This is a genomic window from Rhizobium sp. YTUHZ045 (assembly GCF_051124255.1).
GTDB lineage: Bacteria > Pseudomonadota > Alphaproteobacteria > Rhizobiales > Rhizobiaceae > Rhizobium.
The window spans coordinates 2,140,359-3,040,640 of sequence record NZ_CP101432.1 but is presented as its reverse complement, the minus strand read 5'-3'; the positions used below and the strand labels follow the sequence as shown (position 1 = coordinate 3,040,640).

Genomic DNA, 900,282 nt, shown 5'->3' with positions numbered 1-900,282 from the left:
TGCAGGTCATCGCCGCCGCCGTCATTGGCGGCGCCAATCTCGCCGGCGGCGTCGGCACCGCCTTCGGCGCCCTGGTCGGCGCGGCTCTGATCGAAGTGATCCGCAACAGCCTCGGCCTGCTCGGCATCAACGCCTTCTGGCAGGGGACCTTTATCGGCGGCGCGATCGTGCTGGCGGTGCTGTTCGATCGGATCCGGAATTTCAGGCAGAGTGAGTAGGCTGCGGTTCTTCGACAGCAGCATGCGTAAACAATGAACTGAAGCGCGAGCGGATCCGAAAGGTCTCGGCGCGCTTTGATGCTACCGCAACCTAGGCCGCCGGCGGGCGGTATCGGATCGACTTCGCTCTTTCCAAGGCATGGATCGTGTCCTCGACTTCGAGCAGCACGGTGGTCTCGATCGAGCTGAGCGCGCCGCCGGCGCCGATCGCAAGCGTGACGGCCGCCATCGATACGTTGTCGGGCGCCTCCCACAAATTCCATCCGTCATGCTCGCCAAAGGCATACCAGAACCCATGGAGTTTGCCGCCCACGGATTCGATGTAGCTGCGTGCCGCCTCGCGGCGATCTTCAGGCTTTTCGATCATGCGCGCCCAGGTTTCGGGCGTATAGCTGAAGCGTGTGAGATACATGGCCATGGTCTGCTTCCTCCGCCAGACCGACAGAGTAAACGCTCAAGCCGGGAGGAAGGCCAGTCACTCAATGTGCTTATTGGATGGAGGGTGTCGGTGGGCCGTCCGACGGCGAAAAAGACGCCGCCGGAACCTGCGTGTTAGGTCTTAGGCCTCGATGATGTAGACAATCGTCAGCGCATCGGGATCGACGATGACGATCCGGCCATCCGCAAGGATGAAGAAGCGATAGCCTTCATACTGCGGAACGATCTTGACGATGCGCGGCGGCAATGGTTCGAGCCGCACCTTCTTCGGGATTTTCACCCCGACGGAGACCGTGAAGTCCACTTCCTTCACCGGTGCGACATGGACCTCCTTCACCACCGATCGAATTTCGGTCTGCTGTTCGACCGAGATGTTTACGTTGGTGGTGTTCGAAGTCTGCTTGTTCGTCGTCGTGTTGTTGTTGACGTTGGTTTCCGACGAGCTCTTGTTTGTCGTCGTCGCGTTCTGATCAGTCGACTGCTTGGTCGCATCGCCGCTCTGCGTAGTGGTGCCTTTTGTGCCTGTGGTGGCCGAGCCGCTGGTATCGGTCGTGCCGGATTTGGCGGCGGGCTTCTGTTCGGTGGTGGTGGCGCCGCTGGCGTCCGGCGATGCGGGCTTGGTTTCCGTCGAAGCCTTGCCCGAGGTGCTTCCGCTCGTCGAACCGTTGTCGTTGGAAGGCTGTTCAGCGCTCTTTTTCATGTCGGAGCCCTGGCCGGACTTCTGCTGCGTCGTCTGGCCCTTGCCCTGCGGGCAGGCCCCGGAAGCATCGGGGGTGCAGTCGGTCTTGCCGGCCCCGGATTGCGAACCGGAATCCGTGCTCTGAGAACCGGACTGGGTCTGGCCGCTGCTCTTTGTGGTGTCCTGCTGGGCCGCGGCCGGCAGTGTCGCAAGCGGCGATACGCTGAGCGACAGCGCTGCAAAAAGCATGGTGAGATGGTTGCTTTTCATGATCATTCTCCGAAGTTCGAACAGGCGATGCCGCCCGCATTCTCATGCGTGACATGCGCGCCCTGATTGTTGGAATGGCGGCTTTGCCGCCCGTCTGTCACTTGATGACCTGGATGACCGTCCGCGAGGAAGGTTCGACGATCACACGCTGATCGTTGACGATCGCATAGGCATATTTCGGATCGTCAGGAATTGGCGTCACGACGACTGTCTCCGGCAGGGGCTGCCCGACGACAACCTTCTCCTTCACCACGACGCGTTCAGCCGGGGCGGGAGCCTGCTCGACATAGGTCACCACCTTTGGCGGCGGCGGATCGATGACGCTGCCTGCGACGCCGCCGACGATGCCGCCGACAGCAGCACCCACCGGGCCGCCGACGATGGCACCCGTCGCGGCGCCACCGACCGCACCTGTGACCGTCGACTGCTGCGCAAAGGCAGACGTCGAGGCCAACAGGAGTCCAGCGGCAATTCCTACTGCTTTGATATTCATCAATTTTCCTCCTTTGATGCGGTTGGTTCCGCTGGCGTACCAACCGGATCATGGGGGAACGGTTCCGGAGTTAGGACTTGAGGCCGGGGCTTAGCCGACCTTGGTCCTAGCCGCCGACCCCTCGCTACTGCGTGGAGAAACGGCTCAGCATCCGGTCGTGGACATTCTCCTCACCGACGATCATCGCCGCAAGCGCGATGGCTTTGTCGCGGTCGGCGGGCTTGGTGATATAGCCTTCGAGCAGCACGACAGGACCGAGCATCCTGACCTCGATAGCGCTGCTGTCGATGTCGGGATCAGCGGAAAGGGCTGCTGCGATTGTGGCGACGGTTGCTGCCGAACTGTGGCCTTGCGAAAAGCGCTCTTCGTGGTTGTTGTTATCGGGGCCGAACTTCATCTCCTCCTCCCGTTCCGCCCCTCCACGGACCTACAGGTTACATGACTCTGTTATATGAACAGCAGCCGCCGCCCTTCCAGTCCGACTTAGGTCCGGCTTTTCCCCTGCATCACCTGCCTTAGATGCTTCCCGTCCGATTGAAGGGACATCTCAGGAAGGTTTTGCTCTGTCGCGAAACACCGTCGAGACCTCCTGGCGAAGCGCCAACCTGCCGAACCCGGCGCCTGCGTTTCAGCGGATGGGGAAGGCTTCTTGTGAGGTGAAGGAACGAATGGCAATACAGACGGTCGGAATTGTAGACTGGCACACAAGCGAAGACTTCGCGCCTCTGATGCTTGTGATGGGCGGTCAGGAAAAACACAGGCTGGTCCGGTCGCTCGGCGAGGTCGCCGGCGCGCTTGTCGCCGCCTGGCCGACGGATGACGGCCGGGAATATATAGCGGCCGTAAAGACTTGCCTGGACGCGATCCAGGGCAATATTTCGCCCGATAAGGCGCGCGCCGCCCTCATTCGCGCCGCGGAGGAAGCCGGAATACGGGTGATCGCGGTTGTTCACTGAGACAGTGAGATGAGCCGGCGGCATATGCGCAGCGCCGTTCGGGCCGCATAAGATGCTGGCGCCGGCGGCGATCATCGATTTACGCGTTGCTTTGCCGCTGTTCGCAATCGGATCTCAGAAAAGTCTCGAGGTAGTGTGGATCGCACAGAGCATAGGGGTGCGCGCGGAGACAGGAGAGACTCCCTCTGCGCGATCCGAAGCAAGAAACGCCGGCGGGCCGCAAGAGTTTCCGTACGATGCCGTACAGAGCAAAGTACTTCAGCAAAAAAAGCCCCGCTGGATTGCGGGGCTGCTAAGAGTTGGAAAGGACAAATGCGAAGTCGACTGAGCGACGATCACATCCGCACTCTTAACTCACGGGCATTGAAGAAGTTCCTATGACTTATGATCTTGTTGATACGGCTCAGAAGCACTGAGCGAGTGATGATATATTTCAAACCTTGCGTTGAGATATTTTAACAGCTCTGTTGATCCGATGGGTACGGAGAGAAGAGCATCTCTGCTATTGCCGTGTCGCTATTAGCTCTCCGCCATTGTACCCACAGCACCGGAGCAATTCTCTGACGCAAGCTTAGAAACGACTTCTGACCCCTATGCATCTGTCGTTTTTCGGTGGTCAACCCTCCGGGAGCGGCGAAAACCGCTCGGCGTCGAACGGACCTGTGGCGGCGACTGGAACGGGGTTCTCGTCTGAAGCCGCGACATTCGCCTCGCGATGGACCGTGCGTGGGGAAAGGCGAGGCGCGCTCAATGCGATCGCCGCGCCGGGAGAATGCAGCGCCCATTGCATCAGCGCCGCTTCTGACGTCGATCCAAGGAAATCTGCTTCTTCCCAGGAAGCGGTCATCGGCAGGGAGGCGATCATGTCGGCGCCCTGTCTGGAGGTCTGCTGTGCAGCAGCGACGGGATGGAAGCGGGCGTGGGCCGGCAATGCAGGCGCGGGTTTCTCCGGAAGTGCTGAAATCGGGCCGATCGAGGCAGTCACCAGCCTGTCGTCCGCGCCCGCGTCCTGCGCCAGGGCGAGGGGGCGCATCGCCGGTATCGGAATGGGGAGAGATGAAAGATCGGGAGCGGAGCCTTTGTCATCTCGCTCGACCGCACCGGTCTGCTGCGCCAGCGCATTCAATGCCCGGCTTTTCGGCGTCGGCAGCAGCGCGGTCACCAGCTTGCTGTCTGTGGTGTCGCCGCTCGGCGTGGTGGAGGCTCCCGCGTCTTCGTCTTCTCCGGCGGTGCTGGCGATCTCGATCGAGGTGGAGCTGACGCGTTTCCTGTAGTTCGCAACCGCCTGATCATATCCCGGCAGCGGCCGGCCGTCGGCCGGAAGATGCATCGTCTTCCCATTCGGGAATATGCGCGCGAGTTCCTGCCGGGACATGCGGGGCCAGGCCCGGACATTGCCGACGTCGAGATGCACGAAGGGCGATCCCGAGGTCGGATAATATCCGACACCGCCGACCTGCATCTGCATGGCAATGGCACGCAGCGTCGCAAGCTTCACGCCGGGAACGTAGAAATCCATCGCCTTGCCCAGCATGTGCTGGCTCTTCTTGGCGACGCCAGTGCTGCGCGAACGGTTGCGCAGCATGTTGTTGGTGGCTGGGGAACGATAGGCGGAGACGACGTGGATATAATCCTTGCCGCCGCTCTTCTTATACACCTCCCAGACCAGGTCGAGCAGCCGCGGGTCCATCCGTGTCGGCTCATTCCTTCGCCAGTCGCGCAGAAACCGGTTGATCTGGGCAAGGCCCCTGGAATCGAACTTTCCATCCCGCTTGTAGGTGATCGTGGCCCTCTCGCCCGTGTGGGTGAAGAAAAGCTTCAGCGCCCGATCTTCCGCCGAGGCAAGGGATGCAGAACCGGCAAGTGCTGGCAGCGCAAAGAGAGCCGGCAGAATGGTCTGCGCTGCGAAGCGTTTGGCCCGCGACAGGAGCGCGGCAATTCCGCCCAAGGCTTCACCCGACAAACCCTGTGAATACTCCAACACGAACAATCCCGTCCCACACCAAACATTCGACGACGGGCGGAAACCTCCGCATCCATCCAGCTCAGTAAAGCCAGCTTATGGTCAACAAATTGCTAACGAGCGCATGTGGAGGTTCGGCGAATTGAATGTGGGCCGTCCGAGGCGTCAAGCCCGTTCATGTGCGCACCACTTTGAGCTTGATCTGGGCGAGGCGGTTTGCATCGAACCTTCCGTCGCGCCCCTCTCGCCCGTAAGCGCGAAGAACTTTCAGGGCACGACCATCCGATCAGGCCGGCCCTCGCCGTCTGATCATCTTACCCGCCTGCGGGACCTGAATGAGCAACAGAAGGGACTATTAAATGCCGGCCAACGGCGAGACAGCCGGGCCGTTCAAAGCGGTGCCGTCGACGGCGAAATGTGAGCCATGGCAAGGACAATCCCAGCAGCGCTCAAGGGAATTCCAGTGCACGTGGCAGCCTATATGGGTGCAAGATGCCGATTGTTTGTAGAGCACCCCAGCCTCTGTTCGGAAGGCGGCGATCTTGGTGAGCCCCTCCCGGACAATGGCGCCTTCACCGGGCTTTAACTTATCGACGGAATCGCGTTCGCCAGGCGCGACATACTCTGCGAAATTCTTGATCGCCGTCGCATTCTCCATCAGGTAATCGCCGATCGCCCGCGGCGTCTTGCGCGAGGGCTCGTACAGTTCCCGCCACGGACTGTCGCCGTTGAGAACGAGATCGCGGATCAACAGTGAAGCGACCACGCCATGGGTCACGCCTTCGCCGGAATCGCCGGTGACGACGAACACGCGTCGATTGCCGGGATTGCGGCCGATGAAGGCGGCGTAGTCGATCGTCTCCATCACCTGGCCCGACCAGCGATGGGTCTCGGCTCCGATATCCGGCACCAGACGCCTGGTCCAGGCCGTCAAGGCGGCGAAGCGCTCTCCGGCATCGTCGACGGCGCCGGTTTTGTGGTCTTCACCGCCGACGATGAGAAAGTCCGTCGCGCCGTCACCGGGTTGCAGACGCACGTAATGATAGGGATCTTCCATGTCCCAATAGAGCCCATCTGCGATCGCCCCGCGTTTGATCTCGAAAGCCATCGCGTAGGTCCGATACGGCGCTTGCTTGGTGTGAATGGCGACGCGGTCATTGATCGGCGAATTGGTGGCGACCACGGCCCATTTGCCGGTGATGCTGAAGCCGGAGTTCGTCGACACACGGACACCGCCTTCTGTCTCCTCGACCTGCTCGACCACCGTGTCGCAGAAGAGTTTGCCGCCGCGAGCGCGAATGCCCGCCGTCAGCCCACGGAGATATTTGAGCGGATGGAAGGTCGCCTGATTGATATAGCGAAGCGCGGGTGTCGCAGCGCATCCCGCAAATGGCAGGCCCGTGACTTTTTCGACCGCGGCGCCGATTCGCAGTGCGGCGTCGAATTCGCGTTTGAGATCGGCTTCCTCACCTTCGGACGATGGAAACAGGAACACGTCGACACGTCTGAAATCACAGGCGATACCTTCGGACCCTTGGATCGCTTCGATCCGGTCGATCGCAGCCGATTGGCTCTCATGAAACTGCCGGGCCAGATCGCGCCCTCGAAGATCAATCAACTTGGAAAAATAGTCGTCGCATATGGATGACAGATGCGCCGTCGTGCGGGCCGTCATGCCGCTGCCTATCTGGCCGCGATCGATGACATCAACCTTCTGCCCTGCAAGGGCGAGTTCGTAGGCTACCGACAAGCCGGCAATTCCGGAGCCGATGACAACGGCATCGGCCTCATCGTTCCCAGCGAGTGGAGTGGCGTCGGGCATAACCCTGAGCGAGGCCCACAAGGAGACAGTTCTTTCGTCGCTCACATTCATGGCGCACATCTCCGAACAAGTATTTCCTAGAGCCTGCTGCTTTCATACGGAAGCATATCCTGAGTTTGTGAGGTAGTTTGCGCATTCTGCTGGCGAGAAGCAGTCGAGCATTTCACCAGCCTTGCGCCATGTCGCTTCGATTGTGCGAGGCTGTTCTCTCCTAATTAGGTGCTTGAGCTTGGCAAAGACTTGCTCGATGGGATTGAGGTCCGGGCTGTAAGGCGGCAGGAAGAAGAGGTGCGCGCCTGCGGCCCGGATGGCACGACGGACAGCTTGGCCCTTATGGCTGCCGAGATTGTCGAGGATGACGATGTCGCCCTTGGCGAGCGTGGGCACGAGGATCCTCTGGATATAGAGGGTAAAGAGTTCGCCGTTGATCGGCCCATCGATGACCCAAGGGGCGTCGATGCGGTCGCAGCGCAAGGCGGCAATGAATGTCAGGGTTTTCCAGTGCCCATGCGGAACCGCGGCACATAGGCGTTGACCACGCGGTGCCCACCCCCTGAGGGGCGCCATGTTGGTCTTGATCCAGGTCTCATCGAGAAAGACCAGCCGCTGCGCTTCGATCCGCCGTTGATGGGTCTTCCAACGCAACCGTTTCCTGGCGATATCCATCCGCGTCTGCTCGGCCGGCAGAACCGTTTTTTTTGAAACTCAGGCCCTCGGCCCGGACGAACACCCAAACGGCGCGTCGCTCGGTCTTGATGCCGCGTTCGGCCAGTTCCGCCACAAGGCCTCGCGTCGTGAACGGGCCGGATCGACAGCGCTGGCGCAGCCAGTCGGCCCGTTCGCCGGACAAAGTCCGCTGCTTGCGACCGCCGACGCGGCCGGGCGTCAGAGCGCCGGTCTCCGCAAGGCGCTTCTTCCACTTCGAAACACAGGAGGGAGCAATCGCAAGTGCTGCTGCGATCGATCGTATCGTTTCTCCGGTGTTCAGGCGCGCCATCGCCCGTTCGCGAAGATCCTCAGAATATGGGTGCGTCATCCTTGCCGGCCGTCCTTTTCCGGTAGGACAGAGAATCATATTTCAGCTGATTTGCGAATCTGCGATTCTGAAAAATCGAAGCGTGCTCTAAATTGAAGAAGGCACGCAAAAGTTCCGTCGAGACATCACGCGCTTTGGAAACCGAGGGCCTGCTTCCGGCAGGTTCGGCGCCGCGCATCAAGCGTTGATGATTGAGATCAGCCCTACTGGGATGCCGAAAGCTCGGGCTTGAACACCAGGTTCACCGGCGTTCCCGGCATCTCGCCGCTTAGTTTGATGGAGAAGCGGAAGACGCGGGACCAGCGTTCGGCTCAGAACTTGCCGTTCGTTCGGCTTGCCCGGCGTGCGGCGGTACCAGGAAATCGAGGAGACCGTCGCTCCGCAGGTCAGCGGTTTTCTTTTCCAGAATGTCGCCAATCAAGGTCGTCAGAAATTCGGCTGTCATATGGTTCCAGTCTGTGATGAACGGAACACCCCTGCTGCTGGTGAGGCATTTCTCCTTGTCGTAATCGCAGTGAAGCTTGACGATATCGACGTAGGTGAACGGAAGACCGGAGGGGAAAAAGGGCATTTGCTCTAAAGGCTGGTTGGCCGGCGGATAGCTCGCCGATCGCAGGCAGATAGAGGCATCGGATTTTCTCTGAAACATCAGCCCCAGGCACGAGTGCAATTCGTCGAGCTGGAAATAATTTCCGAACACGAAAACGCGCGCATTATCCGAGTGGCTTTTCATCCAGGAAATAAGCTCGAACCTGAACGGGTTGACGGTGTATTCGAAAGGCCGAAGGCTCGTGAGGAAGATCGCTTTCGTTCGGCCGAGCAATGATTTGTCGTTGATATATTTTTCAAAGGGAATGCAGTATTTGTCGTAAATGCTGGCGCGTGAGGGGGCCTTCACACTATCGTTCTTGATCTCCACCATGCAGTTCAAATAGCTGAGCGCCACGAGTTGATACCGGTCGGTATCGACGTAATTTTTCAGCGCAATCGACCAGTTTCTGGCGTGCGAGTCCCCAATGATGAAGATAACGGGCTTCTCAGCTTGAATGTTGTCGTTCAAGCTTAGAAAAGTGCCTTCGAGCCGTGCTTCGTTCGCCTGCGCGACAGGTGAATAGACTTCATCCAGCCTGTGAGGAAAACCGGCCATCGTGATTGCTGAAAGGACAACAGCTGCGATGGTTGCAACGGATGAGCTCAGGGTGATCCAGAGAGCGCGGCTTCTCCTGGTGTGGCGAAAGGGCTTTTCAATGACGACAAAGCTGGCGACTGAGACCAGGACCGTCACCGCGATGGCGAGAAACTTGTCGCCGTTGCCGAAATCCAAGCTTGTCAGCCGCCAGAAGGCGAAGACCGGATAATGCCACAAATATAACGAGTAGGACACCAACCCGGTGATTGCCGCGGGCCGAGAAGCCAGCAGGCGCCCGGCTGCGTTCTCACGGCTGGCGAATGCGAGCACAAGACAGGTCCCGATGACGGGGATCACAGTGACCCGGCCAGGGTGAACCGTATCCTTTCCAAACAAGATGAGCGAACCAAGAATGAGGATAAGCCCGGCCGCCGCGAGCAACGGCTGGGGGCGAGGCCGTCCACGCCGCACCTCGTAATAGGCGAGCAGTGTTCCGGCCAGCAGTTCCCACGCCCGGGTGAGCGGCGAATAGAAGGCCTGCTGCGGATCGTGCCGCACCGTGACGTAACAGAATACAAAGCTGAGGGCTGCCGCGACCAACACGCATGGCAAAAACCTTGATTTCAGGTATCGGCGCACGATCAGCAACAAGACCGGAAAGGCGATATAAAACTGCTCTTCGACGCTCAACGACCAGGTGTGAAGAAAAGGCTTGAGAAGGGTATTGGGCTCCCCGTACTGGGCCGCCGTAAAATAAAAATAGATGTTCGATCCAAACAGCAGCGAAGAACCTACGGAGTTCGCGTAGTCCGTGAGTTCCAACGGCAACAAAAAATAATAGGCGAAGGGCATTGTCGCGAAAATGACCGCGAACAATGCAGGCAGAATTCGCCGCGCGCGCCGGGCATAAAATTTCAGGAAATCGATACGTCCCGTCGCTTCGATCTCCGTCAGCAAAATCCGGGAAATCAGGAAGCCGCTGATCACAAAAAATACATCGACGCCGATATACCCACCGGAAAGCAGCGTGTGGCCGGCAACCGTGAATTCGGCGTGGTAAAGAATAACCGCGATCACCGATATGGCCCTGAGGCCATCAATCTCTGGTCTGTAAACCTTCAATGCCAGCGGCCTTCATATCGAGAGCGTACTTGGTCGCGCGCAAGATTGGCGCTTTTGGTGCTGCCTAACACAGAGATCCTGGAGGGAGAACAGGATCGCCGGAGAAAAGATTTAGGGGCGGGGCCGATTTCAATCTTTATTTTCTGCGCTGTTGTAAATCAGCATTCCGGAACCTTCGTGATCACTGGCGGTATTGATCTGGCATTGGGGTTGATTGCGCCTACATCGGAAGGGCACGGATTTTGGTCCCTTTATTAATCGGCACTTCATGCATTGATGGCGGCGCAAGCAAACGAGTAATCTGCAGCATCTCAGGCCATCGCCAGACAAGTATCGAAGCGACTTGGTTCATGGGCGTTTTCTGATAGGCGGGCGCCAATATGAAGCCATGCAGCCCAGCCGATCTTAGCGCCGCCCGCTCGGCCGGATTCTTGAGGACGCGGCCATCGCCTGAAACGAACATCCATTCGTCGTTGGAACGGCGCAAGAAATCGATCCACTCCACATCCTTCGAGTGGCGGCCATTTGGCAGGCCAGTTACATCGCGGATGTGAATTGCGTGATGGCCGTCGTGATGAATGAACCCATGCAGGGTGCTGGCAAGAATCGGAGACGTGCAGTTGTCGAAGAAGACGTTCACGCCGCTAGCCGCTGCTCCATCATGGCTTCGAATTCCACCGCATGCCGGACGGAAGCCTCGCTTACGTCGTAGGCCTTCGCTGCACCACGGATGCCGCCCTCTTGTTCCGCAGCCGCTGCGAGCACAGCGGTTGGCACACTCGAAGCGGCGTCGATCGGCTGCCCGAATGAGCGTGCCGGATCTACGATGACGTTGAGCCGCCGTCCGCCCGGCCACCAGGTAAGCGGGTTGCCATCGGAACTGAAATCGACAGTTTTCAGGACAGGATCGAGAATGCCGTTGAATACGAACTGACGTCGAAAGAGGTTCAGCAGATGCTCGCGCTCTTCACCGTCCTCATCCTTCTGGATGATATGAAGGAAGATTTCACGGCCATCCGTGCGAAAACGGTTTGTCGATAGCGGCCGAGCCTCGCCAATCACTTCCTTAGCTGTGTCGATCGCCGCCCGCACCTTGATTGCCGATACGCCGGCTGCGATGAATGCGTCTGCAACGCGAGCCTCCATCAGATCGCGAAAGCCAAGGAAAACCCGCTCGTCTCCGAGCGAGATTTCCGGTGTCCATAAAGGCGGATAGAACTTGTTTCCAATGCGGTGGCCGCGCAGCCACCGTGAGAGCTTGCCGGGCGATATGCGCAGCAGCCTGCCTGCTTCCGCAGGGGTGTAGAGGCCGACACCGATCAAGTTCTCTGTTTCCATGGCGCTATAGTCCATTCAGTTGATTCCCTGTCAACGCCTTCAGAGACGATGTCGTCTAATTTGGTTGTATGGGTTGCGTTTCATCTTTGCCGCGACTTTCGTTGCTGGACGTGCCGCTGTCGCCACCAACGGCAGCGGCTCCGAATTTGCTAGTCGGCAACCACGAAGTTCACGAGCCGCCCGGGAACGACAATTTCCTTCAGCACCGTCTTCCCCATCAGCTTCGCCTCAACGTCAGCTTCCCTCGCAGCCAGCGCCACGAGTTCGTCATCGCTGATAGTCGGAGCAGCTTGAATCCTTCCCCGGAGTTTGCCGTTCACCTGGACGATAATTTCACGGATATCATCATCGGCGAGAGCGGGATCGTATGTCGGCCAGGGTTCATGCGACAGACTCTTCGGATGACCCAGCCTTCTCCACAGTTCCTCGGCAATGTGCGGCGCGAACGGTGCCAGCAGCAGAACAAAGGATTCGACCACTGATCGTGGCCTGGCGTCCAGCCCCGTCAATGCGTTCGACAACTCCATCAGTTTCGAGATCGCTGTGTTGAAGCGCAGAGCCTCGATGTCATCGCCGACAGACTTGATCGTCTTGTGCAGAATTCGCGCGATCGCTGAGGACGGCTCCGCATCCATAATTTTGCTCGACAACATGCCATCCTCTCCAATTGCGATCCGCCATACGCGATGGAGGAAGCGGCTGACCCCGGCCACGCCGGACATCTGCCAAGGCTTGGCAGCGTCCAATGGCCCCATGAAGAGTTCATAGAGACGCAGGGCGTCGGCGCCGTATCGTTCGACCACCTCGTCAGGATTGACGACATTGAACCTCGACTTCGACATCTTCTCGACCTGGCGCTCGACCTCGATTTCTCCGACATCCCAGCGACCGTCGCGCTCGGCCGCGTCCTCGGGTCGATAGTACCTCTCAGTTGCATCCTTGTAGCTGAAGGCCAGGATCATGCCCTGGTTGAACAGCTTGCGGAACGGCTCCTTGGACGTCACGACGCCGATGTCGAACAGGACTTTGTGCCAGAAGCGCGCGTAGAGCAGATGCAGCACCGCGTGCTCGGCTCCTCCCACATAGAGATCGACGGGCAGCCAGTATTTCTCCTTCTCGGGATCGATCGGCGCGGTCATGTTCCAAGGATCGGCAAAGCGCAGGTAATACCAGCACGATCCCGCCCATTGCGGCATCGTGTTGGTTTCCCGCAGAGCGTCCATGCCGGATTTCGGATCGACCGTCCGCACCCAATCGCCCGCCCGTGCCAGCGGCGGCTCCCCATCGGGCGTTGGCCTGTACTCGTTGAGTTGGGGAGGCAGCAGTGGCAGGGCGTCCTCCGGCAGGGGCACGATACTGCCGTCGGCGGCATGCAGGATAGGAAACGGCTCTCCCCAGTATCTCTGCCGCGAAAACAGCCAGTCGCGCAGCTTGTACGCGATGCGCGCCACGCCAACACCTTGCTCGGTCATCCAGGAGATCGCAGCCGTTCTCGCCGCTTTCGTCTCCATTCCATCCAGGAATCTGGAGTTGACCATTAATCCTTCCCCGGTCCACGCAGCGGTCGGCCCATCGCCGGAGGGGGAGCCAGATGCCGACACGACTTCGACGATCGGCAGCCCGAACATCTCAGCGAAATCGCGGTCGCGGTCGTCATGGGCGGGAACGGCCATGATTGCTCCGGTGCCGTAGTTCATCACTATGTAGTCAGCGACCCATACCGGAATCCGCGAACCATTGGCCGGGTTGATCGCATAGGCTCCGGTGAACACGCCGCCTTTCCACTGGGCTTGCGACTTCTCTATCGCGCTCATTGCCGCCGCGCGGGCGCGGTAGGCGTCGACCTCTCCGCGTTGGCCGGCGGAAGCGATGGTATCGATCGCAGGGTGCTCAGGGGAGAGGACCATGAAAGTAGCGCCGAAGATCGTTTCCGGACGCTTGGTGTAAACTGTCAGGGAACTCCCGCTACCCTCGACATCGAAAGTCACGTCAGCACCTTCCGATCTGCCGATCCAGTTGCGCTGCATCGCCTTGATGCCATCAGGCCAGTCCAGCTCGTCCAGATCCGCGAGCAGGCGGTCGGCATAGGCAGTGATTTTCAGCATCCACTGCCGCATCGTGCGCCGCTCCACCGGGTCTCCGGTTTCCACGTAGCGGCCGTCCTTCACTTCCTCGTTGGCAAGCACGGTACCTTGTGCCGGGCACCAGTTGACGGCAACGTCCGCCTGGTAGGCCAAGCCGGTCTTATACATTTGCAGGAAGATCCATTGCGTCCATCGCATGAACGCGGGATCGGTGGTCGAAATCTCCCGACTCCAATCGTAGGAAAAGCCCAGACGCCGGACCTGCTTCCTGAAATTCGCGATGTTGCGCCGCGTGGTGATCGCCGGATGGACGCCGGTCCGCACGGCGTATCGCTCGGCGGGCAGCCCGTAGGCATCCCAGCCCATCGGATGCAGGACATTGAAGCCCATCATGCGCTTGTAGCGAGCCACGACGTCGGTCGCGGTATAGCCTTCCGGATGACCGACATGCAGGCCGTCGCCGGACGGATAGGGAAACATGTCCAGGACATAATATTTCGGACGGCTTTGCTCGTCCCCGGTTCTGAACGTCTGGTTTTCTTCCCAGTATCGCTGCCATCGCGGCTCGATCGTCTTGGGGTCATATGGCATTGCGACTTCCCTTCCGTCTCGAAATTCCGACCGAAGAGGAATGGCAACAAAAAACCCGCCTCTTCGGCGGGTTGCTGCATCTTTAAAAACGCGAGCGCGTGCTAACCCACCATCGGAATGATGGCGAGTAGGAGCTTGGAATGGGTGCGCGCGGTGTTCATGTCTTTTTTGATGACACGGAACCGCTTTCCTGTCCAGCCGCCGGCGGCGCGGTTGGTTTGACAATTGACCGATGCCCGACTTGAGAGATAGGTGACGTTTCGTACCGGAGACATGGGTAACACTTTTCGCTTTTTGTGGGAGGTGTTGACGCCATGGAAAGAGACTTAGGTGATGGAGGAACGTCCACGATTTGTCGCCGCTGCTTGAGGGCGAAGGCATGAGCGATGTGTGCCGGGAGTTCGGCATCTCGCGCAGACTGGCTACAAGATCTCCAATCGCTACAAGGAGGACGGGCTGGAGGTCCTGACCGACCGGTCGCGTCGTCCGGTGCGCTATGCGATCAGTTGCCGGAGCCAGTCGGCTTTAACCATGCCCTCAGAATTTCGGGCTCTCCTCATAGCCTTCCAACTCAGGGCAGCCCCTGATGTTGGCGAAACCGATCGTTCGCCGGTCGCCCGATTCATCCAGACCTCTGAGCACGATGATATTCTCATCCTGCTGCATGATCTCGCTGCGATAGATGCCGGCCCGAAGCGCACGGTTTTTCGCCTGACTTATATTGCATTGCCCGGGCGGCGGGGTGACATGCCAATATCTCGTGCCTTGCCCATCCGACTGCCATCCGACAGAAGCGGCAAATCCCGACGCGCTGGATAGCAGCATGACAGACGACAATATCAGGCTGGGTAGAACCGGTTTCATGCAATCTCCGTAAGCCGTGGCGTTTCCGTGATCCCCAGCGTCCATTTGTCCCTGTTGCAACGGACAAACCGGTTTTCCGATAGTGTCGCTATGGTAGATGACTTACGCTAACACCGTGCTAACGCCGGCTGCGGCCGCTATTCGCCGATATTGAAAATAACGAGTTTTCCGGAGCGGTTAGCATTGCGCTGCCGATATTGCCGTTATGAGGAAGAGCGCAAAAGCCGATAATTCAACAATTTCGATAAGATGATGGCGCACCCGACAGGATTCGAACCTGTGACCTTTGGAATCGGAATCCAACACTCTATCCAGCTGAGCTACGGGTGCATGCCTGAGGCGGTTTGAATCGCCTGTCCGATGGGTGGTTCTTAGCCTAGCTTGCGGCCGGCTTCAATCGCGAAATTCTCGGAAATACCGATGCTTGCAATTTGGCGGGCGTTTTTATCCGTCAGCCTGGGGAATGCCACATAAAAACTCCGCCGGTCTTGCGAGCGGCGGAGCTTGGTTGTCGGGGGCAGGGCGCCGGTGGCGTCAGATCTGCATGGCGCCGGGGCCGGGGATGGCTTTCGGCGGCACCTTGCCGAGGATGATCATGCCGAGCACCTCGTCCTTGGTCACGTCCTCGGTGCGGGCGTGGCCCACCACCTGGCCGTTCTTCATCACGGAGACGCGGTCGGCGAGGTCGAAGACGTCGTGGATGTCGTGGCTGATGAGGAAGATGCCGATGCCTTCCTTCTTCAGCTGCTTGATCAGCTCGCCCACCTGCGCCGTCTCCTGCGGCCCAAGCGCCGCCGTCGGCTCGTCCATGATCAGGATGCGGGCGTTGAAGAGGATGGCGCGGGCGATCGCCACCGATTGCCGCTGGCCGCCCGAAAGCGCCTTCACCGGCTCCTTGAAGCGCTTGAAGTTGGGGTTCAAGCGTCCCATCACCTGGCGCGCCGAGGCTTCCATCGCCACGTCGTCGAGCGTGCCCCAGCGGGTCTTCAGCTCGCGGCCGAGATAGAGGTTGGCGGCGGCGTCGACATTGTCAGCCACGGCAAGCGTCTGGTAGATCGTCTCGATGCCGTATTTCTTGGCATCGCGCGGATTGCGGATGTCGGCCGGCTCGCCATTGATCAGGATCTCGCCGCCATCGCGCTTGTAGGCGCCGGAGAGGATCTTGATCAGCGTCGATTTGCCGGCGCCGTTATGGCCGAGCAGGGCCACCACTTCGCCGGGGTAGAGATCGACCGAGGCGTTGTCCACGGCGTGAATGCCGCCGAAGGAGATCGAGATGTTTTTCAGTTCCACGAGGGGAGTGCGTTGATCAGCCATATCTGGAGCTCCTCTCACTTGGCACGGGCGCGGTAGACGGTGTCGAGCCAGACCGCCACGACAAGGACGGTGCCGACGACGACGCTCTGCAGCGGCGTGTCGACATGCGCCAGCACCATGCCGGATTGCAGAGACTGCATGACGAGCGCACCGAGCATGGCGCCGGCGATGGTGCCGGTGCCGCCTGCCAGCGACGTCCCGCCGATTACGGCGGCGGCGATGGTGTAGAGCTCGTCGAGCGTGCCTTGCGAGTTCGTCGCCGCATTGAGGCGGGCGGTGGAAATCGCCGCCGCAATGGCTGCGAGCACGCCCATCAGCGCGAAGATGCGCACCGTCACCCAGCGGGTCTTGATGCCGGCGAGCTCGGCCGCCTCGGGGTTGCCGCCGATCGCGAAGACATAGCGGCCGAAGCGCAGGCGAGTGGCGATGAAGGTCATGATGATGCCGACGACGATGGCGATCAGCACCGGCACGGCTATGCCGTAGGGAATGTCGAGGCCGGTTTCCGGCCAGGGGATATTGTTGGTTTCGGCATATTTCTTGGCGATGTTGACAGGCCAGTAATAGCTGTTGGCGATCGAGACGGCGCCGAGGATCAGGAAGCAGCTGAGGGTAGCGAGAAAATATTCCGCCCAGATCGGCCGGCGCGGAAAGCCGAAGCGGCGGCGCTGATGGCGCGAGCCGATGATGCTGGCGATAACGAAGAGGCAGGCGGCGATGCCGACGACCCAGCTCCAGGTGGCGCCGATCGAGCCCTCGGCGCCCCCGCCCATGATGCGGAAGGTCTGGTCCATGGGGGCAACCGTCTGGCCGCTGGTGACGAGCCAGGTGGCACCCCGCCAGACGAGCAGGCCGCCGAGGGTGACGATGAAGGAGGGAACGTTGAGGAAGGCGATGATCATGCCCTGGAAGGTGCCGATCAGGCCGCCGGCGATGATGCCGATCAGCAGCGTGATCACCCAGGTGAAGGGGCTGTCGAAGCCGATATATTCAGGCAGGATCTTCGCCTGCGTCACGCCCATGATCATGCCGCAGAGGCCGAGCACGGAACCGACCGAAAGGTCGATGTTGCGGGTGACGATGATCAGCACCATGCCCGTCGTCATGATCGCGATGTCGGTCGTCTGGACCGAGAGGTTCCAGAGATTGCGCGGGGTCAGGAACAGGCCGCCGGTGATGATGTGGAAACCGATCCAGATGATGACGAGCGCGCCGATCATGCCGAGCAGGCGGGTGTCGATCTCGGTCGCGCGGAAGAAGCGGGTCACCGGATTGGCTTCCGCCGTTCGCGGCCCGCTTGAAGTCGTTGATTTTAGCATGTCGGCCATGGGTTTGCCGTTCCCCCATTCTTGTTTAGACGGGCGCCTGCGTGCTGGAGCTTGGCCAAAGGCGCCATTCGTCTGTCTTCAACTGACCATCGCGATGCTTCCGGAAGCCGGTCGCGTGGCGTCGCGACGCTCTTCCGGCAGGGAATGCAAGTCTGCGATGGTGTGGCGAGGCGGAGAAAACTTCGTCTTGGAATTCCCGTCCGCATCCGGCGCCGCAGCGGTGTCCGTTGCGGCGCCGGTCATTCTAGTTCAAAGCTGGCTTACTTGCAGGCGGCAACCGTGCCGGCCTTGACGCCCTGGCAGGCTTCAGCCTTGGAGATCCAGCCAGCGTCGATGACGACGTTCAGATTGTCCTTGGTGATAGCGAGCGGCTTCAGGAAGACGGACTGCATTTCCACGCCCTTCGGTCCGCCCTTGAAGGCCTGAGCGCCGTCGATCTTGCTCATGTCCTTGCCGCCGGCGAGGTCGAGAGCGATTTCAGCGGCGCGCTTGCCGAGTTCGCGGCTGTCCTTCCAGACGGAAACAGTCTGCGTGCCGAGCGCGATGCGGTTAAGCGCCGCCTTGTCGCCGTCCTGGCCGGAGACCGGAACGGAGCCGGCGAGGCCCTGGGCGTCGAGCGCTGCGATCGCGCCGCCGGCCGTGCCGTCGTTGGAGGCGACGACGGCGTCAACCTTGTTGTTGTTGGCGGTCAGGAACTGCTCCATGTTGCGCTGAGCATTCTCCGGCAGCCAGCCGTCGGTATAGGCTTCGCCGACATTCTTGATCTTGCCGGCGTCGATCGCAGCCTTCAGCACTTCCTGTTGGCCCGAGAACAGGAAGTCGGCGTTTGGGTCGGAAGAAGAGCCCTTGATGAAGACGTAGTTGCCTTCCGGCTTGGCCTTGAACACGCCCTCAGCCTGCAGGCGGCCGACTTCCTTGTTGTCGAAGGTGATGTAGAAGGCAGCCGGGTTTTCGATCAGGCGGTCGTAGCCGACGACCGGAATGCCTTCGGCAGCGGCCTTTTCGATGGCCGGGCCGATAGCGTCGGAGTCCTGGGCGAGAATGATCAGCGCGTTGGCGCCCTGCGAGATCAGCGATTCGACGTCGGTCAGCTGCTTGGCGGCCGAGGACTGCGCGTCGGCGGAAATATATTTGGCGCCCTTGGCTTCGAGAGCCTTCTTGATGGCGGCTTCATCGGTCTTCCAGCGCTCTTCCTGGAAATTCGACCAGGAAACGCCGACGACGAGATCGGCAGCCATGGCGGCAGTATGCACGGAAACGAGAATGGCAGCCCCTGCCATCAGTTTCATAATAGACTTCATAATTGTCCTCCCGAATGAGTTGCGACCGGCCCAGCCCATGCTTCCTCCGGCCACCGCGAAAGCTGTCGAGATTTTTTTCTCGACAGTCGAGAAATTAACTGTCAGAGATTTTTTCAACTGTCAACTCTGCATCGCCGGCTTAATTCGCTTGCGCAAAAGCGACCGGAGATGCAGGGGAAGGTGAGGGCGGATGAAGAGCATGATGCCGAAAACCGTGAGCGGTTTTTCGGGTAACATCATGCTCTCACGAAAGCAGGAGGAGAGGGCGGCATCCATGCTGACCAAGTCGAGCACGGAGCTGGTCCGGCAGAGAAACAGCGTGCTCGTGCTGTCCGTGCTGCGGCGCCACGGTGCGCTCGCCCATACCGAAATATCCGATTTCACCGGCCTTTCCTCGGCCACCATTTCAGCGATAACAGCGGATCTGGAACGCGCTCAGATCATCGAAAAGTCCGAGCAGCAGGCGGCAAGCGGCCGCGGCCGGCCGCGCGTGCTTTTGCGCCAGCGGCGCGATTGCGGCTATCTGATCGTCGTCATCATCTCTTCCGATGCCGTGCAATATTCGCTGGTGGATTATGCCGGCAAGCTGATCGACCGCTTCAGCGAGGGGCGCTCACATGATCCGGCTGGTGCCGCCCGGTTCGTCGCCGGGGTGCAGGCCGGGCTCTTGCGCATTCTCGATCGCTCGAGGATTTCGCAGGAAAGGGTGCTGCTGATCTCGATCAGTTCCAAAGGCCTCGTCCATTCCGCCGAGCCGGTGCTTCTGTGGTCGCCGATCTTCGGCAGCGACCAGATCGATTTCGAATCGGCGCTGCGGCCCGACTGGCAGGCGAAGGTCATTCTCGACAACGAGACGCTGCTCGTCGCCGCCGCGCTCGGCGCCCGTGAGGAGATCGCCAAGGGCGCCGATTTCCGTTCGCTCGCCGCACTGTCGCTCGGCCACAGCATCGGGCTCGGAATCGTCCGGCGCGGCGGCCAGGCCGGCCAGGAGATCTCCGCCCCCAATTTCGGCCATATGCTGCATATGGCGGGTGGCGGTCTCTGTCGCTGCGGTACCCGCGGCTGCATCGAAGCCTATGCCGGCTTCTACGCCATCCTGCGCAGCGCCTTCGAAGTGCCGCTCGATACGATCCCGGCCAAATTCGTGCCGGTCGCCGAACTCGACAAGATCGCCGCCCGCGCCCGCCAGGGCCACCGCACCTCCGCCTTCGCCTTTCGCCAGGCGGGGCTCGCGCTCGGCAACGGCCTGTCGCGCATGCTGAGCCTGACCGAGCGCATGCCGATCGTCATCACCGGCCCCGGCACCCGCTATTACGACCTGCTGCGGCAGGGCATCGAAGAGGGCCTCGGCCAGTCGCATATCGTGCGCATGGAAGGCATGCCAGAAATCCGCGTCGTCCCCGACGAACCCATCCTCGTCTTCGAAGGCCACCTCAACCGGGCGCTGTCGGTGATCGATCAGGACATTGTGCTGTCAGGGGGGCAGGGGACGGATTAGGGACAGATCCTGTCGGCGCCTCGGCGTTAATGGCTGCCCCTCACCCTAACCCTCTCCCTGTAAAAACGGGGCGAGGGGACGTGCCAAACGCAACGTCGAGATGGAGAAAGAGGGCGCGGCATGTCCCTTCGCCCCGCCTGCGGGGAGAAGGTGCCGGCAGGCGGATGAGGGGCAGCCACAGACACGAATTTAGCAACCGTGCTCGGCGGGGAAGGGTCTTGGTTCACGCACCTGCGAGTACCATCCAACGCAAAACGGCCGGGCAGAGCCCGGCCATCTCATGCACGACTTCCGGTCGGGAGAGGACCGTCAGCCGATCTTGATCAGCTTGCCTTCCTTGACCGACTGGACGGCGGCGTCGGCAAGCGCCAGTGCTGCCAGGCCATCGGCGCCGGAGGGGGCGATCTTCGAACCCTTTTCGATCGCGGCGATGAAGGCTGCGATCTCGTTGGCATAGGCTTCGGTGTAGCGGGTCATGAAGAAATCATGCAGCGGCGGGCGGGTATAGCCGTCGCCGTTCGCCACTTCGATCGAGACCGGGCGCTGGTTTTCGGCTGCGGCCATGCCCTTGGCGCCATGCACTTCGATGCGCTGGTCGTAGCCATAGGTGGCGCGACGGGAGTTGGAGATGACGGCCTGCTTGCCTGAAGCGGTCTGCAGGATGACCGAGACGCTGTCATAATCGCCGGCTTCGCCGATCGCCTTGTCCACCAGCACGGCGGCGGTCGCCAGCACTGAGACCGGCTCTTCGCCGAGCAGGAAGCGGGCCATGTCGAAATCGTGGATCGTCATGTCGCGGAAGATGCCGCCCGAACGCTTGATATAATCGACCGGCGGGGCGCCGGGGTCGCGCGAGGTGATCGTCACCATCTCGACATCACCGATCTTGCCGTCGTCGATCACCTTGCGCACCGCCATGAAATGCGGATCGAAGCGGCGGTTGAAGCCGACCATCAGCTTGGCGCCGGTCTCTTCCACCACCTTGATGCAGGCCTTGACGCGGTCGACGTCGAGATCGATCGGCTTTTCGCAGAAGATTGCCTTGCCGGCGCGGGCGAAGCGTTCGATCAGGTCGGCATGGGTGTCCGTCGGCGTGCAGATGACGACGGCGTCGATATCCTTTGCCGCCTCGATCGCCTCGATGGTGCGGACTTCGCAGCCATAGGCCGAAGCGATGGCTTCCGCCGCCTGCGGAAAGGCGTCGGCGACGGCGACCAGCGTGGCATTGGCGTCGCCGCTGACGGCCTTGGCGTGAACCTTGCCGATACGGCCGGCGCCGAGCAGACCAAATCTTACAGTCATTTCAATCTCCCTTGAATTCGGAACAAATAAACCGAATTACCAAAAATCTGGAATTTTCATTCCATCATCTGAGCGTCGCGTCAAGCCCGCGACTCTTTCACATTTGCAAGATTCAAACTAAAGGACAGTGCGACAAAATGCGACCGCGGGGACAGACATGCAACTGATCGATCCGAACCATCCGGCATACCAGCGCCTCTGGGTGCGTGTCGGCATCGTTGCCGTCTGCTTCGGCTGGGCCGCGGTCGAGATTATCGGCGGCGATCCCTTCTGGGCGGTGATCTCCGCCTCGGCCGGCGCCTATGCCTTCTATATGCTGTTCTGGACCTTCAAGCCGCAGTCGGCCGAGCCGATTGTGCAGCCTGATGCCAAGGGAGAGGACGAAGCCGCCGAGACACCCGCCGAAAAGCCTTCGAAAGAAGGGCAAGCGGAATAGGTGTTTCGCCGCAGCGCTTTGTCGATCGGGAGATCGGCGAGCATCATTCGCTTCGGCGCAGGCGAACAATCGAAGCGCGCCGCGCTCTTTCCGATGCGCGCCGCGCTTAACTTCTTTGATTGGTATCGTCGCAAAACTTCCGCACGGCTTCGCGTGCAGCGAGCTCTATTCCCGCCGTATGCCCCTCATGTCAGAGTGACAGTTCCCTAGCCTGCGCGTCGATCTTTTCGCAGGCATTCCCGAAGCGATCGCGGATCGGTACCAGCGGCGAGACGCCGAGTAGGAGAAGCGCTTTCAAATGTGACCAGCCACCTCCGAGCAACGGCGCAAAGGGTGTCATGACGTTGCGTTCCTCTCCATAGAGACGCTGGTACTCTGCAAAATTGCAGAAGTTCTCGTGATTGCTGTCCTGCAGGCGGAAGGACTCGGCCGCTGCGCCTTCGGCTAGGATAGCTTCGTGCGTATCGAGCATGACGGCATAGTAGTCGATCGAGGCGTCGGCGGCCGGAGCGACCGGTGCGATCGTCGTGCCGTTCACGAGCTCCTTCACCTGGATCAGAATGCCGTTCAGGTATAGCGCATGGCCAGGCGACAGATAGAGATCCGAATGTGGGGTGTGCCCGTCCAGCGCGTGGCGGCAAACCCGGATCGGCACGACGTCTTTTTGCCAGCGTGCGCCGCTCTTCTTGAAGCTTTGGCGGCCGATCCACTTGACCGCACGGGTGCTGCCGTCGGGAAGGGCAATGCGATCGCCGATGCTGAGATCCTCGACGGGCCTCTCACCGCAATCGGTGAGGATCGCCGTTCCCCGCAGGAAGCAATTTGCGCCGCTGCCGCCATGGCCACCTCTTCCGCCCGGGCCACCGCTCCCGCCGGGACCTCCGTGTCCACCGGAGCCGCCCCGCCCCCAGCGCCGACCCATCGCTTTGGCCGGAGAGATTGAAATTGCCGTGGCCATGGCTGCCGCGCCGGCGAGACGAGCGCCGGCGGCCGCAACTACGCCTAGAAAATGTCTGCGCGCAGTGTTGCGCGGCTGCTTCGGATCTTCCGTAGACGACATGTGGGCGATCTCCTGAAAACATTAAACCGCCCGATGCTACAACATGTTGTATCGCATTCAATTTCGCCAGTTAGCGCTGTGCCTTACTGAAAAGGACGTAGGCATGGGTTAGGGGCTCCCGAAATACGCTATGTCAGATACCAAAAAGCGGGAGGTTTATCTGCTACCCCGACGCGAAAGAATCGAACTGAGTACCTTGGTGGGCGGTTGAATCGCTGGAAAACAGCACATATAGCGTGCGCGGACCAAGCCGGATGGCGGCTCCTCCGTGGCGTCGGAGTGTTTACCCGCTCGAGATAGCTTCAGCTATGCGGCAGGCGGCGCATCGCCTCGTCGATCAGCAGATTGGCGACCATCATGCGCCTGTTGGCATTGTCGCGGAAAGGCGCTGCGACACCATCAGGATAATTGGCCTTGGCAAAGGCGCGCCGCTTCTCGTTCAGCGTCTGTTGGGTATCGGCGGCAGCGATCGCCAGTTCGATGGCGATCTCTTCGGGGGCAATGCGGGCGAGATGATCCGGCATGACGGGTTCCTGCGGCGGGAGCCAAGGCCTCTGTTGTGCGGGGTTGATTAAAGATCGTAAAACCTGACCCTCGTTGAAACGGTCGAGCCCATGAAGGGCGTTCGCGGGTTCGCCCTCCATGAAATCTCAACCGCCTAATATCCGCCAAGTCATGTTTCAGAGTCCCGAGCGAGGGCGGGAAACTGGAGAAGCTGACTTCGAACTCAATGTCCGGCGAATACCAGGGTCTGAACCGGCAGCAACATCGCCTGTATACGCAGGATCATCGCATGCACGACACCCACCGTGTCGACGACATGCAGGAACATCCAGCGCGGCGTGCTGATATTGGGATCGGCGAGCGCGTCGTGGTTGTTGGTATAGGCATTGGCAATACAGCTGCTGCCCGGCGGGACATCAGCGAGGCCGCCGTCGAAGAGCGGCTGCAGGAACACCGTCAGAGTGCCGGGTTTTGCCATCTGCTGAACATCGACCAGCTGGTCGGTGGGGCGCAACTGGCCGGCCGCGATCACGTCCTGCACGTCGGTCACGACGAGCGGGATGATGGTGAACGGCTTGCCGACACAGACAGCCTCCGCGACCATTCCGGGTTTCATCACCTGCGCCTCGATCTGCCCGAAACCGGCGATGAGCGTGCCGCGGCCCGCTTCGCTCGGCACCAGGATGCCGGCAGGACGCAGCATGGTGTTCAGCACATCGCCGGGGCGCAATGTGAATTGCTGGACGGTGCCCGATACCCCCGCCTTGACGATTGTCTTGTCGAGTTCCACCTGCGCTTCGGCTTGGGCGGCCTCCGCGCTCGCCTTCTGCGCTGGAAGGAGAACGCTGAGCTTGGTTTCCAGCGTCTCTTTCTTGGCGAGCGCAGCGCTCAGGGAGCCTTTGCGGCCTTCGACCGTATTGGTGAGGCGGACGACCTCCCGGCGGGCGACGGCATCGTTTTTCAGAAGCTGCGTCTTCATCTCCAACTCGTCCTCGGCTACTCGCAAGGCGCCTTCGGCCTCCTGAATCTGGCCATCCATGCTCGCAAGCTCGGTCTGTGAGACCCTCGCTTCCGCCTCGGTCTCGGCAATCTTCCGGCGGGCGGTCTCAAGGGCCGCCTTCTGCTGTGAATCGTCGAGCCGGAAGAGAGGCGCGCCGGCGGCGACCTTTTCGTTGACGCCGACAAAGACTTCATCGACCCGGCCGGAGGCCTCCGGCAGGATCGTGACGGTGCGGAACACCGCCGTGACCGTTTTTGTTGAGGGATGGAAATAGAAGATCATGGTGATCAACGAAACGGTGAGGATAAGGCAGGCGGAAATGCCCCAGCGTAGTTCGTACCACATGCTGTAAAGGGTGATCTCCTGGCCGATGCGCTTGCCCTGGACATAGCGCCTGTAGAGATAGTCCGGGAAGATCGTCAGCATTGAGCAAAGCAGCAATTCTAGCATGATCAGATCCCCTCTTCGTGCAGCGTCTTGGCGGGCGCCCGGGCGACGGGTGCCTCTGCCACTGGTTCCGGCGCCGGCGCTCGAACCGGTTCCGGATGATCGGCGGCGACCGGCGCCTCGTCCTCGAGTTCGGCCGGATTCCGACCAGCAAGCCTGGCGAGCGACCGGGCGATCGAATAGAGCGGCGTCGCAAAATCTGGAAACCGAATGAAGGCCAGGAGCAGACCCAGGATCCAGTAGAGATGATTGTGGGTGAAGAGCGAGATCAGCGCCAGAACCGCGACGATCTCCATCTGCACTTTGTTCGTGTGATGGGCGATGCGTTCGGGAACGGCGTGAAGCTGGAAGTAGAGGTTGCCGACCACAAGAATCATCACGATCAGAAATACGATGACGCCGACGAACAAATAGTCCGTCTGGCCCGGTCCCGTGATGAAGCCGGGCACGTGGTTTGTGAGAGCGGAGTGATAGTCTTCCATCGGAATCTCCTTTCCTGAACGCCGTAATGGTCAGGCCGCCAGGCCGCATGGATCATGTCAGCCGGCGCCTGCTGCCAAGGCCTGTTTGTGCGCCGTCAGGGCCTGCTGCGCCGCTGCGACCGTATCGGCAGCCTTGTCGCCGGCGACCTGGACGGTCGGCACGGCAAGGCGGATGCCGTTTTCATTGAAGGCCTGATAGATCATCCGCAGCGCCCGGCGCTTCAGTGTGAACTGCTCTCCGGGAAGCGTCATGAACTTCATGCGCAGCAGCAATCCGGAGTCGCCGAGGCTGTCGATGCCCTGCATCTTCAAGGGCTCGATCGTAACGGGCTTGAATTCGGGGTCGTCGAACAGTTCCTGGCCAATCTTCTTGATGATCTTGCGGGCCTTTTCGACATCGGCATCATAGGCGACGGTGATCGTCATCTTCTCGATCACCCAATCGCGGCTCATGTTTTGAATCGCGCCGAGTTCGCTGAAAGGCACGATGTAGACGGCGCCACGGTGATGCCTGAGTTTCACCGACCGGAGGCTGAAGGATTCAACGCTTCCCTTGTAATTGCCGCTCTGAATGTATTCGCCGACGCGGAAGGCGTCGTCGAGTAGGTAAAACACACCGCTGATAATATCCTTGACGACGGTCTGGGCGCCGAAGCCGATCGCAACGCCGACGACGCCGGCGCCGGCGATCAGCGGCCCGATCTCGACGCCGAGCGAAGACAGCGCCATCATCACCGCAATGGCGGCGAAGAGGATCATCAGCACGTTGCGCAAGATCGGCAGCAGCGTACGGATTCGCGCCCGGCGGCGTGCCCTGTCGGTGCCTGCCTCTTGGGTCGTATCGGTCTCGCGAAGCTTGCGGTCGATGACAACGCGCACGAGGCTCCAGGCGAGATCGATGACGAGAAGGATGATACCGGCGCTCAGCATGCCCCTGACGATCCGCAGCATCGGGGTGTCCTGCATCGTCATGCGGGTCAACTCGACATCGAGAGCCTTGGCAAGCAGGAGGATGGCCCCGACGATGACGGCTGCCCGTACGCCGCGCTCCACCAGCACTGAGGTGACGCTCGCCTGCTCGGCCTTTTCCTCGCCGGCAGGAGAGGACAGAATATTTGCGATGGAGACGCGAGTGAGCGCAAGGATGGCCGGCACGGCAGCACATACCGCGACGATCCAAAAGAGTCTCATCGCACCGACCACCCAGAGAGCCCAGAGACCGATGAAATAGGCGGTCCATAGCGAGTTGCGGATCGTGTGGCCGATGCGGGGCGTTTGGCTCTCGGCCAGCTCTTCCACGGGTCGGCGCCACAGGCTTTCGATGGCGATCACCAACAGTACGACACCCAGCATGTAGGCGACGAGCAGCCGCGAGGCGGGGGGAAGGCCGAGCGTTGCAAGCAGCCGCACCGTCACCCAGCCGAAAGCGAACCAGCCGCAGAGATAGGCGAGGCGGCGCGCCCAGTAAGTCGCGGCCGAATCGCTGACGGGGACCACGCGAAATGCTGGCTGTACGGCGGCGGGGGGCGCGAGCCAAGCGCGCAGAAGCGCGGCCGCGAGCCGGAAGGCGACGAATGCGAAGAGGTAGCCGACGACGATTTCGCGAACGAGCGGCGGCCAGTCGAAGACGAGGAAAAAGCCGATGCTGCCGAGCGCGAAAGCCAGCACATGGCATGCTTCCCAGAGAAGCTTGGCGCCGAGAAGGACAAGCCGCTCCCGGACAGTCGAAAAGGGCGCCCGCTCCATCCAGGCGCGCCAGCCGCCGCTGATCCGCCGGAAAAACCATTGGGCGGCAAAACCTGCCGCCATGAAGGCGATCAAGAGCACTACGGGCCGGGTGCCGCCGTTCGCCTGGATATCACGCTCGAGCACGGCCGCAGCAGCCATCAGCTGAGATGGAAACGAGGTCGCAGCATTCATCAGATCGGAGGAATGCCGGCGGAAGCGTGTGGCGAATTCGGCGAAAGAGGGATCGGTTGGCTTCGCCTCGCCTGTTTCGGCAGCTACTTTTGCCGCCGCCTGCTGCTTCAGCCAGTCCTGCACCGCAGGATCGGTGGACAGGGTTATGAACTGCTCGATCCGTTCGGCCGGCAGTCCGGCCGGCGGCGTCTGCGACATCGCGGGAATGGCCGTCAGTGCGGCGGCGAGGGATGCCATCACCGCCAGGAGCAGCGTGCGAAGACCATTCCTTGGTGATACTATCGGCATGATCCCTCCCAATCCCGAGTATCGAATACGGCGCCCTATGGCCGGCATTCCGTCCTGAACGCATTGCCACATGCCGGTTTCGACTTGCCGCCGGGCCCGGCAACCGCGCTGACATCGGCGGCATAGGCGTCGCGTGTGTCCTGATCGACGACGGCGGCAGGCGCCGCCAGTACCAGGCCCGCAGCACTGCCCGCGGCGGCCGCCGTTTCAGTCGTCGCCGCAAGAATTCTCTCGCCGAGGCCGACGCGGCTGTCGGTCAGCGTCTGTCCTTCCGAAATCCGGGCGCCGATCAGCTGGACGATCGCGGGCGAGGCTGCGAATTTGGCGTGGTTGAGCCGGTCGCTGGTCTTCACCTTCGTCAGGTCGATGACATTGATGTCGTATTCCTCGAGCTCCTGCTTGTAAGGCGCCTGTTCCGGATCGATTGAGCCGAGACGGGCGACATCGCCCCAGACCCTTCGGGAGACGGCGAGCGCCTTATCATCACGCGATACGAAGAGGGTGAATTGGGGATGCTGCTTTCCCATGTCGGCGATCTGCTGGCGGAACACGTCGACATCGACGTCGGGAGCCGCGAGCATGACATTCTTGAATTTCGCTGGCAGGCGGCCATTGCGGATCGCCATCTGCCGCAGGCCTTCCATGGCAAGCCAATTGCCCATCGAATGGGCAAGGATCGAGACTTCCTTGATCTCCGGATCATGGTAGAGATACTGAAACAGCTTCTCCAGCGCATTGCGGGTGTAATTGGTACTCTCCCGATCATAACCATAGGCGAGCAGCCGCCCGCGCGAGGGCCATGTCACCAGCACCGGCGCGCTGTGCACGCCGGAATCATGAACGATCTGGGCAAAACGGTAGACGGAGTCCTCGAAGCGGGTGTTGTAGCCGTGGATGAAGACGAAAACGCTCCTGTCGGGGCTTTTACGCACGCTGGCGCTGAGCCAGGCCTTTGCGGCGTCGACATCCAACTCCGTTGCCTTGAGCGTCGCAAAATCGGTCTTGGGGTTGGACGGCAACTTCTTCGGCCAGGCGACTTCACCGGCTTTGCGGCCAGGCGGAATCGATACGGTGATATCGGCAAAGGTGGGCTGGCGGGCGCGCTCGCCGCTGAACATCTCTCCGGGAACAGGCGAGCGGCTTCGCGTCGTGGCGACCAGCATGTCAACGCGATCGGCGCGAGGAGCAGTCTCTGCGACCGGGGTCAGCACGCCTTTGGGATGCCCGCCGCAGCCTGACAGGCACATCATCGTAACGCAGATCAGAAGCCGTCGCAGCGTCTGCCGAAAAGCGGCCTGACTGCCGCGCATGTTGCTTATGTTCACACTGCTCCCCACCCTGACGCATGCTGCCGGGGGCTGACCCGGTCCTGCATGGAAGAGATTGGGCCAAAGACGAAGCCGCAGGCATGTATGATCCTGTATGTTACAGGTAACAGCACCCTGCGCTTCGTTTGGCCGATGGCGAGGACAGCCGGTCGCACACCGCCGTCAATTCGCCGGCCGGTCGTTTGGAACGGGCAGGCCGGCAGCCTCCAATCCGGCAAAAAAACGTTCCTGGTCCTCGATCCTTGCCAGCCGCCGGACGACCTCACGCCGGACATTAAGGATCAAGGCGGGCGATCGGGCCTCGATCCAGTCGATTTGCTCCTTTGCCTCCGCCGATTTTCCGAGGGTGCCGAGGATCGAAAGCAGGACGAGGCGATGCATCGGATTGTAGTTGAGGTCCGACATGCGGGACCACAATTCGGCAGCCTGGGTATCGCCCCGCATGAAGGCACAAAGCGCCATCCCAACTTCATAATATCCCTGCGGTCCCGCATTCTTGCTGACCGCCTGCGAAATCAGATCGCAGCCCCTCTCCCAATTCCCCGACATTGCCAGGCGCAGGCCGTATTCGCCGGCAACTTCCGTGTCGTTCGAATTGCTGGCGTAGGCCGCTTCACCGGCGCGGAGGGCCTCGGTCGGGTCATTGCCGAAAAAATTGGCAAGCATCAACGCCTGCAGAGCTCGGGCATTCTTCGGATCGAGCCGCACGGCTCGTTCGGCTAGCTCCTTGGCAGTTGCCAGCGTGGCAGCGGTCGGTTTCGTGTCCAGCTGATATGGAAAGCGGAATTCGTCGAGATAGGTGAGCGAAAGAAATGCCGCGATATTGGAATCATCGGGCATCTTTTCGGCAGCATGCTTCAGGCAGGATTTTGCCGTTTCCTGCGCCTGCGGGGTCATTTCGCTCCGGTAGCTGTAGTAGGACAGGATGCAGGAAAACGCGTCTGCGTTTCCTGCGATGCTGGCGGTGTCCGCCTGAAATATCACGCCGAACGGTCGCGCAACCGCCGTCGCAATGTCCTCGGCAAGACTTGCCTGCGTTTGCAGGAGACCCTGGACTTTCATGTCGGCGTCGTAATTATTGGCCCAGATGACGGTCCCATCGGCTCGCCGCACAAGCCGGGCCGTCGAGCGCAGCGTTTCGCCTTCCAGCCTGATACTGCCTTGCAAGGCATAGATCGGTTGCGACGACAACTGACCATCGCGATTGCGCGGCAGAACGGCGGCGACGACGATATCGTTGAAGGGAACCAGTTTTTCGATGATGTCGTCGGTGATGCCCTGGGAGATGCCGGATGCTACCCCGCTGCCGGAGGCGCTTTCGAAGCGCTCGACGACGATGATTGGGCGGCCGACAGCTCCGGACGGCATTTCTTTCCCGGTATCGAACAGCCTCGCATGCTGAAGCGCCGCGACAGCGGCGGCAAACACGACCACCGCGCCTCCAGCGAGCCAATATCGGGGCCATGACACACGCCGGTCCGCCTTGTCCCGGCGGCGCCCATCCGCTGCCGGAGGGACCTGCTGCGTATAGTCTGGGGAGGGCCGCAGCTCAGCGGACTGTCCCGTTTGCAGCCTTTCTGCAGGCTCGGCTCCTCGCCTTACCTCGAAGATGGGCGCATAGCCGCCTCTGGGAATTGTGATGATAACCCGGTCGCTGGCTCCGGCGGTCAGGTAATAATGTTCCAGTTCCCTGCGCAGTCGTCCTGCTTCGATACGGACACACGGATCCTGCTGAGCATCGAAACTTGCATCTCGGCCGAAAACGGCCTGTGCGATGGTAAATGCCTTCAGGTAGTCGCGATGGCCGGCAAGCGTCTCGGTCACCACGAATTCAAGGAATCTTCCTGCCCGCTCCGGAAGACGAAACTCCGGACTGGACAGAATACGCTCAAGTTGCTGCTGCACCTCTTCGGGTGAAGAAATGTCGCTGCCTGCCCTGTCAGCGCCTGCATTTTGCATCGGCTCCCCCAAGACTCCGATTGCGATCAACCTGCAGTATTAGCCACCGACGATAGACCCGAGTAGGCATAACGGCAATGCGATTTGCAAGAATGTGCTAATTAAGGATCACCTTAGTCGATGGTCGCCAACAGCCAATGCAGGCCAGTATAACCCTGATCAGCGTAGGATACCGTATCCTACCGGCGCGGACATGTATTTTACTGCCATCGTCACTCCGTGCGCTCTATCATCGCCTAAACATTCTGGAGGAGGCGACGATGACATCACCCGAAGCGTCCACATCATCCATGACGAGCGCTGAGGACTTGCGCAAACGCGCTTTGGAACTCCAGCTTCTGGAAATCGAGCGCAGCGAAAAGATCAAGTCGCGCGAAGCGAAGAAGCATGCTGACTTCGTCGAGGATTTCTTCCGCAAGCAGATCGGAGAAGCGGAGCGCGCTGTCATCAAACGCCTCGTGATGAAGGCGGCCGCGGACGGCAAATACGAGGCGCTGATCTACAGCTTTCCATCGACGTTCTGCACGGACAGCGGCCGGGCCATCAACAATAACCTTCCTGGGTGGCAGAAGACGCTACAGGGAAAGGCGAAGGAACTGCATGGACTGTTCGAGGAGGTCGCCAAGCCGCAAGGCTACGGGCTCAAGGCGATGATCATCAATTTCCCTGACGGCATGCCGGGAGATGTCGGCTTCTTCCTCACCTGGGAACCCCCCGTCGATTGACGGCAGCGAGCAGGCGTGAGCGAGGGAATATCCTATTGAAAGCGATAGAGATCGAGCGAAAGTTCCTGGTCCGGGACGACAGTTGGCGCGCTTGCGCCGACGAGCCGCACGTTCTGCAGCAGGCCTATCTCTGCCTCGATCAGAACTGCATACGCGTCCGCCTGATCGACGGGCATTCCGCGCGCCTGACGATCAAATTCCGCTCGCCAGGCCTCGCCCGCGAGGAATTTGAGTATGACATTCCGGTCGAGGAGGCACGCGACCTCCTGCTCCATGCAGGTCATGTCCTTGAAAAGACGCGATACCGCGTCCTGCATGACGGCCGGAGCTGGGAGGTGGACGTATTCGCCGGCGCTTACCAGGGATTGACGCTCGCCGAAATCGAAATGGCGAGCGAGGATGACCGGTTCAGCCTGCCGCAATGGCTGGGGCGCGAGGTCACGGGCGAGAGGCGATACTCAAATCGCGCCATGGCAGCTGCCCCGCGCACGAAGCCGGCGATGCAGGGCACCGCCGGCTGGAGCCTCAATCTTTCACCACGATCCAGTTTGCGTCCGGATTGAAATCCTTGATAGCTGCGGCGCGCTCTTCCGTTGTTGGGCCCAGATCGCGCTGATAGATGACGCTCATCCCGTTGACCATGAAGGTTTGCACGCCGGTGACCCTATATCTGACCGGCCAGGCAATCAGTGCAAAGCCGCCGGTCATATAGCCGTTAATGACATAACTTTGCTTGCCGCCAAGCACGTTGTCGCCCTGGGATGTCAGAATGCGGTAGCGATATCCGTAATAGCCCTCGCCGCGTTTGGCGGCTCCGAAAGCGGCCGTTTCGACCAGCGCGCTTGCCGGGCTTTCCTCGGGGTATACGCTGGGATCCCAGTAAAGACCATCGAGCTTGCCGGGGCTGCTGATCAATTTCTTCGCGAACTCGTAGATGCCGTCGCCGTCACGATCCTCGGATGCGAACCAGTACTGGGCAGCCACATATTCACGCATGGTATCGATGGTGGCGAGCTCGTTCTCGCCGACGCGGCGATTGATGATTTCTTCAAGGCCACGCTGAGTATCGAAGAACCATTTGCCATCCTTGTCTTCGGTCAGCGGAAACGGCAGCGGCCAAAGCCGATCGCCGATCGCAGCGACCTTCAGATTGCCGAGATCCTTCAGAACCACTTGGCGCTCTGCGCCCTCGCGGATCAATCCGTATGCGATCATCGCCTCGTTGCTTGAACGGAGCTTGTCGGCGTTGAGGCCCAGCAAGGCGGCAAGATCGTCGATGTTGTTGGAAGCCAGCACCGACTTCAGTTTGTCGATCGCAAGCTGCGCACTGTCGAACTTGGGCGAGGACGTCGCCGCCTTGTAGGCGGAGAGATCCGCCTGCGCCAGTGAGAGCGTCGGCGTTGCCGAAAACGCGCAGAGCGCTGCTGCGAACATGAGCGAAATTACAGTCGATTGGCGTCTCATGATGTCACTCCCTGAGCTGAAACAGGTGTTACCGCCGTCCACCGCCGCCACGGCCACCGCCGCCACGACCACCGCCACCGCCACCGCGGCCACCGCCGCCGCCTGGAGGGCGGCGATACTGAGGTGGACGGGCCGAAGGACGCTGGCCCATGCTCTGCGAGCCGCGGTGTGAGGAGACGGCCTCCCGGCGACCCGACTGCGGGTTGCCGAGAGCGCTTGGCTGGCGTCCGCGATTGTCTGGTCTCGCAGCCATTTGCGGCTTGTTGGCTTTCTTGACGGATTTCTGGGCCGGTTTGGCGGGGCGATTGGCGGCCTTCTGAGGACGGGCCTCAGGCCTCGACGCTCCCTGCCGATCGCTTGCCGCCGGTCGATTGGCGGCGGGCTTGGCCTTCAAACCTTGCGCCGTGTTTCTGCGGATGTCTTCAGCGCGTGCGGCGTTACCGCGATTGCCGGGCCTCTGGCTTGCCTGGATATCGTTGGCCCTGTTGCGCAGCTGGTTGCGATTGTCGCTCTGTAGACTGGATTTGATCGACGACCGGTCCAGCTTCGAAAACTGGTCCTTGCCTATACTCAGTTTGCTGCGATCGACATTGCTCCAGTCGACGTCGTTAAGCTTGAGCTTCCCATTGAAATTGCGGTCGTTCAGGCAATTGTTGCAGTCGATGTCGATATCGCCGCCGTCCCAACGGCCGCCCCAGACGCCCCAGTCGTCCCAGTTGACGATGGCCGCCCACGTCAACCCGGTTACCGCAGCCGCAAAAAACCCCGCCCCGGGGTAATAGTAGCTGTCGTAATAATCCGGATAGTAGGAGATAGGCTCAGAGGCATAACCCGGTTCGTAGAGCATTTCCGGTGGATATTGCGGGATATAGATCTTCTCGGGATCGGTCGGCCGGATGATGATATTCTCGTTCTCGGTAACGACGGTCACCTTGTCATCCGTCTTGATGATGTTTTTTTCCACCGCTTCGTCGCGAAGCTGCTGGATGGCAATCAGAACATCCTTTTGCTGATTGGTGAGCGCATCCGCCAGCGATTGCGTCCAGTCGAGGTCCTCGCTCATCATCTTGACGATGTCGGGATAGTTGAGCAGCGAAATGACACTGCCGTCCCAATCGCTCTTCGGCTTGAGATCGGAATTCTTCTTTTTTGCCTCCAGGAAACGCTGTGCCTCGATGATCTGCAGCGGAAAGAGCGAGGCAGCCGAAATTGCTGCGACCAACTCGTCTGGATAAAGGGCAATGCGCGCCACGAGCACTTCCAGTTCATCGTCCGACAGAAGCGCCGAAGCAGGCTGTTCGGCAGCAGTCTGTGTCGGCGCGGCCGCTGGTGCAGGCGCCTGGGCGCGCGCGGGCAAGGCCGGCTGCAGCGCGATGATCGCGACAGCCGACAATCCAGCAATGACTTGGCCGGCGATGAGTTGGCCAAGTGGGAATCGGCCCCCAAACACTTTGCAGGAAATGGCTTTCATCGCATCGACCTCCCTTGGATCAGACAATGACGGATGCCTTTATGAAGACTTCGGACCGATGAGAGGCGGTCGCCCCAGCACGACGACTTTCGATTGGGCGATTGCCTCCCCCATCTCTTTCAGCAGAGCCTCGACCAGTCCCGCATATTCTTGCCGCCGCGCCTCGCGAACCGCCTCCGGCAGACCTTCGACATGCGCCAGAGCCTGGGCGGCGGCCGCGAGATCCTCACACATGCTGTGAAAGGGCTCGTTAACGTAGAAAAGCCGCTGTACCAGCCGCGTCTGGTTGGGAAAATAAGTCTCGGCCGTCTCAAGGGCGGATAGATATGTCGAACCTTTATCTCCCGACGCCATCTCCGCCCCCGCCGCGACTGCGCTCAGCAGATGTCAAAACTATACAACAGCAGCACCCGCGGCTGACGTAAAATACGCGATCCTCTACGATAGCCAGCTTTTGAGTGGCCGGGGAAATCGAGGCAACCGGCCGAATGTCAGTAATCTAGCAGATCGAATCGCTCCGCTCCTCAGGCGCTGACGATCACCGCAAGGGCTTGGCGGCGCGCGACCCGATAGAGATTACACGATGCTACGAGCCTCCAAGCCGAAACGGGCCTAATATCGACCGTTGATAGCGATCTAAGGGCGAGGCCAGACCGGCCAGAAGGAGCGGCCGTGTTTAGACTATCTTCGTCGTCACCATCCTTGTCTGAGATGGCGATCGGCGGTCAGATCTGATCGCCAACGTATCAAACCACCTCATCAGCGCGCCGCGAACGCTGCCAAACGGGCGGCCTCAACCCGCGGTCTTGCGATTGGCTATCGCAGTTGACGCAACCGTGCGGCCAAGCAGCGCGATGATCGGGAAGAACCAACGGCGGGAAGAACCAACGGTTAAGAGCATAGGAGCCAGCGGTGATAGGTAGCATTCCGATGTTGCGAGGCCTGAGCGGTTTCAGCTGGGATTGGCTTCGCAGCGATATCCCGGCCGGGCTGTCGGTCGCTGCCGTCGGCCTGCCAAGCGCCATCGCCTACCCAGCGATCGCCGGTCTGCCGCCGGAAACCGGCATCTATGCCAGCATTCTTGCGCCGATTGCTTATGCGATTTTCGGGCCGTCGCGGTTGCTGATCGTCGGGCCGGATGCCGCGACGATGACGGTGCTTGCCGCTGCCATGGGCGCCATCATCGCGGCCTTGCCTGCCGATACCGCTGTCGATCGGGTTGCGATCGCTTCGGCGCTTGCCATCGGTGTCGGCCTCTTCTGCATCGCTGCGAAACTATTGAAGCTCGGCGTTCTCGCGAGCTTCCTGTCCCGGCCCATTCTGGTCGGGTTTTTCGCCGGGGTGTCGCTTTCGATCCTGGTCGGACAGATCGGCCGCTTCACCGGAGTGAAGATCGAATCCGACGGGCTGATCGCGCCGCTCGTCGAAATGCTCGCCAAGAGCGGCCTGATCCATTGGCCGTCGCTCATCCTCGGCGTTGCCATGTTTGCGCTGTTGTGGATCGTCCGTGCGCTGCACTTGAAGGTTCCCGGCCCGGTTCTCGTCGTAGCGGTGTCTGTCGTTCTGTCGGCGATCTTCGATTTCCGCGGCCAGGGCATCGCCGTTGTCGGCGACTTGCCGAGCGGCCTGCCGGCCCTCTCCCTGCCCGCGTTTAATCAGATGCCTCTCGATAAGATCGTGCTCGGTTCAGCCGCGATTTTTCTCGTGAGCTTCGGTGCGGGCATAGTGGCGGCGCGCAGCTTCGGCTCGCGCACCGGCGAGGAAGTCGATGCAAACCAGGAATTGATCGGCCTTGGCGCGGCCAATATCGCACCTGGTCTTTTCGGTTCATTTCCGATCAGCGTGTCGGATTCCCGCACAGCCATAAACCTGTCGACGGGAGGTGTCTCTCAACTTGCAGGTCTGGTCTCTGCCGCGATGCTGGTTGCGGCGCTGGTCTTCCTGAATGATGCGCTGCGCATTCTCCCGATCCCGGCGCTGGCGGCGATCCTTGCAACGGCGGCGATCAGCCTCATCGATATCGATGAGCTCAGGAAGATCTGGCGCATCAGCCGTATTGAATTCATCTTCGCGCTTATCGCCATGTGGGGGGCGATCAGCTTCGGCGTCCTCAATGGCGTGATCGTCGCCATCGCGGCAACCTTCGCCTATCTCCTGCGGCAGACCATGTTTCCGCGCGACGGCCTTCTTGGCCGCATCGAAGGGCGGCACGGATTCTTCGATTTGCAGCGCTTTCCGGAAGCTCGTCCCATCGAGGGCGCGGCCGTCTTTGCAGTCCAGGGCAGCATCCTGTTCTACAACGCCGATTATGTGCGCTTGCGCATGATTTCGGTGATCAAGGGGCTAGCCGCCGAGACCAGATGCCTGGTGCTCGATGCAAGCGCCATCACATATATCGACAGCACCGGGGCGACCGCGCTCGAGGCCGTGGCTGAACTGCTTGCCAAACGCAACATTATCTTCGCGATTGCCGATCTCAGCGATGAAAGCCGCGCCATTCTTACCCGTGCCGGGGTCATCGAGACGATCGGCGCCGACAATCTGTTCAACGGCAGGGAAGAAGCCTTGCGGGCGCTGATCGGCGATATCCCCCAGCCCGACCGCACCGTTCAGGCCAGCAATATATCTCAGTGACAGAAGGAGGGAGAGCCATGGACGAAAATTATGAGCCGAGAGAGGCCGACGCAGAGCCAACCCGCAGCGGCAAGGATAAAAAGAAAAAGAAATCTTGGGATTATGACAAGGAGATCAACCGGCTGCAGGTGGAGCTGGCGCATCTTCAGGCTTGGGTGAAAAAGTCGGGCGCAAGGATCGTCATCATCTTCGAGGGGCGGGACGCCGCCGGCAAGGGCGGCATGATCAAGCGGATAACGGAGAGGGTCAGTCCTCGGGTTTTCCGCGTCGTGGCGCTGCCCGCGCCCACCGACCGCGAGAAGTCGCAGATCTACATGCAGCGTTATATCGCTCATCTGCCGGCGGCCGGTGAAATCGTGATATTCGATCGCAGCTGGTATAACCGAGCCGGCGTCGACCGTGTCATGGGCTTCACCAGCGAGAAGAAGGCGCAGCGCTTTCTCGAGCTTGCCCCTCGCTTCGAAGCGGCGATCGTCGAGAGCGGCGTCATTCTGCTCAAATATTTCCTGACGGTCAGCGAGGAGGAACAGGAGCGCCGCTTCAGGCGCCGGATCGACGATCCCCTGCGGCAATGGAAGCTCAGCCCGATGGATGTCGAATCCTACCAGCGCTGGTGGGATTATACGCGCGCCTATGACGATATGCTGCGGATGACCGACTCCAAACACGCTCCGTGGTGGATCGTGCCTTCCGACGACAAGAAGCGCGCCCGGATCAACTGCATCTCGCACATCCTGCAGTCCATTCCTTATGAACGGCTGAAGTTCGACGAGCCCGACCTGGGCAAACGGCAAAAACGGCCGGCCGATTTCACTGAGGATCGCAGCGTCCGCCATGTCGTGCCTGACATGACATCGTAGGGCATGACGGTCCGGCCTGTAACCCGACGGATGCGACGATGGAGCAGACAGCCGATACGACAACGCAAGGGACCGGCGCAGGTCAGATTTCGATAGAGGCGAGAGTAAGCGATCTCGTCCGTCTGGGCATTATCGGCCTTTTCGCTTATTGGACGATGACGCTGATTGCTCCTTTCGCGCTTATTCTCATCTGGGCCGCCATCCTCGCCGTCGCTCTCTTTCCGATGTTTGCGACGCTCTCGCGACTGATCGGAAACCGGCCGGTGATCGCCGCCATCGTCATCGTCGCCGGTTGCCTCGTCCTGATCATCGCGCCGCTCGCCCTTGTAGCGGTCAATTTCGCCGACACCGCAGAGGCGTTGATCGGCAAGTTACGAACGGGAGAATTTACCCTGCCGGCAGCGCCTGACGCCATCAGGGATTGGCCGGTTGTCGGTGAGCGGCTCCATGACATTTGGAACCGCCTTGCCGGCGATCTGGCATCGACGATCATCAAGTTTCAGGCGCCCATCCGTGAGGTCATGGGCGCAGTGGTCACAAAGCTTGCCTCGATCGGCGGCGGTGTATTGAGTTTCGTCGTCTCTATCATGCTCTCCGGCCTGTTCCTCACCCAGTCAACGCGCCTGGCGGCAGCGATACAGATTCTGGCAAGCCGGGTCGCGGGCGACAAGGGCGTCGGTTTCGCCCGGCTGTCGGGAACCACGGTCCGGAATGTCTCACGCGGTGTTATCGGCGTGGCTTTCCTGCAGACCCTGCTTTGCGGACTGTGTTTTGCCGTCTTCGACGTTCCAGCGCGTGGCGCGCTGACCTTCGTCGTCTTCGTACTATGCGTCATGCAACTGGGGCCAGCGCTGGTGCTCCTGCCCCTCGTCATCTGGGCCTGGTTCTCCTGGCCGTTCGCCAGCGCCTTTGCCTTTACCTGCCTTGCCGTGCCGATCTCGATCGTCGACAACGTCCTGAAACCGATCCTGATGGCGAGAGGCCTCTCGACTCCCATGCCCGTCATTCTGATCGGCGTGATCGGCGGCACTCTGTCCCACGGGCTGCTGGGGCTTTTTCTGGGGCCGGTAGTGCTCAGCGTCTTCTACGAGCTGCTGAGAGCCTGGGCCTGGCCTGCGGCAATGACGGAAGGATCAGAACATGATCGCGCGCCGGCCCTTGAGGTCGAGCGCGCCGGATAGTCTTCTTCGGCGTGTCTACCTGTTGGTACAGTAGACCACGACCTCCTGCTCTATGTCGCGACAGAGCTCCTCATATTCCGCAACGAGCCTGTCTTCTCTCGGGCTCTGGGTCCGGAACCGATCCAGCGCATCGACTGCAAGATCGTAGGCCTCGAACAGTTCTCCGAGGGTCTCGTTGGTTATATCCGCCAGCAGATGGCGGATATCCGGAAGCCGCAACATCAGTTTTCTGCGGCCGCGTTCTTGGCTCATGAACTAGCTCCGCATTGGTACCGCGTCCTGCAATTGACACGAAGTCAGAAAGGTGCCGGATTGTTCCCGACGTAACATTAACTGCATCAGAAAGACAACATTAGTTCGGTAGCGGACAATCGGCGCCGCTCATCCGCGCCAAGAACGGTCCGCGCCCAAATTTGGGGCGTTCTGCGCGGATCCCAAAGCAAAACTTGCAACCAAAGGCTGGCGCGGTATGATGTATTAGAACGGGCTTAGATAATTGCGTGACTTGTCGTGGGGCGATCATGAGGAACGCAAAGGTCAATGTTTTGGGCAGTCTCGAGCCGACGGTTGATGAAATCTGCCGTCAGGTCGAGCGAATTCTCGCAAGCGAGGAATTTCATGCGCCGAAGCGGGGGCGGGATTTCCTCGAGTTCGTCGTCAACGAGACGCTCGCCGGCCGATCGGGGTTCCTGAAAGCTTTTACGATAGCGAATGTTGTTTTTGGCCGCGAGGCTTCATTTGACCCGCAGAATGATCCGGTTGTCCGGATCGAGGCCGGTCGGATCAGAAAGGCGCTCGAGCGTTATTACCTCGTCGCAGGCCGCACGGACGAGGTCGTCATCACCGTGCCCAAAGGCGGATATGTGCCGCATTTCGAATATGCCCAAGAAGTCCCGCCTCCGTCCTCGATAAATCCGGAAGAACCTCAGGCTGCAGAGCTCAACGTCCAAGACAGCCCTCGTAGCACGATGCGTGCTCCGACGCTGTCGGCAGCTCGGGCCTTCGGGATCGTCATATCAGTGGGGTTTGGGGTCTTCGCCTTGGTCCTTGCAATTGCGCTGTCTGTTTGGAACGGGCGACCGACTGCGACGCTGCCGCTGGCGAGTGCCCATCCGAAGGTGCTCGTCGAATTCTTTTCCGAAAGCGGCTCCGCCGGCGCCGGTTCGGACATCGCTCGCGGCCTGAGGGACGATGTAATCGGTCAGCTTGCCCGGATCGACGACATCATCGTCGTTGCCGATCCGCTACGCGGCGGGCAGGCCGCCGTTGCCGACTACTCGCTCCACGGCAATGTCCAGCTCGACAAAAGCAGGTTGCGCGCCTCAGCGAGGCTCGTGCGCCAATCGGATGGCGCGGTCATCTGGGCCAGAAATTTCGATGCCGATCTTCAAGTCGAGAACAAGCTCGTCATCCAAGCCAACATCTCCCGGCAGATTTCCACCGCTATCGCGCATCCTAATGGCGCCATCCTTCAAACCGAGACGGATAAGATCGTCGGACCAGCGCAGAATGGCGACCAGGATGACTATGCCTGCACGCGCGCCTATTACAGCTACCGTCAGGCCATGACCGCGCAAAGCCACGCTGCCGCACTGGAATGCCTTCTGCAGGCGACACAGCGTTTCCCCGATAACGTTGCTTCCTGGACATTGCTTTCCATGGTCTATCTTGATGAGGTGCGGTTTCGCTACAAGCTCAGCACCCCCTCTTCGGTTCGACCGCTCGAAATGGCAAACGCTGCGGTGGAGAGGGCGGCATCACTCGCGCCCAGCGATCCCCGGGTTCTGCAGGCACTGATGTTGGTGGGCTTCTTCCAGGGAGATGTCGACAAGGCGCTGAAGGCTGGCACGGCGGCCTACGCCGCCAATCCCGGCGACGTCGAAGTCGCGGGCGAATATGGCTATCGACTGGCGCTTTCCGGGAAATGGCAGTCAGGCTGCGAACTACTCTCGATCGCCCTCAACAGAGGCGTCGGTCCCAGCGGATATTATGAAGCCGGCATGGCGCTCTGTGCATTCATCAAAGGCGATCTCGAACAGGCGGAGCGCTGGTCGCGAAAATCCGATCTCGGCTCGAACCCTGTCCATCGTCTCGTCCTGCTATCCATTCTCGGGGCCGCCGGCAAGACCGAGGAAGCCGAAGCGGAAAAGCGCTGGCTTTATACCCATGCGCCGGCATTAATGGTCAATATCCGCGAGGAAGTTTCGCTGCGCTTGCAACGGCCTGAAGATCAGGAGCGCTTGCTGAACGGATTGCGTGCCTCGGGGCTTGATATCGACGCCACCGCGGCAAGATAACGCGCTTATCGATCGGGCGGTGTGGTGCTCTGCTTGCGGCTTTCCGAAATTTCCAGAGCGATTTGCATGGCGATCTCGTCCTCGATATCGAGAATGGTCCGGCCTTGGAGCTCGCGATCATATCGATTTGCCCATATGACTGTGCCGTCGGCGCCATTGATCAGGCGGACATGCAGATGAAGGGCCGATCCCTCGATAACCACGCTTCCCTGCAGATTGAACTGTGGAACGATCGGTTGGGCACCCGGCCGATCGGGCCCGAGCACGACAAGATTTTCCGCTTTCATCAGCTTCGTCAGCAGCTGGTCTGCTAAGCCTTTCGCAAAATTTAAGCCTTCGGAGCTGCCGCCGAGAGCCGCGAAGGGCTCGACGACGATGCTGGCCTTGCTTGCAAGCGTCGATGCGGCGGGCGCCTGCGGCGCCTTTGGCCTTGAAAAATATTCTTCCAACGGGCGGATGATAGCCAGAATCGCGATCACGCCCAACAGCGCCGGTAGGCCAATCGGCAGCAGAAGATCGCGATAGGCGATCGGCCGATCAAGACCGCCCTGCTTGTTTCCGGGGTTTTGCGAATTCGTTCCAACGCCGGAATTCGAGGTGCCATTGGTGCTTGAAAAATGCGGCGAATAGCCTCCTTTGGGGATGGTTATCCCGATCGGATCGCTTCTTCCGCTGACGAGGTAATATCGCTCGAGCGCGCGGCGGATCCGCCCCGCCTCGATGCGCACGACCGGGTCATTCTGCGCATCGAAAGAGGCGTCGCGCCCGAAAACCGCCTGCGCAATCGTATAGGCCTTGAGCTGTTCGCCGCGTCCTTCCAGCATCTCTTCGACGATATATTGCAGGAAACGCCTCCCACGCTCGGGAGGATGAAATTCGGGACTGGCGAGGATGCGATCGAGCTGCTCGCGAACGGCTGCGGGATCGTGAGGTGCGGCGCTGGTTCTTCCCTCATCCGATACCATCGAGCCCTCCCGCGACGCTACCTGTTGCCTTATACACCCGCTGATGGCTCTGGACTTCAGTAGCAATACGTAACTGAGCGGCACTCCCGGGCGCGTCTTGCGCGCTGATTGAGAACTAAGTCGGCCGCCGGCGACGCCGTTGCAATAGCGCAGCAGAGCAGGAATCAAGGCTCCTGGTCGTCCGCATTCAGAGCTTTCACCGTAACGGCCGCGACGACGCCGGTCAGCACGATGCCCGCAAAGCCGATCACCAGCGCCAATATCCGCGACGTGACATGTTCGGGGGTAAAATCGCCGTAGCCGATCGTCAGGCCGGTGACGAAAGTGAAATACATGGCTTCGTCAATGCGCCAGTTTTCGATACGCCAGATTGCAAGCCCGGATCCGACCATCAGCGAGACGATCCCTGACACGATTGGCCAGATCACACGAAGCTGCGTTGCGAGCGCGATGAAAAACAGGCGCCGCATCCGTCTATGGCTCGACTTTCGGCCAGCTCTTACCGACACCTTCCGGCCTTCCTGCAGTTGGATCAGGGCATTCGTCAGACTTACGCAGCATTATCGCCGGCAACCGAGCCTCACGTCGATCTCGCGCAGTTTGTTTGCCAATCCATTATGCGGCCTCAAGACCCCCGATCGGGCAAAACATACAAAGTCGTGGCGAAGATCATGTAAACCATCAGCACCAATATGCCGACGAACCACGCCGAACGCCCGCTGTTGGTGACGAACATCGCCGTCATGGTCGCCAGCAAAACCATGACGACCACGCCCGGGGAAAACTGCAGATCCATCGGTGTCGGCCCGATGACGTAGCTCAACAGCACCAGCACGGGCGCCACGAAAAGGGCTATCTGCGAGGCGCTTCCAAGCGCTATGCCCACGCTCAGGTCGAGGCGGTTCTTGCGTGCACCGGAAAATGCCGAAGCCATTTCGGCTGCGCCGCCCACCAGTGCGACGACGATGAAACCGACAAAGGCGGGCGTCATTCCAAAAACCTTGGCAGCCTCCTGCACCGACTCGACGAAGATTTCGCTGACCAGGGCGACCAGTATCGTCACACCGGCGAGTGTGGTCAGCGCCACCCCGATCGGCCACGGGGTTTCGTCGCTCTCGGCGTGCTCGGCGGCAGCAAAAAACTCCCGATGCGTCTTGAGGGTGAACAGCAGTCCCAGCGCGTATCCGACGATAAGCAGGATCGCCAAGCCTAAGCTGAGCTTGTTGATCACTTCCGTAGCCGAGGTCGAATCCATTGACGCAACCGCCGATGGCATCAGCAGGCCGATCGTGGCGAGGAAGAGCAGACCGGCCTGAAGCCGCGCATTGGCTCGGTTGAAATCCTGACTGTGATGTTTGAGGCCGCCGAGCAAAAACGATGCCCCAAGCATGAACAAAGTGTTGGCAACGATCGCACCGGCAACCGATGATTTTACCAGCGTATATTGTCCTGCACTTAAGGCCGTCAGCGCGATGACGAGCTCCGTCAGATTCCCCAGCGTCGCATTGAGCAGTCCGCCAGCGGCGTCGCCCGTCTTCGCCGCAACGGACTCAGTCGCGTGACTGAGGAGCCCGGCCAGCGGTATCACGGCAAGCACCGACAGTATGAAGAGCACCGTATGAGCCTCGGGGGCAACGCCCGCAGCGACGAAGACCACCGGCACCGCAGCGAGCAGCCACAGCATGCGGTTGTGACGGATTTCTTTCCAAAGAAGATTCACCCCATCGCTCCCGTTCAGTTGCTTCAGCCGTTCAGCGGGTTGCAGATCAATACGCCCAGCTCCAGAGCGGGGGCCATTTGTTTGGCGGCTCGATCCGTCGCAGTGCTACTCCGGCAAGGCTGTTTGCCGGAAGAAGGTCACGGTCGCTTCGTCCGGCGGCCCGAACCAGGTTGTGAAGAATGTCCGGAAATCCGGCCCGGCATAGGCCTGGCTGAGCGCGCGATCGACGGCAAGGCGGAAGTCCTCATCGCCGCGCGCGAGCTCAAGGCCGAGCGGTTCGTAGGTGAAATGGCGCTGCAGGACGATCAGATTGCCGGAATTGTCACTGCGGGCGGCGGCATCCATCAGGATCGGCATGTCGCCGAAGAGCACCGCCGAACTGCCATCTACGACGCGCTCGATCCCCTGCTGGTAATTGTCGACCGGCGCAGCCGTCGCAGCGAGTTGAAAAGTCTTGATCCTGTCGCTTAGCCAGCCTTCGCTCGTCGTGCCGGCAATCGAGGAGAAGGTCTTGTGCTCGAGGATCGTGCGCGCCGGTGAACCGCGCCAGACGGGACGGGTCGAAGGTTCGCCATATTGCAGCACTTCCCGCAAGGCCAGCGGCGAGCTGGCGCTCAGGAGCGCGCCGGTGCCGCTCGGGAAGATCGGGATGGAAAACGACACCTGCTGCCGGCGCGTCAATGTCACCGGCTCCGCACCGCAGACAATATCAGCCGTACCGCTCTCTATCGCTCGTGTCTTGACGTCGCCTGAAAGCGAAACCCATTCGACATCGAGCTTCGGCAGGTTCAGCTGTGCCCTCAGGCTATCGGCAATCTTGTTGCAGAGCGCGACGGCATAGCCATCCGGCCGTCCCTGTTCGCCATTGAAGGAAAAGGGCCTCGCATCCGGATCGTAGCCGAGCTTCAGCGCGCTGCTTGTTCTGACGCGATCGAGCGTCTGAGCCTGCGTGGGCGTGCTGAGGGCAAACAAAGCCGTTGCGGCGAGGACAGAGGCGGTGATACCCGCCCACCGAGCACTTTTTCGTGACATTTCTGATCCTCCTCTGTTACTCGGCCGGAAGCCGGTTCGTGCCGCTGGCGAAACGCGGGGCGATCAAGCCGTAGATGATGAAGCCGATGCCTGTGACGATCATGCCGCCGAGCACCGCATCCTTTCCGGAGGCATAGATGGCGAAGACGCTGTAGGCCATCCCAACCAGGGCGATGGTCGCATTCAGCCGGTATTTCGGCTGTGGCACGCGGGCAGCCTTCATCATGACGAACAGCGACGAAAGCGCGATGATATAGGGCAGTACGTTGGTGACGACGGCGAGGTTGACGAGCGCTGAGAACTGTTCGCTCAAAGTCGGCGATATGGTCATCAAAGCAAGGCATGTCTGCACGATGCCAAGGATGATCATGCCGGCCACTGGCGCCCCCATCTCGTTCACCCGCGAGAATATAGATGGGAACATCCGCTCGTCGGCGGCGGTTTTCGCCGTCTGCGCGATCGTAAACTGCCATCCGAGTAGCGAGCCAAGGCAGGCCAGCACGGCAAGCGCCATGACGATGGAACCAATGGTGGAATTGAACATGGTGGCATAGGCGAGTGCGAAGGGTCCCGTGGAGGTAGCGAGATCCGCATTAGGCACGATGCCTTGAATGACCGTCGTCGACAGGATGTAGATGACGGCGGCGCCCAGCGTGCCGAACATGCAGGCGAGCGGTACGTCACGCTTGGGATTTTCGACGGCATCGGAATTCTGCGCCGCAGACTCCATGCCGAGAAAGGCCCAGAGCGTAAGCGAGATACTCGATCCCATGCCTTGCGCAAGCGTCAGGCCTTGCGGATTCCAGGCGGCAGCGAAGGTGCTGGAGCTGAACCACAGCCAGCCGAGGATCGACAGCAGGCCGACGGGAAGGATGACGCCCCAGACGGTGACCGAGCCGATGCGGCCGGTAATGCGCGGTCCACCGAAATTGGCCGCCGTGGTCAGCCATAAGAGCACGATCAGCGCCAGACAGGTCATGATCGGGGTCGAGGTCAGCACCGGAAAGAAACCGGCCAGGTACCCGACAGCCGAGATGCCGATCGCCACGTTGCCGACGGCAAGCGACAGGAAATACAGGAAGAACACCATGAAGTAGCCGTCCTTCCCATAGGCATCCTCTGCGTAGGCGGACATGCCGCCGGGGCGCTGGTTGAACAGTCCGGCCTGGGCGAAGCCATAGGCGATCGCCATCGAGCCGATCGCGGTCACGAGCCAGGAAAGCAGCGAGATCGCGCCGACCTGCGCCATATTGGCAGGCAGCATGATGATCCCCGACCCCATCATGTTGACGGCGACGATAAAGGTGAGCTGCACCAGGTTCATCTTTTTCTTGGTCGTGGCCTCGGCCGCAAGATGCATCGTGTTGTCGGTCATGACGTAATCCTCCCTAAAGCGCGTCGCGATCCTGCAGCTTCGCTTGGCTCACACTTTAACTCTCTGTTTTCACACATGTCGTCATCGCGAAACCGCTTTGCAGCCCTACTCGCGCACGACATATGTGTGGAACTTGATCCGCCCATCGATCCGCTCCTGGAACACGCCTTGGACCTCGTAATTGAAGCCGGGGAAGCGGTTGAAGGATTCTTCGAAGGCGAGGAAATAGTCCCGCATCGGCCGCGCCCGCTCGTCCCAGCGCTCTCCGGGCACGATCACGCCGATACCGGGCGGATAGATCAGCGCCAGGGTGGCCGAGATGCGGCCGGCGGCTTCCGTCAGCGGCACATAATCGACATTGTTGGCAACGAGCGCCTCATAGGCCTGTTTGGGTGCGATTGCCGGTTCGGGGAAGCTTTCGGAGCGGAAGCACAGGCGCTGCAGCTCTTTGACACCCGCCTCGCGATAGAAGGAATGCATTTCCCCGCAGACCTGGCGGACGCTATAGCCGGCATAACGCTCGCGATTGGCCGCAAAGACGGTCGGCAGCACTTCTGGCAAGGGTGCGTCACGATCCCACAGGTTTTTGAACTTAACGAGCTTGGCAACCAGCGTGTTGAGTTTGCTCTCGTCTTCAGCCGGCGTCAGCAAAAAGAGCAGGCTGTTCAAGTCGCATTTTTCCGCCACGACCCGCTGCTCGCGCAGATAGTTGGCGACGACGGTGGCGGGAATGCCGAAGTCGCGATATTCGCCGGTCTTACGGTCGATGCCGGGCGTCAGTATCGCAAGCTTGTTGGGATCGACCATGGTGTAGCCGGGCGCGTAGCCTGAATAACCGTGCCAGCTGGCCTCCGGATCGAAACGCCAGCATTGCTGCTCGCGTTTCAGCACCTCCGTCGGGACATCTTCCCACTTGGCGGCGGCAAGATCGCCGGTGTGCTTCGAGCGCGAAACCGTCACCCTGTCCGGCACGAAAGGATCGAAGAACCACTGCTCTTCCGGGGGCGCGGCCTTGGTTTCGTAATGCTCCACGAAACCGCGCAACTTCTTGCGAACCTCGATCCCGAGTTCGATGCAGCGGTCCCAGAGCATCTCGCCGGCCTTGCCCTCATGCACCTTGGCATTGACATCGAGCGAGGCGAACAGCGGGTAGAAGGGAGACGTCGACACATGCATCAGCAGCGATTCATTGAAGCGCTTATGTTCGACGAAGCGGCGCTGGCCGCTGATATGTTCGTCGCGTTTGTGGATCTGCGATGCCTGCGAGAAGCCGGCGCCCTGCTTGTGCACCGATTGCGTGGAGAACAGCCCGGGCATGTCAGCCCCGAGATCCTTGAGACGCATCGGGCTGTGACCCTCAAAGAGGGGGTGGAAGGCGTTGTAGCCGATCCAGGCCTCGTCCCACAGCACGTAGTCGCAGAGATGGCCGAGCTTCTCCATCACCTGGGCGACATTGTAGATCGTGCCGTCATAGGTCGCGAGCTGGATGCAGGCCAGACGGAAAGGCCTCTCCGCCTGCGCACGGCTCTTGTCGGTGACGAGTGGATGTTCCTCTATCTTTTGCCGCAGCCAGGCTTCGTCCCAGGCCGCCCAGTCGACAGCGCCGATCATGCCGAAGGAATTGCGGGCGGTCGGCAGAAAGATCGGGATTGCGCCGGCCTGTACGAGGGCACCCTGGTGCAGCGACTTGTGATTGTTGCGATCGAAGAGCACGAGATCGCCGCTACGCAACACTGCGTTCGCCACCACCTTGTTGGAGGTGCTCGTACCGTTCAGGATGAAATAGGTGCGGTCGGCGCCGAAGATGCGCGCCGCCGCTTTCTGAGCTTCGACGGCAGGCCCTTCATGGATGAGCAGATCGCCGAGATCGACATCTGCATTGCAGAGGTCGTTGCGGAAAATGCTTTCGCCGAAATATTTGAAGAAGAGCTGGCCAGCCGGCGACTTTCGATAGAACTGGCCGCCCTGGTGCCCTGGGCAATCAAAGGCGATATTGGCTTCGCCATCATAGGCCATCAAGCCGCCGAAGAATGGCGGGAGCAGCGATTTGCCGTAGTTGACGGCGCTGGACACGATCTGCTTGGCATAGAAGACCGGTGTCTGCTGACCGAGATAGACGAACCCATCCACTTCGCCAGCCATTTCCACGACATCCATATCCGCGATGGTCAGCGTATCGGCCATCGCCCAGATCGGCGTGCGAAAGCCGATCTCCCTGACGCAGCGAAGGAAGCTGCGTGCCGAGAGCAGCCGCCCGTCCTCGACCGAGCCGATATAAGCGCCGACGTCGGCATCCTCGGATACATCGGCTGAATAGTCGCCCCGCACTTCCACCTCGAAGCCCTGGGCGGTGATCTGCGCCACCAGCTCCTGTGCCTGGGGATTGTCGCGGTCGATGACGGCGACAATTTTCAGCAGCTTGTGGAACGGTATGGCGACCGTTGGAGACTTCACATCGCGCGGGATCATTCTGGCGCCTCCTCTGCAATGCAATCGACGAGATAGCGGCGTCCGCCGTCGCCGGGAGCGAAGCGAAGACCATGGATATCGGTTTCGAAACCGGGGAACTTGCGATCGAAATCGCGGGCGTAGAGCAGGTAATCCTGAATCGATTTCGTCGATTGGGTGATCCTCTCGCCGGGCATGATCAGCGGAATTCCCGGCGGATAGGGAACGATCATCACGGCGAGGATGCGGTTCATGAGATTGTTAATCTCGACGCTCTCGATCCTGCCTTTGACCAGCCGGTCATAGGCGTCCGCCGGACGCAATGCCATTTCGGGCAGGACAGTGTACATCTCGCGCTGCGCCTTCGGGACGTCATCTTTGCGGTAGATCGCATGGATCTGCGCGCAGAGATCTTTCAACCCCATGCCGGCATAGGCTTCCTGATGCGCGGCGGCGAGCGCGGGCAGCGCTCGCGTCAACGGCGCGTTGGCATCATAGAGATCCTTGAAATTGAGGAGCTCAGTGATCAGCGTGCTCCATTTGCCGCGGGTAATACCCATCGAGAAAAGCACGAGGAAGGAATAGAGACCGGTTTTTTCGATCTCGATGCGCCGCGACGACAGGAACTTGGTGATAACGGCAGCCGGTATGCCGTGCTCATCCATCACTCCGCTCGCCGAGAGACCCGGCGACAGGATGGTGACCTTGATCGGGTCGACCATGACATGGTTTTCGGCAAGGCCGGCAAAACCATGCCAGGCATCATCCGGCTTCAGGACCCAATCGGCACGGGTATCGTTCGGCGTCTGCCCGGCAGCCGTCGGCTCCCAGACGTCAAACCACCAGGTGCCTTCCGTCTGTTTCCTCACCGCGTTCATCGCCCGGCGGAAGCTGATCGCCTCATCGATCGTCTCCTGCACCAGGGCGCGGCCGGCTGGCTGTTCCATCATGGCGGCCGCGACATCGCAGGAGGCGATGATGCCATATTGCGGCGAGGTCGAGGTATGCATCATGAAGGCTTCGTTGAAGCGGGTGATGTCGAGACGCTTGGTCTCGGCATGCTGGATATGGATCATCGATGCCTGGGAAAGGGCGGCCAGCAGCTTGTGCGTCGAGTGCGTGGCAAAGGTGATGGCGTTCTTCGACCGTGCCGGCTGGTTCGACGATATCCCGTGGAAACCGTCGTAGAATTCGTGGAAGTTGCCATAGGCGTACCAGGCTTCGTCGAAATGCAGCACCTCGACCGCGTCGCCGAGCGACGCCTTGATCGCATCGACATTGTAGCAGAGCCCATCATAGGTCGAGTTGGTGATGACCATCAGCCGGACTTTGCCGCTGGTCTGTCCGGCGAACGGGCTGGCGGCGATCTTGCTGGCGATCGCTTCAGGCGTGAACTGATCCTTCGAGATCGGACCGATGATGCCGAGTCCATTGCGCGACGGCGTCAGATAGATTGGGGTGGCGCCCGTCATGATGAGGGAATGCAGGATTGATTTGTGGCAGTTGCGGTCGCACAGCACGAGATCGCCGCGCCCGACCATGCCGTGCCATATGATCTTGTTGGCAGTCGACGTGCCGCCGACGACGAAGAGAGTTTCGTCGGTACCGAAGATGCGCGCGGCATTGCGCTCGCCCTCGGCGATCGGCCCGACGTGATCGAGAAGCGAACCGATGCTGCCGACCGATACGGAAATATCGGATCGCAGCGTATTTTCGCCGAAGAACGTGTAGAAGAGCTGGCCCACCGGGCTCTTGCGAAAGGCGACGCCACCGCCATGGCCGGGCGTATGCCATGAATAAGCGCCTTCCAGCGTATAATCCATCAGCGCCTTGAACATCGGCGGTGGCAGCCGCTCAAGATAATTGCGGGCGGCCTGCGCGATGGCGCGCGCCATGAATTCCGCCGAATCCTCGAACAGCCGGAAGAAGGCATTGGCGTGGCGCAAAACCGTGGCCGGAACGTCTTCCGCCGTGGTATCGTCGCCGAATAGGAAGATCGGCAGGCGGTCGTTTCTTTGCCGTTTTGCGGCGAGAACCTCCCCCAGTACCAGCCAGCGCGTGACCCTGTCCTCGGTGCCGTCGACCGAAACCAGCCAGCATGACTCGGTGTTGAAGACATGCACGAGACGGCGGGCATCCTCATAGGAAATACCGGAGACGATCCGGAACCCCTCCTTTTCAATGGCTGCGGCCAGATCGCGCATTCCGCGTCCGGCAGCACTCTTGCCATCGAAATCCTCGTCGATGACCGCTATCGGAAATGCCATCTGGAATTCCATGCGTTCCTCCAGAAACCGATGTCAAAGGCTGCGGCCGCCATGCAGCCCGCTGCATCTCAGGTCGAAGGATCGTACATGAGCGGTCGTGGAGCGTCCTTGATTGCAATCAAGGTGACGCCAAGCATTTCGACGTCGTAGGCCGAACTTGGATTTTGACTGCCTATTCAGCCCATTCCGCATCGGCGGTGAAGGCGATGGTAAGCCAGCGATTGGCGCTTTCGTCACCGATCGCGTTGCCGATCTCGTCGCGGAGCGTGTCCCATTCTTCCACGGTCTTGGCAGGAAGACCTTCGGGGACGATGAAATAAAGTTCGATCTGCATTGCGCGGCCGACCCGGGCAACATAGGCGCGATGGGAGAGGAAGCCGAGACGGCGAACCGTCTCCAGGGCGACCCGGTCGACATGTTCCTGCAGGTCGACGGGGGCGACCAGCAGGATCTCGCTCAATGCCTTCCAGACGGTGCCCACCGGAAGGGGAATCATGACAAGGCAGACAAGCGCCAGAACTGCTGGGTCCATATAGCTGGCAAGCCACGCTGCCGGGGTTGCCTGCACCGCCATGCCGATCAGGAATGCGACGAGCAGCGCAAGCGCAATGCCGCCCGACATGATCCACGCCTTGACGTCGAGCGAGATGAAATCCGATTTGATGCGGGCGTTCAGCCTGATGCCGAGGAAGGCCATGACCGCGCAGACAAGCAAGGTCGCTGCGGAATAGGCGACCGCCATGCCGAATTGCAGTTCGTGGCCGCCATTCAGGATGCTGATGATGGCGCTGATCAGCGCATAGACGCCGACCGTCATCAGCAGGCAGCCGTTGAGCATCAGCACGATCGGCTCCAGATGCCAGAATCCCATGGTGAAGCGGTTACGAATTCTGCCGGATCGGGCATCGCTCTGCGTGGATTGAATGATCAGGTTCGAAACCCAGAGCGCAAGCCCGGTCATCGCGGCATCGGCCAGCGAGTAAACGCCATCGAAGGCTATCGAGAAAGAGCCGGAAAGAATGCCGAAGACGACGCCCAGCGTTGCGACCACGACGGTCGCTGCAATCGATATCCTGAGAAACCCCTGCTCGCTCAGCATCGTCGACTTCACCTCCGCTCCGCCCCTCATCCGACGTGCTTTAGCAGCTTTATCTCGATGACGAAGGCTACACCAGCCCGCCAGACTACGCATTGATCCGGATTGCGGCAGCCGGTTTTTGCTACGACAATTACGGCTTGAAGGCGGTCCGCAGAGACATCGGCTCCGGGCAGCCGGCTCGCGGGGGGAAGCTCATGACAACGTCGCAAAATGGCAAGAGCCTCGGACTTGCTGCCTGCACCGCCATCGTGGTCGGCAATATGGTGGGCTCGGGCTTTTATCTTTCACCGGCCGCGGTCGCGCCCTACGGCAACCTTGCGATTATCGTCTGGATCATCATGGGCGCCGGCGCGATTTGCCTGGGCCTGACCTTCGCGCGCCTGGCGAGCCTCGTGCCCGCTGTCGGTGGCCCCTACGCTTATACACGGCTCGCCTATGGCGATTTCGCCGGCTTTCTGATCGCCTGGGGCTATTGGATCTCGATATGGACATCGCTGCCCGTTATCGCTATTGCCTTCGCCGGCGTGATGGTGGATCTCTTCCCTACCCTTGCCAATCGCTTCGCCGCGACCGTCCTGACGCTCGGCGTAATCTGGGCGATCGTGCTCGTCAATCTTCGCGGCGTTCACGCGGCCGGTGTCTTCGCGCAGGTCACGACGTACGCTAAACTGCTGCCCTTCGGCGCCGTTGCTATCGTCGGCCTTCTCTACATCGATACCTCGCATTTCGCCGAATTCAATCCGAGCGGTCAGCCGTTGCTGCAGTCCTTTGCGACACTGGCGCCTCTCACCATGTTTGCCTATCTGGGGCTGGAATCAGCGACCGTTCCAGCCGGCGACGTGGAGAATGCGGAGCGGACAATCCCGCGATCGACCGTCCTCGGCATTTCCATCGCCGCTGCCCTTTATGTGCTTGGCACAATCGTGGTGATGGGCCTCGTGCCCCGTGAACAGCTTGTTCAGTCGGTTGCGCCATTTTCGCAGGCGGCTGGGATCATGTGGGGACGGCCCGGCGAACTGGCGATCTCGCTTGCGGTTCTGGTCTCCTCGATCGGCGCGCTCAACGGCTGGACCTTGCTGATGGGGCAGGTTCCGATGGCTGCTGCCCGAGACGGGCTGTTTCCGCCGCTGTTTGCCCGGCTCTCCCCACGAGGCGTGCCGGCGTGGGGCATGATCATCTCGGCCTCGTTCGCAACGCTCCTCGTGCTCGTCCAGGCGCTCGGTTCCGAAGGCTTTGCCGCCGTCTATCGGCTGATGGTCGGGCTGAGCACCATGGCCGCCGTCGTTCCCTATGCTTTCTGCGCGCTTGCCGGAAGCCTTGTCGCGGGCATGACTGATGGGCGAATGCCGCGAGTGAGCGTGATCGAACTCATCGCGTTCCTCTTTGCGATCTTTACCCTTTACGGCTCCGGCGCCGAACCGGTGCTCTACGGCCTCGTGCTGCTGATGCTCGGCATCCCCGTCTATGTCTGGCAAAGACGCAATGCGGCTGGCGCGACAGACAAGGAGACGGCAGCGAGCGCCGTAACGCAACCGCTGCCGTCTCAGGATAAGTTTGCCTGATCGACCAGGCCCTCAGGCATGCCAGCTCAGGGTGTCGAAACGCTCGTTGATGATCGTCCCGCGGTCGCCGCGCACCATCCCGGCGATTTCGGCAAGAGAGCCGATTGCGGCCGTCTTGCCGTTTGCCCGGGCAAAATGGCAGGCAGCATCGACCTTCGGGCCCATAGAGCCGGCCGGGAAGGAGAACTGGGCGAGATCGTCAGGACGAGCGCGGTGGATCGCCTTCTGGGACGGCTTGCCCCAATCGATGCACACAGCCTCGGCATCCGTCGCCATGATCAAAAGATCGGCCTGGAGTTCTCGCGCCAGCAGTTCCGAGCACAGATCCTTGTCGATCACGGCCTCGACGCCGATCAGTTTTCGATCAGCGCCCTTTTCGTACATCGTTGGAATTCCGCCGCCGCCTGCACAGATGACGATGGTGCGCTGCTCCAGAAGCCAGCGCACGGGCCGGATCTCGAAGATGCGCTTCGGCGCCGGCGAGGCGACAACGCGACGCCATTTTTCGCCGTCCTGCTTGAACACCCAACCCTTCTCCGTGCGGATCCGATCCGCCTCGCCCTTGTCGTAGACCGGTCCGACGAACTTGGTAGGGTTCCGGAAACCGGGATCATCGGCGTCGACTTCCACCATGGTAAGAAGCGTTGCCAGAGGTTGCTCGAACGGCAGGAGATTGCCGAGTTCCTGTTCCAGCATATAGCCGATCATGCCCTCGGTCTCGGCGCCGAGAACATCGAGCGGATAGGCCTCCTCTGGTTTGTAGGCCGCCCCCTGGAGCGCAAGCAGCCCGACCTGAGGGCCATTGCCGTGGGTTACGACGATCTCGTGTTCGGCCGCCAAGGGCGCAATCGCCTCGGCGGCGATGCGCGCGTTCCGCCTCTGTGTATCGGCGGTCATCGCTTCCCCGCGCCGGAGAAGCGCATTGCCGCCAAGCGCAATGACCACACGCATGCTAGTCTCCCAGGGTTGCTACGAGCAGGGCCTTGATCGTGTGCAGGCGGTTTTCCGCCTGTTCGAAGGCGACATTGGCTTCGGATTCGAAGACGTCGTTGGTCACTTCGAGCCCGTTGTCCATGCCGTAATCTTCGGCGATCTGCTTGCCGAGCGTCGTCTCGGTGTCATGAAATGCCGGCAGGCAATGCATGAACTTGGTCTGCGGATTGCCGGTCGCCTTCATCAGGTCCTGATTGACCTGGTAGGGGGTGAGCAGCTTGATGCGTTCGCGCCAGACGTCCTTCGGCTCGCCCATCGAAACCCAGACATCCGTATGGATGAAATCCACGTCCTTGACGGCCTCTCGCGGATCTTCGGTGACCAGCAGCCGGGCACCCGAAGCCTGCTGCAAATCCCTGGCGATCTTCATGTATTCTTCCGAGGGCCACAGTGATCTCGGCCCGCAGATACGCACATCCATGCCGAGAAGGCAGCCGACGATCAGCAGCGAATGCCCCATATTCGAGCGCGTGTCGCCGACATATGCATATTTAATTTGCGCGATCGGCTTGTCGCTATGTTCGCGCATGGTCATGACGTCGGCGATCATCTGCGTCGGATGATATTCATCGGTCAGACCGTTATAGACGGGCACGCCGGCATATTTTGCCAGCGTCTCCACGCCCTTCTGTGCGGAGCCGCGATATTCGATCGCGTCATACATGCGCCCCAGCACCCGCGCCGTGTCCTTGAAGGATTCCTTGTGCCCGATCTGCGATCCCGATGGATCGAGATAGGTTACATTGGCGCCTTGGTCAGAGCAGGCGACTTCGAAGGCGCACCTCGTTCTTGTCGAGGTTTTTTCGAAGATCAGGCAGATTTCCTTGCCCTTCAGATGCTCCTGCTCGGTGCGGGCATATTTGGCCCGTTTCAGGTCGCGGGCGAGATCGAGGAGATAGCGGAATTCTCGCGGCGTATAGTCCTGCACGGTCAGAAGCGATCGATTGCGCAGATTGAAACTCATGGTCTTGCTCCGTCGGTCTGGTTCGTGGATGGAAACGGTCAGTAAGCGGGATCGCGCCAGATCGGGCACGTCATGCAGTGCCCGCCACCACGACCGCGTCCGAGTTCGGAGCCGCGGATGGTGATGACCTCGACGCCCGCCTTGCGCAGCAGCGTATTCGTATAGGTGTTTCGGTCGTAGGCAACGACGACGCCGGGCTCGAGCGCCACGACATTGTTGCCGTCGTCCCATTGTTCGCGTTCGGCCTGGTAGGAGTTGCCTCCGGTCTCGACGGTGCGCAGCTTCGGCAGATCAAGCGCTTCGGCGACGACATCGAGCATCGGCGCATTTTCTGGATGGATCTCGAATGTGCCGTCGTCGTCCTTGGGATGCATGCTGTAGCAACGGATCTGATCGACGACCTCGGCAAACAGTGTGACGACGTCGCGGTCGCAGAAGCTGAAAACCGTGTCGAGATGCATTGCCGCGCGGCTCTTCGGCATCAGGCAGCCGATCACTCGCTTCGCCGCGTTGCTTCTGAAAAGGGCCTGAGCCACCTGGCCGACCGCCTGATAGGTGGTGCGCTCGCCCATGCCGATCAACACCGTGCCGTTCCCGATCGGCATGACGTCGCCGCCTTCCATCGAGGCATTGGCGAATTGATGATCGGCGTCACCCCACCAGATCTGGAAATCGCCGCCCTGGAAGATCGGATGAAACTTGTAGATGGCACGCTGAATCAGTGTCTCGGCGCGTCGCGCCGGCCAGAACATCGGGTTGCAGGTCACGCCGTTATAGATCCAGCAGGAGGGATCGCGCTGGAATAGTGTGTTGGGAATGGGCGGGATGACGAAATCGCTTTCCGGCAGGGCGCTGAGCATCAACGCCTTGGCCTTGACGTCAGGTAGGTCGGAGATCGCGATGCCACCGATCATGAAAGCGGCAAGTTGCGTAGCCGGCATTTCATCGAGCCACGGACGCATTGCTTCGGCAACCTGCAAGCCAAGCACATTCGGGGTGATGCGCCGGTCCAGGATGAAATCGCGCGCCTGCTTGTTGGCGAGGGCCTGACCGAGCAGATCGTGGAGTTCGAGGACCTCCACTCCTCTTTCCTGCATCTTCAGGACGAAATCATAATGGTCCTTCTGGGCCTCATGGACCCAGAGGACATCGTCAAAAAGCAGATCATGGCAGTTTGCAGGCGTCAGGCGCTGATGAGCCAAAGATGGTCGGCAGACCATGACGGTTCTCAGTTTTCCGACCTCAGAATGAACACCGAAACCACGCATGTGGTCCTCCTTCCAGCAACGGGGATAGCGGCCGCGCCGCCGGCTCTTTGAACAGCGTTAGATTATTTTGGCCGGTCCACTCATGTCATTGATTGCAGACAAGGTGCGGTGCAGCATTCGTGACTCCGGCCCTCAGCACCCGGAATATGCCGTCGCTCAGTGAAGATCGGACCCATCGTCTGGCCGTATCTGCCATGCGCGCCAATGGGTGGGATGAACGTCCAGGATCTCGCCCGTCAAGGCATTGGCCCATCCGCGCGCCAGGCGCTGGCATGGAAAAACCAGGGCGTGGATACCATCGCCGTCGATGACTGCGAGTTCGATATCCTCTTCGAATGGAGCTTCGACGACCAACCGCCACTTCACCGAACCCTCCCCGATGGTGCACGAGCGTCGACCGGATACGGGGCTGTTCTTAGGCAGGCCGGTCGCACGTCCAGCATTGGTTCCCCAGCCGGCGCTTTGCAGGCGGCGGCGCAACGACATCATTGTTCCGCCCTTCCGTTAGACGATGAGGCCCTGTGGCTTCGGCAACATTCACTCAATATAGAAGGTCAGGTTACCGTTACGGGCGCGCGTCACCCATTCTATTTGGTTGGGCGTCAGCTTCTTGGCCTTCAATTGCTGGACGAGCCAAGGGTTGGAACGGATAGCCGCCCGGATTTCCTTCACATGTTCTTCGCTGCCAGGCGAAGGCATGGCGCCCACTTCAACCGCCGTTCGAAAGCTGACGATTGAAAACCGCTTGTCATGATAGGTTTTGATGTGCCCCGGCAGGTTCTCGGCCCAGTTCATGCGCCGGTATTCCTTGCGGGTCTGCTGGGCGTCGACAGGCGCCGCAACCAGCGCGGCGGTCGAAATGGCAATAGCAAGGGCAATCTTCTTCATCTTCCTGCTCCTCAAGTGGCCGTGAGCCCATTTGCTGCCAGAGTAGCGGAAGAATAGACCCGCGGCATTGAGCCGGATCAATGGAGGGAGCGGAGGCAAAACACAAGGAAGACTAGGGTTTTCGACCAGCAATCGGCACGGGACACCCATAGAGGCTACGCGATACTACACCGTCCCATTTCCCAAAGGTGTTAATGTCTCAAGTCATTGTGAGAGGCTAAGCCCATCAAGGGCCGACTGGTCCTCAAAGGGCGGAGGGAACCATCATGTCTATCAAGATGGAGGCGCCGCATGTCGACGAATGCGATCGCGTTGACCCGGACGTCGCGGGACGAACCTCATTCATGGAAGCTCGGATGACAGGCCGCGACCGGCCGGGAAATTTGCGTGAGGACGACAGCGGACCGTCGGTGGACTGGATCCGGCAATTCTATGAACACCTCCCGGACGCTGTGTTCTTCATTACCGACCACCACCGGATTTCGGCCTGCAACAGGGCTGCCGTGGCGTTGTTCGGTTATGAGGAAGACGAATTGCTCGGTCAGGACATCGACTTCGTCTGGTATCCGACACCGGATGTTTCGTTGAAGGGACGCTGGGCGGACCGGGGCGTGGTGCGGTCCGGCGTGGCGATCACCAGGAGCGGCGCTCAATTTCCGACGGCGCTGACGATCATCAGGGAGCAGGACAGCAAAGGACACTTCTCTGCGGTGATCTTCGAGGACTTCCGCACCGAACGCGAGACTTTGCAGCGTGTCCAGGAGCTTCAGCGGGAGCTTGCCCGCATCGCCAGAATAGTTGCGCTCGGGGAAATGACATCGACCCTGGCTCATGAACTTGCCCAGCCGCTGGCGTCGATCGCCGCATACGCGCAAGGTTGCGGGCGGCTTCTGACCAAGGATCGTCGCGGCCATGGCGAAGACCTCCGTGAAGCCCTGTCCGAGATTACGCAGCACGCCCTGTGGGCGGGAAAGATCGTGCAGAACATCAGGGAGTTCGCCAAGCGTGGCGCCGACGAGAGAAAGATCGAGGCGATGCACGCGCTTATTCATGAGGCGACGGCATTCGCGCTTGCCGGATCGCAGCGAAAGGGCCTTTGCGCCGAGTTTCAGCTCGAAGCGGAGCGGGACGCTGTGCTTGCCAACCGCGTCCAGATCGCGCAGGTGCTGACCAACCTTGTTCGCAATGCCGTGGAGGCTACCGACGCTATTGCGCAGCCGCATATTGCCATCCGAACCAGAACCGACGATTTATCCCGTCTCATTGTCGACGTAACCGACAATGGCTGCGGAATTGCGATCGACATCGAAGAGGCGCTGTTTCGTCCCTTCGTGACTAGCAAACCGCGTGGCCTCGGCATGGGCCTGGCATTGTCCAAGCGCATCATCGAGGCGCATGGCGGTCGCATAAGCGCGCGCAATCGAATGGATGGCGGTTCAATCCTTTCGTTTTCCCTTCCGCTGGTGGAGACAACAACCAATGGCAAACGACCTCACGATCCATCTCGTCGATGACGAGGAGTCGCTCAGGCGATCTTTGACGTTTCTGTTGGTCTCGGCAGGTTTCGCGGTTCGCACGCATAGCTCTGCCCAAGCCTTTCTGGAACTATTGCCGCTTTCGGGACGAAGCTGCCTCGTGACGGACCTGCGCATGCCCGATGTCGATGGCATCGAACTGCTCCAGCGTCTGCGCCGTTTCAGGCTGAACGTTCCGGTCATTGTCATTACCGGTCAGGGCGACATCGCCGCCGCCGTCCGGGCGATGAAGGCGGGCGCATCCGAATTCCTTGAAAAACCCGTCGGAGACGAGGCGCTTATAGCGGCGATCAACGCGGCGGTGGGACAGAGGCGCCCGGGCGGAGCCATCGCTGATTCCGAGAGCGTTGCAGCGCGTCTTCGCCAGCTCACGGAGCGCGAACACCAGGTTCTGACCGGTGTGCTTGATGGCCTGCAGAACAAGATGATCGCCTATCATCTTGGTATCAGCGCACGTACGGTCGAAGTCCACCGCGCCAACGTGATGGCCAAAATGGGCGCACGTAATCTGGCGGAACTCATGCGGATGGCCATCACACTGGACACGGCAGCACAGCCGGTCGAAACCGCCAAGGCCCTGTCCGATCATGGAGCTTGGACGCATGCCCGTTAGGCCCGTCACCGCCTCACACAACTCTCGGGGTCTGGCTTCAGTAGCGATACTTAAGGGGTGTCTCGAATATCGGGGCAAACGGCGATTGGTTATGTTGCCAGACGATTGGGGGGCGATGCATATGCTTCAACACCACGCGGCCATGAGGCAACCGGCAGTTCCTGGCCGTCACCCTGGAACTTCTGTCGCAACAACCAAGGATCAGTCGATCAGGCTGAAGGCCAACGAGACAATCTACAGCGAAGGCGAATATGCACTCGCAATCTATCAGGTCGAAACCGGCGCGGTGCGGATTTACCGCCTGACGTCCAGCGGACAGCGATATATCCTGTCATTCTGCGGCGAGGGCGAATGGTTCGGCCTTGAAAGCGGGAAAGTTCGCACCGACTTCGCGGAAGCCGTCTGCGATGCCTCCATCAGACCTTTTCGAACCAACCAGAACGCGGTCGTCCCTGTCGACCTTCTTCACATCGCGTTGACGAACCTGGCAAAGGCGCAACACAAGCAGCTCGTCATCACCGAGCAAAGCGCGCTGAAGCGGGTCGCGGCCTTCGTTTGCGAAATGGCGGATCGTCATCCGGAAGATCCGGAATTCGATATGATGATGTCGCGCAGCGATGTCGCCGACTATCTCGGGCTGACAGTCGAGACGGTTGCCCGCTGCTTCACGAAACTCCGCGAAAAAGGCGTCCTTTGCCTGAAAGGCAAGCTGCAGCGTGTCGTTCGCCTTCTGGATCGTAATGCGCTCATCGCGCTCACCACCTGACGCATTTCGCCCGGACGTCGGGGGCGCTTCGGGAATAAGGTAATGCAGAAGCACGGAAGCAAAAGCCGCGATGGATTGAAGCTCGATCGTTCAAAGAGGGGTTGAACAATGAGATACTTATTCGGCCGGAGATCGAATGCCGCGGTCACTACATGCGTTGCGGGTCTGCTGTGGCTGGTGACCTTTCTACTCGCCGTACAGGCGCAGGACGATCTGTTTGAGCAATTTCCTTTGGTCATCCAGTGCAAGTACAATGAAACCTACCACACCTTCTACTTGTCACGCATCTCGCAGGATGGCGTTGCAACCTATCAGGCGTCCGAACGCATCGCCGGCACGATCACGCTTGACGGCAAGGCCAAGGCGATCGGCGGCGAAGGTGGAGGCACCTGCGTCGGCAAAACCTTGGCTGAGCTTCGCGCATCCCATCAAACATATGATCTGAAACGCTAGGCTATGGAGACATCCTTGATGGGCTTCGTCAGACTCCAGGAAAGGCCGATCCCTCGATAACCACGCGTCCCTGCAGATTGAACTGTGGAACGATCGGTTGGGGGCACCCGGCCGATCGGGTCCGAGCACGACAAGATTTCCCGCTTTCATCAGCTTCGTCAGCAGCTGGTCTGCTAAGCCTTTCGCAAAATTTAAGCCTTCGTGCACCGGAAAATGCCGAAGCCATTTCGGCTGCGCCGCAGGTGTCATTCCAAAACCTTGGCAGCCTCCTGCACCGACTCGACGAAGATCTCGCTGACCAGCGCGACCAGTATCGTGACACCGGCCAGCGTGGTCAGCGCCAGCCCAATCGGCCACGGGGTTTCGTTGGTCGCGGCATGCTCGGCGGCAGCAAAAAACTCCCGATGCGTCTTGAGAGTGAACAGCAGCCCAAGCGCGTATCCGACGATAAGCAGGATCGCCAAGCCTAAGCTGAGCTTGTTAATCACTTCCGTAGCCGAGGTCGAATCCATTGACGCAACAGAAAAGCAGCCCATATAGCTGTCGCAAATCGACGGCTCCTCAAAGCCCGGAAAATTTGCCTGCATGGGAGAAAGTTTTCAGCTACGCGGCAGGCGGCGCATCGCCTCGTCGATCAGCAGATTGGCGATCATCATGCGCCTGTTGGCATTGTCGCGGAAAGGCGCTGCGAAACCATCAGGATGGTTGGCCTTGGCAAAGGCGCGCCGCTTCTCGTTCAGCGTCTGTTGGGTATCGGCGGCAGCGATCGCCAGTTCGATGGCGATCTCTTCGGGGGCAATGCGGGCGAGATGGTTCGGCATGACGGGCTCCGGCTGCGGCGGGGGAGTCTGCTGGGCCGCAGGCTCGCTTGCCAGATTATCGAAATAGGCTTCGCCAATCCGCTGCGAGGCGACCGAGATGCCTTGCATGACATCGAATGCGAGGCCGGTGGCAAGCCCGGATACGCGGTGGGCAGCCGGCGCTTGCGTCTCTTCGGGCGGTTCTTCTTCCGCCCTCAGCCGCTCGAGCACTGATTGAAATACCGATTGTCCGAACAGCATGCGCCTTCCTCTCGAAGACATTAGATCCTGGCAAGATGGCGCAGGGCTTGCCGGGTTTAAATCGGTGGAGCATCTGTCGTCCGAGAACTGCGGCCCGGCGCCGGGATCTAACCGCCCTGCTTGCGGCTCTCCTCGATGATGATGTTATAGAGCAGCTTGGCGCTCGGCGGCAGGGCCCGTTCTCTCGCGGTGATCAGGCTGTAGGGCTTGACGTTGATGTCGAAATCGATCGGCAGCATGCGCACATCGGACGCCCTCGCGCCTTGGCTTGCGAGGAAATGGGCGACGTCGACGGCGACGGGGGCGATCGCATCGGTTTCGCAGACGATGGCGCAGGTGAGCAAGAGCGACGAGGTGTTGACGATGTTCTCCGGCAGCGCCACATCGTGTGACAGGAAGATGTCCTCGATCGTGCGGCGCAGCAGAGTGCCCGGCGGCTGGAACACCCAGTCGTAATCCCGGACATCGATAAGGCTGCTCGTCTTCTTCCTTTTCAAAAGCGGATGGCGGTTGCGCACGATCAGGCAGGCCCGTTCGATGCCGATCTCTTTCACCTCGAACAGGCGCGGGTTGAGGTCGTCGGGAATGCGGCCGATGATGAAGTCGTGGCGGGCGGCAAGCAACTCGCGGGCGAGCACGTTGCTCGTCTCCACCTGGATGTTGATCTCGATTCCAGGATAGGCCTTGCGCACCCTGTCGATCGCCGGCACGACGAGGCTCATGGCCGGCGCCGTCACCGCGCCGATGAAGACCGAGCCGCCCTTGCCGCTCTTCAATTCGCCGATCTCGCGGCTCGCCTCGCGCAACTCCAGAAGGATCTTGCGGGCGCGTCTGGCAAGCGCCGCGCCGAAGGTCGTCAGCACCACGCCGCGGGCTACGCGCTCATAGAGCGATGTCTTGGTAATCGCCTCCATTTCCGACAGCATGCGCGATGCGGCGGGCTGTGAGATGTTGAGAACTTCTGCGGCTGCGGAAATCTGTCCACTATCTTCGATTGCGACGATAACGCGCAGGTGATTCAGCTTAAGTCCCGAACGGAGAAAGCTGTCGTCGCCAAAATTGTCGCTGTGGATATCGACGTGATCCATCAAAACGGGCTCTGAAACGATCGTCATGGTTGCAGCCTCCCCACTGCGCTCCATCAAAAGTAATACTTTTTAACGATATACCAAAATTGTTATGCACATTACCACTTATTCTATTTGACAGTTATAGGAATCCATACCAGTTTGCCGCCGTGTGCTGGTTGGCACTCAACACGTGTGAGATCGTGGAGGAGACCTACTTCGTTTCTCACCATCTGAAGTAACTATCCAATACGGAACCTGCCACAGTTTCGGGGCGGGCGATTTTTCGTCCGCTGCTCTATTAACAAGGGAGAGAGAAATGAAATCCATTATCTCATTGATGGCTGCGGCTGCCTTCGGCGTCGCTTCATTCGTTGCACCGGCGATGGCCGCGGACAAGGGCACCGTCGGCATTGCAATGCCGACCAAGGCTTCGGCTCGCTGGATCGACGACGGCAACAACATTGTCAAGCAGCTGCAGGCCGCCGGTTACGGCACCGACCTGCAGTATGGCGACGATGACATTCCGAACCAGCTGTCGCAGATCGAAAACATGGTGACCAAGGGCGTCAAGGTTCTCGTCATCGCTTCGATCGACGGCACGACGCTGTCCGACGTTCTCCAGAAGGCCCATGATGCCGGCATCAAGGTCATTGCTTATGACCGCCTGATCCGCGATTCGGCCAACGTCGACTACTACGCCACCTTCGACAACTTCCAGGTCGGCGTTCTTCAGGCCAACTCCATCGTTGACGGTCTCGGCCTCAAGGACGGCAAGGGCCCGTTCAACATCGAACTCTTCGGCGGTTCGCCGGATGATAACAACGCCTTCTTCTTCTATGATGGCGCCATGTCCGTCCTGCAGCCCTACATCGACTCGGGCAAGCTCGTCGTGAAGTCCGGCCAGACCGGCATGGACAAGGTCGGCACGCTGCGTTGGGATCCGGCAACGGCCCAGGCCCGCATGGACAACCTGCTCTCGGCCAACTACACCGACGCCAAGGTCGACGCCGTCCTGTCTCCCTATGACGGCCTCTCGATTGGCATCATCTCCTCGCTGAAGGGCGTTGGTTACGGCACTGCCAGCCAGCCGCTGCCGATCGTCACCGGCCAGGACGCTGAAATCCCGTCGGTCAAGTCGATCATCGCTGGCGAACAGTACTCGACGATCTTCAAGGACACCCGCGAACTCGCCAAGGTCACGGTTTCCATGGTCGATGCCGTCATGTCCGGCAAGGAGCCCGAGGTCAACGACACCAAGACCTACGACAACGGCGTCAAGGTCGTACCGTCCTATCTGCTGAAGCCGGTTGCCGTCGACAAGACCAACTACAAGCAGGTCCTGATCGACAGCGGTTACTACACCGAAGACAAGCTGAAGTAAGTTAAGCTGGAGGCCGGAGCCTGCGCTTGCGGGTTCCGGCCTTCGATTTTATGATTACCCACCCATTGACGGGCTGGGGACGCTGGAAATTTGACTATGGACAATACCATCCTCGAAATGCGGAGCATCACCAAGACGTTCCCGGGCGTCAAGGCGCTGGAGAACGTGAACCTCAAGGTTCGCAAGGGTGAAATTCACGCATTGGTAGGCGAAAACGGGGCCGGCAAATCGACCCTGATGAAAGTGCTATCGGGTGTTTATCCCACCGGAAGTTATGACGGCGATATCGTCTATGAAGGCGAGACGCGCCACTTCAAGGCGCTGAGGGACTCCGAAGAAATCGGCATCGTCATCATCCACCAGGAACTGGCGCTCGTGCCGTTGCTGTCGATCGGCGAAAACATCTTCCTCGGCAACGAGAACGCCAAGAATGGCGTCATCAGCTGGGACGAAACCTTCAACCGCACCAAGCAGTTGCTCAAGAAGGTCGGCCTGTCCGAATCTCCGAACACGCTGGTGACCGACATCGGTGTCGGCAAGCAGCAGCTCGTCGAGATCGCCAAGGCGCTGTCGAAGAGCGTCAAGCTGCTCATCCTCGACGAGCCGACGGCCTCGCTCAACGAAAGCGATTCCGATGCGCTGCTCATGCTGCTGATGGAGTTCCGCAAGCAGGGTATCACCTCGATCATCATTTCTCACAAGCTGAACGAAATCCGCAAGGTCGCCGACCAGATCACGGTCCTGCGCGACGGCATGACCGTCAAGACGCTCGACTGTCACGCCGACGAGATCAGCGAAGACATTATCATCCGCAACATGGTCGGCCGCGATCTCGAAGACCGCTATCCCCCGCGTTCGGTGCCGATCGGCGAAACCATTCTCGAAGTGAAGAACTGGAACGCCTATCACCAGCAGCACCGCGACCGTCAGGTCCTGCACAATATCAACATTACCGTCCGCAAGGGCGAGGTCGTCGGTATCGCCGGGCTGATGGGGGCAGGGCGCACCGAATTCGCCATGAGCCTGTTCGGCAAGTCCTATGGCCACAAGATCTCGGGCGAAGCATTGATGCACGGCAAGCCGGTCGATGTCAGCACCGTGCGCAAGGCGATCGACGCCGGTCTCGCCTATGTCACCGAAGACCGCAAGCAACTCGGCCTGGTGCTCAACGACACGATCCTGCACAATACGACCCTCGTCAATCTGAAGGCTGTGTCCAATGCCTCGGTCATCGACAGCGTCAAGGAATCGCGCGTTGCGGCCGACTATCGGTCGAAGCTGCGCATCCGCTCCTCCAGCATATTCCAGGAGACGGTCAATCTTTCCGGCGGCAACCAGCAGAAGGTGGTGCTGTCGAAGTGGCTGTTCTCCGGCCCCGATGTCCTGATCCTGGACGAGCCGACGCGCGGCATCGATGTCGGCGCGAAATACGAAATCTATACTATCATCAACCAGCTTGCCGCCGATGGGAAAGGCGTTCTGATGATCTCGTCGGAAATGCCCGAACTGCTTGGCACTTGTGACCGCATCTACGTGATGAACGAAGGACGCATCGTCGCTGAACTGCCGAAGGGAGAAGCAAGCCAAGAAACCATCATGCGCGCTATCATGCGCTCAGGGGAGAAGAAACAATGACGCCGATCAATCAACCCATCGCCGAGCAGGGGCGTGTCGTCTCGATCGGAGACTACATTCGCGGCAACATCCGCGAATACGGCATGTTCATCGCACTCATCGCGATCATGGTGTTCTTTCAGTTTTCGACCGGCGGCGTTCTCTTCAGGCCGCTCAACCTGACGAACATCATTCTGCAGAACTCGTTCATCGTCATCATGGCGCTTGGCATGCTGCTGGTGATCGTCGCCGGCCATATCGATCTTTCGGTTGGCTCGGTCGTCGGCTTCATCGGCGCCATCGCCGGCGTGATGACGGTGCAATGGCACATGAATTATGTCCTGGCGGGTGTCGTCTGCCTGGCGCTCGGCGCGCTGGTCGGCGGCCTGCAGGGCTATTTCGTCGCCTATCACAAGATTCCGTCCTTCATCGTCACGCTCGCCGGCATGCTGGTTTTCCGCGGCCTGACTTTGTTCGTGATGACGGCATCAGGCACCGGCACCAGCATCGGTCCGTTCCCGCCGGAGTTCCAGCTGATCAGCATTGGGTTCCTGCCCAACCTTGTTGATATGGGCGGCATCAACTCGACCTCTATCATTCTGACCGTCATCGGCGCCGTCACCCTCTTCTACATGGCATGGCGCAAGCGGCTGTCGAACGAGCGGCACGGTAATGACGTCGAGCCGATGGGCTTCTTCCTCGCCCAGAACCTTATCGTTGCTGCTGCCGTCCTCGCACTCGGCATTCAGCTGTCGGTCTATCGCGGCTTCCCGAACGTGCTTGTCGTCATGCTCGTTCTCGTCGCGGCCTATGCCTTCATTACCCGCCGCACGACCATCGGCCGCCGCATCTATGCCATGGGCGGCAACGAGAAGGCGACCAAGCTTTCCGGTATCAATACCGAGCGGCTGACCTTTCTGACCTTTGCCAATATGGGCCTGCTTGCCGGTCTCGCCGGCCTGATCGTGGCGTTGCGCCTCAACTCGGCGACGGCCAAGGGCGGTTTCGGTCTCGAACTCGACGTGATCGCCGCCTGCTTCATCGGCGGCGCATCGGCCCAGGGCGGCGTCGGCAAGGTGACGGGTGCGGTGATCGGCGCGCTTATCATGGGTATCATGAACAACGGCATGTCGATCCACGGTCTCGGCACCGACTCACAGCAGATGGTCAAGGGCGCGGTGCTTCTCGCCGCCGTGTTCTTCGACGTCTACAACAAGAACAAGGGCTGAGCACCTCAAGCGCAGCCCAGGCATTCGAAGTCATATGAATGATGGATTCCGGCTCCTGATGGAGCCGGACAGGCGGAGCTTTTCCTGACTTCGCCGGAACGAGAAGGATTGAAGTCGTGCTTATTTCCCAGATCAAAGGTGCCAACGGAGAGATCGTCGTCGCCGTGCGCGAACAGGGCGGGGCGGCCAGGTCGGTGAAAAATGCCGGCAGCGTCTATGCGCTGGCGATGGAAGCCGCAGACGGCGGCAAGTCGCTTGCCTCAGTTATCGAGGCCCATGGTTACGGCGAGGCCGTCGACCTTGAGAAAGCCTATGCGGAAGGCCGTTTCCTGCTGCCGATTACCCATCCCGACGCCGCTCACCTGCATCTAACCGGCACCGGCCTCACCCATCTCGGCTCGGCCGCCACCCGCGATAGCATGCACAAGAAGACTACCGAGGCGGCCGAGGAAACGCTGACCGACTCGATGAAGATGTTCAAGATGGGCCTGGAGAACGGCAAGCCGAAGGCTGGCGAAAAGGGCGTGCAGCCCGAATGGTTCTACAAGGGCAACGGCCATGGAGCCGCAGCCCCCGGCGCGCCGCTCGTCTCGCCCTCCTTCGCGCTCGACGGCGGCGAGGAGCCTGAAATGGCGGGCATCTATGTCATCGCCAAGGATGGCACGCCGTTCCGCATCGGCTTTGCGCTGTCGAACGAGTTTTCCGATCACGTCACCGAACGGATCAACTATCTCTTCCTCGCCCATTCGAAGCTGCGCCCGGCAAGCTTCGGCCCGGAAATCCGCATCGGCGCCGCACCCGACGATATCCGCGGCACCTCGAGCATCAAGCGCGGCGACAAGGTGATCTTCGAAAAGCCCTTCCTGTCGGGAGAGGCGAACATGTCGCACACCTTCGCGAACCTCGAATATCACCATTTCAAATATGGCCTCTTCCGTGTTCCGGGAGATGTCCATGTCCATATGTTCGGCACCGCGACCCTGTCCTTCGCCGACGGCATCAAGACGGAAGAGGGCGACGTCTTCGAAATCGAAGTCCCCGAATTCGGCCTGCCGCTCAGGAATCCGCTGAAGGTGGCGGCCGAAGAAGAGATCGCTGTCAAGCAGCTCTGATTTTCGAGGCCAGGCTGCGTCCGTGGCCGGGCCGTTGTTTGTAAACGGTAAAGGAGGCTTGTTGAGCCCATGACCATTTATCAAAACCTGATCGCCGGCGAGTGGGTCGGCACGAACGCGACGAAGAACATCAACCCGTCCGATACGAACGAGGTCGTCGGCCTCTATGCCGACGGCAGCGCGGAAGATACGAGAAACGCCATCGCCGCCGCCAAGGCCGCCTTTCCGGCCTGGTCGCGCTCCGGCATCTGGGAACGCCACGTCATCCTGAAGAAGACGGGCGACGAGATCATGGCGCGCAAGGACGAGCTCGGCGCACTGCTTGCCCGCGAAGAGGGCAAGACCTTGCCTGAGGCGACCGGCGAAGTCATCCGCGCCTCGCAGATCTTCGAATTCTTCGCTGGCGAGGCCCTTCGGCTCGCCGGCGAGGTCATCCCGTCGGTTCGCCCGAACATCGGTGTGGAGATCACCCGGGAGGCGCTCGGCGTTATCGGCATCATTACGCCGTGGAACTTCCCGATCGCCATTCCCGCCTGGAAGATCGCGCCGGCGCTTTGCTACGGCAACACGATCGTCTTCAAGCCGGCCGAACTGGTGCCGGCCTGCTCCTGGGCGATCGTCGATATCCTCAATAGGGCAGGGCTGCCGAAGGGCGTCCTGAACCTCGTCATGGGCAAGGGCTCGGTCGTCGGCCAGGCCATGCTCGAAAGCCCCGACGTTCACGGCATCACCTTTACCGGTTCCACCGGCACCGGCCGGCGCGTCGCCGCCGCCTCCATCGAGCATAACCGCAAGTTCCAGCTCGAGATGGGCGGCAAGAACCCGATGGTCGTGCTCGACGATGCCGACCTCAACGTCGCCGTCGAGGCAGCCGCCAATTCAGGCTTCTTCTCGACCGGCCAGCGCTGCACGGCGTCCTCGCGCCTGATCGTCACCGAAGGCATTCATGACAAGTTCGTCGCGGCTCTGACCGACAAGCTGAAGACGCTCGTTGTCGACAATGCGCTCAAGGCCGGTACCCATATCGGTCCCGTCGTCGACGAACGGCAGCTGAAGACCGATACCGACTATATCGAGATCGGCAAGAAGGAAGGCGCCAAGCTCGCCTTTGGCGGCGAGGTCATCTCGCGCGAAACACCCGGCTTCTACCTTCAGCCGACGCTGTTTACTGAAGCGACCAACCAGATGCGCATTTCGCGCGAGGAAATCTTCGGACCCGTGGTCTCGGTGATCCGGGCTAGGGATTACGACGAGGCGCTTGCCATCGCCAATGACACGCCGTTCGGCCTTTCGGCCGGCATCGCCACGACCAGCCTGAAACATGCGACGCATTTCAAGCGCAATTCCGAAGCCGGCATGGTGATGGTCAACCTGCCGACGGCAGGCGTCGATTTCCACGTTCCGTTCGGCGGCCGTAAGGGCTCGTCCTATGGCCCGCGTGAGCAGGGCAAGTATGCAAGCGAATTCTTTACTGTGGTCAAGACGGCCTACACGCTGGCTTGAGACTTATCCGATGACCCGGGCCGTACGAGGCGGCCCGGCAATCACCTGAAGGACAGAGATTATGAAGAAGAAAGCGGAATGGCCGCGCAGGCTGAGGTCGCAGGAATGGTACGGCGGCACGAGCCGCGACGTGATTTATCATCGCGGCTGGCTTAAGAACCAGGGTTATCCGCACGACCTGTTCGACGGACGGCCGGTTATCGGCATCCTCAACACCTGGTCGGATATGACCCCCTGCAACGGTCATCTGAGAGAGCTCGCCGAGAAGGTGAAGGCGGGTGTCTGGGAGGCGGGCGGCTTCCCGCTCGAGGTGCCGGTGTTCTCCGCGTCCGAAAACACCTTCCGCCCGACCGCGATGATGTACCGCAACCTTGCTGCGCTGGCGGTAGAAGAGGCAATCCGCGGCCAGCCGATGGATGGCTGCGTGCTGCTCGTCGGCTGCGACAAGACCACGCCGTCGCTGCTGATGGGTGCTGCCTCCTGCGACCTGCCGTCGATCGTCGTCACCGGCGGTCCGATGCTCAACGGCTATTTCCGCGGTGAACGCGTCGGCTCCGGCACGCATCTCTGGAAGTTCTCCGAGATGGTGAAGGCCGGCGAGATGACGCAGGCCGAATTCCTCGAAGCGGAAGCATCGATGAGCCGTTCGTCGGGCACTTGCAATACGATGGGCACGGCCTCGACGATGGCGTCGATGGCCGAGGCGCTCGGCATGGCGCTGTCAGGCAATGCCGCGATCCCGGGCGTCGATTCCCGCCGCAAGGTCATGGCGCAGTTGACCGGCCGCCGTATCGTGCAGATGGTCAAGGACGATCTGAAGCCCTCAGAGATCATGACGAAGCAGGCCTTCGAGAACGCTATCCGCACCAATGCGGCGATCGGTGGATCGACCAATGCCGTCATCCATCTGCTCGCCATTGCAGGCCGCGTCGGCATCGATCTGACGCTCGACGACTGGGACCGCTGTGGCCGCGACGTGCCGACGATCGTCAACCTGATGCCGTCGGGCAAATACCTGATGGAAGAGTTCTTCTATGCCGGCGGCCTGCCTGTCGTGCTGAAGCGCCTCGGCGAAGCCGGCCTTCTGCACAAGGACGCGCTGACGGTCTCCGGCGAAACCGTCTGGGACGAGGTCAAGGACGTCGTCAACTGGAACGAGGAGGTCATCCTGCCCGCCGAGAAGGCGCTGACGTCTTCCGGCGGCATCGTCGTGCTGCGCGGCAATCTCGCGCCCAAGGGCGCAGTGCTGAAGCCCTCGGCGGCTTCGCCGCATCTTCTGGTGCACCGGGGCAGGGCGGTCGTGTTTGAGGACATCGACGACTACAAGGCCAAGATCAACGACGACAATCTCGACATCGACGAGAATTGCGTCATGGTAATGAAGAATTGCGGGCCCAAGGGTTATCCCGGTATGGCCGAGGTCGGCAATATGGGGCTGCCGCCGAAGGTGCTGAAGAAGGGTATTCTCGACATGGTGCGTATATCGGACGCCCGCATGTCCGGAACGGCCTATGGAACCGTCGTGCTGCACACCTCGCCGGAAGCGGCAGTCGGTGGGCCGCTCGCAGTCGTGAAGAACGGCGACATGATCGAGCTCGACGTTCCGAACCGTCGTCTGCATCTCGACATCTCAGACGAGGAACTGGCGCGCCGTCTCGCCGAATGGCAGCCGAATCATGATCTGCCCAAATCCGGCTATGCCTTCCTGCACCAGCAGCATGTCGAAGGAGCCGATACCGGCGCCGATCTCGACTTCCTCAAGGGATGTCGCGGAAATGCTGTCGGCAAGGACAGCCACTGAGCGAAAACGCATTCAGAGATTGGAATCTTTGAAAAGGCGGGGTGAGAGCCCCCGCCTTTTTGTTGCTGACAAGTCGCGAACGCCTCTTTCGTTATGCTCGGGCCTATCCCGAGCATCTGCCTCCGTCGATAGGGTAGCAGATCCTCGGCACAAGGCCGAGGATGACGTCGAGTGAAGAGCTGAAGGCGGGTGAGAGCCGCCTTCCCCGTCGCACTTGTTCGATAAGGATATGGTGGCGACGATGTCAGGCGATGGATCGACAGAGCGCTGTCGTTGCCTGGCTTCAGCTCGCGCCCATCGAGCCTTCCATCGCGATAGACAGCGGCCGGCTAACCTGGCGAGTTTCATACCCACCCCGCCGACCGCATCATTGCCGCTACGGCCCGGTTTCATCGCGTACCGTTGCTGATCGCCGCTTCTAGCCAAGTTTCCGGAATGGCTGGCTATGGGCTGTGAGATGCCGCTCAGCTTTGGCTCTGGCTCTGCATCTGTCCGCCGTCCTCGACCTTCACGGTGACCGACAGCGTTTCGCCCGGTGTACCGATGCGCATGCCTGAAATCGGGGCAGCGTCGCGGTAGCAGAGGCCCGAGGCGATGCGGACATATCGTTCATCCGGGCAGATCTCGTTGGCCGGATCGAAGCCGACCCAGCCGAGGCCGGGAATATGGGCTTCGGCCCAGGCATGGGTCGCCGCCTGTTCGACCTTTTCTTCCATCATCAGATAGCCGGAGACATACCGCGCCGGCACCTGCAGGGCGCGGGCGGCGGCAACGAAGATATGCGCGTGATCCTGACAGACACCGCTCTTCTTCTCCAGCGCCTGTTCGGCCGTCGTCGCAGCGTCGCTGGTTCCTGGCCTGTAGATGACGGTCTCGTGAATGGCTGCCATCAGCGCATGCATGCGGGCGAGCTCGTTATCGCCGTTGACGGTTCTGATCAGTTCCTTCACCAGCTTGCCGCTCCTGGTGAGCGGCGTTTCGCGCAGGAAGAGCCAGAGTGGACAGAAACCGGTATGCGGCCCGGTGACGCCGTTCTGATCCATGGTTTCGACCTCGCCTTCGGTGAGAATGCGCGTCACCTGCTGCTCGCCTTCCAGCGAGACCAGGTTGACGTGGTTGCCGAACTGGTCGTCATATTCGACTTCGGGCGTCGCACCCTCGACCTTCAGCGACCAGCCGAGCACAGTCTGGCCATTGTTTGTCGGCGGTGTCAGTCTCAGCCGTTGCAGGGAGAATTTCGCCGGATCGTCGTAGCGGTATTCGGTGAGGTGGCTGATCTTCAGTCTCATATTCTGATCCGCTTAAACGTAGAACCGGTAGCCGTCGGAAATTTCCATGCCGAGCTGGTTGTTGCGCGCGACGAAATCCTCGAGGAACTCATGCAGGCCTTGATCCATGATGTCGCGGATCGCCCGCGTCTGCAGGGTGGTGCGGATCGCGTCCGCCGTATCGTGGGCGGGAAGCCGTTCCTCGTAATCCTGGGCGAGATAACCGAGATTGCTGACGATCTTCTCGTAGCAATAGGCCAGCGAGCGGGGCATCTGCACATTCAGGGTGAGGAAGTCGGCGATGTTCATTGCCCGGTACTCGCCGTCATAGGCCCAGCTATAGGCGCGGTGCGCGGAGACCGAGCGCAGGATCGATTCCCACTGCACGTTGTCGAGTGATGAGCCGACGGCCGAAACCGAGGGCAGCAGCACGTAATATTTGACGTCGAGGATGCGGCTCGTATTGTCCGCCCGCTCGATGAAAGTGCCGATGCGGGCAAAGTTATAGAGTTCGTTGCGTAGCGTCGAGCCGTGGAAGGCGCCGCGGATGAGGCCAGCGCGGCGCTTGATGACGTCGATCACCTCCGGCATGTCGGCGGCTTTCACGCGCTTTTCGAGCAAAGATTTCAGATCGATCCAGCATTCGTTGGTTGCTTCCCAAGTCTCCCGCGTCAGCGCGGTGCGCACCATGCGGGCATTGTTGCGGCCGGAGTCGATGCAGGACATGACGCTTGACGGGTTTGAGCGATCGCGCAGGAGATAATCGATCGCATCGGCATTGGTCAGCTTGGCGTGGCCCTCGTCATAGGCCTCGCGCACGCCGGCACTTTGCAGCACGCCATCCCAGTTGTCGTCGCCGGCGCTGCTGCGGGTCAACGACATGCGCAGCCCGGCGTCGATCAGGCGGGCGATATTTTCGGCGCGCTCGATGTAACGGAACATCCAGTAGAGGCCGTTTGCAGTTCTTCCGAGCATCAGTCCTCCAGTACCCAGGTGTCTTTGGTGCCGCCGCCCTGACTGGAGTTGACCACCAGCGAGCCCTGCTTCAACGCCACGCGGGTGAGACCGCCCGGTATGATCTGGACCTTGTCGGAAACGAGTACATAGGGACGAAGGTCGACATGGCGCGGCGCGATCCCCTTGTTGACGAGGATCGGCACGGTGGAGAGCGACAGGGTCGGCTGGGCGATGTAATTGTTCGGTTTGGCCTTCAGCTTTTCGGCGAAATCTGCGCGTTCCTTCTTCGATGCCGTCGGTCCCACAAGCATACCGTAGCCGCCGGAGCCGTGCACTTCCTTGACGACGAGCTCCTCCAAGTGCTCCAGCACGTATTTCAGGCTTGATGCTTCCGAGCAGCGCCAGGTCGGGACGTTTTCCAGAAGCGCCTTGCGGCCGGTATAGAATTCGACGATCTCCGGCATGTAGGAATAGATGGCCTTGTCGTCCGATATGCCGGTGCCCGGCGCATTGGCGATGGTGATGTTGCCAGAGCGGTAGACATCCATGATGCCGGGAATGCCGAGGGCGGAATCGGCCCGGAATGTCAGCGGATCGAGGAAATCGTCGTCGACGCGGCGATAGAGCACGTCGATCGCCTCGTAGCCACGGGTCGTGCGCATCTTCACCTTGCCGTCAATGACGCGCAGGTCCGAGCCCTCGACCAGTTCGACGCCCATCATGTCGGCCAGGAACGAATGTTCGTAGTACGCAGAATTGTAGATGCCGGGGGTCAGCACAGCGACGCGCGGCTTGCCGGTACAGCCGGGAGGCGCAAGCGACGCAAGGCTCTGGCGCAAGAGATAGGGGTAATCCTCGACGCGCTGCACCTTGTTCTCATGGAAGAGCTCCGGGAACATCTGCATCATGGTTTCCCGGTTTTCCAGCATGTAGCTAACACCGGAAGGCGTGCGAGCATTATCTTCCAGCACGTAGAACTGGTCTTCGCCTGTTCGTACGATGTCGGTGCCGACGATATGGGTGTAGACGCCGCCGGGCGGGCGGAAGCCGATCATCTCCGACAGGAAGGCAACGTTGTTCTCGATCAGCTCGCGCGGAACGCGGCCTGCGCGGATGATCTCCTGCTTATGGTAGATATCGTCCAGGAAGGCGTTGAGCGCGATCACCCGCTGCTCGATGCCCTGGGCCAGCTTGCGCCATTCGCGGGCGGAGATGATGCGGGGGATAATATCGAAGGGGATGAGCTTTTCGGAACTGTCGGCATGGCCGTAAACGGCGAAGGTGATACCGGTCTTCCGGAAGATGTTTTCCGCGTCGCGGGACTTGGCAATCAGATGCGACCGGTCTTGGCTGTTGTACCACTCGAAATATTTTTCATAAGGCGGGCGGGGGCTTTCGTCCCCGGTAATCATTTCATCAAATGCCAAAGGTGCGGCTCCCCTTTTTTGTTCATTTGAATACAACGCAAATTGCAATGCAAGAACCATGCGCAGTTCGGGGAAAAGTTTTTGCGGTGCGGGAAAGGGGTGAAAATCCGGGCATTCGGAGTGAGGTGTCGCGGCGGAGAGGGTGTTCCGTCTGCCGGGGCTGCGCAAAATGTGGGCAGGTGATGGTTTTTCGGTCAAGCGGTTTAAAGGGTGCATGCGCTTCCTCCCTCATTTCTGTGCCTGTCACAGGAATCCAGCCACCGCGCGTTTGCGCGGTGAATGACTCTGTGACGATGATGAGAGTCTCCCGCGCCCAAGGACTTGTGCGCACTGGATTCCTGTGACAGGCACAGGAATGAGGGAGATTGGGAAAGCGCCTGCGATTCTTCGCCGTGGTGGCATGGCCCCGCCTGTCGCCCGCAACATCAGCGAAATTTCACGTAAGCATCAACGCTTCGCCTTTGACTGCGGTGCCCGGGTGCCGTTATCAGCACGGCGAATCTTTCTTGCGAGCCCCCATGTCCCTCGATCGCCTTGCCCCCGCTCTCTTCGTTCTGCTCTGGTCCACGGGATGGGTGGTGGCGAAATATGCGGCGCTGCATTCCGAGCCCTTCACCTTTCTTTCGATACGCTACGCGCTGTCGGCCCTGGCATTCCTGGTGCTCTGCCTGTTGATGCGGGCGCAATGGCCGACAAGCCGGGCGACGTGGCTGCGCGCCATCTATTCCGGCTTCTTCCTGCATGGTTTCTATCTCGCCGGCCTCTGGTGGGCGATTGCCAATGGCGTGCCGGCCGGCATATCGGGGATCATCGCGGCGCTGCAGCCGCTGCTGACCGCAATGGCGGCGCCCTTTCTCGTCGGCGAGCGGTTGCAACAGACACAGAAGCTCGGCCTCGGGCTCGGTTTCATCGGTATCGCCATCGCGATTTCGCCGAAGCTCTTCGATCCGGCGACGGCCGATCTCAGCCATGCGGCGCTGCCGCTGGCGATCAACCTCATCGCCATGGGCTCCGTCACTTACGGCACGCTTTACCAAAAGAAACACTTGCAGTCGGGGGATCTCAGAAGCATCGCGACGCTGCAGTATGTCGGTGCGCTAATCCTCACCCTGCCGTTGTCGCTGATCTTCGAAAACCAGCATTTCGATGGCACCGCGCAGGCCTGTGGCGCGCTTCTCTGGTCGGTCTTCGGCCTCTCGATGGGCGGTGTCGGGCTGCTGCTTTACCTCATCCGCCGCGGACAGGTCTCGCGCGCCGCCTCGCTCATCTACCTGATGCCGCCGGCGGTGGCGTTGGAGGCCTTCGTTGCCTTCGGGGAACCGCTGACGCTGCCGCTGATCATCGGCACCGCGATCGTAGTGACGGGCGTATATATGACAAACCGTAGGGTCGTTCAGCAAGCGCAGGCGAGCGCATAGGCTGATGGCTGGGCCAAGGTCGAACAACCGGATGGCTTGAACCTCAACTGAGCGAGGTCGCCGGCGATTGCCGACGACCTCATATCTAGAGCGTCATAGAGCGCTACTCGGCCCATCAAGCAGCAAGCGACGATCAGCTGCGGGGCTGCAGCAGCGCCAAGGCAACCGTCGACGCCGCCAGGAGAGCGGTGAGCGTCAATGGTCCCGCAGCGCCGTAGTGGTCGACGATATAGCCGCCAAAAATCGCGCCGCTACTGATGGCCACTTGAAAGGAGACGACCATCAGGCTGCCCGCCGCCTCCAGAGCGTCGGCGGCCGCGCGGGAAAGATTGGTCGGCAGCACTACCGGCGCCATGCCGAAGGCAAAGCCCCAAAGCGCAACGAGCGCAAACGCGACGGCGGTATGAGCGCCCCAAAGCAACAGAGCGAGTGCGGCAAAAGCCATCAACACCGCCGTGACTGCGAGTGCTATGCGGATGCTCGCGTCGGCCATCCGGCCACCGGCAAGATTGCCGATCACCGAGGCGATGCCAAACCCGAGCAGTGCCAGGGCGATCGATCTGGTTTCAAGGAGCGTCACTTGTTCAAGGAAGGGACGCACATAAACCGATCCGGCAAAATGTCCGGTCATCAGCAAAAGGATAGCAAGCATTCCCAGTTGAACACCGCGCCGTCGTGTCAGCCGGAAAACATCAGCGAGACTGTTGCTTGTGCTTGCCGGGAGCGTCGGCAAGCTGAGCACCTGCAGCAGCATGGCAAGCGCGGCAAGCCCGGCTGTCATCGCCATGGCGCTGCGCCATCCCAGCCAATCGCTGATCAAAGCACCCATTGATGGTGCAGCTATCGTGGCGAGCGAAACGCCGAGGGTGACGATAGCCATGCCCCGACCTGTCGCGTTGGCGCCGACCAGCCTCGCCACGACCGCCACGGAAAGCGCCCAAAAGCCGCTCAACGCGATGCCCAGCCCAGCCCGGCCCAACAACAACAGCCAAAAATCGGTCGCTAAAGATGCGAGTATATTGGAGCCGACTGCCAACGCACTGAGACCGACCAGCACCACCTTGCGGTTCAGTCTGCCGATAAGAACATTGCTCAAAAGGGCCGTCACAGCTCCGACGGAAGCGGTGGCGGTGACGACCTGTCCGGCCGTTCCCTCGGAAATGCCGAGATCGCGCGCCATTGGCGTCAACAGTCCCGCCGGCAGGAACTCAGCAGATACCAGTGCAAAGCTGGTGGCCGCCATCGAAACAACCGCAAACCAAGTCGCCGCGCTCCACGCGGATGGTTCAGCCGTCTCCAGGCCAATTGCAGCCTCGTCGAATTGTGATGTTGTGTCCGTCATAGATGGATCTCCTGTGTTGGGAGATTTCATAGACGAAGTTTTCAGGATGATATGTGTCTTAAAATCCGAAATCCATGTCCGTTCGTCCGGAATTTGTGCGACGCACAATCCCCGGTGAAAGGTTGGTGACCCGCTTGAATGCACGCGCGAAAGACGCCTCGGACTCATAGCCCAATCGTGAGGCTACCTCGGCGACCGACATGCCGTTCTGCGCCAACAAATCGCGGGCAAGCTGCATACGCAGGCGGGCGAGATAATGTGCCGCGCCTTCTCCCAAGATAGCGCTGAAGCGCTCGGCGAAGATCGAGCGCGACTGGCCTGCCACACCAGCGAGGCTTTCAAGGGTCCAGTTATGGCCGGGATCTCGGTGCATGGCAGCCAGCACACGACCGATCTGGGGATCGCGGATGGCAGCGAGCCAGCCGGTGGTCGAGGCTCCGCTGCAGTTGACCCAGCAACGGATAAGCCGCGCAGCGAGCAAGTCCGCCATACGCGACAAGACCGTCGCACTTCCCATCTGGGGTTGTGTCGCCTCGGCCGACATAGCGGCCAGCAGGGGGCCTACGATCGGGTCATTACCGGCTACATCGCAACCCCTGATGATTGGCGGCATCAGGGCGATTAAGGGGTTAAGCGCATGAGCGCCCAAAGTCATGGAGCCGCAGAAAAGGGTGCTGGTGGCGCCCGTTCCTTCTCGCAAGACGTCGCAGACGTTGCTGCCCAATCTTGTAATCTGACAACTCTTAAGCGAGTCGCCCTCAACATCAGGCGCGCTCGCCAACCGGTGTGCATTACCTTGCGGCAGCAGCACCAGATCGCCATCGTTCAACGCCTGCCATCCGTGGGTTTCGGTATGTATCCAGCATGGACCCTGGCTGACGAAGTGAAAACGAAGCAGCTGTTGTTGCGGAAAGGCGATGCTCCATGGATGCCTGAGCTCGCAGCGGCCATAGTTGACTCCACTCAAGCGAAAGTCTTGCAGGACTTCGCTCAGGGCATCCATTGGGATAGTGGACGGCGACAACGGCCGGGACGGATGGTCAAGCATGGAGCCAATTTAGGTCTCAAGCGTCCGGGACGCAAGCGGTCCGGCTTCGCGCGCGGTTCTTTACGGCGTCACGCTGCCCGTCGACGGCGGGTTCACAGCGCATTGATACCGCAAGGCTTCCGCCGGCGCTGCGAAGGGCTTCGATCTCGTCAAATGGGTGCGTTCAGAAACCGGAAAACGTGACCGAGTACTGCCGTCGCGGTGTTGTCGTCACTACAATGAGTAAGGCCGGGCATCCCACCAGATGCTCCGGCCTCCCAATATTCAAGGCCGAAGGTCCGGCCTTTTCTCCCTTGAATCAGTCGGCGCTCAGGCGCGTTCGCGGCGCTGGCCGCCGCCATTGCGAGAGCCCGAGCCACCGCGGCGGTTGCCGCTGTTGCCGTCGCGGCGCTGTTCGCCGCCCTGAGCCTGATGTGGCCCGCGGTCGTCTCCGTGCTTGCGGGCCGGGCGGCCGTGAGCGTGGCGGCCGTTGCCGCGGTGATGGCCGCTCGGTTCGCCATTGGCATGATGGCCATTGGGGCCGTTATGCGCAGGGCGCTGCGGCTTTGCCGGGCGGAAATCGGAGGTCGAGGCCAGATCGTTGTCGGGGCCGAAATCCGGGGCTGCTTCGCCGCGGCGCTGACCGCGGAAGTCCTCGTTACGGCCTGAGCGTTCGGGACGAGGACGGCGCTCGCGGCGCTCCTCGCCGCCGGCGCGGATTTCGCTGCCTTCGCCTTCGCGGCGCGGGCGGCGTTCCTGGCGGCTGCCGCGATGCTCCGAGCGGTTGGCATCGCCGCGGCCTTCGCCGCGACCCTGGCTGCCGCCCCGATTGCGGTTGTTGCCATTGCCGTTGCCTCGGCGCGGGCCGCCGGCGCTGATATGTGCCGGCGGTTCACCGCTGGCAACTGATATGTCGATGCCCATCAGGCGCTCGATATCTCGCAGCAGCTTGGCTTCGTCAGGGGCGCAGAAGGCGATGGCAATGCCGTCGCGGCCGGCGCGCGCCGTGCGGCCGATGCGATGGACATAGGCGTCGGGCACTTCGGGCAGGTCGTAGTTGTAGACGTGGCTGACGGCCGGGATATCGATGCCGCGGGCGGCGACGTCTGTCGCGATCAGCGTCTTGATGCTGCCCTCGCGGAAGGCCTTCAGCGCCCGCTCGCGCTGACCCTGGCTCTTGTTGCCGTGGATCGAGGCGACGGAATAGCCGATATTGTCGAGGTGCTTCATCAGCTTCTCCGCACCATGCTTGGTGCGCAGGAAGACGATGGCGCGGCCGTCCGGATTTTCGGTCAGCGATTTGCGTAGCAGTTCCGTCTTGTCGTTCTTGCCGCCGACGAAATGGACATACTGCTCGACCTTGTCGGCCGCCTTGCCGGGAGGCGTGACTTCGACCTTGACGGGATCGACGAGATAGTCGCCGGCGAGATCGGCGATCGCCTTCGGCATGGTGGCCGAAAACAGCATGGTCTGACGCTTTTTCGGCACCAGTTTGGCGATCTTGCGCAGGTCGTGCACGAAGCCGAGGTCGAGCATCTGGTCGGCCTCGTCGAGCACGAGATAGCGCACCGTCGTCAGCGTGATGGCGCGGCGGTTGACGAGATCGAGCAGGCGGCCGGGGGTCGCGACCAGGATGTCGGTTCCCTTTTCGAGCTGCAGCTGTTGCTTGTTGATCGACACACCGCCGACGACGACGTTGATGCGCAGCGGCGACTTGCGGATGAACTTCTTCAGGTTCTCGGCGATCTGGTTCACCAGCTCGCGGGTCGGCGCCAGGATCAACGTCCGCGTCGTGCGGTTGTCGGGGCGGCGCTCGTCAGCGAGCAGCTTTTCGATGAGCGGCAGGCCGAAGGCGGCGGTTTTGCCGGTGCCGGTCTGGGCAAGGCCGATCAGATCGCGGCCTGAAATGAGGAGGGGAATGGCCTGTTCCTGGATCGGCGTCGGCGTTTCGATGCCGAGCTGGAACAAGGTGGCGACGATCGGCTTGGAGACACCAAGCGATTCAAAATTAGTCAAGGCATAACCTTTCGGGGCGCCACAACGACTAGCGCCGGAACGCACCATGCGATCCGGTTTCATTCTGGCGTCAAGAACCCCGCGTGAAGTGGGAACTTGCAAGTTGGAAAAAGCTTTCCAGCGCTTCTGGCCGCTCTTGGGAGTGCAGCGCTCTGTCGAAATGCGCTTTTGTCCCTTCTTCCTGCGTTTCGTATTTTCGAGCAGGGGCACGCTCACGCGGCGGCCGGAAGGGTGAAAGCTGAGCCGCATTTGGGCTAGTTCACGGGAAAAGTCAAGTGCAGCGCACAAAAAGGCATTAGCCCGGGTCAGGCGACGGCATTCTGAGGACGAAACTTTCCGATGCGCTTTCGGCGCCATTGACGAGCACGGCGATGCGGTGCTCGCCGGGATAATAGCGCCGCGTCGTGATCGGCCGCATGGCATGGCGGCGCTCGATTGCGTGGCTCTGCCCCGGCGCGAGCGTGACCGTCTTGCATTTGAATACTTTGGGCGAGAGCGAGCCGTCGGCCTTCATGTGGTGAATGGCGTAGTCGATCATTAGTGAGTGCGCGGTTTCGCCTGAATTGGTCAGGCGGATTTCAAAATCCAGCCCTTCGCCGAACACCACTTCGCCGTTCTGAAGGCGCAGCTCGCATGTCAGCGCGGTTGCCGCGTCGAAACCGAAATTGGCAAGCGCCTGCGCATGGCCTTTCTTGAGCATCGTGCGAGAGGCGTGTTTCAGCAGCCGGCGGCGCTCGGCGGACGCGCCGTCGATATGGCCGGCGATAAAGGCGGCGACCAGATCTGGATGATCCTTGGCGATGTCGTTCAAGCTGTTGGCGACGGAGCGGCGCACATAATCCTCCGGATCATCCATCAGCGCGGTCAGGATCGGCAGGATCGGTGCGGGGTCTTTCACGAGTTGCGGCAGGCGCATGGCCCAAGGCAGGCGCGGCCGCGTGCCCTCGCTCGCCAGCCGGCGCACATGCTGGTCGGGATCGCCGACCCAGGTGGAAATGGTGGCGAGCGCACGTTGCTGGTCGCGATGGATGAATTGCCGGATGCCGAATTCGCCGGTGAAATGCGGCGTCAGCGCCTTGAGGAGGTCGAGGCCGAGATCGAAATGATCGGTGCCGCGGGCGGCGATGAACTGATTGACCGGCAGCAGCATCCAGCCGGAGAGTCCCGGCCTGTCGGCGGCCGGCAGGCTTGCCTTGAGGATAGAGGCTGCTTCAGGAAAATCTCCGGGAAGCGTGGCAAGCAGCGCGTCACGGATTAATGCGGAGCGCTCCATCAGTTCCAGGGCTGCGAGGCCATCGGTCGCCAGAGTTACGAAACGTTCCCGGTCGAAGGCGGGCGCATGGGCCGCAATGTGATCGGCCATATCACCGACGAGCTCTTCATGCAGCAGTTTCTTGAGCGGTTCTGGCATGCTGATCCTCCTGCGGGAGGATTGGACCAGCGCCGCCGGGAGGTCAAGCGGCGCCGGATGCGGTCTTGCTATTCCGGGCAGACTTTCACGCGGTAGGGCTCGCCCCAGCGGTCGTAACGCCATTCGAGGTGGCAATAGTGCGGCCGGTAATAGGTCCGATAGACGGGGTACGGACGGTAGACCGGGTAAGCCGGATAGACGGGGTAGGCGGGGCGGGCGGCCTCCGACAGAAGGGCGCCGCCGACGACGCCGGCCGCAAGGCCGCCAAAGAAGGCATCGCGCGGACGGGCATCGGCGGTGGTGGCAGTGGCGAGCGAGGCGCCGGCAAAGGTCAGCGCGATCAGGCCCGTCGCCATGGTCTTATGAAGAACGGACATGGTAACTTCCTTATCTAGACTGGCTTCTATAAAGCCATGGCCAGACTCCGCCCGGATCGCGGCGGAGCGATGGCCGCACAAGGGCGGCCCGCATTAAATTTTAGTCATGATTTCAACGGCCAGCCATGAGTAAAGAGCGGATTGCGGCCGGCCGCAGTTGCTGCAGTCATCCTTTCGGTTTCGTGCAGCATACGGCGCCACTCCGGTCCGTACGCCGATTGTAAAATTCCGCCTTCGAAATTTATGGTTAAAACCTTGTTAAAAGCCTTGGCGTTATAGTCTTTGTCGTTGATATTCCATTCATTGCGGGAGCGACGATTTCTTGAAATCAGCCGGGGACATTCTGGAATTGGCTTGCCGCCGGATCGCCGATCTGGACACCCCGGCCTATGTCAAGAACAGCGAGCTGCGTTATGTCGCCGTCAACGAGGCCTATGCCGATTTCCTGGGCCGAGAGATTTCCGATTTCATCGGCAGGCGCAGCCGCGAACTCTTCAACCGCCCCGAGGAAGAGGACCGCGAGGACAAGGAGCGCCGCGCGCTGGTGTTCGGCACCGAGGAAAATGCCATCTGTTTCGATGCCGCTGGCCTCGATCACGAGCGCATTCAGATCGAAAGCTTCTCGCCGTCGCCGGAGCGGATTTATGTGCTCGGCATCTTCGAAGCGCGCGAACGCAGTGCCGTTGCTCTTGGGAGGATTGCCGGCAAGCCCGGGATTGCCGGTAGCTCTAAGACTGTAAACGATTTCGGAAGTGCCGCCGATCTCGCCCAAGTGCGCGAGGCACTAGAGAACCTCGATCACCCGATCGGCATCTTTGCAGCCGACGGACGCCCGCTGGTCGTCAACGCAGCCTATCGCAACGGCGCGACGCCTGTGGCCGCCGAGGAATCGGCCTGGGGAGAGAGTGTCAATGAACTCGACGTTCTCCGCACCGTCCTGGAGGATCTGCCTGTGGCGGTCTTCGTCCGCGACGACAAGCACCGCCTGGTCTATGCCAACAAATATTATGAAACCTTCAGCGGCCGCGCCCGCTCCGAATATCTGGGAATGACCGAACACGAAATGTTCGGGCCGGAAGGTGCTGAGGCGATCTACCAGGAAAACCTGCTGGCGCTCAGGGACGGCATTTCGGTGGAGCTCGAAAGCGAGATGCCGAGCAATAGCGGCCATGTCTATCCCGTCATCTCGCGCGTCAACCGTGTCATAACGGCGGATGGGCGAACCTATGTCGTCGGCTCCTTTTCCGACATCTCGCCGCTCAAGGAACGCGAGAAGGCACTGATTGAATCGCGCAAACAGCAAGAAATACTGCATCGGGACATCGAGAGCATTCTGCGTTCGCTGCCGATCGGCGTGCTGATCCTCGATAACGACCACCGGATTCTCTACGTCAACGACGAATTTTACAGCATCTGGGAACTGCCGCTCGACGATCGCTTCGACGGCCGCCCGTTCATCGACGTCATCCGCCGCAATTACGAGCTCGGCCGCTACGACGGGACACAGACGCCGGAAGAGATCTACGCCTTCCGCAAACATCTGTTCGAAGCCGAGGAGCCCGAGCCGATCGAGCTTGGCTGGGCGGGCGGCAAATCCGTGATCTTCGACAGCCGCCGCATCTCCAACGAGCGCATTCTGCTCACCTATGCCGATATTTCTGCGGTGCGCGAACGGGAAAAGGAAATCCACGAGACGCGCGCAGCCCTCGAGCGGCTCGGCGAAATGATGCGGGATGCGACGCATGCCATGTCGCAGGGCCTTGCCATCGTCCAGGACGGCATCATCAAAATGTCCAACGAGGCGATGGCCGAGATCCTGCAGATCCCGCCGCACTATATCGAGGCCGGCCAGGGCTGGCTCGGCATGTTCGAATTCTGCGCGGCACGCGGCGATTTCCACGATGCGGCGGATGAGACCCTGCAGGAATGGCGGGCGAATATCGCAGCCAGGCAGCCAATTTCCACCGTCTTCCATGTCGGCGGCGAGCGCTGGGTGAACATGGATGCGACGGTCAGCCGGGGAGAGCATTGGGTGGCGCTGTTCACCGACGTCACCGAGCTCAAGAGCCGCGAGGAGGAACTGCGCCAGCTCCTGTCGCGCGCCGAAGCCGCCGACCGCGCCAAATCCGAATTCCTAGCCAATATGAGCCACGAGATCCGCACGCCGATGAACGGTGTGCTCGGCATGGCGGAACTGCTGGCCAAGACCAATCTCGACACGCGCCAGAAAACCTTCATCGACATCATCGTCAAGTCGGGAAATGCGCTGCTGACTATTATCAACGACATCCTCGACTTTTCGAAGATCGATGCCGGACAGATGAAACTGCGCAAAGCCGCCTTCGATATCACCGAAGCGGTGGAGGACGTGGCGACACTCCTCTCCTCGCATGCCGCCGAGAAGAACATCGAACTGCTGGTGCGGGCTGCACCGGATCTGCCGGCCGCGGTGATTGGTGACGCCGGGCGTTTCCGCCAGATCGTCACCAATCTCGTCGGCAACGCCGTCAAGTTCACCGAGCGCGGCCATGTCTTCGTCGATGTCGGCTTCGAGACGATCGCCGGCGGGGAGATCATGGCGATCATCCGCATCGAGGATACCGGTATTGGCATTCCCCGAGAAAAGCTCGAATCGGTCTTCGACAAGTTTTCGCAGGTCGACACCTCGTCGACCCGCCGGCATGAGGGAACGGGGCTCGGCCTCGCGATCACCGCCGGCCTCGTCGATCTCTTCGGCGGCTATATCAATGTCGAGAGCGAATGGGGTAAGGGCTCGGTCTTCACCGTCAACCTGCCTTTTGCGGTGGCGGCCGCCCGCCTCGAACCGAAGCCGCTGCCGATCAATGTGCAGGGCGCGCGCATCCTCGTCGTCGACGACAATGAAGTGAACCGGCGCATCCTGACCGAGCAGCTCTCGCTCTGGGGCTTTGACGGAGTGGCTGCCGAAGGTGGCGGCACCGGTCTGGCGATCCTCGAGGCAGCGGCCGATCTCGGGGTCACCGTCGACGCCGTCGTGCTCGACTATCACATGCCCGACATGAACGGCGCCGACGTCGCGCGCCGGCTGCGCGCCGATCCCCGCTTCGTCGAGCTGCCGATCATCTTCCTCACGTCGATGGATATTTCGGGCACGGAAAAGGAATTCGCCGCGCTGAACGGCCATGCGCATCTGATGAAACCGGCACGCGCCAACGTGCTGCGCAATACTGTCGTCGAGGTCGTCCGCGCCCGCCGTGTCAAACAGGCGTCGGAAGCCGATATCGCCCGGCTGCGGGCGGAAGCGGCCGTGCCGGCGCCTGCACTTGCAACTGCGCCCGAGCCGCAAAAGCGGGCGGCCGAATTCGTCGACGTGCTGGTTGCCGAAGACAATGAGGTCAACCAGATCGTCTTCACCCAGATACTGCAGTCGACGGGCCTCTCCTTCCTGGTCGTCAACAACGGGCAGGAGGCCGTCGCCGCCTGGGAAAGCCACACGCCACGCATCATCATGATGGACGTCTCGATGCCCGTCATGAACGGCCATGAAGCGACCCAGACGATCCGCGAAAGGGAAAAGGGGCAGGGCCACCGGGTGCCGATCATCGGCGTCACCGCCCATGCCCTCGAAAGCGACCGCGAAGCCTGCCTCGACGCCGGCATGGACGATTACATGTCGAAGCCGATCAGCCCGGAACTTCTGGAGGAGAAGATCCGGCAATGGCTCGGCAGGGATGAGCTGCAGCCGGAGCGCACGAGTTACTGATCTCCATCGAATGGAAGTCGTAGGGCTTACCGAGCGGTTGCCTTAATGCCGCAGAGCATTTCGCGCTTGCCGGCGAAGCCCTGGCGGCGTTCGACGGCAAAGCCGGCGGCGATGAGGTTGCGGCGCACGAAGCCGGCTGCGGCGTAAGTTGCGAAGGTGCCGCCGGCCACAGTCTTTTCGGCGACCTCACGCATCAGCTTTTCCGACCACATGTCGCCGTTGCGCGAGGGCGCGAAACCGTCGAGATACCAGGCGTCGAAGCCGGGTTTTGCCGCGGCGACGCCGTCAAGTGCCGCGCCGCAGACAACGCTGAGCCGCGTCTGGCCATCGAGATCGAGCGAGACGGTACCAGCAGGTGTTTGAGGCCAGGCTGCGGTCAGCGCCTCGCGTTCCGCATCAATCTCCGGCCAATGCGAGAGCGCCCGGCCGATCTCTTCACCGCGCATCGGATGGAGTTCGAAGGAAGTGAAATGCAGGTGCCGGCCGTCTGCGCGATGGAGCTTCCACTGCCGCCAGGTCTCGGCGAAGTTCAGGCCGGTGCCGAAGCCAAGTTCGCCGATGACAAAATCCCGCTGGCCGTGCCAACGCTCCGGCAGGCCGTTGCCGGCGAGAAAGACATGGCCGCATTCCAGCCGGCCATCGGTCTGGCAATAAAAATGATCGCCAAAGACGGTTGAATAGGGCATATCGCCGTCGCGCCATTCGAGCGGCTGCGGCGCGCCCGCGCCAATCTGATCGGGGTTCACGTCTCTCATGGAAAAAGCCGATAGTCCTCAGCCGACGTCCGGTCAATCTTCTTGCGACTTGCTGATCGTCGGCGGCGGCATCATGGGTCTCTGGGCGGCCATTCATGCCGAACGCCGCGGTATGAGCACCGTCCTCGCCGACGCCGGCAGACTGGGCGGAGGCGCGAGCGGCGGACTGCTCGGCGCGCTGATGCCGCATATGCCGGACCGGTGGTCGGAGAAAAAGCAATTCCAGTTCGATGCGCTGGTCTCACTCGAAACCGAAATTGCGGCGCTTGAAGCAGAAACCGGGCTGTCGGCCGGCTACACCAGGTCGGGGCGGCTGATCCCGTTGCCGAAACCGCATCTCAAGCGCATCGCCCGCGGCCATTCCGAAGATTCCGAGCGCCATTGGCGGACCGGCGAACGCCGCTTCCACTGGCATGTCATCGACAGGCCGCCGGTCGATGGTTGGCCTGACGCATCTGCCGGCGAAAGTGGCTTCGTGCACGATACGCTCGCCGCCCGTGTTGCGCCCCGCTCCTTGATCTCAGCGCTCATCGCATTGCTGCGGCGGGCAAAACATGTGCGCATCATGGAAAATGCTGTTGTCGCCGATCTCAATCCCGATCGCGGGACGGCCGAGATCGGCGGCGAAATCATCACGTTCGGCCGCTGCATCCTGGCCGCCGGCCATCAGTCCTTTCCCGTGCTGCAGCGGCTGACGCCGGGCTTGAAGCAGCCGCTCGGCCAGCCGGTGAAAGGGCAGGCGGCGCTGTTGAAAGCAGATGTCGACCCGGCGTTGCCGACGATCTTCCTCGATGGGCTCTATGTCGTCGCGCATCAGGGGGGGCATGCGGCGGTCGGCAGCACGAGCGAGAACCGTTTCGACGCCCCCCTCTCGACCGATGCACAGCTCGACGCGTTGATCGAGGCGGCGCGGGCGATCGTGCCGGCGCTCCGCAGCGCCCCTGTCATCGAACGTTGGGCGGGGCTTCGCCCGAAAGCCATCGACCGCGATCCAATGATCGGCCGCCATCCAATCCATCCCCGACTGATCGCACTGACCGGCGGTTTCAAGGTCAGCTTCGGGCTGGCCCATCGGCTGGCGGAGGCTGCGGTTTGTATGGCAGGCGACACAGATTGCGAATTTTCGCTGCCGGAAAGCTTCGCGATATCAAGCCATATCGCTGTCGCTTCACGTTAAACGTGAATTAGATACAGCTGCGTTTCGTTATTCTGTCATGCAAATCACCTATCTGCTTGCGCATCGGCAGCGCCGGATTTTCCCGGCGCTCACTTCCTTCATGGAGGAAATTGCATGCGCTATGCCATTTGCTTTACGCCTCCGGCGAGCGACCCCTTGTCGCTCGTGGCCGCTAATTGGCTTGGCCGAAACGTGTTTTCAGGCGATATGGTGGAGCCTCCGGCCGTCCGCGGCCTCGGCATTCATGAGATCGCCTTTTATACTGCGGTGCCGCGGCGCTATGGTTTTCACGGCGTTCTGAAAGCGCCTTTTCACCTCTCCGCCGAGACGTCCGAATCGCAACTCCTGCGCGACCTCATGCGTTTTGCCGGAACATATGCTCCCTTCCAGATCCCAGGTCTCGAAATCGCCCGGCTCGGCAATTTCTACAGCCTGGTGCCGAGCGCCCCCTGTGAGCGGATCCAGTATCTGGCTTCGGCGATCGTTCAGGAGTTCGATCGTTTCCGGGCGCCGCTGAGTGAAGCCGATATCGAACGCAGCGATCCCGACGGGTTGTCGGCGGCGCAATTCGCCAATCTGCATCGTTGGGGCAATCCCTATGTGATGGAGGAGTTCCGCTTCCATATGCCGGTGACAGGCCCCATCAACACGATCGACATGCCCCGCATCGAGCCAGTGCTGGGAACGATCTTCGAGCCCGTCTTGAGGGAGCCGGTGATCGTTTCGAATGTGGCTTTGATGATCGAGGAGGGCACTGGCGGTCCCTTCCGCGTTCACTCGCTCCACCCGATGGGCAAGGTCAGCGCGCGCAGGATCGCCTGAGCAGATGTCGATCTAAGTCGTTGTGTTGAAAAGAGAAATTCTCCTATGCAGTTTCCGTCTCGACATTCCGGCTGCGGATGATACCGTTCCTTCGTCTTTTCAGAAGGTGATTTGATGGTATCCGAGACCTACCCGCGCAATCTCGTCGGCTACGGGCGTCAGACGCCCGATCCGAAGTGGCCAGGCGACGCCCGCGTCGCCGTGCAGTTCGTCATCAATTACGAGGAGGGCGGCGAAAGCTGCATCCTCGAAGGCGATCCGGCTTCCGAACACCTGCTGTCGGAGATTGTCGGTGCGGCGGCCTGGCCGGGACAGCGCAATCTCAACATGGAATCGATCTACGAGTATGGTTCGCGCGCCGGGTTCTGGCGGCTCTGGCGGATGTTCACGGGTCTCAAGGTGCAGGCGACCGTCTATGGCGTGACGCTGGCGATGGCGCGCAACCCCGAAGCCGTCGCGGCCATGAAGGAGGCCGGTTGGGAGATCGCCAGCCACGGTTATCGCTGGCTGGAATACAAGGATTTCCCCGAGGATCTCGAGCGCAAGCATATCCTCGAAGCCGTGCGCCTGCACACCGAACTCACCGGCGAGCGGCCTTTCGGGATGTATCAGGGAAAGCCTTCCGACAACACGCTGCGACTGGTGCAGGAAGAGGGCGGTTTCCTCTATTCCTCCGATTCCTATGCCGACGACCTGCCTTACTGGGTGAAGGGCGTCGACGGGAAACCCTTCCTGATCATCCCCTATACGCTCGAAACCAATGACATGCGTTTTGCCACACCGCAGGGTTTCAATGCCGGCGACCAGTTCTTCACCTATCTCAAGGACGCTTTCGACACGCTTTACGAGGAAGGCAAGGACGGCAGCCCGAAGATGATGTCGGTCGGCCTGCATTGCCGCCTCGTCGGGCGTCCGGGCCGAGCAGCCTCTCTGAAGCGCTTCATCGAATATGTGTTGAAGCATGACAAGGTCTGGATTCCGCGCCGCATCGAGATCGCCGAGCACTGGCACAAGAATCATCAGCCGGATGCGCTCTGATGTTGTCGCGCGAGGATTTCGTTTCCCGCTTCGGCGGCGTCTTCGAGCATTCGCCTTTCATCGCCGAACGCGCCTATGACGCCGGGGGTCTGAGGGAGCCTTTGACGGCATCAGGCGTGCATGCGGCTCTTGCCGCCGTCTTCCGTGCAGCAAGCCGGGAGGAGCGTCTCGGCGTGCTGCGTGCCCATCCCGATCTTGCCGGGCGTCTGGCGATAGCGGGCGAACTCACGGAGGACAGCCGCAAGGAGCAGGCCGGCGCCGGTCTCGATCGGTTGAGCCCGGCCGAACATGCCCGCTTCACCGAACTTAATGCAGCCTATGTCGAAAAATTCGGCTTTCCCTTCATCATCGCCGTCAGAGGGCTCGACAAGGACGATATCCTTTCGGCCTTCGAAAGGCGGATCGGCAATGACCTGGATGAAGAATTCGCGACCGCCACGACACAGGTCGAACGGATCGCGCTGCTGCGCCTGACATCGATGTTGCCGGAGGGCAAATGAACGAGCCTCGTGCTATCGACTATCTTAATGAAATGCAGAAGGCGGCAGCCGAAGCACTATACTTCGTGGGCGGAATGGATGAGGCGGCCTTCGCCGAGGATAATCTCACCTTCAAGGCGGTCGCCTTCTGCCACTTCACTATCGGCGCGGCTGCTTCCCGACTGCTCGTAGCCCATCCGGAATTCGCAACCGAGCATCCCACTCTGCCGTGGACGAAAATCTGCGGAACGGGCAACCGTATCCTGGAAGACGTCTTCGCCCTCGATCCTTCGGACATCTGGGATGCAACCTATCGCACGCTGCCGGAACTTCTCGTCGAGATCGACGCTATTCGTCACTGGCACGCCGAAGGTGAGTGAACCCATTGGCTGATTTTCTCGATATCCGCCCGCTTACCAGATCGGCCTTTGCTCCTTTCGGCGAAGTGATCGAAGCCGATGCAGCCTCGATGCGGCTCATCAACGGCGGCACGACCGAACGCTTCCATGCGCTGGCCACGGTGGAGGCGGCGGGCGAGGGCGCGCGCGTCATCATCAATCTCTTTCGCGGCCAGCCGCGCAGCTTCCCTTATGACGTCGACATGATGGAACGCCATCCCTTCGGCAGTCAGAGTTTCTCGCCGATCTCCGGCCGCCCATTCCTCGTCGTCGTCTCCGAGGACGATGGCGGACGTCCGGGCAGGCCGCAGGTGTTTTTCGCGCGCGGAGACCAGGGTGTAAACTACCGCCGCAATGTCTGGCATCATCCGCTGATGGCGCTCGGCCAAACCTCCGATTTCCTGGTCGTCGACCGCGACGGCCCTGGCAATAATCTGGAGGAATTCTTCTTCGACCCCCCCTATGTCATCAAAGAGCCAGCCCCATGACCGGACTGACGACACATGTGCTCGACACCGCCCTTGGCAAGCCCGCCAATGGGCTCAGGATCGATCTTTTCCAGCTCGACGGCGAGATCCGCAGACATCTGAAAACGGTGGAGACCAATGCGGACGGCCGAGTCGACGGCGGCCCGATCCTTGCGGGCGAAAATTTTCACGTAGGCATCTACGAGCTGGTCTTCCACGCCGGCGAGTATCTCAGGGCCTGCGGCACGCCGCTGCCGCATCCGGCCTTCCTGGATCTCGTGCCGATCCGCTTCGGCATCGCCGATGTCACGGCGCATTACCATGTGCCGCTCCTGCTTTCGCCTTACGGCTATTCAACCTATCGCGGCAGCTAAATGAGGTTTGCTGCAATCGCCGATATTCACGGCAACCATCTTGCACTCGAGGCGGTGCTTGCCGATATCCGGGCTCATGGAATCGAGGACGTCGTCAATCTCGGCGATTTCTTCAGCGGGCCGCTGGAGGCAGGCCGAACGGCTGACCTGCTGACGCCTCTCGGGCTGACCTCGGTTCGGGGCAATCACGACCGCTATCTGATCGAGCAGGATCCCGCCTCTATGCATGCCTCGGATGCTGCCGCCTACCGGCAACTGACGCCGTCCCACCTCGAGTGGCTGCGGGGTCTACCGTTCGATGCCGTCTATCGCGGCGAGGCCTATCTCTGCCATGCGACGCCGAAAGACGACAATCTCTACTGGCTGGAGTCCGTTTCGCCGCAGGGGCAAGTCTTCTTGAAGCCGTTCGAAGCGATCGAGGCGCTCGCCGAAGGCATCGACCTGCCGCTGATCCTCTGCGGCCACAGCCACATTCCCCGTGCCGTCCGACTCTCGGACGGCCGGCTGATCGTCAATCCCGGCAGTGTGGGCTGCCCCGCCTATGACGATGTGCTGCCCTATTATCACAAGGTCGAAGCCGGCCATCCGCTGGCGAGCTATGCTATCCTGGAAAAGACGGCGGCCGGATGGATGTGGCAGTTCCGAACTGTCGCCTACGACCACATGGCCCAGTCGGCACTGGCCGCCGAAAGGGGCCGTGCCGACTGGGCCAGTGCGCTTGCAACGGGCTGGGTGAGATAGCCCGGCCCTACCTGCGCTGCGATCAATCCTTCTCGGGCGCGTGAGGAGCGATCGTTTGTACGGGAGCCGCGGCCGATGCTACGGGCTTTACCGGAGTGGCGGGCGGGATTGCCTGTTTTGCCGGAGCCGCGGCTGGGATTGTCGGTTTTGCGCCATCGAGAGTTCCAAGCAGGGATGAGATGGCGTTGTCGCCGTCGAAGCCGGCCTCCTTCAATAATTTGTCGAGGATCGGCTTGTTGGCCTGATAGGAGAGCAACTGGCCGGCCAGCCCGTCGCCGAGACCAATGCCGTTTTCACCGTTCGCGCCGTTTCCGCGGCCGAGCATGCCACCGGTGTCGAAGATGCGGATATCGGAGATCTTCTCGATCGGCTTGACCGCTTCGGCGAGCGCCTCGGGAATGATGCGGATACGCTCGCGGGTGATTTCGAACTCGATGATGGTCTGGCTGAGCTTGTTGCGGGCCTCGTTGAGCAGCGCCTCGCTTTCGGCCTGAGCCCGGCCGGTTTCGAGAATGCCCTTGGCCTTGATGATCGCCGCATCGGCTTCCGCGGTCGCAAGCGTCTTGATGGCTTCCGCCTGGTCGATCGCCGCCTGCTTCTCGGCTTCGGCGCCGACGGTGACGGCGGTCGCTTCGGTTTCGGCGGTCTTGCGGGCATCGATCACGGCGATCTGTTTTTCTCGCTCGGCGATTTCGATCGCCTTGGCGGTGCCGACCTTTTCCTCCGCTGCGATCGCCCGGGCGCGGGCCATTTCGGCGGTGGCCTTGGCTTCGGATTCTTCACGGCTCTTGTTGGCGACGGCAATCGCGCTTTCCTGCGCCACGATCTGAAGGTCGCGCTTGGCTTCGGTATCGCGCTGCTGGACGGCGCGGGCGGCATCGATGTTTGCGCTTTCGCGGGCCTGCTTGGCGGCTGCCTCGCGCTCGGCGATCGCCTGTTCGGCGGCGATGCGGGCTTCCTCCTCGGCGCGTTTGGCCGCCTGTTCCTGTTGTGCGGTTTCGGCGCGGGTCGCCGCGGATTTGTTGGCGATGTCGCGTTCCTGGTTGAGTTCGGCTTCGCGCTTGGTCCGCTCGATGGCCAGCGATTGCTGGCGGGCCTCCAGGTCCTTCTGGGCGATGGCGACTTCGGTGTCGCGGACGATTTCGTTGCGCTCCTTCTTGCGGCCTTCGGTGATGCGGGTCAGCGCCGCCAGCCCCTGCGCGTCGAAGAAATTGTTGGCGTTGAAATGCTTGATGTCGGTCTGGTCGAGCCGTGTCAGCGACACGGATTCAAGCTCGAGGCCGTTCGACTGGAGGTCGGCGCCGACGGCTTCCTGCACGGCCTTGACGAAATCCATGCGCTGTTCCTGCAGCGCGTCGAGATTCATGGTCGCCGCCACCGAGCGAAGGCCGTCGACGAATTTCGCTTCGATCAAGATGCGAAGCGCCTCGGCGTCGTTGGTGCGGCTGCCGAGCGTCTGGGCGGCCAGCGCGATCGACGAAGCGTCGGGTTTAACGCGGACGTAGAATTCGGCGCCGATATCGACGCGCATGCGGTCCTTGGTGATCAGCGCATCGCCTTCGCCGCGGCGAACCTCGAGGCGCAGTGTCTTCAGATTGACCCTGGCGATGGAGTGGAAGATCGGCAGGACGACGGAGCCGCCGTCGAGCACGACCTTCTGGCCGCCGAGGCCGGTGCGCACATAGGCCTCGTCGCGGCTGGAGCGCGTATAGAGAGAGGCGAGAACAAAACCGATGCCGAAGATCAGAACGATGCCAATGCCGGCCGGTAGAATAATGTCATACATCATGGCTGCTCCCTGAAAGATTGATTGTCCGCTGCGGCGGGGTCCGCCAGTGCGGGAATGGCGATAAATACATCTGCCGTGCGATCGACGAGGAGAACCTCCGTGCCAACCTTGAGAGGCTCCTGATCTCTGGCGGCCTTGGCTCTCAGCACGTGCCAGTTTCCATGCTGGTCCTTGACGCGGACGCGCCCCGGCAGTCCCTGATCAAGCGGGCCGAGCGATACTTCGGCGGTCCGGCCGATCAATGTGTCGAGATCGACGGCATAGGTCTCGTCGTGTGGAACGAGCCGCGCCACGGTTCTGCTCGACGCCCTGACCATGGGCACGGCGACCAAGATGGCGGGAATGGCGGCGACGGCGGCGGGAAGCGGCGCCCAGAAGGCGTTGGCGACGGCCTGTATGGCAAAGCCCGTCATGGCGAAGAAGCCGAGCGCCAACATGATGAGGATGAGGAGGGGAACGCCGCCGACGTTGAGCCAGGACAGATAGCCCGAAAACCCGTCATGGCCATGAAAATCCGGTTTTCCCAGAAATTCCATGATCGAAAAACCCATGACGGTCGCGAGCATCTCGATCGCGGTCAGGCCTGCGAGCACGGCGGCGGCGATGGCGAAGGGGGCACATTCAGGGGCGAAAAGAAGTGCCATCGGCGTTACCGGTTATCCGCCTTGAAGCGTGCGAGGCGTGCTTCGATCGCTTGTTCGCGATGCAGCCGGTCGAGTTCATCCAGTTCGGAGCTGTTGATATGGTCGCCTGATGGAACGCCGGTCAGCCGCGACACCGCCGCCGCAGCCCGGGCAGCATCGGCGCCCGGCGCGGGCCGGCTATGGCCTGTAGCGGCGTCCTCGGGATGTCTGGCGATGCTGCGCTTGAAATCGGCAAGGCGGGCGTCGGCCTCGCGGCGCGTGGCGAGCACGGCCTGTAGGGCTTTCTGGCCTTCGTCCAGCTGCTGCCTGGCATCGGCCAGCGCCTTGTCGAGTGCGGCGATCTGGGCTTCGAGATCGATCTGGCGGGCGACGCCGGCCTTTGCCAGATCATCGCGCCCGGAAGAGACGGCGAGGCGGATCTTTCCGTCGAGCGCGTTCATATCCCCGACGATCTCGTCCCTGCGGCTCTGGATGCGATATTGCTCGGCGCGCGCCTTGCCGAGATCGGTGCGGGCTTCGTCCGCTGCCGCATCGATCTCGCGGATCGCCTGTTCGATCACGGCGATCTTGTTGACGCCTTCGGCCTTGTCGACCGCTGCATTCGCGATTCCCGCGATCAGGCGGCCCATGCGGGATAGAATGCCTTCATTCGTCATGTTTTCCTCCATCCGAGCGGAATTCGGCGTGACGCCGATGTGGATCTCGTAATGATCCGGCTCTGCAACGAGGTAGGCCGGAAAAATGCTCTCCCATCCCCGTGAATAACCGGCGACATCGAAGGGCACGGCAACGCGTCCATGCACGGTGGCGATGGTCAGATCCGAAGGGCCTTTGATGGCGAAGAGCTTGTCGTCGAGGGGCATTTGCGGCGGGTCGACGATCATGCCGCGATTGGCAGCGAAATCGCGAAGGCCGAGTGTGACCAGCCGTGCCGGCAGGCCCGTTTGTTCGCGCACGGTTTCATAGGCAAGGTCGTGCAGGACGACGAGATTGGCGCCTGCCTTGTCGTCAATGACTTCAGCGAGGATGTCGATCATCCTGCGGTAGGCGGCGATGGTGTCATCAAGCGCCTGGCGGGCATGATCATCCGGTGCCAGCACGTAGCGCAACTGCGATGGATGCTGTGTCTTGCTCACGTTTGCCATGACTAAGACATAAAGCACCGCTTTTGTGCTTTCAACGAGAGCGGAAAAAATAGAGGCTGTGTTTAACAGGTCGTTAGGAGGAGAGTGGCTTGGAAGAAGCGCCAACCAAGCAACTCGTAAGAAGCAGCGTTCAACACTAGTTTCGAAATACAGTGCCAGTGAAAGAACGGGCGGCCGATCGGCTCCGCGCTTTCTATCGGGTGGCCGTTTGCGACTCCCGAATACCGGCGCTGATACGGTTGAAGGTGGTCCATACGAGAAGCAGGGCCACCACGGCCCAAAGCCATGAGGTCCATGCGGCAAACGTGCCGCCAACGGCGACAAAGATGCCGAGCGCGCCGAAAAGCACCGCACGGTCGCTCTTGCCCAGCGGCCCGTCATAACGCCGGCTTGCCCCAACCGTTTGACCCAGGACGCCGGCAAATTCCGTCAGTGCCGAGAGGAATATGACAGCCATGACCGGCATCAGATCGTTCGGATCGATGAGCGCAAACGGGAAATAAAGGGCGGCATCCGACACGACGTCACCGATCTCGTTGAGATAGGCGCCCAAAATGCTCTTTTGCCCATGTTCGCGCGCGAGCATGCCGTCAATGGCATTGAGGCCCATGCGCAGTAGAAACCATACAGGCACCAGCAGGAACCAATGCGGAAGCGGGGCGACGCTCAGGAAAAGCCCAAGTGCAACCGAGACGGCGGCAGCAACTGAAGTCACCTGATTGGCGGTAACACCTCGTACCGCAAGCGAGCGCACCAGGGGGCGAAGAATATTCTGAAACCGGGACTTCAATTGATAAACAGACATGGTACCTCAGTGGAATTTCGCGGCAATTGAACAGTCTATCCCGGCTGGGTCCGTGCGGATCATCGTAGCTGTGGGAAAGCCCGCACTTCAAATCGGCTCACCCAAAGGACTTATCATTTGCAGCTAGACTTTTGCAATGAAAGCAACTCACTGTTGCCGGCAATAGATGCAACGTATCCACTGATCAGAATTGGAGACGACCGTGCTGCAGACTACCGACAGCGAGCAACCGTCCTCGACGACCAGACCCATGCATGAATCCGAATTCGCATCGCATGACGGGACTCGACTGTTTTATCGGACGTGGCCTGCGACCGGTGCTTCACCGAAGGGCGCCATCATTCTTCTCCATCGCGGCCACGAGCATAGCGGCCGCGTCGCCCATCTCGCCACCGAGCTCGGCCTCGATGATTTTGCCTTCTACGCCTGGGACGCGCGCGGTCACGGGCGTTCACCGGGAGAGCGCGGTTATTCGCCATCCTTCGCTGCCTCGGAGCGTGATCTCGATTGCTTCGTCCGCCATGTCAGCGAGACCAGCGGTACTGCGGTCGAAGACATCGCCGTCATTGCGCAGAGCGTCGGCGCCGTCCTTGCCGCCACCTGGGTGCACGACTATGCGCCGCCGATCCGCGCGCTGGTGCTGGCCTCACCGGCCTTCAGCGTCAAGCTCTATGTGCCTTTCGCCAAGGAAGGCATTGCGCTCTGGGAAAAGTTCAAGGGGACATTTTTCGTCAATTCTTACGTCAAGGCGAAGTTTCTGACGCATGATCCCGAGCGCATTGCCTCTTTTGAATCCGATCCGTTGATCACGCGGCCGATTGCCTCCAACATTCTGCTGCAGCTCTACGAGGCGGCGGCCCGCGTCGTCGACGACGCCCGCGCCATCACCGTGCCGACCCAGCTGCTGATCTCCGGCAGCGACTGGGTGGTGCGGCACGCGCCGCAGCATCGGTTTTACGAAAACCTCGGCAGCCGCATCAAGGAACGGCACGTGTTTGCCGGCTTCTACCACGACACGCTCGGCGAAAAGGATCGCGCGATTGCGCTCGCCGAAATCCGCCGCTTTATCAATGCGCGTTTCGCTGAGCCGCGGGCGCCTGCCGACCTTCGCACCGCCCATGTCCAGGGCTATACCAAGGACGAAGCCGACCGGCTCGCGAGCCCGTTGGATGCGACATCCGCACGCGGCATCTACTGGGCGCTCAGCCGCCTCAACATCAGGATCGCGGCGCTGGTGTCCGAAGGCATAAGGACCGGGGTAAAGACCGGTTTCGATTCCGGCTCGACGCTCGATTACGTCTACGAAAACAAGCCGCGCGGGCTCGGTCCCGGCGGGCGGTTGATCGACCAGGTGTTCCTTGAGGCGATCGGCTGGCGCGGCATCAGGCAGCGCAAGCTGCATTTGCAGGAACTGATCGACCACGGGCTGCAGCGCCTGAAAGCCGCCGGCCGCAGCACTCATATGCTCGACATAGCGGCCGGGCACGGGCGTTATGTCCTTGATGCTATCGAGGCCGCTGCAGTGCGTCCCGATAGCGTGCGGCTGCAGGATTATTCCCTCATCAACGTCGAGGCCGGCCGCAACAGCATCGCCGCGCGCGGATTGAGTGATTTCGTGAGCTTCCGCCAGCAGGATGCCTTTGACGGCAAGGGCCTGGCTTCAATCACGCCGGCTCCGGATCTCGCCATCGTCTCCGGCCTGTATGAGCTGTTTTCCGACAATCAGATGATCGCCGCTTCGCTCGAGGGGATCGCCCGCGCGATCCGGCCCGGCGGTCTGCTCGTCTACACCAACCAGCCATGGCATCCACAGCTGGAGATGATTGCCCGCGCGCTCACCTCTCATCGCGGCGGTCAGGCATGGGTGATGCGGCGGCGCACGCAAGAGGAAATGGACCAGCTGGTCGCCGCAGGCGGTTTCCGCAAGATCGAACAGCGCATTGACCAGTGGGGCATTTTCACCGTCTCGCTGGCGGAGAGAGTTTGAGGGCAACGCCGTTGGGGCAGGCACATTCTCCTCTTTCCCGAACAGCGCCGGTCATGAAGCGGGCGGCGTTCTGGCTCGCCTTCCTGGCGCCGTTCTTCTATCTGACCTATGGCGGCGCCAACTGGCTGGCGTCGCAACGCGCTGATGTGCCGAACATTGCCTTCGCATGGGAAAGCGCCATTCCGTTCTTGGGATGGACGATCATTCCATATTGGTCGATCAATCTGTTCTACGGGCTCTGCCTGTTCATCAACACGACGCCGCGCGATGTGGATATGCTGGCAAGGCGTTATCTGACGATCCAGTTAATCGCAGTCGCCTGTTTTATCGCGTTTCCGCTCGAAGCAATCTTCGTGCGGCCGGCCACGAGCGGCCTGCCCGGTTTCATGTTTGCTGTCCTCGGTGGCTTCGACAAGCCGTTCAACCAGGCGCCGTCGCTGCATATCGCGCTGCTGGTGGTGATCTGGGACCATCTGCGCGGCCGGCTGCCGCGCAGGGCCCGGCTTCTCTGGCACTGCTGGTGCTTCCTCATCGGCGCCTCCGTGCTGACGACGTGGCAGCATCACGTCATGGACATACCGACCGGCGTACTGCTCGGTCTGTTTGCCGCCTGGCTTTTCCCACGCGATGCCGGTTCGCCTCTTGCCAATTTTGCGTTGAGCGACGATCCGAAGTCGCGCCGTCTCGGCATCTATTATCTGTGCGGTGCTCTCGCATTTCTCGGCCTTGCAGCGCTCTTTACTCCTCTGTCGGCCGCAGCGCTTCTGTTGCTCTGGCCGGCGGTTGCCCTGGCGATCGTCGCAGCCGGATATCTCGGCGCCGGCCCGCAGATATTCCTGAAACGCGCCGATGGCCGGGCCGCGCTTGCCAGCCGCTGGCTACTGGCGCCCTACCGGCTCGGCGCTGTCGTCAATGTTTGGCTTTGGACACGCAAAATACCGGCATCCGTGATGATCATTGACGGTGTCCATCTCGGCCGTTTTCCGCGCCGCCACGAGGCCGACCATTTCGCCACTGTGATCGACATCACCGGCGAGTTTCAGCGCCCAAGCGGGACATCCAGGCGCTGGTGCAGTTTTCCCACCCTCGATCTGACAGGCCTCGACGAGATCCAGACGCGAGCCGCGGCGAACCTCATCGAGATTGCGCGCCACCAGGGACCGGTCCTCGTCTGCTGTGCGCTCGGTTTCCAGCGGAGCGCCGGCGTCATCGTGCGATGGCTGCTCATCAGCCGACGTTGCGAAACTCCAGCAGAAGCGCTGCGGCTGATCGAAAGGGCGGGGCGGCGTGTTCATCTGCCCGAGGAAAGCATCCATGCCGTGACGGAGGGCTTGCAATGACGCAATGGAATGCCACGGCCTCGGCTGCTGCGCGAAATCTCGGCCGCAATTCGATCGTCTGCGGGCTGACAGCGCTGTTGCCGCTGATTATCGGCCCGATCACTCAGGGATATCGAGGTTTCGCTCCAGCATTCGGCTGGCTGTTGACGCTCGTCTTCTGCGGGATCGTGCTTGCGCTGGCGATCCACCTCCTTTTCGATGCGCTGTTGTTTCGCCTCGCGTCGAGCCATGAGACAGAGGCCGCCGGTCTTGCCGCCGTCGACGACCTGCTCTCCCGGATGCAGCTTCGCAAGCCTGACGGGACACCGCCCGGCCTCGAGAGGCGGATTGCCGGATCGCGCCGCATCGTGTGGCGGCAGCGTTTGGCGCTCGCCATCTGTCTCGTGATTTTTGCGATCCTGCTGTTCACCGCGGGTGACGGCCGGCCGCTGTGCTGAATCGCATGCCGTTGCGCAGGTCGAAGATATTGCCGGCCCATCGCGCGTTCAGCCAGTGCCGACTACTTCTCTCAGCCGCGCCCCGATATGATCGACGCATCCACGTCATTGATGTCGCGCTTGCCGCAGAGGGCCATCGTGATGTCCATCTCCTTGCGGATGATGTCGAGCGCCAGCGTGACGCCTTCCTTGCCCATCGCGCCAAGCCCGTAGAGGAAGGGGCGGCCGATATAGGTGCCCTTCGCACCGAGCGCCACGGCCTTCAGCACATCCTGGCCGGAGCGGATGCCGCCGTCGAGGTGGACTTCGATGCGGTCGCCGACGGCGTCGACGATCGAAGGCAGCATGCTGATCGAGGAGGGGGCGCCGTCGAGCTGACGGCCGCCATGATTGGAAACGATGATCGCATCGGCGCCGGTATCGGCGGCGGCCTTCGCGTCTTCGGGATCGAGGATGCCTTTGATGATCAGCGGGCCGCCCCATTGCTCCTTGATCCAGGCGATATCGGCCCAGGACAGCCGTGGGTCGAACTGCTCGTGCGCAAACTTGGGCACAGAGGCGACATTGGCGACGTTCTTGGCATGGCCGACGATATTGCCGAAGTACCGGCGCTTCGTCTGCAGCATATCAAGGCACCAGAGGGGCCGGGTCGCCATCTGCCAGATATGTTTCGCGGTCAATTTCGGTGGGGCGGAGAGACCGTTGCGCAGGTCCTTATGGCGCTGGCCGAGGATCTGCAGGTCGGCGGTCAGCACCAGCGCGGAGCATTTCGCCGCCTTGGCGCGACGGATGAGGTCGAGGACGAAATCCTTATCTTTCATCACATAAAGCTGGAACCAGAAAGGACGCGTCGTCACCGAGGCGACGTCCTCGATCGAGCAGATGCTCATCGTCGACAGGGTAAAGGGAACGCCGAATTCTTCCGCCGCCCGCGCCGCCAGCATCTCGCCGTCGGCATGCTGCATCCCGGTCATGCCGGTCGGTGCGAGCGCTACCGGCATCGATACTTTCTGGCCGATCATCGTCGTTTCGAGCGTGCGGTCGCTCATGTCGACCAGCACGCGCTGGCGCAGCTTGATCTGACCGAAATCGCTTTCATTCGCCCGATAGGTGGATTCCGTCCAGGCGCCTGAATCCGCATAGTCGAAAAACATTTTCGGCACGCGGCGCTGCGCGAGTTTTTTCAGATCGTCGATGGTGAGCGGAGTTGCCATGAATCGAACCTTCTACAGGTTTAAATGCGACCATCGCCCATAACATGAATCCTAAAAGAAGGGTTACGGGAAACATCCGCCTCAGACGGTCTTCACTGTACCTCGTTGGGGGGAACCGAGATCGTCAAAGCCCTGTTTTCAAGGCAATGCCGGAAACGTAGGTCTCGGCGATCGCTCTGTCGTCGCCCATCGTCTGAAGCAGGAAGAGTTCCTCGGGCAGGGTCTTTACCGTTTCCATCTTCAGCGCCATGGCCGGGGTCGCGGCCGCGTCGAGGACGACAAGGTCGGCTTCGGTGCCGGGGTCCAGCGTGCCGATCCGGTCGGCGAGCGACAGCGCCTCGGCATTGCCGCGCGTCATCAGGTAATAGCTTTCCAGCGGGTTCAGCCGCTCGCCGAGCAGCTGCTGGATCTTGTAGGCCTCGTCCATTGTTTTCAGCATCGAATAGCTGGAGCCGCCGCCGATATCGGTTGCGACACCGATGCGGACCGGGTTTTGGCGCCGCGTCAGCGCCTTCAGCGGAAAGAGACCGGAGCCGAGGAAGAGGTTTGAGGTCGGGCAATGGACGGCGACGGCGCCGGCCTCGCTCATGACATCGGCCTCGCGTTCGGACAGGTGGATGGCGTGGCCGAAGAGGCTCTTCGGACCGAGCAGACCGTAGCGGGCGTAAATGTCGGTATAGTCGATCGCCTCGGGATAGAGCTCGCAGGTGAATTTAATCTCGTCGTGGTTTTCCGAAAGATGCGTCTGGATGTGAAGGTCGGGAAATTCGCGGGCGAGCGCCGAGGTCGCCTCCATCTGCGCCGGCGTCGAGGTGATGGCGAAGCGCGGGGTGATGGCGACATGGTTGCGGCCTTTGCTGTGCCAGTCCGCTATCACCTGGCGGGTCTCGTCATAACCCATCTCCGGCGTGTCGAGCAGGCCCTGGGGAGCGTTGCGGTCCATCATCACCTTGCCGCCGACCATGCGCATATTGCGCTTCATCGCCTCGGCGAAGAAGGCGTCGGCCGAGGTCTTGTGCACGGAGCAATAGGCGACGGCCGTCGTCGTGCCGTGGCGGATCAGCTCGTCGTAGAAATGTGTGGCGATCCTTTGCGCATGCGCACTTTCGACGAAGCGGCATTCCTCGGGGAAAGTGTAGGTATTCAGCCATTCGAGCAGGTTGGCGGCATAGGAGGCGATCACCTGCATCTGCGGAAAATGCAGATGCATGTCGATGAAGCCGGGCAGGATCAGATGCGGACGATGGTCGATCTCGGCCACATCAGCGGCTGCCTTTGCCTTGATGTCGGTATAGGAGCCGACTGCGGCGATCAGCCCGTCCTCGACCAGCAGGCCACCGTCTTCCTCGTAGAGATAACTCTGGCTGTCGGCGAGACTCAGCGGCGCGCGATGGAAAGAGAGGAGGCGGCCGCGGAGAAGTGTCGTCGTCATTGTTTCTTGCCTTCGACTGCGCTTTCGAACCAGGCGACGAGCAGTCTGCGTTCGTCCGGGGTAATATCGGTCACGTTGCCGGGCGGCATGGCATGGCTGCGGCCTGACTGTATATAGATTTCTCGGGCATGGGCGGCAATTTCCGCGTCGTTTTCGAGCATCACGCCTTTCGGCGGCCGCACGACGCCTTCATAGGCGGGCTCGGCCGCATGGCACATGGAACAGCGTGTCGAGACCAGTTGCTTGACGGCCGGAAAATGCGGATCTCCGGCGAATTGCTGGAAGGCCGGCGCCACTGCCGTCGCATGCGCATCTGTCTCGCCGGTCAGCAGCTTTGGCGCCGTCGACAGCCACATGATCAGGATGAAGAGGATGACGGTAACGATCCATGTCCAGGTCGGGCGGCCTTTCCTCGCATGGGTGGTGTTGAACCAGTGGCGGATGGTGACGCCCATCAGGAAGACCAGCGCCGCAATCACCCAGTTGAACGCCGTGCCGAAGGCCAGCGGATAATGGTTCGACAGCATGAAGAAGATGACGGGCAGCGTCAGATAGTTGTTGTGCAGCGAACGCTGCTTGGCGATCTGGCCGTATTTCGGGTCGGGCGTGCGGCCGGCGATCAGATCGGCGACGACGATCTTTTGGTTGGGGATGATGATCATGAAGACGTTGGCCGACATGATCGTCGCCGTGAAGGCGCCGAGATGCAGGAAGGCGGCGCGGCCGGTGAAAAGCTGCGTATAGCCCCAGGCCATGAAGACCAGGACGACATAGAGCACCGCCATCAGGCCCCAGGTGTTGCGCCCAAGCGGCGATTTGCACAAGAGGTCGTAGACGAGCCATCCGAATGCCAGAGAGGCCAGCGAGATCGCGATGGCGACGGGCGGCGTGATGTCGAGCACATGCCGGTCGATGAGGAAGAGGTCGGCACCGCCGTAATAGACGATGCAGAGCATGAGGAAGCCGGAGATCCAGGTGAAATAGCTCTCATATTTGAACCATGTCAGGTGCTCCGGCATCTGAGCGGGCGCCACCAGATATTTCTGGATATGATAGAAGCCGCCGCCATGAACCTGCCATTCCTCGCCATAGGCGCCGGGCGGCAGATGCGGGCGTTTCACCAGTCCCAGATCGAGTGCGATGAAATAGAAGGATGATCCAATCCAGGCGATCGCGGTGACGACATGGAACCAGCGAGCCGCGAAGGCGAGCCATTCCCATGCTATGGCATATTCATACATCGAGTTCCCCTATCTTCCTCCGACTCGCGACATTGCGGAAATTTTGGCGGGGAGGAAAGAGGAGAATGATGAACCGCACAGGCCCTTCGCAAGGCGGCGGGCCGGGGCGGGGCGCTGGCAGTCGCCATTGGTTTCGCCTATGTCGGCGACCGCTGACGCATCGCCGATCTGTCGTCCCGTGCCTAAAAGCTGCCGAGAAGGCCATGCATTATGACTGTCTCATACTGGATTGGCAAAGATTTGCCGATCTTGAAACTATGATGAGCAGATACAGTTAGGTTTGCAGGCCGCCGGCATGAAATAAAAAGAAACGTTAGATATCGGCGGCGCATTCATCGACGGAGAGATGCCCATGCGCAGCATTCTGACGTGTGTGATGATGGCATACGCATCGTTGGCGACGGCTCACGACGCACCTTCGGGGTGGAGTTATGACCCCTATTGTTGCAATGGCGACAGTCATAATGGCGATTGCCAGATGATTCCGTCGAAAAGCGTGGCGGTGACACCAAACGGATATCGTGTGACGCTGATGCCGGGCGACCACCGGCTGGTCACGCATGCTCACGTCTTTCTGCTGCCGATGACGAAGGCAATGCAGTCCGGCGATGGTGATTATCACCTCTGTCTGTTTCCCAACGAGAACACGCCGCGCTGCTTCTATGCGCCGGAAATGGGGTTTTGAAGCCGAACCTAGCAAGGCCTATTCAGCCTGATTGGACCTGATCTGTTTGCCGGATCAGTTTCCGGCGGCTTTCATCTCTTCCAGGATCCAGTTGCGGAAGGCCTTGATCTTCGGCACGTTGCGGCGATTTTCGGGATAGGCGAGCCAGTAGGCCTTGCCGTCGCTGCGGGTCAGGTCGAAAGGCTGATAGAGCCGGCCGAGCGCGATCTCCGCCTCATAGAAGGCGGGGTGGAGGATGGCGACGCCGTGACCGGCGATCGCCGCGTCGGCTTCCATCGCCTGAGAGCCCAACTGGTTGCGCGGGCGCCGATCGAGATCCGTATCGGTAACGCCGGCAGCTTCGAACCATTGCTTCCACCAGATGTCGCCGGCGTCGAAGAGGTCGAATTTCAGGAGATCGCGCGGCTCCTTAATGCCGCCTGCCGATTCCGCCAGCTTCGGGCTCAGCATCGGCGTGAACTCCAGGCCCATCAACCGGTGCAGCGCGAGCCCCGGCCAGTTGCCGTCGCCCCAGCGGATGCCGACGTCGATCTGTTCGCGGGCGAAGTCGATGATGTCGGAGGTCGCCTGAAACCGCACCGCGATCGCCGGATGCCTCAAATGGAAGGAGCCGAGGCGGGGCGCCAGCCATTTCGAGGCGAAGGTATGGGTCGAGCTGATGGCGAGCGTGCCTTCGACGCTGTCGCGCGCCGTTGCCATCGCATCATGCAGCATGGCAAAGGCCTCGGTCACCTTCGGGGCCAGCCGCTCGCCGGTCTCCGTCAGCGCGATCTGGCGGGGGCGGCGCAGGAAGAGCGGCTCGCCGACATTCTCCTCCAGGAGCTTGATCTGATAGCTGACGGCCGTCTGCGTCATGCCGAGCTCATCACCTGCCCTGGTGAAGCTGCCGAGCCGGGCGGCGGCTTCGAAGACGCGCAGCGCATTCAGCGGAAATTGCTTCGACAGTTTCATGGATAAGTTCTCTTGATGCAGGCAGACGATCGTTCGATTGGAATAGCAGCATTTTTAGCGGCAAGCTGCAACTCATACCATCAATCTAATGAGGTGACGTCATGGATTGCCAAGCTATCGAAGAGAGCCGGCCGCAACGGAATAGCAGTGTTTTCCTGCGTCTTGCCAGTTGGCTGGCGGGAAGCGCCAATCGCTTCTGCCGTTTGCCGCGGCTCGACCTTTCCGCCACGCCAGACCGCGTCAAGCGCGACCTTGGTTTCCTCGACGGCCGCGATCCCTATTATGAAGACGAGCGCATGCGGTAGGCTGCGAGTGCCGTCAGGATTTCGGCGGCCGTCATCGCGGCGATCACTTCCGGGCGCTTATCCCTGACGGCCGAACCGCCGATCGGCAGCGTCAGCCGCTCTATCCAGGCGCGGTCGCCGCCGGCCTCACGGGAAAGCCAGCTTGCGAAGGTGGCGCGTTTGGTCGCCGAGCCGATCATGCCGATATAGGCGAGGTCGGTTCTCTCAAGCGCCTCGCGGGCGATGAGGAAATCCAGCGCGTGGTCGTGGGTGAGGATGACGACCGCTCCGCCGGCGGAAATATCCTTCACCAACGCTTCCGGCATTGGCACGAGCCGGGTGTTGATTTCATCCGGAAGGTTAGCAAGCTCTTCCTGCCTCGTTTCGACGACCGTCACGCACAGCGGCAGCGGCGCAAGGGCCGACGCCAGCGCCCGGCCGACATGGCCGGCGCCGAAGAGAAAGACCTCCGGCAGCCTGTCGATCTCGCCGGCAAGCCTTGCCTCGAGCTCATCCTTCAGCGCCTGCGTCAAGCGCCGAAACCGCAGTTGCGTGCGCCCGCCGCAACATTGGCCGATTTCGGGGCCGAGCGAGATGTCCATGGTAATCGCTCCGCCGGTTCCAGCCAGAATCTCACGCGCATTTGCAATTGCCATGAACTCGAACTGCCCGCCGCCGATCGTGCCCCAGAGGGCGTTCGCCGAAACGAGCATGAAAGCGCCGGCCTCGCGCGGGGTGGAGCCTTGCGTGCCGGTGATGTCGACGAGGATTGCGTCGGGGTGGGCAGCGAGAAAGGCGGGGAGGGTGGTCATTAGAGGTCGACCGATCGGTATGTGGGCGTGGCACCCCCCTCTGTCCTGCCGGACATCTCCCCCACAAGGGGGGAGATCGGCAAGAGGTGAGACCATCGTTCCCCCGCTGCCGCGTCGCAGTCATAGTGCCTTCGTTGTTTGGGGAAACCATTCCCCCCATCCGATCTCCCCCCTTGTGGGGGAGATGTCCGGCAGGACAGAGGGGGGTGCCACCCACTCTGTCGATTCTGCCCAAACACCATATCAGCCGGGCACATCTCTACAACCGCTTCATCCGCTCCACCGCCATCAGCACCCGCTCCGGCGTCGCCGGCGCGTCCAGTCTCGGGCAGACCTTGTAGTCCGCGACGCTAGCGACCGCCATCGACAGGGCTTCCAGCGCCGAGATCGCCAGCATGAAGGGCGGTTCGCCGACGGCCTTGGAGCGGCCGATCGTCGCTTCGGCATTCTCCGACCATTCGGCAAGCCGCACGTTGAAGATCTTCGGGCGGTCGGAGGCGAGCGGGATCTTATAGGTCGACGGGGCATGGGTGCGCAGCCGGCCCTTATCGTCCCACCAAAGTTCTTCTGTCGTCAGCCAGCCCAGGCCCTGCACGAATCCGCCCTCGACTTGGCCCATGTCGATCGCCGGGTTCAGCGAACGGCCGACATCGTGGAGAATGTCGGTGCGGTCGATCAAATATTCGCCGGTCAGCGTATCGATCGAGACCTCGGTGCAGGCGGCGCCATAGGCGAAATAGTAGAAGGGGGTGCCGCGGCCGGCCTTGCGGTCCCAGTGGATCTTCGGCGTCTTGTAGAAGCCGGCGGCGGAAAGCTGGACACGGGCGAAATAGGCCTGCTTGATGAAATCTGGGAAGGGGATCTCGCTCTCGCCGACGCGCACGCGGTTCGGCAGGAAGACGATCTCGGAAGGCGCCACTTCCCATTTCTCGGCAGCGAAGGCTACCAGACGTTCCTTGATCTGGCGGGCGGCATCGAAGGCGGCCATGCCGTTCAGATCCGAGCCGGAAGAGGCGGCGGTGGCCGAGGTGTTCGGCACTTTCGCCGTTGTCGTCGCTGTGATCTTCACGCGGTCGATGTCGACCTGGAAACTGTCGGCCAGCACCTGCGCCACCTTGGTATAGAGGCCCTGGCCCATTTCGGTGCCGCCGTGGTTCAGGTGGATCGAGCCGTCCTGATAGATGTGGACGAGGGCGCCGGCCTGGTTGAAGGCGGTCATCGTAAAGGAGATGCCGAATTTGACCGGCGTCAGCGCGATGCCTTTTCTGATGTAGCGGCTGTCGCGGTTGAAGGCGATGATGGCGTTGCGCCGCGCCCGGTAGTCGGCCGTTTCCTCCAGCTCCTCGACGACGCGGGCGATGATGTTGTCCTCGACCTCCTGGTGGTAGGGGGTCAGTGTGCGCCCGGAACCCGGCTGTCCGTAGAAATTCAGCTTGCGGATATCGAGCGGATCGTTGCCGAGGGCATAGGCGATCTCCTCGATGATGCGTTCGGCGCCGAGCATGCCCTGTGGCCCGCCGAACCCGCGGAAGGCGGTGTTGGAGACGGTGTGCGTCTTCAAGGGTTTCGACTGCAGATGCACATGCGGATAGAAATAGCTGGAATCGGCGTGGAATAGCGCTCTGTCGGTCACCGGGCCCGAAAGGTCGGAGGAAAAGCCGCAGCGGGCCGCATAAGTCGCATCGACGGCGTGGATACGACCTTCGGCGTCGAAGCCCACCTCGTAATCAACGAGGAAATCGTGGCGCTTGCCGGTGGCGCTCATATCTTCGTCACGATCCGGACGGAATTTGACGGCGCGGCCGAGCTTCTTGGCGGCGATCGCCGCGAGTGCGGCGAACTGGTTGCCTTGGGTTTCCTTGCCGCCGAAGCCGCCGCCCATGCGGCGCACGTTGACGGTAACGGCGTTAGACGGGATATCCAGCACATGGCCGACGATGTGCTGGATCTCGCTCGGATGCTGTGTCGAGGACCAGACGGTGACCTCGTCATCTTCGCCGGGGATCGCCACGGCGATATGGCCTTCGAGATAAAAATGCTCCTGGCCGCCGATGCGCATCTGGCCCTTTAGCCGCATCGCGGCGTTCGACATTTCCGTTTCCGGCTCGCCGCGCTGCAGCGTCATCGGCGTTGTGACCAGCGGGCTGCCATTGGCAAGCGCGCCGTCGATATCGTGCCAGTGCGGCAGGTCACGATAGTCGATCTTGGCGAGCCGCGCGGCGCGGCGGGCGGCCTCGCGCGTCTCGGCGATGACGGCAAAGATCGGCTGGCCGTGGAACTGAACCAAAGTTTCGGCCAGCAGCGGTTCATCATGGCTGCCGTTGGAACTGGTGTCGTTGACGCCGGGCACTTCCTTGCCGGTGAAGACCCAGACGACGCCGGGATAGGCGGCGACCGCGGAAAGATCGATGCTGAGGATTTCGGCATGTGCCCGGTCGGAGAGGCCGAGCGCGCCGTGCAGCAGGCCGGCGGGCTCGGGAATATCGTCGATGTAGTCGGCGGTTCCGGTGACGTGTTTGTGCGCGGAATCATGGCGCAGCGAGCCGTGCATGGGGCCTGAGATGACGACTTTAGGGTCCTCGAAGGTGGACTTGTCCATTAGATCAGTCCTCCGTGACCAGCCCTGTTCGCGCGGTGGCCCCTCATCCGGCTGCCGCCACCTTCTCCCCGTTCTGACGGGGAGAAGGGATATGCCGCACCGCCTCTTGCTCTCGCAAACATTGCGCGAGGCACGTCCCCTCTCCCCGCAAGCGGGGAGAGGGTTAGGGCGAGGGGCCAATTTGCGAAACAACCCATCACGCCACCTCCTCGAACCGCTTCAGTTCGGCCGGCGCCCCTACCGTTTCCAGATAGAACCGCGTCAACAAATTCTTCGCCGTCAGCTGGCGATATTCCGCCGTGGCGCGCCAGTCGGTGAGCGGCTGGAAATCGGCGTCGAAGGCGGGGCGGGTCGCCTCGATCGTTGCTTCCGTCCAAGGTTTGCCGATCAGTTCTCCCTCCACCGTGCGAGCGCGTTTCGGCGTTGCAGCCATGCCACCGAAGGCGACACGGATGTCGGTGACCGTCTCGGCATCGTCAAGGGTCAGCAGGAAGGCGCCGAGCACGGCGGTGATGTCCTCGTCGCGGCGCTTGGTGATCTTGTAAGCCGCAAAGCGGCTGGCCTTGGGATAGGGCACGAAGACGCTTTCGACGAACTCGCCTGGCCTGCGGTCTTGTTTGCCATAGGCGATAAAGAAATCCTCGAGCGGCATTTTGCGCTGGCCTTCCAGGGAGCGCAGCGTCAGCGTCGCGCCGAGCGCGATCAGCGGCGGCGGGCTGTCGCCGATCGGCGAGCCGTTGGCGATGTTGCCGCCGATCGTGCCCATGTTGCGCACCTGCTCGCCACCGATGCGGTCGATCAGCCGTCCGAGCGCCGGGATCTTTTTCGCGATCGCCGCAAAGGCGCCGGTATAGCTGACGCCGGCGCCGATGGTGACACCGTCCTCGTTTTCCGTGACCGACTGCAATTCGCTCAAGTGATTGATGAAAACGACGGGGCTCAGCCGGCGCATCTGCTTGGTCACCCAGAGGCCGACATCGGTCGAGCCGGCGACCACGATCGCATCCGGTTCCTGCGAGAGAACTTCAGCCAGCGCCTGGACCGAAGCAGGTACGATCAACCGGTCTTCGCCCTTGGAAATCCGGATGGTGTCGCTCGCCTGCATGGCCCAGAGCCGCGCGATGATTTCCGAACGCGCGCGCTCCAGCGGATCGAACAGCGCGCTCGGACGCATCAGGCTCACCTGCTCGGCGGCCTTGACGATCGGCTCATAGCCAGTGCAGCGACAGAGATTGCCTTGCAATGCCTTTTCGATCTCGCGGCGGCTTGGTTTTTCCTTGGTCAGCCATAACCCGTAGAGCGACATGACGAAGCCCGGGGTGCAGAAGCCGCATTGCGAGCCGTGGCAATCGACCAGCGCCTGCTGCACCGGATGCAGCGCGCCGTCCCGACCGGCCAGATGCTCGACCGTCACCACGTGCGTGGCGTGCAGCGAGCCGGTGAAACGGATGCAGGCATTGACGGATTCATAGGCAAGCTTGCCGTCGACGAGCCGGCCGACGAGCACGGTGCAGGCGCCGCAGTCGCCTTCCGCGCATCCCTCCTTGGTGCCGGTGAGGCGCCGCTTCAACCGCAGAAAATCGAGAAGCGTCTCGGTCGGCCCGACATCGGTGAGTTCGATGTCCTCGCCATTCAGGATGAAGCGAATGCTGTCGTTCATGGTATTCCCGGTTGTCTTTTCCAAATGGTTAGGCCGCCGTCCAGCCACCGTCAATCGAGATGTGGGTTCCCGTCACCTGGCGGGCGGCGTCACTGGCGAGGTAGAGCGACAGCGCGCCGATCTCCTCGGCCTTGACGAATTCACGCGTCGGCTGCGCCTTGAGGATCACTTCGCTTTTCACCTGCTCCTCGGTAATGCCGCGGGCCTTGGCGGTATCGGGTATCTGCTTTTCGACGAGCGGCGTCAGCACGTAGCCGGGGCAGATGGCGTTGACCGTCACTCCGAATGCGGCAAGTTCCAGCGCCGCTGTCTTCGTCAGGCCTAATATACCATGTTTTGCCGCCACATAGGCGGATTTGAAAGGCGAGGCGACGAGGCCGTGAGCCGAGGCGATGTTGATGATGCGCCCAAACTTCTTTGCCTTCATCAGCGGAATGGCGGCGCGCATGGTGTGAAAGGAGCTCGACAGGTTAATGGCGATGATCTGGTCCCACTTCTCGATCGGGAAATCCTCGATCTTCTCGACATGCTGGATGCCGGCATTATTGACGAGCACATCGACGGTGCCGAAGGTTTTCGCGGCGGTTTCGATCAGGTCGGCGATTTCGGCGGGCTTGGTCATGTCGGCCGGATGATAGATCGCCCGTCCTTTCGATACCGATTCAAGTCGCTCGACGATCGCCTTGATTTCATCGGCATTTCCAAACCCGTTGATGACGACGTTGTCGCCGGTTTCGGCGAAGGCGGTGGCGATCGCAAGGCCGATGCCGCTGGTGGAACCGGTGACGACGACTGATCTGCTCATGCTGTTTCTCCCTGAATGCCGATGCTGCGTCGCAGCGTTAGCCGCGAGGTTATTCCTAAAGCCGGCTGGCTGGCAATTCCGCTTTATTGGCTTTTCTCGCCCGCATCCGTCTCCTTGTCATGATAATCAGCCTGGAGCATTTCCGTTTTTCTCCGAATCGCGGAAATGCTCTATTTCATTGTTCCACGCAATTCCGGGCGCAAAACCGCTGCGCACTTTTGCTGGAATTGCTCTAGGGAGAAGGATTTCATGAGCGGATATGTTCTGGCGATTGATCAGGGAACGACGTCGACACGGGCGATCGTTTTTGATGGCGACATGCAGGTCGTCGGCAAGGGCCAGAAGGAATTCACTCAGATCTATCCGCGCTCCGGTTGGGTGGAGCATGATCCCGAGGAGATCTGGGACTCGGTCGTCACCACCGTCACGATGGCGCTGAGCGAAGCCAAGCTGACGGCGAAGGACATCGCCGCGATTGGCATCACGAACCAGCGCGAGACCGTGGTGGTCTGGGAGCGCGAGACCGGCCGGCCGATCCAGAATGCCATCGTCTGGCAGGACCGGCGCACGGCAAGCTATTGCGACAACCTGAAACGGCAGGATCTGGAGCGGGTTTTCACAAAAAGGACCGGACTCATCCTTGATCCCTATTTCTCGGGCACCAAGCTCTCCTGGATGCTCGCCAATGTGAAGGGGGCGCGGACGCGCGCGGCCAGAGGCGATCTCTGCTTCGGTACGATCGACACCTTCCTGATCTGGCGGCTGACCGGCGGCAAGAGCTTCGTGACCGACGCCACCAACGCTTCACGCACACTGATGTACAACATTGCCGAAAATGCATGGGACGAGGATCTGCTCGACATTCTGAGAGTGCCGGCCGCTATGCTGCCGGAGGTCAAGGACTGCGCTGCCGATTTCGGCACGGTCGATCCGGAGATTTTCGGCGCGGCTATCCCGATCCTCGGCGTCGCCGGTGATCAGCAGGCGGCGACTATCGGTCAGGCCTGCTTTGCGCCCGGCATGCTGAAATCGACCTACGGCACCGGCTGTTTCGCGCTGCTCAATACCGGCGCCGATATGGTGCGTTCGAAAAACCGGCTGCTGACCACCATTGCCTACCGCCTGAACGGCGAGACGACCTATGCGCTCGAAGGTTCGATCTTCATCGCGGGTGCTGCCGTGCAATGGCTGCGGGACGGGCTTCGCATCATCAATAGTGCTGCCGAGACCAATGCGCTTGCCGAAAAGGCCGATCCCACGCAGGAGGTCTATCTCGTCCCGGCCTTCACCGGGCTTGGCGCGCCATATTGGGATGCCCAGGCGCGCGGCGCGATTTTCGGGCTGACGCGCAACAGCGGCCCTGCGGAGCTTTCCCGGGCGGCGCTCGAAGCCGTCTGTTACCAGACCCGGGACCTGCTCGATGCCATGCAGAAGGACTGGAAGAATGGTGCTGAGGATACGGTGCTCCGCGTCGACGGCGGCATGGTCGCCTCCGATTGGACGATGCAGCGCCTCGCCGACCTGCTCGACGCTCCTGTCGACCGCCCGGTGATCCTGGAGACCACCGCCTTGGGTGCGGCCTGGCTCGCCGGCAGCCGGGCGGGGGTGTGGCCGGATAGGATTGGGTTTTCGGCAACGTGGAAACGCGACCGGCGGTTCGAGCCCGACATGGACGAGAAGGTGCGGACGGCAAAGATCAAGGGCTGGAAGAATGCAGTCAGGCGGACATTGAGCGAAGGCTAGCCTTCGGTAAGAGCCGTGGTTCCTGCAATCGCCGCTGAGCTGGATAATTTTTTGATGCGGCCTGTCGGGTAAGCGGTTACTCCTTCGTCATTCGGAAAGAGGAGTGACCGATGCTTTATGCAATCCTTTGTTACGCCCATGAGGAAACCGTCTTCGCCTGGAGCAAGGAGGAAGAGGCTGCCGTCATGGAGAAGCTTTACGCTGTGCAGGAGCCGCTTGCCAAAGCCGGCAAGCTGGGCCCCGTCGGCCGGCTCATGCCGACGACGGCGGCGACGACCGTGCGCAAGGGCAAGGACGAAACTCTGGTGATTGACGGGCCGTTCGCGGAAACGAAAGAGGCGCTTCTCGGCTTTTACGTGGTTGACTTCGATACGCTCGACGAGGCGGTCGCCTTCTCGAAACAGCTATCCTCGGTCAATCCCGGCTCCACCTCTTACGAAATTCGGCCTTTCTACGTGTTCCGGCCGGGAGATGCTGCATCATGACCGACATTGCCTGGATCGACCTCGCGCTTGCCTCTGCCCGGCCGAAGGCGCTCGGCGCGCTGCTACGCTATTTCCGCGATCTCGACACCGCGGAAGAAGCGTTCCAGGAGGCATGCCTGAGGGCGATCCGGACATGGCCGGAAAAGGGACCGCCGCGCGACCCGACGGCATGGCTCATTTTCGTCGGTCGCAACAGCGGTATCGACGCGGTGCGCAAACGCTCGAAGCTTCAGGCGCTGCCGGACGAGGACCTCATTTCCGATACCGAGGATGCCGAAAGCGACATTGTCGAGCGGCTGGATGATTCCAATTATCGCGACGATATCCTGCGGCTTCTCTTCATCTGCTGCCATCCCGATCTGCCGGCGACCCAGCAGATCGCGCTGGCGCTGCGCATCGTCTCCGGCCTTTCGGTGACGCAGATCGCGCGCGCATTCCTTGTCTCCGAAAGCGCCATGGAGCAGCGCATCACCCGGGCCAAGGCGCGTGTCGCGAAGGCCGGCGTGCCTTTCGAAACGCCGAGCCCCGAGGAGAGGGCCGAGCGTCTTTCGATCGTCAGCACGATGATCTATCTCATCTTCAACGAGGGCTACAGTCAGGCGGATCCCAAACATGAGGCGGCCGCCTTCAGCGACGAGGCGATCCGGCTGGGACGCCTGATGCTGCACATCTTTCCGTCGGAACCGGAGTTGATGGGGCTGCTTGCGCTCATGCTTCTGCAGATATCGCGCCGCCCGGCGCGCTTCAGTCCCGAAGGCGAGATCGTGCTGCTCGAGGATCAGGACCGCTCTCTCTGGAACCAGCTTTTCATCAATGAGGCCCTGGCGCTGCTCGACAAGGCGCTACGCCACCGCCAACCTGGCCCCTACCAGCTTCAGGCTGCCATCGCCGCCATCCATTCCCGCGCGAAACGGGCCCAAGACACCGACTGGACGGAAATCGATCTGCTTTACCGCGCGCTGGAGCGTGTTCAGCCGTCGCCTGTCGTAACGCTTAATCGCGCGGTCGTCGTTTCCAAGCTGAACGGGCCGCAGGCGGCGCTGGATCTCATCGATCCGCTCGGCGAGAAGCTCGGGGGCTATTTCTATTATCACGGTCTGCGGGGCGGGCTGCTGAAGCAGCTTGGCTTGACCAGCCAAGCGCGCGAAGCCTTCGACCATGCCATCGCGCTTGCCCATTCGGCGGCGGAAGCCGCCCATATCCGCCGGCAGATCGACAAGATGCAGGAAGAGGCGGCGCAGCCGATTGCAAATTAATTTCGGCGTGCTGTCGGAACGGCGAAGTTTGACACGTCCTTATAACAACCTGATACGAAACGGGTTTCACTCAAACGGAGAGATGTTGAAATGACCGCCAGCACGCAACATGAACTCGTCCTTGTTCGCGAATTCGACGCTTCGCGCGAGAAGATTTACAAAGCCTGGACCGATCCGGACCTGCTGAAGCAATGGTTCGTGCCGCGCCCCTGGGGTGTGGCGGAAGCAACGCTCGACGTGCGGCCCGGCGGCTCCAGCGTCGTCGTCATGCAGGATCCCGAGGGCAATCACTATCCGAACCGCGGCGTCTATCTGGAGGTGGTCGAGAACGAGAAGATCGTCTTCACCGACGCCTATAGCAGCGCCTGGGTGCCGGCTGACAAGCCTTTCTTCACCGGCGTCATCCTGCTGGAAGACCTCGGCAACGGCAGGACGAAATATACGGCCAGGGCGCTGCACTGGCGCGCCGAGGACAAGGAAGCGCACGAGAAGATGGGCTTCCATGAGGGATGGGGCAAGGCCTCGGACCAGCTGGCGGAACTGCTGGCGACGATGTGATTGCTGCGGACGGCGAGGGGTAGGCCTCGCCTTCCCGACGCTTCAAGTGCGGCGTGAGGTTGCTTGGAAGATGATTCCGCTGGGGCTTAGAAGTCGTTGAATTTAGATTCGAATTGGGGATTCGGGCGCGTCGGTGTCTCTGTCGACGTGGGATCTATCCTGTGCCAATCTGCTGGTATGAAAGGGTACGTCTATATCCTCGCATCGGCACGCAACGGCACGCTCTATACCGGCGTGACGCGTGATCTTGCCGGCCGGCTATTCGAGCATCAGAATGAGCTGACGCCGGGTTTTACGTCGAAGTATGGTGTCAAGACGCTGGTGTGGTTCGAAGGACATGATCTGCTGACGACAGCGATCACCCGTGAAAAGACGATTAAGAAATGGCCGCGACTGTGGAAGCTCGATCTGATCGAGCGGGAGAATCCCGAATGGGAGGACATTTCGTTTCATCTCTTGGGCCTGGAGAGGATGAGTCTCCTGTCGCGCGGACGACGACTGCTGGATTCCTGTGACAAGCACAGGAATCCAGCAGCGCCGTGTCTACGGCGCAAAGACTCTTTAAATCGTCCTGTCTTCACCCAATCATACCGCGCAGTTGGTGCCCGTCGAGCCCGTGAAAACTAACGCCTATCAAGATTCTCGAACGATCCGTTCCACAATTTGTGTTTGCGCTCCATCACCTCCATCCTTATCTCCGGATCGAGTTCAACAGGATGCCGATGATGGAACTGGGGCTTTACACATTCGCCGATGTTAATCCTAATCCCTCCCGCAGCAAGGGAGCTGAGGGGGCCGAGCGGCTGAAGCATCTGATCGAGGAGATCGAGCTTGCCGATCAAGTGGGGCTCGACGTCTTCGGACTCGGCGAACATCATCGGCCGGATTATGCGGTATCGGCCCCCGCCGTGGCGTTGGCGGCTGCGGCCGTCAAAACCAAAAACATCCGGCTGACCAGCGCCGTGACGGTGCTCTCCTCCGACGATCCGGTGCGGGTGTTCCAGCAGTTTTCGACACTTGATCTCATTTCCAACGGCCGTGCCGAAATCATGGCAGGGCGTGGCTCTTTCATCGAGTCCTTCCCGCTGTTCGGCTACAATCTCGAGGATTACGACCAGCTGTTTGAGGAGAAGCTCGATCTGCTGCTGGCGTTGCGCGACGACGAGACTGTCACGTGGAAGGGGGAGCTTCGCGCGGCGATCAACGGACGCGGTGTCTATCCGAGGCCGCTGCAGGATCCGCTGCCGCTGTGGATCGCGGTTGGCGGCACACCGCAGTCGGTGGCGCGCGCCGGCGCGCTCGGACTGCCGGTGGCGCTCGCGATCATCGGCGGCGAGCCGCGCCGGTTTGCGCCGCTGTTCGATCTCTACCGCGAGGCGGCGCGCCGGGCGGGGCAGGATCAGGCGAAACTGAAGACCAGCATCAATGTCCATGGCTTCATCGCCGACACGACCGAGAGAGCGGCTGACCAGTTCTACGGCCCACAGGCCGAGGTAATGAACCGTATCGGCCGCGAGCGCGGCTGGGGACCGACGAGCCGTGCGCATTTCGATCTGTCGCGCGGGCCGAACGGCGCGCTCTTCGTCGGCGGTCCCGAAGCGGTTGCGGAAAAGATTATCGCCCATCACGCGATATTCAAGAACGACCGCTTCCTGCTGCAGATGGCGATCGGCTTGATGCCGCATGATCAGATCATGCGCGGCATCGAGCTCTACGGGACAAAAGTCGCGCCGATCGTCAGAAAGGCATTGACTGAAAGGGGCGAAGGGGCGAAAGCCACGGCTTGATTAGCGCAATTCCTCAGCGCGTCCTGCCGGACGCGTGCTCTAAGGCGGCCGCGGCCGTCGCGTGCAGGCCGGATGAGACGAATGGTAATCGCAAACGACGATGAACTGACAAAGCTCAAAGAGATCGGCCGGATCTGCGCCAACGCCATCCAGGTGATGGCGGCGGCGATGGAGCCGGGCATGACGACGCTGGAGCTCGACCGGATCGGCCGCAAGGTGCTCGAGGATTCCGGCGCGCGCTCGGCGCCGGAGTTCTGTTACCAGTTTCCCGGTGCCACCTGCATCAGCGTCAACGAAGAAATCGCCCACGGCATTCCTGGTGCGCGTGTCATCCAAGCCGGCGACCTGATCAATATCGACGTCTCGGCGGAAAAGGACGGCTTCTTCGCAGATACCGGCGCTTCCTTTGCGATGCCGCCGGTCAAGCCGAAGATCGAACGCCTCTGCCGCGACGGCAAGCGGGCGCTCTGGGTGGGGCTCAATCAGGTGAAAGCGGGCGAACCTCTGGCAAAGATCGGCACCGCCGTCGGCGCTTTCGCGCAGAAGAACCGCTATACGCTGGTCGCCAATCTGGCGAGCCACGGCGTCGGCCGCTCGCTGCACGAGGAGCCGGCCGAGCTCTCGACCTGGCCGGATCCGTCGGAAAAGCGAGTGACGACAGATGGCCTCGTCTTCACCGTCGAGCCGTTTCTTTCGCTCGGCGCGACCTGGGCCGAAGGCGGCGACGATGCGTGGACGCTTTATGCCGATCCGAAGGCGCCGACTGTGCAATTCGAGCACACGGTGGTTGCGACGCGGAATGGGCCGGTGATTTTGACGCTGCCGGATGGGCGGGTGTAGGGTTTCATCGTCAGCGCGCCCGCCTGGCCCTTCGAGGCCCCTGCGGGCGCTCAGGATGAGGCTCTCTTGGAGGCTGTGCCCATATTCCTGCGCCCGCGGTCATAAGCGCGGCATCCTCCAAAGCCGCTCATGCTGAGGTGCGCAGCCCATAGGGCGAAGCCTCGAAGCACGCCGCAACGCCGCTCCTTGCATTCATCGAACTCGGAGCGCTCACCTCATCCATCGACTTTCGCAGAATTGATCAATCAATCAGAAATAGTCGTTTGCGATGCCGGTGCTGCAGGGCGATAAGCGCTGCATGCTTTCTCGCCCACCCCATTCTTTACCAAACTTAGTTTCGACGGCCGCCGCCGGCGCCGTAGCCATGGCGGCGGCCATGGGCTTCGGGCGCTTCTCCTACACGCCGATCCTGCCCGGCATGATGAGCGGTGTGCCGCTTTCTGCGGCCGATGCCGGTTTTATCGCGTCGGCGAATTTCGTCGGCTATCTCGTCGGCGCCGTGCTGGCGGCCTATGGCTGGGCGGCGGGGCGCGAACGGCTGGTAGCGCTTGCGGCATTGCTGGCCAACGCAATCCTGCTCGCCGCAATGGCGGCCACCGATTCCGTTGCGGTCTTTGCCGTCATCCGGTTCTTCGGCGGTCTCGCCAGCGCTTTTGCGATGGTCTTCACTTCGTCGATCGTGCTGAGCCACGGTGCTGCTGCCGGCAATGACCATGTGCAGGCGGCGCATTTCGGCGGGCCTGGAGCGGGCATTGCGCTTTCGTCAGTCATGGTGCTCCTGATTGGTCTTGGCTTTCACGATGAGCCGGGCGGCTGGCGCGCCGATTGGATCGGCGGAGCGCTCTATTGCGCGGCAAGTCTCGCCGTCGTCTGGTGGCTCTTGCCCACGGCGCCGGCACAAACAGCGCGAACGGGCAAGGAACCGGCGCTCAACTGGAGCCGGCCGATGTTGCTTGTCACGCTCTCCTACGGCCTGTTCGGCTTCGGCTACGTCATCACGGCGACCTTCCTAGTCACCATCGCCCGCATGGCGGCGACGGGAGCTTTCGTCGAATTTCTCTGCTGGTTCATTGCCGGTGTGACAGCGGCGGTGGCACTGTTTGCCTGGAAGCCGCTTGTCAGGCCGATCGGGCTCGGCGGCGTCTATGTCGCGGCGCTTCTCATCGAGGCCGCCGGTGTGCTCGCCACCGTAGCGCTGCCGCCCTCGGTCGCGCCGCTGATCGGCGGGGCGCTGTTCGGGGCGACGTTCCTTGCGATCACTGCCTACGGGCTGCAGATCGGCCGCAAGCTTTCCCCGGAGAGTCCGCGGCGGATCCTGGCGATGATGACGGCTGCCTTCGGCGTCGGCCAGATCGTCGGGCCGATTGTTGCCGGCTGGATTGCCGAACGCTCGGGCAGCTTTACCCTGCCGACGGTGATCGCTGCCGCAGCACTTCTTGTCTGCGCGGCGCTCGTAATGCCCGTCGTCAGGAAAATCGCCTAACCGGTTACATCTGCGTAACAATCGGCCAAACCCATTGCTGCTTCCTTCGAACTGCCGTAGTTTCCGGCACAATCAGTGTTCCGACACTCCCGAGACTCACAGTTCAGGAAAGCAAAGCCCCCCGTGTTTCATTCCTTCTTTCCCCAGCCGAAACCCTTCTTCATTTCGCTTGTCGTCTGGACGCTGATTTCAATATTGGGCTGGTATTTCTTCGCGGCCGGTCTCGGCGCGTCGCTTGGCTTTGCGCCGGTTCCCGAAGAGCAGCAGCCGATCGATCTTTCCTTCTTCTTGCTGCCCGAAAATGTCTGGTTCTACAGCTATTTCTTTCTCTCAGCGCTAATCTTCTGCGGCGCCTGGCATCTGATAGCGCGCAATCATCCCTGGAAGCTGTGGTCGATCTGGGGTTCGGCGCTCATCATTTTCGTGACCTATTTCGGCGTGCAGATCACGGTCGTGATCAACAATTGGCGCCGGCCGTTCGGCGATCTTCTGCAGAACGCCTTGTCGAAGCAGCCGGGCATTTCAGTGGATAATTTCTACAGCCTGATGTGGGTCTTCTGTCAGATCGCGTTCCTCAGCATGTTCGTGTCGATCATGACCGACTTCTTCACGAGCCACTACATCTTCCGCTGGCGCGCCGCGATGAACGATTTCTATATGTCGAAGTGGGAAAAGCTGCGGCACATCGAAGGCGCTTCACAGCGCGTGCAGGAAGACACTATGCGTTTTTCGAGTACGCTCGAAGGTCTCGGCATCAGCCTCATCAATTCGGTGATGACGCTTGTGGTCTTCCTTCCGATCCTTCTGGCGCTGTCGCATTATGTGACCGAACTACCGGTCATCGGACCGCTGGCGAATTCGCTCTTCTGGTTGGCGCTCTTCTGGTCGGCATTCGGCACGTTGCTTCTGGCGGTCGCCGGTATCAAGCTGCCGGGCCTGAACTTCCGCAATCAGCGCGTCGAAGCCGCCTATCGCAAGGAACTCGTCTACGGCGAGGATCATGCGGACCGGGCGCAGCCGCTGACGGTGAGGGAGCTTTTCAACAACGTACGGCGCAACTATTTCCGCATGTATTTCCACTACATGTATTTCAATGTCGCCCGCTATTTCTACATTCAGGCGGACGCGCTCTTCGTGATCTTCATGCTGGTGCCGACGATCGTGGCCGGGACGATCACTTACGGTATCTTCCAGCAGATCTCGACGGCCTTCGGCCAAGTCAGCAACTCGTTCCAGTATCTGGTCAATTCTTGGACGACGATCATCGAGCTGCTCTCCATTCACAAGCGCCTCAAGGCATTCGAGGCGGCCATCGACGACGAGCCGTTGCCGGCCATCGATCGGCACTATCTGGAACGCGAGGCGGGTGTCGTGCATGCGGATGGTTGATGGGTAGAGCCTGCCCCTGATCGAAACGTCGGCGTGTGCGGCCCCCTCATCCGCCTGCCGGCACCTTCTCCCCGGCGGGGAGAAGGGACTCGAGGCAGCCCCTCGTGATTATCCATTGCTTGAGAACATATCCGGCGACATCTCGATCCCCCTTCTCCCCAGCGGCGAGAAGGTGCCCGTTAGGGCGGATGAGGGGGCTACACGGCGCCCCCGGTCGTTCTCAAAAGGCGCCCGTCAGAGCCCTGACGTCTGCTGCAGTTTCCCGCGTGCTTCGATCATCGGGATCGCTTCTGAATAGCTGACGCAGGCCACGTCCGCCCGGTGGCAGACGTCGCTGACCAGTCGGTCGAGCCCGCGCCAGTAGGCGCCGCCGTTCATTTCGACGAAATGGAAGCCGAGCTGGAGGGGGATGCGGTCGCCGTTATATTGGCGGTCGAAAGCTTGGGAGAAGGCGGCGTAGGCGCGGTCCTCGAATGCCTTCGAATCCGCGCTGTCCTCCTCACCCTTGGAATGGCGAACGAAGAGGTTGTAGTCCATGCCGATGATCGGCTTTTGGCTGGGGCCTTCGGGAATCAGGGGGAGGCCGAAGCGGAGGATGCCGTCTTCCTCGACAGGCATCGCCGGGCCTTTGGTCACGAGGCTTGCGTCATAGGTGAAGCCGGCCTTCTTTTCGGCGGCGATCATGTCGGCGCCCGCCGTCGCCGAGAGATAGGGGGCGCGAAAGCCTTTGATGCCATGGTCGACCAGATCCTGCCAGCCGGCGGGTTCTTCGAGGCCGACGCTCTTCCAGGCATTTTTCAACGTAGCATGGAAGGTCGCGTATTCGGCTGACCAGTCGGCTGCGCTCCAGAGGCGGCCGTCAAAATGACCGCAGGCATGGCTTGCTATGTCGTGCCCTTCAAGATGTGCATGCCAGATATTGCCGAGGCGCTCGCGGATCTCGTCGTCACTCTGGGCAAAACCGACATTGGATTTGCCGCGTTTCTGGTGCGGCGCCTGGTAGGCTCTCTTCGCCGCCTCGTTCATCAGGAAGGTGCAGGAAAGGAAATAGGTGAAGTGGGCGCCGTTCTTCGCCGCCATCTCGCGGCTCTTCAGCCAGAGCGCGTTGTCATGGGTGCCGTCGAAAGAGATGATGACGAGTTGCTTCGGCCGGTCGGCCGCCTTTGCCGCCGCGGGAAGAACGAGGGAGGCGACCAGACAGGTGGCGAGGAGAGGACGAGACATGGGCACCGCGACAATTTGTTCGCGGTTTCCCTCCGATAGAATTGCGGCGAAGCTGCGGTCACAACTGGCATTTTTTCCCGCCAGCCGCTAAGCAATGTCAAACTGCACGGAAGGGACCGCAATGGTACTGCTTATCATCGGCATCATACTTTTTCTCGGTGTGCATCTGGTGCGGGTGGTGGCTCCTGGCCTGCGCCGCTCGATGATCGCAAGCCTCGGCGAGAAGGGTTGGCGGGCCGGGTATTCGATCGCGAGCATTCTCACGCTGATCCTCCTGATCTACGGTTTCGGCCAGGCGCGGCAGGTGACCGGCATGCTTTACAATCCGCCAGTGTGGACGGCGCATATCGCCATCACGCTGATGCTGGTCGCGATGATCTGTCTCGTCGCCTCGCTGCTGCCGGCGGGGCATATAGCTACCAAGACCAAACATCCGATGGTGCTGTCGGTGAAGATCTGGGCGCTGGCGCATCTGCTCGCCAATGGCGAGACGTCGTCGGTCCTGCTGTTTGGGGCGTTTCTTGCCTGGGGCGTGATCGTGCGCATTTCGCTCAAGCGCCGCGAGCGGGCGGGCGAAATCACGCTTCGGCCCTTCGTCTCGGCCAAGTACGACCTCTATGCTGCCGTCATCGGTATCCTCGTCTGGGCGCTGATCATCTGGAAGCTGCACGAATGGCTGATCGGCGTTTCACCGCTCGCTACGTGACGAATCTTTCACATCCCCCTTACAACGGCGGCAAAATGGAGTAGAAGGCCGGGCAATGCGCATTTTGCGCAAGGTTATGGGTATTTCCGCGGCCGGAGACGAGAATGGCATTTAACGACGACAGCTTCATCCGTGAGGTCAATGAGGAATTGCGGTCCGACCAGATGAAGGGCGCCTGGCGCCGGTTCGGCCGCTATATTATTGTCGTCGCCATCCTGATCGTCGCCGGTACCGCCGGCAAGGTTCTCTACGAATATTGGGATGATACCCGCTCCTCCGGCGCCGGCGACCAGTTTTTGGCGGCGATGAAGCTTGCCGACGAGAACAAGAACGATGAGGCGCTGGCCGCGCTTGAAAAGCTGGAAAAGGAAGGCCATGGCGCCTATCCGGTGCTGGCGCGCATGCGGGCTGCGACCGTCCAGGCGCAGAAGGGCGATGCTGCTGCTGCAATCGCCGCCTTCAACGAGATCGGCAAAGACAACGGCGTGCCGGCTGCCGTGCGCGATGTCGCCAAAATGCGCGCGGGCTGGCTGCTGATCGAGAACGATTCCTATGAGCAGGTTTCAGCCGCGATCGAAGAAATGGCCGTGCCGAGTAACGCCTTCCGTCATTCGGCGCGCGAAGCACTCGGTCTGGCCGCCTACAAGGCCGGCAACATGGCGCAAGCGCGGCAATGGTTCCAATCGATTGTCGACGACACCGGCAGCCCGCGCCCTGTTGCCAATCGGGCTCAGATGATGCTTGATCTCATTACCGCATCCGGCAAGGCGCCCGCCGCGCAGGGCTGAGTTTTAAGGAAAAAGAATGAGTTTCACGGTCGCCATCGTCGGTCGTCCGAATGTCGGCAAGTCGACGCTTTTCAACCGTCTGGTGGGCAAGAAGCTTGCGCTCGTCGATGATACACCCGGCGTGACGCGCGACCGCCGGCCGGGTGATGCGCGGCTGATGGGGCTGACCTTCACGATTATTGACACGGCCGGTCTGGAAGAAGCCGACGAGGAAAGCCTGCAGGGCCGAATGCGCGCTCAGACCGAAGCGGCGATCGACGAGGCCGATCTATCGCTTTTCGTCGTCGACGCCAAGAACGGGCTGACGCCCGTGGATACGGCGCTTGCCGAAATGCTGCGCCGGCGCGGCAAGCCGGTCGTGCTCGTCGCCAACAAATCCGAAGCGCGCGGCTCCGATAGCGGCTTCTATGACGCCTATACGCTGGGGCTGGGCGAGCCGACGCCGATTTCGGCCGAGCACGGGCAAGGCATGCTCGATCTGCGCGACGCGATCGTCGAGGCGATTGGCAAGGACAGGGCCTATGCCAAGGATGATGTTGCCGTCACGGACGTCGATATCCCCCACTCGGCTGATGAGGGTGAGGACGAGGACGAAGAGCCAGCTTATGACGAGACCAAGCCACTGCGAGTGGCAATCGTCGGCCGGCCAAATGCGGGCAAATCGACGCTGATCAATCGCTTTCTCGGCGAGGATCGGCTTTTGACCGGCCCGGAAGCAGGCATCACCCGCGATTCCATCTCGGTCGAATGGGACTGGCGCGGCCGCACCATCAAGATGTTCGATACGGCTGGCATGCGCCGCAAGGCACGGGTGACGGAGAAGCTGGAAAAACTTTCGGTCGCCGATGCGCTGCGCGCCATCCGTTTTGCCGAAACCGTCGTCATCGTTTTCGATGCGACAATCCCGTTCGAGAAGCAGGACCTGCAGATTGTCGACCTGGTGCTGCGTGAGGGCCGCGCGGCCGTGCTTGCCTTCAACAAATGGGACATGATCGAGGACCGCCAGGCGGTGCTTGCGGATCTCCGCGAAAAGACCGACCGGTTGCTGCCGCAGGCGCGCGGCATTCGCGCCGTGCCGATCTCCGGCCAGACCGGCTGGGGACTCGATAAGCTGATGCAGTCGATCATTGATACGGACAGGGTCTGGAACAAGCGTATTTCGACGGCGCGGCTCAATCGCTGGCTGGAGACGCAGCAGATCCAGCATCCGCCACCGGCTGTTTCCGGCCGCCGCATCAAGCTGAAATACATGACACAGGTCAAGGCGCGTCCGCCGGCCTTCATGATTTCCTGCACCCGCTCGGACGCGCTGCCGGAATCCTATACGCGCTACCTGATCAACGGGTTACGCGCCGATTTCGACATGCCGAGCGTGCCGATCCGCATCCATTTCCGTTCGCCTGATAATCCGTACGAGTCGAAGAAGAGACGGACGTAGGGCGCGCTTGCAATGATTGGTGGCCCATTAGGCCTGCGCCATGCGGCAGCCATCTGCAGGTGCCAAGCCGCGCTTCTATTCAGCGCCTCGCTCAGCGCTAAGATCTCGGATAGCAGCCCGCTGAGATCGACTGCATCACGGCCGATCTCGGCGGCGATGCAGTCGGGGATGATGGTTTTTTCTTGTAGGTGCTTGCCTTCCCCCGTCGGCCGAAGCACGACCACGCGTTGGTCATCCTCGCGTCTGATGTAGCCGGCGCTTTTCCAGGCGTTCGAGCAATGGGGTCCGGGGGTCCGATTTCAGGAGGAGCTTTTCGCAGAGGCTGCCGACGCTCTGGCCTTCCTCGCCTCACAGCGCGACCCTGACGCCGGCCGTCCGCAGCACGTTTGTGGTCGCGAACGATACGCTTCTATTGACCTGCGCAAAAGGGAACGATCAATCTCCAGAAGGGAGAGGCCCGGCGTTTTCGCCGGGCTTTCTGCTTCTTGGAAGCGACTTGGCAAATTGCCACGCCTTCTTCCATTTCGGCGTGATCACGCCGTTGGCGGCGCGAATGTTGTTGATGAACTGCTGCGTCGCCGCTTCCCAGGAATATTGCATGGCGAGCGCATGCGCCTTCTCGCGCGAAGCCGAGAGGGCAGCAAGGCAGGCGGCGCGCAGGTCCGTGTTGAGCGCGCCGACTTCGCTGTCTTCGCCGATGATGTCGAGAGGGCCGGTCACCGGGTAGGCGGCGACCGGCACGCCCGAGGCCAACGCTTCGAGGATGGTGTTGCCGAAGGTGTCGGTGAGCGAGGGGAAGACGAAGACGTCGGCCTGGGCATAGGCTTGCGCCAGCTCCTCGCCGAACTTCACGCCGGCGAAGAAAACATCGGGATATTGCTTTTCGAGCTCGGCGCGCGCCGGCCCATCGCCGACGACGACCTTCGAGCCCGGCAGATCGAGCTCAAGGAAGGCCGGCAGATTCTTTTCTAATGCCACGCGGCCGACGGTCATGAAGATCGGGCGCGCCAGGCCGAACGGCTTTTCCTCGAGCGCCATAGGGCGGAACTGCGCGGCGTCGATGCCGCGGCTCCAGGGCATGAGATTGCGGATGCCTTTTTCCGACAGTTCACGCGCAAGGCTCGGTGTCGCCACCATGCAGCCGGCGCCGCCATTGTGGAACCAGCGGATGAAGGAATAGAGCCAGCTCTTCGGGATCGGCAGGCGGGCCGCGACATATTCCGGGAAGCGGGTGTGGTAGCTCGTCGAAAACGGCATGCGGTTCTTCAGGCACCAGCGGCGGGCAGTGAGCCCGAGCGGCCCTTCGGTGGCGATATGCACGTAGGAGGGATTGTGCTTTGCGATCTCGCGGGCAATGCGGCGATAACTGGCGATCGACAGACGGATCTCGGGATAGGTGGGGCAGGGGATGCTGTTGAAACGCTCCGGCGTCACCATCCCAACTTCGACGCCCATCTTTGCCAGTTCGCGATTGGTGTTCTCGATCGAGCGCACCACGCCGTTGACCTGCGGATGCCAGGCATCGGTGACGATCACCAGCCGTTCCGGCAGTTTGCCGGCCGAGGTGGCATTGGCCCAGCTCTCGCCGCTGTAAGTGTTTGCCGGACGTTGCAGCATATCGCGATTTCCATCCGCGTTGCAGTGATCTGTCAACGCTCAACCCCAAAGCGGGGTTCCGGAACGGCGATTCCCGCTTGCCTATTCTGAGGCATGACCATGATGGAAATATTACAGCCGCTTGCCAGTCTTTTCAGGCGTTTAGCGGTCCGATCGGCGCGAATATGTCAGCGGCCGATCATCATTTCAGGCAGAAAGAATGACGGCGCCGGTCGAGGACCGGCGCCGCTTGGGAGGTTAGGCGGCAGCGGAAGCCGAACCGGCGAGCGGAACTTCCGAGATCGTCTTCAGAACCTGGGAAGCGATCTGGTAGGGGCAGCCCTGCGAGTTCGGGCGGCGATCTTCCAGATAGCCCTTGTAGTCGTTCTTGATGAAGGAGTGCGGCACGCGGATCGAAGCGCCACGATCGGCAACGCCGTAGGAGAACTTGTTCCACGGAGCCGTCTCGTGCTTGCCGGTCAGGCGCTTGTCGTTGTCAGGACCGTAAACGTTGATGTGGTCCATCAGGTTCTTTTCGAACTGCGCCATCAGCGCTTCGAAGTAGGCCTTGCCGCCGACTTCGCGCATGTACTTAGTCGAGAAGTTGCAATGCATGCCCGAGCCATTCCAGTCGGTGTCGCCGAGCGGCTTGCAGTGATATTCGATGTCGATGCCGTATTTTTCGGTCAGACGCTGCAGCAGGTAGCGTGCCATCCAGATCTGGTCGGCAGCCTTCTTCGAGCCCTTGCCGAAAATCTGGAATTCCCACTGGCCCTTGGCCACTTCGGCGTTGATGCCTTCGTGGTTGATGCCGGCAGCGAGGCAGAGATCGAGATGCTCTTCGACGATTTCACGGGCGACGTCGCCGACATTCGAATAGCCGACGCCGGTGTAGTAGGGGCCCTGCGGAGCCGGATAGCCCTGCTCGGGGAAGCCGAGCGGGCGGCCGTTCTGGTAGAAGAAATATTCCTGCTCGAAGCCGAACCAGGCATCTTCGTCGTCGAGGATGGTGGCACGGGCGTTGCTCGGGTGCGGCGTGACGCCATCGGGCATCATGACTTCGCACATGACGAGAACGCCGTTGGTGCGGGCCGGGTCGGGATAGATGGCGACGGGCTTCAGCACGCAATCGGAGCTGCGGCCTTCGGCCTGCATCGTCGACGATCCGTCGAAGCCCCAGAGCGGAAGCTGTTCCAGCGTCGGGAAGGCGTCGAATTCCTTGATCTGCGTCTTGCCACGCAGGTTCGGTACCGGGGTGTACCCATCGAGCCAAATATACTCGAGCTTATATTTTGTCATCGTGACTCTCTCAATACGACGAAGGTGAGCAAACCCGGAGACGATCTGGGCGCGCAAACGCATCCGACCGCCAGGGGATGCACCTATTGAAGCACGTAGCGTGCCAGTTTGATCGCGGGCGAAAGAAAAATTGTAAATCAGCCAGTCAATCCGCGCTTTTCCTTTCTCGAAGGAAGCCCGTTTGGACGATCGAAGATTGATTCATCAGGAGGATAGAGAGGTTTTCTGCCTCGGAACCGGATGAAAAATTGGGCGTTAGTCTGAAACGGTGAAGTGTTGAACAAATAGGCGGAAGCTTCAGCCATAGAGAGCATATGGATCAATCATTAGTTAGATCATGCATTTATTTTGTGCAATTTGCATAAAGGATGTGCATCATGCTATGGTCGCGGTCCTGATGTCGATGCGCCGAACGGAATGGAGGCGAGTCTCATGCCCACCGGTTTCCATCGTGAATCCGCGACGATCTACCAGTTTCCCGTCAAGCCGACGCGGGCCGCAAGCCGGTTCGAACGCGCCAGGCTGATGGAGCGCGAGGCGGCTGATGTCTGCGACGCCGCGCTCGATAGCTGCTGGTATCATGACGAGGCGGTTCGCGAGACAGATCGGCCGACGAAGTCCTGATTTTCATCCCTTAAGGGGGAGGCATGCCGACAAGGCGGGGAGCGCCCGCGCATGGCATATGTACGGTCTGCGCGGGCTTCAGGCGCCGCTCAACCCGAGCTTCTCTCTTGCAATCAACGCCCCATGCTCACTGACGACGCGAGCCGCAACGCCTGCGGCGAAGCGCGCAGCGGCCGGCGCGTCTTGACTCTCGAGATATCGTGCGAGAAAGGCACCATTGAAACTGTCGCCGGCGCTGGTGGTGTCGACGACCGTCTCGACCTTTTCGGCCGGCACGAAGGTCTCCTCGCCGCCGAAATTCAAGGTAACGCCGTCTGCGCCATTTTTGACCACGACATCGATAGCGCCCAGCGCGCGGTAGCGATGGATGGTCGCCTCGATGGAATCGTCGCCGAAATGGGCGGCCTCGTCGTCAAAGCTCGGCATGACGAGCACGGAGGAGCGGGCGCCTTCGCTAATCGTCGCATGCATCACGTCGTAGCTCGACCAGAGGCGTGGACGGATGTTGGGGTCGAAAACCACGAGCTTGCCGGCTGCCTTGGCGCGGCGGATTTCGGCGAGCAGCGTTGCGGCATCCTCCTGCGGCAGGATGGCAAGGGTGATGCCGGAGAAGTAAACGACGTCAGCGCTTTCCACCGCCTCGCGCAGATGATCCGGATCGGCAGCCAGGCTGCGGGCAGCCGAACTGTCGCGCCAATAGCTGAAGGAGCGTTCGCCGTTCTTCAGATTGATCATGTAGAGGCCAGGCGTCTTGCCCTTGATGCGGCGAATGAGGTTCGTGCCGATACCCGCTCCGGCGATAAAGGCAGCCATCTCGTCCGACATGGCGTCGTCTCCGAGCGCGGTGAAATAATCGACCGACCAATCGGGGCCGAGGCAAGCGCGGGCATACCATGCGGTATTGAAGGTATCGCCGGCAAAACCCTTGCGCAGCAGGCCGTCGCCGGCCTGCGAGAGCTCCACCATGCATTCACCGATCGACAGAAATCGTCTTCCGTTCACCTTGTCCTCCCGGCATCGGAGCGCCGCTGATGCAACAGGCCGCTCTATCGCTTCGAATTAACGCTTCATTCGCTGATACGCGGAGCCGGGCGGAGTGACAAGCGTCGATATTGCGAGCGCCGTTGCGATAAGGAACCGAAAGCCGCCTTCGCGGGCAAGCGAAGGCGGCGAGCGCGAAAGGTGTTTATTCGTGGATGGTGTAGCTGCCGAGCGCGCAAAGATCCTGCGTGTCTTCGGTGGTGTCGAGGTCCGAGTCTTCGTCGAATTCGAAGCGCATGTCGTATTTGCAGACAGTGCGGCCGTCGGCGATGGTGATGTTCACGGTCTCGCCTGGATTGAGGACATCCTCGCCGAACACGTCTTCTTCCCAGCTGTTGACGCCTGTCGGCGAACTGTAGAAGCGTGTCAGGACGGACTTGGTCCCGTTGGTGAGCTGGAATTTCAGATCTTCGGCATGTGACGATACGGCGGAGGTGGCGATGATCGCAGCGGCAAGCGCGATCAATCCTGATAGTTTCGATTTCATATTGCGTTCCCCAAGCCCATGATCGGGCGGAGGCAGGGATAGCATGCGCGCATCTAAATCTTTGTTATCGGAGATTATAGATTCCGACGCATGTGTGTTTTGGCCGATTCACCGCGAAGGGGACGTGACAAGTGTTACGAGCGAAGGCCGCTTCATGCGGCCTCGGCTCACGGCCGGTCCATATGATAGCAGGCCGCCTTCTGACCGGGACGAACCTCTTCGGTCGGCGGCATTTCCGTGCGGCAGATGTCGGTCGCCTTCCAGCAGCGGGGAGAGAAGACGCAGCCTTTCGGCGGGTTGAGCGGCGAGGGCGGATCGCCCTGCAGGCGGATGCGGGTGCGCAGGCGCGCAAGCTTCGGATCCGGGATCGGTGCGGCGGAAAACAGCGCTTGTGTATAGGGGTGAGCGGGATGATCGAAGACAGTGGCGCAGTCGCCTGATTCCACCACGCGGCCGAGATAGAGTACCAGCACATCATCGGAGATCAGGCGCACGACCGAGAGGTCGTGGCTGATGAAGATCAGCGTCAGGCCGAACTCCCTACGCAGCCTGCGCAGAAGCGTGATGACCTGGCCCTGGATTGAAACGTCGAGGGCCGAAACGGGCTCGTCACAGACAATGAGCTTCGGTTTGGTGATGATCGCACGCGCAATGCCGATGCGTTGCGCCTGGCCGCCGGAGAATTCGTGCGGATAGCGGTTGATCATCTCCGGCACCAGGCCGACGGCGCCCATGATTTCGCGCACGCGCTGGGTACGCTCGGCCTTCGAAAGCTTCGGTTCGAAGACAGTGAGCGGTTCGGCGATGATGTCTCCAACCGTCATGCGCGGGTCGAGCGAGGCGATCGGATCCTGGAAGATGATCTGCATGTCGCGGCGAGCGGCACGCATTTCCTCCTCCGTGAGGTCGAGAAGATTGCGTCCCTGCCAGAGGATGCGGCCCTTCTGCGATTTCAAGAGCCGCAGAATGGACCGGCCGAGTGTGGATTTGCCGCAGCCGGATTCGCCGACAACACCGAGCGTGCGGCCTTCGGCGAGATCGAAGCTTACATTGTTGACGGCGGTGAGGAAGACCGGCGGCTTGAAGAGGCCTTTCGCCGGCAGTTCGAACTGGGTGGTGAGGTTTTCGACCCTGAGCAGCGATCGATCAGCCATGGTTCAGCAACTCCTCACGGCGCGGAAACGGATGGTAACAGGCCGCACAGTGGCGCGGCGCCAACGGTTCGAGGGAAGGCGGACGGTCGATGCAATCATCCTGGACCTGCGAACAGCGCGGCGAAAAATTGCAGCCCTTCGGCAGGTGCTGCAGATTCGGCGGGCGGCCGGGGATGACGACGAGATCATCGACATCCTGGTCCGGGCGCGGGATCGAGGCATGCAGCGCGGCCGTATAAGGATGAGCGGGACTATCGAAGAGTTCGTCGACCGGCGCCTCCTCGACGATGCGGCCGGCATACATGACGGCGACGCGGTCGGCGAGACCGGCAACGACGCCAAGATCGTGGGTGATCATGATAAGCGCCGTGTTCATCTCCGCCGTCAGATCGTTGAAAAGGTCGAGGATCTGCGCCTGGATGGTCACGTCGAGCGCCGTCGTCGGCTCGTCGGCGATCAGGAGCTTCGGCTTGGTGAGCAGCGCCATGGCGATGACGATGCGCTGACGCATGCCGCCTGACAGTTCGTGCGGATAGAGGTGGAAGCGCCGCGTCGGGTCGGGGATGCCGACGCGTTTCAGCATGTCGAGGGCAGCGTCCGAAGCGGCGCGTGACGTCAGGCCGCGGTGAACCTCCAACTGTTCCGTCAGCTGCCGCGAAATCTTCAGCGACGGGTTCAGCGCTGTCATCGGGTCCTGAAAGACCATGGCCATGTCCTTGCCGCGGATCTGGTCGAGCTCGCGCGGTTTCAGCGACAGCACGTCCTTGCCTTCAAGCAGCGCCTGTCCCGCCGTCCGGCCGTTCTTGGCAAGCAGGCCCATGATGCCAAGGAAGGTCTGGCTCTTGCCGGAGCCGGACTCGCCGACGATGGCGATGCGCTCGCCGCGCCGCACCGTGAGGTTCATGTTGGAGACCGCCTTCACCTCGCCGTCGGGCGTTGCGAAGGTGATCGAGTAATCCTTGAGTTCGAGCAGGATGTCTTTTTCTTGGAGCATTCTATCGATCCTTCGGGTCGAACGCGTCGCGCAGGCCGTCTCCGATGAAGAGCAGGCTGAGCAGCAGGGCGACGAGGAAGCTTGCCGGGAAGATCAGCAGCCAGGGCATGCTTTCCATCGCATCGGTCCCTTCCGCGATCAGCGTGCCGAGCGAGGTCAGCGGTTCCTGCACGCCGAAGCCGAGATAGGAAAGGAAGCTTTCCGTGGCGATGATCTCAGGCACTGTCAGAGCCGCAAAAATGACCACCGGCCCGACGAGGTTCGGGATGATGTGCTTGACGATGATCTTGAACGGCCGCTGCCCGGAAGCGCGGGCCGCTTCGATGAATTCGCGATGCTTGATCGACAGCGTCTGGCCGCGCACGATGCGGGCCATTGTCAGCCATTCCAGCGCGCCGATCGCGGCAAAGAGCAGATAGACGTTGCGGCCGAAGATCACCATCAGCAGGATGACGAAGAGGATGTAGGGAAGCGCGTACATGATGTCGACGAAGCGCATCATGATTGCATCCAGCCTCCCGCCGATATAACCCGATATCGCGCCATAGAGTACGCCGATGACGACCGAGACGACAGTCGCCGTCAGCGCCACGGCCAGTGAGACGCGGGTGCCGTAGAGCACGCGGGCGAGAAGGTCGCGGCCGTTCGGGTCGGTGCCGAAATAATGGCCGGTCTCGATCGAGGGCGGGATGCGGAACGCGGCCCAATCCGGGTCCTCGTAGTTGAAGGGAATGAACCAGGGACCGAGGAAGGCGGCGAGGATCAGGAGCCCGAGGACGGCGATCGACAGAACGGCCGCCTTGTTGCGCCCGAGGCGGCGAAGCGCATCCCTGGTGAGCGAACGGCCTTCGGGCGCCAGGCCTTCGGCCTGCAGAAGCTCCTCTGCGAGCAGTTCGCGTTTTGCGGGATTGAGGATCATCGGTTTCTCACTTTCGGATCGAGCCACGCATAGGCGATATCGACGAGAAGGTTCAGGAACACGATCAGCACCATGTAGAAGATGACCGTCCCGAGAACCATGCCGTAGTCGCGGTTCAACGCCGCATTGACGAAATAGCGGCCGATGCCGGGCAATCCGAAGATGCTCTCGACAACCAGCGAGCCGGTGAGAAGGTAGCTTGCCGCCGGTCCGAGATAGGAGACGACCGGCATCATGGCGGGCTTCAGCGCGTGGCGCATCACCGTCAGCCGCGGGCCGATGCCCTTGGCCTTGGCGGTGCGGATGAAGTTCTGGTTCATCACTTCGATCATCGAGCCGCGGGTTATGCGCGAGATGCGCCCGGCATGGGGCAGGGCGAGAACGACGATCGGCAGGACAAGGAATTTGAGCGAGCCGTCACCCCAGCCGCCGACCGGAAACCAGGCAAGATGGATGCCGAAGATCAATTGCAGAATCGGCGCGATCAGGAAGTTCGGCAGCACGACGCCGATCAGGATCAGGCTACCGAGAATGTAGTCCGGCGTCTTGTTCTGATAAAGCGCCCCGAGACAGCCGACGGTCACGCCGACGATGATGGCGAGCAGGAAAGCAGCCGTGCCGATCGTGAAGGTATACGGCAGACCGATCATGATCTGCTGAGCGACGCTGAAATCCTCACTGGAGAAGGAGGGGCCGAGATCGCCCTTGAGCAGATCTCCGACGTAGAGCAGGTATTGCTGGATCAGCGGCTTGTCGAGATTGTAGTGGGCCGCAAGATTCTTGAGGATGACCGGCGGCAATGGCCTTTCGCCATCGAAGGGGCCGCCGGGAGCAAGGCGCAGGACGAAAAACGAGGCTGTCACGGCGATCCACATGACGGGGATCGTCGACAGCAGGCGACGGAGAGCGTATTTGATCATGGTCGTGGGCCGGTCCTTCCCGCAGTGTGCGGGAAGGACCGTTTTCCCTTACTCTTTCATCGACAGCCAGCGCGTGCGGTGGATGTCCTGGATGTTGTCGACGAAGCCTTCGATCTTTGGCGAAACGACATTCTTCGAGACGTAATAGTAGATCGGCAGGGCGGCGGATTCATCAAGCGCCAGTTGCTCGGCCTTCTTGAAGATTTCGGCGCGCTTGGTGAGGTCCGTCTGAGCGTTGCCGTCCTTGATCAGCTTGTCATATTCAGGATTGGACCAGCGGCCGTAATTCATCTGCACGCCCGTCACCAGGAGGTTCAGGAAATTGTCCGGGTCGTTGTAATCGGCAAGCCAGCCCGCACGGCCGATTTCCACCTGGCCGCGCTGCATCTGGTCGTAATGCACCTTGGTTTCGGCGTTGACGAGCTCGACATCGACGCCGAGCGGCTTCCACATCGAAGCGATCGCGACGGCGATGCGCTTGTGGTTGTCATTGGTATTGTAGCTGAGGACCGCGTGGAGCGGCTTATCTGGGCCGAACCCGGCGTCGGCAAGCAGCTTCTTGGCCTCGGCGACCTTGTCCTTGTAAGGCAGGTCCTTCCAGCTGACATAGGCCGGCTCGCCGTAATTGGCAGTGCCTGGCGGAACCCAGGAATAGGCCGGAAGCTCGCCCGTGCCGAGGATCTGCGGGCCGATCACTTCGCGGTTGATCGCCATGGAGAGAGCCTGGCGGACGCGCTTGTCGCTGAAAGGAGGCTTCTGCGAGTTGACGACGTAATAATAGAGGCCGGAGAAGGGGGCGACATGCGCCTGGCCCGGCAGGTTCTTCTTCATCCATTCGTACTGGTCTGTGGGAAAGTCGGTGAGGATGTCGAATTCGCCGGCGCGGTAGCGTTTCAGCGCCGCTTCCTGGTCTTCGAGCACGAAGAACTTGGCGCCGTCGATCTTCAGGTCTTTGGTGCCATACCACTGGTCGTTCTTGACTGTTGTGACGTGCGAGCCGGGAACCCACTCGACCGGCTTATAGGGGCCGTTGGTGACGATGTTGCCGATCTTAACCCAATCCTGGCCCTTCGCCTCGACGACATGTTTCGGAAGCGGATAGGCGGTGTAGTGCATCAGCGCGTTGATGAAGTATGGCGTCGGATTTTCCAGGGTGATTTCGAGCGTCTTGTCGTCGATCGCCTTGACGCCAAGCTGGCTGAGATCGGTGATCTCGCCCTTATTGATCTTTTCGGCGTTCTTGATGGTGAACTGCAAATAGGCGTAGTCGGCGGCGTTCTTCGGATCGACGAGGCGCTGGAAGGCGAAGACGAAGTCTCCTGCCGTTACCGGCTGGCCATCGGACCACTTGATGCCGTCGCGGAGCTTGAAGGTGTAGACCTTGCCGTCAGGCGAAATGGTCCAGCTTTCGGCCTGGCCAGGGACCGGATTGTCCTTGGCGTCTTCGGTGACGAGGCCTTCGAAAATGTCGCCGGCGATACGATTCTCCCAGTCGCCGGAAAGTTTCTGCGGATCGAGCGACTGCGGATCGCCACCATTGTGGATGTTGAGCGTCGCCGCGTGCGCCGAAAACGCCAGCAATGTGCCAAGCATTGCGGAGGCGAGAAATTTTTTCGTGAACTTGTTCATCGTGGGTCCACCTTTCTAGGCTTTGCGCCTTTATTAGACATCTGTTCCCGGTTTTCGACCTCTTACGTGCAGGTCAGTGCGCACCTTATCGCAAAGGCTTTGCGTTGCAACCCCAAATCCGGAGGCTGGTTTGCGGTTGTGGACAAGCCTATATACGTCTCCCTCTTGCGGGATCGCGACGAAGCGTCGCGGCGGTTTCGGCTCCATTCATAACCGCTTCATATGGTTGTCTTTTGTTTCGTCCGCTTTAGTGTGGCGAGCGCGAACAAGGCGGGAGACGTAGCCGATGGCATTGCAGGCAGGCGGGAATGCGGACTGGTGGCGCGGAGCGGTGATCTATCAGGTCTACCCGCGCTCGTTTCAGGACACCAACAGCGATGGGCTCGGCGATCTCAAGGGGATCACCCGCCGGCTGCCGCATATCGCCAGCCTCGGTGTCGATGCGATCTGGCTTTCGCCCTTCTTCAAGTCTCCGATGGCCGACATGGGTTACGACGTTTCCGATTATTGCGACGTCGACCCGATCTTCGGCACGCTCGCCGATTTCGACGAGATGATGGCCGAGGCGCACAGGCTCGGCATCAAAGTGATCATCGACCAGGTGATCTCGCACACCTCCGACCGACATCCCTGGTTCGTCGAGAGCCGGGCGAGCCGGAGCAATCCGAAGGCGGACTGGTATGTCTGGGCCGATCCGAAGCCCGATGGGACGGCGCCGAACAACTGGCTGTCGATCTTCGGCGGCCCGGGCTGGGAATGGGACGGCGTGCGCCGGCAATATTACCAACACAATTTCCTGACTTCGCAGCCTGACCTCAATTTCCACAGCGAAGAAGTGCAGGAGGCGGTGCTGCAGACGGTGAAGTTCTGGCTCGACCGCGGCGTCGACGGCTTCCGGCTGGACACGGTCAACTATTATTTCTGCGATAAGCAGCTCCGAAGCAATCCGCCGCATGAGCCCGATACCAGTGACGGGGGCTTCGATGCGCCCGACACCAATCCTTACGGCATGCAGAACCACCTCTACGACAAGACGCAGCCGGAAAATATCAGCTTTCTCAAGCGCTTTCGGGCGCTGCTCGACCGCTATGAAGATCGCACGACCGTCGGCGAAGTCGGCGACGGCGCTCGCTCGCTGAAGACGGTGGCCGCCTATACGAGTGGCGACGACAAGCTGCACATGTGCTACACCTTCGATCTGCTGGGGCCTGATTTCACCGCCGCGCATATCCGCGGCTGCGTCGAAGCCTTCCAGAAATCGGTGACCGACGGTTGGGTCTGCTGGGCTTTCTCCAATCATGACGTCATGCGCCATGTCAGCCGGTTCGCGCTGACGGAAGAGGAGCGGCCTGTTATCGCCAAGCTTGCGATCTCCGTACTTGCGGCGCTGCGCGGTTCGATTTGCCTTTATCAAGGCGAGGAGCTCGGATTGCCGGAGGCGGAGCTTGCCTTCGAGGATCTGCGCGATCCCTACGGCATCCGCTTCTGGCCGGCCTTCAAGGGCCGCGACGGATGCCGCACGCCGATGCCCTGGGAGGCCGGCAAGGCGCATGCGGGCTTCACTTCGGCTGAAAAGAGCTGGCTGCCGGTGCCTTACGAGCAAGCTGCGCTTTCCGTGGATACACAGGAGGACAGCGACAACTCGGTGCTGCACCACTACCGCCGGACGCTCGCCTTCCGGAAGAGCCATCCTGCGCTTGTTGACGGCGAGATGACCTTCATCGGCACCAATCAGGACCTGCTCGCCTTCACCCGCGAAAAGGACGGAGAGAAACTGCTGTTCGTTTTCAACCTGACGCGCAAGCCGGCGGAATTCCGCGTGCCTGACGGCATGGTATTCGGAGAGCCCTTGGCCATGCCGGGCTACGAGGCTGTGGACGGTGCCGGGACGGTGGCGCTTGCGGCGCTGGACGGATTTTGTGCGCGGGTTGGCGGCCTCTCGAAGCTGCTCGGGAAGGTGCCCGTTGCGAAACCTGTCGAGGGTGAATTGCCGGAGGCTTGGCAGTAAGCACTCCCAACCCGGCGCTACTCACCCGATCAGCGCGAACTTGTCCACGTCGACCATGCCACGGTCGGAAATCTTCAGATGCGGGATGACGGGCAGCGGCAGGAAGGCCAGCTGGAGGAAGGGCTCTTCCAGCGTGGCGCCGAGTGCCAAGGCGGCCTGGCGCAGATGGTGCAGCGTGTCGCGCACTGTCTCGTAAGGCTCGATGCTCATCAGGCCGGCGACGGGCAGCGCGATTTCGCCGGTGATCTTGCCATCCTCAACAACGACGAAGCCGCCCTTGATCTCTCCGAGGCGGTTTGCGGCGAGCGCCATGTCGTCCTCATCGACCCCGACGACGCAGATATTGTGGCTGTCATGGCCGACGGTGGAGGCGATCGCACCCTTCTTCAGGCCGAAGCCCTGGACGAAGCCGTTGGCATGATTTCCGTTCTTGCCGTGGCGCTCGATGACGGCGACCTTGATGATGTCGTTGGTTAGATCGACCGTCGCTTCGTTGCCCTTGGCCGGTAGGCGGTAGCGGCGATGCTCGGTGATGATCTTGCCCGGCATGACGCCGATGACCGACGTTTCGCCCTCGGTGACCGGTACGCCAAAATGGGCGGCATTGACCCGCCGGGCCTTGACGCTGTCGAGGCCGATCGGGGCGACCGGTTTGCGCGTGGCAAAAAGTGCGTCGGTGACGCGGCGGCCGGCGGAAAAAACCATCTCTGCACGGCAGCTTTGCAGGCTGTCGAGAACCACGAGATCGGCGCGCCAGCCCGGGGCCACCAGGCCGCGGTCTCTAAGGCCGAAGGCCTGTGCGGCAGAGATCGAGGCGGCGCGGTAGATGGCGAGCGGCTCGACGCCGCTCGCGATCGCCGTGCGGATCATATGATCGAGATGGCCCTGTTCGGCGATATCGAGCGGATTGCGGTCGTCGGTGCAGAGCGCGAGGTAGGGTGAAAGCCGCTCGGTGATGATGGGGATCAGCGCGGCGAGGTCTTTGGAGACAGAGCCCTCGCGCACCAGGATGTGCATGCCCTTGCGAATCTTTTCCAGCGCCTCGGCGGCGCTCGTGCACTCATGCTCGGTGCGGATGCCGGCCGCGAGATAGCCGTTGAGGTCGTTGCCGGAGAGAAGCGGCGCGTGGCCATCGATATGGCCGCCTTGGAAGGCGTCGAGCTTAGCCATGCAGACGGGATCCTTGTGGATCACGCCGGGGAAATTCATGAATTCGGCAAGGCCGATCACCTTGGGATGGTCGCGGAAAGGCAGCAGGCTTCCGATCGGCAGGTCAGCGCCCGCAGTTTCGAGATGCGTGGCTGGCACGCAGGAGGAGAGCTGGACGCGGATGTCCATGATCGTCTCCAGCGCGGATTTAAGGAAGAATTCGATGCCCTCGGCGCCGAGCACATTAGCGATCTCGTGCGGATCGCAGATAGCGGTCGTGACGCCATAGGGCAGGACGCAGCGGTCGAATTCATGCGGCGTCACCAGCGAGGATTCGATGTGCAGATGCGTGTCGATGAAGCCCGGAACGACTATTCTGCCCGAGATGTCGATCTCGGTCTCGCCCACGTAATCGCCCGCAGTGCCAACAATGCGGTCAGCGCCGATGGCGATGTCGGAGCGGACGATTTCGCCGGTGACGAGATCGAAGAAGCTGCCGCCCTTCAGCACGATGTCGGCGGGGATACGGCCCACACCCTGGTCGATGAGACGTTCGAGTCTGTTGGTCATGGCACCGCTCACATTGCAAACCGATTCCGGAACTTATAACCGATCTGCCGCGACATGCGATGCCACAAACGAAACCGGGCGCTTTTATAGCGCCCGGTCGCAATCTGCAAATCTGGGATTATTCCGCAGCGACGATCTTCCCGCCTTCCCACTTATAGAGCGAGAAGCTCTGCGAGGTCAGGTCGCCGGTCTCGCCGTAGGTGAGCTTGCCGATGGCGGTCGGAACCTCCATGCCGCCCTTCAGTGCAGCCGCGACGGCTTCCGCATCCTCAGCGCTGCCGGCCTTTTCGATACCGGCTTTCAGGACTTCGACCGCGGCGTAGGCATTGAGCGTAAACGCCTCGGCCGGAATGTTCTTAGCGGTAAGCGCTTCGGCGGCAGCCTTTGAGTCCGGGTTCTTGGTGGCGTCGGAAGCGTTGGTGAACAGCGTGCCTCCCGCCGCATCGGTTCCGATCGCCCAGAATTCCGTATTGGAGAGGCCGTCGCCGCCGATGATCATCGCGTTGGCGGAGAGATCGTGCAGCTGGCGGGCGAGCAGGCCGCCTTCCGGGTGGTAGCCGCCAAAATAGACGATGTCGACCTTTTCGGCCTTGACGCGGGTGGTGAGGGCGCTGAAATCCTTGTCGCCTGGTGTGATTGCGTCATTGACGACTTCGGTGACGCCGCCGGCATTCAGCGTCGCCTTGAAGGCGTCGGCAAGACCCTTGCCGTAGGCACCCTTGTCGTTGACGATGGCGATGCGCTTGTCCTTGAAATTCTTCAGCACGTATTTGGCGGCGACTTCGGCCTGCTGATCGTCGCGGCCGCAGGTGCGCAGCACGTTGGTGAGGCCGCGCTTGGTGAGGTCGGGGGCGGTCGCCGTCGGGGTGACCATTAGCACGCCATTTTCAGCCAAAACGTCCGACACGGGGATTGCAACGCCCGACGTCACCGGACCGACGACGAATCGGATGCCGTCGCCGACGACCTTGTTGGCCGCGGAAACGCCCTGCTTCGGTTCGCCGGCATCGTCGGCCAGCTCCAACACGACTTTCTCACCGAGAATGCCGCCCTTCTTGTTGATTTCATCGACAGCAGTCTGAGCGCCGTTCTTCACCTGATCGCCATAGGCGGCGACAGGACCGGTCAATGGCGCGATCAGACCGATGGTGATATCGGCATGCGCAAGCGGCGCAAAGGCGAGTGACGCGACGAGGGTCGCCGTCAATGTCTTGAGGGTCATTGTCTGTCTCCTTGGATGGGGTCGTCGACCCGCGATGATGTGCCGCGCCGGCTTTCCCGATCGGTCAACAGCCACCAGAGGCTGTGCCAAGGACGATCGGTAACGGTGCGATCAGCGAACCCGCCGGCCATGTTTGACTCGGTGAGGGCTCATGGCGAGATTTCTAGAAATTTTGATGAGATTGCGCAAGTTCATAACAAAATGGAAGGAAAATTCGGCCGATCCGGCCGAGAATTCAGTCGGAACCGATCATTTCCTTCGATTTTCCATTGTTTTCAGAGGCGAGGCGGCGAATGGTCACCACCTGCCTCCGGACAAAATCACCTCCATAAGGTTGTCTTTAACTTTCCTATTAACCGTTAGTTTGGCCAAGGTCAGTAGTATCCAGGAGACCCCGAACACCGCCGCATTGAAAAAGAGTACTGTACAATATCGGGAAACAGAGATCTGATGCTCAAGCGTATCGACGCCGGTCAGGTGTGTATCGGAATGTTTGTGGAGGTTGTCGAGGGCCTGTGGCAGGATCCGTTTTTGTCCAGGCGCAGATTTTCCCTGCGACGCGAAGTTGATGCTGCAAAAATTCGTAAATGCGGCACTGCCGGCGTCGTCATCAATACCAGCAAGGGGCTCGATACCAACGGCCTGCCGGGCCGTGACGTCGAGATCGACATTCAGGCCGCGCGCGATACCGTCCAGAGATCCATGCCGTTGTTGGAACGGGCTTTCGCAAAGCTGCGGAACGGCGATGGAGTCAGCATAGATCATGTGGCGCCGGTGATCTCGTCCGTCTCCAAGTCGATGGATGAGAACCCTGCGGTGTTCCTGAGCGTCACGCGCCTGAAATCAAAGGACGAGGTAACCTTCCTGCATTCCATTTCGGTGAGCGCGCTGATGATCCTTTTCGGCCGCCATCTCGCACTCGACGAGCATACGATTCAGATGCTCGGCACTGCGGGTTTGCTGCACGATGTCGGTAAGCTTGAAGTTCCAATTGAGGTGCTGAACAAGGCAGGGCCTCTGGAAAAGGATGAGATCGGCTTGCTTCGGGGCCATCCGGAGAAGGGGCACGCGATCCTGTCGCGGCAGGAGGGCATGTCGGACATCGTTCTCGACGTTTGCCTCAATCATCACGAACGCATCGACGGAAAGGGCTATCCGCGCAGCCTGCCCGCCAGCGAGGTGAGCCTCCACGCGCGGATGGCCACGATCTGCGATGTTTATGACGCCATTACCTCTGTGCGGCCATACAAGGCGCCGTGGAGTGCCAGCCAGGCACTGAAATGGATGTTCGGTGCCGAGGGGCATTTCGATCGCCAGCTCCTGAAAAAGTTCGCCCTCTGCCTTTCCGTCGCCTCTGTGAGCTGAGGTCTGCATTTTCAGACGAAAAGACCCGCGAGAACATTGTCCATCGCGGGTCTCTGGCACCGAGCTTCGAGAGCCTCTTCAGATGTTGTTCTGAAGGATGGTCCTCAGCTTGCCGAAGAGCTCGTCGATATGCTGCTTCTCGATGATCAGCGGTGGTGAGAGCGCGATGATGTCACCGGTGGTGCGGATCAGAAGCCCGCTCTCATAGGCCTTCAGGAAGGCGGTGAAGGCGCGCTTCGTCGGCTCGCCGGCGATCGGGTCAAGTTCGATTGCGCCGATCAGACCGGTGTTCCTGATGTCGATGACGTTGGGGCAGTCCCTGAGCGAATGCAGCGCATCGGCCCAATAATCGGAAAGCTCAGCGGCGCGGGTGAGCAGACCTTCTTCCTTGTAGGTGTCGAGCGTGGCGAGGGCTGCGGCGGAAGCGATCGGGTTCCCGGAATAGGTATAGCCGTGGAAGAACTCAATCATGTGCTCCGGGCCGTTCATGAAGGCGTCATGGATCTCGGAGGTGACGAAGACGGCGCCCATCGGAATGACGCCGTTGGTCAGCCCCTTGGCGGTGGTGATCATGTCGGGCTTGACGTCGTAATATTGCGCGGCGAAGGGGGCGCCGAGACGGCCGAAGCCGGTGATGACTTCGTCGAAGATCAGAAGGATGCCGTGTTTGGTGCAGATTTCGCGCAGCTTCTGCAGGTAGCCCTTCGGCGGAATCAGGACGCCCGTGGAGCCGGCCACCGGCTCGACAATGACGGCGGCGATGGTGGAGGCATCATGCAGCGTGACGATGCGCTCGAGTTCGGTGGCGATGTCGCCGCCATGCTCAGGTTCGCCGCGGGTGAAGTTGTTCTTGCCGGGCTGGTGGGTGTGCGGCATGTGATCGACACCGGTCAGGAGCGTGCCGAACATCTTTCGGTTGGCGACGATGCCGCCGACGGAGATGCCGCCGAAATTGACGCCGTGATAGCCGCGCTCGCGGCCGATCAGGCGGAAACGCGAACCGTTACCCTTCACGCGGTGATAGGCAAGCGCGACTTTGAGGGCAGTCTCGACGGATTCGGAACCGGAATTGGTGTAGAGGACGTGGTTCATGCCTTCCGGAGCGATATCGACCAGGCGGTTCGCCAGTTCGAACGCCTTGGGATGGCCGAGCTGGAAAGCCGGCGCGTAATCGAGTTCGCCCGCCTGCTGGCGGATCGCTTCGGTGATCTTCGGGCGGCAGTGGCCGGCGTTGACGCACCAGAGGCCAGCCGTGCCGTCCAACACCTGACGACCGTCATGGGTGGTATAATACATGTCCTTGGCGCCGACGAATAACCGCGGCTCCTTCTTGAACTGGCGATTGGCCGTAAAGGGCATCCAGAAGGCACGAAGATCATTCGGTGCATTGAGGCGGTTGGACATGCTGTTCTCCTGGCCGTTGGCGGCCCGTTCCCGAGGGGTTTGTCGTCCGAATTTTTACTGCCCGGTCAAATTATCAGCGCTTCCCAACGCGTCAACGAGAAAAGTCCCAACGCTTCCCTTCTAATCAGCATCCGATGTTGCGTCGCCGGCAAGAAGTCGCGGGTCGGGCTGATGTCAGGCATCAGACGAAGGTCACGCAGAATCCGAAAAAACGACCGGCAAATCGCGTGATTTGCCGGCCGTGTCTTTAAGGTTTAGGTGCTGAAATACGTTGCCGATGCTCCCAGGGGTATTTCCATGCGGCGCGGCACCGGCGGACTGTTATGTCAGCGCTATCATCAGGCTGCGGATCTATTTCGGCTCGGAACGAGGTAGATGTCTTCGAGCGTCGCCAAGATCTTCATGACAGGCTCGGATGTGCTCGAATAGTAGATGGTCTGGGCGTCGCGGCGGGTCTTGACAAGCTTCTGCGCGCGCAGTTTCGAAAGGTGCTGTGAAAGCGCCGACTGACTGAGGCCGACTTGTGTGGCAAGTACGCCGACGGCGACTTCGCCCTTCACCAGGCTGCACAGGATCAGCAATCTTTTGGGGTTGGCCATGGCTGACAATAGTGCTGCCGCCACATTCGTGTGGTCAGCCAAATCAGGGGTTTCCATATTCTTATCTTCCTAATGCGAAACGTACATCATCTATCTGGTAAGGGCTGTCTGCCGGAGCCCGCGGCAAAATTAGCAACTGGGCTCGAAGATTGTATATACCTAAAATTAAGGTATCGAGTATGCTATTTTAGATATGTTTGAACAAATGTGATCGGAATCCACAGCGGGCGTTTCGAATTCGTATCGCAGCAAAAAGTCGCCGGAAATGATTTCAAAGCCCGCCGGATCGATGCCGCAGATGCGCCAAGAAGCCGATTTCGGGGCTTTTAAGCGCGCTGCAAGGGTTTCCGCCACATCGGGATGGCGCTCTACTAAATCTCGCACTGTTTCGGCCGCTTTGGCGGCAATCTCTTCGATTGCCGGCGATTGGATGATGAGATCCCCGCCGTCGAGATGGTAGGCGCGGCCGAAGCCGGCGTTGAGGCTCGCCTGCTCCGGTTTGAGACGGAAGAAGAGAAAATCGGGGAAATCGATATAGAGATTTGCCTTGGGATGGCGATCGAGAAAACGCGTGCGAATGCGCTCGTGGAACCGATGACCATGCTCAATCGGCTCCGCCGTGCATTGGGTCGTCAGCCGGCTATGGGCAAGCGGATCGCCTTTGCCCGGCTCACCGGTCAGCAACGAGGCGCGCGGGTCTCGTACTAGCGCTTTCGTGTGAGCTGAAAGCTTCGAAACGAGGATAACGGGCACGCCGTCGACATCGGTAGCGAGAAGGACACGGCTGGCAAAGGGAAAACCAGTGTCGGGATCGAGAACGGCAATTGCCGCGTACCGTGCGGAGCGCAGCAGCACGCGGGCGAGCCTACGGGCCTCGTCGTCGGTTTCGCGTAAGGGCGAGGGCTGATCTTTCATGTCCGCTTTGTGGCAAAGCGGATCGAAAACATCAAGCGTCCTCCTTGCGGCGATGGCGCGTGAGGCCGGCGACGATATCCTGGGCGGTGATGGTGCCGATGACGGTGCCGTTTTCCACGATGCCGATGCTGCCCGGCTGACGGGCGAGTACGTCGAGGACATCGACGAGCGGGGTCGCGGCGCGGGCCGTGGCGCTGACGCTCATACCGGCAGCGGTCTGGCCGAGGCCGGGCTGCATAACGTCGGCGGCCGTCAGCATGTTGATCGGGTTGAGGTTCTGCACGAAGTCGGCGACATACTGGTCCGCGGGGTTCTTGACGATGTCGTGCGGCGTTCCGCACTGAATGATCCGACCGCCCTCCATGATGGCGATGCGGTTGCCGATGCGGAAGGCCTCGTCGAGATCGTGGCTGACGAAGAGAATGGTCTTCTTCAGCCGCCGCTGGAACTCCAGGAGTTCGTCCTGGAGGCGGGTGCGGATCAGCGGGTCGAGGGCAGAGAAGGGCTCATCCATGAGCAGGATCGGGGCGCCGGTGGCAAAGGCTCGGGCAAGGCCGACACGCTGCTGCATGCCGCCTGACAGCTCGTTGACCTTACGGTTCGCCCATTTCGTCAGGTTGACGAGTTCGAGCTGCTCGCCGACGCGGGCCTTGCGTTCGGCCTCCGGCATGCCGGCGAGTTCGAGACCGAAGCCGACATTTTCGGCGACGGTGCGCCAGGGCAGGAGGGCGAACTGCTGGAACACCATGGAGACGGTGTGGGTGCGCAGTTCGCGCAGCGCCTTGGCATTGCATTTGTAAGGGTTGACGAGGCCGGTGGTCGTGGAGACCGCGACGTCGCCGCGCACCACGGGAGCGAGCCCGTTGACAGCGCGCAGCAAAGTCGACTTGCCCGAACCGGAAAGGCCCATCAGCACGAGGATTTCGCCTTCCTCGATCGTCAGCGAGGCATTGGCGACGCCCAGCACCAGGCCGGTCGCGGCGCCGATCTCGTCGCGCGTTTTGCCCTGGTCGGCCATGGCAAGGGCGGCTTCCGGCCGATCGCCGAAGATAATGCTGACATCCTTGAAGCTTACCGCGGTCATGCGCCGTCTCCTTCACCCGCTGTGCGGAACATGCGGTCGAGAATGATCGCCAGGATGACGATACAGAGACCGGCTTCGAAGCCTTTTGCGACATTGACAGTGTTCAGCGCACGCACGACGGGGACGCCGAGACCATCGGCGCCGACGAGTGCGGCGATGACCACCATCGACAGCGACAGCATGATGGTCTGGGTGAGACCCGCCATAATCTGCGGCGCGGCGAAGGGAAGCTCGACCTTGCGCAGCACCTGCATCGGCCGCGCGCCGAAGGCGACCGCGGCTTCGACGAGGGAGGGTGGCGTCGAGATGATACCGAGACGCGTCAATCGGATGGGAGCGGGGATCGCGAAGATGACAGTCGCGATCAAGCCCGGAACCATTCCGAGGCCGAACAGGATCAGCGCCGGGATCAGGTAGACGAATGTCGGAATGGTCTGCATCAAATCGAGTACCGGGCGCATGGCTGCATAGACCCAGGCGCGGCGGGCGGCCGCGATACCCAGTGGAATACCGATCACCATGCTGACGAAGGTGGAGGCGAGCACAAGCGCGAGCGTCTCCGTAGTCTCCTTCCAGTATCCTTGATTCATGATGAGCAGCAGCCCAACACAGGTGAAGAGCGTAATCGCGATCGACCGCCGCAGCCAAAAAGCGAGGGCGGAAATGACCGCAATGACGATCAGCGGATGAGGCTTTTGCAACACGAAGAGCAGGCCGTCGATGACGTGCGACAGCAGAAAGGCAAGCTGGTTGAAGAACCATTCGCCATTCGAGGTCAGCCAGTCCACGAAGGATTTGGCCAATGGGCCGATGGGAATCTTAGAGTCGGTGATCCAATTCAAGAGCGCGCCTATCCCGAAAAAATTAACAATCGGACAAAAATGAAACGGGGCGGCGAGCCGCCCCGTTCATGTGATCAAAGGCCCAGGCTGGTCTTGGCGGCCGCCAACGCGTCGCCATTGCCGTCGCGGGTCTTGACGCCGGCAAGCCAGGGCTCGAGCGCCGACGGGTTGGCCTTCAGCCATTCGGTAGCCGCAGCTTCCGGCTCCTTGCCGTCGTCGAGGATCTTACCCATGATCTGGTTCTCCATGTCGAGGGAGAACGTCAGGTTCTTCAGCATGGAGCCGACATTCGGGCATTCGCCGAGGTAACCGGCGCGGACATTTGTGTAGACCTTGGCACCGCCGAAGTCGGGACCGAAGACGTCATCGCCGCCTGTGAGGTAGGTCAGCTTGAAGTTGGTGTTCATCGGATGGGGTTCCCAGCCGAGGAAGACGACGGGCTTGCCTGCTTTCTCGGCCCGAGCGACCTGGGCGAGCATCCCCTGTTCGGAGGATTCGACGACTTCCATATCCTTCATTCCGAAGGTGTTCTTTTCGATCAGATCCATGACGAGGCGGTTGCCGTCATTGCCGGGCTCGATGCCGTAGATCTTGCCGTCGAGATCCTCCTTGTGGGCGGCGATATCCTTGAAATCCTTGATACCGAGCTCGGCACCCTTGGCGTTGGTGGCGAGCGTGTACTTGGCGCCGACGAGGTTCGGGCCGAAGGATTCGACCGACTTGTCATCGATGTAGGGGCGAACGTCCTTTTCCTGCGTCGGCATCCAGTTGCCGAGGAAGATGTCGATGTCCTTGTTCTTCAGCGAGGTATATGTGACCGGCACCGAGAGGACCTTGATGTCGGTCTGGTAGCCGATGCTTTTCAGGACGACGGAGGCGGTCGCCGTCGTTGCGGTAATATCAGTCCAGCCGACGTCGGAGAAGCGGACGGTGGAGCAGCTGTCGGGATCGGCGGCGAAGGCGGCGGTCGCAACGGAGAGGGCGGCGACGGCAGTTGCAGTGACGAGTTTGAATGTGCTTGTTGTTTTCATTTTAGACTCCCAGTCTTTAGGTCCCCAAGCCAATCACCAATAACCCAGTTTGACAAGCGACCTCAGTGCGTTTGCGTCGTATCGGAGGGTGCGATTGCGACGTTTGCGGTTTTTCCGATGTGCCCAGTTTTCGAGGCTTTCGACGGAGTCCAGACGGCGATTCCTGTGATTATTGCCCTTGCGGGTCTTTTCTTTGCCACTCCGAGCTTTCAATAACCGATCAAGGAGACTCTGATGGCAAAGCTCTATTTCAACTATTCGACGATGAATGCCGGCAAATCGACGATGCTGCTGCAGGCCTCCTACAATTACCAGGAGCGCGGCATGCGCACGGTGCAGCTGATCGCCGCCTTCGACGAGCGCGCCGGCCGGGGCGTGATCGGCTCGCGGATCGGGCTGGAGGCGAGCGCCATTCCCTTCGAACCGGACGAGGATCTGTTCCGACTGGTCATGACGCTGAGCGGTGAAGGGGCGCCGATCTCCTGCGTCTTCGTCGACGAGGCGCATTTCATGACGCCTCTCCATGTCTGGCAGCTTGCCCGCATCGTCGACCGGCTCGGCATCCCTGTCATGGTCTACGGGCTGAGGACGGATTTTCAGGGCAAGCTGTTTCCAGCCTCACAGGAGCTTTTGGCGATTGCCGACGAAATGCGCGAGGTGCGGACGATCTGCCATTGCGGGCGTAAGGCGACGATGGTGGTGCGGCTGGACGCGCAGGGAAAGGTGCTGCACGAAGGCGCGCAGATCGATGTCGGCGGCAATGAGAAATATGTCTCGCTCTGCCGCAGGCACTGGGACGACGAAATGAATGGGGCCTGGATCGCCGAGCCGGTCTGAGACCGTCTAGGAAGAGAGCGCCCTGGAGCTCGAATTCGTTAGACGGGAATGCGTCGAAGGCAAGCTAGCGGGGAACCTACGGAGGTCGACCCCGTGGCGTTCCTTGAGGAGCTGAAAGCCGAGCGGCGTTCCGAGCGCGTCTAGTTAGAAGCTCCCTCGATCCTAACCGCTCACACTTTTCGGCGTTATGCTCTAGCTTGAGGCAGAAGATTCCCTGGAGAGATTAGGTGCGCAGAGCCCCGCCATTCGATAGCCTGTACGAAGCCGCAGGCGGCCTTGCCGAAAAGATTGAGGCCGAGGGAGCCTATTGCGAAGCCTGCATCCGCGGCTTTGACAGCGACGAAACGCGGTCGGCCGACGAGGTTTTTCTCGAACAGAACGCGCGCTTCCAGGCCCATATTGCCGATGGCACGGCGCTCGATGCGTTGCTCGCCGAACTGGTCTTCACATTGGACCGAATGACGGCGGAGGTTTCGGCCGATCTCGATAGTTTCCGCGGATTGACGCTGCGCGAGAAAATGGCCGGCTGGACGTCGCGCCAGAGAATGTGGCGCATGTATACCGAACGCGTGCGCGAGGCGCCAGTCATCGAGCGGCTGCTCGACCTCCTGACGAAATCGGACGCGCTCGCCAGGCTGATCATGAGCCAGCGCACCTCGATCATCGAACGCCACAAGATAGCCGAACACGGACTCGTGGGCATTGTCGAGCAACGGCGCCGGCTGGTCGATTCCATCGATATCGCCCGCCTGAAGATGAAGGAGCTCAACGCCAAAGCACTGACGACGCAGGGCCGTATCGGCGTCTATGGCAACAGGGCGCACTGGGAGCAGATGGAGGCAGAGCGGCGGGCGTTGAAGGCAGAGGCCGAACGAATTTCGGCCGAGGAGCACGAGATGCGGGACGACAGCCAGCGGCGCGAGCGCTTCATCGGCCTGTTCCAGGCTTTCGTCGATTCGCTGAATGGCCGGATCGGTGCCTGCAACGTCTTACTGCGCAAGCTGATGATCGATGTCGAGGAGCGGCTGATCATCTATCAGGCGCAGGTCGATACCGACCGGCCGGGCATGAAGGTCAGGATCAAGCCGGAACTGTTCCCCGATATTGCAGCCCCGATCAGGCTGTTCGAGAAGGATATGCTGGTCGCCCAGGATCTGGAGCGGCGCAAGAGCCGGGCCGACCTCGACGTCGCCGGAAAATTTCCGGCTTACGCCGAGCTGGCACCGGAAACGTCGGGAGCGCCGCTCATCGATACGGCGCGCAGATCCTTCCGCTTCAGGTTGCCGTTCCTGCGTTCCTGAGCCGTGACGCGCGCGGTTCGCGCTGCTTTCATTCGTAAAAATCGAGGGCTCTTGTTGTGCTCGGGCTGGCGAGCGCATATGTGGATGCAACGGGGCGGCGATGTCCTCCTGCATAATTCCCTAAGCAGGAACCATTTAAGGAATTATGCAGTGACTCAAAGTGCTACAGCGTCCTTAGCGCGTCTAAAACGCGCGGCGCTGTAGTGTTCGCCTCGCCTGACAGGAGACGACGATGCTTGACCGGATTGCCGGTTTTTTCAGGCGGATCGGCCAGACGATCGGCCGCTGGGCCCGCCTGTTTTCCGCCTGGGCCTTTTGGCCCTTTCTTGCCGCGCATGGCTGGTACCAGCGCCGGAGCTGGTTGATCCGGCTGCCGATCATCGCATTCGTGGCGCTCTTCGCCGTACTTTACGGCTATTTCTTCTGGCAGACGCAGGTCTGGTCGAACTTCAACACTGCCTTCGTCGACCAATACCGCTTTTCGGAACGCAAGATTGCCGCCGGGCAGGAACTGCCGTCCGCCGAGGGCGCGAGCGGCGCGGCCACCAAGACCTGTCAGCGCTCAGCCATTGTCGATGTCACGGCTGACCTTACCGATTTCAACGTCAACCAGAACGCATGGATTTCTTCCATGCTGCTCTACAAAATGGGCTTCTTCGGGATCGACTGGGATCACACGCCCTTCCTCGACAACAAGGCCTCGTTCCAGCGTGGCATCAACCAGGCAGTCCGGCGTACCTCGGCGGAGCTTGTCGATACACTCGGGCGCGTGCGCGGCACGTCTGGCATCAACAACGATCTGCAGAGCGCGCGCGGCAATCTGCAGTTCGACGAATATAGCTGGTATTTCGGGCTCAATCCGTTCGGGCCTAAAACGCCAACGCCTTCCTACTACCGCTCGGCGATCGGCAGCCTGCGCAAGTTCAATACTGATCTGTCCGCCTGCAACGTTATTTTCGACGGCCGCGCCGACAATCTGATGCAGTTCATCGACCGCATCGCCAACGATCTCGGCGCCACCTCCGATATGCTCGCCGAGCGCTCGGAACACCATAATCGCGGCTGGTTCGACACGCGTGCCGACGACCGGTTCTGGTTCGCCTACGGCCAGCTTTATGCCTATTACGCCATCCTGACGGCTGCACAGGCGGATTTCTCGCAGGTGGTGCAGGAACGCAATCTCGGCGCGATTTGGAGCGGCACCACGCGGCAGTTCCAGGCGGCACTGCGCATCCAGCCCTCGATCATCTCGAACGGCCGCGAAGATGGCTGGATCATGCCGAGCCACCTCGCGACGATGGGCTTCTATATTCTGAGGGTGCGCTCAAACCTCGTCGAGATCCGGTCGGTGCTCGATCGTTAGAGCGTTGCGCGTCAGCGGCGCCCCGTATGATCCTCGAAGCCAACGACGCGCAGCCTCTCGACGCATTCATAGGTGACGCCGACGATGCGGCCGCCGCTGGCATCGTCACGGAAGCGGCCGATGCTGCGCACCAACTTGTAACCGCCGAGCCGGTTGTCGACGCGATAGACGAAATGGAAGCCGACGCCGTGACGGCCTGCCTCCTCGAAGGTCTGGGCGATCAGGCTGCGGTCTTCGGCGTGAATTCGAGACATCAGTTCGGCCAGATTGACCGGCCCGTCGCTATAGGGAAGATCGAAGATCGTGTGCACATCCTCGCTTGCAAAGAAATGTCCGGGTTCGATGTCGATGCGCCAGAAGCCGAAAAGGCGATAGGCCGCAACCATCTGGACGATTTCCGCATCGGTGATGCCATATGGACGCGGGACTGTGCTATCTTGTCGACGACAGGCTGTTCGAAACGAAGAGACACGATTCCCCCAATCACGGGACGACGTGCTGACCCTCTTCTGATTTTTCAGCTGATCAGCTTCAATCGAATTGCTTTTGCTACCAACTGGGTGCGATTGACGCAATCGAGTTTCTTGATCGCGTTGGTCATGTAGGCGTTTACCGTGTGATCGGAGAGCGCCAGGATCTGGCCGATTTCGATCGAAGTCTTGCCCTGTGCCGTCCAGCGCACGACTTCAAGTTCACGCGCCGACAGCGCATTGTGCGCGTTTTCCTCGTTGCGCCTGACGGCATTGTATGCGTCGAGGGCATGCAGGATGATGATCGCCAGCTCGTTGACCTCGCTCTGGCCGAGCGCCGCACGCTCGCCGCAGAACCAGAAGACCAGGCGCTGCCCATCGAGTGCAATCGTTGGCATGGCAACACCCGCAGGTATTGCATGGCGCAGCATCAAGGCGCGCAGTTCGGCTGGAAAGGCCTGTCCATTGACGGTATCGTCGAGGTGCCAGGCCTGCGGCACGGCCGACTCCCTCAGCCGTACGCCGAAAGGGCAACCGCGCATCATGTTGGCGCGATCGAAGTCTCTGATATAGGCCGCGGGAAGCGAGCTTTCGATCAGTAGCGGTTTCAGGAGGAGGTCTTCTGGCGAGGGAGCGTGCATCAGCGTCGCATAGGACAGTCCGAAAGCCGCAGAGACCCTGCCGAGCCCTTGTGCAAACAGGCCGCGCGTTCCTGCAACAGCAAGTTCCGCCGCAAGCAACGACTGTCTTTCAGAGGTGGTCATATAAGACATTTGTACGCCTCCGGCAGCCCCAATGTTAACGCTATCAAATACACAAACACTGCTGGATGCTAGTCCCAATTGCCTTATCTCAAGCCGATTAGTACGAAACGCGCAGAAATAGTCACGACTGCGCGCGCCTCGGTTGAGTTGGGGCTTGTGCAAATAGCGTTGTGGTATCTTTGACTTCTTCCGCGGCGGGATAGCTGCGGATCTCGCCTGCTCCGGGAGCCAAAAGAATCACGCCGGAAGAGCTTGGGCAGCGAGAGGCGTCGAAATCTGGCTTGCTGCGGCACGATGCAATTGATAGGCGTATTATCATGTACAACTGAGGCGATTTAATCGTGCGCTTTGCACCTGCTCTGCATTTTAAGCATCTGTTTTGTCTGGCAGTACTTGTTTTTCTTTTGTTGAACTTGTCGATCGGTGCCGCGCCTTCGCAGGCGGCTGGGCAGAAGAAGCCGGCAGGGCAGCCCCCGATGCGTTTCATCATCGTACACAGCCTCCTCTGTATAGAAGACTGTCCTGAATGGATATCGGCGGAGGGCCGCATAACCGCCGATACTCCCGCCCAGCTTAGAAGAGTTCTGAAGAAAATCGGGGACCGGAAACTGCCCGTCGTCTTCCAGTCGGAAGGCGGTGAGGTGGATGCTGCCTATGCGATGGGCCGGATGATCCGCAAGGCAGGCCTGGAAACAGCCATAGGCGGCACGCGATTGAAGGATTGCCCGGAGGATGATGCGCGTTGCGCCGCGGCTATCGCCAAGGATGGCAGCTCGGTCGGCGTCACCTATTCGGATGGTGCATACTGCTTTTCCGCATGTCCGCTGGCCTTTGCCGGCGGCATCTCACGCGTCTCGTCGCAATGGGCCTTCATTGGCGTCCACCAGATCACGACCGTCTACAACAGGGTGCGTATCTCCTATCGGATCGAATATAAGATCGTGAACGGCAAGAAGACGGAAATTTCCCGCAAAGAGGTTGGACGCAAGGCGGTGGGACAGAGCAGCTCCACCAAGCTCGGCAAGAAGGCGACTGCTGCCCTGACGACCTATTTGAAGGAGATGGGCGTTAGCGGCGATCTGATCGCCTTGATGATGAGTACGGCTCCTGATCGTATCACGATCATACCGCCCGCAGATGCACTTCGCATGGGGCTGAACACCGACATGCTGTCTTACAATGAGTGGCCGGGCATGCCGCTCTGCGTGCCGGATGCCGCCACTGATGCCGTCTGCCACGGCCATTCTGCAGTCGCAGACACAAGCGAGAAACTGCCGACAACCCAGCCGATGGACTTTCTGCTGATGCATCATGGCAATTGTCAGGAGGAGTGCACGCAGTGGATTTCTGCGGAAGGAGACATCACGCCGGATACCCCGGTTCGGCTGAAGGCGATCTTGGAGACGCTCGGCGAAAGAAAGCTGCCGGTCGTGCTTCAGTCCAATGGCGGGGACATGGATGCGGCTTTCGCGATGGGACGTATAATCCGTGCTGCAGGCCTGGAGACCTCGGTTGGCAGAACGCGGTTGCCGAACTGCCCGACGCTAAATCCGCGTTGCAAGGCGAGCATGGCCAAAAGCGGCCCAACTGAGGGGGAGGTCTCCGCCGGCGGGGCATACTGCCTTTCGACCTGTGCTCTCGTCTTGATGAGCGGAACGCCGCGAATTGTCGGATACTCCGATATCGGCCTCGTGAGACCCACCACGGCTGAATCTGCGAAATTCTTCGCCTATTTCGACGAGATGGGTGTCAATTCCGAGTCTTTCGAGGCGATGATGATTGCGACCTCGATTGAGCGAAAAGAAATTCCTCGTGCTCAGGCGCTCGAGCTTGGGATCGTCAATGGCATCATCCCTTATGGCGATGAGCCCGGCGACCGCCTGTGTGGACCCGATGCCAAGGAAAGTCTTCGATGCCCCAAAAAAGCTGAGGCAGAGATCATTCCTGCTGCTGGGGCCTCGAACTGACGCGGAAAGGAAGGCCTTGACTGCCGGCTTGCCCGCGCATCGACCTGACAAGCGGTTCGTCGTCCCTCTATCCCTCGTCCTTCAAATCGTTCTTCGACGTCACACTCATGAGCTTCTCCAGGAAGCCGAGCATGACGGCGGAGGCGACGAAGGTGAGGTGCATGAGCGTCAGCCACATGATCTTGCCGTCTTCGTATTGGTCGGCATTGAGGAAGACCTGCAGCAGATGAATAGAGGAGATGGCGACGATCGAGGAGGCGACCTTGATCTTCAGGCTGCCTGAATCGAGCTTGCCGAGGAAAGAGACCTCGTTGTCGGCGCCGTCGGCTTCATCGAAGCGGCTGACAAAATTCTCGTAGCCTGAAATCATCACCATGACGATCAGGCTTGCGACGAGGGCCGCATCGATCAGGCTGAGCATGGCAAGGATCATGCCCGCCTCGTCGAGAATGAAGACGTTGGCGGTGATCTTCAAGAGCTTATAGCCGAAGGAAACGGCATAGGCGGCGAGCGCCAACACCAAGCCCATGTAGAATGCGACGAGGAGCCAGCGGCTCGATAGGATGATACGCTCGACGAGGAGTTCCAATGCTTTCATGTCTTCACCTTCAAAAGCCGCGACGGTTGAGCGCCCCATAACCGTCCAGCGTGGCGGCTGCAAGGCGAGCGCTATTCACAGCTTGGCTATATTTCGATATCCCACTGACGAGGGAAACGCCTTCGCGCCCGCGCAGGCCGCAATGGGGAGCATCCATGCCAGCAATCAAATCGGATATCGAGATTGCGCGTGCCGCGGCCAAGAGGCCGATCTTTGAGATAGGGGCAAAGCTCGGCATCGGGGCCGAGCAGCTCGTCCCCTATGGTCACGACAAGGCAAAGGTCAGCGCCGAGTTCATCGCGGCGCAGGCGGGCAAGAAGGACGGCAAGCTGATCCTTGTCACGGCGATCAATCCAACCCCGGCCGGCGAAGGCAAGACGACGACGACTGTCGGCCTCGGCGACGGTCTGAATCGGATCGGCAAGAAGGCGATCGTCTGCATACGCGAGGCTTCTCTCGGCCCCTGCTTCGGCGTCAAGGGCGGTGCGGCCGGCGGCGGTTATGCGCAGGTCGTGCCGATGGAAGATATCAATCTGCATTTCACCGGCGATTTCCATGCGATCACCTCGGCGCACAATCTGCTGGCGGCGATGATCGACAACCACATCTACTGGGGCAACGAAGAGAATATCGACATTCGCCGCATCACCTGGCGGCGGGTCATGGACATGAACGACCGGGCGCTCAGAAGCATGGTCTCCTCGCTCGGCGGCGTTGCCAACGGTTTTCCGCGCCAGGGCGGCTTTGACATCACCGTCGCCTCTGAAGTGATGGCGATCCTCTGCCTTGCTACCGACCTCAAGGATCTGGAGCGGCGGCTCGGCGACATCATCATCGGCTACCGCTTTGATAGGACGCCGGTGCGTGCGCGCGACCTGAAAGCCGATGGCGCGATGGCGGTGCTGCTCAAGGATGCGATGCAGCCGAACCTCGTACAGACGCTGGAGAACAATCCGGCCTTCGTGCATGGCGGCCCGTTCGCCAATATCGCCCATGGCTGCAATTCGGTGACGGCGACGAAGACGGCGCTGAAGCTCGGCGACTATGTGGTGACGGAAGCGGGATTCGGGGCCGATCTCGGGGCTGAAAAATTCTTCGACATCAAATGCCGCAAGGCCGGGCTGAAACCGGACGCGGCAGTTATCGTCGCGACCATCCGGGCGCTGAAGATGAATGGCGGCGTGAAGAAGGAGAATCTCGGCACGGAGGACGTCGCGGCGCTGAAGAAGGGCTGCGCCAATCTCGGCCGGCACGTTGCCAATGTGCGCCGCTTCGGCGTGCCCGTCGTCGTCGCGATCAACCATTTTGTCATGGATACCGATGCGGAGATCGCGGCGGTGAAGGAATTCGTCTCGCGGCTCGGCGCCGAAGCGATCCTCTGCCAGCACTGGGCCAAAGGTTCGGCCGGCATCGAGGAACTGGCGCATAAGGTGGTGGAGCTGGCCGAATCGGGCCAGGCGAAATTCCAGCCGCTCTACGGCGACGACATTTCGCTGTTCGAGAAGATCGAGATCGTCGCCTCGAAGATCTACCATGCGGGCGAGGTGACCGCCGACAAGGCGGTGCGCGATCAGCTGCAGACATGGGAGGAGCAGGGCTACGGCAAGCTGCCGGTCTGCATGGCGAAGACGCAGTATTCCTTCTCTACCGATCCGAACCTGCGCGGCGCGCCGGAAGGCCATATCGTCTCGGTGCGGGAGGTGCGGCTTTCAGCCGGAGCCGGCTTCGTCGTCGCCATCACCGGCGAGATCATGACGATGCCCGGCCTGCCGAAATCGCCGTCGGCGGAGCGGATTTTTTTGAATGAGCAGGGTTATATTGAAGGCTTGTTCTGATCAGAGGCGGACTTCCCGAAACGCTTGACCAGACGGTGTTTCCGACGCTTTTCAAAGTCTGGATCGATAAACAACCGGATAAGGCTTTGCATCGTGCCGAGGAACAACGGTCCGATGGCAAAGGCCCAATGGAATTCACCGGTAAATATGAAGTCGACAGCGATGATCAGGAAACTGGTTCATCAGTGACAATAGCGATAGCCGCCCTTCCTTTCAATGACGTCGAGATGAAAATGGGTCTCGTGGGCGGCGTCACTTTCGGGGTCGAGGACAGTGGTGAAATAGAGACAACCGGCGGCGCTGACGGTTCGCTGAAAGGCGCCGGTCAGTGTGGAGTCCTCGCGGCGGGAGCGGACGGCGACGTCCTCGCCTTTCTCGAAATGGAAGCTTGCAATGTCGATAGCGTTGCCGCGAGCATGTTCGGAGATCTTGCCGGTTCCGGCGCCGTTGCGCAGGCGGCACATATAGGACGTTGCCTGGTTAACTGATGTGATGCGGCCCTGTCCCGGCAGGGCAGCGGCGGCGGCGGGGATGACGCTCTCCTTTATCCAGCGGGCAAGCGCGAGGGCGGCCGGGCAGCGCATTGTCGCTTCCGGCTTGAGCGCAATGCCGGGCAGGGCTTCGGAGACGATGATCGGCTTGTCGATGCCGCAGCCATTGCCGTCGTCGATGCGCGGCGCTTCCTTGAAGACAACGCCCAGAGCCTGAAGGGCGGCGGTGCATTCTGCATGTTCAGCATCGCTCTCGGGCTCGATTGTCAGTTGCTGCTCTTCGAGCGTCTGCTCGCCCTGCGGCTTGTTTTTTTCCGACGCCTGGGGGCGACCGGCAGTACCCGGCGGCAGCGGCGGACCTTGCATCGGTTCCGTCGGCTCCGGTTTTGCCGGGGCGGCCTGCGGCGCGGGCGTCTGGCTGGATGCCGGCGCCTCCGGCTCCTTCACGTCCGGTTTCGCCTGAGGGGCGGGAACTTCCTCCGGTGCGGGCGGTTCCGCCTTTTCCGCTGGCGGCGCAGACGGGCTGGTCGTCTGTCCGGTATCGGGCCGAGGTTCTGGCAAGGGGCCCTGCGCAGGCAGGCGGGCGCCGGCAAGAAAGACGCTAGCGGCGAATAGGATCGCCAGTGTCGAAAGTTTCCTCAATGGGCAGAGATCCTAGTATCCTCGCGGGTAACAACGCATGTGGGCGTTTTTCGTTGCAATTGTGCAACGTCCTACGAGATCGTTAATACTTGATGGGAATATTCAACATAAGGCACTCACCTATGTTGACAATGGTGCTCATGTTTTTTATGCGGCGAAAAGAGGGCGGAATTCTGCTTCGTCTTCATCCGCAAAAGCCCAGCCAGCCCCTCGAGCGTTCGACGCGCCACGACCAGCCAGCCCGGTAATCACCATCTGAGGGTAGGTTATGATCATCCGGTATTGGCGCTCTGTTCTATCGGTCTGCACGGCAGCCGCAGTTATTCTTCCTGTTTCGCAGTCTTTCGCACAAAGCGTCCCGGCCAGCACGCCGGAAGCCGCGTCGGAGGACAGCACCGTGTTGCAGAAGATCGTCGTCAAGGGCAAGCGCGTGGCGCCGGGCAGTGTTGCCGATACTCCGCTCGCGACCGAGATCACTCAGAAGCAGCTGGAAGAGAAGCAGGTCACTAATTACGACGACATCGGCCGCAGCGTCGATGCAGGCGTGAACTATTCGCGTGCCGATGCGGGCTTCAACCTGCGCGGTCTTTCCGGTGCTCGCATCTTGACGACGATCGACGGCATTCCGATCCCTTACATCTCGAACAGTTCGCGCCAGGGTGCTTTTGCGCCTGCCAACGCCAATGGCGGCGGCGATATGTTCGATTTCGATTCGCTGTCCTCGCTCGATATCGTGCGCGGCGCGGATTCGAGCAAGGGCGGTTCGGGCATGCTCGGCGGCGCTATCGTTCTCAATACGCTGGAGCCGGAGGATCTGATCCCCGAAGGCCGCGATTGGGGCGCGATCGTGAAATCGACCTATGACAGCGAAGACCGCAGCCTCTCCGGCTCGGCCGCCGCCGCCAAGAAGATCGGCGGCACCTCGATTCTGTTCCAGGGCGGTTACCGCAAAGGCCATGAGCGGGCGAACATGGGCAACAATGACGTTTACGGTGCTCTCCGCACCGAGGCGAACCCGGCTGATTTCGACCAACACAACCTGCTCTTCAAACTGCGCCAGGAGCTGGAAGGCGGTCATCGCATCGGCTTGACGGCGGAACGCTTCCGCCGCGACCTGGAAACCGACCTGCGCCATCTTCAGGGAGGAACCAGCCCTCGCAACTTCATGATCGACAATTATGACGGTCGCGAACAGCGTGACCGCGATCGCGTATCGCTCGACTACGATTATGAAGCGCAGTCTTCCGACGCGGTCTTCAGCAGTGCGCGCGCCACGCTTTATTGGCAGGATTTGAAGAAGGAGGCCGGCAGCGGGGGCCGTACGACCGCCAATGTTGCCTATGGCCGCAACAACGAGGTCGAAAACGAAACCTGGGGCTTCAGCGGCACCGCGACCAGGGACTTCGAATATTCCGGCCTCAGCCACTCCGTTCGCGTCGGGCTCGACGTCGGCGTTTCCAGCTGGAGCCAATATAGCTGGGCCCTGTGCCCGACATTGACGACGTGCCCGGCGCTGAACAACCAGGCGGAAGTGCCGAATGTGGACAGTCAGAACCTTGGGCTTGCTGTCGAAGACAAGATCGAGATCGGCAACACCGGTTTCACGCTGACGCCCGGCGTCCGCTTTGACTGGTTCAACTACGATCCCTCGACCGGCGGCGGTTTTGCCAACAATACCGGCCTTACCCGTTTCGGCGATCTTCGCGACCGAACGGAAGCCGCCATGTCGCCGAAGATCCTTGCCACATTCGACCTGACGCCTGATGTAGAGCTCTATATGCAGCTGGCGGTCGGCTTCCGCGCGCCAACCGTCGACGAACTCTATAGCCGCTTCTATAACCCCACCGGCCGCTACGCCCAGCTCGGCAATCCTGATCTGGAACCCGAAATCGGCCGCGGCATCGAAGTCGGCGCCAATTTCGACACGGGCGATTTTACCGGCCGGGTCGCGGCTTTCCATACCCGTTATCAGAACTTCATTGAGACGGTGACGAGCGTCGACGCGACAGGCTTTACTGAGTTCAATTACACGAACGTGGCTGCGGCGACGATCTCGGGTATTGAAGCCAGCACCGTCAAGACCTTCAATAACGGCATCAATCTGCATGCTTCGCTTGCCTATGCCTATGGCAGGAACGAAGAGACCACCCAGCGCCTGCGCTCGGTGGCGCCGTTCAAGGCGATCATCGGCGGCGGCTGGAGCAATGAGACCTTCGGCTTCGACCTTTCCTCGACGCTTGCGGCCGGCATGCTCACGGACCATCTCAATACACCGGTCACGAACACCAACGACACGACCTTTGATGCGCCCGGTTACGCAATCGTCGACTTGACCGGCTGGTGGACGCCGGAACAGTTGCCGGGCCTGCGCGTCCAAGCTGGTGTCTACAATATCTTCGACCAGGAGCACTACAACGCGCTCGCCGTGCGCGACGTCAATCTCAGCTCGGCGACAGCGTCGCAGCCGCGGGAGTGGTATTCCGAGCCGGGTCGCACATTCAAGGTCTCGCTCACCAAGACTTTCTGAGCCAGTCATGCCTTCAAGGCTGGGGAGGGGCGGCTTTCGGGCCGCCCTTTTCATTCGTGCGATCGCCTCTTGCGTGGCGGCTGATCTCAGGCTAACAATTTTCGCATGATCAAGTCTTTGAACATTGCTGTTTGGTGGTGGGCTCGCTGAGGCGGCCTCGACCAATCGTGTCCAAAGACGACGACGAGTGAGCCGCCCGAAACTTCGAGGCGGCTTTTTTGTTTTATCGCCGCCTGTCGTCCGGGCCCCGATAACGGAGTGGAACTATGGTAACGATCCTGCGGGATGATGGTGCGGAAATCTACGAGACCAAGGGCGGCATCACCGTCACCCGGCAGCGGCGGGCGATCCCCTATGCCGACGCGGTCTCTTCCTATGTCGACAAGCTCGACGAGCGCCGCGGCGCGGTCTTCTCGTCGAACTACGAATATCCGGGCCGTTATACGCGCTGGGATACCGCCGTCGTCGATCCGCCGCTCGGCATCTCCTCCTTCGGCCGCGACGTCTGGATCGAGGCCTATAATGAGCGCGGGGAGGTGCTTCTCGGCTTTGTGACCGAGCGGCTGAAGACGGTGCCCGAGCTTGTGCTCGGCGCCTCCTCCGGCCGCCGTCTCGACCTTTCCGTCAAGGCGCCGGATCGGGTGTTTACCGAGGAAGAGCGTTCGAAGATGCCGACGGTTTTCACGGTGCTGCGCGCCGTGACCGACCTTTTCTATTCGCTGGCGGATGCGAGCCTCGGCCTCTACGGCGCCTTCGGCTACGACATCGCCTTCCAGTTCGACGCGATCGATTTGAAGCTGACGCGGCCCTCTGATCAGCGCGACATGGTGCTCTACCTGCCGGACGAGATCCTGGTCGTCGATAACTATGCCGCGAAAGCCTGGATCGACCGCTACGATTTCGAGAAAGGCGGCGTGACGACCGAGGGCAAGGCTGAGCAGATCGCGCCGGAACCCTTCAAGCAGACGGATGCCATTCCGCCGAAGAGCGACCATCGACCGGGCGAGTATGCCGAACTCGTCGTCAAGGCGAAGGAGAGCTTCCGCAAGGGCGATCTGTTTGAAGTCGTGCCCGGGCAGAAATTCATGGAGCGCTGCGAAAGCAAGCCTTCCGACATTTCCAAGCGGCTGAAGGCAATTAATCCATCGCCCTATTCCTTCTTTATCAATCTCGGCAATCAGGAATATCTGGTCGGCGCCTCGCCCGAAATGTTCGTGCGCGTCTCCGGCCGGCGCATCGAGACCTGCCCGATCTCGGGCACGATCAAGCGCGGCGACGATCCGATCGCCGACAGCGAACAGATCCTGAAGCTCCTGAACTCCAAAAAGGACGAATCCGAACTCACGATGTGCTCGGATGTCGACCGCAACGACAAGAGCCGCGTCTGCGAGCCTGGCTCGGTCAAGGTGATCGGCCGCCGCCAGATCGAGATGTATTCGCGCCTCATCCATACGGTCGACCACATCGAGGGGCGGCTGCGCGACGACATGGACGCCTTTGACGGGTTCCTCAGCCACGCCTGGGCCGTGACCGTCACCGGTGCACCGAAGCTCTGGGCGATGCGCTTCATCGAGAGCCATGAAAAGAGCCCGCGTGCATGGTATGGTGGAGCGATCGGCATGGTCGGCTTCAATGGCGACATGAATACCGGCCTGACGCTGCGCACCGTGCGCATCAAGGACGGCATCGCCGAAGTGCGCGCCGGGGCGACGCTGCTCAACGATTCCATTCCTGAGGAAGAAGAAGCCGAAACCGAATTGAAGGCCTCTGCCATGCTTTCCGCCATCCGAGACGCCAAGACCGGCAATTCCGGCAAAATCCAGCGCGACGTTGCCAGCGTCGGCAAGGGCGTCAACATCCTGCTCATCGATCATGAGGACAGCTTCGTCCACACGCTGGCCAATTATTTCCGCCAGACCGGGGCAACGGTTTCAACCGTGCGGACGCCGGTGCCGGAAGAAATCTTCGACCGGTTGAACCCGGATCTAGTCGTGCTGTCGCCAGGTCCCGGCAATCCCAAGGATTTCGATTGCAAGGCGACGATCAAGAAGGCGCGGGCCCGCAACCTGCCGATCTTCGGCGTCTGCCTCGGCCTGCAGGCGCTCGCGGAAGCCTATGGCGGGGAATTGCGCCATCTGGCGCTGCCGATGCACGGCAAGCCTTCGCGCATCCGCGTGCTGGAACCCGGCATCGTCTTCTCTGGCCTTTCGAGGGAAGTGACGGTCGGCCGCTACCACTCGATCTTTGCCGATCCCTCGACGCTGCCGCGGGAATTCATCATCACGGCGGAAAGCGAGGATGGCACGATCATGGGTATTGAACATGCCAAGGAGCCGATCGCTGCGGTGCAGTTCCATCCCGAATCGATCATGACGCTCGGCGGCGATGCGGGCATGCGAATGATCGAGAATGTCGTGGCGCATCTGGCGCGCAAGGTGAAGACGAAGGCGGCCTGAGCCTAGCTCCATCCCGCCCCTTTCCATGTTCGGATAGGGGCGAGGGTTGACTTCGTTGGGCAAATCAGAACATTTCCGGAACGATCAACCGGGAATTATCGCTGTGGCCAGTGCCGAGAAGTTCATCGTCCTTCCCTACCGCAAGAACCGCGGCAGTCTCGTGCCTGGCGAAATGCGTCAGGCCTCGAACGCCGTCAGCGCGGAAAAGATCGCTTCGGCGATGGCCGAGCGTTTCGTCGGCGTTGCGGCCTATGCCGTGATGGTCGACGAGGAGACCGGCGACATGACCTCGCCGCGACTGCTCGCACGATATGGTGAGATTGCCGATCTCAACGCTGGCTGATGCGCGATTTTCTGATGGAGACATCGCTCTACCTGCCGGTCAAAGCCTTCCTGGAAGCGGCCGGTCATGTGGTCAAGGGTGAGGTCGGCGGATGCGATCTCGTCGGGTTGAGCGATGGCGAGCCGCCGGTCGTGGTGATCTGCGAACTCAAGCTCTCCTTCAATCTGGAACTGCTGCTTCAGGCGGTCGATCGGGCTGCCGTGAGCGACGAAGTCTGGATCGCGGCGCGCGTTTCGGCCAAGGGGCGCGGGCGGGAGACGGACAAGCGCTACCGCGACCTCTGCCGGCGGCTCGGCATCGGCATGCTCGGCGTCTCGGATGGCGGCGAGGTCAGCGTCATCGTCAGTTCGATCTCGCCGATGCCGCGCACCAATCCCAAGCGGCGCTCGCGCCTCGTCAAGGAGCATCAGCGCCGTCGCGGCGATCCTGCCGTCGGCGGCGGCTCGCGGGCGCCGGTCATGACGGCCTATCGCCAGCAGGCGCTGCTCTGCGCGGCCGCACTCGACCGCGGAATTGTGCGTCCGCGAGATATGAAGGCGCTGACGCCAAAGGCCGGTCCGATCCTGCGCGACAACGTCTATGGATGGTTCGAGCGCCGGGAAAAGGGCGTCTATGCCCTGACGACGGCCGGCCAGGCCGCGCTTCTGCGGTGGCCGCAATCTCTCGGGTAAGATTTCCGCTCCCCCGGCGCTGTAGAGGATCGCGTATCGGGTGCCGGCACTGCTTCCCGTCGGGAAGCGACCACTGGCTGTGAAGGGACCCCTCATTCTCTTTGACAAATCCTCCATCATCGCCCATATCAGCCGCGACTGGGCCGCCTGCGCGACATTCGCGTGGGCGGTTTTGCATTTCAATGGCTTGGACCCTGCAATTCATTCGCAACCGCAGGAGGACGATATGAGCGACAACGGCGATCTTACTGTTCAAAAGCTGGCGATGTGGGGTATTCCGCTGTCCCTCGGCGTCATGGGCCTGAAGATGGTGGCCTGGTGGGTGACCGGATCGGTGGCGTTGCTGTCGGACGGGCTCGAATCGACGGTCAACGTCGTGGCCGCCTTCATCGCCTTCTTCGTCATCCGCTACGCGCAGAAGCCGGCCGATCACGACCATCCTTTCGGCCATCACAAGGCGGAATATCTCTCCGCCGTGACCGAAGGCGTGCTGATCGTCGTCGCTGCGCTGCTGATCGTCAAGGAGGCGATCGGTTATCTCGCGGAACCGCGCATGCTCGATGCGCCGGTGCTCGGCCTTGCGATCAATATTGCCGCCGGCCTCATCAATGCGGTCTGGGCGCGGCTGTTGATCCGGACCGGACGCAAACATCGCTCGGCGGCGCTGGCGGCGGATGGGCAGCATATCATGTCGGATGTGGTGACATCCGTCGGCGTGCTAGTCGGCCTGCTGCTGGCGCTGGCGACGGGTTATGCGATCTTCGACCCGGTTCTTGCCATTATGGTTGCCATCAACATTCTCTATCAAGGCTGGAAAGTGATCTCGCAATCGATCAGCGGTCTGATGGATCAGGCGGTCGAGCCGCAGGAAGAGGAAGCGATCAAGCAGGCAATCGCCACCCATGCGGCGGGTTCGATCGGCGTGCATGACCTGAAGACGAGGCGCGCTGGCACCGTCACTTTCATCGATTTTCACATGGTGGTGCCCGGCACTATGTCCGTGCGGCAGGCGCATGATATATGCGACCGCCTTGAGGATGCCATCAGAGCGGTGCATGAGGGCGCCAAAATAGCCATTCATGTGGAGCCGGAGGGCGAAAAGGCCCATGGCATCCGCGTCAAAGTCATCAAGGAGGCATGATGCCGAATACCGATGTTTCCAGCCTGTCGATGCTGGGTCAGCAAACCGAAACCGCGAAATCGCCGGAAGAGGCGGTGCTGGAGAAAGTGCCGGCCAATCATGCCGGCACCGACTATGTCGTGCGCTTCACCGCGCCGGAGTTCACCTCTCTCTGCCCGATGACGGGGCAGCCGGATTTCGCCCATATCGTCATCGACTACATCCCCGGCGAATGGCTGGTGGAATCGAAGTCGCTGAAACTTTTCCTGTTTTCCTTCCGCAATCACGGCGCCTTCCACGAGGATTGCTCGATCTACATCGCCAAGCGCATCGTCGAACTGCTCGACCCCAAGTGGCTGAGGATCGGCGCTTACTGGTATCCGCGCGGTGGCATTCCGATCGACGTCTTCTGGCAGACGGGCAAGCCACCGGAAGGTGTGTGGCTGCCGGAGCAGGGTGTCGCCACCTATCGTGGACGTGGGTGAGGAGCGTCGGGCAAAGCCCGAGCAATCGATCCAGTGAATCGATTGCAGCGACGAACGCCCTGAGCTTAAAGCGAAGGGCCGGGAGACAGTGCGGCAATTGATTACAAACTGCCGCCCATTTCTGCTCGTTAGACCTCAAACATCCGTGACGTCGTCGCCAGACGAATCATCACTATAATCATCGCCGTCATCGTAATCGGCCTGCTGCAGGTTGTCGTCATTGTCATTGCCGGCAATATCCGCGGCCTGACGGACGTCGTCGTTGCCGTAATAATTGTTGATGATGGTTTCCTCGGTCGGGGCGGCTGCATTGCCGAAGGGGTTGGCGCCGAAGGGTGAGCCCCAGCCGAGCGAGGACATGTGGTTGCCGAAAATGCCGCTCAGGGAGTTGGCAAGCAGCATGCCGCCGGCAACGCCCGCGGCCGTGCCGAGCGCACCTCGCAGAAAGCTGCCGCCGGCAGACGGCGCGTAGGCCTGCTGACTCCAGGGGCCGGTGGGCTGCTGCGGCGTCTGGCGATCGTAGCCGCGCGGCTCGTCATAGGCGCGGGACGGTTGCCCCCAGGGGCCGGGGTTGGAGGGGACAGGCGCGGGCTGCTGCGTCTGGGTATTGCCGAAGATTGAGCTCAGGAAACCGCCGCCCTGTTCGGCCTGGCGGTGCTCGCTGGCTCCGGCTTCAAACTGCCGGACGCGCTCTTCAAGTTCCTTGATGTGGTTGGCGGCAGCTTCCAGCCCCTTTTCCTGCACGATGACGGCCTGGGCGAGATAATAAGTGGCGGACGGCTGCTCGCGCGTCGCCTGGTCGATCAGAGCTTCGGCCTCGCGGTCGCGCGGCTGGGCTTGCGCGGTGCGCACGCGATCGAAAAGGGCGGTCAGCAATTGGCGTTCTTCCGGTGACATGTCCGGTCTCCTGTTGATCTCTTTTGGCGATTGCCATGTGAGAGGTGAGGTAGGAACCGATTCCGGCTTTTCAAAGCCTTCCACCGTTACATTTCAGTAAGGCTTGCGGAACAGTGCGCGGCTTCTTAAGGATATCTCCACCGCTTCGATGCCTTGTGTTTTTCCCGCATTGTTTTAGGCATTGAGTCGCACTATGTGCGAGGAACCCGAATTCATCTCCGAGAGGTTCGAATGAACGACGAAGAACAGGACGACAAGACGAAGGAACTGCCGCTCGGCAAGGAAACGGAGGCGAATCTTTTCAAGTCGCGTTCGATCTTCATCTATGGACCGATCAACCAGGAACTGGCGCAGAAGGTCTGCTCGCAACTCGTTGCACTTGCTGCGGCCAGCGACGAAGACATTCGCATCTATGTCAATTCGCCCGGCGGTCACGTCGAATCCGGCGATTCCATCCATGACATGGTCAAGTTCATCAAGCCGAAGGTCTGGATGATCGGCACCGGCTGGGTCGCTTCGGCCGGCGCGCTGATCTATGTCGCGGCTCCCAGGGAGAGACGCCTGTGCCTGCCGAACACGCGCTTCCTGCTGCACCAACCGTCGGGCGGCACGCGCGGCATGGCGTCCGACATCGAGATCCAGGCACGCGAGATCATCAAGATGAACGAGCGCCTGAACAAGATTATGGCGGAGGCCACCGGCCAGCCGCTCGAGAAGATTGCCAAGGACACGGATCGCGACTACTGGCTCTCGGCCGAAGAGGCGAAGGACTATGGCCTTGTCTCGCGCATCGTGACGTCGCAAGCCGACATCTGAGTTTTCTCGACCGAAACCTTCGAAACGCCCTTGCCTGCCGACCGCAGGTGAGGGCGTCTTGATTTCGGTTATGCTTGCGGTCGTTGACCGGTAGGGCTGGACGGAAAGCCCTCAATCTGGACTTGCGCGGGCGCCAACCATCATGCTCCATGCGCCATTCCAGCAGCTCAGAGTCCGCCATGCTCAAAGATTTTTCCGTCCAGGCCCTGTTCATGGGTCTGCTTACCGCTTTCGTCGGCTCCGCCAGTTCCTTCGCCGTCGTGCTGCACGGGCTGCAGGCGGTGGGTGCGACGGATGCGCAGGCCGCTTCGGGGCTGATGGCGTTGTCGATCTCCATGGGCGTCTGCGCGATCGTGCTCAGCGCCGTGACTCGACTGCCGATCAGCATCGCCTGGTCGACGCCGGGGGCGGCGCTGCTCGCAAGCACCGGCGCAATCGAGGGCGGCTTCAATGCAGCGGTCGGCGCATTCCTGATCTGCGCCGTGCTGATCATCATTGCCGGGTTGTTCAAGCCGCTCGGCCGGGCGGTCGCCGCCATTCCCGCGCCGCTCGCGAATGCGATGCTATCAGGTGTGCTGATCGGCCTCTGCTTTGCGCCGGTGAAGGCGATCGGCTTCAATCCGCTGCTCGGTCTGCCGATCGTCATTTCCTGGATCGTCGTCGGCGCCTTCAAGCGGCTCTGGGCGGTGCCGGCCGCACTCGCCGCCTTCGTGCTGGTGCTCGCCTTCGGCGTCGACATTCCCGACGGCGCTTTCGCCTCGCTCGAACGATCGCTGGTGCCGACGGCGGAACTCGTGCGGCCGGTATTCACCCTCGCGGCCTTCATCTCGATCGCGCTGCCGCTTTTCATCGTCACCATGGCCTCGCAGAACATTCCCGGCATCGCCGTCCTAAAAGTCAATCACTATGATCCGAAGCCAGGTCCGCTCTTCGCCGTCACCGGCTTCTTTTCGTTGCTGTCGGCGCCTTTCGGCGGCCATGCCGTCAACTTGGCGGCGATCACCGCGGCAATGTGCGCCGGGCATGACGCGCATGCCGATCCCAAGCGGCGCTATTGGGCATCGCTGATCGCCGGCGTCGGTTACGTGATCCTCGGGCTGCTCGCCGGCGCGGTCACGGCCTTCGTCGCCTTGGCGCCGCCCATTCTGATCGAGGCGGTGGCGGGGCTGGCGCTGGTCGGGGCCTTCTCATCCTCGGCGATGTCGGCTTTCCAGGCGCAGGAATCGCGCGAGGCGGCGGCGATCACCTTCCTCGTCACTGCATCCGGCGTTTCCTTCGCCGGCATCTCGGGTGCCTTTTGGGGACTGATCGCCGGCGGGCTGATGCTGGCGCTGTCGCGGCTGGTGAAGATGTCGAAAGATCGCGCTCGGCAGAAGTAACGGAAAGCCGGCGCGCCGAGAGGGCTTGCCAGTTTCACCGCCCAACGCTATAAGCGCGGCCATGAAGACCTCTGGCGCCAAGATTTCCGATACGATTGCACGCGGCCGCATCGCCCTGCGTGACGTCTCGAGCGCCGTGACCTCGCTTCTTCTCCTCGGCCTTACGCGCGGTTGCCGGGTCCGTTGAGGAGCGCCCGGCGGCCGAAAGCCCGCCCGGCATCGCTCCTCGCGATTGACTTTCAAAATTGACCTAACGACCGACGAAGGTCCGCATTTGTTTATCGCCAAGGCCGATGCGATCGGCTAAGAGGCGGGGCAAATGCCGGGACGAGGAGACAAGATAATGGACAACACCACCAGCCGATCCTCCGCAAAAGGCATGCCTGATGCCGCGGTGAAATACCGGCCCTATCCGCAGGTGAACATTCCCGACCGCACCTGGCCGACGAAGACTATCACTAAGGCGCCGGTCTGGTGCTCGGTGGACCTGCGCGACGGCAATCAGGCACTGGTCGACCCGATGGGCCACGACCGCAAGGCCCGCATGTTCCATCTGCTGCTCGAGATGGGCTTCAAGGAAATCGAGATCGGTTTCCCTTCCGCCTCGCAGACGGATTTCGATTTCGCCCGCTGGTGCGTGGAAGAGGGCAACGTGCCCGCGGACGTGTCGCTGCAGGTGCTGGTACAGTGCCGCCCGGAGCTCATCACCCGCACCTTCGAAGCGTTGGAAGGCGCGAACCGGCCGATCGTGCATTTCTATAACTCGACCAGCGAGCTGCAGCGTCGTGTCGTTTTCGCCAAGGATGTGCAGGGCATCAAACAGATCGCCGTCGATGCCGCCAAGATGATCACCGACATGGCGGCCAAGGCCGGCGGCGGCTACCGTTTCGAATATTCGCCCGAGAGCTTCACCGGTACGGAGCTGGAAGTGGCGCTGGAGATCTGCAACGCCGTCATCGAGGTGGTGAAGCCGACGCCGGACAACAAGCTCATCATCAACCTGCCGTCCACCGTCGAGATGGCGACGCCGAACGTCTATGCCGACCAGATCGAATGGATGTGCCGCAGCCTCGACAATCGCGAGAACCTGATCGTCTCGCTGCATCCGCACAACGACCGCGGCACCGGCATTGCCGCCGCCGAGCTGGCCTTGCTGGCAGGCGCCGACCGCGTCGAAGGCACGCTGTTCGGCAATGGCGAACGCACCGGCAATGTCGACGTCGTGACGATGGCGCTCAACATGTTCACGCAGGGCGTCGATCCCGGGATCGACTGCTCGAACATCGAGCGCATCAAGGAAGTGTTCGAATATTCGAACCAGATGACGATTGCCGAGCGTCACCCTTATGTCGGCGAGCTGGTCTATACGGCGTTCTCCGGCTCGCATCAGGATGCGATCAACAAGGGCATGAAGGCGGCACAGGTCGCCAACCATCCGGTCTGGGAAGTGCCGTATCTGCCGATCGATCCGCGCGACGTCGGCCGTTCCTACGAGGCGATCATCCGCATCAACTCGCAGTCGGGCAAGGGCGGCATCGCCTATATCCTGCAGCAGGATTACGGGCTCAACCTGCCGCGCAACCTGCAGGTCGAATTTCGTGAGGATATCCAGCGCATCACCGACGTGGAGGGCAAGGAGCTTCCCTCGAAGCGCATCTACGACCGCTTCATCGAGCGCTACGTGACGCAGCCCGAGGCGCGCCTCAAGTTCGTCGACCACCACACCTATCCCGACACCGAGCGCAAGGGCCAGCGGATCGTTGCAGCTGAAATCACCGACAATGGCGAGATCAAGCGCATCGAAGGGCGCGGCAACGGTCCGATCGACGGCTTCATCAACGCACTATCGCATTATCTCGGCATCGAGATGTCGGTCGAGGACTATTCCGAACATTCACTGCAGCATGGCTCGAACGCGGCAGCGATCTCCTATGTCGAGACCTCCTATCCCGGCGGCAAGCTCTTCGGCGCCGGCATCAATACCAACATCGTCGCGGCATCGCTGGAGGCGATCGTTTCGGCTGCCAACCGAGTGCTCGAAGTGAAGGCTGGCAGGGCTTGATCTGCGAAGGGTTCAGGCCGCGATCGTCGGCGCGGCCTGATGATTAGGTTGATTTCGTTGCGTCTTCGCTAAGCGAAAGCAGCGAATGGCCGTGTGGCCCCCTCATCCGCCCCTACCGGGCACCTTCTCCCCGCTGGGGAGAGAGAGAGAGCGAGTGGCGGCCTACCGTCCTTCGGCGCCCTCTTACGAATGAGAGGGAGCCAGACGTTGCGGCATATCCCTTCTCCCCAGCGGAGAAGGTGCCGGCAGGCGGATGAGGGGGCGGCTGATGCTGATGGTCGATTTTGCCATTTACCGCCTCAGCTCCGCTGGCGGTAATCACTCACCCTCATACGACAGGCGGCAATCAAATCGCCGTGGCAATCTTCATGGCGAGTTGTCCGAGGGTGGCTTCGGCGGAGGGGCCGGCGAGAACGTAGGATGTGCCTGCATTGTGCCAGGTGACCAGGCCAATCTCGTCCTTGATCGTTTCCTTGAAGTCGTCGGTCTCAGGCGGCTGCGCGTCCTTCCGGAAGCAGATGGAGATTATATCGCCGTCGCTGTTGGAATAGACGAGCTGACCGACGGGGCGATTGTCGCCGAGAATGACGCGGGCACCCTGGAAGGTCCAGGATTCGGCGCTGAGATCCGGCACGCGGAAAGGCACGCCGATGGCGGTCGTCAGCCAGCTGGAGATTTCTTCGGCCTGCGATGCCGGCACTTCGACGAGGTGACGGGGTTGGCGGATCAGCAGGCGTTGATAGGCGGTGACGTCGCCGAGCCAGTTGTTGGTATTGGCGGGCGCCGTGGCGGTCGTGGTGGCGATCTCGTCGGCATCCGGGGTGGTGCCGGCAAAATAGCCGATGCCGCAACCGACGACGAAGAGGATAAGAGCGGCTGCCAGCGCCTGCGGGCCGCTCGGGGCCAGTTTCACCTGGGGGCGCATGGCGCGCTGGGCGATCGGCGTCTTTGGCGGCTGCGTGCTCTTGATCGAGCGGACGAGGGCGAGCGGCACCGGCTCCTTCAGGACATCGTCCAGGCGGCGGCGGCCGAAATCGGCGCCATGACGCAGCTTTTCATGCAGACGGCGCGCATTCTCGTCGGTTGCCAGGCGCTGTTCCAGTTCGTGCCGTTGTTCGGGAGAGACCTCGCCGTCGAGAAGGGCGGTGAGCTGGGCTTCGAGCGGCAATTTCCTAAGATCGAGCAATTCAGTACCTGTGGATGGGGTGGGTGCCGGCAAGCCCGGCGAAATGCAGCCTTGCGGTGGCAAGCTGGGAGACGACGCTTGCCGTCGAAATGCCCATGATCTCGGCCGCCTGCTGATAGCTGTGGCCTTCGACATCGACGAGCAGGAAGATCGAGGAAACACCGTCCGGCATTTCGGCGATCATGCGATGGATGGCGTCGGGATCGACCGGGGCCGAGCGTTCACGGGCAGCCTCTCTGATGTCGGTGACGTTGCCGCGTGCCGACGCCTTCGGCTTCCGCTTGCGGCTGTCCTCCGTCCACTGCTGGCGGGCAAGCGTGTAGATCCAGCTTTCCAGTCGGCCCTCGCCATTCCACTGATGGCCCTTGGCAATGGCACGCAGACAAACGGCTTGGACAAGTTCGTCGGCCACGCCAGCTTCGCCCGCGAGCGTGATCGCGAAGCGGCGAAGGTGGGGCAGAAGGGCGACGAGATCACGCCGGAGGTCGATGGTCGTTGCGGGCTGACGCATTGTCTATCCAAGAAGCATTCGCGATGGTTTCGCAGACGAAGGGTTCGCCATCGAGCGCGAAACCGGCTTTATCGGCACCGGAGATGCAGGCTCTTTATGAAGCAAGTCTACTGCAGTTCGCAAGCATCCGGTCATCTTATCCCCTTTCCCGAGGGGTTTTCCTAATCTAGCCCGCAAAGCTTGCGTCAATATGTCCTGTAACCGTTCAAGCTTTGCAGCAGAGCGCGGTAAGCCCAAGTGTTTTCGCCGCCGCGGTCGCGAATCTCGACGAGCTGGACGCGAGCCCCTTGGATGTCTCCCTGTTCCACCAGTGCCATGCCCATATAGGAGCGGGCGAGAATATAATTCTCATCCGCCTGCAATGCCTTGCGGTAATAGGACATCCCAAGCTCCATGCGGCCGGCTTTGCGGTTCGCATAGCCGAGATAATTCAGAACGCGCGGGTCGTTCTGATTACGGGCAAGATTGAGCACGGTGATGGCGTTCTCATACTGGCCGGCATAGGCAAACTCGCGGGCGAACTTGTAGAGATCGTCATCGTTGAAGCTGTTCTTCTTCGGGGTGACGCATTCCTTCTTCTGCTTATCCCAGACCTTGCCGCCGGTGCAGGTCTTGGTCGTCTGGGTCTTCGGCGGCGGATTGGTGTCGTCGTTGCTGTCGCCGACCGCGAAGGCGGCGCTCGCCATGCCGAGTACAAAGCCGGCGGCAAGTGTTGTTCTGCACAGGCGATGGAAGGGGGAAGTCATTGGCGGCTCCGTTCTGAGGCGATGCAGTCGGTCGGATTGTACGCTTGCCGGCAAAAATACCAAGAGGGTAGGCAGCCTCCATGACAAATGTTGCGACTGTGGCGAAGCGCTTTCCGAGATTGATTCAAGTGCCGCATAAAGAGAGTCGGAAGTCGGCGCTAAGGGGCGAAAATATCGACGCTTTCCGACATCATCGCATCGCCTGTCCTGTTCAGGCTGAAGCGCTCGCCGGTGAGTTCCCAGGCGCCCGGAGAGCCGTCGATGGAGAAGAGGTTGTAGGCGGCTGGCGGCTTAATGCTGCCCGGTCCCTGCGAGGCCGACGCGATGCCGACGACCGGCACCGGCTGCACCTGGCCGCGCAGCCAGTGGAGCGTGTTCAGATGCGTGTGGCCGTGCAACACGAGCTCGGCGCCGCCGGTCGAAATCACGGCCGCGAAGCGACGGATGCCGATCATGCGTTTGTGAAAGGCGGTGGCGCCGCGGATCGGCGGATGATGGATCATGACGACGCGGAAGAGACCGGCTTCGCCGGCCGCGCGCAGCATGTTCACCGTATCGCGGGCCTGGCGAGCGCTGAAAAAGCCGGAGGCGGCGAAAGGGGGCGTGGCGACTGCCGTGGAGCAGCCGACGATCGCAACTTTGTCGCGGACACGTAGATAGGGAAAGATGCGGCGGTCTTCCTGCCATTGCGGCGAGGCGAGGTCGCCGCGGACATAATCGTACCAGGCGCGCATCGATTTCTCATAGGCACCCGGCACATAGGCGTCGTGATTGCCTGGAACGACCGAGGTGTCGGCGGGGTCGCCGAGCGCGCGCAGCCAGGCGGCGGCGGCGCGGATCTCGATGCCGCTCGCCAGGTTGACGAGGTCGCCGGTGACGGCCAGATGATCGGCCTGATGGGCGCGGATGTCATCGAGCAGCAGATCCAGCGTGCTGGCGAAAAGGTGCTTGCGTCGATTTCGATGCCAGTTCACAAAGCCGGTTATGCGTTTTGAAAACAGCTCTTGAACGGAAAGACGGGGCAGCGGTCCGAGGTGGACGTCGGAAATATGCGCGAGCTTGAACATGCTACGAGACATAGACCAGCTTATTGACAAATCAAACACATCCGGCGCGATGAAGAGCCGAAACGGGACGATGGTGGATAAAGAGAAGCGGCCTCCTCACATCAGGCTGGCCTTGCGCCTCCTGCATGTCTATTTCTCCTTCGCCCGCGGCATGACGATGGGCGTTAGGGCCGCCTGTTTCGATAAGGACGGGCGGATTTTCCTCGTGCGCCACAGCTATGTCGGTGGTTGGCATATGCCCGGCGGCGGGCTGGAGCGCAATGAGACGGCCGAAGAAGCGCTGGTCAAGGAACTGCGCGAGGAGGGCAACCTCAGAATCATCGGAAAACCGCAGCTGGTCCAAGTCTATTTCAACACCACGACCACCCGGCGCGACCACGTCGTATTCTATCGCGTAATCGTCGAGCAGACGGCGCCGCGGCCGCCGGATTGGGAGATTTCCGACAGCGGGTTCTTTTCGCTCGACAGCCTGCCCGAGGGCACGACCGAGGCGACGTATCGCCGCCTCGCCGAGCTTCGGGGCGAGCAGGAGCCTGACCATCGCTGGTGAGAAGCTTCAGGCTGCATTCAGCCCGCTGGATAATTTCTTAAATCGGAATCGATTTAAGAGTAAATTATGCAGCAATTTAAAGTTCTACAGCGTCCTTTGCGCGTCTAAAAAGACGCGCGGCGCTGTAGCGCGGTCATGCGGGCTGTCGAGATCGAGCGCCGGGCCTGCGGGGACGATGCCGGTCGGGTTGATCGCCTTGTGACTGCGGTAGTAGTGCTGCTTGATGTGCTGCAGGTTTACCGTCTCGGCAACGCCTGCCGTTTGATAGAGATCCCTGAGATAGCCGGGCAGATTGCGATAATCGGCGATGCGGCGGATGTTGCACTTGAAGTGGCCGACATAGACCGGATCGAAACGCACCAGCGTGGTGAAGAGGCGCCAATCGGCCTCGGTCAATCTGTCGCCGAAAAGGTAACGGCCCCTGCCCAGGCGTTCGTCGAGAATGTCGAGTGTTTCGAACAATTTGACGACATTTTCCTCGTAAGCTTCTTGAGTTGTGGCAAAGCCCGCCTTGTAGACGCCGTTATTGACCGTGTCGTAGACGGTGGCGTTCAGCGCGTCGATCTCGGCGCGCAGATCCTCCGGATAGAAATCGGCCTTCGAACCCGTCAGCCCGTCGAAGGCGCTGTTGAACATGCGGATGATCTCGGCCGATTCGTTGCTGACGATCGTGCCGGTCTGCTTGTCCCAGAGGACGGGAACGGTGACACGGCCGGAATAATGCGGATCGGCCTTGACGTAGATCTGCCAGAGTGTCCCGACGCCAAAAAGATGGTCGCCCGTAGCGCCGTCACCGACCTTGAACTCCCAGCCATTCTCGAGCATCAGCGGATCCACGACAGAAACCGAAATCAGGTCCTCCAGTTTCTTCAGCTTGCGGAAGATCAGGGTGCGATGCGCCCAGGGGCAGGCGAGAGAGACATAAAGATGATACCGCCCGGCCTCGGCCTTGAAGCCGCCGCTTCCGGAAGGTCCAGCCTCGCCGTCTGCCGTCACCCAGTTGCGAAATTGCGAGGGCTGACGTTTGAAGTGGCCCTTGCTTTCCTTCGTGTCGTACCAGACGTCATGCCAGACGCCGTCCACAAGCATTCCCATGATTCATTCCCTGGTTGCCATGTTGGAATTGACGTTAGCTGAGATAGTGGGGCTTTGCAGGCAGTAAAGATTGAACAGTGCGTTACGCCCCCGACGCCAGCAGGCTCGGGTGTGCATTTTGCGTTGGACGGCGGAAATTTTTCCTGCTATCGGCCTTTTCACGATTTGGGGAACACCTGCCTGATGTTCATTTCCAGAAACCTGCGACGACGCTGATGCTCCGAACGCCAAGGGCGTGTTCGAGACCCATCAATCTGTCCAACCGGTTTCTGTCATCATGTACAAGCACGATCTCGTCTACCTCACCGAAGACGCGTCCCACGACGCCGCCATCGAACACATCAATGAAGAAGCCTTCGGTCCGGGCCGCTTCGCGCGGGCTGCCGCGCGTATCCGCGAGCAGGGGCCGCATGACCTGTCGCTTTCCTTCATCTGTGCTGACGACGGCGAGACGATCGCCTCCGTGCGCATGACGCCGGTGCTGGCCGGCACGGTGAAGGGGCATCTTCTTGGCCCGCTTGCCGTTCGACCCTCGCACAAAAATATAGGTATCGGCAGGGAACTGGTGCGGATCGCGGTGGAAGCTGCGCGGCGCAAGGGTTCGGAAGCCGTCATCCTCGTCGGCGATCCGCCCTATTACGGTCCGCTTGGCTTCGAGAAGGTGGCCTATAACGCGCTTGCCTTTCCAGGCCCCGTCGATCCGGGCCGGGTGCTGGTCGTTCCGATGGCCGAGGGTGTGCATGAGCGGCTGAAAGGTATGATCGCCTGGCGCGGATGATCAGAGCTTTTTCCGGAGGAAGCTGCGGGTGCGACCTTCCGGGAAATTTTCAAGCTCGCCGAAGACTTCATAACCCTGGCGCAGATAGGCGCGGAGAGCCTGCGGGTTGAAGGTATCGATCCAGGCGCCACGGCATCCTCGCGCCTTGGCCTCGTCTTCCGCTTTTGCGAGAATCTTGCCGGCTATGCCCGTTCCGCGCAGCGTATCGGGGATATAAAGCATCTGGGTAACGAGCCAGCCCCAGGCGGTAAAGCCCGACAGGCCGCCGGTCACCTTGCCGTCGGTATCGCGGATGAGGACGACGAGCGGCTGGCGGTCCGAAGGGCCGACATCGCTGTTATTGAAGGCCGAGAGCGCATCGGTGATTGCCGCGAGTTCCTCAGCCGAAGGCGATGCCGTGACCTCGAACTCCGGCATGCGACTATCGCCCTTCGCGCCACCACATGGCGCCGAAAGCGAGCAGCAGGATGCCGACGCCGGCGAAACCGGCAAAGAGCGGCAGCGTGTTGATTCCCTTCAGGACCGTTTCGTTGGTCATGCGGATCATCATTCGCTCGTTATCGGAGACGCGGACCTGGCCGCGCACCGGCAGGATCGGCGGAACGCTGATTGCGCCCTTTTCGCTTGCGACGCGGGTCACGAGACCTTTGCTCCTGTCGACGACAGGCTTCAGCACATCGGTCGTCGAGATCATCGCCTTGAATTCCGGCGCATCGACAGCGCCGATGTGCACAAGCGTCGATAACTTGCCGTTACGGATTTCGAAGAGGCCGACCTCGTTCATTCGTTTCTCGGCCTTGTAAAGCCCGGGTTCTGTCTGGGTGAGCGGCAAGGTTTCGGTCTTGCCGGAGGGATAACGCACGGTGGCGTTACCAGGATTGTCGCCGATTGTCTGGCGGGTGACTTCAAGGGTTCGGCCGGAGGCGCGCGCCGTCAACGCTTCTTCCTCGAGCGCTGGTTCCTTCATCAGCCAATGAGCGATGCGGCGATACAGCGAGACATTTGGACCGCCGCCTTCGAAGCCGCGCGCCCAGAGCCAGCCCTGATCGGAAAGCAGCATGGCGACACGGCCCTGGCCGGCACGGTTCAGCACCAGCAGCGGATGGTTGTCCGCGCCAACCATGATCGTTTCGCCCTGCGGCCGTTCGACATCGACGCTGCGGAACCAGCGGCCCCAATGCGGCGGGTCCTCGCCGGAGCCGTCCAAGCCGCGCGTGACCGGATGCTTACGCCCTTCCTCGGAGAGTCGAGGATAGAAGGCCTTCTCGATCATCCGGCCCGTCGGCTCTGCCGGCAGCACGGAGGCGAGCGGCGTCATCGCGATCGACTCCGGGCTCGCATGTTCCGGGCCGGCGGCAATCAGCAGCGCGCCGCCGTTCTCCACGTATTGGGCGATGTTGTCATAGTAAAGCATCGGCAGCACGTTGGCGCGATCCTGATAGCGATCGAAGATGATCAGGTCGAAATCCTTGATCTTGTCGATGAAGAGTTCACGCGTCGGGAAGGCGATCAGCGACAGCTCGTTGATCGGCGTGCCGTCCTGCTTTTCCGGCGGACGCAGGATGGTGAAGTGAACGAGATCGACCGAGGCGTCGGATTTCAGGAGGTTGCGCCATGCGCGCTCGCCGGCATGCGGCTCGCCGGAGACCAGCAGAACGCGCAGATTCTGGCGGATGCCATCGATGACATGAACGGCACGGTTGTTGGCGGCGGTGACTTCGCCGGGAAGCTCGGCGACGGAAAATTCGAGCACATTGCTGCCGCCACCCGGAACCTTGAAGGAGAAGGGCGTATCCTGACCGGGCGTTGCCTGCAAGGTAGCGATCTCGTCGCCGTTCAGCTTCACCGTGACGTCGGCCGTGCCGCCGGGGCTCGGACCATCGTCAAAGACGCGCAGGACGACCTGCTGCTCCTCGTTGACGATGCCGAAGCGCGGTCCCTTGATGACTTCGATGCGACGGTCGAATTCCTTGGGCTTGCCGGTGACGAGACCATGGATCGGCGCATCGAAGCCAAGCGCCTGATTGGCGGCCGGGACATCATGGACTTCGCCGTCTGTCAGTATGATGGCGCCGCCGATGCGTGCGGAAGGGACGTCAGCGATGTTGGCTGCCATCGCCTCGAAGAGGCGGGTGGACGGAACGTCGGAATTGATGTCGCCTTCGACGTCGACGAAGCGGGGTTCTATCTGGGGGAAGCGGGCAAGCTGCCCTTTCAATGCCGCAAGCGCGTCATCGGTCATCTTCGTGCGCTCGGGCGTCTGCTGGCTCTGGCTCCGGTCGACGATGACGGGGACGATTGTCGACAGCTGATCCCGATCCTCCTGCAGCAGTACGGGATTGGCAAGGGCGGTCAACAGGGCGAGGGCGGCCAGTGTCCTGATCCAGGCGCCGCGAATGCCGCGCCAGATCGCAATGGCGGCGATGAGAGCGCTGACGGCGGCCAGTGCGGCCAGAACAGGCCAGGGCAGGAAGGGTGAAAAATCGAAGGTCATCTCATTGCCCTAACCGTTCGAGGAGGTCGGGAACGTGGACCTGGTCGGTCTTGTAGTTGCCGGTCAGCATGTACATCATGATATTGACGCCGGCTCGGTAGGCATATTCACGCTGCGCTTCATCCGAGGGCACGGTCGGCAACATCGGCGTGCCGTTTTCGTCAACTGCCCAGGCGCCGGCGAAATCATTGCCGGTGATCAGGATCGGCGAAACCCCGTCGGCCGTCGCCGCCGATTTTTCGGTCGCTTCGCGGCCACCTTGCCGGGCCTCGATCCAAAGCGGGCTGCCGGCATAGCGGCCGGGAAAGCTCGACAAGAGATAGAAGGATTTGGTCAGCACGTGATCCGAGGGTACCGGTTCGAGCGGCGGGATATCGAGGTTGGCGAGGATTTCCTGCAGCCGCTGACCGTTGGCGCCGACATTGCCGCCATTGTCCAAGGCGCTTATCTGGTCGCGCGTATCGAAGAGCACGGTGCCGCCGTTGCGCATATAGGCGTCGATGCGGCTGATGGCGGCCGATGACGGCATCGGCGCCGTTGCCGAAACCGGCCAATAGATGATCGGATAGAATGTGAGCTCGTCCTTGGTGAGGTCGAGCCCGACGGGCGGCGCCGGCTCCAGCGTCGTGCGGAAGGTCAGGAACTGGGTCAAGCCCTCAAGGCCGCGCTCGGATATATTGTCGACTTCCTGCTCGCCGGTGACGACGTAGGCGAGATGCGTGTTGTCAAGCCGCTCCAGAATGAGGTCGTCGCCGGGCCGGGAGTCGTTGGCGTGAAGTGTGCCGGGCTGCAGCAGGAAGCCGGCGCCGACCGCGACTGCGATCACGCCCAGGGTGCGGGCGGCCGGGCGCAATCGCGAAAAAGCGCCGTTCATGAAGAGAACGACCAGCCCGTCGGCGAGCAGCAGCAGAAAGGCGACCAGGAAAAGAGCCGGCTTTGCCGACCAGCTTTCGCCGCCGATCAAGCCTTCGCGCACGGCATTGGTTCCAGCGGTATCGAGCGGCTTCAGTTCGGCGTTCTCGGGCAGCACGTTCAATGAGGTGAAACCATCTTCCGAACCGTAGAGGCCAGGCGGATTGTCGAAATCCGCCGTCGGTTCGGCTCCGGCCCTGGGGATCAGAGGTCGCGCCGAGCCAGTCTCGGAGACGAGCACACCCTTGGCCGTCAGCATGCGGTAGGGCGGAAGGGTCTCGGAGACACGCGCGCTGCTGCGCGCCTCAGACGTCACACCGCCTGAGCGCGATATCTGCAGGAGGTGACGCAGCATGTCGACGAAAGTGCCAGAGATCGGCAGATCGGACCAGGTCGCTTCCGCAGTGACGTGGAAGAGGACGATCTGGCCGGATGCCAGCTGCTTCATCGTCACCAGCGGCGTGCCGTCGGCGAGGCTTGCCCAGGTGCGTTCGGCAAGGTCGGGTGTCGGCTCGGCAAGCACCTGCCGTTTGACGACCACATCGGCGGGACGCGGTATGCCCGCGAAAGGCCCGATGCTCGGAAATTCGGCCAGCGACTGCGGTTCGCTCCAGGACAAGGTGCCGCCCAGCGCCCGTTCTCCCTGGCGCAGGATGACGGGAATGAGCGGATCGTCGGCAGGTGCCGCCGCCATGCGCGGGCCGGCGAAACGCAGGAGCATGCCACCGTTCGATATCCAGCGTGTCAGAGGTTCGTAGGTCTCCTCCGGCAGGCGGCCGATATCGGCCATGATGATGATCGAAGGATTGCTGGCGAGAAGCTTCGGTATGGCGACGGCCAGATCGGAGTCGGTGGGCTGGATGATATCCGCATAGGGCTGCAGCGCCCGCTGGATGTAGTAGAGCGGCGAGAGCAGCGGCTGGAATTCATCGGCTCCGGTACCGGACAGCAGGACGACCCGGCGGCGCTTGAACGCATCGTCAAGAAGGTGGACCGCGCCTGCCGTCGCGCCGTCGTCGACGCTGATGCGGGCGAAATCGTTGCGCATCTCGAAGGGAGCGGTGATCGAACTCGTGGCGACGCTCTGGCCGGGACGGAAATCCACCCTGCCGTTGGCAATCGAGCGGCCCTGGGCATCGACGGCGTTCAGCGCCACGGATGCGGGGCGCGAACTGTCGAGCCGCGTGACTTTGACGGTCATGGCATCGGCCGCATTGCTGGCCGCGGTGACGGCAACCGTCTTCGTGGCATCGCCCTCGATCAGGCGCAGATCAGCGGGCTGGAGCTCGGCGAGCCTGCGCACCGTCGGATCATCGGCTTTGGCGGCGGCACCGTCGGTCAGGAAGGCGAGGGTGCCGGGCTTGACGCCGTTGAGCGCCGCGCGCAGCGCCTGGAACGTGCGCTCGCGATCGGGGACCAGCGGCCGCGGCTCGGCAGCCCGCAGCTTGTCGCGGGCACTCGCTGCCGTGCCGGGCACCGCATCATTGGTCGGATCGGCGGTGAAGGCGATCGCTACCGGCGTGCCCGCGGATTCGGCATCGTCCACCAGCGCGTCGGCGGTCTGGACGCGCCGCTCCCAATCGGGCGATGCCGCCCAGCTGTTGTCGACGAAGAGGACGAGCGGGCCGCCCGAGGCCAGAGAATTGGTGCGCGGGTTGAAGACCGGGTCAGCAATCGCAAGGATAATGATGGCGGCGAGCAGCATGCGCAGCAGCGTCAGCCACCAGGGGCTTTGCGCCGGCGTTTCCTCGCGTTTCAGCACCGACGCAAGGATTTTCAGCGGTGGAAAGACTTCCGTTTTCGGACGTGGTGGTGTCAGCCGCAACAGCCACCAGATGACCGGCAGGGCGATCAGGGCACCGAGAATGGCGGGATAGGCGAAAGCGAAGGGAAGGGCGTTCATAGCAGCCCTCCATGCGTTGCCTTGGCCGGCATGCCGGACAGGTACATGTGGACCGCAACCAGCGCCTCCGAGGCAAGATGATCGGTGCGGTGGGTCGTAAAGGACCAGCCGAGATGCCGCAGCGACTGACCGAGGCTCTCCCTGCGGGCGAGGTAGGCGTTGCGATAGGTCTCGCGGATGTGTTCGGCGCGGCCGGAGATGAGCTTTGCGCCGGTCTCCGGGTCGATGAATTCGGTGCGGCCGCTATAGGGAAAGATCTCTTCAGCGGGATCTGCTATCTCGACCACATGGCCGTGCAGGCCGCGGCGGGCAAGCGGGCCGAGCCGCTCCATGATAACAGGAGCGTCGTCGAGGAAATCGCCGATGAGCACGAGGTCGCTCCAGCCGCGGATCATTCCGGTTTCCGGCAGCCCGCCGGTCAGCGGCGCGTGCATGAGCGCGGCTGCGAGGCGTTCGGCGGCATTGCGGGTGGAGGCGGGTTCCATGATGCCGGGGCAGCCGATGCGTTCGCCGGAGCGGGCGAGGATTTCGGCAAGCGCCAGCATGACAACGAGCGCTCGGCTTTCCTTGGAGACGCTGCCGTAGCTCGACTTGTACATCATCGAGGGCGACATGTCGCACCAGAGCCAGATCGTGTGCGCTGCCTCCCATTCGCGCTCGCGCACATAGGTATGATCGTCGCGGGCGGAGCGGCGCCAATCGATGCGCGACAGGCTTTCACCTTCGGCATAGGGACGAAACTGCCAGAAATTCTCGCCGATGCCGCGCTTGCGGCGGCCGTGCCAGCCGGCAATCACCGTATTGGCGATGCGCTTGGCTTCCACCAGGCAGTCCGGCATCAGGGCGGCCCGCTGCCTGGCGCGGGAAAGGGCATCGCTGCCTGACGTCGGGTTAACGGTCTGTCCGATAGATGCCACGCGTCCGGCTTCCTTATCCCTTTGCCTGCCTGACCAGTCCGGCGATGACGTCGCGCACCGACATGCCTTCGGCGCGGGCGGCGAAGGTCAGCGCCATGCGGTGCTGGAGAATGGGTTCGGCAAGCGCGAAGATATCATCGAGGGACGGGGCGAGGCGGCCCTCGTAGAGCGCGCGGGCGCGCGCGCAGAGCATCATCGCCTGGCCGGCGCGCGGGCCCGGACCCCAGGCGACGTTCTTGTCGGTCGAGGCATTCCCCTGGCCTGGGCGGGCGGATCGCACCAGCGAAAGGATGGCGTCGACGACCGTTTCGCTCACCGGCATCTGACGCACCAGGGTCTGGATTTCGATCAGCCGCTGCGCATCGATGACGGCTTCCGGCCGGGTTTCGCCGAGGCCTGTGGTCTCGAGCAGGATCTGTCGCTCGGCGGCGAGCTCGGGATAGTTGACGTCGACCTGCAGCAGGAAGCGGTCGAGCTGGGCCTCGGGCAGGGGATAGGTGCCTTCCTGCTCCAGCGGATTCTGGGTGGCGAGCACGTGGAAGGGAGCCGGCAGATCATGGCGCTGGCCGGCGATGGTGATGTGATATTCCTGCATCGCCTGCAGAAGCGCCGACTGGGTGCGCGGCGAGGCGCGGTTGATTTCGTCGGCCATCAGCAGCTGGGCGAAGACCGGGCCTTTGATGAAACGGAAGGAACGGCGGCCGCTGTCGTCCTGATCCATCACCTCGGAGCCGAGAATATCCGAAGGCATCAGGTCGGGTGTGAACTGGATGCGGTTGGCAGCAAGGCCCAGCACCTCGCCGAGCGTCGTCACCAGCCTGGTCTTGGCAAGGCCGGGAACGCCGACGAGCAGGGCATGGCCGCCTGACAGCACAGCGAGGACGGTGTTCTCGACGACGCTCTCCTGACCGAAGATCACTTTCGAGACTTCCCCGCGGATGGCGGCGATATCGGAGAGCGCCCTTTCAGCGGCGGCGACGATCGCCTTTTCATCGAGGCTGGCTTCGGTCTTCATCATACCCACGGGCATCTCCAACGGCTGAAATCATTCGGCAGCGAATCGGCGGACTTATACATCTGCCTCATACTCGATAGAGTTATGGAGATGCGACGGGCTGACAAGTTCGTTACGAATGACTATCTCGTGACTTCACTTCGTTAAGGACAAACCGGGACGGAAGAATGGCAGCCGAAGAAATCAGCGGACAGGCGGATGCGGCGGGGCTTGCCGCGCTGATCTCGCGCGCCTCTGCTGAAAACAGCGGTAAAAAACGCGGGTTACCACCGGTCGAGCGGTGGAATCCGCCTTTCTGCGGTGATATCGACATGGAGATCAGGGCCGACGGCACCTGGTTCTACATGGGTACGCCGATCGGCCGGCCGGCGCTGGTGCGGCTGTTTTCGACGGTCCTGCGCAAAGAGGAGGACGAAAAGACTTACCTCGTAACTCCTGTGGAAAAGGTCGGGATCAGGGTCATCGACGCGCCGTTCATCGCTGTGGAGATGAGCGTGACTGTGCGCGAGGGTCGCCAGGTGCTCACATTCCGCACCAATGTCGGTGATGTCGTCGAGGCGGGTGGAGAGCATCGGCTGCGCTTTTCCATTGCGGGCGAGAATGCCGAACTGAAACCCTACCTGCATGTGCGCGGGCGGCTGGAGGCGCTGGTGTCACGCGCGGTGATGTATGAACTGGTCGCGCTCGGCGAGACGGTCGAAGTGGAAGGGCAGACGATGTTTGCAATCTGCTCCGCCGGCGAGGTCTTCCCCGTCATGCTGGCCGATGAATTGGATGCGCTTAGCCGATGAACGATGCGATCACCCAACGTTATCCGCTGTTTTCAGCAGCCGAATTCCGCCGCCGTGCGTTCAATCAGAATGGCGGGCCGGTGGACCATGCCTGGCGCGATCATGGCGACCATGTTCTCAATCCGGATATCGTGGAGGAGGTGGCGACCTTCAAGCTGCGCGACGCCGCCGTGCTCGTGCCTGTTATCGACGACGGCGAGGAAGCGCGTGTGATCTTCACCAAGCGCACGGCGACGCTGCGCAAACATTCCGGCCAGATCGCCTTTCCCGGCGGCTCGATCGATCCGGCCGATATCTCGCCCGAAATGGCGGCGATCCGCGAGACGGAGGAGGAGATCGGCTTGGCCGGTTCTTTCGTCGAAACGGTCGGTAGGTTGCCGAACTATCTCGCCTCGACCGGTTTCCGCATTACTCCCGTGCTCGGCGTCGTCGAGCGGGGTTTCGCGCTGAGGCTCAACCCGGCCGAGGTGGACGACGTGTTCGAGGTTCCGCTTTCCTTCCTGATGAACCCGGCCAATCACCGCCGCGATAGGCGCGTGATCGACGGCATCGACCGGCATTTCTACCGCATGCCCTATGAAACCCGGATGATTTGGGGCATCACCGCCGGCATCGTCCGTACACTCTATGAAAGGCTTTATGCATGACCGGCGTTGCCGACCAGGCATGGTTCCGCGATCCGGCTCTCGCCCGGGTCCTTGCGCTTCTCAATGCCGATAAGGGGGAAGGTCGAGTGGTCGGCGGTGCGGTGCGCAACAGCCTGATGGGCCTGCCGGTCAGCGATATCGACATCGCCACGACGTTGACGCCTGAGGTCGTCATGGAGCGGGCGGCGGCGGCCGGCATCAAGGCGGTGCCGACAGGACTGCAACACGGCACGGTGACGCTCGTCGTCGATGGCAAGCCTTTCGAGGTGACGACGCTGCGTACCGATGTGGAGACCGACGGGCGCCACGCCAAAGTTGCCTTCAGCACCGACTGGAAGGCCGATGCCGAACGCCGGGACCTGACAATCAACGCGCTCTATGCAGATGCCGAGGGCGAAGTGGTCGATCTCGTCGGCGGACTGGCCGATATTGAAACGCGCAACATCCGCTTTATCGGCGATGCGGCAAGGCGTATTGCCGAGGACCATCTGCGTATTCTGCGCTTCTTCCGTTTTTTTGCCTATTACGGCTCCGGGCGGCCCGATGCGGAGGGTCTGAGGGCCTGTGCGGCCGCGCGTTCGAAACTGAGGACGCTGTCGGCCGAACGCGTCTGGTCGGAGCTCAGAAAACTGCTCGGTGCTGCCGATCCCGGCCGGGCACTTCTCTGGATGCGGCAGGTGGCGGTGTTGACGGAAATTCTGCCGGAATCGGAACGTTGGGGGATCGATGCCATCCCTTCGCTTGTCGCCACCGAGAGGGCGCTCGGCTGGGCGCCTGATCCGCTGCTGCGCCTGATGGCGATCGTACCGCCCGATGCGGCGCGGCTGGAGGCGCTTGCGGCCCGGCTGAAACTCTCCAATGCGGAAGCGGCCACTCTCAAGGCCTGGGCGATGGCGGCGCCGGTCAACGATGAAATTTCGCCGGCTGCTTTCGAAAGGCTGCTTTACCGTAACGACCTCGACGGCATCGTGACCCGGTTGAAGCTTGCCCTTGCTGTTGCGCGTGGCAAGGCTGAGGGCGATCTAGCCGAGATGGCGCGTTCAGCGCGGCTCGGCAAGCTCATGGATCAGGCCGCGAACTGGAAGAAGCCGCAGTTTCCTCTGAATGGCGGCGACGTGCTCGCGGCGGGCGTCGCCTCCGGCCCTCGCGTCGGCGAACTGCTTGCGGTGCTGGAAAACCAGTGGGTGGAAGAAAATTTTGCGTCCGACCGAACGGCCCTGCTCGCCCGGCTGAAGGAAAGCGCGCAATAGCCGACATCGCGCCGCATCGGATGGATGCGGCGCAGCTTCAATGGTTGTTGCCAGGACTAGCTCACCGGCCGTCAGGCGGCGCTGGCTTCGTCACGGATGCGTGCCTTGATGTTATCAACCATGTTTTCGCGTATGATCGTTTCGCCGTGAGCAGTCTTCAAGTGCTCAACGGCGCGGCGAACCACTTCTGCGTCATTATCCGCCCGGGTGTGCCAGGCGCAGCCGGGAACGAGCGTGCCGCATTCGAACAGTCGCATGGTTTTCTCCTCTGTCTGGAACGCAACGGCCATCGCGCTTTCACGCGATTGATGAAATGTACGTGCGAAGAGAAGGTTCCGGCCGGCAGGAGGTGGCGACCGGACAAGGTGGTTCAGTCGGGCATCGCCCAGGCTTTGTAGGTCTCCGAGAGATGGCCGGGCGTGTTGCTGTTGGCTGCGTCCTTCTGCAGATCCTCCGGCGACTTTCCGCCGGCCAGTTGCAACTTGACCTGCTCGATGAAGCAGCACAGCGGCAGATCGGAGCCACTCTTAGCCCGCAGTTTCTCGGCAATGCGGACAAGGAACTCGGGTGTGTCGATGGCACGGAATGTTTCCTGGGCATCCGTGGACGCAGGCGAGCCGCTTTCTGTCGTCATGACAATCCTCCTCCGATTGTTACGCACGTACATATAAAGTTAGGACTCACTGAATTTTTATGAAGGTCCCTCAGCTCGAATAATCGATGAGATTTTACAGTCTCACGGCCATCGCACGACAGGCGGCAGCGACGAGAGAATGGATTCGACGTTGCCGCCGGTCTTCAGGCCGAAGATGGTGCCGCGATCATACAACAGATTGAATTCGACGTAACGGCCTCGGCGGATCAACTGTTCGTCACGATCGGCTTCCGTCCATAGCTTGTTGAAGTTGGAGCGAACGATTTTCGGATAGACCATGGCGAAAGCCCTGCCGACATCCCGCGTGAAGGCGAAATCGGCGTCCCAGCCGCCGGCTGCCTCGCTCGAATGCAGCCAGTCATAGAAGATGCCGCCGATGCCGCGGGGCTCATTGCGGTGCTTGAGGAAGAAGTAGTCGTCGCACCAAGCCTTGTAGGCGTCGTAATCGGCGACGGCGTGATTGCGGCAGGCGATCTCCATGGCCTTATGGAAGAGCTGGCTGTCCTCGTCCTCCTGGGTGCGGCGGCGCGACAGCACCGGCGTCAGGTCGGCCCCTCCGCCGAACCATCGGCTTGTCGTGACCACCATGCGGGTGTTCATATGGACAGCCGGAACGTTGGGGTTGACGGGATGGGCGATCAGAGAGATGCCCGAGGCCCAGAAACGCGGATCGTCCTTGGCGCCCGGAATCTGGGCCCGGAACTCCGGAGAGAATTCGCCATGGACCGTTGATGTATGGACACCGACCTTTTCAAAGACGCGGCCTTCCATCATCGACATGCGGCCACCGCCGCCGGCGCCGTTTTCACGCGACCAGTCTTTGGCGACGAAGCGGCCTGGTTCCTGATCGGACAGGGGGCCTTGCAATTCGTCTTCGAGAGCTTCGAAGGAGGCGCAGATCGTATCGCGCAGCGATTCAAACCACCTGCGCGCGGTCTCCTTCTTTTCCACTATATCGTCAGGCAAGCCGATCGGCAGTTCGGGTCTTTCCATGTCGCGCCTCCGCGGTCGGCATCCTGTGTGGGCACGACTCGCTCGATTCCTCGTTGCCCTCCCATCTAGCAGGCGGCGGCGCCCGCCGCCATGCCGACGCGGGTTCCGGTCGCCGCATTCAAGATTCGACTCGCAAATCAACTATTTCGATACTACCTTTTCCGGAGAGGTAGGTTTGATGGCAAAAATTCCAGGACCTCCGTCCTTCGACGGCCTGAAACGCAGAATGGCGAGACACCGGGCGGAAAATCCCTCCCGTAAGAAAGACCATTTCGTGCGGGAGACATATTGCCTCGGCCTGATTGATGCTCGCGCCAAGGCGCGTGAATGGTTCGACGAATATCCGAAAGCCGCCTATTGGACGGAAGTGGAAAGCTGGCGCCAGCTTGACGGTGACCGGATCGAATTCACCATGCGCCGCCTGCCTTCGGCGGACTGACCGTCACTCCGCGACGGCGCGCACTCGGCTTTCGATCAGAAGGCCGCTTTCGTCCAGGATCGGATGCGCCACCGAGACGATGTGGGCGTTGATCCTCTTCAGGTCGCGCAGCATATCGAGATGCAGCGAGCTTGTCTGCAGACTGTCGGCGCGTCCGTCGCGCAGGCGTTCCAGATGGTGTTCGGCCGACTGTTTCTCCATGCGCCGGACCTCCACCTTTGTCTCCATCATCTGACGCGCAAGATTGAAATCGCGAGTGACGAAGATCGTCTGGGCGACACGAAGATTGTCGATCGTCAGGTCGAACAGCTTGCGTAGTTCCTGATGACCATCGTCGGAAAATCTGAGCCCGAGGGAGATCTTCTTCCTCACCTGTTCCAGCAGGCCCTTTTCGATGATGTCGCCCATGTGTTCGAGGTTGATGGCATAGTCAATGACGACGATCGAGCGGCGGGCATTTTCGTCGCTGAGCCCCTCGCGGCCGAGCTTCGACAGATAGACCTTCACCGCCTGCTGCAGCTTGTCGACGCGCTCTTCGAGGGTCGCGATTTCGGAAAGCTTGGAAGAGTCATTGCCTTCCAAGGCCTCGGAGACCCGGATCAGCATGCGCTCGATGAGGTCGCCGATGCCCAGCACTTCGCGGGTGGCGCTGGTTAAAGCAATGACGGGCGTCGAAAGCTCATGCGCGTCCAGATATTTCGGCGCGGTGTCCGGCTCGGCCTGGTCCGGGACCAGCCGGGTCATCAGGGTGGCGAGCGGTCGGGAGAAGGGCCAGGCGAGTGCGGCGAGCAGAAGATTGAAGAGCAGATGCGCGTCGACGGGCAGTTTGGACGGGCCGAAGGGCAACATCTGAATGAGCTCCGCACCGTAGCCCGCAAGCGGCAGGGCGATGACGCAGCCGAGCGTGCGGACGGCGAGATTGCCGAGAGTGACGCGCCGCGCGGAGGCCGGGCCGGACAGCGTCGCGACGACAGGGGGTATTGCGCCGCCTAGATTGGCGCCGAGCACGAGCACGATGACCAGCTCGGCCGAGATCAGTCCGGCCGAGGCGAGCGACAGGATGAGCACCACCACCGCCAGGCTGGACGATGAGACGAAGGCGAGCGCTGCCGAGAAGAGGAGCGCCACGGGCAGAGCGCCGTCCAGCAGGCTGATGAAAGCGGCGAGAGCGGGTGAGGCGCGCATCGGCTCCGTCGCAAGGCTCAGGAGATTTAACGACAACAGCATCAGGCCGATTCCGATCAGCGCTGCGCCGCCGCCTTGCCGGGTGCTGGAGCGACCGCGGTAAAGCACGATGCCGCAGAGGATCAGGAGTGGAGAGAGCCATTCGATGCCAGTCGCGACGATCCATGCGGTGATCGCGGTACCGACATTGGCGCCGAGCAACACGATCTGGGCCATGCGCGGCTTGATCAGGTCACGTTCGACGAAGGAGGCGGTCATCAGCGCCGTTGCCGTCGAGCTCTGCAGCGCCACAGTCGCCACCAGCCCTGACAGGAATGAGCGAAGGCCGCCCCGCGTGCCAGTCGCCAGCCCGGTTCTCAGCCGGGCGCCGAAGGCCCTGGATACGCCGTCCTTAACCTGCGCGAGGCCGAACAGCAGCAGCGCCACGGCTCCGAACAGGTTGATCATGATGATCGTAGAATCCATCTTCTTATTTTAGTCTGCTTTCATTGGTTTGGAGGGGTATTGGCCTGAGGACTCATCTTCTCAAGCTATTGAAATTGTGCCAATCCTCCGATATTTTTGATTGCCCGGCTAATAGATATACTCCGGTTTGAAGGATTCACAATGTTCGATTTCCGACACTTCAGCAATGTATCAGACAATCTTTTCCAAGCCGGGGCTGATCAAGTCCAGCCGGTCTGCCGCATCGCCTCGCCGACGATCATGGCTGCCGAAATTGCGACATTGATCGAGCGCTGACCCTCGACCATCGGGATGAGGATACGGGCGTCAGCTCTTTCGTGCACGTGATCCGGCACACCGGCGCTTTCGCGGCCGAAAAGCAGCACATCGTCCGGCCGGAAGGCGAAGTCGGTATAGTGATCGGCAGCCTTGGTGGAGGCGAGGATCAGGCGCCGGTCGGTCGTGGCGCGCCAGGCCTCGAAGCGGTCCCAGTTGACGTGGCGGGTCAGCGCGGCGGCGGCGACATAATCCATGCCCGATCGTTTTAGGTTACGATGGGAGACGTCGAAGCCGGCGGGCTCGATCAGATCCACGGTGAAGCCGAGGCAGGCGGCAAGGCGCAGGATCGTGCCTGTATTGCCGGGAATGTCCGGCTGGTAGAGTGCGAGTCTGAGGTTCGTCATTCAGGCGCCGCCCGTTCGTTTCGACGCGGGAGGCCTAATACAACTGTGATTTCAGCGCAACAGGGCGCAGTTTGGCCCAGAAACATTCTATTCGCGCCAGTTCGGGCTGGAAATTTCGCAGTTTTCGCGTTATGCATGCACATCTTCGAACGCCAGCAGGGAGGGCCTCATGAATATTTTGCTCATTATGCGCTTTCCCGCCGTGATGCCGACCAAGGCTACATGGCGCCGCTAGAGCGGGCTTCCTTCTAAAACTTCCCTTTTGATCGATCGTGCGGCTGTTTCAGCCTCGCCCCTTGAACGTCCGGTTCCCATATGTGCTTGCATAGCGCCGGAATGGCGCGAAGCCGGGAGCCGGAATGCTGATGTTTCGGAGCAATTTCATGTTTGGCTGGTTCGAACAGCGACTCAATCCCTTTCCGAGCGAGGAGCCCGTCGCGCCCCCGAAAGGTCTCTTTGCCTTCTGCTGGCATTACAGCAAACCGGCAGCGCCGTGGCTCGGCCTGATGGCCCTACTGACGGCGTCGATTGCCGTTGGCGAAGTGGCGCTCTTCCAGTTCCTCGGCGATATCGTCGACTGGCTGACCAATGCCGACCGCGCCACCTTCCTGCAGACGGAAGGCCACAAGCTGTTCTGGATGGCGGCGCTGGTGCTGGTCGGCTTGCCGCTGGCCGCCGGGCTCGATTCCCTCATCATGCACCAGATGCTGCTCGGCAACTATCCGATGATGGCGCGCTGGCAGATGCACCGCTTCCTGCTGCGCCACAGCATGACATTCTTCGCCAATGAGTTTGCCGGGCGCGTCGCGACCAAGGTGATGCAGACATCCCTTGCCGTGCGCGAAACTGTCATGAAGATCCTCGACGTCTTCGTCTATGTCGTCAGCTATTTCCTGACGATGATCATCGTGATTGCCGCTGCCGACTGGCGGCTGATGATCCCGATCCTCATCTGGCTCGCCATCTATATCAGCATCGTGTCGTACTTCGTGCCGCGGCTTCGCAAGATCGCGGCCCAGCAGGCGGATGCGCGTTCGATGATGACGGGCCGCGTAGTCGACAGCTATACGAACATCGCCACCGTCAAGCTGTTCTCGCATGCGGGACGTGAGGAGATCTATGCCAAACAGGGCATGGACGAGTTCCTGCAGACCGTGCACAAGCAGATGCGCAAGGTGACGCTGTTCCATATCAGCGTCTACCTGAACAACTGCGTCGCGCTCTTCGTCGTCTCGGGCCTGTCGATCTGGTTTTGGCTGAATGGGGCGATCTCGGTCGGCGCGATCGCTATCGCCATCGGTCTTGCCATGCGCGTCAACGGCATGTCGCAATGGATCATGTGGGAAGTCTCGGCGCTATTCGAGAATATCGGCACCGTCTATGACGGCATGGAGATGATGAGCAAGCAGCACGACATCATCGACAAGCCGAATGCGCCTGACATGACGGCGAAGAAGGGGGCGATCCATTACGATCGCATCCGCTTCCACTATGGCCAGGGCAAGGGTGTCATCGACAATCTGTCGCTCGACATCAAGGCAGGTGAGAAAGTCGGTCTGGTCGGTCGTTCCGGCGCCGGCAAGACGACGCTGATGAACCTGCTCTTACGCTTCTACGATCTGGAAGCCGGCCGCATCACCATCGACGGGCAGGATATATCAGGCGTCTCGCAGGAGAGCCTGCGTTCGCTGATCGGCGTCGTGACACAGGATACGTCGCTGCTGCATCGCTCGATCCGCGACAACATCGCCTACGGCCGGCCGGAGGCGACTGACGCCGAGGTGATCGAAGCGGCCAAGCGGGCCAATGCCTGGGAGTTCATCGAAGGGCTCGTCGACATGCAGGGGCGCCAGGGGCTTGACGCGCAGGTCGGCGAACGCGGCGTCAAGCTCTCCGGCGGCCAGCGCCAGCGCATTGCGATCGCTCGCGTCTTCCTGAAGGATGCGCCGATCCTGGTGCTCGACGAGGCGACCTCGGCGCTCGATTCGGAAGTCGAAGCGGCGATCCAGGAAAACCTCTTCGCCCTGATGGAAGGCAAGACCGTGATCGCGATCGCCCACCGGCTTTCGACGCTGACGGAGATGGACCGGTTGATCGTGCTCGACAAGGGCCGGATCGTCGAGGCCGGTTCGCACGGCGAACTGATCGAAAGCGGCGGCATCTATGCCGACCTCTGGAACCGTCAGTCCGGCGGCTTCCTCTCCGATCACGCCGAGGAGGCGGAAGAGGCCGCGGAATAAAAATCGACCCTCCCGGCGTGAGCGGGAGGGCATTTTCGTGATTGCGATGATTTGACATCGCAAGGCGATTGTCGAAGACCGGCTGCGGTCGGGCGTGCTTTCAAAGACTGTCGGCCCAGTCGATCACGCGGTCCTGTTCGACGACAACGATGGTGTTGGCGGCTGCGATCGTGCGCAGTGCCACGATGCGGCGGCGTTCCTCGCTGTCGAGCCAGGCGGCGATAGCCTCGATGACGATCTCGTCGCGCGGCAGCGCCAGGTCGAGAGCCAGGGCATCCAACCTTTCTGCAAGCGGAAGCGGAATATGCGCATTGAGCATTTTCGTTTCCATGACCTTCTCTCCGGTGAAGCGCGATTCTAGCGTCTGATTGCGACGGGTTCGGGGGCAATCAATGGCGATGCCGCCGATGTTATCGTTTATTACCAAAATATTAGGTTGCGTCCGCTTTCCATTCCCTTTGCCGCTCCCCTCAATCCGCCTATATCGCTTCCATGTTTCTGCGACCCGTCTTCCGCCTGTTCGAAACCTGGATCGATCCGTTCCGTCCGCGCGACGACTTGCAGCCGCCACGCGCGCCGATCGGTTTCATCTGGTTCTACATCGGCCAGGCGAAGATGCCGTTCATCGCCATGCTCATTCTCGGCGGCACGTCGGCGGCAATCGAGGCTGCGCTCTTCTGGTTCGTCGGGCGCCTCGTCGATATTCTCGCTAGTATTACGCCGGGCGCCGGCTGGAGCGGTCTTATCGCGGCCCATGGCGGCGAGCTGTTCGGCATGCTCGCTCTCATCGGGCTCGTGCGCTTCGTCGTCGCCTTCCTGATTGCCCTCGTCGATCAGCAGGTGATCACGCCGGGCTTCTACAATCTAGCACGTTGGCAATCTTATCTCCACGTCTCAAGGCAATCATTGTCGTTCTTTCAGAGCGATTTCTCCGGGCGTATCGTCACCAAGGTCTGGTCTGCCGGCCAGGCAACCGGCGATCTCGTCACGTCTCTGATGGAAAGCGTCTGGTTTGTCGGCATTTATGCGGTAACGACGCTCGTGCTCGTCGCCAGGCTGGACTTTACACTCGCCGCCGTCGTGCTGTTCTGGCTTGGCGCCTTCAGCCTGCTTGCCCGCCACTTCGTCCCGCGGATCCGCCATCACTCCCGCGAAACGGCGGAGGCCGGGTCGATGCTGAACGGCCGGATGGTCGACTCCTACAGCAATATGCAGACGCTGAAGCTGTTCGCACGCGATGAAGAGAGCGATCGCTACATGCGCCAAGGTTTCGATATCTATCAGGACACGGTGCTGCGCTTCACGCGGTTCATCACTGGCGTGCGGGCCTCCATGGCCCTGCTCTCCGGCCTGATGATCGTGACGATGGCGGGCTTGAGCGTCGATCTCTGGCTGCGCGGCTTGATCACTTCCGGCGCGGTGGCATTTTCGCTGGCGCTGGTGCTCCGGCTGAATTTCCTGCTCGGCAGGTTGATGACGCAGTTCAACGGCATCATGCGCAATCTCGGCACCATCCAGAACTCCGCGGAACTGATTTCACAACCGCTCGGGCTCGTCGATCGGCCCGATGCGAAGAGCCTGGTGATCCGCCATCCCGGCATTTGCTTCGATAATGTCTCCTTTCGCTACGGCAAGGGTCAGCAGCCCGTCGTCGAGAATTTCTCCCTGACCATCCGCCCGGGCGAGAAGGTCGGGATCGTCGGGCGTTCGGGCGCCGGCAAATCAACACTGATGAACCTGCTGCTGCGTCTCTATGACATCCAGGATGGCCGTATCCTGGTCGATGGTCAGGATATATCGGCGGTGACACAGGAATCACTCAGGATGCAGATCGGCGTCGTCAGCCAGGATACGTCGCTGCTGCATCGTTCCGTGCGCGACAATATACTCTTCGGACGACCGGATGCTGGCGAGGGGCGGCTGATTGAGGCGGCCCGGCGCGCCGAAGCCTTCGACTTCATCGCCCGCCTGCAGGATCAGCAGGGCCGTAGAAGTTTCGATGCGCATGTCGGCGAACGCGGCGTCAAACTGTCGGGCGGGCAGCGGCAGCGCATTGCTATTGCACGGGTCATGCTGAAGGACGCGCCGATCCTGGTTCTCGATGAAGCGACGTCGGCGCTCGATTCCGAAGTGGAGGAAGCGATCCAGTCCAACCTCCATCGGATCATGGAGGGCAAGACGGTGCTCGCCATCGCCCATCGGCTGTCGACGATCGCCGCGCTCGATCGGCTGATTGTCGTCGACCTCGGCCGGATCATCGAGGAGGGCAGCCACGACGAGCTGCTTCGCCGCGGCGGGCTCTATGCCGAGCTTTGGGCTCGTCAATCCGGCGGCTTCCTCGCGCCCGACGAGGATGCAGGCTCACGGATCGAGGACGAATTCCGCCATGAGGCCAAAATGGTTTGATCCGAAATTGTTCTCGATGCGGCGGACCGATTTCAGCCGCAGGGGCGCTTTGCTGAAGACGTGATCGATCGAAATGCCGAAGGGGCCGGCGGCGATCGGCCATGTCGCAGGCTCCAGCGATGCTGTGCCCAAGCCCTGGCTGCGCATGAGATACTGCACATCCGGCGCCAGAATCGACGTATTGAAATCACCGGCAAGCACGAGCGGTCCCGGCAGCGAAGGGATAATCTCGGCGAGATCTTCGATTTCCAGGCCGTGGAATTCGTCATAATAGGGTTTGGTCAGGTGCGCGGCGAGGAAGTTGATCTTCTGGCCGGCGAAATCGATCGTCGAGATCGTCAGCCGGTTGCGCCACAGCAGGCCGAGGCTGCGGATGCGAGGCTCGATCAGCGGGCGCTTCGACAGGACGAGCGTATCGCATTGCTCCATGCCGACGCCGCAGCCGACGTAATAGGGGTAGGTTTTCAGCAGTCGCGGCAATTCGGACAATACCGGTTCGGCCTCGAGGATGTTGACGACATCGGCGCCCGAGCCGATCGCCATGTCGGCAATATCGGCGCCGTTTGCGAAATTGTCGTTCTCTATATTGAAGGACATTAGCTTGAAGAGAGCAGGGCGGCTCTCGTCTACCGCAGGCTCGACGAATTCACGCGTCATGACGATGCCATGGACGACGAGAACCATCGATGCGCCGAGTGTCAGCAACGCGTACCAATGCCGCTTAAAGAGGAGGGCTATGCCGGAGGCCACTGCTGCGGCCGCCGCCAGATGGATCTGGAAGCTGTAAAAAAGAGAAAGCAGATAGAAATCTTTGACATAGCGCAGCGAGATAATGGCGAGGACGAGCGTTGTGAGAACGCTCATTACGCAAAAGATCGTGTCTCTCATCCGCTCGGGTCCGGCTGGCTGGCATCGTTGCGGTTGCGCCTAACACGATGGCTTTTTTGTTGCAATGCAACATGCGGGCAAGCGGTTGTTTGCCGTAAAAAATTCATCTGAAATTTCCCGCGACATTGTGCCCTCATCCGCCTGTCAAGGCTGGACATAATTTGCGATCAAGCTTAGAACGCGCCGGATTGCCGGGGAATCTATGGCCGAAATGTGTCCAGATCGATTCGCCAGCAGAGGGGGCGGGGCGGAATTCCGCGATAACTGCGCAGAGGATGGTTAAGCCGTGAGCGAACACGTAACGACAAGCGAGGCTTCAGCAGAGCCCACTCGCCGTGATTTCCTTTATCTCACCACTGGTATGGCGGGCGCTGTCGGCGCCGTTGCTGTCGCATGGCCGTTCATCGACCAGATGCGTCCGGATGCGTCGACGCTGGCGCTTGCCTCCATCGAAGTCGATGTCGCGAGCCTCGAGCCCGGCATGTCACTGACGGTCAAGTGGCGCGGCAAGCCGATCTTCATCCGCAACCGCACGCCGGAGGAAGTGAAGGCGGCAGCCGATGTACCGCTGGCGGACCTCAAGGATCCGATCGCGCGCAACGCGAACCTTCCGCCTGAAGCGCAGGCAACCGGTGTTGACCGTTCGGGTGGCAAGGACAAGGAAAACTGGATCGTCATGATCGGCACGTGCACCCATCTCGGTTGCGTTCCGCTCGGTCAGGCCGGTGAGTACAATGGTTGGTTCTGTCCCTGCCATGGCTCGGTCTACGACACGGCCGGCCGCATTCGCAAAGGCCCTGCGCCGCAGAACCTGGCGATTCCGACCTTTTCATTTGTGTCCGATACCAAAATCAAGATCGGTTGAGGGGAGACTGATTTATGAGTGGCCATTCCAGCTACGAACCATCAACCGGCTTCGAAAAATGGGTCGATGCGCGCCTGCCGCTGCCGCGCATGGTCTATGACAGCTTCGTGGCATATCCGGTTCCCAGAAACCTGAACTATGCCTATACCTTCGGCGCGATGCTTTCCGTCATGCTGATCGTGCAGATCCTGACGGGTGTCGTGCTCGCCATGCACTACGCCGCCGACACGACGATCGCTTTCAACTCTGTTGAAAAGATCATGCGCGACGTCAACCACGGCTGGCTGCTGCGTTACCTGCATGCCAACGGCGCCTCCTTCTTCTTCGTCGCCGTCTATCTGCACATTGCCCGGGGCCTCTACTATGGCTCCTACAAGGCACCTCGCGAAATCCTCTGGATCCTCGGCGTGGTCATCTACCTGCTGATGATGGCGACGGGCTTCATGGGCTACGTGCTGCCCTGGGGGCAGATGTCCTTCTGGGGCGCGACCGTCATCACCGGCTTCTTCTCGGCCTTTCCGCTGGTCGGCGAATGGGTGCAGCAGTTCCTGCTCGGCGGCTTTGCCGTCGATCAGCCGACGCTGAACCGCTTCTTCTCGCTGCACTACCTGCTGCCTTTCATGATTGCAGGCGTCGTCGTCCTGCATATCTGGGCGCTGCATGTGACCGGCCAGACCAACCCGACTGGCGTCGAGGTCAAGACGAAGACCGACACCGTGCGTTTCACGCCCTATGCAACGATGAAGGATGCCCTCGGCGTCTCCGTCTTCCTGCTCGTTTACGCCTATTTCGTCTTCTACCTGCCGAACTTCCTCGGTCACGCCGATAACTATATCCCGGCCGATCCGTTGAAGACGCCCGCCCACATCGTTCCTGAATGGTACTTCCTGCCGTTCTACGCGATGCTGCGTTCGATCACCTTCAACATCGGCCCGATCGACTCCAAACTCGGCGGCGTGCTCGTGATGTTCGGCGCGATCATCGTGCTCTTCTTCCTGCCGTGGCTTGACACCTCGAAGGTCCGCTCGGCGGTCTACCGTCCCTGGTACAAGCTGTTCTTCTGGCTGTTCGTGCTCAACGCGATCATCCTAGGCTGGCTCGGTTCTCAGCCGGCGGAAGGCAGCTACGTCATCGTGTCGCAGATCTGCACGCTTCTCTACTTCGCCTTCTTCCTGGTCGCGATGCCAGTTCTGGGTCTGGTGGAAACGCCGCGCCGCATCCCAAACTCAATCACTGAAGCGGTGCTTGAAAAGCGCAACAAGACCACTGGCGCCGCCGCGGCGGCCAATGCGTAAGCGAGCGACGGAAGGGAATAGAACTATGAAAACGCTTGTTGCAAGCATTCTGCCGCTTGCCGTCGCCGCTCTCCTTGGCAGCGCCGCTTTCGCCGAGGAAGCGACGCCCGCGAATGGTGCAGCTCCCGCGCATCACGAGGAAGGCGCGACGCCGCACTATCCGCTAAAGGAGCCAAAGGAGCAGGAATGGAGCTTTGCCGGCCCCTTCGGCCACTACGACAAGGCTCAGCTCCAGCGCGGCCTCAAGGTCTACACGGAAGTCTGTTCTGCCTGCCATTCGATGAGCCTCGTGCCTTTCCGCACGCTCGACGAACTCGGTTATTCCGAGGCACAGGTGAAGGCATTCGCTGCCAATTACGAAGTTCAGGACGGGCCGGACTCGGCCGGCGAAATGTTCACCCGTAAGGCAGTCCCTTCGGATCATTTCCCATCGCCCTTCGCCAATGCTGAAGCCGCGGCTGCGTCCAATAACGGTGCGGCTCCGCCCGATTTTTCGTTGATCGCCAAGGCTCGTGAAGTCGAGCGCGGCTTCCCGCAATTCGTCTTCGACATCTTTACGCAGTATCAGGAAAGCGGCCCGGACTACATCTACTCGCTGCTGACCGGCTATGAAGAGCCGCCAGCCGGCTTCCAGGTGGCGCAGGGCGCGCATTATAACCCGTATTTCCATGCTGCCGCCGTTCTCGCTATGCCGAAGCCGCTTTCCGACGGCCAGGTAACGTATGACGACGGCGCGCCGGCGACCGTCGACCAATACGCCAAGGACGTTTCCGCCTTCCTGATGTGGGCCGCCGAACCGCATCTCGAGGAGCGCAAGCGCACCGGCTTCATGGTGATGGTGTTCCTGGCGATCTTTACCGTGCTGATCTACCTGACGAAGCGCTCGGTTTACGCCAACAAGGAACATTAAGCGTTCCGTGCCTGAATTCGAAAAGGCGGCTTGCGAGCCGCCTTTTTTGTTGGTTCCACCCTCGGCAATTGATAGGGTGCGGCCGATTTTATGCGCTCGCAGATACGGACGTTCCATGGGCAATACAATTTCGGAGCTCGCAGCCAGCATTCGCTCCATCCCCGACTATCCTAATCCCGGCATCATCTTCCGCGACATCACCACGCTGCTCGGCAACCCCCGTGCTTTCCGCCGGGCGGTCGACGAGTTGGTGCAACCCTACGCCGGCACGAAGGTCGACAAGATCGCCGGCATGGAGGCGCGCGGCTTCATCCTCGGCGGTGCGGTGGCGCATCAGCTTTCCTCGGGCTTCGTGCCGATCCGCAAGAAGGGCAAGTTGCCGCACGACACCGTGCGCATCGCCTACAGCCTGGAATATGGCGTCGATGAAATGGAGATGCATCGTGATGCGGTCCAGCCCGGCGAGAAGGTGATCCTGGTCGACGATCTCATCGCCACCGGCGGCACGGCCGTGGGCGCGACGCAGCTTCTGCGCCAGATCGGCGCGGAGGTGGTCGGCGCCTGCTTCGTCATCGACCTGCCCGACCTTGGCGGCCGCAGGAAGCTGGAAGAACTCGGCGTCGTCGTACACACGCTGGTCGAATTCTCCGGGCATTGAGCCCGTATTGCGGCGGCGTCAGTCGAATTCCAGCACACCGCTTTCAAAGCGCATGACGGGATCGCCGTTCTGATTGACGCCCTCGCAGAGGATGGTGTTGAGATGCCAGCCCGGCCGTGATGCCAGCAGTCGGCTGGAGAGCAGGGCGACGGAATAGGTCACGGCGTCACCCGCAAAGACCGGCCGCAGCCATTGCAGCTTCTGAAAGCCGGGTGAGGGGCCGAGGTTCGGCGCCGTCAGGCCCTGCTCGGCGAGTGCGACGCGCTGCCTTTCCCAGAAGGCGAGGAAGGTTCGCATCCAGGCGGCCGTGGTGTGCCAGCCCGAGGCGCAAAGCCCGCCGAAGAGCGTGTCTTTCGCGGCTTCCTTGTCGACGTGAAAACGCTGCGGATCGTGGCGGGTTGCGAAGCGGATGATGTTTTCCTCGGTGAAGGTGTAGGTGCCGATCTCGGCTTTCTGACCGACGGCGTAAAGCTCGGACATTCTCATGCTGACGGCTCCGAGCTCACGTTGGCATCCTCCGGAGTGGGGCGCATGCGGATCATCACGGAATTCTCCGAGAGGCAGACGAGTTCGCCGCGCTGGTTTTCCACCGCGTGGCGGAATTTGACGATGCCCATGCCGGGGCGCGAGCGCATCGGCCGGGCTTCGAGAACGGTCGAATGGCCCTGCAGCGTATCGCCTGCAAGCACCGGCTTTCGCCATTCCATCAGATCGATGCCCGGCGCACCCTCGCAAAGCGCGTCCAGCACGTAGCTGTCTGCCATCATGCGCATGAGCATTGCGGAGGTATGCCAGCCGGAGGCGGCAAGCCCGCCGAGGATGCTGGCGCGACCGGCGGCTTCGTCGAGATGCATCGGCTGCGGGTCGAATTCGCTGGCGAACTCGATGATTTCCTCGGTGAGCACCAGTTTCGGGCCGAGGGCGAAACGGCGGCCGGGTTCAAAATCCTCGAAAGACAGCTTTTCTGCCGGCATTCTCTCCTCCGCCATATCAAGCGCCTAGAACAGGATGTTTTTAGGCCGGTCGGCCTAAATCTGAATTCTGTTCTACATTAAAGAGTTAGAGCATGATGTCGTCCGAAAACCGCTTACACTTTTCGGCATCATGCTCTAGTGCTTACAATAGCATCTGCGCGGGCTCAATGATTCCCGGGAGATAAACCGGTATGACGGAACTGAGGTCGATACTAGACGAGGCGGCGCGCCAGGGGCTGATTTCGTCGGAAGCGGGCGGGCGGCTTCTGCCATTTCTGACCGAGCGTGGCGTGTCTGTTGTTGAGACGCAGAAGGCAGTCGCAGCCGAGGAGCGGGCCTGGTCGGACACCGAGACGCCGCGCTTCGTGCGCGGCTTTCACGACGTGCTGATCACCATCGGCGTTATCGTCGCGCTCGTCGGCCTCTGGGGCTTGGCGCCGCTTTACGCCGTGCCGGTCGCCATCATCGTGCTTTCGGAAATCCTGGTGCGCCGCCAGCGGCTCGCCTTGCCGGCTGTCAGCCTGACAATCGCGCTGTTCTGCTGGACATTTTTGCTGATGTCCCGCGTCTTCACGCCATGGACCTCCGAAATCGGGGCGGATCTGACGCAGTTCGTCGGCGGCTTTCCGATCCTGCTCGGCGTCTATTATGCCCGCTATCGCGTGCCCCTGTCGCTGGCGCTCACTATCATGTCGACGCTTGCCTTGGTGCTCACGCTGCTTTTGCGTCTGGTGCAATGGCTAAGCGGCAATCCCGCGTTTTTCGTCGATCATCTTGGCGTGTTGGCCGCGATCGCTTTCGTCTGTGCGCTCGGCCTGTTCGCGACGGCGCTATATTTTGATCTCGGCGACCGGCTGCGCCGGACGACCCGTTCGGATATCGCCTTCTGGCTGCATCTCGGTGCGGCGCCGGCGCTGCTCTACAGTGCCGTCTCCCTACTGTCGTTCGGGGAAGCCGGCCGTATCTTCGACCTGGCGAACATGTCGGCCCGGACTCCCGTGGTCGTCGCGACCGTGGCGGCGCTGATGCTGATCGGCCTGGTCATCGATCGTCGCGCCTTCGTCACGTCGGGGCTGCTGTCTCTCGGCGTTGCGATCTTCAGCGTCGTCCGCAGGGGAAATGCGACCGTCGATACCTACATCTTCACGACGCTGATCGTTGTCGGCGCGATCGTGCTCGTTATCGGAACGGGTTGGATGCCGCTTCGGCGGCTGGTGCTCAGGGCACTGCCGCCGGCAATCGCAAACAGGCTGCCGCCGGGTTGAGGCGGCAGCGATTTTATCAGGTATTGAAACGGAAGTGGATGACGTCGCCGTCCTGGACGACGTATTCCTTGCCTTCGTCGCGCGCCTTGCCGGCATCCTTGGCGCCAACTTCGCCGTTGTACTTGATGTAATCGTCGTAGGCGATGGTGTTGGCACGGATGAAGCCGCGTTCGAAATCCGAGTGGATGACGCCGGCGGCCTGCGGCGCCTTGGTGCCGCGCTCGATCGTCCAAGCGCGCGTTTCCTTCGGGCCGACGGTGAAATAGGTGATGAGGTCGAGCAGCTTGTAGCCGGCGCGGATCAGCCGGTCGAGGCCCGCCTCGTCAAGGCCGAGGGCAGAGAGGAATTCCTTGGCTTCCTCTTCGGCAAGCTGGGCGACCTCAGCTTCGATCGCCGCCGAGATAATGACGGTTTCGGCGCCCTGCTCCTTCGCCATGGCGGCGACGGCGGCGGTGAATTCGTTGCCGGTCGAGGCATCGCTTTCGGCGACGTTGCAGACGTAGAGCACCGGATGCGAGGTGAGGAGGTTGAGGCCCTTGAGGATAGCGATCTCCTCGGCATCGAGCTTCGACAGCAGCGTGCGCACCGGCTTGCCTTCGTTGAGCAGCTTCAGCGAGGCTTCCATAATCGGCAGCATCGCCATCGACTCCTTGTCCTTGCCGGTGGCGCGCTTGCGCGTCTGCTCAGTGCGACGCTCCAGGCTCTCGAGATCGGCGAGCATCAGCTCGGTCTCGATCGTCTCGGCATCGGCGACGGGATTGATGCGGCCCTCGACATGGGTGATGTCGCTGTCTTCGAAGCAGCGCAGCACATGCACGATCGCATCGACTTCGCGGATATTGGCGAGGAACTGGTTGCCGAGGCCTTCACCCTTCGACGCACCGCGCACCAGGCCGGCGATATCGACGAAAGAAATGCGGGTGGGGATCAGTTCCTTGGATTTGGCGACGTCGGCGAGCTTGCGCATGCGCGGATCGGGCACGGCGACTTCGCCGGTGTTCGGCTCGATGGTGCAGAAGGGGTAGTTGGCCGCCTGTGCAGCCGCCGTCTTGGTGAGCGCATTGAAGAGGGTCGATTTGCCGACGTTCGGCAGACCGACGATGCCGCATTTGAAGCCCATGGCTTGATCCATATCTATTGGTAACTTTGCCCTGCCTATGCGGGAATGGTCGGCTCGGGTCAAGAGTTCGCGGCATGAATTGAAAAAGCAAGGCCGGCCGGCTTGAAGGTAAGGCGGTTTAGCCTTACCTTTTGGCGAAAAGGATACGGCTGACATGGCAACCCTGACAGTGACGGCAAAAGGACAGGTCACCTTGAGAAAAGAAGTGCTTCGGCACCTCGGGATCAGGCCCGGCGATAAAATCGACGTTGATCTCCTGCCTGGTGGCAAGCTTGAGGTCGTTGCGGTCAAAACGCAGCCGGCCAGCGGTTCCATCGAGAATTTCTTCGGAAGTCTCGAGAACAAGGGCAATATTCATGCGACGCTCAAGGAGATCGATGAGGCCATAAAGGAGGGCTGGGCTGGCGAGGTCGGCATCGCTGATGATCGTTGATACGAATGTGCTCGTGCGGGCGGCCGTGGATGACGATCCGAAGCAAACGGAACAAGCAAGGATATTGATGCGCGAAGCTGAGCGGCTGTTCGTCTCCAACCTGACGTTCTGCGAGTTCGTCTGGGTCGTCGGCCGGATTTATCGTAAAAGCGCCTCCGAGATCGCTGCGACCATCCGGCTGCTGATAGCCGACAGGAAGATCGTCTACGACAGAGCAGCTGTCGAGGCTGGATTGTCCTTCCTCGATGCCGGCGGTGATTTCGCCGATGGCGTCATTGTCTTCGAAGGCCGCAGGCTTGGCGGGGAAGTATTCGCGACCTTCGACAGGAAGGCTGCTGCCATCGTCGAAAGCGCCGGGCGAGCCTGCCTGCTGCTCTCGTCGGAGTGATATTCCGTCATTGAACTGCCGTGCTGACGATGCAATATAGTCCGGCGGATGTTTCTTCCGCCTTTTCATGTCATCAACGGGTGGATTTTCCGATGACTGACAATGACGTTGCCCTGAAACCGAAGACCAAGGTGAAGCCGAAGCTGGACAAGCCGAAGCTCTACAAGGTCATTCTCGTCAACGACGATTACACGCCGCGCGAATTCGTCATTGTGATCCTGAAGGTCGTCTTCCGTATGAGCGAGGAGACGGGTTACCGAGTGATGATGACGGCGCACAAGCTCGGCTCCTGCGTGGTCGTGGTCTGCGCCAAGGACATTGCCGAGACCAAGGCCAAGGAGGGTATCGACCTTGCCAAAGAGATGGGTTTCCCGCTGATGTTCACCACAGAGCCCGAGGAATAGCCTTTCAGCTCACGGCCGGCGGATCTGATAGCCGGTCTTGTCCTGCAGGAAGCCACAATTTTCGTAGAACCGCAGCGTCGCCGGGTTCTTCGAGCCGGTGAGCAACATCACCTTATAGCAGCCGGCCTTCCAGGCCTCATTCACCGCATGGCCGACGACGGCGCCTGCATAGCCGCGCCGGCGGTGCTCGGCGTGGGTGACGACGTTTTCGATCAGCGCATAAGAGGCGCCGCCGCGCGTCAAGTTCGGCACGATGATCAGCGTGACGGTGGCGGCGGCGTGAGGGCCGGCAAAGCCGATGAATACAGTCATGCCGGGCTGAGCGAGAATGGCGGAAAAGCGCTCCTCGGCCATGGTCCCGTCGAGAATGGGATCGGTCGGATTCAGATGCCGGTAGAGGACGGTCAACCCATTGAGATCGTCGGGAGCGGCACTGCGGATGGTAAAATCCCGGTCTGGCAGCGGCCTCATTCCCCCTTGTTGCCGAACATCTTTTTCAGCATCTCTGCCATCGGGCCGCTGGTCGGCAGCTTCGGCTGATTGCTGTTGCGGGCCTGGCGGATATGCGACTGGCCTGCCGGCTTCTTGTCGCTATCCTTGCTTTCCTTTCGCGGCTTCTCTTCCTCGGCCATGCCACCCACCGCCAGGGCGATCTTGTTCATCAGCTGTGAATCCTCGTTTCGCACCAGCATGTCGGCATTGTCGGCCAGCGTTTCGAGAAGCGGCTCCAGCCACGCCCTGTCGGCCTTGGCGAAATCGCCGAGCACGTGGTTCTGCACCATCTCCTTGACGCCGGGATGGCCGATGCCGAGGCGCAGCCGCCGGTATTCCTTGCCGCAATGGGCGTCCAACGATTTGATGCCGTTGTGACCGCCATGGCCGCCGCCGGTCTTCAGTCGCGCCTTGCCAGGGGGCAGGTCGAGTTCGTCATAGATCGCGACGAGCTCGGCGGGCTGGAGCTTGTAGAAGCGCATCGCCTCGCCGACGGCCTCGCCGGAGAGGTTCATGTAGGTCTGCGGCTTGATCAGCAGGACCTTGTCGCCGCCAAGTTCTCCCTCCGCAATTTCGGCCTTGAACTTCTTCGACCAGGGCGAGAAGCTGTGGCGCCGATGGATGGCGTCGACGGCCATGAAGCCGATATTGTGGCGGTTGCCGGCGTATTTGCCGCCGGGATTGCCGAGACCCGCGATGATCAGCATGGCCTGTCGTCCTCGCTTAAGCTTTTCCGACGTTCACCACCCGGAAACGGGAGCAAAGTCAAGCGGAAAGGGCAGTGGCGAACCGGGCGGTATCAGTCCGACAGGTTCATACCGTATTTCTGGAAGATCTGCTTCTGGTCGCCATCGGCAATCAGCTTGTTGAGAGCAGCCTGCATCTTGGCGAGCAGATCGTCGGGAAAGCTCTTCTCGCAGGCGATACCCATGGGCTGGGAGGAGAGCACGGTTACGATCTCCACCGGCTGATCGGCCTTCAGCTTTTCGAAATAGAGTTCGGAGATCGGCATCATGTCGATGCGACCGCTGAGCAGCTTGCGCAGCGTGGCGTTGAAGTCACTGGCGACGTCCAGCTTGGTGAAACCCTTCTCCTTCAGGATTGTCTCGGTGTAGTCCTCGCGCTGGGTGCCGATCGTATATTTCTTTGCTTCGTCGAGATTGCTGGCGGTGACGCCCGAACCCTTGCGGGTGATCAGGATGTTTCGGTCGATGAGCAGCGGCTCGACCCATTTGAACAGCGGATCGCGCGCGCTATTGTGGGCGGTGGCGAAAACACATGTCATCGGCGCAGTGCGGGCAAGGCCGAAAGCACGCGCCCAAGGCATGACTTCGATCGTATAGTCGACGCCGATCGCGGCCATCACCTTTTCGACCTGCTCGACCGTCGCGCCTTTGATCTCTTTGCCTTCGCGATAGTTAAAGGGGGCGTAATCCTCGGTCGTGAAAGCAACCGTCTGTCCGTGGGCGGCGCAAGGCAGCGCCAGCCATGCGAGAAGCAGGAGCTTTTTCATCGTGTCGTCTCCTTCGTTCTTCGTTTACGAGGCGCGTGCGACGGCTGATTGCGGGGCCATCAGTTCCTCAATGAGTGCGGCTGCGTGCTGTGGACGATGGAAGAGATAGCCCTGGCCATAGTCCAGACCCATCTGGTGAAGCGTGCGGCATTCCTCTTCCGTCTCGATGCCCTCGGCGATGACGGTGCAGTTCATCTTGTGGGACAAGGTGGTGATGCCTTCGATCAGCATGCGGCTCTTCTGTCGCACGTCGTCATCGCTGTCGTTTATCGCGCGGGTGAAGGACTGGTCGATCTTGATGATATCGACAGGGAAACGGTTGAGGTAGCTGAGCGACGAGTAGCCGGTGCCGAAATCGTCGAGCGCGATGCGGCAGCCGAAGCGGCGAAGCTCGGTGACGATCATGCGAATCTGCGGGTTGTCGTGCATCAGCACGGCTTCCGTGATCTCGACCACGATGCGCTCGGGGCAGATGCCGTGGCGACCGACGATCGCGGCTAGACGGGCCGGCAGTGCCGGCTCGAACTGCAGCGGCGAGAAGTTGATGGCTAGGTAGGTATCCTGCATCCCCGATATGCGAGAGATTTTCGCGAGATTGGAAATCGCCTTTTCCATGATGACGTTGCCGACGCGGACGATCTTGCCCGTCTCTTCGGCGACGCTGATAATTTCGGCCGGCGGCATCAGACCTTTCTGCGGATGATTAAGGCGCATCAGTGCCTCGAAACCGGCAATGCCGCGGCCGTTGAGATTGACGATCGGCTGCAGGAAGGCTTCAAACCAATTGTCGACGAGGCCGGCTTCGATATTGGCCTCGATTTCGGCGCGGCTGCGGGCGCGGTCGAGCATGGCTTTGTCGAAGAGCTGTGCGCCGTTCTTGCCGTCCCGTTTCTTGGCATACATCGCCATGTCGGATTTCTGCAGCAGCTCGGCCGCGGTCGCGGCGTGATGTGGGTAGATGGCGATGCCGATGGACGCGCTCAGATGCATGTCCGGGGCAAATGGCGTTTCGAAGATTGAGGCGATCTGCTCGCACATCGCCTTTGCGCGCGCTTCGGCGTCCTTCGCAGGCAGGAGGATGGCGAACTCGTCGCCGCCGAGACGGGCCGCCTCGTCGGAGGGGTCAAGATGGGTCTTCAGGCGCTCGACGAGCTCGATCAGCGCGGTGTCGCCGGCGGCATGGCCCATATTGTCGTTGATCCACTTGAAGCGGTCGAGATCGACGAAGAGGCAGGCGAGTTCCTGGCCGGCGGCGTCTGCGGCAGCGATCTTGTTATCAAGCACCGCCTCGAAGCCCTGGCGGTTGAGAAGCCCGGTCAGATGGTCGGTGATTGCCTGGCGATGGTTGCGGTCCTCCGAAGCCTTGAGCTCGGTCACATCCGTCATGACGGACAGCGAGAGGCGATCGTGAGCGCCGGCGGCCGCTTCCGATTCCATGATAAGGACGTCCATGGTGCGGCCGTCGCGGCAGACGAATTTGACGGTGACCGTCATGCCGTTTTCAGCGTAGCGGCGCTTGACGAATTTATTGCGGCTGTTCGGCGTGACCAGATCTGCAAAATTGCGGCCAATGACGTCGGCGCGACTATAACCGGTGGCGAGCAGCCAATAGTCGCTGACGGCAGTGATGCGGTCTTCCTCATCGAGCGAGAAGAGCATGGCGGGCGTCAGATTGTAGATGTCGGTGGCGCGGCGATGGGCGAGCTTCAGCTCCTTCTCCTCGCTTTCCAGCTTGGTTTGCATCTCGTTGAAGCTGTGGGCAAGCCGTCCCATCTCGTCGTTCGACTGCCAGTCGACATGATGGCGCGAGCCGAGCTGCCGGGTGGCCTCGATTGCCGCCGTCAGACGCATCAGCGGCTGGATGACGAAGAACCGGTTGCCGATCAACGCTGTGCCGAAAACGGTCAGAACCGCGAAGATGAAGATCGAAATGAAGACGACCTCTTCCTGCTTCAGACCGGAAAACAGCCCGAGGGCGGGATAATAGACGCTGATGCTGCCGAGGTTCTTCGGACCGTCGACGGTGTTGTAGATGATGGCGCGCGACACCTGCACGAGCTTGCCGTCAAAGGAACGCGGAATGGTGGATTGGCTGACGTCGAGCTGACCCGACTGATCCCGCACCTCGACCTTGACGATGGCGCCCTGGGAAACGACCGTCGCGCTGATCTGGGTGACGCTTTCCTCATCGAGGTCCCAGAGCGGTTTTGCCAGGGCTTGAGCATTGGCGACAAGAAGAACAGAGATATGGTCGCGTATTTCTTTATCGGCGCGTTCCGAGGAAAGAAAAAGGAAAAGAACAAAAAGCGGAGCGACAAAAACAAGCAGCGCTCCGCAAACAATCCCAAAAAACCTGTTCTCAACGGAATTGTTCATGGTTCCGTCTACTCCCCCAGGCCGGCATATTTGCTGTCGCGCGTTCAGGCCGGCTTCTTCGCAGCTGACGGCCCATGCTTTCATGAATATGTTAAATGTTGCTGAAACGGAGGCTTGGCAGGCAATGAAAAGCCCGCCTTCCCCGTTAACTGGTTCTCGAAAGTTGGATGGCGACTTTCGGGAGCCACTTCACCGGGGAAGGCGGGCCATATGCTTTGCAATTGGTCGAAGCGATCAGGCTTCGGCTTCGCCTTCAGCTTCCGCGGCGCTCTCGTCGACGCCGGCAGCCGGAGCGACGATGGTCGCGACCGTGAAGTCGCGGTCGATGACCGGGCTGACGCCCTTCGGCAGGGTGACTTCCGAAATATGGATGCTGTCGCCGATCTTCTTGCCGCTGAGGTCGATGTTGAAGAATTCCGGGATCGCATCGGCCGGGCAGTGAACTTCAACTGCGTGGCGGACGATGTTCAGAACGCCGCCGACCTTGAGGCCCGGAGACTTCGCTTCATTGATGAAGTGAACCGGGATTTCGACGGTCACCTGTGTGTTGCCGGAGACGCGCAGAAAATCGACATGCAGCGTGAAGTCGCGGACCGGATCGAGCTGGTAGTCCTTCGGCAGAACCTTGTACTTCTTGCCGTCGACTTCGATGGTCGCCACGGTGGTCATGAAGCCACCGGCGTGAATGCGCTTCGTCACCTCATTGGTGTTGAGAGCGATGGCAATGGGGGCCTGCTTGTCACCATAGATGACAGCGGGAATCAAACCGTTGCGGCGAAGTTCACGGGCGGACCCCTTACCAACCCGTTCGCGCGCCTCGGCCTTGAGCTCGTAAGTTTCCTGGCTCATGGCTATTCCTTTCGAGGTTATTTGGAGAGTTCGGCGGCAGGCAAAAGCCCAGTTCCGTCGAACCGGAGGCGGGTTTTCCCATCCTCATCCGCGTTGCCTCCAAGGGTGTCTACGCGGACCGGTGGCCTATAGTATAAGTCGCCCGGAAACGCAAGTTGCCGATTGCGCCGGTTTTTTGGCGATGGAGGGGCTTTCGCCGGGGCACTTCATCATCGGAGAGAGCGAACTCGCCCAGATTGCATCCGCACCCATCCCAATGCGAGAACCCTGTTGAAATCACTCGCGATCTGCACCTGGTCAAAGGCAAAATTGCCAGTGCTTATCGCCACTTGGCTTGACATTACCGCGCTTCGCATCTTTGGATGGCCGCAATCAAAAAGTGGCTGAGGAGAAAACCAGACCATGCGTCTCAAACTTGTCACGGCAACGAGTATGCTTGCCCTTTGCCTTTTCACCGGGGCCGAGGGCGCGGAGATCAACCAGGAGGGCGCCAACGCGGTCAAGGAGACCCTGACGAAGCTGCTTCCGCAGGATTTGGCAAAAAGCGGCTTCATCACCGTCAATCCGGCCGGCGCACGCTATGAGGTCATCTACGATCTGGCGAAGCTGCTTACCAAGGCGGATCCGGCGACGTTTACGATCACAGGGTTGACACCGTTTTCGATGTTCGCCACGCCGCTCGACAGTGGCCTCTGGAACATCGAAGGCGACAACAGGCTCAACGTCTCGGGCCATTTCAAGGGTCCAGACCAGAAGCCGACGGATTTCACCTATTCTATCGCGTCACTTGTTTATTCCGGCGTCTTCGACCCGGCGATCAGCTATCTGCGCTCCGGCACCTTCGCGGCCAAAGACATCAAGGTGGCCAGCAAGACCGAAACGGAGGAGGTCCATGCCAGCATCGCCAGCATGGATCAGAAGCTGAGTTCGACCGACAGCGCAGGCGGCCACGGACGGATCGATTTCGCCGGCAGCGGCTCGATGTCCGATTTCGTCGAGCAGGTTTCCGGCCTGCAAATGCCGCCCATCGAACTTCGTGCCGGCTCGATCAATGTCGAGGCCAAGGTGAACGGCCTGCCGGCCAAGCAGATTCGTGAGATGGTCTTCTTCGTGCTCGACCATCTCGATGAGAAGGAATTGAGCCCGGAAAACAGCGACAAGATAAAGGGAATAGTGAAGGAAGCCTTCCCGCTTCTGACCTTGTTCAGCGAGACGATCGGGGTCAACGACCTGACCGTCAGCAGCGAGATGGGCAAGGGCGGCGCCAAGGCATTCGGCTACAACCTCGCCATCGACGGGCCGAGTGACGCCATGCGTTTCGGCTTCGGCATGAATGCGCAGGAGATCAGCCTCGACACGCCGCTGATGCCGGCAAACTATTCGGCCTTCATGCCGAGCAACTTCGATTTCCAGCTCGCGCTTCCGAATCTGGATTTCGCAAGCTTCGGCGGCGCCCTCATGGCGATGGATTTCAAAGATTCGGCGTCCGAGAAGACCGGCGAGGAGATGGCGAAGAAGCTCTTCCGCGATGGCCGGCTTGCCGTCGAGTTTCCGAAGATCAGTGCCAAATCGCAGGTCTATGACGTCGATATAACCGGCAGGATCGAAGGTCGCGTCGATAGCGAGAAGGACTATTCGATGGAGGCGACGATCCTTGCCCGCGATCTCGACAAGACGATCGCGGCGGTTCAGGAGCTTGCCAAGACGGACCCCGACCTCAACCAGGTCTCCTTCGGCATCATGATGGTGAAGGGCTTTGCTAAGACCGATCCGGATGGCCGTTCGCGCTGGGACGTGAGCATCAGCCGCGACGGTTCCGTGGCGGTCAATGGCCAGCAGATCAAGGGACCGGATGGTCCGGATCAGGACCAGGATCACGGGCTGGAGTCGGACGAGCAGCAGGAACCGGATCAAGGTCAGGACGTAGTCCCTACGCGGCCGCAGCAGCCTTGAACGTTCTCGATTTGAATTGAACAAGAAAGAGGCCGGCTTGTGCCGGCCTTCAGGCTGCTGACACACCACTGCAAAAGCCGTGACGCCATCCTCGGCCTTGTACCGAGGATCTGCGCCGGCCGATTAAATATCTGAAAATAATGCTTTCCTGCCAAGGAATTGCAGAAGTCAGATGCTCGGCACAAGGCTAGAGCCTGCTGCTTTCATACGGAAGCATATCCTGAGTTTGTGAGGTAGTTTGCGCATTCTGCTGGCGAGAAGCAGTCGAGCATTTCACCAGCCTTGCGCCATGTCGCTTCGACTGTGCGAGGCTGTTCTCTCCTAATTAGGTGCTTGAGCTTGGCAAAGACTTGCTCGATGGGATTGAGGTCCGGGCTGTAAGGCGGCAGGAAGAAGAGGTGCGCGCCTGCGGCCCGGATGGCACGACGGACAGCTTGGCCCTTATGGCTGCCGAGATTGTCGAGGATGACGATGTCGCCCTTGGCGAGCGTGGGCACGAGGATCCTCTGGATATAGAGGGTAAAGAGTTCGCCGTTGATCGGCCCATCGATGACCCAAGGGGCGTCGATGCGGTCGCAGCGCAAGGCGGCAATGAATGTCAGGGTTTTCCAGTGCCCATGCGGAACCGCGGCACATAGGCGTTGACCACGCGGTGCCCACCCCCTGAGGGGCGCCATGTTGGTCTTGATCCAGGTCTCATCGAGAAAGACCAGCCGCTGCGCTTCGATCCGCCGTTGATGGGTCTTCCAACGCAACCGTTTCCTGGCGATATCCATCCGCGTCTGCTCGGCCGGCAGAACCGTTTTTTTTGAAACTCAGGCCCTCGGCCCGGACGAACACCCAAACGGCGCGTCGCTCGGTCTTGATGCCGCGTTCGGCCAGTTCCGCCACAAGGCCTCGCGTCGTGAACGGGCCGGATCGACAGCGCTGGCGCAGCCAGTCGGCCCGTTCGCCGGACAAAGTCCGCTACTTGCGACCGCCGACGCGGCCGGGCGTCAGAGCGCCGGTCTCCGCAAGGCGCTTCTTCCACTTCGAAACACAGGAGGGAGCAATCGCAAGTGCTGCTGCGATCGATCGTATCGTTTCTCCGGTGTTCAGGCGCGCCATCGCCCGTTCGCGAAGATCCTCAGAATATGGGTGCGTCATCCTTGCCGGCCGTCCTTTTCCGGTAGGACAGAGAATCATATTTCAGCTGATTTGCGAATCTGCGATTCTGAAAAATCGAAGCGTGCTCTAGGCATGACGGAGGAGGCTTTTTAATCGAAGAGGCTGGAGACGGACTCTTCCTGGCTCGTGCGGCTGATGGCTTCGCCGATCAGCGGGGCCGTCGTCACGACGCGGATATTGTGGGCTGAAAGCACCGCCGTTGTCGGCTGGATCGAATCGGTGATGACGAGCTCACGCAGCTTCGAGGAGGTGACGCGGGTGACCGCGCCGCCCGAGAGAACGCCGTGGGTGATATAGGCGGTGACGCTGGAGGCACCCTGGGCGAGCAGTGCGTCGGCCGCATTGCAGAGGGTGCCGCCGGAATCGACGATGTCGTCGATCAGCAGGCAGTCCTTGCCGGTGACGTCGCCGATGATGTTCATGACTTCGGATTCACCTGGCCGATCGCGACGCTTGTCGACGATGGCCAGAAGACAGTCCAGCCGTTTGGCGAGCGCGCGGGCGCGCACCACGCCGCCGACGTCGGGCGAGACGACCATGACATTGCTGAGGTCATAATGGCTCTTGATGTCGCGCGTCAGCACGGGCAGGGCGAAGAGGTTGTCTGTGGGTATATCGAAGAAGCCTTGGATCTGACCGGCATGGAGATCGAGCGTCATGACGCGATCGGCGCCGGCTTCGGTAATCAGGTTGGCAACCAGCTTGGCGGAGATCGGCGTGCGGCCGGATGCGCGGCGGTCCTGACGGGCATAGCCGAAATAGGGAAGAACGGCGGTGATGCGGCGTGCCGACGAACGACGCATCGCGTCGATCATGATCAGCAGCTCCATCAGGTGGTCGTTGGCGGGAAAGGCGGTGGGCTGCACGAGGAAAACGTCCTCGCCGCGCACGTTTTCCTGGATTTCCACGAAGATTTCCTGGTCGGCAAACCTTCGGACACTGGCTCTTCCCAAAGGAACATTGAGATAGTTGCAGATCGCTTCGGCGAGTTGCCGGTTCGAATTGCCTGCGAAAACCTTCATTTTGGTCCGCCTGTTATGCGCTGATAGCCGCGCTTTTTAGTCAGCTTCCCAGTGAATGCAAGGGCAAAGGCGCCACAGACTTTCATATTTGCAAAAAGTTTGTGACTAACCGCCCTGAGTTTGCCGCCAGGAGGTGAATTCCGCGATGGTTTTCGAGCCGATCTGCTGCATCACCGAAGCCGGGACACCCGTCCAAGGGTCGGCGGCGGCCGTCGGTACGCTTTCCTGCCCCTGGATGCGGTGCAGGCGGGCGCCGCCACCGTCGAGAATGTCCCAGACGTAGACGACGGTGACCTTGCCGTCGTCACTGAAGGCAGAGAGATAACCTTTGAGGATGTAATCGCTGCTCGTGTCGTTCGAGCTCTTGATTGAAAGGCCGTGGGCGCGCGCCTCGGCGCCGAGCTGGCGCGAGAGCGGAGTCACGGCTTGCACCGGCGCCCCGATGATCGGCAGGAAGCGCACGGTATTGCCGCGCGCGGATGATGTCCCGGGGGTGAGGGCAGCGGTCTGCTGCGGTTGCTGCGCGTCAAGCCGCTGGCCGGGCTGTGTTGGCGATCCGGCGCCGGCGATAGCCGGCGGCAGCGCCTGTCCCTTGATTGGAGCGGAGGCGGCGGGCGAGGAGCCGTTCCTCGACAGCGCGTCTGCCTGCTCCTGCATCGTCGTCGGGGGCGCGCCGCTGCCGGGTCGATAGGTTCTTTGCGATTGATCATAGACCGGATGATAGCCACTCGGCTGTGTGCTCCCGGCAAAAACCGGCTGGCGGGTGCCGGCCAGACGTTCTGCCTCGCCCTGCGTCACCGGACTTGACGGCGGAGTTCCGGAGGATTCGCCAATTCCGACTTGCGGCGTCAGCGCGTCGGTGGTGTTGCAGGCGGTCAGCAGAGCCATGACGAACAGGAGCGTGGGCACAGTCGCAGCTCGCGTCATCCCGTGATCCGTCCTTCCCACAATCGTATCAGCCCGCCCGGATTTATGCGGGCGGGGATGGTCCTCTGTCAATTCCGGATTCTCACCGGTCAGTCCCGGTCTTCAAAGGCCGATGAAATCGAGCGAATGACGGGAAAGTGTGCGCGGCGCATCCGCCGTCGTCAGGTAGGTCTGTCCGAGCGTCATTGCCGTGCCGGTATCGGAATCGGCAATGATCATGTGCACGAAGAGCGACATGTTCGGCTCGATCGGCTGCGGATTGCCGACATGGAACATCTGGTGCTCCATCCAGGAGGGCGAGAAGCGGGCGCCGAGCGAATAACCGCAAGCATTCAGCCGGTGTCGGGCAAGGCCACGCTCGTCCATGATCCTGGCATGGATGTCGAAGACGTCGCCGAAGGTGTGGCCGGGCTTCAGCACGGTCTCGATCGCCTCAATGGTTTCGCGGCAGGCATTGTAGAGCTCTCGATGGCGTTGCATCGGCTCGCCGATGACGAGCGTGCGCATCATGGCGGCATGATAATGCGCATAGGTGCCGGCCCATTCCAGCGTCAGCTGGTCGTTGGCGTCGAGCTTGCGGCGGCCGGCCTTGTAGCGGCAGAGCAGGGCGTCGGCAGCGGAGCCGATGATGAACTCGTTGGCGGGATAATCGCCGCCGCCGGAAAAGACCGCACCCTGCATGGCGGCGAGGATATCGGCCTCGTCGGCGCCCGGTTTCGTTAGCCGAATTGCGGCGTCGAGCGCGTCGTCCGCGAGAGCGGCAGCGCGCTCGACATAGGCGACCTCCGTCGGGCTCTTGACGAGACGAAGACGGCTGACGAGATAGGAGGCGTCGACGATCTGGCCGAAAGTGGTCAACTGCGCGTCGAGCAGGCGGGCGATGCGGCCGGTCATGCCGTGCGTATCATATTCCACCCCGATGCGGGCGCCGAGCAGATCCATCTCGACCAGGAGGTTCTTCAGGTCGAGCGTCGGATCGGCATTGACCCTGTCGACCCAGATGTGGATGTCTTCGAGGATCGAGGTGTGTTTGGCCTGGCGGAGATCGGCCGAGCGGGTGATCAGCGCCATCGTGCCGTCGCTCTTGACGACCAGCGTCTGGAAAAAGCAGTAGCCGAAGGTGTCATAGCCGGTCAGCCAATACATGCTTTCCTGGGCGAAGAGCAGCAGGGCATCGAGCTTTTCTTCCTTCATCTTCTCGGTGAGGCGTGCCAGCCGGCTTGCGAACTCGGCCTTTTCGAAATGCAGTGCCATTCTGCTCAAGTCTCCCTGATTGATATCGCTGAAATCTGGCGGCCGTAGTCCGGCTCGTTGCGATGTGTCGTCCTGCGATAGGAAAAGAAGCGCTCGCTATCCGGATAGGTGCAGAGCCCGAGGTTTTCGGCCTGGACACCAGCCCGCGTCAGCCTGTCGATCGTCAGCGCCGGTAGATCGAACATGGCGCGGCCCGGCGTTGCGGACGGCTTGAAAAAGCGTTCGTAGTCCGGATTTTCGGCGACGAAGCGATCGACGAATTCCGGCCCGACCTCGTAACTCGCCTGACTGATCGAGGGGCCGAGGCAGGCCAGTATGCTGGCGCGATCGGCCCCCAGGGCTTCCATGGCCGCAATGGTGTTTTCGAGAACACCGGTCAGCGCGCCCTTCCAGCCGGCATGGGCGGCGCCGATGACGCGATTTTCGGGGTCGGCAAAGAGGACCGGACCGCAATCGGCGGCCAGCACGCCAAGGGCAATGCCGGGAACTGCCGTCACCATCGCGTCCGCGTCGGGGCGGGCGCCGTCGTAATCGGCGCCAATCGTCACGACGTCGGGCGAATGCACCTGATGAACAGTTGCCAGCCGCTCGAGCGGCAGGTCGAACCAGGCGGCGACGCGGCGGCGGTTTTCCATGACGTTCCCGCGCTCGTCGTCGGAGCCGAGGCCGACATTGAGACCGCGATAGATCCCTTCGGAAACACCGCCGGCCCGGGTGAAATAACCGTGGCGGATGGTGCCGCCCGTCGCTTCGTTCAGCAGCGGGCTTTGGATCGGTGCGGGAGAGGCCGCGTCCTGCATCTGTAATTCCGGGTTTTCGAGGGGTTTGTTTTGTCCCGAGCGCATCGCGTCTGCGGCGCGCTTCAAGTTCCTGTTTCGCGGATGTTGGCTCAGCCGCGTGCGCCCTGTCAATCCACCGGGCGAAAGGGCATGAGATCGACGGCAGGATGGGAGACCGCCATCACCTTGAAGAGTTCACCCATCCGGCCCTCACCGGCGCCGGCAAGCCTGTCGACCGCCGATTGAATGACCTGCTGGGTCTGCGGCTCGCGGTCACGCCCGAGGGCTGCGGCGCGTTCGAGAATGCCGAGGCCGGTCAGAAAGTCACCCTGGTGCAGGGCGCCGTTCAGGTGGAGGCCGGCCGTCAGTGCCGTCTCGGCGAGCTGCTGGAAATCGACATGGCTCGTCAGGTCAGCTTCGCCGGGATGGGCGAGCGGCGGGTCGAATTCATGCATGCGAACCGCCTGCAGCGTATCGCCGAAGCCGGTGACGAGATGGCCGTAGTCGACGACCAGCGCCGTGCCGCCGAAGGCGCGCAGCCGCTCGCAAATCGCCATCATCACGGCCTGGCGGGCGGGTGAGATCTCAAATAGCGTGCCGAGCGGCAGGTTCTGCACCGGTTCCGGCAGTAGGGCAGGATCGAGGCCCGCGACACCTGCGGCAAAGGTCAGTTCGCCATCGGCGTCAAGCCCGATCATGCGCTCGCGGAAACCCGTTTGCGTGCGGACGAACTGCCGGATCGGGATCGCGTCGAACAATTCGTTGGCGGCAATCAGCGTGAAGCCGGGCGGGACCTCATCGAAGCCACCGTGCCACGCGATCCTTTCGCCATAAGCTTCGAGTGTCTGGCTCTGGACGTCGCGCAGGCGCTCGCTGGTTTCGACGAGATGCACGCTCATCGTGTCAAAGAGCGGCGGGGCGATGCGGGCGATGACACGCAGCATATCCGCCATCATCGTGCCGCGGCCAGGCCCGATCTCGACAAGGCGCACATCTGCCGGCGTGCCGTGGCGCTGCCAGGCATGGACGACGAAGACGCCGATCATCTCGCCGAAGATCTGGCTGACTTCGGGCGCGGTGACAAAATCGCCGGACCGGCCGAAGGGTTCTCGGGTGCGGTAATAGCCGTGCTCGGGATCGGCGAGGCAGAGCGAGAAATAGTCGGTGACGCTGATCGGGCCGTTGGCCTGGATGATCGCCTTGATCTTTTCGCCTAGAGCGGTGGTCATGTCGCGCGTCCTGCCGGTTTAGAGCTGCGGCGCGGCCTGGCGGCGGGCCCGCAGGATCGCCCAGAGGCCGAGCAGGATCATCGGGGAGGAGAGGACCATACCCATGGTCAGCCAGTTCGTGCCGAGGAGGTAACCGAGCTGGGCGTCCGGCTCTCGGAAGAACTCGACGAAGATGCGCGACAGTGCATAACCGCAGACGAAGACGCCCGTGATGAAGCCAGGGCTTTTCAGCACACGCATGCCGTAGACGAGGGCGGCAAGCACCAGGAGCAGAACAATGCCCTCAAGGCCGGCCTCGTAGAGCTGGCTCGGATGGCGGGCGAAGGGGCCGCCGGTCGGGAAAACAACGGCCCAGGGGACGTCGGTGAGCCGGCCCCAGAGCTCACCGTTGATGAAATTGGCGATGCGGCCAAAGAACAGGCCGAAGGGAACGACGGCGGCGACGATATCGAACAGGCTCCAGATCGGAATGGCATTGCGGCGAGCAAAGATGATCATGGCAATCGTCGTGCCAGTCAGGCCGCCGTGGAAGGACATGCCGCCGTTCCAGATTTCGACTGCGCGGATGGGATCGCGCAGGACAGCGGAGAGGTCATAGAAGAAGATATAGCCGAGACGGCCACCGAGCACGACGCCGAGGGCGGCCCAGACGATGAAATCGTCGAGCTGCGTCTTCGTCATCGGCGATCTATTGCCGGGCCAGAGGCTGTCGTTGGCGGCGAGGCGGCGCGCATAGGCCCAGCCAAGCAGGATGCCGGCGACGTATGCCAGGCCGTACCAGTGAATCGCCAACGGACCGATCGAAAAAGCGATCGGATCGATGTCCGGGAAAGGCATGATCGCAAGGAGATTGGCTGCTGTCGGCAAGGTTTTCCCATCCGTTGAGGTCGGCGGAACATGCCGCCGCGATCCCGGACGGTCAAGTGCATTGTTCGTGATCGCGCCTCGGCTGCCCGCTTCAGGATAAGGCTATCCCGCGCAAAGCGCTTGCATCGCGGGTGGCGAAGCCCTACCTCAATCTTCGAGGCCCCGAAGGGCTGAATTCACCTTATGCGAAGGGAGAAAAACGCCATGACGACCGGAACGAACCGCATCATGGACGAGTTCGCCAAGCTGATGACCGATGCGGCAGGGGCCGCGCAGGGCGTCCGCAAGGAGATCGAGACGGCTTTCAACGCCCAGGCCGAGCGTTGGCTGAACAGCATGGACGTCGTCAAGCGCGAGGAATTCGAGGCCGTGCGAGAGATGGCGATCAAGGCGCGCGATGAAAACGAGGCGCTTGCCGCCCGTATCGCGGCGTTGGAGGCGAAGCTCGCCGGCGAGGGCCACTAAATCCAGCTAGGTGCAGATGCGGCGTTGCCTTCATGCCACACGCCGCATCTGTCACAAAAAATTCCAGGTGAGTTTTCCACCTGTGGACACTGCCAAAAAAGCCAATACGCAGAGTCGCTTATTCTCCCTTCTGAATTGAGTTTCGAAGTGCTTTCCACAGCAGGCCTGCCCTATTTTCCCTTCTGGGGGCTGGCAGGTGGCAAGGGTCATTATACACTGATTTTAAATGATGATTCGAAGCGACTTGGTAAGCTCCGGGCAGGTTATCTGCGTTAAGTCTGGCAGCGGTTCAACGATCATCCGATGGTGGTTTCCGGTATTGCGTGTGTCTTTCTTGTGTTCGTATCCCAAGCTAAGCCGCATTCGTTCCGGTCAAGAAGGTGCTGCATGAACCTGATGGAATTGGAAGTCGAGCGTCAGTCGAACCCGGTCGATATGATCGAGTACGTGGCCTCCAACAACGACTGGTCGTTCGAGCGGTCCGGCGAGGACGAGATCGCGATGACGGTCGAGGGACGCTGGGCGGACTATCATGTTTCCTTTTCCTGGATGGAGGAATTCGAGGCGCTGCATCTTGGCTGCGCTTTCGATATCAAAGTCCCCGACATCAGGGTCAACGAGGTGGTCAAACTGCTCTCGGCGATCAACGGGCAGGTCCTGATGGGTCATTTCGATCTCTGGCGTCAGGAAGATGTCGTCATCTTCAGGCAGTCGCTGCTGCTTGCAGGGGGCGCGGAGCCGACCAATCGCCAGGTAGAGGTGCTGCTTTCCAGTGCGCTCGACACATGCGAAGCCTATTTCCAGGCATTCCAGTTCGTTGTCTGGTCCGGCATGGACGCGGCGAAGGCGATGGAAGCCGTGCTGTTCGAAACGGTAGGCGAGGCATAAGATGCCGGCGAAGGCGTTCTCCCCGGCAAGTCCCGTCGTACTGATCGGCGCCGGAAACATGGGCGGAGCCATGCTCTCCGGCTGGCTGAAGAGCGGCGTTCCGGGCTCCGCCGTCATTGTTGTGGATCCAGGCCCTTCATCGGCGATGCTGGCGACGATCAAGGAAGCCGGCGCGACGCATCTGACCGCGATCCCTACGGAATTGAAGGCGAGCGTTTTGTTTCTCGCAGTCAAGCCGCAGGTGATGGAGACGGTGTTGCCTGATGTGAAGAGCGCCGTCGGGCCGGCGACGGTCGTCGTCTCGGTGGCAGCCGGCAAGACGCTCGGTTTTCTTGAAAAACATCTCGGCAAAGCTGCCATGGTGCGAGCCATGCCGAACACGCCGGCTATGGTCGGCCGCGGTGTGACCGGGGCCTTTGCCAATTCAGGAGTCAGCGATCCGCAACGCAAACGCGTCCATGCCCTTCTCAGCGTCTCCGGCCCGGTCGAATGGGTGCCTGCGGAGGCCGATATCGATGCCGTGACGGCGCTTTCCGGCAGCGGCCCGGCTTATGTATTCTATCTCGTCGAATGTATGGCGGAGGCAGGCCGAAAGCTCGGCCTGCAGGCGGACCTCGCCATGCGTCTTGCGCGGGAAACGGTCGCGGGGGCTGGTGAACTCTTGCACCAGTCCCCCGACGATGCTTCGCGGCTGCGGCAGAATGTGACGTCTCCCGGCGGCACGACGGCGGCGGCGCTCGCCGTGCTGATGGCGGAGAACGGCATGCAGCCCCTATTCGATAAGGCGCTTGCGGCAGCGCGCAAGCGGGCCGAGGAACTGGCCGGCTGACGGAGATGCACATGGCGGAAGAGATCAGCTACGCCGATTTCGAGCGTGTCGACATCCGTGTTGGTACGATCATCGAAGCCAGCCCTTTTCCGGAGGCGCGCAAGCCGGCTTTCAAGCTGATCATCGATTTTGGCCCTCAGATCGGTATCAAGAAATCCTCGGCACAGATCACCGTGCATTATACGCCGGAAACTCTGATCGGCCGGCAGGTGTTCGGCGTCGTCAATTTCCCGCCCCGGCAGATCGGTCCGTTCCGTTCGGAAGTGCTGACGCTGGGATTCGAGGACGAGAATGGCGCGATCGTGCTTGCGGCGGTCGAACAGCCGGTGCCGAACGGCAGGAAGATGATGTGAGCATGGGCTCACATCATTTTGCCGGGTGCCTCAGGTGTCTGCATCGGATGCTCAACGAGGCTTGATTTCCTGCAGATACGGATTCCTTCGCCGTTCGTCACCGATGCGGCTGCCGGGCCCATGGCCGCAGATAAAGCCGACGTCGTCGCCAAGCGGCAGGACCTTGTCGCGGATCGAATCCAACAGCTGCTGATGATTGCCGCCCGGCAGGTCGGTGCGGCCGATCGAGCCGTTGAAGAGCACGTCGCCGAGATGGGCGAAATTCTGTGCGCGGTTGAAATAGATCACGTGGCCAGGGGCATGGCCGGGCGTGTGATAGACCTCGAATTCGTGGGCGCCGAAGGAGACCTGGTCGCCGTTCTTCAGCCAGCGATCCGGCAGCACATTGCGCAATCCTGATATGCCGTACGTCGCGGCCTGGGTCTCGATGCGCTGCAGCAGCGGCAGGTCATCCTGATGCGGGCCGACTATGTCGACGCCGAGGGCTTCCTTCAACTCCCCGGCGCCGCCGGCATGGTCGAGATGACCGTGCGTCAGCCAGATTTCCTTGATGGTCAGGCCGCTTTTCTCAATCGCCTGAAGGATAAGCGGCACGTCGCCGCCCGGATCGACGACGACGCCTTCCTGGGTATCGGGATCGAAGAAGACCGTGCAGTTCTGCTGAAAGGGTGTCACCGGAATGATGCCGGCCTGGAGCATGCCCATAAGTGCCTCGCTTGGGTGTCTCGGGTGCTCAGGGTATAGTCCGAAACGGCGGCGAGGACAGCCCAAATCTTCTGCTTTGACGCGTGTTTCACGGCAGCAAGACCGACTGCAACACAAGTTTATAGGTCTCTTCCGCCGTTCGACGCGTCGACGAAATCAAATTTTATTCTAACTTTCAATCGCTTGGGAGGGCGTATCTGTAGGGGGCGTTTTGCCCCGGCGGGGCGCGTCGGAACATCGTGGAACGCAGCGCGTTGTCCGGCCATCGAAACCAAGGAGACGCTCACATGACCTTGAAGAGAAACATCCTGTTGGCTGGAGCCGTGCTCCTGGCGAGCGGCGGTCTGGCGCAGGCGGAGATGGTGGCGACCACGGTCAACGATCTCAACGTCCGCGCAGGTCCAGGCCCGCAATATCCGGCAGTCGGCCTTGCCACCCGCGGTTCGACCGCGGTGCTCGACGGCTGCATCGAAGGCAGCCGCTGGTGCCGTGTCGACGTCAACGGCATGCGCGGCTGGGTTTATGCGGATTATCTGCAGATGGACTACGGCGGCAACCAGGTTATCGTCGAGCAGCATCGCGCCGAGATCGGCGTTCCCGTGGTGACCTACGAGTCGACTGCCAGCGTTGTCCCGGCCGACCCGCAACCGGCGCCGGGCGATGAATTGATCGGGCCGGTTGGAGCCGTCGAAACGATCACTCCGCCGGAGACGGTGCGGACCTATATCGAGACCAATCCGACCGAGACGGTGCGGCTTGGCGGCGATGTGGTCGTCGGCGCGGAAGTGCCTGCCGACGTGACTTTCCAGACCATTCCGGATTACGAATATCGCTACACAAGGATCAACGACCGGCCCGTCCTCGTCGATCCAGGTACGCGCCGGATTGTCTACGTCTATCAATAAGATCATCGGCAACTATGAAAGGAGGCGGTCGGCAGGCCGCCTCGTTCGCGCAATCCTCGTCCCGCCTTTGAAGCCATTCGAAACCTCCGCCGGGGCTTCACTCGCCATGCCTGTTGATTGTTGTCCCCATTACGTTTTATCCAAGACGTCGGGGGAATTGCTTATTGCGTCGGAAGTTCCGGGCGGACCTTGGTTACCAAAGAAATATCAGGGAAATTGCGAAATAAGCTCGGGCTCCCACGAAGTTCGGTGAAGCTGGCAGCCGCGTAAATTTACGTCAATAATGCTGACCTATGTATGCGGAAGTTTCCCGCAACGCGCGCAACGAGAAAGGAAATGTGGAGTGTCACGACAGACCGGTCCCAAAGCAGGCAAGCCGGAGCCGTTGGCCACGCCGATGGAGGATACAGGTGGTATCGATTTCGAGATCATCGAACTATTCTTCTTCGCCTATCGCGACTTCGTTTCCGATCCCGACGCCATCCTCGAAAAGAGCGGCTTCGGACGGGCGCACCACCGCGTCGTGCATTTCGTCAACCGCAATCCCGGCATGACGGTTGCTGATCTTCTCGACACACTGAAGATCACCAAGCAGAGTCTTGCAAGGGTGCTGAAACAGCTGATCGATTCGGGCTATATTCGCCAGGTGGCCGGTCCTGAGGATCGGCGGCAGCGCAAGCTTTATCCGACGAAATCGGGGCGCGAGCTGGCGCTTGCCCTTGCAGAGCCGCAATCGCGCCGCATTGAGCGGGCATTCGAAGGAGCCTCTGCACAGGTGAGGGAGGGCGTGAAGGCCTTCCTTGGAGGCATGCGGGATAGAAAGAAGGCGGAGTGAATGGCGGTCAAGACAGGTATTTCCGACGATGCGGCGCATCTGCTGGTGGTCGACGATGACTCCCGTATCCGCGCGCTGCTCAATCGCTATCTCGCAGAGAACGGCTTTCGCGTCACTGTCGCGGCCGACGGCGCCGAGGCGCAGCGCAAACTTGCCGGTCTCGATTTCGATCTCATCATCATGGATGTGATGATGCCGGGCGAATCCGGCATCGACGTCACCCGCGGGCTTCGCGCCATCAAGAACGTGCCGATTATCATGCTGACGGCGCTGGCGGAATCGGGCAATCGCATCGAAGGCCTTGAGGCCGGCGCCGACGATTATCTCTCCAAACCCTTCGATCCGCGCGAGCTGGTTCTGCGCATCAACAATATCCTGCGCCGCAACGCCAACGGTGAGGGGCTGAAGATCGAACAGGTCATGTTTGGGCCCTACACTTTCTCCCTGACCCGCAAAGAGCTGAAGAAAGCCAGCGAGGTGATCCGGCTTACCGATCGCGAACAGGAAATCATGCTGCTCTTTGCGCGCCGCGCCGGTGACACCATCCCCCGTCACGAACTGATCGGCAATGACACAGAGGTCGGCGAGCGGACGATCGACGTGCAGATCAACCGGCTCAGGCGCAAGATCGAGGAGGATCCGGCCAATCCCGTCTGGCTGCAGACGGTGCGCGGCATCGGATACAGGCTGAGCATCGACTAGATTTGAGAAGTGGAGCATGATGCGGAGGACGGTTCACACTTTCCCGTATCGCGCTCTGAACGGCCGGGACCGACGATGGTGACAATGGACAGTTTGCGGCGGGAAGACCGCGCTCCGGCGGCGGGTTGGCGCTGGATCGTCCGCTGGCTGCGGCGCCGATTGCCCACCGGGCTCTACGCGCGCTCGCTGCTGATCATCATCATCCCGATGGTGCTGCTGCAATCCGTCGTCGCCGCCGTCTTCATGGAGCGTCACTGGCAAATGGTGACCGAGCGCCTGTCGCTCGCCGTCACCCGCGACATCGCCGCCATCATCGAGATCGTCGAGACCTATCCGCAGAATTCCGACTATAGCGAGATCATCCGCATCGCGCGCGATCAGCTTAACCTGCAGATTTCAATTGAGCCGGACGGCGATCTGCCGCCGCCGCGCGTCAAGCCCTTCTTCTCGATCCTTGACGGCATCCTCAGCGATGAGATCACCGACGAGATTCACCGGCCTTTCTGGATCGACACGGTTGGCAACTCGAACCTCGTCGAAATCCGGATCAAGCTCGAGAACAAGATCCTGCGGGTGCTGGCCAAACGCAGTCAGACCTATGCCTCCAACACCCACATCTTCATCGTCTGGATGGTCGGCACGTCGCTGGTGCTGATCGGCATTTCGATTCTCTTCCTGCGCGGGCAGATCCGGCCGATCCTGATGCTGGCGCGGGCTGCCGAAAGCTTCGGCAAAGGGCAGAAGCCCGACAATTTCTATCCGCGAGGCGCCGACGAGGTCAGGCGCGCCGGCCTTGCCTTCATTCTGATGCGTGAACGCATCGAGCGGCAGATCGAGCAGCGTACGGCGATGCTTTCCGGCGTCAGCCATGATTTGCGCACCATTCTCACCCGCTTCAAGCTGCAACTGGCGCTCGCCGGCGACAATCCCGACCTGCATGGCCTGAACGACGACGTCAATGATATGCAGACGATGCTGGAGGCCTACATGGCCTTCGCCCGCGGCGAGGTCGAAGAGGATGTCGGCGAGCTGAAGCTCAGCGAGATCTTCGCCAAGCTGGAATCCGATTTCGTCCTGCATCGTAAGCAGTTCAGCTATACGATCGAAGGCGACGACGACATTTCCGTCAGGCCGAATGCGTTCACGCGTCTCGTCACCAACCTTGCCTCGAACGCGCGCCGTTATGCCAATAGGCTCGACATCGAGGCCAAGCACAATGCCAAATGGCTGACTGTTATCTTCGACGATGACGGGCCGGGCATTCCGGAAAAGAATCGCGAGGACGTGTTCAAGCCGTTCTTCCGGCTGGACGCAGCGCGCAACCTGGATGCATCCGGCACCGGCCTCGGTCTTGCGATTGCCCGCGATATTGCCCGCAGCCATGGCGGCAACGTCACGCTGGGCGACAGCCCGCTCGGGGGCTTACGGGCAACGATCCGTATTCCGGCCTAATTGTCCGTTGCCGTCAGCTTCACGGCCTTGCGCGAATCGAACTCATCCAGGCGCTCCACGATCCAACGCCAGAGAGTGACGACCTGCATGAGGAGGTCGCGGCCAAGCGGCGTCAATTCATATTCAACGCGCGGTGGAATCTCGGGATAGAGGGTGCGAATAATGAGGCCGTCGCTTTCGAGGGTGCGCAGCGTCTGCGTCAGCACTTTCTGGCTGATGCCCTCGATCCGCTCCATGAGGCGCGAGAAGCGTAAGGGTGCGCCGGCATCCGATAGTGCGTGCAGGATGCGCAGTGGCCATTTCGCCGCCGCCCGTTCTATCAAGGCGCGCGCCCGTGCATCCTGCTCGTCAGTCATGTTGCAGCAGAAATCGAATATGTCGCCGGCCACTTCAGTTACCTCGAGGTGTGTATAGATCATTCTGGTACCTTCTTTCGATCGGGAACAATAGGACCTACATGCTCGGGGAACCAATCAAGGAGAGGTTTCCGATGTCGAAGGTGTGGTTGATTACAGGCAGTTCGCGTGGTCTCGGCCGGGCGCTGGCGGAGGCGGTTCTGGCCGCCGGCGACAATCTGGTGGCGACGGCGCGCGATCCTGCCCGGCTTGCGGATCTTTCCGAACAATATGGCAATCAGGTGCTGACGCTGGCGCTCGACGTGACCGACGAGGAAGCGGCAACTGCCGCGGTGGAAGCTGGCGTGAAGCGGTTCGGCCGTATCGACGTGCTTGTCAACAATGCCGGCTACGGCAATGTCAGTCCGATCGAGGATACCAGCCTCGCCGATTTCCGAGCCCAGGTCGAGACCAACCTCTTCGGTACTGTTATCATGACCAAGGCGGTGATCGCCCTGATGCGCGAACAGGGTGCGGGCCATATCATCCAGTTCTCATCCGTCGGCGGCCGTATCGGACCGGCCGGACGTGGCGCCTATTCGGCAGCCAAATTTGCAGTCGAGGGCTTTTCGGAGGTGTTGTCTAAGGAAGTCGCGCCATTCGGCATCAAGGTGACAGTGGTCGAACCCGGCGGTTTCAGAACTGATTTCGCCGGTGCTTCGACGGTGCTGGCCGAAGGGCGCGCGGACTATGCGGAAACGGTCGGCGCCACGGTGCGCTTCCAGCGTGAATATGACGGCCGTCAACCTGGCGATCCTGCCAAAGCGGCCGCCGTCGTCATTCACATTGCCGGTCTCGACCAACCGCCGCTCCGGTTGCTCCTCGGCAGCGATGCTGTGCGCAATGTCGAGAAGGCGGATGCGGCACGCATCGAGGCCGATCGGGCATGGCGCGCGGTCAGCGTCTCGACCGATTTCGAGCCGGATGCCGAGTTGCGGGCGATGCCCTGGGAGAAGAAGGCGGGCTGAACGAGGCAAAAACAAAAGCGCCGCTGGAGAGCGGCGCTTCGCGATGACGTGTTGGCAGATCAGCCGGCGGTGCAGAAGTGACTGCGGCCATCATTGCCGATATAGGTGCCGCTGCGGGGATCGAAGGAGCGGTAGCGGTAGGAGCAATAACGCTCCCATTGCGGTGACCAGGGCTCCACCGACGCGCGCGCAGGCGCATAATATCTAGGCTGTTCAACATATTGCGGCTGCTCGACATAGAGGCGGCGCGGAGCGCGATAGACCGGAGCCGGCTCGTAATATTCTGGCTCGTACGGCGGGTCGATGTAGCGGGGTTCGTCATAAACAGGGCCATTATTGGCGTTGGCGATAGCCGAGCCGACAATCAAACCGGTGGCGAGACCGACAGCGCCACCGACGAGGGCATCGTTGTTGTGATGATGGCGCCAGTGGTGGTCACCGGCCGAGGCCTCGCCGATGACGGAGAAAGAAAGCGCGGCAGCCGTTGCCGTCAGCAGAAGAGTTTTGGCGAGCCTGTTCATAAGCATCAAGTCCTAATCTCGGAAACCGAACGCCGGTTCCTTCTCGATGGTGTCAGTCCTAAAGATTCCTGGCTGAACGAAGGCTGAACGACAAAACCCGGCATTGCTGCCGGGCTTCAACTCGAATTCGACAGCCTTGTTAAGGGCTCAGCCGGCAATCTGCAGATTGACGGCCTTGGGGCCCTTGCCGCGGCGATCCGGCTCCGTGTCGAAGCTTACCTTCTGGTTTTCCGTCAAACCGGCCAGCCCAGAGGCCTGTACGGCAGAAATGTGAACGAAGATATCGGCGCCGCCCCGGTCCGGCTTGATGAAGCCGAAGCCCTTGTCGGTATTAAAGAATTTTACAGTGCCAGTCTCGGCCATGCGTCAGGTCCTTTTCTCTCTGCCCGCCATCCACACGGGCAGCATCATAGCATTGCCTCCTTGCGGGAGGCGTTGGCAGGCAAGTCTTGAAATTTGAGAAAAAGGTCCCCTCTACCTCGGCCTGCTCCAAGCAGGACTTTCGCCTGCTTTGTTTGGAACCGGCTGACCGGAATATTAGCGTTCCCGGCGCGCAAATACTTAAGGACTTCCCATGCTCGCAAAATGCCCGAACGCGCTGAGAGTGCTGCGTTTAAGGGATTTTGGCAAGCAAAAGTTTTTTAACGTGTCCTTCCGGGCACACTGCTGCCCGCGTCTGGTTTGCGCAAAACGCAAAATTTCCGTCGTGAATGGGAGATGATTAACGATTTATATCGCCCGCAATGTAATTTTCGGGCAGATTTTGCCAAAAATACAACGTAAACGGGCTAGCGAGTTCCCTAAAAATTTTTTTGAATTCGGCGTCCACCCATATTTGGACGCATGTTCAGGCGGCTGACAGGCGGCGGCGAGCAAAGCCGGGCACGATCTCGACTACAAGCATAGCGATAAACATTAGCGCGCAACCTGTATATCCGGTGGCCGGCATCGACTCACCGAGAATCAGGGCTGCGAGCGATGCGCCGAAGAGCGCTTCGGACGAAAGGAAGATCGCCGCCTGCGACGGAGTCGTGTAGCGCTGGGCAATCACCTGCAGCACGAAGGCCAAGCCGGACGAGAAGATGCCGACATAAAGGATCTCAGGTCCTGCGGCCAAAATCGCCGAAAGGCTGATCGGTTCGACCGCTGCGGCAACGGCCAACGCGCAGGCCGTGGTGACGGCAAATTGCGTGGCGGCCAGCGCGAGCGGCCTTCCGCTCTCGGAGACGGTCATGCCGGCAAGGGTGATCTGGATCGCCCAGAAGGCGGCGCAGGCCACGGTCAGGAGATCGCCTGAGGTGAGCGCCGAGAGATGACCGCCGGACAGGAGATAGATGCCGGCGAGCGCCATCAGCGCGCCCGGCCAGATGATCCAATGCGGGGCACGGCGCAGGAAGAACACGGCAATGAGCGGCACGAAGACGACATAGAGGCCGGTGATAAAGCTGGAATTCGTCACCGTCGTCGTCTGCAGGCCGACCTGCTGGGTGGCGGCGCCGCTGAAAAGGGCAAGGCCGGTGAGGATATAGAGCTTGGCATGGCGCGCGCTGGTTTTCACCTCTGCCTTGCGCACTTCCAGAAGAACAAAAGGCAAGACGGCCAATGTGGCGACGGCAAAACGTAAGGCGATGAACCAGAAGGGGCCGATCGCCTTCATCGCCGTCGACTGCGCGACGAAGCCGCCGCCCCAGATGGCGGCTGCAAGCAACAGGAGGAGGTTCGCCTGAATGCGCGTCATGTCGTCCTCGATGAGGAAGGGAGATCTGTTCGAGCGGTTAGCAGTTGCCTTTCCTCTAGGCAAGGGCGAAGACTTGGCGCTGATGGCGGAGGTGGAGGGATGCAACGCGAAAAACAGACGCCGGCGAGCGGTATGGCGGTATCCGGAATGGCAGGCTATTCCGGTACGCCGCTGGCCAGGAAGCTCGGGCTTGCGCATGGGCAGGCTGCCGCTCTTCTCGGTGTTCCCGAAACGATCGATGACATCAATGGTTTCGGCGGTTTTGCGTCGGTTATCCGCCTGCTTCCCGAGACTCTTTTGCGGGCGCTCGATTATGTCCATCTATTTGTGACTGACCGCGTAGTGTTGGATGCGGCGGCACCGACGCTGTTCCGGGTCCTGAAGCCCAACGGCATGATCTGGATCTCCTGGCCGAAGAAGAGCTCACGCGTGCCCACCGATATCACCGAGGATGTGCTGCGGGAGATCCTGCTGCCAACGGGCCTGGTCGATGTCAAGGTCTGCGCAGTCGACGAGATCTGGTCCGGGCTGAAATTCGTCATTCGCAAGGAATTGCGCGGCGCGCTGTGACCGCTCAACCGTTGTTGGCCTGAGCGCGCGAGACCCTGAGCAGCGCGCCGTCGTCCTCGTCCGTCAGCATCAGCAGCGCGCCGTCGGGCGCTACAATGACGTCGCGGATGCGGCCGTAGTCGCCCTCGAACAAGCGCTCCTCGGCGATGAAGGCGCCGCTCTCGTCGCGCTGCATGCGCGAGAGCAGCTGGAATTTCAGCGCCGCGACGAGGAAGTCGCCGTCCCATTCCGGGAACATGGCGCCGCGATAGACAGCGAGCGCGCCGGGCGCGATCGAAGGATCCCAATAGTGCAGCGGCTGCTCCAGCCCTTTTTTGGCGGTGCCTTCGCCGATCTCGGCGCCTGAATAGTCACGGCCGTAGGTGATGATCGGCCAACCATAATTCTTGCCCGCTTCGATCTGATTGATCTCGTCGCCGCCGCGTGCGCCATGTTCGACGGTGTAGAGCTTGCCGTCCTTCGCATCGAAGGTGATGCCTTGCGGGTTGCGGTGGCCCTTCGACCAGATCTCCGGCAGCGCCTTGCCGCCGTCCTTGAACGGATTGTCGGCGGGGATGCTGCCGTCGGCATTGATGTGGACGATCGAGCCGGCATCGTCCTGCCAATCCTGCGAGCGGTCGCGGTCGCCGCGGTCGCCGACGCTGATGAACAGCGTGCCATCGCGGGCGATCGCGATGCGCGCGCCATATTGGATGTTGCCTGACGTGAAGCGCCGCATGGTAAAGATGGGCGTGACCGCCTGAAGCCTCTTTTCGTCGGGAGACAGCGTCGCGCTGAAGGCCTCGGTGCCGGAGCCCTGTTTGTCAGCGATGGCGGCGGTGAAATAGAGTTTTCTGCTCGTGGCAAAGTCCGGGGCAAGCGCCAGGTCCATAAGACCGCCCTGGCCGCGGGCATTGACCTTGGGCACGTTGCCGATCGGCTCGGAAAGCTTGCCATTGCGGATGATACGTATGCGGCCCGGCCGCTCGGTGACGAGATAGGCGCCGTCGGGCAACACTTCGACCGCCCAGGGGTGTTCGAGACCACCGGCCAGTTTTTCGACGCGAACCGTAGGACCCTGCGTGTTGACGCTATCGGCCGCATTGGCCGATGTGGCGCCAAACAGAATCAGCGTCGCGGCGAAATGGAAGGCGGATATTCTCGTCATTTGCTTCCCCCTCGTCTCTCCACCCGGAACGTGGAGTGGGCAGGGCAGAGCTTCAAGCCTCAGTCTGTCTGTAATAACGGCTTTGTGTTTGCCGGTTGAACGGAGCCGGTCGCGTTACCATCGACCAGTTCGGCTTCGAGGATGTAGCGCAGCGGCCCGCGTTCGGTCGCATCGAAGGGCCAGCAGGTGGCTAGTACGAGGCGTCGGCCATCGGAGGCGGGGTCGATGCCGCTCGCGTCCCAGGGGGCAATGCGGCCTTGGCCGGCCTTGAAGGTCAATAGCTTACCGTCGCGGCGGGTAACTTCGATCGTATCGCCCGGCCTTATATACTGCAGCCAGCGAAAATGGGTGTCGCGATGGGCGGCGATGACGGAGGTGCCCTCGTCGCCCGGCTGCGGTGTATTGGCGAGCCAGGCCGGGCCGAAGGCGAGCGCCTCGCCGGATGCGCCGGAAAGCACGATCGCCTCCTTGCCGAGGCGCGGCGCACGCACCCTGGCCATCGTGGTGAAATCGGCCCAGGGCCAGGGTTTCGTCTCCTTGCCGCTCAGTTCGGCGGCAAAAGCACGCTTCAGCAGGACCTGAGAGATTTCTGCCTTCGCCTTCAGCAGGAAACCGTCGCCGATCAGCGCCAGACCATATAAGGCAAGACCGGCGATGGCGAAGGCGATCGTCTTTTCGATCGGCGAAAGACGCCAGAGGAAGAAACCCTTTCTCCTCCGTGGCTTCGGCATGTCGTGCGCCGTGGCGGCGGCCATGGCGAGTTCCAGATAGGTCGGAAGCGGCTCGAATTCGGCCGCTTCCTGATTGTTGCTAGAAACCATTGCGCTTGGCTCCGGCCATGATGAGACCCTTGAGGCGGCGGCGCCAGATGGCGAGCCCGCTCGCCGCCGCCAGCGCTAGCAGCAGCATGGTCAGCCCGCGCATGATCTGCTCGTCGGCGCGCGTCGCCGTCTGCGGCAGGTTCACGGTCGAACTCTTCTGTGCGATCAGCGTGGCGGCTTTCGCCGTTGGTGCAGCGGCCATCAGGTTGGCGATCTCGGGCGACGCGGCGAAAGCCTGTGTTGCGGCTGCGGCCTGTTGCGGTTCGGCGCTTCCATCAGGCGCAGCTGCGCCGTGGCGCTCTGCGCCGCCGGGTGGGACAGAATTTTCGCCGAAGACCTTCCCGAAGTCCCAGCCCTCGGGCAGGTTGAGCGGCAGCTTCGCCGAGCCGATCGGCTCGTTTGCCGGTCGCGACGGCGTGACGTCGACGGCGACCAGGCTGGTGACGCGCGAGACGAGGTGGTGGGCAAGCGCCACCGTCTCGATGTCCTTGTCGAGCGCGGCGGCATCCTGGCGCTCATAGGCGCGGGCCTCGAAATCGTCGATCTTGCGTCGCGCCCAGAGCTTGGAAATGCCGTTGCCGTCTGCGGCATTGGCGATATCCATCTCGACGCGCCAGGGCTGGTTGGCTGTCTTGCCGACGATCTGCAGCTTTCCGGCAGCCTTGTCCTGCGGCAGTTCCGCTGTCAGAACCAAAGGCTCGCCGCTATAGAGGTCGGGCATCGGGTTCGGCGTGATATCCTCGGCTTCGATGCCTTCGAAGGTCGCGGCGATATCGGTCATGGCGGGGTTCTGCAGCTTGGCGAAGAGTTCGCTCATGCGGCTTGCCACCTGATCGGTCGAGCCGATCTGGGTGAAGGTGCCGCGGCCGACCTCGGCGGCTTTGGTCATGAAATAAGTGTTCGGCGCCGAGCCGATGCCGACGGTGAAGACGCGGGCATCGCCGCGGCTCGCGGTGATTTCCTGGAAGAGCTGCTGTTCGTTGCCGATCGCGCCATCCGTCAGGAATACGACCTGGCGCAGCGCTCCGCTTGCGATCGGGCCTTGGTTGCGCAGCGCGTCCTCGAGCGCCGGCAGCATTTCCGTGCCGCCATCGGCGTTCAGGCTCCTGATATAAGCGATGGCCTTTTCGCGGTTATCGGGGGTGGCGGCGACGAGGCCGTTGAAATAATCGGTCATCGTATCGTCGAAACGGATGACGTTGAAGCGGTCCTCGGGGTTGAGCCTGGAGATGGCAAGCGCCAAGCTCTGTCTTGCCTGTTCGATCGACTGGCCGGACATCGAGCCGGAATTGTCGATGACGAAGACCACCTCGCGTTTTGACGGTACTGGAGCATCCGGCGCGGTGGGCGGAGTGATGAAGGCAAGTAGGTAGGTCTTGCCGTCAATCGCTTCGCGGAACAGGCCGGCGCTTGGCGTCTTGCCGGGAGCGGCTTTCCAGGTGAGCTCGAAATCCTTGTCGGCAGGAACCGCGTCTCCTTTCAGGCTGATCGTTCTCGCCTGGTCGCCGTCCTGTCCGATATCGACGTGGTGGAATGAGGATTTGACTTCACCGAGCGGGAAGCCGGCCTCAAGGTTGATGGTCAGCGAGACGGGGTTGATCCTGGCATTCTCGCGAGGGTCGAGCACCGGGGCTTCGATCTTCTCCCGATTTTCCACCGGGTCGCTCGGCGTTGCGAAGCCGGCGCCGTTGTTGAACTCGACGGTTTGGACGATCGGCGCCGGATTATAGCGCGGCGCGACGACCATCGGGAAACGCAGCGAGAATTCACCGCCGGACTGATGGACCGTCTGCTGATATTCGATCTGTACGACGATCTCTTCGCCGGGGCCGATATTGGCGACCTGGTTGGTGAAGATGTTCGGCCGCTGCTGTTCGAGCAGCGCCGTCTTCTTGCCCTCGGCCTTGGCCTGCTCATAGATCTCGCGGGCTTCCTGGCGTGGCTTGATCTGGCCTTCGATGAAGCGTTCGCCGATCTGCATCTTCAGCGCGTCAACGGCCGAATTGTCGGGCAGCGGGAATACGTAGGTGCCCTCGACCCAGCCCTGGCTCGGGTTCTGGAAGCGCTGGGTCACCTTCACCCTGGCGATCGGGCCGGAGATATTGATTGCGACGTCGGTCCTCAGCCGCGGCGCTTCGACATAAAAGCCTGGCTCCTTCGAAGGAAAGAGCAGCGAACCGCTATTGACGTCGTTCGGCCGCACAAAGGCGGCGAGCTGACCGGATGCCTGCCGCGTCTCGGCGCGAGCGGCGGAGGCAAGTCCCAGCATCGCGGCGATGCAGGCGACAAAGGCGGTGATGGCGACAAGACATGAAATGGAGATCCGGCGCATGCGCATGCGCCCGATGGCGAACTCATCTTCCAGAAACATTGGCCTACCCTCAATAACCAATTTTGGATGAGCGAATGATGCAGCTTCGATCTCGGCGCCCTCGCGACCGAATTGCGGCGGCGGGCTGCATTTGTTACGGCTTATTCGTGGCGGCAGGATCGCCGTACCGAGGCTCAGGTAGTTGCGGCGAGCGATGTCCTGGCCTGTCGTCTGCTACTGATATTGCCGAGCTTCGGCGTGGTTCAATTCCCGGACGTCCGTCATTTCTAACCGTGCCCTCCCTGACGCCCGATACGCGCCGGCATCGGATCGGGAGGAAGATTAGGCTGAGCTAAATCCCGCAGCAAGCGCGCTTGGCTGCGGAGCGCTTCGACCGTGCGCCGCAAGCCGCGCCGAAATGGAGAGCGGGTCGGTTTGCCAGTGCGGCAAAACGATCAATAAGAATCATTGCCGGCATCACGCCTTTGCGCTTGAAATGCCGTCATACATTGGACATAGAGCTAACCGCAGAACTCCGGTCCCGGCTTTCTGCCCGTTTCAACCAATAGGACCGATATCATGGCCTTCCTTGCCGATGCTCTTTCCCGTGTGAAGCCTTCAGCCACCATCGCCGTCTCCCAGAAAGCGCGTGAGCTGAAAGCGAAAGGACGCGACGTCATTGGCCTCGGCGCAGGCGAGCCGGATTTCGATACGCCAGACAATATCAAGACAGCTGCCATCGACGCGATCAACCGTGGCGAGACGAAGTATACGCCGGTTTCCGGCATCCCTGAGCTGCGCAAGGCGATCGCCGCCAAGTTCAAGCGCGAGAACGGCCTTGAATATTCCTGGGAACAGACGATCGTCGGCACCGGCGGCAAGCAGATCCTGTTCAACGCCTTCATGGCGACGCTGAACCCGGGCGATGAAGTCGTCATCCCAGCGCCCTACTGGGTGTCCTATCCGGAGATGGTGGCGCTCTGCGGCGGCACGCCGGTGTTCGTTTCGGCTACCCAGGAGCATAACTTCAAACTCCAGCCTGCCGATCTCGAAAAGGCGATCACGCCGAAGACGAAGTGGTTCATTTTCAACTCGCCGTCCAACCCGACGGGCGCGGCCTATACGCATGCCGAGCTGAAGGCGCTGACCGATGTGCTGATGAAGCATCCGCATGTCTGGGTGCTGACCGACGACATGTACGAGCACCTGACCTATGGCGACTTCAAATTCGTCACGCCCGTGGAGGTCGAGCCCAGCCTGTATGACCGCACGCTGACAATGAACGGCGTCTCCAAGGCCTATGCGATGACCGGCTGGCGTATCGGCTATGCCGCAGGCCCGCTCCAGCTCATCAAGGCCATGGACATGATCCAGGGTCAGCAGACCTCGGGTGCCACGTCGATCGCCCAGTGGGCGGCTGTCGAAGCGCTGAACGGCACCCAGGACTTCATCCCGGCGAACAAGAAGATCTTCGAAGGTCGCCGCGACCTCGTCGTCTCCATGCTGAACCAAGCCAAGGGTATCGTCTGCCCAGTGCCGGAGGGCGCCTTCTACGTCTATCCGTCCTGCGCCGGCCTGATCGGCAAAACGGCACCGTCGGGCAAGGTCATCGAGACGGACGAGAATTTCGTGTCCGAGCTTCTGGAATCCGAAGGCGTTGCCGTCGTTCATGGCTCGGCCTTTGGCCTCGGCCCGAACTTCCGCATCTCCTATGCGACATCGGAAATGCTTCTCGAAGAAGCCTGCCGCCGCATTCAGCGCTTCTGCGCGGCCTGCAAGTAACACGGACGGCGGTAACATCGATCGAAGGCCTGCCGGTGACGGCGGGCCTTTTTTTGCCTGCAGCATTGGCGGATATTGGAAACGAGTTTCGGGCTGATGCGTTGGCTGCGGTTATAGCTCACATCCCGATTCAACGCGTTGCCGCATCGATTCAGCCTTGCCTCGCAAGTCTTTGAATTTCGATTCAAAACGTGAGGGCGAGCGCCGGTCGCACGGGCTGTCTGCGGTTGCGGGCGGACGCCAAACCAACTAGATATCCGGCATCAAGTTCAATTTGCCGCTTCGGGGGGGCCGGATTTTGCAGCAGAGTGCCGTCATCGTCTGTTCTGACGTTAACATGCTCCCGGCCGCCTGCTGCACTCTGCTTTCCGTCAAGCGCAATCTTACGAATGCCGGTGTAGAGTTCCTGCTTCTCGGCATCGACCTCAAGCCGCACGAGGTCGCCGAGGTCGATAATTTTGGGCGGCTTCACGATATGGCGATCAGGGTGTTGCCCTATAAGACGCCAGATGCCGGCCTCCAGGCGCGAGGCCGCTGGTCCGCCGCCACGCTGGCGCGGCTCTATATGGATCGGGATATACCAGGCCATGTCGAGCGCCTGCTTTATCTCGATGCCGACGTGCTGGCGGTTGCGCCGGTCGATGAACTCTTCACCCTTGATTTTCAAGGCAAGGCGCTTGCCGCCGTTGACGACTATGTCATGGCCTTTCCCGAGAAATCAGGCGCGCGCCAGCGCAAGATCGGCATGGGCGAGGGCGGCCGCTACTTCAATGCCGGCGTATTGCTGTTCGACTGGTCGGCTTGCCGAGCGAGGGGGCTCTTCCCCAGAACCCGGGAAATCTTCGAGCAGCGGTCGCACCTGTTCGAGAACAATGACCAGGATGCGCTGAACGTCACTTTCGACGGCGACTGGCTGGTGCTCCATCCGCGCTGGAATACGCAGACGGGCCTGCTGCCTTTCGTTGATCGGCCGGCCATCTTTCATTTTACCGGCCGCAAGAAGCCGTGGCAGGCGAACGTTCCCTGGGTGCACCGGCGGATGGCCAATCGTTATGCCGAAGATCTTCGCAACACAGCCTGGACGTCCTTCTGCAGGCAACCGTCGACGACGGACCGAGTGGCGGGCTTCCTCTCGCATGTGGGAAAGCAGATCGGCGGCCTGACGCGGCTTGCCCGGATGCGCGCCTATTTCAGCAACAGCTAGTCGGGCGGGCCGAGCGCATCGTCTTTGGAAAGTGCATGTGAGCCGATATGGAATCAATCCCCAGCGATAACAAGGCTACGACCGCTCCGGATGGCGGCTTCGATTTCCTGACGCCGGACGCTTGGAAGGCGCTGTTGTCGGGCTACTCCCATATCGTGCTGGTAGCAAATAGCGAGGCGGTCGATCTCGAACGGCTGCGGAGCGAATTGCCGGAGACGGCGCTCTACGTCTTCTTCAACAAGGTCTATAAGGTGCTCGACGCACCCTTCGTCGGCCATTCCATGCTGGTTGCCCGCAGCGACGTGATGGGCGCCCATATCGTCCACCGGCGCGAAACAGGGGATGTCTTGCGCTTCTTTGGCGGCGACGATTTCCTCGGCGTCGTCAATATCCGGGTCTCCGTCGAGGAAAATTTCAGCGAGGAGAGCCGCTTCGAAGGCGCTAAAGCCCGTCACCTCGATCTGACGCAAATGCTCGCCGATCTCTATCCGATCGGCAAGATCGCGACGAGCGGCTTTGCGGTCGCGTTGTGGCTCGCCGATCTGCAGTTGCCGGGCAAGATCCTGCTTGCCGGCTTTTCGGCGAAGCGGAGCGAGAAGTGGAAGGTGTTCGACGTTCACGATTGGACGTTCGAGCAGATCTTCCTGCGTCTCTTTGCGCGCATGGGTTCGATCTCGATGATGGGCGGCGTCGATGCCAGCCCCTATTCGGCGCTTGCCAAACGGTTTCCCGAGGTGCCGCCGATCGAGATCGCGATGACTGCGGCTGAGGTCCTGTCGGAGCGGCTCGACAATACGAACAGCCAGATCGACAGGCTGATGTCCGTCACTAAATTCATCCGCGCCGTCGATAATTTCTTTCGGCGGTTCAAACCGAAAACCCGCAAGCAGCGTTTTCTCGAAAAGTCGAAGGGATGACTATCGCAGGCCTTAGCTAACAGGCGTGGGTGGCGAAGAAAGCTGTTGCCGATGCTGGCGATCAAGGTGGACAATGGAACAACAGAACGTCCGAATATTTGTGGGATTCGATCCCAAGGAAGTGGTCGCCTACCACGTTCTCGTGCAGAGCATCATCGAGAAGTCGTCGATCCCGGTCGAGTTCTCGCCCATTGCGCTCTCCAATCTTGGCAGGATTTTCACTCGCCAACGCAACGCGCTGCAATCCACTGAGTTCTCCTTCTCGCGTTTCCTGACGCCCTATCTCAGTGGTTACGAGGGCTGGAGCATCTTCATGGATTGCGACATGCTGATGCGTGCCGATATCGCCGAGCTTTGGGCATTGCGCGACGAGCGTTACGCCGTCATGTGCGTCAAACACGATTACCGGCCGAAGATCGACACCAAGTTCCTCGGTCAGACGCAGACCAAGTACGAAAAGAAGAACTGGTCGAGCCTCATCCTCTTCAACAATCACGAATGCCGCGCGCTGACGCCGGAATACGTCAATACCGCGACCGGGCTGCAACTGCATCAGTTCAAATGGCTGGAGAATGAAGACCTCATCGGCGAATTACCGGTGACGTGGAATTACCTCGTCAATGAATACGACTACCGCGAAGATGCCAAGAACGTCCATTTTACCGATGGCGGGCCATATTTCGAGGAATACAAGAACGACGATTACGCCGAGGAATGGTTCGCAGCCCGTGAACGCCTGCTCTTCGCCCAACAGCCCGCCTAAACAGCCTGTTCCGTCCCTTCCTCCGCGGGGAGGGAGGCCTCAGAGCCCCAGCGCCGTCAGCATGACGAAGGTGGCGAAGAGGATGAAATGTGTCATGCCCTCGATGGCGTTTGTCTCGCCGTCGTTGAGGTTGATCGCGGCGGCAATCAAGGTGATCGTCACCATCACCGTCTGCACCGGGGTCATCGCCATGATGAAGGGCTGGCCGGTATAGAGTGCGATCGCCTCCATCACGGGCACAGTCAGGATCACCGTCGATAGCGAGGCGCCCATGGCGATGTTGACGGTCGCCTGCATTCGATTCTTGAGCGCCGCCCGCAAGGCGGTCAGGATTTCGGGGGCGGCCGAAATCGCCGCGACGACGACGGCCGTGACCGCGATCGGCGTGCCGCTGTCGCGCAGGCCTTCGGTCATGAAGGCCGACATAAATTCCGCCAGCATGCCGATAATGACGACGCCGACGAGGATGGTGGCGATCGAGGCGGCCGCCGGTCCGTCGGCGCCGTGTCCGTGGTGACTTTCCTTCTTCCGCTCGGAGCGCGGGTAGCTGTAGCTGAAGAAATAGCTGTGCTGGCCGACCTGCATGCGCAGGAAGAGGCCGTAGAGAGCGATCATCGCGATGATGGTGAAGGCGGAATAATAGTGCCACTTATCGCTCGGCACGAATTCCGGCACGATCATCGAAATGCCCATGGCGGTGAGGATCATCACGCCGTAGGTCTTGCCCGAATTGTCGTTGTAGGGCTGCTCCCCATGCTTGAGGCCGCCGAGGAGAGCTGCGAGACCGAGGATGCCGTTGATATCCAACATCAGGGCCGAGTAGATCGTGTCGCGCACGAGGGTTGGCGAGCTCTCGCCCCTCATCATGATAGCGAGAATGATGACTTCGACGGCGAGGGCCGAAAGTGTCAGGATCATCGTGCCGTAGGGATCACCGACCTTGACGGCGAGCAGTTCGGCATGATGGGCGACGCGGATCGAGGCGAGTACGATGGTGGCGACGAGTGCTGCGGCGGCGACGAGCGCCAAGCCGCGCCCCATCTCCATAATCGCGTGCTCCAGAAAGTGGGCGGTCAGCGCGACGACGAGTGCGGTGACCAGGAACTTCTCCTCTTTAAGGCGTGACGCGATGCCCAAATCTCAGCTCCCGTTGCGATTCACGCTTTTAAGTAAGTCACTGATTTCGGATGGGAAGCAAGCGGCGGCACTCTGCTATTTGCAGTCTTGGGCGTTTAATGGAATACTGACGCCCTCGGGGCCGGAAAGCAGATCGCGGCGTCCTCGAATTCTCGTCACGCGGCCGCGATTATCCGGACCCTGTCCGGAAGCATGCGAATGCGCAACAAGATGATGAGGAGACGGATGCATGATCAAGGTGGTCTATGAAGTCGTGCCGCATGACGGCGGTTGGGCCTACAGGCTGGGAGGCGTCTATTCCGAGGCATTCCCGACCCATGCCGAGGCGCTCGAAGCTGCGCGCATCGTCGCGGCCGAACAGCAGGTCGGGGGCGATTCCGCCGAGATCAGCTGGCAGGACGAAAACGGCAAATGGCATGAGGAATATGCCGAGGGCGGCGACCGACCGGAAACCGAGGTGGTCGACGGCTTATGGCAGGAGCGTATGGCCGGAGCCTCGCAGAGCGCGGGACGTCAACCCTAAAGCGCGTCGCGATCTTTCAAATTCGCTTGCTGCGCTTTGAGCCTTTGTTTCGCGCATGCCGTTATCGCAAAATCGCGCACACTTTTGCGCGACATGATCTATCCCTTCAATGCCCGCGTGACGATCGTGTCGACAAATTCGCGCTTCTCAGCGGTATAGCGATCGCCGTCCATTCTGAATTCGGCTGCCAGCCTGCGTTTGAGCGCGGCATAATCGGCCGCCGCCTCCGGATGTGCGATGAGATAATTCCTGAAAGCCAGCCTGTTTCGATGCGTGCCGTTGCCGGCCGGGCAAAGGTAGACCCGCTCCGCCGGCGCCGAATCTCTCGACAAAAATGCCCAAACCTCGTCGTCGTAGCGATTGCCGCGCGGTTCGTAGTTTTCCGAGAGAAGCACCTGCGTCGCAGGCTCGATATGCTCCAGACCGGGAAGAACGATGTCGATATCGATGAGCGGCTTGGCGGTCATATCAGGTATGGCGGTGCTGCCGACGTGATCAATGGCGAGCGCCTGCGGCAGCAAGGCCAGCAGCCTGGCTCGGGTGCGCTGGAAAGCTTCCGGCCATTCCCTGTCATAGCTCACGAGTTCAACCGGCTTGTGCATCGTCATCTCCATAGGAGCTGCGAGATTGCCCATGATTCTCACCAAAAATCGATCTCGTTTTTCTACTTACGCGCCGGTCGAGCGATGATGGTAGGCCCGGAGGCCCTTAACCAGCGCGTCGAACGTGGCGCGGCAGCGCGGTGAGGTCTTCAAGCTTTCGTGCATGACCACCCATGTGCCGAGCGGAATCTCGAACGCATCGGGAAGGACATGCACGAGGTCGGGGTTTTCCCGTGCCAGTCCGCTCTGGCAGAGACCGATGCCGACGCCGGCGCGGATTGCAGAGAGCTGGGCAAGATTGCTGTCGGTCCTGTAGGCGAATTTGATGCCTTCGGGCGCCGGATAGCGTTTCATCACCATGCGGACATAGGCCGTCTGCCGGTCGAAGCCGATGAGCCGGTGGGTGGCGAGCTCCGCCATGGTTTGCGGAATGCCGTGCCGTTCGAGATACCGGCGGTGGGCGTGGAAGCCGATCGGGATGTCGCCGATGCGGCGCACGATGAGAGTACGCTGCTGTGGCTCGGCCATGCGCACGGCGATATCGGCCTCGCGATTTACCAGATCTTCAATCGTATCGGATGCCGAGAGCTCGATGTCGAGTTCGGGATAGGCTTCCTGCAGCGGCCCGAGAATCCGAGGCAAGACTTCGACGGCGACGACCTCGCTGGCGCTGACTCTGACCGTTCCGGCTACCTTCTCTCGCTCACCGGATGCCGTGCGCAAAAGGGCAGCGACGGTTGCCGACAGCGTTTCGGCATAGGGTTTCAGCGCCTGTGCGGCGTCGGTCGGCAGGAGGCCGTTCGGCGACCGGATGAAGAGCTCGGCGCCGATCGCCTGTTCCAGAGCATCGACATGACGGCCTATGGTCGGCTGGGTCAGCCCCAGTTCGCGCGCAGCCGCCGAAAGCGACCCCTGCTGGAGCACGGTCAGGAAACTGCGGTAGAAATCCCAGCTTGGTTCGAGCGTCATACGTTTTTGTATAGCTGAGCCACTTATTTCGTCAATTTTGTTTATCTGAAAGCAGGAGCATAGTCATCTCGTGCAATTGAAGGAGATGAATTGCGATGAATGGAGAGACGAAGATCACGGCGCTGGTTCTCGGCGCGACCGGCGGCATCGGCGGCGCGATCGCGCGCAAGCTTCTGGCCCGTGGCTGGCGCATCAGGGCGCTCAACCGTGACGCCGCCAAGGCGTCGAAGAACGAACCGGCATTCGAATGGGTGCAGGGCGACGCGTTGAATGCCGGCGACGTGCTGGAGGCGGCTGAAGGTGTTGGCCTGATTGTCCACGCGGTCAATCCGCCCGGCTATCGCGATTGGGAAAGGCTGGTGCTGCCGATGCTCGACAATACGATCGCTGCCGCTCGCATCGCCGGTGCCCGCATCGTGCTGCCGGGCAACGTCTATAATTTCGGTCCCGATGCCCTGCAGTCGCCGACGGAGGAAAGCCCGCAGCGTCCCTTTACAAAGAAGGGAGCGATCCGGGTCGAGATGGAAAAGAGACTGAAGGCGGCTGCGCAATCGGGCACCGGTGCCATCATCGTCCGTGCCGGCGATTTCTTCGGTCCGGGCGCAACGGCCAATAGCTGGTTCTCATCGGGGCTGGTGACGCCGGGCAAGCCGGTCGGCACCATCAAGAATCCGGGGCGACGTGGCATCGGCCATCAGTGGACCTATCTGCCGGATATGGCGGAAACCATCGCCCAACTCATCGAGCGGGCCGATCGGCTGCCGCCCTTCGCCATCTATCACATGGATGGCTTCTGGGATGCGGATGGCATGCAGATGGCAGAAGCGATCAAGCGTGTCGCCGGCGGCAAGGCGAAGATCAGGCGGTTTCCCTGGTGGATCGTGCCGCTCGCCGCGCCTTTCATTCCGTTGATGCGGGAGATCAACGAGATGCGCTATCTCTGGAAAGTGCCGCTCAGGATGAACAACGCGAAGCTTGTGGCCGAACTTGGCGAGGAGCCGCGCACACCGATCGACGAGGCGGTAAGAGCCTCACTCGTGGCGCTCGGCTGCCTGCCCGAAGCGCGTCGTGACACCGCGGCCGCCTTTATCGGGCATGCACTGCAGAAGGCGCCTTAGGCCGCCAGCTCGGCCAGCGCGATGCGCGCGACCGTCAAGGCAGTCTCCGCCTGTTCGATATTGGGGTCGCCAAGAAACCAGGCGGCGGAAAGGCCGGAATAGGCGGCGATCCATTGCAGCAGCCGCTTAGGCTCCAGCCCCGCCTCCGCAGAGACGATGGCGAGCTGGCGGCGAAAGCGGGCGGGGTCGGTGATCGACGGCAATTCCTCGTTGGCGAAGATATTGGCGAAATCGAAACCGCGCTCGCCATGGAGCCGTTTCGGATCGATCGCCAGCCAACCGCGCTCCTCGAAATCGAGAATGTTGCCGTGGTGGATATCGCCGTGGAGGACGGCGAGATCGCGCGGATCGGCAAGGAGGGCGTTGGCGATCGCAGAGCAATCGGCAAGCGTGCCGCCATGTTTGCCGGCGGCCGGCTCGAGATCACGGAACCAGCGGGTGAGGGGAATGGGATCGGGGAGCGGTCTTTCGCGCGGCGCATGCAGCCGCGCGGCGGTGCGGCAGAGAATGCGGCTCGCTTCGTCGTCTTCTCCGTCCATCGCCATCACAAGCAGGGAGCGTTTCCCGGTTGCCCTTTCCAGCAACACAGCGTCGCCTTCGTGTGCGTAGACACGGGCCGCGCCGTCGCCGTCCCACCACTGCATCAACAGTGCGCCGTATCGTTCGTCGATATCCGTCGCCACTTTCAGCATGGCGGGTCTGTCCTGCCAGAGGACCGGCAGCAGACGGCTCGAATGGGTGATGATGGGCTCGCCGTCCGATATGAGCGACCAGCGATCGAGATAGGGAGCAAACATGCGTCCATATAGGGATATTGAACGCAGAAATTCCACCTCTCGGCAAGATTTCTGCGTTTTTCGACAAAGTCTCCTCCGCCATGCCAGGCCTTGTGCCGAGCATCTGACCACGGCAATTGCCTGGGAGGAAAACATTTATTTTCAGTCGCTTAATTGGATCGGCTGAGATCCTCGGCACAAGGCCGAGGTGACGTGCCGGGGTTGGAGCAGTTTGTTTCACCATCCTGAGAAATCCCGCCTCTCGGCGGAATTTCTCGATTCGTACTCAGGCAGCCTCAGGCGACCCTTTCGAGGGCGGGATAGTCGAGGTAGCCATTGGCGGTGCCGCCGTAGAAGGTCGATTGGTCGGGCATGTTGAGCGGCAGGTTCTTTGCCAGCCTTTCGACGAGATCGGGATTGGCGATGAAGGGTTTGCCGAAGGCGATCAGATCGGCGCGGCCGCTTTCGGCGGCGTCGATTGCGAGATCGCGGTCATAGCCGTTATTGACCATCCAGCTGGCCTTGCCGCCGGCCTTCTCATAAGCCTGGCGCAGCGCCTTGTAATCGAAGGAGGGGCTGTCGCCCTGCCGGTAATCACGGTCGCCGCCGGTCTGGCCTTCGATGACGTGGATATAGGCGAGGCCGTATCTGGCCAGCCCCTCGACGACATGGGTGAAGGTCGCCTGCGGATTGGAATCGTAGCTTTCGCCAGAGGGCGTTACCGGCGAAATGCGGATTGCGGTGCGGCCTGCGCCGATTTCCGTCACGATCGCATCGACGACCTCGAAGGTGAGGCGGGTGCGGTTTTCGATCGAGCCGCCATATTGGTCGGTGCGGTCGTTGACGCCATCGCGGATGAACTGATCGAGCAGATAACCATTGGCGCCATGGATCTCGACACCGTCGAAGCCTGCATCGATGGCGGCGCGGGCTGCCTTGCGGTAATCCTCGATGATGCCGGGGATTTCGGAAGTTTCGAGCGCACGCGGCTCAGAGGTATCGGCAAAGCTGCCGCTGCCGTCAGCATTGACCAGATAGGTCTTGGCCTTGGCGATACGATTGGTTGAGGAGACCGGCTTGCCGCCGTCCGGCTGCAGCGTCGTGTGCGAGATGCGGCCGACATGCCACATCTGGACGACGATCCTGCCGCCGGCTGCGTGGACGGCGTCGGTCACCCGCTTCCAGCCGTCGAGCGCTTCCTTGCTGTAAAGGCCAGGCACGTCGGCGTAACCCTGGCCCTGATGGGTGATCGCGGTCGCTTCGGTGATGATCAGACCCGCGGTGGCGCGCTGGCGGTAATATTCGACATTGAGGTCATTGGGGATAGCACCCGGCGAGCGGTTGCGGGTGAGCGGCGCCATGACGATGCGGTTGTTGACTGAGATGTCGCCAACCTTGGTGGGTTCAAAAAGCTTGGCCATGATGGTCCTTTCTTTTGCGGGAGGATCACTCTGCCGGGCGAGGGCGGCCCGGCCCTTAGCGGAGAGATAGGTGAACGCCGTCGCACCCGGCCGATGAGGCCTTCAGGGCTGCGGCGAGTGGAACGCGGGTGACGAGAAGGGCATTCTAGAGATCCTGTGTCAGCTGCTTGAGGAAAGCGGCGATCGCTTCTTCGTTGCGCTTGTAGAAGATCCACTGGCCGACGCGTCTGGTGGTGACGAGGCCGGCGCGCTGCAGGGTTCCGAGATGAGCCGAGACGGTGGATTGAGATAGGCCGCAGCGCTCGAACTGGCTGGCGCAGACGCCCATTTCAAAGGGATGCTCCTGCGTGGGGAAATGTTCCTCGGGATTCTTCAGCCAGCTCAGAATGTCCATCCGGGTGGGGTGGGCGAGGGCCTTGATAATCTCGTCTTTGTCCATCGTTGTTTGCCGAACTATAAATCGTGTCTGAACGATATATTGATCGTTGAATGCCGATATGCAAATCACGGACACGTGAGGCGGCGGCTTTTGTCGACTGAGCAAATTTTGGGCAAAAAAAGAGGGCCACCGGAAAACCAGGGCCCTTTGAATTGTGAAGGTCAATAACCTCCAGAGGGGAACAGCTAATGCGGTGGAACTGGGAGAGAAACCACGAAATGCATCAGCTGAGTTGGATATGGTGCTTCCTTAGGCAGGTTTCAATGCTTTTTTGTGCATGCCTGCTATGCGCCGCACAAATTTTTTGCGGCGCGGCATTTGTCGAGGCGGCAAGGCAAAAAAAGAGGGCCGCTGGAAAACCAGGGCCCTTATAAGTGTGAAGGTTCAAAAACCTCCAGAGGGGAACAGCTAATGCGGTGGAACTGGGAGGAAAAGCCACCATGTGCATCAGCTATGTGCGATATGGTGGTTTAATGGGCAAACGGCAACCCTCATTTGTGCATGTCAGTCATGCGCTCACCGCATAGTATGGAAATCATTCCATAAATCTGGCTTAAAAATTCCAGTTTCTGGCTTTGCTGACAATGAAATCGCGGAAAGCTTTCAGCTTGGCGGCATTCTTGATTTCGTCAGGATAGCAAAAATACGTGTCGAACGACGGTACGTCGGCATTGATCGGCAGCTGAATAAGGCCAGGATCGCGGCCAACGATATAGTCCGGCAGGCAGGCAACGCCGATTCCGAGCAAGCAGGCGCGCTTGATCGAAGTCTGGCTGTTGATTTGGAGATGCGGGATCCGTTTGTTGTCGGACGAACGGCCAGCCACTTCGAGCCAGTTGACATCGAGCAGGTAACTCGGCGCCGGTTCGCCGAAGGTGATAATGCGGTGATTGTCGAGGTCCTCGATCTTCTGAGGTTCGCCATGGCGGTTGATGTAGGAAGGTGCCGCATAGACGTGCATGTGCACGGTGAAGAGCTTGCGCTGGATGAGGTCGGACTGCTGCGGCTGACGAAGGCGGATTGCGCAGTCGGCGTGGCGCATGTTCACATCCACTTCCTCATTGTCGAGGATAAGCTGGATCTGCACATCGGGATAAAGCTGCAGGAATTCCTGGATCTTGTCGGTCAGCCAGCCCTGGCCGAGGCCGACAGTCGTGGTGACGCGCAGCTTGCCGGACGGCGTCTCGGTCGTCTCGGTCAACTGCATCTTGACGGTTTCGAGCTTCAGCAGCACGTCATGGGCGGTGCGGTAGAGCAGTTCGCCCTGTTCCGTCAGGATCAGGCCGCGCGCATGGCGGTGAAACAGCTTGGTGCCGACATCCTGCTCCAGCGCGCTCACCTGGCGGCTGATGGCGGATTGGGACAGATGCAGCTTATCAGCCGCATGCGTGAACGAACCCGCCTCGGCAGCTGCGTGGAAGATACGCAGCTTGTCCCAATCCAATGGCATTCCCCCACCCCTCATGCCGGTTTTACTCCGCGGCCACGGCGACGGGCATGTGGCCCGTCAGGTAGCGCTCGGCTTCGAGTGCTGCCATGCATCCCATGCCGGCGGCGGTAATCGCCTGGCGGAACGTATCGTCGGTCACGTCGCCGGCGGCATAGACCCCTTCCAGGCTGGTCGCGGTCGAATCAGGCGCCGTCCAGAGATAGCCATTGTCCTTGAGCTTCAGCTTGCCCTTGAACAGCTCGGTTGCCGGGGCATGACCTATGGCGACGAAGACGCCGTCGACCGGCATTTCGGTGATCGCGCCGGTCCTGACGTCGCGCAGGCGAGCGCCGGATACGGATTGCGGCATCGGTGGCTTGGCCGGCGTGCCGGTGATCTCGGCCACTTCGGTGTTCCACAACACCTTGACGTTTTCCTTCGCGAACAGGCGCTCCTGCAGGATCTTTTCGGCGCGGAAAGAATCGCGGCGGTGAACGACCGTTACCGACTTGGCGATGTTGGAGAGGTAGAGCGCCTCTTCGACGGCGCTGTTGCCGCCGCCGACCACGATGACATCCTTGTTGCGATAGAAGAAGCCGTCGCAGGTGGCGCAGGCCGAAACGCCGAAGCCCTGGAAATGCTGTTCGCTCTCGATGCCGAGCCACTTGGCCTTGGCGCCGGTGGCGATGATCAGCGTATCGGCGGTCCAGACCTGGCCGCTGTCGGTGCGGGCGACGAAGGGGCGCTGGTTGGTGTCGACTTCGGTCACTAGATCGTTGACGATCTCGGCGCCGACATGTTTTGCCTGCTGCAGCATCTGGTCCATCAGCCACGGACCCTGGATCGGATCGGCAAAGCCGGGATAGTTCTCGACATCGGTGGTGATCATCAACTGGCCGCCCTGTTCGAGGCCGGCGATCAGAACCGGCTTCAGCATGGCGCGCGCGGCATAGACCGCGGCAGTATAGCCCGCAGGTCCGGAACCGATGATGAGCACCTTTGTGTGGCGGGCGGGCATGTCATTTCCTTTCGACTGGCAGGAGGGCGGCGGCTAAAGTGCGATTACGGCCGTTTCGCGGTCCATGCGCCATTTATGAACGTCCAATGCTTTTATTCAAGGGCAGCCTTGCATTACCAACAAGGCAAATCGCCTTGCTGTGCAAGAATCCGTCATCGGCTTGAAACTTTCTTGCGTATTCCGCCGCTTTATATAGAAGCTCGCCGCGAAGAATTAAAGAAAGGCCATGATGTGGGTCGCACGGAACTCGACGTCATCGACATAAAGATCCTCCGGGAGCTGCAGGCCGACGGCCGCATGACCAATGTCGAACTCGCCGACCGTGTCGGCATATCGGCGCCGCCCTGCCTGCGCCGGGTGCGCAAGCTCGAAGAAGCCGGCATCATCGAGGGCTATCACGCCATGCTGAACAGCCCGAAGCTCGGCTTCGACCTGGTGGCTTTCTGCATGGTCGGCCTCAAACATCAGTCGGAAGGCAACCTCAAGGCGTTTGCGGCCGCCACCACCGAATGGCCGCTGGTGCGCCAGGCCTGGATGGTCTCGGGCGACAGCGATTTTCTGCTGCATTGCGTGGCGGAAAATCTCACCCATTTCCAGGATTTCGTCATCGAGATTCTGACGGCGAACGAACATGTCGACACCGTACGCACCATGCTGACGATCCGGCAGGTGAAGAAGCTGGGACTGGTCGAAGTCTAACACAGTCTATTTGCGCGAGGCGTAGCCGCCCCGGTTGATGCCGTGGCGCTGCAGCTTGTCGTAAAAGGTCTTTCTCGGAATGCCGAGCGCTTCGATGGTGCGGCGCACGTCGCCGTCATTCGCCGAAAGCGCGTCGCGGATGATCTCCGCCTCGTAGCGTTCCAGCCGTTCGGGCAACGTGCCGCTGGTCGGCTGCGGGGGAACGAGCGTCGCTCCGCCGCCCTCAACGCCCAGCACCACCCGTTCGGCATAGTGGGAGAGTTCGCGGACGTTGCCCGGCCATGCGTGGGTGACAAGATGCCGCCGAACATTCTCTGAAAGCTGCGGGACATCGCGGCGGAAGCGCTCGGCCGCGCGGGCGGCGAAATGGGAAAACAGCAGAGGAATATCGTCGCGGCGCTCCCTCAGCGGCGGAATGGAAATCGTCACGACATTCAGCCGGTAATAGAGATCCTCGCGAAAATCGCCGCGCACCTCGGGATCGCCGAGGTCGATCTTGGCGGCTGCGACGACGCGCAGATCCACCGGGCGCACCTCGTTGGTGCCGAGCGGGGTGATTTCGCGCATCTCCAGCACTCTCAGCATCTTGACCTGCGTGGCCAGAGGCATGCTCTCGATCTCGTCGAGGAAAAGCGTGCCGCCGCTTGCATGTTCGATTCGGCCGGTGCGGCGCTTCTGCGCGCCCGTAAAGGCGCCGGCCTCGTGGCCGAACAGCTCGCTTTCGATGACGGTTTCGGGTAGCGCCCCACAGTTCAGCGCCACGAAATTGCCTTTCCGGCGGTGGCTCCACTGATGCAGGATCTGCGCGACCACTTCCTTGCCGCTGCCGGTCTCGCCGGCAACGAGCACGTCGACGTCGGTATCGGCGATGTGGCGAAGAATCTTTCTGAGATTCTCCATGACGGGCGTCTGGCCGATCAGCGGCAAAGTCTCTTGCGCATCTTCGGCTGCTTTGCGCAACACGCGGTTTTCCAGAACGAGCCGACGTTTTTCGCTGGCGCGGCGCACGCTCTGGACGAGCCTGTCGGCAGGGAAGGGCTTGGCGATGAAATCATAGGCGCCATCCTGAATGGCCTGTACGGCCATCGGAATATCGCCGTGGCCGGTCATCAATATCACCGGCAGGTCGGCATCCATGCCTTGCAGCATGGCGAAGAGTTGCAGCCCGTCGATCTCGGGCATGCGAATATCGGTGACGACGGGGCCGGCGAAGTCCGCCGGCAGGTCCGCCAGCGCCGCCTTGGCGCCGTCATAGGCGAAAACGGAGAAGCCGGCGAGCTCCAGCGTCTGGGCTGTGGCGCGGCGCAGGTCCCTGTCGTCGTCGATCAGCGCAACCGGGCTCCGTGTGTCCATGACCTAAGCCTTCCTCAGATGAACGATGAACCGGCTTCCTTCGCCATTGCTCTCAACCTCCATCCGGCCACCGTAATCGCCGACAATATCCTTGGAGATGACGAGCCCGAGGCCGAGGCCACTCTCCTTTGATGTGTTGAACGGCGTGAACAGGCCCTTGCGGATTTCAGGCGAAATGCCGGGGCCGTTGTCGACGACCGTCAGGGTCACCATGTCCGCATCGGTTGATGTTCTGACCTCGACGCGCCCCGCCTCAGCCTTCGGCGCCACTGCCTCCAGGGCGTTCTGAAGCAAATTGATGAGCACCTGCTCGAGGCGGATCCGGGTTCCCATGACCTGCAGCGCGGCCGGCGGCAGCTCGATGTCCAGCGTATCCATGCGGCCGGCAAAGCGGCTGCGCAACAGCATCACCGCACCCTCGATGACTTCCCTCAGGCCAGTCGGCTCGGCACTGCTGCGGCCCTTGCGGGCGAAGGTCTTCAGCTCCTCGGTGATCGTGCCGATGCGCTCCGTCAGCGCCGCTATGTTCTGAAGATTTTCGCCGGCAGGCGCGGTTTGGCCGCGCTCGAGGAAGGTACGGGCATTGTCGGCATAGGCGCGGATGGTCGCCACCGGCTGGTTGATCTCGTGGGCGACGCCGGCGGCCACCTGGCCCAGGATTGCCATCCGGTTGGCCTGCACCAGATCCTGCTGTACCGCCTGGAGCTTCTGCTCCGTGCTGCGGTGACCGGTGATCTCGGCCTGCAGGCGATCCCGCGCCTGGCTGAGATCGAGCGTCCGCTCGGCTACGCGCCGTTCCAGTTCTTCGCGCGCCTGCTGTTCGCTGAAGATCCTGAGCGTGATCGTCTGGCGGCGGCGCAGGAGGAAGGCGGCGCCGGCCAGAAGCGGCAAAAGCAAGAGCAGCGCCAGCATGCGCGTTTCGCGGACCGCCGCATCGACGGACGGCCCCAGCGCTACAAGATGCTGCAGATGCCACCTGGTTGCGGGGACTGGCATCGCGACCCCAAGGAAGCTGGTTTTTCCGGCGCCGCCGGGCATGACGATCTCGACGACGTCAAGCCGGTCGCCCAGATGTCGGACGATATCGAGCGGCAATGGCTGAAGCGGCGCATCACCAAATTGCAGGCTCTCGCGGATCGCCGTCAACCGATCCTCGGCGATCCGGCCGATCGTCATGAACCGCCATGAGGGAACGCTTGTTATGAGGACGATGCCGCGATCGTCGATGACGTAGGACGGTGCGCCCGAGGCATTCCAATCCGCCTCGACATCGTCGAATTCCACCTTGACGACGACGACGCCCAGAAGACCGCTGCTGCCTGATATCCGCTGGGAAATATAAAGGCCCGGCTTCTTGCTGACCGTCCCGAGCGCGAAATGCTCGGCCTGTCCTTCCGTGACCGCGCCCTGGAAGTATTCGCGAAAACGATAGTCATTGCCGACGAAGCTCGTCGGTTCGAGCCAATTGCTGGCCGAAACTGCGATGCCGTTCTTGTCTATGACGTAGATGACGGCAGCCTTCGTGCCGGCGGCCAGCGTCTCCAGCTTCCGGCTGAGCTCATTGAACGTGGCGGCGTCGCGTCCCGCCAAGGCGGCGGCGAGCGCGGTATCCTGCGACAGCACGAAGGGCAGCGCCCGGTATTTTTCGAGGACCGTGCGCAGCAGCGCTACATTCATCCTCGCATCGGTGCGTGCTTGTTCCTCCAGGGCCGCCTCTGCCCGGCGCCGGCCGATCTCGCCGCTGACCCAGAGGCTTGCGAGGACGGCCGAGAGGGCGAGCACTGCATAGGCCCACCACATCCGGCGGATGCGGTGCTGCAAGGGCAAGGAGGGCCAAGGCCTTTGCGAGACTGACAAGGACATGGGGGATTTGTGCATCTTTCCGCACGAGACGCAAATAGATTTGTGTGGTTTTTCGCATCTCCTGAAAGACCCAAGGGCCTATGGAAAGTTTTTATGCAGTAAATACAACACTCTAAAAAGGCTACGCGAAACTGGCACGGCGATTGCGAAAGAGAGGGCAACAACGGCTGAGCTGTTGGAGTGAAGCGAACGGCTCGGGAGGCCGGAGTTCGTTCCGGGCGAGCCTTTAGGAGGATATCATGATCGCAGCACCATTCGATGCAGTCGCAGACAGCAAGGGCAAGAAGCCTTTTTATACTCATCTTTACGTTCAGGTTCTCGCCGCCATTGCCGCGGGTATCATTCTCGGTCACTTCTATCCCGACCTCGGCACCCAGCTGAAGCCGCTCGGCGATGCCTTCATCAAACTCGTCAAGATGATCATCGCGCCGGTCATCTTCCTGACGGTTGCGACCGGTATTGCCGGCATGAGCGACTTGAAGAAGGTCGGCCGCGTCGCCGGCAAGGCAATGCTCTACTTCCTGACCTTCTCGACCTTGGCGCTCGTCATCGGCATGGTCGTCGCCAATGTTGTTCAGCCCGGCGCCGGCATGAATATCGATCCGGCTTCGCTCGACCCGAAGGCCGTCGCCACCTTTGCCGAGAAGGCGCATGAGCAGAGCATCGTCGGCTTCCTCACGAACATCATCCCCACGACGATTGTCGGCGCCTTTGCCGATGGCGATATTCTGCAGGTATTGTTCTTCTCGGTGCTGTTCGGCATTGCGCTCGCCATGGTCGGCGAAAAGGGTGAGCAGGTCGTGACCTTCCTCAATGCGCTGACGGCTCCTGTCTTCAAACTTGTCGCCATCCTGATGAAGGCCGCCCCGATCGGTGCCTTCGGCGCCATGGCCTTCACCATCGGCAAGTACGGCATCGGCTCGATCGCCAACCTCGCCATGCTGATCGGCACCTTCTACATCACCTCGCTGCTCTTCGTACTCGTCGTTCTCGGCGCCGTCGCCCGCTATAACGGCTTCTCGATCCTGGCGCTGCTGCGCTACATCAAGGAAGAGCTGCTGCTGGTTCTCGGCACCTCGTCGTCCGAGGCCGCACTGCCAGGGCTGATGAACAAGATGGAAAAGGCCGGCTGCAAGCGCTCGGTCGTCGGCCTTGTCATCCCGACAGGCTATTCCTTCAATCTCGACGGCACCAATATCTACATGACGCTGGCCGCCCTCTTCATTGCCCAGGCAACCGGCATCCAGCTCTCCTGGGGTGATCAGATCCTGCTGCTGCTCGTGGCGATGCTGAGCTCGAAGGGGGCCGCTGGAATCACCGGCGCCGGCTTCATCACGCTTGCCGCGACGCTCTCCGTCGTGCCCTCCGTGCCGGTCGCCGGCATGGCGCTCATCCTCGGCATCGACCGCTTCATGTCGGAATGCCGGGCGCTGACCAACCTCGTCGGCAATGCGGTCGCGACGATCGTCGTGGCACGCTGGGAAAAGGAACTGGATACCGCGCAACTCGCCGCAGCTCTCGGCGGCCAGACGGAAGAGGGCGTCCCGGCTGTGACGCTTCAGCCGGCGGAATAAAAGGCGGCTTTGTTCGCCCTTCTTGGATATTTGCAGCGGCCCGTCATGTGATGGGCCGTTCGCTTTTTGCTAAATCTCGTTCCGCTCAGCCGCGATTATCGCCGAGTAGGCGATCGTAGACGGCGCCGATCGCGCGTGCTTCCTTCTCCAGAGCGAAATTCAACCTGACGTGGCGCAACGCATTCTCGCCATGGGCAATCGCGAGAGTTGGATTTGCGATGTAAGGGGCGATGGCCCGCGTCAGCGCCTCGCCATCGCCCGCAGCCACCACCGCGCCGGTCTCGCCTTCGGCGATGAGTTCGGCATAGGCGCCGGCGTCCGATGCCACCACCGCGGTCCGCGAGGCCATGGCTTCGAGCGGCGTCAGACCGAAGCCCTCATTGCGGGAAGGGGCTACGTAAAGCGTCAAACGGCGATACCAGATTTTGATATCGGGCACTTCACCGAGGAAAAGGATACGGTCGGCGAGGCCCGCGGCGGCGACATCGGCCTTGAGCTTTTCGCCGAAGTCGGTGTGCTCCGCCGTCACGCGGCCGGAGACGACGGCCGTCCATTCGGGGTGCTGCGGTAAGAGTTCGATCATCGCTTGGACGAAGAGATCGGTGCCTTTCTGATGGCGCACGCGGCCGAAGCAACCGACGAGATAGCGTCCGCGCAGCCCGGTGGCGCCAATGCCATCGTCGGCCGTTTCCGGCGGGTGGAACAAGGAAAGGTCGACGCCGTGCTGGATGACCGTGTGAGACACCTCGAGAAAGGAGCCGGAACGGTCGCTGGTCGCGATTACCGCATCCATGCGGCGGATCAGCCATTTCGTATAGGCGGTGTGACGGCGTTGCGCGGCCGAGGTGAAGAGCAGCTTCAGCGGCATGCGCAGGACATGGCAAAGCAGGATGCCGACGGCCATCTCATTGTTGCGGCGGGCGTGCCAGACGCGGTGACGGCGTCGGGCCGGCGGGCGCCAGAGCCCGAAAAGCTGCGCCCAACTCAGTTTTGGCAGGCCCTCCGGCAGGCCCGGCCCGAGCGTTGCTATGCGCATGCCAAGCCGGATCTGGCACGGGATGAGCTGGACGATGGTCGAGGTGACGCCGGAGAGCCGGCGCTTGAAATTGGGCGCGATGATCTCGACGTCACGAATGTCCGGCAAGGATGGATCTCATGTCTGGCGGGCGATCAGCCCCAGGAAACCTGGAGGATTTCGTAGGCCTTGGAGCCACCGGGCGCGTTGACCTCGATGGAATCGCCGACTTCCTTGCCGATCAGCGCACGGGCGATCGGGGAGGAGATGGAGATGCGGCCGGCCTTGACGTCGGCTTCCTGGTCGCCGACGATCTGATAGGTCTTTTCTTCCTCGGTGTCCTCGTCGACGAGCTTCACCCTGGCGCCGAACTTGATCTTGTCGCCCGACATCTTGGTGAGATCGATAACCTCGGCGCGCGCCGTCAGGTCTTCCAGCTCGGTGATGCGGCCCTCGTTGTGGCTCTGGGCTTCCTTGGCGGCGTGGTATTCGGCATTTTCGGAAAGGTCGCCATGGGCACGGGCTTCGGCGATCGCCTCGATGATTCGGGGACGCTCTTCCTGCTGACGCCAGCGCAGTTCTTCCTGCAGCTTGACGAAACCACCCTGTGTCATCGGTACCTTATCAACCATTTTTCTGTCCTTCACTCCTTGCGGCCGCCCGTCTTGCGTCAGCACAGTCAGGCACACACAAAAGAAAACAGGTCCCGAAGGGGAGCTTCGGAACCGTGCCACAATCATAGTTGCATGCTTATAGCAGATCGCCACGGCTGATTTCCAGAAAATTCGCATAAATGAAACGCAACCCACTGCGACACCGGGCGATGCGCCCCAAAAATGGGCAGGGGCCGGGCCGGCCATATTGACTTGACCGTCAAGAACATATAGTGAACAAAAGGATGAAGAAGTCGCTTGCCGAACGCTTAGCCATTCTTTCCGACGCCGCTAAATATGACGCCTCCTGTGCTTCCAGCGGTACGGAGAAACGCGATTCGAGCGCGAGCGGCGGGCTCGGTTCGACCGAGGGATCCGGCATCTGCCATGCCTATGCTCCGGACGGGCGGTGCATTTCGCTTCTGAAGATACTGCTCACCAATTTCTGCATCTACGACTGCGCCTATTGCGTCAATCGCTCCTCGAGCAATGTCGAGCGGGCACGCTTCACGGCGGAGGAGGTCGTCTGGCTGACGCTGGAATTCTACCGCCGCAACTATATCGAAGGCCTCTTCCTGTCCTCCGGTATCATTCGCTCTTCCGATTACACGATGGAGGAGCTGGTTCGCATCGTCCGCGAACTGCGGGTGACGCATAGTTTCCGGGGCTACATCCATCTCAAGGCGATCCCCGAGGCGTCGCCGCATCTGATCGAGGAGGCGGGGCTTCATGCCGACAGGCTGTCGCTCAATATCGAGCTGCCGACCGATAGCGGGATTACCCGTTTCGCACCGGAGAAGAAGCCTGCCAGTATCAGGCGATCGATGGGGGACCTCCGGCTCAAGATCGAGGCGGCCAGTGAGCCGACATTAAAGACGAGGAAACGACAGCGTTTCGTCCCGGCCGGCCAGAGCACGCAGATGATCGTCGGCGCGGACGGGGCCAATGATGCGACGATCCTGGCGAGCAGCGGCCGGCTCTACAGCAGCTATGGCCTGAAGCGCGTCTATTACTCCGCCTTCAGCCCCATCCCCGACGCTTCGAAAAACCTGCCGCTGATCAAACCGCCGCTGATGCGAGAACACCGGCTCTACCAAGCAGACTGGCTGTATCGGTTCTACGGTTTCGGCATCGAGGAAATCACCGCAAGCCAGGCGGACGGCATGCTTGATCTCAATCTCGATCCAAAGCTTGCCTGGGCCCTTGCCAACCGGGGCGAGTTTCCGGTCGACATCAACAAGTCTGAGCGTGAGCGACTGCTGCGTGTGCCGGGCCTCGGCACCAAAACTGTGAAGGCGATCGTTTCGGCGCGCCGTTTTCGTCGCCTGCGGCTCGATGATCTCTCCCGGCTCGGCGTTTCGATCAAGAAGGTCCAGCCCTTCATCGCCGCGGAAGGCTGGTCGCCAAGGCGGCTGATCGACCGCCCGGACCTGCGGGCCATGTTCGAGCCGCAGCCCGAACAATTGTCGTTGCTATGATGCGCCGGGTGGTTCTCGCAGGACGCGGAGATCTTGCCGAATGGCGTGACGCGGCACGCGCCCTGGCGGCGGCCGGCATATTGCCGGAGGAGATCGACTGGCGCGAAAGGAGCGCCGAGGCCGATCTGTCCTTTCAGCGGGACGCCATGCCGCCGGCGCCCGCGACGACACGCAAGCCGATGACGGTGCCGCCCGCCTTCATAGGGCTTGTTGAGACGGTTCTCTGCCATTCCGATCCGGCGCGATTTTCTCTGCTGTACCGTCTGCTCTGGCGGCTGCAGATGGACCGGCAGCTGTTGGAGGTGACGTCCGATGAGGATGTCGTGCGGGCCAAGCTGATGGCGAAGAGCGTTCGGCGCGACGCGCACAAGATGACGGCCTTCGTCCGTTTCAAGGAAATCGATGCCGCGTCGGCAGGCCGTCGAAAATTCCTTGCCTGGTTCGAGCCGGACCATCACGTCGTCAGGCGCACCGCTCCCTTTTTTCAGCGGCGCTTCAACGACATGGACTGGCTGATTGCAACGCCGAAGGGATCGGCGGCCTGGGACGGCGAGCGGCTGACGATTGCCGACGAGCCGTGTGAAAAGCCCAATCTCAGCGATGCCACCGACGAGCTCTGGCGTACCTACTACGCCAATATCTTCAACCCGGCGCGACTGAAGGTGAAGGCGATGCAGGCGGAGATGCCGAAGAAGTACTGGAAGAACCTGCCGGAGGCGGATCTCATTCCTGGCTTGATTGCATCGGCCGAAAGCAAGGTGCAGGAGATGGCGGCGCGGGAGGCGACGCAATCGCTGCCGTTCCACGACCGCTTGCAGCAGGCGGCACGCAATCTCCCCGCAGAACCTGAGGCTCCAGCGGGCACGCTGGAAGCACTGCGCGCGGAAGCCGCCGTCTGCACGCGCTGTCCGCTGCATGCTAATGCCACCCAGACCGTGTTCGGGGAGGGGCCGCGCGATGCGCAGGTGATGTTTGTCGGCGAGCAGCCGGGCGACCAGGAGGATATTGCCGGCCGCCCCTTCGTCGGACCTGCCGGCAGGCTTCTCGATCAGGTGATAGCAGAGGCCGGCATCGACCGATCGAGGCTCTACGTCACCAATGCGGTCAAACATTTCAAGTATGAGCCGCGTGGCAAGCGGCGCATCCACCAGAAGCCCAATATGGGCGAGGTGAAGCATTGCCGCTGGTGGCTCGATCGGGAGCTGGCGCTGATCAAGCCGAAACTGATCGTCGCAATGGGCGCGACGGCGATTGCGGCGCTGACCGATGTGAAAGAGCGCCTGCAGGATGTCAGGGGGAAGGCGATGGCGATCGAAGGAGGGCGCACGCTGTTCGTCACCGTGCATCCATCCTATCTGCTGCGCATTCCTGACGAGCGGCTGAAGGCAGAGGAACTGGCGCGGTTTCGCGAGGATATGATGGAAATTCAGGGGCTTATGATCTTAGCCGGTTAAATTGATTCCGGCGAGGTAGCGCCAACGCCCATTAAGCGATGGCGCTATCTCTTTGTTTTTACGCAATCCAGCAAGACTGCGGCACAGTTCTGCTGGAATTGCTCTCATGTCAGGCGAAATAGCTCTGCAGCGGCCGGACTTCGAGATTGCCCGCCCTCAGCGCCTTGATCGCCTGAGCGGCGGCTTCGGCGCCGGCCATCGTCGTGTAATAGGGCACCTTCTGCATCAACGTCGCGCGGCGCAGTGACTTGGAATCCGAGATCGCCTTGTTGCCGTCCGTGGTGTTGATGACGAGCTGGACCTGGCGGTTGCGGATCGCGTCCTCGATGTGCGGACGGCCTTCCAGGACCTTGTTGATCTTGGTGGCGGTGATGCCGTTTTCGCCAAGGAAGCGGGCGGTGCCGCCGGTTGCCAGCACCTTGAAGCCTTCTTCGACGAGGATGCGGATCGCCGGCAGCACGCGCGCCTTGTCCTCATCACGCACGGAGACGAAGACTGTTCCATCACGCGGCAACTCGACGCCGGCGCCGAGCTGCGACTTGGCGAAGGCCAGGGCAAAATCAGTGTCGAGGCCGATCACTTCGCCGGTCGAGCGCATTTCCGGGCCGAGCAGCGTGTCGACGCCGGGGAAGCGGGCGAAGGGGAAGACGGCTTCCTTGACGGCAATGTGGGTGAGCTTACGCGGATCGGGCTTTTGTCCATAAGCGGCGAAGGTCGCGTCGAGCGTCTCGCCGGCCATGACGCGGGCGGCGATCTTGGCGATTGGCGCACCAATGGTCTTGGCGACAAAGGGCACGGTGCGCGAGGCGCGCGGATTGACTTCGAGCACGTAGACAGTGCCGTCCTTAATGGCGAACTGGACGTTCATCAGGCCGCCGACATTGAGCGCCTTGGCCATGGCTTTGGCCTGGCGCTCCAACTCGTCGAGCAGTTCGACCGGCAGCGAACGCGGCGGCAGCGAACAAGCGCTATCGCCGGAGTGGATGCCGGCTTCCTCGATATGCTCCATGATGCCGGCGACATAGACGTCGGTGCCATCGGAGAGGCAGTCGACGTCGACTTCGATCGCGTGAGTGAGGTAGCTGTCGAAGAGCAGCGGATTCTTGCCGAGCAGCGTGTTGATCTGGCCGGTCTTGTCGTTGGGATAACGCTGCTTGATATCCTCAGGCACCAGTTCCGGAACCGTATCGAGAAGGTAGGTCTGCAGCTGGCCTTCCGAATGCAGGATCTGCATGGCGCGGCCGCCGAGCACGTAGGAGGGGCGCACGACCAGCGGGAAGCCGATTTCGGCGGCGACCAGACGGGCCTGCTCGACCGAATAGGCAATGCCGTTGTTCGGCTGGTTGAGGTCGAGCTTCATCAGAAGCTTCTGGAAGCGGTCACGGTCTTCGGCGAGGTCGATCATATCAGGCGCGGTGCCGAGGATCGGGATGCCGTTCTTTTCAAGCGCCTCGGCAAGCTTCAGCGGCGTCTGGCCGCCGAACTGGACGATGACGCCGACGACTTCGCCCTTTTCCTGCTCGGCGCGCAGGATTTCGATTACATCCTCGGCCGTCAGCGGCTCGAAATAGAGACGATCAGACGTGTCGTAGTCGGTCGAGACGGTTTCCGGGTTGCAGTTGATCATGATCGCTTCATAGCCTGCATCCTTCAGCGCGAAGGCGGCATGGCAGCAGCAATAATCGAACTCGATGCCCTGGCCGATGCGGTTCGGGCCGCCGCCGAGGATGACGACCTTCTTGCGGTCGGAGACCTGGGCTTCCGAACGCGCGGCGCCGACGAAAGGCGTCTCGTAGGTCGAATACATATAGGCGGTCGGCGAAGCGAATTCGGCCGCGCAGGTGTCGATGCGCTTGAAGACCGGGCGGACGTTCAGGCCGTTGCGGAGTTCTGCGACTTCCTTCGGGCGCTTGCCGGTCAGCGTCGCGAGGCGCGCGTCGGAGAAGCCCATCGCCTTCAGCATGCGCAGGTTGGCGGCATCACTCGGCAGGCCGTGCTCGCGAATGCGGGCTTCCATGTCGACGATGTTCTTGAGCTGGGCGATGAACCAGGGGTCGATCTTGCAGCCTTCATGCACCTCTTCGATGCTGAGGCCCTGGCGCAGCGCCTGGGCAACCATACGCAGACGGTCCGGCGTCGGCGTGCCGATGGCTGCGCGGATGGCGTTCTGGCTGGATTCGCCTTCCTCGAAATCGGGGATCTCGATCTCGTCGAGGCCGGTCAGGCCGGTTTCGAGGCCGCGCAGCGCCTTCTGCAGCGATTCTGCGAAAGTGCGGCCGATCGCCATGACTTCGCCGACCGATTTCATCGCCGTCGTCAGGACCGGCGAAGCGCCGGGGAATTTCTCGAAGGCGAAACGCGGGATCTTGGTGACGACATAGTCGATGGACGGCTCGAAGGAAGCCGGCGTTGCGCCGCCGGTGATATCGTTTTCCAACTCGTCGAGCGTGTAGCCGATGGCGAGCTTCGCGGCGACCTTGGCGATCGGGAAGCCGGTGGCCTTGGAAGCGAGTGCCGAGGAGCGCGAGACGCGCGGGTTCATTTCGATGACGACGAGGCGGCCGTCCTTCGGATTGACGGCGAACTGGACGTTCGAGCCGCCGGTCTCGACGCCGATCTCGCGCAGCACCGCGATGGAGGCGTTGCGCATGATCTGGTATTCCTTGTCGGTCAGCGTCAGCGCCGGAGCGACAGTGATGGAGTCGCCGGTATGAACGCCCATCGGATCGATGTTCTCGATCGAGCAGATGATGATGCAGTTGTCCGCCTTGTCGCGGACCACTTCCATTTCATACTCCTTCCAGCCGAGCACCGATTCTTCGATCAGCACTTCGGTGGTCGGCGAAGCATCGAGACCGCCGCCGACGATCTCGAAGAATTCCGAGCGGTTGTAGGCAATGCCGCCGCCGGTGCCGCCGAGGGTGAAGGATGGGCGGATGATGGCGGGCAGGCCGACATGGTCGAGTGCCTGGGCGGCGATCGCCATGGCATGGTTCAGATAGCGCTGCTTGCGGTCGCTCTCGCCAAGATTCCACTGGTTTTCCAGCTCGTCCAGCGCCTTGTCGAGGTCGGGACCGGAGAGGCTTTCGCGCAGTTTGGTGCGCTCGGCTTCGTGCGTCTTGCGGTCCAAATCCTTGATGTCGGTGGCGTTCGCCAGCATCGAGCGCGGCGTTTCAAGGCCGATGCGTGCCATAGCCTCACGGAACAGCGCGCGGTCTTCGGCCATGTCGATGGCCGCTGGCTTGGCGCCGATCATCTCGACATTGTAGCGGTCGAGCACGCCCATGCGCTTCAGGGATAGGGCTGTATTCAGTGCCGTCTGGCCGCCCATGGTCGGCAGCAGCGCGTCCGGGCGCTCCTTGGCGATGATCTTCGCGACGACTTCCGGGGTGATCGGCTCGACGTAAGTTGCGTCTGCCAGCCCGGGGTCGGTCATGATCGTCGCCGGGTTGGAGTTGACGAGGATGACGCGGTAGCCTTCCTCTCTCAAAGCCTTGCAGGCCTGGGTGCCGGAATAGTCGAATTCGCAAGCCTGGCCAATGACGATCGGTCCCGCGCCGATGATGAGGATCGATTTGATGTCTTGGCGCTTCGGCATGGCGATATCCATTTTCTGGCTGCGCAGAAAACCGGCCAGGGTGGGAGATCACCGGGTCGGTTGCGCATGCTGGGTCTTTTCAGGCTAGAAGCGGCTTATAGGCAAATGTATTTGCAAACGGAACCCCATAAATCGCGGAATCGACAGGAATTCGAACCGGCGCGGACGCCTATTCCCGGCCGGGGATGACGAGTGCCCGGATTTCGCCACTGCGCGCCGGATTGACGATCGCGTCTGGGGCTTCTGCAAGCCCAATCCTGCGCGAGATCAACGGCTCGACCTTGATCCTGCCGGAGGCGATCAGATCGGCGGCGCGGCCATGGGTGAAGGGGTTGACGAAGGAGCTTATCAGCCTGACTTCGCGAAACAGCAGGTCAAAGGGCTCGATCTCGATTTTTGCCCCCTGCGGCATCACGCCGAGAATGACGGCAGTGCCGCCGCGGCGGGCAAGCCGCGGCGCCTGTTCCATGGTTTCAGCGACGCCGGCGCATTCGAAGACGACGTCGGCGCCGCGGGGCAGCAATCCGTCTGCGGCGGTGATGCGGGCAACGATATCGCCGTCGCCTGGATCGGCCGTTGCCGTGGCGCCGAGGATTTCGGCCAAGCGTCGTTTTTCGGCGCTGCGCGTCACCAGAATGACGCGGGTGGCGCCGGCGAGCCTTGCTAGTTGAACCGTGAGCAGGCCGATCACGCCGCCGCCGAGTACGATGACTGAAGCGCCGGTATGCAGCCCGGCGAGATCGACGCCGTGGATGCAGCACGCGAGTGGTTCGCAGAAGGCGCCGTGGAGCGGATCAAGATCGGTCGGCAGCGCGAAGGCCTGGCTTTGCGGCATGCAGACATAATCGGCAAAGCCGCCGTCGCGGTGAATGCCGATCGCCTGCAGGTTCCGGCAGAGATTGACTCGGCCGCGTCGGCATTCCTCGCAGCCGCCGCAGGAAATGTTCGGATCGCCGGTGACACGCATGCCGGGGCGGAAATCGGTCACATCAGGTCCGACGGTCTCGACGATGCCGGCGAATTCATGGCCGAGCGTCACCGGCGGCTTCGACGGAAATTCGCCGTGGAAGATATGGCGGTCGGTGCCGCAGATCCCACAGGCCTCGATTCGGACGAGCAATTCACCCGGGCGCGGTGTCGGTTTTTCGACTTCACAAAGCTGCAACTGTCCTGTCGCTTGCAGGCGCACCGCCTTCATCGCCATCTCCTCCCGCATTCTCCACTTCTATCAGGAAGAGCGAAAGCAGGAGTCGCGTCAAGCGGTTGACGCATCTTCTTTACGTGATGGGAGACGCATGGCTGGGGCCGATGGGCTGAGGGAACAATATCCCGTCCGTCAAGTTTGCAGCCGAGGAGCCGTGCAACCGCCTATTATTGCATGCGGTTGAAGCCGCTGGAATTCCTCCTGCTGACGGTTATATAAATTCATTGATGACAAGCATCGGGATTGGCGGGGAGAACGAAGATGGAATGGAGAGGCCGGCGTCAGTCCGACAATGTCGAGGATCGTCGCGGCGAGCCCACCGGCGGCGGTTTTGGCCGCGGCGGTGGTTTCAGCTTTCCCTCAGGTGGCGGTGTTCGCCGCGCCGGCGGTGGCTTGAGCATCGGCACGATCATCTTCCTCGTCGTCATCTATCTGATCTTCAAGGCGATGGGCATCGACCTGATGCAGGTGCTGGACACCGGGGGAATATCCAGCGGCCCCGGCTACGAGCAGAGCGAATCCGGCGCCCGCACCCCCGCCAATGACGAAATGACCGCTTTCGTGCGGACCGTCCTTGCCGAGACCGAGGATACCTGGAACGGCATTTTCCAGGCACAGGGCCGGGATTACGAGGAGCCTCGGCTCGTACTCTTCTCCGACCAGACGCAGTCGGCCTGCGGCTTCGCCTCTGCCGCGACCGGTCCGTTCTATTGCCCTGGAGATCATAAGGTCTATCTCGATACGGCCTTCTTCCAGGAGCTGTCCGATCGCTTCGGCGCATCTGGCGATTTTGCCGAAGCCTATGTCGTTGCGCATGAGGTCGGCCATCACGTGCAGAACCTGCTCGGCATCCTGCCGAAGTTCAACCAGGCCCGTCAGCGCATGAGCGAGGAGGAGGCCAACAAGATGTCGGTCCGCGTCGAGCTGCAGGCCGATTGCTTCGCCGGCATCTGGGGCAAGTATACCCAGCAGAAGGGTATCCTGGAGGCGGGCGATCTCGAGGAGGCGCTGAATGCCGCACAGCAGATCGGCGACGATACGCTGCAGAAGCGCTCGCAAGGTTACGTCGTGCCCGAGAGTTTCAACCACGGCACCTCGGCGCAGCGCGTCAGATGGTTCAAGCGCGGTTTCGACAGCGGACAGCTGACGGCGTGTGATACGTTTTCGGGGCCAGTTTGAGGTTTCCAGAGTCCCTGCGTGTGGCCCCTCATCCGACCCTTGGGGTCCCCATCTACCCGAGGGGAGAAGGGGACTTTCCGCGACGTCTCGATTCCCTCTTCTCCCCTCGGGAGAAGGTGCCCGTAGGTCGGATGAGGGGGCTACACGGCCGGATCGTTTGAGCTGACCTAACACCTAACCTCACTTCTCACTATCCATGTGCTGCAGCATATGCTCGGGATAGCGCCCGCCGGCCGCAGCATCCTTCGGCACGGCGCGTTCAATGGCGGCGAAATCTTCTGCCGAGAGATCCACCGCAAGTGAACCGAGCGCCTCAGTCAACCGGTCGCGGCGGCGGGCGCCGATGAGGGGAACGATATCCTTCCCCTTGGCGGTGACCCAGGCGATGGCGATCTGGGCGACCGAGACACTCTTTGCCTGGGCGATCTCGCGCAGCTTGTCCACCAGCGCGAGATTCTGATCGATATTGCCTTCCTGGAAGCGCGGGCTATGGGTACGGAAGTCCCCAGCGGCGGCCTGGCCCTTCTGCCAGTGGCCGCTGATCAGGCCGCGCGAAAGCACACCGTAAGCGGTGACCGAAATACCGAGTTCACGCGTCGTCGGCAGGATGCGATCCTCGATCCCGCGCGAGATCAGTGAATATTCGATCTGCAGATCGACGATCGGGGCGGTGGCTGCGGCGCGGCGGATCGTGTCGGCGCCGACTTCCGACAGACCGATATGTCTGACGTAACCGGCCTTGATCAAATCGGCGATGGCGCCGACTGTGTCCTCGATCGGCACATCCGGATCCAGGCGGGCAGGGCGGTAGATATCGATATAGTCGACGCCGAGGCGCTGCAGCGTGTAGGCGAGGAAGTTCTTCACGGCGGCCGGGCGGGCATCAATGCCGCTCCATCCCCCCGCGGGATCGCGAAGTGCGCCGAACTTGACGCTGAGGACGGCGTCTTCGCGCCTGCGGCCCTTCAATGCCTCACCGATCAGCTTTTCGTTATGGCCCATGCCGTAGAAATCGCCGGTGTCGAGCAGGTTGATGCCGGCATCGAGCGCGGCATGGATCGTCGCAATGCTCTCCGCGCGGTCGGCGGGACCATACATGCCCGACATGCCCATGCAGCCGAGGCCGATGGCCGAGACATCGGGTCCGGTCTGTCCTAAACGATAGGTCTGCATTGTCTTCTCCCTTATTGCGCCGTGGCGGCGTGATCGGGCAGCCGCGCCGGCGCGACGCCGTCGAGGCTGTTCTACCGTCTTCGCATCCGGGCGATAATCGGACGGAGTGGAACAGGCTGTGCGGGGAAATGCACAATGAGTGTTCTGCTTGGATTGATCTGGATGCCGTCGCGGCGATTGCAAGGGAGTTTTATCGCTACGATTCGCCGGAACGACGGCGCGCGTCTAGCGGTTGAGGCCCTGACGATTTTCCCGTAGAACTCCTGAGATGCTTCCGGATGTTCACCGATTGTTTCAGTTTCTTTTCTGAGCTATGTCACTTTCCGGCGACGGAGATCGTCTTTTCAGAAACAGCTGCTGTAGAGATGCCTCATGCTTGATCCGAGATTCGTTCGCCGCGGCCTTTTCCTGGTCTTCGTCATCCTCTTCCTCGACATTATCGGCATCGCCATCATCATGCCGGTGCTGCCCGCCTATCTGGAGCAGCTGACCGGCGGCAGCGTCAGCGATGCGGCGATCGACGGCGGCTGGCTGATGCTCGTCTATGCCGGCATGCAGTTCCTGTTCGCGCCGTTGCTCGGAAACCTGTCCGACCGCTTCGGCCGCCGGCCGATCCTTCTGCTTTCGGTGCTGACCTTCGCCATCGACAACTTCATCTGCGGCATCGCCACCAGCTTCTGGATGCTGTTCGTCGGCCGCGTGCTTGCCGGCATCAGCGGCGGCAGCTTCGCCACCTGCTCGGCCTATATCGCCGATATCAGCACGGAGGAGAACCGCGCGAAGAACTTCGGACTGATCGGCATCGCCTTCGGCGTCGGCTTTACCATCGGCCCTGTCATTGGCGGATTCCTCGGGGAATTCGGCCCACGCGTACCCTTCCTCGGCGCTGCCGCTTTGTCGCTTCTCAATTTCATCGCCGCCTGCTTTCTGCTGCCGGAAACGCTGGAGGCGAAGAACCGCCGCCGCTTCGAGTGGAAACGCGCCAACCCCCTCGGCGCGCTGCGCCAGATGCGCCATTACCCTGGCATCGGCGGGGTCAGCCTCGTCATGTTCCTGTTTTTCCTGGCGCATGCCGTTTATCCCTCGGTCTGGTCCTTCGTCTCCACCTACCGCTACGGTTGGAGCGAGGGCCAGATCGGCCTGTCGCTCGGCATTTACGGCATCGGTGCTGCGATCGTCATGGGCCTTGTCCTGCCGCGGATCGTTCCTGTGCTTGGCGAGTGGAAGACCGCGCTTCTCGGCCTCTGTTTCTCGGCTGCAGGCTTGACCGGCTATGCCTTCGCCTGGGAGGGCTGGGTGGTCTATGTTGTCATCGTGGCGACCGTCATCGAAAACGTCGCCGATCCGGCGCTGCGCAGCATTGCCGCCGGGAAGGTGCCGCCTTCGGCGCAGGGCGAGTTGCAGGGCGCGCTGACCAGCCTCAGCAGCATCACCACCATTGTCGGGCCATTGATCTTCACGCAAATGTTCGGCTATTTCACGCGGCCTGAGGCGCCCGTCACCTTTGCCGGTGCGCCTTATCTCACGGCTGCCGTGCTCATTGTTGTGGCCGCCGGGATATTCCTCACGAGGGTTCGAGCCGGGGAGCCGGCCGAGGCGCTGGAAGGTGTGGGCTGAACCGATCAGAAATGGTGATGGTATGATGAATTTTTCATCATCTGCCTGTTTTGGGGTAGTTCTTTGCGGGGCTTTGATTTAAGCCCGAGTGATATTTTTGCGCCACTACGCGGCGTTGCAGATCTCAATCACAGGACTGGTGTCATGGACACGCCGATCGACGCGCGCAGCCTTGCGCCGACAAACGATAATCGTTGGGGTGCGCATTTTCGTGCAACACTGGCGCTCGGCATTCCGCTGATCGGCGCACAGCTCGCTCAGCTCGGCATCAATACCACCGACGTGATGATCGTCGGGCGCCTCGGCGCCGAGCATCTGGCGGCGATGGTGCTGTCGGCTCAATTCCTCTTCACCATCCTGATCTTCGGTTCGGGTTTTGCCATCGCCGTCATTCCGATGGTGGCGCAGGCCTATGGTCGCGGCGACGTCGTCTCTGTGCGCCGATCGCTGCGCATGGGTCTGTGGGTGGTGATTGGATATTGGGCCGTCATGCAGCCCGCCTTCTTCTATTCCGAGCAAATCCTGCTCTTCGCGCAGCAGAAGCCAGAGGTAGCCAAGCTCGCGCATGGCTATATCATGATCGGTCAGTTCGGCGTGCTGGCGGCACTGCTCTTCAACGTGATGCGCGCGCTCGTCAGCGCCATCGGCAAAGCAGGCATCATCCTCAACGTCACCATCGTGACGCTGGTGATGAACGCGTTCTTCGCCTATGCCCTCGTGCTCGGCCATTTCGGCTTTCCGGCGATGGGGCTCGAGGGTGCGGCGATCGTATCGGTCGTGGTGCAGACGGCTGGTTTCCTCTTCATCCTTGCCTTCGTGCAGAGGCGGGAGGAGACGCGCCGCTACGAGATCTTCGTGCGGTTCTGGAAGCCCGACTGGCATGCGCTGCTGGAAGTCATCCGGCTCGGTTTCCCGATCAGCGTCACCATCCTTGCCGAGGTTAGCCTGTTCACGGTGGCCTCGCTGCTGATGGGCTATATCGGCACGATCGAACTCGCCGCCCACGGCATCGCCCTGCAATGGGCTTCGATCGCCTTCATGATCCCGCTAGGCCTCAGCCAGGCGGCGACGGTGCGCGTGGGCGTCGCCCACGGGCAGGGCGATTATGACGGGCTGGTGCGGGCTTCGATCATGGTGTTCATCCTCGGCTGCGCCATTTCGGCGGTGGGCTCGGTGCTCTTTGCCACAATGCCCCAATTCCTCGGCAGCTGGTTCCTCGACGTCAGTTCGCCCGAGGCGCCCGAGGTGCTCTCCTATGCCGGGCCGCTGATCGTCGTTGCCGGGCTTTTCCAACTGGTCGACGGGCTGCAGGTGATCGCTAATGGACTGCTGCGCGGCCTGAAGGACGCGCGCGTGCCGATGATCATGGCGCTGATAGCTTACTGGCCGATTGGCTTCTTCCTGGCCTGGGCCTTCGCCTTTCCGTTGGGTCTGGGCGGCATCGGCATCTGGTTCGGCTTCCTCGTTGGCCTGGCGGCGGCCGCCGCCATGCTCTGCGGACGCTTCTATCTTCTCGTTCGCCGGGAGGGCGCGATCGCCGGCGTCTGAGCCGGCGTCCTTGCCCTCAGGCCGCGACAGGCTTGTAACTGCCGATATCGGCTCGAATGCCGAGACGCGAGAACATTTCCTGCGGATCGAAATTTGCGGCCTTGTGGGCGGCCGTCACGGCTGCCCGCGCCCGCTCGACGACTTCGGTATTTTTCCATTCGGCGATGGTAACGAAATTGAATTCGCCGGGACCTGAGACCTGCTCCAGCACCCGGTGATCGATGAAGCCCTCCTGTGCCTCCAGCAGCTTGTGGGTCATCATCACTTTGACAAGAAATTCCTCACGCGCCGCCGCCGGCACGATGAACTTGTCGACACGATAGAAAGCTCCGCTCATCTATATCTCCTGCATCGGATCTGCGGGTAGTTCTGTAGTTCCTCAAGCATGGTTGAGGTCAATAGTGAAAGGGCAGGGGCCGGGCGAATGTCCATTGCTTTCCTGTTTCGGGGACATTGTCGAAGCTTGATGCAACGGTGCGCCAGAAGCAGTTGCTGGCTCGGCGTCAAGGAACGACAGAGCAGTCATTGCGTGCAGCTTCAACGTTGGGTGCGTCGATGAGCCATTAGACAAGTCGATCTCAGCCAAGATCGCTCCAAGCCGCGGCTAGAAGTTCTTTCTTGCCTTCTGTCTCCCTGCTATCCTGGAAGTGAGGAGACCGCGCCATGAGCGAGAACCGAAAGCTGGCTGCAATCCTGGCCGCAGACGTGGTCGGGTACAGCCGGCTTGCCGGCGCCGACGAGGACCGCACCCTGGCGAGGTTACGGGCACTGCGCAGCGATCTCATCGATCCGACGATCGCCGTGCACCATGGCCGGGTGGTGAAGCGCACCGGCGATGGTGCGCTGGTCGAGTTCCGCAGCGTGGTGGACGCCGTGCGCTGTGCCATTGAGGTGCAGAACGGTATGCTGGAGCGCAATGACGGCGTGCCGCAGGACCGTCGCATCGAGTTTCGAATCGGTATCCATCTGGGCGACGTCGTGGAGGAAAGCGATGGCGATCTGATGGGCGACGGCGTCAACATCGCCTCGCGATTGGAGGGCGTCGCCGCGGCAGGCGCGATCTGCCTGTCCGAGGATGCCTATCGCCAAGTCAAGGCGAGGCTCGACCTCTCGGTCAGCGATCTCGGCAACACGCAACTCAAGAACATCGCCGAACCGATCCGCGTCTATTCGCTGCAAGTCGGCAGCGCCGGGACCAATGCAGCCGCCACCTCGGAAACCGCAACGAGTCCACCTGCGAGGGCAACGTCGCCGAAGCTGTCGATCGCCGTCCTGCCCTTCGCCAACATGAGCGGTGACGCCGAACAGGACTACTTCGCCGACGGCATCTCGGAAGATATCATCACGGCGCTATCGAAGTTGTCGCAGCTCTTCGTCATCGCCCGCAATTCGTCATTTACCTTCAAAGGCAGGAACGTCCACGTGCAGGAGGTGGGCACGAAGCTCGGCGTGCGGCATGTTCTTGAGGGCAGTGTGCGCAAATCAGGCAACAGGGTACGCATCACCGCGCAGCTCATCGACGCGACCACCGGCGGGCATCTATGGGCGGAGCGGTTCGATCGAGACCTGACCGACATTTTCGCGGTTCAGGACGATGTCACGCAGCAGATCGTCGACGCACTGGCGGTCAACCTGACAGAAGGTGATCGGAAAAGGCTGGTGCCGGGCCAGACCGGTCAGCCCGAGGCCTATGACTGCTTCCTGCGTGGCCGGGAGCTGTGGCACCGGCTGACGAAGCAAACGAACAGCGACGCCCGCGATCTTTTGCAACATGCCGTCGAACTGGACCCCAACTTCGCCTCGGCACATGCCTTTCTCGCCCTTACCCATGGGCTCGACTACCTGAACCGGTGGAGCGCGTCGCCGCAACGCTCGCTCCAGCAGGCCGAAGAGGCTGCGATGCTGGCGGTGGCGCGGGATGAGAGCGACCCCGTGGCTCACTGGGCATTGAGTGTCGTCAGGCTTTACTCACGGCAGCACGATAGAGCCATCGGCGAGGCCGAGCGTGCGATAGGCCTCAACCCGAACTTCGCCGAAGGGCAGGTCAGCCTCGGCGAGGCACTTCTCTATTCAGGCAGATCTCACGAGGCACTCGCCTGTTTCGATCGGGCGAGAATCTTGAACCCGTATTTTCCGGATGTCGTTCTCCACTTTCAGGCCTGGGCTTGGTTTCAACTGCGAAGGTACGAAGAGGCCGTTGAATTGTTGGTGCAGCGCGTGAGCCGCAATCCCGTCACCGACGTCTCGCGCGCGCTTCTGGCCGCCTGTTACGGACACCTCGGCCGGTTCGAAGAGGCTCGGGCGACGTGGCAAGAGGTGCTGCGCGTTAATCCCGACTTCTCCTTGGAATACCGTCGCAAAGTCTTGCCCTTCAAGAACCCCGCCGATTTCGACCTCGCCATGGAGGGGCTACGCAAGGCCAGTGTCGTACAATGATGAGTGATCAATGCCCGATCTTGAACCTGTTGGCCATTTCGGCGGAAGATCAACAACAGCCGGTGCCAGCGTAACCACCACCTCCAGCGCAATCTGCCATCAAGGTCTGCTTTCAGGAAGCTGCGAAGTCGCCCTCTACTTGCGGCGCAAAGCAGCCCTATCCTTCAACAAAGAAAAAAGACGCTATGGGCAGATAGCGGTCCTTTCTCTGATAGCTGTCTTTCAAGATTCAAGAGATGCCACATTACGTTGGTGGCTGCCGGTTTAACAGAGTTTGCGAAACCGGCACTTCTTGAAACTAGCGCTCTGCAAGCGCCGGTTCGCCCTTCTTCTCGCGCACCATGTTGACGAAGCGGCGGAAGAGATAATGGCTGTCCTGCGGGCCGGGAGAGGCTTCCGGATGGTGCTGGACGGAGAAGACCTGCTTGCCGAGCACGCGCAGGCCGCAATTGGTGCCGTCGAAAAGCGAAATATGAGTCTCTTCAACGCCGTCGGGCAGCGACTTCGAGTCGACCGCGAAGCCGTGGTTCATCGAGACGATCTCGACCTTGCCCGTCGTGTGATCCTTGACCGGATGATTGGCGCCGTGATGGCCCTGGTGCATCTTTTCGGTCTTGGCGCCCAAGGCGAGGCCGAGCATCTGATGGCCGAGGCAGATGCCGAAGACCGGGATATCGGTCTTAACAAGCGTCTTGATGACAGGCACGGCATATTCGCCGGTTGCCGCTGGATCGCCGGGACCGTTCGACAGGAAGATACCGTCCGGCTGCAAGGCGAGCACGTCTTCGGCGCTCGTTGTTGCCGGCACGACGGTCACCTTGCAGTCGAGGCCGGCAAACAGGCGCAGGATGTTGCGCTTGACGCCGTAATCGAGGCAGACGACGTGATATTTCGCATCCGCCGCACCGAGTTCGCCGTAACCCTCGTTCCAGACCCACGGCGTCTGCGCCCATTGTGAGGACTGGCCGGACGAGGCGATCTTGGCAAGATCGAGACCTTCCAGGCCGCTCCAGGCCTTGGCTTCGGCCTTCAGCGCCTCGATGTCGAAGACGCCGTTGGCGTCGTGGGCGATCACCGCGTTCGGGGCGCCGTTCTCGCGGATCCAGGCGGTGAGCGCACGCGTGTCGATGCCGCAAAGGCCGATGATGCCGCGGGCCTTGAGCCACTGGTCGAGATGCTTGGCGGCGCGGTAGTTCGAGGGGTCAGTGATGTCGGCCTTGAAGATGACGCCGACGGCGCCGTGGCGGGCGGCAGGGGTCAGGTCCTCGATATCTTCGTCGTTGGTGCCGATATTGCCGATGTGGGGAAAGGTGAAGGTGACGATCTGGCCGAGATAGGAGGGGTCGGTCATGATCTCTTCGTAGCCGGTCAGCGCCGTGTTGAAGACGACTTCAGCCTGGACCTTGCCGGTGGCGCCGATGCCCTTGCCTTCGATCACTGTGCCGTCGGCAAGAACGAGCAGGGCGGTCGGCTTTTCGGTTGTCCAGGGTGCTGTTGCGGTCATCTTCATCCCGTTTCCGGCGGCCGATGCGCTTAGCCGCGCTCGTCGCCATTTGATCTCGCAGACGTGTGGGCACGGCAATGCCGCGCGCTTCAGGCCTGATCACGAATTTTGGTGCAGGTGGCGGTAAATAGCCACGCAATCGCTGAGCGTCAATCTTTGTAGCCGGGATTGCGGCCGTTTTCTTGCGCTTTATCGTGCCGATCGCGCAATTTATTTGATCCGTCGCATCGGCGTGGTTTATGAAGCGGCATCAAAAAAGGAGTGAAGACATGCTGCGCGATCAACTCGCCACCCAGCTGAAAGAGGCGATGAAGGCCAAGGATTCGGAGCGGCTGTCGACCGTTCGGCTGATTCAGGCGGCGATCAAGGACCGCGACATTGCCAATCGCGGTACCGGCAAGGAGCAGGCGAGCGACGACGAGATCCTGCAGATCCTCGCCAAGATGGTGAAGCAGCGCGACGAATCGGCAAAGATCTATGAGGAGAATTCCCGACCGGAGCTCGCTGCCAAGGAGCGTGCGGAAATCGCCGTCATTCAGGACTTCATGCCGAAGCAGCTTTCCGACGGCGAAGTGCGCGCCAATATCTCGGCGATCATCACCGAGACGGGTGCTGCCGGCGTCAAGGACATGGGCAAGGTGATGGCGGCGCTCAAGGAGCGTTATGCCGGCCAGATGGATTTCGCCAAGGCATCGGCAACCGTCAAGGAGCTTTTGAACGGATAAGCCTCAGATGGCCCGTCTCGCCTGCGGCTCTTCACGGACCGCAGGTCCGAGCACGGCCTCGGCTGCGGCATCGACGATCGCAAACTTCGCCGCCTGGTAGTTCCAATATTCGAGGATAAAGCGGCGGGACAGCCAGAAGTCGCCCTTGCGCGAAGGTTCTGTCCAGCCGACGCTTTCCATGGTCGTGGCCTGGGTCAGAAGCCGCTTCAGGTGGGTATTGGAAATCATGAATTGTTCGCGGAGCTCCCGGAGCGACAGTGGGCCGATAACGACGCACTCGGCCGCCCGAGGAAATTGCGGAAGGCGGGAGATCAGGTAATCCATCACCAGTCCGCCGGAATTCGCCCAGTTGAAGAGGTTGAAGGTGGGGCCCGGATTGCGCACGTACTCACTGCCGATGATCGCCCTTGCGATCCGCGGCTGAATCGCAGCCATTGTCGCGCAGGGGTCGGCGGTGATCTGGTCGGCGCGTTCGCCGCCGTCGAGGCTGTCGAGGATCATCATATGGGTGACGAGCCATCGGATGAAATGCTGTTCGGCGATTTCGGTCGGTTCCAGATAGCGTGTGCGCTTGTCAGGTCCAGGCACCACACGCAGGAAACGATAGGCCAGCATTTCCTGCATGAAGGCCGCGGCCGTGTTGCGGCTGGCGATGTCATTCTTGACTGCGAAATCGACAAAGCGGCCGGAATAGAGGCTACCGCTCTGGCCGTCGTCAGGATGACCGTAATGAAGTGCGAAGCCGGCATGGGCCATCAACCAGCGCTGCTGCGCGGCGAAAATCGATGCGATGCGCGGGCTCTCGCGATAGATCGCAAGCAGTTGATTGGCGCAATGGAGGATCGCAGCGAGAAAGCGATCGTCTGCTGCAAGATTTTCCGCGGTGAAAGCCATTGGGAAGGGTCCAGGAGTTCGGCGCAACATCTTTCATTCACGCGCCGTCTGTCAACGGTTCCGTCGATAAGCGGTTAATTTCAAAGGGAGAGTTGGCAACTGAGCCTAAAATTTAAGAAGGCAGGAGCTGGGGGCGCTCCTGCCTTCTTGCTCTTTGCTTCCGCCGGCAACGCAGGGCTGAGGCCCAAGCCGGAGGGTATTTGCAAAGGCACCCTTGCGAAGCGGCGCCGGGGGTAGGGATGGTGCTTCGCTCGGGGATCGCTTTGTTGAGATCAAACCTATTGCGGTGCGGCCGTCTGTTCAAATTACAAAAAAATAATGATTGCCGAAAAAGGCGCTTCGAGAGGACTTCGAAGCGAAGGTTCGACAAGCGCCGCGAGGATGAGGGCGCCCAAGCGGCGGCTGCGATAAGTGACTGTTTTGGAAAGATTTAATTCAACTCGGTCGAACGATCTCGCTCATGCCGAAGCACCTCCAGTGCCCGGCTTCACAGACGTTCGGCGACAATAATGTCGCACCCTGTCGCAGGGGTCGGTCACGAGTTGTTGATTGGATAACTGGCGCCGCGGACGTCGGGTGCACTTGCCTGTGAATAGCGGGTTTTCCTGACGAGTTTCGTGGCATGGTGCGGCAAAGCAGCTTATATGGAGCTTGGCCAAGAGGGATAAATGCGCTTTTCGAACACCTTTCTCGATGAGATCCGCGACCGCGTTCCGATTTCGAACGTGATTGCGCGCCGCGTCAGCTGGGACAAGCGTAAGACCAATGTCTCGCGGGGCGACTACTGGGCCTGCTGCCCTTTCCATGGCGAGAAATCGCCGAGCTTCCACTGCGAGGACCGAAAGGGTCGGTATCACTGCTTCGGCTGCGGCGTCACCGGCGATCACTTCCGCTTTCTGACGGAGCTGGAGGGCTTGAGTTTTCCTGAGGCGGTGCAGCAGATCGCCGACATGGCCGGCGTGCCGATGCCGCTTGCCGATGCCGCGATGGAGAAGCGCGAGAAGGAGCGCGGCTCGCTGATCGACGTCATGGAAATGGCGACCAGCTTCTTCCAGGACCAGCTGCAGACGGCCAATGGCGCAAAGGCGCGCGCCTATTTGCGCGATCGCGGGCTGACGGGGCGTACCATCGAGACCTTCCGACTCGGTTATGCGCCTGACAGCCGCAATGCGCTGAAGGAATTCCTCGCGGGCAAGGGCGTCTCCAAGGAGCAGATCGAGGCCTGCGGCCTTGTCGTTCATGAAAACGTGCCGGTCTCCTACGACCGTTTCCGCGATCGCATCATGTTCCCGATTCTTTCGTCCCGGGAAAAGGTGATCGCCTTCGGCGGCCGCGCCATGTCATCAGATGCGCCGGCGAAATATCTGAACTCCAACGAGACTGAGCTCTTCCACAAGGGCAATGTCCTTTACAATTTTGCCCGCGCGCGCCGCGCCATACAGGGGTCTGGCCGCGGCGATCAGGATGACAATGCGAGCGGCACCATCATCGCCGTCGAAGGCTATATGGACGTGATCGCGCTTTATCAGGCGGGTATCGAAAACGCCGTCGCGCCGCTCGGCACAGCGCTCACCGAAAACCAGCTCGAGCTGCTCTGGAAGATGGTGCCGCAGCCGGTGCTTTGCTTCGATGGCGACGGCGCCGGCATTCGCGCCGCCAATCGCGCCGCCGAGCTGGCGCTGCCGCATCTGAAGCCCGGCCGTTCCGTCCGCTTCGCGCTTCTGCCTGATGGCAAGGATCCGGACGACCTCGTGCGCGACGAGGGCCGCGCGCCTTTCGACAAGGTGATGAGTCAGGCAAAGCCGCTTTCGGAGATGCTGTGGAGCCGGGAGATCAACACCGGCAAGTTCGATACGCCCGAGGCGCGCGCCGAGCTCGAAGCGCGGCTGAAGCAGCTCGTCGCCGTCATCGCCGACGAGAATGTGCGCCGTCATTACCAGCAGGATATTCGCGGCCGGCTGAATGCCTTCTTCCAGCCGCAGTTCCAGAACCGCAACAGCGGCGGGCGGCGCGGTTTCAGCAGCAGCCCCCGGAACGCCCGCGACAATGAGGCCAAGGCAGGACCGAAAAGCCCCAGCCTGATTTCCGATCGGCTCGCCCGCTCGGGCCCCGTGCGCGGACACCGGGACAATACGGCGTTGCGCGAAAGCGTGCTTGCGCTCACCATCGTCAATCATCCGGCCCTGATGATCGATGATTATGATGAAATCGCCGCGATCGAATATGACAGCCGCGAGCTGCAGCGGCTCTGGTCGGCGATGCTTGGCGCAGCCGCTGCCGTCGCCGGTCCGCATCTGACGCGCGAATATCTGACTGAGCGGCTGGAATTCGAAGGTTTCGGTCCGCTCATCAAGAGTCTCGACCAGCAGGTGCGCAATGCGAGGCTCTGGACGGCAACCGAGGAGGCGGCGATGGAGGATGCTCGTGAAGGCTATCGTCAGGCGCTCGCCTTCCACAAACGGGCGAAGGCGCTGCGCCGGCAGAAGATGGAACTCGAACGCGAGATTGCGCTGGCGACCGAAGCCGGCGACGGCGAGGCAATCATTCAGCTGATACGGGCGCAGCAGGAAGTGCATCTCGAAGGCGTACGCCTCGAGAACCAGGAGGCGATTATCGACGGCTTCGGCGTGCTTTCCGGCCGTGTCAAAGGGGCGGCGAACCACTGATGCCGCTCAGCAAACGCAATGAGCCCGGTTTTTCCGCTTCCGATACGCTGTTTTCCGCCGGCCGCTCGCCGCTCGACATCCTGAAACAGGTCTATGGTTATTCCTCCTTCCGCGGCAAGCAGCAGGAGGTGGTCGAGCACGTGGTTTCAGGCGGCGATGCCGTGGTGCTCTTTCCGACAGGTGCAGGCAAATCGCTCTGCTTCCAGATCCCGGCGCTTTGCCGTGACGGCGTCGGCATCGTCGTTTCGCCGCTGATTGCGCTGATGCGCGATCAGGTGGAGGCGATGAAGCAGCTCGGCATCAGGGCTGCGGCACTCAATTCGTCGCTGTCGCGCGAGGAGTTCGTCGAGGTTCGCCGTGCGCTTTCGGATGGAAAGCTCGACCTTCTCTACGTCACGCCCGAGCGCATCCTGACGGACGGTTTTCGCGAGCTGATCGCCAGTGAGAAGATTGCGCTGTTTGCGATCGACGAGGCCCATTGCGTCTCGCAATGGGGCCATGATTTCCGCCCGGAATATCGCGAGCTCGGCCGGCTCGGCGAACAGTATCCCGGCGTGCCCCGCGTGGCATTGACGGCAACGGCCGACCCGCACACGCGTGACGATATCATCGAGCGGCTGGGGCTGGGCAATGCCGAAATCTTCACCACCAGCTTCGACCGGCCGAATATTGCCTATGAAATCGTCGAGCGCGACCAGCCGCGCCAGCAGCTGCTGCGCTTCCTCTCCGGCCATAAGGGCAACAGCGGCATCGTCTATTGTCTGTCGCGCGCCAAGGTCGAGGATACGGCCGAGTGGCTGAACGGGCAGGGCATCCGCGCGCTGCCCTATCACGCCGGCATGGACCGGGCGGTTCGCGACGCCAATCAGGACGCTTTCCTCAAGGAGGAAAACCTCTGCCTGGTCGCGACCGTCGCCTTCGGCATGGGCATCGACAAGCCGAATGTGCGCTATGTCGCCCATCTCGACCTGCCGGGTTCGGTGGAGGCCTATTATCAGGAAACCGGGCGCGCCGGCCGAGACGGGTTGCCGTCCGAGGTCTGGATGGCCTATGGCATGGCCGACGTCATCCAGCGCCGCCGCATGATCGACGAGGGCAACGCCGCAGACGAAATCAAGCGGGTTGAGCGCGCCAAGCTCAACTCCTTGCTGGCGATCTGCGAAACCGCCTCCTGCCGTCGGCAGGCGATCCTTGCCCATTTCGGCGAGGCGCATGCCGGCCAATGCGGTAATTGCGACACCTGCCTGAAGCCGGTCGAGACCTGGGATGGCACGGAAGCGGCGATCAAGGCGCTGGCCGCGGTCTACCGCACCGGCGAGCGGTTCGGCGCCGGTCATGTCATCGATGTGCTGGTCGGTAACATCAACGAAAAGACCGAGCGTTTCGGTCATGTCGATATGCCGGTCTTCGGCGCCGGCAAGGACATTCCGGCGCGGACTTGGCAATCCGTCTATCGCCAGCTGCTCGCCATGGGGCTGATCCGTATCGATCATGAGGCCTATGGGGCGCTGAAGCTGGAGCCGGAGGCGCGCGCCGTCTTCAAGCATGAACGGCAGGTCTTCTTCCGCAAGGACCGGCCGGCATCGGAACGGCGTACGAAGAAGGCCGAGCGCAGCGAGCGCAAGTCGGGCCTGTCGGGCGCCGACGGCACGCTTTTCGAGGCGTTGAGAGCCGAGCGCATGGCGATCGCCAAATCGCTCGGCGTGCCGCCTTACGTCGTCTTCCCCGATACGACGCTGATCGCTTTTGCGACGGAACGGCCGCGCAGCCGCAAGGAATTGCTCGGCGTATCAGGCGTCGGGCAATCGAAGCTTGAGCGCTATGGCGACGCGTTCCTGGAGATCATTCTCTCGCACGATGAATAGCCCGGTTGTCCGGAGCAGTATGGTCTCGTGGAGATCGGCGATGGTTCCGATCTTTGAGAAATTGGTTCAGGCAAGGTCTGTGTAGAGAAAATCGTTGCCTTTGTAGAGAAGGCGCGTTTTCAGCGCCTTGGCGCAAGCATAGGCAAAGCAATAGCCGAAATTCAGGTCTGCCCGATGACCGATGACTTTTCCATAGCGCATGCTTGCAGACAGTGCATCTTCGCCGACCTCAGGCGAGATCGAAATCTCTTCGAGAAGCAGATCTTCGGCGAATGCATCAACCGCTTCGGCTGATGCCCGCAGGAGTTCGGGTGTTGTCTTCCGGCCTGTCGGCGTCTTCTGCCGTGCGAGCGCCTGGATGGCTTCGAAGCGGACAAGGGGCGAGATGTGCATGATGGAATCGTCCGATGCCGCCAAGGCTTTCTCGAGTTCTTCATGACCGGGCTCTCGCGCGAGAATGGCGACGATCGCCGATGCGTCGATAAACATCAGCGACCCCACATCTCGTCGCTGAATTTCTTCATGTCGAATGACGGGTCGTTTGCTCCCATCGCATCCGCCAGCGATTTTGCGCGCATGAGGCGTTCATGCAGCGGCCGGCTTTGCCGCGCGCGCGTAAGCTCATGATGGAGGGCCGTTCGCACGGCGTCGGTTTTTGTCGCAGCCTTGGTCAGGCGCTGCAGCTCACTCGCAAGCTCGTCTACCTCAGGGTCTCGAATGTAAAGCGCCATGTTGATATTCCTTCTGCATATACAGATATCACTTTTGAATATTCATTTCAATTTCTCTCGCCGCGGACCTTTCGTTGTGAAAATATTTCGTACCGGATCGGCGACATCTGCACTTGCTTTGTGTTAATTGCAGCGCCCATCGGACGACGTTTGGGGAAAAGGGCGTTTACAATGACAAAAGCATTTCTCTCCCACCTGCAAGCTGAGCTTGCCTCTCTTAGGGATGCCGGCCTCTACAAGTCCGAACGCGTCATTACCTCAAAGCAATCAGGCGAAATCGCCGTTGTTTCCGGCGAGCGGGTGCTGAATTTCAGCGCCAACAACTATCTCGGCCTCGCCGACAACGAGGAGATGGCCGAGGCCGGCAAGAGGGCGCTCGACCGCTATGGCTACGGCATGGCCTCGGTGCGCTTCATCTGCGGCACGCAGGAGGAGCACAAGCAGCTCGAAGCGCGCATCTCCGCCTTCCTCGGCATGGAAGACACGATCCTCTATTCTTCCTGCTTCGACGCCAATGGCGGCCTGTTCGAGACGCTGCTTGGCGAAGAGGATGCGATCATTTCGGACGCCTTGAACCACGCGTCGATCATCGACGGCGTGCGTCTCTCCAAGGCCAAGCGTTTCCGTTACGCCAATAATGACATGGCGGCGCTGGAAGAAGAGCTGAAAAAAGCCGAGGGCAGCCGTTTCAAGCTGATCGCCACCGACGGCGTCTTCTCGATGGACGGCATCATCGCCAATCTGCAAGGTGTGTGCGACCTCGCCGAAAAATATGGCGCGATGGTCATGGTCGACGACAGCCACGCCGTCGGCTTCGTCGGCAAGAACGGCCGCGGCTCGCCGGAACATTGCGGCGTCGAGGGCCGCATCGACATTATCACCGGCACGCTCGGCAAGGCGCTCGGCGGCGCTTCAGGCGGTTATACCTCAGCCAGGGCGGAGGTCGTCGAATGGCTGCGGCAGCGCTCGCGGCCCTATCTGTTTTCGAATACGCTGGCGCCGGTGATCGCCGCCGCCTCGCTCAAGGTGTTCGACCTCATCGAAAACGGCGATGCCCTGCGCCAGCGCCTTTCCTACAATGCCGATCTCTTCCGCAGCGAGATGACTAGGCTCGGCTTCAAGCTCGCCGGCGAAGGCCATCCGATCATTCCCGTCATGCTGGGCGATGCCAAGCTCGCGCAGGACATGGCAAGCCTGATGCTGAAGAAGGGGATCTATGTGATCGGTTTTTCCTTCCCTGTCGTACCGAAGGGCCAGGCCCGCATCCGCACACAGATGTCGGCGGCGCATTCGAAGGCGGATGTGGAGCGGGCGATTGCGGCTTTTGCCGAGGCCGGGCGGGAATTGGGTGTGATTTGAGAATGATCGTTGTTGCCCCTCACCCTAACCCGCTCCCCGCTGGCGGGGAGAGGGGACCTGCCTAACGCAGCGTCGAGGGTAAGGAAGCCGGTGCGGCATACCTCCTTCGCCACGCGCGTGGGGAGAAGGTGCCGGCAGGCGGATGAGGGGCTGCGACAGATACGGAGCCAAGGAATACAGATATGTCGAACATGATGAAGGCGCTGGTGAAGTCGAAGCCGGAAGTCGGGCTCTGGATGGAGAATGTGCCGGTGCCGGAAGTCGGGCCGAACGATGTGCTCATCCGGGTGAAGAAATCGGCGATCTGCGGCACCGACGTCCATATCTGGAACTGGGACCAGTGGGCGCAGAAGACCATTCCGGTGCCGATGGTGGTTGGCCATGAATTTTCCGGCGAGATCGCCGAGATCGGTTCGGCGGTCACCCGCTATCATGTCGGCGAGCGCGTTTCCGGCGAGGGGCATATCGTCTGCGGCAAGTGCCGCAACTGCCGGGCGGGCAGGGGGCATCTCTGCCGCAACACGCTCGGCGTCGGCGTCAACCGGCCGGGCTCGTTCGGAGAGTTCGTCTGCATTCCCGAAAGCAATGTCGTGCCGATCCCGGACGATATTTCAGACGAGATCGCCGCGATCTTCGATCCCTTTGGCAATGCCGTGCATACCGCACTTTCCTTCGATCTTGTCGGCGAGGACGTGCTCGTCACCGGTGCCGGGCCGATCGGCATCATGGGAGCACTGGTCGCCAAGCGTTCCGGCGCCCGCAAGGTTGTTATCACCGACATCAATCCGCACCGCCTGGATCTGGCGCGCAAGCTCGGCATCGACCATGTCGTCGATGCATCGACGGAAAACCTCGCCGACGTCATGAAGGCGATCGGCATGACGGAAGGGTTTGACGTCGGGCTCGAAATGTCGGGCGCAGCACCCGCCTTCCGCGACATGATCGACAAGATGAACAATGGCGGCAAGATCGCCATTCTCGGCATTGCGCCGGCTGGTTTCGAGATCGACTGGAACAAGGTGATCTTCAAGATGCTCAATCTCAAGGGCATCTATGGCCGCGAGATGTTCGAGACCTGGTACAAGATGATCGCCTTCGTGCAAGGCGGCCTCGACCTTTCGCCCATCATCACGCATCGCATCAAGATCGACGATTTCCGCGATGGTTTCAAGGCGATGCGGTCGGGCAATTCAGGCAAGGTCGTGATGGACTGGATGTGAGGAGGACGACATGCTCTACGAGGGAAGCTGCCATTGCGGCAACGTTGCTTTCGAGGTCGAAGGCGAATTCACCGAGGCGCTCGACTGCAACTGTTCGCTCTGTCGCAGGCGGGGAGGACTTCTCGCTTTCGTGCCGCGCGAGAAACTGGTGCTGAGGACACCGGAAGACGATCTTTCGACCTATACTTTCAATCGGCACGTCATCAAGCATCATTTCTGCGCCAATTGCGGCATCGCCCCCTTCGGCGAGGGCGTGGCGCCGAACGGTGCGGCGATGGCTTCGATCAATCTGCGCTGCATTCCCGCGATCGATCTCGGCGCGCTGAAGGTGACGCCTTACGACGGCCAGGCTCGTTAGCCAATATTTGCCCGGATCGGGCGAATATACCGTCGGCACAATTGCAGGAAATGGCCGGAACAACTGGGGCGGCGGGCAAAATTCCGGCCGCCCTTGTCTTTTGTTTGCTGCTTCTTAAATAAGGTTCGCAATCGCAGCCGCGGTTCAAAGCCTGTGGATAAGGCTTTTTCCGATTTTTCGCGGGCTTTTTTGCTGGAAAAGCTTGACGAGAACAAAAAATGTGGGAATCACCGTTCGACTTGTTGAAACGGTGAACAGGGTCAAGGCGGATCGCGCAACCATGGCCGGAAATCCAAAGGCAAGAAAGCTTTGCTGTCCGGTACCGGCGATCGTGGTTAATCAGACTTTAAATGTCATCCCGTTAGGTGGGCTCAGGTGATTCAAGGGCGACGCGAGCGGCGCGTCAGGCCCTGAGACGGCCCATTCACCGTAGCGAGATTGGATAGCGTCAGGAAGGCGACGATATAAATGGCAACCAAGGTCAAAGAGAACGAAGACGCGGAAGTCGAACGCGACGGCGCAAGCGACGGCCCTCTTCTCGATCTTTCCGACGACGCGGTCAAGAAGATGATCAAGGCCGCCAAGAAGCGCGGCTACGTGACGATGGACGAGCTGAACGCCGTCCTGCCGTCCGAAGAAGTGACCTCCGAGCAGATCGAAGACACGATGTCGATGCTGTCGGACATGGGCATCAACGTCATCGAGGACGAGGAAGCCGAAGAGGCCGGTGCTTCCGGCGGTGGCGATGACGACGACGCCGGCGGCGATGAGGACAGCGAAGGCGGCGAACTCGCGCCTTCGGCCGGCACCGCGCTTGCGACCGCCAAGAAGAAAGAGCCGACCGACCGTACCGACGACCCGGTGCGCATGTATCTGCGCGAGATGGGCTCGGTGGAGCTTCTGTCGCGCGAAGGCGAAATCGCAATCGCCAAGCGCATCGAAGCCGGCCGCGAGACGATGATCGCGGGCCTCTGTGAGAGCCCGCTGACCTTCCAGGCCCTGATCATCTGGCGCGACGAACTCAACGAGGGCACGACGCTGCTGCGCGAGATCATCGATCTCGAGACGACATATTCCGGTCCGGAAGCCAAGGCCGCGCCGCAGTTCCAGAGCCCTGAGAAGATCGAGGCCGATCGCAAGGCGGCGGAAGAGAAGGAAAAGACCCGGCGCGCCCGCTCCGGCGACGACGACATCACCGATGTCGGCGGCGAAGGTCTGCCTCCGGAAGAGGAGGAAGAGGACGAGGACGAATCCAACCTCTCTCTCGCCGCGATGGAAGCCGAGCTGCGTCCGCAGGTCATGGAAACGCTCGACATCATTGCCGAGACCTACAAGAAGCTGCGCAAGCTGCAGGACCAGCAGGTCGAGCAGCGCCTTGCCGCCACCGGCACGCTGTCGTCCGCCCAGGAGCGCCGCTACAAGGAGCTCAAGGATGAACTGATCAAGGCGGTCAAGTCGCTGTCGCTCAACCAGAACCGCATCGATGCACTGGTCGAGCAGCTCTACGACATCAACAAGCGCCTCGTGCAGAACGAAGGCCGCCTGCTGCGTCTGGCCGAATCCTACGGCGTCAAGCGCGACTCTTTCCTGGAGCAGTATCAGGGCGCCGAGCTCGATCCGAACTGGATGAAGTCGATCGGCAATCTGGCCGCTCGCGGCTGGAAGGAATTCGCCAAGGCCGAGAATACGACGATCCGCGACATTCGCCAGGAGATCCAGAATCTCGCGACGGAAACCGGCATCTCGATCTCGGAATTCCGCCGCATCGTGCACATGGTGCAGAAGGGCGAGCGCGAAGCCCGCATCGCCAAGAAGGAAATGGTCGAAGCGAATCTTCGCCTCGTCATTTCAATCGCCAAGAAGTACACGAACCGCGGCCTGCAGTTCCTCGACCTCATTCAGGAAGGCAATATCGGCCTGATGAAGGCGGTCGATAAGTTCGAATACCGCCGCGGTTACAAGTTCTCGACCTATGCGACATGGTGGATCCGTCAGGCGATCACCCGCTCGATCGCCGACCAGGCCCGCACGATCCGCATTCCGGTGCATATGATCGAGACGATCAACAAGATCGTCCGGACCTCGCGCCAGATGCTCCACGAGATCGGCCGCGAGCCGACGCCGGAAGAACTGGCCGAAAAGCTCGCCATGCCGCTCGAAAAGGTCCGCAAGGTCCTGAAGATCGCCAAGGAGCCGATCTCGCTTGAAACCCCGGTGGGCGATGAAGAAGATTCGCATCTCGGCGACTTCATCGAGGACAAGAACGCGCTGCTGCCGATCGATGCCGCCATCCAGGCGAACCTGCGCGAGACGACGACCCGCGTTCTCGCCTCGCTGACGCCGCGCGAAGAGCGCGTCCTGCGCATGCGCTTCGGCATCGGCATGAACACCGACCACACGCTCGAAGAAGTCGGCCAGCAGTTCTCGGTCACCCGCGAACGTATCCGCCAGATCGAAGCGAAGGCGCTGCGCAAGCTGAAGCATCCGAGCCGCTCGAGAAAGCTGAGAAGCTTTCTGGACAGCTAAGAAACTTCAAGCTGCGCTCGATCCTCGACAGCTGAGGTTTCGACAATTGCCGTCATGATTGGAAAGCCGGGCGTCGTGCCCGGCTTTCGCTTTTGTGATTAATACCAATGATCCCGGCGGCTTTCTTGTCGCTCAGTGGTGACAAGATTATAGTCCGGCCACGGGGGAAGAAATCGATCGCGGTGACGCGAGCGAGGACCGACGCATACCCGTGTCGGGCGAATCCTCCGTTCGGAGGTGCAAGATGACCACTTACATTGTGTTGATCAACTGGACGGACCAAGGCGTGCGCACTGTTCGCGACTCGTCAAAACGGCTGGATGCGGCGAAGAAACTGCTAGGCGACATGGGCGGCTCCTTCAACCAGTTCTTTCTGACGATGGGCGGCCACGACATGGTGGCTGTCTGCGAAGCGCCTGACGATGCCGTCATGGCGCGATTTGGCCTTTCGCTGGCGATGGCCGGCAATGTCCGCACCCAGACACTGAAGGCATTCCCGGAGGCTGCCTATCGAGAGATCATCGGCTCGCTCAGCTAACGCATGCAGAATTTCAGCGCCTCTCCCCATCAAGGGCGCGGCCTCGGCCCCGCTCGTGGGTGGCCCGTTGCCCAGGTCTGAGGAGGGAACGGATGGCGCACCGGCCAGCGGATGGCTTCGGCGCGATCACGAGGTTTTTTGCTTTTGCGGCTTGATGCTGCCGGCTTTAAAGGCCACATCGCTGCTGTGACAGACGAAGTGGACTTGGCGGAGACGAATCACGAAACGGCAAAACGGCGGCCCGAAATCCGCTGGGGTATCGGTGTGTCCGTGCTTCTGCACGTGCCGGTCGTTGCGCTTCTGATTTTCGGCTTGCCGAAGATCGAACCGAAGCCCCCGGAGGACGAGAGCGTGAAGGTCGAGCTCGTCCCGCCGCCGGAGGAGAAGAAGCCGGAGGAGAAAAAGGCCGAGGAAAAGCCGCCGGAGCCGAAGCCGCTGCAAGAGGCTAAGAAGGAACCTCCGCCACCACCACCGCCGCCTCCACCGGCAAGGAAAGCTGTCGAGCAAGCCAAGCCGAAGCCCATGCAGACCCTCAAACCCGTTACTGAATTTGGAGATAGGACTAGCGGTCCTGACAAGGCCCTGGCGGGAAATGCTTCTCAAGGTGAAAAGAAAGCCGCAACAACTCCACCCCAGCACGACGATGCCTCGACGCAGGAGCCAACAAGAACTGTTGACGCAAAACCCAAAGCTGAGGAGCCTCCATCAAAACCCGTGCCAGATGATGTGAAGCTGCCGGAGGTGGCTGCGATGGACGTTTCTCCGGAAAGCAAAGGGCCGTCGACGGAAGCCTCCGGCGAAGCCAATACGACGATTGAGCCGACCAAACCGCCTGAGCAGAACATCTCCGATAAGCCGAAAACCGTTTCTGAAACCAAGGATCTGCCCGAGGCGAAAACGCTATTTTCTCGGGCGGCCGATGGCAGTCTATTTGCGCAAACGGCGATGGATGGCCTTTCACGAAAACAGCGAGTGGCGACGCTTTGCACCACGGAGCTGCAGGGTCAACTTGTTCACGGCTCGCCGCCCTATTTCCCTTCCGCATTGCCGAGTTTCGGCCTGCGGGCTGGTACGATTCTGGACGTGAAGGATGCAGCCTTTGGCACAGCCAAGGGCTGGTTCCAGGTTCGTTTCCGTTGCGAGGTGGACGAGGGAGCTACCAAAGTGGTGTCCTTTGCTCACCAGGTCGGCGGACGAATCCCCCGCAACGAGTATTCGAAATATGATATCGATGACTAAAGCGCGCCGCGATCTTCGTCGTCTCGCAGCCAGCCACGCGCAAGGAACTCTACCTAACCTTTCCTCATTGGCCGTGATGTTTCCGGTGAAGAAGGGACAATGATATGTCGAACGAGATCGAGCGTTTTCTTGAGCGCCAGGATGAAGCCGTCAGCGCGCTGTTCCTGGAAAACAATGGCGACGAACTGACCGATATTCTGGTTGCGGCCCTCGAAGAGGCTCTTGAGATCCTGGTCGAAGCTGCGCCCGCCGAAACGCTGCATTGACATCTTTCGAGAGATTGCCTGGCCCGCTTGCTGCCCGTCTGTCTGGCTACCGGATGGAGCGGGATGCGCTCGGCCGTTCGGCCGCGAGCGTCTTTCGCCTGGAAGGCGAGGGCCTGCCGGCGCTCTATCTGAAGGTCGAGGCGGTAGGGCCGTTCGGCGAGCTTGCCGATGAGGCGGCCCGGCTCGCCTGGCTCAAGGCCTCCGGCCTGCCTTGCCCGGAGGTGATCGCCCGTGAAAGCGACGGCGAACGTAACGGGCTGCTGCTCAGCGCGCTGCCGGGAACCGATCTCGCCAGTGCTTCGGCGCTGGCGCCCCTGGCGCGCATCGAATTGCTGGCGGAGGCACTGCTCGATCTTCATCGCCTGCCAATCACTTCCTGTCCGTTCGATCACCGCCTGGAAAAACGCCTGCCGGCGGCCAAGGCCCGTATGGAAGCTGGAATCGTCGATGAGGAGGATTTCGATCCGGCCCGGCTGGGAAAGAGCGCCGCCGAGCTTTTTGCTGAGCTCGAGAGCATGAGGCCGGGCAGCGAGGATCTCGTCGTCACCCATGGCGACGCCTGCCTCCCGAACTTCGTCGCTCTACACGGCCAATTCTCAGGCTATATCGATTGCAGCCGCCTCGGCGTCGCCGACCGCTATCAGGATATCGCGCTCGCCTGCCGCAGCATCGCCGATAATTTCGGAAAGGCGCTGGTGCAGCCATTTCTCGATTGTTACGGCCTTCCGGCGCCTGATCCGGCAAGGCTCGGTTACTATCAGTTGCTCGACGAGTTCTTCTAGAGCCTGCTGCTTTCATACGGAAGCATATCCTGAGTTTGTGAGGTAGTTTGCGCATTCTGCTGGCGAGAAGCAGTCGAGCATTTCACCAGCCTTGCGCCATGTCGCTTCGACTGTGCGAGGCTGTTCTCTCCTAATTAGGTGCTTGAGCTTGGCAAAGACTTGCTCGATGGGATTGAGGTCCGGGCTGTAAGGCGGCAGGAAGAAGAGGTGCGCGCCTGCGGCCCGGATGGCACGACGGACAGCTTGGCCCTTATGGCTGCCGAGATTGTCGAGGATGACGATGTCGCCCTTGGCGAGCGTGGGCACGAGGATCCTCTGGATATAGAGGGTAAAGAGTTCGCCGTTGATCGGCCCATCGATGACCCAAGGGGCGTCGATGCGGTCGCAGCGCAAGGCGGCAATGAATGTCAGGGTTTTCCAGTGCCCATGCGGAACCGCGGCACATAGGCGTTGACCACGCGGTGCCCACCCCCTGAGGGGCGCCATGTTGGTCTTGATCCAGGTCTCATCGAGAAAGACCAGCCGCTGCGCTTCGATCCGCCGTTGATGGGTCTTCCAACGCAACCGTTTCCTGGCGATATCCATCCGCGTCTGCTCGGCCGGCAGAACCGTTTTTTTTGAAACTCAGGCCCTCGGCCCGGACGAACACCCAAACGGCGCGTCGCTCGGTCTTGATGCCGCGTTCGGCCAGTTCCGCCACAAGGCCTCGCGTCGTGAACGGGCCGGATCGACAGCGCTGGCGCAGCCAGTCGGCCCGTTCGCCGGACAAAGTCCGCTGCTTGCGACCGCCGACGCGGCCGGGCGTCAGAGCGCCGGTCTCCGCAAGGCGCTTCTTCCACTTCGAAACACAGGAGGGAGCAATCGCAAGTGCTGCTGCGATCGATCGTATCGTTTCTCCGGTGTTCAGGCGCGCCATCGCCCGTTCGCGAAGATCCTCAGAATATGGGTGCGTCATCCTTGCCGGCCGTCCTTTTCCGGTAGGACAGAGAATCATATTTCAGCTGATTTGCGAATCTGCGATTCTGAAAAATCGAAGCGTGCTCTAGACGGTTGCGTCATCAGGGCTTGGCTGGCAGAGTTGCCGGCATCGAACCTGCGGATGTCAAATGCCGAAAAACCAGTTCAGGATGCTGCGCTCGGCGCTTCCAGGCGTCGAAGCGGTGGAAGCCGAAACGCCTCACAGTTTCGCCAGGCACACGCATGAGCAGTTCGGCATCGGCCTCGTGTCGTCGGGGGCGCAGAAATCGCTCAGCGGGCGCGGCATGGTGGAGGCGGAGGCCGGCGATATCATCACCGTCAATCCGAATGAGGTGCATGATGGCGCGCCGATCGGCGAGCGCCGGTCGTGGCGCATCCTCTATTTCGATCCCGAGATCGTCATCGGCCTCTCGCAGGAGATCGGTCCAGGGCGCTCGGAAATCCCGCATCCTGTCATTCGCGATGCGGCTATGGCCGGCCGCTTCGAAACGCTGTTTTACGCGGCGACCGCGAGTGCTGCCGACGGGCTGCTTTGCGAGGAACTGCTGCTGCAACTCGTCGCCGACGTCATGCGCGAAGGCGGCGGCAGCGAAGAGAGGCCGCCGGTGCCGTCATCCATCCGTGCGGCGCGGGATCTGATCGACGACGATCCTCTTGCCGCCGTCTCACTTGCCGACCTTTCCAGGGAGAGCGGCCTCAGCCGCTTCCAGCTGCTGCGCGGCTTCGCCAGGGCGACCGGATTGACGCCGCATGCCTATCTCATCCAGGCCCGCATCCATATCGCCCGGCGGCTGATCGCTCAGGGCACGCCGCTTGCCGAAGCCGCCTTTGCCAGCGGCTTTGCCGACCAGAGCCATATGACGCGTGTCTTCGTGCGCAAATACGGCCTGTCGCCCCGGCTTTACGCCGGCGCTTTTCTCTGAGGTCCGAGACGCAGCCACCCGCCTCGTCCTTCGAGGCTTCGGCCCTTGGTCTACGCGCCTCAGGATCAGGGCTGATCGTGGATGCCCGCGGCTTCGCAGGCTCCCACCTCTCTCCGGCCTCGAAGGACGGCGCTGGCCGCCTTGCTTCGATTCATACGCCCTGCAATTTCGTTCAAGACCCCGACCGGCCGCTGCTGTTTCTTCGGCGCATCCAATCGGAGGCGCGGAATGTCGAGACAGGTTCAAGGCTATTTCTATCTGGCGCTCGCCATGCTGACGGTCGGCAGCACTGTCATCGCGAGCAAGATCATTGCTTCGGGACTGCCGCCGTTTACCGCCGCCGCCTTGCGCTTCGCCTTCGCTCTTCCCGTCTTCTTCCTGCTGATGCGGGCAAGCGGAACCCGGTTGCCGAAGCTCTCCAGGTATGACCGTCTCATCCTCGTCATTCAGGCCGGCGCCGGCAGTGTCGGCTATACGACGCTGCTGATATCGGGCCTCAGCCTGACCTCGGCCGCCGATGCGGGCGTCATCATCGGCACGCTGCCGGTGGTCTCGGCGGCGGTTTCGATCCTGCTGCTGCGCGAACGGCCGGGGCGCGCCCTGCTTCTGGCCGTGGCGCTGGCGAGCGTCGGCGTGTTTTCGATCGCCTTCACACCGGAGGCGACCGGCGGTTCGCTAGCCGGCAATCTGCTGATTTTTCTCGCGGTCATCTGCGAGGGCTTGTTCATTCTGTTGAACAAGCGGCTGACCGTCGACATTCCGCCGCTTGCCCAGTCGACGCTGATGACCGGCATCGGCTTCGCTGTCTCGATCGTTCCGGCCATTTTCGAGGCGCCCCTCACGCATGGGTTTTCAGCCAGTGCTGCCGCTGCCGTCGTCTATTATGCTCTGGTGCCGACCGTCGGCGGCTTTCTGCTGTGGTATGCGGGGGCAGAGAGGGTGAGCGGCACCGAAGCCGCGCTCTTCACCGCGCTTGCGCCGGTTTCGGCCGTCATGCTCGCTTTCGTCATTCTCGGCGAGCCGATCGGCTTCAACCAGATTGCCGGCATTGCCTGCGTGCTGGCGGCCGTGTTCGGGCTCGCCATTGCAGGAAGCCACAGGAAATTCATCGAAGGAAAATGATCATGCAGTTCAGCCATTCCAACGCGATATGGCAGGCTTTTCCGCAGCTTGCCGCCGGCGCGCTTTTTGCCGAAGGCATTCATGCGCTAGCTGACGTCGAAGAGGCGATCGCAAGTTTCAGCGCGATCGCCGCGGCCCGCCTCGCGGAAGCCCAGGAAAGCGAATTCCCGGAGATCCAGGCGTGGCGGCGCGGCTTTTCCCGCATGGGCTTGAAGCCGACGCAGTATCGCGCGGCATCCGAGGCGCTTCTGCGTCGCTTCCGCCAGGAGCACGCCCTGCCGCGCCTTCATCCGCTCATCGATCTCTGCAATGCGATTTCGCTCGCCTTTGCCATTCCTGTTGCCGTCTTCGACACGGAAAACATTGCCGGCAATCTCCAGGTGCGGCATGCAACGGGGCATGAGACATATCTCACCTTCAGCGGTCAAAGCGAACATCCGGAGCCGGACGAGGTGATCTTCGCGGATGACGAAGGCAGAGCACATGCCCGCCGCTGGACGAACCGGCAGGGCGGCCTGTCGGCGGTGCGGGAGACGACGCGCTCGGTGCTGATCGTCGCCGAGGCGCTGCATGCCGGGGCCGGCGAGGATACCGCCAGCTTGGTTGCGACGCTCGCGGATGCGCTCGCGCGTCACTGGTCGGTTACAGCGGCGACCGCCGCCCTCAGTCAGGCATCGCCGCGTTTCGCATTCCAGGTGTAAGGGAAGAAAGCGCTCCGGGCTTGGGCCGGCGGCATGCGCGCCCTATCTCAGGGGCATCCTATCTTCTGGAGACGAACCCATGTTGGACAAGTCGATCAAGATTCCGGGGCCGGACCATCCGATCACCGTCGAGCACAATCCCTGCCGCGTCGTCGTCACCGTCGCCGGCCGGACGATTGCCGACAGCCGCAACGCGCTGACGCTGCGCGAGGCTTCCTATCCACCGGTCCAGTATATCCCTCGCAGGGATGTCGACATGTCGCTGCTTCAGCGCACCGATCACGGCACGCATTGCCCTTACAAGGGCGATGCCTCTTATTACAGTATTGCTTTGGGCGGCAAACGCTCCGAGAACGCGGTTTGGACCTACGAAGCCCCGCATGCCGCCGTCAGCAACATCAAGGACCATCTCGCCTTCTATCCCGACCGTGTCGACGCAATCGAGGAATTGGCTTCGCCCGAGGCCGGCGCTTTCTGAGGATCGCCGGATGGCGGGCGCTGAAAATCGTTCGGCCGGAACCTGTCGCCTTCAGCATCGTTAGGGGCATCATCGAAGGAGCATGCCGTGCCGAAATTCCACTTCCAGCTCTTCGATCGCGATGGTGTCGGCACCGAGACCGGATACGAATTCGAATCCGTCGAGGCTGCCAAGGCAGAGGCGCGAAGGGTCCTCGCGGAAATGGCAGCCGAAGGCCTGCCGACTGCGCCTTTGAACATGCTTTCGGTCGAACTTTTCGACGAAAGCCGCAAACCGCTTGCGGAAATTCGGCTGATTCTGGAAGAGATCGCGAAATAGAAGCGATCCGACCTCAACCGGAGAAATGCCTGTCGACGCTTTCGGGCCACTCGCGGAACTATGTCAAATTTAATTGCCGCCCGCCGGGGTGGGTCTTAATGCATGTCGCTCCCGGAAGTGTGCGGATGACGACATGCATGAAAGCAAGGAGCTAGAACGCATCCATCGACCAGTTGGATTGATGACCCGCCGGCATCCCAGAGGCCGTCATCGAATGACGTCGACCCATTCATTGCTGAAGACGAGACTGGCGACTGTGACAGGATCGCCGCGCTCGTCGCGGACGGTAACGGCAATCGTCATGCGGTCACCTGCCGGCAATTCGTCTCGCGCCACGTCCAGCAGGATGCGGGTCACCTCTTTGGGGATGTCATCACGAGATTTGAGCTCGGTGCCGTGCTCGTCGCGGGTCGGACCTTCCCCGTTGTGTAGATCGAAATAGTAGCGAGCCATGTTCTTTCCTGCGCGTCAGAGAGGAAATAACCAATGAAGACAATTGTTCCCGAGGCTAGGCCTTGATTCCTATAGAAAATACAGGTTGCACCGAGACGGCCCCGAGCCCTTGCGATCGCGGGAGACAGGACCGTGATTGAACCCTTGTTGCTGAACCTTGGAAGCCGTGATGTGCTGTCGAACGAGGAGGAAAACCTTCTTCGGTCGATCCTCGTCAAGGACAGGCAATTCGCCGTCGGAGAAGATCTCGTTTCCCAAGGCAGCCGGCCGCCCTTCAGCACGCTGCTGCTCGATGGGTTCGCGGCGCGCTACAAGGTGATGGCGGACGGCAGCCGGCAGATCACCGCACTTCATGTTGCCGGCGACTTTGTCGACCTCCATGCTTTTCCCGTCAAGGTAATGGATCATGGCATTGTTGCGCTCTCACCCTGCCACGTCGCTTTGGCCGATCATGCCGACTTGAGGGCGATCACCGAGCGCATGCCGCATTTGACGCGGCTGCTTTGGCTCGACACGCTGGTCGACGGCGCCATTCACCGGGAATGGATCGTCGCCATGGGGCGGCGCTCCAAACGCGCCCAGATCGCCCATCTCGTCTGCGAACTCTTCATGCGGCTGAAGGTCGTCAGGCGCACCCGGGGCGAAAGCTTTCAGTTTCCGCTGACGCAGATCGAGATGGCGGACGTGCTCGGCATATCGGTGGTCCACCTCAACAAGACGCTGCAGGCTCTCAGGCGCGAGGGCGTCTTCACCTGGGAGAACCGAACGATCACCATCGTCGATTGGGAACGCCTGCAGGAGATCGCCGAATTCGACCCCGCTTATCTCAGCATCTCCAGAGAGCCGCGCTGAGTTCTGCCGCATCGCATGCGCGTTGAAAGGGAGGAACGGCGCCGTTAGGGTGGCGGGAATCACTTGACGGGACGATGCGTGACGAAGACTTTTCTACCCTACCTACTGGCGGCAGTTTTCGCCGCATTACCGGCCGCGGCGCAGAGCGAATGGCAGGCGATCGAGGAGGTGCGGCCCTATTCGATTTCAGGCAAGACCGGCGCCGAACTTTATCAATCGATCGGGGCACAGGGCCCCAAGGCCGGCGTCACCGGCCGGGTCATCGCGCATACGACGTTCAAGCTCACCTGGACCCGCGAGTACGAGCCGCAGGGCAATGCCTGCGCCATCGTCACCAATCGGCCGAAGCTCATCATCACCTACACACTGCCGCAGCCCTCGGCCGGGCTGCCGCCAGCCGTCAAGAGCAGCTGGGATGGCTTCATTTCAGGCGTTGCCGCGCATGAGCGGGTGCACGGCGAAACCATCAAGGACATGGTTAGGGAAATCGAGGCGATGAGCGTCGGCTTCACCGTTGCCGACGACCCCGACTGCAAGAAGATCAGGGTCGAGCTGACCCGGCGCCTCGGCGAGATTTCCGCAAAGCAGCGCCAGCGCGGCCGCGACTTCGACAAGGTCGAAATGGGCGACGGCGGCAATATCCAGCAGCTCATCCTCAAGCTGGTGAATGGGCCTTAGCCGATGGCGGGCATCGATCTGCCCATTCGTGGGCCATTGACTTGGCCGTCACGGCGCGCCAACTCGCGGGCAATGTCATTGCGAGACGGAGACCGCCCGTGCCCCAGACAATCCTCACCCTGTCCACACGCGGCCAGGGACTTTACGAATTCACCGATCAGGCGGAGGCCTTCGTCCGCGCCGCGGGATGGGAGGAGGGGCTTCTCACCGTCTTCGTGCGCCACACATCCTGTTCACTGCTGATCCAGGAAAATGCCGATCCCGACGTGCGCACCGATCTTCTCGCCTTCTTCCGTCGGCTCGTGCCGCCGGCCTCCGACCCATCGATGGGCTGGATCGTGCACAGGGCCGAGGGGCCGGACGACATGCCGGCGCATATCAAAGCCGCGCTGACGCAGGTGTCGATCGGCATTCCGGTCGCCAGGGGACGCTTGACGCTCGGCACCTGGCAGGGCCTCTATCTCTTCGAACACCGCGACCGGCCGCACCAGCGCGAAATCGTGCTGCATCTCGGGGCCTGAGAGCGCCGTGCGTCCTTGCCGAGGCTATGGCACGGCGATCAGCCATCGGCTACGCGGCACACCGATCAGCCCACCAGCCCCATGGCACCACGATCAGCCCTCATCCTCAGGCGCGTAGGCCATAGGCCGGAGCCTCGAAGGAGGGGGCGGGTGATGAGCGATCTCCTTCAGACGAGAGATCACGCGAATCCCGATCGAAAGAAGAGCCGTCAAAAACCGCTCATCTTCTTGTGAATGCAAACTGAATGGTCGGTTCGAACAGCATTCAGCTTGCCGCATTTAGTGTCGAGGCAATCCCTTATGGGAGAGCTTAAAAGACCAATCGACGGAGACACTCCATGACGCATTTCCTCACCAAGGCTTGCCTTGCCGCAGTGCTCGCCCTCTCATCCATTCCGGCCACTGTTTCCACGGCGGCAGCCGCAGGGCCGCAGACAAACTTCATCGTCGAGGCGCAATATTATCGTCCAATCCGCGGCTGCTCGCCGATGCACGCCGTGAACAAGGCGCGCGATTTCGGCCTGCGCAGAGCCCACATCACCCGCATGTCGCCGCGTGTCGTCGTCGTCGCCGGGCGCGATCGTCGCGGCTGGGACAGGATGGTCTTCGCCAATGTCCGCGGCTGCCCGCTGATCCGGCGTTGAAAATTGCACGGCAAGCGCCTATGTGCGCTTGCCCTTTCGCCTTGACGGCGACACTTTCAGCCGTCTCTTCTCCGATTTGTATAAGTGATTCCACTGACGCCTCGGCGTGATGCGGAGAGTGGGGAGGGCGGCTCGACCGCACCGACTATGGAACGAAAGGTTTTTCGATGATGCAGTTTCTGGCAAAGGCGGGTCTTGCCGCCATGCTTGCCGCAGGCACTCTTGCCGGCACGGTGGTCCCGGCGGCCGCTCAATTTAGTATCATTATCGGCGATCAGGATCGTGATCCGCCGCGCGATTATCGCCGTCCGCCTCCGCCGCCGGGCTTCGGCCGGCGCCCGCGCGGCTGCGATCCGCGGCTGGCGGAAGATCTCGCCCGCGATTGGGGCTTCCGCCGCCCGCGCGTCGTCGACATCACCCCGCGCCGCGTCATCGTTCAGGGCTGGACCCGCCGCGGCCCCGATGAAATGAGCTTCGCCAACGTCCGTGGCTGCCCCGCTTTGCGCCGCTGATTGTCCTGCGCCCGTCTCGCTGAACCGGCACGGGCGGTTTTTTTGTGAGATTCCAAAGCCGTGCGCCTGGAAGGGCGCGCGGCGTTCAGTTTAAAGGCAGGAGCTCCGTTTCCTAGGCCTTGTGCCGCGGCTGTCCTGTCGATGAAAATAACGAGATCAGCCCTCATCCGCCTGCCGGCACCTCTCCCCGCTCCGGCGGGGCGAAGGGGATATCTCGCTAGCTCTCTGTTCCCCGCTGAGCTCTCGTAGGGCACGTCCCCTCTCCCCGTCAGAACGGGGAGAGGGTTAGGGTGAGGGGCATCGGCGCTAGCAGGCGGCCGCCAGCAGTCAGCACACGGCGTCAAAAGACGCGCCGCGCTTCCGTTTACTGCTCGATGGCGAAGGTTACGGTGACGCTGACAGTGTAATTGTTCTCGCCGCCCTGGACGGGGACGGCAGCGTCGGCTTCCTTCATCATCGTGGCGCGATAAACGGGCTGCGGCAGCGGGCGCGGCTCATTCTCGTTGATTTCGATGATGCGGCCGAGCTTGACGCCGGCGGCTTCGCTCAGCGTTTTCGCCTTCTTGACGGCTTCGGCGACGGCGTTCTTGCGCGCCTCTTCGAGCGCCGCATCCGGCTTGTCGTTGGTAAACTGGATGTCGCCGCCCTGATTGATGCCGAGTGTCACCGATTGGTCGATCACCTGGCCGAGCTTGGAAAGATCGCGCAGGCGCACAGTGACCGAATTGATAGTCTGGTAGCCGATCAGCTGCGGCTGCTGCTGCTGGCCATCGACCGGCTGCGGATAATTAAACTGCGGCTGGATGGAGAAGCCCGAGGTCTGCAGGTCGCGCTCGGCGATGCCGCCGTCCTTCAGCGCCTTCAGCACGTCATTCATCGCCTTGTTGTTCTCGTCGAGCGCTTCACGGGCGGTCTTCGCCTGCTTGACGACGGCGAGATTGACGACGGCCATATCGGGCGCCAAGGACGATTCGCCATCGCCCGTCACCGAAATCACCGCCTCACGCGGCTTTGCTTCCTGCGCCAATACAGGCGCGGCACTGCCGAGCGGCAGGGCCAGAAGGGCAGTCATCACAAGTGTCTTGGACAGAATCGGCGCCATGTTTCATTCCCTAGTTGTCGTATCCCGATGAGCTTTCTGTCGGTTGATTGTGAAGCTATTGCGGCGGAAGGGAAGGGGGCGGTGACGGATCGGGAGAAAAATGTGAGGGTGGGAGGAGTAGGCGTTCCGTGGCCGCCCGCTCTGGCCGGCCATCTACCCCACAAGCGGGGGATTGGCTGGGTGCGATCGCCCGCCAAACGATCAGCGTTCAGCCCGGCGAAACGCTGGAGAGACGCGAAGATTTCGCCACTAGTGATCTCCCCACCTGTGGGGGGATGCCCGGCAGGGCAAAGGGGCGTGGCACGGAAGGCCTGCATTCCTGCATCTTCCAACGCTCACCTTCCCAAATCCCGCAAAGCTGCTAGCAATGACGGCGGGTTAAGCAACAGGGTCTTCCAGACACGCCATGTCCGGCAAGGGGGCAGCATGCGCTTTATGACAATTCTTTCGATCGGCCTCGCCATCTGTTTGACGAGCTGCAGCCAGGTGGCAGAAAAGGCCGAAAACGCCGCCAACCGCTCATACACCAGCTATGCGCTGGGCAAACCCTATGTGGAGGTCGCCAATCTCGGTCAATCGCCGATGGCGCGGCTCTCCGGCTCCGAAGCAACCTTCGGGCCGGTGATCGGCGCAACACCGTTGAAGAACGGCATGACGATCTACCGACATATGGCGCCCGCCGCCAGGACCGAGACCGGCACGAACTTCGTCGGCCTGGTCGGCAGCTCCACGATTTCCGAGAATAACCGGCTTTCCTATTTCCTGGTCGGCGCCGACGGGATCGTCAAGGATTGGGCCACGGGCTCGGTGCAGGGCAGCGCCAGCGACTGCGTGCGATATATCGGCGGTATCATCAACCGCTGCAATGATATGCGCCAGCTCCAGGCTTCGCTGGCACTCTACGACGCCAGGGTGGCGACCAAGGCCGGTCAACCCATTTCCAGCTGGGGCGAACCGTCTGCACCTGCGATAAACTGAGAATGCGCGGCAGCCCAGGCGAGGTCTTGTACCTCACCCGGCGGCCGGGGCATTGGGCGGCTGACGCTGTCGCGCAGATCTGTGAAACGGTCTTGGGATAAAATCCTGCAAGACCAGCGGCCGAAGCCCGGGAGCGGATCGAAGGACCCGCCGCGCCTCAGGCGCCGAAATCATCCATGAAGGAGGGATGGATCGCGGGCTTACGCTCTTCGCGGGCTTCGCGAATGCGCTGGGGAACCGCACCGAGACCGGCAACAAAACGGGTCAGGAGATTGCGATTGAAAAGTTTCTGTAGGCTCATGGCAGTTCACTCATTCTTTTTTTTGTTAGCTGGCGGCATATATTTTGCGCAGGCTGCCTTAACAACGGGCAATTTTGCATGACAGTTATGTGACAGCGGATGGTCATGAAAAAGCGGGTAGAAAAGCGATCACTTTAGCGTGACAAGAACCCGCCGGAGGCAGTCGATTGCCGCAGATCAATGCTCTCTGCACCGCGGCGTGTAAATTGTACGGTTTGGGTGGAAGCCATGCCCCGAGGAGAAGCTCAGATGAACCGATTTTTCGCATTGATCGCGACCGGAACGCTGATCAGCCTTGCCACGCTCATTTCGGCCTGCACATCGTCAGGATACATCGACCAGACTTCGTCGATCGATGGCGGTTACTACTACGAGAGTCAGCCGCTCAACCCGGCCTGCGGTGGTGGGTTCAGGCCAAGCGATGGGCGTTCGTGCAGTTATTAGAGGGTGCGATACTTGCCATGATCGCTTCGGCGGATATGTTCTCTACCGTGCAGTTATGCGAGTGTGTCTTTGGCGTTACAGCTATTTGTTGAACGAGGCTGTATCCTCCAGTTGTGTTGCAAGACATGGGGTCACGAACATGAAGCTCACGATCGCCACCACTTTTCTAGCACTCGTCGCAACGAGCGCCTTTGCAGCGGATGCAGTGCAGGACGTCCCAGCCGCGCCTGTTGCGGCTGCGCCAGTTTTCACCTGGTCAGGCCCGTATCTCGGCATCGATGGCGGCGCTAGTTGGCTAAACGGTGACTTCAGCGCCGGCGGCGCCAGCGATTCCCAGGATTTCAACGGCGGCGTCTTCGGTGCATTTGCAGGTTACAATTTCCAGTTCGACAACAACATCGTTGTCGGCATCGAGGGCAACCTCGAATACAATTGGAACGAAGAGGAAGCGCTTGGCGCGGATGTCGGCACCGATTGGGCCGGCGCTGTTCGTGGTCGTGTCGGCTACGCCTTTGACAGAGCGCTGCTTTATGGCGCGGCTGGCTGGACCGCTACGCGTGGATACGTTGACCTGCCGGGGCTAGACAAGGAAACCGAGACCTTCAACGGCTACACTGTCGGCGCCGGCGTCGACTTTGCCATCACCAACAACATCTTCGCCCGGGGCGAGTATCGGTATAATGACTTCGGCGAGAAAGACATTCTCGGTGTCGATGTCGACCTCAACCAGCACGAGCTCAAGTTCGGTATCGGCGTGAAGTTCTAAAAGCTGTCCGTTGGATCAGCTGTGAGAAAGCCCCGCCAAAAATGCGGGCTTTTGCGTTTCATGACAATGCCGGCAAAATCCTCCGATCGTTCAGATGCGTCGGCCCCCGGCCCGTCGCACCCGACCGTCGTGGCTTGCCACGCTCAACATTGCGTTGTTCGATCTAGGCTCTAGCGCAACGTGGACCGAATGACGGGACGCTGAAAGTTATCGAAGGTTGCAGAGCTTAGGTTGGTCACGGCCCAGAATTTTTACTCGTTTTACTTGATATTCCTCTGGATTCCCAATCGCAGTTCGTGTTTCCATTTCTTGCCACGCGGGGCGGCGCGCGAGTCGATGGCTGCTCTTTTGCAGCCCAAGGCTTGCGAAGAACGGGAGAGGAAATGGAAGGGTTTAGGTTGCTTCGAGCGGAGGGCGCGTTCGAACTACGCGATCGACAGTCGGCTTTTCACTCCAAGGGCAGTCCATCTGAGTTGATAGATATAGAGTTCGCGCCGGCTTCCCCCGGCTCGACCGGCTCATGGGTATCGGTTGTTATTGGCCGCAATGGCGTTGGGAAAAGTCGCATTCTGGCGGGTATCGCAGACGTGCTCGAATCCCTTGGCGAGCGGCCTTTGCGACGCGATGGTTTCGCGGTATCGCGGATCGAATACATGTTGGGTGATCAACATTGCGTCGTCGAAATCGACCGCTACCGGGTCGTACGTGCAACGGTCAACGGCATAAACCGATCGCTGCACCATCTACCGCTGCCCGAGAAAATTATCGCTTTGACAACGACGCCATTCGACAAATTCCGAATCTCTCGCTTCGTCCAACGTGGTCCCGATGGAAACGATCCAGATAGAGAAGATCGGTATTCGTATCTTGGACTTCGAGATCGCACCGGCCGCGCGTCCACAACGGCAGCAATCTTCCGTGCGCTCGAGGGATTATTCGAGGCCTCTGCGTCGAGTGAGGAGCGACGTGTCAGCATTGCCGACGTCTTCGAATTTCTTGGCTATACGCCTCGTGTAGATGTCAGATATCAACTCTCTGTTGGAGAAGCGCGGCGCCACCTCGAACAAATCGCAGATGGAATGCCGATCGATCACATCATTCGGCCGTATGACCAACCGAGGTCTCCGCGCCCTATTGATCGGCTGATCTACGATCGCGAAGCGTTGGACTGGGTGCGTGAGGTTGGACGGGAGGTCCTAGAGCGATTGCTGCCAGACCGCAGAAGCATCGAGCTCCACGCGGATTTCCGTTCCTACTCCAGTGATGACGGTTTCTTTCAGCGCATCCAGATACTGCGACGTTTTGGCCTGATCAGCATGAAATCCGTTCTGGTGCAAAGAAGTGCGGACGGTGCAGTACTCGATTTGCGGATGGCGAGTTCAGGTGAATTGGGCATCGTGTCCGGATTTCTCGGCTTGGCTTCGGTAATTCGGAGCAACAGCCTAATCTTCGTTGACGAACCTGAGATAAGTCTCCACCCCGAGTGGCAGACGAAATATGTTGAATTGCTGACGAAGACCTTCGCACACTACCGAGGCTGTCATTTCGTGATGGCGACGCACTCGCCATTGATCCTCTCCGATATCGATCCCGATGCATCGAACGTCGTTTCGCTGGATCCAGATCGTCGCAAGGTCGAAAGTGCCCGCGATTTCGCCGGCAAGTCATACGACTTTCTCCTGGCAACTGCGTTTGATGAGCCAGGCAAAAACAACATGTATCTGAAAGAGGAAATCATCAGGGCGCTCCGCCTCGCAGCGGATGGAAAGGTTCGGTCAGCCGAGTTCGTAAAGACGCTCAGAATTCTAACGGACAACCTGCCCAAACTAGACCCGCAAACCCCAGTTGCGAGATTGATTGGCGAGCTTGAGGATGTTGCGAAGGTCGAGGGTATCCGATGATAGCTGAAGCGGTTACCTACGGCGAAGCCGAAAAGGCATTGGTCGACGCCTTTGATTCACTCGAACGCGCGGCAAAAGATCCGGGCTATTGGTCGGACCAGGCGCTTGGGGCGCTTAAGTCGCGCGTGAAAGACTACTATATTGCAATCCAAAACTCGCGCTGCTGCTATTGTGACCGTCATCAAGGGACGGAGAACCATCGCGCATGGGACGTCGAACATGTTGCTGATCGCAACAAATATCCTTGGTTCATGTTCACAGCGAGAAACCTTGCCGCGTCATGTCCCGATTGTAACACTGCTAAAGGTTCTAAAGAGACTCTCACGACGCCGGGACGGAAAACGTATCCCGCTGGCAGCAGTGACTTCCGGATTGTTCATCCGCACTTTGACGATTTCGCGGATCACATCCACAGGGCCGGCCACATCTATCTCCCAAAGTCGAAAAAGGGGAAAAACACCATCGTGATGTGCGATCTCCTGCGCTTCGCTGAGAAGTACATAGAATGGGAAAACAGCGCGACCGACACGCGGTTCGAGAGCGAGGTCAATGCGATCTTCGCAGATGACCGGATGATGGGATTGGCGGCGGTCGAAGATGTCTTGGCCAAACTCCCGAATGGCCCTGCAGCTTAAATTGGATGGAGGGCAAAGATCACGCTAGAGTATCTGAGGTCCTTACGGCGATGACGCCTCGGGGCGTTTTGCAGGATGATTGGACACCCGGCGCCCGTTCATCGGGAAAGCGAGCGCTGCTGGAAGCTGCTCAAGCGTGAGGTTGTAGTTGAATTGTCTAAATCGCGTATAACGTTTTGATACTTGCATATGGACTCCTGTACAACCCATGCTCATCAAGTCGCTGGAATTTTCAGACTATAAGACCTACCCGCATTTCATTGTTTCTGCGAAGGCTAGAAACGTCCTTGTCGGACCGAACAACATCGGAAAGTCGACGGCGCTCGACGCACTCCGAATTGCCTTCGACGTGCTCCGTTTCGCCAACCGTAGAAAGCCAGAGCTGAGGTCGCAAGGGCCGGACGGGGTATGCGCCACCTACATGGTGCCACCGACCGTCGTCCAGACCGACCTCCGTTATTGCGTTCATAACTTCGACGACGGTCCCGCCCGAATCCAGATCAAGATCGATGACGGATCGACGCTGAAGATGAACATTCCGTCGGATGGCGATCTCGAATGTTACCTGGTTTCTGACGCGCGAGTGCAGAAGACGTCGGGCTTCCTTCGGCGGGCTTTCCCACTCGACATTGTGATCGTTCCAACGCTCAGTCCGCTGGAGCAGAACGAGGAGTTTGTTCAGGAAGACACTGTTGAACGAAATCGGTTCGGCCGTCTGGCCAGCAGGAATTTCCGCTCATTCTGGTACCGTCAGCCGGACGACGAGTTTGAGAAATTTGCCGACTTGGTTGAGATGGGATGGCCGGGCTTGCGCATTCGGAAGCCGGAAATTGAGCGGGCGGACGGCAGGCTCATTGCACGGATGTATTTCCGCGACGGTCCAAACGTCCGAGAAGTTCAGTGGTCCGGCTTTGGCTTCCAAGTGTGGATGCAGACAATGATGCATTTGCGCAATGCATCAAAAGATTCAGTCCTCGTTTTGGACGAGCCCGACGTCTATCTTCATCCGGACCTTCAACACCGTCTTCTCAAAATCGTCACGCAACGTGTAGGGCAGTATTTTATCGCGACTCACTCGACCGAAATCATCAACGACGTGGACCCCGCCGACGTTTTGATCCTTCGCCCCGGCGCAAGATCGGCGAAGCGGATCCGCTCAGAAGACGATTTCTCGTCGGTCTATGACGCGATAGGAAGCTCGGAAAACGCGCAGTTCGCGCGGTTGGCGCGAACGAAGAAGGTTCTCTATGTGGAGGGTCATGACACGCGCCTCTTGGCAAAACTGGGCAAAGTGATCGGCGGATCCGATTTTCTTTCTGATTCATCAGTCACTCTGATGAAGACAGATGGTTTCTCGAATTGGTCACGCGTCGCGACTTCCGCTTGGGTGTTCAACCAGTTCTTCGAGTTCAACGTCAAAGTCGCGTCCGTGTTCGACCGCGACTACAGGTGCGATGCGGACGTCCAAGTCTTCATTGACGAGTTAAAGGGGAGCGACGTCTTGTGCTTCGTTCTTCCGTTCAAGGAAATTGAAAACGTGCTTCTCGTGCCCGAAGCGATAAGAAAGGTAGTCGTCAGGTATGGCCGCGCGGACCTTCCGAAGGATTGGGAGACGAGCGTCGACACGATTTTTAGAACAGTAATCGACGGCTTTAAGGAAAAAATCTCGAACAAGACGGCGGGTAAACTGGTCGAATTCGAGCTTTCGAAAAATCCTAAGCGCGATGTGCCGACGCTCTTCTCGACGGCTCTCGACGAGTTCCTAATTAACTGGAAGGAGGCCGCATTTCGTCTCCAGAAGGTTCCTGGAAAAGAGGCGTTCTCCCTGATTGCCAAAGAGATACAGGACAGGTTTGCAGTGACAGTCACTGCTAGCCGCGTAATCGACGAGCTCAAAGTCGGAGACGTTCATCCGCAAGTTCGCGACATGTTCAAAGGCTTGGAAAACTTCTTTGAGAAGTGACGAACGCGCCATTCCTCCACCAAAATGATATAACGACGGCGCACAGGAGAAGTTTACGGGCGGCATTGCTGCTTCTGTGCGTTTGCGCTGACAGCGATCGTGGAAGGGCGCCGGCGCGCGGTGTCATCGCTGACCTTGCCACCAAGTTTATCCAGTTTTGAGTTCGCTCCAGCGGTTTTGGGTTGCTGTTATTCGGGGTCGGTAGCGGCGGGTTGCGGTGCGGAGCCATTTCGGCTGCGCAGCACCGCATCACGTCGCGGGTTGATTGTCTGAGCGAACTCGGCAGGAGTCATCCAGCCCAGTCCAGAGTGCGGTCGATGATCGTTGTAATCGCTGCGCCAGTTTGAGAGTGCTGATCGAGCATGGGTCAGTGACGAGAGGAGAGTTTTATTCAAGAACTCGTCTCGCAGCCGCCCATTGAAGCTCACGATGAAGGCGTTCTGGATCGGCTTGCCAGGCGCGATGTAGTGCCATTTCACCTTGGTACGATCCGTCCATTGCAGGATCCCGTTGCTGGTGAACTCGCTGCCATTGTCGCTGACGATCATCTTCGGCTTGCCACGCCCATTCGATGATCCGGTCAAGCTCGCGGGCAACCCGCACCGGAAAGTGATGTATCGGCGACGAGTGCCAGGCATTCCCTAGTGCAATCGACGACGACCGTCAGCACCCGGAGCCTGCGAATGGCCGGAGCTCACTTAGAAATGGATTTTTTCATCGGGGCAAGGTCAATCCACACGCTGAAGTTTCAGGTGACCAGCCGGCGAGAGTTTGAACGCCTAAAGGCATGCGATCCCGCCACCCTGACTGATCTGGAGCGCGCAGCGCGCTTTATCTACCTTCAGAAAGCCTTCGGTGGAAAGGTTGCAGGGCAAAACTTCGGGGTAGTGACGGACGGCGGTGCGAGGTTCGACTTGACGCGGTTGGCACCGCTGCCGGAGGACGTGCACGAGCGTCTCGCCGGCGTCGAAGGCGTGGCGGCACGGGAACTGTACTAACTAATAAGCTTTTGTTGGCTCCTCCGGGCTCTTACACTAGCCGGTCGCAGACGTTATTAGCTTCTCTCGTTTGAACCGAGGGAACGTCACTTGCGAGAGTTTGAGATACGCGAAATCAATGAAACGCGAGCGGCCGACACTGCATGGCGACGGCTGTCGATATTCCAGGATACTGGTCGAATGGCCGACCTCTTTCTCCGAGAGCGACACGTGCCCAAGGAGCAAAGGAAGAATGTCGAGAAGCACTGCCAACAAATTGCATTCTCCCTCGATCAGGCACGCGAATATTTCCGATCGGCCGAGATCAGTGGCCCCACCACCAGGGCCTTGATGGCCTATTACGGGTTGATCGCTCTCGCGAATGCCGAGGTTTTGTGGCTTGGCGACGGAGAGGTAAGTTTCGATAAACGAGATGATCGCTTTAAAGCTCATGGACTTGAGCTTGTCCAAGGATCAGAGATCTCCGACTTCTCGGTTAGACCTGTGAACGACCACCGAGGGATATCAGGCCTATTTGGGCTCTGGAGGCAACTTTCGACGCACCTACCCCACTACGGCAAGCACACCACCTTTTATCCCCCGAAGAACTCTGAGTGGTCTGCGGCAATCACGTCAAAGGTGAGCAACCTCAGTTCACTCCCCATGCCAGACAGGCCAATAACTCTGATGGAATGCCTAAAGCACATCCCTGCGATGAGGCCGGCGCTGGATGCATATGGCGATCAATCAAGCTTATGCAGAGGTGTGATTACTCAAAGTCGGACAAGCTGGCCGGACGGTGGCATTTCGAACGTGCAGCGCCAGTTTCTTTTGTATGGGCAGACGGACGAGGTATACCAGGATATTTTAGAAAGGTTCCGTCTCGCTCCGAATGTCGTACCGGAGTTCGAGTTTGAGCAGATTGGCAGTGGCATAGCGGTCACTTGGAAAGCACACCCTGATTTTGTTGACGTCGCCAATTTTTCGATGCCAGAAATTTTCGCTCACTCCCTCGATCGCTTATTTTTTGTGGGTTCCGGAGAGTACTTGAATGAATTCGGGTACTATTATTCGGCTCTCTATGTCGCAGGAATGGTCACGCGATATTTTCCTCATATCTGGATTAAGGAGCTTCGAAGGAATTCAAAAGGAGCAGTCTTGATCAATGAGCTAGTTGACCATGCCCTTTTACGGGTGCCAGTCCTTGCTGCATCCGCGCTTGAGCGACGCGTCTTCATTTATGATTAGACGCGCCCACTTTGCGCGTGGCCTCGGGGCGTTTCGATAAGGTGATCAGCGAGGGGTGTGAAGGATAGGCGGACAGCCGGCGCCAAACGTGAGACTTCGAAGGGTTTTTGAATGCCTTTTGAAAGCGGGGTGGTCGATCAATGAAAATTCCGAAATCTAGTGTCAAAAACCCGGTTTTTTCGCGTCCGGCTACATCCATGTTTATTTCGATAACTTAGAATAAATGGTGGGCCCGGAGGGACTCGAACCCCCAACCAAGCGGTTATGAGCCGCCGGCTCTAACCATTGAGCTACAGGCCCTCAGCGTCGGGTGTCCGACGCCGTGGTGCCGGAGGCCGGCACCTGGATGCCGGGGCAATGGTTCCCACGGCATCGGTTCGCTCTAGCCCAAATTGCAGGGAGCCACAAGCGGGCAGGGCAACATCTGTGGATGATGCATATTTCGTGGGCAGAGGCACTGGAACCTTCGCACGGCGGAAACACTTATTCGAATCATATTCCGCTGAAAAGGGCGATTGCAGATGGTGGGTTCGAGCAGTGCCGTGGTGCTCATCGTGGAGGATGAGCCGCTGATCCGGTTCAATATCCTCGATGTGCTTGAGGATGTCGGCCATGTGGCGCTGGAGGCGGCGAATGCGGATGAGGCGCTGGTGGTGCTGAAGGGTCGGCAGGATGTCGATATCCTGTTCACCGACGTCAACATGGCCGGATCGATGGATGGCATCCAGCTTGCCAAACGGGTGAGGGCGATGCGGCCGAATATCGGCATCATCATCACCTCGGGCATGGTGCGGCTCGATCCGATGGCCCTGCCTGCCAATACCGCCTTCCTGCCCAAGCCCTATCTGCACGATACGCTGATTTCGACGATCGATTCCCTGATGGCTTGACGTCCTTGAGACGTTGACGACCCGAGGTGACCGGGGGCGCGCAGCCGCAAAACGGGGACAGGTTTTGCGGCTGCGCGCGAGGCGCTGGGAGGCGTGCCCCTCTTCAGGCGCGGCGGAGGGGACCCGCGCCCTCAGCCGAAGCTGCTCTTCAGCGCCTCATTCTCATGCTGAGCCTTCTTTTCGTAGATTGTGAACAGCGCCATCGAAAGCAGATAGGAGAGGAAGGGATCCCCTATCTGCGTGGCAATGTCGCGGGATGCGAGGACATGGCGCTCCAGGGCGGAGATGTCTTTCGGTGTTGCGGTTTCAACGAGGCGTTTCATGCTGCCATCTCCAGGAATTGCGTCACGACCGAGCGGGCCGGAACATGTCTGACATAAAGGGGTAGGGTCAGGCCGAGGGCGGCGCGCATCTTGCGCAGCACGCGGTCAGATACTTCGAAGGCGCCGCAGCAGACGGGATACTTGCCGTAGCCGTCTGCCCGGCCGAGTTCTTCCACTTCGGCGCCTGCGCGTTTGTAGACACGCTTGAGATAGGGTTCGTAGTTGGAAATCATCGTGTGGATGCCGTGGTCGAGTGCGCATTCGCAGAGCGCCAGCAGCATCATCGAGAAGGCGCGGCCGGCATCGATGTTGGGGAAATCCCTGGCGATCGCCTCTTCGTCGATGCACATGCGCGTGCCTTCCCAGATACCCGGAGCGACGAGATCGGCGGCGGCCGGAAAGGTCTCACGGAAGACGTCGTAGAGAAGCGTCGGACCGGTCGTCGGCATCAGGCGCATGCCGCCATAAAGGCGCGTGCGGCTGTCGTTGCACCAGACGAGGTAGGCCGGAGAAAGTGAATCGTAGCTGTCGCGTTCGTAGGGGCCAATGACGGGAACGTCCCAGCCGAGCTGGTCGGCGAAGACCTTCTTGCGCAGGCGGAACATCTGCTCGAGTACGGCGGCGTATTTCTGATACTCATGTGCCTGAATGATAACGAACATTTTGCCCTCCAGCGTTTGCAGTTCGTGGAGAGCAGAATGGTTCAGGCGTGCCGGATCGGAAATTCCCTCAGATGGGCCCCCTCAGATGGGGGGATTAGCCCAAAAGTATGAGGCTTGAGTCACGACCGGCGAAGACGAGGCGCGGCCGGAAAGATCGCGATCCTCCGGCATTTGAAGCGACACGTCGTATCTTCGGAAAATCGATTTCGATTCTCAGGGATTGATGATGCGCAGTTGCACCGCCCGCGAGGCGGCGGCCGAAATCGTGGCGCAGCCGAGCTTGAAACGGGCGGTCTTCAGGTAATCGCGCGTGGTGTGCTCCGATATGCCCAATATCACTGAGATATCCTTGTAATCCTTGCCGAGCGCCGTCCAGTGCAGACACTCGATCTCGCGCGGCGACAATGTCGGCACCGGATCATGCTCGCCATGCAGTTCATAGACGGCCTTGCGGTGGATCAGATGGGCGATCTCGATCCATTCGTTGCGGCAGCGGCGCACAAGCTCGGCCCATTCCTCGACCGGGATGCGGGCGTTCAGCGACAAGAGCGCGCGGCGTTGCGCCTTGTCGGCGACGGGAATGGAATAGCCGTTGCCGCCGATGCCGTGTTTCTGGGCGTCGACCAGCATGGCATAGGCTTCCGGAGTCGGCTCGACCTCGCTCCAGTCGAAGGGCAGTTGGCGCTCGAAGCCCTGCTTGACGATCGGATCGACTTTCACATAGCTGTTCAAGAGGTAGCGGGAGACCCAGGCATCCGGATAGGTGGTGCGCACGAAGGGGGAATCGATCTTGCTCGCGATCGTCTGGGCGAGATGGTAGGTCACGAAATCGAGACCATATTCCGCCTGGAGAATACGGATGGCGGCATCCACATTGGTTGCAGCCCTGATCTGTTCGAAAGCGGGTTCGAACTTGTCGCTGTAGGTATTCTCGGCCATTTCCATTGTCCCAGTTCTCTCAATCTTACCGCGAGGACCGTCATAAATACAAGGCATCCCCACATATGCGGGGAATGACAATCCGGCCGCCGCCTGCTAGCGCCTTTCATGAGGAGACCTCATATGGACAGCAAGAGACCGTTCGAGATTGCCGAATGCCGACAGGCCGCCAAAGGCCTGAAATCCAGCTGGCAGGACATGGCAGGTTCCGAAGCGTTGATCCGCGCCCTTGTTGCCGAACGCAACGGCGACACCCCTTTGGCGCTGTTCTGGACCGAGGTCCACCGGGCGCTGTGCCAGGAAAACAACGCTTTCTGACATGGTCCGCCCCGGCGGGCGGTGTGAGGCTTTCCCCGACATGAGAGGCCCGGCCGGGCAGCAATCAGCGCCGCGGCCGGATGGAATCACGCTTCGCGCATGCGCACTTTTTCATCCCTGTCCCGTTTCCGATTTTGCGAGGAGAGTGTCGAGCGGCAATGTCGCGGGTGGGTGAAAGAATAACCCGTACTCCATGGATTTATGCCAATATGCTTGACGAAGTGTTTCAAGTGGAAACAGCGGCGTTCGGGGAAGGGGGTGGACTGTGCCATTATCGACGCGCCCGCCGTCTTCAGCGCGCCGCTCCGTCTTCCGTCGAACCAAGCCGCACCCTCTCTCCGCCCTCCGGCGAAGCAAGCCGCATCCCTCTCTCCGCCATCGCGAGACCAGCCACACCTTCTCTCCGCCCTTATCCTGAGGGCCCCCCGCAGGGGCCTCGAAGGACGAGGGTCGGCCACTGGCACCTCCTCCGCAGGCGAGGGTGCTGCTCATCACCCGCCCCCGTCCTTCGAGGCTCCGGCCTTTGGCCTACGCGCTCAGGATGAGGGCTGATCGGGGTGCCGTGTAGCTGATGGTTGATCGGCGAGCCGGGTGGCTGGTGATCTGACGGTGTGCTGCGTGACGAGCGGCTATGGGCTGATCACTGCGCCGTGGCTGGCGAGCTGATCGGGGTGCGCCTTGTAGCGTATCGAGTGGCTGATCTGTATGCCTGGTGTTGAGGCGGCTGGGCGGTCCCTCGCGGTATCTGGCGTTGACACGCCCAAGACCGTCCGGTGCCAGAACCCGCGCCCTCTCTCCGCCCTCATCCTGAGGTGCCCCGCAGGGACCTCGAAGGACGAGGTCGGCCACCGGGGCTTACCTGGCCTTGACCGACCCCCGTTTGGACAAATCTGGCAGCGCCTCGTAGTCCAAGGCGATCAGCGCCTCCTTTTTTCGGCGCGACCAGCCTTTGATCTGCCGCTCGCGGGCGATGGCGTCGATGATGCGGTCGTAGGTTTCGGTAAAGACAAGTTCGACCGGAAGGCGTTTGGCAGTGTAGCCGTCATAGGTCCCGGCATTGTGCTCCCACACACGTGCCTCGATCTCTTGCTTGGTCAGCCCGGTATAATAGGAGCCGTCGCTGCAGCGGAGGATATAGACGGTGACTTCCATGGCGGCAGGCTAGCACGGGGAGCGAGCGGGGGGCAATTGCGCGGCAGGGTGCTCCCGCCGCCAGGGAGGCAGGCTGCGCCCTCCCTCCGCCCTCCGGTAAGGCAAGCCGCACCTTCTCTCCGCCCTCATCCGGAGGCGCCCCGCAGGGGCCTCGAAGGACGAGGCCGGCCACCGGCGTCCTGGATTAACCGGCCTTGGCGGGCGGAGTGAGCCAGCCGTCGCGCGGCAGTTCCGGCCGTTGCGGCTTCGGGCGGAACTTCACCAGCACTTCACGTCCGTCGACGGAGGCCTGCGTGCGTTCCAGCGCGTCCCGCTCGGCGACTGCCTGGCGCCAATGTTCGCTGTCCCGGCCGTCAGGGCGGCCCTGTTCTTCCCAGATCGCATAGGCCCGTTTGCTGATCCACTCATGGCGTCTGTCGCTCATCTATCGATTCCGTTCGTGAAAGGCGTTATTCGGCAATTCTGTCCGGCAGAACAGGCGCGCGGCGCTTGGCTGCCATCAGCAAATCGAGTTCGATCGAGGAAGGCCCGAAACGGGTAAACAGACTCTCGGCCTGGTCGCTGCGCAGGCCATATTTGGAGGCGAATTCATCAAGGCTGTAAGGACGGCCGCGCAGGACTTTGGCCCGCCGCTCCGGTTCACGGATCTGCGTCATTGGTGGTAACCCCATCTGCTTTTACGAAGTGCGCGAACAAAACAGATTACAGCCGCAAAAGTTCCGTGATTTTTCAGGGTTTTTCCCGCCTCCCGCACAATCACACGCGGCAGGCATGGATTTTCACGAATCCGACTCATTGAGAAATTTTCGCCTAAAACATGCAGGAATTTCATGCGTTTAGGAAAACGGGTGCCGCCTCGGCCGAGAAATGGGCTTTATTCACGAAAGATTACTCTATAGAATCAATCGTGTTATTCGGTCCGCAGGGGCAAAAAACGCTGTGTTCCCCGCGTTCATGCTGACCGAGCCAGGAGGATTTTGGCTTAATCCATCAAGAGGAGACAGACATGATGAATGCCCTGCCGCCACTTCATAACGGCCACGCGCCGTTTACCCTCCAGCAGCTGTTTCGCGAAGCACTTTACGCCTTCGAGGAATGGGACAGCGAATTGACCGAACCGATCGTGACCCATGAAGGAAGGGTCATCCCGATCAGCTTCGTTTTCGAAGCCATGCGCGAATGCACCGACATCGTGCCGATGAATATCGTCGGCGCCGTCACCGAGCGGCTGACCAAGCCCTGGGAGGGCGAAGGTCCGCTTGACCAGATGACCTTCTCGACGGCCGCACGCGTCATGCGCGTGCTGGTGCGCAAACGCCTGCTTGCCAACGGCACTGCGGACCTCGTCGCCGTCTCGGCGCATGCCGCCGAGGACCAGAGCCGCGACTGACGGGAAAGGGATCGCGGCTAACGGATGTTGAGCTGCGATCCTTTTCCGCTTCGTCGGAACCTCCCCCATTTCCAGCCGTTTACTGCATGATCCCAGTTCGTACCGAATTTGGGAATTATTCAGTTATTCAGCGCTTTACAGCGTTCTCGCGCGTCTTGAATGCGCCGGCGCTGGAATGGCGCAGTCACAGCCCGTAGATGACGGGCGAGGAATAGCACCATGCTGAGATCCATCGTTCATGAAATCATCGGCACGCCGCGACGTGAGCCGGAACTTCCGCAATCGCTCGAGCAGTTTCGAGACAGCAAACGGGTGCTGATCATCTTCGCCGATGCGCAGGACGACCGCGCGGCAACCCAGGACGAATGGTTGCGGAACGCGCAGATGCGCCTCATCGAGGAAGACGTCGAAGTGTTCATCATCGCCGGCGGCGGCGCTTTCTCGCTGTTCGACGATGGCTGGGAACTTGATGCGGACGATATTCGCGAGCGGCTGCAAGGGCCATCTTACAGCGAGTTCGGGCTGATCCTGATCGGGCGTGACGGCGCGGTGAAGCTGCGTTCAAGCGAGCCGCGGACGGCGGAAGAGATTTTCGCCGCGCTGGACAAGCTGCCGAAGAAGGCGTCGTGATAGCTGCTGGCGACGTGCGCCCAACCGCTCAGAGTTCGAAGGCTTCCTTGAGGCCGAGGCTCTTGCGTTCGCGCAGGTCGAGATCGGACTCGATATGGGCGATATGATGCAGCATCAGCTGGCAGGCGCGGTCGAGTTCCTTGCCTTCGATCGCCGAGATGATATCGCCATGTTCGGAATGGCCGCAGCTGGAAGCGGTCGACTGGCCGTAGAGCGCGATGACGAGGGATGAGCGGGCGACGAGCTCCTCCATGAAGCGCTGCATGATGGCGTTGCCCGAAATTTCCGCCAGCATCAGGTGGAAATCGCCGGATGCCTTGATCTCGGCGCGCCGGGCCGTCTGGCCGCGCTCGCTCATCAGGCGGCCTTCTTCCTGCAAAAGCTCTCGCAGATTCCCGATGTCATCAGCGGTGATCCGCGCCGCCGCCTCGCGCAATATGCCGGGCTCGACGAGGCGCCGGGCGGAAAAGATCTGGCGGGCCTCATCAGGGGAGGGATAGGCGACGAAGGCGCCGCGGTTCTTCTCGACGCTGACGAGGCCCTCATAGGAAAGCGCCTGCAGCGCCGCGCGGGCAAGTGTGCGGCTGACATTGAAAAGATTGCCGACATCGCTTTCGGAAAGCTTGGTGCCGGGGGAAAGCCTGCGCTCGACGATTGCCTCGCGAATGGCATCGCGGATCTGATGCGCGCCGGTTTCGGCGACTTCTTCGGCCTGCATGGCCTTGGCGGCGGATTTCATGAAAACTATTCCCTGATGGCGGGCAAACCATACCCGGCTTCGCGGCAAAAGTTAAACGGAATTTGTCATCGAAATGGCGGCTAAATTGTATACGATTTTTTGAGTAAATTGCAGACGATAGCCTAAATCATGTGCAGACGATGCGGTGCTTATAAAATGGGCCTGCGCGGCTTTGAGTGTTAAAATCCTTTCCCGCTAAGGGCTTAGTTGGCGTTGGAAGCGATTGGCACGGCAGATGCATCATCTTTCCCGAACAGGGGAAGGCATGATGTCGAAAGCGGCAGAGATCGATATAGTATCCGTTTCGAAGGTCTACGGAGCGACGACGGCCGTGCACGGGATCAGCCTGAAGATTCCGGCCGGTTCCTATTGCTGCTTCCTCGGCCCGTCGGGCTGCGGCAAGACCTCGACGCTGCGCATGATCGCCGGCCATGAGAGCATTTCTTCCGGCGACATCAGGCTCGGCAAAACGGTCGTCACCGATCTTCCGCCGGCCAGGCGCGGCACGGCTATGATGTTCCAGTCCTATGCGCTCTTCCCGCATCTCGACCTGGTCGACAATGTCGCCTTCAGCCTGAAGATGAAGGGCGTCGACAAGGCGGAGCGGCGGGCCAAGGCGCTTGAGATCCTGAAGCTGATGCAGATGGAGCCCTATGCCAACAGGCGTCCGGCTCAGCTTTCGGGCGGCCAGCAGCAGCGTGTGGCGCTGGCCCGCGCCTTGATTACCGATCCGGAGGCGCTGCTGCTCGACGAGCCACTGTCGGCGCTCGATCCCTTCCTGAAGATCCGTATGCGCGCAGAGCTCAAGAAGCTGCAGAAGTCGCTCGGCATCACCTTCGTCCATGTCACCCACAGCCAGGAAGAGGCGATGGCGCTCGCCGACGTCATCGTCATCATGAATGACGGCCGGATCGAGCAGGCGGCGGCACCCCGCGAGGTTTTCGAGAAGCCGGCAACCGCCTTCGTCGCGCGGTTCATGGGTGATCACAACGTCTTGTCCGGCCGGGTGACGTCGAGCGCGGACGGCATGCTCGTCATGACCGTGCCGGAGGGGCAGAGCTTTTCCGTGCGGGGCGAGGGCAGGGAAGTCGGCGAACCTGTCGATATCGGCATCCGCACTGATCGCGTGCGTCTGCAGGTGGCGACAGAGTGGACGCTTGGCTTCAACGGCATAGTCTCCAACGTCGAATATCGGGGCTCCTCGGTGAAGATCACCGTTTTCGGCGCCGGCAGCGACGATTTCACCGTCATTGCTGACGATAGCGACTATTTCGCCCGTCCGGTCGCCGTAGGCGACGCGGTCTCGCTCAGCTGGGAACGTGAGGATGCGGTGCTTCTCGGCCGAGCCTCTGCATGAACAATCAAAAACATCAACTTCCACATCAAGAAAAGGGGAACTGACATGACGACTGAAACGACATCGACTAAGGCGGAAAAGGGTCTTTCCCGCCGCACGCTCTTGAAGACGGGTGCTGCCGCCGTCGGCGCCATCGCCGGCTCCGGAGCCATCACCGGCTTTCCCACGATCTGGGCGAAGACGAACATCACGCTTCGCCAGTTCGGCACTGGCGTTTCGAACATCAACGCCATCGCCGAGAAGTGCAAAGCCGATCTCGGCATCACGCTGGAGATGACCGCGACTGATTCCGACGCTGCCGCCCAGCGTGCCGTCACCCAGCCCGACAGCTACGACATCGCCGACATCGAATACTGGATCGCCAAGAAGGTATTTCCAACAGGCGTGCTGCAGCCGATGGACGTCAAGAAGCTCAAATATTACGACAAGATCGTGCCGCTCTTCATCAACGGCAAGATGAAGCCGGACAGCGTCATCGCCCAGGGCACTGCACCACACACTGTCGGCTTCGTCGAGGCGCAGGGCGCAAAGAAGTTCGCCAAGGAGCCGACGCAGTGGATGACGATGGTTCCCACCATCTACAATGCCGATACGCTCGGCATTCGTCCCGATCTCGTCGGCCGCGACATTACCACCTGGGCCGATATCATGGATCCCAAGTTCAAGGGCAAGACATCCATCCTCAACATCCCGTCGATCGGCATCATGGATGCGGCGATGATCATGGAAGCCATGGGCAACATCAAATATGCCGACAAGGGCAACATGACCAAGGAAGAGATCGACAAGACGATCGAATTCCTCATCAAGGCCAAGAGCGACGGCCAGTTCCGTGCCTTCTGGAAGAGCTTCGACGAGTCGGTCAACCTGATGGCTTCGGGCGAGGTCGTCATCCAGTCGATGTGGTCGCCGGCCGTCGCCGCCGTCCGCTCCAAGGGCATCGCGTGCAAATACCAGCCGCTCAAGGAAGGTTATCGCGCCTGGGGCGGCGGCCTCGGCCTTGCCTCGCATCTGAAGGGCGCACAGCTCGATGCGGCGTACGAATACATCAACTGGTATACGTCGGGCTGGGTCGGCGGTTATCTCAACCGCCAGGGCTACTACTCCGCCTGCATGGAGACGGCCAAGAACTTCATGACGGCAGACGAATGGGGTTACTGGATCGAGGGCAAGCCGGCGCAGGGCGATATCCTCTCTCCCGAAGGCAAGGTCATGGAAAAGGCCGGTGCGGTGCGCGACGGCGGTTCCTTCGAAGCCCGCATGGGTGCGGTCGCCTGCTGGAACTCGGTCATGGACGAGGACCGCTACATGGTCCGCCGCTGGAACGAGTTCATCGCAGCTTGATCCCTCCTGGAGGGCGGGGAGCTGCTGTCTTTCGCTGACGCTCAAAACGTCGGTTCGCTCCGCCCCCTCAACTGCCCTTCGGGCATCTTCTCCCCCGCTGGGGAGAAGCGGGAGTTTTGCGGGCGGGCCGCATGACGACAGGTGGAGTTGTGGTAGCGGAGACGCTGCCACGATTCTCTTCTCCCCAGCGGGGAGAAGGTGCCGGCAGGCGGATGAGGGGGCCGCACCCACCTTTGTTCCGCTTGATGTAATCAGAACGGAGAACCGGATATGGCGACCATTGCAGTGGAAACGGAGGAAGGCAGCCGCGGCGCAGGCGGCAGACGTTCTTTCCGCCTCTCCCCCTCAGCCATCTCCTACCTCCAGGCGACGCCGCTGATCGCCATCCTCGGCTTCTTCTTCCTGCTGCCGATCGCCATGATCGCTGTCGTCAGCTTCTGGGATTATGACTTCGCCGGCCTCTATCCTGATTTCCTCACCATGAACTACACCGACACGCTCGGCTCATGGGTGACGTGGAAGACCTATCTCAACACGCTGAAATTCACTGCCATCGTCTGGGCGCTGACGCTCGTCATCGGCTTCTGGGTCGCCTATTTCCTGGCATTCCACATCCGCAAGACTTCGACGCAGATGATCCTCTTCCTCGTCTGCACCGTCCCGTTCATGACCTCGAACATCATTCGCATGATCTCCTGGATCCCGGTGCTCGGACGCAACGGCCTGGTCAATTCGGCGCTGATCAAGATGGGCATCATTCCGCAGCCGATCGAATGGCTGCTCTATTCCGATTTCGCCGTCGTGCTTGCCATGGTGCATCTCTATACCTTGTTCATGGTGACGCCGATCTTCAACACGCTGATGCGCATCGACCGGTCGCTGTTCGAGGCGGCGCGCGATGCCGGCGCATCGGGCTGGCAGGTGCTGTGGAACGTCGTCATTCCGCTTGCCAAACCCGGCATGGCGATCGGCACGATCTTCGTCGTCACGCTCGTGATGGCGGACTTTTCGACGGTGCAGGTGATGTCCGGCGGCCAGAGCGCCTCGGTAGCGCTGATGATGAAGAACCAGATGTCGCTGCTGCAATATCCGGCGGCCGCCGCCAATGCGGTGGTCCTGCTTGCGGTCGTGCTGCTGATGGTCGCCGCCATCCTGCGGGTCGTTGATATCCGCAAGGAGCTTTGAGATGAATCACGAAAAACGCGGCCTCGAATTCTATATGCTGGCGATCTTCTTCGTCGTCTTCGTGCTGTTCCTCTACGGTCCGCTCTCGGCGATCCTGATCCTCTCCTTCCAGGGACCGGATGGTGGCCTGACCTTCCCGATGAACGGCGTTTCCACGCACTGGTTCTTCAACTTGTTCGAAAAGCAGGCGGTCGGCGATTTCGGTGCCTCGTTCCGTCGCTCCTTCACCCTCGGGCTGATGGTGATGGTTGTGACCGTCGTCGTGTCGCTGCTGGCCGGCCTTGCCTTCCGCCGCCGTTTCCGCGGTTCGACTGTGCTGTTCTACGCCACGGTCGCCAGCCTGGTCGTGCCGTCGATCATCATTTCGCTCGGCATCGGCGTGGTTTTTCAGGAGGGCGGTCTCAAGCCCGCATGGTATTCCTCGGCCTTCGGCGCACATCTGACCTGGACGCTGCCCTTCGGCGTATTGATCATGTTTGCCGTCTTCAACCGTTTCTCGCCCGCTTACGAGGAGGCGGCCCGCGACCTCGGCGCCACCTCCTGGCAGACCTTCCGCCACGTCGTGCTGCCGATGATCGCACCGAGCCTGATCGGCGTCGGGCTGTTCGGCTTCACGCTGTCCTATGACGAATTCGCGCGCACACTGATGACGTCGGGCAGCTACAATACGCTGCCGCTCGAAATCTACGGCATGACCACCAACGTCACGACGCCGGTGCTCTACGCTCTCGGCACGGTGACGACGCTGTTTTCTTTCACCATCATTCTCATCGCGCTCGGCATCATGACCATGCTGGGGCGGCGGCAGGCAAAGATAGACTGATATGCGCATCCTCATCGTCAATCCGAATACCACGGCCTCCATGACCGAGAAGGCTGCGGCCGCCGCGCGTGCGGTGGCGGCGTCCGGCACGGAGATCGTCGCCGCGACATCCAGCATGGGGCCGGTCTCCATCGAGGGACATTATGACGGGGCGCTCGCGATTCCTGGCCTGCTCTTGGAACTTAAGGAGCGGCAGGCGGCGGGTTACGACGCGGCGGTGATTGCCTGCTTCGACGATACCGGGCTCGAAGCGGCGCGGAGTTTTGCCGATGTACCGATTCTCGGTCTCTGCGAATCCGCCGTGGTCACGGCGGGCTTCCTGGCGCAGCGTTTCACCGTGGTGACGACGCTGGAGCGGTCAAGGGTGCTGATCGACAATCTGGTACGCCGCTACGGCATGGGCGACCGGGCGAAGGTGCGCGCCTCTGATATTCCGGTGCTGGAGTTGGAAAACGCGGCCTCGGGCGCGATCGGCAAGCTGAGGGCTGAGATTGAGCGGGCGCTTGTCGAAGACGGGGCCGAAGCGATCGTGCTCGGCTGCGCCGGCATGACCGATCTGGCCAGGGAATTGCAGGAGATTTACGGCGTGCCCGTCGTCGACGGTGTCGCGGCCGCCGTCAAGCAAGCCGAGGCGCTGGTGTCGCTCGGGCTTTCCACCAGCAAGCGCGGCTCCTACGCCTCGCCGCTGCCGAAACCCTTTATGGGCGCAATGAGCGGTTTCTCGCCGGCCCCGAAAATCGGCTGAACCATGGCGGTCTCCTTCGATTTCAAAGAGCTCAGCGAGCGCGAGCGTTACAAGCTGATGATCGGCACGATCATCCCGCGGCCGATCGCGCTGGTGACGACGGTCGACGAACATGGCCGGATCAACGCCGCGCCCTTCAGCTTCTTCAACTGCCTGTCGGCCGATCCGCCGATCCTGGCGATCGGCGTCGAGAACAATGCCGACATGTCGTTCAAAGACACCGGCCACAATATTCGCCTGACCGAGGTCTTCACGGTCAACATCGTCTCCTTCGCCATCGCCGAGGCCATGCATGTCTGCGGCGCGAAATATCCGCGTGGTGTCGACGAGTTGAAGCAGGCGGGGTTGACGGCGATACCTGGCGCGAAGGTGGCGTCGCCCTTTATCGCCGAGGCGCCGGCCGCCTTCGAATGCCGGCGGCATGTGACGCTGGAGCTCGGCCGCTCACGGCAGATTATCCTCGGTGACATCGTCTATGCGCATTACCGCGACGGCGTCGTCGATCCGGAACGGCTGCATGTCGATCCGGCCGCGGTCGATGCCATTGCTCGATTGGGCGGCGATACCTGCGCCACCATCCGCGACCGTTTCGAAATGCTGACGCCGAAGCTCTGACTTCTCCTTAGGCCAAGTTTTGCTTTACTTTTTCTCTCCTGATGAGAATGGTCTGCAGCGGATCATTGCAGGAGAGGAGCGCCTATCATGACAATCGACAACGATCTCAGTCGGATCGCCGAGCAGGAAAAGGCGCTGAGCTTCGATGCCTTCGATCTCAACACTGCCTGGCAGCTCGGCAAGCTTCTGCAGGAGCTCGCCAGCGAGCGCGGCCTCGGCATCGCAATCGATGTGACGCTGCATTCGATGCCGGTCTTCTATGCCGCGCTCCCGGGCGTGACGCCGGACAACGTCAATTGGGTCAGGCGCAAGCGCAACATGGTGCTGCGTTATTTTCGCAGCAGCTATGCCTCCGGCCTGAAGCTCAGCAAGGATGGCAAGACGGTCGAGGACAACGGGCTTGATGGCGCCGATTATGCGCCGCATGGCGGCAGTTTTCCGATCAATGTCAAAGGCACGGGTTGCATCGGCGCGGTCACCGTCTCCGGTCTGCCGCAGCGCGACGACCACAATCTTGTGGTCGAGGCCCTGGCGCTGATGCTGGCGAAGGATCTCGATACGTTGCGGCTCTCACCGCTGTGACCCGGCCGCATCTGCCGGAACAATCCGACCGCCGGAGGGTCGGCGCCGGCCGCTGAAACAGCCGTCAGAGCCTGCCGCCGGCCTCGGCGATGCCCTTCGTCAGGCTGCCCGTTGCCGGGAAAAGCGGGATGAGGCAGGCCTGCAGGGCGTGATAAATGTCGCCCTTGCCGGGGAAGAGCGCGTGCGAGGGAACGAGATCCTCCGTCAGTTCCTCGTGCCAGCCGCCGTTCCTGTGGTCGATGAAGGCGCGTTCGATCACGTTCCAGATCTTGCGGTAGCATTCCTCGTGATAGTCGCTCGGCAGGTGCTCATTGAGGAAATGCGCGGCAGCCGCACCCTCGCAGGCCGGCCACCAGAGCTTGTTGCGCTTGGCCGGTTTGTCGTCCCAGTCGAGCGTGTAGAAGAAGCCGCCCTTGTCATTGTCCCAGCCGAGGGCCATGGATTGTTCGAAAAGGGCTTTCGCCGCATCCGGCATCCATTCGATGCGTTTGCCTCCGAGGGCCCAGAGCTGCAGGATGAGGCGCGCCCATTCTAACCAGTGGCCTGGCGTCGTGCCGGCCGGGCGGAACATTTCGTTTGGATGATAGTAATCCTTGTCGAGGTTCCATTCGGCGTCGAAATGTTCGGCGACGCGCCAGTCGACCGAACCGGCCGCACGGCGGATGACGAGATCGGCGATGCTTTCGGCCTTGGCGAGGTAATCCCTGTCGCCGGTGACTTCGAAGGCCGCCATCAGAGCCTCGGTCAGGTGCATGTTGGAATTCTGGCCGCGATAGGCGCCGCCGTCGAGCGGCTGCCAGTCGGCGGTGAATTCCTCGGCGATCGCGCCGTGGCGCGGTTCCCAGAACTTCTTGTTCAGGATCTCGGTGATATCGGCCAGCATACCGTCGGCCAGCGGATGCCCGATTGTCTTTGCCGAGGAGGCGGCGAGCAGGACGAAAGCGTGGCCGTAGCCCTGCTTGTTGGAATCGACCGGACCGTCATTGTCGAGCGACCAGAAGTAGCCGCCGTTCTTGCGGTCACGATGGTGGTTCCAGAGATAGTCCATGCCGTGATCGACGACGTCGGAGGCGCCGGGACGCCCGAGCAGGGCGCCGATCGAGAAACAATGGACCGCGCGCGCCGCAATATGGATGCCGCGCACCTGGCCCTCGGCATCGAGCGGCCTACCGGTGCTGTCGAGATCGTAGAAGCCACCCTTGGGATTGATCGAATCGTGCTGAAAGAAATCGAAGAGGCCATTTGCCTGCGCCAGCAGCCAGCTGCGGTGATAGGCGCGGCTTGTCCAGTTTCCAAGCGCGGCGTTGCCGGTTGCGGGTGCCATGATACTCCTCCGATTTCGTGCACAAGCCTAGCAAAGGCCTATATAGAGCTCGTGCGAGCCTGTCATCGGCGAAGCTTTGCAAAGCACGAAATCGATAGCCATATATTGACATAAAGATATCTTTATGTGATCTGGAAGTCTGGTCTTACGACGTCAAGGAGCCCTCCCGTGTTTGATACTCTCTTTGGTCCGGAAACGGGCAAGCGTGACGGCAGTGAAGTTTTCGCCGCTTTGAAGAAAGCCGCGAGCGAGCGCATCCTTGTTCTCGACGGCGCCATGGGCACGCAGATCCAGGGGCTCGGTTATGACGAAGATCAGTTCCGCGGCACCCGCTTCATCGGCTGCGCCTGCCATCAGAAGGGCAATAACGATCTTCTGATCCTGACCCAGCCGGATGCGATCGAAGAGATCCATTACAAATATGCCAAGGCCGGCGCCGATATTCTGGAGACCAACACCTTCTCCTCGACCCGCATCGCCCAGGCCGATTACCAGATGGAAGGCGCCGTCTACGACCTCAACAAGGAAGGTGCCGAAATCGTGCGCCGGGCAGCAATCCGCGCCGAGCGCGAGGACGGCCGCCGCCGCTTCGTCGCCGGCGCCATCGGTCCAACCAACCGTACCGCATCGATCTCGCCCGACGTCAACAATCCCGGTTTCCGTGCCGTCACCTTCGACGATCTGCGCGACGCCTATGGCGAGCAGATCGACGGGCTGGTCGACGGCGGCGCCGACATCATCCTGATCGAGACGATCTTCGACACACTGAACGCCAAGGCGGCGATCTTCGCCTGCGAGGAACGCTTCGAGGCCAAGGGCGTGCGACTGCCGGTGATGATCTCCGGCACGATCACCGACCTTTCCGGCCGCACGCTCTCCGGCCAGACGCCGTCAGCCTTCTGGAACTCGGTGCGCCACGCCAATCCTTTTACGATCGGGTTGAACTGCGCCCTCGGGGCGAACGCGATGCGTCCGCATCTGCAGGAGCTTTCGGGCGTTGCCGATACTTTCATCTGCGCCTATCCGAATGCCGGCCTGCCGAACGAGTTCGGCCAGTATGACGAAACGCCGGAGTTGATGGCGGCGCAGATCGACAGTTTCGCGCGTGAAGGCCTGGTCAATATTGTCGGCGGCTGCTGCGGCTCGACGCCGGAGCATATCCGGGCGATCGCCGAGACTGTCGCCAAATACAAGCCGCGGCCGATCCCGGAGCATCGTCCTTTCATGTCGTTGTCGGGCCTCGAGCCCTTCGAACTGACCAAGGACATTCCCTTCGTCAATGTCGGCGAGCGCACCAACGTCACCGGCTCGGCGAAGTTCCGCAAGCTGATCACCAATGCCGATTACACGGCAGCCCTAGATGTCGCCCGCGACCAGGTAGAAAACGGCGCGCAGGTGATCGACATCAACATGGACGAAGGCCTGATCGATTCCGAAAGGGCGATGGTCGAGTTCCTCAACCTGATCGCTGCCGAGCCCGACATCGCCCGCGTGCCCGTGATGATCGACTCGTCGAAATTCTCGATCATCGAATCCGGCCTGAAGCGGGTGCAGGGCAAGCCGATCGTCAACTCGATCTCGCTGAAGGAAGGCGAGGAAAATTTCCTCGCACAGGCACGGCTTTTGCGCAATTACGGCGCCGCCGTCGTCGTCATGGCCTTCGACGAAACGGGACAAGCCGACAGTTATGAGCGCAAGGTGGAAATCTGCGAGCGCGCCTATAAGCTGCTGACCGAGAAGATCGGGTTCCCGCCCGAGGACATTATCTTCGACCCGAACATCTTCGCGGTCGCGACCGGCATCGAAGAGCACAATAACTACGGCGTCGACTTCATCGAGGCGACGCGGACGATCCGTGAGCGCATGCCGCTCGTGCATATCTCGGGCGGCGTCTCCAACCTGTCCTTCTCCTTCCGTGGCAACGAGCCGGTGCGCGAGGCGATGCATGCCGTGTTCCTCTACCACGCCATCCAGGCGGGCATGGACATGGGCATCGTCAATGCCGGCCAGCTCGCCGTCTATGACAACATCGACCCCGAACTGCGCGAAGCCTGCGAGGACGTTGTGCTGAACCGCCGTCCCGATAGCACCGAGCGGCTACTCGAAGTGGCCGAGCGTTTCCGTGGCGCCGGGGCAAAGGAGGGTCGTGTCCAGGATCTCTCCTGGCGCGAATGGAGCGTGGAGAAGCGTCTTGAACATGCGCTTGTCAACGGCATCACCGAATACATCGAGACCGATACCGAAGAAGCGCGCCGGCAGGCGGCCCGTCCGCTGCACGTCATCGAAGGGCCGCTGATGGCCGGCATGAATGTCGTCGGCGACCTGTTCGGCTCGGGCAAGATGTTCCTGCCGCAGGTGGTCAAGTCGGCGCGGGTCATGAAGCAGGCCGTCGCCGTCTTGCTTCCCTACATGGAAGAGGAAAAGCGCCTCAACGGCGGCGACGACCGACAGTCGGCCGGCAAGATCCTGATGGCGACCGTCAAGGGCGACGTGCACGATATCGGCAAGAACATCGTCGGCGTCGTGCTCGCCTGCAACAACTATGAGATCGTCGATCTCGGCGTCATGGTGCCGGCAACGAAGATCCTCGAAACGGCGATCGCCGAAAAGGTCGACGTCATCGGTCTTTCCGGGCTGATCACGCCGTCGCTCGACGAGATGGTGCATGTTGCGTCCGAGATGGAACGGCAGGGCTTCGAGATCCCGCTGCTGATCGGCGGCGCCACGACCAGCCGCGTGCATACGGCCGTGAAGATCCATCCGGGCTATAACAAGGGCCAGGCGGTCTATGTCACCGATGCGAGCCGCGCGGTCGGCGTCGTCTCGGCGCTGCTCTCGCCGGAAACCCGGCAGGGCTATGTCGACGATGTAAGAGCCGAATATGCCAAGGTGGCGGCCGCGCATGCCCGCAGCGAAGCGGAGAAGGTGCGCCTGCCGTTGGCACGGGCCCGCGAGAATGCGCACAAGACCGACTGGTCGGCCTATCAGCCGACGAAGCCGCAATTCTTCGGCACGCGGGTGTTCGAGGATTACGATCTGGCGGAGCTTGCCAGATACATCGACTGGACGCCGTTCTTCCAGACTTGGGAATTGCGCGGCCGTTTCCCCGCCATTCTCGAAGACGAGAAGCAGGGCGAGGCGGCGCGTGCGCTCTGGGCCGATGCCCAGGCCATGCTGAGAAAGATCATCGACGAAAAGTGGTTCCGGCCGCGCGCCGTCATCGGCTTCTGGCCGGCCGGCGCCGTCGGCGACGATATCCGCCTCTTCACCGACGAAAGCCGCAGCAAGAAGCTTGCGACTTTTTACACGCTTCGTCAGCAGCTTTCGAAGCGGGACGGGCGGGCGAATGTCGCGCTTTCGGACTTCGTCGCGCCTGTCACGAGCGGGGTCCAGGATTATGTCGGCGGTTTCGTGGTGACAGCCGGAATCGAGGAAATCGCTATCGCCGAACGCTTCGAACGGTCGAACGACGACTATTCCTCGATCCTCGTCAAGGCGTTGGCCGACCGCTTCGCCGAAGCTTTCGCCGAGCGCATGCATGAGCAGGTGCGGCGCGAATATTGGGGCTATGCGAGGGATGAGCAGCTCAGTAACGAGGATCTCATCGGCGAAGCCTATGCCGGTATCCGCCCGGCGCCGGGTTACCCCGCTCAGCCCGACCACACGGAAAAGGCAACGCTCTTCAAGCTGCTCGATGCGGAAAAGGCGGCTGGCGTGAAGCTGACGGAGAGCTACGCGATGTGGCCCGGCTCGTCCGTATCCGGCCTCTATATCGGCCATCCCGACTCCTATTATTTCGGCGTCGCCAAGGTGGAGCGGGACCAGGTGGAAGACTATGCCAAGCGCAAGGGCATGGAGATTGCCGAAGTCGAGCGCTGGCTCGGGCCGGTACTGAACTACGTGCCGCGCAAGACGGATGACGAGATCGAGGACGCGGCATAAAGACCGCCCGTCGCCGTTCTTAATGCGATGAATCAAGAGACGATGAAGCCGGAAAGTGATCACTTTCCGACTTCATGCTTAAACTCAAGAGGTCAACTCACCCCGATCGTCAGCTCGGCCACGAAGTCGTAAGCGTCGCCGCGATAGAGCGAGCGGGTGAATTCCACCGCGCGGCCGGAGCCGAGATAGGAGATGCGCTCGATCGACAGGCCGGCTGCACCCACCGGGACGCCGAGAAGCTGGGCGTCGGCTTCCTTCATATTAGTCGCCGAAATACGCTGCACGGCACGCACCGGACGGACGTTCAGGCGTTCGAGCTCGGCGTAGAGCGAATTGGTGACGGCGGACGGGTCCGGCAGGAATTCGCCGGAGACGCTGGCGTTTTCGATTGCCAATGGCTGGTCGTCGGCGATGCGCAGTCGCGAGAGTCGCGACACCTTCATGCCGGCGGGTAGGCCAAGGATCATCATTTCGTCGGGCGAGGGGGTATGCACGCCCTTGTGCAGCCATTCGGAGCGGGAGGACATGCCGCGGCGCGCCATGTCCTCGGTGAAAGAGGTGAGCTGCGACAGGCGCTGCTCGACCTTGGAGACTGGTTTGGCGACGAAGGTGCCCGAGCCGTGGCGGCGCACCAGCAGGCCATCGGCGACGAGCTCGTCGATCGCCTTGCGGACGGTGACGCGGCTGACGGCGGCAAATTCGGCGATGTCGCGTTCCGGCGGCAGCGCATCGCCGTGGCCGAGCGTGCCGGTGCGCACGGCTTCTTCGAGCGTGCGGCGCAGCTTGACATAAAGCGGGCCGGTACCCGCCGCCTGCAGGCGCTGCAAAGACAGGAGGGTGGCGAGATCGTCGGTCATGCCGCACCTCTCCGCTGATCGTTGAGGAGCTTGACCGCGAGTTCCACCGCGCCCTGCAGGGCATCGTTCTTCGGCCTGGCGAGCAGCGGCTTGTAGCGTTCGGAAAGCCAGGGCTCGTAGGCTTCCGCAAGACCGCCGAGCAGGCAGATCGACGGGCATTCCGGCCAGAGCAGCGCGTCGAGGCTTTCGCCGATCGCCGTTGCGGCGTCCCTGACGATACCGACCGCGACGACGTCGCCTTCTGCCGCATGTTTGAAGACCATGGGCGCGTAACGGGCAAAATCCGTTGGCCGTGCCGTATGGGCGAAATTGACGATCTGCTCCGGGTCGTTGCCGTATTCGGTCATGACCGCTTCGGTGATCGGCGATGCCGGGCGCACCCCGTCACAGGCGAGTAGCGACCGTTCCATGAGGTCACGGCCGAGGCGGGCGCCGCTTGCCTGGTCGCCGACAACGAAGCCCCAGCCGCCGATGCCCTTCAGCCGGCCATCCCTTCGCGCATTATAGACCGAACCGGTGCCGAAGGCGCCGACGATGCCGTCGGCATCGCCGAGCGCGCCCTGTAGGGAGATCAAGGCATCGGTGACGACACAGGCTTGGGCAAAGGGCAGGGCTCTTTCGATTCGTTTGCCATAGTCTAAGACGTTGGCGCCCGCGACGCCGACGACCGATACAACGGAGGATAGGGCTTCAGCGTTGAGACCAGCGTCGCTGAGCGCCTGCCGGGCGGATTCGACGATGTTGAGCAGGGAGTTTTCCAGGTCGGACAGGATATTGGCAGGGCCTGCCTTACCGCGGCCAAGGACGTTGCCGTTTCTATCCGCGACCGCTGCCCGGCAGCTCGTCCCGCCGCCGTCTATGCCGATTGCAAGCTCCGTCATCGGGCCTCCGATATGCCGTTCTCCCTGGTTTTTCTTACAATACCAAAAAAATACCATTTACCAAGTGGGGGCGGCGGCAAAAATTTATCTTTTTATCGCGTTGATTTTGTTCAGCAAAATTTTTCAATGAACTTTTGAAGGTCGAAAAGTTAAATTTCATCTGGACAATTGGTATTTTTTTGGCCTTAATTCGGAAAAAGGGAACAGCATTTCGAAGCCCACGAAACCCGGCAGCAAAGCCAAGCCGGACCCGCTTCGAAGATGATCGGAGAATGATCCGCCGGCTTGGTCGGCTGGCGGATAATTTAGGATCCATAGCTTTCCCCTCAGTCATCGCGCGGTGCAGATTATCTGCAGGGTGCGCAGCCGGACCGCAGGCGATCGCCTTCGGCCTATCGAGCTTTCGGGGCCGGCAGTTGCTGGCGGCCCTCCAAGGGGCATTGGGCGTTTCCTCAGGCGCGCCAATTGCTTGTTTCAGATCGAAAACGGCGCCTCGGCGCTAAAAACAGGAGAGGGAAATGAAAAACACTGCTCTGAAAAGCCTGCTGCTTGCCTCAAGCCTGCTGACCTCGGCAGGTCTCGTCCATGCCGCCGATGTCACGCTGACCGTCGAAAGCTGGCGTAACGACGACCTGCAGATCTGGCAGGAGAAGATCATTCCGGCGTTCGAAGCGAAAAACCCGGGCATCAAGATCGTCTTCTCGCCGACAGCGCCGACCGAATACAACGCTTCGCTGAACGCCAAGCTCGATGCCGGCTCCGCAGGCGATATTATTACCTGCCGTCCGTTCGACGCCTCGCTCGAACTCTTCAACAAGAAGCAGCTCGTCGACATCACCAGCCTGTCGGGTATGGAGAACTTCTCGCCGGTCGCCAAGGCTGCTTGGACGACCGACGACGGCAAGTCCACCTTCTGCGTGCCGATGGCTTCGGTCATCCACGGCTTCATCTACAACAAGGATGCCTTCGACAAGCTCGGCATCTCCGTGCCGAAGACGCAGGACGAATTCTACGCAGCCCTCGACAAGATCAAGGCCGATGGCACCTATATTCCGCTCGCCATGGGCACGAAGGATCTCTGGGAAGCCGCTACCATGGGCTACCAGAACATCGGCCCGAACTACTGGAAGGGTGAAGAGGGCCGCCTAGCCCTGATCGCAGGCAAGCAGAAACTGACCGATCCCGCATGGGTCAAGCCCTTTGAAGAGCTTGCCAAGTGGAAGCCTTATCTCGGCGATGGTTTCGAGGCCCAGACCTATTCGGACAGCCAGAACCTCTTCACGCTGGGCCGCGCCGCCATCTACCCGGCCGGTTCGTGGGAGATCGCGCTCTTCAACACGCAGGCGCAGTTCAAGATGGGCGCTTTCCCGCCGCCGGTTCCGAAGGCAGGCGACCAGGGCTATATTTCCGATCATCCTGATATCGGCGTCGCCCTGAACGCGAAGAGCACGCATCCTGAGGAAGCCAAGAAGTTCCTCAGCTGGGTCGCTTCGCCCGAATTCGCCGATATCTATGCGAACGCGCTGCCGGGCTTCTTCAGCCTGAACTCCAGCCCGGTGAAGATGTCCGATCCGCTCGCTCAGGAGTTCGTTTCCTGGCGCGGCCCCTACAAGTCGACCGTCCGCTCGACCTACCAGATCCTGTCGCGCGGCACGCCGAACCTCGAGAACGAGACCTGGGTCGAATCGGCCAATGTGATCAACGGCACGGATACGCCGCAGGTCGCCGCCGAGAAGCTGCAGAAGGGCCTCGATAGCTGGTACAAGCCGGCCAAGTGAATGTGATCAGGGGTGGCGTTTGCGGCCCCTCATCCGGCCTGCCGGCCACCTTCTCCCCGCTTGCGGGGAGAAGGAGACTCGCAGCGACCTCCCAGCCCGTTATCGCATCCCCAGCAGGGCGTTTCCTCTCTTGCCAAGCGCAGAGAGTTCGGGTGAGGCGCAACATTTTCCATCTGCGCCAGCAAGATTGCGGCGAGGCGACAAGAACAGGCAAAAGCCATGAGCGAAACCGACAACGCGGCCGATATCGTCCCGATCAAGCGCCCGGTGCGCTGGCACATCTTCATTTTCATGCTGCCTGCGGTGATCGTCTACTCCGCTGTCATGGTGCTGCCGCTCATCGAAACGCTGAGGCTCTCGCTCTATAACACTGTCGACGGGCAGCCGGCCTTCGTCGGGCTTGCGAATTTCAAGGTGCTGTTCGGCGATCCCCGCTGGGCGCATGATTTTTGGAACGCCCTCGTCAACAACGTGATCTTCTTCGCCATCCACATGTGCGTGCAGAACCCGATCGGCATTGCGCTCGCAGCCCTTCTTTCGGTACCGAAGCTGCGAGGCGTCGCCTTCTACCGCACGGCGATATTCCTGCCGACGCTGCTCTCCTTCGTCATCGTCGGCTTCATCTGGAAGCTGATCCTGTCGCCGATCTGGGGTGTGGCGCCCTGGATGCTCGACCTCATCGGCTTGAAATTCCTGTTCGCGCCGTGGCTCGGCAAGCCGGGTTCGGCGCTGATCGCCGTGTCGCTGATCTCCAATTGGCAGTACATCGGCATTCCGATGATGCTGATCTATGCAGCGCTGCTTAGCATTCCCGAAGAGGTGATCGAGGCGGCCGAATGTGACGGCGTCACCGGCTGGGCCCAGTTCTGGAAGATCAAGCTGCCGCTCATCCTGCCGGCGATCGGCATCATCTCGATCCTGACCTTCGTCGGCAATTTCAACGCATTTGACCTGATCTACACGGTGCAGGGCGCGCTTGCCGGACCCGACATGTCGACCGACATTCTCGGCACACTGCTTTACCGCACCTTCTTCGGTTTCCAGCTGCAGCTCGGTGACCGCTCGATGGGTGCGACGATCGCGACCGTGATGTTCCTCATCATTCTCGCCGGCGTCTCGCTTTATCTCTTCGTCATCCAGCGGCGCATGCGTCGCTACCAGTTCTGAGGAGCGCGCATGTCCAAGGCACGCACATCTCCGATCCGCACCGGCCTCGTGCACTTGGCGCTCGGCGCCTATACGCTGGTCGCGCTGTTTCCGGTGTTCCTGACCATCGTCAACTCGTTCAAGGATCGCAACTCGATCTTCCGCGAACCGCTGATGATCCCGACGCCGTCGACCTTCAGTCTCGTCGGCTACCAGACGGTGCTGGGGCAAGGCGATTTCGCCACCTATTTCCAGAACAGCTTCGTTGTGACTGTTGTTTCGATCCTGCTGGTGCTGCTGTTCGGCGCCATGGCCGCCTTCGCTCTGTCTGAATACCGCTTCCGCGGCAATCTGCTGCTCGGGCTCTACATGGCGATTGGCATTATGATCCCGATCCGCCTCGGCACGGTGGCGATCCTGCAGGGCATGGTGGCGGCCGGTCTCGTCAATACGCTGACGGCGCTCGTCCTCGTCTATACCGCGCAGGGCATACCGCTGGCGATCTTCATCCTGTCGGAATTCATGCGCACGGTTTCGGACGATCTGAAGAATGCCGGGCGCATCGACGGGCTTTCCGAATATGCGATCTTCTGCCGCCTGGTGCTGCCGCTGGTGCGCCCGGCCATGGCGACAGTCGCCGTCTTCACCATGATTCCGATCTGGAACGACCTCTGGTTCCCGCTGATCCTGGCGCCTGCCGAAAGCACCAAGACGGTGACGCTCGGTTCGCAGATCTTCATCGGCCAGTTCGTCACCAACTGGAATGCGGTGCTGGCGGCCCTGTCGCTAGCCATCCTGCCGATCCTGATCCTTTACGTCATCTTCTCGCGGCAGCTGATCCGCGGCATCACGTCGGGAGCCGTCAAATGAGCCAGGAGAAACCGATCCGCGTCGTCGTTGCGGGCCTCGGCAATATGGGCCGCAGCCACGCGCTCGCCTATCACAACAATCCCGGCTTCGAAATCGTCGGTCTCGTCAATCGCTCGACACCGGAGTTGGAGCCCGCGCTGCAGGGCTATACTGTTCATCCCGACTTCGCGACGGCGCTTGCGGAGCTGAAGCCGGATCTCTGCTCGATCAACACCTATTCCGACAGCCATGCCGATTATGCCGTCGCCGCCTTCGAGGCCGGTTGTCATGTCTTCGTGGAAAAGCCGCTGGCGACCACCGTCGCCGATGCCGAGCGGGTCGTTGCGGCAGCGGAGAAGGCGGGGCGAAAGCTGGTGATCGGCTATATCCTCCGCCATCATCCGTCCTGGATGAAGCTGATAACAGAGGCGCGCAAGCTCGGCCCGCCTTACGTCTTCCGCATGAACCTCAACCAGCAGTCCAGCGGTCCGACCTGGGCGACGCACAAGTCCCTGATGCGCACGACCCCGCCGATCGTCGATTGCGGCGTGCATTATGTCGACGTCATGTGCCAGATCACCGATGCGAGAGCCGTCGAGGTGCGCGGCATGGGGCTGCGTCTCTCCGATGAAATCGCCGCCGACATGTATAATTACGGCCACCTACAGGTGCTTTTCGAGGACGGTTCGGTCGGCTGGTATGAGGCCGGCTGGGGACCGATGATCTCCGAGACAGCCTTTTTCGTGAAGGATGTAATGTCGCCGAAGGGCGCGGTGTCGATCGTCATGGATCCGGATGCCAAGTCCGACGATATAGACACGCACACCAAGACCTCGGTGATCCGTCTGCACACGGCTGAAACCGGCCCGGACGGCAAATTCATCAGGCCCGACCAGGATATGAGGATGACAGGCGAGCCTGGTCATCAGGCGCTCTGCGACCTGGAACAGGCCTTCATGCTGAGGGCGATCCGCGAGGATCTGAACCTCGATCGCCATATGGCGGATGCGGTGGCGTCGCTGCGCATCTGCCTTGCCGCCGACGAGAGCGTGCGTACCGGCCAGCCGGTCAGATTGTAAGGGAAAGATAGTGGGATCGCTTCAACTCAAATCCATCCGCAAGACCTATGGCACGCATGAGGTGCTGAAAGGCATTGATCTCGAAGTAAAGGACGGCGAATTCGTCATCTTCGTCGGGCCGTCGGGCTGCGGAAAATCAACGCTGTTGCGCAGCATCGCCGGCCTCGAGGACGTGACCTCGGGCGCCGTCGTCATCAACGGCCGCGACGAGACGCTGACGCCGCCGGCCAAGCGCGGCATCGCCATGGTGTTCCAGTCCTATGCGCTCTATCCGCACCTGACGGTCAAGGACAATATGGGACTCGGCCTCAAACAGGCGGGAACGGCCAAGGACGAGATCGACAAGCGGGTCGGCAAGGCGTCCGGCATGCTCTCGCTTGCGCCTTATCTAGGGCGGCGGCCAGCTGAGCTCTCCGGCGGCCAGCGGCAGCGCGTCGCCATCGGCCGCGCCATCGTGCGCGAACCGGAACTCTTCCTGTTCGATGAGCCGCTGTCCAACCTTGACGCGGCGCTGCGCGTTCAGACCCGGCTCGAAATCGCCCGGCTGCACCGCGGCCTGAAGGCGACGATGATCTACGTCACCCACGACCAGGTGGAGGCGATGACGCTTGCAGACAAGATCGTCGTGCTGAATGCCGGCTCGATCGAGCAGATCGGCTCGCCGATGGAGCTTTACAACCGCCCGGCCAACGTCTTCGTCGCCGGCTTCATCGGCTCGCCGCAGATGAATTTCGTCCCCGGCGAAAAGGTGGGCGATCATAGCGCTAAGACGATCGGTGTGCGTCCCGAACACATGACGCTGTCGCGCGAGCAGGGGACGTGGCGTGCGAAGGTGGTGCATGTCGAGCATCTCGGCGCCGACACGATCATCTATCTGGAATCCGAGCAGTGCGGCCTGCTGACTGCGCGCCTTTTCGGCGAGCACCGGTATGAGCCCGATGAGATCGTCTATGCGACGCCGGATCAAGCGCGGGTGCATCGCTTTGACGCGGACGACCGGGCGATTCGGTGAGAGCGGCATTGTCAATTGTTTGGCGATAGCCGGCATTGTGGGTTCACTGACAGGTGGCATGCCTGACATGAGGGTCTGCGCGCGATTGTTCCACCAGCCAACCCCACACTCCGGCATGCTCGGCCTTGAGCCGAGCATCCAAACCGCATCCGTCAGCAGCTACGGGCATGGATCCCAGGCTCAAGGCTGCTCAAGGCCTGGGATGACGGAGAGTGGGGTTGGCGCTCAAGCCAAACCTGCCCCTGGCGTGGAGGCACACCGCGCCGGGTGTCGGTCACGACCTCTCCTCGATATTCCAAACAATGAAAAGGCGCCGTTTCGCGGCGCCTCTTGGGTGAGCTATATTGGTGAACTCAGTCGCGGATGATCAGCAAATCGGCAGCCATGAAGCGCAGCGTCACGGTTTCGCCGGCCTGCGGTGGAGTGACGCCGGGGCTGTTGAACATGTCGAAGGAAATGACGTTGCCGCCGACATTCATGCGGGTGCGAATGACCGAACCGAGGAAGTGAGCCGAGACGACCTGACCGGTCAGCGCCGTATCGCTTTTGGCGGTGTCGGAGAGCGAGCCTGCTTCCGGGCGCAGCGCCAGCGAGATGATTTCGCCGGCCTTGTGAGCTGCGACCGACTGCTTCAGCGTGATCTTCTGATCGCCGATCCGAATGACATTGGCGTCGGGGTCCACGACCTCGGCTTCGATCAGGTTCAGCGTGCCGACAAAGGAGGCGACGAAACGTGTGGCCGGCTTGTTGTAGATCTCGAAGGGCGAGCCGATCTGGTCGGCCTTGCCGGCATTCATGACGACGATGCGATCGGAAATCGACAGCGCCTCTTCCTGGTCGTGGGTGACGAAAACGGTGGTGATGCCGAGCTGCTGCTGGATCTGGCGGATTTCCTCGCGCAACGACACGCGGATCTTGGCGTCGAGCGCCGACAGCGGCTCGTCGAGCAAGAGCACTTGCGGTTTGACGGCGAGGGCACGGGCAAGCGCGACACGCTGCTGCTGGCCGCCCGACAGTTGATAGGGGTAGCGGTCGGCAAGATGATCGAGCTTGATCAGGCCGAGCATTTCCTTGACGCGGGCGTCGATTTCCGGCTTCGGCGCGCCGGCGACCTTGAGGCCGAAGGCGACGTTGTCGTGCACCGACATGTTGGGGAACAGGGCATAGGCCTGGAAAACCATGCCGATATTGCGCTGGTTCGGCTTCAGCGCGCTCTGATCCTTGCCGTTAATGGTCAGCGTGCCGCCGGTCGGGGTTTCGAAGCCGGCGATCATGCGCAGGACAGTGGTCTTGCCGCAGCCCGACGGTCCGAGAAAGGAGATGAATTCGCCCTTCTCGATGTTCATGTTGAAATTCTTGACGACCTGAACCGGGCCGAAGGATTTCTGGATGTTGTTCAGAGTGAGAAAAGACATGAGCCGGTTACCTTAAGCCTTTGCCGGGCGGGCTTTGCCGAAGCGGGAAACGAGATTGAGCAGGCCCATGCTGAGCCAGGTGATCGAGAAAGCGATGACGGCGAGCGCCGAAGGTTCATAGGCCTTGTTGGCGCCGACGAGCTGCAAATAGGGGCCGAAGGCCGGACGGTTGAGCAATGCGGCGAAGGTGAACTCGCCCATGACGATCGCCAGTGTGATGAAGGCGCCGGAGAGCACGCCGCTCATGACGTTCGGGAAGATGCAGCGGAACATGATGGTCGTCCAGCGGGCGCCGAGGCTTTCGGCCGCTTCCGTCAACGTACGGACATCGATGGCGCGCATGGCAGTATCGACGGCGCGGTACATGTAGGGCAGGGACAGCGTGATATAGGAGAAGACCAGCAGGGCGTTGGTCCCGGTCGTCGAACCCGTCAGCGGCAAGTAGGATGACGAATTGTACATTCTCAGATAGCCGAAGACGATGACGATCGCCGGAATGACGAGAGGCAGCAGCGTGATGAACTCGACGACGGGACGCATCTGCGGCAGGCGCAGGCGCACCCAGTAGGCCGTCGGCACCACGAGCAGCATGCCGAAGACGATGGTGAGCAACGCCATCAGCATGGAGTAGCCGAAGGTCTCGCGGAATTGTATGTCCGAGAAAACCGACTGATAGGCGTCGAGGCTGTATTCGCCGCGGCGCATGCGCAGCGAAAATTCGATGGTGCCGATCAGCGGGATGATGAAATAGGATGCGCCGAGAATGATGGCGATCCAGGCTCCAAGACGTTGTGTTTTCATTTCTGCCACCGCTCGGCGCGCATGCGCAGCATGAGGTAAAGGACGTTGGAGACGCCTGTGATGACGATCATGCCGAGTGCAATGGCGTAGCCAAGATTGGCATTGTGCAGAACGTCGCCGCGGATCTGCGCGTAGAGCAGGATCGGCACGATGTTGAGCGAGCTGCCGGTCAACGCGAAGGCGGTGGCAATGGCGCCGAAGGCGTTGGCGAAGAGAAGCAGCGTGGTGCCGAGCAGGCTCGGCCACAGGATCGGCAGGGCGACCATCATCCAATATTGGCGGTTGGTGGCGCCGAGAATCTCGGAGGCCTCGCGCCATTCCTTCTTCATGCCGTCGAGCGCCGGCGTCAGGATCAGCACCATCAGCGGGATCTGAAAATACATATAGGTGATGGTGAGGCCGAAGAAGGACAGAAGGTTGAAGCCGGTGCCGTAGAGATTGAAGCCGAACCATTCCCGCAGGAAGACCGTCACGAGGCCGGTGCGGCCGAGCGTCGCCAGGAATGCGAAGGCAAGCGGCACGCCGGCGAAATTCGAGGCTACGCCGGAAAAGGTCAAAAGCGTCGAGCGCACCGAGGCGGGCAGGCCACCGAGCACGACGGCCCAGGCGAGAAAAAATCCGATCAGCGCGCCGCCAAGGGCGGATGCCACCGAGACCTTGATACTGATCCAGTAGGCGCTCATGATCGATGGAGTAAAAAGATCACCGATATTCTTCAGCGTGAAATCGCCCTCGGGCGTCAGGAATGCGCCCGCCACGAGATAGAGCGTGGGGATGATCAGGAACAGCAGAGAAAAAATGATGAAGGGCGCAATGCCTAGCCAGTCGATCACGCGGTCTTTGTTGATCAAGGGGGCGCTGCTCACCATCGGCGTTGAAACGGTACTCATGAAAAAGCTCATCCTGGGCATCGGAGTGAGAAAACCTCCCCGCCCCTGGGGCGGGGAGGCCGGATCGGAGTTTACTTAACGTTGGCGCCGACGACGCTATCCCAGTTCTTGGTGATGGCTTCCTTGCCGGCAGCCTGCTCTTCGAGCGTCGGGAAGACAGCCTTTTCATAGGCTGCTGCCGGCGGCAGCTTGTCGAGCAGGTCCTTCGGGATCTTGTTGTTCTTGGCAAGATCGTTGAAGCGGATGGGGTGGCAATAGCCCTTCAGCCAGCCGAGCTGACCTTCGTCGGAGTAGAGATACTCCATCCAGAGCTTGGCGGCGTTGGGGTGCGGAGCGAAGGCCGAAATCGCCTGCACGTACACGCCGGCGACGACACCCGTCTTCGGAACGACGACTTCGAACGGAGGATTGCCCTTCAGGCTCTGGCCCCAGGAAAGCGCATTATAGTCCCATGCAACGATGATCGGCGTCGAGCCCTGCGCGAAGGGAGCAGCCTTGCCGACGACAGGCACGAAGTTGCCGTTCTTATTGAGCTCGGCAAAGAACTTCAGGCCTTCTTCGCCCGCCTTGGCGGCGTCACCGCCAGATGCGGAAAGACCAGCGGCATAGACGCCTTGGACAGCCTGGTTGGCCGTGCGCGGATCGCCTGCGAGTGCGACGCTGTTTGCGTAGTCGCCCTTCTTCAGGTCGGCCCAGTCAGCCGGCGATTCCTTGACGAGATCCTTGTTCACCAGGAACGAGAGAACGCCATAGTAGTCGCCGTACCAGTAGCCTTCCGGATCTTTGGCGGTGTCCGGGATCGAATCCCAGGTGGATACCTTGTAAGGCTGGATCAGTCCGTCCTTCTTGGCGGACGGGCCGAAGGAGAGGCCGACGTCGATGACATCGGGAGCCTGCGGGCCGGTGTTGCCCTTGTTGGCCTTGATGGCTTCGATTTCGTCACCCGAGCCGGCGTCCGGGTTCAGCTCGTTGACTTCGAGACCATACTTGGCTTTGAAGCCGGCAATGACGTCACCGTAGCCGCACCAGTCGTGCGGAAGAGCGATCGTCGTCAGCGTGCCTTCCTTCTTTGCGGCGGCAATCAGTTCAGCGCTCGGTTCTGCGGCGGCAATCGCGGTCGAGGCCACGATCATCGCAGTAGAAAGCGAGAGCAGTCGAGAAAGATTAGAGATCACTGTTGTTCTCCTTCGGGTTTTCAGTGTCTGGCGATGCTGTTAATCAGCTTACATGAAGCTTGTGTGACGGTTGGATGACGTTCATCTTGCCGGAATAGCAGGCGCTTGTGACAGATGTTTCATTTGCGACTGCATCGCTCTCTTCCGCCAAATCCGTCATTTGTTTTCCCTCTCTTTTATTCTTGTCCTCCTAACCGGGTTTGCGAAAAAGCTTCGTCTGTTCGAACAGACCCTCCAGGGTCTTCATGCGTTCCTTCGTCTCGTCCCAGGTCGAGTTCTGAACGGCTTCGATCAGCGCCTCGACGATGAAAAGAGTGACGACGGACGAATCCCAGGCTGAGGGCGCCTCGATCCGCACACGGAAGGTATGCCTGGCCAGCTTGGCGGCGGGCGAGCCCCACTGGTCGGTGAAGACGACGATTTCGGCGCCGCGCTTTCGGGCGGCGGTTGCCAGGCTCGCCATCTCCTGTTCGTAGCGGCGGATATCGAATATGATCAGGATGTCGCCGGCATTCATGTTAAGGACATATTGCGGCCAGCTGCTGGAATGCGACGACAGCAGGGTCGTTGCCGAGCGGATCACCTGCATGTGCGTGAAGAAATATTCTGCAAGCGCGCCGGTGATGCGGCCGCCAACGAAGTAAAGGCCGCGCTTGCGGTCGGAAAGTAGCGAGGCGACGCTGTCGAAGGTCGCGGTGTCGAGATCGGTCAGCGTCTGGCGCAGATTGCCCATGATGGCATCGGCAAAACGGTTGAGGATATGGGTGCCCGGAGCGTTCTGCGCCCAGCGGTCATGCTTGGTGATGGGGTTGGAGATCGTCGCCTCGACCTCCTGATGCAGGTGCGCCTGAAAATCGGGATAGCCCTTGAAGCCCAGCTTCTGCACCATGCGCACGACGGTCGGCGTGGAAACACCTGCGTTCTCTGCAATCGTGGTGATGCTGCCGAGGCCGGACACTGGATAGTTGTCGAGGAGGCTTTCCGCCAATTGTTTCTCGGCACGCGTCAACACGCCGAGATGCGAATGTATGACGTCCGAAACCGTCTTCGACGCAGTGGTCACTTGATCTTGCTCCCCGGGAGTGGTCTGGCGCCACTCTCCCAACCAAAGTTAACAACGCTGTCACAATCCATGTCAACCACTGTCATGAAAAGAAATTTTCAGAGGATGCTTGACAGTCGCCAAAAGCTGAAGAATTCTTTTCTTTAAAGCTTTTATTAAGGGATAGGAGTGGCGCCTTTGGTGCTGGCCCAGCCGAACATCCTCAGCGAAGCGGACGGCGATTGCGTCGGGATCGAGCGCATCGACGGCCGGAGTCCGGTATTGCTCGTCTGCGAGCACGCCTCGAAAACGCTTCCTGCCCGCTTCGGCGATCTCGGCCTGCCCAGCGACGCGTTGTCGAGCCATATTGCCTGGGATCCGGGGGCGCTCGCCGTTGCCCGCGGTATATCGCAAGCACTCGACGCAACACTCGTCTACCAGCGTTTCTCCCGTCTCATCTACGACTGCAACCGGCCGCCCAGCTCGGCCGGCGCCATGCCGGAGAGCAGCGAAATCTACGCCATTCCCGGCAATAAGAACCTGACTGCCGCGGAACGTCTGGCGCGCACCGATGCGCTTTACGTACCCTTCCATGATGCCATTCGCGGGCTAATACGCGATCGGAGAGCGAGGGGGCAGGATACCGTCATTGTGACGATGCACAGCTTCACGCCGGTCTATCACGGCCGGCAACGCGCCGTCGAAATCGGCATATTGCACGACGAGGACAGCCGGCTCGCCGACCGTATGCTTGATGTTGCGGCCGATGCACCGCTTTACAGGACTGAACGCAACCAGCCTTATGGACCCGAGGATGGTGTGACCCACACGCTGATCCTGCACGGGCTTTCGAACGGCTTGCGCAATGTAATGATCGAGGTCCGCAACGACCTCATCGCAGACGATGGCGGCCAAGGGGTCATGGCCGACTATCTGACAGGACTTCTCCAGCAAAGCCTGGAAGCCTGACATAAAAAGAAGACCCGAGGGAGCAGTCTATCTGCGGACGTCCGCACGGCGCAAATGTCGCGGGCAATTGGCACTGAATGGCCGCAATCCCGCGGCCGATCGTGAACAGGGGGAAGTCATGTCGGACTATACCGAACTTGATAAGAAGCAGGATGTGCACATCCTGCATTCGATGGGCTATGCCCAGGAACTCGAACGACGGATGAGTTCGTTCTCGAATTTCGCCGTATCATTCTCCATCATCTGCATCCTTTCCGGCGGCATCAATTCGCTGGCCCAGGCGACCTCGGGCGCCGGCGGAGCGGCGATCGGCATCGGCTGGCCCGTGGGATGCTTCATCTCGCTCGTCTTCGCCGTCGCCATGGCGCAGATCAGCTCCGCCTATCCGACGGCCGGCGGCCTCTATCACTGGGGCTCGATCCTCGGCAACCGCTTCACCGGCTGGCTGACCGCCTGGTTCAACCTGCTCGGTCTCGTCACCGTGCTCGGCGCGATCAATGTCGGCACCTATTACTTCTTCATGGGCTCCTTCGGCACGACCTATCTCGGGCTGACTGACACAACGACGGTGCGCATCATCTTCCTGGTGATCATCACCGGTGCGCAGGCGCTGGTGAACCACATGGGCATCGGATTGACCGCGAAGCTGACCGACTTTTCGGGCTACCTGATCTTCGCGACTTCGATCGCGCTGGCGGTCGTATGCCTTCTCGCGGCGCCCTCCTATGAATTCGGCCGGCTCTTTACCTTCGCCAATTATTCCGGCGAAGTCGGTGGCAACGTCTGGCCGTCCACCTCGGGCGCCTGGGTCTTCCTTCTCGGTCTGCTGCTGCCGATCTACACCATCACCGGCTATGACGCCTCGGCGCATACATCTGAGGAGACGGTCAAGGCCGCCCATTCGGTCCCGCGCGGCATGGTGGCCTCGGTTCTATGGTCGGCGCTGTTCGGCTATATCATGCTGTGCGCCTTCGTGCTGATGCTGCCGAACATGGACGAGGCGGCAAAACAGGGCTGGAACGTGTTCTTCTGGGCGATGGACAGCCAGGTAAACCCGGTCGTCAAGGACCTCCTTTATCTTGCGATCTTCGTCAGCCAATGGCTGTGCGGCCTTGCGACCGTCACCTCGGTCTCCCGCATGATCTTCGCCTTCTCGCGTGACGGCGGTCTGCCGGCCTCCAAGGCGCTGTCGAAGGTCAGCCCGCAGTATCGTACCCCGGTAGCCGCGATCTGGACGGGCTCGATCCTGTCGGTGCTGTTCGTCTGGGGCTCGTCGCTCGTTACGATCGGGGATACCCCGGTTTACACGATCGTCGTCTCGTGCACGGTCATCTTCCTATTCTTCTCCTTCGCGATCCCGATCACGCTCGGCCTCTTCGCCTGGGGCACGTCGAAGTGGGACAAAATGGGCCCGTGGAACCTCGGAGAGGGCGTCTTCAAGCTGTTCGCGGTGCTGTCGATCATAGCGATGATGCTGATCTTCATTCTAGGCATCCAGCCACCGAACGAATGGGCGCTCTACATCACCGTCGGCTTCCTCGTGGTCACCGGCATCGTCTGGTTCGGCTTCGAGAGCCGTCGCTTCAAGGGGCCGCCGATCGGCGCCGACGTCGCGAAGCGCCAGGCCGAGATCGCGGCGGCCGAGGCGGCCGTCGGCGAAAGCGGCGAACGTTAAGCATCGAGGCTTCCCTCTCAAGTGGCGGGGCCGCATCCTGCGGCCCCGCCACCGGATTAACGAAAAGGCATCGGGCCGTGATACCAGGCCGAGCGCATGCGATTTCGTTGCCCCGATTTCTTCAATTCCAGTTCAGGCGGATCAATCATGAGCAGCAGCTACACAATCGACGATCTTAGGAAGGATGTTGCCGAAGGGCGCATCGATACGGTTCTCGCCTGCCAGGTGGATATGCAGGGCCGGCTGATGGGAAAGCGTTTCCAGGGGGAATATTTCGTCGAGAGCGCCTGGAAAGAAACGCACAGCTGCAACTACCTGCAGGCGACCGACATGGAGATGGAAACCGTCTCCGGCTACAAGGCGACGAGCTGGGAGAAGGGATACGGCGACTATACGATGAAGCCGGATCTTTCGACGCTGCGCCGCATTCCCTGGCTCGAGGGTACCGCCCTGGTGCTCTGCGACGTGCTCGACCATCACACCCATGAAGAGGTGGCCCATTCGCCACGCGCGATCCTGAAGAAGCAGGTAAAGCGCCTCGAAGATATGGGCATGAAGGCCTATATGGCCTCGGAGCTCGAATTCTTCCTGTTCGACCAGAGCTATGAGGCCGCGCATGCCTCGGGCTACCGCAACCTCAAGCTCGCCAGTGCCTATAACGAGGACTACCACATCTTCCAGACCACCAAGGAGGAAGAGGTGATGCGGGCGATCCGCACCGGCCTGCAGGGCGCCGGCATTCCGGTCGAGAACTCCAAGGGCGAGGCTTCCGCCGGCCAGGAGGAGATCAACGTGCGGTATGCCGATGCGCTCGCCATGGCCGACAGGCACGCGATCATCAAGAACGGCTGCAAGGAGATTGCCTGGTCGAAAGGCAAGGCCATCACCTTCCTGGCAAAGTGGAACTACAATGCGGCCGGCAGCTCTTCGCACATCCACCAGTCGCTCTGGAGCCTCGAGGAAAAGCCGCTGTTCTTCGACCATGCCGGGAAATACGGCATGTCGCCGCTGATGCACAATTACGTTGCCGGGCTTCTCGCCCATGCGAGCGAGATCACCTATTTCCTGGCTCCCTACATCAATTCCTACAAGCGCTTCATGGCCGGCACCTTCGCTCCGACCAAGGCGATCTGGAGCAAGGACAACCGAACTGCCGGTTACCGCCTCTGCGGCGAGGAGACAAAGGGTATCCGCATCGAATGCCGCGTCGGCGGCTCCGATCTCAATCCCTATCTCGCCTTCGCAGCGCTGCTCGCCGCCGGCATCGACGGGATCGAGAACAAGATGGAACTCGAGGCTCCCTTCGTCGGCGACGCCTATGGCGGCAAGGACATTCGGGAGATCCCGCGCACACTACGTTCGGCGGCGATTGCGATGACGGAATCGGCGATGCTGCGCAAAGCCTTCGGCGACGACGTCATCGACCATTATACTCGTGCTGCCGAATGGGAGCAGGAAGAATACGACCGCCGCATCACCGATTGGGAAGTGGCGCGGGGTTTTGAAAGAGCTTAATAGCGTTTTGTGGGTTTGCTTGCCCCTCACCCTAACCCTCTCCCCGTTAAAACGGGGAGAGGGGACGTGCCCTGCGCGGGATTTGCGGTTGACGAAAGCGTTGCTGCGCAGTCCCTTCTCCCCGCCAGCGGGGAGAAGGTGCCGGCAGGCGGATGAGGGGCGGTCGCCCACCCACATTTTGAATGATACGAGGACAGGAAATCGATCATGGCAATGATCCAATGCATTTCACCGGTCGACGGATCGGTTTACGCGGAGCGCGCAGCACTTTCGCTCGACGCCGCCAAGGACGTGGTGGCGCGCGCCCGCAAGGCGCAGAAGGCCTGGGCGAAACGGCCGCTTGAAGAACGCGTTCAGCTCATACTGAAGGGTGTGGCGCGCCTCAATGAAATGTCCGACATCGTCGTGCCGGAGCTTGCCTGGCAGATGGGCCGGCCGATCAAGTATGGCGGCGAATATAAGGGCTTTAACGAGCGCTCCAACTATGTCGCCTCGATCGCGGCTGATGCGCTGGCGCCGCTCGTCGTTGAGGAGAGCGACCGTTTCGAGCGCCGCATCGAGCGCGAGCCGCACGGCGTCGTCTTTGTCGTCGCACCTTGGAACTATCCCTATATGACGGCGATCAACACGATCGCTCCGGCGCTGATGGCCGGCAACACTGTGGTGCTGAAACACGCCTCGCAGACTCTGCTCGTCGGCGAGCGGCTGGTGCAAGCCTTTATCGAAGCCGGCGTTCCCGAGGACGTGTTCCAGAACGTCTTTCTCGATCATGAAACGACGTCGGCGCTGATCGCAGCCGGCAGCTTCAATTTCGTCAACTTTACCGGATCGGTCGAGGGCGGTCGCTCGATGGAGCGGGCCGCCGCCGGCACCTTTACCGGCCTTGGTCTCGAACTCGGCGGCAAGGATCCTGGTTACGTCATGGAAGACGCCGATCTCGATGCGGCCGTCGACACGCTGATGGATGGCGCCACCTATAATTCCGGCCAGTGCTGCTGCGGCATCGAGCGCATCTATGTGCATGAGTCTCTCTACGATGCCTTCGTCGAGAAATCGGTGGCCTGGGTTTCGAACTACAAGCTCGGCAATCCGCTCGATCGCGAGACGTCGCTCGGGCCGATGGCCAACAAGCGTTTCGCAAAGGTGGTGCGCGAGCAGATTGCCGACGCGGTTTCCAAGGGCGCCAAGGCGCTGGTCGATCCCAAGCTTTTCCCGCAGGATGACGGCGGCGCCTATCTCGCTCCGCAGGTCCTCGTCGATGTCGATCATTCCATGGCCTTCATGCGCGAGGAGACTTTCGGTCCGGCAGTCGGCATCATGAAGGTGAAGAGCGACGAGGAAGCGCTCGCTTTGATGAACGACAGCCAGTATGGGCTGACGGCCTCGCTCTGGACCAAGGATGCCGAGCGGGCAGCACGTCTCGGCCGCGAGATCGAAACCGGCACCGTCTTCATGAACCGCGCGGATTACCTTGATCCGGCGCTCTGCTGGACCGGCGTCAAGGAGACCGGCCGCGGCGGCTCGCTGTCGATCATCGGCTTCCAGAATCTGACGCGTCCGAAATCCTTCCACCTGAAGAAAGTCACAGCATGAGCAGCAGCAACATCACCGCAAACTGGAGCTATCCGACATCGGTCAAGCTCGGCCGGGGCCGCATCAAGGAACTGGCCGACGCCTGCAAGAGCCTCGGCATCAAAAAGCCGCTGCTCGTCACTGACCGCGGCCTGGCCTCGATGGCGATCACCAAAACCGCGCTTGATATCCTCGAAGATGCCGGCCTCGGCCGGGCGATCTTCGCCGACGTCGACCCGAATCCGAACGAGAAGAACCTCGATGCCGGCGTCAAGGCCTTCAAGGACGGCGGCCATGACGGCGTCGTCGCCTTCGGCGGCGGCTCAGGCCTCGATCTCGGCAAGTGCGTTGCGTTCATGGCCGGCCAGACGCGGCCGGTCTGGGATTTCGAGGATATCGGCGACTGGTGGACGCGTGCGAGTCTCGAAGGCATCGCCCCGATCGTCGCGGTGCCGACGACGGCGGGCACCGGTTCGGAAGTCGGGCGCGCCAGCGTCATCACCAATTCCGTCACGCATGTGAAGAAGATCATCTTCCATCCTAAGTTCCTGCCCGGCGTCGTCATCTCCGATCCGGAACTGACGGTCGGCATGCCGAAGATCATCACCGCCGGAACTGGGATGGATGCGTTCGCCCATTGCCTGGAGGCCTATTCCTCGCCGTTCTATCACCCGATGTCGGCCGGCATCGCGCTCGAAGGCATGCGGCTGGTCAAGGAGTTCCTGCCACGCGCCTATCGGGAAGGCACGGACCTCGAAGCCCGCGCCAACATGATGGCCGCCGCTGCCATGGGCGCCGTCGCCTTCCAGAAGGGGCTTGGCGCGATCCATGCGCTGTCGCATCCGATCGGGGCGGTCTACAACACCCATCACGGCATGACCAATGCCGTCGTGATGCCGGCGGTACTGCGCTTCAACCGCGCCGTGATCGAGGAAAAGATCGGCCGGGCGGCCGCCTATCTCGGGATTTCAGGCGGTTTCGACGGCTTCTATGACTATGTGCTGAAGCTCCGCTCCGATCTCGGCGTGCCAGATACGCTGACGGCGATGGGAATCGCGCCCGACCGTATCGACGAATTGTCGGCGATGGCGATCGAGGATCCGAGTGCCGGCGGCAATCCTGTCGCGATGACGCTCGAAAATACCAAGGCGCTTTTCAAGGATTGCTTCTGACAAGATCGCGGCGGACCTGCAGACCGGCCCGGAAAGCTCTTGCTTTCCGGGCCTTTTCGTCTCGGAAACATCCTGAATTTTAGGGATGTGAAAAATATCGGCTGCAATTTCGCCGCGCGCGTTCGCAATTTGTTAACCATGATTGTAAAGGATGGGTTAACCGCACGATGCTCCGACAGTGCGCACAAGAGCGATGCCGACTCGCGCCATTTCCTCCGAGGACCGAACATGCCAGTCATTACATTCGCAAACACCAAAGGCGGCGCCGGCAAGACGACCGCTGTTCTGCTGCTCGCGACCGAGCTTGCCCGTCAGGGCTATCGCGTGACCATTCTGGATGCCGATCCGCAGCATTGGATTTCACGCTGGCACGAGATATCAGGGCACGTACCCAATATTTCGGTGATCGATTTCGTGACGACCGCGTCGTTGCCGCAGCATATCAGCGAGAACAAACATAATACCGACTATTTCATCGTCGACCTGCCGGGCGCCCGCAATCCGCTGCTTGCCACCGCCGTCGGCCTTTCCGATCACGTGCTGATCCCGATCCAGGGCTGCGCCATGGATGCGCGCGGCGGCGCGCAGGTGCTGGAATTGCTGCAATATCTCGATGAAAAAGCAGGCATCAAGATCGGCCATTCGGTGGTGCTGACCCGGGTCAACTCGATGGTGACGACGCGGGCGCTGCAGCTCGTCAAGTCGCTGCTCAGCGAGCGGCACGTGCCGGTGCTGGACACGGCGATCATCGAACGTTCGGCCTTCCGCGACATCTTCGACTGTGGCGGCACGCTGCAGACCATGGACCCCACGCGCGTCAGCAATCTCGACAAGGCGCGTGAGAACGCCACCTGTTTTGCTGAGGAGATGATGCGCAAGCTGCCGGTCAGGCTGACGACCTCCGCCCGCATGGCGACGGCAGCCTGAATATCCGGGCATGAAACAGAAGGCCGTCGGAGCAATCCGGCGGCCTTATCGTTTGTGACCAGTTTGGCTTTGGCTCAGTCGACGAACTCGACCGTCACACCAGGCTTGACCATTTTTGCAAGCTCGGTTGCATCCCAGTTGGTCAGGCGAATGCAGCCGTGGCTCTGGGTGCGCCCGATCTTGGAGGGCTCCGGCGTGCCGTGGATGCCGTAGGTCGGCTTGGAAAGCGCCATCCAGACGGTGCCGACCGGGCCGTTCGGCCCTGGGGGGATGTTGAGGATCTTGTCGTTGGCGCCCTGCTGAAAGTTGATCTTCGGGTTGTAGGTATAACCGGGATTGAACGCGACGCGCTCGACCGTCACCGTGCCGGACGGGGAGGGGGTGTCGGTGGAGCCGATCGAAGCGGGGTAGGCGGCGATGAGATTGCCGGCGCCGTCATAGGCGAAAACCTGTTTGCGCCCCTTGTCGGCGATGATGCGGGCGACCTCGCCGGTCTTCATCTCGCCTGGATTGACGACCTTGATCACCGTGCCGGGAACGCTGAAATCGGCGCCGGGGTTCATCTCCTTAAGGAAGGCCTCGTCCATATGGAAACGCTCGGCCAGCATTTCAGTGGTCGAGGTATAGGCGAGCGACGGTAGCAGCGCCTTATGCGAATAATCTTCCGGGATCTCCGCGACGAAGGGGCCGGCGGCATCGGCCGGCGTGATCGTATAGCTGACGACGGGCAGGCCGCCGTTCATGCGCAGCTCTTCCAGAATGGCATCGGTGTCATTGGGATCGAGATTTGACCCCGTCATCTGATTATAGGCATAAATGCCCTTGGTGACGTTCGAACCCATGTGCCCGTCGATGACGCCAGGAGAGATGCCGGCGCGGTCGAGGAAGACCTGCAGCGCGACGATCTCGGGCTTCGATTTGTTCTTCAGCGTGATCACGGGCTCGTCGGGTGCTGCCTTCGGCGCATCGGCGGGCGGGATCTGCTGATCGGGATCGATCGAGGCGTAATCGTCGCCCGACTGCGGATTGCCGATGCTGTTATCGTCCGGGTAGGGCTCCTCGCCGAGCGGCAGGCGCTCGATCGCTGCGTCGCGCGGAATGCCGCCGGTGACGGCGCCACGCTCAGAATAACGCGTGTCGCCATAGGGGTTGTCGTCGGCATAGTAAGGATCGTTGCCGCCTTGGTCGGCATAGACCTCGCCTGGACGGGACCGGGGCGGATAGTAACCGCGGGCGCGCATTTCGGTGGCGACGACGTTGCCGTAGGCGTCGATCAGCACGCGGTTGCCGCTGCGGTCGCGGGCATAGGCAAAGCCGCGGGGGACATAATCGAGGATTTCGCCGTTCGGAGTGACCAGTACGACATCGCTCTGGCGGCGGTCACGAAACTGCTGCGCGCCAGCCTGCGGTGCAGCAGCCGCAACGGCTGCCAGCAGTGCCGCAAACGAAAATGCTGACTTCAAAAAGCGATTCACGTCTCACACCTCGAACAGTGACTGGGCCGACACACACCCGCGAATTTTGACGCTAGTGTGGAATTTATGAAAGCGTGCTGAACAAAATATGAAAATCCCTAAGATTTCCTTTTACGCATAAACGTTTGCATCCTTGTGTCCGTTCCGCAAAATCCACGGTTGCGGCAAAAGCGCAAGAGGAGAACGGCGCCGATTGACGAAGGCCAGTGCGAAACCTAACGCTACGGCGGCCGATAAATTGGAGACCCGAGATGATCGAATTTGCCGCTGCAAGCGGGCCGCGCCTGATGCTCGATGAAACATCGGTGCTGGATGTCGGCGGATGTATCGTCGAAGGCGTCGATATTGCGCCGAAACGGGCGATTCCTGACGATGGCGATCCGCGAATCGACCACTCGCTCGAAGGTTTTCTCTTCACCTGCGGGCCGGATCATATCCGCCATCGCCAGCCGATCGCCGGCAGTGCCGACGGCAAGGTCTATCCGCTGCACGGATCGGCCTCCGGCCACGCCGCCAAGATCCTGTGGACGAAATACGAGAATGGCAATGCCGAATGCCGCGCCGATATCGACATCATCACCGTCGAGGGATTGCCGCAGCGCATCGAGCGGCTGTGGCGGATCGACGGCGTGAACGGCGAGGTGCGGCTCGAAGACCGGGTTATCAATACCAGCGATCAGGTGGTGCCGACCTTCCTGATGTACCATATGAATGTCGGCGGCAAATGGCTGGACGACGGCACGCGGCTCGAAGGCTGGATGCTGGAGAATGGCGGCTTCCCCTGGACATTCGGCGAGGAGCCGGGCGGCATCTTCTGTGTGCCGGCGACGGCGACGGCGGAGGGCTTGGCGGAAGTCCGGCTCGGGCCGATCGCCGCAATCGGCGGCAGGACGCTCAGCGTGCGCTTCCGCGCCGATACGCTGCCTTATCTGCAGGTCTGGCGAAACCAGAAGGCGCCCGCTCATATTATCGGCATCGAGCCGGTGTCGCATCGCTGGGTATCGCGCGACGAGCTTCAGGCGGCCGGTGAATTCAACATGCTCGCCCCAGGCGAAAGCCGCAGCTATGCGCTGACCTTTGCGTTCCTGTGAGTGAAGTGTTGTTGACGCTTGCGGGCCTCCCGTCGTAGACCATCAGCCCACGATCTTTGAGGAGACAAGACGATGGATATTCGCCAGATCGACGATGAATATTCGGTTTCGGGGCAGATCACGCTTGAGGACCTCGACGAGATCAAGGCGCTCGGCTTCAAATCGATCGTCTGCCATCGCCCCGACCATGAAAGCCCCGACCAGACATCATTCTCCGTCATCGAGGCGCGTGCCAAAGAGCTCGGACTCGATATCGCCCACGTGCCGGTTGGACCGATGGGCGTGACCGAAGAGGCGGTGCAGGGCATGGTCGACGCGCTCGATGAATTCCCACGGCCAATGCTCGGCTACTGCCGCTCGGGCGCGCGCTCGACGGCGATCTACCAGAAAACCCACCATATCCGCAGTTGAGCATCGTGCGGGACGCTGATTTTCAGGCGCTGCTCCGCAGCGCCGCCACTTCCAATCACCCAGGAGACGATAATGAGCATTAAGCGTATCGACGTCGGCGCACGTATGAGCGGCGCCGTCATTCACGGCAACACGGTCTACCTCGCAGGCCAAGTGGGCGACGGCGAAAGCGTCACCGATCAATGCAAGTCGGCGCTCGCCGAAGTCGACCGTCTGCTGGCGGCCGCCGGCAGCAGCAAGTCGAAGATCCTGCAGACCCTCGTCTATCTTTCCGACATTGCTTATTTCGGCGAGATGAACGCAGCCTGGGAAGCCTGGATCGATCCGGCCAATCCGCCGGCACGCGCCACCAGCGAAGCCAAGCTCGCCGCGCCGAAATACAAGGTCGAGTTCATCGTCACGGCTGCGCTCGACTAAGGTCGCCGCAGTTCCGTCTCTCAAAGCCGGTGGGGCAACCTTACCGGCTTTTTGTTTGCGCGATTTCCGAAAGCGTTCTGGTCGGTGTGATCGCTTCCGGATCGAGCTTCACTTCGATGATCGCAGGTTTGCCGCTTGCGCGCGCGCGCCCGAAAGCCGGCGCGAATTCCTCTGTGCTTTCCACCGTCTCGCCGTGGCCGCCATAGGCGCGGGCAAGGGCTGCGAAGTCGGGGTTGGTCAGATCGGTGCTGCTGACGCGACCGGGATATTCACGCTCCTGGTGCATGCGGATCGTGCCGTACATGCCGTTGTTGATAACGATTGCGATGATCGGCAGATCGTAGCGGATGGCGGTTGCGAATTCCTGACCGTGCATCAGGAAGCAGCCGTCGCCGGCAAAACAGATGACCTCGCGCTCGGGAAAGAGCCGCTTGGCGGCCACCGCAGCCGGCAGGCCGTAACCCATCGAGCCGGAGGTGGGGGCGGCCTGCGTATTGAATCGGCGGAAACGATGGAAGCGGTGCAGCCAGGTGGCGTAGTTGCCTGCGCCATTGGTGAAGATCGTCTCCGGCCCGATATTGCCTTCCAGCCACTCCATGATCGGTCCCATATGGACGGCGCCCGGACCGGTCGCCGGCGGCTTCGACCAGGCGAGATAGACCTGATGCATATGCGCGGTCCGCTCCGCCCAGCGCGGCTCGGCTGGGGCTTCGAGATCGGCGAGTGCTTCGACAAAATCGGCGGGGCTGGCGCAGATGGCAAGATCGGGACGATAGACGCGGCCGAGCTCCGACGGGTCCGGATAAATATGAACGAGCGACTGGGCCGGGTAGGGGATGTCGAGCAGCGTATAGCCGGAGGACGGCATTTCAGACATGCGGCCGCCGAGCAGGATCAAGAGGTTGCTCTCCTTGATCTCCTTGGCGAGCCCCGGATTGATGCCGATGCCGACATCGCCGGCATAACAGGGGTGAAGATGATCGAACAGCATCTGTCGGCGGAATGAACAGCCTACCGGCAGCTGAAAACGTTCTGCGAAGGTTGCGAAATCGGCGACGGCATCGGCATCCCATCGCGTGCCGCCGAGGATTACCATCGGCCGTTCGGCCTTCAAGAGCCTTACATAAAGATCGTCGATTTGGCTGCGGCCGGGATGGGCCTCGACGCTGGCATAACGCCTGGCGCGGGGTGCCTCAACCTCGTCGCGCAGCATGTCTTCCGGCAGGATGAGCACCACGGGGCCGGGGCGGCCGGAGGTTGCGACCGCAAAGGCGCGGGTGACGAATTCGGGAATGCGGGCGGCGTCGTCGATCTCGCCCACCCATTTGGCGAATTCGGTGAAGGCGCGGCGGAATTCGACCTCCTGAAAGGCTTCGCGTTCACGCGCCTCTCGCTGCACCTGGCCGATGAAGAGGATCATCGGGATCGAATCCTGTTTGGCGATGTGCAGGCCGGCGGAGGCGTTGGTGGCGCCGGGGCCGCGGGTCACCATGCAGATGCCCGGCTCGCCGGTGAGCCGGCCCCAGCAATCGGCCATCATCGCCGCCCCGCCTTCCTGCCGGCAGACGAGGACGTCGATATCGCTGTCGCGCAATGCGTCGAGAACGGCGAGGAAACTCTCGCCGGGCACACAGGAGAGGCGTTTGACGCCATTTGCCTTCAGCGCCTCAACGATCAATTCCCCGCCGGTCTTTTTCATAATGATACCTTCTTCATGACGATGCCTTCCTCTCAAGCTCGGTGAGTTCCGCCAGAATTTCTTCCCTGTGTTCGCCGAGGCGCGGGCTCGGCCTCGTGTAGTGCAACGGTGTTTCCGACAGTACCACCGGCGTCCTGACCCCGGGGATGACGGTGCCGGCGGCATCGGCAAGGTCGATGCGCAGACCGCGGGCCTTGACCTGCGGGTCGGCGAACATTTCCTCGATCGTGTTGATTGCGCCTGATGGAACGGCGTTCTGCTCGCAGGCCTTCAGGAGATCCGCCTTCTGCCATTTCAGCGTCTCGGTGGAGATCAAGCGGCGCACCTCGCCGCGGTTAGCGACGCGGGCCTTGTTGGTGGAGAAACGCTCGTCATCCGCGATCGTCTCCAGGCCGAGGATGGTTGAGAGGCGGCGGAACTGACCGTCGTTGCCGACGGCAAGGATGAGATAACCGTCGGCCGTCGGCACCACCTCATAGGGCGAGATGTTCGGATGGGCGTTGCCGAGGCGGGGCGGTGCGGCGCCGGAGATCAGGTAATTCATGTTCTGATTGGCGAGCACGGCCGATTGCACATCGAGCAGCGCCATGTCGATCAACTGGCCTTCGCCTGACTTCAGCGCATGGATCAAGGCGGCCTCGATCGCCGAGACGGCATAGATGCCGGTGAAGATGTCGGCGATCGCCACGCCCGCCTTCATCGGCTGGCCGTCCGGCTCGCCGGTTATCGACATGAAGCCGGACATGCCCTGAACGATGTAATCGTAGCCGGCGAAGCCGGCATAGGGGCCGGTCTGGCCGAAGCCTGTGATCGAGCAATAAACGAGCCTCGGGTTCACCTCGCGAACGCTGTCGTAATCGAGCCCGTATTTGACGAGGCCGTCGACCTTGAAATTCTCGATTACCACGTCGGCAGTGGCTATGAGACGACGGACGAGATCCTGGCCTTCAGGGCTCTTGAGGTCGGCGGTGATGGAGCGTTTGCCGCGATTGGTGGCGTGGTAATAGGCGGCCGAGAGATTTTCGCCGTCCGCACCTTCGACGAAGGGCGGCCCCCATTGGCGAGTATCGTCGCCGCCATCGGGATTTTCAACTTTGATGACGTCGGCGCCGAGATCGGCGAGCATCTGGCCCGCCCAAGGGCCGGCCAGCACGCGGGCAAGCTCGATCACCCGGATGCCGGTAAGCGGCGGCTTTTTCGTCGCGGTCTCGGTCATGGTCCTCCCGTCCAGTGTCTACGGCGCCAGCGTCACCTCAGATGTATCGGATACGGGCTTTGAAGCAAAGCGGCGCTCTCGCCAGAGGATGTAGAAGCCCGAGGCCATGATGATCGTGATGCCGAGCCATTTGATCGCATCCGGAAAATCGCCGAAAACAAGCCAGGCGAAGATCGTTGCCGAGACGATCTCGAAATATTGCAGCGGCGCCAGCGTCGACGCCGGTGCCGCACGAAAGGCATAGACGCCGAGGATGCCGGCGATCGCGGCCATGGCGCCGACGCCGGCGACGTAGAACCAAGCGCTGCCTGCAGGCATGACAGGATCGAAGAGATCGGAGCCGCTTCCTTCGCCGACGAAAAGCAGGAGGGCGCAGAAGAGCAAGCCCCAGATGCCCATCTGGAACTGCATCGACCAGGGATCTTCCCTGTGCGAGAGGACGCGGGTCATCAACACGAAGGCCGCAATGCAGAGCGCGCTGACGACAGGCAGGAGCGCGATGTAGCCGACCTCCTCGAAACTCGGCTGAATGATCAGCATCGCCCCGAAAAAGCCGACGCCACAGGCGGTATAGCGCCGCCAGCCGATCGTCTCCTTGAGGAAAATGCCGCCGAGGATCGTCACGATGATCGGCTCGATAAAGAAGATTGCGATCGCGTCGGCGACCGCCATATATTTCAGCGTGGTGACGAAAGAGATCATCGACACGGTGATGACGAAGCCGCGGATGGCGTGGAACAGGCTCTGGCGCCAGGAGAAATCGGTAAAGCTGCGTCGCCATAGCACGATCGGCAGCATGCAGAGCGCCTGCACGAGGAAGCGGCCGGCGGTGATCTCGGCGGAGGGGATGGTGACGACGGCAAGCTTGGCGAAGATATCGATGAGCGGCGAGAACATCACCGAAAGAAACATCAGCGCAAGCCCCGTCGTCACCTCCGAGGTGGACGAAGCGGGGCGGGCGGAAGTGCTGCTCATGATGGAATCTCTCTGGCTCAGGATCTTGCGAGTGCCTCGTCGCACCAGTGCGCGAAGGCGGCGGTCGCCGCGTCGGCGCCGATCTCGTTCAGCGTTTCGTGTCGCATATCCTGATATATCTGGACGCTGATATGAGAGAAGCCTTGGGCTTTCAAATGGTTTGCCAGCCAGAGGATGGCTTTTCCACGCTCCGTCGCCGGATCCTCGCCGCCGCCGACCAGATGGATCGGCATATCGCGCGGTAGGCGGTCGAGATGGAGCTTCTGCGGCGCGCGAAAAGTCAGCTCGAAGAGATCGAGCCAGAGCGAGACTGATGCGTCAAAGCCGCAGAGCGGATCGGCGATATATTTGTCGACTTCATCGGCATGGCGCGACAGCCAGTCGAACTCGGTGCGGCGGTCCGGGATCGATTTTCCCCAAGCGCCGAAGGTGAGCTTCGGCAAGAGGCCGCTCGGGACGTCGGAGCCCTTCAGCATCCGCTCGGCAAGCAGGATCGCCTGGGCGGCTCGGCCGGCAAGGCCGACGGCGAAATTCGAATTCCAGACGGCGACAGCATCGAAGTCGGAGGGAGCGGTGACAGCGGCATTGAGCGCGATGAGGCCGCCCATCGAATGGCCAAATAGGATCACCTTCAGGCCGGGATTGCGCGAGGCCGCATGGGCGCGCATGGCAATGACGTCGCCGATCACCCGATCGACGCCATTCCAGCGGGCGAAGCGGCCAATCGGCGCGTCGGGCGCGGTCGTCTCGCCGTGGCCACGGTGATCATGGGCATAGACGTGATAGCCGCGCCCCGCCATCGCCTCGGCAAAGCGGCCATAGCGCTTCGAGTGCTCCGCCAGGCCGTGCGATATCAACAGTATGCCGCGTGCCGGAGCGGCGGCTTCGGCATGGTGATAGGCCAGAGACGCTTCCCCTATGGCGAGCCTTTGCGTATCAGAAAACATCCGGATCCTCCCTGCCGCAGCAGAGCAGATCGCTACTGCATAATTCCTTAAAGCGGAATCGATTTGCGCAGAATATTCTGCAACCATAAGTGCGACAGCGTCCGTGCGTAACTCAAGAACAGGGAGCTTCCCGGAACAGCCGACTGTTTCCGACGACGCAGTCGAGAACAAATTCCAGGATAGTTGCGATTCAGGGTTGCTGCCGTTTACTCTTTGTGCTTATCTGTTCCTGCATTGTTCTTCTTTGGGGGTTGAAATGAGCAGCATGCAGTTGCGTACCTTTACATTCGCCGTGTCGATGATCCTTGCCGGCGCTGCCGTGGCGCAGGAGGCCGAGGGCCGTACCCGTTTCATTCTTGCTGCGAGCTGGCAGCCCGCCTTCTGCCAGACGAACCAGAAGAAGCCCGAATGCGCCAGCCAGACCGGCGAGCGCCATGATGCGACGAATTTCTCCCTGCATGGCCTGTGGCCGATGCGGCAGGATTATTGCGGCGTCAGCGACGACCAGAAGGCTGCCGACAAGGACGGCAAATGGGAGACATTGCCTGATGTCACGCTTTCGGCCGAGACGAAGGCGTCGCTTGCAAAGGCGATGCCCGGCACGCAGTCCGGCCTCGAACGGCACGAATGGATAAAGCATGGCACCTGCACGAAAATGAGCGTGGAGGATTATTTCGGCGTCGGCGTCCATCTGGTGGATGCGCTCAATACATCGGCCGTGCGCGATCTATTTGCCGCCAATATCGGCAAGACGGTCAAGGCGGAGGCGATCAAGGCTGCTTTCGACAAAAGCTTCGGGCCGGGTGCGGGCGAGCGCGTCAAGATGAGCTGCCGGCGAGCCGGCAGTGTCAGGGTGATCAGCGAGTTGACGATCGGACTGTCTGCGGATGCGGGAGCGGCATCGGCCAAAAGCGCAAGCCTTGCCGATCTGATCCAGGGGGCGGGAAAAACCTCGTTCGGCTGTGACGAGGGCGTTGTCGATGCGGCGGGCTTCTGACCGGAATCCGGCGTAAACGGGTTTCGGCGTTGCTCATAGGCGCTGTTTCGCCTACATAGCGGCACGAAACGAAGTTTCCCGCCCGGAGCAGCGCAGCATGGCACGTCAATTCATCTATCATATGTCCGGCCTCAACAAGGCCTATGGCAACAAGAAGATCCTGGAGAACATCCACCTTTCCTTCTACCCGGATGCCAAGATCGGCATCCTCGGACCGAACGGCGCCGGTAAATCCACTGTGCTGCGCATCATCGCCGGCCAGGACAAGGAGTATACCGGCGAAGCCTGGCTCGCCGAGGGTGCCACAGTCGGCTATCTCGAGCAGGAGCCGAAACTCGACCCTACCAAGACTGTTTTCGAGAACGTCATGGAAGGTGTTGCCGCGAAGACGGCAATCGTCGATCGTTACAACGAATTGATGATGAATTACTCGGACGAGACCGCGGAAGAGGGTGCGAAGCTCCAGGACATCATCGACAGCCAGAACCTCTGGGATCTGGAAAGCCAAGTCGAGATGGCGATGGAAGCCCTGCGCTGCCCGCCGCGCGATGCCGAGGTCACCAGCCTGTCCGGTGGTGAGCGCCGCCGCATCGCACTCTGCCGCCTGCTGCTCTCGCAGCCGGATCTGTTGCTGCTCGACGAGCCGACTAACCATCTGGACGCCGAAACCATCGCCTGGCTCGAAAAGCATCTGCGCGACTATCCCGGCGCCGTGATGATGATCACCCACGACCGCTACTTCCTGGATAACGTCACCGGCTGGATCCTCGAACTCGATCGCGGCCGCGGCATCCCTTACGAAGGCAACTACTCCGCCTATTTGCAGGCCAAGGCCAAGCGCATGCTGCAGGAAAACCGCGAAGAGGCATCGCGCCAGAAGGCGATCAGCCGCGAGCAGGAATGGATTGCTTCCAGCCCGAAGGCTCGCCAGGCCAAGTCGAAGGCGCGTATCAAATCCTACGAGCAGTTGGTGGAGGCGGCCGAGAAGCAGCGTCCCGGCGACGCGCAGATCATCATCCCGGTCAGCGAACGGCTCGGCCAGGTGGTCATCGAGTTGGAAGGCATCACCAAGGGCTTCGAGGGTCGCACGCTGATCAACGACCTGTCGATCAAGCTGCCGCCGGGCGGCATTGTCGGCATCATCGGCCCGAACGGCGCCGGCAAGACGACCCTGTTCAAGATGATCACCGGCCAGGAAAAGCCGGATAGCGGCTCGATCCGCATCGGCGAGACTGTGCATCTCGGTTATGTCGACCAGAGCCGCGACGCGCTGGCCGCCGACAAGACGGTCTGGGAGGAAATCTCCGGTGGCGCCGAAATCATCAAGCTCGGCAAGTTCGACATGAACTCGCGTGCCTACTGCGGCGCCTTCAACTTCAAGGGTGGTGATCAGCAGCAGAAGGTCGGCAATCTCTCGGGCGGTCAGCGCAACCGCGTGCACCTCGCCAAGATGCTGAAGGCCGGGGGCAATGTTCTGCTGCTCGACGAACCCACCAACGACCTCGATACGGAAACGCTCGGCGCTCTCGAAAACGCGCTCGAGAATTTCGCCGGCTGCGCCATCATCATCAGCCACGACCGCATGTTCCTCGACCGTCTGGCGACGCACATCCTGGCTTTCGAAGGCGAGGGCCATGTCGAATGGTTCGAAGGCAATTTCGAGGATTACGAGCAGGACAAGATCCGCCGCCTCGGCCCCGACGCCCTCAATCCTGGCAGTCAGGCTCACAAGCGCCTGACGCGCTGATCCTGCTTTATTTCCGCTTGCAAGGGCCCCGGTTCGACCGGGGCTTTTTCATATCGGGCCCTGTCGCAATTTGCGCAGGCAATTTCACAGTGCGAATTGCCGCTTGCCACCGCTTTTCAAATCACATAAAGATATCTTTATATGTTGATTGGGCTAATGATGAGCGAACCTTTGAAGCTGGGACTGGATGGGTTGGTGGACGTCTTGAAGGCGGCCGGCGAACCCACGCGTCTGCGTCTTCTGGCGCTTCTCGACGGCGGCGACCTGACGGTGACCGATCTTACCGAAATCCTCGGCCAATCGCAGCCGCGAATCTCCCGCCACCTGAAGCTGCTCGGCGAGGCTGAACTGATCGAACGTTATCAGGAAGGGGCCTGGGCCTATTTCCGCCTCAAACAGGACGGCAAGGCGGCCATGCTGGTGCGGGCATTGCTGAGACACGTCTCCGAGAATGATCCGACCATCCTTCGCGACGGCGAGCGGCTTTCGCAAGTCAAGCGCCAGCGGGCCGAGCGGGCGCAGGCCTATTTCAGCCGCAATGCCGCCGAATGGGACGAGCTTCGTCGCCTGCACGCGGCCGATGAGGAGGTCGACGCCGCCGTCATTCGGCTGCTCGGCAACCAGCCGATCGATTCGCTGCTGGATCTCGGCACCGGCACCGGCCGCATCCTCGAACTCCTGTCCGGGCTCTACCGCCGCGCTGTCGGTGTCGACGCCAGCCGCGACATGCTGAGCGTGGCGCGCGCCAATCTCGACAAGTCGCGTATCACTAAGGCGACGGTGCGCCACGCCGATATCCTCAACCTTCCGTTTGAGGGGCAGGATTTCGACCTGGTGACGATCCATCAGGTGCTGCATTTCTTCGACCAGCCGGAGATTGCGATCGCGGAAGCGGCGCGCATGCTGCGGCCGGGCGGGCGGCTTGTGGTCATCGATCTCGCACCGCACACGCTCGAATATCTCCGCGACGAACATGCCCATGTCCGTCTCGGCTTTTCGCACCAGGCGATGTCCGACTGGCTGCGCAAGGCCGGGCTCGACGTCGAGCAGGTCGTCGATCTTCATCCGGGTCAGCAGGGCGGGCAGGGGTTGACGGTCACCGTCTGGCTCGCGCGCGATCCGAGGCGCCTCATGGCTTCGCAGACCAGCGAAGGCGCCGAAGCTACATTTGCCGGGAGAGTATGAATATGGCTTTGAAAAGCGAAGGACGCGGGCGCAACTTCGGGATCTCCTTCGAGTTCTTTCCACCGAAATCGGAAGAAATGGAGGCGCAGCTCTGGGATGCCGTCGCTAAGCTGCAGGACTGGGATCCGGATTTCGTGTCGGTGACCTATGGCGCCGGCGGCACCACCAAGGCGCCGACGCTGTCGGCGGTGACGCGCTTCCTGTCGCAGACGCCGCTTGCCACCGCTTCGCACCTGACCTGCGTCGGTGCGACGAAGGAGGAAACGCATCAAATGATCGATACGTTTCGCAAGGTCGGCGTAAAGCATTTCGTGGCGTTGCGCGGCGATGCGCCTGGCGGCGTCGGTGCGCCCTATCAGCCGCATCCCGGCGGTTACGCCAATGCCGCGGAACTGGTGGCCGGTCTCAAGTCGGTCGGTGATTTCGAGATTTCGGTTTCCGCCTATCCGGAAAAACACCCGGAAAGCCGTGATACGGCCGCCGATATCGAGATGCTGAAGCGCAAGGCCGATAACGGCGCTGACCGGGCGTTGACGCAGTTCTTCTTCGACAACGACAATTTCGAGCGCTACTTGGAGCAGGTGCGCGCCGCCGGCATTTCGATCCCGATCGTGCCCGGCATCATGCCGATCCAGAACCTGACGCAACTGAAGCGTTTCGCCGGTGCCTGTGGCGCGGTCATCCCGACCTTCCTCGATGAGCGTTTCGCGGGCTTCGACGACAAGCCCGAGGATCGGGCAAAGGTCGCGGCCGAAGTTGCTGCCGAGCAGATCGAGGATCTCGTCCGGCGCGGCATCGGTGATTTCCATCTCTATACGATGAACCGCGCGCCACTGGTTTCCGCGGTGCTCGACAACCTCGGCTACTCCCGCCGGACGGCAAAGAGCGCGGGCGCAGCCGCCTGATCCTTTCAGACGTTCAAAAGTGAAAAAGCGCATGTCGGGCGGGACATGCGCTTTTTCGTTGGCGGATTGATCAGGGGAGTTTAGGCACTATCAGCGCTACCAACCCGTCAGCTCAAATAAAGAGCATGGACAGGACGAAAGCAAACGCTGCACTGACCAACAGAACATTCAAGGATTGCGTGAGTCCCATGTCTGTCTCCTCGCGTTAACCGGCCGATATTATGTCTGAAATATGTCTGTTGAAAAGCGGATTTTATGCTGCGCTGCCGAAGCGGCCGGCGGATAAGGCGAATAGCGTTTTCACAAATTATTGATATCAAAAGATAATTTCGTGATTATTCTTGTTCACAGATTTTAACGCGGCGTTAAATCGGGCGATTGAGGATTTACCTATGCGCCCGAAACATGGCGGCACGGCAATCGGTTGAAAACATAGGGAATATGTAATCAGCTTTCAGGCAGCTTTCACCAGCAGGCGGTAGGCGCGGCCATCGAGGATGACCAGGCCGAAACCGATCAGCGCCATGCCCGCAAATTCGCCAACCGCCAGCCGTTCTCCGAGGAAAAGCACGCCGAGCAAGATGGCGCTTGGAGGCACCAGCAGGGTGACAAGCGAGGCGTTGGTGGCGCCCGCCGCCGCCATGATCCGGAAATAGAGAATGTAGGCGAAGGCGGTCGACACCAGCGCCAACGCCAGGACGGCGAGCAGGATATCGAGCGGCGGCAAGGAGAGCGTCCAGGGGCGATCGGCCATTAGCGACATCGGCAAAGTGATCAGCGAGGACGCGGTCAACTGGCCGGCTGCGGTGACTGGTGCCGGAACGTCCTTGAATCTCTTGCCGTAGGTGGCGGCGAACCCGTAGGAGATGGCGGCAAGCACAGGGAGCAGCAGCGCCCAGAGGGGGGCTTGGCCGCTGGCCGACAGGCCAGGGCCGACCAGTACGATCGTTCCGGCGAGGCCGACGAGGCAGCCGGCGATCTTGGCCGAGGACAGCTTTTCGTCGGAGGTGAGATAATTGGCGATCAGCACGGTCCAGATCGGCGTCGTTGCGTTCAGGATCGCCGCAAGGCCGGCGCCGATGCGGGTCTGGCCGAAGAAGATCAGCGCATGCGGCAGGGCATTGTTGATCAGCCCTAGGATCAGGAATTCGCGCCAGCGGGCTTTCAGGGTCGAAAAGATATCGAAACGGCCGGCGATATAGACGTGCAGCGCCAGCCCGGCCAGCAGCAGACGGAGGAAGACGAGCGTCAGCGGCGGAATATGCTGGACGGCGATGCGCGCGAAGAAAAAGGAGCCGCCCCAGATAAGACCAAGCAGGAGCAGCAGGCTCCAGATCCAGGCACTCATTTTGCTGTCCATGCCATCTTCCTCCAAAAAGCCGCATCTCTAGACCCGGCGTCGCTCCTCGGCATTATGCTTTAACGCGGACGGTGAGCGGCGCCACCCGTTTCTTGCGAAACGAGCGGCGGGAGTGCCAGAGGCGATCAGAGAGCGTTGAGAAGGGCAGGCGTCGCCCAGCCGTCGGCCGGTATGCCCAAGCGCTGCTGTTCCTTCTGGATTGCGATACGCGTGCCGGAACCGAGAATACCGTCGATCTCGCCGACATCGTGGCCGAGTGACTGCAGCTTGGTCTGCAGCGTCTTCATCTGGTCGTTGGCAAGACCCTGTTCCGGTGTGCCCTTGAGATAGGTCGGGGCGCCGGAAAGGCGGGTGGCGAAATAGGCGGCCGACGTCGTGTAGATGAACGATTTGTTCCATTCGAGATAGATCTTGAAATTGGGATAGGCGATGAAGGCCGGCCCCATGCGGCCCTGCGGCAGGACCAGATCACCCTCCAACTCACCGAAGGCCGTGTTTCCGTCGCGCGGCTTGACGCCGAGCGCGAACCACTCGCTCGCCTTCATTGCGCCGCCAAGGCCGGATTTCTCCCAAGGCAGGTTGTCGGGGAGGGTGACTTCCTGCAGCCAGGGCTGACCGCGCTCGAAGCCGAGATGCTGGATGAATTTCGCTGCCGTCAGAATGGCGTCCGGGCCGCTCTGCTTCAGGCGGACATGGCCGTCGCCGTCGCCATCCATGCCATAGGCGATGATGTCGCGCGGCAGCATCTGAACCTGGCCTATCTCGCCGGCCCAGGCGCCGGTGTTGGTGGCGGGGTCGAGGTCGCCGTGCTCGACCATCTCGATCAAGGCGATCAGCTGCGGGCGGAAGAGCTCCGGGCGGCGGCAGTCGTGCGACAGCGTCACCAGGGCATTGCGGGTGTTGAAATCGCCCTGGACGGCACCGAAATCGGTTTCCATCGCCCAGAATGCAGTGATCACGCCTGGAGGAACGCCGAATTCCTGCTCGGCCCGGGCAAAGACGTCGGCATATTGCTTCATCTTCTGGCGGCCGATGTCGAGGCGGGCCTGGCTAACAGTGCGCTGCGAGAATTCGAGGAAGGTCTGCTTGAAGACGCCCTGGGCGCGGTCCCGGCTCAGGACCTTGGGATCGATTTCGGCGCCGGCCAGCGCCTCGTCGGCGGCCGCGGCGCTGGCGCCTGCGGCGACCGCATCGGCCTTGACGCCCTGGAGGAAGGCCGACAGATCGCCGCCGCAGGGAGCTGCCGGAGCCGAGGCCGTGGGCGCCTGCTGGGCGGCCGCGCCGCCTGCAAAAGCAAGGCCAAACAGGAGGGCGAGTGCAGAGCGGCTTGCGAGCGAGCGGTGCATGAAGGTGGTCCTTATAGCAAATGGATATCCGTCGCTTTCACAGAGGAATGTGACGGAAGCAAGAAAGATTGAAAGACGTTACTAAGAATTTCTATCCTTGGAAACGGCCGCGACCCAATTGTTCCAGTTCTTTGCGCTGCCGGCAAAGACGTTGATGTCGGTCGGCCCCTTGATGCCGGGAATAACGCCGGTCGAGGTATATTGCCAGAAGGCCCAGCGGCGGTCGGAATAGGTCACTTCGGGATGTTTCGCCACCGAGCGGACCCAGAAATGATAATCCTGGAAATAGCCGGCGAGATTGTCGCGGTGGAAATCCACCGAAGTATAGATGATCGGGCGCTTGCCGTAGTAAGCCTCCAGCCGGTCCATGAAACGCTGCATTTCGGAGCGCACCGTTACCGGGTCGGGACGATAGCGGCAGGTCTTCGATTCGGCGTTCCATTCGACATCGAGCACCGGCGGCAGGCGCATGGCCTCCTTAGGCACGTTGCGGATGAACCAGTCGGCCTGCTCATCGGCCGAGGAGCAGAAATAATAGAAATGGTAGGGGGCGTGCGGGATGCCGGCGGCGCGCGCCTCGCGCCAATATTCGTCGAAGCGCGGATCGACCCTGTCCTTGCCTTCCGTCGCCTTGATGAAGGCGAAGCCGACGCCGGAATTCCTCACCGTCGCCCAGTCGATGTCACCCTGCCATTTGGAGATGTCGATGCCGTGGATCGCGTTCTGCTGCGGATGCTTCGGGCCGAAATCCTGCGGATCGGTGTCCTGGAAGCGCGTCTTCGGCTTTATCGATGCGGTTTCGAGATAGTCATGACCGGAGGAGGAGCAGCCCGCCGGCAGGATGGCCAGAGGCAGAACGCAAAACAAAAGCCGGCGCATGGGTATCCCGTCGTGAACCGAATGATCTCTTTGCCCCACAGCCTGACCTTCGAAAATGACGAGCCCAGCAGAGGAATAACCCTCTTTTCATCATATCAACGTAAAAAATCGGTTAGTTTCAAGCGAATTATGAGCGCCTGCTGATAATGGCCGCCCGCCAGGCGTAACCGCCGCCGACTATTTCAAAGGACAATCGCGCATTGTGTTCCTCGGCCTGCGCTTCCAAGACCTCCTGCAAATCGGCGCGCGGAGTGACATGGAATTTCGCAAGCCAGGCCTGCAGCATGCGGCGGAACCAAGGCGGCAGGCCTTCCTGCTGGCCGAAATCGACGATATGCAGCTGGCCGCCTGGATTGAGTGCGGCGATCGACGCATCGACGGCGCGTTCCCAGTCCGGGATCATCGACAGGGCATAGGAGATCAGGATGCGGTCGAAGCCGCTGACGCCGAATTCGCGCGGGGTAAACGCCGTGGCATCGGCGACGCGGAATTCCGGAATCGTGGCCTTGGTGGCGAAGGTCTTGCGAGCCGAGATCAGCATTTCTTGGGAAATGTCGAGGCCGAACAGCTTAGCGCTCGGGAAATGCCTGTGAGCCAAAGCCATGTTGCGGCCGGTACCGCAGCCGACTTCGAGCAGGGTGCCGCTGTCTGGCACGTCGAGATTGCGAATCGTGCTGTCGCGGCCGAGGAGGTAATATTTGCGGGTCAGGTCGTAGATATGGCGCTGGTAGCGGTACATGCCATCCATCAGGCTGGCATGTTGATCGCTCTTTCCTGCCGTCTCGGCTCCGATCTTGCTCACGCCTTCTTCCCGTAAATGTGGAAGCCGCCGTATATCGCCGAGCGATCGAGCGCGGTCAGCTCTCGCGACTTGACTTCGAAATAATCCCATTGGTCGCGGATCGAAGGTGACAGACGGCCTTCGATGATGCTTCTTTCGGCGGCGGTACGGAAGATTACGCGAGCGCCTTCGCGCGCCGTGCGGGTGATCTCCCGCCAGACGTCGTTCAGCTGTCCGTCGGTCATCCAGTCCTGCGCGTCGAGCAGGATATAACGGTCGCGGGAAGCCGCCGGCTCGCGGGCCAGAAGTTCGGTGAAGCTTGCGTGGTGAACGTTGACGCGGTCGACATTAGCGCGGATCACCTCGTAGTGCTCCGGCTTCAGATAGGTCGGCAGCGGGCCTTCTTCTTCGGTGCCGTAGCGGCGGCCGAAGGCCTGCCAGGCGAAATAGTTGTCGCGCATCGGGAAATGACAGGCGAGCTTTTCCAGGCGATGCTTCAGCACCGGCGCGATCGAATGATCGTCGGCAAGACTTGCGAGCTCATCATATTGCTGCGGCGGAATGCCGAGGCCGAAGAGTGAGCTTTTGCGACCGGTGATCCAGCGTACGACCGGCTTTTCGAACAGGGGTGCGATCTGCTCGTCGAAGAACTGGCGCTGCTCGCGGATCGAACGGGTTTTGGTCATTTCGCCCAGCTTGACGCCGTGCAGACGGGCAAGGAGGTGGGCAGCACCGATGAAGCGGCCGAGCAGGCCGGTTTCATAGATGTTGCGGTCGAAGACAGTGACGCGGCGGCGGCCGAACTTGCGGCCGTTCCAGTAACTGCGCGTCGCCTCGTCGAGTTTGGCAGCGAGATGCTGATCATAAGCGCGGCTGTTCGATTTCTCGTTCGGCATCGCCAGGAAGCGGACGAGATCGGCGTGACAGGGAAGGTGCTTGAAGGCGGCAAGCTTCAGGCGGTTCAGCGCGATATGGTGCGGGTTGAGGTCGACGACGTCGATCGAAGCCGGCGCCTTGGAGAGATAGGCGAGCATGTTGCAGCCGCCCGAACCGATGGTGACGATGCGGTGATTGGGCTTCAACTCCATCGCCTGCATGTCGAGATCCGGATCCTCCCAGATCTGCGGATAGACGAGGCCGGAGAAGAGAAGACCGAAGAGCCGCTCGGAGAAGCCCTCCTTCGAAAAAGCCTTGTGGCGGAGAAGGGCGTCCTTGAGTTTCCGGTTCTTGCGGAAGCCGGCATCCGGTGCAAATTCTGACATGAGTCTGTCACCTTTTTAGCGTTCAGGGCGTGTAGCGCGCCACTGCTACAGTTTGATGACGTGGGCTGTGGGCCTGAGCCGTTCGAGAACGTCGCCCTCCTCGGAAAGTGATTGGGTGACGGAATATTCTTCGCGCCGCGCCCTTTCCGGCAGGCGGAATTCCTGCTTCTCTCCAAGCATTCGGAGGAATGCCATGCGATTTGTCCTGCGTGTCCTGAAGGCGCTTGCTCTCCTTGTCGTTCTCATCGTCGTTGCCGGCGCCGCCTGGCTGTTCGTCCGGCCGCCAGAGCTTCTGCGCGTCGGCGGCGGCTATGCCGCCAAGATCGTCTGCTCCAATGTCTTCATTGCCGGCCGGGAGGCGGATGATGTGCTTCATGACGATGTCCAGGCGCCCGGAAATCCGTTGCTTCGGCTGATGCGTGTAAGCGTCGACCGCGAAAACAGCCGTGTGACGGCACGCTTCATGGGGCTGTTCGCGCCGAGTTACGCCTTCTATCGCAGCGGTCTCGGTTGTACGAGCGTGCCGGACGGCGACTTCGAGGCGGCGGCGAATGCCGTGCCCTTCGATGCGACGGTCAAAGCGGAGACGAATGATGCCTTATGGCCGCAGGGCGAGGGCGTAGGTGATCCCGACGAGAAGATCGCCGCGCTGCTCGGCGATGCCGGACTTTCCGGCCCGGCGATGCGGGCGATCGTGGTGGTGCGTGACGGCCGCATCGTGGCCGAAGCCTACGGCCCCGGATTCTCGGCGAAGACGCCGCTGATCGGCTGGTCGATGACGAAGACGGTGAATGCGGCGATCCTCGGCCGGCTGATGCTCGATGGCAAGATTTCCTTCGACGATGATCATCTGCTGGCGCAGTGGAAGTACGATCAGCGCGCCAGGATCAAGGTATCCGACTTGCTCGGCATGGAGAGCGGCCTGGCGTTCAACGAGGACTATGGCAACGTCGCTGACGTGACGCGCATGCTCTATCTCGACCCCGACATGGTGTCGTTGCCGGCCAATTCCCCGATAGAGGCGCCGCCGGGTCAGCGCTTCCGCTATTCGAGCGGCACTGCGATGCTCTTGTCGCGTATCTGGATGGACAGAATCGGCAATGCGCCGGCAGCCTTTTCCTATCCGCACGACGCGCTCTTCTCCCCTCTCGGCATGACGAGTGCCGTCTTCGAACTCGACGCGCGCGGCACCTTTGTCGGAAGCTCCTATCTCTACGCGACGGCGTATGATTGGGCCCGCTTCGGGCAGTTCCTGTTGCAGGATGGCGTGTGGAACGGCCAGCGGCTGTTGCCGGAGGGCTTCGTCGGCGCCATGCGCACGCCGACGGTGGCGTCGAACGGCCGGTATACGCAAGGTCAGGCTTGGCTTGCGCCCGGTGGATCGAGCGCCGCGTTCGGGCTGCCCGAGGATACGTTCTGGCTCACGGGGCATGACGGGCAGAGCATGGCGATCGTGCCTTCCGCCAATCTGATCGTCGTCCGGCTCGGCCTGACGCCGGGCTGGCTCGGCTATCAACCGCAGACGCTTCTGAAGGCAGTCCTGGCGGCGCTGCCGCAAGCGCGAGCGCCGCAACAGCAAGCCGAATCACACCGGCAGGCTCAGCCGCAGCCGTAGGCTACGACCGCTGTTTCTATTGGTTCGTTTTGGTAGCTGCCAGGTTTCAGTAATTACCCTGGGCGACATCATTCATGCCCTTGCGCTTGGCGTCGTAGTAATAGCCCCGCGCATAGAGGCGGACAGCGTCGTCTTCTTTGTTGTCGGAGACGAGCCAGGCGCCGCGCAGATATTTTGCGGCATATTTGATGTTGGTCTCGGCGTCGAAGAGGCCGCCCGGCGCACCGTCATAGCCCATAGATTTGGCGGTGTTGTATTTGATTTGCATGAGGCCGAAATAGCCGCGCTTGTTGTAAGCCTTCGGATTGTAGCGGCTCTCGCGATGGACGATGCGGTGGAGCAGCGTCTCGGGAATTTCGTAGATCTTCGAATATTTCTGGATGAGCTTGGTGACGAAGCTCTTCTCGACCGTCGGCGCATCGTCCCTGGCGTCGTCGCTGAACATCGGGGGAGCCGTCGGCGGATCGATCGGTCCTGACTCGTCGAAGCCGTAATCCATGGAACGCGGCGTGGTATCGACTGCGGCAAGTGCTGCAAGCGCGCTGTTCTGCGGGGTGGCGGCAAAGGCAAGCTGCGTCGCCGGCTGCGACGACGTTCCCGGGCGCGGTGTCGGCACGACAGACTGGATCGCCGTCATCTCAGGCGTCAACGGGATCTGCGCATAGGCCGCCGGCTGTATGCCGGCCTGCATGGTCAGATCGGCAGGCTGGGAGCCCGGCGCGGTCGGCATCGCCGTTGCTGTGAGCGACGGAGCTGCCTGGGGAAGAACGCTGCCGGCGATCGCCTGGCCGGCGGCACCTTCAGCTGTCGGGACTGCGGCGAGCATCGCATCGTCGCCGGGCTTCGGCGTCGGCACCACGGTCTGAGCGGCTGTCAGTTCGGCCTGAGAGGTATATTCGACGCTCGTGCAGCCGGTGATCACGCCGCAGCAGAGCACCGTAGAAACGACAAGACTGCGTTTCAGGCCGGACAATCCGATCGCTACCATTCCGTCACTTTCGTGAAATCGCGCCGCCCCGGCAGCGTTATAAAAGTTACTAAAAAGCTTAAACCCGATGACCCCATTAACCTATTCGTTGCATTCCGGCAACCACGGAATATTTCTAAGCTGCAATAGCGCGATACCTGGATTTTAAGCCGCAATACGGCGATACCCAGCCGTGACGGCGCCTGCAGCGATCAGCAGGGTGCCGCCGGTGCGGTTCACGGCGCGCTGAACGCTCGCCTTGCGAATCAGTCCGCGAGCGGAATGGGCCAGAAAAGCGTAGGTGGCGGCGTTGAGGATCGCCAGCACCAGGAAGGTCGCTTCCATGATCGTCATCTGCCCGAAGAAGGGCAGGGCCGGGTTGAGGAACTGCGGCACGAAGGCGACGAAGAAGACGATACTCTTCGGATTGAGGGCGGTGACGATATAGGCGTGGAGGAAGATCTTAAGCGACTTTTCCTCCGGCAGATTGTCGTTGTCGGCGACCGGCTCGCCAATCACCGGAGCCCGCCAGAGCTTGATTCCCAGCCATATCAGGTAAGCGCCGCCGATCCACTTCAAGAGGGTGAAGAGGGCGGCGGAGGTGGCGAGCACCGCGCCGAGACCGAAGAGGGACGCGGTCATTGCGGTGAAGTCGCCAAGCGCCACGCCGCTCACCGTCGCAAAGGCCGTCCGGCGGCCATGACCGAGCGCATAGGAGACGACGAGCAGTATCGTCGGTCCCGGTATGGCCAGCATGATGGCGGATGCGGCAGCAAAAGCGAGCCAGGCTTCAAGCGACATGGAATCTCCTCCTATTCCGTCGGGAACAAGCAAAGACACCATATTAACCGTCCGTCAATCATGCTTCTTTGTATTTCTGGCCTATATTGTCCATGACTTCGGCAAACCATGCCGTCGACAGGTCAAAAGCTTTGCCACCTTTGATGCGGGGAAATTCTATAGTGCGCAACTTACCGTTCTGCGCTTCGTCATGGCCGGTGACGCCGGAGACCTTATTGAGCGCGCTTTCGACAGCGAGATCGACCATGCTCTGGATCAGCCTGAGGTCGTCGGCATTGGCCGGGGCCGATCGAGCGAAATAGCCCGATTTCTGCACCAGCGAACGCTCTGCGTTCAGCAAGTTGGCGAATTGTTTCTGGAACCAGGCGCCGACATTGATCGTGTCGATCTTCACGTGGCCGAAAGCGTCACGCTTGACGGTCTCACCCGCAGCTTCGCGCTCGGCGACGATGGCGTCGAGGCAGGCGCCTTCCGAGACGAAGACGGTGGCATGGCCGGTGCGGTCCATGATGTTCTTCAGGCGGTCGGCCTCGGCGTCGAGGTCGAAGGCCATTTCGGGCAGATAAACGGCGTCGATGCTCTTCAGATGCGCGTCCATCATCAGGCCGTCGACATATTGGTTGCGGCTGGTGCGCTGAAGATAGGCATGGGCGGTGGCTGCCGTCAGCCAGCCGCAATGGCGCCCCATCACCTCATGGATGACGAGCGTGCGCGGCGCGGCCGTCTGCTCGTTGCTGACATTGTCGAAGAAATGCGCGCCGACTTCGGCGGCCGTCCAGGCGCCGAGCGACTGGCGGATGGGGACGACATCGTTGTCGACCGTCTTCGGCAGGCCGACGACCGTCAGGTCGTAGCCGTTGGCGGCGAGGTAGGCGGCAAGGTCGGCGGCGGTGGTATTGGTGTCGTCGCCCCCGATCGTGTGGAGAATGGTAATGCCGTCATCGGCAAGACGCTCGGCGGCGACCCTCAGCGGGTTCTCGCCTTCCTTGACAAGGCCTCGCTTGACGCAGTCGGCGGCATTGGTGAGCTTGACGCGGCTATTGCCGATCGGTGAGCCGCCATAGCGGTGCAGCAGCGGCGCCGTTTCCCGCATTTGACTGGTGATCTCGATGCGGTCACCGAGCAACACGCCCTGATAACCGGACTTATAGGCGACGATGTCGATTTCGGGCGCGACGTCGCTGTAGCGTTCGATGAGGCCGCCAACTGCGGAGGAAAGACAGGGCGCCAGGCCTCCGGCGGTCAGCATTGCGACTTTCTGTTTGGCCATGATCCCTCCTATGGTGTTCAGTGCGGCAGCGTTAGCTAGCGCATGGATGCGGCAGGGAAAGGGCTCTGTAAAGTAAAGAATTTACGAAAAAAGCGGCTTTTTGCGGGGTTGAACGGCGAAGGTGGCGCTAAGTATCGATATAATCGTTTCAAGCCCGCTTTGCTTGTCGGGAACTGTTTGTGAAAATCGGCGGCTAAGTATCGAATGGGATTGTGCGGGCACTCTCTTACGGCAGATCCGGCGAAAGCGACCGGCTTGCTGCGATGCAATAATTACCGAATTGTGAAAACTGTTTTCGAACCTACGACCAATCGTCGCCTTGCAAAGGCTCAGATTCTTTGGTCAAGCTGATTGCTCATACTTGACAAGCGTGCGAGAGATTTCGATGTCCTTCTGGGAAAAACTGTTGAATGCCATTGGCAATACCGCGGGCAATGCGCTTTCCGCGGTCGTCGAGGCGATCCGAACGGTTTTCGAAGGTGATCCCGAAACTCGGCGCAAAGTGGCGTTTTCCGTTGCGATCATTGCGCTTTCGGCCAAGATGGCCAAGGCCGACGGCGTCGTCAGCGAGAAAGAGGTCGAGGCCTTCCGCGAGATCTTCGAATTTCCCGAAGATCAGGCCAAGAATGTTGCCAGGCTCTATAATCTCGCACGCCAGGATGTCGCCGGCTACGAAGCTTATGCCGAGCGGCTTTCGACGCTCTGCGTTACCTGCGCGGCCAATTGCCCGGTGCTGGAAGACGTGCTTGACGGCCTGTTCCACATTGCCAAGGCCGATGGGCTGATTCACGAGAAGGAGCTGAATTTCCTCAGCCATATCGCCGAGATCTTCCAGATGAGCGAGACTCGTTTCGAGCAGATCGCCGCTCGCCACGTCTCGTCCGGCGGCGATCCCTACAAGGTGCTCGGCGTGTCGCCTTCCGACGATTTTCCGACGATCCGCCGCCGTTACCGCGGCCTCGTCAGCGAGCACCACCCAGATCGACTGATCTCGCGGGGGGTGCCGAAGGAGTTTCATTTGATCGCCAATGAGCGCATGGCGGCGCTGAACGCAGCCTATGCGGCGATCGAGAAGGAACGCCGCGCCGCATGACCTCTTTCGAGGCCGATTACCGAGGCGCTTACGTGCGGCCGTCTCCTAACCACGGCGAGCGGGCGGACGGGCGGCGTCCCGATATGATCCTACTGCACTATACGGGTATGCCGACGGCCGATGGTGCGCTCGACTGGCTCTGTCGGGACGAGAGCCAGGTTTCCAGCCATTATTTCGTGCACGAGAATGGCGAGGTGATTCAGCTCGTGCCGGAGGCGCGGCGCGCCTGGCACGCGGGCAAGAGCAGCTGGCACGGCGAGAGTGATATTAATTCGCTGTCGATCGGGATCGAAATCGCCAATGCGGGTCATCCCGGCGGCCTTCCCGACTATCCAAAGGAGCAGATCGCAGCAGTCATCGAATTGTGTCGCGACTGTGTCAAACGTTGGTCGATTGCGCCGGAAAGAGTGCTCGGGCATTCCGATGTCGCACCGATTCGCAAGGTCGATCCGGGCGAAAAATTCCCCTGGGCCGAGCTTCATCGGGCGGGTGTGGGCCATTGGGTCGAGCCAGCGCCGATCACCGGTGGGCGTTTCTTTCAGCGCGGCGACGCCGGTCAGCCGGTGGAGGCGCTGCAGTCGATGCTGTCGCTCTATGGTTACGGCACTGAAATCACGGGCGAATTCTGCCAAAAGACGGCCGGCGACGTCGAAGCCTTCCAGCGACATTTCCGGCCCGAACGGGTGGACGGGATCGCCGATTTCTCGACAATCGACACGCTGCACCGGCTGCTGTCGGCGCTACCGCGTTACTCCTGATTCTCGGCAATTGCTGAAACGCGAAATTTCGCATTGCAGCGCGAAATTCGGCCTGCCACATCATTTCCCTATTATCTCCTCATTGCGATGGTCTAAGAACGTCCGCCAAGCGGTGCTCGGGGTTGTTTTTCGAGTTAAACCACGGGCGATATGTGAAACGATAAGAATTACCGTGAATCCCGATCGGTCCTTGATCTGGTATTCATTATGACAGCGAGGCGCGCGTCCGGAAATTCTTTGGGTCGGAGTGTTCAAGACTACATGAGAAAACTGATTGTTGTTGCTGCAACATGCGTTGGCATGGTGCTGGCGGGAAATAGCTTTGCGTTTGCGAATGATTGGGGTGTGCGAGCCGATGCGCCGGTGAAGAAAGTCGAGCGTCCTTCGAAGAAGGCAGAGCGTCCGTTGAAGAAAGCGGAACGTTCGGTCAAGCCGGCGAAGCGTCCGCTCACGACGGCGGAACGCCCGCTGAAGACGGTCGAGCGCCAGAGCGGTTATCCCGTCGCCAATGTTTCCGGCAATTCCTATTCCGCGCTGATCAGCAAATATGCGAACCAATATGCTGTACCGGTTGCGCTTGCGACCGCGGTCATCCGCGTCGAAAGCAATTTCAATCCGAATGCACGCGGCAGCCACGGTGAAATCGGCCTGATGCAGATAAAGCCTGCAACGGCCCGCATGATGGGTTATTCCGGCAGCGCCAAGGGCCTGTTCGATCCGGAAACCAACATCAAGTACGGCATGAAATATCTGGCTGCTGCTCATGATCTCGGTGGTGGAGAGACCTGCAACACCATCCTCAAGTATAATGCCGGCCACGGCGCAACGCGCATGAACCCGGTCTCGAAGACCTATTGCGGTAAGGTCCTGGCAATGCTCGACTGAGCCGCCGAGCGGACCGGAGGAAAATCCTCCGCCGCTGTTTGCGATATGAATCGGCACGCGCGCCATGATATCTCAGCTCGAAACGAGGTGGGCCACCTCGAGATGAGGTGAGATATGGCAGTCGATTTCAGGTTCGTCGTCATCGGGCGCGGCATGATGGGGGCGGCGGCGGCACGGCACCTCTCCTCCATGGCCGACGGCATCGCGCTGATCGGCCCGCCGGAGCCCGAGGAGCGCAAGGTCCATCACGGCGTCTTTGCCAGCCATTATGACGAAGCACGCATTACCCGCACCTTCGACGGCAATCTTGCCTGGGGAACCTTCGCCGCGCGGGCGCTCGGGCGCTACCGCGACATCGAGGCGAAAAGCGGCATTTCCTTCTTTTCAGAAGTCGGCTGCCTTTTTGCCGGTCCTCCACCCAAGGACGAGCAGGACTTTCTTCCGAGGGCGCTGACCGTCAGCGGGACGCTCGGCAGCGATATCGAGATCGTCGCGCCGGCGGAGCTCGGGCAGCGTTTTCCCTATCTTACCGTCGATCCTGATTTCAGTGGGTATTTCGAGCGCAAGCGCGCCGGGCACATCAATCCGCGGGCCCTAGTGTGCGCGCAAGCCAAGCTTGCCGAGGAGGGCGGCGTCTCGCTGATCGACGCGACCGTGACATCGGTGCGCGATACAGGCTTCCATGTCGAGGTGACGGCCGGCGACAGAAGCTACAGCGCCGAGCGCGTGTTGGTCGCGGCCGGGGCTTTCAGCAATTTCCATGCCCTGCTGCCGCGTCCCGTCGATTTGAGAGTGATGGCGCGCACCGTTGTCTTCTACGAAATCGGCGAGCGCGAGATGGCGGTTTTCGGCGACATGCCGTCGACCATCGTGCTTGGCGACCGGGAGGAGGACCACATCTATATCCTGCCGCCGGTGCGTTATCCCGACGGCAAGACCTATCTGAAGCTTGGCGGCGATACCGAAGCGCTTTCCTTCAGCCGGCTGGAAGAGGCCGGCACGTGGTTCCGTTCCGACGGCAGTGTGGCCGAGCGCGATCATCTCTCGCGCATCGCCCTGCAACTGATGCCGGAGCTTGCCGGCTGTCCGGCCACGTCGGCTCCGTGCGTGGCGAATTTCACGCCGACCGGTTATCCCTACGTCGGCTTCACGCCGTCGCCGCGGGTCGCAGTGCTGACCGGCGGCAATTTCGTCGCGGCCAAATCCTCCGATGAACTCGGGCGTCTCGGCGCCGTTCTTCTCAGGGAAGGGCGGCTCGGGGATGAGGATTTCGGCCGCGAGCTGACGCCAGTCTTCACTTGAGAGGAATATCATGGCAGTCGATTTCAAATATATCGTCGTCGGCCGCGGGCTGATGGGAGCGGCTGCCGCGCGGCATCTGGCGCGGCAGACGGATGGTGTCGCGGTGATCGGCCCGGACGAGCCTGGTGATCGCAAGGTGCATCAAGGCGTTTTCGCCAGCCATTACGACGAGGGGCGCATTACCCGCACCATCGATCCCGACCGCAACTGGGCGCTGCTCGCGAATCGCTCGATCGGTCGCTACCGGGAGATCGCGAACGAGAGCGGCATCGACTTCTATCGGGAGGCCGGCTGCGTCGTCGTCGCGCCTGATGGAAGCGATTATCTTGAAAGGACTCGGCAGGCCGCCGTTTCGCTCGGCGTCGAGACCAGGCTTCTGGACGTGGGCGGATTGAAGACTTCATTTCCCTTCTTTGCCTTTCCCGCCGGCAGTGCAGGTGTGTTCGAGGCGAGGGGCGCCGGACATATCAGTCCGCGCAAACTGGTGAATGCGCAATCACTGCTGGCAGAAAGGGCAGGCGCGAGTGTCATCCGGGATCATGTGGTCTCGATCCGCGAGGAGGGCGGGCTGGCGACCGTCAAGACTGCCGGAGGCCTCACCTATCGCGGTGAAAAGGTGCTGCTGGCGGCGGGCGGATTTTCCATTGCCGAGAATCTGTTGCCGCGGTCTGTTGCCATGACGGTTTATGGCCGAACCATAACGCTGTTCGAGGTCGGCGAGGCTGATGCGCTCAGCCTTGCGGCGATGCCGTCGCTCATTCTCGACGTGCCCGGCATCCATATCTATCTGCTGCCGCCGATCCGTTATCCCGATGGTAAGCTCTACCTGAAGATCGGCGGCGATCCCGACGATCTGATCTTACACAACGACATCGAGATGCGGGCCTGGTTCAGGACCGAAGGGCGCGAGGGCGTGCGCTCGCATCTGCAGCGCATCGTCGCCGACCTCGTGCCTGATATGACGCCGCTGTCGATTTCGACGGCCGCCTGCGTCGTCTCGTTTACGGAAAGCAGCTATCCGATGATCGGCTATACCTCTTCGCCCAGGATTGCGGTGCTGACGGGCTGCGCCGGCACCTCGGCCAAGAGTTCGGACGAAATCGGCAGGCTCGGCGCGGAGCTGCTTTTGTCAGGCAGAATCAACGAACAGGGCTACTCCACGGATTTCACACCTAATTTCCGTTAAGCCTGTCCCCTATATTTCAGTAGCAATTACGGGCTCTCTCGTTTATGGGAGCCCTGCCAGTTGGCCGGGCAGCCGCGCTTTACCAATGCCGAAAGGCGGTAAGGTGAGGAAAGTCCGGGCTCCACGGAAACACGGTGCCGGATAACGTCCGGCGAGGGCGACCTCAGGGAAAGTGCCACAGAAAGCAAACCGCCTGTCATGACAGGTAAGGGTGAAAGGGTGGGGTAAGAGCCCACCGCATCTCCGGCAACGGATATGGCACGGTAAACCCCACCGGGAGCAAGACCGAATAGGGATGACGCGGCGGGCCGAAAGGCTCTCCGGCCGGTTTCCAGGCCAGTCATCCGGGTGGGTTGCGTGAGGCAGCGTGCGAGCGCTGCCCCAGAGGAATGGCTGCCACGTTCCGGTTCACGCCGGAGCCATACAGAACCCGGCTTACAGGCCAACTGGCGATTAACATCCGTGCTACGGCAGGGCCGGGATTTCACCCTAAGCTGCTGAAACCAGCTGTTTTCAAACCAATATTAATGCACGTTATGGCTGTTTGCTTGTGTCACGCTACCATTGCGGGCCATGCTGAAAATGACGCCGCTAACCCTTTGTTAAACTTAACAGCTTATAAATGTTTGATCATGCGTCCGTTGCAAAACGGGCGTATCCCATTGACGCCCATATGGTCCCATGCTATCCCAAATGCGCACTGCATCAGGGCAATCATTTGCCCATTCATCGCAAAGCAAAGGCGTCTTCCTTTCCGGATGCGTCGGGTGGGATTTGGCTCATCCGGCTTGCGAAGCTGTGCCTGATATTGGGACTTTCGGGCGTCTTTTTGTCCGGCTCCCTGCGGAAACGGATGTTTCGAGTCATGAGCCGCTTCCTTTCGAACGCGACCAACAGGATCGACGCCAAGGGCAGGGTTTCCGTGCCTTCGGCATTCCGTTCCGTGCTGGCGCGGCGCAACGTCCAGGAGCTCTACTGTTTCCAGGACTTTGTGTTTCCGGCGATCAGCGTCGGCGGCCCGGATCTTCTCGAAAGATTCGAGCGGCAGATTGCTGCGGAAGATCCGTTTTCGCCGGACGCGAACGCGATGTCGCTTCTGATCCACGGAGGCGGGGTCTTCATGAAGCTCGATGCCGAGGGGCGGCTAATGGTCACGGATTTCATCCGCGACTTCACCGGCGTCTCGGACGAAGTGACCTTCGTCGGTCGGGCGGATCATTTTCAGCTCTGGCAGCCGCAGGTATTCTTGGCTGCGCAGGCGCAGGCACGAGGGGAGCGCAAGCTGGCGGGCAAGCGTTCCTGAAGGAACGAGGGAACGGAATGGTGACGAATCCTGGCGGAGGTTCAGCTGATGCCGGTGGCGGACCGGTTCGTCACATTCCTGTTCTTCTCAATGAAGTCCTCGCGGCGCTCTCGCCCGCACCCGGCAAGCTGATTCTCGACGGTACATTCGGCGCGGGTGGTTATAGCGCGGCCATTCTTGCGGCCGGCGCCGAGGTGATCGCGCTCGATCGCGATCCCAGTGCAATTGCCGCAGGCCAGGCCATGGTTGCCGCCCATGCCGGTCGTCTCACGCTCATTCACTCGCAGTTCTCGAATCTCGCCGATCATGCGCCGCGGGGCGGGCTCGACGGCGTCGTGCTCGATATCGGGGTCTCTTCCATGCAGATCGATGAGCCCGAGCGCGGCTTCTCCTTCCAGAAGAGCGGGCCGCTCGACATGCGCATGTCGGCAACAGGTGTTTCGGCCGCCGATGTCGTCAATCGCGCCAAGGTCGCGGATCTGATCCGCATCTTCCATTTTCTCGGTGAGGAAAACCAGGCGCCGCGAATCGCACATGCGATTGAGAAGCGGCGCGAGGAAAAGCCCTTCGAAACGACCCGCGATCTTGCCGGCCTCATCGAGCTGGTCACCCCGCGCAAGATGAAGGACAAGATCCATCCCGCGACGCGCGTCTTCCAGGCCTTGCGCATTTTCGTCAATGACGAGCTCGGGGAGCTGGCGCAGGCATTGTTTGCGGCGGAACGAGCTCTGAAGCCCGGCGGCCGGCTCGTCGTCGTGACCTTTCATTCGCTTGAAGACCGCATCGTCAAGAAATTCTTCTCCGACCGCGCCGGCAAGGCGACGGGCTCGCGGCACCTGCCGGCCGCACATGAGCGGGCGGCGACCTTCACGGCGATCGGCAAGCCCATGGTTTCGGCGAGCGAGGCGGAGGCCGAAGCCAATCCGCGCGCCCGCTCCGCCAAGCTGCGCGCAGGCCTGCGGACGGAGGCGGCCGCCGAGGCGGCGGATATGTCGCTCTTCGGGTTTCCCAATCTTGCCTCTCTCGGAAAGCTCGGAGGTTGATATGCTGAAAACGTTCGATCTCGTGCTCATCGGCGTCATGACGGCGACTGCCGCCGTCACCTACACGATCAAGCATCGCGCCGAATTGAAGCTCGAGGAGGTTCATCGCCTCGAAGCCGAGATCAAACTCGAGAAGGACACGATCGATCTTCTCAAGGCCGATTGGGCGCTGCAATCGCAGCCGAACCGGCTGGAGCGGCTGGTCAACGCCTACAATGCGGAATTGCAGCTGCAGCCGACGGATTCGACGGCGCTCGTGCATGCGAAGGAGCTGCCGATGCTGAAATCCGAGGTTCCGGTACCCGACGTAACGGAGGCCAAAGCCGGTGCCAAGGGTGCGACCGTGGCCAGCGCCAAAGGCGCGACCGGCAAATCGCAGCCCCCGCCGATGCCCGTGCCACGCGGCGCGGCACAGCAGCGCGACGCTGTCGAGCAGCGTGGTGTGGTGGCGGATGAAGCAGACGAGATCGAAACGGGGTCGGTGGAATAATGTCGTTTCTTTCCCGCATCATGGTCCTGAAGAGCCAGGCGCATTTCTCCGCCGGCGTCTATAACCGCTTCGGCGGCCCTTCTGCCGGCGTGGCCATCGAGGGGTCGCGCAAGAAGAAGACGGGGCAGGCAAAAAGCCGCGTAGGGCTGCTGATCCTTGGCTTCATGGGTGTCTATGTCGTCATCGGTGGCCGTCTGGTCGAATATGCCATGAAGGATCAGGAGGTCGTCTCCAGCATCCTGCCGCCCGACCGGCTGATGGCCTCGCGGCCCGACATTCTCGATCGCAACGGCGAGGTGCTGGCGACCGACATCCGAACGGTCTCGCTGTTTGCCGAGCCGAACAAGATCGTTGACGTCGACGAGGCGGTGGAGAAGCTTGCAACTGTTCTGCCGGAGCTCGACGTCCAGGACACCTACAAGAAGCTTTCCGTCAAGAGCTCGCATTTCGCCTGGCTGCGCCGGCAGCTGACGCCGAAGCAGCAGAGCCAGATCCTGGCGCTCGGCATTCCCGGCATCGGCTTCCGGCCGGAGAAGCGCCGCTTCTATCCCGGCGGCTCGACCGCGGCGCACATCCTCGGCTATGTCAACATCGACAACCGCGGAGTGGCCGGCATGGAGAAGTTTATCGACGACCAAGGGCTCGCCGATCTCGCCTCGGTCGGGATGACGAGCGACCAGCCGCTGGAGCCGGTGCGGCTGTCGATCGACCTGCGCGTGCAGAACATCGTTCGCGATGCGGTTGTCAACGCCGTCAACAATTTCCAGTCCAAGGGGGCCGGCGCGGCTGTTATCGACGTGCACACCGGGGAAGTGCTCGGCATGGCATCGGCCCCCGACTTCGATCCGAACAATCCGCAGGAGGGCGCCAAGGAAGGCTGGCTCAACCGGATGACGAACGGCACCTTCGAAATGGGGTCGACGTTCAAGACCTTCTCGCTGGCGATGGCGCTCGACAGCGGCAAGGTGAAGATGTCGGACACATTCGACGCCAGCAAGCCGATCTATATCGGCGGTTTCACCATCCATGACTTTCACGGGCAGCGCCGCTGGCTGACTGTTCCCGAAATCTTCCAGTATTCCTCGAACATCGGCACGGCGCGCGTGATCGATCTCGTCGGCATCGACTCGCAGAAGGATTATCTGACCAAACTCGGCCTGTTGACGAAGATGCAGACCGAGTTGCCGGAAGTGAAGATGCCGAGCCAGCCGCGTGTCTGGAAGAAAATCAATTCGATCACGATTTCCTTCGGTCACGGTGTTTCGACGACCGCGCTGCAGACGGGCGTGGCGGCGGCTGCTCTGGTGAACGGCGGCAAACTGATCGAGCCGACATTCCTGCCGCGCACCCGCGAAGAGGCCGATCAGATCGCCAAGCAGGTGCTCAAGAAGTCGACCAGCGACGAAGTGCGCTACCTTCTGGATTTCAATGGCTACAAGGGGTCGGGGCGCGTCGCCCGCGTGCCGGGCTTTGCCGTCGGCAGCAAGACCGGTACGGCGGACAAGGTGGTGAACGGGCGTTATTCCTCGACGCTCAACTTCAACTCCTTCATCTCCGCCTTCCCGATCGATAATCCCCAATATGTCGTCATCACCTTCTGCGACGAGCCGAAAACAGGCGAAAAGCAATATGGTGGAACGATCTCCGCCGGTACTGCCGGCCCGATCGCTCGTGAGATCATCCGCCGCGCGGCTCCCATTCTCGGCATCGAGCCGAAATTTGGGGAGGGCGGTTCGGCCTTGCTGGTGTCTTATTGAGTGTGAATGAATACCGACGCCGATTCGCGAGGGGTGAACCGGCTTCAAGAGAGAAAAGTGCGTTCGATGAAATTGCGAGACCTGGCCGGAGATCAGTTTCCGGAACTTGAAGCACAGCTCGAAGGCCCGGCAGGCTTGCTTGATATCTCAGGCCTGTCTTCGGATAGCCGCAAGGTGGAACCGGGCATTGCTTTTGTCGCCGTCGCCGGCACCAAGGCGGATGGCGCGGGCTTCATCGCGGATGCCGCCGGCCGCGGGGCCGCCGTCGCGATCACCTCCCAGGCTGTCGATGCTCCCATCCCGGTGCTTGCGGTCAAAGAACCGCGCCGCTTTCTTTCCATCGCCGCCGCCCGCTTTTACGGCAGGCAGCCTGAAACCATGGTCGCCGTCACCGGCACGGCAGGCAAGACTTCGGTAGCCTCTTTTACCCGCCAGATCTGGGCACATGCCGGTCATGCAGCCGCGATGATCGGCACAACAGGTGTCGTTTCGCCGACGCGCAATGAATATGGCGCGCTGACGACGCCGGATCCGGTGTCGTTGCACAAACTACTGGCCGAGCTCGCCGACGAGGGTGTTACGCATGCCTCGATGGAGGCTTCCAGTCACGGCCTCGACCAGTGCCGTCTCGACGGTGCCAGGCTCGCCGCCGCAGCCTTCACCAATCTCGGCCGCGATCACATGGATTATCATCCCACGATCGAGGCCTACATGGCCGCCAAGATGCGGCTGTTCGATACGCTGCTGCCCAAGGGTGCGCCGGCGGTCGTCTTCGCGGACGATGCGTGGTCGGCGCAGGCCGTCAAGGTGGCTGCCGATGCCGGTCATGACGTCCGCACCGTCGGGCGCAAGGGTCAATATCTGTCACTGAAACGCGTCGAGCATTTCCGCCACAAGCAGACGGCCGAGATCCATATCGGTGACGAGATCTTCGAGGTGGATATTCCACTGGCCGGCGATTTCCAGGTCGCCAATGCGCTGGTCGCGGCGGGCCTTGCCATGTCCACTGGGGTCGAGCCGAAGGTCGCGATGGCGGCGCTTGAAAAACTGGTCGGCGCGTCCGGCCGCCTCGAACTGGTCGGCCATACCAAAGATGGCGCACTCGCTTATGTCGATTATGCCCACAAGCCGGATGCGTTGGAAAATGTGCTGAATTCGGTGAGGCCCTTCACCACCGGCCGCGTCATCGTCGTCTTCGGCTGCGGCGGCGACCGCGACCGCGGCAAGCGGCCGATCATGGGTGAAATCGCCTGCCGCCTTGCCGATGTCGTGATCGTCACCGACGATAATCCGCGTTCGGAGGAGCCGGCTGCGATCCGGGCCGAGATCATGGCGGCAGCAGGTTGCGCCTCCGAGATCGGCGATCGCGCCACGGCTATCCGTGAGGCGGTTGGCATGCTGAAATCCGGCGATACGCTGATCGTCGCCGGCAAGGGGCACGAGGAAGGGCAGACGATCGGGAGCGTCACACTGCCGTTCTCCGATCATGCGGAGGTGCGCAAGGCCTTGGAGGAACTGAAATCTTGAGCTGGCTCTGGACGACCGAGGACATGATTGCAGCAATGGCGGGGCGCCCTTTCGGCACTTTGCCCGAAGGCATCACCGGCATTTCCATCGACAGCCGCTCCATTACATCAGGCGAAGCGTTCTTCGCCATCAAGGGTGACCGTGTCGACGGTCACGACTATGCATCGATGGCGATGGCGAACGGCGCTTCCCTTCTCGTCGTCAGCGAGGCGAGGCTTCCTGCCCTCGGCCGCCTGACGGTACCGATGATCGTCGTCGACGACGTGCTGGCGGCACTCGGGCGTCTGGGGCAGGCTTCTCGCGAGCGCTCGCGGGCAAAGATCATCGCCGTCACCGGTTCCGTCGGCAAGACGACCACCAAGGAGATGCTGCGGCACGTGCTGTCGCCATCGGGCAAGGTGCACGCCTCCGTCGCTTCCTTCAACAATCACTGGGGCGTGCCGCTGACACTGGCGCGGATGCCTGATGACACGGATTACGGCGTCTTCGAAGTCGGAATGAATCATCCCGGCGAGATCCGACCGCTGGTGGCCATGATCCGTCCCGATGTCGCCGTCATCACGACGATCGCACCGGCGCATCTCGGCAATTTCAAGAGCATAAAGGAGATCGCTGCCGCGAAAGCAGAGATCTTCGAGGGGCTCGAGCCCGGCGGCCATGTTGTGCTCAACCGGGACAATGACCAGTTCAATTTCCTCGATCGAACGGCGCAGTCGCTCGGCATCGAGCATATTCATTCCTTCGGCCAGCATGCCAAGGCGGAATTCCGGCTCGCGGAATTCAACGGTGCGGACGAGAATTCGACACTATGGCTGACGATCGGCGGGGAGACGCTGGAGGTGGCGATCGGTGCGCCGGGCCGCCATATCGCCGAAAATGCGCTCGCTGCCCTCGGTGTCGTCACGATGGTCGGCGCCGATCTGGACAAGGCGATTGCGGCACTTGCGACGCTGAAGCCGGAAAAGGGCAGGGGCAAACGCCACCGGCTGTCGATCGGCGGCGGTAACGGCAGCTTCACCCTGATCGACGAGAGCTACAATGCCAATCCCGCCTCTATGCGCGCGGCGATCGCGTTGCTCGCAGCTGCCGAGCCGACTGGGCGCGGACGTCGTATCGCCGTGCTTGGAGACATGCTCGAGATGGGCGAGTATGCCGAAAAGGTCCACAGCGATCTTGCCGGACCGCTGCTTGCGGCCGGCATCGAACATGTCTGGCTCGCAGGCGCCGAAATGGCTGCGCTGAAGGAATCACTGCCGGAAAGCGTCCACGTCCAGTATTGCGAAAAGACGGACGAAATGACGGACTATGTCTTGAATTCGGTCGCACCGGGCGACGTGTTGATGGTGAAATCGTCTCTGGGCATTGGTTTCGGCAAGATCGTCGCCGCGCTCCTTGACAAGTTCCCGGCATTTGCCGACACGCAACGCGAACTTTGATCGGGTAAACAAGGGGCCCTGAATGCTGATCTGGCTTGTCGAACTGTCGGAATATTTCAAATTTCTGAATCTGTTCAGATATATCACTTTCCGCACAGGGGCCGCTCTCTTCACCTCCGCATTGATCGTCTTCCTGTTTGGGCCGACGATCATCAATTCGCTGCGCATCCGCCAGGGCAAGGGCCAACCGATCCGCGCCGACGGGCCGCAGACGCATTTCAAGAAGGCCGGAACGCCGACCATGGGCGGGCTGATGATCCTGGCCGGCATCGTCGGCGCGTCGCTGCTCTGGGCCGATCTTTCCAACGTCTACGTCGTCGCGACATTGCTGGTGACGCTGGGCTTCGGCGCAATCGGCTTCTATGACGATTATCTCAAGGTGACCAAGCAGAGTCACAAGGGCTTCTCCGGCAAGGCGCGCCTCGGCATCGAGTTCGTCATTGCCGGTATCGCGGTCTATTTCATGATGCGCACGGCCCTTGCCTCCGGGGCGGCGGGCTCGACCTTTGGCTCTTCAATCGCCTTTCCATTCTTCAAGGACTTCCTGATCAATCTCGGCATCATGTTCGTCGTCTTCGGCGGATTCGTTATCGTCGGTGCCGGCAATGCAGTGAACCTGACTGACGGCCTCGATGGTCTCGCCATCGTGCCTGTGATGATCGCCGCCGCCTCTTTCGGCGTCATCGCCTATCTCGCCGGCAACGTCGTGTTTGCGAACTACCTGCAGATCAATTTCGTGCCTGGCACCGGCGAGCTTGCCGTCGTGCTCGGCGCCGTCATCGGCGCCGGCCTCGGCTTCCTTTGGTTCAACGCGCCTCCCGCCGCCATCTTCATGGGCGATACGGGCTCGCTTGCGCTCGGCGGCACCATCGGCACCGTTGCCGTCGCCACCAAACATGAGATCGTCATGGCAATCATCGGCGGTCTTTTCGTCATGGAGACGCTGTCGGTCATCATCCAGGTGGGCTTTTTCAAGATGACCGGCCGGCGCGTCTTCCTAATGGCGCCGATCCATCATCACTTCGAGAAGAAGGGCTGGACCGAGAGCCAGGTGGTGATCCGCTTCTGGATCATTGCCGTCGGCCTCGCTCTGCTCGGCCTCTCGACGCTGAAACTCCGGTGAGGCGGCGATGATCCCGGTCACGACGCTCAAGGACAAGAAGGTCGCGCTCTTCGGGCTCGGCGGCTCCGGTTTTGCCACTGCCCGCGCGCTGGTCGCCGGCGGCGCCGAGGTGACGGCCTGGGACGACAATCCCGACAGCGTCGCCAAGGCCTCGGCGGAAGGCATCCGGACGGAGGATCTGCACAATATCGACTGGGGTCAGCAGGCGCTGTTCGTGCTGTCGCCCGGCGTGCCGCTCACCCATCCGAAGCCGCACTGGACAGTGGACCTTGCGCGGGCGGCCGGCGTCGACATCGTCGGCGACGTCGAGCTCTTCGTGCGCGAGCGCCGCGCCCATGCGCCGGATTGCCCCTTCATCGCCATAACAGGCACCAACGGCAAATCGACGACGACGGCGCTGATCGCCCACATACTGAAATCCGCCGGCTACGACACCCAGCTCGGCGGCAATATCGGCACGGCGGTGCTGACGCTCGATCCGCCGAAGGCGGGACGTTATTACGTCGTCGAATGCTCTTCCTACCAGATCGATCTGGCGCCGACGCTGAACCCTTCCGCGGGCATCCTGCTCAATCTGACGCCCGATCATCTCGACCGTCACGGCACGATGCAGCACTACGCCGACGTCAAGGAACGCCTGGTTGCGGGCAGCGATGTCGCGATTGTTGGCATCGACGACAGCCATTCGGCATTGATCGCGGACCGCATCGAGCGGGCTAATGTCAAAGTGGTCCGCATCTCGCGCCGGAGTGTGGTGGCTGACGGTATTTATGCCGAGGGCACCAAGCTCGTTCAGGCCGCTGGCGGCGCCATGCTGCCTTTCACCGATCTCGACGGCATCCAGACGCTGCGTGGCAGCCACAATGCGCAGAATGCCGCCGCGGCGGTTGCCGCCTGCCTTGCCATCGGGGTTTCCCACGACGCCATCCGCGCCGGCCTTGCCTCCTTCCCCGGCCTTAAGCATCGCATGCAGCCTGTGGGCAAACGAGGCCGCGTCGTCTTCGTCAACGATTCGAAGGCGACGAATGCCGATGCGGCCGCACCGGCGCTTTCAAGCTACGATCGCATCTACTGGATTGCCGGCGGCTTGCCGAAGGCAGGCGGCATCACGACGCTGGCGCCCTATTTCCCGCGCATCGCCAAGGCCTATCTGATCGGCGAGGCGGCGGCGGAGTTCGCTGCCACCCTCGGCGAGGCCGTGCCCTACGAAATCTCCGGCACGCTGGAGCGCGCAGTCGTACATGCGGCGGCCGATGCGGAGCGCGACGAAGCTGCTGCTTCCGCCGTGATGCTATCCCCGGCTTGCGCAAGCTTCGACCAGTATAAGAATTTCGAAGTCAGGGGCGATGCCTTCGTCAGCCATGTGGCCGCCCTTGACGGAATGACGATGCTGATCGATCCGGCAATAGGAGAGAAATGACATGGTAAGCCGCGCGGAACGTGGGCCTCTGGCCGATTGGTTCTGGACCATCGACCGCTTCTTCCTGGCGATGTTCATCTTCCTGATGGGCATCGGCTTCATGCTGTCGTTTGCGGCATCTCCAGCTGTTGCCGAGCGCATCGGGCTCGAACCCTTCCACTTCGTCAAGCGTCATGCGGCCTTCATGATCCCCTCGATCGCCGTCATGCTTGGGCTGTCCTTCCTGACGCCGCGCCAGGTGCGGCGAACCGCAATCCTGCTTTTGATCATCTCGCTTGCGATGATGGTACTGGTGCTGTTCGTCGGGCAGGAGGTCAAGGGCGGCAGGCGCTGGATCTGGATCGCCGGCCTTTCGATCCAGCCGTCGGAATTCATGAAGCCCGCTTTCGTCGTCGTCTGCGCCTGGCTGTTTGCCGAGCATGCGCGTCAGCCTGAAATCCCCGGCAATCTCTTTGCCATTATCTTGTTCGGCATTGTCGCCGCGCTGCTCGTTGCGCAGCCCGACCTCGGCCAGACCATCCTGACGACCGCCGTCTGGGGTGGCATGTTCTTCATGGCCGGCATGCCGTGGATCTGGATCATGTTGCTCGGTATCGGCGGCGCCGGCGGTCTGCTCGGCGCCTACTACGTCTTTCCGCACGTTGCGCTGCGCATAGACAAGTTCATGACCGGCGAGGGCGACACGTTCCAGATCGACACGGCCCGTGAGGCGATCATCCGCGGCAGCTGGTTTGGTCAGGGACCGGGCGAGGGCATCGTGAAGCGCATCATCCCGGACGCGCATACCGACTTTATCTTCTCCGTCGCTGCCGAGGAATTCGGCATCGTCTTCTGCATGGCGCTCGTCGCGCTGTTTTCCGTGCTGGTGCTGCGCGGCCTGTCGCATGCCTATCGCGAGCGCAACGATTTCAACCGCTTCGCCGTCGCCGGTCTCGTGCTGCAGATGGGCATCCAGTCGATCATCAACATCGGCGTCAACCTCGAGCTGCTGCCGGCAAAGGGCATGACGCTGCCGCTTATCTCCTACGGCGGCTCGTCCATGGTGGCGATCTGCGTCACCGCTGGCTTTATTCTGGCGCTGACGCGCCATCGCCCGGAAAAACGTGCGCAGGACCGGAGCCTCTTCCGCGTCCCGCACGGAATGCCCGCGGAGTAGAGGTCATGAGCAAAGGCATCGTGCTGCTTGCCGCCGGGGGGACCGGCGGCCACGTGTTCCCGGCGGAGGCGCTGGCCTTTAAGCTGAAGGAGCGTGGTTATTCGGTGCATCTCGTCACCGACAGCCGAGCGGAACGTTATGCCGGCAAGTTCCCGGCCGAGCAGATCCATGTCGTGCCGTCGGCGACGATCGGCTCGAGGAACCCGGTCGCCGTCGCCCGCTCGCTGTGGACGCTGTGGGGCGGCATGCGAGCGGCCAAAAGGCTGATCCAGCGACTGAAGCCGGTGATTGTCGTCGGCTTCGGCGGTTACCCAACCGTGCCTCCGCTGCTGGCCGCCACGCGGCTCGGCGTTGCCTCGATGCTGCATGAGCAGAATGCGGTCATGGGCCGGGCAAACAAGGCGCTGGCTCCGCGCGTCAAGGCGATTGCCGGCGGCTTTCTGCCGGAAAGCGGCGATGCTTTTTCCGAGAAGACGGTTGCAACAGGCAATCCCGTGCGCCCGGCGATCCTTGCCGCAGCCGAGCAGCCCTACCTGCCCTCGCATCCCGGCGAGCCGTTCAACCTTGTGGTCTTCGGCGGCAGCCAGGGCGCGCAGTATTTTTCCAAGGCCATGCCGACGGCGATCAGCCTGCTCGACGACGGCCTGCGCGCACGGCTCAGGGTGACTCAGCAAGTGCGCCCTGAGGATATGGAGATGGTCAGCGGCTGCGTCGCCAAGCTGGAGATGGGAGCCGAAATCGCGCCATTTTTCAACGATATGGCGGAACGCCTTGCCCGGGCACATCTGGTGATCTGCCGCTCCGGCGCCTCCACGGTCTCGGAAATCTCCGTCATCGGACGCCCGGCCATTCTGGTGCCTTATCCGCATGCGCTCGACCATGATCAGGCGGCAAACGCCGCCGCGCTGGCTGCGACTGGCGGAGCGAAGGTGATCCCTCAGTCGGAGCTTTCGCCTGAACGCATCGCCTCTATACTGAGCCATGTGATGAACGATCCGGACAAGCTTTCGCACATGGCGGCGGCGGCCAAGCTCGCCGGAAAACCGGATGCGGCGAACTTGCTTGCCGACATGGTTGAGGCTATTGCCGCCGGCAAGACAGTCTCGGAATTCAAGAGGACACGCGCATGAAACTGCCGAAGGCGATCGGTCTCGTCCATTTCATCGGCATTGGCGGCATCGGCATGAGCGGCATTGCCGAAGTGCTGCACAATCTCGGCCACAAGGTGCAGGGATCGGATCAATCAGACAGCGCCAATGTGCAGCGCCTGCGCGACAAAGGCATTGAGGTCTTCGTCGGCCATCGCGCCGAAAATCTGGGCGATGCCGAAGTCGTCGTCGTTTCGACGGCGATCAAGAAGAGCAATCCGGAACTCATCGCCGCGCGTGAAAAGCTGCTGCCGGTGGTGCGCCGCGCCGAAATGCTTGCCGAGCTGATGCGCTTCCGCAATGCGATCGCCATCGGCGGCACGCACGGCAAGACGACGACCACCTCGCTGGTCGCCACCCTGCTCGAGGCTGGCGGGCTCGATCCGACAGTCATCAATGGCGGCATCATCAACGCCTACGGCACCAATGCCCGCATGGGCGAGGGCGAGTGGATGGTGGTCGAGGCCGACGAATCCGACGGCACCTTCCTGAAGCTGCCGGCCGATGTCGCCGTCATCACCAATATCGATCCCGAACATCTCGACCATTACGGCAGTTTCGACGCCGTGCGCGCCGCCTTCCGGCAGTTCGTCGAAAACGTGCCGTTCTACGGCTTCGGCGTCATGTGCCTTGATCATCCCGAGGTGCAGTCGCTGGTCGGCCGGATCGAGGACCGCAAAATCATCACCTATGGCGAGAACCCGCAGGCCGACGTGCGTTTCAAGAATGTGCGCATCGACGGCACGCGCTCGATTTTCGACGTCGAGATCCGCCGCCGCCGCACCGGCCAGAGGACCGAGCTCAAGGGGCTGGTCATGCCCATGCCCGGCCGCCACAATATATCGAACGCCACGGCGGCGATCGCGGTCGCCAACCGGCTCGGCATATCGAGCGAGGCTATCGCCAAGGGGCTTGCCTCCTTCGGCGGCGTCAAGCGCCGCTTCACGCTGACCGGCGAATGGAACGGCGTGCAGATCTTCGACGATTACGGCCACCATCCAGTCGAGATCAAGGCGGTGCTGAAGGCGGCCCGCGAGGCCTGCAAGGGGCGCATCGTCGCCGTCCATCAGCCGCACCGTTACACGCGTCTCGCGAGTCTGTTCGAGGAATTCGCCGCCTGCTTCAACGACGCCGACAGCATCTTCCTTGCGCCCGTTTATGCGGCGGGCGAGGATGCGATCGAAGGTATCGACTCGATATCGCTCGTCTCGCGCATCAAATCCGGCGGCCATCGCGACGCCCGCTTCCTCGCTTCGGCGGAGCTTCTGCCGCAAATGGTTGCGGAGGTTGCAAAGCCTGGCGATTTCGTGGTTCTGTTGGGGGCTGGGAGCATCACATCATGGGCAGCAGCACTGCCCAAGCAACTGGAAGGCCTATCGGGAAAGTCCGCATGAAACAGGTGAATGGGGAAAAGCTTCTCGCGTCTCTCGGAGACGGTGTAAAGGATATCCGCGGCCGTATCACGCCGGATGCCCCCATGGATCGCGTCACCTGGTTCAGGGCCGGGGGTCTGGCCGAACTGATGTTCCAGCCGCATGACGTCGACGATCTCATTGCCTTCCTGAAGATATTGCCGGAAGAGGTGCCGCTGACGGTGGTCGGCGTTGGCTCCAATATCCTGGTGCGCGACGGCGGCATTCCCGGCGTGGTGCTGCGCCTGTCGGCCAAGGGCTTCGGCTTCGTCGAACTGGCCGGTGAAAACCGCATCCTTGCCGGCGCCATCTGCCCGGACAAGCATGTCGCGGCGATGGCGATGGACAATGGCATCGGCGGCTTTCATTTCTTCTATGGCATACCGGGCGGCATCGGCGGCGCGGCGCGCATGAATGCCGGGGCGAACGGCGTCGAGACGCGTGAGCGGCTAATCGAGGTGAACGCCGTCGACCGCAAGGGCAACAAGCATGTGCTTTCCAATGCAGAGATGGGCTATTCCTACCGGCATTCAAAGGCACCCGCCGATCTGATCTTCACTTCGGTGCTGTTCGAGGGCTATCCGGAAGATCGCGCCCAGATTCGCGCCGAAATGGACGCTGTGCGCAATCACCGCGAGACGGTGCAGCCGGTGCGTGAGAAAACCGGCGGCTCGACCTTCAAGAACCCGCCGGGCCATTCGGCCTGGAAGCTGATCGATGAGGCAGGCTGCCGCGGCCTCGTGATCGGCGGCGCACAGATGTCGTCGCTTCACTGCAACTTCATGATCAACATGGGCCAGGCGACGGGCTACGATCTCGAATATCTCGGAGAGCAGGTGCGCCGTGAGGTCTTCGAGAAAGACGGCATCAAGCTCGAATGGGAGATCAAGCGCCTCGGCGTCTTCATGCCCGGCCGGGAAGTGCGCCCGTTCCAGGGCGTGACGAGCGAATAAGCTATTCCACTGCCTGTTTGAGGCCTTCGCGCGGGGTGACGACGGGTGACCAGCCGAGAACGTCGCGCGCTCGGGATATGTCGACCTGCAGCGAACCACAGAGGCGCTGATAGACGGCTTCCTTCCCGAGTGCCTTTGCCGCCATGTGCAGCAGTGCAGGCGGGAAGGGGACCAGCATCGGCTTGACGCCCAGCCCCGCGGCAATTCCCCTGATGAGATCAGGCGTCGAGAGGTCCTCGCCATCTCCAGCAAGGAAAGTCTCGCCCGCAGCGGCGGGATGGTCCATGCAGGCGATGATCAGATCGACGAGATTTTGCACTGCGACCAATGTGCGGCGGTTCTTTAGCGAAGCGAAGGGGAGCGGCAATTTCCTGCGGACAAGATGGACGAGCAGCGCGAAGTTGCCGCGTGCGCCGGGACCATAAACCAGCGGCGGGCGGATGATGACGACTTCCATGCCGGTGCGCGCTGCGATTTCGCGCAGGCCGATCTCGCATTCCAGTTTCGAAATGCCGTAGGGATCGATTGGGTTCGGCCTGTCGTCGTGCCGGAACGGCCGGTCGGTCTCTTCTCCGTTGACCTTGATGGTGCTGATGAAGACGAACCTCTGCACGCCGGCGTGGGCGGCTTGTTCGGCGAGATTGAGCGCGGCGGCGGTGTTGACCCGGCGGAACTCCGCTAGCGGATCGGCTGCGCGGTCGTTCATGATGTGAACGCGGGCGGCGAGATGGACGATGACGTCGACGCCTTCAAGCGCGGCTGTCCAATCGGTTCCGTCGGTAATTTCAATCGGAAAATGCGCTACCTCAGGCGGAAAGGGAGAGGCCTGGGATCTCGTGGTCGCCACGAGCTCGCAAGTTTTGTCTATGTGCAGTCGTTTGACAAGCGGACTACCGACGAAGCCGGCTGCGCCGGTGACGAGGCATCGCATGATTTTCTCCCTGCTCACCCATGCGTCTTCGCTAGCCGGAAGTGATATCGGCATCAATAGAAAAGCGGTGACGCCCGCGCCGAGACCCTTTGCATTAATCAAATCGAGACGCTGGCCGCCGCCTCACTGTTGCCGGTATCCGGCTGAGAGATGACACCCGATTCTGTTGACTGATTCCATCGCGACTGAGCGCGATTGGATATGTCGTTGAATAAATGAACTTTTTCGATTCCGCTCGGGTTCATTTCCCGGGCGCGAAGGGAATGGTTGCACAATGAGCAAAAGTTAAAAGGCCGCAAAACTCCGGGCTAACAGTTAACGAAAGTAAACACTTCATTAACCATAATGATGCTCTAATGCATGTGAGGCCCGGCAAAGGCGCGAACGACGCAGACAGCTTCGCGCAAGCGTCGATTTCAAAAGTGGAAGTTATTTTTGGGGGTGTTGATGAGTCGCAAGCATGTCGCTGTCCTGATGGGCGGATTTTCCTCGGAAAGGCCTGTCAGCCTTTCCTCGGGAAAGGCTTGCGCAGAGGCCCTCGAAGCCGAAGGCTTCAAGGTGACGTGCATCGACGTGGCGCGCGACGTCTCCGAGAGGCTCGCGGCGCTGAAGCCCGATGTCATCTTCAATGCGCTGCATGGGCCCTTCGGGGAGGATGGCACCATCCAGGGTATCCTCGAATATCTCGAGATCCCCTATACGCATTCGGGCGTGCTTGCCTCGGCTCTGGCGATGGACAAGGAAAAGGCGAAGCTTGTTGCCGCTGCCGCCGGCATTCCGGTCGCCGAATCGCAGGTCATCAATCGTTTCGCTTTTCCTTCGGTGCATCCGATGAAGCCGCCCTATGTGGTGAAGCCGGTGCGTGAAGGGTCGAGCTTCGGCGTCGTGATCGTCACCGAAGATCAGACGCATCCGCCGCAGGTCGTCAGTTCGCCCGAATGGCGCTATGGCGAAGAGGTGCTGGTCGAGCGCTATGTCTATGGCCGTGAGCTCACCTGCGGTGTCATGGGCGAGAATGTGCTCGGTGTCACGGAGGTGGTGCCGCAGGGACACAATTTTTATGATTACGATTCCAAGTATGCTGCGGGCGGTTCAAAACACGTCATCCCGGCTAAAATTTCACCGAATATTTACCAAAAAATACAAACATTGGCGCTAAGGGCGCATCAGGCAATCGGTTGTCGCGGCGTCAGTCGGTCCGACTTTCGTTACGACGATCGTTTCTCCGAAGACGGCGAAATCATCTGGCTGGAGGTCAATACCCAGCCAGGCATGACTCCTACCTCGCTCGTGCCCGAAATGGCCGGTCATGCCGGTTATTCCTTTGGTGAGTTTCTCCGGTGGATGGTGGAGGACGCGTCTTGTTTGCGTTGACGGTCAAGAGGATAGGGCGCCCCAGCCATCATGCTGTGCTTCCGATCGTGGAAGCCGAAGAGCGATTCGTGCTGCCGCGTCCGCTGCGCCGCGTCACTCGTTTCTTGATCAGCCTCGGTAGCGGCCGCATTTACATTCCGGCCCATACCGGGACGGTGTCGGCGCTTGCCTTTTTGGCTGCGACCGGCCTCTACGGTATGTCGCTCGGCGGTCACACCGAAGCCGTCGCGCAGGCCACGACGACGGCCGCAGGTTTTGCGATCGAGGACGTGAAAGTCTCCGGCAATGCGGAAACCTCCGAAATCGAGATCCTGCAGCTGATCGGCCTCGACGGCACGACCTCACTGGTCGCACTCGACGTCGATGCGGCCCGGCGCAAGATCGCTCACCTTCCCTGGGTCGAGAATGTCGAGGTTCGAAAGGTCTATCCGAGGACAATCGAAGTGAAGCTCAAGGAGCGTGAGGCCTATGCGATCTGGCAGCACGGGCAGGAGCTTTCGCTGATCGAGAAGAACGGCAGCGTCATTGCGCCGCTTCGCGACAACAAGTTTTCGTCGCTGCCGCTCGTCGTCGGCCGCGACGCCGAGACTGCGGCAGCTTCGCTCGGCGACGCCTTCGCGAAGTGGCCCGACGTGAAGGCCCGCGTGAAGGCCTATGTCTGGATATCGGGCCGTCGTTGGGATCTGCACATGGATAACGGCGTCATCGTCAAGCTGCCGGAAGACGGCATCGATCAGGCGCTGGCGACGCTTTCGAAGTTCGACAAGGAGCATCAGCTCCTGGAGCGGGACATCGCCGCCGTCGATCTGAGATTGCCCGACAGGACCGCGATCCAGCTGACGCCGGAAGCGGCGGTCCGCCGGCAGGCGGCGGTAACGGAGCGTACCAAGGAATTGAAGAAGGCGGGGCAGAATATATGAGCTTGTTCGGTTCATCCCATTTCGGATTGCCGCGCCTGAAGCCGCTTTCGTCGAAGCGGTCGCATGTCGTTTCGGTGCTCGACATCGGCTCGACCAAGGTCGTCTGCATGATCGGCCGGCTGACGCCGCGCGAGGAAAGCCAGATCCTGCCGGGCCGCACGCACAATATCGAGATCATCGGCATCGGCCATCAGCGCTCCCGCGGCATCAAGACCGGCGTCATCGCCGATCTCGATGCGCTGGAAGGCGTCATTCGGCTGGCGGTCGACGCGGCTGAACGCATGGCCGGGCTGACCGTCGAGAGCCTGATCGTCAACCTGACGGCCGGCCGCCTTGGCAGCGACATCTACACCGCGACGATTGATCTCGGCGGTCAGGAAGTCGAGCTTAACGACCTCAAGAAAGTGCTCTCGGCTGCCTGCCAGCAATCGCTGCGCCAGGACCGCTCGGTGCTGCATTCGCTGGCGACCGGCTTCTCGCTCGACGGCGAGCGCGGCATTCGTGACCCGCTGGCAATGTACGGCGATGCGCTCGGCGTCGACATGCATGTCGTGACCGCGGAGCGCTCGGCACTGAAGAACCTCGAGCTTAGCGTCAATCGCGCGCATCTTTCTGTCGAAGGCATCGTCGCGACGCCTTATGCATCGGGCCTTGCCGCTCTCGTCGACGACGAGGTCGAGCTCGGCTGTGCGGCGATCGACATGGGCGGCGGCACGACGACGATCTCGGTCTTTGCCGAAGGCAAGCTCGTTCATACCGATGCCGTCGGGCTCGGCGGCCATCATGTCACCACCGACCTCGCCCGCGGCCTTTCGACCCGCATCGAGGATGCCGAGCGGCTGAAGGTCGTGCATGCCTCCGCGCTCTTGAATTCCTCCGATGAACGCGAGCTGATCTCGATACCGCCGATCGGCGAGGACGATCGCGACCAGCCGTCGCAGGTGCCGCGGGCGCTCGTTTCGCGGATCGTATCGGCCCGAATCGAAGAGACGATGGAACTGATCCGCGACCGTATCCAGCGTTCCGGCTTCAGCCCGATCGTCGGAAAACGCGTCGTGCTGACGGGAGGCGCGAGCCAGCTGACCGGCCTTGCCGAGGTGGCGCGGCGCATTCTGGCCCGCAACGTCCGCATCGGCCGTCCGATGGGCGTCTCGGGACTGCCGACGGCGGCCAAAGGCCCGGCCTTTTCGACGGCCGTCGGCCTGATGATCTATCCGCAGGTCGCGGACATGGAGACACATGCGTCACAGAGCGGTCTGCTCATGTCGCTTGGGGGAAATAACAGCCGCATAGCCCGCATGGGCCAGTGGCTGAAGGAAAGCTTCTGAAATTTGCGTAATTGGCCGGCGTGGCGATGCGGCCAGAGAGAGAAGGAACAGGTACCATGACCATCAAGCTGCAAAAGCCTGACATCACAGAGCTGAAGCCGCGCATCACCGTGTTCGGCGTCGGCGGCGGCGGCGGCAACGCCGTCAACAACATGATCACCGCAGGCCTCCAGGGCGTCGACTTCGTCGTTGCCAACACGGATGCGCAGGCGCTGACGATGACGAAGGCCGAGCGCATCATCCAGCTCGGCGCCAACGTCACCGAAGGCCTCGGCGCCGGCTCGCAGCCGGAAGTCGGCCGCGCGGCCGCCGAAGAGTGCATCGACGAGATCATCGATCACCTGAACGGCACGCATATGTGCTTCGTCACCGCCGGCATGGGCGGCGGCACCGGCACCGGTGCTGCTCCCGTCGTCGCGCAGGCCGCCCGCAACAAGGGCATCCTGACGGTCGGCGTCGTCACCAAGCCGTTCCATTTCGAAGGCGGCCGCCGCATGCGCCTGGCCGAGATGGGCATCCAGGAACTGCAGAAGTCTGTCGACACGCTGATCGTCATTCCGAACCAGAACCTCTTCCGCATTGCCAACGACAAGACGACCTTCGCCGACGCTTTCGCCATGGCCGACCAGGTTCTCTATTCCGGCGTTGCCTGCATCACCGACCTGATGGTGAAGGAAGGCCTCATCAACCTCGACTTCGCCGACGTCCGCTCGGTGATGCGTGAAATGGGCCGTGCGATGATGGGCACCGGCGAGGCCTCCGGCGCCGGCCGCGCGTTGCAGGCAGCCGAAGCGGCAATCGCCAACCCGTTGCTCGACGAAACCTCGATGAAGGGTGCCCAGGGCCTGCTGATCTCCATCACCGGCGGCCGCGACCTCACCCTCTTCGAAGTCGACGAAGCTGCGACCCGCATCCGCGAAGAAGTCGATCCGGACGCCAACATCATCCTGGGCGCCACCTTCGACGAATCGCTCGAAGGCATCATCCGCGTCTCGGTCGTCGCGACCGGTATCGACCGGGCGATCAGCGAAGCCGCCGAGCGCAACTTCCAGCCGGCCGCCAGGCCCGCTATCCGTCCCTCCGCGGCTGTTGCTCCGGCAGCGGCCGCAGTTCAGCCTGCGCCGGTGATGCAGGCACCGAAGGCCATCGATCCGATCGCGCAAACCATCCGCCAATCCGAGATGGAACGTGAGCTCGAAATTCCGGCCCCGCGTGCCAGCGCCCCCGTCCAGCAGCCTGCTGCGCAGCAGGAAGTCTTCCGTCCGCAGAGCAAGATCTTCGCGCCTGCACCGGAAGCTCCGGCCATGCGTCCTCAGGTGCAGCAGCAGGCTCCGGCGCCGGTAATGAGCCAGCCGGTAATAAGCCAGCCGGTGATGAGCCAGCCCGTCCAGCAGCAGCCCATCCAGCAGCAGCCGATCCGACAGGAGCCGATTATCCGGCAGGCGGCTGAAGCGGTGCGCATGCCGAAGGTCGAGGATTTCCCGCCGGTCGTCCAGGCTGAACTTGACCACCGCACGCAGCCGGCTTCGGCGCATCAGCAGGAAGAGCGCGGCCCGATGGGCTTGCTCAAGCGAATCACCAATTCGCTTGGCCGCCGCGACGATGACGCGGTTGCCGCCGACATGACCGCCGCGCCGCCAGCCGCATCACAGCAGCGCCGTCCGTTGTCGCCGGAGGCAAGCCTCTATGCGCCACGCCGCGGCAATCTCGACGATCAGGGTCGTGCAGTTCCGCAGGCTCGCATGATGCAGGAAGACGATCAGCTGGAAATTCCGGCATTCCTGCGCCGCCAGTCGAACTGAAATATCGCGGGCTTCGGCACCGTTCATGCCCGGGATCCAGGTCCCGGGCATTGCTGTTTTCGGCCGAGAATTCCTGAGCGATATCAATCGTGTGACTTCGTAACAAAACGAAAGAAACAGTGATTTGGATTGGAGCGCCGGCGCACGTAAATATGGCGCAAGAAAACTGCGCTGGGAGTCGTCTAGACGAGGCTCTTTCTGCAGAAAGAATGATAACCGCGCCGTGGCACCAACCGCTGGAGCGGAAAAATAAAGGCAGATTTTATGGCTATTGGCTTGCTGGGTTTTCAAACGACGGTATCGCGTCCGGTGACGCTCTCGGGCATCGGCGTTCATTCGGGCGCGAATGTCTCGATCACGCTGAACCCGGCCGAAGCGGACACTGGCGTCGTTTTCCAGCGCCTGCATGATAATGGCGACATCACCGAACTGAAGGCCGTCTCCTCGCAGGTCGGCAATACAGACCTCTGCACGGTGCTCGGCTTCTCACCCACGCATTCAATCGCGACGATCGAACATGTCATGGCCGCCGTCTATGCGCTCGGCCTCGACAATGTCCTCATTGAGGTGCAGGGCGCAGAAATGCCCATCATGGACGGCAGTTCGCTGCCTTTCGTCGAAGCGATCGAGCAGGCCGGTCTCATCTCGCTCGGCGTCAAGCGTCGCTATATCCGCATCACCAAGCCGGTGCGGATCGAGCACGGCGGCTCCTGGAGCGAATTCCGTCCCTATGACGGCACGCGCTTCGAAGTCGAGATCGATTTCGAATGCCCGCTGATCGGCCGGCAAAAGTGGGCCGGCGACCTAAACGCCGCCGTCTTTAAATCCGAACTTTCCCGCGCCCGCACCTTCGGCTTCATGCGTGATGTTGAACGTCTCTGGGCATCGGGCCATGCGCTCGGTTCTTCGCTTGAAAATTCCGTCGTCATCTCGGACGACAATACCGTCATCAATGTCGAAGGCCTGCGATATGCCAAGGACGAGTTTGTTCGCCACAAGACGCTTGATGCCGTTGGCGACCTGTCTCTCGCTGGCGTCCAGTTCATCGGTTGCTACCGATCCTATCGTGGCGGCCATAAGATGAATGCCAATGCTTTGAAGGCGCTGCTCGCCGATCCCTCCGCCTACGAGGTGGTCGAGACCTCGACGCCGCGCCAGCGCGTCGCCGCTCGTGAACTGATCGCCGTCAACGCTTCGGAATTCGCTCCCTGGTCGGCATGACCTCCAGCATATTCTCAAGACCAGGCCGCCTCTTCCCGGAGGCGGTTTTTTTATGTCGGCCCGAGTCTGTGGTGATAGGCATTTTCTCGCAGTTGCTTAGCTGCCACAGGTCGGCAAGAAGGTGAAAAGCCGGCCAATCCGGCGGCGGCTGCCACAAAAATGCGTTAATGCCTTATCATTGCGTTGCTCTTGATGCACATTTGTGGCTAGAAACGCCGGCGAGGCGTGGCTGTCGTGGAGCGAGCGGCGGCATTGGGGTTCTTTTGAATGGCTTATGCAGGATCTGAAGGTATGATGAAGACAGCGCGCGCTTTGTTCGCATCGCTTCTGGTGCTGAGCGCAGGCGCCTCGATCTCCGGCTGCCAGTCGGATCCCGATATCGACATCACCAAGCTTGGCCTCGAAACCGATCCGCCTGACGTGCTCTACACCCAGGGCCTTGCCAATATGAAGGCGGGCAACATGGCGGAAGCAGCGCGCAAGTTCGATGCAATCGATCGCGAGAACCCATTCTCCGAATGGGCGCGCAAGGCGCTGGTCATGAGCACCTTTGTCAAATACCGCCAGGGCAAGCTCGATGATGCGCTTGCCTCGGGTAATCGCTACATGTCGCAATATCCGAAGTCCCAGGACGCTGCCTATGTGCAGTATCTCATCGGTCTCACCTATTCCAAACAGATCGTCGACGTGACCCAGGACCAGCGCGCCTCGGCCAAGACGATCGAGGCGATGCAGGCTGTGATCGACAACTACCCGAACTCCGAATATGTCGATGACGCGCAGGCGAAGATCCGCTACGCCCGTGATCAGCTCGCCGGCAAGGAAATGCAGATCGGCCGCTACTATATGGAGCGGAAGGAATATCTCGCCGCAATCTCGCGTTTCCGCATCGTCGTCGAGAAATATCCGAATACGAACCAGATCGAGGAGGCCTTGGCCCGTCTCGTCGAGGCTTATTACGCCATGGGTATCGTCGACGAGGCGCAGACCGCGGCAGCCGTTCTTGGTCACAACTATCCGGACAGCCAGTGGTACGCCGATTCCTACAAGCTGCTGCAGACAGGTGGCGCCGAGCCGCGTGAGAACAAGGGCTCCTGGATCGCTGCGGCAGGCAAGAAACTCCTGCTCGGTTCCTAAGTCCCATGCTGATCCAGCTTTCGATCCGCGATATCGTCCTGATCGAGCGGCTGGATCTTGCCTTCGAGACCGGTCTGTCCGTGCTGACGGGCGAGACCGGCGCGGGCAAATCCATCCTGCTCGACAGTCTTTCGCTGGCGCTCGGCGGGCGCGGCGATGGCGGTCTGGTGCGCCATGGCGAAGACAGGGGTCAGGTGACGGCGGTGTTCGACGTCGGCATCGACCACGGGGCGCGGGTGCTCCTGCGTGAAAACGGCATCGACGACGAGGGCGACCTGATCTTCCGCCGTCAGCAATCGGCCGATGGTCGCACCAAGGCCTATGTCAACGATCAACCGGTGAGTGTGCAACTGATGCGCCAGGCCGGCCAGATGCTGGTCGAGATCCACGGCCAGCACGATGATCGCGCTCTTGTCGACACGAATGCCCATCGCAACCTGCTCGATGCCTTTGCCGGCCTCACCGATGAGGTTGCTGAGGTCTCCCGCCTGTATCGTATTTGGCGCGACAGCGAACGGACGCTGAAAAAGCATCGCGAGAAGGTGGAAAGTGCGGCGCGCGAGGCTGACTATCTGCGTTCCTCTGTGGCAGAGCTGGAGAAACTCTCGCCACAGGACGGCGAGGAGGACGAACTCGCCGAAAGCAGGCAGAGGATGATGAAGGCGGAGCGAATCGCCGGCGACATCGCCGAAGCCTCCGAATTCCTGAACGGCAATGCCTCGCCGGTGCCGCATATCGCCTCGCTGGTGCGCAGACTGGAGCGCAAGAGCCATGAAGCGCCCGGGCTGCTCGAAGACACCGTGACGCTACTCGATGCTGCGCTCGACCAGCTTTCCAATGCGCAGATGGAAGTCGAGGCAGCGCTGCGCAAGACCGAATACGATCCGAGAGAACTGGAGCGGGTGGAGGAGCGGCTTTTCGCGCTCAGAGCCGCGTCGCGCAAATATTCCGTGCCCGTCACCGAGCTGCCGGCGCTTGCGATGCGCATGATCGCTGATCTTGCCGATCTTGACGCAGGCGAGGAGCGGCTGGCGCATCTGGAAGCGGAGGTCGGTCTGGCGCGAGAGAATTACGATTCGGCGGCGCGCTCGCTTTCCGACAAGCGCCATCAGGCAGGCACTGCGCTGGCTGCCGCCGTGATGGCCGAACTGCCGGCGCTGAAGCTCGAACGCGCTCGTTTCATGGTCGAGATCACCACGGATGCGCAGGAGGCGCTTCCCGAAGGCATCGACGTCGTCGAGTTCCATGTCCAGACCAATCCCGGCACGCGCCCCGGCTCGATCATGAAGGTGGCCTCCGGCGGTGAGCTGTCGCGTTTCCTGCTGGCGCTGAAGGTGGCGCTCGCCGATCGCGGCTCAGCCCCAACGCTCGTTTTCGACGAAATCGATACCGGTGTCGGCGGTGCTGTGGCCGATGCGATCGGCCAGCGGCTGAAGCGGCTGTCCGAGCGGGTCCAGGTGCTGTCGGTCACACATGCGCCGCAGGTCGCGGCGCGGGCGGCGACGCATCTGCTGATCTCCAAGGGGCCGGCGGCCGAGGGTTCCGAAAAAATCGCCACGCGCGTCGCGACGATGGCGCACAAGGATCGCACCGAGGAGATCGCCCGCATGCTCGCCGGCGCCTCGGTGACGGAAGAGGCGAGGGCGGCGGCGAAGCGGCTGCTGGCCGGTAACGGCTGATTGCCGCAGCCGGCACGCTGACAAATACCCCGCTTCGCGCTATGCCGATTGCTCCGATTAGCGGCGATCCGTTGCCATGCGCCTGTTCCATTTCAGCGATAACTCCGGCATCGCAGCGTTCGAGCCGCGTGCCGTTCGCATCCCCTCAATCCGCCCGGCCGGCCAGGAATGGCTGAACGGTCCGCTCGTCTGGGCGATCGATGCCGATCATGACTTCATGTATCTCTTTCCGCGAGATTGCCCGCGGATCCTGATCTGGGCCACGTCCGAGACGCCGGAAGCCGAGAGGCGGCATTGGCTTGCAGGTTGCCGGGCAGCAGCCTATGTCGAGCGTCGTTGGCTGGAACGGCTCTCGGCGGTGACAGTTTATCGTTACGCGCTGCCGGCCGAAGGTTTCGAGGAGCTCGGCGATGCGGGCATGTGGGTGGCTCGCCGGCGTATAGTTCCGATCGAATGTACCGCCATTTCGCGGCTCGACCGGGAATTCATGCCGCGCGGAGTGGAACTGCGGGTGGTCGACAGTTTTCAGCCGCTGAAAGGCCTGTGGAACAGCGGACTGCATGTCAGCGGCATCCGGCTGCGCAACGCCTTGGATTGGGAATAGGCTGGTAGGCAGTCCTCACTGGTCAGGGTAAGCAGCCTCTCTTTTCATCCGGCGATTTTGCTCTAAAAACAATGCAGATTTCTGGCCAGATTCTCTGGAGTGATGTTCCATGTCCACCGAAGGTTCCGCCATCGACACGTTAACGATCGAAGAGGCTGCCGCCGAGCTCGAGCGGCTGGCAAGGGAGATCGCGCACCACGACGCGCTCTATCACGGCAAGGACCAGCCGGAGATTTCAGATGCCGATTACGATGCGCTGAAGCGCCGCAACGATGCGCTGGAAGCGCAGTTTCCCGAGCTGATCCGTGAGGACAGCCCGTCGCGACGGGTCGGTGCTGCGCCCTCGGTCACCTTCTCGCCCGTCGTCCACGCGCGGCCGATGCTGTCGCTCGACAACACGTTCTCACAGGAGGACGTGCAGGATTTCGTCGCCGGGGTCTATCGCTTCCTCGGCCGACTGCCGGACCAGTCGATCGCTTTTACCGCCGAACCGAAGATCGATGGGCTATCGATGTCGATCCGCTACGAGAACGGGAGACTGACGACGGCTGCGACGCGCGGTGACGGCACCGCGGGGGAAAACGTCACCGCCAACATCCGCACCATATCCGAAATTCCCAACCAGCTGCCGAAGGATGTCCCCGCAGTCGTGGAAATCCGCGGCGAGGTTTATATGGCCAAGAGCGATTTCCTGGCGCTCAACCGCCAGATGGAAGCGGAGGGCAAGCAGACCTATGTCAATCCGCGCAACACGGCGGCGGGATCGCTGCGCCAACTCGACGCCAAGGTGACGGCGAGCCGCAAGCTGAAATTCTTCGCCTATGCCTGGGGCGAGATGTCGGACCTGCCGGCCGACACGCAATTCGGCATGGTGCAGACCTTCAAGGACTGGGGCTTCCCGGTCAATCCGTTGATGAAGCGGCTGAATTCGGTCGCCGACATCCTGGCGCATTACGACGAGATCGGCCTCAAGCGCCCGGATCTCGATTACGATATCGACGGCGTCGTCTACAAGGTCGACAGCCTGGAACTGCAGCAGCGCCTCGGCTTCCGCTCGCGAAGCCCGCGGTGGGCGACGGCGCATAAATTCCCGGCCGAGCAGGCCTTCACCGAGGTCGAGAAGATCGAGATCCAGGTCGGCCGGACCGGTGCGCTGACGCCTGTGGCCCGGCTGAAGCCGATCACGGTCGGCGGCGTCGTCGTCACCAACGCGACACTGCACAATGAGGACTACATCAAGGGCATCGGCAATAGCGGCGAGCGCATCCGGCCGAAGGAGCACGATATTCGCGAGGGCGATACCGTCATCGTCCAGCGCGCCGGCGATGTCATTCCGCAGATCCTCGACGTGGTGATGGAAAAGCGTCTCGCCGAGGCGAAGCCATATGATTTTCCCAAGACCTGCCCGGTCTGCGGCTCGCATGCGGTGCGCGAGGTCAATGAGAAGACCGGCAAGATGGATTCGGTGCGCCGCTGCACGGGCGGCTTCATCTGCCGGGCGCAGGCGACGGAGCATCTGAAGCATTTCGTTTCGCGCAACGCCTTCGATATCGAGGGGCTCGGTTCGAAGCAGATCGACTTCTTCTTCGAAAATGAAGATGCGTCCCTGCAGATCCGCACGGCGCCCGATATCTTCACCTTGGAGAAGCGCCAGGCGCAGTCGCTGACCAAGCTGGAGAATATCGACGGCTTCGGCAAGGTCAGCGTCGGCAAGCTCTATGCGGCGATCAACGAGCGGCGCAGCATTGCGCTCCACCGTTTCATCTATGCGCTCGGCATTCGCCATGTCGGTGAAACCACGGCAAAACTCTTGGCGCGCTCCTACGGCACCTATGAAGCCTTTGCGACCGCGATGAAGGAGGCCGCACCGCTTTCCGGCGACGCCTGGAACGATCTCAACGCCATCGAGGGTATCGGTGAGGTCGTGGCGCGCGCGATTGTCGAGTTCTACAAGGAGCCGCGCAACATCGAAGTGATCGGCCGTCTGCTTGAAGAAGTGACGCCCGCAGCGGCCGAGCAACCGGTGACGACGGGCAGTCCTGTGGCTGGCAAGACCGTGGTCTTCACCGGCTCGCTCGAAAAATTCACCCGCGACGAGGCGAAGGCAAGGGCCGAAAGCCTCGGCGCCAAGGTCGCGGGATCGGTATCGAAGAAGACCGACATCGTCGTTGCCGGTCCCGGCGCCGGCTCGAAGCTCGACAAGGCGCGCGAACTCGGCGTCCAGACGATGGATGAGGATGAGTGGCTGGCGCTGATTGGCGGGTGAGGAAGCCGGCGTCAGAATGCCCGCATCCTGTTCGGCGTTGCCTCGGCCTTGTGCGAGGATCTGCTGCGCCCGTTGCCAATGCTCCGGATAAGCCGGGCAAGACCAAGCACGACGAGGGATGCGGATAGACCCGTCCGACTCAGGTCCTCAGCCGCGCCATCGTATAGGCATCGGCATAGTGTCCGGCGCGATATCCGAAAGCACGCAGATGCCCTTCCTTTTCGAAGCCGAACTTCTCGTAGAGAGCGATCGCAGCCGCGTTGTCGGTATATACGGTCAGTTCGAGCCGCTTGATGTCGAGCCAGTCGTCGGCTGCATCGACCATCGCGCCAAGCAGGATGCGGCCGAATCCGCGACCGGTGAAGTCGTCATGCACGCCCATGCCGAGGCTGGCGACGTGCTGGCGACGGCCGCTAAGGCGGTTGAGGCCGCAATTGCCGACGATCTTGCCATTTAGAGTCACGACAAGGTTGAGCGCGCCCGCCGACGGGTTTTCCATGTTCTTGCGGACCTCCTCAATCCGCTGGTAAGGCGGCCTCAGCGTGCCGGCCCGATAGCCCGGTAAATTTATAAGATCAGTGATCTCTTCGGCGTCGGAAAGACGCACGGCTCGCACGACGACACCGTCGGGCAGGGGCGCCCGGCCGCGGGGTTCATTCTCTTCGTTTTCAGGCATGGCATCTCTCCTTGGGTTACAGCGAGGAGAGCCGGGATTTTTTGGAAAACCCTGCTCGCCTCGGCAGGGTTCTCGGGATGATCGGACGGCTAGTGACGCACCATCGCTCCCGCGTACCCTGGAGGGGTCGTGGCGATATGATGCATGGTATGCGTCACAGAGTTGATCATGCGCGAAAGTTTCCCCATCCGCGTGCAGATGTCAATAGGCCGGGATTTGCCTTCGCCTCCGGCTGACATTATGCCGGTAGGGCAGACGATTCGGATTTTACCCTTGAAGACCATTGCCATCGATTTCGAGACAGCCAACGAGCAGCGCGGCAGCGCCTGTTCTGTGGGGCTTGCCTGGATCGAAGAGGGTAGGGTGACGCGCGTCGAGGAGCGGCTGATCCGACCCAGAGACATGCGCTTTTCCGGCATGAACATCGCAATCCACGGAATTCGGCCGGAGCACGTCGAGGATGCGCCTGAATTTCCCGAGGTGATGGACGAGTTCTACGACGATATCAGCGGCGCGACGATGATCGCGCACAATGCGGCATTCGACTTCAGCGTCTGGCGGGCGAGCCTCGATCTCTACCGGCAATCCTATCCTGAGCTGACCTATCTCTGCAGCCTGAAGATGGCGCAGCGCATCTGGCCGCATTTCCTCTCGCATCGGCTGAACCTGATCGCCGAGCATCTCGGGCTGCGCTTCATGCACCATAATGCCGCCGAGGATGCGGCGGTTTGCGCGGCCGCGGCGATCGAGATGGCGAGGGCGGTCAAGGCGAAGGCCGTGGAAGCGATCCCGGCGGTGATCGGTATGACGCCGGGGCGGCTGACGGCGCGTGGCTATGCGCCCTGCACCTGCCGGAAAGCCTGAACGCCCCGTAACAACGGCGATTTCTTGCAAAGCCCAGGTGCATGCTTATCTAGAATGCGGATCATCCAGGGAGCCGCCATGACCAAGCTTCGCACGTTTCTTCTCGCCGCATTTTCCTTCGCCGCTATTTCCGCGGGCGCTGCCTCGGCCGAAGTCGTCGGCAAGGTCGGGGTCGACTGGATCGGCAACGACATCATCGTCGAGGCACTCTCCGACCCGGAGGTCAAGGGCATCACTTGCCACGTCACCTATTTCGATCGCAGCCTGATCGATCGGTTCAAGAACGGCAACTGGTTCGAAGATCCGTCCAACAATTCGATCGCTTGCCGCCAGACCGGACCGATCGAGATCGGCAACATCGACCTCTCCAAGGACGGCAGCGAGGTGTTCCGCCAGGGCATGTCGCTGATCTGGAAGACGCTGGTTGTCAACCGCATCTACGACAAGGCCAACGACACGCTGATCTATCTCGCCCATTCGCGCCAATTGACCGATGGTTCGGCGAAGATGTCGATCTCGACCGTTCCGCTTTATGGGCAGAGCGTGACTTGGAAGAATGGGAAGCCATAGGGGCTGGAGATCCTTTCTTCTGATGTGCCGTCCGCCTCCTCATCCGACCCTTCGCGCCACCTTCTCTCCGCGGGGGAGAAGGGGTAAGCCGCATCGTCTCCGCATACTTGGCTTGGTGTGCTACGTCGCCTCTGTCCTTCGGGGTGAGGGGCCGCACACGCAAAGCATGCGTACTTTCTGACGAAAAACAAGAAAGGCCCGGACGAGCCGAGCCTTTGAATTCCGTATCTAAAGAATATCAAGCCGCCTGGTTCAACTCGTCGGCGATGACCGTATCGAGGTTGAGGAAGCAGACCATGGTCTTCTCGAGTGCGACGATGCCGCGGCAGAAGGCGCGCTGGGCTTCCGGGATGATTTCCGGCGGCGGCTGCAGGTCTTCGCTCTTGATGGTCATCATGTCGGAAACCTGCTCGACCAGCAGACCGACCAGCTTGCCCGCGATATCGGTGACGATGATCGCCGAGCGCTCGGAAGGCTCGGTCATCTTCATGCCGAGGCGGCAGGCCATGTCGATGACCGGGATCACCGCGCCGCGCAGGTTGATGAGGCCCAACACGTAGGGCGGGGTATGCGGCATCGGCGTCACCGGCGCCCAACCGCGGATTTCGCGGATAGCCATGATGTCGATGCAGAATTCCTGATCGCCCAAGTGGAACGAAACGATTTCCAGATAGGCGCCCGACTGCTTGATGGCACTATTGTTCATGATCAGAATTCTTCCCAATTGTCCCCGGCGGGAGCGGCGATGGCTTTGGCGGCAGAACCGCCGTCGAATGCGCCCGCGACTTTGCCGATCAGGCTGCGTGCGGGAGAAGGTCTCGAATGCGAGGTGGCGGTTGCCTCTCGCGGCGTTTGCCGGGCGCTCATGCCCTCGCCGGTTTTGAACTGCTTGATCAGTTGCGTCAGATTTTCGGCGTCGACGGCGAGCGTATGGCTTGCGGCATTCGTCTCTTCCACCATGGCCGCGTTCTTCTGCGTGACCTGATCCATCTGGCTGATCGAAGTGTTGATTTCGTTCAATCCGACTGATTGTTCGCGCGCAGAGGTTACGATTGATTTAACATGTTCGTCGATGCGCAGAACATCCTCGCCGATCTGGCGAAGCGCTTCACCGGCGGCTGTCACCAGTTCGCCGCCGATCTTCACTTCCTCGCCGGATTTTCCGATCAAGGCCTTGATATCCTTGGCAGCACCCGCAGCACGGCCGGCGAGTTCGCGCACTTCCTGGGCGACGACGGCGAAGCCCTTGCCGGCCTCGCCGGCGCGTGCGGCCTCGACGCCGGCGTTGAGCGCGAGCAGGTTCGTCTGGAAGGCGATCTCGTCGATGACGTTGATGATCTTGCCGATCTCGCGGGAGGCGCCCTCGATTCGCTCCATCGCGGCCATCGCATCACCGACAACGATATCCGATTTCGCGGTATTTTCGCGGGTGTGGGAGACCATGTGGCCCACTTCCTCGGCGCGGCTGGTGGCGTTGCGGACGGTGGCGGTGATCTGATCGAGGGCGGCGGACGTCTCTTCCAGCGAGGCGGCCTGCTGTTCGGTGCGCTTGGCGAGATCGTCGGCGGCGGCGCGCATCTGGCGGCTGTTCGCCTCGATCGAGCTGCTGTTGATGGCGATGTCGCTCATCGCCTTGCGCAGCGTCGCGGTCGTCTGGTTGAAGTCCAGGCGCAAGCGCTCCAGCTCTTCGCGGAAAGGCTGGTCGATGGTCACGGTCACGTCGCCGCCCGAAAGGCGGGTAAGGCCGGCGCCAAGAGCGGCGACGGCGGCGCTGAGCGCCTCGGCGTCGGCGAGCTTGGCGGCTTCGCGGGCACGGTGCTCAGCATCGCTGCGCTGTCTGTCTGTCTGGGCCTGGGCTTCAAGGTCGCGCTTCTCGATCGCGGCGAGGCGGAAGCCGTCGGCGGCGCGAGCCATCTCGCCGATTTCGTCGCCGCGGGTCTTTTCAGCGACGTTGCTGGCAAGATCGCCATTCATGATGCGCTGCATGCTTTCGCGCACGGCGCCGATGCCACGCCGGATCGAACCGCCATGGACATATTGCAGGACACCCATGATGAGGATGGCCAGGACGCCGAGGCCGATCTGCAGGATGAGGGCCTCTCGCGACACGGCATTGGCGAGCTCGACATGCTGCTGGGCGAAAACCGTGCCTTCAGCGGCGAGCTTGTCGAGGGTCGCGGTCAGCTCTTCGCCGGCGCCGTCGATCGCGTCGTCGATTTTGTCGAATTCCGCATCAGCCGCGCCCTGCTGAACCAGCGCGACGAGATCGACCTGTATTGCCTTGCCGATTGCGGCGACATCGGCGTCATAGCTCTTCAACAGGCTGTCGACTTGCATTTCATGCGCAAGAAGGTGCATCTCTTTCGAACCACCCGAAAGAGCAGTCAGCGAATCACCGATTAGTTTGATGCGCTCGGGTTCGACGGCCTTGCTGTCCTTGTCGACGATAATGTCCATCGCGGCCAAGACCATCGTCAGATTCGCAAGCCGCATGTCGCCGATATGGTTGACGCTGGCCTGGATCTCGCCGGCGCGGCGCAACGCCGTGTCGACCCGCATGTTCTCGTACCAGCCGACGCCGAGCATCGTTCCGAAACCGATGAAGGCCGCACCGCCCAGTGTCCAGAGCCGCTGGCTGACCGACAGGCTCTTGCGCACCGATGAATTCGTCATGAAAAGACCCCTCCACAAACCGCTCGGGTTTATGTTTTTGCTACCCTCACGCGGCGTCCGGGGTTTTCGCCACTCGGCAGACTTCATGTCAGAACGGCTCGATCGAGCCGCACGCACTGCTAAATATAAAGATGACGATTTAAGCCTTTCCTAATGATGTTTCTCTTGAACTTATCTGTTCACCTTAAGAGCAAGTGGTTCAAATGATGCCGCTTTTTGATGTGCGCTATCGCGGTTCGACGATTTTTCCGCCCTGGACAGCTTCTGCCCCTGAGGCAATTAATCACGGGTCAGAAAACATATTCTTGAATTGCGCGCCTCCGCCTGAGGCTATAATCACGCCGGCGGGGCCATGACCGCCTCAGACTGAGGGCCACGCCAATGAAGACATTTCGCATCGCCGTCTGGATCGGTGTTCTGATACTTGCCGGAGTTCTCGGTGCGGTCAGGTGGTATCCCATGACGTCTCAGGATGTCGTGGCGGAACCGCCGTTCGGCGTGCCCTTCACACTGGTTTCCCAGAGCGGCCAACCGATCACCGAGCAGGCGCTCCGCGGCAAGCCGACGGCGCTGTTCTTCGGCTTTACCCATTGCCCGGAAGTTTGCCCGACGACGCTGTTCGAACTGAACGGCTGGATGGAGAAGGTCGATCCCAATGGTGACAAGCTGCAGGCCTATTTTGTGACCGTCGATCCGGAGCGCGATACGCCCGAGATCATGAACGAGTACGTGTCCAACGTTTCCAAGCGAATTACCGGCATTTCGGGCCCACCGGACAAGATCACCGAGGTCATCAAGGGGTTCCGCGTCTATGCCAAGAAGGTGCCGGTCGACGAGAAGGATCCAAACGGCGACTATACGATGGATCATACTGCGTCGGTCTTCCTGCTCGATTCCGCCGGGCGGTTTTCCGGAACGATCGCCTATGGCGAAAATCCGGACACGGCGGTAAAGAAGTTGGAGAATCTCGTCCATAAGGGGTGATGGCTTCAGCGTGATGGGACGTTGGCTCGACCGATGGCGGGCAAGGGAAACGGGAAAGACCGCCTATCGTGAGTGAAATCCGCCTTTACGTGCCGACTACCGAAAGCCAGGCCGAAGCGATCCTCGATCTCCTGACCCAAGTCTTCGGCGAAGAAGACTTTGCCATCGGCACCACCGAAATCGATGAGAAGAAGGATATATGGGAGGCCTCGGTCTATATGATGGCCGAGGACGAGGCGGATGTGCGCTCCCGCATCGAGGCAGCGCTGAAGGTCGCTTTTCCCGATGCTCAGCTGTCGCGAGAAGTCATCCCGGATGTTGATTGGGTGGCGAAATCGCTGGAGGGCCTGAAGCCGGTCAGGGCGGGGCGCTTCCTGGTGCATGGCTCGCATGACCGAGACAAGGTCCGCTCCGGTGACATCGCCATCGAGATCGATGCCGGCCAAGCCTTCGGTACCGGCCATCACGGAACGACGGCCGGTTGCCTGGAGATGATCGATGCAGTGATGTGTTCGCGCCGGGTTCGCAATGCGCTTGATCTCGGCACAGGCAGTGGCGTCCTGGCGATCGCGGTGCGTAAGCTCAAAAACATCCCGGTGCTTGCGACCGATATCGATCCGATCGCAACGCTGGTCGCGGCTGAGAACGTACGACGCAATGGCATCGCGTCTGGCATCGTCACGAAGACCGCACCGGGGTTCCATTCGACGGCCTTCTCGGAGAATGGCCCCTTCGACCTCATCATCGCCAATATTCTCGCCCGGCCGTTGATCCGGATGGCGCCAAAGCTCGCCACGCATCTTGCGCCCGGCGGATCGGTGATCCTTTCAGGCATTCTCGCGTCACAACGGTGGAAGGTGATCGCCGCCTATAGCGGCGCGCGGCTCCGGCATGTCAGGACGATCTGGCGGAACGGCTGGGTGACGATTCATTTCGATCGGCCTTGAGGAGGGAGAGGATCGGGGCGACGGGTGCGACTTACTCCCTCTTCTCCCCGGCGGGGAGAAGATGCCCGAAGGGCAGATGAGGGGTGAGCGGCGAAGCCGCGAATGCGCTGAGCGCAAGCGAAGGACAATGAAGGGTGTGCCGTGCGGCACCCTCATCCGACCCTACGGGCCACCTTCTTCCCCGCTGGAGAGAAGAGGGAACAAGCCGTGACCTCAGTTGTTCCACAGGATAGCGCGCTTCCCGTGCCGTTCACAAAAGAAAAAGGCGGCGCCGATGGCACCGCCTTGGACCGGTCTTCCGGTCAATGACCGCGAGCTCGAAGGAGGAGGAGCGCTCGAGCGGGCTCTACTGCATTCCAATAGGCCGGTCCGGGAGGGAGGAGACGGACAGGCTTTAAGCTTAGAACGCGTAGCTGGGGGCGCCCTGGTGGCGCGTGACGCGCTGGCCGGCGCCGAGAAGCTTGAGGCTGTCCTCGTTCTGCGGGCGGCGGGCGCCGATCACGTGACGCACAGTCTGGCGTTCGCCAGCCTGCACCGGGCTGCTGTATGCGAAGCGCGAGAGAGAGGCGGTCATTTCAAAAATTCCTTTGTTTGCTGGCTCATCCGAACCGTTCTATGGTGGCTATATAGCTATTCTGAAATGCGGAGGCAGAGGGTTTTCATCATGGGAGCCATGCGGCCAATGCATAAAGCGTGCCAAATTAACTTTTGGTGTCACAGTTCCGTCAAAATGCCGAGCAGGCCCAACGGTTTCGCCTCGTTTCGTCGCTTTTTCTCCCCATCGATTTAAATTTCGCTAACATGGCCGGCATCCCGTTAACCAGATTCGTTTCAACTATTCGGATTTCCAGCATGTTCCAGTCTTTCGAAGTCACCTCCACGCCGCAGTTCGGCAAGGAACGAGTTTCGGCGCTGCGCGCTACTTTCGATTCGCTAGGCATCGATGCTTTCCTCGTGCCGCGCGCCGATGAGTTCAACGGCGAATATGTTCCGGCCTGCTCCGAGCGGCTGGCATGGCTGACGGGTTTCACCGGCTCGACGGGCATCGCGCTGATCCTGCGGACGCAGGCGATCGTCTTCGTCGACGGACGCTATGTGACGCAGCTCGCCGAACAAGTCGACGGCTCGGTGTTTTCGGGCGGCGATCTGGTGAACGAGCCGCCGCATGTCTGGCTTCCGGCAAACGGAACTAAGGGGCTGAGGCTCGGCATCGATCCCTGGCTTCACGCCGGCGCGGAAGTACGGCGTCTGGAAAGAGCACTGGCGGAGATCGGCGGGAGGTTGGTCTTCCTGCCGTACAATCCGCTCGACAGGTTGTGGAGCGATCGGCCTGCCGAGCCGCTCGGCGCCGTCACCATCCAGAATGTCGCCCAAGCCGGCGTGCTGGCAAGCGATAAGATTGCGACGATTGCCGCGGATCTTTCGAAGAAGAACCTCGCCGCGGTGCTGATTGCGGATCCCTCCTCGGTTGCCTGGATCTTCAATATCCGCGGTGCCGACGTGCCGCACACGCCGCATCCGCTGGCGCGCGCCATTATCCACGCCGACGGGCGGTCCGAACTCTTCCTGGACAAGCGCAAGACTGGAATCGAGACTGAGGCTTATCTCGGGCAGATATGCACGCAACTTCCGCCATCGGCACTCGAAGAGAGGCTTGCTGCCGTTTCCAGGGATCGCCGCGTGCTGATCGATGCTGATATCGCCTCCCATGCGCTGGCGGAGATTATCCGCGAGTCGGGCGGCGAAGTGGTGGAGGGCGCCGACCCCGCTAAGCTGCCGCGCGCGGTGAAAAACGACGTCGAAATCAACGGCTCGGCCGCTGCACATCTGCAGGATGGAGCAGCGATGGTGGAATTCCTTTATTGGCTTTCGCAGGAGAAGCCGGGCAGCGTAAGCGAAATTGCTGCTGCCGAACATCTGGAGGCGGTGCGCGCTCGGGTCGGCCAGAGCATGCAGAACCCGCTGAAGGATATTTCCTTCGATACGATCTCGGGCGCCGGCGAACATGCGGCGATCATGCATTATCGCGTTACCACCGAGACCAACCGGATGATCGCGGCAGGCGAACTCTTCCTGATCGATTCCGGTGCGCAATATATCAACGGCACGACCGATATTACCCGCACGGTCGGGATCGGCACGGTGTCAGAGGAGCATCGCCGTTTCTTCACGATGGTGCTCAAGGGAATGATCCAGATCAGCACGGCACGTTTCCCGAAGGGTACACGGGGCTGCGACCTCGATCCGCTGGCGCGGATCGCGCTGTGGCGGGCGGGCGCCGATTTTGCCCATGGCACAGGGCATGGGGTCGGCTCCTATCTCTCTGTGCATGAGGGGCCGCAGCGCATCTCCCGGCTTTCGACGCAGGAGCTGCTGCCCGGGATGATCCTTTCGAACGAGCCCGGTTATTACCGGCCTGGCAGCTTCGGCATCCGGATCGAGAACCTGATCTATGTGCGCGGCGCCGAGGAAATCGAAGGCGGCGACATGCCGATGCTCGGCTTCGAGACGCTGACCTTCTGCCCGATCGACCGCAACCTCGTCATTCCCGAGCTTCTGACCCATGATGAGCTGCATTGGTTCAACGACTATCACCGCCGCACATGCGAGGCGCTGATGCCGCTGATCCACGATCCCGACGTCAGGGCGTGGCTCGAAAACGCGACGCTGCCGCTCGAATATTAGGCAACAGACGGCGGAACACTGCTTTCGGGCTGCAAGGCCGCGCGCTTTCAGGCGCAAGGCCAGGGTTCAGGCGCCGATCGTGTAGCGCCATGCCATCACGACAACCCAAGCGGCAATCAGCATCCATGTATGGGAAATGCGCAGGCCGACGAAGAGGGCAACGATCAGCGCCAGTTTCGATTCCCAGCCGCCAATGAAGAAGGCAGGTGCGACAAGAGTGGTCAGCACGGCGGCCGGCACGGCGTTCAGCGCCGCTTCCATGCGCGGGGGAATGCTCTTCATTCGGGTGATGAGGATATAACCGCCGATGCGGGTGGCGAAGGTGGCGACTGCTGCGGCGAGTATGACGAGCGCCATATGGAGATCGAATTCCATGGCTCAGACCTCGTGCACTTCGGATTGAAAGGCGTCGGCTTCGAGATCCGGCACCTCGCGCGGCAGCGGCAGCAGGGCAGCCAGCACGATGCCGGCGGCCGCACCCAGGCTGACATGCCAGGGCGAGCCGACATAGCGGTAGGCGAGCACTGATGCTACCGCGCTGACGAGCGCCACCGGCAGGAAGTTGTCGCGCTTGCGGAAGCCGAGGACGATGCCGAGGAAATAGGCCGGCAGCAAGATATCGAGTCCAATTGCCTTGGGATCGCCGATGAAGCCGCCGAGCAGGCCGCCGGCGACGCTGATCAGCACCCAGGGAATGTAGATGATGACGCCGAAGCCGAGATACCAGGCGAAGGTAAGCGATTTGCCGGCTTCGCCCCGCTTGACCGCCTCGGCAAATTGCGGATCGACGAGCAGGAAAAAGGTGAAGAACTTCTGCACCGGGGTGAAATGGCCGATGTAGCGTGCTAAGGCCGCCGAATAGAGCACATGGCGAAAATTGACGGCCAGGATCGAAAGCACGATCAGCCAGGCATGAACCTGGTGGCCGAAGAGTTCGATTCCGACCATCTGGCTGGCACCGGCATAGACGGTGGCGCTCATGAAGGCGGCCTCGGAAAGCGACATGCCGTTTTCAACCGCCAGTGCTCCGAACAGCGCGCCAAAGGGCGCCGATGCCAGCGCAACGGCCGAGCCGCCCCGCAAACCTTCAACAAAGTCGGCGCGCTTCATGTGAGTGTCCTGTTGGAAATTCAGGTTTTCCTTATGGGCTACGGTCTTCCGCGGCAATTGAATTTCGTTGATTGACCAATCGATTTCGCTGAAGCATCAACGTCGTGATTGCATTTGTCGGAGAGGCAGGCATGCAGAAGATCGAATTTTCCAGGGAAGAAAAGGCTGAGATCGTTTCACGCATCCGCGTTTATTTCGACCGCGAACTGGATCCCATCGGCACCCTGCCGGCCGAATTCCTGCTCGATTTTTTTACCGAGGAGATCGGGCCTTACTTCTACAATCGAGGGCTGAGAGATGCCCAGGCTGCCTTATTGAAGAGAATGGAAGACGTGGCCGAAGATATCCATCTTCTCGAGAGAGAGCAGAAGTCCAGCGCCTGAAAATCAGACGGCAGGCCTGCTTAACGCCAAATTATGGCTGCGGCGATACGGTCGGCGCTTTCCGTCACCAGGTTGGTGTCATTTGGCCCTGATTGTCTCTGTTATTGATGAACCACGATCCGCCAGGCTCGCCAACGCGATGCTCTTCCTCGCCTGGCTTGCGCTGGCGTCTGCGCTTTGCTGGTCCGAAACGGTATGGCGTGACGAAGTTCGCGCATTGTCACTGGCCCTTCAGGGAGACAATTTCGCCGCTATGCTTCGCCAACTGCAGGGTGAGGGGCATCCTACACTATGGTATATCCTGCTGCGCGCCGCCTATGTCATAGTCGGCTCACCCGTCGTCTTGAAAATCGTCGCACTGACGATTGCGGCGGCCGCCGCCTACCTTCTTGTTTTCCGGTTGAAACTGCCCCTTCCCATCATGCTGCTGTCGCTGTTCAGCAGCTTCTCGATTTTCGATTATGCGGCAATGTCGCGAAATTACGGCATCAGCATGCTGGTGGTCTTCCTTATCGTCCTGAGCTGGGAGAGGGGAGTACGCAACGGGATATTGCTCGGCTTTTTGTTTGCCTTGCTGGCAAATACCAATGTCCACTCGGTCGTCCTCGTCGGCGGCTTTCTCGCCTATTGGTTTTTCGATCTGGTTCTGGCGCGGCCAAGACCCCGTTTGAGCGCATATCGGGCCTTTGTGACAGCTGCTGCCATTGCCGCGGTCGGCGTTGTTCTATGCGTCATGACGGTCTATCCGACCTTCAACGATGCCGGGCAGAACGATCTCGCGGACAAGAATTTCGCTTTGCTTGTCCTTTCTGCCTTTACCGCGGCCAGTTCCTATTTCATGGCATTCTACCCCGACCGGGTCCTTGAACTGGTCGTGGCTGATCCATCGCTCGCCCGGATTTTCGCGTCGCTCATGGCTGTGCTCATCTATGGCAGTCTGTTGGGGCTGGCCAACCGGCGACCGGCGATGTTCGCAGCAGCACTGGTTCTCCTCGGGCTTTCCCTGCTTTTTACGCTCGTTTACCCAGGTAGCTACAGGCATCAGGCGCTGTGGCTGGTCTTCATGATCGCAATCACCGCTTTGACCCAGCCGCCTCGGGTCGGCCTCGCCGATGTTGCCGGTACCGAAGCTGCCGGCGTCGTCGTGAAGATCGGGCGTCTGTGCTTCATGATATTGCTCGCGCTGCAGGTCGCTTCCGGCATCGAGAGGGTCCATCAATTCCTTTTCACCGATATGCCGCTCAGCCGAGCCCAGGATCTCGGCTCGTTCATTCAATCTCGTGCTGATCTCAAGGATGCGATCATCATGGCGGATCCCGACTATCTCGTGGAAGCCTTGCCCTATTACGTTTCCAATCGCACCTATCTTCTAAGAGAGGAACGGTTCGGTGCCATTGTGCATTATACCCGCAATGCGCGGCTTTCTCTCAGCCTTGCCGACATTCTGCAGACGGCGCGGCAGTTGCAGCAGAGCGAGCATGCCCCCGTCGTCATCCTTCTCTCACAGCGGCTTGAGCGAATTGCCGCGCCGGTCTCATTGCGCGAAAGTTACAATTGGCTGCTGTCCCTGACGCCAGAGGACATTTCCGCATTCCGGAGCGAGACGATCCTCGTCAAGCGCTTCGGCCCCACTGCCGGCAGCGATGAGACATTCGACGCCTATTTGTTGAAATAGTCGGCGATCGCAAGCTCATTGGCGCAAGGCATCTGCGCTTTTAATCACAGCGATGCCATGCGCCCGCATCTCGTCGATAGCGGCGGCAACACCTTCGGGGGTAATGCCGCGACTTGCATCCTCGATGAAGCGCACGCGCACACCAGGCATCATCTCGAGCGCGTCGAGCGCCGAGAACTTGACACAGTAATCAGTTGCCAGCCCGCAGACGTCGAGATCGGTGACACCCTGTTCCTGGAGAAAATTGGAAAGACCGGTCGAAGCATCCCGGTCATTGTCGCGGAATGCCGAATAGCTGTCGATCCTGGGATCCTCGCCCTTCTGCTGGATCAGGTCGATCTCTTCGGATCTCAGGTCCGGATGCAGTTCGGCGTCGAGCGTACCCTGGATACAGTGGTCGGGCCACATCATCTGTGGCTTGTCGGACAATTCGCCCATCTCGAAGGGAGCGGCGCCCGGATGGGCGGAGGCGAAACTGCCGTGGCCGGGCGGATGCCAGTCCTGCGAGGCGACGATCAAATCATATTTGCCGCTGTCGATCAGCCGGTTTGCGACGGGAACCACCTTGTCGCCGTCCGGCACCGGCAGATTGCCGCCGGGACAGAAGCCGTTTTGGATATCGACGAGCAGCAGCGCTTTCATCAAGGCCAATCCCTTCGCGTTATTGCAATGCAAATGCCAAATGCACCGAACACACCACTAGTGGATTTCCCAGCGCGGGTGCGCAAGTGTTAATTCTAGTACCTCCGGTAGTGGCTGGTCGAAAAAGCACACGCTAATGCAACCGTGGATATTGGTCGCGCTGACTCTCCTCTCGAAATGGCGGGAGCAGAAGTTTTTACGCTGCGGGATCTCCCCGGCAGAGCCTCATTTTCCCGGTGTCAGCCTTCATCGGTTTACCGGCTGAGGTGCTGCAGCACCGTCTTCGACGGCGACGTCCGCTCGAGCTTGCCCGCCGCCGCGATTTCTGCCTTCTTGGCTCATCAGCAAATCGAGATTGAAGCCATGTCCGAGCCTCAAGCAGATGAAAAGATCGATGCCACCTTCCGAAATGGCTCGCTGACTGCGACCGGGATCATTCTTGGTTTCTCCCTCAATTTCATCAGTCTCTGGGTGTCCAATCCCAATGACTGGAGCCGCGTCGATCTGCTGCCGATGTCGTTCCTGACCGTCGGTATCGCCATTCAGGTGAAGGTGTTTGCCGATCTGCTCGCGCGCGACTCCCTGCTCGCCGCAAAATATGACCGGGCTCGGCGACTGTTCCTGATCGGGCTGTCGATCGTCGCCGTCGGAATGGGCATCGCCCTGCTGAACGATATTCTCGGGCTCAGCAGTATGCGGATGTTCGGGTAAGGGTTCCCCACGCAGTATAGCCGCAAAATCAGACGCGCTCGACGAACCCGTCCAGCACCCGTTTCTGGCCGGCGCGATCGAAATCGATCGTCAGCTTGTTGCCTTCGATGCCGGTGATGTTGCCGTTGCCGAACTTCAAGTGGAAGACGCGGTCGCCGAGGGTGAAGCGCGACGGCTCCGAGGACGTGGACTTCGCCACCAGTTCGCCGTCGATCATGCGCCCCTTCGGGCCGCTTTCGCCGTAACCGATGCGTTCGACGGCGTGGCCGGAGCGGGTGCCCCAATTATCGCGGGTGGCGTCGGTCCTGTTGGCCTGCGCACGTTTCCAGCCGGGGGTCGAATAGGAGTTGGCGAAAGGTTCGGCCTTGTCGAAGCGGGACTGGCCGTAGCCGCCGCGGCCGTAACCGCCATAGCTCTGTTCCATCTCGGCGATCTCGACATGGCTCTCCGGCAGTTCGTCCAGGAAACGCGAGGGCAGGGTCGATTGCCAGAGACCGTGAATGCGGCGGTTGGAGACGAACCAGATGTGGCAGCGGCGTTTGGCGCGGGTAATGCCGACATAGGCGAGACGGCGTTCCTCCTCCAGGCCGGCGCGGCCGCTTTCATCGAGCGAGCGCTGGTGCGGAAAAAGGCCTTCCTCCCAGCCGGGCAGGAAGACCGTGTCGAATTCCAGGCCTTTGGCCGAGTGCAGCGTCATGATCGAGACGGCGTCGAGGTTCTCGTTGGTCTCGGCGTCCATGACGAGCGATACGTGCTCAAGGAAGCCGCGCATCGACTCGAAGCTTTCCATCGAGCGGATCAGTTCCTTCAGGTTTTCCAGTCGACCCGGGGCTTCGGCGCTCTTGTCGTTCTTCCACATGTCGGTATAGCCGGACTCTTCGAGGATCTGCTCGGCAAGTTCGGTATGCGGTGTGTTTTCAAGCAGCTCCTGCCATCGGCGGAAGGATTGAATCACGTCGAAGAGGGCTTTGCGCGCCTTTGGCTTCAGCTCGTCCGTTTCGATGATGTCGGCCGCTGCCGCCAGCATCGGGATGTCGCGGGCGCGGGCATAATCATGCAGCGCACGCACCGTTGTATCGCCGAGGCCACGCTTCGGCGTGTTGATGATGCGCTCGAAGGCGAGGTCGTCGGCCGGTTGTGCGACGAGCCGGAAATAGGCCATGGCATCGCGGATTTCGAGGCGCTCATAGAAGCGCGGGCCGCCAATGACTCGGTAGTTGAGGCCAAGGGTGACGAAGCGATCTTCGAATTCGCGCATCTGGAAGGAGGCGCGCACCAGGATCGCCATGTCGTTCAGCAGATGCTTGCTGCGCTGGAGTTGCTCGATCTCCTCGCCAATGGCGCGAGCTTCCTCCTCGGAGTCCCAGGAGGCGTGAACCTGCACCTTGACGTCATCGGGATCGGTGCGATCGGTGAACAACGTCTTGCCCAGACGCCCTTCATTATGGGCGATCAGATGGGCGGCGGCACCGAGGATATGTTCGGTCGATCGGTAGTTGCGCTCGAGCTTGATCACCTTGGCGCCGGGGAAATCCTTCTCGAAGCGAAGAATATTGTCGACCTCCGCACCGCGCCAGCCATAGATCGACTGGTCGTCGTCACCGACGCAGCAGACATTCTGCGGCTCGCCCTTGCTGCGCTGGGCCAGCAGCCTCAGCCACATATATTGGGCGGTGTTGGTATCCTGATATTCGTCGACGAGGATATAGCGGAAGCGGCCGTGATATTCCTTTAGGAGATCCGGATTCTTGCGGAAGATCGCGATCGGATGCATTAGCAGGTCGCCGAAATCGCAGGCGTTCAGCGTCGACAAGCGCGCCTGATAGGCGAAATAGAGATCGCGGCCGCGGCCATTGGCGAAGGCGCGGGCATCGCCTTCGGGAATATCGGCCGGGCCGAGGCCCTTGTTCTTCCAGGTGTCGATCATGCCGGCGAACTGCTTTGCCGGCCAGCGCTTGTCGTCGAGACCTTCGGCCTGGATCAACTGCTTGATCAGGCGGACGACGTCATCGGTGTCGAGGATGGTGAAATCGGAACTGAGGCCAACCAGCTCGGCGTGGCGGCGCAGAAGCTTGACGCCGATCGAATGGAAGGTGCCGAGCCAGGGCATGCCTTCGACGGCGCCGCCGACGAGCAGGGCGATGCGCTCCTTCATCTCGCGCGCGGCCTTGTTGGTAAAGGTGACGGCGAGGATCTGCGACGGGAAGGCGCGGCCGGTGTTGAGGATATGGGCGATGCGGGTCGTCAGCACGCGTGTCTTTCCGGTGCCGGCGCCGGCGAGCACGAGGACAGGACCTTCCAGCGTTTCGACGGCTTCAGTCTGTTCCGGGTTCAGTCCAGCGAGATAATCCGGCCGCTTGCCGCCGTTGCGCGCCGCCATGGCGCGGGCGGCGATGCCGCCGCCAGCGGCGGGCCTTCCGGCTGCAGCGACGGACGGCTGCGGCTTGCGCGCCACTTCGCCGGGCTCTTCGTCGAAGAAGGGAATATCGTCGAAACTATTGCTCATGGCGCGTAATGTAGTGATTCGGGAAGGAAAGACCAGAAAAGATGTTCTGCTTTCATTCCCGAACGACCACTATTGCCTGGGTGCGGGTGGCGAGGCTGCCGCGGGTGAGCGGGCGAAAAATTCCGATCGCGGCCTGTCGGAACCGGCGCCGACCAGACGTCCTCGAAGCACGGACAGAAGTCCGGGATACTCGCCAACAAGGAGGCTGTCTATGCCAAAGGTCATTTCAAATCTCTGGTTCGCCGAGCAGGCACGCGAAGCCGTTGAATTCTACGTGTCGATCATTCCGGATTCCACGATCGGCCGCACCACCATACTTCCGGCGGAAACGCCGAGCGGCCCTCCTGGCAGTGTCGAGCTGATCGAGTTCACGCTTGGCGACCAGGCCTTCCTGGCGATGAAGGCCGGTCCACTCGACAGCTTCAACCATTCCTTTTCGATCGCCATCCTTCTGGAAAGCCAGGCGGAGATCGATCGGATATGGGATGCTTTCCTCGCCAATGGCGGCATGCCGGAGGCCTGCGGCTGGCTGAAGGACCGCTGGGGTCTTTCCTGGCAGATCGTCCCGCGCGCTCTCTCCGAGATGATCGCCGACGAAGATCGCGAGCGGGCAAGGCGCGTCACCGAAGTCATGCTTGGCATGGTCAAGATCGATGTGGCTGCGCTGGAGAAGGCATTCAATGGCTAAGAGCGCTGGAGACGCATGATCGAGACGGCGCATCGTGACGATTCGCCCGGTTTCATCCCACGGCGAGCGCGCTCTGGCACCCCTGACGTCAGCGCCAGCTTGCTCTCACCGGCGGCTAACGTCGAATTTCCACGGCTCGAATCACGGGCGCCATTGCACACCTTTTTGACATTCATGTCACGTCGCTAAATGTGCTGATATGCCAACGACCCCTTTCTCAACTAGAATGAGAAACAGTTTCGTGGAGTAAAAAAATACCGGTGCATGCACAATTTTGTGCATTGCTACAAACGGAACGTCAGCGTCGAATATACCTACGAAACTATTGATTCTAAGGAACGCCGTGGCCATCTCGATGGTTATACGGCTTAGAGCCTGCGGCATAACCTTAATGGAGGTCCCATGCTGAGTGAATCCGTATTCGATGCGTTTACCCGCAGTTATGAAGCGCGCCGCGAAAGCGACCTGTCGGTTTCGGAATATCTCGATCTCTGCAAAACCGATCCGATCGCCTATGCCAATGCGACCGAGCGTCTGCTCGCGGCAATAGGTGAGCCGCAGATGGTTGACACTGCCAAGGATGCGCGCCTCGGCAGAATCTTCATGAACAGGACCATCCGGGTTTATCCGGCCTTTGCCGGTTTTCACGGTATGGAAGAGACAATCGAACGCATCGTCTCCTTCTTTCGGCATGCAGCGCAGGGGCTCGAGGAGCGCAAGCAGATTCTTTATCTGCTCGGTCCGGTCGGGGGCGGCAAGTCCTCGCTGGCTGAGCGGCTGAAGCAGTTGATGGAAGTGCATCCGATCTATGTGCTGAAGGCCGGTGACGAGATCAGTCCCGTGTTCGAAAGCCCGCTCAACCTCTTCGATCCGGAGACGATGGGCCCGCTCCTGCAGGAGCAGTATGGAATCCCGCAGCGGCGGCTGAACGGATTGATGAGCCCGTGGTGCCTGAAGCGGCTCGACGATTTCGGAGGCGATATTTCTCGATTCCGCGTCGTCAGGATACAACCTTCGCGATTGCGCCAGATAGCAATCGCGAAGACCGAGCCAGGCGATGAGAACAACCAGGACATCTCCTCGTTGGTCGGCAAGGTAGATATCCGCAAGCTGGAAACCTACTCTCAGAATGATCCGGATGCCTACAGCTATTCGGGCGGGCTGAACCGGGCCAATCAGGGCGTGCTCGAATTCGTCGAGATGTTCAAGGCGCCGATCAAGATGCTGCACCCGCTGCTGACGGCAACGCAGGAGGGCAATTATATCGGCTCCGAGAATATCGGTGCCATACCTTTCTCCGGCATCGTCCTTGCTCATTCGAACGAGGCGGAGTGGCAGACCTTTAAGGCCAACAAGAACAATGAGGCCTTTATCGACCGTATCTGTGTGATCAAAGTGCCCTATTGCCTGAGGGTGACAGAGGAACAGAAGATCTACGAAAAACTGATCGAGGGATCGGAACTGGTGGATGCTCCATGCGCCCCGGCAACGCTCGAAATGCTAGCGCGTTTCTCCGTCCTTTCACGGCTGCGCAAGCACGAAAATTCGACCTTCTTCTCGAAGATGCGCACCTATGACGGGGAGAGCCTGAAAGAAAGCGATCCGCGCGCCCGCAGTGTCCAGGAATACCGGGATGCTGCCGGCATCGATGAAGGCATGGACGGGATATCAACTCGCTTCGCCTTCAAAGTGCTCGCCTCCACCTTCAATCACGACACCACCGATATCGGCGCCGATCCCGTCCATCTGATGTATGTGCTGGAACAGGCGATCCGTCGCGAGCAATTCCCTGATGATGTCGAGAAGCGCTATCTGGAATTCATCAAGGCCGATCTTGCGCCACGCTACGCAGAGTTCATTGGCAACGAGATTCAGAAAGCCTATCTTGAATCCTATTCGGACTACGGACAGAATCTGTTCGACCGTTATGTAGATTATGCCGACGCCTGGATCGAAGATGTGGACTTCAAGGATCCCGATACTGGTCAGCTTCTCGACCGCGAGCTCCTCAATCAGGAGCTGACGAAGATCGAAAAGCCGGCGGGAATCGCCAATCCGAAGGATTTCCGCAACGAAATCGTCAAGTTCTCGCTGAGATCGCGGGCAGCCAATGGCGGAAAAAATCCGTCATGGACGAGCTACGAGAAAATCCGGGAAGTCATCGAGAAGCGTATGTTCTCGCAGGTCGAAGATCTCTTGCCGGTGATTTCCTTCGGATCGAAGAAGGATTCGGAAACAGAAAAGAAGCATAGCGAATTCGTCTCGCGCATGGCCGCGCGAGGTTACACGGAACGGCAGGTTCGGCGCCTCGTCGAATGGTACATGCGCGTCAAACAGGCAAGTTAATGCGGAGCCATTATGCACATTGTCGACCGGCGGCTAAATCCGCGCGGTAAAAGTCTGGAAAATCGTCAGCGGTTCCTTCGACGCATGAAGGGAGCCGTGCAGCAGGCGGTGAAACGTTCGCTGCAAAATCGAAACATTCGAGACGTGCTCGACGGCGGGGAGATCAGCCTGCCGATCGATGGGATGGCAGAACCAAGCTTTCGAAGGGGTGAAGGCGGCATCGCCGACCACATCCTGCCCGGGAACCGGGCTTTCGTCGAGGGGGACATCATTCCGCGGCCGCCGGGCGGGAAGGGCGGAAAACCAAAAGATGCAGGCGAGGGCGACGGTGAGGATGGCTTCCGTTTCGTACTGACGCGGGAGGAATTCCTCGATGTGTTCCTTGACGACCTCGAATTGCCAGACCTCGCCAAGCGGCGTCTAGCCGAAACCGAGGAGGAAACTCCGTTCCGGGCCGGCTATTCCGTATCAGGGTCGCCTTCCAACATTGCCGTCGGCCGCACGACGAAGCTGGCAATGATGCGCCGCGTTGCGCTTGGCCGCCCACGCCGCGAAGAAATCGAAGCCCTGCAGCGGCAGATCGAGGAATGCGAGGACGAGGAGACCCGTCTGGCGCTTGAGACAAAACTCAAAGCCCTGACGGAAAAAAGCCGGCGCATTCCCTATATCGATCCGCTTGATGTCCGCTATCGCCGCTTCGAAAACGAGCCGAAGCCCGTCGCGAAAGCGGTGATGTTCTGCCTGATGGACGTGTCAGGCTCCATGTCGGAGCACATGAAGGACCTCGCGAAGCGATTCTATCTGCTGCTCTACCTTTTCCTGTCGAAACGCTACAAGAAGGTGGAAATCGTCTTCATCCGTCATACCGACAGGGCTGAGGAGGTCGATGAGGAAACCTTCTTCTACGGCCCGGCGACGGGTGGCACGCTGGTTTCGAGTGCGCTTGCCGCAATGCGGGCAATTATCGCAGCGCGTTTCGACCCGGCGGAGTGGAATATTTATGGTGCCCAGGCCTCGGATGGCGACAACGCCCATTCGGACGGAAATCTGACCGGGCAGCTGCTGCGCGAGATTTTGCCGCTATGCCAGTATTTCGCCTATATCGAAGTCGGCGAGGAGGGCGGCGATTCTTCAATATCGCGATCGCCGCTGTGGATGCTCTATGATGGGATCCGTTCCGAACCGCTGCCGCTTTCAATGCGCAAGGTCTGCCGGCGAAGCGAAATATTCCCTGTTTTCCACGATCTCTTCCAGAAACGTGAGGCACAGTCGAAGGTGACGCCATGACCATGACGGTGAGGCCAAGAGAGCGGCTCCTATTCGAGGGGGCCGACTGGGACTTTGCAACGCTGCAGCGCATCCACGATGCGTGCGAAGAGATCGCGCTCGGTGAACTCGGCCTCGATGTCTATCCGAACCAGATCGAAGTCATTACCTCGGAGCAGATGCTGGATGCCTATTCCTCGACCGGCATGCCGCTCTTTTACCGTCATTGGTCTTTCGGAAAGCACTTCGCGCATCACGAGACCTTCTACCGCCGCGGGATGCGTGATCTTGCCTACGAGATCGTCATCAACAGCTCTCCCTGCATCTCCTATCTGATGGAGGAAAACACGGCGACGATGCAGACGCTCGTCACCGCCCATGCGGCCTTCGGCCACAATCACTTCTTCAAGAACAACTATCTCTTCAAGCTCTGGACCGATGCCGAGGGAATTCTTGATTATCTCGATTTCGCCAAAGGCTATATCACCCGCTGCGAAGAGCGCTACGGCGAGACGGCGGTCGAAAGAACGCTCGATGCGGCGCATGCGCTCATGTCGCATGGGGTGCATCGATATGCCGGCAAGACCACCATCGACCTTCGCCAGGAGGAGAAGCGGGAACAGGAGCGTCGCGCCCACGAGGAGCAGATGTTCAACGATCTGTGGCGCACGGTTCCCGTCGGGAAGGCGAAGAAGACGGGTGACATAGGCTTGGAAAAGCGGCGCGCCGCGCTCGGTCTCCCGCAGGATAATATCCTCTATTTTCTCGAGAAATCTGCGCCCCGGCTGCAGCCGTGGCAGCGCGAGATCCTTCGCATCGTGCGCCACGTCGCGCAATATTTCCATCCCCAGCGGCAGACCAAGGTCATGAACGAGGGAACCGCCACCTTCGTCCACTATCAGATCATGAACCGACTTCACGAGCGGGGGCAGATCAGCGACGGCAACTTCCTCGAATTCCTGAAGTCGCACGCCAATGTCGTCTTCCAGCCAAACTACGACGATCGGCGGTTCTCGGGTTTCAATCCCTATGCGCTTGGTTTTGCGATGATGCAGGACATCGAGAGGATCGTCACGAAGCCGACGGAAGAGGACCGGGCATGGTTTTCCGATATCGCGGGAAGAGGCGACGCGATGGGGGTCCTGCGCGACATCTGGGCGAATTACCGCGACGAAAGTTTCATCAGCCAGTTCCTCAGTCCGAACCTGATCCGGCGGTTTCGGCTGTTCCATCTCTACGACGATCCGGAACAGACCGAAGGTGTGCTGGTTTCGGCAATTCACAATGAACGCGGCTATCTGCGCATTCGTCGCCAGCTCTCCCGCGAATACGATATCGGCTGGACCGATCCGGCAATCGATATCGTCGATGTCGATCTCGCCGGCGACCGTCGCCTGTTGCTGCAGCATATCGTCATGAACGGCTGCTATCTGCAGGAAGGTGACACGAAGCTCGTCCTGCAACATCTTGCCGATCTTTGGGGCTACGATGTGCTGCTTCAGGAAATCGACGGTTCGAGCAGCGTGGCGAAGGAACACACGGCAAGCCCGCGCAAGATCGTTCAATGATCCGTTGTTTTGCAACGTGTCGGGCTAAAGCGCATCGTACGCCTCCATCCTTTGTCCGCATCCGGCGGCGATCGGCAATTATCGATGGCAACAAACACAAAGGCTGCGTAATTTAACGCCGCTGCAATCGTTCATATTGGTCTCCACTCAACCCAATTCCACCTTGCGGCGACCTTTCGGGATAGCGCAAAGGCGAGCGACAATGAGTGAAACGCGGCGGAAGCTGACGACGATCTTCTGTGCTGACGTGCAAGACTACACACGGCTGATGGGGGCCGACGAGGAGGGGACGCTTGCGACGCTGAAGCGCTGCCGCGACGCGATGGCACATTTGATCGAGAGCCATGGCGGCCGCGTCGTCAACACCTGGGGCGACGGACTGATCGCCGAGTTTCCGAGCGTCGTCGAAGCCGTGCGCGCGGCCGTCGATATCCAGAACGAACTTGCCGGCTTCAATGCCGGCCGCCCGAGCGACGGGCGCATGCTCTTCCGCATCGGCATCAATCTCGGCGACGTGATCGTCGAAGGCGATGACATTTATGGCGACGGCGTCAATATCGCCGCGCGGCTGCAGACGTCGGCTTCGCCCGGAGGCATCGTAATATCAAGCACCGTCTACGATCAGGTGCGCAACAAGGTGGCTGTTGGTTTCGAGTTTCTCGGGCCGCTGACAGTGAAGAACGTCGAAGAGGGCGTGCCGAGCTACGCGGTGAGAATCGGCGAGGGAGGCGAGGAAACGCCGCCTGCCGAACGACCCGCCGCCCGGCAACAGCCAGCCGCCGCCGTCACGGCCGAGGCAAGGCCGGTGTCCGGCGGACGGAGGCTGTTTGCCGTGCTTGGCGTCATCGCCGTCGTGCTGATCTTCATCAATCTCCTGTCGTGGCAGGGTGTTTTCTGGGCGCGCTTTCCACTGCTTGCGATAGCCGTTGTTGCAGCGCTCGCCTGGAATCGTGAACAGACGCGTTTCGACCGCAGGATGGCCACGCTCGCGATTGTGGCGCTCGGCATCATCGGCATCAACGTCCTCACCTGGAGCGGGACCTTCTGGGCGGTTTGGCCGATACTGGGGATCGCAGCGACCATCGGCCTGCGGTGGTCGCTGCGTCGATAGCTAGTTCTTCACTGGTTTTGATGGTTATCTCGCTTCAGTAACGACGGCGACAAGAGGTTTTCGAGTTTCGTTCAAGCAAAAGTGAGCGGCCGGGTTATTTCCAATCTTCGCTGATATTACAAATCGGTAATGCCGGCCGCTTATGCTTGTCGGTAAGCTGTAAACGCGCGATATTGTCGCATCAGATGGGAAGCTTGATCCCGCAGCGCCTCTTTCGACCGACCCTGGTCCAACCTCGAGTCCCTCCGGAGACGTGAATGGCCTTTTGGAAGCAGTTTATACTTTCGCTCATCGTCATCATTGCCGGTTTTGCCGCGTGGGTTTTCTTTGCGCCCGGCGCCGGCGATAAGATGCGCGATGCAGGCATTCCGGATAGCCTCATTTCCATGATCGCGCCTCAGGCTCCTGAAACAGCCGATGCCGGTGCTTCCGCTGGGGCCCAGGGACAACGGGGCGAAGGGCAAGGACAGGGTCAAAACCGCCGCGGCGGCGGGCGCAACAGCGCCATTCTCGTCGCGACGGAAGCCGTCGTCCAGGGCGTCGTCAACGACCGGCTGAATGCCATCGGTACAGGCGATGCGATCCGTTCCGTCGCGGTGACGCCGCAGGCATCGGGCACGATCCGCGAAATCCTCATCAAGTCGGGCGACAGGGTGAAGGCCGGGCAGGTGCTCGCCAAGCTCGACAGCGAGGAGCAGGTGATCGCCCGCGGCCAGGCGGACGTGGCGGTGAAGGCCGCGGTCGAGAAGTCCAATCTCTATCACAACATCAAGTCCAGCGTGTCGCGCATGGACGTCTTCGATTCCGAGATCGCCGAGCAGGGCGCGCGACTACAGTTGCAGGCCGCCGAGCTCAATCTCGCCCGACGCAACATCACGGCCCCGATCGACGGCATCGTCGGCATCGTGCCCGTCAATATCGGCGACAATGTCACCACAACCACGCCGATCGTCACACTGGACGATCGGTCGGAAATCCTCGTCGATTTCTGGGTGCCGGAGCGCTTTGCCAATACGGTTGCGGTCGGCCAGCCGGTGGAGGCGATGTCGGTGGCAAGACCGGGGCAGATGTTTTCCGGCGTGATCGAGGCTGTCGACAACCGCATTGACGCGGCAAGCCGCACGCTGCGCCTGCGCGCCCGCATCGACAACGCCTCCGACGAGCTGCGCGCTGGCATGTCCTTCAGCGTCAGCATGAAATTCCCCGGCGACAAATATCCGGCGGTCGATCCGCAGTCGGTGCAGTGGGATTCGCAAGGGTCCTTCGTCTGGCGCGTGACCGACGACAAGTCGCACAAGGTGCGCGTGAGCGTCGTGCAGCGCAATCCCGACTTCATTCTCGTCAAGGCCGACCTCAAGGACGGCGACAAGATCGTGACGCAGGGCCTGCAGCGCGTGCGTGAGGGTGGCGCGGTGCGTGTTTCCGCCGATGTTGCCGCGAGTGGGGAGGTCGCCACCCAATGAGCGTGACCGAGATGCCTCAGGACCGAGCGTCGGGCAAGCAGAGTTTCACCGCGCTTTTCGTTCGCCGGCCGATCCTGGCGCTGGTGTTCAATACGCTGATGGTCGTCGCCGGCCTTGCAGCCTATGTCGGCGTCGAGGTGCGGGAGCTGCCTGATGTCGACCGTCCCGTCGTCACCGTGCGCACCACTTTCGACGGCGCTTCACCGCAGACGATCGACCAGGAACTGACCAAGGTGATCGAGGGTGCAGTCGCCCGCGTCAGCGGCCTGAAGTCGATCTCCTCGACCTCTTCCTTCGGCCAGAGCCGGGTGACGCTCGAATTCTCCGATGCGATCGATCTCGCGGTCGCCGCCAACGACGTGCGCGATGCAATCGGCCGCATCACGCAGAACCTGCCAGACGAGGCAGATGCGCCGCAGATCGTCAAGGCGGATTCGGATTCTTCGCCGATCATGCGGCTTGCCGTCACCTCCACCAAGCTCAACATGGACGACCTGACGCAGCTCGTCGAGAACGAGGTGATCGATCGCCTCGCCTCCGTCGATGGCGTCGCGGATGTCGAGGAATATGGCGACCAGGAGAAGGTCTTCCGCGTCGATGTCGATCAGGGGGCGCTCGCCAGCCGCGGGCTCACCATTGGCGACCTTACCAAGGCGCTCGACAATGCCGCGCTTGACGTGCCGGCCGGCTCGCTGAAGAGCGCGACGCAGGATATCGTCGTGCGTGCCACCGCCAATCTGCAGACGCCGGCGGATTTTTCCGATGTCATGCTGCAAGACCGCGTCCGGCTGGGCGATGTCGCGACGGTAACGCTCGGGCCGCGCGACGGCGATACGGCGCTGCGCTCGAACGGCAAGCCCGGCATCGGCCTTGGCATCATCCGTCAGGCGCAGTCGAATACGCTCAATATTTCGACCGGCATCAAGGCGGCCGTCGAGCAACTATCGAAGACGCTGCCCGAGGGAACGACGATCGCCATCACCAGCGACGATGCGGTCTTCATCCAGGGCGCGATCCATGAGGTGGTGCTGGCGCTGGTGCTTGCCGCCGTCATCGTCACCGCGGTTATCTATCTCTTCCTGCGCGACTGGCGGGCAACGCTGATCCCGGCCGTCAGCATGCCTGTGGCGCTAATCGGCACGCTGGCCGCGATCTACATGGTCGGCTTTTCGATCAACATCCTGACACTGCTTGCGATCGTGCTCGCCACCGGCCTCGTCGTCGACGACGCGATTGTGGTGCTCGAAAACATCGTGCGCCGGCGCGCCGAGGGCATGGGACCGCGCGCGGCCGCCGTGCTCGGCACGCGCGAAGTGTTCTTCGCAGTTATCGCCACGACAGCGACGCTGGCGGCCGTCTTCATCCCGCTTTCGTTCCTGCCGGGGCAGGTCGGCGGTCTCTTCCGCGAATTCGGCTTTGTACTCGCCTTCTCGGTAGGACTATCGTCGATCGTGGCGCTGACGCTCTGCCCGATGCTCGCCTCGCGCATGCTGACGAAGCCGATGATTGAGGATCACGGAGCGCTCGGTCGCTTCGGCGGCGCGCTCGCCCGTTGCTACAAATGGGCACTGCACGGATGCCTCAACGCGCCCTTCGTGGTTATCCTGGTCTCGTTGATGTTTGCCGGCGCGGCGCTCATCGCCTTCTCGACGGTCAAGAGCGAGCTCACGCCGGAAGAAGACCGGTCACTGGTGATGATGCGGCTGACGTCGCCGCAGGGATCGAGCCTCGAATATACCCGCGACAAGATGCAGCTCGTCGAGGAATATCTGCAGCCGCTGGTCGATAGCGGCGACATCCGCAACGTCTTCTCGATCTCCGGGCAGGGCGGCTCGCTGAACAGCGGCTTCATGGTGCTGACGCTTGCTCCCTGGGGAGAGCGTCACCGGACGCAGGCCGAGATCGTCGGCGACATCAATCAGGCGGCGGCGAAGGTGCCGGCGCTGCGCGGCAACGCCATATCTTCCAACAGCCTGCGCATCCGCGGCGCCGGCAGCGGTGTGCAGATGGCGCTTGTTGGTAACGATCACGAGGCGCTGACGGCGGCGGCCGCCAAGCTGGTGCAGGCGCTCGACGCCACCGGCCAATACGATACGCCGCGGCTCACCAACGAGCCCAGTCAAGCGCAGGTGTCGGTGGCGATCGACCGCGAGCGTGCTTCCGATCTCGGCATCGACATCACGGGGCTGTCGACGGCGATCCAGTCGCTGCTCGAAGGGCGCTCGGTGGTCGATGTCTTCGTCGACGGCGAATCCTATCCCGTGCTTTTGACTTCGACGACGCGGCCTATCGATGATCCCACGGATCTCGAAAACGTGTTCCTGAAAACCGGTGACGGCAAGATCGTGCCGATGTCCGTCATCGCCACGATGAAGGAAGGATCGGTCGCGCCGCAGCTGAACCGCGAGCAGCAGCTCGCCTCCGTCGCGATCACCGCCGGCCTCAAGAACGGCATGTCGCTCGGCGATGCCGTGAGACAGGTGACTGCGCTCGCCGAGCCGCTGCTGCCGCCGGGTTCGCGCCTCCTGCCGCTTGCGGAAGCCGCGACGCTGGAAGAGAATTCGAACGGCATGGCGCTGACCTTCGGCTTTGCCATCGTCATCATCTTCCTGGTACTCGCCGCCCAGTTCGAAAGCGTGCTCTCCTCGGTAATCATCATGTCGACGGTGCCGCTCGGCCTTGCCTGCGCCGTCTTCGCTTTGATCATCACCGGTTCCAGCCTGAACATCTACAGCCAGATCGGCCTCGTGCTGCTCGTCGGCGTGATGGCGAAGAACGGCATCCTGATCGTCGAATTCGCCAATCAGTTGCGTGACAGGGGCGAGAACGTGCGCTCTTCGATCGAGAAGGCCTGCGCGCTGCGCCTTCGCCCCGTGATGATGACGATGATCGCCACCATCCTCGGCGGCGTGCCGCTGGTCTTTGCCCACGGCGCGGGTGCGGAAGCGCGCGTGGCGCTCGGCTGGGTGATCGTCGGCGGCCTGGGCTTCGCGACGCTGGTGACGCTGTTCATCACGCCGGTCGCCTATCTCCTGCTTGCCCGCTTCGCCAAGCCGCATGCCCACGAGGAGGCGCGCCTGCACGAGGAGATGTCGGTCGCGACGAGGCTGCCCCCGGCCCCCAACGAGGAGCAGCTGCAGGCCGCCGAGTAAGCCTTCCATGCGCATTGAACACGCCGCCGGATTGCCATTCGGCGGCGTTTCTTATGGTGTATGAAGCCTTGCGGAATAAGATAAATTTCCTCTGAAGATTAGCCGTTTTTTAAGCATAAGCCGCAATGATCGTGGCCAGGAACCGACTGGCCTTCTTCGTTTCTTGAAGGCAATGCGCTGGAGACCCAGCGACCCCGGACATGAGTGTCTGTGCGGAAGGTTCATCCCTGTTCAGTTGCGTTCTGTTGTGTTTTTGGAGTCTAGTTCCGTGAGTATTTATCAGCGCGTCTCCGTTGATGCGGCGCTCCATGTGCTGCGTGATATCAATCGCAATATGACGGTCACGCAGAACCACATCACGACAGGCATGCGTGTTGCCAAAGCGGCCGACAATGCCGTCTATTGGTCGATCGCAACCACCGCGCGCACCGACAACAAGGCCATTTCGGCGGTCCAGGACGCGCTCGGCATGGCGGCTGCGACAATGGGCACGGCCTATACCGGCGTGCAGAACGTCATCGACGTCGTCTCCGAGATCAAGGCCAAGCTCGTCGCCGCCACCGAGGACGGGGTCGACAAGAACAAGATCAACGAAGAACTCAAGCAATTGCAGGAGCAACTGCGCAGCGTTTCGGAATCGGCGACCTTCAACAGCGACAACTGGGTGATCCTCACCAATGACGCGACGCCGACGCAGCCGCGCCAGATCCCGGCTTCCTTCATCCGCAATGCCGACGGTACGGTCTCCGTGGGCATGCTGAGCTACCATATCGACAACACGCCTGTGGGGGCGACGACCTCCAAGGATGCACGCTACCTGATCGACGACCGGGCCACCGGTTCCGGCGAATACGGCGTGTTGACCTCGGCCTATTTCGCTACGGAACTCGGCGCTTCGCAGGACTACGTGCTGATGACCAGCAAGAACGGCACCACCACCGGCCAGGTGGTGATTTCCGTCTCTTCAAGCACGACGAAAGGTCAGCTCAGCGAAATGATCAGCGTGGTCGATGCCGCCCTGACGCAGCTGACCACGGTCGGATCGGCCTTCGGCGCGCTGGAAAAACGCATCGAGCTGCAGAACGACTTCGCCACTCAGCTGCACGACAACATCACCGCCGGCATCGGCCGGCTCGTTGATGCCGACATGGAGGAGGAGTCGAGCAGATTGAGGGCGCTCCAGACGCAGCAGCAGCTCGGCCTCCAATCGCTGAACATTGCCAATGCGACCTACGACACGGTCAGGCAGTTGTTCCAGAATTTCTAAGGGTGAGATTAGGCGCTTGGAGCGGCACTGCGATGTTTGTTGTTTGAGGTCCGAGTATCTCGGAGGAAGATTTGGCGCGCCCACTTCTCCTCCTCATTCCTGTGCTCGTCACAGGAATGAGGAGGAGAACGAAGCGCGCCCGCCGACCCGGTAAAAACTGGTGATATCCGTGCCTTGCTGCAACATGGCTGCTGTTTCGGCGCCTGAAATTCCCCTATCAAGGGAACATCTTCATTTTCTTGCCGTAATCCTTGCCATTTGCTCGCATCAGTTTTGAACGGAGACCGTCCTGTCCATGATCAAGAAATTCATACTTCTGGCTGTCGCAGCAAGCTATCTCAGCGCCTGCACGACGACCGATCCCTATACTGGTGAGCAGAAGGTTTCCAATACCGCGGGCGGTGCTGCGCTCGGCGCGCTCGGTGGCGCTCTTGTCGGTGTGGCCGTTGGCGGCGGCGGGCATGGCAAGCGCAACGCAGCGCTGATCGGCGCCGGTATCGGCGCGCTTGCCGGCGGCGCGATCGGCAACTACATGGACCAGCAGGAAGCCGAGCTTCGCGCCCAGCTCGAAGGTACCGGCATCTCCGTCACCCGCCAGGGCGACAACATCATTCTCAACATGCCCTCGAACATCACTTTCGATGTCGACCAGGACGCGGTGAAGCCGGGCTTCTATCCGACGCTGAATTCGGTGGCGATCGTGCTGCGCAAGTTCAACCGCACCCTGATCGACGTCAACGGCCATACGGATTCGACCGGCAGCCTGCAGCATAACCAGGACCTGTCGCAGCGCCGCGCGCTTTCGGTTGCCGATTATCTCGGCGGCCAGGGCATCGACCAGCGCCGCGTCTCCGCCGTCGGCTTCGGCCCGTCCCAGCCCGTCGCCTCCAACGCGACCGAGGCCGGCCGCGCCCAGAACCGCCGCGTCGAGATCCAGATCGCGCCCATCACGCAGGGCTGAGCAGGCGCTCTTTCAGACAACAGAAGGCCAGGCTCTCGCTCGGCCTCTTTCGTTTCTGCTGATCGCATCAATGCTGCATCGTCGCGCCTTTGGTGATCTTGTCGACGATCTTCTTGTCGGCTCTGATCGCGATGCCGACGATATTGGCGTCGTCAGGGGCATACTCGGCAAAGACGGCGCGGTTGGCGGCGTCATGGCCGGTGGCAAACATCTCCTCGATGAATATGGAGGCGGTTACCTCACGTTCCAGCGCGCGGCGGTGGATGGTCGATATCGTCGCTTCGTCGGCGGAAAGCACGATGATTGGCTGGATCGATAGCGGGTTGTAGAGATTGCCGGCGCGGTCCTTGTACGGCTCTCCGATGATCTCGGGATATTGTCCGGCGATGCCTGTCGACAGGAAAGCCGTGACGTTCAGCTTCTGCCAGCCGGCAAGATTGTTTCGCAGGACGATCGCAATTTTGGTATCAAACATTCCAGTCTCTCTCATCAGGGTATCGAAACGCGTTGAGCCAGGATCTAACGCCGCAGGTCTTCGAGGGTCTTGAACGTTTGTGCGAGCCGCAGGTGGGCAGCGGCATGCTGGCCGCGCCCGCCGGCAGCGGCATCCTGACTGCGCCCGCCTTTCCCGGCATCGAGCGTATCGAGGCGCAGTTTTCCGGCAATGTCTTCGAGCCGCATCGGCACGATACCTATGCGCTTGGTGTCACGCTGCACGGCGTTCAGACTTTCACATATCGCGGCGAGCGGCGCTTCAGCCTGCCGGGGCAGGTGATCGTGCTGCATCCCGACGAGGAACATGACGGCGGGGCGGCGACCGAGGCCGGGCTGCATTACCGCATGCTATACATGGAGCCTTCGCTGCTGATGGAATGCCTTGAGGCGGAGAAGATCGGGCTTCCCTTCGTCGAGCAGCCCGTGATTGCCGATAGTGCGCTGGCGAAGGTGCTTTTGGGAGCGCTCGGCGCACTCGATCGGGAGCTGGAAGAGCTTTTCGTCGACGATTTCGTTAGCCGCGTCGCCGGCGGCCTGTCACGGCATTCGCAGATGCGCCGCCGGCCACTGGGCACGGTCGCCTGGCGGCAGGTGCGGGCAGCACGTGATTATCTGGAGGCGCATGCGCTGAGGCCCGTGAGCTCGGGCGAACTGGAGAAGATTACCGGCCTTGACCGCTTCACGCTGTCACGGCATTTCCGCACGGCCTTTGCCACCAGCCCGCACCGCTACTTGCTGATGCGGCGCCTGCAGCAGGCGAGGGCGCTGATAGGGGCCGGCGAGGGTTTTGCCGATGTGGCGGCCGCGACGGGTTTTGCCGACCAGGCGCATTTCAATCGCCATTTCAAGAAGGCCTACGGCGTCACTCCCGGCCAGTGGGTCAGTCTCAGACGGGGTTTTCCGCAAGGCCGGAACGGCGCGCGATGAAGCGGGCGAGCGCCGGCCCGATCAGCAGAATGACCAGGAAACGGCCGGTCTGCATCGCCATCACGAAGGGCACGTCGACATCGCTTGATGCGGCGATGATGGCGACGGAATCGGCGCCGCCGGGGCTAGTGGCGAGATAGGCCGTCAGCGGATCGATGCCGGCAAAGACGTGCAGTGCCGCTGCCATGCAGCCGCAGAGCGCCATCAGCAGCACAATGCAGGCCGCGACCCGCGGCAGGGCGCGCGCCACATGGCTGATGATCGAGCGGGTGAAGCGCAGGCCGATGCTCCAGCCGACCAGCGCATAGGCGGTGGCAAGCAGCCACATCGGCAGCTCGATTTTCAGGATGCCGATGCCTTGCAGGAAGGCACCGAGAAAGAGCGGCACGATGATCATGCCTCCCTGTATGCGCAGGCGCCGCACGCCATAGGCGCAAAAGCCGGTAAAGGCGATCGTCGCGGCAAAGGCTGCCCAGTCTACCGGGGGAAAGAGGACGAGCGGCGGTGGCTCGCCGTCATCGGCCGCCACCCACAGCCGCGATACCACCGATGCGCCGACGGCGACGAAGACGACGCGTAGATATTGCATGAAGGCGACGAGGCGGGCATCGGCGCCATAGGCTTCCGACATGATGACCATCGCCGACGCCCCGCCCGGCGAGGAGCCCCAGACGGCAGTCGTTCCCGGCAGCACCTGCCAGCGCGTCAAGAGCCAGCCGAGGCCGGTGGCGATGGCGATGACCGAGAAGATGAACAGCAGGAAGATCGGCGCGTCCTTCGCCATCGTGCCGAGAATATCAGGGGTGATGGTGCGCGCCATCATCAGGCCGACGAGGACTTGGCCGAACTGCAGCGGCTGAAGCGGCACGCGAAGCTTTCCCTTGCCGACGGTCAGCGCCAGCACGATGGCGGCGACCATCGGCCCGATCAGCAGCGAGGCGGGCAGGGCCAAGAGTTCGAGGAAAATGGTGAAGGCTGTGGAAAGCGCGAGCAGCAACGCCCATTTCGGCAGGCCGGCATCCCGCAGCAGGCGGTGCGCGTGGCTGAGTGGCATGAATCCCCGTATGTTTCTCGGCCGGTGCCAAGTCCTGAGGCTGAAGGTGAGAGGAGGTCCGGCATGACGAAGAGAGGCCGGCTCAAGGGCCGGTCGGCGCTGCTTCGGTATAGGCGGGCGCCGCGAGCGCGGTCAATTGCGAAATCTGACTTCGAGGCGATACAGCATGCGAATTTGATTCAAGCCGCCGCATCAAGTCCTTGTTATCTCATCTGAGTCGAACATGCTGGACGAGGAAATCGAGCAGGGCGCGCACACGCGCCGGCAGCGGTCCGCCCTGTCCCATATAGACGGCATAGAATTCTTCGATATCGCCGGGATTGGCCGCTTCCAACACCGGCACCAGCCGGCCGGCAGCAATATCGGCGCGCACGGTGAAGGCGGCCAGCTGCGCAAGACCGGCGCCAGAGAGCGCGAGATGGCGCATGGCTTCCCCGTCTCCAACCTGCACGCCCGGCGTGATCGGCACGGACACCGTTTCGCCGTTCTCGCGCAGCGGCCAGCCCTCGACGGCGCGGGCATAGGAAAAGCCGATGCGGCAATGGCGGCTGAGATCGGCAACGCCACACGGTTCGCCATGACGCCTGAGATAATCGGGCGAGGCGACGATGAGCTTGCCGGTGGTGCCGAGCTTGCGGGCGATCAGGCTGGAGTTCTTCAGGGGGCCGGTGCGGATCGCAACGTCGGCGCGTTCTTCCATCAGATCGACCACCCTGTCGGTGTGGGCGATATCGAGCGTAACGGCGGGATGAAGCGCCATGAAGGCGGGCACGAGTGGCGCCAGCACATGATTGCCGAAGGAGCCGCTGGTATTGATACGGATGCGGCCCGAGGCCTGTTCGCGTGACGACGCCTGGCGCTCGGCCTCGGCGATATCGGCAAGGATGGCGATGCTGCGCTCATAGAAGGCACAGCCCTCCGGCGTCAGTTGCAGCTTGCGGGTCGAGCGGTTGACGAGGCGGACGCCGAGGCGCGCCTCCAGCCGGGCGATGAGTTTGCTGACCGCCGACGGCGTCATGCGCCGCGCCGTGGCGGCTGCGGAAAAGCCGCCGCGCTCGACGACACTGACGAAGACTTCCATTTCCCCCGAGCGGTTGACGTCCTGACGGCCCATGATGAATTCAAGTCACAGATGATGTTCTGTTTCGCAATCTATATCAACGGAAATACCGGGTCTATCTCGGAGGAAACACAGGAGACAGATCGATGGAGTACAGAAATCTCGGCGCATCGGGCCTCAGAGTGCCGGTCCTAAGCTTCGGCGCGGGCACGTTCGGCGGCAGCGGTCCGCTGTTCGGCGCCTGGGGCAATACCGATGCCGAAGAGGCTCGGCGGTTCGTCGACATCTGCCTCGAAGCCGGCGTCAATCTCTTCGATACGGCCGATGTTTATTCGGCCGGCGCTTCCGAAGAGGTGCTCGGCCAGGCGATCCGCGGCCGGCGCAACGCAGTGCTGATCTCGACCAAGACCGCGCTGCCGATGGGCGAGGGGCCGCAGGACTGGGGCACGTCGCGGGCGCGGCTGATCCGGGCGACGGAGGATGCGTTGCGTCGGCTCGAGACCGATTATATCGACCTTTTGCAGCTTCACGCCTTTGATGCCTCGACCCCGGTCGAGGAGGTGCTGTCGACGCTCGACAGCCTCGTCGCCGCAGGCAAGATCCGCTATGTCGGCGTCTCGAATTTTTCCGGCTGGGAGCTGATGAAGTCGCTCGCGGCGGCCGAGCGCTGGGGCCATCCGCGTTATGTTGCCCATCAGGTCTATTATTCGCTGGCGGGTCGCGACTATGAATGGGAGCTGATGCCGCTCGGCGCCGATCAGGGCGTCGGTGCCCTCGTATGGAGCCCGCTCGGCTGGGGGCGGCTTACCGGCAAGATCCGCCGCGGTGAGCCGCTGCCGGTCGCCAGCCGCTTGCACGAGACGGCCCAGTATGGCCCACCTGTCGACGACGAGAGGCTGTTCGACATCATCGAGGTGCTGGATTCGATCGCAGCGGAGACCGGCAAGACGGTGCCGCAGATCGCGATAAACTGGCTGCTCGGCCGGCCGACGGTATCGAGCGTCATCATCGGCGCCCGCAACGAAGATCAACTCAGGCAGAACCTTGGCGCGGCCGACTGGAGCCTGTCGAAGGATCAGATCGAAAGGCTCGACGCGGTCAGCGCGGTGACGGCGCCTTATCCTTATTTCCCCTATCGACGGCAGAAGGGCTTTGCGCTCCTCAATCCACCGATCGTCTGAGGCGGTCGGCCCGGCCTGTCCATGGCTCCTGGTCTACAACAAAAGGGGAGTGAAATCTTTTCCCAATCTTAACTGGACAGCCGCTTTGACTTGCCCCATACCGAGCCTGCCGCATATCTCCTTAAATCGGAATCGATGTAAGACGAAATTATGCAGCAATTTTAAAGTTCTACAGCGTCGATGTACGTCTGAACGGACGTGCTGCGCAGTACTCTGCGGGACGCGGTCTCGTCCACGCGGAATGGCAGGGAGATCAATGGGATGGCGCTGAAGGACGCAAAGACTGGAACACGCAACGAGGCGGGGATATCGGCTGTGCTCGGTATTCTCAAGCAGAGCTTCGGCGAGCGTTTCCAAACCAGCCAGTCCTTCCGTGAACAGCACGCCCATACGACCACCTATATCCCGCCGCAACTGCCCGACGGCGTTCTCTTTGCCGAAAGCGCCGACGATGTGAAGATGGCAGTCAGGGCCTGTGCAGCGCACAGGGTGCCGGTGATCGGTTTCGGCACTGGCTCCTCGCTGGAAGGTCAGGTCAATGCCGTCAACGGCGGTATTTCGATCGATTTCAGCCGCATGAGCCGGGTGCTCGAGGTCAATGCGGAGGATCTCGACTGCACGGTCGAGCCCGGTATCACCCGCGAGGCGCTGAACGTCCATCTGCGCGATACCGGCCTGTTCTTTCCGATCGATCCCGGCGCCAATGCCTCGATCGGCGGCATGGCGTCGACGCGGGCCTCCGGCACCAATGCGGTGCGCTACGGCACGATGAAGGACAATGTGCTTGCCGTCACGGCAGTCACCGCCAATGGTGAGGAGATCCGCACGGCGCGGCGCGCCCGCAAGTCTTCGGCCGGCTATGACCTGACGCGGCTCTTTGTCGGCGCCGAGGGCACGCTCGGCATATTGACCTCGGTGACGCTGCGCCTGCAGGCGATCCCGCAGAAGATTGCCGGCGGCGTCTGCGCCTTTCCGAGCATCAAGGCGGCCTGCGATGCCGTCATCATGACGATCCAGATGGGCATTCCGGTGGCGCGCATCGAGCTGCTCGATGCTGTCCAGATGCGGGCGTGCAACGCCTATTCCGGGCTGTCTTATGCCGAAAGCCCGACGCTTTTCCTCGAATTCCACGGCACAGACGAGACCGTGCCGCAGCAATCGGCAGCCTTCGCCGAGATCGCGGCTGAATGCGGCGGGGGCGAGTTTCTTTGGACCGCCAATGCCGAGGAGCGGACGAAGCTCTGGAAGGCGCGTCATAACGCATACTTTTCCGCGAGGGCGCTGGCGCCGGGGCTTGCCGCACTTTCGACCGATGTTTGTGTTCCGATATCGAGGCTTGCCGATTGCGTTTCCGAAACGCAGGCGGATATCGAGGAACATGGGCTGCTCGGCCCTATCGTCGGCCACGCCGGCGACGGGAATTTCCATGTGCTGCTGTTGTTCGATGACAAAAGCGCCGGAGACATAGCCAGGGCCGAGAGCTTCGTTGAGCGGCTTAACCGCCGGGCACTCGATATGGACGGAACATGCACCGGGGAGCACGGCATCGGGCAAGGCAAGATGGCCTTTCTGGAGCAGGAGCTCGGAGGCTCGGTGGATCTGATGCGACAGGTGAAGCAGGCGCTCGATCCGGACGGCATCTTCAATCCCGGCAAGATTTTCCACCAAGGCTGAAAACGGAATATTCTCATGAACTTGGGCCTTGCCCATCGCATGAATAGCGCTAGTGTCGACAACAGAATCCTGAACAGTGTCGGCAACACAATCCCGAATGGAGAATCCTTGCATTGGTAGGCCGGTTCCTCGTCTTTCTGGGGGGAGTGATCGTCGTAGTGCTGTTTGTGGCGCTGCTTGCGCCGTTGTTCATCGACTGGACGGATTTCCGGAAGAACTTCGAGGATCAGGCAAGCCGCATCATCGGTAAGAAAGTCACCGTCCACGGCACGGTGGATGCCCGTCTGTTGCCGTTTCCGTCGGTGACGCTGCATGACGTACGTGTCGGGCAGGAGGCTGACGGCACGCCGATCGTCAAGGTCGAACAATTTTCCATGGATGCCGAGCTTGCGCCTTTCCTGTCGGGCGAGGCGCTGATCTTTGATATGCGCGTCGTCAATCCGAAGGTGCGCCTCAGATTGCTCGAGGACGGCACACTCGACTGGATGCGCGGCAGCCGCGCCGAAATACCGGCCAAAACAGTCGTTCTCGAAAATGTGCATGTCAGCGGCGGCGAAGTCGATTTCCTTGACGACCAGTCGGGCCGGGCGCGCCGTATCACCGGCTTGAATGCGGAGATGTCGGCCAAATCGCTCGCGGGCCCCTGGCGCATCGAGGGCGATGCGGCCCTTGACGGCGAACACGGCAATTTCTCGATTTCGAGCAGCCAGCCGGACGAGAAGGGCGTGCTGCGCATGCGCACGAAGCTGTCGCCGGACAAACACCCGGTCAGTATCGATCTCGACGGCGAACTGAAGCTGGTCGACCGCAAGCCGAACTATCAGGGCCAGCTTTCGGCGGCGATCGAAAACCGCAACAGCGCCAGGTCGGCCAACAAGAACGAGCAGCCGCCGAGGCTCAAGGGCCGCTTCGAGCTTACCAACGAACGTATCCGCATTCCCGAATACCGGATGGAGATCGGCCCGACGGACGATCCCTATGTGATAACCGGGGAGGCGACACTCGATACCGGCAACGCGCCTGAGTTCTTGTTGACCGCCGACGGGCAGCAGATAGACGTGAACCGCATCGGCAATCAGGGCGCGGCCGGCAAGACGACGCGGGATGCCGCGGTTTCGGCGCGCCAACGGTTGAATTCTCTGATCGATATCGTCGCGCAGGTGCCGATCCCGCAGGTGCCCGGCAAGGCAAGCGTCAAACTGCCGGCCATCGTTGCCGGCGACACAACGCTACGCGATGTGCAACTGGAGCTGGAGCCGGCCGGTACCGGCTGGATGATCGACAGCGCCGTCGGCACGCTGCCAGGGCGCACGCAGGTGGAAGGCAAGGGCAAGCTCCTGCTTCAGGGAGAACCCTCGTTCAACGGCCAGATCGTGGTTGCCTCGAACCAGCCAACGGGGCTAGCCTCCTGGCTGGCCGGCTCGGTCGACCCGGCCATCCGCCAATTGCGGCAGGCGGGTTTTTCCGCCAATGTCAGCCTGACTCATGAATTGCAGCGTTTCGAAAATCTCGAAATCGCCATCGGATCGGCGACGCTGAAGGGACGGCTGGAACGGCAGGCGATCTCCGGCCAGACGCCGACCCTGTCGGTGGCGCTGAATGGCGACACGCTCGATCTTGACGCGCTGCAGGCGCTGGCCGGTCTCGCGACCGGGCAGGAGAGCGGCGACAATGTCCTCGACCATAAGATCGCCGCGCAGCTCAGGGCCGACAGGTTCACCGCCTTCGGGGTTGATGCCGAGAATGTCGAGACCACCTTCACGATTGCCGACGGGGCGCTTGCGGTCGACCGGCTGTCAGTCAAGAATCTCGCGGGCGCCGAGCTGACGGCGACCGGCCGGGCCGAAGGCTCGCTGCTCGACTATAAAGGTGCGGGTGAGATCACCTTCAAATCGGCCGATCCCGGCGGTTTCTTCACCATGCTGCGCGAGCATCTTCCGCACCATCCCGTGCTCGACCGGCTGGTGCGCAATGCGGGCTGGTACGGCAATACGGCGTTGCGCGGTGCGCTGACGCTCGGCGGCGACGAGGGCGATGCGATGACAGTGACGCTGGCCGGCGTCTCGAACGGCAGCCGGGTGAACCTTGACTATCGCATGTCCGATCTCCTGGCGCTGACCGGCAGCGGCACGACGAGCCTTGAGGCGACGCTCGAAAACGCCGTGCCGTCAATCCTGTTCGGTCAGGCCGGGCTCGACCCGCTGCCGGTCGATGTCGGCGCGAATGGCCGCCTGACCCTCAAGGTGAAGGCGTCGGGCAACGATCCTGCCGATGCGGCGCTGACCTTTGCGACCGACCGGACCTCGTTTACCGCAAAGGGCAAGGTTGACGTGCGGCCGGAGAGCTTCATGAATGGCCAGATCGCGCTTTCGCTCGACAGCGCCGATATCGACCCCTATCTCATCATGAACGGTATTGCCCTGCCGCAGACCGGAACAGGGCTGCCGCTCGGCCTGCAGATCAATGCCGCCGTCGATAGCGACAAGATCGTTTTGTCCGATCTCAAGGGACATGCGGCCGACAACGCGTTTTCCGGTGCGCTGACCTTCGATCGCAAGGCTGCGAAGACAACGGCGACCGGCGAGCTGACGCTTGCCAAGGCAGATGCCGGCTGGCTCGGCGAGGCGGTGTTCGGCCAGATCGTCGATCCCGCCAGCGGCACACTGTCGAAGGCGCCGCTGGGCTTACCCACCTTCAAGGATCTCGACGTCAAGGTGAAGCTGTCGGCCAAGGAGTTCTGGCCCGGCCTGCCGGAAACGGCGGTGTCCGATTTCACCAGCAACGTCGCCTATAAGGGCGACGAGCTGCAGCTCAACGATATGGCCGGCAACTGGGAAGGCGGCAAGCTCTCCGGCAATCTTCTCTTCACCAATGCCGACGGCACCGGTTTCCTGCAGACGAAGCTGGCGCTTGCCGATTCCGATCTCGCCGGGGTCATCTGGCTGCGGGACGGCGCGCCGGTCGCCAACGGCAAGTTCGGATTGTCGCTGTCGATGGAAGCCTCGGGCAAGACGATCAGTGAGATCGCCAGCTCGCTCAATGGTTCGGGGGAGCTGAGACTCGGCGATATGAGCGTACGCGGACTGAACCTTGCCATTCTTCCGCCGCTGCTTGCCGCCACCGACCCAATGCAGGAACAGATCAACGCCGGCAAGGTGCATCCGATCGTCGAGACGTTGCTCAACAACGGCGAGGCGAAGCTGCCGCCGCTCGGAATACCCTTCAACGTCACCGACGGGACGCTCAGGGTGCAGAATGTGACCGTGGCCAACGATCTAGCCCGGGTTACCGCCGACGCGCAGATCGCCTTGCCGGAGCAGCGGATCAGCGCGACGGTCGGTATCGGCCTCAATCCAGGCGCGGAGGCGCTTCCTGGTGTCGAACCGGCGCTGCGGCTGAACTTTTCCGGCATGTTGCCGTCACCCGGCAAGACGATGGACGTGACCGATATCACCAGCTACCTGTCGCTGCGTGCTTTTGAGCGCGAGCGGCGGCGAGTCGAGCGGCTGCAGGCGATCGTGCTCGAAAAGCAGCGCCTGCGCCGCGAGGTGGCGCTCTATCGTTTCAATGACGCCGAGCGCGTCAGAGCGGCGGAAATCGAACGGCAACGGCAGGCGGAGGAAGAGCGGCTGCGAAGACTGGCGCAGGAGGCGGCTGCGCAGAAGGCTGCTGCCGAGGCGGAGGCCGCACGTGCGGAGGCAAAAGCCAAGGCTGATGCGCAGGCGAGGGCGGCCGCCGAGGCGGAGGCGGCCCGGCGCTCCGGGCAGATGCAGCCCGGTCAGCTCGATTTCGACCATCTGCCGGGCATTCAGGCGCAATGAAGACGCTTGGGGTTTGCGTCGCCTGATATTTCAGATTTTTATTTGAATTCCCGGCGTCACGGCCGGCGGCCACAGCCGGCCTTCGCCCACGAAAGCACATGGAGCCGCAGCGCTGAGGATAGGTTGCTGTCCGGCGGGCGGTGGTCGTCGATCTCGGAAATCAGGGCGGCAAGCGACATGGAACGGCTTGCCGCAATCGTCTTCAGCTCGGCCCAGAATTCATCTTCCAGCGAAAAGCTGGTGCGATGGCCATGCAGTGTCGCCGAGTGCTTGCGGATCATCAGCCGGTTCACATCGCAATCGGCTTGGAGGATCGATTCAAGGAAATCGCGCAAGTGGCTGATCGCCGATTCATTTCCGGCTCTTTAAGCTTCGCTTGAAGCTTCATGCGCCGTCGTCATCCGTCTCGATCCGGCCATCGCGGTGAGCCTTGTCGGCCTTCTCGTTCAGAGTGCGGGTGAGCTGCTTTTCCGCCTTGGTGCGGCCGAAGGAAATACGGTTCTGCTCGGCCTGCTTCTCCTTTTCGGAGCGGGCCTGCTTTTTGCGAAACTGGCGCAGATTGATGATTTCGGCGCTCATGCGCGAGGCTTGATCCTTATGAAAAAGGGAGGCTCGGCCTCCCTTTGAAATCACTGCTTCTTGCGGAAGGAGTCGAGCGAGACGACGGAGCCCGGTTTTTTCTCTTCGCCGTCGGCCGGTTTTGCGCCGGCGGCTTCATCGGGCTTTCCTGCCGCGTCGACGGGATAGGCGGTGATCTCACCGGAAGGCAGTTCCTCGCCGTCGGCGAGCGGCACGTCGAATTCAAGCTCGAAATTGACCGAGGGATCATAGAAGCCGCGGATCGCATTGAACGGTATGACCAGCTTCTCCGGAACGTCGGAGAAGGAAAGGCCGATTTCGAAATGCGTTTCGGTGATCTTGAGATCCCAGAACTGATGCTGGATGACAATAGTCATCTGCTCGGGATATTTGGACTTCAGGTGCTGGGAGATGCGCACGCCGGCGGCACCCGTGAGGAAGGTGATGAAGAAGTGGTGGTCGCCGGGCAGACGACCCGTTGTTGCTACCTCCGCCAAAACCTTGCGGATGACGCCGCGAAGTGCATCCTGCGCCAGAATGTCGTAGCGGATATGATCCTGCCCCATGCTTTTCCTGTCTTTCGTCGGTTCTGAAGTCTTTTCACAAGGTTTATGGCACGTTCAGGCGCCTTGGGAAAGTCCGGAGCCGAGTCACGCATAGATCAGCATACATGATTTCAGTCTGAGGGAGAAGGTGAAGGCTTCTGTTGCCAGGTGCCTTCGGACCCCGCCTAGAGGTGCGAACCACTAGGACTTTGATTGAAGTGTCACACCGCGATTAAGCAGCGAGACGAGCTTCCGCATAGTTGTCGTTTGCAACTACAATTTTAGCCCGATAACGGCGGTACAATGCCGAGCAAAAAGTCGATCTTTACACCCTTGTCGATCCTATTTCGCCCCCATCAAAAGCCGGCCTTGATACCGCCGGTTTTTGGTGGAGGCGCCGGGTACCGCCCCCGGGTCCAATAGGTTTATTACACCGCTCATTTATTGCCATAGCCGGCCCGAGAGCCGGCAGGGCTGATATAGTGATTTCCTTCGTCCAAGGAAAGGGCAAACGTCATAAAAGCTTTATGTCGGGCGGCAGAAAGAACGGGAAAATATCCGCCTGCGATTGGTTTCTTCAAGGCGAAGGCTTAAATTGGAGAAAACGGAATCAGCGCGACATGCAGCAATATCTCAATCTCCTCACCCATGTGATGGAAAAGGGCTCCGACCGGGGCGACCGCACCGGCACCGGCACGCGCTCGGTCTTCGGCTACCAGATGCGCTTCGATCTCGAGGAAGGCTTTCCCGTCCTGACGACGAAGAAGCTGCATCTGCGCTCGATCATCCACGAGCTTTTATGGTTCCTGAAGGGCGAGACGAATATCCGCTATCTCAAGGAGAACGGCGTCTCGATCTGGGATGAGTGGGCCGACGAGAACGGCGATCTCGGGCCGGTCTACGGCGCCCAGTGGCGCTCCTGGCCGGCACCGGACGGTGGCCATATCGATCAGATCGCCAATCTCGTCAAAGGTATCGTCAACAATCCGAACTCACGCCGCCACATCGTCTCAGCCTGGAATCCGGCCGAGGTCGACCAGATGGCGCTGCCGCCCTGCCATTGCCTGTTTCAGTTCTACGTGGCCGACGGCAAACTCTCCTGCCAGTTGTACCAGCGCTCCGCCGATATTTTCCTTGGCGTGCCCTTCAACATCGCCTCCTATGCGCTTTTGACGATGATGGTGGCCCAGGTGACGGGGCTCAAAGGGGGCGATTTCGTCCACACCCTCGGCGACGCGCATCTCTATCACAATCATTTCGACCAGGCGAAGCTGCAGCTGACGCGTCGGCCAAAGCCGCTGCCCTTCATGCGGATCAATCCTGAAGTGAAGGATATCTTCGGGTTCAGGTTCGAGGATTTCGAGCTGATCGGCTATGAGGCCGATGCCAATATCAAGGCGCCGATCGCCGTCTGAGCCGGGACTTTTCATGGGCGAAATCCGCAGGACCATCATCGCCGCCGTCGCACGCAACGGGACCATCGGCCGGGAAGGCGACATGCCGTGGCGGCTATCGAGCGATCTCAAGCGCTTTAAGGCGCTGACGCTCGGCAAGCCTGTCGTGATGGGCCGCAAGACCTATGACTCGATCGGCAAGCCGCTGCCGGGGCGGCCGAACGTGGTCATTTCGCGACGAGCAGCGATCGAACACCCCGATGTCGGCATGGCCCATTCGCTGACCGAGGCGATGGACGCTGCCGACAGATTGGCGCTGCAAACCGGGGCCGGCGAAATCTGCATCATCGGCGGCGGGCAGATCTATGCTCAGGCCATCGATCTTGCCGATCGGCTGTGCATTACGCATGTCGAGGCCGATCTTGACGGCGACGCGTTTTTTCCGGCGATCGATCCGGGCGTCTGGCAGGCGGGGGAGGTAGTCGCCGTGCCCGCTGGCGAGAAGGACAGCTACCCCACGCGCTACGTCGTCTATGAACGCCGTCGCGCCTGAAAACGAACTATTTTCCAATTAAATTGACCAAGTTTCTCACGCTGCGTTGAAAGCCGGTGCGGCGATACCTATAACGGTCACCAACGCATCGGCCGGTCAGCCCCCACGGTCCCGAATGCGGGGAAGACTTAACGAACAACGAGGTTTTGATGCCCTGGAGCAATCAGAATGGCGGCGGCGGCCCTTGGGGCGGCGGCGGTAACAATCAGGGACCATGGGGCCAAGGGCCGAACCGCCCACGTGGCGGCAAGGGCGGACCGCCTGATCTGGAAGACATCATCCGGCGCGGTCAGGATCAGCTGCGCAATATCGTTCCCGGCGGTTTCAATGGTGGCGTGGCGGCGATCGTCGTGGCGATCGTCGCTGTTTTCTGGCTGATCCAGTGCGTCTACACCGTCCAGCCGGACGAACGCGGCGTCGAGCTGCGCTTCGGCAAGCCGAGAGAAGAAATTTCCATGCCCGGCCTGCATTTCCGCATCTGGCCGATGGACGCGGTCGAGATCGTGAAGGTGACCGAGCAGCAGCAGAATATCGGCGGACGCAACAACAGCAATTCGACGGCTGGACTGATGCTTTCCGGCGACCAGAACATCGTCAACGTGCAGTTCTCCGTGCTCTACACGATCAATGACCCGAAATCCTATCTTTTCCGTCTCGAAAATCCGGCTGAAACGCTGCAGCAGGTTTCCGAAAGCGCCATGCGCGAAATCGTCGGCCGGCGCCCGGCACAAGATGCCTTCCGTGACAATCGCGGACCGATCGAAACCGAAGTGCGCAACATCATCCAGGATACGATGGATCGCTATGGCGCCGGCATTGCGATCAACCGCGTGACGATCGAGGACGTCGCACCGCCGCGCGACGTGGCCGATGCCTTCGAGGAAGTGCAGCGTGCCGATCAGGACAAGCAGCGCCTCGTGGAGGAGGCGAACCAGTACGCCAACCAGAAGCTTGGCCAGGCCCGCGGTGACGCGGCCCGCATCCGCGAAGCAGCAGCGGCCTATAAGGACCGGATCGTCAAGGAGGCTGAAGGTGAAGCGCAACGCTTCGTTTCGATCTACGACGAATATTCCAAGGCTCCTGACGTGACGCGGGAGCGGCTGTTCCTGGAAACGATGGAACAGGTGCTGAAGGGTTCCAAGAAAGTGATCATAGACCAAAAGGCGGGCGCCGTGCCTTATCTGCCTCTCAATGAGGTCGGCAGGCCGACGCAGCAACAACAGCAGCAGGGAGGCTGAGACCCATGTCGAACAGACTTCCGGTAATTCTGATCCTCCTGGCGGTCGTGCTGGTCGGGGTCTATTCCTCGGTCTTCGTGGTGAGTGCCCGCGAACAGGCCATCGTCGTTCGCTTCGGTGAAATCCAGTCGGTCAAGACTGACCCTGGCATCTATTTCAAGCTGCCTTTCGCTTTTGCCGATGCGGACAGGGTGCAATACGTGCCGAAGCAGGAACTGCGCTTCGATCTTGACAATATCCGTGTCCAGGTTTCCGGCGGCGCATTTTATGAGGTAAATGCCTTCCTCATCTACCGTATCAACGACGCACGCCGCTTCCGCGAAACCGTTTCGGGCGACAGGGAGGCGGCAGAAGCGCGGCTTCGCACGCGCCTCGATTCCGCCTTGCGCAGGGTCTACGGCGTGCGCAGCATCGAAGCCGCGCTCTCCCGGGAACGGGTGGCGATGATGCTCGAGGTTCGCAACGAACTCCAAGCCGATGCGGAGACGCTCGGAATCACGCTCGACGACGTGCGCATCAGCCGGACGGACCTCACTCAGGATGTTTCCGAGCGCACGTACAACCGCATGCGGGCCGAGCGACTGGCGGAGGCCGAACTGCTGAGGGCGCAGGGCACTGAGGAAGGCCAGCGCCGCCGCGCCATCGCCGACCGCCAGGTCGTTGAGCTGACTGCCGGCGCACAACGCGACTCCGAGATCCTGCGTGGCCAGGGCGATGCCGAACGCAACCGCGTCTTCGCCGAGGCATTCTCAAGGGACCCGGGTTTCTTCGAGTTTTACCGCTCGATGGCGGCCTATGCGGCGACGCTTTCGTCGCAGGACACAACGCTTGTTCTGTCGCCGGATTCGGAATTCTTCCGCTACTTCAACAAGGCTGCCGGCGCCGCGCCGGCGAGCTCGGCTGCGTCGGCTCCCGCAACGCCCGGAACAACCGCTCCGGCGCCAGCCCAGCCGGCGAACTGAAAGCACCGGGATCTGTTTCCCTCCAAGATCGAGAAAGGGTCGGCCCAGCGCCGGCCCTTTCGATTTCAAGAGGTAAGGCCGGGCTTTTGTGATGGTCCGTCAGATTGCACGGGGATTTCGCGAAAAGGTGATTTCACCCTCCATCATTCCGCCTTATGCTGGTGCTGAATATGCGCATTTACGCCTTATGAGGAAGCTTGATGGCCCCGACGATTCGCTTGCCCTTCAGACGAACGCTCGCGCTTCTGGCCAGCGCCACCATCCTGGCGCAAGCCGGCGTGAGCGGGGTTGCTTTTGCGCAAACCACGCCTGAAACAGCAGCGCCCGGGGTTGCCGCGCCTGTTCCGGCTGCTCCCACGCCACCTGCATCTACCACGCCGCAGCAGACGCCACCGGTTCAGACCGTCGTGCCGACCAACGGTCCGGCTTCCGTTGCCGACCTGGCGGAAGGGTTGCTCGATGCTGTGGTCAATATCTCGACCTCGCAGAATGTGAAGGATGACGAAGGGGTCGGTCCGGCGCCGCGCGCCCCTGACGGGTCACCATTCCAGGAGTTCTTCAACGACTTCTTCAACAAACAGCAGGGCAACAAGGGCCCCAACCATAATGTCAGCTCGCTTGGGTCCGGTTTCGTCATCGATCCGGCCGGCTATATCGTGACCAACAACCATGTGATCGAGGGCGCCGACGACATCGAGGTCAATTTCGCCAACGGCTCGAAGCTCAAGGCGAAGCTGATCGGCACGGATACGAAGACCGATCTTTCCGTGTTGAAGGTCGAGCCGAAGACACCGCTGAAATCGGTGAAATTCGGCGACTCCAGCGAGATGCGCATCGGCGACTGGGTCATGGCGATCGGCAATCCGTTCGGCTTCGGCGGTTCGGTGACGGTCGGCATCATTTCCGGGCGCGGCCGCAACATCAATGCCGGCCCCTACGACAACTTCATCCAGACGGATGCGGCGATCAACAAGGGCAATTCCGGCGGCCCGCTCTTCAACATGAAGGGTGAAGTGATCGGCATCAACACGGCGATCATCTCGCCGAGCGGCGGCTCGATCGGCATCGGCTTCTCGGTACCGTCCGAACTTGCTTCCGGCGTCGTCGAGCAGTTGCGCCAGTATGGCGAGACGCGGCGCGGCTGGCTCGGCGTGCGCATCCAGCCGGTGACCGACGACATCGCCGACAGTCTCGGGCTCGACACCGCCAAGGGCGCGCTGGTCGCCGGCGTCATCAAGGGCGGTCCCGTCGACGACGGCTCGATCAAGGCGGGCGACGTCATTCTGAAATTCGACGGCAAGGCGGTCAATGAAATGCGCGACCTGCCGCGCGTCGTGGCGGAAAGCACGGTCGGAAAAGAAGTCGACGTCGTGGTGCTGCGCGACGGCAAGGAGCAGACCGTCAAGGTGAAGCTCGGCCGGCTCGAAGACAGCGATCAGGCGGCATCCGGCGATGCAGCGCCGGATGGCGTGATCACCCCTGATCCCGACGAAAACGACGATATGGATCAGCCGGATACTGGCGATCAGGCAGCGCCCGCACCGGGCACACCGGCGCCGGACCAGCACCAACAGGGCCAGGTATCGCCGGATGCGGCCATGCCGAAGAACGTGCTCGGATTGTCGCTGTCGCTCCTCAGTCCCGAAACACGCAAGGCTTTCGGCATCGCCGAAAGCGTCGACGGCGTCGTCGTGACGGAGGTGGAGGCCGGCTCCGCCTCGGCCGAAAAGGGGTTGAAGCCAGGGGATGTTATCGTCGAGGTGGCACAGGAGTTCATGAAATCCCCGGATGCGGTCGCGGCCAAGGTGAAATCGCTGAAACAGGAAGGGCGCCGCAACGCCCAGCTGATGATCGCATCGGCAAACGGCGATCTGCGGTTCGTTGCGGTGCCGATGGAATAGGAGTACTGCGGCGGTGGCGACCAGGTGCCGCCTTCCTGTTCTCGCTCAACTCCTCCCGCATTCCTGTGACGAGCGCAGGAATGCGGGAGGAGGGGCGCGTTTCGGCCTTCTTAACCCATCACGAAATCGGTCTTCCGATAACCCTGGATATAAAGAAGTGCCGTCAGGTCGGCGTGATTGATGCGCATCTGCGCCTGAGCGGCGACAGTGGGCTTGGCGTGGAGGGCGACGCCGGAGCCGGCGAGCTGCAGCATGCCGAGATCATTGGCGCCGTCGCCGACGGCGATTGCCTCCTGTGGCGAAATGCCGAGGCTTGCTGAAATCTCGTTCAGCGCATCCACCTTTGCCTGCTTGCCGAGGATAGGTTCGGCGACGAAGCCGGACAGAATGCCATCCTCGTCCAGCAGCGTATTGGCGCGGTTTTCGTCGAAGCCAAGAGTGGCGGCGATGCGGCTGGTAAAGACGGTGAAGCCGCCGGAGACGAGGGCGGTGTAATGACCTTTCGATTTCATCGTGGCGATCAGCTCCGGCCCTCCCGGCGTCAGCGTGATGCGCTTGGCGATGACCTCGTCGACAACCGAGATCGGCAGTCCTTTCAAGAGGGCGACGCGCTCACGCAGGGCGGGCTCAAAGGCGATCTCGCCATTCATGGCGCGGGCGGTGATGTCGGCGACCTTCTCCTTCAGGCCCACTTCGGCGGCGAGTTCGTCGATGCATTCCTGGCCGATCATCGTCGAATCCATGTCGGCGATCAGCAGCTTCTTGCGGCGGCTGTCCTGCTCCTGGATGACGAGGTCGATGGGGGCGCTCGATATGACGGCGAGAAGATTGGCCTCGGCTGCTTGCGCATCCGCGCCGTCGCGCAGTGCGATGTCGCAGGCAACGCCGTCGGCCAGCCAGTAGAGGCCGGAAGCGGTTACTGCCTCGGCCGCTTGTTCGGCAATGCCGGGAGTAAGCACAGGATTTGACGGATTGGCAACAAGCGTGGCAACGAGGGCCATGATGGAAAACCTTCTGAGCGTAGAGAACGCGATCCTGATAACCGGGCCGACCGCCAGCGGCAAGTCCGCCCTTGCGGTGGAATTGGCCAAGCGCCATGACGGCGCGGTCGTCAATGCCGACAGCATGCAGGTCTACGATACGCTGCGGGTGCTGACCGCGCGTCCGTCGGAAGAGGAGATGCAAGGCGTGCCGCATCATCTCTACGGTCACGTGCCGGCGGGGGCCGGCTATTCCACAGGCGCCTGGCTGCGCGATGTCTCGGCGCTTTTGCCGGCGCTCAGGGCCGCCGGGCAGCTACCGGTTTTCGTCGGCGGCACCGGGCTTTACTTCAAGGCGCTGACCGGCGGTCTCTCCGAGATGCCTGATATACCGGAGGTACTGCGGGAAGACTTGCGCACGCGACTCGTGGAGGAGGGGCCGGGTGCGCTCTACCTTGAGCTTTGCGACGCCGATCCCGCCATGGCGGCCAGCCTCAACCGCCAGGACGGCCAGCGCATCGTCCGGGCGCTGGAGGTAATCAAAGCAACGGGACGCTCGATCGCCGATTTCCAGGTCCGGTCCGGGCCTGTGGTGATCGATGCCGACGAGGCCCGCAAGATAGTTGTTCTGCCGGACCGGGCGGTGCTGCATGCTCGCATCAATGGCCGTTTCGAGAAGATGCTGCAACAGGGTGCGGAAGACGAGGTGAAGGCGCTGCTTGCGCTCGACCTGCCGGCCGAGGCGCCCGTCATGAAGGCCATCGGTGTGTCGCAGATCGCGGCGATGCTGAAGGGCGAGATGACGCGCGATGAGGTGCTGGAGAAGGGGGCTGCGGCGACACGGCAATATGCCAAGCGGCAAATGACCTGGTTCCGCAATCAGATGGACGAAAGCTGGGAGCGATTGACGCTTTAGCATGAGGCGATATCGTCTGGCTCGTTGCCAATCAACTGCCTTTCAGGATCGCATCATGCCTGCCATTTCTACGTTCCATGGCCTCTCGGCCTTTCCGCCGACGCCTGCCGATCCCGATGGCCGGGTCGACGTTGAGGGGCTCTGCCGCTTGCTGGCCCCCCTGTGCGAGTCAGGTGTGGCCTCCATCGGCCTTCTCGGCAGCACCGGGATTTACGCCTATCTCACGCGCGAGGAGCGGCTGCGGGCCGTCAAAGCGGCGGTCGAATGCGTCAACGGCCGTGTTCCACTCCTCGTCGGGGCAGGCGCCCTGAGGACGGATCATGCCGTGGATCTCGCCAGGGACGCCGAGGCTGCCGGCGCGGATGCGCTTCTGCTTGCGCCTGTTTCCTACACGCCGCTGACCCAGGAAGAGGCCTACCAGCACTTCCTCGCTGTGGCCAAGGCAACCAGACTGCCGCTCTGCATCTACAACAATCCCGGCACGACGCACTTCATCTTCAGCCGCGAGCTTCTGCAGCGCCTCTCCGATATCGAGACGATCAAGGCGGTGAAAATGCCGCTGCCGGCAGACGGCGATTTGCTTGGGGAGCTTGCGACGTTACGGGAAAAGACCGATCTCGCGATCGGCTACAGCGGCGATTGGGGTGCGGCGGAGGCACTGCTTGCAGGCGCAGACGCTTGGTACAGCGTTATCGGCGGGCTTCTTCCCCGCGTAGCGCTCGCTCTGACCAAGGCCGCGATCGCCGGCAACGGCGGAGAGGCGCGCCGGCTCGATGATCTTCTGCAGCCGCTCTGGGACGTGTTCAAGGCGTATGGAAGCATTCGCGTGGTCTATATGCTGGCCGAGCATCTCCTTGGCGTTCGGTCGGAACTTCCCCGGCCGCTGCTGCCGCTTGGGCCGGCGGATCGCCAGCGTGTGCTCGATGCTGCCCGGCTGTTGATCGCGCTGGAGCATCAATCCTTGTTGTAAAGGCTGCTCAGCGGCTTTTTTAGGATGCTTTCACGCAGAGACGGGCCGGGTTCCCGGCGGGTGATCTGCGGCTGGTCGGTCGGCGGCGCTGGCCGAGGAAACACCGGCTCCTCGCGACGCAGTTCGCGGCGCAGCGCGTCCAGCCGCGGATCGATCGGGGCCGGTTCGGCCGGGTCCAGCCGCGGCGCCTGCGGCAGCAATTCGCGCCGGTAGGATTGGAGTGGCGCCGAAGCCGGTGCCGACGGGGTAACGGGTTTGGCATCGAAAGCGTCGTCGGTTTCCTGCGCCTCGTCGAAATCTGGCATGGATGCCGCAACGCTCTGCTGAAAATTCGAAATGTCAGGCCCGACGGTCACCGCCCGCATGCGGGTGACGATCTTGCGCAAATCGACCGTATCGGGATCTTCCTCGCTATGCTTGCTGTTGGCGCTGGCGGCCTTCGGCAGGAGGTTCTCTTCAACACGGGAGAAGCGCATCCGCATCGGCACGCTAATCGCCTCGCCGAAGGCGATCGCCTCACCGTTGCCGATCGAGGAGATGAAGCTCGTCGTCGAGATCGATGAATTCGGGATGGCTGAACGAATGATTTCCTGGTCACGGTCATTGGCAAGGCGCATGGCAAAGAGCGTCGAGCACTGTGACAGGATCGTCTGGTCGAGCTCGCCGGGCCGCTGAGTGATGATGCCCAGCGAGACACCGTATTTACGGCCCTCCTTGGCGATGCGGGCGATCGCCTGGCGCGTAGGGATGAAGCCGAGGTTCGGATCGGACGGGATGTAGCGGTGGGCTTCCTCGCAGACGACGAGCATGTGGATGGCGCCGTCACTCCACAACGCCACTTCGAAAGCCATGCGGCAAAGCACGGAGGCGACCGAATTAACGACTTCGGAGGGAATGCCGGCAAGCTGGAAAGTGCAGATTGGTCTGTTATCTCCGGGGATGCGGAAGATCTGCGCGATGGTATCGGTGATCGTGTCGCTGATCGTGTTGTTGGAGAACATGAAGTGATAGCGCGGATCGTTGATCGCGGCGATGAGGCGCATCTTGAGCGACCGCAGGGAGGGCTTTTCCGCCCGGCCTTCCAGGCGGCCGATGCGCTCGTCGATCAGCGCCAGCAGATCGGCCATGCGGTAGGGAACCGGCGTATCGGCGGTGATCGAGCTCTTTTCCGTCGTGCGGCGCACCAGCGAGTTGTCGCTGCCGCGGAAGGCGCGTTTGGCCTCCGGCATGATGTCGCGCAGCATGTCGAGCTCTTCGGGTACGGGCGGGCGGCCGCGAAAGACGACTTCGGCAAATTCCTCCAGCCGCATCAGCCAGAAGGGCAGGTCGAGCGTATCCGTATCGATGGTGACGGCGTGCTTGGGAAAGGCGGCGGCGAATTCATTGTGCGGATCGAGGATCAGCACGCGCAGCTTCGGATCGGCCGCGATCGCCTTGTGCAAAAGTAGCGATACGGCGGTCGACTTGCCGACGCCGGTCGAGCCGACGACGGCGAAATGCTTGGAGAGCATTGACGGGATGTGGATCGCCGCATCGATGCTTTCATCCTGCGTCAGCTTGCCGATGACGGCGGTCGTCCCCGTTCCGGCATCGTAGATGCGCATCAGGTCGGCGGCGCGGATGCGATGGGCGATGGCGCCGAGATAGGGATAACGTGAGATGCCGGTCGAAAATTCCTCGCGCCCGTCCTCATCGACTCGGACTTCGCCGAGAAGCTCGGTCTCGATCCTGAACTTATTGTCCTCGCCTTCGCCCCAGGCATGACTGCCGGTGTTCATTTGATAGACCAGGGCGACGACACGGTTGCGGCCGACGCTGATCGAAATCAGCCGGCCGACGGACCAGAGTTCTGTAAGATCGGTGCCGCCCTCAACGGCGACAGCGGCAATCGTGGCCCTGGAGCCGCTGCATGCAACGACGCGGCCGAGAAAGCGATTTCCCGGCGTATGGCCGTCGCGTCGATCGTGCTCGCCTGCCTTGCCAGACATGCGCAAGTCGTTGTTGAGCAAAGGCTACTCCCTGCGGTAGCGTTAAAGGATAAAGTCGATCCTTTAACAAATCCTTCATCCTATCGATTTTGGGAGGCGGGGGCCCAGGGCAGTTTTTTGTTGCGGCATGCGTTGACGCTGCGAAATTTTCTGTCTATCACTGCCGGCCATGAAAATCGCAACGGCTCTTATCGTGGTGGGAAGGCGCATGGGCAGGATGGTGTAACCATCCGGCGACAGCCACCCATGCGCTAGATGACAGGCTCCTCCGGGGCCTTTTTTTGTGCCCGAAATCGGGCTCCCGGCCACAATCGCAAATCCAGCATCAAACGGAACAGACACAGATGAGCACGGACAATCAGGCGGCAGGCAATCGGATGACGGGAGCGGAGATCGTTCTCAAGGCGCTGAAGGATAACGGCGTCGAACATATCTTCGGCTATCCCGGCGGCGCGGTTCTGCCGATCTATGACGAGATCTTCCAGCAGGACGAGATCAAGCACATTCTCGTTCGCCACGAGCAGGGGGCCGGCCATGCGGCCGAAGGCTACGCCCGCTCCACAGGCAAGGTCGGCGTCATGCTGGTGACCTCTGGTCCTGGCGCCACCAATGCGGTCACGCCGCTGCAGGATGCGCTGATGGATTCGATCCCGCTCGTCTGCCTGACCGGCCAGGTTCCGACCCCACTGATCGGCTCCGACGCCTTCCAGGAATGCGACACGGTCGGCATCACCCGGCCCTGCACCAAGCACAACTGGCTGGTCAAGGATGTCAACCAACTCGCCGCCATCATTCATGAGGCCTTCCGCATCGCCCAGTCCGGCCGTCCAGGCCCCGTCGTCGTCGACATTCCGAAGGACGTGCAGTTTGCGACCGGCACCTACACGCCGCCCGCCGATTACGCGATCCAGAAGAGCTACCAGCCGAAGATCCAGGGCGACCTCAACCAGATCCATGCGGCGATCGAGATGATGGCGAATGCGCGCCGTCCGATCATCTATTCGGGCGGCGGCGTCGTCAATTCCGGTCCCGAGGCCTCCAAGCTGCTGCGCGAGCTGGTCGAACTCACCGATTTCCCGATCACTTCGACGCTGATGGGCCTCGGCGCCTATCCGGCTTCGGGCAAGAACTGGCTGAAGATGCTCGGCATGCACGGCTCCTACGAAGCAAACATGGCGATGCATGATTGCGATGTCATGGTCTGCATCGGCGCCCGCTTCGACGACCGCATCACCGGCCGTCTCAACGCCTTCTCGCCTAATTCGAAGAAGATCCATATCGATATCGATCCGTCCTCGATCAACAAGAACGTCCGCGTCGACATCGGCATCCGCGGAGATGTCGGCCATGTCCTCGAAGACATGGTCCGCCTGTGGCGGGCGCTGCCGAAGAGGCCGGAGAAGGGCCGCCTCGAGGATTGGTGGAGCGATATCGCCCGCTGGCGGGCGCGCAATTCCTTTGCTTATACCAAGAGCAATGATGTGATCATGCCGCAATATGCGCTGGAGCGGCTCTATGCGCATACCAAGGACCGCGACACCTACATCACGACCGAAGTCGGCCAGCACCAGATGTGGGCGGCGCAGTTCTTCGGCTTCGAACAGCCGAACCGCTGGATGACCTCAGGAGGCCTCGGCACGATGGGCTACGGCCTGCCGGCGGCCCTCGGCGTGCAGATCGCCCATCCCGAAAGCCTCGTCATCGATATCGCCGGCGATGCCTCGATCCAGATGTGCATTCAGGAAATGTCGACGGCGATCCAGTACGACGCGCCGATCAAGATCTTCATCATGAACAACCAGTATATGGGCATGGTGCGACAGTGGCAGCAACTGCTGCACGGCAACCGCCTGTCGCACTCCTATACGGAAGCGATGCCCGATTTCGTCAAGCTTGCGGAAGCCTATGGTGCGGTCGGACTGCGCTGCGAAAAGCCGGACGAGCTCGACGACGCCATTATCGAGATGATCGAAGTCAAGAAGCCGGTCATCTTCGATTGCCGCGTCGCCAATCTCGCCAACTGCTTCCCGATGATCCCCTCCGGCAAGGCGCATAATGAAATGCTGCTGCCCGACGAAGCCACCGACGAAGCCGTCGCCAACGCGATCGACGCCAAGGGCCGTCAGCTCGTATAACGATAAGGTAGGAACCCAGGACCATGAACGCACATCTTCAGCCCACGGGCTCTGCCTATTTCATCTCTCCGGAAACGACCGCAGTCGAGAGCCATACACTTTCGGTTCTCGTCGACAACGAGCCCGGCGTCCTTGCCCGCGTCATCGGCCTGTTCTCCGGCCGTGGCTACAATATCGAGAGCTTAACGGTCTCCGAGACCGAGCACCAGGCGCATCTGTCCCGCATCACCATCGTAACGCGCGGCACGCCTCATGTGCTGGAGCAGATCAAGGCGCAGCTCGAACGCATCGTCCCTGTTCACCGCGTCGTCGATCTGACGGTGCGGGCCCGCGAACTCGGCCAGGACCGGCCGATCGAGCGGGAAGTTGCGTTGGTCAAGGTGATCGGCGAGGGCGAAACACGCGCCGAGACGCTACGGCTTGCTGATGCCTTCCACGCCAAGGTGGTGGACGCGACGATCGATCACTTCATTCTGGAGATAACGGGCAAATCCTCCAAGATCGACCAGTTCATCGCGATCATGAAGCCGCTCGGCCTGATCGAAGTCTGCCGTACCGGCATTGCTGCCATGAACCGTGGCGCGCAGGGGATGTGAGCCTGCTACCGCTGTTAGTCCGTGCCGATTAGCTGCCCCTCACCCTACTTCTCCCGTAAACGCGGCGAGGGGACGTGCGAAACGCAACGTCGAGGTGGATGAAGCCGACTGGCAGCCGCTGTAGATCACAGCATCTCCAGCGGCTTTTTCCCGGCTGGCGGCGGGAAGGCAGCGTCGAGCGCTTCCCAATCGTCGTCGGTGATATCGAGCGAGACACAGTCGCGGTTTTCGCGAACACGTTCGGCATTCGAGGTCTTCGGGATGGCGATGACGCCGTCGCGTTTCAGCAGGAAGGCGAGCGCCAGTTGGGCGGGTGTCGCCTGGTAGGCCTTGGCGATGTGGATCAGTTCCGGATGATGGAGGATATGGCCCTGCTCGATCGGCGAATAGGCCATGACGGGAATGCCGCGGCTTTGGCACCAGGGCAGGAGGTCGAATTCAATGCCACGGCGAGAGAGATTGTAGAGCACCTGGTTGGCGGCGACATTGACGCCATCCGGCACGCCAAGCAGTTCCTCCATGTCATCAGTGTCGAAGTTGGAGACGCCCCAGGCGCCGATCTTGCCCGACGCCTTTAACATTTCGAAGGCGGCGACGGTCTCGGCGAGTGGATAGTTGCCGCGCCAATGCAGGAGATAGAGATCGATGCGGTCCGTGCCGAGGCGTTCGAGGCTGTGTTCGCAAGCCTCGATCGTGCCTTTCAGGCTGGCATTCCAAGGATAGACCTTGCTGACGATGAAGACCTCGTCGCGCAGTCCCCTGACCGCCTGGCCGACGATTTCCTCGGCGCCACCGTCGCCATACATTTCGGCGGTATCGATCAGCGTCATGCCGAGATCGATACCGGCTCTGAGGCTTTCGATCTCGGCCTTGGCATGGCCGGCATCCTCGCCCATGGCCCAGGTTCCCTGGCCGAGCACCGGCACTTCCGCGCCGTTCGGGATTGTGATCGATGGGATAGGGTCGTCCTGCATGGTCTTGATCCTGGTCAGGAGATTGGGCTGCGCCGCTATCTTTCAAGTAATCCTGTCACCATGACAATGATGTATTGGTGTCGGCGATTTAGGACGGTTACGCTGACCTAAATAGAGCGGGCTGCTGGAAAAGCCGGCTTCAGGAGGTTTCATGCCGCTGGATACGTTTCTCGCTCTCGTTCTCTTCGCCTTTACGACGTCGATCACGCCGGGGCCGAACAATATGATGCTTTTCGCTTCGGGCGTGAATTTCGGCTTCCGCAGGACTGTCCCGCATATGTTCGGCATCGGCGCCGGCTTCTTCTCGCTACTCATTGCCGTTGGTCTCGGGCTCGGCGCGCTGCTGCACACGATGCCCATGCTCTATACCGTGCTGAAATTCGCCGGCGGCGCCTATCTCTTCTGGATCGCCTGGAAAATCGCTTCGTCGCGTTCGCTCAGCGAAGGCAAGAGCGGTGCGGCACCGATGTCCTTTGTCTCGGCGGCGGCTTTCCAGTGGATTAATCCGAAAGCCTGGGTGATGGCGGTCACCGCAATGGCGACCTATACGAATCCGGAGCTTTATCTCGTCAGCGTGTTGACCGTCGGTCTGGCTTTCGCGGTGGTGAACGTGCCGAGCGTCTCGAGCTGGGCAGGCTTCGGCTCGGCGCTCAGGGAATGGCTTTCCGATCCGGTGCGGCTGAAGTGGTTCAATATCACCATGGCCGTGCTTCTGGTGGCGAGCCTCTGGCCGATGCTAAAATAGAGCGATCGACGGTTTCGTCAGCATCAGCCAGAAAATGCCGAGGACGGCCGAGAAAGCCGGAAAGCCGAAAACGAACCAGATGCGGTAGAGGCTGTAATAGTGGGGCGGCAGGGCGCTTCCCGAGCTTGCCGCGGCGCGGGCGAGGTCGCGCAGTCGGATCTGCATCCAGACGACCGGCAGCCAGAACAGACCGGTGACGACATAAAGCAGCAGTGACAGCGCAATCCAGCCCTCCGACAGGTCCCAACCGATCGACCGCGCCAGGAGATAGCCACTCAGCGGTTGGAGAAGAGCGGCGGTCGCCGTGAAGACGGTGTCGGCAATGACGACGGTCGCGGCGACATGGGCGATCAGCGCGGGCTCGCGTGTGCGGTGCGCCATCACCATGAAAAAGGCGATGCCGGCGCCGGTGCCGAAGAGCACGGTTGCGCCGATCACATGGGCAAGCAGCAGCCATTGCTCGAGCATCAGCGTTCATCCAGGTGGCAAGCGCCGTGAGCGTCAGCAGGATCGATGGCAGCACCTTGACGAGGGGGCCGAGCGGATCGAGCCAGAAGGCGGGTTCGAGAAGTGTGCCGCCGGTGAGATAGGCCAATGAGACGGCCAGCATGCCGAGGAGGGCGCGTTTGGCGAGCGGGCGGATAAGGACGGCGGCGCCGAGCGCGATGTCGATCAGGCAGGTGAGAAGCGTCAGCGCCGTTGCGGCCGCGTCCGGCACGAAGGGCAGGAAGTGGGCGGAGGCCTTCTGCACCGCCAGCAGCGGGATCAGGCCTGAGAGCAGCCAGAAGGCCGACAGGCCTGATATGACGATCGGTTTCAACAGATAGAGCCGGGCGAACCAGAGATCCTGCACACCGGAGGGATTGGCTGAAAGCGTTGCCGCGGCTGATGTCGCGGCAAGGCCGCTCTCCGCCTTCGCGCTTTTAATGCCTTCCGACATGACGGTCATTGCCGTCGAGCGCAGCGGCGACCGCCAGCCGAGCAGGCCCGCGACATCGGCGAGCCAGGTCACGGGTCGTGCAAGCCAAGGCGCAAGGGAAAAGACGCGGACCGGCGGCAGGCCCAGCCATTGCCGGTGGAGGTGGACGAGATCGGCAAGCGTCAGCACCTCGTTGGCGGCAAGAACGATATCCCCGCGCAGATCGCCTGAAACCGCCCGCGACGCGGCTTCCACCACGTCGTCCACCGACAGGGTTTCGACCCCGCTTTCGGCGTGGATGAGCGGCAGCGCCAAGGGGAAGGCGGCAAGCGCCCGGATGAGCGACGAGCCGCCATGGGCATTGCGGCCGAGAACGAGGGCAGGGCGCAGGATGAGGTGGGGCAGGCCGCTTGCCGCCAGCGCCTCATCGGCCCGCCGCTTGGTGGCGAGGAAAGGCAGATCGCCGGCCGCGCCCGCCGTCCTTGCCGATATCTGGATGATCAAAGGCTGAGAGCGTTTCGCAGCGGAATAGAGCGCCAGCATCGCATCTCCCTGTGTGGCTGCCAAATCATCCGACAGGCCGTCCTGCAGCGCGCCGGCGCAATTGACGACGGCATGCTGGTCCTTCAGGAGATCCTCCCAGTCCTCGGCCTTCGTCATGCGGGACAGATCGGCCCGCCGCCAGTTTATCGCAGGCTGCTTCAAACGCGCACGCTCAGGATTGCGGCCGAGCCCGGTCACGGCATGCCCATCGGCCGCGAGCCGGGCCGCGACGACGGAGCCTATGAAACCGGTTGCGCCGAGAATCAGGATGTTCATGGCTGGAGATTAGCGGAAAAGTTTGAGGGGGATAGGAGGGGTTGGCGGGTGCGTGGGGTGTGATAGAAAAGGGGATGTTTGCGCTGCTTTCCACGGGCGATACTTTGAGAAGGGCGGGGCCTTGCAACGATTCCCCTTCTCCCCAGCGGGGAGAAAATGCCGGCAGGCAGATGAGGGGGCGAGCGGCGAAGCCGCGGGTGCGCGAAGCGTAAGCGAAGCGCAATGACGGGTCGCCGTATGGCCCCCTCATCCGACCCTTCGGACCACCTTCTCCCCATGGGGTAGAAGGGGTGCCCGGGCCGCCGCCGAGAGAAGAAGCGGACACTACCTATCTGTCGTATGGGAGAACATCCATTGCACGACCATGATCACGACGACCATCACAACTACGACCATCACCACGACAACCGCTACTCCGACATGCAGGCGCGCGTCAAAGCGCTGGAGACGCTGCTGACGGAGAAGGGGTTGATCGATCCGGGGGCAATCGATGCGATCGTCGAGACTTATGAGAGGAAGGTGGGGCCGCGCAACGGTGCGCGTGTCGTCGCGAAAGCATGGAGCAATCCCGAATTCGCGGACTGGCTGAAACGCGATGCGACGGCGGCGATTGCGAGCCTTGGGTTTACCGGCCGGCAGGGCGAGCATATGCGCGCCGTCTTCAATACGCCCGACACCCATAACCTGATCGTCTGCACGCTCTGCTCCTGTTATCCCTGGTCGGTGCTCGGCCTGCCGCCGGTCTGGTACAAGGCTCCGGCCTATCGCTCGCGCGCCGTCATCGATCCGCGCGGCGTACTGGCCGAATTTGGGCTGGTGCTGCCTGCGCAGAAAAAGGTCCGCGTCTGGGATTCGACGGCGGAGCTGCGTTATCTCGTAATTCCCGAGCGGCCGGCGGGCACGGAAGGGTTGGATGAGACCTCATTGGCCGATCTCGTCAGCCGCGATGCGATGATCGGGACGGCGATCGCGGGCAGCTCGAAAATTTCAGCTGCCGGCAGTCCGGAGGCTCTGCCATGAACGGACCCCACGATCTCGGCGGGCAGATGGGTTTCGGGCCTATCGCCCCTGAAAAGGATGAGCCCTCTTTCCATGCCGACTGGGAGAAGCGGGCTCTCGGCATCACGCTTTCCTGCGGCGCTTTCGGCGCCTGGACGATCGATGAGAGCCGGCATGCCCGCGAAAATATTCCGCCGGCCGATTATCTTGCCGCCAGCTATTACGAGATCTGGATCCGCGGCGTCGAAACGCTGCTCGAACGGCACGGTTTTGCGACGCGCGAGGAGTTGCTGTCTGGGCGCAAGCTGCAGGAGGGCGCGACGCCGAAACGGGTGCTGAAGGCCGAGATGGTGCCGGCGGTTCTCGCGAAAGGCGGGCCATGCAATCGTCCTGTCGAGGCCGCGCCGATATTTGCGGTCGGCGAGACGGTGCGGACGAGGAATTTCAATCCGGCCACCCATACGCGCTTGCCGCGTTATGCCAGGGCCAAGACCGGCATCGTCGAAGCGGTGCAGGGTTCCTTCGTCTTTCCCGACGACAATGCGCATAGCAAGGGCGAGAACCCGCAATGGCTCTATACCGTCATCTTTGATGGCACGGAGCTCTGGGGTGAGGGTGCCGACCCGTCGCTGACGGTCTCGATCGATGCATGGGAGAGCTATCTTGAGCGTGTGTGAAATACCCTCTCAGCTCTCGCAATCGCCGGGTTTACCGAAGTCGCCGAAGGGTGATCCTGTTTTCCCTGAACCTTGGGCGGCTGAAGCCTTCGCCATAACCGTGCATCTGCATGAGAAGGGGCTGTTTTCCTGGAGCGAGTGGGCCGAAACCCTTTCGCGGGAATTGCATCAGCCAGGCCGAGCCGAGGACGGCAGCGATTATTTCGACTGCTGGGTGGCGGCGCTCTCGGACCTGCTGGTCAGTCGCGGCGTGGCGGATGCATCCCTACTCCTCGACCTGCAGAAGAGCTGGCAGCGGGCGGCCGAAGCGACGCCGCATGGCAAGCCGATCGAGCTTGCCAACGATCCGCTGCGCTAAACGTCATGACGGGAACTGCCGATAGCACTCCTCGGCCACCGCGCGCAGCGCTTCGCGCGAGATTTCGCCGGTGACGGCATAACCGAGTTCGCCGTCGATCCAGTAGAAGGTTTCGAGATTGCCCGATGAGGCGAAGCGGAAGCTCGTCGTGCGGTTTTCCCTGTTGCGGCCGACCATGACGGTCAGGCGCTCGCCGGCCTGGTTCTCGTACATGAACATCGCGCCCGGCCGGCCGTCGACCGGCAGCAGGCGGCCGCCGACCAGCTTGAAGCCGAGCGGCTGCAGGTTCGGGATCTTGAGGTTCTCGATCGCCAGGCGCTTGCCGAGCCAGGTGGCGAGATGGGCTTCCTCGTCGGCGAAGACCTCGACGGGATGACGGACCTCGGCGGCATAGACGGTAAAGGCGGTCTCGGCCTGTTTCGGGAAGGTTTCTGAGCCGGTAAGCTGCAGCTCCGGCTTTTCTAGAAGAGCCGGGCCATAATACCCGCTGACGGCGCCGAGCGCAAAGACGAGGAGGGCCGCGGCGGCGAGTGCCCAGCGCTTCCGCGTGGGCGCGACCGCGCGTGAGGGCGCAACGAGCAGAGGATCACTGTCCCTGGCCTTCTCGTACCCGGCAAAGAGGGAACGGATGTTTGCGTTCTGCGCCTGCCATTCGGCGATCATCGCCGCTTCGTCCGGGTTGTCCGCGAGGTAGGTCTCGATGCGGGCCCGCGAGCTTTGCGGCAACTGGCCGTCGGCATAGGCGTGGAGATCGGCTTCGGTGACGATCGGGTTGGTCTCGTTCATTTCGGTCTCCGAAGCGTAATGACGTTATCGGCCTTCAGATGCTCGGCGACGCGCCGGCGGGCGCGCGACAGGCGCGACATGACGGTGCCGATCGGGATATCGAGCGCGGCGGCGACCTCGCCGTAGCTATAGCCCTCGATGACGACGAGCATCAGCACGGCGCGGTGCTCCTCCGAAAGGCTGTTCAGCGCATCGTTGAGTCGGGCGCGCTCCAGCGGATCGGTCGGCGGTTCGGGCGCTGCCATATCGTCCGCGGCGTCGAGCTCGACCAGACCGTCGCGCGCTTTGCCGCGCCGGCCGTTGCGGTAAAGGTTCGTCATGATAGTCAGGACCCAGCCGCGCAGATTGAGGCCGCGCCATTGGCCGCGGCGCGTCAGGACCTTCTCGACACAGTCTTGCAGCAGGTCCTCGCCGTCGGCATCCGAGCGCGTCAGGCTGCGCGAATAGCGCCTGAGCGAGGGGAGGAGGGCCAGTATCTGGCCCTCGAAGGTTTCGGGTGCAGGTGTCTTCACGCTGACTCTCTTGCGATCAGAGCCTCTGCCATCAAGGTTTGGCGAGTTCCCAGTTGCCGCCGACGCCGTCGCCGGTGATGTCGCCGGCTTTCTTGTCCTTGACCCAGTAATAGAGCGGCATGCCGTCCTTCGCCCATTGCTTCTTACCATCCTTGCGGTCGATGATCGAATATGCACCATCGGCCTTGGCATCGGAAGCGGCCATCAGCGGCGGCCAGTTCTTGGCGCAATCGCCGTTGCAGTTGGAAACGCCCTTGGCGTCTTTCTTGAAGGTGTAGAGGGTCATGCCATTTTCGCCGGCAAGCACCTTGCCCTTGGCGGTTTCGACTTCCTTGACGGGAGGGGCTGCGAAAGCAGCTGTCGCGGCAAGCGCGGCTGCCGCCGCGACGGACAGGAATTTCACGGATGTCATGATGTCTCTCCTCAGGTTGGGCACGCAATGCTGCGATACCTGGGATGAGACACGGGGCGAGGCGGTTTTATTCCCGGCTGAGCGAAAGTTTTTCGCAGGCTCAGCATGAGGCTGGAGAGAGACCGCGGAGAGCACGATTCAAGCGAGGGATGCGATCTGCTCGGCGAAGGTGGACATCTTCGCTGTCGCTGCCGGTCATTTACATCATGCCGCTTTGCGGATATCCTGTATCCTTAATTTGGTTCGCAGAACCAGCCATTATGAGTTGCTGAATGATCCTGAAAAGCCAGGTCGAGTGGGCGCTGCATTGCTGCGCCATTCTCGCGGGCCTGCCCGAGGGCAGGTATCTCTCCACCAAGGCGCTCGCCGAGCTTCACGGTCTGCCGAAGGAATATCTCTCCAAGGCGCTGCAAAGCCTTTCGCAGGCCTCCCTGGTCGATACCACGCTCGGTCCGAGCGGGGGCTACAGGCTTGCGAGATCCCCATCCGAGATCAACTTCCTTGATATTGTCGAGGCGGTGGAGGGAAAGGCGCGCAGCTTCACCTGCACGAATATCCGCGAGAACAATCCGTGCCGGCCGGCAGGCTATTGCGACAGCGAGCCTTGCCCGGTTGCGCGCGTCATGTGGGAAGCCGACGAGGCTTGGCGAAATACGTTGAGAGCCGTCCGGCTCTCCGATCTTGTCGGCACCTTATCCGAGGAGGTGCCGGCGGACATCTGGCAAGACACGTTCCAATGGGTGCTCCAGCGCGCCGGCTGATCATGCCCTGAAGATGGTTCTGATGGTGTTCAGGATGGCATGCGCGTTGCGGACCTGTTCCGGAGGCAGGCCAGCGCTGTCGCGGAAGCGTTCGGCGCGGCCGGCGAGGGCTTCGGCGATTTCTTCGGCCAAACCGGGTCGTCGGGTGAGCAGCGGCGCGAAGGCTTCCTGGTCGATTTCATAGACCGTCGCCGGGGTCAAGGCCTCCAAGGTGCAGACTTCCTGCATGCCGGCGAGCAATCCTGTCTCGCCGAAAAAATCGCCCGGTGCGAAGCGCCCGCGCTCTTCGCCTTCGCGCCGCGCCACGATGATGCCGGCGCGCACCATCATCAGCGAGGGCAGCATTTCGCGCTCCCGCACGATCGCATCGCCCTTGCGGAACTGCCGGACAGTCGTGGTTTCAGCAAGTTTCTGCTTTTCATCAGATGTCAGTGTCGCAAAGACCGGAATGGCTTCGATCAGTGCAAGCGGCGTGACTGTCGGCGGCCTGGCGTTTTCTTCCGTCGGCAGATCGGCGGTCAGCACATGGGCGGCGGGCGGGACCGCCAGAAGGAGGCCGGCGGATTTGCAATGACGATAGACGAGATCTAGGACTTCATTTCGCGCCGTCACGCGCTGGCTTGGGCTCGTCACCCGAAACAGCAGCTCGACCTCGAGTGCGGTGGCATCCAGCCCTTTCAAAGCGACGACCGGCGCAGGCTCCCGCACGATCGAATTGCAGCTCGTGAGCGCGGCGATCATGATCTGCCGGATCGATGCCGGCATCCGGGTCGGGGCGATGCGGACGGTGAGGATCAGCAGATGGGTCTCGTCCGGCCGGCTGACATTGGTCAGGCCGAGTTTCGCCAGGAAGCTGTTGGGCAGGACGACGATATTGTTGGCGCCGGTCAGGATGTGCGTCGCGCGCCAGTTGCTTTCGACGACGCGTCCTTCCGTGCCGTCGCTCAAGAGGACCCAGTCGCCGATGACATAGGGCCGGCCGAGCGTCAGCGCGATGCCGGAAAAGACGTCGGCAAGCGTGTTCTGAAGCGCCAGGCCGAGAATGATGGCGACCACGCCTGATGTCGCGACGAGGGTGCCGATCGGCACGCCGAAGACGTAGGCGAGGATCGAGAGCGCGATGCCGATATAGACGATGCCGACGACGAGATCCTGGAGCAGGCGGGCCTCACGCGGGCTGCCCTCCAGCACCAGATAGAGCCTGATGAAGCCGATGACTGCCCATGCCAGATGGACCCACCAGAGCGATTTCGCCAGGATGACGGGTAGGGCTCGCGGGTCCTCGGATTGATACCCCGCGAAACGATGCGGTTCGATGCCGCTGCCGACGAGGATCAGCGTCATCACCGCAAAGAAGAGGATCTGCACCACCAGCCGCGTCGTCGACCGCTGACTGGAGAGGAAATACCAGACAATGATGCCGGCAAAGCCGACCACGATCAGGGATATCAGCGGCCTACCGAAGAGCGCGTCGTAGATCATCTCTGTCTGTCTCCGGAAGGGGCGGCGGCACATGATTCAGCGTGTCGGCCACCCGCGAAAGCGGCGGGCTCTCCGCGGGTGGCCGTCAGCGAATACTCACTTTTTCAGCGGGGAAGTCAGTTCTTTCTGATTGGTGTCGACGACGAAGACGGCGAGTAGGCGGGCGGGCTCGGTCTCGCTGCCATTGGCGCTCACGCCATGGCGGTCGCCCGGCATTTCGGAAAAGCTCTCTCCGGCCTGATAGACCTTGACCGGGCCGTCATTGACCTGGCTGCGGATCGATCCTTCGAGCACGGTGGCGTAGATGAAGGCCGAGTCCGGATGGGTATGGCCTTCGGAGAAGCCGCCCGGGCTGTATTCGACCAGCACGCCCTTGATGCTCTTGCCAGGCACGTTCGGCAGTTCGTGCTCATAGACGAGCGTCACCTTCGCGGATTTGCTGCTGTCGTGGGCGGCGCCACCGGTCGCTGTGAGAAAGGCGAGTGCGGCGGCGAGGATTGATGTCCTGATCATGGGAATCTCCTGTGTTGCTGGGATGGAGAGGACGCGCCCAAGCGACCGCGTCCTGAGGCAAGTCAATCACTTCGACTGGCTGATTTTGCGAACCACTCTTCGAAGGTGATCGTACCGAGCCGCGGATTGTCGTCGGAGACGAGCGACTGATCGTTCAGCCTGGCGCCGAAATATCTTGCCTCTGCATCGGCTTCGACAGTCCTCGGATCCTTCATCGCCTTTAGATAGCTGGCGACGAGATCGCTGAGGCGAGCGCGTTCGGGACCCGATATCTCGATTGTCTTGTTGGCGGGGGCGGAGAGCGCCACGTCGGCCATGGCGTCGGCAACGTCATCGGAGGCGATCGGCTGCACATAGGCCGGCGACAGGCGGACCGTCTGGCCGACGGTGCCGGACTGGGCGATGCCGTTCAGGAATTCCATGAACTGCGTCGAATGCACGATGGTATAGGGAATACCCGAGGCCCTGATCAGCTTTTCCTGAGCGAGCTTGCCGCGGAAATAGCCGCTTTCCTGCAGGCGCTCAGTGCCGACGACCGAAAGCGCGACATGATGCTTGACGCCAGCGGCCTTTTCGGCGCCGAGAAGATTGCGCCCCGAGGTCTCGAAGAATTCGAGCACGGCCTTGTCCTCGAAGGAAGGTGAATTGGCAAGGTCGAGCACGACCTCTGCGCCCGCAAGCGCTTCCGCCAGTCCTTCTCCGGTGATCGTGTTGACGCCTGAGTTCGGCGAGGCGGCAATCACCTCATGGCCGCGCTTGCGCAGGCGTTCGACGGTTTTCGAACCGATGAGACCGGTTCCGCCAATGACAACGATTTTCATAACAGGTCTCCCCATCGCTCCCGGTGCGCGGCAGCGTCAAAGTTGAATCTTCTCAATGAATGCGAGGGTTAGTTCAGGCCGGCCTTATCGAGACCGTAGGCCTTGTCGGCCGTGCCGGGTACAGTCTTGAAGCCGACATTGACGCGGTTCCAGGCATTGATTGCCATGACCACGAAGGTCAGGTCGGAGATTTCCTTTTCGGAAAGCTGGCCGCGAACCCGCTCATAGATCTCGTCGGGAACGCCGCCCTCCGGCAGTTTCGTCAGGGCTTCGGTCCAGGCCAGCGCGGCGCGCTCGCGGGGAATGAACAGGTTCGATTCCCGCCAGATAGCGACGTGATAGATCCTGAGCTCACTCTCGCCGAGGATTTTGGCCTGCTTCACATGCATGTCGAGGCAGAAGCCGCATCCGTTGATCTGCGAAGCGCGGATCTCGACCAGGGCCTGCAGCTTCTCGTCGATCACGCTGCTGCGGAGCGCCATGCTGAATTCCATGAACTTCTTGAAGAGCTCGGGTGACTGCTGGGCGTAGTTCAATCGCTGGGTCATGTCTTTCTCCTCTAATTAAGGATATTTAATGTCCTTATGGATAAATGATATCCTTAATTGCTGGACTGTAAAGCCATTCTCGCTTAGTCTGGCGGCATAAAGCCTATGCGCAAAAGTATGAGGAGGAGGGGATGGATATCGTTTCGGCATTACGGACCTTTCAGCGCGTCGTGGAGACGGGCTCGTTTTCAGCCGCGGCGCATGATCTCAATGTGACCCAGCCCGCGGTCTCCCGGCAGGTCGCGGCACTCGAAGGCCATTTCAACACGCGCCTGCTGCATCGCACGACGAGCGGCCTGTCGCTGACGGCGGAGGGGGAGAGAATGCTGCCGATGGCACTGAGGATTCTCGATGCGGTGGAAGAGCTCGGCGATGCGGCGGGATCGGATGGAGCGATCGCTTCGGGGAAGGTCAGGCTCAGTGTCCCCGCGCCGCTCGGCCTCTATCTCAGCGAGCGGTTGTGCGATCTTCTCGCCGCTCATCCCAAACTCTCGGTCGAACTTCTTTTCAGGGAGCAGAGCTCCGATATGATCGAGGAGCGCCTCGATCTCGAAGTGCGTCTCGGCCCGGTCGCCGACAGCAGCCTCGTCTGCCGACGGATCGGCTGGACGACGGCCTTCCTCGTCGCGTCTCCCGCCTATCTCTCGCGCAGGGCGGCTCCACACGCCCCGAAGGACATCAAGGATCATGAATGCCTGTGCTACGCGAGGGCAGGCGAGGCCAATACATGGTCCTTTTCGAACGGCTCGGAAGATATATCGGTCAGGATCTCGCCGCGGCTGACGGCCTGTAACGCCGTCGCCATCCACAGGGCAGCCCTCGCCGGCGCGGGCCTTGCCGTGCTCTCCCACATCATCGCCAAACCCGATATCGCCGCCGGCCGATTGATCCCGGTGATGAAGGATTTCCAGCCGAGCCGGCTGCCGGTCACCGTCGTCTATCCCTCGCGACGCAACATGCCGCTGCGCGTCAAGACCGTTCTGGATTTTCTGATGGAGGCGATGGCGCAGGACCCGTCGATGTGTTCAAGCGGCGTAGACCGGGGCTGGGACGGGTGAGTGCAGGGATCTGCGGTCATCGGCCACGCCGCGTCAGTTTCCGCCTTGCCTAAGTCAGGCGAATCCTGCCAAGTCGTCTGATCATGCAATTTGCGCCGCAACAAGACGAAGCCCTGAAGGCTGTTTCGAAATGGCTGAACGAAGGGCGCTCGCCGCTCTTTCGCCTGTTCGGCTACGCCGGAACGGGCAAGACGACGCTTGCCCGGCATTTTGCCGAGAATGTCGATGGCGACGTCCTGTTTGCCGCTTTTACCGGCAAAGCCGCGCAGGTGCTGCGTTCGCGCGGCGCCTCCAACGCCAAGACCATTCATTCGTTGATCTACCGCCCGCGCGGCGAGGAAGCGGTGGAGGACGAGGAAACCGGCAAGACCTCGATTGCGCCAATGTTTGCGATCAACCGGCAAAGCCCGGTGGCGAAAGCGGCGCTGATCATCGTCGACGAATGCTCGATGGTGGACGAGGCGCTCGGCAAGGACCTGATGAGCTTCGGCACGCCGATCCTGGTGCTCGGCGATCCCGGCCAGCTGCCGCCGGTTTCGGGCGGCGGCTACTTCACCAACCAGGAGCCGGATTATCTCCTCACCGATATCCACCGGCAGGCGCGCGACAATCCGATCATCAAGCTCGCCATGCAGGTGCGCGAAGGCAACGAGATCATGTATGGCGACTACGGCACGGCCAAGGTGATCTCGAAGAACGAGGTGACGCAGCAGCTCGTGCTCGATGCCGATCAGGTGCTCGTCGGCACCAACAGGACGCGGCGGCGCTACAATCAACGCCTGCGCGAACTGAAGGGTTTCAGCGCCGATTATCCGCAGACCGGCGACAAGCTGGTCTGTCTTCGGAACGATCCGGCCAAGGGCCTGCTCAACGGCTCGCTGTGGCAGGTGATGACTTCGTCCAAGGAAACGACGAAGCCCGGCATCAATCTCCTCGTCCGTCCCGAGGACGACGACATGGATCGCGGGGCGGCCAAGATCAAGCTGCTCAAGCAGGCCTTCGAGGATGTCGAAGGCGAGATCCCCTGGAACACCCGCAAGCGCTACGACGAGTTCGACTATGGTTATGCCCTGACCGTCCACAAGGCGCAGGGCTCGCAATGGAACGACGTCGTGCTCTTCGACGAGAGCTGGGCCTTTCGCGACACGCGGGAACGCTGGCTCTACACCGCGATCACACGCGCGGCGGAGACGCTGACGATCGTTCGCTGATCCCGATGGGGGCCGCCCCTCATCTGCGTTCATCGCTGCGAACCGGACAGTTATGGTTTAAAGTGGAAGGAGACCGTGGCGCTCGTCAGGGGAATTAAGCCTGCACGATGCCCAGCAGCACGGCCTTGGCGATCGCCTGGAAGCGGTTGTTGGCGCGGAATTTCAGGATGATTCCGGCCTCGAGATCCCTGGTCTCATCATGCTTCAGATCGAGTGCCCGGGCGATGCGCTGGGTGGAATAGCCCTCTGCCATCAGTTCCAGGCAACGCAGTTCCTGCGCGGTCAGGCTGGAACTGTCCTGATTGTCGTTGAGCGGCTGCGTCTCCATGCCGTCGTCGAAATCCAGGAGATCGCCGACCTGCTGGAGCTGGCGGTGCAGCGTCGACATTTCGGCCGTCAACTCGCGCTTGCGCACCTGCAAGACCTCGCGGAACATCGCCTCGGCCGATTCCTGCGAATCGGCGTTGCGAAGCTCGTCCATCAGTTCCTGGATGACTGCAATCGGCATGCCTGTCTCGCGACAGACGGTGATGACGGCCATGCGCATCACGTCGTCCTGGCCATAAACGCGCATCAGGCCGATGCGATTGGCCGAGATCAATCCCTTTTCTTCGTAGAAATGCAGTGTCCTGTGCGTAACGCCGAATGCGTTGGCCATATCGGCGATAGGCACCGGACCTTCCGGCAGATCCGGCGGCAGCGCGGCCAAAGGCAGGAACCGGTATTTCGACCGGGCCTCCGAAGCGACACCGGCGGCAGCAAACAGGCGTTTGGAACCGTCTGGCATGAACCCTCCTAGGGCATCTTGTTGCACCTCATGCGGTTTTGCCAGTTGCTTCCCGGTCGCGGCGAGTGGGGTTTCCTCTGAGCGTCTTCTATGGGAAAGAAGCAGTACGCGGCCTACGTTTACGCGACACAATGTCCACGTTATGCGTGAACGATTTTTTTTATAAGTGCTAAAAATAATCTCTTTTAAATGGGATAGCAACGCGACGGGGCGCTCTACAGGTTTTGCGCGAAGGTTCCAGCAAAACACGCGCTGCGCCCGCCGCATCTTCGCAGCCGGCGGGAACCGCTATTCCTGGTACGCCCCTCACTGTTGTAATGCCGATCCATCAATATCGGCGTCGCATTCATCTGCGATTCTCGTTGCCCATCGCCGGGCACTTGGCTTAAAAAGCGTGGCCTCCCGTTTCCGAGACCGATGGATAATCCGCCATGCCAGCCAAGCTCTCCGTGAACCTCAACGCCATCGCCATGCTGCGCAACCGGCGCGATCTGCCCTGGCCGAGCGTCGAAGCCCTCGGGCGCATAGCCCTTGCATCAGGCGCCAGCGGTCTGACGGTGCATCCGCGCCCCGACCAGCGCCATATAAGATCTTCCGACTTACCCGTCATCCGCAACCTGATCGACGACGAATTCCCGAAGGCCGAGTTCAACATCGAGGGTTATCCCACAGAGGAATTCCTCGAACTCTGCGCCGGCGCTGCACCCGAGCAGGTGACGCTGGTGCCCGACGACCCGTCGCAGGCGACCTCCGATCACGGCTGGGACTTCCGCAAACACCAGGCGTTCCTCACCGATGTCGTGGCGCGGCTGAAGAAGATGGGATGCCGGGTCTCGCTCTTTGCCGACGGCGATGGCGATGCGGAAGCGGTCAAGATCGCCAAGGCGGTCGGCGCCGACCGAATCGAACTCTATACCGGACCGTATGGCGGCTGCTACGATGCGCCCGAACGGGCCGCTCCCATCCTCGAAGCGCTGGGAAAGACTGCAGACGCGGCGCTGGCGATCGGCCTTGCCGTCAATGCCGGGCATGATCTGACGGTCGCAAACCTGCCTGATCTGGTGAAGCGCATTCCTGATCTTGCCGAAGTTTCCATCGGCCATGGGCTGACCGCCGATGCGCTGGAATATGGCATGGCGGAAACGGTGCGGCGGTTTTGCAGGGCTTGTGGGCAGAAGGTTTGATGATGGCGTCCAGCGACGGTACGGCGGTATCAACTGGTTTTGTCGTCGCATCGGTAGCGCCTGGGGTTAACCCCTCTGTCCTGCCGGACATCTCCCCCACAAGTGGGGAGATCGGCTGGGCGAGATGGCTTCTCCAAACAACTACCCTATAGCTGCCGCGCTACGGTAGCGAGGGAGCGATGGTCTAACCTCCTGCCACTCTCCCCACTTGTGGGGGAGATGCCGAAGGGCAGAGGGGGTGTCACACGGCACTCCCTCCTCCTCCGTCATTCGTGTCCTCAGGGCTTTACCACGCGATGTTACAGGAATTCACGCACGGCGCGTCCGCGCCGTGCGTAATTTATTCGACGTGGAGCTTTCTCACTCGCGCTGCATCCCTGCGACGTTGCGCAGGGATGCATATCGGCTCAATGCACCCCGGCGCTGCCAGCCGCCGTCAGTGCAGCCTTATGCGCCACGAAGAAATCCTTCAGCGGCAGCGGCTGTCTACCCGTTAGTTTGGTGAAGTCTCCGGTCACGATCTCGAATTTGCCGGCGCGGATGTTGGCGTCGGCGGAGACCAGCATGTCGGCGATGAAGCCGGGGAGGCCGGCGCCGCGGATGCCTTGGCCGAGCTGTTCGTCCGTGACGTCGACCACATCGAGCGGCTTGCCGGCGGCTTCGGAGACGGTGGCGGCGACCTGCCGGTTGGTCAGCAGTTCAGTGCCGGTCAGCGTGTAGGTGGCGCTTTCGGAGGTGCCGGAGGCAAGCGCTGCGGCGATCGCCAGGGCGCAGTCGTCGCGTGCAATGGTCGAGATCTTGCCGTCGCCCGTGGCGCTGTACCATTTGGCGCCTTGCAGGTTGTGCGGCATGCCGTGCAGGTAATTGTCGTGATACCAGGCGTTTCGGAAGATCGTATAGGCGATGCCGCTCGCCTTGATGGCGTTTTCGGTGCCGAGGTGGTCGGGGGCGAAGATGACGAGCGAATTGTCCGGGGCCGGCATCGAGGTGTAGGCGATGTATTTGACGCCTGCCTTGGCGGCGGCAGCGACGGCGGCTTTGTGCTGGGTAAGGCGCTTGCCGGGGGTATCAAGCGCGTCGGTGCTGATGATCAGCAGCCGATCGACGCCGGCGAAGGCCTTCTCCAGGCTGGCCGCATCATCGAAATCGGCCTTGCGGGTGACGACGCCCTTGCTTGCAAGCTCGGAGAGCTTTTCCGGGCTGCGCGTTGCCGCGACGATCCTGCCCGGGGCGACCTTGTAGGTGTCGATGAGGTGATGGATGACACGCTGGCCGAGCTGTCCGGCGGCGCCGGTGACCAGGATGGTTTCGCTCATACGTCATTTCCTTCTGCATTTGATAGCGGTCTCAAAACGAGACTAACACTAGAATAGGAATTGACTTGGCGGTGTAAAGGAGGCAGTTTTTCGGCTGTACGTTACCAAAAGGGAACCGGCAGATGAGCGGCGAGGTCCTCAGTTTGAAGAACAGGATGCCGGGGATGCGGCGCGAGATCGATCTCGCCGGTCTCGATTTTTCCAACTGCCCGGTCAGGGACATGATGCAGCATATCGGCGGCAAATGGTCGACGCTATTGCTCGAGATACTGGCGACTCGTCCTTGCCGGTTCGGCGAGTTGCGGCGGATGCTCCCCGATATCTCGCAGCGCATGCTGACGCAGACGCTGCGTGACCTGCAGAGGGACGGTTATGTCAATCGCGAGGTCTTCCCGACCAAGCCGCCGAGCGTCGAATATTCTATGACCGATCTCGGCCGCTCGCTCTATCAGCCGCTGTCGCAGCTTCTGAACTGGGCGGAAGCGAATCACGATGCCGTTCGCGCCGCCCGTTCGCGTTTCGATTCCGCAGAGAGCTAAGCTTTGCCGCGGCGGCCTTCCGTCAGGAACAGCAGGAAGGCCAGTGCCGGGAAGGCGAAACCGATCCAGGCCGTCATCGTCCAACCGCCGGTCGCATAGGCCCAGCCGCCGAGCGCCGAGCCGAGCGCGCCGCCGGCAAAGAAGGTGGCCATGAAGAGGCCGTTCAGCCGGCTGCGATGTTCCGGGTTCAGTCCGTAGATGGCGCGCTGGCCGCAGACGAGATTGGTCGTTACCCCGAAATCGAGCATGATCGCCGCCACCGTCAGAAGGATCAGGGCGGTGAGCGAGCCGTCGCCTGCGAAATGACTGATCACGAAGGAAACCATGCCGAGCAGCATGGCGATCGTCGTGGCGATCCTGGTCATGCCGCGGTCGGCAAGCCGGCCGGCGATCGGCGAGGCGACGGCGCCGGCCGCACCTGCCAGCGCGAAGAGGGCAATGCCATTCTGCGTCAGGCCGAAGGCCGGGCTTGCGAGCAGCAGGGGCGTCGTCGTCCAGAACAGGCTGAAGGCGCCGAACATGCCGGCCTGATAGAGGGCGCGGCGCTGCAGCACGCGCGAGGTCATCGCCAGATGGGCCATGGAGGCGAGCAGTTCGCCATAACGCAGCTTCGTCTTCGGAAGGCGCACTGGCAGGTTGGCGCGCAGGACGATGGCGAGCGCGATCATCAGCCCGGCGGTGAGATAATAGACGACGTGCCAGGAGGAAGCTTGGGCGACGAAACTTGCGAAGGGCCGCGCCAGCATGATGCCGGCGAGCAGGCCGCTCATGACATTGCCGACGACCTGGCCGCGTGTGGCATCCGGCGCCATGTTCGCGGCAAAGGGTACGAGTACCTGGACGGCGACCGAGGCGAGGCCAATGGAGAGCGAAGCGGTGAGGAACATCGCAGGCGTCGTCGACAGTGCGGCGCCAATCAGTGCCGCGGCAGAGACTGATATCAGCAGCAGCACCAGGCGGCGGTTTTCCGTGAGATCGCCAAGCGGCACGATCAGCAGCAGGCCGAGTCCGTAGCCGATCTGCGTCAGCGTGACGATCAGGCCGGTGGCGGCGGGCGTGAAACCGAGATCGGCGCTGATGGGGCCGGCAAGCGGCTGGCCGTAATAGAGATTGGCGGCCACCAGCCCGCAGGCGGCGGCGAAAAGGAAGGTGAGCCAGGGTGACAGCGTTCGTGGAATGGCCTTCTCAGGCGTCGTGGCTGAAATGCTCATCGGAAACTCCGGTATCCAAGGATTTGCGAGGATTGAATGCAAAATGCTGGCTGCAGCCACCCGATGCTTGACCTGATGCCGCTATTACGATCGTCTGGGCGTACCCGTTCAGGTCACGAGCTTCATCGCCGCTTCGGCTGCGGCGACCATCTCCTGCCTGCTGCGTCCTGTTTTGCCGATGACGCGCAAGCCCTTGGTAAAGCAGAGAAAGGCGAGGGCGGCGGCATCAGGGTCCACCGTCTTCGGGATGGTGTGGTCGGCCTGGCCGATGCGGATGAGATCGGCCATCAGCTTCTCGTCGGCGGCAAAGGCCGTCGCGACGTTGGCGGCGGCTTCCTCGTCGAGCAGGGAGAAATCGTTGGCACCGCCGACGACGAGGCAGCCTTTGCGGCCGGCATCGCCATAGGAGAGCTCGGTATAATACATCACCATCTGGAAGACTTTTTCGCGGCCCGTCTGCACAGACGCGATCATCGCTTCCAGACGCCGGCGGCCGAGCTGGCGGTAGCGCGCAAAGGCGGCAAGAAAGACGCCGCGCTTATCCTTGAACGCCTTGTAGATGCTGCCCGAAGCGAGATCCATCGCCTCGGTCAGATCGCTGATCGAGGTGGCGTGGTAGCCGCGTTCGGAAAAGACCCGCAGGGCCGCATCCAGAGCGGCGTCCATATCGAACTCGCGCGGACGGCCACGACTGCGAGCTTTTCCATCTGAGGTGAGGTTGTCAACGGTCATGATCCCTAATTAGGGAATGATTGTTTCCAAATCAAGCGAAATTTTTGCGACGCAACAATCGGGGGCGACATCAGAGGGTAAGAACCCAGTTCTGGCCGTTCGCCTCGGGGCCGAACATGCGATGTCTCTCCTCGGAGACAAGTCGGAAGCCTGCTTTGACGTAAATGGCGCGGGCGGCTTCCAGCATGTCGTTGGTCCAGAGGGAAAGCTCGCGGTAGCCCTTCTGCCTGCAAAAGCGGATGCACTCGTCGGCCAGCAGCTTGCCGAGCCCGAGACCGCGGGCCGATTTGTCGACATAGAGCAGGCGTAGCTTGGCGACGCCGTCGCCGCCATTGGTGACGAGGACCGAGCCGAGATTGATGCCTCCGCGCTCGGCAATCCAGCAATATTCGAGCGCCGGATCGAAATTGGCGAGGAATTTTCCGGCGACGTCGGCGACCAGCGCCTCGAAGCGCAGGTCCCAGCCATATTCCTCGGCGTAGAAGCGGCCCTGGCTCTGGACGATCCAGCCGATATCGCCGGCGCGATGGGGGCGGAGGATGGCCGGCGCCGGTTTGACGGCCGGATCGAGCAGAGCGCGGATCGTGCCCATAGCCGAGACGACAGCCTGCGGCTCACCCTCGGCCAGCGTGTCGAAACGGGCTGCAATCTGCGCATTGGCGCGCCGGCCGAGTTCCTCGAACTGCTCTCGTCCCTGATCGGTGACAGTGATGACCTGGCTGCGCAGATCGGCCGGGTCGGGGCTGTTTTCGATCAGCCCCTCGGCGCGGAAACGCTTGAGGATGCGGCTAAGATAGGCCGGGTCGAGATGCAGGTCGCGCACGAGGCCGGCGGCGCTGACGCCGCCATGCGAGCCGATCTCAAACAGGATGCGGGCATCGGTCAGCGTAAACGGCGAGTCGAGATAGGCCTTGTTCAAGAGGCCGAGGAAGTTCGTGTAGAAGCGGTTGAAATCGCGGGCGGTTTCGATGAGCGGGATATCGGACATGGCGAAGGTCTCTAGGTGGAGACACCGAGGTTGCCGACAAAACCCGCGACTTCTCTTTCGTCATGCTCTGGCATCCCCGAGCATCTGCCGTCAGTCGATAGGCAGCAGATCCTCGGCACAAGGCCGAGGATGACGCCGGGTGAGATGAGGCGCGTCAACAACTGACAAAAGTCTCCGTATGAAGACTTTTGTCATGCATTTAGTGGACTGAGTCAACTAAATTATCGCTGCGATTCAGGCGGCTTCTTCTTCCGTTTTTTCCTCAGCCCCAAAAGCGAACTCGACCGCCGCGCGCGCATGGATCGTCGTCGTGTCGAAGCCCGGCAGCGGCAGGCGGTCAGGATCGAGGATCAGGCAGATCTCGGTGCAGCCGAGGATGATGCTGTCGGCACCTCTTTCCATGGCGCGGTCGATGATCGCGATCAGCTTTTCGCGTGAACTATTGCGCACCCTGCCGGCGCAGAGCTCGTTGAAGATGATGTCGTGCACGGTGGTGCGGTCGGCAGCATCCGGCACCATAATGTCGAGACCGAGGCTCTTCATGCGGTCGGCGTAAAAACCGTGCTCCATCGTGTAGCGGGTGGCGAGCAGCAGCGGGCGTTTGCGGCCGGCGGCATGCAGCGATTTCGCCGTCTCGTCGATAATATGGATCAGCGGCACGGAGATTTTCTTCGCAACCTCGTCAGCGATCAAATGCATGGTGTTGGTGCAGATGAGGACGCAGCCGGCGCCGCCTACCTGCAGGCGCAGAGCCACATCGGCGAGGCGGCGGGCGGCCATGTCCCAGTCGCCGGCCTTCTGAAGCGCGACGATTTCCTCGAAATTGACCGAATGCAGGATGAGCTCCGCCGAAGCGAGGCCGCCTTTGCGGGCGCGCACCATCTCGTTGACGAGACGATAATAGACCGCCGAGCTTTCGAAACTCATGCCGCCGATCAGGCCGATCGTTTCCATCACTTTACGCTCCCATGCTTCAACTTCCAAAATCATGCCGCAATCTCGGCGCGGCGTGTTTGCGTTATTTGCCCTTCACGCTTAATGTGTGCTATAAAATTGCGCGATTTTGAAAAATCGCGCAAAACGAAGGCGCAAGGTTGACTTCACACACATGCTGGATGATCGCGACAGACGTATTCTCGACATGCTGCAGACGGATTCAGGCATATCCGTCACCGACCTCGCGGAGCGCGTGGCGCTTTCCGTCTCAGCTTGTTCGCGGCGCATTCAGCGGCTGGAGGAGACCGGCTATATCGCCAGGCGCATCGTCGTGCTCGACCGCGAAAGGATGGGCGTGCCGACCACGGTCTTCGCGCTGGTCAAGACGGCCCATCATTCGGACGAATGGACGGAGAGTTTTCGCAGAATCATCAGAGATATTCCCGAGATCGTCGAGGCGCACCGGTTGACCGGCAATCACGATTACATCCTCAAGATCGTGCTGCCGCGCGTCGAGCATTACGATGTCATCTATAAGCAGATCGTCCGTAAGCTGGAACTTTTCGACGTGTCGGCTTCGATTTCGATGGAAAAGTTGAAGCATGGGATGGCGATACCCGTAGGTTACGCTCGGTGAACAGCGGTATGCTGAAAAGCAGGGTTGGGTCGCCCGAGGAGCCGTTACCCTGACTGCCATCGATAGGAATTGATTTTTCTCGATACGGAACATTTTTCGATGTATTATGTTCACCTTTGGTTCAGGAGGAGGGGAGGATATTTCCTCTTCTTGAAGGAGGAGGAGAACAATCATGAGAAAGCTGACTGTCGTTACGTTATGCTTGATCATGGGTGCCCCCGGCATCACGCCGGCACAGGCGTTTCCGGCTATCAATCCACCCAGGATCGAAGCGCAGCAGCAAATCGAGCATGTGCGATGGCGCGGCCACGGCGGCCACTGGGGTGGCGGCTATCACGGAGGCGGCTATCACGGCCATCATCACCATGGATCGGATTGGGGCTGGGCCTTAGGCGGTCTGGCCGTCGGCACCATCATCGGCGGCGCCTTGGCGCAGCCCTATTACGGCTCGTACTACGGTTCACCCTACGGCTATTACGGCTCGCCCTACCGCTATTACGGCTCGCCCTACGGCTATTACGGCTCGCCTTACCGTTATTATGGCTCGCCGTACCGCTATGGCGGCTATTATGGCCGGCCCTATCGGGCCTATGCATATGGAGGGGGCAGCAGTCACGTGAGCTGGTGCTACGCCCGGTATCGTTCGTACCGGGCGTATGACAATACCTACCAGCCCTATTATGGCCCCCGTCGTCAGTGCGTCGGTCCCTATTGATTGGCACTGACGCCGTCTGCATTATGAGCTGTTTTCAGGCCGCCCAACTTCTTCCGATCCGTTGGGCGGCCTTCTTCGACTGCGATCGGCGCAGGGGAGACATGCCGAAACGGCGGTTGCAACCTTCGCGGCGAAGGCCACATTGGCTCTCAGCGAAATGACGCAGAAGGGCAGGTCATGGGCGATCATCATGTGGTTGTTGTCGGCGGCGGTTTCGGCGGACTGCAGCTCGTCAACGGGTTGAAGGGCGCAGGGGTGAGGATCACGCTCGTCGACCGGCGCAACCATCATCTCTTCCAGCCGCTGCTCTATCAGGTGGCGACGACCATTCTCTCCACCTCGGAAATCGCCTGGCCGATCCGCCGCCTCTATGCCGACCGGCCCGACGTGACCGTGCTGCTCGGCGAAGTCGCCGATGTCGACAGCGGCGCGAAGACGGTTTCGTTACGCAACGGCATGACTCTCGGATACGACACGCTGGTGCTGGCGACCGGCGCGACACATGCCTATTTCGGTCATGACGAATGGGAGCCGGTAGCGCCCGGCCTGAAGACCCTGGAGGATGCGACGACGATCCGCCGGCGTGTGCTGCTTGCGTTCGAGAAGGCGGAGTTACAGGCCGATCCGCTCGTGCGCGACGCGCTTCTGACCTTCACCATCGTCGGCGCGGGGCCGACCGGCGTCGAGCTTGCCGGCATCATCGCCGAACTCGCGCATATCACCCTGCCCAAGGAATTCCGCAACATCGATACGCGCAAGACCCGCGTCGTGCTGGTCGAGGCCGGCCCGCGGGTGCTGCCGACCTTCGCCGAGGAGCTTTCGGCCTATGCTCAACAGGCGCTGGAGAAACTGGGGGTCGAGGTCCTCCTCGGCAAGCCGGTGACGGAGTGCGGCGCCGACGGCGTGCAGATCGGCGAGACCTTCATCCCGAGCCGGACGATCGTCTGGGCGGCCGGCGTCACCGCTTCGCCGGCAGCTCGCTGGCTCGGCGTGCCGGCCGACCGGGCAGGGCGTGTGGTCGTCGAAGAGGATCTGAGCGCGCCCGGCCTGCCCGATGTCTTCGTCATCGGCGACACCGCCTTGGTGATGCGCGAGGACGGCAAGCCGGTGCCGGGTATCGCACCCGCAGCAAAGCAGCAGGGCGCTTATGTCGCCAAGGTCATCCGCGCGCGTCTTTCGGGCAAGCCGGCGCCGGCGCCCTTCCGTTACCGGCACCAGGGGAGTCTCGCGACGATCGGCCAGAGTGCGGCGATCATCGATTTCGGCCGGATCAAGCTGAAAGGCTGGATTGCTTGGTGGATTTGGGGCCTCGCCCATATCTACTTCCTGATCGGCACCCGCTCGCGCTTCGCTGTCGCCTGGAGCTGGCTGTGGATCTATCTCAGCGGCCAGCACAGCGCCCGGCTGATCACGCAGCGGGAGACGATGCGAGAGGAGGCGTAGGTTTTCTTCTTTTCGTCAGCTGAAGGACGGCGGGAGAGGGCGCGCCGTGTGGCACCCCCCTCTGCCCTGCCGGACATCTCCCCCACAGGTGGGGAGATCGGCTGGGCGCGATTGTTCCCCAAACAACTGCCGCATCGTTATTCGATACAGCAGAGAGGGACCGATGATCCAACCGCTTGTCGATCTCCACCCTTGTGGGGGAGATGCCCGGCAGGGCAGAGGGGGGTGCCTCACGGCAAGCCGACACAGCAAACCACCCGGCGCACCCGCAGCGTAAATGCAATACACCCAAGCTTGACATATCTCTGCACCCAGCCTTAGCATCCGACCCGCGTCTCCCCACCACCGGGCCACATCCAGCCGTAACAACGGACAGAGGTTCCAATGCGCCGAGTCAATTCTCACGAAAATCACATCCGAATTTCTGAGAAGTTGGTGGTTCATGCGAACTTTGAATCTGGGCATCCTCGCCCATGTGGATGCAGGCAAGACTAGCCTTACCGAAAGACTGCTTTTCAACGCCGGCGTCATCGACAAGCTCGGCAGCGTCGATACCGGCGATACGCAGACGGACAATCTCGAACTCGAGCGGCAGCGCGGTATCACGATCCGGGCCGCGGTGGTGTCGTTTAAGATTGGCGACAGGATTGTCAATCTGATCGACACGCCCGGCCACCCGGATTTCATCGCCGAGGTCGAACGGGTGCTGGGATTGCTGGATGCCGCGGTCGTCGTTGTTTCCGCGGTCGAAGGTGTGCAAGCGCAGACGCGCGTGCTGGTGCGGGCGCTGCGGCGGCTCGGCGTGCCCATCGTCTTCTTCGTCAACAAGGTCGATCGGCTCGGCGCCCGGTATCAGGAGGTGATGGAGGCGCTTGCCGCGCAGCTCTCGGTCCGGCCGATCGCCATGTCCACGATTATCGATGCCGGCAGCAAGCTTGCCCGGGTGGAGGCGCTCGCTCCGAGAGATGAGCCGCTTTTCTCGACGCTCTGCGAGGCGCTTGGGGAAAATGACGAGGCGCTACTCGATGACTATGTGCTCGCTCCCGATCGGCTGACCGAGGAAAGGCTCGGGCGCTCTCTCACCGAGCAGGTGGAGCGCGGCCTGGTACATCCCGTCTTTGCGGGCGCGGCGATGAGCGGTGTCGGCATATCAGCTCTGGCATCGGCCATTGGGACGATCCTGCCCGAGCGGCGCCCCGATCCGGATGGCCCGGTCGCCGGCAAGATCTTCAAGATCGAGCGCGGCTGGGGCGGGGAAAAGCTGTGCTATCTCTCCCTGACCTCAGGCACGATATGGCTCCGGCAATATCTGGATCTGCCGAAAGGCCCGGGGCGGGTGACGGCGATCCAGCTGTTCGAGGACGGCCGGATCCATGGCGCCGAGAGCCTCCGCGCCGGGCAGATCGCACGAGTCAGCGGCCTGGCCGGAGCGCGGATCGGCGACGCAGTGGGCGGCGATCGGTTTTCCGGCGGGCAGGCTCACTTTGCGCCGCCGACACTCGAAACCCGCGTGCTTGCCCGCCGCCCGTCCGACAAGGCGGCGCTCTGGCTGGCGCTGAACCGGATGGCCGAACAGGACCCGTTGATCAATCTGCGCCGCAACGAAGAGACGGACGAGGTGTTCGTCTCACTTTATGGCGAGGTGCAGAAGGAGGTGATCCAATCGACGCTGCTGACGGATTTCAGTCTCGATGCCAGCTTCGAGGAAAGCACGGTCATCCTCGCCGAGAGGCCTGTGGGGATCGGAACCGGCCTGCAGATCCTCTTCAAGGAGCCCAATCCGTTCCTGGCGACCGTCGGGTTGCGGATCGAGCCGCGGCCTGCCGGGGCGGGCAACAGCTTTGCACTGGAAGTGGATGTCGGCCAGATGCCAGCAGCCTTCTATCGGGCAGTCGAGGAAACCGTGTTCGAGACGCTGAAGCAGGGAGCTTTCGGCTGGCAGGTCATCGATTGCCATGTGGCGATGACGGCCGCCCGGCATAGTTCGCCGGCAAGCACCGCCGCCGATTTCCGGCAACTGACGCCCTGGGTGCTGGCCACGGCGCTATCGGCTGCGCAGACCGTGCTCTGCGAGCCAGTCGACCGCTTTCATCTCGAAGCACCGGCGGAAAGTTTGAGCGGCGTGCTCAGCTTGCTTGCGAAATCGGCCGCGACAACGGCCGATTCCGTGATCGCCGATGGCGTGGCTCGGCTGGAAGGCACTATCGCATCTCAGATGGTGCGGAGCGTCCAGCAGCAATTGCCGTGGCTGACCAGCGGGGCGGGGACCCTGGAAACCGCTTTCGATCACTACGCCCCGATGGCCGGGCCGCCGCGCCTGCGCCGGCGTTCGGGGCCTGATCCGTTCAACGGGGTGGAGTATCTGCTGCGGTTGCGGGGGAGTGTGTGAGAGGCGCATTTTGGTCATGGATGGGGCATGCCGTGTGGCCCCCCTCTGCCCTGCCGGGCATCTTCCCGACAAGGGCGAGATCGGCAAGTAGCCATGCTTCGCCCTAATTTGGCGATTCATGACGGTCAATTGTTGGGGAAGCCATCGCGTCCAGCCGATCTCCCCACCTGTGGGGGAGATGCCCGTCAGGGCAGAGGGGGTGCCACACGGCATGCCGGCCCGAATCCAGCTACGGGGCGGGTGCTCCTAGGCGGCGGGCGGAGCAGCACTTGCGGGCGATGCTTCGAGGCTCCGCCCTACGGGCTGCGCACCTCAGCATGAGGGCGGTGGAGTTTGCCGCAAAAAAAAGGCGGCCCTTTCGAGCCGCCTTCCATTATCCTCAGGCCGCCAGCGAGGCGATGTCGATGACGAAGCGGTAGCGGACGTCGCTTTTCAGGACGCGTTCATAGGCTTCGTTGACCTGGTCGATGTTGATCTTCTCGATCTCGGAGACGATGTTGTGCTTGCCGCAGAAATCGAGCATTTCCTGGGTTTCCTTGATCGAGCCGATCATCGAACCGGAAATGCTCTTGCGGCCGGGAATGATCGAGAAGGCGTGCACAGGGATCGGGTTTTCGGGCGCGCCGACGACGACGAAGGAGCCGTCCACTTTCAGAAGGCCGAGATAGGCGTTCCAGTCGATCTCGGCGCTGACAGTGCAGATGATCAGGTCGAAGGTACCGGCGAGCTTGGTGAAGGTTTCCGGGTCGTTGGTGGCGTAATATTCCTTGGCGCCGAGCTTCAGACCGTCTTCCTTCTTGGAAAGGGTCTGGGAGAGAACGGTGATGTCGGCGCCCATCGCCGAACCCAGCTTGACGCCCATGTGCCCAAGGCCGCCCATGCCGACGATCGCGACCTTCTTGCCGGGGCCGGCGTTCCAGTGGCGCAGCGGTGAGTAGAGGGTGATGCCGGCGCAGAGCAGCGGTGCGGAGGCGTCGAGCGGAAGGTTGTCCGGGATGGACATGACGTAGCCTTCCTTGACAACGATCGAGTCGGAGTAGCCGCCCTGGGTGCGCGTCTTGCCGTCGGCTTCGAAATCATTGTAGGTGCCGCTGAGACCCGGCATGTACTGTTCGCGGTCGAGGTCGCGCTCGGCGCAGCCGATGCAGGAATCGACGAAGCAGCCGACGCCGACGCGGTCGCCGACCTTGAACTTGGTGACGGCGGAGCCGACGGCGGAAACGATACCGGCGATCTCATGGCCGGGCACGATCGGATAGACGGCGTTCTTCCATTCGTTGCGGACGGTGTGAATATCCGAATGGCAGATGCCTGCAAACTTGATGTCGATGACGACATCGTCGGGCCTGGGGTCGCGGCGTTCGAAGGTGAAAGGGGTCAGCGGCTTGGAAGCGTCAGTTGCGGCATAGCCTCTTGCGATAGGCATGGGAACCTTCCTTTTCATTTTCGGGAGGGGGTTGAGCGGGATGGCGAACTATTGCCTGGAATGGTGGGAGAGGGTTAGAGCGATCCTCTCAGCTTTTTGCACGATCCTGCAAAAGTGGGGCACCTGCCTGTTTGAGAAATGGTCCAGGCACTCTAGATAAGGGCAGTGCCGCTGGCGTCGAATAGTTGACAGAAAGAGTTGCCGATGACCTTGCCTTTCAGCCCCTATCAGGAGATCGTCGAACTCGCGATGCGCTTTGCGCCCAGAGACGGCGAGTTCTCGACCGCTATCGGCAATCTTCATATCAGCCGCAGGTCGAAGCCCAGCGATCCCTTGCACAGCAGCTACCGACCCTGCTTCGCCTTCGTGCTGCAGGGGGCCAAAAGCCTGCAGCTCGGCACGGAAATGATCAGCTACGGCACCGGCGATTATCTCTTGACCTCGCTCGATCTGCCGGTCGCTTGGCGGGTTACGGAGGCAAGTCCCGAGGTGCCACATCTCTGTCTCGGGATGGCGATTGATTCCGAACAGCTGCTGGAGCTGCTCAGTCGCATCGATGTTCCGCGCCCGGCCGCCCATACCGACGGGCAGCGCGGAATGGTGGTGAGCGTCGCGCCGCCGGAACTCATGGATGCCGCCGTCCGCCTGCTGCGTTTGCTTGATCGTCCAGGCGACATTCCCGCCATGGCGCCGCTGATCGAGCAGGAAATCCTTTACCGGGTGCTGACCGGGCCGCATGGAGCCCGGCTGATCAACATCGCCACGGCAGACAGTCACAGCAACAGGATCGCCCGCGCCGTCGCATGGCTGAAGGAGAATTTCGCGCGGCCGCTGCGCATCGAAGACCTCGCCGAGCGCGTCAATATGAGCGTGTCGTCCTTCCATCATCACTTCAAGTCGGTGACGGCGATGACGCCGGTGCAGTATCAGAAGCAGCTTCGCCTGCATGAGGCACGCCGGCTGATGCTCATCGAGCGGCTCGACGCTGGCACGGCCGGCCATCGCGTCGGCTATCAAAGTCCCTCGCAATTCAGCCGCGAATACAGCCGCCTCTACGGCGCTTCGCCGGCCCGCGATATCGACGGCGTGCGCGAGATGGTGGCAGCGGAATAGACGCCGGCGGCTGCGACCAAAGCGCGTATTAAAGGATGCTTGACGTTTCCCGGCTAGGCTGGCGCCATCCATCAAGCAGGCACCGCCGTCCGCATGACGCAAGCACCGTTTCTCTCCATCGTCGCGCCTTGTCACAACGAGGAAGAGGGTCTGCGTGAATTCTGCCGCCGCGCGGCCGCCGCTGCCCAGAGCGTTGCCGGCGATGCATTCGAGATTATCCTCGTCGATGACGGCTCGTCCGACGGCACCTGGGAGATCATTTCGGATCTCGCGGCAAAAGTGCCGCAGGTGCTCGGTGTGCGTCTCCTGCGCAACCACGGCCACCAGCTGGCGTCGACGGCGGGCCTTTCGGCTTCGCGAGGCGAGCGCGTTCTTCTGATCGACGCCGATCTTCAGGATCCGCCCGAGCTGCTGTTGATGATGATGCCGATCATGGAGCGCGGCGCCGACGTCGTCTACGGCCAGCGAACGCGCCGCGAAGGTGAAACCTGGTTCAAGCTCGCCACCGCTTCGCTGTTCTATCGCGCGCTTTCCAGGCTCGCTTCCGTGACCATTCCGCGCGACACTGGTGATTTCCGGCTGATGCGCCGGCGCGTCGTCGATATCCTGCTGGCGATGCCGGAGCGCGACCGCTTCATCCGCGGCATGGTGAGCTGGATCGGCGGGCGGCAGGTGGCTCTGCCTTACGAGCGGGACGCGCGTTTTGCCGGCACCACGAAATATCCGCTGCGCAAGATGATCAATTTCGCGCTGGATGCGATCACCAGCTTTTCGACGACGCCGCTGCGCATCGCCACCTGGCTCGGCATGATCAGCGCCAGCATCGCGATGGCGCTGCTCGTCTATACCTTCGTTCGCTGGCTACAGGGCGAGACGGTCACCGGCTGGTCGTCCATCATGGCCGCCGTTAGCGCGTTCAGCGCCATCCAGCTGATCTGCATCGGTATCATCGGCGAATATCTCGGCCGTCTCGTCCAGGAAAGCAAGAGGCGGCCGATATTCATGATCGAGTCCATCCTGCGCGGAAGCGAGCATGCCGAGCTGCCGGCCGCTTTTTCGGAGATGAGCGCCGGCGATAAGCGCGCCGCGCTGGATGCGCTCCTGGCATCTGGCGAGCCGCCGCGCCCGCAAAAGAACGGCCGGATCGGATAATGGACCGGATCGCCACGTCCGACGCGGTCGCAGCCAGGTCCGATGCAGCGACGGTCAGGCAGGATTCCACCATTGCGATCGCCCTATTCGTCGCATTTGCGGCGGCTCTGGTCATGCTGTTTCCTTTTCCGCCGATCCTCGATTACGCCAATCATTACGCCCGCATTTGGCTGCTTTCCGGCGGCATCGGCGAGCAGCCTTTTCCCGAGATCTATGCGGTTGACTGGAACCGCACCTTCACCAATGTCGGGATAGACCTGCTGGCCCTCTGGTTGGGGCCGCTCGTCGGGGCAGACAGGTTGGCGCGGGTTCTGCTTTTCCTGGCGATCGTGTTGCCGCCGCTCGGTGCGATCGGGTTGCACCGCGCGCTGTTCGGCGGCCGGCACTATTGGCAGATCGCCATGCTGTCGCTTGCCTGGTGCGCCACGATGGTTGGCGGCTTCATCAATTTCCAGATCGGCCTTGGCATGGCCTTATTCTTCGCGTGCATCGACTTGCGGCTGCAGGGTGGAAATCCAGTCTGGATTTTTGCCTGGCGGCTCGCCGCCGCACTGCTGCTGACGGTGATGCACATCTTCTCGCTCGGCTTCTATATCGCGATCGTCTGCGGCCTCGAATTTTCCTGGCGCATCGACATACTGCGATCGAAGGCGGGGTTGGCGAGGCTCACCGGCCGTCTGACGCTGGCGATCAGTGCCTGCGCCCTGCCGCCACTCGCTTTGTACCTCCGCACTGCTGCCTTGCCGGATGGCGGCGGGAGCGGCCTTGGACTTGCCTGGAACGATGGCCTCATACTGATCCTGATAAACCTTGTCTCCGCCATCACGACCTATGTTCCCTTGGTGGACGTCGTGCTGATTCTGCCGCTGATCTTTATCTGCACGCGGGCCGCACGTGCGGGGGACATGCAGGTGCATGCGGGGCTCGTCGTTACCGCCTGCGGATTGTTGCTTCTTTCCTGTATTTCGCCGCGACACGCTCTCGGCACCGGCTGGATCAGCTGGCGCTTTCCGATCATGACGGCGCTCGTCGCCATGGCGATGGTGTGCCCGTTTGCCAATTTGACACGCCGGCAGGCGCTGTCGCTGGCGCTGATCATCAATCTCGCGGTGTTCGGCCGAGCCGGCTGGATCGGCTGGAATTGGTGGCTGGCGCAGAAAGATGTCGCGGCTGTCGAGGCTGTGCTGAAAAAGCTGCCTGCCGACGCTGCCGTGCTGCCTCTGGGGCATGAACCGGAGGCTGTCAGCAGCCTTGCCCATCCCAATCGGCACTTTGCCTGGGGATTGGATACCTTCCGGCATCTGCCGACGCTCGCCGTGCCCTTGTCGCATGCTTTCGTGCCGACGCTCTTCACGGCAAAGGGCAAACAGCCGCTTTCCGTCCTGGCGCCGTGGTCGGAAATCGCGGTTCCCGAGGGCAATCTGGTGTCGATCGGCGTACTTTCATGCCCGGCAATGATGCGGCAGTATGAGGGCTTTACGCCCTATCTTTCGGATTGGCGCAGGCGTTTCGATTTCATCCTCGTCGCCAATGCCGATATCCCTGACCGCTACGTCGGCAGCTCGATGCCGGCGGGACTGACGCTTGTCGAGGATGCCGGTTTCGCCAAGCTTTATGCGGTCGATAAGATAATGCCGGCGGAACCTCTCTCGATCCCGGCGGGTTGCGCCAGAGCGTCTTAGACTAGGCTACCGATGCCGTGCATGTTCGGCTCTACGAACTTCCGCTCGTCCTAAGCTCGCCAGCAAGCTGTTGTGCTTGCCGTGCCGTGTCTTCATCGCAAATCAACACGTTGCCGAGACCGGACAGCAGCACGGCCGCGATTGCCTGCGCCTTGTTCAGCCCGCCTGACGCGAAGACGACATTGGGAATGGCGCGCAGCGCTTCCAGCTCTGGAGCGATCGCGCACCTGTTTATCGCATGGTCGATCGGCTGCCCCTTCTTATCGACGAACTGGCCGAGCACGTCACCACAGGCACCGGCTGCGAGCAACTCCTCGATGTTGATGTTGCGTGGCAAGCCGTAGCGCATCAGCAGCGAACGCTCGGTCATGTCGCCGATGCTGAGCACGATGACGTCATTGGTCTCGATCTGTCGAAAGGCCGATTCAAAAACATCCTGCCGGATGATCGCCGTCCGCGATTCCGGGCTGCCGGCATAGATCGGTGCAGCAAGATAGGAGCATTCCGCATTGAGCTGGCGGGCAAGGTCGCTTGCAATGTCAAAGGTATTGATTTCGATGCCGTGCGTCAGCCCGCCCATGACCGAATTGACGCAGATGTCAGGCCGTCTGAGCGAGGGCATATGTCGCACCATTTCGCGGAGGGTCGCTCCCCACCCGACGCCAACGCCGCGGATATTGCCGGCGTTCAGCAACTGGACGAGATAATCGGCGGCCGCCTGGCCGAGCAGGACGGGAATGAGCTCCTCGTCCTCCGGTGTCGGTACGATGATCGCGCGATTGAGCGAGAATTCCGCCGCCAACTGCTGTTCCAGGGCGACGCAGGAGGTCAGCCGGGAATTGAGAGTGATCGTCACGAGGCCGGACCGGCGCGCCTCGGCGATGATCTTGTTGACGCGAAGCCTGTTGGTCGAAAGCGCTTCTGCGATTTCGCCCTGCGTGCGTGCCTCCATGTAATAGAGCCAGACCACGCGCACCTGCATCTGCTCGTCCGAGAGCGCTACGGGCGCGGAAGAAGCACTTCTGTTCTGTGACATGCGATAATCTGCGCCTCCGCTTCGACGCCATGGATCTCAAATCCCCGGAGCTTGTCAATCGCAGGGGCCCGTCGTCAGCCGCTTCACCTGTCAGTCGGTTCTCCGGCCGGTCGACTTGTTGAAGGGATGCAAAGCTTCCATGCCTACATGACACGAAATGCGGTCGTTTTCCCGCAGATGTCGATCAGTAGGCACGCTCGCGACGATGCGCTTCCGGCTTTCGTCGATGCGCAGATGCACGTTGTTCTCATCGCCGACGGTTTCGATCAATTCGACATGGGCATCGAACCGGAGATCATGCGCCGATCCGGCGCCGAGGTGGATCGAACCGGGTCTGATGCCGACGAGATCCGTGTCTCTCGGAAGCGCGAGGTCGCTGGGGCCGAGTTCATCCAGTTCGATCAGGTTCATCGGCGGAGAACCGATGAAGCCGGCAACGAAGACGGTTTCGGGCCGGCGATACACCTCGATCGGTGTCCCGATCTGCTCGATTCGGCCGCCGTTCATGACGACAAGCCTGTCGGCGAGCGTCATCGCCTCGAGCTGGTCGTGCGTCACATAGAGACTGGTCGTCTTGAGCTGCCGCTGCAACCTCCGAATTTCGACGCGCATTTGCACGCGAAGCTTCGCATCCAGATTGGACAAGGGTTCGTCGAAGAGGAAGGCGGCAGGATCGCGGACGATAGCGCGGCCCATGGCGACGCGTTGGCGCTGTCCGCCTGAGAGCTGACGGGGGCGTCGCTCGAGAAATTCGCCGATTTCCAGAATGTCGGCGGCGTCAGCGATCCGCCGGTCGATCTCGTGGCGAGGAACGCGGCGGTTCTTGAGTCCGTATTCGAGATTCTGCCGAACGGTCATGTGAGGATAGAGCGCGTAGTTCTGGAAGACCATCGCGATGTTGCGGTCGGCCGGATCGACCTGGCCAACGTCGTTGCCTGATATCCTGAGGTGCCCGGAGCTTATGGCTTCGAGGCCCGCAATCATCCGCAGCAAGGTCGATTTTCCGCATCCTGATGGGCCGACCAGCACAATCATTTCGCCGTCCGCGACAGTCAGATTGATGCCTTTCACTGCGGGAACCGGTCCGTAGTTCTTCTTCAGGTCGATCAGTTCGATAGCCGCCATGGTAGCCTTCCTCCGAGGTCGTCATACATTTGTAACACGCTATTGACATTTGTAACAAGTGACCCCAACCTTGTTTTATCGCCGCTCTGGGAGGGGTTGACCGGCGCTCCACGCACCGGTCGGCGAACAAAGGCAATGGAGAGGAAAACGAAATGACGGCAATGTCTTTGATAGGATCCCGTTTCGGACGGACAATCCGGTCATTCGCGGCGGGCGCTGCACTGGTGGGGCTCGGGCTGACGAATGCAGGCCACGCCAGCGCCGCCGATCGCGTCAAGATCGAATGGTGGAATGCGGCAGGCGGCCGCTTGGCCGAAATCACCACCCAGCTGATTAAGGACTTCAACGCCTCGCAGGACAAATACGAGGTTGTCGGCATCGGCAAAGGCAATTACGAGGAGACCATGGCGGCGATGGTGGCCGCCTACCGCGTCCATCAGCAGCCGGTGCTGATCCAGGCCGCCGAGCGCGGGTTCCTCACCATGTACAATTCCGGCGCCATCATTCCGGTGCCGCAGCTGATGGAGAAGGAAGGCTACAAGGTCGACTGGAATGATTTCGTCGCGCCAGTCGCGGGCTTCTATCTGGTCGACGGCAAGCCGGCGGCGATGCCCTTCAACAGCTCAACGCCGATCTTCTGGTACAATGCCGATCACTTCAAGGCAGCCGGCTTCGACAAGCCGGGCGAGACCTGGCAGGAGCTCGACAAGCAACTGCGCGCTATCAAGGAGAAAGGTGTCTCGAAGTGCCAGATGGCGCTTGCGAACGACTTCTACTGGAGCCTGATCGAGAACTATGCGGCGATCCAGGACCAGCCTTACGGCACCAAGGCGAATGGCTTCGGCGGCCTCGACACCGAATTCATCTTCAACAAGAGCCCATTGGTGGTCGGTCAGGTGACACGCCTCAAGACGTGGATGGACGCCGGCATCCTGCAGATCGCCGGGCAGGGGCTCTCGCCAGACCAGCTGTTCACCTCCGGGACCTGCTCAACCTATGTGGCCTCCACCGCGGCCCATGCCGCCGTCGAGAGCGGCGCGAAATTCAACTGGAGCGCAACGTTCCTGCCGCATGAGGAAGGCATCGAGCCGAAAAACAGCACCATTGGCGGCGGGGCCCTCTGGGTTCTCAAAGGCAAGTCGGAAGAAGAATATGCCGGCGCGGCGGCCTTCCTGAACTTCGTCGCCTCACCGAAGACGCAGGTCTGGTGGAGCAAGCAGACAGGCTATGTCCCGGTGACGAACACAGCCTATGAGCAGGCCAAGTCCGAGGGCTACTTCAAGGACCACCCGACCCGCGAGATCGCCATTCTCCAGCTCACGCGCGGTACCCCGACAGACAATTCGCGCGGCTTCCGCTTCGGCAATCATAACCAGTCGATGGCGCTTCTGGTGGAAGAGATCCAGGGTGTCTGGACCGGCCAGAAGACCCCGCAACAGGCGCTGGATGCGGCGGCGGCGCGCGGAAACCAGATCCTTCGCCAGTATGAGCAGCTTCATGCAGCAAAGTAGAACCTTGGGAAAGATGGAAGGCGCCGCCCGGCGCCTTCGCATCCCCGATCTTCTGTCGACGGGCCGCTCGGTCGCGCAGCCGTCGGAAGGCGGATTGAAGTCCGCCCACTTCAACAAGCCGTGGCTTGCCTTCGGCCTGGTTGCGCCGCAGCTGCTGATCCTGCTGTTCTTCTTTTTCATTCCCTCTTACAAGGCGCTGTCGCTGGCCTTCGTTCAGGTCGATCCCTTCGGCGGCACCGAGATTTTCGTCGGACTGACAAATTTCTACAATCTCTTCGCCAGCCCGGAATATCGCGGCAGCGCGCTGTTCACGCTCTGGTTCACCGTTGCACAGAACTGCGCGACGCTTCTGCTTGCCGGTCTCTTTGCTTTCGCGACCGATTTCGTGATCAGAGGCAGGGGGATCTACAAGAGCATCATCCTGCTTCCCTATGCGATCGCGCCTGTCATATCGGGCGTGATCTGGGCCTTCCTGTTCAATCCGGCGGTTGGGCCGATCGCGCAGCTTCTGCACGGGTTCGGCTTCGAATGGGATCCGAACCGGCGGCCTTTCGATGCGCAGCTGCTGGTGACCATCGCTTCTGTCTGGAAGAATGTCTGCTACGACTACATCTTTCTCGTCGCCGCATTGCTTGCCGTGCCTGTCTCGCTTCTGGAAGCGGCAAAGCTCGACGGCGCAAGACCCGTCCGGCGCTTCTTCACGATTTCACTTCCGCTGATCTCGCCGACGATCTTCTTCCTCGTGGTGATGAACTTCGTCTACGGCCTGTTTGAAACCTTCGGCATTATCGACGCGGTCACCCGCGGCGGCCCGGCCGGGGCGACGAACAGCCTGGTCTACAAGGTGTATCAGGATGGTTTCGTGCAGCTAGACCTCGGCTCGTCGGCCGCGCAATCCGTGCTTTTGATGCTGATCGCCATCCTCTTCACCATCGTTCAATTCCGCGCGCTCGAGCGCAAGGTCAATTACCAGGTGTAGCCATGCCCGAACGCCATCTCGGTCTTTCGATCTTCTGCCACGCCATATTGCTGATCGGCGCGGTTTTTGTCTGCCTGCCGCTCTACTTCGCCTTCGTCGCCGGCTCGCTGACCTTGCAGGAGGTTCAGCAGGCGCCGTTCCCGGTGGTGCCGGGCTCGCATTTCTTCGAAAACCTGGCCGCCGCCTGGCAACAGGGCGAGTTCTCCCAACTGTTCCTGAATTCGATCATCGTCACCGCCGGCATCGTCGTCGGCAAGCTGGCGATCTCGCTGATCGCCGCGTTCGGCGTCACCTATTTCCGCTTCCCGTTCCGCATGACGGCGTTCTGGCTGATCTTCGTGTCGCTGATGCTTCCGGTCGAGGTCCGCATCATTCCGACCTATGAAGCGGTCGCAGATGCGGCCGGGCCGATCCGCTGGCTGGCTGGCACGATCGGCCTGTCCGGTATCGTCGAAAACCTGACCGGATACAGCATCGAAGCCTCGTTGAAATGGAACATGGTCAACAGCTATGCTGGCCTGATCCTGCCGCTGATCGCCTCCGCCTCGGCGACCTTCCTGTTCCGGCAGTTTTTCCTGACCGTTCCCGACGAACTTTGCGAGGCGGCCAAGCTCGACGGCGCCGGCCCTCTGAAGTTCTTCAAGGATATCCTGCTGCCGCTGTCGAGCGCCAATATCGCTGCGCTATCGATCATCCTGTTTCTCTATGGCTGGAACCAGTATTTGTGGCCGCTGCTCTTCACCACCGACAAGGAGATGGGAACGGCCGTCCTCGGGCTGAAGCAGCTCGTCCCGGTCTCCGACTCCGCGCCCGCCTGGAACATTGCGATGAGCGCTGCGCTGCTCGTCATGCTGCCGCCGGCGGCTGTCATTCTCTTCATGCAACGCTGGTTCACAAAGGGACTGGTGGACTCCGGAAAGTAACACGCGACATCTCAAGGATATTCAGACGATGGTGCATATCATCGGCCACCGTGGCGGCCGCAATCTCTGGCCCGAGAACAGTCTCTCGGGCTTCCGCAAACTCGCGCAGATGCCTGTCGACGGCGTGGAGTTCGACATCCACCTGACGCGTTCGGGCGAAATGCTCGTCATTCACGACCCGACGCTGGAGCGCACAACGGATGCGCGCGGGCCGGTCGCCGATCTCGGCTCGGGAAAACATCGTGAAATCAGCCTCAAGGACAGTGACGGGGAAGCGATCCCCACCCTGGAAGAGGTCCTCGCCGTCTTCAAGAATGCGCCCCTCGAGCTTCACATCGAACTGAAGACCCACGCCGATGGGACGCCTTACGAGGGGCTCGCCGCCAAGGCATTCGCCGCCGTCGAGCGGCTTGGTCTTATGGAGCGCTCGATCCTGACGAGTTTTCATCCCGACGTGCTCGCAGATATTCGCAAGGTCGCCCCTGGTATTCGCACCTTGTCGTCCTTCGACGCCAAGTCTGCCGAGCGTCTCGGCCTTGCGAGCGGCCTCAGCCTGATGATGCAATATTCGGATATCATCGCCGTCGAAAAGTCGCTGCTTCAGGCGAAGTGGGAGGAGATCACCAGGCTCGTGCCGCTCGACCGGCTCGGGGCCTGGGTTCCGAACGAAATGAGCGATCTCGAATATTGGCTTGCCAAACCGATCAGACAGATAACCACGGACCGTCCGGACCTCGCCTTGCAGGCGCGGGGGTGAGGCATGCTCAATAGCCGCATCGATTATCCCGGCATGTCAGGCACCATGGACAGCGTCGATCTCGTGATCTTCGATTGCGACGGCGTGCTGATCGACAGCGAACCGATTGCCAGCCGTACCCTGGCGGAAACGCTCCAAGGCGCAGGCATTGCGATCACCGCAGCGCAGGCTCATGTCAAGTTCACCGGCAATTCGGAAAGCATCATCGCCGAGATGTGCCGGCACGAATACGGGATCATCGATATCGCTACGTTGTTCGAAAAGTGGCATCTTCATCTATTCGAGGAATTCGCGCGCTCGCTGACGCCCATTGCCGGCATTGCCGAGGTCGTCAACAGTCTCGACCGCCCTAAATGCGTCGCATCGAACAGCACGATGCGGCGGCTGCGCAACAGCTTGGGCAAACTCGATCTCTGGAGCGCCTTCGGGGAAGGCGTCTTCAGCGCCGAATTCGTCTCCCGGCCGAAGCCGGCGCCCGATCTGCTGCTGCATTGTGCCGAGCGTTTCCGGGCCCGGCCGGCCAGATGCATCATGATCGACGACAGCGTTCATGGTGTGGCAGCAGCAATCGCCGCAGGCATGACGGCCATCGGATTCGTCGATCCGGCCGATCCGAGGCCGGGCCGCCTCGCTGTGCTTGATGCCGCCGGAGCCGCCGCCGTTGCGACTGGGGCGGGGGAGCTCCCCGCCATTCTGGAAAAAGTCGGAGGGAGGCTGTGATGGCGCCCGGGCGGAGGGCGCGCTCAGCGCCAGCCTCCTTGCCATGTCGCCGTGACCGCGTAATGTCCTTGGAGGCGGGGATTTTTCCAGACAACAGACATTGAAAATCGACTGCAGCTGCTAATCAACCCGATCCTTGCCGATCCGAAACGAGAGATCATGAGCGACACATCTCATACCGCAGAAGCCGGCGCCAAATATGTCATCGGCGTCGATGTCGGCACCGGCAGCGCCCGGGCCGGCCTGTTCGATATGGCCGGCAGCATGCTTGCCTCCGCCAAGCGGAATATCAGCCTGTTTCATGAAGCCGGTTCCATCGTCGAACAATCGAGCAGCGAAATCTGGAGCGCCGTTTGCGCGGCTGTGCGAGAGGCCGTCGCCGCAGCCGGCGTCGATCCGGCTTCAGTGGTCGGGCTCGGTTTCGACGCCACCTGCTCGCTCGTCGTCCTCGGCGAAGGCGGCAAGCCGCTTCCCGTCGGGCCTTCGGAAGATCCGGAACGCGATATTATCGTCTGGATGGACCATCGCGCCGTCCCGCAGGCGGAGCGCATCAACGCCTTCGGGCATGACGTGCTGCGTTATGTCGGCGGCCGCATCTCGCCCGAGATGGAGACGCCCAAGCTTCTCTGGCTCAGGGAAAACCGCCCCCAGGTATTCGATGCCGCCTGGCAATTCTTCGATCTTGCGGATTTCCTCACCTGGCGAGCGACCGGCGACCTCTCGCGCTCGACCTGCACGATCACCTGCAAATGGACCTATCTCGCTCATGAGAAGCGGTGGGACAGCGGTTATTTCCATCAGATCGGTCTAGGCGTGCTGGCGGAGGAAGGGTTTGCCCGCATCGGCAAAGTCATTGTCGAGCCCGGTTCGGCGCTCGGCCAGGGGCTGAGTGCGGCTGCGGCGGAGGAACTCGGGCTGACGCCCGGAACTGCCGTGGCAGCCGGGCTGATCGATGCTCATGCGGGCGGTGTCGGAACCGTCGGCGCCGATCCGCGAGCCAACCTTGCCTATGTCTTCGGGACCTCTTCCTGCACGATGACATCGACGACAGAACCGTCTTTCGTGCCCGGTGTCTGGGGGCCCTATTATTCGGCGATGGTGCCTGGCCTCTGGCTGAACGAGGGAGGCCAGAGCGCCGCCGGTGCGGCGATCGACCATCTCCTCTCCTTCCATCCCGCGGCCAGCGAGGCGAGGGAGCTTTCGAGGAGCGCCGGCGTTGCGCTGCCGGTCCTGCTTGCCGACATGGCCACCCACAAGGCGGGCCGTTCTTCCGACGCCGTCAGGCTGGCGGCCGGGCTGCATGTCGTTCCCGAATTTCTCGGCAACCGCGCGCCCTTTGCCGATCCGCATGCCCGGGCTGTTATCGCCGGTCTCGGCATGGAGCGGGATCTCGAAGGCCTGGTCTCGCTCTACGTCGCGGGGCTTTGCGGCATCGGCTACGGCCTCAGGCAGATAATCGAAACACAGGCCGAGGCGGGCGTCACCGTCGACAACATCGTCATCAGCGGCGGCGCCGGCCAGCACGATTTCGTCCGCCAAGTGCTCGCCGATGCGAGTGGCAAGCCAGTGGTTGCGACGAAGGCCGAGGAGCCGGTATTGCTGGGAGCGGCCATTCTCGGCGCTGTCGCCGGCCGGCAATTTGCCGATGTTGGCGAGGCAATGAGCGAACTCACCAAGGTGGAAAAGCGTTTTCAGCCGTCAGAGGGCAAGATTTCAGATCTTCACCGCAAGCGTTACGAAGCGTTCAAGGAGCTTCAGACTTTGGCGCGCAAGCTTCGCAGCGATGGCTGACAGCGCTGCGCGACATATGCCGCGGACTAGTTATTGATGGCGATGATCGCCCAATGGCTTTCCTCGCAGGCGTTGTCGTCGCAGACTGCACCCATCCAGACCGCGCCATTTGCAAGCATGACTCCTTCGCTGCTGACGAAGAGATCCTCATATTGCTGGCGCCCGACAGCGCGACGGGTCTCCGGCATCACCAGATCGTCGAAATTCTCGATGAAATCCTCGGCGTTTTCGACATCATAGGTTTCGCCATCTGCCTTTACGCTGAGGGGATATTCGGCAAGGCCTGCGATGGTCTCGGCATCGCCGGTGCGCATCGCCTGGACGAGCTGGCGCAGCGGCCGGTCGAAGTCGGCGGCATCGCCGTGCAATTCCTCGATGCGGTTATAGACTTCACTATCCGACTGGGCGGCGGCGCGACCGGTGAGGGGCGTCGTCGCCAGGAGCATCGCCCCGGCTAGGAGAAGGGCAGCAGGTAGACGCGACATAGAAGGCTCCAGGCAAATGACATTATGCAGCATTATGGAATCTCAATCCGGTGTCCGCCTATCCAATTCTGGTGCGCCACCAGCCTTTCCCGTATAAAAATCTGCCGGGCCTGCTTGACGGCCTGATCGGATTGCCGCATAAAGGTTGCGAACCGTACCGTACGGTACGTATATGGGAGCCGTGACCGTGTCCGTCGATATTGCTGAGCCGAGCGAATTTTCGTCGCGCCAGAACGCCGTTCTGGAGCAGGCGCTGCGGCTGCTCGTTGATGGCGGCGAGAAGGCGCTGACGACCTCCGGTGTTGCGCGCGCCGCCAATTGCTCGAAGGAAAGCCTCTACAAGTGGTTCGGCGATCGCGACGGCTTATTGTCGGCGATGATCGCCTATCAGGCGAGCAAGGTGCGCACCTTCGAGCGCAATGGCGAACGGCTTACGGCGACGAGCCTGCACGACCATGTCGTCATCTTCGCCCGCGACCTGCTGGAAGTGCTTGCCGGCGACGTCTCGCTGGCGCTGAACCGGCTGGCGATCGGCCAATCCCACCGCGACGGCTCGAAGCTCGGCAAGCTCCTGCTCGAACGCGGCCGCCGCCAGATTGACCGGCGCGCCATGGCGCTGATCGATGCCGGCAAGAGGGCAGGGCTCCTGCGTTTTGCCGATGCCGACGAAGCCTATCACACGCTTTACGGCCTTGTTGTTTCCGACCTGCATGTGCGCATGCTGCTCGGCGAACCGGGCCTCAAGGATACCGCACGCCAGGCGGAGAGGGCGGTGACCGCCTTCCTCCGGCTTTACGGCACGGAGAAGGTTCTGGCGGAGATGCCGGCTCTCGGCTGATTTCGCCTTAATGACAGTCAACAGGACAAGCACAAGGGAAGGAACTTCAAATGCGCGTCTATTACGATCGTGATGCCGATCTCAACCTCATCAAGGCCAAGAAGGTCGCCGTCATCGGCTACGGCTCGCAGGGCCGCGCCCATGCGCTGAACCTGAAGGACAGCGGCGCCCAGAACGTCGCCATCGCGCTCAAAGCCGGTTCGCCCACCGTCAAGAAGGCCGAGGCCGATGGCTTCAAGGTCATGACCGTCGCCGAAGCCGCCGGATGGGCCGACCTGATGATGATGGCGACGCCGGACGAACTCCAGGCCGACATCTACAAGTCGGACATCGCTCCGAACATCCGCGACGGCGCTGCCATCGCTTTCGCCCACGGTCTCAACGTTCACTTCGGCCTGATCGAGCCGAAGGCTTCCGTCGACGTCGTCATGATCGCCCCGAAGGGCCCGGGCCACACGGTTCGCGGCGAATACCAAAAGGGCGGCGGCGTTCCCTGCCTCGTTGCCGTTCATCAGAACGCCTCCGGCAACGCCCTTGAACTCGCTCTCTCCTACGCCTGCGGCGTTGGCGGCGGCCGTTCCGGCATCATCGAAACCAATTTCCGCGAAGAATGCGAAACCGACCTTTTCGGCGAACAGGTCGTTCTCTGCGGCGGTCTCGTCGAGCTCATCCGCGCCGGTTTCGAAACGCTGGTTGAGGCTGGCTATGCGCCTGAAATGGCCTATTTCGAGTGCCTGCACGAAGTGAAGCTGATCGTCGACTTGATCTATGAAGGCGGCATCGCCAACATGAACTACTCGATCTCCAACACGGCCGAGTGGGGCGAATACGTCACCGGCCCGCGCATCATCACCGAAGAAACCAAGGCTGAGATGAAGCGCGTGCTCAAGGACATCCAGACCGGCAAGTTCACCTCAGAATGGATGCAGGAATACCGGTCGGGTGCGGCCCGCTTCAAGGGTATCCGCCGCAACAACGACAGCCATCAGATCGAGGAAGTCGGCGCCAAGCTGCGCGGCATGATGCCCTGGATCGGCAAGAACAAGCTGGTCGACAAATCGGTCAACTAAGCTGTTTCAGCGAAGCAAAACGGAAAGGCCGGAGTAAAAGCTCCAGCCTCCAGACTGCAGATAACCCCCGCCTGAGCTGGGGGTTATCTGATCCATTGCGACATACTGAAGAAAGCTGCTCCCGAACCAAGCGGCGAGCTGCGGTTTGTTGGGAACGGAACTGGAGTTGGTCGGTTAGTGGAATCTATTCGATCTGCTTCAGGGACCAGATGACTAAGGCCGGAATTCTTACCTTTCATCGCTGCATAAATTATGGCTCCTATTGGCAGGCACGCTGTCTGGCCGAGGGCCTCGCGTCCATGGGAGTAGAAGCCGTTCTTCTGGAACACATGTCTGATCGCGTGAACCGCGCGGAATGGCAATGCGCGCTGCAACCGCTGCTTCCTGCCGCAACGCCGAAGGAAGACTACCCGCTCTACAAAGCGAAGATCCGGAAATTCTTTCAATCGTTTGCCAGCTTGCCTCTTTCATCGCCTTTTCCCTTGGAGAACCCAGCCGCGATGGACGACTATTCGCTCATCGTCGTCGGCAGCGACGAGGTGTGGAACCTTCGCCATCCCTGGTATGGCGGGTATCCGGTGTTTTATGGAGAAGGCCTGCGATGCGGGCGTCTTGTCTCCTATGCCGCGACGTTTGGAAGTCTGACATCGTCGGAGCGACTGGAGGGGTGGGCGGAAAAGCTGCGAAAGTTCTCTCATATTTCTGTCCGGGACCTCCATTCGGAGCGGATCATCCGCGATACATTGGGAATAGAGCCCGAACTCGTTCTCGACCCCTGCCTGCAATTTCCGCAGACGATGAAGGCGAGCCGGGATGACGGGGAGGCGGCACCCTATATAGCCGTCTACGGCCACAGTTTTCCCACATGGTTTCAGGATGCAGTGCGCCGGTGGGCAGGAGACCGGGACTATCCGCTCGTCAGCATCGGCTATCGGAACGATTGGGCCGATGAGCAATGGATTGACGCCGGCCCGGAGGACTTCGCCAGCTTTATTTCCGAAGCAAAGGCTGTCGTGACGAACTTCTTTCATGGATGCGTGTTCTCGCTTGTCAACGAGAAGCCGTTTGCATGCGTCCTCTCCGATTACCGTTCCAACAAGATTCGCGATCTAACGCGGCTCGTCCGAGCTGAAGATCATGTTCTGACCGAAGATACGACTTCCACGCATCTGGATGGCATCCTCGGCAATCCCCTTCCTATGGGCATTTCGCAGCGGATATCTTCGCTGCGCGACACATCCAACGCCTATCTCAGCCATGCCTTGCAATAGCTCCGGTCAAAAGAATCGGCTCGCGCCAGGCATGGCTCCCAAGGATATTGCAGGCTCCGGCTGCTGCATCGGCTGCGGCTCCTGTGTCGCAAGGTCAGCGCGACCTGATGTTCACATGGAACTCGACCGGTACGGGCAGATGAAGCCGGCAGGCCCGAAGACGTGGTTGCAGGCCCGTGATGAAGATTTTGCGCGAATTTGCCCGTTTTCACCGGTGGCCCGGGACGAGGATGAATTGGCGGCCGAATGTTTTGCCGGTGCGAAAAACCGAGACCCTCTGCTGGGTCGTTACGAGGCTGCCTTTGTCGGCCATGTCGAGGAAGGGGAATACCGTTCGAACGGCAGCTCCGGCGGAATGGTCACCTGGGTGGCAGCGGAATTGCTGCGCCTGGGGCTTGTCGACGGTGTTGCTCACGTCAAGGAGAGCGATGATCCGCAATCGGAACGGCGCCTGTTTCATTATTCGCTGTCACGTGATCTGCAGGAACTTCAGGCGGGCGCTAAATCTCGATATTATCCAGTCGAGCTTTCCGGAGTACTTCAGTCCATTCGCGAGGCGCCGGGCCGGTATGCCGTGGTTGGGATTCCTTGTTTCATCAAGGCGGTGCGACTGGCCTGTGCCGATGACCCAGTATTGAAGGAGCGAATTGCCTTCACGCTTGGGCTGTTTTGCGGCCACATGAAAAGCGCGCGAATGGCCGAGAGCTTCGCATGGCAGATGGGGCAGGACATCGGGAAGGTTAAACGGCTCGACTACAGGAAGAAAACCCAGGATCGGCCTGCGAATTGGTATCGGGCTGAGCTGACACTCGAAAACGGCGAGACGTGCGCCCAGGACTGGTGGCATCTGGTCGATGGGGACTGGGGTGCGGGTTTCTTTCAGAACTCCGCCTGCAATTTCTGCGACGACGTCGTGGCAGAAACGGCCGACATCGCTTTCGGGGATGCCTGGAAGGAGCCCTACTCCTCTGATGGAAGAGGAACCAACGTGGTGATCGTCCGCTCAACAGCACTTCTAGATGTGATCCATGCGGGGATTGCTGAGAAGAGGATCACACTGTCTTACGTCGATTCCGACTTTGTCGTAGCCACCCAGGCCGCCGGATTCCGCCAGCGTCGCGAGGGTCTCGCATTCCGGCTGACCTGGCCTCGTTTGAGCATGCGCCCGCGAAAACGCGTCCGTCCCGGCAGACATGGCTTGTCCCGACAGCGCATGGCGGTTTACATCATGCGCTGTTGGATCAGCTTCTGGAGTCATCGCGTCTTTTCGATCGCCGTTTTTTTGCAAAGGCCCAGACTTTACATTCTGTGGGCTCGTGCTGCCTTGGCATGCTATCAGGGGGTAGCCTATTCCCGAGGACCGATCGGCAGGATAGCCCGGAGCCTGGGTTTAGCCGGCTCCGAGGGACGCACGTGATTCAAGCCCCAGCAGTCGGGCTCCTGACTTGGCAACGCGCGACACATATCCGCTATCTCTGCGTGGTGCGTAACGTTCGACCATTTCTTCGCAGAAGCCGGCGAATTCTTCGGGCACCAGGGGCGCACTGGTATGGTGCGGCGCGATACCTCTATGCTCCGGCGTGAAGCAGAACGTCACCGTTACGTCGAAATCTTCGAGGGCCTGCATCTGCCGGTCGAACCAATCGAGGGCGTTGGGCCGGAATCGGTCCGCCCAGGAAAGTCCGGTGCGCACAGATTTCACGCCTAACCGTCTCATCCAGGCAGCAGCCTGATCCAGCCGCGGGTCTTCGAAGTGGAACCATTGCACCAGCCCTAAATCAGGCGTGTGTTTGGCAAACTCCTCAAGCGCCGGTTTGGGCGTTCCGTCTTCGCGCAGAATGCCCATATAGTAGTGCCGATAGTAGGAGGAGCCTTCGGCTTCGCGATGACGCGTTGTTGCCTCCCATGATCGAGGGAGGTCGTAGAGGCTGTACCATTGGCAGCGCTCGACTTTGCCCTTGAGCAACTCGGCAGTTCGTTGCAGGCCCCACAATTGCACTTCCTCCGCGCCGAAGGTCGAGACGCCCACTTCGCTGACCCAGATCGGCAGATCGGTGACAGCGCGTATTTCGTTGATTTTCTCCGGCCACTCATGAATTTGCCAGAGATTCCAGTCGAGCGGGAAACCATGCAGCGCGACGGCATCGAGGTGATCGAGCACGCCGTAATTCTTCATGCGGCTGATGAAGAAGGGGTCGATTGGAGATATTCCGCCGAGCACCTTCGTCAGTTCTGGATTCTTGGCTGCGATGGCATCGGCCGCCAGGATTGCCATTTGCGCAAACAGGCTCCATTCAGGATCGATCTCAGGATCCCAGTGCGATTTGTTGTTCGGCTCGTTCCAGATCATTGCAGCTTCGATCATTTGACTTCCCCGGGCAGGATTTAACGAACGGGTTATAAGGTCACTTCGTTGAGCGTCATCACTTTTGCACCCCAGTCGCCGATCGCAACCGTCGTGACGGAGGCGGGCGCAATATCAAATCTCGGCCAAGCATCGATTGGCAGTCCCAGGACATGACTGACAGCCGCCTTGATGACATCGGCATGAGACACCAGCGCTAAGCGCCTATCGTTGCCGCGACGGGCCAATGTCTCTATGAGCCCGAAAATCCGAGTTTGGACGTCCAGCATCGTCTCGCCTCCTGGCGTGCGGACGAGGCTGCGTGTGGTATTCCATCGGCGCCAAAGGGGATCATCATTGAGAACTTCGAAGGTTTTTCCGGACCAGTTGCCGAAATTCACTTCGTCCAAAGCATCGTCTGTTTGCGGCAGAGACAGGCCACAGGCTGATGCGATACCTACTGCAGTCTCCCGTGTTCGTTCGCGCGGGCTGGTGTAGATCTCATTGATGTCCTCTCGGCGTAGCCTCTCCCCGAGACGCTGAACTTGCGAGCGTCCGGATTCGCCAAGCGAAATACCGGCTGCACGGCCCGCCAGAAAATTCCCGACATTGTCATGCGCGGCGTGACGCACCAGGAAGAAGGTTGCCGTCATTCCGCAGCTCCGCGCAGAACATCCTCCTGGTCATCGATGAAATTCTGCGTTCGGCGGCGGGCCTCGTAATCGGTGAACTGCTGCGGCGGCGATTTCATGAAATAGCTCGACGGCCCTGTCAGAGCTCCGCCCAGGCCTCGGTCGAGGGCGAGTTTCGCGCAGCGTATTGCATCGATGACAACGCCGGCTGAATTGGGCGAGTCCCACACTTCAAGCTTGAGCTCCGCATTGAGCGGCACGCCCCCGAAAGTGGTGCCCTCGAGCCTGATATAAGCCCATTTACGATCGGTGAGCCAAGGGACGTGGTCACTTGGTCCGACATGTACATCGTCGGCAGGAAGCGGAATATCCAATTGGCTGGTGACCGACTGGGTCTTGGAGATTTTCTTCGATTCCAGCCGCTCGCGCTCCAGCATATTGAGAAAATCGGTGTTTCCGCCGAAATTGAGCTGGTAGGTCCGATCCACACGGACGCCCCGTTCGCGGAAGAGATTGACGAGCATTCTGTGGACGATCGTTGCCCCCACCTGGCTCTTGATATCGTCGCCGATGATTGGCAGCTTCCGGGCTGCGAACTTCTGCTGCCATTCCGGTTTGGAGGCTATGAAGACCGGAATGCAATTGATAAAAGCGCAACCTGCCGCCAGCGCCTGTTCGGCATACCACTTGGTTGCTTCTTCCGAGCCAACGGGAAGATAGGAAACTAGCACCTCCGTCCCGGTTTGCCTGAGGATTTCCGCCACGTCCGCCGGCGGCTCCGCCGATTCCTCGATCCGATCCTGGAGATACTTCCCTATCCCATCCATCGTCCTGCCGCGTTTCACCTCGACGCCAAGCGGAGCGACGTCTGCGAAACGTTGCGTGTTGTTTGGTTCGGCGTATATCGCCTCCGCGACATCGCGCCCTACTTTTGAAGCGGCGACGTCGAAGGCCGCAGATATCTCAATATCGTGCACATGATATCCGCCGAGATCAATGTGCATGAGACCTGGAACCGGCTCGTTTTCCCGGGCGTTATCATAGTAGGTAAGTCCTTGAACCAATGACGAGGCGCAATTGCCAACTCCCACCAATCCAACGCGAATGGATTTCGAACGCATGGTTCCCTCCAAGGGCTGCTTGCTGAGGCATCTACAAAGCTAACAAGCGGGAACTGCGCCGGTTCCCGACCTTCCCGTTTTTTTCGATCGCGTCTGACGATGATCTAACCAGCTCGGGCAGGCATTGCTGCAAGGAAGGAGGACCGGATGCTGGTCTATGGCGATGTCGAGCACATCGAGAACGCAGCGGCAGTACGCGCATCGATTTCAAGAATGATGATGGCGAGCATCGAAATGCAGCCGAGCCGGCAGCGCCACGAAACCCTGGTTCGAGCATTCATCCTGACTGGAGAACTGGTTCAGGGACTGGCCGATCAGGAATTCGGGAGAAAAAGCGCGGACGATATCTCCGAGCTTCAGGATGCAGGCGCGAAATTTCTGCGCATGCAGGCACGGGAGATCATGCGATCGTGGCGAAACGGATTTTCCGGCAGTTTGTCCTTTCCAGAGGATTGGACAACTAAACTCGAATCTCTCGCCAGCGCCGATCCGGTGCGAATGAAGCGCGCAGAGGGCTACGCCTTTTATGCTTTGTATCCCGAGAGCTATATCGAGGCGGCTTCGATCTCAAACTTGACGTCTAAAACAGTCGTCATCGGGATCCGAAGCATCGGGACCGGACTCGCGGCTCTTGTTTCTGCAGCCTTGGATGCCGAGCCGGCCTATTCGCTGCGCCCGACTGGCCACCCCTTCGAGCGGTACGTGCGCGTCACACCGGCTCTTTCCAAGCGGATTCTCGCCGACCATGGCACCGATTTTGCCATCGTCGATGAGGGGCCGGGGCTATCGGGGAGCTCGTTCGGCTGCGTCGCTGACTGGTTGCAGGAGAACGGCGTGGCGTCTGATCGGCTTCATTTTTTCCCGAGCCACACGGGTGAACTAGGCCCGCATGCAAGCGAGCCGCATCGGACCCGTTGGCGGGATCGGCCACGCCATGTCGTCAGCTTCGACGAGCTGACCCTCAAGACCCAAGATCCAAAACATCGTCTGCAGACATGGGCGGCCGATATTGTCGGCGTTGCGCGTTCGTCCTGGCGGGACCTCTCCGGTGGCGCATGGCGCGCGGTTCGGTATCGCGATCCTTCACATTGGCCGCCGAGCTATATGCAGATGGAAAAACGCAAATTCCTGATGGAAGCCGAAGGAGGGGCGTGGCTTGTCAAGTTTGCCGGGCTTGGCGGGAGCGACTCGGACAAGGCCAGAAGAGGCTCCTTGCTGAGCGAAGCCGGTTTTATTCCGAAGATTGCTGGGACCTGTTACGGATTTGTCATCGACGAATGGCTGGATGGAACGCCCCTCGACCATAGTGGTGCAAGCAGGCGCGACATCGCGGATCACCTCGGACGTTATCTCGGTTTTCGTGCCCGTCACCTCCCGGCGCAAAACGGCGGCGCGTCGATCCAGAAACTGTGTGAGATGGCGATTTTCAATATTGCGGAAGCGGCAGGATCGGATACGGCAGAAAAATTGGGGTGCCTGATAAGCACGCCCGAGCGGCTAGCCGGACGATTGCGACGGGTCGATACGGACAACCGGCTTCACCCATGGGAATGGCTGACGACCACCAGCGGGCGCATCGTGAAGACGGATGCGCTCGATCACAACGCGGCCCACGATCTGATCGGGTGCCAGGACATTGCCTGGGACGTCGTGGGCGCCTGCGTGGAATTCGAACTCTCGAGTAAGGAGCGTTATCGTCTTGCCGATCTCGTCGCTCAGGAAGCGGACTGCGATTTGCGCGATGATGTGCTCAAGCTTTTCGAGGCATGTTATCTCGGTTTCCAGATAGGTTTGTGGTCGCAGGCGAGGGCGAGCGTCGATGACGCCGAGAGGGAGCGGATTGAAAGCACTATCAAACGCTACCTGGACCGCCTGCCGCAGTTGATCGGAGCCTGACTGCGGAAGCGGTCTGGATCCGAAGTTTTTCAGCAAAGTGACGGAGGCGGTTCCGCCATCGGGTGGCGGCTTCCATGTTCCACCAGATAAACTTCCCGTTCCGGATTGGCACGAATGACAAACCCGGCGCTTCTCAGCATCGCTTCGACCGCCGCCTTGTTCGGAATGAACCAATTTGTGGGGTCGCCAGCGTAACGTTCTTCCAAGAAATACACTTTGGGAAAGCCGCGCTGCTCAAATACTGTCGTGTTGAAGAAGTCGTAATTTTCGCTGAGTGCCGCGACTTCCTCTTCCCCCCGCTGCATGCATTGAAACAGCATCTGGCCGCCAACGACATGCTCATGCAGAAGGTCGAGTGCCAGCAGCGGATGCCGCAGGTGATAAAGGACACCCATGAAAAGGACCAGGTCAAATCTCTCCTTCAGTTTTTCCACCTCGTACACCGACATCAGCTTGAACTCGATATCCTCACCTGTCTGTCTGGCTACGAACTCGGCTTGCCTGAGATAATGCGGGTCGGAGTCGATTCCGACGACCCGTCCGGCATTTCTTCTTTTCATTTCAAGTGAATAGAATCCGGCGTTGCAGCCGATGTCGAGAACGCTGCACCCCCGGAGATCTTCAGGCACAACCTGCTGAAAGTGGGCCCATTTGAAGGACGGGTAGTCACCAAGAAAATGATCAGGCGCGGTCTGTACGCCGCTAATTCGCAGGTTGTGAAACCATGGTCTCAGGGCTGCGATGTCCCTTTCCAGTCGAGCCTTCTCGTTCATTCCGTACTCCGATCCGCAGCGTCAATCATTGCTTCGACCGCGCCGCCGAGACGTGTGTCCGGTTACGTTTGAATTTTCTGATCGCCGACCGTATCTGCTCGACGGACCGGGGGCCGATCCCCGCGAGCTTGAGGAGTTCGGCATTCTTCAAATCTGCCAATTGGCTCATTCGGTGAATTCCGCTTCTGGCGAGCGAACGGGCGATCCATCCAGGGAGACAGGTGGTCAATAAGGGATCTTCGGTATCTCCCCCTCCAGTCTTCGTCCGCTTTTGAGATACCTGCGGCATGTTCAGCTTGGGCCGGCTTCGTCAGATGTGGTCGAACCCTCTTGATGGTTTTCGGTTCCCGCTGAAGAAGAAAAACCCGCCAATTGTGTGCGAGATGGTCCTTCTCGGCCTACACACAGATCTCTGGACGGTGAATTTAGTCATCAGAATTGTGCGACGGATTGGTGTTGGGCGGCATATCTCCCGGACGGATGATGCGCGAATTACCGGTGTCGGGCGCCGGTTCCACCATTTCGGTGTCGCCGATGGGAGGAGGCCTGAGTTCGCCGTTGCAATCATCCAGTTTCTTGGAGAGATCTTGATGGTCATCCGCTGAATCGCGATCCTGGTTTGACTGTGACGGGGCGACGCATTTGTCAGGCGGCGCCTGTGCGTTCGCCTGGAGCGATAGGGGGAGGATCGCCAAGGCGAGCGATAGCGCGCTTAGGAGTCGTTTGAACTTCCGGGATGTGGTCGGCATGCCAAACCTCCGTTGGCGTTTATCCGGATGTCGTTTCAGTCCTTCTTCCGAATTGGGCCTTCACCAAGTCCTTAGGGGCCGGCCGCAGGGGCAATCTGCATCTGCACAGGCTGAAACTTGTCCGGCGGTCCGGAAAGTGGTTTCTGGCCCGTCAAGCGCTCGTCGGACGAGGCTCGATGTCCCTGGGTTTGGGTGGTGGAATTCGTCGTTTCCGTTCCGATGCCGGGGTTCGAATCGAAAGTCCGCGCCGTGTTCGAATTCGTCGAGCTTTGCGGATTCCCGGAAAGCTGGTCAGTGCCAATTGGCTGCGGCGTAACTTTGCCGTCGGATGAAGCGACGCGCCAAACGGTATTGCCGGCATCATCGGCAACAAGCAACGCTCCCGTCCCATCGATCCCCACTCCGACCGGTCGCCCTTTTGCCTGATCGCCCTGGATAAAGCCTGTGACGACGTCCTGCGCCTTGCCAGATGGCTTGCCATTCTGGAACGGTACGAAGACAACTTTGTAACCATTGAAGCTATTCCGGTTCCAGCTGCCGTGCTCGCCGATGAAGGCGCCGTTGGCGTATGCGGCTGGAAGCGCGGAATTCATCGAGAAGGTCAATCCGAGCGCGGCAACATGGCTGGACAGGGCGTAGTCCGGTCGGATTGCCTTTTCGACCATGTCGGTTCGTGGCGGATGAACGCGAGCGTCGACGTGGTTGCCGTAGTAGCTCCAAGGCCAGCCGTAGAAGCCGCCGTCCTCCACAGAGGTCATATAGTCGGGAACGAGGTTTGGGCCGAGCTCGTCACGCTCATTGACGACAACCCAGAGCGCACCCGTTTCGGGGTTGAAGGCAAGGCCGTTGGGGTTGCGCAGACCGGAGGCGAAAACGCGGGCCGCGCCGGTCTGCCGGTCGACCTGCCAGACCGCTGCACGACCTTTTTCTGCTTCGAGCCCGTTCTCAACGATATTGGAATTCGATCCGACCGAGACATAGAGCGTCCGGCCGTCGGGGCTGAGGGCCAGATCCTTTGTCCAATGATGATTAATCGGGCCGCCGGGAAGCGGCGTCAGGATTTTCGGCTGCGCGGCGACCTCGTTCCGTCCGAGTTCGTAAGGGTAGGCCAGGATGGCGCTCGTCGTGGCGACGTAAAGCGTATTGTCTATCCAGGCAAGGCCGAAGGGAGAATCGAGCTTCTTCAGCAGGTCATGGCGTTCATCGACGGTGCCGTCGCGATTGGTGTCACGCAGCAGGGTAATGATATTGCTCTCTTTCTGTTCACCGCTGCCACCGTGGGCGATCGACATGATCCAGCCGCGGATGAGATCCTTCGGCCGCGAGGTCGGTTCGCCGGTCGGGCCGCGGGACTGGACGACGAGCACGTCGCCGTTTGGCAGGGTATGGACCGTGCGTGGATTGGCAAGGCCCTTCGCATAGGCACTGATCTTCAAGCCGTCGGGAACGGCAGGAGTCTCTCCTTCCTTCCAGCCGACCACTTCCGCGACTTTGAGATCAGATATCAGGGAGGAAGATGGCTCAGGCAGAACCGGATCCGGGCCGATCTGCTGCGACAGATCGAATTCGGCCTCCCGCGCCGACGTACCGAATCCGAGGAAAAGCGACAGAACCGAGGTGGCGAGAATGAGGGATCTCATCATCATACCCTCCAGGCCAATCTGGCATATTTGCGGGCGGAAACAGCGGCTGCCACCAGGCAAAGCGCTGAAGTAACGGCCGAGAGCGCCAGTCCATAAGGCACGACGGCAGTCCATCCGTCGCCGGCATGGACAAGGCTGTTCAGGAAGGCAAGGGCGAGGATGATCAGGTAGAGAAGCACAGACGGGAAAGCCGACCGCAACGGACGGGTGCGGGGCCGCGCGAGGTCAATCAAACCAGCCAGGATCGCAATCACACCGAAGACGAGGCCGGCGCACAACAGCCAGGCGGAGAAGTTTTGCCACATGAGGTTGTTGCTCTGCCAGAAGGCGATATCGGTCGCGAGCGCAAGCGTGAAGCAGACGAAAGGGAACGGGACGAAGAGTGACTGTATCGGATAGGCGGCCGCGTCTCTATCGTCGGGTGAAAGTACAGCCATGGCATGCTCCGAGAGGCAAGTGCGCAGATATACGATTCAACCGTGGAGGCAGCGGATGGTTCCGTTGCAGCGGCACTGGCTTACGAACCGCCTCCTCGACCAATAGCGGCTGCTGCCTTTCGCGCGTACCGCCGGAGTGACAATGTAGGGAGGCAGTTAAATTCCGTCCGTCATTCCCGTGACATGCGCGGGAGGAGTACGATGTTGTCGCCTGAACGCGCGGCGGGCGCCAAGACTGCCGCCAAACACGGGGCGAAGCTCCGACCTTTATCGTTGCGCACTCACGATGAGCCAGCGGGTCGGCATGCCGTCATATCCGCCGCCATCGCTTTCCTCGACGGCGAGGTTGCGCCAGCCGCCTGCCGTCAGAAGCGCCGACAGCCAATTGGCGGATGGATAGTTGTAATAGCGCCCGAAGCCATCATGCCCTTCGGCTTCTCCCGACTTGAAGCTTGCGTGGAGGATGCCGCCGGTTCTGAGCGAGCGGTGAATGCGGGCGAAGACGTCGGCCAGGGTCGTTCTCGGGACATGAAGGAGGCTCGCTTCGGCCCAGATGCCGTCGAACGCGGCCTCGGCGTTGAGATCCTCAAAGAGCATGACCCTGACCTCCCTGCCGATTCGCGCCTCGGCTTGTGCCGCGAGTTCGGGTGAACCGTCGGTTGGCGTCACATCGAAGCCTTGAGAGAGCATGTAGGCACTGTCCTGTCCGCCGCCGCAGCCAAGTTCGAGGATCGCGGCCCCCGGCGCAAGTCGGGCAAGAAAAGTGTCGAGCTTCTGTTTCGGCAGGCTGCGCGCGCGATTGGCGTATATCGCTGCGTTATTGTCGTAGAAGGCGGAGGTGCTGTCATGGGGCATGGGGAGCGGCCGGTCCGGATCGTCGGTTGGATTGGAGATGCCTTTCGGCAAGCCGGTCGGCGCCGATGATGTCGATGACGAGGATGCCGTCGGGTATTTGCCGGTAGAAGGCGACATGACGCATGTGGAGGAGGCGGCGCAGGCCGGCGCCAAGTGCGTCGCACTCATCGCCCATGGAGGGCACCCGCGAGAGAAGTATTAAAATCCGATCCCAGTCAAGAAGATAGGCATCCGCCTGCGCCTCGCCGAAATGTAGATTGGCATATTCGTCGATGCCTGACAGTACGGCGTCGGCCGTTCGGGTCAGCCTATAGGTTGATGTCACGCAGCTTCACCTTCGTTTCCAACAAAATGTCGGGAATGCGCCGGTCGCTGATACCGCTCTCCTCGGCCTGCCTCAGGATCTCGCGCAGTTCGTCGTCCTCGAGCTTACGATGGTCCTGGTCCTTCGCGATCAGCTCCGCCAGGAATGCGTCGGCGCTGTCGTATCTGCCGCTTGCGACACGGCGCGAGATGTAATCCGCCAGATTATCCGGAAGCGAGATCGTCATTTTCGCCATTGAATTTCCTGCCGTCCGTGCGTGCCGGTTCAGCTGTCCCTGATGCCTGTTACGATTCCCCACCCCGTGATAGAAGCGTTGCCGCCCGCCGTCGAGCGCTTGGGTCACATGAGGGTCAGTCTTCTTTAATGATTGCATCGGCGTCGGCAAGTTCGAGAACTGTCGTCAGCCCGGCTGCTTTGAAGGCGAGGCCGAGAGCGGCGCCCACCATGTCAGTGCTGGCGCCGCCGTTCGCGTGAAAGGTCTGAAGGTCAGGCCGGGATGAGGCGCGTCCAGCCGTGCTCATCGTTCGTTACGCCCTTCTGCAGACTGACGAGCTGCTGTCGCAGTTCGCTGGTCAGCTTGCCGGTCTGTCCGTCTCCGACCAGAAACTCGCCGCCCGCATGTCGAACCAGGCCAATGCCCGCCAGGACCGCGGCAGTGCCGCAAGCGAACGCTTCGACAAGCCTGCCGCTGGCGGCATCCTCCTGCCATTCCGCGAAGGAGTAGGGACGCTGCTCCACGCGCAAGCCCCTTTCCTCCGCGAGCACGATGACGGAAGCCCGGGTGATGCCCGGCAGGATCGTGCCGCCAAGGGGCGGGGTCACCATCGATCCATCATTCATCACGAAGAAGACGTTCATGCCGCCGAGTTCTTCGACCCAGCGATGCTCCGCGGCATCCAGGAAGACGACCTGATCGCAACCCCTCTTCGCGGCTTCCGCTTGCGCCACGAGGCTGGCTGCGTAGTTTCCGCCGCATTTTGCAGCGCCGGTGCCGCCGCTGGCTGCACGGGTGTATTCGGTTTCGACCCAAAGAGAGACGGCCTTCGCGCCGCCCTTGAAGTAGGCGCCGACCGGTGAGGCGATGATGCAGAAGATATATTCCTGAGCCGGACGAACGCCGAGAAACGCCTCGTTGGCGAACATGAAGGGGCGAAGGTAGAGGCTGGCGTCGCCAGCCGGAATCCAGGCCTTGTCGACGCGGACCAGTGCTTCGACCGCCTTCAAAAAGAGTTCTTCGGGCACGGGAGGCATCGCCATCCGGGTTGCCGATTGCGCGAAGCGGCGTGCGTTCTCTTCAGGCCGAAAGAGCAGAATCCGGCCATCGTCTGCCTTGTAGGCTTTCATGCCTTCGAAGATTTCCTGAGCGTAATGCAGCACGGCGCTCGCAGGATCGAGCTCCAGGGGTCGCCTGGGCGTAACCTTCGTATCATGCCAGCCCTTGTCGGCCGTCCATCGCGCCAGCACCATGTGATCCGTGAAGATCTTGCCGAAGCCGGGCGTCTCCAGTGCCTGGATGCGGTCGGCGTCCGAGACGGGGGTCTTGTGGAGTTCGATTTTGATTTCAGGAGAGGCCGACATCACGGTCATTGCTGGCACCTTGATAGTAAATTGAATAGTGGCGGCGACACTACCGCCGCCGAGCCGGTTTTGGAAAGGTCTGAAGCAGCCGGTTTCGGCTTGATCAGAGGAATAATCGCTTGAAGTGGCTGACGTCGAGCAACAAATTCGGAATCGAGCGCCTGCGATCGAGGATGGCGTCACCATCGGTCGATTCGGGAACTTCATTCTTATCGGGACTGACGTTCGCGAATTTCATACCCAGGCTTTGGAATATGTGATCTCCAACTTATCGCTATTACAAGAAAATAGGTCAGCATTATTGACATAATTTCCGCCGCATGATTTGTCGGCGGTACAGAAAATACGAGGAAACCTCCATGCTGAACTGGGACACCATGTTTGCGTCGCGCTCATCGCGCATGCGCGCATCCGAAATCCGCGAGCTCCTGAAGCTTCTCGACCAGCCCGACATTATTTCCTTTGCCGGCGGCATTCCGGATCCGGCGCTGTTTCCGGCCGAGGAATTCCAGCGGGCCTATGCCGATATCTTCGTAGGTGCCGCCGTCAATTCGGCGCTGCAATATTCGGTCAGCGAAGGCTACAAGCCGCTGCGCGAATGGCTGGTCAAGCAGATGGCCGCCCTCGGCATTCCCTGCGAGCTCGACAATGTCTTCATTGTCTCCGGCTCACAGCAGGGGCTCGATTATCTCGGAAAGCTCTTTCTTTCGCCCAATGATACCGCGCTCGTGACCTGGCCGACCTATCTTGGCGCGCTGCAGGCCTTCAATGCCTATGAGCCGGCCTATGACCAACTGACGCCGAGCGGCAACCGGACGCCCGAGTCCTACCGCGTGGCGGCTGCGGCTGCCGGCGGCAAGGTGAAATTCGCCTATCTCTCCGCAGATTTCTCCAATCCGACCGGCGAAACCGTCGATCTCGCCGGCCGCAAGCGGGTGCTGGCGCTCGCCGAAGAGCTCGACATTGCCGTCATCGAGGATGCCGCCTACCAGTCGCTGCGTTACGACGGCGAGCCGATCCCGCCGATCCTGGCGCTGGAGATCGCCGAGAAGGGCCATATCAACGACACGCGAACGATCTATTGCGGCAGCTTTTCCAAGACGCTGGCGCCCGGCCTTCGCGTCGGCTTCATCGTCGCCAATGCGCCTGTCATCCGCAAGCTGGTGCTGATGAAGCAGGCGGCCGATCTGCATTCCTCAACGATCAATCAGATAGCGATATCCGATGTCGCCGTGCGCGGTTTCGACAAGCAGGTCGCCAAGATTAAAGCGGCCTACAGCCATCGCCGCGACTGCATGCTGGCGGCGCTCGAGAAGTACATGCCCAAAGGCGCGAGTTGGACGAAGCCGGAAGGCGGCATGTTCATCTGGATCACGCTGCCGGAAGGCATGGACGGCGCCAAGCTGCTGGCGAAATCGCTCGAGACCGCCAAGGTCGCCTTCGTGCCCGGCAAAGCCTTCTTCGCCGACGGCTCCGGCGCCAACACCTTCCGCGTCAGCTTCTCCTGCGCGAATGAGCAGATGATCGAGGATGGGATCAGCCGGCTGGGGAAGCTGATTTCAGCGGAGATTGGTGGGTGAAAGGGAGAGGCTAGGGGAGGCGTGTGCCATGTACCCCTCATCTGACTTCCGCAGACGTTTTAGGGAGCGAGACGTTGCCACGATTCCCCTTCTCCCCGGCGGGGAGAAGATGCCGGCAGGCAGATGAGGGGGCGAGCGGCGAAGCCGCGAGTGCATGGAGCGTAAGCGGAGGGCAACAATGACGGGTGTGCCGAATGGCCCCCTCATCCGACCATGCGGGCCACCTTCGCCCCGCTGGGGAGAAGAGGGAGCAAGCTGCATGCCTTTGCTTTCACAATAAACCCAGCTGCAAGCCAGGCAGAATCCCCATCAAAAGATCGTCGTCCAACCCTCATTCGCCGTCTCGCTCTTGCCGTAGCCGACGCGATCGGCGACCGCTCCGTCGGTGTTGCGCAGGATGATGTCGCCGCCGCGGTTGGCGAGCTGCGGGCCACCGGCGGTGGCGTCGAGGGCGATGGTGCGGATCTCGCCTGCGGCAAGCGTTCCCGACAGCGTCTGCGTCCGGCCATTTTCGTCCTCCAGTTTCCAGCCGTCGAGCGATACCGATATGTCGGAGCGATTGATGATCGTCACCGTCTCATTCTCGATGCCGCCTGCGCGGTTCACCGGGTTGATCAGCGCGGCGATGATGCGCAGCGACGAGGCGACGACCGGCTGCGGCCGGCGCGTGCCTTCGCCCCGGCCCTGGCCGCCGCGATCCTCGGCCACCGGATAGCCGGTCGCCGCATCGGTGTTCCAGTTCTGCGACTGGAAGCAGAGGAAGATCGCCGCCCATTCGCCGGTGTTGGTGAAGTGGACGAGCAGCGCGCCATCCTGGTTTGGCCCGTTGGTGGCCTTGAAGCCGCCATTGTCGCCCTGGTTCATGTGGATGTCGTGGATGCCGTTGCCGGGCTCGAAATCAAAATATTGGTCCGGCTTGTTGTGCTCAGGCCCCCAGGCCTCACCGAAAGCATAGAAATGGATGTCGGGATCGGCAATGCCTTCCTGGACGATCGGCTCGATGAACTCGCGCAGATCGTTCTTCGGGCCGGACAGCTGGAAGGGCGCGACGTCCATATCCTCCCGCTCGATCAGCCCGCCACGGACATAATCGATCGCCAGTTCGGGGCGGTCTTTGCGGATGTCGGTCAGACCCATCGGCAGTGCTTCGAGCGCCTCTGTCAGCGTCCCGTGCTTGAAGTCGACGATGTTGGCATAGAGCAGGTCGTGCGGCGACTCCTTGGAGCGGACGTTCAGCGCGATGCGGTAGCTGACGCCGTTCGCCTCGATGCGGATTTCGATATGAGGATCGTTGTCGTCATCGAGGGCGAGCGCGCTCGCGGTGCCTTTCAAGACCTTGTAATTCTTCAGCATGAGAACCTCGCGAGAGTGGCGGGGTCTCACGATAACACTGACAAAGTGCATCTTTTGTGACGGCTAAATCGCAGCGCGATCCCTCAGATAAGGCTGCCACGATTTAGCTTCTTGATGTCACGTAGTTCGTCACCGCAAAATGCTTGTCTTGCGCCGTGCAATGGTGGGCTTGCCGTCCGGCGCTATTGCTGGAGATGCGGGCCGAAAAGCTCGAGGTCGGCTTCGCCGAGCCGGTCGCTCGCCGTGTTCAGCTGGTGCCAATAGGGATAGATCACCGGCGGCAGGCTGACGGCGTCGAGGCGCTTGCGCTCCTCGTCCGTGAGCTTCAGCTCGGCGGCCGCGATATTGTCGCGGAACTGGGCTTCGGTGCGCCCGCCGATGATGACCGAGGTGACCGCCTTGCGGCCGATCAGCCAGGCGAGCGCAACTTGAGCGGCCGAGACGCCGCGCTCCTGCCCGATCGCGACCAGCGTCTCGACGATATTCCACAGGCGGTTCTCGTCGCGGATCGGCGGCTCGGTCCAGCCGGCGAACTGGCGCGTGCCTTCGGGGGCTGCCTGGTTGCGGCGGTGCTTACCCGAAAGCAGGCCGCCGGCAAGCGGGCTCCAGACCAGCACGCCCAGGCCCTGGTCGATCGAAATCGGCAGCAGCTCGTATTCGGCATCGCGCGCTTCGAGCGTGTAATGGATCTGCTGGCTGACGAAGCGCTGATAGCGATGCTCATTGGCGATGCCGAGCGCCTTCATGATGTGCCAGCCGGAGTAGTTCGAGCAGCCGACATAGCGCACCTTTCCCTGCTTGATCAGCGTGTCGAGCGCTTCCATCGTCTCTTCGAGCGGCGTCTGGCCGTCCCATTCATGCACCTGGTAGAGGTCGATGACGTCGGTCTTCAGGCGCTTGAGGCTCGCCTCGCATTCGCGGATCAGGTGGTAGCGCGACAGGCCGCGGTCGTTCGGACCGTCGCCCATGCCGAAGCGCGCCTTGGTAGCGAGCAGTACGCCCTGCGGCCGCTTGCCGGCGAGCGCATCGCCGATGATGTTTTCGCATTCGCCATTGGAATAGACATTGGCGGTGTCGATCAGGTTGATGCCGGCATCGATGCACATATCGATCATCTTTTTCGCCTCGGAGACGCCGAGATCGCCGATCATCTTCGCCCAGCCGACGCCGCCGAACGTCATCGTACCCATGGTCAAAGTCGAAACCTTCAGGCCGGAACGGCCGAGCAGACGATATTCCATTGAAACTCCTCCTTCATCGGAACGCGATTGACGTACCTCAACGCGATAGAATGACAATGGCGGCGTGTTCACGCCTGCGTGAGGGGTAGGCGAGTTTGCGGCCGCCCGAGGCTGCGATTGATCGCGGGGCGCTCGGCCCCGAGCAGATCGTACAATATGCGATCGGCTTGTCGACGGAAATCGTCCTGACGTGGCGACGACGCGACGGGCGCCGCCTCGCGTCAGGTCTCGTTCCTGTCCTTCTTGTGAATGTTGTCGCGGAGGGAAGCGATCGTGTCCCGAATCTTGCCGACGGTGTCGGCATCGAGGCCGACGGCCTTGCCGATGCAATCGAACACGTGGGCGGCACCGCTCTTGAGGGCGTGTCCCTTCTTCGTCAGGCGCAAGAGCACTTGGCGCTCGTCGGCGGGATTCCGGTTGCGGGTGACGAGGCCGACATTTTCCAGCCGCTTCAGCAGCGGGGTGAGGGTGCTGGAATCCAGGAAAAGCGTCTCGCCGAGATCCTTCACCGTGCGGTCGTCACGCGCCCACAAGGCGGTCATGACCAGGAATTGCGGATAGGTCAGATCCAGCTCGTCGAGCAGGGGGCGGTAAAGCTGATTGAAGGCGTGGCTTGCGGAATAGATTGAAAAGCAAAGCATCTCATCGATCTTCGGCACGTCGGCGAGGCCATTCATTAGGGTGTCTTTCATCACGCTCTCCTCTGCAATCAATATAATTTGTGCGCGATCTGTTTGCAAGCTATTGACGTCGCGCATGAGGCTGGCTATTTAGATTGCGTACAAATAAATCGTCTACAAATTACACGAAGACGGGACTTGAAAGCACGTGAACGCCGCGTGCGGTTCGCGCTTCTGCTCCCAAGAAACTCAACCGACCAAAGGAATTGACCCATGTTCAAGTTTGCTGCTGTTGTCGCCCTGGCGGGCGCTCTTCTGTCCGGTGCTGCCTTCGCTCAGCCGGCCAAGCCGACCGTCGTCCTCGTCCACGGCGCCTTTGCCGATTCATCCAGCTGGAACGGCGTCGTTGAAATTCTCCGCAAGGACGGCTTTTCGGTCGTGGCTGCCGCCAATCCGCTGCGCAGCGTCTCGAGCGACGCCGCCTATGTGTCCGACGTCGTCGGCAGCATTGCCGGCCCTGTGGTCCTGGTCGGCCATTCCTACGGCGGGCAGGTGATCTCGACCGCGGCGAACGGCCATGACAACGTCAAGTCCCTGGTCTATGTCGCGGCCTTCGCGCCGGAGGCCGGGGAATCGGTTGCCGACCTCGCTGGTAAATTTCCCGGCGGCACCCTGGGCGCAGCGCTTGCAGCTCCGGTGAAGCTCAGCGCAGGCGGCGTCGATCTCTACATCGACCAGGCCAAGTTCCATGACCAGTTCGCAAGTGACGTGCCGGCTGAACAGGCGGCCCTGATGGCGGCGGCTCAACGGCCGATCACCGAAGCGGCACTGACCGAAAAATCCGGCGAGCCCGCTTGGAAGAAGCTGCCGTCGTGGTTCGTCTACGGCACCGGCGACAAGAACATCCCGGCGGCAGCCCTTGGCTTCATGGCCGAGCGGGCAGGCTCCAAGCGGACCGTCGTGGTCGAGGGCGCTTCCCACGTCGTGATGGTTTCGCAGCCGCAGAAGGTGGCGGAACTTATCGAAGAGGCCGCGAAGTAACGCCAGCGCAGTGGTGCAGAGTGCGGCGCAGCCGCTGCGCCCTGTCACATCTCTGTCAACGACCCCTAATATGGGAGGGGTACCGCAATTCCGAGGACCCCTCCCATGAAAACGATCGTTTCCGCCGCAGCACTTCTTGCCGCGTGCCTTTTTGCCGTTCCGGCTTCGGCCGCAAGCCTCGTTCTCTACACCAGCCAGCCTAACGAAGACGCGCAGGCGACGGTCGACGGCTTCATGGCCGCCAATCCCGATATCAAGGTCGACTGGGTGCGCGACGGCACGCCGAAGATCATCGCCAAGCTTCAGGCCGAGATCCAGGCCGGCAATCCGGTCGCCGACGTCCTCCTCATCGCCGACATGGTGACGCTGGAGCGCCTCAAGGAAGACGGCAAGCTGCTCGCTTACAAGTCGCCGGAAGCCGCAGGATACGACGCCAGCCTCTATGACGCCGACGGCTATTATTACTCGACCAAGCTGATCACGACAGGCATCATGTACAACACCTCGGCCGCGATAAAGCCGACGAGCTGGAAGGACCTGACGAAGCCTGAGGCCAATGGCTTCGTCACCATGCCGAGCCCGCTCGCTTCGGGTGCTGCGCTGATCCACGCCCAGACGCTGGCCGCAGTTCCCGGCCTCGGCTGGGATTATTACAAGGCGCTCGCCGAAAACGGCGCGATCGCTGCCGGCGGCAACGGCGCCGTCCTGAAGTCGGTCGCCTCCGGCGAGAAGGCCTACGGCATGGTCGTCGACTATCTGCCGATCCGCGAGAAGGCCAAGGGCGCACCCGTCGAATTTGTCTTCCCGAGCGAAGGCGTTTCGGCCGTCACCGAGCCGGTCGGCATCCTTGCCAGCACCAAGAATGCACAGGCTGCCAAGAAGTTCGTCGATTACGTGCTCTCGGAAAAGGGCCAGGAAGGCTTCCTGAAGCTCGGCTATATCCCGGCCCGCAACGGCATGAAGCAGCCGGAAGGTTTCCCGGCGCGCGATACCATTAAGGTCCTGCCGATCAAGGCAGCGGAAGCGTTGAAAAATACCGATCAGGATCTGAAGACCTTCTCCGGTATTTACGGCTCGAACTGATCCAGCCATGCAAGGATATGTGAGACCGGGAAACAGCCAGCCCGCCTGGCTGTTTCCTTTTATCGTCATATCAGTCCTGATCTTCAGCGTGCTGCCGCTCGCCCGCCTCGCCATGGTCGGGATCGTGGCCTTCGCCAGCGGCGGCTTCATCGATGTGCTGAGCGAACCGTCACTCTGGCAGGCCACCTATTACACCATCGTCACCGCGGTCTTGGGCACGATCATTTCCCTTGCCATCGGCTGCCTCTTCGCCTTCGTGCTGACGCTGACCGATATCAACGGCAAGGGGTTGCTCAGCTTCTTCTTCGTGCTGCCGATGATGATCCCGCCGCAGGTGACGGCACTTGCCTGGGTGCAGATGTCGGGGCCGTCGAGCCCGCTGTTGAAGGCGCTCTCGCTTGCGCCGCCGCTGGGTTCGCCGCAGCCGCTCTATTCGGTGGGCGGCATTGCGCTGCTCTATGGCGTGCAGCATGCGCCGCTGGTCTATCTGGCGCTGCGCGCCGGGCTGATGACGCTGCCGCGCGACGGCGTCGAGGCCGCGCGGCTTTCCGGCGCCTCGAGCCTCAGGGTGTTCCGCGACATCATCCTGCCGCTGTCTCTGCCCGGCATCATCGCCGGCGCGGCGATCTCCTTCGTCTCCTGCACCGGCAATTTCGGCATTCCCGCCATTCTCGGCATCCCGGCCTCGATCTACACGCTGCCGACGCTCATCTTCACCAAATTCTCTGCCTTCACCAGCCGTACCTTCGGCGATGTCGCCGTGCTCTCCGGCATCATCGCCATGATCTCCGTCGCAGGCTTGATGTTCCAGGACCGGGCGCTCAGAGGCCGCGACTATCGCGTCATCGGCCTGTCGGGGGCAAGTGCCATCTTCGAGTTCGGCCCCTGGCGCTTCGCCTTCACGCCGCTCCTCTGGGCGATCCTGTTCTTCATGCTGGCCGCCCCCTTCTTCGCGCTTGTTGCCGGTGCGCTGGTGCCGGCTTATGGCGTACCACTCACCTTCAAGACCATGTCGCTGCATGCCTTTCAGGAGATCCTATTCCGGCAGGCGGTGACACGCACGGCCTTTATCAATTCCCTGTCGCTTGCCGGCGCCACGGCCTTTGGTCTCCTTGTCGTGACGGTGCTTGCGGCCTATGCTCTGACGCGGCGCAGAGACATGGCGTCGCGCATCGTTTCCAGCCTGATCGAGATACCCTATTCTCTGCCGGGCATCGTCATGGCGGTCTCCTTCATTCTCGTCTTCGCGGCACCGATCCCCGTCCTGCATGTCTCGCTCTACGGCACGATCTGGATCATCCTGATTGCCTATTTTTCCTCCTTCTTCGCTGTCAGCCTAAAGCCCGTCGTCAGCGCCTTCCATCAGCTCGATCCGGCGCTGGAGGAGGCCGCACGGCTTTCCGGCGCCGGCTTCTTCCGCAGGCTTTCCGATATCATCGTGCCGCTGATCGCGCCGGCCGCCGGCGCTTCCGTCATTCTCGTCTTTCTCATCGCCTGCAACGAGCTGACGATCTCGGCGCTGCTCTGGTCGGCCGGCACCCAGACGCTCGGCGTCGCGATCTACAATCTCGACGACAGCGGCAGTTCCGACCTTGCCTCGGCACTGTCAGTACTCGTCGTGCTGATGGTCGTTGTCCTGATGCTGCTCTTGGAACTCCTGGCCACACGCCTGCCGAAAGGGGTGGTCCCGTGGCGCAACTGATCCTCAACCAGGTGGCCAAGGATTTCGGCACCGGGCGGGCGGCCGTCAGCGGCTTTTCGCTCGATGTGCGCGACGGCGGCTTTCTGGCGCTGCTCGGGCCTTCCGGCTGCGGCAAGACGACGGTGCTGCGAATGATCGCTGGTTTCGAGACGCCCTCCGACGGCTCGATTCATCTCGGTGAGCGGCTGCTGGCAGATGCCGCCCAGTCGCTGCCGCCCGAGAAGCGCAACATGGCGATGGTCTTCCAGTCCTATGCGCTCTGGCCGCATATGAGCGTCGCCGACAATGTCGGCTATCCCCTGAAGGTGCGCGGTGTCTCGGGCGAGGCATACCGGACGAAGGTCGGCGAGGCGCTTTCCACCGTGCGGCTTGCCGATCATGCCAGGCGGCGGCCGGCCGATCTCTCCGGCGGCCAGCGCCAGCGTGTGGCGCTCGCCCGCTGCCTGGTGACGTCGCCCAACGTCGTGCTGCTCGACGAGCCGCTCGCCAATCTCGACCGGCACCTGAAGCAGGAGATGGAAGAGACTTTTCGCGAATTCCATGAGCGCTCAGGCGCGACGATGATCTACGTTACCCACGACCAGAGCGAGGCGATGGCGCTGGCGACCGACGTCGCCGTCATGTCCGAAGGGCGCCTGCTGCAGGTGGCGCCGCCAGCCGAGATCTATGCCCGCCCGGAAGGACGAATCGTCGGCGGGCTGATCGGGCGCGGCGCTATCCTGACCCTGTCTGTCATGGGCGGCGAACGCCATCTGGAATGGGACGAGCTGAAGGATGCGCTGCAGGCGGCCAATACCGATGGCGCCGATATTCTGGTGCGGCCGGAGGATGTGATCATCGGCGGAGAGGGGGCTCCCGCGACCGTCGACTCGGCACTTTTCGAAGGCGAGCGTTACGCCGTCAAACTGACACTCGGAAACGGCCAGACGTTGCGCGCCTTCAGCCGCGCCGTTGTCGGGGCCGGCGAGACGATACGCGTCGTCATCCGTGCCGGATGGCGACTTTGACGGAGGCGGGTGACCCTTACGGTCGTTGAAGCTTGACGATAATGTTGAAAGTCCCCGGTGCCTCGTTCCGAATCGCGAAGAAGTTGAATATTTCTAAGCGCCGTGGAAAAACGCGTTGAGGCGATCGGTTCGCCGGGCATGCATTATTCTAGTTCGGATATTTGCGGACTATCGGGGCTTGTAGCCTACCAGACCCGCAGCCGTGCGGAACCGGATGCCGACGCGGCTTGTTTCGGTCCTGGAAGCCAAGCTTATCCGCAATTTTCTTGGCCCTGCCATCTTTTCCTGCGGCGATTGGCGGATAAGGTACTGCGCGCAACCGGACCTTTCTCATGTCGCTCCGCCTCGCCACCTTCAACGTCGAAAACCTGCTGACCCGTTTCGATTTCACGGGTTTTCGCAACCAGCTGCGCCAGGATCGCGTCATCAAGCTTTTCGAGGTGAACAGCGAGGGCGTCTACCAGCAGCTCGAGCAAGCGCGCGTGATCGCCGCCACCGATGATACGAGGCAGATGACGGCGCTGGCGATCGCGGATGCCGACGCCGATATTCTCTGCCTGCAGGAAATCGACAATATGGCCGCCCTTCAGGCGTTCGAATACGGTTATCTCTTCCGCATGGTCGGAAACGGGTATCGGCAGAAATTCCTGGTCGAGGGCAATGACAGCCGCGGCATCGATGTCGCCGTGCTGATACGCGAGGAAACACGCGATGGCCAGAAGATCGAGCTTAGAGATATCAGAAGCCATGCGATGACGACCTATCGCGATTTCGATCTCTTCGACGAGGAACTGGCGCTTACCAATCGTATCGACGACAAGATATTCAAGCGCGACTGCCTGGAACTCGACCTCCTGATCGGCGGCAGGCCTTTCTCGCTCTATGTCGTGCATTTCAAGTCGATGGGCAGTGCGCGCGACGGCCTGGACGGGCGGCAATCGACACTGCCGCTCCGTCGCGCCGAGGCGCGCGCCGTGCGCCGCATCATCGAGGACCGCTTCGGCGCCGGCCACACAGCCTCGAAGAACTTTGCCATCTGCGGCGACATGAATGACTATCAGGAGCGCGTCGACGTCATTGGGCGGCGTGGCGCCGGCTATCGTTTCGAGCATCAGGTGGAGACCGAAAGCGCGCTCGACGTCTTCAGCCATGACAGCTTTGCTGAAAATGTCGTCCGCCGTCGTCAGCCCCTCGACCGCTGGACGCTTTATCATGCGCGCGGGCCGCAGGAGCAGCACCTCTGCCAGCTCGATTATATCTGGCTTTCGCCCGCACTTGCCGCCCTTAATGCCGAACGCCTGCCCGAGATCATCCGCAGCGGCCAACCCTACCGCACCATCTTCCCGCCGGGGCAGGAGGTGGAGCGTTATCCTCGTACCGGCTGGGACCGGCCGAAGGCCTCCGACCATTGCCCCGTCGTCATCACACTGGATCTCCCATGAAAACGAATTTGAAGATAAATTTTCCGAACACTGATTTTCCCGATGATTTCGCCGGCTGGCCGCCGGAAGCTACGGTCTTCCCCATCGCCGGCGTCGATCTCCGCGTCCTGCCCGGCACTCATCCTTTCGTCGCCGCCGAGGAAACGGCGATCCGCGAGAATTGGCTGAGGGAGATCGCCGCCAACCCGGCGCTCTTCGACGGGCGCCTGATCTTCCAGCAGCGGCTGTCGCTCGGCGAGGAGGGAATTTCGGGTGAGGGCTACGTCACGCCTTTTTCCGCCTTCATGTACTGGCGCCGCCAGCCGCAGCGCCAAGGCGGGCTGCACATCTTCGCCTATCCCGTGCTCGAAAGCTCCGACGGCGCGCTGGTTGCGATCCGCATGGGTGCGCACACCGCCAATCCCGGCCAGGTCTATTTCGCCGCCGGCTCGCTGGAACCCGAGGATATCTTCGACGGGCGCTGCGACATCGAGGCCAACATGCGCCGCGAGGTGCTCGAGGAAACCGGCCTCAATCTTTCCGATTCGGTGGCGGGGCAGGGGCTCTTTGCCAGCCACGCCAGGCGTACGGTGACGTTGCTGAGGCTCTTCCGTTTCGACCTGACGGCCGACGAGATGGTCGAGCGGATCGAGGCCCACATGCTGGTCGCCGAAGACAAGGAGATCGCGGGTGCGGTGGCGATCCGTTCGGCTGATCGGAACGCTTATCCGTATAACATCGCGATGCTGCCGGTGATTGACTGGTATTTCGGGAAGAGGGGCGCATAGCGCGCGGCAATCAGAGGCCGACCTCGTCCTTCGAGACCCCTTGGGGGGTACCACGCTCGCCAAGCGCTTCCGAGAAAGATCGATTTTCATTAACGATCCCGCGCAAATTGCCGAGTGCAGACGTCTCCGGCCGGCGACGGGTTGTTCTTACCCGAGTTAGCGCCTTGCACTCGGTCGCACGGTCGGGCAGGTTGACGGCCCGACGATCGATTCAAGGAGGCCGATGTGGCGCGAAGCTACAGCGTCTATGACGTGTTCACCGATCGAAAGCTTGCGGGCAACCCACTCGCAGTGGTTTTCGACGGCGACAATCTCAGCGACGAGGCGATGCAGGCGATCACCCGGGAGATCAATCTCTCCGAAACGGTTTTCGTGCAGCCTTCGACCAATCCCGCCTACGCGGCGAAGCTCAGAATCTTCACGCCGGGCCGGGAGCTGCCCTTTGCCGGCCATCCCACGGTCGGCACTGCGGTGGCGCTGGCCGAGCGGGCTCATGGCGCAGCGGCGCTCGATCTCGTCATGGTGCTCGAGGAAAACGTCGGGCCGGTGCGTTGCGCCGTGCGGCTGAGGCAGGGTGAGGCGAGCTTTGCCGAATTTGACCTGCCGCGCAAATCGCAGCAGGCCGTCATGCCGCTCGACAAGCTCGGCATCGCCGATGCGCTGTCGCTGAAGGTCACCGAAATCGGCTTTGAAAATCACGTCCCCTCGGTCTGGAGCGCCGGCGTTCCGTTTCTGCTCATTCCGGTGCACGATGTCGGCACGGCTCAGCGGGTGGAATTCGATCCGCAGCTTTGGGAAAAGATCGTGCCCTTCGCCGATGGCGCGCTTGCCTCGGCCTATGTCTATTGCCGCGGCGGCGTCAACCACGTTGCGAAGTTCCATGCGCGCATGTTCGCCAGCGGCATGGGCATCGTCGAAGATCCGGCCACCGGCGCGGCGGCGGCGGCGCTCTCCGGAGCAATCCGCCATTTTGACCGGCTTACGGACGGGCACCACCCGATCATGATTGAGCAGGGCGTCGAGATGGGTCGTCCGTCCTTCATCCACCTGCATATCGATGTCGAAGGCGGGACGATTTCCAACGCGCGGATCGGCGGCCAGGCGGTGCGGCTGGCGAGCGGCACACTTGAGCTTTGAGTTTGCGAGAGCGCCGCGCTCCGTCAGCCGGGACGCTCTATCACCTTGAATTGGCGCATCATCCCTCTCGAAGATCGATTCCGAGTTCTAGGAGTGTGTGCCGCATTTCGGCGCTGCGGAAAAATCTTTGAGATTAACCAAAGAATTTTCGCTGATGCGCTGGACAAGCCTGCCGATCCTGTTTATACGCCCCGTCACACCGCGCAGCCAAGCGCGAACGGGTGATTAGCTCAGTTGGTAGAGCAGCTGACTCTTAATCAGCGGGTCGTAGGTTCGAGCCCTACATCACCCACCAAATCTTTTGATAAGATTGATTGAATAGCGTCAGCGCATGATCTCGTTTCGAGGCCGACCGCATGTTTCGGCATGACTGGCCGTATCGACCTGCGCACCCTATCTCTCCCCTATTAACGGGAGGGGTCGTGAGAACCGTCATATTCATGGTGGCTTTATCCTTGCCGCTGCCGGCCTTTGCCGCGAGCGCAGTGGAGGTCAAAGCGGGGGACCACAGCTGCAGCGAGCTTGCGCAGATCATCCGGCAGAACAAGAAGGTCTTTGTCCGTGTCGACCTCGGCGGCCGCAGCTTCCGCTACCCGCCGGCGCAGTGCGACATGGGCGACAAGCGCAGCACGACAAGCGTTGGCGATGCCGAAGGGAGGACTTGCGTTCTGGACTATGCCTGCGTGTTCGACCCGGCGTCGCCCTATAATTTTCCCTGAAATAAGAATTCGTTCTCAGTTGCGTGGGATATCAACCAAAACCGGTTACGTTTGTTTGCCGTTCATCACGCTCTCGCATCCAGGAGTTCCCATGAAAAGCGCCTTTTTGGCCTTCGCCCTGTTGTATCCGTCCGCAGCCCTTGCCGTCGAGGCGGTAGAGGTCAATGCCAGGGATCACAGCTGCAAGGAGCTTGCGCAAATCATCCGTAAGGACAAAGCCGTTTTCGTGCGTATGGGCATCGGCGGTCGCAGCTTCCGTTATCCGCCGGCCCGATGCAATCTGGGTGACAAGTACGACACTGCAACGGTGAGGGATAGAGACGGGAAGATGTGCGTTCTCGACTACGAGTGCGTGTACGATCCGCAATCCTTCTACAACAGGATTCCCAACTAACATCGGGCTGCAGGGGCGCTTCACGCGGCGAGCGTGAAATCGCCCGGTCTTCCCCGACAGGCCAAGAAAAAAGGCCGGGCGAAACTCGCACCGACCTTCCTCGATCTGTCTCAATGACGGCTGCCAGTACATCCGTGGTCAGCCGTCAGAGACAAATTTAATAATCTCTAAATAAGTGCCGATTGCGGTTATTCAAGGGCCGGCCGTAGAAAAGAAGCCGTGCCGGCGCGTCACCAGTTCCCCGGGATCATTGCATAGATCCTCCTTGGCGTGTCCTGCCGGAGACGCCAAGGAGGCATCTAGCGCGGCTCCTTACGACCGGGCAGCGATTACTGCTGGGCAGGAGCGGCCGGCGGGGTGGCCGGTGCAGGTGCCGGAGCAGGCGTTGCGCTGTTATCGGTCGGAGCGATCGGCTTAGCCGGGGCCGGCTCGGACTGGGTCGTGGAGGCTGTCGTATCCGGCGAAGTGCCGGGAGATGTGCTGCTCCACTGCGAATAGGCGAATGCAGCAACAGCGATCACGGCCAATGCAGCAACCCAAACAACCCACGTATTGCTGCTGCGCGCCGGCGGCGTCGTGCGCAGGTCCAGGTTCGGGTTCAGCGGGCGGTTCGGATCGTTGGCATTATTGGGGTCGTACGTCATGGTACTTTCTCCTCTTTCGGTGTGTGAGAAATGGACGAGCGGGACTTTTGTTCCATTCTGGGGGCGAAGCGTTTGTATTGCCGGGGTTTTTGGGGTTGGAGCGGCTTCTCGAGCGGCAGCGAAAGGCAATTGCGGGGGATGACACCTGAGGAGATCGCTGGCTGTCATATGTACGGCACAGCCGCCGTATAGACGGACCTAACCGCAGCGGAAGCGTCGTCCTTGACAGGACGGGGTGTCTTTGCCAATGCTTTGGTTCTGGGGTTGCGATCACCCCACGAGGCGACATGCTGAAGAATCGCGTCCGGTACAACCGATCAACGGAGGGACGCGTGATGCCGTCATTTCTCGAAATATCTCCCGACAAGCTCAGCCGCCTCATCGGAACACCCGGTGCGCCCTGCATCATCGACGTCCGCACGGACGAGGATTTCGCGCTCGATCCGCGCCTGGTGCCGGGCTCGATCCGGCGCGACCACGCCGAGGTTGCGTCGTGGGCTGATGGCATCGATGCCGATGCCGTCGTCGTGGTCTGCCACAGGGGAGCCAAACTCAGCCATGGCGTCGCCGCCTATCTCAGGCATGCGGGGATTGAGGCGGAAAGCCTCGAAGGCGGTTTCGAAGCCTGGGCCGCGGCCGGACCAGCGGTACCCGAGGCGAAGCTGCCGCGCCGCGACGGGCTGGGGCGCACCGTGTGGGTGACCAGGGCGCGGCCGAAAATCGACCGCATCGCCTGTCCTTGGCTGATCCGGCGCTTCGTCGATCCGAGCGCTGTCTTCCTGTTCGTGCCGGCCCCTGAGGTTGTCGCCGTCGGCGAGCGCTTCGGAGCTGCGCCCTTCGATATCGAGGACGTGTTCTGGAGCCATCGCGGCGAGCTCTGCACATTCGACGTGATGGTCGAGGAATTCGGGTTGGCGTCCGAACCGCTCTTGCGCCTGGCACGGATCGTCAGGGCGGCGGATACGGCCAGGCTCGATCTGGCACCCGAGGCGTCCGGTCTGCTTGCCGCCTCGCTCGGCCTCTCCAGAATGTATTCCGACGATCTGGAGCAACTCGAGGCCGGAATGCTTCTCTACGATGCCTTCTTCCGCTGGTGCCGTGATGCGACCGACGAGACCCACAACTGGCCCGCGCCGAAAAAGAGGGCATGAGATGGTCGATATGACGGAGAACGCGCCCGCCGGACAGGCGGGCAAGAAGGATGCGGGCGAGGGGCATCACCACGGCGTTTCGTTCGGGGAGGCCTTCCGGGTGTGGCTGCGCGTCGCCGCCTTGAGCTTCGGCGGCCCGGCCGGCCAGATCGCCGTCATGCACCGGATCATCGTCGACGAAAAGCGATGGATCGGCGAGCACCGCTTCCTGCATGCCCTGAATTATTGCATGCTGCTTCCTGGGCCGGAGGCCCAGCAGCTCGCCGTCTATATCGGCTGGCTGATGCACCGCACATTGGGGGGGCTCGTCGCCGGCGCGCTCTTCGTGCTGCCGGGCTTCCTGTCGATCCTTGGCCTCAGCTATATCTACGCGGCTTACGGCAGCATCGGCATCGTCGCCGGCCTGTTCTTCGGCCTGAAGGCGGCCGTCCTTGCCGTCGTCGTGCAGGCAGTCATCCGCATCGGCAGCCGCGCGCTGAGGAACCGCGTCATGCTTGCCATCGCGGCCGTGGCCTTCGTCGCCATCTTCTTCTTCCACGTGCCGTTCCCGCTGATCGTGCTGGCCGCCGGCATCGGGGGGTTCCTCGGCGGCCAGTTCGGGCTTGCTGCCTTTAGTCCGGGCGGCGGCCACAAGGCCGCAAGCGACGCGGTGCTGTCGGATGCCGAATCGGCGCTGGGCGAGGGTATTCCCGCGCATGCGCGCGCCAACCTCGCCTGGTCGCTGCGCATATCGGCTATACTGCTCGCCCTCTGGCTGGTGCCGGTCGCCGCCCTTTACGCGTTCTTCGGACAAGGTGACGTCTTCAGCCAGATCGGCCTGTTCTTCAGCAAGATGGCGGTCGTCTCCTTCGGCGGCGCCTATGCCGCGCTCGCCTATGTCGCGCAGCAGGCCGTGCAGCATTTCGGCTGGCTGAAACCCGGCGAGATGCTGGACGGTCTCGGAATGGCCGAGACCACGCCGGGGCCGCTGATCATGGTGCTCCAGTTCGTCGGCTTCATGGCCGCCTTTCGCAATCCCGGCTCGCTCGATCCGATGCTTGCCGCCACCCTTGCCGCGATCCTGACGACATGGGTGACCTTCGTGCCCTGTTTCCTCTGGATATTCCTCGGCGCGCCCTTCATCGAAAAGCTGCGCGGCAATGTGGCGCTTGCCGGGGCAATGTCGGCGATCACGGCGGCGGTGGTGGGCGTCATCCTGAACCTCGCCATCTGGTTCGGCCTGCACACACTCTTTGCCGAAGTCACGCAGGTCAGTTTCGGCAACCTGCGGCTCGATATTCCAGAGCTGCAATCTGCCGTACCGGCGGCAATCGCGCTTTCCGCCGCCGCCGCCATCGCGCTCTTCCGCTTCAAGACCTCGGTTATCACGACGCTCTTCGGCTGTGCGATCGCCGGCATGCTCTGGACACTGGCTATGAATTGATCAGGCCTCTGCTCCCTCGACGGGAATGCGGGTCGCGAGCATCTTGTCGATGCGCATGCCGTCCATGTCGAGCACCTCGAAGCGCCAGTCTTCGAAGAGGAAGGTTTCGCCGGCTTCCGGGATATGTTGAAGCTGATGCAGCGCGAAGCCCGCCAGCGTATGGAAATCGGCGTCGGGGCGATCCTTGAGGCCGAGCCGTTCGAAGGCATCGAAGGCCGGCATCATTGCGTCGATCAGCAGCGAACCGTCTTCCCGCACGACGATGTCGGGCTCCTCGTCGGCGCCCGGCAGATCGCCGGCGATGGCCTCGAGCAGGTCGGTCTGGGTGACGATACCCTCGAGACTGCCATATTCGTCGACGACGATGGCGAGGCGTACGGGCGATGCCTTGAAGCTGTCGATGACGCGTACGACCTTGGTACCCTCATGCAGCACCAGTGGCTGCTTGATCACCTCCAGCGGCCTGACCTTGCCGCCGTCGAGGACCTGATCGAGAAGATCCTTCTTCAATACCATGCCGATCGGTTCGTCGATCGAGCCGCGGGCGACCAGCAACTGCTCATGGCTGCACTCTCGGATCGTCTTCAGAATCTCCGCCTCGCTGTCGTCGGCATCGAACCATTCGATGTCGAGACGCGGTGTCATGATGTCGGAGATCGGCCGGTCGCCGATGTTGAATACCCGCTCGACGAGTTGCTGCTGCACCTGGTTCAGAAGACCCGCCTCCTGGCTCTCGGCGACCAACAGCTTCAACTCCTGCGGTGAGTGGAACGAGGATTCTCCGGTTCCGGCGCGAAGGCCGACGGCTCGCAGCACAAGGTTGCCCATGCCGTTCAAGGTGAAGATCGCCGGCTTGAACAATAGCAGGAAGAGGCCGAGGGGCCGCACGACCGCAAGCGAGGTGGCCTCGCTGCGCTGCAGCGCCAGACTTTTGGGCGCGAGCTCGCCGAGCACGATATGCAGCGCCGTGATGATGACGAAAGCGATGACGATGGCGACGGTATGGGCGCCGGTCGTTACCCATGGCTCAGGCAGCCAGGAGAGCAGCGGTTCGATCAGGTGGGCGAGTGCCGGCTCGCCGACCCAGCCCAGAGCCAGCGACGAGATGGTGATGCCGAGCTGGGTGGCCGCGAGATTGGCGTCGAGATTGTCGATCGCGCGCTGGAGAGCGGAGGCATTCATGCGACCGGCCGCGACGAGCTCGGCAACACGGCTGCGCCTCATCGAAACCAGTGCGAATTCGGCGGCGACGAAGAAGCCATTGGCAGCGACGAGAAAGAACACGGCTAGTATCCCGACAAAGTCGAAGAGCCCGCCCGCGGATTCGGACATATTTTGCTTACCCCTGAATTGATGCGAGTCCGAAACTACACGCTCGCACAGAGCTGGCAAGGCGCGGCCGCCATTCTTGCGATGCCGCGGCGCTTATCGCTTCGGCGCTTCGAAGAGCTCGACAGGGTTTCCGGCCGGGTCTTCCAGCAGGATCTGCTTGCCGCCGATGCCCTGGACTATGTCGTTGCGAAAATGCGCGGCGCCCGCGCTCGAGCGAAGGCGCGGAGCAACGCTCCGTCATTTGAATCTGCGCCCAATTCCGCAGAAAATCGAATCCGATCTTCGGGGCTAATGCGTGGATTACGTCGTGTTGGGAAAAGGGCTGTTCGCTGGAATGCATAAGATTGAACTAAGATATGAGGCCAACCACGCATGCATCTGATCCTGCGCCCAACATGAGGAACCCCACATGAAAAAGCTCTTCTTTCCGCTTCCTTCCTTCTCTCGCCGATCATCGCCTCCCAAGCCAGCGCGGATGATTTTCGCCGCCCGCCTGTCGTCGTCCAGAAGAAGGTGATCGTCAAAAAGACCGTCGTGCGACCGCATTGGAAGAAGGGATATCGCGTCAATGCCCGCGAACGTCGCCAGTTTCGCGACGTCAACGACTATCGCCGCTACCGCTTGGCGCCTCCGCCCCGCGGCTATCGCTGGGTGGCACCGACAACGATTTCCTGCTGATCGGCGTTACCAGCGGGGTGATCTCCAGCATTATCGTCGGACGCTGATTGGGAATGGATGAGGGCGGCGGAGGCCGTCCTTTCCGGTTTTGGGGAGAGAGGAGAGGACGTGCCGTGGCCCCCTCTGGCCTGCCGGCCATCTCCCCCACAGGTGGGAGATCGGCTGGGCGCGACGGCTTCCCCAAGCAACTCAAGTGGTGATTGTCGATGCCGTTGGAGAGGGAGCGATGGTCAAGCCTCCTGCCGATCTCCCCCGGCAGGCCAGAGGGGGTGCCAAGCACGCCGAGGCTGCCGGAAGGAAAGGCATGGTGTTTAGCGGTGATACGCCTTTCCAATCCTCCAGCATCTCCTCATCACCCCCGCCTGCATGGCACCACCCGCTCCGCGATAATGCCGAGCAATCCCCTTGCTTTACGCCCCGGCTCATCGGCAGCCTCATGCGTCAACGGATGCAGCCCCTCGATCGGCGGCAATGGATCGCATTCCTCGCAGACGCAGCGATAGGGTTTGATCGCTGTCGCCTTCATGCCGCCTGCCGGCTCCAGCTGGCGAAGGGGTCGGGCAGGTTGCGCCAGAGTTCAGGTGTGAAGGCATCGCTTTTCACCAGACAGGCGTCGAGTTCGCTCCTGATCCACGCCTCGTCCATCGGGTCAGTGCCGATGAAGACGATTTCCTGGCGGCGGTCGCCCCAGACGGGGTCGAGATAGGGGCCGATGGCGCTGATGAAGCCGGGTTCCTCGGGCCATTGTTCGCGCGGCACAGAAGCCCACCACAGGCCCATCTTGGAGGTGCGGACGATCGCGCCCGCCTGGCTGACCTCGCCGACATGGTGCGGCCGCGTCGCCAGCCAGAAGAAGCCCTTGGCGCGTACCACGCCCGGCCATGTCCTGTCGAGAAAGGCCTGCAATTTTGCCGGATGGAAGGGCCGCTTCTCGCGATAAACGAAGGAGCGAATGCCGTATTCCTCGGTCTCCGGCACGTGATCCCTGAAGCCGTGCAGTTCCTTGTACCAAAGCGGATGGGTCTCGGCCCTCCCGATGTCGAAACGGCCGGTGCCGAGCACCTCCATCAGCGCAACCTTGCCGAAATCCGCCTCGATCAGTTTGATATCCGGATTGAGGCCGACGACGATCTTGCGCGCGGCGTCGCGCTGTTCCTCGCTTGCCGTGCCGATCTTGTTCAGCACCACCACATCGGCAAATTCGATCTGCTCGACCAGCAGGTCGACGATCGTCCTGTTGTCCCCGTCGCCTGCGGTTTCGCCGCGGTCGGCGAGAAAATCGGCCGAGGCGTAATCGGCGAGCAGATTGGCGGCATCGACGACGGTCACCATCGTGTCCAACCTTGCAACGTCGGACAGGCTTTCGCCATTCTCGTCGCGAAATTCGAAGGTGGTGGCGACGGGCAGGGGCTCGGCGATGCCTGTGGATTCGATCAGCAGGTAATCAAAGCGGCCCTGATCGGCGAGAGCGCGCACCTCCTTCAACAGGTCGTCACGCAGCGTGCAGCAGATGCAGCCATTGGTCATCTCGACCAGCTGTTCCTCGGTGCGCGAGAGATTGGCGCCACCATCGCGCACGAGTCTGGCGTCGATGTTCACCTCGCTCATATCGTTGACAATCACGGCGACGCGCAGGCCCTCACGATTGGTGAGCACATGGTTGAGCAGCGTGGTCTTGCCGGCTCCGAGAAAGCCGGAGAGCACCGTGACCGGAAGTCTGTTGTCCATGGGAACCTCATTTACGTTATTAATGTTATATCATTACATCGATGGCGACGAAAAAAGGCGGAACGGGGTCATCCGCCTCTTTCCGCCTCAGCATTCTCCAGAGCGTCGCATAAGAGTCATGCGCTGGAGAGGCAAGCCTTCATGCTGTCGGCGATGCCGCGCATGAGGGTGAAGTAGAGATCGGGGCCGGCCTTGAGGGTCGCGGCTTCGGGGTCGAGTATGCCCGACTTGGCGCTCGTGCCTTCGATGACGACCTTGACGAGGCGCGGCTCGAACTGCGGCTCGGCAAAAACGCAGGTTGCGCCGAGTTCGCCGACCTTACGGTGGATTTCCGATACGCGCTCGGCGCCGGGAATGGTTTCCGGGCTGACTGTGATCGAGCCAGCGACGCGGATGCCGTAGCGGTGCTCGAAATATTGGTAGGCGTCGTGGAAGACGACGAAGGGCTTATCCTTGAAGGGGGCGACGGTGGCGGCGATCTCCTTGTCTAGCGCCGTCAGCTTGTCATCAAGCGCCTTGGCATTGGCCTGATAGGTCAGCGCATTGGCGGGATCGGCGGCGACCAGCGTCGTGGTGATGACAGTGGCCATCGCCTTCGCATTCATCGGATCGAGCCAGAGATGCGTATCGAAGGCGCCGTGTCCGTGCTCATGCTCTTCATGATCATCGTGATGCGCGTGGCCATCGTCACGTCCGGGCTCAGCCGCATGATCGTGACCATGATCATCTCCGGAGGCATTTTCATGGTCCCCGTCGTCATGCGGCTCGAAGGCGCCGCCTTCGCGGAAGGGCAGCTTGGTCAGGCCTGGCGCATTGTCGAGTTCGACGACGCTGGCGTTCGAGCCCAAAGCTTCGAGCGGCTTTTCGAGAAAAGCCTCCAGGTTCGGGCCGACCCAGAAGATGACCTTGGCCTCCTGTAGCGAGCGCGCGTTCGAAGGCTTCATGCTGTAGGTGTGCGGGGAGGAGGCGCCATCGACGATCAGCGCCGGCTCACCCACGCCCTCCATGATCGCCGCAACCAGCGAATGGATCGGCTTGATCGAGGTGACGACGACGGGCGCATCGGCGGCCCGCATCGTGCCGGCAACGAGCAGGGCGGGGATCGCAAGGGCCGGGATGGCGAGGGCAGCCGGTATTCTGAGGGCCAGGCTGTCCAGGGCAGGCCCCAAGGCGCGTTTCATCGTATGCTCCGCTTGAATTGCAAATGTTATGTTATTACATCAATTGCGTTATGCTATAACGTGTGCAATAGCAGGATGCAACAGCGCTGTCGGAAAATTTGATGCTCTCTCCCGCAAATACCAAGGGCGAACGGCTGGTTTCGCTTGAAAATGTCGGCGTTCTGCGCGGCGGCCGCTGGCTGGTGCGCGGCGTCGAATTTTCCGTTTCGCGCGGCGAGATCGTCACGCTGATCGGCCCGAACGGCTCGGGCAAGTCGACGAGCGCCAAGGCCGCGATCGGTGTTCTGAAGCCGGATGAGGGCAGGGTGGAGCGACGCCCGGGCCTCAAAGTGGGCTATGTTCCGCAGAAGCTTTCGATCGACTGGACGCTGCCGCTGACGGTGCGCCGGCTGATGACGCTGACGGGGCCGCTGCCGGAGCGCGACATCCAGGCAGCGCTCGAAGCCGCCGGCGTCGCCCATATGATAGGCGCCGAGGTTCAGCATCTCTCCGGCGGCGAGTTCCAGCGGGCGCTGATGGCCCGGGCGATTGCCCGCAAGCCCGACCTGCTGGTGCTCGACGAGCCGGTGCAGGGGGTGGATTTCTCCGGTGAGATAGCGCTTTACGACCTAATCAAGTCGATCCGCAACGCCAGCGGCTGCGGCATCCTGCTGATTTCCCACGATCTCCACGTGGTGATGGCCGAGACCGATACGGTGATCTGCCTCAACGGCCATGTCTGCTGCCGCGGAACGCCCGAGACCGTCAGCCGCAGCCCGGAATATGTGCGCCTGTTCGGCAGCCGGGCAGCCCAGACGCTTGCGGTCTACAGCCATCACCACGATCATACCCACCTGCCGGACGGCCGAGTGCGTCATGCCGACGGCACTGTGACGGATCATTGCTATCCCGAGGATGGGCATCATGCTCATGCGCGCCATGAACACGCGCATGACCACGGGCATGAGCACGCACATGGCTCCCATGAGCACGGGCATGACCACGCTCACGACGATCGTCACGGGCACGATCATGCGCATGAACACGCCCATTCCCGCAGCGAGGAGGGCCGCCATGCTTGACGATTTCTTCGTGCGCGCCATCCTTGCCGGCGTCGGGCTGGCGCTGACGACGGGGCCGCTCGGCTGCTTCATCATCTGGCGGCGCATGGCCTATTTCGGCGATACGATCGCCCATTCGGCGCTTCTCGGCGTCGCGCTGTCGCTGTTGTTCGAACTCAACCTGACGCTGGCCGTCTTCGCCGTCGCCGCGCTCGTATCGGTGTTGCTGCTCTTCCTGCAGAAGCGCCAGGCGCTCTCGGCCGATGCGCTGCTCGGCATCCTCTCTCATGCCACGCTGGCGATCGGCCTCGTCATGGTCGCCTTCATGAGCTGGGTCCGGATTGATCTCATCGCCTTCCTGTTCGGCGATATCCTTGCCGTGTCCACATCGGACATCGCGCTGATCTGGGGTGGCGGGCTCTTCGTGCTGGCGGCGATCGCCTGGCTCTGGCGGCCGCTGCTCGCGGCCACCGTCAATGCCGAGCTTGCCGAGGCCGAGGGGCTGCGGCCCGAGCGGGCGCGGCTCTTCTTCATGCTGCTGATGGCCGTCGTCATCGCAATAGCCATGAAAATCGTCGGCATCATGCTGATCACCTCACTGCTGATCATTCCGGCGGCTGCAGCGCGCCGCTTCTCGGTCACGCCGGAGATCATGGCAGTGCTCGCCGCGCTGATCGGGGCGGCCGCCGTCGTCGGCGGGCTGTTCGGCTCACTGACCTACGACACGCCGTCCGGCCCCTCGATCGTGGTCGCGGCGCTGATCCTCTTCATTCTCAGCCTGCTTCCCGTCAGGCGCCGCGCGCTCGCGCAAGGACAAGGCTCATGACAACACCGCAGCTCACCAAGAACCAGTCGCTGGTTTTCGAGGTGCTTGAGAAGGCCGAGGGGCCGCTCAGCGCCTATACTATTCTCGACAAGCTGCGCGACCACGGTTTTCGTGCGCCGCTGCAGGTCTACCGGGCGCTGGAGAAGCTGCTCGAATACGGCGTCGTGCACCGACTCGAAAGCATCAATTCCTTCGTCGCCTGCGCCCATCCCGGCGACAACTGCCACAGCCACGGCATCGTCGCCTTCGCCATCTGCGAAAGCTGCGGCCAGGTGATGGAATTCCATGACCACGAGGTCGACCACCGGCTGATGGGCTGGGTGCGCGGGCAGAAGTTCAAGCCCGAGAAGACCACGATCGAGATCCGCGGATTGTGCGAGGCGTGCGCTGCGTGAGGCGGGGAGCTCCGTCCCGCTACAAAGGACACGGCATTCAATAACACAGGGCCGCAAACCGGCCCTCCGTTTATTAACAACCTTTTTCCGTCCGGGTCATTCTCGCGCTGGCTTGGAGGATCTGCTTCGTGTCGACCCTACGGAGATGCTCGCGACAATCGCGAGCATCAGGAAAGGGGGGGCGCCCGCTCTGCCCGCCAGCTGAGTGGCGGGGCCAAGCCGCCTTAACCGTTCCGATCAGTTTTTGCCGGAATCACCCTTGCCGGCACCGTCATTGCCGCCCTTTCCGGCCCCATCGCTGCCTGCGTTGCCCGCGCCGTTGTTGCCGCCCTTGCCGGCATCGCCATTGCCGCTGCTGCCCGCACCGTCGTTGCCGCCCTTGCCGGCATCGTCATTGCCGCTGCTGCCCGCGCCGTCGTTACCGCCCTTGCCGGCATCGCCATTGCCGCTGCTGCCCGCACCGTCGTTGCCGCCCTTGCCGGCATCGCCATTGCCGCCGCTGCCCGCGCCGTCATTGCCGCCCTTGCCGGCACCGCCGTTACCGCCGCTGCCTGCACCGTCATTGCCGCCCTTGCCGGCATCACCGTTGCCTCCGCTGCCCGCGCCGTCGTTGCCGCCTTTGTCGGAACCGCCGTTGCCGCCCTTGCCATGGCCGTGATCTTCCCCGTCCTTGCTGCCGCTGTGATGGTCTTTTCCACCCTTACCGGGTTCATCCTTGGCGTGGTCGTGATCCTTTCCGCCTTTGTCGCGGCCGTGATGATCGTGGTCCTTGCCGCCCTTGTCGCCCTTGTCGCCCTTGTCGCCCTTGTCGCCCTTGCCGCCCTTGTCGCCCTTGCCGCCCTTGCCGCCCTTGCCGCCCTTGTCGCCCTTGCCGCCCTTGCCGCCCTTGCCGCCCTTGTCGCCCTTGCCGCCCTTGCCGCCCTTGCCGCCCTTGTCGCCCTTGTCGCCCTTGTCGCCCTTGCCGCCCTTGTCGCCCTTGCCGCCCTTGTCGCCCTTGCCGCCCTTGTCGCCCTTGTCGCCCTTGTCGCCCTTGTCGCCCTTGTCGCCCTTGCCGCCCTTGCCGCCCTGTTCGCTCATTGGCCGTCCCTTGGCCAGCCCATGCCGCCCCTTGTCGCCTCTTGTCAGCCCTTGTCCGCCCTTTTGCCACCTGTTCTTGTGTCGCCCTTGGTCGCCCTTGCGCCCTCATTTGTCGCACTATGCCTCTTATCGGCCTTGTTCGCCCTGGTCACCGCTGCGCCCTGGTTCGCGCACTGCCGGCCTGGTCGCCCTCTGCCGCCCTGGTCATGCCACTGCGTCCCCTGGTCGCCAACTGCCGCCCCTGTGTCGCCTACTGCGCCTGGTCGCCACTGCCGCCCTGGTCGCCACTGCCGCCCTGGTCGCCACTGCCGCCCTGGTCGCCACTGCCGCCCTGGTCGCCACTGCCGCCCTGGTCGCCACTGCCGCCCTGGTCGCCACTGCCGCCCTGGTCGCCACTGCCGCCCTGGTCGCCACTGCCGCCCTGGTCGCCGCTGCCGCCCTGGTCACCACTGCCGCCCTGATCACCGCTACCGCCTTGGTCGCCGCTGCCGCCACTTTGGCCGACGTCTTTGCTGTCACCGTCATCGCCACCGTTGCCATTGCTGACGTGCGAGTTGGTGTTGGATGTCTTCTTGCCACCGACGTCACGGCTGCTGCGATCCTTATCGTTCGGACCGAACTTGCTGTCGGTCTGTATTGCCCGCGTGGGCATGCACAGCCTGTATTCGAGGGTGCCGCGGACTGCGGCTTTGCAATTAACGACTGTGGGGGCTGCCGTTGCCAAGCTGCTGCTTGCCAGAAGGGACGCCACAGCGAGGCTGAATTTTGCTGCTCTGCTGATCATTTCACTCGTCTCCCAAGATTAAAAAACCGTTAATGGGGAGAAGATTTATACTAACAAGGGATTAACATGAAGAATAAACAATGGTTAACTTGTTCCGATCACCAAATACAGTTAAATTTCCAAGTATAAAATTTTAATAAATTTTTATACCCGCTGTGTTATTCTCCCGTTACGAACAGAGCGAATCGGCCATGAAGCGTCTCCTTTCTCTTGCTGTATTTTTGGTGGTTATGCCGAATTTTCAGGCAGTTGCAGGATCGTCGCTGCCCGTGACGCGAAGCATTGGCGCACCGGTGGGATTCGCTGCTGCCTGCGCCAAGTACAAGTGGCTGTGCGGCAGGACGGTGGCGCAGGAGCTGAGCGATCAGGCGGGAATAGCGCTTCTTCAAAAGGTCAATCGTGCCGTAAACGGCCGTATCGTTTCGGCGGAAGATCGCTCGTCATCCGGAAATGGGGATGTCTGGTCACTGCCAGTTGCCGGCCGTGGCGACTGCGAGGACTATGCGCTGCAGAAGATGAAAGACTTGATCGAGGCGGGTTTTCCATCGAACAGGCTGGCACTTTCCGTGGTGATCGGACCGCATGATCAGAACCACGTCGTTCTGATTGCCCGCACGGCTAGCGGCGATTATGTGCTCGACAATCTGACCAGCGCCGTGAAGCCCTGGCGCACGACGGGTTACACGTTTCTGGCCACCCAGGATTTCCAATCGCGCACCGGCTGGCGCGTGACGCTTGCCGGTCCCCGTGCCGGCGAGTTCTCCTGAGCTGAAAGCCACAAGGCGGCGCGCTCGCTGCCGCTGCCGAATGCTTCAGCCGAGCAAGGGATTCGTCCGTGACCAAAACCGAACTTGCCGATCTCTACCGAGGCTACATCGCCTGCCTGAACCGGCAGGACTGGCCCGATCTCGGCAAGTTCGTCGACGAGGATGCGGTCCATAATGGCCGGCGGCTTGGGCTTGCGGGCTATGTCGCCATGCTGGAGCGGGATTTCGACGATATTCCCGATCTCTTCTTCAATGTGCGGATGCTTGTTATCGATCCGCCTTACGTTGCCTGCCGGCTGGGCTTCGATTGTTCGCCCAAAGGAAAGTTTCTCGGGCTGGATGTGAACGGCAAGTGCCTCTCCTTCTCCGAGAACGTGATCTACGAATTTCGCGGCGGAAAAATCGTCGAGGTCTGGTCGGTCATCGACAAGGCGGCGATCGAGGCTCAACTTGCGGATGGGCGTTAACCGACCGGAGCGGGACTTCGTCAGATGATAGCGACGCGCTTGCCGAAGGGCGTATCCTTGTCGAAATTCCGGGTGCCGATCCGCTCGCTTTCACCTGATAGGAGCGCCTGTTCCGCGTACCCATCCTATTCGTCTGCGCGGCTCCCTTCGATGCCTGCTGATCGGCCGTGATCTGCGACTGGCGGGCGGCAACCCAGGCATTGTCGGGTTCCGAGCCGATCGAGGTGCTGATGCCGGCCTTGGTGGGCTCGGTCTCGGCGGTGGAGGAGATGCGGTTGACGGCTTCGACCATGGGGGCACTCCTGCGGGTGTGAACCGGCGGACCAGTTGAGCCGTCATCCGACCGCTGATTGGCCGATCCGGGATTCAAATAGTGGGCCTCAGCGGGAAAACGCAAGACGGCATGGCTACTCCCGGAAAAGGCGGAATCAGGTGCAAAGGCGGGAAATTCGACGATGGATTGCATGGCTGGCAAGCTGCCTGGTGCGTGCAAGATGTAAGAATCAGAAACACTTTGTGACTAAGCTACTACAAAAGCTGCGCTTTTCGACTTGCGGGGCAAGTAGAGATGGCGGATATTGCTCACATGTTGAGGACGCTCTCATGATCCGAATGATAGAAGACCCTGCCGAACTGGCTGGCGAAGACATCACTGGCAAATATATTCTCCGGAAGCTGAATTATCATTGGTTCGCTTACGGCAAGGCGGCCATCGTCACCGCCTGTAAAGGCACGATCCTCCACCTCGATCGGGAGGAAACGGTGTATTCCGAGCGCTGGGGTCGTCGTGCCTATACCGGGAGCGGTAAGCGTTATCCCGGCGGTATCTGTCCCATTTCGGCGGTCGCCTGTGTTTGCGATACCCCCGATGACGTCAATGCCGTCATTCAGCTGGATGTCGAAGCGCAGGACGAATTCTATCAACTGATCGCCAAGACGGAAGCCAGAGTTCGGGCGCTTGCCGCTTCGTCGGGAGAGAACCAGTTTCTGGAAGCGGCCGAATAGGCGTTTTTCAACAATATCCAATATTGCCGCAACGACAGTCTGCGGCCACGCAACTTCGGAAACAATGACGTCTGTTATCAGGGGGGCGGGTCCGTTTGCGTCTTGCCACGGGTTGTTGCGGGCGTATCACCTCCTAAGTCAGGCATAAGACTGTCAGACTTTTGCGGCCGCTGCCGACAGCAGAAGGCGCTCGCCCCGGTGGAACGGAAAAACCGTCATGACGCAGGACCACAGCCAGCCGCGTCGCTCGTTTGCGGCGGCGCCATCGGTCAGATCGCTCGCGATAACCGTCGCAGTGATGGTTGTCGCACTGTTCTGGCCCGCCGGCACGTTCGCCTGGCCACGCGGCTGGATCTTTCTCGGCCTTTTCCTGGCGCTGACTGCAATCGCGCTCGTCTGGATCTGGCGGACGAATCCGGAATTGTTTGCGGCGCGTAGCCGATATCAGAAGGGAACCAAGCGCTGGGACGCCGTGGTCGCGACGCTGACGATCATTCTCTTTGCTGCCATTCTTCCGGTCGGCGCGTTCGACGACGGCCGTTTCCACTGGTCGCCGCAACCCTGGTGGGTCGTTGTCCTCGGCTATCTCCTGATGAGCGCGGGCTATCTCGGCCTCACCTGGGCGCAATCGGTCAACCGGCATTTCGAGCCGACGGTGCGCATCCAAACCGATCGCGACCACAAGGTGATCGACAGCGGGCCCTACGCCGTGATCCGCCACCCCGGCTATGCAACCGCCATTTTGCTCGCCGTCGGAGCGGCGCTGTCACTCGGGTCGCTCTATGCGTTGATTCCCGTGGGGCTGCTCGTCGTGGTGCTCTTTGGCCGGACACTCGGAGAGGAGGCGGAGTTGCGCAAGGGGCTTGAAGGATATGCGGAGTATGTGGAACGGGTACGCTGGCGCTGGATCCCGGGTGTCTGGTGAGGGGACCGTAATATCCGATTACTTGCCCTTCACTTGCGCTCCGTGCAATCGCTCCTGTCGTCGCTCACCCCCTCATCTGCCTGCCGGCATCTTCTCCCCGCTGGGGATGCACGTCAGGCAGATGAGGGGGTGAGGAGCGGAAGCGACGCACGCCTTGAGCGTAAGCGAAAGGCAAATGAGGCATATTTTCCTGGAAGAGGCGTCCTCTCAATCACCCAATCACCCTGAGATCCCGCGCAAACCGCTGCCAATTCGCCACATAATTTTCCGCCGAGCGGCGAATACCCTCGACAGCCGCTTCGTCAAGCACCCGCACCACACGGGCGGGTGCGCCGACGATTAACGAGTTGTCAGGGAATTCCTTGCCCTCGGTCACCAGCGCATTGGCGCCGACGAGGCAGTTGTTGCCGATCTTTGCGCCGTTGAGAATGGTCGCTCCCATGCCGATCAGCACGTTGTCGCCGAGCGTGCAGCCATGGAGAATGGCGTGGTGGCCGATGGTACAGCCCTTTCCCGTCGTCAGCGGAAAGCCCATGTCGGTATGGGCCATGACGCCTTCCTGGATGTTGGTGCCGGCGCCGATGGTGATCCTCTCATTGTCGCCGCGCAGCACCGAGCCGAACCAGATGCCGACATTTTCGCCGAGTTCGATATCGCCGATCACATGCGCATCCGGCGCGATCCAGTGGAGGCCGGCGGGCGGCAGTTTGGGGGTCGATCCGCCAAGCGCATAGACGGGCATCGGTCTCTCCTTAGATAATGTCGACCGAGAGCGTCGCAACACCGTCGATGCCGCAGGTGATCCGGTCGCCCCTCGCAACCGCGCCGACGCCGGCCGGCGTGCCGGTCATGATCACGTCGCCGGGCGCCAGCACGAAGAGCTTCGAGAGTTCGGCGATGATTTCCGGCACCTTCCAGATCATCTGGTTGAGGTTGCCGTCCTGGACACGTCGGCCGTTCTGCTCCAGCCAGATCCGGCCTTCAGTGGGATGGCCGAGGCGGCTTGCCGGGACGATTGCGGAGACCGGGGCGGATTGCTCGAAGGCCTTGGCAAGCTCCCAGGGACGGCCGAGCTTCTTGGCCTCGCCCTGCAGGTCGCGGCGGGTGAAATCAATGCCGACGGCATAGCCATAGATGCAGCCGAGCGCATCGGCGGCCTGAATGTTCGCCCCGCCCAATTTCAGCGCCAGCACACATTCGACCTCGTAATGCACGTCGTTCGACAGCGGCGGGTAAGGGAAAGCATTGCCAGCCGGCAGCAGGTTGTCGGGGTTCTTTTGGAAGAAGAAGGGCGGCTCGCGAGAGGGATCGTGACCCATCTCGATCGCATGGTCGGCATAATTGCGCCCGACGCAATAGACGCGGCGCACCGGAAAGCGCTCGTCGCTGCCTTCAACCGGCAGCAGAACCGGTGCGGGACGCGGGATGACGGTGGCGGGATGGGGCATAGCGGGCCTTTCCAGTACTTATCGAGTCTTTAGCTCATCTTAGACGGAAAACCGCACGGCGGGGAAGCGTTCCCGGCAGATTGACGCTGCCGCCGCAGGGCGATATCGTTTCTGCCATGAGCCGGATTTTCGCAGTCTCCACGACGTCTACGACCACCGTTTGGCGGTGGGTGGCAGACGCGTGAACTGATCCGTTCATTGCAGAAGACACCAACCTGCCGGAAACGAGCGGGTTTTTTTGTTGCCGCTCGTCTCCCGCATTCGAGGACGAGATCGTGGACGAACTCCAGAAACAGAATCTTGCCGAGCGGGCGCTTGCCGCTGCCGGCTGTTGTCTCGCCAGCCGCTATGCGGGGGCTGCCTTTGCATATGTCACCGGCTCCATCATGCGCGGTGAGGGGACCACGTTTTCGGACATCGATCTCGTCGTGGTGTTTCCGTCGCTCCAGACAGCCTGGCGGGAATCGTTCACCGAAGACGGTTTTCCGGTCGAGGCCTTCGTCCACGATCCGCAGACTGGCGCATTATCTCCATGCAGATGCGGAGAGCGGCTGTCCGATCATGGTCAATATGGTTGCGACGGGCAGCATCGTAGGGCCGAATATCGAGCGCGCCCGCGCTATCCAGGCAAAGGCGGCGAAAGTGCTGGCGGCAGGGCCGAAACCTCTCGACGGCCCAAGCTACGATATGCTGCGCTATCAGGTCACGGATCTCGCCGACGATCTGCGCGGCGCCCGCCCGCCCGAAGAGATCGCCGCTATCTCAGCACTTCTCTACCAGAAGCTAGCCGACCTCATCCTGCTCGGGCGCGGCGCATGGACCGGCCGCGGCAAGTGGGCGCCGCGCCTCATCAGGAAGCTCGAGCCGCAATTGGCGGCCGAATTCGATATGGCGTTCAGGCTTGCGGTGCAGGGTAACAGCGCCCGCTTCCTCGCCTTGGCCGACAGGGAGCTCGACTTACACGGCGGGCGCTGTTTCAATGGCTTCAAGCAGGAGGCTCCGGTGGCGGCGCGGCGGTCGGAAGAATATCTGTAACATTGGCGAGTGTTTGAGATTGGATGGAAGATGTTTGCGACCGAATTCAAGAATGCCTCTCAGCCGCGAGTGAGGCGTACCGCCAGATTGCTGCTCAGAATTCCCATGCAACGGGATCTCGATTTCCTCACTCGACTTTTTTCGCGGCCGGAAGTGGTCGCGCATCGACCCGTGCCCCGGCCCGATACGCCGGAGGAAAGTGCAGCACGGCTTGCGCGTGACATCGGCCATTGGAAAGATCATGGATTCGGGCGTTGGGCGGTCGAGTCAGACAATGCCCTAATAGGATTTGGCGGCGTAACCGTTTCCAAGGAATTCGAGGGCGTCAATCTTTCCTATCATCTGCAACCTGATAGCTGGGGACGCGGATATGCCACGGAATTGGTCAGGGAAACGCTGACCTTTGCCTTCGACGATCTGCAGGCGGAGAAGGTGATCGGATTGGTTCGAACCGCCAATGCCGCTTCGAGACGCATTCTTGAGAAATGCGGCTTCTGTTTCGAGCGCGAGGTGATCCTGCACGGCGCGCCCACCAACATGTACATGTTCGCGAGGTCGTCCAGACGCCCACAGTAACAGTGCGCAGGCCCAGGACGATCTCTGCTTGGCACCAGAAGCGGTCGCTATGAAAGCCATTTCGCTCGTCCTCAGCCCTTGGTCGCCTCGACTCTGGTCGTTGGCTTCAGCAGGAAAAGGCGAGGATCGATCCGATCACCTGCCAGCGTCCCATCGGCTCAGCCAGAATGAACCGTGCAAGAATCATGGTGATGATCGGGATCAGGGCGATGATAATGCCGGCGGTGGTGGCATGGGCATATTCGAGGCCGACAAAGATCAGCCCCTGGCAAATGGCGAGCCCCATTTCGCCGATGACGAGCAGTTCGAGGCCGCGGGCCCGCACGAGTGCCACCATGGCGCCGAAATGCCGGTGCAAGATCGGCATCAGGATCGCCCAGGCGATCAGCACCCGCCAGAAGCAAAGCGCTCAGGGCGGCATCTCCGAAGAAACCCAATTCGCGGCGATATAGACGCCGGCCGACAGCAGCCAGCAGACCCCCCCACGGAATAGGTGCCTGCAAGCGAACCGCTCGCCGCCTGTTCCGTCTCGACCGTGTCGCGATGGACCGCCAAGACATGTATCGCCATGGCCCAGTTATGCCAAAATTCCCGAGGGCTGCACGATGAAGGCAACGGCACTTCGCCTGTTGCGCGAGGACGACGTTCAGCGTCGGCGGGCCGGCTACGATGAAAACGCAGCATTTCCCGATCACTGGGCGCTTGGGACCGATCGCCGACGAGCCTCGGCCGCTTCGCGCCATAAGCCGCCGTTCCGCCTCATGCGGGTGATTAGATCACGAATTCCTCTTGGTACGCCTGTGGCTCAGGGACGACCGTAACCTCCACCGGAATGATCCAATTGGCCACGTAGCTCTCGCAGTCGGAACGCTGGAGGTCGGGCTGCACGCACCCCGCCGCATCGACTGCGCGACATCGTAGCGTATATCGCCCCACTTCCTCAGGGGTCCACATGTACTCCCACAAGCGCCATGCAAAGGGGCGTTCTGTTTCGAGGAGCCTTGCCTCGCGCCAGCCCCTGCCATCTCCGGTGCAGACCTGAACCTGCCGGACAGCAGCCTCTCCGCTCCAGGCGGCTCCGAAAATCCGGTACGGTTGGCCGACGATGAGATGCGCCCCCTGTACGGGGCGCGCGATCTGCGCTTTGACCTCCATCTCCGCAAGGGGGACCAGCGTAGGTTCCCCGAGGCTGCGCTCCCAACGGAAATAGTCGCGCGCTTGCCAATAGCCAAGGAACGGTTGCTCCACGACCGTGATATGCGTGATCCACTTGACCCAAGCCATGCCGAACCAGCCACCAACGACCGCGCGTAGCGGGTGGCCGTGATCGCGCGTCAACGGCTCCTCGTTCATCGAATAGGCAAGGATCGTGCTGTCAGCGATGGCCTTCTCAAGCGGTAAACTGCGTGCAAAAGCGATGGGGCCGGGAGAAGCCGTTTTCTTGTTCGTGTCGACGACGCCGCTGTCGGCGCCAATGAGCAGAACCTCACGTGCGGTTCGCTTAATACCGGCCAGTTCCAGAATCTCGCGCAGAAGAACACCTGTCCACGCGGCATTGCCGACGGCGCCGTTCTGCCACTGCAGCCCCTCCCTCGGCGGCACATAGTAGACGCGCCCGTTCCCCGCGCATTCGACGACTGCGGTGAATTTCGTGCTCCGCATCGCCTTGATGCTGTCGAGGTCAAGTTCGATCGGCCGCTCCACCGCCCCGTCAATACGCAATCTCCAGTCTCGCGCATCGAGCTCCGGTGACGGAAAATGGTTTCGCACGAAGAACAGCTCGGTTGGGATTAGCCCATCGGAGAGCGACGCAAACGGAAACTCGATGTTTGGTGGGGACTTCTGTCGAACTATCAGACTGGGTTGCTGTGGTGTCGGCATCGTCCTCGTCTCCCCTTCCAAGAGCACAACGTCGGCTCTCCATTGCGCGAATTCCCTCGGTCACATCGCTCCTCGCAGTGCGTCTGTCGCATTCCGCCTAAGGGCAGCATTCTAGCACATACCGCACCTTGCTCGGACCGACCTCGACCGGCGCAAAGGGCCGATAGTGGTCAACGCGTCACGGCAATTTTGTACCAGCCGCGGACACCGCGCCCCCGCAAAGGACCAAACTAACCAAGAGCCCCTTGCTCCGCGCAAATCCTGTCGATCAGTGCATCGAGTTCACCTCTCGGCGGGCGGCTTTTGGCCAGCCGCTGCTTGAGGTGCATGATCGGTTCGGCGAGGATTTCATCGAGGCTCTCGGCACAGGTGAAGTCGCCCGCCACACGCTTGACCTTCGAATTGTCGAAAATTGCCGTCCATGCCTTGTCGCCGAGGAGGGAGCCGATCCATTCCGGATTGTACTTGATCAACGTGTCCGTTGGCACATGGACGATCTTCGCCTCCACGCCGAGCAATCTTGCGATCGTCTTTTGAATATCGTCCCAGATGTGGGCTCTGTCCGAGGTGATGTGGAAAATCTCATTCAGCGCGGCCTTTTTACCGAAAAGCCCGACGAAGGGCACGGCGAAGTCGACTGAGCGGGTGAGCGTCCAGGGCGTGTGGCCGTCCCCGGCCACGATGATGGGGTCGCCGTCGAGCATTCGCCTTGCCATGATATCGCTGTCGCCCATCATGATCGGCAGGCCGGTGCGGACGGTGTGGCTGGGGCGGACGATCGTCCATGCAAGATCGCCGGATTTCCTGAGCAGTTCCTCGCAGGCGATCTTGGCCTGGCTGTAGGGCCAGTAAGGATTGATCGCCGGGGTCTCCTCGGAGATCACGTAATGACGCGGCGGCTTTTCGTAGACCGAGGCCGATGAGATGAAGATGTATTGGCCGCAATTGCCCGAAAAGACCCCGATGTCACGCGACACTTGATCCGGCGTGAAGGCGATGAACTGGCAGACGACGTCGTAATTCGCCCTGGCGAGATCGACATAGGCGGCCGATCCAAGTTCGCCGACGATCGAGGTTACCCCCTCAGGCAAGGCGGCGCTTCTCAGGCCGCGATTGAAGACGCTGACATGATGGCCTTCGGCAACGGAGCGTTCGACGCATGGATGGGAGATCTGGCCGGTGCCGCCAATGAAGAGGACTTTCAAAGCCATGGGGTGACCTCAGGGTCTGTGGGCGGGATATGCGGTCACTCTTCATAGCGCGAAAGAAGGTGGTCGTCTTCCGCAAATCGCAGGCCACACTGGCGGTCGGCCTTTCAACGGCGGCAAGCGGCTTCGTGCTTGCCGCCGCGACAGCGTCTATGCTTGCGCCTTGCGATAGGATGCGACGACGAGCCAGATTGCCGAAAGCAGGAAGTAGAATGCTCCGAATGCCGCATAGGGGACGATATCCAGGATCGTCGGCGCCGTGGTGCCGAGGGACTGGCTGATCATGAAGCCGCCGGCAAGGGCCGATTGGGCGCCGCTCAGGATCATCACCCATTGGGCGCCGTAGAGGCGCCAGCGCCTGACGCCGGTATAGAGTTGCAACAGGCCGGAGAAGATCGCCCAAACGCCGAACGCGGCAAGAACCGCATAGGTGCTGCTGCTGACGGCGATGATGACGGTGAGTGTCATGATCGTGCTGACCACGACATTCAGCGCCTGGGACGGGTTGGCCTTCAGGCCGCCGTTAACACGGGCGTCGACCAGATTGGCCAGCGCATCCCATAGAGGGTAGGTCACCAGCAGAAAGGCGGCGGGGCCAGACTGACGCCCCAACAGAATGGCGGTGGCAATCCAGCTGACGGAGAATGCGGCACGTGTGAAATAATAGGATGGCAGCCAGTTGGACTGGCTTGAGGAAAAGCTTTGCATCGGCGGGTTCCTTGTGTTTGCCTACCTACTAGTAGGAAGTCTATTATATCGAGTCAACGCCATGGCCGGACACCTTCTTGTGAGGGGATGAGGATAGCAATAGGCTTGACAATATGCCTACCAAAAGGTAGGCGACGCTATGAAATCAATGGCTTCGACTTCCGATAAAATCCTCGACATCGCACAGTCTCTCATTGTTGCGGGAGGCTATAACGGCTTCAGCTATGCCGATATCTCGGCTGCCATCGGCATCAGGAAAGCGAGCATCCACCATCATTTTCCCACGAAGGCCGATCTCGTCTCGGCGCTGGTGGATCGCTACATCAAGCAGGCGCAGGCGGGTCTGCAGTCTCTGCGCGAGCAGGCCGCAAGCCCGGCCGATCAGCTGCAGTTCTATATCGACTATTGGCACACATGCATTCGGGCTGCCTCGCAGCCGTTCTGCGTCTGCGCAATGCTGGCGAGTGAAATGCAAATGCTGCCGGACGAGGTCGCATCCCGCGTCCGCGCGCATTTCCAGAATCTCGCGGGCTGGCTAACCTCGGTGCTGGAGGCTGGGGTCGAGCAAGGCCTGTTTCAGCTGGACAAGCGGCCGGAGGAGCAGGCGCAAATGCTGATGGCATCGGTCCATGGGGCGATGCTGTCGGCGAGGGCTTTCGGCAATGCCGGGGTGTTCATCGCAGTCGTTGCCCCTGAGTTTGCGAGACTGCGGTCAGCGGATCGCTAGGATTAACCCCTAGTCCGAAACCGCCTGCTGGTGAAATCTAGTCCCTCAGGTCATTCTTTGCCATCGGCGGCCAGCCCATCCCGCACGATTGCGTAATAGCCGGCAAGCTCGGGAATATCGGCAGCCAGCTTGTCGAAGACCGGGTCCGACGGGGCGAGCGTGGCGGCATATTTGGCGTCGATGAATGCCTGGTGGGCGGCCAGCGCTTTGGCGTCGGCCTTGTGCACGACGGTGAAGACGGGTGAGGGGGCGGTGCGGCCCTTGACGATGATGCGGTCGAGTTCGACGACGATATAGGTGTCAGCGACCAGCCTTGCGGTTTCCTCGCCGAGCAGCAGCGCCACGCCGTAATTCTTCGAGGCGCCTTCGAGGCGGGAGGCGAGGTTGACGCTGTCGCCAAGGCAGGAATAATCGAAGCGGCGGGTCGAGCCCATGTTGCCGACGATACACTCGCCGGTGTTGATGCCGACGCCCATCTTCAAGACATGCGGCTTGCGGCCGAGTGCGGCCGCCTCCCGCTCCAGCTGACCGTTCAGACGCGAAATCGCCGCCTGCATGGCGAGCGAGGCGCGCACGGCGTGAAGCGCATGGTCGGGGTCGTCGAGCGGCGCATTCCAGAAGGCCATGATGCAGTCGCCCATATATTTGTCGATCGTGCCGCCGTGATCCATTACCACGTCTGAAAGCGGCGTCAGCAACCGGTTGATCAGGCCGGTCAGCTGCTCCGGATCATCTTTCAGCGTCTCGGCGATCGTGGTGAAGCCGCGCACATCTGAGAACAGAACCGAAAGCGTGCGTCGCTCGCCTCCGAGCTTCAGCTGCGAGGGGTCACTCGACAGACGCTTGACGAGATCGGGCGAGATATATTGGGCGAAGGCGCGGGTGATCTGGCGCTTGTTGCGACGCTCCTCAGCGAAATCGAAGGCGGCCTGGCCGAAGACGACAGAGATATAGGCGACAGTCGGGCCGAGCGGTGAAACGAAAACATGGGTGAGCCGGATGCCGGCGGCACTGACTGCCGCGAAGGCGAGGAGGGCCGCCACACTGTTCACGACCGTCAGCCATCCGGTCGACCGCCAGACGGTGGCGGCAGCAAGCAGCACCGATATCAGGATGCAGGCAGCGACCGTCGGCAGCCGGGCTTCTGCGATCGACAGGCTTTTGCGGATATTGTCGTAGATCGTCGCCTGGATCTCGACGCCGGAGACGAGCTTGCCGGTGTGAACCGTATAGGGTGTAGCGAAGGCATCGACGCCGCCCTTGTCGATCGCAGGTGCGTTCTGCAGGCTTAAACCGACGAGCACGACGCGGTCCTTGAAGTAGCCCGGCGGCAGCAGGTTCTGCGGATCAAGCGCCTGGTAATAGGAGACCGTGGGATAGCTGCGGGCCGGGCCGAAGGATTGGATAAGCCGGCCGGCTGGCAGCGCTTCGGGCGCCACGCCCGAGGCCTTTGCCAGCATCGCCGCGAAGCCATCCTCATAGCCCGGGATGCGCCGGAAGATGCCGTCACCGCTCAGATCGATCGAGGCGATGCCGGTGACGGCGCCCGCTTCGGTCAATTGCGGCAGGGGTGTCGCCCGGATCAGTTGCGATGCCTGCGGCGTCTCGATCAGCGTCTCGTCGCCGGCCAGCACGACATCGGGGCCGACGGCCCTGGTGATCGCCGCGTCATTATCCGGTGCTGAGGGTTCGGCCATGATGATATCGAGGCCGATGACGCGGGCGCCGGCGGCGCGCAACTGGCTGATGAGCTCGGCATGCAGGCTGCGCGGCCAGGGCCATTGCGCGTTGATATCGGCAAGCGAGGGTTCGTCGATGGCGACGATGACCGGTCCGCCGGGGGGCGGACGGGGATCGTCGACGGTCGACAGATAGTCGAAGCTTCTGAGCTCCAGCAGTGACCAGGCGGGGAGGCGCGACAGGAGCGAGATGGCGATCAGCGTGGTCAGCGACAGCACCAGCAGCCTCAGGTGACGGCTCCTGATCTGCCTGGTCTGTCGGTGCTGGTCCCGCACCCGCATCAGAAGCGGACTTTGAGCGTGCCCTTGAAGGCGCGGCCCCAGCCGGGCACGCCGGGCGTGATCTCGAAGTCTTCGTCGAGGAGGTTATAGGCGGCTGCCTCCAACTCGACGCGCTTGTCGAGCGGTTCCCAGACCAGGTGGGCGTCGAGGGTCCAGTAATCGTCGAGCTTGGTGCCAAACCGATCGCCGTCGCGCTCGCCGATATAGTTGGCGGCAACCGTCGCCTTGACCTTGGCTTCGTTGACCCAGGTTAGGGCAATCTGTCCGGAATTCTGCGGTATGAAGGGAAGGGGGCCACCGTAGATCGGCTCGAGCGGATCCCTATTCTCCGAATCCATATAGGCATAGGTCGCCGAAAGACCGAAACCGTGGCCGAGCGCGACGTTGGCAGTGACGGCAGCGCGATCGATGCTGCCGCGCGAAATCGGCAAGCTGGTATCCGAGGGAAGCGAGATCAGCGGAAAATCGATCGAGAAATCGTGGAGTTCCTGATGCTCGTACTCCACCGAAGTGAAGAAGCGGTCAGTCCATTCGGCATCCCATTGCAGGGCGAGCGTATCCGTATAGCCTTGTGGATTGGTGGAAAACTGATTGGCCTGCAGCCCAAGTATGCCGATCGGGGCAAGGGTCGGCACGGTGGTATCGAAGCTTTGACGCATGAAGGCTGCACGAAGCCAGTGGTTTTGAAACGGCGCCCAGGCGAGGCCGAAGCGCGGTTCCAGCCGGCTGATATCGATGCCATCACCCTCGAGGTGCGTGGCGAACAAGGCGTATTCGCCCTTGAGATCGGGCGTGATCTCGTGAAGCACATCGACATAAGCGCGGCCGATATCGATGGTGCTCTCGGTGTGATCGAGAGGAGCTGTCAAGCCCAGGAGTGTCGTATCGACCGTGCTGCTGACATCCATCCAGCCGCCTTCGATACCGTAACGCCATGTCAAAGGTCCGGCACCGATGGAATGGCTCAAAGCGCCGATATAGGTGTGAGATTCGGCCTCCTGAGTGACGTTGGCAAAGGGAATGATGAAGGGAACCCCTGCGCCGATAAACACCGGGTCGACGTCGACATCAAGCGCGCTGTTCGTGGTCGATTTGCTTCCTGAATAAAGCAATGCTCCATTCAACACGTTTTCATAGGAAAACGTGTGGCTCCAGCCGATGCCGGCATATGTGGTTTCTCGTACAGTATCCTCTGTTGTGTAGAGAGGCAGTGGGATAGGGACACGGAACAGGAGTTCCATGAATCCGGTGTTTGACGATAACGCGTCCAGCGTTCCGTCATTCTTGCCATGGTTGACGAAGGCTACCACGCGATCATCAGGCGTGACCGTTGCCGTCAGATAACCGTTGGCCCCTAGTAGCTTGTTGTCCGTCTGGACATCGCCGAAGTTCCGGTAGTCGCGGTCGAGCGCCAGCTCTTCCCAGCTCAGGTTGCCGTAAAAGCTGATCGGGATCGTCTCGTTCGAATAGCCCTGGATATCGGCTTCGCCGATCCGTCTGGTATGCCCGTCGACGCTGTTGATGCCGCCGCCGAGCGAGCCTTCGATGAAGGGGACATCGAAGAGCGACGCGGAGCGCGATCGGCCAGAGAGCATGTGTGGAGAAATCAGCAAGCCCTGGATGAAGGATGAGTAGCTCGACGCATTGCCGCGGTTCTGGATGATATTGTCGTCGCTGAAGTTGGCGGCGTTTACGAAAGGAAAGATGCTGCCCTTGATCGACTGGTCGATATAGCCGCTGCCTTCGAAAGGATCGAAAACGGCATCGCCATAGTAGCGGCCCCAGGCATCCAGGCCCTGCAGTCGGAAGGCGTTGTTCAGCGTCGAGCCGGCGCTTGCGTTGGCCCCAAGACCGCTGTAATCGCCGCCGCGGGCACGCGAGCGACGCAGGAATTCCTGGGCATTGCGGATCGCACCATCAGCGTCATAGTCGTCGATGTCGACGGCCGTGCGGAAGGCTGGAATCGCCGGATCGTTGTTGTCCAGTCGGTCGGCATTGTCGAGCGCCTGCTCGGAGGGGATGCGGTCGCCCTTTTCGTAATGGGCGGCGGCGAGCATCAGCTGCGATTGCGAGTGGGTGGGGTTGGCGGTGCTGGCGGCGAGCAGGTCTTCCAGCGCCTTGTCGCGCTCGCCTATCTGCAGGTAGTAGCGGCCGCGGGCGAGAATGGCGATGTCGAAGCCCGGCTCGGCGGCGAGCGCCGTGTCGATCTCGCGCTTGGCTTCCTTCATGCGGCCCTGATCGAGATAAAGGATCGCGAGATTGGCATGCGCCACTGGATCTTGCGGATCGAGCGCGATCGCCTTGAGGAAGGCCTCTTCCGCTTCGCCATTGGCGTCACGCGAACTCTGCAGCAGGCCGAGCGAGTTCAACGTGCCCGACGAGCCGGGGGCAAGCTCGATTGCGCGGTTCAGGTCCGCAAGAGCGCCGTCTATATCGCTTTCATAGGCTGCCTTGTATTCGGCGCGGGCGGAGAGCGCCATCGGATGGTCAGGGTCGAGCGCCAGCGAGCGTTCGATCGCTTCCTTCATCTGCTTACGGTCGTCAACGAGCTGCGCCAGCTCGGCGCGGACCGCCGGCAGGGTCGGGTCATCGGGATAGCGCCGTTCCGCTTTCTTTATAATCTCGAGCGCTGCGCGCGGGTTTTCCAGGAAGCCTGCCGTATAGGCCTGCATGATTGCGCCATAAGGGCCGGCGCTATTGGCCGGCGGCGGTTCGGCATGGGCGGGGTCGGCGAGCGAGCGGGCGAAATAGCCACCATATTGCGCCATGTTGCGACGTGTCGGGTCGAGATGCGGCAGGGCCTTCTGGAAGAGCTTTGCGGCATCGCTATAGCGCTTTTCGGAGCCGGCAATGGTGGCATCGAGAAGGTCGACGCGCGCCTGTTGGGCCACTGTCAGCTTGCGGCCGCGGATATTCTGCAGTGTTGCTGAGGCTGCCTGGCGTCCGTCGTAGGCGCTCTGCGCTTCGGCCAGTTCCAACCAGTCCTCGGTGGTGCGGCGCTCGGGAGGCAGCGCCAGCAGGCGGCGACGCTCGGTCGCCATGCGATCGGCTCGCAGCGGCGACGTCGGCAGCAAGTCGAAGCCACCGCGAAGGTCCAAATAAAAGAGCATCTGTTCACGGTCGTCAGGATTGACGCTGAGGATCTTGTGCGGCGCCTGGCCAATGGACGCCACGGCGCCTTCGCCCGCACTGACATCGACGCTGCCCTGCGGGTTGCTGAGCGCCACGCGGCCTTCGAGCACGATCATCGAGGTCTTGGCGCCTTCGACGGTCATCGTCCAGTCGGTGCCGCGGATAGCTGCTGCGGCAGCCGGTGTTTCCACAGTCAGGCCCTGGCCGCCGCGCTCGGCGCGTGCCCAGATGGTGCCGGATTGGAGATTGAGCACCGTATCGCCGCTCGCCGCCATCTTTTTAACCTGCAGCGACGAATTGCGACCGAGGCGGACCTGCGTGTGATCGGAAAAGACAATGGCGAGCTGGCCGTTGGCATTGGTGCGCAGCACGTCGCCGGTCAGGAGATCCTGATTGATGTCAACGACGCGCCAGTCCGACACGTCGATGAATCGCACTTCCTCACCGGTCTTGCGGGCAATGACCGAGCCGGCGACCGGCGTGGCGCGCGGCACGGGATCGGCCATTGCCGGCAGTCCGAAACCAGGCACGGCAAATGCAAGCGCCACCCCGATGCGACAGATGTTACTGGAATAACCCCGCATGTCCTCGACCCCATACCCCGCTTCCCCTTTGTCCGCGTAGAGTGGAAAAGTCAAGCATGTTGCACACGTGTTCTTGCTTTCGCCAACAAGTGTAATATCAGGGAAACACTTTGAGGTATGGAGTATTCAGGTGAGCGAATTTGAAAATGTCACTGAGGTAATGCTGAGCAATCCCTCGAGCGGGGACGTCAGTACCGAGTATTTCGATCATATCAAGAAAATCAATGACATATTTTATGATCAGATCAAGATATCCGATCAGAAGGCAGCTTATATCTTTACTTTCATGCTCGCCTTTCTGGTAAGCTCCAGCGAGGTGAGGGCCGTCTTCAGCCTGGGGCGCTACACCGGCGGTACGCCGGGCAGCATACTGTTCTCTGGCCTGCTGTCGGCGATTCTCGTCGTGCTGCCGCGGCGTCTCGGCACGTCCACGTCGCTGTTCTGGGGCGCCTGGCCCAAGCATCGCGACATGTTCTTCGAGGCGGCTGTCCGCCGTGACGAGCGCTACCTCTTCGACCAGTATTTCGAAAACGCCAACATCCTCTCCGCCATCGCCTGCAACAAGTATCGCTGCGTCACCTTTGCCTTTCGCGGGCTGATGGTGAGCGTGATCGCCTATGTGCTGCTCTTGGCGGCGGGGTGAGAGTGAGGCGGCGACCTCAGGGAGGCAGGGCGCGCCGAGGCACGCCCTGACCATTCAATCCTCGACTTCGAGGACGAGCTCGATCTCGATCGGCACACCTAAGGGCAGGCTTGCGACGCCGAGGACGACGCGGCCGGAGAGTCTTTCCTCGCCGAAGACCTGGAGCAGCATTTCGGATGCTCCATCAGCGACCTTCGGGTGGTCGCGGAAATCGCCTTCGGTCGCGATATAGACGCCGAGCTTGACGACACTGACGACCCTGTCCAGCGAGCCGAGGTACTCTCTGGCGGCGGCGAGGGCGCTGAGCGTCGCTGTTTCGGCGGCCTTCCTGCCGTCCTCTGATGTCAACGCGCCGCCGACGCGGCCGATATACCGCGGCTTGCGGTCGACGACCGGCAGCATGCCGCTGAAGAAGATGAGATTGCCTGTCCGGATCGCCTCGACATAGGCCCCGAAGGGCGTCGGCGGCGGGGGAAGCGTGATGCCGAGGTCCCGCAGCCGCTGTTCCGCGCCGGCTGCCTGCGCTTTTTGATGGTTTACCATTTGCCCAGATGTGCGCCGCCGTCGACGTGCAGCACCTCCCCGGTGATGCGCGGGGCTTCCGTCAGGAAGAGGACCGCTTCGACGATCTCATTGACATTGGAAATGCCTGCTATCGGAGAGAGCGTGCTCAGGAAATCCTTCGGATTGTCCTTGTGCAGTGGCGTGTCCACGACACCGGGAGCGACGATATTGAAGCGAATTTTCTCGTTCGCATATTCCATCGCCAAGTTTTTGGAGATGGCGTTGATGCCGCCTTTCGTCATCATCGACACCGAAGCGGAGAAGCCGGCGATCGGATGATCGGTCAATGGCGTCGTGATGCTGACGACGCTGCCGCCTGACTTCTGCGCGCGCATCTGTCTGACTGCCAGCTGGGTCAGATGGATGAACCCTTCGAGATTGGTCGAAGACAACGTCCGGAAATCCGTCATCGTGAAATCAACAAACGGCTTGGCCAAGAAGATGCCGGCATTGTTGACGAGCGCGTCGATCGAGCCGAAGCGGTCGATCGCGGTCTTTGCAACCCGCGCCGCGGTTTCGGCATCGCCAATGTCGCCATCGACGAGAGCCAGCCGGTCGGAGGCCTCGAAGGCGTCCGAGGCGCTGACCTGACGCGAGGTGGCGACGACATTGTAGCCGCGCGCGATAAAGCCGTTGACGAGGCCTGCGCCGATACCCTGGGAGGCGCCCGTAACGATGACAGTCTTATTCGTAGTCATGTTGAACTCCGTGATCTGGTTCGGGCAACGTCGCACCTGATCGGCCGGGTCGCTCGAGATGGGGCCGCCGCGATCGCGCCGCCATCTGGGTTGTGGTTGTTTTCGCAAAGTGAATATGGCGAAAACTCCATTCCCCGATTAGATGGAAATATCTGGATTCTCTTTTGCATCAATGCAAAAATGGGCGCATGGCCGATCTCAACGACATCGCCGTTTTCGTGAAGGTGGCGCAGTATGGCAGCTTCAGCCGTGCGGCCTATTCCCTCGGCATGCCGGTTTCAACCGTCAGCCGGAAGGTGACGTCGCTTGAAGAGCAGCTCGGCGTGACGCTGCTGCAGCGCACGACCCGCAAGCTCAGCCTTACCGCGCAGGGTCGAGCCTATTACGACAGGTGCAGCGAGCCGCTCGCCCATCTTATGGACGCCGAGCAGGCGCTGACGGAGACGCAGAGGAAGCCGGAAGGCCTGCTGAAGATCTCCGTGCCCGTCATCTTCGGGCAGGACGTCTTCTACGAATTCATCTCGTCCTTCCTGAGGACATATCCCGATATCCAGATCGATCTCTTCGTCACCAACCTTTTCCTCGATCTGGTCGCCGAGAATGTCGATGTCGCCATTCGTTTCGGCGAACTCAAGGATTCTTCCATCGTCGCGCAGCGCCTCGGCCGGAGTGTGCGCTATCTGGTTGCGACGCCCGACTATCTCGAGGGCAGGGCGCTTCCATCAAAGCCCGAGGACCTGAAGGATCATCGATGCGTACTCCTGAACGGCCGCAACGGCGAGGCGGATTGGCATCTTGTCAGCGGCCGCAAGTCGGCCCACGTGCGTGTGTCCGGGCCGGTCTCCAGTCGGGACTTCGAGGCGGTCAGCGCCTTTACCTATCGCGGCCACGGTATCGGGCTGCTGCCTTCGACCTATTGCGACGAAGAGATCAACCGAGGCGAGCTCATTCGCCTGCTGCCGGACTGGTCCTCGCCGGAAATCTTCGTGCACGCCGTCTATCCCACCCGCCGCTTCCTGCCGCTGCGCCTGCAAGTTTTTCTGGAAGCGCTGAAGGCGTGGAAGAACCCTTTATGGTCGCCTTTGCGTTGAGGTCCTGGAAAGCTGCATGGCAGGAGAGTCTCTCTGTGAGTTCCCCGCAGCGGCCTTGAGGGGCAAGGCAGGCGCTCCTGATCACCGAAAATTGAAACCCCGCACGAGGCCGGGCGTCCTTCGCCGGCCAAGCTGTGTTACATTTCCCTGCTCGATGCGCGGGGATTTGCCGATGCTGACCACACTTGCGGTGCTCATGGGTCTTACCGGAGTCGTGCCGACAGCTGGGGCGGGCGCAAACGAGGTTGATGTGACGCTGGTGCTTGCCGTCGACACCTCGCGGTCAATGGATTTCGAAGAGATCGGCATTCAGCGCGACGGTTATGTCGAGGCGCTCAAGCACAAGGAATTCATCGATGCGGTCAAGGGCGGGCTCACCGGCCGCATCGCCATCAGCTATTTCGAATGGGCGGGCTATGTCGTCCAGGATTCGATGATCGACTGGCAGGTGATTGAGACGGAAGCGGATGCGATCGCCTTCGCCGATAAGCTTGACGCCGGGCCGATAGCCACGCAACGGCGCACCTCGATCTCAACAGCCATCGATCAGGGCGCCAGCATGATCACCACCGGACCCTTTCGCGGCAGGCGTGAGGTGATCGACGTCTCCGGCGACGGTCCGAACAATTCCGGCAGCCCGGTGACGGCCACCAGGGACAAGGCGGTGGCGTCGGGCATGATCATCAACGGGCTGGCGATCATGCTGCGTCCTTCCGATGCTCCCGGAGGGCTCGACAAATATTACGCCGATTGCGTGATCGGCGGCCCCGGCAGCTTCGTGCTGCCGGTCCACAGGATTGAGGATTTCGCCATCGCCGTGCGCCGCAAGCTGGTGCTCGAGATCAGCGGCATTTCACCCTCGCCGACGGTGGAGAGGATAGCCGCCGACGCGCCGACGTCGGACTGTCTGATCGGCGAGAAGCAGTGGCGGGATATATTCGATCGGTGAGTCGCGACCTGATGAGCCTGGAGAGGGTATGCCGTGTGGTTGTCACATGGCATACCGATAAAAGCAAAGAAGAAAGCATCTGCCGCTCGAATTGCCTCACCTTGAGGTGCCGACGGGCAAGGCGGCTGCTCCGTGCCGCCACCTATAACGGCAGCTGCCTGCCGGCCTGTTCGCTGACCATGTATTCGGCGTACCAGTCCGGCCAGTTCTCGTCGTGTTTGCCGCCATTGCGCTTCTCGTGTTCGCCGTGAGCCTCGGCGGCGCGGCGGAGGGCGGCGGCGAGGTCGCTCGATGTCGAGAAGGCGGTCTCATCGGCGTCGATGCGTCCCGGCAGGCGTGTGGTGACTTCCTGGAACAGCCAGCCGTTGCCATCGGGATCCTTGAACGAGGCGAAGGAACGATAGCTGCGGTGGTCGGGGTCGCGGCCGGCGATGCGCAGGCGCCCGAAGAGATAGGGCTCGTCCTTGCCGGCGTAGACGCCTGAAGCATCGTGGAAGACCTCGCTCACCTCGACGCCGCGGGCGATGAGATCGCGCCTTGCGGCCTCGACGTCGGAGACGATGAGATAGAGGCCTTGGGCGGAGCCGGGGGCGGCGGCGGTGACATTCTTGCCGAAGATGATCGCGCAACCGGAGCCCGGTGGGGTGAACTGGATCACGCGGAAATCGGCATCATTGGCGAAATCGGCGTCGAGCCTCCAGCCAAGGCTCTCGTAAAAACGTTTGGCGCGGTCGACGTCGGAAACGGGAATGACGACCACTTCGAGCTTGGTGTCGACCGGTCGTGTTTTCATGGATTCGGTTGGGGGTTCACTGCGCATTGCATTGCTCATCTTCAGCTCCCTTGAGGTTTGGACGCATTAAGAATGGCGATACATGTCAGGATCGAGTGGACCACAGCGCGGGTGGAGCGTCGAATCAATTCTTCAGTCGACAGAAGACGGCGGGCCATCCCGCCGTCTGTTGCGCTAGCTTTTAAGCAGCAAGGGCGGCGCGCGTTTTGCCGATCATCAGAGCGGCGCGCGCAGCCTCGCGGCCCTTCTCGACGAAATGAGCGCGGTAGATCTGCGTGTGATGCTCGGTTTCCTGATAGTGATGCGGCGTCAGCGAGACCGACAGCACCGGCACGCCGGTATCCATGCCGGCGCGCATCAGGCCATCGACCACGGCCTGGGCGACGAATTCGTGGCGGTAGATCCCGCCATCGACGACGAAGGCGGCGGCAATGACGGCGGCATAGCGCCCGCTCGCGGCAAGATCGCGCGACAGCAGCGGCATTTCGAAGGCGCCGGGGACGTCGAATACGTCGATCTGTTCGGCGGGAACAAGCTGTTGGAAACCTTCGAGCGCACGGTCGACGATATCGGCGTGCCAGCCGGCTTTGACGAAGGCATAACGGGTGGGTGTCATGGTAATCTCCTTTGGCGTACAGACACATCACCCAAGGCGATCACGAGCATCCGCAGCCAGCCCGGAGGGCAGCAGCAGCGCACGTTCTCTTTCATCCGGACTATGACCGTCGGCTCAGGCATCTCACCTGATCTGCTGACCCTTCCGAGGAAGGCGCTCGCGGGCTCGCAATCGAAACTGCATACCGCCGGTAGGGACTTTCACCCCGCCCTGAGAACGGCGCGGACAATAGGGCCAAGGCGGCGGGCTGGCAATAGGGAAGACGTTTTCGTCGGTGGTGGTCATTTGCCCTTCGCTTTCGCTCAAGGCGTTCGTTGCTGATGCTCCTCACCTCCCTCATCTGCCCTGACGGGCATCTCTCCCCGCTGGGGCGAAGGCCGAGCAAGTTGCCTGCCCGCGCTTCCACAAGCGAGGTTTCTGAAAGGAGCAAGACGCTACCGGATCCCCCTTCTCCCCGGCCGGGAAAAGTGCCGGCAGGCAGATGAGGGGGTGAGCGACGACAGGAGCTGAGTGTAAGTCAAGGGCACGTGCCCCATCGCCCTTGCGCAGCGCGCGCATCCACCTACATGCTTCCGCTGAGGACATCCATGTCGAAAAAAGCATGCTGCTCCGCCTCATTGAGGGGTAGAGCAGCAATCATGGGAGAGAGCGATGCCAGAATCTTTCGTCGTGCGCCGCGAGGCGCATCTTGCGGCGCCGCCGGCGGCGGTGTTTGCACTGATGACCGATCCCGAGAAGATCCTGCGCTGGATGGGGACGGAGGCCGAGGTCGAGCCGGAGCCGGGTGGGCTCTATCTCGTCAACGTTACCGGCGCCCGTTTTGCGCGCGGCTCCTTCCGCGAGGTGGTGCCGGTGCATCGGCTTGCCTACAGCTTCGGCTGGGATGGCAGCGAGGTGGTGCCGCCGGGATCGAGCCTGGTCGAGATCGATCTGATCGAGCAAGGAGGCGGAACGCTTTTGCGGCTCACCCATAGCGGTCTGCCGAGTGCGGAGCAATGCGCCGGTCATGAGGAGGGCTGGGCGCATTATCTCAGCCGGCTCACGGAAGTCGCGGCCGGGCGGGACCCGGGTCCAGATCCTTTTTACGGAAGGACATGAACGGTTTTCGGCAGGCGACGGGATGCTCCCCAAGCGCTTGACGCTACGGGAAGAACGGTCCGCTGCGGTCAAAAAAAGTGCTGCTTTATCGTCCGCAAACATGAACGCGCAGTTCATCTCCAGTTCAATTTGGCGGTCCTAAGGTGATTGCGGCTGGATGAAATGGAGTTTTCGATGAAGGCACTTTCTATCGCGGCTGCCTTGCTCGCTGGCAGCCTCTCGATTGGCACAGCTCAGGCGATGCCGATCGGGGCAATCAAGGTTGAGAGCACTGTCACAAAGGTCGACTACGCCTGTGGTCGCGGCTGGCATCTGACCCGCTGGGGCGAATGCCGGCGCAACTGGCGCCGCCCGCCGCCTGTAGCTTTCTATGGCGGTCCGCCCCGCTGGGGCTGGGAGCGGCGTCATCGCGATTGGGATGGCCCGCGCTGGCGCTATGAGGGGCGCTGGGACCGCGAACGCCGCTGGCGCGATGACTACTAAAACTTTTGACAGAGGGAGACGAACGAGGGCCGGTGCGATGTTTCGCCCGGCCTTTATCAGCTGAAATAACGCTGCGCTCAGATGCGGCTGACGAGCCAGTGCTTTCCGTCAATCAGCTCTTCGAGCTCGGCCGGATCCTTGACACCGAACTCGAACCATTCGACGAGTTCCTTCGCCTTCCGTTTGCTTTCTTCGGCTGTAAACTCGATCCCGTAACGCGCGCACCAGCGCCGAAGGATCGACGTCAGCAGGGTCATGTCATTCCCGTCCAGCGGGTCTTTCGGCCAGTATGTCGTGCCCATAGCAACCCCTCAATCGCTAGTGACAAGTTCGCACATAAACGAACGAATGTCGCGCAATTTAAAAGTGTTTATTGGGTTGTTTTGCACCGTGATGAATGGTTTTCCACAGACTTGTTGGGAGGTGGGGTTGACAGGGTTGCGGAGGGACTCGGCGGGGCAAGTGCCGATAGGAAATCCACCACAGGTGTCCTGAGTGGGCCGATGAAGTCAGTCATGCTCTGCATTTGGCCAGGGCAATCATTAACAGAAAACCTTTATTTACATTTTCTTAATTGGATCGCCGCAGATCCTCTGCACAAGTCCTACGATGTCGTTGCGCATTTTTGGTTGGCAACAGGCGAATACCGGAGACCTCCTGAGAGGCCGCAGGAGTGTCCGTCGGGCTGATGTCCCGGGGTTGCCCGCGTCCTGTTGCAATGCCAATGTTAACCCATGGATTTGCCTTCCTCCATTGCCTGGCTGATTGACGAGGCTGCGGCTTCGCCCGGCCCCGAACGGTTTCTGGCCGAGCTCGGGCGCCGGCTGCTGGCCGACGGCCTGGGGCTTTCCGGCGGCGCGCTGACACTTTCGGTGCCGCATCCGATCATAGCGCGGCGTAGCTGGCTGTGGCGGGCCGAAACCGGAGCCGTCATCGAGGCGCTGGGGTTTGCCGCCGCGCCGCAAAGCGATGCCGGGCGCGAATGGCTGGCCGGGCTCGGGCCGGTTTGGGAGGAGAGGATTGGAGCTTCGCGGGACGGCGCCATGCTCGGCTGGGCGGGCATCGGCAAGGGGGCAGGGGCGGACGAATTTTCTCCCGATGAAGCCGCGCGGCTGCAGGACGTCGCGCGTTTTGCGGCGGCGCCGCTCGCAGCCCTTGCGGCGCGGGAAGCGCGGGCGGCGCTGCTGGAAGCCTACCTCGGCCGGCGCAGTGCGGCTCGCGTTCAGTCGGGTGCGCTTGCCCGGGGCACCGGCGAAACCATTCGCGCCGCTCTTCTCTGCGCCGACTTGCGGGATTTCACCGCGCTTTCCCAAGTGACGGAGCCGCAGGCGATGATATCCGCGCTCGACGCTTATTTCGACCGCGTCGCCGGCGCCGTGCATGCCTTCGGCGGCGAGGTGCTGAAATTCATCGGCGACGGCGTGCTGGCGATCTTTCCCGTCACTGCTGCTTCCGGGAACGGGGCCGGAGCCGATCGAGAGGCCTGTGAGGCGGCGCTTCGGGCTGTCGCCGCCTGCCGCGCCGGCATGGTTCATCTCGATCGGATGCGTGAGGCTGAGGGGCTGGCGCCGCTGCCCTTCGGCGCCGCGCTGCATTTCGGCGAAATCCTCTGGGGCAATATCGGCGCCGCCGACAGGCTTGACTTCACCGCCATCGGCCCGGCGGTCAATCTGGTCAGCCGGCTGGAAGGGCTCTGCAAGCCGCTCGGCCACAGCGTGCTGATCTCAGGCGCCGTGGCGGCGAATACCCAGGCTGCGCTGACGCCGCTCGGCGAGCACGCCCTGCGCGGCATCGCCGAGCCGTGCGCCGTCTTCACTTTAGCTGAGGATTGAGCCCTGAGATGGCCTGCCCGAATGCAGTGCCATGCCATGTTCGGCGCTCACAAGAATCATGATTATTAATCGCTCGCATTGGCGCGTGATCATTCTGGCCACTGCCGGAGATCAAACACCTTAGGAGAGATTTGCAAAGAAATCTTTGCAAAACTGTGTTTGCGAATATATGATGGGGTCATGAAAGAGCAGAAGTCCGAACCCGCCGCCGATGCTGTTGCCTCGCGCACCGTCAGCCGTGTCGTGCCCGAACCGACCGCGCTGAAGGCGCTGGCGCATCCGGTTCGGCTGCGCATGCTCGGCATGCTGAGGATCGACGGTCCCGCCACGGCGACGCAGCTCGCCGTTCGGCTAGGCCTGAACAGCGGCGCGACCAGCTATCACCTGCGCCAGCTCGCCCAATACGGTTTCATCGAGGAAGCGCCGCATGTCTCGCGGCGCGACCGCTGGTGGCGTGCCCGCCACGAACTGACCTCGGTTCCCCCGAGCGAATCCGAAGGCGAGGCGCTCGATCTCGACATGGCCTTCAACCAGGCGGCTCTCTCGCTGCAGGTCGGCCAGATGCAGCAGGCGCTGGAGGAATATGCCGAGCTGCCGGCGGAATGGCGCAGGGCGACAACGGCCGACGACATCATCATCCCAATGACGGCGGAACAGGCCGAGGCCCTGACGAAGCGGCTGACAGGCATCATCCTTGAAGCGATGCGGGCCGCCCCGCCGCTGGGGGAGGCGGCGTCCCGGAATCCTGGCATGGTTCCTTTCTATGTCATGCTGCACGCCTTCCCCTATCCGGGCCGGCCGCCGCACCGCGAGCGGGAGGACGAGCGGTGAGAGAAGGCAGGCCATTCCTGGCGCTTGCCGCCGCAGAGACACTTTCACTTTCTGGCACCCGGCTATCGACCATCGCCATCCCCTGGCTCGTGCTGAGCGCCACAGGCAGCCCGGTGCTGACCGGGCTGACGGCGATGATGGAGATGCTGCCTTATGTGCTCGCCAAGGCGCTCGGCGGGCCGCTGATCGACCGCATTGGCGCCAAACGCATCGCGATCATCTGCGACACGGCCTCCGTGATCGCGGTCGGGCTGGTGCCGCTTCTCGATCTCTTCGCTGTGCTGACCGTGCCGGTGCTGCTGCCCCTCGTCTTTGCCATGGGTGTGCTGCGCGGGCCTTCCGATGCCGCCAAGCAGGCGATGGTTCCCGATATCGCGACCCTCGCCGAAGTGCCGCTCGAACGGGTGACCGGCGTCTCCAGCGCCATCGAGCGGCTGGCCTCGACGGTGGGTGCGGCCGGCGCGGGTGCGCTGATCGGACTGATCGGCCCGGGTCAGGCGCTCCTCGTCAACGCCGCCACCTTCGCTGCGGCTGCCTTGGTCGTTGCATCAGGCATACCCGGCACCGCCCGCGTTCCCAAGATCCCAACCGCGCCCGACTCGCGGCCTGGCAGAACGTCATCCTATCTCGACGATCTCCGGGAAGGCTGGCGCTTTCTGCGCGGCGACGCCGTGCTCGTCAGCATTGTCACCATGGTGGCGATCACCAATCTGCTCGATCAGGCCTATCACGCCGTGCTGCTGCCCGTCTGGACGAAGAATGCCGGGCATGGGCCGGAGCTGCTCGGAGCGATGTTCGCCGCCTTCTCCGGCGCTTCCATCGCGGGCGCGGCGATTGCCGCTGTTATCGGCGAGCGCATGCCGCGTCTGATCGTCTATACCGTGGCCTTCCTCCTGACCGGATTTCCGCGCTTCCTGGTGCTCGCGGTGGATGCGCCGCTCGGCTCCGTCTTTGCAACACTCGCAATCGCAGGCTTTGCCTCCGGTTTCCTCAACCCGATCCTGTCGGCGGTGATGTTCGAGCGCATCCCCAAACCGCTGACCGGGCGCGTCACCGCGATGAACACCGCCCTGTGCTTCGCCCTCATTCCCTTCGGCGGCCTCGTCGGTGGCTCGCTGATCAGCACAATCGGGCTTGGCGCGGCGCTGCTTCTCTGCGGCCTCGCTTACCTCGCCGCCACCCTATCTCCGCTGGCCCTCAAGAGCTTTCGCGGTTTTGACAAGGCGGTGGCATCAGCGCCGCGCGGGCCTAGCCTTGACCTCCGAATTCCTCGATCAACAGATCGATGAAGCAGCGGACGCGCGGCTCCAACACGCCTTTGTCGGAATAATGCGCCAAGATTTTCGTGTCGTCGGTTTCTAGATCAGGGAGGACTTGCCGGAGACGGCCGGCGGTCAAATCGGCGGCAATGAGGAAGTTCGGCAGGAGAGCGATCCCGAAGCCGGCCAGGGCAGCGTCGTGGAGGGCTTCACCGCTGTCGAGCCTCAGGCGGCTGCGCCCCTGCGCCTTGATCCAGCCGCCACCGCTGCGAAAGCGCCAGCCCTGCCTTTGGCCGCGGCTGGTGACGAACAGGCAGTCATGGGCGGCCAGATCCGCCATATCATTGGGGACGCCGCGTTCGGTGAGATAGGAGGGCGAGGCGCAGAGCAGCACCTTGTCACTGGCGATCACGCGCGTGATCAATCGGCTGTCGGCGGCCGACGACTTCGCGCCAATTCCGATCGCCAGATCGAAGCCATCCTCGACGATGTCGGCCGCGTGATCGGTGAAGCTCACTTCGACCTGCACGTCGGGCCACGTGCGAAGATATTTTTCGAGTAAAGGGAGCATGACCAGCGGCCCGAAGACATCGGGAACGGCAAGTCTGAGAACGCCTCGCGGCAAACCACTTCGCCCCGCAATGCTCGCCTCCGCCTCGTCGACCGATGCCAGGATCTGCAGCCCCTGGTCATAGAACACTCGTCCTTCATCAGTCAGGCTGAGTGTCCTCGTCGTACGGTTGAGTAGGCGCGCGCCGAGCCGCTCCTCGAGGCGGGTGACGGCCTTTCCCGCCGCCGAACGGGAGAGGCCCATGGCCTGCCCCCCGGCGATAAAGCTTCCGGCATCGACGACGGCCATGAAGATCAGGATGTCGTTCAGGTTCGTGCGCGGCATGAGGCAACTCGAGAGATTCGACTGCAGCTTTAAGTCGGTCGCGACGTGACCGATTCAAGGCTCGCATCATCAACGCCGACCGCGCCAGTTAGGTCCCGGGCGCATCGAAATGATGCCGGCCCGACGACAGCTGCCGTTTCGCATTACCACAGCGCATATAGAAGGCTCGCGCCAAGCCTCGCCGTCAGCGCCAGCCGAGCGCCGGAGCGACGTGAGCGAGGATCGCCTCGATGACGTGGGCGTTGTAGTCGACGCCGAGCTGGTTGGGCACGGTGAGCAGCAGTGTGTCGGCCTCAGCAATCGCCTCGTCTTCCGCAAGCTGCTTGACGAGCACGTCAGGTTCGGCAGCGTAGCTGCGGCCGAAGATCGCCCGCGTCTTCTCGTCAATGAAGCCGATCTTGTCGCCTTCGTCGTTGCCGTAGCCGAAATAGGCGCGGTCTCGGTCGTCGACCAGCGCGAAAATGCTGCGGCTGACCGAAACGCGCGGCTTGCGCGTGTGGCCGGCTTCCTTCCAGGCTTGACGATAGGCGCGGATCTGGCTGGCCTGCTGGACGTGGAACGGCTCACCGGTCTCGTCGTCCTTCAGCGTCGAACTCTGCAGGTTCATGCCGAGCTTGGCCGCCCAGACGGCGGTGGCGTTGGAGCTTGCGCCCCACCAGATCCGCTCACGCAGGCCTTCCGAATGCGGCTCGAGGCGCAGCAGGCCCGGCGGGTTTGGAAACATCGGCCGCGGGTTCGGTTTGGCGAAGCCTTCGCCGCGCAGCACTTCGAGGAAGACTTCGGCATGATGCCTGGCCATGTCGGCCTCGCTCTGACCTTCCGCCGGCGCATAGCCGAAATGGCGCCAGCCGTCGATCACCTGTTCGGGCGAGCCACGGCTGATGCCGAGTTGCAGCCGCCCGCCGGCGATAAGATCGGCAGCACCGGCATCCTCGGCCATGTAAAGCGGGTTCTCATAGCGCATGTCGATAACCGCCGTGCCGATCTCGATCCGGCTGGTCTTGGCGCCGACGGCGGCAAGCAGCGGAAAGGGCGCGGCGAGCTGCCGGGCGAAATGGTGCACGCGGAAATAAGCGCCATCGGCGCCGAGCTCCTCGGCCGCAACGGCAAGGTCGATCGACTGCAGCAGCGCATCACCTGCCGAGCGCGTCTGCGATTGGGGCGAGGGCGTCCAGTGCCCGAACGAGAGAAAACCGATCTTCTTCATGGCGCGCCTTTTATCCGTTGCATCTCTTGGTAGATTGGTCATCGCATAGTTTCGGTGCGCAAGACAATCGTAACCGGATGGAACGCTGCGCTTGGCCGGCGACTCTTGCAGAAGCGGGATGCGAGACAATGCCCGCAAATATCGGGAAATGAGTCGCTTTTCCCGGGCCGAGTATGCTGGCAGCGGTCGTCATTCGGGAACTCCGCTTTCACGGAGGTGTTTGATGGATGCGCGCTGTGGCGCCGGCGCTTTCCCCAGGACAGAGAGGCGGAACGATGTCTATCAATCTCGAAAATGCAGTGGTCGTCATTACGGGAGCATCGAGCGGCATCGGTCAGGCCACTGCCGAGGCCTTCGCTCGGCGCGGAAGCAGGCTGGTGCTGGCGGCCCGCAACGGCGAGGCCTTGGAAAAGGTTGCCGAGACGTGCCGGGGTCTGGGTGCGGAGGCGATTTCCGTTGTTACCGACGTCACCGAGCCTGCTGCCGTGCGGTCGCTGGCCGACAGGGCAAAGGCTCTCGGCGATATCGACGTCTGGGTGAGCAATGTCGGCGTCGGCGCGGTCGGTCGGTTCGAGGAAACGCCGATCGAGGCGCATGAGCAGATCATCCGCACCAATCTGATCGGCCACATGAACGATGCCCATGCGGTGCTGCCGATCTTCTTGAAGCAGGACAGGGGCGTCTTTATCAACATGATTTCGCTCGGCGGCTTTGCGGCGGCACCGTTCGCGGCCGCCTATAGCGCCAGCAAATTCGGCCTGCGCGGCTTCTCCGAGGCGCTGCGGGCGGAGGTCGCCGACAAGCCGCACATTCATGTCTGCGACGTCTATCCCGCCTTCGTCGATACGCCTGGCCTCAGGCACGGCGCCAATTATGTCGGCCGCCAGGTTTCCGCGCCGCCGCCGGTTCTCGATGCGCGCCGGGTCGCCGAGGCGATCGTCGGCGTCGCCAGATCGCCACGCGCAACCACCACCGTCGGCGTGGTCACAACTGCGACGCGGCTCGCCCATCTGCTGGCACCCAATCTCGCCGCCAGAGCGCTCGGCCGGCTGATGGCCGCCTATTTCAAGCGGGCGCCGCGCGCCGTCGAAAGCGACGGCAATCTCTACCGGCCCTCCACCGATGCCCCCCGAATCGATGGCGGCCTCCGATCGTCGCGCCGATCTTCGGCGCCGCTCCTGCTTGGTTTCGTCGCGGTTGCCGTGCTGGCGCTTGCGGCTGCTGGGCCGAGGACGTACCCGCGCCGGCGGCTGGCTTTGGGCAGCCGGCATCGGTTTTGGTAGGCGGGCTGGATGCTCGCAGAGCGGTGCTGTACCCCTGTACGGCGTGCCGTGGAGCACCCCCTCTGCCCTGCCGGGCATCTCCCCACACGTGGGGGAGATCGGACGCGGCCTAACTTTCCTACCCATCTACCGGCAGGCCAAGGGGGGTGCGACACGGCATAAGCGGACTTGGGAGGACCATCATCTACACCGCAGCCCTAACCTGCCGGCAAGCCCCATCCAGGGAGCCAGGTGAAAGGCGCTCATCAGCAGGTACATCGGCACCATCCCGCCGATCGGGAAGGCATCCGGTGTGGTCGTGCAGATCATGTCGGCGCTGCCGGTTACGGCCGTCAGCAGCGCCATGAGCGCAAATGTCGGAGCGGCGGCGAGAGACAGAAAGTCGGCTGCGGCGAGAGCGGGTTTAACCGGCTCGTCGGGGGGGCCGTCAGCGGCGGCGAGCGACAGCCAACTGGCGGTGCCAAGGGAGGGGCTGACGTCGTCAGCCCGTTTTGAGGCGTGAACGGAAAGTGCCATTGACAGTCACTCCTTGCCGTAGCGGTCGTGATGGCGCCACCAGATGCCGGTTTCGTTGCGGCCCTTCGGCGCACGGTCGAGCCATTGGTACATGCCCCAGAGCCCGTCCAGCCCGCGCGCATAGCTCGAATAGCTGTGGTAGACGCCGCCGTCGATGAGTTCGAAGGTGCTGACGCCTGGCCGGTCGCGGGTGTAGGTGGGAACGTCGGTGCCGGTCATCGAAGCGATCTGGACGATGGGTTCGTCGCTGCCGCGCGCCTGCCATTCCGGCACGGTCTTGCCCGCCGGCGGTTCGGGGGCGGGCGGTTCGCGACGGTAGTTGTATTCGATCTCGCCGAGACGCTGCTGCTCCGGGCTGAACCAGACGCTGAAATCGGCGTTGAAATCGCTGCCGGCCGAGGAGGCCCAGGGGAAGCTCCAGTCCATGCGCCGCTTGAAGGCCTCAAGCTTTGCGAGCGGCGCGCGCGAGACAGCCCAGAAGGCGACATCGTGGTTTTCCAGGTGGACGAAGAAGCCGTTGAAACCGTCGGCGATCGAGGAGCAGGAGGGGCATCCGGCGCTGTAATCCGGTCCGAACATGAAGTGATAGATCAGGAGCTGCGAACGCCCGCCGAACAGATCCTTCAGCGAAGCTTCGCCGCGTTCGGTATCGAAGCGGTAGTCCTTTTCGATCCTCACACGGGGCAATTGCTGGCGTTTGGCCGCCAGCGCATCGCTTTGCCGCGTCAGTTCCTTTTCCTCCTCGAGCAAATCAAGTCTCCCCGCCAGCCATTGATCGCGGGTTGCATTCAGCATTGCCGTCATGGTCTTCTCCTTTGCCTGTCTCTCGTCGTAGCATCCGGCGCGGTTGCCTGCCGTTGAAAGAAGATTACGGCGGGAGGACAAATGCCGGGAGTGACAAGTGTGACGGGATTTGAATGGACTCGCTGATTACGGCCGCTGCACAGGCGCTGGCATCTGGCGATACGCTTGGAGCGCTGAAACGGGTGGCGCTGCGCGACGACGCGCCGGCCTTGGCGCTGCGCGGCATCGCCATGGCGCAGCTCGGAGATCTCATCCGCGCCAAGGCGCTGTTGAAGAGTGCCGCGCGCGCTTTCGGGCCGCGGGAGGCGGTGGCCCGCGCCCGCTGTGTCGTCGCCGAGGCAGAGATCGCGCTCGTCTCGCGCGATCTCACCTGGCCGCCGAAGGCGCTGGAGGCGGCGCGCAAGCTTCTGGAAGCGCATGGCGACCGGATCAACGCCGCCCACGCCGGCAATATCGCCATTCGCCGGCTGATGCTGATCGGCCGCCTCGACGAAGCCGAGCAGGCGCTGGCTGCGCTCGATCCGACGCCGCTGCCGCCGGCCTTGCGGGCCGCACATGAGCTTGTTGCGGCCGGCATCGCCGTTCGGCGCCTGCGCACGCATGCGGCACGCGCAGCACTCGAACGGGCACAGCTTGCAGCCGAGCGGGCGAATATGCCCGTGCTGACGGCGGAGGTCGAAGCCGCTGGACATGTGCTCGATCTGCCGGCGGCGCGGCTGGTTTCGCCTGGGTATGACCGGCCGCTGCTGCTTGCCGAGGTGGAGGCGCTCTTTTCAAATGGCGCGCTCGTCGTCGATGCCTGCCGACATGTCGTGCGCGCGGGTGGCGCGGTAGTGCCGCTGGCGAGCCGGCCAGTGCTTTTCGCGCTCGCTCGTGCGCTTGCCGAAGCCTGGCCGGCGGATGTGTCGCGAGGGGTGCTGATCACACGCGCCTTCCGCGGCAAGCATGCCGATGAATCGCATCGCGCCCGGCTGCGCGTCGAGATCGGCCGGCTGCGCGCGGAATTAGCCGGCCTGGCGGAAGTCTCGGCTACCAAGCGCGGTTTTGCCCTTTCTGCTGCCGGCGCTTCTGAGGTTGCCGTGCTTGCGCCGCTCGTCGAAGGGCCGCATGCGGCGGTGCTCGCTTTCCTCGCCGATGGCGAAGCGTGGTCGAGTTCGGCGCTGGCAATCGCGCTCGGCACCAGTCCGCGCACCGTGCAGCGGGCGCTGGATGCGCTCGCTGGCGAGGAGAAGGTGCAAGCGATCGGACGCGGGCGGGCACGCCGCTGGATGAGCCCGCCGCTCTCCTCTTTCCCGACGATCTTGTTACTCCCGGGACCACTGCCGAGCGACTAGTATCAGTCAACCGACATGGAGGAAGACATGAAGACATCGGCTGCGACCATTCTGCGTGAATATGGACCCTTTCCGGGTGCTGAGCGCGTTCACGGCGTCACCTTTGACGGCCGGCATGTCTGGTTCGCCTCAGGCGACAGGCTGAACGCGCTCGATCCCGAAAGCGGTGAGGTGGTGCGGTCGATCGAGGTCGCCTCCCATGCCGGCACGGCTTTCGACGGCGAGTTCCTCTATCAGATCGCCGAGGACGTCATTCACAAGATCAACCCCAAGACCGGCCAGATTCTTTCCACCATCCCGGCGCCCGGCAATGGCGGCGATTCCGGCCTTGCCTGGGCCGAGGGCACGCTCTGGGTCGGCCAGCATCGCGGCCGCAGGATCTATCAGATCGATCCCGAAACCGGCAAGATCCTGCGCACTATCGAATCCAACCGCGTCGTCACAGGCGTCACCTGGGTCGACGGCCAGCTCTGGCATGGCACCTGGGAGGGCGACGACAGCGACGTCAGGCGCATCGACCCGCAGACGGGCGAGGTGCTGGAGCGGCTCGACATGCCCGAAGGCGCCGGCGTCTCCGGGCTCGAATCCGACGGCGCAGGCTGCTTCTTCTGTGGCGGAGGCAATAGCGGCAAGATCCGCGCCGTGCGCCGGCCATGAGCGCTGCGCCGCCGGGTGCGGGTGCTGCTCCTTGCAAGAAGGAGCTTTGGCGCGATATCCGTCTGCTTTAGCTGTTAAGGCGCGGCATTCCCCCGAGCCCCTCATGCTGAGGTGCGCAGCCGGTAGGGCGGAGCCTCGAAGCACCGCCCCAACGCTGCTCCTTGCCGCCTCCATCGCCGGCACGTCCACCTTCGCCGTTGCGGCCCAGGGGGATGAGGCTCTCTTGAGTGCCGGCACCAACCAGTTGATTACGCGGAAACAAAATCGCTGAGAATACACCGATTTATGCAGACCCATCATCTTCGAATAAAAGCGCCATCCCGATCGCATCGATGAACCGACCATCGATGTGCGCGGCGCGCCGGATTATGCCTTCGCGCACGAAGCCCAGTTTTTCATAGAGTGCGATCGCACGGCTATTGTCCTCGTACACATCGAGTTCGATCCTGACAAAACCAGCTTCCCGCGCGGCTCTCAGTGTCGTTTCGATGAGCTTCCGTCCAAGACCCTGGCCGCGATAGTCGGGAAGAATCCCCATGCCGAGCTTTCCGCGATGAGTGTGGGACGGGAAGAAATGCCGGCTGATGTCGCACCAGCCGACGACCTCTTCGCCAATCACGGCAACGAATTGCGGATCGCCCTTTGCGATCATGCCCATTACGAACTCACGCGTCTGAGGCAGGGGCGTCGCTTCCAGCATGGACAGATATTTTTTCTCCCGCGCGACGAGGTCCAGGGCGCGATGAAAACTGTCGATATGCGCAGCAGTGATCGATTCGACGCTGATGCCTGACGTTTTGGGTGTCGTTGCGGCCACAAGCTCTCCTTCGCAGACAGCGAGATATCCAAGACAGACATGTCGCAGACCCGCACCGAAGCGCATAATTCACCGTCCGTCAACTTTTGCGTGTCAACTTCGAAGGAACGGGCGCCATCAAAAGGTTGCGAGTATTGAAGGTCAGGCTCACATCGCACATCATGCTCGTCCTGGTGGCGCTAACCTGCGCGGCGGCCGTGATGCTGTGCGGATTTGCATGGCTCGCCGCCGTGAAGGTCGATGATCTCTACTTGCGCCGCCAGGCCGACTTTGTGCGACAAGGACTGGATGAGCAGATAAAGGCGCTTCCCAGAGAACAGGAAAGCGTCACCAAATGGGACGACGCCTTCCTTTATTCCAAGCAGCGGAACCATGAATGGTTGCTTGACAATGTCGGCCGCTGGACGAGCCGATATTTCGGACACGACAGAACCTATATCTTCGACGATAGCAATCGCCTGCTGTTTGCGTTCCGCGACGGGACGGACACCATGCCGCCGCACCTCGGCAGCGACGACGGCGAGGAAATGACGGCGCTGGCCGGCGAGATGCGGGCGGCTCTCGTCGAGCGCAAAAGGACCGGTGACGAACCGCTTGGCCAGCTGGCCAGGGTACGCACGATCATGATCGGCAACAGACCGGCGATAACAAGCGCGCGCCCCATTCTGCCGAGTTCGACAAGGATGCAAATCGAGCCGGGTAAGGAATTCATCGCCGTCTCTGTCAAGTTCATCGACGGAAAAGCTGCTGAAAGCGTCGCCCATTATGCGCGGCTGGAAGGATTGCATTTTTCTCCTTCGAAGGGTGAAGATGAGCGGGCGCAAGTGCCCGTCTTGTCCCATGACGGCGGGGTGGTCGGCTATCTCGTGTGGCAGCCGATCCGCCCGGGCTTCATGCTGCTTCAGCAGGTCGCGCCGGCGGGACTCGGCTGTCTGGCCCTGCTGATCGCTGCCGTGTTCTGGCTCGGACGGGGATTGCATCGCACTTCGCTGACCCTGCTGGACAGTCAGGCCGAGCTCACCCACCACCGCAACCATCTGGAAGAAATGGTGGCGGACCGAACGGCCGAAATCGAGAGACAAAGGCAGGAACTGGACCGCCTGCTGGTGCACGAACGACAGGTGAATGCGCTGCAGCGCCAGTTCGTCGCCATGGCTTCGCACGAATTTCGAACGCCGCTTGCCATCATCGACGCGGCCGCCCAGCGGCTCTGCCGCTCGACGACCAACGTCAGCGGTGAGTATGTTCACGAAAAAGCCGGAGTGATCCGCAGCGCAGTGGTGCGCATGGTCGATCTCATGGAGAGCATCCTTGCCAGCGGCCGGCTCGAAACCGGAAAGATCATACTGAAGCGGAGCGAGGGTGATCTGAAAGTCTTGCTCATCACCTGTTGCGATCGACAGCGCGAGCTTAGCCCTTCGCATGTCTTCCATCTCGATCTCGAGCTCATACCTGGCATATTGACCTTCGACCGAAGCGCGATGGAGCAGGTCTTTACCAATCTGTTTTCGAACGCCGTCAAATATTCGCCCGATCAGCCTGACATTTACGTGCGCGCGCGGGTTGACGATAAGGTGGTGGAAATCGCCATTGCCGATAGCGGCATCGGCATGGATGCGGATGATCTGCCGAAACTGTTTCAACCTTATTATCGCGCCCGAAGCGCGACGGGTATTGCCGGAACCGGCCTCGGCCTGAACGTCGTCAAGCAGGTCATCGAACTGCACGGCGGCACCGTCGAGGTGACGAGCGAGCTTGGCAAGGGCACAACATTTATCATTTCTCTGCCAATAGAATGTCTATTGTCGGATCAACAAGTCGCAGCTTAAGGAAGAGCTTATGGTTACAGTCCTGTGCATAGAAGACGAAGTCGAGATCCGGAATCTCCTCGTCGAAGAGTTGAACGAAGCCGGCTACAGGACGCTCGAGGCCTCGAACGGCGCCGAAGGCTTGGAAATGATCCTGTCGAAATGGCCGGATATCGTCATCAGCGACATTTCCATGCCTGTTATGGATGGGCATCAGCTTCTGGCGGAAATCCAGATCAATCATCCGGAGCTCTCCAACATTCCCTTCATCATGCTGACGGCGCTGACAGACCGGGAAAACACGCTCGCCGGCCTGCGGGCCGGGGCGGCGGATTATCTGACGAAGCCGCTCGACTTCGACCTGCTGCTTGCCAAGCTGGAGGGCTGCGTGACGCGGCTGGAGAACGATAAGGCGCTCAATCGGTCGTTTTGATGGGGCGGGTGAGACCAGCGCGTCCGAAATCGTTGGCTGATTCTGCCGGCGTGCTGTGTGGCCCCTCTGGCCTGCCGGCCATCTCCCCCACGAGGGGGAGACCGGCAGGAGGCCTGACCTTCGCGCATCACTAACGTTGCGCAGTTTGCGGCGCTTATTGTTTGGGGAAACCGGCGCTTCCAGCCGATCTCCCTCATTGTGGGAGAGATGGCCGGCAAGTCAGAGGGGAGTGTCCCACTGCATGACCGTCGGACGCTCTGATGTCTTCGCCGTTTTTCCGAGGGATGTGCTGTAAGCTTTATCGTGCGGCCTTTCCCAACACGTCCCCCAACACCGCAAACACTCTCTCATCCAGCGTCTGCGACACATTGAACCGCATGAAATTCGTCGCCGATTGCGACAGGCTGAACGCATTGCCCGGCGCCAGCACGATCCGCTTTTCCAACGCCGCCCGCGCGACATCAGCTGCGTCGATGCCGTCCGGCAGTCGGCACCAGAGGAACATGCCGGCCTGGGGCTCAAGCCAGGGTTTTATCCCCAAACTCTTTAGGCGCGCGGAGACTTCGCTCATGGCGCGCGCCAGCCGCTGCCTGAGCATTTCCATGTGTTTGCGGTAGCCGCCGTCGCTCAAGACGTTGAGCACCAGCTCGGCCGCCATCCGGCCGCCGCCGAAGGAAGTGGCGATCTTGAGGTCGGTGAGGCCCTCGATCCATTCGGGCCTGGTGGCGATGAAGCCGCAGCGGGCGGAGGCCGAAAGCGTTTTGGAAAAGCTGCCGATATGGATGACCCGCTCGAGCCCGTCGAAAGCGGCGAGGCGGGGCGCGGCCACATATTCGAAATCGGCGAAGATATCGTCCTCGACGATGGTGAGATCGAACTGGTCGGCGAATTTCAGGAGCCGGTGGGCCGTGACGGGAGAGAGTGTCGCGCCTGTGGGATTGTGGATGGCCGAATTGGTGATGTAGAGCCGGGGCCGATGTTCGGCGAGCGTCTGTGCGAAGAGTTCGAGATCGGGGCCTGACGGTGTATAGGGCACGCTGGCGATCTTCGCCCGGTGGGCGCGCAGCAGTGCGTGAAAGTTGAAGTAGCAGGGGTCGTCGACCAGCACCGTGTCGCCGGGTTCGAGCAGGAAACGGCAGAGAAGGTCGATCGCCTGCGTGCCGGACTCGGCGAGCAGGATCTGATCCGGCGAGGCCTCGATGCCACGCTCGCCCATGCGCCGCGAAATCAGCTGGCGCAGCGGCGGCAGACCGAGCGGCGAGCCGTAATCGGCAAGGGCCTTCCCCTCGGCGCGCGCAAGCGTTCTGAGCGCCCGGCGCACGCCCTCGCCGGGCAGCCAGGAGGGCGGCAGCCAGCCGCAGCCGGGCTTCAGATCGGCTTCATCCGCCTCCAGCGATTGCCGCGAAATCCAGAAGGGGTCGACGGCGCGGTCGAGCTTCGGTCCGGCCTCGGTCAGTGCGAAGGGGGCAGCCTGATTGGCGACATAGAAGCCGGAGCCCGGCCGGGACATGATCGCGCCCTCGGCGACCAGACGCTCATAGGCGTCGACGACGGTCGAAGTCGAGAGCTTCATGCTGGCTGCGAGGCCGCGCACCGAGGGCAGCCTTGCCCCCGGCGTCAGGCTGCGACCGGCAATGCGCTGCCGGATCGTCGTCATCACCATCTCGACGCGCGTGCGGCCCGTTATCTCTTCGTTCATCCGTACTGCCTTTTGAACCATAACAGTTTTGCAAAATCGTATCAGACCGTCACTGTCGTGGCTATCGGTGTTGGCGGATAAGACTGGACGGCCCGTTCTTGCGAATTCGATTCAACCAACGCGCCTCAGCTTATTGTTTATGCATGCCGTTCTCTCAAGGCCGCAGGGTTTCGACGGCATGCATCTCGGAAGGAATGCATGATGGAGCGAATGACGGCAGGGTGGGTCAATGGTTTGATCGGTGTGGTGATCTTCAGCGGTTCGCTGCCGGCGACGCGCGTGGCGGTGGCGCAATTCGATCCCGTCTTCCTGACCGTTGCGCGCGCGGCGATCGCCGGGCTGCTGGCGCTCTGCCTGCTGATCGTCTTTCGTGAGAAGCGGCCGGCCGGGCGCGATATCCTCTCGCTCGCCGTTGTCGCGCTCGGCGTCGTGGTGGGCTTTCCGCTGCTGACCGCGCTGGCGCTGCAGCATGTCACGTCAGCCCATTCGATCGTCTTCGTCGGTCTGCTGCCTCTTGCAACGGCCACCTTCGGGGTCATCCGCGGCGGTGAGCGGCCGAAGCCGGCCTTCTGGTTGTTCTCGGTTCTCGGCAGTACGCTCGTGGCGAGCTTTGCCCTGACGCAAGGCCTGACGGCCTCGCCGGTCGGCGATCTGCTGATGCTTGCGGCAATCCTTGCCTGCGGTCTCGGTTATGCCGAGGGCGGCAGGCTGTCGCGCACGCTCGGCGGCTGGCAGGTGATTTCCTGGGCGCTGGTCTTGTCGCTGCCGATCATGATCGCCGTCGCGTTCATCTACCGGCCGGCAAGTTTCGCCGGAATAGAAACGCCGGCGCTTGTCGGCCTTGCCTATGTCTCGCTGTTCTCGATGCTGATCGGCTTCATCTTCTGGTATCGCGGCCTCTCGCAGGGCGGCATCGCCGCCGTCGGCCAGTTGCAGCTGCTCCAGCCCTTCTTCGGTCTGGCGCTCGCCGCCACCCTGCTGCACGAGCCGGTGACGTGGGCCATGCTCGGCGTGACGGTTGCGGTCATTCTCTGCGTGATGGGCGCGCGGAAGTTCGCGAGGTAGTGGCTGCCTCAGGCCACAAAGCTGCCGCTCAATCGTCAGCAAATGGCCCTGTTATCGCCGCACCGAGCCCTTTTCAGCCTTCATCGTTGCGACCTCGCCAGCCTTTTGAGCGGCTGAGCGATCGACCGAGGCGGTCTTGCTGCCGTCCAAAATCACCGGAAAAGGAATGAAAATGATCACTCGTTATACATCCCTCGCAACGATGACGGCCGCGGTGGTCAGCCTGCTTGCTCTCAGCCCGGCATCCGCGACCGAGCTTGCCCAGGCACAACAGCAGCCGCCGGCACAGGGCCAGGCGCCCATGCAAGGACAGGGTGCTACCGGTGCGGCTTCCCCTGTTAGTGATCAGAAACTCGAGGCCTTTGCCGTTGCCTACGTGCAGGTCGATAAAGTCAGGCAGGAATATTCCGCCAAGATCGACGCGACGAAGGATCAGGCTTCGAAGCAGAAGCTGCAGGATGAAGCCAAGAAGCAGATGGTCGAAACCGTCCAGGCCTCTCCCGACATCTCCGTCGAGGAATATTCCTCGATCCTGACCGCCGCGCAAAGCGACCCGGCTCTCGCCAAGAAGGTTCTGGACAAGATCGGCACTCCGCCGCCGGCGCAGCCGCAGCAATAGGCTTTTGCCTGGAGCGGTTCAGCTTTTCATGGAGGAGCAGAACCACTCTAAGTTTTGGCGTTTACGCAATTCCGGACGGAAAACCGCTCTACACTTTCCCTGGAATTGCTTTAGGGCCGCAGTGCCCGCCAATTTGGCCGGGCGCTGCTTCGAAGCGTGATTTCTTCCGTCAGAGCCGGTCGAAAACCTCGGGCTGCAATTTGCCGATCCTCATCAGATGCTGCAGCACGTATGTCACGGAAAGAGCGTCGTCGAGCCCGTCATGCGCCCGCAACGGAGGATGGTCGACGCCGTAATAGTCGGCGAGCCTGTTGCTCGGCGTCCTTGCCAGATCTTCGATCGGCATTCCCGCTGCAAGGAGAAGCTTGACGGCGTTGTCGAAGCGGCCGGCCGGAATGGGCGGCTGAATGCCGGCTACATAGCAGCTGATAGCCACCAAGTTCATCTCATCCTTGCCCCAGGACCAGAACCGGGCGCCACCCGAGAAGCTGTCGACGGCCGCAAGCGCTTCCTGCAAGGCGACGCCATGAGCGTCGATATCCTGCTCGGTAATGTCCGTGAGATTGGTAAAGTAAGGATCGAGCGGATATCTTCTGCCGAAGCGGTCAACGGCCTTGATGTAGGACTTGTGCGTATCGAGGATCGGATATTCGCCTTCGAGACCGAGCTTCACGGCGCCGATCTGGGCGATGACGGGATCGGGATCATGCGCCGCGCACCAGAACCTGCGCTGCGAGCCTTCGACGCAAAGAAATTCACAATCGAATATGATGGCGGTCTTCATCGTCGATTCTGCTGAAACAAAAAGCGAGCTGAGGCTCGCGGACGCTACCTCATCCTGTTCACTCGTGGCAATCTCCGGACGCGGTATTTTCTGCAAGTTGCATCGAATTGAGAGCGGAGCACCAATGATGGAAATCGGCCGGCTGCTTGGCTCCGGCAAGGAGGCCGAAGTCTTCGAATACGGGGCGCTGGCGCTCAAACTCTATCGGCACCCCGCCTCGAAGGCGTCGGCGTTCCGCGAAGGGGCGAACCTTGCGATGGTCGAGAGGCTTTCGCTGCCGGCGCCGAAGGTTCATGCGGTCGGCGAGTTCGAAGGGCGCTGGGGCGTGGTGATGGAGCGGGCGCCGGCCTCGTGTTTTGCCGACCGGCTCGTCTCGACGGCAGGAGACGCTGCGTTCGGCGAAATGGCGCAGCTGCATTGCAGCATCCACAGCCAGCCGGGTGAAGGGCTGCCCTCCCTCTTGGCGCGTCTCTCGGCCAGGATCCGGTGGGCGGAGGGACTGGATGCCGCGTCGAGAAAGCGGCTGCTGTCGGCGCTCGATTCCCTTCCCGACGGCGATAGGGTCTGCCATGGCGATTTCCACCCGTGGAATATTCACGGATCAGGGCGGGGCGCGATGGTTGTCGATTGGCTCGACGCCTGCTCCGGCAATCCTCTGGCTGATGTCTGCCGAAGCTACGTGCTGCTGCGAAATGCCATGCCGATCGAGCAATGGCCTATGTCGAGGCCTATGCCTCCGCCACCGGTGCAGAGGTCCGTGCCATCCTGGCGTGGCTTCCTGCGATCGCCGCCGCTCGCCTGGCGGAAGGGGTGGCGAAGGAGAATGACGAGCTGCTGCGGTTGGCGGAACTCCGGCACTATCCTTAGAACGACACGAGGGGCGGGCGGATTTCAAGTGCCTGTCTCAATCGGACGTCATTTGGCGGGAACGACGAGCGCCTCATCCTTGCGAACGATATAGGTCGCCAGTTCCGAAGCCCTGCCGCTGCCGACGTTCCTTGCCGAGTGCACCACGCCGGAGGGTATGAACAGCGACTGACCGGCCCTGAGTGTCACCGGCTCCCTGCCTTCGAGCTTGTATTCCAGCGTGCCCTCGAGCACGAAGGCGACCTCTTCGCCGGGATGCGAGTGGTTCGGTGCGAGCACGCCCGGAGCGATATCGACGCGCACCTGGACGACTTCGTGGCCCGGCACGTCGATATCGTTCTTGATGAGGTCGGTGCGCTCTATCGGCTGCTCCGCATGCGCTGCCGCCGCGCCGCCGAGAGCAAGGGCGAGTACCATGGCCTGGATCGTTTTCATTGTGTCATCCTTCCTGAATTGGTCGGTCCCGGCTCGTTGGCCGCGACGCCATTTCAGTCGATGATTGAACCAGGCATGTGTCGGGAAACATACCTTTTTGTAAGCTTGTGTATCTGCGAGTTACGCGAACCGCATCGCGGACCTCGCGCGCGCCTTCGCGGCCACTTCCTCGCGATCGCGAGGCGGTTGCGACGTCTCCATTGAATCGAGCAGTTCGCGGGCGCAGGCAGCGATCGAACTGACCGCGCGCTCGAACGCGGCCTCATTGGGCTTCGACGGTTTGGTCGTTCCGCTGAGCTTGCGCACGAACTGCAGCGCGGCATCGTGAATCTCTTCGTCCGTCGCCGGCGGATCGAAGTTGAACAGAGGTTTTATGTTTCGGCACATGGCTTGCTCACGTGATTTATCTTTGCCACTAGGGGAGCGGCCTTGTGTGAAAGGTAGTCGCGTGAGCGCGAAATGCAACTGCCCCAGGGGGAAGCTGCGCCCTGAACGCGTTCAGGGGATCAGCGAGCGGAAGCCGATGATTGGAGCTAGCGATGCCTTGGGAAACCTGTATTTTTTTGCAAGCGTATGTCTCTGCGGCGCGGCCGCTTGATGTTAGAAAGAGGTAATGGATATCAAAAGCCTCGTACCTCGTGACAAACATGATCTTGCGGCAGTCTCGGCCGTCGAGAAGGCGGGCTATCCTGCGGTGGCGTCAATTCTCGATGATCTGCTGGGATGGACCGCTGACGGCAATTGGCCGGTCGCTGGACCGCTTGCGCGGTTTCTGGCATCGCTTGGCGACCCCATCGTCGAGCCTGTCATGCGTGTACTTGCAGGAAACGACTCCACCTGGAAGTATTTTTGTCTGGATCTGATTATTCGCCATCTTCCTGCTGATTGTATTGGCAGGCTGTACGAGGTGCTCTATCAGCTATCAATCAATCCGAATGACGATGATCGCGCCGAGGGCGTGGATGCGGTCGCGCGAGAAGTGCTGGCATAATTTCTTGATTGCGAGAGTGATTGTCTCCTGATCTTATCGATGCCGATGGAATAGCCTGTTTCGTTGTGCCGTGCCGTACCCCCCTCTGGCCTGCCGGCCATCTCCCCCACAAGGGTGGAGATCGGCTGGGCGTGATGGCTGCCCCAAACTACGAACGTATAGCTGCTGCACCACGGTGCGAGCGATGATCCAACCTCTTGCCGATCTGCCTCCTTGTGGGGGAGATGCCCGGCAGGGCAGAGGGGGGTGCGCGGCACGGCTTGCCCGGCAAGGGCGATCCCGCAGCTCCCTCGTATTTCAAGCCGCCGAAGTCGAACCTCTCACGTCGAGCGTCGCAATATCCGTCACACCCCCCGACGACTCGAAATCGAAGATCTTCTGCGTCACCAGCGCCGCCGCTCCTCTTGCCCAGGAATTGTCCTCCCAGTCTGGCAGGAGCGGCGGTGCGGTGCGGAAGGTGCGGGCGGCAAGCGCTTCGCGCAGGGGCGTGAGGAAGGGGTCTCCGAGCGAGATGGCTTCGCCGCCGGCGACGATGACTTCGGGGTCGGTGATGTTGACGAGGTTGGCGAGTGCGGTGCCGATGCCGCGGCCGGAATCGGCGACGAGGACGGTGGCGGTGGCGTCGCCTGAGGCGAGGGCTTCGCGGAGTTCGGGGAGGCCGAGCTCGCCGCCGCCGCCGGTCGCTTCACGCCAGCGGCGCAGCATCGAGAGTTCGGAATGATAGGCCATCAGGCAGCCGCGCTTGCCGCATTCGCAGAGGCGGCCGTTCTCCTCGAACAGGGTGTGGCCGAATTTGCCGGCCGCGCCATTGGCGCCGCGGTAGAGCTTGCCGTCGATAACAAGCGCGCAGCTGATGCCGACGCCGACGGCGAGTACCGCCATGTTGCGGTGCTGACGGCCGAGGCCGAAGAGCTGCTGGGCGATGGCGTAGGCGTTGGTGTCGTCCTCCAGCCAGACGGGCACATGGACGCGGCTTGCGACCAGCGCGGCCAGCGGAACGTTGTCCCATTTGAAGCGGTGGCTGCGCACGCAGGCTGTTTGTTCGTGGTTGATGACGCCGGGCATGGAGATGCCGATGCCGGCGAGCTTGGCCTTCGGCCGGCCGGCGAGCTTCACCAGCTCGGGAACCGTGCTCGCCAGGAGATCGGCGACATAATCAGGATCGTGACCATCAAGGGTGATGCGCATGGCGGCGACGGGATTGGTGGCGAGATCGGTTGCCACGCATTCCACTGAATCCACCATTAGCTTGAAGCCGAGCGCGAGCGAGTGCTCGTAATTGATCTCGACGGGGATCGGCCGGCGGCCGGCGGGGCCTGGCACTGCCTTGCCCTCGGCGACGATGCCTTCTTCCAGGAGATCTGCCACGACGAAGGTGACGGCGGCGGGGCTCAAGCCGATGACGGTCGCGATATCGGCGCGGCTCCTCGGCCCTTCGCGGCGAAGAAGGTTGAGGATGAGGCGTCGGTTCATGGCTCTCGCCGTGGTCTGGTCGCCTTTAAGCTTCACGATGCATTTCCTTAATTTTGTAAATTAATTATTGCGGGCTCGCACAATCTATGCATAAGTTCGGCCGCCGATCAACTGAAGCCGGCAGGATTTGCAGGCTGGAGGCCAGCACCGGATCGGCACGTTGAATGTCTGCGCGAACGCGCTTCAAGGAGGAGGCGGCTCGGGCCAGGCGGTGTTGATCGAGCAACCGGGAGGAATTCAATGGCATCTTCACAGCATTTTCCCTCAACTACCCGCAGAAGCTTTCTGAAAGGGGCGGGCGTGGTTTCGGCGGCGGCGGTCACGGGCAGTTTCCCGATCCCCGCGGTCGCGAAGGCGCAGGAAGTCACCATCATCTCATCTGAGAATAATGGCGCGGCACTCGATGCGCTGAAATCGATCGCGACGGGCTTCGGCAAGGAAGCCGGCGTCAACGTCGTCATCAACAATATGGACCACGAGGCGCACAAGACGGCGATCCGCAACTATCTCGTCGCCGGCGCGCCCGATGTCTGCTTCTGGTTCTCGGGCAACCGCATGCGCGCCTTCGTCAAGCGCGGGTTGTTCGACGATATTTCCGACCTTTTCGAGAAGGAAAAATACAAGGACGTGCTGGGTGCGACGGCCGGCGCCGTCACCGAAGACGGCAAGCAATACGGCCTTCCGACCGGCGGCACGCTCTGGGGCATGTTCTACCGCAAGGACGTGTTCGATCAATATGGGCTGACCGCGCCGAAGACGGCGGAAGAGTTCCTGGCCTATGGCGACAAGTGCAAGGCGGCAGGCATCACCCCGGTTGCGATCGGCACCAAGGAATTGTGGCCGGCGGCCGGCTGGTTCGATCAGATGAACCTTCGCATCAACGGGCTCGACAGGCACATGGCACTGATGAACGGTGAGATGAGCTATCTCGATCCGGCGCTGACGCCGGTCTTCGATCAATGGGAAGCGATGATATCAAAGGGCTTCTTCACGCCGAACCACACCTCCTTCGGCTGGCAGGAGGCCGCAGCGCTGCTGGCGCAGAAGAAGGCCGGCATGATGAACCTCGGCGCCTTCCTGCGCTCGGCCTTCACCGAGGCTGATCTGCCGCAGCTTGCCTACGCGACCTTCCCGGTGCTCGATCCCAAGATCGGCCATTTCGAGGAATTCTCGGTCAACTCAGTCCATATTCCCGCCAAGGCGAAGAACAAGCAGGGCGCGCGCGAGTTCCTCGCCTATTTCTACAAGCCGGAGAACCTGGCGGCTTATCTGGAGCCGGGCGGCAACGTGCCGCCGCGCAACGACCTGCCGGCGAGCAAGGACCCGCTCGTCAATGTCGCCGTGGAGACCATGAAGACGGTGCAGGGCGCCTCGCAATATTACGACCGCGACAGCGATCCGGACATGGCCCAGGCCGGCCTCGTCGGCTTCCAGGAATTCATGGCCAAGCCCGACCGGCGCAAGGCGATCCTGACGCGGCTCGAGGGGACGCGGAAGCGGATTTATAAGATCTGAAGGGCGGCTCGCGTACTCTGAAGCTGCCCCTCACCCTAACCCTCTCCCCCAGGTCGCGACTCAGTCCCTTCTCCCCGCGAGTGGGGAGAAGGTGGCGGCAGCCGGATGAGGGGCAGCCCGCAGCGGTCGATGAGGGCGAGCGGCGGTCCAGTCACAAACGAGGTTCTCAACATGCAGACATTATGGCGCCGCCAGCGGTGGTGGCTGACTCCGACTCTGCTCATCGCGCCGGCGATCGCGCTATTCTCCACCGTCATCCTGCTCTCGGCGGTGCGCAGCGTCTGGATCAGCTTTCACGAATGGGACGGCTTCGGGCCGATGGTGTGGATCGGGCTCGGCAATTACGTCGAGCTCTATAACGATCCGCAGTTCTACGTGTCGCTGAAGAACAATCTGATCTGGCTCGTCATGTTCATGGCAGCACCCCCGATCGGGCTCGCCATCGCACTCCTGGTCAACCAGAAAATCGCGGGCATGCGTTTCCTGAAGTCGCTGTTCTTCATTCCGCTGGTGCTGGCATCGGTCACGGTGGGCGTCGTCTTCACCTGGGTCTATACGCCGGAGTTCGGGCTGCTGGCGCTGATCTTCCGGGCCTTCGGGGCGGTGGCGCCGGCGGTGCTTTCCGATGAGCATTTCGTCACTTTCGCGATCGTCATCGCCGCACTCTGGCCGCAGATCACCTTCTGCATGGTGCTTTATCTCGCCGGCCTCAACAATCTGAGCGAAGAGCTGATCGGGGCGGGGCGCGTCGATGGGGCGAGGGGCTGGAACATGCTGCGCCACATCGTGCTGCCGCAGCTGACCCAGGTCACCTTCATCGCCATTGCGGTGACCGTCGTCGGCGCGCTGCGCTCCTTCGACATGATCTCGGTGATGACCGCGGGCGGGCCGTTCGGCTCCTCCTCGGTGCTCGCCTACCAGATGTACGAGCAGTCGATCTTCTCCTACCGCTTCGGCTACGGCGCGGCGATCGCCTCGGTGCTCTTCGTGATCATGGCCGTGTTCATCGCCTGGTATCTCACCCACATCATCCGCAGCGAAGAGAGGGGAGGCTGATGTATCCTCGTCCGATACCCGAAACCGCGATCTGGCAGCGCCGCTTCTATGTGTTCGCCGTCGTCGTCGTGCTCATCCTCTGGCTCTGCCCGCTCTTTGCGATCGTGCTGACCTCCTTCCGCTCGACGGCTGATGTGATGGGCGGCAATCTCTGGGGCTGGCCGACCGAGATCGGCGTCATCGACAATTACCGGGCGGTCTTCACCGACACGCCGATGGCGCGCTATTTCCTCAACAGCCTGATCATCACCATTCCCTCGGTCATCGGTGTGCTCGTCATGTCGACGCTCGCCGGCTTCGTGCTGTCGCGCTACCGCTTTCGCGGCAACATGCTGATCTTCGCGCTCTTCGTCGGCGGCAATTTCCTGCCGCACCAGATCATAATGATCCCGGTGCGCGACCTGATGGTGCGCCTCGACCTGATCGATACGACGGTGGCGCTGATCATCTTCCACGTCGCCTTCCAGACCGGGTTCGCCACGCTCTTCATGCGCAATTTCATCGCCGCGCTTCCGGACGAGCTGTTCCAGGCGGCCCGCGCCGAAGGGGCCTCGCCCTTCCAGACGCTCATCCATGTGGTGATCCCGCTGGTGCGGCCCGCACTTGCCGCGCTCGCCATCCTGATCTTCACCTTCGTCTGGAACGATTATTTCTGGGCCGTGGTGCTGACCGTCAGCGACAGCGTCAAGCCGGTGACGGCGGGCCTTGCCAATCTGCGCGGCGAATGGGTTTCGGCCTGGAACCTGGTTTCGGCGGGCACCATCGTCGTCGCAGTGCCGCCCGTCGTGATGTTCTTCCTGATGCAGCGGCATTTCATCGCCGGCCTCACCATGGGCGCGGTGAAGGGATGAGCCGGCGTCTTCCGTTTCAACAAGAGAGGGCCAGGATATGACCAGTCTCGAACTCCGTGCGATCAACAAGAACTACGGTTCCTATCATGCGCTGCGCGGCATCGATCTTTCCGTGGCGCAGGGCGAGTTCATCGTCATGGTCGGTCCGTCCGGCTGCGGCAAGTCCACGCTTTTGAAGAGCATCGCCGGGCTGGAGGCGATCTCCTCGGGCCAGATCCTCATCAACGGCCGCGATGTCAGCCGGCAGGAACCGGGCGATCGCGGCATCGCCATGGTGTTCCAGTCCTATGCGCTCTATCCGCATATGACGGTGGCGGAGAATATGGGCTTTGGCCTGCGCATGGCCAAGCGCCCGAAGGCCGAGATCGACGCGGCGGTCGCCCGCGCCGCCAGGATACTGCGCATCGACGACCAGCTCGACAAGCGGCCGAAGCAGCTTTCCGGCGGCCAGCGCCAGCGCGTGGCGATCGGCCGGGCGATCACCCGCTCGCCCGAGGTTTTTCTGTTCGACGAACCGCTGTCGAACCTCGATGCGGCGCTCCGCACCCAGATGCGCGTCGAACTGAGCAGCCTGCATGCCGAGCTCGGCGCCACCATGGTCTATGTCACCCACGACCAGGTGGAGGCGATGACCATGGCAAGCCGCATCGTCGTGCTGAACAAGGGCATCATCGAGCAGGTCGGCTCGCCGCTGGAGCTTTACCGCAACCCCGACAATCTTTTCGTCGCCGGCTTCCTCGGCGCGCCGAGAATGAATTTCCTCGGCGTCACCCTCGACGCTGTCTCCGGCCGCAGCGTGACCGTTTCCGCACCCGGCCTTGCGCCGCTGACGGTGGAGCTTGCCCAGCCCACGTCGCTTGCGAAAGGCGCGGGCTTGACGCTCGGCGTGCGGCCGGAGGCGATCTCCGTGGTCGCCGAGGGCAGCGAGGGCGGGGCCATCCATGGCGAAGTCCGCCTCGTCGAGCATCTCGGCCGCGAGACCATCCTCTATGTCGATGCCGGCAATCTCCGCACGATCGCGTCGGAAAGCGGCACCGGCAACATCACCGCGCAGCTCTCCTATGTCGCGCCCTTTGCCGTCGGGCAGAAGGTGGCGCTGAAGCTCGATGCGAACGAACTCTATCTCTTCTCCCCCGATGGCGGCCGCACGATCAGCGCCCGCAAGACCATCCTCGACAAGTAATCAGGAAAGAACCGCCCGTGTCCGACAAGACCCTCTCCGCATGGAACACCGTCCAGACCGACCGCTTTCTCGTCGGTGTGCCGCATTATCCCGAACATGTCGACGAAAGCTATTGGGAGCGGGATGCCGAGCGCATGGCGAAAGCCGGCTTCAATGTCGTGCGCATGGCCGAATTCGCCTGGCACATTCTTGAGCCGAAGCTCGGCACCTATGATTTCGATCTCTTCGACCGCGCCATAGCAATCCTCGGGCGCCACGGCATCGATACGATCATGTGCACGCCGACGGCGACACCGCCGCGCTGGCTGACGGCTGAACACCCTGAAATTTTAAGGGTGGACGGCAAGGGCCGGCCGATGAGCCACGGCTCGCGCCAGCACTGCGATACGGCAAGCCCGGTCTTTCGCGAGCACAGCAAGCGCATCACTCGGGCGATGGCCGAGCACTATCGCGACAATCCCTTCGTCGTCGGCTGGCAGACCGACAATGAGCTGAACACCAGCATGCCGGAGAGCTTTTCCCAAGCGACGCTCAGCGAATTCCAGGTCTTCCTCGCCGATAAATACCGCGAGATATCAAAGCTCAACGCCGCCTGGGGCGGCGATTTCTGGGCGACGGCCTATGACAGTTTCGATCAGGTGGTGCTGCCGATCGAATTCGGCCCGACCTTCCCGAGCCCCGGCCATCTGCAGGATTATCACCGCTTCCTCGCCTTCTCCACGGCGCGCTTCCAGCACGATCAGGTCGAGATCCTCAGGGAGGTGAAATCCTCCTGGTTCGTCTTCCACAACCTCGGCGGCCTCCGGGATATCGATTTCCGCGGCCAGTTCAGCAAGGATCTCGATTTCGTCGGCTACGACATCTATCCGATGCTCTATGACGAGTTCATGCGGCTCGGCAACCACGCCAAGGTGCAGGCGCTGCATCTCGATATCTGCCGCGGCTTTTCCGGCAATTACATCGTGCCCGAGCAGCAATCGGGCTTCGGCAGCCAGCCGGGCTTCTGCACGCTGACGCCGGAGCCGGGCGAACTGCGCCGCATGGCGCTCTCCTCGGTCGCGCACGGCGCCGACGGCCTGATGTTCTTCCGCTGGCGGCCCGCTCATTTCGGCGCCGAGATCTATTGGATGGGCATCATCGACCATGACGATATCGGCCGCCACCGCTATGAGGAGGCGACGCGCTTCGCGACCGAGATGACGGCGCTCAAAGACAAGATCCTCGGCACCTATGTGCGCATGGATGTCGGCATCGCCGGCTCCGATTTCGACAATCAGGAAGCCCACAAGACCTATCCGATCGGCCTGCCGAGCCCGCAGGACGATGCGATCCTGCTGCATCAGCATTGTTATGACAGGGGCATCGCCTGCGGCTTCATCCACCCCGAGGACGATCTTTCCAGGCTGAAGCTCTTCTATGTGCCCCATTGGGTGATGTGGAAGGACGAATGGACGGCGAGGCTCGAAGCCTTCGCCGCATCCGGCGGCACCGTCGTCATCGGCGCGCGCACCGGCACCCGCAATGAGGACAACCACGTCATCCGCGAAACCGCGCCCGGCACCGCGCTTTCCAAGCTGACGGGCGTGCGCGTCGAAGATTTCGGCCGCTTGGCCGCCCCCGGCGCCAACGGTCTCTTCGACGTGATGGAGCGCTCCGGCGGCCTCGTCATCCCGCCGAACAAACCGGCCGAAAGCCACCGCCGCGTCCGCCGCTTCAAGATCGGCAACCGCGAAATGGCCGCCGGCCATTTCTACGAAAACCTCACCATCGCCCCCGACGTCGAAGTGATCGCCGCCTGGTCCAACCGCTACGCCGAAGGCCAGCCGATGGCGACCTCCCGCAAGGTCGGCAAGGGGCAGGTGGTCTATCTCGGGACGTATCTCACCCCGGAGCTGACGGAAGCGCTGACGGAACGGCTGTTTGCGCCGGCCGGCATTGAGCCGTTGGTGGGCGGGTTGCCGGAGGGCGTGGAGGTGACGATGCGGATGAATGAGGTGAGGCGGCTGCTGTTTGTGCAGAATTATATGGATCAGGCGGTGACGGTGGGGGGCGTGCCGGCCGGGCGGGACCTGCTGGATGGGGAGAAGCTGGTGGCGGGGAGGCTGGAGCTTGAGGGGTATGGGTGTGCGATTGTGGAGTTGGATGGCTGAGGAGGAGATGAAGGGAGATGAAGGGAGATGAAGGGAGATGAAGGGAGATGAAGGAAGTCCGCGCGTCCTATGACAGGGTGCGGGGACGCCGGGCAACACGGCCTATAATACCAGTCAACGGCACCTGCCAAATCGTAGGCCCGGCCTCGCTGTATTTGCCGCATGCATTTGCCATTCACTCTCAAGGAGTGCCTGACGCACTGTGTAACGGCGTTGAAGCAGGTTTTGATACATCGAAAACGACTACGTCGATCCTCGATTGCTCTCCTTCACCCAAACTCTCAACGAGCATTGTTTGGAGCTCAGACGGATTGACGGGGGGAGATTTTCCGTCTGGTCTCTTTGGCAAATTCTTACCGCTTACCCGACCAAACCAGAGGACGAGATAGATGCCGCGTCCACCTGTGCGCCAGTCTCGAGCATATTTTTCATTTAGCTGAGTTCTTGACGCGCTCCAAACTTCCGAATGCCATTGCCCCTTGATTTCGATCGGTAATCCTTGTCCAAGTATGGTTGCATAAATATCGACGCGATTGTGATCAGGCATCGGAAGTTCCGGGAACAGCTCGACAGTTCCTGGAAGACGTGGTCTCAATAAATCCAACAATCTATCGCGACATGTGTTCTCGATTTTAGGCCGATTAATCTCCCAGAACGCTTCCCAACCTTCAGTGTCAGCGTTCGCAACGTACCGCTGGAGATCATCAAGATGATCCAAGATCAAGGCTTGCAAGTCTTTCACGCTTGAAGGTTCGGCATTCGCGAGGATCTTGGCAACTGCTTCGAGCGTTGGTGGCGTGTACTCTTGATCTCTCCGGTTTCGCCGCTGGTTAAAAATGACGTGTCTTACTTGCGGTAAATAGCTGGTGTCACCAATCGACGAGGAAAGACGCTCCAGCGCTTCGGTACCTGCCGCCGTGCGATCTGCACCGAGCGCATTGATACAATACGAGATAAACTCGCTAGCGTCCCAAGGATTTTGGTCTCCACTCCAGCTGCCGCTTGGATGGCTTACTAACGGCCAAAGCGGGGCGAACCTTTCAACAATGGCTTCGTAACGATCGGCGGTGAGTGTCAAGTTTCCGACATCAGTCCTGTCGGGTAGCATGATACTTCGGACCGACCAGATCATTTCGTTTGAGGGGCAGCCGCTTTCGCCCTTATGCGCAAGGGCAAAGGAGGCAATACAAAATGCCGTGGCCTTCCAAAGCCGTTGGCATTCTTCATCCAGCAAATGCAACTGATGAATACGCTGACAAGCGAGAGCCACCAACTCGGATTGATCACTTCGATGAAGCAAGAACTGAATCAATTCCAGCTGTGTGCTATACGATGCGTGCGGATAGTCTTTCAACCACTTAATTGCAAGCCTGGGCGAGAACAATAGAAACCGCTGATCTCTTAAGAGTCGGTATAGTCCAGAGACATGTTGTGTCCCTGACCTAAACTGGCTCTCCACTACTGTTATAACGAACTTCTCTGAGCGTTGGTCGTCTTCAAATACAACTTTCTCTAGGGCGATTTCGATGTCTTCGCCGAGCTTCGCGCCGTGAAATTCCGGCATATCCCACCAGATGCCTAAAACGGCGTCCACAACCCTTTCCGGGATATCAGCAAGCGTTCCGCAAGTTCTTATTACTTCAGCGACACCCGCCAGCATAACCGGCTCGATGGTCCAATTCTTATTTTCGTGGCGAATTGACCAGATTTGTTCCAAGTTGGGGAGATCATCGCGTTGTAACGCGGGAACAAACCCCAGTATCGCGCTGTTGGTCACTTCCTCGCCGACCCATTCCTTCAGCCTGGTAATAGGATCTGCGCTGCTATCAAGATCAGAGTATCGGTTGAGATAAGCATTCGCTAACGAAACCAACGCCCCGCTTTGGCCAATCGCTATTTGGTTTATATCTTTGACAAATTCAGCACGCTGCCTTCTAAAATTTGCCTGCCGCTTTTTCTCGTATTGTTCGCGGCGTTTTCTTTCCTCAGCTTCATAATCCCGAATTGGTGGTCTCGTGAACTCCTCATACGCGGAGGCGAGTTCTGGATGTTTCTCAACGCCAGCAGTTATTGCGCTCTTCAAGGCCTCATTGTCTCGACCCAATCGACTCACGGCGCGAACCAAGTCTGTCCAAAGCGTTACCTGATGAGCGTCAAGAGTTGCGGTTTGTGCGATCTCGCTGAGAAAATATGTAGCGTCCTCAATCGTTATACTGAGACCCGGAAGCGCACGCGGCAGTTCGTGCACAATTGCCATCCATGGACCGCCGTCAATGGCAGTGTCGTAAAGAGCTATTCGCTGGACCTCGCGCCGAAACAAATCGTTTTCCTGAAGATGACCTTTGATGCGCTCAATGCCTTCGTCAGACGACCCGCGTTGGCTTTCAATATGAGAAACCCATGACCAAAGCCGGGGCGGATCGATTGCAGGCCCATTGAGCGCAGACGCCAACAGCCGAAGTAAAGCAGATGTGAGGCTTCGTCCGGGATGCCAATATTGATCTCTTCTCTTCGCCGCGATTTTTGCCGCAATCACGTCGAGAATATCTTGTGCTAACTCTGGGGTAATCCGCTTGATAAGCAAATAGTCCATGCCAGCAACTCGCGCCTCGCGACGCTCTGACTCGTTAATGCCACACAAAGCGACTATGGTATTTGCAATAATGTTGGCAGAGAACCTAGCTGTTCCAGCAATTATTATGATATCTGCGACTAAGCGACTGTTCTCATATTTCCCATTAGACAGTAAGTTTTCTACAATACTTTGCCAGTCAATGATAACGTCGGCCTTTGCCAAGGCCTCCGCTGCCGCGCTACGCTCTGCATAGGGAGCCTTGGAGTTTCGTATCAATTCAAGCAGTTCCGGAACGACGTCGTTTGTTAATGTCGACCCGATAAGTGATGCCAAAATGAGTGCTGAGAGTTGCACATGCCGCTGAGGGCCGGTGATCAGCGCGATGATTTCAGACTTTAGCTCGGCCCTTGCAAGCCCTGCCACGGATCGAACACTCCAATCCTCGCTCCGAAAATATGGATCATCGTCCGCCAGTTTTGTCAGCGCTTGTAACAGATGTCGCGCACTTTGGGCGCTAAGGCTGGATGTGTCTCCGTATCGAAGGAAGCCATAGGGGTCAGCATCAATGCATCGCTCGCGAACCTTTGGTGAAAAATGTCCGAGCCAAGCATGAAGGCCTCTTAATGCGGACGGTACACCTCCGTTCACTTCGATCAGGCGGAAAAGTCGTCGCTCAGACAGCTTAGAATCAAGTTTCTGGCTGAGCCAGCGCGCGGCAAGATGTTCAGCGATAACGCGGTGAATTGGAACTAGCTGATCTTCCGCTTCCGGTCGAAACAAGCGGGTTTTGGTAACTGTCTCAATGTCAGCGTATGGGCTTACATCATTAAGCTCCGCCAAGGGCACGAAGCCTTCCGGAGCCTTTCTGCGGTTGCCAATTGCTATTCCAACCGCTCCAGTCAAAAGCAGATGTGCGAATGTACAGCCTGCGACCTGTAGAAGCTTTTCCGTCGACAACTGTGCTTGACGCGATAGATCGTGTGCCGGATTCTCTTCGTCGGTAAGAAGTTCTGTTGCGCGCTTCAATAGCTCAGTCTTTGTACGTGGAAGACCATCATCTTTTAGCCAGACTTCGGCTAAGAGCCGCAATGTGAGGGGGTTTCCACCGAGGTCGTCCAGTCCTTGCAATCGGATGGCCGACAGCAATTGGTCGGCTGCAATTCCAGCATCATAACTGACAAGAAATGCGGTTGCCTGTTCACGATTGAAGGGTTGAATATGCACGGAAACCGGCATGACGCCGTAATCTTGCGAAAACTTCTGCCGATTCAATGTGCCAGTCCAGTCCGCTGCGCGGCAGGAGATGATAACGTTTGGATTCTTTAGTTTGCCGAGTGACGTGAGAACGCTGTCGATCGACGGTTCGGCGTTGGACGTTGGAACTTCATCCAGTCCATCAATAATCAGCGGAGCACCAGCCCGACCCTGATAGGCTGAAGGGTCAGCTGACCGACAAAATGTTCCCGCGGCAACTCGCTGTGCTCCGAATGTCTTTTCAAGCTGCTTTGTCAGCTCGGTTTTGCCAATCCCTGGTTCTCCGAGAAGCACCACCACACGCCCCATAGTGCCAATATCGCCTTCCTCGACGATGCGTTCGTCCTTCGTTCCTTTTGCTACAATGAGGGTTCGTGGGATATACATCGATCGAACAGCCAATCTCTCTGGTTTGCTTCGATCAGTTAAGTACCGGTGAAGGTTTGAGTGCAATGATGCGAGATGTATTCCACATGTTTATCCACTGGTAGTAGGTGTTCCAACGTCACTTATGACACCGCACAAGACTACGATACCAACACATTCCCCATATACGTTAATCCAATAAACCCATCTCCCCCGCGCACAAGCAGCCCAATTTCCCAGTCTTGCAGACATTTTCTTCCCTCGCACATTCCTCCAGACTCCCCACCGTTTTTGACATAAATCAGTTGATCCAGCTGATTGAGTGGTGCAATCGGACTCTGCGAGCACTCCACTGTGAACGAAGCTGACATGGCCAAGCTCAACCGGATGGTCGCCATCGCCTCGCGATGACAAAGTGGCAGGCAGTGAGGGAGCGCCCAGCGGGCTTTCTGGCATGATAGAGGCGACACAATGTCCCCCTAGTTGCCCCAGCCGATTTGGAACCGATCAAATCGAACCTCGCTCAACGGCCGGTCGGAGGCGCTCAGTCTTACCGAACGAAGAACGAGATGAAGGTCGGGGGAATAGTATTGTTCGAAGATAATCGGCGGCAATTCCGTCAGTTTCAGACGGCTGTTGATGGCCCAGACTTTGTAGGAACAAGATGCAATCGTTTCCTCCCCCAAGCCGTCGAACCTGATAAAAGTCGTGCCCGAAACGGATTTTTTGCCATTGATGAAAAGCGTGGTGTCGGATTGCCAGTTCTTCTTCTGTGGCAGATCGTCCAACGCAATCGCATTCGCGTATTTCAGCTCATGCGTTCCGCTGGCACTCACTCTCTTTTCGACGAGCAAGGGGTGCAAATATACAGCCGACACCGGCTGCAGTGAACCGTCGCGCTCCATCAGCCGTTGTTCGGTGAGACCCGGGCCGTCCGGCTTGTAGAATACGGAATAAAAAGGCGCTTCTCTGGTCAACAGCACTCCCTGTTCGGCTTCTTTAGCGGTTAAGCAATCGCCAAAGGCTGGTACCGCCAATGTTATTCCAACCAGTAGCGACAAACTTCTTAGCAAGATCGACATCCCAGATTCCCTCATCCAAGTTCACTACAATGGTGCTTGGGTGAAATTGGGGAGATCGGAAAACAGACCTCTAATGTTGCGCACCGCCAACCGACGGTACGGTGAATTTCACAAGCTTTCCGCCCAGCACTTCGTGCACTGGTGTGGCGAGTTCGATGAGTACCTTGTGTTCGCCCGGCGGCAGGCCGGTGAGGACGATAGCGCCGGTGCCGCCTGCATCGGCCCACCGCCATGGCAGGTCGTCGATGCTGACATGAAGGTGCCCGGCGCGGGGCGAGACATCGGTCGCGCTGGCGCCGAAAACGGGCAGGATGCGAAAGTTCTCGGTTCGATAGGGAATGATGGCCACGCCTCTGGTGGCCAGTGGTTCTTCAAGGGGCTGATCCACGAAGAGCTCGGGCGCGGGTTCGTTCTTGATCGGAAGGAACTGCGTGGCCACCTCATGCGGCGTCTGCGCGTGGAGGGATGTGCCGGCGAACAGGAGAGCTGCCGTTGCGAGGGCTCTTGCGACCATGGTCATGACATAATCCTTTGTAGTCGCGCCTGTCGTGCCGGCATTGCCGGGACACCGGCGCGACGTTGAGTTGAGCCGATCAGGCGGCGTTGAGTTCGACGGCGATGTTGCCGCGCGTGGCTTTGGAGTAGGGGCAGAGCTGGTGAGCGCGCTCCACCAGGGACTTGGCGAGGTCAGTCTCGATGCCCGGCAGCTTCGCATTCAGCCGCGCCTGCAGGACATAGCCACCGTCATCGTTCGAGACGAGGTCGATCTCGGCATTGACGGCAGCATCGGCGGGCACGCGAAGCTGGCGTTCGGCAGCCGCTCGTCCGATCGCACCGAGGAAACAGGCGGACCAGGCGGCGGCGAAGAGCTGTTCGGGATTGGTGCCCGGAGCCGAAGAGCCGGGCGGGGAGAGTTTCACATCGAGGCGACCGTCTGACGTGCGGGACGCGCCGTCGCGTCCGCCGGTGGTGTTGGTGGTGCCGGTATAGATGACTTTCGACATTGGATGCTCCTTGTTCAATTTCAGCTGGTGAGACAGCGCAATGCTGTTTTGTTGGGCGCCGCCACGGCCCAGCAGGGTTCCGGGCGGCAATGACGGGAATATGAGCTCGGGGAAATCCATCCGGTAGCGAGCAGGAGTGAGAGCAAGCCTCTCGTTTTCGCTCAGTCTTGCATCAGGTTGCGAGAAGCCGGAGCGCTGTGGACGATGTGGAAAAGCAGCGCGTTGCGGGGGCATGTCGCTCCCATCCGCGGAGGATTGCCCGCCGTTCGGAACTTGCCGAACTCAAGAGGCTGCCTCTCAGGTTTTCCCGCTACCGCCGGTGCCGGCATTGCGCGATCTTCGAAGCGCTAACCGGGGTCGAGACCTGCCGAGGCGGTCTTGATCTCTCATCCAGTCAGGAGACAGACATGAACACGCTTTTCAAACGCAAGATCGCCTTCGCCCTGTCGATGGGCATCGTAACGACAGGGCTCATTTCTTTCACGCTGCTCGCGCTCAACCTGGGTTTTTCCGAGGGATTCGTGCTGACGTGGCTTCGCTCGTGGGGCATCGCCTATCTCATCGTCATTCCCGCCATCCTGCTGATCGGCCCACACCTTCAGGCGCAGGTCGACCGCATCGTCCGCTGACGAACTGAATCTCGGTGGCCGATGACAATGACCATGCTTGGCAATTATCGGCTTGGCCAGGATTGGGCGCGGACGGTCAGGGAAGGACGCGTTTCATTCCGGTGACGGCGCATCACCATAATTGCCGCAGGCCGTGCGAAGCCGCGGCAGAATCCAATCGATGAAGGCGCGCACTTTGAGGGCAAGCAGGCCCTGGCGGGAATAGACGATGTGGATCGGCTTGGGCCCGCCGTCATAATCCTTCAAGATCGGCACGAGCATGCCCGAAGACAGCTCCTCCGGAACTTGATAGTCGAAGAGGCGGGCGATCCCGGCTCCACTGCACGCGGCGGCGACGCAGTTGGCCGCGGTGTTCACCTCGATCCGGCTCCGTGGCATCGCCTCGACCGGCGTCCCGTCGATCTCGAAGCTCCAGAAGAAGGACCTGTCGTTGAACATGATGCCGTCGTGATCGGTGAGCTCGGTCGGATGCTGGGGAGTGCCATGCCGCTCCAGATAGGCCGGGCTTGCGCAGGTCAACAGGCGGAACTCGCCGGCCTTGACCGCATAGAGCGAACTGTCGGCCAACTCGCCAAGTCGGATGGCGACGTCGACCTGTTCGTTGATCAGATGAACAGAGCGGTCGAGGGACAAGAGGTTCAAGGTCACTTCAGGATGCTTGTTCATGAAATCGAGCGCGATCGGCAGAACGTAGCGGTGGCCAAACTCGATCGGCATCGTGATGGTCAGCAGTCCCCGCGGCGTCTGATATTCGCCTGACGCCCTGCGTTCGACCTCCTCGAGATCGGCAATGATCCTGCGAGCCGCATCGACATAATCGCGGCCAGCATCGGTGAGCTGCAGGTTGCGGCTTGTCCGGATGATGAGGTTTGCGCCGAGATATCGCTCCAGATCGGCAACCTTGCGGCTGACGCTCGGCAGCGGCGCGTTCAGCTTCCGGCTGCCTGCCGACAAGCTGCCGGCGTCAACCACCGCAAGCAGAACCCGCATCGCATCAAGCCGATCCATGACACCCCGACGACTGAAAGCCTCGATATTAAGGATATGAGAAATCGGTTCTGATGAACAGCAATGCCGCGAGCGCCACCTCATCATCACCCGGGCAGCCCCTTGTCGTTCAAACGTCTCGACGATGCGGAACCGCTTCACGATCCGGTGGATGCGCATCGAGAGGGTGGTTCTCATATTCAGCGGCTGCCGGCCCGGGCCTCTGGCCAGTACATTTCCCCATCCGATCAAGGATTTCGTTGACTGCCAATGGACACCGTCGGTGCCACGGAGATCAACGGCTCGGTGACGCAACTTCAAAAAGGGGTAATCGTCATGGACAGGTTCTTCTATGTTGGCGTGTCAGCCGCTCTGTTTGCTGCCTTTGCCTTTTCGCTCAACTTTATCGTGCCCTTCATCATCGGCGGCTATTCCACCTTTGATTTCGCCCTCATCCGTCATGTTGTCTCGGCGCTCGTCGGCCTTTACATCCTGTTTTCCGAAAAGGGTGTCCTGCGCCACCTCACGCTTGGCAACTGCCTGAATGCCATCTGGCTCGCTTTCATCGGATATGTCGGCTACTTCCTGACCGTGACGGGAGCGGCCGTCTTTGCCGGCCCGGTCATCGCTCCCGCCTTTCTCGGTCTGGTGCCGATCGTATTGATGGTCGTTGGTAACCAGCGTCAGGGGTCATTGCCGTGGCGCTCCCTCATGATCCCGCTGGCGCTGGTGCTGGCCGGCCTTGCTCTCGTCAATGGCACGGCATTCACGGCGGAAGGATTGGATTCTGTGCGCTCGTTGTGGATCGGCGTGCCGCTGTCGCTCGCAGCGGTGGGACTTTGGGTCTGGTTCGCGCTTGCAAATCAGGCTGCACTGGCGGCCCGACCGGAAATGCCCTCCGGTGTGTGGGCTGCGCTGATATTGGTCGGAGGTGGTATCCTGATGCTGGCCTTCTACCCCTTCGGTGCCGCGCTGGACCTCTTCCGGCTTCCAACGCTGGGATACGGTTGGAGTGCCGCCGGCAGCTTGTATATTTGGGGCGCTTCTTTCGCGCTGCTGGCAACCGTAGGCGGCGTCTGGGCCTGGAACATTGCGTCGCGGAGCCTGCCGGTTGCCTTGGCTGCGCAATTGATCGTCTCTGAAACGGCCTTCGGTGTGATCGGTGGACTTGTCGTGCATGCTCGTTGGCCGACCCCGATCGAAGGTGCCGGGATTGTCGTCCTGATCGCCGGCGTCGTTTTGTCCGTGCGGATTTTCTACGAACTCCAATTTGCGCCTGGAACAATATTGCTTGCGCAGGAGTGAGCCGCTGCACGCAAGGCAGGCGATTGCCGGCCCGCCCGCATCGCCCTTCGAGGCCCTTGCGGGGCTCCTCAGAGCGAGGCTCTCTGCGGCGTCAACGCCTGGGCGGAAGAGCAGGGCGGCAGGCCGCTCGCCGATTATGTCAAACAGGTCTTTGCCGATCTGAAAGCTGAGCTGGCCAAGGCATAAAGGCCAAAATGGAAGACTCGGGCCGCCGGGAAAATTGACAAAAAAATAGAGCATTTCCGGACGCAAACAGAAACGGAAATGCTCTCCTAGTTCGGTGCGAATTAATACCAGTGTCGGCTTCGCACCTCTCACATCTCGCCAGGTGGCTATTCGTCTGGCGCCGCCGACGCGGCGTTTTCCAGCGAGGTGCGGATCTGATCAATCTTGCCGTCGGCATCGCCAACCCCGAGAATGGTCTTGGCTTCATCCAGGACCGCCGGGCTGACCTCACCGGTTTTCGTTGCGGAAGCCAACGCGTCCTCCAGCGCCTGATCGCCCAGCAGGGGATCGTCGGCCGCAGGCTCGATACCGTTGTCGATTTCATACTGGGCATAAGCCACGGCGTAAGCCGAGATGGCAGTCATGCGTGGATCCGATGTATTCATCAGCGCCCGATAGTTCCGCTTCAAGGAATTCAGGCCCGCAAGCTGCGCCGACAGGTTCTTCTCCTTGGTGCTGGTGGCTGCGGTGTCTGACTTGCCCGATTTGGACTTGCCCGATGCCTCGGACGATTTGCCTCTCACGGCTGATGAGTTGGAATTGCCGTGGTTTGAACCGCTGTTGTGGCCGCCACCGTTTCCGTGGCCACCGCCGTTACCGCCGCCGTTACCGCCGCCGTTGCCACCACCATTGCCGCCGCCGTTCCCGCCGTCCTTTGCCAATGCGCTCATGTCGAGCCCCGCAATCGTTGCCGGGCTTGCTGCAAGCGTCAGCGAAAGCACGGCCAGGGACGCTAAAGTTGTTATCCGCATCGTTTCCTCCAATGAGACCAGATGCCGTGCAACTGCACGACGAGATCTGACTTGGAAGATAGATTGCTATCGCGCTCTGCACATCGGACGGAGGTCTGGCGAAGGGCCCGGCTATGGTCCCAGAAGAAGCATACGAGACTCGGCCTGCGGGCGGCCATGGTCGAAGCTCACGAAGGCGCGAGAACCGGTTCAGGGAAGACTATCGCGAGCTTTCCAGGTGGCTCTCGCCACGCAGAAGGTTCAGCCAGGCCTGCGACACTTTCTCAGCGCCTGACTCCCCGATATGGCAATCGTCGTAGCGGTCATCTCCATCGAGTAACGCGTCAGAATTGACGCCTTCTCGGATACCGTGGCCACTTCTTGATAGGGCCAGTTGCGCCCGTACGATCGCATTGTCGGGAATGTGCTCCTTGAAGCCGCCGTTGCTCGGTTCCAGGCATTTCGATGCGATCGAAATGTAAACGGGTGCTTCGACGCCGTGCTGACGCAATGTGTCGACCATCGACATGAAATGTTTCTCATACGTCTCCGCAGTGGTGCCCATAACGAGGTCTGCCTCTCCTTGCACCCAGAGGACGCTCGTTATCCGATAACCGGAATCCTGAAGCTGTTTCATTGTGTCGACAAGCATAGGATTGAGGTCGCCGCCTGTCGCCCATCGTGCGACCTCTGATCCGCCATATGCGAGAGGTGCGAGGATGACATTGTCGTTTTGTCCCGATGCGATCAATTTGTTCCCAAGAAGCGTCCAGTACTCTCCCTTGGTATTGGTCGAGCCAAGAAGCGGCGACGCCGCGATGAAGCACCGTTTGTCAAAGGCGTTTACAACGCGAGCGCCATAATCCGATCGGTGCCGTTGTCCACCGTAGTTGGCCGCGTTCGATTGGCCAAGAATGAGTAGGACAGCAGTTCGATCAGTTTGAGTCGGGCAGGTCACAGCGGTTTTTGATTCATCGGCAATGAGTCGTTCCTTATCGTCGAAAGTATAACGGCTTGGAGCTGCCGCCTGCTCTCCGGTTACCATTTTCTTCGCCGCGGAAAGTTGCGGCCAAGGAAAGATCTCATGTCTCGCGCTCGTGCCGCCGAGAAGGTACATGGCAATCAGGGCTGCCAGGCCGACTGCTACTGTTTTACGCATGTTGTTACCTTTAAAACATCATTCGGACTATTCGAAGCTAGTCCAGCCACGAAAGTTCCTTTACACCTGCCACATCTGCTTGCTCGGGCATGCTCTTTGCAAAAAGAGTTCTTCGCGAAATCCGAGCCCGATCGTCGACTAGTCGCGTGGCGTCGCCAAAAACCTGCTCTAAACTATAGATCGCACCAGTGATTACAATCATCCGGATGGGTGAGAAATCGTGCTCCGCAGCATCAGCTTCATGGAGAAAATTCCCGTTGCTCGTCCACTGAAAGACGATCACAGATTGTGCAACGAGGACAACGCGGGAGCAGAGCACCGGCTATTCGTCGCGGCGAACCGGTGGGGTCGGCGCTGGAAGGTCGATCTGGTGGGGGCATCACCGCGGTCGTTGGCAATATTGCGCGCGACTGCATCTCCCGCGGGTTAACCCGCGACAGGAATGAAGAAGGAGAGTTGTTTGCCGCAAATCACGCCAGGCGCAAATCGAGCAGCGGGTGCAGCTTCTTAAGATTCGGCAGGGATTTTGCCTGCCACGGATGTTGATTGGTGCCTTTGACGATGAGCAGCAGGTCGTCCATCTTTCTGGCTTCGATGGTCAGCTTCGCCAGGAGGTTGATGCCCGAGGAGTTCAGGAATTCGAGGCCCGTCAGGTTGAACGTTACCTGTTTGTGCCCCTCACGGAGAAGGCCTGTTATCAATGAATAGATCGGCGCATAGGCGTCCGGTCCTGCCAGACGGAAGACGCCATCGAAATACACCTCGTTTTTTTCCGCCCATACGCGGAAGCTTTCGTCACTGATTTCCATTCTTCGCTCACCGATTGGAGGAGGGTGGCATCGCCACAGCTGCAGTCGTCGTCAGTATGATATGCTCGTCATTATTCTCTTCGAATGTCCATGCCATTCTCGCATCGTAATCGCTCAAAAGGGTTAGTAGGCCCAAACCGGAACCACTTTCCGGCGATATGGCATTGGTTTCGATTTGCTCAAGAAGAAGTGCGCCGGGTTCCTTCGATTGAAGGCGCTGCAGGAGCTGCTGGAAGCGAGACGATGTCGCGCCGTCGATTGCATTCTTGACCCTGAACAGAAAGCTTCCATCGATTATGTCGGCTTCGATAAGGATCTCGCCAGGCTGTCGAAATTTGACGGCATTTTCGATCAGCTCGTTGCTGAGGTATCCGATATCATGATGCGCCTGCAGGTAATCTTTCCTCGACCGGGAATAGGGCAGCGCCATGATCTCCGCTATGAAGTCCGAAGTCATTCCTGAATGCTTCCATCCAAGCTGAAGCGGCCCATCACTCAATGTCAGGCGAGCGCCAGAATCCAGGCTGATCTCCGCCAAAGATTCGATGCCGTATATTTTAGGCGCCATGTCTCACCTATGCCGTACTGCGAGAAGCGTGATGTCGTCGTAGATCTTCTGCGATCCGATGAAGTGCATCAGTGTCGTGACAATTCCGGAAACGACCTTCTCGGCGCTCTGACCCTTCAAGCGAAGCGCTTCGCTGCAGAGACGTTCGATGCCAAACATTTCCCCCGCGCCGTTCGCTGCTTCCGTTACGCCGTCGGTATGCAGGAGGATGAGGTCGCCTTTCTCGAACGTTATTTCACGAGTTTTAATGAATGCAGAAATATCGGCGTCCAAGCCAATCGGTATGCCGAGATCCATGGTGTCGACGCGTTGGATCTCGCCGTTCGCCCGCACGATGACAACTTCCTCGTGCTGCCCGGACAAGATCATCTCCTTGCCGTCATAGTCGAGAAAGGCCAGGGTAAGATGCTTGTCTATTCTCGTCCTTACTATGTTCTTGAACAGGGCGCTGTTTAGATCCGCCAGAAATTTGACGGCGTCGGTGTTCCCCGCCTCCTGAAGGGCGCGGGCGACAGACTGGACCATCAGCATCAACACGCCGCTTTCGAGCCCGTGACCGGTGACGTCGCCGATCCCGATCTTCAACCGCTTTCCGTTCTTCAAGACGTCGTAATAGTCGCCGCCGACTTCTTCCGCAGGTCTCATATAGGCTGCGATCTCGATGTCCTGAAATTCCTCCAGCTCCTGTTGCAACGGAAGAACCATGAGCTGGATTCTTTCAGCGACGGCCACCTCTGTTCCGAGACGGCGATTTTCTCGCTGGAGCTGTGCATTCAACGCCGAGATCTCTTCCTTCTGATCTGCGATCTGGGCCGTTCGTTCTTCGACGAGTTGCTCGAGATTTTCGGTGTGATAGCTGATCTGTTCGGCCATCCGATTGAATGCTTCACCGGCAGCACCGACCTCATCCTTGCTTGTTATCGCCACTCTGACCGAATAGTCCTGCGCCTGAATCCGCTTGGCGGCCCCCGCAAGTGCGCTGATCCCGCTCGTTATGCGTTTCGAAGCCGCAAACACAGCGATCGTCACAATCAGCAGCGACATCAAGATCGCCAGGATCTGATAGATCACGATCCGGTTGGTGGCCTCGGAAATTTTCGCCTGGGCGGCATAGAGCGAGGCATCGATTTCCCGTTCCGGCACAACCACTCCCAGCAACATCGCCTCCTGCCGAACCGGGCCGCTGGACCAGAGATTCGTCGCAGGCAGTTTCTTGACGATTACAATATAGGGGACCTCGTTACCGTCCCGCTGTAGCAGCAGATGTTGAATGCCCTGTTCCCGGTCGAGGGCCAGTTTCGCTATCGCAGGCTGGGCGCTTCCTTTCAAGGAACGCTCCAGCCCGGTCACGCCGGTTCCGCTCGCACCGCTCGCAGAACGCAGCCCGAGCGTCTGTTCGCCTGTTCCGTTGATCGCAACCACGTTTCCGTCGGACATGGCCAAGAAGCCGAAGCCGGACTGGGCCACTTTCACATTTTCAACCGTCTGGGCGAGTTGGTCGAGCGTGATATCGGCGCCGGCTGTCCCGGCGACGTCCTTGCGGTCGGCGGTCCAGAGCGGATGAAAGAAACTGACGATCAGCTTGCCGGTAATTGCATCCGTATAGGGAGCCGTCTGCGTGATATCGTCCGCGACGGGTCGCGTTTTCATGTCCTTGGCCCATCCCTGCCAGGACTCATACAGGCCGGGAAAAAAGAAGTTCCAGAAATCAGCTTCGTTATGCCCGGGATAAAGGCGGTCGAAGGTCTGAGCCTGATCGGTATAGGGCGCCGTCCTGAAGATCGGTCGTTCCCTCGGTCCGATGTAATACATCTGCAGCTTTGAAGCGCCGTGCTGTAGCAGGCTCGGCGCAACGAGATCGAGAACCGCGCTTGTCTCTATATCGCGCCTGATTTCGGGCTTCGGCTGATGGTCCTCACCGAGCAAGTAACCCCAGACGCTGACGACGGAAGCGGAGCCGGGGGCGTTTTGCGACCATTTCCCCTTCTCATCGTAAGACAGACTGACACTGTCCGGCGATGTGCGGGCGATTGCCGCGCCGACATCGGAATTGCGCACGGGATTGTCGATCTGCGCCTGCAGCACGCCTGCCAAGGTGTCGACGTCGTTGTGAACCTGCCGCAGGAGCAGGTTCACCTGGGCTGCGGTCGAATCGGCATAGGTGCGGATATATTCCTGGCTTGCGGCTTCGAGGCCCTGGCCGACTTCCAGCGTTGCGTCACGCGACAGCCTCTGAACATTCCAAAGCGCCAGGCCGCCGCTGACCAATAAGTCGAAGAGAACGGCTCCACCGACGACCAGGATGAATTTCGCCCGAAACGAGCTCAGTCCAACCGGTCTTTTCGATGATCCCATATCCATCATAGCGGCTTTCGACCAGAGGCTGCCCAGATCGGCCAGCCTGCGTAACCTTTAGGGTGAAGAGCGGCAAAGACGTGATCCTTGAATCCTTGCCGGAATCTGCGAATGAAATCCGGCGGGTCGCCGCGGCGCACCGCCATCTCGCCTGCATAGACATTTTCCCACGCTTCGATGATATCTGCGAAATCCTGGGGGTCGCCGTCAAGGTTCGTCACCATGAAGCAGTCGACCTTGATGTCCTCGAAGCCGGCGTTGAGGAGGAGATGGCGGCTTTTCGGGCCCATCTCGACATCCATGTCGAAGTGCCTGAACAATTTTGCCACTTCCTCGTAGGTCCATTTTATCGAGTCGGCATGCGGCTCCCCCAAACAATGCGAATTCTTTTCATTTGTGATGTAGACACGACCGCCGGGCTTGCAGATGCGATAAAGCTCCCGCAGGAGCATCTCGGGGCGGTCGAAAATCTGTAGCGAATGCCGGCAGGTTACAAAATCGAATTGATTGTCTCGAAGCAGCATCTGTGATGCATCGCCATAGGTGTACTCGATGCCGTCCATGCCGAACTCGGCGGCGACCTTGCGGGCATAGTCGAGACTGCGCACGGAGTGGTCCAGTGCGACAAGGCGCGTCGGGTTGAATTCCCGTTGAACCAGAGCCGCAAAATCACCAATGCCGCAACAGATATCGGCCATTACCTGACCGTTGCGCAGACCGTGGCGTGGTAAGAGTTCGCGTTCGTGCCTCCATGTCATTTTCGTCTGCGTGCGCAGAATGGGAATGAAGCTCTCGTCCTCGACAAAGCTTTGCCCGGGATAAAAGGCCGAATCATAGACTTCAACCGACAGGTTTGGTTGCGATGTCGTCAACGTTTCGAACAGCGAGGCAGACCACGCCATTACGCTCGACGTAATGATCTTAATCTGCCGTTCCGGCCTGGTTCGGCAGGCTGCCGCTACGACATCGGAGAGGGCGGCGAAGGCCGTCATATTGATGTGCGTCAGGCGTTTCACATTGAGGTAAACGATGCCGCTGTATCTTTCCAAACTTTGCCGCAACAGTTCGAGGGCATCGGCAATCTCGGCGGTGCTTTCGGGCCGCATCTTGCCGGACAACACGAGCTCCTGGTTTGTCGGATCAAACCGCACGGTGTAGGGCAGGGGAGGCAGGCTCATTGGAAATCCTCGGCCGAGGGGAAATCGGCAATGATTTCGATCCCGTCCTCGCCGTCTCTCTCGATGCGGATACCGGCGCCTAATATCGTCGCCAGGTTACTGAGCAAGGCCTCATTGGGTTTGGTAACCAGGTGACCGGAGCCGTTGTCGAGGCCAGGCTCTGTTTCGCTTGATCCTACCTTGGTGTGTTTGCGGCGGAATTCCTCATCACAAGGAAAGGCAATTCTCAGCCGGTTGAACGTCGCGTTGCGTGAGAGGCTGAAACGTATCTTTCCCCGTTCGTTTGTCGCGCGGAAGGCGAGCTCTATGAGCTCGTTTGCAGCGACCGAAAGAAAGTTGGAATAGCGAGCCGGATCGCTATGACCCTGGCCGAGGATATCGGAGAGATATTCGGTAATCTCGTCGCAAAACTGCCATTGAGATTTGAACATCGCAACGTTCATTTCCAGTGATACCATCGGCACAAATGCGTGGTCGTCGAAGCGGGATGCTTCCTCTTCCAATATATCCTCCGTTCGTCTGTCAGGAGCGTTGGATCTGCATGCAATGTAGAAGCACGGCGAAAAGTTTCGAGCACTATCGTCGGGCGCGGTTTTTGAATGCTTCTGCCCCTTTGATGAATTCGTCAATTGCCTCGACGGGAAGCGGTCTGCTCAGCAGGTAGCCCTGAAGCCGGTCGCAGCCCACGCTGTGCAGCCATTCCGCCTGACCCGGCATTTCAACTCCCTCGGCTGTCACCTGCATGTCGAGGTCATGTGCAAGGTTCACGATGCAGCGGACGATTGCCTGACTTTTCAGATCGGTTTCGAGATCAGTGATAAAGTATTTGTCGATCTTGATCGTGTCGAACGGAAATGTCTTGAGATAGCTCAGGGACGAATATTCCGTGCCGAAGTCGTCAAGCGAAATTCGTATGCCCAGCACATTGAGCGTGTTGAGCGTATCAATGTTGTTGACTGTCCGCTCGAGCAGTACGCTCTCGGTTATTTCGAGCTCCAGACGCTCGGGCGGCAGTCCGACTAGGTCCAGCGTCTGGGAAATCCGGTCGGTCAGGCCGCTTGTCAAGAATTCAGCCGCGGACACATTGACGGCGACGAGGTAGTTGTCCGGCCATTTCATCGCCTCGCGACATGACTGTTCCAACACCCACGCCCCAATATCCGGCATCATTCCGTCCGCCTCGGCCATTGGAATGAATACCGACGGTGGAATTTTTCCAAGCAGGGGGTGGTGCCATCTCAGCAACGCCTCGAAGCCGACAATGCAGCCGCCCTCGGCAATCGGCTGGTATTCGACATAGAATTGCTGTTGGTCGAGTGCCATGCGCAGACTGCGGCGAAGCAGTTCCCGCTGCTCCAGCAATTCTAGCATTGTTGGGTCATAGGCTTTTGCCCGACCACGCCCCTCTTTCTTGGCGGCGTAGAGTGCGAGGTCGGAAGCCTTCATCAGCTGTTCCGGACTCGTGCCGTCCGACGGAGCGGTGGATATGCCGATGCTGGTGCCGACAAAGAGTGCAATGCCGTCTATCGTGAAGGGTTTTTTGAACGCGGCAACCAGATCTTCGGCCAGGAGGTGCGCTTTGGCCGGATGTCCTCCGCCAAGGGAGATCACCGTGAATTCGTCGCCAGCCAATCGATAGGCCCTGTCATCGCTGGAGAGGCAGGCTTGGATACGCCTTGCAGCCGATTGAAGAAGCTGGTCGCCCGCCGCATGCCCGAGCGTGTCGTTTACGGGCTTGAAATCGTCGAGGTCGAGTTGCATCAATGAAAGAGTTTCGTTCGAGCTTGCAGTCTCCTGCAACAGCGCGCTCAGGTCCTCGCTGAACTGGCGCCGGTTCGGCAGTCCAGTCAGCGGATCATGTGTGGCGAGATGCAAAAGTGTTGCGCGCTCGTCGTCAACCTGTTCCTCGGATTGGAGCACGGCAAACAGATCACCGATCCGATAGATCGTCAGGTCATGTGATCCGCCGAGCGCGTCTGTTATTCGCAACGGCTGGGCGCTGTCACCCAGTGAACGGAAAGCCAGCATGACTGCTGATTTGTCCAGCTCCGGAAAATGCTCCCAGAAGGAGGCGGCTGGTTTTAAGGAGGTGGGCAGCGCATTGCCAAGCAAATTTTCAACGGGATTGAAATCGCGATCAAAGAACATAAGCCGGTCGACCGGGCCCCCCGAATCGATTGTCTCCGTTTTTTCGAGGGCCAAGCTGGCAGCAGGAATTTTCCGCATGTCGGAGGCTCTCCCTGATTGAATGTCCTACCAGATATTATAGCAACTTAACTGCCGCACAACTTTTGCACGTTAAGAAATACATTAGGCATTTCTGATTAACAATCCCCAACCTTTGCCAACGCACTCACCGCTGCGGACGCGCCTGCACTGATCTGACGGAGTCATTGGCCGCCACCTCAGAGTGGCGGCGGGGGTGACGAGAGAACGAATTGCCGCACGATTGTTCGTGCGCTGCGGCTCAGGCAATGGCAGCCCATAGTTCGCGCACCATCTGGCGCAGCGCCAGCGCCTCGGCCCATCTGTCCGTCGAGTCGTTGCCGTCCCTGGCGGTGATCGCATAGGGTTTGGGGCCCAATTCGCAGGTAAAGACCAGTTCGGCGTCATCGGCTGCGCGTGATCGCCAATGGCGAAAGCCGTAGTCCCACCACTGCAGGAAGAGATCGACCCAGGGCCGGTGATGCGCAAAGGAGATTTCGATCTGCACCTGTTCGCGTGAAGCGACGCGGCCGTGAAATGCATGGGCATTCTGCAGGATGCGCCTGATATGCGCGTGATTTTCCTCATCGACCGGAAAGGCGAATTCGCGCCCGACCAGGAAATGCGACAGATCGGCCAGCAACGGCAGATCGGGACGTCGATCGAGCAGATCGAGCGTGAAGAACAGGTCCGTCGTCATCCTGTCGCGATGGGTTTCGATGAATACCGGAATACCGGCATTTTCGGCGAGCCGCATCCAGCCATCGAGAATCGGCAGGCAATCCTCGATCCGGCGGGGGCGGATATCGGGCTGCAGGTTGATGTGGCTGACCGGAAAGGCCGCGGCAAGTTCCAGCGGCAGACGCAAATCCTCGATGCTGCGGGGAAAGCAGACCGCCTCGATCTTCAAGCCGGTGCCCCGAATGGCCTTGTTGAGGCGGATGACATCGTCGCGGTTGGTATAGTGCGCACTGATGCCATCGAAGCCCGCTTCGCAGATCGCAGCGATATTGTCGTCGAGGCTCGGCTCGAACCCATCGGTGTGCCGGCGCTCCATGGCCCAGAGTGACTGGAAGATCAGGAGCTTCTGCATCATGCGGCCCGCGCGCTTTTCAGAAGGGTCTTGAGGTTCACGCCCGGATCTGCCAATGCCGCAGGCTCGGGACTGATACAAGCGGCGATCAGCATTTCGGCCAGCTTGATATGCTTGGCCAGGCCGTTGCCGATGCCAAGACCCGCGGCGGCCACCAAACGCCCGTCATCGAGATAGAATTCGAGCTCTCCCTCCGGCGCCGATCGCCGGACGCTCTGATGCGCGGGCAGCGGCTGCCCCGCCACCTGGAGGCCGAGATCGTATTGGTCGGACCAGAACCAGGGAATGGCGGCGAAAGTCTCGGCGGCGCCGGCCATGTTCCGTGCTGCGGTCTCGGCCTGCGTTCTGGCATTGCGCCAGCTTTCATAGCGGATGTGTCCTCCGCCGGGTTGGGCCACCGCGGCGCAATCGCCTGCGGCAAATATGTTCGGCGCGCTGGTGCGAAGACATGCGTCCGTCAGAATTCCGTTTCCCGTGGCCAGCCCCGATGCTTCCGCCAAAGTGGTTTCAGGCTGGACCCCGATGGCGCTGACGACGAGGTCAGCAGGCAGGATGGTGCCATCGCTCAAGACGACACTGTCCTTGCCGATCTCCGCAACGCTCCGATCAAAGTGGAAGCGCACACCTTCGGCGGCATGTCGGGCATGCAGCTTGTCGGCAAAGCGGGCAGGGACGGCGCGGCCCAAAGGTTTCGGCGCGGCCTCGATCACATCGACCGTAACGTCCTTTGCGCGAAGGACGGATGCGAGTTCCATCCCGATCAGACCCGCGCCGATGATCGCGATGCGTCGGCCGGGCGCGACATTGGAGAAAATCGCTTCGGCGTCGGCGTGGGTGCGAAAATCGAGCGCACGTTCCGCGCCCGCGCATGCAAGCCGCCTCGGCCGTGCGCCGGTGGTCAGCAGCAGCTTTTCGTAACCCAATAGCTGACCGTCGCTCAAGCTTACGGTCGCGGCGGCGGGATCCAGCTTGGAGACCGAGCAGCCCTTGAGATAGGTGATGCCGGCCGCCTCCAGCGCTTCTTTCGGGCAGATCAGTTTCATCCGCACCATGCCATCGGGAGTTTTCGACAGAGGTGGCCGTTCATAAGGCAGATGAGGCTCGGCTCCGACCAGCGTGACGGCTCCGGAATAACCCGCCTCGCGCAGGGTGAAGGCCGCCCGGGTTCCGGACTCGCCTGCACCGATGATGACGATACCGTCCATTGCATTCTCCAGTAGAATGAGCAGCCGGCGTTCGTGAGGATGAGACGCCGGCCGGGGAGGATCAGTTCTTCTTGGCGTATTCCGTCATGTTCTTGGGTGTGACCAGTTCGAACGGCACCCAGACCTCCTTGTCCACATTGTTGCCGTGGGCCAAGGCGACGGCTGCGTCGACGGCGCTTGCCGCCTGCTGGTTGGCGTTCTGGAAGACCGTCACGTCAAGATCGCCGGCGGCCATTGCGGCCAAAGCATCCTGTGTCGCATCGATGCCGACGACAATGACGTCATCCATCGATACGCCGGATGCCTTGAGCGCCTGAATGGCGCCAAGCGCCATCTCGTCATTGTTGGCGAAGATCGCGTCGATCGGACGGCCCGCCGTGAGCCAGTTGGTGGTTAGATCCATGGCGTTCGTGCGAGTCCAGGCCGCGGATTGCTCGTCGGCAATGGTGACGCCCTTGCAGTCGCCAGCAGCCAGCGTCGCTTTGACCGATGAGGTACGATCGCGCGATGCTTGATGCGCCAGATCGCCCATCAAGATGTAAGCCTGGGCGTCATTTGCCTTGCCTTTCTTCTTCAGCAGTTCACAGGCGGCTTCGGCCCCCAGCCTGCCGGAGTCGGTTTCCTTCGAACCGACATAGGCCTGTTTTTCCGGCAGCTTGTCGATATTCTCAGGTTCGAGATTGAGATAGACGAGCGGGATTCCGGCCTTTCGGGCAGCCTCGCTGATGCCGGTTGCGGCTGAGGTATCGGCCAGCGTCACGATGATCGCATCCACTCCCGATGCGATGAAGTTGTCCACCTGACTACGCTGTTTGGAAACGTCGGTCTGCGCATCCTCGATCTGAAGCTTAACGCCGTTCAGCTTTGACGCTCTTGCCTGCAATCCCTCGCGCAGCAGTGTCTGAAAATTGTTGTCGAAGCTCTGCATCGACACACCGATCGTCTCGGCGGTGGCGGTGCCCGCCATCAAGGCGGCCAAAACGGCCGCCATACAGATTGATTTCATGTCATCCTCCCTATTGGTGCCGGACCACCCGCTTTCCTCCCGGAGGCCCGACGGGCCTGTTCGATTGGCGGGTCTAACCGAGGGCCACGCGCACCTCTCCGTCGACGACCTCCGCCGGATAGGTCTTCAGGTTCTCGCAGGCCGGCAGCCTCAGCGCTTCACCGGTGCGGTAATCGAAAGCGCCGGAATGCTTCGGACATTCCACCTCGAAATCCATGACCAGTCCGTCGGCGAGGTGGATCGCCTCGTGTGTGCAGAGCCCGGCCGTGCAGTAGACGCTGTCATCCGGGCCCCGGTAAATCGCGTAGGTGCGTCCGCCATGATCGAAACGGATGGCGCCTTCCTGTTCGATGTCGTCAAGTCTGCCAGCTGAAACCCAGGTCATTCGGCGGCTCCTTCGGCTTCCAGGCGGGTCTTGCGGGCTGCGAGCTTTTCCTTTCGCCTGCGGTAGCGTTCCTGCATCTGCGCTTCGCCTTCGGGGGAGCCGTCGTGCCAGGTGCCGAACCACTTATCGAGCGGGATCAGGGCATCGCCGTAATTCACCTCGAAATATTTGTGGTGGAGGTAATGCGCATAGGCGTGACTATCGACCAGCCTCTCCTTGCCGACCTCGACCTTGTCGAAGCCGACATGGCCGGGAATTGCCCCGAAGCCGGCATAGTGCAACTGATAGAGCATGATGACCGGGTTGGAGGGCAGGATCAGGTGGTAAAACGCCGTTCCCAGATAGAGCAGATGCTCGACCGGATGCATCGACAGCGATGACCAGGGCGAAGGGTTGACCGAATTGTGGTGGACCGAATGCACCCATTTATAGAGAAAGGGTGTGTGGATGAGCCTGTGAATGCAGAAGAAGTGGAACTCGTGAATGATCGGAACCACGAGCGCGACGAGCGCGAGCGTCCATGGATTTTCCGCGAAGCCGAGCCAGGGTGCATAGCCGTTGGCATAGGCCCAGAGCATACCAGCCTCGATGGCGGTCCAGATCACGACGCCAGACAGGAAGGTGCGCAGAATATTGTCGAGGTTCTGGCTTTGGAACCAAAAGGCGCTGTTTTTCTGTTCGGCGGGGAACTTGCCATTGTACTTGAAGCGGTTTTCCTGGCGCTTCAGAACATAGAGATGCAGTTCGAAGGCGCCATAGAACAGGAATACGCAGATCGCATTCACGGCGTATAGCCAGGCGATCCAGCCGAGGCTCAGCGTCTGCATCGTGGCGACCGGGGGGATGATCCAAGCCCAATAGGCGAGCGCAGACACCGCAAAAATCAGGTTCCAAGGAAGGAAGTAGTGCGGTAGCCATTTCAGGATAGCCGTCAGTTGCGGGGGGAAGACGAAAAGCGGCGCGGTTTCGACCGGCTGGTTCGGCGCCCAATCGCCGCGCTTGTTACGCTTGCCGAAGTTCAGATCATCCATTGGCTTCTCCTCCGGGCGCCTGATGTCTCCGCACCCGCACATATTCTTGGTAAAGGAGAGCGCCCCGCGCGCCTTGATCCGATGCGGCTCCTTGCGCACCGGAACTTCTCCTGACGCGAAAGTAGCAGGGGGCATTTCGAACGGCGAAGGCTTCCTTGATCTAATTAGATCAAAGCCCTTCCTTGGTGATGGTGATGAAGTGGATCGGGCTCCGGTCCGGCTCGATCTCGGTCAAGCCGATGCGGCGCAGGATGTGGTCGAGCGCGCGTCGCGCCTGAGCTTCCGGCGCCTGGTCAAGTACCACATCCATGATGCCGTCCTTCAGGGCCGCGCGGGTATAGTCCGTCAATTCATGTCCAACGAAGAAGACGTTGCCGCCGCGCGGATGGCGGCGAAGCACTTCGATCAGGGCGGAATTGGCGCCGCCGGCATTGTAGAGGCCGGCAAGCCCGGGATACATCTCCAGGGCCGACCATAAGAGATCGGCGCTGGCGCGCTCTTCATCGCCACCGAATCCCAGCCATCCGAAATCGGAGGCGCCGGGATGATCGCGAAAATAGTCCGAAAAACCGCGGATCCGATCGCGATGCACCTGATAGATCGGATGGCAGATCGCAACGATAGGGCCGCTTCGAAGGGCCATTCGGCTGATATAGAGCGCAGCCGTCCGGCCGGCGGCATTGTTGTCGATGCCGACGAACTCCCCGACGCGTTCGGAAGCGCGGGTGACGACATGGACCACCGGCAGGCCTTGCGAATTCACCTTTTCCACCGCGGCGCTGATCAAGGGGCTGCTCGGCACGGCAAGGATCAAGCCGGCACGGGAAAGGTCGGTGGAGAGAATGCGGCGCGCAATCGCCTCCGGATTCATTTCGTCGGTGAAACTGCGATGCACGACGACCAAGGGATCAAGGGTTGCCGCAATCCTTTCGAAGGCGTGGGAAAGACGACGATAGAAGCTCGTTTCCGGACGAACCATCAGCACTTCTATCCGGAGCAGGCCGCGATGGGTGTCGGGAAGCTTGCGCGGGTAGTCCAGGTGACGCGCCGCGGATATTACCTTCTCGACCAGTTCCGGCCGAACGCCCCCGCGTCCGTTCAGGACCCGCTCGACCGTGGCCGTTCCAACGCCGGCGTGGCGGGCGATATCCCGATAATTCGGCTTGCTCACTTCCAAGTCCTTCGGATGCTAACGCGATGTGGTTGATCCTATGGGCAATCTGTCGTTCTTCATACACCTGAGCCCCAAGACTCACAGAGCTTGTAACGCGGGTGCAGCCGATCTATGGTTCTGCTGGTTCAGCATGAGATTGCAGGCAGTCATTCACCGTTAAACCGGACGCGGGAGATTTTGTCCGCCGGCCGGGTCGAAGGAGCTTAGCAATGAAAATTCTCATGGTTCTCACATCGCATGATCAACTGGGAAATACCGGCAAGAAAACCGGCTTTTGGCTTGAGGAGCTCGCGGCCCCTTACTTCGTCTTCCGTGACGCTGGGGCCGAGGTCGTGCTTGCGTCGCCGAAAGGAGGCCAGCCTCCGCTCGATCCGAAAAGCAATGAGCCGGCGTTTCAGACGGACGACACGAGGCGATTTGAAAAGGACCCGGCCGCGACGGCTGCGCTTGCCAATACGTTGAGGCTGTCCGACATCGACCAGGCCGATTATGACACGGTGTTCTTCCCTGGTGGCCATGGCCCGCTTTGGGACCTGACGAACGACCGCAATGCGCACGCGCTGATCGAGGAGACGCTTGCGGCGGGAAAGCCGCTGGCGCTCGTCTGCCACGCACCGGGAATCCTGACCAATGTCAAGGCGCCAGACGGCGGGCCGATCGCGAAAGGGCGGACGGTGACCGGCTTTACCAATTCCGAGGAGGCCGCCGTGCAGCTCGTCGAGGTCGTGCCCTATCTGCTCGAAGACGTGTTGAGGGGGCAGGGGGCGAAGTTTTCCGCGACTGAGGACTGGGCCGTGCATGTCGTCCAGGACGGGCTGCTGATCACCGGACAGAACCCGGCATCGTCGAAGCAGGCCGCACGGCTGCTGCTCAACGCAGTGGGGGAGCAGGCGGCTGCATGACGCCAACGGGGAAGCGTATTAGCGGTGCGGTGCAGTTCGGACGCGAGTGATTTTTTCTTAAAGAAAATTTCGGCTCACTGTCGGATCGGCGAAGACTTGTCCGTCCTTAGCTCGTTCATTCCGTCCAGACAAGGATCACCACTATGCCAAGCACCATACGCCTGCACCGCGTTTTCGCCACGAGCCCGGAGAAGGTCTATCGCGCCTTCATCGAAGCAGATGCGCTCGCAAAATGGCTTCCGCCGAACGGCTTCCTCTGCACAGTGCATCACCTGGAGCCGACTGTCGGCGGCACCTTCAGAATGTCTTTCCGTAACTTCACCACTGGGAATAGCCACGCCTTCGGCGGCGAATTTCGTGAGCTCGTCCCGGGCGAACGCGTGCGTTATACGGACAAGTTCGACGACCCGAACCTGCCGGGCGAAATGGAAGTCATGGTGACGCTGAAGAAAGTCTCGGTCGGCACCGAGGTGGACATCACCCAGGCCGGCGTGCCCGACGTCATCCCGCCCGAAGCCTGCTACCTCGGCTGGCAGGAGTCGCTACGCAACCTTGCCCGGGTCGTCGAGCCTGACATCAACGAATGATGCAATTGCGCGACTTGAAGAGCGGCGCCGCGCAGCCGCTTGCCGCTTCTCCGCCCATCATTCCGCAGATATTCTGTGGAACGGGGGCGGAGAGGCGGAGCTTGCAGGGGCCGGGGGCGTGGTTCGGCCGCAGTCGGCCGAAGTTGCTAAGCGTGATCCGCGCTTGGCTTGAGCGAGCCGATCGTCTCGCGTGCGGGAAGCAGCGAAGACAGCCAGAGGGAATAGGTCAGGGATATACCCGTCGACCACAGGATCATCGGCAGTGTCATCACTTCGGAGATCAGTTTGGCCAGTTCCGGGGGATCGATCTCCCAGGAGAACAACGCGGCGGCCGGCTCCGGCTGACGGGTCTCCGTGCTTGCTTTCTGCATGTCTTCGAGCACGGACGCAGTGGCGGCTTGTTCGGCTGCTGACGGGTTCTGAACTGGAACGATGGCGGTTTTTCCATTATTTTCGGCTTCGCCGGACATTTGGAGCTCCTTGTTTGGCTTCGTTGTAGAAAGCCGATCCCCAGCTAGAAGTTTCATGACATGTCGATGAAATGATCGGCGTGGACTCAGCCGTGCTGACCTGATCGATCGAGGAAGAGTGGAAACGCTCTGAAGCTTGAGCCTGCGCTTCACCAACGCCTCGCACCGGCGTCACACCCCGTTACTCATTACGATCGACGTCTGCGATTTAAGCCTCGGCGATCGCCGTCGCGCGCGTGCCGCGCTGACAAGAGGCCTTCTCTCGTAGCGAATTCGAGGAGAAATTAACCGTCGCAAGAAAATCGTCTTTTATTTCATAGTATATATGTTAACACTTTATTGGGAGTGGGGAGTATTCCGGTTCTGAATTAAGAAAAATGGTGTTTGCCTCGACAATACCGGGGCGGCGACGTGTTCCTGCGTGTCGTCTTAGCCTTAATATTCTTAAATCGGTTTCAGATTACTTGTTTTGATTCATGGGGGTATTTTAATGGCTACGCAAAGCACCGGCGGTGGCAGTACGACTTCTTTCACCAATGCGCCACAGGCGAAGGATGACTCTTACATCTGGACGGAAGATCAGCTGCTCAGTCTTCAGCTCTACAATGCGGCCACCAAAACCATAACCCTTGATGTGATGTCGAATGATCTTGGCGGGAATGCCAAATCCCTCTTCTCGGTCGACGACGGAGATGGCAATCCAATTACCACTGACTATGAGCTTATTGCAAAAGACGTCGGAGCGAACGGGGCATCTGCCTGGGAGACGACCCTGCTCGGCAATTGGGTCAGGATCAACAATGGAAAGATCGAATACCGTCTGAGCGATGGAAGCGGCATCGCGGGCTCGGGCGCGGATATCAACACGCTGTCTGCCGGTGAAATCCTTAAAGATAGTTTTGTGTATGCGATACGGCTCGGCAACGGCACGCTGAGCGAGGCAAATGTGACGATTTCGCTCACCGGCGCCAACGATGCGGCCGCGATCGTCGTCGATGCGACGGTGACCGACGACCGGGCGACGGTCGAGGCGGGTGCGGCCGGCAGCGGCGATCCGAGCGCCTCCGGCAAGCTGACGGTCAGCGATGTCGACGACGGCGAGGCGGTGTTTGCCGCCCCGGCCTCGCTCAACGGCATCTATGGCAGCTTCAGCTTCAATGCCGCCACCGGCAGCTGGACCTATACGCTCGACAACAGCCGGGCGGCGACGCAGGCGCTCAACCAGGGTGACGCGGTCAGCGACACGCTGAGCGTCAGCTCGCTCGACGGCACCGCCAGCCACAACATCGTCGTCGCCATCACCGGCGCCAACGATGCGGCCGCGATCGTCGTCGATGCGACGGTGACCGACGACCGGGCGACGGTCGAGGCGGGGGCGGCCGGCAGCGGCGATCCGAGCGCCTCCGGCAAGCTGACGGTCAGCGACGTCGACGACGGCGAGGCGGTGTTTGCCGCCCCGGCATCGCTGAACGGCATCTATGGCAGCTTCAGCTTCAATGCCGCCACCGGCAGCTGGACCTATACGCTCGACAACAGCCGGGCGGCAACGCAGGCGCTCAACCAGGGCGACGCGGTCAGCGACACGCTGAGCGTCAGCTCGCTCGACGGCACCGCCAGCCACAACATCGTCGTCGCCATCACCGGCGCCAACGATGCGGCTGCGATCGTCGTCGATGCGACGGTGACCGACGACCGGGCGACGGTCGAGGCGGGTGCGGCCGGCAGCGGCGATCCGAGCGCCTCCGGCAAGCTGACGGTCAGCGACGTCGACGACGGCGAGGCGGTGTTTGCCGCCCCGGCATCGCTGAACGGCATCTATGGCAGCTTCAGCTTCAATGCCGCCACCGGCAGCTGGACCTATACGCTCGACAACAGCCGGGCGGCAACGCAGGCGCTCAACCAGGGCGACGCGGTCAGCGACACGCTGAGCGTCAGCTCGCTCGACGGCACCGCCAGCCACAACATCGTCGTCGCCATCACCGGCGCCAACGATGCGGCTGCGATCGTCGTCGATGCGACGGTGACCGACGACCGGGCGACGGTCGAGGCGGGTGCGGCCGGCAGCGGCGATCCGAGCGCCTCCGGCAAGCTGACGGTCAGCGACGTCGACGACGGCGAGGCGGTGTTTGCCGCCCCGGCATCGCTGAACGGCATCTATGGCAGCTTCAGCTTCAATGCCGCCACCGGCAGCTGGACCTATACGCTCGACAACAGCCGGGCGGCAACGCAGGCGCTCAACCAGGGCGACGCGGTCAGCGACACGCTGAGCGTCAGCTCGCTCGACGGCACCGCCAGCCACAACATCGTCGTCGCCATCACCGGCGCCAACGATGCGGCTGCGATCGTCGTCGATGCGACGGTGACCGACGACCGGGCGACGGTCGAGGCGGGTGCGGCCGGCAGCGGCGATCCGAGCGCCTCCGGCAAGCTGACGGTCAGCGACGTCGACGACGGCGAGGCGGTGTTTGCCGCCCCGGCATCGCTGAACGGCATCTATGGCAGCTTCAGCTTCAATGCCGCCACCGGCAGCTGGACCTATACGCTCGACAACAGCCGGGCGGCAACGCAGGCGCTCAACCAGGGCGACGCGGTCAGCGACACGCTGAGCGTCAGCTCGCTCGACGGCACCGCCAGCCACAACATCGTCGTCGCCATCACCGGCGCCAACGATGCGGCTGCGATCGTCGTCGATGCGACGGTGACCGACGACCGGGCGACGGTCGAGGCGGGTGCGGCCGGCAGCGGCGATCCGAGCGCCTCCGGCAAGCTGACGGTCAGCGACGTCGACGACGGCGAGGCGGTGTTTGCCGCCCCGGCATCGCTGAACGGCATCTATGGCAGCTTCAGCTTCAATGCCGCCACCGGCAGCTGGACCTATACGCTCGACAACAGCCGGGCGGCAACGCAGGCGCTCAACCAGGGCGACGCGGTCAGCGACACGCTGAGCGTCAGCTCGCTCGACGGCACCGCCAGCCACAACATCGTCGTCGCCATCACCGGCGCCAACGATGCGGCTGCGATCGTCGTCGATGCGACGGTGACCGACGACCGGGCGACGGTCGAGGCGGGGGCGGCCGGCAGCGGCGATCCGAGCGCCTCCGGCAAGCTGACGGTCAGCGACGTCGACGACGGCGAGGCGGTGTTTGCCGCCCCGGCATCGCTGAACGGCATCTATGGCAGCTTCAGCTTCAATGCCGCCACCGGCAGCTGGACCTATACGCTCGACAACAGCCGGGCGGCAACGCAGGCGCTCAACCAGGGCGACGCGGTCAGCGACACGCTGAGCGTCAGCTCGCTCGACGGCACCGCCAGCCACAACATCGTCGTCGCCATCACCGGCGCCAACGATGCGGCTGCGATCGTCGTCGATGCGACGGTCAGCGACGACCGGGCGACGGTCGAGGCGGGGGCGGCCGGCAGCGGCGATCCGAGCGCCTCCGGCAAGCTGACGGTCAGCGACGTCGACGACGGCGAGGCGGTGTTTGCCGCCCCGGCATCGCTGAACGGCATCTATGGCAGCTTCAGCTTCAATGCCGCCACCGGCAGCTGGACCTATACGCTCGACAACAGCCGGGCGGCAACGCAGGCGCTCAACCAGGGCGACGCGGTCAGCGACACGCTGAGCGTCAGCTCGCTCGACGGCACCGCCAGCCACAACATCGTCGTCGCCATCACCGGCGCCAACGATGCGGCGGCGATCGTCGTCGATGCGACGGTGACCGATGACCGGGCAACGGTCGAGGCGGGTGCGGCCGGCAGCGGCGATCCGAGCGCCTCCGGCAAGCTGACGGTCAGCGACGTCGACGACGGCGAGGCGGTGTTTGCCGCCCCGGCATCGCTGAACGGCATCTATGGCAGCTTCAGCTTCAATGCCGCCACCGGCAGCTGGACCTATACGCTCGACAACAGCCGGGCGGCAACGCAGGCGCTCAACCAGGGCGACGCGGTCAGCGACACGCTGAGCGTCAGCTCGCTCGACGGCACCGCCAGCCACAATATCGTCGTCGCCATCACCGGCGCGGATGATGGACCAGCCAGGCAGGCACCGACCGACATTAAGCTGACGCCTGTCGTTCCGGCGGACAGCGTCAACTTCAATAATTTTGAGTTCAGTGGTCTGCTGTCGGCGACTGATCCCGACGCGGGTGGATTCAGCTTCAACATTGCTTCGCAGTCGAATCCGGGCTTGTTCTCGATAACCGGCAATACGCTTCATTCGAGTGCGCTATCGACGAACGGTACATTTTCAGTGACGGTAACGGCAACGCAGACCGGTGATCCTATAGGGCCGACCTTCGAAAAGACGGAGACGTTCACTGTAATTACCGGTGGCAATGGCAATTCAGTGGACAATCCGACCGGCGGAACCGGCGACGATGTGCTCTACGGTGGCGGCGGTAACGATATGATGTTCGGGCTGGGAGGTGACGACACTCTTTTCGGTCAAGACGGCAACGACACGCTAAACGGTGGTGCTGGCAACAACATCCTTACCGGTGGCGTGGGAAATGACACCTTCTTTTTCCAAAAGTTTGCCACCACAACGAACCATATGACTGATTTCAATGCTGGGACGAATAGCACAACCGTGGACAGGTTCCAGTTGGACGTTGGAGGCGGCACATTCGAGTTCGCCGTCGGCAACAACAATACAATTGTGGACAATGTGAAGGTGGGGAACAACGCCACGATCAATGTCGCCGGAACGGAGGTTGCCGTCAAAACGGACGTGAGCGTCACGAACGCAACCGTCCAGAGCACCATCGATGGTTACGGCAACATAACCACAGGGGCATTGTTCGTGTTCCACAATACGGATCTCGGCCATGCGGCGGTCTACTACGATCAGAACCCAGGTTCAGCCGGCGGCGCGGTGCTGGTGGCTGAATTCGACAACATCACGACCCTCGGCGGGCTTGCGAATTTTAACTCGGGCGACTTCTTGTTTGGCTGAGGCGGTTTGTGATTGCGTAACGAGGTAGTTTTCCGACAGCAGCCGGACTGAACCTCATTCCCGCGCACAGGCCTGCGGGGGGTCTGAAATTCTGTGCGCCCAGCGTACTGGGCGCACAGAATTCGTCGGGTGGCAGATAGCGTCATTTCACGCGTCGCGGGAGCCTGCCGGCCTCAATTGGTCCCATCGTTTGGTCTTGCCTTTGCGCTGTCATTGGTGGTGTCCGACGCGGTTTTTCCGTCCGGTTGCTGGCCGAAATAGGTGCCGCCGAGATGGCCGCCGGCGCTGGTGTTTCTGACCTGCTGTTCGGCGCGTTTCTGAAGTTCTCGAACGTTGGTCTTGCTCATGTTCGGCTCCTTTTTCGAGGTTCTCGACCTTTCACCAACCGATGGGGACCGGGACTGTTCCAAATTTTCTGCCGGAACCCTTCCTCGCTTTCGCGGTTTTTCCTATTCAACCAAGGAGAAACGACGATGGGCATGATCACCCCCAAGGACGGCGCCCCCGGCACCACCGATCAATCGCCTCGGTGGGAAGGACCGAAGGGAAACACCCCGCGCGGATATCTCAAACCCAAGGACGATCCGGACAGGAATCGCGACGCCAATGGTGAGAACAACCGCGATCCTGAAATGAACGACATTTCCGACGCTATGAAGCAGAAAGGCGAATGACATGGGCAATACGAAAAAGGACGCCGCCGGTCAGTTTGCCAAATCCCGGGCCGACCGGAAGGCCAGCGGCGTTGCCAGCGCCAAGCCGACCGTGATCACCGGCTCGGAGGACGCCACGGTGAACAAGAACCCGCCGGGCAAGAAGAAGCCCGAGAAGGACTGGGACATCAATTACGATCCCGCCGATATGAACGAGGGACGGATGCGCTGAGCCGGTAGCGCACCCGCCTCATCCGACGCGGCCCCTTGCGGGGCAACTCAGGATGAGGCTCGTGAGCGATGGCCCGACATTCAGGCTTGCGCTGCCCCGGTAAAATAGGCCGGGTGGTCGATATTGGCGAGCAAGCCAGGTTCCATGGGCTGCCAGCCAAGGAGAGTGCGGGTGTGTGCACTCGAGGTGGGCACGTCGAAGCCGGCGAACATTCCAAACCAGCCAAAATGCTCAGCCGCGTCTTGCCGCGACAGCGAGACGGCAGGCACGCCGAGGCGGCGTCCGATGAGCTCCGCAATCTCCCGGAAGGGCACACCCTCTTCGGCGACCGCGAGGAAGGGGCCACCGCTGGCGCCATGCTCCAGCGCCAGGCGGTAGACCCGGGCGGCATCGCGCCTGTGCACGGCTGGCCAGCGATTGCCCCCGTCGCCGATATAGGCGGAAATACCTTTCCGCCGGGCGATATCGATCAGGATCGGGATGAAGCCGTGATCGCCATGGCCGTGCACTGATGGCGGGAGCCGGACGGTCGAGGCGCGCACGCCGCGGGCGACAAGTGATACCGCAGTGATTTCGGAGGCGCGGGGATAGGTTTCGGTCGTTGGCATCGGCGGGTCCTTCTCCGTGCCGATGCGGCCAGGCGCATGGCCAAGGCCCGCTGTGACCAGTAGCGGACGGTTGGAGCCCCGGAAGGCTTCACCGAGCGCCTCGATGGCGCGCCGGTCGGCGGCGCAATTCTCCGCGAATTTCGAGAAGTCATGGTTGAAGGCCGTGTGGATGACGCCGTCGGCCTCGGCCGCGCCGCGCTTCAAACCCTGCAGGTCGTCAAGCGTGCCGCGCTGGACCTCGGCTCCTGATGCCGCCAGTTCGGCCGCTCCCTTGTCCGAGCGGGCCAGGCCGAGAACCTGATGGCCGGCGCCGATCAACTCCTTGACGACGGCCGAGCCCACCCACCCTGTGGCTCCGGTAACGAATACGCGCATGTCGATATCTCCTGATTGGACGCAGACAGATATCGAGCAGGCTGATATCATGGTAAAGTAGTGATATTATCATGGTATAAAGGCTAACAGGATGAGCGAATTCGTCGCCTCCGATAATCGGCTGGGCAGCTACCTCAAGGACCGCCGCGGCAAGCTCGATCCCGCCGCCCTTGGTTTTGCCGGCGAGCGGCGCCGTACGCCGGGGCTTCGCCGCGAGGAGGTGGCGAGCCGCGCCAATATCAGCCCCACCTGGTACACATGGCTGGAGCAGGGCCGCGGCGGTGCGCCTTCGGCCGACGTGCTCGACCGAATCGCCCGTGCCCTGATGCTGACGGATATCGAGCGCGAGCACCTCTTCCTGATTGGGCTCGGCCGCCCGCCCGAAGTGCGCTACCGCAGCGACCATGGCATCACGCCGCGGTTGCAGGGCGTGCTCGACGCGCTTGATCCGTGCCCGGCGCTGATCCGCACCGCGATTTGGGACGTGGTCGGCTGGAACCGGGCGGCGACCGTGCTACTGACCGACTACGGCGCGCTGCCGCCGGAAGAGCGCAACGTGCTGCGCTTCATCTTCCTCGACCCGCGCGTGCGCGCTGCTCAATATGACTGGGAAAGTGTCGCCCGCTTCGTCGTCGCCGCCTTCCGGGTGGATGCGGCACGCGCCGGTGCTGCCGCCGAGGTGGAGCCGCTGGTCGACGAACTCTGCCGCAAGAGCCCGGAATTCCTGGCCATGTGGCGCGACAACGATGTGCGCACCCATGGCGAGGGCGCCAAACACATCAAACACCCGGTCCTCGGCCTGCTCTCCTTCGAATATTCCGCCTTCCAGGTGGACGGTCGGCCGGACCTCAGCATGGTGGTGTATAATCCGGCGACGGAGGAGGATGCGGCGAAGATCAGAGAATTAGTCAGGTGAGACAGTGACGCTGCTGCCGTGATTGATAGGGACTGCTACTGGAAGTCTTCAGAGCTCGAAAGGAGAGCCGTGGTCAGTGATAATGCAGCGAATAGGAACAGGTACTTCAATTTTCTATCTTGAGTTCCGCGGTGTCTCTCTTGAGCTCTGGCGCGGTATCTTCCGACCACGCTCATGATGAGGCGCATAGCCTTAGGGGCCATGCCTCGAAGCATGAGCGCCGCATACTTCCTGCGTTTTGAGTGCGATACTTATCCGGCCGATCTCTGACGAACCGGCCGGTTGACTGCCGCCGCTTACTGCAGCGTGCGCGTCTGAATCGGCTCAGCGGGCGAGTGAGAAGGGGACGCGGAGAGAGAGCTGCCTTCCAGGCCGGTCGCCACCACCGAGACGCGGAATTTGCCGTCGAGGCTGCGGTCGAAAATCGCGCCGACGACGATGTCGGCGTCGTCCTGCACTTCGTCACGAATGCGGCTTGCCGCCTCGTCCACTTCGAACAAGGTCATATCCGAGCCGCCGGAGATCGAGATCAGCACACCCTTGGCGCCTTTCATCGAAATATCATCCAGAAGCGGGTTGGCGATTGCCGCTTCCGCCGCCTTCATCGCCCGGCTTTCGCCGGCGGCTTCGCCGGTGCCCATCATCGCGCGGCCCATGCCCTGCATGACCGACTTCACGTCGGCGAAATCGAGGTTGATCAGACCTTCCTTGACGATGAGGTCGGTGATGCAGCCGACACCGGCAAAGAGCACGCGGTCGGCCGTCATAAAGGCATCGGCGAAGGTGGTTTTCGCATCGGCGATGCGGAAAAGGTTTTGATTGGGAATGACAATAACGGTATCGGCCGCCTGACGAAGGGCCTCGATGCCAGCTTCCGCCGTCCGCATGCGGCGATTACCCTCGAAGGTAAACGGCTTGGTGACGACGCCAACGGTCAGGATGCCGGCCGCGCGTGCGGCGCGCGCGATGACCGGGGCTGCGCCCGTGCCCGTTCCTCCGCCCATGCCGGCGGTGACGAAACACATGTGCGATCCTGCCAGGTGATCCATGATCTCGTCGAGCGATTCTTCTGCCGCCGCATGTCCGATTTCCGGCAGGGAACCGGCGCCGAGGCCCTCCGTCACATTCGCGCCGAGCTGGATGCGGCGCGATGCCTTTGAGGTGGCAAGAACCTGGGCATCGGTGTTTGCGGCGACGAATTCGACGCCTGCCAGCTTCTCCGCGATCATATTGTTAATCGCATTGCCGCCGCCGCCGCCGACGCCAACCACGGTGATTTGCGGCCGCAGCCCGGTAATGCCGCTCTTGGCGTCCGTCATCGTCTTCTCCTTCGATATCTCGTTTCCGCACGCCCTCATCGCGGACAGCGAATCGGCGTTGAGCATAGTCGCCCAACAAGGCAGAGGCGAGGCGAAAGAAGCGGTGCGCCTTGAGCGACGCGAAGTTCTCGTCAGCTCTGCGTCGGCAAATCCGAAGCGGCGGGCAAGTGCGTGTCCTCTCGCAGTGGACGCAGGCGAGACATCCTAGCTGTGCTGCTGATTTCGATCACAAGCGCCGGCGGGGCGTGAACTAAAGCCGCGCCGCGGTGTTTACAGGCATGCCTCTTCTCTGAAAGGAACATCCCCATGCAAAGACTCTTGCTCTCCGGTCTTGCCCTTGCAGCATCGGCCGCCACCGCCTTCGCCCAACAGCCGCCCGCTCCACCACCCGCCGGCGAGCCACCCGCAGCGAATGAGCCCGCATCGCCACCCCCGCCTGCGCCTGATGATGAGAGGGTGATGCGTCACGGGGCGGATGAGCAGTCCCGAGATCGCCCCGACTACCGCTGGCATGGTTCGAGAGGCGACATGGGCTTCCGTGATTATCGCGGTCATCGCCTGCCGCCGCCCTCCAAGGCGGCCCGTTTCCAGATCGAGGATGGAAATACCCGGATCGACCTGAAATGCGCTGAGGACGAACCGACAAAGGTATGCGCCGATCTGTTGCTTCAGGTGATGGATCGCCTGCAGGGCCAGGATTGACTTCAACGGACGTCACATTCGATGTCGATCGGCGGCAAGGGACGCCGACGCTGTCGTTTTGACCAGCCGGGCGAGCGCGAGAACAGGCGCCTCTATTCTTGCGCTCGGCAATATACTTGTGAGATTGTACTGCTATACGTGCGATACTGCGTGATCAGGGCGGCGCGGAGGCTTCGATGATGCCGGTGAGGGTCAATGAGCGGCTATCGGTGGCGGGGCAGCCCGATCCAGCCGCTTTTGCCGATTTCGCCAAGGAGGGCTTCGCCGCCGTCATCAACGCCAGGCCCGACGGCGAGGAGCCTGGCCAGCCAGGCAATGCGGCAGAAAAGATTTCCGCTGCCGCCGCCGGGCTTTCCTACAGTTTCGTGCCGGTGAAAGGCAACGAGATTACCGAGGCCGATATACGCGCCTTTCAGGCGGCGATGGTTGAGGCGAAGGGACCGGTCGTCGCCCATTGCAAGAGCGGCACGCGAGCATTGACGCTCTACGCGTTGGGCGAGGTGCTCGACGGGCGGATGAAGCCGGCGGATGTCCAGACCTTCGGCGAAGGCCTTGGCTTCGATCTTGCCGCCGCACGCCGCTGGCTCGAAAAGGCGGCAAGCCGATGGCCCCAGGTGAAGGCCTTCTTCGAACCCCGGACCTGCAGCGTGCAGTATGTCGTCTCCGATCCGGCGACAAAACGCTGTGCCATCATCGATCCGGTGCTCGACTTCGACGAGATGTCGGGCGCGACGGGAACGGTGAACGCCGATGCCATCCTTGCTTACATCGAGAGCGAACGGATGACGGTCGAGTGGATCCTCGACACGCATCCGCATGCCGATCACTTCTCCGCCGCCCATTATCTCAACGAAAAGACTGGCGCGCCGACAGCGATCGGCGTCCATGTCACCGATGTGCAGAGGCTTTGGGAGGAGATCTATAACTGGCCGGCGCTCGCGACCGACGGCTCGCAATGGGACCGGCTCTTTGCCGATGGCGACACGTTTGAAATCGGCGGTCTTACGGCCCGAGTGATGTTTTCGCCCGGCCATACGCTGGCATCGGTGACCTATGTGGTCGGCGACGCCGCCTTCGTGCACGATACGATGTTCACGCCGGATTCGGGAACGGCGCGCACCGATTTTCCCGGCGGCAGCGCGACCGCCCTCTGGCACTCGATCCAGGCGATCCTATCGCTGCCCGAGGAGACCCGCCTCTTTTCCGGCCACGATTATCAGCCCGGGGGTCGTCACCCGCGCTGGGAAAGCACGGTCGCAGCCCAAAAGCGCGCCAATCCGCATATTGCAGGCATGGACGAGGCCGGCTTCGTGGCGCTGCGTGAGGCGCGCGACCGTACGCTGCCCAAGCCGAAGCTGATGCTGCATGCGCTGCAGGTCAACATCCGCGGCGGTCGGCTGCCGGAACCAGAGGAGAACGGCCGCCGGTATCTGAAGATCCCGCTGGATGCTTTATGACGGCGACGGCGAGGCGGCGACGGCCGCCATGAGCTCGCTGGCCTTTTTCCCGGATTGCCCTATGATTTCCTACCGCCCCGTGTTTGCGCATCTGATAGGACGCGCGGCGCCGGAGGGCGTGGGCGCCCGCTCGAACGGAGTTTCGAAATGCTCGAACGAAATCAGCTTCCTTTGCGCCCGGCAGCTCCCGGTTTCGCGGTCGCCTGGGTCACGGTCATTGCCGGCGCCAGCGTCGCTCTCAGCCTGCTTTTTGCCTGCGTCACGCCTTTCGTTGCCCTGGCGGCAGTCTCGGCGGTCGTTCTTCCCCGGAAGATGGCGATAATGGCGGTGCTGTTCGCCTGGCTTGCCAACCAGACGGTCGGATATCTCATGCTCGGCTATCCCCAGACCTTCGACAGCTTTGCCTGGGGGCTGACGATCGGTGTCGCCGCATTTGCATCGCTCGTGGCATCGCTCGGCGTGCTTCGCCTCAAGGCCGGCCTTGCCGCCACCATGGCCGCCGCCTTTATCGCCGGGTTCGTCGCGTATGAGGCAGTGCTCTTTGCAGCGACGGTAGCGCTTCCGTCCGGCGATGGCGCGTTTTCGGCAGCGGTCGTCGCCGAGGTTCTTTTGATCAATTCTCTGGCTGTAATCGGGCTCATCTGCCTGTATATCGGCGCAGCCGGGCGCGCGCTCGTTGCAGCACAGCCGGGACCGGCGCTGCCTTAGGCCATTGCCTCTACACATATCGGTTCAAAGCTGCCCTGTCGCCTTCCGACACTATGCAGAATGCGCGAAGCCGGGTTGAGATAGCGGCCGGCAACGGCTATCTCGTTCAGACCCGCAAGCGGATCCTCCGCCAAACCACAAGGCGCATAACTTCGATGAGCCCCGATTTCCTCGTTACCCATTCCGGTGGTTTCCATGCCGATGAGCTGCTGTCGAGCGTCATCCTGACGCGGCTTTTCCCGCAGGCGCGTCTGATCCGCAGCCGGGCGCCGGAATGGATCACGCCAGCCCCGGACCGGATCATCTATGATGTCGGCGGAGCCTATGATCCTGCCGCCGGCATATTCGATCATCATCAGCGCGGCGCGCCACTGCGAGACGACGGCCAGCCATACAGTTCGTTCGGCTTGATCTGGAAGCACTACGGCCGCGAATATCTCGTAGCCTCCGGTCTTCCCGATCATCATGTCGAAGCCCTGCACTCCACTTTCGACACCGGTTTCGTGCTGCCGATCGACCTGACCGACAATGGCGCGCTCAGCCCTTCGGGTCCTTTGGCCAGCCTGACGCTGCCGGCGCTGCTCGAGACCCTGAAACCGGTGTTCGATGAGCAGGAACCCGAGGCTGACGATCGTGCCTTCCGCGCGGCGCTGGCCATTGCCCGCAGTTTCATCGATGCCGGGATCGCCCAGAGGGCCGCAAAACTGCGAGCCGAGGCGATCGTGTATCGGGCGATCGAGGTTGCTGGGCAGGGGCGTATTCTGGAATTGCCGAGAGGGATGCCCTTCCGTCCCGCCATCGTCAAGGCCGGCGCCGATCACCTGCTGTTCGTCGTCCACCCGCGCGAAAAGGATTGGTGCGTGACCGGCATTCGCCGTGGCGACGACGGGTTCGAGCTCCGGGCCGATCTGCCGGCAACCTGGGCCGGCCTTACCAATGGCGAGCTGGAGGCGGTCTGCGGCGTCGAGGGCGCTAGCTTCTGCCACAACGGCCGCTTTATCGCTGCCGCCAAAACCCGCGAGGCGGCGCTTGCCATGGCCGAATTGGCCGTGCATGAGGCGCTTTCGGTCGGAGTATAAGTCGGGTGGCGCGGCGCCATTCTCGGGCAGATCACCGCGTGCTGACCGGGTTTCGGGCCCGGTATTTGCGTCGGGGCACAAGTTATCGGATTGCGCCCAAGTGCCGGCAATCGTGGAAGCGATTGACTTGCATCCGCGAAGGACTAACTTTAAGCCCTAGCAACCACCACCCCCGCGCGAATGATGGCCGAGGGTGAGAGTGGCTGGCGACCTTGAGGAGGATGAGGTTTGCCGTGGATTACCGTGCTGTTCTGCTGATTACTGCATCCGTCATTGCCCTTTTCCCTCTCAACGCTGGAGCGCAGGAGGGGGATGCGACGGCTGGCGCCACCGTTTTCAAGAAATGTGCCACCTGTCATGTCGTCGAGTCCGATACGAACAAGGTGGGTCCGTCACTGAACAAGCTGTTCGGCCGAAAGGCCGGGACGCATCCTGATTTTACTTATTCTGCGGCGATGAAGGCGGCCGGCGAGGGTGGTCTCGTTTGGGACGAGGCGACGTTGCGTGACTATCTGCATAATCCGAAAGCCAAAGTGAAGGGCACCAAGATGGCCTTCGCAGGAGTGAAGGATGACCAGGAAATCACCAATCTCATTGCCTATCTCAAACAATATTCTCAATGACGGGCAATACTCCCAATGACGATTTGCCGGCGGCGGCGCATGCCTAAATCGCCGTAATTGCCGACATTTTCTATTTGTGCGATAATAAACTCGACATTTTTGTGGAGTGCGGTTTCACGGTCGGTCGGCCCAGGAGGGGCGGAAATGGCTGTTGTGCTGATTCTCGTCTTGGTTGTCGTTGGCTCCGTGCTGTTCCACGTGCTGAGCCCGTGGTGGTGGACGCCGATCGCGTCCAACTGGAGCTATATCGACAACACGCTCGTAATCACCTTCTGGATCACCGGCATCGTCTTCGTGGCGGTGGTTTCGTTCATGGCCTATTGCGTCTTCCGCTTCCGCCACAGACCGGGCAATCGGGCGCATTATGAGCCTGAAAATCGCAGACTGGAATTGCTTCTGGCCTCGGGAACGGCAGTTGGCGTCGCGGCAATGCTGGCGCCTGGCCTGATCGTCTGGAACCAGTTCATCACAGTGCCCGCCGATGCCGCATCGGTCGAAGTCGTCAGCCAGCAGTGGCTGTGGAGCTTCCGCCTGCCGGGCGCGGACGGAAAGCTCGGCCGCGCCGAGACGCGTGACGTCACTTCCGACAATCCGCTGGGCCTCGACAAGAACGATGCAAACGGCCTCGACGACATCATCGTCGAAGGCGGCGAGCTTCATCTGCCGATCGGAAAGCCCGTGCACATATTGCTGCGCTCCGTCGATGTGCTCCATGATTTCTACGTGCCGGAATTCCGCGCCAAGATGGACATGATCCCCGGCATGGTCACCTATTTTTGGCTGACACCGACACGCACGGGCACGTTCGAGATCCTCTGTGCCGAACTTTGCGGCGTCGGTCATCCGCAGATGCGCGGCACCGTCATTGTCGACAGCGATGCGGACTATCAGACCTGGCTCGGGCAGCAGCAGACATTCACCCAGCTGACGGCGTCATCGGGAGAGCCGCCGCCGGCAAACTGAACTGGCGGGAAGACGGCCGGAGGCCGCAGGCCGCTCTAACCAACCGGCTGACATAGGAGGAGATATCATGGTCGAGATTCCGTCCGGCAGCGCAGGTGTCATCCCGACCGCCGAAGTCGAGGATGTCGAGCTTTATCATCCGCACAGCTGGTGGACGAAATATGTGTTCTGCCAGGATGCCAAGATCATTGCCGTCCAATATTCGCTGACCGCCATCTCGATCGGCCTGGTGGCGCTGGTGCTCTCCTGGCTGATGCGCATTCAGCTCGCCTTTCCCGGCACTTTCGCCTTCATCGATGCCGATCACTATTACCAGTTCATCACCATGCACGGTATGATCATGGTGATCTATCTGCTCACTGCGCTCTTCCTCGGCGGCTTCGGCAACTACCTCATCCCGCTGATGGTCGGTGCGCGCGACATGGTGTTTCCTTATGCGAACATGCTGAGCTACTGGATCTATCTGCTGGCGGTGCTGATCCTGGCGGCGGGGTTTTTCGCCCCCGGCGGCCCGACGGGGGCAGGCTGGACGCTCTATCCGCCGCAATCCGTTTTGTCGGGCACACCCGGCGGCAAGGACTGGGGCATCCTGCTCATGCTCATCTCGCTGATCGTCTTCATCATCGGCTTCACCATGGGCGGCCTGAATTATGTGGTGACGGTGCTGCAGGGACGCGCGCGCGGCATGACGCTGATGCGGATGCCGCTCACCGTCTGGGGCATCTTCACAGCGACCGTTATGGCGCTCTTGGCCTTTCCGGCCCTGTTCGTCGCCTGCGTCATGATGATGTTCGACCGCCTGCTCGGCACCAGCTTCTTCATGCCCGCCATCGTCGAGATGGGCGAGCAGCTCAAGCATGGCGGCGGCAGCCCGATCCTGTTCCAGCACCTGTTCTGGTTCTTCGGGCATCCGGAGGTCTATATCGTCGCGCTGCCGGCTTTCGGCATTGTTTCGGATCTCATCAGTACGCATGCGCGCAAGAACATCTTTGGCTACCGGATGATGGTCTGGGCGATCGTTATCATCGGGGGCTTGAGCTTCGTCGTCTGGGCGCACCACATGTATGTCAGCGGCATGCACCCGGCCTTCGGCTTCTTCTTCGCCACCACGACGCTGATCATCGCCATCCCGACGGCGATCAAGGTCTACAACTGGGTGCTGACGCTCTGGCGCGGCGATATCCATCTGACGCTGCCGATGCTCTTTGCGCTCGCCTTCATCGTCACCTTCGTCAATGGCGGTCTGACCGGCCTCTTCCTCGGTAATGTCGTCGTCGACGTGCCGCTATCTGATACGATGTTCGTCGTTGCGCATTTCCATATGGTCATGGGCGTGGCGCCGATCCTCGTCATCTTCGGGGCGATCTATCACTGGTATCCGAAGGTGACGGGACGCATGCTGGACGAGACGCTCGGCCATATCCACTTCTGGATCACCTTCCTCGGCACCTATGCGATCTTCTTTCCGATGCATTATCTCGGCCTGCTTGGTGTGCCGCGCCGTTATTTCGAGATGGGAGAGACGGCCTTCGTGCCACCGTCTGCTCATACGCTGAACATCTTCATCACCGTCATGGCGCTCGTTGTCGGGGCCGGGCAGATCGTCTTTCTGTTCAACCTCGTCTGGAGCCTTTTCCGGGGCAGGGAGGCTGGCGGCAATCCTTGGCGGGCGACGACGCTCGAATGGCAGACGCCTGAGACGCCGCCCGCACACGGCAACTGGGGCAGCGATCTGCCCGTCGTCTACCGCTGGGCCTATGATTACAGCGTGCCGGGGGCGGACGAGGATTTCATTCCGCAGAATGTGCCGGCAAGCGGCGGCGCAACGCGGGAGGTCCCAGCATGAACGTCGTGCTGATCTTCCTCGCTGCCATAGCCGCCATCATGATCTGGTGGCTGGCCGGACAGCGGCTGACCTCGAAGCCCTGGCTCGAAACCGGCTCGCTGCAGCAGCCGGATCATCATGGTGCAGACCGGCCGCCTGTGCCTGCGGTGAAAATAGGCCTCTTCGTGTTTCTAGCAGTCGTCGGCGCGGTGTTCAGCCTTGCCGTCAGCGCCTATTTCATGCGCGCGGCCTCAGCGGACTGGTGGGGGATGCCGGTTCCGCGGCTGCTCTGGGTGAACACCGCGGCCCTTGCCTTGAGCAGCGCGGCACTGCAATGGGCCAAACATCAAGCACAGCATGGTCGCATGGAAAGTCTACGGCCGGCGCTTGCGACAGGATTTGCGCTTGCCGTCTTCTTTCTCGCCGGGCAGATCCAGGCATGGCGGGAACTGACGGCGGCCGGATACATACTGGCCGACAATCCCGCCAACAGCTTCTTCTATATGCTCACCGGCCTGCACGGGCTGCATATTTTGGGCGGGCTTGCCGTCCTCGCGCATACGACGGTCAAGGCGTTCGCAGCCGATGTCGCGCCGGAGAGACTGCGGCTCAGCGTCGACCTATCGGCCATCTATTCGCATTTCATGCTCGCCGTCTGGCTTTTGCTTTTCGCGCTCTTTGCCGGCTGGGCGAATGATTTCGTCGATCTCTGCCGCACGTTGATAAGCTAGGGGATTTGCAGATGGCACATTCTGTCCAGACACACGGTGAGGCAGACCTCAGGCCCGCGGGCCTTCGCGGAGTCGCGGCCGATTTCAGCTCGGATCAGCGCGCCTTCAAGACCGCCTCCTGGGGCAAGGCGATGATGTGGATTTTTCTGCTCAGCGACACCTTCGTCTTCGGCTGTTTCCTGATCGCCTATATGACCGCCCGCATGTCGACGCCCGTCGCGTGGCCCAATCCAAGTGAGGTCTTCGCGCTCCACATCGGCGGCCAGGATGTGCCGCTGATCCTGATCGCGATCATGACCTTCGTGCTGATCTCCAGCAGTGGCACCATGGCGATGGCGGTCAATTTCGGCTATCGCCGCGACCGCCGCGTGACTGCGATACTCATGCTGCTGACGGCAGTTCTTGGCGTAACCTTCGTCAGCATGCAGGCTTTCGAATGGACGAAACTGATCACCGAAGGCGTGCGCCCCTGGGAGAACCCCTGGGGGGCAGCCCAGTTCGGATCGTCCTTCTTCATGATCACCGGCTTCCACGGCACCCATGTGACGATCGGCGTTATCTTCCTGCTCATCATCGCCCGCAAGGTCTGGCGGGGCGATTTCGACGTGGAACGGCGGGGCTTCTTCACCAGCCGGAAAGGTCGCTACGAGGCCGTCGAGATCATGGGCCTCTACTGGCACTTCGTCGACCTGGTCTGGGTCTTCATCTTCGCGTTTTTTTATCTATGGTGAGGTCGTCATGAGCGAGACAACGGCGCATGCCCAAACCCAAACGGCGCATGCACAAGCACAGACGGGACAGCAACATCCGATCCGGCTCTATCTCTTCGTCTGGGGCCTGCTCTTCGTGCTCAGCGCCTTTTCCTACCTTGTCGATTATTTCGGCATTCAGGGCTATCTCAGATGGACGCTGATCCTTCTGTTCATGATGCTGAAGGCGGGGCTGATCGTCGCCGTCTTCATGCATATGGCCTGGGAGCGGCTGGCGCTCGTCTACGCCATCCTGCTGCCGCCGGTGCTGGTGCTGGTCTTCGTGGCACTGATGGTATCGGAATCGCAATACACGATCTTTACGCGGCTCGCCTTTTTCGGCGCGGCCCCTTAAATATTGTCGTCGGGGGCTGAGTGCGACGTCCGAGATGACTGCCGCAGGCCCGGTCTGAACTCCTCTGAACTTTCTTATCGGGCCAACACCTCGATGGGAGACGCCTTATGGCTGAGATCTTGCTGTTCCACCACGCACAAGGGTTGACCCCTGGAGTGCATGCCTTCGCAGACGAGATCAGGGCGGCGGGCCACATCGTCCACACGCCTGATCTATTCGATGGACGCACGTTCCATAGCATCGAGGAGGGGCTCGCCTATATCGGCGAGATCGGATTCGACACCATCAGAGAACACGGTGTCCGGCTCGCCGACGAACTGCCTCCCGAACTAGTCTATGTCGGCTTCTCGTTTGGCGTGCTCCCAGCGCAGAAGCTGGCGCAAACACGGCCTGGAGCCCGCGGGGCTCTGCTTTTTTATTCCTGCCTGCCGATCAGCGGCGAGTGGGCCTTCGGACCCTGGCCGGAGAGCGTTCCGGTCCAGATCCACGGCATGGACAACGATCCGATCTTCGTCGGCGAGGGTGACATCGATGCCGCCCGCGAAATCGTGGCGAAGGTCACGGACGCGGAGCTTTTCCTCTATCCCGGCGACCAGCACTACTTCGCCGACAGCTCGCTTCCGACATATGACGCGGATGCAACCGCGCTGCTCACTGCACGTGTGCTTGCGTTTCTGGGGCGCGTCTGATCCGGCGTTGATGGCCCGCTCGAACCCCGCGACCGCAAATCTAAAATTCCCATATAAAATATGTCCTAAAACATGATGGAGGTCGCGCCGGGCGGCCTGCGTTGGGGCTATGGTGTGCAGGGCGTGGGGCTGGTTGTGCCCGTGATTGCAGCAGTGGTGCCGCCGCTTGCCTATGGCGGGGTTTCCAGGCTGGTGAGGACGAGCCGGCGGTCGCTTGCTGGGCGGATCGGGCTGCATGCCGTGCCCGCTATCTTCATCCTGCTGCTGGTGACCTTCTGGCGGGATGCGATCGACGTGGCGCTAGTGCTCATCTTCGTCGGTTACGCCGTGGCAATCCTGCTTTTGATGCGCCCGGGGGCGGACGCGCTGCGGCTCGCGCCCTTCGAAGGCGCCGTGCCGGCCTATCGGGCGATCATCTTCGCGGCAGCCGCGCTTTGTCTATCGGCCGCTGTCGATATTCTTGTCTTCCTCGATTTCATCTCAGCGCATAGCGAGCGGGCGCTGGCACTGATCAGCGTGGGAAATCTCGCCGCCCTCGTTATCCTCGGCATTGCTGCGGCAGCTGCCAGCCGCAGCCGGGTGCCGCCGGAAATAACAGAGGTAGCGCCGAGGTCTGATACCAGCGAGGACAAGGAGACGATCGCGGCGGTCGATGCGCTGATGGAGGCAAAGAAGCTTTATCGCGACGCCAATCTCAACCTCGACCGGCTGGCCCGCAAGGCCGGAATCCCCGCCCGTCAGATCTCGGCAGCGATCAATCGGGCGATGGACAAAAACGTCTCGCAGTATGTCAACGACTACAGAATCGGCGAGGCCTGCCGCCTGCTCTCCGCCACCGAAAAATCGGTGACCGAGGTGATGTTCGAGGTCGGCTTCCAGACGAAGTCGAACTTCAATCGGGAGTTCAGGCGGGTGACCGATATGACGCCCGTAGCTTGGCGGCAGCGGAGGGGGTGAGGTGCGGGGCCACCCGGCCTTGCTCTTCTGTAGGACTCGCCATCGATTGTTGTGGCGGGCGTGCCGTGGGACACCCCCCTCTGCTCTGCCGGGCATCTCCCCCACAAAGGGGGGAGATTGGCTGGGCGAGATGGCTTCCTCAAACAACTAAAGCCCCAAATAACGAAAGCATTGTAATTGTCGATGCCGTTGGAGAGGGACCAATGGTCAAGCCTCTTGCCGATCTCCACCCTTGTGGGGGAGATGCCCGGCAGGGCAGAGGGGGGTGCCACACGGCAATACAGTTGTTGGGTGAGGCGCATGCGCAGTCACGGCCGCCGATAGTGCAGCCACCACGTACACAATCGCGATCGAGGCATGCCTGAAACATGTTCCAGGTCGCGGTTTTTTCGCCCGCGGTCATTCTGTAGGCATGAACACGACATCGGAACATGAACGACACCTTGCCGCCAGGCTCAGATCGCTTTCGATCGAGCCCGCGGCCTTGGAGACAAAGCCGCAGGAGCGCCGAGCCCGGCGGCTGAGAACGCCAACGATGCTGGCCCTTGCGGGGGCGGTGTCGCTGGCGGCGGTTCTTCATTACCGGCCGGATGCGCTCGAGCGGATCGGGGTGGCGCTTGCAAGGCTTGTGGGCGATGACGCAGCGTTACCGGCTGGTGGAGCGGCGTTGCCAGTCACGAGTTTGCCTGAGGATGCGGCGGTTGACGACGCCACGCCAACTCCGGGCATCGTCGCACCGACCCGGGGTACGCCAAGCCGCGAGATCACAGGCTCCGGTTATGTCGTGGCACCCGACATCGCCACCGTTTTTTCCAAATATGCGGGGCGGATCGTCGCCATCGAGGTCGAGGCGGGCGATCCGGTCGTGGCCGGCCAGGTGCTCGTTCGGCTTGATGATGCCGGCGCACGCTTCGTGCTCCGGGGCGCTTATATAGCAGGGCGGGCGGCGGAACTGGCGCTGGAGGCTCGGAATATTACGCTCGTCCAGGCGCGGTCTTCGCTGGATCGTGCGGAGCGGTTGGCTGGGCGTGACGCCATATCGGCCGAGGCGCTGGAGGCAGCGCGCACGGCCTTCGATACGGCCGGCAATGCCGCGGCACTGGCAAGGCAGGATCTCGAAAAGGCGAAGCTCGATATCGACAGGGCGCGCGAGCAGATGGAGGCACTGACCGTGCGGGCGCCGATTTCCGGCACAGTGACGCGGCTCAATGCGCATGTCGGCGACACCGTACTGTCGCGCGAGGATAGCGTGCGGGAGAACGAAAGCCTGCTTGCCATCACCGATTCCGCAAGCCTGGCCATCGATGCCGATGTGGCCGAGGCCAATATGGCGCTGCTGCGTCCGGGTCTCAACGGCGAGGCCGTGCTCGAAGGCTTCCCCGATAAGCCCTTCGCGGTCGAAGTGGCGAAAATTGCACCGGTCCTTTCCAAGGAGAAGGGCACGGTGACGTTGCGCTTGTCGCCCTCTTCGCCGCCGCCGGGCATGCGGCCTGCAATGGCGGCGCGCATCCGGCTGGTGGTCGGCGAGGAGGCTCAGCACGCCGCCTCGTCCTTCGAGGCTCCGGCCGCTGGCCTGCGTATCTCAAGATGAGGGCTGATCGGTTTCCACGTCGCGAACCTTCGAGCCCACAACCAGCAGACCACCAAGGAGCAGAACCATGACAGACACCACAGAACCCTATATCGCCCTTGTCGGCGTCAGCAAGTCCTTCAGAATCGGAGCGGAGACGATTCCGATCTTTTCCGGGCTCGATCTCTTCGTTCCGCGCGGCGATTTCGTTGCTGTCATGGGACCCTCCGGTTCCGGGAAATCGACATTGCTCAACATGCTCGGTGGTATCGACAGCCCGGATGCCGGTGAAATCAGGGTCGGCCGCAGCCATCTCGAGCAGATGGGCGAAGGAGCAAGGGCGGTCTGGCGGGCACACGCCATGGGCATCGTCTTCCAGTTTTACAATCTGCTGCCGATGCTGAACGCGGCGGAGAACATCGAGCTGCCGCTGTTGTTGAAGCCGCTCGGCTGCAAGGAGCGACGGGCTCGCGTCGATACGGTCATGGATCTCGTCGGACTTGCGGGCCGCCAGCGGCAGTTTCCATCGAGCATGTCGGGCGGGCAGCAGCAGCGCGTCGGCATTGCCCGCGCCATCGTGACCGATCCAGATCTTATTCTCTGCGACGAGCCGACCGGCGATCTCGATCGCAGATCGGCCGATGACATCTTGGAGATGCTGAGTTTTCTCAATCGCGAGCTTCAGAAGACCATCATCATGGTCACGCATGATCCCGAGGCCGCTTCCTTTGCTCGTCGCACGCTGCATCTCAACAAGGGCGAATTCGTCAGCGAGGAAAGGACGGGCCGATGACCTTCTTTCAGCTCATGCGGCGCAATGTCTGGCGCAAGCGGCTGCGCGCCATTTTGCTAATGTTTTCAGTCGGCGTCGCCTTCCTGATCTACGGACTTACGGCGAGCTTCGTCAGCGGCAGCCAAGGAGCGGCCGGCGCCAGCGACAATCTGCTCGGCGTCTTCAACAAAGCGAACCGCGGGCTGCCATTGCCGCTTGCTTATCTCAACCGGATCGCGGCCGACCGGGATGTCGCCGCAGTCGCCTATACCGCGCGCATGCGGGGCTTCGTCGAGGTCGAAAAGAATGTGGTTGCCGTCAGCGCCGTCGATCCACAGGCCATTGCCGCGGCCAACGGCGACGAGCTCAAACTGACGCCGAAGTTGATCGCGGCATTGGAAGAGGCCGGTGATCGGGTGCTGGTCGGCAGGGCACTGGCGGAAGCCGAGGGCTGGTCGATCGGCCAGCGCATCGGCTTTACCGGTCAGCTTGCCCGGGCTGACGGCAGCCGCAATTGGAGCTTCACGATCGCGGGTATTTTTGAGGGCGCGGACGCCAGCACCGATACCTATTTCATGCTCGCCCGCTACGACGCCCTCAATGCCGCTCGTGCGCGCGACAAGGATACGGTTGACGCCTTTGTGGTACGTCCGCGCCCGGGCGTGCCACCAAGTGTCGTGGCAGCGCGGATCGATGCTCTATTCGCCAATTCGGCGGCGCAGACGAGGACGCAGTCGGAAAAGCAGTTCCTTGAAGCGTTTCTCCGGCAATTCGCTGATATCGGCCTGATCGTGAGCCTCGTCGTGGGGGCGGCCTTCGTCACCATCCTGATGATCGCGGTCAACACCATGCTCTTTGCGGTGAGAGAGCGGCGTTTCGAGATCGGCGTCTTGAAGGTACTCGGCTTTTCCAGTTCTCGGATTCTCGCGCTCATTCTTGGCGAGTCATTGTTTATCTTTTTTGTCGGCGGCGCGGGCGGACTTGTTCTCGCCAAGCTTGCGGCGCTGTCCATCGGACCGGAGTTCGGCCTCGTCTTCGGCACGGCCGTGCTTGCGAAATCTCTCGCCATCATAGCGGGGCTTGGCCTGCTGACCGGGCTGCTGCCTGCGGTGACCGCCGTGCGCCTGCCCATCGTCAACGCCTTCAGAACGAGATAATCCAATGTCATCAACGCTCAAGCAGACCTTTCTTATGATCAGAGTCAACCTTGGCAGCTTGCCGCGACGGCTGTGGATCTCGTTATCGATGGTGCTGTCGGTCGCTCTCGTCGTGGCGGTGCTCGCAGGTTTCCTGGCAATGGCGCGCGGCTTCGAGGTCGCGCTCGCCGGCGCCGGCTCGCCTGCTATCGCCGTTATTCTCGGCGGCGGCACCAACCAGGAGACTGGTTCGGAGGTGCCGGCCGAGGCAATCCGCAGCCTTGCGGCCATGATCGGCGAGACCGGGATCGCGCGCGACGGCGCGAGCGGGCCTGCATTGTCGCGCGAGACCGTCGTTCCCGTCGATGTCAGACAAGGCGAAGGCGTCGAGCAGACGCTGTCGCTCAGAGGCATGGATCCGGCAGGCCCCGGCTTGCGTGAACGCGCGCGGCTTTCGCGGGGGCGGCTGTTTTCGCAAGGCGCGCGTGAGATCGTCGTCGGTGCCCGCATCGCCGATACTTTTCCGGGTTTCGCGGTTGGCGACACGATCCGCCTCGGCGCGCTCGACTGGAGGATCGTCGGGCATTTCACTTCAGACGGCAGCGCCTTTGAATCCGAGATCTGGGCGGATCTGGAGACGGTGCAATCGGCTTTCGACCGGCAGAGGCAGGTGCAGAGCCTGCGTGTGCGGCTCGACGGGGAAGGCGATCCCGCAAGAGCACTGGCGGCATTGCGTGATCGGTTGTCGGCCTTGCCCGGCACGCCGCTCGTGGCCGTTTCCGAGATTGGGCTCTACGCCGGCCAGGCCGAGCGCACCGAGAGCCTGATCCGCCTGTTCGGCTGGCCTATCGCGCTGCTGATGGCGATCGGTGCGTCGGCGGGTGCCTTGAATACGATGATGAGTTCGGTTTCCGACCGCAGCGTTGAGATCGCTACGCTGCGCCTCCTCGGCTTTGCCCGCCTGCCTGCCTTCGCCGCTACCTGGGTGGAGGCGGTGCTGCTGTCGGCGGTGGGGGCCGGCCTCGGTGTCTTCGCCTCCAAGCTCACTTTCGACGGTTGGCAGGCAAGCACTATGGGCGCCAACAATACCAGGATGGCCTTTCAGCTCGACGTCGCTCCGGACGTGGTCTTCACCGCCGGCCTGCTCGGCCTTGCGATCGGCATACTCGGCGGCGCCTTGCCGGCGATTGCCGCCACGCGGCTGCCGCTGACTTCTGCTTTGCAGGCGAGGGGGAAATGGCGCTGAGATGATCACTCCGCCCCATGATTCGAGACGGCCCCTCGAGCCCTCTTACCAATGGGCTGATCGGCATGCGTGGTGCTGTGGCTTCAGCGGAAGCGAGAGCAGAATCACTGCGGTGTAGCCTGAAGGAGAGATATCTGCCGCCACGCTGCTCTCCGATTTATTCGCCTTTAAGTCGCTGGTTTTTCGATTCTAGTTGCAGCTTTTCAGCGCCTTATCGGACCCGGCGCCGTTGCCTGTGGAGTAAAGCCCGTAAACCGTCCGCTGCCGCATTGATAACATCTTCTCGCCTTCTTGCCGTGGACGGTTGCCCCCGCCGCAGGCGATTTGCCGATCCCGGCCGGTCTCAGTGGCGACATAGCGATCCGACGAACAGGGCAACATTGGCGATATGACAATCTACTATGTGAACTCAGCAACTGGCTCCGACCGCAACAGTGGGACGAACCAGAACTCGGCTTTTGCGACTTTATCCAAAGTGGAATCCTTAGCGCTGAAACCAGGCGACACCGTGCTGCTCGCCAAGGGGAGCGTGTTCAACGAACAATTCGATATCAAATATTCCGGTAGCGAGAGCGCGCCGATCAAGATCGGCAGTTACGGGACGGGTGCGGCACCCGTCATCCATAGTGGCGGGGATGGCATTCATAGCCTTTATGCATCGAACATTGTTATCGAGAACCTTAAAATAACAAACAGCGGTGGTTCGGCCATCTCTGGCGGCAGTGTTTCGAACTGGGCGGTTCGCCATGTGGAAGTCGACAAGGCGGGATTGTCGGGTGAAACAGGCGCCATGAATTTCCGCAACAGCAAGAACATCAAGATCGAAAGCAGCAAGATTTCGGACGCTAAAGGCGACGGCATCTGGATCGACAAGGTCGAGGGCCTCAAACTTCTCAACAATACGGTGACGAACAGCCACGGCGCCAAGGCCGATGCCGTCCAGGTGAACGACAGCAGCAGCATCCTGATCCAAGGCAATCATCTCGATCAGACGCAAGCCGATAGCCCAAAGGGCGTCCTCGTGCTCATCAGGCCGGTGAACGCGGTGGTCGAGGATAATACGCTGAGCGGCGGCGGCTTCGGCATCAGCGCACAAGCGGGCAAGAACGTCGCCATCCGCGACAACGATATATCGGGATTTCACGGTTACAACTGGTCCTTCGCCGTCGGTCTCGGTGATGACGGGAATGCGAGAGACTACGATATTGCGGGCAACCACATCCACGATGGCGCCTGGGGCGTCGTCATTACCGCCCCCGCCGACGCTCCGAGCTATACCCGCACGAATATCAAGGTCCACGACAATGTCTTCGACGACCTCTCGCAGTCGGCGCTGAAGGTCGACAGACCGGCCTCCGGCTCCTTCTCCAACAATACAATCGAGAGCGGCACCAACGCCACCAGCATATCGCCTTCGATCGTCGACGCGCACACCTTCACTGTCAGCAACAACCATACGGTCGCCAATGTCGAGACGGCGCTGGCAAGCCCGGTTGTCACGACTGCCGCAGTCACAGAGGCGTCGGCGGATCCGGCGGTTGTCGCCGTCCACGACAATTTGAAGATTCTCACGGATACGGGCGACGCCCACCGCGGCAATCTCCTCGAAAACGACAGCTCCGATAACGGGACTCTGGTGCTGCGCCGCTTCGGTAACGAAAGCGTGGGCAAGGACGGCCTGACGCTGACCGGCGACTACGGCGTCATCCACGTGGACCGGGAGGGCAACTATGCCTACACGCTCGATGAAACGAAGCTCCCCGACCATGACCATGACGGACATGTGAGCGAGACCTTCAGCTACGGGATCGACGATGGAAACTCGTACCACAGCGACGGCGATACGCTGACCGTCTACCTCCATATGGATAGCTTGCTGAGCTGAGGGCGCGCAGCTGAAACTGAACCAAAGAGAAATCCCGGATAATTTCCGGGGTTTCATGAGCGCCAGCCGGCCGCTTTGCTGCTGCGGGACTGGATTGACGACCAGCCGCGGCCGAATGAACGCAACATTCACCAGAATTGCGCCCTGATCGTGCATCGAGCGGGTACACGGGTCTGGCGTTCTTACCCCGCCTTTGCCTTCGGAACATTGCGGTGTCTCACGATGAGCCACAATCGCATTCAAAGTGCACCGGGAACCGGCAAGACCGCGGTCAACATCATTTCAACAGCCCTTGCCCGCAGGCAGTCCGATACCGTTCATTCACCTTTTGGTCGTTGTTCGATGGATTATTTTCGGTAAGGTTGTAGCCTTGAGGGTGCCGCCACCGCCAGGCGCTTCTCGGGACCAAGGCAGGCCCATGGGCCTTCGATCGCTGTAACCGCAGCATTGGGGGCGTTTTCGGCCTTAGTCCCGATCGCACATCCGATCCACTCGTTGCAGTCGAGCCAGTCGACTGCGCGACAATGTGAGAACAAGGCGATATGACAGTCTATTATGTGAATTCAGCGACCGGTTCCAACTCGAACACCGGAACAAGCGAGGATTCCCCCTTCGCATCGTTCTGGGCGGTGGAAAACCTGAAACTCCAGCCGGGCGACAGCGTGCTTCTTGCCGCCGGAAGCGTGTTTAACGACCAGCTCGATCTCAAATATTCCGGCACTGTCGACGCCCCGATCACCATCGGCAGCTACGGGATCGGCGACGCTCCGGTCATTCATAGCCCGGGCGACGGCATTCACAGCCTTTACACCTCGAACATCGTCATCGAGAACATCAAGATCACCGACACCGGTGGCGCGGCTATCTATGGCGGTTATGTTTCGAACTGGACGATCAACAATGTCGAGGTCGACCACACCGGTTTGGCGGGCAAGGCCGGTTCCATCAGCATCAGGACCGGCTCGAACATCACTATCGAAAACAGCACGATCAATGATGTCAACGGCGACGGCATGTGGATTGAGAAGATCAACGGCGTCACTCTCCTCAACAACACCGTCACTAACGCCCACGGCACCACGGCGGATGCCGTCCAGATAAACGACAGCAGCAACATCGTCATCAGCGGCAATTATCTCGATCAGACGGGTGCGGTGACGCCAAAGGGCGTGCTGACGCTCATCCGACCTGTGGACGCTGTGATCGAGGGGAACACCATCATTGGCGGCGGCTTCGGGATCAGCGCGCAAGCCGGCACGAATATCGCGATCCAGGACAATGATATCTCCGGCTATGGCGGCTACAGCTGGTCTTACGCCATCGGTCTCGGCGACTCGGGCGATACGCGCAACTACGATATAACAGGCAACTATATCCATGACGGCGTCTGGGGCGTAGCGGTCAGCTCCGCCGGCACGACGACCTATGTTCGCGAGGGCATCGATATATCAGGCAACCTCTTCGATGATCTTACCCAAGCGGCATTGAAGGTCGACCGGCCGGCATCCGGATCCTTCCATGACAATTTCATTGCGAGCGATGTTACGCCGTACAGCATCTCCCCCTCGATCATCGCTGCAGGCACTTTTCCCGTCAGCGATAACACGACCATCGAAGAAGGTCCTACCACGCTTGCAAGCGCCGACGGTCTCTCCGCCGCCGATGCGAGCGTCAGCCTCGTATCGGACACCGGGCTCACATCTCACAACGACCTGAAACTTGCTGCCGACAAGATTGCAGCGGATAAAGTCGGCGCTCATCATGACAATCCAATCTGGGAAAACGGCATATCGGATGAAACCCTGCTGCTTCGTCACTTCGGCAAGGCTGCTGTCGAAAAGCACGGGTCGACATTTGGCAACGGCGATCACGGCGTCACCATCGAAGCCGCCGATCTTGCTGGCCCGGAAAACGGCAGCGAAATTTCACACGATGAGATCACGCCTCAGCCGTTGCATCATTCAGAAGCGGATCCGCTGATCGTCTCTATCATTCAACACGGCATGCTGCACTGAGGATAGCCGGGAGCATCGCCGCTACGGCGAGAAGCCGTGGCGGCATCAGAGGTCGCCGAGCAGCGTTCGGTAAAAAGGCTCTCTTGTCGCTCGCCGCCATCGGCTCAGGAAGAGAGGCCGATCGTAATCGTGGCGGAAAGCACGCCGCCACCAAGCTTTTCAAAATCAAAGATGTGATCGGTGGCGTCCTGCGGAATGAGGCCGTCGTCGTCGTTGCGCGTATCGCGGCGGGGGCGTCCACGATAGTCGGGATGCTCACCATAGATGATGTCGCTCAGAGCATCGTCGAAATAGACTTGGCTGACGAGAAGCTCCTTGCCGTCCGCGAGGATGCGGCAATGAACATGCGGCGTGCGGCCACTATACCATCCCGGATAGGCGGTCAAAAAACTTGCCTGCCCGGCCTCGTCGGTCAGTTGGCGACCGCGAAAGGCGAGCCCGCTGATTGCCTCGGCGTCACCAAGCGTACACATCTTCGCAGCCTCTCGGCCGGAATAGATGCCACGGTGATCGGTATGCCAGATTTCGATGTCGGCGTTTTCGACCGGCCGGCAGTCGGCGGCATGGACGATACGGAGGGCCAGCCGCAACGGCAGTCCGGCTTGTCCTTCAGAGATGTCCTGGCGGGCCGGGACGTCGTTGACATGGCAGGGGCCAAGGGTCTGGGCCAGGGTCACGACGCAATTCGGGCGAGTGCGGAAGAGCGGCGCGGGCAGCTTTTCCAGGGCGACAGACTTGGTGCCGCCGCTCAGGAAATCAGTGCCCTTCCAGTCGAATGTCCTGGCTGCCGCCACGACATGCCGCCGCGGCCAGATTGCCGTCGCAACAACCGAGGATGCGGCAATCGCGGCGCCGCCAAGTACAAGAGTGCGCCTCTTCATATGTCCTCCTTTGTCTCAAGACCTGGCGTGTAAGGGGGATAGGCCGGCACTTCCAGTTAAATCCCGGCAATGATCACGGTGACGAGGCTGTCGGCGCGAAGCAGGGCGATGCCATCAGACCTTAGATGGCAACCTGTTCGCCAAGCTCGACAACGCGGTTTGACGGCAGGTTGAAATAGTCGGAGGGATCGATGGCAAAGCCTTCCAGCGCCATGAATATGCGTTCCTGCCAGCCGGGCAGGCCGGTGTTCGGCGTCCTGACGAGGTTGCGGCGGCCGAGATAGAAGGACGTTTTCATGATCTCGAACTTGAAACCTCCTTCTCTGCAGAGCGCCAGCGCCCTGGTGACATCAGGATCGTCCATGAAGCCGAAGGTGATATCGAGACGCACGAAACGCGGCGAGAGCTGGCTTATCTTGATGCGCCTGTTGTCGGGAACATAGGGTTCGTCCTCGGTCCAGACAGTCAAGATGACGTTCTGTTCGTGGAGCACATGATTGTGCTTGAGATTGTGGAGCAGAACGTTCGGCGTCCGGTCTGGCACGCTGGTAAGAAAAACCGCCGTTCCCGGAACGGTAACCGGTGAATGATCCGACTTCCGCTCGATCGACCGGATGAAGGAATCGAGCGGAATTTCGTTGTTGGCCCGCAGTCTCTTGAGGTAGGCCTGCCCACGGGTCCAAGTCCACATCAAAATCATGATCGCCAGCGCCAGGGCGACCGGAACCCAGCCGCCATCGTGGATCTTCAGCAGATTGGCTGCCAGGAACAAGACTTCGATAATGAAGAGGGGCAGCAGCAGCATGGCGGCTAGCATGAGCGAGTAGCCCCAGACAGCCCGCAGGAATTGGAAGGACAGCATGGTCGAGATGACCATGGTTCCAGTCACCGATATACCGTAGGCAGTCGCCAGCGACTCGGAGTCGCCAAAGGAGAAGATCAGCATCAGCACGCCGACCAGCAGGAGGAGATTGACGCTCGGTACGTAGATTTGGCCCGTGTTGGTCTCGGACGTGAATTTGATCCGCAGCCTCGGCAGGAAGCCGAGATGAACCGCCGAGCGGGCGAGAGAAAACGCGCCGGTGATGACGGCCTGGCTGGCGATGATCGTTGCCATCGTCGCGAGTATGACAACTGGCAACAGGATCCAATCGGGATACATCAGAAAGAATGGGTTGGTGGCCGTTTCGGGATGGGCGAGAACGAGCGCGCCCTGGCCGAGATAGTTCAAGAGCAATGCGGGAAAGACGAGCACGAACCATGCCGTCTGGATGGGACGGCGGCCGAAATGTCCGAGATCGGCATAGAGCGCTTCGGCACCCGTCACCGTCAGAAAGACGGCGCCGAGCACGATAAGGCCGACCGTGCCGGCATGAGCGAGGAACGAAAGCGCATTGATCGGATTGAGGGCGGCCAGAATCCTCCAGTCGTCGCCGATATGGATCAAGCCGCCGGCAGCCATGGCCAGAAACCATAAGACCGTTATCGGCCCGAAAAACATGGAGACAGCTGCAGTCCCCCTCGACTGCGCGGCAAAGAGAACGATCATGATCGCAGCCGAGGCGAGCGGGACATAATCGGCAAAGGTCGGCGTGACCAGCTTCAAACCTTCGAGCGCTGACATGACCGAGAGGGCAGGCGTGATCATTGCATCGCCGATGAAGAGGGCTGCCCCGATCAGCCCGGCGAAGAACAGGACCGGCACGTTTCGCCCCATCTTCTTCATCAGGAGGGCAAGAAGCGAGAGGGTGCCACCTTCGCCGTCATTGTCCGCCCTGAGAAGGAACAGCACATATTTGAAAGTCACGATAACGGTTAGCGTCCAGACCATCAGAGAGATCAGGCCGATCACTTCCGGCTCGTGTATGCCATCGGCAGCAAAAGGCCTGAGCGCCTCGCGAAAGGCGTAGAGCGGGCTGGTGCCGATATCGCCATATACGACGCCGACCGCACCGACGACCAATCCGACAAAGCCGCTCCGACTGCCGAGGTCACTGCTCTTGTCCGCATGTGTTGAAGTCATGTTTCCCCGCTCACGCCGCTTGCTTACAGACAGAAACATATGCCGCATTGGAGAAGGGCAAGTAAATTCGTGTCGGTGCAATCTTTTCGTGGCGAAGCGAAGCATGACTGTCGGCCCCGACATGCCTGCCGCGAGGAGTTCGGAATGAATCGATTTCGGTCCTGAAAATTATGTAGTAGGCATCCGAAATCAGTATTTAGGCGGGGCCAAGCGAGATGGAACCCACTCAATTGTTCGAGCTGGTCATTGCGATGTTTCTCGCGATCATCGCGCTGCATTACGCTGCCCACAGGCTGGGACTGCCGCCGTCCGTGGCGCTGCTGGCCGGCGGCGCTCTGCTGGCCTTCGTGCCGGGGCTGCCGGCGATCACCGTCGATCCCGGGCTGGTGCTTGTCATCTTCCTGCCACCGCTCTTGATGGACGGCGCCTGGGCCATTGCTCTCGTGAGGCTGCGGCGCCATATGATCGGCATTGCCTCGCTCGCCGTCGGAGCAGTATTCTTCACCTGTGCCGTCGTGGCCGTCGTGACTCATCTTCTCTTTCCGTCACTTCCCTGGGCCGCCTGTGCAGCACTTGGCGCGATCGTTGCACCGCCTGATGCGGTGTCGGCCCGTGCCGTGCTGGAGCGCGTCAGGTTGCCGCGGCGGCTGCAGATTCTGCTGGAAGGCGAGAGTTTGCTGAACGATGCGAGCGGTCTGGTTCTCTTCCGCTTTGCCGTCGCCGCCGCCGCAACGGGAAGTTTCAGCGCGATGGAGGCGGCTGCCAGCTTCCTTGTGCTGGCGCTCGGCGGCGCGGTCGTCGGCGTCGTTGTCGGAACGGTGTGGGTGAAATTCGTCCGGCGCCTGGGCGACGAATATCTCATCATCGCCGCCACTGTGCTGCTCGCCTGGATATCCTATCTGCTCGGCGAACTGCTGCACGTTTCCGGCGTCATTGCCACGGTTACCACGGGTCTGATCGCTTCCTGGCACCAGCACACCGTATTCTCGGCCGCAACGCGCATGCGAGGCACGTCGTTCTGGACTGTGATGATCTTCCTGATGGAGGCTTCAGTTTTTACATTGATCGGGCTGTCGTTGCGCGACGTCGTTGAGCGCGGCGGTGGTTTTACCACAGTTATCGCGACCATGGGACTGCCGATGCTGGCGATCCTCGTGACGCTCGTGATCGCCCGCTTTGCATGGGTCTTCGCCTCAGATATCGTCATCCGGCTTTGTGCTCCGCTGCGGTTCAAACGCGCCAAGCCGCTGGGCGCCGGCGGCGCCACCGTCCTCAGCTGGGCCGGCGTGCGGGGCGTGGTGACGCTTGCCCTGGCGCTCAGCCTGCCAGAAGAATTCCCCGGCCGCGACTTCATCCTCGCAACATCATTTGCCGTCATTGTCGGAACCGTGCTCGTCCAGGGAACGAGTTTGGGGCGGATTATTGCCTGGGCACGGCTGGTGGAGCCGGAGACGGAAAGGGCGCGTCTCACAATGAGTCAGGCCGAAGCCGCCATGGCGCAGGCGCAGCTTGGAACCGTCCAAAACCTGGCATACGACCCTGAGGGAAATCTCATCCACCCGCAATTGCTGGAGCGATACCAACGCCGAGCCACTGCTATCGTCGATTACGCCGCGAGAACGGAACATTATATCCCGATGCTCCACGCCCATTTTGATGTCGTTCTCGAGGCGGTTGCGACCGGCCGTCGGGAACTCATTCGGCTCCACCGCGCCGGTGATATCGACGACGAGACGCTGGAGGAGCTGGAACGGGATCTCGATCTGGAGGAATTGAGCGCGATTTCAGCTAAAGCCTGAGTTTGCGATCGAGCCAGATCAAAGACGGCCGGGAAAAATACCCCACTGCATTCGAAGTATTCGATGCGATCCTGGAAATATAAATCCCTTCGTAACTAATGCCGTCCCACCGGATCGTTGCGAGTGCCGGCGGATTGTTCCGCTTCGGCTCCCATATGGCATCGGGCTTTCGTCACCCCCCAACATCGAATTCTCTATTTTTCGACTTCGCCAGCTGAGCGTCTGGAGATTGCCAATATTCGTCCGTTTTTCCGGTAACGTCGCCGGTCGCCTAAGTTTTATTTCTTTAAATCCGGGAAAAATACGCGGTCAAATTGCTTCTAATTGCCGCCATGATTCAAATATACGTTCCGGCCGCGATTTTTTCTTCGCCACATTTCGGATGTTTCAAATTGTCCAAACAATGGTGAGAAACAATGAAAATTATTCTCGTCATAGCCCTCACGGTTTTTGCCGTGCCGTGTGAGGCCGACATGCTCGTCACGGCTTCGAAATATAATCGCATGCATGAACGTTCTATTTCATTTCTCAGCATCAATCCCCGCAGAACGTCGTGGTGCGGAGCATTCCTCGCCTTTGTCGCCAAACGATCGTCACGCCAGCCGCCGCCCAATCCCAATATGGCAGTTTCCTGGAAAAGCTTCGGCAAACCTGTCTTCTTTCGTTCGGCAAGGCGGGGAGATGTCGTTGTGATCCGAAGCGGCAGGCGGTTCCATGTCAGCCTGTTCGATCACTTCGATCAGCGGCGCCAATACGTCTATCTCTTCGGCGGCAACCAATCCAACCGCGTCCAGCTGTCACGCTACCGCGCCAGCTCGGTCGTTGCCGTTCGACGATGAAGCCGTTCTGTTGATTGGCACCTGGTTCAACGGTCGGCTCTCGTGCTGAGGTTCGGAGGCTGCGCCTCGAAGGAGGGGCGGCTAATCGTTGGAATCTGCGCACCGATCGTCAATCAAACCCGTCCAACGCACATAGCACGCCATCGATGGGGATGGAGGGTAGCCTTTCGCGCGTGATGTCGAATCGCCAGCCTTTGACCAGATTCTCGGATCGATAAGAGCCATCTGGCTGTTCCGCCATCCTGCCGAGTGCAAAGATGGCGGCATCAGGAAACCGCCTCGACGAGCAAAAGGCCGGCTGCAGAAGTTCGTGGCGGGGGCTCGGCTTTGAGATCGTTACCTGGTCGATCACGGTCCAGACGGGGAGACTTCCATTCATGCCGGTCTGGCGTCGAAGCACCAGCAAATGCTTTGCGCCGCATTTTAGCTCGGCTGCCGCATAGGCTGGGCCTCCGACCATTCCTGGTAGTACCGTTCCGCCGATCTCCACGCAGCCCTTCGCAGGAGGAGGCGTCGATTTTCCACGCGCCTCACTGGCATCGCCGGTGGCTGGAATCAGCGTGAGAAGAGCGGCAATCGCGGGGAGATATCGAGACATGGCAAACCGTTGAGAACATGCGGCGAGGAATCGGCTGGTTGAATTCGCAGTGCTTAAGCGAGGACCGTAATCCTGCTCGGGAAGGCGTCAATGGCTGAGGTTGCAAGTGGAACAAGGTCAGTCGCGGCTGACACTCCGGAAGGCAGCGATGATGCTGTCGGCGGCCATTCGGGCTTCGTCCGCGGTCGTCTGGAAGTTGGTGACGGAGAGGCGCAGCACATCGCGGCCGCGCCATTTGGCGCCGCCGGCGAAGAGGGTGGCGTCGTCGCGGATCTTCGCGATGGTCTTACGGGTGATCGCGTCGCTTTCATCGTCCGGGCGGTCGGCGGCGAACCGGAGGATGAGCTGGTTCAGCGTGATCTCGTTCAAGGTGGTGATGCCTGGTTCGCGCTGGAGATGCTCGGCCAGCAGGCGGGCCGACGCGCAACATTGGTCGATGAGGGCGGCGATGCCGTCGCGGCCGAGATGTTTCAGCATCGTCCAGGTGGCGAAGCCCCGAGCGCGCCTGGAAAGCTCCGGCACGTAATGGGAGGGATCACGCTCGCCCTCGGCTGCGAGCGGCAGGTAGCTTGCGGCGATCGTCATGGCGCGGCGGTGGGCAAGCTCGTTGCGCACAATTGCATAGCCGCAGTCATAGGGCGTCTGCAGCCATTTATGACCATCCGTCGCCCAGCTGTCGGCCGCCTCGACCCCGCGGCTGAGATGGCAGAATTTCTCCGAAGCCTGCGCCCAGAGGCCGAAGGCGCCGTCGATATGCACCCAGGCGCCTTTTTCCTTCAGGGCCGGGATGATCCGACGAAAATCGTCAAAGCAGCCGGTATTGATCTGCCCGGCCTGGAGGATGGCGATGCAAGGGCCGATGACCGACGTAAGCGCGTCGCCGAGCGCGGCCGGATCGATCCGGCCCATTGAATCGGTCGGCAGGCGCAGCACGCGGTCATGGCCGAGGCCGAGGAATTGAAGCGCCGAGAAGACCGTCGTGTGGGCGTCGTCACCGATCAGCACGGTGATCTCGGGCGCGCCGAACAGGCCTTTTGCGTCCGCATCCCAGCCAGCCTTGCGCAGCACCTCGCCGCGGGCGGCGGCAAGGCAGGTGAAATTGGCGACCGTGGCTCCCGTGACGAAGCCGACGGAGCTTTCGGGCGGCAGCTTCAATATGTCGACAAGCCATTTGGCCGAAACGGTTTCGACGGCCGCCGCGGCCGGGGCGGCGACGTGGTTTCCGGCATTCTGTCCCCAGGCGCTGGTCAGGAAATCGGCCGCGACGCCGACCGGATGAGAGCCGCCGATGACCCAGCCAAAGAAGCTTGGGCCCGTGGTGAAATGCAGGCCGGGCTCGGCGTTCGCGGCGAGCTGCCTGATGACATCGGCCATATCGGCGCCGGCCGCCGGCAGCGGCTCGTCGAAGGTGGCGAGCGAAGCGGCATAATCGTGCCGGGGCACATGGCGGGCCGGCGCGCGCTCACGAAACCCGGCTGCAAGCCGGGCGGCTTCCTGAAACAGAGATGCGATTGCCGACATGCGTTCCCCCTGCGCCGGACGCCCGCCCGTCACTGGGGGCCGCCTCCAGGCAAGCTGCCGGCGCCGGCAAGTCTATCCGATATCGCCGTCGCTGTCTTGGTTCGCGAAGAATTGATCCAGGCGGGTTTGGCTTCGGCTGAAGCGTTGCGGCGCGGAGCCAAAGGCTTACAGCATATCCCCAAGGCTCCAGTGGTTGCTCCAGCGGGCGTCGATTTCGTCGTCGACGTTCTGGTAGCGGATGTCGGTGGAGAGGCGCAGCCGCCGGGTGCGGTCTTCGTTGTTGGTGGCGGCGTGGATTATGTAGGGGGAGTGCAGCACGACGTCGCCAGCCTCGTAATCGGCGGCGAGCCAGCGGGCGTTGAAGCGCTCGGCTATATCAGGCAGGTCCTTGGAGATCCAGCCGCCTTCGGCCATTTGACTGTTATAGGCGCTGATCCGCTCTTCCGGCGAGAGAGTGCCGCTGTTCGCCTGGAAATCCGCCTCCATCCTGCGGCCGAGCGCATGCGAGCCTTCGAGATAGACGAGGCCGCCCATTTCGGCGGGGATGTCGCCGATTGGGATCCAGGCGGTGACGAGCCGGCTGGTGCCGCCGCGGAGATAGACGAGGTCGTAATGGGCGGGGGTCGCCATCGCCGTGCCGGGTTGGACATAGCGCATCAGCTTGCGTTTATGGAGATAGGAGATGCCCTGGAGAAAGGCGTCCATGAAGCGAACGAGTTTCGGTTGGGCGCAGAAACCTTCATAGGCTGCGGAGCGGACGAGCGACATCATCATGCGGTTGGCAAGGTTCCAGTCGACGCTCCCAACGGCAGCGATGCCGAGCGCAAGATCGTAGCCCGGGGCCAGCAGGCCGGTATCGGCGAGGCGGGCGAAGACCCAGCGGCGGAAATCGATCACTTCGGCGCGCGGCAGCAGGCCCTTCAGCCAGACATAACCATCCTCCTCATAGCGGCGGCGGATGGCCCGGATTCCTATGGCAGGATCGGTCTGCGTCAGCAGGCCGAGTCTTTCTGCAGGGATCGTCTTGCCATGGGCGGCGAGGGGCGATTGCATCACTTCCACCCCGGCGGCGTTCGCGACAATTGACATTTCATTCACCCTCGCTTTGACTTATCTGCCTTTAGCTTGCTGGTTGAGTGGGTTGATCGCCATGGAGGAAAGCTGCAGCTGGATTTTTCGCTCATGAGAGAAGCCGAGGCCATCTATCGATCTCCCCTTGCCGCGGCCGGCGGGCTTGCTGTGACGGGCAGCGGCAGGCAGCATGCGCGCCATGCCGTGAAGGACAGGAGGCTGCCGAACTTTGCGGCCGTGCTGGTGGAGCGCGGGCGGGGGTTTCTCGAAACCGCGGCGGGCGGGCGCCAACCCGTGGAGGGGCCGGCGCTCTTCTGGTTGTTTCCGAACCGCCCGCATTCCTATGGGCCTGACGAAGCTGGATGGGACGAGCGCTGGGCCCTGTTTGAAGGTTCGTTCACGCGGGATTTCGTGCGGATGCGGCTGATTGGCGAGCGTCATCCCCTCGTGACGCTGCGCCATCTCGAGGAGGTGGTGCGGCTCTTCGCGCGGCTGCATGCCGATCTCGTCGACGACAGCCATCTAGGACAGGCCTCGGCGGCATTGGCGCTCCATCGCATCGTTATCACCGCCGCGCGGCAGGCGAGCGCTGCCGCAGGTCGCGAAGGCGAGGGTGCGTCCGCCGATCTCGTCGAGACGCTGCGGGGCAGGGCGCTGCAGCCGCTCGACCTTGCCTCGTTTGCCTCCGAGCACGGCATGTCGCCGGCCACGCTGCGGCGTAAATTCATAGCCGAAACGGGCATGCCGCCAAAGGACTTCCAGCTTCGAGCGCGTATGGACCAGGCCAAGCAACTGCTCGCCATGTCAGACGAGAAGATCGAAACCATCGCAGCCATGGTCGGTATCGAAGACCCGTTCTATCTCTCTCGCGTCTTTCGTGAGCGCGAGGGCTGCAGCCCCCGTGAATTCCGGACGCGATATAAGCGAGGTTGAGCTGTTGCAGTATGGATCGCGGTCTTTGCTGCGATCTTGAACAAATCAAGCATTACGTGAAGAGAACGACAATTTTCTCCAATAAATATTGATTTTATGCCGGCTGTTTTCAAAATTTTCTAAGGATCTGCTGAAATCTATTGCCTTCTTTCGAAGTATCCATCAATGATGTGCGAAATATCATTCGCGCTGCTGTCAAGGCCGCTCTGTCGATCAGCGAGGGATATGCACTGAAATATTTCATTCTCTATGCGCTCGTGTGCTCGGCAGTCGGGATAATTCTTCTCGTCGTCTTCCATCAGATTGCACCGGTTCAGATGGAGAGACCTGGCGATCAAACGGCCTTCGAACCGGATGATCTGGTCGTGCGGTCGACCCGCGAACCAACGACAGACCAGCCCGCCATGCGGCCTCCCAACCAATGGGATCTGCGGCTTGGCAATCAGCCGGAGGCGCAGCCCGATCAATCAGGCGTGCGCAAAGGCGGCCGGGTGGGAACGCCGGCGCAGTAGGTAGAGTTGGCGCTGCCATTCGGGCGCGGCCTTTAACTCGCATCGAAAAATTGTAAAACTGATAGATTCACAGGCTCTCAGGATGAGGCTCTCTTGTGCTCGCGCTTCCGGGTTGCATCCACTGCAGCCGGCTGCGATGACATATCTCCGATATTCCGGGAGGTGGCGATGGATGCAGGCGGCGTGGCGATCAGGCTCATAGGTGCAGATGAGGTGGAGGCTTTTCGGCGTATCCGCCTGGAAGCGCTTCGCGCCGAGCCGTCCTCCTTTGCCAGCCGTTACGAAGACTGGGAAGTTCTGTCTCTGCAGGAGTGGCGCGATCGGCTCAGCGAGCCGGTTTTCATTGCCTTTCAGGAAGGCGAGCCCGTCGGCATCATGGGCTTGTTTCGGCAGCGGTCGAGCAAGATGGCCCATCGCGCCACGATCGTCATGGTCTATGTCCGCGCCAAGCTGCGCGGAACGGGCCTTGCCGTCAAACTGCTGGAGGCGATTTCCGATCACGCGCGCAATATCGGCATCCGTCAATTGGAACTGTTCGTCAGCGCCGAAAATTCGGCGGCGATACGGTTCTACCAGCGGCAAGGTTTTGCCGAAATCGGCCGTGTCCCCGGCGGCGTGCTGGAGGATGGCCGGGAGATCGACGATGTGATGATGGCGCGGCGGCTGATGGGTTAGGCCGTCGCGGCGCGGCGGGCCATCGGCCTCTTGACCTCAAGCGGGGTTGGGGTTTCAGGATGCCGCTGAATCGGAGGTTGCCGTGATGAAAATCCTGATGGACAAGGATATTGACGATAGCGGGTTGATGGCGGTCGCGATCAACGCGCTGGAGACCGCCTTCCATGCCAGGGCCGCCAACCGGTTGATCTCGCCGCCGAGGCATCATGTGTCGTTTCCTGATCGAGGCGATCTCGTATTTACCGTTGGCGGTATCATGGGCGAGAAGCCGCTCGCGGGTTTTCGCGTCTACGACACATTCGATGGGGCTGAGCATGCGCAGATCGTCGCCGTATGGTCGGCCGACGACGCCAGGCTCAAAGGGATCGTTCTCGGATCGCTCTTGGGAAGCCTCAGGACTGGCGCGATCGGAGGTTTGGCGATCCGGCATCTCGGCGCGCCTGACGCCAAAATCGTCGGCATCATCGGCAGCGGAGCGCAGGCGCGAACCCAGCTTGCAGCGGCTGCCGCCGTTCGCAACCTCGATCACGCCCGCGTTTACAGCCGCGATGAGAAAAATCGTGCTGCCTTTGCAAGCGAGATGCAGCTCGCCCTGGGTCTTAAGGTGGAGCCTGTCGACAGCGTCTCGAAAGCCGTTGATGAGGCCGATATCGTCATCTGCGCGACGACAAGCCAAACCCCCGTCCTCCATGCGGGCGATTTAAAGGCCGGCGCGCACGTCAACACTGTCGGCCCGAAAACGCTTCACGGATACGAACTCGGCTTGGATGTCGCAGACGCGGCGGCCGTGATCGCGACGGATTCTCCCGAACAGGCGCGCGCATACCAATCGCCCTTTTTCCTGACAGGCTCCGGCAGCGACAGCCGCCTGGTCGATCTCGCCGACATCATTGCGGGGAAAGCGGCAGGGCGGAGATCGCCCGAAGAGATAACGCTGTTCTGCTCCGTAGGCCTTGCCGGAACTGAAGTCGTCGTCGCCGCGGCGGTGCTCGATAGAATGGGGTGTCGGTGTAGACTTTGAGTCAAAGACGCCTCTGTTCATACTATCTATTCGCGCCTTCTGCCGTCAGGCCCAGCACATCCCGCATGCCATATTCGCCGGGCGCGCGCCCTGCGATCCAGCGGGCGGCGGCAAGCGCGCCGCGGGCGAACATACTGCGATCGAAAGCCGAATGCGACAGCCTCACGACTTCCTCGGCGGCGGCGAACAGGACACTGTGTTCTCCGACGATCCCGCCGGCGCGCAGGACGGCAAAGCCGATCTCGCCGGGCGGTCGCTCGCCGGCGACGCCGTCGCGCCCACGCCGCTCGACGGATGCGAGGGAAACGCCGCGGCCCTCGGCGGCCGCTTCACCGAGCATCAGCGCCGTACCGGACGGCGCATCGATCTTCCTGTTGTGGTGGGCTTCGAGGATTTCGATATCCCAGTCATGCTCGGGAAGAGCGCGCGCCGCCTGGGCGACGAGGCCGACCAGCATGTTGACGCCGATGGAGAAGTTGCCGGAGCGCAGGATCGGAATCGTTTGGGCGGCGGCCGCGATCCTTTGGATATCATCGGGCTCGAAACCTGTCGCTCCAATCACCAGGGCCGGCCCGCCTGCCGAGGCACAGAGGCCGGCGAGTTCGGCGGCGGCATTTCCCGTCGTGAAATCCAGGATCACGTCGGCGGCTGCAATTGCGGCCGCACGGTCGATCAACCCTTCACCGGCAGAGCCGGGGCGGCCGATGCCGCCGATGACGACAAAAGCCGGATCGGCCGCGAGCAGCGGCAGTATGGTGCGACCCATGCGGCCGTTCGCGCCGGCGACGGCTATTTTGACAGGGGAGGTCACGTGTTTTCCTTGGCTGGAATATTTACAATGGAGCGGCCGCTTGCATCCGGGGTTCGCGCCGGAACGGCATTCTGGACTACCGCAATTGCGCTGCCGACGTAAAGCCGGGGATTTGTTGCCACCGTCCCTGTGAACGACTGGCCTTACCAGTTGCCGGGATCGGCGGTGTGATCGATGCTGGCGAATTCATCAGCCTTGTTCCGGTCGAGATTTACCTCCGTGGTCACCTTCGTCTCGTCGGTGACCGAGTACCGGTCAGGGACAGGCCCCTTCGAAAGTTCCTGGTACAGAAGCAAGGCGGCCTCCTCGGCGGTATCGGCCTCGATCTGGCGGGTGAGGGTAACGGTGAACTTGTGCATGGCTTCGGACCTTTCAATCGCGCGCAGATGCAGTTTGCACTGTGACACGCTTTTGCGGCGAAGGCACAAGGCCTTCGCCGAAATAACATGCATGGGCTGGAGAAAGGCGATTTTCTTCTTATTTCAGTAGAAATCGCAAACCAAGAGGGAAGGACCGCGCAATGGCGAAAAACACGATATGCCTATGGTACAACAAAGACGCTGAGGATGCTGCCCGCTTTTATGCTGCGACTTTTCCCGACAGCACGGTTGGTGCTGTCACTCGTGCGCCGGGGGAATATCCTGCCGGTAAGGAGGGAGACGTTCTGGTTGTTGAATTCACCGTCGCAGGTATCCCTTGCATCGGTCTGAACGGCGGCCCTGCAATCAAACACAGTGAAGCCTTCTCGTTTCAGATCGCAACGGAGGATCAGGAAGAAACCGATCGCTACTGGAACGCCATCGTCGGTAATGGCGGCCAGGAAAGCGAGTGTGGCTGGTGCAAGGACAAATGGGGTTTGTCCTGGCAGATCACCCCGCGCGTCCTCTCGGAAGCACTCTCTGCGGGTGGTGATCAGGCAAAGCGTGCTTTTGACGCGATGATGACGATGAGAAAGATCGATGTCGCGGCAATCGAGGCGGCTCGGCGCGGTTGAGGCGCCGCCGCCCGCGCGAGGCCGACAGATGCCAGCCTGTCAGAACCAGAGATTGCGTACGCAGCGCCCGCGGGAGGCAAGGTCTTTGAATGTGTCCAGCCCGTCGAAATGATCGATAGCGGGCGCGAGCCATGCTTTGCTCCCGCCAGTCGTCGGCGCCCTGACCGACCTGACGATCTCGCTCTCCACTTGCGGAGACTCGAGCTCGACCTCGGGCCGGATGCAGCATCGATATGCTTCCTGCCCGGGCGGCAGTCACTCCAAGGGCGGAGCGTCTGTTATTATGATGCTTGGGAAACCGCCGGCGCCGTGGCTGGCGAAACCTGGAACCCGATGCGAACCCGAACGCCATGGCTGGCGCCGAACGGATCATCGGGCAAAAAACTATCACCGGCGATTTGACTATGTGCTTGTGGGATAGCGGGATGCGCATCCTGAGGGGCGGGCGGAAATTCAGTGCTGCGAACGCATCCTCGATCGGCCGGTGGCTGGAATATGGCCGAGCGATCACTATGGGGTTATGGTCGATATCGACGTCCGGCCAAACGCAAAGGCCGGCTGACGGCACTATGGGCCTCGATGAAGGCCAATCGCCTCGTGCCTATTCAACAAGCCCGAAGATCGGCCCATAGCCGCCATGCCAGGACCAGTCGTTGCGGCCCAATGCCGGGTAGTAAAGCCCGACACCTCTTCCGCCATCGAGAAACAAAGCGTCGGCGCATTGCAGGCGGTCGCGGAAGAGCCGTGCGAAATCGTGGAAATTGACCCCGCCTTCGCTGATTGCGAAGCGCACCACACCGTCCGCGCAAACGCCGACCCCGCTTCGGCGGGTTCGGTCCGTCGAGCCGGGGATGAAGATCGGATTCAGCTTGTCGGCGATGACGAGCATCGGGCCGGACTGCGTGGCGAACCGCACATTTGGGCCACGCTTCAGAAATTCATCGGTCGGAAGTATGCCGGCGCCTGCTTCACCGAGAAAGAACACGCCGTTCGGTTTCTTGTAGAAATTCGGGACCTGACCAGGGGCGCCTCCGGCCTCTGTGGTGTTGGCGGGTTTCAATTCCCTTGCGTTTTCGATATAAAGTCCCATCGGCGAAAAATCGGCTCGGTACATTCCGGCGTTGACGGCCAAGGTCAGCGTTTTCCCCTCGGCGCGAACGGCCTCGGCAAGGCTTGAAAAAGCGCGGTATGGCTGGCCATCGGCGCCCTTCCAGAACAGACGCAGGTCGGCTTTTCCCGCGTCCAGCGTGCAGACGACGTATTTTGCCTCTTCGAAAGTGTCCGGTTGGCACGGCTCGGCGTGTGCTTGATGCGCGGATATCATTCCTGCCACCATCATGGCCGCGAGGAGCACACCCTGCTTGAAACAGATCACTGCTATCACGTCCTTTAACTGCTCACCACGTGCCTGACAAAGCCGCGCCGGCGAGTAGCACGCCGGTCAGGATATTGGCATGGAACAGGCGGTAATTCAGATCCGGGCGGGCAAGGTCGATCCGCCGGGTCTGCCAGGCAAGATGAACGGCGATCACCAGCATTCCGAACGCATATGGCGGCGACATCTCCAACAGCCAGCCCCCGAGCGACCACGCCCCGACCGCCAGAGCATAAAACAGGCCGATCCACATCCTGCCGCGCCCGCCGAACAGAATTGCCGTCGACTTCAGGCCGAGGCGGGCGTCATCCCTCAGATCGACATAGGCATAGACCGTATCATAGCCGATCTGCCAGGCGATGGCCCCGGCCCACATCAGCACGGCGCCGGTGGGGATATGACCTCCAACCTCGGCCCACGCCATCAGCATCCCCCAATTGAACGCCGCGCCGAGCACGGCCTGGGGCCAGTGGATGAAGCGCTTGCAGAAGGGGTAGAGGAAGACGAGCGGCAGAACCGATATCGCGATCAAACCTGTGTAGGGTGTCAGGAAGAGCAGAAGCGAGGCGGCGGCCATGAGTTCCACGGCCAGAAAGACAAAGGCGTGCAGCGTGCCGAGTTCTCCGCTTGCGAGCGCCCGGAAACGAGTCCGCTCCACGTGACCGTCAAACTTCCGATCCGCCATGTCGTTGACCGTGGAGCCGGCGCTTCTCATCAGCAAAGCGCCGACAGAGAAGATTACCAGCTGCCCAAAGTTCGGCAGACCGTGCGATGCCTGGATGAGGGCGGCCCAGCATGGGAAAAGCGTCAGCCATATTCCGACCAGGCGATCCAGCCGCGCCAGCCGCGTGTATGGCCGCCAAACGGTCGGCAACTCGCGATCCACCCAGTCGCCATGGTGGATGTCGCTGAGATGAGGGCGGCTGAGACTCGTCATGATGTGACCTGAAATTCCTATCGCAAACTTTGGGATGCCTCAGCGTTTCATCGCGTCGTCGGCGCCCAGAATAGGAATTTTTGCAAGCACGGCAACGACTGTCTGCCGCGATCGGCATCCACAGATAAGAGTGAAGAGTATTCGTGACGGGCGCCTTGAGCATAAGCGAAAGGCCCAGACATCCCGAAAGTCCGAGACACTCGGTCTCTACCAAGCGGTGCGGGCGGTGCCGAGTGCTGTCGTGTGAGAGGACGTGACGTAGGCGACGTACGTCTTGAGCGAGACGACGCAGTTTCCGGGACAACTGAGCTTGTGCAACGTCAAATGTTTCAGCAACGCCTCGGCGTCGCGCGTTTCGGTTAGCGGAAATGTCATCGTCATGCGAGTTCTCCAACGAACAGACCGAGCATCTGCAGAAGTAATGTTTAAATTATTTTGCGTCGCAACAAGAAAATTTTAATAATAAAATTAAAATCGATTAGCTCTGAGGCGGGTAGTTTTAAAATCGTTTGAAATCGCGTTGTCTTTTCCATGGGAATCTTGATTGGCTTAGGCGTGAGCGAAAAATCCGGAGTTCAGCCCACCGGAAGCGGAGCCGAAACCCTGGAAGCAGCGGAATTGGTGGGACACCGCAACTGCTGGAAGGCGATCGGCGGGTTGTGAGCATCAAGTAGGCGCGCTGGCGGCAGGCGCCTCTCTTCCGTTGCGGGCCGCCCGATTCCTGAGCCGCAGTCCATTGAGCCTGATGAAGCCTTCGGCATCATGATGATCATAGGCGATGGAACTTTCCTCGAAGGTGACGAGGTCGGCGCAATAGAGCGACCAGGGCGAGGTGCGGGAGATGACCGAGGCGCTTCCCTTGTAGAGCCTGACTGTCACTTCGCCGCTGACGAAGGCCTGGCTTCGGTCGATCAGCGCCTGCAGCATCTCCCGCTCGGGCGCGAACCAGAAGCCGTTATAGATCAGCTCGGCGTAGCGGGGCATGATCTCATCCTTCAAATGTGCAGCGGCGCGATCGAGCGTGATCGATTCAATCCCGCGATGCGCCGCAAGCAGGATCGTTCCTCCCGGCGTCTCATACACGCCCCTCGACTTCATGCCGACGAAGCGGTTTTCGACCAGATCGAGCCGCCCCACGCCATGCCGGCCGCCGAGGCCATTGAGTTCGGCGAGCAATGTTGCCGGCGTCATCGCTTGGCCGTTCAGGGAAACCGGGTCGCCGCTTTCGAAGCCGATGGTGATGGTCTCCGTGGTATCGGGGGCGTCGAGCGGATCGATCGTGCGCTGGTAGACATAAGCGGGCGCGATCGCTGCTGGATCTTCGAGGATCTTGCCTTCGGTCGAGGTGTGCAGCAGGTTGGCATCGGTCGAGAACGGCGCCTCGCCGCGCTTGTCGCTCGGCACCGGGATTCGATGCTTTTCGGCATATTCCAGAAGCTGGGTGCGGGAGCGAATGTTCCATTGGCGCCAGGGAGCGATGACCTCGATCGACGGATCGAGCGCATTGACGGCCAGCTCGAATCGGATTTGGTCGTTGCCCTTGCCTGTCGCGCCATGGGCAACGGCATCAGCGCCGACCTGCCGGGCTATGGCGACAAGATGTTTGGCAATTAGCGGCCGGGCAATCGAACTGCCGAGCAGATACTGACCCTCGTAGAGTGTGTTGGCCCGCAGCATCGGAAAGACAAAGTCGCGGACGAATTCCTCACGCAGGTCGACGATGCGGACATCCTTGACCCCGGACATCGCCGCCTTCGCCCGCGCCGGCTCGAGCTCTTCGTCCTGCCCGAGATCGGCGGTGAAGGTCACGACCTCGCATCCGTAAGTCTCCTGCAACCATTTGAGGATGATTGAGGTATCCAGCCCGCCCGAATAAGCGAGTACGATTTTCTCTATCTTTGTTGCCATCAGCCATCTCCACATCAACTGCGTGGAACGATAGGCTAAGTCGTGCGCAATGAGCTTGCGAAATGTTCCGGAAATTGCGAGAGATTGGCATCTTACGCCACAATCGCGCGTCAAATGGGATATAAATGCCAGATCTTCTGGATGCGATCGACCGCCATATTCTCCGCGTCCTTCAGCGCGACGGGCGCATTTCGAATGTCGAGCTGGCTCGGGAGGTGGGGCTTTCGCCCTCGCCCTGCCTGCGCCGCGTTCGGTTGCTGGAAGAGGCCGGGATCATCGATCGCTACGTCGCTGTGCTGGATCCGGCAAAGGTGGGGGCGGGGCTGACGGTTTTTGCCCGCGTGTGGTTCAAGACCCAGGATGCCGAGGTCACGCTGCGGTTTGCCGAAGCGGTCAGGCGGTTTCCGGAGGTGATGGAATGCTACCTGACGGCGGGGGAGTGCGATGCCGTGCTTCGGATCGTCACTGCCGATCTGCACAGCTACTGGCGTTTTCAGGCCGACCATCTGACGCGCATTCCGAGCGTCCTCAATGTCAAGACCGATGTGCCGATGGAAACACTGAAGCGGAGCTTCGAGCTGCCGTTGCGCTAGCGCCGTTTATGCATTCCGCCTTCCGAGCCATAAAGCCGCCGAGGTGGCCAGCCCGTCCTTCGAGGAGAGCCATCGGAGGTTCGACTGAAGAAAAGGCAGCAGATGACGGCTGACTTAGCGTCTGCCCGGAGGAGGGTGTCGGTCTCGCGCCAGCCAGGTCAGGCCTGTTACGAGGAGCAGGATCATTGCGGCATGGGTGATATAATCAAGCGTCGTCTGTGGGCCGATTCCGACCGCAATGGTGAAGGTGCCGACGAAGGTGCCGAGGAGGGCGAAGGATTGGGCGGAGATCGCGGCTGCCCGGCTCCATGGCCGGTAGAGGACGAGCGAAATCAGGCCGAGCAGCAGGGCGGCCGCGGTTACTGCTTCGGCGATCATTGCCTGTCGATGTTGGTAGTCTTCGAGAATGAAGCCGGCATGGGCAAGCGAGGCAAGGGCATAGAGGCAGGTCTCGATAAGAAATAGGATCAGGAAGGCTGAATGCATGACGTGGCTCCCTTGCGGCTTGGGAGGGGTCGGGCCTTACGCAGATCGCTAGCGCAAAACCAATGCAGATTGTTGCGCGACATGCTTTAGATCAATCTCTGTCCGCCATCCACGTGAATCGTCTCGCCCGTCATGAAATCGCTCTCCATGAGATAGATATAGGCGCCGGCGACGTCGGCGGGGGTGGCGATGCGGCCTGCCGGCAGGCGAGCGGCCATTTCTCTCATGTAAGCGGACTTGTCGTTTCCGACGAGGATATCCCACATTGGCGTGTCCACCCAACCCGGAGAGACGACATTGACTCTCGAGGGCGCAAGTTCGAGAGCGAGGGCATGGGCGAGGTGGCCGAACGATCCGGCGACCGCCGCTACGATCGCGCCTCCAGGCACCGGCGGCCGGTCCTTATTGATGCCCGAAGTGATTGTCATTGAGCCGCCGGGTTTCAGATATGGCGCAGCGTGTTTGGCAAGTGCCACGGTGCCGATCAGCTTGTTGGCAACGAAGCGCCCGATGACGTCGATATCGACGGCGCCAATCGGCGCGCCCGGCGGCGGCGTGCCGGCGGTCGTGACGAGATGGTCGAATTCACCGAACTCCTCGAACAGGCGGGAGAGATCCGATTCCCTTTCGAGGTCGGCGGCAAAGCTTCGCAGACCGCGAGGCCGGCCGAGCCTTTCTTCCGCAGCCTGCAGTTTCTCCGGCGAGCGTCCCGCGATGACGACGTTGGCGCCGCGTTCGAGCGTAGCTGCAGCAACGCCGAAGCCGATGCCGGAACTGCCGCCGAAGATGATGATGGTTTGTCCTTTGAGCGAGGTCATGGGTGCTCTCTGTTCCTGATGGGTTAGCCGGCGTAGGCCGCTTCAAGATCGGCGACGATGATCTTGCGCATCTTGTACATGGCCTGGAGCGCGCGCTCGGCCTTCTCGCGGTCGGGATCGCCGATGAGGCGCAGTGTGATCTCGGGGACGATCTGCCAATTGACGCCGAACTTATCGCGCAGCCACCCGCAGGCCCGCTCCGCACCGCCGCCCGAGGTCAGTGCCTGCCAATAATAATCGGTTTCGGCCTGGTCCTTGGTCTCGATGAAGAACGAGACCGCGTCGTTGAAGCTGTCAGCAGGGCCGGCGTTGAATGCCCTGAACCGCGTCCCTTCAAGCGCGAAGTCATAGATTCCGATCGGAACGGTGCGGTTCGTTCCTGAGACCCAGTCCGGAACCTCCGTCGAGCCGAGCTTTTTCGCGTTGCTGAAGACGGAGAGATAAAACTCCCGAGCCTGTTCGGCCTGGGTATTGAACCAGAGGAAAGGGAAAATCGTTGCCATCGCCGTTTGCTCCGAACATTTTCATCTTGCACAGTTGATTGGAAGTCACAGATTGCCTTGTCGCGCCGAGGCAGGAGAGGCATGGCGCTTATCTAGAAGATATGGAGCGAATGGCTGGACGACAAACGAGTTTTCGGCCATGATTTGTGATCAAAACTCACACGTGGATCGGATAATGCCAAGGCGATTGCCACCGCTGAATGCTTTGCCGAGCTTCGAGGCGGCCGCGCGCCATCTCAGCTTTTCCCGGGCCGCCACCGAGCTGAACGTGACGCATGGCGCCATCAGCAGGGCGATCAAGCACCTCGAAGATCAGCTGGATGTTCAGCTGTTCGAAAGGGCGACGCGGTCAGTGCGCCTCACCCCCATCGGCGAGCCTTATGCGGAGTCGGTGCGCGAAGCGCTTGATCTTTTGGCGGCGGCGACGAAATCGCTCTCGGCCCGCCATTCGGAGAGGACCCTCAATGTCAGCACGTCGGACGGTTTTGCCGGCCGCTGGCTGGTGCCGCGGCTTTATCGTTTCCACCAGGCGAACCGCGACATCGACGTGCGCATATCGACGACCGGCCGGCTGACGAGTTTCCTCGGCGACGGCATCGACATCGCCATCCGCTATGGCGGCGGCGAGTATTCCGGACTGACATCGGAGTTTCTGACCGGGGAGGATGTCTTTCCCGTCTGCAGTCCGCGGCTTCTACAAGGGGCGCATCCGCTCCGCGAGCCCGGCGATCTGAAACATCACACGCTCATTCACGACGGATTTCCGATCGATTGGGCGGCTTGGCTGAAGAGCGCGGGCGTTACCGACGTCGATGCGAAGAGCGGCCTGACTTTCGATTCGGCAAGCTTCGCCGTCGAATCCGCGGTGCAGGGCGAGGGCGTGGTGCTGGGGCGCACGATGCTTGTCGCTGCCGATCTTTCCGCGGGCCGGTTGGTGAGACCCTTCGAGCAGGCCCTTACATCTTCGTCGCGTTATTTCCTGGTTTATCCCCCGCGCGCCATCCGCCAGCGCAAGGTCAGGGCATTTCGGGATTGGATATTGGCCGAGATGGGCAATTGCGCAGAGGCGGAATAGAATCTCTGGGTCGGGCGGACGGGACAGCGCAGGCGGCGATCCGCCGCCTGCGCTTCATTCGGTAACTATGCTTTCAGCGCGGCGGCATAGTCGGCCGCGTAGGTTTTCAGCGAGCGCGGGGCCTTGCCGGTCAGCGTCTCGACGTCGCCGGTCAAGACGGCCGTCCAGTTCTGGCGGACGGGATAGAAGATCGAAGCGAGAAAGCTCGCATAGCCAGCCGGCACGCCGGCCCCCGTCAGCATTTCGATGAAGGCCTCGTCGGAGACGGCGTTATAGGTGACGGGCTTGCCGATCGCTTCGGAGAGGATGGCGGCGGCTTCGGCATAGGAGAGCGCTTCCGGGCCCGTCAGGTTGAAGGCCTTGCCGTCGAAGGACGAGGAGGTGAGCGCTGCCACGCCGCTTGCCGCGATGTCTCGGGCGTCGATGAAGCTCGACTTGCCTTCGGCGGCGGGTAGGGCGATCTGGCCGTGGTCAATGCCTGGTTTCCAGAAGGTGTGGAAGTTGTCGGAAAACCAGTTCGGGCGCAGGATGACATAGGGCGTGCCGGATTTTTCCAGCGTGATCTCGACCTGGCGATAGGGAATGGAGTCGTCGGCATCGACGCCGATGACACTTTGGAGCACGACCTTAACCTTCCGGGCTGCGGCTGCTTCGATCACAGGCAGCAGCAGGCCCTTGGAATCGACATAGCCGGAGGCGAGCAACACATAGGCACGGTCGACGCCCTCGAAGGCCGGGCCGAAAGTTTCGGGCCTGGCATAGTCGAAGGTGACGCCCTCGGCGGCGGCTACCGGCTTGCCGTCGCGAGAGGCGGCCTTAACGGCTTCGCCCTTCGCCAAAAGCCCATCTACCACATGTCGGCCGACGGTGCCCGTCGCGCCGAGAACCAGAATTTTGCTGCTCATGTCACTCTCCATGGTTTCTGTTGGAAACTATCTTTCCATGGGATACATACAGAGAAAACGGGATTGGAAAAGAGAGCACTTTTTTCTCACCTGGTTTCCTGCGGGAAACCCGGAGCGGGAAGGGGAGGATCGAATGACGACGACAGAGCAGAGCTACGATGTTTATGAGGATCGCTGCCCGACGCGGCTGGTGCTGGACTGCCTGGCGGACAAATGGGCGCTGCTGATCCTCGACCGGCTGCAAGGCGGGCCGGTGCGTTTCAATCACATCCGGCGCGATATCAAGGGCATTTCGCAGAAGGTTCTGTCGCAGACTCTGAAAAGGCTAGAGCGCAACGGCTTGATCTCACGCGCGATCTTTCCGACCGTGCCGGTAACCGTCGAATATGCGCTGACGCCGCTCGGGCGCACCCTGACGGATACGGTTTCGGCACTCGCTCACTGGGCGGAGCAGAACATGGACGCAATCTTTGCGGCGCAGCGTGCGTATGATGAAAGGGATGCCGGTTGATGGTGCCGGCGCTTCGACGTAAGCAAGATCTGCTGTTCCGCGATTACGCAGTCCTCATCCTGCGCAGGCGTGCTGCGCACCACCGCCATGCGGGCGCAACGACGTAGCCGACGGCCGGGATGGTCGCAAGCCCGAGGAGGATGCCGACGAGACCTGAGCCGGCAGCTTGGACCAGCCAGGAAACCACGCCGCTAACGGCAGGCATTGCGTGCGCGGCGCCTTCCCCGGCATCGTGGAGCAGATGGCTCAGCCAGGCAAAGCCAAAGCTTTCGGCGCCATGCACAATGATGCCGCCGCCGACCCAGATCATCGCCGCCGTCCCGATCAGACCCAGCACCTTGAGAAGATAGGGCATGCCCTGCACAAGGCCGCGCCCGAGCATGCGCGGGAACGCGCCTGTCCGGGAGCGGGAAGAGCGCTGGACAAGCCAGAGGCCGAAGTCGTCCGCCTTTACGATCAAGGCGACGACCCCGTAAACGGCCGCCGTGATCAGAGTACCGACCAGGGCGAGAATCAGCGCCTGCGTCGCCAGACCCGAATCGGACAGGGAGCCGAGGGTGATCGCCATGATCTCGGCCGAGAGGATGAAATCGGTTCTGATGGCGCTCGCGACCTTTTCGTCCTCGAAGGTCTTAGGGTCGATGCTGACCGTCTCGAGAGCGTGCTCATGGGCATGGGCCGCGTGCGGCACGACGAGTTCGTAGACCTTTTCGGCGCCTTCGTAGCAGAGGTAGAGCCCACCGAGCATGAGCAGCGGCATCACGGCCTGCGGCACGAGCAGGCTAAGGACGAGTGCGGCCGGCAGGAGGAAGACCAGCTTGTTCTTGAGGGAACCGATGGCGATCCTCGCGATGATCGGCAATTCGCGCGCAGCCGAGAGGCCGGTTACATAACGCGGCGTGACGGCTGCGTCGTCGATCACGACCCCGGCGGCTTTGGCGCCGGCTCTGCCCGCCTGGGCAACCACGTCGTCCAGAGAAGCGGCGGCCGCCTTTGCAAGCGCTGCGACATCATCAAGGAGGGCAATCAGGCCGACACTCACAAGTAAACCTCTCATTCAGGGACAATGACGGCGAGAATATCCAATCGGGCGGCAGCCGGAAAGGGCGCCTCTACGGATGCTTGGCCGTGCCTGACCGAAAGGTCAGGTGATCACCCGGCCGGGACGGGTCCGTGGCGTAGGTGGGATTTCCTGCCGTGTGCAAGCGAGCCGCTCATTCAATCTGGACATGAATGTGGTCATCATGACGCGCGGCCCGGCAGCCCTGGAAGCGGACATGGGTGTCGGTGATGCCAAGCGTATTCTTCAGATGCGGCTCGATGAAGATCTTCTGCAAGCCAAAGCGCGCGACGCCTTCCGTCGTCAGCCAGGCGATCGCTTCCGCGGTGCGCTGCTCCTCGATCTGGTAGGCCGGGAAGAGTGGCTGCAGGGCGTCGAAATCCCAACGCGTGGTGAGCCAGTCGTGGCGACCCGCGCAGGGCAGTTCGTCGCCCGGGGCGGGCTCCTCGAAGGCAAAATAGCCGATCGGGGAGCGTGTGGCGCCGTTCAGGAAGGCGCCGTCGGCATCTTTGTAATAATAGGCGAAATCGAGTTTTTTGCCGTCGGCATGAGAGAGATGCGGCAGCAGCGGAAAACCGTCGACGAAGGGAAAGTTCGCATCCAGCGCGACGGTAACGGTACCGGGAAACTGCTTATCCATGTGGGCGGCGAGTGCCCCTGCCAGATCGCGCAGTTCAGGCGTCACGTAGTTGCGGTTGAGCGCGCAGTAGATCGGCGAGCGGATGACCAGCGGATCGGCGGTGCCGACGAAGCAGGAAAGCGGAACCCGGCCAAACGCGGGCGCGGTGAGGTGCGCGACGAAGGTGCCGCCGGCGTAGAGAAGCAGAAAGAGCGCGAGGTTGGCGGCAAGTCGGCGCAGGCGCAAGGCGCGTGCGACGGCAAGCGTTGTCAAATAGGTGAGGCCGCCGATTTGGGTGAGCAGCGTCAGAATGATGACGATCAGAGCGTGGAGGATAAAGCGGAGCACGGGGCAGCCTTGTGGAGGGGAGTTGCATTGCCATAGGTGAGGGAGTGGGAATGCGCAAGACGGTCGGCGCACCCGCCTGACACTTCGAGTTTTGGCGGTCGGAATTGACTGCGGAGTTTATCTGACCTAAGTCAGATAATATGGTTGCCGATCCTGTCGCCCGCGTCCTCCGCTTCAACCGCGCCGTCACCTCCGAAGTCGGCGCTCTGGATACGTCTTTCCTTGGGCGCGGTCGTCCGCTCGGTGCTGCTCGTGTCCTCAATTCGATCGGTCGTGGCCAATCGGATGTTGCGGCGATCCGCGATTATCTCGGTCTTGACTCGGGTCTGATGAGTCGTCTGCTGCGCGCTCTGGAGGAGGAGGGGCTGATCGAGACCATCCCGAACGATCGGGATGCGCGTCGCCGCATCACCAGGTTGACCAGCACCGGCGAGTGCGAGTTTCAGGCTTATGAAGCACTTTCCAATGCCCAGGCCGAAGCGTTTCTGGCGCGTCATCGCCGCCCGGACGAACTCCTGCGCGCCATGGATATCGTCGCCTGCTCCCTTGGACGCGACCGGATCGTGCTGGAGGAGAAAGATCCTCGGCACGACGACGCCCGCTATTGCCTGAACGAATATTTTGGCGAACTCGCACGCCGTTTCGACAACGGTTTCGACGTGTCGCTTTCCCGCGATCCTGACGCCAAGGACATGATCCGCCCGCGCGGCGCGTTCCTGGTCGCGATGTCCGACGGATTGCCGATCGGCTGTGTCGGGTTGAAGGGTAGCGGCGGCGAGGTGGCGGAGATCAAGAGGCTCTGGGTCGCCCCGGCCGCGCGCGGCCTCGGGATGGCAAAACGGCTTATGTCGGCTGCCGAGACGATCGCCCGCGAGTTGTCCATCCGGCTCCTGCGTCTGGATACCAACAGCGCGCTTCCCGAGGCGCAGCAGCTCTATCGCGGCATCGGCTGGACCGAGATCGAGCGGTTCAATGACGATCCATATCCGGATACGTTCTTCGAAAAGCGTCTTTGAGCGCGACCGGCTTTGTCCGGAAGTGGCTGCGATGGTGCTGTGCGATGCTTGTGCGCGGCCTCACCGTTGGTGCCATTGCGAACATCCAAGGGTGAGGGCGCGGAGCCGGTTGCGAATATCCTCAGGCGCGCATCGACAGCTCGATGTCCTCTTCGAACGGGACCGACAGATAGCCAGCTGCGGCGGAGCGAACGCGGGCGAGATATTCGGGGCTGAGGTCGGCATTGTCGGCGACGATGAGGGCGCCGCGGGTCTCAGGCGGTCTTCCACCAGCTCCAGGATGTCACGATAGAGGCCCTTGGCGCCGTCGAGAAACAGGAGGTCGATGGTATCAGGAAGATCTGTGCCGAGGGTGTGGAGGGCATCTCCCTCACGGATTTCGACAAGGTCGATGAGGCCGCCGGCCGTCAAGTTTTCGCGCGCCCGCCTCAGCTTCGAGGGTTCGAACTCGCTGGTGATCAGCCGGCCGCCGCCATTGTCGCGCAGTGCTGCAGCAAGATGGAGGGTCGAGATGCCGAAGGATGTGCCGAACTCGATGATCGTTTGAGCACGGCAGCTGCGCGCCAGCATGTAGAGCAGCGTGCCGGCCTCGCGCGAGACAGGAAGCCAGAGATCCTTCAGTCGCCCGTAAAGGTCGAGATATTCCGTCTTGCTGCTGATCAGGCGCATCCGCTCCTCGCTGGAAAGCTCGGATATGGCGGGGCTCGTCGCCGCGGCGGCTTCTTCGAACAGGCGGTCGAGGAGAGGCGCGAGTGGCGCGGTGGTCAGTGTCGTCATCGGAGGGCTCCTTGGAATGATGAGGGTCTTGCGCTGGGTGAAAAATACGAATAATCCCTCGCATTTTCTAATCGCATTGCGGAGAGCCGCCATGAGCGACCGGCCAAGTACCCGGATTTCTTCACGAAAGCAGCCTAAGCAGGCCCGCTCGACGGAGCTCGTGGCGGCGATCCTCGATGCTGCTGCTCAGGTTTTGGCGCGTGAGGGAGCCCATCGCTTCACCACGGCGAGGGTAGCGGAGAGGGCGGGCGTCAGTATCGGTTCGCTCTACCAATATTTCCCCAACAAGGCGGCAATCCTCTTCCGGCTGCAGAGCGACGAATGGCGGCAGACGAACGGCATGCTCGCCGATATTCTTGCCGATGCACAACGACCGCCGTTCGAACGGCTGCGCAGCCTTGTTCACGCCTTTCTTCGCTCCGAGTGTGAGGAGGCGGCGATGCGAGTGGCGCTTCACGACGCAGCGCCGCTTTATCGCGATGCGCCGGAGGCGCAGGCGGTGAGGGCGTCGGGAGACCGCATCATCGGGCTGTTCATGCAGGAGGTGCTGCCATCGGTCCCGGAGGCAAGCCGGGAACTGGCCGGTGACCTGATCGTCACGACGCTCGCCACGGTGGGCAAGCAATTCTCGGAGGCTCCCCGAAGCTTGAGCGAGATCGAAACCTACGCCGAAGCCATGGCCGACATGTTCGCAGCGTATCTTGAAGAGCTCGAATCCGGCCGGGACGCGGTGAATTCCTAGAGCCTTTCATGTTTTGACGGAAGCATAGCCCGCATTTGAGAAGTAGTTGGCGCATTCCTCTGGCTTGATGGTGTCGGCGAGTAAGCCCAGATGGCGCCAGGTTTCCTCGATGGTTCGCTTTTGGGCCTGGCGCATCCAGTGCTTGATCTTGGCGAAGGCTTGTTCGATCGGATTAAGGTCGGGGGAATATTTTGGCAGGAACCAGAGCCTGGCGCCGACGGCCCTGATGGCGTCGCGGATGGCTTTGGCTTTGTGAGAGCCGAGATTATCGAGGATGACGATGTCGCCAGGTTTGAGGGTCGGGATCAACTGCTGGCGGACATAGGCGTGAAAGCATTCGCCATTGATGGGACCGTCAAAGACGCAGGGCGCAGTGAGCTTGTCGCAGCGTAGGGCGCCGAGGAAGGTCAGGGTGCGCCAGCGGCCATGCGGGGCAAAGCCGCGCAATCTTTTGCCCCTCGGCCCCCACCCGCGTAACGGCGCCATGTTGGTGCGGATCCAGGTCTCGTCGATAAAGACGAGCCGCTTCGGATCGAAGCGGTCTTGCCAGGCTTTCCAGCGGGCTCTGCGCCGGGCAATGTCGGCGCGGCCCTGCTCAAGGGCGAACAGCGTTTTTTTTAAAGCTCAAGCCCTCGCGGCGCATGAACTGCCAGATGGCATTGTGGGAGACGCTCACGCCACGGGCGGCCAACTCATCCTTCAGCCGATGTAGCGTCAGATGCGATGTCTGCTCGATCTGCTCGACGATGAAGGCGCGGTGCGGCTCCAGCACACGTCGGCGATGGCCGCCCATCTTGCCCGGTGACACACTGCCGGTGGCCCGATAACGCTGTGACCACTTCACCACGGATGAGACAGCTATGTCGAACCGCTCCGCCACCACCCGGCAGCTCTGACCGTCCACAACCGCTGCAACGACTCGCTCGCGAAGATCATTCGAATAGGGTCGCGTCATGGATGCTGGCCTCCATTCCAGCATCCATCATGAATCACAAATCTGCTGATTTGGGAATCCAGAACCGATTCCGATAAGCAATGAGCCGCTCTAACAAACGACCGCAACACGGCAAATGAGAGGCTTTCTGCGAGCCGGTCACGGATTATCGCAGCCCCTGTCACGGCGCAGGGGCAGCCCTGATGGACCGATTTCGGGTTCCTATTGGTGATCCAACTGCTTCGACAGTTCGGCAAAAAGCCGGTCGCGAGCCGTGTTCATCTGCACGAGATCGACGGCAACGGTGATGGCGCGGCGTCCTTCGAGGCTGTCGATGTCGAGCTTTTTCTCGCAGCACCATTGCCGAACGGCATCGGTGACGATGGTTATTTGGCTGTCGTCGAGTGAAATAAGCGACAAGAGCATCTTCGTACCCTGTATAAAGCGGCAAGAGCACGACGGTCTCTCAAGCGGTCGTGCCGATGATCCGATGGGCCGATGACACGTACTCTACGCTCATTCTGCAGCAATGCCACAGCTATTTGGAGACGCTTAGTTGACGACCGCTCGAGAACAGCACTGCTGAGCGTTATGGTCCGCTGAGGCAGTCCGGATGTCGCAGATAGTAAATGCCGGGATAGGGGATCGAGCGGGAAAGCTTCTGAAAACCCTGGCGCCGCCTTTCCGGGCTAATCCGCAAGACTTCTGCTCGGCCAGGCTCCGTTTGACCCGCACGGACGAGCGTCTGCTATAATCGCGGCGATTCCCGGTCGCATGGCCCGGCCGAACTTTGTGAGGCGTCAGATGACTGGCGTTCAGGAACGGCTCCTTGAGAGCAAGATGACCGAGATCCAGCAGGCCCGGTCCTGGAGCCCGCGAGGCCTCGCCAAATTCGAAAACCTGATCCGCAGCGGTGACGATCTGTCCCTCTACCGCGTCAACCCGCTGGCTTTCGCGCACGACGTCGCCATTTCGGAGGCGGAAAGCATCGATCTCTTTCTCTATGCGACGCGCAGCGGTTTGTTCGAGATGAGCTGGGACGTCGTATGTCCCCAATCTGGAATGGTGCTCGATAGTTTCGGCGCCTTGAGAACGCTGAAGACTCACTATGTCTGCGGCCTGTGCGACGTCTCCGGCGAAACCGACCTCGACGATTTCATCGAGGTCACCTTCACAGTGTCGCCGCAGCTGCGCCGGCTGTCTTTTCACGATCCCGGCTCGCTCTCGGTCGAGGATTTTCACTGGAAGGCACGGTTTCTCAGCGATGCGCGGCTGCCCGGTCAGCAGGTCCGCTTCCTCGACGTCCTGAAAGGGCTGGTGCGCGGCCTTTCCTTCCTGACGCCGGGTTCAGTTACGACGATCAGGGCTGAACTCGGCCCAGGTGCGCTCGCTGGCATCAATGTGGAGACCCAGGCGAGCTTTGCGCTGCCGGTGGCAGGCCAGCCCGTTACGGCGCCGGCACTCCTCAGAATCGGGTACGACGGTCGGCATTTTTGCCCTTCGTCCTCAGCGGTTCGGCCCGGCCCGGCCATCGTCGAAGTCGAGAACTCGGCTGCCGCGCGCGGCTCACTGCTTCTCATCAACTGGCCGCCCGAGATCCTGGCGCAGACCACCAAGCCTGTTCTCGATTTCGATCCTTACATGTCAGGCGGGATGCTGCTTGCGCGCCAGACTTTTCGGAGGCTGTTTCGCTCCGAATGCGTTGATGAAAGGGAGGGCCTCGGCATCCGTCAGGTGACGCTTCTCTTCACCGATCTCAAGGGTTCGACCGCGATGTACGAGCGGCTCGGCGATCTCAATGCCTATGCACTGGTGCGCGAGCATTTCGCCCTGCTCGGCGCCACGGTGCAGGAGCATTCGGGCGCGATCGTCAAGACGATCGGCGACGCGGTGATGGCGGCCTTCTCCCGCCCGAGCGACGCCATCTCGGCTGCTCTGCATATGCTTGAAGAAATTGAGCGCTTCAACGGCGAGCATGGCGATCCCAGCATCATCCTGAAGATCGGCGCCCATTGCGGTCCGTCGATCGCCGTGACCTTGAACGACAACCTCGATTATTTCGGGCAGACCGTCAATGTCGCGGCACGGGTGCAATCATTGGCCGAGGCCGGCGAGATCTGTCTATCCGAAGCCCTGTTTTCGGCGCCTGACGTCAGCCGGCTGCTCTCCGGACACAGGGTGGTCGCCTTCGAGGCTCCGCTTCGGGGCGTCGAAGGGATGGCATGCGTCTACCGGGTGATGCCGGCCTAATCCCAGGTCCGTTGATTTATAAAAGTCGTCATGAAGATGGACGACCGCGAGGTGCATGTGGAGATGCCCATAAAAAAGCACGGGCAAAATGTGACGGGATCGGCGCGAGGCGAGACGGCGATGGCAGACGCCTGGTTCTGACGCCGGAAGAAATATTCTTCCGGCGATGCTCACGCTGGAGATCGCCGGACTGAACCGGCGGTTCGGTTATTTCGCCAGTACGACATGCGTGGCTTTTTCGCTGGCGGCATGCTCGACGACGCGGAAGCCCAGAGCAGGAAGGTCGATGCCTGCAAACATCGCTTCGCCCTTGCCGAGCACGACGGGCGAGACGGCGAAATGCAGCTCGTCGATCAGACCAGCCTGCAGATATTGGCGGACGGTCGCCACCCCGCCGCCGATCTTCACATCCTTATCGCCGGCCGACGCCTTCGCCTGGTCGAGTGCCTCATGAATGCCGCCGGTGACGAAATGGAAGGTGGTGCCTCCCTCCATGACAAGCGGTTCGCGTGGATAATGGGTGAGGATATAGGTCGGCGCGTGGTAAGGCGGGTTCGGACCCCACCAGCCTTTCCATGCATCGTCGGGCCATTCGCCGCGGATCGGGCCGAACATGTTGCGCCCGAGAATGAAGGCGCCAAAATTGGCCATGGCGCGGGATGCGTAATCCTCGTCGATGCCGGATGAACCGTCGTCCTTACCCATCATCGCGCGGAACGTGCGCGTGTGGAAGAACCATTGAAACATTTCCGGCCCGCGCTTTCCGAGCGGATCATTCAGGCTTTGCTCCGGCCCGGCGCCGAAACCATCCACGGAAACGGAAAACCCCGCGACGCGCACCTTAGACATGCTTTCCTCCATCTGATTGCGATTTGAAACTAGTTGTTATCTCGCACGAGTGATCCTATAATGCAACTGGTTTCTGCAGGAGATGCTTCGTGGATATAGAATCGCGGTCCGGCTGTCCGATCAACCTGACGATGGAGGTGCTCGGCGACCGATGGAGTCTGATTATTATCCGCGACATCATGTTCGGCAACCGCCGGCATTTCCGCGATCTGCTCAATCATTCGGAGGAGGGGATCGCCTCCAATATCCTGGCTGCCCGGCTGAAGCGGCTGCTCTCGCTCGGCTTCATCAGCAAGCGGGACGATCCGAGCCACAGCCAGAAAGCAATCTACAGCCTGACGGAACCGGCAATCCAGCTCGTTCCCCTGTTCGCCATGATCGGCGCTTGGGGCAGGCGTCACCTGCCGGTGAGCGAGGACCTCAGCATTCGCGCCGAGTTGCTGGAAGAGGGCGGACAGCCGCTCTGGGACGAATTCATGGAGGATCTTCGGCGGATCCACATCGTCGATCCGATCGGCGGGGCAAACGGGACGGTGACTTCGCCGGTGCTGGCGAAGCTGACGGCGGCATTTCTGGAGGTGCGGGAGAAGATGGCGGCTGAGGTGGCGTGATTTAGGCGAAGGGTGGTGGTGGAAGGTGTGCGTTGCGACTAACTAATCTTGTCGCTTTGATCATTGACTCGTGGGGCTGGGGTTAGGATCGTTTTCAACCTTCCAATAGGATTTTCCTGTTATTGCTTACGTTTTCGTAAGTCCATTTCAATCCCCATCGGCATTCCTGCCTGTTATAGTCGCTCCCAATCCGCTCTTTCAGATTGACTTGCAACGCCTGGCCGTCGATTTCACCGGTGATCGAACCTGTCCTTCCTTATCGCTTGATACAAGTTCGAATTCTCCGGCTCGGCCGTCTGGACAGTCGATCCCCTCGATAAATTCGCTCACCGGTCTCCAGCTTCCATCGATTTGTTTCCCCGCGCGTTTCCGAGGTGGGCGATGCTTACGGCCTTGCTGGGAAATTCAACAGTGCGGTGTCTCCTGATGTCATAGGTCACCTTGCAAATGCGGCCGCTCGGAAGGTTCGATCCCGGCTAGACAGCACGACGGAGAGCCGCTGGGAAGCATTTACGTACCAACAAAAAGCCCCGCACGTAGATGCGGGGCCTTTGCAGTACTGACGACTGAACTTACCGGCACTGACGGCGCGGGCCGTAGTTCGGCTGGTAGGTGTTGTCGTAGGCTCGGTAGGACCGGTAGCGGGCGTAGCAATATTCAGCATGCGAGCTGTAGCCACGTGAACTGTAGGCGCCCGGCTGCGACGCGATGATGCCGCCGATCAGGGCGCCAGCCGCCAAGCCGCCAATGATAGCGCCGGTGTTGTCGTGGTGGTGGTGCCAGCGGTGGTCATAACGGCGATCCCAGCCGTAGCGGTCGTCTCGATAATAGTCGCGATCTCGGTGGTAATGGCGTCGCGGATACCACCTGCGGCCATTGCTGAACTGGCCAGGGCAGTTCGTGAAGTTATTGCAGCCGACCGCGATGATCCGAGCATCGCCGCCCCCGGTCTCCGGCAGCACCGCCTGTTGTACCGAGCTCGGCACAAAGACTGGGCCTGCAGATGCGGGCATTCCTGAGAATGCCGTCGCAATCGACAGGGCAATGATGGCGAATCTTTTCATGTTACTCACCTTAGGTAAACCGATGTATCAGGGATAACGTTGCGGGAGGGATTTGGTTTCATTTTGGGATGGATTCACCTTCCGTGGCTGAATATTCAGGGAAAAGTTCAAATTGAAAGAAGATGTCCAATTAGATCTTTACGGGGAAGCTCGATGATCTCGACGTAGCGGCGTTGCGGCGCCGGGGTAGGAAGGATCATTATGCAGCTCTCCAGAATTTTTGGCGTTCTCTGTCTCTCCACCAATTTGGCGCTCGCGCCCCTCAACACCATCTTTCCAGATCTCTCGCCAGCTTTCGCCAAGGGCGGCAACGGCGGCGGTGGCGGTGGTGGTAACGGCGGCGGCGGTGGCGGTGGTGGAAGCGGCGGCGGTGGCAGCCATGGCGGCGGCAGTGGAAGCAGCGGCAGCCATGGCGGCGCCGGCAGCAAGAGCAGCGGCGGAAAGGATAGCGCCAGCTCCAGCGGCAAGACGACCGGCAGCCGCAGCGCGAAGAGCTCGGGGAAGTCGGTCGAGGCCGGGAAGACGAAATCGACCAAGCAGACCGTCAGCACGAAAGGCGCGGCCAAGAAGACGACTATCGCCGCAGCGCCTGCGACTAGGCCCGCGAAGAAGCCCGCGGCGGAACTCGCGGGACTGAATTCGCTGAGGCGCAATTACCACGCGCTGATGAATACCGCGGACCCAAAGATGGCAGCGATCGCGGCGTACGCTACCGCTTACGCTCAGTATGAGCTGGCCAACGGGGTTGCCCCGCCGGCGGACGATCCTGTTCTCGGCGACGCCGCTCTGACGACAGCACTGGCTTCGGCGACCAAGACGGGCACGCTCAGCCCCGAAGCTTTGGCCTGGGCTAAGGACACGCTCGGCATCGGCACGGCTATCGGCACGATCGACCAGATGAGAGACGCGTTGGCGGCTGCGGCGCCGGTCGCGGAAGAACCAATGGAGGAGACCCCGACGACGGAGACTCCGGCAACCGAGACTCCGACTGGCGAAACCGCCGAGGGCAGCGAGACGACACATCCTAGCGCAACCGCGGAAACGCCGGAAGCCGAGATGGGCAGCACGGAAGAAGTATCGGGAACGACCGAATCGGCGCCGGCTGTAGATTCAACCGAAACCTCGGCCACAGCAACGAGTACCGAGGCGACTGGCCTCTAAATCACCGGAAATGGCTAGCGTATCGGTTCGAAATCGGAATAGATTTCCGGGCCGATACATGGACCAAATTGTTAGCGCGCTTTTGTGCGTCTGAAACGAGGATCACGGGCAGGGTGTCGTGAGGAAACTGACGCGTGCCGTCAGACTCGCTTCCCGCCGGCAAGCAGTCGAAGCTGGTCTTCATCATGCACACCTTGCCGATAAAGCTCGATAATCAGGGCTCCGAGACGATCGGCTTCTCCGCCTGCTCTGTCGATATCGAGCCCGCTACACAGGGCTTCATGCACGCGCCTGCAAATATCGAGATCTGCGGAGGCGAGTGGTTCGTCACGCGTGCTGAAAAGCTTGTCTGACATCGCAATCAGCCCTTTTGGGATGCCGTGAATCGCTATTGTGCAAAAAGATAATTTCGCAGCCCTTGCTTCGCAAGATGGGCGAACGTCCGAAATCTGCACAATATTGGAGCCGCGGCAAGACGCGGCGCCGGGGTGGAGCTAAGATCAATCGGCGCCTCGGCCGGACGGAATAGGCGGGGCAGAAGATCTCTCTTTGGCCGCGGGATCCTTACCGCCCTGCTGCGACAGGCGCAGCTCTTTCAGGCGTTTGGTCTTTTCCCGGCGAGCCCGCTGCTCCGCCTCGATGGTTTCCTTTGCGGCACGCTCGGTATTTTCGAAACGGTCCTGCCGGTAAGCCTTTGATGAGGGTTCACGTTCTCTTTTCATGGCCGCTAAACGCAAATCGACGAAAACGGTTTCATGATAAAACCGTTTTGCCAAAAAGCGGCGCGGCCGCCGGGCGCATCATCAGCACCCGGCGACACGTCGGATCAGCCTTTGATAAAGGCGAGGATGTCGGGATTTATGATATCGGCATGGGTCGTGCACATGCCGTGCGGAAATTTCTCATAGACCTTGAGCGTCGCATTCTGCAAGAGCTTGGATGAAAGCAGCGCGGAGTCGGCGATTGGCACGATCTGGTCGTCGTCGCCATGCATGACGAGGCTCGGCACGGTGATGATCTTCAGGTCTTCGGTAAAGTCGGTTTCCGAGAAGGCCTTGATACCGTCGTAATGCGCCTTGGCGCCGCCGATCATGCCCTGGCGCCACCAATTGTTGATGACCGGTTCCGACACTTTCGCACCCGGTCGGTTGAAGCTGTAGAACGGGCCGGCGGGAAGGTCATGATAGAATTGAGCGCGGTTGGCCGCGAGCTGCCTGCGCAGGTCGTCGAAGACTTCGATCGGCAGACCGCCCGGATTGGCTTCAGTTTTCACCATGATCGGCGGTACGGCGCCGATAATGACGAGCTTGGCGACCCGGCCCTGAGGCTGGCCGTGGCGGGCCACATAGTGGGTCGCTTCGCCGCCGCCGGTGGAATGGCCGACATGGACGGTATTCCTGAGATCGAGATGCTCGACGACGGCTGCGGCATCGGCAGCGTAATGGTCCATGTCGTGGCCGTCGGCCACTTGGGTGGAGCGGCCGTGGCCACGCCGATCATGGGCGACGACGCGGTAACCCTTGTCGAGGAAGAAGAGCATCTGGGCGTCCCAGTCGTCGGAGCACAGCGGCCAGCCGTGATGGAACATGATCGGCTGGGCGCTCTTCGGCCCCCAATCCTTGTAGAAAATCTCGACGCCGTCCTTCGTTGTGACTGTGTTCATCTCATGGCTCCTTGTGGGTCGGATTGACTAAACAGGCTGCTGCAGGCGGGATTGGCGGCGCCAAGAGCGCCGTGACGCCGATGACGGGGTAGCAAAGTCGCGCCTGGGTATGGGAATCGACAGTATGATGATGTGCTTATTGAATGCCTCGTTCTACTTTATTGATATGACAGAAGTTTGCATGATCAGTTGCCAGGACGCTCAGTGCCCTGTTAACCGGCGACGGCGACGCAATTGGGCGGTCTTTGCCCGACTGCTTCGCGCTGCGACATTCCTTGATTACGGTAGCTCGGCAGCGCAGTGAAGGCGGCCGAGCTAATAGGCAATGTCCGCAATGAGCCACTTTATTCCGGTTCGTGCAATCTATACGTTCGGCTAGGTGTGTTTCGCCTTCGATCATGTTGTTCCGGATGCAGCGCGCTGGCGCTCACTTGAACGGGGATCGACTCCCAACCATCTAATCCTCACAACAACGCCATAGCGACGATCGCAACTGCGATTGTTTTGCCGGCGGCGGGACGGCCGTCTGCCGCCTGAGGATCAGAACATGGGTTACATGGATAAGGATATAGTGCCCCAGAATGACGGGGCGCTGATCGATGCCTATTCGCAATCGATCGCAGCGGCAGTCGACACGGTCGGCCCGGCGGTCAGCCGGATCGAGCGGGTGGGTGGCCGGCAGGGGCACGGGTCGGGCTTTGCCGTCTCGCCCGACGGCCTGATCATTACCAACAGCCATGTCGTCGACGACGCCAAGGTGGTTCGCATCACGACGCCTGACGGATTCGTCACCGAAGGCCGGGTGCTCGGCCGCGATATCGACACCGATATCGCTCTCATTCGCGCCAATGCCAGCACAGGGGCCTGGGCGAGGCTCGGCAATTCCCAGCGGCTGCGCAGGGGCCATATCGCGATCGCGATCGGCAATCCGCTGGGCTTCGAATGGACCGTCACTGCCGGAATCGTCTCCGCGCTCGGCCGATCGATGCGGGCGGCCAGCGGCCGGCTGATGGAGGATGTCATCCAGACCGATGCCGCGCTCAATCCCGGCAATTCCGGCGGGCCGCTGGTGTCTTCCGGTGGCGAGGTTATCGGCGTTAATACCGCCGTCATCCAGGGCGCACAGAGCATCGCCTTTGCCGTGGCATCGAACACCGCCAACTTTGTGGTGTCGGAGCTTCTCCGCTATGGCCAAGTCAGGCGCGCCTTCATAGGCATAGCAGGCGACACGATCGTGTTGCCGCGCCGGGTTGCGCTCGCGGCGGGTACGGTTCAAACGACATCCGTCCGCGTCCGCAGGGTCGAACCGGAGGGGCCGGCTGCAAAAGGCGGGCTGCAGGAGGGCGATTACATTCTCGCCATCGACGGTAACCCGGTCGGCGGCGTCGACGATATCGTCAGACTGATGGATGGCAGCAGGATCGGCAAGGAGACGGAAATCCTGGTGTTTTCGGTGTCCGGCCGGATCGAGAAGAAGATGTTGCTGCCGATGGCGCGGTCATAACCATTGGCTGGTTTCATAGCACGGTGAGCGCACGGATCGGCATTGCAGCTATCTCCACGCCCGCAGACCAGCCTGTCGGGGCTGCCTATGGAGATGGCGCTGATGCGAGCGCCTACGGATCGCGCAACCACCCAAGCAGGCCGCTGCGACAAAGGTATAACGCTGCGTCAGGCGCTGACCGCCTCCGGCTCCGTCCCGGAAAAATCCACTGCCGCGAAGGCCGCCGCCAGTACCTCCGGCCCGGCACCGTTTTTTGCCGCGTCGGTGGAGAGCATCTGACGGTAGCGCCGCGCCCCGGGCAGGCCGGTGAACAGGCCGACCATGTGGCGGGCCACGTGCTGCAGCCGGCCGCCGCCGGCGATATGGCGTTCGGCATAGGCCATCATCCGGTCGCACAGGGTCTGCCAGTCGGGTTCGGCTGCCGGCGCGCCGAAGAAGCGCTGGTCGACGTCGGCGAGGATCGCCGCGTTCTGGTAGGCCGCCCGGCCGAGCATGACGCCGTCGACATGGGCAAGGTGCTCGGCGGCTTCGTCGAGCGTGCGGATGCCGCCGTTGATGCCGATGAACACATCGGGCCAGCGCTGTTTCATCCGGTAGACGATTTCGTAGTCGAGCGGCGGGATCTCGCGGTTCTCCTTCGGGCTCAGGCCCTTGAGCCAGGCCTTGCGCGCATGGATCCAGATCGCGTCGGCGCCTGCATCGAGAACGCGGGTGATGAGTTCCGGCAGCGCCTCTTCCGGCTCCTGCTCGTCGACGCCGATCCGGCATTTCACCGTCACGGGCGCGGTCGCGACCGCCTTCATTGCCGCAACGCATTCGGCCACCGTCTCCGGCGTCAGCATCAGGCAGGCGCCGAAGGTGCCCGATTGCACGCGGTCGGACGGACAGCCGACATTGAGGTTGATCTCGTCATAGTCATAGGGTTCGGCGATTTTCACCGCCTCGGCGAGTTTGGCCGGATCCGATCCGCCAAGCTGCAGCGCCAGCGGATGTTCCGCGGCGTCGTGGCCGAGCAACCGCTCGCGCGGGCCATGGATGATCGCGTCGGCCACCACCATCTCGGTATAGAGCAGCGCCTCCCGGCTGATCTGGCGGTGGAAGTAGCGGCAATGCCGATCCGTCCAGTCGATCATCGGGGCGACCGCAAATATCGGCCTCTTGTCAGTCATCGACGGTCCATTGTTCCTTGTAGCCGCGGCGCCTCAATGTGGGCGCCCTGCAACGCCGCTCGGGCGAGGGCATCTTTAAGGGCGCATATAACACCTGGCATTGCGATCGACAAATCCAAGCGTGGCAAACAAAAACGGCGCTCCCTTCAGAGCGCCGTTCCTGCCGCCGAAGCGATAATCTAGCTTACGAAGCCGAGATGTTGACAGCCTTCGGGCCCTTGCCCATGCGGTCCGGCTCGGTGTCGAAGGTGACCTGCTGGCCTTCGCGCAGTGACTGGATGCCAGAAGCCTGCAGCGCGGAGATGTGGACGAAAACGTCCTTTGCGCCGCCGTCCGGCGTGATGAAACCAAAACCCTTGTCCTGGTTGAAGAATTTTACGGTGCCTTTGGTGGCCATTGGGATAGTCCTTTTCCCTTAGTCTGTGTTTATCCGCGCCCCCGAGAGGAAGCGGACGGCTTTAGCTTTCGTCCCGATTGGGGTTGGGGACGAAGGGTCAGTCGGAGAAGTCACGTACGGGGAAAGAACGTCTACGCAGGCGGGGATTCCCGCGCCCCCTTCCGGAAGGGAAGGGATTACCACATCAGTCCAGTCACCGGCATGCTAATGCCCGAGTGAGTGAATTCGTGCCAGCATTTCGGGCAAAAAGCAAGCGGCATTATTGTGGCATGACCTTCATAATGACAGGAAATCCCGAAGATTCAGATACTTGACAAAAAGTTAGCGCATCCTTGCGCCAATGTGCCAGATCGGGATTCCGTGCCGAAACGGGATGAGGGGCGCTTCGGTGGCCGGGCATGGATTTGCGAAGCGGCGATCGGAGCGGCAGGCCACATCGATCAGCCCTCATCGTGAAGAGAATCGCAGAGCCTGCCTCTGGTGTTCCTGGTACCGTCTTTGCTTCACACTCTCCCTAAGGTGCGGAGCCCGCGGGGCGAAGTCTCGAAGGACGGGGGCGGCCACCGGCGCCATTGCCTTGATTCTGCATAGGGGCTTTGTGGAATGCAGGTAAGGGAGTTGCGCGCCCGCCCTCGTGGTTCGAGACGGCCCCTTGGGCCTCCTCACCGGGAGGGCTCTCTTTTGGCGCCTGCGGTTTTACTGCGCATCCCCCAGCAGCGCACTCAGGCTCCAGGGATTATCGCCCTGCTGATCGGCGATGTCGTCGACCTTCCAGCCGCCATGCTCGCGGACCAGGGTGTAGAAGAGTGTCACCTCTTTGCCGTTTTCGAACTCCACCTCCACTTCGGCCCTGTCATCCAACACGATCGGCTGGCCGATCCTGACATTGCTTGCCTCGCCGTCCTGGCCTGCAATGACGGGATCGAAATCGACCGCGCCGACATCGCCCTCGGGCGTGTTGTCGAGATCGGCCTGGAGAAGCTTGTTCAGATGGTCGGAATAGAAGATCGAATAGGGCGAGGGCGCCTCGGCGTCGCTCCTGTCGGTGTCGTAGCTGTAAAGCGCCTTGAGCAGCGCCTTCGGCGTCTTGTAGGTCTCCGCCAAGGCGGGCAGGGCCACGAACGCCGAGAAGGCGAGGGCGAGGACGACGGTGGGCAGACGCATGTAGGCTCTCCTCCGATGAGCAGAGAATCATAGCCGAAACGAGCATTGAGGTGGAGCCGCATTTTCGGAGGGCTTGGCGTGACCGTCGGCCCTGCAGACCGAAGGACGGCGGTCATGTTATGCCAGCTTGATGAGGCCTGCCTCTGTCGGCCTGAATCCGCAGCTGCGATAGAAGGAGGCGAGGTGCGGTTCGAAATCGGCGTGCAGCCATTCGGCGCCTCGCTCGCGGGCAATCGTCGTCGCCTCCCTGACCAACCGCGTCGCAATCCCTTGCCGGCGCATGTCGGGGTGAACGCAGGTATCGAGAATGAAGGCATGAATGCCGCCATCCCAGGCGACATTGACGAAGCCTACGAGCCTGTTGGCGTGATAGGCGCCAATGTGTGCGAGGCTGCGAGGCAGGATGCGGGAGAAGTCAGGTGCTTCCGGCGTGTTCCACGCTGCGGACCAGAGGCTGGTGAGTTCGGCGGGCGAGGGAAAAGGGTCGATGCGCAGTTCTGGCATGGCTGCTCCCGTTCGCTCATAGCTTCAGTTGCCGGGAGTGTTTTCCGACAATTTCGCCCGCTTCGCAACCGATCTGCCACATCGGTCCCGGACAGGAAGCGTGTCCCAGCAGCGTACAATTGACGCTTTGTTGACCGGATCCTGTTCCGGAACATAATAAGAACATCTAATCACTCGGCTGCGGAGAAGGCTCATGTGCGGACGCATATCGTCAAGACCTCGCTTGAAGAACTGATCAGCAATTTCCCATTTGCTGTCAGGGGCGGGGATATTGACGGGCTCGGAAATCGCTTTCCCCGATGGAACGGCGCGCCGTCGCTTGATTACCCCATCATCGTAAGGGATGTCGTGCGCGAGCCTCAATGTAACAGGCCCCTCTTCGTATCGGCACGCTGGGGTCTGCTGCCCTCCTGGGCCAATCAGGCGGCCGGCCGCCGCCGGTCAATGTCCGATGCGAGAGCATCGCTTCCAATGGCTTGTTTCGTACGGCATATGGTTCGCGCCGGTGCCTAGTGCCGATCAACGGCTTCTTCGAGTGGAAGGACATTCATGGCACGGGCAAGAACAAGCAGCCCTATGCCATCGCGATGAAGGACGGCTCCGCCTTCGCGCTCGCCGGCATCTGGGAAAGCTGGAAAGATGAGAACGGCATTTCGATCCGCAACTTCGCCATCGTCACCTGCGAGCCGAACGAGATGATGGCTGAGATCCATGACCGCATGCCTGTCATCCTGCATCGCGAGGATTATGAACGCTGGCTGTCGCCGGAACCGGATCCGAACGATCTGATGAGGCCTTTCCCGGCCGAGTTGATGACGATGTGGAAGATCGGGCGGGGCGTCGGCTCGCCCAGGAATGACGGGCCTGAGATCATCGAGGAAGTCGAGGACGATCCGGAGCCGGCGCTGCTCTAGGGCAAGTCAGGCAAAGGCGGTGGTGGTCCTGCCCCCGGAATTGCTCTGATTCACCGGCTCAGGCGGGAGCCATTCACGACACCATGCGGCAAACACATCCTCACGAGGAGAGGACAACGCATGCCAGACGATGCCGGAACGCTGCTACGGTCGTTCCTCAACAATGCCTGATGTCATCGATGCGATCGCAGACCAGGTGGCGGAATTCCTCTGCGCCTATCTCGACATCAAGGCGCACGGCCGATCGGCAAAGGGGGAAGCCTTAATTCTCGGCGTTAGGCAAATCGCGAAAGCGACTATTGGCAAGCGCCCGATGAGAACCTAAACGCGTACCCGTATCTTCCGAAGCGGCATGCCAACACACCCGGCCATCTTCCGATCCTGCTCCTCAGTCGTATCGGTAATATTCGGATTTCGCGCATCAAGCGCAAAGCGGCCGAACGCGGCGGGCCAGATGTAACGCAGGTCGTTCAGTGAGACGGTGCCGCCGCAGCAGGGGGCTTCGGTGTTCAGGTCTTTGAAGCCATCGGCAGAAGCGGTATCCATGGCATCTCCCCACCATTCCTCGGCGTCCGCGCCGCAGGCGCTGCATTCCACGCCGGACCAGTTCTCGCCGGGATCGTAGAATCTGACCTCATCTTCGAAGCTTGCAGTCACTTCGTCCGCTTTGGTGGCGATGGCTTTTAGCAGGGAGACCGCACTGTCTGCGACGTCGGGGGAGGGCTGCCAATAAGGATCTGCGGGGACATAGCGCAGGAAGGTTTCGGACATCGGCGCGCTCCTTTGTGCTTAAAACATCGCTAGGTGTTACTGCACCAAAAGAGCGGAATGCGCTAGCGTCCCGGCCGTCCGGTCTTCCCCTTCGTCCGTCCCTTGCGCTTCTGCTCGCCCGGCTCCTCATAACTGCCGGCTCCAACCCGGCCGCGCACGACCGGCCTGACACCATCGTCGCGTTCCGGCTGCCCTTCCAGCAGTGGTGAGAAGCGCTTCGTGCCCTTGGCGGCGTCGGGCTTGTCAGGCACATGGCCGATCACCGGCTTTTCCGTGCGGCCGACGGTCATTTCGTCGAGGGTGTTGCGGCGGAAGAGGCTCTTGTTGTCGGCGGGAGTGGCGACATGGCGGCCCATTTCGTCGAGGGCCGGTTTGGCGAAGTAGGAGGGTGTGGCACCCCCCTCTGTCCTGCCGGACATCTCCCCCACAAGGGGGGAGATCGATTTGCCTCGGCCTTTTGTTTCCATTGACTTGGCTTCCTCCCGCGCCATCGGGTCGTCCATGGCGGCGAGTTCTACGGCCTTGAGGCGTTTGATTTCGTCGCGGAGGCGGGCGGCTTTTTCGAAGTCGAGGTCGGCGGCGGCGTCGCGCATGCTCTTTTCGAGGGCGTTGAGGTGGGCCTGCAGGTTGTTGCCGACGAGGTTGCCGCCGTCGGCGAAGCCTTTGCCGGAAACGCCCGAGATGTCAGCTCGGACGTGGTCGCGCTCGTAGACGGAGTCGAGAATGTCGGAGATCTTGGCCTTGACGGATTCGGGCGTGATGCCGTTTTCGAGGTTATAGGCCATCTGCTTTTCGCGGCGGCGCGCGGTTTCGTCCATGGCGCGCTGCATGGAGCCGGTGACCTGGTCGGCATAGAGGATGACCTTGCCGTCGACGTTGCGGGCGGCGCGGCCGATCGTCTGGATCAGCGAAGTCTCGGAGCGCAGGAAGCCTTCCTTGTCGGCGTCGAGGATGGCGACGAAGCCGCATTCGGGAATGTCGAGGCCCTCGCGCAGCAGATTGATGCCGACGAGCACGTCGAAGGCGCCGAGGCGGAGATCGCGAATGATCTCGATGCGTTCTAGCGTGTCGATATCGGAATGCATGTAGCGCACGCGCACGCCCTGTTCGTGCAGATATTCGGTCAGGTCCTCGGCCATGCGCTTGGTCAGCACGGTGCACAGCGTGCGGTAGCCCTTGGCGGCAGTCTCGCGGATCTCGCCCAGCACGTCGTCGACCTGGGTGCGGGCGGAGCGGACCTCGACCGGCGGATCGATCAGGCCAGTCGGGCGGATCACCTGTTCGGCGAAGACGCCGCCTGACTGTTCCAGCTCCCAGCTGCCCGGCGTCGCTGAAACAGCGATGGTGTCGGGGCGCATGGCGTCCCATTCCTCAAAGCGCAGCGGCCGGTTGTCCATGCAGGAGGGCAGGCGGAAGCCGTATTCGGCCAGCGTTGCCTTGCGGCGGAAGTCGCCGCGATACATGCCGCCGATCTGCGGCACAGTGACATGGCTCTCGTCGATGAAGACGATGGCATTATCGGGAATGTATTCGAACAGCGTCGGCGGCGGATCGCCGGGGTCGCGGCCGGTGAGGTAGCGCGAATAGTTCTCGATGCCCTGGCAGGAGCCTGTGGCTTCCAGCATCTCGATATCGTAGCGGGTGCGCTGCTCCAGGCGCTGGGCCTCCAGCAGGCGACCGGCCTTCTCGAGCTCGGCGAGGCGCAGACACAACTCCTCCTTGATCGCCTTGATGGCGCCGTTCAGCGTCGGACGCGGGGTGACATAGTGCGAATTGGCGTAGATCTTCACCGATTTCAGGTCGCCGGTCTTCTGGCCGGTCAGCGGGTCGAACTCGGTGATGGCGTCGATCTCGTCGCCGAACATGCTTATGCGCCAGGCCGCGTCTTCCAAGTGGGCGGGGAAGATCTCAATCGTGTCACCGCGCACGCGAAAACTGCCGCGCGTGAAATCCATGTCGCGGCGCTTATATTGCTGCGCCACGAGATCGGCCAGCAGCTGGCGCTGGTCCAGACGGTCGCCGACATTCATCTGGAAGGTCATGGCGGTATAGGTCTCGACCGAGCCGATACCATAGATACAGGAGACCGAGGCGACGATGATGCAATCGTCGCGTTCGAGCAGCGAGCGCGTCGCCGAGTGGCGCATGCGGTCGATCTGCTCGTTGATCGAGCTTTCCTTCTCGATATAGGTGTCGGAGCGCGGCACATAGGCTTCCGGCTGGTAATAATCGTAGTAGGAAACGAAATATTCCACCGCATTGTCGGGGAAGAAGTTCTTGAATTCGGAATAGAGCTGGGCGGCCAGCGTCTTGTTCGGCGCCAGAATGACGGCCGGGCGCTGCGTTTCCTCGATCACCTTGGCCATGGTGAAGGTCTTGCCGGAGCCGGTGACGCCGAGCAGCACCTGACTGCGCTCGCCGCTCTGCAGGCCTTCGACGAGATCGCGGATGGCCGTTGGCTGGTCGCCGGCCGGCTTGTATTCGGAGGCCATGCGGATGGTGATGCCGCCTTCGGATTTATCGGGGCGGGCAGGGCGGTGCGGCGTCCAGATCTTGCCGTTCTTGTGCAGCGGGTTGCCGCTCTCGATCAGCTTCGACAGCGCCTCGACGGTGGCGGTGACGCCGCCGGGCGAGATGCTGCCGGCATCCTCCAGCGAAATGTCGAGACCCGCCACCGGGTTCAGGCCGGCGGCGGCGCGCGTCTTCGGGTCGGAGGAGCCACCGATCGAGACGCCGCGTGCGGTCTTGCTTGCCGTCGCCTTCTTGTTGACGCTGACGGCTTCGGTATGCTTGCGCGCCTCGTTCTCAACCTTCTTGCGGTGCTTGCCAGCCTTGGAGGCAATCTCGCGCTGGCTCTCGACGCCGGAGGCTTCGGCATCGGCCTCCAACTGCTTCACCCAATCGGCGACGGAGCCGGAGAGGGGCGCGCCCTCAAAGGACGATTGCGGGGCTTCCTCGAAACCATTCGAGGTCGGAGATTTTTTCGGAGCTTTGGCCATGGCGCGAATATGGAGAGAGTCAGCGCGAAAGGGAAGAGGGAAAGAGTACAAAAGGGAAACGAATGAATCGTTCGGATTGGCTCAACAATTCCCCGGCTTACGGCTGATGGGCGGGGCACCCGCTTCATCTTCGAGGCCCTGCGCGGCTCTCAGGATGAGGCTCTCTTGGATGGGCCACCGTTGCCATCGTCTCGCCTGCGCTGGAACCGGGATCGGCCTTCAGCAGTTAATCCTATGTCATTTCAGCCTCGGGTGCGACTGCCATTAGCGACCATTCCGCCTTCTGGAAAAAACCGATCTCGATCGAACTTGATACCGGCGAACGGCTGGTTCTCCGCTCACCGCAGGATGCGCTTTATGCACTCGTCTCCGACTGGCCCGTCAATGGCGGCGTCCATCAGCAGAGGGCGATCGATTTCTGCCGCGCCTGGCTTGCCGGCCGCATGCCGGCAGAAACGGTGCGGCAGGCTTTTATCCTTGCGGCGCTGGAGGCTGGCGTGGCGATCATTGAAGAAGGGGACGGGGCGGAAGCTCGCTTTTGAACCCTCCATATAGGGGCAGCGGTTCTGCCTTATCCGCGCGTCGGCGGCATTACGCCGTCAAAACCAGAGATCCCTAACGCAGCGCCCATCGGAGGGAAGGTCGTCGAATGTATCGAGACCATCGAAATGGTCGATCGGCAGGTCGGCGACGAGATCCGGCGACGCGAGCCGCAGGTTGACGGCCATGCGGCGGCGGCCTTCCTTTTGCAGGCGCAGGCTACGCCAGCTGAGCACGCAGGCGCATGTCGGGCAGAACAAGATTTCCAGCCACGGGTTGTCCTTGTCGGCGCGGGTATAGGAGGCGGTTTCGCCGCTGAGCGTAATGCGCTCTCCTTCATAGTCGTAGGCCCAGAGGGTGCCGTAGCGCCGGCAGAGCGTGCAATTGCAAGCGGTGATCGAGCCGGGGTCGCCTTCGAGCGCCCAGCTCGCCTTGCCGCAATGACATGAGCCCGTCAGCATGAGGTCCGTCCATCCTGTCTCTATTCGGTGACGGCATCCTGCCTCAACGGGGCGACGCCTGCAAATGCATCCTAGAGAAATAAAAGTCTGTGGTTGAAGGCCGAGCAGCCTCCCGCAGTGCGCGCGGTAATGTTACAGCTGCTGCGGGAATTGGGGACTATTCATGAAAAAAATCATCATTGCATTCGCGGCGGCCGCGGCGCTGGCCGGCTGCGCCAAACGTCCTGACGCCATCGTTCAGGTCGATATTCCGATGGCGGCCTATACGAACCTCAGTTGCGAGGCGCTCGCCGCAGAATTGAAGAAAGAGAAGACGAAGCTCGACGACCTGTCCAAGCAGCAGATCAGCGCGGCGAACGGCGATGCTTTCGGTGTCTTCCTCGTCGGGGTCCCGATCGGCAGCGTCGCGGGCGGAGACAAGGAAGGCGAAATTGCAGCGTCCAAAGGCAAAGTCTCGGCCATGCAGTCCGCCGGCATGAGCAAGGGCTGCAAACTGCCCGGCTGATCTCGGGTTCGTCAGGACCACTAAGAAGGCAGGGCACCGGTATACGGCCAGGTGATACTTGGCGGTGGAAGCGGACTGCGCATCCCGCAGTCCGCGCAGCGGAAAGACCGTGTCAGCAACGGCAGCGCTTTGCCCGCGAGATCCATTCTCACCTTTGCTCAAGCAAAGACGGCTTCTCTGGAGTCCTCCACTGTCGACGCCCTGCAGTACCATGCGAGGACGACAACCGTTCCAATGGGAAATAATAGTGCAAGAAGCTGCCACCATCCGCTCCGGTTGGTGTCGTGAAGGCGTCGGGCGGCCATGGCGATCGACGGAAGAAACGTGGCCAGCGACCAGATCAGGTTCAAGGTTGCGCTCCGATCCACGAAATACAAAGCGATGGCGACGAGAAAGACGAAGAGCGCCGAATACCAGAACTCTGAGCGACTCGCTCTGCCGCTGAAGTTCACATAGTTCTTGAAATAGCTTCCAATCGCCTGGCCGAAACCCATGGCCTGCGGCGGGCCGCCGAAGCGGTTCGGTCCGATTGGTGTTTTCCTGAAGACGAAGATCAATGCTACGCTGATCGGGATCAAGACGATCAACCAATGAAACAGAGAAAAACTGCCCATGAGATACCCCAGCTGTTAAGACAGCATAGCGATAAGCGATGTTTGTTTCCGGAGGATTAACTCGCTTGTGATCCGATGTGTTTCGCAATTGCAGCGTGAGAACTGAAGCTGACAAATTGGGCGGCGAGATGATGCTTTGAAAAGACCGCAATCGCCGTCGCTCAGCACTTGACCAGAACGCGCGCCTGCACCGGCTGCTCGATGCCCTTCAGAGCCAGCATACGCGTTTCGGCGCCCGCAGCGAGGTCGGGAGCCTTCGCGGCCGTTTCGGCCGAGATCAGGATCTCGCCGGCGGCGGCCTGGGATTCGAGCCTTGCGGCCTGGTTGACCACGCCGCCGATCGCGGTGAAATCGCTGCGGAAGCTCGAGAATTCGCCGATCTGCACCTCGCCGGAATGGATGCCGACGCCGACGCCCAAGGTGCGACCGGACAGGGCGTCGAGCGCCAGCCCGCTCAGCGCCGCGGCGCAGTTGCGCTGGATCTCCTGGGCGGCCCTGATCGCCGCACCGGCGTGATCCTTGCGGATGATCGGGAAATTGAAGATCGCCATCAGGCCATCGCCCATCTGCTTGTTGACGATGCCGTCATGCGCCCAAATCGCCTGGGCGCAGCGATCCTGGAAAAGGCTGACGATTTCGCTCAAGTGCACTGCCTCGATGCGCTCGGAAAGATCGGTAAAGCCCCTGATGTCGGCGAACAGAATGGTGGCGTCGACAGTGATCTGGCGCTGCTTCTGCACATATTGGAACGAGCGCTCGCAGATCGTGCAGATATCGGGATTCATCTTGCTGCGGGTAATGCCGAAGGCGCGGAAGGGAAGCGCAAGCGGGCCGCCGATCGGGATCGGCATATGCATCTGATCCCAGCAGCCGCGGCAGATCCTGGCGCTGCCGTGCCTTGCCTGCTCCGTGAAGGTGGATTCTGTTGTCATGTCGTACGATCCAATGGCCGTGGTGAAGCTTCCGTCAACATGTGGGTTTTGGCAACTGTTGTGTTGGTTGAGCAGGTTTCGTCGGCCGCGGTCGGACAACTGCGTTGGCTTACGGACCAACTGCGTTGGCCTGCGGACCAACTGCGTTGGCCGCGGGATAACAGACACACTTGTTACTCCCACAGTTCGGTGCCCGATGCGAAACTATCTCCGACCAATCGCGATGCACCGGCCTTCGGACAAGGAGGCGCGGGAACTCGCCCCATCGAGGAGATTGAAGCGATGACTGCAACAGAGAATGGAAAGGGCGGACAGGCCATGCAGCGGCCGCCTGTCGTGCCGCAGCAGGCCTGGGAGGCGGCTCACAGGCAGCTTCTGGTGAAGGAAAAGGCGCATACGCGTGCTCGTGACGCGCTTGCCGCCGAGCGGCGGCGCATGCCGTGGATGGCCGTCGAAAAGCAATATGCTTTCGAAGCGCCACAGGGCAGGATCAGCTTGCTCGACCTGTTCGAAGGCCGGCACCAGCTCATCGTCTACCGCGCCTTTTACGAGCCTGGCGTCTTCGGTTGGCCGGAGCATGCCTGCCGCGGCTGCTCGATGGTTGCCGATCAGGTCGCCCATGTCGCCCATCTCAACGCCCGCGACACGACGCTGGTCTTCGCCTCGCGTGCGCCGCAGGCCGACATCGCGCGGCTTAAGGAACGGATGGGATGGACGATGCCCTGGGTGACGATCACCGACGACTTCGACAAGGATTTCGGCGTCGACGAGTGGCACGGCACCAATGTCTTCTACCGCGACGGCGAGCGCATCTTCCGCACCTATTTCGTCAACAACCGCGGCGACGAGCAGATGGGCGGCACCTGGAATTATCTCGACATCACGCCGCTCGGGCGTCAGGAGGTCTGGGAGGATTCGCCAGCGGGCTATCCGCAGACCCCAACCTACAAATGGTGGAACTGGCACGACAGTTACGTTGCCGACGCCGAGCCCGACAAGAAATGGGTCGAAGTCTCCGATGCCGGCGAGGCGGCGTTCCGGGAGGAAGCAGCAAAGGCGAAATCGTAGGCCGGAGCCTCGAAGGGCGAGGGCGGATGGATGACACCTGTGGACATCGTCCCAGGCCAATCGGAAAACCGCTGTTGCCTTGCCGGGCACCGACCATGCATAGTGGGAGGTGACTTGGAGGGGCCGATGGCCAGATTGCCTGCGCTTGTTCTGATGATGCTTCTCCTGCCCGCCGCGGCGCATGCCGAACGCCGCTGCGGCTGGCTGGACAATCCCTCGATGGCCAAATGGTTGCTCATGGATGCCGGCGGCGGCTGGACCATCATGGACAATGGCAGCGGCTACAAGGCGGCCGAGGGAATGGACAAGATCCCCGACCTGACGACCGGCGAATTTGTCTACACCTATGCCGCGCATGGTTATGCCTGCGCCTGCATGGACGTCGACACGGACGGTGAGGAGGGAATCACCCGTATTTACTCCGTGCGGCAATTGCCGCTCTCGCGGTGTCGGAACGACACCGCCATCCGCTGGTTCCTCGATAAGGACTAGCGATCGGGCCGGGCAATCCTTCGGCATTGAGCGCCGCATCTCAGAACAGAAATCAGGACGCGTGTCCGTTATCGCACCGGAACCGGCGCGGCCGGAACTTTGTCGTGTGCGCTGGGTTTGAGGTCGGCTCACAGGAGAAGACGATGCCGTCCTTCACGCAACCGCGCCCGGCGCCCGGCAATTTCCAATTCCCCGGCGAACAGCGGCAGGGCGACCCGATGATGGGCACGATCAATGCCGAGCTCGCCGACAAGGGTTTTCTCGTTACCAGCACCGACGAACTCATCACCTGGGCGCGCACGGGCTCGCTGATGTGGATGACCTTCGGTCTGGCCTGCTGCGCCATCGAGATGATGCAGATGTCCATGCCGCGCTACGATGTCGAGCGCTTCGGCGTCGCCCCGCGCGGAAGCCCAAGGCAGTCGGACCTGATGATCGTCGCGGGCACGCTGTGCAACAAGATGGCGCCTGCGCTGCGCAAGGTTTATGACCAGATGCCGGAACCGCGCTACGTAATCTCCATGGGCTCCTGCGCCAATGGCGGCGGCTATTACCATTATTCCTATTCCGTCGTGCGCGGCTGCGACCGCGTGGTGCCTGTCGACATCTATGTTCCCGGCTGCCCGCCGACGGCCGAAGCATTGCTCTATGGCATCCTGCTCCTGCAAAGGAAGATCCGGCGCAATGGCAGCATCGAACGGTAGCGCCGATGACACGAGGAAATCAGTTACCATTTCGACACGCATGCCTTTTACCCCGGAAACTTTCGAGGGGAAGTCGCGTTGTAGCGGTTGCCGTCGGTGTGCCCGGCGGCCCGCTTGCCCATGGGAGGAGGAAGATCCATGAAAGTCCTGATCGTTGAAGACGAGAACATCATTGCCATGGAACTCGAGCGTATCGCGCAGGATGCTGGCCACCAGACTGTCGGGCCGGTTTCGACAATCGAGCAGGCGCTCGCCTATGCTCAGAGAAGCGATGTCGCATTGGTCGATCTCAGCCTTGCCGACGGCTTGAGCGGCGCGCAGCTCGCACGCCGGCTGATCGATCGCCACGGCGTCGACGTGATCTTCGTCACCGGCAGTCCGGAAAGCGTCGGGAATGGCATCGAAGGCGCCCTCGATGTGATCGCCAAGCCCTTCACCGACGAAAGGATCGCCAGCGCGCTTTCCCGGGCGCAGTCCCTGCGCAGAGATTACGAAGGCAAGAACGCTGTCTTCTGACTGCGTAAAGTCGTATTCTTCCGCTGCCATTGTAACCGGGAGGAGATGCCAGGATGAAGCACGCGCTCATTGCCGTTTTCTTCGCCCTCACGGCCTGCGCCAGTACTTCAGGCGAACCGCAGCCGCTTCAGGGCAGTCTCACCTATGGCGGTAAGATCATTCATTCGCCCTATCGCACGGGAACGGTGGTCAACCACACCTTTCTCGGCGCATTCGGCTATCGTGTCTTCGAGACCTATGTCGTTCAGCCGGACGGGACGCTCAAATTGACGTCGCAAAGCACGGGGCCAGATTTCCTTTGGCGGTGAAAGGGGCTAGCGACGGCTGGGCCTTCCTCTTTATCCCGCTGGGCCCGCGGTCTCATCGAGGTGTGATCGCCGGTGCCCCGATTGCGCCTTTTCCGACGTTCAGGTGATCGATCGCCAATTGGATGAATGCCTTGACCAGCGGCGACACGTGCTGGTTGCTGGGATAGACGACGTGCAGACCGCCAGGCGGGGTCGTGTAGCCGTCGAGGACGCGCCGCAGCCGGCCGTCCGCGATGCAGGCCGCAGCCATTCTTTGCGGCAACTGTGCGATGCCGAAGCCGGCGATCGCGGCAGTCATGACCGCCTGAATTTCGTTGGCGGCGAAACGCCCGGACACCGTGACCGTTTCCTTGATGCCGGCGCTCTCCAGCACCCAGTGCGCACCAGCCGCCGACGGACCGGCGATGACGCAGGCGTGATGGGCGAGGTCCGCCGGACGATCCGGCACGCCGCAGCGGGCGAGATAGTCGGGGCTGGCGCAGAGAATCCTGTAGGTCGAGCCGAGCTTGCGGGCGATCAGCGTCGAATCCTCCAGAATGCCGGTGCGGAAGGCGAGGTCTATGCCGTTCTCGATGAGATTGAGCCTGTCGTCGGTCAGGCGCAATTCCACCTTCGTCTTGGGGTAGATTGCCAGGAAATCGGAGATGGCGGCGGAAAGGAAATGACCGCCGAAGCCGACCGGTGCGGAGATGCGGATCGTGCCGGCGGGCTCCGCCCGCGCCTCGGCCAGGCGCAGATTTGCCTGCTCGAAGGCGCCGAGCGCCGCGCTGCACTCCTCGTAATAAAGGCGCCCCGCATCCGTCAGCCTGAGGCTGCGGGTGGTGCGCTGCAGCAGCCGCACACCCACCTCGCGCTCAAGCGCGGCGATACGGCGGCTGACCGTCGTCTTCGGCATGGCAAGCAGGCGGGCGGCGGCGGTGAAGCTGCCGGCCTCGACGACGCGGGCGAAGATAAGGATGTCGTTGAGATCCAGCATTGTATTCACCAGTGGCACGATGTTTCCCTGATGTAGCCTATTATGGTTCAATTCGACAGGTCTTATCTTCTGGCTCATCGCCAACCACAAGGAGCAGAGAGATGAGCAATGGAAGAAGCGTTCTGGTAGCCGGCGCCACCGGCCAGCAGGGCGGCGCGGTCGCGCGCGCACTGATGGCGCGGGGGCATCGCGTCAAGGCGATCAGCCGCAGGCCGGACAGCGACGCCGCAAATCGGCTGGCCGCGGCCGGAGTGGAGATCGTCGGGGGCGATCTCGATGATGCGGCGTCGGTGACGAAGGCCGCAAGCGGCGTCGACACGATGTTCCTGATGGGCAACAGCTATGAGGACGGAACGGAAGCGGAAACCCGCCAGGGCATAACCGCCGCCAATGGGGCGAAGGCCGCCGGCATCGGCCACCTGATCTATTCCTCCGTCGGCGATGCCGACAAGAAGACCGGCATTCCGCATTTCGACAGCAAATATATGGTCGAGCAACATGTTGCCGGTCTCGGCATTCCCTACACGGTCAGTGCACCCGTCGCCTTCATGGAAAACACCGCGGCGCCGTGGGCTATCGACGGGCTGCGCCAGGGTGTCTATGCCGCGGCGCTGCCGCCCGCGCGCGTGCTGCAGCAAATCTGCCTCGCCGATATCGGCGCCTTCGTCGCGGCCTTGGCCGAACGGCGCGAAAAGGTGTTCGGCCAGCGTTTCGACATTGCGGGTGACGAATTGTCGGGCGAGGAGCAGGTGAGGATCCTCTCCGAAACGCTAGGGCGCCCGATCGCCTACCAGGAGTTACCGGTTGCCGCAATGCGGCAGCAGAGCGAGGATGCGGCGCTGATGTTCGAATGGTTCGACCGCACCGGCTACGACGCCGACATCGCCGCCCTGCGCCGGGATTTCCCTGAGGTCGGCTGGCACCGCTACCGCGATTGGGCGGGCGCGTTTGACTGGAGCGTTCTCGAGAGGGCGACCGGGTGAGGCGATCTCGCGGCCATCAAGAATGGCAGATCCTCGGCGCGGGCCGAGGATCACGGAGAAATCCCTCCAGTTTCAGAACCACTATCCCCTTGCGGCAGGCGTCGGCCAGTTCATAATGAGCCGTCGTCCTTGGAGGGGAGGCTTCCATGCCGTCGAGTTTCCATGTCGAAAGTGCAGATGGCTATGAGCGGCTTATGGGCCGGTGGAGCCGGACGTTGGCGCCGATGCTGATCGACTTCGCGGGGCTGGCGGATGGGGATCGCGTGCTCGATGTCGGCTGCGGCACCGGCAGCCTGACGTTCACGCTTGCGCAGAGGCCGGGGCTGCGGGAAATCGCCGCTATCGACTATTCGCCTGTGTTTGTCGAGGCGGCGAAGCGGGCCAATAGCGATCCGCGGGTCACCATCCAGCAGGCGGATGCCTGCGCGCTGCCCTTCGAGAATGACCGTTTCGACAGAGCGATGTCGTTGCTCGTCCTGCATTTCGTGCCGGAGGCGGGCAAGGCGGTGGCCGAGATGGCCCGCGTCGTGCGGCCCGGCGGCGTGGTCGCCGCCGCGGTCTGGGACCATTACGGCGGCATGTCGGGCATGCGGATGCTGTGGGATACGGCTGTCATGCTTGACGAGGACGCATTGCCGCTGCGCCGCCGATATTGTTTTCAGCCGATGATGCGGCCGGGAGAAATGAAACAGACCTTCATCGCGCAAGGTCTTTCCGATGTCGAGGAAACCTCGCTCCTTGTGCGGATGGACTATCTTTCCTTCGACGACTATTGGCAGCCGATCGCGGCCGGCGAAGGGCCGCTCGGCAGGTATGTTGCGGGACTCGAGCCCGACAAGAAAAAGGCCGTCGACGCTGCCATTCGGGCCGCCTATGAGGCCGGCGAGCCGGACGGGCCGCGATCGTTTGCGTCGGTGGCATGGGCGTGCCGGGGCAGGGTGGCTTGAGAGGTTTGGGCGGATGCGCCTGTTGTGATGAAGGGGCGCCGGGCATGCGCCAGTGCTCAAGATAGCCTCATCCGCGGGGGGCTTCGAAGAACGAGGCTGGTGGTGCGGCGGCGAAAAGATGCAAGGAGCAAGGTTGAGGCGCGTGCTTCGCGGCTCCGCCCTATCGGGCTGCGCACCTCAGCATGAGGAAAGCTGGAGGATGCCGCCAAGGGCCCGAGAGAGCCTCATCCTGAACTGAAGCCACCCACCGTAAGCGGAGCCTCCTTCATCTTCCGCGCATGAAACCTGAGCCTTTTCAGTAGATTACAAATCGTCCATGTCGTGATATCGCCGCATTTCCTACAGATTCCCGTCGCAATCGGCTGTCAGCCTGTCACCATCAAGTGATCAGGAGGTGATCTGGCATGAGCCTCTCTTTCCCGACGATGGCGGCGATCCGGTTCGGTTATGGTTTCCGGCCGGGCGAGGCGGCGCCGCAAAGCAAGGATGAGCTGATCGGGCAGTTGTCCAAAGGCGCGGCGGCAACGCCGGATTTTCCGCTCGGCGGCCCCGACATGCGTCATCGGGCGATCCTCAGCCTGCAGGACCAGCTGAAGCAGATCCGGGAAGATGCCAAGACAGTCACCGACGATCCCACGCGGCGCGAGATGCGCAAGGCTGTGCAGCGCCAGGCGCAGCAGCAGTTCCAGCACGATGCGAACCTGCGGCTGATGCAGGCGGTGCTGTCTCCCTACGGCTTTTACGAGCGGCTTTCGACCTTCTGGACCGATCATTTCTCCACCAGCGCCAACAAGAGCCTGCCGATGCGCCTTATCGTGCCGCTCTACGAGGCCGAGGCAATCCGGCCGTTCATTTCGGGCAGGTTCGGCGATCTTCTGCGTAGCGCCACCGCTCATCCCGCCATGCTGATCTACCTCGATCAGGCGGATTCGCTCGGGCCGGATTCGGCAGGCGGCGTCAAGCGCAACAAGGGGCTGAATGAAAATCTCGGACGCGAGCTCCTGGAACTGCACACGCTCGGCGCCGGCAGCGGCTATACCCAGGCGGATGTTACCGCCGCGGCCATGGTGCTGACGGGGCTCACCATCGATCGCAAGGAGATGGATATCGCCTTTCGGCCGAACATTTCGGAGCCCGGCACGCATGAGGTGCTCGGCGTCAGCTATGGCGGGCGGCGGCGCTCGCGCGAGGATTATCTCGACATGCTCGATGACCTCTCGGTCCATCCGAAGACGGCGGCCCATATCAGCCGTAAGCTCGCGGTGCATTTCGTCTCCGACCAACCAGACGAGGGCATGGTCTCCGATATGGCGGCCGCGTGGAAGAAAACGGATGGCGATCTCACCGCCGTCTACACCGCCATGCTCGACCATCCCGCCGCCTGGCAAAACGAGGGCGCCAAAGCGCGTCAGCCGTTCGATTTTGTTGTTGCTGGTCTGAGGGCGCTGAATGCGGGGCCGGTCAACGGCGTCGTCGGCAGCTTCCTGGCGGCCAATCAGCAGGGAACGGATGAGGGCGATATGGCGGCCAATACGCCCGGCATGGCGGGAGCGCCAGTGACGACGGATCCCGCCGGAGAGGCGCGGAACAAGCGGCTCAAGGCCTTTCGGGCGGCGCGCGCACTGGGGCAGGGGGCGCTGAAGCGCATGGGCCAGCCGACCTGGCAGCCGCCGAGCCCGGCCGGTTTCGAGGAAGGCTTTTCCGCCTGGATCACCGGCAGCCAGCTTGCCGAGCGCCTGGCCTGGGCAAGGCGGGCTGCGGCGCAGTTCGGCCGCGACGAGGATCCGCGCGCGTTCCTGAGATCGACGCTTGCCGATGCCGCGCGCGAGGAAACGATCCGCGTGGTGTCGCAGGCGCCGAACAAGATCAGCGGTTTGACGCTGGTGCTGGCATCGCCGGAATTCAACCGCCGATAGGAGGCTCCCAATGAACCGGATTTTGCTTTCCCGCCGCGGCTTTCTGACCTCTGCCTGCTGTCTTGCCGCCGCCCCCGTCTTCACGCCGGTCACCTTTGCGGCGATGCCGGGCGATAATCGTTTTGTCACCATCGTCCTGCGCGGCGCGATGGACGGGCTCGACCTGGTGCAGCCTTACGGCGACGCCGGTTTTGCCGCGCTCAGGCCAACCTTGGCGCTGACGCCGGACAGCGGACTTCTCGATCTCGATGGGCATTTCGGCCTCAATCCCGCCGCCGCCGACCTGATGCCGCTCTGGAAGAGCCGAGAACTCGCCTTCATCCATGCGGTGTCGACGCCCTATCGCGACCAGCGCAGCCATTTCGACGGGCAGGACATGCTTGAGTCCGGCGGCGAACATGTCGCCGAGGAAAAAACCGGCTGGCTGAACCGGGTGCTCGCGGTCATTCCCCGCTCGGATGCGCGCAAGGCGATCGACGTCAATACGTCGACGGAGCTGATCCTCTCCGGGCCGAACAATGTCGACGTCTGGGCATCGGATTCCAATCTGGCGCCGGCGCGTGACGAGATGCAGTTCCTTGCGCGGCTCTATGCCGGCGATCCGCCCTTCGCGGCTGCACTTGCCGAGGCGACGCGGGCCGACAGCGCCGCGATGATGGTCGAGCCGGACGGTGAGCGCGGCGAGAAGATCGGCGACGTCGCGGCGCTCGCGGCCAACATGCTGAAGGGCGATTACCGCATCGCCAGCTTCTCAATCACCGGATGGGACACCCATATCGGCCAGGCCGGCCAGTTCAAGCGGCCGGCAGGGGATCTCGCCCAGGCGATCAACACGCTGAAGGCGGCGCTGGGCTCGGAGATCTGGGCAAAGACGGTGGTGCTCGCCATGACGGAATTCGGCCGCACCGTCCGCCAGAACGGCTCCGCCGGCACCGACCACGGCACCGGCGGCTGCGCTGTCCTTGCCGGCGGCGCGATCAACGGCGGGCGCATCCTCGGCCGCTGGCCGGGGATCGGCGATGGTCAGCTGCTCGACAACCGCGACCTGATGCCGACGGCTGACGTGCGCGAGGTGGCGGCGGCGATGCTCTACCGGCAGTTCGATGTCGGCGTGGATGATCTGACAGGGAAGATATTTTCCGGGCTGGCGTTTGATAAGGGGTCGCAGTTTTTGAAGGTGTGATTGTGGTTCGATGCCGCGAAGCGTGAGTGATCGATCGCGGGGCGGAACGGCACTGAGGGAGGTGAAGTCGGGCGGCCGCCTATTCTTAGCGAGGCACATTCTCTCCTCCGTCATTCCTGTGACAAGCACAGGAATGACGGAGAGATGTTGTGCTTCGCCAAGGGAGCAAGCCGCTGCCCGGCCCTTCGCTTTAGGCTCAGGGCGTTCGTCGCTGCAATCGATTCACTGGATCGATTGCTCGGGCTGCGCCCGATCGCTCCTCACCCCAACACATCATAAAGTCTGAAGATGAAGCTCACCTGGTAGAGCAGGTTGACGATGACGAAGGCTGTGTGGAAGCGGCGGTTCGCGGTCCAGGCGGCGAGGGCGCAGAGGAGGATGTAGACGAGATTGCGGGCGGGATATTCCCAGCTGAGTGATAGGATGCGCTCCGGACCTTTGATCGCCGTATCGAGGATATCGACGGCATAGATCAGGCGAGGACGCCGAAGAACCATTTGCGCCGCGAAATGAAATATTCCTCGTAGCCGCCATATTCGTCGAGGCTTGCCGGAAAGAGCAGGGCGCAGAGCAGGAAGAACAGGCTGCAGAAGCAGACGAGGAAGAGATATTTGCCGAAGCCGATGGCGGGCACGGCCTGCAGCCGGTATTCCGACCACCAGATATGGATGATGAAGAGGAACAGGGACAGGGCCCAGCCAAGGTAAGCGGGATAAACCTTCGCCTTGGCCGGATGCTGGACGATGCCGGCGATGCCAGTGAGCAGCCTCGCGAGTGAAAGGCTGATGACCATGCCCATCACCACCTTGATGTGAAGGAAGACCTCCGGCGAGCTGACCGTTTCCATGCCTTATCCCCTCGGGTTCAAGCTTGTCACTCCGCGGGGACGGCCTTGGGTTTGCCCTCCTCGTCGAGCGCCACCATGATGAAGGTGCCGGCGGTTACCTTTTCCATCTTGGCGTAGCGCGAGCGATGCGCCCAGGCTTCGACGATCAGCGTGATCGAGGTACGCCCGACACGCTCGACATCGGTATAAACCGACAGCGTATCGCCGATCTTGACCGGCAGCTCAAAGGCCATTTCCTTAACCGCTGCGGTGACGACGCGGCCCTTGGCGCGCTCGGCGGCGCGGATGCCGGATGCAAGGTCCATCTGCGCCATGACCCAGCCGCCGAAGATATCGCCGGCCGGATTGGCATCGCCCGGCATGGCGAGCGTGCGCAGCGTCAGTTCGCCTCTGGGCTTGGCGGTGTCGGTCATGGAAAATCCCTCACTGTCTGGATCGATTCTGTCGTGACGTTAGGCGAACTCCGTGTCCGTACCAATGCCTTTCAGTGGGACGGCCGACTGCGGAACTAATATTCGCAGCTCGTAGCGATTTAAATTCCCTTCAAATTCAGGTGGTTGAATTTTGCAACCGTCACCTCACCTTACGTTATGTGAGAATCCACTAATCCAACTTTACCGTCCGGTAATTCAGCTGTTCCAGTATGTGACGAACTACAAATGTAAGAATCGCCGGGAACACTCATGCGCAACGTCAAGATCTCCACCCGTCTTTACTGCCTCGTCGGCTTCACGCTTGCCGTGCTGGCGGCGACGATGGTCTTCTTTCTGAACTATTCCTATTCCGAGTTGCAAGCGGAGCGGAAGGCGGGGTTGGAGAAGATGGAGGCGACGGCGCTCGGCATCTTCGACAAATATTACAAGATGGAACAGGCGGGCACTATGACCCGCGAGCAGGCCCAGGCGGCTGCCAAGGACGTGATCGGCGCGATGCGCTACGGCGCCGACGGCTATTTCTGGATCAACGACATGCGCCCCGCCATGGTGATGCACCCGATCAAGCCGCAACTGAACGGCACCGATATCTCGCAGATGAAGGACCCGACCGGCAAGTTCCTGTTCGTCGAGTTCGTCAACAAGGTGAAGAAGGATGGCAAGGGTTTCGTCGATTATTACTGGCCGAAGCCCGGCGCCGATGAGCCGGTGCTGAAATATTCCTATGTCGCCGGCTTCGAGCCCTGGGGCTGGATCGTCGGCACTGGCGTCTACGCCGATGACCTGGCGGCGCTGTATCGTCAGAATGCGATCTGGGCGGCAGCGCTCTGCCTGCTCGGCGCAGCACTTACGATCGCGATCGCCTACGCCATCGTGCGCAGCGTTACGGCGCCGATCGCCCGGCTGAAGACGGCGATGAATGCGATCGCCGCCGAGGAAGCATCGGTGGAGATTGCCGGCAGTGCGTGCCGCGACGAGGTCGGCCAGATGGCCAAGGCGCTGCTGGTGCTGCGCGACTCCGTCGACGAACGCAGCGCGCTGCGCGGCCGTGAAGACGAAAGGCAGCGGCAGATCGAGGACGAACGCCGCGGCAACGAAGCGAGCCTGCGCTCGGCTTCCGAGCGGCAAAACCGCGCCATGCAGGCGCTCGGCGTCGGCCTGGAGAGGCTTGCAAGCGGCGACCTCACCGTTGCAATCGGCGATATCGGTGAGGACTACGCCAAGCTCAGGAATGATTTCAACGCCGCCGTCGATGCGCTGAACGGCGTCATCCACGCGATTGCTGAATCGAGCCGGGTGGTCAACGACAGCGCATCCGACATCAGCGAGGCGACCGGCAATCTGTCAAAGCGCACCGAGCAGCAGGCGGCGGCACTCGAAGAGACGGCGGCCGCACTCGATGAGATCACCGCCACGGTCAAGACTGCATCCGAGCGGGCCAACGAGGCGCGCGAGATGGTGGCCGAGACCAAGGTGAGCGCCGGACGTTCCGGCGAGATCGTTCGCAACGCGGTTACCGCGATGGGCCGGATCGAGGAATCGTCCAGCCGCATCAACCAGATTATCTCTGTTATCGACGAGATTGCCTTCCAGACGAATCTGCTGGCGCTGAACGCCGGCGTCGAGGCTGCGCGGGCCGGCGAGGCTGGCCGCGGCTTTGCCGTCGTTGCCCAGGAAGTGCGCGAACTCGCGCAACGCTCGGCCAACGCCGCCAAGGAGATCAAGGAGTTGATCAGCCGGTCGGCTGCGGAAGTCGAGGGCGGGGTTGCGCTGGTGCGCTCGACGGGTGACGCGCTGCTGGAGATCGAAGCGCTGGTCAACCAGGTGAACGACCATGTCGCCTCGATCGCGACGGCGGCGCGCGAGCAGTCGACGGGCCTCAACGAGATTAACAGCTCCGTCAACCACATGGACCAGATGACGCAGCAGAATGCGGCGATGGTCGAGGAGACGACGGCGGCAAGCCGCACGCTTGCCGACGAAAGCACGCAGTTGAAGACGCTGCTTGCGAATTTCCGCCTGCGCGAGGCAGGGCGGCAGGCCGAGGCCCGATACACACGGGCAGCGTGAGAAAGAGGGACAGATCAAAGGCCGGGCGACCGGCCTTTTTCATATCTGTCGCGTCTAGATTGTGCCGGTAAGTTTTCATTCACCGTTTTTAATTAAAATTGGACCGAGTTTTTTCGGTCACTCTGCGGCCGGCCTATGGAAGCGATAAGAGTATGGCGTTTGTTTCCTTTCCTCGGCGAGCCTTCCTGCCCGTGCTGCTGTCGGCGGCGCTGACGACCTGTTCGATCAGCGATGGGCTGGTGCCGCCGGCCAATGTCGACAACGGCACCAGGGTCAGTTCGATTTCGCCGTCGCGGGGTGCCGCGCGCATGGCGCCTGCCGTGCAAATGGCGCGTGCGGAGCGCCTTGCGCCCGCGGAAAGTCAGGCCTCCTATCCCGTTTCGAACGCGCCGGTCGATACCAGCCAGAGTTCGGTCGATTATCTCGACACGCCGAATCTCGCCGGCGCCGGTCATACGGCACAGGCGCCGCAGACACTGGCCGCGCCGGCAGGCCGAGGCCGCAAACTGCCGATGATCGACAGTGAAGAGGCGCTGGCGGCCGGCCAGCCGAACGGCAACTGGGGCGGGACGCAGAACCTCGCTGTCCCGTCCGGCGGCGTCAACATGGATGAAGAGCTCGGGGCCGAACCGGTCGTGGGGCTGGCGCAGGAACAACAGCAGCAGATCGCCGAGGGCAATGCCAGCGAACCGGTCGTCGACGGCATCGGCACCGACAATCCGGCTCAGATCAACCAGCCAATGCGTCAGCCGGCGCCGCGGTCAATGCCGCAGCCGGCAGCACAGGCCGAGATGAGCCGGACTCCCGCCTGGAACGACGGCAGCCCGGTCTTGGAGCCAACCCGCGTTCCCGAAGAGGACGAGAGCGAAGAAGTCGCGATGCTGCGGCCAAACAATCCGATGATGAGCGAGCCCGTCGCGCCTGTCGATCCGAGCGTCATGCCGGCTTCCGAGCTTGCCTGCCGGCGGGAGTTGAAGCGGATGGGCGTGCTGTTCGACGAGAAGCCGCCGATCTCGCAAGGGCCGGCCTGCCAGGTGCCTTATCCGGTATCGTTGAAGGGGCTTTCCGGCAATATCGGCGTCAAGCCGGCCGTGACGCTGAACTGCCAGGTGACGCTCGCCTTCGCCAAATGGGTGAAGAACGAGCTGGCGCCGTCGGCCCGCTTTCGCTACTGGAGCGGCATCAAGACGATTCAGCCGCTCGGCGGCTACTCCTGCCGGCGCATGAACAACAGCCGGCAGAGGTATAATCCGATGTCGGAACATGCCCGCGGCAACGCGATCGACGTCGGCAAGTTCGTGCTGAAGAACGGCCACGCGATCGACGTGCGCAAGAAGGGTCTGTTCTCCTATCGCGAGGGCCGGCTCCTGAAAGCGGTGCGCACCGACAGCTGCCGCTATTTCAATACCGTGCTCGGGCCGGGCAGCAACCCGGAACACTGGAACCACTTCCACTTCGATCTGCGTTCCCGCAAGAGCGGCAAGGTCTATTGCGATTAGGCGAAGGCGCGGCTGCCCGCCGCGGCAATTGGGCCCTGGTTCAAGAAAAGAGTTCATCCCAGCCGCCGGACGCGCTATGGACCGGCGAGGCGGATTGCTATTGGAAAGTCTGATCCATGAGCTATGAATTCCATGTCGGCCAGAAGGTCGTCTGCATCAACGATACCTTCAAGCATGTCAGCATCGACCAGCTCATTCGCAAAGGCGAGATCTACACGATCCGCTGGGTCGGCGAATATACCCACTATGTCGACGGCACCTTCATCGGCGTCAAGCTCGCTGAAATCCACCGAGGCAATGATGACGGCCCGGAAGGTTATGGCGCTGCCGACATGCCCTACCGCGCGACGCGGTTCCGGCCGCTGGTGAAGGACAAGATCGCCTCCCTGCGCAAGCTGCTCGCCCCGACACCGGATGCGCCGGCGGAGCCGAAGGAAAAGGTTCGGAACAAAGAGAACGTCTGAGCGCCGGTCTCACCTCAACGGCTCCAATGCTGCGGCGACATGATTGTGCCCTCTGGTCGCCTATGCGACAGTCGGCAGCGTGACACGCCGAGGAGGGGCCGGTGCGGACGATTTCGATGATCCTGGGGCTTTGTGCCGCCATCGCCATCAGTGTTGCAACAGCAGGAGTGGCGGCCGCCGATCCGCTCGTTTTCAGCTATCATGGATGGCGGGTCGATCTCACCAATGCCAGAGGTGCGGAGCCCGACAAGGAGATGGTCGCGGCCGTCAAAAGGCAGCTCGACATTGTCGAGCATGTCAATCTGAAGCCCGATGTCCTCGCCTTCATGCGGACGATTCCGATCTGGGCCAACCCCGCCGCCGCCGGCTTCGGTCCCGGCCATTACAGCAGCAAGACCGGCATCGACCTGCGTGTCAGGAGCCTCGATCCCGACAAACCGATCATCCTGCACGAGCTTCTGCACGCCTATAACGACCGGATGCTGCCCGGCGGATTCGGCAATGGCGATGTCGGGCAATTCTTCAACAACGGCCGCGGGCTTTGGCCCGGCGATTCCTACATGATGAGCAACGATCGGGAATTCTTCGCTGTCACGGTGAGCGTGTACCTGTTCGGCGATATCGAACGGCCGCCCTATTCGCGCAGCCAGTTGCGACAGAAGCAGCCGCGATATTATCAGTGGCTCGCCACCCTCTTCGACGACGGCCGGCCGCGGTCTTGAGACCCTAACGCCAATCAGGCCGTTTTCCAGCTCAGCAACAACGCGCTCTTCCACGAGGCAGCCTTCCACCTGCGGTCAAAATAAATAAATCGTATCCGATTAAATCGGAATGGTGTTGACATCGATTTCCAACAGGCATATTAAGGCGTATCCGAATAAAGCGGGTGCGATATAAATCTATCGAAAGGACACCATCATGACCGAGAAGCTTCTTTTCACTGGCAAGACCCACATCGCCGGCGGCCGCGAGGGCTATGCACGCAGCAGCGACGGCACGCTCGACATCAAGCTGCCGCAGCTGCATCCGGCGGCCGAGAACCTGTTCGGCGCCGCCTGGTCGGCCTGCTATATCGGCGCCATCGAGCTTGCCGCCGCGCAGCGCAAGATCGCGCTGCCTGCCGGTCCCGAGGTCGACGCCGAGATCACTCTCAATACCGACAACGGCTCCTTCTTCCTGCGTGCGCGCCTCAATGTCAGCCTGTCCGGTATCGAACGCGACGTCGCCGAGGAACTGATCGAGGCAGCCCATGGCATCTGCCCTTATTCCAAGGCGACGCACGGCAATATCGACGTCGAGACCAGGCTTGTTTAGGCCGGACTTATGTCTTGATGGACAGAAAGGCACTCCGATCAGCCCTCATCCTGAGGTGCGATCCACAGGATCGCCTCGAAGGACGAGGGCGGGTGGCTGGTTGTCTGCGGCAACATCCGCATTGTCGGAGCGGGCGCGGTGGCCAGCCCCGTCCTTCGAGGCCCCTGCGGGGCACCTCAGCAACCGTGTTGTTGCGGTTCGCTCCATGGGGTTCGTCTTTTGATGATAGTGTTGATCATGACGATGAATTTCCGCATGGCGGCGACGAGCGCGACCTTGGGTGGTTTGCCGGCAGCGCGCAGTCGTTTGTGGAAGGCCTTGATGGCCGGACTGCAGCGAATGGCCGAGAGCGTTGCCATGTAGAGGGCGCAGCGGACGGTGGCGCGGCCGCCGGCGATGTGGCGCTGGCCACGCCAGGTGCCGCTGTCGTGGGCGACCGGGGCGACGCCGACGAGGGCTGCGAGTTTCTTGTCGTCGATGGCGCCGAGTTCGGGCAGTTCGGCGATGAGCACGGCGGCGCCGACCTCGCCGATGCCCGGCACGGTCAGCAGCAGGTCGCGGCGTGCGGCCATGTCGGGTTCGGCCTCGATGGCGAGCGCGATGGCGGCATCGACGCGGGCGAGCTGGCTTTTGAGGGCGGCGAGGGTCTCGCCGATCAGGGTGGCGACGGCTTGCGGGGCGTGTTCGAGGCGGTTCTTCTCAGCGACCGCCATGTCGATGAGCTGGCGGCGGCGGGTCACGAGGGCAGCAAGCGCGATGCGGCCGTCGTCGATATGGGGGATCTGTGCCGGACGCATCGCTCTGGCGAAGTGGAGAATGACGCGGGCGTCGACCTGATCGGTCTTGGCCAGCCGGCCGCTGGCCCTGGCGAAATCGCGCACCTGGCGGGGATTGACAACGGCGACGGCAATACCGGCGGCCATCAGCGCCCTGACGATCGCCATCTCGTAACCGCCGGTGGCCTCGACGACGGCCAGCTCGGCGCCGGCTATCGCCGTCGCCAGCGCGGCCCGGCCTGGCGCGTCGTTGTCGAAACGGACAACGGCGCGTTTGCCCTCGACGGCCACGTCGAAATGGGCTTTCGAGACATCGATGCCGACCATGAAAGCTTGCGGGATACGCATGGGTGCTCCTCCTTGCAACGCGGGCTCGAAGCCCAATCAACCGTTCGAGCGAAGACATCGCGACGGAGATGCTCGCTGAGGCACGAGTTCGAAACCCAAGGATGACACGCATCCCCGTCGCGCAGCCCGTTTATACACCAACGGCAACGTACAAGGATGAGGCTGGAGTGAGGGCAGACCCCTTCGATTAGCTAACAACAATGGGAGAACATGCCATGACCAGCAGCCACGCAGAGCCGCACCCGGCCTATGACGAGTTTTCGCTTCTGCTCGATCCCGATGTCTACGAGCCGCTGCCCGACGACTGGCTGATCGGCATCACCGACGTCGTCAGCTCGACCTCGGCAATCGGGGCAGGGCGCTATGAAGACGTCAATTATGCCGGTGCCTCGATCATCGCGGCGCTTGGCAATGCCTGGGGCTCGTTCGACTTCCCCTTCGTGTTTCGCGGAGACGGTGCGGCCTTCGCGCTGCCGCCGCACGGGATCATGGCCGCGACATCGGCATTGCGGCAGGTGGCGAGCTTTGCCGCGACTGATCTTCACCTCGACCTTCGTGTCGGGCTGCTCACCGTGCGCGACATCCGCGCTGCCGGCCGTGACGTGAAGATTGCGCGCTATGCCGTTTCCGAGAACGCGACCTATGCGATGTTTGCCGGGGGCGGGCTCAAATGGGCGGAGCAGCAGATCAAGAACGGCCGCTATCTGGTCAGGCCCGGCCGCTATGCGACGAAGCCTGATCTGACGGGGCTGAGCTGCGATTGGGCGCCCTTCGCCAGCCGGCGGGGTGAGATCCTGTCGCTGCTGGTCGAGCCCCGCGATGATACCAGCCCCGAGATTTTCGCGGCGCTTGCCAAGCGCGTGCTTCAGGTTTTCGATGCCGCGCCCCGCCGGTCACATCCGCTTTCGCGGGAGAATGCTATCCCGAGGGACAGTGCGAAGCAGGTCAGTGCGGAAGGCTGGGCGGAAGTCGCCTCCCATTCGGATTTCCGCAAGTTCGACGACGGTCTGCGCCTGACGCTGGACTGCACGCCGGAAGAGATCGACAGCGTCGAAGCCGTTCTCGTCACAGCAAGAGTGCGTGGCGAGATCGATTTCGGCCTGCACCGCCAGTCGCACGCGCTGATGACCTGCCTGGTGCCATCGGGCCGGCCGGATTCGCACCTGCATTTCCTGGACGGAATGGGCGGCGGCTACGCGAAAGCGGCCGAGATGATGGAGGAGGGTGCGCTTGCTGTGGCCTCCTCACGCGGGGCCTTGTAGTTTGGGGACATGCGAGCCGCTCATCTCTCTATCGTCATAGTCGGGCTTGTCCCGACTATCTGCGCCGATCCATAAGTGGCTGATCCCCTGCACAAGGCCGAGAATGGCGGATGCGGCTTCGGCAGAACCTAACCGGATTTTCCCGTTTCTCGCTCAAGCAGCTTTACCAGTATTTCGCCGAGCTGAGGTGGCGCCAGCTCGGTTTCACTTGTTATCTCGCTGGGGGTGAACCATCTGAGTTCGGTGTGTTCATCGCCGACGAGCTGCGGCAAGCCCTGCCATTGATCGACGTGATAGACGTGGAAGGTGGCGGATGCCTCGGGCGGGGCTTGCGATACGAACTTTGCCGCAAGCCGCCACCGCTCCGGCGTGATGCTTATTTCCTCCATCAATTCCCGGCGCATCGCCGTCTCGGCGTCTTCGCCATCCTCGATATGGCCGCCGGGGAGACTCCAGCGATCCGGATAGATCCTGCGCCCGGAATTTCGCCTGGCGAGAAGGAGCATCCCGTTGCGGCTCAAGGCACCCATCGCGATCTCGGGCATGTGGTCTCCTCGCTGCGGACGAAAAATGCGTCGCCGCATGCATGTCACCAGCTTGTGATCGGTGTTGCGATCAAGGCTTTTCCGGTTCGGCCTGCGCCCGCAGCAGGTTGTCGCGCAGCCTCGTCACCGATTGCCGTACGACGGGGAAATCATCGCCGAGGCCACTGGCGGCAATCAGCGTGCCGCCGGGGTCGACGTCGAGGAGGAGATCGCGCCCGGCCGGCGTCAGGCTCACGCGGACCTGCCGTTCATCGGCGGGATCGCGATGGCGCGTGAGATAGCCTGCCGATTCCAGCTTCTTGAGGATCGGCGTCAGCGTATTGGATTCGAGGAACAGCTTTTCCCCCAGCATGCTGACTGTCTGACCATCCTCCTCGGAGAGAGCGACCATCGCGATATATTGCGTGTAGGTCAGGCCAAGCTCGTCCAGGATCGGCTTATAGGCGCGGCCGAAAGCGAGATTGGCGGAATAGACCGCGAAGCACAGGAAGTTCGAAAGCTTCTTGCCGTCCCTGCCCGCCTGAGGGGAGGCGGGCGCAGGCGTGTCGGGTCCTTTTGCGGTTTTAGACGCGGGCATGGTCCATCCTGTCCAGCTTGGTGAATGTCAGAGTTACATATATATCGTACCCGATTAAATCGCAAGCTTTCGACGCGTATTTCCGCAAGAGTAACACGCGGCGCGTCCAATCGGACGCGCTTCGCCTCAGCCGAATTTCTCCGTGGCGTCGGCCTTACCGAAAACCCAGTAGCCGGACGCCTTGATCCAGGGGAGCGGATAGCCTCGTTCGGTCAGCAGATAGGCGCGGATATCGCGTGTCACCGAGGCTTCCGCTGCGATCCAGATGAAGGTCTGCGGCTGTATATCGACCTTGTGCAGCAGTTTGAGGAGTGCCGCGGCGCTGGTTGCCTCCGATAGAGGCCGATGCGCCCAGCGGAGATCGAGTTCGGCGCGGGTTTCGAAGGTCTGCTCTTCCAGCGGGCCGGTGACGGCGGCAAGGGCGGTGATGACGGTTCCCTCGGAGCTTTCCTCGATGCGGCGGCCGATTGCCGGCAGCGCCGTTTCGTCGCCGATCAGCAGCCAGCGTTTGACGCTCTCCGAGATGACCTGCGAGCCGCGCGGGCCGCCGATTTCGAGCCTGTCGCCGGGGCGGGCGCCGAGCGCCCATTGCGTCACCGGGCCCGCCTCGTGCAAGGCGAAATCGATGGTCAATTTCCGCTCGGCATTGTCATAGCGGCGCGGTGTGTAGTCCCGGCGTTCTTCGCCGCCATCGGCGGTGGGAAGGAAGATCTTGATGTGGTCGTCGGGCGCCAGGCTGATAAAGTCGGCAAGCTCGTCGCCGCTGAGCGTGATGCGGCGCATGCCGGGAGTGATATCGACGACGCTTTCGACAGTCAGCGAACGCCGCCGCGTGTCGTGGCGGATGCGCTCGATGCCGGGAGCCGGGGATGCCTGTTCGTTGAGATAGTTGCTGTCCATGTGTCCTCAGGAGCTTTCAAGGCTCGATCCGCAGGACACAGTCGCGCAGATCGAAGCCGCAAAGCCGTTCGATCATACGCGTTGAGTGACGTTAACGCTTACGTGGCCGGGATTGCCCGGCCATTGACGGGCTTGGTGTAGCCGACCGCAGCGGGATGCGCAACGGCTCGGGAACCATCAAAGCCGATTATTGCCGAAGTTTAACTTTCGGCAGCCGATGCGCTCGGGCAATGTCGGCCAGTCAACCAGCAAGACAGGGCAGGGACATGGACAGCCGGATCAGCCAAGTACTCGACATCTATCACGAAATGATCGAGACGGAGCGCAACGGTCCACGCGAGCTTCCGCCGGGCGGGCGCGACGGAGGCCAGGACCAGCGGCTGCGCGCCGTCGGCCCCGAGACCGGTCAGTTCATCAATATTCTCGCCAAAAGCCTGAAGGCGCCGACCATCCTCGAACTCGGCACGTCCTTCGGTTATTCCGGCATCTGGCTGGCGGAAGCCGCGCGCGCTTCCGGCGGCCGGCTGATCACCATGGAAATGCACGGCTACAAATCGGCCTTTGCACGCGACATGGCCGTCAAGGCGGGGCTTGCCGATCATAGCGACTTCAAAGTCGGCGATGCCGTCGAGTTGATCGGGGAGCTATCGGCGGGTATCGATTTCGTGCTGGTGGATCTCTGGAAGGATCTCTACCTTCCCTGCCTCGATGCCTTTTATCCCAAGCTCAATCCGGGCGCGCTCATCGTCGCTGACAACATGATCCGGCCCGGCGGCGAGGATGTGAGACGCTACGGCGAAGCGGTGCGTGCGAAGCCGGGGATATCGAGCGTACTGCTGCCTGTGGCAATGGGCTCGAGGTCAGCCGTTTCAATTGAGGGTAACGTGGGACTCGCAGCTATGTGTTTTTGGTTGCGGCAAAAAAGAAGACACGTTTTAAGCTAATTTCCGACATCTTGCCGATCGAAGCTCCGCGCCATTGAGACTTGGGGAGACGCGATGTCGGGCATTCTTATCGCCACGTTGTTGGCAACGGCTTCAGCTAAGATTCCCGCCGGATTGTCCGGCGGGGAAGTTCTCTATTCCGACTGCCACGGGTCCCGGCAGTTTGTCGTCGGCTATGTCGCGGGTTGGTTGGACAAATGGAATAGTGACGAATATCTCGCCCGCCGCATTTTTACCGAGGCCGCTCCCAGACCCAGCAGGATGGTGAATTCGGCGCATTTTGCAATCGCCGTCGGTGTCAACGTCTGTATTCCCGAGGGAACCACGGCGCAAGCAGTCGGCAACACGCTGTGCACCTTCCTGGAAGAGAATCCCGGCATACGCGAGGCGACCGGCGACGAGCTGATGACCACCATGGCTCAGTATAAATACCACTGCCCGATTCCTTGAGGGACAGCGCCCAGGCCTTTGGGGGCGGGAGACACCTTGTGCAACGGGCAGCTTTCATCGACCGGTGCCGCCCAACCCTTGCGCCGCCAGCCCTTTCACGCGACAAAGCCCGGATGAGCATTCCCAAGACACATCCCTTCGCCTTCGACCCGACCTACGGCATGCGGCTCGAAGAGCTTCTGGCGATCAAACCGCCGGAAGAGCCTGCAGGCTTCGATGCGTTTTGGGAGGCACGGTATCTGAAGGCGCTTGATGTCGATCCGCAGCCGGTGCTTTCCCGCAGCAAGCTCAGCCATCCCGACTGGCACGTGCTCGATCTCGTCTATCTCTCGACCGATGCGTTCAAGATCGGCGGCTGGCTGCTGTTGCCGCGCGAGGGGCAAGTGAAGCGAGGTCTCGTCGTCGGGCATGGGTATGGCGGGCGGGATCAGCCTGACTTCAATCTGCCGGTCGAGGAAACGGCGGTGATCTTTCCCTGCTGCCGGGGGCTGTCGCTGAGCAGGCATCCGCCGATTTCAGAGAACCCGTCCTGGCATGTGCTGCATGATATCGACAAGCGGGACGCCTATATTATCGGCGGCTGCGTCGAGGATATATGGCTTGCTGTCTCGACGCTCGTTGCGCTCTATCCTTGGCTCTCCGGCCATATCGGCTATAGCGGCATTAGCTTTGGCGGCGGTGTCGGGGCGATGGCGATCGCCTACGACGAGCGCATCGATCGCGGGCATCTGGCGCTTCCGAGCTTCGGCCACCAGCCGCTGCGACTGAAGCTGCCGAGTGTCGGCAGCGCGCAGTCGGTGCAGGAATATCAGGCCGACCACGGCAACGTGCTGGAGACGCTGCGCTTCTACGATGCAGCGACCGCGGCGCAACGGATCGACGTGCCGATGCTGACGGCGGTGGCGCTTTTCGATCCTGCCGTTGCGCCGCCCTGCCAGTTCGCTGTCGCAAATGCGATACGGAAATATAATGAAACCTTCATCCTGGACGCCGGTCATTTCGATTACCCTGGAGGCGCTGAACAAGAGGCGGCGCTTCGCGACAAGATCGGACAGTTCTTCAGGGTGACATGAACCGCGAATATCTCAGCTGGTACAGTCCGCGCCTGCATCGGGAGATGGAGATCTTGGTGTTCGGACATGCCGGCGCCAAGGTGTTGGTGTTTCCGACGCGGGAAGGGCGCTTCTTCGAATATGAACAGCTCGGCCTGGTCGCGAGCCTTGCCGACAAGCTCTCGGCCGGCCACATCCAGCTCTGTTGCATCGAGGGCCTGGCCGCCGACAGCCTCTACGGCTTCCACCATCATCCGGCCGAGCGCATTCGTCGGCATGCGGCGCTGGAAGATTACATCCTCCACGAGGTGCTGCCGCTGATGGCGGCGAAAAATCCGCACGATTGTACCATCATGCATGGATGCAGCCTCGGCGCCTTCCAGGCGGCGAGCCTCGTCTTCCGCCACCCGCATCTCTTCCGCAAGCTCGTCGCCTTTTCCGGCCGATACGACCTGACGACGAAGGTGGAAGTCTTCGGCGACCTGTTCGACGGCTACTACGACGACAGCGTCTACTTCCACACGCCGACGCATTTTCTGCCGGGGCTCGGCACCGACTGGCGGCTCGACCGGCTACGCGAGATCGACATCGTGCTGACCATCGGCGATGCCGATCCCTTCCTCGGCAATAACCGCTATCTCAGCCGGCTGCTGGGCGAAAAGAACATTCGCCACCAGCTGCATGTCTGGGACGGCCGCGCCCACAGCGCCGGGGCCTGGCGCAAGATGGCGCCGCTCTACATCTGATGTGGGAAGGCGGTCACGGCCAGCGCAAAGCCGCCGTCGCCACCGGTGCGTCCCAGAGCGCGATCTCCTCGTCGCTCAGTAAGGCGAGGGTGACGGACAGGCCCTGCATGTCGAGCGAGGTGACGTAGGTTCCGACAAGCGAGCGCTCGATCGGGACGGCTATCTCCTCGATGACACGGCGGGCAGAGGCATAGGCGAGGTAGAGTTCGGCAGGCGGCGTGCCGCCGAGGCCGTTGATGAAGAGCAGCGCCCGGGCACCCGGCGTGACCGTGATGTCGGCGATGATGGTCTCGCAAAGTTGCCCGATGATGGCGTCCGCGGCGGTGAACGGCTGCCTGGCATGGCCGGGCTCACCGTGGATTCCGACGCCCATTTCCATCTCGTCGGATCCGAGCGAAAACGTCGTGCGCTCGGTCTGCGGCACCGTCACGCCGTTCAGCGCGACCCCCATCGAGCGGATGCGGGTGTTCAACCTCTCGCCAAGCTGCTTCAATTCGGCGAGCGGCATGCCGCGTTCAGCGGCGGCACCCAGAATCTTTTCGACAATCAGCGTCCCCGCAACGCCACGCCGGCCACGGCCTTCGCCTGTTCTCGACGTCTCGATATCGTCGCTGACGACGATCATGTCGAGGCCGTGGCGGTCACCGGCCATCTCGATCGCCATTTCGAAATTCATCAGGTCGCCATCATAGTTCTTGACCACGAGCAGGCAGCCGGCGCCGGTATCGGTCTCTTCGATGGCGGCAATGATCTGGGCGGGCGTCGGCGAGGTGAAGATGTGGCCGACGCAGGCGGCGTCCAGCATGCCCTGGCCAACGAAGCCAATATGCATCGGCTCGTGGCCGGCGCCGCCGCCTGATATCAGCGCCACCTTGCCTGATGTCAGTTGGCGGCGGCGGACGCATTTGCGCTCGGCCCCGAACACCACCAAGGCCTCATGGGCGCGCACAAAGCCTTCGACGCTTTCGGCGACCATGGTTTCCGCGGTGTTCATGAACTTCTTCATCAAGCCCCTCCCAAGGCCAAAAACATTACGCTACGTCAGTTCGCTCACTCTTCACTGCTCGCTCGCCCCTGATATCGCGACGATCTTCTGCACCAGATCGGAGATCGCCTCTTCCAGGAGGCGGTTTTTCCTGTCGTCGCCGAAGTCGGGCACCATCAGCGACAAGTGCCGCAATTTCTCGGAATGGCCGAGATCCGGGAGCTTGCCGGGATGGGCGGCCTGATAGGCTTCGAGAAAGCGTTCTTCTTCGGCGGCGCTGAAGTGGCAGACGCGCACGATTGTCGCGAGATGGCGCGCCGGCAGCGGTGTCGCATAAGTCGGGCTGGTGATCTGCGTGACGAAGCTGCGGTGCTTGCCGAGCGCCGTGGCCAGACGCTGGCGCGTGCCGGACGGCCTATTGTCGATGATCTGCGCCAGAATGGACTTGTAGGCGATTATGGCGTCTTCGGTGTCTTCGCGCGCCATCCTACTCTCCGGCTGCCCTTGTGCCATCGGCGTTGAGGCCTATTATCGCCGATCTTATCGCGGGACGGCGGGCCGGCGCCACGGAAAAATGCCGAAGGCCGGCAGCAAGCAGCCCCGGGAGATAGTGGGGATCGCCGGCCATGTCGCCGCAGATGCTGACGGGCCTGCCGCCGGCAAGCTTTACCGCCTGCGCAATCAGCCGCAGCACGGCAGGTGCCGCCTTGCCGGCATCGGCCTCGTCGCCGTCACGGGCGGAGGCGGCGAGATACTGCGTGAGGTCGTTGGTGCCGAAGGAGAAGAATGCCGCCGATCCGAAAGTGTCAAGCATCAATGCGGCAGATGGCACCTCCACCATCATGCCGATCGGCGGCATCCGATGCAGCAGGGCGCGGCGGCCGAGTTTTTCGGCTTCCTCGCGGAACAGTTCGCGCATCCGGTCGATCTCGTCGGGAAAGGTCACCATCGGCAGCATCACCGAGAGCTTGCCGAAGACGGCGGCGCGCAGCAGGGCGCGGGCCTGGACGCGGGCGATTTCCGGCCGGGCAAGCAGCAGCCGGATGCCGCGCAAGCCCGGCTCCAGAGCCTGCAGGTCTTCGAGGCCGGCAAGCGGCTTGTCGCCGCCGATATCCAGCATTCTTATGATCACCGGCTTTTCGCCCGCCTGCTCCAGCACGCGGCGATAGATCGCCAGCTGGCGTTCCTCATTGGCGGCATCGGCGATCGAGGTGACTGAAAATTCCGAGCGCATCAGGCCAACGCCCGCCGTTGCCGGATCGAGCGCATCGATCTCGGCGGGGTCGTTGATATTAATGGAGACAAGGATCGGTACGCCGTCCGCCGTGCGCAGTTCGCGGCTTTCGGTCTTGGTGTCGCCGGCTGGCGCGAGCGGCGGGATCAGCATGCCGCCTGCCTTGAGAATGACGACGCCGGCGTCGCCATCGACGCCGACAGGATCGCGGTCCGCCACTGAAAAACGGCCTGTGCCGACCACCATCGGCACCGATTTTGCCCGGGCGAGCAAGGCGACGTGGCCGGCGGCGCTGCCTGCAAACAACGCGATACCACCGCCCTTCGACCAGTCATGGGCGAGGAAGCGGCTCGGCTCCATATCCTTGCCGACGAAGACCGAGCCGGGCGGGAAATCGGCGACCGGGGTGCCGGCCAGGGCGCCTAGCACGCGGTTCTTGATGTCGAGAATGTCGATGGCGCGCGCTCGCATCTGTTCCTCGTCGGCCGTTTCGAGTTCGCCGATATAGGCGTCGAGCGTGGCGACCCAGGCGAAGACGACATTCTCGTCGGCTCGCATGCGCGCGCCCGTTGCTTCCGCGATCGTCGGATCGCGCAGCACCTCGATCTGGAAATCAATGATATCGCGGCTTTCTGCATCGGCGCCCTCGGCGAGGCGCTCGAGTTCGCCGATCGAGATATCGATCGCCTTCTCAAGCGCGCCGTAGCCGCCGGCGGTCTCGGGCGTGGCAGCAGCCCCCGGCTTTTCCGCGAGAAAGGCAGGGCCGGATGCGATTCCCGGGGATGCGCTCTTTGCTTTCAGCCTAAGCGGTTCTGCCATGTTTCTTATCCTCATCGAAGTTGCGCTCGATGAGGTCCTTTAGGGCACGGATCGCCTCTTCGGCGAGAATGCCGTCCGCCCGTATTCTGAGGATCGAACCTTTGCGGATTCTCGCGCCCATAATCTTGATGATGCTCTTGCCGTTCAGCCAGACGTCGCTGCCGTTGACGGCGACCTCGATCGAGCAGGGGAAAGATTTGGCAAGGCGCGTGAAGGTGACGGAGGGGCGGGCATGCAGCCCGACGCCGTGCTTGACTTCCACCTCCGTCTGGCAGTTCAGGTGCAATTGATCGGGCTCCTGTTTTTCACCACGCAATCGGTTCGTCATCAGGGCGACAGTTCCTCTGCCGTGGCGACGACCTTGGCAAGCGACGCGCCCCCTGAGGCTTCGGCGGCGGCGATGACCGCGCCTTCGACGAGCGGGGCGTTGCAGATGGAGACGAGCGCCGAACGGGGAAGGCCGAGCATTTCGATCGCCATCTCACTGTTGGTCTCGGCGCCGCCGAGATCAACGAAGACGGCGACGCCGGCATCTGACCAGGCGGCCTCGATCGCCTTGAGGATACCGCCGGCATCGGTGCCGAGCTCGCCATGGACATTGCCGCCAGACCAGGCGAGCGGCACGCAGTCACCGACCATCTGCCGCACCATGTCGGCGATGCCCCTTGCCACCAATGGCGAGTGGGAGACGATCACAATGCCCACGTTTGCGGTCTTTCCATTCATGCCGGTCCTTTCATTCATTGGGGGTGACGCTCCCCGAGGTAGCGGCAGATCGCCGTGGTCAAGAGCGCGCAGCTCGACGCGCCGGGATCGACATGGCCGATCGAGCGGTCGCCGAGATAGGCGGCTCGTCCGCGCATCGCCTTCATCGCGGCGGTCCTGTTGGCAGAGCGTTCGGCCTTTCGGGCGACGTCACCGAGCGGTGACCGCTTGGCCACCGCGGCATGGACGGGATAGAGCACGTCGAGCAGCGTCTTGTCGCCGGCGTGCGACCGCCCGCGCCTTGCTACGGCGTCAATCGCCTGCTTCAGCACCAAGGAAAAATCGACCTTCTCCTCGTTTTTGCGAAGCTCGCGGCCGATCTCGATTAGCAGCGTGCCGTAGAGCGGACCGGCCGCCCCGCCGACATTCATCACCAGCGTCAGGCCGATCTTTTCCACGGCGTCGGGGAAGGGCAGGCTGGACAGGCTTTCGCCCTCGGCGCTCACCGCCTCGCAGCCACGCTGCATATTGGTTCCGTGATCGCCATCGCCGATGGCGCGATCGAGTGCGCAGAGGTGATCGGCGTTTTCCGCGATCGTCGCACGGCACACTTCGATCAGTTCTGCCACAAGCACCGGTTCCGCCTGCACTGCCTTCCTCCCTGACGCCCGTCTCCCGCGGGCTTTCGAACTTTACCCGGTCAGGCGAGGCTTGCCGCCACGCCGAACGCGCCGGCGACCGCGACCGCGCCGGGATCGGCGACACCCGCGAGATCCCTTTCGCCGACATAGGAGGCGCGTCCGGCTCTCGCCTTCGTCATCGTCTTCGTCGACTCCGCGCCTGATGCCGCTGCCCTTGCCGCGGCAGCGATATCGCCTGACGCGAGCGCCTGCAGGGCAGGCGAGAGTGCATCGACCATCGTCCGGTCGCCGACTCCTGCTCCTCCATAGAACGTCATCCTGTCGAGCCCGGCAAGAAGTGCTGCTGATATATCGGCTTTATCGGCCATCGCCTTTGCCGCGGCGGTGAAGAAGATCGACAGCAGCACGCCGCTCGATCCGCCCATGCTGGTGCCGAGGATGTCGCCGAGCGAGGCAAGCGTTGCCGCCGGCTTATCGAGCGGCAACGTGTCGAGGCGGGCGAGCACGCTGCGGGCGCCTGACGCCACCGTCGAGCCGGTATCGCCGTCGCCGACGCGGCCGTCCAGCCGGTTGAGTTCGTTTTCCTGTTCGATCAGGTGCTCGCAGAGTGCCGTGATCAGGCGTCGGTTGCGGCTGTTCTCGCCTGGTGTGGCTGCGCCGTTCAAGTGGCTCGCAGTTCTCGGCGCGGCGATAACCCTGATCTCGTGGCGTTCGACGGCCGGCATCCAGGCATGCGGCTCGACCACTGCCGTCAGCGCCGCTTCGCGCACGGCATCCAGCCGGATCAGCGACAGCGAGAAGCCGTTCATGTTGAGCGCGGTCATCATCGGCGCCGGGCCGACGATCAGCCTGATGTGGCGGCCAAGCGGCGAGGACAGCACTGTCTTGGCGATGACGGTCATTTCGAGCGGCGGCACGGCGCCGAGATTGTTGATGAGGAGGGCGTGGTCTGCCCCTTCGCGCAAGGCAGGGGTCAGGCGCGCCGCCATGGTGGCGACGATATCGGCTACCGGCTGCAGCGCGATGCGCTCGGCGCCGGGTTCGCCATGGATGCCGAGGCCGAGTTCGCCTTCTTCAGCGCCGAGGCGATCCTCATGCGCCTGGCCGGGCACGCTGCAGGTCGAGAGCGACATGCCGAGCGAGACGATATCGCCAGCAGCAGCCGAGGCGTGGGCCGCGACCGTCTTCAGCTCCTCGCCTCTTTCGGCGTGATAGCCCGCGATCTTGTGGACGAACAGAGTGCCGGCGACGCCGCGCGGCTGGTTGATGCCGGGAATGGCGATGTCGTCGGCGACGATAACCATTTCGACGTCGAAGCCCTCGGCGCGCGCCTTTTCGGCGGCAAGGCCGAAATTCAGGCGGTCGCCGGTATAGTTCTTGACGATCAGCAGGGCGCCTTTCGGGCCGGTCACGGCGCGGATCGCCGTCAGCACCGCATCGACGCTCGGCGAGGCGAAGATCTCCCCGGAGACGGCCGCCGTCAGCATGCCCTTACCGACGAAGCCGGCATGGGAGGGTTCATGGCCGGCGCCGCCGCCCGAGATGATTGCGACCTCGGACTTGTCCCAGTCCGCACGCAGGATCACCTTGATGTCGGGAAAGCTGTCGAGACGGGCGAGACGGCCGCTGCTCGTCGTCAGAAGCAGGCCGTCCAGAGCTTCGGTGACGATGGTTTCCCTGCGGTTGAAGAAGTGTTTCATCGGTTGAGACCCGTCCGTTTGTTTTTCATGCCATCATCATTTTGTTTGCCGGTCACGACAGGCGCTGTCCAGCCGCATCGAAATAAAGCGGATCGCGCAGCGTCAGGCTGATGCGGTCGCCCGGCGCGATCGCCAGATATGGATCCGCGAGTGTGACGAGTTTGTGATCCCGCGCAGGCTGCTTGGGATCGGCCACCCGGATATGCAGATGGTTCTGGTCGCCGAGATGCTCGATCCAGTCGACCTCGGCATTGGCATCCTTGCCGACGACGATGTCGAGATGTTCGGTGCGGGCGCCGACGGTTTTGGTGCCGGAGGGCGGACGGCCGCCCGGCAGCAGATCCGCCGGCAGAAGGTTGATGTGCGGCTGGCCGAGGCGGGCGGCGACATGCAGGTTGGCGGGATTGCCGTAGATTTCGCGCGGCGTTCCCACCTGCATCAGCCGGCCCTCGGCGACGATGCCAATGCGATCGGCCATGGTCATGGCTTCCACCTGGTCGTGGGTGACATAGAGCAGCGTCGAACCGAGCTCCTTCTGGATGCGCTTCAGCTCCAGGCGCAGTTCGGCGCGCAGCTTGGCGTCGAGCGAGGACAGCGGTTCGTCCATCAGATAGATCGCCGGCCGGCGCACCAGCGCCCGGCCAATCGCGACGCGCTGCATCTCGCCGCCGGAGAGCCTGGTCGAGCGGTTTTCGAGCTTGTGGTCGATGCGGACCATGCGCGCGACCTCGCGCACGCGCCGGTCGATCTCCTCCGCACTCAGCTTGCGCACCGGCGCCTTCAGCGGGAAGGCGAGGTTCTCGTAAACCGTCATGTGCGGATAGAGCGAATATTGCTGGAAGACGAAGGCGACGTCGCGCCCCGCCGGCGCTTCGGCCGCGACGTTGCGGCCACCGATCTCGATGCGGCCGCTGTCGGGTCTTTCAAGCCCGGCGATCAGCCTGAGCGTCGTGGTCTTGCCGGCGCCTGTGGGACCGAGCAGCACGACGAACTCGCCGTCGCGTATAAAAAGATCGAGCCCATCAAGAGCCTGGGTGTCGCCGAAGCGCTTGCTGAGATTTCTGAGGACGACATCAGCCATGCCGGGTCTCCTTATAGAGCTGGGATGGCACCGCGCGGCCCGAGACGCAGTCGAAGAGCGCGAGGTTCGCCGGATTGAATTCGAGGCCGACGGTCTCGCCGATCCGGAAACTGCGACTGGCGGGAACGCGGGCCTTGATCAGACCGCCCGGGGTTTCCACGGCAACAACCTGGTTGGTGCCGAGATATTCGCTGCCATAGACGGCGCCGCGAAGGGGCGAGGCGTCGCTGAAGCGGATATGCTCGGGCCTGACACCGAGCGCCAGTTCGCTTTCTGCCATGTCCTGATGAATCTCGGGAACGGCGACATTGACGCCGTCGAGCAGGATGGATGTGTCGCCGCTCTTCAGGCCGGAGGTGAAGCGCATGAAGTTCATCGGCGGCGAGCCGATGAAATCGGCGACATACATGGTCGCCGGCTTGGCATAGATCTCCTGCGGCGTGCCGAACTGCTCGATGACGCCATGGTTCATTACGGCGATCTTATCGGCCATCGCCATCGCCTCGTGCTGGTCGTGGGTAACGTAGACGGTGGTGGCATGGATGCGGTTGTGAAGCTCGCGGAGCTCGTGGACCATGATCTCGCGGAACTCGGCATCAAGCGTGCCGAGCGGCTCGTCCATCAGGAAACATTTCGGGCGGCGGACGATGGCGCGGCCGAGCGCCACGCGCTGCCGATCGCCGCCGGCAAGGCCCGAGACCGAGCGGTCGAGAATATGGTCGATCTGCAGCAGGCGGGCGGTCTCGTCGACGCGCTGACGGATCTCGGCCTTCGGCATGCCCTGCGACAGCAGCGGGAAGCCGATGTTTTTGCGCACATTCATATGCGGGTAGAGCGCAAAGAGCTGGAAGACGAAGGCGATGTCCCGGGCGCTGGCGCGGTTGAAGGTGACGTCCTCGCCGTCGAGATGAATCTTGCCGCTCGAGGGCAACTCGAGGCCGGCGATCATGCGAAGCGTCGTCGTCTTGCCGCAGCCGGAAGGCCCGAGCAGCGCCAGGAACTCGCCGTCATGGACGCTGAAGGTCGAATTCTCAACGGCGACGAAGTTGCCGAATTCTTTGCGGAGATTTTCGATCCGGATGTCCGCCATGGTTTACTCCGGGAATTTCGAGACGATGATGAACATGACGGTGCCGATCAGCAGGGTCACCAGCGAATAGGTGTAGAGCACCAACAGGAAGGGCTGGAACAGCATCAGGAAGCCGAGCCCGATCAGCACGGTGGCGATATTCTCCATCGGACCGCGGCGCAGCAAGAATGGCCGTTTCGGGCGGGCAGGGGTGCGGGTGCGTGTCTCGATCAGGTGGCTCATTTGCGGACGGCTCCGAAGGTGATGCCGCGCAGCAGCTGCTTGCGCAGGAGAATAGTGAAGACGAGGATCGGGATCAGGAAGATCGTCGTGCCGGCGGCGACCGCCGGCCAGTCCTGCCCGCCTTCGCCGATGATCGTCGGGATGAAAGGCGGCGCGGTCTGGGCCTCGCCCGAGGTGAGAAGGGCGGCGAAGGCATATTCGTTCCAGGCGAAGATCAGGCAGAAGATCGCAGTCGCGGCAATGCCAGTGGTCGCCTGCGGCAGCACGACCTTGCGGAAGGCTTGCAGCCTCGTATAGCCGTCGATCATCGCCGCCTCCTCGTATTCGCGCGGGATCTCGTCGATGAAGCCCTTGAGCAGCCAGACGGCGAGCGAGACGTTGACGGCGGTATAGAGCAGGATCATGCCGAGCGCCGTGTCCGACAGGCCGAGCTCGCGATACATCAGGTAGATCGGGATGGCGACGGCGATCGGCGGCATCATGCGCGTCGACAGGATGAAGAACAGCAGGTCGTCGGCGAGCGGCACCCTGAAGCGGGAGAAGCCGTAGGCGGCGAGCGTCCCGAGGAAGACCGCCAGGAAGGTGGAGCCGAAGGCGATGACAAGCGAGTTGACGAAGCGCGGCAGGAAGTTTGACGGGCCTGCGATCACCATGTTGCGCTTGCGCGTCACCTCATCGCAGGTGCCGACCGGCGCCGGCAGCGAGGCGATGTAATCAGGTGTCTGCCGCGTGCGCGTGGTGAAGAGATTGCAATAGCCTTCGAGCGACGGCGTGAAGACGATCTTCGGGGGATAGCTGATCGAATCCGGCGGCGATTTGATGCTGGTCAGGAAGATCCAAACGAGCGGGATGAGGGTGATCAGCGCATAGAGGACGACGATCGTGCCGGCGATGCGCTTGCTGGCGAGGCTCGGCTCGACGACCGAATGGGCGGAGTTGGCGGCGCTCATCTTTGCTTCACCTTGTTCAATGCCTTGACGTAGATGTTGGCGAGGCCGAACACCGCGACGAAGAGGACGATGGCGAAGGCCGAGGCCCGGCCGGTCGCCCAGCTTTCGAACGCGGCGCGTTTCAGCGTTATCGAGGCGACCTCGGTGACCGAGCCCGGTCCGCCGCCGGTCAGCAGCGTCACCATGTCGAACATCTTGAAATTCTCGATGCCGCGGAAAAGCACCGCGAGCATGATGAAGGGCAGGGCCATCGGCACGGTGATCGACCAGAACTGACGCCAGGGCGATGCACGATCGACCTCGGCCGCCTCGTAGATATAATCGGGGATCGAGCGCAGTCCGGCGAGGCAGATCAGCATCACGTAAGGCGTCCACATCCAGGTATCGACGATGATGATCGCCCAGGGCGCCAGAGAGACATTGCCGAGCATCTGCACATCGGATGTCGGAATGCCCGACACCAGCGAGACGGCATAGGCGAAGAGGCCGATCTGCGGCTCGTAGAGAAAGCGCCAGAAGTTGCCGACCACGGCGGGCGACAGCATCATCGGAATCAGGATAATCGTCGTCCAGAAGGCATGGCCGCGAAACTTGCGGTCGATCAGGTAGGCGAGCGAAAAACCGATCACCGTCTGCAGCAGGATCGTCCAGAAGACGAAATGGGCGGTGGTCTGCATCGCCTGCCATATATCGGGATCGTTGAGAACGCGTTCGTAATTTCCAAGGCCGACGCCCAGGACCGGCGCATTCGGCCGGTTGGCGCGGTAATTGGTAAAGGAGAGATAGACCGCCCAGATGAGCGGGAAGATGTTGATCGCCAGGAGCAGGGTGATGGCAGGCGCGATGAACAGCCAGGCGATCGCCCTGTCGGAGAGGCCGCGGACGCGCCGGGCAAACGAGGCGGGCGTTGCCCTTGCTGTCGCGTCGGCGGCTTTCTCGACAATGGAGGGATGGGAAATGGTCAAGTTTTCACCCGGTCTTTTCGGCTATGAAAGATCCGGCGGCCCGGCTCGTCTGCCGATCCGGGCCGCCATCCTGGTGAGGATGGCGCGCAGAGGGATGCCACCAGTCCCGTCAGGCACTAGATTTTGCCGTCGTCCTTGAAGACGTCGCTCCAGTCTTTCACCAGGCCGTCGAGCGCTTCCTTGGCAGTGCCGTTGCCGGCGACGACGTAGTTATGGACGCGCTTCTGCATGGCCTGCAGCAGCGAGGCGTAGCTTGGCTCGGCCCAGAAGTCCTTGACGATCGCCATCGAGTCCAGGAAAGCCTGGGCATAGGGCTGGCTCTTGGCGAACTCAGGCGCGTTGACGACGGAATTCAGGCACGAGAAGCCGCCGAGTTCCCACCATTTGGCCTGCACCTCAGGCTGTGCGAACCATTTGATGTATTGCAGGGCGGCGTCGCGCTTGTCGGAATAGGAAACCACCGAGATCCCCTGACCGCCGAGCTGGGCGAAATGCGCCTTCTCCGCCGGATTGGGGAAGAAGCCGATCCTGTCGCCGCCGACCTTCTCGTCCTTGTAGAGGCCGGGCCAGGTGAAGGCGAAGTTCATCTGCATGGCGACCTGGCCGGATTTGAAGGCGTCGGCGGATTCGACCATGTAGACGTTGGAGCTGCCGGGCGGCGTGCAGCAGTCATAGAGCGACTTGTAGAATTCGAGGCCCTTGACCGCATCGTCCGAGTTGACGAAGCCTTCCATCTCGTAGGGCTTCTTCGGGTTGTCGTATTGGAAACCCCAGTCGTACAGGACGTTTGTGACGCCCATGGTGATGCCTTCGGACCCGCGTTCGGTATAGATCGAGGCTCCATAGACGGTCTTGCCGTCGATCTCGCGCTTCTGGAAGAACTCGGCGATCTGCTTCAGCTCATCATAGGTCTTCGGAGCTGCGAGATCGTGGCCGTATTTCGCCTTGAATTCCTTCTGGAGTTCCGGCTTTTCGAACCAGTCCTTGCGGTAGGTCCAGCCGACGACGTCGCCCATGGCGGGCAACGCCCAATAGTTCGGCGTGTTCTTCGGCCATTCCGAGTAGCCGACGACAGTCGCCGGCACGAAGTCATCCATCTTGATGCCTTCCTTGTCGAAGAAGTCATTCAGCTTGACGTAATGGCCGTTCTCGGCCGAGCCGCCGATCCACTGGCTGTCGCCGATGATGAGGTCACAGAGTTTGCCGTGAGAATTCAGCTCGTTAAGGAAGCGATCGGCGTAGCTCGTCCAGGGAACGAACTCGAACTTCATCTGCGTGCCTGTCTTGGCGGTGAAGTCCTTCGAGAGCTCAACGAGTGCATTGGCAGGGTCCCATGCGGCCCAGCACAGCGTAAGTTCATCGGCTTTGGCGAGATTGGGCAATGCCGACGACATGACGAACGCCGTGGCCAGCCCCAAAAGGGCTTTCGATGTTTTCTGCATAAGTTCCTCCCAGAACCAAGACCGGCTCCCCACCGGCGTCGCATGTTCACCCGTTTCAGAGAATGCTCACATGAACTCCTCAATCATCATGTTTAGCAATGTGTTTAGTGATAGCGCATTTTATAAACATTGCAAGTGATATTAGTTACTGCGGCGCACAGGTGCTGCCGGCCGGGTTTCGACCGATCTCCTGGCAACTCGTGAAAATTTCCCGTGCAGGCGTACCGATACGACGAAATCCGGCCTCGCTGGCGGATGGACCGCAGGGTATGGACCTCGACGCCGCTCCTGTTTTCCCGGGAGCGGTTCAAACTTGGCCTCGCCTCCGGTGAGGCCTTTTCTTTTTTCTGGGTCGGCCCCGTCGGGAAAATTCCGGGGCAGTGCAAGATTTAGCCTTTCCCGCCTGATGCAACGGGCGTATTCAGCCAATGCGTGGTTCATCCGCGCTCCCCCCGCGCGGCAGATCTCCGATCGGCTTCCTTCCCGCTTCCTGCCGCGTCATCCGGAATTTCATTGGCAGATCCATGACGACGGCAGAGACGAGCGAGCAGGGGCAAAAGGCGGCGGACGGCCGCCAGGCGAAAATCGTGGCGCTAGTCGTTGCCGTTTCCTTCTTCATGCAGATCCTTGACGGCACGATCGTCGCCACCTCGCTGCCGCAGATGGCGGCAAGCTTCGGCGTGCAGCCGGTGTCGATGAGCATCGGCATCACCGTCTACATGCTGACGATGGCGGCCTTCATTCCGCTGTCGGGCTGGCTCGGCGATCGTTTCGGCGCGCGCCGCGTCTTCCTGGTGTCGATCGGCGTCTTCACCGGCGCCTCGCTGTTCTGCGGGCTCTCCGGCAGCCTCACAGAATTCGTGCTGTGGCGGGCGCTGCAGGGGGCAGGGAGCGCGCTGATGACGCCGGTCGGGCGCATCATCGTGCTGAAGAATGCCCGCAAGTCCGAACTCGTCCAGGCGATTGCGCTCATCACCTGGCCGGCGCTGACGGCGCCCGTGGTCGGCCCTGTGCTCGGCGGCTTCATCACCACCTATGCCAGCTGGCACTGGAACTTCCTGATCAATATTCCGATCGGCATCGTCGGCATGGGGCTGGTGCTGCGCTTCGTGCCCGAACAGCGGGAGGCCGATCCCGGCCGGCTGGATATTCTCGGCTTTGTCCTGAGCGCGGCGGGATTGACCCTGCTGCTCGCGGCCTTGGAGCTTTCGGTCAAATGGGAAGGCGGGATTTGGCCGGTCATCTCGATGCTGGCGGCCGGCGTCGTATTATCGGTTATGGCGACGCGGCATTTCCTTGCCGTCGACAATCCGCTGCTCGATCTTTCGGCTTTCCGCGTCCAGACCTTTTCGATGTCGACGCTCTCGGCTGGCACGGCTTGCCGAACGGCCATCAATGCGACGCCTTTCCTTCTGCCTCTCTTGTTCCAGCTCGGCTTCGGACTGAGCTCGATTGCCGCCGGCACCTATCTGCTCGTCTATTTTCTCGGCAATTTCAGCATGAAGGCGGTGACGACACCGCTCTTACGCTTCTTTGGCTTCCGCACCGTTCTCGGGCTCAATGGACTGATTGCCGCGCTTTCGATCGTTGCCTGCGGTTTCCTGACGCCTGACACGCCGCCGTTTTTCATCCATGCGCTGCTCTTTCTCGCCGGCCTGTCGCGGTCGATGGAATTCACGGCGCTGAACACGCTCGCCTTTGCCGATATCGGCCCGGCGCAGCGAAGCTCGGCATCGACGCTGTCGAGCATGCTGCAGCAGATGTCGATGCTGCTCGGCGTTGCGGTGGCAGCCGCCGTGCTCAATATTTCCTCTGCTCTCAGAGGTGCTGACAATCCCGTCATGGCCGATTTCCGATGGGCCTTCGTCGTGGTCGGCGCAATCGGCATCGTCTCGTCGCTGCGCTTTCTGCAATTGCCGAAGGAGGCGGGCGCCGAAGTTTCCGGCCACCGGAAATTCAAGAAGCGCTAACGTCGCCTGCGACAAGAGCGAGCGATGAGCGATGTTTACCTCAGGCGGTCAATGCAATACGACAGTGCTCATGCCGACGACTCGGACGCTTGCGGGCGGTCGTTGCTTAGAGAGAACGCCGGGAGACGGAATGAGCAATTCTAGCGGCGATGCGGATGCCCTGATCCACATCCTCTATATCGACGACGACGAGGGGCTCGCGCTCCTGATGCAGAAAAACCTAGCGCGCTGCGGCTTTTCGGTCGAGTGGGCGCAGAGTGGTGCTGCCGGCCTGGCGCGGATCGCCGAAGGCGGCATCGATGCGGTCGTGCTCGATCATCTCCTGAGCGGCGAGACCGGACTTGACATTCTGCCCTGCATCACATCCGTGCCGGATCATCCGCCGGTCATCTATGCAACGGGGTCGGACGACACCAGCATTGCGGTCGCGGCGCTGAAGGCGGGTGCCGATGACTACATGCTAAAGGGGATTTCGGCCGATTATTTCGACCTGCTCGCCGCCGCCCTCGAACAGGCGCTGGAGCGGGCCCGCTTCCGCCGCGAGACGGCGCAGGCGCAGGAGGTGATCCGCCAGCAGCGCGACCATGCCGAAATGCTGCTTGCCGAAGTCAACCACCGCATCGCCAACAGCCTCGGCCTCGTCGGCGCGCTGATCCGCATGCAATCTTCCATGACCAAGGACCAGGTGGCGATCGACGCACTGCACGAGACGCAGATGCGCATCAATGCGATCGCCAGCGTGCATCGCCGGCTCTACACCAACCGCCAGGTCGGCTCGGTGCAGGTCGATGAATATCTGGACAGCCTGCTGACCGAGCTTGAAGCTTCGATGCGCGACGACAAGCGGCCGCACCGTATCGTGCTGACCGCAAAACCGGTCAATCTGGCGACCGACAAGGTGATCACGCTCGGGTTGATCGTCAGTGAACTCGTCACCAATGCTTTCAAATATGCCTATCCCGACGGCGTCTCAGGCGAGATCCGCGTTGTTGTCGATCAGATCGACGGCGAATTGCGCCTGATCGTCGAAGATGACGGAGCGGGGTTTGCGCCAGAGAACTCGGCGAGGGGAACGGGCCTCGGCACACGGATTTTGACGGCGATGGCCGCGAGCTTGAAATCGGATTTCGCTTACGATCCCGGGCATGATGGGACGAGGGCGATGCTGGTGTTTTCGTTGCATGAGGAGAAGTAGGTAGAGGTGGAAGGTCACGATGAAGGGTGTGTGCCTGCGGCCCTCTCATCTGGCTGCCGGCACCGACGACCGGGGTCGAGCCACGGGTCTCGACCCGTCCTTCGGCCCCCTCTGGGGAGAAGAGATTGGCGGCAACGTCTCAACTCCCTCTTCTCCCCAACGGGGAAGGTGCCCGTAGGGCGGATGAGGGTGCCGCAGGCACACCTTGTCCTATTTTTACTAGAGCTTGCCGGCATAACGTCATCGAACCTAACGCGGCGGGAGGAAAGCATGACAACGATCCGCACACCTCGCGAAGTCTACGATTTCTGGTTCGTTCGATGTGGCCGCGACCTATGGTTTCGCCCCCCGCGGGAACTCGATGTCGAGATCCGGGATGTTTTCCGCGATACGCATCTGGCGCTTGCCGCGGGCGTCGGCGATGAATGGCGGGCCGATCCGGTGAGCCGGCTGGCGGCCGTCATCGTGCTCGATCAGTTTCCCCGCAACATCTATCGCGGCACGGGGCTTGCCGTTGCTACCGACGGGCTCGCCCTTCGGGAAGCCAAGCTTGCGCTTGCGGCCGGTGCCGACCAAGCGGTTGAACATGCTTGCCGGACCTTCTTCTACCTGCCCTTCGAACACGCCGAGAACCTCGACGAGCAGGACCGTTCGGTGGCCCTGTTCACCGCGCTCGGTGACGAGGAATATCTCGATTATGCGATCCGTCACCGCGAGGTAATCGCCGCCCACGGGCGCTTTCCTCACCGCAATGCCATGCTCGGGCGGGAATCGACGGCAGCAGAACTCGACTATCTCTCCAAGCCCGATGCAGGGTTCTGAGCTGTTTGGACGAATGAGCGCGGCATGGACAAGCTCGGTGGGCAGGGCGCTTTAGGCATCTCCCGCCTTTCTGTCGCCTTTCTTTGCGATGAAAAGCGAGCATTCAATTTCGATGACAACCTTTTCGGAGGCTTTTTTGCGGCTGAGATCCATCCTGCTTCGCACCATTCTTCTCGTGACGCTGGCGCTCGCCGGTGCGCATTTCGAGAGCGCAGCAGCCTTCGCGCAGGAACCGCAGCCGCAGGGGGCAGCAGCAGAGGCGCCGCTTGTCGATACGCCTTCCGCCCAGGCGGCGAAGGAGATCGAGAAGGCGAAGGTCCAGCTTGGCTCACTTCAGGACAGCGTCAAGGCGAACGCCGATAATGACGATGCGCTGGTCGGTCTTGCGACCAAGGCGGACGAGCTCAGCCGCGCCGTCATCACCATATCGGTCAACCTGAGGCCGCGTTTCGACCAGATCAAGAACCGGCTGACCGAGATCGGCGAGCCCCCGAAGGATGGGCAGCCTCCCGAGGCGCAGATCGTCACGGACGAGCGGAATGCGCTCGCCGCCGAGCGTGCGCAGATCAACGCGGTGACGGGCGATGCGGAAAACCTGTCGATCGCGGTGACGAAGCTCATGAACGAGATCATCGAGATGCGGCGGCAGCTGTTTGCCGATACGCTCTTCAAGCGCACCGAAATCTCGGTCTCCGTCCTCGACGATGCGGCGACTGCCTTCGTGCGGGAGACTGGCGAATTTGCCACGGCGCTGTCGAGCTGGGCCACCTTCGTCTGGAAGTTCAAGCGCTTCCCGCTTTTTGCGGCGATCTTCCTGTCGCTCGCTTCGGCACTCATTCTGCTTTCCGGCAGCTACCGGCTGTTCGGCTCATATCTGCGCCGGGACGAGGCTGTCGAGAACCCGTCCTATATCGGCCGGCTGTCGATCGCCTTCTGGTCGACGCTGATCCGCACCCTGGCGCTCTCGGTGCTGCTCGTCACGTCCTTCTTCTTCCTGAACAGTTTCAACGTGCTGCGGCCGGACATCGCGCCTGTCATCGGCGCACTGTTCGGGACGATCGGGCTGGTCTATTTCGTCGGCCGCTTCGTCAATGCTATCTTCGCGCCGCACGAACCGCGCTGGCGGTTAGTCAAGCTTTCCAACCTAGGCGCGCGCTCAATCGGTTATTGCCTCCTGGCGATGGCAGTCATCAATGGACTAGACTATCTCTTCAGCAGCATCGGCGAAGCGATGGGCTCGCCGCTGGTGCTGACCGTGGTCAGAAGCCTGGTCGCCGCGCTCATCATCGGCATCATCCTGATCGTAGCCTCCTTCGGCAAGCCGATGCTGGCGAGGAACGGTGATCCCGACGCGCCGGGCCGACATTGGCCGCGCGGCATGGCAATCATCCTGCGCGTCGTCGGCACTGCCCTGATCGTTTCAGCGCTCGCGGGTTATGTGGGGCTGGCGCGTTTCGTCGCCACACAGCTCATCATCACCGGCGCAGTCGTTGCCACCATGTATGTCGGTCTGCTCTCCGGCAAGGCGATATCTCGGCAGGAGAGCTTCGGCGATACTTTCTTCGCGCGCTTCCTGACACGCCGTTTCAACCTCGGACCCGTGGCGATTGATCAGGTTGGCCTGCTCGTCGGCCTTGCCATCTATGCGGTGGCGCTGCTCGTCGGCATTCCGCTTATCCTGCTGCTTTGGGGCTTCCATGTGCAGGACCTGCAGCTGATCGCCTACCGGCTGTTCACCGAGGTCAAGCTCGGCGGCATCAGCATTTCGCTGCTCGGCATCTGCACCGGCATCTTGCTGTTTGCCGGCGTCTACCTGCTAACTCGCTGGCTGCAGCGCTGGCTCGACGGCAATGTGATGGCTCGAAGCCATGTCGATCTTGGCGTACGCAATTCGGTGAAGACAGGTATCGGCTATCTCGGCGTCGGCATTGCCGCGATTATCGGCGTCTCCGCCGCCGGCATCGATCTGTCGAGCTTCGCGCTTGTCGCCTCAGCGCTTTCGGTTGGTATCGGTTTCGGCCTGCAGAACATCGTCTCCAACTTCGTGTCAGGCCTGATCCTGCTGGTCGAGCGGCCGTTCAAGGTCGGCGATCACGTCGTCTCCGGCACGGCCGAAGGGATCGTCAAGCGGATCTCGGTGCGCGCTACCGAGATCGAGACTTTCCGCAAGCAGGCGATCATCGTGCCGAATTCGGAACTGATCAACGGCCTCGTCGGCAACTGGACGCACCGCAACAAGATCGGTCGCTCGGAAATCCCGGTTTCCGTCAGCTACGACGCCGATCCGCAAAAGGTCATGGATATTCTCTTAGAGTTGACGGCGAAGATACCGCTCGTCATGCGCAATCCCGAGCCGCATGTCGAATTCCTGCGCTTCGGCCCCTATTCGCTCGATTTCGAGCTTCGCTTCTTCCTCGCCGACATGGGCGACGGCCTGACGGTGCGCAACAACCTCAGGATCGAGATTCTCAAGCGCTTCAAAGCGGAAGGCATAGAGATCCCACTGCCACAGAGCGACCTTACCATCCATCGAGAGGCTGCCCCCGTCCTTCCCAATGCGGTCAGGCATGCGGACGGCCATGAGAATTCCGAGAATAGACCGGTGGAGGAAGAAGAGCGGCCGGTGCGCCAGCTGCGCGGGCGCGCAGCGGAGAGCTGAACGGCTTATTCAGCCATCATTCACAGGTCTATGTGCATGATGCCTTCCATCGGGATCGCTGCCGAGGGCAGCACCGATCTTTCGAGGGGAGGGCGCGTTAGCGCCGCCGCACATGATGGCAAGATTTGCCGCCGTTCTGCTTGTCCCGCTGCTTGCCGCGCCCGCGGTCAATGCCGCATCCATCACGAATACCGATCCTGCCGCCGTGGTGCTCGTCATCACCGAGGGTGGGCAGCGCGTCGAAGTCGTGGTCGATGCCGGCGCTTCCGAAAGTCTCTGTTCCTCCGGCTGCTTCATGACGACACCCGACGGCGACCGGATCGGGCTCGATGGCGGCGAGACGATCGACATCGTCAAAGGCTCGGCGGTCGTCAAGTAGGATTGCGGACCTGTCAGGCTGGACGGCTCAGATAACGCGCTTGCCGTCCGCATCCAGGACCTTCTCGCCGTCTTCCTTGGTGAAGGCACCCTTGTGCGTCTCCGGCAGGATTTCCAGGACCACCTCGGACGGTCGCGACAGGCGCGTGCCGAGGGGCGTGATGACGAAGGGTCGGTTGATCAGGATCGGCTGCGCCAGCATGGCGTCGAGAAGCTGGTCATCAGTCAGATCAGGATTGTCGAGGCCGAGTTCCTTATAAGGCGTATCTTTCTCGCGAAGGGCCTGGCGCACGGTGAGACCGGCATCGGCGATCATTCTCGCCAGCTCCTCACGCGATGGCGGGTTGTTCACATAGTCGATGATATCAGGCTCAATGCCGGCATTGCGGATCATGGCCAGCGTGTTGCGCGAGGTGCCGCAGCCGGCATTATGGTAGATGGTGACGTTCATAGCTTCGCCTCTGATGGCAGGGTCGATGAGGATGTCTCGGCTGACTGCAGCAGCCAGGTGAACAGAAAAAGAGCGACGGCCGCGCCCAGGATTTCAGCGATCCAGAAACCCGGAAGATCGACCGGGCGAATGCCGGAGAATGTGTCGGTCAGTGAGCGGGCGAACGCAACGGCCGGATTGGCGAAGGAGGTCGAGGCGGTGAACCAGTAGGCGGCGGTGATGTAAAGACCGACCAGCCATGGCACCGCCTTCTGCTCGAACTTGATGCCGGCGAGAATGACCGCGACCAGGCCGAAGGTCGCCAGACCTTCGGAAAACCACTGCGCGCCGCCGGTCCGGACCTTGCTCGATATTTCCAGAAGGGGGAGCGCAAACATCAGATGAGCGGCGATCGTCCCTGCGATGCCGCCGGCGATCTGCGCGAGCACATAGCCGCCCAGATCACGTCTCGGCAGCGAACGCGACATAGCGAAGACCAGCGAGACGGCCGGATTGAAATGCGCGCCGGAGATCGGTCCAAGGGTGGTAATCAGAACCACCAGGATCGCGCCGGTCGCAAGCGTGTTGCCGAGGAGAGCGAGGCCGATATCGTCAGTCAGCGATGTCGCCATGATGCCGGAGCCGACGACGGTTGCGACAAGCATCGCGGTGCCGAGCGCCTCTGCGACCAGCCGGCGTGGTAGATCGAAGAACGGCGCCATCAGCCGTCCCCCGCCGGTTTCGCGGTCGTGCCTTCCATAGCACCGATCTGGCGCAGGTGCTGCTCCAGGGCCAGCTTGTCGATCGACGACAGCGGCAGGCTGAGGAAGGCAATGATCCGGTTCTTGAGGAAGCGGGCGGCCTGTGCGAAGGCGCGGCCCTTCTCGACCTCGCTGCCCTCGACGGCGGCCGGATCCTCGACGCCCCAGTGAGCAGTCATCGGATGGCCGATCCAGACAGGGCAGGCTTCGCCGTGGGCGGTGTCGCAGACGGTGAAGATGAAATCCATCTCCGGTGCGTCGGGCTTGGCGAACTCGTCCCAGCTCTTCGAGCGGAAGCCGGTCGAGGGATAACCTAGTGCCGCAAGCTCCTTCAACGCCAGGCGATTGACCTCGCCCTTCGGCTGGCTGCCGGCGGAATAGGCCCTGAATCGGCCCTTGCCTTCGGTCTCGAGGATGGATTCGGCCAGGATTGAGCGGGACGAATTGGCGGTGCAAAGAAAGAGCACGTTGTAAACACGGTCAGCGGTCATTGCAGTTCCTCCTTGATTGCAGACGCACAGCATGTGGCGATGGCGACGGCGGGCGCGCAGATTTGCGTGTTTCCGCCGCAACAGTCCTCCATCAGGAAACGGATCAGGCCGCCGAGCGCTTCGTAGTTGGCGGTGTAGATGATGGAGCGGGATTCCCGCTGCTGGGTTATCAGGCCAGCTCGCTCCAGCTCCTTCAGGTGGAAGGAGACGTTGGACGGCGAAACATCCGCTCTTTCGGCGATGATGCCCGCTGCCAATCCCTCCGGACCCGATACGACAAGCATGCGAATGATATGAAGGCGCGTTTCCTGCGAAAGCGCGCCGAAGGCGGCGAGGGCTTGACGTTGATCCATATTTCAATAATCCTAGAATAATTGAAACAAGGATTAGCGCAAATGAACGCGATCGACAACTCGAAAGTTCATGCTGAGGACATCAATCTCGGCCTGTTGCTCACTGCGCTCGCCGGCGACAAGGACGCGCCACTGGTTTTCTATTACGACGGCCGGCCGATGAGGCCGGGCTATCATATCACCGAGGTCAAGGCGGGCCAATTCTCGGGCCTCGATTGCGGCGCCAATCCCGAGGCATGGACTGAGATATTCATCCAGCTGTTAGATATCGAGGAAGGCGACCGCACTCACCTGCCGGCCGGCAAGTTTTACTCCATCATCCGCAAGGTGACGGAGCATGTTCAACTCGACTGTTCAGCCAAATTGACCCTCGAGGTCAGCGACGGCGTGGGGCCGATGCAGCTTTATTGCGCGGCGATGCCGGTTTCGCGGGCCGGCGCAGTGCATGTCGAGTTGTCGCCGCGGCCGGCAAGCTGTAAGCCCCGCGACCGCTGGCTGGCGGAAGAAAACAAGAGAGCGGCGGCTTGCTGCGGACCGGCAGCGGCAGGGAGCGGCTGCTGCGCATAGAATGCATGAGACTTCGCGCGGGCGATGTGAAGATTTCATGACTGAGCGCCGGCATGTAGATGGAACTCGCCGATTTAATGTCGGCGTCGTCCGCTTCACCGTGTGGTACGTTGGGAATTGCTGCAGAAGATCGAGGCGCGCTTTCTGCGTTCGCTGGGTTTGCCCGTCAGTGTCTGATTGATGCCTGCCTATCCCACCATCTGAGCACCCGCATCGCCCGTAGTGTGATCCAGCGCGACGGCTGGCCTTGAGCCTCGTTGACATGGAACCAGACGCGCCCGGGCAGGGTCCAGTCCAGCAGCCATCGGCCGTCGTTCGAGCGCCTTGAGCGAAGGTGGCCGATCGCCTCGCCGAGACGCGGATCGGGATCGGCGCCGGTCAACATGGCGCTTGAGCGGAAATAATCGAGCGCACGCAGGATGTCGTAGCGCCAGCGATTGGGGTGTAGGAAGCGCAGGAAGCGTTCGTCCGCCGGTTCGCCGGTGCCGAGGCGGCGGAAGAGATTGCGTTCGAGCAGGAACTTCTCGCCGGTGCTGCGCGCCTCGCGAGACTGGGGCGTGCCGCCCGTCGATCTTTCGAATTCGAGCAAGCCTTCCAGCACGTTGATCGTGCTGGCGAAAGAGGAGCGAAGGGAACCGCGGGCTCGTTCGCAGTTCCAGCCGCCGTCGTCGAGGCGCTCGCCGGTGAGCCTCTCCACGATGCGGGAGACGTCGATGCCGAAATAGGCGCCGTCTGCGACGGTCCGGCCGTTGATGCATTCCTCGACTTCACCCTCCCAGTAAGGCTGGCCGCCTTCTTCCCAGTGGGCGCTGGCACCGAGCAATGCGACTGTGCGTCTGGCCCGTTCCGATGACGGGTCGAAGCCGAGCTCTCGCAGTTGCGACAGCGAAAATGTCGTGGCCGTCCAGGGCTGGCCGTGCTCGCGCCACTCACGAGGATCGAAATCGGCCGGTAGAAAGGCGCCGCCTGCCCATTGTCCATCGTCGTCCTGAAAGGAGAGGAGCTTTGCGCCCCAGCCTTCGGTCTCCACTTTGGCTCGCTCTGCCATCCATTCCGGCTGCGGGGCGTCAAGCAAGTCGCACATCACCTGCCAGCGGATCGAGGGGTCGGAATCGAGAAGCCATTCGATCACCGGGTCGGGTTTGGTCATGGGCGGACCTCTTCGGCGGAACGGCCGGTAACCTGTTATAATCGCTTTGACCGCGTGCTGCCAGCGCGACGGGGCGGGGTGGGCCTTTCACGCGCACGACCAGTACCCATATCCCGGCGCTGCCGCATTGATCCTCAATCATATCTGCAAGAAATTGGATGCGGCTCATCGGCGGTCAAGGCTGGTGACGCGCAGAACCCAGGGCGTCATCCTCGGTCCTCTCGAGGATCTGTTTCACGTCCATTAAGTGTCTGACAGTAAATGTTTTCCGTCAAGCAATCCCTGTGGCCAGATGCTCGGCACTAGGCCGAGCATGACCGGAGGAGACTTTGTCAACAAAGGGGTGACTCACCGGGCCGCTTCTTCGTTTTATATCGCGCCGTGCCGATTAATAATTAGTCAAATCAATTGATGTATCAGTTCGGGCTGGGGACGGATTTTAATTTAAAGGTTTACCATGGCGTTTTTGGGTATTTCGGGGATGCAATATTCCGGAGAGATGTTTGCCGGCGCGCGTATTATCGTCGCGGAAGATTCAAACGTATTCACCTCGATGATCAGCAAACGTCTCAAGGAGTTGTTCGACATTGATGTCGAGATCTGCCGTAACTTCGAGGATCTGCAGTTTTCCTACGACAAATCGTCCGATCCCATCACGCTGGCGATTTCGAACATTAACCTGCCCGGTGCCGAAAACGGCGAAGCGCTGGAATATCTGGTTGACCTCTCCATCCCGACCATCGTCTTTACCGGCACCTTCCATGAGGGCATGCGCGACAAGCTGATCGCGAAGGATATTGTCGACTACATCCTCAAGGACAATATTTTCGCCGTCGACCTTCTGGCGGAGTCGATCTGCCGGTTCCTGACCAATCATCGCCATCACGTGCTGATCGTCGACGACAGCGCGACAGCGCGCGCCCTGCTGTCGAGCCGGCTGAAGCGCTATAATTTCCGAGTGAGCACCGCCGAAAATGGCGCCAAGGCGCTGGAGATCCTGAAGTCCAATCGCGACATCGGCCTGATGATCACCGATTACAATATGCCCGATATCGACGGCTTCGAACTGACTCGGCGCATCCGGGCCCATATCGGCTCGCACGAATTGCGCATCATCGGTGTTTCCTCGTCCTCGAACCGGCTGCTTTCGGCGCGGTTTCTGAAGGCCGGCGGCAACGATTTCATGCTGCGTCCCTTCATCGACGAGGAGTTCTACTGCCGCGTCAACCAAAATCTCGACACGCTGCTGCAGATCCAGTCCATGCGCAAGGAGCGGGCAGTTGCCTGATGGCTCTTCCAGGATCAGGGTTGAGATGAAGCCCGTGGCGATGGCCGCTGCAGGGCGCCGGATTTTTGCAATTACAGGTAACCCTAGTATTTGTCCCCTTCACGTGGACGAGGGTCTCGGTTATCGTCCGCCGCGCCGTAGGCAGGGCCGAGTCGAGCTCGTCAGGCGCATGGGGGAGTAGCGGCTGTGGCTTTTCAGGCGGATTTTCAGCGGGATGGGCTTGGGCTGCGTTCCGGCGGGCTCAAGATACTTCTGGTTGAAGATTCCCGGATGTTTTCCGCCGTGCTTTGTCATCGGTTCCAGACGGAACTTGGCCTTGCCGTCAAATCCTGCTCGTCGCTGAAAGCGCTTCGCAGGGAACTTGCCGAAGACGGTCACGGCTACACCATGGCCGTCGTTGATCTCAACCTGCCGGATTCGCCCTATGGCGAGGCGCTCGACTGTACGATCGAGCACGATATTCCAGCAATCGTCTTCACCGCCACGTTCGATCTCAACACGCGCAACAAGATCATGGAGCGCAATGTCATCGATTACGTGCTGAAAGACAATGAGTTCGCGCTCGACAATCTGGTCGCCACCGTCCGCCGCGCGATCTCCAACCGCAAAACCCGGGTGCTCGTCGTCGACGATGTGGTCTCGGTACGCCACGTTCTCGTTGATCTCCTGAAGGCACAGCAATATCTGGTCGTCGAGGCAAGCTCGGGGCTCGAGGCGCTGGCGGCGCTCGAAGCCTATAGCGATATTGAACTCGTCGTCACTGATCATCACATGCCCGACATGAGCGGTTACGAGCTGACGCGGCGCATCCGCCATCGCTTCGGTTCAGACCGGTTACGGGTCATCGGCGTCTCCTCCTCCAACGATCGTATGCTGTCCGCGAGTTTCCTGAAAGCCGGCGCCAGCGATTTCGTCTATCGGCCCTTCGTGGCCGAGGAGCTTCAATGCCGCATCGCCAACAATGCGGAAACACTGGCGCAGATGCGCCAGTTGAGGGCCGCTGCAGCCTGCGACTATCTCACCGGCCTTTATAACCGTCGCTATTTCTACGACAATGGCCCGAAGCTGGTGAACGAATGCCTGCGGCTGAAAGTGCCAAGCTCGGTCGCCATTCTTGATATCGACCATTTCAAACGGCTGAACGACACATACGGCCACGAGATCGGTGACAAGGTGCTGAAGGCGGTTGCAAACAGGCTGTTCACGATCTTCGATGGCAGCGACAACCTGCTCTCGCGCCTCGGCGGCGAGGAGTTCGCCATCCTGTTCCCGCAGATGGATTCGGCCGCCGCCACCAAGCTCTGCGACGAGATCCGCTCGGATATTTCGCGGCTGAAGGTAACGGCCGACGACGAGGAACTCGGCGTCACCATCTCGATCGGGATTGCCGAAATTGGCAGTTACGAAACCTTCGAAAACTACCTCAACGCCGCCGACCAGTTCCTCTACATGGCCAAGCATCGCGGCCGCAACCAGGTCTATTCCGACGCCAAGATGACGGAGGAGGCGGCGCAGTAGGTTGCTTGCGCTTACTCGGCGTCATCAGCCTCACGCCGCAACGGCCTGCCTTGCCGTTGCCATGGTCATCTTGCGCTCGGCGCGTTCCTGCTGCGGCGAGCGGTGGTAGAGTTCGCGATAACACTTGGAGAAATGCGAGGCCGAGACGAAGCCGCAGGCGACGGCGACCTCGACAACCGGCATCGAGGACTGAACCAGCAGGTGGCGCGCACGGTCAAGTCGGATTTCGAGATAATAGCGGGCCGGCGAACGGCCCATCTCCTGGCGGAACAGCCGTTCGATCTGGCGTCGGGAGAGGCCGGCGCCATCGGCGATCTCGATCAGCGACAGCGGCTCGGCGAGATTGCCTTCCATCAGCTCGATGATCGACAGGACCTTGGCGTTCTGCACACCGAGGCGGGCGCGCAGCGGCAGGCGCTGGCGGTCGTGCGGGTTGCGCACGCGGTCGGTCAGGTGCTGTTCGCAGATGCGATTGACCAGGCTTTCGCCGAAATCCTCACCGATCAGGTTCAGCATCATATCGAGCGAGGCGGTGCCGCCGGCGCAGGTATAGAGATTGCCGTCGACCTCGTAGAGATCGGCATAGACCTCCGCCTGCGGAAAGGCTTCGGAAAAGCCGGGCAAGTTCTCCCAGTGGATGGCGCAGCGCTTGCCGTTCAGAAGACCGGCCTGCGCAAGCACATGCGCGCCCGTACAGAGGCTGCCGACGGCGACGCCGCGATTGTAGCATTCACGCAGCCAGGCATTGACGGATTTGTTGTTGAACTCCTCGATATCGATGCCGGAACAGACGAGCACCATGCCGGGACGGTTTTCGCCGCCGAGATGCCGGCGTTCCTCGGCGAGCGAGGAATTTGCCTCGATGCCGATGCCGCAGGAGGAATAGACCTTCTCTCCGTCGACCGAAGCGAGCCGCCAGGTATAAGCCTGATAGCCGAGCATGCGGTTGGCGATACGCAAGGTGTCCACCGCTGCCGAAAAGGGCAGCATGGTGAATTGCGGTACCATAAAGAAGACCAGTGAGCGCTTCTTGATCTGCATCCTGTTCATAGCGAAATCCATGCTCGAGGGGCGACGACATATTCGTTGCGCGGAATGCGTCGCGCCGATGTCCTAAAAGCGACAGTGGCATGGAAAAATGCGGCCGGTAAGAGCAAATATGCGACATTGACCGGAATTTGACCGGTCAGATCGCCGGTCGGGGCAGAAACAAGGCTCACAGACGGCTGAAATTCGAGACTGAAGACGGCGGGGCACTGCACAGCGTGCACGAAAAGGCGGCGTTGCGCGAGGCAGACGCCGCCCTCATCTCAGGAGGAATGTCGCATTCATTACATGGTCCGGTGTTTGCTGTCGTCGGTGCTCGGCCAGCCGATATCCTTGCGGACGTCAAACGGCATGGCTTCAATTTCACGGGCGGTCCGCCAGCGCGTCCAGGCAAGCACGAGCTTGCGGGCGTAGTGGCCCAGATCGAAGCGGCCTTCGCCGGAGGTGAGGGTCTTGCCACCACCCCGATAGGTGAGCGTGGTCATTGTCCAGTTCCTTTCCTGGTCAGAGGCATGGTCGTCGATGGGAGGCTCGTCCATGTCCACGCTGTTAATATGGGCGTCGGGAACCCATCATTCAAACGAATAGAGCTTATGGATAGCATCAACGATATTGAATGATCTCAGCGCCTTCCAACAATGGCCTATGGCTCGCACTGTTGGGAATAGAGGACAGCTGGCGACCTTGCGAAGCGGCATGCGCTACACTCTAGGTTCATAATCGAATATCTCGCTGCGTGTCGGCGGCGAGGCCAGCGTCACGGATTTATGAACTTGTCATAGGTCTTAGCGACGAACGGCGCCTAATCTTCTTAAAGAGATGCACAACGGCATAGCACGGCGCTGAGCCTTCGGGCCTTGCCCCTCATTCCCGATAACCCCAACGGAGCGGACATGCCGAACCGCAGCCAACTGGCGGCGATCGGACTGGTGTTCGGCAATCTCTTCAGCGGCGTGCTGGCCCCGTTGCATATGCCGCGCTATCGCTGCGCCCAAGCCTTCTCACCATTTTCCTGATTCTGCTGGTCGTCGCCCTGCTCGTCGGAGGGCGCGCTGCCGCTCCCTCGAAAGACGCTCGCGTGTTCGCAGGCGTCCTGGATATTCCTTATCCTGTTCGGTATCAGGGTATCTCCGCTGCCGGCCAGCGCCGCGGAATCCTTGGCGAGCCGTATTGCCTATGTCGCGGCAGCCTTGATCGATGCGCTGCTCCTATCGGCGATTCTGTGGCCCTATGCAATGGGAAGGATGCCGGCTGCATCAGGCCGCTCTTAAGCCGGATGACGATGGCACGTAGAAAGCCATCGTCATGTCCGCGAGCATGCGGCAAAAAGCTTTGGAACCATGTCCCTCCCACTCCGTTGCCGCTTGGTAACTGCCAATGATGCAAAGGAGGAAACGATGATTTCCGCAGATCAGATCCGTGAACATATGGAAGTGCGGGCTGCCGACGGCACTCACGTCGGAACGGTGGATCAGCTTGACGGTCGGACCCGCATCAAGTTGACGAAAACCGACTCGGAGGACGGCAAACATCATCTGATTCCGCTCGATTGGGTCGATCACGTCGACGCCCATGTTCACCTGTCGAAGAATGCCCGGGATGTCCGCAGCCAGTGGGCCACCATCAATTGAGGAGTGCGAGGCTGCGGCTTAGGCTGCGGCCTCCTCCTGCAAGGGGCCTCATTCCTCGTCCGGACGAGAGGAGATCGAAATGCCAGCCAAATCCAAGGCCCAGCAGAAGGCGGCTGGTGCCGCACTTTCAGCCAAACGCGGAGAGACGCCCAAGAAGGAACTCAGGGGCGCTTCGAAGCAGATGGAAAAATCCATGAGTGAAAAACAGCTCGAGGAATTCGCGTCGACTAAGACCAAGGGCAAACCCGAGCATGTCTCCAAATGATCGTTCAAGACCCCGCGAGACCTATGTCGTGGTCGAAAGCATCGAAAATCCTGCGACGTCATAGGCCTCTGAAAGGGCATCGAAAATCGCGCGGGCGGAGCCGTCGCGGTCTTTGGCCATCCATCGCAGCTCAAACGTGACGCCAGGGCGGCCCTCGCTGGTCTTCCCAAAAGAAACGAATTGGGCAGCGCAACCGAACGGTCCAAGCACCTCCGACAGTTCCGGCAACTCGGCTTCGGAGCTGTGAATGACGAGTGTTGCTTTCTGTTCGCAACGCAGCCACATGTCCAGCTGCTTCATCGGCGACAGGATAATAAAGGCGACCGCGGTCGCTGCCGTTCCGGTCAGAATCTGGCCGCCGCCGAAGCAGAGACCGACGACGGTCATGAACCACATGGTCGCGGCCGTGGTGACGCCGGTCATCGTGTCTCCACGCCTCAGGATGGCGCCGCCGCCGATGAAGCCGACGCCCGTCAGCACGCCGAGGGGAAAGCGCAGCACGTCCATCTGAGTGAAATAACTAAAGGTTTTTCCGTAGGTGGATAGAAGGAGGTTTGCCTGGATCATCGCCAGGCAGGCGGCAAGAGCCACCAGGATCGTAGTCCTGAAGCCCGCCGCGTGACCGCCGCGCTCGCGATCGAGGCCAATCAGTCCGCCTGCGATCACTGTCAATATGATCCGTAAGGCGATCTCCCACCAGCTTGGCGTGAGCGGCATCGCTTCCGTCAGGAATGAAGGCATGGTCTGATCCTGACTGTGTTGCCGCTCTTTCGCTGCCGGCCGGGCATTCGTTCCTCCTGCGCTACAGTGCATCTGGATGAAGTAAACGCAACGTCGGCCAGGACGTTCCCGGAACGCCAGGAGCGTTGACGTTTGCAACAGGGCAAGATTGGCGGTTTGTCGGTCATCGGTGTATGGTTCGGGCGGGGCAATTCCCCACCAATCATAAGAGTGCGTAGCGTCTAAAACGGAGACATCGATTGGCTGTTGCCTTCACCAAAGAAGAGAGTTTCGAAACCGCTTCGGAAACCCTGTTGCCGGACCGGCCAATTTCGCCGCATCCTAACCTCGTCACGGAAGCGGGATTGAGGGCTCTCGAACTGCAGTTTCAGCAGGCGCGCGCGGCCTATGATACGGCGAGCGCCATCGAAGACGTAAACGAACGGCGGCGCCAGGCTGCCAATCCCTTACGTGATCTCCGATACTTATCGGCCAGACTTCGCACGGCGCAGCTCATACCGGACCCTACGTCAGCCCATGTGGTTGCCTTTGGCAGCACGGTCACTTTCAGCCGCGACGACGGACGCGTTCAGACTTATCGGCTCGTCGGAGAAGACGAAGCAGATCCTAAGGCGGGATCGATTTCCTACGTCTCGCCAGTGGCGCGGCTGCTGATGGGCAAGGCTGTCGGCGATGTGGTGGAGACGGGCGGCCAGGAGATGGAGATTATCGCCATTTCCTAGCGAAGATCGTCAAAGTTGCCGAATTCGGAAACGCCGAGATTATTGCCACGAAACGGTACCAACGGGTACTTTATTTATCGGACGTTTACTGACCGTGGGCTAGAAGGTGACAATCCGTCATCGAAGGTCATGTTCATGGTCAGCCCAATTTCCAGTTCTGCATCCACCATTCTAAGTTCAGCCGCTTCGACCTCGTCTTCCGGTTCATCTGATCAGCTTGCCTCTCTTGAGGCGCAGCTTGCCGAAAAGCAGGCAGCCCTATCGCAGACGCAAGACGAGCAGGAAAAGGCGGCGATCGAAAAATCGATCGAGACGCTGGAAGCCAAGATTGCCAAGCTCGAATCCAGCGAGAGCAGCCAAACTCAGTCATCCGCCGCATCAAAGCCCGTCGGCGAAGCTCCGAAAGAACTTTCGGGCGAAAGCCAGCGTATTGGCACCAAGAACTTTGACAAGACCAGCGAGTTCGGCAGCCGTACGGCCTACATGTGATCGTCCGACCGACTAAATCCCTCTGCCGGGGTGGAGCCTGGAGAAGAGGCATCTTGACGGTCATTAAAGCCGACGCTTCGCCACGGCGACGATCTCGCGTGTCAACTCAGCCAGGCGGTCGGCGGCGAGGCGGTTTATCTGCCAGTAGAGTGGGACGTCCAGCGGCGTGTCGGCAACAAGTTCGACGAGCCGCCCCGATGCGAGATGATCGCGGGTGAGCTGGGTCGGGTTCATTCCCCATCCCATTCCGGAAAGAGTGGCTTCGACGAAGCTTTGCGGGGAGGGCAGCCAATGTGTGGAGTAGTCCAGATCTTGGCTGAAGGTTTGCCTTACCCAGCTGCTCTGAAGCCTGTCCTTTTGATTGAAGGTCAGGGCCGGAGCGTTGCGGATCGCCTCCGATGTCACGCCGTCCGGGAAGTGGCGAGCGACAAAATCGGGTGTAGCTGTGGCGTTGTAACGGAGAGTTCCAAGGGCGAAGCGCCGGCATCCGCGGATCGGCTTCTCCAGACTGGTGACGGCTGCGATCACCCGTCCCCGCTGCAGCCATTCGGCGGTGTGATCCTGATCGTCGACGGCGATATTCAACAGATAGGACGAGGTTTTGGAGAAATTCGACATGGCCTCCACGAACCATGTGCCGAGGCTGTCGGCATTGGTCGCGATCTGTAGCGTGACCCTTTGGCGTGGCTCGTCGGGATCGACGAGAGCCGGCAGCTGCCCGAAAAGCTCAACCTCCAGCATGCCGACATTCTCGACGTGACGACAGAGCCATTCCCCTTTTTCGGTCGCCGTACAGGGGGTGCCTCTGGCGATCAGGATGACGCCGAGGCGTTCTTCGAGCTGCTTCACCCGCTGCGACACAGCCGACGGCGTCACATTCAACACGGTCGCTGCCCTTTCGAAGCTGCCGGTCTGGACGACGGTTGCGACGGCGCGAAGAGCGGGATAGTCGAGCATGGGTTAGTCTCGCTTAATCAGAATAAGGCAGATTAATTAGACTAAGCCAACTTCAGGCGATAACGCAACCGCATCGAAGCTGAGAGCGGTTGCCGAAACGATGAGTTTTTCGATTTATGTCACGGGCCTATTGATGGGCCTCAGCCTGATCGTCGCGATCGGCGCGCAGAACGCCTTCATTCTTCGCCAGGGCCTGCGTAGTGAACATGTCCTCGCCGTCTGCCTCACCTGCGCCTTGTCCGACGCCGCGCTGATCATGCTCGGCGTGACCAGCCTCCGGCAGATTGCCGGATTGCTGCCTTGGCTCGATCCGGTCATGCGCTACGGGGGAGCCGCGTTTCTGGCTTGGTACGGAGCCAAGAGCTTCTATTCCGCCTTGCGGTCGTCCGCTGTGCTCACAGTTACCGAAGCCGAAACGGCAAGCTTTTCCCGGACGCTTGCGACTTGTCTCGCGCTGACCTGGCTTAATCCGCATGTCTATCTCGACACGGTCGTGCTGCTTGGCACGATATCGACGCGCTATCGGGGGCAGCAGGCTTCCTTTGCCGCAGGCGCCGTGACCGGCTCCTTCCTGTTTTTCTTTGCGCTCGGATATGGCGCGACCTGGCTGCGGCCGATCTTTTCCAGGCCGGCCTCCTGGCGGATGCTCGAGACGCTCGTCGGTGCAACGATGTGGATTATCGCCTTCAAGCTGATAGGCGGGATGTGAGCCGATCAGCGTGTGAGGCCATCGGCCCGGGCCCTTTCAGATCCGACCAGAGATCCGCATTATGCGCGCGTTTCCACGAGTCTCGGACCCCGCTTTGGTCGGGCAGCGACGTTAAGGAGCGGCAACTCCATTTCACGCTGGCAGTCGGCCAAGAGGTGCGACGGAAATCGCTTCAATTCCCGGAGCGCATGTTCGTGATTGGCATCCCTGCGCCGGCGCGTCTTGAATGCGGAAACGGCCTGTAGGATATTCCAGGTGCTTGATTGCGCCATGTCTAGCCTCCTTTGCTGCGTCAGTTCCTATACCTAGACTATGGGGAGCGGTTGACATTCAATCAAACAAAATGATATGCGGTTAAAGATCAGAAAAATTGAAAGATGCGACGATGAGCCTTCCCTTTCGCCGTCCCATTCCTTTGCTTGACAACGATGTGTTGCGCACCTTCGTCGCCATCGCCGAGACGGGCAATTTTTCCACTGCCGCCGAAGCGGTCTTCCGGACGCCGTCGGCGGTCTCCATGCAGATCAAGAAGCTCGAGGAGCAGCTCGGAGCGACGCTGTTTTTACGCGATGCGCGATCGGTGTCGCTGACGCGCCATGGCGAAATGCTGCTCTCTTACGCCCGCAACATCCTGGCGCTGTCGAACGAGGCGGTGTCGCGCTTCATCATGCCGGAACTGACCGGGGTCGTCCGGCTCGGCGCGCCGGAGGATATCGGCGAGCGGCTGCTGCCGAGAATCCTCAAAAGCTTCGCCGAGAGCTATCCCGGCATCATGGTCGATGTGACGATCGACATGAGCGTCGGACTGAAGAAGCGCATGGAGGAGCAGAGGCTCGACCTGGCGCTGATCAACTGCGCGACTCGGCCGTTTCCGACCGGTGGCGAAGTGGTGTTCCGCGAGCGGCTGGTCTGGGCCGGCGCAAGGTGCGGCTCGGCGCATCGGCGCGATCCCCTGCCGATTTCGATCTGGGAGGATGGCTGCATCTGGCGGCAGGAGGCACTTGCCCAGCTTGAACGCAACAAGCGGCCTTATCGCGTCGCCTATCTCAGCGGCCACACGATGGCGCAACGCGCCGCCGTGCTCTCCGATCTCGCCATTGCGCCGCTGCCGCTCTCCTATGTCAGCGAGGACATGTCGATCCTCGGCCTGCAGGAAGGGCTGCCAGAGCTCGGCTCCTTCGATATTCGCCTTCTGACCGCCTCGCAGATGTCCGGTCCGATCGAGACGGTGGCCGACAGCATCCGCAGCGCGTTTGCCGAGAGAGCGAAGGCTGTCGCCGCCTGAGGATGTCTTTCAACCGTGAACTTTTTCGCCACTTGTGCGTTAGGGGCGCGGATGGCATGAGTGCCGTTCGGGGTTGATTTCAAACAAGGATATTCGAAATGACGACAACGGCCAAAATTGCCGCAGCCTTCATGGTTCTTCTTGCTCTTTCCTCCTGCGGCAACACGATCCGCGGTATGGGAAAAGATACGGCGAACGCCGTCAACGCCACCCAGGATGCAGGCCGCTCGGTCGACCGGGCTGCGAGGAAGTAATCGGCCGGCAGATTTGCCGGACTGAAAGGCCATCCGAGGCCGGATCAAGGCACCGGAGGATATGCCTTTTCGAGGCCGCCGGATCGGCTAAGACCGGTCCGGAAGGCTTGGTAGGCGGGATGCTGGCTCGAGCGAGCGGTTTCCATCAGCCGAATCTGCAGGCGATGCGGCGCCTTGGTCCCGAGCCACAATCCGAGATTTTCAAGCTTCAGCGAGTTCAGGAAATGCGACTTCGCGGCAAGGTCGAGATGGCGTCGCAGGCCGTCGAGCAGGTTGTCGTCCTGGGCGGCATTTTCCATGAGCAGGGCCAGATATGATTTATCGGCTTCCGACAGCGCGGCGAGCTTTTCCGCAACGGTATCGCGGTCGGGAAAGGGAAGGTTGCCTGTCATTCGAATCGTCCGGTCGTTGGCGCCATCTGCCGTTATAGGCTCGCTTTGACTTTTTCGGCTACATCGGCCGGCACCCATTTCATCCACAGGTTCTCGTAATTGCGCAGGAAATAGATCGCGGCATCCTCGTTGCTTTCGCGATTTTCATCCTGCCAGGCGAGCACTTGGTTGATCGTCTCATTGTCCCATTTGCGGGTCTTGAGATAGGTCGTGACAGGTCCGGCGCGGCTGGCGAAAGACCTGGTCATCAGCGTGAAGGCGCGCGAGACCGGATAGGAATTGAGCTCAGGCCTGATACAGCCGGCAACCGCGGTGCAGCGGTCCCATTCGGCCTTGTTGTGACTGACGCCGAAGCTCAGCCGCGTCATGTCGTATTTGCCGAGGATGGCGGTCGGCGCCCAGTAATAACCGAGCCAGCCGGTCTTCTTGTCGAAAGCCCGGGCGATCGAGGCGTCGAGCCGCTGAGGACTGCCGGTTTCGACAAGTTCGAAGCCTTTTTTGTCGGCGGCGAGGGCCTTGAAGAGGTTGGTGGTCGATATCTGGCAACTCCAGTCGGCGGGACAGTTGTAAACCGCGCCTTTCGAGGGATCATCCTCGGCAGGGAAAAGCTCGGGGTGCTTCAGCGCGTCCTCGACCGAGCGAATATCGGGATTGGCGTCGGCTATGAATTTCGGGATAAACCAACCCTCGACCGCGCCATCGGCGAGTATCTCGGCGCCCTGCACCAGCCGACCGGTGTTGACGGCCTGATCGAGCAGGGCCCTGACGGAATTGATCCAGTATTCCGAAGCGATATCCGGGGTGCCTTTTTCGTTCATCGAGGCGAAGGTCGGAAGGGTGTCGCCGTCGACGATGGTGACGGAGCAGCCGTAGCCCTTTTCCAGGATGATCTTGTCGAAGTTTGCGGCAATGCCGGCCGAGGCCCATTTCATCTCGGCGATCGAAACTTTGCCGCACTCGGCGGCTTCGGCCGGCGCGGTCGCGCTAAAAAGAGCCGCGGCAAAGACGGCCGAAATCAAAAGCGTCTTCATCGTCTTCCCCGAATTGTTCTTGGGCAACGTGCTGCCGGGATTCACCAGGCGGCGATGCCGCAACAGGCGTTTCCCATTCACGGGCGCCGTCCGACCGGCTCCGGCAACGCGTCGCAGACCATATTTCAATGGCGTATTTTGTCGAAGCCTACGCGTTCGTTCGCAGAAATCAACCGTCTTCTGCTCGTGGTTGCGGTACTAAATTATTGAATTCGAATAAGATAGTTCGCTGCTGAAATTTCCTCGGATCGAAGAGAGACGCTGTCTGCGAACGCCGGCTCAATGGTGATGGAAACCGCCGAGCAGATCAAAAAAAGTCAAAATTAACTTTTGCGTAAGCCTTCAATAACTCTCCGGTAAGAATGTGCCGTTATCAGTTGGGGCGTGGCGGCAACGACCGCTGCTTCTCCGGTTCAGGTAGTGCGTACCGGAGAAAGCGAGCTTCGCCGTGTAGGGGCGAAGACGCCTGAGTTTTCGGCAAACCGCGCAGAGCCAAGGCCATGCGCGGTTTTCGCGCTTTCGCGAGAATAATCGAAGTCTTGACCCGGGTTCGGCGGCCATTGTAGGCCTCCGGCTCGTGCATCGGCCCGAAAATCTCAACCGATTTTCGGACGCGCGATGCCCCAGGGAAAGGCGGCCGCCATGGCAAGAGCGATCATGCTGCAGGGAACCGGCTCGGATGTCGGCAAGACGGTGCTGGTGGCGGGGCTCTGCCGGCTTGCGGCAAATGCCGGGCTCACCGTGCGGCCGTTCAAGCCGCAGAATATGTCGAACAACGCGGCGGTCGCCGATGACGGCGGTGAGATCGGGCGGGCGCAGTGGCTGCAGTCGATGGCTGCACGCACGCCCTCTTCGGTGCATATGAACCCGGTGCTGCTCAAGCCGCAATCGGAAAACGGCAGCCAGATCATCGTGCAGGGCAGGGTGTTCGGGCAGGCGAAGGGGCGGGATTACCAGCGGCTGAAGCCGCAACTGCTCGGCGCCGTGCTCGGGAGCTTCGAAAAAGTGGCCACGGGCGCCGATCTCGTCGTCGTCGAGGGGGCGGGATCGCCGGCCGAGATCAATCTACGAGCCGGCGATATCGCCAATATGGGCTTTGCGACACAGGCCGGCGTGCCCGTCGTGCTCGTCGGCGATATCGATCGCGGCGGTGTCATCGCCTCGCTTGCGGGCACGCATACGATCCTCGCAGACAGCGACCGGGCGACGATTTCGGGCTATATCATCAACAAGTTCCGCGGCGACGTCTCGCTCTTTGACGATGGCATCCGCGCCATCGAGGGCTTCACCGGCTGGCCGTGTTTCGGCGTCGTGCCGTGGCTGCAGGCCGCCGCGCGCCTGCCGGCCGAAGATTCGGTCGTGCTCGAACGGCTGGCGAGGGGCGGGGCGGGTGCCCTGAAGATCGCCGTGCCGATGCTGCCGCGCATTGCCAATTTCGACGATCTCGATCCGCTGAGGGCGGAGGCGGATGTCGAGCTGGTCTTCGTACGCTCAGGCGAGCGGCTGCCTGTCGATGCGGGCCTTGTCATTCTGCCCGGGTCCAAATCGACGATCGCGGACCTCGCCGATCTGAGAGTCCAGGGCTGGGACCGCGATCTTGAGGCGCATGTCCGGCGCGGCGGCCGGGTGATAGGCATCTGCGGCGGCTACCAGATGCTCGGCCGCAGGGTCCACGATCCGCTGGGAATCGAGGGCGGAAGCTCAGAGGTGCCGGGGCTTGCGCTGCTCAACGTCGAGACCCAGATGGCGCCGGAGAAGACCGTGCGCAACAGCCAGGCCCGCTCGACGGAATTCGATGTGCCGCTTGCCGGATACCAGATCCATCTCGGCATCACCCGGGGACCGGATTGCCATAGGCCGTCGACGATTATCGACGGGGCACCCGACGGGGCGCTGTCGGCTGACGGTCGGATCATGGGCACCTACCTGCACGGGCTCTTTGCCAGTGACGCCTACCGCACCCGGCTGCTTCAAAGCTTCGGCTTGTCCGGTGAACGGCAGAACTATCGTGAGAGCGTCGAACAGGCGCTCGACGAGATCGCCGGGGAATTGGAACGTCACCTCGATCCACGCTGGCTGGCGGGACTGATGGGTTAGCCGTCGGGGACAGCGACCTTCAAAGAGCCGGGCCAGACGGTGCATGATGGTATAGATCCTTCAAGGCTGCGCCTGCGGCTTCGCGCCTCAGGGCGAGGTGCGTTGAAGAATGCCGTCGAATGGGCCATTTGAGAGTGCCGGAGTCCGATGGCCGATGTCTGAGAAACCTCCCTCGAGGCGCGCAGGCCGACGGTCGCGTCGCAAAGGGTACGGCGGAATGCTGCAGTCCTGGTCGCATCGCTTTTGCGCTCAAGGGTAGTGTCGATATGCGAATTTGACTAATGTATGGTTGTTGACCCTCAAGCGGAGGCTTGGAAAATTACAGATCATATTCAGTGGCTTATTGAGCAGGGAATCACGAGCGAGCATATTGGCGATCTCGTCGCCGGCCTGTGCGACCGGCTAATCGCGGAAGGGTTTCCGATCTGGCGGGCAAGCATCCGCATGCCGTCGCTTCATCCGATGTACCGCGGCATAGCGGCCAATTTCGTCAGGGGTGGCGTCACGACCATCGAAATGGCCGGACATGGCAGCGCAGCGGATCGCGTCTTCGAGGAGACGCCGATATTCTACCTTTTGAATCGCGGCGAGAAAACCGGACGGTGGAATCTGGCGAAGGGCGAGGGTCTCCAGTATGCCGAGCTTTCCGAATTTGCGCTTGCCGGTGGCACGGATCACGTGATCAATCTTTTCGAGTTCCCGAAGGAGGTCGCGCTGCGCGGGCTCGGTTTTTCCCTGACCAGCGATGCACCAGGCGGATTCTCCGACAATCAGCTGGCCATCGTCGATAAACTGTTCCCGGCACTGGGACTTGCGGCCTACCGCGTGGCGGTTTCGAAGACCGCGACCGATATCCTTGCCGTCTATACCGGCGCCAGGACCAGCGCCCGCATCCTTGCCGGCGAAACCCGCAGGGGAATGGGCGGATCCATCGATGCGGCTATCCTGCTTGCCGACCTCCGCAACTTTACGGCGCTGACCGAGGTCTATCAGCCGGGGGAGATCGTCGGCTTTCTCAACGAGCATTTCGAGCTGATCGACCGGCATGTCGAGGAAAATTCCGGCGAGATCCTTAAGTTCATGGGCGATAGCGTACTGGCGATCTTTCCGACGGATGCCGAGGATCCGCAAAAGGCCTGCATGGCCGCATTGGCGTCGGCCCAGAACCTGCTGCGGGCAAACGAAGAGCTCAATCGTGAGCGGACGCGCAACGGCGGTCCGCATATCGGCATCGATGTCGTGCTGCATCTCGGCGAGGTTTTTTACGGAAATGTCGGTGCTCACGGCAGGCTCGACTTCACGGTGATCGGCAGGGCCGTCAACGAGGCCTCGCGGCTTGAAAAGCTTTGCGGAACGCTTGAGCAGCACCTGCTGCTGTCGGAAAGCTTCGCGGCGACCTGTGCCGTGCCCTGTGACCATCTCGGCTCGTTCGAACTGCGCGGCGTTTCGAAGAGAGCCGACGTCTTCCGGCTTGCCGGCGCCGCCTCATAGAGCGCCGTGCGTCCTTTCGGGACGCTCTAATGCTATAAATCTACGCATCGGCCGATGCGCTAGAGCACGCTTCGATTTTTCAGAATCGCAGATTCGCAAATCAGCTGAGATATGATTCTCTGTCCTACCGGAAAAGGACGGCCGGCAAGGATGACGCACCCATATTCTGAGGATCTTCGCGAACGGGCGATGGCGCGCCTGAACACCGGAGAAACGATACGATCGATCGCAGCAGCACTTGCGATTGCTCCCTCCTGTGTTTCGAAGTGGAAGAAGCGCCTTGCGGAGACCGGCGCTCTGACGCCCGGCCGCGTCGGCGGTCGCAAGCAGCGGACTTTGTCCGGCGAACGGGCCGACTGGCTGCGCCAGCGCTGTCGATCCGGCCCGTTCACGACGCGAGGCCTTGTGGCGGAACTGGCCGAACGCGGCATCAAGACCGAGCGACGCGCCGTTTGGGTGTTCGTCCGGGCCGAGGGCCTGAGTTTCAAAAAAAACGGTTCTGCCGGCCGAGCAGACGCGGATGGATATCGCCAGGAAACGGTTGCGTTGGAAGACCCATCAACGGCGGATCGAAGCGCAGCGGCTGGTCTTTCTCGATGAGACCTGGATCAAGACCAACATGGCGCCCCTCAGGGGGTGGGCACCGCGTGGTCAACGCCTATGTGCCGCGGTTCCGCATGGGCACTGGAAAACCCTGACATTCATTGCCGCCTTGCGCTGCGACCGCATCGACGCCCCTTGGGTCATCGATTTGGCCGATCAACGGCGAACTCTTTACCCTCTATATCCAGAGGATCCTCGTGCCCACGCTCGTCAAGGGCGACATCGTCATCCTCGACAATCTCGGCAGCCATAAGGGCCAAGCTGTCCGTCGTGCCATCCGGGCCGCAGGCGCGCACCTCTTCTTCCTGCCGCCTTACAGCCCGGACCTCAATCCCATCGAGCAAGTCTTTGCCAAGCTCAAGCACCTAATTAGGAGAGAACAGCCTCGCACAGTCGAAGCGACATGGCGCAAGGCTGGTGAAATGCTCGACTGCTTCTCGCCAGCAGAATGCGCAAACTACCTCACAAACTCAGGATATGCTTCCGTATGAAAGCAGCAGGCTCTAGTGTCCGCTCAGATTTCGCCAGACACCTCGCGGCGGCGGCGGTCGAGTTCTTCACTGTAGCGGCGCAGCGTATGGCTTTCGCTGAGTTGTCCGACCACTTTGCGCTCGATCAGATTGTTGACGACGGCGAGCGCTTCGCTTTCGCTTTTGTCGAAGATCGCCGCCGCCTGCCTGGCGTTCATCTGCGGCTGCAGGAAGTCATTGCGGTAGCGGACGAAATCGGCAAGCGTCTGGCCCTCGTCCTGGACATCGGTCGGGTTGGCGTAGATCTCCGGCACCAGCACGAGGCCGGCATATTTGTCGTTCTCTTCGACGAGAATGACGCGTTGCGTTGAGCCGATCGGAAAGGCTCTCCTGAAGTCGTCCAGCGAGATATCGGCCCTTGCCGTTTTCACGTCGGCGCGCATCAGCTTGTTCACCGTCAGATTGCGGATCCAGCCAACGTCGTGGGCGCTGCGGATGCTTTCGCCGCGCAGATGGAAGCGCCACGTGGCGAAGGAGTAGCCGAAGGTCGAGCGCACGACGAGCGAGGAGGTGATGACGGCGGCAAGCACGAGCGCCGTGATCGGGAAATCGCCGGTGATTTCGAGCGCCAGGAAGGTCATCGTCAGCGGCCCGCCAATGACGGCGACGGCCAAAGAACTCATCCCGACCACGGCATAGATCGCAGGCGTCAGCGTCGCATCGGCGAAATAGGGACCGCAATAGGCAAAGAGCTTGCCGAGCAGGGCGCCCATGAACAATGATGCGAAGAACAGGCCGCCCCTGAAGCCGGAGCCGATCGAGATTGCCGAAGCCAGGGATTTCAGGAGGAAGAGACCGATCAGCGCCGGGATCGCCACCTCGCGGGAGAGATTGAGATGAAGGGCGCCGTGGCCGGCCGAGAGCACTTGCGGCGAGATCATCGCCAGCAGCCCGACGATGATGCCGCCGAGCGCCGGGCGGAAGGGCGGGGCGATCGAGCTCTTGCGCGCCAGTTCCTCGATGAAGGCGACGCCCTGCATGATGAGGATGCCGACACCGGCGCAGAAGACGCCGAGCAGCAGCGCCGGGACATAGTCGGCCGGCACGACCGAGCCGAAGCTGCCGATGTCGATGGTGAAATCGCCTTCGGCAAGCAGCCTGGCGACGAGCGTGGATACGAGGGCGGAGGTGACGACCGGGGTCAGCGAGACGATCGTATAGCTGCCGATGATCAGCTCGAAGGCGTAGAAGGCGCCGGTCAGCGGCGCGTTGAAGGCGGCGGCGATGGCGCCGGCCGCACCGCAGCCGACAAGGATGCGCAGGTCCGAACGGCGCAGCTGCAGCTTCAGGCCGAATTTCGAGGCGAGGCCGGCGGCAAGCTGGGTGTAGCCGGCCTCCAGGCCGACCGAGGCGCCGAAGCCGTTGGAGATCAGATTCTGTACGGCAACGATGATGCTGTCGGTCAGCGACAGGCGGCCGCCATGCAGCGCATTGGCCTCGATCGGGTCGACCATCGGTTTCTTGCGCCGCTTGGCGAGCACCAGGAGCAGCAGGCCGAGCAGGGCGCCGCCGATGACCGGGGCGGCGAGCAGCAGCATCTTGTCTTCGATGACCGAGGCGCTCAACCTTTCACTGTCGGCGATGCCGAACACCTGCTGGTGCAGCTCGTTGGAGACATAGCTCATGCCGGTCACGGCAAGTCCCGAGGCGATGCCGACGATGGCGCCCGCCAGCGAGAGGCCGACTTCGCTGCGGCGAGTGAGGGCGCGCAACCGCCCCGGATCGAGGAAAACTCGCAGCGCACGCAGGCGGCGCCGATCCAATTTCGTAAGCATGGCTAGACAACTAGGCGGGGAGAGGCCCGGTCAAGGGCGATGGCGCAACCGGCTTGCAGCGCAATTGCGGCGAAAAGCCGGCGGGCCGGTCAAATATTTATGACGTAAATTACTGATAAAAGACGATATTTCCGGTAGAGTCAGTGGTATTGGCGTGACCTTTCGCCCCCTCGCGCTAGAGGAGGGCTGCGAAGGTCGATTGACTTCAGCCCCCGGCTTGCCTAACCATCCCTCAACGGATGGTCGCTTGACCATCCTGACATAACGGATGGTTCCGGATCGGCGTTGCGCCCTTCCGGATGAAAAGGGAATGTGACGGGGCGGACCCAAGCCGGGCGCCCTTATCACAGCCGACCCCGCGACTGTAGAGCGGTCAGGGTCTTCCATCCGGCATCGAGCCCTTCCGGCCGGCAGCCCGCAATCGTGCAGGCGAGCAGGATGGCGACATGTCGGAAAAGCCACTGGACATGCATGGTGATCAACCGGGGTCGGACGCCTCTATTTCTACGAATCGTCCACCTTTTCACCGATGCAGCCGGGAAGGCGAGGCGGATCCGCTGGCACGATGCGGGGCGACCGGTTTCCGGTCCGCCCCGATCGCGGCCGATACCCGCGAGCCAGGAGACCTGCCATGCGCGCCGGGCGACGAGCCCAATCCTGGGCCAGAGGTCCACTGCCAGCACGGAGGTTGTTTTGGCTGAACGATTGAATTCAGCGCTGCCTTCGGTGGCGCGATGCAGTGGCGGCGGTGCGGTGCTTTCGGCCGCCTGTGTCGAGTATGCGGTACCCCCCTCTGTCCTGCCCGACTGCCGGGGTCGAGCCGCGGGTCTCGACCCGTCCTCCGGACCCTCCACAAGGGGGGAGACCGGCAAGAAGCGAGACCTTCGCCCTACATCGGTTGTTTGGGAAGACCCGTGCCGCGATTCAATCTCCCCCCTTGTGGGGGAGATGTCCGGCAGGACAGAGGGGGGTGTCGCACCCTCAGCCGTCAAGGAATACCCACCCGAAACAAGCCTCGATTATGCCTTCTCTCCCAGGAGCGGCCGAGCATGACCGCTACCCTCATCCTCGGCGGCGCCCGCTCCGGCAAATCCCGTTTCGCCGAAAATATCGTCATTTCCACCGGCCTCGAGCGGCATTACATCGCGACCGGCCGCGCCTGGGACGACGAGATGCAGGCGCGTATCGACCAGCACCAGGACGATCGCGGTCCTTCCTGGACGACGCATGAGGAGCCGCTTGATCTCGTCGGCAAGCTTGCAGCTATCGACGGTGAGGGCAGGGCGATCCTGGTCGATTGCCTGACGCTGTGGCTCACCAATTTGATGATGGAGGGGCGCGATATCGCGGTTCAGGCTGCTGCGCTTGCCGGCTGGCTGCCGCAGGCGAAGGCGCGGCTCGTCATCGTTTCCAACGAAGTCGGCCTCGGCATCGTGCCTGACAATCGCATGGCGCGGGAATTTCGCGATCATGCCGGGCGGCTGCATCAAATGATCGCGACGAAGGCCGCCGAAGTCTATTTCATCGCGGCCGGTCTGCCGCTGAAAATGAAGGGTTGAAGTTCCATGAACCAGCAGAAAATCCCCGCAACCGTCATCACCGGCTTTCTCGGCGCCGGCAAGACGACGATGATCCGCAACCTGCTGACCAATGCCGGCGGCAGGAAGATCGCGCTCATCATCAACGAGTTCGGCGATCTCGGCGTCGACGGCGATGTGCTGAAGGGCTGCGGCGCGGAGAACTGCACCGAGGACGACATCATCGAACTCACGAACGGCTGCATCTGCTGCACCGTGGCCGACGATTTCATTCCGACCATGACCAAACTTCTGGAGCGCGACCAGCGCCCCGACCATATCGTCATCGAGACCTCGGGTCTTGCCCTGCCGCAGCCGCTCGTCGCCGCCTTCAACTGGCCCGATATCCGCAGCGAAGTCACCGTCGACGGCGTTGTCACCGTGGTCGACAGCGCTGCGGTTGCCGCAGGCCGTTTTGCGGATGATCATGATGCCGTCGATGCGCGCCGCGCCGAGGATGAATCGCTCGATCATGAAAGCCCGATCGAGGAGCTCTTCGAAGATCAGCTGACCTGCGCCGACCTGATCGTGCTCAACAAGACCGACCTGATCGACAGCGATGGCCTTGGACGCGTCAAGAGCGAGGTTGCCTCGCGCATCGCCCGCAAACCCGTGATGATCGAGGCCAGGAATGGCGCGGTGCCGGCAAGCGTGCTGCTCGGCCTAGGCATCGGCACGGAAGACGATATCGGCAACCGCAAATCCCATCACGAGCTGGAGCATGAAGAGGGCGAGCCGCATGATCACGACGAATTCGACAGTTTCGTCGTCGAACTCGGCGCCATCTCCGATACGGCAGGTTTCGTCGAGAGGCTGAAGGCCATCATCGCCGCGCATGACGTACTGCGCCTCAAAGGCTTCATCGACGTTTCCGGCAAGCCGATGCGCCTGCAGCTGCAGGCCGTCGGTGCCCGCATCGATCAGTATTTCGACCGCGCCTGGGCGCCTGATGAAGCGCGCAGCACCCGCCTCGTCGTCATCGGCCTGCATGAGATGGATCAGGACGCGGTGCGCAAGGCGATCGAAGCGCTCGCTTAGGGATAGTCGATGCATCTGCTTCTGGCCCAGCAAGGATCGATCAGCGACGGCGAAGAGGCGATCGACCTCGGGCAGACGCCTGGCGATATCTTGTTCCTCTCGGCCGCCGACACCGAGCTTGCAGCGATCGCCGCGGCGTATGCCGGCGGAGTGGCGGGCTATTCGCTGAGGCTTGCAAGCCTGATGAGCCTGAAGCATCCGATGTCGGTCGATACCTATGTCGAGCGGACGGCGCAGCATGCGAGGCTGATCATCGTGCGGGCGTTGGGCGGGGCGAGCTATTTCCACTATGCGCTGGAGGCGCTGCATGCGGTTGCTGCGCGGAATGGCGCGCTGATTGCAGTGCTGCCGGGGGATGCCAAGCCAGATGCCGGACTGACGCCGTTTTCCAATGTGGCGTTGGAGGATCTCAATGCGCTGTGGGGCTATCTGATCGAGGGCGGCGACGCCAATGCGCGGGGCTTTCTTGCCTATGCAGCGGCGATGCTTTCGGGGGAGGAGAAGCCGACGCCGGCCGCGCCGCTGATGAAGGCGGGGATCTGGTGGCCGGGGAGAGGGCTGGTTGGGATTGAGGGATGGAAGAGGCTTGTTTCAAGCGCGTCTTCCTTGGCTGTCGAAGTCGTGACACCCCCCTCTGTCCTGCCGGACATCTCCCCCACAAGGGGGGAGATCGGCAAGGGGCGAGATTATCGCCCTACATCGGTTGTTTGGGGAGAGACCTTCCACGATTCGATCTCCCCCCTTGTGGGGGAGATGTCCGGCAGGACAGAGGGGGGTACCGCGTACTCGACGGCAGACCAGAGCACCGCATATTCGACGGAGAAGGTGGAAATCGAACCCACCATTCGTCCTATCATCGCCATAGCCTTCTACCGCGCCCTCGTGCAGAGCGGCGAAACCCGCCCCGTCGAAACCCTGATCGAAGCCCTGCGGTCGCGGGGTCTTCGCCCGTTGCCAGTCTTCGCCTACAGCCTCAAGGACCCGATCTCCAAAGGCATCCTCGAATCCATCTTCGCCGACCTCAAACCCGACGTCGTCATCAACACGACGGGCTTCGCCGTCTCCGCCCCTGGGGCCGATCGCGAACCGACGGTGCTGGAGGCCAATGACGCCATCGTTCTGCAGGCGATCTTTTCGGCCTCGTCGCGGGAAGCCTGGACGGCCTCATCGCAAGGATTGTCCGCCCGCGATCTCGGCATGAACGTCGCGCTGCCGGAGGTGGACGGCCGCGTCCTGTCGCGCGCCGTCTCCTTCAAATCTGCCGCCCGCTACGATGCTGCGGTTGAGGCCAATATCGTTTCCAGCGAGCCGGATGTGGGGCGCATGGCCTATGTGGCTGCGCTTGCCGCCAACTGGGCGCGGCTGCGGCAGCGGCCGGTTTTGGAGCGGCGTGTTGCGCTCGTCATGGCGAATTATCCGAACCGCGATGGACGGCTCGGCAATGGCGTCGGTCTCGATACGCCTGCCGGCACCGTCGAGGTGATGCGGGCGATGGCGGAGGCCGGTTATCCCGTTGCCGATATTCCCGCCGATGGAGATGCGCTCATGCGGCATCTGATGGCCGGGCCGACCAATTCCGGCTTTGACGGCAAGGTGGTGCGCGAGCGGCTTTCCCTGAGTCGATACAAGCGCTTCTTCGCCTCTCTTCCCAATCAGATTCAGGAGGAAGTGACGGCGCGTTGGGGTGATCCCGAAGCGGATCCTTATCTGCGGGATGGCGCTTTCGCGCTGCCCTTTGCCCGGTTCGGCGGGTTGCTGGTGGGGATCCAGCCGGCGCGGGGCTACAATATCGATCCGAAGGAGAGTTATCACTCGCCGGATCTCGTGCCGCCGCACGGTTATTTCGCCTTCTATGCCTTTCTGCGCGAAGAGTTCGGCGCCGATGCTGTGGTTCACATGGGCAAGCACGGCAATCTGGAATGGCTGCCCGGCAAGGCGCTGGCGCTGTCCGACACTTGCTATCCCGAGGCTATCCTCGGACCCTTGCCGCATCTTTATCCCTTCATCGTCAATGATCCCGGCGAGGGCACGCAGGCCAAGCGCCGTAGCGCGGCGGTTATCATCGATCACCTGACGCCGCCGCTGACGCGGGCCGAAAGTTACGGGCCGCTCAAGGATCTGGAGGCGCTGGTCGACGAATATTACGAAGCCTCGGGCGGCGATCCCAGGCGTATCCGCTTGCTCAGTCGGCAGATCCTTGAGCTTGTTAGCGATATCGGGCTGGACCGCGACGCGGGCATTGCGAAGGGAGAGAGTGAAGGCGAGGCGCTGAAGAAGCTAGATGCCTATCTCTGTGATCTCAAGGAGATGCAGATCCGGGATGGGTTGCATGTGTTTGGGGTGTCGCCGGAAGGGCGGTTGCTGACGGATCTCACCGTGGCCTTGGCGCGGGTGCCGCGTGGGCTCGGTGAGGGCGGGGATGGGAGTCTGCAGCGGGCGATTGCTGGGGATGCTGGGTTGGGCGTTGAGCCCGTGACACCCCCCTCTGTCCTGCCGGACTACCGGGGTCGAGCCGCGTGTCGCCACCCGTCCTTCGGCCCCCCCACAAGGGGGGAGATCGACGGGGGGCCAGACCGCCGCCCTACATCAGTTGTTTGGGGAAGCGCTATCGCCGATCCAATCTCCCCCCTTTTGGGGGAGATGCCCGGCAGGGCAGAGGGGGGTAATCCCACCTTCGACCCTCTCGATTGCGACATGGCCGCCCCCTGGGCCGGCCCATGCCCGGCAATCCTTGCAGATATCCTCGACGCCCCCTGGCGCAGCAATGGCGACACGATCGAGCGCATCGAGCTGCTCGCCGCCAAGCTCGTTTCGGGCGATATGGACTGCCCAACCCTCTGGTCCCAAACCAGAGCCGTACTCGACGAAATCGAGGCACGCCTGAAGCCCTCAATTCTCGCCTGCGGCCCGGCCGAAATCACCAGTTTGCTGCGCGGCCTCGACGGCCGTTTCGTGCCGCCCGGCCCATCCGGCGCACCGACGCGCGGGCGGCCGGATGTGCTGCCGACGGGACGGAATTTCTATTCCGTCGACAGCCGCGCGGTGCCGACGCCGGCGGCCTATGAGCTGGGAAAAAAATCCGCGGAATTGCTGATCCGCCGTTACGTGCAGGATCACGGTGAATGGCCCGTCTCCTTCGGGCTGACGGCCTGGGGCACCTCGAACATGCGCACCGGCGGCGACGATATCGCTCAAGCTTTGGCGCTGATCGGCGTCAAGCCGGTCTGGGACATGGCCTCTCGGCGTGTCACCGGCTACGAGATTATCCCGCCGGCCATGCTGCGGCGGCCGCGGGTGGATGTGACGTTGCGCATTTCCGGCTTCTTCCGTGACGCTTTCCCGGAGCAGATCGCGCTGTTCGACAAGGCGATCCGCGCCGTCGGTGCGCTGGAGGAGGATGCGGCTGACAATCCGATCGCCGGGCGCATGCGCGGTGAGGCGGCGCGGCTTGCCGCAGCCGGGCTCGATGCGAAGGCGGCGGCGAAGCGTGCGGGTTATCGCATCTTCGGCTCCAAGCCGGGGGCCTATGGTGCCGGCCTGCAGGCGCTGATCGATGAGAAGGGCTGGGAGCGGCGGGCCGATCTGGCCGAAGCCTATCTTGTCTGGGGCAGCTATGCCTATGGCGCGGGTGAGGAAGGGCAGGCCGAGCGCGGGCTCTTCGAGGAGCGGCTGCGTTCCATCCAGGCCGTCGTACAGAACCAGGACAATCGCGAGCACGACCTGCTCGACAGCGACGATTATTACCAGTTCGAAGGCGGTATGGCGGCGGCGGCCGAAGCGCTCGGCGGTGTGCGGCCGGCGATCTATCACAATGATCATTCCAGGCCGGAGAAGCCTGTTATTCGCTCTCTGGAGGAAGAAATCGGGCGGGTAGTGCGTGGGCGCGTCGTCAATCCGAAATGGATCGTTGGCGTCATGCGTCATGGCTACAAGGGCGCTGCCGAGATCGCAGCGACGGTCGATTACCTCTTTGCTTTCGCGGCGACCACCGGCGCTGTCGGCAATCATCATTTCGAGGCTGTCTATCAGGCCTTTATCGCCGACGTGAGAGTGCGCGACTTCATGGCCGAGAAGAATCCGGCAGCACTTTCCGAAATGAAAGAGCGGCTGATGGAGGCGATCGAGCGGGGGCTTTGGACGCCGCGCAGCAATTCGGCGCAGTTCAATCTCACAGACATCAACGAAGCCAGGAAAAGAGCAGGCAGCCAGCCATGACCGAAGAGCCAGTCGTACCAGTCGAAAAAGACGATGCCCGTCACGCCGAGAAGATGGCGAAGAAGAAGGCCGCCCGTGACAAGATCATGGCGACCAAGACGGATGAGAGGGGCTTGATCATCGTTCATACCGGCAAGGGCAAGGGCAAGTCGTCGGCCGCTTTCGGCATGATCTTCCGGCATATTGCGCATGGGAAGCCGTCGGCCGTCGTGCAGTTCATCAAGGGTGCGATGTGGACGGGCGAGCGAGATCTGATCGAGAAGCATTTTTCCGATCTCTGCCAGTTCCATACGATGGGCGAGGGCTTTACCTGGGAGACGCAGGACCGGGCGCGGGATGTCGCGGCGGCAAGGGCTGCCTGGGAAAAGGCCAAGGAGCTGATCCGCGACGAGCGCAATTCCATGGTGCTGCTCGACGAGATCAATATCGCGCTGCGTTACGACTATCTCGATATTAACGAGGTTGTCGAATTCCTGAAGAACGAGAAGCCCTACATGACGCATGTCGTGCTGACGGGACGCAACGCCAAGGATGAACTGATCGAAATTGCCGATCTCGTCACCGAGATGGAGCTGATCAAGCATCCCTTCCGCTCCGGCATCAAGGGGCAGCCGGGTGTGGAGTTCTAAAGCAATTCCAGCAAAAGTGTGCGCGGTTTTGCGTTCGGAATTGCGTGAAAAGGAGGGCAATTCCAGCAGGAGTGTGCGCGGTTTTGCGTCCGGAATTGCGTGTAAGCAAAGAGATCGTCAGTTGAGGGCGAGGCTGCGCAGGATGGCGGCCGTTTCCTGATCGGCCGGAAAGAAGGATTCGACGGCCAGTTCCGACAGGGTGATATCGACAGGCGTGCCGAAGACGGTCGTTGTCGAGATGAAAGAGAGCAGGCCGGCTTTCGTCGATAGTTTTAGCGGAACGACGATGCCGGCATGGTCGGCATGGGCCTCGCCGGTGGATTCGGGCGCGGGGTAGGAGAGCAGATCCTTCAGCAGCGTTTCCAGCACCGGGTCGCCCGAGACCGATATCTGCTGCTGCAGCCGGTCGAGAAGATGGGCGCGCCATTCCGGGAGGTTAGCGATCTGAGGTGCAAGGCCCCGCGGATGCAGGCTGAGGCGCAGCACGTTGATGGGCGATTCCAGCAGCGATTCATCGGCAACGGCTTCGAGCAGCGGCGTGATGGCGGCGTTGGCGGCAATGAGCGCCCAGTGACGGTCGATGGCGATGGCCGGGAAGGGTTCGTGGCCCTTCAGCACCATGTCGATGGCGCGCCGCGCCGGCTCAAGGGCGGGATCGTCCAGCTTGCGTTCGGCAAAGACCGGGGCGAAACCCGCAGCCAGCAGCAGCGGGTTCCGGTCGCGGAGCGGAACGTCCAGACGCTCGGCCAGATGCAGCAGCATCTCGCGGCTCGGCGTCGAGCGCCCGCTCTCGATGAAGCTCAGGTGCCGTTGGGAGATATCGGCTTCGAGCGCGAGATCCAGCTGGCTCATGCGGCGGCGCTGGCGCCATTCGCGCAGGTGATCTCCGAGAGAGCGGGCGGTCGGGGTCATCAGGCGGCTTCCGGCAATTGGTCGATGAAGCCATGGACGGATTTTAACCTGCCGTCTTCGAGTTCGGCGAAATCCGTGCCCTTGATCAGCGCTTCGCCATTTTCAGGGCCGAGGCCCCAGGAGAAGCGTAAGTTATCGCCGTAGCCGTCGGCCGTGCCGATCAGTGCGAAGCGAAAACCGGGGAAGCGGTTCTGGACAGCCTCGACCAGCCCGTTGATCTGCTCATGGCCTTGCCCGCGCATCAGCGGATCGACATAGATTGCTGCTTCAGCCCAGCTCTCGGCGATGAGCGCGCGGCGGCGCTCATCATCCGTCTCGTTCCAGATGGCGAGGTAGCGCTCGGCGGTGGTCGTTGCGTCGTTCATTGGGTCATCTCCTTTTGATCGCCGGTCAATTCCAGGCAGGGCGATCATGGGCGAAGGCGGTGCACCCTATCAATTACGCCAGAGGTAATGAAAGGCGTTTGGCTAGAGTCCGAGCCAGACCCGCAGCGGATTTGCCGGATCGGCGAGCAGCTTGACCGCCAAAGCGATGCAGACGATGACGAGCAGCGGCTTGATGAGCTTTGCGCCGATGCGCATGGCGAGCCGTGAGCCCAACTGGGCACCCAGGAACTGGCAGACACCCATCAGCAGGCCGATCTTCCAGAGGATCGCGCCGAAGCTTGCGAAGACGATCAGCGCGCCCAGGTTGGAGCCGAAATTCAGAAGCTTGGTGTGAGCGGTGGCCTTCAGCACGCCGAAGCCGGCGAGGGTGACGAAGGCAAGCATGAAGAAAGAGCCGGTGCCGGGGCCGAAGACGCCGTCGTAGAAGCCGATGGCCGGCACCAGCGTCAGGCCGAAGGCGAAGGGCGTGATGAGGCGGTGTTTGTCAAGATCGTTGAGGTTCGGCTTGACGGCAAAGAAGATCGCGATTGCCAGCAGCAGCACAGGCATGATCGCTTGAAGCACCTGGCCTGGTACGATCGTCGCAAGAGCGGCGCCGAGTGCCCCGCCCATGAGGGCCATCAGAGCCATCGGCAACTGTTCGGAAAGCTCCACATGGCCCTTGCGGGCATAGGCGAGCGTCGCGGAAGCTGCGCCGAAGATCGATTGCACCTTGTTGGTTCCGAGCGTCTGCAGCGGCGGGATGCCGGCGATCAACATGGCGGGAACGGTGATGAGACCGCCGCCGCCGGCAATTGCATCGACGAAACCGGCAAAGAAGGCAGCAGCGCAGAGCAGCAGAAGCAGATGAAAGGCAATGTCAGGCAAGATGCTATTCCAGAAGGGCTTTCAGCCGGTTTTGTTGCATTTCCCTCTCCAAGCTGCAATGGCTGCAAGGACACAGCAACGGCACAATCGGCTGCTTCCATGAGCGACATATCTTTCAATCCGGCACGGCGCCATGTGCTCGGTCTTGGCTGCGAGCGCGGGACGCCGGCTGCGGAGGTGTTGGCGCTCGCCGTCGCGGCGCTTGGGGCGGTCGGGATCAGCGCGGATGAGCTCGCCGCCATTGCTTCCATCGACAGCCGCCGGAAGGAGGCGGCAATCCTGGCAGTCGCCAGGCATTTTGCCGTGCCGGCTCTATTCTTCGACGCTCCGCGACTGGAGCGGGAAACGCCGCGGCTCAGAAATCCATCGGCCGTCGTCTTTGCTCGCGTCGGCTGCCATGGCGTTGCGGAATCGGCGGCGCTTGCTGCGATCGGCGACGATGCCGAACTGGTGCTTGGCAAAATCAAGTCGGCGCAGGCGACGGCGGCAGTCGCCCGAGGCGGGTTGCAGAAAGCCTGACGGTCGCTATGGTGGCGGCAATTCGCGGCGCCAACCGGCAGGCTCGCGATTCACATTTAGAGGATAAATTATGCACAAGGTCATTTATGACACTGACCCGGGCGTTGACGACGCCATGGCGCTTCTCTTCCTGCATCGCCATCCCGAAATCGATCTGATCGGCATCACCACGGTCTTTGGCAATGCATCGGTGGAGACGACGACGCGCAATGCGCTCTTCCTCAAGCGTGAGTGGAATATTCCCGCGCCGGTCGCCAAAGGCGCCAGCGTCACCATCGATGCCTCGCGCGCCGAGCGGGAATGGCCTTCCATGGTGCATGGCGACAACGGCCTCGGCGATATCGAGGTGCCCGCAGCGATCGACCTGCCGCTCGATCCGCGCCCGGCGCACCGCTTCATCATCGACACTGTGCGTGCCAATCCTGGCGAGGTGCGTCTGGTCGCGGTCGGACGGATGACCAATCTGGCGATGGCGCTGAAGGAGGATCCCGAGATTGCGACCCTGGTCAAGGACGTCGTCATCATGGGTGGCAACTTCTATGTTCCCGGCAATGTCTCGCCGGTCGCCGAGGCCAATATTCACGGCGATCCCGAGGCCGCCGACATTGTCATGACAGCGCCGTGGAAGGTCGCAGTCATCGGCCTCGACGTCACCTCGATCACCACCATGAGCCGCAGTTATCTCGGCAGGATGGCGGCCGAGGGAGATGGCGCCGTGAAACTGCTCGATGCACTCTCGCAATCCTACATCGACTTCTACCAGCATGCGGTCGAGGACGGCATGATGGTGCATGACAGCTGCGCCGCAGTCTACGTCGTGGCCCCGGAACTGTTCTCGTCGATATCGGGGGCGGTGCGCGTCGTCTGCGGCGGCATTGCCGACGGTCAGACGATCGTCAAGCCGGATGGCCGCCGCTTCCCGCCCGGCGATTGGGATGATCGGCCGAGCCAAATCGTCACCACAGGGATCGAGTCGGAAAAGGTCCTAAAGCTGATCCGCGATACGCTGCTTCGCGGCTGAGTGTCTTGAAGGACTGATTGCAGCAGGCGCCAACTTTCGACTTGCTTTTTTTCGGCGTCACCCTCGGCCTTGTGTCGAGGGTCCGCCGCGGCCGCCACAGATACTCGGGACAAGGCCGAGAATGACGAAGAGGAGTTGGACGACTTTGTCAGCAGTCCGTGCAGCGGGCGGTCTCGTTTGGGTATATTATAATATATTCACGCTGTTGCGTCGCTTTCCTGCGATATTGAATCCGCTTGCTTGCAAAGTGAGTCATCGTTATCTCAGCAACTTCAAGTGAGGCAGCGCGGGCGGCGTTGACCTTGGCCCTTGCTGGGCCTAGATCAACAAAATGTTGAATAACGCATTCTCCCATTTGCCGGTGTTGGAGCCGGGCAGCGTCTGGCTCGTCGGGGCCGGTCCGGGTGATCCGGGCCTGCTGACGCTCTTGGCCGCCAGGGGGCTCGCCGAGGCCGATGTGATCATCCATGACGCGCTGGTCAATGAGGACTGTCTGAGGCTCGCGCACCCCGGCGCCGAACTCGAATATGCCGGCAAACGCGGCGGCAAACCCTCGGCCAAGCAGCGGGATATTTCGTTGCGCCTGGTGGAACTGGCGCGTGCCGGCAAGCGGGTGCTGCGGCTGAAGGGGGGCGATCCCTTCGTCTTCGGGCGCGGCGGCGAGGAGGCGCTGACGCTGGTCGAGCACAATATCCCGTTCCGCATCGTGCCGGGGATCACCGCCGGTATCGGCGGGCTTGCCTATGCCGGCATTCCGGTGACTCATCGCGAGATCAATCATGCGGTGACGTTTCTCACCGGCCATGATTCCTCCGGCATCGTGCCCGACAGAATCAACTGGGAAGCGATCGGCAAGGGTTCGCCGGTGATCGTCATGTATATGGCGATGAAGCATATCGCCCAGATTAGCGCCAGCCTCATTGCTTCGGGCCGCTCGCCGTCCGAGCCCGTAGCTTTCGTCTGCAATGCGGCGACCGGTGCGCAGCAGGTGCTGGAGACGACGCTGGGGCAGGCGACCCAGGCTGTTACCGCCTCCGGGCTCGAGCCGCCGGCGGTGGTCGTCGTTGGCGAGGTGGTGCGGCTCCGAGCCTCGCTCGATTGGGTCGGCGCTCTCGCCGGACGACGGCTGCAGCCCGATCCGTTCCGCCAGTCCGGCCAGGTGCTGGCATGAGCGGCCTGCTGATTGCAGCTCCTTCCTCCGGTGCCGGCAAGACGACGGTGACGCTCGGCCTGCTCAGAGCCTTGCGTCGGCGCGGCATCGCGGTCGCGCCGGGCAAGGCCGGCCCGGATTATATCGATCCCGCCTTCCATGCGGCGGCAAGCGGCACGCCCTGCCTGAACTTTGATCCCTGGGCGATGCGGCCGGAGCTGATCTCGGCCAATGCCACGCTGCACCGCTCCGGCGACCGCATTCTCGTCGTCGAGGCGATGATGGGGCTGTTCGACGGAGCGGCCGACGGCAAAGGGACGGCAGCGGATCTGGCCGCCCAGCTCGGCCTTTCCGTGGTGCTGGTCGTCGACGCCTCACGCATGTCGCAATCGGTCGCGCCGCTGGTGGCGGGCTTCGCCGGTTTCCGCGCGGATGTCCGCGTGGCCGGGGTCATCCTCAACAAGGTCGGCAGCGACCGGCACGAGGCGATGCTGCGTCAGGCGCTCGAGGCGATCCGGATGCCCGTGATCGCCGTAATCGGCAGCGACAAGGCGCTTGCCTTGCCGGATCGCCATCTCGGCCTTGTTCAGGCCGGTGAACATGCGAGCCTCGAAGGGTTCATCGAGCATGCGGCGGATGCCGTCTCCGAGGAATGCAATTTCGAGTTTCTGCTGCGCATCGCGAGGCAGGGGCTCAACCGGCCGTCGGCTGCCAATATCGATCGCCTGCCGCCACTCGGCAGTCGCATTGCAGTGGCCCGCGATATCGCCTTTGCCTTTTCCTATGAGCATATGCTGCTTGGCTGGCGGCGGCGGGGGGCTGCGATTTCCCTCTTCTCGCCGCTCGCCGACGAGGCGCCCGCTGCCGATGCGGATGCGATCTATCTGCCCGGCGGCTATCCCGAGCTGCATGCCGGAAAGCTCTCACGGGCGCCGACTTTCCGCGCCGGCCTCCTCGATGCGGCGGCACGCGGCATCCGGATCTTTGGCGAGTGCGGCGGCTATATGGTGCTCGGCGAAGGGCTGATCGACGCAGACGGCAAACGTCACGAGATGCTCGGTCTGCTGCCCGTCGTCACCAGCTATGCTGCGCGCAAACGCCATCTCGGTTATCGCCACGTCACGCCGCTCGACGATGCGATCTTTCAGCGGGCAATGACGGCGCATGAATTCCACTATTCCACCCTCGTCTCGGAAGGCGAGGGCGAGCGGCTGTTTCAGGTCCGGGATGCGCTCGGAACCGATCTCGGCCCGGCGGGGCTCCGGCGCGGGCAGGTGGCGGGCTCCTACATGCATCTGATCGATCTCACCGGGATTGCCACATGAGCGCTCCGGTCGTCCATGGTGGCGGCGTGACCGCCGCTGCTGCCGCCTTTGGCGGCAGGCCGGAGGAATGGCTCGACCTTTCCACCGGCATCAACCCATGCCCGGCGGCTTTGCCCGAAATCCCGGCGCTGGCTTGGCACCGTCTGCCGGACAGCTATCTAGTCGATGAGGCAAGGCGGGCTGCGCGCGATTATTACGGGAGCGGCGAGATCCTGCCGCTGCCGGTGCCCGGCACGCAGTCGGTGATCCAACTTCTGCCGCGGCTGCTGACAAAGGGTGAGGGCGCCATGGTGGACGACAGGGTCGCGGTCGTGGCGCCGACCTATGGCGAGTATGCGCGCACTTTTATTTCGGCTGGTTTTGCCGTCGATACCCTCGATGGTGTCGCTGCGATCGGCGCCGAGCATCGGCTTGCCGTCGTCGTCAATCCGAATAATCCCGATGGGCTGACATGGCCTGTGGAAACGCTGATCGCCCTGCATGACAGGATGAAGGCGGTCGGGGGACTCCTCGTCGTCGACGAAGCTTTCGGCGACGCCATTCCGGCGCTGAGTCTCGCCGGCCATGCTCAGAGGCTCTCAAATCTGGTGATCTTCCGCTCCTTCGGCAAGTTTTTCGGGCTCGCTGGCCTTCGGCTCGGTTTTGCGATTGCAGGTGACGATATTCTCAAGCGTTTCGAGGAGTGGCTCGGACCCTGGGCAGTATCCGGGCCGGCGCTTTCGATAGCAGGCTCGCTACTGCGTTCGGACGTTTCCCCCATCCGCCGGCTTATCGATGAACGCTGCGCCGGGCTTCATGCGGTGCTGAGCGGGGTCGGGCTGCAGATCACCGGGGGAACAGGGCTGTTCGCCCTTGTCGACGATGCCAGGGCGAGCGACATTTACACGCATCTCTGTCGGCATCATATTCTCGTCCGCAAGTTCGACTATGCGCCCGGATGGCTGCGTTTCGGGCTGCCGCCCGATCGGGCGGCGGACCGGCGGCTTGGTGAAGCCCTTCAGAGATTTGAGCGATGACGATCGACCTAAACCTTCTCGTGCTGCTTCTGGCGCTGCTGCTCGACCGGATCGTCGGCGATCCGCAATGGCTCTGGTCGCGCGTGCCGCATCCTGTCGCGATGTTCGGAGCGGTGATCTCCTATGCCGACCAGCAGCTCAATCCTTCAAGCCTCACGGGGCATCAACGGCGGATGAACGGCATTGCCGCCATCCTGGCGCTGCTGTTGCTGGGTCTCGCGGCAGGCTTCGTGTTCGACCGGTTTTTCGCGCTGTTCGGCCTCGCCGGCATCTTGCTGGAGACCGGACTGGTGGCGGTCTTTCTGGCGCAGAAGAGCCTTGCCGACCACGTCGCCGCCGTTGCCGTCGCCCTGCGTGAGGAGGGGCTTGCCGGTGGGCGGACCGCCGTCGCCCGCATTGTCGGGCGCGATCCCGAGACGCTGGATGAGCCGGCCGTCTGCCGTGCTGCGATCGAAAGCCTTGCCGAGAACTTTTCCGATGGCGTCGTCGCGCCGGCGATTTGGTATGCTATCTTCGGCCTGCCAGGGCTTTTCGCCTACAAGATGCTGAACACGGCAGATTCGATGATCGGCCATAGATCGGAAAAATATATCGATTTCGGATGGGCGGCCGCCCGGCTCGACGATCTCGCCAACTGGCCGGCCGCGCGCCTTTCGATCCTGCTGATTGCTGCAGGCGCCTGGATCCGGCGCGGGACCAGCGCCTGCCGCGACGCGATCCGGGTGGCGATGCGCGACGGCGGCCTGCACCGTTCGCCGAATTCCGGCCGGCCGGAAGCGGCAATGGCGGGTGCTCTGAATGTACAACTCGCCGGACCGCGCATCTATGGCGGCGTGCTCGTTACCGAACCGATGATCAACAATCCCGGCCGCGATGTCGCCACATCCGGCGACATCGAAGACGGTGTCTCCGTCTTTCAGGCGAGCTGCATGGTGCTTGCCGGCCTGACGTTCGGATTGTTTTTGTGCTTCCTGTGAGGAGCTTACCGTAGCAGCTCATGCCCCGGTGGACAGTCCCGCTGCAAAGGTTTATGCGAAACGCCTCAAATCCATCAGACCGGAAGCAGAGCGATGACAGTTCAGGTTGAACTACCGTGCCCGAAGTGCAAGAGCACCAAGATGAAATTCGAGCGTCCCGAGATTCGCGAGACGGACATCATAACTTGCGCTGCCTGCGGCCATAATCTCGGCACCATGGCCTCCATCCGCCAAAAGATGAACAAGGCCTATCAGCAGCTCAAGCAGAGGTCGGCGGCGCCACCCAAGCTTCAGTGAGGCGAAGCGGCCGCCCCCCCGTGCGCGTAGACCCGTCATTGCTCTGTTAGAATTGTGATTACCATTCGGGTTAAAGCTATATAATCAAGTATCGTCATAGTCTCTCTGTCGTGAGGGCGCAGTCAAACTGCGTGGGTGCGAAGAGGGGTTATCATGAAGACGATTTTTGCCGCCGCGGCGGCAAGCTTGTTGCTGCAGCTTTCTCCAGTTGCGGCTGAGGCGGCAACGCTGGTTGCAAATATCAGCATCGGCAAGCAGACAATGACCGTCACCGAGAACGGCTTCGTCAAATATCGCTGGAAGGTTTCGACCGCGCGCAATGGTTATGTCACGCCCACCGGCTCCTGGAGCGCCAAATGGTTGTCGCGCGATCACCGTTCGCGCAAGTACGACAACGCGCCGATGCCGTATGCCGTATTTTTCAACGGCGGTTACGCCGTTCACGCCACCTTCGATCTGAAGCGCCTCGGCACACCGGCCTCGCATGGCTGCGTTCGCCTGCATCCCGACAATGCGGCCGAGTTCTTCTCACTGGCGCGGCAGGCAGGTCTTGCCAATACCCGCGTCGTCATCACGCGCTGATCCCGGATCAGCGCTTGAACCTGAATTCGGCGTCTGATCTCGGATCAGTACCTGATCCGAATTTAATGTCTGATCGCGTTACGCGCTGATCCTTTCCAGCTCATCCAGATCGGGAACGACGATATGTCTGGAGTTCTCGATCAGGATAACACCCCGCTTGCGCAGCCTTGTCATTTGCCGGCTGACGGTTTCGATCGTCAGTCCGAGAAAATCGGCGATCTCGGCGCGCGACAGCGGCAGGTCGAAGGCCGTGCTGATGGCGGTTTGCGGCTCGGCATGGGTTGCGATGAGGTGGAGCAGGCTTGCAACCTTTTCCTCAGCCGTGCGGCGGCCAAGCGTCAGCATCCAGTCGCGCGCGGCGTCCAACTCGTTAAGCGCCTGGTCGTGCAGCCTGCGCTGCAGCTCCGGCGTCCCCCCGATCATGCGGTCGAGCAGGTTGCGCGGGAAGACACAAATTTCGGCGTCGGTTGCCGCCTCCGCCGATAGTGTGCTTTCGCGGACGAAGGGTCTGCCGACGAAATCGGGAGCGAACTGCAGGCCGACGATCTGCTGGCGTCCGTCCGGCATCATCTTGCAGAGCTTCACCACGCCGCGCATGATGTTCGAATAAAACGAACTTTCCGATCCTTGCGCAATGATATCCGAGCCGGCCTCGATCTTGCGGCGCAGGGAGTGGCGGTTGAGCTCCTTCAACTGAGCGTTTGACAGGGCGCCGCAGACGACGCCGTGTCGCGCCTGACAGGAACGACATGCGACGGGCGTGCCTGTCTCGAAAATCTCGCTGCTGGCAACGTCCATCGTCGTGATCCTTCAAAAAGCCCGGACAATGCTGGAGCGCGATCGCAATTCCCTTCCAGCGCAGCTTGATGATTATCAAATGCCGGCGCGCATAATTTGATTCAGATCAAAGAGCGGTGCGGATGTTGACAGCCGCATCCTTGTTTTCGACGCCAGCACTCGCCGGCGCTCCATTGCTGTTTAGGCAACACCTTATTGTCAAATTGCCGCGACGCTCGGACGAAAGCATTGGCTTTTGAAAAGGATTTGCCTATGAGGGGGTTTAAATCGTCATTTCATGAGGTACAGCGCGTGACCGCTACATTCGATAAAGTTGCCGACATTATTGCAGAAACCAGCGAGATCGATCGCGCCACGATCACGCCGGAGAGCCATACGATCGACGACCTCGGTATCGACAGCCTCGACTTCCTCGACATCGTCTTTGCGATCGACAAGGAATTCGGCATCAAGATTCCGCTCGAAAAGTGGACGCAGGAGGTCAACGAAGGCAAGGTTTCCACTGAAGAATATTTCGTGCTGAAGAACCTCTGCGCCAAGATTGACGAGCTCAAAGCGGCCAAGGCCTGAGCGACACACCAGTCTTTTTCGAACGCCCTGCCGCCCTGACTATGGCGGCCGGGCGGTTTCGTTCCTAATTAGTGCACGCCGCCCAAAAGTGTGCAGCGGTTTTGGGACAACGGCAGGCACAAGAACAAAGACCTGAAGTGCGACGCGCTTCAGGCGTCACCGGCGGGCGGATTCGGCCTGTCGGGCCGGAGGATCCGAATGCTGCTGGAATATTTCCAGATGATTGACCACGTCGAAGCGGTGGACCTGAAGAAGGCTACGCTGACGGCGCGATCCGTCGTGCCGGCCAAGAGCCCCGTCTTCGAGGGCCATTTTCCCGGTATGCCGCTCGTTCCCGGCGTGCTCCTGATCGAAACCATGGCGCAGGCTTCCGGCATGCTGGTGCTTGCCGCCTCGGACTTTGCCGCCATGCCCTTCCTGATGTCCGTCGACGGCGCCAAGATGCGCACTTTCGTCGAGCCGGAAGCCGTGCTCGATATCGAGGCGGTGTTGGAGCATGACGGGTCAGGTTTCGCGGTCACCAAAGCCAAGATCACCAGCGGCGGCAAGAAGGTCTGCGATGCGCAGCTGAAACTGCGCACCATGCCCTTTAGCGAAGTTCCGCTCGGCGATATCGTGAAAAAACGCGCCGGCGAGGTCGGGCTTCTGGAAGCGATCGCAGCGCAGGGAGTGATTGGATGAGCAAGGCTGCAAACGACGTCGTCATTTCAGGCGTCGGTATCGTCACCTGTCAGGGCGTCGGCAAGGACGCGCATATCGCGCTGCTTTCTGCCGAAAACGCGCCGAAGGCGATCGTCGAGACCGAGAAGTTCAAACCCTATCCGGTGCATCCGCTGCCCGAGATCGACTGGTCGCAGCAGATCGCCAAGCGCGGCGACCAGCGCCAGATGGAAAACTGGCAGCGCATCGGCGTCTTCGCCGCGGGGTTGGCGCTAGACGATGCCGGCTTCAAGGACAATATCGAGGCCTGCGGCACGATGGACATGATCGTGGCGGCCGGCGGCGGCGAGCGTGACATCAATGTCGATACGTTGATCGTCGACGAAGGCCTGAAGCGCAACGACCGCGAACTGCTACTCAACGAAAAGCTGACTACCGAGCTCCGGCCGACGCTGTTTCTGGCGCAGCTTTCCAACCTGCTGGCCGGCAACATCTCCATCGTTCACAAGGTCACCGGCTCCTCGCGCACCTTCATGGGCGAGGAAGCCTCAGGCGTCTCCGCCGTCGAGACGGCCTTCTGGCGCATCCGTTCCGGCGAATCCACCCATGCGCTCGTCGGCGGCGCCTTTGCCGCCGAACGTCCCGACATGATCCTGCTCACCGAGGCGATCGGCGCGCATACGCGCGACGAATGGGCGCCGCTCTGGTCGCGCTCCGGCCTCCAAGGCGGCGGCATGATCACCGGCTCGGCCGGCGCATTCCTGGTGCTGGAATCGCGCAAGCATGCAGAAGAGCGCGGCGCGCATATCTATGCGTCGATCACCGCCGTCGAAGGCGACCGCGGCAACCGCGCCGCCGGCAATTTCGAAGTGCGCATGGAGCGGCTGCTGAAGCCAGCCGCCGAGCTGCCGCCCGAGGCGACGGCGATCTTCTCCGGCTCGACCGGCATGCACGAGATCGCCGCCCGTGAGAAGGCGGTGCTGGAGCATCAGCTTCCTGGCGCCGCGATCCGCGGTTTTGGCGGCGTTTCCGGTCATGCGATCGAGGCGCAGTTCCCGCTGGGGCTGGCGCTCGCTGCCCTTGCCATCGATGCCAAGGCCAAAGTTCCGCCCTTCGACGCCGCTCATGAAGCGCCGATGAAGGCGGGCACGAAAGCCGCCGTCGTAACGACAGTCGGACACCAGCGCGGCGAAGGCGTCGCCGTTCTTTCCGCAGAGGCGTGAGGAGAGAGATATGACAGATTCCGCTTACAAGGATCATCTCGGCCGGCCGATCGTCGCAGTGACCGGCATGGGTATCATCACGTCGCTCGGCCAGGGCCTGAAGGACAACTGGGCGGCCCTTTCCTCCGGCACCTCGGGTATCCACGCGATCAACCGCTTTCCGACCGAAGGCCTGTCGACACGCATCGCCGGCACCGTCGATTTCATCGAAATTCCGGTGCCGAACGCCGTCGAGCGTTCCTATGCCTTTGCCCGCGAGACCACCATCGAAGCATTGGCTGACGCCGGTCTTTCAGGCGATTTCAACGGTCCGCTGTTTCTTGCCGCGCCGCCGATCGAGCCGGAATGGAGCGCCCGCTTCGAACTTGCAGACCGTTCGCCGGCCGCCGACCATCCAGGCGACGCCTATGAGCGCTTCCTGACGGCGCTGCGCCAGCGGCCCGACCCGGCCTTCCACGAGGCGGCGCTGTTCGGTGCGATTTCCGAGCGTCTGGCCGACCGGTTCGGCACGCGCGGCCTTCCCGTGACGCTGTCGACGGCCTGCGCTTCCGGCGTCACCGCGATCCAGCTCGGCATCGAGGCGATTCGTCAGGGGCGCACCGATCGCGCATTGACGGTTGCGACCGATGGGTCGCTCAGCGCCGAGGCGCTGATCCGCTTCTCGCTTCTGTCGGCTCTTTCGACGCAGAACGATCCGCCGACCAAGGCCTCCAAGCCGTTCAGCAAGGACCGCGACGGCTTCGTCATCGCCGAGGGTGCGGCGACGCTGGTGCTGGAATCGCTGGAAGCGGCAGTCGCCCGCGGCGCCAAGGTGCTCGGCATCATGAAGGGCGCCGGCGACAAGGCCGATAGCTTCCACCGTACCCGGTCGTCGCCGGACGGCGGACCGGCTATCTCGACGATCCGCGCGGCCCTTGCCGACGCCGGCATCGACGAGAGCGGCATTGGCTACATCAATGCGCACGGCACCTCGACGCCTGAGAACGACAAGATGGAATATGGCGCGATGTCGGCTGTCTTCGGCGAACGACTCGTCGGCATTCCCGTCTCGTCGAACAAATCGATGATCGGCCATACGCTGACGGCGGCGGGTGCGGTCGAAGCGGTGTTCTCGCTGCAGACGATGCTGACCGGCACTTTGCCGCCGACGATCAACTACACCAATCCCGATCCGTCGATCGTGCTTGATGTCGTGCCGAACAAGAAGCGGGAAGCCCAGGTTTCGGCCGTGCTTTCCAACTCCTTCGGCTTCGGCGGGCAGAATGCCAGCCTTGTCATGGCGCTCGAACCGGCTTAAGCGGTTCACGACAAATTTAAGACGAGACGAACGCCTTCGAGGCGAGGGATTTTGCCATGCGCGCTTTGCAACTGATCGATGACCGCAAGCTTGAGATCACCGACCTGCCGGAACCGGGCGCACCCGCTGCAGGCGAGGTGACGCTGCGCGTCAAGGCGGTGGCCCTCAACCATATCGACGTCTGGGGCTGGCGCGGCATGGCTTTCGCCAAGCGCAAGATGCCGCTCGTCATCGGCGCGGAAGCCTCAGGCGTCGTGGAAGCGATCGGGCCGGGTGTCGCCAATGTGCTGCCGGGTCAACTGGTTTCGATCTATGGCGCGCGCACCTGCGGCCTCTGCCGACCCTGCCGCGAAGGCCGAGACAATCTCTGCGAACATGTTTCCGGCGTGCATGGTTTCCATCTCGACGGTTTCGCGCAGGAAAAGGTGAACCTGCCGGCGCGCCTGCTCGTTCCCGCACCTCCCGGTGTCGATGCGATCGGCGCAGCATTGGCACCCGTCACCTTCGGCACGGTCGAGCATATGCTGTTCGACAATGCAAAGCTCGAGCCCGGCGAAGCGATCCTCGTTCATGCCGGCGGCTCCGGCATTGGCACTGCGGCGATCCAGCTTGCCAAGAAGATCGGCTGCACCGTGATTACCACGGTCGGTTCCGATGACAAGATCGAGAGGGCCAAGGCTCTCGGCGCCGATCACGTCATCAACTACCGCACCGACCGCTTCGAAGGCGTGGTGCGCAAGCTGACCAAGAAGAAGGGCGTCGACGTCGTCTTCGAACATGTCGGCAAGGACACCTGGGCAGGCTCGATGCTCTGCATGAAGCGCGGCGGGCGCCTCGTCACCTGCGGCTCGACCTCGGGCGTCTCGACAGAGATGAACCTGATGATGCTGTTCCAGCAGCAATTGAAGCTGCTTGGCTCCTTCGGCTGCCGCATGGAGAACATGGCCGATGCGATGCAGAAGATGGGCCGCGGGCTCGTCCATCCCGTCATCGATACGGAAGTCGGATTCGACGATATCGACCGGGCGCTGGAGCGGATGGAAAGCCGCCAGATCTTCGGCAAGATCATTCTGAAGATGGACTGACCTCACGTGAAGCTGTTCATTACCCGGGTCGTTCTGGCGCTCAGAAATTTCCAGCAATGGCTGGTGGCGCAGGTGATGTTCGGCTTCCTGAACGTGCTGAAGCTGTTTCCGGCCGATGGCGCGATCCGCTTTGCCGACAAGGTGATGCGCCGCCTCGGCCGGCGGACGCGCCGCCATAGACTGATGCTTGTCAATCTGCGCAACGCTTTCCCTGAGAAGAGCGAGGCCGAGATCGAAGAGATCGCGCTCGGCAGCTGGGGAAATATGGGCCGGCTTGCGGCCGAATACGTCTTCCTCGACGAATTGTTCGATTACGACCCCGAACGGCCGGAGCCGGGCAGGGTGGAGGTGTCGGGCATCCCCATTTTCCTCGACCTGCGCGACAATCCGCGTCCCTTCATCGTCTTCACGGGGCATACCGCCAATTTCGAGCTGCTGCCGGTGGCAGGGGCTGCCTTCGGGCTCACCGTCACCGTACTATTCCGCCCGCCGAACAATCCCTATGTCGCCAAGAAGGTGTTCGACTTCCGCAGTGCGCGCATGGGCAAGCTGGTGCCCTCGCATGCCGGCTCCTCCTTCGCGCTCGCACGCCAGTTGGAGGCGGGCCAGGGGGTGGGGGTGCTCGTCGACCAGAAATTCGGCAAGGGGCTGAAAGGCACCTTCTTCGGGCGAGAGGTGAAGACCAATCCGCTGTTGCCGAAGCTGGTGCGCCAGTTCGATTGCGAGGTCTATCCGGCGCGCTGCATCCGCCTTCCGGGGAATCGCTACCGGCTGGAAATCGAACCGCGGCTGGAGATGCCGCGCGACGCCAAAGGCAATCTCGACCTGCCTGCCGCCGCCCAGCTACTCAATGACAAGGTGGAAAGTTGGGTGCGGGAATATCCAGAACAGTGGCTTTGGTATCACGACCGCTGGCAGATCAAGAAGACGCTCGCGCCTTGAAAATCAAACCCTGATTTATCAGCGGTGAAAAGCGGCAGGTGCTCTCGGATTGAAAACGAGTAAACTTCATGTTAGCCGTCACTACCAAGGCGAGAATAATATCCACCTCAGGGCGCATTTGTGAAATGCAGCCACACAATTTGGACACGCCACTTGGGACAATGGGAGTGGGAGGCGTCTTGCTGGAGCTTTTTCGAGCCTTTTCCTTGCGCTGCGCGCAAATAGAGGAAGCCATACGCCAAGGCGACGATCAGCGCGTCATGTTGCTCGACCGACATGTCGAGCCGTTGGTCGAGGCCATCCTGGCCTGCCGGGCGGCCAATCTGCTCGAAGTCTACATGCAATTGCAGTTCGTCAGCCATCTTGTCGCCCGGGACGCGGACGACAGCGCCAGTGTCAGAGAACATGCGGCGGTGCTTTCCTATCTGCTCGACTGTTATTTCGGCACGCATGCGCCGGACTGGCGGGTGCCTTCGCCGCAGGATGTGCGCATCGAGCCGCCGGCAGCCTATGTGCCCGACACCGACAATGGCCACTTCCTCAACGCCGCGATCCTCGAAAGCCTGCCGGATCGGGTGGCGGTGCTGACCAGGGACTACCGCTACCTCTATTCCAACGCGGCCAACAGTGCCCATCTGGACAGGAAGCCGATGGAACTGATCGGGCGTCACCTTTCCGAATTCATCGGCGAGGAGCGATTCGCCGAATGCGCCAAGCATAAGCTGGACGTCTGTTTTGCCGGCGGGGAGGTCGACTACACTTATGAGCGCCGGACCGGCGGCGGCGTATCCCGCCAGGTGCGCTGTCGCATGTCGCCGCTGCGCGATGCGGGCGGCATTGTCATCGGCGCTCTGATCGTGATGGATCGGTAGTCTAGAGCAATTCCGTTTTTCTTCGAATCACGGAATTGTTCTATCTCTTTGTTTTCACGCAATTCCGGACGCAAAACCGCTGCACACTTTTGCTGGAATTGCTCTGATTTACGCCGTCGCCCAGACGGCGAGCTCGTAGCCGTCGCGGTCGAGGAAATGGAAGCGGCGGCCGCCGGGAAAATCAGTAATCGGCCGGCAGATCGTGCCGCCGGCCCTTTCGACCGAAGTCAGCACTTCTTCCAGATCCCTGGCGTAGACGACGACGAGGGGACCGCCCGGCCGGACGGGGCCGAAATCGGTGAAGCCGCCCTTCAGCCGGCCGTCGTCAAATTCGCAGTAGTTCGGGCCGTAATCGGTGAAACGCCAGCCGAAGGCGGAACCGTAAAAGGCTTTGGCGGCGGCGATGTCGGAAACGTTGAATTCGACATAGTCGATGCGGCGGTCGTTGTGTTCGGAGTTTTCAGCCATCTATCTCTCCATCAGGGCTTTCAGCATGACGAGATCCTTCTCGATATGCGCGGCATCGGCGGCAAATTGCGCGTCTGTCATGCCGGGCAGGCGCAGCAGCGTGAACATGACCTCGCAGCCATCGCCGTTCGGTACGATACGCAGGGCATTATAAACCCGGAGCCCGGATTCGATTGTCACCGTATGATCGATCACGCCGAATTCATTGGGGGGAACGAAGCTCACCTTGATGGTGCCGAGAGGACCATGGGCGATCCAGTCGGCGCCGTTGGGCTCGAAGCCGGTGGCAAGGCCGGAGGCCCAGAGCGGCATGTTCTCCGGCTTGCCGGCGAAGTCGTAGACATCCCGCCAGTCGCGCTCGATCGACTGGTGGATGATTTTTGCAGGCATTGTCGCCATGGTGCAGGTCCTTGTATTTGGGTTTCCCTGAATAATAAGGCCGGCCGGCGGTGTCTTGAACAAAACGGTCAGCCGGATCCTTCCCGCGTGCCGAGTTGGTCAAGAATGATCGCAGGGGTAAGAGTCGAGAGTTCTGCAACCTCGCGTGTCATGTGGGCCTGGTCGGCAAAGCCTGCTTCGAGCGCGATGCGGGCGAGTGGCATCGTGTCCACCCTGCGGCAGAGGTCGAGGAAACGTTGGAACCGGCGGATGCGTTCCAGTGTCTTTGCGCCATAGCCGAAATGATGGTGGCAGCGGCGGCGCAGTTGCCTTTCGCTCATGCCGAACTGGTCGGGCAGGCCGGAGGTTGGGCGGCCGCTGTCGGCGGCGGCGAAGATCATGGCGGCGTCGCGGGCAGGCTCCTCTTCGTTGCGCGCAGCCTCTTCAAGCAGACGGCCGAACAGCGTCGCGGCGGCCGCGGGGTTCTGGCAATCTTGCAGCCGCGCCTCGAATTCGCTCGTGTCCTTCCGGCCGATGTCGGCAAGCGGCACCGAGAGGCCGACCAGCGCCGAGAGCGGCGTCTTCAGCCAGGATGCTGCGGCGCCCGGCGCAAAGCGCGCGCCAATGACGGTCGCGCCCGGCCTTATGATCGGGAAGGCCGCGATCCGGTCGGGACCGGCGACGACAAGCCGCCCGTCGATCCAGAGGAGATCACAATAACCATCCGGCACGATCGCCACCGTCGCCGCCGGCCCGTCCCTAAGTGTATGCGACCAGAGGCAGCTGAAATGGCGCCGTAGCGCTGGCGGCGGCGCATATTCGCGGTAGCGGCCGGCGCGGGCCGCAAGCAGCGCCATGTCTTTTCGTCTTTTCGAAACCAAAGGATATCTCCCGAGGCCCGCATCATAACATGAGATAGGGCGGTACGGGTGATCGCGAATATTTTGCGGCTTCCGGATCGGGCTGCAGATGAAAAGTTGTCGGACAAGTCAGACGACCAAAGCTGAATTTCAATGGCTTTTGCGAACCGATTAGACCCTCGCGAGACTTGCCGTTTGAGCGAGACAGTGCCACAACACCGGTCCAAATGACACATCGGAGGTTTGTCGTGGAAAAGGCAGAAATCGGACTGATCGGCCTTGCGGTCATGGGCTCCAACCTGGCGCTCAACATCGCGGAGAAAGGCAATAAAATCGCGGTCTTCAACCGCACGCCTGAGAAAACCGACGAATTCTACGAGAGCGCCGGCGATCTGAAAAAGCAGATCATTCCCTGCAAGACCATCGAGGAATTCGTCGATGCGATCCGGCCGCCGCGCCCGATCATCATCATGATCAAGGCGGGTGACGCCGTCGACCAGCAGATGGAGGCGCTGCGCCCGCATCTGTCCAAGGGCGACATCATGATCGATGCCGGCAACGCCAATTTCCGCGACACCGTCGCCCGCTTCGACCGCCTCAAGAATACCGATCTGACCTTCATCGGCATGGGCGTATCGGGCGGCGAGGAAGGTGCGCGCCACGGCCCGTCGATCATGGTCGGCGGCACAGAGGAATCCTGGAAGCGCGTCGAAAAGGTGCTGACCTCGATTGCCGCTCGCTACAATGACGAGCCCTGCGTCGCCTGGCTCGGCAATGACGGCGCCGGCCATTTCGTCAAGACCATCCATAACGGCATCGAATATGCCGACATGCAGATGATCGCCGAAATCTACGGCATCCTGCGCGACGGCCTCGGCAAGAGCGCCTCCGACATCTCCGCCATCTTCGGCGAGTGGAACAAGGGCCGGCTGAACTCTTACCTGATCGAGATCTCCGAAAAGGTGCTTGCCGCCAACGACCCCGTCTCCGGCGGGCCGATGGTCGACATGATCCTCGACAAGGCAGGCCAGAAGGGCACCGGCAAATGGTCGGCGATCGAGGCCCAGAACATGGGCATTCCGGCAACGGCGATCGAAGCCGCGGTCGCCGCCCGCAGCCTCTCCTCAATGAAGTCTGAGCGCGAAGCCGCCGAAAAGATCTTCGGTAATCTCGGCAGCGTCTTCCCGACCGCCTACGGCCCCGAACTCAACAAGGATCTGGAACTGGCACTGTTTGCCGGCAAGATCGGCGCCTATGCGCAGGGCTTCGCCGTGATGGCGGAAGCTTCCAAGGAGTTCAACTGGTCGCTGCCGATGCCTGTTATCGCGAAGATCTGGCGCGCCGGCTGCATCATCCGCTCGCAGTTCCTCGATGAGATCACCAAGGCTTTCACCGATGCGCCCGATGCGGCGAACCTCATCGTCACGCCGGCCTTCTCGTCCATGGTCAAGGAATCGATCCCGGCACTGCGCCGCGTCGTAACCGCCGCTCTCGCCGCCGGCCTGCCGGTGCCGGCGCTGACCTCGGCGCTCAGCTATTTCGACGCCTACCGCCAAGGCAGGGGGACTGCCAACCTCATCCAGGCCCAGCGCGACTTCTTCGGCGCTCACGGCTTCGACCGCCTTGATGGTAAGGATTTCCACCACGGCCCCTGGGGCAGCGGTGCGGCGACCTTCTGAGATTCATCAAATGATTGAGGAAAAGCCCGGCCGTCGCGCCGGGCTTTCTTGTGAGATCGCTGCCTGACCCGACAACTGTGTTGTTTCTGCCTGAGCAAACTGGCTTGTTGATTTCCGCCTTTCCCTTCATAGCATTTGCGGAAGACCGTTCCGGAGAACAAAAGGAATGCTCATCCGATACGAGACGCCGGCAGATATTGAAGCGATTCAGAATTTGACCTCGGCCGCCTTCAAGCCGATGCCCTATAGCGAGGGTACGGAAGCGGAGATCATCCGGAGGCTTCGCTTGAGCGGCGATCTGGCGATATCGCTGATTGCCGAGGAGGATGGCGAGATCCTGGGGCACGTCGCGTTCTCGCCGGCGATGGTCAACGGAGTACATGACGGCTGGTTCGGGCTGGGGCCGATAGCGGTCACGCCGGAGAGACAGCGGCAGGGCATCGGAAGGGCGCTTATGGCGAAGGGGCTCGAATTGCTGAAGGAGCTGGGCGCGAGGGGGTGCACGCTGATCGGCAATCCCGAGGTCTACAGCGGTGCGGGCTTCAGCAGCGACGGCCAATTAACATATCATAATCTCGATACGCGCCTCGTGCAGCGGATTGTTTTTCACGGACCGGCGCCGAGCGGGGTGCTTCGGTTCGCTCCAGCGTTCGAAAAGTAGTGGAAGGGCGAGACATGTCAGAGGCGGGCGCTATTTGGATCCGAACCAAGCGTCTGAGCTTTCGTATGCCTGACATCGACGACTTCGATGCCTACGCCCGGATAATGGCCTCGCCACGGTCCGCCGGGATGGGCGGCCCCTTTGATCTGCGGGCGGCGTGGGGGATGTTCTGTCACGACGTCGCTCTCTGGCAGCTTTTCGGGCACGGCGCGATGATGATCGACCTCAGCGAAACCGGCCAATGCATCGGCCAGGTGGGGATCAACCATGGGCCGCTCTTTCAGGAAAAGGAGCTGGGCTGGTTCGTTTTTGACGGGTTCGAGGGCCGCGGCTATGCGACCGAGGCGGCCTCGGCGCTGCGGGATTGGGCCTTCAAGACGCTCAAGCTATCGTCGCTCGTCCGCTATATCGCGCCTGACAATTCTGCATCCGTTGCCGTTGCCGAACGGCTGGGGGCGCGTCTTGATCCGGCAGCGCCTCGAGCTGATCCTGCCGATCTCGTCTATCGTCACCTAAGTTCCTAAGACCGGGCGGTAAGCGATCGAGGCATGTCTCATTCCTTACATCTTGATAGGTCAGGATCGGATGCTGCAAGAAATAGGAATAGCGGATGACGGCCGCAAAACAGGAACATTGGGACGAGGTTTACCGCACGAAAGCGGCTGACAACGTCAGCTGGTATCAGCCGACGCCCGCGCCTTCGCTCAGGGCGCTTGACGAGCTGCATCTGCCGGTTACGGCCGCGCTGATCGATGTCGGCGGCGGCGCGTCGAGCCTTGTCGACCATCTCCTCGAGCGCGGCTGGTCCGACCTCACGGTTCTCGATATCGCTGCGCCGGCGTTGGATGTCGCCAAGGCACGGCTGCATGGTGACGCCGCCCGGGTCGCCTGGCTCATGGCCGATGTCACCGAATGGCGACCAGGGCGGTGCTACGACATATGGCACGACCGCGCCGTCTTTCATTTCCTCACCGAGCCGGAGCAGCGGATCTTCTATCGACGCGCCCTGGAAACCGGCACGGCGCCGGGCAGCGTCGTGATCATCGCCACCTTCGCACCTGACGGGCCGGAGCGGTGCAGCGGTTTGCCGGTTCAGCGTTACGATGCGGCGGCGCTCGCGTCGGAATTCTCCTCCGCATTCGTCCTGGAAAGCGAGTGGCGTGAGGAGCATAGGACGCCTGCCGGGGGCCAGCAGTCGTTTCAGTGGTGCGTCTTTCGTCGGCGTTAAGGCGACTAGAGCCTTTCCGGGTTAGATTGAAGCATTCTGCCGGAGCAGGTTTTCGCCAGGGCAAAGGCGATTGGCGAAGGGCATACCCCAAGGTACGTCCGAGCCGATCGCCTTTGATCCTGGCCAGAGATGCCCGGCCCACCGGCCGCACTGCTTCGCCGTGGCGAAGCGATAAGTGCGTCCAGCGATTCTGAAGTCTTGCAGATTTGCCAGGCAATCTGCGGGAGGGTTGGCTGAAACGGGCCGGCTGATCGACCAGCCGGCTTGGCCGTAGAGCTGGGCTACGACACGCGCCGGCCGGTCGACCATCCGACTCCGTTTGAGCCAACAGAATGTTTCAATCTAACCCGGAAAGGCTCTAATTCGCCCCAAGGCAATCGAGGATGAAATCGGCCCGTTCGGCAACCCCGATTTTTGGCAGTATGACGATGTCGTAACCGAGTGTCGGATAGATCGCGGCGAGCCGATCATATTCTGCGACGGCCTCTTCGAAGCCATGGCGGCGCTCAGGGTCGGTCGTGTAGATCTCGGGCCATGGCGGCGTCAGAAAAACGCTTCTGCTGTATCGATGGGCGGCGGTCATTCGTTCCAGGACCGGTTCGCCGGTCATGTGCTGCAGCGCCGAGGCGGCATCTATCAGCCCGCGGTCGAAAAACGTCCAGCCCGTCCATTCGCGCGCCGCCGTGTAGTCGGCCATCGCCATCTCGATCGCGCGGCGGGAAAAGGCAATCGCGTCGATCCAGGGCAGGGCGTTTCCACCACTCTCGAGCTCCTGCTTGACGATCCGCCGGCCAGGCTCTTCGACGATCCCATGACCGCGACGGCCAAGCTCAGCAAGCAGCGTCGATTTTCCGCCGCCGGAACATCCGGAAATCAGAACCGACCTGTTCATGAACTAGCCTGCCCTGCGGGCGCGCGCCATTCCGTGGTCCACCAGCCGGTCGATGACCTCGGCATAGCTGACGCCGCTTGCCGCCATTGCCTTGGAATACATGCTGATATCGGTGAAACCGGGAATGGTGTTGAGCTCGTTGATGACGAAGCGCATACCCGATGTCAGGAAAAAATCGACGCGCGCCATGCCGTCGCAGCCAACGGCCCGGAAAGCCCTTGCGGCCATGTCGCGCATGGCGGCCTCGACCTCCGCCGGCAGGTCGGCCGGCACCTTCAAGGCGGCGCCGTTCTCATCGATATATTTAGCGTTATAATTGTAGAAGCCGTGGCTTTCCGCCGGCACGATTTCGCCCGGCCGGGAGACGAAGAGCTTGCCGTCGGTACCCTCCAGCACGCTAAATTCGATCTCGCGGCCGGCGATGAATTCCTCGGCAAGCAGGATGTTATCGTGGCGGAAGGCTTGCTCGAGCGCTACGGCGAATTCCTGGCTGGCATGGACCTTGGCGACGCCGACTGACGATCCCTGTCGCGCCGGCTTGATGAAGAGCGGCAGGCCGAGGTCGTCTTCGAGCGCGGAAAGTGAAGGGGCGGCGCCCTCATGGATCGTCACGGCGCGCGCCACCGGCAGGCCTGCCGCCCGCAGCAGGCGCTTGGCGATGTCCTTGTCAAGGGCCGTGGCCGAACCGAGGATGCCGCAGCCGGCGAGCGGCACGCGCGCCACTTGCGCCACGCCCTGCACGGATCCGTCCTCGCCATGCAAGCCGTGCAGCACAGGAAACAGGACGTCGATTTTTGGCAATTCATGCGGCGCGCCATGAGAGGGGGTGGCCAGCATGCGCCCGCGGCCGCCCGGCACGAGGCAGATTTCCGTGCCTGACGAGGGTGTGGCGAGCCTGCCGTCCTTGAAACTGCTCAGCAACCATTGTCCCTCGCGGGTGACGAAGACGGGAAAGGCATCGTATTTCTGCGGCTCCAGGGCGGCCATCACGTTGGTCGCCGAGAGGATGGAAACTTCGTGCTCGGCCGAACGGCCGCCGAAGAGTACGGCAATGCGCAGCCTGTTGGGGGAAGGGGTCATGAAAGCCTCCGAAGCGAAAGAATGTCGGAAAGATCAGGCCTCGACCGATATGCCGCGATTGGCAAAAAAACGATCGAAGACGGCAAGCGGCAGCGTGACATCGGCTTGGCTGGCCCCGTCATGGCCAGACGGATTGTGGAATCGGATCGTCTCCTGCGAGGCTGATGTCACCAGAACGAGATGACCGCCCTTTGCCGGCGGCTCGCGTTCCGGCCAGCGGATGGCCGAATGCACCGAGGCGATGAAGAAGCGGCGTTTCGACAAAAGTTCCGGGATGGCTGACGTCTCGACGTTGGTCATCGTCTCGGCGCCGAGGCCGAAACGTTCGCTCACGAAGCGGACGAAGGGGGCGTAGATCAGTCCCTTGATCGAGCCTTCGATCTCGTTGACGACATAGCCGCCGTAAACCGTGCAGGCGCGGGCAAGCTCGAGAGTAGGATGGATCTCACCGCGCGCAGCAAGGATCATCTTCAGGCAGGCCATGCCGCAGATATTCACCGCCCAGCACGCATATTCCTCGATTGTCACGGCTCCCGAATGGCGCCAGAGCGGGTCGCTGAGCAGCGCCAGCGACCCCTCGGCAAGCACAGGCAGCGTCATGCCGGGCGTTTCCCATTGGCTGAAATAAGGCACGCTGCTTTCATGCATTCTGTCGATTCCCCCGTGGCTCACCTGCGGGATGGCTGGCAATCAAGGCTTTTTTCGCGCTTGTCGAAGCCGGCCGCTCGATTTTGGTGGTGCCGGGCCTGGCGCTTCGCGATTTCCGCGGCAGGGTGATCGTCAAACCGCTTGCCCCACCTGCTTTTCGCGGCATCCACTCGATCACGCGACGCCGCGGCGAGGGCTGCAATCCGAAGATCAAGGCTGTGCAGGAGCAATTGGCGAGGAGCGGATCGAGGGATGCAGGCGAGGTTGATACAGGGTTTCCAGGTCGGCCTTGACGTCGATGAAAGCCGATCATTGCGATCTGGCGATGGTCCGTTTGCGCCAGTAGCGGACAGTGTGGTCTGGTGTATCGATACAGGGATGAAAATAACAGGTAGAAAGCCATGGGTGGCAAATGGATTTCAGAAGAAGTTTGGCGTGACGCACTCTGGGTCGCCCGTGAGCAGCTACGTCACCTGAAAAGGGATGGTGGTGACCCGCGCCAAATTGCTCGGAAGCACAGACAGATTGACCGTTTCCGATCTGCTGGTCTTCCGGACTGGCAGGAACGGGTTGAATGGGCAGGGTTTAAATTTCCGTCTCATTCGGACTGAGCAGTCCGCCTCGGGCCGAGAGTAGCCACAGGCGGGTTTTACCACTAGAGCCTTTCCGGGTTAGATTGAAACATTCTGTTGGCTCAAACGGAGTCGGATGGTCGACCGGCCGGCGCGTGTCGTAGCCCAGCTCTACGGCCAAGCCGGCTGGTCGATCAGCCGGCCCGTTTCAGCCAACCCTCCCGCAGATTGCCTGGCAAATCTGCAAGACTTCAGAATCGCCGGACGCACTTATCGCTTCGCCACGGCGAAGCAGTGCGGCCGGTGGGCCGGGCATGTTTCCGCCAGGATCAAAGGCGATCGGCTCGGACGTACCTTGGGGTATGCCCTTCGCCAATCGCCTTTGCCCTGGCGAAAACCTGCTCCGGCAGAATGCTTCAATCTAACCCGGAAAGGCTCTAACGGCCGGTGAACTACACCGCAGCCGCCAGTCAACCGCGCCGCGGCTTTTCTCCGCCTGTATTCCGCCATCGCCCTATCTGGTGTTTTCCGGCCAGATTGGTTGGCTGATACTCTGCAGCAGTTCGGGTTCGACGCCGTCGATGCGGGCGATGACGGCTTTGGCCATTTCGCGGCCGGCCTGACGCACGTCCTCCTGAGCGGTGATGATTTCGGGGCGGATCCAGTTGAGGATCGGCACCGACTGCTTGGAGACCATGTCGAGATCGCGCCCGAGCGCCTTGCCGGCGGCTTCTATGCCGGCATTGACAGCGATCGCGGCGCTGCCGGCCGAGCAGACGATGCCATCAGGCGCATTGGCCGAGCGCATCATCACCTCGACGATGTCGCGGATATCGGCAAGCGCTGCGTCGGTGTTGACGCGCAACGGCACCTCCTCGGCGCCGTAGTCGTGCAGGCCGGTCTGAAAGCCGATGCGGATATGGGCGTAATAGGTGAGCTTACTCGGCGGCTGCAGCAGGGCGATGCGGCGCCGGCCTCGTTTGACGAGGCGTTCCACCGCCTGATGGGCGAAGGCCTCGTTGTCGAAATCGTGGAAGGGGTGGATGAGACCTGCATCGGTGCGCCCGTGCGTGGCAAAGGGCATGCCGCGCTCGGACAAGAGCCGCACGCGCGGATCGTCCGGTTCGATGCGGGAGATGATGACGCCGTCGGCCGAACCGGTCTCGAGGATATAGCGCACCGGCAGCATCGGGTCCTTGCTGTGCGAATGCGGTGTCACGACGATATGATAGGGCGTGCCGGACAGTACTTCCGATATGCCGAAGACCATCTGGCTCGAAAAGCCCATGATCTCCTCGTCGATGCTGAGGACAAGGGCGATGACGTTGGTCTTGCCGGTGCGCAGGCGCACGCCCGCCCGGTTCGGTTGGTAGCCGAGCTGGCGGGCGACCATGCGCACCCGCTCCTTGGTTTCGGCGCCGATATCCGGCGCGTCCTTCAGCGCACGCGATACCGTTGTCACGCCGAGGCCGGTCATGAAGGCAATCGTCTTCAATGTCGGGCGCTCGCGCGTCACCGCCGTCGATGTCGCCTGTCCGAAATTTCCCTTGTTTCCCATCCCTGTAGGCCGCCTTGCGCGAATTGGTCTCGCTTATAGAGGCTTTTTCAGGCGCGGTAAGCCCGCCGCCTGCCAAAATCGCGCCTCCCTGAGGATTTCAATCTGTAACGATACAGTAGAAATGTCGAGCGGTTTTTCTTGTGTGCGTCGCAGTATCATTCTCACAGGTTGAATCGGCCGTACTTGCAGATATTTTCTGCAGCTGCGAAAAAGGCAGCGCGAGGCTCGACGTTAAAACCTTAAAATTTTCATGCGATATCAAATAAATAACCGGAGGAAGCAGGTGCGGAAAAGTCTGCCCAATTGCCGGTTTTCCGGGTGTGGAGAGCTCTTCTGAAGCAGCCAGAAGTAGCAATAAGGATCTTTAAAGAAAAATTTACGGGCGGGCAGTTGCGTGGGGAAATCGATTGATCTAAGTTTTTCCGGCAACGTTTCAGTGAGGGAGGAGAACTCATGAAAATCCGTATGATGGCGGCTATGCTCGCCGCTTCAGCAGCACTTCCGATCAGCGCCAGCGCCACCGACCTCGAAGTCACCCATTGGTGGACGTCCGGCGGCGAGTCCGCTGCTGTCGCCGAGCTGGCAAAGGCATTCGACGCCACCGGCAACCACTGGGTCGACGGCGCTATCGCCGGTTCCGGCGGAACTGCGCGCCCAATCATGATCAGCCGCATCACCGGCGGTGACCCGATGGGCGCCACCCAGTTCAACCATGGCCGCCAGGCGGAAGAGCTTGTCCAGGCGGGCCTGATGCGCGACCTGACCGATGTCGCGACCGCGGAGCACTGGAAGGACATTATTCGTCCGTCTAGCCTGCTCGATTCCTGCACGATCGACGGCAAGATCTACTGCGCTCCGGTCAACATCCACTCCTGGCAGTGGCTGTGGCTTTCGAACGCTGCCTTCAAGAAGGCCGGTGTCGAGGTTCCGAAGAACTGGGACGAATTCGTCGCTGCCGCTCCGGCTCTCGAAAAGGCCGGTATCATTCCGCTCGCTGTCGGCGGTCAGCCATGGCAGGCGACAGGCGCCTTCGACGTGCTTATGGTCGCGGTCGCCGGCAAGGACGTGTTCAACAAGGTCTTCAAGGACAAGGATGCAGAGGTCGCCGCCGGACCCGAGATCGCCAAGGTCTTCAAGGCTGCCGACGACGCCCGCCGCATGTCCAAGGGCAGCAATGTCCAGGATTGGAACCAGGCGACCAATCTCGTCATCACGGGCAAGGCCGGCGGCCAGATCATGGGTGACTGGGCGCAGGGCGAATTCGCACTCGCCGGTCAGAAGGCCGGCACCGACTATACCTGCCTTCCGGGCCTCGGCGTCAACGAGATCATCTCGACAGGCGGCGACGCCTTCTATTTCCCGCTGCTGAAGGATGAGGAAAAGTCCAAGGCACAGGCCGTGCTCGCCAAAACCCTGCTCGATCCCAAGACCCAGGTTGCCTTCAACCTGAAGAAGGGTTCGCTGCCGGTTCGTGGCGACGTCGATCTTGCCGCCGCCAACGATTGCATGAAGAAGGGTCTCGACATCCTGGCGAAGGGCAATGTGATCCAGGGCACCGACCAGCTGCTTTCGGCCGACAGCCAGAAGCAGAAGGAGGACCTCTTCTCCGAATTCTTCGCCAACCCGTCGATGACGCCGGAGGCCGCGCAGAAGCGTTTCGCCGAAATCATCGCCTCGGCTGACTGATCGGCAGATTCACTGCCCTTGCGATCCGGCTCCGCGGAGCCGGATCCTCCCGCAAGTTTCGATGGTCTTGCCGGCCCATCCGGCCGATCCAGCGGGCAGGGGTGAGAGACGGCCGTCACCGGCCGCAGCTGCGATTTGAGGAGAAGTGTTCATGACGGGTCAAGCGCAAGCAGGCCGGCCAAACAAGTTACTGCGCAATCTGAACGCCAAGATTGCGTCCATCCCAATGATCCTGACAGCGCTGGTGATCTTTGTCGGCGGCACGTTCTGGACGGTCTTTTATTCTTTCACCAATTCCAAGCTCCTCCCGCGGTTGAGCTTCGTCGGCTTTGACCAGTATCACCGTCTCTGGGCGGCACCCCGCTGGGTTACTGCGATCGAAAATCTGGCGCTCTACGGCGTCCTCTCGCTGATCTTCAGCCTGGTCATCGGATTTGTGCTCGCCGCACTCATGGATCAGAAGATCCGTTTCGAAAACACTTTTCGCACCATCTTTCTCTACCCCTTCGCGCTGTCCTTCATCGTGACCGGTCTCGTCTGGCAATGGGTTCTGAACCCAGATTTCGGCGTCCAGTCGGTGGTGCGTTCGCTCGGCTGGACAAGCTTCACCTTCAATCCGCTCTATACGCCCGAAATCGTCATCTACGGGATTCTGATCGCGGCGCTTTGGCAGGGAACGGGCCTCGTCATGTGCCTGATGCTTGCCGGTCTGCGGGGCATCGACGAGGATATCTGGAAAGCGGCCCGCGTCGACGGCATCCCGATGTGGAAGACCTACCTGCTCGTCGTCATTCCGATGATGCGGCCCGTGTTCATCACGACGATCGTCATCATCGCCTCCGGCATCGTCAAGGTCTACGACCTCGTGGTGGCGCAGACTTCGGGCGGTCCCGGCATATCATCGGAAGTGCCGGCCAAATACGTCTACGATTACATGTTCCAGGCGCAGAATCTCGGTCAGGGCTTCGCCGCATCGACGATGATGCTGGTCACAGTCGCGATCATCATCGTTCCGTGGGCCTATCTGGAGTTCGGAGGAGGGCGCAAGCGTGGCTGATATCGAAACTCTCAACACCACGGCTGTCGGCCTCGACGCCGTCTCACGGAGGCTCGGCGACGGGCCGAGCGGTCCGAAGCCGCGCCCGACGCTTTCAGCGCGCAACATCATGCTCTACGGAACGTTGACGGTTGCAGCGCTCTATTATCTGCTGCCGCTCTATGTGATGGTCGTGACTTCACTGAAGGGCATGCCGGAGATCCGTCTCGGCAACATTTTCTCGCCGCCGGTGGAGATCACCTTCCAACCTTGGGTCAAGGCCTGGGCGGAGGCCTGCACTGGCCTCAACTGCGACGGCCTTTCGCGCGGTTTCTGGAACTCGGTGCGCATCACGGTGCCGTCTGTCATCATCTCGATCGCCATCGCTTCGGTGAACGGCTATGCGCTGGCAAACTGGCGATTCAAGGGTTCGGAGCTCTTCTTCTCGATCCTGATCATCGGAGCGTTCATTCCCTATCAGGTGATGATCTATCCGATCGTCATCATCCTGCGTGAAATCGGCATCTACGGCACGCTGACCGGCCTCGTCATAGTGCATTCGATCTTCGGGATGCCGATCCTGACGCTGCTCTTCCGCAACTACTTCGTGTCGCTGCCGGAGGAACTGTTCAAGGCGGCGCGCGTCGACGGGGCGGGCTTCTGGCAGATATTCCTGAAGATCATGCTGCCGATGTCGCTGCCGATCTTCGTTGTCGCCATGATCCTGCAGGTCACCGGCATCTGGAACGACTTCCTGTTCGGCGTGGTTTTCACCCGGCCGGATACCTATCCGATGACCGTGCAGCTTAACAACATCGTCAATTCCGTCCAGGGTGTGAAGGAATACAACGTCAACATGGCAGCGACGATCCTCACCGGTCTGGTGCCGCTGATCGTCTATTTCGTCTCCGGGCGGCTTTTCGTTCGCGGCATCGCCGCTGGCGCAGTGAAGGGGTGATCACATGAACATGAATTCAACTGTCTCCAATTCCAGCGTCTCGATCAAAGATCTGTCGCTGAACTTCGGATCAGTCAGCGTGCTCAAGGATCTCAACCTTGAGATCAACGACGGCGAATTCTTGGTGCTGCTCGGATCGTCCGGCTGCGGCAAGTCGACCTTGCTCAACTGCATCGCCGGCCTGCTCGACGCTTCGGAAGGGCAGATCTTCATTAAGGGCAAGAATGTCACCTGGGAAGAGCCGAAGGATCGCGGCATCGGCATGGTCTTCCAGTCCTATGCGCTCTATCCGCAGATGACCGTCGAGAAGAACCTCTCCTTCGGCCTTCGCGTCGCCAAGGTGCCGCAGGCCGAGATCGACAAACGCGTGGCGCGTGCGGCCGAAATCCTGCAGATCCAGCCGCTCCTGAAGCGCAAGCCCGCCGAACTATCCGGCGGCCAGCGCCAGCGCGTGGCAATCGGCCGGGCGCTGGTGCGCGATGTCGACGTCTTCCTGTTCGACGAGCCGCTGTCCAACCTCGACGCCAAGCTGCGTTCAGAACTGCGTGTCGAAATCAAGCGCCTGCACCAGTCGCTACAGAACACGATGATCTACGTGACGCACGACCAGATCGAGGCGCTGACGCTGGCCGACCGCATCGCCATCATGAAGAGCGGCATCATACAGCAGCTCGACGACCCGACGACGATCTACAACCGGCCGCGCAACCTCTTCGTCGCCGGCTTCATCGGCTCGCCGTCGATGAATTTTCTGCGCGGCGAACTGGCCAAAACAGGTGACGGCATCGCTTTTACCGCAAACGGCGTCAACTTCTCGCTCGCCGCCTATGGCGCCAACGAGACGCTGCAGCCCGGCCGCAGGGTGGTACTCGGCGTCCGCCCCGAACACATCAAGGTCAACGAGAATGCTGGCGGCGAAGAACATGACGCTACCGTCGATATCGAGGAACCGATGGGGGCGGACAACCTTCTGTGGCTGAAACATGCAGGTCACACGATGTCGGTCCGCGTCAACGGCGCACGCCGCTTTGATGTCGGCGCCAAGGTGAAGCTCAGCTTCGACATGGCGCTGGCTTCGGTGTTCGATGCGGAGAGCGAGCTGCGTCTTTAGGAGATTCTCCGGGCGGGCGAATTCGGCGAGAAGGCCTACCCCACCCTCCGTCATCCTCGGCCTTGTGCCGAGGATCCATGCCCGTGGCTGCTGGTGGATGCGGTGAGGATCCTCGGGTCAAGCCCGAGGATGACGGAGGCGGGGCAGGCGGAAGGAGCCGTGACGAACGACAGCTACCGGATGGCGATCATGCGCCGTCCTCTTCAAAAACTGCAATTCGGAAATGAAATCGTGACGCAACAATCGACCCCTTCCAGCATCGACCTTTCCGGTTCGTGGCAGCTCACCTCCGTTGATGGCGAGATCAAAAGCGTCATCACCCTACCAGGCGACGTGCACACGGCGCTGCATCGGGCCGGCCTGATCCCCAATCCCTATTTCGGTCGCAACGAGGAGAAGGTGCAGTGGGTTGCCCAGCGTGAATGGGCGGTCGAGCGCAGCTTTACGCTGCAGGAGGTCGAAGGCGACTGGTATCTCGATATCGACTATCTCGACACGGTCGCCAGCGTCCACGTCAACGGCTTTCTGGTGCTCGAAGCTGACAATAGCTTCCGCCGCTACCGGCCGGATGTCTCGAGCATGCTGAAATCGGGCGACAACTCCATCCGCATCGTATTTGCCTCCAACCCCGGCGTCGGCGCCGAACGGCAGAAAAAGCAGCCCTTCTACATTCCCTACAGCACCGGCAATTCGCCGATCCCCGATGGCAACATGCTGCGCAAGCCGCAATGCCATTTCGGCTGGGACTGGAACATCGCCATTGCGCCGCTCGGCCTCTACGGCACGGTTGCTCTGAAGAAGCTCGAAACTGCGCGCATCGAACATGTCGTCACCCGCCAGGTCCACAATAATGACGGCTCGGTCGACCTGACGGTCACCGCGAGCCTCTATTCCAAGCATGCCGGCGTCACCCAGATCTATTTCGGGTTCGACGGCGAACGGGTGCGCCTCGACGTCGGCGTCAAGGGCGAGACTGATGTCAATTATCTCTTCCATATCGACGAGCCGCGGCTCTGGTGGCCTTCCGGCAGCGGCGAGCAGGCGCTCTACACGCTGTCGGTGGAAGTGTCCGACGAGGTGGTGACCAGGCAAATCGGCCTTCGCACCATCGAGCTGGTCACTACGCCGGATGCAGCAGGCGCCCGCTTCGCCTTCAGGATCAACGGCCGCGAGATCTTTTGCCGCGGCGCCAACTGGATTCCGGCCGATGCGCTCTATTCGCTGTCTTCGCCCGAGAAGACTGAAGATCTGCTGCAATCGGCAAAAGCCGCCAACATGAACATGATCCGTGTCTGGGGTGGCGGTTTCTACGAGCAGGATCATTTCTACGATCTCTGCGACCGGCTCGGCCTCCTGGTCTGGCAGGACTTTATGTTCGCCTGCAATCTCTATCCCTCGACCGACGACTTCCTCGACAATGTGGCGGTCGAGGTGGATTACCAGGTTCGCCGGCTTTCGTCGCATCCCTCCATCGCGCTATGGTGCGGCGATAACGAGCTTGTCGGCGCGCTGACCTGGTTCGAGGAATCACGGAAAGACCGCGACCGCTACCTCGTCTCCTACGACCGCCTCAACCGGACGATCGAGCAGGCGGTGAAGAAGGCGCTGCCCGGTGCGCTGTGGTGGCCTTCGAGCCCGGCTTCCGGCTATCTCGATTTCGGCGATGCCTGGCATGCTGATGGCTCCGGCGACATGCATTACTGGTCGGTCTGGCACGAGAACAAGTCATTCGATAATTACCGGTCGGTACGGCCGCGCTTCTGCTCGGAATTCGGCTTCCAGTCCTATACCTCGCTGCCTGTCATCAGGACTTATGCCGAGGAGAAGGATATGAATATCGCTTCTCCCGTCATGGAACTGCACCAGAAGAATGCTGGCGGCAACGAGCGCATCGCCGGCACGATGTTCCGCTATTTCCGCTTTCCCAAAGATTTCCCGAATTTCGTCTACCTCTCCCAGATCCAGCAGGGGTTGGCGATCAAGACGGCGGTGGAATATTGGCGATCGCTGAAGCCCCATTGCATGGGCACGATCTATTGGCAGCTCAACGACACCTGGCCGGTCGCCTCCTGGTCGAGCCTCGATTATGGCGGCCGCTGGAAGGCGATGCATTATCTCGTCAAACGTTTCTTCCAGCCGGTCGCGGTCGCCGCCATTCCCGCCGAGGACGGCAAGACGATCCGCTTCTCGCTCGTTAACGACACGCTTTCAGATGTCAGCATCGATCTGTCGATATCGCTTCTGACGATGAAGGGCGAGCGGAAGCATCTGAAAGACGTGCAGGCCATGTGTTCGCCGGATGCGGCGGTGACGGCTGCGACAATCGATGTGTCCGAGATTGCCGAGGGAACATTGCTTGCCTGGCATTTCACCGCGTCGAACGGCATGGGCGGCGAGGGGCACTATGTCAACGGCACCTATAAGGCGCTGGAGCTGGAGCCGTCGGGCCTGACCGTTACCCATGAATATGTCGAGAAGAGCGGCGCCGTCGACATCAACGTCACCGCTAAGGGACTTGCGCTCTTCGTGATGATCGAGAGCGAGACGGACGGCAAATATTCCGACAATGCGTTCGATCTGGCGGCAGGCGAGAGCCGCCGCATCACCTTCACCCCGGCACGTCAACTCGAACGCGGCAAGCTGCCGGAATTCCGCTTCTACGACCTGCATTCCTGCCAATCGGCGGATTGATCCTTCCAAGAAACGGGTACGAGGCCCAAGGAGAATAAGATGACGAAACTCAGCTACCAGCTCTACAGCGCGCGCAACTTCCAGCCCTATTCTGTGATTTTCGAAAAGCTCGGCAAATCAGGCTATGCCGAAGTCGAAGGCTTCGGCGGCATCTACGCCGATCTCGACGATGCGGGACTGAAGAGCCTTCGCGCCGATCTCGACAAGAACGGCCTCGTGATGGCGAGCGGCCATTTCAGCCCCGACTTCCTGGATAAGGAAGTTCAGAAGTCGCTCAACATCGCCAGAATACTTGGCATGGATTCGATCTATGCCCCGCATCTGGCGGCAGACCAGCGCCCCTCGGACGGAGCCGGTTGGCTGGCTTTCGGCAAGCGTCTGCAGGAAATGAGCAAGCCCTATAAAGATGCCGGCTACGAGTTCGGCTGGCACAATCACGATTTCGAATTCGTCAAGCTGGCTGACGGCTCGCTGCCGATCGAGCGCATCTTCGAAGGCGCGCCCGATATCTCCTGGGAAGCCGACATCGCCTGGGTCATCCGCGGCGGCGCCGATCCCTTCGCCTGGATCGACAAGCTCGGCTCGCGCATCACCGCAGTTCACGTCAAGGACATCGCGCCGGCCGGCGAGGCGACAGATGAAGATGGCTGGGCCGATGTCGGCCATGGCAGGGTCGAGTGGGCTAAGCTGATTGCCGCACTTCGTGGCACCAAGGCGAAGCACTTCGTCGTCGAACATGACAATCCGAAAGACATCGACCGCAACATCAGCCGTTCGAGTGCATCCTTCCAGACTTATTGAGGTACATCATGACCAGGGAACTTGGCGTCGGCATCATCGGATGCGGCAACATCTCCACCACCTACTTCTCGCTGGCACCGCTCTTCAAGGGGCTGAAGGTGCTGGCCTGCGCCGATATCAATATTCAGGCTGCCGAGGCGCGCGCCAAGGAATACGGCGTCAAAGCGCAGACGATCGACGAACTGCTCGCCAGTGACGAGATTGACGTCGTCGTCAACCTGACGATTCCGGATGCGCATTTTCCGGTATCGAAGGCGATCCTCGAGGCCGGCAAACACGTCTATTCGGAAAAGCCGCTGGTGCTTTCGCTCGAGCAGGGCGAAGAGCTTCGCCGCATCGCCAAGGCGAAGAATCTTGCCGTCGGCTGCGCGCCGGACACTTTCCTCGGCGGCGCCCACCAGCTTGCCCGCAAGTTCATCGATGACGGCGGCATCGGCCGGGTTACTTCGGGCGCCTGCTATGTCATGAGCCCCGGCATGGAGATGTGGCATCCGAACCCTGATTTCTTCTTCCTGCCGGGCGGCGGTCCGATCCTCGATCTCGGCCCCTATTACATTGCCAATCTGATCAACCTGATCGGCCCTGTGAAGCGCGTCGGCGCGATGACCTCGATGGCATCGGAAACCCGCACGATCACCAGCCAGCCGCGCTATGGTGAGATCATCCCGGTGAAGACGCCGACAACGATCCAGGCGCTGCTTGAATTCGTCAGCGGCGCCACCGTGACGCTGTCGGCGAGCTGGGATGTGTGGTCGCACCGCCATGCCAATATGGAGCTCTACGGCACCGACGGCTCGCTTTACGTGCCGGACCCGAACTTTTTCGGCGGCACCGTCGAAGCCAGCGGCCGCGACAAGGACATCAAACCGCTGGAAGACTGGGATCATCCCTTTGGCAAGATCAACCAGGAAAACCCGAACGGGGCGCGCGCCAACTATCGCACGGCCGGCCTTGCCGATATGGCGATGGCGCTGATCGCGGGACGGGACGTTCGCTGCTCGCTCGACCGCACTCTGCACGGGGTCGACGTCATGACTTCGATCCTGAAATCGGGCGAGGAGGGCCGCTTCATCGAGCTCACGACGACCTGCACGCAGCCGGCCGCGCTTGGCATCGAAGAGGCGCAGGCGCTGTTGAGGTAGTAGAAACTCGCGCCGTTCGCTTGCCGTATCGGCGCGTTTGATCCAATAGTTTCGTCACGTTCGGGCATGTCCCACGGCTGTCCGGCTCGCTCTGATGGCTGCCCCTCACCCTAGCGCTCTCCCCGTTGGAACGGGGAGAGGGGACGTGCCAAAACGCAGTTTTGAGTTTGGAGGAAGCCGGTGCGGCATCTCCCTTCCCCCCCCGTTTAGGGGAGAAGGTGCCGGCAGGCGGATGAGGGGCTGCCGTCGGAGATCTCTTGGGTCGAGGTGTGGAATGACGACAATATTGTATTTTATCAGGAGTTATTCAGATGAGCTGGCAACCGGCCGCAGACCGCTATTCGAAAATGAAATATAACCGCACGGGCCGCTCCGGTCTGAAGCTGCCGGCCGTCTCCCTCGGCCTTTGGCATAATTTCGGCGATGACACGTCGCATGACCGCAAGATCGACATGTGCCGCACGGCCTTCGACCTCGGCGTCACCCATTTTGACCTCGCCAACAATTACGGGCCGCCTCCTGGAAGCGCGGAGACCGCTTTCGGCGAGATACTGCGCACCGAATTTTCCGGGCTTCGCGACGAGCTGATTATCTCCTCGAAGGCCGGCTACGATATGTGGCCGGGTCCCTACGGCGAGTGGGGCAGCCGCAAGTACCTGATCGCTTCCTGCGACCAGAGCCTGAAGCGCATGGGCCTTGATTATGTCGATATCTTCTATTCGCATCGCTTCGATCCGGAGACGCCGCTCGAGGAAACCTGCGGCGCGCTCGATCATATCGTCCGCTCCGGCCGGGCGCTCTATGTCGGCATCTCCTCCTACAATTCGCAGCGCACCCGCGAAGCCGCCGCGATCCTCAAGAGCCTCGGCACGCCCTGCCTGATCCACCAGCCGAGCTATTCGATGCTCAACCGCTGGGTCGAGGATGACAAGCTGCTCGATACGCTCGATGACGTCGGCATGGGTTCGATCGTATTCTCGCCGCTCGCTCAGGGCATGCTGACGACCAAGTATCTCGCCGGCATTCCCGACGACAGCCGAGCGGCGCAGAATCATTTCCTCAAGCGCGATTTCATCCGTCCCTCGATCATCGACAATATCAGGAAGCTTAACGAGATCGCCGAACGGCGCGGCCAGACGCTGGCGCAGATGGCGATTTCCTGGGTGCTGCGCGGCGGACGCGTGACTTCGGCGCTAATTGGCGCCAGCCGCTCCTCGCAGATCGTCGATTGCGTCAAGGCGCTGGATAACATCGGGTTCTCGGCTGAGGAACTGAAGGAGATTGATGTCTATGCCAAGGAGGCCGATATCAATCTCTGGGCGAAGTCGGCGGAGCGGGACTAAGAGAGAGAGATGGGAGTGCTGCTTGCTCCCTCTTCTCCCCGCTGGGGAGAAGGGGAAGGCGAGATAGCCACGCTAATCTGACGTACGTACCACATTTTATCTCGGAGGAGCCGCCATGATCCGCAATCCCATCCTGCCCGGGTTCAATCCCGATCCGTCGATCTGCCGCGTCGGCGACGATTATTACATCGCCACCTCGACTTTCGAATGGTATCCGGGTGTGCAGATTCATCATTCGCGAGACCTGGTGAACTGGACTCTGGTGCGCCGGCCGCTGGAGCGCGCCTCGCAGCTCGACATGCGCGGCAATCCCGATAGCTGCGGCATCTGGGCCCCGTGCCTTTCCTATGCCGACGGGCAGTTCTGGCTGGTCTATACCGACGTTAAGCGTTTCGACGGCAATTTCAAGGATGCGCATAATTACATCGTGACCTCTCCCTCGATCGAGGGAGAATGGTCCGAGCCGGTCTATGTAAATTCTTCCGGCTTCGATCCCTCGCTCTTCCACGACGATGACGGCCGCAAATGGTTCGTCAACATGCAGTGGAACCACCGTACCGAAAGCTTCGGTGGCTCGCCGAAATCGCCGGCCTTCGACGGCATCCTGCTGCAGGAATGGGATCCGGAGGCGAAGGTGCTGAAAGGCCCGATCCGCAACATCTTCGCCGGGAGCCCGCTCGGCCTCGTCGAAGGCCCGCATCTCTTCAAGAAGAACGGCTGGTATTATCTGACGACCGCCGAGGGCGGCACCGGCTATGACCACGCCGTCACCATGGCGCGTTCGCGCCGCATCGACGGGCCCTATGAGATGCATCCAAACATGCATCTGATCACCTCGAAGGATCATCCGGGTGCGGTGCTGCAGCGGGCAGGGCACGGCCAATATGTCGAGACGCCCAATGGTCAGGCCTATCACACTCATCTCAGCGGCCGGCCGCTGCCGCCGAAACGGCGATGCACGCTGGGGCGCGAAACGTCCCTGCAGAAATGCGTCTGGCGCGACGACGATTGGCTCTATTTGGAAAACGGCACCTCAGTGCCCGATGTCGATGTGCCGGCTCCCTTCGGTGCTGTGCCGGTGGAGAAGCCGATGCGCAGCGAGTACAGTTTCGATGGAGGCAAGCTGCCGGCTGATTTCCAGTGGCTGCGCACGCCCGAGCCCGGGCGCATCTTCAGCCTGACGGATCGACCCGGCCATCTCAGGCTGATCGGACGCGAGAGCATCGGCTCCTGGTTCGAGCAGTCGCTGGTCGCGCGCCGGCAGGAGCATCATAGTTTCCGCGCTGAGACTGTGATCGAATTTTCGCCCGACACCTATCAGCAGGTTGCGGGGCTGACGCAGTACTACAATCGCCATAAGTTCCACGCGATTGCCGTGACGCTGCACGAAACGCTCGGCCGCTGCGTGACGATCCTCTCCTGCAATGGCGACTATCCGAACGGTCGCCTGAGCTTTCCCGCTGAAAGCGGTGTAGCGATCCCGGCCGAGGGCCGTGTCCAGCTTGCGATGGAAATCCGCGAGAATGACCTGCAATTCTTCTGGCAGACGGAAGGCAGGGGCGCCTGGCAGCCGATCGGCCCTGTCCTCGACGCCGGCGTGATTTCAGACGAGGGCGGACGCGGCGAGCACGGCTCCTTCACAGGCGCCTTTGCCGGCGTGTTCGCCTTCGATACGTCGGGGCGAGGGAAGACGGCGGATTTCGATTGGTTCAATTATGATGAATTGTGAGGGTTAGCATCTACTGCCTCCCAACCGCCCTCGTCCTTCGAGGCTTCGGGTTTTGGCCGACGCCTCGAAGGGCGAGGGCGGCCACCTGCTGCAACGACACATCAAAAAGAAAAGCCGGCGCAGAGGCCGGCTGAGACGAACGCGGCTGCACAGGGATACTGGCCGGTTCCAAACGCTTGGTGACTGAACAATAACTTTCATTACATGCCGAGGCAGCGGAAAAGGGCGCAACGAGAACGCCGGTAAGACGGCTCCGCAAAGGAATGGGCGGCGGGGCGGATGCCGGTGCTTGCCTCGGCTCTTTTATCAAGCATGAATATCACCGGATGATGACATCCGGAGCCGACCGATGCCTTTCTCAGGGAGAATTCCGGCGGGCGACGGCAATCGGAAGCCGGCTATCGCCGGCTTGTCGCCGATGGGTGATCGGCTTCACGAAGGCGAGGGTGTTGGCGAGGCGTGAATTCAGTGTTCATGTTCCCGAAGGATGTCAAAGCGTCACAGAGTGACTATATAGCGGGCCGAAATACTTCGAGCATCTGCAAGAGTCCTGCATGACCCCCATTATTTCCGTTCAGAACCTGACGAAGACTTATGCCAACGGCTTCGAGGCCCTGAAGGGCATCAACCTCGATGTCGAGAAGGGCGAGATCCTGGCTCTGCTCGGGCCGAACGGCGCCGGCAAGACGACCCTGATCTCGATCATCTGCGGTATCGCCAATCCGAGCGGCGGTCGCGTGCTGGTGGCCGGCCAGGATGTCGTAAAGGATTTCCGCGCGACCCGCTCGATGATCGGACTGGTGCCGCAGGAGTTGACGACCGACCAGTTCGAGACGGTGTTCAACACGGTGAGCTTTTCGCGCGGGCTGCATGGCAAGAAGGCCAATCCAGCGCATATTGAGAAGGTGCTGCGGGCGCTCTCGCTTTGGGACAAGAAGGACAATACGCTGCGTCAGCTCTCCGGCGGCATGAAACGACGGGTGCTGATCGCCAAGGCGCTTTCCCACGAGCCGGATATTCTTTTCCTTGACGAGCCGACCGCTGGCGTCGACGTGACTCTGCGCAAGGACATGTGGCATGTCGTCGAAGAACTCCGGGCTTCGGGCGTCACCATCATACTGACGACCCATTATATCGAAGAGGCCGAAGAAATCGCCGACCGTGTCGGCGTCATCAATGGCGGCGAGCTGCTGCTCGTCGAGGAAAAGGCGGCGTTGATGGCCAAGCTCGGCCGCAAGCAGCTCATCCTCGATTTGGCGGAACCGCTAAGCCGGCTGCCAGACTGCTTTGCCGGCAATGGCCTCACTCTCGAAGCCGACGGAAGCCGTCTGACTTATGATTTCGACGCCGATAACGAGCAGGATAGCATCGCGACGCTGCTGACCCGGCTCGGCGAGAACAATATCCATTTCAAGGATCTCTCGACGCGGCAGAGTTCGCTCGAAGATATCTTCGTAGCGCTGGTGGGAGCGGGCAAATGAACTTCGAAGCGGTCAAATCGATCTACTTCTTCGAGATGGCGCGCACGCGCCGCACGCTGCTGCAGAGCGTCATCTCGCCGGTCATCTCGACCTCACTTTATTTCATCGTCTTCGGAGCGGCAGTCGGTTCGCGTATTCAGGAAGTGGAGGGCGTATCCTACGGTGCTTTCATCACGCCGGGCCTCATCATGCTGACGCTGCTCGGCCAGTGTATCAGCAACGGCTCCTTCGGGATCTACTTCCCGAAGTTCACCGGCACGATCTATGAGGTGCTGTCGGCGCCGGTGGCGATGACGGAGATACTGCTCGGTTATGTCGGGGCGGCGGCCACCAAGGGCCTGATTATCGGCGTCATCATTCTGTTGACCGCCAATCTCTTCGTCGATGTCAGGATCGAACATCCCTTCATGATGATCCTGTTCTTCCTGCTGACCGCGATCACTTTCAGCCTGTTCGGCTTCATGATCGGCATCTGGGCTGGCAATTTCGAGCAGCTGAACCTCATTCCCATGCTTGTGGTGCCGCCGCTGACTTTCCTCGGCGGCAGCTTCTATTCCGTCAGCATGCTGCCGCCGTTCTGGCAGGCGGTCAGCCACTTCAACCCGGTGCTCTACCTCGTCAGCGGCTTCCGCTGGAGTTTTTACGGGATCGCCGATGTCAACCCGGCGATCAGCCTGGCGATGATCACCATGTTCCTGGCAATCTGCCTGGGAACGCTCGGCTGGATCTTCAAGACGGGGTATCGGCTGCGCAACTGACCGCTTGAACGTCGATGATCGGAGAAGCCGATAGTGCTATCGGCTTCTTCCGTTTTTCTTTCGCGTCCGGCGGAGGCATCTGCTGTCTCATTCCAATGAAGAGGCGAGACAGCTGTTATGAGCATCGAAGGTCAGAAGGTGATAATTGTCGGCGGCAGTTCGGGCATGGGGCTGGCACTTGCCGGGCGTCTGCTCGAGGAGGGGGCGTGGGTGACGATTGCCGGGCGCGGTCAGGAGAAGCTTGCGACAGCTTGCCGTCATCTCGGCGACCACCCGAAACTCCGAACCCATGTCGTCGATATAGGCCGGGAGGAGGAGGTCGCGGCGCTGTTCCGGGAGTGCGGACCGGTCGATCATATCGTCAGCACGGCGGCGGAAATCGAGGGAGCCTATCAGCTGCTGTCGTCGCTCGAGCTGGCGGCAGAAAAGGTGGTCCAGAGCAAGTTATACGGGCCGCTGCTGCTGGCGAAATATGGCGCCTCCCGACTGCCGTCGTCAGGTTCGATCACTTACACCTCAGGTATTGCGGCCTATCGGCCGCTCGCGCGCGGAGCGATGGTCGCGGCCGTCAATGCGGCACTCGAAGGCCTGGTCAGGGCGCTTGCCGTTGAACTGGCGCCCATCCGCGTCAACGCGGTCTCGCCGGGCTGGGTTGACACGCCGATCTGGAGCTTCGTTGCCGGTGATGCCAAGCAGGCGAGGCTGGATGCGATGGCACAGCGCCTGCCGGTTGGGCGGGTTGGGCAGCCCGAGGATATAGCCGATGCGATCCGTTTCCTGATCGGCAACGGTTTCACCACGGGCACTACCCTGCATGTCGAAGGCGGGCATCGGCTGGTCTGACTGGCGAAAGATTTTCGCTGGCCGATTGCAGAAGGAAAGCGATGTGCGGCGGCTGGACGCGCCGACGTCGCCACATCATCACCAGCGAGGTAGCAAGCGGTCGGCCGGGCCAGGGCAGTTCGACGAGATCGCCGCGCGCAATGGACGGTCCCACCGCAATACTCGGGACCAGGCTGTAGCCCGCGCCTGATGCCACGAGACGGATGATTGTTGCGATGCTGTCGGCCTCCGTGGCGACAGCCGGCGCAGCTAAACCCGCTTCGGCAAAGGCGGTATCGAGCAGGTGGCGATAGACGCAGCCGGCCGCGGTTGCGATGAACGGGGCGGTGCGCAGGACTGCCAGGCTTTCCGGCGGCGGGAATTGCGAGCTGCCGGCGGCAATCAGCACCAGCGGCTCGCTGGCGACGCGGCGTGTCACGAAGCGCTCGTCCTGCTGGCCGCGATCGAACGTGAAGACGACATCAACCGAGCCATGCTGCAATTTCGCATGCAACTCGCCACTGCCGCCGACTTTGAGTTTGAGACCGAGATCGGGATTTTGCCTGCGGAGGAGTGAGAGCCAGGGCGCCAGCCTTTCAGCGGCAATGGTTTCGAGCGTGCCCAGGGTGATAGAGGATTCGGAAATGCCGGCGGCAACACGGACGGCGGTCTGCGCCTCATCGTTCAGCGCCAGTATCTCTTCCGCATAGGTCTTCAGTGTCATGCCTGCCTGTGTGGGAGCGACGCCCTGCCGGGAGCGGAGGAAGAGTTCAACGCCCATCTCCTCTTCGAGTGCCTGGATTTGATCACTGAGGCTCGACTGAGCGAGATTGACCTCGTCAGCGGCGCGCGTGAGGTTTCCGTGCCGGATGGCGGCCAGGAAAGTCTTCAGTTGTCGTGGGGTCATGTCGGGCTCCGCCATTTGCGCGAATGCAGGATATCAACAAAGGCGATCCAGCCGCAATGCGGGGGCTGTCAGGCACTTCTGACGAGCAGGGCGCCCAACAGGATGAAAAGGGTGCCGGCGAGCCGCGCCATGTTGAGCTCGGAGGCTTCGCCGAGAAAGACTGCGCCTATCGCCAGGGTCACCAGCACGTTGCAGCGCCCGATCGAGGCGAGTTTCGAGACCGGCATTTTCTGCTAGCATTGAAACCGCACGTTGACGAGATGGCAATTTCTGTCTAGCTGTACGATCATGAAGATCGCAATGGTTCTTGTCGTGGTGATAGGGCGCATGGGCAGGATGGTGTAACCATCCGGCGATCAGCCCCATGCGCAGTAAATCAAGCTCCTGACGGGGCTTTTTTTGTGCCCTGAATTCGCGCTGCGCCTCGTCAGATTCCCACAATTTCCCTGACACCTTGGACAAGACCATGTCACGCGACAATTCTGCGCAGACTTCCGATAGCCGCCTGACCGAGGAAGCGGCTGCGATTTCGACGGCGACGCCCCGGCGTACGATCCTTCTCCTGCTGACGGCGCTTTCGGTATTGCCGATCAATATATATCTGCCGGCGTTGCCAAATATCGCCGCCACGTTCCAGGCCGATTTCGCGATCGTCAATCTTTCGGTCGCGGGTTATGCGATCATCAACGCCCTGACGGAAATTGTCGCCGGCGCGGTGTCGGATCGTTATGGGCGCCGGCCAGTGGCGCTGACCGCCGTTTCCATTTTCATCGTCGCGTCGATCGGCTGCGCGCTGGCCCCCAATATCGGCATCTTCCTGTTGTTTCGCGTGATGCAGGCGTCGATCGCCGCCTGCTTCTGCGTCGCTCTCGTTGCCATCAAGGAGACGGCGGGCGAGCGCGGGGCCGCTAACAGGATCGGCTACGCCGCCATGGGATGGGCTATCGCGCCGATGCTCGGCCCGAGCGCCGGCGGCATTCTGGACGAAGCGTTCGGATGGCGGGCGATCTTCATCGCCCTTGCGCTGATAGGCGCTGCCATCCTCGCCATTTCCATGCGCGAGCTGAAGGAAACAACCGGACTCGCGTCGAGACCAAACGGCAATTACTTTGCTTCCTACCGGCAGCTTCTCGGTTCGGCGCGGTTCTGGGCCTATACGCTGTGCATGGCCTGTTCCACCGGCACCCTCTATATCTTCCTCGGAGGCGCATCCCTGGCAGTCAGTTCCTCGCTCGGCGGATCGAGCGCGAAACTGGGCTTCTTCATCGGAATGGTTCCCGCGGGATTCATTCTGGGCAGTTATCTCGCTGCCCGATGGACGAGGAAATCGCTCAGCACCACGCTCGTCATTGCGCGTTTATCGACGTGCATGGGTCTGCTCTTGGGGCTGATCCTGTCGATCTCGGGCGTCACGCATGTCCTGGCTTTTTTCGGCCCCTGTGTGTTCATCGGCATCGGCAATGGCTTGACCTTTCCAGCCGCCAATCTGGGTGTGATGTCGGTTCGCGCCAATCTCGCCGGCACCGCTGCAGGCCTTGCCGCAGCCATGTCGATCGCCGGCGCCGCGCTGATCGCTTCGATCGCCGGGCTGTTTCTCCGAGAGGCCGGCGCAGTGTCGACACTGTTCGCGATGTTGCTGACATCGGCGTCACTTGCCTTGTCGGCAGCGTTTTCTGCAGCTTTTATCGACCGGCGACTTGCGGTCCGTATGCCCAATGGAGAGCCGGCCGAGAGCGGATCGGGGGCATGATTTGTTCTGTCGGATCAATCCCGCATGCGCAATTCGTCCGTCTGCATCTGCAAGGAGCCCAGCGTCTCCAGGAAGCTCATGCCGAGCAAGCTCTGGTCAAGCCGCCCGTCCTCGGCGACGCTGGCTGCGACATTGTTGCGGATGATCGGACCGATCGCCACCTGGTCGAGCGTAATGGGGGCCGCGCGGCTGCGGCCGTTGGCGGTCATGACCGTCATCGAGTAGGTGAGGCCCGTGAGATCGATGCCGATGCGTTCAGCATCCTCGTGTGAGAGCGCGACCATGCTGGAGCCGGTGTCGACGAGCATCTCGACAGTCCGGCCATTCACATTGACGTCCGCTTCGAAATGGCCGTTCAACAGCTTGTGCAGGATGATTTCCGCGCCACCTTCGCTGGTCGCGACGACGACGGCGCGGCCAGGAATGAGACCGGCGAGCACCCGGTTGCCGACGCCGATCGCTTCCTGACGATAGAGATAGACGGTCACGAGCGCCAGGATGATGACCAACCAGATCATCATCTGGCGCATGGTTTCACCGACGCTGCGCGCCCAGATCCCGGCCGACAACATCAGTGCGATCGGCAGCAGGTAAACGAAGCGGCCGAACTCGTCACTTTGCAAGCCGAGAATGCGGCCGCTGTCGCCGTTGAGGATCAGCACGGCAAGGCCGATGCCGATCACGACGAGAATGACGGTGAAACGGATCATGAAGGCCGCCCCGGCCGCTCGGCGAGGCTTGTTTTCATCCGGCCCGTCGTCGCGGCCGTTGCGAGCCTCGCCGGCAGTTGCGCCATGATCCGGCGCCTTTCGGCATCGGTATAGTTCATCCAGCCACCGATTTCCTGAAGAGTGCGGCCGCAACCGGCGCAAAAACCGGTGGTTGAAACCAGGGAGCAGACGTGAATGCAGGGTGTTTGCATGGCTGATATATCGGAGTTTCAAAGAGTGGTGGCAAGGGCGCAAAGGGTGGCGATTTCGCAAATCTGCTGCGTCGCGCCCAGCGTGTCGCCGGTGTGGCCGGCAAGCTTGCGACGGATGACGGCGGTGAAGGCGAATCCTGCGACACCGGTGGCGAGCAAGCTGGCGACGAGCGGCCGCAAGCCGAATGCCGGCCAGATCAGAAGTGCTGCGAGCAGACCGGCCGAGACGAGCGCAAAATGCATCGCCGCCTCATTCGGCTGGCCGGTCGAGGCGGCCACGCCCTCGGCCTTTGCGGCCGGCAGCCGTTGCCAATGCCAGGCGATAGCGCCACGGCTGAGTGCTGCGACGGCGGCAACGGCAAGCGCTGCGGCGAGCGGTGAGGACTGGCGGACAATGGCGGCGAGTGCGGCCGCACGGATCGCGAAGGAGAGGATTAGCGCTATCGCGCCATAGGTGCCGATCCGGCTGTCCTTCATGATGATGAGGCTTTGTTCGCGGTTCTTGCCGCCGCCGATGCCGTCGGCCGTATCGGCCAAACCATCTTCGTGCAGCGCGCCGGTGGCAAGAACCTGGATCGAGAGCGCAAGCAGGGCCGCCATCAGGGGATCGGCGCGCAGGCCTGAAAGAAGGAGGAGGGCGAGCGCCGGGACGAAGCCGATGACAAGACCGGCGAGGGGAAAGGCGCGCACCAGGCGGCCGAGCCTGCCGTCATAGCCTTCGAACAGCGCTGGCGGCATCGGAAGGCGGCTCAGAAAGGCGACGGCGCGGGCGGTGTCGACCGCATAGTCCTTGATCTTCATTCTGTTTCGTTCTGCCGGAGGGCTACGGCGCTTTAGGTGTTGTTCGCTTCGCCCGCCGGCTTTAAGAGAGAGCCACCGCAAAGAAGCTGATTTGCGTCAAAAAAACAAGAATAGCCGATTCATAGGAATACGCACCGATGAGCGTTTCAGGCCTGCCTTTCGACGATTTCCGTACCCTGCTCCGGGACCTGCCGGGGCCGGATGCCCGCGCGCTGGTGGCCGCACGCGAACGCGACGCGCAGCTGACCAAGCCGCCGGGCGCGCTCGGACGGCTCGAGGAGATTGCTTTCTGGCTTGCCGCCTGGACGGGCCGTCAACCGGCCGTCAACCGGCCGCTGGTGGCGATCTTCGCCGGCAATCACGGTGTCACCAGACAGGGCATCACACCCTTTCCGCCCGCGGTGACGCAGCAGATGGTCGAGAATTTTGCAGCCGGTGGAGCTGCGATCAACCAGATCTGTGTCGCTTATGATCTCGGGCTGAAAGTCTTCGATCTGGCGCTCGACTACCCCACGGGCGACATCACCGAGGAAGCCGCGCTTTCCGAGCGCGACTGCGCCGCAACCATGGCCTTCGGCATGGAGGCGATCGCCGGCGGCACCGACCTGCTCTGCATTGGCGAGATGGGCATCGGCAACACGACGATTGCAGCAGCGATCAACTATGCGCTGTACGGCGGGTCGGCGCGCGACTGGGTAGGCCCCGGCACCGGCTCGGAAGGCGAGATGCTGGAGCGCAAGATTGCGGCGGTGGAAAAAGCGGTCGAGCTGCATAGCGACCATCTCGACGATCCCCTGGAGATCATGCGCCGGCTCGGCGGACGCGAGATTGCCGCAATGGCAGGCGCCATCCTGGCCGCCCGCATGGAGCGCATCCCGGTGCTGATCGACGGCTATGTCGCGACTGCCGCGGCGGCGATCCTGAAAGCCGCCAATCCCTCCGCGCTCGATCATTGCCTGATCGGCCATGTCTCCAGCGAGCCCGGCCATCTGCGCGCGGTCGAGATGCTTGGCAAGACGCCGCTTCTGGCGCTCGGCATGCGGCTCGGTGAGGGCACTGGTGCGGCGCTTGCCGCCGGCATCGTCAAGGCCGCTGCTGCCTGCCATTCCGGAATGGCGACCTTCGCCCAGGCGGGTGTGAGCAACAAACATTAAGGCCGCGGCCGGCGTAGCCGACCCACCGGGCTTTGCTTGCGCCGCCCGGGTGGATTCGCTATTGGCTGGTCAACAAAGGGGAGATGGTACAGCTTTTCCCCGCTCCGTGGTGCAACGGGAAGAGGATGGGGCGTCTTGACGAAGCCTGCGGTGACGAAAGAGACCGGGTTTCGGCATTTCATCGCCGCCGCCAGCTATTCCTGGGCCGGCTTTCTGCGCGTGCTGAAAGAGGCGGCCTTCCGCCAGGAGCTCGGCTTCTTCGTCATTTCAATGGCAGCGCTGGCGCTGGTAGGGGCGAGCATCGGCGAGATTGTCGTCGCGGTGCTGTTGTTTCTCGGGCTTTTTTCGATGGAAGCCATGAATACCGCCGTCGAAGAGGTGATCGACAGGATTTCGCTGGAGATTTCGATTGTCGGCAAACATGCCAAAGATCTCGGCTCTTTTGCGGTGACCTGCATGATCGCCGCCTGCTCTCTTTATCTCGGCTTCGTCATCGCCAAGCACCTCTTCTTCGGCGCCGCGTGACATGCCCGAGCTGAATCAGGCAAAACTCTTGCGCTTGCGCGCGACGGCCTGAGCCTCTTCGACGGCGGGCAGGCTCTGGAGGACGCGCTTGGCCGGCAGGATGGCGATAACCTCCGTGCCTTCACGCAGCTTCGATTTCAGCAGGAACTGTCCGTCATGCTTGGCGAGGATCGCCTGGACGATCGGCAGGCCGAGGCCGGTGCCCTGTTCGGCGCTCTTGATGGCGATCGAACCCTGGCCGAACGCCGAGAGGACGACGGGAATCTCTTCTTCCGGAATGCCGGGGCCGTTGTCCTTGATCGAGATGTATTGTCCGCCGCCGGCCGTCCAGCCGACCTTGACGTGGATTTCTCCTCCCTGCGGCGTGAATTTGACGGCATTGGAGAGGAGGTTGAGCACCACCTGGCGCATCGACTTCTCGTCGGCCCAGATAGCCGGCAACTGCCGTTCGAATTGATCCGAAATGGCAATGTTCTTGGCGCGGGCGCGCAGCTGCACCATGCCTATGCAATCCTCGGTGATATCGAGCAGCGAGATCGCTTCCTCGCTTAGTTCGTATTTGCCGGCCTCGATACGGGACAGGTCGAGGATTTCGTTGATGAGATCGAGCAGATGCTGGCCGGAGCGATGGATATCGCCGGCATATTCCTTGTAGGTCGGATTGGCGAGCGGTCCCATCACTTCGGCCGACATCACCTCGGAGAAGCCGAGAATGGCATTGAGCGGGGTCCTGAGTTCGTGCGACATGGAGGCAAGGAAGCGGGACTTGGCGAGGTTTGCCTCTTCGGCGCGGCGGCGCGCCTCATCAGACATCGATTTCGCCACTTCCAGCTCGGCGATCAGGTCGTCCTTCTCCGACTGGTAGGAGAGGATCCTGAGGTTCGATTTGAAGAGCCGGTCGCTGATATAGTTGAAGAAGACGAGCGTGGTGGTGAAGAGCCCGGTCAGGCTGATTTCGAGGAGGTCGCGTGACAAGCCGCTCTTGGCGCCAAGCGCCAGGACCGTCGGCGCGAAGGCCACCAGCACGGCTGGCGTCAGCATGAAGTTCGACATCGCGGTGACGGAAAGCGCAATCAGCAATGTTGCGCCCTTGTAGAGAATGAAGCTCGACGGCTCGCAGGTGTCGCACCCCTGCAGCGCAAAGACGGCCCAGCAGCAGCCGACCAGGAATTGGCCGGCGAGCAGCAGGCGGCGCCATTTGCGGGCGCTCTCGGAGGTGATCTCCTGTCGGCGCGCGCGCCGGGCGAGCAGGATGTTGCCAGTGTGACAGGTGTGCGTCAGCAGCGCCCAGAAGAGCAATTGGCTATCTTGAGTGAAATAGACGCCGAGGGCGGTGATGATGACGACGAAGAGCGGCATGATCGTCGCGCCCTGCATCATCGACGCTATATACATCTTGAGTACGTCACGGTCGAAGGCGGAATTGGACGCATGACCGGACTGCAGGCGCTCGCGCGTCTGCCGCACAGCCTTGGAAACGGCCTTGTTGCGGTGGCTGCGCGACCTGTCGACGATAATCTTGTCGGTCGATGTGCTTACGCCGGTACTCATGTGCACGTTGAAACTTCACCCCTGGGTGGATAAGAGCTTAACCGGCAATTCTTAAGAAGATGTTTGCCATCTTTGCCAAGGATTTGTTTTTTAAGGAGGCGAAAGCGTGACACGTGGCCTGCGCCTGATTCGTGACGGCGTGACCGCTTTTGCCCTGCTGGTGCTCCTGGCGCTGATTGCCGCCAAGATCAACGATCGAGCAACAATCAAGCGTGCAGGCGCCTTTCATGCTGCCGATGGCGACAGTCTGACATTGGGCGGGGAGCGCTTCCGCCTCGAAGGCATTGACGCGCCGGAGCTCAACCAAAGCTGTGAACGGGCGGGAAAGGCCTGGGCTTGCGGGCGCGTGGCGCGGGAGGTGTTGCAGGAGATGGTTCTGGCGTCGGAAACGCTTTGCCAGGGCGATCGGCGCGACCGCTACGATAGGCTGCTTGTCGTCTGCCGAAGCGGGACGGACGGCGACATCAATGCCAGCATGGTGCGCCGAGGCATGGCCGTTTCCTATGGTGGCTACGGCAAGGAGGAGGCAGAGGCGAGGGGAGCGAAGGCGGGGCTGTGGGCCGGGACTTTCGAGCGGCCGCGCGATGTGCGCGATCATGCCCGTCACGAATCCGGTTACGGCGACGCGCTGCGCTTCCTCAGGCGGATCGTCGGATGGGAATAAGGTGATGAGCGATGAAGCCAAGCTGGAAACTCTGCGGCGGGAAATTGCCGCCTGTCGCGTCTGTCGGGACGCCCCGGCAAGCGGACCTCAGCACCGGCTGCCGCACGACCCGCGGCCGGTGGCGGTGATCTCTTCGCGTGCACGCATCCTGATCGCGGGGCAGGCGCCCGGCCTTCGAGTGCATGAGAGCGGTCTGCCGTTTGACGATGCATCGGGCGACCGGCTGCGGTCATGGCTCGGCGTCGACAGAGCAAGCTTTTACGACCGCAGCCGCTTCGCCATCGTGCCGATGGGCTTCTGCTTTCCTGGCTACGACGACAAGGGCGCTGACCTGCCGCCGCGCCGTGAATGCGCTCCGGTCTGGCGGCAAAGGGTGATCGCGGCAATGCCGCAGATCGAGCTGGTGCTGGTCATCGGCCAATATGCGCAGGCTTGGCATATGGCTGACGAGAGACGAGGGAATATGACGGAGACCGTGCGGGCTTGGCGTGACAGCCTCGTGTCCGGCCGGTCGCCCGCTGTGCTGCCGCTGCCGCATCCGAGCTGGCGCAACAGCGGCTGGCTGAAACGCAATTCCTGGTTCGAGCAAGAATTGCTTCCTGTGTTGCAGGAGCGGGTGAAAATGCTGCTTTCCTGAAACAAAATTCTTTTCCTTGCGCGGAATCGGGTTATACAAAGAAAATAATTCGAAAGGACTGACGTGCGCATGGACCGCCTCGACCGAAAAATACTGCGTCTGCTGCAAGAAGATTCGACCCTTGCTGTTGCCGACCTCGCCAAGAAGGTGGGGCTTTCGACGACGCCATGCTGGCGGCGGATCCAGAAAATGGAGGAAGATGGCGTCATCAAGCGTCGGGTCGCCATCCTCGATCCAGAGAAGGTCAACACCAAGGTCACGGTTTTCGTGTCGATTCGCACGGCGACTCATTCGATCGAGTGGCTGCGCCGCTTTTCCGAGGTGGTCGCCGAATTCCCCGAAGTGGTCGAATTCTATCGAATGAGCGGCGATGTCGACTATCTCCTGCGAGTCGTCGTGCCCGATATCGCCGCTTACGACGCTTTCTACAAGCGAATGATCGCCAAGATCGAGATTCGCGACGTCTCCTCCGCCTTTGCGATGGAGCAGATCAAGTATTCGACGCAACTGCCGCTCGACTACATGATTCTTGAGAACGCCAAATCCAACGAAGATTGAAAACGCCAATAGGTTGCGACGGACCGCTGGCCGGCAGTCGCATATACCGCGTGGGATTCGCCCCGGAACCCGGGTCTCTGAGGCGATTCGCCCGCACGCAGGAATGCGGCGCCTGGAAGCGGCTTTCGAAGAATGTGGCTCTAGCTGCAAAAGAAAGCCGGAAAAATCGCGAAAAAACGCTTCAGTTTCACCAAAATGCTAGAAAAATATATAGCCTGGTAACGATTGCACGGCTATGATGTGTGGCATCAATGAGCATCCTGTCATCATTTTGACTCATTGGTATCGAAATCAGAACACCATGTTCTACACCGCTACCTTGTATAGGTTCATTAGTTGGCGGTAGAGTTTATGTGCTTCACCATTGTGTTCGGCTGGGTCGAGCGGTGGAGATTTGAGAATGCGGCATAGCGTTTGCGGCTTGCAATGGAGATTTCCATTGCGAGGCCGTTTTGTGCGTTTGCCATCTAATTATTTGAATTGTTGTATAAAAATCACGTTGCTGGCGAAAGTTGCTCCAGCGAACCCCTCTCAGATATATCGAGAATTGCTTGAATGCGCCTTCTGTGTGATGACGGTTCGGCGGTTCGATCGATCCGCACGCCGAGATGGCTGTTCAAACTGGGCCGGCTTCAAATTGACTACCCGACGAGACGTCAGCCCCGATCGACAAAGGAATGGATTGGTAAATGAACATCAGAATGGTTTTGCTCGCATCAGCAGCAGCATTTGCTGCATCGACGCCGGTTCTTGCAGCTGACGCTATCGTTGCTGCTGAGCCGGAACCGGTTGAATATGTTCGCGTCTGCGACGCTTACGGCACCGGCTACTTCTACATCCCCGGGACCGAAACCTGCCTCAAGATCGAAGGCTACATCCGTTTCCAGGTCAACGTTGGCGACCAGCCGGGTGGTGATAACGACTCTGATTGGGATGCAGTTACCCGCGGCCAGGTTCAGTTCACGGCCAAGAGCGACACCGAGTATGGTCCGCTGACTGGCGTCATCGTCATGCAGTTCAATGCTGACAATGCCACCGACCAGGACGCCATCCTCGACTCCGCTTACCTCGACATCGCGGGCTTCCGCGCTGGTCTGTTCTACAGCTGGTGGGACGATGGTCTCTCGGGTGAAACCGACGACATCGGCTCTATCGTAACGCTGCACAACTCCATCCGCTATCAGTACGAAAGCGGCGACTTCTACGCTGGTCTCAGCGTCGACGAACTGGAAGACGGCTTCTACAAGTCTGGCGAAGGCCCGAACAACGTAGGCGTTGCCTTCGGTCTCGGCGGCAAGGCTGGTGCCTTCAGCTATCAGCTCACCGGCGGCTGGGACTTCGACAACGAAGACGGTGCTATCCGTGCAATGGGTACGGTTGACATCGGTCCCGGCACGCTCGGCCTCGCAGCCGTATATTCTTCCGGCCCGAACTCCTACTACTCCGCAGCTGAATGGGCTGTCGCTGCCGAATACGCAATCAAGGCAACCGACAAGCTCAAGATCACTCCTGGTGTCCAGTACTACGGCGACTACTATGTCTCCGGCGACGACTTCAGCGGTGGTGATGCCTGGAAGGTTGGTCTGACGGTTGATTACCAGATCGTTGACAACTTCTACGCCAAGGCTTCGGTTCAGTACCTCGATCCGGAAGACGCCGACGACTCCACCTCGGGCTACTTCCGCCTGCAGCGTTCGTTCTAATCCACTTGGTGAGTATCCCCGGTCTTCGGGCCGGGGACGCTTCAAATCAGTTTCTGATCCGAGTGACCTCCGATCAGCTACGGGGACGGGTCCGGTCTTCCCTGCCGGACCGTCCTTGCAGTGTTTTTTACACGCGCTCTTGTGGCTGCATTTTCGGAGCACTATCCAGGTAAGCCGAACCGGCATGTTGTGTATCGCACGTCGGCATCCTGCAGGCCTTGTTTGAGGCCATTCTTATTCTCAAGAGAGTTTGGGTTGACATTGGGCATTGGTTGGCGTTGCCGCGACGGTTCGTGGAAAGAAGAATCCAATGCCGACAATGTGATTACAGCTTTGCTGGAGAGAGGATACAACCCTTTCGGGGCGGCATTCATTCATACTCTCGGATAGCTGTTCGCATGGACGATCTCAGCAACTTTTATATTTTGCAGCCGTCGTTTCCAGCGGTGGTTTTGCTTCTGCCAGAAGCAATCTGAAAATGGCGGGTCAGTCGCATCGAGGGACGGGCTTGCGGGCGGCTGATAGAGCGTTCGACCCGTCACTTCCTGGTGACAGAGATCGGTCAAGCTTTTTACGAAAGATGCCAGACCATTCTGCAGGAGGCCGATCGCGCCAAATCGATCGTCACCGAGGCCCAATCCGACCTTCAGGGTGTGGTGCAGATGGGTTGCCCGCTTGGTCTGGTCGACATTTCCGTCGGAGGCATACTGCCTGAATTCCTCGAACGCTATCCGAAGATCAAGCTACAGATTATCGGCTCCGACCGCCGCGCCGACCTCATCAACGAACGGATCGATCTTGAGGTGAGGGCGACCAACGAGCCGGAGACACAGACGAGCCTGACGATGCGCAAGCTCGACAGGGCGCGGCGAATCCTGGTCGCAAGTCCGTCGCTCATTCGAACGCATCGGCGGTTTAAATTGCGTCGACGAACTCGCCGATCTTCCGACGCTGGCGATGACCCCGTCGGTGTCGTTCCATACTTGAGAACTCATCGGTCCGAATGACGACAAACGGGTAGTCCGGCATCAGCCGAGGCTGACCTGCCGCAGCATGACCGCCATTCTCGATGCAGCCCGCGCCGGCCTCGGCTTCGGGCTTCTGCTCGAAAGCGCGTGCGAGGCGGATCTGCAGGCCGGCAGGCTGGTGCGGGTGCTGCCGGAATGGCAGTCGGAAGAAAGCCAGTCTTATATCGTCTTCACGACGGCCGAGGGCATGCCGCCGGCAGCCAGAGTGCTGATCGATTTTCTGGTGGAAAAATCCAGGCCCCATTAACGACGAGGCGAAGTCCTCAGCCTTGGACGCATCGCGCTATTTCAGCCGCGCCAACAGCTTTTCACCGCTCAGTTCCCTGACCGCATCCCTGCCGATCCAGCGGGCGGTTTTATCTGGACGTTCAGCCAGCAGCTTCGCCAACCCCAGCGCCGGCCCATGGCAGGTGCGATTGCGCTTGCCGATGCTGCGCAGTGCCCAATTGACCGCCTTGCGAACGAAGTTGCGGGAATCGCCGGAATGCGCCTCGATCAGCGGCAGCCAGGAAAGGATGGCCATGTCGATCTCGCCCTTTCGATGGACGGCGGCGCCAGCGATCATTGCAAAAGCGGCGCGACGGACAAATTCGCGCTCTTCGGCAGCGAAATCCGGAATGAGCTCGTCCAGGCCCGCCTCGACGAAGAGATCGGCGGCGCAGTCGACTATTTCCCAGGAGTCGAAATCATGAGCCCAGGTTCTTGCCTCTTCTGGCGTCAGCCGCTTCGGCTCGGCGGTATAGAGAGCGAGCAGTCGAGCCTCGCGGATATTGCTTCGCCAGAGCTGCATTGCCCTGAGGTGATTCCTCTTCGCCAATCTGGCGACTGCCCTGATATCAGGATTGGAAATTCCGAGGGCGCGGTCGGTGACGATGCCGAATCGCGCCATTCCGGCGGCATTCTCCTCCGAGCGCAGCGTTTCGAGATGCGCGATCAATTCAGCCGGATCGGAGGAGGGACCGATCATTTCTCAAGCCGGGCGAGCAGCGAGGAGGTGTCCCAGCGATTGCCGCCCATTGCCTGCACGTCGCCGTAGAACTGGTCGACGAGGGCGGTGACCGGCAGCTTGGCGCCGTTGCTGCGGGCTTCGGCGAGCACGATGCCAAGATCTTTCCGCATCCAGTCGACTGCGAAGCCGAAATCATATTTGCCGGCATTCATGGTCTTATGGCGGTTTTCCATTTGCCAGGAACCCGCCGCACCCTTGGAAATCACTTCAACGACTTTTTCAATGTCGAGCCCGGCGCGCTTGCCGAAATGCAGCCCTTCGGCAAGCCCCTGGACGAGGCCGGCGATGCAAATCTGGTTGATCATCTTGGTCAACTGCCCGGAGCCTGCCGGTCCCATCAGGCCGACCATGCGGGCATAGCTTTCGATGACGGGCCTAGCGCGCTCGAAGACCGCTTCGTCGCCGCCGCACATGACGGTCAGAACGCCGTTTTCGGCACCGGCCTGGCCGCCGGAGACCGGAGCGTCGATAAAGTCGACGCCTCTTTCCTTTGCCGCGGCATAGAGTTCGCGAGCAACCTCGGCGCTGGCTGTGGTGTTGTCGATCAGCACCGAACCCGGCTTCATGCCGTGCAGGGCGCCGTTCTCGCCCGAGGTCACCGACCGGAGATCTTCATCATTGCCGACGCAGACGAAGACGAAATCGGCACCTTCCGCCGCCTCGGCCGGAGTGCGGGCGGATTTGCCGGAGAATTTCTCGGCCCATGCCACGGCTTTTTCGGCGGTACGGTTGTAGACGGTGACATCATGGCCGCCCTTCGTCTTCAGATGACCAGCCATGGGGAAGCCCATGACGCCGAGACCGATGAACGCGACTTTTGCCATATGTCCTATCCTTTTCCTGAGTGAGAGGCCCTGAGGATTAACCGAAACGGCGCAAGCAGAAAAGCCGTGAAGAGGGACTTCCTTCCGGTTGGCGCATGTGAGGCTGGTCGCCATTCAGTCGAGCCCTAGATGGGAACGACGAATAACGTTTGCCGAGGGATGACATGAACGAAATTCCAACGATCGAGCCACGTCGCAAGGGCCGCAGCGGCACCCAGGCGATGCTTATTCCGTCGCGGCAGATGATCGAAGAGCAGATTCGATTGGCGCCTGAAGGTGTTCTTACTGAGGCCGGCGTCCTGCGCCGCCGGCTCGCGGCCCAGTACGGAGCGGATGCCTGCTGTCCGGTGACGGTGCAGCGGCATTTGCGTGCGATCGCCGAATTATCCTTCGGCGCGCTGGAGAAGGGCGAACCGCTTTCGACAGTGACGCCATATTGGCGCATGGTCGATCCGGCGAGCCTGCTTGCGAAACGTCTTGCCGGCGGGCCCGGCTTCATTCGCGAGCAATTGGCTGCCGAACGTCGAGAGAAGTAGCGAGGCAGGCGAGAGGTGGTGATCTTCGGCATGCGCCGGCATTTAAGCCGTCTGCGGCTTCCGGCGTTTCTTTGCCTGTTGGTTGTCCTCGAGGCCAGCGGCTCATGTTATGTATAGCCGATGGGCTATGCTGCGTGTTCATGGTCTTTTCGATTATCGTATCCGCGGGCGGGTCGGCTACAGATTTTTCCGATCGATCTGTCGCTTTCTGTTCGTCGCTTGACATACGTACATCTCAATGGCTATAGGTTTATTCATAGCTTTATAGGTATGGGTCTTCAATGTCGAACGCTCAGGACGTGCTCTTCAGGACGCTTGCGGATCCTACCCGGCGCGCGCTTTTCGAGCGGCTGTGCCGGGAAGGGGAGAAGACGGTCGGAGCGTTGACGGCGCAGGCCGGGGTCTCACAGCCGGTCGTTTCGAAACATCTCGGGGTGCTGAAGCAAGCCGGCCTGGTGCGCGACCGTCATCAGGGGCGGCAGACGCATTATAGCGCGCAGCTCGGCGCGCTTGCGCCGCTCATCGACTGGACGAGCGAGATGGCCGGCTTCTGGCAAAGCCGCTTCAATGCCCTCGAAGATTTGTTGAAGAGGATGGATCAATGACAGACATATCGACCGAAACACGTTCCGTCGTCATCGAGCGGGAGATGCCTTTTCCGGCGGAAAAGATCTGGCGGGCGCTGACCCAGCCGCACCTGATCCAGGAGTGGTTGATGAAAAGCGACTTCAAGCCGGTCGTCGACCATCGCTTTAACTTCAACGCCGATTGGGGTGCGGTCGACTGCCGCGTTCTGGAAGTCGAGCCCCACAAGACCCTCGCTTACAGCTGGGGCGCCTATGGCCTCGAAACCGTCGTGACCTGGACGCTCACGTCCACGGGCGCGGGTACCCATCTGCGCATGGAGCAGTCGGGTTTCCGGGCGGATCAGCGGCAGGCCTATGGCGGCGCCAGGAGCGGGTGGCCGCAATTCTTCGACAAACTGGAGCAGGTGTTGGCGCGGGTTGACTGATCCATCGCCGAGCGGGCGGCCGGTTGGGCTCATTTCGAGGAGGCTTCATTGAACTTGAACAACTGGTTTCGGCAGGTCCACCGTTGGCTGTCCATTGCCTTTACGCTGGTCGCCATCGCCAATATCATCGCCATGGTGCAGGAGGAGTCGGCGGTCTGGATTGGGCTCTTGGCCCTGCTGCCGCTCGGGCTGCTTCTCGTTACCGGTCTCACCTTGTTCGTGCTGCCATATGCCGCGACACGGCGCGAGGTGGGAGGCATCGGCGGTTAGGAGGAAATCTATGGCGGGCAGAACGTCGAAAGGCGCGCAGAAGGTCACGAAAAAGACCGCCAAACCGGCGGGGGCGGCGCCGAAGCTTCTGTCGGGCGGCAACCCGCAAATCCCCAAGGGTTACGGCGATGCGCCCGTGCAAGCCTACATCGCCGCCATGCCGGACTGGAAAAGTGAGATCGGGCGTCGCCTCGATGCGCTGATCACCAGAACCGTGCCCGGCGTCTGCAAGGCGGTCAAGTGGAACTCGCCCTTTTACGGCATGGAAGGGCAGGGTTGGTTCCTCGGCGTCCATTGCTACGCCAGCTATATCAAGGTGGCCTTCTTCAAGGGCGCGTCGCTGCATCCTCTGCCGCCGGGCGAGTCCAAGCAGAAAGAGGTGCGTTACCTCGATATCCGCGAGGACGATCCCTTCGACGAGGCGCAGATCGCCTCGTGGGTAGAGCAGGCGAGCCGGTTGCCCGGCGAACGGATGTGAGGTTTTGATGCGCGGCGACGGGAGAACGACAAAGATGAAGAAGGCGACGGCAAGCATGAAGAAGACCGATTCCAAGGAAGGGAACGGGCAAGCCTCTCCCTCTCAACTGATTGATGCGAGGATCGAGGAGCTCAAGGATTGGCGCGGCGACATGCTCGCGCGGGTCCGGGCACTCATCAAGCAAGCCGAACCCGAGGTGGTCGAGGAATGGAAGTGGCGAGGGGTTCCTGTGTGGGAGCGCGCCGGCATCATCTGCACCGGCGAGACCTATAAGAGCGTGGTCAAGCTTACCTTCGCCAAAGGAGCGTCGCTTGAGGATCCGAACGGGCTTTTCAACTCCAGCCTCGACGGGAATACCCGGCGTGCCATCGACTTTCATGAAGGCGACGAGATCGACGAGGAGGCGCTGAAGGCGCTCATTCGAGCCGCGGCAGCGCTGAATACGTCGGTGCGCGCGGCCGGCTCGCGGAAGAAATCAAGCAGCGCGTGACGGGTCATCGGCCGCGTTAGTGAATTGGGCTTGCCTTGCGTTCGAGAAAGAGCTCGAGATTGTCGAGGCCGATCTCAGTGCCCTGAAGGCGAGCGCCGTTGTCGGCGTAGCCGTCGAGGAAAACCACTTGCTCGGTGAAGACCATTCTGGTGCCGCTGGGTTCGACGTTGAAGGCGACGGTGACGAGCGAGGCTGAGATGCGGGTTTGGCCGAGCTTCATCTCATAGGCATAGATGATGCGGGTATCCGGCACGATATCGATGTAGTGGGCGTCAAAGGCGTGCAGAAGCCCATCGGTGTCGGCGGTATAGTTCCTCTCTGTGCCGCCCGGCCTGAAATCGAGCGCATATTCCAGCGGCACCCATTCGCCGTGGCAGGCAAACCATTGCCGCTTCGACTCCGGCGTCGACCAGGCGCGAAAGACCCGGGCGACGGGCGCCTTCAGGCGGCGCTCGATGACGAAGGTGGTATGTTCGGCAGAGCGTGTCGTCATTCGGGGAGGGTCTCCGGCTCATCGGCGAGAAATTGATCCAGCCTGTCAAAGGCGGCGTTCCAGCGGGTCTTTCGCTGTTCCACCCAGCGCTCGACAGCGGCGAGCGCATCCTGCTGCAGGCGGTAGGTTCGCACCCGGCCGGATTTTTCGGACAGCACGAGCCCGCTCTCCTCCAGCACCTGCAGATGTTTCATCACCGTCGGCAGGGCGACGGCGAGCGGTGCGGCCAGTTCGGTGACCGAGGCCGGGCCGCGACCGAGGCGGTCGATCATCCCGCGGCGGCTGCGGTCGGAAAGCGCGTGGAACATGCGGTCGAGATCCGCTTGGTTTTCGATCATTCCGCCGCATCCCGAAAGCGGGCGGGCAGCCTGTCCTGATAGGGATAGAACTTGAAATAAGGGCGGGCCTCTTCCAGCGCCCTGGCGAAGGACGGGCGCGCCAGCAGCCTGTTGTAATAGGCGCCAAGTCTCGGCTGCTCCTGTGAGAACGGAACCAGCGTCTCGGCATAGAAGAGGGCCGGGGCTGCAGCGCAATCGGCCATAGTGAAGGCATCGCCTGTTATCCAAGGGCTTTCGCCCAGCTGCTTTTCGATCATCACATAGGCAGTGGTGAGCGTCGCTTTGCAGGCGGCCATCTCTATTTCGTCTGCCGTGCCCTCTGGACGCCGGCGATGGCTGACGAGGGTCTGCATCGGCACTTGGACATATTGGTCGAAGAAGCGGTCCCAGAGGCGGACCTGCAGCGCCCGATCGATCTCCAGCGGCAGCAGGCGCACGGGGCCGGGGTAGTAATGGTCGAGATATTCGATGATGATCGTGGTTTCGGGAATGGTGCTGTCGCGCGCCTCGTCTCTCAACAGCGGCATCTTGCCGATTGGCCAGAAGCGGAAGAGATCGGCGCGCGAAGCCTCGTCGGACAGATCGACGAGGCGATTTTCGAACGGAGTCGTGTTTTCATAAAGCGCGATCAGCACCTTGTGGCAGAAGGAGGCGAGCGGATGCCCATAGAGCACGAGCGACATACGGCGACCTTTCTTATCCGGTAGAAAACTTTACCGAAAGACTAAGTATCAGGTTAGACAGCGCCGCGCAATAGATACTTCGCTGGTCATGCAACTATTCTCTCAGCCGATGTATCGAGCGATCACCAGGTGGCCCGGTGTCGGCTGACCGTCTTCCATGCGGACGTTGATCTCCGATACCTCGACGAGTTCGAAACCGGTCGCCGTCAGACGTTCCCTGACATAGGCATCGGCATGGGCGAAGCGCTGATGCGGTCCGACCATATAGGCGCGGCCGGCAAGCGTCTCTTCGGGAAGGGTTTCGGAGGAGAAGATGAACAGGCCGCCCGGTGTCAGGTTTTCGGTGGCGCCGAAGAAGAGCGGCTCGAGCGCGCCGAGATAGGGGAGCACGTCTGTGGCGGTGATGAGGTCGAAAGCCTCCTCGTCGTTGTCGTCGAGGAAATCCTCGACTTCGGCGACGAATAGCGTCTCGTAAAGATCTTTTTCATGCGCGATCTCGACCATCTTCTCCGATATGTCGATGCCGATCATGTCCTCGCACAGGTCGCGCAGCGCACCGCCGGTGAGACCGGTGCCGCAGCCGAGATCGAGCAGCCGCTTGAACGGGCCGAGCTTCAATGCCTGCAGGCGCTGGCGCACCAGCATCGGCACGTGATAGCCGAGTTGCTCGACGAGTACGTCCTCGAACACCTCGGCATGCTGATCGAACAGGGTTTCGACATAGGCGTCAGGCGCCTTGACCGGGATTTCGCCGCGGCCCATCGCGGCGATGCGCACGGCGGCTCCGCCGTGATCCTCGGGATCGATCGCCAAAACGTCCTCATAGGCCGCCACCGCCGCGTCGACATCACCGGATTTCTCCAGCGCCAGCGCGCGGTTATAGGCCTCGGCAAGGGCTTCTTCGTCGATCTTCTTTGCCATCGCGGTTCATGTCCTTCTGTTTTCAGGCATGGCTCTAAGGCGGCTTTCGATGTTTTGCAATGGCGCGGCTACAGGCGCAGAATGACCGAAAAGAAGACGACGGGAGGAAATGCCATGAAAGCGGAGCAAGACAGGATGCGACCGGCAAGGGAAGAAGAGGGTGAGCGCCCTTTGCTGCTGCCCACGACGCCGGGCGAGATCACCAATACACTTAGCCACTATTACCGCGGTGAGCTCGGGCGGATGACGAGCTGGCGCGACCGCATCGACCGGACGTCCAACTGGGCGATCACCGTGGTGGCGGCGCTGCTTTCGGTGTCGTTGTCGACGCCCACCTCGCATCACGGCGTGCTGTTGTTCGGTATCATGCTGGTGACGCTGCTTCTGATGATCGAGGCGCGGCGCTACCGCTTCTTTGATATCTACCGTGCCCGAATCCGGCAAATCGAACGAAATTATTTCGCGCAGATCCTGGCGCCTGACGCGGCGGCCCGGGGCGAATGGGCGACGGTCATCGCCAACAGCCTGCGCAAGCCGCGTTTTTTGCTCAGCTATCATGAGGCGATGCACCGGCGGCTTAAGCGTAATTACGGCTGGATGTATTTCATCCTGTTTCTGGCATGGTGTCTGAAGATCACGACGCCGAAGCTACAGACGGAGGGCATGCCAGCGCTGCAGGCGCAGTCTTGGACCTATGTCATCGACAACGCAGTGCTCGGGCCGGTTCCCGGCCTTGCCGTCATCATCGGCGTCGTCGTCTTCTACCTCGGCATCCTCGTCTTCGCGCTGCGCCCGGACCGTGACGAAGGCGAATTCGGCCACGGCGAAGCGCATGTCTGACGCGCTCAGATCAGTGCAGGATGAACTCGCCCTTCAGCGCCCGCCACTCGGTGGCCGAGATCAGCTTGCGGTGGACGTAGCGCACCGAATGCAACGGTCCGTCGAGCTTTTCCTGCCAGAACTTCAGAAAACCCCGCATTTCGGGAAAATCAGGGGCGAGGTCATAATCCTGCCAGACATAAGTCTGCAGGATCGTAGGGTGATCCGGCAAGCGGTAGAGGATCTGGGCGGTGGTCAGACCGTAACCCTGCAGTTGCTTTTCCATGTCCTTGTGCATCGTATTCAGCTTCTTCTCGTTCCCACTCGCGCTTTATTAGCGCTAGGTGAAATGGAAACATGCGAATGGTTAACGCAAGCTTAACGGATACGTTGCAGGGGAAGTATTCTTTTTTATTTTCAAGTGCTTGGCAGCATCACGGAGCGAGTGCTGCCAGGCCGGTTTGAGCAATTCCTGTCCCAGAAACGATTATACTTTTCGGCGTTATGCCTTACCGTTTCAGATGCCGCGTCAGGCGACGCTCAATCCAGGCCCAGAGATGGCGCAGCGCCTCGACGATGGTGAGATAGAAGATCGCTGCCCAGAGATAGGTCTGGTAGTCGAAGGTGCGGGAGAAGGCGTAGCGCGTTTCGCCCATCAGATCGAGTACTGTGATGATGGCCACCACGGCCGAGCCTTTGATCAATAGGATGATCTCGTTGCCGTAGGGGCGAAGCGCCACGATGAAGGCCTGCGGCAGGATGATCTTGCGGAAGGCGATGCTCCTATGGATTCCGAGGGCAGCCGCTGCTTCGCGCTGCCCGTGCGGTACGCTTTCGATTGCGCCGCGCAGAATCTCCGCCTGGTAGGCCGCGGTATTGATGGTCATGGCGAGCAGGCCGCAATACCACGCGTCTCGGAAGAACCACCAGAGGCCGACGGCTTCCAACTGGGGGCGGAATACGCCGAGGCCGTAATAGACCAGGAAGAGCTGGGCAAGCAGCGGTGTGCCGCGGAAGAAATAAATATAGGCATAGGAAAGCCAGTTCAGCAGCTTGTTTTTCGACAAGCGCGCCATAGCAAGCGGCAGCGACAGGAGTGCACCGCAGACCACGGAAATGGCTACAAGACTGAGCGTCACCCAGAGGCCGTGCAGATAGCGGGGGCCATAGCGGGTGAATTTCTCGATATCCCAGCCATTGATGACGGTGAAGATCAGCAGCGCTGCCAGCAGGCCCCAAAATGCGACGAAGATACAGCCGGCAAGACGTGCCGCCGTCATCGGCTTCGCCACCTGGCGCGGCGCGGGCTGCGGCGGGATCAATGTTTCGGCGTAGCTCATCGACGGACCTCCGAACGCTTGGCCCAGCGGTCGACATAGGCGAGCAGGAAGGAGGAGAGGATGGCGAGCACCAGATAGAGACAGCAGGCGATGCCATAGAAAAAGAAGGGTTCCTTGGTCACCCGCACGGCGACATTCGTCTGGCGCAGGATGTCGGCAAGGCTGATGATCGAGACGTAGGATGTGTCTTTCAGAAGCACCATCCAGAGATTTGTGAGGCCGGGTAGCGCGATGCGTATGAGCTGCGGCAGAACGATGAGGCGCAGAGTGCGGCCGCGATGCAGGCCCAGCGCGTCTCCGGCCTCATATTGGCCCTTGGGAATGGCGCGAAAGGCCGAGAGCAGTACTTCCGAGCAATAGGCGGAAAAGACGACCGACAGCGCGATGACGCCGGCGAAGAAAGCATTGATCTCGACAGGCGGCCCGACATAGCCGGCAAGCTCCAGGAGAGACTGGATGAGCATCTGCATGCCGTAATAGATGATGAAGAGCGTCAGAAGCTCCGGCAGGCCGCGAAAGATCGTCGTATAGATACCGGCCGCCAGCCGCAGGGACTTTTCGTCCGACTGCTGGCCGAGCGCGACGAGGAAACCGATGACGAGGCCGATGGGCAGGGTGACGATCGCCACCGATACGGTGACCTGCAGCCCAAGGGCGATCTCGTCGCCCCAGCCAGTATCGCCACAGGCAAGTATCGTCGACTGACCCAACCAGGTGAAGATGCCGACGGGTCCGCATAGCGGATCGAAAATGTGCACAAGTGAGCTCCAGAAGGAGCCAAGCGCGGAAAACAATCCGCCCATGCGAGAATTCCCCTCACGGCTTTTGCCGTTTTGATCTTGCCACCTTTGTCAAACAAAAATGGCGGAAGAGCAAGCCTTCCGCCATTCGCTTGATCGGCCAGATACCGAATTTCTTATTCGCCGTAAACGTCGAAATCGAAGTACTTGTCCTGGATCTTCTTGTATTCGCCGTTGGCGCGGATCGCTGCGATCGCCGTGTTGAGCTTTTCCTTCAGCGGATCACCCTTGCGGATGGCGATGCCCGCGCCTTCGCCGTTGATTTCCTTGTCGACCGGCAGGGTCGTCAGGATCTTGCAGCAGGCGCCGGCGTCGGACTTGACCCATTCGGAGAGAACCACGACGTCGTCGATGACGGCATCGACACGGCCGCTGGAAACGTCAAGCTTGTATTCGTCGGCGGTGGGATAGAGCTTCAGCTCGGTTTCGGCGAGGTGCTTCTCGGCGTAGTTGGCATGCGTCGTGGAAGTCTGTGCGCCGATCACCTTGCCCTTGAGGCCGGCAACGTCAGTGATCTTCGAATCCTTCGGCACGGCGATGGCCGGAGGCGTGTTGTAGTACTTGTTGGAGAAGTCGACGAGCTTCAGGCGCTCCGGCGTGATCGACATGGAGGAGACGATCATATCGAACTTCTTGGCGTTCAGCGCCGGGATGATGCCATCCCAATCGGTGCTGACGAAGGAGCATTCGGCTTTCATCTCGGCACAGAGCGCCTTGGCGATATCGATGTCGAAGCCCTGGATGGTGCCGCTGGCATCGACGAATTCGAAGGGCGGATAGGTCGAATCGGTGCCGATCACGTATTTCTCGCCATCGGCCATGGCCGAACCGGCAAAGAGCGACATTGCCGCGATCGAGGCTGCCGCGAAGATACGGGTGGAGATATGCATGAGGATCCTCTCTGTTGGTAGCCATCGCGCTTTTTTCTCTTGGGCTGACGGCTGCTGTTCAACGGTGACGGGCACCGCCTTGCGGCGATAATCAGACTTTTTTTCACGGAAATGCAACAGAAATTCCCACCAATTGTGCGGTGCAAATAACAGGTGAGATGAACGAAAGCAGACTGCAACATTCACCGGAGGTTAATCCGCTGATTCCTAGAAACGGAACAAATCGGCGGTTTGGCACTTTGCCAATTCGCCGTTTCGCCTCATTGCGAAACTAGGGCGAACCGAGGCCTGTCGGCCTTCAGGAAGCTCAAACAGGATCGAGGAAACCCGATGGGCAAGAAATCAAGATTGTTTGCAAGCGCAGCTTTCCCGCTGCTTTCTCTCTCGTTGGCGCTGCAGCCGGCATCGGCAGTGGCGGCCGCGCGCGGCGCTACGACCGAGGCTGCGGCCGTGCGGCAGATCGAACAGGGCAGCTTCGAGGTGGCGCAGGACGCGCCCTCCGAAGAGGAACTCTTGAAGAAGAAGCGCAAGCAGAAGGGGGAAGCCCCGGCAGAACAGGCGCCGGCCGCCGAGCAGCCGAAGGAGGCGCCTGCCGAGAAGCCGAAGGCCGAGCGCAAGGAGGCGCCTGCGCCCGAACCCAAGGCGGAGCCGGAACCGCCGAAGGCCGAAGCGCCGAAGGAGGAGCCCGCGCCAAAGGCCGAGAGCAAGCCGGAGCGGAAAGCCAAGCAGGCAGCCCAGCCGGAGGCCGAGCCGCAACAGGAAGAACAGCAGCCGGTAACGCAGGAAAAGCCGAGAAAGCCGAAGAAGCAGCAGACTGAGCCGGCCGAGCCGGAGGCTCAGCCGGCCCCTGAACAGCAGCCGGCGGCAAAGCAAGCCCAGCCGGAGACCGAACAGGCCCAGCCCGAGGTCAAGCCGGAAGGCGGCAAGAAGGGTCAGGACAAGGCCCAGAGCCGAGATAAGGGCAAGGCTAAGACCGAGACCGCCGCTCCCGAGGCGGTGACGCCCACCGAGGAACAGGCCAAGCCTGCAGTTGAGCCGGAAGCAAAACCCGCTGCCGAAGCGCCAGCCAAGAAGCCGAAGAAGGGCGAGGCTGCAGCCCCGGCGGTGAAGCCAGCCGAAGACAAGGCGGCCGCTCCCGAAGCTGCGCCTGCCGAAGCGCCGACGGATGGCACGGCTGCCAAGCCTGCCGCCAAACAGCCCACCGCTGAGCAACCCACCGCTGAGCAACCCGCCGCCAAACAGCCCGCCGGCGAACAGCCGGCTGCGCCCGCCACCGACACGGCCCAGCCGCTGCCGGATGCCAGCGGCGGACAGCAGGTGGAGCAGGCCATTCCGGCACCGGAAAAGGTTTCTCCCGAGGAGCTGGAGCGCCGGAAAAAGATCGCCGCAGATCCGGCCAAGAGCAACGAGACCGTCGTGCTGCCGGTCGAGAACGGTGCCGCCGTGCTTGACAGCGACAAGGATGCCGATCGCAGCAAGGGGCGGGAAGGTCGCCGTGACCGCGACAAGCTGCGGGCCGAAAGCCAGGAGGTGAAGGTGCCGACCTCGGATGCGGATGCGCAGGCTCCTGCCGCCGCTGCGGCGCCGGCGATCAAGCTCGAGGCGGTCACCAGCGAGAAGGGCACGAGGCTCGACACCCGGCCGCAATTTGCCCGTCCCGAGGGAGCGCGCATCGAGGATCAAACGGACGATAACCGGGTGATCATCCAGTACAACAATCAGGTGATCGTGCGTAGCGACGACGACAGGCGGTTCCTGCGCGACGGTGAACGGCCGATCTATGAAGAGCTCCCGGACAATCGCTATCGCGAGATCATCACCCGGCCGGAAGGCTATCGGATCGTCACCATCCGTAACCGCTACGGCGACATCATCCAGCGGTCGCGCGTCGATTCCCGCGGGCGCGAATACGTGCTCTACTACTCACCTGATCTCTACGAGGATCCTGATCGCGGCTATTTCGATGACCCGGGCGCTGATCTGCCGCCGATGCGGCTGCGTGTCCCGCTTAACGACTATATCATCGACACCAGCAGCGATCCTGACCGGGACTATTACGAATTCCTCAGCGAGCCGCCCGTCGAGCAGGTGGAGCGTGTCTATTCGCTTGACGAAGTGAAGTATTCTGCCCGCATTCGCGACAAGGTGCGCCGCATCGACCTCGATACGATCACCTTCGCGACCGGCAGCGCGGAGATCCCGATGACCCAGGCGCGCACATTGCGCAAGGTTGCCGACGCGATCAGCCAGGTTCTGAAGAAAGATCCGAGCGAGACCTTCCTGATCGAGGGCCATACGGATGCCGTCGGTTCCGACCAGAGCAACCTGGTCCTCTCCGACCAGCGGGCGGAATCGGTCGCCAATGTGCTCTCCGACGTCTATGGCATTCCGCCGGAAAACATGGCGACGCAGGGCTACGGCGAACGTTACTTGAAGGTCAACACGCCAGGCCCCGAACAGGAAAACCGCCGCGTCACCATCCGTCGCGTCACTCCGCTGGTGCGTCCGGTCGCCGCCAACCAGTAGCTGATCCGCCCCTCCCTGGCGTCAGGGAGGGGCGCTGACCTCCTCTTCTCCCGCCGGGAGAAGGGGAAGCGGCCTTGTCTTACCCTCTCTACCGGCCGGCTTTCGTAGCCGCGTTTTCGATGACATCGGCGACTTTCTCCGGCTGGGATGCGAAGACGGCGTGGCTGCCCTTGATCTCGGTCATGTCGCTGCCGGCTCGTTTGGCCATGTCACGCTCCAGCTCGGGATTGATGGAGCGATCCTCGGTGGCGACGATCGACCAGCTCGGCTTCGTCCGCCATGCCGGGCTTCCGACTTTGGCCGAAAAGGCCTGCTTGGCGGCGAAGACCTGCGATCTTGCCAGGAAATCGGCCTCGGCCTTCGGCAGATCGGCCGCGAAAGCCGCGGCGAAGGCGCCCGGATCGAGATAGAGATATTTGCCGTCCTTCGTTTCCTTGATATCCATACTGCCGGCCGGCCTCGAGCTGGCGAGGCTCAGCAGGCTTTCCCCCTTGTCGGGCTGGAATGCTGCGACATAGACGAGGCCAGCGACATGTGGATCGTGACCAGCGTCAGTGATTACCATGCCGCCATAGCTGTGGCCGACGAGCAGGACCGGTCCCGTCTGGAGGTCGAGAACCCGCTTCGTTGCCGCCACGTCGTCGTCGAGCGAGGTGAGGGGCTCCTGGACGACGGTGACGTTGAAGCCGCGCTTTTCGAGGATCTCGGTCGCTTTTCGCCATCCCGAGCCATCGGCCAGCGCGCCGTGGACGATCACGATGTTCTTGACCGCGGCAGCCTCGGCAGCAAAGGCGATTCCGGCGGTGGCAAATGCAAGGCTTGCGATGAAAATCAGATGCTTATTCATGGGGTCACTCCTTTTGGCGATGTTGAAGGGCGGGATTTGAAATTCTTAGGGTTCAGCCGAAGGTGAAGGCGTAAGCCTGGACGCCCGGATCGAGGAAGCGGATTTCGAAGGTGCGGGCGGTGACGGCGCCGGACTCGCGAACGAGCTGGTAAAGCCGCGTTGCGGTGACCGTGCCATTGCCGTCGGCGTCAATGTCGGAGCCATGATCGGCTCCGGGCGCCTTGCCATCCAGCCTCACCTGGAAACGGACCGGTTTGGCGTCGGCGCCGGGTCCGAGCACGAGGTGCAGATCGCGGGCGCTGAAACGATAGGCGATGCCGCCCCCGGGCTGGTCGAGCGTTGCCTGATCCTTACCGACGGTCCAGGCGCCAGACAGGCCCCATGCATTGATGCCGGGCTTGGCGATCGAGTAGTTCTGCGGCGTATCGGCCTGCAGCCCTTCGGGAGAGACGAAATTTTCGGCCTGTGCGTAGCCGAGATAGGTCTCGCCGGAGCCGATGTTGGCGAGGTCGGGACCCGCTTCCACACCCTTGGCATCGGGCTCAACCGGGGCCGTTTCCACCATCTGGTTGCCCGCTTCGCGCAGCAGGTCCTGGATGGCCTTTTCAGTCCTGCCGTAATTGCCTTCGCCGAAATGGTGATAGCGGATCTGACCTTTGGCATCGATCAGATAGGCGGCAGGCCAGTAGCTGTTCTCGAATGCGCGCCAGATTTTGTAGTCATTGTCGATCGCAACGGGATAGCCGATCTGAAAGTCGCCGACAGCCTTCTTGACGTTGTCGATCTTCTTTTCGAAGGCAAATTCCGGCGCGTGCACGCCGATGACAACCAGGCCCTGATCCGCATATTTTTCCGCCCAGGCTCTGACATAAGGAATGGTGCGAATGCAGTTGATGCAGGAATAGGTCCAGAAGTCGATGAGCACGACCTTGCCCCGCAGCTGCTCCTTGGTCAGAGGCTTCGAGTTCAGCCATTCGACCGCGCCGTCGAACGAAGGCGCGTAAGCTTCGATGGGCAGATCACTGTGGAAAGGCTTGCTTCCATCGGCCGCGGGAATGATTGTGTCGCTGCTCGCCACCTCAGAGGGCGTGCCGGCGACGGGCTTGGCATGCAGCCTGTCCAGCAGGGTATGTTCCAGCGAGGCGGTGCTGGCATAGGAAAGGCGCGCCAAGAGGCTGGTGTCGAGACCGAGCGCGATCACCGCCACGCCCGCCAACACGGTAGCGCCGACAGCTTGGCGGATTCGATCGCCAACGCCGAGCGAGCGCTTCATCGCGGCGAAGATTTTACCGCCGATCAGCAAGGCGACGGCAAGCGACGTCGCAGCACCGGCGGCATAAGCAATCAAGAGGGCGGTTGTCTGCAGGTTGGCGCCCTGCAATGCCGCGCCGGTCAGCACAAGGCCGAGAATTGGTCCGGCGCAGGGCGCCCAGAGCAGGCCGGTGGCGACGCCGAGGATGAGCGCGCTCCTGACCGACGGCGCAGTGCGTCCGCCACCGCTGGCGTCCAGAAGATTGTTGCCGAGGTCGACGATCGGGCGGGCCAGCGTGCTCGCGAAGCGCGGCGACAGCAGGCTCACTCCGAAGAGCCCGAGCAGGACGATCGCGGCGAGGCGGCCATATTCATTGGCGCGAATGGCCCAGCTACCGCCGACGGCGGCAAGCGTGGCGACAAGCGCGAAAGTGGCGGCCATGCCGGCCAACATCGGCAGTGTGCTCTTGACGAAGGGCTGACCGGCGCTGGCGAAGACGAAGGGGAGGATGGGGAGAATGCAGGGGCTGAGGATGGTCAGCACGCCTCCAAGATAGGCAATGATCAGAAGTGTCATCATCGTTTCCTTTGAAACCGATTGATCGGGCTCTGGACGGCGATGCGCCTGAACCAGCAACGGCTGGGAGATAGCCTGGCGGAGGTATCTCCGATGTGTCTGGTTTGATGCGAAAATGTACCGAACTATCGCGCTGGAGTGCCCGCGATACAAAAGAATACAAACTGCCTTTCCGCACAGGCAGCGGTGAAAACGGCCATAGCCCGCCGGATGCCCTGCCGAGGCGGCGCTTTTGTATCAGAATGTATCTCGGCAGGCGGAGGTTACACTCGCATTCAAAATCCGCAGCCTGTGACATATGGGCGATACAAGCCGAACGTCATCTGAGCGCCGTGATCCATTCGACAGGAGAGACAGATGTCAGAGCAAATCAATCATCACCGCCGCCGTTTCTTCGGCATGACGGCAATCGCACTTGCAGCCGTCGAATTCGGCGTGGCCGGAGCGGCCGCAGCCCAACAGCCGCAGTCTTCTAGCGCAGCGCTGCCTGGCGCAAAGGCCGGTAGCCATACCTCCTTCGAAGCGCTGAAGCAGGTCAGAACCGATGTGCTCGATATCGGCTATGCCGAGGCTGGAAAGGCGGATGGCCCGGTCGTGCTGCTGCTTCATGGCTGGCCCTACGATATTTACAGTTTCGTCGATGTCGCGCCGCTGCTTGCCTCGGCCGGCTACAGGGTGATCGTGCCTTATCTGCGTGGCTACGGCACGACCCGCTTCCTCGATGACAAGACACCGCGCAACGGCCAGCCTTCGGCGCTTGCCGCCGACATGATCGCCCTGCTCGATGCGCTCAAGATCGAAAAGGCTGTCATTGCCGGTTACGACTGGGGCGGACGGACCGCCAATATCATGGCCGCGCTGTGGCCCGAGCGCTGCAAGGCGATGGTATCGGTGAGCGGCTACCTGATCGGCAGCCAGGAGGCCAACAAGAAGCCGCTGCCGCCGAAGGCGGAACTTGCCTGGTGGTACCAGTTCTACTTCGCCACCGAACGCGGCCGCCTGGGCTATCAGAGCAATACACACGACTTTGCAAAGCTCATCTGGCAAACGGCGTCGCCGAAGTGGAATTTCGACGATGCGACCTTCGACAGATCCGCTGCCGCCTTCGACAATCCCGACCACGTCGAGATCGTCATCCACAATTACCGCTGGCGCCTGGGGCTTGTCGACGGCGAGGCGAAATACGATTCCTATGAGAAGAAGCTTGCCGCTCTGCCGATGATCTCGGTGCCGACGATCACCATGGAAGGCGATGCAAACGGTGCGCCGCATCCGGAACCTTCCGCTTATGCCGGAAAATTCTCCGGCAAATATGAGCATCGCACGATCGGCGGCGGCATCGGCCATAACCTGCCGCAGGAGGCGCCGCAGGCCTTCGCGCAGGCGGTCATCGACGTCGATCGTTTCTGATCGACGATAGAGGCACGTTGCCGGGGCCGGCGGAATATGCGTAGGTCGCGTCAGGCGCCTCGATACGAAAGAGGCGGTAGGCGCGGCCGTAATCGTTGAGGAATAAGGCACATATGGATCATGTCGATCACATCCTGATCGTCGACGACGATCGTGAAATCCGCGAGCTGGTCTCGGGCTATCTGCAGAAGAATGGCCTCAGGACCAGCGTTGCCGCGGATGGGCGGCAGATGCGCAGTTTTCTGGAAGCGAATGCCGTCGACCTGATCGTGCTCGACGTGATGATGCCCGGCGACGACGGGCTGGTGCTGTGCCGCGAATTGCGCGCCGGCCGGCACAAGGCGATCCCGATCCTGATGCTGACGGCCCGCACCGACGAGATGGACAGAATCCTCGGTTTGGAGATGGGCGCCGACGACTATCTCGCCAAGCCCTTTGCCGCGCGCGAGCTTCTTGCCCGCATCAAGGCGGTGCTGCGGCGTACCCGCATGCTGCCGCCCAACCTGCAGATCAGTGAGGCTGGTCAATTGCTGACCTTCGGTGACTGGCGGCTCGACACGGTCGCACGTCACCTTCTCGACAAGGAAGGGACCGCGATTGCCTTGAGCGGTGCCGAATACCGCCTGCTTCGTGTCTTCATCGACCATCCGCAGCGCGTGCTCAACCGCGACCAGCTTCTGAGCCTGACGCAGGGCCGCGACGCCGAACTCTTCGATCGCTCGATCGATCTTCTTGTCAGCCGCCTGCGGCAGCGCCTGGGGGACGATGCGCGCGAGGCGACCTATATCAAGACGGTGCGCAGCGAAGGTTATGTCTTCTCGGTGCCGGTCGAAATTTCTGAGCCGCGCCGATGAGAGCCGATATTCCCATCCTGGCGAACCTGACGTGGCCGAGAACTCTGCGATCGCGGATATTTCTCATTCTTTTGATCGGTTTGGCCTTCGCCTATGGGCTCTCCTTCAGTGTTCTCTACATGGAGCGCTACATGTCGGCAAAGGCGGTGATGCTCGGCACGCTGGAGAACGACGTCGCGACATCGATTGCCGTTCTCGATCGGCTTCCGGCAAGTGAGCGCGGCGACCTTCTGGACTGGCTGAGCCGCGGCAACTACCGTTTCGAACTTGGGACTGGCCTTGCCGGTGCGCCCGACAGCTCCAGCAAGGCGAGGGAGATCGCAGGAAAGATAGAGGCGGCCGCCGGGCATCGCTTTCCAATCCGCGTCGAACGGATTCCGGGTGAGGTGAGCCGGCTGCAGGCGCATCTTACGCTGAGCGACGGAACTCCTCTGACGATCGATGTCACACCGAGAGGCGTGATGCCGATCGCCGCATGGCTGCCTTATGTTTTCGCGATCCAGATGGCGCTGCTCATTCTCTGCACCTGGTTTGCGGTCCGCCAGGCGATCCGGCCGCTCGGCGAGCTCGCCGCTGCTGCCGATGCGCTCGATCCTGATAAGGACGGTCAGGCTTTGAGCGAGGCCGGTCCGAGCGAGGTGGCGCATGCGGCAAGAGCGTTCAATGCGATGCGGGAGAGGATCGCCCATTATCTCGAGGAACGGGTGCAGATACTGGCGGCGATCTCGCATGATCTGCAGACGCCGATCACCCGCATGCGGCTGCGCGCCGACATGGCGGAGGATTCACCTGAGAAGGACAAGCTGGTGCATGATCTCGCCGAGATCCAGCGTCTCGTCCAGGACGGCATCGCCTATGCGCGCAGCGCCCACGGCAGCGGAGAGAAGAACGCCCGCATCGATCTCGCCTCGTTCATCGACAGTATAGCCTACGACTATCAGGACACTGGAAAGGCCGTTACGGTCGTCGGTCTGGTTGAAGGCGCCGCCTTCACCAGGCCGCACGCCCTTCGCCGTATCCTATCGAATTTCATCGACAATGCCTTGAAGTTTGCCGGCGCCGCCGAGATCAGCGTCGAGCGAGGCGCTGACAATTCCGTCGTCATCAGCGTTATGGATCGCGGACCCGGCATTCCGGATGATATGCTCGAAGCCGCGATGCAGCCCTTCTTCCGGCTCGAGCAATCCCGCAACCGGGAGACGGGCGGCACAGGTCTCGGGCTGGCAATCGCCCAGCAACTGACGGCCAAGATCGGCGGATCTCTGAGGCTCTACAATCGCTCCGGTGGCGGACTGGCGGCGGAAGTCACCATTCGGTGATGTTGAAATTATCGGAATGGATTGTACGGGAAAATGTCCTGGACGCCGGATGCTACGTTTTGTGACATTTCGGCCGATTCCGGAAACATGCCGGATATATCGATCCGTCAAACCACACTCCGTCAACCCGACCGCGGTAGCGGCCAGTCGCATGAAGCGACGCAACAAGGAGTGTTTCCGTGAGCAAGATCGACAAGGTACTTTATACCGGCAGGACCCGCACCACCGGCGGACGCGACGGCGCCTCGCAGAGCGATGACGGAGAGCTGGACATCAGGCTCTCGCCTCCCGGCAGCGCCCGGCCCGGCACCAATCCCGAACAGCTTTTCGCAGCCGGCTGGTCGGCCTGCTTCATTGGTGCGATCGGCATTGCTGCCGGCAAGCTGAAGGTCAGGCTGCCGGCAGAGACCGCTGTGAATGCCGAGGTCGACCTCGGCATGACCGATGGCGACTATTTCCTGCAGGCCCGTCTCAAGGTCAGTCTACCTGGCATCGAAGCGGATGTGGCAAAGGCGCTGGTGGATGAGGCACACCGGACCTGCCCCTATTCGAAGGCGACGCGCGGCAATATCCACGTCGAAGTGACCGTTGCCTGACGCACAGGGATTGCCGGTCGGCCTCATGATGGAGGATTTGATGAGATTGATGATCATCTGCATTCTGGGAGCTGCGGTCTTCGGCGCGCCCTGCGTTTATGACGTGAGCTCGCGCGAGCCTTCGCCGCTGACGAGCCTCGTCGCGGCGGCGTCCGCAGCCTCCTCGGATCAATAGGGAGAAAGACAGTGAAGCTCTACCAGAATGAAATTTCTTCGGCCACATCGAGGGTCCGGATCGCGCTCGCCCTGAAGGGACTGACGGCCAAAGCACTGCCGGTCTCGATCCTCGGCGAAGAGGCCGAGAGCCGGCAGGATGGATATCGCAGCGTCAACCCTCAGGGGCTGGTGCCGGCTTTGCTGACGGATAGCGGCGCGCTCATCACCCAGTCGCTGGCGATCGTCGAATATCTCGACGAGATTCAGCCTGAGCCGCCTCTGATGCCTGAGACCGCCGAAGACAGGGCGCAGGCCAGGTCGATCGCGCTGGCGATTGCCGCCGAGATCCACGCGCTTCTGCCGCCGCGGATCGGCCTGCATCTCAAGACCGCCTTTCAGGCGGATGGCGATGCCATTGCCGCCTGGAGCCGTCATTGGATTGGCGAGGGGATGGGTGCGGTCGAGAGGATGATCGCCGGCAGCAGGAAGGGCGCCTTTGCCATCGGGGACCAGCCTGGTATTGCCGATATCTTCCTATTCCCGCAGGCGATCAGCGCCCGGCGCCAGGGCTTCGATCTCGTCCAATGGCCCAATATTGCGGAAATCGTCGCAAAGCTTGAGACAATACCGGCATTCCAGGAGAATGCGCCGGCGCCGAGGAAATGATGCGAATGATGAAGATGCGGCCGCAGGCGACGGCGGCCGCTTCTCAAATCAACGATCGACCCTTGCCTGCAGATGCGAGGGATAACGATCGCCTTCGACCTTGATCGCGGCGAGGGCGCTTTCGATGCTGGCGAGATCCGCGGGCGTCAATTCCACTTGCGCGGCCCCGATGTTCTCTTGGAGGCGATGCGACTTGGTGGTGCCGGGGATCGGCACGATCCAGGGCTTCTGCGCCAGCAACCATGCGAGCGCTATTTGGGCGGAGGTAGCCTTTTTCCGCGCGGCGATATCCGCAAGCAGATCGACGAGGGCCTGGTTTGCCTTTCGCGCTTCCTGCGAAAAGCGGGGCACGATATTGCGGAAATCCTTGCTGTCGAAGGTCGTCGTTTCGCTGATCGCGCCGGTGAGGAAGCCCTTGCCGAGCGGGCTGAACGGAACGAAGCCGATGCCGAGTTCTTCGAGCACCGGCAGGATGTCCTGTTCAGGCTCGCGCCACCAGAGTGAATATTCGCTTTGCAGCGCCGTCACCGGCTGGACGGCATGGGCGCGGCGGATCGTCTGGACGCCTGCTTCCGAGAGACCGAAATGCCGGACCTTGCCTTCCGTGATAAGTGCTTTGACGGTGCCGGCGACATCCTCGATCGGCACGTCTGGATCGACGCGATGCTGGTAGAACAGGTCGATGACGTCGGTTTTCAGGCGCTTCAGCGCCTGGTCGGCAACCGCGCGAATGTGCTCCGGCCTGCTGTTCATACCGCTCTGGCCGCCATTGGCATCGAAGTCGAAGCCGAATTTCGTGGCGACGACCACTTCGTTGCGGAATGGCGCAAGAGCCTCTCCCAGCAGCTCTTCGTTCTTATAGGGGCCATAGGCCTCGGCCGTGTCGAAGAAGGTCACGCCGCTTTCGAAAGCCTGCCGGATCAACACGATCGCTTCCTGAAGGTTGGTCGCCGGGCCGTAGCCGTAGCTCAATCCCATGCAGCCGAGACCGATGGCCGAGACCTGAAGTCCGCTCTTTCCGAGTTGACGGATCTGCATCGCCGTTTCCTTTCAGCCTTGATATTCAGTGTCGGTGACATGCTCCAGCCAATCGACGACCTTGCCGTCGAGCTGTTCCTGGATGGCGATATGAGTCATTGCGGTCGTCGGCGCCGCGCCGTGCCAATGCCGTTCGCCCGGCGCAAACCAGACGACGTCTCCCGGACGGATCTCTTCGACGGGGCCGCCTTCGCGCTGGACGCGGCCGCAGCCCGCCGTGACGATCAGCGTCTGACCGAGCGGGTGGGTGTGCCAGGCGGTGCGGGCGCCGGGTTCGAAAGTGACGCTGGCGCCGGCGGCGCGAGCGGGACCGGTGACGGAAAACAGCGGGTCGATGCGCACCGTGCCGGCAAACCAGTCTTTCGGCCCCTTGGCCGAAGGCTGCGAACCGTTTCGTTTGATTTCCATGATCGTGCTTCCTGTGTCTGCGGTCCGGACAGGATTGTCCGCGTTCTAGAACAGGTAGCGCGTGGCTTTGGCTCGGATTAGATGGTAACAGCGGCAAGGACCTATGAGAAAGTTTCATAAATGCCGCGCCCAGCCATTGATGATCTCGTCGTCTTTCTTGCCGTTGCCCGCGCACAGAGTTTCACGAAGGCGGCAGGGAAGCTGGGCGTATCGCAATCAGCGCTCAGCCACACGATCCGGGGGCTGGAGGAGCGGCTTGGGCTGCGATTGCTGACGCGCACGACGCGGAGCGTCTCGCCGACGGAGGCCGGTCAGCGCCTGCTCGCCACCATCGGTCCGCGGATGGACGAGATCGAGGCCGAACTCGCAGCTCTCAGCGCTTTCCGCGAGAAGCCGGCAGGCACCATCCGCATCAATGCCGGCGAGCATGCCGCGGAGACGGTGCTCTGGCCAGCTTTTGAAAAGCTCCTGCCTGACTATCCCGATATCAATGTCGAGATCATCGTCGATTACGGCCTGACCGACATCGTCGCCGAACGCTACGATGCGGGCGTGCGGCTGGGGGAACAGGTGGCGAAGGACATGATCGCGGTGCGCATCGGCCCTGACATGCGCATGGCGGTGGTCGGCGCTCCCGCCTATTTCGAAAGAAGGCCGAAACCTCTAAGGCCGCAGGATCTTATGGACCACAACTGCATCAACCTGCGCCTGCCGACCTATGGCGGCATCTATGCGTGGGAGTTCGAGAAGGACGGACACGAGCTGAAGGTTCGCGTCGAAGGACAGTTGGTGTTCAACAATATTGCGCTGCGGCTGAACGCGGCGCTCGCCGGAGCGGGGCTGACCTATATGCCGGAGGATGCCGTGGAACTGCATGTTGCCAGCGGCCGGCTCACGCGCGTGTTAGAAGACTGGTGCCCGCCGTTTCCCGGCTACCATCTCTACTATCCGAGCCGCCGGCATGCTTCGGCGGCTTTCGCGCTGGTCGTGGATGCCCTTCGCCTTCGGCGATAGAGGCCTGTTTCCCGGCCGACAGCCCACGCATGCAGATCAGCGCCGACGACCTTCCCAAACGGACCTCCATAGCTCTTTGAAGCCGCGGCAAATGGGACTGCGCGGCCGATTTGACATTCTATCGGTCGCCGCTACTTCAAATAAAAACTGAAGGAAACAATGAATGAATACTGCTGTGCCTGCCACGAAAGCTCGGACCGGAGTGTCCGGTTTGGACACAATTCTGGCGGGCGGACTTTCCACGGGCCACGTGTTTCTACTGGAAGGGAATCCGGGAGCGGGCAAAACCACCATTGCCCTGCAGTTCCTGATCGAAGGCGCACGGCTTGGTGAGCGCGGACTCTACATCACCCTTTCGGAAACGGAGAGCGAATTGCGGGCCGGCGCCGCGTCGCATGGGATGCTGATCGACGGCAATATCGAGGTCTTCGAGGTCGTGCCGCCGGAAAGCCTGCTTGATGCCGATCAGCAGCAGAGCCTGCTTTATTCGTCGGATCTCGAACTTGGGGAGACGACAAAGGAGATTTTTGCCGCTTTCGAACGCGTCAATCCTCGCCGCGTGGTTGTTGATAGCCTTTCCGAGATAAGGCTGCTTGCACAAAGCTCGCTTCGCTACCGTCGCCAGATCCTGGCGCTCAAACATTATTTTGCCCGACGGGGCGCGACGGTCCTTCTGCTCGACGATCTCACCTCCGACGTGCTCGACAAGACGGTGCACAGTGTCGTTCACGGCGTCATCCATCTCGAGGAACTGGCGCCGAGTTACGGTTCCGAGCGCCGACGTCTAAGGATCATAAAATATCGCGGACAAGCCTTCCGGGGCGGTTATCACGATTTCATCATTCAGACCGGCGGCGTCATGGTGTTTCCCCGTCTTGTTGCCGCCGAACACAGATCGACGTACCTCCGTGATCAGATTTCCTGCAATATCCCGAAGCTGGACCTTCTTCTTGGGGGCGGCCTTGAACGAGGTTCCAGCACGCTTATCCTCGGTCCTTCCGGCACAGGCAAAAGCACGTTTTCGTTTCAGTTCCTGGCGGCGGCGGTCGCACGGGGCGAGAAGGCGGCGGCCTTCATCTTCGACGAGGAGCTCGGCTTGCTCTTTGCGCGCCTGAAGGCGCTCGGAATCGATCTCGAAGCGATGAGGGATGCGGATCAAATCCACATCGAACAGCTCGATGCCGCCGAACTGTCGCCGGGCGAATTCGCCCACCGGGTGCGCGACTGCGTCGACAAATCGGGAGCAAAAACAGTCATCATCGACAGTATCAACGGATATCAGTCTTCAATGCCGGATGAGAACTCGCTGATCCTTCACATGCATGAGCTGCTGCAATATCTGAACAGGCGTGGCGCCAACACCTTTCTGACCGTCGCCCAACACGGACTGGTTGGTGACATGAAGGCACCCGTCGACGTTACATATCTCGCCGATACCGTCATTCTGCTACGCTACTTCGAGGCTGCGGGAAAGGTACGGCGGGCGGTTTCGGTGATCAAGAAGCGGACCGGCTTTCACGAAGATACCATCCGGGAGTATCGCATCGACGCTTCCGGCCTGACGCTTGGAGAGCCCCTCATCGGGTTCCAGGGCGTGCTTCGCGGCGTGCCTGAATTCATTGGCACTTCGGCGCCGCTGCTGTCGAGCGATGGTGGGGATAGCGGCAATTCCTAATTCCGGCAAACCGAAAGCACTGATCTACGCCCCCGCCGGCCGTGACGCCTGGGTGGCTATTTCGCTGATCGAAGAGGCCGGACTGGCATCCATTGCCGCGGCCGACCTCTCCATGTTCGCCTCGTCACTCAGCGATGACATCGCGTTCGGCGTTCTGACGGAAGAAGCGGTTCGGTCGAGCGATTTGAAGGCGATCGCCGCCTGGGTGTCGGCACAGCCGAGCTGGTCGGACCTGCCGTTCATCGTGCTGACCACGCGGGGTGGCGGGCCTGAGCGAAATCCAGGTGCGGCCAGGCTTTCCGAGGTACTCGGCAACGTCACCTTCCTCGAAAGGCCGTTCCATGCAACGTCCTTCATCAGCGTTGCCCGGACCGCCCTGAAGGGACGTCAGCGCCAGTACGAAGCGCGCGCGCAGCTCGAGGCCCTCAGCGAGGGAGAGCGGCGGCTGCAGACGGCGCTCGCCGCTGGTCGTCTCGGGGCATGGGAGCTGGAACTGTCCTCGATGGCCTTGTCCGTCTCGGCGACATGCAAGGCGATTTTCGGCCGAGATCCAGACGATGAAGTGACTTACGACGATCTGATTGCAAGCATCCATCCCGAGGACCGGAATCTGGTGCAGGCAAGCCTGCGCCAGACGATCGACACCGGCCGGGACTATTCGATCGAACACAGGACGATCTGGCCGGATGGATCCTTGCATTGGACAGAGGTCCACGCGCAGCTCTATGCCGACAGATATGGTTCCGCCAAGAAGCTCGTCGGCGTCTGCTCCGACACCACGGCTCGCAAGACCGCCGAGGAAAATCTGAGACGGCTCAACGAAAATCTCGAAGAACGCGTCAGGGAGCGGACGAGGGAGGTCAACGCTGCCCATCAGACCCTGATCGAGGAGGTCGCCCAGCGTGAGCGCGCCGAGGAGCAGCTTCGCCAATCCCAGAAAATGGAGGCAATCGGCCAACTCACGGGTGGCGTCGCCCATGATTTCAACAACCTGCTGATGGTCGTTCTTGGAAATCTGGAGCTGCTGGGAAAGCATGTCGCCGGAGATGCAAAGGCGACGCGTCTGGTCGAGGGTGCACTGCAGGGCGCACGGCGGGGAGCGGCGCTGACGCAGCGATTGCTGGCTTTTGCAAGACAGCAGGATCTGCAGGTCAAGCCCGTCGATCTCGCAGAGCTGGTTTTTGGGATGAACGACCTGCTGCGGCGCTCGGTCGGCCCCTCGGTCAGCATCGAGACCATGCTGCCGGCAGCGTTGCCGCCGGCGCTCGCCGACGCGAACCAGCTGGAACTGGCGCTGCTCAACCTTGCGGTCAATGCCCGTGATGCGATGCCGGAAGGAGGCACGCTGTGCATATCCCTGCGCGAGGAACAGGTTATAGGTAATGATCGCGATGTCCGCGAGGGCAGCTATCTTGTGCTTGCGGTCGCCGATAGCGGCATCGGTATGGATGCGGACACGCTGAAGAAGGCGGTCGATCCGTTTTTTTCGACCAAGGAGCTCGGAAAGGGGACAGGTCTGGGCCTGTCGATGATCCACGGGCTTGCCATCCAGCTCAACGGCGCTCTTGTTCTGAAAAGTGACGTCGGGGTAGGAACGACCGCGGAATTGTGGCTTCCGGCGACCGGACTGCGCCCCGAGCGGCCGGTCGATGAATTGCCTGCACCTCAAGCCGCGTCGAGGTTGAGGATTCTTTTGGTTGATGACGATGCGCTGATCGCGATGAGTTCGGTCGACATGCTGGAAGATCTCGGCCACGAGGTCGTCGAAGCAAATTCCGGCTCCGAGGCGCTCGAGCTCATCAGGAGCGGTGAGCATTTCGACCTGATGATCACCGATTATTCGATGCCCGGCATGACGGGCGCGCAGCTCGCCCAGTCGGCGCGGGGCCTGTACCCGCACCTGCCGATCGTTCTGGCGACAGGTTACGCCGATCTTCCCGCCGGCACGGACATTGATCTTCCGAGATTGGCAAAGCCCTATAATCAGACTCAACTCGCCAAGGAAATTACCAAGGCAATGGCAAGCGCGGCGCCTCCGATTTTGAGACCTGGCCGCAATGCAGGTGCTTCAGGCGCTAACCTGTCCAAGGCCGACGACAGCCGCGATGAAATCGGCGATGGCGCCTGTGTTGTCTAGATCGAAGACCGGCAGGGACGTATCTGGTACGGTGTGATCGGCGGCGATCGCGCAGATATGAGGATCGGTCGGCGCCAGCGGCTCGCGATTGGCGGCCTCCAGGCGTCGCGCCTCGATCTTCGGGATCGGCTCGCGCTTATAGCCTTCGATCAGAACGAGATCGCAAGGGGCAAGCCGCGCGAGGATTTCCTCGAACGCGGGTTCGGGGGCGCCGCGGAGCTCATGCATGATGGCATAACGAGTGCCGGAGACTATGGTGACCTCATGGGCGCCGGCCTGGCGGTGGCGATAGCTGTCGGCCCCGACCTTGTCGATATCGAAATCGTGATGGGCGTGCTTGATCGTCGAGATCCGGTAGCCGCGGTTGGTGAATTCCGTCACCAGCCGGACGGCAAGCTCGGTTTTGCCCGAGTTCTTCCAGCCGGCGATGCCGAAGATTTTCGGTGCGGTCATGTGCGCAGGGCCTCCAGCCAGCGTTGCGCCTCGATGAGATCGTCAGGCGTGTTGATGTTGAAGAAAGGGTCGAGCAGGCTGGCGCGGGTCGGATGCAGCGGAAACGCCACTTCCGTAACGTCATGCCGCAACAGGAAGTCACGCACGCGGCGTTTCTCGTCGGAAGCGATCCAGTCTTCCAGGTCGCTGGCCAGTGTCACCGGCCAGAGACCGAAGACCGGATGGCTGCGGCCCTCGGAGGCGGCAATGGCGATCTGCGACGGGCGCTCCAGGGCTGCGGCCAGACGGGCGACGAGATCGATGGGAAAGAACGGGCAATCCACAGAGACGGTTACGACATAGGAAATCGCCGGAAGGCCAGCGCCGTAGACCATGGCCGCGTGGATGCCGGCCATCGGCCCGGCCTTGCCAGGAATGCGGTCGGGAACCGCGGCCACGTCCTCGGCGACTGCGTCAGCGTTGACAGCAACTGAGATGACCTGCTGCGAGAGACGGAGCAGCACATGGCGAAGCAGGCTCTCGGTTCCGAGCATCACCTCCGCCTTGTCGCGGCCCATTCGCTGCGAGCGGCCGCCGGCCAGCACGACGCCTGCTATAGCGGATCTGTCCAACGAGAACTCAGCCATCATCCTGCCTCGGAATTCTTCACACCGGCACGCGCGGTTCGGACTCCTGCGCGATCGGCGAAACGTGGCGCTTGGCCTCACGATAGAACGTATAGAGGCCGGAAGCGATGACGATTGCAGCACCGGCGAGCGTCCAGCTGTCCGGCACTTCCGCAAAAAAGAAGAAGCCGAGCAGCGAGGAGAAGATCAGGCTTGTATAGCGGAAGGGCGCCACGAAGGAGATTTCGCCGGTCCGCATGGCAAGGATAACCGACTGGTATCCCACGAGCACGAGCACCGAGGCGAGCAAAAGATGCCCGAGCGAGGTCAGGCTGACCGGCTGCCAAGCGCCGAGCACCGGGATGAGCAACGCGCCGAAGAAGGAAATTGACGTCGCCGTGATGACGGTGATCATCAGCGATGGAATCTGCGGATCGATCGACCGGGTGGCGAGATCGCGGCCGGCCGTCGTCATGACCGCACCGACGCAGAGGAGGGCGGCGGCGGTGAACCCTTCGGGCCCGGGGCGGATAATGATCATCACGCCGACGAGGCCGACGATGATCGCCGACCAGCGCCGCCAGCCGACAGGCTCCTTGAAGAAGAGCGCGGCGCCGAAGGTGACGACCAGCGGCAGTGACTGCAGGATCGCTGAGGCATTGGCGATCGGCATCATGCCGAGCGCGGTGATATAGGTGACGGCAGAGAGCATCTCGCAGATGATGCGGAGAATGATCATCGGCTTCAGCACGACGCGCCAGGAGCGCAGCGCGCCCATTTTCCTGGCGATCAGGTAGACGAGCAGGCTTGTGAAAAGGCCGCGCAGGAACATGATCTCGCCCGCATTCATATGGGCGATCACCGATTTGGAGAGTGCGTCGCTCGCGGAAAAGCCGGCCATCGCCATGCTCATATAGATGGCGCCCTCGGTATTGCGTGACCGCGACATGAAGAGATTCCCTTTACCTGTGCGGTCCTTCTTAGTCGGGAAGATACATGAAGGGAATCGGATGAATGTCACACCCGGGATAAATCGATGATGCAGCGCACAATGACGCTGACGTTACGGCAGGCGACTGTATGGAACTTACATCAAATGCCGATCTAGCCCGCGAATCCGATGTGGCCATTATGATTTCCTTCCCAACCCGGTTGCGAAACTGATCGCCGATCAAGACCATCCGCATTCGGCGAGTTTTGCCTTTGCGCGCGGGAAACGGGTGGCTGTATCGACTGATGTCTGAGATCTGGGATGCCTCGACAACTGAGGAGAAACGGACATGACACTTCTGAACGACAAAACCGCGATCATCACCGGCGCAAGCTCGGGCATCGGCCGTGCGGCCGCGAAGGTCTTTGCACGCCAAGGCGCGAGACTGGTAATCAACGGCCGGCGGCAGGAGGCACTCGATGCCGTCGTCGCCGAGATCGAGGCAGAGGGCGGGGAGGCTGTTGCCATTGCCGGCGACGTCAGGGACGAGGCGCTGCAAGCAAGGCTGGCCGAAACAGCGGTTTCGCGGTTCGGCACGCTCGATATCGCCTTCAACAATGCCGGTGGACTCGGCGAGATGGGGCCGGTCGGAGGAGTGTCACTGGAGGGCTGGCGCGAGACGATCGAGACCAATCTGACGGCCGCCTTCCTCGGCGCCAAGCACCAGTCGGCGGCGATGGGAGAGGGCGGCGGTTCGCTGATCTTCACCTCCACCTTCGTCGGCTACACTGCCGGCATGCCCGGCATGGGCGCCTATGCGGCGAGCAAGGCCGGCTTAATCGGTCTCGTGCAGGTGCTGGCCGTTGAACTCGCGTCCCGCAAAATCCGCGTCAACGCGCTGCTGCCTGGTGGGACCGATACGCCTGCCAGCATCACTAACGCGCCCGATGCCACCGCGGAACTGCTCGCCTTCGTCAATGGGCTTCATGCGTTGAAACGCATGGCGCTGCCAGAAGAGATCGCCAATGCGGCGCTCTTCCTGGCGTCCGACCTGTCTAGCTTCGTGACGGGGACGGCGATGTTGGCGGATGGTGGGGTGTCGATCAGCCGGACGTAATTGGGTGAGGGGCGTTCATTTTGTCTTCGCTGGCGCTCAGCGAAGCCAGGCAATGAAGGGCGTGCCGTGTGGCGCCCTCATCTGCCTGCCGGCATCTTCTCCCCGAGGGAGAAGGGACTCGTGGCGGCGCCTTGCTCCATCTTCTCCCCAGCGGGGAGAAGATGCCCGTCAGGGCAGATGAGGGGGCGAGGAGCGTCGCGGCAAGCGAAAGGTATATGGCTGCTTCAGGTTCCAGCTTCAATGCCTTCCCAGCCCGCCTACGACATGATCAACCCGCCATCGACATTGATCGTCTGGCCGGTGATGTAAGCGGCGTCGTCGCTGGCGAGGAAGGTCACCAGGCCGGCGACGTCCTCGCCGGAGCCGGCGCGTTTCATCGGGATGCCCTCGACCCATTCCTTCATCAGCTCGCCCGGGCCGTAATTGCCGAGCAGCTTGCCCCCAGGCCTGGTCGTTGTAGGCCCACATGTCGGTCTCGATGATACCGGGGCAGAAGGCGTTGACGGTGATGTTATCGGTCGCGACTTCCTTGGCAAGGCTCTGGGTGATGCCAACGACGCCCATTTTCGAGGCGGCGTAGTGCGGCGTGAAGATGAAACCGTCGCGGGCCTGGCCGGAGGCGGTGTTGATGATCCGGCCTCCGCGCTTGTGCTTGCGCATTCTTGCAATGGCCTCCTGGGCGCAGAGGAAAACGCCCTTGGTGTTGACGGCCATGACCTTGTCCCACTCGTTTTCGGTCAGATCCTCGACGCGGGCGATAGTGATGACGCCTGCGTTCTGGATAGAGACGTCGACGGTGCCGAATTCCTTTTCGGCGGCATCGTAGAGCGCGATGACGCTCGCCTTGTCAGTGACATCGCCGATGAAGGAGATTGCCTTGCCGCCTTCGGCCCTGATCACTTCGGCAACGCCATGCACCAGATCCTCATTGGCCGAGACGACGAGACTGGCGCCCTCGCGCGCAAAGCGCCTGGCGATGGCAGCGCCGATGCCGCGGCTAGCTCCGGTAATGACGACAGTCTTTTGCTCAAAGCGTTTCATGGTCTTTCCTCGTGTCCTTCGATAAAATCTGCGCGCGGCCTACTTAGCGCTCATTACGGGAGCCGAAGCGTCTGCTCGGCGTGAAGGGCGGGCAGACGACGATGTCGCACGCCGTCATGCCCGCTAGTCCCTTCAGCGCCTCGGTCTCAGCCAGGGAGGGAGCGAGACCGTTCATTTTTCAGCTGCCGACTTTTCATCGTATCACCAGCAGCAGAAACCGCCGTCGACGAGAAGATCGACGCCGGTCACGAAACTTGCCGCATTCGACAGCAGGAACACCGCCGGACCCACCATCTCGTCGACCGTCGCCATGCGCTGCATCGGCGTCTGCTCTTCGAAGAGCTTGGTCTGGTGGATCATCTCCGGACGGGTGTTCATCGGCGTTGCCGTGTATCCGGGGGAGATGGTGTTGACGCGAATGCCGCGGCCGACCCATTCCATGGCCAGGGATTTCGACATGTGGATGACGCCCGCCTTGGAGGCGTTGTAATGCGCCTGGCTCAGCCCGCGGTTGACGATCACACCAGACATGGAGGCGATGTTGACGATGGAGCCGCGTCCATTCTTCAACATGGCGCGGGCCTCGGCCTGGCAGGACAGGAATATGCCCTTGAGGTTGATATCCATCAGCGTCTGATATTGATCCTCCTCCATTTCTTCCGCCGGATTGGCGTTGGCGATGCCGGCAGCGTTGACGGCAAGCGTCAGGGCGCCGAGATCGGCTTCGGTGCGTGCGACGGCATCTGCAAGAGAGGATTTGCTCGTGACGTCAGCCGCGATCTGGATCGAGCGGCGGCTGGCGGCGCGGATATATTCGGCTGTCCTCGCCAGTCCGTCGTCGGTCCGGCGGTCGAGCAGGGCCACGTCGGCGCCGCACTGCGCAAGGCCGATGGCGATGCGCTGCCCGATGCCGCTCCCTGCGCCGGTGACGATGGCAACCTGGCCGCTGAGATCGAAAAGCTTCGGGGCGTTCAGAGTGATGTCGGACACCGCTCTTCCTTTCTCTGTTGTTTTGTTTTCACGCAATTCCTGACGCAAAACCGCTGCACACTTTTGCTGGAATTGCTTTAGATGGTAGCGAGCTCCATGACCGAAACGTCATTCGCCCGGTCACGATCGAGGATCCCTGCTTGCTTGCCTTGTGCGAGCACGAGAATGCGATTGGAGACGCCGAGCACTTCCTCGAGGTCCGAGCTTACAACGATGACCGCCACGCCCTGTTTGGCGAGATTTACGATAATGTCGTAGATGCCGGCGCGGGCGCCGACATCAATGCCTCTCGTCGGTTCGTCGAGCACGACGACCTTCGGATCGCGCATGAGCCACTTGGCGATCACGACCTTCTGCTGATTGCCGCCTGATAGGTCCGAGGCGTATTGCTCGGCCCGGCCCTTGACGCCGAACTTGGCGACGGCCTTTTCCGCAAAGGAGCGCTTGATGCGCGGTGTGATCCAGCCGCCGCCCAGTTTGTCGAGATTGGCGTAGACGATGTTCTCGCTGATCCGGTGCCCGACGACGAGGCCTTGCTCCTTGCGGTCTTCGGGAACCATCACGATACCCCTCGCGATCGCGTCCGCGGGATCGCGCAGGCTCAGTTCCTCGCCTTCCAGCCTGATCGAACCGGCGCTGATCGGATCTGCGCCCGAAATCGCACGCACCAGTTCGGTGCGGCCGGCGCCGACCAGCCCGGCGATGCCGAGAATTTCGCCGGCCCGCACCTCGAAGGTAACGTCACGGAACGAGTCGTCCGGCGAACTCAGGCCGGAGACTTGAAGCACTGGGCGATCTGTCGGAACGGGCAGGGCGGGGAACAGGCGGTCAAGCGGGCGTCCGACCATGCTCTCGACAATGGTTCGCACCGGGGTGGCGCTGTCTGCGAATTCCTGCACCCGCTCGCCGTCGCGAAGGACGACGATGCGGTCGGTGATCTTCTTGATCTCTTCCATACGGTGGGAAATGTAGACGATCCCCACGCCTTCTGACCGAAGCTTGCGAACCTGTTCGAACAGAGCTTCCGTCTCTGCGCCGCCGAGGGCGGCTGTCGGCTCATCGAGGATCAGCAGCTTTGCGTTGAGCGCCAGCGCCTTGGCGATCTCGATGAGTTGCTGATTTGCGGTGGAAAGGCCGGCGACCTTCCGCGTTGCTGGTATGTGAAGGTTCAAGCGAGCGAGCTGGTCCTGGGCGCGGCGAACCATCTGGGCACGATCGACGACGCCGTTTTTCATCGGCCAGCGTCCGATGAAGACGTTTTCGGCGACCGAGAGTTGTGGCAGAAGCTGCAGTTCCTGGTGGATCAGGACAATGCCCTTGTCGATCGCCTCCCTGGGATTGGCCGGGGCATAGGGCTGCCCCAGCCATGTCATCGATCCTTCGGACGGCGTGCGGGAACCGGCTATGATGCCCGACAGCGTGGACTTGCCTGCTCCGTTTTCACCCAGAAGAGCAACCACTTCGCCGGGATAGACGTCCAGGCTGACATTCTTCAGCACTTGGAGCGGCCCATACCACTTGGATATGCCCCTCAGGGAGAGAACGGGATCAGTCATGGCACACCTCCTCAAGACCTCGGCTTTATCAGGGATGGTTGGCGATGAAGCCTGCGACGTTTTCCTTGGTTGTCAGCGTGGCATCCATGAGCTGGACCGGGGGTACCTTCTCGCCGGCGACAAGCTTGGCGGCATTTTCAACGGCGTCGCGGCCCATCTTCTGTGTCTGCTGAGTGGCCGTAACGTCGAAGACGCCCTTGCTGAGGGCTTCGAGCGCTGCGGTGTCGCCGTCGAAGCCGCCAACCACGATCTTCTGGGAAGGTTTCGCGACCTTGATTGCCTGCGCGGCGCCGAGTGCAAGAGCATCAGCCTGAGCGAATACGATCGAGACGTCCGGGTTGGCCTGCAGCATGTTCTGCATGATCTGGAAGCCTTCATCCTGGCTCCAGATGTTGGAGTACTGCTCGGCGACGACCTTCACATCCGGGTTGGCCTTAAGAGATTCACCGCAGCCCTTCGAGCGATCGACTTCCGGGGTCGTGCCCTTCTGGCCATGAATGATGACCATCTTCCCCTTGCCGCCGGCTTCCTTCAGGATATAGTCGCAGACGGCCTTGGCAGAGGCGACGGAATCCGTTGCGAGGAATGTGTCGCCCGGGGCCCCCTCCGCGTTTCGATCAACGTTAACCACCGGGATGCCGGCATTCTTGGCGAGCTTGACCGGAACGCTCGCAGCGGCCGCACCTGCCGGAATGTAGATAAGCGCGTCGATTTTCTGGGTCAGAAGATCCTGGATCTGGTTGACCTGTGTCGGCCCGTCGCCCTTGGCGTCGACCGTGATGACCTCGATGCCGCGCTTCTTGGCTTCGGCCTCGACCGATTGCTTGATCTGGTTGAAGAAGTTTGCCTGCAGGTTGGCGACGGCGAGGCCGAGCTTCTTCAGTTCCGCCGCGTGTACCGGACCGAGCATGAGACCGAGCAGTGCGGCAGATGCGAGCATGGTGCGCGCTATTTTCATTGTAGTTCCTCCGTTGTTAATGGCACCCTCGGGTATGTCCTCCCCCTCGGGTTATTGATCCGCCCCGATCTTTCAGGGCGGAATTCCGGGTCCGCCAAAGCGGCGGAGCCTGCTCGTCAGGCTCGACGCCGACGAATGGTTTCAGCGCCGACCGCAAGCACGATGACGATGCCGATGATCACCTGCTGAAGAAACGGTGAGACGTTGAGAAGATTGAGACCGTTGCGCAGCACTCCGATGATGAGAACGCCGATCAGAGTTCCTCCGATGCCGCCCGCACCGCCGGAGAGCGAAGTCCCGCCGATGACAACTGCGGCGATGGTGTCGAGCTCATAGCCGAGGCCGCTGGAGGGCTGGACGGAATCCAGACGGGCGGCGAGCACCACGCCTGCAAGTCCCGCAAGGACCGCACTCACGACATAGACGCTGATCGTTACGAGCGGGACGTTGATGCCGGCCAGGCGCGCGACTTCGGGGTTTCCGCCCACCGCATAGAGCATGCGACCTTCGGACCGGAAGTGCAGGAAAAGCCATGCCGCCAGAACAACCGCAAGCATAAGAAAGACTGTGGCAGTCATGACGCCAAAGTGGCGATCGATCGCCAGCATCATGAACCAGTCGGGGAAGCCGACGATTTGCTGGCCGTCGGTGATCATGTTGGCAACGCCGCGGGCCGCCGACATCATTGCCAGAGTGGCGATAAAGGCCGGAACCCTGAACTGCGTCACCAGAAGTCCAACGATCAGTCCGCAAACAGCCGAGGCGATCAGCGCAAAGGCGATGCCGACGGGCAGGGGCAGGCCGGCGACGTTTGCGGTCCAGCCCATGACCATCATCGCCAGGGCGAGCGCCGAGCCGACGGAGAGATCGATGCCGCCAATCAGGATGACGAACGTCATGCCGACCGCCATAATGCCGAGAACGGTGATCTGGTCGAGAATGTTCAGGCCGTTTCGAACCGACAGAAACGTGTCCGTGCTGAAGCTCAGAAAGATGCATAGCGCGAGCAGACCCACGAGCGGGCCGGTAGCTCCCTTGAGCTTGCCCAGCCACGCACCGGACGAAAGCCTGTGTTCATTGATATCGAGCGCCACCATTGCTCCTCCCTATGCTTTAGGCCTGTATCCGTTATTCGTTCAGTGCAGAATAAATATTCATGCCTGCTGGAAAATTCATTAACAACTTGCTTTCCGGCTGTCAATAACATTTCCGGTGATGTACGCTCTCGAGAGCTTCGCCAGAGGGGTTGACTAATCGATCTGTTGTGCAAAAATATTGGTGACTGAATATTTATGCACACGAGGAGCCCATGGATACGACAGAACTCGAGCGCATCGCCCGCGAAATCCGATTGAGCGATCTCCAGGCGGTTTTTGAAGCTGGCGCCGGCCATATTGGTGGAGAGATGTCGGTCATCGACATTTTGACCGCCCTCTATTTTCGTGTGCTGAATGTCTGGCCTGATCAGCCCAAACACCCCAACCGCGACAGGTTCGTGCTTTCAAAGGGGCATACGGCTTGCGCTCTCTACGTGACGCTCGCAAAACGCGGCTTCATTCCGGAAGAGGAGATTTCCACCTTCTTGCAGCCGCATTCGAGGCTGAACGGACATCCGAATTGCAATAAGGTTCCTGGCGTCGAGACGAACACGGGGCCGCTCGGCCACGGTCTTCCGGTCGCAGTCGGAATGGCGAAGGCCGCCAAACTCTCGGGCGGGAAGTTTCACACCTACGTCGTCACCGGAGACGGTGAGATGCAGGAGGGGTCCAACTGGGAAGCGATCATGGCGGCCGCCCAGTTCAAGCTCGATAATCTGACGCTGGTCATCGATCACAACAGGTTCCAGCAGGGAGCTGCACTCGCCGAAACCAATGATCTCGCCCCTCTTCGTCCGAAGCTTGAAGCCTTCGATTGGGAAGTCACCGAAATCAATGGGAACAAGATGAGCGAAGTCGTTCCTGCTCTCGAACACCGGGGATCAAGGCCACATTGCATCGTCGCCCACACCAACAAGGGCCATGGAATCTCGTTCATGCAGGACCGGGTCGAGTGGCACCACAAGGTTCCGAGTAGGGAACAATACGAAATCGCATTGGCAGAATTGTCGGAGGCACTGTGATGAACGCGCCAGTAAACCCACCCAAGCTTCACGATTGCCGCGACGCATTCGCCTCCACGCTCGAGCGGCTGGCTGCCGAAAACGAAACGATCGTTGCCGTCTGCAATGATTCCGTCGGTTCCTCCAAGCTCGGCGGCTTCAAGTCGAGGTTTCCGGAGCGCCTCGTCAATGTCGGCATCGCGGAGCAGAACATGGTCGGCGTCGGTGCAGGGCTTGCCAATGGCGGACGGCTGCCCTTCGTGTGCGGCGCTGCTCCGTTTCTCACGGGCCGGTCGCTGGAGCAGATCAAGGCCGACATTTCCTACTCGAACGCCAACGTCAAGCTGGTCGGCATTTCGTCCGGAATGGCATATGGCGAACTCGGTCCGACTCATCACTCGATCGAAGACTTCGCCTGGACGCGCGTCCTGCCCAATCTCCCGGTCATCGCGCCCTGCGACCGGATCGAAACCGCCGCTGCCGTTGCCTGGGCGGCAACCTACAGCGGGCCCTGCTTCCTGCGTCTGTCACGGGTCGGTGTGCCTGACCTTCTTCCGGAAGGGCATACGTTCGAACTGGGCAAGGCTAATCTCCTTCGCCAGGGTTCCCAAGTCACTCTGATCGCCAATGGGACATTGACGCATCGCATCGTGAAGGCTGCCGAGATTCTTGCAGACCGCGGCATCGATGCCAGGGTGCTCAATCTCGCAACGGTTCGTCCCATAGACGAGGAGGCCATCATCGCCGCCGCCAGGGAAACCGGAGCAATCGTCACAGCCGAAGAGCACTCGATCTTTGGCGGGCTCGGCTCCGCGGTGGCCGAAGTGGTGGTCGACTATGCTCCTGTGCCGATGAAGCGTCTCGGGGTTCCCGGCGTCTACGCCCCGACCGGTTCGGCGGAGTTCCTGCTCGACGAATTCGGGATGGCGCCGTCCGCAATCGCCGACGCCGCGCAGTCGCTGATCGAGCGCAAGTAATTGGGATCACGTGACCGGCCGGGACGCTTGCCGTCCCCGGCCGCAACCTGATCCGGGGAGGATAGAATGCGGGCAATTCTGGCAATCGACCAGGGCACGACCAATTCAAAGGCAGTTCTCGTTTCCGAAAAGGGAGAGATCGTCGGCAGAGGTTCGGCTCCTGTCGGCATCTCCTATCCGAAGCCGGGCTGGGTCGAACAGGACCCGCGCCGGCTCTACGCATCGGTCTGCGAAGCGGTCGATGCCTGCCTGAACGCCAGCCCCGATGTGACTATCGAGGCCGTGGCAATTTCCAACCAGCGCGAATCCGTCACCGCCTGGGATGCAGATAACGGAGATGCGCTTGGGCCGGTGGTCAGCTGGCAGTGCCGCCGGACGGCGCAGGATTGTGAACGTCTGATTGCCGAAGGCCACCTTGACCGGGTGCAGGCGCTGACCGGCCTGCCATTGGATCCGATGTTCCCCGGTTCGAAATTCCGCTGGTTGCTCGACCGTATTCCGGCCGGACGATCGGTGCGGCTGGGAACGATCGACAGCTGGCTCGTCCACTGCCTGACAGGCGGGCGCCGGCATGCCTGCGATGCTTCCAATGCCGCCAGGAGCCAGCTGTTCGATCTCAGGGAGCAGAGATGGAGCGAGGAGCTCGGCGGGATATTCTGCGTCGATATCGCGCTGCTGCCCGAGGTGCTCGACAGCTCCGCCGATTTCGGCAGAACCCAAGGATTGCCGGGAGTGCCTGACGGCACGCCCATCATGGCCGCGATCGGCGACAGCCACGCTGCCCTCTTCGGTCACGGAGCCTTCAAGCCGGGCGACGGCAAGGTGACCTTCGGGACGGGCTCCTCGGTCATGACGACGCTCTCGCACTTCATTCCCCCACGCAACGGCGTCACGACAACAGTCGCATGGCGTCTCGGGGGAAAGCCGACATTTGCTTTCGAAGGCAATATTCTCGTTTGCGCCGCCAGTCTCCCCTGGATGGCCGATATTCTCGGCCTTGAGGATGTTGCGGCCCTCGTCGACCTTGCGGCGAGCGCCGAGCCGGGCGGACCCGGCTTCGTGCCGGCATTCGTTGGACTGGGCGCGCCTTACTGGAATGCCGATGCCCGCGCCCTGTTCTCCCAGATCAACTTCAACACGACTCGCGCGCAAATGGCCCGGTCGGTGACCGATTCCATCGCTTTCCAGGTGCATGACGTGATCGCGGCCATGCGGACGCAAAGCGGCGGCGAACTCGGCGCGCTCTATGTGGATGGCGGACCGAGCCAAAACCGCTTCCTGATGCAATGTGTGTCGAACCTCATCGAACATCCCGTGATCCAATGCGAAGCACCCGAGGCCTCGGCTCTGGGCGCTGCCTATCTGGCGGGACTGTCGCTCGGCATGTGGAGCGATCTCGAAATTGTCGCGGCGTTGCCGCGAAACATGGAGATCATCGAGCCGCAACCCGTCGATCGCGCGGGACTTCTCGATAGCTGGAATGATGCGCTCGCCCGCTCGACGTTCCGCGAAACACAGGCTAAAGGTGAATAAAAATTCACTCTGGGATTAGCGATGACTCGCCTCAACGAACTCCGCCTCATTTCAAGGGTCGCCCAGATGTACCACATAGAGGGGCGGCGGCAGGCGGAAATCGCAGAGCACCTTCGCCTGTCGCAGGCGACCGTGTCGCGGATGCTGAAGCGCGCCGAGGCTGAAGACATCGTGCGAACCAGCGTGATCCCTCCCGTCGGCACCTATAGCGAACTCGAGGGCGCGCTTCGCGAGAAATACGGTCTGCCGGAGGCGATCGTCGTCGAGTGCACGGAAGATCGGGACGGCGCCATCATGGCCCGGATCGGCGAGGCGGCGGCGCATCTCTTGGAGGTGACGCTTGCGCCAGGTGAGATCATCGGCGTTTCGAGCTGGAGCCAGACCATCTTCAAGATGGTCGAGAACATCCATCCCCAGAAGAGCGCTCAGGCGAAATACGTCGTCCAGACCCTTGGAGGCATGGGCGATCCTTCGGTGCAGACGCATGCGACGCAGCTGACCACGCGGCTTGCACGACTGACCGGCGCCGAGCCGAAACTGCTGCCCGTACAGGGCGTTACGACATCAAGGGAAGCAAAACTTCTGATGCAGGCCGACCCGTTCGTGCGCGAGACGATGGACCTGTTCGGCAGCATAACGCTTGCGATCGTCGGAATCGGAGCCGTCGAACCGTCCGAACTTCTCGCACGGTCCGGCAACATCTTTTCGTCCCGCGAACTCTCCGATCTCGCGGAAGCAGGCGCCGTCGGCGATATCTCGCTTCGCTTCTTCGATAGGAACGGCAAGCCGGTCAAGACGCCGCTTGACGACCGGGTCATAGGGCTTCCGCTCGAGGATCTCGAACGGGTGGACCGGGTGATTGCTCTTGCCGGCGGGGCCAAAAAGACCGACGCGATCGCAGGCGCGCTCCGCGTCGGGGTCATCGACATGCTTGTGACCGACAAGTTTACCGCGCAGCGATTGATCGACTGAGGGGGTGGGGTGGAGTGCCCGTCTCGTCCTTCGAGGCTTCGCCCTATGGGCTGCGAGGCTCTCTTGGCGTGACGGCGTGCCGTGTGGCACCCCCTCTGTCCTGCGGGACATCTCCCCCACAAGGAGGGAGATCGGCTGGGCGTGACGACTTCCCCAAAACAACGAAAGCAACGTGATTGTCGCTGTCGACTGAGAGGGAGCGACGGTCAGGCCACTTGCCAATCTCCACCCTTGTGGGGGAGATGGCCGGCAGGACAGAGGGGGGTGCCACACGGCATGCCTATCCACTCTCATCCGCGTCGCACAACCCCACTACACAGCAACGGCAACGTAGAAGGATGAGGCTCTCTTGGGTGTTGGCGCCTGAGGACAGGCTCCCTTAGGTCAATGCGCCGTTCCATCGACGATCACATGATCGTGGTCCAGCGAGCATTTCTCAATCCGGGCTTCGACCCTGTAGATCTCCCGCAGCATCTCGGCGGTAACGACCTCCCTCGGCGCGCCGCAGGCGCGCATGCGGCCACTAGCGATGACCAGCACCTTGTCGGCGAAGCGCAGTGCCTGGTTGAGGTCGTGGATGGCGATCAGGACGAGCATGCCCTTGGCGCGCGCCCGGCGGCGCATGAAATCGAGAACTTCAATCTGGCGGTGGAGGTCGAGGGCGCTGGTGGGTTCGTCCATCAGCATGATTTCGGGCTCGCGGACGAGCGCCTGGGCGATCGAGACGAGCTGGCGTTGGCCGCCAGAGAGGGCGCCGAGATCGCGGAAGGCGATGGGGGTGATATCGAGCGCTGCCATGATCTCGTCGATGTAACGCAGGTCGCTGTCACCGACGGCCCAAGATTGGCCCTGCTTGCGGGCGAGCAGGATGGATTCGTAGACGGTCAGTACCGCATTGGCCGATGTATCCTGCGGCATGTAGCTGATGGCGTTTTTTGCCTTCGAGCCTTCGACGACGACATGGCCCGGGCCCTTGAGCAGGCCGGTGATGCGCTTGAAAAGCGTCGATTTGCCGGCGGCGTTCGGGCCGATCACCGCGACAACCTCGCCCGATGTCATGACCGGCGTCGTCACGTCTTCGACGAAGAGCTTGCGGCCGTGATAGGCGCCGACCGATTGCAGTTGAAGCGCTACCATGACCGGCTCCTGTTCGAGAGGATGAGCGAGAAGAAGAAAGGCACGCCGACCAGCGCGGTGATGATGCCGATCGGGAAGACGACGCCGGGGATGATCGATTTCGAGACGATCGAGGTCAGCGAGAGCAGCAACGCCCCGGAGAGGATCGAGCCCGGCAGGAAGAAGCGCTGATCCTCGCCGAGGATCATGCGAGCGATGTGCGGTCCGACGAGGCCGACGAAGCCGATCGTGCCGACGAAGCTCACCGGCACCGCGGCAAGCAGCGAGACGACGAGCATGGTTTCCAGCCGGATGCGGCGGACATTGACGCCGAAGCTTGCGGCTTTGTCTTCGCCGAGGCGGATGGCGGTCAGCGCCCAGGCATTGCGGGCAAAGAGCGGCAGGGCTGCCAACAGGACGGCGAGCGTCACCCAGATCTTCGGCCACGTCGCCTTGGTGAGGCTGCCCATCGTCCAGAAGACGACGGCCGACAGCGCCTGTTCGGAGGCGAGATATTGCAGGAAGGCGAGGGCGGCATTGAAGGTGAAGACCAGGGCGATGCCGAGCAGCACCACCGTCTGCACCGAGACGCCGCGGGCCTGGGAGACGAAATGGATGAAGAGCGTGGCGATCAGCGCCATGACGAAGGCATTGACCGGCACCAGCAGGCCGGCCGCGACGGGCAGAAGCGGAACGCTGGTGACGATCGCCAGCGCCGCGCCGAAGCTTGCCGCCGCCGAAATGCCTAAGGTGAAGGGACTGGCGAGCGGATTGGCGAGGATCGTCTGCATCTGCGCGCCGGCGACGGAGAGCGAGGCGCCGACGACGATCGCCATGACGGCGACCGGCATGCGGATGTCCCAGACGACGGCGCGGATCTGATCGGAAACGGAGGCGGGGTCGAGGAGGGCGGACACGACCTCACCGAGGCTGTAGCGAGCCGGGCCCCAGGCGAGATCGACGGCGAAGGACAGGCAGAGCGCTGCCGTCATGGCGAATAGGATCAGCAGCTTGCGCCGGGCAAGCGCGCGATAGCGCTCCCGCCCGGCTTCGGCTTCGATCGATATGGCGGCGATCTCGGCCATCGCGGATTACTGTCCGGCCTTGGCGTCGACCCAGTAGCCCGGCTGATAGGCGACCGGCAGGAATTTCTCATGGAATTCCTTGAAGGTGGCATCCGGATCGAGATCGGCGAAGAGGTTCGGATGGAACCATTTGGCCAGCTGCTGGACGGCGACGAACTGGTAGGGGCTGGTGTAGAACTGATGCCAGATCGCGTGCACATTGCCGCCGGCCACCGCCTTGGAGCCGGTGAAGGCCGGGTTTTCCATCAGCGTGATCAGCGCCTTGCGGCTGTGGCCGAGGGTGGCTGCGGCATTCGGGCCGACATTGACGAAATCCTTGGCGTCCTTGGTCTGGCTCCAGTTGGAACCGGTGACGACGATGACCTCGGGATTGGAGGCGACGACCTGTTCGGCATTGATGGAGCCGGTATAACCGGGCAGGAAATCGGAGCCGAGATTGTGGCCGCCGGCCAAATCGACCATCAGGCCGAAATTATCCGGGCCGAAGGTGCCGCAGCACTCCACCAAGCCGGCGGCGCGATACATGAAAACGTTCGGCTTCGGCGGGTTGGCGGCCTTCAGCCTGCCGGTCACGCGCGCCATCTGCTCCTTCCAATAGACGGCAACGGCTTCGGCGCGGTCCTCATGGCCGAAAAGCTTGCCGAGGATTTTCAGGCTCGGCTCGGTGTTGGCGAGAATATGCTCGCGGAAATCGATGTAGACGATCTTCACGCCGATGCCGGCGAGCATGTCTTCGAGCTTTACTTCGTCGGCGGCCGTCTTGTTGCCGATCGGCAGCAGGAGCACATCGGGATGAAGCTTGACGACAGTCTCGGTCTGCAGCGTGCCGTCGGTCAGGTTACCGAGGAAGGGCAGGTCCTTGCCCTTGGGAAACTTCTCGACATAGGCGTTGAAGCCATCCTTGTCGGTGGTCCAGAGATCGTTGCGCCAGCCGACGATCTTGGCGAAGGGGTCGTCCTTCTCGATCGGCGCGACGGCGTAGAGCATGCGGCCTTCCCCGAGGATCACACGCTCGACCGGCTTGTCGAAGCTCACTTCGCGGCCCGCCACATCCTTGACGGTGAAGGATTGGGCGACCGCCGAAAGCGGCATCAGGCTCGCAATCGCGGCAGCGGAAACTGCGAACATTTTCACGAAATTCATCTGGAAATTCCCCTGGCCTCTGAATAATGTCCGCAGGCATAAGAAATATGACTTTGTGAATCAAGTTATATGTTTTAGAGCATTTCCAAACTGATACGACCCGGGGTGCCTCCGATGAATTCCATGAACACGAACTACACGATCCGCGATGAAATCCGCGACTTCTGGTCGGAACGAGCGGCGACCTTCGACCAGAGCGTCGGCCACGAAATCTTTTCCGAAGCGGAGCGGAAGGGCTGGCGGCGCCTGATCCGAAAGCATCTCGGCGAGGGGCAGGGGCGCGCGGCCCTCGATCTCGCCTGCGGCACGGCCGTGATCTCGCATCTGATGAACGATGCCGGCTTCAATGTGACAGGGCTCGACTGGTCGGATGCGATGCTGGCGCAGGCGCGCGCCAAGGCGAAGAAGCGCGGCACCGATATCCGCTTCGTCTCCGGCGATGCCGAGAATACGTTGGAGCCGCGGAACAGCTATGACGTCATCACCAACCGGCATCTCGTCTGGACACTTGTGGACCCGGCTTCTGCCTTCAAGGAATGGTTCGCGGTGCTGAAACCGGGCGGCAAGGTGCTGATCCTCGACGGCAATATGGGTAAGGAAACGTGGGTCAAGGGCTTGCAGAAGCTCTGGACCAGGATTACCGGTAAGCCGGTAGCGAGCCACATGTCGCCTGAGATGATGGCGCGGCACCAGAGCATACGTTCACGCGTGCATTTCGCCAAGGAGATGCCGGCCGAAGCAGTGGTCGATCTTCTCCGTCAGGCTGGCTTTACGGACATCGTGGTCGACCGCAAGCTCGCGGATATTCACTGGGCGCAGGCGCGCAAGATGCCGTTCCTGCGGGGGTTGGAGCGCATGGTGCAGGAGCGGTTTGCGATTTGTGCGCGTAAGCCGGGGTGATTTGGGAGCGTGGCGTTGCGGCAATTTCCCTCGTCTCCCCAGTGGGGAGAAGATGCCCGGCAGGGCAAGGGACGCGACGAAGAGAGCGAGTGCGCTGAGCGTTAGCGGAGGGCAATAGAGGGCGTGCCGTGTGGCCCCTCATCTGCCTGCCGGTATCTTCTTGCTGGGGAGAAGCGGAATCGCCGCAGCGCCTCGCGTCCTCTAGAACTTGGTTGTGGAATGGCGGTCGTGCCACCTGATCCCTTCTCCCCTCGGGGAAAAGATGCCGGCAGGCAGACGAGGGGGCTGCATGGCATGCCCTCTCTTCCCTCATTCCTGTGACGAGCACAGGAATGAGGGAGGGTGAGGTGGGCGTCTCGCCAACTTATCATCCCCCGGTGACACTCATATGCCGGGCGACCGCCGGTCTGTTATGAGTGCGGTCGATGATGAAGTCGTGGCCTTTCGGCTTGCGGGTGATGGCCTCGTCGATGGCGGCGTGGAGGAGGGCGTCGTCTTCGGTGGCGCGGATTGCGGCGCGGAGATCGGCGGCGTCGTTCTGGCCGAGGCACATATAGAGCGTGCCGGTGCAGGTGAGCCGAACGCGGTTGCAGCTCTCGCAGAAATTATGGGTCATCGGCGTGATGAAGCCGAGGCGACCGCCGGTCTCGGAAACCCTGACGTAACGCGCCGGGCCGCCGGTCTGGAAATCAATGTCAGTGAGCGTGAACTGACGTTCGAGATCGGCACGCAACTCCGAGAGCGGCAGGTATTGATCGGTGCGGTCCTCTTCGATCTCGCCCATCGGCATGGTTTCGATGACTGTGAGGTCCATGCCGCGACCATGGGCGAAGCGCAGGAGATCGGGCATCTCGGCATCGTTGAAATTTTTCAGCGCCACGGCATTGAGCTTGATCTTGATACCAGCTTTCAGCGCCGCGTCGATGCCTTCCAGGACCTTGTCGAAATCGCCCCAGCGGGTGATCTTGCGGAACTTGTCGGGATCGAGCGTATCGAGCGAGACGTTGATGCGGCGGACGCCGCAATCATAAAGCTCCGCGGCATGTCGGGAAAGCTGTGAGCCGTTGGTCGTCAGCGTCAACTCATCGAGACCGGAGCCGATCTTTTCGCCGAGCTTGCGCACGAGATACATGATGTTCTTGCGCACCAGCGGCTCGCCGCCGGTCAGCCTGATCTTGCTGACACCCTTTGCGATGAAGGCGGAACAGAGGCGGTCGAGCTCTTCGAGCGTCAAAAGATCCTTCTTCGGCAGGAAAGTCATATTCTCCGCCATGCAATAGGTGCAGCGGAAGTCGCAGCGGTCTGTGACGGAGACGCGGAGATAGGTGACCGCCCGGCCGAAAGGGTCGATCATCGGATGCGCATCTGCCGTGAGCGGCGATGCGTTGCCTATCGTTCCCACTCTCTTATTCACCAATTCCTCCGCGGCGGGGATTTGAAGCGCGCCAAGCGGGATGGGCCCCGTTTTCAAGCGACATCTTTCTATTTGTGCATATGTGATTGCCCCGTCAAGGGAAACGGATTTCGCACACGCTAATTTGCGCTTGCCTCGAAAATGCCGAACGCCTACTTCTCCAAGGGAAAGAGGGTGATAGAGATGAGCGATATCTGGCCGAGCGAACTTCGCGTTTCTAAGGACCGGCAGCGGCTGGCGGTGACCTTCAACGACGGCCAGAGCTTCGATCTTTCGGCCGAACTCCTGCGCGTTCTGTCACCCTCGGCCGAGGTGCAGGGCCACGGGCCGGGACAGAAGGTGACGGTGCCGGGCAAACGCAATGTCGCGATCGTCTCGATGACGCCGACCGGCAATTATGCGGTCCGAATCGGTTTCGATGATATGCACGATACCGGCATCTACACCTGGACCTACCTGCGCGAACTGGGCGAACGGGGGGCGGAGCTGTTTTCGGCCTATGAGGACGAACTCCGGGAAAAGGGCATGAACCGCGACACCGCGGAAAAGCCGCGCTGAATCTCAATATATTGCCATCGGGGGACACATGGCGAAAGCGAATCGAAAGAACTGGCTGCGCGCCAAAGGCAGCGCCGCCGGCAGCAAGGTGACCTTCCTCGAACTGTTCTTCGATCTGGTCTTCGTCTTTTCGATCTCGCAGCTTTCGCATGCGCTTGCCGCCCATTATACGCCTCTCGGCGCTGCCGAAGCGGCAGTGATGACCTTCGCAGTCTGGTGGGTGTGGATATTCACCGCGTGGGTGACGAACTGGCTCGATCCCGACAAGATGCCGGTACGCGGCATGCTGGTCGTGCTGATGATGCTGGGCCTAGTGCTTTCCGCCTCCATCCCCGAGGCCTTCGGCGACAAGGGACTGCTTTTTGCCGGCGCCTATGTGACGATGCAGGTCGGCCGCTCGCTGTTTGCCACCTATGCGATGACGCGTGTCGACCGGGCCAATACGCTGAATTTCGCGCGCATCACAAGCTGGCTTGCGGTCGCCGCCGTCTTCTGGATCGCCGGCGGGCTCTTGGAGCATGAAGCCCGGCTTATCGCATGGCTGATAGCACTTGCGATCGAATATGCCGGGCCAGCCGCGGGCTTTGCGGTGCCTGGGCTTGGCCGATCGAGGCCTGGCGACTGGGACGTTTCCGGCGCGCACATGGCTGAGCGCTGCGCGCTCTTCGTCATCATCTGCCTCGGAGAGGCGATTCTCGTTTCAGGCCGCACCTTTTCCGAGCTGGCGATTTCGGGTCTGACCAGCCTGATCTTCGTGACTGCCTTCATCGGCACGGTCGCCATGTGGTGGCTCTATTTCCGCTTCGGCCACGGGCGCGCCGCTCATCGCATCGAGCATGAGGAGACGCCGGGGGCTCTGGCGCGGCAGGCTTTCACCTACGCGCATATCCCGATTCTGGCCGGCATCATCGTGCATGCGGTGGCGGTCGAATTCATGTTCTCGCATCCGCACGAGACGGGTGACTTCGGCGTCGCGGCGGCGGTGCTCGGCGGCTCCGGTCTGTTCCTCGCCGGCAATCTCTGGTTCAAGGGCGCGACCAGCGGGCAGATGCCACTGTCGCATCTTGCCGGCCTCGTGATGGTGATCCTGCTAGCTTTCGCAGCGCCCTTCCTCGAGGTCTATCTGCTCGGCATCCTGGCGACGCTAGTGCTGATCATCGTCGCTGCCTGGGAATATCGCTCGCTGAGCGGCACATCGACGGCGCCGTCGCTGCATTGAACCTCAAGCGCCTCGCCTCGAACTTGGTTCATGCGAGGCGCTTGAGGGGCTTTTATGCATGTCGTCCTTCCAAAACCGCTGCCCACTTTTGGGCGACATGCATCAGTCATCGTCGCGCAGATCTTTCAGCAGCACGGTGATGATGCGCTCCATCGAGGTGGCCGTCGCCATGCATTGTTCGATCGGCTCGTCCGAGAGGGTGCGTTCGATGAGATCGGTCTGGATCGCCATCGCCGCCTCGGTCACTTTGCGGCCTTCGCCGGTGAGATAAAGGCGCAGCACCCGCTTGTCGCGCTCGTCGCCGCGCCGCTCGATCAGACCCCGTTGCTCCATCTGCGGCAGCAGCATGCTCATATTGGAGCGGCCGACGAGGAGCTTGCGCGCCAGTTCCTGCTGCGAGATACCCTCAAAACGGTAGAGATTGACCAGAATATCGAGGTGTGGCGGCTTGATATCGAGATCGGCAAGCGAGCGGGTCAGGGACTGCTGCATCAGCTGGCAGGCGCGCGCCACCGCGATCCAGCTGCGAAAACGCGGATGATCCCAGGGCAGGGATTGATTTTTGTTCATCGTTGTACTTTATTGTTCAGTGTTGAACAGTCTTTTGGATTCCCACTATGGCAAATTTCGCGCTTGAGGTCACCCGCCTCGGATTTCGGGTTCTGCAGGCGATATCGCCGCGGCTGGTGGGCAGGGCGGCATTCCTGCTGTTCTGCCGCACACCATCGCCGCGGCCGAAGGGAGAGAAGGCAAAGACGGCACATGCGGCTGGTGCGGCGCGGCTTGCCGGCGCGGAACGCTTTGTCCTCAGGCTTGCCGGCGGCGCCAAAGCGCATGCCTATCGCCTCAACGGCGGAGCGATCGGTCAGCGCAAGCGCTACCTCGTCACGCATGGCTGGGGCTCGAGCGCCGTCTACATGGCAGATCTCGTCTCGATGCTGGCGGCGACAGGTGCCGAGGTGGTGGCGCTCGATTTTCCCGGCCATGGGCACGCGGGTGGCCGTTTCCTGCATATGGGGCTTGCGGTCCAGGCGATCGCGGCAGCAGGGGAGCGCTTCGGTGCATTCGACGCGGCGATTGGCCATTCCTTCGGGGGCGCGGCGCTGATGGTCTCGGCGGCGGGCCTGATCCCGGATGCTGCGCCCGTTACCGGGGAGCGACTGGTGCTGATCGGCGCGCCGAGCGAGATGGCCTGGCTTTTCACTGATTTCGGACGGATGATCGGGCTTCGCGCCGCCGCGCAGGCTGCGTTGGAGAATGAGGTTCATCGTGTCACTGGGCGAAGACTCGGAGATTTCGACGCCAACAATACGGCGGGCTCGATCGGCCGGTCGGTCCTGGTGATCCACGCCGAGGACGACAAGGAAGTGTCAGCGGCCCATGCCCGGCGTTACGGCGCGGCGGGTAAGAGAGTGCGGCTGATCTGGGCGAACGGTTTCGGCCATCGGCGCATCATCGGCGCGCCTCCGGTGCTCGGCGCGATCGCGGCCTTTCTCGCCGGCGGCGCGGACGAGGGAACCGACGAAAGCATCAAAAAAGATGCGGAGATCATTCCGCTTTTTGAGCTTCCGGCGAGGCGCGCGGCATTGTAGCGTCCGTGGCAAAGATCAGCCGCGGCGGGACGCTTCATGAAAATCATCAGCAGCATCGAAGAGCTCAATACCATCTATGGCGCCGGCCTATCACAGGCTTCGGTCGACAAGGTGACCAAGCGGTTGACGCCGCTTTACCGTCAGATGATCGAAATCTCGCCGTTTGCGGCGCTTGCGACCGTCGGGCCGGAAGGGCTTGATTGTTCGCCACGTGGCGATCTCGGCGGCGTAGTGCGCGTCGTCGACGACGAGACGCTGTATCTGCCGGATTGGCGCGGCAACAACCGTGTGGATTCGCTCTCCAATATCGTGCGTGATCCCAGGCTCGCGCTGATGTTTCTGATCCCGGGCTCCAACACCACGATGCGCATCAACGGCCGCGGCGTCGTCTCGAACGACGAGGCGCTGCTTTCGAGTTTCGAGATGGACGGCAAACATCCGCGCACCGTCATCGTCATTTCGATCGACGAGGTCTATTTCCAGTGTGCGCGCGCCGTGATACGCGCCGAACTCTGGAATGCCGGGCATTTTACCGATCCGGCGAGCTTGCCGACGCCGGGCCAGATGCTGAAGGCTGCCGTCAGCGATTTCGATCAGGAAACCTACGACCGGGAATGGCCGGGACGGGCGGCGAAGACGATGTGGTGAACCGCTGTCATCTCATTGTGACGGCGCAATTTTGACAGAGTTCGCCCTTTACTCGATGTTATCCTCGGCCTTGTGCTGCCTTGTGCCGAGGATCTGCTGCACCGGCGGCAGATGCTAGGGACAAGCCCGAGCACGACGAAAGAAAGGTTGTCCCTTCTGGCGACAGCGTGCTTATCATGAGGGTCCCGTGTCAGGCCTTGTAGATCAGCCAGCTCTTGCTGAAGTCCTTCTGCATGCCGTCCTGATAGAGGACGATACAGTTGCGGCCGGCGTTCTTAGCGCCGTAAAGGGCGATGTCGGTCTTGCTGTAAAGCTCGCCGGCATCCTCCGCATTCGAGGCCATGCAGATGCCGATCGAAACGGTGATCGGGCCGTAATTCACCCGCGTGCGGGAATTCTTGAACGGCGTAGTTTCCAGCGTGCGGCGGATGCGTTCGGCGATCGCCGTCACTTCCTCGGCTGTGTTGCCCTCGATGATCAGGGCAAATTCCTCGCCGCCGGCACGGGCGACGAAGACGTCTCGCCGGACATTGCTGCGGATGACGGAGGCGACGGTGGCGAGAATCTTGTCGCCGACGGGATGGCCGTAGGTGTCGTTTATCTTCTTGAAGTTGTCGATGTCGGCGAGCAGCAGGGCGGTTACCGGCCGCATGCCGGGATTGTTGAAGACCGCTGACAGCCGGTCATCGAAGGCGCGGCGGTTGGAAAGGCGCGTCAGTGAATCGGTGTTGGCGATGCGCTTGTATTCATCGAGTTCCTTGCGGACTTGGTCCATCTCCTGCGAGCGCTGGACGACGTCCTCGACGGTGCGTTCGCCATGCGCCATGGTATCGCCAGTCGCCTGGCTCAAAAGTTCGATAGCGCTTTCGATCAATTCGGCGCTGGCATTGCTCTTGGAGGTGATGCGCTTATGGGTCTCGCCGAGCAGCCTTGTATAGCTTTCGAGCGAACTTTGCTCCTGCCTCAGGATTCGCAGCAGGCCGTCGAGTTCGCCTGATATGCGCGTATGGGCATCGTCGAAGACGCGTGCGGGGCTGCTGGTGAAATACTGCGCGCCCAGCGCATCGAGTTCGGCCTGGGTCGCCTGGCTGCCGAGAGCTGCGAGTTCACGGGTGAGCGCCGGATTGGAGCCGATATAGGCCTCGTAGAAGAGTTCGTAATTGCGGGGTATCGGCGCGACGCCCATCGAGCGCATTGCGTAGGTGATCTGGCCCGCTACGTCGGGAACCTGCACCTTGGGCGCGACAGCCGTATTCATCCGGCAAACTCCTCATTTCTTCGAAGGCAATATTTATTTGTTAGCTTAAATTTCTTGGGAAAAGATTAAAGCGACATATACCAAAGATTACATATGAAAACTTCGCGGTCGGTCAGTACTTCAAGTACGTCTATGATTTTTCAAGGAAAAACGTATCCTTATCGGGACAGTGCATACCCGTTGCGCGGGAGGCGGTATTTAAAAAACTTACAGTTCTTTTCTCCTTAGAGATCGTATTCATCTTGTCGACAGCAAGTTTTGGTTGTTTCCTATTTCCGGAAGCATATGCGGAATGACAATTCACCGGCAAATCCGACACAGCCAAAAAGCCAGGACGTAAGATCATGGAAAGCGGCCGCGCCATTTTTTCGTCATCCTCGTTTTCATCGTCTTCGCAGGCGGTGCCTTGCTGCTCGAACATGCCCGTCTCTTTGTCGGCGCATTCCGGACGGAGATTCTGGCGCGGGTGGATGATGGAGATGTGATAAGCGCCGCAGATAATCAGTAAGCGCGCAAATATCGGAAGGTCGCGCCGTGCGGCGCCTTATCCGGCAGGCGGATGAGGGGCTTTACGGCAAGCCGTCAGCTGCCCCTTCACCTGACTTCAAAGACACACCAGACATCACCCCAAATTCAATTCCTGGAAGAAATCATTGCCCTTGTCGTCGATGACGATGAAGGCGGGAAAGTCTTCGACCTCGATCTTCCAGACCGCTTCCATGCCGAGCTCAGGATATTCCAGCACTTCGACCTTGCGGATGCAGTCTTTGGCGAGGCGGGCGGCGGGGCCGCCGATCGAACCCAGGTAAAAGCCGCCATGTTTCTTGCATGCCTCGCGCACGGCGCGCGAGCGGTTGCCCTTGGCGAGCATCACCATCGAGCCGCCGAAGGACTGGAACTGGTCGACGTAGCTGTCCATGCGGCCGGCCGTCGTCGGGCCGAAGGAGCCGGAGGCATAACCGGCCGGCGTCTTGGCGGGGCCGGCATAATAGACCGGGTGATTTTTCAGGTAGTCGGGCATGCCTTCGCCCTTCTCCAGCCGTTCGCGGATCTTGGCATGGGCGAGGTCGCGGGCGACGATAATGGTGCCTGTCAGCGAAAGGCGCGTCTTGACGGGGTGCCTCGATAGTTCGGCGAGCACTTCGGCCATCGGCTTGTTGAGGTCGATATGCACGGTCGATTCCGACAGTTTCGCTTCGTCGATCTCGGGCATGTATTTCGACGGATCGGTTTCGAGCTGCTCGACAAAGATGCCGTCGCGGGTGATCTTGCCCTTGGCTTGGCGGTCGGCGGAACAGGAGACGCCGAGGCCGATCGGCAGCGAGGCGCCGTGGCGGGGCAGGCGGATGACGCGCACGTCATGGCAGAAATACTTGCCGCCGAACTGAGCGCCGACGCCCATCTGCTGCGTCAGCTTGTGGATTTCCTTTTCCATTTCGATGTCGCGGAAGGCATGGCCGCTCTCGGAGCCTTCGGTCGGCAGTTCGTCGAGATAACGGGTCGATGCAAGCTTGACGGTTTTCAGGTTCATCTCCGCCGAGGTGCCGCCGATGACGATCGCCAGATGATAGGGAGGACAGGCTGCCGTCCCCAACGTCAGGATCTTCTCCTTAAGGAAGTCGATCATCCGGTCGTGGGTCAAAAGCGAAGGCGTACCCTGATAGAGGAAGGTCTTGTTGGCTGAACCGCCGCCCTTGGCGACGAAGAGAAAGTCGTAGGAGTCCGTGCCTTCCTCATAGATATCGATCTGCGCCGGCAGGTTATTCCTAGTGTTCTTCTCTTCGAACATCTTGATCGGCGCGAGCTGCGAATAACGCAGGTTCTTCTTTTCATAAGCGTCGAGCACGCCTCTCGAAAGCGCGGCCGCATCACCGCCCTCTGTCCAGACCCTGCGGCCCTTCTTGCCCATAATGATCGCCGTGCCGGTGTCCTGGCACATGGGCAGCACGCCGCCGGCGGCGATATTGGCGTTCTTCAGCAGATCATAGGCAACGAAACGATCGTTGTCGGTCGCTTCAGGATCGTCGAGGATGGCGGCAAGCTGCTTCAGATGGCCGGGGCGCAGCAGGTGGTTGATGTCGGCAAAGGCGGTTTCGGCAAGCAGCCGGATTCCCTCGGAATCAACCGTCAGGATTTCCTGGCCCTTGAAATTGTCGACCGAGACGTAATCGCTGCTGATCTTGCGATAGGGGGTGGCATCCTTGCCAAGCGGGAAGAGATCGTCAGCCATCCAAGTGACCTTTCTGGTGGGCGTGCGTCGCTAAAATTGGACCCGGTCTAAATCTGCTGCGAAGCAAATGCAATTAGGATGGGGCGGAGTCTGGAGCTGGGGCCATATCGTGCCACATTTTGCAACCTGCCCGGCACACGCACTAAGCGAGGCGAAAGCGAGATCTGTCGCGAAGCGGCCGACTTCAGGTTGCCTTCAGTTCAAGCCCGGTTCATATTCCTGGCAGCGTTAACCTGCCGGGGCTTCCAATGACAAATGCAAAGCCAACTGCTGTCGACGACCTTCTCGTTTTTTTCGAATATGACTGGATCAGGGGCGATCTGCTGCGCCTCGCCAGCGATCCCGAAGGAGCGGCCATGTATGTTCGCTTCGTCAATGGCGTCCGCATCGACGCCAAACATGGGCCTGACCACGAAACGATCATTGAGGGCAAGTACGGAACCTTCAAAGTGACACCTGACGGTCACTTCACATATGAGCTGGATTACACGCTCGACGTGGTGAAGAATTTGGGTAAGTCCGATCAGCTCATCGAAAAGCTGAATTACAAGATGTCCGATGGCTCCGGGGGCACGGATCTCGGCGTGCTGACCCTGGCGATCGACGGCGTCAACGAAGACGAAAAATACCACGAAGTCCTGGATTTCGATGATATGGGAGTCTTATCGAGGGCAGATGATTTCTCTCTTCCCAATTACCGTGGCTTTGCGCTCTCCGTGAACGGCAGCCACGACCTGACGCTTCTGAACGGCATCGTCTATGATACCATTCCGGGCGTCGACGCCATTACCGAGGACGGTTTCAGCGATACCGTTCTGTCGCCGGGTTCTGCGCCCGTAACCCTGAAAATGGTCGATGGCGGGGAGTTCACCTTTCAGAGCGTTTCGATCGCCGAATTGTCGGCGTCGCCCTTTCACCTGACGCTCACAGCCCTGAGCGACGGCCAGATCGTCTATCAGCAGGAACTCGAGGTTACCGGGCCCAATCTCGAGGTCGATATCGAAGACATCGAAGAAATCCGCTTCGACTTCATGGGCAATTCGGTGGTGATGGACAATTTCTCGCTGTTGGTTTGAGGCTTGTCTGGTGTGCCGCGTGTGCCCGTCACCCTAACCCTCTCCCCGTAAAAACGGGGCGAGGGGACGTGCCCTGCGAGAGATTGGCGAGGGACGAAGGGGTTGCGGCTATCTCCCTTAGCCCCGCAAGCGGGAAGGTGCCGGCAGGCGGATGAGGGGCTGCGCATCGCGCCCTTTTACTTCGGCCCGATCATCGTTTCCGGGCGCACGATCGCGTCATACTCTTCCGACGTCACCAGGCCGCTGGCAAGCGCTTCTTCCTTCAGCGTCGTACCGTTCTTGTGCGCCGTTTTGGCGATCTTGGCGGCGGCGTCGTAGCCGATCTTGGGGGCGAGGGCGGTGACCAGCATCAGCGAGCGCTCGAGGCCGGCCTTGATATTGTCCTCGCGCGCCTCGATGCCGACAACGCAGTTGTCGGTGAAGGAGACGGCCGCGTCGGCAAGCAGCTGCACCGACTGCAGGAAATTATAGGCCATCATCGGATTGTAGACGTTGAGTTCGAAATGGCCCTGGCTATCGGCAAAAGTCAGCGCGGCGTGGTTGCCGAAGATGTGGATGCAAACCTGCGTCAATGCTTCGCACTGAGTCGGATTGACCTTGCCGGGCATGATCGACGAGCCTGGCTCGTTTTCCGGCAGTGCCAGTTCACCGAGGCCGGCGCGCGGGCCGGAGCCGAGCAGGCGGATATCGTTGGCGATCTTGAAAAGGGCGGCAGCCGCCGCATTGATGGCGCCATGGGAAAAGACCATGCTATCATGCGAGGCGAGCGCTTCGAACTTGTTCGGCGCGCTGACGAAGGGCATGCCGGTGATATCAGCGATCTCTTCGGCGACCTTCTCGGCAAAGCCGACCGGCGCGTTGAGGCCGGTGCCGACGGCTGTGCCGCCCTGGGCGAGCTCGCAGAGGCCGGGCAGGGTCATTTCGATGCGCTTGATGGCAGAGCCAACCTGGGCGGCATAGCCGGAGAATTCCTGGCCAAGCGTCAGCGGTGTTGCATCCTGCGTATGGGTGCGGCCGATCTTGATGATATGGCTGAACTCGGTGACCTTCATATCCAGGGCGGCATGCAGGTGCTTCAGCGACGGCAGCAGGTGGTGGGCGATCCGTTCGGCGCAGGCGATGTGCATGGCCGTTGGATAGGTGTCGTTCGACGACTGGCTCATATTGACGTGGTCGTTCGGATGCACCGGCTTCTTGGAACCCATGACGCCGCCGAGCATTTCTATGGCACGATTGGAGATCACCTCGTTGGCATTCATGTTGGACTGTGTGCCGGAACCGGTCTGCCAGACGACCAGTGGAAAGTGCTCGTCGAGCTTGCCGTCGATCACTTCCTGGGCGGCGTCGACGATGGCCTTGCCCAGCGCCGGATCGAGCTGGCCGAGCGACATGTTGGCGCGGGCGGCCGCCTGTTTCACGATGCCGAGCGCGCGGACGATCGACAGCGGCTGCTTTTCCCAGCCGATCTTGAAATTGCCGAGCGAACGCTGCGCCTGGGCGCCCCAATATCGGTCGGCGGCGACATCGATGGGGCCAAAAGTATCGGTTTCGGTGCGGGTTGCGGTCATGAGCCTTGCCTTCCTCTCGCATGCTGTTTTCTGGCATCTTCGAAAGATGTGGTCTTATAGGTTGGAAACCAGTGCAAGAAAACAGGATGCTGTGCGAAATATTGATACTCACAGTCATGTTTGCGCCGGCCGAACGGCGTGCTTTTTCGGCCACGTTGGAAATTTTATGCATCGGCACGTTTTTGCCGTACTGGCCCGGCGGCGAAAATTCGGTAAAAAATTAACTAATAATTTCATAATTTTGTGTGAACTGCTGTGCGGCGCTGCGCAGGATTCCTCTCACATGAAATTAGTCCGCCAGCGCTGGCGGCGAAGGCCGGTTTCTGATCAATGAGGCCCTACGCTGCTTGAGTTTCGCGGGATTTGAGCTGAGAACAGCATGACATCGGGACTGGAATATATATGACGTTCGTTTTGAAAAGCGCGGTATCCGCATTGGCAGTTTCCTGCGGCCTGGCAATGATGGCCGCTCCCGCGCATGCCTATACGCTGATGGATATGCTGCGCGGCGACAGGCAGCGGACCCAGAGCACCATTTTCATGGATCAGATGCCGCCCGGGCGTGTGGCGCCACGTGGCGGCGAAGGCGGATCGCTTGGCGGGCTTGATCCGGAGGCGCCGCTGCCGAAGGTGAGCGGTCCGCGTTATTACACCTACAAGACCGAAGCCCTGCAGTTCGTCGATACCAGCAAGTTTGCCGATCCCATCGTCACGGGTGCGGTTGCTGAGGTTTCTCCTGGGAGCGATTCCGAACCGGTGGTGCAGCGCCGCTTCCTGGCGCAGGCCAAGGTTCGTGCCAATGCCGACGTCGCCAAGGCGCTCGAAACCTATTACAGCGATAGCCGCAATCCGCTCGTCTGGGTTGACGGCAACCAGATCAACGAACGCGCCCAGTCGGCAATGGCGGCGCTGGCCGATGCCGCTTCCGTGGGCCTCGACCCTGCCGATTACGCCGTGCAGGCGCCGGCGGTCGATCCGGCCAATCCCGATCCTGCCGCGCGCGACCGAGCGCTGACGCAGTTCGAACTGGAACTTTCGGCCAAGGTGCTTGCCTTCGTGCAGGACACGGTCCGCGGCCGCATCGATCCGAACAAGATTTCCGGCTATCACGATTTCCAGCGCAAGGTTGTCAATCTGGCGCCGGTGCTGAAGCTTGCGCGCATGAGCCCCAATGCCGGCGCCTATATCGCCAGCCGTTCGCCCGATAGCCCGCAGTTCGAAGCGCTGAAAGCGGAGCTTGCCAAGCTTCGCGCTGCTGATAGCAATGAGGAGCAGATCGTCATTTCGCTCCAGGGCCTGCTCAGACCCGGCGACAGCTCGCCCGAGATCGCCAATATCGTCAAGGCGCTGCAGAAGCACGGGTCCGAGACACTGAAGACCGATCATGCGGCGACGTTCGCAGCTTACGCCGGAGGCAGCGACTATTCGCCAGACATCGTCTCACTCGTCGAGGACTTCCAGAAAGAGCACGGCCTGAAGCCGGATGGTGTCATCGGCCAGGCGACGGTGGGCGCCATGACCGGCGGCGACACCAATGCCTCGAAGATCGACAAGCTCGTCGTCGCCATGGAACAGGTCCGCTGGCTGCCGGAAGATCTGGGTTCCCGCTACGTCATGATCAACCAACCGGCCTACATGGCCTACTATCACAATGACGGCAAGGAACAGCTGTCGATGCGCGTGGTGGTCGGCGGCAAGAACAACCAGACCTATTTCTTCAACGACGAGATCGAGACGGTGGAGTTCAACCCTTTCTGGGGCGTGCCGCAGTCGATCATCATCAACGAAATGCTGCCGAAGCTGCGCTCGGACCCCAACTACCTCGATCAGCTCGGTTATGAGGTTGAGGTGAATGGCCATGCCGTCGCCTCGTCCAGCGTCGACTGGTACGGCTCGACCGCGAATGTTTCGGTGCGCCAGCCGCCAAGCGGCGATAACGCCCTCGGCGAACTGAAGATCCTGTTCCCGAACAGCCACGCGATCTACATGCACGATACGCCCTCGAAGAGCTTCTTCAAGCGCGACATGCGGGCGCTCAGCCACGGTTGTGTCCGCCTTGCCAATCCGCGCGCGATGGCGGCCGCCGTGCTCGGCACGACGGTTGACGATGTCGCCAGGCAGATTGCAAGCGGCCAGAACCATGCGGTGAAAGTGCCGCAGAAGATCCCGGTCTACGTCTCCTATTTCACCGCCTGGCCGAACAAGGACGGCGTGGTGGAGTATTTCGATGACGTTTACGGCCGTGACGCCTATGTCGACAAGGCTTTCGACGCGACGACCAAGGCGCGTGGGGCGCAGATCTGACGCCTGATTTGTGGCGGTTTTGACGGGCGGTCTTTGGGCCGCCCATTTTGTTTTAGGTGGTGGTGTTTCAGATAGGATGTGCCGTGTGGTACCCCCCTCTGTCCTGCCGGACATCTCCCCCACAAGGAGGGAGATTGGCTGGTAGCACCGGTTTCCCCAAACAATCAGCGGCGCAAGCTGCGCAACGTTAGTGATGCGCGAAGGTTAGGCCTCTGGCCAATCTCCCCCCTTGTGGGGGAGATGGTCGGCAGACCAGAGGGGGTGCCTCACCGAATGCCGTCAGAAGCCAGCCTCGTCTCTAAACGGCAACCTTGGCCGCAGAACCCTTCAGCAAACCTTCCACCAGTTCCGGCGTCAGCTCATCGTAATGGGTGATGATGACATCCGGATCGAGGCTTGAGACCGGTACATCCGAGTAGCCGAAGGGCACGGCAATCGACGGCACGGCGGCGTTTCTGGCCACGGCGATATCGTTGATGCTGTCGCCGATCATCACGGTTCGGGAAATATTGCCGCCGGCGCGCTCGATGGTGCCGGTGAGGTGACGGGCGTCGGGCTTGCGGTATTGGAAGGTGTCGCCGCCGATAACTGCTTTGAAATAGTGGGCGAGATCGAGCTTGCCGAGCAGACCGAGCGCGAGGCTCTCCATCTTGTTGGTGCAGACGGCGAGGCGGTAGTCAGCGGATTTCAGGCGGTTCATCGCGGCGACCAAACCGGGATAGGGTTCCGTATGGCCGGGCATATTGCCGGCATAATGGGCGACGAAGCGTTCCACCAGCAGTGGCAGGCCCTCTTCCGCGAGCGAATGGCCGCGCAGCCGGCAGGCGCGCTCGATCATCACCCGCGCTCCCTGGCCGACGAGGTGCGTGAGGTCGTCATAACTGACCGGTTCGAGGCCGAGGGCTGCGATCGTATGGTTCAGGCTTTCGACGAGATCGGCATGGGTGTCGAGAAGGGTGCCGTCGAGATCGAAGACGACGAGCGGGGCGGGGGCAGGGGTCAAGGGGTTTGCCTCTTTGAGCGATGGGCGTCTTGCGAGCGGCTTCGATGGACGACGCGTCATTCCCAGGAATGATGATATCGGTAGGCGATCGTGGGGAGGAAAGCAACGGCCTGAGGATTAGCGGGAAGCCGCAGGCGTTTGTTTCGGCTTTTCATTTTCCGTGATGATTTTGACTTTCGTTTGCCAGGCGAGCCGTGTAAACAGCACATCCAACGCAATAATTCGGAGCTGGCGGCGCATGGATGCGCGCGAAATGAAGATCAAGGCCGCCGAGGCCGCGCTCGCCCATGTCGAAAGCGGGATGCGACTCGGCATCGGAACTGGCAGTACAGCGGAAGAATTCGTCCGTCTGCTGGCGGAGAAGGTCGCAGGCGGCTTGCAGGTCGAAGGTGTTCCGACGTCCGAACGGACGGCGCGGCTCTGTGTCGAGCTCGGGGTGCCGCTGAAGTCGCTCGACGAGCTGCCGACGCTTGATCTGACGGTTGACGGTGCCGATGAGGTCGATCCGGCGCTCAGGCTGATCAAGGGCGGCGGCGGCGCGCTGCTGCGCGAAAAGATAGTCGCCGCCGCTTCGCAGAGGATGATCGTCATTGCCGACGAGAGCAAGCTGGTCGAGACACTCGGCGCCTTCGCGCTGCCGATCGAGATCAATCCGTTCGGTCTCGTCTCGACGCGGATCGCCATTGAAAAGGTCGCCGCTCGGCTCGGGCTTTCCGGCGAGCTCAACCTGCGCCAGTCCGGTGACGGAGAGTTTACCACGGATGGCGGCCATTACATCATCGATGCATCTTTTGGCCGCATTCCTGATGCAGAGGCGCTTTCGAGCGAGCTGAATTCCATACCCGGCGTCGTCGAACACGGGCTCTTTATCAATATGGCGGCACTTGCGATCATCGCCGGTCCTGCGGGTGCGCGCACGCTGCAGGCAAACAGATAACAGGAGCATACACTTATGATGAACATTGCAGGTCTTGGCCGTCTTGCCGCTGCGACCATCGTTCTTTCCGGGCTTGCCTTCGGCTCCGCCGTCAAGGCGCAGGAAGTTTCCGAAGAGCAGCTGAAGGCTGCGCGCGCGGCGATTGACGCGATCGGAGCCACCGCCCAGTTCGACAATATCCTGCCCGGCCTCGCCGAGCGCCTGAAGGCCGGCCTGATCCAGGATTCGCCGAACTATCAGGACATCATTTCATCGACCGTCGACGCGCAGGCGCTGAAGCTGGCGCCGCGCCGCGGTGATCTGGAAAAGGAGGCGGCGCTCACTTATGCCAAGGCCTTCACGGTCGACGAGCTGAAGGCGATTGCGGATTTCTATAATTCCGACGTCGGCAAAAAGCTGCTGCGCGATGGTCCAGTCGCCTCCCGCGAAACGGCCAAGGCTGCCGACATCTGGGCGCAGGGCATTTCGCGAGACCTGGAAAAGCAGAGCAATGCCGAGCTGTCCAAGGTCATCAAGGCGCCACCGCCGGCAACCGAGAGCCCAGTGGCTCCTGCACCCGCTCCGGCGCCGGCCCCGGCTGCCCAGAAGTAAGGGCGGCCTCCGCAGATTTGCAAAAGCCCGGCATCGTCCGGGCTTTTTTGTTATGATGGATACGGCAATAACGGCGAGGTTTTGGTGAGGCGATATGTCCGATCATCACGAGGCGGTGCAAGTGCGGATATCAGGCAGGGTCCAAGGTGTCGGCTTTCGCATGTGGACTCGCGATGAGGCGCTGCGGCTCGGCGTAACGGGTTGGGTGCGCAACGAAGCGGACGGATCTGTCTCCGTCTTGATCGCTGGAGCGGATAATGCGATTTCGACGATGATCGAGCGTTTGAGGCGCGGACCTGCAGGGGCATCGGTCTCAAGCGTCGAGACGGAAGCGGCTCAGCTCGAGAATATGCCGAGGGATTTCCGCATTACCGGCTGAGAGCGTCAAATCCTCGAGAGAGAAAATACGCCACGGGCGATCAGCCCCAATCCTTCGAACTCTTGGCCAGCTGCCATACGCCGGTCTCATCCGGCTCTACGCGCTTGTTGCCGCGGTAGAAGATCGGCAGCCCTGTTTTCTTGTCCATGGCAAAGCGGCTTGGCGTGAATTTTTCGCCCTCGTGGCCCTGGATGGCGAGGTTGAGCGCTTCCTTGAACTTGCCGGCCCTGCACAGGTTGGCGAAGAGAGTTTGATCCATCTTTTGCTCCGGCATCCTTTCAGTCTCGTGCATTGCCTGCCAGCCTCTGCCGACGCGGTCAACCGTAAACGGTGACCGGGGCACCTTCCGATCAAGATTCGGCCATGGAGTACGGCAAGACGCAGCAGCGGGGCTTTTGTTTTTATGATGATCACCCCTATATCAGCAACGTCCTTCCAGCGATTCCCTTCCGGAGCTTCTCATGTCTTCCTATGATTACGACCTTTTCGTCATCGGCGGTGGTTCCGGAGGCGTGCGCGCTGCGCGCGTCGCCGCCTCGCTCGGCAAGAAGGTGGCGATTGCCGAGGAATATCGCTATGGCGGGACATGCGTCATCCGCGGCTGCGTGCCGAAGAAGCTCTTCGTCTATGCTTCGCAATTCCACGAGCACTTCGAGGATGCGGCGGGTTTCGGCTGGACGGTCGGCCGAAGCAGCTTCGACTGGAAGAAGCTGGTGGCCGCCAAGGATGCGGAGATCGCGCGGCTGGAAGGCCTCTACAAGAAAGGGCTCGCCGGCGCCAATGCCGAGATTCTGGAAACGCGCGCTGAACTCGTCGATTCCCATACGGTGCGGCTCGTGAAAACAGGGCAGACGGTGACGGCTAAGACGATCGTAATCGCCACCGGCGGACGCCCGAACCCGCATGTCGCGCTTCCCGGACACGAGCTTTGCATTTCTTCCAACGACGCATTTCATCTCGAGGAACTGCCGAAATCGATCGTGATCGCAGGCGGCGGTTACATCGCCGTGGAATTCGCCAATATCTTCCATGGCCTCGGCGTGGCGACGACACTGATCTATCGCGGCGCCGAGATCCTGTCCCGCTTCGACGAGGATCTAAGGCGGGGGCTGCACGAGGCGATGGTCGCCAAGGGCATCCGCATCCTCTGTCATGACACGCTGCAGCAGGTTTCGAAGACCGACGATGGGCTGGTGCTGGAGACGCTGAACAGCGGCACGCTGCAGGCCGATGTCGTGATGCTTGCGCTCGGGCGCGATCCGAATGCGGAAGGCCTTGGCCTCGAGGCAGCCGGCGTCGCCATCGACGAGCGCGGCGCCATCATAGTCGATGATTATTCCCGTACAAACGTAGAAAATATCTATGCTCTCGGTGATGTCACCAATCGGGTACAGCTGACGCCGGTGGCGATTCACGAGGCGATGTGCTTCATCGAGACCGAGTACAAGAACAATCCGACCCGGCCGGACCATGACCTGATCCCCACCGCCGTCTTCTCACAGCCCGAGATCGGCACCGTCGGCCTGTCGGAAGAGGAGGCAGGCAAGCGTTATGGCGAGCTCGAAGTCTACCGGGCCCAGTTCCGGCCGCTGAAGGCGACGCTTTCGGGCCGGTCCGAGCGGATGATCATGAAGCTGATCGTCGATGCGGCGAGCCGCAAGGTGGTGGGGGCTCATATCCTCGGGCACGATGCCGGTGAGATGGCGCAGCTGCTCGGCGTCACGCTCAAGGCCGGCTGCACCAAGGACGATTTCGACCGGACGATGGCGCTGCACCCGACCGCGGCCGAAGAGCTCGTCACCATGTATGCGCCGAGCTACCGCATCCGTGATGGGCAGCGCCTCTGAGCCCTGTTAACTGGTGATGCGCGGCGCGCGGATGACTTTGAGGAAAAGCGCCTTCATCGCGTCGGCGATGCCGTCGGTCGGCGTGACTTCGAAATAAAGGCCGGGCGAGGCGCAGGCCTGCATTTTCGTCGGTATCTCGCTCTGGAAGGGCTTGATCCAGGTGTTGTACCAGTTGTTGCTGGGCAGCGGCAGGTAAGTGGTATAGAGCACGGCGATCTTGACGCCTCGGTCCTTCAGCGGCTTGCAGAAAGACGTGTCGATCGGCTCCTGGCAGCGACCGCCGGTCGTCTTCTTGGTACATGTCGAGGGCTTGTAGCTGTCGCCGACGCCGTCGGCGACGAAAAACAGGATTTTTTCAGGGCTGATATTCGAGGTTCCGTCGCCCGCGGGGTCGATGATAGTGTTGATCTGCGTCATCGCGCTGTCGAAGCTCGTGAGCTGGTCACTGTTGTAATTCTGGTAAGGAATTGTCATCAGGTCGACCGCGTCGGTATAATTCTTGACTTTTGTCAGGTCGGAGGTGAGGCCGGAAATCGTCGTCAGCTTCGCGTCCTCGGCCTTGGTGCCGAAAGTGTAGACACCCATCCGAAACTGATCGCTGCTGACGCGCTCGGCCTTGGCCGTATCGGTCAGCGCCTGGGTAGCCTGGCGAACCACGTCGATGCGCATGGTGACGCCGAGGCTCTTGGCTATGGTGTAGTTGTTGGTGCTCTGGTCCATCTGGTGACAGGCGAAAGCGCAGCCGGTCTTGGCTTGCAGCTTCGAAACGTCGGTTGCGGTCGCGCCGACGCCCATGGAAGGCGTGTTGTCGAGCAGGATGTAGAAATCCATGAAGGCGGCAGTCTGGTATTCAGCTGTCGCCGTGCCGGAGATGGTGATCGAATCCCGGCCAAAAATGCGCATGAAGGTAGTCGGCACGGTCGCGGTGAAGGAAACTTGCGAGTTCAGCTTATTGGCGGACTTGGTGACGTCGATGCCGAGATCGATATGAATGTCGGTCAGTTCACCCGACGTCTGCGACATGAAGATGTTGCGGGCGTCGGTGTTGCCGAGCGAGACCGTGCCGTTGCCGTTCATTGTCATTGCGGCGGCGACCGCGCCCGATTTTTCGGCGATCGAACCGACGGCCGCAGCATCGGCGGCGGCGTAGAGCTGCGTTCTCAGGCTCAGTGCATGGGCCACATCCACCGCCATGCCGGCCGCACCCACGAGCGGCACCATCAGCAATGCCGTCATGATGCCGAAATTGCCCGAGCGGTCCAATATGAAGCCGGGCGGAAGGATCGCCATGACATGTCCCCGAATTGAAACTCCTTCAGCTTCTACATGCAAAGTCTGAAATATGGGGAAATCGACATGGTATATGCTGGTTTAAAGCTTCCGGTGATTGGCCTTTGCAAGCTTGATCTAAAGGTCTATAAGCCGCCGGATATTAAGACAGGGCATCCGAGGAATGGATGTGAGTGAGGTTGATAAAATGGCAGAGAACTGGACCCCGAGCAGCTGGCGGCAGAAACCGATCCTGCAGGTTCCCGAATATCCCGATGCAGCCGCTTTGGCGGCAACAGAGGCCACTCTCGCCAGCTATCCGCCGCTCGTCTTCGCAGGCGAAGCGCGCCGCCTGAAGAAGCATCTCGCCAATGTCGCTGAGGGCAACGGTTTTCTGCTGCAGGGCGGCGACTGCGCCGAGAGCTTCGCCGAACACGGCGCCGATAACATCCGCGACTTCTTCCGCGCTTTCCTGCAGATGGCCGTCGTGCTGACCTTCGGCGCGCAGCTGCCGGTCGTCAAGGTCGGCCGCATCGCCGGCCAGTTCGCCAAGCCGCGCTCGTCGAATGTCGAGAAGCAGGGCGACGTGACGCTGCCCGCCTATCGCGGCGACATCATCAACGGCATCGAATTCACCGAGGAGTCGCGCATTCCGAACCCGGAACGCCAAGCCATGGCCTATCGCCAGTCGGCCGCGACGCTGAACCTCCTGCGCGCCTTTGCGATGGGCGGTTACGCCAACCTCGAAAACGTGCATCAGTGGATGCTCGGCTTCGTCAAGGACAGCCCGCAGGGCGAGCGCTACCGCAAGCTTGCCGACCGCATCAGCGAAACCATGGATTTCATGAAAGCGATCGGCATCACCTCGGAAAACCACCCGAGCCTGCGCGAGACCGATTTCTTCACCAGCCACGAGGCGCTGCTGCTCGGCTACGAGGAAGCGCTGACCCGCGTCGATTCCACCTCCGGCGACTGGTATGCCACGTCAGGTCACATGATCTGGATCGGTGACCGCACGCGCCAGGCAGACCATGCGCATATTGAATATTGCCGTGGCATCAAGAACCCGATCGGCCTGAAATGCGGCCCGTCGCTGCAGGCCGATGATCTGCTGCAGCTGATCGACATTCTGAATCCCGCTAACGAAGCGGGCCGTCTGACGCTGATCTGCCGCTTCGGCCATGAAAAGGTCGCCGAAAACCTGCCGCGTCTCATTCGCGCCGTCGAGCGCGAAGGCCGCAAGGTCGTCTGGTCCTGCGACCCGATGCACGGCAACACGATCACGCTCAACAACTACAAGACCCGTCCCTTCGAGCGAATCCTGTCGGAAGTCGAAAGCTTCTTCCAGATTCACCGCGCCGAAGGCACACATCCCGGCGGTATCCATGTCGAGATGACCGGCAAGGACGTGACGGAATGCACCGGCGGCGCCCGCGCAGTCACAGCCGACGATCTGCAGGACCGCTACCACACCCATTGCGACCCGCGCCTCAATTCCGACCAGGCGCTCGAACTCGCCTTCCTGCTTGCCGAGCGGATGAAGGGCGGCCGCGACGAGAAGCGCATGGTCGTCAACGGCTGAGGATAGCCCGAAACAGATGATGAAAAAAGCCCGGCTCGACCGGGCTTTTTATTGGCTTCAGATGCTGGCCTGAACGCTGTGCAGGTTGGCGTAGACGCCTCCTTGCGCCATCAAATCATCATGCGTGCCCTGTTCGACAATGCCATCGCCCGTCAGGACCAAGATGCGGTCGGCGTGGCGGACGGTCGACAGGCGGTGGGCGATGACCAGGGTGGTCCTGCCATTCGCCAGACTGAGCAGCGCCTGCTGCACCGCCCGTTCGCTCTCGTTGTCGAGGGCGCTGGTCGCTTCGTCGAAGATCAGGATTTCCGGATCTTTGAGGAAGGCGCGGGCGATGGTGATGCGCTGGCGCTGGCCGCCCGAAAGCTTGACGCCGCGCTGGCCGATATCGGTGTCATAGCCGTTCGGCAGAGCCATGATGAAGTCGTGCGCATTGGCGGCGCGGGCGGCCGCTTCGAGCTCGCCATCGGTCGCGTCCAGCTTGCCGTAACGCAGGTTTTCCGCAACGGTGCCGGCAAAGAGATAGACGTCCTGCTGCACCACCCCGACATGGCGTCGCAGCGAAGCCAGAGTGACGTCGCGGATATCGGTTCCGTCGATACGGATCGCCCCAGCTTCGACATCGTAGAAGCGCGGTATCAGCGCGCAAAGCGTGCTCTTGCCCACTCCAGAAGGGCCGACCAGCGCGACAAACTCTCCGGGGGCGATGGTGAGGGAAAGCCGCTCCAGCACCCTCGGACCATCGGCTTCGTAGCCGAAGGCGACGTCGGAAAAACTGATCTCGCCCCTTGGCGCCGGCATCGGACGGGCGTCCGGTCGATCGGTGATATCGGGATCGATTTCCAGGATCTCCATGGCCCTCGTGAAGCCGGTATAACCCTCCTGCCAGAGGCGCACGAAATTCGCGAGCCGCTGCACGGGATCGACCAGCACGCCGACGCAGAGCAGGAAGGTCAGCATATCCGGGACGGTAAGGTCCGCAGTCAGGATGCGCAGGCCTCCTGCGATGATCACCAATATGGTGACGAGCTGGGCAAAGGTTTCGGTGCCTACCGAAAACCAGGCCTCGCTGCGGTAGCCGTCGGCGCGGCTTTGCAGGAAACGCTGGTTTTGTGCGGCGAAGCGCTGCCGTTCCAATGCTTCGTTGGCGAAAGACTGGACGACACGGATGCCGGCAAGCGCATCCTCGACACGCTCGTTAACGGCGGCGACCTGGCGCTTGCTGGCTTCGAGCGCATGGTTCATGCGCCGGTTGAAATAGAGTGCATAGGCCACCGCCACCGGAGTGAGCAGCAGGATGAGGGTTGCCAGCAGCGGGTCGATGAAGAACAAGACCAGCATGGCGCCGCCATATTTCAGGACGGCAATGGAGAGATCCTCGGGGCCGTGGTGAAAGAGCTCGCCCAGCCAGAGGGAATCGTTGGTGATGCGGCTCATCAGCTGCCCGGTGCGTTGGCCATCGTAGAAGCTGAAGGACAGCTTCTGGTAATGCTCGAAGAGTTCCTGCCGCACCGTCGCCTCGATGCGGGCCCCCATGACATGGCCGCGATAATCGACGAAGAAAATCGCCGCTATCTGGACCGCGAGAACGGCCAGCATCACACCGCCCATGGCAAGGATCTGAGCGAAGGCGTCGGGGGCATCCGGCAGAGCCAGAAGCCGGCTTGTGACGATGTTGGCACAGAGGGGCAACGCCACGGCGGTGGCGGCCACGAGGATGGCGCAAAGCAGATCCGCCAGCAGCAAAGGCAGATGCGGGCGGTAATAGGAGATGAACTTTCGCATACGCGACCAGCGCCGCTCGCGTTCAGCGGCGTTCGAATCGTCGCGGAAGAAGTTCAGGAAGGGGTTATGGCGTCGCGAGCTTTTCCTCGCGCGAGAGAATTGCGTGTGCATGAAGCAGAATGTCCTTGTGGGCGATGTTTCCTTTCTGTCTGGACAGGGTCGCTCTCATGTCAGTCTCCCGGCGGTTGAATAAATTGAGCCATCAGTATCATCGAGATCAGCGTCCGGTTCAACGCGGTGACGAGAGGAGATCGGCGGGTGTGGTCAACGGGCAACATCCGGCGACCGCCGGCCAATCGTGAACGCTTCAAGATTTCTGATCGCTTATTCAGGGGAATGGATTTGACGACGAGGTCTCGTGGCCGCAAGTTTCTCCAGGAGCGAGGAGAGAGCTATCATGAGCGAACAACATCTAGGCGGCTGTCTTTGCGGCGCCGTGCGATTTTCAATTCGGGCAAAGCCCGGGCCTGTTGTCGGTTGCCACTGTTCGCAATGCCGCCGCCAGACGGGACTTTATTATGCTGCGGTCAACGTGCCGCGCGCGGCGCTTTCGGTGGAAGATCCCGGCGCAGTCCGGTGGTATCGGTCGAGCGGCGAGGCGCAACGCGGCTTCTGCGGCAATTGCGGCTCCGCGCTGTTTTGGCAGGGGGATGAATCGCTGGAAGTTTCGGTCCTGGCCGGAGCCTTCGATGAACCGAGTGGCCTTGCCTTCAGCCATCACATTTATTGCGCCGACAAGGGTGATTTCTACGAGATAACGGATGGCCTGCCGCAATATGACAGGTATCCACCCCGTTGATTTGAGGATGCCCCGCATCAGGTCTTGGCTGCGAGCGCGGCGCTGAGACGAGCGACGTCTTCGCGCAGCGCCGTCAGCTCCGTCAGGACGCGCATATCGATCTTCTGGTGCAAGGAGAGCACTTCGAGTTCGGCCTTGAGATTGACTTCGTAGTCCTTGGCCGCCTCGAAGCGGTCGCGCTCGGCCTGACGATTCTGCGACATCATGATGATCGGCGCCTGGATGGCGGCGAGCATCGACAGGATCAGGTTCAGGAAGACGAAGGGGTAGGGATCGAAAGCGCCACTCGCCAAAACGATGGTGTTGATCGCCGTCCAGACCACGAGGAAGGCCAGGAAGCCGAGGATGAACGACCATGAGCCGCCGACACGGGCGATGCTGTCGGCGATACGTTCTCCAAAAGAGGCCTCGGCAGAAAAGGCGGCGTTGACGTCGGTCGAGATGATCTTGCGCTCGTGCGCTTTCGCCAGCACGCGCTTTTCCGTGTCGCCGAGTTCGTCGGCCGGTTTGTCGAAATGATGGTGCACGAAGTTCGAAAAGTTATTCATGGCCTGTTTCCAATGACCGTTATGGATGCTGCCGCGTTCGTGCGCCAGTATTCCGCTCCGCCGGTAAATTGCAATGCATCGGTGCCGTAAGCCTCCAGCAGGCCTGTTCACAAAAAATTCGTGAGCCGGATGCAACGCTTTGGCCGCGAACGTGTTGCGGTAACGGGAGCCGCAGGCTAAACAAATGACATGACACAGGAAAACGCTCTCTCCGATATCTTCCGCATCGCTATCGGCCAGCTCAATCCGACGGTCGGCGATGTCGCCGGCAATCTTGCCAAGGCACGTGAAGCACGCGCTGATGCGGGCCGAGAGGGCGCGCATCTGCTCGTGTTGACCGAGCTTTTCATCTCCGGCTACCCGCCGGAAGATCTGGTGCTGAAGCCGGCCTTCATCCGTGCCTGCTGGAAGGCGGTGGAAAGCCTTGCGGCCGACACCGCCGATGGCGGGCCGGGCGTCATCATCGGTTTTCCCCGGCAGGACCAGACCGGACGCTATAATTCCGTCGCCGTACTCGACGGCGGCAAGGTAATTGCTGTGCGCGACAAGGTCGACTTGCCGAATTACGGCGAGTTCGACGAGAAGCGGGTCTTCGTGCAGGGGGCCATGCCGGGGCCGGTGAATTTTCGTGGTATCAGGCTCGGCATTCCGATCTGCGAAGATATCTGGGGTGATCTCGGCGTTTGCGAGACGCTGGCCGAAAGCGGGGCGGAGATCCTGCTGTCCCCGAACGGGTCTCCTTATTATCGCGGCAAGGTCGATATCCGTCACCAGGTGGTACTGAAGCAGGTGATCGAGACCGGCCTGCCGCTGATCTATGCCGCCCAGCTCGGAGGGCAGGACGAGCTCGTGTTCGACGGGGCGAGCTTCGCCTTCAATGCCGACAAATCGCTCGCCTTCCAGATGAGCCAGTTCGAGACGGCACTTGCTGTGACGACGTGGAAACGTGGGGAAGCCGGCTGGCGCTGCGCCGAAGGACCAATGGCGCGTATTCCCGAGGGTGAGGAGGCCGATTATCGCGCCTGCCTGCTCGGCTTCCGCGACTACGTCAACAAAAACGGTTTCAAAACCGTCGTTCTCGGCCTTTCCGGCGGCATCGATTCGGCGATCTGCACAGCGATCGCGGTCGATGCTCTCGGAGAGGAGCGGGTGCGAACGGTGATGCTGCCCTATCGTTACACCTCGGAAGATTCACTGAAGGATGCAGCCGACTGTGCCAAGGCGCTCGGCTGCCGCTATGACATCGTACCGATCGAGCAGCCAGTAACCGGCTTCAGCAGCGCGCTGTCCAACCTCTTCGAGGGAACGGAGAGCGGAATCACCGAGGAGAATTTGCAGAGCCGCGCGCGTGGCGTCATCCTCATGGCGATCTCCAACAAGTTCGGCTCGATGGTGGTGACGACGGGCAACAAGTCGGAAATGTCGGTCGGCTACGCCACGCTGTATGGCGACATGAACGGCGGCTTCAATCCGATCAAGGACCTCTACAAGATGCAGGTCTATGCGCTGGCGCGCTGGCGCAACGAGAATGTGCCGCCGACTGCGCTCGGGCCGTCGGGTGAGGTGATCCCGCAGAATATCATCGACAAGGCACCCTCGGCCGAGCTTCGCCCGGACCAGAAGGACCAGGATTCGCTGCCGCCCTATCCCGTTCTCGACGATATTCTCGAGTGCCTGGTGGAGAAGGAAATGGCGGTCGAGGAGATCGTCGCGCGCGGCCATGACGTCGCCACCGTCCACCGCGTCGAGCACCTGCTTTATCTTGCCGAATACAAGCGCCGGCAATCGGCGCCGGGCGTGAAGATCACCAAGAAGAATTTCGGGCGCGACCGGCGCTATCCGATCACCAACCGGTTCCGGGATCGCTAGCGCAATCGGGATCGCTAGCGCAATCGGGATTGCTGACGCGATCGTGATCGCTGACGCAATCGAGATCGCTGACGCAAGCGACATATCAGGGAGGCAACATGCGCAGCTCGGTCGAGATCTACAACGTCAGGACGGGCAGAGCTCGCGAGGTCTGGCAGACGGACAGGTTGGTGGAAGCGCCGAATTTCTCGCCCGATGGTTCCTATCTCCTGCTGAACGGCGACGGGCTGCTCTTCCGGCTGCCGCTCGATGGCGGCGAGGTGGTTCAGGTCGATACCGGCTTTGCCGTCAATTGCAACAATGACCACGGCATTTCGCCTGATGGCACTGAGATCGTCATCTCGGACAAGACGGAATTCGGCAAGTCGACGATCTACATCCTGCCGGTCGAAGGCGGCACGCCGCGGCTCATCACCCAAAACCAGCCGTCCTATTGGCATGGCTGGTCACCGGATGGCCGCCAGCTCGCCTATTGCGGCATTCGCGACGATCTTTTCGACATTTATACGATCTCCATCGACGGCGGCGTCGAGACGCGGCTGACGCATGGCGAAGGCCGCAACGACGGGCCGGATTATTCCGCCGACGGCCAATGGATCTATTTCAATTCCAGCCGCACCGGGCTGATGCAGATCTGGCGCATCCATCCGGATGGCACAGGCCTCGAACAGGTGACGTCGGACAATCAGGGGAACTGGTTTCCCCATCCATCGCCCAAAAACGACAAGGTGCTGATCCTGTCCTACGATCCTTCGGTCTTCGACCATCCGCGCGATCTCGACGTGCGGCTGCGGCTGATGGATATGGACGGCGGCAACCTGAAGACGCTGTTCGAGCTTTTCGGCGGGCAGGGCACGATCAACGTGCCCTGCTGGTCACCTGATGGTGACGAGTTTGCCTATGTCAGGTATTTTCCGGCGGCTTAAGCCGCTGCCGCTCGGCGCCGCCTGCGAGCGGCGTCCGCCAGATCTTCCAGCACACTCACCGACATATCCCAGTCAATGCAGCCATCGGTGATGGACTGGCCGTAGACCAGCGGCTTGCCGGGAACGAGATCCTGGCGGCCGGCAACGAGGTTGCTTTCGATCATCATGCCCTTGATGTGGTGATTGCCCGCGGAGATCTGTCCGGCGACGTCCTTGACAACCCGTGGCTGGTTCATCGGATCCTTGCTGCTGTTGGCATGGCTGGCGTCGATGAGGATGCGCGGGGTGACCCCGAGTTTCAGGCATTCCGCTGTGACGGCTCCGACATCGGCCGCCTCATAATTCGGCCGCTTGCCGCCGCGCAGAATGATGTGGCAGTCCTCATTGCCCTTCGTCGAAGCGATTGCCGCCTGTCCGTCCTTGGTGACGGCCGGGAAGTGGTGCGGTTGTGAAGCGGCCAGGATCGCGTCGATCGCGACGCGAGCGCCTCCGTCGGTGCCGTTCTTGAAGCCGATCGGGCAGGAGAGGCCGGAGGCGAGCTGGCGATGGATCTGGCTTTCGGTCGTGCGCGCGCCGATCGCGCCCCAGCTGACGAGGTCGGCAATGTATTGCGGCGTGATCGTGTCGAGGAACTCGACGCCGGCGGGAAGCTCCATGGCATTGATGTCGAGCAGCAGGCGCCGGGCAATGCGCAGCCCTTCCTCGATGCGGTAGCTGCCGTCGAGATGCGGGTCGTTCATCAAGCCCTTCCAGCCGACTGTGGTGCGCGGCTTTTCGAAATAGACGCGCATGACGATTTCCAGATCACTGGAGAAGCGCTGTCGCTGCTCGGCCAGCCGCGCGGCATACTCGCGTGCAGCAACCGGATCGTGGATGGAGCAGGGGCCGATGACGACGATCAGGCGGTCGTCTTCACCCTCGAGAATCTCATGGATCGCGTGGCGGTTGCTGGTCACCGTCTCGCTGACGGCGGCGGTTCGGGGGATTTCCGCGATGACATCGGCGGGTCTGGTCAGCGGGGTGATCTCGAGAATACGCAGATCATCGATGGTGTCGGGCACGGCATGGCTCCTGTTTGGTCATACCGTGCGGAACAGAAAAGCCGCCAGGTAGACTAGCGGCTGTTCGGGTTGTCGTCGCGTTGAATTCAGTTACGCACAGACCCGCATCCGCTGGAAGCAGCGGTACGAATAAAATCGCGAGGAGGCGTAGGCTGAAGTCGTCGACATTCCGCGTATGTAGCGTCGCGGCCGCTCATTGTCACGCAAAATTTGCGAGGCGAAATCACGGGTTCGCCTCTTTAAGGCTGACGTGCCGACGCTTGCCTCCGTTCCGATTTCCTGAAATAGATGCGCCGTCAGGTGCCCGCCCTCGAGGCGGGAGAATCGGGAATCCGGTGCAAGGCCGGAACGTGCCCAACGCTGTAAGGCCGACGTCTGCCGCTTCATCACGCCACTGGCTTTGCCGGGAAGGCTGCGGCAGATGGATGAAGCCGAGTCAGAAGACCGGCCTGGCGAGATAGACCCAACCCGCGCGGACGGCGGGCGGTTGCGTTGTTGGGGATTTGACGATGCGACCCTCTTATGCGGATGCCCTTTCGGCGGCATCCGGTTTTTCCATGGCCGAACGTGAAGCCGTCTATCACGCAATCATGACGCGGCGTGACGTGCGCAGCCAGTTCCTGCCCGATCCCTTGCCCGACGATGTCGTGGCGCGGCTCCTGACCGCCGCCCATCATGCGCCGTCGGTCGGCTTCATGCAGCCATGGAATTTCATTCTCGTGAAAAGTGCAACCGTCCGCACCCGCGTGCGCAACGCCTTTGCCGTGGCCAACGAAGAGGCAGCTTCGATGTTCGAAGGCGAGCGGCGGCAGGCCTATCGATCCCTCAAGCTCGAAGGCATCGTGGAGGCGCCGCTCGGCATATGCGTAACCTGCGATCCCACCCGCGGCGGCAGCGTGGTGCTGGGACGGACGCACAATCCGAGGATGGATTCCTATTCGACCGTTTGCGCCATTCAGAATCTCTGGCTCGCGGCCCGCGCCGAAGGGGTCGGCATCGGCTGGGTCAGCATCTTTCATGAAGGCGACCTGAAAACAATTCTCGGCATACCGGAGCATATCGAGGTGGTCGCCTGGCTCTGCGCCGGCTTTGTCGACCGTCTTTATGACGAACCGGAACTTTCGGTCAAAGGTTGGCGGCAGCGGCTGCCGCTCGAGGAACTCGTTTTCCACGACGGATGGGGACGCAACGACCCGTAGCAATTACTGCTGCTGTGGTTGCGGACCCGGCGTCGCCGGATTGGCAAGGTCGATCGAACCCTGGTCGCCGGCAAGGAATTGCGGGCCGACCTGACGAACCTTGTTCTGCGTGGGGTCGTAGGGACGTTCGGCAACGGATGGCTGCGGCGGGGCTGATGCTGCCGCAGTATCTTTCGTCGGCGGTTTAGTGCGGACCGTCGTGATCGAGCCCTGCTGCGGCGGTTCGCTCAGGGCCTGCTTGCCGCGCATCTCCTCGTAATAGGCGGTGAGATTGCAGGCGCAGGAATTTTTCTCGCCAGGCGCGCGGTTCTTGTAGACAAAAGCGTTCTTCATG

General features: G+C 61.3%; 848 protein-coding genes, 3 tRNA genes, 2 other RNA genes, 26 pseudogenes and 3 riboswitches (2 of these 882 running past the window's edge). Of the genes and pseudogenes, 465 read left to right on the top strand and 414 right to left on the bottom strand.

Features of this window, described 5'->3' with window-relative positions; translation table 11 throughout:
• On the top strand, window positions 1–218 hold the end of the coding sequence (locus tag NMA58_RS15235) for an ABC transporter permease (protein ID WP_085779084.1). Its footprint begins 781 nt before the window's first position; 218 of the gene's 999 nt are visible here — the last part of the coding sequence; the start codon falls outside the window, past its left edge; the stop codon is at window positions 216–218.
• A gap of 91 nt (window positions 219–309) precedes the next feature.
• On the opposite strand, the gene NMA58_RS15230 is transcribed toward NMA58_RS15235, so the two are convergent.
• From NMA58_RS15230 to NMA58_RS15215, 4 genes are all read right to left on the bottom strand, one after another.
• The gene (locus NMA58_RS15230; RefSeq protein WP_184453896.1) at window positions 310–636 is read right to left on the bottom strand and encodes a GYD domain-containing protein; all 327 of its coding nucleotides are present in this window, start codon (window positions 634–636) and stop codon (window positions 310–312) included.
• 141 nt (window positions 637–777) lie between these two features.
• The gene (locus NMA58_RS15225; protein WP_434710968.1) at window positions 778–1,605 is read right to left on the bottom strand and encodes a DUF1236 domain-containing protein; all 828 of its coding nucleotides are present in this window, start codon (window positions 1,603–1,605) and stop codon (window positions 778–780) included.
• Window positions 1,606–1,702: 97 nt separating this feature from the next.
• Window positions 1,703–2,098, bottom strand: coding sequence for a DUF1236 domain-containing protein (locus NMA58_RS15220; RefSeq protein WP_434710966.1), 396 nt, complete (start codon window positions 2,096–2,098; stop codon window positions 1,703–1,705).
• Between the two features lie 124 nt (window positions 2,099–2,222).
• The gene (locus NMA58_RS15215; protein ID WP_434710964.1) at window positions 2,223–2,495 is read right to left on the bottom strand and encodes a BON domain-containing protein; all 273 of its coding nucleotides are present in this window, start codon (window positions 2,493–2,495) and stop codon (window positions 2,223–2,225) included.
• A gap of 277 nt (window positions 2,496–2,772) precedes the next feature.
• On the opposite strand from NMA58_RS15215, the gene NMA58_RS15210 reads away from it, so the two are divergent.
• Window positions 2,773–3,054 carry a DUF982 domain-containing protein gene (locus tag NMA58_RS15210; protein ID WP_434713436.1) on the top strand — a complete coding sequence of 94 codons (282 nt, stop codon included), beginning with the start codon at window positions 2,773–2,775 and terminating at the stop codon, window positions 3,052–3,054.
• Window positions 3,055–3,670: 616 nt separating this feature from the next.
• Here the strand turns inward: NMA58_RS15210 and NMA58_RS15205 are convergent.
• From NMA58_RS15205 to leuS, 7 genes are all read right to left on the bottom strand, one after another.
• Window positions 3,671–5,044: a DUF882 domain-containing protein gene (locus tag NMA58_RS15205; RefSeq protein ID WP_434710962.1), complete on the bottom strand. Its 1,374-nt coding sequence runs from the start codon at window positions 5,042–5,044 to the stop codon at window positions 3,671–3,673.
• A gap of 328 nt (window positions 5,045–5,372) precedes the next feature.
• Entirely contained in the window at window positions 5,373–6,890 is a 1,518-nt protein-coding gene (locus tag NMA58_RS15200) for an FAD-dependent oxidoreductase (protein WP_434710960.1), read from the bottom strand.
• Between the two features lie 42 nt (window positions 6,891–6,932).
• A protein-coding gene (locus NMA58_RS15195; RefSeq protein WP_434710958.1) for an IS630 family transposase occupies window positions 6,933–7,875 on the bottom strand; the annotation gives its coding sequence in 2 pieces (ribosomal slippage) (window positions 6,933–7,538 and window positions 7,540–7,875; 942 coding nt in all).
• A gap of 268 nt (window positions 7,876–8,143) precedes the next feature.
• Complete coding sequence (locus tag NMA58_RS15190; RefSeq protein ID WP_434710956.1) at window positions 8,144–10,126, bottom strand: acyltransferase family protein; 1,983 nt, start codon at window positions 10,124–10,126, stop codon at window positions 8,144–8,146.
• Between the two features lie 220 nt (window positions 10,127–10,346).
• The gene (locus NMA58_RS15185) at window positions 10,347–10,766 is read right to left on the bottom strand and encodes a hypothetical protein (protein ID WP_434710954.1); all 420 of its coding nucleotides are present in this window, start codon (window positions 10,764–10,766) and stop codon (window positions 10,347–10,349) included.
• Window positions 10,763–11,464, bottom strand: a complete 702-nt coding sequence (locus NMA58_RS15180) for a hypothetical protein (protein ID WP_434710952.1) — start codon at window positions 11,462–11,464, stop codon at window positions 10,763–10,765. Before NMA58_RS15180 ends, NMA58_RS15185 begins: the two co-directional genes overlap by 4 nt.
• A gap of 149 nt (window positions 11,465–11,613) precedes the next feature.
• Window positions 11,614–14,139, bottom strand: coding sequence for a leucine--tRNA ligase (gene leuS, locus NMA58_RS15175; RefSeq protein ID WP_434713435.1), 2,526 nt, complete (start codon window positions 14,137–14,139; stop codon window positions 11,614–11,616).
• 333 nt (window positions 14,140–14,472) lie between these two features.
• Between leuS and NMA58_RS15170 the strand changes: the two are divergent.
• A pseudogene (locus NMA58_RS15170) lies at window positions 14,473–14,660 on the top strand (helix-turn-helix domain-containing protein); the annotation flags it as partial.
• Window positions 14,661–14,676: 16 nt separating this feature from the next.
• Here NMA58_RS15170 and NMA58_RS15165 read toward each other — a convergent pair.
• The 5 genes from NMA58_RS15165 to xylF all read right to left on the bottom strand — a co-directional run bounded on the left by NMA58_RS15165 (window position 14,677) and on the right by xylF (window position 18,949).
• Window positions 14,677–15,003, bottom strand: a complete 327-nt coding sequence (locus NMA58_RS15165) for a hypothetical protein (protein ID WP_434710950.1) — start codon at window positions 15,001–15,003, stop codon at window positions 14,677–14,679.
• Between the two features lie 253 nt (window positions 15,004–15,256).
• Window positions 15,257–15,333, bottom strand: a tRNA-Arg gene (locus tag NMA58_RS15160).
• A gap of 204 nt (window positions 15,334–15,537) precedes the next feature.
• Complete coding sequence (locus tag NMA58_RS15155) at window positions 15,538–16,320, bottom strand: ATP-binding cassette domain-containing protein (RefSeq protein WP_003581354.1); 783 nt, start codon at window positions 16,318–16,320, stop codon at window positions 15,538–15,540.
• A 14-nt stretch (window positions 16,321–16,334) separates the two neighbouring features.
• A complete protein-coding gene (locus NMA58_RS15150; protein ID WP_434710948.1) occupies window positions 16,335–17,648 on the bottom strand; it encodes a sugar ABC transporter permease in 1,314 nt (437 codons plus the stop codon).
• 260 nt (window positions 17,649–17,908) lie between these two features.
• Window positions 17,909–18,949, bottom strand: coding sequence for a D-xylose ABC transporter substrate-binding protein (gene xylF, locus NMA58_RS15145; RefSeq protein ID WP_085860222.1), 1,041 nt, complete (start codon window positions 18,947–18,949; stop codon window positions 17,909–17,911).
• A gap of 274 nt (window positions 18,950–19,223) precedes the next feature.
• Here xylF and NMA58_RS15140 point away from each other — a divergent pair, with 274 nt between their 5' ends.
• Window positions 19,224–20,447, top strand: a complete 1,224-nt coding sequence (locus tag NMA58_RS15140; RefSeq protein ID WP_434713434.1) for an ROK family protein — start codon at window positions 19,224–19,226, stop codon at window positions 20,445–20,447.
• Window positions 20,448–20,756: 309 nt separating this feature from the next.
• Here the strand turns inward: NMA58_RS15140 and iolG are convergent, their stop codons facing one another.
• Window positions 20,757–21,749, bottom strand: a complete 993-nt coding sequence (iolG, locus tag NMA58_RS15135; protein WP_434710946.1) for an inositol 2-dehydrogenase — start codon at window positions 21,747–21,749, stop codon at window positions 20,757–20,759.
• Between the two features lie 157 nt (window positions 21,750–21,906).
• On the opposite strand from iolG, the gene NMA58_RS15130 reads away from it, so the two are divergent.
• Window positions 21,907–22,185 carry a hypothetical protein gene (locus NMA58_RS15130; RefSeq protein WP_434710944.1) on the top strand — a complete coding sequence of 93 codons (279 nt, stop codon included), beginning with the start codon at window positions 21,907–21,909 and terminating at the stop codon, window positions 22,183–22,185.
• 190 nt (window positions 22,186–22,375) lie between these two features.
• On the opposite strand, the gene NMA58_RS15125 is transcribed toward NMA58_RS15130, so the two are convergent.
• From NMA58_RS15125 to NMA58_RS15095, 7 genes and pseudogenes are all read right to left on the bottom strand, one after another.
• Window positions 22,376–23,245, bottom strand: a complete 870-nt coding sequence (locus tag NMA58_RS15125; protein WP_434710942.1) for a Hint domain-containing protein — start codon at window positions 23,243–23,245, stop codon at window positions 22,376–22,378.
• 302 nt (window positions 23,246–23,547) lie between these two features.
• Window positions 23,548–23,787: pseudogene (locus NMA58_RS15120) on the bottom strand (hypothetical protein); the annotation flags it as partial.
• A gap of 185 nt (window positions 23,788–23,972) precedes the next feature.
• Entirely contained in the window at window positions 23,973–25,199 is a 1,227-nt protein-coding gene (locus NMA58_RS15115; RefSeq protein ID WP_434710940.1) for an HlyD family secretion protein, read from the bottom strand.
• 2 nt (window positions 25,200–25,201) lie between these two features.
• A complete protein-coding gene (locus tag NMA58_RS15110; protein ID WP_085779050.1) occupies window positions 25,202–25,678 on the bottom strand; it encodes a hypothetical protein in 477 nt (158 codons plus the stop codon).
• A 57-nt stretch (window positions 25,679–25,735) separates the two neighbouring features.
• Window positions 25,736–27,886, bottom strand: coding sequence for a mechanosensitive ion channel family protein (locus NMA58_RS15105; protein WP_434710938.1), 2,151 nt, complete (start codon window positions 27,884–27,886; stop codon window positions 25,736–25,738).
• A 35-nt stretch (window positions 27,887–27,921) separates the two neighbouring features.
• Window positions 27,922–29,133, bottom strand: a complete 1,212-nt coding sequence (locus NMA58_RS15100) for an alpha/beta hydrolase (RefSeq protein ID WP_097597136.1) — start codon at window positions 29,131–29,133, stop codon at window positions 27,922–27,924.
• 243 nt (window positions 29,134–29,376) lie between these two features.
• Window positions 29,377–31,173, bottom strand: coding sequence for a hypothetical protein (locus tag NMA58_RS15095; RefSeq protein ID WP_434710936.1), 1,797 nt, complete (start codon window positions 31,171–31,173; stop codon window positions 29,377–29,379).
• 260 nt (window positions 31,174–31,433) lie between these two features.
• Here NMA58_RS15095 and NMA58_RS15090 point away from each other — a divergent pair, with 260 nt between their 5' ends.
• Window positions 31,434–31,898, top strand: coding sequence for a hypothetical protein (locus NMA58_RS15090; RefSeq protein ID WP_434710934.1), 465 nt, complete (start codon window positions 31,434–31,436; stop codon window positions 31,896–31,898).
• A 35-nt stretch (window positions 31,899–31,933) separates the two neighbouring features.
• A complete protein-coding gene (locus NMA58_RS15085; RefSeq protein ID WP_434710932.1) occupies window positions 31,934–32,461 on the top strand; it encodes a CYTH domain-containing protein in 528 nt (175 codons plus the stop codon).
• Here the strand turns inward: NMA58_RS15085 and NMA58_RS15080 are convergent.
• The 3 genes from NMA58_RS15080 to NMA58_RS15070 form a co-directional block, all read right to left on the bottom strand.
• A complete protein-coding gene (locus NMA58_RS15080) occupies window positions 32,424–33,362 on the bottom strand; it encodes a DUF2950 family protein (protein ID WP_434710930.1) in 939 nt (312 codons plus the stop codon). The genes NMA58_RS15085 and NMA58_RS15080 overlap by 38 nt on opposite strands.
• Before the next feature lie 28 nt (window positions 33,363–33,390).
• Window positions 33,391–34,755, bottom strand: a complete 1,365-nt coding sequence (locus tag NMA58_RS15075; protein WP_434713433.1) for a DUF3300 domain-containing protein — start codon at window positions 34,753–34,755, stop codon at window positions 33,391–33,393.
• Window positions 34,756–34,872: 117 nt separating this feature from the next.
• Window positions 34,873–35,187, bottom strand: a complete 315-nt coding sequence (locus NMA58_RS15070; RefSeq protein ID WP_183699290.1) for a hypothetical protein — start codon at window positions 35,185–35,187, stop codon at window positions 34,873–34,875.
• Window positions 35,188–35,763: 576 nt separating this feature from the next.
• Here NMA58_RS15070 and NMA58_RS15065 point away from each other — a divergent pair.
• Genes NMA58_RS15065 through NMA58_RS15055 form a run of 3 tightly spaced genes read left to right on the top strand, consistent with a single transcriptional unit; the run spans window position 35,764 to window position 39,508 of the window.
• Entirely contained in the window at window positions 35,764–37,467 is a 1,704-nt protein-coding gene (locus NMA58_RS15065) for a SulP family inorganic anion transporter (protein ID WP_434713431.1), read from the top strand.
• Window positions 37,468–37,484: 17 nt separating this feature from the next.
• Window positions 37,485–38,327 (top strand): polyphosphate kinase 2, encoded by an 843-nt coding sequence (ppk2, locus tag NMA58_RS15060; RefSeq protein ID WP_097597056.1) that lies wholly within the window; start codon window positions 37,485–37,487, stop codon window positions 38,325–38,327.
• Window positions 38,328–38,365: 38 nt separating this feature from the next.
• Entirely contained in the window at window positions 38,366–39,508 is a 1,143-nt protein-coding gene (locus NMA58_RS15055; RefSeq protein WP_434710927.1) for an AI-2E family transporter, read from the top strand.
• A gap of 15 nt (window positions 39,509–39,523) precedes the next feature.
• Here the strand turns inward: NMA58_RS15055 and NMA58_RS15050 are convergent, their stop codons facing one another.
• On the bottom strand, window positions 39,524–39,760 hold the full coding sequence (locus tag NMA58_RS15050; RefSeq protein WP_097597054.1) for a hypothetical protein: 237 nt from the start codon (window positions 39,758–39,760) through the stop codon (window positions 39,524–39,526).
• Window positions 39,761–40,029: 269 nt separating this feature from the next.
• On the opposite strand from NMA58_RS15050, the gene NMA58_RS15045 reads away from it, so the two are divergent.
• On the top strand, window positions 40,030–41,805 hold the full coding sequence (locus tag NMA58_RS15045; RefSeq protein ID WP_434710925.1) for a hypothetical protein: 1,776 nt from the start codon (window positions 40,030–40,032) through the stop codon (window positions 41,803–41,805).
• 5 nt (window positions 41,806–41,810) lie between these two features.
• Here NMA58_RS15045 and NMA58_RS15040 read toward each other — a convergent pair whose 3' ends face one another.
• The 8 genes from NMA58_RS15040 to NMA58_RS15005 all read right to left on the bottom strand — a co-directional run bounded on the left by NMA58_RS15040 (window position 41,811) and on the right by NMA58_RS15005 (window position 52,711).
• Entirely contained in the window at window positions 41,811–42,770 is a 960-nt protein-coding gene (locus NMA58_RS15040) for a hypothetical protein (protein WP_434710923.1), read from the bottom strand.
• Window positions 42,771–42,934: 164 nt separating this feature from the next.
• Window positions 42,935–43,240, bottom strand: a complete 306-nt coding sequence (locus NMA58_RS15035) for a potassium channel family protein (protein WP_434713430.1) — start codon at window positions 43,238–43,240, stop codon at window positions 42,935–42,937.
• A gap of 155 nt (window positions 43,241–43,395) precedes the next feature.
• Window positions 43,396–44,490: a calcium/proton exchanger gene (gene cax, locus NMA58_RS15030; protein ID WP_434710921.1), complete on the bottom strand. Its 1,095-nt coding sequence runs from the start codon at window positions 44,488–44,490 to the stop codon at window positions 43,396–43,398.
• Window positions 44,491–44,595: 105 nt separating this feature from the next.
• Entirely contained in the window at window positions 44,596–45,522 is a 927-nt protein-coding gene (locus NMA58_RS15025) for an amino acid ABC transporter substrate-binding protein (protein WP_434710919.1), read from the bottom strand.
• A gap of 16 nt (window positions 45,523–45,538) precedes the next feature.
• A complete protein-coding gene (potE, locus tag NMA58_RS15020; protein WP_434710917.1) occupies window positions 45,539–46,897 on the bottom strand; it encodes a putrescine-ornithine antiporter in 1,359 nt (452 codons plus the stop codon).
• A gap of 105 nt (window positions 46,898–47,002) precedes the next feature.
• Window positions 47,003–49,366, bottom strand: a complete 2,364-nt coding sequence (gene speC / locus NMA58_RS15015; RefSeq protein ID WP_434710915.1) for an ornithine decarboxylase — start codon at window positions 49,364–49,366, stop codon at window positions 47,003–47,005.
• Window positions 49,363–51,624 (bottom strand): Orn/Lys/Arg decarboxylase N-terminal domain-containing protein, encoded by a 2,262-nt coding sequence (locus NMA58_RS15010; protein ID WP_434710913.1) that lies wholly within the window; start codon window positions 51,622–51,624, stop codon window positions 49,363–49,365. The genes speC and NMA58_RS15010 overlap by 4 nt, the downstream gene beginning before the upstream one ends.
• 160 nt (window positions 51,625–51,784) lie before the next feature.
• On the bottom strand, window positions 51,785–52,711 hold the full coding sequence (locus NMA58_RS15005) for a cation diffusion facilitator family transporter (RefSeq protein WP_434713429.1): 927 nt from the start codon (window positions 52,709–52,711) through the stop codon (window positions 51,785–51,787).
• Window positions 52,712–52,905: 194 nt separating this feature from the next.
• Here NMA58_RS15005 and NMA58_RS15000 point away from each other — a divergent pair, with 194 nt between their 5' ends.
• Window positions 52,906–54,273: an amino acid permease gene (locus tag NMA58_RS15000; protein WP_434710911.1), complete on the top strand. Its 1,368-nt coding sequence runs from the start codon at window positions 52,906–52,908 to the stop codon at window positions 54,271–54,273.
• 12 nt (window positions 54,274–54,285) lie between these two features.
• Here NMA58_RS15000 and arcC read toward each other — a convergent pair whose 3' ends face one another.
• From arcC to NMA58_RS14975, 5 genes are all read right to left on the bottom strand, one after another.
• Window positions 54,286–55,224 carry a carbamate kinase gene (gene arcC / locus NMA58_RS14995; protein ID WP_183699311.1) on the bottom strand — a complete coding sequence of 313 codons (939 nt, stop codon included), beginning with the start codon at window positions 55,222–55,224 and terminating at the stop codon, window positions 54,286–54,288.
• Between the two features lies 1 nt (window position 55,225).
• Window positions 55,226–56,230: an ornithine carbamoyltransferase gene (locus NMA58_RS14990; protein WP_221113379.1), complete on the bottom strand. Its 1,005-nt coding sequence runs from the start codon at window positions 56,228–56,230 to the stop codon at window positions 55,226–55,228.
• A gap of 38 nt (window positions 56,231–56,268) precedes the next feature.
• On the bottom strand, window positions 56,269–57,498 hold the full coding sequence (gene arcA / locus NMA58_RS14985; RefSeq protein WP_434710909.1) for an arginine deiminase: 1,230 nt from the start codon (window positions 57,496–57,498) through the stop codon (window positions 56,269–56,271).
• Window positions 57,499–57,654: 156 nt separating this feature from the next.
• Complete coding sequence (locus tag NMA58_RS14980; protein WP_097597041.1) at window positions 57,655–57,864, bottom strand: hypothetical protein; 210 nt, start codon at window positions 57,862–57,864, stop codon at window positions 57,655–57,657.
• A gap of 171 nt (window positions 57,865–58,035) precedes the next feature.
• Window positions 58,036–58,386 carry a hypothetical protein gene (locus NMA58_RS14975; RefSeq protein ID WP_097597040.1) on the bottom strand — a complete coding sequence of 117 codons (351 nt, stop codon included), beginning with the start codon at window positions 58,384–58,386 and terminating at the stop codon, window positions 58,036–58,038.
• Window positions 58,387–58,652: 266 nt separating this feature from the next.
• On the opposite strand from NMA58_RS14975, the gene NMA58_RS14970 reads away from it, so the two are divergent.
• From NMA58_RS14970 to NMA58_RS14955, 4 genes are all read left to right on the top strand, one after another.
• Window positions 58,653–59,900, top strand: coding sequence for a sensor histidine kinase (locus NMA58_RS14970; RefSeq protein ID WP_221113377.1), 1,248 nt, complete (start codon window positions 58,653–58,655; stop codon window positions 59,898–59,900).
• Window positions 59,866–60,534: a response regulator FixJ gene (gene fixJ / locus NMA58_RS14965; protein WP_097597038.1), complete on the top strand. Its 669-nt coding sequence runs from the start codon at window positions 59,866–59,868 to the stop codon at window positions 60,532–60,534. Before NMA58_RS14970 ends, fixJ begins: the two co-directional genes overlap by 35 nt.
• A 121-nt stretch (window positions 60,535–60,655) precedes the next feature.
• Window positions 60,656–61,300 (top strand): helix-turn-helix domain-containing protein, encoded by a 645-nt coding sequence (locus tag NMA58_RS14960; protein WP_434710906.1) that lies wholly within the window; start codon window positions 60,656–60,658, stop codon window positions 61,298–61,300.
• A gap of 108 nt (window positions 61,301–61,408) precedes the next feature.
• Complete coding sequence (locus NMA58_RS14955; protein ID WP_085779022.1) at window positions 61,409–61,753, top strand: hypothetical protein; 345 nt, start codon at window positions 61,409–61,411, stop codon at window positions 61,751–61,753.
• A gap of 196 nt (window positions 61,754–61,949) precedes the next feature.
• Here NMA58_RS14955 and NMA58_RS14950 read toward each other — a convergent pair.
• The 3 genes and pseudogenes from NMA58_RS14950 to NMA58_RS14940 form a co-directional block, all read right to left on the bottom strand.
• Window positions 61,950–62,235: pseudogene (locus NMA58_RS14950) on the bottom strand (calcium/proton exchanger); the annotation flags it as partial.
• Window positions 62,236–62,352: 117 nt separating this feature from the next.
• On the bottom strand, window positions 62,353–62,814 hold the full coding sequence (locus NMA58_RS14945; protein ID WP_434710904.1) for a hypothetical protein: 462 nt from the start codon (window positions 62,812–62,814) through the stop codon (window positions 62,353–62,355).
• 107 nt (window positions 62,815–62,921) lie between these two features.
• A complete protein-coding gene (locus NMA58_RS14940; protein WP_183699326.1) occupies window positions 62,922–63,929 on the bottom strand; it encodes a LysR family transcriptional regulator in 1,008 nt (335 codons plus the stop codon).
• Window positions 63,930–64,200: 271 nt separating this feature from the next.
• Here NMA58_RS14940 and chvE point away from each other — a divergent pair, with 271 nt between their 5' ends.
• From chvE to araD, 6 genes are all read left to right on the top strand, one after another.
• The gene (gene chvE, locus NMA58_RS14935) at window positions 64,201–65,265 is read left to right on the top strand and encodes a multiple monosaccharide ABC transporter substrate-binding protein (protein ID WP_085779018.1); all 1,065 of its coding nucleotides are present in this window, start codon (window positions 64,201–64,203) and stop codon (window positions 65,263–65,265) included.
• 96 nt (window positions 65,266–65,361) lie between these two features.
• Entirely contained in the window at window positions 65,362–66,900 is a 1,539-nt protein-coding gene (gene mmsA, locus NMA58_RS14930; protein ID WP_085779017.1) for a multiple monosaccharide ABC transporter ATP-binding protein, read from the top strand.
• Window positions 66,897–68,108, top strand: a complete 1,212-nt coding sequence (gene mmsB / locus NMA58_RS14925) for a multiple monosaccharide ABC transporter permease (protein ID WP_434710901.1) — start codon at window positions 66,897–66,899, stop codon at window positions 68,106–68,108. Before mmsA ends, mmsB begins: the two co-directional genes overlap by 4 nt.
• 116 nt (window positions 68,109–68,224) lie before the next feature.
• A complete protein-coding gene (gene araD1, locus NMA58_RS14920) occupies window positions 68,225–69,220 on the top strand; it encodes an AraD1 family protein (RefSeq protein WP_434710899.1) in 996 nt (331 codons plus the stop codon).
• Between the two features lie 69 nt (window positions 69,221–69,289).
• Window positions 69,290–70,723, top strand: coding sequence for an aldehyde dehydrogenase family protein (locus NMA58_RS14915; protein WP_221156327.1), 1,434 nt, complete (start codon window positions 69,290–69,292; stop codon window positions 70,721–70,723).
• Between the two features lie 61 nt (window positions 70,724–70,784).
• Window positions 70,785–72,524, top strand: a complete 1,740-nt coding sequence (gene araD, locus NMA58_RS14910; RefSeq protein WP_097597033.1) for an L-arabinonate dehydratase — start codon at window positions 70,785–70,787, stop codon at window positions 72,522–72,524.
• Window positions 72,525–72,988: 464 nt separating this feature from the next.
• Here the strand turns inward: araD and NMA58_RS14905 are convergent, their stop codons facing one another.
• The 3 genes from NMA58_RS14905 to NMA58_RS14895 are packed head-to-tail and all read right to left on the bottom strand — an operon-like array spanning window position 72,989 to window position 76,176.
• Window positions 72,989–73,813, bottom strand: coding sequence for a transglutaminase family protein (locus NMA58_RS14905; protein ID WP_434710897.1), 825 nt, complete (start codon window positions 73,811–73,813; stop codon window positions 72,989–72,991).
• A gap of 12 nt (window positions 73,814–73,825) precedes the next feature.
• Complete coding sequence (locus NMA58_RS14900; RefSeq protein ID WP_085779010.1) at window positions 73,826–74,767, bottom strand: alpha-E domain-containing protein; 942 nt, start codon at window positions 74,765–74,767, stop codon at window positions 73,826–73,828.
• Entirely contained in the window at window positions 74,767–76,176 is a 1,410-nt protein-coding gene (locus tag NMA58_RS14895) for a circularly permuted type 2 ATP-grasp protein (protein ID WP_183699335.1), read from the bottom strand. Before NMA58_RS14895 ends, NMA58_RS14900 begins: the two co-directional genes overlap by 1 nt.
• Before the next feature lie 518 nt (window positions 76,177–76,694).
• On the opposite strand from NMA58_RS14895, the gene NMA58_RS14890 reads away from it, so the two are divergent.
• Window positions 76,695–77,594 carry a DMT family transporter gene (locus NMA58_RS14890; protein ID WP_430959558.1) on the top strand — a complete coding sequence of 300 codons (900 nt, stop codon included), beginning with the start codon at window positions 76,695–76,697 and terminating at the stop codon, window positions 77,592–77,594.
• Window positions 77,595–77,727: 133 nt separating this feature from the next.
• Here the strand turns inward: NMA58_RS14890 and NMA58_RS14885 are convergent, their stop codons facing one another.
• The 5 genes from NMA58_RS14885 to NMA58_RS14865 form a co-directional block, all read right to left on the bottom strand.
• The gene (locus NMA58_RS14885) at window positions 77,728–78,936 is read right to left on the bottom strand and encodes an MFS transporter (protein WP_183699406.1); all 1,209 of its coding nucleotides are present in this window, start codon (window positions 78,934–78,936) and stop codon (window positions 77,728–77,730) included.
• 58 nt (window positions 78,937–78,994) lie between these two features.
• On the bottom strand, window positions 78,995–79,984 hold the full coding sequence (locus NMA58_RS14880; RefSeq protein WP_430959557.1) for an AraC family transcriptional regulator: 990 nt from the start codon (window positions 79,982–79,984) through the stop codon (window positions 78,995–78,997).
• A gap of 309 nt (window positions 79,985–80,293) precedes the next feature.
• Window positions 80,294–82,027, bottom strand: coding sequence for a DEAD/DEAH box helicase (locus tag NMA58_RS14875; protein WP_434713428.1), 1,734 nt, complete (start codon window positions 82,025–82,027; stop codon window positions 80,294–80,296).
• Window positions 82,028–82,274: 247 nt separating this feature from the next.
• Complete coding sequence (locus NMA58_RS14870; RefSeq protein WP_434710894.1) at window positions 82,275–83,390, bottom strand: DNA alkylation repair protein; 1,116 nt, start codon at window positions 83,388–83,390, stop codon at window positions 82,275–82,277.
• Window positions 83,391–83,458: 68 nt separating this feature from the next.
• A complete protein-coding gene (locus NMA58_RS14865; protein WP_097597029.1) occupies window positions 83,459–83,767 on the bottom strand; it encodes a hypothetical protein in 309 nt (102 codons plus the stop codon).
• A 322-nt stretch (window positions 83,768–84,089) separates the two neighbouring features.
• On the opposite strand from NMA58_RS14865, the gene NMA58_RS14860 reads away from it, so the two are divergent.
• Window positions 84,090–87,509 carry a response regulator gene (locus NMA58_RS14860; RefSeq protein WP_434710892.1) on the top strand — a complete coding sequence of 1,140 codons (3,420 nt, stop codon included), beginning with the start codon at window positions 84,090–84,092 and terminating at the stop codon, window positions 87,507–87,509.
• Window positions 87,510–87,535: 26 nt separating this feature from the next.
• Here the strand turns inward: NMA58_RS14860 and mnmD are convergent, their stop codons facing one another.
• A complete protein-coding gene (mnmD, locus tag NMA58_RS14855) occupies window positions 87,536–88,264 on the bottom strand; it encodes a tRNA (5-methylaminomethyl-2-thiouridine)(34)-methyltransferase MnmD (protein ID WP_434710890.1) in 729 nt (242 codons plus the stop codon).
• Between mnmD and NMA58_RS14850 the strand changes: the two genes are divergently transcribed.
• From NMA58_RS14850 to NMA58_RS14815, 8 genes are all read left to right on the top strand, one after another.
• A complete protein-coding gene (locus tag NMA58_RS14850; RefSeq protein WP_434710888.1) occupies window positions 88,263–89,441 on the top strand; it encodes an NAD(P)/FAD-dependent oxidoreductase in 1,179 nt (392 codons plus the stop codon). The two genes, mnmD and NMA58_RS14850, sit on opposite strands and share 2 nt — an antisense overlap.
• A gap of 114 nt (window positions 89,442–89,555) precedes the next feature.
• Entirely contained in the window at window positions 89,556–90,263 is a 708-nt protein-coding gene (locus NMA58_RS14845; protein WP_183699349.1) for a DUF1045 domain-containing protein, read from the top strand.
• Between the two features lie 114 nt (window positions 90,264–90,377).
• Window positions 90,378–91,301, top strand: coding sequence for an allantoinase PuuE (puuE, locus tag NMA58_RS14840; protein WP_434710885.1), 924 nt, complete (start codon window positions 90,378–90,380; stop codon window positions 91,299–91,301).
• The gene (uraD, locus tag NMA58_RS14835; RefSeq protein ID WP_085778999.1) at window positions 91,301–91,801 is read left to right on the top strand and encodes a 2-oxo-4-hydroxy-4-carboxy-5-ureidoimidazoline decarboxylase; all 501 of its coding nucleotides are present in this window, start codon (window positions 91,301–91,303) and stop codon (window positions 91,799–91,801) included. Before puuE ends, uraD begins: the two co-directional genes overlap by 1 nt.
• Window positions 91,798–92,160 (top strand): HepT-like ribonuclease domain-containing protein, encoded by a 363-nt coding sequence (locus NMA58_RS14830; protein ID WP_097597023.1) that lies wholly within the window; start codon window positions 91,798–91,800, stop codon window positions 92,158–92,160. The genes uraD and NMA58_RS14830 overlap by 4 nt, the downstream gene beginning before the upstream one ends.
• Before the next feature lie 5 nt (window positions 92,161–92,165).
• Window positions 92,166–92,666 carry an ureidoglycolate lyase gene (locus NMA58_RS14825; RefSeq protein WP_434710883.1) on the top strand — a complete coding sequence of 167 codons (501 nt, stop codon included), beginning with the start codon at window positions 92,166–92,168 and terminating at the stop codon, window positions 92,664–92,666.
• Window positions 92,663–93,019 (top strand): hydroxyisourate hydrolase, encoded by a 357-nt coding sequence (uraH, locus tag NMA58_RS14820; RefSeq protein WP_085778997.1) that lies wholly within the window; start codon window positions 92,663–92,665, stop codon window positions 93,017–93,019. The genes NMA58_RS14825 and uraH overlap by 4 nt, the downstream gene beginning before the upstream one ends.
• Window positions 93,020–93,760 carry a metallophosphoesterase family protein gene (locus tag NMA58_RS14815; RefSeq protein ID WP_434710881.1) on the top strand — a complete coding sequence of 247 codons (741 nt, stop codon included), beginning with the start codon at window positions 93,020–93,022 and terminating at the stop codon, window positions 93,758–93,760.
• Between the two features lie 22 nt (window positions 93,761–93,782).
• On the opposite strand, the gene NMA58_RS14810 is transcribed toward NMA58_RS14815, so the two are convergent.
• The 4 genes from NMA58_RS14810 to NMA58_RS14795 form a co-directional block, all read right to left on the bottom strand.
• On the bottom strand, window positions 93,783–95,549 hold the full coding sequence (locus NMA58_RS14810) for a flotillin family protein (protein ID WP_097597020.1): 1,767 nt from the start codon (window positions 95,547–95,549) through the stop codon (window positions 93,783–93,785).
• On the bottom strand, window positions 95,546–96,193 hold the full coding sequence (locus NMA58_RS14805; RefSeq protein WP_434710878.1) for an OB-fold-containig protein: 648 nt from the start codon (window positions 96,191–96,193) through the stop codon (window positions 95,546–95,548). Before NMA58_RS14805 ends, NMA58_RS14810 begins: the two co-directional genes overlap by 4 nt.
• Before the next feature lie 5 nt (window positions 96,194–96,198).
• Window positions 96,199–97,338: a PspA/IM30 family protein gene (locus tag NMA58_RS14800; protein ID WP_434710876.1), complete on the bottom strand. Its 1,140-nt coding sequence runs from the start codon at window positions 97,336–97,338 to the stop codon at window positions 96,199–96,201.
• A gap of 193 nt (window positions 97,339–97,531) precedes the next feature.
• The gene (locus tag NMA58_RS14795; RefSeq protein ID WP_434710874.1) at window positions 97,532–98,143 is read right to left on the bottom strand and encodes a CDP-alcohol phosphatidyltransferase family protein; all 612 of its coding nucleotides are present in this window, start codon (window positions 98,141–98,143) and stop codon (window positions 97,532–97,534) included.
• A gap of 202 nt (window positions 98,144–98,345) precedes the next feature.
• Here NMA58_RS14795 and NMA58_RS14790 point away from each other — a divergent pair, with 202 nt between their 5' ends.
• The 3 genes from NMA58_RS14790 to NMA58_RS14780 are packed head-to-tail and all read left to right on the top strand — an operon-like array spanning window position 98,346 to window position 101,907.
• A complete protein-coding gene (locus tag NMA58_RS14790) occupies window positions 98,346–100,130 on the top strand; it encodes a bifunctional alpha/beta hydrolase/class I SAM-dependent methyltransferase (protein ID WP_434710872.1) in 1,785 nt (594 codons plus the stop codon).
• Between the two features lie 53 nt (window positions 100,131–100,183).
• Window positions 100,184–101,470, top strand: coding sequence for a phosphatase PAP2/dual specificity phosphatase family protein (locus NMA58_RS14785; protein ID WP_434710870.1), 1,287 nt, complete (start codon window positions 100,184–100,186; stop codon window positions 101,468–101,470).
• A complete protein-coding gene (locus NMA58_RS14780; RefSeq protein WP_434710868.1) occupies window positions 101,467–101,907 on the top strand; it encodes a hypothetical protein in 441 nt (146 codons plus the stop codon). Before NMA58_RS14785 ends, NMA58_RS14780 begins: the two co-directional genes overlap by 4 nt.
• Before the next feature lie 71 nt (window positions 101,908–101,978).
• Here NMA58_RS14780 and NMA58_RS14775 read toward each other — a convergent pair whose 3' ends face one another.
• The 3 genes from NMA58_RS14775 to puuD all read right to left on the bottom strand — a co-directional run bounded on the left by NMA58_RS14775 (window position 101,979) and on the right by puuD (window position 105,794).
• Window positions 101,979–103,121: an alpha-hydroxy acid oxidase gene (locus NMA58_RS14775; RefSeq protein ID WP_434710866.1), complete on the bottom strand. Its 1,143-nt coding sequence runs from the start codon at window positions 103,119–103,121 to the stop codon at window positions 101,979–101,981.
• 124 nt (window positions 103,122–103,245) lie between these two features.
• A complete protein-coding gene (guaD, locus tag NMA58_RS14770) occupies window positions 103,246–104,553 on the bottom strand; it encodes a guanine deaminase (protein WP_434710864.1) in 1,308 nt (435 codons plus the stop codon).
• Window positions 104,550–105,794: a urate hydroxylase PuuD gene (puuD, locus tag NMA58_RS14765; protein ID WP_434710862.1), complete on the bottom strand. Its 1,245-nt coding sequence runs from the start codon at window positions 105,792–105,794 to the stop codon at window positions 104,550–104,552. Before puuD ends, guaD begins: the two co-directional genes overlap by 4 nt.
• 352 nt (window positions 105,795–106,146) lie before the next feature.
• Between puuD and NMA58_RS14760 the strand changes: the two genes are divergently transcribed.
• Window positions 106,147–106,479: a hypothetical protein gene (locus NMA58_RS14760; RefSeq protein WP_085778989.1), complete on the top strand. Its 333-nt coding sequence runs from the start codon at window positions 106,147–106,149 to the stop codon at window positions 106,477–106,479.
• Between the two features lie 54 nt (window positions 106,480–106,533).
• Here NMA58_RS14760 and gcvA read toward each other — a convergent pair whose 3' ends face one another.
• Window positions 106,534–107,430, bottom strand: a complete 897-nt coding sequence (gene gcvA, locus NMA58_RS14755; RefSeq protein ID WP_434710859.1) for a transcriptional regulator GcvA — start codon at window positions 107,428–107,430, stop codon at window positions 106,534–106,536.
• 101 nt (window positions 107,431–107,531) lie between these two features.
• Here gcvA and NMA58_RS14750 point away from each other — a divergent pair, with 101 nt between their 5' ends.
• Window positions 107,532–107,735: a hypothetical protein gene (locus tag NMA58_RS14750; RefSeq protein WP_097597011.1), complete on the top strand. Its 204-nt coding sequence runs from the start codon at window positions 107,532–107,534 to the stop codon at window positions 107,733–107,735.
• On the opposite strand, the gene xdhC is transcribed toward NMA58_RS14750, so the two are convergent.
• The 4 genes from xdhC to NMA58_RS14730 form a co-directional block, all read right to left on the bottom strand.
• A complete protein-coding gene (gene xdhC / locus NMA58_RS14745) occupies window positions 107,711–108,526 on the bottom strand; it encodes a xanthine dehydrogenase accessory protein XdhC (protein ID WP_434710857.1) in 816 nt (271 codons plus the stop codon). The genes NMA58_RS14750 and xdhC overlap by 25 nt on opposite strands.
• 259 nt (window positions 108,527–108,785) lie before the next feature.
• Window positions 108,786–111,125 (bottom strand): xanthine dehydrogenase molybdopterin binding subunit, encoded by a 2,340-nt coding sequence (gene xdhB / locus NMA58_RS14740; RefSeq protein ID WP_434710855.1) that lies wholly within the window; start codon window positions 111,123–111,125, stop codon window positions 108,786–108,788.
• 196 nt (window positions 111,126–111,321) lie between these two features.
• Window positions 111,322–112,785 carry a xanthine dehydrogenase small subunit gene (xdhA, locus tag NMA58_RS14735; protein WP_434710853.1) on the bottom strand — a complete coding sequence of 488 codons (1,464 nt, stop codon included), beginning with the start codon at window positions 112,783–112,785 and terminating at the stop codon, window positions 111,322–111,324.
• Between the two features lie 28 nt (window positions 112,786–112,813).
• On the bottom strand, window positions 112,814–113,590 hold the full coding sequence (locus tag NMA58_RS14730; protein ID WP_434710851.1) for a 3-hydroxybutyrate dehydrogenase: 777 nt from the start codon (window positions 113,588–113,590) through the stop codon (window positions 112,814–112,816).
• Window positions 113,591–113,839: 249 nt separating this feature from the next.
• Here NMA58_RS14730 and glpK point away from each other — a divergent pair, with 249 nt between their 5' ends.
• The 9 genes and pseudogenes from glpK to sbmA all read left to right on the top strand — a co-directional run bounded on the left by glpK (window position 113,840) and on the right by sbmA (window position 123,131).
• The gene (glpK, locus tag NMA58_RS14725; protein WP_434710849.1) at window positions 113,840–115,333 is read left to right on the top strand and encodes a glycerol kinase GlpK; all 1,494 of its coding nucleotides are present in this window, start codon (window positions 113,840–113,842) and stop codon (window positions 115,331–115,333) included.
• Window positions 115,334–115,443: 110 nt separating this feature from the next.
• Complete coding sequence (locus tag NMA58_RS14720) at window positions 115,444–115,818, top strand: YciI family protein (RefSeq protein WP_434710847.1); 375 nt, start codon at window positions 115,444–115,446, stop codon at window positions 115,816–115,818.
• Entirely contained in the window at window positions 115,815–117,074 is a 1,260-nt protein-coding gene (locus tag NMA58_RS14715) for an RNA polymerase sigma factor (protein ID WP_434710845.1), read from the top strand. Before NMA58_RS14720 ends, NMA58_RS14715 begins: the two co-directional genes overlap by 4 nt.
• A gap of 90 nt (window positions 117,075–117,164) precedes the next feature.
• Window positions 117,165–117,632, top strand: coding sequence for an SRPBCC family protein (locus tag NMA58_RS14710; RefSeq protein WP_434710844.1), 468 nt, complete (start codon window positions 117,165–117,167; stop codon window positions 117,630–117,632).
• A gap of 177 nt (window positions 117,633–117,809) precedes the next feature.
• A pseudogene (locus NMA58_RS14705) lies at window positions 117,810–118,097 on the top strand (GIY-YIG nuclease family protein); the annotation flags it as partial.
• A gap of 260 nt (window positions 118,098–118,357) precedes the next feature.
• Window positions 118,358–119,419, top strand: coding sequence for an LLM class flavin-dependent oxidoreductase (locus NMA58_RS14700; protein ID WP_434710842.1), 1,062 nt, complete (start codon window positions 118,358–118,360; stop codon window positions 119,417–119,419).
• Window positions 119,420–119,500: 81 nt separating this feature from the next.
• Window positions 119,501–120,259: a type I methionyl aminopeptidase gene (map, locus tag NMA58_RS14695; protein ID WP_085778980.1), complete on the top strand. Its 759-nt coding sequence runs from the start codon at window positions 119,501–119,503 to the stop codon at window positions 120,257–120,259.
• Between the two features lie 268 nt (window positions 120,260–120,527).
• Entirely contained in the window at window positions 120,528–121,742 is a 1,215-nt protein-coding gene (locus NMA58_RS14690) for a YbfB/YjiJ family MFS transporter (protein ID WP_434710837.1), read from the top strand.
• Window positions 121,743–121,865: 123 nt separating this feature from the next.
• On the top strand, window positions 121,866–123,131 hold the full coding sequence (gene sbmA, locus NMA58_RS14685) for a peptide antibiotic transporter SbmA (protein ID WP_085778978.1): 1,266 nt from the start codon (window positions 121,866–121,868) through the stop codon (window positions 123,129–123,131).
• Between the two features lie 234 nt (window positions 123,132–123,365).
• Here the strand turns inward: sbmA and NMA58_RS14680 are convergent, their stop codons facing one another.
• Window positions 123,366–124,355 carry a polysaccharide deacetylase gene (locus NMA58_RS14680; protein ID WP_434710835.1) on the bottom strand — a complete coding sequence of 330 codons (990 nt, stop codon included), beginning with the start codon at window positions 124,353–124,355 and terminating at the stop codon, window positions 123,366–123,368.
• Between the two features lie 121 nt (window positions 124,356–124,476).
• Between NMA58_RS14680 and NMA58_RS14675 the strand changes: the two genes are divergently transcribed.
• The 3 genes from NMA58_RS14675 to der all read left to right on the top strand — a co-directional run bounded on the left by NMA58_RS14675 (window position 124,477) and on the right by der (window position 127,287).
• Window positions 124,477–125,061 carry an NnrU family protein gene (locus NMA58_RS14675; protein WP_434710833.1) on the top strand — a complete coding sequence of 195 codons (585 nt, stop codon included), beginning with the start codon at window positions 124,477–124,479 and terminating at the stop codon, window positions 125,059–125,061.
• Between the two features lie 104 nt (window positions 125,062–125,165).
• Window positions 125,166–125,849, top strand: coding sequence for a tetratricopeptide repeat protein (locus tag NMA58_RS14670; protein WP_434710831.1), 684 nt, complete (start codon window positions 125,166–125,168; stop codon window positions 125,847–125,849).
• 16 nt (window positions 125,850–125,865) lie between these two features.
• The gene (gene der, locus NMA58_RS14665; protein WP_097596999.1) at window positions 125,866–127,287 is read left to right on the top strand and encodes a ribosome biogenesis GTPase Der; all 1,422 of its coding nucleotides are present in this window, start codon (window positions 125,866–125,868) and stop codon (window positions 127,285–127,287) included.
• Window positions 127,288–127,722: 435 nt separating this feature from the next.
• Here der and NMA58_RS14660 read toward each other — a convergent pair whose 3' ends face one another.
• Window positions 127,723–128,904 carry a glycosyltransferase family 4 protein gene (locus tag NMA58_RS14660; RefSeq protein WP_434710829.1) on the bottom strand — a complete coding sequence of 394 codons (1,182 nt, stop codon included), beginning with the start codon at window positions 128,902–128,904 and terminating at the stop codon, window positions 127,723–127,725.
• A gap of 237 nt (window positions 128,905–129,141) precedes the next feature.
• Window positions 129,142–130,182 carry a glutamine synthetase beta-grasp domain-containing protein gene (locus tag NMA58_RS14655; RefSeq protein ID WP_011426340.1) on the bottom strand — a complete coding sequence of 347 codons (1,041 nt, stop codon included), beginning with the start codon at window positions 130,180–130,182 and terminating at the stop codon, window positions 129,142–129,144.
• Between the two features lie 432 nt (window positions 130,183–130,614).
• Here NMA58_RS14655 and gstI point away from each other — a divergent pair, with 432 nt between their 5' ends.
• On the top strand, window positions 130,615–130,806 hold the full coding sequence (gene gstI, locus NMA58_RS14650) for a glutamine synthetase translation inhibitor GstI (RefSeq protein ID WP_097597128.1): 192 nt from the start codon (window positions 130,615–130,617) through the stop codon (window positions 130,804–130,806).
• Window positions 130,807–130,884: 78 nt separating this feature from the next.
• Here gstI and NMA58_RS14645 read toward each other — a convergent pair whose 3' ends face one another.
• From NMA58_RS14645 to NMA58_RS14615, 7 genes are all read right to left on the bottom strand, one after another.
• Entirely contained in the window at window positions 130,885–131,772 is an 888-nt protein-coding gene (locus tag NMA58_RS14645) for a sugar kinase (protein ID WP_434713427.1), read from the bottom strand.
• 220 nt (window positions 131,773–131,992) lie between these two features.
• Window positions 131,993–132,334: a hypothetical protein gene (locus NMA58_RS14640; RefSeq protein ID WP_011426337.1), complete on the bottom strand. Its 342-nt coding sequence runs from the start codon at window positions 132,332–132,334 to the stop codon at window positions 131,993–131,995.
• Window positions 132,335–132,501: 167 nt separating this feature from the next.
• Entirely contained in the window at window positions 132,502–133,488 is a 987-nt protein-coding gene (locus NMA58_RS14635) for an ABC transporter ATP-binding protein (RefSeq protein WP_183704657.1), read from the bottom strand.
• Entirely contained in the window at window positions 133,481–134,482 is a 1,002-nt protein-coding gene (locus NMA58_RS14630; protein WP_085778969.1) for an ABC transporter ATP-binding protein, read from the bottom strand. Before NMA58_RS14630 ends, NMA58_RS14635 begins: the two co-directional genes overlap by 8 nt.
• 1 nt (window position 134,483) lies before the next feature.
• On the bottom strand, window positions 134,484–135,401 hold the full coding sequence (locus tag NMA58_RS14625; RefSeq protein WP_085778968.1) for an ABC transporter permease: 918 nt from the start codon (window positions 135,399–135,401) through the stop codon (window positions 134,484–134,486).
• Window positions 135,398–136,321 (bottom strand): oligopeptide ABC transporter permease OppB, encoded by a 924-nt coding sequence (gene oppB, locus NMA58_RS14620; RefSeq protein WP_085778967.1) that lies wholly within the window; start codon window positions 136,319–136,321, stop codon window positions 135,398–135,400. Before oppB ends, NMA58_RS14625 begins: the two co-directional genes overlap by 4 nt.
• A gap of 48 nt (window positions 136,322–136,369) precedes the next feature.
• Complete coding sequence (locus NMA58_RS14615; RefSeq protein WP_221156109.1) at window positions 136,370–137,950, bottom strand: peptide ABC transporter substrate-binding protein; 1,581 nt, start codon at window positions 137,948–137,950, stop codon at window positions 136,370–136,372.
• Between the two features lie 286 nt (window positions 137,951–138,236).
• On the opposite strand from NMA58_RS14615, the gene NMA58_RS14610 reads away from it, so the two are divergent.
• The gene (locus tag NMA58_RS14610) at window positions 138,237–139,958 is read left to right on the top strand and encodes an alpha-glucosidase family protein (RefSeq protein WP_434710824.1); all 1,722 of its coding nucleotides are present in this window, start codon (window positions 138,237–138,239) and stop codon (window positions 139,956–139,958) included.
• Window positions 139,959–139,979: 21 nt separating this feature from the next.
• On the opposite strand, the gene ade is transcribed toward NMA58_RS14610, so the two are convergent.
• Window positions 139,980–141,677, bottom strand: coding sequence for an adenine deaminase (ade, locus tag NMA58_RS14605; RefSeq protein ID WP_434710822.1), 1,698 nt, complete (start codon window positions 141,675–141,677; stop codon window positions 139,980–139,982).
• A 118-nt stretch (window positions 141,678–141,795) separates the two neighbouring features.
• Window positions 141,796–142,899, bottom strand: a complete 1,104-nt coding sequence (locus tag NMA58_RS14600) for a branched-chain amino acid ABC transporter substrate-binding protein (RefSeq protein ID WP_434710820.1) — start codon at window positions 142,897–142,899, stop codon at window positions 141,796–141,798.
• Window positions 142,900–143,349: 450 nt separating this feature from the next.
• Here NMA58_RS14600 and NMA58_RS14595 point away from each other — a divergent pair, with 450 nt between their 5' ends.
• The gene (locus NMA58_RS14595) at window positions 143,350–144,264 is read left to right on the top strand and encodes an HD domain-containing phosphohydrolase (protein WP_434710818.1); all 915 of its coding nucleotides are present in this window, start codon (window positions 143,350–143,352) and stop codon (window positions 144,262–144,264) included.
• Window positions 144,265–144,342: 78 nt separating this feature from the next.
• Here NMA58_RS14595 and NMA58_RS14590 read toward each other — a convergent pair whose 3' ends face one another.
• The 6 genes from NMA58_RS14590 to NMA58_RS14565 form a co-directional block, all read right to left on the bottom strand.
• Entirely contained in the window at window positions 144,343–145,668 is a 1,326-nt protein-coding gene (locus NMA58_RS14590; protein ID WP_097596988.1) for an aspartate aminotransferase family protein, read from the bottom strand.
• Window positions 145,669–146,006: 338 nt separating this feature from the next.
• Window positions 146,007–146,324: an ArsR/SmtB family transcription factor gene (locus NMA58_RS14585; protein ID WP_085778959.1), complete on the bottom strand. Its 318-nt coding sequence runs from the start codon at window positions 146,322–146,324 to the stop codon at window positions 146,007–146,009.
• A gap of 108 nt (window positions 146,325–146,432) precedes the next feature.
• Complete coding sequence (locus NMA58_RS14580; RefSeq protein WP_430959517.1) at window positions 146,433–147,182, bottom strand: HugZ family protein; 750 nt, start codon at window positions 147,180–147,182, stop codon at window positions 146,433–146,435.
• Window positions 147,183–147,213: 31 nt separating this feature from the next.
• Entirely contained in the window at window positions 147,214–148,266 is a 1,053-nt protein-coding gene (choV, locus tag NMA58_RS14575; protein WP_064804161.1) for a choline ABC transporter ATP-binding protein, read from the bottom strand.
• Entirely contained in the window at window positions 148,263–149,108 is an 846-nt protein-coding gene (choW, locus tag NMA58_RS14570; protein WP_097596985.1) for a choline ABC transporter permease subunit, read from the bottom strand. Before choW ends, choV begins: the two co-directional genes overlap by 4 nt.
• Before the next feature lie 74 nt (window positions 149,109–149,182).
• Window positions 149,183–150,139, bottom strand: coding sequence for a choline ABC transporter substrate-binding protein (locus NMA58_RS14565; protein ID WP_430959516.1), 957 nt, complete (start codon window positions 150,137–150,139; stop codon window positions 149,183–149,185).
• Window positions 150,140–150,373: 234 nt separating this feature from the next.
• Here NMA58_RS14565 and NMA58_RS14560 point away from each other — a divergent pair, with 234 nt between their 5' ends.
• The 3 genes from NMA58_RS14560 (at window position 150,374) to NMA58_RS14550 (ending at window position 153,640) form a co-directional block, all read left to right on the top strand.
• Complete coding sequence (locus tag NMA58_RS14560) at window positions 150,374–150,976, top strand: thymidine kinase (RefSeq protein WP_011426320.1); 603 nt, start codon at window positions 150,374–150,376, stop codon at window positions 150,974–150,976.
• A gap of 227 nt (window positions 150,977–151,203) precedes the next feature.
• Entirely contained in the window at window positions 151,204–152,277 is a 1,074-nt protein-coding gene (locus NMA58_RS14555) for a hypothetical protein (RefSeq protein WP_434710813.1), read from the top strand.
• A gap of 232 nt (window positions 152,278–152,509) precedes the next feature.
• On the top strand, window positions 152,510–153,640 hold the full coding sequence (locus NMA58_RS14550) for a DUF2333 family protein (protein ID WP_097596983.1): 1,131 nt from the start codon (window positions 152,510–152,512) through the stop codon (window positions 153,638–153,640).
• Between the two features lie 11 nt (window positions 153,641–153,651).
• Here NMA58_RS14550 and NMA58_RS14545 read toward each other — a convergent pair.
• The 3 genes and pseudogenes from NMA58_RS14545 to NMA58_RS14535 form a co-directional block, all read right to left on the bottom strand.
• Window positions 153,652–154,112 (bottom strand): annotated as a pseudogene (locus tag NMA58_RS14545) (PAS domain-containing protein).
• A gap of 45 nt (window positions 154,113–154,157) precedes the next feature.
• The gene (locus NMA58_RS14540) at window positions 154,158–154,883 is read right to left on the bottom strand and encodes a helix-turn-helix transcriptional regulator (RefSeq protein WP_085778952.1); all 726 of its coding nucleotides are present in this window, start codon (window positions 154,881–154,883) and stop codon (window positions 154,158–154,160) included.
• A 112-nt stretch (window positions 154,884–154,995) separates the two neighbouring features.
• Window positions 154,996–155,364: a hypothetical protein gene (locus NMA58_RS14535; protein WP_434710810.1), complete on the bottom strand. Its 369-nt coding sequence runs from the start codon at window positions 155,362–155,364 to the stop codon at window positions 154,996–154,998.
• On the opposite strand from NMA58_RS14535, the gene NMA58_RS14530 reads away from it, so the two are divergent.
• Window positions 155,351–156,841 carry a hypothetical protein gene (locus tag NMA58_RS14530; RefSeq protein WP_434710808.1) on the top strand — a complete coding sequence of 497 codons (1,491 nt, stop codon included), beginning with the start codon at window positions 155,351–155,353 and terminating at the stop codon, window positions 156,839–156,841. The genes NMA58_RS14535 and NMA58_RS14530 overlap by 14 nt on opposite strands.
• Window positions 156,842–156,908: 67 nt before the next feature.
• Here the strand turns inward: NMA58_RS14530 and NMA58_RS14525 are convergent, their stop codons facing one another.
• The gene (locus NMA58_RS14525; RefSeq protein ID WP_097596981.1) at window positions 156,909–157,439 is read right to left on the bottom strand and encodes a TIGR00645 family protein; all 531 of its coding nucleotides are present in this window, start codon (window positions 157,437–157,439) and stop codon (window positions 156,909–156,911) included.
• A 155-nt stretch (window positions 157,440–157,594) separates the two neighbouring features.
• Here NMA58_RS14525 and NMA58_RS14520 point away from each other — a divergent pair, with 155 nt between their 5' ends.
• A complete protein-coding gene (locus NMA58_RS14520; RefSeq protein ID WP_434710806.1) occupies window positions 157,595–159,274 on the top strand; it encodes a formate--tetrahydrofolate ligase in 1,680 nt (559 codons plus the stop codon).
• Window positions 159,275–159,456: 182 nt separating this feature from the next.
• Here the strand turns inward: NMA58_RS14520 and NMA58_RS14515 are convergent, their stop codons facing one another.
• Both NMA58_RS14515 and NMA58_RS14510 read right to left on the bottom strand, forming a co-directional pair.
• Window positions 159,457–160,407 carry an extensin-like domain-containing protein gene (locus NMA58_RS14515; RefSeq protein WP_434710804.1) on the bottom strand — a complete coding sequence of 317 codons (951 nt, stop codon included), beginning with the start codon at window positions 160,405–160,407 and terminating at the stop codon, window positions 159,457–159,459.
• A 147-nt stretch (window positions 160,408–160,554) separates the two neighbouring features.
• The gene (locus tag NMA58_RS14510) at window positions 160,555–160,827 is read right to left on the bottom strand and encodes a hypothetical protein (RefSeq protein WP_348649560.1); all 273 of its coding nucleotides are present in this window, start codon (window positions 160,825–160,827) and stop codon (window positions 160,555–160,557) included.
• On the opposite strand from NMA58_RS14510, the gene NMA58_RS14505 reads away from it, so the two are divergent.
• The 6 genes from NMA58_RS14505 (at window position 160,730) to queF (ending at window position 168,009) form a co-directional block, all read left to right on the top strand.
• Window positions 160,730–162,934, top strand: coding sequence for a TonB-dependent hemoglobin/transferrin/lactoferrin family receptor (locus NMA58_RS14505; protein ID WP_434713426.1), 2,205 nt, complete (start codon window positions 160,730–160,732; stop codon window positions 162,932–162,934). The genes NMA58_RS14510 and NMA58_RS14505 overlap by 98 nt on opposite strands.
• 266 nt (window positions 162,935–163,200) lie before the next feature.
• Entirely contained in the window at window positions 163,201–165,390 is a 2,190-nt protein-coding gene (locus tag NMA58_RS14500) for an anthranilate synthase (RefSeq protein WP_434710802.1), read from the top strand.
• A gap of 103 nt (window positions 165,391–165,493) precedes the next feature.
• The gene (locus NMA58_RS14495; RefSeq protein WP_183704695.1) at window positions 165,494–165,733 is read left to right on the top strand and encodes a hypothetical protein; all 240 of its coding nucleotides are present in this window, start codon (window positions 165,494–165,496) and stop codon (window positions 165,731–165,733) included.
• A gap of 14 nt (window positions 165,734–165,747) precedes the next feature.
• A complete protein-coding gene (locus tag NMA58_RS14490; RefSeq protein WP_434713425.1) occupies window positions 165,748–166,404 on the top strand; it encodes a DUF2161 domain-containing phosphodiesterase in 657 nt (218 codons plus the stop codon).
• A gap of 226 nt (window positions 166,405–166,630) precedes the next feature.
• Entirely contained in the window at window positions 166,631–167,545 is a 915-nt protein-coding gene (gene emfA, locus NMA58_RS14485) for a CDF family cation efflux transporter EmfA (protein WP_434710800.1), read from the top strand.
• The gene (queF, locus tag NMA58_RS14480; protein WP_085778944.1) at window positions 167,545–168,009 is read left to right on the top strand and encodes a preQ(1) synthase; all 465 of its coding nucleotides are present in this window, start codon (window positions 167,545–167,547) and stop codon (window positions 168,007–168,009) included. The genes emfA and queF overlap by 1 nt, the downstream gene beginning before the upstream one ends.
• A 135-nt stretch (window positions 168,010–168,144) precedes the next feature.
• Here the strand turns inward: queF and NMA58_RS14475 are convergent, their stop codons facing one another.
• The gene (locus NMA58_RS14475; RefSeq protein ID WP_183704699.1) at window positions 168,145–168,906 is read right to left on the bottom strand and encodes a DUF2076 domain-containing protein; all 762 of its coding nucleotides are present in this window, start codon (window positions 168,904–168,906) and stop codon (window positions 168,145–168,147) included.
• 231 nt (window positions 168,907–169,137) lie between these two features.
• On the opposite strand from NMA58_RS14475, the gene NMA58_RS14470 reads away from it, so the two are divergent.
• From NMA58_RS14470 to leuA, 4 genes are all read left to right on the top strand, one after another.
• Window positions 169,138–169,722, top strand: coding sequence for an ATP-dependent Clp protease proteolytic subunit (locus NMA58_RS14470; RefSeq protein ID WP_011426306.1), 585 nt, complete (start codon window positions 169,138–169,140; stop codon window positions 169,720–169,722).
• Between the two features lie 149 nt (window positions 169,723–169,871).
• Entirely contained in the window at window positions 169,872–171,101 is a 1,230-nt protein-coding gene (locus NMA58_RS14465; protein WP_221112128.1) for a benzoate/H(+) symporter BenE family transporter, read from the top strand.
• Window positions 171,102–171,162: 61 nt separating this feature from the next.
• A complete protein-coding gene (locus NMA58_RS14460) occupies window positions 171,163–171,288 on the top strand; it encodes a hypothetical protein (RefSeq protein WP_257784615.1) in 126 nt (41 codons plus the stop codon).
• 156 nt (window positions 171,289–171,444) lie between these two features.
• A complete protein-coding gene (leuA, locus tag NMA58_RS14455) occupies window positions 171,445–173,163 on the top strand; it encodes a 2-isopropylmalate synthase (RefSeq protein WP_430959508.1) in 1,719 nt (572 codons plus the stop codon).
• A gap of 346 nt (window positions 173,164–173,509) precedes the next feature.
• On the opposite strand, the gene NMA58_RS14450 is transcribed toward leuA, so the two are convergent.
• The 4 genes from NMA58_RS14450 to NMA58_RS14435 all read right to left on the bottom strand — a co-directional run bounded on the left by NMA58_RS14450 (window position 173,510) and on the right by NMA58_RS14435 (window position 176,673).
• Window positions 173,510–174,349, bottom strand: coding sequence for an anti-sigma factor family protein (locus NMA58_RS14450; protein WP_434710796.1), 840 nt, complete (start codon window positions 174,347–174,349; stop codon window positions 173,510–173,512).
• Between the two features lies 1 nt (window position 174,350).
• Window positions 174,351–174,860: an RNA polymerase sigma factor gene (locus tag NMA58_RS14445; protein ID WP_434710794.1), complete on the bottom strand. Its 510-nt coding sequence runs from the start codon at window positions 174,858–174,860 to the stop codon at window positions 174,351–174,353.
• 185 nt (window positions 174,861–175,045) lie between these two features.
• A complete protein-coding gene (locus NMA58_RS14440; protein WP_097596970.1) occupies window positions 175,046–175,606 on the bottom strand; it encodes a tetratricopeptide repeat protein in 561 nt (186 codons plus the stop codon).
• 158 nt (window positions 175,607–175,764) lie between these two features.
• On the bottom strand, window positions 175,765–176,673 hold the full coding sequence (locus tag NMA58_RS14435) for a metallophosphoesterase family protein (protein ID WP_183704780.1): 909 nt from the start codon (window positions 176,671–176,673) through the stop codon (window positions 175,765–175,767).
• Window positions 176,674–176,743: 70 nt separating this feature from the next.
• Between NMA58_RS14435 and NMA58_RS14430 the strand changes: the two genes are divergently transcribed.
• Window positions 176,744–177,223, top strand: coding sequence for an NUDIX domain-containing protein (locus NMA58_RS14430; protein ID WP_434710791.1), 480 nt, complete (start codon window positions 176,744–176,746; stop codon window positions 177,221–177,223).
• 84 nt (window positions 177,224–177,307) lie between these two features.
• Here the strand turns inward: NMA58_RS14430 and NMA58_RS14425 are convergent, their stop codons facing one another.
• Window positions 177,308–178,318 (bottom strand): glutathione S-transferase family protein, encoded by a 1,011-nt coding sequence (locus NMA58_RS14425; protein WP_434710789.1) that lies wholly within the window; start codon window positions 178,316–178,318, stop codon window positions 177,308–177,310.
• Window positions 178,319–178,483: 165 nt separating this feature from the next.
• On the opposite strand from NMA58_RS14425, the pseudogene NMA58_RS14420 reads away from it, so the two are divergent.
• Window positions 178,484–179,096: pseudogene (locus NMA58_RS14420) on the top strand (GNAT family N-acetyltransferase).
• Here NMA58_RS14420 and NMA58_RS14415 read toward each other — a convergent pair.
• The 5 genes from NMA58_RS14415 to NMA58_RS14395 are packed head-to-tail and all read right to left on the bottom strand — an operon-like array spanning window position 179,097 to window position 186,346.
• Window positions 179,097–179,513: a GNAT family N-acetyltransferase gene (locus NMA58_RS14415; RefSeq protein ID WP_434710787.1), complete on the bottom strand. Its 417-nt coding sequence runs from the start codon at window positions 179,511–179,513 to the stop codon at window positions 179,097–179,099.
• Window positions 179,514–179,517: 4 nt separating this feature from the next.
• Entirely contained in the window at window positions 179,518–181,590 is a 2,073-nt protein-coding gene (locus NMA58_RS14410; protein WP_434710785.1) for a hypothetical protein, read from the bottom strand.
• Between the two features lies 1 nt (window position 181,591).
• The gene (locus NMA58_RS14405) at window positions 181,592–184,405 is read right to left on the bottom strand and encodes a DUF4159 domain-containing protein (protein WP_434710783.1); all 2,814 of its coding nucleotides are present in this window, start codon (window positions 184,403–184,405) and stop codon (window positions 181,592–181,594) included.
• Window positions 184,402–185,322, bottom strand: coding sequence for a DUF58 domain-containing protein (locus tag NMA58_RS14400; protein WP_434710781.1), 921 nt, complete (start codon window positions 185,320–185,322; stop codon window positions 184,402–184,404). The genes NMA58_RS14405 and NMA58_RS14400 overlap by 4 nt, the downstream gene beginning before the upstream one ends.
• 13 nt (window positions 185,323–185,335) lie before the next feature.
• Complete coding sequence (locus tag NMA58_RS14395; RefSeq protein WP_097596963.1) at window positions 185,336–186,346, bottom strand: AAA family ATPase; 1,011 nt, start codon at window positions 186,344–186,346, stop codon at window positions 185,336–185,338.
• 158 nt (window positions 186,347–186,504) lie between these two features.
• Between NMA58_RS14395 and NMA58_RS14390 the strand changes: the two genes are divergently transcribed.
• From NMA58_RS14390 to NMA58_RS14380, 3 genes are read left to right on the top strand one after another with little or no spacing between them, the layout of a single operon-like run.
• Window positions 186,505–187,128 carry a DUF1285 domain-containing protein gene (locus NMA58_RS14390; protein WP_434710778.1) on the top strand — a complete coding sequence of 208 codons (624 nt, stop codon included), beginning with the start codon at window positions 186,505–186,507 and terminating at the stop codon, window positions 187,126–187,128.
• Complete coding sequence (locus NMA58_RS14385; RefSeq protein WP_097596961.1) at window positions 187,125–187,775, top strand: CoA pyrophosphatase; 651 nt, start codon at window positions 187,125–187,127, stop codon at window positions 187,773–187,775. The genes NMA58_RS14390 and NMA58_RS14385 overlap by 4 nt, the downstream gene beginning before the upstream one ends.
• Complete coding sequence (locus NMA58_RS14380; RefSeq protein WP_434710776.1) at window positions 187,772–189,025, top strand: CCA tRNA nucleotidyltransferase; 1,254 nt, start codon at window positions 187,772–187,774, stop codon at window positions 189,023–189,025. Before NMA58_RS14385 ends, NMA58_RS14380 begins: the two co-directional genes overlap by 4 nt.
• A 71-nt stretch (window positions 189,026–189,096) precedes the next feature.
• Here NMA58_RS14380 and NMA58_RS14375 read toward each other — a convergent pair whose 3' ends face one another.
• The 3 genes from NMA58_RS14375 to hemF all read right to left on the bottom strand — a co-directional run bounded on the left by NMA58_RS14375 (window position 189,097) and on the right by hemF (window position 190,673).
• Window positions 189,097–189,282, bottom strand: a complete 186-nt coding sequence (locus NMA58_RS14375; protein WP_434713424.1) for a DUF1059 domain-containing protein — start codon at window positions 189,280–189,282, stop codon at window positions 189,097–189,099.
• A gap of 113 nt (window positions 189,283–189,395) precedes the next feature.
• Complete coding sequence (locus NMA58_RS14370) at window positions 189,396–189,659, bottom strand: hypothetical protein (RefSeq protein WP_085778925.1); 264 nt, start codon at window positions 189,657–189,659, stop codon at window positions 189,396–189,398.
• 102 nt (window positions 189,660–189,761) lie between these two features.
• The gene (gene hemF / locus NMA58_RS14365; RefSeq protein WP_434710773.1) at window positions 189,762–190,673 is read right to left on the bottom strand and encodes an oxygen-dependent coproporphyrinogen oxidase; all 912 of its coding nucleotides are present in this window, start codon (window positions 190,671–190,673) and stop codon (window positions 189,762–189,764) included.
• A 178-nt stretch (window positions 190,674–190,851) separates the two neighbouring features.
• Here hemF and NMA58_RS14360 point away from each other — a divergent pair, with 178 nt between their 5' ends.
• The gene (locus NMA58_RS14360; RefSeq protein WP_183704730.1) at window positions 190,852–191,112 is read left to right on the top strand and encodes a hypothetical protein; all 261 of its coding nucleotides are present in this window, start codon (window positions 190,852–190,854) and stop codon (window positions 191,110–191,112) included.
• A gap of 3 nt (window positions 191,113–191,115) precedes the next feature.
• On the opposite strand, the gene NMA58_RS14355 is transcribed toward NMA58_RS14360, so the two are convergent.
• Window positions 191,116–192,762, bottom strand: coding sequence for a Na/Pi cotransporter family protein (locus NMA58_RS14355; RefSeq protein WP_434710771.1), 1,647 nt, complete (start codon window positions 192,760–192,762; stop codon window positions 191,116–191,118).
• A gap of 200 nt (window positions 192,763–192,962) precedes the next feature.
• The gene (locus tag NMA58_RS14350) at window positions 192,963–193,424 is read right to left on the bottom strand and encodes a tRNA (cytidine(34)-2'-O)-methyltransferase (protein WP_085778921.1); all 462 of its coding nucleotides are present in this window, start codon (window positions 193,422–193,424) and stop codon (window positions 192,963–192,965) included.
• A gap of 383 nt (window positions 193,425–193,807) precedes the next feature.
• Between NMA58_RS14350 and NMA58_RS14345 the strand changes: the two genes are divergently transcribed.
• Window positions 193,808–195,664: an ABC transporter ATP-binding protein gene (locus NMA58_RS14345; RefSeq protein WP_097597124.1), complete on the top strand. Its 1,857-nt coding sequence runs from the start codon at window positions 193,808–193,810 to the stop codon at window positions 195,662–195,664.
• Window positions 195,665–195,764: 100 nt separating this feature from the next.
• On the opposite strand, the gene NMA58_RS14340 is transcribed toward NMA58_RS14345, so the two are convergent.
• The gene (locus tag NMA58_RS14340) at window positions 195,765–195,995 is read right to left on the bottom strand and encodes a CopG family transcriptional regulator (RefSeq protein ID WP_085778920.1); all 231 of its coding nucleotides are present in this window, start codon (window positions 195,993–195,995) and stop codon (window positions 195,765–195,767) included.
• A 161-nt stretch (window positions 195,996–196,156) separates the two neighbouring features.
• On the opposite strand from NMA58_RS14340, the gene NMA58_RS14335 reads away from it, so the two are divergent.
• Window positions 196,157–198,070 (top strand): ABC transporter ATP-binding protein, encoded by a 1,914-nt coding sequence (locus tag NMA58_RS14335; RefSeq protein ID WP_434710768.1) that lies wholly within the window; start codon window positions 196,157–196,159, stop codon window positions 198,068–198,070.
• Here the strand turns inward: NMA58_RS14335 and NMA58_RS14330 are convergent.
• Window positions 198,026–198,958, bottom strand: a complete 933-nt coding sequence (locus NMA58_RS14330) for an endonuclease/exonuclease/phosphatase family protein (RefSeq protein WP_434710766.1) — start codon at window positions 198,956–198,958, stop codon at window positions 198,026–198,028. The two genes, NMA58_RS14335 and NMA58_RS14330, sit on opposite strands and share 45 nt — an antisense overlap.
• 286 nt (window positions 198,959–199,244) lie before the next feature.
• Between NMA58_RS14330 and petA the strand changes: the two genes are divergently transcribed.
• The 4 genes from petA to NMA58_RS14310 all read left to right on the top strand — a co-directional run bounded on the left by petA (window position 199,245) and on the right by NMA58_RS14310 (window position 202,686).
• Window positions 199,245–199,823 (top strand): ubiquinol-cytochrome c reductase iron-sulfur subunit, encoded by a 579-nt coding sequence (gene petA, locus NMA58_RS14325; protein ID WP_011426278.1) that lies wholly within the window; start codon window positions 199,245–199,247, stop codon window positions 199,821–199,823.
• Between the two features lie 14 nt (window positions 199,824–199,837).
• On the top strand, window positions 199,838–201,118 hold the full coding sequence (locus NMA58_RS14320) for a cytochrome b (protein WP_085778917.1): 1,281 nt from the start codon (window positions 199,838–199,840) through the stop codon (window positions 201,116–201,118).
• 25 nt (window positions 201,119–201,143) lie between these two features.
• Window positions 201,144–202,028, top strand: a complete 885-nt coding sequence (locus NMA58_RS14315; protein ID WP_020921913.1) for a cytochrome c1 — start codon at window positions 201,144–201,146, stop codon at window positions 202,026–202,028.
• 115 nt (window positions 202,029–202,143) lie between these two features.
• Entirely contained in the window at window positions 202,144–202,686 is a 543-nt protein-coding gene (locus NMA58_RS14310; RefSeq protein WP_020921912.1) for an adenine phosphoribosyltransferase, read from the top strand.
• Between the two features lie 18 nt (window positions 202,687–202,704).
• On the opposite strand, the gene NMA58_RS14305 is transcribed toward NMA58_RS14310, so the two are convergent.
• Window positions 202,705–203,172 (bottom strand): MaoC family dehydratase, encoded by a 468-nt coding sequence (locus tag NMA58_RS14305; protein ID WP_434710763.1) that lies wholly within the window; start codon window positions 203,170–203,172, stop codon window positions 202,705–202,707.
• The gene (locus tag NMA58_RS14300; protein WP_285191427.1) at window positions 203,169–203,660 is read right to left on the bottom strand and encodes a MaoC family dehydratase; all 492 of its coding nucleotides are present in this window, start codon (window positions 203,658–203,660) and stop codon (window positions 203,169–203,171) included. Before NMA58_RS14300 ends, NMA58_RS14305 begins: the two co-directional genes overlap by 4 nt.
• A 191-nt stretch (window positions 203,661–203,851) precedes the next feature.
• Here NMA58_RS14300 and NMA58_RS14295 point away from each other — a divergent pair, with 191 nt between their 5' ends.
• Window positions 203,852–204,925, top strand: coding sequence for a hypothetical protein (locus NMA58_RS14295; RefSeq protein ID WP_434710761.1), 1,074 nt, complete (start codon window positions 203,852–203,854; stop codon window positions 204,923–204,925).
• A gap of 16 nt (window positions 204,926–204,941) precedes the next feature.
• On the opposite strand, the gene ychF is transcribed toward NMA58_RS14295, so the two are convergent.
• The gene (ychF, locus tag NMA58_RS14290) at window positions 204,942–206,045 is read right to left on the bottom strand and encodes a redox-regulated ATPase YchF (protein WP_434710759.1); all 1,104 of its coding nucleotides are present in this window, start codon (window positions 206,043–206,045) and stop codon (window positions 204,942–204,944) included.
• A 154-nt stretch (window positions 206,046–206,199) separates the two neighbouring features.
• Here ychF and NMA58_RS14285 point away from each other — a divergent pair, with 154 nt between their 5' ends.
• The 3 genes from NMA58_RS14285 to clpS all read left to right on the top strand — a co-directional run bounded on the left by NMA58_RS14285 (window position 206,200) and on the right by clpS (window position 207,270).
• Entirely contained in the window at window positions 206,200–206,478 is a 279-nt protein-coding gene (locus tag NMA58_RS14285) for an AbrB/MazE/SpoVT family DNA-binding domain-containing protein (RefSeq protein WP_434710757.1), read from the top strand.
• Window positions 206,468–206,866 (top strand): type II toxin-antitoxin system VapC family toxin, encoded by a 399-nt coding sequence (locus NMA58_RS14280; protein ID WP_285191431.1) that lies wholly within the window; start codon window positions 206,468–206,470, stop codon window positions 206,864–206,866. The genes NMA58_RS14285 and NMA58_RS14280 overlap by 11 nt, the downstream gene beginning before the upstream one ends.
• A 92-nt stretch (window positions 206,867–206,958) precedes the next feature.
• Window positions 206,959–207,270, top strand: a complete 312-nt coding sequence (gene clpS / locus NMA58_RS14275) for an ATP-dependent Clp protease adapter ClpS (protein WP_085780144.1) — start codon at window positions 206,959–206,961, stop codon at window positions 207,268–207,270.
• Between the two features lie 9 nt (window positions 207,271–207,279).
• Here clpS and NMA58_RS14270 read toward each other — a convergent pair whose 3' ends face one another.
• From NMA58_RS14270 to NMA58_RS14250, 5 genes are all read right to left on the bottom strand, one after another.
• The gene (locus tag NMA58_RS14270; RefSeq protein ID WP_434710754.1) at window positions 207,280–207,741 is read right to left on the bottom strand and encodes a GNAT family N-acetyltransferase; all 462 of its coding nucleotides are present in this window, start codon (window positions 207,739–207,741) and stop codon (window positions 207,280–207,282) included.
• Window positions 207,738–208,469, bottom strand: coding sequence for an aminoacyl-tRNA hydrolase (pth, locus tag NMA58_RS14265; protein ID WP_434710752.1), 732 nt, complete (start codon window positions 208,467–208,469; stop codon window positions 207,738–207,740). The genes NMA58_RS14270 and pth overlap by 4 nt, the downstream gene beginning before the upstream one ends.
• A 92-nt stretch (window positions 208,470–208,561) precedes the next feature.
• Complete coding sequence (locus tag NMA58_RS14260; RefSeq protein WP_221112147.1) at window positions 208,562–209,275, bottom strand: substrate-binding periplasmic protein; 714 nt, start codon at window positions 209,273–209,275, stop codon at window positions 208,562–208,564.
• A 24-nt stretch (window positions 209,276–209,299) separates the two neighbouring features.
• A complete protein-coding gene (locus NMA58_RS14255) occupies window positions 209,300–211,651 on the bottom strand; it encodes an EAL domain-containing protein (RefSeq protein WP_434710750.1) in 2,352 nt (783 codons plus the stop codon).
• 234 nt (window positions 211,652–211,885) lie between these two features.
• Complete coding sequence (locus tag NMA58_RS14250) at window positions 211,886–212,500, bottom strand: 50S ribosomal protein L25/general stress protein Ctc (protein ID WP_085778907.1); 615 nt, start codon at window positions 212,498–212,500, stop codon at window positions 211,886–211,888.
• 402 nt (window positions 212,501–212,902) lie between these two features.
• On the opposite strand from NMA58_RS14250, the gene NMA58_RS14245 reads away from it, so the two are divergent.
• Window positions 212,903–214,453 carry a hypothetical protein gene (locus NMA58_RS14245; RefSeq protein WP_434710748.1) on the top strand — a complete coding sequence of 517 codons (1,551 nt, stop codon included), beginning with the start codon at window positions 212,903–212,905 and terminating at the stop codon, window positions 214,451–214,453.
• Between the two features lie 203 nt (window positions 214,454–214,656).
• Here NMA58_RS14245 and NMA58_RS14240 read toward each other — a convergent pair.
• From NMA58_RS14240 to lgt, 7 genes and pseudogenes are all read right to left on the bottom strand, one after another.
• Window positions 214,657–215,599: pseudogene (locus NMA58_RS14240) on the bottom strand (IS630 family transposase).
• Between the two features lie 110 nt (window positions 215,600–215,709).
• Window positions 215,710–216,642, bottom strand: coding sequence for a ribose-phosphate pyrophosphokinase (locus NMA58_RS14235; protein WP_011426263.1), 933 nt, complete (start codon window positions 216,640–216,642; stop codon window positions 215,710–215,712).
• Window positions 216,643–216,747: 105 nt separating this feature from the next.
• Entirely contained in the window at window positions 216,748–217,569 is an 822-nt protein-coding gene (locus tag NMA58_RS14230) for a hypothetical protein (protein ID WP_434710746.1), read from the bottom strand.
• Window positions 217,570–217,671: 102 nt separating this feature from the next.
• Window positions 217,672–218,823 (bottom strand): M24 family metallopeptidase, encoded by a 1,152-nt coding sequence (locus NMA58_RS14225; protein WP_434710744.1) that lies wholly within the window; start codon window positions 218,821–218,823, stop codon window positions 217,672–217,674.
• Between the two features lie 5 nt (window positions 218,824–218,828).
• Entirely contained in the window at window positions 218,829–219,623 is a 795-nt protein-coding gene (gene pgeF, locus NMA58_RS14220; protein ID WP_434710742.1) for a peptidoglycan editing factor PgeF, read from the bottom strand.
• A 107-nt stretch (window positions 219,624–219,730) separates the two neighbouring features.
• Complete coding sequence (locus NMA58_RS14215; protein ID WP_434710740.1) at window positions 219,731–220,831, bottom strand: class I SAM-dependent methyltransferase; 1,101 nt, start codon at window positions 220,829–220,831, stop codon at window positions 219,731–219,733.
• Window positions 220,832–220,849: 18 nt separating this feature from the next.
• Window positions 220,850–221,698: a prolipoprotein diacylglyceryl transferase gene (gene lgt, locus NMA58_RS14210; protein WP_434710738.1), complete on the bottom strand. Its 849-nt coding sequence runs from the start codon at window positions 221,696–221,698 to the stop codon at window positions 220,850–220,852.
• Window positions 221,699–221,902: 204 nt separating this feature from the next.
• On the opposite strand from lgt, the gene NMA58_RS14205 reads away from it, so the two are divergent.
• The 4 genes from NMA58_RS14205 to NMA58_RS14190 all read left to right on the top strand — a co-directional run bounded on the left by NMA58_RS14205 (window position 221,903) and on the right by NMA58_RS14190 (window position 224,233).
• Entirely contained in the window at window positions 221,903–222,163 is a 261-nt protein-coding gene (locus NMA58_RS14205; protein ID WP_009997186.1) for an accessory factor UbiK family protein, read from the top strand.
• 387 nt (window positions 222,164–222,550) lie between these two features.
• Complete coding sequence (locus NMA58_RS14200; RefSeq protein ID WP_004680153.1) at window positions 222,551–223,051, top strand: YbjN domain-containing protein; 501 nt, start codon at window positions 222,551–222,553, stop codon at window positions 223,049–223,051.
• A 1-nt stretch (window position 223,052) separates the two neighbouring features.
• Window positions 223,053–223,880, top strand: a complete 828-nt coding sequence (gene proC / locus NMA58_RS14195; RefSeq protein WP_430960334.1) for a pyrroline-5-carboxylate reductase — start codon at window positions 223,053–223,055, stop codon at window positions 223,878–223,880.
• Window positions 223,881–223,891: 11 nt separating this feature from the next.
• Window positions 223,892–224,233 carry a tRNA-binding protein gene (locus tag NMA58_RS14190; RefSeq protein ID WP_434710734.1) on the top strand — a complete coding sequence of 114 codons (342 nt, stop codon included), beginning with the start codon at window positions 223,892–223,894 and terminating at the stop codon, window positions 224,231–224,233.
• A 51-nt stretch (window positions 224,234–224,284) separates the two neighbouring features.
• On the opposite strand, the gene NMA58_RS14185 is transcribed toward NMA58_RS14190, so the two are convergent.
• Window positions 224,285–224,938, bottom strand: coding sequence for an MBL fold metallo-hydrolase (locus NMA58_RS14185; protein ID WP_434710732.1), 654 nt, complete (start codon window positions 224,936–224,938; stop codon window positions 224,285–224,287).
• Window positions 224,939–225,225: 287 nt separating this feature from the next.
• Here NMA58_RS14185 and NMA58_RS14180 point away from each other — a divergent pair, with 287 nt between their 5' ends.
• From NMA58_RS14180 to NMA58_RS14165, 4 genes are all read left to right on the top strand, one after another.
• The gene (locus tag NMA58_RS14180; protein ID WP_011426253.1) at window positions 225,226–225,843 is read left to right on the top strand and encodes a DUF1236 domain-containing protein; all 618 of its coding nucleotides are present in this window, start codon (window positions 225,226–225,228) and stop codon (window positions 225,841–225,843) included.
• 343 nt (window positions 225,844–226,186) lie between these two features.
• Entirely contained in the window at window positions 226,187–226,678 is a 492-nt protein-coding gene (locus NMA58_RS14175; protein WP_434710730.1) for a MarR family winged helix-turn-helix transcriptional regulator, read from the top strand.
• The gene (locus NMA58_RS14170) at window positions 226,679–227,380 is read left to right on the top strand and encodes a response regulator (protein ID WP_011426251.1); all 702 of its coding nucleotides are present in this window, start codon (window positions 226,679–226,681) and stop codon (window positions 227,378–227,380) included.
• A 75-nt stretch (window positions 227,381–227,455) separates the two neighbouring features.
• Window positions 227,456–228,832 carry an ATP-binding protein gene (locus tag NMA58_RS14165; protein ID WP_097596934.1) on the top strand — a complete coding sequence of 459 codons (1,377 nt, stop codon included), beginning with the start codon at window positions 227,456–227,458 and terminating at the stop codon, window positions 228,830–228,832.
• Here the strand turns inward: NMA58_RS14165 and NMA58_RS14160 are convergent.
• The gene (locus tag NMA58_RS14160) at window positions 228,829–229,251 is read right to left on the bottom strand and encodes a winged helix-turn-helix transcriptional regulator (protein ID WP_097596933.1); all 423 of its coding nucleotides are present in this window, start codon (window positions 229,249–229,251) and stop codon (window positions 228,829–228,831) included. The genes NMA58_RS14165 and NMA58_RS14160 overlap by 4 nt on opposite strands.
• Window positions 229,252–229,322: 71 nt before the next feature.
• Here NMA58_RS14160 and NMA58_RS14155 point away from each other — a divergent pair, with 71 nt between their 5' ends.
• Complete coding sequence (locus NMA58_RS14155) at window positions 229,323–230,195, top strand: oxidoreductase (protein WP_434710727.1); 873 nt, start codon at window positions 229,323–229,325, stop codon at window positions 230,193–230,195.
• A 59-nt stretch (window positions 230,196–230,254) separates the two neighbouring features.
• Here NMA58_RS14155 and NMA58_RS14150 read toward each other — a convergent pair whose 3' ends face one another.
• The 3 genes from NMA58_RS14150 to NMA58_RS14140 all read right to left on the bottom strand — a co-directional run bounded on the left by NMA58_RS14150 (window position 230,255) and on the right by NMA58_RS14140 (window position 232,454).
• The gene (locus NMA58_RS14150; protein ID WP_434710725.1) at window positions 230,255–230,716 is read right to left on the bottom strand and encodes a BA14K family protein; all 462 of its coding nucleotides are present in this window, start codon (window positions 230,714–230,716) and stop codon (window positions 230,255–230,257) included.
• A 147-nt stretch (window positions 230,717–230,863) separates the two neighbouring features.
• On the bottom strand, window positions 230,864–231,079 hold the full coding sequence (locus NMA58_RS14145) for a cold-shock protein (protein WP_003561293.1): 216 nt from the start codon (window positions 231,077–231,079) through the stop codon (window positions 230,864–230,866).
• Between the two features lie 484 nt (window positions 231,080–231,563).
• Window positions 231,564–232,454 (bottom strand): DMT family transporter, encoded by an 891-nt coding sequence (locus tag NMA58_RS14140; RefSeq protein WP_434710717.1) that lies wholly within the window; start codon window positions 232,452–232,454, stop codon window positions 231,564–231,566.
• 99 nt (window positions 232,455–232,553) lie between these two features.
• Here NMA58_RS14140 and NMA58_RS14135 point away from each other — a divergent pair, with 99 nt between their 5' ends.
• Window positions 232,554–233,024: a DUF3052 domain-containing protein gene (locus NMA58_RS14135; protein WP_434710715.1), complete on the top strand. Its 471-nt coding sequence runs from the start codon at window positions 232,554–232,556 to the stop codon at window positions 233,022–233,024.
• A 4-nt stretch (window positions 233,025–233,028) separates the two neighbouring features.
• On the opposite strand, the gene NMA58_RS14130 is transcribed toward NMA58_RS14135, so the two are convergent.
• The 3 genes from NMA58_RS14130 to NMA58_RS14120 are packed head-to-tail and all read right to left on the bottom strand — an operon-like array spanning window position 233,029 to window position 237,363.
• Window positions 233,029–234,171 carry a PQQ-dependent sugar dehydrogenase gene (locus tag NMA58_RS14130; protein WP_434710713.1) on the bottom strand — a complete coding sequence of 381 codons (1,143 nt, stop codon included), beginning with the start codon at window positions 234,169–234,171 and terminating at the stop codon, window positions 233,029–233,031.
• Window positions 234,172–234,230: 59 nt separating this feature from the next.
• A complete protein-coding gene (locus tag NMA58_RS14125; protein ID WP_430960342.1) occupies window positions 234,231–234,992 on the bottom strand; it encodes a class GN sortase in 762 nt (253 codons plus the stop codon).
• Window positions 234,982–237,363, bottom strand: coding sequence for a marine proteobacterial sortase target protein (locus NMA58_RS14120; RefSeq protein ID WP_434710711.1), 2,382 nt, complete (start codon window positions 237,361–237,363; stop codon window positions 234,982–234,984). The genes NMA58_RS14125 and NMA58_RS14120 overlap by 11 nt, the downstream gene beginning before the upstream one ends.
• Window positions 237,364–237,882: 519 nt before the next feature.
• On the opposite strand from NMA58_RS14120, the gene NMA58_RS14115 reads away from it, so the two are divergent.
• The 4 genes from NMA58_RS14115 (at window position 237,883) to NMA58_RS14100 (ending at window position 241,969) form a co-directional block, all read left to right on the top strand.
• Window positions 237,883–239,085, top strand: coding sequence for a pyridoxal phosphate-dependent aminotransferase (locus tag NMA58_RS14115; protein ID WP_434710709.1), 1,203 nt, complete (start codon window positions 237,883–237,885; stop codon window positions 239,083–239,085).
• Window positions 239,086–239,383: 298 nt separating this feature from the next.
• Window positions 239,384–240,289 carry a glycosyltransferase family 8 protein gene (locus tag NMA58_RS14110; protein WP_434710707.1) on the top strand — a complete coding sequence of 302 codons (906 nt, stop codon included), beginning with the start codon at window positions 239,384–239,386 and terminating at the stop codon, window positions 240,287–240,289.
• A 47-nt stretch (window positions 240,290–240,336) separates the two neighbouring features.
• Entirely contained in the window at window positions 240,337–241,206 is an 870-nt protein-coding gene (locus NMA58_RS14105) for a 3-deoxy-manno-octulosonate cytidylyltransferase (protein ID WP_434710705.1), read from the top strand.
• Window positions 241,207–241,279: 73 nt separating this feature from the next.
• Window positions 241,280–241,969: a glycosyltransferase gene (locus NMA58_RS14100; RefSeq protein ID WP_434710703.1), complete on the top strand. Its 690-nt coding sequence runs from the start codon at window positions 241,280–241,282 to the stop codon at window positions 241,967–241,969.
• Between the two features lie 39 nt (window positions 241,970–242,008).
• Here NMA58_RS14100 and NMA58_RS14095 read toward each other — a convergent pair whose 3' ends face one another.
• The gene (locus NMA58_RS14095) at window positions 242,009–243,106 is read right to left on the bottom strand and encodes a calcium:proton antiporter (RefSeq protein ID WP_434710701.1); all 1,098 of its coding nucleotides are present in this window, start codon (window positions 243,104–243,106) and stop codon (window positions 242,009–242,011) included.
• Between the two features lie 229 nt (window positions 243,107–243,335).
• On the opposite strand from NMA58_RS14095, the gene NMA58_RS14090 reads away from it, so the two are divergent.
• On the top strand, window positions 243,336–243,629 hold the full coding sequence (locus NMA58_RS14090; protein WP_085778883.1) for a DUF2188 domain-containing protein: 294 nt from the start codon (window positions 243,336–243,338) through the stop codon (window positions 243,627–243,629).
• A gap of 98 nt (window positions 243,630–243,727) precedes the next feature.
• Here the strand turns inward: NMA58_RS14090 and NMA58_RS14085 are convergent, their stop codons facing one another.
• A complete protein-coding gene (locus NMA58_RS14085; protein ID WP_434713423.1) occupies window positions 243,728–244,237 on the bottom strand; it encodes a GrpB family protein in 510 nt (169 codons plus the stop codon).
• Between the two features lie 60 nt (window positions 244,238–244,297).
• Window positions 244,298–245,200 (bottom strand): LysR family transcriptional regulator, encoded by a 903-nt coding sequence (locus NMA58_RS14080; RefSeq protein WP_434710699.1) that lies wholly within the window; start codon window positions 245,198–245,200, stop codon window positions 244,298–244,300.
• Between the two features lie 95 nt (window positions 245,201–245,295).
• Here NMA58_RS14080 and NMA58_RS14075 point away from each other — a divergent pair, with 95 nt between their 5' ends.
• On the top strand, window positions 245,296–246,318 hold the full coding sequence (locus tag NMA58_RS14075) for an NAD-dependent epimerase/dehydratase family protein (protein ID WP_434710697.1): 1,023 nt from the start codon (window positions 245,296–245,298) through the stop codon (window positions 246,316–246,318).
• Here NMA58_RS14075 and NMA58_RS14070 read toward each other — a convergent pair.
• From NMA58_RS14070 to trxB, 5 genes are all read right to left on the bottom strand, one after another.
• Window positions 246,315–247,115: an aminoglycoside phosphotransferase family protein gene (locus NMA58_RS14070; RefSeq protein WP_434710695.1), complete on the bottom strand. Its 801-nt coding sequence runs from the start codon at window positions 247,113–247,115 to the stop codon at window positions 246,315–246,317. The genes NMA58_RS14075 and NMA58_RS14070 overlap by 4 nt on opposite strands.
• A 275-nt stretch (window positions 247,116–247,390) precedes the next feature.
• Entirely contained in the window at window positions 247,391–248,515 is a 1,125-nt protein-coding gene (locus NMA58_RS14065) for an alkene reductase (protein WP_434710693.1), read from the bottom strand.
• Window positions 248,516–248,660: 145 nt separating this feature from the next.
• The gene (locus NMA58_RS14060; RefSeq protein WP_097596912.1) at window positions 248,661–248,954 is read right to left on the bottom strand and encodes an ArsR/SmtB family transcription factor; all 294 of its coding nucleotides are present in this window, start codon (window positions 248,952–248,954) and stop codon (window positions 248,661–248,663) included.
• Window positions 248,955–249,507: 553 nt separating this feature from the next.
• Window positions 249,508–250,404: a LysR family transcriptional regulator VtlR gene (locus tag NMA58_RS14055; RefSeq protein WP_085778879.1), complete on the bottom strand. Its 897-nt coding sequence runs from the start codon at window positions 250,402–250,404 to the stop codon at window positions 249,508–249,510.
• Between the two features lie 22 nt (window positions 250,405–250,426).
• A complete protein-coding gene (trxB, locus tag NMA58_RS14050; RefSeq protein WP_434710690.1) occupies window positions 250,427–251,401 on the bottom strand; it encodes a thioredoxin-disulfide reductase in 975 nt (324 codons plus the stop codon).
• A 231-nt stretch (window positions 251,402–251,632) separates the two neighbouring features.
• On the opposite strand from trxB, the gene NMA58_RS14045 reads away from it, so the two are divergent.
• Window positions 251,633–252,100, top strand: coding sequence for an Lrp/AsnC family transcriptional regulator (locus NMA58_RS14045; protein ID WP_064695956.1), 468 nt, complete (start codon window positions 251,633–251,635; stop codon window positions 252,098–252,100).
• 6 nt (window positions 252,101–252,106) lie between these two features.
• Here NMA58_RS14045 and NMA58_RS14040 read toward each other — a convergent pair whose 3' ends face one another.
• Both NMA58_RS14040 and NMA58_RS14035 read right to left on the bottom strand, forming a co-directional pair.
• The gene (locus NMA58_RS14040) at window positions 252,107–253,453 is read right to left on the bottom strand and encodes a sigma-54-dependent transcriptional regulator (RefSeq protein WP_434710687.1); all 1,347 of its coding nucleotides are present in this window, start codon (window positions 253,451–253,453) and stop codon (window positions 252,107–252,109) included.
• A gap of 3 nt (window positions 253,454–253,456) precedes the next feature.
• On the bottom strand, window positions 253,457–255,331 hold the full coding sequence (locus NMA58_RS14035) for a sensor histidine kinase (RefSeq protein WP_434710685.1): 1,875 nt from the start codon (window positions 255,329–255,331) through the stop codon (window positions 253,457–253,459).
• Between the two features lie 224 nt (window positions 255,332–255,555).
• Between NMA58_RS14035 and NMA58_RS14030 the strand changes: the two genes are divergently transcribed.
• Window positions 255,556–256,890: a dicarboxylate/amino acid:cation symporter gene (locus NMA58_RS14030; protein WP_434710683.1), complete on the top strand. Its 1,335-nt coding sequence runs from the start codon at window positions 255,556–255,558 to the stop codon at window positions 256,888–256,890.
• A gap of 85 nt (window positions 256,891–256,975) precedes the next feature.
• On the opposite strand, the gene NMA58_RS14025 is transcribed toward NMA58_RS14030, so the two are convergent.
• Both NMA58_RS14025 and greA (NMA58_RS14020) read right to left on the bottom strand, forming a co-directional pair.
• A complete protein-coding gene (locus NMA58_RS14025) occupies window positions 256,976–258,034 on the bottom strand; it encodes a glycosyltransferase family 4 protein (protein ID WP_434710681.1) in 1,059 nt (352 codons plus the stop codon).
• A 26-nt stretch (window positions 258,035–258,060) separates the two neighbouring features.
• Entirely contained in the window at window positions 258,061–258,537 is a 477-nt protein-coding gene (gene greA / locus NMA58_RS14020; RefSeq protein WP_085778873.1) for a transcription elongation factor GreA, read from the bottom strand.
• Between the two features lie 266 nt (window positions 258,538–258,803).
• Between greA (NMA58_RS14020) and NMA58_RS14015 the strand changes: the two genes are divergently transcribed.
• Complete coding sequence (locus NMA58_RS14015; RefSeq protein ID WP_434710679.1) at window positions 258,804–260,036, top strand: putative DNA modification/repair radical SAM protein; 1,233 nt, start codon at window positions 258,804–258,806, stop codon at window positions 260,034–260,036.
• Window positions 260,036–261,490 carry a UdgX family uracil-DNA binding protein gene (locus NMA58_RS14010; RefSeq protein WP_434710677.1) on the top strand — a complete coding sequence of 485 codons (1,455 nt, stop codon included), beginning with the start codon at window positions 260,036–260,038 and terminating at the stop codon, window positions 261,488–261,490. Before NMA58_RS14015 ends, NMA58_RS14010 begins: the two co-directional genes overlap by 1 nt.
• Window positions 261,491–261,599: 109 nt before the next feature.
• Here NMA58_RS14010 and carB read toward each other — a convergent pair whose 3' ends face one another.
• Together carB and NMA58_RS14000 are read right to left on the bottom strand one after the other, a co-directional pair.
• Window positions 261,600–265,088: a carbamoyl-phosphate synthase large subunit gene (gene carB / locus NMA58_RS14005; protein ID WP_434710675.1), complete on the bottom strand. Its 3,489-nt coding sequence runs from the start codon at window positions 265,086–265,088 to the stop codon at window positions 261,600–261,602.
• A 169-nt stretch (window positions 265,089–265,257) separates the two neighbouring features.
• A complete protein-coding gene (locus NMA58_RS14000) occupies window positions 265,258–266,286 on the bottom strand; it encodes a zinc-dependent alcohol dehydrogenase family protein (RefSeq protein ID WP_434713422.1) in 1,029 nt (342 codons plus the stop codon).
• 267 nt (window positions 266,287–266,553) lie between these two features.
• Here NMA58_RS14000 and ypfJ point away from each other — a divergent pair, with 267 nt between their 5' ends.
• Window positions 266,554–267,471 carry a KPN_02809 family neutral zinc metallopeptidase gene (ypfJ, locus tag NMA58_RS13995; protein WP_430960358.1) on the top strand — a complete coding sequence of 306 codons (918 nt, stop codon included), beginning with the start codon at window positions 266,554–266,556 and terminating at the stop codon, window positions 267,469–267,471.
• A gap of 180 nt (window positions 267,472–267,651) precedes the next feature.
• On the opposite strand, the gene NMA58_RS13990 is transcribed toward ypfJ, so the two are convergent.
• Window positions 267,652–268,644 (bottom strand): aldo/keto reductase, encoded by a 993-nt coding sequence (locus NMA58_RS13990; protein ID WP_434710673.1) that lies wholly within the window; start codon window positions 268,642–268,644, stop codon window positions 267,652–267,654.
• A 372-nt stretch (window positions 268,645–269,016) separates the two neighbouring features.
• On the opposite strand from NMA58_RS13990, the gene NMA58_RS13985 reads away from it, so the two are divergent.
• Window positions 269,017–270,261, top strand: a complete 1,245-nt coding sequence (locus NMA58_RS13985; protein ID WP_434710671.1) for a TCR/Tet family MFS transporter — start codon at window positions 269,017–269,019, stop codon at window positions 270,259–270,261.
• Between the two features lie 144 nt (window positions 270,262–270,405).
• Window positions 270,406–271,809, top strand: coding sequence for an MATE family efflux transporter (locus tag NMA58_RS13980; RefSeq protein WP_434710669.1), 1,404 nt, complete (start codon window positions 270,406–270,408; stop codon window positions 271,807–271,809).
• A gap of 16 nt (window positions 271,810–271,825) precedes the next feature.
• Here NMA58_RS13980 and NMA58_RS13975 read toward each other — a convergent pair whose 3' ends face one another.
• Window positions 271,826–272,146, bottom strand: coding sequence for an antibiotic biosynthesis monooxygenase family protein (locus tag NMA58_RS13975; protein WP_085778866.1), 321 nt, complete (start codon window positions 272,144–272,146; stop codon window positions 271,826–271,828).
• A 326-nt stretch (window positions 272,147–272,472) separates the two neighbouring features.
• Here NMA58_RS13975 and NMA58_RS13970 point away from each other — a divergent pair, with 326 nt between their 5' ends.
• Together NMA58_RS13970 and NMA58_RS13965 are read left to right on the top strand one after the other, a co-directional pair.
• A complete protein-coding gene (locus NMA58_RS13970; RefSeq protein ID WP_097596900.1) occupies window positions 272,473–274,245 on the top strand; it encodes an adenylate/guanylate cyclase domain-containing protein in 1,773 nt (590 codons plus the stop codon).
• 10 nt (window positions 274,246–274,255) lie between these two features.
• The gene (locus NMA58_RS13965) at window positions 274,256–274,513 is read left to right on the top strand and encodes a hypothetical protein (RefSeq protein WP_141504762.1); all 258 of its coding nucleotides are present in this window, start codon (window positions 274,256–274,258) and stop codon (window positions 274,511–274,513) included.
• 30 nt (window positions 274,514–274,543) lie between these two features.
• Here NMA58_RS13965 and carA read toward each other — a convergent pair whose 3' ends face one another.
• Complete coding sequence (gene carA / locus NMA58_RS13960; protein WP_085780136.1) at window positions 274,544–275,749, bottom strand: glutamine-hydrolyzing carbamoyl-phosphate synthase small subunit; 1,206 nt, start codon at window positions 275,747–275,749, stop codon at window positions 274,544–274,546.
• A 269-nt stretch (window positions 275,750–276,018) separates the two neighbouring features.
• Here carA and NMA58_RS13955 point away from each other — a divergent pair, with 269 nt between their 5' ends.
• Window positions 276,019–276,474, top strand: coding sequence for a GatB/YqeY domain-containing protein (locus NMA58_RS13955; protein ID WP_085778864.1), 456 nt, complete (start codon window positions 276,019–276,021; stop codon window positions 276,472–276,474).
• A gap of 3 nt (window positions 276,475–276,477) precedes the next feature.
• Here the strand turns inward: NMA58_RS13955 and NMA58_RS13950 are convergent, their stop codons facing one another.
• Window positions 276,478–277,368 (bottom strand): hypothetical protein, encoded by an 891-nt coding sequence (locus tag NMA58_RS13950; protein ID WP_434710666.1) that lies wholly within the window; start codon window positions 277,366–277,368, stop codon window positions 276,478–276,480.
• Between the two features lie 668 nt (window positions 277,369–278,036).
• Between NMA58_RS13950 and dnaG the strand changes: the two genes are divergently transcribed.
• Together dnaG and recQ are read left to right on the top strand one after the other, a co-directional pair.
• Window positions 278,037–280,034: a DNA primase gene (gene dnaG / locus NMA58_RS13945; protein ID WP_434710664.1), complete on the top strand. Its 1,998-nt coding sequence runs from the start codon at window positions 278,037–278,039 to the stop codon at window positions 280,032–280,034.
• On the top strand, window positions 280,034–281,899 hold the full coding sequence (gene recQ / locus NMA58_RS13940; RefSeq protein WP_434710662.1) for a DNA helicase RecQ: 1,866 nt from the start codon (window positions 280,034–280,036) through the stop codon (window positions 281,897–281,899). Before dnaG ends, recQ begins: the two co-directional genes overlap by 1 nt.
• A 66-nt stretch (window positions 281,900–281,965) precedes the next feature.
• On the opposite strand, the gene NMA58_RS13935 is transcribed toward recQ, so the two are convergent.
• Both NMA58_RS13935 and NMA58_RS13930 read right to left on the bottom strand, forming a co-directional pair.
• Complete coding sequence (locus NMA58_RS13935; RefSeq protein ID WP_434710660.1) at window positions 281,966–282,388, bottom strand: type II toxin-antitoxin system VapC family toxin; 423 nt, start codon at window positions 282,386–282,388, stop codon at window positions 281,966–281,968.
• Window positions 282,388–282,630, bottom strand: coding sequence for a type II toxin-antitoxin system VapB family antitoxin (locus tag NMA58_RS13930; RefSeq protein WP_430960365.1), 243 nt, complete (start codon window positions 282,628–282,630; stop codon window positions 282,388–282,390). The genes NMA58_RS13935 and NMA58_RS13930 overlap by 1 nt, the downstream gene beginning before the upstream one ends.
• A gap of 171 nt (window positions 282,631–282,801) precedes the next feature.
• On the opposite strand from NMA58_RS13930, the gene NMA58_RS13925 reads away from it, so the two are divergent.
• The 8 genes from NMA58_RS13925 (at window position 282,802) to NMA58_RS13890 (ending at window position 290,918) form a co-directional block, all read left to right on the top strand.
• Window positions 282,802–283,989, top strand: a complete 1,188-nt coding sequence (locus NMA58_RS13925; RefSeq protein WP_434710658.1) for a glycine C-acetyltransferase — start codon at window positions 282,802–282,804, stop codon at window positions 283,987–283,989.
• Window positions 283,990–284,171: 182 nt separating this feature from the next.
• Window positions 284,172–285,209: an L-threonine 3-dehydrogenase gene (gene tdh, locus NMA58_RS13920; RefSeq protein ID WP_434710656.1), complete on the top strand. Its 1,038-nt coding sequence runs from the start codon at window positions 284,172–284,174 to the stop codon at window positions 285,207–285,209.
• A 10-nt stretch (window positions 285,210–285,219) separates the two neighbouring features.
• A complete protein-coding gene (locus NMA58_RS13915) occupies window positions 285,220–285,567 on the top strand; it encodes a GFA family protein (RefSeq protein ID WP_097596893.1) in 348 nt (115 codons plus the stop codon).
• A gap of 468 nt (window positions 285,568–286,035) precedes the next feature.
• On the top strand, window positions 286,036–288,093 hold the full coding sequence (gene rpoD, locus NMA58_RS13910) for an RNA polymerase sigma factor RpoD (RefSeq protein ID WP_011426193.1): 2,058 nt from the start codon (window positions 286,036–286,038) through the stop codon (window positions 288,091–288,093).
• 244 nt (window positions 288,094–288,337) lie between these two features.
• The gene (locus NMA58_RS13905) at window positions 288,338–288,631 is read left to right on the top strand and encodes a GYD domain-containing protein (RefSeq protein ID WP_011426192.1); all 294 of its coding nucleotides are present in this window, start codon (window positions 288,338–288,340) and stop codon (window positions 288,629–288,631) included.
• A gap of 144 nt (window positions 288,632–288,775) precedes the next feature.
• Window positions 288,776–289,870 (top strand): DUF930 domain-containing protein, encoded by a 1,095-nt coding sequence (locus tag NMA58_RS13900; protein WP_434713421.1) that lies wholly within the window; start codon window positions 288,776–288,778, stop codon window positions 289,868–289,870.
• A gap of 104 nt (window positions 289,871–289,974) precedes the next feature.
• Entirely contained in the window at window positions 289,975–290,136 is a 162-nt protein-coding gene (locus NMA58_RS13895; RefSeq protein WP_434710653.1) for a hypothetical protein, read from the top strand.
• A gap of 53 nt (window positions 290,137–290,189) precedes the next feature.
• Window positions 290,190–290,918: an APH(3') family aminoglycoside O-phosphotransferase gene (locus NMA58_RS13890; protein WP_434713420.1), complete on the top strand. Its 729-nt coding sequence runs from the start codon at window positions 290,190–290,192 to the stop codon at window positions 290,916–290,918.
• Between the two features lie 12 nt (window positions 290,919–290,930).
• Here the strand turns inward: NMA58_RS13890 and NMA58_RS13885 are convergent.
• A protein-coding gene (locus tag NMA58_RS13885) for an IS630 family transposase (RefSeq protein ID WP_176536422.1) occupies window positions 290,931–291,873 on the bottom strand; the annotation gives its coding sequence in 2 pieces (ribosomal slippage) (window positions 290,931–291,536 and window positions 291,538–291,873; 942 coding nt in all).
• A 151-nt stretch (window positions 291,874–292,024) separates the two neighbouring features.
• Between NMA58_RS13885 and NMA58_RS13880 the strand changes: the two genes are divergently transcribed.
• The 5 genes from NMA58_RS13880 to NMA58_RS13860 all read left to right on the top strand — a co-directional run bounded on the left by NMA58_RS13880 (window position 292,025) and on the right by NMA58_RS13860 (window position 295,438).
• The gene (locus NMA58_RS13880; protein WP_434710650.1) at window positions 292,025–292,819 is read left to right on the top strand and encodes an AraC family ligand binding domain-containing protein; all 795 of its coding nucleotides are present in this window, start codon (window positions 292,025–292,027) and stop codon (window positions 292,817–292,819) included.
• 228 nt (window positions 292,820–293,047) lie between these two features.
• On the top strand, window positions 293,048–293,941 hold the full coding sequence (locus NMA58_RS13875) for a DMT family transporter (RefSeq protein WP_434710648.1): 894 nt from the start codon (window positions 293,048–293,050) through the stop codon (window positions 293,939–293,941).
• Window positions 293,942–293,943: 2 nt separating this feature from the next.
• On the top strand, window positions 293,944–294,642 hold the full coding sequence (locus tag NMA58_RS13870) for a B3/B4 domain-containing protein (RefSeq protein ID WP_434710646.1): 699 nt from the start codon (window positions 293,944–293,946) through the stop codon (window positions 294,640–294,642).
• 79 nt (window positions 294,643–294,721) lie between these two features.
• Window positions 294,722–295,120 carry a DUF427 domain-containing protein gene (locus tag NMA58_RS13865; RefSeq protein ID WP_434710644.1) on the top strand — a complete coding sequence of 133 codons (399 nt, stop codon included), beginning with the start codon at window positions 294,722–294,724 and terminating at the stop codon, window positions 295,118–295,120.
• 87 nt (window positions 295,121–295,207) lie between these two features.
• Window positions 295,208–295,438, top strand: a complete 231-nt coding sequence (locus NMA58_RS13860; RefSeq protein WP_020921849.1) for a DUF6894 family protein — start codon at window positions 295,208–295,210, stop codon at window positions 295,436–295,438.
• Between the two features lie 207 nt (window positions 295,439–295,645).
• On the opposite strand, the gene NMA58_RS13855 is transcribed toward NMA58_RS13860, so the two are convergent.
• The gene (locus tag NMA58_RS13855) at window positions 295,646–295,891 is read right to left on the bottom strand and encodes a DUF6894 family protein (protein WP_434710642.1); all 246 of its coding nucleotides are present in this window, start codon (window positions 295,889–295,891) and stop codon (window positions 295,646–295,648) included.
• Window positions 295,892–296,023: 132 nt separating this feature from the next.
• Here NMA58_RS13855 and NMA58_RS13850 point away from each other — a divergent pair, with 132 nt between their 5' ends.
• From NMA58_RS13850 to NMA58_RS13830, 5 genes are all read left to right on the top strand, one after another.
• Entirely contained in the window at window positions 296,024–296,743 is a 720-nt protein-coding gene (locus NMA58_RS13850; protein ID WP_011426183.1) for a Crp/Fnr family transcriptional regulator, read from the top strand.
• Window positions 296,744–296,821: 78 nt separating this feature from the next.
• The gene (locus NMA58_RS13845) at window positions 296,822–297,421 is read left to right on the top strand and encodes a DUF922 domain-containing Zn-dependent protease (protein WP_434710640.1); all 600 of its coding nucleotides are present in this window, start codon (window positions 296,822–296,824) and stop codon (window positions 297,419–297,421) included.
• A gap of 98 nt (window positions 297,422–297,519) precedes the next feature.
• On the top strand, window positions 297,520–297,942 hold the full coding sequence (locus NMA58_RS13840) for a secondary thiamine-phosphate synthase enzyme YjbQ (protein WP_434710638.1): 423 nt from the start codon (window positions 297,520–297,522) through the stop codon (window positions 297,940–297,942).
• 338 nt (window positions 297,943–298,280) lie between these two features.
• On the top strand, window positions 298,281–298,586 hold the full coding sequence (locus NMA58_RS13835) for a hypothetical protein (protein WP_085778850.1): 306 nt from the start codon (window positions 298,281–298,283) through the stop codon (window positions 298,584–298,586).
• A gap of 167 nt (window positions 298,587–298,753) precedes the next feature.
• The gene (locus NMA58_RS13830; protein ID WP_097596884.1) at window positions 298,754–299,098 is read left to right on the top strand and encodes a hypothetical protein; all 345 of its coding nucleotides are present in this window, start codon (window positions 298,754–298,756) and stop codon (window positions 299,096–299,098) included.
• A 364-nt stretch (window positions 299,099–299,462) separates the two neighbouring features.
• Here NMA58_RS13830 and NMA58_RS13825 read toward each other — a convergent pair whose 3' ends face one another.
• Window positions 299,463–300,200 (bottom strand): SIMPL domain-containing protein, encoded by a 738-nt coding sequence (locus tag NMA58_RS13825; protein ID WP_430960377.1) that lies wholly within the window; start codon window positions 300,198–300,200, stop codon window positions 299,463–299,465.
• A 426-nt stretch (window positions 300,201–300,626) separates the two neighbouring features.
• Here NMA58_RS13825 and NMA58_RS13820 point away from each other — a divergent pair, with 426 nt between their 5' ends.
• Window positions 300,627–301,178, top strand: a complete 552-nt coding sequence (locus tag NMA58_RS13820; RefSeq protein WP_434710635.1) for a hypothetical protein — start codon at window positions 300,627–300,629, stop codon at window positions 301,176–301,178.
• 157 nt (window positions 301,179–301,335) lie between these two features.
• On the opposite strand, the gene NMA58_RS13815 is transcribed toward NMA58_RS13820, so the two are convergent.
• Window positions 301,336–301,479: a hypothetical protein gene (locus NMA58_RS13815; RefSeq protein WP_168296739.1), complete on the bottom strand. Its 144-nt coding sequence runs from the start codon at window positions 301,477–301,479 to the stop codon at window positions 301,336–301,338.
• Window positions 301,480–301,728: 249 nt separating this feature from the next.
• Here NMA58_RS13815 and NMA58_RS13810 point away from each other — a divergent pair, with 249 nt between their 5' ends.
• The 5 genes from NMA58_RS13810 (at window position 301,729) to NMA58_RS13790 (ending at window position 307,188) form a co-directional block, all read left to right on the top strand.
• Complete coding sequence (locus NMA58_RS13810) at window positions 301,729–301,923, top strand: hypothetical protein (RefSeq protein WP_085778846.1); 195 nt, start codon at window positions 301,729–301,731, stop codon at window positions 301,921–301,923.
• 139 nt (window positions 301,924–302,062) lie between these two features.
• Entirely contained in the window at window positions 302,063–302,689 is a 627-nt protein-coding gene (locus tag NMA58_RS13805; protein ID WP_085778845.1) for an outer membrane protein, read from the top strand.
• 383 nt (window positions 302,690–303,072) lie between these two features.
• Entirely contained in the window at window positions 303,073–304,590 is a 1,518-nt protein-coding gene (locus NMA58_RS13800; RefSeq protein WP_434710632.1) for an AAA family ATPase, read from the top strand.
• Window positions 304,587–305,225 (top strand): HNH endonuclease, encoded by a 639-nt coding sequence (locus NMA58_RS13795; RefSeq protein ID WP_434710630.1) that lies wholly within the window; start codon window positions 304,587–304,589, stop codon window positions 305,223–305,225. The genes NMA58_RS13800 and NMA58_RS13795 overlap by 4 nt, the downstream gene beginning before the upstream one ends.
• Window positions 305,226–305,433: 208 nt before the next feature.
• Complete coding sequence (locus NMA58_RS13790) at window positions 305,434–307,188, top strand: ATP-dependent nuclease (protein ID WP_434710628.1); 1,755 nt, start codon at window positions 305,434–305,436, stop codon at window positions 307,186–307,188.
• A 147-nt stretch (window positions 307,189–307,335) separates the two neighbouring features.
• Here NMA58_RS13790 and NMA58_RS13785 read toward each other — a convergent pair.
• Window positions 307,336–307,870, bottom strand: a pseudogene (locus NMA58_RS13785) (integrase core domain-containing protein); the annotation flags it as partial.
• Between the two features lie 55 nt (window positions 307,871–307,925).
• Here NMA58_RS13785 and NMA58_RS13780 point away from each other — a divergent pair.
• Window positions 307,926–308,156, top strand: a pseudogene (locus NMA58_RS13780) (DNA adenine methylase); the annotation flags it as partial.
• Window positions 308,157–308,366: 210 nt separating this feature from the next.
• A complete protein-coding gene (locus NMA58_RS13775; RefSeq protein WP_434710626.1) occupies window positions 308,367–309,413 on the top strand; it encodes a YaaC family protein in 1,047 nt (348 codons plus the stop codon).
• 224 nt (window positions 309,414–309,637) lie between these two features.
• On the opposite strand, the gene NMA58_RS13770 is transcribed toward NMA58_RS13775, so the two are convergent.
• Window positions 309,638–309,713, bottom strand: a tRNA-Ile gene (locus NMA58_RS13770).
• A 221-nt stretch (window positions 309,714–309,934) separates the two neighbouring features.
• On the opposite strand from NMA58_RS13770, the gene NMA58_RS13765 reads away from it, so the two are divergent.
• Window positions 309,935–310,303, top strand: a complete 369-nt coding sequence (locus NMA58_RS13765) for a response regulator (RefSeq protein WP_434710624.1) — start codon at window positions 309,935–309,937, stop codon at window positions 310,301–310,303.
• Window positions 310,304–310,434: 131 nt separating this feature from the next.
• On the opposite strand, the gene NMA58_RS13760 is transcribed toward NMA58_RS13765, so the two are convergent.
• The 3 genes from NMA58_RS13760 to NMA58_RS13750 form a co-directional block, all read right to left on the bottom strand.
• A complete protein-coding gene (locus tag NMA58_RS13760; protein WP_020921840.1) occupies window positions 310,435–310,626 on the bottom strand; it encodes a hypothetical protein in 192 nt (63 codons plus the stop codon).
• Window positions 310,623–311,288 carry an acyl-homoserine-lactone synthase gene (locus tag NMA58_RS13755; protein ID WP_085778842.1) on the bottom strand — a complete coding sequence of 222 codons (666 nt, stop codon included), beginning with the start codon at window positions 311,286–311,288 and terminating at the stop codon, window positions 310,623–310,625. Before NMA58_RS13755 ends, NMA58_RS13760 begins: the two co-directional genes overlap by 4 nt.
• Before the next feature lie 213 nt (window positions 311,289–311,501).
• On the bottom strand, window positions 311,502–312,227 hold the full coding sequence (locus NMA58_RS13750) for a LuxR family transcriptional regulator (protein ID WP_434710621.1): 726 nt from the start codon (window positions 312,225–312,227) through the stop codon (window positions 311,502–311,504).
• A 123-nt stretch (window positions 312,228–312,350) separates the two neighbouring features.
• Here NMA58_RS13750 and NMA58_RS13745 point away from each other — a divergent pair, with 123 nt between their 5' ends.
• Complete coding sequence (locus NMA58_RS13745; RefSeq protein ID WP_020921837.1) at window positions 312,351–312,545, top strand: hypothetical protein; 195 nt, start codon at window positions 312,351–312,353, stop codon at window positions 312,543–312,545.
• A gap of 855 nt (window positions 312,546–313,400) precedes the next feature.
• Here the strand turns inward: NMA58_RS13745 and NMA58_RS13740 are convergent.
• The 3 genes from NMA58_RS13740 to NMA58_RS13730 all read right to left on the bottom strand — a co-directional run bounded on the left by NMA58_RS13740 (window position 313,401) and on the right by NMA58_RS13730 (window position 314,353).
• Window positions 313,401–313,697, bottom strand: a complete 297-nt coding sequence (locus NMA58_RS13740; protein WP_221112189.1) for a GIY-YIG nuclease family protein — start codon at window positions 313,695–313,697, stop codon at window positions 313,401–313,403.
• 184 nt (window positions 313,698–313,881) lie between these two features.
• Window positions 313,882–314,121: a DUF2934 domain-containing protein gene (locus tag NMA58_RS13735; RefSeq protein WP_097597907.1), complete on the bottom strand. Its 240-nt coding sequence runs from the start codon at window positions 314,119–314,121 to the stop codon at window positions 313,882–313,884.
• A 25-nt stretch (window positions 314,122–314,146) separates the two neighbouring features.
• Window positions 314,147–314,353 (bottom strand): hypothetical protein, encoded by a 207-nt coding sequence (locus NMA58_RS13730; protein WP_085778840.1) that lies wholly within the window; start codon window positions 314,351–314,353, stop codon window positions 314,147–314,149.
• Window positions 314,354–314,703: 350 nt separating this feature from the next.
• On the opposite strand from NMA58_RS13730, the gene NMA58_RS13725 reads away from it, so the two are divergent.
• Both NMA58_RS13725 and NMA58_RS13720 read left to right on the top strand, forming a co-directional pair.
• A complete protein-coding gene (locus NMA58_RS13725) occupies window positions 314,704–315,087 on the top strand; it encodes a hypothetical protein (RefSeq protein ID WP_038690240.1) in 384 nt (127 codons plus the stop codon).
• A 219-nt stretch (window positions 315,088–315,306) separates the two neighbouring features.
• The gene (locus tag NMA58_RS13720) at window positions 315,307–315,717 is read left to right on the top strand and encodes a DUF4174 domain-containing protein (RefSeq protein WP_085778839.1); all 411 of its coding nucleotides are present in this window, start codon (window positions 315,307–315,309) and stop codon (window positions 315,715–315,717) included.
• A gap of 28 nt (window positions 315,718–315,745) precedes the next feature.
• Here the strand turns inward: NMA58_RS13720 and NMA58_RS13715 are convergent, their stop codons facing one another.
• Window positions 315,746–316,456 carry a GntR family transcriptional regulator gene (locus tag NMA58_RS13715; RefSeq protein WP_097597910.1) on the bottom strand — a complete coding sequence of 237 codons (711 nt, stop codon included), beginning with the start codon at window positions 316,454–316,456 and terminating at the stop codon, window positions 315,746–315,748.
• A 268-nt stretch (window positions 316,457–316,724) separates the two neighbouring features.
• Between NMA58_RS13715 and NMA58_RS13710 the strand changes: the two genes are divergently transcribed.
• The 7 genes from NMA58_RS13710 to NMA58_RS13680 all read left to right on the top strand — a co-directional run bounded on the left by NMA58_RS13710 (window position 316,725) and on the right by NMA58_RS13680 (window position 323,107).
• Entirely contained in the window at window positions 316,725–317,813 is a 1,089-nt protein-coding gene (locus NMA58_RS13710) for an ABC transporter ATP-binding protein (protein ID WP_434710617.1), read from the top strand.
• Window positions 317,814–317,858: 45 nt separating this feature from the next.
• Window positions 317,859–319,157: an ABC transporter substrate-binding protein gene (locus NMA58_RS13705; protein ID WP_183701826.1), complete on the top strand. Its 1,299-nt coding sequence runs from the start codon at window positions 317,859–317,861 to the stop codon at window positions 319,155–319,157.
• A 270-nt stretch (window positions 319,158–319,427) separates the two neighbouring features.
• Window positions 319,428–320,342, top strand: a complete 915-nt coding sequence (locus NMA58_RS13700) for an ABC transporter permease (protein WP_434710614.1) — start codon at window positions 319,428–319,430, stop codon at window positions 320,340–320,342.
• A gap of 1 nt (window position 320,343) precedes the next feature.
• Complete coding sequence (locus NMA58_RS13695) at window positions 320,344–321,165, top strand: ABC transporter permease (RefSeq protein WP_434710612.1); 822 nt, start codon at window positions 320,344–320,346, stop codon at window positions 321,163–321,165.
• A gap of 1 nt (window position 321,166) precedes the next feature.
• Window positions 321,167–321,910: an aspartate/glutamate racemase family protein gene (locus NMA58_RS13690; protein WP_085778833.1), complete on the top strand. Its 744-nt coding sequence runs from the start codon at window positions 321,167–321,169 to the stop codon at window positions 321,908–321,910.
• Window positions 321,911–321,913: 3 nt separating this feature from the next.
• Window positions 321,914–322,525 (top strand): flavin reductase family protein, encoded by a 612-nt coding sequence (locus NMA58_RS13685; RefSeq protein WP_434710610.1) that lies wholly within the window; start codon window positions 321,914–321,916, stop codon window positions 322,523–322,525.
• 87 nt (window positions 322,526–322,612) lie between these two features.
• Entirely contained in the window at window positions 322,613–323,107 is a 495-nt protein-coding gene (locus tag NMA58_RS13680; protein WP_434710608.1) for a heme-degrading domain-containing protein, read from the top strand.
• Between the two features lie 64 nt (window positions 323,108–323,171).
• Here the strand turns inward: NMA58_RS13680 and NMA58_RS13675 are convergent, their stop codons facing one another.
• Complete coding sequence (locus tag NMA58_RS13675; protein WP_430958290.1) at window positions 323,172–324,431, bottom strand: AGE family epimerase/isomerase; 1,260 nt, start codon at window positions 324,429–324,431, stop codon at window positions 323,172–323,174.
• Between the two features lie 168 nt (window positions 324,432–324,599).
• Between NMA58_RS13675 and metH the strand changes: the two genes are divergently transcribed.
• On the top strand, window positions 324,600–328,373 hold the full coding sequence (metH, locus tag NMA58_RS13670) for a methionine synthase (RefSeq protein ID WP_434710605.1): 3,774 nt from the start codon (window positions 324,600–324,602) through the stop codon (window positions 328,371–328,373).
• A 92-nt stretch (window positions 328,374–328,465) separates the two neighbouring features.
• On the opposite strand, the gene NMA58_RS13665 is transcribed toward metH, so the two are convergent.
• Entirely contained in the window at window positions 328,466–329,230 is a 765-nt protein-coding gene (locus NMA58_RS13665) for a GntR family transcriptional regulator (RefSeq protein ID WP_434710603.1), read from the bottom strand.
• Window positions 329,227–330,111: a BadF/BadG/BcrA/BcrD ATPase family protein gene (locus tag NMA58_RS13660; protein WP_434710601.1), complete on the bottom strand. Its 885-nt coding sequence runs from the start codon at window positions 330,109–330,111 to the stop codon at window positions 329,227–329,229. Before NMA58_RS13660 ends, NMA58_RS13665 begins: the two co-directional genes overlap by 4 nt.
• 518 nt (window positions 330,112–330,629) lie before the next feature.
• Here NMA58_RS13660 and NMA58_RS13655 point away from each other — a divergent pair.
• From NMA58_RS13655 to NMA58_RS13635, 5 genes are all read left to right on the top strand, one after another.
• Window positions 330,630–331,889, top strand: coding sequence for an ABC transporter substrate-binding protein (locus NMA58_RS13655; protein WP_097597922.1), 1,260 nt, complete (start codon window positions 330,630–330,632; stop codon window positions 331,887–331,889).
• A gap of 219 nt (window positions 331,890–332,108) precedes the next feature.
• Window positions 332,109–333,056, top strand: a complete 948-nt coding sequence (locus tag NMA58_RS13650; RefSeq protein WP_097597923.1) for a carbohydrate ABC transporter permease — start codon at window positions 332,109–332,111, stop codon at window positions 333,054–333,056.
• Between the two features lie 9 nt (window positions 333,057–333,065).
• Complete coding sequence (locus tag NMA58_RS13645; protein WP_434710598.1) at window positions 333,066–333,905, top strand: carbohydrate ABC transporter permease; 840 nt, start codon at window positions 333,066–333,068, stop codon at window positions 333,903–333,905.
• Window positions 333,902–334,963: a Gfo/Idh/MocA family protein gene (locus tag NMA58_RS13640; RefSeq protein WP_434710596.1), complete on the top strand. Its 1,062-nt coding sequence runs from the start codon at window positions 333,902–333,904 to the stop codon at window positions 334,961–334,963. The genes NMA58_RS13645 and NMA58_RS13640 overlap by 4 nt, the downstream gene beginning before the upstream one ends.
• A 10-nt stretch (window positions 334,964–334,973) precedes the next feature.
• The gene (locus tag NMA58_RS13635; RefSeq protein ID WP_434710595.1) at window positions 334,974–335,975 is read left to right on the top strand and encodes an ABC transporter ATP-binding protein; all 1,002 of its coding nucleotides are present in this window, start codon (window positions 334,974–334,976) and stop codon (window positions 335,973–335,975) included.
• Between the two features lie 353 nt (window positions 335,976–336,328).
• Here the strand turns inward: NMA58_RS13635 and NMA58_RS13630 are convergent, their stop codons facing one another.
• From NMA58_RS13630 to NMA58_RS13610, 5 genes are all read right to left on the bottom strand, one after another.
• Entirely contained in the window at window positions 336,329–337,390 is a 1,062-nt protein-coding gene (locus tag NMA58_RS13630) for an ABC transporter ATP-binding protein (protein WP_434710593.1), read from the bottom strand.
• Between the two features lie 12 nt (window positions 337,391–337,402).
• Window positions 337,403–338,191, bottom strand: a complete 789-nt coding sequence (locus NMA58_RS13625) for an ABC transporter permease (RefSeq protein ID WP_085778821.1) — start codon at window positions 338,189–338,191, stop codon at window positions 337,403–337,405.
• Window positions 338,188–339,081, bottom strand: coding sequence for an ABC transporter permease (locus tag NMA58_RS13620; RefSeq protein ID WP_085778820.1), 894 nt, complete (start codon window positions 339,079–339,081; stop codon window positions 338,188–338,190). Before NMA58_RS13620 ends, NMA58_RS13625 begins: the two co-directional genes overlap by 4 nt.
• Before the next feature lie 71 nt (window positions 339,082–339,152).
• Window positions 339,153–340,256 carry an ABC transporter substrate-binding protein gene (locus NMA58_RS13615; RefSeq protein WP_434710590.1) on the bottom strand — a complete coding sequence of 368 codons (1,104 nt, stop codon included), beginning with the start codon at window positions 340,254–340,256 and terminating at the stop codon, window positions 339,153–339,155.
• 190 nt (window positions 340,257–340,446) lie between these two features.
• Entirely contained in the window at window positions 340,447–341,319 is an 873-nt protein-coding gene (locus tag NMA58_RS13610; RefSeq protein WP_434710588.1) for a MurR/RpiR family transcriptional regulator, read from the bottom strand.
• A 177-nt stretch (window positions 341,320–341,496) separates the two neighbouring features.
• Here NMA58_RS13610 and NMA58_RS13605 point away from each other — a divergent pair, with 177 nt between their 5' ends.
• The 6 genes from NMA58_RS13605 (at window position 341,497) to NMA58_RS13580 (ending at window position 349,128) form a co-directional block, all read left to right on the top strand.
• Window positions 341,497–342,267: an N-formylglutamate amidohydrolase gene (locus NMA58_RS13605; protein ID WP_434710586.1), complete on the top strand. Its 771-nt coding sequence runs from the start codon at window positions 341,497–341,499 to the stop codon at window positions 342,265–342,267.
• Window positions 342,268–342,385: 118 nt separating this feature from the next.
• On the top strand, window positions 342,386–343,942 hold the full coding sequence (locus tag NMA58_RS13600; protein ID WP_434710584.1) for an amino acid permease: 1,557 nt from the start codon (window positions 342,386–342,388) through the stop codon (window positions 343,940–343,942).
• A 147-nt stretch (window positions 343,943–344,089) separates the two neighbouring features.
• Complete coding sequence (locus NMA58_RS13595) at window positions 344,090–345,457, top strand: glutamine synthetase family protein (protein WP_434710582.1); 1,368 nt, start codon at window positions 344,090–344,092, stop codon at window positions 345,455–345,457.
• 207 nt (window positions 345,458–345,664) lie between these two features.
• Complete coding sequence (locus NMA58_RS13590) at window positions 345,665–347,050, top strand: aldehyde dehydrogenase family protein (protein ID WP_434710580.1); 1,386 nt, start codon at window positions 345,665–345,667, stop codon at window positions 347,048–347,050.
• Window positions 347,047–348,201, top strand: coding sequence for an iron-containing alcohol dehydrogenase (locus NMA58_RS13585; RefSeq protein ID WP_434710578.1), 1,155 nt, complete (start codon window positions 347,047–347,049; stop codon window positions 348,199–348,201). Before NMA58_RS13590 ends, NMA58_RS13585 begins: the two co-directional genes overlap by 4 nt.
• 228 nt (window positions 348,202–348,429) lie before the next feature.
• Window positions 348,430–349,128, top strand: coding sequence for an AAA family ATPase (locus tag NMA58_RS13580; RefSeq protein WP_434710576.1), 699 nt, complete (start codon window positions 348,430–348,432; stop codon window positions 349,126–349,128).
• A 74-nt stretch (window positions 349,129–349,202) separates the two neighbouring features.
• On the opposite strand, the gene NMA58_RS13575 is transcribed toward NMA58_RS13580, so the two are convergent.
• Window positions 349,203–350,603: a L,D-transpeptidase gene (locus NMA58_RS13575; protein ID WP_434710574.1), complete on the bottom strand. Its 1,401-nt coding sequence runs from the start codon at window positions 350,601–350,603 to the stop codon at window positions 349,203–349,205.
• 251 nt (window positions 350,604–350,854) lie between these two features.
• Between NMA58_RS13575 and NMA58_RS13570 the strand changes: the two genes are divergently transcribed.
• The 3 genes from NMA58_RS13570 to NMA58_RS13560 all read left to right on the top strand — a co-directional run bounded on the left by NMA58_RS13570 (window position 350,855) and on the right by NMA58_RS13560 (window position 352,522).
• Entirely contained in the window at window positions 350,855–351,694 is an 840-nt protein-coding gene (locus NMA58_RS13570) for a DUF4432 family protein (RefSeq protein WP_434710572.1), read from the top strand.
• Between the two features lie 72 nt (window positions 351,695–351,766).
• Window positions 351,767–352,105 carry a TIGR01244 family sulfur transferase gene (locus NMA58_RS13565; RefSeq protein WP_085778809.1) on the top strand — a complete coding sequence of 113 codons (339 nt, stop codon included), beginning with the start codon at window positions 351,767–351,769 and terminating at the stop codon, window positions 352,103–352,105.
• A 72-nt stretch (window positions 352,106–352,177) separates the two neighbouring features.
• Window positions 352,178–352,522, top strand: a complete 345-nt coding sequence (locus tag NMA58_RS13560) for a RidA family protein (RefSeq protein ID WP_434710570.1) — start codon at window positions 352,178–352,180, stop codon at window positions 352,520–352,522.
• Between the two features lie 40 nt (window positions 352,523–352,562).
• Here the strand turns inward: NMA58_RS13560 and NMA58_RS13555 are convergent, their stop codons facing one another.
• The 4 genes from NMA58_RS13555 to NMA58_RS13540 are packed head-to-tail and all read right to left on the bottom strand — an operon-like array spanning window position 352,563 to window position 357,359.
• On the bottom strand, window positions 352,563–354,221 hold the full coding sequence (locus NMA58_RS13555) for a thiamine pyrophosphate-binding protein (protein ID WP_434710568.1): 1,659 nt from the start codon (window positions 354,219–354,221) through the stop codon (window positions 352,563–352,565).
• 13 nt (window positions 354,222–354,234) lie between these two features.
• Window positions 354,235–355,437: a CaiB/BaiF CoA transferase family protein gene (locus NMA58_RS13550; RefSeq protein ID WP_434710566.1), complete on the bottom strand. Its 1,203-nt coding sequence runs from the start codon at window positions 355,435–355,437 to the stop codon at window positions 354,235–354,237.
• Window positions 355,438–355,455: 18 nt separating this feature from the next.
• A complete protein-coding gene (locus tag NMA58_RS13545; RefSeq protein WP_430958307.1) occupies window positions 355,456–356,412 on the bottom strand; it encodes a DMT family transporter in 957 nt (318 codons plus the stop codon).
• Window positions 356,413–356,429: 17 nt separating this feature from the next.
• Window positions 356,430–357,359 (bottom strand): alpha/beta fold hydrolase, encoded by a 930-nt coding sequence (locus NMA58_RS13540; protein ID WP_434710564.1) that lies wholly within the window; start codon window positions 357,357–357,359, stop codon window positions 356,430–356,432.
• Window positions 357,360–357,615: 256 nt separating this feature from the next.
• Between NMA58_RS13540 and NMA58_RS13535 the strand changes: the two genes are divergently transcribed.
• The 4 genes from NMA58_RS13535 to metF all read left to right on the top strand — a co-directional run bounded on the left by NMA58_RS13535 (window position 357,616) and on the right by metF (window position 362,193).
• Window positions 357,616–358,356: a ribonuclease T2 family protein gene (locus NMA58_RS13535; RefSeq protein ID WP_434710562.1), complete on the top strand. Its 741-nt coding sequence runs from the start codon at window positions 357,616–357,618 to the stop codon at window positions 358,354–358,356.
• Window positions 358,357–358,453: 97 nt separating this feature from the next.
• Window positions 358,454–360,103, top strand: a complete 1,650-nt coding sequence (gene ettA, locus NMA58_RS13530) for an energy-dependent translational throttle protein EttA (protein WP_011426118.1) — start codon at window positions 358,454–358,456, stop codon at window positions 360,101–360,103.
• Window positions 360,104–360,262: 159 nt separating this feature from the next.
• The gene (locus NMA58_RS13525; protein WP_085780130.1) at window positions 360,263–361,288 is read left to right on the top strand and encodes an ArsR/SmtB family transcription factor; all 1,026 of its coding nucleotides are present in this window, start codon (window positions 360,263–360,265) and stop codon (window positions 361,286–361,288) included.
• 2 nt (window positions 361,289–361,290) lie between these two features.
• On the top strand, window positions 361,291–362,193 hold the full coding sequence (metF, locus tag NMA58_RS13520) for a methylenetetrahydrofolate reductase [NAD(P)H] (protein ID WP_430958310.1): 903 nt from the start codon (window positions 361,291–361,293) through the stop codon (window positions 362,191–362,193).
• Window positions 362,194–362,647: 454 nt separating this feature from the next.
• Here metF and NMA58_RS13515 read toward each other — a convergent pair whose 3' ends face one another.
• The 6 genes from NMA58_RS13515 to NMA58_RS13490 form a co-directional block, all read right to left on the bottom strand.
• Window positions 362,648–363,553, bottom strand: a complete 906-nt coding sequence (locus NMA58_RS13515; protein ID WP_434710559.1) for a DMT family transporter — start codon at window positions 363,551–363,553, stop codon at window positions 362,648–362,650.
• A 125-nt stretch (window positions 363,554–363,678) separates the two neighbouring features.
• Complete coding sequence (locus tag NMA58_RS13510; RefSeq protein ID WP_085778799.1) at window positions 363,679–364,899, bottom strand: lytic murein transglycosylase; 1,221 nt, start codon at window positions 364,897–364,899, stop codon at window positions 363,679–363,681.
• A gap of 81 nt (window positions 364,900–364,980) precedes the next feature.
• Window positions 364,981–365,778: a glycoside hydrolase family 25 protein gene (locus tag NMA58_RS13505; RefSeq protein ID WP_434710557.1), complete on the bottom strand. Its 798-nt coding sequence runs from the start codon at window positions 365,776–365,778 to the stop codon at window positions 364,981–364,983.
• A 127-nt stretch (window positions 365,779–365,905) separates the two neighbouring features.
• The gene (locus NMA58_RS13500) at window positions 365,906–366,580 is read right to left on the bottom strand and encodes a class I SAM-dependent methyltransferase (RefSeq protein WP_434710555.1); all 675 of its coding nucleotides are present in this window, start codon (window positions 366,578–366,580) and stop codon (window positions 365,906–365,908) included.
• On the bottom strand, window positions 366,577–367,821 hold the full coding sequence (locus NMA58_RS13495) for a DUF3419 family protein (protein ID WP_434710553.1): 1,245 nt from the start codon (window positions 367,819–367,821) through the stop codon (window positions 366,577–366,579). The genes NMA58_RS13500 and NMA58_RS13495 overlap by 4 nt, the downstream gene beginning before the upstream one ends.
• Before the next feature lie 45 nt (window positions 367,822–367,866).
• Window positions 367,867–368,016 (bottom strand): hypothetical protein, encoded by a 150-nt coding sequence (locus NMA58_RS13490; protein ID WP_434710551.1) that lies wholly within the window; start codon window positions 368,014–368,016, stop codon window positions 367,867–367,869.
• On the opposite strand from NMA58_RS13490, the gene NMA58_RS13485 reads away from it, so the two are divergent.
• Complete coding sequence (locus NMA58_RS13485) at window positions 368,015–369,436, top strand: serine hydrolase domain-containing protein (RefSeq protein WP_434710549.1); 1,422 nt, start codon at window positions 368,015–368,017, stop codon at window positions 369,434–369,436. The two genes, NMA58_RS13490 and NMA58_RS13485, sit on opposite strands and share 2 nt — an antisense overlap.
• Window positions 369,437–369,482: 46 nt before the next feature.
• Here the strand turns inward: NMA58_RS13485 and NMA58_RS13480 are convergent, their stop codons facing one another.
• The 3 genes from NMA58_RS13480 to NMA58_RS13470 form a co-directional block, all read right to left on the bottom strand.
• Entirely contained in the window at window positions 369,483–370,424 is a 942-nt protein-coding gene (locus NMA58_RS13480) for a transglycosylase SLT domain-containing protein (protein ID WP_434710547.1), read from the bottom strand.
• A 144-nt stretch (window positions 370,425–370,568) separates the two neighbouring features.
• Window positions 370,569–371,204 carry a LysE family translocator gene (locus NMA58_RS13475; RefSeq protein ID WP_085778793.1) on the bottom strand — a complete coding sequence of 212 codons (636 nt, stop codon included), beginning with the start codon at window positions 371,202–371,204 and terminating at the stop codon, window positions 370,569–370,571.
• 58 nt (window positions 371,205–371,262) lie between these two features.
• On the bottom strand, window positions 371,263–372,474 hold the full coding sequence (locus NMA58_RS13470) for a pyrophosphate--fructose-6-phosphate 1-phosphotransferase (RefSeq protein WP_434710545.1): 1,212 nt from the start codon (window positions 372,472–372,474) through the stop codon (window positions 371,263–371,265).
• A gap of 385 nt (window positions 372,475–372,859) precedes the next feature.
• On the opposite strand from NMA58_RS13470, the gene NMA58_RS13465 reads away from it, so the two are divergent.
• The 18 genes from NMA58_RS13465 to murB all read left to right on the top strand — a co-directional run bounded on the left by NMA58_RS13465 (window position 372,860) and on the right by murB (window position 392,466).
• A complete protein-coding gene (locus NMA58_RS13465; protein ID WP_285191542.1) occupies window positions 372,860–373,567 on the top strand; it encodes a J domain-containing protein in 708 nt (235 codons plus the stop codon).
• The gene (locus NMA58_RS13460) at window positions 373,564–374,325 is read left to right on the top strand and encodes an N-acetylmuramoyl-L-alanine amidase (RefSeq protein WP_434710543.1); all 762 of its coding nucleotides are present in this window, start codon (window positions 373,564–373,566) and stop codon (window positions 374,323–374,325) included. The genes NMA58_RS13465 and NMA58_RS13460 overlap by 4 nt, the downstream gene beginning before the upstream one ends.
• 261 nt (window positions 374,326–374,586) lie before the next feature.
• Window positions 374,587–375,210, top strand: a complete 624-nt coding sequence (locus NMA58_RS13455; protein ID WP_434710541.1) for a lytic transglycosylase domain-containing protein — start codon at window positions 374,587–374,589, stop codon at window positions 375,208–375,210.
• Between the two features lie 114 nt (window positions 375,211–375,324).
• Window positions 375,325–376,512, top strand: coding sequence for an NAD(P)/FAD-dependent oxidoreductase (locus tag NMA58_RS13450; RefSeq protein WP_434710539.1), 1,188 nt, complete (start codon window positions 375,325–375,327; stop codon window positions 376,510–376,512).
• Between the two features lie 10 nt (window positions 376,513–376,522).
• The gene (locus NMA58_RS13445; protein ID WP_434710537.1) at window positions 376,523–377,698 is read left to right on the top strand and encodes an NAD(P)/FAD-dependent oxidoreductase; all 1,176 of its coding nucleotides are present in this window, start codon (window positions 376,523–376,525) and stop codon (window positions 377,696–377,698) included.
• A 56-nt stretch (window positions 377,699–377,754) separates the two neighbouring features.
• Window positions 377,755–378,152: RNase P RNA component class A (gene rnpB / locus NMA58_RS13440), an RNA gene on the top strand.
• 411 nt (window positions 378,153–378,563) lie between these two features.
• A complete protein-coding gene (gene mraZ, locus NMA58_RS13435; protein ID WP_434710535.1) occupies window positions 378,564–379,001 on the top strand; it encodes a division/cell wall cluster transcriptional repressor MraZ in 438 nt (145 codons plus the stop codon).
• A gap of 17 nt (window positions 379,002–379,018) precedes the next feature.
• A complete protein-coding gene (gene rsmH, locus NMA58_RS13430) occupies window positions 379,019–380,044 on the top strand; it encodes a 16S rRNA (cytosine(1402)-N(4))-methyltransferase RsmH (RefSeq protein WP_085778785.1) in 1,026 nt (341 codons plus the stop codon).
• A gap of 1 nt (window position 380,045) precedes the next feature.
• Window positions 380,046–380,534 carry a cell division protein FtsL gene (gene ftsL / locus NMA58_RS13425; protein WP_434710533.1) on the top strand — a complete coding sequence of 163 codons (489 nt, stop codon included), beginning with the start codon at window positions 380,046–380,048 and terminating at the stop codon, window positions 380,532–380,534.
• Window positions 380,534–382,291: a peptidoglycan D,D-transpeptidase FtsI family protein gene (locus NMA58_RS13420; protein ID WP_434710531.1), complete on the top strand. Its 1,758-nt coding sequence runs from the start codon at window positions 380,534–380,536 to the stop codon at window positions 382,289–382,291. Before ftsL ends, NMA58_RS13420 begins: the two co-directional genes overlap by 1 nt.
• Before the next feature lie 6 nt (window positions 382,292–382,297).
• Window positions 382,298–383,818 carry a UDP-N-acetylmuramoyl-L-alanyl-D-glutamate--2,6-diaminopimelate ligase gene (locus NMA58_RS13415; protein WP_434710529.1) on the top strand — a complete coding sequence of 507 codons (1,521 nt, stop codon included), beginning with the start codon at window positions 382,298–382,300 and terminating at the stop codon, window positions 383,816–383,818.
• Window positions 383,815–385,254 carry a UDP-N-acetylmuramoylalanyl-D-glutamyl-2,6-diaminopimelate--D-alanyl-D-alanine ligase gene (locus tag NMA58_RS13410; RefSeq protein ID WP_434710527.1) on the top strand — a complete coding sequence of 480 codons (1,440 nt, stop codon included), beginning with the start codon at window positions 383,815–383,817 and terminating at the stop codon, window positions 385,252–385,254. Before NMA58_RS13415 ends, NMA58_RS13410 begins: the two co-directional genes overlap by 4 nt.
• Window positions 385,255–385,276: 22 nt before the next feature.
• Entirely contained in the window at window positions 385,277–386,377 is a 1,101-nt protein-coding gene (mraY, locus tag NMA58_RS13405) for a phospho-N-acetylmuramoyl-pentapeptide-transferase (protein ID WP_085778781.1), read from the top strand.
• Window positions 386,378–386,384: 7 nt separating this feature from the next.
• Window positions 386,385–387,797, top strand: a complete 1,413-nt coding sequence (gene murD, locus NMA58_RS13400) for a UDP-N-acetylmuramoyl-L-alanine--D-glutamate ligase (RefSeq protein ID WP_434710525.1) — start codon at window positions 386,385–386,387, stop codon at window positions 387,795–387,797.
• A gap of 1 nt (window position 387,798) precedes the next feature.
• Window positions 387,799–388,953: a putative lipid II flippase FtsW gene (ftsW, locus tag NMA58_RS13395; RefSeq protein ID WP_085778779.1), complete on the top strand. Its 1,155-nt coding sequence runs from the start codon at window positions 387,799–387,801 to the stop codon at window positions 388,951–388,953.
• A 5-nt stretch (window positions 388,954–388,958) separates the two neighbouring features.
• The gene (gene murG, locus NMA58_RS13390) at window positions 388,959–390,083 is read left to right on the top strand and encodes an undecaprenyldiphospho-muramoylpentapeptide beta-N-acetylglucosaminyltransferase (protein ID WP_434710523.1); all 1,125 of its coding nucleotides are present in this window, start codon (window positions 388,959–388,961) and stop codon (window positions 390,081–390,083) included.
• On the top strand, window positions 390,080–391,495 hold the full coding sequence (gene murC / locus NMA58_RS13385) for a UDP-N-acetylmuramate--L-alanine ligase (RefSeq protein WP_097597959.1): 1,416 nt from the start codon (window positions 390,080–390,082) through the stop codon (window positions 391,493–391,495). The genes murG and murC overlap by 4 nt, the downstream gene beginning before the upstream one ends.
• On the top strand, window positions 391,492–392,466 hold the full coding sequence (murB, locus tag NMA58_RS13380) for a UDP-N-acetylmuramate dehydrogenase (RefSeq protein ID WP_064810823.1): 975 nt from the start codon (window positions 391,492–391,494) through the stop codon (window positions 392,464–392,466). Before murC ends, murB begins: the two co-directional genes overlap by 4 nt.
• Window position 392,467: 1 nt before the next feature.
• Here the strand turns inward: murB and NMA58_RS13375 are convergent, their stop codons facing one another.
• Entirely contained in the window at window positions 392,468–393,397 is a 930-nt protein-coding gene (locus tag NMA58_RS13375; protein ID WP_434710520.1) for a UDP-glucose 4-epimerase family protein, read from the bottom strand.
• A gap of 447 nt (window positions 393,398–393,844) precedes the next feature.
• Between NMA58_RS13375 and NMA58_RS13370 the strand changes: the two genes are divergently transcribed.
• From NMA58_RS13370 to ligA, 9 genes are all read left to right on the top strand, one after another.
• Window positions 393,845–394,771 (top strand): D-alanine--D-alanine ligase, encoded by a 927-nt coding sequence (locus tag NMA58_RS13370; protein ID WP_434710518.1) that lies wholly within the window; start codon window positions 393,845–393,847, stop codon window positions 394,769–394,771.
• Window positions 394,759–395,691, top strand: coding sequence for a cell division protein FtsQ/DivIB (locus NMA58_RS13365; protein WP_430958326.1), 933 nt, complete (start codon window positions 394,759–394,761; stop codon window positions 395,689–395,691). The genes NMA58_RS13370 and NMA58_RS13365 overlap by 13 nt, the downstream gene beginning before the upstream one ends.
• The gene (ftsA, locus tag NMA58_RS13360) at window positions 395,688–397,019 is read left to right on the top strand and encodes a cell division protein FtsA (protein ID WP_064803798.1); all 1,332 of its coding nucleotides are present in this window, start codon (window positions 395,688–395,690) and stop codon (window positions 397,017–397,019) included. The genes NMA58_RS13365 and ftsA overlap by 4 nt, the downstream gene beginning before the upstream one ends.
• A 56-nt stretch (window positions 397,020–397,075) precedes the next feature.
• Window positions 397,076–398,821, top strand: coding sequence for a cell division protein FtsZ (ftsZ, locus tag NMA58_RS13355; protein WP_434710516.1), 1,746 nt, complete (start codon window positions 397,076–397,078; stop codon window positions 398,819–398,821).
• Between the two features lie 264 nt (window positions 398,822–399,085).
• On the top strand, window positions 399,086–400,042 hold the full coding sequence (gene lpxC, locus NMA58_RS13350) for a UDP-3-O-acyl-N-acetylglucosamine deacetylase (RefSeq protein ID WP_085778772.1): 957 nt from the start codon (window positions 399,086–399,088) through the stop codon (window positions 400,040–400,042).
• A 267-nt stretch (window positions 400,043–400,309) separates the two neighbouring features.
• Entirely contained in the window at window positions 400,310–401,179 is an 870-nt protein-coding gene (locus NMA58_RS13345; RefSeq protein WP_170965882.1) for an outer membrane protein assembly factor BamD, read from the top strand.
• 5 nt (window positions 401,180–401,184) lie between these two features.
• Window positions 401,185–402,858 (top strand): DNA repair protein RecN, encoded by a 1,674-nt coding sequence (gene recN / locus NMA58_RS13340; RefSeq protein ID WP_434710513.1) that lies wholly within the window; start codon window positions 401,185–401,187, stop codon window positions 402,856–402,858.
• Between the two features lie 76 nt (window positions 402,859–402,934).
• Window positions 402,935–403,462 carry a DUF6886 family protein gene (locus NMA58_RS13335; protein ID WP_434710511.1) on the top strand — a complete coding sequence of 176 codons (528 nt, stop codon included), beginning with the start codon at window positions 402,935–402,937 and terminating at the stop codon, window positions 403,460–403,462.
• 109 nt (window positions 403,463–403,571) lie between these two features.
• Entirely contained in the window at window positions 403,572–405,728 is a 2,157-nt protein-coding gene (gene ligA, locus NMA58_RS13330; RefSeq protein ID WP_434710509.1) for an NAD-dependent DNA ligase LigA, read from the top strand.
• A 139-nt stretch (window positions 405,729–405,867) separates the two neighbouring features.
• On the opposite strand, the gene NMA58_RS13325 is transcribed toward ligA, so the two are convergent.
• Entirely contained in the window at window positions 405,868–406,404 is a 537-nt protein-coding gene (locus NMA58_RS13325) for a GNAT family N-acetyltransferase (protein WP_097597966.1), read from the bottom strand.
• A gap of 273 nt (window positions 406,405–406,677) precedes the next feature.
• Here NMA58_RS13325 and NMA58_RS13320 point away from each other — a divergent pair, with 273 nt between their 5' ends.
• Together NMA58_RS13320 and NMA58_RS13315 are read left to right on the top strand one after the other, a co-directional pair.
• Window positions 406,678–407,268: a 3'-5' exonuclease gene (locus tag NMA58_RS13320; protein ID WP_430958330.1), complete on the top strand. Its 591-nt coding sequence runs from the start codon at window positions 406,678–406,680 to the stop codon at window positions 407,266–407,268.
• 78 nt (window positions 407,269–407,346) lie between these two features.
• Window positions 407,347–407,838, top strand: coding sequence for a CreA family protein (locus NMA58_RS13315; protein WP_085780127.1), 492 nt, complete (start codon window positions 407,347–407,349; stop codon window positions 407,836–407,838).
• A 238-nt stretch (window positions 407,839–408,076) separates the two neighbouring features.
• Here the strand turns inward: NMA58_RS13315 and NMA58_RS13310 are convergent, their stop codons facing one another.
• Window positions 408,077–408,544, bottom strand: a complete 468-nt coding sequence (locus NMA58_RS13310) for a chemotaxis protein CheW (protein ID WP_011426076.1) — start codon at window positions 408,542–408,544, stop codon at window positions 408,077–408,079.
• A 2-nt stretch (window positions 408,545–408,546) separates the two neighbouring features.
• Complete coding sequence (locus NMA58_RS13305; protein ID WP_434710506.1) at window positions 408,547–410,511, bottom strand: methyl-accepting chemotaxis protein; 1,965 nt, start codon at window positions 410,509–410,511, stop codon at window positions 408,547–408,549.
• A 381-nt stretch (window positions 410,512–410,892) separates the two neighbouring features.
• Here NMA58_RS13305 and NMA58_RS13300 point away from each other — a divergent pair, with 381 nt between their 5' ends.
• Window positions 410,893–411,495 (top strand): SCO family protein, encoded by a 603-nt coding sequence (locus NMA58_RS13300; protein ID WP_430958332.1) that lies wholly within the window; start codon window positions 410,893–410,895, stop codon window positions 411,493–411,495.
• A 68-nt stretch (window positions 411,496–411,563) separates the two neighbouring features.
• Complete coding sequence (locus NMA58_RS13295; protein ID WP_434710504.1) at window positions 411,564–412,442, top strand: 50S ribosomal protein L11 methyltransferase; 879 nt, start codon at window positions 411,564–411,566, stop codon at window positions 412,440–412,442.
• Window positions 412,443–412,842: 400 nt separating this feature from the next.
• Here the strand turns inward: NMA58_RS13295 and NMA58_RS13290 are convergent, their stop codons facing one another.
• Window positions 412,843–413,016 carry a hypothetical protein gene (locus NMA58_RS13290; RefSeq protein ID WP_004668779.1) on the bottom strand — a complete coding sequence of 58 codons (174 nt, stop codon included), beginning with the start codon at window positions 413,014–413,016 and terminating at the stop codon, window positions 412,843–412,845.
• Between the two features lie 278 nt (window positions 413,017–413,294).
• On the opposite strand from NMA58_RS13290, the gene NMA58_RS13285 reads away from it, so the two are divergent.
• Window positions 413,295–415,127: an aminopeptidase P family protein gene (locus NMA58_RS13285; RefSeq protein ID WP_434710501.1), complete on the top strand. Its 1,833-nt coding sequence runs from the start codon at window positions 413,295–413,297 to the stop codon at window positions 415,125–415,127.
• A 66-nt stretch (window positions 415,128–415,193) separates the two neighbouring features.
• Here NMA58_RS13285 and NMA58_RS13280 read toward each other — a convergent pair whose 3' ends face one another.
• Both NMA58_RS13280 and NMA58_RS13275 read right to left on the bottom strand, forming a co-directional pair.
• A complete protein-coding gene (locus NMA58_RS13280; protein WP_434710499.1) occupies window positions 415,194–415,502 on the bottom strand; it encodes an AzlD family protein in 309 nt (102 codons plus the stop codon).
• Window positions 415,503–415,505: 3 nt separating this feature from the next.
• Window positions 415,506–416,237 (bottom strand): AzlC family ABC transporter permease, encoded by a 732-nt coding sequence (locus tag NMA58_RS13275; protein ID WP_434710497.1) that lies wholly within the window; start codon window positions 416,235–416,237, stop codon window positions 415,506–415,508.
• A gap of 131 nt (window positions 416,238–416,368) precedes the next feature.
• On the opposite strand from NMA58_RS13275, the gene NMA58_RS13270 reads away from it, so the two are divergent.
• Both NMA58_RS13270 and NMA58_RS13265 read left to right on the top strand, forming a co-directional pair.
• On the top strand, window positions 416,369–416,620 hold the full coding sequence (locus tag NMA58_RS13270) for a DUF2164 domain-containing protein (protein ID WP_434710495.1): 252 nt from the start codon (window positions 416,369–416,371) through the stop codon (window positions 416,618–416,620).
• Window positions 416,621–416,702: 82 nt separating this feature from the next.
• Window positions 416,703–418,295 (top strand): hypothetical protein, encoded by a 1,593-nt coding sequence (locus tag NMA58_RS13265; RefSeq protein WP_434710493.1) that lies wholly within the window; start codon window positions 416,703–416,705, stop codon window positions 418,293–418,295.
• 15 nt (window positions 418,296–418,310) lie between these two features.
• On the opposite strand, the gene pncA is transcribed toward NMA58_RS13265, so the two are convergent.
• Window positions 418,311–418,937 carry a bifunctional nicotinamidase/pyrazinamidase gene (gene pncA / locus NMA58_RS13260; protein WP_434710491.1) on the bottom strand — a complete coding sequence of 209 codons (627 nt, stop codon included), beginning with the start codon at window positions 418,935–418,937 and terminating at the stop codon, window positions 418,311–418,313.
• A gap of 363 nt (window positions 418,938–419,300) precedes the next feature.
• Between pncA and NMA58_RS13255 the strand changes: the two genes are divergently transcribed.
• Window positions 419,301–419,648 (top strand): hypothetical protein, encoded by a 348-nt coding sequence (locus tag NMA58_RS13255; RefSeq protein ID WP_097598119.1) that lies wholly within the window; start codon window positions 419,301–419,303, stop codon window positions 419,646–419,648.
• Window positions 419,649–419,676: 28 nt separating this feature from the next.
• Here the strand turns inward: NMA58_RS13255 and NMA58_RS13250 are convergent, their stop codons facing one another.
• On the bottom strand, window positions 419,677–422,154 hold the full coding sequence (locus NMA58_RS13250; protein ID WP_434710489.1) for an ATP-dependent helicase: 2,478 nt from the start codon (window positions 422,152–422,154) through the stop codon (window positions 419,677–419,679).
• Window positions 422,155–422,365: 211 nt separating this feature from the next.
• Between NMA58_RS13250 and NMA58_RS13245 the strand changes: the two genes are divergently transcribed.
• The 9 genes from NMA58_RS13245 (at window position 422,366) to NMA58_RS13205 (ending at window position 435,976) form a co-directional block, all read left to right on the top strand.
• Window positions 422,366–422,842 (top strand): VOC family protein, encoded by a 477-nt coding sequence (locus NMA58_RS13245; RefSeq protein ID WP_430958339.1) that lies wholly within the window; start codon window positions 422,366–422,368, stop codon window positions 422,840–422,842.
• 402 nt (window positions 422,843–423,244) lie between these two features.
• On the top strand, window positions 423,245–425,188 hold the full coding sequence (locus NMA58_RS13240) for a PrkA family serine protein kinase (protein WP_434710487.1): 1,944 nt from the start codon (window positions 423,245–423,247) through the stop codon (window positions 425,186–425,188).
• Between the two features lie 12 nt (window positions 425,189–425,200).
• Window positions 425,201–426,475 (top strand): YeaH/YhbH family protein, encoded by a 1,275-nt coding sequence (locus tag NMA58_RS13235; RefSeq protein ID WP_097597978.1) that lies wholly within the window; start codon window positions 425,201–425,203, stop codon window positions 426,473–426,475.
• Entirely contained in the window at window positions 426,472–428,022 is a 1,551-nt protein-coding gene (locus NMA58_RS13230) for a SpoVR family protein (RefSeq protein ID WP_434710485.1), read from the top strand. Before NMA58_RS13235 ends, NMA58_RS13230 begins: the two co-directional genes overlap by 4 nt.
• Window positions 428,023–428,224: 202 nt before the next feature.
• Window positions 428,225–429,133: an adenylate/guanylate cyclase domain-containing protein gene (locus NMA58_RS13225; RefSeq protein WP_434710483.1), complete on the top strand. Its 909-nt coding sequence runs from the start codon at window positions 428,225–428,227 to the stop codon at window positions 429,131–429,133.
• 257 nt (window positions 429,134–429,390) lie between these two features.
• Window positions 429,391–430,596, top strand: coding sequence for an efflux RND transporter periplasmic adaptor subunit (locus tag NMA58_RS13220; RefSeq protein WP_434710481.1), 1,206 nt, complete (start codon window positions 429,391–429,393; stop codon window positions 430,594–430,596).
• On the top strand, window positions 430,593–433,748 hold the full coding sequence (locus NMA58_RS13215; protein ID WP_434710479.1) for an efflux RND transporter permease subunit: 3,156 nt from the start codon (window positions 430,593–430,595) through the stop codon (window positions 433,746–433,748). The genes NMA58_RS13220 and NMA58_RS13215 overlap by 4 nt, the downstream gene beginning before the upstream one ends.
• A 268-nt stretch (window positions 433,749–434,016) precedes the next feature.
• Window positions 434,017–435,015 carry a flagellin gene (locus tag NMA58_RS13210; protein WP_085778751.1) on the top strand — a complete coding sequence of 333 codons (999 nt, stop codon included), beginning with the start codon at window positions 434,017–434,019 and terminating at the stop codon, window positions 435,013–435,015.
• A gap of 295 nt (window positions 435,016–435,310) precedes the next feature.
• The gene (locus NMA58_RS13205; protein WP_085778750.1) at window positions 435,311–435,976 is read left to right on the top strand and encodes an OmpA family protein; all 666 of its coding nucleotides are present in this window, start codon (window positions 435,311–435,313) and stop codon (window positions 435,974–435,976) included.
• Window positions 435,977–436,043: 67 nt separating this feature from the next.
• Here the strand turns inward: NMA58_RS13205 and NMA58_RS13200 are convergent, their stop codons facing one another.
• On the bottom strand, window positions 436,044–436,451 hold the full coding sequence (locus tag NMA58_RS13200; RefSeq protein ID WP_085778749.1) for a DUF2000 family protein: 408 nt from the start codon (window positions 436,449–436,451) through the stop codon (window positions 436,044–436,046).
• A gap of 32 nt (window positions 436,452–436,483) precedes the next feature.
• On the opposite strand from NMA58_RS13200, the gene NMA58_RS13195 reads away from it, so the two are divergent.
• Complete coding sequence (locus tag NMA58_RS13195) at window positions 436,484–437,398, top strand: AraC family ligand binding domain-containing protein (RefSeq protein WP_434710476.1); 915 nt, start codon at window positions 436,484–436,486, stop codon at window positions 437,396–437,398.
• Here the strand turns inward: NMA58_RS13195 and NMA58_RS13190 are convergent.
• Both NMA58_RS13190 and NMA58_RS13185 read right to left on the bottom strand, forming a co-directional pair.
• Window positions 437,358–438,452 (bottom strand): AbrB family transcriptional regulator, encoded by a 1,095-nt coding sequence (locus NMA58_RS13190; protein ID WP_434710474.1) that lies wholly within the window; start codon window positions 438,450–438,452, stop codon window positions 437,358–437,360. The two genes, NMA58_RS13195 and NMA58_RS13190, sit on opposite strands and share 41 nt — an antisense overlap.
• A gap of 208 nt (window positions 438,453–438,660) precedes the next feature.
• Window positions 438,661–439,566, bottom strand: a complete 906-nt coding sequence (locus tag NMA58_RS13185; protein WP_434710472.1) for a LysR family transcriptional regulator — start codon at window positions 439,564–439,566, stop codon at window positions 438,661–438,663.
• A 92-nt stretch (window positions 439,567–439,658) separates the two neighbouring features.
• Here NMA58_RS13185 and NMA58_RS13180 point away from each other — a divergent pair, with 92 nt between their 5' ends.
• The 3 genes from NMA58_RS13180 to NMA58_RS13170 all read left to right on the top strand — a co-directional run bounded on the left by NMA58_RS13180 (window position 439,659) and on the right by NMA58_RS13170 (window position 446,188).
• Window positions 439,659–440,693, top strand: coding sequence for an aldo/keto reductase (locus tag NMA58_RS13180; RefSeq protein WP_434710470.1), 1,035 nt, complete (start codon window positions 439,659–439,661; stop codon window positions 440,691–440,693).
• A 261-nt stretch (window positions 440,694–440,954) separates the two neighbouring features.
• Window positions 440,955–442,367 carry an FAD-binding oxidoreductase gene (locus NMA58_RS13175; RefSeq protein WP_434710468.1) on the top strand — a complete coding sequence of 471 codons (1,413 nt, stop codon included), beginning with the start codon at window positions 440,955–440,957 and terminating at the stop codon, window positions 442,365–442,367.
• A gap of 113 nt (window positions 442,368–442,480) precedes the next feature.
• Window positions 442,481–446,188 carry an AsmA family protein gene (locus NMA58_RS13170; RefSeq protein ID WP_434710466.1) on the top strand — a complete coding sequence of 1,236 codons (3,708 nt, stop codon included), beginning with the start codon at window positions 442,481–442,483 and terminating at the stop codon, window positions 446,186–446,188.
• A gap of 56 nt (window positions 446,189–446,244) precedes the next feature.
• Here the strand turns inward: NMA58_RS13170 and NMA58_RS13165 are convergent, their stop codons facing one another.
• The 4 genes from NMA58_RS13165 to ssrA form a co-directional block, all read right to left on the bottom strand.
• Window positions 446,245–446,469, bottom strand: a complete 225-nt coding sequence (locus tag NMA58_RS13165; protein WP_434713419.1) for a ribbon-helix-helix domain-containing protein — start codon at window positions 446,467–446,469, stop codon at window positions 446,245–446,247.
• A 103-nt stretch (window positions 446,470–446,572) separates the two neighbouring features.
• Window positions 446,573–446,767, bottom strand: coding sequence for a DUF4169 family protein (locus NMA58_RS13160; RefSeq protein WP_085778743.1), 195 nt, complete (start codon window positions 446,765–446,767; stop codon window positions 446,573–446,575).
• A 50-nt stretch (window positions 446,768–446,817) separates the two neighbouring features.
• Complete coding sequence (locus tag NMA58_RS13155) at window positions 446,818–447,333, bottom strand: SspB family protein (RefSeq protein ID WP_064803733.1); 516 nt, start codon at window positions 447,331–447,333, stop codon at window positions 446,818–446,820.
• Window positions 447,334–447,459: 126 nt separating this feature from the next.
• Window positions 447,460–447,821, bottom strand: a transfer-messenger RNA (tmRNA) gene (gene ssrA / locus NMA58_RS13150).
• A gap of 111 nt (window positions 447,822–447,932) precedes the next feature.
• Between ssrA and NMA58_RS13145 the strand changes: the two genes are divergently transcribed.
• From NMA58_RS13145 to NMA58_RS13125, 5 genes are all read left to right on the top strand, one after another.
• Window positions 447,933–448,727 (top strand): thymidylate synthase, encoded by a 795-nt coding sequence (locus NMA58_RS13145; protein ID WP_434710463.1) that lies wholly within the window; start codon window positions 447,933–447,935, stop codon window positions 448,725–448,727.
• A gap of 13 nt (window positions 448,728–448,740) precedes the next feature.
• Window positions 448,741–449,259, top strand: coding sequence for a dihydrofolate reductase (locus tag NMA58_RS13140; protein ID WP_434710461.1), 519 nt, complete (start codon window positions 448,741–448,743; stop codon window positions 449,257–449,259).
• Between the two features lie 149 nt (window positions 449,260–449,408).
• Window positions 449,409–450,497, top strand: a complete 1,089-nt coding sequence (gene hflK, locus NMA58_RS13135) for an FtsH protease activity modulator HflK (protein WP_011426043.1) — start codon at window positions 449,409–449,411, stop codon at window positions 450,495–450,497.
• A gap of 5 nt (window positions 450,498–450,502) precedes the next feature.
• A complete protein-coding gene (gene hflC, locus NMA58_RS13130) occupies window positions 450,503–451,459 on the top strand; it encodes a protease modulator HflC (RefSeq protein WP_430958355.1) in 957 nt (318 codons plus the stop codon).
• 200 nt (window positions 451,460–451,659) lie between these two features.
• Window positions 451,660–453,360: a DegQ family serine endoprotease gene (locus NMA58_RS13125; RefSeq protein ID WP_097597993.1), complete on the top strand. Its 1,701-nt coding sequence runs from the start codon at window positions 451,660–451,662 to the stop codon at window positions 453,358–453,360.
• A 110-nt stretch (window positions 453,361–453,470) separates the two neighbouring features.
• Here NMA58_RS13125 and serB read toward each other — a convergent pair whose 3' ends face one another.
• Window positions 453,471–454,361 carry a phosphoserine phosphatase SerB gene (gene serB / locus NMA58_RS13120; protein ID WP_221112248.1) on the bottom strand — a complete coding sequence of 297 codons (891 nt, stop codon included), beginning with the start codon at window positions 454,359–454,361 and terminating at the stop codon, window positions 453,471–453,473.
• Between serB and miaA the strand changes: the two genes are divergently transcribed.
• On the top strand, window positions 454,360–455,256 hold the full coding sequence (gene miaA, locus NMA58_RS13115) for a tRNA (adenosine(37)-N6)-dimethylallyltransferase MiaA (protein WP_430958356.1): 897 nt from the start codon (window positions 454,360–454,362) through the stop codon (window positions 455,254–455,256). The genes serB and miaA overlap by 2 nt on opposite strands.
• A gap of 55 nt (window positions 455,257–455,311) precedes the next feature.
• Window positions 455,312–456,226 carry a dihydrodipicolinate synthase family protein gene (locus NMA58_RS13110; RefSeq protein ID WP_434710457.1) on the top strand — a complete coding sequence of 305 codons (915 nt, stop codon included), beginning with the start codon at window positions 455,312–455,314 and terminating at the stop codon, window positions 456,224–456,226.
• Here the strand turns inward: NMA58_RS13110 and NMA58_RS13105 are convergent.
• A complete protein-coding gene (locus tag NMA58_RS13105; protein ID WP_430958358.1) occupies window positions 456,211–458,235 on the bottom strand; it encodes an ATP-binding protein in 2,025 nt (674 codons plus the stop codon). The genes NMA58_RS13110 and NMA58_RS13105 overlap by 16 nt on opposite strands.
• Window positions 458,236–458,558: 323 nt before the next feature.
• On the opposite strand from NMA58_RS13105, the gene NMA58_RS13100 reads away from it, so the two are divergent.
• Window positions 458,559–460,349 carry an acetolactate synthase 3 large subunit gene (locus NMA58_RS13100; protein ID WP_097597997.1) on the top strand — a complete coding sequence of 597 codons (1,791 nt, stop codon included), beginning with the start codon at window positions 458,559–458,561 and terminating at the stop codon, window positions 460,347–460,349.
• 23 nt (window positions 460,350–460,372) lie between these two features.
• Window positions 460,373–460,945 (top strand): acetolactate synthase small subunit, encoded by a 573-nt coding sequence (gene ilvN, locus NMA58_RS13095; protein WP_011426035.1) that lies wholly within the window; start codon window positions 460,373–460,375, stop codon window positions 460,943–460,945.
• Between the two features lie 125 nt (window positions 460,946–461,070).
• On the opposite strand, the gene NMA58_RS13090 is transcribed toward ilvN, so the two are convergent.
• The gene (locus NMA58_RS13090; RefSeq protein ID WP_434710454.1) at window positions 461,071–461,919 is read right to left on the bottom strand and encodes an aldo/keto reductase; all 849 of its coding nucleotides are present in this window, start codon (window positions 461,917–461,919) and stop codon (window positions 461,071–461,073) included.
• Window positions 461,920–462,070: 151 nt separating this feature from the next.
• On the opposite strand from NMA58_RS13090, the gene NMA58_RS13085 reads away from it, so the two are divergent.
• A complete protein-coding gene (locus NMA58_RS13085) occupies window positions 462,071–462,664 on the top strand; it encodes a LysE family translocator (protein WP_434710452.1) in 594 nt (197 codons plus the stop codon).
• Here the strand turns inward: NMA58_RS13085 and NMA58_RS13080 are convergent.
• Window positions 462,656–463,132 carry a DUF2269 family protein gene (locus tag NMA58_RS13080; RefSeq protein WP_434713418.1) on the bottom strand — a complete coding sequence of 159 codons (477 nt, stop codon included), beginning with the start codon at window positions 463,130–463,132 and terminating at the stop codon, window positions 462,656–462,658. The genes NMA58_RS13085 and NMA58_RS13080 overlap by 9 nt on opposite strands.
• A 13-nt stretch (window positions 463,133–463,145) precedes the next feature.
• Window positions 463,146–464,402, bottom strand: a pseudogene (locus tag NMA58_RS13075) (SDR family oxidoreductase); the annotation flags it as partial.
• A 339-nt stretch (window positions 464,403–464,741) separates the two neighbouring features.
• Between NMA58_RS13075 and nthA the strand changes: the two are divergent.
• From nthA to NMA58_RS13060, 3 genes are read left to right on the top strand one after another with little or no spacing between them, the layout of a single operon-like run.
• Window positions 464,742–465,422: a nitrile hydratase subunit alpha gene (gene nthA / locus NMA58_RS13070; RefSeq protein ID WP_434710450.1), complete on the top strand. Its 681-nt coding sequence runs from the start codon at window positions 464,742–464,744 to the stop codon at window positions 465,420–465,422.
• Window positions 465,419–466,078 (top strand): nitrile hydratase subunit beta, encoded by a 660-nt coding sequence (gene nthB, locus NMA58_RS13065; RefSeq protein WP_434710448.1) that lies wholly within the window; start codon window positions 465,419–465,421, stop codon window positions 466,076–466,078. The genes nthA and nthB overlap by 4 nt, the downstream gene beginning before the upstream one ends.
• Window positions 466,065–466,436 (top strand): nitrile hydratase accessory protein, encoded by a 372-nt coding sequence (locus tag NMA58_RS13060; protein WP_434710446.1) that lies wholly within the window; start codon window positions 466,065–466,067, stop codon window positions 466,434–466,436. The genes nthB and NMA58_RS13060 overlap by 14 nt, the downstream gene beginning before the upstream one ends.
• 3 nt (window positions 466,437–466,439) lie before the next feature.
• Here NMA58_RS13060 and NMA58_RS13055 read toward each other — a convergent pair whose 3' ends face one another.
• From NMA58_RS13055 to NMA58_RS13045, 3 genes are read right to left on the bottom strand one after another with little or no spacing between them, the layout of a single operon-like run.
• Window positions 466,440–467,222, bottom strand: a complete 783-nt coding sequence (locus NMA58_RS13055; RefSeq protein ID WP_434710444.1) for an anti-sigma factor family protein — start codon at window positions 467,220–467,222, stop codon at window positions 466,440–466,442.
• Window positions 467,219–467,734 carry an RNA polymerase sigma factor gene (locus NMA58_RS13050; RefSeq protein WP_434710442.1) on the bottom strand — a complete coding sequence of 172 codons (516 nt, stop codon included), beginning with the start codon at window positions 467,732–467,734 and terminating at the stop codon, window positions 467,219–467,221. Before NMA58_RS13050 ends, NMA58_RS13055 begins: the two co-directional genes overlap by 4 nt.
• Before the next feature lie 31 nt (window positions 467,735–467,765).
• Window positions 467,766–468,146: a COG4315 family predicted lipoprotein gene (locus NMA58_RS13045; protein WP_434710440.1), complete on the bottom strand. Its 381-nt coding sequence runs from the start codon at window positions 468,144–468,146 to the stop codon at window positions 467,766–467,768.
• 272 nt (window positions 468,147–468,418) lie between these two features.
• Here NMA58_RS13045 and NMA58_RS13040 point away from each other — a divergent pair, with 272 nt between their 5' ends.
• Window positions 468,419–468,907: an RrF2 family transcriptional regulator gene (locus tag NMA58_RS13040; RefSeq protein ID WP_430958368.1), complete on the top strand. Its 489-nt coding sequence runs from the start codon at window positions 468,419–468,421 to the stop codon at window positions 468,905–468,907.
• Here NMA58_RS13040 and NMA58_RS13035 read toward each other — a convergent pair whose 3' ends face one another.
• The 4 genes from NMA58_RS13035 to NMA58_RS13020 form a co-directional block, all read right to left on the bottom strand.
• Window positions 468,908–470,389, bottom strand: a complete 1,482-nt coding sequence (locus tag NMA58_RS13035) for a cyclic nucleotide-binding domain-containing protein (protein ID WP_434710438.1) — start codon at window positions 470,387–470,389, stop codon at window positions 468,908–468,910.
• Between the two features lie 96 nt (window positions 470,390–470,485).
• Entirely contained in the window at window positions 470,486–470,902 is a 417-nt protein-coding gene (locus NMA58_RS13030) for a cupin domain-containing protein (protein ID WP_434710436.1), read from the bottom strand.
• Window positions 470,903–470,964: 62 nt separating this feature from the next.
• Window positions 470,965–471,723: an SDR family oxidoreductase gene (locus tag NMA58_RS13025; RefSeq protein WP_085778719.1), complete on the bottom strand. Its 759-nt coding sequence runs from the start codon at window positions 471,721–471,723 to the stop codon at window positions 470,965–470,967.
• 68 nt (window positions 471,724–471,791) lie between these two features.
• Window positions 471,792–472,271: a carboxymuconolactone decarboxylase family protein gene (locus NMA58_RS13020; protein ID WP_085778718.1), complete on the bottom strand. Its 480-nt coding sequence runs from the start codon at window positions 472,269–472,271 to the stop codon at window positions 471,792–471,794.
• A gap of 131 nt (window positions 472,272–472,402) precedes the next feature.
• On the opposite strand from NMA58_RS13020, the gene NMA58_RS13015 reads away from it, so the two are divergent.
• Complete coding sequence (locus tag NMA58_RS13015; RefSeq protein WP_434710433.1) at window positions 472,403–473,329, top strand: LysR family transcriptional regulator; 927 nt, start codon at window positions 472,403–472,405, stop codon at window positions 473,327–473,329.
• An 83-nt stretch (window positions 473,330–473,412) separates the two neighbouring features.
• Complete coding sequence (locus tag NMA58_RS13010; RefSeq protein WP_183702311.1) at window positions 473,413–474,540, top strand: ATP-dependent DNA helicase; 1,128 nt, start codon at window positions 473,413–473,415, stop codon at window positions 474,538–474,540.
• 94 nt (window positions 474,541–474,634) lie between these two features.
• Here the strand turns inward: NMA58_RS13010 and NMA58_RS13005 are convergent, their stop codons facing one another.
• Window positions 474,635–475,327 (bottom strand): MerR family transcriptional regulator, encoded by a 693-nt coding sequence (locus tag NMA58_RS13005; protein WP_085778715.1) that lies wholly within the window; start codon window positions 475,325–475,327, stop codon window positions 474,635–474,637.
• Window positions 475,328–475,758: 431 nt separating this feature from the next.
• On the opposite strand from NMA58_RS13005, the gene NMA58_RS13000 reads away from it, so the two are divergent.
• A complete protein-coding gene (locus tag NMA58_RS13000) occupies window positions 475,759–476,511 on the top strand; it encodes a pyridoxine 5'-phosphate synthase (protein WP_434710430.1) in 753 nt (250 codons plus the stop codon).
• Between the two features lie 407 nt (window positions 476,512–476,918).
• Here the strand turns inward: NMA58_RS13000 and NMA58_RS12995 are convergent, their stop codons facing one another.
• Window positions 476,919–477,827, bottom strand: coding sequence for an SDR family oxidoreductase (locus NMA58_RS12995; protein WP_434710428.1), 909 nt, complete (start codon window positions 477,825–477,827; stop codon window positions 476,919–476,921).
• Window positions 477,828–477,949: 122 nt separating this feature from the next.
• Between NMA58_RS12995 and NMA58_RS12990 the strand changes: the two genes are divergently transcribed.
• The gene (locus NMA58_RS12990) at window positions 477,950–478,366 is read left to right on the top strand and encodes a winged helix-turn-helix transcriptional regulator (protein WP_434710427.1); all 417 of its coding nucleotides are present in this window, start codon (window positions 477,950–477,952) and stop codon (window positions 478,364–478,366) included.
• On the opposite strand, the gene NMA58_RS12985 is transcribed toward NMA58_RS12990, so the two are convergent.
• The 4 genes from NMA58_RS12985 to NMA58_RS12970 all read right to left on the bottom strand — a co-directional run bounded on the left by NMA58_RS12985 (window position 478,363) and on the right by NMA58_RS12970 (window position 482,251).
• Window positions 478,363–479,577, bottom strand: coding sequence for an MFS transporter (locus tag NMA58_RS12985; protein ID WP_434710425.1), 1,215 nt, complete (start codon window positions 479,575–479,577; stop codon window positions 478,363–478,365). The two genes, NMA58_RS12990 and NMA58_RS12985, sit on opposite strands and share 4 nt — an antisense overlap.
• 108 nt (window positions 479,578–479,685) lie before the next feature.
• The gene (locus NMA58_RS12980) at window positions 479,686–480,309 is read right to left on the bottom strand and encodes a TetR/AcrR family transcriptional regulator (protein WP_430958376.1); all 624 of its coding nucleotides are present in this window, start codon (window positions 480,307–480,309) and stop codon (window positions 479,686–479,688) included.
• Between the two features lie 70 nt (window positions 480,310–480,379).
• Window positions 480,380–481,297, bottom strand: coding sequence for a bifunctional helix-turn-helix transcriptional regulator/GNAT family N-acetyltransferase (locus NMA58_RS12975; protein WP_434710423.1), 918 nt, complete (start codon window positions 481,295–481,297; stop codon window positions 480,380–480,382).
• A gap of 234 nt (window positions 481,298–481,531) precedes the next feature.
• Window positions 481,532–482,251 carry an aspartate/glutamate racemase family protein gene (locus NMA58_RS12970; RefSeq protein ID WP_285191601.1) on the bottom strand — a complete coding sequence of 240 codons (720 nt, stop codon included), beginning with the start codon at window positions 482,249–482,251 and terminating at the stop codon, window positions 481,532–481,534.
• Window positions 482,252–482,405: 154 nt separating this feature from the next.
• Between NMA58_RS12970 and NMA58_RS12965 the strand changes: the two genes are divergently transcribed.
• The 4 genes from NMA58_RS12965 (at window position 482,406) to NMA58_RS12950 (ending at window position 487,417) form a co-directional block, all read left to right on the top strand.
• Window positions 482,406–482,870 (top strand): Lrp/AsnC family transcriptional regulator, encoded by a 465-nt coding sequence (locus tag NMA58_RS12965; protein ID WP_085778707.1) that lies wholly within the window; start codon window positions 482,406–482,408, stop codon window positions 482,868–482,870.
• Window positions 482,871–483,042: 172 nt separating this feature from the next.
• Entirely contained in the window at window positions 483,043–483,585 is a 543-nt protein-coding gene (locus tag NMA58_RS12960) for a BA14K family protein (protein ID WP_434710420.1), read from the top strand.
• A 177-nt stretch (window positions 483,586–483,762) separates the two neighbouring features.
• On the top strand, window positions 483,763–485,028 hold the full coding sequence (locus tag NMA58_RS12955) for an NAD(P)/FAD-dependent oxidoreductase (protein ID WP_434710418.1): 1,266 nt from the start codon (window positions 483,763–483,765) through the stop codon (window positions 485,026–485,028).
• Between the two features lie 442 nt (window positions 485,029–485,470).
• Window positions 485,471–487,417, top strand: a complete 1,947-nt coding sequence (locus tag NMA58_RS12950) for a GTP-binding protein (RefSeq protein WP_434710416.1) — start codon at window positions 485,471–485,473, stop codon at window positions 487,415–487,417.
• 379 nt (window positions 487,418–487,796) lie between these two features.
• On the opposite strand, the gene NMA58_RS12945 is transcribed toward NMA58_RS12950, so the two are convergent.
• On the bottom strand, window positions 487,797–488,843 hold the full coding sequence (locus NMA58_RS12945) for an NAD(P)-dependent alcohol dehydrogenase (RefSeq protein WP_434710414.1): 1,047 nt from the start codon (window positions 488,841–488,843) through the stop codon (window positions 487,797–487,799).
• A gap of 204 nt (window positions 488,844–489,047) precedes the next feature.
• On the opposite strand from NMA58_RS12945, the gene NMA58_RS12940 reads away from it, so the two are divergent.
• The 3 genes from NMA58_RS12940 to NMA58_RS12930 all read left to right on the top strand — a co-directional run bounded on the left by NMA58_RS12940 (window position 489,048) and on the right by NMA58_RS12930 (window position 492,790).
• Window positions 489,048–489,956 (top strand): AraC family transcriptional regulator N-terminal domain-containing protein, encoded by a 909-nt coding sequence (locus NMA58_RS12940; protein ID WP_434710412.1) that lies wholly within the window; start codon window positions 489,048–489,050, stop codon window positions 489,954–489,956.
• A gap of 93 nt (window positions 489,957–490,049) precedes the next feature.
• Window positions 490,050–491,108 (top strand): glycosyltransferase family 2 protein, encoded by a 1,059-nt coding sequence (locus NMA58_RS12935; RefSeq protein ID WP_434710410.1) that lies wholly within the window; start codon window positions 490,050–490,052, stop codon window positions 491,106–491,108.
• The gene (locus tag NMA58_RS12930; protein WP_434710408.1) at window positions 491,108–492,790 is read left to right on the top strand and encodes a hypothetical protein; all 1,683 of its coding nucleotides are present in this window, start codon (window positions 491,108–491,110) and stop codon (window positions 492,788–492,790) included. Before NMA58_RS12935 ends, NMA58_RS12930 begins: the two co-directional genes overlap by 1 nt.
• Before the next feature lie 31 nt (window positions 492,791–492,821).
• On the opposite strand, the gene NMA58_RS12925 is transcribed toward NMA58_RS12930, so the two are convergent.
• Both NMA58_RS12925 and NMA58_RS12920 read right to left on the bottom strand, forming a co-directional pair.
• A complete protein-coding gene (locus NMA58_RS12925) occupies window positions 492,822–493,826 on the bottom strand; it encodes a sugar-binding transcriptional regulator (protein ID WP_430958383.1) in 1,005 nt (334 codons plus the stop codon).
• Window positions 493,827–493,916: 90 nt separating this feature from the next.
• On the bottom strand, window positions 493,917–494,951 hold the full coding sequence (locus NMA58_RS12920; protein WP_430958384.1) for a sn-glycerol-3-phosphate import ATP-binding protein UgpC: 1,035 nt from the start codon (window positions 494,949–494,951) through the stop codon (window positions 493,917–493,919).
• A gap of 152 nt (window positions 494,952–495,103) precedes the next feature.
• On the opposite strand from NMA58_RS12920, the gene NMA58_RS12915 reads away from it, so the two are divergent.
• The 6 genes from NMA58_RS12915 to NMA58_RS12890 all read left to right on the top strand — a co-directional run bounded on the left by NMA58_RS12915 (window position 495,104) and on the right by NMA58_RS12890 (window position 501,632).
• Window positions 495,104–496,462, top strand: a complete 1,359-nt coding sequence (locus NMA58_RS12915; protein ID WP_434710406.1) for an extracellular solute-binding protein — start codon at window positions 495,104–495,106, stop codon at window positions 496,460–496,462.
• A gap of 13 nt (window positions 496,463–496,475) precedes the next feature.
• Entirely contained in the window at window positions 496,476–497,441 is a 966-nt protein-coding gene (locus NMA58_RS12910) for an ABC transporter permease subunit (protein ID WP_434713417.1), read from the top strand.
• A gap of 2 nt (window positions 497,442–497,443) precedes the next feature.
• Window positions 497,444–498,364, top strand: coding sequence for an ABC transporter permease subunit (locus NMA58_RS12905; RefSeq protein WP_097598029.1), 921 nt, complete (start codon window positions 497,444–497,446; stop codon window positions 498,362–498,364).
• Between the two features lie 28 nt (window positions 498,365–498,392).
• Complete coding sequence (locus NMA58_RS12900) at window positions 498,393–499,121, top strand: glycerophosphodiester phosphodiesterase family protein (protein WP_430958386.1); 729 nt, start codon at window positions 498,393–498,395, stop codon at window positions 499,119–499,121.
• A gap of 3 nt (window positions 499,122–499,124) precedes the next feature.
• Window positions 499,125–499,841, top strand: coding sequence for an HAD-IA family hydrolase (locus NMA58_RS12895; RefSeq protein ID WP_434710403.1), 717 nt, complete (start codon window positions 499,125–499,127; stop codon window positions 499,839–499,841).
• Window positions 499,842–500,000: 159 nt separating this feature from the next.
• Window positions 500,001–501,632 carry an FGGY-family carbohydrate kinase gene (locus NMA58_RS12890; RefSeq protein ID WP_434710401.1) on the top strand — a complete coding sequence of 544 codons (1,632 nt, stop codon included), beginning with the start codon at window positions 500,001–500,003 and terminating at the stop codon, window positions 501,630–501,632.
• A 26-nt stretch (window positions 501,633–501,658) separates the two neighbouring features.
• Here NMA58_RS12890 and NMA58_RS12885 read toward each other — a convergent pair whose 3' ends face one another.
• The gene (locus NMA58_RS12885; protein ID WP_434710399.1) at window positions 501,659–502,117 is read right to left on the bottom strand and encodes a hypothetical protein; all 459 of its coding nucleotides are present in this window, start codon (window positions 502,115–502,117) and stop codon (window positions 501,659–501,661) included.
• 172 nt (window positions 502,118–502,289) lie between these two features.
• On the opposite strand from NMA58_RS12885, the gene NMA58_RS12880 reads away from it, so the two are divergent.
• From NMA58_RS12880 to NMA58_RS12865, 4 genes are all read left to right on the top strand, one after another.
• Window positions 502,290–502,955 carry a TetR/AcrR family transcriptional regulator gene (locus NMA58_RS12880; RefSeq protein ID WP_176536237.1) on the top strand — a complete coding sequence of 222 codons (666 nt, stop codon included), beginning with the start codon at window positions 502,290–502,292 and terminating at the stop codon, window positions 502,953–502,955.
• A gap of 50 nt (window positions 502,956–503,005) precedes the next feature.
• Window positions 503,006–504,025: a ketol-acid reductoisomerase gene (gene ilvC, locus NMA58_RS12875; protein WP_138393227.1), complete on the top strand. Its 1,020-nt coding sequence runs from the start codon at window positions 503,006–503,008 to the stop codon at window positions 504,023–504,025.
• A 209-nt stretch (window positions 504,026–504,234) separates the two neighbouring features.
• Entirely contained in the window at window positions 504,235–505,296 is a 1,062-nt protein-coding gene (locus tag NMA58_RS12870; RefSeq protein ID WP_434710397.1) for a polysaccharide pyruvyl transferase family protein, read from the top strand.
• Window positions 505,297–505,411: 115 nt separating this feature from the next.
• Window positions 505,412–506,713 carry a Coenzyme F420 hydrogenase/dehydrogenase, beta subunit C-terminal domain gene (locus NMA58_RS12865; RefSeq protein ID WP_434710395.1) on the top strand — a complete coding sequence of 434 codons (1,302 nt, stop codon included), beginning with the start codon at window positions 505,412–505,414 and terminating at the stop codon, window positions 506,711–506,713.
• On the opposite strand, the gene NMA58_RS12860 is transcribed toward NMA58_RS12865, so the two are convergent.
• Genes NMA58_RS12860 through NMA58_RS12850 form a run of 3 tightly spaced genes read right to left on the bottom strand, consistent with a single transcriptional unit; the run spans window position 506,687 to window position 509,393 of the window.
• The gene (locus NMA58_RS12860) at window positions 506,687–507,661 is read right to left on the bottom strand and encodes a beta-xylosidase (protein WP_434710393.1); all 975 of its coding nucleotides are present in this window, start codon (window positions 507,659–507,661) and stop codon (window positions 506,687–506,689) included. The two genes, NMA58_RS12865 and NMA58_RS12860, sit on opposite strands and share 27 nt — an antisense overlap.
• A 32-nt stretch (window positions 507,662–507,693) precedes the next feature.
• On the bottom strand, window positions 507,694–508,293 hold the full coding sequence (locus NMA58_RS12855) for a histidine phosphatase family protein (protein WP_434710391.1): 600 nt from the start codon (window positions 508,291–508,293) through the stop codon (window positions 507,694–507,696).
• Window positions 508,290–509,393: an inositol-3-phosphate synthase gene (locus NMA58_RS12850; protein WP_430958394.1), complete on the bottom strand. Its 1,104-nt coding sequence runs from the start codon at window positions 509,391–509,393 to the stop codon at window positions 508,290–508,292. The genes NMA58_RS12855 and NMA58_RS12850 overlap by 4 nt, the downstream gene beginning before the upstream one ends.
• A 147-nt stretch (window positions 509,394–509,540) precedes the next feature.
• On the opposite strand from NMA58_RS12850, the gene NMA58_RS12845 reads away from it, so the two are divergent.
• On the top strand, window positions 509,541–511,289 hold the full coding sequence (locus NMA58_RS12845) for a hypothetical protein (RefSeq protein ID WP_434710389.1): 1,749 nt from the start codon (window positions 509,541–509,543) through the stop codon (window positions 511,287–511,289).
• Between the two features lie 29 nt (window positions 511,290–511,318).
• Here NMA58_RS12845 and NMA58_RS12840 read toward each other — a convergent pair whose 3' ends face one another.
• The 8 genes from NMA58_RS12840 to NMA58_RS12805 all read right to left on the bottom strand — a co-directional run bounded on the left by NMA58_RS12840 (window position 511,319) and on the right by NMA58_RS12805 (window position 517,658).
• Entirely contained in the window at window positions 511,319–512,062 is a 744-nt protein-coding gene (locus tag NMA58_RS12840; protein ID WP_430958396.1) for a TIGR04290 family methyltransferase, read from the bottom strand.
• Window positions 512,063–512,487: 425 nt separating this feature from the next.
• Window positions 512,488–512,811, bottom strand: coding sequence for a hypothetical protein (locus NMA58_RS12835; RefSeq protein ID WP_434710387.1), 324 nt, complete (start codon window positions 512,809–512,811; stop codon window positions 512,488–512,490).
• A 71-nt stretch (window positions 512,812–512,882) separates the two neighbouring features.
• Window positions 512,883–514,454 (bottom strand): PQQ-dependent sugar dehydrogenase, encoded by a 1,572-nt coding sequence (locus tag NMA58_RS12830; RefSeq protein WP_434710385.1) that lies wholly within the window; start codon window positions 514,452–514,454, stop codon window positions 512,883–512,885.
• A complete protein-coding gene (locus NMA58_RS12825) occupies window positions 514,454–514,891 on the bottom strand; it encodes a DUF2231 domain-containing protein (RefSeq protein WP_085778681.1) in 438 nt (145 codons plus the stop codon). The genes NMA58_RS12830 and NMA58_RS12825 overlap by 1 nt, the downstream gene beginning before the upstream one ends.
• A 267-nt stretch (window positions 514,892–515,158) precedes the next feature.
• A complete protein-coding gene (locus NMA58_RS12820) occupies window positions 515,159–515,746 on the bottom strand; it encodes a class I SAM-dependent methyltransferase (RefSeq protein WP_434710383.1) in 588 nt (195 codons plus the stop codon).
• Complete coding sequence (locus NMA58_RS12815) at window positions 515,736–516,071, bottom strand: type II toxin-antitoxin system RelE/ParE family toxin (RefSeq protein WP_085778679.1); 336 nt, start codon at window positions 516,069–516,071, stop codon at window positions 515,736–515,738. The genes NMA58_RS12820 and NMA58_RS12815 overlap by 11 nt, the downstream gene beginning before the upstream one ends.
• Window positions 516,055–516,306: a ribbon-helix-helix domain-containing protein gene (locus tag NMA58_RS12810; protein ID WP_183702550.1), complete on the bottom strand. Its 252-nt coding sequence runs from the start codon at window positions 516,304–516,306 to the stop codon at window positions 516,055–516,057. Before NMA58_RS12810 ends, NMA58_RS12815 begins: the two co-directional genes overlap by 17 nt.
• 251 nt (window positions 516,307–516,557) lie before the next feature.
• On the bottom strand, window positions 516,558–517,658 hold the full coding sequence (locus tag NMA58_RS12805; protein ID WP_085778677.1) for a branched-chain amino acid aminotransferase: 1,101 nt from the start codon (window positions 517,656–517,658) through the stop codon (window positions 516,558–516,560).
• Between the two features lie 350 nt (window positions 517,659–518,008).
• On the opposite strand from NMA58_RS12805, the gene NMA58_RS12800 reads away from it, so the two are divergent.
• The gene (locus NMA58_RS12800; RefSeq protein ID WP_434710380.1) at window positions 518,009–519,229 is read left to right on the top strand and encodes a PLP-dependent aminotransferase family protein; all 1,221 of its coding nucleotides are present in this window, start codon (window positions 518,009–518,011) and stop codon (window positions 519,227–519,229) included.
• A 309-nt stretch (window positions 519,230–519,538) separates the two neighbouring features.
• Here the strand turns inward: NMA58_RS12800 and NMA58_RS12795 are convergent, their stop codons facing one another.
• The 3 genes from NMA58_RS12795 to NMA58_RS12785 form a co-directional block, all read right to left on the bottom strand.
• On the bottom strand, window positions 519,539–520,582 hold the full coding sequence (locus NMA58_RS12795) for a DUF2278 family protein (RefSeq protein ID WP_434710378.1): 1,044 nt from the start codon (window positions 520,580–520,582) through the stop codon (window positions 519,539–519,541).
• A 182-nt stretch (window positions 520,583–520,764) separates the two neighbouring features.
• Window positions 520,765–521,823, bottom strand: coding sequence for an aldo/keto reductase (locus NMA58_RS12790; protein WP_434710377.1), 1,059 nt, complete (start codon window positions 521,821–521,823; stop codon window positions 520,765–520,767).
• A 221-nt stretch (window positions 521,824–522,044) separates the two neighbouring features.
• A complete protein-coding gene (locus tag NMA58_RS12785; protein ID WP_434710375.1) occupies window positions 522,045–522,515 on the bottom strand; it encodes a MarR family winged helix-turn-helix transcriptional regulator in 471 nt (156 codons plus the stop codon).
• A 201-nt stretch (window positions 522,516–522,716) separates the two neighbouring features.
• Between NMA58_RS12785 and NMA58_RS12780 the strand changes: the two genes are divergently transcribed.
• From NMA58_RS12780 to NMA58_RS12735, 10 genes are all read left to right on the top strand, one after another.
• Complete coding sequence (locus NMA58_RS12780) at window positions 522,717–523,484, top strand: alpha/beta fold hydrolase (protein WP_097598046.1); 768 nt, start codon at window positions 522,717–522,719, stop codon at window positions 523,482–523,484.
• A 105-nt stretch (window positions 523,485–523,589) separates the two neighbouring features.
• Complete coding sequence (locus NMA58_RS12775; RefSeq protein ID WP_434710372.1) at window positions 523,590–524,567, top strand: ABC transporter substrate-binding protein; 978 nt, start codon at window positions 523,590–523,592, stop codon at window positions 524,565–524,567.
• Window positions 524,568–524,574: 7 nt separating this feature from the next.
• Complete coding sequence (locus tag NMA58_RS12770; RefSeq protein WP_434710370.1) at window positions 524,575–526,269, top strand: ABC transporter permease; 1,695 nt, start codon at window positions 524,575–524,577, stop codon at window positions 526,267–526,269.
• Window positions 526,257–527,276, top strand: a complete 1,020-nt coding sequence (locus tag NMA58_RS12765; protein WP_434710368.1) for an ABC transporter ATP-binding protein — start codon at window positions 526,257–526,259, stop codon at window positions 527,274–527,276. The genes NMA58_RS12770 and NMA58_RS12765 overlap by 13 nt, the downstream gene beginning before the upstream one ends.
• A 332-nt stretch (window positions 527,277–527,608) precedes the next feature.
• The gene (locus NMA58_RS12760) at window positions 527,609–528,718 is read left to right on the top strand and encodes an endonuclease/exonuclease/phosphatase family protein (RefSeq protein ID WP_434710366.1); all 1,110 of its coding nucleotides are present in this window, start codon (window positions 527,609–527,611) and stop codon (window positions 528,716–528,718) included.
• Window positions 528,715–529,485: an NUDIX hydrolase gene (locus NMA58_RS12755; protein WP_434710364.1), complete on the top strand. Its 771-nt coding sequence runs from the start codon at window positions 528,715–528,717 to the stop codon at window positions 529,483–529,485. The genes NMA58_RS12760 and NMA58_RS12755 overlap by 4 nt, the downstream gene beginning before the upstream one ends.
• 225 nt (window positions 529,486–529,710) lie before the next feature.
• On the top strand, window positions 529,711–530,622 hold the full coding sequence (locus tag NMA58_RS12750; protein ID WP_097598052.1) for a PhzF family phenazine biosynthesis protein: 912 nt from the start codon (window positions 529,711–529,713) through the stop codon (window positions 530,620–530,622).
• A gap of 219 nt (window positions 530,623–530,841) precedes the next feature.
• Window positions 530,842–530,917: transfer RNA gene (locus NMA58_RS12745), tRNA-Lys, on the top strand.
• Between the two features lie 127 nt (window positions 530,918–531,044).
• Complete coding sequence (locus NMA58_RS12740; RefSeq protein WP_434710362.1) at window positions 531,045–531,341, top strand: hypothetical protein; 297 nt, start codon at window positions 531,045–531,047, stop codon at window positions 531,339–531,341.
• A gap of 91 nt (window positions 531,342–531,432) precedes the next feature.
• Window positions 531,433–531,735: a hypothetical protein gene (locus NMA58_RS12735; protein WP_434710360.1), complete on the top strand. Its 303-nt coding sequence runs from the start codon at window positions 531,433–531,435 to the stop codon at window positions 531,733–531,735.
• Window positions 531,736–532,064: 329 nt separating this feature from the next.
• Here NMA58_RS12735 and NMA58_RS12730 read toward each other — a convergent pair whose 3' ends face one another.
• Window positions 532,065–532,379, bottom strand: a complete 315-nt coding sequence (locus tag NMA58_RS12730) for a hypothetical protein (protein WP_085778663.1) — start codon at window positions 532,377–532,379, stop codon at window positions 532,065–532,067.
• Window positions 532,380–532,714: 335 nt separating this feature from the next.
• Between NMA58_RS12730 and NMA58_RS12725 the strand changes: the two genes are divergently transcribed.
• Window positions 532,715–533,530 (top strand): chromate resistance protein ChrB domain-containing protein, encoded by an 816-nt coding sequence (locus tag NMA58_RS12725; RefSeq protein WP_097598053.1) that lies wholly within the window; start codon window positions 532,715–532,717, stop codon window positions 533,528–533,530.
• A 1-nt stretch (window position 533,531) separates the two neighbouring features.
• A complete protein-coding gene (gene chrA / locus NMA58_RS12720; RefSeq protein WP_434710357.1) occupies window positions 533,532–534,953 on the top strand; it encodes a chromate efflux transporter in 1,422 nt (473 codons plus the stop codon).
• Here the strand turns inward: chrA and NMA58_RS12715 are convergent, their stop codons facing one another.
• Window positions 534,954–536,285, bottom strand: coding sequence for a hemolysin family protein (locus NMA58_RS12715; RefSeq protein WP_097598055.1), 1,332 nt, complete (start codon window positions 536,283–536,285; stop codon window positions 534,954–534,956).
• A 93-nt stretch (window positions 536,286–536,378) separates the two neighbouring features.
• A pseudogene (locus NMA58_RS12710) lies at window positions 536,379–536,483 on the bottom strand (VOC family protein); the annotation flags it as partial.
• Window positions 536,484–536,735: 252 nt separating this feature from the next.
• On the opposite strand from NMA58_RS12710, the pseudogene NMA58_RS12705 reads away from it, so the two are divergent.
• Window positions 536,736–537,010, top strand: a pseudogene (locus tag NMA58_RS12705) (RcnB family protein).
• 475 nt (window positions 537,011–537,485) lie between these two features.
• Here the strand turns inward: NMA58_RS12705 and zigA are convergent.
• Both zigA and NMA58_RS12695 read right to left on the bottom strand, forming a co-directional pair.
• Window positions 537,486–538,691 (bottom strand): zinc metallochaperone GTPase ZigA, encoded by a 1,206-nt coding sequence (gene zigA / locus NMA58_RS12700; protein WP_430958411.1) that lies wholly within the window; start codon window positions 538,689–538,691, stop codon window positions 537,486–537,488.
• Window positions 538,692–538,807: 116 nt separating this feature from the next.
• On the bottom strand, window positions 538,808–539,872 hold the full coding sequence (locus NMA58_RS12695; protein ID WP_434710354.1) for a zinc ABC transporter substrate-binding protein: 1,065 nt from the start codon (window positions 539,870–539,872) through the stop codon (window positions 538,808–538,810).
• A 101-nt stretch (window positions 539,873–539,973) separates the two neighbouring features.
• Between NMA58_RS12695 and NMA58_RS12690 the strand changes: the two genes are divergently transcribed.
• The 3 genes from NMA58_RS12690 to NMA58_RS12680 are packed head-to-tail and all read left to right on the top strand — an operon-like array spanning window position 539,974 to window position 542,133.
• Entirely contained in the window at window positions 539,974–540,933 is a 960-nt protein-coding gene (locus tag NMA58_RS12690) for an ATP-binding cassette domain-containing protein (RefSeq protein ID WP_434710352.1), read from the top strand.
• Window positions 540,926–541,738, top strand: a complete 813-nt coding sequence (gene znuB / locus NMA58_RS12685) for a zinc ABC transporter permease subunit ZnuB (protein WP_183702427.1) — start codon at window positions 540,926–540,928, stop codon at window positions 541,736–541,738. Before NMA58_RS12690 ends, znuB begins: the two co-directional genes overlap by 8 nt.
• Window positions 541,735–542,133: a Fur family transcriptional regulator gene (locus NMA58_RS12680; protein WP_064694566.1), complete on the top strand. Its 399-nt coding sequence runs from the start codon at window positions 541,735–541,737 to the stop codon at window positions 542,131–542,133. Before znuB ends, NMA58_RS12680 begins: the two co-directional genes overlap by 4 nt.
• Window positions 542,134–542,370: 237 nt before the next feature.
• On the opposite strand, the gene NMA58_RS12675 is transcribed toward NMA58_RS12680, so the two are convergent.
• Both NMA58_RS12675 and NMA58_RS12670 read right to left on the bottom strand, forming a co-directional pair.
• Window positions 542,371–543,210: a hypothetical protein gene (locus NMA58_RS12675; protein ID WP_434710350.1), complete on the bottom strand. Its 840-nt coding sequence runs from the start codon at window positions 543,208–543,210 to the stop codon at window positions 542,371–542,373.
• 250 nt (window positions 543,211–543,460) lie between these two features.
• Window positions 543,461–543,994, bottom strand: coding sequence for a hypothetical protein (locus NMA58_RS12670; protein WP_434710348.1), 534 nt, complete (start codon window positions 543,992–543,994; stop codon window positions 543,461–543,463).
• A gap of 191 nt (window positions 543,995–544,185) precedes the next feature.
• Between NMA58_RS12670 and NMA58_RS12665 the strand changes: the two genes are divergently transcribed.
• Together NMA58_RS12665 and NMA58_RS12660 are read left to right on the top strand one after the other, a co-directional pair.
• Entirely contained in the window at window positions 544,186–544,761 is a 576-nt protein-coding gene (locus NMA58_RS12665; protein ID WP_434710346.1) for a transglutaminase-like cysteine peptidase, read from the top strand.
• A gap of 68 nt (window positions 544,762–544,829) precedes the next feature.
• Window positions 544,830–545,228: an ester cyclase gene (locus NMA58_RS12660; RefSeq protein WP_430958416.1), complete on the top strand. Its 399-nt coding sequence runs from the start codon at window positions 544,830–544,832 to the stop codon at window positions 545,226–545,228.
• A gap of 20 nt (window positions 545,229–545,248) precedes the next feature.
• Here NMA58_RS12660 and NMA58_RS12655 read toward each other — a convergent pair.
• A pseudogene (locus NMA58_RS12655) lies at window positions 545,249–545,460 on the bottom strand (hypothetical protein).
• A gap of 371 nt (window positions 545,461–545,831) precedes the next feature.
• On the opposite strand from NMA58_RS12655, the gene NMA58_RS12650 reads away from it, so the two are divergent.
• Together NMA58_RS12650 and NMA58_RS12645 are read left to right on the top strand one after the other, a co-directional pair.
• Entirely contained in the window at window positions 545,832–546,233 is a 402-nt protein-coding gene (locus tag NMA58_RS12650; RefSeq protein ID WP_097598062.1) for a hypothetical protein, read from the top strand.
• 217 nt (window positions 546,234–546,450) lie between these two features.
• Window positions 546,451–547,158 (top strand): methyltransferase family protein, encoded by a 708-nt coding sequence (locus NMA58_RS12645; protein WP_434710343.1) that lies wholly within the window; start codon window positions 546,451–546,453, stop codon window positions 547,156–547,158.
• Window positions 547,159–547,369: 211 nt separating this feature from the next.
• Here the strand turns inward: NMA58_RS12645 and NMA58_RS12640 are convergent, their stop codons facing one another.
• Both NMA58_RS12640 and NMA58_RS12635 read right to left on the bottom strand, forming a co-directional pair.
• A complete protein-coding gene (locus tag NMA58_RS12640; protein WP_434710341.1) occupies window positions 547,370–547,900 on the bottom strand; it encodes a gamma carbonic anhydrase family protein in 531 nt (176 codons plus the stop codon).
• A gap of 10 nt (window positions 547,901–547,910) precedes the next feature.
• Window positions 547,911–548,606, bottom strand: a complete 696-nt coding sequence (locus NMA58_RS12635; protein ID WP_085778646.1) for a fumarylacetoacetate hydrolase family protein — start codon at window positions 548,604–548,606, stop codon at window positions 547,911–547,913.
• 275 nt (window positions 548,607–548,881) lie between these two features.
• Between NMA58_RS12635 and NMA58_RS12630 the strand changes: the two are divergent.
• A pseudogene (locus NMA58_RS12630) lies at window positions 548,882–549,641 on the top strand (nucleotidyltransferase domain-containing protein).
• Window positions 549,642–549,671: 30 nt separating this feature from the next.
• A complete protein-coding gene (locus NMA58_RS12625) occupies window positions 549,672–550,217 on the top strand; it encodes a GNAT family N-acetyltransferase (RefSeq protein ID WP_434710339.1) in 546 nt (181 codons plus the stop codon).
• 115 nt (window positions 550,218–550,332) lie between these two features.
• Here NMA58_RS12625 and NMA58_RS12620 read toward each other — a convergent pair.
• The 4 genes and pseudogenes from NMA58_RS12620 to NMA58_RS12605 form a co-directional block, all read right to left on the bottom strand.
• Window positions 550,333–550,787 (bottom strand): annotated as a pseudogene (locus NMA58_RS12620) (EamA family transporter); the annotation flags it as partial.
• Between the two features lie 201 nt (window positions 550,788–550,988).
• Window positions 550,989–552,098, bottom strand: a complete 1,110-nt coding sequence (locus NMA58_RS12615; protein WP_434710337.1) for a sulfite oxidase — start codon at window positions 552,096–552,098, stop codon at window positions 550,989–550,991.
• A 230-nt stretch (window positions 552,099–552,328) separates the two neighbouring features.
• Window positions 552,329–553,309, bottom strand: coding sequence for an SDR family oxidoreductase (locus NMA58_RS12610; protein ID WP_434710335.1), 981 nt, complete (start codon window positions 553,307–553,309; stop codon window positions 552,329–552,331).
• Window positions 553,310–553,456: 147 nt separating this feature from the next.
• On the bottom strand, window positions 553,457–554,014 hold the full coding sequence (locus NMA58_RS12605) for a DUF308 domain-containing protein (RefSeq protein ID WP_434710333.1): 558 nt from the start codon (window positions 554,012–554,014) through the stop codon (window positions 553,457–553,459).
• 139 nt (window positions 554,015–554,153) lie between these two features.
• Between NMA58_RS12605 and NMA58_RS12600 the strand changes: the two genes are divergently transcribed.
• On the top strand, window positions 554,154–554,741 hold the full coding sequence (locus NMA58_RS12600; RefSeq protein ID WP_434710331.1) for a TetR/AcrR family transcriptional regulator: 588 nt from the start codon (window positions 554,154–554,156) through the stop codon (window positions 554,739–554,741).
• 50 nt (window positions 554,742–554,791) lie between these two features.
• Here the strand turns inward: NMA58_RS12600 and NMA58_RS12595 are convergent, their stop codons facing one another.
• Both NMA58_RS12595 and NMA58_RS12590 read right to left on the bottom strand, forming a co-directional pair.
• On the bottom strand, window positions 554,792–556,762 hold the full coding sequence (locus tag NMA58_RS12595; protein WP_434710329.1) for a CHASE2 domain-containing protein: 1,971 nt from the start codon (window positions 556,760–556,762) through the stop codon (window positions 554,792–554,794).
• Entirely contained in the window at window positions 556,762–560,478 is a 3,717-nt protein-coding gene (locus tag NMA58_RS12590; RefSeq protein ID WP_434710327.1) for a FecR domain-containing protein, read from the bottom strand. The genes NMA58_RS12595 and NMA58_RS12590 overlap by 1 nt, the downstream gene beginning before the upstream one ends.
• Window positions 560,479–560,608: 130 nt before the next feature.
• Here NMA58_RS12590 and NMA58_RS12585 point away from each other — a divergent pair, with 130 nt between their 5' ends.
• Window positions 560,609–561,121, top strand: coding sequence for a Pycsar system effector family protein (locus NMA58_RS12585; RefSeq protein WP_434710325.1), 513 nt, complete (start codon window positions 560,609–560,611; stop codon window positions 561,119–561,121).
• A 54-nt stretch (window positions 561,122–561,175) separates the two neighbouring features.
• Here NMA58_RS12585 and NMA58_RS12580 read toward each other — a convergent pair whose 3' ends face one another.
• Together NMA58_RS12580 and NMA58_RS12575 are read right to left on the bottom strand one after the other, a co-directional pair.
• Window positions 561,176–561,664 (bottom strand): RidA family protein, encoded by a 489-nt coding sequence (locus NMA58_RS12580; RefSeq protein WP_097598072.1) that lies wholly within the window; start codon window positions 561,662–561,664, stop codon window positions 561,176–561,178.
• Window positions 561,658–562,383 (bottom strand): SDR family NAD(P)-dependent oxidoreductase, encoded by a 726-nt coding sequence (locus NMA58_RS12575; protein WP_434710323.1) that lies wholly within the window; start codon window positions 562,381–562,383, stop codon window positions 561,658–561,660. The genes NMA58_RS12580 and NMA58_RS12575 overlap by 7 nt, the downstream gene beginning before the upstream one ends.
• 188 nt (window positions 562,384–562,571) lie before the next feature.
• On the opposite strand from NMA58_RS12575, the gene NMA58_RS12570 reads away from it, so the two are divergent.
• Window positions 562,572–563,474, top strand: coding sequence for a LysR substrate-binding domain-containing protein (locus NMA58_RS12570; protein ID WP_434710321.1), 903 nt, complete (start codon window positions 562,572–562,574; stop codon window positions 563,472–563,474).
• 172 nt (window positions 563,475–563,646) lie between these two features.
• Complete coding sequence (locus NMA58_RS12565; protein ID WP_434710319.1) at window positions 563,647–564,423, top strand: DUF1194 domain-containing protein; 777 nt, start codon at window positions 563,647–563,649, stop codon at window positions 564,421–564,423.
• Between the two features lie 142 nt (window positions 564,424–564,565).
• On the opposite strand, the gene NMA58_RS12560 is transcribed toward NMA58_RS12565, so the two are convergent.
• Window positions 564,566–565,255, bottom strand: a complete 690-nt coding sequence (locus NMA58_RS12560) for a VOC family protein (protein ID WP_085778637.1) — start codon at window positions 565,253–565,255, stop codon at window positions 564,566–564,568.
• 142 nt (window positions 565,256–565,397) lie between these two features.
• Complete coding sequence (locus NMA58_RS12555; protein ID WP_064694549.1) at window positions 565,398–565,832, bottom strand: 6,7-dimethyl-8-ribityllumazine synthase; 435 nt, start codon at window positions 565,830–565,832, stop codon at window positions 565,398–565,400.
• A 79-nt stretch (window positions 565,833–565,911) separates the two neighbouring features.
• Window positions 565,912–566,054, bottom strand: a riboswitch (FMN riboswitch).
• 429 nt (window positions 566,055–566,483) lie between these two features.
• Between NMA58_RS12555 and NMA58_RS12550 the strand changes: the two genes are divergently transcribed.
• On the top strand, window positions 566,484–566,930 hold the full coding sequence (locus tag NMA58_RS12550; protein ID WP_434710316.1) for an SRPBCC family protein: 447 nt from the start codon (window positions 566,484–566,486) through the stop codon (window positions 566,928–566,930).
• 174 nt (window positions 566,931–567,104) lie between these two features.
• The gene (locus NMA58_RS12545) at window positions 567,105–567,413 is read left to right on the top strand and encodes a GCG_CRPN prefix-to-repeats domain-containing protein (RefSeq protein WP_097598132.1); all 309 of its coding nucleotides are present in this window, start codon (window positions 567,105–567,107) and stop codon (window positions 567,411–567,413) included.
• A 77-nt stretch (window positions 567,414–567,490) separates the two neighbouring features.
• Here NMA58_RS12545 and NMA58_RS12540 read toward each other — a convergent pair whose 3' ends face one another.
• Window positions 567,491–567,715, bottom strand: a complete 225-nt coding sequence (locus NMA58_RS12540) for a hypothetical protein (RefSeq protein WP_064803538.1) — start codon at window positions 567,713–567,715, stop codon at window positions 567,491–567,493.
• A gap of 432 nt (window positions 567,716–568,147) precedes the next feature.
• Between NMA58_RS12540 and NMA58_RS12535 the strand changes: the two genes are divergently transcribed.
• The 3 genes from NMA58_RS12535 (at window position 568,148) to NMA58_RS12525 (ending at window position 571,365) form a co-directional block, all read left to right on the top strand.
• A complete protein-coding gene (locus NMA58_RS12535) occupies window positions 568,148–569,245 on the top strand; it encodes an adenylate/guanylate cyclase domain-containing protein (protein ID WP_434710314.1) in 1,098 nt (365 codons plus the stop codon).
• Window positions 569,246–569,425: 180 nt separating this feature from the next.
• Entirely contained in the window at window positions 569,426–570,076 is a 651-nt protein-coding gene (locus tag NMA58_RS12530) for an ArsR/SmtB family transcription factor (protein WP_434710312.1), read from the top strand.
• Window positions 570,073–571,365, top strand: coding sequence for an MFS transporter (locus tag NMA58_RS12525; RefSeq protein WP_434710310.1), 1,293 nt, complete (start codon window positions 570,073–570,075; stop codon window positions 571,363–571,365). The genes NMA58_RS12530 and NMA58_RS12525 overlap by 4 nt, the downstream gene beginning before the upstream one ends.
• On the opposite strand, the gene NMA58_RS12520 is transcribed toward NMA58_RS12525, so the two are convergent.
• A complete protein-coding gene (locus NMA58_RS12520) occupies window positions 571,325–572,230 on the bottom strand; it encodes a LysR family transcriptional regulator (RefSeq protein ID WP_221112275.1) in 906 nt (301 codons plus the stop codon). The two genes, NMA58_RS12525 and NMA58_RS12520, sit on opposite strands and share 41 nt — an antisense overlap.
• Window positions 572,231–572,414: 184 nt before the next feature.
• On the bottom strand, window positions 572,415–573,437 hold the full coding sequence (locus NMA58_RS12515) for an LLM class flavin-dependent oxidoreductase (protein WP_434710308.1): 1,023 nt from the start codon (window positions 573,435–573,437) through the stop codon (window positions 572,415–572,417).
• Window positions 573,438–573,712: 275 nt separating this feature from the next.
• Between NMA58_RS12515 and NMA58_RS12510 the strand changes: the two genes are divergently transcribed.
• Window positions 573,713–574,720, top strand: a complete 1,008-nt coding sequence (locus tag NMA58_RS12510) for an SDR family oxidoreductase (RefSeq protein WP_434710307.1) — start codon at window positions 573,713–573,715, stop codon at window positions 574,718–574,720.
• 180 nt (window positions 574,721–574,900) lie between these two features.
• Here the strand turns inward: NMA58_RS12510 and NMA58_RS12505 are convergent, their stop codons facing one another.
• Window positions 574,901–575,236, bottom strand: coding sequence for a hypothetical protein (locus NMA58_RS12505; RefSeq protein ID WP_434710305.1), 336 nt, complete (start codon window positions 575,234–575,236; stop codon window positions 574,901–574,903).
• Between the two features lie 6 nt (window positions 575,237–575,242).
• The gene (locus tag NMA58_RS12500) at window positions 575,243–576,040 is read right to left on the bottom strand and encodes a DUF899 domain-containing protein (RefSeq protein WP_434710303.1); all 798 of its coding nucleotides are present in this window, start codon (window positions 576,038–576,040) and stop codon (window positions 575,243–575,245) included.
• A gap of 113 nt (window positions 576,041–576,153) precedes the next feature.
• Here NMA58_RS12500 and NMA58_RS12495 point away from each other — a divergent pair, with 113 nt between their 5' ends.
• The gene (locus NMA58_RS12495; protein ID WP_434710301.1) at window positions 576,154–577,374 is read left to right on the top strand and encodes a helix-turn-helix domain-containing protein; all 1,221 of its coding nucleotides are present in this window, start codon (window positions 576,154–576,156) and stop codon (window positions 577,372–577,374) included.
• A gap of 27 nt (window positions 577,375–577,401) precedes the next feature.
• Window positions 577,402–578,031: a Vgb family protein gene (locus NMA58_RS12490; protein ID WP_434710299.1), complete on the top strand. Its 630-nt coding sequence runs from the start codon at window positions 577,402–577,404 to the stop codon at window positions 578,029–578,031.
• Window positions 578,032–578,314: 283 nt separating this feature from the next.
• On the opposite strand, the gene NMA58_RS12485 is transcribed toward NMA58_RS12490, so the two are convergent.
• On the bottom strand, window positions 578,315–578,848 hold the full coding sequence (locus tag NMA58_RS12485) for a GNAT family N-acetyltransferase (RefSeq protein ID WP_434710297.1): 534 nt from the start codon (window positions 578,846–578,848) through the stop codon (window positions 578,315–578,317).
• Window positions 578,849–578,934: 86 nt separating this feature from the next.
• On the opposite strand from NMA58_RS12485, the gene NMA58_RS12480 reads away from it, so the two are divergent.
• Together NMA58_RS12480 and NMA58_RS12475 are read left to right on the top strand one after the other, a co-directional pair.
• Window positions 578,935–580,677: an ATP-binding protein gene (locus NMA58_RS12480; RefSeq protein WP_434710295.1), complete on the top strand. Its 1,743-nt coding sequence runs from the start codon at window positions 578,935–578,937 to the stop codon at window positions 580,675–580,677.
• Window positions 580,678–580,687: 10 nt separating this feature from the next.
• Entirely contained in the window at window positions 580,688–581,089 is a 402-nt protein-coding gene (locus tag NMA58_RS12475) for a response regulator (RefSeq protein WP_085778621.1), read from the top strand.
• 298 nt (window positions 581,090–581,387) lie between these two features.
• Here the strand turns inward: NMA58_RS12475 and NMA58_RS12470 are convergent, their stop codons facing one another.
• Window positions 581,388–582,809 carry a PLP-dependent aminotransferase family protein gene (locus NMA58_RS12470; RefSeq protein WP_434710293.1) on the bottom strand — a complete coding sequence of 474 codons (1,422 nt, stop codon included), beginning with the start codon at window positions 582,807–582,809 and terminating at the stop codon, window positions 581,388–581,390.
• Between the two features lie 180 nt (window positions 582,810–582,989).
• Here NMA58_RS12470 and NMA58_RS12465 point away from each other — a divergent pair, with 180 nt between their 5' ends.
• Together NMA58_RS12465 and NMA58_RS12460 are read left to right on the top strand one after the other, a co-directional pair.
• Window positions 582,990–583,853, top strand: a complete 864-nt coding sequence (locus NMA58_RS12465; protein WP_430958476.1) for a DMT family transporter — start codon at window positions 582,990–582,992, stop codon at window positions 583,851–583,853.
• A 172-nt stretch (window positions 583,854–584,025) separates the two neighbouring features.
• Window positions 584,026–584,472 (top strand): DUF4168 domain-containing protein, encoded by a 447-nt coding sequence (locus NMA58_RS12460; RefSeq protein WP_434713416.1) that lies wholly within the window; start codon window positions 584,026–584,028, stop codon window positions 584,470–584,472.
• A 169-nt stretch (window positions 584,473–584,641) separates the two neighbouring features.
• Here the strand turns inward: NMA58_RS12460 and NMA58_RS12455 are convergent, their stop codons facing one another.
• A complete protein-coding gene (locus tag NMA58_RS12455) occupies window positions 584,642–585,256 on the bottom strand; it encodes a 3'-5' exonuclease (protein WP_430958442.1) in 615 nt (204 codons plus the stop codon).
• A gap of 124 nt (window positions 585,257–585,380) precedes the next feature.
• Between NMA58_RS12455 and NMA58_RS12450 the strand changes: the two genes are divergently transcribed.
• Window positions 585,381–586,217, top strand: coding sequence for an aminoglycoside phosphotransferase family protein (locus tag NMA58_RS12450; RefSeq protein ID WP_434710291.1), 837 nt, complete (start codon window positions 585,381–585,383; stop codon window positions 586,215–586,217).
• Here the strand turns inward: NMA58_RS12450 and NMA58_RS12445 are convergent.
• Window positions 586,172–586,558: a cupin domain-containing protein gene (locus NMA58_RS12445; protein WP_430958444.1), complete on the bottom strand. Its 387-nt coding sequence runs from the start codon at window positions 586,556–586,558 to the stop codon at window positions 586,172–586,174. The two genes, NMA58_RS12450 and NMA58_RS12445, sit on opposite strands and share 46 nt — an antisense overlap.
• A gap of 120 nt (window positions 586,559–586,678) precedes the next feature.
• Window positions 586,679–586,945 carry a DUF2277 domain-containing protein gene (locus NMA58_RS12440; protein ID WP_434713415.1) on the bottom strand — a complete coding sequence of 89 codons (267 nt, stop codon included), beginning with the start codon at window positions 586,943–586,945 and terminating at the stop codon, window positions 586,679–586,681.
• 226 nt (window positions 586,946–587,171) lie between these two features.
• Here NMA58_RS12440 and NMA58_RS12435 point away from each other — a divergent pair, with 226 nt between their 5' ends.
• The gene (locus NMA58_RS12435; RefSeq protein WP_064705430.1) at window positions 587,172–587,549 is read left to right on the top strand and encodes a DUF5071 domain-containing protein; all 378 of its coding nucleotides are present in this window, start codon (window positions 587,172–587,174) and stop codon (window positions 587,547–587,549) included.
• Window positions 587,550–587,846: 297 nt separating this feature from the next.
• Here the strand turns inward: NMA58_RS12435 and NMA58_RS12430 are convergent, their stop codons facing one another.
• Window positions 587,847–589,058, bottom strand: coding sequence for an ROK family protein (locus NMA58_RS12430; RefSeq protein WP_434710288.1), 1,212 nt, complete (start codon window positions 589,056–589,058; stop codon window positions 587,847–587,849).
• Between the two features lie 204 nt (window positions 589,059–589,262).
• Between NMA58_RS12430 and NMA58_RS12425 the strand changes: the two genes are divergently transcribed.
• The 5 genes from NMA58_RS12425 (at window position 589,263) to NMA58_RS12405 (ending at window position 595,777) form a co-directional block, all read left to right on the top strand.
• Entirely contained in the window at window positions 589,263–590,537 is a 1,275-nt protein-coding gene (locus tag NMA58_RS12425) for an ABC transporter substrate-binding protein (protein WP_434710286.1), read from the top strand.
• 171 nt (window positions 590,538–590,708) lie between these two features.
• Window positions 590,709–591,593 (top strand): carbohydrate ABC transporter permease, encoded by an 885-nt coding sequence (locus tag NMA58_RS12420; RefSeq protein WP_434710284.1) that lies wholly within the window; start codon window positions 590,709–590,711, stop codon window positions 591,591–591,593.
• Window positions 591,593–592,444 carry a carbohydrate ABC transporter permease gene (locus NMA58_RS12415; RefSeq protein ID WP_434710282.1) on the top strand — a complete coding sequence of 284 codons (852 nt, stop codon included), beginning with the start codon at window positions 591,593–591,595 and terminating at the stop codon, window positions 592,442–592,444. Before NMA58_RS12420 ends, NMA58_RS12415 begins: the two co-directional genes overlap by 1 nt.
• Before the next feature lie 37 nt (window positions 592,445–592,481).
• Entirely contained in the window at window positions 592,482–593,627 is a 1,146-nt protein-coding gene (locus tag NMA58_RS12410; protein ID WP_434710281.1) for an ABC transporter ATP-binding protein, read from the top strand.
• Window positions 593,628–593,644: 17 nt separating this feature from the next.
• Window positions 593,645–595,777, top strand: coding sequence for a beta-galactosidase (locus tag NMA58_RS12405; protein ID WP_434710279.1), 2,133 nt, complete (start codon window positions 593,645–593,647; stop codon window positions 595,775–595,777).
• Between the two features lie 181 nt (window positions 595,778–595,958).
• On the opposite strand, the gene NMA58_RS12400 is transcribed toward NMA58_RS12405, so the two are convergent.
• From NMA58_RS12400 to NMA58_RS12385, 4 genes are all read right to left on the bottom strand, one after another.
• Window positions 595,959–599,993, bottom strand: coding sequence for an NACHT domain-containing protein (locus tag NMA58_RS12400; RefSeq protein WP_434710277.1), 4,035 nt, complete (start codon window positions 599,991–599,993; stop codon window positions 595,959–595,961).
• A gap of 458 nt (window positions 599,994–600,451) precedes the next feature.
• Window positions 600,452–601,054 (bottom strand): hypothetical protein, encoded by a 603-nt coding sequence (locus tag NMA58_RS12395; RefSeq protein WP_434710275.1) that lies wholly within the window; start codon window positions 601,052–601,054, stop codon window positions 600,452–600,454.
• Between the two features lie 70 nt (window positions 601,055–601,124).
• Window positions 601,125–601,574, bottom strand: coding sequence for a DUF6130 family protein (locus tag NMA58_RS12390; RefSeq protein WP_434710273.1), 450 nt, complete (start codon window positions 601,572–601,574; stop codon window positions 601,125–601,127).
• Between the two features lie 73 nt (window positions 601,575–601,647).
• Complete coding sequence (locus NMA58_RS12385) at window positions 601,648–602,058, bottom strand: organic hydroperoxide resistance protein (protein WP_221105260.1); 411 nt, start codon at window positions 602,056–602,058, stop codon at window positions 601,648–601,650.
• A gap of 407 nt (window positions 602,059–602,465) precedes the next feature.
• Here NMA58_RS12385 and NMA58_RS12380 point away from each other — a divergent pair, with 407 nt between their 5' ends.
• Window positions 602,466–602,687 carry a DUF2798 domain-containing protein gene (locus NMA58_RS12380; protein ID WP_430958457.1) on the top strand — a complete coding sequence of 74 codons (222 nt, stop codon included), beginning with the start codon at window positions 602,466–602,468 and terminating at the stop codon, window positions 602,685–602,687.
• A gap of 93 nt (window positions 602,688–602,780) precedes the next feature.
• Here NMA58_RS12380 and NMA58_RS12375 read toward each other — a convergent pair whose 3' ends face one another.
• Window positions 602,781–603,695, bottom strand: a complete 915-nt coding sequence (locus NMA58_RS12375) for a LysR family transcriptional regulator (RefSeq protein WP_434710270.1) — start codon at window positions 603,693–603,695, stop codon at window positions 602,781–602,783.
• Between the two features lie 315 nt (window positions 603,696–604,010).
• On the opposite strand from NMA58_RS12375, the gene NMA58_RS12370 reads away from it, so the two are divergent.
• Window positions 604,011–604,979 (top strand): EamA/RhaT family transporter, encoded by a 969-nt coding sequence (locus tag NMA58_RS12370; protein WP_430958478.1) that lies wholly within the window; start codon window positions 604,011–604,013, stop codon window positions 604,977–604,979.
• Window positions 604,980–605,311: 332 nt separating this feature from the next.
• On the opposite strand, the gene NMA58_RS12365 is transcribed toward NMA58_RS12370, so the two are convergent.
• The 14 genes from NMA58_RS12365 to NMA58_RS12300 all read right to left on the bottom strand — a co-directional run bounded on the left by NMA58_RS12365 (window position 605,312) and on the right by NMA58_RS12300 (window position 620,100).
• On the bottom strand, window positions 605,312–605,956 hold the full coding sequence (locus NMA58_RS12365; RefSeq protein ID WP_434713414.1) for a hypothetical protein: 645 nt from the start codon (window positions 605,954–605,956) through the stop codon (window positions 605,312–605,314).
• Between the two features lie 199 nt (window positions 605,957–606,155).
• A complete protein-coding gene (locus tag NMA58_RS12360) occupies window positions 606,156–607,094 on the bottom strand; it encodes a sialate O-acetylesterase (RefSeq protein ID WP_430958459.1) in 939 nt (312 codons plus the stop codon).
• Between the two features lie 470 nt (window positions 607,095–607,564).
• Complete coding sequence (locus NMA58_RS12355) at window positions 607,565–607,903, bottom strand: slr1659 superfamily regulator (RefSeq protein ID WP_085778607.1); 339 nt, start codon at window positions 607,901–607,903, stop codon at window positions 607,565–607,567.
• 7 nt (window positions 607,904–607,910) lie between these two features.
• Complete coding sequence (locus NMA58_RS12350; protein ID WP_085778606.1) at window positions 607,911–608,471, bottom strand: slr1658 superfamily regulator; 561 nt, start codon at window positions 608,469–608,471, stop codon at window positions 607,911–607,913.
• 3 nt (window positions 608,472–608,474) lie between these two features.
• Window positions 608,475–610,835 (bottom strand): SpoIIE family protein phosphatase, encoded by a 2,361-nt coding sequence (locus NMA58_RS12345; protein ID WP_434710268.1) that lies wholly within the window; start codon window positions 610,833–610,835, stop codon window positions 608,475–608,477.
• Window positions 610,832–612,004: a methyltransferase domain-containing protein gene (locus tag NMA58_RS12340; RefSeq protein WP_434710266.1), complete on the bottom strand. Its 1,173-nt coding sequence runs from the start codon at window positions 612,002–612,004 to the stop codon at window positions 610,832–610,834. The genes NMA58_RS12345 and NMA58_RS12340 overlap by 4 nt, the downstream gene beginning before the upstream one ends.
• Entirely contained in the window at window positions 612,001–612,507 is a 507-nt protein-coding gene (locus NMA58_RS12335; RefSeq protein ID WP_097598100.1) for a hypothetical protein, read from the bottom strand. Before NMA58_RS12335 ends, NMA58_RS12340 begins: the two co-directional genes overlap by 4 nt.
• A gap of 73 nt (window positions 612,508–612,580) precedes the next feature.
• Window positions 612,581–614,230, bottom strand: coding sequence for a putative bifunctional diguanylate cyclase/phosphodiesterase (locus NMA58_RS12330; RefSeq protein WP_097598101.1), 1,650 nt, complete (start codon window positions 614,228–614,230; stop codon window positions 612,581–612,583).
• A gap of 241 nt (window positions 614,231–614,471) precedes the next feature.
• A complete protein-coding gene (locus NMA58_RS12325) occupies window positions 614,472–615,305 on the bottom strand; it encodes a sugar phosphate isomerase/epimerase family protein (protein WP_434710264.1) in 834 nt (277 codons plus the stop codon).
• On the bottom strand, window positions 615,302–616,507 hold the full coding sequence (locus NMA58_RS12320; RefSeq protein WP_434710262.1) for an NAD(P)/FAD-dependent oxidoreductase: 1,206 nt from the start codon (window positions 616,505–616,507) through the stop codon (window positions 615,302–615,304). Before NMA58_RS12320 ends, NMA58_RS12325 begins: the two co-directional genes overlap by 4 nt.
• A 61-nt stretch (window positions 616,508–616,568) precedes the next feature.
• Window positions 616,569–617,513, bottom strand: coding sequence for a substrate-binding domain-containing protein (locus tag NMA58_RS12315; RefSeq protein ID WP_434710260.1), 945 nt, complete (start codon window positions 617,511–617,513; stop codon window positions 616,569–616,571).
• A gap of 73 nt (window positions 617,514–617,586) precedes the next feature.
• Window positions 617,587–617,898 (bottom strand): MocE family 2Fe-2S type ferredoxin, encoded by a 312-nt coding sequence (locus NMA58_RS12310; RefSeq protein ID WP_097598103.1) that lies wholly within the window; start codon window positions 617,896–617,898, stop codon window positions 617,587–617,589.
• The gene (locus NMA58_RS12305) at window positions 617,895–618,929 is read right to left on the bottom strand and encodes a sterol desaturase family protein (RefSeq protein ID WP_434710258.1); all 1,035 of its coding nucleotides are present in this window, start codon (window positions 618,927–618,929) and stop codon (window positions 617,895–617,897) included. The genes NMA58_RS12310 and NMA58_RS12305 overlap by 4 nt, the downstream gene beginning before the upstream one ends.
• A 169-nt stretch (window positions 618,930–619,098) precedes the next feature.
• Window positions 619,099–620,100 (bottom strand): LacI family DNA-binding transcriptional regulator, encoded by a 1,002-nt coding sequence (locus NMA58_RS12300; RefSeq protein ID WP_434710256.1) that lies wholly within the window; start codon window positions 620,098–620,100, stop codon window positions 619,099–619,101.
• Between the two features lie 212 nt (window positions 620,101–620,312).
• Here NMA58_RS12300 and NMA58_RS12295 point away from each other — a divergent pair, with 212 nt between their 5' ends.
• A complete protein-coding gene (locus tag NMA58_RS12295; protein ID WP_097598105.1) occupies window positions 620,313–621,005 on the top strand; it encodes a type 1 glutamine amidotransferase domain-containing protein in 693 nt (230 codons plus the stop codon).
• Between the two features lie 143 nt (window positions 621,006–621,148).
• Window positions 621,149–621,592, top strand: coding sequence for an SRPBCC family protein (locus NMA58_RS12290; RefSeq protein WP_434710254.1), 444 nt, complete (start codon window positions 621,149–621,151; stop codon window positions 621,590–621,592).
• A 146-nt stretch (window positions 621,593–621,738) separates the two neighbouring features.
• On the opposite strand, the gene NMA58_RS12285 is transcribed toward NMA58_RS12290, so the two are convergent.
• On the bottom strand, window positions 621,739–622,062 hold the full coding sequence (locus NMA58_RS12285) for a hypothetical protein (RefSeq protein WP_434710252.1): 324 nt from the start codon (window positions 622,060–622,062) through the stop codon (window positions 621,739–621,741).
• A 490-nt stretch (window positions 622,063–622,552) separates the two neighbouring features.
• On the opposite strand from NMA58_RS12285, the gene NMA58_RS12280 reads away from it, so the two are divergent.
• Window positions 622,553–627,016, top strand: coding sequence for a beta strand repeat-containing protein (locus NMA58_RS12280; protein WP_434710250.1), 4,464 nt, complete (start codon window positions 622,553–622,555; stop codon window positions 627,014–627,016).
• A 173-nt stretch (window positions 627,017–627,189) separates the two neighbouring features.
• Here NMA58_RS12280 and NMA58_RS12275 read toward each other — a convergent pair whose 3' ends face one another.
• Window positions 627,190–627,363, bottom strand: a complete 174-nt coding sequence (locus NMA58_RS12275; RefSeq protein ID WP_097600084.1) for a hypothetical protein — start codon at window positions 627,361–627,363, stop codon at window positions 627,190–627,192.
• A 126-nt stretch (window positions 627,364–627,489) separates the two neighbouring features.
• On the opposite strand from NMA58_RS12275, the gene NMA58_RS12270 reads away from it, so the two are divergent.
• On the top strand, window positions 627,490–627,690 hold the full coding sequence (locus NMA58_RS12270; RefSeq protein ID WP_434710249.1) for a hypothetical protein: 201 nt from the start codon (window positions 627,490–627,492) through the stop codon (window positions 627,688–627,690).
• Between the two features lies 1 nt (window position 627,691).
• Window positions 627,692–627,901, top strand: a complete 210-nt coding sequence (locus NMA58_RS12265; RefSeq protein ID WP_434710247.1) for a hypothetical protein — start codon at window positions 627,692–627,694, stop codon at window positions 627,899–627,901.
• 80 nt (window positions 627,902–627,981) lie between these two features.
• On the opposite strand, the gene NMA58_RS12260 is transcribed toward NMA58_RS12265, so the two are convergent.
• Window positions 627,982–628,884 (bottom strand): SDR family oxidoreductase, encoded by a 903-nt coding sequence (locus NMA58_RS12260; RefSeq protein WP_434710245.1) that lies wholly within the window; start codon window positions 628,882–628,884, stop codon window positions 627,982–627,984.
• 91 nt (window positions 628,885–628,975) lie between these two features.
• Between NMA58_RS12260 and NMA58_RS12255 the strand changes: the two genes are divergently transcribed.
• Complete coding sequence (locus NMA58_RS12255) at window positions 628,976–629,800, top strand: helix-turn-helix transcriptional regulator (protein WP_434710243.1); 825 nt, start codon at window positions 628,976–628,978, stop codon at window positions 629,798–629,800.
• A gap of 296 nt (window positions 629,801–630,096) precedes the next feature.
• On the opposite strand, the gene ftsZ (NMA58_RS12250) is transcribed toward NMA58_RS12255, so the two are convergent.
• Entirely contained in the window at window positions 630,097–631,119 is a 1,023-nt protein-coding gene (gene ftsZ, locus NMA58_RS12250; protein WP_434710241.1) for a cell division protein FtsZ, read from the bottom strand.
• Window positions 631,120–631,425: 306 nt separating this feature from the next.
• Here ftsZ (NMA58_RS12250) and NMA58_RS12245 point away from each other — a divergent pair, with 306 nt between their 5' ends.
• The 18 genes and pseudogenes from NMA58_RS12245 to NMA58_RS12160 all read left to right on the top strand — a co-directional run bounded on the left by NMA58_RS12245 (window position 631,426) and on the right by NMA58_RS12160 (window position 650,581).
• Window positions 631,426–631,821, top strand: coding sequence for a hypothetical protein (locus NMA58_RS12245; RefSeq protein ID WP_097600080.1), 396 nt, complete (start codon window positions 631,426–631,428; stop codon window positions 631,819–631,821).
• 176 nt (window positions 631,822–631,997) lie between these two features.
• Window positions 631,998–633,278 carry a bifunctional sulfur transferase/dioxygenase Blh gene (gene blh, locus NMA58_RS12240; RefSeq protein WP_434710239.1) on the top strand — a complete coding sequence of 427 codons (1,281 nt, stop codon included), beginning with the start codon at window positions 631,998–632,000 and terminating at the stop codon, window positions 633,276–633,278.
• 147 nt (window positions 633,279–633,425) lie between these two features.
• Window positions 633,426–633,986, top strand: a complete 561-nt coding sequence (locus NMA58_RS12235) for a hypothetical protein (protein ID WP_434710237.1) — start codon at window positions 633,426–633,428, stop codon at window positions 633,984–633,986.
• A 155-nt stretch (window positions 633,987–634,141) separates the two neighbouring features.
• Complete coding sequence (locus NMA58_RS12230) at window positions 634,142–635,065, top strand: MYG1 family protein (RefSeq protein ID WP_434710236.1); 924 nt, start codon at window positions 634,142–634,144, stop codon at window positions 635,063–635,065.
• A 233-nt stretch (window positions 635,066–635,298) separates the two neighbouring features.
• On the top strand, window positions 635,299–635,688 hold the full coding sequence (locus NMA58_RS12225) for a c-type cytochrome (RefSeq protein ID WP_176536324.1): 390 nt from the start codon (window positions 635,299–635,301) through the stop codon (window positions 635,686–635,688).
• Window positions 635,689–635,832: 144 nt separating this feature from the next.
• Window positions 635,833–636,651: a cytochrome c oxidase subunit II gene (locus tag NMA58_RS12220; RefSeq protein WP_097600077.1), complete on the top strand. Its 819-nt coding sequence runs from the start codon at window positions 635,833–635,835 to the stop codon at window positions 636,649–636,651.
• Between the two features lie 67 nt (window positions 636,652–636,718).
• Entirely contained in the window at window positions 636,719–638,497 is a 1,779-nt protein-coding gene (gene ctaD / locus NMA58_RS12215; protein WP_434710233.1) for a cytochrome c oxidase subunit I, read from the top strand.
• The gene (locus NMA58_RS12210; protein ID WP_097600075.1) at window positions 638,494–639,207 is read left to right on the top strand and encodes a cytochrome c oxidase subunit 3; all 714 of its coding nucleotides are present in this window, start codon (window positions 638,494–638,496) and stop codon (window positions 639,205–639,207) included. The genes ctaD and NMA58_RS12210 overlap by 4 nt, the downstream gene beginning before the upstream one ends.
• Before the next feature lie 11 nt (window positions 639,208–639,218).
• Window positions 639,219–639,938 carry a heme-copper oxidase subunit III family protein gene (locus NMA58_RS12205; protein WP_430960761.1) on the top strand — a complete coding sequence of 240 codons (720 nt, stop codon included), beginning with the start codon at window positions 639,219–639,221 and terminating at the stop codon, window positions 639,936–639,938.
• Window positions 639,939–639,945: 7 nt separating this feature from the next.
• The gene (locus NMA58_RS12200; RefSeq protein WP_183705870.1) at window positions 639,946–640,311 is read left to right on the top strand and encodes a cytochrome C oxidase subunit IV family protein; all 366 of its coding nucleotides are present in this window, start codon (window positions 639,946–639,948) and stop codon (window positions 640,309–640,311) included.
• 107 nt (window positions 640,312–640,418) lie between these two features.
• On the top strand, window positions 640,419–641,000 hold the full coding sequence (locus NMA58_RS12195) for a dienelactone hydrolase family protein (RefSeq protein WP_434710230.1): 582 nt from the start codon (window positions 640,419–640,421) through the stop codon (window positions 640,998–641,000).
• Between the two features lie 93 nt (window positions 641,001–641,093).
• A pseudogene (locus tag NMA58_RS12190) lies at window positions 641,094–641,957 on the top strand (helix-turn-helix domain-containing protein); the annotation flags it as partial.
• 412 nt (window positions 641,958–642,369) lie between these two features.
• Window positions 642,370–643,548: an efflux RND transporter periplasmic adaptor subunit gene (locus NMA58_RS12185; protein WP_434710228.1), complete on the top strand. Its 1,179-nt coding sequence runs from the start codon at window positions 642,370–642,372 to the stop codon at window positions 643,546–643,548.
• Window positions 643,549–643,615: 67 nt separating this feature from the next.
• Complete coding sequence (locus tag NMA58_RS12180; protein ID WP_434710226.1) at window positions 643,616–644,320, top strand: ABC transporter ATP-binding protein; 705 nt, start codon at window positions 643,616–643,618, stop codon at window positions 644,318–644,320.
• Window positions 644,317–645,456, top strand: coding sequence for an ABC transporter permease (locus NMA58_RS12175; RefSeq protein ID WP_434710224.1), 1,140 nt, complete (start codon window positions 644,317–644,319; stop codon window positions 645,454–645,456). The genes NMA58_RS12180 and NMA58_RS12175 overlap by 4 nt, the downstream gene beginning before the upstream one ends.
• Before the next feature lie 4 nt (window positions 645,457–645,460).
• Entirely contained in the window at window positions 645,461–646,681 is a 1,221-nt protein-coding gene (locus tag NMA58_RS12170) for an ABC transporter permease (RefSeq protein ID WP_434710222.1), read from the top strand.
• Between the two features lie 388 nt (window positions 646,682–647,069).
• Window positions 647,070–648,566 carry a right-handed parallel beta-helix repeat-containing protein gene (locus NMA58_RS12165; RefSeq protein ID WP_434710220.1) on the top strand — a complete coding sequence of 499 codons (1,497 nt, stop codon included), beginning with the start codon at window positions 647,070–647,072 and terminating at the stop codon, window positions 648,564–648,566.
• 542 nt (window positions 648,567–649,108) lie between these two features.
• Complete coding sequence (locus NMA58_RS12160; protein WP_434710218.1) at window positions 649,109–650,581, top strand: right-handed parallel beta-helix repeat-containing protein; 1,473 nt, start codon at window positions 649,109–649,111, stop codon at window positions 650,579–650,581.
• A 104-nt stretch (window positions 650,582–650,685) separates the two neighbouring features.
• Here NMA58_RS12160 and NMA58_RS12155 read toward each other — a convergent pair whose 3' ends face one another.
• The gene (locus tag NMA58_RS12155) at window positions 650,686–651,462 is read right to left on the bottom strand and encodes a protocatechuate 3,4-dioxygenase (protein WP_434710216.1); all 777 of its coding nucleotides are present in this window, start codon (window positions 651,460–651,462) and stop codon (window positions 650,686–650,688) included.
• A 121-nt stretch (window positions 651,463–651,583) separates the two neighbouring features.
• Window positions 651,584–653,485, bottom strand: a complete 1,902-nt coding sequence (locus tag NMA58_RS12150; RefSeq protein WP_430960771.1) for a potassium transporter Kup — start codon at window positions 653,483–653,485, stop codon at window positions 651,584–651,586.
• A 215-nt stretch (window positions 653,486–653,700) separates the two neighbouring features.
• Between NMA58_RS12150 and NMA58_RS12145 the strand changes: the two genes are divergently transcribed.
• Together NMA58_RS12145 and NMA58_RS12140 are read left to right on the top strand one after the other, a co-directional pair.
• Window positions 653,701–655,284: a Na+/H+ antiporter gene (locus NMA58_RS12145; RefSeq protein WP_434710213.1), complete on the top strand. Its 1,584-nt coding sequence runs from the start codon at window positions 653,701–653,703 to the stop codon at window positions 655,282–655,284.
• 416 nt (window positions 655,285–655,700) lie between these two features.
• Window positions 655,701–656,123, top strand: a complete 423-nt coding sequence (locus NMA58_RS12140) for a TIGR02594 family protein (RefSeq protein WP_085778563.1) — start codon at window positions 655,701–655,703, stop codon at window positions 656,121–656,123.
• Window positions 656,124–656,232: 109 nt separating this feature from the next.
• On the opposite strand, the gene NMA58_RS12135 is transcribed toward NMA58_RS12140, so the two are convergent.
• The 3 genes from NMA58_RS12135 to NMA58_RS12125 all read right to left on the bottom strand — a co-directional run bounded on the left by NMA58_RS12135 (window position 656,233) and on the right by NMA58_RS12125 (window position 659,331).
• Window positions 656,233–656,721 carry a hypothetical protein gene (locus NMA58_RS12135; protein ID WP_434710211.1) on the bottom strand — a complete coding sequence of 163 codons (489 nt, stop codon included), beginning with the start codon at window positions 656,719–656,721 and terminating at the stop codon, window positions 656,233–656,235.
• 117 nt (window positions 656,722–656,838) lie between these two features.
• Entirely contained in the window at window positions 656,839–658,242 is a 1,404-nt protein-coding gene (locus tag NMA58_RS12130) for a pyridoxal phosphate-dependent decarboxylase family protein (RefSeq protein WP_434710209.1), read from the bottom strand.
• Window positions 658,243–658,407: 165 nt separating this feature from the next.
• Window positions 658,408–659,331: a phytanoyl-CoA dioxygenase family protein gene (locus NMA58_RS12125; RefSeq protein ID WP_434710207.1), complete on the bottom strand. Its 924-nt coding sequence runs from the start codon at window positions 659,329–659,331 to the stop codon at window positions 658,408–658,410.
• Window positions 659,332–659,424: 93 nt separating this feature from the next.
• On the opposite strand from NMA58_RS12125, the gene NMA58_RS12120 reads away from it, so the two are divergent.
• From NMA58_RS12120 to NMA58_RS12105, 4 genes are all read left to right on the top strand, one after another.
• On the top strand, window positions 659,425–660,246 hold the full coding sequence (locus tag NMA58_RS12120) for an AraC family transcriptional regulator (protein WP_434710205.1): 822 nt from the start codon (window positions 659,425–659,427) through the stop codon (window positions 660,244–660,246).
• 170 nt (window positions 660,247–660,416) lie between these two features.
• A complete protein-coding gene (locus tag NMA58_RS12115; protein WP_434710203.1) occupies window positions 660,417–660,758 on the top strand; it encodes a hypothetical protein in 342 nt (113 codons plus the stop codon).
• Window positions 660,759–660,926: 168 nt separating this feature from the next.
• Window positions 660,927–661,433: a GNAT family N-acetyltransferase gene (locus NMA58_RS12110; protein ID WP_430960779.1), complete on the top strand. Its 507-nt coding sequence runs from the start codon at window positions 660,927–660,929 to the stop codon at window positions 661,431–661,433.
• Between the two features lie 82 nt (window positions 661,434–661,515).
• Window positions 661,516–662,454: an ornithine cyclodeaminase family protein gene (locus NMA58_RS12105; RefSeq protein ID WP_434710201.1), complete on the top strand. Its 939-nt coding sequence runs from the start codon at window positions 661,516–661,518 to the stop codon at window positions 662,452–662,454.
• 22 nt (window positions 662,455–662,476) lie between these two features.
• Here the strand turns inward: NMA58_RS12105 and dapB are convergent, their stop codons facing one another.
• Both dapB and NMA58_RS12095 read right to left on the bottom strand, forming a co-directional pair.
• Window positions 662,477–663,265, bottom strand: coding sequence for a 4-hydroxy-tetrahydrodipicolinate reductase (gene dapB / locus NMA58_RS12100; RefSeq protein ID WP_434710199.1), 789 nt, complete (start codon window positions 663,263–663,265; stop codon window positions 662,477–662,479).
• A gap of 143 nt (window positions 663,266–663,408) precedes the next feature.
• The gene (locus tag NMA58_RS12095; RefSeq protein ID WP_430960782.1) at window positions 663,409–663,624 is read right to left on the bottom strand and encodes a hypothetical protein; all 216 of its coding nucleotides are present in this window, start codon (window positions 663,622–663,624) and stop codon (window positions 663,409–663,411) included.
• Between the two features lie 161 nt (window positions 663,625–663,785).
• Here NMA58_RS12095 and NMA58_RS12090 point away from each other — a divergent pair, with 161 nt between their 5' ends.
• Both NMA58_RS12090 and NMA58_RS12085 read left to right on the top strand, forming a co-directional pair.
• The gene (locus tag NMA58_RS12090) at window positions 663,786–664,259 is read left to right on the top strand and encodes a VOC family protein (RefSeq protein ID WP_430960783.1); all 474 of its coding nucleotides are present in this window, start codon (window positions 663,786–663,788) and stop codon (window positions 664,257–664,259) included.
• 121 nt (window positions 664,260–664,380) lie between these two features.
• A pseudogene (locus NMA58_RS12085) lies at window positions 664,381–664,464 on the top strand (demethoxyubiquinone hydroxylase family protein); the annotation flags it as partial.
• Between the two features lie 396 nt (window positions 664,465–664,860).
• On the opposite strand, the gene NMA58_RS12080 reads toward NMA58_RS12085, so the two are convergent.
• The 4 genes from NMA58_RS12080 to NMA58_RS12065 form a co-directional block, all read right to left on the bottom strand.
• Window positions 664,861–665,583, bottom strand: coding sequence for a phosphodiester glycosidase family protein (locus tag NMA58_RS12080; protein WP_434710197.1), 723 nt, complete (start codon window positions 665,581–665,583; stop codon window positions 664,861–664,863).
• Window positions 665,584–665,656: 73 nt separating this feature from the next.
• Window positions 665,657–666,571, bottom strand: coding sequence for a 4-hydroxybenzoate octaprenyltransferase (gene ubiA, locus NMA58_RS12075; protein WP_434710195.1), 915 nt, complete (start codon window positions 666,569–666,571; stop codon window positions 665,657–665,659).
• 207 nt (window positions 666,572–666,778) lie between these two features.
• Complete coding sequence (locus tag NMA58_RS12070) at window positions 666,779–666,952, bottom strand: hypothetical protein (RefSeq protein WP_434710193.1); 174 nt, start codon at window positions 666,950–666,952, stop codon at window positions 666,779–666,781.
• Between the two features lie 285 nt (window positions 666,953–667,237).
• Window positions 667,238–668,479, bottom strand: a complete 1,242-nt coding sequence (locus NMA58_RS12065) for an argininosuccinate synthase (protein WP_434710191.1) — start codon at window positions 668,477–668,479, stop codon at window positions 667,238–667,240.
• Between the two features lie 125 nt (window positions 668,480–668,604).
• Between NMA58_RS12065 and NMA58_RS12060 the strand changes: the two genes are divergently transcribed.
• A complete protein-coding gene (locus tag NMA58_RS12060; protein WP_430960785.1) occupies window positions 668,605–669,072 on the top strand; it encodes an Lrp/AsnC family transcriptional regulator in 468 nt (155 codons plus the stop codon).
• A 114-nt stretch (window positions 669,073–669,186) separates the two neighbouring features.
• On the opposite strand, the gene NMA58_RS12055 is transcribed toward NMA58_RS12060, so the two are convergent.
• The 3 genes from NMA58_RS12055 to NMA58_RS12045 form a co-directional block, all read right to left on the bottom strand.
• Window positions 669,187–669,558, bottom strand: coding sequence for a hypothetical protein (locus NMA58_RS12055; protein ID WP_434710189.1), 372 nt, complete (start codon window positions 669,556–669,558; stop codon window positions 669,187–669,189).
• An 86-nt stretch (window positions 669,559–669,644) separates the two neighbouring features.
• Complete coding sequence (locus tag NMA58_RS12050; RefSeq protein WP_434710187.1) at window positions 669,645–670,376, bottom strand: SDR family oxidoreductase; 732 nt, start codon at window positions 670,374–670,376, stop codon at window positions 669,645–669,647.
• Between the two features lie 23 nt (window positions 670,377–670,399).
• On the bottom strand, window positions 670,400–670,879 hold the full coding sequence (locus tag NMA58_RS12045; RefSeq protein WP_430960789.1) for a VOC family protein: 480 nt from the start codon (window positions 670,877–670,879) through the stop codon (window positions 670,400–670,402).
• Between the two features lie 175 nt (window positions 670,880–671,054).
• Between NMA58_RS12045 and NMA58_RS12040 the strand changes: the two genes are divergently transcribed.
• On the top strand, window positions 671,055–671,954 hold the full coding sequence (locus tag NMA58_RS12040; RefSeq protein ID WP_430960790.1) for a transcriptional regulator GcvA: 900 nt from the start codon (window positions 671,055–671,057) through the stop codon (window positions 671,952–671,954).
• 65 nt (window positions 671,955–672,019) lie between these two features.
• Here NMA58_RS12040 and NMA58_RS12035 read toward each other — a convergent pair whose 3' ends face one another.
• Window positions 672,020–672,859, bottom strand: a complete 840-nt coding sequence (locus NMA58_RS12035) for an SDR family oxidoreductase (RefSeq protein WP_430960791.1) — start codon at window positions 672,857–672,859, stop codon at window positions 672,020–672,022.
• Between the two features lie 133 nt (window positions 672,860–672,992).
• Here NMA58_RS12035 and NMA58_RS12030 point away from each other — a divergent pair, with 133 nt between their 5' ends.
• Window positions 672,993–673,370: a winged helix-turn-helix transcriptional regulator gene (locus NMA58_RS12030; RefSeq protein ID WP_430960792.1), complete on the top strand. Its 378-nt coding sequence runs from the start codon at window positions 672,993–672,995 to the stop codon at window positions 673,368–673,370.
• Between the two features lie 43 nt (window positions 673,371–673,413).
• Here the strand turns inward: NMA58_RS12030 and NMA58_RS12025 are convergent, their stop codons facing one another.
• Together NMA58_RS12025 and NMA58_RS12020 are read right to left on the bottom strand one after the other, a co-directional pair.
• The gene (locus NMA58_RS12025; protein WP_430960793.1) at window positions 673,414–674,412 is read right to left on the bottom strand and encodes a DUF808 domain-containing protein; all 999 of its coding nucleotides are present in this window, start codon (window positions 674,410–674,412) and stop codon (window positions 673,414–673,416) included.
• Between the two features lie 172 nt (window positions 674,413–674,584).
• Window positions 674,585–675,469 carry a hypothetical protein gene (locus NMA58_RS12020; RefSeq protein ID WP_434710183.1) on the bottom strand — a complete coding sequence of 295 codons (885 nt, stop codon included), beginning with the start codon at window positions 675,467–675,469 and terminating at the stop codon, window positions 674,585–674,587.
• 68 nt (window positions 675,470–675,537) lie between these two features.
• On the opposite strand from NMA58_RS12020, the gene NMA58_RS12015 reads away from it, so the two are divergent.
• A complete protein-coding gene (locus tag NMA58_RS12015) occupies window positions 675,538–676,413 on the top strand; it encodes a bifunctional helix-turn-helix transcriptional regulator/GNAT family N-acetyltransferase (RefSeq protein ID WP_434710181.1) in 876 nt (291 codons plus the stop codon).
• A 121-nt stretch (window positions 676,414–676,534) separates the two neighbouring features.
• Here NMA58_RS12015 and NMA58_RS12010 read toward each other — a convergent pair.
• Window positions 676,535–677,190 (bottom strand): annotated as a pseudogene (locus NMA58_RS12010) (O-methyltransferase).
• A 91-nt stretch (window positions 677,191–677,281) separates the two neighbouring features.
• On the opposite strand from NMA58_RS12010, the gene NMA58_RS12005 reads away from it, so the two are divergent.
• On the top strand, window positions 677,282–677,932 hold the full coding sequence (locus NMA58_RS12005; protein WP_434710179.1) for a TetR family transcriptional regulator: 651 nt from the start codon (window positions 677,282–677,284) through the stop codon (window positions 677,930–677,932).
• 6 nt (window positions 677,933–677,938) lie between these two features.
• On the opposite strand, the gene NMA58_RS12000 is transcribed toward NMA58_RS12005, so the two are convergent.
• Both NMA58_RS12000 and NMA58_RS11995 read right to left on the bottom strand, forming a co-directional pair.
• Window positions 677,939–678,887 (bottom strand): IS630-like element ISRel6 family transposase gene (locus NMA58_RS12000; RefSeq protein ID WP_434710177.1). Its coding sequence is split into 2 segments (ribosomal slippage): window positions 677,939–678,550 and window positions 678,552–678,887, totalling 948 coding nucleotides; the frame shifts between segments, so codons are not numbered across the junction.
• 201 nt (window positions 678,888–679,088) lie between these two features.
• Window positions 679,089–679,292, bottom strand: coding sequence for a hypothetical protein (locus NMA58_RS11995; protein ID WP_430960798.1), 204 nt, complete (start codon window positions 679,290–679,292; stop codon window positions 679,089–679,091).
• Between the two features lie 378 nt (window positions 679,293–679,670).
• On the opposite strand from NMA58_RS11995, the gene NMA58_RS11990 reads away from it, so the two are divergent.
• Window positions 679,671–681,116, top strand: coding sequence for a DUF5939 domain-containing protein (locus tag NMA58_RS11990; RefSeq protein WP_430960799.1), 1,446 nt, complete (start codon window positions 679,671–679,673; stop codon window positions 681,114–681,116).
• A gap of 207 nt (window positions 681,117–681,323) precedes the next feature.
• On the opposite strand, the gene NMA58_RS11985 is transcribed toward NMA58_RS11990, so the two are convergent.
• Window positions 681,324–681,965, bottom strand: a complete 642-nt coding sequence (locus NMA58_RS11985) for a dihydrofolate reductase family protein (protein WP_430960800.1) — start codon at window positions 681,963–681,965, stop codon at window positions 681,324–681,326.
• A gap of 89 nt (window positions 681,966–682,054) precedes the next feature.
• Between NMA58_RS11985 and NMA58_RS11980 the strand changes: the two genes are divergently transcribed.
• Window positions 682,055–682,576 carry a winged helix-turn-helix transcriptional regulator gene (locus NMA58_RS11980; protein WP_183705912.1) on the top strand — a complete coding sequence of 174 codons (522 nt, stop codon included), beginning with the start codon at window positions 682,055–682,057 and terminating at the stop codon, window positions 682,574–682,576.
• A 572-nt stretch (window positions 682,577–683,148) separates the two neighbouring features.
• On the opposite strand, the gene NMA58_RS11975 is transcribed toward NMA58_RS11980, so the two are convergent.
• Entirely contained in the window at window positions 683,149–683,640 is a 492-nt protein-coding gene (locus NMA58_RS11975; RefSeq protein WP_434710174.1) for a BA14K family protein, read from the bottom strand.
• A gap of 201 nt (window positions 683,641–683,841) precedes the next feature.
• Here NMA58_RS11975 and NMA58_RS11970 point away from each other — a divergent pair, with 201 nt between their 5' ends.
• Window positions 683,842–684,801 (top strand): hypothetical protein, encoded by a 960-nt coding sequence (locus NMA58_RS11970; RefSeq protein ID WP_434710172.1) that lies wholly within the window; start codon window positions 683,842–683,844, stop codon window positions 684,799–684,801.
• Window positions 684,802–684,941: 140 nt separating this feature from the next.
• Here the strand turns inward: NMA58_RS11970 and NMA58_RS11965 are convergent, their stop codons facing one another.
• The 3 genes from NMA58_RS11965 to NMA58_RS11955 all read right to left on the bottom strand — a co-directional run bounded on the left by NMA58_RS11965 (window position 684,942) and on the right by NMA58_RS11955 (window position 686,464).
• Window positions 684,942–685,157: a hypothetical protein gene (locus NMA58_RS11965; RefSeq protein WP_085778548.1), complete on the bottom strand. Its 216-nt coding sequence runs from the start codon at window positions 685,155–685,157 to the stop codon at window positions 684,942–684,944.
• A 144-nt stretch (window positions 685,158–685,301) separates the two neighbouring features.
• A complete protein-coding gene (locus tag NMA58_RS11960; RefSeq protein WP_434713413.1) occupies window positions 685,302–685,523 on the bottom strand; it encodes a hypothetical protein in 222 nt (73 codons plus the stop codon).
• Window positions 685,524–685,627: 104 nt separating this feature from the next.
• Window positions 685,628–686,464 (bottom strand): alpha/beta fold hydrolase, encoded by an 837-nt coding sequence (locus NMA58_RS11955; RefSeq protein ID WP_097600046.1) that lies wholly within the window; start codon window positions 686,462–686,464, stop codon window positions 685,628–685,630.
• 547 nt (window positions 686,465–687,011) lie between these two features.
• Between NMA58_RS11955 and NMA58_RS11950 the strand changes: the two genes are divergently transcribed.
• Window positions 687,012–687,968 carry a S1C family serine protease gene (locus tag NMA58_RS11950; RefSeq protein WP_434710170.1) on the top strand — a complete coding sequence of 319 codons (957 nt, stop codon included), beginning with the start codon at window positions 687,012–687,014 and terminating at the stop codon, window positions 687,966–687,968.
• Between the two features lie 167 nt (window positions 687,969–688,135).
• Here the strand turns inward: NMA58_RS11950 and dusA are convergent, their stop codons facing one another.
• The 4 genes from dusA to NMA58_RS11930 form a co-directional block, all read right to left on the bottom strand.
• Entirely contained in the window at window positions 688,136–689,137 is a 1,002-nt protein-coding gene (gene dusA, locus NMA58_RS11945; protein WP_434710168.1) for a tRNA dihydrouridine(20/20a) synthase DusA, read from the bottom strand.
• Between the two features lie 184 nt (window positions 689,138–689,321).
• Window positions 689,322–689,534: a cold-shock protein gene (locus tag NMA58_RS11940; RefSeq protein ID WP_003540801.1), complete on the bottom strand. Its 213-nt coding sequence runs from the start codon at window positions 689,532–689,534 to the stop codon at window positions 689,322–689,324.
• Between the two features lie 696 nt (window positions 689,535–690,230).
• Complete coding sequence (locus NMA58_RS11935) at window positions 690,231–690,698, bottom strand: DUF3828 domain-containing protein (protein ID WP_434710160.1); 468 nt, start codon at window positions 690,696–690,698, stop codon at window positions 690,231–690,233.
• 117 nt (window positions 690,699–690,815) lie between these two features.
• Window positions 690,816–691,202 (bottom strand): GNAT family N-acetyltransferase, encoded by a 387-nt coding sequence (locus NMA58_RS11930; RefSeq protein WP_430960808.1) that lies wholly within the window; start codon window positions 691,200–691,202, stop codon window positions 690,816–690,818.
• A gap of 193 nt (window positions 691,203–691,395) precedes the next feature.
• Between NMA58_RS11930 and NMA58_RS11925 the strand changes: the two are divergent.
• Window positions 691,396–692,116 (top strand): annotated as a pseudogene (locus NMA58_RS11925) (SOS response-associated peptidase).
• A 321-nt stretch (window positions 692,117–692,437) separates the two neighbouring features.
• On the opposite strand, the gene NMA58_RS11920 reads toward NMA58_RS11925, so the two are convergent.
• Together NMA58_RS11920 and uvrB are read right to left on the bottom strand one after the other, a co-directional pair.
• Window positions 692,438–692,887, bottom strand: a complete 450-nt coding sequence (locus tag NMA58_RS11920; protein WP_434710158.1) for a hypothetical protein — start codon at window positions 692,885–692,887, stop codon at window positions 692,438–692,440.
• A 62-nt stretch (window positions 692,888–692,949) separates the two neighbouring features.
• The gene (uvrB, locus tag NMA58_RS11915) at window positions 692,950–695,886 is read right to left on the bottom strand and encodes an excinuclease ABC subunit UvrB (RefSeq protein WP_434710156.1); all 2,937 of its coding nucleotides are present in this window, start codon (window positions 695,884–695,886) and stop codon (window positions 692,950–692,952) included.
• A 239-nt stretch (window positions 695,887–696,125) separates the two neighbouring features.
• Here uvrB and NMA58_RS11910 point away from each other — a divergent pair, with 239 nt between their 5' ends.
• A complete protein-coding gene (locus tag NMA58_RS11910; RefSeq protein ID WP_430959165.1) occupies window positions 696,126–696,428 on the top strand; it encodes a DUF982 domain-containing protein in 303 nt (100 codons plus the stop codon).
• A 57-nt stretch (window positions 696,429–696,485) separates the two neighbouring features.
• Here the strand turns inward: NMA58_RS11910 and NMA58_RS11905 are convergent, their stop codons facing one another.
• A complete protein-coding gene (locus NMA58_RS11905; protein ID WP_434710154.1) occupies window positions 696,486–696,887 on the bottom strand; it encodes a GFA family protein in 402 nt (133 codons plus the stop codon).
• Window positions 696,888–697,050: 163 nt separating this feature from the next.
• Between NMA58_RS11905 and NMA58_RS11900 the strand changes: the two genes are divergently transcribed.
• Entirely contained in the window at window positions 697,051–697,392 is a 342-nt protein-coding gene (locus NMA58_RS11900; protein WP_434710152.1) for a lipoprotein, read from the top strand.
• Window positions 697,393–697,550: 158 nt separating this feature from the next.
• On the opposite strand, the gene NMA58_RS11895 is transcribed toward NMA58_RS11900, so the two are convergent.
• Together NMA58_RS11895 and NMA58_RS11890 are read right to left on the bottom strand one after the other, a co-directional pair.
• Window positions 697,551–698,006: a DUF805 domain-containing protein gene (locus tag NMA58_RS11895; protein WP_434710150.1), complete on the bottom strand. Its 456-nt coding sequence runs from the start codon at window positions 698,004–698,006 to the stop codon at window positions 697,551–697,553.
• Between the two features lie 161 nt (window positions 698,007–698,167).
• Complete coding sequence (locus NMA58_RS11890) at window positions 698,168–698,938, bottom strand: adenylate/guanylate cyclase domain-containing protein (RefSeq protein ID WP_434710148.1); 771 nt, start codon at window positions 698,936–698,938, stop codon at window positions 698,168–698,170.
• Between the two features lie 282 nt (window positions 698,939–699,220).
• Here NMA58_RS11890 and NMA58_RS11885 point away from each other — a divergent pair, with 282 nt between their 5' ends.
• The 5 genes from NMA58_RS11885 to NMA58_RS11865 all read left to right on the top strand — a co-directional run bounded on the left by NMA58_RS11885 (window position 699,221) and on the right by NMA58_RS11865 (window position 702,026).
• Window positions 699,221–700,006 carry a DUF899 domain-containing protein gene (locus NMA58_RS11885; RefSeq protein WP_434710146.1) on the top strand — a complete coding sequence of 262 codons (786 nt, stop codon included), beginning with the start codon at window positions 699,221–699,223 and terminating at the stop codon, window positions 700,004–700,006.
• Window positions 700,007–700,132: 126 nt separating this feature from the next.
• Window positions 700,133–700,498 (top strand): DUF4087 domain-containing protein, encoded by a 366-nt coding sequence (locus tag NMA58_RS11880; RefSeq protein WP_430959149.1) that lies wholly within the window; start codon window positions 700,133–700,135, stop codon window positions 700,496–700,498.
• 143 nt (window positions 700,499–700,641) lie between these two features.
• The gene (locus tag NMA58_RS11875; protein ID WP_085778533.1) at window positions 700,642–701,202 is read left to right on the top strand and encodes a NuoB/complex I 20 kDa subunit family protein; all 561 of its coding nucleotides are present in this window, start codon (window positions 700,642–700,644) and stop codon (window positions 701,200–701,202) included.
• A gap of 138 nt (window positions 701,203–701,340) precedes the next feature.
• Window positions 701,341–701,718 (top strand): response regulator, encoded by a 378-nt coding sequence (locus NMA58_RS11870; protein ID WP_430959148.1) that lies wholly within the window; start codon window positions 701,341–701,343, stop codon window positions 701,716–701,718.
• Window positions 701,719–701,771: 53 nt separating this feature from the next.
• Window positions 701,772–702,026 carry a hypothetical protein gene (locus tag NMA58_RS11865; protein ID WP_430959147.1) on the top strand — a complete coding sequence of 85 codons (255 nt, stop codon included), beginning with the start codon at window positions 701,772–701,774 and terminating at the stop codon, window positions 702,024–702,026.
• 52 nt (window positions 702,027–702,078) lie between these two features.
• On the opposite strand, the gene NMA58_RS11860 is transcribed toward NMA58_RS11865, so the two are convergent.
• The gene (locus tag NMA58_RS11860) at window positions 702,079–703,002 is read right to left on the bottom strand and encodes a LysR family transcriptional regulator (protein ID WP_430959164.1); all 924 of its coding nucleotides are present in this window, start codon (window positions 703,000–703,002) and stop codon (window positions 702,079–702,081) included.
• 101 nt (window positions 703,003–703,103) lie between these two features.
• Between NMA58_RS11860 and NMA58_RS11855 the strand changes: the two genes are divergently transcribed.
• From NMA58_RS11855 to NMA58_RS11840, 4 genes are all read left to right on the top strand, one after another.
• On the top strand, window positions 703,104–703,985 hold the full coding sequence (locus tag NMA58_RS11855; RefSeq protein ID WP_434710142.1) for an NmrA/HSCARG family protein: 882 nt from the start codon (window positions 703,104–703,106) through the stop codon (window positions 703,983–703,985).
• 146 nt (window positions 703,986–704,131) lie between these two features.
• Window positions 704,132–704,932 (top strand): class I SAM-dependent methyltransferase, encoded by an 801-nt coding sequence (locus NMA58_RS11850; protein WP_434710140.1) that lies wholly within the window; start codon window positions 704,132–704,134, stop codon window positions 704,930–704,932.
• Between the two features lie 404 nt (window positions 704,933–705,336).
• Entirely contained in the window at window positions 705,337–706,848 is a 1,512-nt protein-coding gene (locus NMA58_RS11845; RefSeq protein WP_434710138.1) for a DUF1800 domain-containing protein, read from the top strand.
• Between the two features lie 10 nt (window positions 706,849–706,858).
• On the top strand, window positions 706,859–708,031 hold the full coding sequence (locus tag NMA58_RS11840) for a DUF1501 domain-containing protein (protein WP_085778527.1): 1,173 nt from the start codon (window positions 706,859–706,861) through the stop codon (window positions 708,029–708,031).
• 260 nt (window positions 708,032–708,291) lie between these two features.
• Here the strand turns inward: NMA58_RS11840 and NMA58_RS11835 are convergent.
• Window positions 708,292–708,878 (bottom strand): annotated as a pseudogene (locus tag NMA58_RS11835) (hypothetical protein).
• Window positions 708,879–708,904: 26 nt separating this feature from the next.
• Window positions 708,905–709,291: an acyl-CoA thioesterase gene (locus NMA58_RS11830; RefSeq protein WP_085778525.1), complete on the bottom strand. Its 387-nt coding sequence runs from the start codon at window positions 709,289–709,291 to the stop codon at window positions 708,905–708,907.
• A gap of 270 nt (window positions 709,292–709,561) precedes the next feature.
• Here NMA58_RS11830 and NMA58_RS11825 point away from each other — a divergent pair, with 270 nt between their 5' ends.
• The 5 genes from NMA58_RS11825 (at window position 709,562) to NMA58_RS11805 (ending at window position 714,659) form a co-directional block, all read left to right on the top strand.
• On the top strand, window positions 709,562–711,382 hold the full coding sequence (locus tag NMA58_RS11825) for a methyl-accepting chemotaxis protein (RefSeq protein WP_434710135.1): 1,821 nt from the start codon (window positions 709,562–709,564) through the stop codon (window positions 711,380–711,382).
• Between the two features lie 152 nt (window positions 711,383–711,534).
• The gene (locus tag NMA58_RS11820; protein WP_434710133.1) at window positions 711,535–712,881 is read left to right on the top strand and encodes an extensin-like domain-containing protein; all 1,347 of its coding nucleotides are present in this window, start codon (window positions 711,535–711,537) and stop codon (window positions 712,879–712,881) included.
• Between the two features lie 116 nt (window positions 712,882–712,997).
• A complete protein-coding gene (locus NMA58_RS11815) occupies window positions 712,998–713,345 on the top strand; it encodes a CAP-Gly domain protein (RefSeq protein WP_434710131.1) in 348 nt (115 codons plus the stop codon).
• A gap of 101 nt (window positions 713,346–713,446) precedes the next feature.
• On the top strand, window positions 713,447–714,067 hold the full coding sequence (locus NMA58_RS11810; RefSeq protein ID WP_434710129.1) for a hypothetical protein: 621 nt from the start codon (window positions 713,447–713,449) through the stop codon (window positions 714,065–714,067).
• 196 nt (window positions 714,068–714,263) lie between these two features.
• Window positions 714,264–714,659, top strand: a complete 396-nt coding sequence (locus NMA58_RS11805; protein ID WP_434710127.1) for an Ohr family peroxiredoxin — start codon at window positions 714,264–714,266, stop codon at window positions 714,657–714,659.
• Window positions 714,660–714,835: 176 nt separating this feature from the next.
• Here NMA58_RS11805 and NMA58_RS11800 read toward each other — a convergent pair whose 3' ends face one another.
• Window positions 714,836–715,783 carry an IS110 family transposase gene (locus tag NMA58_RS11800; protein ID WP_434710125.1) on the bottom strand — a complete coding sequence of 316 codons (948 nt, stop codon included), beginning with the start codon at window positions 715,781–715,783 and terminating at the stop codon, window positions 714,836–714,838.
• Between the two features lie 215 nt (window positions 715,784–715,998).
• Between NMA58_RS11800 and NMA58_RS11795 the strand changes: the two genes are divergently transcribed.
• A complete protein-coding gene (locus NMA58_RS11795; protein WP_434710123.1) occupies window positions 715,999–717,045 on the top strand; it encodes a DUF3095 family protein in 1,047 nt (348 codons plus the stop codon).
• A 128-nt stretch (window positions 717,046–717,173) separates the two neighbouring features.
• On the opposite strand, the gene NMA58_RS11790 is transcribed toward NMA58_RS11795, so the two are convergent.
• The 3 genes from NMA58_RS11790 to NMA58_RS11780 form a co-directional block, all read right to left on the bottom strand.
• Complete coding sequence (locus tag NMA58_RS11790; protein ID WP_434710121.1) at window positions 717,174–717,590, bottom strand: NUDIX hydrolase; 417 nt, start codon at window positions 717,588–717,590, stop codon at window positions 717,174–717,176.
• A gap of 70 nt (window positions 717,591–717,660) precedes the next feature.
• The gene (locus NMA58_RS11785) at window positions 717,661–718,167 is read right to left on the bottom strand and encodes a MarR family winged helix-turn-helix transcriptional regulator (protein ID WP_434710119.1); all 507 of its coding nucleotides are present in this window, start codon (window positions 718,165–718,167) and stop codon (window positions 717,661–717,663) included.
• 126 nt (window positions 718,168–718,293) lie between these two features.
• Window positions 718,294–719,067: a siderophore-interacting protein gene (locus tag NMA58_RS11780; RefSeq protein ID WP_434710117.1), complete on the bottom strand. Its 774-nt coding sequence runs from the start codon at window positions 719,065–719,067 to the stop codon at window positions 718,294–718,296.
• A gap of 266 nt (window positions 719,068–719,333) precedes the next feature.
• Here NMA58_RS11780 and NMA58_RS11775 point away from each other — a divergent pair.
• The 4 genes and pseudogenes from NMA58_RS11775 (at window position 719,334) to NMA58_RS11760 (ending at window position 722,259) form a co-directional block, all read left to right on the top strand.
• Window positions 719,334–719,944: pseudogene (locus tag NMA58_RS11775) on the top strand (O-methyltransferase).
• Window positions 719,945–720,065: 121 nt separating this feature from the next.
• Window positions 720,066–720,461, top strand: coding sequence for a hypothetical protein (locus tag NMA58_RS11770; protein WP_434710115.1), 396 nt, complete (start codon window positions 720,066–720,068; stop codon window positions 720,459–720,461).
• 113 nt (window positions 720,462–720,574) lie between these two features.
• Window positions 720,575–721,534, top strand: a complete 960-nt coding sequence (locus tag NMA58_RS11765; RefSeq protein WP_434710113.1) for an acetylxylan esterase — start codon at window positions 720,575–720,577, stop codon at window positions 721,532–721,534.
• Window positions 721,531–722,259 carry an esterase family protein gene (locus tag NMA58_RS11760; RefSeq protein WP_434710111.1) on the top strand — a complete coding sequence of 243 codons (729 nt, stop codon included), beginning with the start codon at window positions 721,531–721,533 and terminating at the stop codon, window positions 722,257–722,259. The genes NMA58_RS11765 and NMA58_RS11760 overlap by 4 nt, the downstream gene beginning before the upstream one ends.
• Window positions 722,260–722,272: 13 nt before the next feature.
• Here the strand turns inward: NMA58_RS11760 and dhaK are convergent, their stop codons facing one another.
• From dhaK to NMA58_RS11695, 13 genes are all read right to left on the bottom strand, one after another.
• Entirely contained in the window at window positions 722,273–723,265 is a 993-nt protein-coding gene (gene dhaK / locus NMA58_RS11755) for a dihydroxyacetone kinase subunit DhaK (RefSeq protein ID WP_434710109.1), read from the bottom strand.
• A gap of 51 nt (window positions 723,266–723,316) precedes the next feature.
• Window positions 723,317–723,730, bottom strand: a complete 414-nt coding sequence (locus NMA58_RS11750) for a hypothetical protein (protein WP_008535099.1) — start codon at window positions 723,728–723,730, stop codon at window positions 723,317–723,319.
• A gap of 1 nt (window position 723,731) precedes the next feature.
• The gene (locus tag NMA58_RS11745; RefSeq protein ID WP_434710107.1) at window positions 723,732–725,297 is read right to left on the bottom strand and encodes a putative PEP-binding protein; all 1,566 of its coding nucleotides are present in this window, start codon (window positions 725,295–725,297) and stop codon (window positions 723,732–723,734) included.
• Entirely contained in the window at window positions 725,281–725,625 is a 345-nt protein-coding gene (locus tag NMA58_RS11740) for an HPr family phosphocarrier protein (RefSeq protein WP_434710105.1), read from the bottom strand. Before NMA58_RS11740 ends, NMA58_RS11745 begins: the two co-directional genes overlap by 17 nt.
• Window positions 725,625–726,023: a dihydroxyacetone kinase phosphoryl donor subunit DhaM gene (dhaM, locus tag NMA58_RS11735; protein ID WP_037175071.1), complete on the bottom strand. Its 399-nt coding sequence runs from the start codon at window positions 726,021–726,023 to the stop codon at window positions 725,625–725,627. The genes NMA58_RS11740 and dhaM overlap by 1 nt, the downstream gene beginning before the upstream one ends.
• Window positions 726,024–726,037: 14 nt before the next feature.
• A complete protein-coding gene (gene dhaL / locus NMA58_RS11730; protein WP_434710103.1) occupies window positions 726,038–726,652 on the bottom strand; it encodes a dihydroxyacetone kinase subunit DhaL in 615 nt (204 codons plus the stop codon).
• Between the two features lie 50 nt (window positions 726,653–726,702).
• Window positions 726,703–728,343, bottom strand: coding sequence for a dihydroxyacetone kinase subunit DhaK (locus NMA58_RS11725; protein WP_434710101.1), 1,641 nt, complete (start codon window positions 728,341–728,343; stop codon window positions 726,703–726,705).
• A gap of 52 nt (window positions 728,344–728,395) precedes the next feature.
• Window positions 728,396–729,424, bottom strand: coding sequence for an ABC transporter ATP-binding protein (locus NMA58_RS11720; RefSeq protein WP_183704431.1), 1,029 nt, complete (start codon window positions 729,422–729,424; stop codon window positions 728,396–728,398).
• Window positions 729,417–730,514, bottom strand: a complete 1,098-nt coding sequence (locus NMA58_RS11715) for an ABC transporter ATP-binding protein (protein ID WP_183704429.1) — start codon at window positions 730,512–730,514, stop codon at window positions 729,417–729,419. The genes NMA58_RS11720 and NMA58_RS11715 overlap by 8 nt, the downstream gene beginning before the upstream one ends.
• Before the next feature lie 3 nt (window positions 730,515–730,517).
• Window positions 730,518–730,736 carry a hypothetical protein gene (locus NMA58_RS11710; RefSeq protein WP_085778512.1) on the bottom strand — a complete coding sequence of 73 codons (219 nt, stop codon included), beginning with the start codon at window positions 730,734–730,736 and terminating at the stop codon, window positions 730,518–730,520.
• Window positions 730,733–731,686 (bottom strand): carbohydrate ABC transporter permease, encoded by a 954-nt coding sequence (locus NMA58_RS11705; protein ID WP_434710098.1) that lies wholly within the window; start codon window positions 731,684–731,686, stop codon window positions 730,733–730,735. The genes NMA58_RS11710 and NMA58_RS11705 overlap by 4 nt, the downstream gene beginning before the upstream one ends.
• Entirely contained in the window at window positions 731,683–732,651 is a 969-nt protein-coding gene (locus tag NMA58_RS11700) for a carbohydrate ABC transporter permease (RefSeq protein WP_183704425.1), read from the bottom strand. The genes NMA58_RS11705 and NMA58_RS11700 overlap by 4 nt, the downstream gene beginning before the upstream one ends.
• Before the next feature lie 116 nt (window positions 732,652–732,767).
• Window positions 732,768–734,093 (bottom strand): ABC transporter substrate-binding protein, encoded by a 1,326-nt coding sequence (locus NMA58_RS11695; RefSeq protein ID WP_183704423.1) that lies wholly within the window; start codon window positions 734,091–734,093, stop codon window positions 732,768–732,770.
• Between the two features lie 524 nt (window positions 734,094–734,617).
• Here NMA58_RS11695 and NMA58_RS11690 point away from each other — a divergent pair.
• From NMA58_RS11690 to NMA58_RS11670, 5 genes are all read left to right on the top strand, one after another.
• Entirely contained in the window at window positions 734,618–736,063 is a 1,446-nt protein-coding gene (locus NMA58_RS11690) for an MFS transporter (RefSeq protein ID WP_434710095.1), read from the top strand.
• Between the two features lie 130 nt (window positions 736,064–736,193).
• Window positions 736,194–737,258 carry a histidine kinase dimerization/phosphoacceptor domain -containing protein gene (locus tag NMA58_RS11685; protein WP_434710093.1) on the top strand — a complete coding sequence of 355 codons (1,065 nt, stop codon included), beginning with the start codon at window positions 736,194–736,196 and terminating at the stop codon, window positions 737,256–737,258.
• A gap of 270 nt (window positions 737,259–737,528) precedes the next feature.
• Complete coding sequence (locus tag NMA58_RS11680; protein WP_434710091.1) at window positions 737,529–738,080, top strand: DUF924 family protein; 552 nt, start codon at window positions 737,529–737,531, stop codon at window positions 738,078–738,080.
• Between the two features lie 136 nt (window positions 738,081–738,216).
• Window positions 738,217–740,739, top strand: a complete 2,523-nt coding sequence (locus NMA58_RS11675) for a mechanosensitive ion channel domain-containing protein (protein WP_434710089.1) — start codon at window positions 738,217–738,219, stop codon at window positions 740,737–740,739.
• A gap of 112 nt (window positions 740,740–740,851) precedes the next feature.
• Complete coding sequence (locus NMA58_RS11670) at window positions 740,852–741,118, top strand: hypothetical protein (RefSeq protein WP_085778505.1); 267 nt, start codon at window positions 740,852–740,854, stop codon at window positions 741,116–741,118.
• Between the two features lie 27 nt (window positions 741,119–741,145).
• On the opposite strand, the gene arsC is transcribed toward NMA58_RS11670, so the two are convergent.
• The 4 genes from arsC to NMA58_RS11650 are packed head-to-tail and all read right to left on the bottom strand — an operon-like array spanning window position 741,146 to window position 743,152.
• Window positions 741,146–741,568: an arsenate reductase (glutaredoxin) gene (gene arsC, locus NMA58_RS11665; protein WP_434710087.1), complete on the bottom strand. Its 423-nt coding sequence runs from the start codon at window positions 741,566–741,568 to the stop codon at window positions 741,146–741,148.
• The gene (locus NMA58_RS11660) at window positions 741,565–742,269 is read right to left on the bottom strand and encodes an MIP/aquaporin family protein (protein ID WP_434710085.1); all 705 of its coding nucleotides are present in this window, start codon (window positions 742,267–742,269) and stop codon (window positions 741,565–741,567) included. The genes arsC and NMA58_RS11660 overlap by 4 nt, the downstream gene beginning before the upstream one ends.
• Window positions 742,269–742,799, bottom strand: coding sequence for an arsenate reductase ArsC (locus tag NMA58_RS11655; protein ID WP_434710083.1), 531 nt, complete (start codon window positions 742,797–742,799; stop codon window positions 742,269–742,271). The genes NMA58_RS11660 and NMA58_RS11655 overlap by 1 nt, the downstream gene beginning before the upstream one ends.
• Entirely contained in the window at window positions 742,796–743,152 is a 357-nt protein-coding gene (locus tag NMA58_RS11650) for an ArsR/SmtB family transcription factor (protein ID WP_085778501.1), read from the bottom strand. The genes NMA58_RS11655 and NMA58_RS11650 overlap by 4 nt, the downstream gene beginning before the upstream one ends.
• Before the next feature lie 42 nt (window positions 743,153–743,194).
• Here NMA58_RS11650 and NMA58_RS11645 point away from each other — a divergent pair, with 42 nt between their 5' ends.
• Window positions 743,195–743,719, top strand: coding sequence for a DUF6428 family protein (locus NMA58_RS11645; RefSeq protein WP_183704406.1), 525 nt, complete (start codon window positions 743,195–743,197; stop codon window positions 743,717–743,719).
• Window positions 743,720–743,885: 166 nt separating this feature from the next.
• Here the strand turns inward: NMA58_RS11645 and NMA58_RS11640 are convergent, their stop codons facing one another.
• A complete protein-coding gene (locus tag NMA58_RS11640) occupies window positions 743,886–744,869 on the bottom strand; it encodes a squalene cyclase (RefSeq protein ID WP_434710080.1) in 984 nt (327 codons plus the stop codon).
• A 457-nt stretch (window positions 744,870–745,326) separates the two neighbouring features.
• On the opposite strand from NMA58_RS11640, the gene NMA58_RS11635 reads away from it, so the two are divergent.
• Together NMA58_RS11635 and NMA58_RS11630 are read left to right on the top strand one after the other, a co-directional pair.
• Window positions 745,327–746,157, top strand: a complete 831-nt coding sequence (locus NMA58_RS11635) for a response regulator (protein WP_085778499.1) — start codon at window positions 745,327–745,329, stop codon at window positions 746,155–746,157.
• 186 nt (window positions 746,158–746,343) lie between these two features.
• On the top strand, window positions 746,344–747,675 hold the full coding sequence (locus NMA58_RS11630; protein ID WP_434710078.1) for a GGDEF domain-containing response regulator: 1,332 nt from the start codon (window positions 746,344–746,346) through the stop codon (window positions 747,673–747,675).
• Window positions 747,676–747,705: 30 nt separating this feature from the next.
• Here NMA58_RS11630 and NMA58_RS11625 read toward each other — a convergent pair whose 3' ends face one another.
• Window positions 747,706–748,725 carry a GlxA family transcriptional regulator gene (locus tag NMA58_RS11625; RefSeq protein ID WP_041678677.1) on the bottom strand — a complete coding sequence of 340 codons (1,020 nt, stop codon included), beginning with the start codon at window positions 748,723–748,725 and terminating at the stop codon, window positions 747,706–747,708.
• Window positions 748,726–749,006: 281 nt separating this feature from the next.
• Window positions 749,007–749,207 carry a hypothetical protein gene (locus tag NMA58_RS11620; protein ID WP_430959117.1) on the bottom strand — a complete coding sequence of 67 codons (201 nt, stop codon included), beginning with the start codon at window positions 749,205–749,207 and terminating at the stop codon, window positions 749,007–749,009.
• A gap of 420 nt (window positions 749,208–749,627) precedes the next feature.
• On the opposite strand from NMA58_RS11620, the pseudogene NMA58_RS11615 reads away from it, so the two are divergent.
• The 3 genes and pseudogenes from NMA58_RS11615 to NMA58_RS11605 form a co-directional block, all read left to right on the top strand.
• Window positions 749,628–749,993 (top strand): annotated as a pseudogene (locus NMA58_RS11615) (DUF2955 domain-containing protein); the annotation flags it as partial.
• Between the two features lie 126 nt (window positions 749,994–750,119).
• Complete coding sequence (locus NMA58_RS11610) at window positions 750,120–750,353, top strand: DUF2171 domain-containing protein (RefSeq protein WP_430959116.1); 234 nt, start codon at window positions 750,120–750,122, stop codon at window positions 750,351–750,353.
• Window positions 750,354–750,432: 79 nt separating this feature from the next.
• On the top strand, window positions 750,433–750,618 hold the full coding sequence (locus tag NMA58_RS11605; RefSeq protein WP_085778495.1) for a DUF3008 family protein: 186 nt from the start codon (window positions 750,433–750,435) through the stop codon (window positions 750,616–750,618).
• A gap of 21 nt (window positions 750,619–750,639) precedes the next feature.
• Here NMA58_RS11605 and NMA58_RS11600 read toward each other — a convergent pair whose 3' ends face one another.
• The gene (locus NMA58_RS11600) at window positions 750,640–751,359 is read right to left on the bottom strand and encodes an MgtC/SapB family protein (protein WP_183704402.1); all 720 of its coding nucleotides are present in this window, start codon (window positions 751,357–751,359) and stop codon (window positions 750,640–750,642) included.
• 239 nt (window positions 751,360–751,598) lie between these two features.
• On the opposite strand from NMA58_RS11600, the gene greA (NMA58_RS11595) reads away from it, so the two are divergent.
• Both greA (NMA58_RS11595) and NMA58_RS11590 read left to right on the top strand, forming a co-directional pair.
• Window positions 751,599–752,081, top strand: coding sequence for a transcription elongation factor GreA (gene greA / locus NMA58_RS11595; protein WP_434710074.1), 483 nt, complete (start codon window positions 751,599–751,601; stop codon window positions 752,079–752,081).
• A 129-nt stretch (window positions 752,082–752,210) separates the two neighbouring features.
• Window positions 752,211–752,570: a hypothetical protein gene (locus NMA58_RS11590; RefSeq protein WP_434713412.1), complete on the top strand. Its 360-nt coding sequence runs from the start codon at window positions 752,211–752,213 to the stop codon at window positions 752,568–752,570.
• A gap of 63 nt (window positions 752,571–752,633) precedes the next feature.
• Here the strand turns inward: NMA58_RS11590 and NMA58_RS11585 are convergent, their stop codons facing one another.
• A complete protein-coding gene (locus NMA58_RS11585; RefSeq protein ID WP_434710072.1) occupies window positions 752,634–753,527 on the bottom strand; it encodes a LysR family transcriptional regulator ArgP in 894 nt (297 codons plus the stop codon).
• Between the two features lie 100 nt (window positions 753,528–753,627).
• On the opposite strand from NMA58_RS11585, the gene NMA58_RS11580 reads away from it, so the two are divergent.
• On the top strand, window positions 753,628–754,236 hold the full coding sequence (locus NMA58_RS11580; RefSeq protein WP_434710070.1) for a LysE/ArgO family amino acid transporter: 609 nt from the start codon (window positions 753,628–753,630) through the stop codon (window positions 754,234–754,236).
• A gap of 59 nt (window positions 754,237–754,295) precedes the next feature.
• Here the strand turns inward: NMA58_RS11580 and NMA58_RS11575 are convergent, their stop codons facing one another.
• Window positions 754,296–754,508, bottom strand: a complete 213-nt coding sequence (locus NMA58_RS11575; RefSeq protein WP_434710068.1) for a hypothetical protein — start codon at window positions 754,506–754,508, stop codon at window positions 754,296–754,298.
• A gap of 113 nt (window positions 754,509–754,621) precedes the next feature.
• Here NMA58_RS11575 and NMA58_RS11570 point away from each other — a divergent pair, with 113 nt between their 5' ends.
• Both NMA58_RS11570 and NMA58_RS11565 read left to right on the top strand, forming a co-directional pair.
• Window positions 754,622–755,521 (top strand): LysR family transcriptional regulator, encoded by a 900-nt coding sequence (locus tag NMA58_RS11570; protein WP_085778489.1) that lies wholly within the window; start codon window positions 754,622–754,624, stop codon window positions 755,519–755,521.
• A 98-nt stretch (window positions 755,522–755,619) separates the two neighbouring features.
• The gene (locus NMA58_RS11565) at window positions 755,620–755,775 is read left to right on the top strand and encodes an entericidin A/B family lipoprotein (RefSeq protein ID WP_011425752.1); all 156 of its coding nucleotides are present in this window, start codon (window positions 755,620–755,622) and stop codon (window positions 755,773–755,775) included.
• Window positions 755,776–755,819: 44 nt separating this feature from the next.
• On the opposite strand, the gene NMA58_RS11560 is transcribed toward NMA58_RS11565, so the two are convergent.
• Together NMA58_RS11560 and NMA58_RS11555 are read right to left on the bottom strand one after the other, a co-directional pair.
• A complete protein-coding gene (locus NMA58_RS11560; RefSeq protein ID WP_434710065.1) occupies window positions 755,820–756,167 on the bottom strand; it encodes a hypothetical protein in 348 nt (115 codons plus the stop codon).
• A gap of 32 nt (window positions 756,168–756,199) precedes the next feature.
• On the bottom strand, window positions 756,200–757,198 hold the full coding sequence (locus tag NMA58_RS11555; protein WP_434710063.1) for a glycine betaine ABC transporter substrate-binding protein: 999 nt from the start codon (window positions 757,196–757,198) through the stop codon (window positions 756,200–756,202).
• Between the two features lie 642 nt (window positions 757,199–757,840).
• Here NMA58_RS11555 and NMA58_RS11550 point away from each other — a divergent pair.
• From NMA58_RS11550 to NMA58_RS11540, 3 genes and pseudogenes are all read left to right on the top strand, one after another.
• Window positions 757,841–759,295 (top strand): cobyric acid synthase, encoded by a 1,455-nt coding sequence (locus NMA58_RS11550; protein WP_430959163.1) that lies wholly within the window; start codon window positions 757,841–757,843, stop codon window positions 759,293–759,295.
• A 285-nt stretch (window positions 759,296–759,580) separates the two neighbouring features.
• The gene (locus tag NMA58_RS11545) at window positions 759,581–760,786 is read left to right on the top strand and encodes an adenylate/guanylate cyclase domain-containing protein (RefSeq protein WP_430959108.1); all 1,206 of its coding nucleotides are present in this window, start codon (window positions 759,581–759,583) and stop codon (window positions 760,784–760,786) included.
• 150 nt (window positions 760,787–760,936) lie between these two features.
• A pseudogene (locus NMA58_RS11540) lies at window positions 760,937–761,880 on the top strand (IS630 family transposase).
• 23 nt (window positions 761,881–761,903) lie between these two features.
• Here the strand turns inward: NMA58_RS11540 and NMA58_RS11535 are convergent.
• On the bottom strand, window positions 761,904–763,694 hold the full coding sequence (locus tag NMA58_RS11535) for a chloride channel protein (protein ID WP_434710060.1): 1,791 nt from the start codon (window positions 763,692–763,694) through the stop codon (window positions 761,904–761,906).
• 252 nt (window positions 763,695–763,946) lie between these two features.
• A riboswitch (cobalamin riboswitch) is annotated at window positions 763,947–764,342 on the top strand.
• A 401-nt stretch (window positions 764,343–764,743) separates the two neighbouring features.
• Here NMA58_RS11535 and cobU point away from each other — a divergent pair.
• From cobU to cobO, 4 genes are read left to right on the top strand one after another with little or no spacing between them, the layout of a single operon-like run.
• Window positions 764,744–765,253: a bifunctional adenosylcobinamide kinase/adenosylcobinamide-phosphate guanylyltransferase gene (gene cobU, locus NMA58_RS11530; protein ID WP_434710058.1), complete on the top strand. Its 510-nt coding sequence runs from the start codon at window positions 764,744–764,746 to the stop codon at window positions 765,251–765,253.
• A 6-nt stretch (window positions 765,254–765,259) separates the two neighbouring features.
• Window positions 765,260–766,309, top strand: coding sequence for a cobalamin biosynthesis protein CobW (gene cobW, locus NMA58_RS11525; RefSeq protein ID WP_434710056.1), 1,050 nt, complete (start codon window positions 765,260–765,262; stop codon window positions 766,307–766,309).
• A gap of 9 nt (window positions 766,310–766,318) precedes the next feature.
• Window positions 766,319–770,524, top strand: a complete 4,206-nt coding sequence (cobN, locus tag NMA58_RS11520) for a cobaltochelatase subunit CobN (RefSeq protein WP_430959104.1) — start codon at window positions 766,319–766,321, stop codon at window positions 770,522–770,524.
• Complete coding sequence (cobO, locus tag NMA58_RS11515; protein ID WP_430959103.1) at window positions 770,521–771,153, top strand: cob(I)yrinic acid a,c-diamide adenosyltransferase; 633 nt, start codon at window positions 770,521–770,523, stop codon at window positions 771,151–771,153. Before cobN ends, cobO begins: the two co-directional genes overlap by 4 nt.
• A 117-nt stretch (window positions 771,154–771,270) precedes the next feature.
• Here cobO and NMA58_RS11510 read toward each other — a convergent pair whose 3' ends face one another.
• From NMA58_RS11510 to NMA58_RS11500, 3 genes are all read right to left on the bottom strand, one after another.
• Window positions 771,271–772,065 carry a helix-turn-helix domain-containing protein gene (locus NMA58_RS11510; protein ID WP_434710054.1) on the bottom strand — a complete coding sequence of 265 codons (795 nt, stop codon included), beginning with the start codon at window positions 772,063–772,065 and terminating at the stop codon, window positions 771,271–771,273.
• On the bottom strand, window positions 772,065–772,430 hold the full coding sequence (locus NMA58_RS11505) for a nuclear transport factor 2 family protein (protein ID WP_434710052.1): 366 nt from the start codon (window positions 772,428–772,430) through the stop codon (window positions 772,065–772,067). The genes NMA58_RS11510 and NMA58_RS11505 overlap by 1 nt, the downstream gene beginning before the upstream one ends.
• A gap of 102 nt (window positions 772,431–772,532) precedes the next feature.
• Entirely contained in the window at window positions 772,533–773,318 is a 786-nt protein-coding gene (locus NMA58_RS11500; RefSeq protein ID WP_434710050.1) for a TSUP family transporter, read from the bottom strand.
• A 99-nt stretch (window positions 773,319–773,417) separates the two neighbouring features.
• Here NMA58_RS11500 and NMA58_RS11495 point away from each other — a divergent pair, with 99 nt between their 5' ends.
• The 8 genes from NMA58_RS11495 (at window position 773,418) to NMA58_RS11460 (ending at window position 780,205) form a co-directional block, all read left to right on the top strand.
• Entirely contained in the window at window positions 773,418–773,837 is a 420-nt protein-coding gene (locus tag NMA58_RS11495) for a cobalamin biosynthesis protein (protein WP_430959099.1), read from the top strand.
• 70 nt (window positions 773,838–773,907) lie between these two features.
• Complete coding sequence (locus tag NMA58_RS11490) at window positions 773,908–774,858, top strand: nucleoside hydrolase (protein WP_434710048.1); 951 nt, start codon at window positions 773,908–773,910, stop codon at window positions 774,856–774,858.
• Between the two features lie 331 nt (window positions 774,859–775,189).
• Window positions 775,190–776,029, top strand: coding sequence for a uroporphyrinogen-III C-methyltransferase (cobA, locus tag NMA58_RS11485; RefSeq protein WP_434710046.1), 840 nt, complete (start codon window positions 775,190–775,192; stop codon window positions 776,027–776,029).
• Window positions 776,026–777,333, top strand: a complete 1,308-nt coding sequence (locus NMA58_RS11480) for a cobyrinate a,c-diamide synthase (RefSeq protein ID WP_434710044.1) — start codon at window positions 776,026–776,028, stop codon at window positions 777,331–777,333. The genes cobA and NMA58_RS11480 overlap by 4 nt, the downstream gene beginning before the upstream one ends.
• Window positions 777,330–778,349, top strand: a complete 1,020-nt coding sequence (cobD, locus tag NMA58_RS11475; protein WP_434710042.1) for a threonine-phosphate decarboxylase CobD — start codon at window positions 777,330–777,332, stop codon at window positions 778,347–778,349. The genes NMA58_RS11480 and cobD overlap by 4 nt, the downstream gene beginning before the upstream one ends.
• Window positions 778,346–779,326, top strand: a complete 981-nt coding sequence (cbiB, locus tag NMA58_RS11470) for an adenosylcobinamide-phosphate synthase CbiB (protein ID WP_434710040.1) — start codon at window positions 778,346–778,348, stop codon at window positions 779,324–779,326. The genes cobD and cbiB overlap by 4 nt, the downstream gene beginning before the upstream one ends.
• A 93-nt stretch (window positions 779,327–779,419) precedes the next feature.
• Window positions 779,420–779,623 carry an ECs_2282 family putative zinc-binding protein gene (locus tag NMA58_RS11465; protein WP_221113926.1) on the top strand — a complete coding sequence of 68 codons (204 nt, stop codon included), beginning with the start codon at window positions 779,420–779,422 and terminating at the stop codon, window positions 779,621–779,623.
• 153 nt (window positions 779,624–779,776) lie between these two features.
• The gene (locus NMA58_RS11460; RefSeq protein ID WP_221113925.1) at window positions 779,777–780,205 is read left to right on the top strand and encodes a L,D-transpeptidase; all 429 of its coding nucleotides are present in this window, start codon (window positions 779,777–779,779) and stop codon (window positions 780,203–780,205) included.
• 78 nt (window positions 780,206–780,283) lie between these two features.
• Here NMA58_RS11460 and NMA58_RS11455 read toward each other — a convergent pair whose 3' ends face one another.
• Window positions 780,284–781,003 (bottom strand): Crp/Fnr family transcriptional regulator, encoded by a 720-nt coding sequence (locus NMA58_RS11455; protein ID WP_434710038.1) that lies wholly within the window; start codon window positions 781,001–781,003, stop codon window positions 780,284–780,286.
• Window positions 781,004–781,294: 291 nt separating this feature from the next.
• Between NMA58_RS11455 and NMA58_RS11450 the strand changes: the two genes are divergently transcribed.
• From NMA58_RS11450 to NMA58_RS11420, 7 genes are all read left to right on the top strand, one after another.
• The gene (locus NMA58_RS11450; protein ID WP_003540486.1) at window positions 781,295–781,573 is read left to right on the top strand and encodes an acyl carrier protein; all 279 of its coding nucleotides are present in this window, start codon (window positions 781,295–781,297) and stop codon (window positions 781,571–781,573) included.
• 198 nt (window positions 781,574–781,771) lie between these two features.
• Window positions 781,772–782,254: a 3-hydroxyacyl-ACP dehydratase FabZ family protein gene (locus NMA58_RS11445; protein WP_221113923.1), complete on the top strand. Its 483-nt coding sequence runs from the start codon at window positions 781,772–781,774 to the stop codon at window positions 782,252–782,254.
• Entirely contained in the window at window positions 782,251–783,456 is a 1,206-nt protein-coding gene (locus NMA58_RS11440; protein ID WP_434710033.1) for a beta-ketoacyl-ACP synthase, read from the top strand. Before NMA58_RS11445 ends, NMA58_RS11440 begins: the two co-directional genes overlap by 4 nt.
• Before the next feature lie 10 nt (window positions 783,457–783,466).
• A complete protein-coding gene (locus NMA58_RS11435; RefSeq protein WP_430959094.1) occupies window positions 783,467–784,753 on the top strand; it encodes a beta-ketoacyl-ACP synthase in 1,287 nt (428 codons plus the stop codon).
• Between the two features lie 56 nt (window positions 784,754–784,809).
• Entirely contained in the window at window positions 784,810–785,838 is a 1,029-nt protein-coding gene (locus tag NMA58_RS11430) for a zinc-binding dehydrogenase (protein WP_434710031.1), read from the top strand.
• 6 nt (window positions 785,839–785,844) lie between these two features.
• Window positions 785,845–786,780: a lipid A biosynthesis lauroyl acyltransferase gene (locus NMA58_RS11425; RefSeq protein WP_434710029.1), complete on the top strand. Its 936-nt coding sequence runs from the start codon at window positions 785,845–785,847 to the stop codon at window positions 786,778–786,780.
• Between the two features lie 179 nt (window positions 786,781–786,959).
• Window positions 786,960–787,652, top strand: coding sequence for a PAS domain-containing protein (locus tag NMA58_RS11420; protein ID WP_198175447.1), 693 nt, complete (start codon window positions 786,960–786,962; stop codon window positions 787,650–787,652).
• Window positions 787,653–787,760: 108 nt separating this feature from the next.
• Here the strand turns inward: NMA58_RS11420 and NMA58_RS11415 are convergent, their stop codons facing one another.
• The 3 genes from NMA58_RS11415 to NMA58_RS11405 form a co-directional block, all read right to left on the bottom strand.
• Complete coding sequence (locus NMA58_RS11415; protein ID WP_011425727.1) at window positions 787,761–788,120, bottom strand: VOC family protein; 360 nt, start codon at window positions 788,118–788,120, stop codon at window positions 787,761–787,763.
• Window positions 788,121–788,519, bottom strand: coding sequence for an SRPBCC family protein (locus NMA58_RS11410; RefSeq protein ID WP_430959092.1), 399 nt, complete (start codon window positions 788,517–788,519; stop codon window positions 788,121–788,123). It lies immediately after the preceding gene.
• 68 nt (window positions 788,520–788,587) lie between these two features.
• The gene (locus tag NMA58_RS11405) at window positions 788,588–789,379 is read right to left on the bottom strand and encodes a helix-turn-helix domain-containing protein (RefSeq protein ID WP_430959091.1); all 792 of its coding nucleotides are present in this window, start codon (window positions 789,377–789,379) and stop codon (window positions 788,588–788,590) included.
• 206 nt (window positions 789,380–789,585) lie between these two features.
• On the opposite strand from NMA58_RS11405, the gene gndA reads away from it, so the two are divergent.
• The 4 genes from gndA to NMA58_RS11385 all read left to right on the top strand — a co-directional run bounded on the left by gndA (window position 789,586) and on the right by NMA58_RS11385 (window position 792,926).
• Window positions 789,586–791,037: an NADP-dependent phosphogluconate dehydrogenase gene (gene gndA, locus NMA58_RS11400; RefSeq protein WP_434713382.1), complete on the top strand. Its 1,452-nt coding sequence runs from the start codon at window positions 789,586–789,588 to the stop codon at window positions 791,035–791,037.
• A 166-nt stretch (window positions 791,038–791,203) separates the two neighbouring features.
• Complete coding sequence (locus NMA58_RS11395) at window positions 791,204–791,698, top strand: GNAT family N-acetyltransferase (protein WP_434713381.1); 495 nt, start codon at window positions 791,204–791,206, stop codon at window positions 791,696–791,698.
• 14 nt (window positions 791,699–791,712) lie between these two features.
• Window positions 791,713–792,222, top strand: coding sequence for a GNAT family N-acetyltransferase (locus tag NMA58_RS11390; RefSeq protein WP_434713380.1), 510 nt, complete (start codon window positions 791,713–791,715; stop codon window positions 792,220–792,222).
• An 86-nt stretch (window positions 792,223–792,308) separates the two neighbouring features.
• Entirely contained in the window at window positions 792,309–792,926 is a 618-nt protein-coding gene (locus NMA58_RS11385) for a class I SAM-dependent methyltransferase (protein WP_434713379.1), read from the top strand.
• 358 nt (window positions 792,927–793,284) lie between these two features.
• On the opposite strand, the gene NMA58_RS11380 is transcribed toward NMA58_RS11385, so the two are convergent.
• The 4 genes from NMA58_RS11380 to NMA58_RS11365 all read right to left on the bottom strand — a co-directional run bounded on the left by NMA58_RS11380 (window position 793,285) and on the right by NMA58_RS11365 (window position 797,676).
• On the bottom strand, window positions 793,285–793,818 hold the full coding sequence (locus NMA58_RS11380; protein WP_434713378.1) for an AAA family ATPase: 534 nt from the start codon (window positions 793,816–793,818) through the stop codon (window positions 793,285–793,287).
• A 3-nt stretch (window positions 793,819–793,821) separates the two neighbouring features.
• Window positions 793,822–794,898 carry a D-alanine--D-alanine ligase family protein gene (locus NMA58_RS11375; protein ID WP_434713377.1) on the bottom strand — a complete coding sequence of 359 codons (1,077 nt, stop codon included), beginning with the start codon at window positions 794,896–794,898 and terminating at the stop codon, window positions 793,822–793,824.
• Window positions 794,899–794,931: 33 nt separating this feature from the next.
• On the bottom strand, window positions 794,932–795,546 hold the full coding sequence (locus NMA58_RS11370) for a C39 family peptidase (RefSeq protein WP_434713376.1): 615 nt from the start codon (window positions 795,544–795,546) through the stop codon (window positions 794,932–794,934).
• Between the two features lie 1,086 nt (window positions 795,547–796,632).
• The gene (locus tag NMA58_RS11365; protein WP_430959085.1) at window positions 796,633–797,676 is read right to left on the bottom strand and encodes a LacI family transcriptional regulator; all 1,044 of its coding nucleotides are present in this window, start codon (window positions 797,674–797,676) and stop codon (window positions 796,633–796,635) included.
• A 453-nt stretch (window positions 797,677–798,129) separates the two neighbouring features.
• Between NMA58_RS11365 and NMA58_RS11360 the strand changes: the two genes are divergently transcribed.
• From NMA58_RS11360 to NMA58_RS11305, 12 genes are all read left to right on the top strand, one after another.
• A complete protein-coding gene (locus NMA58_RS11360; RefSeq protein WP_085778455.1) occupies window positions 798,130–799,362 on the top strand; it encodes an ABC transporter substrate-binding protein in 1,233 nt (410 codons plus the stop codon).
• 151 nt (window positions 799,363–799,513) lie between these two features.
• Window positions 799,514–800,419 carry a carbohydrate ABC transporter permease gene (locus NMA58_RS11355; RefSeq protein WP_097599962.1) on the top strand — a complete coding sequence of 302 codons (906 nt, stop codon included), beginning with the start codon at window positions 799,514–799,516 and terminating at the stop codon, window positions 800,417–800,419.
• Window positions 800,412–801,356, top strand: coding sequence for a carbohydrate ABC transporter permease (locus NMA58_RS11350; RefSeq protein WP_183704355.1), 945 nt, complete (start codon window positions 800,412–800,414; stop codon window positions 801,354–801,356). Before NMA58_RS11355 ends, NMA58_RS11350 begins: the two co-directional genes overlap by 8 nt.
• A gap of 4 nt (window positions 801,357–801,360) precedes the next feature.
• Entirely contained in the window at window positions 801,361–802,467 is a 1,107-nt protein-coding gene (locus tag NMA58_RS11345) for an ABC transporter ATP-binding protein (RefSeq protein WP_430959084.1), read from the top strand.
• Between the two features lie 231 nt (window positions 802,468–802,698).
• On the top strand, window positions 802,699–805,158 hold the full coding sequence (locus NMA58_RS11340; protein WP_434713411.1) for a beta-mannosidase: 2,460 nt from the start codon (window positions 802,699–802,701) through the stop codon (window positions 805,156–805,158).
• A 39-nt stretch (window positions 805,159–805,197) separates the two neighbouring features.
• Complete coding sequence (locus NMA58_RS11335; protein WP_430959083.1) at window positions 805,198–805,959, top strand: sugar phosphate isomerase/epimerase family protein; 762 nt, start codon at window positions 805,198–805,200, stop codon at window positions 805,957–805,959.
• 8 nt (window positions 805,960–805,967) lie between these two features.
• A complete protein-coding gene (locus NMA58_RS11330; RefSeq protein WP_434713375.1) occupies window positions 805,968–807,101 on the top strand; it encodes a Gfo/Idh/MocA family protein in 1,134 nt (377 codons plus the stop codon).
• A gap of 311 nt (window positions 807,102–807,412) precedes the next feature.
• Window positions 807,413–808,444: an L-glyceraldehyde 3-phosphate reductase gene (mgrA, locus tag NMA58_RS11325; RefSeq protein WP_434713374.1), complete on the top strand. Its 1,032-nt coding sequence runs from the start codon at window positions 807,413–807,415 to the stop codon at window positions 808,442–808,444.
• Between the two features lie 115 nt (window positions 808,445–808,559).
• Entirely contained in the window at window positions 808,560–810,173 is a 1,614-nt protein-coding gene (locus NMA58_RS11320; RefSeq protein ID WP_434713373.1) for a glycoside hydrolase family 43 protein, read from the top strand.
• A 554-nt stretch (window positions 810,174–810,727) separates the two neighbouring features.
• Window positions 810,728–811,654: an ABC transporter ATP-binding protein gene (locus tag NMA58_RS11315; RefSeq protein WP_085778446.1), complete on the top strand. Its 927-nt coding sequence runs from the start codon at window positions 810,728–810,730 to the stop codon at window positions 811,652–811,654.
• Complete coding sequence (locus NMA58_RS11310) at window positions 811,651–812,412, top strand: ABC transporter permease (RefSeq protein WP_097599956.1); 762 nt, start codon at window positions 811,651–811,653, stop codon at window positions 812,410–812,412. The genes NMA58_RS11315 and NMA58_RS11310 overlap by 4 nt, the downstream gene beginning before the upstream one ends.
• A 117-nt stretch (window positions 812,413–812,529) precedes the next feature.
• Window positions 812,530–813,255, top strand: coding sequence for an SDR family oxidoreductase (locus NMA58_RS11305; RefSeq protein WP_434713372.1), 726 nt, complete (start codon window positions 812,530–812,532; stop codon window positions 813,253–813,255).
• Here NMA58_RS11305 and NMA58_RS11300 read toward each other — a convergent pair.
• Entirely contained in the window at window positions 813,218–814,141 is a 924-nt protein-coding gene (locus NMA58_RS11300; RefSeq protein WP_434713371.1) for a LysR family transcriptional regulator, read from the bottom strand. The genes NMA58_RS11305 and NMA58_RS11300 overlap by 38 nt on opposite strands.
• A gap of 68 nt (window positions 814,142–814,209) precedes the next feature.
• A pseudogene (locus tag NMA58_RS11295) lies at window positions 814,210–814,368 on the bottom strand (hypothetical protein); the annotation flags it as partial.
• A gap of 239 nt (window positions 814,369–814,607) precedes the next feature.
• On the opposite strand from NMA58_RS11295, the gene NMA58_RS11290 reads away from it, so the two are divergent.
• Entirely contained in the window at window positions 814,608–815,891 is a 1,284-nt protein-coding gene (locus tag NMA58_RS11290; protein ID WP_434713370.1) for an MFS transporter, read from the top strand.
• Between the two features lie 14 nt (window positions 815,892–815,905).
• Here the strand turns inward: NMA58_RS11290 and NMA58_RS11285 are convergent, their stop codons facing one another.
• The 3 genes from NMA58_RS11285 to NMA58_RS11275 are packed head-to-tail and all read right to left on the bottom strand — an operon-like array spanning window position 815,906 to window position 817,614.
• Window positions 815,906–816,601, bottom strand: coding sequence for a TIGR02281 family clan AA aspartic protease (locus NMA58_RS11285; protein WP_430959074.1), 696 nt, complete (start codon window positions 816,599–816,601; stop codon window positions 815,906–815,908).
• Entirely contained in the window at window positions 816,598–816,813 is a 216-nt protein-coding gene (locus NMA58_RS11280; RefSeq protein WP_430959073.1) for a DUF1289 domain-containing protein, read from the bottom strand. Before NMA58_RS11280 ends, NMA58_RS11285 begins: the two co-directional genes overlap by 4 nt.
• A gap of 18 nt (window positions 816,814–816,831) precedes the next feature.
• Window positions 816,832–817,614: an adenosylcobinamide-GDP ribazoletransferase gene (locus tag NMA58_RS11275; RefSeq protein ID WP_430959072.1), complete on the bottom strand. Its 783-nt coding sequence runs from the start codon at window positions 817,612–817,614 to the stop codon at window positions 816,832–816,834.
• A 137-nt stretch (window positions 817,615–817,751) separates the two neighbouring features.
• Here NMA58_RS11275 and cobT point away from each other — a divergent pair, with 137 nt between their 5' ends.
• Window positions 817,752–818,768: a nicotinate-nucleotide--dimethylbenzimidazole phosphoribosyltransferase gene (gene cobT / locus NMA58_RS11270; protein WP_085778438.1), complete on the top strand. Its 1,017-nt coding sequence runs from the start codon at window positions 817,752–817,754 to the stop codon at window positions 818,766–818,768.
• A gap of 135 nt (window positions 818,769–818,903) precedes the next feature.
• Window positions 818,904–819,293, top strand: a complete 390-nt coding sequence (locus tag NMA58_RS11265; RefSeq protein WP_434713369.1) for a diacylglycerol kinase — start codon at window positions 818,904–818,906, stop codon at window positions 819,291–819,293.
• 15 nt (window positions 819,294–819,308) lie between these two features.
• Here the strand turns inward: NMA58_RS11265 and NMA58_RS11260 are convergent, their stop codons facing one another.
• Complete coding sequence (locus NMA58_RS11260) at window positions 819,309–820,844, bottom strand: sensor histidine kinase (RefSeq protein ID WP_434713367.1); 1,536 nt, start codon at window positions 820,842–820,844, stop codon at window positions 819,309–819,311.
• Window positions 820,845–820,950: 106 nt separating this feature from the next.
• Between NMA58_RS11260 and NMA58_RS11255 the strand changes: the two genes are divergently transcribed.
• From NMA58_RS11255 to NMA58_RS11235, 5 genes and pseudogenes are all read left to right on the top strand, one after another.
• Window positions 820,951–821,508, top strand: a complete 558-nt coding sequence (locus NMA58_RS11255) for a thermonuclease family protein (protein WP_434713366.1) — start codon at window positions 820,951–820,953, stop codon at window positions 821,506–821,508.
• A 4-nt stretch (window positions 821,509–821,512) separates the two neighbouring features.
• The gene (locus tag NMA58_RS11250) at window positions 821,513–822,145 is read left to right on the top strand and encodes a uracil-DNA glycosylase family protein (protein WP_434713365.1); all 633 of its coding nucleotides are present in this window, start codon (window positions 821,513–821,515) and stop codon (window positions 822,143–822,145) included.
• Between the two features lie 69 nt (window positions 822,146–822,214).
• On the top strand, window positions 822,215–822,703 hold the full coding sequence (locus tag NMA58_RS11245; RefSeq protein ID WP_004678404.1) for an Lrp/AsnC family transcriptional regulator: 489 nt from the start codon (window positions 822,215–822,217) through the stop codon (window positions 822,701–822,703).
• Between the two features lie 689 nt (window positions 822,704–823,392).
• Window positions 823,393–824,406, top strand: coding sequence for a porin (locus NMA58_RS11240; RefSeq protein ID WP_434713364.1), 1,014 nt, complete (start codon window positions 823,393–823,395; stop codon window positions 824,404–824,406).
• 398 nt (window positions 824,407–824,804) lie between these two features.
• Window positions 824,805–825,681: pseudogene (locus NMA58_RS11235) on the top strand (LysR substrate-binding domain-containing protein).
• A 36-nt stretch (window positions 825,682–825,717) separates the two neighbouring features.
• Here the strand turns inward: NMA58_RS11235 and NMA58_RS11230 are convergent.
• Window positions 825,718–826,401, bottom strand: a complete 684-nt coding sequence (locus NMA58_RS11230; RefSeq protein WP_434713363.1) for a DNA alkylation repair protein — start codon at window positions 826,399–826,401, stop codon at window positions 825,718–825,720.
• On the bottom strand, window positions 826,398–827,267 hold the full coding sequence (locus tag NMA58_RS11225; protein WP_430959065.1) for an NAD(P)-dependent oxidoreductase: 870 nt from the start codon (window positions 827,265–827,267) through the stop codon (window positions 826,398–826,400). Before NMA58_RS11225 ends, NMA58_RS11230 begins: the two co-directional genes overlap by 4 nt.
• A 164-nt stretch (window positions 827,268–827,431) precedes the next feature.
• On the opposite strand from NMA58_RS11225, the gene NMA58_RS11220 reads away from it, so the two are divergent.
• The 6 genes from NMA58_RS11220 (at window position 827,432) to NMA58_RS11195 (ending at window position 830,053) form a co-directional block, all read left to right on the top strand.
• Complete coding sequence (locus NMA58_RS11220) at window positions 827,432–827,803, top strand: hypothetical protein (RefSeq protein ID WP_434713362.1); 372 nt, start codon at window positions 827,432–827,434, stop codon at window positions 827,801–827,803.
• 281 nt (window positions 827,804–828,084) lie between these two features.
• Window positions 828,085–828,408 carry an ArsR/SmtB family transcription factor gene (locus NMA58_RS11215; RefSeq protein WP_434713361.1) on the top strand — a complete coding sequence of 108 codons (324 nt, stop codon included), beginning with the start codon at window positions 828,085–828,087 and terminating at the stop codon, window positions 828,406–828,408.
• Window positions 828,405–828,815, top strand: a complete 411-nt coding sequence (locus NMA58_RS11210) for an SRPBCC family protein (protein WP_434713360.1) — start codon at window positions 828,405–828,407, stop codon at window positions 828,813–828,815. The genes NMA58_RS11215 and NMA58_RS11210 overlap by 4 nt, the downstream gene beginning before the upstream one ends.
• A gap of 48 nt (window positions 828,816–828,863) precedes the next feature.
• Window positions 828,864–829,085 carry a hypothetical protein gene (locus tag NMA58_RS11205; protein ID WP_434713359.1) on the top strand — a complete coding sequence of 74 codons (222 nt, stop codon included), beginning with the start codon at window positions 828,864–828,866 and terminating at the stop codon, window positions 829,083–829,085.
• Window positions 829,086–829,095: 10 nt separating this feature from the next.
• Window positions 829,096–829,563, top strand: coding sequence for a DUF1801 domain-containing protein (locus tag NMA58_RS11200; protein ID WP_434713358.1), 468 nt, complete (start codon window positions 829,096–829,098; stop codon window positions 829,561–829,563).
• A gap of 34 nt (window positions 829,564–829,597) precedes the next feature.
• The gene (locus NMA58_RS11195) at window positions 829,598–830,053 is read left to right on the top strand and encodes a DUF1801 domain-containing protein (protein WP_434713357.1); all 456 of its coding nucleotides are present in this window, start codon (window positions 829,598–829,600) and stop codon (window positions 830,051–830,053) included.
• 16 nt (window positions 830,054–830,069) lie between these two features.
• On the opposite strand, the gene NMA58_RS11190 is transcribed toward NMA58_RS11195, so the two are convergent.
• The 4 genes from NMA58_RS11190 to NMA58_RS11175 form a co-directional block, all read right to left on the bottom strand.
• Window positions 830,070–830,546: an SRPBCC family protein gene (locus NMA58_RS11190; protein ID WP_097601455.1), complete on the bottom strand. Its 477-nt coding sequence runs from the start codon at window positions 830,544–830,546 to the stop codon at window positions 830,070–830,072.
• Complete coding sequence (locus NMA58_RS11185) at window positions 830,543–830,884, bottom strand: ArsR/SmtB family transcription factor (RefSeq protein WP_434713356.1); 342 nt, start codon at window positions 830,882–830,884, stop codon at window positions 830,543–830,545. Before NMA58_RS11185 ends, NMA58_RS11190 begins: the two co-directional genes overlap by 4 nt.
• Window positions 830,881–831,567 carry a glutathione S-transferase family protein gene (locus NMA58_RS11180; RefSeq protein WP_434713355.1) on the bottom strand — a complete coding sequence of 229 codons (687 nt, stop codon included), beginning with the start codon at window positions 831,565–831,567 and terminating at the stop codon, window positions 830,881–830,883. Before NMA58_RS11180 ends, NMA58_RS11185 begins: the two co-directional genes overlap by 4 nt.
• Window positions 831,568–831,669: 102 nt before the next feature.
• Window positions 831,670–832,488, bottom strand: a complete 819-nt coding sequence (locus NMA58_RS11175) for a methyltransferase domain-containing protein (RefSeq protein WP_434713354.1) — start codon at window positions 832,486–832,488, stop codon at window positions 831,670–831,672.
• Window positions 832,489–832,602: 114 nt separating this feature from the next.
• Here NMA58_RS11175 and NMA58_RS11170 point away from each other — a divergent pair, with 114 nt between their 5' ends.
• A complete protein-coding gene (locus NMA58_RS11170) occupies window positions 832,603–833,328 on the top strand; it encodes a DUF2270 domain-containing protein (RefSeq protein WP_097601458.1) in 726 nt (241 codons plus the stop codon).
• Window positions 833,329–833,338: 10 nt separating this feature from the next.
• On the opposite strand, the gene NMA58_RS11165 is transcribed toward NMA58_RS11170, so the two are convergent.
• From NMA58_RS11165 to NMA58_RS11150, 4 genes are all read right to left on the bottom strand, one after another.
• Window positions 833,339–833,605 (bottom strand): usg protein, encoded by a 267-nt coding sequence (locus NMA58_RS11165; RefSeq protein ID WP_085778420.1) that lies wholly within the window; start codon window positions 833,603–833,605, stop codon window positions 833,339–833,341.
• Window positions 833,606–833,816: 211 nt separating this feature from the next.
• On the bottom strand, window positions 833,817–834,647 hold the full coding sequence (locus tag NMA58_RS11160) for an ABC transporter permease (protein WP_430959056.1): 831 nt from the start codon (window positions 834,645–834,647) through the stop codon (window positions 833,817–833,819).
• Window positions 834,644–835,450 (bottom strand): ABC transporter permease, encoded by an 807-nt coding sequence (locus NMA58_RS11155; protein WP_183706531.1) that lies wholly within the window; start codon window positions 835,448–835,450, stop codon window positions 834,644–834,646. The genes NMA58_RS11160 and NMA58_RS11155 overlap by 4 nt, the downstream gene beginning before the upstream one ends.
• Before the next feature lie 113 nt (window positions 835,451–835,563).
• On the bottom strand, window positions 835,564–836,337 hold the full coding sequence (locus tag NMA58_RS11150; protein ID WP_434713353.1) for a transporter substrate-binding domain-containing protein: 774 nt from the start codon (window positions 836,335–836,337) through the stop codon (window positions 835,564–835,566).
• A gap of 330 nt (window positions 836,338–836,667) precedes the next feature.
• On the opposite strand from NMA58_RS11150, the gene NMA58_RS11145 reads away from it, so the two are divergent.
• Window positions 836,668–838,863, top strand: coding sequence for an OmpA family protein (locus NMA58_RS11145; RefSeq protein ID WP_434713351.1), 2,196 nt, complete (start codon window positions 836,668–836,670; stop codon window positions 838,861–838,863).
• 88 nt (window positions 838,864–838,951) lie between these two features.
• Here the strand turns inward: NMA58_RS11145 and NMA58_RS11140 are convergent, their stop codons facing one another.
• Together NMA58_RS11140 and NMA58_RS11135 are read right to left on the bottom strand one after the other, a co-directional pair.
• On the bottom strand, window positions 838,952–839,710 hold the full coding sequence (locus tag NMA58_RS11140) for an alpha/beta hydrolase (RefSeq protein ID WP_434713349.1): 759 nt from the start codon (window positions 839,708–839,710) through the stop codon (window positions 838,952–838,954).
• 52 nt (window positions 839,711–839,762) lie between these two features.
• Window positions 839,763–841,538 carry a cytochrome c biogenesis protein DipZ gene (locus NMA58_RS11135; protein WP_434713348.1) on the bottom strand — a complete coding sequence of 592 codons (1,776 nt, stop codon included), beginning with the start codon at window positions 841,536–841,538 and terminating at the stop codon, window positions 839,763–839,765.
• Window positions 841,539–841,895: 357 nt separating this feature from the next.
• On the opposite strand from NMA58_RS11135, the gene NMA58_RS11130 reads away from it, so the two are divergent.
• The 6 genes from NMA58_RS11130 to maiA all read left to right on the top strand — a co-directional run bounded on the left by NMA58_RS11130 (window position 841,896) and on the right by maiA (window position 846,539).
• Window positions 841,896–842,948, top strand: a complete 1,053-nt coding sequence (locus tag NMA58_RS11130) for an alpha/beta fold hydrolase (protein WP_434713347.1) — start codon at window positions 841,896–841,898, stop codon at window positions 842,946–842,948.
• A gap of 113 nt (window positions 842,949–843,061) precedes the next feature.
• Window positions 843,062–843,802: a response regulator gene (locus tag NMA58_RS11125; RefSeq protein WP_097601465.1), complete on the top strand. Its 741-nt coding sequence runs from the start codon at window positions 843,062–843,064 to the stop codon at window positions 843,800–843,802.
• A complete protein-coding gene (locus NMA58_RS11120; protein ID WP_183706544.1) occupies window positions 843,799–845,121 on the top strand; it encodes an ATP-binding protein in 1,323 nt (440 codons plus the stop codon). Before NMA58_RS11125 ends, NMA58_RS11120 begins: the two co-directional genes overlap by 4 nt.
• 179 nt (window positions 845,122–845,300) lie before the next feature.
• Complete coding sequence (locus NMA58_RS11115; protein WP_434713346.1) at window positions 845,301–845,717, top strand: organic hydroperoxide resistance protein; 417 nt, start codon at window positions 845,301–845,303, stop codon at window positions 845,715–845,717.
• Between the two features lie 40 nt (window positions 845,718–845,757).
• Window positions 845,758–845,892, top strand: a complete 135-nt coding sequence (locus tag NMA58_RS11110; RefSeq protein ID WP_434713345.1) for a hypothetical protein — start codon at window positions 845,758–845,760, stop codon at window positions 845,890–845,892.
• Between the two features lie 11 nt (window positions 845,893–845,903).
• Window positions 845,904–846,539 carry a maleylacetoacetate isomerase gene (maiA, locus tag NMA58_RS11105; RefSeq protein ID WP_434713344.1) on the top strand — a complete coding sequence of 212 codons (636 nt, stop codon included), beginning with the start codon at window positions 845,904–845,906 and terminating at the stop codon, window positions 846,537–846,539.
• Window positions 846,540–846,587: 48 nt separating this feature from the next.
• Here maiA and NMA58_RS11100 read toward each other — a convergent pair whose 3' ends face one another.
• Together NMA58_RS11100 and NMA58_RS11095 are read right to left on the bottom strand one after the other, a co-directional pair.
• The gene (locus tag NMA58_RS11100) at window positions 846,588–847,577 is read right to left on the bottom strand and encodes an aldo/keto reductase (protein WP_434713343.1); all 990 of its coding nucleotides are present in this window, start codon (window positions 847,575–847,577) and stop codon (window positions 846,588–846,590) included.
• Between the two features lie 12 nt (window positions 847,578–847,589).
• The gene (locus NMA58_RS11095) at window positions 847,590–847,985 is read right to left on the bottom strand and encodes a (R)-mandelonitrile lyase (RefSeq protein WP_434713342.1); all 396 of its coding nucleotides are present in this window, start codon (window positions 847,983–847,985) and stop codon (window positions 847,590–847,592) included.
• A gap of 120 nt (window positions 847,986–848,105) precedes the next feature.
• Between NMA58_RS11095 and NMA58_RS11090 the strand changes: the two genes are divergently transcribed.
• The 3 genes from NMA58_RS11090 (at window position 848,106) to NMA58_RS11080 (ending at window position 852,811) form a co-directional block, all read left to right on the top strand.
• Entirely contained in the window at window positions 848,106–848,999 is an 894-nt protein-coding gene (locus NMA58_RS11090) for a LysR family transcriptional regulator (RefSeq protein ID WP_434713341.1), read from the top strand.
• A 163-nt stretch (window positions 849,000–849,162) separates the two neighbouring features.
• Entirely contained in the window at window positions 849,163–850,674 is a 1,512-nt protein-coding gene (locus tag NMA58_RS11085) for an ATPase domain-containing protein (RefSeq protein ID WP_430959047.1), read from the top strand.
• On the top strand, window positions 850,649–852,811 hold the full coding sequence (locus tag NMA58_RS11080) for an ATP-binding protein (RefSeq protein WP_434713340.1): 2,163 nt from the start codon (window positions 850,649–850,651) through the stop codon (window positions 852,809–852,811). Before NMA58_RS11085 ends, NMA58_RS11080 begins: the two co-directional genes overlap by 26 nt.
• Here NMA58_RS11080 and mobB read toward each other — a convergent pair.
• The 3 genes from mobB to NMA58_RS11065 are packed head-to-tail and all read right to left on the bottom strand — an operon-like array spanning window position 852,743 to window position 854,818.
• A complete protein-coding gene (mobB, locus tag NMA58_RS11075; RefSeq protein WP_434713339.1) occupies window positions 852,743–853,264 on the bottom strand; it encodes a molybdopterin-guanine dinucleotide biosynthesis protein B in 522 nt (173 codons plus the stop codon). The two genes, NMA58_RS11080 and mobB, sit on opposite strands and share 69 nt — an antisense overlap.
• The gene (mobA, locus tag NMA58_RS11070; RefSeq protein WP_434713338.1) at window positions 853,261–853,890 is read right to left on the bottom strand and encodes a molybdenum cofactor guanylyltransferase MobA; all 630 of its coding nucleotides are present in this window, start codon (window positions 853,888–853,890) and stop codon (window positions 853,261–853,263) included. Before mobA ends, mobB begins: the two co-directional genes overlap by 4 nt.
• 19 nt (window positions 853,891–853,909) lie before the next feature.
• Window positions 853,910–854,818 carry a DMT family transporter gene (locus NMA58_RS11065; RefSeq protein WP_183706564.1) on the bottom strand — a complete coding sequence of 303 codons (909 nt, stop codon included), beginning with the start codon at window positions 854,816–854,818 and terminating at the stop codon, window positions 853,910–853,912.
• 331 nt (window positions 854,819–855,149) lie between these two features.
• On the opposite strand from NMA58_RS11065, the gene NMA58_RS11060 reads away from it, so the two are divergent.
• A complete protein-coding gene (locus tag NMA58_RS11060) occupies window positions 855,150–855,917 on the top strand; it encodes an SDR family oxidoreductase (RefSeq protein ID WP_434713337.1) in 768 nt (255 codons plus the stop codon).
• Window positions 855,918–856,174: 257 nt separating this feature from the next.
• Here the strand turns inward: NMA58_RS11060 and NMA58_RS11055 are convergent.
• The 6 genes and pseudogenes from NMA58_RS11055 to NMA58_RS11030 all read right to left on the bottom strand — a co-directional run bounded on the left by NMA58_RS11055 (window position 856,175) and on the right by NMA58_RS11030 (window position 861,559).
• Window positions 856,175–856,958 (bottom strand): annotated as a pseudogene (locus tag NMA58_RS11055) (glucose 1-dehydrogenase).
• 43 nt (window positions 856,959–857,001) lie between these two features.
• Window positions 857,002–857,133, bottom strand: a complete 132-nt coding sequence (locus tag NMA58_RS11050; RefSeq protein ID WP_434713336.1) for a hypothetical protein — start codon at window positions 857,131–857,133, stop codon at window positions 857,002–857,004.
• A 26-nt stretch (window positions 857,134–857,159) separates the two neighbouring features.
• On the bottom strand, window positions 857,160–857,948 hold the full coding sequence (locus tag NMA58_RS11045) for an SDR family oxidoreductase (protein ID WP_434713335.1): 789 nt from the start codon (window positions 857,946–857,948) through the stop codon (window positions 857,160–857,162).
• Window positions 857,949–858,025: 77 nt separating this feature from the next.
• Window positions 858,026–859,504 carry a sugar ABC transporter ATP-binding protein gene (locus tag NMA58_RS11040; protein ID WP_434713334.1) on the bottom strand — a complete coding sequence of 493 codons (1,479 nt, stop codon included), beginning with the start codon at window positions 859,502–859,504 and terminating at the stop codon, window positions 858,026–858,028.
• Window positions 859,505–859,532: 28 nt separating this feature from the next.
• Complete coding sequence (locus tag NMA58_RS11035; protein ID WP_085778401.1) at window positions 859,533–860,462, bottom strand: sugar ABC transporter substrate-binding protein; 930 nt, start codon at window positions 860,460–860,462, stop codon at window positions 859,533–859,535.
• A gap of 116 nt (window positions 860,463–860,578) precedes the next feature.
• Window positions 860,579–861,559 (bottom strand): ABC transporter permease, encoded by a 981-nt coding sequence (locus NMA58_RS11030; RefSeq protein ID WP_434713332.1) that lies wholly within the window; start codon window positions 861,557–861,559, stop codon window positions 860,579–860,581.
• A gap of 212 nt (window positions 861,560–861,771) precedes the next feature.
• Here NMA58_RS11030 and NMA58_RS11025 point away from each other — a divergent pair, with 212 nt between their 5' ends.
• From NMA58_RS11025 to NMA58_RS11010, 4 genes are all read left to right on the top strand, one after another.
• On the top strand, window positions 861,772–862,581 hold the full coding sequence (locus NMA58_RS11025) for a transketolase (protein WP_434713331.1): 810 nt from the start codon (window positions 861,772–861,774) through the stop codon (window positions 862,579–862,581).
• The gene (locus NMA58_RS11020) at window positions 862,581–863,537 is read left to right on the top strand and encodes a transketolase family protein (RefSeq protein ID WP_434713330.1); all 957 of its coding nucleotides are present in this window, start codon (window positions 862,581–862,583) and stop codon (window positions 863,535–863,537) included. The genes NMA58_RS11025 and NMA58_RS11020 overlap by 1 nt, the downstream gene beginning before the upstream one ends.
• A gap of 66 nt (window positions 863,538–863,603) precedes the next feature.
• Window positions 863,604–865,070: an FGGY family carbohydrate kinase gene (locus tag NMA58_RS11015; RefSeq protein ID WP_434713328.1), complete on the top strand. Its 1,467-nt coding sequence runs from the start codon at window positions 863,604–863,606 to the stop codon at window positions 865,068–865,070.
• Window positions 865,071–865,091: 21 nt separating this feature from the next.
• Window positions 865,092–866,042 (top strand): sugar-binding transcriptional regulator, encoded by a 951-nt coding sequence (locus NMA58_RS11010; RefSeq protein ID WP_434713327.1) that lies wholly within the window; start codon window positions 865,092–865,094, stop codon window positions 866,040–866,042.
• Between the two features lie 384 nt (window positions 866,043–866,426).
• Here NMA58_RS11010 and NMA58_RS11005 read toward each other — a convergent pair whose 3' ends face one another.
• The 3 genes from NMA58_RS11005 to NMA58_RS10995 are packed head-to-tail and all read right to left on the bottom strand — an operon-like array spanning window position 866,427 to window position 869,386.
• Window positions 866,427–867,179: an ABC transporter ATP-binding protein gene (locus tag NMA58_RS11005; protein ID WP_430959036.1), complete on the bottom strand. Its 753-nt coding sequence runs from the start codon at window positions 867,177–867,179 to the stop codon at window positions 866,427–866,429.
• Window positions 867,173–868,243: a FecCD family ABC transporter permease gene (locus NMA58_RS11000; protein WP_430959035.1), complete on the bottom strand. Its 1,071-nt coding sequence runs from the start codon at window positions 868,241–868,243 to the stop codon at window positions 867,173–867,175. The genes NMA58_RS11005 and NMA58_RS11000 overlap by 7 nt, the downstream gene beginning before the upstream one ends.
• Window positions 868,244–868,249: 6 nt before the next feature.
• A complete protein-coding gene (locus NMA58_RS10995; protein WP_434713325.1) occupies window positions 868,250–869,386 on the bottom strand; it encodes an ABC transporter substrate-binding protein in 1,137 nt (378 codons plus the stop codon).
• Window positions 869,387–869,500: 114 nt separating this feature from the next.
• On the opposite strand from NMA58_RS10995, the gene NMA58_RS10990 reads away from it, so the two are divergent.
• Window positions 869,501–870,286 (top strand): class I SAM-dependent methyltransferase, encoded by a 786-nt coding sequence (locus NMA58_RS10990; protein ID WP_434713324.1) that lies wholly within the window; start codon window positions 869,501–869,503, stop codon window positions 870,284–870,286.
• Between the two features lie 367 nt (window positions 870,287–870,653).
• On the opposite strand, the gene moaA is transcribed toward NMA58_RS10990, so the two are convergent.
• On the bottom strand, window positions 870,654–871,700 hold the full coding sequence (gene moaA / locus NMA58_RS10985) for a GTP 3',8-cyclase MoaA (protein WP_434713323.1): 1,047 nt from the start codon (window positions 871,698–871,700) through the stop codon (window positions 870,654–870,656).
• A gap of 183 nt (window positions 871,701–871,883) precedes the next feature.
• Between moaA and NMA58_RS10980 the strand changes: the two genes are divergently transcribed.
• Together NMA58_RS10980 and NMA58_RS10975 are read left to right on the top strand one after the other, a co-directional pair.
• Window positions 871,884–872,258, top strand: coding sequence for a gamma-butyrobetaine hydroxylase-like domain-containing protein (locus NMA58_RS10980; RefSeq protein WP_434713321.1), 375 nt, complete (start codon window positions 871,884–871,886; stop codon window positions 872,256–872,258).
• A gap of 28 nt (window positions 872,259–872,286) precedes the next feature.
• Window positions 872,287–873,477 (top strand): low temperature requirement protein A, encoded by a 1,191-nt coding sequence (locus tag NMA58_RS10975; RefSeq protein WP_434713320.1) that lies wholly within the window; start codon window positions 872,287–872,289, stop codon window positions 873,475–873,477.
• Between the two features lie 102 nt (window positions 873,478–873,579).
• Here the strand turns inward: NMA58_RS10975 and NMA58_RS10970 are convergent, their stop codons facing one another.
• Window positions 873,580–874,047: a MarR family winged helix-turn-helix transcriptional regulator gene (locus NMA58_RS10970; protein ID WP_434713318.1), complete on the bottom strand. Its 468-nt coding sequence runs from the start codon at window positions 874,045–874,047 to the stop codon at window positions 873,580–873,582.
• 47 nt (window positions 874,048–874,094) lie between these two features.
• On the opposite strand from NMA58_RS10970, the gene NMA58_RS10965 reads away from it, so the two are divergent.
• A complete protein-coding gene (locus NMA58_RS10965; RefSeq protein WP_434713317.1) occupies window positions 874,095–875,069 on the top strand; it encodes an alpha/beta hydrolase in 975 nt (324 codons plus the stop codon).
• A gap of 36 nt (window positions 875,070–875,105) precedes the next feature.
• The gene (locus tag NMA58_RS10960; protein WP_221112528.1) at window positions 875,106–875,717 is read left to right on the top strand and encodes a pyridoxamine 5'-phosphate oxidase family protein; all 612 of its coding nucleotides are present in this window, start codon (window positions 875,106–875,108) and stop codon (window positions 875,715–875,717) included.
• 190 nt (window positions 875,718–875,907) lie between these two features.
• On the opposite strand, the gene NMA58_RS10955 is transcribed toward NMA58_RS10960, so the two are convergent.
• The 3 genes from NMA58_RS10955 to NMA58_RS10945 all read right to left on the bottom strand — a co-directional run bounded on the left by NMA58_RS10955 (window position 875,908) and on the right by NMA58_RS10945 (window position 879,205).
• Window positions 875,908–876,975, bottom strand: coding sequence for a GGDEF domain-containing protein (locus NMA58_RS10955; protein ID WP_085778392.1), 1,068 nt, complete (start codon window positions 876,973–876,975; stop codon window positions 875,908–875,910).
• A 130-nt stretch (window positions 876,976–877,105) separates the two neighbouring features.
• Window positions 877,106–877,396: a hypothetical protein gene (locus NMA58_RS10950; RefSeq protein WP_434713316.1), complete on the bottom strand. Its 291-nt coding sequence runs from the start codon at window positions 877,394–877,396 to the stop codon at window positions 877,106–877,108.
• 201 nt (window positions 877,397–877,597) lie between these two features.
• Window positions 877,598–879,205, bottom strand: a complete 1,608-nt coding sequence (locus NMA58_RS10945; RefSeq protein ID WP_434713315.1) for a fumarate hydratase — start codon at window positions 879,203–879,205, stop codon at window positions 877,598–877,600.
• 248 nt (window positions 879,206–879,453) lie between these two features.
• On the opposite strand from NMA58_RS10945, the gene NMA58_RS10940 reads away from it, so the two are divergent.
• Window positions 879,454–880,281: a VCBS domain-containing protein gene (locus NMA58_RS10940; RefSeq protein WP_434713314.1), complete on the top strand. Its 828-nt coding sequence runs from the start codon at window positions 879,454–879,456 to the stop codon at window positions 880,279–880,281.
• Between the two features lie 176 nt (window positions 880,282–880,457).
• Here the strand turns inward: NMA58_RS10940 and fumC are convergent, their stop codons facing one another.
• A complete protein-coding gene (gene fumC / locus NMA58_RS10935) occupies window positions 880,458–881,849 on the bottom strand; it encodes a class II fumarate hydratase (protein WP_434713313.1) in 1,392 nt (463 codons plus the stop codon).
• On the opposite strand from fumC, the gene NMA58_RS10930 reads away from it, so the two are divergent.
• Together NMA58_RS10930 and NMA58_RS10925 are read left to right on the top strand one after the other, a co-directional pair.
• Complete coding sequence (locus NMA58_RS10930) at window positions 881,848–882,183, top strand: hypothetical protein (protein ID WP_434713312.1); 336 nt, start codon at window positions 881,848–881,850, stop codon at window positions 882,181–882,183. The genes fumC and NMA58_RS10930 overlap by 2 nt on opposite strands.
• Before the next feature lie 68 nt (window positions 882,184–882,251).
• The gene (locus NMA58_RS10925; protein WP_434713311.1) at window positions 882,252–884,153 is read left to right on the top strand and encodes a L,D-transpeptidase family protein; all 1,902 of its coding nucleotides are present in this window, start codon (window positions 882,252–882,254) and stop codon (window positions 884,151–884,153) included.
• A 298-nt stretch (window positions 884,154–884,451) separates the two neighbouring features.
• Here the strand turns inward: NMA58_RS10925 and NMA58_RS10920 are convergent, their stop codons facing one another.
• The gene (locus NMA58_RS10920) at window positions 884,452–885,156 is read right to left on the bottom strand and encodes an HAD family hydrolase (RefSeq protein ID WP_434713310.1); all 705 of its coding nucleotides are present in this window, start codon (window positions 885,154–885,156) and stop codon (window positions 884,452–884,454) included.
• Between the two features lie 238 nt (window positions 885,157–885,394).
• On the opposite strand from NMA58_RS10920, the gene rpiA reads away from it, so the two are divergent.
• The 3 genes from rpiA to NMA58_RS10905 all read left to right on the top strand — a co-directional run bounded on the left by rpiA (window position 885,395) and on the right by NMA58_RS10905 (window position 887,063).
• On the top strand, window positions 885,395–886,093 hold the full coding sequence (rpiA, locus tag NMA58_RS10915; protein WP_434713309.1) for a ribose-5-phosphate isomerase RpiA: 699 nt from the start codon (window positions 885,395–885,397) through the stop codon (window positions 886,091–886,093).
• A gap of 15 nt (window positions 886,094–886,108) precedes the next feature.
• Entirely contained in the window at window positions 886,109–886,684 is a 576-nt protein-coding gene (locus tag NMA58_RS10910) for a DUF2059 domain-containing protein (RefSeq protein WP_097599180.1), read from the top strand.
• A gap of 94 nt (window positions 886,685–886,778) precedes the next feature.
• Window positions 886,779–887,063, top strand: coding sequence for an acylphosphatase (locus NMA58_RS10905; protein ID WP_183700147.1), 285 nt, complete (start codon window positions 886,779–886,781; stop codon window positions 887,061–887,063).
• Window positions 887,064–887,103: 40 nt separating this feature from the next.
• Here the strand turns inward: NMA58_RS10905 and NMA58_RS10900 are convergent, their stop codons facing one another.
• Window positions 887,104–887,322, bottom strand: coding sequence for a hypothetical protein (locus NMA58_RS10900; RefSeq protein WP_041678876.1), 219 nt, complete (start codon window positions 887,320–887,322; stop codon window positions 887,104–887,106).
• 202 nt (window positions 887,323–887,524) lie between these two features.
• On the opposite strand from NMA58_RS10900, the gene gor reads away from it, so the two are divergent.
• Entirely contained in the window at window positions 887,525–888,910 is a 1,386-nt protein-coding gene (gene gor / locus NMA58_RS10895) for a glutathione-disulfide reductase (RefSeq protein WP_183700149.1), read from the top strand.
• Window positions 888,911–888,916: 6 nt separating this feature from the next.
• On the opposite strand, the gene NMA58_RS10890 is transcribed toward gor, so the two are convergent.
• Window positions 888,917–890,200: a pilus assembly protein TadG-related protein gene (locus NMA58_RS10890; RefSeq protein ID WP_434713307.1), complete on the bottom strand. Its 1,284-nt coding sequence runs from the start codon at window positions 890,198–890,200 to the stop codon at window positions 888,917–888,919.
• Window positions 890,201–890,387: 187 nt separating this feature from the next.
• On the opposite strand from NMA58_RS10890, the gene NMA58_RS10885 reads away from it, so the two are divergent.
• Window positions 890,388–891,761, top strand: a complete 1,374-nt coding sequence (locus tag NMA58_RS10885; protein WP_183700154.1) for a class II 3-deoxy-7-phosphoheptulonate synthase — start codon at window positions 890,388–890,390, stop codon at window positions 891,759–891,761.
• 57 nt (window positions 891,762–891,818) lie between these two features.
• Here NMA58_RS10885 and NMA58_RS10880 read toward each other — a convergent pair whose 3' ends face one another.
• Window positions 891,819–893,657: an ABC transporter ATP-binding protein gene (locus NMA58_RS10880; protein WP_434713306.1), complete on the bottom strand. Its 1,839-nt coding sequence runs from the start codon at window positions 893,655–893,657 to the stop codon at window positions 891,819–891,821.
• Between the two features lie 286 nt (window positions 893,658–893,943).
• Here NMA58_RS10880 and NMA58_RS10875 point away from each other — a divergent pair, with 286 nt between their 5' ends.
• Entirely contained in the window at window positions 893,944–894,345 is a 402-nt protein-coding gene (locus NMA58_RS10875; protein WP_183700158.1) for a GFA family protein, read from the top strand.
• 17 nt (window positions 894,346–894,362) lie between these two features.
• Here NMA58_RS10875 and NMA58_RS10870 read toward each other — a convergent pair whose 3' ends face one another.
• Complete coding sequence (locus NMA58_RS10870; protein ID WP_430959020.1) at window positions 894,363–894,893, bottom strand: DUF1003 domain-containing protein; 531 nt, start codon at window positions 894,891–894,893, stop codon at window positions 894,363–894,365.
• 189 nt (window positions 894,894–895,082) lie between these two features.
• Between NMA58_RS10870 and NMA58_RS10865 the strand changes: the two genes are divergently transcribed.
• Together NMA58_RS10865 and NMA58_RS10860 are read left to right on the top strand one after the other, a co-directional pair.
• A complete protein-coding gene (locus NMA58_RS10865) occupies window positions 895,083–896,762 on the top strand; it encodes an NAD+ synthase (RefSeq protein ID WP_434713305.1) in 1,680 nt (559 codons plus the stop codon).
• Between the two features lie 98 nt (window positions 896,763–896,860).
• Window positions 896,861–897,688, top strand: a complete 828-nt coding sequence (locus NMA58_RS10860; RefSeq protein ID WP_434713304.1) for a TolB family protein — start codon at window positions 896,861–896,863, stop codon at window positions 897,686–897,688.
• Here the strand turns inward: NMA58_RS10860 and NMA58_RS10855 are convergent.
• Window positions 897,685–898,749 (bottom strand): 3-deoxy-7-phosphoheptulonate synthase, encoded by a 1,065-nt coding sequence (locus NMA58_RS10855; RefSeq protein ID WP_434713303.1) that lies wholly within the window; start codon window positions 898,747–898,749, stop codon window positions 897,685–897,687. The genes NMA58_RS10860 and NMA58_RS10855 overlap by 4 nt on opposite strands.
• Window positions 898,750–899,030: 281 nt before the next feature.
• Window positions 899,031–899,216, top strand: a riboswitch (cobalamin riboswitch).
• Window positions 899,217–899,258: 42 nt separating this feature from the next.
• Here NMA58_RS10855 and bluB point away from each other — a divergent pair.
• Window positions 899,259–899,948 carry a 5,6-dimethylbenzimidazole synthase gene (gene bluB / locus NMA58_RS10850; protein ID WP_097599189.1) on the top strand — a complete coding sequence of 230 codons (690 nt, stop codon included), beginning with the start codon at window positions 899,259–899,261 and terminating at the stop codon, window positions 899,946–899,948.
• Between the two features lie 3 nt (window positions 899,949–899,951).
• On the opposite strand, the gene NMA58_RS10845 is transcribed toward bluB, so the two are convergent.
• Window positions 899,952–900,282: the 3' end of a DUF2865 domain-containing protein gene (locus NMA58_RS10845; protein ID WP_434713302.1), read on the bottom strand. Its footprint extends 770 nt past the window's final position; the window shows 331 of its 1,101 coding nt (coding positions 771–1,101); its start codon lies beyond the right edge, outside the window; its stop codon occupies window positions 899,952–899,954.

Excerpts from the sequence above, each read along its gene's own strand:
- NMA58_RS14155 (WP_434710727.1), top strand. The coding sequence starts at position 229,323 with ATGTCGAAGGTGTGGTTGATTACAGGCAGTTCGCGTGGTCTCGGCCGG.
- NMA58_RS11900 (WP_434710152.1), top strand. The coding sequence starts at position 697,051 with ATGAAAAAAATCATCATTGCATTCGCGGCGGCCGCGGCGCTGGCCGGC.
- NMA58_RS13040 (WP_430958368.1), top strand. The coding sequence starts at position 468,419 with ATGATCCTGAAAAGCCAGGTCGAGTGGGCGCTGCATTGCTGCGCCATT.
- NMA58_RS11820 (WP_434710133.1), top strand. The coding sequence starts at position 711,535 with ATGGCGTTTGTTTCCTTTCCTCGGCGAGCCTTCCTGCCCGTGCTGCTG.
- NMA58_RS12900 (WP_430958386.1), top strand. The coding sequence starts at position 498,393 with ATGGTGCATATCATCGGCCACCGTGGCGGCCGCAATCTCTGGCCCGAG.
- emfA (WP_434710800.1), top strand. The coding sequence starts at position 166,631 with ATGAGCGACAACGGCGATCTTACTGTTCAAAAGCTGGCGATGTGGGGT.
- NMA58_RS11085 (WP_430959047.1), top strand. The coding sequence starts at position 849,163 with ATGAATACTGCTGTGCCTGCCACGAAAGCTCGGACCGGAGTGTCCGGT.
- NMA58_RS11785 (WP_434710119.1), bottom strand. The coding sequence starts at position 718,167 with ATGCCCGCGTCTAAAACCGCAAAAGGACCCGACACGCCTGCGCCCGCC.
- NMA58_RS11415 (WP_011425727.1), bottom strand. The coding sequence starts at position 788,120 with ATGGCTGAAAACTCCGAACACAACGACCGCCGCATCGACTATGTCGAA.
- NMA58_RS14940 (WP_183699326.1), bottom strand. The coding sequence starts at position 63,929 with ATGACGATCGTTTCAGAGCCCGTTTTGATGGATCACGTCGATATCCAC.
- der (WP_097596999.1), top strand. The coding sequence starts at position 125,866 with ATGAGTTTCACGGTCGCCATCGTCGGTCGTCCGAATGTCGGCAAGTCG.
- NMA58_RS14640 (WP_011426337.1), bottom strand. The coding sequence starts at position 132,334 with ATGAAATCGAAACTATCAGGATTGATCGCGCTTGCCGCTGCGATCATC.
- NMA58_RS15000 (WP_434710911.1), top strand. The coding sequence starts at position 52,906 with ATGACAACGTCGCAAAATGGCAAGAGCCTCGGACTTGCTGCCTGCACC.
- NMA58_RS12975 (WP_434710423.1), bottom strand. The coding sequence starts at position 481,297 with ATGTCCGATATCCCGCTCATCGAAACCGCCCGCGATTTCAACCGCTTC.
- NMA58_RS13005 (WP_085778715.1), bottom strand. The coding sequence starts at position 475,327 with ATGCCAGACGGTTCCAAACGCCTGTTTGCTGCCGCCGGTGTCGCTTCG.
- NMA58_RS13225 (WP_434710483.1), top strand. The coding sequence starts at position 428,225 with ATGAGTGAAACGCGGCGGAAGCTGACGACGATCTTCTGTGCTGACGTG.
- NMA58_RS14185 (WP_434710732.1), bottom strand. The coding sequence starts at position 224,938 with ATGGGCATGCTCCAGGCCGGCATCATTCCGGTGACACCCTTTCAGCAG.
- pncA (WP_434710491.1), bottom strand. The coding sequence starts at position 418,937 with ATGAAAGCGCTGCTGCTCGTCGATATCCAAAACGGCTTCTGTCCCGGC.
- dhaM (WP_037175071.1), bottom strand. The coding sequence starts at position 726,023 with ATGAATGGAAAGACCGCAAACGTGGGCATTGTGATCGTCTCCCACTCG.
- hflC (WP_430958355.1), top strand. The coding sequence starts at position 450,503 with ATGTCGAACAGACTTCCGGTAATTCTGATCCTCCTGGCGGTCGTGCTG.
- NMA58_RS12925 (WP_430958383.1), bottom strand. The coding sequence starts at position 493,826 with ATGTCACAGAACAGAAGTGCTTCTTCCGCGCCCGTAGCGCTCTCGGAC.
- NMA58_RS12545 (WP_097598132.1), top strand. The coding sequence starts at position 567,105 with ATGAAGGCACTTTCTATCGCGGCTGCCTTGCTCGCTGGCAGCCTCTCG.
- NMA58_RS11495 (WP_430959099.1), top strand. The coding sequence starts at position 773,418 with ATGAGCGACATATCTTTCAATCCGGCACGGCGCCATGTGCTCGGTCTT.
- NMA58_RS12530 (WP_434710312.1), top strand. The coding sequence starts at position 569,426 with ATGAAAGAGCAGAAGTCCGAACCCGCCGCCGATGCTGTTGCCTCGCGC.
- NMA58_RS12790 (WP_434710377.1), bottom strand. The coding sequence starts at position 521,823 with ATGGAATATCGTCTGCTCGGCCGTTCCGGCCTGAAGGTTTCGACTTTG.
- NMA58_RS13515 (WP_434710559.1), bottom strand. The coding sequence starts at position 363,553 with ATGGACAGCAAAATGAGTGCCTGGATCTGGAGCCTGCTGCTCCTGCTT.
- NMA58_RS14015 (WP_434710679.1), top strand. The coding sequence starts at position 258,804 with ATGAAGAAGTCGCTTGCCGAACGCTTAGCCATTCTTTCCGACGCCGCT.
- NMA58_RS11150 (WP_434713353.1), bottom strand. The coding sequence starts at position 836,337 with ATGCATATCTCCACCCGTATCTTCGCGGCAGCCTCGATCGCGGCAATG.
- NMA58_RS12960 (WP_434710420.1), top strand. The coding sequence starts at position 483,043 with ATGAGAAAGCTGACTGTCGTTACGTTATGCTTGATCATGGGTGCCCCC.
- NMA58_RS13010 (WP_183702311.1), top strand. The coding sequence starts at position 473,413 with ATGCAATTTGCGCCGCAACAAGACGAAGCCCTGAAGGCTGTTTCGAAA.
- NMA58_RS12095 (WP_430960782.1), bottom strand. The coding sequence starts at position 663,624 with ATGCACAAGTTCACCGTTACCCTCACCCGCCAGATCGAGGCCGATACC.
- NMA58_RS13525 (WP_085780130.1), top strand. The coding sequence starts at position 360,263 with ATGAGCGAACCTTTGAAGCTGGGACTGGATGGGTTGGTGGACGTCTTG.
- NMA58_RS12680 (WP_064694566.1), top strand. The coding sequence starts at position 541,735 with ATGACAACACCGCAGCTCACCAAGAACCAGTCGCTGGTTTTCGAGGTG.
- NMA58_RS11770 (WP_434710115.1), top strand. The coding sequence starts at position 720,066 with ATGTCGGGCATTCTTATCGCCACGTTGTTGGCAACGGCTTCAGCTAAG.
- NMA58_RS11710 (WP_085778512.1), bottom strand. The coding sequence starts at position 730,736 with ATGAGCCACCTGATCGAGACACGCACCCGCACCCCTGCCCGCCCGAAA.
- NMA58_RS13250 (WP_434710489.1), bottom strand. The coding sequence starts at position 422,154 with ATGAGCAATAGTTTCGACGATATTCCCTTCTTCGACGAAGAGCCCGGC.
- ftsA (WP_064803798.1), top strand. The coding sequence starts at position 395,688 with ATGAGCTTGTTCGGTTCATCCCATTTCGGATTGCCGCGCCTGAAGCCG.
- NMA58_RS14180 (WP_011426253.1), top strand. The coding sequence starts at position 225,226 with ATGACCTTGAAGAGAAACATCCTGTTGGCTGGAGCCGTGCTCCTGGCG.
- NMA58_RS11275 (WP_430959072.1), bottom strand. The coding sequence starts at position 817,614 with ATGAAGATCAAGGACTATGCGGTCGACACCGCCCGCGCCGTCGCCTTT.
- NMA58_RS10940 (WP_434713314.1), top strand. The coding sequence starts at position 879,454 with ATGACAAATGCAAAGCCAACTGCTGTCGACGACCTTCTCGTTTTTTTC.
- NMA58_RS12640 (WP_434710341.1), bottom strand. The coding sequence starts at position 547,900 with ATGCCCGTCTATGCGCTTGGCGGATCGACCCCCAAACTGCCGCCCGCC.
- NMA58_RS11040 (WP_434713334.1), bottom strand. The coding sequence starts at position 859,504 with ATGACTGATCCCGTTCTCTCCCTGAGGGGCATATCCAAGTGGTATGGG.
- NMA58_RS13290 (WP_004668779.1), bottom strand. The coding sequence starts at position 413,016 with ATGACCGCCTCTCTCTCGCGCTTCGCATACAGCAGCCCGGTGCAGGCT.
- NMA58_RS12835 (WP_434710387.1), bottom strand. The coding sequence starts at position 512,811 with ATGCCGACCACATCCCGGAAGTTCAAACGACTCCTAAGCGCGCTATCG.
- NMA58_RS13710 (WP_434710617.1), top strand. The coding sequence starts at position 316,725 with ATGTCGAAAGCGGCAGAGATCGATATAGTATCCGTTTCGAAGGTCTAC.
- NMA58_RS11110 (WP_434713345.1), top strand. The coding sequence starts at position 845,758 with ATGAGATTGATGATCATCTGCATTCTGGGAGCTGCGGTCTTCGGCGCG.
- NMA58_RS14415 (WP_434710787.1), bottom strand. The coding sequence starts at position 179,513 with ATGCCGGAGTTCGAGGTCACGGCATCGCCTTCGGCTGAGGAACTCGCG.
- NMA58_RS13965 (WP_141504762.1), top strand. The coding sequence starts at position 274,256 with ATGCCCGATCTTGAACCTGTTGGCCATTTCGGCGGAAGATCAACAACA.
- NMA58_RS15115 (WP_434710940.1), bottom strand. The coding sequence starts at position 25,199 with ATGCTAGAATTGCTGCTTTGCTCAATGCTGACGATCTTCCCGGACTAT.
- NMA58_RS12175 (WP_434710224.1), top strand. The coding sequence starts at position 644,317 with ATGACCTTCTTTCAGCTCATGCGGCGCAATGTCTGGCGCAAGCGGCTG.
- NMA58_RS14900 (WP_085779010.1), bottom strand. The coding sequence starts at position 74,767 with ATGCTCGGAAGAACTGCAAACGGCCTCTACTGGATGTTCCGTTACATC.
- NMA58_RS12135 (WP_434710211.1), bottom strand. The coding sequence starts at position 656,721 with ATGTCTCGATATCTCCCCGCGATTGCCGCTCTTCTCACGCTGATTCCA.
- fixJ (WP_097597038.1), top strand. The coding sequence starts at position 59,866 with ATGGCAAACGACCTCACGATCCATCTCGTCGATGACGAGGAGTCGCTC.
- ade (WP_434710822.1), bottom strand. The coding sequence starts at position 141,677 with ATGACCAACAGACTCGAACGTCTCATCGACCAGGGTGTGGGCCGTATC.
- cobT (WP_085778438.1), top strand. The coding sequence starts at position 817,752 with ATGAGCGTTTCAGGCCTGCCTTTCGACGATTTCCGTACCCTGCTCCGG.
- NMA58_RS12150 (WP_430960771.1), bottom strand. The coding sequence starts at position 653,485 with ATGACTTCAACACATGCGGACAAGAGCAGTGACCTCGGCAGTCGGAGC.
- NMA58_RS11840 (WP_085778527.1), top strand. The coding sequence starts at position 706,859 with ATGAACCGGATTTTGCTTTCCCGCCGCGGCTTTCTGACCTCTGCCTGC.
- NMA58_RS11245 (WP_004678404.1), top strand. The coding sequence starts at position 822,215 with ATGGACCGCCTCGACCGAAAAATACTGCGTCTGCTGCAAGAAGATTCG.
- NMA58_RS12575 (WP_434710323.1), bottom strand. The coding sequence starts at position 562,383 with ATGACTACGAATAAGACTGTCATCGTTACGGGCGCCTCCCAGGGTATC.
- NMA58_RS10880 (WP_434713306.1), bottom strand. The coding sequence starts at position 893,657 with ATGCACACGCAATTCTCTCGCGCGAGGAAAAGCTCGCGACGCCATAAC.
- NMA58_RS15005 (WP_434713429.1), bottom strand. The coding sequence starts at position 52,711 with ATGCTGAGCGAGCAGGGGTTTCTCAGGATATCGATTGCAGCGACCGTC.
- NMA58_RS13630 (WP_434710593.1), bottom strand. The coding sequence starts at position 337,390 with ATGTCTTTTCTCACTCTGAACAACATCCAGAAATCCTTCGGCCCGGTT.
- chvE (WP_085779018.1), top strand. The coding sequence starts at position 64,201 with ATGAAATCCATTATCTCATTGATGGCTGCGGCTGCCTTCGGCGTCGCT.
- NMA58_RS14065 (WP_434710693.1), bottom strand. The coding sequence starts at position 248,515 with ATGGCCAAGCTTTTTGAACCCACCAAGGTTGGCGACATCTCAGTCAAC.
- NMA58_RS13820 (WP_434710635.1), top strand. The coding sequence starts at position 300,627 with ATGCGCTTTATGACAATTCTTTCGATCGGCCTCGCCATCTGTTTGACG.
- NMA58_RS11905 (WP_434710154.1), bottom strand. The coding sequence starts at position 696,887 with ATGCTGACGGGCTCATGTCATTGCGGCAAGGCGAGCTGGGCGCTCGAA.
- NMA58_RS12310 (WP_097598103.1), bottom strand. The coding sequence starts at position 617,898 with ATGACCTGGGTTTCAGCTGGCAGACTTGACGACATCGAACAGGAAGGC.
- NMA58_RS13790 (WP_434710628.1), top strand. The coding sequence starts at position 305,434 with ATGCTCATCAAGTCGCTGGAATTTTCAGACTATAAGACCTACCCGCAT.
- NMA58_RS10905 (WP_183700147.1), top strand. The coding sequence starts at position 886,779 with ATGTCCGATCATCACGAGGCGGTGCAAGTGCGGATATCAGGCAGGGTC.
- NMA58_RS14295 (WP_434710761.1), top strand. The coding sequence starts at position 203,852 with ATGACGGAACTGAGGTCGATACTAGACGAGGCGGCGCGCCAGGGGCTG.
- NMA58_RS11745 (WP_434710107.1), bottom strand. The coding sequence starts at position 725,297 with ATGGCAGAACCGCTTAGGCTGAAAGCAAAGAGCGCATCCCCGGGAATC.
- NMA58_RS11385 (WP_434713379.1), top strand. The coding sequence starts at position 792,309 with ATGACGGCCGCAAAACAGGAACATTGGGACGAGGTTTACCGCACGAAA.
- NMA58_RS15225 (WP_434710968.1), bottom strand. The coding sequence starts at position 1,605 with ATGAAAAGCAACCATCTCACCATGCTTTTTGCAGCGCTGTCGCTCAGC.
- NMA58_RS11855 (WP_434710142.1), top strand. The coding sequence starts at position 703,104 with ATGAGCAATGGAAGAAGCGTTCTGGTAGCCGGCGCCACCGGCCAGCAG.
- NMA58_RS10965 (WP_434713317.1), top strand. The coding sequence starts at position 874,095 with ATGGCAAATTTCGCGCTTGAGGTCACCCGCCTCGGATTTCGGGTTCTG.
- NMA58_RS13725 (WP_038690240.1), top strand. The coding sequence starts at position 314,704 with ATGATGAATGCCCTGCCGCCACTTCATAACGGCCACGCGCCGTTTACC.
- NMA58_RS13665 (WP_434710603.1), bottom strand. The coding sequence starts at position 329,230 with ATGACCGACGATCTCGCCACCCTCCTGTCTTTGCAGCGCCTGCAGGCG.
- NMA58_RS11655 (WP_434710083.1), bottom strand. The coding sequence starts at position 742,799 with ATGACCGCTGACCGTGTTTACAACGTGCTCTTTCTTTGCACCGCCAAT.
- cobO (WP_430959103.1), top strand. The coding sequence starts at position 770,521 with ATGACCGAAGAGCCAGTCGTACCAGTCGAAAAAGACGATGCCCGTCAC.
- NMA58_RS12395 (WP_434710275.1), bottom strand. The coding sequence starts at position 601,054 with ATGTCGATCTTGCTAAGAAGTTTGTCGCTACTGGTTGGAATAACATTG.
- NMA58_RS12730 (WP_085778663.1), bottom strand. The coding sequence starts at position 532,379 with ATGACGTACGACCCCAATAATGCCAACGATCCGAACCGCCCGCTGAAC.
- uraH (WP_085778997.1), top strand. The coding sequence starts at position 92,663 with ATGACCGGACTGACGACACATGTGCTCGACACCGCCCTTGGCAAGCCC.
- NMA58_RS14850 (WP_434710888.1), top strand. The coding sequence starts at position 88,263 with ATGGAAAAAGCCGATAGTCCTCAGCCGACGTCCGGTCAATCTTCTTGC.
- NMA58_RS14205 (WP_009997186.1), top strand. The coding sequence starts at position 221,903 with ATGACGACCGGAACGAACCGCATCATGGACGAGTTCGCCAAGCTGATG.
- NMA58_RS11650 (WP_085778501.1), bottom strand. The coding sequence starts at position 743,152 with ATGGATCAACGTCAAGCCCTCGCCGCCTTCGGCGCGCTTTCGCAGGAA.
- NMA58_RS14030 (WP_434710683.1), top strand. The coding sequence starts at position 255,556 with ATGATCGCAGCACCATTCGATGCAGTCGCAGACAGCAAGGGCAAGAAG.
- NMA58_RS11965 (WP_085778548.1), bottom strand. The coding sequence starts at position 685,157 with ATGTCAGACAAGCTTTTCAGCACGCGTGACGAACCACTCGCCTCCGCA.
- NMA58_RS12825 (WP_085778681.1), bottom strand. The coding sequence starts at position 514,891 with ATGGCTGTACTTTCACCCGACGATAGAGACGCGGCCGCCTATCCGATA.
- mmsA (WP_085779017.1), top strand. The coding sequence starts at position 65,362 with ATGGACAATACCATCCTCGAAATGCGGAGCATCACCAAGACGTTCCCG.
- NMA58_RS13755 (WP_085778842.1), bottom strand. The coding sequence starts at position 311,288 with ATGTTCGTTATCATTCAGGCACATGAGTATCAGAAATACGCCGCCGTA.
- NMA58_RS11330 (WP_434713375.1), top strand. The coding sequence starts at position 805,968 with ATGACCAGGGAACTTGGCGTCGGCATCATCGGATGCGGCAACATCTCC.
- NMA58_RS11455 (WP_434710038.1), bottom strand. The coding sequence starts at position 781,003 with ATGGACGTTGCCAGCAGCGAGATTTTCGAGACAGGCACGCCCGTCGCA.
- NMA58_RS12320 (WP_434710262.1), bottom strand. The coding sequence starts at position 616,507 with ATGGACGGTATCGTCATCATCGGTGCAGGCGAGTCCGGAACCCGGGCG.
- NMA58_RS13475 (WP_085778793.1), bottom strand. The coding sequence starts at position 371,204 with ATGTCGCTTGAAGCCTGGCTCGCTTTTGCTGCCGCATCCGCCATCATG.
- NMA58_RS12550 (WP_434710316.1), top strand. The coding sequence starts at position 566,484 with ATGCCAGAATCTTTCGTCGTGCGCCGCGAGGCGCATCTTGCGGCGCCG.
- NMA58_RS15035 (WP_434713430.1), bottom strand. The coding sequence starts at position 43,240 with ATGCGGCGCCTGTTTTTCATCGCGCTCGCAACGCAGCTTCGTGTGATC.
- NMA58_RS11990 (WP_430960799.1), top strand. The coding sequence starts at position 679,671 with ATGACTGGCGTTCAGGAACGGCTCCTTGAGAGCAAGATGACCGAGATC.
- NMA58_RS13730 (WP_085778840.1), bottom strand. The coding sequence starts at position 314,353 with ATGACGCAGATCCGTGAACCGGAGCGGCGGGCCAAAGTCCTGCGCGGC.
- NMA58_RS12670 (WP_434710348.1), bottom strand. The coding sequence starts at position 543,994 with ATGATCAGCAGAGCAGCAAAATTCAGCCTCGCTGTGGCGTCCCTTCTG.
- NMA58_RS14540 (WP_085778952.1), bottom strand. The coding sequence starts at position 154,883 with ATGTCTTATATGACCACCTCTGAAAGACAGTCGTTGCTTGCGGCGGAA.
- dusA (WP_434710168.1), bottom strand. The coding sequence starts at position 689,137 with ATGACTGACAAGAGGCCGATATTTGCGGTCGCCCCGATGATCGACTGG.
- NMA58_RS14580 (WP_430959517.1), bottom strand. The coding sequence starts at position 147,182 with ATGAAAGATCAGCCCTCGCCCTTACGCGAAACCGACGACGAGGCCCGT.
- NMA58_RS15040 (WP_434710923.1), bottom strand. The coding sequence starts at position 42,770 with ATGGTATCGGATGAGGGAAGAACCAGCGCCGCACCTCACGATCCCGCA.
- NMA58_RS11920 (WP_434710158.1), bottom strand. The coding sequence starts at position 692,887 with ATGTCCGAAACCTTCCTGCGCTATGTCCCCGCAGATCCTTATTGGCAG.
- NMA58_RS13300 (WP_430958332.1), top strand. The coding sequence starts at position 410,893 with ATGAAGACATTTCGCATCGCCGTCTGGATCGGTGTTCTGATACTTGCC.
- arcA (WP_434710909.1), bottom strand. The coding sequence starts at position 57,498 with ATGCGTGGTTTCGGTGTTCATTCTGAGGTCGGAAAACTGAGAACCGTC.
- NMA58_RS12290 (WP_434710254.1), top strand. The coding sequence starts at position 621,149 with ATGCCAAGCACCATACGCCTGCACCGCGTTTTCGCCACGAGCCCGGAG.
- NMA58_RS14345 (WP_097597124.1), top strand. The coding sequence starts at position 193,808 with ATGTTTGGCTGGTTCGAACAGCGACTCAATCCCTTTCCGAGCGAGGAG.
- NMA58_RS13835 (WP_085778850.1), top strand. The coding sequence starts at position 298,281 with ATGACGCATTTCCTCACCAAGGCTTGCCTTGCCGCAGTGCTCGCCCTC.
- NMA58_RS12180 (WP_434710226.1), top strand. The coding sequence starts at position 643,616 with ATGACAGACACCACAGAACCCTATATCGCCCTTGTCGGCGTCAGCAAG.
- recQ (WP_434710662.1), top strand. The coding sequence starts at position 280,034 with ATGCCGCTCAGCAAACGCAATGAGCCCGGTTTTTCCGCTTCCGATACG.
- NMA58_RS12270 (WP_434710249.1), top strand. The coding sequence starts at position 627,490 with ATGGGCATGATCACCCCCAAGGACGGCGCCCCCGGCACCACCGATCAA.
- uraD (WP_085778999.1), top strand. The coding sequence starts at position 91,301 with ATGTTGTCGCGCGAGGATTTCGTTTCCCGCTTCGGCGGCGTCTTCGAG.
- NMA58_RS14120 (WP_434710711.1), bottom strand. The coding sequence starts at position 237,363 with ATGTTTCTGGAAGATGAGTTCGCCATCGGGCGCATGCGCATGCGCCGG.
- NMA58_RS12695 (WP_434710354.1), bottom strand. The coding sequence starts at position 539,872 with ATGAAACGCGCCTTGGGGCCTGCCCTGGACAGCCTGGCCCTCAGAATA.
- NMA58_RS11395 (WP_434713381.1), top strand. The coding sequence starts at position 791,204 with ATGCTCATCCGATACGAGACGCCGGCAGATATTGAAGCGATTCAGAAT.
- NMA58_RS12355 (WP_085778607.1), bottom strand. The coding sequence starts at position 607,903 with ATGGAAATCAGTGACGAAAGCTTCCGCGTATGGGCGGAAAAAAACGAG.
- NMA58_RS13925 (WP_434710658.1), top strand. The coding sequence starts at position 282,802 with ATGACAAAAGCATTTCTCTCCCACCTGCAAGCTGAGCTTGCCTCTCTT.
- cobD (WP_434710042.1), top strand. The coding sequence starts at position 777,330 with ATGAGCGCTCCGGTCGTCCATGGTGGCGGCGTGACCGCCGCTGCTGCC.
- NMA58_RS13880 (WP_434710650.1), top strand. The coding sequence starts at position 292,025 with ATGCCGAAAAACCAGTTCAGGATGCTGCGCTCGGCGCTTCCAGGCGTC.
- NMA58_RS11200 (WP_434713358.1), top strand. The coding sequence starts at position 829,096 with ATGGCGGGCAGAACGTCGAAAGGCGCGCAGAAGGTCACGAAAAAGACC.
- chrA (WP_434710357.1), top strand. The coding sequence starts at position 533,532 with ATGGTCGATATGACGGAGAACGCGCCCGCCGGACAGGCGGGCAAGAAG.
- NMA58_RS11555 (WP_434710063.1), bottom strand. The coding sequence starts at position 757,198 with ATGAAGACGCTTTTGATTTCGGCCGTCTTTGCCGCGGCTCTTTTTAGC.
- NMA58_RS10975 (WP_434713320.1), top strand. The coding sequence starts at position 872,287 with ATGGCGAAAGCGAATCGAAAGAACTGGCTGCGCGCCAAAGGCAGCGCC.
- NMA58_RS11780 (WP_434710117.1), bottom strand. The coding sequence starts at position 719,067 with ATGGACAGCAACTATCTCAACGAACAGGCATCCCCGGCTCCCGGCATC.
- NMA58_RS13420 (WP_434710531.1), top strand. The coding sequence starts at position 380,534 with ATGTCGTTTCTTTCCCGCATCATGGTCCTGAAGAGCCAGGCGCATTTC.
- gstI (WP_097597128.1), top strand. The coding sequence starts at position 130,615 with ATGCCCACCGGTTTCCATCGTGAATCCGCGACGATCTACCAGTTTCCC.
- NMA58_RS10900 (WP_041678876.1), bottom strand. The coding sequence starts at position 887,322 with ATGGATCAAACTCTCTTCGCCAACCTGTGCAGGGCCGGCAAGTTCAAG.
- NMA58_RS12945 (WP_434710414.1), bottom strand. The coding sequence starts at position 488,843 with ATGCCTATCGCAAGAGGCTATGCCGCAACTGACGCTTCCAAGCCGCTG.
- NMA58_RS13085 (WP_434710452.1), top strand. The coding sequence starts at position 462,071 with ATGCCGCTGGATACGTTTCTCGCTCTCGTTCTCTTCGCCTTTACGACG.
- NMA58_RS14875 (WP_434713428.1), bottom strand. The coding sequence starts at position 82,027 with ATGGTGCGTTCCGGCGCTAGTCGTTGTGGCGCCCCGAAAGGTTATGCC.
- NMA58_RS11850 (WP_434710140.1), top strand. The coding sequence starts at position 704,132 with ATGCCGTCGAGTTTCCATGTCGAAAGTGCAGATGGCTATGAGCGGCTT.
- lpxC (WP_085778772.1), top strand. The coding sequence starts at position 399,086 with ATGGCTATTGGCTTGCTGGGTTTTCAAACGACGGTATCGCGTCCGGTG.
- NMA58_RS12985 (WP_434710425.1), bottom strand. The coding sequence starts at position 479,577 with ATGAGCATTTCAGCCACGACGCCTGAGAAGGCCATTCCACGAACGCTG.
- NMA58_RS13905 (WP_011426192.1), top strand. The coding sequence starts at position 288,338 with ATGACCACTTACATTGTGTTGATCAACTGGACGGACCAAGGCGTGCGC.
- NMA58_RS13825 (WP_430960377.1), bottom strand. The coding sequence starts at position 300,200 with ATGGCGCCGATTCTGTCCAAGACACTTGTGATGACTGCCCTTCTGGCC.
- NMA58_RS12690 (WP_434710352.1), top strand. The coding sequence starts at position 539,974 with ATGCTCTCTCCCGCAAATACCAAGGGCGAACGGCTGGTTTCGCTTGAA.
- NMA58_RS15010 (WP_434710913.1), bottom strand. The coding sequence starts at position 51,624 with ATGGAATTCCAGATGGCATTTCCGATAGCGGTCATCGACGAGGATTTC.
- NMA58_RS11545 (WP_430959108.1), top strand. The coding sequence starts at position 759,581 with ATGGTTGTTGACCCTCAAGCGGAGGCTTGGAAAATTACAGATCATATT.
- NMA58_RS11410 (WP_430959092.1), bottom strand. The coding sequence starts at position 788,519 with ATGGCGACAATGCCTGCAAAAATCATCCACCAGTCGATCGAGCGCGAC.
- NMA58_RS11865 (WP_430959147.1), top strand. The coding sequence starts at position 701,772 with ATGAAGCACGCGCTCATTGCCGTTTTCTTCGCCCTCACGGCCTGCGCC.
- NMA58_RS10860 (WP_434713304.1), top strand. The coding sequence starts at position 896,861 with ATGCGCAGCTCGGTCGAGATCTACAACGTCAGGACGGGCAGAGCTCGC.
- NMA58_RS14085 (WP_434713423.1), bottom strand. The coding sequence starts at position 244,237 with ATGACGATGCACAAGCCGGTTGAACTCGTGAGCTATGACAGGGAATGG.
- NMA58_RS12170 (WP_434710222.1), top strand. The coding sequence starts at position 645,461 with ATGTCATCAACGCTCAAGCAGACCTTTCTTATGATCAGAGTCAACCTT.
- NMA58_RS14610 (WP_434710824.1), top strand. The coding sequence starts at position 138,237 with ATGGCATTGCAGGCAGGCGGGAATGCGGACTGGTGGCGCGGAGCGGTG.
- NMA58_RS12385 (WP_221105260.1), bottom strand. The coding sequence starts at position 602,058 with ATGTCGAAAGTCATCTATACCGGCACCACCAACACCACCGGCGGACGC.
- NMA58_RS14945 (WP_434710904.1), bottom strand. The coding sequence starts at position 62,814 with ATGCTGTTCGGACAATCGGTATTTCAATCAGTGCTCGAGCGGCTGAGG.
- NMA58_RS14760 (WP_085778989.1), top strand. The coding sequence starts at position 106,147 with ATGCGCAGCATTCTGACGTGTGTGATGATGGCATACGCATCGTTGGCG.
- NMA58_RS12275 (WP_097600084.1), bottom strand. The coding sequence starts at position 627,363 with ATGAGCAAGACCAACGTTCGAGAACTTCAGAAACGCGCCGAACAGCAG.
- NMA58_RS13155 (WP_064803733.1), bottom strand. The coding sequence starts at position 447,333 with ATGGGGCAGGATCATATCCGCTACGACATTCTGGCGCAGGATGCACTT.
- ftsZ (WP_434710516.1), top strand. The coding sequence starts at position 397,076 with ATGACCATCAAGCTGCAAAAGCCTGACATCACAGAGCTGAAGCCGCGC.
- NMA58_RS12125 (WP_434710207.1), bottom strand. The coding sequence starts at position 659,331 with ATGTCAATTGTCGCGAACGCCGCCGGGGTGGAAGTGATGCAATCGCCC.
- NMA58_RS10970 (WP_434713318.1), bottom strand. The coding sequence starts at position 874,047 with ATGAACAAAAATCAATCCCTGCCCTGGGATCATCCGCGTTTTCGCAGC.
- blh (WP_434710239.1), top strand. The coding sequence starts at position 631,998 with ATGATGCCGGTGAGGGTCAATGAGCGGCTATCGGTGGCGGGGCAGCCC.
- NMA58_RS13915 (WP_097596893.1), top strand. The coding sequence starts at position 285,220 with ATGCTCTACGAGGGAAGCTGCCATTGCGGCAACGTTGCTTTCGAGGTC.
- NMA58_RS12425 (WP_434710286.1), top strand. The coding sequence starts at position 589,263 with ATGGCATCTTCACAGCATTTTCCCTCAACTACCCGCAGAAGCTTTCTG.
- NMA58_RS11985 (WP_430960800.1), bottom strand. The coding sequence starts at position 681,965 with ATGTCTAAGGTGCGCGTCGCGGGGTTTTCCGTTTCCGTGGATGGTTTC.
- NMA58_RS13465 (WP_285191542.1), top strand. The coding sequence starts at position 372,860 with ATGTCCTTCTGGGAAAAACTGTTGAATGCCATTGGCAATACCGCGGGC.
- NMA58_RS13145 (WP_434710463.1), top strand. The coding sequence starts at position 447,933 with ATGCAGCAATATCTCAATCTCCTCACCCATGTGATGGAAAAGGGCTCC.
- NMA58_RS14385 (WP_097596961.1), top strand. The coding sequence starts at position 187,125 with ATGAACGATGCGATCACCCAACGTTATCCGCTGTTTTCAGCAGCCGAA.
- NMA58_RS14675 (WP_434710833.1), top strand. The coding sequence starts at position 124,477 with ATGGTACTGCTTATCATCGGCATCATACTTTTTCTCGGTGTGCATCTG.
- NMA58_RS12455 (WP_430958442.1), bottom strand. The coding sequence starts at position 585,256 with ATGAAGACCGCCATCATATTCGATTGTGAATTTCTTTGCGTCGAAGGC.
- NMA58_RS14615 (WP_221156109.1), bottom strand. The coding sequence starts at position 137,950 with ATGAACAAGTTCACGAAAAAATTTCTCGCCTCCGCAATGCTTGGCACA.
- NMA58_RS13815 (WP_168296739.1), bottom strand. The coding sequence starts at position 301,479 with ATGAGCCTACAGAAACTTTTCAATCGCAATCTCCTGACCCGTTTTGTT.
- NMA58_RS12785 (WP_434710375.1), bottom strand. The coding sequence starts at position 522,515 with ATGAAAGACACCCTAATGAATGGCCTCGCCGACGTGCCGAAGATCGAT.
- NMA58_RS14425 (WP_434710789.1), bottom strand. The coding sequence starts at position 178,318 with ATGGGAATGCTTGTGGACGGCGTCTGGCATGACGTCTGGTACGACACG.
- NMA58_RS11625 (WP_041678677.1), bottom strand. The coding sequence starts at position 748,725 with ATGAACAGGATGCAGATCAAGAAGCGCTCACTGGTCTTCTTTATGGTA.
- NMA58_RS12445 (WP_430958444.1), bottom strand. The coding sequence starts at position 586,558 with ATGAAAACGATCCAGGCCATGGTACTCGCCCTTGCTCTCGGCGGCGCG.
- NMA58_RS14040 (WP_434710687.1), bottom strand. The coding sequence starts at position 253,453 with ATGGACACACGGAGCCCGGTTGCGCTGATCGACGACGACAGGGACCTG.
- NMA58_RS12600 (WP_434710331.1), top strand. The coding sequence starts at position 554,154 with ATGAAATCAATGGCTTCGACTTCCGATAAAATCCTCGACATCGCACAG.
- mmsB (WP_434710901.1), top strand. The coding sequence starts at position 66,897 with ATGACGCCGATCAATCAACCCATCGCCGAGCAGGGGCGTGTCGTCTCG.
- NMA58_RS14315 (WP_020921913.1), top strand. The coding sequence starts at position 201,144 with ATGAAAACGCTTGTTGCAAGCATTCTGCCGCTTGCCGTCGCCGCTCTC.
- NMA58_RS12970 (WP_285191601.1), bottom strand. The coding sequence starts at position 482,251 with ATGGAAACGATCGGCCTGATCGGCGGCATGAGTTTCGAAAGCTCGGCG.
- NMA58_RS11230 (WP_434713363.1), bottom strand. The coding sequence starts at position 826,401 with ATGATCGGTCCCTCCTCCGATCCGGCTGAATTGATCGCGCATCTCGAA.
- NMA58_RS14880 (WP_430959557.1), bottom strand. The coding sequence starts at position 79,984 with ATGCTTGACCATCCGTCCCGGCCGTTGTCGCCGTCCACTATCCCAATG.
- NMA58_RS11345 (WP_430959084.1), top strand. The coding sequence starts at position 801,361 with ATGAACATGAATTCAACTGTCTCCAATTCCAGCGTCTCGATCAAAGAT.
- NMA58_RS13415 (WP_434710529.1), top strand. The coding sequence starts at position 382,298 with ATGAATACCGACGCCGATTCGCGAGGGGTGAACCGGCTTCAAGAGAGA.
- NMA58_RS11375 (WP_434713377.1), bottom strand. The coding sequence starts at position 794,898 with ATGACCCCTTCCCCCAACAGGCTGCGCATTGCCGTACTCTTCGGCGGC.
- NMA58_RS12155 (WP_434710216.1), bottom strand. The coding sequence starts at position 651,462 with ATGAAGAGGCGCACTCTTGTACTTGGCGGCGCCGCGATTGCCGCATCC.
- NMA58_RS13325 (WP_097597966.1), bottom strand. The coding sequence starts at position 406,404 with ATGCCTGAAAACGAAGAGAATGAACCCCGCGGCCGGGCGCCCCTGCCC.
- NMA58_RS12800 (WP_434710380.1), top strand. The coding sequence starts at position 518,009 with ATGCTGAACTGGGACACCATGTTTGCGTCGCGCTCATCGCGCATGCGC.
- NMA58_RS13160 (WP_085778743.1), bottom strand. The coding sequence starts at position 446,767 with ATGAGCGCCGAAATCATCAATCTGCGCCAGTTTCGCAAAAAGCAGGCC.
- NMA58_RS13235 (WP_097597978.1), top strand. The coding sequence starts at position 425,201 with ATGCACATTGTCGACCGGCGGCTAAATCCGCGCGGTAAAAGTCTGGAA.
- NMA58_RS13585 (WP_434710578.1), top strand. The coding sequence starts at position 347,047 with ATGAGCAGCAGCAACATCACCGCAAACTGGAGCTATCCGACATCGGTC.
- NMA58_RS11390 (WP_434713380.1), top strand. The coding sequence starts at position 791,713 with ATGTCAGAGGCGGGCGCTATTTGGATCCGAACCAAGCGTCTGAGCTTT.
- NMA58_RS14330 (WP_434710766.1), bottom strand. The coding sequence starts at position 198,958 with ATGAGAGACACGATCTTTTGCGTAATGAGCGTTCTCACAACGCTCGTC.
- NMA58_RS11845 (WP_434710138.1), top strand. The coding sequence starts at position 705,337 with ATGAGCCTCTCTTTCCCGACGATGGCGGCGATCCGGTTCGGTTATGGT.
- NMA58_RS14055 (WP_085778879.1), bottom strand. The coding sequence starts at position 250,404 with ATGCCATTGGATTGGGACAAGCTGCGTATCTTCCACGCAGCTGCCGAG.
- NMA58_RS11305 (WP_434713372.1), top strand. The coding sequence starts at position 812,530 with ATGAGCATCGAAGGTCAGAAGGTGATAATTGTCGGCGGCAGTTCGGGC.
- NMA58_RS11010 (WP_434713327.1), top strand. The coding sequence starts at position 865,092 with ATGACTCGCCTCAACGAACTCCGCCTCATTTCAAGGGTCGCCCAGATG.
- NMA58_RS14520 (WP_434710806.1), top strand. The coding sequence starts at position 157,595 with ATGCCAGCAATCAAATCGGATATCGAGATTGCGCGTGCCGCGGCCAAG.
- NMA58_RS12625 (WP_434710339.1), top strand. The coding sequence starts at position 549,672 with ATGTTTGCGACCGAATTCAAGAATGCCTCTCAGCCGCGAGTGAGGCGT.
- NMA58_RS11790 (WP_434710121.1), bottom strand. The coding sequence starts at position 717,590 with ATGCCCGAGATCGCGATGGGTGCCTTGAGCCGCAACGGGATGCTCCTT.
- NMA58_RS13870 (WP_434710646.1), top strand. The coding sequence starts at position 293,944 with ATGCAGTTCAGCCATTCCAACGCGATATGGCAGGCTTTTCCGCAGCTT.
- NMA58_RS11960 (WP_434713413.1), bottom strand. The coding sequence starts at position 685,523 with ATGAAAAGAGAACGTGAACCCTCATCAAAGGCTTACCGGCAGGACCGT.
- NMA58_RS11130 (WP_434713347.1), top strand. The coding sequence starts at position 841,896 with ATGTCAGAGCAAATCAATCATCACCGCCGCCGTTTCTTCGGCATGACG.
- NMA58_RS11940 (WP_003540801.1), bottom strand. The coding sequence starts at position 689,534 with ATGGCCACCAAAGGCACCGTAAAATTCTTCAACCAGGACAAGGGTTTT.
- NMA58_RS12865 (WP_434710395.1), top strand. The coding sequence starts at position 505,412 with ATGGAACTCGACCGGTACGGGCAGATGAAGCCGGCAGGCCCGAAGACG.
- NMA58_RS10945 (WP_434713315.1), bottom strand. The coding sequence starts at position 879,205 with ATGGCTGACGATCTCTTCCCGCTTGGCAAGGATGCCACCCCCTATCGC.
- NMA58_RS11895 (WP_434710150.1), bottom strand. The coding sequence starts at position 698,006 with ATGGGCAGTTTTTCTCTGTTTCATTGGTTGATCGTCTTGATCCCGATC.
- NMA58_RS10890 (WP_434713307.1), bottom strand. The coding sequence starts at position 890,200 with ATGGCGATCCTTCCGCCCGGCTTCATATTGGACCGCTCGGGCAATTTC.
- NMA58_RS14235 (WP_011426263.1), bottom strand. The coding sequence starts at position 216,642 with ATGAAGGTTTTCGCAGGCAATTCGAACCGGCAACTCGCCGAAGCGATC.
- NMA58_RS12390 (WP_434710273.1), bottom strand. The coding sequence starts at position 601,574 with ATGACCATGGTCGCAAGAGCCCTCGCAACGGCAGCTCTCCTGTTCGCC.
- NMA58_RS11195 (WP_434713357.1), top strand. The coding sequence starts at position 829,598 with ATGAAGAAGGCGACGGCAAGCATGAAGAAGACCGATTCCAAGGAAGGG.
- NMA58_RS12435 (WP_064705430.1), top strand. The coding sequence starts at position 587,172 with ATGGATATCAAAAGCCTCGTACCTCGTGACAAACATGATCTTGCGGCA.
- NMA58_RS12195 (WP_434710230.1), top strand. The coding sequence starts at position 640,419 with ATGGCTGAGATCTTGCTGTTCCACCACGCACAAGGGTTGACCCCTGGA.
- NMA58_RS12400 (WP_434710277.1), bottom strand. The coding sequence starts at position 599,993 with ATGTATATCCCACGAACCCTCATTGTAGCAAAAGGAACGAAGGACGAA.
- NMA58_RS11290 (WP_434713370.1), top strand. The coding sequence starts at position 814,608 with ATGTCACGCGACAATTCTGCGCAGACTTCCGATAGCCGCCTGACCGAG.
- NMA58_RS12330 (WP_097598101.1), bottom strand. The coding sequence starts at position 614,230 with ATGCGGAAAATTCCTGCTGCCAGCTTGGCCCTCGAAAAAACGGAGACA.
- oppB (WP_085778967.1), bottom strand. The coding sequence starts at position 136,321 with ATGATCAAATACGCTCTCCGTCGCCTGCTGTCGACGATCCCCGTCATG.
- NMA58_RS11260 (WP_434713367.1), bottom strand. The coding sequence starts at position 820,844 with ATGAGTACCGGCGTAAGCACATCGACCGACAAGATTATCGTCGACAGG.
- NMA58_RS11025 (WP_434713331.1), top strand. The coding sequence starts at position 861,772 with ATGGATACGACAGAACTCGAGCGCATCGCCCGCGAAATCCGATTGAGC.
- NMA58_RS14125 (WP_430960342.1), bottom strand. The coding sequence starts at position 234,992 with ATGGTTTCTAGCAACAATCAGGAAGCGGCCGAATTCGAGCCGCTTCCG.
- NMA58_RS14470 (WP_011426306.1), top strand. The coding sequence starts at position 169,138 with ATGAACGACGAAGAACAGGACGACAAGACGAAGGAACTGCCGCTCGGC.
- NMA58_RS12490 (WP_434710299.1), top strand. The coding sequence starts at position 577,402 with ATGAAGACATCGGCTGCGACCATTCTGCGTGAATATGGACCCTTTCCG.
- NMA58_RS11800 (WP_434710125.1), bottom strand. The coding sequence starts at position 715,783 with ATGCGTATCCCGCAAGCTTTCATGGTCGGCATCGATGTCTCGAAAGCC.
- NMA58_RS10870 (WP_430959020.1), bottom strand. The coding sequence starts at position 894,893 with ATGAATAACTTTTCGAACTTCGTGCACCATCATTTCGACAAACCGGCC.
- rpiA (WP_434713309.1), top strand. The coding sequence starts at position 885,395 with ATGGATGCGCGCGAAATGAAGATCAAGGCCGCCGAGGCCGCGCTCGCC.
- xdhC (WP_434710857.1), bottom strand. The coding sequence starts at position 108,526 with ATGACCACCCTCCCCGCCTTTCTCGCTGCCCACCCCGACGCAATCCTC.
- potE (WP_434710917.1), bottom strand. The coding sequence starts at position 46,897 with ATGACCGACAACACGATGCATCTTGCGGCCGAGGCCACGACCAAGAAA.
- NMA58_RS11285 (WP_430959074.1), bottom strand. The coding sequence starts at position 816,601 with ATGATCCGTTTCACCGTCATTCTCGTCGTGATCGGCATCGGCCTTGCC.
- NMA58_RS10995 (WP_434713325.1), bottom strand. The coding sequence starts at position 869,386 with ATGAATTTCGTGAAAATGTTCGCAGTTTCCGCTGCCGCGATTGCGAGC.
- NMA58_RS15065 (WP_434713431.1), top strand. The coding sequence starts at position 35,764 with ATGTTGCGAGGCCTGAGCGGTTTCAGCTGGGATTGGCTTCGCAGCGAT.
- NMA58_RS12890 (WP_434710401.1), top strand. The coding sequence starts at position 500,001 with ATGAGCGACACATCTCATACCGCAGAAGCCGGCGCCAAATATGTCATC.
- NMA58_RS11610 (WP_430959116.1), top strand. The coding sequence starts at position 750,120 with ATGATTTCCGCAGATCAGATCCGTGAACATATGGAAGTGCGGGCTGCC.
- NMA58_RS13220 (WP_434710481.1), top strand. The coding sequence starts at position 429,391 with ATGGCCTTTTGGAAGCAGTTTATACTTTCGCTCATCGTCATCATTGCC.
- NMA58_RS14230 (WP_434710746.1), bottom strand. The coding sequence starts at position 217,569 with ATGACGCGAGCTGCGACTGTGCCCACGCTCCTGTTCGTCATGGCTCTG.
- NMA58_RS13015 (WP_434710433.1), top strand. The coding sequence starts at position 472,403 with ATGGATATCGTTTCGGCATTACGGACCTTTCAGCGCGTCGTGGAGACG.
- NMA58_RS13560 (WP_434710570.1), top strand. The coding sequence starts at position 352,178 with ATGAGCATTAAGCGTATCGACGTCGGCGCACGTATGAGCGGCGCCGTC.
- NMA58_RS13830 (WP_097596884.1), top strand. The coding sequence starts at position 298,754 with ATGATGCAGTTTCTGGCAAAGGCGGGTCTTGCCGCCATGCTTGCCGCA.
- NMA58_RS11720 (WP_183704431.1), bottom strand. The coding sequence starts at position 729,424 with ATGGCTGATGTCGTCCTCAGAAATCTCAGCAAGCGCTTCGGCGACACC.
- NMA58_RS14080 (WP_434710699.1), bottom strand. The coding sequence starts at position 245,200 with ATGACGCTCGAACCAAGCTGGGATTTCTACCGCAGTTTCCTGACCGTG.
- rsmH (WP_085778785.1), top strand. The coding sequence starts at position 379,019 with ATGGTGACGAATCCTGGCGGAGGTTCAGCTGATGCCGGTGGCGGACCG.
- NMA58_RS14075 (WP_434710697.1), top strand. The coding sequence starts at position 245,296 with ATGAATGGAGAGACGAAGATCACGGCGCTGGTTCTCGGCGCGACCGGC.
- NMA58_RS13955 (WP_085778864.1), top strand. The coding sequence starts at position 276,019 with ATGCTGCGCGATCAACTCGCCACCCAGCTGAAAGAGGCGATGAAGGCC.
- NMA58_RS12570 (WP_434710321.1), top strand. The coding sequence starts at position 562,572 with ATGGCCGATCTCAACGACATCGCCGTTTTCGTGAAGGTGGCGCAGTAT.
- NMA58_RS12840 (WP_430958396.1), bottom strand. The coding sequence starts at position 512,062 with ATGAACGAGAAGGCTCGACTGGAAAGGGACATCGCAGCCCTGAGACCA.
- NMA58_RS14595 (WP_434710818.1), top strand. The coding sequence starts at position 143,350 with ATGCTCAAGCGTATCGACGCCGGTCAGGTGTGTATCGGAATGTTTGTG.
- NMA58_RS14100 (WP_434710703.1), top strand. The coding sequence starts at position 241,280 with ATGGAACAACAGAACGTCCGAATATTTGTGGGATTCGATCCCAAGGAA.
- NMA58_RS13540 (WP_434710564.1), bottom strand. The coding sequence starts at position 357,359 with ATGTTTTCTGATACGCAAAGGCTCGCCATAGGGGAAGCGTCTCTGGCC.
- NMA58_RS12870 (WP_434710397.1), top strand. The coding sequence starts at position 504,235 with ATGACTAAGGCCGGAATTCTTACCTTTCATCGCTGCATAAATTATGGC.
- NMA58_RS15050 (WP_097597054.1), bottom strand. The coding sequence starts at position 39,760 with ATGAGCCAAGAACGCGGCCGCAGAAAACTGATGTTGCGGCTTCCGGAT.
- murG (WP_434710523.1), top strand. The coding sequence starts at position 388,959 with ATGAGCAAAGGCATCGTGCTGCTTGCCGCCGGGGGGACCGGCGGCCAC.
- map (WP_085778980.1), top strand. The coding sequence starts at position 119,501 with ATGGTAATCGCAAACGACGATGAACTGACAAAGCTCAAAGAGATCGGC.
- NMA58_RS13305 (WP_434710506.1), bottom strand. The coding sequence starts at position 410,511 with ATGACGAATTCATCGGTGCGCAAGAGCCTGTCGGTCAGCCAGCGGCTC.
- NMA58_RS14130 (WP_434710713.1), bottom strand. The coding sequence starts at position 234,171 with ATGACGAGAATATCCGCCTTCCATTTCGCCGCGACGCTGATTCTGTTT.
- NMA58_RS11660 (WP_434710085.1), bottom strand. The coding sequence starts at position 742,269 with ATGGCGCCGTTCTTCGATCTACCACGCCGGCTGGTCGCAGAGGCGCTC.
- tdh (WP_434710656.1), top strand. The coding sequence starts at position 284,172 with ATGTCGAACATGATGAAGGCGCTGGTGAAGTCGAAGCCGGAAGTCGGG.
- NMA58_RS11640 (WP_434710080.1), bottom strand. The coding sequence starts at position 744,869 with ATGACCAAACCCGACCCGGTGATCGAATGGCTTCTCGATTCCGACCCC.
- NMA58_RS11120 (WP_183706544.1), top strand. The coding sequence starts at position 843,799 with ATGAGAGCCGATATTCCCATCCTGGCGAACCTGACGTGGCCGAGAACT.
- NMA58_RS14370 (WP_085778925.1), bottom strand. The coding sequence starts at position 189,659 with ATGACGACAGAAAGCGGCTCGCCTGCGTCCACGGATGCCCAGGAAACA.
- NMA58_RS13175 (WP_434710468.1), top strand. The coding sequence starts at position 440,955 with ATGGCGCTGAAGGACGCAAAGACTGGAACACGCAACGAGGCGGGGATA.
- dnaG (WP_434710664.1), top strand. The coding sequence starts at position 278,037 with ATGCGCTTTTCGAACACCTTTCTCGATGAGATCCGCGACCGCGTTCCG.
- NMA58_RS13935 (WP_434710660.1), bottom strand. The coding sequence starts at position 282,388 with ATGTTTATCGACGCATCGGCGATCGTCGCCATTCTCGCGCGAGAGCCC.
- NMA58_RS14360 (WP_183704730.1), top strand. The coding sequence starts at position 190,852 with ATGGCAAAAATTCCAGGACCTCCGTCCTTCGACGGCCTGAAACGCAGA.
- NMA58_RS11180 (WP_434713355.1), bottom strand. The coding sequence starts at position 831,567 with ATGTCGCTCGTGCTCTATGGGCATCCGCTCGCCTCCTTCTGCCACAAG.
- NMA58_RS12955 (WP_434710418.1), top strand. The coding sequence starts at position 483,763 with ATGGGCGATCATCATGTGGTTGTTGTCGGCGGCGGTTTCGGCGGACTG.
- NMA58_RS14720 (WP_434710847.1), top strand. The coding sequence starts at position 115,444 with ATGCTTTATGCAATCCTTTGTTACGCCCATGAGGAAACCGTCTTCGCC.
- NMA58_RS14905 (WP_434710897.1), bottom strand. The coding sequence starts at position 73,813 with ATGAGACTGAAGATCAGCCACCTCACCGAATACCGCTACGACGATCCG.
- NMA58_RS13345 (WP_170965882.1), top strand. The coding sequence starts at position 400,310 with ATGGCTTATGCAGGATCTGAAGGTATGATGAAGACAGCGCGCGCTTTG.
- NMA58_RS14645 (WP_434713427.1), bottom strand. The coding sequence starts at position 131,772 with ATGGTGGAGCTCTCGCAGGCCGGCGACGGCCTGCTGCGCAAGGGTTTT.
- NMA58_RS12035 (WP_430960791.1), bottom strand. The coding sequence starts at position 672,859 with ATGAGCAGCAAAATTCTGGTTCTCGGCGCGACGGGCACCGTCGGCCGA.
- NMA58_RS13545 (WP_430958307.1), bottom strand. The coding sequence starts at position 356,412 with ATGAGCAGCACTTCCGCCCGCCCCGCTTCGTCCACCTCGGAGGTGACG.
- NMA58_RS15155 (WP_003581354.1), bottom strand. The coding sequence starts at position 16,320 with ATGGCTGATCAACGCACTCCCCTCGTGGAACTGAAAAACATCTCGATC.
- NMA58_RS14135 (WP_434710715.1), top strand. The coding sequence starts at position 232,554 with ATGCAACGCGAAAAACAGACGCCGGCGAGCGGTATGGCGGTATCCGGA.
- NMA58_RS14260 (WP_221112147.1), bottom strand. The coding sequence starts at position 209,275 with ATGAAAAAGCTCCTGCTTCTCGCATGGCTGGCGCTGCCTTGCGCCGCC.
- NMA58_RS12340 (WP_434710266.1), bottom strand. The coding sequence starts at position 612,004 with ATGAGCCTGCCTCCCCTGCCCTACACCGTGCGGTTTGATCCGACAAAC.
- NMA58_RS14730 (WP_434710851.1), bottom strand. The coding sequence starts at position 113,590 with ATGAGCAGATCAGTCGTCGTCACCGGTTCCACCAGCGGCATCGGCCTT.
- NMA58_RS14585 (WP_085778959.1), bottom strand. The coding sequence starts at position 146,324 with ATGGAAACCCCTGATTTGGCTGACCACACGAATGTGGCGGCAGCACTA.
- NMA58_RS13505 (WP_434710557.1), bottom strand. The coding sequence starts at position 365,778 with ATGCGCCGGCTTTTGTTTTGCGTTCTGCCTCTGGCCATCCTGCCGGCG.
- murC (WP_097597959.1), top strand. The coding sequence starts at position 390,080 with ATGAAACTGCCGAAGGCGATCGGTCTCGTCCATTTCATCGGCATTGGC.
- NMA58_RS14010 (WP_434710677.1), top strand. The coding sequence starts at position 260,036 with ATGCGCCGGGTGGTTCTCGCAGGACGCGGAGATCTTGCCGAATGGCGT.
- NMA58_RS11225 (WP_430959065.1), bottom strand. The coding sequence starts at position 827,267 with ATGGCAAAAGTCGCGTTCATCGGTCTCGGCGTCATGGGCTTCCCCATG.
- NMA58_RS14715 (WP_434710845.1), top strand. The coding sequence starts at position 115,815 with ATGACCGACATTGCCTGGATCGACCTCGCGCTTGCCTCTGCCCGGCCG.
- NMA58_RS12045 (WP_430960789.1), bottom strand. The coding sequence starts at position 670,879 with ATGGCAACGATTTTCCCTTTCCTCTGGTTCAATACCCAGGCCGAACAG.
- NMA58_RS15125 (WP_434710942.1), bottom strand. The coding sequence starts at position 23,245 with ATGTCGTCTACGGAAGATCCGAAGCAGCCGCGCAACACTGCGCGCAGA.
- NMA58_RS11095 (WP_434713342.1), bottom strand. The coding sequence starts at position 847,985 with ATGGAAATCAAACGAAACGGTTCGCAGCCTTCGGCCAAGGGGCCGAAA.
- NMA58_RS15230 (WP_184453896.1), bottom strand. The coding sequence starts at position 636 with ATGGCCATGTATCTCACACGCTTCAGCTATACGCCCGAAACCTGGGCG.
- NMA58_RS13970 (WP_097596900.1), top strand. The coding sequence starts at position 272,473 with ATGAGCGAGAACCGAAAGCTGGCTGCAATCCTGGCCGCAGACGTGGTC.
- metF (WP_430958310.1), top strand. The coding sequence starts at position 361,291 with ATGGCTTTGAAAAGCGAAGGACGCGGGCGCAACTTCGGGATCTCCTTC.
- NMA58_RS15180 (WP_434710952.1), bottom strand. The coding sequence starts at position 11,464 with ATGGAAACAGAGAACTTGATCGGTGTCGGCCTCTACACCCCTGCGGAA.
- NMA58_RS13645 (WP_434710598.1), top strand. The coding sequence starts at position 333,066 with ATGTCCAAGGCACGCACATCTCCGATCCGCACCGGCCTCGTGCACTTG.
- NMA58_RS13620 (WP_085778820.1), bottom strand. The coding sequence starts at position 339,081 with ATGAGTACCGTTTCAACGCCGATGGTGAGCAGCGCCCCCTTGATCAAC.
- cobW (WP_434710056.1), top strand. The coding sequence starts at position 765,260 with ATGAACCAGCAGAAAATCCCCGCAACCGTCATCACCGGCTTTCTCGGC.
- NMA58_RS14105 (WP_434710705.1), top strand. The coding sequence starts at position 240,337 with ATGGAATCAATCCCCAGCGATAACAAGGCTACGACCGCTCCGGATGGC.
- NMA58_RS11005 (WP_430959036.1), bottom strand. The coding sequence starts at position 867,179 with ATGGTAGCGCTTCAACTGCAATCGGTCGGCGCCTATCACGGCCGCAAG.
- pth (WP_434710752.1), bottom strand. The coding sequence starts at position 208,469 with ATGCTGATCATCGCGGGTCTCGGCAATCCCGGCGGCAAATACGCCGGC.
- NMA58_RS12505 (WP_434710305.1), bottom strand. The coding sequence starts at position 575,236 with ATGGCACTTTCCGTTCACGCCTCAAAACGGGCTGACGACGTCAGCCCC.
- NMA58_RS12285 (WP_434710252.1), bottom strand. The coding sequence starts at position 622,062 with ATGTCCGGCGAAGCCGAAAATAATGGAAAAACCGCCATCGTTCCAGTT.
- NMA58_RS13495 (WP_434710553.1), bottom strand. The coding sequence starts at position 367,821 with ATGTCAGAATTTGCACCGGATGCCGGCTTCCGCAAGAACCGGAAACTC.
- NMA58_RS12005 (WP_434710179.1), top strand. The coding sequence starts at position 677,282 with ATGAGCGACCGGCCAAGTACCCGGATTTCTTCACGAAAGCAGCCTAAG.
- mgrA (WP_434713374.1), top strand. The coding sequence starts at position 807,413 with ATGAGCTGGCAACCGGCCGCAGACCGCTATTCGAAAATGAAATATAAC.
- NMA58_RS14780 (WP_434710868.1), top strand. The coding sequence starts at position 101,467 with ATGACGCAATGGAATGCCACGGCCTCGGCTGCTGCGCGAAATCTCGGC.
- NMA58_RS12325 (WP_434710264.1), bottom strand. The coding sequence starts at position 615,305 with ATGATGCAGAAGCTCCTGATCTTCCAGTCACTCTGGGCCATGGAGCGC.
- NMA58_RS12595 (WP_434710329.1), bottom strand. The coding sequence starts at position 556,762 with ATGCGGGTGCGGGACCAGCACCGACAGACCAGGCAGATCAGGAGCCGT.
- NMA58_RS14305 (WP_434710763.1), bottom strand. The coding sequence starts at position 203,172 with ATGAGAATGTCCGAGCTTTACGCCGTCGGTCAGAAAGCCGAGATCGGC.
- gcvA (WP_434710859.1), bottom strand. The coding sequence starts at position 107,430 with ATGAAACTGTCGAAGCAATTTCCGCTGAATGCGCTGCGCGTCTTCGAA.
- NMA58_RS11815 (WP_434710131.1), top strand. The coding sequence starts at position 712,998 with ATGAGCTATGAATTCCATGTCGGCCAGAAGGTCGTCTGCATCAACGAT.
- NMA58_RS14245 (WP_434710748.1), top strand. The coding sequence starts at position 212,903 with ATGCGTCTCAAACTTGTCACGGCAACGAGTATGCTTGCCCTTTGCCTT.
- NMA58_RS12845 (WP_434710389.1), top strand. The coding sequence starts at position 509,541 with ATGCTGGTCTATGGCGATGTCGAGCACATCGAGAACGCAGCGGCAGTA.
- NMA58_RS13875 (WP_434710648.1), top strand. The coding sequence starts at position 293,048 with ATGTCGAGACAGGTTCAAGGCTATTTCTATCTGGCGCTCGCCATGCTG.
- NMA58_RS12665 (WP_434710346.1), top strand. The coding sequence starts at position 544,186 with ATGAAGCGTCTCCTTTCTCTTGCTGTATTTTTGGTGGTTATGCCGAAT.
- NMA58_RS15095 (WP_434710936.1), bottom strand. The coding sequence starts at position 31,173 with ATGCAAAATGCAGGCGCTGACAGGGCAGGCAGCGACATTTCTTCACCC.
- NMA58_RS12230 (WP_434710236.1), top strand. The coding sequence starts at position 634,142 with ATGAGCCCCGATTTCCTCGTTACCCATTCCGGTGGTTTCCATGCCGAT.
- NMA58_RS12725 (WP_097598053.1), top strand. The coding sequence starts at position 532,715 with ATGCCGTCATTTCTCGAAATATCTCCCGACAAGCTCAGCCGCCTCATC.
- NMA58_RS11020 (WP_434713330.1), top strand. The coding sequence starts at position 862,581 with ATGAACGCGCCAGTAAACCCACCCAAGCTTCACGATTGCCGCGACGCA.
- NMA58_RS14635 (WP_183704657.1), bottom strand. The coding sequence starts at position 133,488 with ATGGCTGATCGATCGCTGCTCAGGGTCGAAAACCTCACCACCCAGTTC.
- NMA58_RS14870 (WP_434710894.1), bottom strand. The coding sequence starts at position 83,390 with ATGCCAGAACCGCTCAAGAAACTGCTGCATGAAGAGCTCGTCGGTGAT.
- NMA58_RS14350 (WP_085778921.1), bottom strand. The coding sequence starts at position 193,424 with ATGACGAACCTCAGACTCGCACTCTACCAGCCGGACATTCCCGGCAAT.
- NMA58_RS13090 (WP_434710454.1), bottom strand. The coding sequence starts at position 461,919 with ATGCAGGACGACCCTATCCCATCGATCACAATCCCGAACGGCGCGGAA.
- NMA58_RS13445 (WP_434710537.1), top strand. The coding sequence starts at position 376,523 with ATGGCAGTCGATTTCAAATATATCGTCGTCGGCCGCGGGCTGATGGGA.
- NMA58_RS14280 (WP_285191431.1), top strand. The coding sequence starts at position 206,468 with ATGATCGTTGATACGAATGTGCTCGTGCGGGCGGCCGTGGATGACGAT.
- NMA58_RS13215 (WP_434710479.1), top strand. The coding sequence starts at position 430,593 with ATGAGCGTGACCGAGATGCCTCAGGACCGAGCGTCGGGCAAGCAGAGT.
- NMA58_RS11970 (WP_434710172.1), top strand. The coding sequence starts at position 683,842 with ATGCAGCTCTCCAGAATTTTTGGCGTTCTCTGTCTCTCCACCAATTTG.
- NMA58_RS13550 (WP_434710566.1), bottom strand. The coding sequence starts at position 355,437 with ATGACCGAGACCGCGACGAAAAAGCCGCCGCTTACCGGCATCCGGGTG.
- NMA58_RS11950 (WP_434710170.1), top strand. The coding sequence starts at position 687,012 with ATGGGTTACATGGATAAGGATATAGTGCCCCAGAATGACGGGGCGCTG.
- NMA58_RS14435 (WP_183704780.1), bottom strand. The coding sequence starts at position 176,673 with ATGTTCAAGCTCGCGCATATTTCCGACGTCCACCTCGGACCGCTGCCC.
- NMA58_RS14795 (WP_434710874.1), bottom strand. The coding sequence starts at position 98,143 with ATGTCTGTTTATCAATTGAAGTCCCGGTTTCAGAATATTCTTCGCCCC.
- NMA58_RS11935 (WP_434710160.1), bottom strand. The coding sequence starts at position 690,698 with ATGCGTCTGCCCACCGTCGTCCTCGCCCTCGCCTTCTCGGCGTTCGTG.
- NMA58_RS11570 (WP_085778489.1), top strand. The coding sequence starts at position 754,622 with ATGAGCCTTCCCTTTCGCCGTCCCATTCCTTTGCTTGACAACGATGTG.
- NMA58_RS14390 (WP_434710778.1), top strand. The coding sequence starts at position 186,505 with ATGGCAGCCGAAGAAATCAGCGGACAGGCGGATGCGGCGGGGCTTGCC.
- NMA58_RS14805 (WP_434710878.1), bottom strand. The coding sequence starts at position 96,193 with ATGGCACTTCTTTTCGCCCCTGAATGTGCCCCCTTCGCCATCGCCGCC.
- NMA58_RS11145 (WP_434713351.1), top strand. The coding sequence starts at position 836,668 with ATGGGCAAGAAATCAAGATTGTTTGCAAGCGCAGCTTTCCCGCTGCTT.
- NMA58_RS11035 (WP_085778401.1), bottom strand. The coding sequence starts at position 860,462 with ATGAAAATAGCGCGCACCATGCTCGCATCTGCCGCACTGCTCGGTCTC.
- NMA58_RS15110 (WP_085779050.1), bottom strand. The coding sequence starts at position 25,678 with ATGGAAGACTATCACTCCGCTCTCACAAACCACGTGCCCGGCTTCATC.
- NMA58_RS14660 (WP_434710829.1), bottom strand. The coding sequence starts at position 128,904 with ATGCTGCAACGTCCGGCAAACACTTACAGCGGCGAGAGCTGGGCCAAT.
- NMA58_RS14960 (WP_434710906.1), top strand. The coding sequence starts at position 60,656 with ATGCTTCAACACCACGCGGCCATGAGGCAACCGGCAGTTCCTGGCCGT.
- NMA58_RS11670 (WP_085778505.1), top strand. The coding sequence starts at position 740,852 with ATGATGGCAAGATTTGCCGCCGTTCTGCTTGTCCCGCTGCTTGCCGCG.
- NMA58_RS14955 (WP_085779022.1), top strand. The coding sequence starts at position 61,409 with ATGAGATACTTATTCGGCCGGAGATCGAATGCCGCGGTCACTACATGC.
- NMA58_RS13490 (WP_434710551.1), bottom strand. The coding sequence starts at position 368,016 with ATGGCATTCCTCCGAATGCTTGGAGAGAAGCAGGAATTCCGCCTGCCG.
- NMA58_RS12200 (WP_183705870.1), top strand. The coding sequence starts at position 639,946 with ATGAGCGAGACAACGGCGCATGCCCAAACCCAAACGGCGCATGCACAA.
- leuA (WP_430959508.1), top strand. The coding sequence starts at position 171,445 with ATGGACAACACCACCAGCCGATCCTCCGCAAAAGGCATGCCTGATGCC.
- NMA58_RS12520 (WP_221112275.1), bottom strand. The coding sequence starts at position 572,230 with ATGCCGCGCACGAACCTGAACGACATCCTGATCTTCATGGCCGTCGTC.
- NMA58_RS13660 (WP_434710601.1), bottom strand. The coding sequence starts at position 330,111 with ATGACGGAGCTTGCAATCGGCATAGACGGCGGCGGGACGAGCTGCCGG.
- NMA58_RS11870 (WP_430959148.1), top strand. The coding sequence starts at position 701,341 with ATGAAAGTCCTGATCGTTGAAGACGAGAACATCATTGCCATGGAACTC.
- NMA58_RS13165 (WP_434713419.1), bottom strand. The coding sequence starts at position 446,469 with ATGATCCGCAAGCACTCGGCGACACTGCATGGCCATCGCACCAGCTTT.
- NMA58_RS12450 (WP_434710291.1), top strand. The coding sequence starts at position 585,381 with ATGATGGAAATCGGCCGGCTGCTTGGCTCCGGCAAGGAGGCCGAAGTC.
- NMA58_RS14320 (WP_085778917.1), top strand. The coding sequence starts at position 199,838 with ATGAGTGGCCATTCCAGCTACGAACCATCAACCGGCTTCGAAAAATGG.
- NMA58_RS12915 (WP_434710406.1), top strand. The coding sequence starts at position 495,104 with ATGACGGCAATGTCTTTGATAGGATCCCGTTTCGGACGGACAATCCGG.
- NMA58_RS11160 (WP_430959056.1), bottom strand. The coding sequence starts at position 834,647 with ATGAGCTACGCCGAAACATTGATCCCGCCGCAGCCCGCGCCGCGCCAG.
- NMA58_RS14670 (WP_434710831.1), top strand. The coding sequence starts at position 125,166 with ATGGCATTTAACGACGACAGCTTCATCCGTGAGGTCAATGAGGAATTG.
- NMA58_RS15140 (WP_434713434.1), top strand. The coding sequence starts at position 19,224 with ATGCTGACCAAGTCGAGCACGGAGCTGGTCCGGCAGAGAAACAGCGTG.
- hflK (WP_011426043.1), top strand. The coding sequence starts at position 449,409 with ATGCCCTGGAGCAATCAGAATGGCGGCGGCGGCCCTTGGGGCGGCGGC.
- NMA58_RS14550 (WP_097596983.1), top strand. The coding sequence starts at position 152,510 with ATGCTTGACCGGATTGCCGGTTTTTTCAGGCGGATCGGCCAGACGATC.
- xdhA (WP_434710853.1), bottom strand. The coding sequence starts at position 112,785 with ATGAACGACAGCATTCGCTTCATCCTGAATGGCGAGGACATCGAACTC.
- NMA58_RS11175 (WP_434713354.1), bottom strand. The coding sequence starts at position 832,488 with ATGGCAAAGAAGATCGACGAAGAAGCCCTTGCCGAGGCCTATAACCGC.
- NMA58_RS14300 (WP_285191427.1), bottom strand. The coding sequence starts at position 203,660 with ATGCCGGCAGAAAAGCTGTCTTTCGAGGATTTTGAACCCGGCCGCCGT.
- NMA58_RS11930 (WP_430960808.1), bottom strand. The coding sequence starts at position 691,202 with ATGCCAGAACTGCGCATCGACCCTTTTCCCTCGCCCGCCGAACTCACC.
- NMA58_RS12775 (WP_434710372.1), top strand. The coding sequence starts at position 523,590 with ATGAAAACGATCGTTTCCGCCGCAGCACTTCTTGCCGCGTGCCTTTTT.
- NMA58_RS14970 (WP_221113377.1), top strand. The coding sequence starts at position 58,653 with ATGTCTATCAAGATGGAGGCGCCGCATGTCGACGAATGCGATCGCGTT.
- NMA58_RS12360 (WP_430958459.1), bottom strand. The coding sequence starts at position 607,094 with ATGCGTAAAACAGTAGCAGTCGGCCTGGCAGCCCTGATTGCCATGTAC.
- NMA58_RS13655 (WP_097597922.1), top strand. The coding sequence starts at position 330,630 with ATGAAAAACACTGCTCTGAAAAGCCTGCTGCTTGCCTCAAGCCTGCTG.
- NMA58_RS12515 (WP_434710308.1), bottom strand. The coding sequence starts at position 573,437 with ATGAAGAAGATCGGTTTTCTCTCGTTCGGGCACTGGACGCCCTCGCCC.
- NMA58_RS12265 (WP_434710247.1), top strand. The coding sequence starts at position 627,692 with ATGGGCAATACGAAAAAGGACGCCGCCGGTCAGTTTGCCAAATCCCGG.
- NMA58_RS11165 (WP_085778420.1), bottom strand. The coding sequence starts at position 833,605 with ATGCACAAGGACATGGAAAAGCAACTGCAGGGTTACGGTCTGACCACC.
- NMA58_RS14255 (WP_434710750.1), bottom strand. The coding sequence starts at position 211,651 with ATGAACAATTCCGTTGAGAACAGGTTTTTTGGGATTGTTTGCGGAGCG.
- rpoD (WP_011426193.1), top strand. The coding sequence starts at position 286,036 with ATGGCAACCAAGGTCAAAGAGAACGAAGACGCGGAAGTCGAACGCGAC.
- NMA58_RS12935 (WP_434710410.1), top strand. The coding sequence starts at position 490,050 with ATGACGCAAGCACCGTTTCTCTCCATCGTCGCGCCTTGTCACAACGAG.
- NMA58_RS14440 (WP_097596970.1), bottom strand. The coding sequence starts at position 175,606 with ATGACTTCCCCCTTCCATCGCCTGTGCAGAACAACACTTGCCGCCGGC.
- NMA58_RS12735 (WP_434710360.1), top strand. The coding sequence starts at position 531,433 with ATGAAAAGCGCCTTTTTGGCCTTCGCCCTGTTGTATCCGTCCGCAGCC.
- NMA58_RS13485 (WP_434710549.1), top strand. The coding sequence starts at position 368,015 with ATGCGATTTGTCCTGCGTGTCCTGAAGGCGCTTGCTCTCCTTGTCGTT.
- NMA58_RS11805 (WP_434710127.1), top strand. The coding sequence starts at position 714,264 with ATGACCGAGAAGCTTCTTTTCACTGGCAAGACCCACATCGCCGGCGGC.
- NMA58_RS12880 (WP_176536237.1), top strand. The coding sequence starts at position 502,290 with ATGGGAGCCGTGACCGTGTCCGTCGATATTGCTGAGCCGAGCGAATTT.
- NMA58_RS11300 (WP_434713371.1), bottom strand. The coding sequence starts at position 814,141 with ATGACCCCACGACAACTGAAGACTTTCCTGGCCGCCATCCGGCACGGA.
- NMA58_RS10875 (WP_183700158.1), top strand. The coding sequence starts at position 893,944 with ATGAGCGAACAACATCTAGGCGGCTGTCTTTGCGGCGCCGTGCGATTT.
- NMA58_RS14590 (WP_097596988.1), bottom strand. The coding sequence starts at position 145,668 with ATGTCCAACCGCCTCAATGCACCGAATGATCTTCGTGCCTTCTGGATG.
- NMA58_RS12940 (WP_434710412.1), top strand. The coding sequence starts at position 489,048 with ATGACCTTGCCTTTCAGCCCCTATCAGGAGATCGTCGAACTCGCGATG.
- NMA58_RS13190 (WP_434710474.1), bottom strand. The coding sequence starts at position 438,452 with ATGCCACTCAGCCACGCGCACCGCCTGCTGCGGGATGCCGGCCTGCCG.
- NMA58_RS11155 (WP_183706531.1), bottom strand. The coding sequence starts at position 835,450 with ATGGGCGGATTGTTTTCCGCGCTTGGCTCCTTCTGGAGCTCACTTGTG.
- NMA58_RS13205 (WP_085778750.1), top strand. The coding sequence starts at position 435,311 with ATGATCAAGAAATTCATACTTCTGGCTGTCGCAGCAAGCTATCTCAGC.
- NMA58_RS13100 (WP_097597997.1), top strand. The coding sequence starts at position 458,559 with ATGAGCACGGACAATCAGGCGGCAGGCAATCGGATGACGGGAGCGGAG.
- NMA58_RS13580 (WP_434710576.1), top strand. The coding sequence starts at position 348,430 with ATGCCAGTCATTACATTCGCAAACACCAAAGGCGGCGCCGGCAAGACG.
- NMA58_RS14600 (WP_434710820.1), bottom strand. The coding sequence starts at position 142,899 with ATGACCCTCAAGACATTGACGGCGACCCTCGTCGCGTCACTCGCCTTT.
- recN (WP_434710513.1), top strand. The coding sequence starts at position 401,185 with ATGCTGATCCAGCTTTCGATCCGCGATATCGTCCTGATCGAGCGGCTG.
- NMA58_RS13035 (WP_434710438.1), bottom strand. The coding sequence starts at position 470,389 with ATGATCTACGACGCGCTCTTCGGTAGGCCGCTGATATCCCTGATCGTG.
- NMA58_RS11365 (WP_430959085.1), bottom strand. The coding sequence starts at position 797,676 with ATGGGAAACAAGGGAAATTTCGGACAGGCGACATCGACGGCGGTGACG.
- NMA58_RS11695 (WP_183704423.1), bottom strand. The coding sequence starts at position 734,093 with ATGCAGAAAACATCGAAAGCCCTTTTGGGGCTGGCCACGGCGTTCGTC.
- NMA58_RS13510 (WP_085778799.1), bottom strand. The coding sequence starts at position 364,899 with ATGCACCGCTCGCTCGCAAGCCGCTCTGCACTCGCCCTCCTGTTTGGC.
- NMA58_RS13570 (WP_434710572.1), top strand. The coding sequence starts at position 350,855 with ATGATCGAATTTGCCGCTGCAAGCGGGCCGCGCCTGATGCTCGATGAA.
- NMA58_RS10950 (WP_434713316.1), bottom strand. The coding sequence starts at position 877,396 with ATGTTCGAGCAGCAAGGCACCGCCTGCGAAGACGATGAAAACGAGGAT.
- NMA58_RS14285 (WP_434710757.1), top strand. The coding sequence starts at position 206,200 with ATGGCAACCCTGACAGTGACGGCAAAAGGACAGGTCACCTTGAGAAAA.
- NMA58_RS11620 (WP_430959117.1), bottom strand. The coding sequence starts at position 749,207 with ATGACCACGCTCACCTATCGGGGTGGTGGCAAGACCCTCACCTCCGGC.
- NMA58_RS11240 (WP_434713364.1), top strand. The coding sequence starts at position 823,393 with ATGAACATCAGAATGGTTTTGCTCGCATCAGCAGCAGCATTTGCTGCA.
- NMA58_RS12120 (WP_434710205.1), top strand. The coding sequence starts at position 659,425 with ATGAGAGAAGCCGAGGCCATCTATCGATCTCCCCTTGCCGCGGCCGGC.
- NMA58_RS10990 (WP_434713324.1), top strand. The coding sequence starts at position 869,501 with ATGAATTCCATGAACACGAACTACACGATCCGCGATGAAATCCGCGAC.
- NMA58_RS14145 (WP_003561293.1), bottom strand. The coding sequence starts at position 231,079 with ATGGCCGAGACTGGCACTGTAAAATTCTTTAATACCGACAAGGGCTTC.
- NMA58_RS10980 (WP_434713321.1), top strand. The coding sequence starts at position 871,884 with ATGAGCGATATCTGGCCGAGCGAACTTCGCGTTTCTAAGGACCGGCAG.
- NMA58_RS11705 (WP_434710098.1), bottom strand. The coding sequence starts at position 731,686 with ATGAGCGCCGCCAACTCCGCCCATTCGGTCGTCGAGCCGAGCCTCGCC.
- NMA58_RS11080 (WP_434713340.1), top strand. The coding sequence starts at position 850,649 with ATGGTGGGGATAGCGGCAATTCCTAATTCCGGCAAACCGAAAGCACTG.
- NMA58_RS13765 (WP_434710624.1), top strand. The coding sequence starts at position 309,935 with ATGGTGGGTTCGAGCAGTGCCGTGGTGCTCATCGTGGAGGATGAGCCG.
- NMA58_RS11310 (WP_097599956.1), top strand. The coding sequence starts at position 811,651 with ATGAACTTCGAAGCGGTCAAATCGATCTACTTCTTCGAGATGGCGCGC.
- NMA58_RS13000 (WP_434710430.1), top strand. The coding sequence starts at position 475,759 with ATGCCAGCCAAGCTCTCCGTGAACCTCAACGCCATCGCCATGCTGCGC.
- NMA58_RS11335 (WP_430959083.1), top strand. The coding sequence starts at position 805,198 with ATGACGAAACTCAGCTACCAGCTCTACAGCGCGCGCAACTTCCAGCCC.
- NMA58_RS13810 (WP_085778846.1), top strand. The coding sequence starts at position 301,729 with ATGAACCGATTTTTCGCATTGATCGCGACCGGAACGCTGATCAGCCTT.
- NMA58_RS12280 (WP_434710250.1), top strand. The coding sequence starts at position 622,553 with ATGGCTACGCAAAGCACCGGCGGTGGCAGTACGACTTCTTTCACCAAT.
- NMA58_RS12560 (WP_085778637.1), bottom strand. The coding sequence starts at position 565,255 with ATGAGCAATGCAATGCGCAGTGAACCCCCAACCGAATCCATGAAAACA.
- NMA58_RS14915 (WP_221156327.1), top strand. The coding sequence starts at position 69,290 with ATGACCATTTATCAAAACCTGATCGCCGGCGAGTGGGTCGGCACGAAC.
- cobA (WP_434710046.1), top strand. The coding sequence starts at position 775,190 with ATGTTGAATAACGCATTCTCCCATTTGCCGGTGTTGGAGCCGGGCAGC.
- NMA58_RS13480 (WP_434710547.1), bottom strand. The coding sequence starts at position 370,424 with ATGGTAGCGATCGGATTGTCCGGCCTGAAACGCAGTCTTGTCGTTTCT.
- NMA58_RS13775 (WP_434710626.1), top strand. The coding sequence starts at position 308,367 with ATGGCCGACCTCTTTCTCCGAGAGCGACACGTGCCCAAGGAGCAAAGG.
- NMA58_RS12770 (WP_434710370.1), top strand. The coding sequence starts at position 524,575 with ATGCAAGGATATGTGAGACCGGGAAACAGCCAGCCCGCCTGGCTGTTT.
- NMA58_RS14530 (WP_434710808.1), top strand. The coding sequence starts at position 155,351 with ATGCGTTTCATCATCGTACACAGCCTCCTCTGTATAGAAGACTGTCCT.
- NMA58_RS12795 (WP_434710378.1), bottom strand. The coding sequence starts at position 520,582 with ATGCTGAAGAATTACAAGGTCTTGAAAGGCACCGCGAGCGCGCTCGCC.
- NMA58_RS12535 (WP_434710314.1), top strand. The coding sequence starts at position 568,148 with ATGGATTTGCCTTCCTCCATTGCCTGGCTGATTGACGAGGCTGCGGCT.
- NMA58_RS11430 (WP_434710031.1), top strand. The coding sequence starts at position 784,810 with ATGCGCGCTTTGCAACTGATCGATGACCGCAAGCTTGAGATCACCGAC.
- NMA58_RS12895 (WP_434710403.1), top strand. The coding sequence starts at position 499,125 with ATGCTCAATAGCCGCATCGATTATCCCGGCATGTCAGGCACCATGGAC.
- NMA58_RS12130 (WP_434710209.1), bottom strand. The coding sequence starts at position 658,242 with ATGTCGGCAATCGCATCTCTGTTTCAGGAAGCCGCCCGGCTTGCAGCC.
- NMA58_RS13975 (WP_085778866.1), bottom strand. The coding sequence starts at position 272,146 with ATGAGCGGAGCTTTCTATCGTGTCGACAAGTTCATCGTGCCGGCGGCG.
- NMA58_RS13185 (WP_434710472.1), bottom strand. The coding sequence starts at position 439,566 with ATGGGCCGTCAGGACGTCAACCGCTCGGGGGAAATGGAAGTCTTCGTC.
- NMA58_RS11220 (WP_434713362.1), top strand. The coding sequence starts at position 827,432 with ATGAACGAAATTCCAACGATCGAGCCACGTCGCAAGGGCCGCAGCGGC.
- NMA58_RS12260 (WP_434710245.1), bottom strand. The coding sequence starts at position 628,884 with ATGCGCGTATTCGTTACCGGAGCCACAGGGTGGGTGGGCTCGGCCGTC.
- NMA58_RS11355 (WP_097599962.1), top strand. The coding sequence starts at position 799,514 with ATGACGGGTCAAGCGCAAGCAGGCCGGCCAAACAAGTTACTGCGCAAT.
- NMA58_RS15070 (WP_183699290.1), bottom strand. The coding sequence starts at position 35,187 with ATGGCGTCGGGAGATAAAGGTTCGACATATCTATCCGCCCTTGAGACG.
- NMA58_RS13760 (WP_020921840.1), bottom strand. The coding sequence starts at position 310,626 with ATGAAACGCCTCGTTGAAACCGCAACACCGAAAGACATCTCCGCCCTG.
- carA (WP_085780136.1), bottom strand. The coding sequence starts at position 275,749 with ATGACCGCAACAGCACCCTGGACAACCGAAAAGCCGACCGCCCTGCTC.
- NMA58_RS13080 (WP_434713418.1), bottom strand. The coding sequence starts at position 463,132 with ATGCTCGAGCAATGGCTGCTGCTTGCCCATGTGATCGGCGCAACCGTG.
- NMA58_RS12610 (WP_434710335.1), bottom strand. The coding sequence starts at position 553,309 with ATGGCTTTGAAAGTCCTCTTCATTGGCGGCACCGGCCAGATCTCCCAT.
- NMA58_RS14810 (WP_097597020.1), bottom strand. The coding sequence starts at position 95,549 with ATGATGTATGACATTATTCTACCGGCCGGCATTGGCATCGTTCTGATC.
- NMA58_RS13470 (WP_434710545.1), bottom strand. The coding sequence starts at position 372,474 with ATGGCCAAACAGAAAGTCGCAATGCTGACCGCCGGAGGCCTGGCGCCC.
- NMA58_RS13245 (WP_430958339.1), top strand. The coding sequence starts at position 422,366 with ATGCCAAAGGTCATTTCAAATCTCTGGTTCGCCGAGCAGGCACGCGAA.
- NMA58_RS11580 (WP_434710070.1), top strand. The coding sequence starts at position 753,628 with ATGAGTTTTTCGATTTATGTCACGGGCCTATTGATGGGCCTCAGCCTG.
- NMA58_RS13310 (WP_011426076.1), bottom strand. The coding sequence starts at position 408,544 with ATGAACAATAGTGCCATCAAGCAGTCGGGCGCCTATCTGGAAATCGTT.
- NMA58_RS13745 (WP_020921837.1), top strand. The coding sequence starts at position 312,351 with ATGGACAGCAAGAGACCGTTCGAGATTGCCGAATGCCGACAGGCCGCC.
- NMA58_RS12350 (WP_085778606.1), bottom strand. The coding sequence starts at position 608,471 with ATGGCGCCTAAAATATACGGCATCGAATCTTTGGCGGAGATCAGCCTG.
- NMA58_RS12860 (WP_434710393.1), bottom strand. The coding sequence starts at position 507,661 with ATGATCGAAGCTGCAATGATCTGGAACGAGCCGAACAACAAATCGCAC.
- NMA58_RS14430 (WP_434710791.1), top strand. The coding sequence starts at position 176,744 with ATGGTGGATAAAGAGAAGCGGCCTCCTCACATCAGGCTGGCCTTGCGC.
- NMA58_RS13025 (WP_085778719.1), bottom strand. The coding sequence starts at position 471,723 with ATGAAAATCGTTGTCATTGGCGGAACCGGTCTCATCGGTTCGAAAACC.
- NMA58_RS15045 (WP_434710925.1), top strand. The coding sequence starts at position 40,030 with ATGAGGAACGCAAAGGTCAATGTTTTGGGCAGTCTCGAGCCGACGGTT.
- NMA58_RS13690 (WP_085778833.1), top strand. The coding sequence starts at position 321,167 with ATGCGCATCCTCATCGTCAATCCGAATACCACGGCCTCCATGACCGAG.
- ftsL (WP_434710533.1), top strand. The coding sequence starts at position 380,046 with ATGCTGAAAACGTTCGATCTCGTGCTCATCGGCGTCATGACGGCGACT.
- NMA58_RS12675 (WP_434710350.1), bottom strand. The coding sequence starts at position 543,210 with ATGAGCGAACAGGGCGGCAAGGGCGGCAAGGGCGACAAGGGCGACAAG.
- cbiB (WP_434710040.1), top strand. The coding sequence starts at position 778,346 with ATGACGATCGACCTAAACCTTCTCGTGCTGCTTCTGGCGCTGCTGCTC.
- NMA58_RS15090 (WP_434710934.1), top strand. The coding sequence starts at position 31,434 with ATGACATCACCCGAAGCGTCCACATCATCCATGACGAGCGCTGAGGAC.
- ctaD (WP_434710233.1), top strand. The coding sequence starts at position 636,719 with ATGGTCGAGATTCCGTCCGGCAGCGCAGGTGTCATCCCGACCGCCGAA.
- puuD (WP_434710862.1), bottom strand. The coding sequence starts at position 105,794 with ATGTATGAATATGCCATAGCATGGGAATGGCTCGCCTTCGCGGCTCGC.
- NMA58_RS12715 (WP_097598055.1), bottom strand. The coding sequence starts at position 536,285 with ATGTCCGAATCCGCGGGCGGGCTCTTCGACTTTGTCGGGATACTAGCC.
- NMA58_RS11995 (WP_430960798.1), bottom strand. The coding sequence starts at position 679,292 with ATGCTCTTGTCGCTTATTTCACTCGACGACAGCCAAATAACCATCGTC.
- NMA58_RS12885 (WP_434710399.1), bottom strand. The coding sequence starts at position 502,117 with ATGTCGCGTCTACCTGCTGCCCTTCTCCTAGCCGGGGCGATGCTCCTG.
- NMA58_RS11635 (WP_085778499.1), top strand. The coding sequence starts at position 745,327 with ATGGCGTTTTTGGGTATTTCGGGGATGCAATATTCCGGAGAGATGTTT.
- NMA58_RS13650 (WP_097597923.1), top strand. The coding sequence starts at position 332,109 with ATGAGCGAAACCGACAACGCGGCCGATATCGTCCCGATCAAGCGCCCG.
- NMA58_RS12220 (WP_097600077.1), top strand. The coding sequence starts at position 635,833 with ATGGCTGTTGTGCTGATTCTCGTCTTGGTTGTCGTTGGCTCCGTGCTG.
- NMA58_RS14335 (WP_434710768.1), top strand. The coding sequence starts at position 196,157 with ATGTTTCTGCGACCCGTCTTCCGCCTGTTCGAAACCTGGATCGATCCG.
- NMA58_RS13270 (WP_434710495.1), top strand. The coding sequence starts at position 416,369 with ATGCAGAAGATCGAATTTTCCAGGGAAGAAAAGGCTGAGATCGTTTCA.
- NMA58_RS14215 (WP_434710740.1), bottom strand. The coding sequence starts at position 220,831 with ATGACCACCGCTCTAGGCGAAAAGATCAAGGCGATCATCCAGGCCAAC.
- NMA58_RS12650 (WP_097598062.1), top strand. The coding sequence starts at position 545,832 with ATGATCCGAATGATAGAAGACCCTGCCGAACTGGCTGGCGAAGACATC.
- NMA58_RS12185 (WP_434710228.1), top strand. The coding sequence starts at position 642,370 with ATGAACACGACATCGGAACATGAACGACACCTTGCCGCCAGGCTCAGA.
- NMA58_RS11955 (WP_097600046.1), bottom strand. The coding sequence starts at position 686,464 with ATGAACACAGTCACAACGAAGGACGGCGTCGAGATTTTCTACAAGGAT.
- NMA58_RS14890 (WP_430959558.1), top strand. The coding sequence starts at position 76,695 with ATGTCCCTCGATCGCCTTGCCCCCGCTCTCTTCGTTCTGCTCTGGTCC.
- NMA58_RS12590 (WP_434710327.1), bottom strand. The coding sequence starts at position 560,478 with ATGCGGGGTTATTCCAGTAACATCTGTCGCATCGGGGTGGCGCTTGCA.
- NMA58_RS13280 (WP_434710499.1), bottom strand. The coding sequence starts at position 415,502 with ATGGAATTCGATCTCCATATGGCGCTCGTCATACTCGCCGCAGCAGTC.
- NMA58_RS14270 (WP_434710754.1), bottom strand. The coding sequence starts at position 207,741 with ATGAGGCCGCTGCCAGACCGGGATTTTACCATCCGCAGTGCCGCTCCC.
- NMA58_RS11215 (WP_434713361.1), top strand. The coding sequence starts at position 828,085 with ATGTCGAACGCTCAGGACGTGCTCTTCAGGACGCTTGCGGATCCTACC.
- NMA58_RS11140 (WP_434713349.1), bottom strand. The coding sequence starts at position 839,710 with ATGAATAAGCATCTGATTTTCATCGCAAGCCTTGCATTTGCCACCGCC.
- NMA58_RS15080 (WP_434710930.1), bottom strand. The coding sequence starts at position 33,362 with ATGAGACGCCAATCGACTGTAATTTCGCTCATGTTCGCAGCAGCGCTC.
- NMA58_RS12070 (WP_434710193.1), bottom strand. The coding sequence starts at position 666,952 with ATGACGATGACATTTCCGCTAACCGAAACGCGCGACGCCGAGGCGTTG.
- NMA58_RS11490 (WP_434710048.1), top strand. The coding sequence starts at position 773,908 with ATGCACAAGGTCATTTATGACACTGACCCGGGCGTTGACGACGCCATG.
- NMA58_RS12305 (WP_434710258.1), bottom strand. The coding sequence starts at position 618,929 with ATGGATGATCTGAACTTCGGCAAGCGTAACAAGCGCGGCGATTGGGCG.
- NMA58_RS15215 (WP_434710964.1), bottom strand. The coding sequence starts at position 2,495 with ATGAAGTTCGGCCCCGATAACAACAACCACGAAGAGCGCTTTTCGCAA.
- NMA58_RS12345 (WP_434710268.1), bottom strand. The coding sequence starts at position 610,835 with ATGATGGATATGGGATCATCGAAAAGACCGGTTGGACTGAGCTCGTTT.
- NMA58_RS12500 (WP_434710303.1), bottom strand. The coding sequence starts at position 576,040 with ATGACGGCAATGCTGAATGCAACCCGCGATCAATGGCTGGCGGGGAGA.
- arcC (WP_183699311.1), bottom strand. The coding sequence starts at position 55,224 with ATGCGTGTGGTCATTGCGCTTGGCGGCAATGCGCTTCTCCGGCGCGGG.
- NMA58_RS14800 (WP_434710876.1), bottom strand. The coding sequence starts at position 97,338 with ATGGCAAACGTGAGCAAGACACAGCATCCATCGCAGTTGCGCTACGTG.
- NMA58_RS11125 (WP_097601465.1), top strand. The coding sequence starts at position 843,062 with ATGGATCATGTCGATCACATCCTGATCGTCGACGACGATCGTGAAATC.
- NMA58_RS13800 (WP_434710632.1), top strand. The coding sequence starts at position 303,073 with ATGGAAGGGTTTAGGTTGCTTCGAGCGGAGGGCGCGTTCGAACTACGC.
- NMA58_RS13740 (WP_221112189.1), bottom strand. The coding sequence starts at position 313,697 with ATGGAAGTCACCGTCTATATCCTCCGCTGCAGCGACGGCTCCTATTAT.
- araD (WP_097597033.1), top strand. The coding sequence starts at position 70,785 with ATGAAGAAGAAAGCGGAATGGCCGCGCAGGCTGAGGTCGCAGGAATGG.
- NMA58_RS13315 (WP_085780127.1), top strand. The coding sequence starts at position 407,347 with ATGACCAAGCTTCGCACGTTTCTTCTCGCCGCATTTTCCTTCGCCGCT.
- NMA58_RS13255 (WP_097598119.1), top strand. The coding sequence starts at position 419,301 with ATGTCCGAGCCTCAAGCAGATGAAAAGATCGATGCCACCTTCCGAAAT.
- NMA58_RS14525 (WP_097596981.1), bottom strand. The coding sequence starts at position 157,439 with ATGAAAGCATTGGAACTCCTCGTCGAGCGTATCATCCTATCGAGCCGC.
- NMA58_RS11875 (WP_085778533.1), top strand. The coding sequence starts at position 700,642 with ATGCCGTCCTTCACGCAACCGCGCCCGGCGCCCGGCAATTTCCAATTC.
- NMA58_RS11440 (WP_434710033.1), top strand. The coding sequence starts at position 782,251 with ATGAGCAAGGCTGCAAACGACGTCGTCATTTCAGGCGTCGGTATCGTC.
- NMA58_RS11585 (WP_434710072.1), bottom strand. The coding sequence starts at position 753,527 with ATGCTCGACTATCCCGCTCTTCGCGCCGTCGCAACCGTCGTCCAGACC.
- NMA58_RS13750 (WP_434710621.1), bottom strand. The coding sequence starts at position 312,227 with ATGGCCGAGAATACCTACAGCGACAAGTTCGAACCCGCTTTCGAACAG.
- NMA58_RS11605 (WP_085778495.1), top strand. The coding sequence starts at position 750,433 with ATGCCAGCCAAATCCAAGGCCCAGCAGAAGGCGGCTGGTGCCGCACTT.
- NMA58_RS12755 (WP_434710364.1), top strand. The coding sequence starts at position 528,715 with ATGAAAACGAATTTGAAGATAAATTTTCCGAACACTGATTTTCCCGAT.
- glpK (WP_434710849.1), top strand. The coding sequence starts at position 113,840 with ATGAGCGGATATGTTCTGGCGATTGATCAGGGAACGACGTCGACACGG.
- NMA58_RS12375 (WP_434710270.1), bottom strand. The coding sequence starts at position 603,695 with ATGGATCGGCTTGATGCGATGCGGGTTCTGCTTGCGGTGGTTGACGCC.
- NMA58_RS13680 (WP_434710608.1), top strand. The coding sequence starts at position 322,613 with ATGACAATCGACAACGATCTCAGTCGGATCGCCGAGCAGGAAAAGGCG.
- NMA58_RS14060 (WP_097596912.1), bottom strand. The coding sequence starts at position 248,954 with ATGGACAAAGACGAGATTATCAAGGCCCTCGCCCACCCCACCCGGATG.
- dhaK (WP_434710109.1), bottom strand. The coding sequence starts at position 723,265 with ATGAAGAAGTTCATGAACACCGCGGAAACCATGGTCGCCGAAAGCGTC.
- NMA58_RS13140 (WP_434710461.1), top strand. The coding sequence starts at position 448,741 with ATGGGCGAAATCCGCAGGACCATCATCGCCGCCGTCGCACGCAACGGG.
- NMA58_RS14815 (WP_434710881.1), top strand. The coding sequence starts at position 93,020 with ATGAGGTTTGCTGCAATCGCCGATATTCACGGCAACCATCTTGCACTC.
- NMA58_RS13980 (WP_434710669.1), top strand. The coding sequence starts at position 270,406 with ATGGACACGCCGATCGACGCGCGCAGCCTTGCGCCGACAAACGATAAT.
- NMA58_RS11565 (WP_011425752.1), top strand. The coding sequence starts at position 755,620 with ATGACGACAACGGCCAAAATTGCCGCAGCCTTCATGGTTCTTCTTGCT.
- NMA58_RS13720 (WP_085778839.1), top strand. The coding sequence starts at position 315,307 with ATGCTGAGATCCATCGTTCATGAAATCATCGGCACGCCGCGACGTGAG.
- NMA58_RS15100 (WP_097597136.1), bottom strand. The coding sequence starts at position 29,133 with ATGTGCCTGTCAGGCTGCGGCGGGCATCCCAAAGGCGTGCTGACCCCG.
- miaA (WP_430958356.1), top strand. The coding sequence starts at position 454,360 with ATGATGGAAAACCTTCTGAGCGTAGAGAACGCGATCCTGATAACCGGG.
- NMA58_RS13855 (WP_434710642.1), bottom strand. The coding sequence starts at position 295,891 with ATGGCTCGCTACTATTTCGATCTACACAACGGGGAAGGTCCGACCCGC.
- NMA58_RS14710 (WP_434710844.1), top strand. The coding sequence starts at position 117,165 with ATGACCGCCAGCACGCAACATGAACTCGTCCTTGTTCGCGAATTCGAC.
- NMA58_RS13695 (WP_434710612.1), top strand. The coding sequence starts at position 320,344 with ATGAATCACGAAAAACGCGGCCTCGAATTCTATATGCTGGCGATCTTC.
- mnmD (WP_434710890.1), bottom strand. The coding sequence starts at position 88,264 with ATGAGAGACGTGAACCCCGATCAGATTGGCGCGGGCGCGCCGCAGCCG.
- ligA (WP_434710509.1), top strand. The coding sequence starts at position 403,572 with ATGTCCACCGAAGGTTCCGCCATCGACACGTTAACGATCGAAGAGGCT.
- NMA58_RS11825 (WP_434710135.1), top strand. The coding sequence starts at position 709,562 with ATGCGCAACGTCAAGATCTCCACCCGTCTTTACTGCCTCGTCGGCTTC.
- NMA58_RS12210 (WP_097600075.1), top strand. The coding sequence starts at position 638,494 with ATGAACGTCGTGCTGATCTTCCTCGCTGCCATAGCCGCCATCATGATC.
- NMA58_RS12830 (WP_434710385.1), bottom strand. The coding sequence starts at position 514,454 with ATGATGAGATCCCTCATTCTCGCCACCTCGGTTCTGTCGCTTTTCCTC.
- NMA58_RS12855 (WP_434710391.1), bottom strand. The coding sequence starts at position 508,293 with ATGACGGCAACCTTCTTCCTGGTGCGTCACGCCGCGCATGACAATGTC.
- NMA58_RS12465 (WP_430958476.1), top strand. The coding sequence starts at position 582,990 with ATGGAGCGAATGACGGCAGGGTGGGTCAATGGTTTGATCGGTGTGGTG.
- NMA58_RS12995 (WP_434710428.1), bottom strand. The coding sequence starts at position 477,827 with ATGAGCGAAACCATCCTGGTCACCGGCGCCGCCGGACAGCTCGGCCAG.
- NMA58_RS14340 (WP_085778920.1), bottom strand. The coding sequence starts at position 195,995 with ATGGAAACGAAAATGCTCAATGCGCATATTCCGCTTCCGCTTGCAGAA.
- NMA58_RS15130 (WP_434710944.1), top strand. The coding sequence starts at position 21,907 with ATGCAACTGATCGATCCGAACCATCCGGCATACCAGCGCCTCTGGGTG.
- NMA58_RS11185 (WP_434713356.1), bottom strand. The coding sequence starts at position 830,884 with ATGATCGAAAACCAAGCGGATCTCGACCGCATGTTCCACGCGCTTTCC.
- NMA58_RS13595 (WP_434710582.1), top strand. The coding sequence starts at position 344,090 with ATGAGCAGCAGCTACACAATCGACGATCTTAGGAAGGATGTTGCCGAA.
- xylF (WP_085860222.1), bottom strand. The coding sequence starts at position 18,949 with ATGAAGTCTATTATGAAACTGATGGCAGGGGCTGCCATTCTCGTTTCC.
- NMA58_RS13370 (WP_434710518.1), top strand. The coding sequence starts at position 393,845 with ATGAGTCGCAAGCATGTCGCTGTCCTGATGGGCGGATTTTCCTCGGAA.
- NMA58_RS10925 (WP_434713311.1), top strand. The coding sequence starts at position 882,252 with ATGACGTTCGTTTTGAAAAGCGCGGTATCCGCATTGGCAGTTTCCTGC.
- NMA58_RS12060 (WP_430960785.1), top strand. The coding sequence starts at position 668,605 with ATGCCAGATCTTCTGGATGCGATCGACCGCCATATTCTCCGCGTCCTT.
- NMA58_RS11750 (WP_008535099.1), bottom strand. The coding sequence starts at position 723,730 with ATGGCGCGCGAAGACACCGAAGACGCCATAATCGCCTACAAGTCCATT.
- mraY (WP_085778781.1), top strand. The coding sequence starts at position 385,277 with ATGCTGATCTGGCTTGTCGAACTGTCGGAATATTTCAAATTTCTGAAT.
- NMA58_RS14500 (WP_434710802.1), top strand. The coding sequence starts at position 163,201 with ATGGTAACGATCCTGCGGGATGATGGTGCGGAAATCTACGAGACCAAG.
- NMA58_RS12315 (WP_434710260.1), bottom strand. The coding sequence starts at position 617,513 with ATGAAATCAATCTGTATGGCGGCCGTTTTGGCCGCCTTGATGGCGGGC.
- NMA58_RS14355 (WP_434710771.1), bottom strand. The coding sequence starts at position 192,762 with ATGGATTCTACGATCATCATGATCAACCTGTTCGGAGCCGTGGCGCTG.
- NMA58_RS12760 (WP_434710366.1), top strand. The coding sequence starts at position 527,609 with ATGTCGCTCCGCCTCGCCACCTTCAACGTCGAAAACCTGCTGACCCGT.
- NMA58_RS14165 (WP_097596934.1), top strand. The coding sequence starts at position 227,456 with ATGGTGACAATGGACAGTTTGCGGCGGGAAGACCGCGCTCCGGCGGCG.
- NMA58_RS12990 (WP_434710427.1), top strand. The coding sequence starts at position 477,950 with ATGAGCGGCGAGGTCCTCAGTTTGAAGAACAGGATGCCGGGGATGCGG.
- NMA58_RS12040 (WP_430960790.1), top strand. The coding sequence starts at position 671,055 with ATGCCAAGGCGATTGCCACCGCTGAATGCTTTGCCGAGCTTCGAGGCG.
- NMA58_RS10885 (WP_183700154.1), top strand. The coding sequence starts at position 890,388 with ATGGCAGAGAACTGGACCCCGAGCAGCTGGCGGCAGAAACCGATCCTG.
- NMA58_RS14475 (WP_183704699.1), bottom strand. The coding sequence starts at position 168,906 with ATGTCACCGGAAGAACGCCAATTGCTGACCGCCCTTTTCGATCGCGTG.
- NMA58_RS14460 (WP_257784615.1), top strand. The coding sequence starts at position 171,163 with ATGAAGACCTCTGGCGCCAAGATTTCCGATACGATTGCACGCGGCCGC.
- NMA58_RS12635 (WP_085778646.1), bottom strand. The coding sequence starts at position 548,606 with ATGCCCCATCCCGCCACCGTCATCCCGCGTCCCGCACCGGTTCTGCTG.
- NMA58_RS14375 (WP_434713424.1), bottom strand. The coding sequence starts at position 189,282 with ATGCGACTGTTCGAATGCGGCACGCTCGTTCCCGGCTGCGCCTGGCAC.
- NMA58_RS13590 (WP_434710580.1), top strand. The coding sequence starts at position 345,665 with ATGGCAATGATCCAATGCATTTCACCGGTCGACGGATCGGTTTACGCG.
- ftsZ (WP_434710241.1), bottom strand. The coding sequence starts at position 631,119 with ATGACGGACGCCAAGAGCGGCATTACCGGGCTGCGGCCGCAAATCACC.
- NMA58_RS11975 (WP_434710174.1), bottom strand. The coding sequence starts at position 683,640 with ATGAAAAGATTCGCCATCATTGCCCTGTCGATTGCGACGGCATTCTCA.
- NMA58_RS13700 (WP_434710614.1), top strand. The coding sequence starts at position 319,428 with ATGGCGACCATTGCAGTGGAAACGGAGGAAGGCAGCCGCGGCGCAGGC.
- guaD (WP_434710864.1), bottom strand. The coding sequence starts at position 104,553 with ATGACGACGACACTTCTCCGCGGCCGCCTCCTCTCTTTCCATCGCGCG.
- arsC (WP_434710087.1), bottom strand. The coding sequence starts at position 741,568 with ATGAACGTCACCATCTACCATAATGCCGGCTGCGGCACCTCGCGCAAC.
- NMA58_RS11170 (WP_097601458.1), top strand. The coding sequence starts at position 832,603 with ATGAAAGCGGAGCAAGACAGGATGCGACCGGCAAGGGAAGAAGAGGGT.
- NMA58_RS11320 (WP_434713373.1), top strand. The coding sequence starts at position 808,560 with ATGATCCGCAATCCCATCCTGCCCGGGTTCAATCCCGATCCGTCGATC.
- NMA58_RS15150 (WP_434710948.1), bottom strand. The coding sequence starts at position 17,648 with ATGGCCGACATGCTAAAATCAACGACTTCAAGCGGGCCGCGAACGGCG.
- NMA58_RS14170 (WP_011426251.1), top strand. The coding sequence starts at position 226,679 with ATGGCGGTCAAGACAGGTATTTCCGACGATGCGGCGCATCTGCTGGTG.
- NMA58_RS11725 (WP_434710101.1), bottom strand. The coding sequence starts at position 728,343 with ATGAAACACTTCTTCAACCGCAGGGAAACCATCGTCACCGAAGCTCTG.
- NMA58_RS13985 (WP_434710671.1), top strand. The coding sequence starts at position 269,017 with ATGCTTGATCCGAGATTCGTTCGCCGCGGCCTTTTCCTGGTCTTCGTC.
- bluB (WP_097599189.1), top strand. The coding sequence starts at position 899,259 with ATGCGACCCTCTTATGCGGATGCCCTTTCGGCGGCATCCGGTTTTTCC.
- NMA58_RS13200 (WP_085778749.1), bottom strand. The coding sequence starts at position 436,451 with ATGTTTGATACCAAAATTGCGATCGTCCTGCGAAACAATCTTGCCGGC.
- NMA58_RS13990 (WP_434710673.1), bottom strand. The coding sequence starts at position 268,644 with ATGCAGACCTATCGTTTAGGACAGACCGGACCCGATGTCTCGGCCATC.
- NMA58_RS12540 (WP_064803538.1), bottom strand. The coding sequence starts at position 567,715 with ATGGGCACGACATACTGGCCGAAAGACCCGCTGGACGGGAATGACATG.
- NMA58_RS13930 (WP_430960365.1), bottom strand. The coding sequence starts at position 282,630 with ATGGCGCTTTACATTCGAGACCCTGAGGTAGACGAGCTTGCGAGTGAG.
- clpS (WP_085780144.1), top strand. The coding sequence starts at position 206,959 with ATGACTGACAATGACGTTGCCCTGAAACCGAAGACCAAGGTGAAGCCG.
- NMA58_RS13240 (WP_434710487.1), top strand. The coding sequence starts at position 423,245 with ATGCTGAGTGAATCCGTATTCGATGCGTTTACCCGCAGTTATGAAGCG.
- gor (WP_183700149.1), top strand. The coding sequence starts at position 887,525 with ATGTCTTCCTATGATTACGACCTTTTCGTCATCGGCGGTGGTTCCGGA.
- NMA58_RS11465 (WP_221113926.1), top strand. The coding sequence starts at position 779,420 with ATGACAGTTCAGGTTGAACTACCGTGCCCGAAGTGCAAGAGCACCAAG.
- NMA58_RS14785 (WP_434710870.1), top strand. The coding sequence starts at position 100,184 with ATGAAGCGGGCGGCGTTCTGGCTCGCCTTCCTGGCGCCGTTCTTCTAT.
- choV (WP_064804161.1), bottom strand. The coding sequence starts at position 148,266 with ATGACCGCGGTAAGCTTCAAGGATGTCAGCATTATCTTCGGCGATCGG.
- mobA (WP_434713338.1), bottom strand. The coding sequence starts at position 853,890 with ATGGCTGAGTTCTCGTTGGACAGATCCGCTATAGCAGGCGTCGTGCTG.
- NMA58_RS14990 (WP_221113379.1), bottom strand. The coding sequence starts at position 56,230 with ATGAGTTTCAATCTGCGCAATCGATCGCTTCTGACCGTGCAGGACTAT.
- carB (WP_434710675.1), bottom strand. The coding sequence starts at position 265,088 with ATGCCGAAGCGCCAAGACATCAAATCGATCCTCATCATCGGCGCGGGA.
- NMA58_RS12565 (WP_434710319.1), top strand. The coding sequence starts at position 563,647 with ATGCTGACCACACTTGCGGTGCTCATGGGTCTTACCGGAGTCGTGCCG.
- NMA58_RS12160 (WP_434710218.1), top strand. The coding sequence starts at position 649,109 with ATGACAGTCTATTATGTGAATTCAGCGACCGGTTCCAACTCGAACACC.
- NMA58_RS11680 (WP_434710091.1), top strand. The coding sequence starts at position 737,529 with ATGACAACGATCCGCACACCTCGCGAAGTCTACGATTTCTGGTTCGTT.
- NMA58_RS12965 (WP_085778707.1), top strand. The coding sequence starts at position 482,406 with ATGCTGGATGATCGCGACAGACGTATTCTCGACATGCTGCAGACGGAT.
- NMA58_RS13555 (WP_434710568.1), bottom strand. The coding sequence starts at position 354,221 with ATGAAAAAGACCGGCGGGGAATTGATCGTTGAGGCGCTGAAGGCAAAT.
- NMA58_RS12090 (WP_430960783.1), top strand. The coding sequence starts at position 663,786 with ATGGCGAAAAACACGATATGCCTATGGTACAACAAAGACGCTGAGGAT.
- NMA58_RS11510 (WP_434710054.1), bottom strand. The coding sequence starts at position 772,065 with ATGACCCCGACCGCCCGCTCTCTCGGAGATCACCTGCGCGAATGGCGC.
- ilvC (WP_138393227.1), top strand. The coding sequence starts at position 503,006 with ATGCGCGTCTATTACGATCGTGATGCCGATCTCAACCTCATCAAGGCC.
- NMA58_RS11380 (WP_434713378.1), bottom strand. The coding sequence starts at position 793,818 with ATGAACAGGTCGGTTCTGATTTCCGGATGTTCCGGCGGCGGAAAATCG.
- NMA58_RS13685 (WP_434710610.1), top strand. The coding sequence starts at position 321,914 with ATGGCGGTCTCCTTCGATTTCAAAGAGCTCAGCGAGCGCGAGCGTTAC.
- NMA58_RS13890 (WP_434713420.1), top strand. The coding sequence starts at position 290,190 with ATGGAGCGGGATGCGCTCGGCCGTTCGGCCGCGAGCGTCTTTCGCCTG.
- trxB (WP_434710690.1), bottom strand. The coding sequence starts at position 251,401 with ATGCCCGCCCGCCACACAAAGGTGCTCATCATCGGTTCCGGACCTGCG.
- NMA58_RS14465 (WP_221112128.1), top strand. The coding sequence starts at position 169,872 with ATGCGCCATTCCAGCAGCTCAGAGTCCGCCATGCTCAAAGATTTTTCC.
- NMA58_RS14565 (WP_430959516.1), bottom strand. The coding sequence starts at position 150,139 with ATGAAAACAACAAGCACATTCAAACTCGTCACTGCAACTGCCGTCGCC.
- NMA58_RS11860 (WP_430959164.1), bottom strand. The coding sequence starts at position 703,002 with ATGCTGGATCTCAACGACATCCTTATCTTCGCCCGCGTCGTCGAGGCC.
- cobN (WP_430959104.1), top strand. The coding sequence starts at position 766,319 with ATGCATCTGCTTCTGGCCCAGCAAGGATCGATCAGCGACGGCGAAGAG.
- queF (WP_085778944.1), top strand. The coding sequence starts at position 167,545 with ATGCCGAATACCGATGTTTCCAGCCTGTCGATGCTGGGTCAGCAAACC.
- NMA58_RS12910 (WP_434713417.1), top strand. The coding sequence starts at position 496,476 with ATGGAAGGCGCCGCCCGGCGCCTTCGCATCCCCGATCTTCTGTCGACG.
- NMA58_RS12235 (WP_434710237.1), top strand. The coding sequence starts at position 633,426 with ATGCTCGAACGAAATCAGCTTCCTTTGCGCCCGGCAGCTCCCGGTTTC.
- NMA58_RS12245 (WP_097600080.1), top strand. The coding sequence starts at position 631,426 with ATGCAAAGACTCTTGCTCTCCGGTCTTGCCCTTGCAGCATCGGCCGCC.
- NMA58_RS13535 (WP_434710562.1), top strand. The coding sequence starts at position 357,616 with ATGAGCAGCATGCAGTTGCGTACCTTTACATTCGCCGTGTCGATGATC.
- NMA58_RS13335 (WP_434710511.1), top strand. The coding sequence starts at position 402,935 with ATGCGCCTGTTCCATTTCAGCGATAACTCCGGCATCGCAGCGTTCGAG.
- NMA58_RS11060 (WP_434713337.1), top strand. The coding sequence starts at position 855,150 with ATGACACTTCTGAACGACAAAACCGCGATCATCACCGGCGCAAGCTCG.
- NMA58_RS13675 (WP_430958290.1), bottom strand. The coding sequence starts at position 324,431 with ATGGCACCCGCAACCGGCAACGCCGCGCTTGGAAACTGGACAAGCCGC.
- xdhB (WP_434710855.1), bottom strand. The coding sequence starts at position 111,125 with ATGGACAAGTCCACCTTCGAGGACCCTAAAGTCGTCATCTCAGGCCCC.
- NMA58_RS11435 (WP_430959094.1), top strand. The coding sequence starts at position 783,467 with ATGACAGATTCCGCTTACAAGGATCATCTCGGCCGGCCGATCGTCGCA.
- NMA58_RS13460 (WP_434710543.1), top strand. The coding sequence starts at position 373,564 with ATGACCTCTTTCGAGGCCGATTACCGAGGCGCTTACGTGCGGCCGTCT.
- NMA58_RS13230 (WP_434710485.1), top strand. The coding sequence starts at position 426,472 with ATGACCATGACGGTGAGGCCAAGAGAGCGGCTCCTATTCGAGGGGGCC.
- NMA58_RS12460 (WP_434713416.1), top strand. The coding sequence starts at position 584,026 with ATGATCACTCGTTATACATCCCTCGCAACGATGACGGCCGCGGTGGTC.
- NMA58_RS14845 (WP_183699349.1), top strand. The coding sequence starts at position 89,556 with ATGCGCTATGCCATTTGCTTTACGCCTCCGGCGAGCGACCCCTTGTCG.
- NMA58_RS13895 (WP_434710653.1), top strand. The coding sequence starts at position 289,975 with ATGTCGAACGAGATCGAGCGTTTTCTTGAGCGCCAGGATGAAGCCGTC.
- NMA58_RS12415 (WP_434710282.1), top strand. The coding sequence starts at position 591,593 with ATGTATCCTCGTCCGATACCCGAAACCGCGATCTGGCAGCGCCGCTTC.
- NMA58_RS13110 (WP_434710457.1), top strand. The coding sequence starts at position 455,312 with ATGCCTGCCATTTCTACGTTCCATGGCCTCTCGGCCTTTCCGCCGACG.
- NMA58_RS11460 (WP_221113925.1), top strand. The coding sequence starts at position 779,777 with ATGAAGACGATTTTTGCCGCCGCGGCGGCAAGCTTGTTGCTGCAGCTT.
- NMA58_RS14115 (WP_434710709.1), top strand. The coding sequence starts at position 237,883 with ATGGCCTTCCTTGCCGATGCTCTTTCCCGTGTGAAGCCTTCAGCCACC.
- NMA58_RS13125 (WP_097597993.1), top strand. The coding sequence starts at position 451,660 with ATGGCCCCGACGATTCGCTTGCCCTTCAGACGAACGCTCGCGCTTCTG.
- NMA58_RS11015 (WP_434713328.1), top strand. The coding sequence starts at position 863,604 with ATGCGGGCAATTCTGGCAATCGACCAGGGCACGACCAATTCAAAGGCA.
- NMA58_RS12365 (WP_434713414.1), bottom strand. The coding sequence starts at position 605,956 with ATGCGGATAACAACTTTAGCGTCCCTGGCCGTGCTTTCGCTGACGCTT.
- NMA58_RS14250 (WP_085778907.1), bottom strand. The coding sequence starts at position 212,500 with ATGAGCCAGGAAACTTACGAGCTCAAGGCCGAGGCGCGCGAACGGGTT.
- NMA58_RS13450 (WP_434710539.1), top strand. The coding sequence starts at position 375,325 with ATGGCAGTCGATTTCAGGTTCGTCGTCATCGGGCGCGGCATGATGGGG.
- cobU (WP_434710058.1), top strand. The coding sequence starts at position 764,744 with ATGACCGCTACCCTCATCCTCGGCGGCGCCCGCTCCGGCAAATCCCGT.
- NMA58_RS14885 (WP_183699406.1), bottom strand. The coding sequence starts at position 78,936 with ATGACGGACACAACATCACAATTCGACGAGGCTGCAATTGGCCTGGAG.
- murD (WP_434710525.1), top strand. The coding sequence starts at position 386,385 with ATGATCCCGGTCACGACGCTCAAGGACAAGAAGGTCGCGCTCTTCGGG.
- NMA58_RS11560 (WP_434710065.1), bottom strand. The coding sequence starts at position 756,167 with ATGACAGGCAACCTTCCCTTTCCCGACCGCGATACCGTTGCGGAAAAG.
- NMA58_RS11090 (WP_434713341.1), top strand. The coding sequence starts at position 848,106 with ATGCCGCGCCCAGCCATTGATGATCTCGTCGTCTTTCTTGCCGTTGCC.
- NMA58_RS11715 (WP_183704429.1), bottom strand. The coding sequence starts at position 730,514 with ATGGCGGACATCCGGATCGAAAATCTCCGCAAAGAATTCGGCAACTTC.
- NMA58_RS13805 (WP_085778845.1), top strand. The coding sequence starts at position 302,063 with ATGAAGCTCACGATCGCCACCACTTTTCTAGCACTCGTCGCAACGAGC.
- NMA58_RS10910 (WP_097599180.1), top strand. The coding sequence starts at position 886,109 with ATGATGAACATTGCAGGTCTTGGCCGTCTTGCCGCTGCGACCATCGTT.
- NMA58_RS11645 (WP_183704406.1), top strand. The coding sequence starts at position 743,195 with ATGAACGCGATCGACAACTCGAAAGTTCATGCTGAGGACATCAATCTC.
- NMA58_RS12780 (WP_097598046.1), top strand. The coding sequence starts at position 522,717 with ATGTTCAAGTTTGCTGCTGTTGTCGCCCTGGCGGGCGCTCTTCTGTCC.
- NMA58_RS14200 (WP_004680153.1), top strand. The coding sequence starts at position 222,551 with ATGAACCTGATGGAATTGGAAGTCGAGCGTCAGTCGAACCCGGTCGAT.
- NMA58_RS13600 (WP_434710584.1), top strand. The coding sequence starts at position 342,386 with ATGTCGGACTATACCGAACTTGATAAGAAGCAGGATGTGCACATCCTG.
- NMA58_RS14225 (WP_434710744.1), bottom strand. The coding sequence starts at position 218,823 with ATGGCACTGCATTTCGAAAAGGCCGAGTTCGCAAGCCGGCTGGCACGC.
- NMA58_RS11480 (WP_434710044.1), top strand. The coding sequence starts at position 776,026 with ATGAGCGGCCTGCTGATTGCAGCTCCTTCCTCCGGTGCCGGCAAGACG.
- NMA58_RS13455 (WP_434710541.1), top strand. The coding sequence starts at position 374,587 with ATGAGAAAACTGATTGTTGTTGCTGCAACATGCGTTGGCATGGTGCTG.
- NMA58_RS14150 (WP_434710725.1), bottom strand. The coding sequence starts at position 230,716 with ATGAACAGGCTCGCCAAAACTCTTCTGCTGACGGCAACGGCTGCCGCG.
- nthB (WP_434710448.1), top strand. The coding sequence starts at position 465,419 with ATGAACGGACCCCACGATCTCGGCGGGCAGATGGGTTTCGGGCCTATC.
- NMA58_RS12295 (WP_097598105.1), top strand. The coding sequence starts at position 620,313 with ATGAAAATTCTCATGGTTCTCACATCGCATGATCAACTGGGAAATACC.
- NMA58_RS11760 (WP_434710111.1), top strand. The coding sequence starts at position 721,531 with ATGAACCGCGAATATCTCAGCTGGTACAGTCCGCGCCTGCATCGGGAG.
- NMA58_RS14445 (WP_434710794.1), bottom strand. The coding sequence starts at position 174,860 with ATGCGTCAGCCCGCAACGACCATCGACCTCCGGCGTGATCTCGTCGCC.
- NMA58_RS11885 (WP_434710146.1), top strand. The coding sequence starts at position 699,221 with ATGACTGCAACAGAGAATGGAAAGGGCGGACAGGCCATGCAGCGGCCG.
- NMA58_RS11360 (WP_085778455.1), top strand. The coding sequence starts at position 798,130 with ATGAAAATCCGTATGATGGCGGCTATGCTCGCCGCTTCAGCAGCACTT.
- NMA58_RS11535 (WP_434710060.1), bottom strand. The coding sequence starts at position 763,694 with ATGCTTACGAAATTGGATCGGCGCCGCCTGCGTGCGCTGCGAGTTTTC.
- NMA58_RS14140 (WP_434710717.1), bottom strand. The coding sequence starts at position 232,454 with ATGACGCGCATTCAGGCGAACCTCCTCCTGTTGCTTGCAGCCGCCATC.
- NMA58_RS12050 (WP_434710187.1), bottom strand. The coding sequence starts at position 670,376 with ATGACCTCGCTCAAAGGACAAACCATCATCATCTTCGGCGGCAGTTCC.
- NMA58_RS12080 (WP_434710197.1), bottom strand. The coding sequence starts at position 665,583 with ATGATATCCGCGCATCAAGCACACGCCGAGCCGTGCCAACCGGACACT.
- NMA58_RS12805 (WP_085778677.1), bottom strand. The coding sequence starts at position 517,658 with ATGACCGTGATGTCGGCCTCTCCTGAAATCAAAATCGAACTCCACAAG.
- NMA58_RS11190 (WP_097601455.1), bottom strand. The coding sequence starts at position 830,546 with ATGACGACACGCTCTGCCGAACATACCACCTTCGTCATCGAGCGCCGC.
- NMA58_RS14410 (WP_434710785.1), bottom strand. The coding sequence starts at position 181,590 with ATGACCTTCGATTTTTCACCCTTCCTGCCCTGGCCTGTTCTGGCCGCA.
- NMA58_RS11100 (WP_434713343.1), bottom strand. The coding sequence starts at position 847,577 with ATGCAGATCCGTCAACTCGGAAAGAGCGGACTTCAGGTCTCGGCCATC.
- NMA58_RS14560 (WP_011426320.1), top strand. The coding sequence starts at position 150,374 with ATGGCAAAGCTCTATTTCAACTATTCGACGATGAATGCCGGCAAATCG.
- NMA58_RS13055 (WP_434710444.1), bottom strand. The coding sequence starts at position 467,222 with ATGAACGAGACCAACCCGATCGTCACCGAAGCCGATCTCCACGCCTAT.
- NMA58_RS12370 (WP_430958478.1), top strand. The coding sequence starts at position 604,011 with ATGGACAGGTTCTTCTATGTTGGCGTGTCAGCCGCTCTGTTTGCTGCC.
- NMA58_RS14160 (WP_097596933.1), bottom strand. The coding sequence starts at position 229,251 with ATGATCTATACACACCTCGAGGTAACTGAAGTGGCCGGCGACATATTC.
- fumC (WP_434713313.1), bottom strand. The coding sequence starts at position 881,849 with ATGACCGCAACCCGCACCGAAACCGATACTTTTGGCCCCATCGATGTC.
- NMA58_RS11575 (WP_434710068.1), bottom strand. The coding sequence starts at position 754,508 with ATGGCGCAATCAAGCACCTGGAATATCCTACAGGCCGTTTCCGCATTC.
- NMA58_RS12820 (WP_434710383.1), bottom strand. The coding sequence starts at position 515,746 with ATGCCCCATGACAGCACCTCCGCCTTCTACGACAATAACGCAGCGATA.
- murB (WP_064810823.1), top strand. The coding sequence starts at position 391,492 with ATGAAACAGGTGAATGGGGAAAAGCTTCTCGCGTCTCTCGGAGACGGT.
- mraZ (WP_434710535.1), top strand. The coding sequence starts at position 378,564 with ATGAGCCGCTTCCTTTCGAACGCGACCAACAGGATCGACGCCAAGGGC.
- NMA58_RS14975 (WP_097597040.1), bottom strand. The coding sequence starts at position 58,386 with ATGAAGAAGATTGCCCTTGCTATTGCCATTTCGACCGCCGCGCTGGTT.
- NMA58_RS12930 (WP_434710408.1), top strand. The coding sequence starts at position 491,108 with ATGGACCGGATCGCCACGTCCGACGCGGTCGCAGCCAGGTCCGATGCA.
- gndA (WP_434713382.1), top strand. The coding sequence starts at position 789,586 with ATGACACATCGGAGGTTTGTCGTGGAAAAGGCAGAAATCGGACTGATC.
- NMA58_RS12645 (WP_434710343.1), top strand. The coding sequence starts at position 546,451 with ATGACGCAGGACCACAGCCAGCCGCGTCGCTCGTTTGCGGCGGCGCCA.
- NMA58_RS14830 (WP_097597023.1), top strand. The coding sequence starts at position 91,798 with ATGAACGAGCCTCGTGCTATCGACTATCTTAATGAAATGCAGAAGGCG.
- NMA58_RS11550 (WP_430959163.1), top strand. The coding sequence starts at position 757,841 with ATGGCAAGAGCGATCATGCTGCAGGGAACCGGCTCGGATGTCGGCAAG.
- NMA58_RS14490 (WP_434713425.1), top strand. The coding sequence starts at position 165,748 with ATGGAGACATCGCTCTACCTGCCGGTCAAAGCCTTCCTGGAAGCGGCC.
- pgeF (WP_434710742.1), bottom strand. The coding sequence starts at position 219,623 with ATGCAGGACGCGGCCTCTCCCGCACCGATCCAAAGCCCGCTGCTGAAC.
- NMA58_RS13030 (WP_434710436.1), bottom strand. The coding sequence starts at position 470,902 with ATGATCAGGACATCAATCCTCGCCGCCGCACTCGCCTTTCTCACAGCG.
- NMA58_RS11880 (WP_430959149.1), top strand. The coding sequence starts at position 700,133 with ATGGCCAGATTGCCTGCGCTTGTTCTGATGATGCTTCTCCTGCCCGCC.
- NMA58_RS11765 (WP_434710113.1), top strand. The coding sequence starts at position 720,575 with ATGAGCATTCCCAAGACACATCCCTTCGCCTTCGACCCGACCTACGGC.
- NMA58_RS14655 (WP_011426340.1), bottom strand. The coding sequence starts at position 130,182 with ATGACAAAATATAAGCTCGAGTATATTTGGCTCGATGGGTACACCCCG.
- serB (WP_221112248.1), bottom strand. The coding sequence starts at position 454,361 with ATGGCCCTCGTTGCCACGCTTGTTGCCAATCCGTCAAATCCTGTGCTT.
- NMA58_RS12950 (WP_434710416.1), top strand. The coding sequence starts at position 485,471 with ATGCGAACTTTGAATCTGGGCATCCTCGCCCATGTGGATGCAGGCAAG.
- NMA58_RS11740 (WP_434710105.1), bottom strand. The coding sequence starts at position 725,625 with ATGACGAACCGATTGCGTGGTGAAAAACAGGAGCCCGATCAATTGCAC.
- NMA58_RS12055 (WP_434710189.1), bottom strand. The coding sequence starts at position 669,558 with ATGCATTCAGCCTTCCTGATCCTATTTCTTATCGAGACCTGCCTCTAT.
- NMA58_RS12920 (WP_430958384.1), bottom strand. The coding sequence starts at position 494,951 with ATGGCGGCTATCGAACTGATCGACCTGAAGAAGAACTACGGACCGGTT.
- NMA58_RS13640 (WP_434710596.1), top strand. The coding sequence starts at position 333,902 with ATGAGCCAGGAGAAACCGATCCGCGTCGTCGTTGCGGGCCTCGGCAAT.
- NMA58_RS14690 (WP_434710837.1), top strand. The coding sequence starts at position 120,528 with ATGCCGGTGCTGCAGGGCGATAAGCGCTGCATGCTTTCTCGCCCACCC.
- znuB (WP_183702427.1), top strand. The coding sequence starts at position 540,926 with ATGCTTGACGATTTCTTCGTGCGCGCCATCCTTGCCGGCGTCGGGCTG.
- NMA58_RS12065 (WP_434710191.1), bottom strand. The coding sequence starts at position 668,479 with ATGGCAACAAAGATAGAGAAAATCGTACTCGCTTATTCGGGCGGGCTG.
- NMA58_RS12015 (WP_434710181.1), top strand. The coding sequence starts at position 675,538 with ATGGTTGCCGATCCTGTCGCCCGCGTCCTCCGCTTCAACCGCGCCGTC.
- NMA58_RS12420 (WP_434710284.1), top strand. The coding sequence starts at position 590,709 with ATGCAGACATTATGGCGCCGCCAGCGGTGGTGGCTGACTCCGACTCTG.
- NMA58_RS13045 (WP_434710440.1), bottom strand. The coding sequence starts at position 468,146 with ATGACATCCGTGAAATTCCTGTCCGTCGCGGCGGCAGCCGCGCTTGCC.
- NMA58_RS13715 (WP_097597910.1), bottom strand. The coding sequence starts at position 316,456 with ATGAAATCCGCCGCCAAGGCCATGCAGGCCGAAGAAGTCGCCGAAACC.
- NMA58_RS12145 (WP_434710213.1), top strand. The coding sequence starts at position 653,701 with ATGGAACCCACTCAATTGTTCGAGCTGGTCATTGCGATGTTTCTCGCG.
- NMA58_RS14070 (WP_434710695.1), bottom strand. The coding sequence starts at position 247,115 with ATGTTTGCTCCCTATCTCGATCGCTGGTCGCTCATATCGGACGGCGAG.
- NMA58_RS10955 (WP_085778392.1), bottom strand. The coding sequence starts at position 876,975 with ATGAATACGGCTGTCGCGCCCAAGGTGCAGGTTCCCGACGTAGCGGGC.
- NMA58_RS11030 (WP_434713332.1), bottom strand. The coding sequence starts at position 861,559 with ATGGTGGCGCTCGATATCAATGAACACAGGCTTTCGTCCGGTGCGTGG.
- ypfJ (WP_430960358.1), top strand. The coding sequence starts at position 266,554 with ATGGAATGGAGAGGCCGGCGTCAGTCCGACAATGTCGAGGATCGTCGC.
- NMA58_RS10865 (WP_434713305.1), top strand. The coding sequence starts at position 895,083 with ATGACACAGGAAAACGCTCTCTCCGATATCTTCCGCATCGCTATCGGC.
- NMA58_RS14700 (WP_434710842.1), top strand. The coding sequence starts at position 118,358 with ATGGAACTGGGGCTTTACACATTCGCCGATGTTAATCCTAATCCCTCC.
- zigA (WP_430958411.1), bottom strand. The coding sequence starts at position 538,691 with ATGGACAACAGACTTCCGGTCACGGTGCTCTCCGGCTTTCTCGGAGCC.
- NMA58_RS13285 (WP_434710501.1), top strand. The coding sequence starts at position 413,295 with ATGTTCCAGTCTTTCGAAGTCACCTCCACGCCGCAGTTCGGCAAGGAA.
- NMA58_RS11690 (WP_434710095.1), top strand. The coding sequence starts at position 734,618 with ATGACGACGGCAGAGACGAGCGAGCAGGGGCAAAAGGCGGCGGACGGC.
- NMA58_RS11590 (WP_434713412.1), top strand. The coding sequence starts at position 752,211 with ATGTTCATGGTCAGCCCAATTTCCAGTTCTGCATCCACCATTCTAAGT.
- NMA58_RS12440 (WP_434713415.1), bottom strand. The coding sequence starts at position 586,945 with ATGTGCCGAAACATAAAACCTCTGTTCAACTTCGATCCGCCGGCGACG.
- NMA58_RS11250 (WP_434713365.1), top strand. The coding sequence starts at position 821,513 with ATGAGCGATGAAGCCAAGCTGGAAACTCTGCGGCGGGAAATTGCCGCC.
- NMA58_RS12205 (WP_430960761.1), top strand. The coding sequence starts at position 639,219 with ATGGCACATTCTGTCCAGACACACGGTGAGGCAGACCTCAGGCCCGCG.
- ilvN (WP_011426035.1), top strand. The coding sequence starts at position 460,373 with ATGAACGCACATCTTCAGCCCACGGGCTCTGCCTATTTCATCTCTCCG.
- NMA58_RS14405 (WP_434710783.1), bottom strand. The coding sequence starts at position 184,405 with ATGAACGCCCTTCCCTTCGCTTTCGCCTATCCCGCCATTCTCGGTGCC.
- NMA58_RS12510 (WP_434710307.1), top strand. The coding sequence starts at position 573,713 with ATGTCTATCAATCTCGAAAATGCAGTGGTCGTCATTACGGGAGCATCG.
- NMA58_RS15025 (WP_434710919.1), bottom strand. The coding sequence starts at position 45,522 with ATGTCACGAAAAAGTGCTCGGTGGGCGGGTATCACCGCCTCTGTCCTC.
- NMA58_RS14750 (WP_097597011.1), top strand. The coding sequence starts at position 107,532 with ATGGATTGCCAAGCTATCGAAGAGAGCCGGCCGCAACGGAATAGCAGT.
- NMA58_RS11600 (WP_183704402.1), bottom strand. The coding sequence starts at position 751,359 with ATGCCTTCATTCCTGACGGAAGCGATGCCGCTCACGCCAAGCTGGTGG.
- uvrB (WP_434710156.1), bottom strand. The coding sequence starts at position 695,886 with ATGGCCAAAGCTCCGAAAAAATCTCCGACCTCGAATGGTTTCGAGGAA.
- NMA58_RS13865 (WP_434710644.1), top strand. The coding sequence starts at position 294,722 with ATGTTGGACAAGTCGATCAAGATTCCGGGGCCGGACCATCCGATCACC.
- NMA58_RS13705 (WP_183701826.1), top strand. The coding sequence starts at position 317,859 with ATGACGACTGAAACGACATCGACTAAGGCGGAAAAGGGTCTTTCCCGC.
- proC (WP_430960334.1), top strand. The coding sequence starts at position 223,053 with ATGCCGGCGAAGGCGTTCTCCCCGGCAAGTCCCGTCGTACTGATCGGC.
- NMA58_RS12380 (WP_430958457.1), top strand. The coding sequence starts at position 602,466 with ATGAACACGCTTTTCAAACGCAAGATCGCCTTCGCCCTGTCGATGGGC.
- NMA58_RS13735 (WP_097597907.1), bottom strand. The coding sequence starts at position 314,121 with ATGAGCGACAGACGCCATGAGTGGATCAGCAAACGGGCCTATGCGATC.
- NMA58_RS11370 (WP_434713376.1), bottom strand. The coding sequence starts at position 795,546 with ATGCATGAAAGCAGCGTGCCTTATTTCAGCCAATGGGAAACGCCCGGC.
- NMA58_RS15105 (WP_434710938.1), bottom strand. The coding sequence starts at position 27,886 with ATGCCGATAGTATCACCAAGGAATGGTCTTCGCACGCTGCTCCTGGCG.
- NMA58_RS14775 (WP_434710866.1), bottom strand. The coding sequence starts at position 103,121 with ATGGCAACTCCGCTCACCATCGACGATCTGAAAAAACTCGCGCAGCGC.
- leuS (WP_434713435.1), bottom strand. The coding sequence starts at position 14,139 with ATGCCATATGACCCCAAGACGATCGAGCCGCGATGGCAGCGATACTGG.
- NMA58_RS15200 (WP_434710960.1), bottom strand. The coding sequence starts at position 6,890 with ATGAATGTGAGCGACGAAAGAACTGTCTCCTTGTGGGCCTCGCTCAGG.
- NMA58_RS13275 (WP_434710497.1), bottom strand. The coding sequence starts at position 416,237 with ATGAAGCGCGCCGACTTTGTTGAAGGTTTGCGGGGCGGCTCGGCCGTT.
- NMA58_RS11505 (WP_434710052.1), bottom strand. The coding sequence starts at position 772,430 with ATGAACGACGCAACGACCACCGCCGAGCGCTACCTCGCCATCTGGAAC.
- NMA58_RS13950 (WP_434710666.1), bottom strand. The coding sequence starts at position 277,368 with ATGGCTTTCACCGCGGAAAATCTTGCAGCAGACGATCGCTTTCTCGCT.
- hemF (WP_434710773.1), bottom strand. The coding sequence starts at position 190,673 with ATGGAAAGACCCGAACTGCCGATCGGCTTGCCTGACGATATAGTGGAA.
- NMA58_RS15055 (WP_434710927.1), top strand. The coding sequence starts at position 38,366 with ATGGAGCAGACAGCCGATACGACAACGCAAGGGACCGGCGCAGGTCAG.
- NMA58_RS12580 (WP_097598072.1), bottom strand. The coding sequence starts at position 561,664 with ATGGTAAACCATCAAAAAGCGCAGGCAGCCGGCGCGGAACAGCGGCTG.
- NMA58_RS12810 (WP_183702550.1), bottom strand. The coding sequence starts at position 516,306 with ATGGCGAAAATGACGATCTCGCTTCCGGATAATCTGGCGGATTACATC.
- NMA58_RS10960 (WP_221112528.1), top strand. The coding sequence starts at position 875,106 with ATGAAAATCATCAGCAGCATCGAAGAGCTCAATACCATCTATGGCGCC.
- iolG (WP_434710946.1), bottom strand. The coding sequence starts at position 21,749 with ATGACTGTAAGATTTGGTCTGCTCGGCGCCGGCCGTATCGGCAAGGTT.
- NMA58_RS15165 (WP_434710950.1), bottom strand. The coding sequence starts at position 15,003 with ATGAAACCGGTTCTACCCAGCCTGATATTGTCGTCTGTCATGCTGCTA.
- NMA58_RS12030 (WP_430960792.1), top strand. The coding sequence starts at position 672,993 with ATGACGACGACAGAGCAGAGCTACGATGTTTATGAGGATCGCTGCCCG.
- NMA58_RS14630 (WP_085778969.1), bottom strand. The coding sequence starts at position 134,482 with ATGCTCCAAGAAAAAGACATCCTGCTCGAACTCAAGGATTACTCGATC.
- NMA58_RS13375 (WP_434710520.1), bottom strand. The coding sequence starts at position 393,397 with ATGCGATGCCTCGTCACCGGCGCAGCCGGCTTCGTCGGTAGTCCGCTT.
- NMA58_RS12850 (WP_430958394.1), bottom strand. The coding sequence starts at position 509,393 with ATGCGTTCGAAATCCATTCGCGTTGGATTGGTGGGAGTTGGCAATTGC.
- NMA58_RS11280 (WP_430959073.1), bottom strand. The coding sequence starts at position 816,813 with ATGCAAACACCCTGCATTCACGTCTGCTCCCTGGTTTCAACCACCGGT.
- NMA58_RS12255 (WP_434710243.1), top strand. The coding sequence starts at position 628,976 with ATGAGCGAATTCGTCGCCTCCGATAATCGGCTGGGCAGCTACCTCAAG.
- NMA58_RS12605 (WP_434710333.1), bottom strand. The coding sequence starts at position 554,014 with ATGCAAAGCTTTTCCTCAAGCCAGTCCAACTGGCTGCCATCCTATTAT.
- NMA58_RS11445 (WP_221113923.1), top strand. The coding sequence starts at position 781,772 with ATGCTGCTGGAATATTTCCAGATGATTGACCACGTCGAAGCGGTGGAC.
- NMA58_RS14625 (WP_085778968.1), bottom strand. The coding sequence starts at position 135,401 with ATGATCCTCAATCCCGCAAAACGCGAACTGCTCGCAGAGGAGCTTCTG.
- NMA58_RS12140 (WP_085778563.1), top strand. The coding sequence starts at position 655,701 with ATGAAAATTATTCTCGTCATAGCCCTCACGGTTTTTGCCGTGCCGTGT.
- NMA58_RS14310 (WP_020921912.1), top strand. The coding sequence starts at position 202,144 with ATGGGCAATACAATTTCGGAGCTCGCAGCCAGCATTCGCTCCATCCCC.
- NMA58_RS12615 (WP_434710337.1), bottom strand. The coding sequence starts at position 552,098 with ATGCCGACACCACAGCAACCCAGTCTGATAGTTCGACAGAAGTCCCCA.
- NMA58_RS14190 (WP_434710734.1), top strand. The coding sequence starts at position 223,892 with ATGGCGGAAGAGATCAGCTACGCCGATTTCGAGCGTGTCGACATCCGT.
- greA (WP_085778873.1), bottom strand. The coding sequence starts at position 258,537 with ATGGTTGATAAGGTACCGATGACACAGGGTGGTTTCGTCAAGCTGCAG.
- NMA58_RS13180 (WP_434710470.1), top strand. The coding sequence starts at position 439,659 with ATGGAGTACAGAAATCTCGGCGCATCGGGCCTCAGAGTGCCGGTCCTA.
- NMA58_RS14090 (WP_085778883.1), top strand. The coding sequence starts at position 243,336 with ATGATCAAGGTGGTCTATGAAGTCGTGCCGCATGACGGCGGTTGGGCC.
- NMA58_RS12470 (WP_434710293.1), bottom strand. The coding sequence starts at position 582,809 with ATGGTTCAAAAGGCAGTACGGATGAACGAAGAGATAACGGGCCGCACG.
- NMA58_RS11210 (WP_434713360.1), top strand. The coding sequence starts at position 828,405 with ATGACAGACATATCGACCGAAACACGTTCCGTCGTCATCGAGCGGGAG.
- NMA58_RS12495 (WP_434710301.1), top strand. The coding sequence starts at position 576,154 with ATGGACTCGCTGATTACGGCCGCTGCACAGGCGCTGGCATCTGGCGAT.
- NMA58_RS13625 (WP_085778821.1), bottom strand. The coding sequence starts at position 338,191 with ATGAAAACACAACGTCTTGGAGCCTGGATCGCCATCATTCTCGGCGCA.
- NMA58_RS11135 (WP_434713348.1), bottom strand. The coding sequence starts at position 841,538 with ATGACACTTCTGATCATTGCCTATCTTGGAGGCGTGCTGACCATCCTC.
- NMA58_RS14535 (WP_434710810.1), bottom strand. The coding sequence starts at position 155,364 with ATGATGAAACGCATCGGGGGCTGCCCTGCCGGCTTCTTCTGCCCAGCC.
- NMA58_RS14680 (WP_434710835.1), bottom strand. The coding sequence starts at position 124,355 with ATGTCTCGTCCTCTCCTCGCCACCTGTCTGGTCGCCTCCCTCGTTCTT.
- ychF (WP_434710759.1), bottom strand. The coding sequence starts at position 206,045 with ATGGGCTTCAAATGCGGCATCGTCGGTCTGCCGAACGTCGGCAAATCG.
- NMA58_RS10930 (WP_434713312.1), top strand. The coding sequence starts at position 881,848 with ATGAGCCTTGCCTTCCTCTCGCATGCTGTTTTCTGGCATCTTCGAAAG.
- NMA58_RS11685 (WP_434710093.1), top strand. The coding sequence starts at position 736,194 with ATGAGCAATTCTAGCGGCGATGCGGATGCCCTGATCCACATCCTCTAT.
- ppk2 (WP_097597056.1), top strand. The coding sequence starts at position 37,485 with ATGGACGAAAATTATGAGCCGAGAGAGGCCGACGCAGAGCCAACCCGC.
- mobB (WP_434713339.1), bottom strand. The coding sequence starts at position 853,264 with ATGACCGCACCGAAAATCTTCGGCATCGCCGGCTGGAAGAACTCGGGC.
- NMA58_RS12555 (WP_064694549.1), bottom strand. The coding sequence starts at position 565,832 with ATGACACCCACCCGTTATGCCTTCGTCAAAGCCGGCTGGCACGCCGAT.
- NMA58_RS11000 (WP_430959035.1), bottom strand. The coding sequence starts at position 868,243 with ATGGCCGAGATCGCCGCCATATCGATCGAAGCCGAAGCCGGGCGGGAG.
- speC (WP_434710915.1), bottom strand. The coding sequence starts at position 49,366 with ATGATCCCGCGCGATGTGAAGTCTCCAACGGTCGCCATACCGTTCCAC.
- NMA58_RS11315 (WP_085778446.1), top strand. The coding sequence starts at position 810,728 with ATGACCCCCATTATTTCCGTTCAGAACCTGACGAAGACTTATGCCAAC.
- NMA58_RS11795 (WP_434710123.1), top strand. The coding sequence starts at position 715,999 with ATGACCAGCAGCCACGCAGAGCCGCACCCGGCCTATGACGAGTTTTCG.
- NMA58_RS13795 (WP_434710630.1), top strand. The coding sequence starts at position 304,587 with ATGATAGCTGAAGCGGTTACCTACGGCGAAGCCGAAAAGGCATTGGTC.
- ubiA (WP_434710195.1), bottom strand. The coding sequence starts at position 666,571 with ATGACGAGTCTCAGCCGCCCTCATCTCAGCGACATCCACCATGGCGAC.
- NMA58_RS14000 (WP_434713422.1), bottom strand. The coding sequence starts at position 266,286 with ATGAAGGCGGTGCGCCTGCAAGCGACAGGACAGTTGCAGCTTTGTGAA.
- puuE (WP_434710885.1), top strand. The coding sequence starts at position 90,378 with ATGGTATCCGAGACCTACCCGCGCAATCTCGTCGGCTACGGGCGTCAG.
- nthA (WP_434710450.1), top strand. The coding sequence starts at position 464,742 with ATGGGAGAACATCCATTGCACGACCATGATCACGACGACCATCACAAC.
- NMA58_RS12410 (WP_434710281.1), top strand. The coding sequence starts at position 592,482 with ATGACCAGTCTCGAACTCCGTGCGATCAACAAGAACTACGGTTCCTAT.
- NMA58_RS11890 (WP_434710148.1), bottom strand. The coding sequence starts at position 698,938 with ATGACAACAGAATCCACCTTCACGGAGCAGGCAAGGCACGGCAGCGCC.
- NMA58_RS14865 (WP_097597029.1), bottom strand. The coding sequence starts at position 83,767 with ATGTCCGTTCTTCATAAGACCATGGCGACGGGCCTGATCGCGCTGACC.
- NMA58_RS11830 (WP_085778525.1), bottom strand. The coding sequence starts at position 709,291 with ATGACCGACACCGCCAAGCCCAGAGGCGAACTGACGCTGCGCACGCTC.
- NMA58_RS12980 (WP_430958376.1), bottom strand. The coding sequence starts at position 480,309 with ATGACCGTTGACAACCTCACCTCAGATGGAAAAGCTCGCAGTCGTGGC.
- ftsW (WP_085778779.1), top strand. The coding sequence starts at position 387,799 with ATGGTAAGCCGCGCGGAACGTGGGCCTCTGGCCGATTGGTTCTGGACC.
- NMA58_RS13020 (WP_085778718.1), bottom strand. The coding sequence starts at position 472,271 with ATGACCCAGCGATTGAACTACGCCCAGCAGTCACCCGAGCTCTTCAAG.
- NMA58_RS13565 (WP_085778809.1), top strand. The coding sequence starts at position 351,767 with ATGGATATTCGCCAGATCGACGATGAATATTCGGTTTCGGGGCAGATC.
- NMA58_RS15220 (WP_434710966.1), bottom strand. The coding sequence starts at position 2,098 with ATGAATATCAAAGCAGTAGGAATTGCCGCTGGACTCCTGTTGGCCTCG.
- NMA58_RS12905 (WP_097598029.1), top strand. The coding sequence starts at position 497,444 with ATGCCCGAACGCCATCTCGGTCTTTCGATCTTCTGCCACGCCATATTG.
- NMA58_RS14035 (WP_434710685.1), bottom strand. The coding sequence starts at position 255,331 with ATGCACAAATCCCCCATGTCCTTGTCAGTCTCGCAAAGGCCTTGGCCC.
- NMA58_RS11065 (WP_183706564.1), bottom strand. The coding sequence starts at position 854,818 with ATGTCGCGGTCACGCAATACCGAGGGCGCCATCTATATGAGCATGGCG.
- NMA58_RS14380 (WP_434710776.1), top strand. The coding sequence starts at position 187,772 with ATGACCGGCGTTGCCGACCAGGCATGGTTCCGCGATCCGGCTCTCGCC.
- NMA58_RS12475 (WP_085778621.1), top strand. The coding sequence starts at position 580,688 with ATGGTTACAGTCCTGTGCATAGAAGACGAAGTCGAGATCCGGAATCTC.
- NMA58_RS12110 (WP_430960779.1), top strand. The coding sequence starts at position 660,927 with ATGGATGCAGGCGGCGTGGCGATCAGGCTCATAGGTGCAGATGAGGTG.
- ettA (WP_011426118.1), top strand. The coding sequence starts at position 358,454 with ATGGCACGTCAATTCATCTATCATATGTCCGGCCTCAACAAGGCCTAT.
- NMA58_RS12165 (WP_434710220.1), top strand. The coding sequence starts at position 647,070 with ATGACAATCTACTATGTGAACTCAGCAACTGGCTCCGACCGCAACAGT.
- NMA58_RS11050 (WP_434713336.1), bottom strand. The coding sequence starts at position 857,133 with ATGAACGGTCTCGCTCCCTCCCTGGCTGAGACCGAGGCGCTGAAGGGA.